The 763,991-nt window shown below is 59.6% G+C and carries 669 protein-coding genes, 15 tRNA genes, 1 other RNA gene, 17 pseudogenes and 1 riboswitch (1 of these 703 cut by a window edge); of the genes and pseudogenes, 300 read left to right on the top strand and 402 right to left on the bottom strand.

The annotated features are described in order from the left end of the window. Positions 1-126: 126 nt before the first annotated feature. Positions 127-2,331 (bottom strand): OsmC domain/YcaO domain-containing protein, encoded by a 2,205-nt coding sequence (locus AC3ITY_RS11350; protein ID WP_489309127.1) that lies wholly within the window; start codon positions 2,329-2,331, stop codon positions 127-129. Positions 2,332-2,408: 77 nt separating this feature from the next. Then, positions 2,409-3,287 (bottom strand): putrescine utilization regulator PtrR, encoded by an 879-nt coding sequence (gene ptrR / locus AC3ITY_RS11345; protein WP_150715224.1) that lies wholly within the window; start codon positions 3,285-3,287, stop codon positions 2,409-2,411. A 100-nt stretch (positions 3,288-3,387) separates the two neighbouring features. On the opposite strand from ptrR, the gene AC3ITY_RS11340 reads away from it, so the two are divergent. The 9 genes from AC3ITY_RS11340 to AC3ITY_RS11300 all read left to right on the top strand — a co-directional run bounded on the left by AC3ITY_RS11340 (position 3,388) and on the right by AC3ITY_RS11300 (position 12,736). Beyond that, the gene (locus AC3ITY_RS11340) at positions 3,388-4,779 is read left to right on the top strand and encodes an aldehyde dehydrogenase family protein (protein ID WP_489309124.1); all 1,392 of its coding nucleotides are present in this window, start codon (positions 3,388-3,390) and stop codon (positions 4,777-4,779) included. 402 nt (positions 4,780-5,181) lie between these two features. After that, positions 5,182-5,958 (top strand): ABC transporter substrate-binding protein, encoded by a 777-nt coding sequence (locus tag AC3ITY_RS11335; RefSeq protein ID WP_223459416.1) that lies wholly within the window; start codon positions 5,182-5,184, stop codon positions 5,956-5,958. A 92-nt stretch (positions 5,959-6,050) separates the two neighbouring features. After that, positions 6,051-6,740 carry an ABC transporter permease gene (locus AC3ITY_RS11330; protein WP_489309122.1) on the top strand — a complete coding sequence of 230 codons (690 nt, stop codon included), beginning with the start codon at positions 6,051-6,053 and terminating at the stop codon, positions 6,738-6,740. A gap of 14 nt (positions 6,741-6,754) precedes the next feature. Further along, positions 6,755-7,453, top strand: coding sequence for an ABC transporter permease (locus tag AC3ITY_RS11325; protein WP_489309120.1), 699 nt, complete (start codon positions 6,755-6,757; stop codon positions 7,451-7,453). A gap of 8 nt (positions 7,454-7,461) precedes the next feature. After that, positions 7,462-8,574 carry a succinylglutamate desuccinylase/aspartoacylase family protein gene (locus AC3ITY_RS11320; protein ID WP_489309118.1) on the top strand — a complete coding sequence of 371 codons (1,113 nt, stop codon included), beginning with the start codon at positions 7,462-7,464 and terminating at the stop codon, positions 8,572-8,574. A gap of 18 nt (positions 8,575-8,592) precedes the next feature. Continuing rightward, positions 8,593-9,357 carry an ABC transporter ATP-binding protein gene (locus AC3ITY_RS11315; protein ID WP_223459424.1) on the top strand — a complete coding sequence of 255 codons (765 nt, stop codon included), beginning with the start codon at positions 8,593-8,595 and terminating at the stop codon, positions 9,355-9,357. Between the two features lie 127 nt (positions 9,358-9,484). After that, entirely contained in the window at positions 9,485-10,393 is a 909-nt protein-coding gene (locus AC3ITY_RS11310; RefSeq protein WP_489309116.1) for a MurR/RpiR family transcriptional regulator, read from the top strand. A 317-nt stretch (positions 10,394-10,710) separates the two neighbouring features. After that, positions 10,711-11,835: an acyltransferase family protein gene (locus AC3ITY_RS11305; RefSeq protein WP_223459428.1), complete on the top strand. Its 1,125-nt coding sequence runs from the start codon at positions 10,711-10,713 to the stop codon at positions 11,833-11,835. Between the two features lie 463 nt (positions 11,836-12,298). Then, positions 12,299-12,736, top strand: coding sequence for a winged helix-turn-helix domain-containing protein (locus AC3ITY_RS11300; RefSeq protein WP_223459430.1), 438 nt, complete (start codon positions 12,299-12,301; stop codon positions 12,734-12,736). On the opposite strand, the gene AC3ITY_RS11295 is transcribed toward AC3ITY_RS11300, so the two are convergent. Next, positions 12,703-13,059, bottom strand: coding sequence for a hypothetical protein (locus AC3ITY_RS11295; RefSeq protein ID WP_317850319.1), 357 nt, complete (start codon positions 13,057-13,059; stop codon positions 12,703-12,705). The two genes, AC3ITY_RS11300 and AC3ITY_RS11295, sit on opposite strands and share 34 nt — an antisense overlap. A 713-nt stretch (positions 13,060-13,772) precedes the next feature. On the opposite strand from AC3ITY_RS11295, the gene AC3ITY_RS11290 reads away from it, so the two are divergent. The 3 genes and pseudogenes from AC3ITY_RS11290 to AC3ITY_RS11280 all read left to right on the top strand — a co-directional run bounded on the left by AC3ITY_RS11290 (position 13,773) and on the right by AC3ITY_RS11280 (position 17,030). Then, positions 13,773-14,447: an alginate O-acetyltransferase AlgF gene (locus AC3ITY_RS11290; protein WP_223459433.1), complete on the top strand. Its 675-nt coding sequence runs from the start codon at positions 13,773-13,775 to the stop codon at positions 14,445-14,447. 18 nt (positions 14,448-14,465) lie between these two features. Beyond that, positions 14,466-15,875, top strand: a complete 1,410-nt coding sequence (locus AC3ITY_RS11285; protein ID WP_489309112.1) for an MBOAT family O-acyltransferase — start codon at positions 14,466-14,468, stop codon at positions 15,873-15,875. Next, positions 15,875-17,030, top strand: a pseudogene (locus tag AC3ITY_RS11280) (alginate O-acetyltransferase AlgX-related protein). The gene AC3ITY_RS11285 and the pseudogene AC3ITY_RS11280 overlap by 1 nt, the downstream one beginning before the upstream one ends. Here the strand turns inward: AC3ITY_RS11280 and AC3ITY_RS11275 are convergent. The 4 genes from AC3ITY_RS11275 to AC3ITY_RS11260 are packed head-to-tail and all read right to left on the bottom strand — an operon-like array spanning position 17,027 to position 20,597. Next, a complete protein-coding gene (locus AC3ITY_RS11275) occupies positions 17,027-17,866 on the bottom strand; it encodes a sugar phosphate isomerase/epimerase (protein WP_223535161.1) in 840 nt (279 codons plus the stop codon). The pseudogene AC3ITY_RS11280 and the gene AC3ITY_RS11275 sit on opposite strands and share 4 nt — an antisense overlap. 1 nt (position 17,867) lies before the next feature. Next, positions 17,868-19,109, bottom strand: a complete 1,242-nt coding sequence (locus AC3ITY_RS11270) for an NAD(P)/FAD-dependent oxidoreductase (RefSeq protein ID WP_489309110.1) — start codon at positions 19,107-19,109, stop codon at positions 17,868-17,870. Positions 19,110-19,127: 18 nt separating this feature from the next. Next, complete coding sequence (locus tag AC3ITY_RS11265; RefSeq protein ID WP_007991153.1) at positions 19,128-19,448, bottom strand: MocE family 2Fe-2S type ferredoxin; 321 nt, start codon at positions 19,446-19,448, stop codon at positions 19,128-19,130. Between the two features lie 36 nt (positions 19,449-19,484). Beyond that, positions 19,485-20,597 carry a fatty acid desaturase family protein gene (locus AC3ITY_RS11260; RefSeq protein ID WP_489309107.1) on the bottom strand — a complete coding sequence of 371 codons (1,113 nt, stop codon included), beginning with the start codon at positions 20,595-20,597 and terminating at the stop codon, positions 19,485-19,487. Between the two features lie 181 nt (positions 20,598-20,778). On the opposite strand from AC3ITY_RS11260, the gene AC3ITY_RS11255 reads away from it, so the two are divergent. Further along, positions 20,779-21,828 carry a substrate-binding domain-containing protein gene (locus AC3ITY_RS11255; protein WP_489309105.1) on the top strand — a complete coding sequence of 350 codons (1,050 nt, stop codon included), beginning with the start codon at positions 20,779-20,781 and terminating at the stop codon, positions 21,826-21,828. Between the two features lie 31 nt (positions 21,829-21,859). Here the strand turns inward: AC3ITY_RS11255 and AC3ITY_RS11250 are convergent, their stop codons facing one another. Continuing rightward, positions 21,860-23,863: a sigma-54 interaction domain-containing protein gene (locus tag AC3ITY_RS11250; RefSeq protein ID WP_489310842.1), complete on the bottom strand. Its 2,004-nt coding sequence runs from the start codon at positions 23,861-23,863 to the stop codon at positions 21,860-21,862. A 211-nt stretch (positions 23,864-24,074) separates the two neighbouring features. On the opposite strand from AC3ITY_RS11250, the gene AC3ITY_RS11245 reads away from it, so the two are divergent. The 3 genes from AC3ITY_RS11245 (at position 24,075) to AC3ITY_RS11235 (ending at position 26,909) form a co-directional block, all read left to right on the top strand. Continuing rightward, positions 24,075-25,097 (top strand): Gfo/Idh/MocA family oxidoreductase, encoded by a 1,023-nt coding sequence (locus AC3ITY_RS11245; protein ID WP_223542947.1) that lies wholly within the window; start codon positions 24,075-24,077, stop codon positions 25,095-25,097. After that, positions 25,094-25,882 carry a TIM barrel protein gene (locus AC3ITY_RS11240; protein ID WP_477784132.1) on the top strand — a complete coding sequence of 263 codons (789 nt, stop codon included), beginning with the start codon at positions 25,094-25,096 and terminating at the stop codon, positions 25,880-25,882. Before AC3ITY_RS11245 ends, AC3ITY_RS11240 begins: the two co-directional genes overlap by 4 nt. Positions 25,883-25,982: 100 nt before the next feature. Beyond that, entirely contained in the window at positions 25,983-26,909 is a 927-nt protein-coding gene (locus AC3ITY_RS11235) for a sugar ABC transporter substrate-binding protein (RefSeq protein ID WP_223533714.1), read from the top strand. Between the two features lie 114 nt (positions 26,910-27,023). On the opposite strand, the gene AC3ITY_RS11230 is transcribed toward AC3ITY_RS11235, so the two are convergent. Continuing rightward, positions 27,024-27,476, bottom strand: coding sequence for an Lrp/AsnC family transcriptional regulator (locus AC3ITY_RS11230; protein WP_223459450.1), 453 nt, complete (start codon positions 27,474-27,476; stop codon positions 27,024-27,026). A 185-nt stretch (positions 27,477-27,661) separates the two neighbouring features. Here AC3ITY_RS11230 and AC3ITY_RS11225 point away from each other — a divergent pair, with 185 nt between their 5' ends. From AC3ITY_RS11225 to AC3ITY_RS11215, 3 genes are read left to right on the top strand one after another with little or no spacing between them, the layout of a single operon-like run. Next, the gene (locus AC3ITY_RS11225; protein ID WP_223542949.1) at positions 27,662-28,279 is read left to right on the top strand and encodes a LysE family translocator; all 618 of its coding nucleotides are present in this window, start codon (positions 27,662-27,664) and stop codon (positions 28,277-28,279) included. Positions 28,280-28,304: 25 nt separating this feature from the next. Further along, positions 28,305-29,147 carry a 3-methyl-2-oxobutanoate hydroxymethyltransferase gene (panB, locus tag AC3ITY_RS11220; protein WP_223459454.1) on the top strand — a complete coding sequence of 281 codons (843 nt, stop codon included), beginning with the start codon at positions 28,305-28,307 and terminating at the stop codon, positions 29,145-29,147. Positions 29,148-29,160: 13 nt separating this feature from the next. After that, on the top strand, positions 29,161-29,646 hold the full coding sequence (locus AC3ITY_RS11215; protein WP_223459456.1) for a MaoC family dehydratase: 486 nt from the start codon (positions 29,161-29,163) through the stop codon (positions 29,644-29,646). Between the two features lie 105 nt (positions 29,647-29,751). On the opposite strand, the gene AC3ITY_RS11210 is transcribed toward AC3ITY_RS11215, so the two are convergent. From AC3ITY_RS11210 to AC3ITY_RS11155, 12 genes are all read right to left on the bottom strand, one after another. Beyond that, positions 29,752-30,774 carry an ABC transporter permease gene (locus AC3ITY_RS11210; protein ID WP_007986627.1) on the bottom strand — a complete coding sequence of 341 codons (1,023 nt, stop codon included), beginning with the start codon at positions 30,772-30,774 and terminating at the stop codon, positions 29,752-29,754. 56 nt (positions 30,775-30,830) lie between these two features. Further along, entirely contained in the window at positions 30,831-32,396 is a 1,566-nt protein-coding gene (locus tag AC3ITY_RS11205; RefSeq protein WP_223459458.1) for a sugar ABC transporter ATP-binding protein, read from the bottom strand. Between the two features lie 70 nt (positions 32,397-32,466). Beyond that, positions 32,467-33,393 carry a sugar ABC transporter substrate-binding protein gene (locus tag AC3ITY_RS11200; protein WP_007994285.1) on the bottom strand — a complete coding sequence of 309 codons (927 nt, stop codon included), beginning with the start codon at positions 33,391-33,393 and terminating at the stop codon, positions 32,467-32,469. Positions 33,394-33,549: 156 nt separating this feature from the next. Further along, complete coding sequence (locus tag AC3ITY_RS11195; RefSeq protein ID WP_223533711.1) at positions 33,550-34,602, bottom strand: Gfo/Idh/MocA family protein; 1,053 nt, start codon at positions 34,600-34,602, stop codon at positions 33,550-33,552. A 101-nt stretch (positions 34,603-34,703) separates the two neighbouring features. After that, positions 34,704-35,564, bottom strand: a complete 861-nt coding sequence (locus tag AC3ITY_RS11190; protein ID WP_489309099.1) for a sugar phosphate isomerase/epimerase family protein — start codon at positions 35,562-35,564, stop codon at positions 34,704-34,706. A 135-nt stretch (positions 35,565-35,699) separates the two neighbouring features. After that, positions 35,700-36,725 (bottom strand): bifunctional inositol 2-dehydrogenase/D-chiro-inositol 1-dehydrogenase, encoded by a 1,026-nt coding sequence (gene iolG / locus AC3ITY_RS11185; RefSeq protein WP_223455744.1) that lies wholly within the window; start codon positions 36,723-36,725, stop codon positions 35,700-35,702. A gap of 42 nt (positions 36,726-36,767) precedes the next feature. After that, on the bottom strand, positions 36,768-38,699 hold the full coding sequence (iolD, locus tag AC3ITY_RS11180) for a 3D-(3,5/4)-trihydroxycyclohexane-1,2-dione acylhydrolase (decyclizing) (RefSeq protein ID WP_489309096.1): 1,932 nt from the start codon (positions 38,697-38,699) through the stop codon (positions 36,768-36,770). A 65-nt stretch (positions 38,700-38,764) separates the two neighbouring features. Further along, entirely contained in the window at positions 38,765-39,586 is an 822-nt protein-coding gene (locus AC3ITY_RS11175) for a TIM barrel protein (protein ID WP_489309094.1), read from the bottom strand. Between the two features lie 25 nt (positions 39,587-39,611). Continuing rightward, the gene (locus AC3ITY_RS11170; protein WP_489309092.1) at positions 39,612-41,114 is read right to left on the bottom strand and encodes a CoA-acylating methylmalonate-semialdehyde dehydrogenase; all 1,503 of its coding nucleotides are present in this window, start codon (positions 41,112-41,114) and stop codon (positions 39,612-39,614) included. Between the two features lie 58 nt (positions 41,115-41,172). Continuing rightward, positions 41,173-41,982 (bottom strand): 5-deoxy-glucuronate isomerase, encoded by an 810-nt coding sequence (iolB, locus tag AC3ITY_RS11165; protein ID WP_223448554.1) that lies wholly within the window; start codon positions 41,980-41,982, stop codon positions 41,173-41,175. Next, complete coding sequence (gene iolE / locus AC3ITY_RS11160) at positions 41,979-42,872, bottom strand: myo-inosose-2 dehydratase (RefSeq protein WP_150727274.1); 894 nt, start codon at positions 42,870-42,872, stop codon at positions 41,979-41,981. The genes iolB and iolE overlap by 4 nt, the downstream gene beginning before the upstream one ends. Before the next feature lie 69 nt (positions 42,873-42,941). Continuing rightward, on the bottom strand, positions 42,942-44,879 hold the full coding sequence (locus AC3ITY_RS11155) for a bifunctional 5-dehydro-2-deoxygluconokinase/5-dehydro-2-deoxyphosphogluconate aldolase (RefSeq protein WP_489309089.1): 1,938 nt from the start codon (positions 44,877-44,879) through the stop codon (positions 42,942-42,944). Between the two features lie 311 nt (positions 44,880-45,190). On the opposite strand from AC3ITY_RS11155, the gene AC3ITY_RS11150 reads away from it, so the two are divergent. The 4 genes and pseudogenes from AC3ITY_RS11150 to AC3ITY_RS11135 all read left to right on the top strand — a co-directional run bounded on the left by AC3ITY_RS11150 (position 45,191) and on the right by AC3ITY_RS11135 (position 48,401). Further along, a complete protein-coding gene (locus AC3ITY_RS11150) occupies positions 45,191-46,111 on the top strand; it encodes a MurR/RpiR family transcriptional regulator (RefSeq protein WP_223448551.1) in 921 nt (306 codons plus the stop codon). A 159-nt stretch (positions 46,112-46,270) separates the two neighbouring features. Continuing rightward, positions 46,271-47,386: a Gfo/Idh/MocA family protein gene (locus AC3ITY_RS11145; protein WP_489309086.1), complete on the top strand. Its 1,116-nt coding sequence runs from the start codon at positions 46,271-46,273 to the stop codon at positions 47,384-47,386. Positions 47,387-47,403: 17 nt separating this feature from the next. Next, a pseudogene (locus tag AC3ITY_RS11140) lies at positions 47,404-47,547 on the top strand (ABC transporter substrate-binding protein); the annotation flags it as partial. A gap of 302 nt (positions 47,548-47,849) precedes the next feature. After that, a complete protein-coding gene (locus tag AC3ITY_RS11135) occupies positions 47,850-48,401 on the top strand; it encodes a hypothetical protein (RefSeq protein ID WP_489309084.1) in 552 nt (183 codons plus the stop codon). 249 nt (positions 48,402-48,650) lie between these two features. Here AC3ITY_RS11135 and AC3ITY_RS11130 read toward each other — a convergent pair whose 3' ends face one another. Continuing rightward, entirely contained in the window at positions 48,651-49,616 is a 966-nt protein-coding gene (locus tag AC3ITY_RS11130; protein WP_489309082.1) for a LysR family transcriptional regulator, read from the bottom strand. Positions 49,617-49,911: 295 nt separating this feature from the next. On the opposite strand from AC3ITY_RS11130, the gene argH reads away from it, so the two are divergent. From argH to AC3ITY_RS11090, 8 genes are all read left to right on the top strand, one after another. Further along, a complete protein-coding gene (gene argH / locus AC3ITY_RS11125) occupies positions 49,912-51,339 on the top strand; it encodes an argininosuccinate lyase (RefSeq protein WP_489309080.1) in 1,428 nt (475 codons plus the stop codon). A 154-nt stretch (positions 51,340-51,493) separates the two neighbouring features. Further along, the gene (locus AC3ITY_RS11120; protein ID WP_057396441.1) at positions 51,494-52,372 is read left to right on the top strand and encodes an amino acid ABC transporter permease; all 879 of its coding nucleotides are present in this window, start codon (positions 51,494-51,496) and stop codon (positions 52,370-52,372) included. Positions 52,373-52,382: 10 nt separating this feature from the next. Beyond that, positions 52,383-53,147 (top strand): amino acid ABC transporter ATP-binding protein, encoded by a 765-nt coding sequence (locus AC3ITY_RS11115; protein WP_489309077.1) that lies wholly within the window; start codon positions 52,383-52,385, stop codon positions 53,145-53,147. A 53-nt stretch (positions 53,148-53,200) separates the two neighbouring features. Continuing rightward, positions 53,201-54,025: an ABC transporter substrate-binding protein gene (locus AC3ITY_RS11110; RefSeq protein ID WP_489309075.1), complete on the top strand. Its 825-nt coding sequence runs from the start codon at positions 53,201-53,203 to the stop codon at positions 54,023-54,025. A gap of 147 nt (positions 54,026-54,172) precedes the next feature. Further along, positions 54,173-55,021 (top strand): polysaccharide deacetylase family protein, encoded by an 849-nt coding sequence (locus AC3ITY_RS11105; RefSeq protein WP_489309073.1) that lies wholly within the window; start codon positions 54,173-54,175, stop codon positions 55,019-55,021. Further along, positions 55,014-55,901, top strand: coding sequence for a polysaccharide deacetylase family protein (locus AC3ITY_RS11100; protein ID WP_489309070.1), 888 nt, complete (start codon positions 55,014-55,016; stop codon positions 55,899-55,901). Before AC3ITY_RS11105 ends, AC3ITY_RS11100 begins: the two co-directional genes overlap by 8 nt. Beyond that, positions 55,898-57,247, top strand: a complete 1,350-nt coding sequence (locus tag AC3ITY_RS11095; protein ID WP_489309068.1) for an MmgE/PrpD family protein — start codon at positions 55,898-55,900, stop codon at positions 57,245-57,247. The genes AC3ITY_RS11100 and AC3ITY_RS11095 overlap by 4 nt, the downstream gene beginning before the upstream one ends. Positions 57,248-57,409: 162 nt before the next feature. Further along, a complete protein-coding gene (locus AC3ITY_RS11090) occupies positions 57,410-58,588 on the top strand; it encodes an MFS transporter (protein ID WP_489309066.1) in 1,179 nt (392 codons plus the stop codon). Positions 58,589-58,615: 27 nt separating this feature from the next. On the opposite strand, the pseudogene AC3ITY_RS11085 reads toward AC3ITY_RS11090, so the two are convergent. From AC3ITY_RS11085 to treP, 8 genes and pseudogenes are all read right to left on the bottom strand, one after another. Continuing rightward, positions 58,616-58,717, bottom strand: a pseudogene (locus AC3ITY_RS11085) (aldehyde dehydrogenase family protein); the annotation flags it as partial. Next, a pseudogene (locus AC3ITY_RS11080) lies at positions 58,702-58,779 on the bottom strand (hypothetical protein); the annotation flags it as partial. The pseudogenes AC3ITY_RS11085 and AC3ITY_RS11080, both read right to left, overlap by 16 nt. Next, positions 58,749-60,068, bottom strand: coding sequence for a phosphopyruvate hydratase (gene eno / locus AC3ITY_RS11075; RefSeq protein WP_489309064.1), 1,320 nt, complete (start codon positions 60,066-60,068; stop codon positions 58,749-58,751). The pseudogene AC3ITY_RS11080 and the gene eno, both read right to left, overlap by 31 nt. A gap of 224 nt (positions 60,069-60,292) precedes the next feature. Beyond that, positions 60,293-60,589 (bottom strand): PTS sugar transporter subunit IIB, encoded by a 297-nt coding sequence (locus tag AC3ITY_RS11070; RefSeq protein ID WP_489309061.1) that lies wholly within the window; start codon positions 60,587-60,589, stop codon positions 60,293-60,295. A 2-nt stretch (positions 60,590-60,591) separates the two neighbouring features. Then, entirely contained in the window at positions 60,592-63,126 is a 2,535-nt protein-coding gene (gene ptsP / locus AC3ITY_RS11065; protein ID WP_489309059.1) for a phosphoenolpyruvate--protein phosphotransferase, read from the bottom strand. A 61-nt stretch (positions 63,127-63,187) separates the two neighbouring features. After that, positions 63,188-64,411, bottom strand: a complete 1,224-nt coding sequence (locus AC3ITY_RS11060) for a maltoporin (RefSeq protein ID WP_489309057.1) — start codon at positions 64,409-64,411, stop codon at positions 63,188-63,190. 95 nt (positions 64,412-64,506) lie between these two features. Next, entirely contained in the window at positions 64,507-66,156 is a 1,650-nt protein-coding gene (treC, locus tag AC3ITY_RS11055) for an alpha,alpha-phosphotrehalase (protein ID WP_489309055.1), read from the bottom strand. A 130-nt stretch (positions 66,157-66,286) separates the two neighbouring features. Beyond that, positions 66,287-67,729, bottom strand: coding sequence for a PTS system trehalose-specific EIIBC component (treP, locus tag AC3ITY_RS11050; protein ID WP_489309053.1), 1,443 nt, complete (start codon positions 67,727-67,729; stop codon positions 66,287-66,289). Positions 67,730-67,956: 227 nt separating this feature from the next. On the opposite strand from treP, the gene treR reads away from it, so the two are divergent. Beyond that, a complete protein-coding gene (gene treR, locus AC3ITY_RS11045) occupies positions 67,957-68,661 on the top strand; it encodes a trehalose operon repressor (RefSeq protein ID WP_477778532.1) in 705 nt (234 codons plus the stop codon). A gap of 180 nt (positions 68,662-68,841) precedes the next feature. Here the strand turns inward: treR and AC3ITY_RS11040 are convergent, their stop codons facing one another. The 4 genes and pseudogenes from AC3ITY_RS11040 to AC3ITY_RS11025 form a co-directional block, all read right to left on the bottom strand. Further along, the gene (locus AC3ITY_RS11040; RefSeq protein WP_489309050.1) at positions 68,842-69,282 is read right to left on the bottom strand and encodes a CBS domain-containing protein; all 441 of its coding nucleotides are present in this window, start codon (positions 69,280-69,282) and stop codon (positions 68,842-68,844) included. A gap of 101 nt (positions 69,283-69,383) precedes the next feature. After that, on the bottom strand, positions 69,384-69,761 hold the full coding sequence (gene nirD / locus AC3ITY_RS11035; RefSeq protein ID WP_489309048.1) for a nitrite reductase small subunit NirD: 378 nt from the start codon (positions 69,759-69,761) through the stop codon (positions 69,384-69,386). Then, positions 69,761-72,322: a nitrite reductase large subunit NirB gene (gene nirB / locus AC3ITY_RS11030; RefSeq protein ID WP_489309046.1), complete on the bottom strand. Its 2,562-nt coding sequence runs from the start codon at positions 72,320-72,322 to the stop codon at positions 69,761-69,763. Before nirB (AC3ITY_RS11030) ends, nirD (AC3ITY_RS11035) begins: the two co-directional genes overlap by 1 nt. Before the next feature lie 470 nt (positions 72,323-72,792). After that, positions 72,793-72,927 (bottom strand): annotated as a pseudogene (locus AC3ITY_RS11025) (SDR family oxidoreductase); the annotation flags it as partial. Between the two features lie 230 nt (positions 72,928-73,157). On the opposite strand from AC3ITY_RS11025, the gene AC3ITY_RS11020 reads away from it, so the two are divergent. Beyond that, positions 73,158-73,601 (top strand): hypothetical protein, encoded by a 444-nt coding sequence (locus AC3ITY_RS11020; protein ID WP_489309044.1) that lies wholly within the window; start codon positions 73,158-73,160, stop codon positions 73,599-73,601. 522 nt (positions 73,602-74,123) lie between these two features. Here the strand turns inward: AC3ITY_RS11020 and cysQ are convergent. Further along, positions 74,124-74,888, bottom strand: coding sequence for a 3'(2'),5'-bisphosphate nucleotidase CysQ (cysQ, locus tag AC3ITY_RS11015; RefSeq protein ID WP_419118259.1), 765 nt, complete (start codon positions 74,886-74,888; stop codon positions 74,124-74,126). Between the two features lie 437 nt (positions 74,889-75,325). On the opposite strand from cysQ, the gene cysD reads away from it, so the two are divergent. The 9 genes from cysD (at position 75,326) to AC3ITY_RS10970 (ending at position 84,329) form a co-directional block, all read left to right on the top strand. After that, complete coding sequence (gene cysD, locus AC3ITY_RS11010; protein ID WP_489310840.1) at positions 75,326-76,930, top strand: sulfate adenylyltransferase subunit CysD; 1,605 nt, start codon at positions 75,326-75,328, stop codon at positions 76,928-76,930. Further along, positions 76,930-78,843 (top strand): sulfate adenylyltransferase subunit CysN, encoded by a 1,914-nt coding sequence (gene cysN, locus AC3ITY_RS11005; RefSeq protein WP_489309042.1) that lies wholly within the window; start codon positions 76,930-76,932, stop codon positions 78,841-78,843. The genes cysD and cysN overlap by 1 nt, the downstream gene beginning before the upstream one ends. Before the next feature lie 119 nt (positions 78,844-78,962). Continuing rightward, on the top strand, positions 78,963-80,075 hold the full coding sequence (locus tag AC3ITY_RS11000) for a DUF1214 domain-containing protein (protein WP_489309040.1): 1,113 nt from the start codon (positions 78,963-78,965) through the stop codon (positions 80,073-80,075). After that, positions 80,072-81,259 carry a sulfotransferase family protein gene (locus tag AC3ITY_RS10995; RefSeq protein ID WP_489309038.1) on the top strand — a complete coding sequence of 396 codons (1,188 nt, stop codon included), beginning with the start codon at positions 80,072-80,074 and terminating at the stop codon, positions 81,257-81,259. Before AC3ITY_RS11000 ends, AC3ITY_RS10995 begins: the two co-directional genes overlap by 4 nt. 18 nt (positions 81,260-81,277) lie before the next feature. Then, entirely contained in the window at positions 81,278-81,994 is a 717-nt protein-coding gene (locus AC3ITY_RS10990) for a hypothetical protein (RefSeq protein WP_489309036.1), read from the top strand. 19 nt (positions 81,995-82,013) lie between these two features. Next, positions 82,014-82,469: a nuclear transport factor 2 family protein gene (locus tag AC3ITY_RS10985; protein WP_489309034.1), complete on the top strand. Its 456-nt coding sequence runs from the start codon at positions 82,014-82,016 to the stop codon at positions 82,467-82,469. A 20-nt stretch (positions 82,470-82,489) separates the two neighbouring features. Next, positions 82,490-82,984 carry an SRPBCC domain-containing protein gene (locus AC3ITY_RS10980; RefSeq protein WP_489309032.1) on the top strand — a complete coding sequence of 165 codons (495 nt, stop codon included), beginning with the start codon at positions 82,490-82,492 and terminating at the stop codon, positions 82,982-82,984. Positions 82,985-82,997: 13 nt separating this feature from the next. Next, on the top strand, positions 82,998-83,789 hold the full coding sequence (locus AC3ITY_RS10975) for an SDR family oxidoreductase (RefSeq protein WP_489309030.1): 792 nt from the start codon (positions 82,998-83,000) through the stop codon (positions 83,787-83,789). Between the two features lie 84 nt (positions 83,790-83,873). Further along, positions 83,874-84,329 (top strand): nuclear transport factor 2 family protein, encoded by a 456-nt coding sequence (locus AC3ITY_RS10970; RefSeq protein ID WP_489309028.1) that lies wholly within the window; start codon positions 83,874-83,876, stop codon positions 84,327-84,329. A 545-nt stretch (positions 84,330-84,874) separates the two neighbouring features. Here the strand turns inward: AC3ITY_RS10970 and AC3ITY_RS10965 are convergent. The 16 genes from AC3ITY_RS10965 to AC3ITY_RS10890 all read right to left on the bottom strand — a co-directional run bounded on the left by AC3ITY_RS10965 (position 84,875) and on the right by AC3ITY_RS10890 (position 101,215). Next, a complete protein-coding gene (locus AC3ITY_RS10965) occupies positions 84,875-85,915 on the bottom strand; it encodes a 3-ketosteroid-9-alpha-monooxygenase, oxygenase component (protein WP_489309026.1) in 1,041 nt (346 codons plus the stop codon). A 181-nt stretch (positions 85,916-86,096) separates the two neighbouring features. After that, complete coding sequence (locus AC3ITY_RS10960; RefSeq protein ID WP_489309024.1) at positions 86,097-87,509, bottom strand: DUF1329 domain-containing protein; 1,413 nt, start codon at positions 87,507-87,509, stop codon at positions 86,097-86,099. Positions 87,510-87,620: 111 nt separating this feature from the next. Further along, a complete protein-coding gene (locus AC3ITY_RS10955; protein WP_489309022.1) occupies positions 87,621-88,829 on the bottom strand; it encodes a helix-turn-helix transcriptional regulator in 1,209 nt (402 codons plus the stop codon). A gap of 91 nt (positions 88,830-88,920) precedes the next feature. Further along, the gene (locus AC3ITY_RS10950) at positions 88,921-90,129 is read right to left on the bottom strand and encodes an acetyl-CoA C-acyltransferase (RefSeq protein WP_489309020.1); all 1,209 of its coding nucleotides are present in this window, start codon (positions 90,127-90,129) and stop codon (positions 88,921-88,923) included. Between the two features lie 7 nt (positions 90,130-90,136). Further along, positions 90,137-90,607 (bottom strand): MaoC family dehydratase, encoded by a 471-nt coding sequence (locus AC3ITY_RS10945; RefSeq protein ID WP_489309018.1) that lies wholly within the window; start codon positions 90,605-90,607, stop codon positions 90,137-90,139. A gap of 10 nt (positions 90,608-90,617) precedes the next feature. After that, on the bottom strand, positions 90,618-91,403 hold the full coding sequence (locus tag AC3ITY_RS10940; protein ID WP_489309016.1) for an SDR family oxidoreductase: 786 nt from the start codon (positions 91,401-91,403) through the stop codon (positions 90,618-90,620). A 108-nt stretch (positions 91,404-91,511) separates the two neighbouring features. Next, a complete protein-coding gene (locus tag AC3ITY_RS10935) occupies positions 91,512-92,390 on the bottom strand; it encodes an SDR family oxidoreductase (RefSeq protein WP_489309014.1) in 879 nt (292 codons plus the stop codon). A gap of 62 nt (positions 92,391-92,452) precedes the next feature. Then, complete coding sequence (locus AC3ITY_RS10930; RefSeq protein ID WP_489309012.1) at positions 92,453-93,604, bottom strand: acetyl-CoA C-acetyltransferase; 1,152 nt, start codon at positions 93,602-93,604, stop codon at positions 92,453-92,455. 3 nt (positions 93,605-93,607) lie between these two features. Beyond that, on the bottom strand, positions 93,608-94,666 hold the full coding sequence (locus tag AC3ITY_RS10925; protein WP_489309010.1) for an acyl-CoA dehydrogenase family protein: 1,059 nt from the start codon (positions 94,664-94,666) through the stop codon (positions 93,608-93,610). 10 nt (positions 94,667-94,676) lie between these two features. After that, positions 94,677-95,834 (bottom strand): acyl-CoA dehydrogenase family protein, encoded by a 1,158-nt coding sequence (locus AC3ITY_RS10920; protein ID WP_489309008.1) that lies wholly within the window; start codon positions 95,832-95,834, stop codon positions 94,677-94,679. Between the two features lie 9 nt (positions 95,835-95,843). Continuing rightward, complete coding sequence (locus AC3ITY_RS10915; RefSeq protein WP_489309006.1) at positions 95,844-96,596, bottom strand: enoyl-CoA hydratase family protein; 753 nt, start codon at positions 96,594-96,596, stop codon at positions 95,844-95,846. Beyond that, positions 96,593-97,705 (bottom strand): NAD(P)H-dependent flavin oxidoreductase, encoded by a 1,113-nt coding sequence (locus tag AC3ITY_RS10910; RefSeq protein WP_489309004.1) that lies wholly within the window; start codon positions 97,703-97,705, stop codon positions 96,593-96,595. The genes AC3ITY_RS10915 and AC3ITY_RS10910 overlap by 4 nt, the downstream gene beginning before the upstream one ends. Beyond that, positions 97,702-98,610 (bottom strand): enoyl-CoA hydratase, encoded by a 909-nt coding sequence (locus AC3ITY_RS10905; protein ID WP_489309002.1) that lies wholly within the window; start codon positions 98,608-98,610, stop codon positions 97,702-97,704. The genes AC3ITY_RS10910 and AC3ITY_RS10905 overlap by 4 nt, the downstream gene beginning before the upstream one ends. A 16-nt stretch (positions 98,611-98,626) precedes the next feature. Next, on the bottom strand, positions 98,627-99,424 hold the full coding sequence (locus AC3ITY_RS10900; RefSeq protein ID WP_489309000.1) for a CoA-transferase subunit beta: 798 nt from the start codon (positions 99,422-99,424) through the stop codon (positions 98,627-98,629). 12 nt (positions 99,425-99,436) lie between these two features. After that, positions 99,437-100,312: a CoA transferase subunit A gene (locus AC3ITY_RS10895; RefSeq protein WP_489310838.1), complete on the bottom strand. Its 876-nt coding sequence runs from the start codon at positions 100,310-100,312 to the stop codon at positions 99,437-99,439. A 15-nt stretch (positions 100,313-100,327) separates the two neighbouring features. Continuing rightward, entirely contained in the window at positions 100,328-101,215 is an 888-nt protein-coding gene (locus tag AC3ITY_RS10890; protein ID WP_489308998.1) for a VOC family protein, read from the bottom strand. A gap of 196 nt (positions 101,216-101,411) precedes the next feature. Between AC3ITY_RS10890 and AC3ITY_RS10885 the strand changes: the two genes are divergently transcribed. Further along, positions 101,412-102,584 (top strand): acyl-CoA dehydrogenase family protein, encoded by a 1,173-nt coding sequence (locus tag AC3ITY_RS10885; RefSeq protein ID WP_489308996.1) that lies wholly within the window; start codon positions 101,412-101,414, stop codon positions 102,582-102,584. Then, positions 102,581-103,774, top strand: coding sequence for an acyl-CoA dehydrogenase family protein (locus AC3ITY_RS10880; RefSeq protein WP_489308994.1), 1,194 nt, complete (start codon positions 102,581-102,583; stop codon positions 103,772-103,774). The genes AC3ITY_RS10885 and AC3ITY_RS10880 overlap by 4 nt, the downstream gene beginning before the upstream one ends. Before the next feature lie 608 nt (positions 103,775-104,382). Here AC3ITY_RS10880 and AC3ITY_RS10875 read toward each other — a convergent pair. From AC3ITY_RS10875 to AC3ITY_RS10860, 4 genes are all read right to left on the bottom strand, one after another. Continuing rightward, on the bottom strand, positions 104,383-105,687 hold the full coding sequence (locus tag AC3ITY_RS10875; protein WP_489305208.1) for an IS4 family transposase: 1,305 nt from the start codon (positions 105,685-105,687) through the stop codon (positions 104,383-104,385). Positions 105,688-105,932: 245 nt separating this feature from the next. After that, on the bottom strand, positions 105,933-106,562 hold the full coding sequence (locus AC3ITY_RS10870) for a nuclear transport factor 2 family protein (protein ID WP_489310836.1): 630 nt from the start codon (positions 106,560-106,562) through the stop codon (positions 105,933-105,935). Positions 106,563-106,567: 5 nt separating this feature from the next. Beyond that, positions 106,568-107,341, bottom strand: coding sequence for an SDR family NAD(P)-dependent oxidoreductase (locus tag AC3ITY_RS10865; protein ID WP_489308992.1), 774 nt, complete (start codon positions 107,339-107,341; stop codon positions 106,568-106,570). A gap of 14 nt (positions 107,342-107,355) precedes the next feature. After that, positions 107,356-108,090 carry an SDR family NAD(P)-dependent oxidoreductase gene (locus AC3ITY_RS10860; protein WP_489308990.1) on the bottom strand — a complete coding sequence of 245 codons (735 nt, stop codon included), beginning with the start codon at positions 108,088-108,090 and terminating at the stop codon, positions 107,356-107,358. Positions 108,091-108,364: 274 nt separating this feature from the next. Here AC3ITY_RS10860 and AC3ITY_RS10855 point away from each other — a divergent pair, with 274 nt between their 5' ends. Continuing rightward, a complete protein-coding gene (locus AC3ITY_RS10855; protein ID WP_489308988.1) occupies positions 108,365-109,201 on the top strand; it encodes an alpha/beta fold hydrolase in 837 nt (278 codons plus the stop codon). A gap of 50 nt (positions 109,202-109,251) precedes the next feature. Here the strand turns inward: AC3ITY_RS10855 and AC3ITY_RS10850 are convergent, their stop codons facing one another. The 5 genes from AC3ITY_RS10850 to AC3ITY_RS10830 form a co-directional block, all read right to left on the bottom strand. Beyond that, positions 109,252-110,484 carry an NADH:flavin oxidoreductase gene (locus tag AC3ITY_RS10850; protein WP_489308986.1) on the bottom strand — a complete coding sequence of 411 codons (1,233 nt, stop codon included), beginning with the start codon at positions 110,482-110,484 and terminating at the stop codon, positions 109,252-109,254. Positions 110,485-110,557: 73 nt separating this feature from the next. Beyond that, a complete protein-coding gene (locus tag AC3ITY_RS10845) occupies positions 110,558-112,204 on the bottom strand; it encodes a DUF1302 domain-containing protein (RefSeq protein WP_489308984.1) in 1,647 nt (548 codons plus the stop codon). Between the two features lie 96 nt (positions 112,205-112,300). Beyond that, positions 112,301-113,914, bottom strand: a complete 1,614-nt coding sequence (locus tag AC3ITY_RS10840; protein ID WP_489308982.1) for a FadD3 family acyl-CoA ligase — start codon at positions 113,912-113,914, stop codon at positions 112,301-112,303. Between the two features lie 20 nt (positions 113,915-113,934). Next, positions 113,935-114,957: a 2Fe-2S iron-sulfur cluster-binding protein gene (locus AC3ITY_RS10835; protein WP_489308980.1), complete on the bottom strand. Its 1,023-nt coding sequence runs from the start codon at positions 114,955-114,957 to the stop codon at positions 113,935-113,937. Between the two features lie 79 nt (positions 114,958-115,036). Further along, positions 115,037-116,224, bottom strand: coding sequence for an acyl-CoA dehydrogenase family protein (locus AC3ITY_RS10830; RefSeq protein ID WP_489308978.1), 1,188 nt, complete (start codon positions 116,222-116,224; stop codon positions 115,037-115,039). A gap of 316 nt (positions 116,225-116,540) precedes the next feature. Between AC3ITY_RS10830 and AC3ITY_RS10825 the strand changes: the two genes are divergently transcribed. The 4 genes from AC3ITY_RS10825 to dmpG all read left to right on the top strand — a co-directional run bounded on the left by AC3ITY_RS10825 (position 116,541) and on the right by dmpG (position 120,178). Beyond that, positions 116,541-117,314, top strand: coding sequence for a glucose 1-dehydrogenase (locus tag AC3ITY_RS10825; RefSeq protein WP_489308976.1), 774 nt, complete (start codon positions 116,541-116,543; stop codon positions 117,312-117,314). Between the two features lie 75 nt (positions 117,315-117,389). After that, on the top strand, positions 117,390-118,181 hold the full coding sequence (locus AC3ITY_RS10820; RefSeq protein WP_489308974.1) for a fumarylacetoacetate hydrolase family protein: 792 nt from the start codon (positions 117,390-117,392) through the stop codon (positions 118,179-118,181). A 31-nt stretch (positions 118,182-118,212) separates the two neighbouring features. After that, positions 118,213-119,139, top strand: a complete 927-nt coding sequence (locus AC3ITY_RS10815) for an acetaldehyde dehydrogenase (acetylating) (protein ID WP_489308972.1) — start codon at positions 118,213-118,215, stop codon at positions 119,137-119,139. Positions 119,140-119,149: 10 nt separating this feature from the next. After that, positions 119,150-120,178 (top strand): 4-hydroxy-2-oxovalerate aldolase, encoded by a 1,029-nt coding sequence (gene dmpG / locus AC3ITY_RS10810; RefSeq protein ID WP_095059605.1) that lies wholly within the window; start codon positions 119,150-119,152, stop codon positions 120,176-120,178. A 174-nt stretch (positions 120,179-120,352) separates the two neighbouring features. On the opposite strand, the gene AC3ITY_RS10805 is transcribed toward dmpG, so the two are convergent. The 11 genes from AC3ITY_RS10805 to AC3ITY_RS10755 all read right to left on the bottom strand — a co-directional run bounded on the left by AC3ITY_RS10805 (position 120,353) and on the right by AC3ITY_RS10755 (position 135,231). Further along, a complete protein-coding gene (locus AC3ITY_RS10805) occupies positions 120,353-121,186 on the bottom strand; it encodes an SDR family NAD(P)-dependent oxidoreductase (RefSeq protein WP_489308969.1) in 834 nt (277 codons plus the stop codon). 11 nt (positions 121,187-121,197) lie between these two features. Continuing rightward, entirely contained in the window at positions 121,198-121,965 is a 768-nt protein-coding gene (locus AC3ITY_RS10800) for an SDR family oxidoreductase (RefSeq protein WP_489308967.1), read from the bottom strand. Positions 121,966-122,100: 135 nt separating this feature from the next. After that, entirely contained in the window at positions 122,101-123,336 is a 1,236-nt protein-coding gene (locus tag AC3ITY_RS10795; RefSeq protein WP_489308965.1) for a LuxR C-terminal-related transcriptional regulator, read from the bottom strand. A gap of 147 nt (positions 123,337-123,483) precedes the next feature. Further along, positions 123,484-125,916: an efflux RND transporter permease subunit gene (locus tag AC3ITY_RS10790; protein ID WP_489308963.1), complete on the bottom strand. Its 2,433-nt coding sequence runs from the start codon at positions 125,914-125,916 to the stop codon at positions 123,484-123,486. Positions 125,917-125,930: 14 nt separating this feature from the next. Then, positions 125,931-126,917 carry a WD40/YVTN/BNR-like repeat-containing protein gene (locus AC3ITY_RS10785; RefSeq protein ID WP_489308961.1) on the bottom strand — a complete coding sequence of 329 codons (987 nt, stop codon included), beginning with the start codon at positions 126,915-126,917 and terminating at the stop codon, positions 125,931-125,933. Positions 126,918-127,223: 306 nt separating this feature from the next. Continuing rightward, positions 127,224-128,174 (bottom strand): bifunctional OB-fold nucleic acid binding domain-containing protein/MaoC family dehydratase, encoded by a 951-nt coding sequence (locus AC3ITY_RS10780; RefSeq protein WP_489308959.1) that lies wholly within the window; start codon positions 128,172-128,174, stop codon positions 127,224-127,226. Positions 128,175-128,178: 4 nt separating this feature from the next. Beyond that, on the bottom strand, positions 128,179-129,390 hold the full coding sequence (locus tag AC3ITY_RS10775; RefSeq protein ID WP_489308957.1) for a thiolase family protein: 1,212 nt from the start codon (positions 129,388-129,390) through the stop codon (positions 128,179-128,181). A gap of 92 nt (positions 129,391-129,482) precedes the next feature. After that, positions 129,483-131,150 (bottom strand): DUF1302 domain-containing protein, encoded by a 1,668-nt coding sequence (locus tag AC3ITY_RS10770; protein WP_489308955.1) that lies wholly within the window; start codon positions 131,148-131,150, stop codon positions 129,483-129,485. A 67-nt stretch (positions 131,151-131,217) separates the two neighbouring features. After that, a complete protein-coding gene (locus tag AC3ITY_RS10765; RefSeq protein WP_489308953.1) occupies positions 131,218-132,303 on the bottom strand; it encodes an MBL fold metallo-hydrolase in 1,086 nt (361 codons plus the stop codon). After that, positions 132,296-134,149 (bottom strand): long-chain-acyl-CoA synthetase, encoded by a 1,854-nt coding sequence (locus AC3ITY_RS10760; protein ID WP_489308951.1) that lies wholly within the window; start codon positions 134,147-134,149, stop codon positions 132,296-132,298. The genes AC3ITY_RS10765 and AC3ITY_RS10760 overlap by 8 nt, the downstream gene beginning before the upstream one ends. Beyond that, positions 134,146-135,231, bottom strand: a complete 1,086-nt coding sequence (locus tag AC3ITY_RS10755; RefSeq protein ID WP_489308949.1) for an alkene reductase — start codon at positions 135,229-135,231, stop codon at positions 134,146-134,148. The genes AC3ITY_RS10760 and AC3ITY_RS10755 overlap by 4 nt, the downstream gene beginning before the upstream one ends. Before the next feature lie 291 nt (positions 135,232-135,522). Here AC3ITY_RS10755 and AC3ITY_RS10750 point away from each other — a divergent pair, with 291 nt between their 5' ends. Together AC3ITY_RS10750 and AC3ITY_RS10745 are read left to right on the top strand one after the other, a co-directional pair. Beyond that, a complete protein-coding gene (locus AC3ITY_RS10750) occupies positions 135,523-136,851 on the top strand; it encodes a spinster family MFS transporter (protein ID WP_489308947.1) in 1,329 nt (442 codons plus the stop codon). 68 nt (positions 136,852-136,919) lie between these two features. After that, positions 136,920-137,342, top strand: a complete 423-nt coding sequence (locus AC3ITY_RS10745) for a nuclear transport factor 2 family protein (protein WP_489308945.1) — start codon at positions 136,920-136,922, stop codon at positions 137,340-137,342. 57 nt (positions 137,343-137,399) lie between these two features. On the opposite strand, the gene AC3ITY_RS10740 is transcribed toward AC3ITY_RS10745, so the two are convergent. The 11 genes from AC3ITY_RS10740 to AC3ITY_RS10690 all read right to left on the bottom strand — a co-directional run bounded on the left by AC3ITY_RS10740 (position 137,400) and on the right by AC3ITY_RS10690 (position 150,141). Further along, the gene (locus AC3ITY_RS10740) at positions 137,400-137,858 is read right to left on the bottom strand and encodes an REP-associated tyrosine transposase (RefSeq protein ID WP_489308943.1); all 459 of its coding nucleotides are present in this window, start codon (positions 137,856-137,858) and stop codon (positions 137,400-137,402) included. Positions 137,859-138,655: 797 nt separating this feature from the next. Beyond that, positions 138,656-140,014, bottom strand: coding sequence for a DUF1329 domain-containing protein (locus AC3ITY_RS10735; RefSeq protein WP_489308941.1), 1,359 nt, complete (start codon positions 140,012-140,014; stop codon positions 138,656-138,658). A gap of 116 nt (positions 140,015-140,130) precedes the next feature. Then, positions 140,131-141,810 (bottom strand): class I adenylate-forming enzyme family protein, encoded by a 1,680-nt coding sequence (locus AC3ITY_RS10730; RefSeq protein WP_489308939.1) that lies wholly within the window; start codon positions 141,808-141,810, stop codon positions 140,131-140,133. 201 nt (positions 141,811-142,011) lie between these two features. Then, positions 142,012-143,154, bottom strand: coding sequence for an acyl-CoA dehydrogenase family protein (locus AC3ITY_RS10725; protein ID WP_489308937.1), 1,143 nt, complete (start codon positions 143,152-143,154; stop codon positions 142,012-142,014). Beyond that, entirely contained in the window at positions 143,151-144,356 is a 1,206-nt protein-coding gene (locus tag AC3ITY_RS10720) for an acyl-CoA dehydrogenase family protein (protein ID WP_489308935.1), read from the bottom strand. The genes AC3ITY_RS10725 and AC3ITY_RS10720 overlap by 4 nt, the downstream gene beginning before the upstream one ends. A 65-nt stretch (positions 144,357-144,421) precedes the next feature. Then, a complete protein-coding gene (locus AC3ITY_RS10715; RefSeq protein ID WP_489308933.1) occupies positions 144,422-145,591 on the bottom strand; it encodes an acyl-CoA dehydrogenase family protein in 1,170 nt (389 codons plus the stop codon). 10 nt (positions 145,592-145,601) lie between these two features. After that, positions 145,602-146,780, bottom strand: coding sequence for a lipid-transfer protein (locus tag AC3ITY_RS10710; protein ID WP_489308931.1), 1,179 nt, complete (start codon positions 146,778-146,780; stop codon positions 145,602-145,604). Positions 146,781-146,797: 17 nt separating this feature from the next. Next, positions 146,798-147,217: a MaoC family dehydratase gene (locus AC3ITY_RS10705; protein ID WP_008020997.1), complete on the bottom strand. Its 420-nt coding sequence runs from the start codon at positions 147,215-147,217 to the stop codon at positions 146,798-146,800. Further along, positions 147,189-148,322, bottom strand: coding sequence for an acyl-CoA dehydrogenase family protein (locus tag AC3ITY_RS10700; RefSeq protein ID WP_489308929.1), 1,134 nt, complete (start codon positions 148,320-148,322; stop codon positions 147,189-147,191). The genes AC3ITY_RS10705 and AC3ITY_RS10700 overlap by 29 nt, the downstream gene beginning before the upstream one ends. Positions 148,323-148,330: 8 nt before the next feature. Continuing rightward, on the bottom strand, positions 148,331-149,299 hold the full coding sequence (locus AC3ITY_RS10695; RefSeq protein WP_489308927.1) for an OB-fold domain-containing protein: 969 nt from the start codon (positions 149,297-149,299) through the stop codon (positions 148,331-148,333). 56 nt (positions 149,300-149,355) lie between these two features. Then, complete coding sequence (locus AC3ITY_RS10690) at positions 149,356-150,141, bottom strand: SDR family oxidoreductase (protein ID WP_489310834.1); 786 nt, start codon at positions 150,139-150,141, stop codon at positions 149,356-149,358. A gap of 141 nt (positions 150,142-150,282) precedes the next feature. Between AC3ITY_RS10690 and AC3ITY_RS10685 the strand changes: the two genes are divergently transcribed. Beyond that, positions 150,283-151,068 carry an enoyl-CoA hydratase gene (locus AC3ITY_RS10685; protein WP_489308925.1) on the top strand — a complete coding sequence of 262 codons (786 nt, stop codon included), beginning with the start codon at positions 150,283-150,285 and terminating at the stop codon, positions 151,066-151,068. Between the two features lie 91 nt (positions 151,069-151,159). On the opposite strand, the gene AC3ITY_RS10680 is transcribed toward AC3ITY_RS10685, so the two are convergent. The 6 genes from AC3ITY_RS10680 to AC3ITY_RS10655 form a co-directional block, all read right to left on the bottom strand. After that, positions 151,160-151,942 (bottom strand): SDR family oxidoreductase, encoded by a 783-nt coding sequence (locus tag AC3ITY_RS10680; protein ID WP_489308923.1) that lies wholly within the window; start codon positions 151,940-151,942, stop codon positions 151,160-151,162. After that, positions 151,939-153,636, bottom strand: coding sequence for an FAD-binding protein (locus tag AC3ITY_RS10675; RefSeq protein ID WP_489308921.1), 1,698 nt, complete (start codon positions 153,634-153,636; stop codon positions 151,939-151,941). Before AC3ITY_RS10675 ends, AC3ITY_RS10680 begins: the two co-directional genes overlap by 4 nt. 8 nt (positions 153,637-153,644) lie before the next feature. Next, positions 153,645-155,354: an FAD-dependent oxidoreductase gene (locus AC3ITY_RS10670; protein WP_489308919.1), complete on the bottom strand. Its 1,710-nt coding sequence runs from the start codon at positions 155,352-155,354 to the stop codon at positions 153,645-153,647. A gap of 185 nt (positions 155,355-155,539) precedes the next feature. Further along, positions 155,540-157,135, bottom strand: a complete 1,596-nt coding sequence (locus AC3ITY_RS10665; RefSeq protein ID WP_489308917.1) for an amidase — start codon at positions 157,133-157,135, stop codon at positions 155,540-155,542. Positions 157,136-157,231: 96 nt separating this feature from the next. After that, entirely contained in the window at positions 157,232-157,750 is a 519-nt protein-coding gene (locus AC3ITY_RS10660; protein WP_489308915.1) for a Tar ligand binding domain-containing protein, read from the bottom strand. 55 nt (positions 157,751-157,805) lie between these two features. Then, positions 157,806-159,242 carry a coniferyl aldehyde dehydrogenase gene (locus AC3ITY_RS10655; protein WP_489308913.1) on the bottom strand — a complete coding sequence of 479 codons (1,437 nt, stop codon included), beginning with the start codon at positions 159,240-159,242 and terminating at the stop codon, positions 157,806-157,808. Between the two features lie 198 nt (positions 159,243-159,440). On the opposite strand from AC3ITY_RS10655, the gene AC3ITY_RS10650 reads away from it, so the two are divergent. The 4 genes from AC3ITY_RS10650 (at position 159,441) to AC3ITY_RS10635 (ending at position 163,749) form a co-directional block, all read left to right on the top strand. After that, positions 159,441-160,424, top strand: coding sequence for a flavin reductase (locus AC3ITY_RS10650; RefSeq protein ID WP_489308911.1), 984 nt, complete (start codon positions 159,441-159,443; stop codon positions 160,422-160,424). Beyond that, positions 160,421-161,749 carry a spinster family MFS transporter gene (locus tag AC3ITY_RS10645; protein WP_489308909.1) on the top strand — a complete coding sequence of 443 codons (1,329 nt, stop codon included), beginning with the start codon at positions 160,421-160,423 and terminating at the stop codon, positions 161,747-161,749. Before AC3ITY_RS10650 ends, AC3ITY_RS10645 begins: the two co-directional genes overlap by 4 nt. 107 nt (positions 161,750-161,856) lie before the next feature. Further along, positions 161,857-162,489 (top strand): TetR/AcrR family transcriptional regulator, encoded by a 633-nt coding sequence (locus AC3ITY_RS10640; RefSeq protein WP_489308907.1) that lies wholly within the window; start codon positions 161,857-161,859, stop codon positions 162,487-162,489. A 954-nt stretch (positions 162,490-163,443) separates the two neighbouring features. Next, on the top strand, positions 163,444-163,749 hold the full coding sequence (locus tag AC3ITY_RS10635) for a winged helix-turn-helix domain-containing protein (RefSeq protein ID WP_489308905.1): 306 nt from the start codon (positions 163,444-163,446) through the stop codon (positions 163,747-163,749). A gap of 340 nt (positions 163,750-164,089) precedes the next feature. Here the strand turns inward: AC3ITY_RS10635 and AC3ITY_RS10630 are convergent. Next, a pseudogene (locus AC3ITY_RS10630) lies at positions 164,090-164,218 on the bottom strand (cell wall hydrolase); the annotation flags it as partial. 335 nt (positions 164,219-164,553) lie between these two features. On the opposite strand from AC3ITY_RS10630, the gene AC3ITY_RS10625 reads away from it, so the two are divergent. From AC3ITY_RS10625 to AC3ITY_RS10610, 4 genes and pseudogenes are all read left to right on the top strand, one after another. After that, complete coding sequence (locus tag AC3ITY_RS10625) at positions 164,554-164,796, top strand: hypothetical protein (RefSeq protein ID WP_489308903.1); 243 nt, start codon at positions 164,554-164,556, stop codon at positions 164,794-164,796. A gap of 382 nt (positions 164,797-165,178) precedes the next feature. Then, a pseudogene (locus AC3ITY_RS10620) lies at positions 165,179-165,427 on the top strand (MAPEG family protein); the annotation flags it as partial. Between the two features lie 143 nt (positions 165,428-165,570). Next, on the top strand, positions 165,571-165,846 hold the full coding sequence (locus AC3ITY_RS10615) for a hypothetical protein (RefSeq protein WP_489308901.1): 276 nt from the start codon (positions 165,571-165,573) through the stop codon (positions 165,844-165,846). A gap of 88 nt (positions 165,847-165,934) precedes the next feature. Then, positions 165,935-166,063: a hypothetical protein gene (locus AC3ITY_RS10610; protein WP_489311069.1), complete on the top strand. Its 129-nt coding sequence runs from the start codon at positions 165,935-165,937 to the stop codon at positions 166,061-166,063. 150 nt (positions 166,064-166,213) lie between these two features. Here AC3ITY_RS10610 and AC3ITY_RS10605 read toward each other — a convergent pair whose 3' ends face one another. Genes AC3ITY_RS10605 through AC3ITY_RS10595 form a run of 3 tightly spaced genes read right to left on the bottom strand, consistent with a single transcriptional unit; the run spans position 166,214 to position 169,031 of the window. Beyond that, a complete protein-coding gene (locus AC3ITY_RS10605) occupies positions 166,214-167,011 on the bottom strand; it encodes a phosphate/phosphite/phosphonate ABC transporter substrate-binding protein (protein ID WP_489308899.1) in 798 nt (265 codons plus the stop codon). After that, positions 167,004-167,963, bottom strand: a complete 960-nt coding sequence (locus tag AC3ITY_RS10600; protein ID WP_489308897.1) for a fatty acid desaturase — start codon at positions 167,961-167,963, stop codon at positions 167,004-167,006. The genes AC3ITY_RS10605 and AC3ITY_RS10600 overlap by 8 nt, the downstream gene beginning before the upstream one ends. A gap of 36 nt (positions 167,964-167,999) precedes the next feature. Next, a complete protein-coding gene (locus AC3ITY_RS10595) occupies positions 168,000-169,031 on the bottom strand; it encodes an ABC transporter substrate-binding protein (RefSeq protein ID WP_489308895.1) in 1,032 nt (343 codons plus the stop codon). 390 nt (positions 169,032-169,421) lie between these two features. Here AC3ITY_RS10595 and AC3ITY_RS10590 point away from each other — a divergent pair, with 390 nt between their 5' ends. Next, complete coding sequence (locus tag AC3ITY_RS10590) at positions 169,422-170,363, top strand: LysR substrate-binding domain-containing protein (protein ID WP_489308893.1); 942 nt, start codon at positions 169,422-169,424, stop codon at positions 170,361-170,363. 86 nt (positions 170,364-170,449) lie between these two features. Here AC3ITY_RS10590 and AC3ITY_RS10585 read toward each other — a convergent pair. Both AC3ITY_RS10585 and AC3ITY_RS10580 read right to left on the bottom strand, forming a co-directional pair. Beyond that, positions 170,450-171,163: pseudogene (locus AC3ITY_RS10585) on the bottom strand (transposase); the annotation flags it as partial. 249 nt (positions 171,164-171,412) lie between these two features. Next, positions 171,413-172,255 carry a LysR substrate-binding domain-containing protein gene (locus AC3ITY_RS10580; RefSeq protein ID WP_489308891.1) on the bottom strand — a complete coding sequence of 281 codons (843 nt, stop codon included), beginning with the start codon at positions 172,253-172,255 and terminating at the stop codon, positions 171,413-171,415. Between the two features lie 405 nt (positions 172,256-172,660). Here AC3ITY_RS10580 and AC3ITY_RS10575 point away from each other — a divergent pair, with 405 nt between their 5' ends. The 3 genes from AC3ITY_RS10575 to AC3ITY_RS10565 all read left to right on the top strand — a co-directional run bounded on the left by AC3ITY_RS10575 (position 172,661) and on the right by AC3ITY_RS10565 (position 175,686). Then, positions 172,661-174,349: a choline dehydrogenase gene (locus AC3ITY_RS10575; RefSeq protein ID WP_489308889.1), complete on the top strand. Its 1,689-nt coding sequence runs from the start codon at positions 172,661-172,663 to the stop codon at positions 174,347-174,349. Continuing rightward, positions 174,346-174,615: a cupin domain-containing protein gene (locus AC3ITY_RS10570; RefSeq protein WP_489308887.1), complete on the top strand. Its 270-nt coding sequence runs from the start codon at positions 174,346-174,348 to the stop codon at positions 174,613-174,615. The genes AC3ITY_RS10575 and AC3ITY_RS10570 overlap by 4 nt, the downstream gene beginning before the upstream one ends. A 165-nt stretch (positions 174,616-174,780) precedes the next feature. Then, positions 174,781-175,686, top strand: coding sequence for a glycine betaine ABC transporter substrate-binding protein (locus AC3ITY_RS10565; protein WP_489308885.1), 906 nt, complete (start codon positions 174,781-174,783; stop codon positions 175,684-175,686). A gap of 488 nt (positions 175,687-176,174) precedes the next feature. On the opposite strand, the gene AC3ITY_RS10560 is transcribed toward AC3ITY_RS10565, so the two are convergent. From AC3ITY_RS10560 to AC3ITY_RS10550, 3 genes are read right to left on the bottom strand one after another with little or no spacing between them, the layout of a single operon-like run. Next, positions 176,175-176,936, bottom strand: coding sequence for a PAS domain-containing protein (locus tag AC3ITY_RS10560; protein WP_489308883.1), 762 nt, complete (start codon positions 176,934-176,936; stop codon positions 176,175-176,177). Continuing rightward, the gene (locus AC3ITY_RS10555) at positions 176,937-177,608 is read right to left on the bottom strand and encodes a response regulator (RefSeq protein WP_489308881.1); all 672 of its coding nucleotides are present in this window, start codon (positions 177,606-177,608) and stop codon (positions 176,937-176,939) included. It abuts the gene before it with no gap. After that, the gene (locus AC3ITY_RS10550) at positions 177,580-178,722 is read right to left on the bottom strand and encodes an ATP-binding protein (RefSeq protein ID WP_489308879.1); all 1,143 of its coding nucleotides are present in this window, start codon (positions 178,720-178,722) and stop codon (positions 177,580-177,582) included. The genes AC3ITY_RS10555 and AC3ITY_RS10550 overlap by 29 nt, the downstream gene beginning before the upstream one ends. A 223-nt stretch (positions 178,723-178,945) precedes the next feature. Here AC3ITY_RS10550 and AC3ITY_RS10545 point away from each other — a divergent pair, with 223 nt between their 5' ends. From AC3ITY_RS10545 to folD (AC3ITY_RS10505), 9 genes are all read left to right on the top strand, one after another. Continuing rightward, the gene (locus AC3ITY_RS10545) at positions 178,946-179,458 is read left to right on the top strand and encodes a dimethylamine monooxygenase subunit DmmA family protein (RefSeq protein WP_489308877.1); all 513 of its coding nucleotides are present in this window, start codon (positions 178,946-178,948) and stop codon (positions 179,456-179,458) included. After that, complete coding sequence (locus AC3ITY_RS10540; protein ID WP_489308875.1) at positions 179,455-180,384, top strand: PDR/VanB family oxidoreductase; 930 nt, start codon at positions 179,455-179,457, stop codon at positions 180,382-180,384. The genes AC3ITY_RS10545 and AC3ITY_RS10540 overlap by 4 nt, the downstream gene beginning before the upstream one ends. A 9-nt stretch (positions 180,385-180,393) precedes the next feature. Then, positions 180,394-181,410, top strand: coding sequence for a heme-dependent oxidative N-demethylase family protein (locus tag AC3ITY_RS10535; RefSeq protein WP_489308873.1), 1,017 nt, complete (start codon positions 180,394-180,396; stop codon positions 181,408-181,410). 34 nt (positions 181,411-181,444) lie between these two features. After that, positions 181,445-182,575, top strand: coding sequence for an aminomethyl transferase family protein (locus AC3ITY_RS10530; protein WP_489308871.1), 1,131 nt, complete (start codon positions 181,445-181,447; stop codon positions 182,573-182,575). Positions 182,576-182,606: 31 nt separating this feature from the next. After that, positions 182,607-183,473 (top strand): formyltetrahydrofolate deformylase, encoded by an 867-nt coding sequence (gene purU, locus AC3ITY_RS10525; RefSeq protein ID WP_489308869.1) that lies wholly within the window; start codon positions 182,607-182,609, stop codon positions 183,471-183,473. Between the two features lie 46 nt (positions 183,474-183,519). Then, positions 183,520-184,887: a trimethylamine monooxygenase gene (locus tag AC3ITY_RS10520; protein ID WP_489308867.1), complete on the top strand. Its 1,368-nt coding sequence runs from the start codon at positions 183,520-183,522 to the stop codon at positions 184,885-184,887. A 15-nt stretch (positions 184,888-184,902) separates the two neighbouring features. Then, positions 184,903-187,245 carry a trimethylamine N-oxide demethylase gene (locus tag AC3ITY_RS10515; RefSeq protein WP_489308865.1) on the top strand — a complete coding sequence of 781 codons (2,343 nt, stop codon included), beginning with the start codon at positions 184,903-184,905 and terminating at the stop codon, positions 187,243-187,245. 161 nt (positions 187,246-187,406) lie between these two features. Further along, positions 187,407-189,086: an APC family permease gene (locus AC3ITY_RS10510; RefSeq protein WP_489308863.1), complete on the top strand. Its 1,680-nt coding sequence runs from the start codon at positions 187,407-187,409 to the stop codon at positions 189,084-189,086. A 95-nt stretch (positions 189,087-189,181) separates the two neighbouring features. Further along, complete coding sequence (gene folD / locus AC3ITY_RS10505) at positions 189,182-190,084, top strand: bifunctional methylenetetrahydrofolate dehydrogenase/methenyltetrahydrofolate cyclohydrolase FolD (protein ID WP_489310832.1); 903 nt, start codon at positions 189,182-189,184, stop codon at positions 190,082-190,084. 141 nt (positions 190,085-190,225) lie between these two features. Here folD (AC3ITY_RS10505) and AC3ITY_RS10500 read toward each other — a convergent pair whose 3' ends face one another. The 5 genes from AC3ITY_RS10500 to glnT all read right to left on the bottom strand — a co-directional run bounded on the left by AC3ITY_RS10500 (position 190,226) and on the right by glnT (position 196,162). Next, entirely contained in the window at positions 190,226-191,551 is a 1,326-nt protein-coding gene (locus tag AC3ITY_RS10500; protein WP_160386923.1) for an ammonium transporter, read from the bottom strand. A 246-nt stretch (positions 191,552-191,797) separates the two neighbouring features. Beyond that, complete coding sequence (locus tag AC3ITY_RS10495) at positions 191,798-193,135, bottom strand: FMN-binding glutamate synthase family protein (protein WP_489308860.1); 1,338 nt, start codon at positions 193,133-193,135, stop codon at positions 191,798-191,800. Positions 193,136-193,150: 15 nt separating this feature from the next. Next, positions 193,151-193,834 (bottom strand): protein glxC, encoded by a 684-nt coding sequence (locus tag AC3ITY_RS10490; protein ID WP_489308858.1) that lies wholly within the window; start codon positions 193,832-193,834, stop codon positions 193,151-193,153. A gap of 11 nt (positions 193,835-193,845) precedes the next feature. After that, positions 193,846-194,751: a class II glutamine amidotransferase gene (locus tag AC3ITY_RS10485; RefSeq protein ID WP_489308856.1), complete on the bottom strand. Its 906-nt coding sequence runs from the start codon at positions 194,749-194,751 to the stop codon at positions 193,846-193,848. 76 nt (positions 194,752-194,827) lie between these two features. After that, positions 194,828-196,162: a type III glutamate--ammonia ligase gene (gene glnT, locus AC3ITY_RS10480; RefSeq protein WP_489308854.1), complete on the bottom strand. Its 1,335-nt coding sequence runs from the start codon at positions 196,160-196,162 to the stop codon at positions 194,828-194,830. A gap of 287 nt (positions 196,163-196,449) precedes the next feature. Between glnT and AC3ITY_RS10475 the strand changes: the two genes are divergently transcribed. The 8 genes from AC3ITY_RS10475 to AC3ITY_RS10440 all read left to right on the top strand — a co-directional run bounded on the left by AC3ITY_RS10475 (position 196,450) and on the right by AC3ITY_RS10440 (position 205,919). Then, positions 196,450-197,049 carry a helix-turn-helix domain-containing protein gene (locus AC3ITY_RS10475; RefSeq protein ID WP_008003699.1) on the top strand — a complete coding sequence of 200 codons (600 nt, stop codon included), beginning with the start codon at positions 196,450-196,452 and terminating at the stop codon, positions 197,047-197,049. 241 nt (positions 197,050-197,290) lie between these two features. Then, positions 197,291-198,157: a formyltetrahydrofolate deformylase gene (gene purU, locus AC3ITY_RS10470; RefSeq protein WP_489308852.1), complete on the top strand. Its 867-nt coding sequence runs from the start codon at positions 197,291-197,293 to the stop codon at positions 198,155-198,157. Next, positions 198,154-199,059, top strand: a complete 906-nt coding sequence (gene folD / locus AC3ITY_RS10465; protein WP_489308850.1) for a bifunctional methylenetetrahydrofolate dehydrogenase/methenyltetrahydrofolate cyclohydrolase FolD — start codon at positions 198,154-198,156, stop codon at positions 199,057-199,059. Before purU (AC3ITY_RS10470) ends, folD (AC3ITY_RS10465) begins: the two co-directional genes overlap by 4 nt. Then, positions 199,041-200,282, top strand: coding sequence for an FAD-dependent oxidoreductase (locus AC3ITY_RS10460; RefSeq protein ID WP_489308848.1), 1,242 nt, complete (start codon positions 199,041-199,043; stop codon positions 200,280-200,282). The genes folD (AC3ITY_RS10465) and AC3ITY_RS10460 overlap by 19 nt, the downstream gene beginning before the upstream one ends. 13 nt (positions 200,283-200,295) lie before the next feature. Next, entirely contained in the window at positions 200,296-200,595 is a 300-nt protein-coding gene (locus tag AC3ITY_RS10455; RefSeq protein WP_160386915.1) for a sarcosine oxidase subunit delta, read from the top strand. Then, the gene (locus AC3ITY_RS10450; RefSeq protein ID WP_489308845.1) at positions 200,592-203,489 is read left to right on the top strand and encodes an FAD-dependent oxidoreductase; all 2,898 of its coding nucleotides are present in this window, start codon (positions 200,592-200,594) and stop codon (positions 203,487-203,489) included. Before AC3ITY_RS10455 ends, AC3ITY_RS10450 begins: the two co-directional genes overlap by 4 nt. 3 nt (positions 203,490-203,492) lie before the next feature. Further along, positions 203,493-204,089 (top strand): sarcosine oxidase subunit gamma, encoded by a 597-nt coding sequence (locus AC3ITY_RS10445; RefSeq protein ID WP_489308843.1) that lies wholly within the window; start codon positions 203,493-203,495, stop codon positions 204,087-204,089. A gap of 375 nt (positions 204,090-204,464) precedes the next feature. Further along, positions 204,465-205,919 (top strand): tyrosine-type recombinase/integrase, encoded by a 1,455-nt coding sequence (locus tag AC3ITY_RS10440; RefSeq protein WP_489308840.1) that lies wholly within the window; start codon positions 204,465-204,467, stop codon positions 205,917-205,919. A gap of 284 nt (positions 205,920-206,203) precedes the next feature. Here the strand turns inward: AC3ITY_RS10440 and AC3ITY_RS10435 are convergent, their stop codons facing one another. The 6 genes from AC3ITY_RS10435 to AC3ITY_RS10410 all read right to left on the bottom strand — a co-directional run bounded on the left by AC3ITY_RS10435 (position 206,204) and on the right by AC3ITY_RS10410 (position 231,928). Next, positions 206,204-209,386, bottom strand: a complete 3,183-nt coding sequence (locus AC3ITY_RS10435; protein ID WP_489308838.1) for a helicase-related protein — start codon at positions 209,384-209,386, stop codon at positions 206,204-206,206. Further along, complete coding sequence (locus AC3ITY_RS10430) at positions 209,368-211,146, bottom strand: phospholipase D family protein (RefSeq protein WP_489308836.1); 1,779 nt, start codon at positions 211,144-211,146, stop codon at positions 209,368-209,370. Before AC3ITY_RS10430 ends, AC3ITY_RS10435 begins: the two co-directional genes overlap by 19 nt. After that, positions 211,140-212,348 carry a DUF6361 family protein gene (locus AC3ITY_RS10425; RefSeq protein ID WP_489308834.1) on the bottom strand — a complete coding sequence of 403 codons (1,209 nt, stop codon included), beginning with the start codon at positions 212,346-212,348 and terminating at the stop codon, positions 211,140-211,142. The genes AC3ITY_RS10430 and AC3ITY_RS10425 overlap by 7 nt, the downstream gene beginning before the upstream one ends. Positions 212,349-212,729: 381 nt before the next feature. Further along, positions 212,730-214,109 carry a mechanosensitive ion channel family protein gene (locus AC3ITY_RS10420; RefSeq protein ID WP_489308832.1) on the bottom strand — a complete coding sequence of 460 codons (1,380 nt, stop codon included), beginning with the start codon at positions 214,107-214,109 and terminating at the stop codon, positions 212,730-212,732. 174 nt (positions 214,110-214,283) lie between these two features. After that, the gene (locus AC3ITY_RS10415; protein ID WP_489308830.1) at positions 214,284-220,532 is read right to left on the bottom strand and encodes a hypothetical protein; all 6,249 of its coding nucleotides are present in this window, start codon (positions 220,530-220,532) and stop codon (positions 214,284-214,286) included. Continuing rightward, on the bottom strand, positions 220,529-231,928 hold the full coding sequence (locus AC3ITY_RS10410) for a hypothetical protein (RefSeq protein ID WP_489308828.1): 11,400 nt from the start codon (positions 231,926-231,928) through the stop codon (positions 220,529-220,531). The genes AC3ITY_RS10415 and AC3ITY_RS10410 overlap by 4 nt, the downstream gene beginning before the upstream one ends. A 318-nt stretch (positions 231,929-232,246) precedes the next feature. On the opposite strand from AC3ITY_RS10410, the pseudogene lldD reads away from it, so the two are divergent. Next, positions 232,247-233,406, top strand: a pseudogene (lldD, locus tag AC3ITY_RS10405) (FMN-dependent L-lactate dehydrogenase LldD). 82 nt (positions 233,407-233,488) lie between these two features. Here the strand turns inward: lldD and msrA are convergent. The 4 genes from msrA to AC3ITY_RS10385 form a co-directional block, all read right to left on the bottom strand. Further along, a complete protein-coding gene (gene msrA / locus AC3ITY_RS10400) occupies positions 233,489-233,944 on the bottom strand; it encodes a peptide-methionine (S)-S-oxide reductase MsrA (RefSeq protein ID WP_489308826.1) in 456 nt (151 codons plus the stop codon). Further along, the gene (locus AC3ITY_RS10395) at positions 233,941-234,861 is read right to left on the bottom strand and encodes a homocysteine S-methyltransferase family protein (protein WP_489308824.1); all 921 of its coding nucleotides are present in this window, start codon (positions 234,859-234,861) and stop codon (positions 233,941-233,943) included. The genes msrA and AC3ITY_RS10395 overlap by 4 nt, the downstream gene beginning before the upstream one ends. Further along, entirely contained in the window at positions 234,858-235,835 is a 978-nt protein-coding gene (locus AC3ITY_RS10390; RefSeq protein ID WP_489310830.1) for an ABC transporter substrate-binding protein, read from the bottom strand. Before AC3ITY_RS10390 ends, AC3ITY_RS10395 begins: the two co-directional genes overlap by 4 nt. An 81-nt stretch (positions 235,836-235,916) precedes the next feature. Continuing rightward, on the bottom strand, positions 235,917-237,983 hold the full coding sequence (locus AC3ITY_RS10385; RefSeq protein WP_489310828.1) for an ATP-binding cassette domain-containing protein: 2,067 nt from the start codon (positions 237,981-237,983) through the stop codon (positions 235,917-235,919). A 254-nt stretch (positions 237,984-238,237) separates the two neighbouring features. On the opposite strand from AC3ITY_RS10385, the gene AC3ITY_RS10380 reads away from it, so the two are divergent. Next, the gene (locus tag AC3ITY_RS10380) at positions 238,238-238,894 is read left to right on the top strand and encodes a metallophosphoesterase (protein WP_489308822.1); all 657 of its coding nucleotides are present in this window, start codon (positions 238,238-238,240) and stop codon (positions 238,892-238,894) included. 157 nt (positions 238,895-239,051) lie between these two features. Here AC3ITY_RS10380 and istB read toward each other — a convergent pair whose 3' ends face one another. The 12 genes and pseudogenes from istB to thrS form a co-directional block, all read right to left on the bottom strand. Further along, complete coding sequence (gene istB / locus AC3ITY_RS10375) at positions 239,052-239,855, bottom strand: IS21-like element helper ATPase IstB (protein WP_489308820.1); 804 nt, start codon at positions 239,853-239,855, stop codon at positions 239,052-239,054. Continuing rightward, positions 239,848-241,347, bottom strand: a complete 1,500-nt coding sequence (gene istA, locus AC3ITY_RS10370; RefSeq protein ID WP_489310826.1) for an IS21-like element ISPman1 family transposase — start codon at positions 241,345-241,347, stop codon at positions 239,848-239,850. The genes istB and istA overlap by 8 nt, the downstream gene beginning before the upstream one ends. Before the next feature lie 114 nt (positions 241,348-241,461). After that, positions 241,462-242,507: pseudogene (locus AC3ITY_RS10365) on the bottom strand (IS3 family transposase); the annotation flags it as partial. A gap of 1,166 nt (positions 242,508-243,673) precedes the next feature. Continuing rightward, positions 243,674-243,750, bottom strand: a tRNA-Pro gene (locus AC3ITY_RS10360). An 89-nt stretch (positions 243,751-243,839) separates the two neighbouring features. Next, positions 243,840-244,196, bottom strand: coding sequence for a MerR family transcriptional regulator (locus tag AC3ITY_RS10355; RefSeq protein ID WP_003179985.1), 357 nt, complete (start codon positions 244,194-244,196; stop codon positions 243,840-243,842). Then, positions 244,177-244,479, bottom strand: coding sequence for an integration host factor subunit alpha (ihfA, locus tag AC3ITY_RS10350; protein WP_002553164.1), 303 nt, complete (start codon positions 244,477-244,479; stop codon positions 244,177-244,179). The genes AC3ITY_RS10355 and ihfA overlap by 20 nt, the downstream gene beginning before the upstream one ends. A 3-nt stretch (positions 244,480-244,482) precedes the next feature. Then, positions 244,483-246,861: a phenylalanine--tRNA ligase subunit beta gene (gene pheT, locus AC3ITY_RS10345; protein ID WP_489308818.1), complete on the bottom strand. Its 2,379-nt coding sequence runs from the start codon at positions 246,859-246,861 to the stop codon at positions 244,483-244,485. 26 nt (positions 246,862-246,887) lie between these two features. Next, complete coding sequence (pheS, locus tag AC3ITY_RS10340) at positions 246,888-247,904, bottom strand: phenylalanine--tRNA ligase subunit alpha (RefSeq protein ID WP_007975711.1); 1,017 nt, start codon at positions 247,902-247,904, stop codon at positions 246,888-246,890. 109 nt (positions 247,905-248,013) lie between these two features. Next, the gene (gene rplT / locus AC3ITY_RS10335) at positions 248,014-248,370 is read right to left on the bottom strand and encodes a 50S ribosomal protein L20 (RefSeq protein ID WP_007905879.1); all 357 of its coding nucleotides are present in this window, start codon (positions 248,368-248,370) and stop codon (positions 248,014-248,016) included. A 28-nt stretch (positions 248,371-248,398) separates the two neighbouring features. Continuing rightward, a complete protein-coding gene (rpmI, locus tag AC3ITY_RS10330) occupies positions 248,399-248,593 on the bottom strand; it encodes a 50S ribosomal protein L35 (RefSeq protein WP_002553160.1) in 195 nt (64 codons plus the stop codon). A gap of 60 nt (positions 248,594-248,653) precedes the next feature. After that, a complete protein-coding gene (infC, locus tag AC3ITY_RS10325; RefSeq protein WP_172668659.1) occupies positions 248,654-249,205 on the bottom strand; it encodes a translation initiation factor IF-3 in 552 nt (183 codons plus the stop codon). Next, entirely contained in the window at positions 249,205-251,127 is a 1,923-nt protein-coding gene (thrS, locus tag AC3ITY_RS10320) for a threonine--tRNA ligase (protein ID WP_223542927.1), read from the bottom strand. The genes infC and thrS overlap by 1 nt, the downstream gene beginning before the upstream one ends. Before the next feature lie 383 nt (positions 251,128-251,510). On the opposite strand from thrS, the gene AC3ITY_RS10315 reads away from it, so the two are divergent. Then, positions 251,511-251,810, top strand: coding sequence for a hypothetical protein (locus AC3ITY_RS10315; RefSeq protein ID WP_477783750.1), 300 nt, complete (start codon positions 251,511-251,513; stop codon positions 251,808-251,810). 291 nt (positions 251,811-252,101) lie between these two features. Beyond that, positions 252,102-252,314, top strand: a complete 213-nt coding sequence (locus AC3ITY_RS10310; RefSeq protein ID WP_003179963.1) for a cold-shock protein — start codon at positions 252,102-252,104, stop codon at positions 252,312-252,314. A gap of 70 nt (positions 252,315-252,384) precedes the next feature. On the opposite strand, the gene AC3ITY_RS10305 is transcribed toward AC3ITY_RS10310, so the two are convergent. Both AC3ITY_RS10305 and AC3ITY_RS10300 read right to left on the bottom strand, forming a co-directional pair. Beyond that, positions 252,385-252,705: an I78 family peptidase inhibitor gene (locus AC3ITY_RS10305; RefSeq protein WP_223454354.1), complete on the bottom strand. Its 321-nt coding sequence runs from the start codon at positions 252,703-252,705 to the stop codon at positions 252,385-252,387. A 433-nt stretch (positions 252,706-253,138) separates the two neighbouring features. Further along, positions 253,139-253,444 carry a hypothetical protein gene (locus AC3ITY_RS10300; RefSeq protein WP_150727144.1) on the bottom strand — a complete coding sequence of 102 codons (306 nt, stop codon included), beginning with the start codon at positions 253,442-253,444 and terminating at the stop codon, positions 253,139-253,141. Between the two features lie 132 nt (positions 253,445-253,576). Between AC3ITY_RS10300 and AC3ITY_RS10295 the strand changes: the two genes are divergently transcribed. Further along, positions 253,577-253,768: a hypothetical protein gene (locus AC3ITY_RS10295; protein ID WP_046041585.1), complete on the top strand. Its 192-nt coding sequence runs from the start codon at positions 253,577-253,579 to the stop codon at positions 253,766-253,768. A gap of 43 nt (positions 253,769-253,811) precedes the next feature. Here AC3ITY_RS10295 and AC3ITY_RS10290 read toward each other — a convergent pair whose 3' ends face one another. From AC3ITY_RS10290 to AC3ITY_RS10255, 8 genes are all read right to left on the bottom strand, one after another. After that, positions 253,812-254,789 carry a nucleoside hydrolase gene (locus AC3ITY_RS10290; protein ID WP_223454352.1) on the bottom strand — a complete coding sequence of 326 codons (978 nt, stop codon included), beginning with the start codon at positions 254,787-254,789 and terminating at the stop codon, positions 253,812-253,814. Between the two features lie 94 nt (positions 254,790-254,883). Continuing rightward, positions 254,884-255,288, bottom strand: a complete 405-nt coding sequence (gene rbsD, locus AC3ITY_RS10285) for a D-ribose pyranase (protein ID WP_223454350.1) — start codon at positions 255,286-255,288, stop codon at positions 254,884-254,886. Beyond that, positions 255,285-256,202: a ribokinase gene (gene rbsK, locus AC3ITY_RS10280; RefSeq protein WP_489308813.1), complete on the bottom strand. Its 918-nt coding sequence runs from the start codon at positions 256,200-256,202 to the stop codon at positions 255,285-255,287. Before rbsK ends, rbsD begins: the two co-directional genes overlap by 4 nt. 91 nt (positions 256,203-256,293) lie before the next feature. Then, the gene (locus AC3ITY_RS10275; RefSeq protein WP_489308811.1) at positions 256,294-257,313 is read right to left on the bottom strand and encodes a LacI family DNA-binding transcriptional regulator; all 1,020 of its coding nucleotides are present in this window, start codon (positions 257,311-257,313) and stop codon (positions 256,294-256,296) included. Between the two features lie 3 nt (positions 257,314-257,316). After that, positions 257,317-258,294: an ABC transporter permease gene (locus AC3ITY_RS10270; RefSeq protein ID WP_150752675.1), complete on the bottom strand. Its 978-nt coding sequence runs from the start codon at positions 258,292-258,294 to the stop codon at positions 257,317-257,319. After that, the gene (locus AC3ITY_RS10265) at positions 258,291-259,844 is read right to left on the bottom strand and encodes a sugar ABC transporter ATP-binding protein (protein WP_223454344.1); all 1,554 of its coding nucleotides are present in this window, start codon (positions 259,842-259,844) and stop codon (positions 258,291-258,293) included. Before AC3ITY_RS10265 ends, AC3ITY_RS10270 begins: the two co-directional genes overlap by 4 nt. Before the next feature lie 55 nt (positions 259,845-259,899). Further along, on the bottom strand, positions 259,900-260,856 hold the full coding sequence (locus AC3ITY_RS10260) for a sugar ABC transporter substrate-binding protein (protein ID WP_223454342.1): 957 nt from the start codon (positions 260,854-260,856) through the stop codon (positions 259,900-259,902). A 192-nt stretch (positions 260,857-261,048) separates the two neighbouring features. After that, positions 261,049-261,510, bottom strand: coding sequence for a hypothetical protein (locus tag AC3ITY_RS10255; RefSeq protein WP_223454341.1), 462 nt, complete (start codon positions 261,508-261,510; stop codon positions 261,049-261,051). Positions 261,511-261,862: 352 nt separating this feature from the next. On the opposite strand from AC3ITY_RS10255, the gene AC3ITY_RS10250 reads away from it, so the two are divergent. From AC3ITY_RS10250 to AC3ITY_RS10240, 3 genes are all read left to right on the top strand, one after another. Then, positions 261,863-262,951 (top strand): asparaginase, encoded by a 1,089-nt coding sequence (locus AC3ITY_RS10250; RefSeq protein ID WP_489308807.1) that lies wholly within the window; start codon positions 261,863-261,865, stop codon positions 262,949-262,951. Positions 262,952-263,133: 182 nt separating this feature from the next. Continuing rightward, positions 263,134-263,403: a DUF1654 domain-containing protein gene (locus tag AC3ITY_RS10245; protein ID WP_150727134.1), complete on the top strand. Its 270-nt coding sequence runs from the start codon at positions 263,134-263,136 to the stop codon at positions 263,401-263,403. A 4-nt stretch (positions 263,404-263,407) separates the two neighbouring features. Further along, positions 263,408-264,097 carry an endonuclease gene (locus tag AC3ITY_RS10240; RefSeq protein ID WP_489308805.1) on the top strand — a complete coding sequence of 230 codons (690 nt, stop codon included), beginning with the start codon at positions 263,408-263,410 and terminating at the stop codon, positions 264,095-264,097. 82 nt (positions 264,098-264,179) lie between these two features. On the opposite strand, the gene AC3ITY_RS10235 is transcribed toward AC3ITY_RS10240, so the two are convergent. Beyond that, a complete protein-coding gene (locus AC3ITY_RS10235) occupies positions 264,180-264,545 on the bottom strand; it encodes an SPOR domain-containing protein (RefSeq protein WP_223454333.1) in 366 nt (121 codons plus the stop codon). Between the two features lie 250 nt (positions 264,546-264,795). On the opposite strand from AC3ITY_RS10235, the gene csrA reads away from it, so the two are divergent. Next, the gene (csrA, locus tag AC3ITY_RS10230; protein ID WP_053161267.1) at positions 264,796-264,987 is read left to right on the top strand and encodes a carbon storage regulator CsrA; all 192 of its coding nucleotides are present in this window, start codon (positions 264,796-264,798) and stop codon (positions 264,985-264,987) included. Positions 264,988-265,172: 185 nt separating this feature from the next. Here the strand turns inward: csrA and AC3ITY_RS10225 are convergent, their stop codons facing one another. Further along, entirely contained in the window at positions 265,173-265,628 is a 456-nt protein-coding gene (locus AC3ITY_RS10225; protein WP_489308802.1) for a DUF2214 family protein, read from the bottom strand. A gap of 203 nt (positions 265,629-265,831) precedes the next feature. Between AC3ITY_RS10225 and AC3ITY_RS10220 the strand changes: the two genes are divergently transcribed. Further along, complete coding sequence (locus tag AC3ITY_RS10220; protein ID WP_223454329.1) at positions 265,832-266,584, top strand: carbonic anhydrase; 753 nt, start codon at positions 265,832-265,834, stop codon at positions 266,582-266,584. A 75-nt stretch (positions 266,585-266,659) separates the two neighbouring features. Here the strand turns inward: AC3ITY_RS10220 and AC3ITY_RS10215 are convergent, their stop codons facing one another. Continuing rightward, on the bottom strand, positions 266,660-266,854 hold the full coding sequence (locus AC3ITY_RS10215; RefSeq protein ID WP_150727129.1) for a hypothetical protein: 195 nt from the start codon (positions 266,852-266,854) through the stop codon (positions 266,660-266,662). A gap of 251 nt (positions 266,855-267,105) precedes the next feature. Between AC3ITY_RS10215 and AC3ITY_RS10210 the strand changes: the two genes are divergently transcribed. Together AC3ITY_RS10210 and AC3ITY_RS10205 are read left to right on the top strand one after the other, a co-directional pair. After that, a complete protein-coding gene (locus AC3ITY_RS10210) occupies positions 267,106-267,324 on the top strand; it encodes a hypothetical protein (RefSeq protein WP_223454327.1) in 219 nt (72 codons plus the stop codon). Between the two features lie 295 nt (positions 267,325-267,619). Further along, complete coding sequence (locus AC3ITY_RS10205; RefSeq protein WP_223454325.1) at positions 267,620-269,044, top strand: DUF1254 domain-containing protein; 1,425 nt, start codon at positions 267,620-267,622, stop codon at positions 269,042-269,044. A 1,124-nt stretch (positions 269,045-270,168) separates the two neighbouring features. On the opposite strand, the gene AC3ITY_RS10200 is transcribed toward AC3ITY_RS10205, so the two are convergent. Continuing rightward, positions 270,169-270,825 carry a trypsin-like peptidase domain-containing protein gene (locus AC3ITY_RS10200; protein WP_489308798.1) on the bottom strand — a complete coding sequence of 219 codons (657 nt, stop codon included), beginning with the start codon at positions 270,823-270,825 and terminating at the stop codon, positions 270,169-270,171. A 1,010-nt stretch (positions 270,826-271,835) separates the two neighbouring features. Here AC3ITY_RS10200 and AC3ITY_RS10195 point away from each other — a divergent pair. Together AC3ITY_RS10195 and AC3ITY_RS10190 are read left to right on the top strand one after the other, a co-directional pair. Continuing rightward, positions 271,836-272,255 carry a hypothetical protein gene (locus tag AC3ITY_RS10195; protein WP_223454321.1) on the top strand — a complete coding sequence of 140 codons (420 nt, stop codon included), beginning with the start codon at positions 271,836-271,838 and terminating at the stop codon, positions 272,253-272,255. A gap of 313 nt (positions 272,256-272,568) precedes the next feature. Continuing rightward, the gene (locus tag AC3ITY_RS10190) at positions 272,569-272,889 is read left to right on the top strand and encodes a hypothetical protein (protein WP_489310823.1); all 321 of its coding nucleotides are present in this window, start codon (positions 272,569-272,571) and stop codon (positions 272,887-272,889) included. A gap of 1,662 nt (positions 272,890-274,551) precedes the next feature. Here the strand turns inward: AC3ITY_RS10190 and AC3ITY_RS10185 are convergent. Then, positions 274,552-274,628: transfer RNA gene (locus AC3ITY_RS10185), tRNA-Val, on the bottom strand. A gap of 184 nt (positions 274,629-274,812) precedes the next feature. Here AC3ITY_RS10185 and AC3ITY_RS10180 point away from each other — a divergent pair. Continuing rightward, positions 274,813-276,096 (top strand): NAD(P)/FAD-dependent oxidoreductase, encoded by a 1,284-nt coding sequence (locus AC3ITY_RS10180; protein WP_489308796.1) that lies wholly within the window; start codon positions 274,813-274,815, stop codon positions 276,094-276,096. A gap of 131 nt (positions 276,097-276,227) precedes the next feature. Here AC3ITY_RS10180 and AC3ITY_RS10175 read toward each other — a convergent pair whose 3' ends face one another. The 5 genes and pseudogenes from AC3ITY_RS10175 to AC3ITY_RS10155 form a co-directional block, all read right to left on the bottom strand. Next, positions 276,228-277,199, bottom strand: coding sequence for an XdhC family protein (locus tag AC3ITY_RS10175; RefSeq protein ID WP_489308794.1), 972 nt, complete (start codon positions 277,197-277,199; stop codon positions 276,228-276,230). Between the two features lies 1 nt (position 277,200). Continuing rightward, positions 277,201-278,439: a c-type cytochrome gene (locus tag AC3ITY_RS10170; protein WP_489308792.1), complete on the bottom strand. Its 1,239-nt coding sequence runs from the start codon at positions 278,437-278,439 to the stop codon at positions 277,201-277,203. Positions 278,440-278,441: 2 nt separating this feature from the next. After that, positions 278,442-278,981: a (2Fe-2S)-binding protein gene (locus tag AC3ITY_RS10165; RefSeq protein ID WP_007982256.1), complete on the bottom strand. Its 540-nt coding sequence runs from the start codon at positions 278,979-278,981 to the stop codon at positions 278,442-278,444. Further along, positions 278,974-281,804 (bottom strand): annotated as a pseudogene (locus tag AC3ITY_RS10160) (xanthine dehydrogenase family protein molybdopterin-binding subunit). Before AC3ITY_RS10160 ends, AC3ITY_RS10165 begins: the two are co-directional and overlap by 8 nt. Positions 281,805-281,980: 176 nt before the next feature. After that, a complete protein-coding gene (locus AC3ITY_RS10155; RefSeq protein WP_223448423.1) occupies positions 281,981-282,922 on the bottom strand; it encodes a LysR family transcriptional regulator in 942 nt (313 codons plus the stop codon). Positions 282,923-283,046: 124 nt separating this feature from the next. Between AC3ITY_RS10155 and AC3ITY_RS10150 the strand changes: the two genes are divergently transcribed. Genes AC3ITY_RS10150 through aldA form a run of 4 tightly spaced genes read left to right on the top strand, consistent with a single transcriptional unit; the run spans position 283,047 to position 287,812 of the window. Then, positions 283,047-284,342, top strand: coding sequence for an MFS transporter (locus AC3ITY_RS10150; RefSeq protein ID WP_223454309.1), 1,296 nt, complete (start codon positions 283,047-283,049; stop codon positions 284,340-284,342). Positions 284,343-284,359: 17 nt separating this feature from the next. Further along, positions 284,360-285,544 (top strand): L-rhamnonate dehydratase, encoded by a 1,185-nt coding sequence (rhmD, locus tag AC3ITY_RS10145; protein WP_489308789.1) that lies wholly within the window; start codon positions 284,360-284,362, stop codon positions 285,542-285,544. 14 nt (positions 285,545-285,558) lie between these two features. Further along, entirely contained in the window at positions 285,559-286,359 is an 801-nt protein-coding gene (locus tag AC3ITY_RS10140; RefSeq protein ID WP_223454305.1) for an aldolase/citrate lyase family protein, read from the top strand. Between the two features lie 19 nt (positions 286,360-286,378). After that, positions 286,379-287,812 (top strand): aldehyde dehydrogenase, encoded by a 1,434-nt coding sequence (gene aldA / locus AC3ITY_RS10135; RefSeq protein WP_489308787.1) that lies wholly within the window; start codon positions 286,379-286,381, stop codon positions 287,810-287,812. Between the two features lie 136 nt (positions 287,813-287,948). Here the strand turns inward: aldA and AC3ITY_RS10130 are convergent. The 19 genes from AC3ITY_RS10130 to leuC form a co-directional block, all read right to left on the bottom strand. Then, a tRNA-Asp gene (locus AC3ITY_RS10130) sits at positions 287,949-288,025 on the bottom strand. A gap of 105 nt (positions 288,026-288,130) precedes the next feature. Further along, positions 288,131-288,207: transfer RNA gene (locus AC3ITY_RS10125), tRNA-Asp, on the bottom strand. A 53-nt stretch (positions 288,208-288,260) separates the two neighbouring features. Then, a tRNA-Val gene (locus AC3ITY_RS10120) sits at positions 288,261-288,336 on the bottom strand. A 177-nt stretch (positions 288,337-288,513) separates the two neighbouring features. After that, complete coding sequence (locus AC3ITY_RS10115; protein ID WP_489308785.1) at positions 288,514-289,290, bottom strand: SDR family oxidoreductase; 777 nt, start codon at positions 289,288-289,290, stop codon at positions 288,514-288,516. After that, the gene (locus AC3ITY_RS10110) at positions 289,287-290,498 is read right to left on the bottom strand and encodes an O-succinylhomoserine sulfhydrylase (protein ID WP_477774825.1); all 1,212 of its coding nucleotides are present in this window, start codon (positions 290,496-290,498) and stop codon (positions 289,287-289,289) included. The genes AC3ITY_RS10115 and AC3ITY_RS10110 overlap by 4 nt, the downstream gene beginning before the upstream one ends. A gap of 81 nt (positions 290,499-290,579) precedes the next feature. Then, positions 290,580-292,085, bottom strand: coding sequence for an amidophosphoribosyltransferase (purF, locus tag AC3ITY_RS10105; RefSeq protein ID WP_223454296.1), 1,506 nt, complete (start codon positions 292,083-292,085; stop codon positions 290,580-290,582). 41 nt (positions 292,086-292,126) lie between these two features. Continuing rightward, positions 292,127-292,687, bottom strand: coding sequence for a CvpA family protein (locus AC3ITY_RS10100; RefSeq protein ID WP_223454294.1), 561 nt, complete (start codon positions 292,685-292,687; stop codon positions 292,127-292,129). 98 nt (positions 292,688-292,785) lie between these two features. Continuing rightward, a complete protein-coding gene (locus tag AC3ITY_RS10095) occupies positions 292,786-293,439 on the bottom strand; it encodes an SPOR domain-containing protein (RefSeq protein ID WP_223454292.1) in 654 nt (217 codons plus the stop codon). Further along, a complete protein-coding gene (gene folC / locus AC3ITY_RS10090) occupies positions 293,423-294,730 on the bottom strand; it encodes a bifunctional tetrahydrofolate synthase/dihydrofolate synthase (protein WP_223454290.1) in 1,308 nt (435 codons plus the stop codon). Before folC ends, AC3ITY_RS10095 begins: the two co-directional genes overlap by 17 nt. Then, a complete protein-coding gene (accD, locus tag AC3ITY_RS10085; protein WP_108217781.1) occupies positions 294,727-295,647 on the bottom strand; it encodes an acetyl-CoA carboxylase, carboxyltransferase subunit beta in 921 nt (306 codons plus the stop codon). Before accD ends, folC begins: the two co-directional genes overlap by 4 nt. 217 nt (positions 295,648-295,864) lie before the next feature. Then, a complete protein-coding gene (locus tag AC3ITY_RS10080) occupies positions 295,865-296,491 on the bottom strand; it encodes a phosphoribosylanthranilate isomerase (RefSeq protein ID WP_223535180.1) in 627 nt (208 codons plus the stop codon). Between the two features lie 63 nt (positions 296,492-296,554). Next, entirely contained in the window at positions 296,555-297,379 is an 825-nt protein-coding gene (gene truA, locus AC3ITY_RS10075) for a tRNA pseudouridine(38-40) synthase TruA (protein WP_095943676.1), read from the bottom strand. Positions 297,380-297,641: 262 nt separating this feature from the next. Beyond that, a complete protein-coding gene (locus AC3ITY_RS10070) occupies positions 297,642-300,257 on the bottom strand; it encodes a motility hub landmark protein FimV (protein WP_223532625.1) in 2,616 nt (871 codons plus the stop codon). A gap of 205 nt (positions 300,258-300,462) precedes the next feature. Continuing rightward, a complete protein-coding gene (locus AC3ITY_RS10065; RefSeq protein WP_489308779.1) occupies positions 300,463-301,473 on the bottom strand; it encodes an aspartate-semialdehyde dehydrogenase in 1,011 nt (336 codons plus the stop codon). Positions 301,474-301,651: 178 nt separating this feature from the next. Further along, a complete protein-coding gene (gene asd, locus AC3ITY_RS10060) occupies positions 301,652-302,764 on the bottom strand; it encodes an aspartate-semialdehyde dehydrogenase (RefSeq protein WP_007975660.1) in 1,113 nt (370 codons plus the stop codon). Positions 302,765-302,830: 66 nt separating this feature from the next. After that, a complete protein-coding gene (gene leuB, locus AC3ITY_RS10055; protein ID WP_489308777.1) occupies positions 302,831-303,913 on the bottom strand; it encodes a 3-isopropylmalate dehydrogenase in 1,083 nt (360 codons plus the stop codon). Between the two features lie 51 nt (positions 303,914-303,964). Further along, positions 303,965-304,732 carry a class I SAM-dependent methyltransferase gene (locus tag AC3ITY_RS10050; protein ID WP_489308775.1) on the bottom strand — a complete coding sequence of 256 codons (768 nt, stop codon included), beginning with the start codon at positions 304,730-304,732 and terminating at the stop codon, positions 303,965-303,967. A gap of 94 nt (positions 304,733-304,826) precedes the next feature. Further along, positions 304,827-305,471: a 3-isopropylmalate dehydratase small subunit gene (leuD, locus tag AC3ITY_RS10045; RefSeq protein ID WP_150759155.1), complete on the bottom strand. Its 645-nt coding sequence runs from the start codon at positions 305,469-305,471 to the stop codon at positions 304,827-304,829. Between the two features lie 10 nt (positions 305,472-305,481). Further along, positions 305,482-306,900, bottom strand: coding sequence for a 3-isopropylmalate dehydratase large subunit (leuC, locus tag AC3ITY_RS10040; protein ID WP_223454278.1), 1,419 nt, complete (start codon positions 306,898-306,900; stop codon positions 305,482-305,484). 306 nt (positions 306,901-307,206) lie between these two features. Here leuC and AC3ITY_RS10035 point away from each other — a divergent pair, with 306 nt between their 5' ends. Continuing rightward, a complete protein-coding gene (locus AC3ITY_RS10035; RefSeq protein WP_489308772.1) occupies positions 307,207-308,097 on the top strand; it encodes a LysR family transcriptional regulator in 891 nt (296 codons plus the stop codon). A 66-nt stretch (positions 308,098-308,163) separates the two neighbouring features. Next, entirely contained in the window at positions 308,164-311,442 is a 3,279-nt protein-coding gene (locus AC3ITY_RS10030) for a sensor domain-containing protein (protein WP_489308770.1), read from the top strand. Between the two features lie 32 nt (positions 311,443-311,474). On the opposite strand, the gene AC3ITY_RS10025 is transcribed toward AC3ITY_RS10030, so the two are convergent. From AC3ITY_RS10025 to gltX, 9 genes are all read right to left on the bottom strand, one after another. After that, positions 311,475-312,434, bottom strand: coding sequence for a tRNA dihydrouridine synthase (locus tag AC3ITY_RS10025; protein ID WP_008050845.1), 960 nt, complete (start codon positions 312,432-312,434; stop codon positions 311,475-311,477). A gap of 184 nt (positions 312,435-312,618) precedes the next feature. Beyond that, positions 312,619-313,068: an acyl-CoA thioesterase gene (locus AC3ITY_RS10020; protein ID WP_223535179.1), complete on the bottom strand. Its 450-nt coding sequence runs from the start codon at positions 313,066-313,068 to the stop codon at positions 312,619-312,621. 49 nt (positions 313,069-313,117) lie between these two features. After that, entirely contained in the window at positions 313,118-313,951 is an 834-nt protein-coding gene (locus tag AC3ITY_RS10015; protein ID WP_223535178.1) for an alpha/beta fold hydrolase, read from the bottom strand. A 29-nt stretch (positions 313,952-313,980) separates the two neighbouring features. Continuing rightward, the gene (locus AC3ITY_RS10010; protein ID WP_223535177.1) at positions 313,981-314,520 is read right to left on the bottom strand and encodes a TetR/AcrR family transcriptional regulator; all 540 of its coding nucleotides are present in this window, start codon (positions 314,518-314,520) and stop codon (positions 313,981-313,983) included. A 184-nt stretch (positions 314,521-314,704) separates the two neighbouring features. Then, positions 314,705-314,780, bottom strand: a tRNA-Glu gene (locus AC3ITY_RS10005). Between the two features lie 80 nt (positions 314,781-314,860). Then, a tRNA-Ala gene (locus tag AC3ITY_RS10000) sits at positions 314,861-314,936 on the bottom strand. A gap of 53 nt (positions 314,937-314,989) precedes the next feature. Beyond that, positions 314,990-315,065 (bottom strand) — tRNA-Glu (locus AC3ITY_RS09995). A 79-nt stretch (positions 315,066-315,144) separates the two neighbouring features. Then, a tRNA-Ala gene (locus AC3ITY_RS09990) sits at positions 315,145-315,220 on the bottom strand. 202 nt (positions 315,221-315,422) lie between these two features. Beyond that, a complete protein-coding gene (gltX, locus tag AC3ITY_RS09985; protein ID WP_223454270.1) occupies positions 315,423-316,904 on the bottom strand; it encodes a glutamate--tRNA ligase in 1,482 nt (493 codons plus the stop codon). Between the two features lie 230 nt (positions 316,905-317,134). Here gltX and AC3ITY_RS09980 point away from each other — a divergent pair, with 230 nt between their 5' ends. Both AC3ITY_RS09980 and AC3ITY_RS09975 read left to right on the top strand, forming a co-directional pair. Then, on the top strand, positions 317,135-318,223 hold the full coding sequence (locus tag AC3ITY_RS09980; RefSeq protein ID WP_223454268.1) for an HlyD family secretion protein: 1,089 nt from the start codon (positions 317,135-317,137) through the stop codon (positions 318,221-318,223). Beyond that, a complete protein-coding gene (locus AC3ITY_RS09975; protein ID WP_263287350.1) occupies positions 318,213-319,763 on the top strand; it encodes an MDR family MFS transporter in 1,551 nt (516 codons plus the stop codon). Before AC3ITY_RS09980 ends, AC3ITY_RS09975 begins: the two co-directional genes overlap by 11 nt. A 74-nt stretch (positions 319,764-319,837) precedes the next feature. Here the strand turns inward: AC3ITY_RS09975 and uvrB are convergent, their stop codons facing one another. Further along, complete coding sequence (gene uvrB / locus AC3ITY_RS09970) at positions 319,838-321,853, bottom strand: excinuclease ABC subunit UvrB (RefSeq protein ID WP_489308765.1); 2,016 nt, start codon at positions 321,851-321,853, stop codon at positions 319,838-319,840. On the opposite strand from uvrB, the gene AC3ITY_RS09965 reads away from it, so the two are divergent. The 3 genes from AC3ITY_RS09965 (at position 321,852) to AC3ITY_RS09955 (ending at position 323,731) form a co-directional block, all read left to right on the top strand. After that, positions 321,852-322,028, top strand: coding sequence for a hypothetical protein (locus AC3ITY_RS09965; protein ID WP_489308764.1), 177 nt, complete (start codon positions 321,852-321,854; stop codon positions 322,026-322,028). The two genes, uvrB and AC3ITY_RS09965, sit on opposite strands and share 2 nt — an antisense overlap. Positions 322,029-322,189: 161 nt before the next feature. After that, the gene (locus tag AC3ITY_RS09960) at positions 322,190-323,386 is read left to right on the top strand and encodes an amino acid aminotransferase (protein ID WP_489308762.1); all 1,197 of its coding nucleotides are present in this window, start codon (positions 322,190-322,192) and stop codon (positions 323,384-323,386) included. 135 nt (positions 323,387-323,521) lie between these two features. Further along, positions 323,522-323,731, top strand: a complete 210-nt coding sequence (locus tag AC3ITY_RS09955) for a hypothetical protein (RefSeq protein ID WP_347907606.1) — start codon at positions 323,522-323,524, stop codon at positions 323,729-323,731. Here AC3ITY_RS09955 and AC3ITY_RS09950 read toward each other — a convergent pair. Further along, a complete protein-coding gene (locus tag AC3ITY_RS09950) occupies positions 323,728-323,958 on the bottom strand; it encodes a hypothetical protein (protein WP_007978659.1) in 231 nt (76 codons plus the stop codon). The genes AC3ITY_RS09955 and AC3ITY_RS09950 overlap by 4 nt on opposite strands. Positions 323,959-324,185: 227 nt before the next feature. Between AC3ITY_RS09950 and AC3ITY_RS09945 the strand changes: the two genes are divergently transcribed. After that, a tRNA-Asn gene (locus AC3ITY_RS09945) sits at positions 324,186-324,261 on the top strand. A 183-nt stretch (positions 324,262-324,444) separates the two neighbouring features. On the opposite strand, the gene AC3ITY_RS09940 is transcribed toward AC3ITY_RS09945, so the two are convergent. Further along, positions 324,445-325,962, bottom strand: coding sequence for a nucleobase:cation symporter-2 family protein (locus AC3ITY_RS09940; protein WP_489308759.1), 1,518 nt, complete (start codon positions 325,960-325,962; stop codon positions 324,445-324,447). Between the two features lie 255 nt (positions 325,963-326,217). Here AC3ITY_RS09940 and AC3ITY_RS09935 point away from each other — a divergent pair, with 255 nt between their 5' ends. Then, positions 326,218-326,499, top strand: coding sequence for a BrnT family toxin (locus AC3ITY_RS09935; protein ID WP_489308757.1), 282 nt, complete (start codon positions 326,218-326,220; stop codon positions 326,497-326,499). 3 nt (positions 326,500-326,502) lie between these two features. Further along, complete coding sequence (locus AC3ITY_RS09930; RefSeq protein WP_489308755.1) at positions 326,503-326,808, top strand: BrnA antitoxin family protein; 306 nt, start codon at positions 326,503-326,505, stop codon at positions 326,806-326,808. 54 nt (positions 326,809-326,862) lie between these two features. Here the strand turns inward: AC3ITY_RS09930 and AC3ITY_RS09925 are convergent, their stop codons facing one another. Continuing rightward, the gene (locus AC3ITY_RS09925; RefSeq protein ID WP_489308753.1) at positions 326,863-327,693 is read right to left on the bottom strand and encodes an arylamine N-acetyltransferase family protein; all 831 of its coding nucleotides are present in this window, start codon (positions 327,691-327,693) and stop codon (positions 326,863-326,865) included. Between the two features lie 177 nt (positions 327,694-327,870). Between AC3ITY_RS09925 and AC3ITY_RS09920 the strand changes: the two genes are divergently transcribed. Beyond that, a complete protein-coding gene (locus tag AC3ITY_RS09920; protein WP_489308751.1) occupies positions 327,871-328,197 on the top strand; it encodes a hypothetical protein in 327 nt (108 codons plus the stop codon). A gap of 34 nt (positions 328,198-328,231) precedes the next feature. Here AC3ITY_RS09920 and AC3ITY_RS09915 read toward each other — a convergent pair whose 3' ends face one another. Together AC3ITY_RS09915 and AC3ITY_RS09910 are read right to left on the bottom strand one after the other, a co-directional pair. Next, the gene (locus AC3ITY_RS09915; protein ID WP_489308749.1) at positions 328,232-329,638 is read right to left on the bottom strand and encodes a DUF1254 domain-containing protein; all 1,407 of its coding nucleotides are present in this window, start codon (positions 329,636-329,638) and stop codon (positions 328,232-328,234) included. Between the two features lie 112 nt (positions 329,639-329,750). After that, positions 329,751-331,322, bottom strand: a complete 1,572-nt coding sequence (locus tag AC3ITY_RS09910; RefSeq protein ID WP_489308747.1) for a sensor domain-containing diguanylate cyclase — start codon at positions 331,320-331,322, stop codon at positions 329,751-329,753. Positions 331,323-331,565: 243 nt separating this feature from the next. On the opposite strand from AC3ITY_RS09910, the gene AC3ITY_RS09905 reads away from it, so the two are divergent. Beyond that, positions 331,566-332,033 carry a hypothetical protein gene (locus AC3ITY_RS09905; protein ID WP_489308745.1) on the top strand — a complete coding sequence of 156 codons (468 nt, stop codon included), beginning with the start codon at positions 331,566-331,568 and terminating at the stop codon, positions 332,031-332,033. Positions 332,034-332,188: 155 nt separating this feature from the next. Here AC3ITY_RS09905 and AC3ITY_RS09900 read toward each other — a convergent pair whose 3' ends face one another. Continuing rightward, a complete protein-coding gene (locus tag AC3ITY_RS09900; RefSeq protein ID WP_489308743.1) occupies positions 332,189-333,952 on the bottom strand; it encodes a L,D-transpeptidase family protein in 1,764 nt (587 codons plus the stop codon). A gap of 81 nt (positions 333,953-334,033) precedes the next feature. On the opposite strand from AC3ITY_RS09900, the gene AC3ITY_RS09895 reads away from it, so the two are divergent. From AC3ITY_RS09895 to AC3ITY_RS09870, 6 genes are all read left to right on the top strand, one after another. Beyond that, complete coding sequence (locus AC3ITY_RS09895; protein ID WP_489308741.1) at positions 334,034-334,762, top strand: murein L,D-transpeptidase catalytic domain family protein; 729 nt, start codon at positions 334,034-334,036, stop codon at positions 334,760-334,762. An 80-nt stretch (positions 334,763-334,842) separates the two neighbouring features. Beyond that, complete coding sequence (locus AC3ITY_RS09890; RefSeq protein WP_489308739.1) at positions 334,843-336,549, top strand: copper resistance system multicopper oxidase; 1,707 nt, start codon at positions 334,843-334,845, stop codon at positions 336,547-336,549. A gap of 10 nt (positions 336,550-336,559) precedes the next feature. Further along, entirely contained in the window at positions 336,560-337,423 is an 864-nt protein-coding gene (locus AC3ITY_RS09885) for a copper resistance protein B (protein ID WP_489308737.1), read from the top strand. Positions 337,424-337,475: 52 nt separating this feature from the next. Continuing rightward, positions 337,476-337,859, top strand: a complete 384-nt coding sequence (gene copC / locus AC3ITY_RS09880; RefSeq protein ID WP_489308735.1) for a copper homeostasis periplasmic binding protein CopC — start codon at positions 337,476-337,478, stop codon at positions 337,857-337,859. A 3-nt stretch (positions 337,860-337,862) separates the two neighbouring features. Then, on the top strand, positions 337,863-338,786 hold the full coding sequence (gene copD / locus AC3ITY_RS09875; protein WP_489308733.1) for a copper homeostasis membrane protein CopD: 924 nt from the start codon (positions 337,863-337,865) through the stop codon (positions 338,784-338,786). Between the two features lie 115 nt (positions 338,787-338,901). Next, on the top strand, positions 338,902-339,663 hold the full coding sequence (locus AC3ITY_RS09870) for a transporter substrate-binding domain-containing protein (protein WP_489310821.1): 762 nt from the start codon (positions 338,902-338,904) through the stop codon (positions 339,661-339,663). A gap of 76 nt (positions 339,664-339,739) precedes the next feature. On the opposite strand, the gene AC3ITY_RS09865 is transcribed toward AC3ITY_RS09870, so the two are convergent. Both AC3ITY_RS09865 and AC3ITY_RS09860 read right to left on the bottom strand, forming a co-directional pair. Beyond that, complete coding sequence (locus AC3ITY_RS09865) at positions 339,740-339,961, bottom strand: hypothetical protein (RefSeq protein ID WP_489308731.1); 222 nt, start codon at positions 339,959-339,961, stop codon at positions 339,740-339,742. Between the two features lie 105 nt (positions 339,962-340,066). Next, positions 340,067-340,447, bottom strand: a complete 381-nt coding sequence (locus AC3ITY_RS09860; protein ID WP_489310819.1) for a DUF6124 family protein — start codon at positions 340,445-340,447, stop codon at positions 340,067-340,069. 444 nt (positions 340,448-340,891) lie between these two features. Between AC3ITY_RS09860 and dusA the strand changes: the two genes are divergently transcribed. Continuing rightward, positions 340,892-341,887, top strand: coding sequence for a tRNA dihydrouridine(20/20a) synthase DusA (gene dusA, locus AC3ITY_RS09855; RefSeq protein ID WP_489308729.1), 996 nt, complete (start codon positions 340,892-340,894; stop codon positions 341,885-341,887). A 54-nt stretch (positions 341,888-341,941) separates the two neighbouring features. Here dusA and AC3ITY_RS09850 read toward each other — a convergent pair whose 3' ends face one another. Continuing rightward, on the bottom strand, positions 341,942-342,775 hold the full coding sequence (locus AC3ITY_RS09850) for an undecaprenyl-diphosphate phosphatase (protein WP_489308727.1): 834 nt from the start codon (positions 342,773-342,775) through the stop codon (positions 341,942-341,944). Positions 342,776-343,299: 524 nt separating this feature from the next. Between AC3ITY_RS09850 and AC3ITY_RS09845 the strand changes: the two genes are divergently transcribed. From AC3ITY_RS09845 to AC3ITY_RS09825, 5 genes are all read left to right on the top strand, one after another. Further along, on the top strand, positions 343,300-344,040 hold the full coding sequence (locus AC3ITY_RS09845) for a winged helix-turn-helix domain-containing protein (protein WP_489308725.1): 741 nt from the start codon (positions 343,300-343,302) through the stop codon (positions 344,038-344,040). Positions 344,041-344,069: 29 nt separating this feature from the next. Continuing rightward, positions 344,070-344,813, top strand: a complete 744-nt coding sequence (locus AC3ITY_RS09840) for an EAL domain-containing protein (protein WP_489308723.1) — start codon at positions 344,070-344,072, stop codon at positions 344,811-344,813. A 34-nt stretch (positions 344,814-344,847) separates the two neighbouring features. After that, on the top strand, positions 344,848-345,534 hold the full coding sequence (locus tag AC3ITY_RS09835; RefSeq protein ID WP_489308721.1) for a winged helix-turn-helix domain-containing protein: 687 nt from the start codon (positions 344,848-344,850) through the stop codon (positions 345,532-345,534). Between the two features lie 347 nt (positions 345,535-345,881). Beyond that, positions 345,882-347,276 (top strand): undecaprenyl-phosphate glucose phosphotransferase, encoded by a 1,395-nt coding sequence (locus AC3ITY_RS09830; RefSeq protein ID WP_489310817.1) that lies wholly within the window; start codon positions 345,882-345,884, stop codon positions 347,274-347,276. A gap of 140 nt (positions 347,277-347,416) precedes the next feature. Then, positions 347,417-347,755, top strand: coding sequence for a hypothetical protein (locus AC3ITY_RS09825; protein WP_489308719.1), 339 nt, complete (start codon positions 347,417-347,419; stop codon positions 347,753-347,755). Between the two features lie 169 nt (positions 347,756-347,924). On the opposite strand, the gene rfaH is transcribed toward AC3ITY_RS09825, so the two are convergent. Next, entirely contained in the window at positions 347,925-348,455 is a 531-nt protein-coding gene (gene rfaH, locus AC3ITY_RS09820; RefSeq protein WP_489310815.1) for a transcription/translation regulatory transformer protein RfaH, read from the bottom strand. Positions 348,456-349,083: 628 nt separating this feature from the next. Here rfaH and AC3ITY_RS09815 point away from each other — a divergent pair. The 27 genes from AC3ITY_RS09815 to AC3ITY_RS09685 all read left to right on the top strand — a co-directional run bounded on the left by AC3ITY_RS09815 (position 349,084) and on the right by AC3ITY_RS09685 (position 376,541). Beyond that, positions 349,084-349,524 carry a low molecular weight protein-tyrosine-phosphatase gene (locus AC3ITY_RS09815; RefSeq protein WP_489308717.1) on the top strand — a complete coding sequence of 147 codons (441 nt, stop codon included), beginning with the start codon at positions 349,084-349,086 and terminating at the stop codon, positions 349,522-349,524. 36 nt (positions 349,525-349,560) lie between these two features. Continuing rightward, a complete protein-coding gene (locus tag AC3ITY_RS09810; protein ID WP_489308715.1) occupies positions 349,561-351,786 on the top strand; it encodes a polysaccharide biosynthesis tyrosine autokinase in 2,226 nt (741 codons plus the stop codon). A 332-nt stretch (positions 351,787-352,118) separates the two neighbouring features. Further along, positions 352,119-353,441: a UDP-glucose dehydrogenase family protein gene (locus tag AC3ITY_RS09805; protein ID WP_489308713.1), complete on the top strand. Its 1,323-nt coding sequence runs from the start codon at positions 352,119-352,121 to the stop codon at positions 353,439-353,441. Between the two features lie 96 nt (positions 353,442-353,537). Further along, positions 353,538-354,854 carry an MATE family efflux transporter gene (locus AC3ITY_RS09800; RefSeq protein WP_489308711.1) on the top strand — a complete coding sequence of 439 codons (1,317 nt, stop codon included), beginning with the start codon at positions 353,538-353,540 and terminating at the stop codon, positions 354,852-354,854. Continuing rightward, the gene (locus tag AC3ITY_RS09795; RefSeq protein ID WP_489308709.1) at positions 354,845-355,930 is read left to right on the top strand and encodes a glycosyltransferase family 4 protein; all 1,086 of its coding nucleotides are present in this window, start codon (positions 354,845-354,847) and stop codon (positions 355,928-355,930) included. The genes AC3ITY_RS09800 and AC3ITY_RS09795 overlap by 10 nt, the downstream gene beginning before the upstream one ends. A gap of 20 nt (positions 355,931-355,950) precedes the next feature. Then, on the top strand, positions 355,951-356,586 hold the full coding sequence (locus AC3ITY_RS09790) for a CatB-related O-acetyltransferase (RefSeq protein WP_489308707.1): 636 nt from the start codon (positions 355,951-355,953) through the stop codon (positions 356,584-356,586). Positions 356,587-356,724: 138 nt separating this feature from the next. Beyond that, entirely contained in the window at positions 356,725-358,035 is a 1,311-nt protein-coding gene (locus tag AC3ITY_RS09785; RefSeq protein ID WP_489308705.1) for a hypothetical protein, read from the top strand. Beyond that, on the top strand, positions 358,032-358,814 hold the full coding sequence (locus AC3ITY_RS09780; RefSeq protein WP_489308703.1) for a glycosyltransferase family 2 protein: 783 nt from the start codon (positions 358,032-358,034) through the stop codon (positions 358,812-358,814). Before AC3ITY_RS09785 ends, AC3ITY_RS09780 begins: the two co-directional genes overlap by 4 nt. Before the next feature lie 17 nt (positions 358,815-358,831). Next, complete coding sequence (locus AC3ITY_RS09775; RefSeq protein ID WP_489308701.1) at positions 358,832-359,968, top strand: glycosyltransferase family 4 protein; 1,137 nt, start codon at positions 358,832-358,834, stop codon at positions 359,966-359,968. Next, on the top strand, positions 359,961-361,124 hold the full coding sequence (locus tag AC3ITY_RS09770) for a glycosyltransferase (protein WP_489308699.1): 1,164 nt from the start codon (positions 359,961-359,963) through the stop codon (positions 361,122-361,124). Before AC3ITY_RS09775 ends, AC3ITY_RS09770 begins: the two co-directional genes overlap by 8 nt. After that, a complete protein-coding gene (locus AC3ITY_RS09765; protein WP_489308697.1) occupies positions 361,121-361,678 on the top strand; it encodes an LbetaH domain-containing protein in 558 nt (185 codons plus the stop codon). The genes AC3ITY_RS09770 and AC3ITY_RS09765 overlap by 4 nt, the downstream gene beginning before the upstream one ends. Beyond that, positions 361,675-362,637, top strand: a complete 963-nt coding sequence (locus AC3ITY_RS09760; RefSeq protein ID WP_489308695.1) for a glycosyltransferase family 2 protein — start codon at positions 361,675-361,677, stop codon at positions 362,635-362,637. Before AC3ITY_RS09765 ends, AC3ITY_RS09760 begins: the two co-directional genes overlap by 4 nt. A 157-nt stretch (positions 362,638-362,794) precedes the next feature. Then, positions 362,795-363,916 carry a GDP-mannose 4,6-dehydratase gene (gene gmd, locus AC3ITY_RS09755; RefSeq protein WP_489308693.1) on the top strand — a complete coding sequence of 374 codons (1,122 nt, stop codon included), beginning with the start codon at positions 362,795-362,797 and terminating at the stop codon, positions 363,914-363,916. A gap of 2 nt (positions 363,917-363,918) precedes the next feature. Further along, positions 363,919-364,896 (top strand): GDP-L-fucose synthase, encoded by a 978-nt coding sequence (gene fcl, locus AC3ITY_RS09750; RefSeq protein WP_489308691.1) that lies wholly within the window; start codon positions 363,919-363,921, stop codon positions 364,894-364,896. Then, on the top strand, positions 364,896-366,104 hold the full coding sequence (locus tag AC3ITY_RS09745; protein ID WP_489308689.1) for a glycosyltransferase WbuB: 1,209 nt from the start codon (positions 364,896-364,898) through the stop codon (positions 366,102-366,104). Before fcl ends, AC3ITY_RS09745 begins: the two co-directional genes overlap by 1 nt. 3 nt (positions 366,105-366,107) lie before the next feature. Continuing rightward, positions 366,108-366,578, top strand: a complete 471-nt coding sequence (locus AC3ITY_RS09740) for a GDP-mannose mannosyl hydrolase (protein ID WP_489308687.1) — start codon at positions 366,108-366,110, stop codon at positions 366,576-366,578. Positions 366,579-366,607: 29 nt separating this feature from the next. After that, positions 366,608-368,017: a mannose-1-phosphate guanylyltransferase/mannose-6-phosphate isomerase gene (locus AC3ITY_RS09735; RefSeq protein ID WP_489308685.1), complete on the top strand. Its 1,410-nt coding sequence runs from the start codon at positions 366,608-366,610 to the stop codon at positions 368,015-368,017. Positions 368,018-368,152: 135 nt separating this feature from the next. Continuing rightward, a complete protein-coding gene (locus AC3ITY_RS09730) occupies positions 368,153-368,323 on the top strand; it encodes a hypothetical protein (RefSeq protein WP_489308683.1) in 171 nt (56 codons plus the stop codon). 14 nt (positions 368,324-368,337) lie between these two features. Next, positions 368,338-369,360 carry a UDP-glucose 4-epimerase GalE gene (gene galE, locus AC3ITY_RS09725; RefSeq protein WP_489308681.1) on the top strand — a complete coding sequence of 341 codons (1,023 nt, stop codon included), beginning with the start codon at positions 368,338-368,340 and terminating at the stop codon, positions 369,358-369,360. Positions 369,361-369,678: 318 nt separating this feature from the next. After that, positions 369,679-369,972: a hypothetical protein gene (locus tag AC3ITY_RS09720; protein ID WP_489308679.1), complete on the top strand. Its 294-nt coding sequence runs from the start codon at positions 369,679-369,681 to the stop codon at positions 369,970-369,972. An 87-nt stretch (positions 369,973-370,059) separates the two neighbouring features. Beyond that, entirely contained in the window at positions 370,060-371,154 is a 1,095-nt protein-coding gene (locus AC3ITY_RS09715; RefSeq protein WP_489308677.1) for a polysaccharide export protein, read from the top strand. A 13-nt stretch (positions 371,155-371,167) separates the two neighbouring features. Beyond that, positions 371,168-371,827 carry a YjbF family lipoprotein gene (locus AC3ITY_RS09710; protein WP_489308675.1) on the top strand — a complete coding sequence of 220 codons (660 nt, stop codon included), beginning with the start codon at positions 371,168-371,170 and terminating at the stop codon, positions 371,825-371,827. Continuing rightward, on the top strand, positions 371,824-372,591 hold the full coding sequence (locus AC3ITY_RS09705) for a capsule biosynthesis GfcC family protein (RefSeq protein WP_489308673.1): 768 nt from the start codon (positions 371,824-371,826) through the stop codon (positions 372,589-372,591). Before AC3ITY_RS09710 ends, AC3ITY_RS09705 begins: the two co-directional genes overlap by 4 nt. After that, complete coding sequence (locus AC3ITY_RS09700) at positions 372,588-374,666, top strand: YjbH domain-containing protein (RefSeq protein WP_489308671.1); 2,079 nt, start codon at positions 372,588-372,590, stop codon at positions 374,664-374,666. The genes AC3ITY_RS09705 and AC3ITY_RS09700 overlap by 4 nt, the downstream gene beginning before the upstream one ends. Then, positions 374,663-375,052: a VanZ family protein gene (locus tag AC3ITY_RS09695; protein ID WP_489308669.1), complete on the top strand. Its 390-nt coding sequence runs from the start codon at positions 374,663-374,665 to the stop codon at positions 375,050-375,052. Before AC3ITY_RS09700 ends, AC3ITY_RS09695 begins: the two co-directional genes overlap by 4 nt. 122 nt (positions 375,053-375,174) lie before the next feature. Continuing rightward, positions 375,175-376,008 carry a UTP--glucose-1-phosphate uridylyltransferase GalU gene (galU, locus tag AC3ITY_RS09690; RefSeq protein WP_489308667.1) on the top strand — a complete coding sequence of 278 codons (834 nt, stop codon included), beginning with the start codon at positions 375,175-375,177 and terminating at the stop codon, positions 376,006-376,008. A gap of 71 nt (positions 376,009-376,079) precedes the next feature. After that, on the top strand, positions 376,080-376,541 hold the full coding sequence (locus AC3ITY_RS09685) for a mannose-1-phosphate guanylyltransferase (RefSeq protein WP_489308665.1): 462 nt from the start codon (positions 376,080-376,082) through the stop codon (positions 376,539-376,541). 38 nt (positions 376,542-376,579) lie between these two features. Here the strand turns inward: AC3ITY_RS09685 and AC3ITY_RS09680 are convergent, their stop codons facing one another. After that, on the bottom strand, positions 376,580-377,206 hold the full coding sequence (locus tag AC3ITY_RS09680; protein WP_489308663.1) for a hypothetical protein: 627 nt from the start codon (positions 377,204-377,206) through the stop codon (positions 376,580-376,582). A gap of 74 nt (positions 377,207-377,280) precedes the next feature. Next, on the bottom strand, positions 377,281-377,655 hold the full coding sequence (locus AC3ITY_RS09675; protein ID WP_489308661.1) for a hypothetical protein: 375 nt from the start codon (positions 377,653-377,655) through the stop codon (positions 377,281-377,283). Between the two features lie 470 nt (positions 377,656-378,125). On the opposite strand from AC3ITY_RS09675, the gene tal reads away from it, so the two are divergent. Then, positions 378,126-379,052, top strand: a complete 927-nt coding sequence (gene tal / locus AC3ITY_RS09670) for a transaldolase (protein ID WP_429366610.1) — start codon at positions 378,126-378,128, stop codon at positions 379,050-379,052. Between the two features lie 127 nt (positions 379,053-379,179). Here the strand turns inward: tal and rssC are convergent, their stop codons facing one another. The 3 genes from rssC to AC3ITY_RS09655 form a co-directional block, all read right to left on the bottom strand. Beyond that, positions 379,180-379,662, bottom strand: coding sequence for an anti-sigma factor antagonist RssC (gene rssC, locus AC3ITY_RS09665; protein WP_008003418.1), 483 nt, complete (start codon positions 379,660-379,662; stop codon positions 379,180-379,182). Then, positions 379,662-380,843 carry a two-component system response regulator RssB gene (rssB, locus tag AC3ITY_RS09660; protein WP_056722032.1) on the bottom strand — a complete coding sequence of 394 codons (1,182 nt, stop codon included), beginning with the start codon at positions 380,841-380,843 and terminating at the stop codon, positions 379,662-379,664. Before rssB ends, rssC begins: the two co-directional genes overlap by 1 nt. 388 nt (positions 380,844-381,231) lie before the next feature. Further along, entirely contained in the window at positions 381,232-381,921 is a 690-nt protein-coding gene (locus tag AC3ITY_RS09655) for an MlaA family lipoprotein (protein WP_489308658.1), read from the bottom strand. A gap of 201 nt (positions 381,922-382,122) precedes the next feature. On the opposite strand from AC3ITY_RS09655, the gene pcrP reads away from it, so the two are divergent. Both pcrP and AC3ITY_RS09645 read left to right on the top strand, forming a co-directional pair. Beyond that, on the top strand, positions 382,123-382,743 hold the full coding sequence (gene pcrP, locus AC3ITY_RS09650) for an HAD superfamily inactivated hydrolase PcrP (protein WP_489308656.1): 621 nt from the start codon (positions 382,123-382,125) through the stop codon (positions 382,741-382,743). A gap of 125 nt (positions 382,744-382,868) precedes the next feature. After that, the gene (locus AC3ITY_RS09645; RefSeq protein WP_008053327.1) at positions 382,869-383,132 is read left to right on the top strand and encodes a DUF4404 family protein; all 264 of its coding nucleotides are present in this window, start codon (positions 382,869-382,871) and stop codon (positions 383,130-383,132) included. A 47-nt stretch (positions 383,133-383,179) separates the two neighbouring features. Here the strand turns inward: AC3ITY_RS09645 and queF are convergent, their stop codons facing one another. Next, positions 383,180-384,010, bottom strand: coding sequence for an NADPH-dependent 7-cyano-7-deazaguanine reductase QueF (queF, locus tag AC3ITY_RS09640; protein WP_489308653.1), 831 nt, complete (start codon positions 384,008-384,010; stop codon positions 383,180-383,182). Positions 384,011-384,071: 61 nt separating this feature from the next. Then, positions 384,072-384,608: a copper-resistant cuproprotein CopI gene (gene copI / locus AC3ITY_RS09635; protein WP_489308651.1), complete on the bottom strand. Its 537-nt coding sequence runs from the start codon at positions 384,606-384,608 to the stop codon at positions 384,072-384,074. Between the two features lie 155 nt (positions 384,609-384,763). On the opposite strand from copI, the gene AC3ITY_RS09630 reads away from it, so the two are divergent. Further along, positions 384,764-385,444 carry a heavy metal response regulator transcription factor gene (locus AC3ITY_RS09630; protein WP_489308649.1) on the top strand — a complete coding sequence of 227 codons (681 nt, stop codon included), beginning with the start codon at positions 384,764-384,766 and terminating at the stop codon, positions 385,442-385,444. Then, the gene (locus tag AC3ITY_RS09625) at positions 385,444-386,793 is read left to right on the top strand and encodes a heavy metal sensor histidine kinase (protein WP_489308647.1); all 1,350 of its coding nucleotides are present in this window, start codon (positions 385,444-385,446) and stop codon (positions 386,791-386,793) included. Before AC3ITY_RS09630 ends, AC3ITY_RS09625 begins: the two co-directional genes overlap by 1 nt. A gap of 120 nt (positions 386,794-386,913) precedes the next feature. On the opposite strand, the gene AC3ITY_RS09620 is transcribed toward AC3ITY_RS09625, so the two are convergent. From AC3ITY_RS09620 to AC3ITY_RS09610, 3 genes are all read right to left on the bottom strand, one after another. Then, complete coding sequence (locus AC3ITY_RS09620; RefSeq protein WP_489308645.1) at positions 386,914-388,158, bottom strand: lipoprotein-releasing ABC transporter permease subunit; 1,245 nt, start codon at positions 388,156-388,158, stop codon at positions 386,914-386,916. 63 nt (positions 388,159-388,221) lie between these two features. Next, positions 388,222-388,905: a lipoprotein-releasing ABC transporter ATP-binding protein LolD gene (lolD, locus tag AC3ITY_RS09615; protein ID WP_173677889.1), complete on the bottom strand. Its 684-nt coding sequence runs from the start codon at positions 388,903-388,905 to the stop codon at positions 388,222-388,224. Positions 388,906-388,912: 7 nt separating this feature from the next. Beyond that, positions 388,913-390,163 (bottom strand): lipoprotein-releasing ABC transporter permease subunit, encoded by a 1,251-nt coding sequence (locus AC3ITY_RS09610; RefSeq protein WP_223454460.1) that lies wholly within the window; start codon positions 390,161-390,163, stop codon positions 388,913-388,915. A gap of 94 nt (positions 390,164-390,257) precedes the next feature. Here AC3ITY_RS09610 and AC3ITY_RS09605 point away from each other — a divergent pair, with 94 nt between their 5' ends. Together AC3ITY_RS09605 and AC3ITY_RS09600 are read left to right on the top strand one after the other, a co-directional pair. Continuing rightward, a complete protein-coding gene (locus AC3ITY_RS09605) occupies positions 390,258-390,839 on the top strand; it encodes a PilZ domain-containing protein (protein WP_223454462.1) in 582 nt (193 codons plus the stop codon). 14 nt (positions 390,840-390,853) lie between these two features. Continuing rightward, positions 390,854-391,576 (top strand): glycerophosphodiester phosphodiesterase, encoded by a 723-nt coding sequence (locus AC3ITY_RS09600; RefSeq protein WP_489308642.1) that lies wholly within the window; start codon positions 390,854-390,856, stop codon positions 391,574-391,576. A gap of 42 nt (positions 391,577-391,618) precedes the next feature. On the opposite strand, the gene sthA is transcribed toward AC3ITY_RS09600, so the two are convergent. The 3 genes from sthA to AC3ITY_RS09585 all read right to left on the bottom strand — a co-directional run bounded on the left by sthA (position 391,619) and on the right by AC3ITY_RS09585 (position 395,924). Then, the gene (sthA, locus tag AC3ITY_RS09595) at positions 391,619-393,013 is read right to left on the bottom strand and encodes a Si-specific NAD(P)(+) transhydrogenase (protein ID WP_007984277.1); all 1,395 of its coding nucleotides are present in this window, start codon (positions 393,011-393,013) and stop codon (positions 391,619-391,621) included. 207 nt (positions 393,014-393,220) lie between these two features. Then, complete coding sequence (locus AC3ITY_RS09590; protein ID WP_489308640.1) at positions 393,221-394,246, bottom strand: FAD:protein FMN transferase; 1,026 nt, start codon at positions 394,244-394,246, stop codon at positions 393,221-393,223. A gap of 214 nt (positions 394,247-394,460) precedes the next feature. Continuing rightward, the gene (locus AC3ITY_RS09585; protein ID WP_046041409.1) at positions 394,461-395,924 is read right to left on the bottom strand and encodes a glyceraldehyde-3-phosphate dehydrogenase; all 1,464 of its coding nucleotides are present in this window, start codon (positions 395,922-395,924) and stop codon (positions 394,461-394,463) included. Positions 395,925-396,288: 364 nt separating this feature from the next. Between AC3ITY_RS09585 and mfd the strand changes: the two genes are divergently transcribed. The 3 genes from mfd to AC3ITY_RS09570 are packed head-to-tail and all read left to right on the top strand — an operon-like array spanning position 396,289 to position 403,027. Further along, entirely contained in the window at positions 396,289-399,738 is a 3,450-nt protein-coding gene (mfd, locus tag AC3ITY_RS09580; RefSeq protein WP_489308637.1) for a transcription-repair coupling factor, read from the top strand. A 10-nt stretch (positions 399,739-399,748) separates the two neighbouring features. Beyond that, complete coding sequence (locus tag AC3ITY_RS09575) at positions 399,749-400,327, top strand: CsiV family protein (RefSeq protein WP_489308635.1); 579 nt, start codon at positions 399,749-399,751, stop codon at positions 400,325-400,327. A gap of 6 nt (positions 400,328-400,333) precedes the next feature. Next, on the top strand, positions 400,334-403,027 hold the full coding sequence (locus tag AC3ITY_RS09570; RefSeq protein ID WP_489308633.1) for an SNF2-related protein: 2,694 nt from the start codon (positions 400,334-400,336) through the stop codon (positions 403,025-403,027). 170 nt (positions 403,028-403,197) lie between these two features. On the opposite strand, the gene AC3ITY_RS09565 is transcribed toward AC3ITY_RS09570, so the two are convergent. The 3 genes from AC3ITY_RS09565 to AC3ITY_RS09555 all read right to left on the bottom strand — a co-directional run bounded on the left by AC3ITY_RS09565 (position 403,198) and on the right by AC3ITY_RS09555 (position 405,824). Then, on the bottom strand, positions 403,198-403,935 hold the full coding sequence (locus tag AC3ITY_RS09565; protein WP_214381989.1) for an S-methyl-5'-thioinosine phosphorylase: 738 nt from the start codon (positions 403,933-403,935) through the stop codon (positions 403,198-403,200). A 12-nt stretch (positions 403,936-403,947) separates the two neighbouring features. After that, positions 403,948-404,958 (bottom strand): beta-N-acetylhexosaminidase, encoded by a 1,011-nt coding sequence (gene nagZ / locus AC3ITY_RS09560; RefSeq protein WP_489308630.1) that lies wholly within the window; start codon positions 404,956-404,958, stop codon positions 403,948-403,950. A 158-nt stretch (positions 404,959-405,116) separates the two neighbouring features. After that, entirely contained in the window at positions 405,117-405,824 is a 708-nt protein-coding gene (locus tag AC3ITY_RS09555) for a TetR/AcrR family transcriptional regulator (protein WP_150724705.1), read from the bottom strand. 229 nt (positions 405,825-406,053) lie between these two features. On the opposite strand from AC3ITY_RS09555, the gene lexA reads away from it, so the two are divergent. Then, positions 406,054-406,662, top strand: a complete 609-nt coding sequence (lexA, locus tag AC3ITY_RS09550; protein WP_489308627.1) for a transcriptional repressor LexA — start codon at positions 406,054-406,056, stop codon at positions 406,660-406,662. 10 nt (positions 406,663-406,672) lie between these two features. Further along, positions 406,673-407,149 (top strand): SOS-induced cell division inhibitor SulA, encoded by a 477-nt coding sequence (gene sulA / locus AC3ITY_RS09545; protein WP_489308625.1) that lies wholly within the window; start codon positions 406,673-406,675, stop codon positions 407,147-407,149. Positions 407,150-407,242: 93 nt separating this feature from the next. Here the strand turns inward: sulA and AC3ITY_RS09540 are convergent, their stop codons facing one another. Together AC3ITY_RS09540 and AC3ITY_RS09535 are read right to left on the bottom strand one after the other, a co-directional pair. Continuing rightward, positions 407,243-407,476 (bottom strand): hypothetical protein, encoded by a 234-nt coding sequence (locus AC3ITY_RS09540; protein ID WP_489308623.1) that lies wholly within the window; start codon positions 407,474-407,476, stop codon positions 407,243-407,245. Positions 407,477-407,570: 94 nt separating this feature from the next. Continuing rightward, positions 407,571-408,095 (bottom strand): DUF6586 family protein, encoded by a 525-nt coding sequence (locus AC3ITY_RS09535; protein ID WP_489308621.1) that lies wholly within the window; start codon positions 408,093-408,095, stop codon positions 407,571-407,573. Between the two features lie 46 nt (positions 408,096-408,141). Here AC3ITY_RS09535 and AC3ITY_RS09530 point away from each other — a divergent pair, with 46 nt between their 5' ends. Next, positions 408,142-408,465 carry a hypothetical protein gene (locus AC3ITY_RS09530; protein ID WP_489308619.1) on the top strand — a complete coding sequence of 108 codons (324 nt, stop codon included), beginning with the start codon at positions 408,142-408,144 and terminating at the stop codon, positions 408,463-408,465. Here AC3ITY_RS09530 and topA read toward each other — a convergent pair. From topA to AC3ITY_RS09505, 5 genes are all read right to left on the bottom strand, one after another. Continuing rightward, complete coding sequence (gene topA / locus AC3ITY_RS09525) at positions 408,411-411,038, bottom strand: type I DNA topoisomerase (RefSeq protein ID WP_489308617.1); 2,628 nt, start codon at positions 411,036-411,038, stop codon at positions 408,411-408,413. The two genes, AC3ITY_RS09530 and topA, sit on opposite strands and share 55 nt — an antisense overlap. Before the next feature lie 114 nt (positions 411,039-411,152). Continuing rightward, positions 411,153-411,389 carry a DUF1653 domain-containing protein gene (locus AC3ITY_RS09520; protein WP_053160735.1) on the bottom strand — a complete coding sequence of 79 codons (237 nt, stop codon included), beginning with the start codon at positions 411,387-411,389 and terminating at the stop codon, positions 411,153-411,155. 99 nt (positions 411,390-411,488) lie between these two features. Beyond that, entirely contained in the window at positions 411,489-412,664 is a 1,176-nt protein-coding gene (gene fadA, locus AC3ITY_RS09515) for an acetyl-CoA C-acyltransferase FadA (protein ID WP_008023006.1), read from the bottom strand. Positions 412,665-412,693: 29 nt separating this feature from the next. Then, positions 412,694-414,841, bottom strand: coding sequence for a fatty acid oxidation complex subunit alpha FadB (fadB, locus tag AC3ITY_RS09510; protein WP_489308614.1), 2,148 nt, complete (start codon positions 414,839-414,841; stop codon positions 412,694-412,696). Between the two features lie 624 nt (positions 414,842-415,465). Then, the gene (locus AC3ITY_RS09505; protein WP_347907686.1) at positions 415,466-415,903 is read right to left on the bottom strand and encodes a hypothetical protein; all 438 of its coding nucleotides are present in this window, start codon (positions 415,901-415,903) and stop codon (positions 415,466-415,468) included. A gap of 104 nt (positions 415,904-416,007) precedes the next feature. Between AC3ITY_RS09505 and AC3ITY_RS09500 the strand changes: the two genes are divergently transcribed. Further along, on the top strand, positions 416,008-416,448 hold the full coding sequence (locus tag AC3ITY_RS09500) for a universal stress protein (RefSeq protein ID WP_116261700.1): 441 nt from the start codon (positions 416,008-416,010) through the stop codon (positions 416,446-416,448). Between the two features lie 203 nt (positions 416,449-416,651). Here the strand turns inward: AC3ITY_RS09500 and AC3ITY_RS09495 are convergent, their stop codons facing one another. Then, positions 416,652-418,571 carry an ATP-binding cassette domain-containing protein gene (locus AC3ITY_RS09495; RefSeq protein ID WP_489308611.1) on the bottom strand — a complete coding sequence of 640 codons (1,920 nt, stop codon included), beginning with the start codon at positions 418,569-418,571 and terminating at the stop codon, positions 416,652-416,654. A 215-nt stretch (positions 418,572-418,786) separates the two neighbouring features. Between AC3ITY_RS09495 and AC3ITY_RS09490 the strand changes: the two genes are divergently transcribed. Then, positions 418,787-420,715: a transglycosylase SLT domain-containing protein gene (locus tag AC3ITY_RS09490; protein ID WP_489308609.1), complete on the top strand. Its 1,929-nt coding sequence runs from the start codon at positions 418,787-418,789 to the stop codon at positions 420,713-420,715. Between the two features lie 54 nt (positions 420,716-420,769). Here the strand turns inward: AC3ITY_RS09490 and AC3ITY_RS09485 are convergent, their stop codons facing one another. Next, positions 420,770-421,813 (bottom strand): Fic family protein, encoded by a 1,044-nt coding sequence (locus AC3ITY_RS09485; protein WP_489308607.1) that lies wholly within the window; start codon positions 421,811-421,813, stop codon positions 420,770-420,772. Between the two features lie 68 nt (positions 421,814-421,881). After that, positions 421,882-423,657: an ABC transporter transmembrane domain-containing protein gene (locus AC3ITY_RS09480; protein WP_489310813.1), complete on the bottom strand. Its 1,776-nt coding sequence runs from the start codon at positions 423,655-423,657 to the stop codon at positions 421,882-421,884. A 250-nt stretch (positions 423,658-423,907) separates the two neighbouring features. On the opposite strand from AC3ITY_RS09480, the gene AC3ITY_RS09475 reads away from it, so the two are divergent. Then, positions 423,908-424,087: a PA1571 family protein gene (locus AC3ITY_RS09475; RefSeq protein ID WP_007987263.1), complete on the top strand. Its 180-nt coding sequence runs from the start codon at positions 423,908-423,910 to the stop codon at positions 424,085-424,087. 117 nt (positions 424,088-424,204) lie between these two features. On the opposite strand, the gene pdxB is transcribed toward AC3ITY_RS09475, so the two are convergent. Continuing rightward, entirely contained in the window at positions 424,205-425,347 is a 1,143-nt protein-coding gene (pdxB, locus tag AC3ITY_RS09470; RefSeq protein WP_223532579.1) for a 4-phosphoerythronate dehydrogenase PdxB, read from the bottom strand. A 286-nt stretch (positions 425,348-425,633) separates the two neighbouring features. On the opposite strand from pdxB, the gene AC3ITY_RS09465 reads away from it, so the two are divergent. Next, positions 425,634-427,043: an MATE family efflux transporter gene (locus AC3ITY_RS09465; RefSeq protein WP_223454500.1), complete on the top strand. Its 1,410-nt coding sequence runs from the start codon at positions 425,634-425,636 to the stop codon at positions 427,041-427,043. A gap of 48 nt (positions 427,044-427,091) precedes the next feature. On the opposite strand, the gene tusA is transcribed toward AC3ITY_RS09465, so the two are convergent. Both tusA and rlmM read right to left on the bottom strand, forming a co-directional pair. Then, positions 427,092-427,343 (bottom strand): sulfurtransferase TusA, encoded by a 252-nt coding sequence (tusA, locus tag AC3ITY_RS09460; RefSeq protein WP_056721984.1) that lies wholly within the window; start codon positions 427,341-427,343, stop codon positions 427,092-427,094. 211 nt (positions 427,344-427,554) lie between these two features. Further along, complete coding sequence (rlmM, locus tag AC3ITY_RS09455; protein ID WP_223454502.1) at positions 427,555-428,628, bottom strand: 23S rRNA (cytidine(2498)-2'-O)-methyltransferase RlmM; 1,074 nt, start codon at positions 428,626-428,628, stop codon at positions 427,555-427,557. A 380-nt stretch (positions 428,629-429,008) separates the two neighbouring features. Between rlmM and acnA the strand changes: the two genes are divergently transcribed. From acnA to AC3ITY_RS09440, 3 genes are all read left to right on the top strand, one after another. Beyond that, the gene (gene acnA, locus AC3ITY_RS09450; protein ID WP_477783709.1) at positions 429,009-431,750 is read left to right on the top strand and encodes an aconitate hydratase AcnA; all 2,742 of its coding nucleotides are present in this window, start codon (positions 429,009-429,011) and stop codon (positions 431,748-431,750) included. A gap of 103 nt (positions 431,751-431,853) precedes the next feature. Further along, positions 431,854-432,645, top strand: a complete 792-nt coding sequence (locus AC3ITY_RS09445) for a CPBP family intramembrane glutamic endopeptidase (protein ID WP_223454505.1) — start codon at positions 431,854-431,856, stop codon at positions 432,643-432,645. A 105-nt stretch (positions 432,646-432,750) separates the two neighbouring features. Then, positions 432,751-434,316 carry a methyl-accepting chemotaxis protein gene (locus tag AC3ITY_RS09440; RefSeq protein ID WP_489308602.1) on the top strand — a complete coding sequence of 522 codons (1,566 nt, stop codon included), beginning with the start codon at positions 432,751-432,753 and terminating at the stop codon, positions 434,314-434,316. A gap of 206 nt (positions 434,317-434,522) precedes the next feature. Here AC3ITY_RS09440 and AC3ITY_RS09435 read toward each other — a convergent pair whose 3' ends face one another. Beyond that, positions 434,523-435,200: an alpha/beta family hydrolase gene (locus tag AC3ITY_RS09435; RefSeq protein WP_223454509.1), complete on the bottom strand. Its 678-nt coding sequence runs from the start codon at positions 435,198-435,200 to the stop codon at positions 434,523-434,525. A 95-nt stretch (positions 435,201-435,295) separates the two neighbouring features. Between AC3ITY_RS09435 and ccoN (AC3ITY_RS09430) the strand changes: the two genes are divergently transcribed. The 17 genes from ccoN (AC3ITY_RS09430) to AC3ITY_RS09350 all read left to right on the top strand — a co-directional run bounded on the left by ccoN (AC3ITY_RS09430) (position 435,296) and on the right by AC3ITY_RS09350 (position 452,304). After that, positions 435,296-436,720: a cytochrome-c oxidase, cbb3-type subunit I gene (ccoN, locus tag AC3ITY_RS09430; protein WP_223454511.1), complete on the top strand. Its 1,425-nt coding sequence runs from the start codon at positions 435,296-435,298 to the stop codon at positions 436,718-436,720. Between the two features lie 10 nt (positions 436,721-436,730). After that, on the top strand, positions 436,731-437,339 hold the full coding sequence (gene ccoO, locus AC3ITY_RS09425) for a cytochrome-c oxidase, cbb3-type subunit II (protein WP_008020035.1): 609 nt from the start codon (positions 436,731-436,733) through the stop codon (positions 437,337-437,339). Positions 437,340-437,357: 18 nt separating this feature from the next. Then, positions 437,358-437,555: a cbb3-type cytochrome oxidase subunit 3 gene (locus AC3ITY_RS09420; protein ID WP_223454536.1), complete on the top strand. Its 198-nt coding sequence runs from the start codon at positions 437,358-437,360 to the stop codon at positions 437,553-437,555. Beyond that, complete coding sequence (ccoP, locus tag AC3ITY_RS09415; RefSeq protein WP_223532573.1) at positions 437,552-438,508, top strand: cytochrome-c oxidase, cbb3-type subunit III; 957 nt, start codon at positions 437,552-437,554, stop codon at positions 438,506-438,508. Before AC3ITY_RS09420 ends, ccoP (AC3ITY_RS09415) begins: the two co-directional genes overlap by 4 nt. 500 nt (positions 438,509-439,008) lie before the next feature. After that, on the top strand, positions 439,009-440,451 hold the full coding sequence (ccoN, locus tag AC3ITY_RS09410) for a cytochrome-c oxidase, cbb3-type subunit I (RefSeq protein WP_489308599.1): 1,443 nt from the start codon (positions 439,009-439,011) through the stop codon (positions 440,449-440,451). Beyond that, on the top strand, positions 440,451-441,059 hold the full coding sequence (ccoO, locus tag AC3ITY_RS09405) for a cytochrome-c oxidase, cbb3-type subunit II (protein WP_009042961.1): 609 nt from the start codon (positions 440,451-440,453) through the stop codon (positions 441,057-441,059). The genes ccoN (AC3ITY_RS09410) and ccoO (AC3ITY_RS09405) overlap by 1 nt, the downstream gene beginning before the upstream one ends. A 5-nt stretch (positions 441,060-441,064) precedes the next feature. Then, positions 441,065-441,250: a CcoQ/FixQ family Cbb3-type cytochrome c oxidase assembly chaperone gene (locus tag AC3ITY_RS09400; RefSeq protein ID WP_003175465.1), complete on the top strand. Its 186-nt coding sequence runs from the start codon at positions 441,065-441,067 to the stop codon at positions 441,248-441,250. Next, the gene (gene ccoP / locus AC3ITY_RS09395) at positions 441,247-442,224 is read left to right on the top strand and encodes a cytochrome-c oxidase, cbb3-type subunit III (protein WP_223454516.1); all 978 of its coding nucleotides are present in this window, start codon (positions 441,247-441,249) and stop codon (positions 442,222-442,224) included. The genes AC3ITY_RS09400 and ccoP (AC3ITY_RS09395) overlap by 4 nt, the downstream gene beginning before the upstream one ends. Positions 442,225-442,557: 333 nt before the next feature. Then, the gene (ccoG, locus tag AC3ITY_RS09390) at positions 442,558-443,973 is read left to right on the top strand and encodes a cytochrome c oxidase accessory protein CcoG (protein ID WP_223535001.1); all 1,416 of its coding nucleotides are present in this window, start codon (positions 442,558-442,560) and stop codon (positions 443,971-443,973) included. Positions 443,974-443,984: 11 nt separating this feature from the next. Further along, entirely contained in the window at positions 443,985-444,524 is a 540-nt protein-coding gene (locus AC3ITY_RS09385) for a FixH family protein (RefSeq protein ID WP_223532564.1), read from the top strand. A 181-nt stretch (positions 444,525-444,705) separates the two neighbouring features. Then, on the top strand, positions 444,706-447,156 hold the full coding sequence (locus tag AC3ITY_RS09380) for a heavy metal translocating P-type ATPase (RefSeq protein WP_489308595.1): 2,451 nt from the start codon (positions 444,706-444,708) through the stop codon (positions 447,154-447,156). Positions 447,157-447,178: 22 nt separating this feature from the next. Further along, positions 447,179-447,397, top strand: a complete 219-nt coding sequence (gene ccoS, locus AC3ITY_RS09375; protein WP_007971444.1) for a cbb3-type cytochrome oxidase assembly protein CcoS — start codon at positions 447,179-447,181, stop codon at positions 447,395-447,397. Continuing rightward, positions 447,390-448,073 (top strand): sulfite exporter TauE/SafE family protein, encoded by a 684-nt coding sequence (locus tag AC3ITY_RS09370; protein ID WP_223454523.1) that lies wholly within the window; start codon positions 447,390-447,392, stop codon positions 448,071-448,073. Before ccoS ends, AC3ITY_RS09370 begins: the two co-directional genes overlap by 8 nt. A gap of 204 nt (positions 448,074-448,277) precedes the next feature. Then, positions 448,278-449,660 (top strand): oxygen-independent coproporphyrinogen III oxidase, encoded by a 1,383-nt coding sequence (gene hemN / locus AC3ITY_RS09365; protein ID WP_489310810.1) that lies wholly within the window; start codon positions 448,278-448,280, stop codon positions 449,658-449,660. Between the two features lie 93 nt (positions 449,661-449,753). Beyond that, positions 449,754-450,488 carry a fumarate/nitrate reduction transcriptional regulator Fnr gene (gene fnr / locus AC3ITY_RS09360; protein ID WP_046041331.1) on the top strand — a complete coding sequence of 245 codons (735 nt, stop codon included), beginning with the start codon at positions 449,754-449,756 and terminating at the stop codon, positions 450,486-450,488. An 80-nt stretch (positions 450,489-450,568) separates the two neighbouring features. After that, positions 450,569-451,117, top strand: coding sequence for an adenine phosphoribosyltransferase (locus AC3ITY_RS09355; RefSeq protein ID WP_223454890.1), 549 nt, complete (start codon positions 450,569-450,571; stop codon positions 451,115-451,117). A 158-nt stretch (positions 451,118-451,275) separates the two neighbouring features. Further along, positions 451,276-452,304, top strand: coding sequence for an IS110 family RNA-guided transposase (locus AC3ITY_RS09350; protein ID WP_223460745.1), 1,029 nt, complete (start codon positions 451,276-451,278; stop codon positions 452,302-452,304). A gap of 298 nt (positions 452,305-452,602) precedes the next feature. Here AC3ITY_RS09350 and AC3ITY_RS09345 read toward each other — a convergent pair whose 3' ends face one another. From AC3ITY_RS09345 to dnaX, 5 genes are all read right to left on the bottom strand, one after another. Further along, positions 452,603-453,751 carry an acyl-CoA dehydrogenase family protein gene (locus AC3ITY_RS09345; protein WP_223454892.1) on the bottom strand — a complete coding sequence of 383 codons (1,149 nt, stop codon included), beginning with the start codon at positions 453,749-453,751 and terminating at the stop codon, positions 452,603-452,605. 191 nt (positions 453,752-453,942) lie between these two features. Then, the gene (gene recR / locus AC3ITY_RS09340; protein WP_223454894.1) at positions 453,943-454,545 is read right to left on the bottom strand and encodes a recombination mediator RecR; all 603 of its coding nucleotides are present in this window, start codon (positions 454,543-454,545) and stop codon (positions 453,943-453,945) included. A 79-nt stretch (positions 454,546-454,624) separates the two neighbouring features. After that, entirely contained in the window at positions 454,625-455,659 is a 1,035-nt protein-coding gene (locus tag AC3ITY_RS09335; protein WP_223535014.1) for an NADP-dependent oxidoreductase, read from the bottom strand. A gap of 199 nt (positions 455,660-455,858) precedes the next feature. Beyond that, a complete protein-coding gene (locus AC3ITY_RS09330) occupies positions 455,859-456,197 on the bottom strand; it encodes a YbaB/EbfC family nucleoid-associated protein (protein WP_007971455.1) in 339 nt (112 codons plus the stop codon). 67 nt (positions 456,198-456,264) lie between these two features. Beyond that, positions 456,265-458,346: a DNA polymerase III subunit gamma/tau gene (gene dnaX / locus AC3ITY_RS09325; protein ID WP_477783705.1), complete on the bottom strand. Its 2,082-nt coding sequence runs from the start codon at positions 458,344-458,346 to the stop codon at positions 456,265-456,267. Between the two features lie 123 nt (positions 458,347-458,469). Between dnaX and AC3ITY_RS09320 the strand changes: the two genes are divergently transcribed. Next, entirely contained in the window at positions 458,470-459,267 is a 798-nt protein-coding gene (locus AC3ITY_RS09320) for a substrate-binding periplasmic protein (protein ID WP_489308590.1), read from the top strand. Between the two features lie 60 nt (positions 459,268-459,327). Here the strand turns inward: AC3ITY_RS09320 and ffs are convergent. The 6 genes from ffs to AC3ITY_RS09290 form a co-directional block, all read right to left on the bottom strand. Next, positions 459,328-459,424: signal recognition particle sRNA small type (ffs, locus tag AC3ITY_RS09315), an RNA gene on the bottom strand. A 111-nt stretch (positions 459,425-459,535) separates the two neighbouring features. Beyond that, positions 459,536-460,702: a zinc-binding metallopeptidase family protein gene (locus AC3ITY_RS09310; RefSeq protein WP_489308588.1), complete on the bottom strand. Its 1,167-nt coding sequence runs from the start codon at positions 460,700-460,702 to the stop codon at positions 459,536-459,538. A 170-nt stretch (positions 460,703-460,872) separates the two neighbouring features. Continuing rightward, positions 460,873-463,230, bottom strand: coding sequence for an NAD-dependent DNA ligase LigA (gene ligA / locus AC3ITY_RS09305; RefSeq protein ID WP_223454903.1), 2,358 nt, complete (start codon positions 463,228-463,230; stop codon positions 460,873-460,875). Positions 463,231-463,463: 233 nt separating this feature from the next. Beyond that, positions 463,464-464,324: a cell division protein ZipA gene (gene zipA, locus AC3ITY_RS09300; RefSeq protein WP_223454905.1), complete on the bottom strand. Its 861-nt coding sequence runs from the start codon at positions 464,322-464,324 to the stop codon at positions 463,464-463,466. A gap of 277 nt (positions 464,325-464,601) precedes the next feature. Continuing rightward, positions 464,602-468,090, bottom strand: a complete 3,489-nt coding sequence (gene smc / locus AC3ITY_RS09295; RefSeq protein ID WP_223532556.1) for a chromosome segregation protein SMC — start codon at positions 468,088-468,090, stop codon at positions 464,602-464,604. Between the two features lie 2 nt (positions 468,091-468,092). Beyond that, positions 468,093-468,752: a GntR family transcriptional regulator gene (locus AC3ITY_RS09290; RefSeq protein ID WP_046042869.1), complete on the bottom strand. Its 660-nt coding sequence runs from the start codon at positions 468,750-468,752 to the stop codon at positions 468,093-468,095. Between the two features lie 278 nt (positions 468,753-469,030). Between AC3ITY_RS09290 and xdhA the strand changes: the two genes are divergently transcribed. From xdhA to guaD, 4 genes are all read left to right on the top strand, one after another. After that, complete coding sequence (gene xdhA, locus AC3ITY_RS09285; protein WP_223535020.1) at positions 469,031-470,485, top strand: xanthine dehydrogenase small subunit; 1,455 nt, start codon at positions 469,031-469,033, stop codon at positions 470,483-470,485. Then, on the top strand, positions 470,478-472,877 hold the full coding sequence (xdhB, locus tag AC3ITY_RS09280; RefSeq protein WP_223454912.1) for a xanthine dehydrogenase molybdopterin binding subunit: 2,400 nt from the start codon (positions 470,478-470,480) through the stop codon (positions 472,875-472,877). The genes xdhA and xdhB overlap by 8 nt, the downstream gene beginning before the upstream one ends. Before the next feature lie 118 nt (positions 472,878-472,995). Further along, positions 472,996-473,853: a xanthine dehydrogenase accessory protein XdhC gene (xdhC, locus tag AC3ITY_RS09275; RefSeq protein ID WP_489308583.1), complete on the top strand. Its 858-nt coding sequence runs from the start codon at positions 472,996-472,998 to the stop codon at positions 473,851-473,853. A 23-nt stretch (positions 473,854-473,876) separates the two neighbouring features. Further along, on the top strand, positions 473,877-475,181 hold the full coding sequence (gene guaD / locus AC3ITY_RS09270) for a guanine deaminase (protein ID WP_489308581.1): 1,305 nt from the start codon (positions 473,877-473,879) through the stop codon (positions 475,179-475,181). A gap of 178 nt (positions 475,182-475,359) precedes the next feature. Here guaD and AC3ITY_RS09265 read toward each other — a convergent pair whose 3' ends face one another. Beyond that, the gene (locus AC3ITY_RS09265) at positions 475,360-476,124 is read right to left on the bottom strand and encodes a GntR family transcriptional regulator (RefSeq protein WP_008050187.1); all 765 of its coding nucleotides are present in this window, start codon (positions 476,122-476,124) and stop codon (positions 475,360-475,362) included. Between the two features lie 269 nt (positions 476,125-476,393). On the opposite strand from AC3ITY_RS09265, the gene AC3ITY_RS09260 reads away from it, so the two are divergent. Then, on the top strand, positions 476,394-477,584 hold the full coding sequence (locus AC3ITY_RS09260) for a benzoate/H(+) symporter BenE family transporter (protein ID WP_489308578.1): 1,191 nt from the start codon (positions 476,394-476,396) through the stop codon (positions 477,582-477,584). Positions 477,585-477,643: 59 nt separating this feature from the next. On the opposite strand, the gene AC3ITY_RS09255 is transcribed toward AC3ITY_RS09260, so the two are convergent. Further along, on the bottom strand, positions 477,644-477,988 hold the full coding sequence (locus AC3ITY_RS09255; protein WP_007971486.1) for a YggL family protein: 345 nt from the start codon (positions 477,986-477,988) through the stop codon (positions 477,644-477,646). Between the two features lie 234 nt (positions 477,989-478,222). Here AC3ITY_RS09255 and dacB point away from each other — a divergent pair, with 234 nt between their 5' ends. Next, positions 478,223-479,683: a D-alanyl-D-alanine carboxypeptidase/D-alanyl-D-alanine endopeptidase gene (gene dacB / locus AC3ITY_RS09250; protein ID WP_489308576.1), complete on the top strand. Its 1,461-nt coding sequence runs from the start codon at positions 478,223-478,225 to the stop codon at positions 479,681-479,683. A gap of 137 nt (positions 479,684-479,820) precedes the next feature. Here the strand turns inward: dacB and AC3ITY_RS09245 are convergent, their stop codons facing one another. Both AC3ITY_RS09245 and rlmKL read right to left on the bottom strand, forming a co-directional pair. Next, positions 479,821-482,220 (bottom strand): sensor domain-containing diguanylate cyclase, encoded by a 2,400-nt coding sequence (locus AC3ITY_RS09245; RefSeq protein WP_489308574.1) that lies wholly within the window; start codon positions 482,218-482,220, stop codon positions 479,821-479,823. 206 nt (positions 482,221-482,426) lie between these two features. After that, entirely contained in the window at positions 482,427-484,697 is a 2,271-nt protein-coding gene (gene rlmKL, locus AC3ITY_RS09240; protein WP_489308572.1) for a bifunctional 23S rRNA (guanine(2069)-N(7))-methyltransferase RlmK/23S rRNA (guanine(2445)-N(2))-methyltransferase RlmL, read from the bottom strand. A 530-nt stretch (positions 484,698-485,227) separates the two neighbouring features. Between rlmKL and rmf the strand changes: the two genes are divergently transcribed. Beyond that, complete coding sequence (rmf, locus tag AC3ITY_RS09235; protein ID WP_003223300.1) at positions 485,228-485,443, top strand: ribosome modulation factor; 216 nt, start codon at positions 485,228-485,230, stop codon at positions 485,441-485,443. Positions 485,444-485,702: 259 nt separating this feature from the next. Here rmf and AC3ITY_RS09230 read toward each other — a convergent pair whose 3' ends face one another. The 29 genes and pseudogenes from AC3ITY_RS09230 to AC3ITY_RS09090 all read right to left on the bottom strand — a co-directional run bounded on the left by AC3ITY_RS09230 (position 485,703) and on the right by AC3ITY_RS09090 (position 512,285). Continuing rightward, entirely contained in the window at positions 485,703-486,722 is a 1,020-nt protein-coding gene (locus AC3ITY_RS09230; protein ID WP_489308570.1) for a quinone-dependent dihydroorotate dehydrogenase, read from the bottom strand. Between the two features lie 123 nt (positions 486,723-486,845). Continuing rightward, complete coding sequence (locus AC3ITY_RS09225) at positions 486,846-488,240, bottom strand: hypothetical protein (protein ID WP_489308568.1); 1,395 nt, start codon at positions 488,238-488,240, stop codon at positions 486,846-486,848. 54 nt (positions 488,241-488,294) lie between these two features. After that, a complete protein-coding gene (locus AC3ITY_RS09220; protein ID WP_489308566.1) occupies positions 488,295-488,732 on the bottom strand; it encodes a hypothetical protein in 438 nt (145 codons plus the stop codon). Continuing rightward, positions 488,722-489,441 (bottom strand): oxygen-regulated invasion protein OrgB, encoded by a 720-nt coding sequence (locus tag AC3ITY_RS09215; protein WP_489308564.1) that lies wholly within the window; start codon positions 489,439-489,441, stop codon positions 488,722-488,724. The genes AC3ITY_RS09220 and AC3ITY_RS09215 overlap by 11 nt, the downstream gene beginning before the upstream one ends. Next, positions 489,413-489,979: a secretion system protein gene (locus AC3ITY_RS09210; protein WP_489308562.1), complete on the bottom strand. Its 567-nt coding sequence runs from the start codon at positions 489,977-489,979 to the stop codon at positions 489,413-489,415. Before AC3ITY_RS09210 ends, AC3ITY_RS09215 begins: the two co-directional genes overlap by 29 nt. Continuing rightward, positions 489,966-490,688: an EscJ/YscJ/HrcJ family type III secretion inner membrane ring protein gene (locus AC3ITY_RS09205; protein WP_223454934.1), complete on the bottom strand. Its 723-nt coding sequence runs from the start codon at positions 490,686-490,688 to the stop codon at positions 489,966-489,968. Before AC3ITY_RS09205 ends, AC3ITY_RS09210 begins: the two co-directional genes overlap by 14 nt. Then, on the bottom strand, positions 490,685-490,993 hold the full coding sequence (gene sctI / locus AC3ITY_RS09200) for a type III secretion system inner rod subunit SctI (RefSeq protein ID WP_489308560.1): 309 nt from the start codon (positions 490,991-490,993) through the stop codon (positions 490,685-490,687). Before sctI ends, AC3ITY_RS09205 begins: the two co-directional genes overlap by 4 nt. Before the next feature lie 60 nt (positions 490,994-491,053). After that, the gene (gene sctF / locus AC3ITY_RS09195; protein ID WP_223454938.1) at positions 491,054-491,314 is read right to left on the bottom strand and encodes a type III secretion system needle filament subunit SctF; all 261 of its coding nucleotides are present in this window, start codon (positions 491,312-491,314) and stop codon (positions 491,054-491,056) included. Positions 491,315-491,324: 10 nt separating this feature from the next. Then, on the bottom strand, positions 491,325-492,488 hold the full coding sequence (locus AC3ITY_RS09190; protein WP_489308558.1) for a PrgH/EprH family type III secretion apparatus protein: 1,164 nt from the start codon (positions 492,486-492,488) through the stop codon (positions 491,325-491,327). A 126-nt stretch (positions 492,489-492,614) separates the two neighbouring features. Beyond that, positions 492,615-493,066: pseudogene (locus tag AC3ITY_RS09185) on the bottom strand (transglycosylase SLT domain-containing protein). Then, the gene (locus tag AC3ITY_RS09180; protein WP_489308556.1) at positions 493,063-494,724 is read right to left on the bottom strand and encodes a winged helix-turn-helix domain-containing protein; all 1,662 of its coding nucleotides are present in this window, start codon (positions 494,722-494,724) and stop codon (positions 493,063-493,065) included. Before AC3ITY_RS09180 ends, AC3ITY_RS09185 begins: the two are co-directional and overlap by 4 nt. Positions 494,725-495,024: 300 nt before the next feature. Continuing rightward, the gene (locus tag AC3ITY_RS09175; protein ID WP_489308554.1) at positions 495,025-495,306 is read right to left on the bottom strand and encodes an acyl carrier protein; all 282 of its coding nucleotides are present in this window, start codon (positions 495,304-495,306) and stop codon (positions 495,025-495,027) included. A gap of 108 nt (positions 495,307-495,414) precedes the next feature. After that, entirely contained in the window at positions 495,415-496,500 is a 1,086-nt protein-coding gene (locus AC3ITY_RS09170) for an IpaD/SipD/SspD family type III secretion system needle tip protein (RefSeq protein ID WP_489308552.1), read from the bottom strand. Positions 496,501-496,513: 13 nt separating this feature from the next. Further along, positions 496,514-497,611 (bottom strand): IpaC/SipC family type III secretion system effector, encoded by a 1,098-nt coding sequence (locus AC3ITY_RS09165; protein WP_489308550.1) that lies wholly within the window; start codon positions 497,609-497,611, stop codon positions 496,514-496,516. A 25-nt stretch (positions 497,612-497,636) separates the two neighbouring features. Continuing rightward, on the bottom strand, positions 497,637-499,406 hold the full coding sequence (gene sctE / locus AC3ITY_RS09160) for a type III secretion system translocon subunit SseC family protein (protein WP_489308548.1): 1,770 nt from the start codon (positions 499,404-499,406) through the stop codon (positions 497,637-497,639). After that, positions 499,399-499,890, bottom strand: a complete 492-nt coding sequence (gene sicA / locus AC3ITY_RS09155) for a type III secretion system translocator chaperone SicA (protein WP_489308546.1) — start codon at positions 499,888-499,890, stop codon at positions 499,399-499,401. Before sicA ends, sctE begins: the two co-directional genes overlap by 8 nt. Before the next feature lie 119 nt (positions 499,891-500,009). Then, a complete protein-coding gene (locus AC3ITY_RS09150; RefSeq protein WP_489308544.1) occupies positions 500,010-501,044 on the bottom strand; it encodes an EscU/YscU/HrcU family type III secretion system export apparatus switch protein in 1,035 nt (344 codons plus the stop codon). Then, positions 501,019-501,825 (bottom strand): type III secretion system export apparatus subunit SctT, encoded by an 807-nt coding sequence (gene sctT / locus AC3ITY_RS09145; RefSeq protein ID WP_489308542.1) that lies wholly within the window; start codon positions 501,823-501,825, stop codon positions 501,019-501,021. The genes AC3ITY_RS09150 and sctT overlap by 26 nt, the downstream gene beginning before the upstream one ends. Before the next feature lie 4 nt (positions 501,826-501,829). Then, positions 501,830-502,084 carry an EscS/YscS/HrcS family type III secretion system export apparatus protein gene (locus tag AC3ITY_RS09140; RefSeq protein ID WP_020795892.1) on the bottom strand — a complete coding sequence of 85 codons (255 nt, stop codon included), beginning with the start codon at positions 502,082-502,084 and terminating at the stop codon, positions 501,830-501,832. A gap of 9 nt (positions 502,085-502,093) precedes the next feature. After that, on the bottom strand, positions 502,094-502,753 hold the full coding sequence (locus AC3ITY_RS09135; protein ID WP_489308539.1) for an EscR/YscR/HrcR family type III secretion system export apparatus protein: 660 nt from the start codon (positions 502,751-502,753) through the stop codon (positions 502,094-502,096). Next, positions 502,750-503,679, bottom strand: a complete 930-nt coding sequence (locus AC3ITY_RS09130; protein ID WP_489308537.1) for a FliM/FliN family flagellar motor switch protein — start codon at positions 503,677-503,679, stop codon at positions 502,750-502,752. Before AC3ITY_RS09130 ends, AC3ITY_RS09135 begins: the two co-directional genes overlap by 4 nt. Then, a complete protein-coding gene (locus AC3ITY_RS09125; RefSeq protein WP_489308535.1) occupies positions 503,676-504,569 on the bottom strand; it encodes a SpaN/EivJ family type III secretion system needle length determinant in 894 nt (297 codons plus the stop codon). The genes AC3ITY_RS09130 and AC3ITY_RS09125 overlap by 4 nt, the downstream gene beginning before the upstream one ends. Beyond that, on the bottom strand, positions 504,566-505,021 hold the full coding sequence (locus AC3ITY_RS09120; protein WP_489308533.1) for a type III secretion protein: 456 nt from the start codon (positions 505,019-505,021) through the stop codon (positions 504,566-504,568). Before AC3ITY_RS09120 ends, AC3ITY_RS09125 begins: the two co-directional genes overlap by 4 nt. Beyond that, on the bottom strand, positions 505,018-506,304 hold the full coding sequence (sctN, locus tag AC3ITY_RS09115) for a type III secretion system ATPase SctN (protein WP_489308531.1): 1,287 nt from the start codon (positions 506,302-506,304) through the stop codon (positions 505,018-505,020). The genes AC3ITY_RS09120 and sctN overlap by 4 nt, the downstream gene beginning before the upstream one ends. Next, a complete protein-coding gene (locus AC3ITY_RS09110) occupies positions 506,301-506,699 on the bottom strand; it encodes an InvB/SpaK family type III secretion system chaperone (RefSeq protein WP_489308529.1) in 399 nt (132 codons plus the stop codon). The genes sctN and AC3ITY_RS09110 overlap by 4 nt, the downstream gene beginning before the upstream one ends. Positions 506,700-506,721: 22 nt before the next feature. Continuing rightward, positions 506,722-508,773 (bottom strand): EscV/YscV/HrcV family type III secretion system export apparatus protein, encoded by a 2,052-nt coding sequence (locus tag AC3ITY_RS09105; RefSeq protein WP_489308527.1) that lies wholly within the window; start codon positions 508,771-508,773, stop codon positions 506,722-506,724. Between the two features lie 23 nt (positions 508,774-508,796). Beyond that, positions 508,797-509,903: a type III secretion system gatekeeper subunit SctW gene (gene sctW, locus AC3ITY_RS09100; protein WP_489308525.1), complete on the bottom strand. Its 1,107-nt coding sequence runs from the start codon at positions 509,901-509,903 to the stop codon at positions 508,797-508,799. Next, positions 509,900-511,546: a type III secretion system outer membrane ring subunit SctC gene (gene sctC / locus AC3ITY_RS09095; RefSeq protein ID WP_489308523.1), complete on the bottom strand. Its 1,647-nt coding sequence runs from the start codon at positions 511,544-511,546 to the stop codon at positions 509,900-509,902. The genes sctW and sctC overlap by 4 nt, the downstream gene beginning before the upstream one ends. Positions 511,547-511,550: 4 nt before the next feature. Then, complete coding sequence (locus AC3ITY_RS09090; protein ID WP_489308521.1) at positions 511,551-512,285, bottom strand: helix-turn-helix domain-containing protein; 735 nt, start codon at positions 512,283-512,285, stop codon at positions 511,551-511,553. Positions 512,286-512,508: 223 nt separating this feature from the next. On the opposite strand from AC3ITY_RS09090, the gene AC3ITY_RS09085 reads away from it, so the two are divergent. From AC3ITY_RS09085 to cobA, 8 genes are all read left to right on the top strand, one after another. Beyond that, the gene (locus AC3ITY_RS09085; RefSeq protein ID WP_489308519.1) at positions 512,509-513,720 is read left to right on the top strand and encodes a CmpA/NrtA family ABC transporter substrate-binding protein; all 1,212 of its coding nucleotides are present in this window, start codon (positions 512,509-512,511) and stop codon (positions 513,718-513,720) included. Positions 513,721-513,735: 15 nt separating this feature from the next. After that, positions 513,736-514,311 (top strand): ANTAR domain-containing response regulator, encoded by a 576-nt coding sequence (locus tag AC3ITY_RS09080; RefSeq protein ID WP_223532528.1) that lies wholly within the window; start codon positions 513,736-513,738, stop codon positions 514,309-514,311. A 264-nt stretch (positions 514,312-514,575) separates the two neighbouring features. Continuing rightward, positions 514,576-515,787: a nitrate/nitrite transporter gene (locus AC3ITY_RS09075; protein ID WP_489308516.1), complete on the top strand. Its 1,212-nt coding sequence runs from the start codon at positions 514,576-514,578 to the stop codon at positions 515,785-515,787. 7 nt (positions 515,788-515,794) lie between these two features. Continuing rightward, positions 515,795-517,462 carry a bifunctional protein-serine/threonine kinase/phosphatase gene (locus AC3ITY_RS09070; protein ID WP_489308513.1) on the top strand — a complete coding sequence of 556 codons (1,668 nt, stop codon included), beginning with the start codon at positions 515,795-515,797 and terminating at the stop codon, positions 517,460-517,462. 290 nt (positions 517,463-517,752) lie between these two features. After that, entirely contained in the window at positions 517,753-520,221 is a 2,469-nt protein-coding gene (nirB, locus tag AC3ITY_RS09065) for a nitrite reductase large subunit NirB (protein WP_489308511.1), read from the top strand. Next, complete coding sequence (gene nirD, locus AC3ITY_RS09060) at positions 520,218-520,535, top strand: nitrite reductase small subunit NirD (RefSeq protein ID WP_046042889.1); 318 nt, start codon at positions 520,218-520,220, stop codon at positions 520,533-520,535. Before nirB (AC3ITY_RS09065) ends, nirD (AC3ITY_RS09060) begins: the two co-directional genes overlap by 4 nt. Further along, on the top strand, positions 520,535-523,252 hold the full coding sequence (locus tag AC3ITY_RS09055) for a nitrate reductase (protein WP_489308509.1): 2,718 nt from the start codon (positions 520,535-520,537) through the stop codon (positions 523,250-523,252). The genes nirD (AC3ITY_RS09060) and AC3ITY_RS09055 overlap by 1 nt, the downstream gene beginning before the upstream one ends. Positions 523,253-523,262: 10 nt before the next feature. Continuing rightward, a complete protein-coding gene (cobA, locus tag AC3ITY_RS09050; RefSeq protein WP_489308507.1) occupies positions 523,263-524,042 on the top strand; it encodes a uroporphyrinogen-III C-methyltransferase in 780 nt (259 codons plus the stop codon). Positions 524,043-524,117: 75 nt separating this feature from the next. Here cobA and AC3ITY_RS09045 read toward each other — a convergent pair whose 3' ends face one another. The 8 genes from AC3ITY_RS09045 to ppsA form a co-directional block, all read right to left on the bottom strand. Then, the gene (locus AC3ITY_RS09045; protein ID WP_223454989.1) at positions 524,118-525,161 is read right to left on the bottom strand and encodes an OmpA family protein; all 1,044 of its coding nucleotides are present in this window, start codon (positions 525,159-525,161) and stop codon (positions 524,118-524,120) included. 107 nt (positions 525,162-525,268) lie between these two features. Beyond that, complete coding sequence (sigX, locus tag AC3ITY_RS09040) at positions 525,269-525,859, bottom strand: RNA polymerase sigma factor SigX (RefSeq protein ID WP_150753300.1); 591 nt, start codon at positions 525,857-525,859, stop codon at positions 525,269-525,271. 90 nt (positions 525,860-525,949) lie between these two features. Next, a complete protein-coding gene (locus tag AC3ITY_RS09035; RefSeq protein ID WP_008048604.1) occupies positions 525,950-526,774 on the bottom strand; it encodes a mechanosensitive ion channel family protein in 825 nt (274 codons plus the stop codon). A gap of 2 nt (positions 526,775-526,776) precedes the next feature. Then, complete coding sequence (locus AC3ITY_RS09030; RefSeq protein ID WP_223454991.1) at positions 526,777-527,025, bottom strand: CrfX protein; 249 nt, start codon at positions 527,023-527,025, stop codon at positions 526,777-526,779. Positions 527,026-527,087: 62 nt separating this feature from the next. Continuing rightward, positions 527,088-528,083, bottom strand: coding sequence for a zinc transporter ZntB (locus tag AC3ITY_RS09025; RefSeq protein WP_489308503.1), 996 nt, complete (start codon positions 528,081-528,083; stop codon positions 527,088-527,090). Between the two features lie 21 nt (positions 528,084-528,104). Then, positions 528,105-528,593 (bottom strand): ribonuclease E activity regulator RraA, encoded by a 489-nt coding sequence (gene rraA, locus AC3ITY_RS09020; RefSeq protein WP_489310808.1) that lies wholly within the window; start codon positions 528,591-528,593, stop codon positions 528,105-528,107. Positions 528,594-528,727: 134 nt separating this feature from the next. Continuing rightward, on the bottom strand, positions 528,728-529,723 hold the full coding sequence (locus tag AC3ITY_RS09015) for an alpha/beta fold hydrolase (RefSeq protein ID WP_489308501.1): 996 nt from the start codon (positions 529,721-529,723) through the stop codon (positions 528,728-528,730). A gap of 219 nt (positions 529,724-529,942) precedes the next feature. After that, positions 529,943-532,318, bottom strand: coding sequence for a phosphoenolpyruvate synthase (gene ppsA, locus AC3ITY_RS09010; RefSeq protein ID WP_489308499.1), 2,376 nt, complete (start codon positions 532,316-532,318; stop codon positions 529,943-529,945). Between the two features lie 332 nt (positions 532,319-532,650). On the opposite strand from ppsA, the gene ppsR reads away from it, so the two are divergent. Beyond that, a complete protein-coding gene (gene ppsR / locus AC3ITY_RS09005; RefSeq protein WP_150724649.1) occupies positions 532,651-533,469 on the top strand; it encodes a posphoenolpyruvate synthetase regulatory kinase/phosphorylase PpsR in 819 nt (272 codons plus the stop codon). Between the two features lie 93 nt (positions 533,470-533,562). Here the strand turns inward: ppsR and prpD are convergent, their stop codons facing one another. The 6 genes from prpD to AC3ITY_RS08975 all read right to left on the bottom strand — a co-directional run bounded on the left by prpD (position 533,563) and on the right by AC3ITY_RS08975 (position 542,125). Continuing rightward, positions 533,563-535,047 (bottom strand): 2-methylcitrate dehydratase, encoded by a 1,485-nt coding sequence (prpD, locus tag AC3ITY_RS09000; RefSeq protein ID WP_489308496.1) that lies wholly within the window; start codon positions 535,045-535,047, stop codon positions 533,563-533,565. A 132-nt stretch (positions 535,048-535,179) separates the two neighbouring features. Beyond that, a complete protein-coding gene (gene prpF / locus AC3ITY_RS08995) occupies positions 535,180-536,370 on the bottom strand; it encodes a 2-methylaconitate cis-trans isomerase PrpF (protein WP_489308494.1) in 1,191 nt (396 codons plus the stop codon). 64 nt (positions 536,371-536,434) lie between these two features. Beyond that, positions 536,435-539,029: a Fe/S-dependent 2-methylisocitrate dehydratase AcnD gene (gene acnD, locus AC3ITY_RS08990; RefSeq protein ID WP_489308492.1), complete on the bottom strand. Its 2,595-nt coding sequence runs from the start codon at positions 539,027-539,029 to the stop codon at positions 536,435-536,437. A gap of 197 nt (positions 539,030-539,226) precedes the next feature. Continuing rightward, a complete protein-coding gene (prpC, locus tag AC3ITY_RS08985; protein ID WP_007971533.1) occupies positions 539,227-540,354 on the bottom strand; it encodes a bifunctional 2-methylcitrate synthase/citrate synthase in 1,128 nt (375 codons plus the stop codon). Between the two features lie 164 nt (positions 540,355-540,518). Beyond that, complete coding sequence (prpB, locus tag AC3ITY_RS08980; RefSeq protein ID WP_489308490.1) at positions 540,519-541,409, bottom strand: methylisocitrate lyase; 891 nt, start codon at positions 541,407-541,409, stop codon at positions 540,519-540,521. Next, a complete protein-coding gene (locus tag AC3ITY_RS08975; RefSeq protein ID WP_223533929.1) occupies positions 541,406-542,125 on the bottom strand; it encodes a GntR family transcriptional regulator in 720 nt (239 codons plus the stop codon). Before AC3ITY_RS08975 ends, prpB begins: the two co-directional genes overlap by 4 nt. Before the next feature lie 298 nt (positions 542,126-542,423). On the opposite strand from AC3ITY_RS08975, the gene rloA reads away from it, so the two are divergent. From rloA to pabB, 4 genes are all read left to right on the top strand, one after another. Next, positions 542,424-542,960: a retropepsin-like aspartic peptidase RloA gene (gene rloA, locus AC3ITY_RS08970; RefSeq protein WP_223461380.1), complete on the top strand. Its 537-nt coding sequence runs from the start codon at positions 542,424-542,426 to the stop codon at positions 542,958-542,960. Positions 542,961-542,965: 5 nt separating this feature from the next. Further along, on the top strand, positions 542,966-544,501 hold the full coding sequence (gene rloB / locus AC3ITY_RS08965; RefSeq protein WP_223533930.1) for an osmotic stress tolerance membrane protein RloB: 1,536 nt from the start codon (positions 542,966-542,968) through the stop codon (positions 544,499-544,501). Further along, the gene (locus AC3ITY_RS08960; protein WP_489308486.1) at positions 544,501-545,487 is read left to right on the top strand and encodes an alpha-L-glutamate ligase-like protein; all 987 of its coding nucleotides are present in this window, start codon (positions 544,501-544,503) and stop codon (positions 545,485-545,487) included. The genes rloB and AC3ITY_RS08960 overlap by 1 nt, the downstream gene beginning before the upstream one ends. 121 nt (positions 545,488-545,608) lie before the next feature. Further along, a complete protein-coding gene (pabB, locus tag AC3ITY_RS08955) occupies positions 545,609-546,952 on the top strand; it encodes an aminodeoxychorismate synthase component I (RefSeq protein ID WP_489308484.1) in 1,344 nt (447 codons plus the stop codon). A 125-nt stretch (positions 546,953-547,077) separates the two neighbouring features. Here the strand turns inward: pabB and thrH are convergent, their stop codons facing one another. After that, a complete protein-coding gene (gene thrH, locus AC3ITY_RS08950; RefSeq protein WP_489308482.1) occupies positions 547,078-547,695 on the bottom strand; it encodes a bifunctional phosphoserine phosphatase/homoserine phosphotransferase ThrH in 618 nt (205 codons plus the stop codon). Between the two features lie 173 nt (positions 547,696-547,868). On the opposite strand from thrH, the gene AC3ITY_RS08945 reads away from it, so the two are divergent. The 5 genes and pseudogenes from AC3ITY_RS08945 (at position 547,869) to phaR (ending at position 552,651) form a co-directional block, all read left to right on the top strand. After that, positions 547,869-548,609 carry a phosphoadenylyl-sulfate reductase gene (locus AC3ITY_RS08945; protein ID WP_007971943.1) on the top strand — a complete coding sequence of 247 codons (741 nt, stop codon included), beginning with the start codon at positions 547,869-547,871 and terminating at the stop codon, positions 548,607-548,609. A gap of 546 nt (positions 548,610-549,155) precedes the next feature. After that, positions 549,156-550,697: an NCS1 family nucleobase:cation symporter-1 gene (locus tag AC3ITY_RS08940; RefSeq protein ID WP_489308479.1), complete on the top strand. Its 1,542-nt coding sequence runs from the start codon at positions 549,156-549,158 to the stop codon at positions 550,695-550,697. 56 nt (positions 550,698-550,753) lie between these two features. Continuing rightward, positions 550,754-551,482, top strand: coding sequence for an aspartate/glutamate racemase family protein (locus AC3ITY_RS08935; RefSeq protein ID WP_489308477.1), 729 nt, complete (start codon positions 550,754-550,756; stop codon positions 551,480-551,482). Positions 551,483-551,863: 381 nt separating this feature from the next. Then, positions 551,864-552,070, top strand: a pseudogene (locus tag AC3ITY_RS08930) (helix-turn-helix domain-containing protein); the annotation flags it as partial. 59 nt (positions 552,071-552,129) lie between these two features. Next, positions 552,130-552,651, top strand: a complete 522-nt coding sequence (gene phaR / locus AC3ITY_RS08925; RefSeq protein WP_489308475.1) for a polyhydroxyalkanoate synthesis repressor PhaR — start codon at positions 552,130-552,132, stop codon at positions 552,649-552,651. A gap of 35 nt (positions 552,652-552,686) precedes the next feature. On the opposite strand, the gene phaP is transcribed toward phaR, so the two are convergent. Then, positions 552,687-553,250 (bottom strand): TIGR01841 family phasin, encoded by a 564-nt coding sequence (gene phaP, locus AC3ITY_RS08920; RefSeq protein ID WP_489308474.1) that lies wholly within the window; start codon positions 553,248-553,250, stop codon positions 552,687-552,689. A 251-nt stretch (positions 553,251-553,501) separates the two neighbouring features. On the opposite strand from phaP, the gene AC3ITY_RS08915 reads away from it, so the two are divergent. Continuing rightward, positions 553,502-555,925, top strand: a complete 2,424-nt coding sequence (locus AC3ITY_RS08915) for a DUF3141 domain-containing protein (RefSeq protein WP_489308473.1) — start codon at positions 553,502-553,504, stop codon at positions 555,923-555,925. Between the two features lie 14 nt (positions 555,926-555,939). Here the strand turns inward: AC3ITY_RS08915 and AC3ITY_RS08910 are convergent, their stop codons facing one another. Beyond that, entirely contained in the window at positions 555,940-557,055 is a 1,116-nt protein-coding gene (locus AC3ITY_RS08910) for an AraC family transcriptional regulator (protein ID WP_489308472.1), read from the bottom strand. Positions 557,056-557,327: 272 nt separating this feature from the next. Here AC3ITY_RS08910 and phbB point away from each other — a divergent pair, with 272 nt between their 5' ends. The 5 genes and pseudogenes from phbB (at position 557,328) to AC3ITY_RS08885 (ending at position 562,056) form a co-directional block, all read left to right on the top strand. Then, positions 557,328-558,074, top strand: coding sequence for an acetoacetyl-CoA reductase (gene phbB, locus AC3ITY_RS08905; protein WP_489308471.1), 747 nt, complete (start codon positions 557,328-557,330; stop codon positions 558,072-558,074). Between the two features lie 64 nt (positions 558,075-558,138). After that, positions 558,139-559,317: an acetyl-CoA C-acetyltransferase gene (locus AC3ITY_RS08900; protein ID WP_477752573.1), complete on the top strand. Its 1,179-nt coding sequence runs from the start codon at positions 558,139-558,141 to the stop codon at positions 559,315-559,317. A gap of 161 nt (positions 559,318-559,478) precedes the next feature. After that, complete coding sequence (phaC, locus tag AC3ITY_RS08895; protein ID WP_489308470.1) at positions 559,479-561,182, top strand: class I poly(R)-hydroxyalkanoic acid synthase; 1,704 nt, start codon at positions 559,479-559,481, stop codon at positions 561,180-561,182. Between the two features lie 106 nt (positions 561,183-561,288). Beyond that, positions 561,289-561,408, top strand: a pseudogene (locus tag AC3ITY_RS08890) (AAA family ATPase); the annotation flags it as partial. A 381-nt stretch (positions 561,409-561,789) separates the two neighbouring features. Further along, complete coding sequence (locus AC3ITY_RS08885; RefSeq protein WP_489308469.1) at positions 561,790-562,056, top strand: hypothetical protein; 267 nt, start codon at positions 561,790-561,792, stop codon at positions 562,054-562,056. An 86-nt stretch (positions 562,057-562,142) separates the two neighbouring features. Here AC3ITY_RS08885 and AC3ITY_RS08880 read toward each other — a convergent pair whose 3' ends face one another. Then, positions 562,143-563,348 (bottom strand): ISL3 family transposase, encoded by a 1,206-nt coding sequence (locus AC3ITY_RS08880; protein WP_489307308.1) that lies wholly within the window; start codon positions 563,346-563,348, stop codon positions 562,143-562,145. Positions 563,349-564,034: 686 nt separating this feature from the next. On the opposite strand from AC3ITY_RS08880, the gene AC3ITY_RS08875 reads away from it, so the two are divergent. Next, the gene (locus AC3ITY_RS08875; RefSeq protein WP_489308468.1) at positions 564,035-564,781 is read left to right on the top strand and encodes a 3-oxoacyl-ACP reductase family protein; all 747 of its coding nucleotides are present in this window, start codon (positions 564,035-564,037) and stop codon (positions 564,779-564,781) included. A 79-nt stretch (positions 564,782-564,860) separates the two neighbouring features. Here AC3ITY_RS08875 and AC3ITY_RS08870 read toward each other — a convergent pair whose 3' ends face one another. Continuing rightward, positions 564,861-565,556: an HAD-IA family hydrolase gene (locus tag AC3ITY_RS08870; protein WP_489308467.1), complete on the bottom strand. Its 696-nt coding sequence runs from the start codon at positions 565,554-565,556 to the stop codon at positions 564,861-564,863. A gap of 413 nt (positions 565,557-565,969) precedes the next feature. Between AC3ITY_RS08870 and AC3ITY_RS08865 the strand changes: the two genes are divergently transcribed. After that, complete coding sequence (locus AC3ITY_RS08865) at positions 565,970-569,161, top strand: RHS repeat-associated core domain-containing protein (protein ID WP_489310806.1); 3,192 nt, start codon at positions 565,970-565,972, stop codon at positions 569,159-569,161. A gap of 30 nt (positions 569,162-569,191) precedes the next feature. Here the strand turns inward: AC3ITY_RS08865 and AC3ITY_RS08860 are convergent, their stop codons facing one another. The 7 genes from AC3ITY_RS08860 to AC3ITY_RS08830 form a co-directional block, all read right to left on the bottom strand. Then, the gene (locus AC3ITY_RS08860; RefSeq protein WP_046042925.1) at positions 569,192-569,374 is read right to left on the bottom strand and encodes a hypothetical protein; all 183 of its coding nucleotides are present in this window, start codon (positions 569,372-569,374) and stop codon (positions 569,192-569,194) included. A 16-nt stretch (positions 569,375-569,390) separates the two neighbouring features. Continuing rightward, positions 569,391-569,858 (bottom strand): hypothetical protein, encoded by a 468-nt coding sequence (locus AC3ITY_RS08855; RefSeq protein ID WP_489310804.1) that lies wholly within the window; start codon positions 569,856-569,858, stop codon positions 569,391-569,393. Between the two features lie 113 nt (positions 569,859-569,971). After that, positions 569,972-570,340, bottom strand: coding sequence for a hypothetical protein (locus AC3ITY_RS08850; RefSeq protein ID WP_007988063.1), 369 nt, complete (start codon positions 570,338-570,340; stop codon positions 569,972-569,974). 311 nt (positions 570,341-570,651) lie between these two features. Then, a complete protein-coding gene (locus tag AC3ITY_RS08845; RefSeq protein WP_032829518.1) occupies positions 570,652-570,840 on the bottom strand; it encodes a hypothetical protein in 189 nt (62 codons plus the stop codon). Positions 570,841-570,986: 146 nt separating this feature from the next. Continuing rightward, positions 570,987-571,307, bottom strand: a complete 321-nt coding sequence (locus AC3ITY_RS08840; protein ID WP_007988067.1) for a YbjQ family protein — start codon at positions 571,305-571,307, stop codon at positions 570,987-570,989. Further along, the gene (locus AC3ITY_RS08835) at positions 571,304-572,647 is read right to left on the bottom strand and encodes a serine hydrolase domain-containing protein (protein WP_489308466.1); all 1,344 of its coding nucleotides are present in this window, start codon (positions 572,645-572,647) and stop codon (positions 571,304-571,306) included. Before AC3ITY_RS08835 ends, AC3ITY_RS08840 begins: the two co-directional genes overlap by 4 nt. Before the next feature lie 164 nt (positions 572,648-572,811). Then, positions 572,812-572,901: transfer RNA gene (locus tag AC3ITY_RS08830), tRNA-Ser, on the bottom strand. Between the two features lie 322 nt (positions 572,902-573,223). On the opposite strand from AC3ITY_RS08830, the gene AC3ITY_RS08825 reads away from it, so the two are divergent. The 4 genes from AC3ITY_RS08825 to AC3ITY_RS08810 all read left to right on the top strand — a co-directional run bounded on the left by AC3ITY_RS08825 (position 573,224) and on the right by AC3ITY_RS08810 (position 577,210). Further along, a complete protein-coding gene (locus AC3ITY_RS08825; RefSeq protein WP_223447038.1) occupies positions 573,224-573,913 on the top strand; it encodes a crotonase/enoyl-CoA hydratase family protein in 690 nt (229 codons plus the stop codon). A 214-nt stretch (positions 573,914-574,127) separates the two neighbouring features. Beyond that, complete coding sequence (locus AC3ITY_RS08820; protein ID WP_489308465.1) at positions 574,128-574,850, top strand: lysophospholipid acyltransferase family protein; 723 nt, start codon at positions 574,128-574,130, stop codon at positions 574,848-574,850. 160 nt (positions 574,851-575,010) lie between these two features. Further along, positions 575,011-575,982, top strand: a complete 972-nt coding sequence (locus AC3ITY_RS08815; RefSeq protein ID WP_489308464.1) for a magnesium and cobalt transport protein CorA — start codon at positions 575,011-575,013, stop codon at positions 575,980-575,982. A gap of 199 nt (positions 575,983-576,181) precedes the next feature. Further along, positions 576,182-577,210 carry an IS110 family RNA-guided transposase gene (locus AC3ITY_RS08810; RefSeq protein ID WP_223460745.1) on the top strand — a complete coding sequence of 343 codons (1,029 nt, stop codon included), beginning with the start codon at positions 576,182-576,184 and terminating at the stop codon, positions 577,208-577,210. A 283-nt stretch (positions 577,211-577,493) separates the two neighbouring features. Here AC3ITY_RS08810 and AC3ITY_RS08805 read toward each other — a convergent pair whose 3' ends face one another. The 3 genes from AC3ITY_RS08805 to AC3ITY_RS08795 form a co-directional block, all read right to left on the bottom strand. Further along, positions 577,494-578,216: an amidotransferase gene (locus tag AC3ITY_RS08805; protein WP_489308463.1), complete on the bottom strand. Its 723-nt coding sequence runs from the start codon at positions 578,214-578,216 to the stop codon at positions 577,494-577,496. Between the two features lie 95 nt (positions 578,217-578,311). After that, on the bottom strand, positions 578,312-580,456 hold the full coding sequence (locus tag AC3ITY_RS08800) for a 3-hydroxyacyl-CoA dehydrogenase NAD-binding domain-containing protein (protein ID WP_489308462.1): 2,145 nt from the start codon (positions 580,454-580,456) through the stop codon (positions 578,312-578,314). 24 nt (positions 580,457-580,480) lie between these two features. Then, a complete protein-coding gene (locus AC3ITY_RS08795; protein ID WP_489308461.1) occupies positions 580,481-581,686 on the bottom strand; it encodes an acetyl-CoA C-acetyltransferase in 1,206 nt (401 codons plus the stop codon). Between the two features lie 614 nt (positions 581,687-582,300). Between AC3ITY_RS08795 and AC3ITY_RS08790 the strand changes: the two genes are divergently transcribed. Then, positions 582,301-583,101 (top strand): c-type cytochrome, encoded by an 801-nt coding sequence (locus AC3ITY_RS08790; protein ID WP_489310802.1) that lies wholly within the window; start codon positions 582,301-582,303, stop codon positions 583,099-583,101. A 118-nt stretch (positions 583,102-583,219) separates the two neighbouring features. On the opposite strand, the gene AC3ITY_RS08785 is transcribed toward AC3ITY_RS08790, so the two are convergent. The 10 genes from AC3ITY_RS08785 to AC3ITY_RS08740 all read right to left on the bottom strand — a co-directional run bounded on the left by AC3ITY_RS08785 (position 583,220) and on the right by AC3ITY_RS08740 (position 592,251). Continuing rightward, positions 583,220-584,029, bottom strand: coding sequence for a transglutaminase family protein (locus AC3ITY_RS08785; RefSeq protein ID WP_150758897.1), 810 nt, complete (start codon positions 584,027-584,029; stop codon positions 583,220-583,222). After that, complete coding sequence (locus tag AC3ITY_RS08780) at positions 584,026-584,976, bottom strand: alpha-E domain-containing protein (RefSeq protein WP_223459062.1); 951 nt, start codon at positions 584,974-584,976, stop codon at positions 584,026-584,028. Before AC3ITY_RS08780 ends, AC3ITY_RS08785 begins: the two co-directional genes overlap by 4 nt. Positions 584,977-584,988: 12 nt before the next feature. Next, positions 584,989-586,398 (bottom strand): circularly permuted type 2 ATP-grasp protein, encoded by a 1,410-nt coding sequence (locus AC3ITY_RS08775; protein ID WP_007988088.1) that lies wholly within the window; start codon positions 586,396-586,398, stop codon positions 584,989-584,991. A 366-nt stretch (positions 586,399-586,764) separates the two neighbouring features. Continuing rightward, positions 586,765-587,109: a ribonuclease E inhibitor RraB gene (locus tag AC3ITY_RS08770; protein WP_489308460.1), complete on the bottom strand. Its 345-nt coding sequence runs from the start codon at positions 587,107-587,109 to the stop codon at positions 586,765-586,767. Positions 587,110-587,319: 210 nt separating this feature from the next. Beyond that, on the bottom strand, positions 587,320-587,553 hold the full coding sequence (locus AC3ITY_RS08765) for a hypothetical protein (RefSeq protein ID WP_489308459.1): 234 nt from the start codon (positions 587,551-587,553) through the stop codon (positions 587,320-587,322). Positions 587,554-587,693: 140 nt separating this feature from the next. Then, positions 587,694-588,569: a polyamine aminopropyltransferase gene (gene speE, locus AC3ITY_RS08760; RefSeq protein ID WP_489308458.1), complete on the bottom strand. Its 876-nt coding sequence runs from the start codon at positions 588,567-588,569 to the stop codon at positions 587,694-587,696. Between the two features lie 160 nt (positions 588,570-588,729). Continuing rightward, positions 588,730-588,921 carry a PLD nuclease N-terminal domain-containing protein gene (locus AC3ITY_RS08755; protein WP_085716868.1) on the bottom strand — a complete coding sequence of 64 codons (192 nt, stop codon included), beginning with the start codon at positions 588,919-588,921 and terminating at the stop codon, positions 588,730-588,732. Between the two features lie 80 nt (positions 588,922-589,001). Further along, positions 589,002-589,532, bottom strand: a complete 531-nt coding sequence (locus AC3ITY_RS08750; protein WP_489308457.1) for a hypothetical protein — start codon at positions 589,530-589,532, stop codon at positions 589,002-589,004. 264 nt (positions 589,533-589,796) lie between these two features. After that, a complete protein-coding gene (locus AC3ITY_RS08745) occupies positions 589,797-590,315 on the bottom strand; it encodes an ankyrin repeat domain-containing protein (RefSeq protein ID WP_223459068.1) in 519 nt (172 codons plus the stop codon). Positions 590,316-590,412: 97 nt separating this feature from the next. Next, positions 590,413-592,251 carry a long-chain-acyl-CoA synthetase gene (locus AC3ITY_RS08740; RefSeq protein WP_489308456.1) on the bottom strand — a complete coding sequence of 613 codons (1,839 nt, stop codon included), beginning with the start codon at positions 592,249-592,251 and terminating at the stop codon, positions 590,413-590,415. A gap of 370 nt (positions 592,252-592,621) precedes the next feature. On the opposite strand from AC3ITY_RS08740, the gene AC3ITY_RS08735 reads away from it, so the two are divergent. Continuing rightward, positions 592,622-592,900, top strand: coding sequence for a DUF3509 domain-containing protein (locus AC3ITY_RS08735; protein ID WP_046042946.1), 279 nt, complete (start codon positions 592,622-592,624; stop codon positions 592,898-592,900). Positions 592,901-593,025: 125 nt separating this feature from the next. Here the strand turns inward: AC3ITY_RS08735 and mtnC are convergent, their stop codons facing one another. From mtnC to aroC, 5 genes are read right to left on the bottom strand one after another with little or no spacing between them, the layout of a single operon-like run. Beyond that, entirely contained in the window at positions 593,026-593,709 is a 684-nt protein-coding gene (gene mtnC, locus AC3ITY_RS08730) for an acireductone synthase (protein ID WP_489308455.1), read from the bottom strand. Between the two features lie 4 nt (positions 593,710-593,713). After that, positions 593,714-594,259, bottom strand: coding sequence for a 1,2-dihydroxy-3-keto-5-methylthiopentene dioxygenase (locus tag AC3ITY_RS08725; RefSeq protein ID WP_489308454.1), 546 nt, complete (start codon positions 594,257-594,259; stop codon positions 593,714-593,716). Positions 594,260-594,279: 20 nt separating this feature from the next. Continuing rightward, on the bottom strand, positions 594,280-594,900 hold the full coding sequence (locus AC3ITY_RS08720) for a methylthioribulose 1-phosphate dehydratase (RefSeq protein ID WP_489308453.1): 621 nt from the start codon (positions 594,898-594,900) through the stop codon (positions 594,280-594,282). After that, positions 594,897-596,048: an MFS transporter gene (locus tag AC3ITY_RS08715; protein WP_489308452.1), complete on the bottom strand. Its 1,152-nt coding sequence runs from the start codon at positions 596,046-596,048 to the stop codon at positions 594,897-594,899. Before AC3ITY_RS08715 ends, AC3ITY_RS08720 begins: the two co-directional genes overlap by 4 nt. Before the next feature lie 29 nt (positions 596,049-596,077). After that, the gene (aroC, locus tag AC3ITY_RS08710; RefSeq protein ID WP_489308451.1) at positions 596,078-597,169 is read right to left on the bottom strand and encodes a chorismate synthase; all 1,092 of its coding nucleotides are present in this window, start codon (positions 597,167-597,169) and stop codon (positions 596,078-596,080) included. Positions 597,170-597,252: 83 nt separating this feature from the next. Here aroC and AC3ITY_RS08705 point away from each other — a divergent pair, with 83 nt between their 5' ends. Together AC3ITY_RS08705 and AC3ITY_RS08700 are read left to right on the top strand one after the other, a co-directional pair. Then, entirely contained in the window at positions 597,253-598,251 is a 999-nt protein-coding gene (locus AC3ITY_RS08705; protein ID WP_489308450.1) for an alpha/beta hydrolase, read from the top strand. A gap of 88 nt (positions 598,252-598,339) precedes the next feature. Beyond that, positions 598,340-599,131, top strand: a complete 792-nt coding sequence (locus tag AC3ITY_RS08700) for a hypothetical protein (RefSeq protein WP_489308449.1) — start codon at positions 598,340-598,342, stop codon at positions 599,129-599,131. Positions 599,132-599,255: 124 nt separating this feature from the next. Here AC3ITY_RS08700 and prmB read toward each other — a convergent pair whose 3' ends face one another. After that, positions 599,256-600,164, bottom strand: coding sequence for a 50S ribosomal protein L3 N(5)-glutamine methyltransferase (prmB, locus tag AC3ITY_RS08695; RefSeq protein WP_008048406.1), 909 nt, complete (start codon positions 600,162-600,164; stop codon positions 599,256-599,258). Between the two features lie 238 nt (positions 600,165-600,402). On the opposite strand from prmB, the gene AC3ITY_RS08690 reads away from it, so the two are divergent. The 5 genes from AC3ITY_RS08690 to AC3ITY_RS08670 all read left to right on the top strand — a co-directional run bounded on the left by AC3ITY_RS08690 (position 600,403) and on the right by AC3ITY_RS08670 (position 603,179). Further along, entirely contained in the window at positions 600,403-600,993 is a 591-nt protein-coding gene (locus AC3ITY_RS08690; protein ID WP_046042958.1) for a cysteine hydrolase family protein, read from the top strand. Between the two features lie 131 nt (positions 600,994-601,124). Continuing rightward, a complete protein-coding gene (locus AC3ITY_RS08685; RefSeq protein WP_489308448.1) occupies positions 601,125-601,445 on the top strand; it encodes a hypothetical protein in 321 nt (106 codons plus the stop codon). Positions 601,446-601,522: 77 nt separating this feature from the next. Next, a complete protein-coding gene (locus AC3ITY_RS08680; RefSeq protein ID WP_489308447.1) occupies positions 601,523-602,080 on the top strand; it encodes a Smr/MutS family protein in 558 nt (185 codons plus the stop codon). 77 nt (positions 602,081-602,157) lie between these two features. Beyond that, complete coding sequence (gene folE / locus AC3ITY_RS08675) at positions 602,158-602,703, top strand: GTP cyclohydrolase I FolE (RefSeq protein WP_003204506.1); 546 nt, start codon at positions 602,158-602,160, stop codon at positions 602,701-602,703. Between the two features lie 104 nt (positions 602,704-602,807). Continuing rightward, positions 602,808-603,179 carry a glutathione S-transferase N-terminal domain-containing protein gene (locus AC3ITY_RS08670; protein WP_489308446.1) on the top strand — a complete coding sequence of 124 codons (372 nt, stop codon included), beginning with the start codon at positions 602,808-602,810 and terminating at the stop codon, positions 603,177-603,179. Positions 603,180-603,347: 168 nt separating this feature from the next. Here the strand turns inward: AC3ITY_RS08670 and AC3ITY_RS08665 are convergent, their stop codons facing one another. Beyond that, on the bottom strand, positions 603,348-604,514 hold the full coding sequence (locus AC3ITY_RS08665) for an aminotransferase-like domain-containing protein (RefSeq protein WP_489308445.1): 1,167 nt from the start codon (positions 604,512-604,514) through the stop codon (positions 603,348-603,350). 82 nt (positions 604,515-604,596) lie between these two features. Between AC3ITY_RS08665 and AC3ITY_RS08660 the strand changes: the two genes are divergently transcribed. The 3 genes from AC3ITY_RS08660 (at position 604,597) to AC3ITY_RS08650 (ending at position 607,479) form a co-directional block, all read left to right on the top strand. Continuing rightward, positions 604,597-605,043, top strand: coding sequence for a MarR family winged helix-turn-helix transcriptional regulator (locus AC3ITY_RS08660; RefSeq protein WP_489308444.1), 447 nt, complete (start codon positions 604,597-604,599; stop codon positions 605,041-605,043). Between the two features lie 315 nt (positions 605,044-605,358). Further along, positions 605,359-606,708, top strand: coding sequence for an NCS2 family permease (locus AC3ITY_RS08655; RefSeq protein WP_489308443.1), 1,350 nt, complete (start codon positions 605,359-605,361; stop codon positions 606,706-606,708). A gap of 144 nt (positions 606,709-606,852) precedes the next feature. Next, positions 606,853-607,479, top strand: a complete 627-nt coding sequence (locus AC3ITY_RS08650; protein ID WP_489308442.1) for a LysE family translocator — start codon at positions 606,853-606,855, stop codon at positions 607,477-607,479. Positions 607,480-607,688: 209 nt separating this feature from the next. Here AC3ITY_RS08650 and uraH read toward each other — a convergent pair whose 3' ends face one another. Next, positions 607,689-608,042: a hydroxyisourate hydrolase gene (uraH, locus tag AC3ITY_RS08645; protein ID WP_007974925.1), complete on the bottom strand. Its 354-nt coding sequence runs from the start codon at positions 608,040-608,042 to the stop codon at positions 607,689-607,691. A gap of 434 nt (positions 608,043-608,476) precedes the next feature. On the opposite strand from uraH, the gene puuE reads away from it, so the two are divergent. The 8 genes from puuE to AC3ITY_RS08605 all read left to right on the top strand — a co-directional run bounded on the left by puuE (position 608,477) and on the right by AC3ITY_RS08605 (position 616,671). After that, positions 608,477-609,403, top strand: a complete 927-nt coding sequence (gene puuE, locus AC3ITY_RS08640; RefSeq protein WP_477762428.1) for an allantoinase PuuE — start codon at positions 608,477-608,479, stop codon at positions 609,401-609,403. Continuing rightward, the gene (gene uraD / locus AC3ITY_RS08635; protein WP_489308441.1) at positions 609,400-609,915 is read left to right on the top strand and encodes a 2-oxo-4-hydroxy-4-carboxy-5-ureidoimidazoline decarboxylase; all 516 of its coding nucleotides are present in this window, start codon (positions 609,400-609,402) and stop codon (positions 609,913-609,915) included. The genes puuE and uraD overlap by 4 nt, the downstream gene beginning before the upstream one ends. 90 nt (positions 609,916-610,005) lie before the next feature. Beyond that, positions 610,006-611,001: an allantoicase gene (alc, locus tag AC3ITY_RS08630; RefSeq protein ID WP_489308440.1), complete on the top strand. Its 996-nt coding sequence runs from the start codon at positions 610,006-610,008 to the stop codon at positions 610,999-611,001. A 160-nt stretch (positions 611,002-611,161) separates the two neighbouring features. Beyond that, on the top strand, positions 611,162-611,665 hold the full coding sequence (locus AC3ITY_RS08625; protein ID WP_008146154.1) for an ureidoglycolate lyase: 504 nt from the start codon (positions 611,162-611,164) through the stop codon (positions 611,663-611,665). A gap of 50 nt (positions 611,666-611,715) precedes the next feature. After that, the gene (locus tag AC3ITY_RS08620; RefSeq protein WP_489308439.1) at positions 611,716-613,017 is read left to right on the top strand and encodes a urate hydroxylase PuuD; all 1,302 of its coding nucleotides are present in this window, start codon (positions 611,716-611,718) and stop codon (positions 613,015-613,017) included. Between the two features lie 164 nt (positions 613,018-613,181). Further along, positions 613,182-614,540 carry a nucleobase:cation symporter-2 family protein gene (locus AC3ITY_RS08615; RefSeq protein WP_477775664.1) on the top strand — a complete coding sequence of 453 codons (1,359 nt, stop codon included), beginning with the start codon at positions 613,182-613,184 and terminating at the stop codon, positions 614,538-614,540. Positions 614,541-614,722: 182 nt separating this feature from the next. After that, complete coding sequence (locus AC3ITY_RS08610) at positions 614,723-615,508, top strand: outer membrane protein OmpK (RefSeq protein WP_489308438.1); 786 nt, start codon at positions 614,723-614,725, stop codon at positions 615,506-615,508. A 377-nt stretch (positions 615,509-615,885) separates the two neighbouring features. Then, positions 615,886-616,671, top strand: coding sequence for an outer membrane protein OmpK (locus AC3ITY_RS08605; protein ID WP_046037576.1), 786 nt, complete (start codon positions 615,886-615,888; stop codon positions 616,669-616,671). Positions 616,672-616,768: 97 nt separating this feature from the next. Here AC3ITY_RS08605 and AC3ITY_RS08600 read toward each other — a convergent pair whose 3' ends face one another. Further along, on the bottom strand, positions 616,769-617,923 hold the full coding sequence (locus tag AC3ITY_RS08600; protein ID WP_489308437.1) for a patatin-like phospholipase family protein: 1,155 nt from the start codon (positions 617,921-617,923) through the stop codon (positions 616,769-616,771). Between the two features lie 178 nt (positions 617,924-618,101). Beyond that, positions 618,102-619,034 (bottom strand): lipid A biosynthesis lauroyl acyltransferase, encoded by a 933-nt coding sequence (locus AC3ITY_RS08595; protein ID WP_489308436.1) that lies wholly within the window; start codon positions 619,032-619,034, stop codon positions 618,102-618,104. Positions 619,035-619,152: 118 nt separating this feature from the next. Here AC3ITY_RS08595 and minC point away from each other — a divergent pair, with 118 nt between their 5' ends. The 7 genes from minC to AC3ITY_RS08560 all read left to right on the top strand — a co-directional run bounded on the left by minC (position 619,153) and on the right by AC3ITY_RS08560 (position 625,977). After that, entirely contained in the window at positions 619,153-619,890 is a 738-nt protein-coding gene (gene minC / locus AC3ITY_RS08590; RefSeq protein ID WP_056722299.1) for a septum site-determining protein MinC, read from the top strand. 202 nt (positions 619,891-620,092) lie between these two features. After that, complete coding sequence (gene minD, locus AC3ITY_RS08585) at positions 620,093-620,905, top strand: septum site-determining protein MinD (protein WP_007974946.1); 813 nt, start codon at positions 620,093-620,095, stop codon at positions 620,903-620,905. Between the two features lie 3 nt (positions 620,906-620,908). Next, positions 620,909-621,163: a cell division topological specificity factor MinE gene (gene minE / locus AC3ITY_RS08580; protein ID WP_007974947.1), complete on the top strand. Its 255-nt coding sequence runs from the start codon at positions 620,909-620,911 to the stop codon at positions 621,161-621,163. A 91-nt stretch (positions 621,164-621,254) separates the two neighbouring features. Then, positions 621,255-621,890, top strand: coding sequence for an RluA family pseudouridine synthase (locus AC3ITY_RS08575; RefSeq protein WP_046037585.1), 636 nt, complete (start codon positions 621,255-621,257; stop codon positions 621,888-621,890). Between the two features lie 217 nt (positions 621,891-622,107). Beyond that, positions 622,108-623,397 (top strand): M18 family aminopeptidase, encoded by a 1,290-nt coding sequence (locus AC3ITY_RS08570; protein WP_489308435.1) that lies wholly within the window; start codon positions 622,108-622,110, stop codon positions 623,395-623,397. A gap of 30 nt (positions 623,398-623,427) precedes the next feature. Next, positions 623,428-623,742, top strand: coding sequence for a hypothetical protein (locus AC3ITY_RS08565; protein WP_489311067.1), 315 nt, complete (start codon positions 623,428-623,430; stop codon positions 623,740-623,742). 126 nt (positions 623,743-623,868) lie between these two features. Then, on the top strand, positions 623,869-625,977 hold the full coding sequence (locus AC3ITY_RS08560) for a mechanosensitive ion channel family protein (RefSeq protein ID WP_489308434.1): 2,109 nt from the start codon (positions 623,869-623,871) through the stop codon (positions 625,975-625,977). An 18-nt stretch (positions 625,978-625,995) separates the two neighbouring features. Here the strand turns inward: AC3ITY_RS08560 and phnR are convergent, their stop codons facing one another. After that, positions 625,996-626,709, bottom strand: a complete 714-nt coding sequence (gene phnR / locus AC3ITY_RS08555) for a phosphonate utilization transcriptional regulator PhnR (RefSeq protein ID WP_489308433.1) — start codon at positions 626,707-626,709, stop codon at positions 625,996-625,998. A gap of 372 nt (positions 626,710-627,081) precedes the next feature. On the opposite strand from phnR, the gene AC3ITY_RS08550 reads away from it, so the two are divergent. From AC3ITY_RS08550 to AC3ITY_RS08525, 6 genes are all read left to right on the top strand, one after another. Further along, complete coding sequence (locus tag AC3ITY_RS08550) at positions 627,082-628,146, top strand: ABC transporter substrate-binding protein (protein WP_477775671.1); 1,065 nt, start codon at positions 627,082-627,084, stop codon at positions 628,144-628,146. A gap of 178 nt (positions 628,147-628,324) precedes the next feature. Beyond that, positions 628,325-629,131 carry an alkaline phosphatase family protein gene (locus tag AC3ITY_RS08545; protein WP_489308432.1) on the top strand — a complete coding sequence of 269 codons (807 nt, stop codon included), beginning with the start codon at positions 628,325-628,327 and terminating at the stop codon, positions 629,129-629,131. After that, the gene (locus AC3ITY_RS08540) at positions 629,128-629,973 is read left to right on the top strand and encodes an ABC transporter permease (protein ID WP_489308431.1); all 846 of its coding nucleotides are present in this window, start codon (positions 629,128-629,130) and stop codon (positions 629,971-629,973) included. The genes AC3ITY_RS08545 and AC3ITY_RS08540 overlap by 4 nt, the downstream gene beginning before the upstream one ends. Beyond that, the gene (locus AC3ITY_RS08535; protein ID WP_126046617.1) at positions 629,960-630,760 is read left to right on the top strand and encodes an ABC transporter permease; all 801 of its coding nucleotides are present in this window, start codon (positions 629,960-629,962) and stop codon (positions 630,758-630,760) included. The genes AC3ITY_RS08540 and AC3ITY_RS08535 overlap by 14 nt, the downstream gene beginning before the upstream one ends. Next, positions 630,757-631,746 (top strand): ABC transporter ATP-binding protein, encoded by a 990-nt coding sequence (locus AC3ITY_RS08530; RefSeq protein WP_223457936.1) that lies wholly within the window; start codon positions 630,757-630,759, stop codon positions 631,744-631,746. Before AC3ITY_RS08535 ends, AC3ITY_RS08530 begins: the two co-directional genes overlap by 4 nt. 34 nt (positions 631,747-631,780) lie before the next feature. Beyond that, positions 631,781-632,434 (top strand): HAD family hydrolase, encoded by a 654-nt coding sequence (locus AC3ITY_RS08525; protein WP_489308430.1) that lies wholly within the window; start codon positions 631,781-631,783, stop codon positions 632,432-632,434. A 114-nt stretch (positions 632,435-632,548) separates the two neighbouring features. On the opposite strand, the gene AC3ITY_RS08520 is transcribed toward AC3ITY_RS08525, so the two are convergent. Next, the gene (locus AC3ITY_RS08520) at positions 632,549-633,511 is read right to left on the bottom strand and encodes a zinc-binding dehydrogenase (protein WP_489308429.1); all 963 of its coding nucleotides are present in this window, start codon (positions 633,509-633,511) and stop codon (positions 632,549-632,551) included. Positions 633,512-633,649: 138 nt separating this feature from the next. Here AC3ITY_RS08520 and AC3ITY_RS08515 point away from each other — a divergent pair, with 138 nt between their 5' ends. Together AC3ITY_RS08515 and AC3ITY_RS08510 are read left to right on the top strand one after the other, a co-directional pair. Then, positions 633,650-635,731, top strand: coding sequence for a carboxy terminal-processing peptidase (locus AC3ITY_RS08515; protein WP_489308428.1), 2,082 nt, complete (start codon positions 633,650-633,652; stop codon positions 635,729-635,731). A 146-nt stretch (positions 635,732-635,877) separates the two neighbouring features. Next, positions 635,878-637,668, top strand: a complete 1,791-nt coding sequence (locus AC3ITY_RS08510; RefSeq protein ID WP_489308427.1) for a bifunctional diguanylate cyclase/phosphodiesterase — start codon at positions 635,878-635,880, stop codon at positions 637,666-637,668. 24 nt (positions 637,669-637,692) lie between these two features. On the opposite strand, the gene AC3ITY_RS08505 is transcribed toward AC3ITY_RS08510, so the two are convergent. The 5 genes from AC3ITY_RS08505 to bamJ all read right to left on the bottom strand — a co-directional run bounded on the left by AC3ITY_RS08505 (position 637,693) and on the right by bamJ (position 640,390). Continuing rightward, complete coding sequence (locus AC3ITY_RS08505) at positions 637,693-638,100, bottom strand: SEL1-like repeat protein (protein ID WP_489308426.1); 408 nt, start codon at positions 638,098-638,100, stop codon at positions 637,693-637,695. Continuing rightward, complete coding sequence (locus AC3ITY_RS08500) at positions 638,101-638,472, bottom strand: hypothetical protein (protein ID WP_007898892.1); 372 nt, start codon at positions 638,470-638,472, stop codon at positions 638,101-638,103. Next, the gene (locus tag AC3ITY_RS08495) at positions 638,469-638,810 is read right to left on the bottom strand and encodes a helix-turn-helix domain-containing protein (protein WP_150724569.1); all 342 of its coding nucleotides are present in this window, start codon (positions 638,808-638,810) and stop codon (positions 638,469-638,471) included. Before AC3ITY_RS08495 ends, AC3ITY_RS08500 begins: the two co-directional genes overlap by 4 nt. A gap of 115 nt (positions 638,811-638,925) precedes the next feature. Then, a complete protein-coding gene (locus tag AC3ITY_RS08490) occupies positions 638,926-639,381 on the bottom strand; it encodes a YkvA family protein (RefSeq protein WP_223457947.1) in 456 nt (151 codons plus the stop codon). A gap of 292 nt (positions 639,382-639,673) precedes the next feature. Continuing rightward, positions 639,674-640,390 carry a BamJ family beta-barrel-assembly machinery protein gene (bamJ, locus tag AC3ITY_RS08485; protein WP_223457949.1) on the bottom strand — a complete coding sequence of 239 codons (717 nt, stop codon included), beginning with the start codon at positions 640,388-640,390 and terminating at the stop codon, positions 639,674-639,676. A gap of 269 nt (positions 640,391-640,659) precedes the next feature. Here bamJ and AC3ITY_RS08480 point away from each other — a divergent pair, with 269 nt between their 5' ends. Beyond that, a complete protein-coding gene (locus tag AC3ITY_RS08480) occupies positions 640,660-642,462 on the top strand; it encodes a di-heme-cytochrome C peroxidase (protein WP_489308425.1) in 1,803 nt (600 codons plus the stop codon). A 28-nt stretch (positions 642,463-642,490) separates the two neighbouring features. After that, positions 642,491-643,627 (top strand): catalase family protein, encoded by a 1,137-nt coding sequence (locus AC3ITY_RS08475; RefSeq protein ID WP_489308424.1) that lies wholly within the window; start codon positions 642,491-642,493, stop codon positions 643,625-643,627. Positions 643,628-643,817: 190 nt separating this feature from the next. Here the strand turns inward: AC3ITY_RS08475 and AC3ITY_RS08470 are convergent. The 4 genes from AC3ITY_RS08470 to AC3ITY_RS08455 form a co-directional block, all read right to left on the bottom strand. Beyond that, positions 643,818-643,894 (bottom strand) — tRNA-Asp (locus tag AC3ITY_RS08470). A 15-nt stretch (positions 643,895-643,909) separates the two neighbouring features. Beyond that, a tRNA-Val gene (locus AC3ITY_RS08465) sits at positions 643,910-643,985 on the bottom strand. A 198-nt stretch (positions 643,986-644,183) separates the two neighbouring features. Beyond that, a tRNA-Asp gene (locus tag AC3ITY_RS08460) sits at positions 644,184-644,260 on the bottom strand. Between the two features lie 19 nt (positions 644,261-644,279). Continuing rightward, positions 644,280-644,355 (bottom strand) — tRNA-Val (locus AC3ITY_RS08455). Positions 644,356-644,514: 159 nt separating this feature from the next. Here AC3ITY_RS08455 and rdgC point away from each other — a divergent pair. From rdgC to sugE, 3 genes are all read left to right on the top strand, one after another. Next, complete coding sequence (gene rdgC, locus AC3ITY_RS08450; RefSeq protein ID WP_413425272.1) at positions 644,515-645,435, top strand: recombination-associated protein RdgC; 921 nt, start codon at positions 644,515-644,517, stop codon at positions 645,433-645,435. Positions 645,436-645,582: 147 nt separating this feature from the next. Continuing rightward, complete coding sequence (locus AC3ITY_RS08445; protein WP_489308423.1) at positions 645,583-646,548, top strand: bile acid:sodium symporter family protein; 966 nt, start codon at positions 645,583-645,585, stop codon at positions 646,546-646,548. Positions 646,549-646,692: 144 nt separating this feature from the next. Further along, positions 646,693-647,007 (top strand): quaternary ammonium compound efflux SMR transporter SugE, encoded by a 315-nt coding sequence (gene sugE / locus AC3ITY_RS08440; RefSeq protein ID WP_007977599.1) that lies wholly within the window; start codon positions 646,693-646,695, stop codon positions 647,005-647,007. 139 nt (positions 647,008-647,146) lie between these two features. Here sugE and AC3ITY_RS08435 read toward each other — a convergent pair whose 3' ends face one another. The 4 genes from AC3ITY_RS08435 to AC3ITY_RS08420 form a co-directional block, all read right to left on the bottom strand. Next, complete coding sequence (locus AC3ITY_RS08435) at positions 647,147-649,021, bottom strand: MFS transporter (protein WP_489308422.1); 1,875 nt, start codon at positions 649,019-649,021, stop codon at positions 647,147-647,149. Positions 649,022-649,117: 96 nt separating this feature from the next. Then, positions 649,118-650,278, bottom strand: a complete 1,161-nt coding sequence (locus AC3ITY_RS08430) for a TDT family transporter (protein WP_489308421.1) — start codon at positions 650,276-650,278, stop codon at positions 649,118-649,120. Positions 650,279-650,383: 105 nt separating this feature from the next. Beyond that, a complete protein-coding gene (locus AC3ITY_RS08425; RefSeq protein WP_489308420.1) occupies positions 650,384-650,695 on the bottom strand; it encodes a cupin domain-containing protein in 312 nt (103 codons plus the stop codon). 48 nt (positions 650,696-650,743) lie between these two features. Beyond that, positions 650,744-651,934, bottom strand: coding sequence for an MFS transporter (locus tag AC3ITY_RS08420; protein ID WP_489308419.1), 1,191 nt, complete (start codon positions 651,932-651,934; stop codon positions 650,744-650,746). Between the two features lie 148 nt (positions 651,935-652,082). Between AC3ITY_RS08420 and AC3ITY_RS08415 the strand changes: the two genes are divergently transcribed. Then, positions 652,083-652,619 (top strand): TetR/AcrR family transcriptional regulator, encoded by a 537-nt coding sequence (locus AC3ITY_RS08415; protein WP_347911305.1) that lies wholly within the window; start codon positions 652,083-652,085, stop codon positions 652,617-652,619. A 229-nt stretch (positions 652,620-652,848) separates the two neighbouring features. Further along, positions 652,849-656,319, top strand: coding sequence for a hybrid sensor histidine kinase/response regulator (locus tag AC3ITY_RS08410; RefSeq protein WP_489308418.1), 3,471 nt, complete (start codon positions 652,849-652,851; stop codon positions 656,317-656,319). Between the two features lie 48 nt (positions 656,320-656,367). Here the strand turns inward: AC3ITY_RS08410 and AC3ITY_RS08405 are convergent, their stop codons facing one another. Both AC3ITY_RS08405 and AC3ITY_RS08400 read right to left on the bottom strand, forming a co-directional pair. After that, positions 656,368-657,732, bottom strand: a complete 1,365-nt coding sequence (locus tag AC3ITY_RS08405) for a DNA recombination protein RmuC (RefSeq protein ID WP_223455966.1) — start codon at positions 657,730-657,732, stop codon at positions 656,368-656,370. A 175-nt stretch (positions 657,733-657,907) separates the two neighbouring features. Further along, positions 657,908-658,231, bottom strand: a complete 324-nt coding sequence (locus AC3ITY_RS08400; RefSeq protein WP_080925238.1) for an SEL1-like repeat protein — start codon at positions 658,229-658,231, stop codon at positions 657,908-657,910. Between the two features lie 1,001 nt (positions 658,232-659,232). Here AC3ITY_RS08400 and AC3ITY_RS08395 point away from each other — a divergent pair. The 3 genes from AC3ITY_RS08395 (at position 659,233) to AC3ITY_RS08385 (ending at position 661,634) form a co-directional block, all read left to right on the top strand. Next, entirely contained in the window at positions 659,233-659,457 is a 225-nt protein-coding gene (locus tag AC3ITY_RS08395) for a hypothetical protein (protein ID WP_003204606.1), read from the top strand. Positions 659,458-659,733: 276 nt separating this feature from the next. Next, the gene (locus AC3ITY_RS08390) at positions 659,734-660,216 is read left to right on the top strand and encodes a hypothetical protein (RefSeq protein WP_007984504.1); all 483 of its coding nucleotides are present in this window, start codon (positions 659,734-659,736) and stop codon (positions 660,214-660,216) included. A gap of 146 nt (positions 660,217-660,362) precedes the next feature. Further along, positions 660,363-661,634, top strand: a complete 1,272-nt coding sequence (locus AC3ITY_RS08385; RefSeq protein ID WP_489308417.1) for an OmpP1/FadL family transporter — start codon at positions 660,363-660,365, stop codon at positions 661,632-661,634. 176 nt (positions 661,635-661,810) lie between these two features. On the opposite strand, the gene AC3ITY_RS08380 is transcribed toward AC3ITY_RS08385, so the two are convergent. From AC3ITY_RS08380 to cobO, 14 genes are all read right to left on the bottom strand, one after another. Beyond that, entirely contained in the window at positions 661,811-662,377 is a 567-nt protein-coding gene (locus tag AC3ITY_RS08380; RefSeq protein ID WP_489308416.1) for a glutathione peroxidase, read from the bottom strand. A 55-nt stretch (positions 662,378-662,432) separates the two neighbouring features. Beyond that, positions 662,433-662,555 carry a hypothetical protein gene (locus AC3ITY_RS08375; RefSeq protein ID WP_008051054.1) on the bottom strand — a complete coding sequence of 41 codons (123 nt, stop codon included), beginning with the start codon at positions 662,553-662,555 and terminating at the stop codon, positions 662,433-662,435. Next, positions 662,552-663,760: an MFS transporter gene (locus AC3ITY_RS08370; protein WP_489308415.1), complete on the bottom strand. Its 1,209-nt coding sequence runs from the start codon at positions 663,758-663,760 to the stop codon at positions 662,552-662,554. The genes AC3ITY_RS08375 and AC3ITY_RS08370 overlap by 4 nt, the downstream gene beginning before the upstream one ends. 52 nt (positions 663,761-663,812) lie before the next feature. Then, entirely contained in the window at positions 663,813-664,217 is a 405-nt protein-coding gene (locus tag AC3ITY_RS08365) for a MarR family winged helix-turn-helix transcriptional regulator (protein WP_489310799.1), read from the bottom strand. 117 nt (positions 664,218-664,334) lie between these two features. Beyond that, positions 664,335-665,066 (bottom strand): adenosylcobinamide-GDP ribazoletransferase, encoded by a 732-nt coding sequence (locus AC3ITY_RS08360; RefSeq protein ID WP_489308414.1) that lies wholly within the window; start codon positions 665,064-665,066, stop codon positions 664,335-664,337. 2 nt (positions 665,067-665,068) lie between these two features. Continuing rightward, positions 665,069-665,644, bottom strand: a complete 576-nt coding sequence (gene cobC, locus AC3ITY_RS08355) for an alpha-ribazole phosphatase family protein (protein ID WP_489308413.1) — start codon at positions 665,642-665,644, stop codon at positions 665,069-665,071. After that, positions 665,641-666,696, bottom strand: coding sequence for a nicotinate-nucleotide--dimethylbenzimidazole phosphoribosyltransferase (gene cobT / locus AC3ITY_RS08350; RefSeq protein WP_489308412.1), 1,056 nt, complete (start codon positions 666,694-666,696; stop codon positions 665,641-665,643). Before cobT ends, cobC begins: the two co-directional genes overlap by 4 nt. Further along, positions 666,693-667,214, bottom strand: a complete 522-nt coding sequence (gene cobU / locus AC3ITY_RS08345) for a bifunctional adenosylcobinamide kinase/adenosylcobinamide-phosphate guanylyltransferase (protein WP_489308411.1) — start codon at positions 667,212-667,214, stop codon at positions 666,693-666,695. Before cobU ends, cobT begins: the two co-directional genes overlap by 4 nt. 34 nt (positions 667,215-667,248) lie before the next feature. Further along, positions 667,249-668,718 carry a cobyric acid synthase gene (locus AC3ITY_RS08340; protein WP_489308410.1) on the bottom strand — a complete coding sequence of 490 codons (1,470 nt, stop codon included), beginning with the start codon at positions 668,716-668,718 and terminating at the stop codon, positions 667,249-667,251. Next, positions 668,715-669,707, bottom strand: a complete 993-nt coding sequence (cobD, locus tag AC3ITY_RS08335; protein ID WP_489308409.1) for a threonine-phosphate decarboxylase CobD — start codon at positions 669,705-669,707, stop codon at positions 668,715-668,717. The genes AC3ITY_RS08340 and cobD overlap by 4 nt, the downstream gene beginning before the upstream one ends. After that, the gene (cbiB, locus tag AC3ITY_RS08330) at positions 669,700-670,608 is read right to left on the bottom strand and encodes an adenosylcobinamide-phosphate synthase CbiB (RefSeq protein WP_223455937.1); all 909 of its coding nucleotides are present in this window, start codon (positions 670,606-670,608) and stop codon (positions 669,700-669,702) included. Before cbiB ends, cobD begins: the two co-directional genes overlap by 8 nt. Beyond that, a complete protein-coding gene (gene bluB / locus AC3ITY_RS08325; protein ID WP_489308408.1) occupies positions 670,605-671,255 on the bottom strand; it encodes a 5,6-dimethylbenzimidazole synthase in 651 nt (216 codons plus the stop codon). The genes cbiB and bluB overlap by 4 nt, the downstream gene beginning before the upstream one ends. Continuing rightward, a complete protein-coding gene (locus AC3ITY_RS08320; protein WP_489308407.1) occupies positions 671,252-672,589 on the bottom strand; it encodes a cobyrinic acid a,c-diamide synthase CobB in 1,338 nt (445 codons plus the stop codon). Before AC3ITY_RS08320 ends, bluB begins: the two co-directional genes overlap by 4 nt. Further along, positions 672,586-673,197, bottom strand: a complete 612-nt coding sequence (gene cobO, locus AC3ITY_RS08315; protein ID WP_489308406.1) for a cob(I)yrinic acid a,c-diamide adenosyltransferase — start codon at positions 673,195-673,197, stop codon at positions 672,586-672,588. Before cobO ends, AC3ITY_RS08320 begins: the two co-directional genes overlap by 4 nt. 82 nt (positions 673,198-673,279) lie before the next feature. Next, positions 673,280-673,512: riboswitch (cobalamin riboswitch) on the bottom strand. A 153-nt stretch (positions 673,513-673,665) separates the two neighbouring features. Between cobO and AC3ITY_RS08310 the strand changes: the two genes are divergently transcribed. After that, positions 673,666-674,250 carry a hypothetical protein gene (locus AC3ITY_RS08310; protein ID WP_489308405.1) on the top strand — a complete coding sequence of 195 codons (585 nt, stop codon included), beginning with the start codon at positions 673,666-673,668 and terminating at the stop codon, positions 674,248-674,250. A gap of 67 nt (positions 674,251-674,317) precedes the next feature. Continuing rightward, a complete protein-coding gene (locus AC3ITY_RS08305) occupies positions 674,318-675,631 on the top strand; it encodes a PQQ-dependent sugar dehydrogenase (RefSeq protein WP_489308404.1) in 1,314 nt (437 codons plus the stop codon). 82 nt (positions 675,632-675,713) lie between these two features. Here AC3ITY_RS08305 and AC3ITY_RS08300 read toward each other — a convergent pair whose 3' ends face one another. From AC3ITY_RS08300 to AC3ITY_RS08270, 7 genes are all read right to left on the bottom strand, one after another. Then, positions 675,714-676,334 (bottom strand): DUF1120 domain-containing protein, encoded by a 621-nt coding sequence (locus AC3ITY_RS08300; protein WP_489308403.1) that lies wholly within the window; start codon positions 676,332-676,334, stop codon positions 675,714-675,716. A gap of 206 nt (positions 676,335-676,540) precedes the next feature. Next, the gene (locus tag AC3ITY_RS08295; RefSeq protein ID WP_489308402.1) at positions 676,541-677,215 is read right to left on the bottom strand and encodes a class I SAM-dependent methyltransferase; all 675 of its coding nucleotides are present in this window, start codon (positions 677,213-677,215) and stop codon (positions 676,541-676,543) included. 18 nt (positions 677,216-677,233) lie between these two features. Continuing rightward, complete coding sequence (locus AC3ITY_RS08290; protein WP_489308401.1) at positions 677,234-677,770, bottom strand: C40 family peptidase; 537 nt, start codon at positions 677,768-677,770, stop codon at positions 677,234-677,236. A gap of 165 nt (positions 677,771-677,935) precedes the next feature. Then, a complete protein-coding gene (locus AC3ITY_RS08285) occupies positions 677,936-678,568 on the bottom strand; it encodes a C40 family peptidase (protein WP_489308400.1) in 633 nt (210 codons plus the stop codon). Between the two features lie 222 nt (positions 678,569-678,790). Beyond that, on the bottom strand, positions 678,791-679,495 hold the full coding sequence (gene hda / locus AC3ITY_RS08280; protein ID WP_007984552.1) for a DnaA regulatory inactivator Hda: 705 nt from the start codon (positions 679,493-679,495) through the stop codon (positions 678,791-678,793). A 230-nt stretch (positions 679,496-679,725) separates the two neighbouring features. Beyond that, positions 679,726-680,799 carry an AI-2E family transporter gene (locus AC3ITY_RS08275; protein WP_489308399.1) on the bottom strand — a complete coding sequence of 358 codons (1,074 nt, stop codon included), beginning with the start codon at positions 680,797-680,799 and terminating at the stop codon, positions 679,726-679,728. 36 nt (positions 680,800-680,835) lie between these two features. Beyond that, complete coding sequence (locus AC3ITY_RS08270; RefSeq protein WP_489308398.1) at positions 680,836-681,888, bottom strand: DUF2066 domain-containing protein; 1,053 nt, start codon at positions 681,886-681,888, stop codon at positions 680,836-680,838. Between the two features lie 386 nt (positions 681,889-682,274). On the opposite strand from AC3ITY_RS08270, the gene purM reads away from it, so the two are divergent. From purM to AC3ITY_RS08245, 5 genes are all read left to right on the top strand, one after another. Continuing rightward, entirely contained in the window at positions 682,275-683,333 is a 1,059-nt protein-coding gene (gene purM / locus AC3ITY_RS08265) for a phosphoribosylformylglycinamidine cyclo-ligase (RefSeq protein ID WP_008049708.1), read from the top strand. Next, on the top strand, positions 683,333-683,983 hold the full coding sequence (purN, locus tag AC3ITY_RS08260) for a phosphoribosylglycinamide formyltransferase (RefSeq protein ID WP_489308397.1): 651 nt from the start codon (positions 683,333-683,335) through the stop codon (positions 683,981-683,983). Before purM ends, purN begins: the two co-directional genes overlap by 1 nt. Before the next feature lie 8 nt (positions 683,984-683,991). Beyond that, positions 683,992-684,705: a DUF3108 domain-containing protein gene (locus AC3ITY_RS08255; RefSeq protein WP_223455948.1), complete on the top strand. Its 714-nt coding sequence runs from the start codon at positions 683,992-683,994 to the stop codon at positions 684,703-684,705. Between the two features lie 142 nt (positions 684,706-684,847). Then, the gene (locus tag AC3ITY_RS08250; RefSeq protein WP_489308396.1) at positions 684,848-685,264 is read left to right on the top strand and encodes an OsmC family protein; all 417 of its coding nucleotides are present in this window, start codon (positions 684,848-684,850) and stop codon (positions 685,262-685,264) included. Between the two features lie 62 nt (positions 685,265-685,326). Next, positions 685,327-686,187 (top strand): pirin family protein, encoded by an 861-nt coding sequence (locus tag AC3ITY_RS08245; RefSeq protein ID WP_489308395.1) that lies wholly within the window; start codon positions 685,327-685,329, stop codon positions 686,185-686,187. Positions 686,188-686,320: 133 nt separating this feature from the next. Here AC3ITY_RS08245 and AC3ITY_RS08240 read toward each other — a convergent pair whose 3' ends face one another. The 4 genes from AC3ITY_RS08240 to AC3ITY_RS08225 form a co-directional block, all read right to left on the bottom strand. Further along, on the bottom strand, positions 686,321-687,049 hold the full coding sequence (locus AC3ITY_RS08240) for a dienelactone hydrolase family protein (protein WP_489308394.1): 729 nt from the start codon (positions 687,047-687,049) through the stop codon (positions 686,321-686,323). A 67-nt stretch (positions 687,050-687,116) separates the two neighbouring features. After that, the gene (gene htpG, locus AC3ITY_RS08235; protein ID WP_489308393.1) at positions 687,117-689,021 is read right to left on the bottom strand and encodes a molecular chaperone HtpG; all 1,905 of its coding nucleotides are present in this window, start codon (positions 689,019-689,021) and stop codon (positions 687,117-687,119) included. A gap of 81 nt (positions 689,022-689,102) precedes the next feature. Then, positions 689,103-689,555: a PaaI family thioesterase gene (locus AC3ITY_RS08230; protein WP_046037644.1), complete on the bottom strand. Its 453-nt coding sequence runs from the start codon at positions 689,553-689,555 to the stop codon at positions 689,103-689,105. Beyond that, positions 689,552-690,028: a PaaI family thioesterase gene (locus AC3ITY_RS08225; RefSeq protein ID WP_489308392.1), complete on the bottom strand. Its 477-nt coding sequence runs from the start codon at positions 690,026-690,028 to the stop codon at positions 689,552-689,554. The genes AC3ITY_RS08230 and AC3ITY_RS08225 overlap by 4 nt, the downstream gene beginning before the upstream one ends. A 158-nt stretch (positions 690,029-690,186) precedes the next feature. Here AC3ITY_RS08225 and AC3ITY_RS08220 point away from each other — a divergent pair, with 158 nt between their 5' ends. Next, the gene (locus AC3ITY_RS08220) at positions 690,187-690,411 is read left to right on the top strand and encodes a hypothetical protein (protein ID WP_489308391.1); all 225 of its coding nucleotides are present in this window, start codon (positions 690,187-690,189) and stop codon (positions 690,409-690,411) included. 67 nt (positions 690,412-690,478) lie between these two features. On the opposite strand, the pseudogene AC3ITY_RS08215 reads toward AC3ITY_RS08220, so the two are convergent. The 12 genes and pseudogenes from AC3ITY_RS08215 to sdhC form a co-directional block, all read right to left on the bottom strand. Continuing rightward, a pseudogene (locus AC3ITY_RS08215) lies at positions 690,479-690,604 on the bottom strand (MAPEG family protein); the annotation flags it as partial. Positions 690,605-690,615: 11 nt separating this feature from the next. Continuing rightward, entirely contained in the window at positions 690,616-691,353 is a 738-nt protein-coding gene (locus AC3ITY_RS08210) for a DUF599 domain-containing protein (RefSeq protein WP_150724532.1), read from the bottom strand. Between the two features lie 194 nt (positions 691,354-691,547). Beyond that, positions 691,548-692,861 carry a branched-chain amino acid transport system II carrier protein gene (gene brnQ / locus AC3ITY_RS08205; RefSeq protein ID WP_489308390.1) on the bottom strand — a complete coding sequence of 438 codons (1,314 nt, stop codon included), beginning with the start codon at positions 692,859-692,861 and terminating at the stop codon, positions 691,548-691,550. A gap of 401 nt (positions 692,862-693,262) precedes the next feature. Beyond that, positions 693,263-694,144 carry a succinate--CoA ligase subunit alpha gene (gene sucD, locus AC3ITY_RS08200; RefSeq protein ID WP_003172813.1) on the bottom strand — a complete coding sequence of 294 codons (882 nt, stop codon included), beginning with the start codon at positions 694,142-694,144 and terminating at the stop codon, positions 693,263-693,265. Next, a complete protein-coding gene (gene sucC / locus AC3ITY_RS08195) occupies positions 694,144-695,310 on the bottom strand; it encodes an ADP-forming succinate--CoA ligase subunit beta (protein WP_007919879.1) in 1,167 nt (388 codons plus the stop codon). Before sucC ends, sucD begins: the two co-directional genes overlap by 1 nt. A gap of 343 nt (positions 695,311-695,653) precedes the next feature. Then, entirely contained in the window at positions 695,654-697,090 is a 1,437-nt protein-coding gene (lpdA, locus tag AC3ITY_RS08190) for a dihydrolipoyl dehydrogenase (protein ID WP_489308389.1), read from the bottom strand. 98 nt (positions 697,091-697,188) lie between these two features. Further along, the gene (odhB, locus tag AC3ITY_RS08185; RefSeq protein ID WP_489308388.1) at positions 697,189-698,403 is read right to left on the bottom strand and encodes a 2-oxoglutarate dehydrogenase complex dihydrolipoyllysine-residue succinyltransferase; all 1,215 of its coding nucleotides are present in this window, start codon (positions 698,401-698,403) and stop codon (positions 697,189-697,191) included. Between the two features lie 42 nt (positions 698,404-698,445). Further along, entirely contained in the window at positions 698,446-701,277 is a 2,832-nt protein-coding gene (locus tag AC3ITY_RS08180; RefSeq protein ID WP_489308387.1) for a 2-oxoglutarate dehydrogenase E1 component, read from the bottom strand. Positions 701,278-701,530: 253 nt separating this feature from the next. Further along, the gene (locus tag AC3ITY_RS08175) at positions 701,531-702,235 is read right to left on the bottom strand and encodes a succinate dehydrogenase iron-sulfur subunit (protein WP_008063297.1); all 705 of its coding nucleotides are present in this window, start codon (positions 702,233-702,235) and stop codon (positions 701,531-701,533) included. Positions 702,236-702,246: 11 nt separating this feature from the next. After that, positions 702,247-704,019: a succinate dehydrogenase flavoprotein subunit gene (gene sdhA, locus AC3ITY_RS08170; RefSeq protein WP_489308386.1), complete on the bottom strand. Its 1,773-nt coding sequence runs from the start codon at positions 704,017-704,019 to the stop codon at positions 702,247-702,249. Positions 704,020-704,022: 3 nt separating this feature from the next. Next, positions 704,023-704,391 carry a succinate dehydrogenase, hydrophobic membrane anchor protein gene (sdhD, locus tag AC3ITY_RS08165; protein ID WP_489308385.1) on the bottom strand — a complete coding sequence of 123 codons (369 nt, stop codon included), beginning with the start codon at positions 704,389-704,391 and terminating at the stop codon, positions 704,023-704,025. After that, on the bottom strand, positions 704,385-704,759 hold the full coding sequence (gene sdhC, locus AC3ITY_RS08160) for a succinate dehydrogenase, cytochrome b556 subunit (RefSeq protein ID WP_032829628.1): 375 nt from the start codon (positions 704,757-704,759) through the stop codon (positions 704,385-704,387). Before sdhC ends, sdhD begins: the two co-directional genes overlap by 7 nt. Before the next feature lie 364 nt (positions 704,760-705,123). Between sdhC and gltA the strand changes: the two genes are divergently transcribed. Then, positions 705,124-706,413, top strand: coding sequence for a citrate synthase (gene gltA / locus AC3ITY_RS08155; RefSeq protein ID WP_007977501.1), 1,290 nt, complete (start codon positions 705,124-705,126; stop codon positions 706,411-706,413). Between the two features lie 245 nt (positions 706,414-706,658). Further along, positions 706,659-707,963, top strand: coding sequence for an IS4 family transposase (locus AC3ITY_RS08150; RefSeq protein WP_489305208.1), 1,305 nt, complete (start codon positions 706,659-706,661; stop codon positions 707,961-707,963). A gap of 839 nt (positions 707,964-708,802) precedes the next feature. Here the strand turns inward: AC3ITY_RS08150 and AC3ITY_RS08145 are convergent. The 3 genes from AC3ITY_RS08145 to AC3ITY_RS08135 all read right to left on the bottom strand — a co-directional run bounded on the left by AC3ITY_RS08145 (position 708,803) and on the right by AC3ITY_RS08135 (position 711,863). After that, a complete protein-coding gene (locus AC3ITY_RS08145; protein WP_489308384.1) occupies positions 708,803-710,461 on the bottom strand; it encodes a cation acetate symporter in 1,659 nt (552 codons plus the stop codon). Further along, on the bottom strand, positions 710,458-710,769 hold the full coding sequence (locus tag AC3ITY_RS08140) for a DUF485 domain-containing protein (protein ID WP_008052644.1): 312 nt from the start codon (positions 710,767-710,769) through the stop codon (positions 710,458-710,460). The genes AC3ITY_RS08145 and AC3ITY_RS08140 overlap by 4 nt, the downstream gene beginning before the upstream one ends. Positions 710,770-711,011: 242 nt before the next feature. Then, complete coding sequence (locus AC3ITY_RS08135) at positions 711,012-711,863, bottom strand: glycine betaine ABC transporter substrate-binding protein (protein WP_223543245.1); 852 nt, start codon at positions 711,861-711,863, stop codon at positions 711,012-711,014. Between the two features lie 286 nt (positions 711,864-712,149). Here AC3ITY_RS08135 and AC3ITY_RS08130 point away from each other — a divergent pair, with 286 nt between their 5' ends. Continuing rightward, positions 712,150-713,745 carry a glycoside hydrolase family 17 protein gene (locus tag AC3ITY_RS08130; protein ID WP_489308383.1) on the top strand — a complete coding sequence of 532 codons (1,596 nt, stop codon included), beginning with the start codon at positions 712,150-712,152 and terminating at the stop codon, positions 713,743-713,745. 103 nt (positions 713,746-713,848) lie between these two features. Here the strand turns inward: AC3ITY_RS08130 and AC3ITY_RS08125 are convergent, their stop codons facing one another. Next, positions 713,849-714,217 carry a hypothetical protein gene (locus tag AC3ITY_RS08125; RefSeq protein ID WP_489308382.1) on the bottom strand — a complete coding sequence of 123 codons (369 nt, stop codon included), beginning with the start codon at positions 714,215-714,217 and terminating at the stop codon, positions 713,849-713,851. 225 nt (positions 714,218-714,442) lie between these two features. On the opposite strand from AC3ITY_RS08125, the gene AC3ITY_RS08120 reads away from it, so the two are divergent. Together AC3ITY_RS08120 and AC3ITY_RS08115 are read left to right on the top strand one after the other, a co-directional pair. Further along, complete coding sequence (locus AC3ITY_RS08120; protein ID WP_489308381.1) at positions 714,443-715,741, top strand: serine/threonine protein kinase; 1,299 nt, start codon at positions 714,443-714,445, stop codon at positions 715,739-715,741. Then, on the top strand, positions 715,734-716,522 hold the full coding sequence (locus tag AC3ITY_RS08115) for an MlaA family lipoprotein (RefSeq protein WP_489308380.1): 789 nt from the start codon (positions 715,734-715,736) through the stop codon (positions 716,520-716,522). Before AC3ITY_RS08120 ends, AC3ITY_RS08115 begins: the two co-directional genes overlap by 8 nt. A 65-nt stretch (positions 716,523-716,587) precedes the next feature. Here AC3ITY_RS08115 and AC3ITY_RS08110 read toward each other — a convergent pair whose 3' ends face one another. After that, positions 716,588-717,502, bottom strand: coding sequence for a DUF808 domain-containing protein (locus AC3ITY_RS08110; RefSeq protein WP_489308379.1), 915 nt, complete (start codon positions 717,500-717,502; stop codon positions 716,588-716,590). A 134-nt stretch (positions 717,503-717,636) separates the two neighbouring features. Between AC3ITY_RS08110 and AC3ITY_RS08105 the strand changes: the two genes are divergently transcribed. Then, positions 717,637-718,242: a TetR/AcrR family transcriptional regulator gene (locus tag AC3ITY_RS08105; protein WP_150753391.1), complete on the top strand. Its 606-nt coding sequence runs from the start codon at positions 717,637-717,639 to the stop codon at positions 718,240-718,242. 71 nt (positions 718,243-718,313) lie between these two features. On the opposite strand, the pseudogene AC3ITY_RS08100 reads toward AC3ITY_RS08105, so the two are convergent. From AC3ITY_RS08100 to AC3ITY_RS08075, 6 genes and pseudogenes are all read right to left on the bottom strand, one after another. Then, a pseudogene (locus tag AC3ITY_RS08100) lies at positions 718,314-718,496 on the bottom strand (amino acid permease); the annotation flags it as partial. Beyond that, a pseudogene (locus AC3ITY_RS08095) lies at positions 718,490-718,942 on the bottom strand (cupin domain-containing protein); the annotation flags it as partial. The pseudogenes AC3ITY_RS08095 and AC3ITY_RS08100, both read right to left, overlap by 7 nt. Before the next feature lie 150 nt (positions 718,943-719,092). Further along, positions 719,093-720,496 carry an amino acid permease gene (locus tag AC3ITY_RS08090; RefSeq protein ID WP_489308378.1) on the bottom strand — a complete coding sequence of 468 codons (1,404 nt, stop codon included), beginning with the start codon at positions 720,494-720,496 and terminating at the stop codon, positions 719,093-719,095. Between the two features lie 98 nt (positions 720,497-720,594). Beyond that, the gene (kynA, locus tag AC3ITY_RS08085; RefSeq protein ID WP_489308377.1) at positions 720,595-721,449 is read right to left on the bottom strand and encodes a tryptophan 2,3-dioxygenase; all 855 of its coding nucleotides are present in this window, start codon (positions 721,447-721,449) and stop codon (positions 720,595-720,597) included. Then, positions 721,446-722,111, bottom strand: coding sequence for an arylformamidase (kynB, locus tag AC3ITY_RS08080; RefSeq protein WP_489308376.1), 666 nt, complete (start codon positions 722,109-722,111; stop codon positions 721,446-721,448). The genes kynA and kynB overlap by 4 nt, the downstream gene beginning before the upstream one ends. A 293-nt stretch (positions 722,112-722,404) precedes the next feature. Continuing rightward, positions 722,405-722,845: a GlcG/HbpS family heme-binding protein gene (locus AC3ITY_RS08075; protein ID WP_007939170.1), complete on the bottom strand. Its 441-nt coding sequence runs from the start codon at positions 722,843-722,845 to the stop codon at positions 722,405-722,407. 281 nt (positions 722,846-723,126) lie between these two features. Here AC3ITY_RS08075 and gcl point away from each other — a divergent pair, with 281 nt between their 5' ends. The 8 genes from gcl (at position 723,127) to AC3ITY_RS08035 (ending at position 732,689) form a co-directional block, all read left to right on the top strand. Then, positions 723,127-724,902 carry a glyoxylate carboligase gene (gene gcl / locus AC3ITY_RS08070; RefSeq protein ID WP_489308375.1) on the top strand — a complete coding sequence of 592 codons (1,776 nt, stop codon included), beginning with the start codon at positions 723,127-723,129 and terminating at the stop codon, positions 724,900-724,902. A gap of 138 nt (positions 724,903-725,040) precedes the next feature. Next, positions 725,041-725,823: a hydroxypyruvate isomerase gene (gene hyi / locus AC3ITY_RS08065; RefSeq protein ID WP_090453874.1), complete on the top strand. Its 783-nt coding sequence runs from the start codon at positions 725,041-725,043 to the stop codon at positions 725,821-725,823. A 137-nt stretch (positions 725,824-725,960) separates the two neighbouring features. Further along, positions 725,961-726,854, top strand: coding sequence for a 2-hydroxy-3-oxopropionate reductase (locus AC3ITY_RS08060; RefSeq protein WP_151213349.1), 894 nt, complete (start codon positions 725,961-725,963; stop codon positions 726,852-726,854). A gap of 153 nt (positions 726,855-727,007) precedes the next feature. After that, positions 727,008-728,288 carry a glycerate kinase type-2 family protein gene (locus AC3ITY_RS08055; protein WP_489308374.1) on the top strand — a complete coding sequence of 427 codons (1,281 nt, stop codon included), beginning with the start codon at positions 727,008-727,010 and terminating at the stop codon, positions 728,286-728,288. Beyond that, positions 728,278-729,693, top strand: coding sequence for a pyruvate kinase (pyk, locus tag AC3ITY_RS08050; protein WP_489308373.1), 1,416 nt, complete (start codon positions 728,278-728,280; stop codon positions 729,691-729,693). The genes AC3ITY_RS08055 and pyk overlap by 11 nt, the downstream gene beginning before the upstream one ends. A 145-nt stretch (positions 729,694-729,838) precedes the next feature. Then, positions 729,839-730,753: an urea transporter gene (locus AC3ITY_RS08045; protein WP_489308372.1), complete on the top strand. Its 915-nt coding sequence runs from the start codon at positions 729,839-729,841 to the stop codon at positions 730,751-730,753. A gap of 21 nt (positions 730,754-730,774) precedes the next feature. Next, complete coding sequence (locus AC3ITY_RS08040; protein ID WP_489308371.1) at positions 730,775-731,599, top strand: ion transporter; 825 nt, start codon at positions 730,775-730,777, stop codon at positions 731,597-731,599. Positions 731,600-731,690: 91 nt separating this feature from the next. Next, positions 731,691-732,689: a sulfate ABC transporter substrate-binding protein gene (locus AC3ITY_RS08035; RefSeq protein ID WP_223460723.1), complete on the top strand. Its 999-nt coding sequence runs from the start codon at positions 731,691-731,693 to the stop codon at positions 732,687-732,689. An 84-nt stretch (positions 732,690-732,773) separates the two neighbouring features. On the opposite strand, the gene AC3ITY_RS08030 is transcribed toward AC3ITY_RS08035, so the two are convergent. After that, a complete protein-coding gene (locus AC3ITY_RS08030) occupies positions 732,774-733,403 on the bottom strand; it encodes a hypothetical protein (protein WP_489308370.1) in 630 nt (209 codons plus the stop codon). 235 nt (positions 733,404-733,638) lie between these two features. Here AC3ITY_RS08030 and AC3ITY_RS08025 point away from each other — a divergent pair, with 235 nt between their 5' ends. Further along, positions 733,639-734,844 (top strand): MFS transporter, encoded by a 1,206-nt coding sequence (locus AC3ITY_RS08025; protein WP_489308369.1) that lies wholly within the window; start codon positions 733,639-733,641, stop codon positions 734,842-734,844. A 63-nt stretch (positions 734,845-734,907) separates the two neighbouring features. Here the strand turns inward: AC3ITY_RS08025 and AC3ITY_RS08020 are convergent, their stop codons facing one another. Both AC3ITY_RS08020 and AC3ITY_RS08015 read right to left on the bottom strand, forming a co-directional pair. Continuing rightward, positions 734,908-735,312 (bottom strand): type II toxin-antitoxin system HicB family antitoxin, encoded by a 405-nt coding sequence (locus AC3ITY_RS08020; RefSeq protein WP_007983297.1) that lies wholly within the window; start codon positions 735,310-735,312, stop codon positions 734,908-734,910. Then, entirely contained in the window at positions 735,312-735,524 is a 213-nt protein-coding gene (locus AC3ITY_RS08015; protein WP_223447966.1) for a type II toxin-antitoxin system HicA family toxin, read from the bottom strand. Before AC3ITY_RS08015 ends, AC3ITY_RS08020 begins: the two co-directional genes overlap by 1 nt. Before the next feature lie 421 nt (positions 735,525-735,945). On the opposite strand from AC3ITY_RS08015, the gene AC3ITY_RS08010 reads away from it, so the two are divergent. The 3 genes from AC3ITY_RS08010 to AC3ITY_RS08000 all read left to right on the top strand — a co-directional run bounded on the left by AC3ITY_RS08010 (position 735,946) and on the right by AC3ITY_RS08000 (position 737,956). Continuing rightward, positions 735,946-736,833 (top strand): LysR family transcriptional regulator, encoded by an 888-nt coding sequence (locus AC3ITY_RS08010; protein ID WP_489308368.1) that lies wholly within the window; start codon positions 735,946-735,948, stop codon positions 736,831-736,833. Between the two features lie 83 nt (positions 736,834-736,916). Further along, positions 736,917-737,384: a helix-turn-helix domain-containing protein gene (locus tag AC3ITY_RS08005; RefSeq protein ID WP_223460712.1), complete on the top strand. Its 468-nt coding sequence runs from the start codon at positions 736,917-736,919 to the stop codon at positions 737,382-737,384. Further along, positions 737,381-737,956, top strand: a complete 576-nt coding sequence (locus AC3ITY_RS08000; protein WP_489308367.1) for a VapC50 family PIN domain-containing toxin — start codon at positions 737,381-737,383, stop codon at positions 737,954-737,956. The genes AC3ITY_RS08005 and AC3ITY_RS08000 overlap by 4 nt, the downstream gene beginning before the upstream one ends. A 19-nt stretch (positions 737,957-737,975) precedes the next feature. Here the strand turns inward: AC3ITY_RS08000 and phnP are convergent, their stop codons facing one another. The 13 genes from phnP to phnC form a co-directional block, all read right to left on the bottom strand. Then, a complete protein-coding gene (gene phnP / locus AC3ITY_RS07995) occupies positions 737,976-738,725 on the bottom strand; it encodes a phosphonate metabolism protein PhnP (protein WP_489308366.1) in 750 nt (249 codons plus the stop codon). Then, on the bottom strand, positions 738,716-739,282 hold the full coding sequence (gene phnN, locus AC3ITY_RS07990; RefSeq protein WP_489308365.1) for a phosphonate metabolism protein/1,5-bisphosphokinase (PRPP-forming) PhnN: 567 nt from the start codon (positions 739,280-739,282) through the stop codon (positions 738,716-738,718). The genes phnP and phnN overlap by 10 nt, the downstream gene beginning before the upstream one ends. Next, complete coding sequence (locus AC3ITY_RS07985; RefSeq protein ID WP_489308364.1) at positions 739,282-740,427, bottom strand: alpha-D-ribose 1-methylphosphonate 5-triphosphate diphosphatase; 1,146 nt, start codon at positions 740,425-740,427, stop codon at positions 739,282-739,284. The genes phnN and AC3ITY_RS07985 overlap by 1 nt, the downstream gene beginning before the upstream one ends. Continuing rightward, positions 740,417-741,136, bottom strand: a complete 720-nt coding sequence (phnL, locus tag AC3ITY_RS07980; RefSeq protein WP_489308363.1) for a phosphonate C-P lyase system protein PhnL — start codon at positions 741,134-741,136, stop codon at positions 740,417-740,419. Before phnL ends, AC3ITY_RS07985 begins: the two co-directional genes overlap by 11 nt. Positions 741,137-741,165: 29 nt before the next feature. Further along, positions 741,166-741,972: a phosphonate C-P lyase system protein PhnK gene (gene phnK, locus AC3ITY_RS07975; RefSeq protein WP_489308362.1), complete on the bottom strand. Its 807-nt coding sequence runs from the start codon at positions 741,970-741,972 to the stop codon at positions 741,166-741,168. Beyond that, a complete protein-coding gene (locus AC3ITY_RS07970) occupies positions 741,969-742,841 on the bottom strand; it encodes an alpha-D-ribose 1-methylphosphonate 5-phosphate C-P-lyase PhnJ (protein WP_489308361.1) in 873 nt (290 codons plus the stop codon). The genes phnK and AC3ITY_RS07970 overlap by 4 nt, the downstream gene beginning before the upstream one ends. Then, the gene (locus tag AC3ITY_RS07965) at positions 742,834-743,910 is read right to left on the bottom strand and encodes a carbon-phosphorus lyase complex subunit (RefSeq protein ID WP_489308360.1); all 1,077 of its coding nucleotides are present in this window, start codon (positions 743,908-743,910) and stop codon (positions 742,834-742,836) included. The genes AC3ITY_RS07970 and AC3ITY_RS07965 overlap by 8 nt, the downstream gene beginning before the upstream one ends. Next, positions 743,910-744,500 carry a phosphonate C-P lyase system protein PhnH gene (gene phnH, locus AC3ITY_RS07960; protein WP_489308359.1) on the bottom strand — a complete coding sequence of 197 codons (591 nt, stop codon included), beginning with the start codon at positions 744,498-744,500 and terminating at the stop codon, positions 743,910-743,912. The genes AC3ITY_RS07965 and phnH overlap by 1 nt, the downstream gene beginning before the upstream one ends. After that, positions 744,500-744,949: a phosphonate C-P lyase system protein PhnG gene (gene phnG / locus AC3ITY_RS07955; protein ID WP_223460691.1), complete on the bottom strand. Its 450-nt coding sequence runs from the start codon at positions 744,947-744,949 to the stop codon at positions 744,500-744,502. The genes phnH and phnG overlap by 1 nt, the downstream gene beginning before the upstream one ends. Before the next feature lie 11 nt (positions 744,950-744,960). After that, a complete protein-coding gene (gene phnF, locus AC3ITY_RS07950) occupies positions 744,961-745,665 on the bottom strand; it encodes a phosphonate metabolism transcriptional regulator PhnF (RefSeq protein ID WP_489308358.1) in 705 nt (234 codons plus the stop codon). A gap of 38 nt (positions 745,666-745,703) precedes the next feature. Beyond that, a complete protein-coding gene (phnE, locus tag AC3ITY_RS07945) occupies positions 745,704-746,486 on the bottom strand; it encodes a phosphonate ABC transporter, permease protein PhnE (RefSeq protein WP_223533561.1) in 783 nt (260 codons plus the stop codon). Between the two features lie 129 nt (positions 746,487-746,615). Next, positions 746,616-747,632 carry a phosphonate ABC transporter substrate-binding protein gene (phnD, locus tag AC3ITY_RS07940; RefSeq protein ID WP_489308357.1) on the bottom strand — a complete coding sequence of 339 codons (1,017 nt, stop codon included), beginning with the start codon at positions 747,630-747,632 and terminating at the stop codon, positions 746,616-746,618. Between the two features lie 44 nt (positions 747,633-747,676). Continuing rightward, a complete protein-coding gene (gene phnC / locus AC3ITY_RS07935; RefSeq protein WP_489308356.1) occupies positions 747,677-748,510 on the bottom strand; it encodes a phosphonate ABC transporter ATP-binding protein in 834 nt (277 codons plus the stop codon). A gap of 413 nt (positions 748,511-748,923) precedes the next feature. On the opposite strand from phnC, the gene AC3ITY_RS07930 reads away from it, so the two are divergent. Further along, complete coding sequence (locus AC3ITY_RS07930; protein ID WP_489308355.1) at positions 748,924-750,228, top strand: IS4 family transposase; 1,305 nt, start codon at positions 748,924-748,926, stop codon at positions 750,226-750,228. A gap of 867 nt (positions 750,229-751,095) precedes the next feature. Here AC3ITY_RS07930 and AC3ITY_RS07925 read toward each other — a convergent pair. From AC3ITY_RS07925 to ccmA, 10 genes are all read right to left on the bottom strand, one after another. Further along, positions 751,096-751,503, bottom strand: coding sequence for a hypothetical protein (locus tag AC3ITY_RS07925; protein WP_489308354.1), 408 nt, complete (start codon positions 751,501-751,503; stop codon positions 751,096-751,098). Between the two features lie 15 nt (positions 751,504-751,518). After that, positions 751,519-752,721, bottom strand: a complete 1,203-nt coding sequence (gene ccmI / locus AC3ITY_RS07920; RefSeq protein WP_489308353.1) for a c-type cytochrome biogenesis protein CcmI — start codon at positions 752,719-752,721, stop codon at positions 751,519-751,521. Beyond that, positions 752,714-753,187: a cytochrome c-type biogenesis protein gene (locus AC3ITY_RS07915; protein ID WP_223460005.1), complete on the bottom strand. Its 474-nt coding sequence runs from the start codon at positions 753,185-753,187 to the stop codon at positions 752,714-752,716. Before AC3ITY_RS07915 ends, ccmI begins: the two co-directional genes overlap by 8 nt. Beyond that, positions 753,184-753,720 carry a DsbE family thiol:disulfide interchange protein gene (locus tag AC3ITY_RS07910; RefSeq protein WP_489308352.1) on the bottom strand — a complete coding sequence of 179 codons (537 nt, stop codon included), beginning with the start codon at positions 753,718-753,720 and terminating at the stop codon, positions 753,184-753,186. Before AC3ITY_RS07910 ends, AC3ITY_RS07915 begins: the two co-directional genes overlap by 4 nt. Then, a complete protein-coding gene (locus AC3ITY_RS07905; protein WP_489308351.1) occupies positions 753,717-755,705 on the bottom strand; it encodes a heme lyase CcmF/NrfE family subunit in 1,989 nt (662 codons plus the stop codon). Before AC3ITY_RS07905 ends, AC3ITY_RS07910 begins: the two co-directional genes overlap by 4 nt. A 3-nt stretch (positions 755,706-755,708) precedes the next feature. Further along, the gene (gene ccmE, locus AC3ITY_RS07900) at positions 755,709-756,164 is read right to left on the bottom strand and encodes a cytochrome c maturation protein CcmE (RefSeq protein WP_046037679.1); all 456 of its coding nucleotides are present in this window, start codon (positions 756,162-756,164) and stop codon (positions 755,709-755,711) included. After that, positions 756,161-756,337: a heme exporter protein CcmD gene (gene ccmD, locus AC3ITY_RS07895; protein WP_007983322.1), complete on the bottom strand. Its 177-nt coding sequence runs from the start codon at positions 756,335-756,337 to the stop codon at positions 756,161-756,163. The genes ccmE and ccmD overlap by 4 nt, the downstream gene beginning before the upstream one ends. After that, on the bottom strand, positions 756,334-757,089 hold the full coding sequence (locus AC3ITY_RS07890; protein ID WP_046037680.1) for a heme ABC transporter permease: 756 nt from the start codon (positions 757,087-757,089) through the stop codon (positions 756,334-756,336). The genes ccmD and AC3ITY_RS07890 overlap by 4 nt, the downstream gene beginning before the upstream one ends. 92 nt (positions 757,090-757,181) lie before the next feature. Then, complete coding sequence (ccmB, locus tag AC3ITY_RS07885) at positions 757,182-757,850, bottom strand: heme exporter protein CcmB (protein ID WP_007980754.1); 669 nt, start codon at positions 757,848-757,850, stop codon at positions 757,182-757,184. Further along, the gene (gene ccmA, locus AC3ITY_RS07880; protein ID WP_223533564.1) at positions 757,847-758,482 is read right to left on the bottom strand and encodes a cytochrome c biogenesis heme-transporting ATPase CcmA; all 636 of its coding nucleotides are present in this window, start codon (positions 758,480-758,482) and stop codon (positions 757,847-757,849) included. The genes ccmB and ccmA overlap by 4 nt, the downstream gene beginning before the upstream one ends. Before the next feature lie 199 nt (positions 758,483-758,681). On the opposite strand from ccmA, the gene fliK reads away from it, so the two are divergent. Together fliK and AC3ITY_RS07870 are read left to right on the top strand one after the other, a co-directional pair. After that, positions 758,682-760,256: a flagellar hook-length control protein FliK gene (gene fliK / locus AC3ITY_RS07875; protein WP_489308350.1), complete on the top strand. Its 1,575-nt coding sequence runs from the start codon at positions 758,682-758,684 to the stop codon at positions 760,254-760,256. Next, complete coding sequence (locus AC3ITY_RS07870; protein ID WP_489308349.1) at positions 760,253-760,582, top strand: EscU/YscU/HrcU family type III secretion system export apparatus switch protein; 330 nt, start codon at positions 760,253-760,255, stop codon at positions 760,580-760,582. Before fliK ends, AC3ITY_RS07870 begins: the two co-directional genes overlap by 4 nt. 63 nt (positions 760,583-760,645) lie before the next feature. Here AC3ITY_RS07870 and AC3ITY_RS07865 read toward each other — a convergent pair whose 3' ends face one another. The 5 genes from AC3ITY_RS07865 to AC3ITY_RS07845 form a co-directional block, all read right to left on the bottom strand. Further along, positions 760,646-761,146 carry a DUF6622 family protein gene (locus tag AC3ITY_RS07865; RefSeq protein WP_150724485.1) on the bottom strand — a complete coding sequence of 167 codons (501 nt, stop codon included), beginning with the start codon at positions 761,144-761,146 and terminating at the stop codon, positions 760,646-760,648. A 311-nt stretch (positions 761,147-761,457) separates the two neighbouring features. Beyond that, on the bottom strand, positions 761,458-761,850 hold the full coding sequence (locus AC3ITY_RS07860; RefSeq protein WP_489308348.1) for a DUF2802 domain-containing protein: 393 nt from the start codon (positions 761,848-761,850) through the stop codon (positions 761,458-761,460). Further along, positions 761,851-762,336, bottom strand: a complete 486-nt coding sequence (locus tag AC3ITY_RS07855; protein ID WP_007980742.1) for a chemotaxis protein CheW — start codon at positions 762,334-762,336, stop codon at positions 761,851-761,853. Positions 762,337-762,412: 76 nt separating this feature from the next. Further along, positions 762,413-763,351 (bottom strand): CheW domain-containing protein, encoded by a 939-nt coding sequence (locus AC3ITY_RS07850; RefSeq protein ID WP_489308347.1) that lies wholly within the window; start codon positions 763,349-763,351, stop codon positions 762,413-762,415. A gap of 126 nt (positions 763,352-763,477) precedes the next feature. Further along, positions 763,478-763,991 carry the 3' portion of a ParA family protein gene (locus AC3ITY_RS07845; protein ID WP_046037687.1) on the bottom strand. It continues 275 nt past the right edge of the window, so only the last 514 of its 789 coding nucleotides appear in the window; the start codon falls outside the window, past its right edge; it ends in the stop codon at positions 763,478-763,480.

Genomic DNA, 763,991 nt, shown 5'->3' with positions numbered 1-763,991 from the left:
TAGAAGAGCTTCCTCATAGGCAGCCACAGCCCATGTCATAGCCAAAAAGTGGGACCACCGCGTACAGACGATTAGCCGACCGCCAAAAAACAAAAAAGCACCCAAGGTGCTTTTTTGTTATCACTATCAGCTGGACAAAGCCGCCACCCTCGCCCGCGCCATGTGCAGCTTTTTGTAGCTGTCGATCAGGCGAAGGTGCCTGTCGAGCCCTTCCAGTTTCATGCTCGTCGGCGTCAGACCATAGAAACGCACGCTACCATCCACGGACCCTATCGCCGCGTCCATCCGCTCGTTGCCGAACATCCGGCGGAAGTTGACCTCGTAGTCGCTCAGTTCCAGATCATCGTCCAACTGCATTTCCAGCACGACGTTCACGGCCTGATAAAACAAGCCGCGCTCGACGGTGTTGTCGTTGTATTGCAAGAAGGCTTCCACCAGATCCTTGGCCTGATCAAACTTCTGCAAGGCGAGATAAATCAGCAGCCTCAGCTCCAGGATCGTCAACTTGCCCCATGGCGTATTGTCGTCGAACTCGATGCCGATCAAGGTGGTGATGTCGGTGTAATCATCCAGCTCGCTGCTTTCCAAACCCTGGGCCAGCGATCTCAGGCCGACCTTGCTCAGGCTGTGCAGGTTCAGGATGTCGGCGCGGAACTGCAGCGCTTTGTTGGTGTTATCCCAGATCAAATCTTCTACCGGATAAATTTCCGAGTAATCCGGCACCAGAATGCGGCAGGCCTTGGCGCCGATGTGCTCATAGACCGCCATGTACACTTCTTTGCCCATGTCTTCGAGAATGCCGAACAAGGTCGCGGCCTCTTCGGCATTGGAATTTTCGCCGTGACCGGAGAAATCCCACTCAACGAATTCGAAATCCGGCTTGGCACTGAAGAAGCGCCACGAGACCACACCGCTGGAATCGATGAAGTGCTCGACGAAGTTGTTCGGCTCAGTCACCGCCTGACCTTCGAAGGTCGGCTGAGGCAGATCGTTCAGGCCTTCGAAACTGCGGCCTTGCAGCAGTTCCGTCAGGCTGCGCTCCAGCGCCACTTCCAGGCTTGGGTGCGCGCCGAACGAGGCAAACACGCCACCGGTACGCGGGTTCATCAAGGTGACGCACATCACCGGGAACTCCCCGCCCAGCGATGCATCCTTGACCAGCACCGGGAAGCCCTGCTCTTCCAGGGCCTGGATACCGGCCAGAATGCCCGGGTATTTCGCCAGTACTTCCTGCGGCACATCCGGCAGGGCCATTTCGCCTTCGAGGATTTCGCGTTTGACCGCGCGCTCGAAGATCTCCGACAGGCACTGCACCTGAGCTTCGGCCAGCGTGTTGCCGGCGCTCATGCCATTGCTCAGGAACAGGTTTTCGATCAGGTTGGACGGGAAGTACACCACCTCATTGTCCGACTGGCGCACAAACGGCAGTGAACAAATGCCGCGCTGGGTGTTGCCGGAGTTGGTGTCGTACAGATGCGAGCCACGCAACTCGCCATCCCGGTCGTAAACCTTCAGGCAGTACTCGTCGAGGATTTCAGTCGGCAGTTCGTCCTTCGGGCCCGGCTTGAACCAGCGCTCGTCCGGGTAATGCACAAAGGCCGCATTGGCGATGTCCTCGCCCCAGAACTGGTCGTTGTAGAAGAAGTTGCAGTTGAGGCGCTCGATAAACTCGCCCAGCGCCGATGCCAGCGCACCTTCCTTGGTCGCGCCCTTGCCGTTGGTAAAACACATCGGCGAGTGCGCATCGCGGATGTGCAGCGACCACACATTGGGAACGATATTGCGCCACGAAGCGATTTCAATCTTCATGCCCAGGTCGGCCAGGATGCCCGACATGTTGGCGATGGTTTGCTCCAGCGGCAGGTCCTTGCCCACAATGTAGGTGCCCGCTTCGCCAGTCGAGTGCGGCATCAGCAACGCCTGGGCATCGGCGTCGAGGTTTTCGACCTCTTCAATCACAAACTCGGGCCCGGTTTGCACCACCTTCTTTACCGTACAACGGTCGATGGAGCGCAAGATCCCCTGACGATCCTTGGCGGAGATGTCCGCCGGCAATTCGACCTGAATCTTGAAAATCTGGTTGTAGCGGTTTTCCGGATCAACAATGTTGTTCTGCGACAGGCGGATATTTTCGGTGGGGATATTGCGAGTTTCGCAATACAACTTCACGAAGTACGCCGCACACAACGCCGACGAAGCCAGGAAGTAATCGAACGGCCCCGGTGCCGAGCCATCGCCCTTGTAGCGAATGGGTTGATCGGCAATCACCGTGAAGTCGTCGAACTTGGCTTCAAGTCGAAGGTTGTCGAGAAAGTTGACCTTGATTTCCATGCGTGATTACCAGAATAACGAGCTAAACGATTTGGCCGCCATTATCCTGTTTTTCAGCACAGACCGTTAACTTTCCACTATTTATCGATCAACACCACACCGCGCTCCTCAAGCAAACGCACAAACATCGTCAGGCTCTGCGACACCGTCCCCCTACGCCACACCAGCCAGGTGCGCAGATAGCGGAACGACTCCGACAACGGCCAGACGCTGACCGTCGTGCACCCAGGCATGCTTTCGAGCATGCTGCGGGGCATCAACGCCAGGCCGGCACCGGCGCTGACACAGGCCAGCATGCCGTGATAGGACTCCATTTCGAAAATCTTGCCGGGCACCGCCGCACCATTGGCGAACCAGCTTTCGAAATGATGGCGATAGGAGCAGTTGGAGCGGAAGGCATAGATGTTTTCGCCATTCACATCCTTGGCCCGATGAATTGGCTCATGGTTGAGCGGTGCGATCAAGACCATTTCCTCCTCGAATGCAGGCACGCCCTCCAGCGCCGGATGCAGCACCGGACCATCGACAAATGCAGCGGCCAGCCGCCCCGACAGCACCCCATCGATCATGGTCCCGGAGGGCCCGGTGGACAGGTCCAGTTCGACCTTGGCGTGCTTCTGGTTATAGGCGGCCAATAGCTCTGGAATGCGTACCGCCGCAGTACTTTCCAGCGAACCCAGGGCGAAGGCTCCCTGGGGTTCTTCACCCGCCACTGTCGCGCGCGCCTCCTGCACCAGGTCGAGAATACGTCGAGCGTAATCCAGAAAGCTCCAGCCGGCCGGCGACAAGCGCAGGCGACTCTTCTCGCGGATAAACAGGTCCACACCCAGGTCCAGCTCAAGCTGCTTGATTCTGGTGGTGAGATTCGATGGCACCCGATGGATATGTTGGGCAGCCACGCTGATGCTGCCGTGCTCGGCGACAGCCTTGAAGATTTCGAGCTGAACCAGATCCAAGTCATTCTCCAAACGTGAACGTTATGCTCAGTATTATTCAGTTTCCAGAAAACATATAGCCCCATAACCTGAGCACATTCCTACCTCGCAGGACGGTGCCATGACCAACGTATCCAGCCTTACCCATGCCATTTCGATCAACCCGACCACGGGCGAGCAGATCGGCCATTACCCTTTCGAATCCGATTCGGCATTACAGGTCGCGCTGACGCGGGCCGCTACCGGGTTTCGCGCCTGGCGCAGCAAGCCGGTTGAACAGCGCGCGCAGCTTTTGATCAACCTCGGCCAGGCCTTGCGCAACAATGCAGAGGCCATGGCGAACATGATCACCCAGGAAATGGGTAAGCCGATTGCCCAGGCCCGCGGTGAAATTGAAAAATGTGCGCAGCTCTGCCAGTGGTACGCCGAACACGGCCCCGCCATGCTGAGCCCGGAACCGACCCTGGTGGAAGGCGGCAAGGCACACATCGAATATCGCCCCCTCGGCCCGATTCTCGCCGTGATGCCGTGGAACTTCCCCATCTGGCAAGTCCTGCGTGGCGCGGTCCCCACGTTGCTCGCCGGCAATACCTACGTGCTCAAGCACGCGCCAAACGTCATGGGCAGCGCCTACCTGCTGCTGGACGCATTCAGACAAGCGGACTTCCCCGAAGGTGTTTTCGAGGTCATCAACGTCACCCCGGAAGGTGTATCCAGGGCGATCGCCGATCCACGCATCGCGGCCGTCACCCTCACCGGCAGCGTGCGGGCGGGCATGGCCATCGGTGCTCAGGCCGGAGCAGCACTGAAAAAATGTGTATTGGAACTGGGTGGCTCCGATCCATTTATCGTGCTCGACGACGCGGACCTCGATGAGGCGGTGAAAGCTGCCGTGATCGGGCGCTATCAAAACACCGGACAAGTCTGCGCCGCTGCCAAACGCCTGATTGTCGAGCAAGGCATTGTCGAGGAATTTACCCGCAAATTTGTCGAGGCTACCCAACAACTGGTTGTCGGTGATCCACTGGCTGCCACCACCTATATCGGCCCGATGGCTCGCTTCGATCTGCGCGACGAACTGGATCAACAGGTGCGCGACACACTGGAAGAAGGCGCGACGCTGTTGATGGGTGGAAAGAAGGCTGAAGGCCCCGGCAATTACTATGAGCCCACCGTACTCGGCGACGTGACCGATCAGATGACATCATTCAAACAGGAGTTGTTCGGGCCTGTGGCTTCAATCATCACGGCCCGAGACGCAGCCCATGCGCTGGCGCTGGCCAATGACAGTGAATTCGGTCTCACCGCCACCCTCTACACGCGCAATGCCGAACTCGCCCGGCAGATGGCAGGCGAACTTGAAACCGGCGGCGTGTTCATCAACGGCTATAGCGCCAGCGATCCGCGTGTCAGTTTTGGTGGCGTGAAGAAGAGTGGCTTTGGCCGGGAGCTCTCGCATTTCGGGGTGCGCGAATTCTGTAATGCACAAACGGTTTGGCTGGATCGGCGCTAAGGACAGTGCAGTACTGCGAACTGGCTCAGTTTCCTACTGCTTCCCCGGAGCTCAGCCTGGCTGGCATTTTCTTATAGTTGCACTGAACGACAGGTATGCCGGGCTGGACCAGAATCCAGTGTGAGCTTATCCCGACAGCGCAAAAACCTTGATACCGGAATGAAAAAACGGGCGCCTTATCGGCGCCCGTTTTTTGTTCAAAGGTTCGGTGGCATAGGTGGAGTTACTGTCCACCAGTACCCTGCATGCCGCCTCATTTTGATATGTTTTTTTTCACGTTTATTGATTTATGATTTTTATTGTGTCATTTATACCCTCGTGAATCATCGGGACAGTCCACATTGCCAGACCGGACGGCAGCCCTCCCTACCACCCAAACGCCCCATCCAAGGAGTCAACAATATGTACAAGACAGAACTTCTAGGTGCTCTGGCACTGTGCGTCGCAAGCTTGCTGGCACACGCCGACGACGACAGCCTGCGTATCGGTATCGAAGCCGCCTACCCACCCTTCTCCTTCAAGACGCCAGAGGGCAACGTCAGTGGCTTTGATTACGACATTGGCAACGCGCTGTGCGAAGAGATGAAGGTCAAATGCGAGTGGGTCATCCAGGAATTCGACGGCATGATCCCGTCGTTGAAAGTGCGCAAGATCGATGCTGTCCTGTCGTCGATGTCGATCACTGAAGACCGTATGAAGTCGGTCGATTTCAGCAAAAAGTACTACCACACGCCGGGCAAGTTCGCGATGAAGTCCGGCAATGTGATCAACGACCCGCTGGTCGATCTCAAAGGCAAGAAACTCGGCGTGCAACGCTCCTCGACCTATGACCGTTTCGCCACCGAGCAGCTTGAGAAAGCCGGTGTCGAGGTGGTGCGCTACTCCTCGCAAAATGAAGCCTTCCTCGATCTGGCGTCAGGTCGTCTGGACGCCACGCTTGCAGACATCGTCAACACCGATGAGAGCTTTATCAAAACACCATTAGGTAAAGGTTTCGTGCTGGCCGGACCAGACATCAACGATCCGAAATACTTCGGCAGAGGCGCCGGGATCGCGGTGCGAAAAGGCGACAGTGCGAACGCTGCACGCCTGAGTGCAGCGATTGACGCGATCCGCGCCAATGGCAAGTACCAGCAAGTGATGGGCAAGTACTTCGCCTTCGATATCTACGGCGAATAAGCCTTTCTCCGAAACCCTGGCGCCGGCCCCTTGCGGGCGCCGCTTTTGGCTTGTCTCGCGCGCCTCCCGGCGCTCGCTTGAGGAATTTCATCATGCTTCACGGCTACGGATCGAGCATTCTCGATGGCGCCTGGCTGACCATTAATCTGGCCCTGACCTCCATGACCATGGCCATTTCCCTGGGACTGATCGGCGCGGCCTTTCGTTTGTCGCCGTTTAAATGGCTGGCGGTCCTGGGCGAAGGTTATACAACCCTGATTCGCGGTATTCCTGACCTGGTGTTGATCCTGCTGATCTTCTACGGCGGCCAGGATCTGATGAACCGCATTGCCCTCGCACTCGGTTACACCCAGTACATCGACATCAATCCCTTCATCGCAGGCGTCTGCACCATGGGTTTCATTTTCGGTGCCTATCTCTCGGAAACCTTTCGTGGCGCCTTCATGGCGATCCCTAAAGGTCAGGGCGAGGCTGGCGCGGCCTATGGCATGAATGGCACCCAGGTGTTCTGGCGGATTCTGGTGCCGCAGATGATCCGTTTCGCCATTCCCGGGTTCACCAATAACTGGTTGGTGCTGACCAAATCCACCGCGCTGATCTCGGTGATCGGTTTGCAGGACATGATGTTCAAAGCCAAAAACGCAGCGGACGCCACCCATGAGCCGTTCACGTTTTTCCTCGCGGTTGCCGCGCTCTACTTGATGCTCACCAGCGTGTCATTGCTGGTGCTGCGCTATCTGGAAAAACACTACTCGGTCGGCATCAAAGCCGCCGAACTGTGACAAGGAGCACACCCATGATTCTCGACTACAACCTGATCTGGGAAAACCTGCCGCTGTATTTCAACGGCGCATGGGTGACCCTGAAGGTGCTGCTGATTTCCTTGGCCGCCGGCCTGGTGCTTGCGGTTCCCATAGCGCTGATGCGCGTTTCCCGATCAGCGCTGATCAACTTCCCGGCCTGGCTTTACACCTACGTGATTCGCGGCACCCCGATGCTGGTGCAATTGTTCCTGATCTACTACGGGTTGGCGCAGTTCGAAGCGGTACGCCAAAGCGCGTTCTGGCCCTATCTGTCCAGCGCAACCTTTTGTGCCTGCCTGGCTTTCGCAATCAATACCAGCGCCTATAGTGCGGAACTCCTGGCCGGCAGTTTGAAGGCCACGGCCCACGGCGAGATCGAAGCCGCCAAAGCCATGGGCATGTCGCGCCTGACCTTGTACCGCCGCATCCTCCTGCCGTCGGCCTTGCGCCGGGCGCTGCCGCAGTACAGCAACGAAGTGCTGATGATGCTGCAGACCACCAGCCTGGCGTCCATCGTCACGCTGGTGGATATCACCGGAGCCGCGCGAACCGTCAGTTCGCGTTTCTATCTGCCGTTCGAGGCGTTCATCACTGCCGGCCTCATCTACCTGGCCCTGACCTTCATCCTGGTTCGTCTGTTCAAGCTGGCCGAGCGCCGCTGGCTGGCCTATCTGGCACCGCGCAAGCACTAAGGAGCTTTATGAAGCACATTCAATACCTTTTGCCGTGGAGTGCATCGGGCACAGAACGAAAGTTGTCGCTGTTTCGTTTTGGCAGCGGGACGCGCAAGGCCTACATCCAGGCATCCCTGCATGCCGATGAGCTGCCGGGGATGCGCGTCGCTGTCGAACTCAAGCGCCGTCTGCAAGAACTGGAAGAACAAGGTCGCCTGAGCGGAGTGATCGAGCTGGTGCCGATGGCCAATCCGATTGGTATCGCCCAGATGTTCCAAGCCACCCATCAGGGGCGCTTTGAATTCTCCAGCGGGAAGAACTTCAATCGCGACTTCCCGGAGCTCGCCGAGGCTGTGGCGCAGCAACTGGAAGGTCAACTGGGCGACGATGCCAACGCCAACATCGCACTGATCCGCCGCGCCATGATCGATGCCCTCACAAACATGCCGACACCGACATCGGAACTCGATGGCTTGCGGCGTCTGTTGATGCAGCATGCCTGTGATGCCGATGTAGTGCTGGACCTGCACTGCGACTTCGAGTCAATCATGCTGCTGTATGCCATGCCGCAAAACTGGCCACGCTTGCGCTCATTGGCCGCCCGCCTCGGCGCTGGCGTGGCCCTGCTGGCCGAGGCCGCGGGAGGCAACGCCTTCGATGAAGCCTGCGCAATCCCCTGGCTGCACCTGGCCGAGCGCTTTGCGCAAGCCAGTATTCCGCTGGCGTGCGTGGCCACCACGATTGAATTGCGCGGCATGGCCGACACCGAGCGCGAGCAATGCGTCGACAGTGCACAAGCCATTCTCGGCTATCTCGCCGAGCAAGGCCTGATCAACGGAGACTGGCCTGCCGCGCCACCGAGCCGTTGTGAAGCGACACCGTTCGCCGGCGCGCAGTATGCCTATGCGCCGCACCCGGGGGTGGTCAGTTATCTGCAACCGTTGGGTGCCCACGTCAAGGTCGGCGATCCACTCTTCGAAGTGATTGATCCGCTGACCGATCAGCACAGCGTGGTGCACGCCAGCACTGACGGCATCCTTTATGCCCGTGAACGTCTGCGCTTTGCCCAGCCCGGTTTATGGCTGGCCAAAGTGGCCGGCAGTACCGCCATTCGCCAAGGCCGCTTGCTCAGCGACTGACTCCAGAGAGTTGAAACCATGTACAAACTTGAAATTCAGGATCTTCACAAAAGCTACGGCGCCCACGAAGTGCTCAAGGGTGTGTCCCTGGAAGCGAAAGCCGGTGACGTCATCAGTATTATCGGCTCCAGTGGTTCTGGTAAAAGCACCTTCCTGCGTTGCATCAACCTGCTGGAGCAGCCCAACGCTGGCAACATCGTACTCAATGGCGAACAGCTCAAACTGGTGACCAATAAACTCGGCGGGCTCAAGGCTGCCGAACCCAGGCAGCTGCAGCGCATGCGTTCGCGGCTATCGATGGTGTTTCAGCACTTCAACCTCTGGTCGCACATGAGCGCCCTTGAAAACGTCATGGAAGCTCCGGTGCATGTGCTGGGCATAAACAAGAAAGAAGCCCGGGAAAAAGCCGAGCACTACCTGAACAAAGTCGGCGTGGCGCATCGCATGGACGCCTGGCCGGCGCATATGTCCGGTGGTGAGCAGCAGCGCGTGGCGATTGCCCGTGCACTGGCCATGGAACCTGAAGTGATGCTGTTCGATGAACCGACTTCGGCACTCGACCCCGAGCTGGTCGGCGAAGTACTTAAAGTCATGCAGGATCTCGCACTCGAAGGTCGCACCATGGTGGTGGTGACTCACGAAATGGGCTTTGCCCGCGAGGTTTCCAATCAACTGGTGTTTCTGCACAAGGGGCTGGTCGAAGAGCGCGGCAATCCGCGTGAAGTGTTGGTCAACCCGCGGTCCGAACGCCTCCAGCAGTTTCTGGCCGGGAGTTTGAAGTAAGAGCGCCGCCCGCCAATCCACTGCTCGGCGTTGCCCTGACAAGGTTGGCTTCGGATACACTCCAGCCAACCTTGTCAGGGCATCAGGCACAGCCCTTCTCTCACCTTCAGGAAATGTTGAGCCGGATATGCCAACCCCATCGAAAGACACCACTGTCTATGCCGCGCCGGTCATGCGCAAACTGACGGAAATCGTTTCCGAACTGCCGCCGTCACTGCGCAAGGTGGCGGACTTTATCCTGCGTCACCCGCTCAAAGCCGCGACGCTGACCATCGAGGAGATGGCTCACGAAACATTGACCTCACCCGCCGCCGTCAACCGTCTGGCCAAAGCGCTGAACCTCGGTGGTTACAGCGGCATGAAGGCCGAGCTGGTCGCAACGTTGCAGCAGATGGTGTCGCCGGTCGACAAGCTTCGTAATGAACTGGCACATCGGCCGGGCGGCGCATTTGGCCTGCATGAGCAAATCCAGAGCGCCAGCAGCAACCTCGCCACGGCGGCGACCAACAACCATGAAGATGCCTTTGAAGCGTTCGTCACCCACCTGACCGAAGCGCGTAAAATCTACATCCTCGGCTTTGGCAACAGCGTCTACTTCGCCGGTCTGGCCGCCTCGACCCTGATGCCCTTCTGTGCGGACGCCACCGCCATCAGCATGGAAGGCGGCAACGAAAACGCCGCTTACCGTCTGGCCGCAATCACCGATCAGGATGTATTGCTGGCGATCTCCCTGCCGCGCTATTCCCTCGACACCCTGCAACTCGCACGTTTTGCCAATGAGCGCGGCGCCTCGGTGCTGGCAATCACCGACTCACCCGCATCGCCGCTCACCAGCATTGCCGAACACGTGCTATTTGCCCCAGCCGACCATCCAGTATTGACCAGCTCCAACATCGCCGTGCTCGCATTGATCGAAGGATTGGTGGCGGGTGTGATGGCTCGCAATAAAGAAGCCGTCAAGCTGGCGACAGAGCTGACCGAGAGTGTGATGTCTTACCTGCATATTCCTTCCAGCAGTAAATCGACGAAAAAGTAATATTTCTTGGGGGGAGTCGCCCCCGTAGCACTGCGTACTCCTTGATGTCACGGTGCATGCACGACTACGCGCCTGGCGACAACATGCTGAAATCGGGAACAGGCGGGTTTAGAGTGGGCGCAAAAAACCGGATCAGGCGCCGGCCACGGGGGAAGATTTGCAGCAATTGCTGCGGTGTGATGCTCATGTCTGCATCGCTTCGAATGTGGATCGTCCTGAAGAAAAACGACTGGCCACCGACTTATCGACAGCGCATGACTTAGCTTATAGAATCGCGCGCCGAAAAAAATAAAACTTTCTTGATTCGCAGGTAACGCATGACACCCTCCGTTAGCGAAACAAAGAATCTGGACATCGAGGTGTTGCGTGCCTATGCCATCGCTATTACTTTCGTTGCCCATCTCGGTCTTTTAAATCCGGATTGGTTTAAATGGACTACCTATTTCTGGCTGGGTGGAGGGGTAGATTTATTCTTCTGCATTTCCGGATTCCTTATAACGACATCATTGATAAAAGCATTGAACCAGCAAGATCAGTTCCTGCGTTTTGCCGGATCTTTTTGGACAAGGCGGTTGTTTCGATTGTGGCCCGCAGCGATCTTCTGGTCGACCATAACGCTGGCAATTTCATTTACCTTTGACGTCTCCAGGACATTTGGCTCACAAGAGAACATGGTAAATTCCTGGACATTCGGCATGTTGAATATCCAAAATATATACATCTGGTACACTAAAAACTCAAACAGCGTAACTCCACTATGGCACTACTGGAGCTTGTCGCTAGAAGAACAGTTCTATGTAATTCTCCCCATCATTCTGTTCTTCGTCCCTAATCGCAAATTATTGATCATCCCTTTTCTTGCAGTGGCAATTTACCATTCCACGCAGATACGTCCGTGGGGTACATTGCTTTGGTTTATTCGAAGTGACGCATTGCTTTACGGCACCCTAATCGCGTTGGCCTGGCATTACTACCCACAGCGGATATCAAGTATTTTCTCTGCCAACAAGAAAAAAACATTACAACTTGCATTATTGATCTGCATCCCCCTACCCATCATCACAGCAAAAATCGGCTGGACCCCCTACTACATGGGACTTGTCGCGATCACTTCAAGCCTGGTTGTGCTTCTGTGTTCGGGAAATCTAAACCTTACGGGCTCACATGGCCGCCTCCGAAAGATCGCCATTTACATCGGATCGCGCTCTTACTCCATTTATCTTGTTCACAACCCCATATTTGCAATTGTAAGAGAAATATGCCTTCAGTCAGGGTATACGGATCTCACACTTGAAACCGATAAAATATTTGCCGTCCTCATAGCGCTAGCACTAACTGGAGTGACTGCAGAGTTTTCCTACCAATTTGTGGAAACTCCACTTAGAAATTACGGGTCGCAGCTTTCGAAAGCAAAATTCAAGCGGGTGATGTTGGCCAACTAATGCTACTGGAGTAGCCGTCCTGATCAGCGAGACTGATTCAACGCGACGCGGTATTTTTTCAAAGATCTCGAGTCGCTGACTGCCAAGGATGCCAGCCGAACACTCAAAATAAAAAGGGGTCGGGGCGGAGTGCCCCCCCCTGGCTCCCCATCTTCTTTTTCATACTTCTTGAAAGCTTCGAGAGTTTCGAGAGTTTCACTCTGGACTTTTCCAAGCAGGAAAGCGGCGACGTGGCAGTGCTACGGCCTGAACTGGTGACGGTCAGCCACTTGTTTGTACGCCAGTCGGCAGAGTTGGCGGCAGCAGTGACTCACCGAATGCTGAAGACCTTGCTCGGCAATCACTGGCATCCTTCAGTGGTCCTCGACCCCTTTAAGTCCGCCCTTGCGGTTTTTTTTCGCGCACTACTTACAGTGGGCGCACTTCTTGGTGCTACGCTTTTCTTGTGCATGGAGAAAGCGCGATGCCAAACGATCTTACCCCCGCCCCGCTCAATCCTTCCGACGAAGACTTTATTGCCCTCGAACATACTATCGATGAGGTTGCTGCCTGGATCGACCAGCGCGGTTCTACGCGTGTATCTGATCGCATCAATATGCCAAAGTTACAAACCTGGGTGTTCAACAAACCCCAACGCCTGCTTTCTAACAATCTAACGATTATCAATTTAACTCGCATGGAATGCGCAGTGCTTGACTTATTAACAAGCAGCGAGGAGCGCGTTATCAGCAACGAGGAAATCCTTATGAAGTTAAATAAAGACCCTTATAATTACAAAGGATTGCCCATGTGCCTCAGTAGACTGCAAGCGAAATTCAAGAAGATCACTAAAGGCGACAACCTCCTCCGTTCAGTAAGAAGTCGTGGTTACTGCCTTATCCAAATAATAAACTCTGAATGAGCTTTAAGTCTCTGATTCATGGCTGAGACCTCTTTCACGAAGCAATGGCTCGCGATCAAGGCGATCAGTCCTTGATCGCCGCCGGTGATAGCGCCAATTCCTTGGGCCCGCGCCAGTCCCTCGCAAGTTACTCCGCTTGGGCTGCAAAACAGCAGGAGCTGACGGAGCAAGCCATCTGATAGCGCAGGAAGCGATAGAAGGAAGCAGCCAAAAAACGCCGCGCCGGGCATCGAAAAATTCACGCTTGAAGTTGCCAGCATGTTCAAACCGGACCTCAGCGGGTGATGAAAGAACATGGCATCAACAACCAGCAGGACATTCACCAACGGCTGCTGATCAACCTGATCAATTCAGACTACGATACAGCGGCATGGATGCAAGGGAATGTCACGACACCTTATGAGACAAGCAAAAAGTTGTCGCGAGCATTTAAGGACAAGAGCCTGGCGGAGTTAAAGCGCGATCCCGGAGACCTACCGAGCGATACTCGGTGATTGTTTTGTCCAGAGGAGGTTTATGGCATCTGTTTCAAGTCTCAGGTTGTTACCGACCCTGAGCCAGAACAGTACGTCGTTAGGCGTTAACAAACTGAAAAAAATCCAGTGCCCCGACCCATCGGCCTTTTCCTCTACGTCTGCAACGTACAGCGCGACCTCGCTTTCGCTAAGTTCCAAGGCATCGGAGATTTCTCGCTGTGTCGGCTTTCTTACGCTGCTCATGGTGAAATCCATTTCTTGAACAAAGTGCTGAAAGCATAGCTGAACACCAAAACCTGGAGTCTCCGCCTGTCGCATCCAGTCACGGAGGGCGGCGCATGCAATGGAGGCGTCAGGGCATCGCTTTGGGTGGATGCCCAGGTGAAACACACCTGGCCAGGCAAGCGGTCATGACTTTACCCAGCGCAGCGCCATGTGTCCCGAACACGACCCCGAACAAAATTAATATTGAGCCTGCAGGTGAACGACGGGGGAGGAGTCGCTATGCCCGATTTTCAAATGGAACCCGCCGACACCGTCAGCAGTACAGGAGCCGGCAAATGACCCGATCCGCATGTGGCTGGGCGCTGTTCGCGCCCTTGATGCTGAGCCTGCACGCCCAAGCCGCCGACATTGCCCTGTACCCGACGGGCCCGGATCAGGACTCTGCCTTCCTGCGTGTTATCAACGCTGCCGACCGACCCTTGCAGCTGCTGGCCGAAGGCTCTCGGACAAGCCTCAAACTGGAAGGACCGAATGCCGTGTCCGACTACCTGCCCGTGCCCGCCAACCAGCCGATCAAGGGCACCCTGGAACTCAACGGCAAAAGCCAGCCGCTGGACATCCAGGTGGCAGCCGGCGAATTCGCCAGCGTGATCGCTTTGCCAGACAGCGCTCAAGGTATCCGCCAGGTCGTCATCCGTGAGCAACCCGACGACTTCAATAGCCTGAGTGCCTCGCTGGCGTTTATCAGCGCCGATCCAGCGTGCACCCAGGCCGGTTTGCGCGCTGCGGGGAAGAACGCCGACCTGTTCAAGGAGGTGGCCGACGGCAGCGTACAACGCCGAGCGATCAACCCGGTCAGCCTGTCGGTGCAATTGGTCTGCGCCCAAACCAACGTCGGTGCGCCGCTTGACCTGGGCCGGCTCAAGGCCGGCGAACGCTACAGCGTTGTGCTGCTACCTGGCGCAAACGGCCCATACCTGCTGCTCGCGACTGACGTCCTGGCTCACTGATCGGATCGCGCCACCACCATGGCTTTTGCCTCTCTCGAGTTTCTGACGTTGTTCCTGCCGCTGTTCCTGTGTGCCTATGCACTGTGCCCGGCGGCCTGGCGCAACGTCACGCTACTGATCGGCAGCTGGCTGTTCTATGGCTGGCTGAGCCCACGGTTCCTCGCGGTGCATGTGGTGCTGACGATCACGGCGTGGGTCGGCGGCTTGCTGATTGACGCCCTGCGGGAAGAAGGCAAGGGCCGCGTGCGGCTACTCGCGACGCTGATCGTGTTCAACACCTCGGTGCTGTGCTGGTACAAGTACGCCAACATCGTTGCCGGCACCTTGATCGATGCCGTCACCGGGTACGGCGCCATGCCCCTGGACTGGCAGCGGGTCGTCATGCCGGCCGGGCTGTCGTTTATCGTCTTGCAGGCGATTTCCTATCTGGTGGATGTGCATCGCCGTACCGTGCCGGTTGAACGCAGCTTCATTAACTACGCCACCTATATTTCGATGTTCGGCCATTCGGTCGCCGGCCCCATCATTCGCTATGACTGGGTTCGGCGCGAGCTGAATCAGCGTTACTTCAACCGACAGAATTTCTCGCTGGGCGCACGCCGATTCATGGTCGGGATGTGCATGAAGGTCCTGGTGGCCGACACCCTGTCGCCGGTGGTCGATGTTGCGTTCAATGTACAGAACCCCAGCTTCTCTGACGCCTGGATCGGCTGCCTTGCCTATTCCTTGCAACTGTTCTTCGACTTCGCCGGCTACAGCGCCATGGCCATTGGTCTGGGCCTGATGCTGGGCTTCCACTTTCCCGAGAACTTCGACCGTCCGTATCTTGCCAACAGCATCCAGGACTTCTGGCGCCGCTGGCATCTGTCGCTGTCCAGCTGGTTACGCGACTATCTGTATATTTCGCTGGGCGGCAATCGCAACGGCACCTGGAAAACCTACCGCAACCTGTTCCTGACCATGGCCATTGCCGGCCTCTGGCACGGTGGCGATAGCTGGAACTATCTGCTGTGGGGTTGCGCCCATGGCCTCGCGTTATGCGTTGATCGTGCCTGGAACCGCTCCACCCTGCCCGCTGTACCGCCGGTGCTGTCCCATGGCCTGACTCTGCTGTTTGTGTGCCTGGCCTGGACACTGTTCCGCGCCCCCGACTTACATAGCGCGCTGAGCCTGTATGCCGGACAGTTCGGCCTGCAGGGCATCGCCCTCGGTGACGAACTGTCCACGACCCTGCGCCCGGTGCACGGCATTGCGGGATTGCTGGGTGTGTTCGGTGTCGTCGCACCGCTGCTGCGCCCTTACTGTGAGAAACGACTGGGCGGCCTTTTGCTCTACGCCGCCGCCCTTTGGCCCATCGCCGGTTTCATGCTGTCGTTCGCACTGATCGCCAGTCGCGAAACCGTCCCCTTCCTGTACTTCCAATTCTGATGACGATCCCAAAGCACACCCCGCCCCCCACTCAGCCAGATGATCTGGCGACACGCAGCAGTCGGTTGGCAGGCGTGGCGCTGCTGATATTCCTGGTCGTCGGGCTGCTGTCCTCTGGCCGTCTGATCGTTTCAGGGCAGATCTCGCTGCTTCCCGATAAAATGCTGACCACGCAGATTCTTGACGGCGATATCACCCATCGGATCGCCAAGGAACTGTCGAACGCTCACTTTCCCACCACGCTCGCCGAGCTGGAGCGCGGTGCCAGTTGGCTGCTCCTTAGCGACACGGGGTCGAGGGTTCGCCCGGGTTGTCCTGACTGGCTGTTTTTGGCCGATGAACTCAAGATCAATCACCAAGCGCAGCGTAATGCCGATGCCAAGGTCCAGGCAGTGATCGATCTACAGCAGCAACTTTCCCAGCGTGACATCAGCCTGCTGGTGGTCATCGTTCCCGACAAGAGCCGCATCGCTTCCGGGCAGCTTTGCGCACTGCACCGCCCAGCCGCTCACGAAGGGCGCATCCAGGCCTGGACCTCGAAGCTGGATGCGGGTGGCGTGTCGAATCTGGACCTCACCGGTGCGCTGACGCCACTGGGGGCCAGTGCCTGGTTGCGCACCGATACGCACTGGAGCGAATCCGGCGCGAAGGCCGCGGCCGAGGCTATCGCGCAGCGACTGAAGAGCCTGGGCATCAGTGCAACGCCACGCAGGTCGTTCAACGAAAGTCATGCCCCGCTCGCGGTGCGACCTGGCGATCTGGTCCATCTGGCGGGCATCGACTGGCTGCCGCTCAAATGGCAACCCGCAGCCGAAATGGTCGCCCAGACCAGCACCGACGAACTTCCCGTTGCGTCAGCCGCCAGCCCTGACGCCGAGGCAGACCTCTTTGGCGATGCCGACCTCCCCGACACCGCACTCATCGTGCACTTCATTCTCACGCAACGCCAACTTCGCAGGGTTTCTGCAGCAGGCACTGGGCGCCCCCGTAGGTAACTTCGCCAAAGACGGCGGAGCGTTCTCTGGCGCTGCAAACAGCTACCTCAACAACCCGGCCTTCAAAGAAACGCCGCCAAGGCAAATCATCTGGGAGATCCCGGAACGGGACCTGCAGTCGGCTTACATCGACCCCATTGCCTATCGCTCGTTGCGCTAAGCCAATCGCATCCGGCAGTCGCTCCAAACCCCACGGATCAGCGCCTTCAAGATCAACGCCTCCTCCCAGCGATCCGTGATGTCACGCCCATCAGCCCCCGTGATCGCATAGGGTGGCGGGCCGAGTTCGCAGGTGAAGGACAGGCTGGCGGGTGTGTTCGGGCGGGCCAGCCAATCCTCGATCCCGTAGCGCCACCAGCCCAGGAATCGGTCCAGCCAGGGCCGATGTTGGGCGAAGCTCAAGGCCACCTGGACCTGTTCGCCGTTGGCAACCCGACCGTGAAAGCCCCAACTGTGGCGCAGGATGGTGAGGATCTGTTCGTCGTCTTCAGCCGTGGCCGACTCAGGTAATTCCCGGCCCACAACGTAGTGGGACAAGTCGGCCAACAGTTTGAGGTCAGGCATTTGCGCGAGAATGTCGAGGGTGAACAACAGGTCGCTGGTGAGGCGATAACGGTGGGTTTCCAGCAGGATCGGAAAGTCCACCTGCTCGGCCAGACGCTGCCAGCCTTCGATCAGTTCGATGGCTTGCGCCAGCGTGCGCGGCCGGACGTCGGCCTGCAACGTGAGGTGGTGGCAGCCGTAGCGGGAAACGACATCGAGCGCGGCCGCCAGATCATCCACGGTCCGGGGGAACAGTTGACCTTCGATTTGCAGGCCTTGCGCCTTGGCGGCGGCGCTCAGGCGTGCAGCCTGTGGCGCCTTCCAGAAATGGTCGGTGATGCCGTCGAAACCGGCGGCGGCGATTTTCTCCAGTAGCGCTTCAATGGAAAGGTCGCATTGGCCACGGTGATCTTGCATGGCCCACAAGGACTGAAACACCAGGAATTCGCGCATGTCAGTTCCTCGACAATTGTTTGAGCGATACATCGGCATCGGCTAAAGCGACCACCGAGAGGGGGTTATGGTTGGCGATCAGCCGTTCGCATAACTTGATGTCCTTGGCGACGCTATTGCCCTGGCCCCAGCCGCAAGCCCCCAGCAGACGTTGTTCGGCATCGAGGTAGAACAACAGGAAACCACCCCCCGGGGTTGTCCGGCTCGCCGTCGGTTCAGTGTTGGCGATGACGCCCACGGTTTGCAGCCCCCAGTCGTATTGATCGGACCAAAAGCCGGGAATGACGTCGAAGGGCTGCTCGCCCCCCAGCAGGTTCAGAGCGGCGTGACGGCCCTGGGTTTCGGCGTTGCGCCAGGTTTCCTGACGCTGGAAAACCCCTTGCGGGTGCAGACGAAACTCACAAACGTCGCCTGCCGCAAAGATATCCGGCGCACTGGTGCGCAGCTGCGCATCGACGCGAATGCCCTGACCAACCTCCAACCCGGCAGCCATGGCCAACTCGGTGTTGGGTTGCATGCCGATGCCCACCACGACCAGGTCGCAGGGCAACAACTGGCCGTCGACCAATTGCACCGTTTCAGCGCGGGTGGAGCCTTGCACCGTTTCAATCGCCACGTTCAGCCGGACGTCCACGCCCTGACGGCGATGCAATTCCAGCAGGACACTGGACAATCGCTCCGGCAGGACGCGGCCCGCCAGGCGCGGCCCGGCTTCGAGCAAGGTCACTGTGCAACCCAGGGCACGGGCGGTGACGGCGACTTCGAGGCCGATAAAGCCACCGCCGATGATCACCAATCGGGCGCCTGGCCGCAGCGAATCGCGCAGTGCGACCGCCTCGTCATGGGTTCGCAGATAAAGTACGTTGGGCAAATGCCCGGGCACCGAGGGCAACAGCCGCGCCCTGCCCCCGGTCGCGAGCAACAGTCGGGCGTAATGCAACCAACTGCCGTCGGCCAACTGCAATCGATGCTGCTGCGGATCGAGGTTTTTCACCGGGTTAGCGGCCAGGTGTTCGATGTCCAGTGCAGCGAGTTGAGCGCTATCGCACAAACTGCAACCCGCCAGTTCAACCGTGCCCTGTAACAGCCCTTTGGACAGTGGCGGACGTTCGTAGGGCGGGTGGAATTCGTCGCCGATCAGGATCAGGCGACCGCGATAACCTTCGGCCCGCAGGGTCAGGGCCGCGCGGCCACCGGCATGCCCGGCGCCAACGATGACCAGTGGAGCATTGGCAGGATTCATGGCACAGACTCCGAGCAGTTAAACCGAAATGGCGAGCAAGACACGCCCCGCCTCGACCCGGACCGGATAGGTCTTGAGGTTGACGCACACCGGCGCACCCAGGGCTTTGCCGGAGCGGTAGTCGAAACGTCCGTTGTGCTTGGGGCACTCGATGACATGCTCCATCACCAGGCCATCGGCGAGGTGGATGGACTCGTGGGTGCACAGACCCGCGGTGGCGAAGAACTCGTCGTCTGCGGAGCGGTAGACGGCATAGGTGTGCGGGCCATGGTCGAAACGAATGACATCTTCTTCATTTATTTCGCCCACGGCACAGACATCAATCCATTGATCGGTCATGGCGTTTTCTCTTGTAGTGGTACAGCCAGGAAGGTGTCAGGCCGGCGTTGCTTCAGGCTCTACCTGAGCGGTGGCGGCCGGCGCTACGCGTTGTGGCAAAGGCCGACGGACATAATGGGTCGGGTCTTTGCGCTGCTTCCAGATAGTCGGGAGGATTTCCCGCAAGGCCTCGAAAAGGCTGGTGTACGGCGGCGGGCAGTCGTGGCGGATCTCTTCGTGAAGCTGCGCCAGCGCGTGAAACGGCACCATCGGATACATGTGATGTTCGAGGTGATAATTCATGTCGAGGTACAGAAAGCGCAGCAGTGGGTTCATGTAAATGGTCCGGCAGTTGCTGCGATGATCGAGCACATCCTCGGCCAGGCCGACATGCTGCGTCAGGCCGAACAGGTAGGACAGCCAGCCGCCGTACAGGGTCGGCAAACCGATAAACATCAGCGGCAACCAGCTCTGCAGATACACTGCAGCCGCCAGAGTCAGCCCATAAATCACCAGCCAGATGCGCGCCGCCGTAAAGACCTTGGGCCACTCGGACTCGGGGATGAAGGTCTGCTCTTCTTCAGCCATTCGCCCGGTCGCATGCCGGCAGACCGACCACATCGTCTTGATTGCATAAGGCATCCTGAACAGGCTCAGCACCATCATGATCAGGCTCGGCGGGCGCGGCTCGACGATCTCCGGGTCCCGCCCGACGATGATGGTGTCGGTGTGGTGCCGGGCGTGGCTCCAGCGCCAGACATGGGGTTCGAACATGAACATGAAGCTCGACAACTGGTAGACCGCATCATTCATCCAGCGGGTTTTGAATGCCGTTCCGTGACCGGTTTCGTGCCAACGGGCATTGGACGCCGTGCCGTAGAGCAGCCCATAGGCGAAGAAGAACGGAATGCACGCCCAGGAGCCCCAGAACCAGTAACCACCGAACCCGGTGACGACCATCGCCAGCAGCCAGATCGCGGTATCGCGCAAGGCCGGGCCATCGCGGCGCTGCATCAGTTCCTTCATGCGTTTACGGGGAATGGGTGATTGATACCAGTTAGCCGAGACCAGGCCTTTTTGCGCTGCTTTAGCGGCTTCGGGACCCGTCAACCGATAATCCCGAGGCACGGGTTTACCGGAGTTTTCAGATGCTGCGTGTTGTTCAGGCATTTTATTGTTCTCCGCAAGCTTGATGGTTTAAGGCACTTGCTTCGATGCGGGATCACATCGCTTACGAAAAGATAGAGAGCGCACTGATTACCCTCAAGCCCTTGAATACATTCCCTATCAAGCTATCATCCAGGCCCATTGCAGCTTGATAGTTTTCTATCAAAGCGCCCGGGGGCTTGCCATGAACAACACTAAACGCCCAACCATCGCCACTGTCGCCGAGCGTGCCGGTTTGAGTGTCGCCACCGTGGATCGGGTGCTCAATGCCAGGGCTGCGGTGAACCCGGCTACCGCCGAGCAGGTGTTCCAGGCCGCCGAGGCGGTTGGTTATTTCGCGGCCAGGCTGATCGGCCAGCGGATCCGCGAACGGCGCCCCAGCTATCGTTTCGGCATCCTGTTGCTCGGCACCGCCCAGGCGTTCTATGCCAACGTTGCCGCCGCCATCACCGAGGCGGCACAGCGTCAGGCCGGCGCCAACCTCAGCTGCCAGTTCGAGTACGTCTTCGATCGCTCACCCAGCGCCATCATTGCCCAGATCGAACAACTGGCAGTGCAGTGCGATGGCCTGGCGGTGGTCAGCTTCGCTCACCCACTGATCAATGCCGCCATCGCTCAGATCAGGGCCGCGGGCGTGCCAGTGATCGCACTGCTGTCCGACATCCACGAGGCGGCAAATGAGCCTTATGTCGGTCAGGATAATCATGTAGTCGGACGCACCATGGGCTGGCTGCTGGCTCATACCTGCGGTGCCCACAAAGGCAGCGTCGGGGTACTGCTGGGCGGCCACCGTTTTCTCGGCCATCAGGCGCGGGTGGAGGGGCTACGCAGTTATCTGACGGAGCACGCACCGGGGTTGCAGCTACTCGAAGCGGTGATCAACCTGGATAACTGTGACGTCACCGAAGAGGCCACTCTGGAACTGCTGGCGCGACATGACGACTTGCGGGGTTTGTGCGTGGTCGGCGGTGGCGGCGACGGCATCATCAGTGCCCTGTCGCAGCTACCAAAGCAGCCGTCGCTGTGCAGCATTCTTCAGGAGTCGACCGAGCTGTCGCGCCAGGCCCTGGCCCAGGGATTGATCAGCCTGGTCATCGACTCCCAGCCGCGATTGCTGGCGGCAGCGCTGGTCGACTTGCTGATCGAATTGCAAACCACACCAGACTTCGATCCTGTCCGGCATCGAATTCATATTCCATTGCAGATCATCACCTCAGAGAACGCCCGATGCTGAACCTGTGGCGAGGGCGTTTTTGGTTAACCCCTCAGCGCTCGGGTCCCGAGCGGAACGCATCGGCACTCAACCCAAACCGGTTCATCTTGTTGTACAGCCCGCCGCGGGAAACGTTCAGCTGTTTGGCGGCCAGGCGGATGTTGCCGCGGGTATCCTTGAGGGCCGTGATGATCGCGTTCATTTCATGGGTGCCGAGGTCCATGGCCACCCGAGGCTCAGGCACGTTTCCCGGCGCCGAAGGCCGCAGTCCTTGCTTGATTTCGAGCGGTAGATCTTCGGATTGAATCAGTTCGGTCACTGCCAGATTGGTCGCCCGTTCAATGGTGTTTTCCAGCTCGCGAACATTGCCTGGCCAGTGGTAGGCGCAAAGAATATCCAGCGCCTGCGGCGAGATGCCCTGCACCGATTTGCGCAGCGAGCGTGCGCAACGACCAAGAAAATGTTGCGCCAGCAAGGGCACATCCTCGCGGCGCATCCTCAGTGGTGGAACCGTCAGATTCAGTACGTTGAGCCGGTAGTAAAGATCCTCACGGAACGCACCATCGGCCACCGCCTGACTCAAGTTGCGGTGGGTGGCGGCGATGATGCGGACATTCACCTGCCGGGATTTCTTTGCGCCCACCCGCGTCACCTCGCCTTCTTGCAAGACGCGCAGCAGGCTGACCTGGGCATCAAAAGACATGTCACCGATTTCGTCGAGGAAGATCGTCCCGCCATCGGCCAATTCGAACTTGCCAGCCGAACCGCCACGGGCCGATCCGGTGAAGGCGCCCTCGACATGCCCGAACAGTTCGCTCTGCACCAAATCTCGCGGAATGGCCCCGCAATTGACCGCCACAAACGGACCACTGCAGCGGTCACTGCCGTTATGAATCGCCTGGGCGAACAACTCCTTGCCGGTGCCGCTTTCGCCCAGGATCAGTGTGGTCGAGTCACTGCGACTGGCGATCCGTCCCAAGTGCAACGCATCCTGAATGGCTCGCGAAGTGCCCTGAATGGTTTCGAAGGTGTAGCTGGCCTGGGTGCCGATGATCCGCCGGGTAATTTCCCGGATGCGTCGGTTCTCCCGCAGCGAAACGATGCGCCCGCCTTGCTCCAGTGAGCACACGGACACCAGGCACGCCAGCTGGCTGCGATCATGCAATTCAAAGGTGCAATCCAGATCTCTTATCCCTTCAGACTGCTGCCCTTCCCCGCCGCGCAGCAGAACCTCATTGGTCAGTTCGCTCCGGCCCAGACGCTGGAACGGACTGCCCAGCAAATCCAGGCCCACGCGAAACAATTGCCGGGCATAGCGGTTGAGCGCCTTGATGCAGCCGCGCTCATCCAGCACCACCAGTCCCTCGTTCAGCACTTCAAGCACGGTTTGTTGTTCTTCCAGCAAGGCCTGTAGTGCCATCTGCCGCGAAACCGCTTCGGCTGCGGCCTGGACGGTGCCCAGAGTATGGAAATGAAACCAGCCGGGCTCTGCGGTCAGGGTCAGCATGGCCAGTGTCCGGCCCTGGGCATCCCGGATCGGCGCGGCGGCACAATGCATGCGCCGCCGACGCAGATCGACCCCGAAGTTTTCCTCGGCCAGCACATACACCAATCGGTCTTCGGCAAGCGCCAGCCCCGTGCAGTTGGTGCCCTGCACCGACTCCAGCAGTTGGCTGCCCACCGGTGTGAGATCGAGGCCGCAGGAATACAGCATCGTTCCTTGGGCATCGGTCAGATTGATATGACCTCTGGGGTTGTACGCCAGCAATCCGCGCATGACCTCCGCTGCCGCTGCGATCAACGCGCGATTGGCTGCCAGCGTCGCGGCCAGATCGGCGGGGGCGACAAATCGGTACGCACCATCCTCAGGGCTGAGGCCAGCACTGACGCTGCGCAACCAGGAGTCCCAAATCACCTGCCTGACCCCGGCAGGTCGATCGACACTCCCCCTCAGACACGCCAGCCAGGCCTGTTCCAGCTCTGCGATCGGTCCTTCGTTCAACGACGCCGGTCCGATTGCGGCGATGTATTCGAGGTCTTGCGCGCTGAAGGCCATCGGCTGTGGATTCACTCTGCGTCCCTATGTTCATATTTTCGACATGTCAGTATAGACATGTCATCTGAATGAACACTTAATTCAAACCACTATTATTAAACCCTTAAATATCAATTACTTAAATATTGGCATGGCCCTTGCCTCCTGCTTTGTACCAGCGAGGACATTCCTGCTGTCGAGTCGTTGAACAACAATAAAAGGGAGTCATTTCATGAGTGCATCCAAAGTCATCCGCCTGGGTCTCATCGGCGCCGGCCGCATGGGCAGCTTCCACGGTCAGACCGCGGCCCGGAACATTCCCGGTGCCTGCCTGGCCGCCATCGCCGACCCGACACCCGGCCAGGCCGCGCGCCTCGCCGCAGAGTTGGGTGTACAGCGGGTCTACACCGATCCACAGCAATTGCTCGATGACCCGGAAATCGACGGCGTGTTGATCGCCGCCCCGGCCCGCAGCCATGCCGAATTGGTGATTAGTGCAGCACGGGCCGGCAAAGGGGTGTTCTGTGAAAAACCCATGGCCATTACCCTGGACGAAGCCGACCGCGCCATCGCTGCGGCTGCCGATGCGCGAGTGACGCTGCAGGTCGGCTTCAACCGCCGCTTTGCCAAAAGCTTCCGGGCGGCTCACCTGGACGTGGTCGCCGGACGTATCGGTACGCCGCAACTGCTGCGCTCGCTGACACGCGATCCAGCCCTGAACAATCCCGCCGCCTCGCCGCAGTGGGTGATTTTCCTCGAAACCCTGATCCATGACTTCGATACCCTGCGCTACCTCAATCCCGGCGCCGAAGCGGTTGAGGTGTTTGTCATGGCCGATGCCCTGATCGCTCCGGACTTCAAGGACAAGGGTTTGCTCGACACAGCTGTGGTCACGATCCGTTTCGACAACGGCGCCATCGCCACCGCCGAGGCGAACTTCCAGGCGGTGTATGGCTACGACGTTCGGGGCGAAGTGTTCGGCAGCGCCGGCATGCTGAGCATGGGCAGCGTCAATGACTCTGACCTGGTTCGCTACCTGGCCACTGGCATCCAGGCAGACACCCAGCGTTTGGACACCGACCTGTTGCGTGATGCCTACGTGGCCGAGCTCAATCACTTTGTCGACTGCCTGCGCAGCGGCGAAAAACCACTGGCGAGCGGCGAAGATGCGAAAGCCGCACTGGCCATTGCCCGCGCCTGTATCGAGTCCTTCCAGCAGGGCAAAGCGGTGCGTGTGCAAGGAGGCCGTCCATGAGTTTCACTCCGTTCAAACTGGCGATCAGCGCCGAAATGGTGTTCCTCGACCTGCCGTTCACCGAACGGGTCAAACGCATTCACGCACTGGGCTTCAGCGCCGAAATCTGGAGCTGGACGACCAAAGACATTCCGGCGCTGGTCGCCACCGGCGCTGACTTCACCTCCATGACCGGCTACATCTCGGGCAATTTGACCGACCCCGAGGACATCCGGCACCTGCTCGACAGCGCACGGGAATCGCTGGCCGTTGCCGCCCAATTGAACTGCCCGAGCCTTAACCTGCATGGCACGGGTCTGGGCGATAAAGGCTTGCCAGTCAAACCCGTGGCTCACACCACCGGACGCATGTGGTTGAGCGCCTGCAAGACCCTGGAGAAAATCGCTCGCCTGGGCGAAGACGCCGGCCGGGTGTTCCTGCTGGAAAACCTCAATACCGAGGTGGATCACCCCGGCACGCCGTTCGCTCGCGCCGACGATACCCTGGCGCTGATCGAGGCCGTGGGCAGCCCTCATCTGAAGATGAACCTGGACCTTTACCATGCGCAGATTGGCGAAGGAAACCTGATCGAACTGATCCAGCGCGCCGGCAGCGCCATCGGTGAAATCCAGGTCGCTGACGTCCCTGGGCGCATGGAACCGGGCACCGGCGAAATCCATTACCCGGCCATTGCCAAAGCCTTGTTCGGTATGGGATACACCGGTGTCGTCGGGCTTGAGGGCTGGGCCAGCGGCGACAGCGAAGCGGCACTGGAACGTTTCCGGCAAGCGTTCACGCTGGGTTGAGGAGCCTGCGGCGCGCCTGGACGTTGACTCTACGCGCGCCAGCAACCCTCTCCCCTGATCTTGATGAATGTCGACTTATAACAACAAAAGGAAAACCATCATGCGTCGCTGCACACTACTTTTTGCCACGCTGCTACTCGTCTTCAGCCAATGGGCCGCCGCCAGCTATCGCATCGGTGTCAGCATTGCCAGGGTCGACGACAACTTCATGACCTATGTGCGCAGCGGTCTGGAGGAAGCTGCCAAAAAGGACAACGTCCAGATCCAGTTCGAGGACGCCCAAGGCGATGTGGTTCGCCAGCTCAATCAGGTCCAGGGCTTTCTCAACCAGAAAGTCGATGCGGTTATCGTCTTGCCCGTGGACACCGCCGCCACCGCCAACATGACCCGCGCCGCCGTCGAAGCGCAGACGCCACTGGTCTACGTCAACCGCCACCCGGACGAACGCGTCTTGCCCAAAGGCGTGGTCACCGTGGCGTCGAACGACATTGAGGCCGGGCAACTGCAAATGCGCTACCTGGCCGAAAAACTGGGGGGCAACGGCACCCTCGCGATCATCATGGGCGACCTCGCGCAAAACTCCACGCACGACCGCACCGAAGGCGTCAAACAGGTGCTCAAGGACTATCCCGGGATCAAGATTGTCGAACAGCAAAGCGCCGAATGGCAGCGCAACAAAGGCATGGACCTGACCAGCAACTGGCTGCTGGCCGGCACGAGTTTTGATGCCATCGTCGCCAACAATGACGAGATGGCCATCGGCGCCGCCATGGCACTGCAGCAGGCCGGCAAAACCAAGGGCGAGATTGCGATTGTCGGCATCGACGGCCTGCCCGACGGCCTGGCGGCGATCAAGCGCGGGATGCTGGTGGCCTCGGTCTTTCAAGACCCCAAGGCCCAGGCGGCCACTGCGCTGCAAGCGGCCATCAAAATGATCAAGGGTGAGCCGGTCGAGACGGATGTCTGGGTGCCTTTCCAACTGATCACGCCGGAGCAGGTTGCCGTCTATGAGAAACATTACAAATAGCGCCCGGCGCTAACCGTTGACGCCGCTGTCCCGGTCGGGAATCAGCGGCGTTTTTCGTTGGGTGAACAGCGTTGTGCGAAATCGAAAGACCAAACCGCAGGGCTTGCCACGCCTTCACAAAGGAAGCGGCCTATCCTGAACGACCCGTTTCATAACGAGGGTCGAGGTCAACCGTTGTACGTTGGGCAAGGTCGAAAGGCTCTCATCGTATAGCTGCTGGAAGGCTGGCAAATCCTGAGTGATGACGTGCAGCAGGTAGTCCGGCTCCCCGAATAACCTCTGGGCATCGACCACTTGCGGGATCTCGATGAGCGCCGTCTCGAAAGCCTCGACAGCTTGCCTGTCTCCCTCACGAAGCGTGGCAAACACCATCGCTGAAAAATTCAGGCCGAGTGCGCCTGGGTCCAGCTGTGCCCTGTAGCCAAGCAACACACCTGACTCTTCCAGTGCCCGTACTCGCCGATGACAAGGGGAAAGGCTCAGCCCCACTCGCTCAGCGAGTTCAGTGACCGAAAGGCGACCATCTTTTTGAAGCTCAGCAAGAATCTTTCGATCAATCCTGTCCATATAGAAAAATCTCCCCTTACAGCGCACATGAACGATTACTTTTGAAATTTAATTCTAACAACATTTCATTATTCTTCCTCTCACCATTAACGCCGCACTCCCTTGACCAAAGATGAGGCGGCCTGTGATTCGCGGAGCGGGACGATGCAGAGAGCGGTGTGTCATCAACGGGAGTGCCTGGCGCCATGACCTTCAGTATTTTTGTTGCTTTCTGGGCGGTGTCGATTCTGTTCATCATCACGCCCGGTGCAGATTGGGCGTACGCGATTTCGGCGGGTTTGAAGGGCCAGGTCGTCCTGCCCGCTGTGGGCGGGCTTTTGTCCGGCCATTTGATTGCAACCGTAATTGTTGCCGCCGGTGTTGGCGCGCTGGTCGCCAATCACCCCATTGTCTTGACGGTGCTTACGGTTGCCGGGGCGGCTTATCTGTTCTGGTTAGGTATCAACATGCTTGTCCGTCCCTCTACACCCCATGCTGACGACATCCAGGTGTCGGGCTCCTGGAAGCGCTGGGCGCTCAAGGGGCTTTGCGTCAGCGGGCTGAACCCGAAAGTGTTCCTGCTGTTCCTGGCGCTATTGCCACAATTCACCGACGCAACCGCTACCTGGTCTGTCCCAATGCAGATGATTGCGCTAGGGCTCGTCCACACCGTCAGTTGTGGCGTTATCTACCTGCTGGTGGGATTTGGCTCACAGGCCGTTCTCCAGGCACGCCCCGCCGCCGCTCAGTGGGTCAGTCGTTTCTCCGGAGCGGCCATGATCATCATCGCGGTCGTTCTGCTCACCGAGCAGATGTCGGGTTAATCCATTTTTCAGCGAGACAACCACAATGAGTGACCAACCTCCACCCTATGGCAGCGCCCCTCCCGCCCAACCGGCGACACGCGTGCGAATCCCGCATCTGAAACAGATGAAAGTGCAGGGTCAAAAATGGGCGATGCTCACAGCGTACGACATGTACAGCGCAGCCATTTTCGAAGAAGCCGGAATCCCTGTCCTGCTGGTGGGCGATTCCGCCTCGAACAATGTCTACGGCAATGAGTCCACGCTTTCAGTCACCGTTGACGAACTTATCCCTCTGGTTCGCGCGGTCAGCCGTTCGACACGGCGAGCACTGGTGATTGCGGATCTTCCTTTCGGCTCTTACCAGGCTTCGGTGGAACAATGCTTTCACACATCCGTTCGTTTCATGAAAGAAGCCGGTGCGCATGCGGTCAAACTGGAGGGCGGGATCGAGGTGCTGCCTCAGATAAAGAAGCTCGTCAGCGCAGGCATACCCGTCATGGCGCACATAGGCTTCACACCACAGATGGAACATCAACTGGGTGGCTATCGCGTCCAGGGCCGTGGCGAGGATGCGCAGCGCCTGATAGACAGTGCCAAAGAGTTAGAAGCAGCGGGCGCATTCGCTATCTTGATCGAGATGGTGCCGGGTGATGCAGGTCGAGCGATCACCGAAGCGATTTCAATTCCGACCGTCGGGATTGGCGCGGGTAACCAGTGCGACGCTCAGGTTCTGGTCTGGCAGGACATGGCCGGACTACGCACCGGCCGCATGCCGCGATTCGTCAAACAGTACGCCGACCTTCGCTCGGTACTTCACACCGCGGCAAGGGACTTTGCACTTGAAGTGGAAGCAGGAACATTTCCTGGCCCCGAACATACTTTTTAACCAGGGAGTCGTTATGAAGAGCCCAAGAGAACGTGCTGCCGAAGGGCTCCAGGTCGGAGACCGGTTCACGATAGTCCGCTGCTTTTCAGATGACGATATTCGTCAATTCGCGCAGATTTCCCGAGACTACAATCCGGTTCACTGCGATGCGCGCTACGCCGTGATACGCAGGTTCAAGGAGCCCATCGCCCACGGCCTTCTGACAGCCAGCCTCGTCACCGAAATTGGCGGGCAAATCGGTTGGCTGGCAACGGGGATGAGTTTCGCGTTCAAACGACCGGTTTATGCGGGAGAACAGATCACCTGCCACTGGCTCATCGCTGACATCGATGAACGCGGTCACGCGAAAGCCGAAATCAGAATACTCAACGCAGAGGGAATCACAGTGCTGGAGGCGACTACGACTGGAGTGCTACCCGGAGCGGAAGAACGTGAATGCCTCAAACAGATGATTGCTGACGGAGATCCCACCAACGGTGCTGCCGGATCCGCCAGTTGATAGCCTGGAATCGATGGCAAGCGGTTTATGGGTTTATTTGAATGCGTGATGGGGGTATTGCGAAGCGAGAGCCAGAAATGGCCCTCGCTGTTTTTGCAGTCAAATTCAGCGCTTGAGTTTGCGCTTGTTGCGGTACTGGTCGATGACCACCGCGACCACGATAATCAAGCCTTTGATGATGTCCTGGATGTAGGCATCGACCCCGACGAAAGTGAATCCGCTGGCCATCACCCCAAGGATCAGTGCACCGATGACCGTGCCGGTGATGCGCCCTACTCCGCCCGCCAAACTGGTACCACCGATGACCGCTGCGGCAATCGCATCCAGTTCATAGGACATGCCCATCCCGGCCTGGCCGGTGGCGGCACGGGCCGAAGCTACCACGCCCGCCAGCCCCGCCAGCAACCCGGCGATGCTGTAGACGATGACCAGATGGCGTTTGACGTTGATACCGGACGTACGCGCCGCCTGCATGTTGCCGCCGATGGCGTAGGTGTATTTACCGTACTTGGTGTAGCGCAGCGCGATATGGAAGATCACCGCCACCACCAGAAAAATGATCACCGGCATCGCGCCGTGACCGATGGCCGTGTAGGAGTCCGATAGCATGCTCACCGGCTGGCCTTCGGTGTAGTAACGCGCCAGGCCACGGGCCGAGACCATCATGCCCAAGGTGGCAATGAACGGTGGAATCCCGGTAATTGCAATGATGCTGCCGTTGATTGCCCCCGCCAGCAGCCCGACGCCGAGCCCGACAATCACTGGAATCCACACCGGCAAGTCAGTCAGCGACGGGAATACCGCCCGTGCGAAATCCGAGGTCTGCGCCAGGCTGGCGGCAATCATCGCCGACAACGCCAGCACCGAGCCTGAGGACAGGTCAATACCAGTGGTGATGATCACCTGGGTCACGCCAATCGCCAGCAGGCCGATGATCGACACTTGCAGGATCATCAATACCAGCCGCTGGGAGTTCATCAGGAAGCTCTGGTCGCGCACGATCCAGCCGAACACCTCGAACACCAGGCCGATGCCGATCAGCACGAGGAAGATGCTCAGTTCAGTCGGAAAGCGCCGGCGACTCTTGACCGGTGCCGTTGCTGGCTTGTTTTCCAGTATCGCATTCATAACCACTCACCCTTCTATCGCGTCGTCGACGCTGGCCGAGCCAGCGCCGGCATCCATTAGTGAACCACGGACATGCCCGAGGCCAGTTGCATCACTCGTTCCTGAGTCGCTTCGCTGCGATCGAGGGTGCCCATCAGGTCGCCCTCGTGCATGACCATGACCCGGTCGCTCATGCCGAGCACTTCCGGCAGCTCCGAGGAAATCATGATCACCGCCATGCCTTCGCTGGCGAGGTAGGAGATAAGCCGGTAGATCTCGGCCTTGGCGCCGACATCGATGCCGCGGGTCGGCTCGTCGAGAATCAGGATTCGTGGGTTGGTCATCAGCCAGCGCGCCAGCAAGGCCTTCTGCTGATTACCGCCGGACAGCGTGTCGATGCACTGCTCGAGCGACGGGGTTTTCACCCGCAACTTCTTGCACATGTCTTCGCACAGGGCGCGCAGGGCTTTTTGCTGGATGAAACCGTGGCCGGCGTAGTGCGGCAGCACCGCCATTTCCATGTTCTCCAGCACCGACAGGCACGGGAACAGGCCGCTGAGCTTGCGATCCTCGGTCAACAGGGCGAAGCCCTTCTCGATGGCCATGTGCGGATCGGTAATGCGCACCACTTCACCGTCGAGGCGAATCTCGCCACCGTCGCTCGGGGTGATGCCAAAGATCGCCTCGGCGACGTTGGTCCGCCCCGAGCCCATCAACCCGGCAATGCCGAGGATCTCGCCGGCATGCAGATCGAAGGACACGTCCTTGAAAATGCCATCGAGCTTGAGGTCGCGCACCGACAGCAGCAGATCGCCGATCGGCGTCTCGCGTACCGGGAACAACTGGCTCAGTTCACGCCCGACCATCATTGAAATCAGGCTGTCGCCGTCCATGCTGTCGGCCCGCTGCAGGCCTATGTAAGCGCCATCGCGGAACACCGCCACTTCATCGGCGATAGCGAACACTTCGTTCATTTTGTGGGTGATGTAGATGATGCCTTTGCCCTGGTTTTTCAGGTCGGCAATGATCGAAAACAGGTGGGCGACTTCCTTCTCGGTGATGGCCGATGTCGGTTCGTCCATGATCAGGATGTCGGAATCGTAAGACACCGCCTTGGCGATCTCGACCATCTGCCGTTCGGCGATGCTCAGGTTGCCTACATGCTCTTCGGGGTCGAGGTTGATGCGCAGGCGTTCCAGCAGCTTCGCCGTGCAGCGGTGCATTTCGCGGTGGTCGATCATGTGGAAACCGTTGAGCTGCTCACGGCCGATCCAGATGTTCTCGGCGATGCTCATGTGCGGCATCAGGTTGAGTTCCTGATGGATCATCGCGATCCCGGCCTGCAGCGCCGCCAGGGGCGTTTCGAAGACCACCGGCTTGCCCCGCAGGCGCAGTTCGCCGGCGTCCGGCTGGTAGATGCCGGCGATGATTTTCATCAAGGTGGATTTGCCCGCGCCGTTTTCGCCCATCAGGGCCAGCACGGAACCGGGGCGTACCCGCAGCTGCACGTCGGACAAGGCCACCACCCCGGGGAAACCCTTGCTGACGTTGACGATCTCCAACAGGTACGGCTCATCGACAGGCGTTACAGTTGGCTGGACACCCATCAATGGGGTGCTCGAAGCAGTCGCTGAAGCGAACATGATCAGGTACTCCATCAGCAAGGTCGCGGTTGCCACCTTGCGTGTTTATTGTTGTTATTGAACGGACGGACTATTTGAACTGGTCAACGTTTTGTAGCGTGATCAAGCGATACGGCACCCACACGGCCGGCTCGACCGGCTCGTTTTTGGCCATTTTCACTGCCGTCTCGATCGAACCGTCGGCCTGACCCTTGGCGTCCTGGAACACCGAGACGACCAGAGAGCCCTTCTTCACCGCGTTCAAACCGTCAGGCGTACCGTCGACACCGGCGATCAGGATGCTGCCCTTTTCCACTCCGGCCTGTTGCAGGGCCATCGCGGCGCCAATGGCCATCTCGTCGTTGTTGGAGACGACCGCGTCGAACTTGCGGCCCTGGGTCAGCCAGTCGTTGACCAGGGTCATGCCCTTGTCCCTCAACCAGATGCCGGTTTGCTCTTGCTCGATCTTGATGTTCGGGTACTTGGCCAGCACCTCTTTGACGCCCTTGGTACGGTTGGTGGTGGAGTTGTTCGCCAGGTCGCCCAGCAGAATCACGATGTCGCCCTTGCCGCCCATTTTGTCGGCCAGGTATTGCATCTGCATCTGACCGGCCTCCAGATCGTTGGAGGCGACAGTGACCACGCCTTTGGGCAGGTTCAGGTCATCGGGACGGCGGTTGACGTACACCAGCGGAATGCCGGCCTTGACCGCCGATTCGGTGATTTTTTTGGTCGCGGCGGTATCCACCGGGTTAACCACAATGGCGTCGACCTTCTGACTGATGAAGCTTTCTACCTGGCTCAACTGCCGGACCACGTCGCTGCGCGCGTCTTCGAACTGCAGCTTGACGCCATCGGGATAGGATTTGGCTTTTGTGTCCATGGATTCGCGCAGGTAGGTCAGCCAGGTGTCATCGAACTGCGACATGCTGACGCCGATCTTCATGTCAGCGAGTGCAGCGCCGCTGGCGAACATCAGGGACAAGGCGAGTGAGGCGAAACGGATCTTGGTCTTCATGAAAAGTCTTTCTCCACATTCTTGTTGGTTTTATGGATAAGGCGTGACGATTTCAGTAAGCGGACAAGCGGGAAAAGAGTTGGAACCGGGTGCGAGGCAGCTCGCTGGAAATGACTTTATTGGAAAATATTTTCCATATCAACTCATTTTAGAATTTTATTCTGATTTTGTTCCATGACTTTCGAAGGCGCTCAATTGCACCACCTGATGGCGCTCGAAACTCAGCCGCGCAGCGTCTAGCACGCGGGTGGTCGCCAGTGCATCACGGGCCTCCACAGGCAGTGGGCCACCGCTCTGCAATGCGCCTTGCAGCTGTAAATAGAACTGATTCCAGCAACCACGCTCGGAGGGAACTCTTTCGCGCACTTCGCCCTGTTCGAACCAGCCCCAGCGGCGATGCTCTTCCACTCCCCAGCGTTCACCTTCGGATTTCGGTGTCAGCCCGGCGAGCGCCGACGCCTCCTGCCCGTCGAGACCATCGACGCTGTAGCAACCCTGAGTTCCGGTCACGCGAAAGCGCGGGCCGGGGGTGTTTTGCAGACAACTGCCGCCCAAATGCGAGATCACGCCGTTGGCATGGGTCAGGGACATAAAGAAGCCGTTATCGAACGTCTGGTCTTTCTCCAGATAATCCAGCTCGGCGTAGACCCGTGTCACCGGACCGAACAGCAACAACGCCTGATCCACCAGATGGCTGCCCAGATCCCGCAAGAAACCACCGCCACTGCCGTTGTTCACCGACTGTGGCGAATAGCGTTCGATCCGCGATTCGAAACGGGTGACCTGGCCCAGCGCACCGGACTCGATGAGTTTGCGCACGGTGAGAAAGTCCGAGTCCCAGCGCCGGTTCTGGTAGACGCTCAGTTGCACGCCCTGGCGCTGGGCCATGGTGATCAGGGTTTGCGCCTGTTGCGCGTCGGCGGCGAACGGCTTGTCGCTGACCACCGCCACATTGTGTTCGATGGCGTCAAGCACCAGCGCCGGGCGACCTTTGAGCGGTGTGGACACCACCAGCACATCGACCCCGATTTCGACCAGTTGGCCTATGCTGTCGAAGGCCGGCACCCCGGGGTGTTCTGCCGCCAGCAACTGGCGCCGCTCCGTTGAACGGGTAACCACACCGACGAAGGTTGCCCCCGGCAAACTGCTGATCAGTGGAGCATGGAAAAACCGGCCGCCATGGCCGTATCCGACAAGTCCGATGCGCATGATTAATTCCTGTATTCACACGACCCCGTAGGAGCGAGGCTTGCCCGCGAAGAGGCTGCTAAAAGCTTCGCGGGCAAGCCTCGCTCCTACGGGGGGTGGGGTTATTGGCAGAGTTCGCGGGTCACGCGCTCGAGCATCATCCGGTTGGACTCGTCCGGCCGGTCCTCCCAGGCGAACACCGAGACGGTGGCAATGCCATCGAACTTGATCTCGCGCAAGGTGCCGAAGAATGCGTCCCAATTGACCTCGCCCTGGCCGATGTCCAGATGCTGGTGCACGGTGGCGGTGACACCCGGCGGGTTGACGATGTAGCGCAAGCCCGAAGACGCCTTGTGGTTGTAGGTGTCGGCGATGATCAGATGACTCAGTTTCGACCCGGCGTACTTGAGCATCGAGGCGATATCACCGACGCCATCGTCATAGAAAAACGTGTGCGGGGCAGCGTAGAGGTAGTTGATCCAGTCACGGTCCAGACCACGAATGATGTCCACCGACTCGTTATTGCGCTCGCAGAAATCATACGGGTGCGCCTGGATATCGAGCTTGATGCCTTCGCGTTCGAACTCCGGGATCAGCTCATCCATGGAGCGCATGAACTGGTTCTCGCACACCAGCGGGTTGTCCGACTGGCCGGTGAACTCGGTGTTGACCAGTTCGCAGTCCATCTCAACGGCAATCTGGATCGCGCGCTTCCAGTTGCGCACCGCGGCCACGCGCAAACCTTCGTCGGCAGCGGCCCAGTGGTACATCGGTAATAAAGAAGAGAGTTTGACCCCGGTGTCGCTCAGGGCTTTGCGAAATTCCTTGATCCGCGCCTTGTCGACCCGTGGGGCTTTGTAGAACGGCAGGAAATCTTCCCGGGGCGACAGCTCGATGTGTTCGTAGCCGAGTTCGGCGACCTTGTCGACCATCTTGCCCAGGGACAGGTTGCGGTACATGTAGGGGTCTAGTGCGATGCGCATGTTTTTTGTTCTCCTTAACCAGAGATCGACACCTGTAGGAGCGAGGCTTGCCCGCGAAGACGGATGTGCAGCCGACATCAATGTTGAATGCGCTGACGCCTTCGCGGGCAAGCCTCGCTCCTACAGGGATCATGGTTAGCCGTAGAAGTGTGGGCGCTCTGGCAGGCCGACTTTGACAATCGCCCCGCTGTTCTGCGCCTCGATGCACGCATCGGCCGCCACCGCCGCTGCGAAGCCATCCCACGCCGAAGGCCCGCCGACCTGCCCGGCGCGCACGCCATCGATGAACGCCTGCAACTCGACGTCATACGCGGCGATGAACCGGTCCTTCCAGTCCATCAGAATCGCATTGGACAGCTTCGCACCACTGCGCAACTGCACCTGCGACGGTTCCGGCAGTTTGGCGATGCCGGTCTCCCCCACCACTTCGCACTGGATGTCGTAGCCGTACTGGCAGTTGACGAACACTTCCACATCGATGCGCGTGCCCTTGGCGGTTTCCAGCAGCACTATCTGCGGGTCTTTCAAATGGGCGTGGGCCTTGCTGGTCTTGCGCGGGAACACCACCTGCACCGACACGTAGTCGTCATCGAGCAACCAGCGCAGCACATCCAGTTCATGGATCAGGGTGTCGGTGATCGCCATGTCGGTCTTGTAGTTCTCGCCCACGGTCGGGTTGCGGTGGGCGCAATGCAGCATCAACGGCTCGCCGATCTGGCCGCTGTCGATCACTGATTTCAGCGCCCGATACCCCTCGTCGTACGGACGCATGAAACCGACCTGTACCAGCCGCTTGCCGTGAGCCACTTCGGCCTCGACGATCTTGCGGCAGCCTTCGGCAGTGACGGCCAGCGGTTTCTCGCAGAACACCGGCTTACCGGCGGCAATCGCTGCCAGCACGAACTCTTCGTGGCTCGGCCCCCAGGAGGTAACGAGGATCGCCTCGACTTCCGGCGCCTTGATCAGCGCATGACCGTCGGGATACACCTCGGCGGTCAGCTTGAGATCGGAAACGACCTTGGCCGCTTGCTGCAAATTGATGTCGGTCACCGCCACGACCTGGCTGTTGAGCAAGGTCTGGCTGCAACGACGGATGTGGTCCTGGCCGATGGCCCCGGTGCCGATGACGCCAATGCGCAGTGAATTAGAGAGCAATGACATGAAGATTCTCCTGTGAAAATTTGTTGTTGGTTTCAGGGGCAATCAGTATTGACGGGCCTTGGCCAGTCGTTCGTTCAGGGTCTTGGCCACCGCATCGGTACGGGCACTGGTGGAAACCTGCGCCACACCGACCCGCCACCACGACAGGTATTTGTGAATCATGGTCTTGGGCAAAACCTTGATATCGATCAGCGTCGAAACCGTCTGCAAGCGCGCATCCGCCAGGGCAGCCTTCAGCTCTTCAACGGTGTTCACTTTGTAAGTCTTGCAGCCATAGGCCGCCGCGCTCATGGCGAAATCCACCGGCACAAAGCCGCCATCGAGCTTGCCGGTTTGCGGGTTGCGGAAGCGGAACTCGGTGCCGAAGCTGTCCATGCCGTGTTCCATCTGCAGGTTGTTGATGCAGCCAAAGGTCATGTTGTCCAGGAGCACCACGTTGATCTTGCGCCGCTCCTGAATCGAGGTCGCCAGCTCCGAGTGCAGCATCATGTAGGAGCCGTCGCCCACCAGCGCATAGACCTCACGATCCGGCTCGGCGAGTTTCACGCCCAACGCAGCATTGACCTCGTAACCCATGCAGGAATAGCCGTACTCGACGTGGTAGGTGTTCACGCCCTTGCTGCGCCAACTGCGCTGCAAGTCGCCAGGCAAGCTGCCGGCGGCGGCGACGATCACTGCGTCGTCCGCGAGGGTTTCATTGAGTACCCCGAGCACGCGGCTCTGGGTGAGGCAGGAGCCGGTCAGCTCGATGAATTCGCGCAGCACCGCCGGGTCCATGTGGTCGTTGATTTCCGGGACGAAATCCCTGGCCTGGTATTCCACCTGATAGATGCGATCGACTTCCTCATCCAGTTGCGCCTTGGCCTGACGGGGTTGATCGCCCCAGCTCGAGCGATAATCGCCCAGCGCTTCGGCCAGCGCCGACAAACCCGTTCTGGCGTCCGCCAGCAATTGCACACCGTCGAGTTTCAGGGCGTCGCAGGGGCTGATATTGAGGTTGAGAAATTGCACCTGCGGGTGCTGAAACAAGGACTTCGACGCGGTGGTGAAGTCGCTGTAACGGGTGCCGATGCCAATGATCAGATCAGCGTCCTTGGCCAACAAATTCGCTGCCAGGCAACCGGTTTCGCCGATCCCGCCGACATTCAGCGGATGGCTGGACACCACCGCGCTCTTGCCGGCCTGGGTTTCGGCGAAGGGAATGTCAAAGCGCTCGGCAAACGCCTGCAATGCGGCGTTGGCACCGGAATAACGAACCCCGCCGCCACAAATGATCAGCGGTTTGCGCTTGCCTTTGAACAACGCCAGTGCATCGCCGAGCATGGCTTCGGTGGCTGGACGACGCTCGATGCGGTGCACGCGTTTTTGCAGGAAATAATCGGGATAGTCGTAGGCCTCGGCCTGCACGTCTTGTGGCAAGGCCAGGGTCACGGCGCCGGTTTCCGCAGGGTCGGTGAGCACCCGCATGGCGTGGATCGCTGCCGTCATCAACTGCTCGGGACGGTTGATGCGGTCCCAGTATTTACTGACCGCCTTGAACGCATCGTTGGTGCTGATGCTCAGGTCGTGGAACTGCTCGATCTGTTGCAACACCGGGTCGGGCTGGCGGCAGGCATAGACATCGCCGGGCAACAGCAGCAAGGGAATACGGTTGGCCGTCGCCGTGGCGGCAGCGGTCAGCATGTTCGCCGCGCCAGGCCCCACCGACGAAGTGCAGGCGTAGATCTTGCGTCGCAGGTGCTGCTTGGCGAACCCGATGGCGGCATGGGCCATGCCTTGCTCATTGCGGCCCTGATGAACGACCAGGTCGCCGCTGTCCTGCTCCAGAGCCTGGCCCAGGCCCAGCACGTTGCCGTGGCCGAAGATGGTAAAGATCCCGGCGACGAATTTACTCTGGACCCCATCGACCTCGATGTACTGGTTATCGAGGAATTTCACCAGGGCCTGGGCCATGGTCAGTCTTGTTGTGGTCATAACCGATCCTTCAATACAAGAAGAAACCCTTGTGGGAGCGAGCTCGCTCCCACAAGGGATCTCCATTAACCTTGAGATTTCTGCAAGTGATCCATGCTCGCGCCAATCGCCCGTTCGATATCCGCCAGCCCATGCACGCTGTCGGCGAACGGTTCGAACGACAGGTAGCCGCTGTAGCCGGTAGCGAGCAAGGTGTCGATCTGCGCCGCATTGCCGAGGATGTCGCCCTCGCCCACCAGCACCCGGTGACCATCGCGAATGGTCGCCAGCGGGGCCTCGGCATCCTCGACCCCGGAGATGTGTACCAGCCCGGTCAGCTCGGGGAAAAACTCATGTTCGCTGGCCAGATGATGATGGAAGGTGTCATGCACCAGCCGGAACACATCCAGCCCGCCGATGGCCTTGATCGCCTCCACCGCTGTGCGTTTAAGGCGCAGCGAGCACTCTTCGAAACCCAGCGGTTCGATGAACCCGAGGATGCCGTGATCGCGCAGGATCGGTGCCAGCTGACTCAACGCCGTGCGCAGGCCTGAAGCGCGCTCGGCTTCGGTACGCGGGTCGGCACGATCGTTCAAAGGGCACATGACCAGCCCTTGGGCGCCGCAGTCCCGGGCATAGGCAGCGAGTTTCGAGGCCTGCTCCCGGCGCTCGTCGTTCCACACATCAAACGGATACAGCGCGTTGATCGACAGCACGGCGATGCCTTTGGCCGCGCACAACTCACGCACACGCTCGGGTGCGGTGCCGTCTTCGATCTCGACGCCTTTGAGGTCGTTGCGGATCTCGATGGCGTCGGCCTTCAGGGTCACCGCCAACTCGATGAACGCAGGCAGGGACAAACGTGGGGCGACCATACGGTTCAGGGCGAAACGCAGGGGTTTGCTCATTATTGTTGTTCTCCGCACAAGTGAATTATTTGGCTGTCGGCATACTGAATTCAGGGCCCTTGGCGATGCTGTCGGGCCAACGTTGCATTACGCTTTTGTAGCGGCTGTAGAAGCGGATGCCTTCTTCGCCGTAGGCATGGTGGTCGCCGAACAGCGAGCGTTTCCAGCCACCGAACGAGTGCCAGGCCATTGGCACCGGAATCGGCACATTGATGCCGACCATGCCGACCTTGATGGTGCGGGCGAAGGCTCGGGCAATGCCGCCGTCGCTGGTGAAGCAGGACACTCCGTTGCCGAATTCGTGGGCGTTGATCAGCTCCACCGCACTGGCGAAGTCCGGCACACGCACGATGCCCAGCACCGGACCGAAGATTTCCTGTTGGTAGATGCTCATCTCGGTCGTGACCTTGTCGAACAGCGTCGCGCCAACGAAGAAGCCGTTCTCGGCGCCAGGCACCTTGAAATTACGACCATCGACAATCAGCTGCGCACCTTGAGCCACACCCTGGTCAATGAAGCCTTCGACCTTGGCCTTGTGCTCGGCCGTCACCAACGGCCCCATGTCGCTGTCGCTCTGCATGCCGTTGCCGACCTTGAGCTGATCGATGCGTGGTAGCAACTTGGCAATCAAGCCGTCGCCGACATCGCCCACCGCCACGGCAATCGAAATCGCCATGCAGCGCTCACCGGCCGAGCCGTACGCCGCGCCGATCAAGGCATCCGCCGCTTGATCCAGATCCGCATCGGGCATGACGATCATGTGGTTCTTCGCCCCGCCCAGGGCCTGCACGCGCTTGCCCCGGGAGGTGGCTTGCTGATGGATGTACTCGGCAATCGGCGTCGAACCGACAAAGGAAATCGCTTCGATGTCCGGGTGTTGCAGCAGCGCATCGACCGCAGCCTTGTCACCCTGGACCACGTTGAACACACCATCCGGCAACCCGGCCTCGGTGAGCAAACGGGCCATCAGCAAACTGGCAGACGGATCGCGTTCGGACGGCTTGAGGATGAAGCAGTTACCGGTAACCAGCGCCAGCGGGATCATCCACAGCGGCACCATCACCGGGAAGTTGAACGGCGTAACTCCGGCACAAACACCCAGCGGCTGGCGCAGGTTCCAGTTGTCGATGCCGCCGCCGATGTTGTCGCTGAATTCAGTTTTCAACAGATTCGGCGCACCGCAGGCGTATTCGACGATTTCGATGCCGCGCGTCACTTCGCCCTTGGCGTCGGAAAACACCTTGCCGTGTTCGCGGCTGATGATTTCTGCCAGTTCATCGTGATGGCGGTCGAGCAATTCCTTGAACTTGAACATCACCCGCGAACGCCGCAGGGACGATTGCTCGGACCAGGCTGGAAAGGCCTTGAGGGCCGATGCGACCGCCTCGTCCACGGTGTTCTCGCTGGCCAGCCCGACCCGTGCCTGCACGCTGCCGGTGGCCGGGTTGAAGACATTGCTGAACCGCTCACTGCCGGTGTCTTGCACCTGACCGTCGATGTAATGGCCGATTACCGGGGCGTTGCTCATTGTTCTTGTTCTCCGTACAGAAATGGGAATTCAGACGTTGGAATTCAGGCTTTTCAGTTCACAGATCAAGCAGCCAACTGTGCTGCGGATCGTTATGGAACTGCCAGACGCGTTTCGGGCCGGCCATCACGTTCAGGTAATACGACTCGTAGCCGTACGGCACACTGACCGGGTGATAACCCTTGGGCACGACCACCAGGTCGCTGTTTTCCACGGCCATGGCCTGATCGATGCTGCGATCGTCGGTGTACACCCGCTGGAACACGAAGCCCTGGGGCGGGTTGATCTGGTGGTAATAGGTTTCTTCGAGAAAGCTCTGGTGCGGCAGGTCGTCGGTGTCGTGCTTGTGCGGTGGATAGCTCGAGGAGTGTCCGGACGGCGTGCGCACTTCGACCACCAGCAGTGAATGGGCGGGCTCGGTGTCCGGCAGGATGTCGCAGACGTAACGGGTGTTGGCGCCCTTGCCGCGCACGCTGCGCTTCATCGTGTCGGGTTTGATCAGGCGTGGGCCGAGGGTTTCGCTGGTCGAACCAGGCGCAGCGCACACGGCGATTTGCACATCACTCAGGGCGACCACCTGGGCTTGACTGCCGGGCGGCAAGTACGCGGCGAACGGAGACTTGTCTTCGAACACCGACTGCCGATCGCCAATGTTGTCCCAGTCGAACGCGCCCTGCCCCGGCGCTTCGCCCTTGATGCTGACCCGGCCGCTGAGCAGCACCAGGCACAGTTCTTTATCACCCGCCGAGACCGGCAAGGTTTCGCCCAGGCTCAAGCGGTAGGCGGCGAAGCCGACGTATTCCAGCTCACCGTTGCCCAACTCGACCATGGTGCGGCCGCGGGCGTTGCTTTTGACCAGCAGGCTCATGACGCAATCCTCTCGTCGAGCAACGCACGCAAGGTGTCGTAGCCTTTTTTCGCGTAGACATAACTTGGCGCCACCGCCGGGTCCTGCTCGGCTTCGACCACCAGCCAGCCGTGGTAATCGGCGGCCAGCAGCACATCGAGCAATGAGCCGAAATCGATATCACCATCGCCGGGCACGGTGAAGGTGCCGTTGATGATGCAGTCCGGGAAGCTCCACAGGTTGTTGCGCGCCAGCTGCACCACCGGTTTGCGCACGTCCTTGAAATGCACGTGACAGATGCGTTCGATGTGTTTGCGCAGCACCTGCAAGGGTTCGCCGCCGCCCATGTAGCAATGGCCCGAATCGAACAGCAGGCCGACTTCGCTGCCGGTCAACGCCATCAACTTGTCGATGTCCGCCGGGGATTCGACGTAGGCACCCATGTGGTGGTGATAGGCCAGGCGCACGCCTTGGGACAGGGTGAAACGCGCCAGTTCGGTGAGCTTGTCGGCGTACTCCTGCCAGGCCTGTTCGGTGTGCAAGCGCGGGCGTTCGACCAGAGGAATGCGCTGGCCCTGGATGGAGTCCGCAACCTCGCCATAGACCAGCACCTTGGCGCCGTTCTTCGCCAGCAGTTCGACATGGCTGCCGATGGCGTCGATTTCCTCGGCCACGGAACGCCGCGCCAGACGGCTGGAATACCAGCCGGACACCAACGCCAGGTCATAGGGCCGCAGCACATCGCCGACGCCTTTGGCGTCCTTGGGGAATTTGCCGTTGAGTTCAAAACCTTCGTAACCGATTTCCTTGCCTTCGCCGAGGGCGGTGCTCAATGGCGTCTCGCCACCGAGGGACGGCAGGTCGTCGTTGCTCCAGGAGATCGGGTTGATGCCAATTCGGATAGCGGGCATGGCTGCACCTTTTATTGTTTTACACACATCAGTAAGAACGACATGGAACCCTGTGGGAGCGGTGTTTCGTCAGGCGCGGGACGCACGCCAGGCATCGATCAGTTCAACGAACGTGCCTTGCACCTGGCGAATCAGCGCCTCATCGTCGATTTCTCCGGCCAACCACGCACGGCTCGGCTCCTGGAAAATCGTCCGGCCCACGGCGAACCCGCGGCAGGTCCGACTCTGGCTGGCCTGTTGAAAGCCTTCGGCCAACGCTGATGCCGGAGCATTCAAGCCCAGCAGCACCACCCCTCGGCAGTACGGATCGCGCTCCTGGATCAGTTCGTCGAGTTGCTGCCACTCCTCGGCGCTTTGCGCTTCGATCTTCCACCACGCCGGGTAGATGCCCAGGTTGTAGAGGCGTTTGAGGGCGCGATACAGCACGTCCGGGTGGGCCGAGGGGTGATCCTTGGGCGGGATGATTTCCAGCAGCAGTTCATGACCGCTGACCTGGGACGCCTGATACAAACCCTTGATCTGCGCCTCCTGTTCCAGACGCAGCAGAGGCTCGTCGTCGGGATGAAATTGCACCAGGCACTTGATGATCTGTTCCTGTGGCCAGGCAATCAGGTTGCTGCCGATAGAGCGACCGTGTTCGAAAGCCAATGGCCGCGAACCCTGGACTTCCACCGGCCGCGCCACCCACCAGCCGCGACCGGTGGCAGCATTCAGTGAGTCCTGGCCAAAACGTTGATCGGCCAGCAGCCCGACATCGGCGTCGATGCCTTGCTCGCGCAAATCGGCTTCGACCCGCTCCACGGCCTGGATAAAAAGTTGCTTGAGTTCGCAGATGGCGTTGAGGTTGCGGCCGCCCTTGTGGGCCAGTTCCACCAGTTGCCAGCGATGGTCGAAGGCAAAGATGAACAGTTGCTTCCACTGTTTGCGCGGCACGCTGACCTGATGCAGGCGCTGCAACACCGCGTCCTGGTCCGGACGGGTAATCGGCACCGGGCTGTTGAACAGGTAATCCAGTTCGGCGCGGGTCGGCATCGCCGGGGCGCAGGCATGGCGCGACACCACCAGGCCGCCGCAGGCGTTGGCCAACTGGCAGCAGCGCTCATCGCTGGCGTCCTCCAGCCAACCACTGAGGAAGCCCGACATGAAGGCATCGCCGGCCCCCAGCACGTTAAGCACTTCCACACGCACGCCGGGATAAATCGCACCGTCTTCGAGACGAGTCGGGATCTCTCCATGAATCACCGTGCAGCCTTGCGGGCCGAGCTTGACCACCAGGGTCGCCGCGCTCAGGCGTCGGACATTGCGCAGCGCAGTGAGCAAATCCTCGGCACCACCGGCCATCAGGAACTCTTCTTCAGTGCCGACGATCAGGTCGAAACGCGGAAGGATTTTCTGCACATGCTGGCTGACGTTCTGGTCGGCGACGAAACGGGTCTCACCGTCCGCCTTGCCGGCCAAACCCCAGAGCACCGGGCGGTAGTCGATGTCCAGCACCCGTTTGACGTTGTGCTTCTGTGCATAGTCCAGGGCCTGGATGCTCGACTTGTACACACCGTCGGTGGAGAAATGCGTGCCGGTGATCAGCAAGGCTTTGCTGGAGGCGATAAAGGCTTCACTGATGTCTTCGGCCCGCAGCGCCATATCGGCGCAATTCTCACGGTAGAAGACCAAAGGAAAGGTTTCGCGGTCCTTGAGCCCCAGCAAGACCATGGCGGTCAAGCGCTCCGGATCGACCTTGATGCCACTGACATCGCAACCTTCACGGGTCAGTGACTCAACGAGGAAGCGCCCCATATGGTCGTCCCCTACCCGGCTCAGCATCGCCGACTTGAGCCCCAATCGCGCGGTGCCGAAGGCGATGTTGGCGGACGAGCCGCCGAGGTACTTGGCAAAGCTGCTTACATCCTCCAGCCGCGCCCCGACTTGCTGCGCATAGAGGTCGACGCCTAGGCGCCCCAGGCAAATCAGATCCAATTGACGCCCACTGGCAAAACGAGTCTGGCCCATGCTGGCTCCTGTTATTTTTATCAGCCTGCGTTCGGGGCGATGGCCGTACCGAACACTCTTGGTGGATGCAGACTAAAACGACCGGGACCGAACAATCAATAATTATTCCAAATATTTTTTACATGGAATATTTTTTCCAATAAGCTTTGGCACAAGCGTTCCAGAAGCAGTGCATCGTTTCAGCAAGCTTCACACTGCTGCAAGCTCAAGATTTTATTCGGGCCTACCCTGTAGACTGCGCACAGCCAACCTATTGTCAGGGGACGAGTTGAAAAATCGTCCCTATAAGAACAAGCCAGAAGGATTTCCTCATGTCCCGCACCGATCAGCCGGCTACGACCGAGAGCACGCCCGACAGCGATCTCACCAGCCCCCCGATCAATGCCGAGCGTCTGCTGCAGCTGATCACCGATGAATACGAAAGCCTGCCGCGCCAGCTCAAACGCATCGCCAGCTACATGAGCCAGCAGAGCGACCGGATCATGGTCGACCGCATCAGCGACATCGCTCGCGAGTGCGAAGTGCACCCGTCGGCCATCGTGCGGTTTTCCCAGCGTTTCGGCTTCAGCGGCTTCAGCGAAATGCAGGCGCTGTTTCGCGAGGCGTATACCCACAAGACCACGCCGGTGCAGAACTACCAGCAGCGCATTCGCAGCATGATCGCCAACAAGTCACAGAAGGCCAGCGGCGGCGACCTGGCGCGCGAATGCATCAACGCCACCCTGTCGGGTATCGAACGGCTGGGGCTGGAACTCGATGACCAGGCCTTCGACAAGGCCGTGGATCTGGTGGTCAACGCTGACAACATCTACGTGGTCGGGGTACGCCGCTCGTTCGCGGTGGCCGATTACCTGGTCTACAACCTGCAACACACCAACAAGCGCATCCACCTGGTATCGGGTCTCGGTGGCAGCTACCGCGAGCAGATGCGCAGCGTGCGCGCCAATGACCTGGTGATCGCCATCAGCTTCACGCCGTACGGCAAGGAAACCCAGCACTGCCTGCGCATAGCCCAGCATCATCAGGCGAAAACCCTGATCATCACCGACAGTAACCTTTCGCCTTTGGCCAAGCGCGCCAACACCGTGCTGCTGGTCAACGAAGGCAGTTCGTTTGCCTTCCGCTCGTTGAGTGCGACCTTGTGCCTGTGTCAGGCGCTGTTTATCGCCGTGGCTTATCGACTGGAACTGAAAGTCGATGAGATTCACGAGCAGGTCGGATTCGAAGACTGACCCAGACACTGGCGTTACCGTGCCGCGCGCAGCGAAAAACTCCCACGCTTGCACGCGAGCGCTCAGCGGCCACATGTAAATATTTATTCCATAATTGATGAAAAGGAATTTTTATTCTATAAACGGGCTTCCTGAAAACAAAAACCAAAGGATCCTGTCATGCGCGAACTCGGAATCGGACTTATCGGCACGGGTTTCATGGGGCGTGCCCATGCCCTGGCCTTTCGCAACGTCAGCGCAGCATTCGAACTGCCCTTCACGCTTCGCCTCGCCGCCCTGGCCGACGCCGATCCCGTTCGTGCCCAGGCATGCGCCACTGCCTGGGGCTTTGAGCAGGCCTATGGCGACTGGCAGCAATTGATCGACGACCCCAAGGTCCACCTGATCGCCATCACCACACCCAACCACCTGCACTACCCGATGGCCATGGCCGCGCTTGCCGCTGGCAAACCGGTGTACTGCGAAAAACCGCTGGCGGTGAACCTTGAACAGGCCAATGCCATGCACCTGGCGGCCAAGGATGCGGGCGTGGTCACCCGAGTCGGCTACAACTACCAGCACAACCCGATCATCGGCCTGGCGCGGGAATTGATTCAGAGCGGCAAACTCGGTGAGATCATCAGCTTTCAAGGCGAATTCAGCGAAGACTTCATGGCCGATCCCGCGTCCCCCTGGTCGTGGCGCTGTGAGGCCGAACATGCCGGTGGCGCGCTGGCGGACCTGGGCAGCCACTTGCTGGGCATGGCGCGCTATCTGCTCGGCAATGTCGAGGCGGTATGCGCCGATTCCCAGACCGTGCACCGCCAGCGTCCGGCCACAGCCGGTAGCCAGGAACAACGCACAATTGCCGTCGACGATCAGGCCCATGCGTTGCTGCGCTTCGCCAGCGGCGCGCGTGGCACCTTCAGCAGCAGTTGGCTCAAGCACGGCTACAAGAATCACCTGAGTTTCGAGATCAGTGGCACCCAAGGGACCCTGTCATTCGATCAGGAGCGTTTGAATGAGTTACGCCTGTGCCGTGTCGGCCAGGACGGTTTCCAGCGTTTACTGGCCGGGCCGAACCTGCCCGGATATGCAGCGTTCAGTCCAGCGCCGGGGCATCAGCTGGGCTACAACGAGTTGAAGACGCTGGAAGTGCATGAGTTGATCATGGCCTTGGCCGGGCACGGACAAGCCGGCACCGATTTCGAGCAAGCCCTGGAAGTGGAGCGACTGGCGACGGCGATTCGATTGGCGGCACGGGAACAGCGCTGGGTCAATATCAGCGAGATCTGATCGCCGATAAGGCTGCCGCCAATAGCCATCGCAGCTATCAGGTACAGCCGGTGAAAAGCGATGAGTTGGGTGAACAACAGAAAATCGCCGATGCATTTTTTGCCGCCGGCTTGTTGCCCAAGGCGGTGGATGCGCAGGATGTCGGAATCTGGCGGCCGTGAGGCGTGGATGATAACGATGCTTTGCATTCAAAGAGAGGCCGGCCAAATGTTATTCCCCCCGCTTGGGAATACATAGTTAATGGGCTTATTAACATTCCTGCTTCAATACCCCTCTGCGAGGGGTATTTTTTTGTCTGGCCATTGCGAAAGCTATACCGTGATCCAGCTTCGTATGTAATCAAAATCTGAGCGCTAAATGGTCTAAATTTGTTATCGCCCAATGCCCAGCGGATGGGCGCCAGCACCTGACCTGGGCGTTGCATGCCTGGGTGAGGTATTGCGCCAGGAACGGATGGTGTGAGTTGTTGCTGTTCAGTTCTCTGGAGCGGCATGCTTCACCAGACAAATTCCCGAATCAGAAACTGCCCCGTCCGCGGATCGAACTGGCGCACAAAGTGAACGTGCCTGGAACCGATGGGCTGATCGCTGACCCCAGGCCCTCTGATCACCTCGAAGCTGTTCATCCGGTGGATCGGTATGAAGTGCCGGTTATCCATTGGTACGAAATGCCGGTTGTGCATTGGCACGAAATGCTGGCTGTGCATTGGTATGAAATGCCGGCTGTGCATTGGCACGAAATGCTGGTTGTGCATTGGTATGAAATGCCGGCTGTGCATTGGCACGAAATGCCGGTTTTCCATATGAAACGGGGCCCTGTGGAAATGCTGGAATTGCCCGCATTGCTGTGGCTGCCCACTGACCAGAGCGGCCAGGTGAGGATTTTGACCGAGGCCGCCACCGCTGATTGTCTCCAGGGAGAGGCTGCTTGCCAGAAGCCCCGCGACCAAGAGCAGGAGTTGCTTGAAGATACGCATAGCGCCACCTCCGACGGTCCCCCCTACACCAAATTATAGTAGGCCATGGACTCAGGCCTGGCCTTGGCGCTGAAGTAGACATCTAGCCAAACGGCGGGTGAGCAGAAAGTAATCTCAGCGATTATCGCGCTCTTCACGGCACGACATTGGGAACTCTACAAGCAGTATTGAGCGGACGTTTCGATAAAAACAATTTCGTGTTGCTGCAAGTGCTGAAGCCTTAAGCCTGGCCCCATCATCCCCATTGGCCGCCAGTGTTCGTTAGTTAGTGTTCAACGCGGTGAACAATCAAACCGGGGCTTTTAAATCCACGCCCAGTGCCTGGGCAAATGCCTTCACCAAGGGGCTGCGCACAGTGTTATGGCGCAAGATCAGACTGAACGGCGTGACGATGTTGATCAGGTCCGGGCGCACCGCGCGAAACTCTCCCCGCGCCACCATCGGTGCGGCGTAATGCTGGGGCAGGAACCCCAGGAAACGACCCGTCTTGATCAGCAGCGCAACGGCCTCCACCTGGGTTGCCGAGGCGGAAAAGCTGTCGTAGTGGGCAAATTTCAGTTTGTCGCGATGAATCGCGTAGCGATGGTTAATGCACTCGTAATCCTTGAGCACATTACCACCCATGTCCGCATCCGCCATGGAGAACAGCGGGTGGCCGAGCGCGCAATAAACCTCCGAGCGTTCTTCGTATAGCTCGTAGTAATCGAACTCTTCGCGCTTTTGATAAACCGGCACAATTCCCGCCACCAACCGCCCCTCGACGACACCTCTTTCAACCTCATCAAGTTGCGTGGCCTGAAGTTGAAATCTAACCTTGGGAGATTGTTCGTTAATACGTCTAAGCGCGGCAACTAGCGGCGAATTGTCGTCAGAGATAGTGTTATCAATAACCCCCACACCAAGATCACCGACAAGTTCGTTTTGCGCTGAACTAAGGCGGTCGCGAAAATTGTCGACCGAGGCAAATAAGTCTATCGACGCCTGATACACCAGACGCCCTTCTTCCGTCAGGTGAAAGCCCTCTCGCCCCCGCGTGCAAAGGCGCATGCCGATACGGATTTCCAGGTCGGAAATCTGTTTACTGATGGCTGCCAGCCCCACATTCAGCTCATTTTGCGCGGCACTGAAGCCACCTGCCTCGACCACGGCCTTGAACACTTTGAGCAGTTTGAAGTCCAGCCCACTGAGGGCCAGCGGTGCCCGTTGCAGCGTTTTCGGCAGCGGGTTTCCGGAATTGGAAAGTGGGGTTTCCATAATGCTTATTTACCTCTGGCGCCCTATTCAACAATCTGTGCCCAACAACAAAAACATAGCTGGCCTAATAATAATGAACACAGAAAACCAGGCTTGGCAACCGCCAATAAATCCCGAACATCAGTGCCAAATCACTGATCTCAAAACATTAAAAGCTGACACTTCGATCAGCTCTCGCCACTTTGCAACTGCCCTCTTGAAAACTGCTCTGGCCTGATTTCGTTCGCTGACTTTTTAGCGACGTTGCGGCCCGGCATACCCATTTCAGTTCGCGTTACCGACGAGGAAAACAACAATGTCTCAAACCACCGACCGTCTCTGGGGTGCTCGCTTCAAAAGCGGCCCTTGCGAAGCCTTGGCGGCCCTGTCCCGTTGCCCTGAGCGCTACTTCCGGCTCACCCCGTACGACCTCGCCGGCTCCAAGGCCCATGCCCGGGAACTGCAGCGCGCCGGACTGCTGAGCGAGCAAGAAACCCAGACCATGCTCGACGCCCTGGAACGTATCGGCGCTGACTTCCGCGCCGGCAGCATTGCCCCGACCCTGGACGACGAAGACGTCCACACCTTCATCGAACGCCTGCTGACCGAACGCCTTGGCACCCTCGGTGGCAAGCTGCGCGCCGGTCGTTCGCGCAACGACCAGACCGCCAACGACCTGCGCCTGTTCCTGCGTGACCACGTGCGCACCCTGGCCGTTGAAGTGCTGGGCCTGCAGCAGGCGCTGGTGGACCAGGCCGAGCAACACATCGAGAGCATCTGCCCCGGCTTCACCCACCTGCAGCAGGCACAACCGATCGTGTTTGCTCATCACCTGCTGGCCCACGCCCAGTCGATGCTGCGCGACGTGCAGCGCCTGGTGGACTGGGACGCGCGCACTTCGCTGTCGCCACTCGGTGCGGCGGCCATGGCTGGCTCGGCTATCGCTCGTTTACCTCAGCAATCGGCAAAAGAAATGGGCTACAGCGGTGTTTGCGAAAACTCCATCGACGCCGTGGCCAGCCGCGATCACGTCGCCGAGTTCCTGTTCATCGCCAGCATGCTCGGCATCAACATCTCGCGCCTCGCCGAAGAGTTCTGCCTGTGGTCGTCGCGGCAATTCCGCTGGGTCGCGCTGGACGATGCCTACGCCACCGGCAGTTCGATCATGCCGCAGAAAAAGAATCCGGACATCGCCGAACTGGCGCGGGGCAAGGCGGGTCGCCTGATCGGCAACCTCACCGGCCTGTTGTCCACCCTCAAATCCCTGCCGCTGTCCTACAACCGCGACTTGAGCGAAGACAAGAACGGCGTACTCGACAGCGTCGACACCCTGCTGCTGGTGCTGCCGGCCATGGCCGGAATGGTTGCGACCATGAAGGTCAACGTCGAAGAGCTGCGTCGCCAGGCACCGCTGGGCTTCACCCTCGCCACCGAAGTCGCCGACTGGCTGGCGGTGCGCGGCGTGCCGTTCAAGGAAGCTCACGAAATCACCGGTGCGTTGGTCCAGGCTTGCGAGAAACACGACATCGAATTGTGGGAAGCCTCCCCGGCACTGCTGGCGGAAATCGACCCGCGCCTCACACCAGAAGTACGCGCAAGCCTCACCCTCGAAGCCGCCATCGCCGCCCGCAGCGGCTGGGGCGGGACCGCGCCACAACAGGTGCGCGAGCAGATCGGCCGCCTGAAAACCGCCCTCGCCGCCCAGCAGTTATGGACCGAGGACTATCAGGGCTTCCGCCTCTGACCCACAACGCAAAACCTTGTAGGAGCGAGCTTGCTCGCGATGGAGGCACAGACACCGCGGGGTGTCAGGCAACCAGCGTCATCGTTGACGACCATCGTCGGAACGCCGCCCGGAGCAAGCTCGCTCCTACAGATAACGTGTACGGAGAAACAACATGAGCCAGACACAGGCAGAACGACTCCAGGCGGAGCGCAAACTGGCGGAAAACCAGTTCGACATCACCCAGTACGATCATGTGCCCCGGCGTTATTACGGGCGGATCTTCTTCGCCACGGTGATCGTCATCGCCATCATCGGCCTGGTACGCGCCTTCGCCGAAGGCAAGATCGAGTGGTCGTACATCGGCCAGTTCCTCACATCCCAGGCGATCATGTGGGGCTTGCTCAACACCATCGTCATGGCGGTGCTGGCGATGGCGCTGGGCATCGTGTTCGGCGTGATCACCGCGATCATGCGCATGTCGGCCAACCCGATCCTGCGCTATGTGGCACTGACCTACACCTGGCTGTTTCGCGGTACGCCGCTGATTCTGCAACTGCTGTTGTGGTTCAACCTGGCGCTGATCTTCCCCACCATCGGCATCCCCGGCCTGTTCGAAATGGACACCGTGAGCCTGATGACCCCATTCGTGGCGGCCCTGCTTGGCTTGAGCATCAACCAGGGTGCCTACACCGCCGAAGTGGTGCGTGCCGGCCTGCTCTCGGTGGACACCGGGCAGTACGAAGCCGCCAAGTCGATCGGCATGCCGCGCTTGCAAGCGCTGCGCCGGATCATCCTGCCCCAGGCCATGCGCATCATCATCCCACCCGTGGGCAACGAGTTCATCGGCATGGTGAAAATGACCTCGCTGGCGAGCGTCATCCAGTACTCGGAACTGCTCTACAACGCGCAGAACATCTACTACGCCAACGCCCGCGTGATGGAGCTGCTGATCGTCGCCGGTATCTGGTACCTGGCCACCGTCACCGTCCTGTCCTTTGGTCAAAGCCGTCTGGAGCGTCGTTTCGCCCGCGGCGCCGGCAAGCGTTCCTGAGGAGCCGCACATGAGAAGCATCGTCAAGGCCGTGAGCCTGAACAAGTACTACGACCAGTTCCACGCACTCAAGGACATCAACATCGAAGTCGAGCAAGGCGAAGTGCTGTGCATCATCGGCCCGTCCGGCTCCGGCAAGAGTACCTTGCTGCGCTGCGTCAACCAGCTGGAAAAAATCGACAAGGGCGGCCTGTGGGTCGACGGCGAGCTGGTGGGCTACCGGATCGTCGGCAACAAGCTGCACGAACTCAACGAAACGCAGATCGCCCGCCAGCGCCTGTCCACCGGCATGGTGTTCCAGCGTTTCAACCTGTTCCCGCACATGACCGTGCTGCAAAACATCATCGAAGGGCCGTGCCAGGTGCTCAAGCGTTCGCCCAAAGAGGCGAATGAAGAAGCCATGGAATTGCTCGCCCGCGTCGGCCTGGCCGACAAACGCAACAGCTACCCGATCGAACTGTCGGGTGGTCAGCAGCAACGCGTCGCCATTGCTCGTGCATTGGCCATGCGCCCCAAGCTGATGCTGTTCGATGAACCCACTTCGGCACTCGACCCGGAACTGGTCGGTGAGGTGCTGTCGGTGATGCGCGATCTGGCGCAGACCGGCATGACCATGATCGTCGTCACCCATGAACTGGGCTTCGCTCGCGAGGTTTCCAACCGCATGGTGTTCATGGACGGCGGGCAGATCGTGGAGGCTGGAAGCCCCGAAGAAATACTAATAAGTCCGCAAAACCCTCGCACCCAAAGCTTCATTTCTGCCGTTCGAACCTAAGGGCCTGGCTCGCAAATCAAGAGCTGCCTCACAACACTCATAAGAGAACGACCATGAAGAACTTCGTTATTCCCGCAATACTCGCCGGCGTTATGGCATCCGGCTTCACCTTCGCTGCCGAATTGCCGGCCAGCATCAAGGCCAAGGGCGAGATCGTCGTAGCGATCATGCCGAACTACCCGCCGATGGATTTCAAGGACCCGGCCACCAACACCCTCACAGGGCTCGACTATGACCTGGGCAATGCCCTGGCCGAGCGTCTGGGTGTGAAGATCAAATGGCAGGAAACCGGCTTCGAGCAAATGATCAACGCCTTGACCACCGACCGCGTGGACATGGTGCTGTCGGGCATGACCGACACCGCCGAACGTCAGGCCAGCGTGACCTTCGTCGACTACTTCACCAGCGGTCCGCAGTTCTACACCCTGCAGAAAAACAAGGACACCCACGAGATCGTCGACCTGTGCGGCAAGAAGGTCGGCACCAGCCGCCGCACCACCTTCCCGGCGGAAATCGCCGAGTGGAGCAAGGCCAACTGTGAAGCCGCCGGCAAGCCGGCGATCAATGTGATCGGCACCGAAGGCTCGGCCGATGCCCGTGCGCAACTGCGCCAGAGCCGCATCGACGCGGCCATGCAGGGCAGCGAAACCCTGCCCTACCTCAAGACCCAGGAAAAGGATATGTACAAAACCGTGGGCCTGCCGATCTCCGAGCAGTACAGCGGGATGGGCGTGAGCAAGAAAAAACCTGAGCTCAGTGAGGCGGTGAAGGTTGCGCTGCAGAGCATGATCGACGACGGCAGCTACCAGGCGATCCTGAAGAAGTGGGATCTGGAACTGGGTGCGATCAAGACGGTGACGGTGAACGCTGGCAAATAAAGGTCGCCTCAGAACCATTGTAGGAGCGAGCCTGCTCGCGATAGCGGTGTATCAGCCAACGAAAATGTTGAATGTGATTGCCCCTTCGCGAGCAGGCTCGCTCCTACAGGGGCTGGTGTTTACTTGAATATTGTTGGAGCACGACAGATGCCCTCCTCACCCCAACCCACCTGGCCCAGCCAGCACAAAGCCTGTCTGGCCCTGGCCTTCGACCTCGACGGTCCCACCGGCGATGCCATGCTCAACGGCTCGATCTGGCGCAAGCCCGAGTATTTCGGCTTCGGCGGTTATGGCCCGTACCGGGCGCTGCCGCGGATTCTCGATCTGCTCGACGAATTCCGTCTGCCGACGACGTTCTTTGTCCCGGCCTGGGTCGTGGAGAACTGGCCGAAACAGTGTCAGGCGATTGTCGAGCGCGGGCATGAGGTGGCTTATCACGGCTACAAACACGAATCCTTCTACGCCCTGACGCTGGAACAGCAAAAGGACGTGATGAAGCTGTCCCGCGAGGTGTTCTGGAAGCACCTGCACATCCGCGCCGAAGGTTTCCGCACACCGTCCGGCGACTGGCGGGCCGAAACCCCGGCGATGCTGGTGGAGGCCGGCGTGACTTACTCCAGCAGCATGCGCGGCGATGACCGGCCGTACCTGGTGAATGTACCGGGCCACGCCACGCCGCTGGTGGAAATCCCCGGTCGCTGGGAAATGGACGACTACGCCTCCATCGCCTATACCCGCGCGCCGGACTTCCCTTCGGGGCTGGACCGCACCGCCAGCTACGCCCTGACCCTGGACAACTGGTGCCGCGAATACGACGGTGCCATGGATGAAGGGCTGTGCCTGACCACCCTGTTCCACCCCAAGATCACCGGCAAACCAGGACGCATCCTGTTGCTGGAAAAACTCTTCGAACACATGCGCCAACGCGACGACGTCTGGTTCACCACCTGCCGCGACGTCGCCCAGTGGTGGCTGAAGGAACATCACCATGGTTGATTCCACTGTCTGGCCCAAGGGCTACCGCTGCGCCGTGGTACTGACCGTCGACTACAACGACATCCACGGCATTCTCACCCAGGCCCCGGAAGTCGCCGGACGCGACAAGACCCTGTCGGTCTGGCGCTACGGCACCCAACGCGGGGTCGAGCGTTTGCTCGCTTTGTTCAAGGAGCTCGGTGTTTCCAGCAGCTGGTTCGTACCCGGTATCGTCGCCGAGGAAAACCCCGAGCATATTCGTGCGATCCAGGCGGGCGGACATGAGATTGCCTGCGCCGGGTATCACCATCAGAACTACGACAGCCTCGACCTCGCCGCGCAGAGCGCCGACATTGCCGAAGGATGCGCGGCATTGACGGCGCTGACCGGTCAGCGTCCCACCGGTTTCCGCATCCCCGCGGGCAACGGTGCACCGGGCTTCATCGAGGCGTTGAGGGATCAAGGCATTCGCTGGTCGTCGTCCTGGCGTGGTGATGACTTGCCGTTCGCTCACCCGACCGCACCCGACGTGATCGAGTTGCCCCTGCATTACGAACTGGAGGATGAACCCTACTTCGCCTTCAATCTCAGCCCTGCGGTGCCGCCGGCGCAATCGCGGATCGCATCCTACAGCCACACCCTGGGCAACCTGCAAATGGACTTCGCCGGGTTTCATCGCTTCGGCCTGTGCTACGTGTTGCGCCTGCATCCGGAAATCATCGCTACGCCGGGGCGCATTGGTGTGTTGCGTGAATTGCTTGAGGGGATTTTGCAGCACGATGACGTATGGATCGCTACCGGTGCTGATGTCGCCCAGTGGTGGGCAGAATCCGCAGCGCCGATCACTGAAGATCATCCGGCGTCGGTGTACGAGCGGCATTATCGGGACTACGTGCTATGACAGAGCGCATGCAACGACTGGCGAAATTTTGCGTGGATACCCGGTTCGAGGACCTGCCGCCCGCACTGGTGGAACAAGCCAAGCGTCACATCCTCGATACTTTCGGCGCGACCCTCGCCGGGGCAGACAGCGAAGTCGCGAAAACGGCACGGCTGGTATTCGAAGACGAAACGGGCGACACCTTGGTCTGGAGCACTCGCCAGCGGGTCGGCGGCGCTCAGGCAGCCATGCTCAACGGTATCGCCGCCCATGCCCTGGAACTGGACGACACCGGTGGCTGCGACCACTCCGGTGCCGTAGTGCTGCCGGCGGTCATGGCGGCGGTGTCGATGGCCGGGCAACCGGTGAGCGGCCGCGAGTTCATCACGGCCGTGGTGATCGGTTACGAAGTCGGGCGCCGGGTGCTCGAAGCCTGCGGTGGCTACTCAGCCCATAACGGTGCTGGCTGGCACTCCACGGCGACCTGCGGGGTGTTCGGCGCGGCAGCCGCCAGTGCACGGATTTTTCGATTGAATGCCGGGCAAACCTTGTCGGCACTGGGCATCGCCGGCAGCTTCAGCGGTGGCTTGTGGGCTTTCATCCACGACGGCTCGCAAAGTAAAAAACTGCACAGTGGCCGGGCCGCCGAAGGGGGGTTGCTGGCGGCGCGGTTTGCGCAGCAAGGCATCAGTGGTCCAACAAAGTTGTTCGAGGATGTCTGGGGCGGCTTTTTGCAGACACTTGCCAGCGCCAACTCAACCCCCGAAGCACTGGATGCCGATCTCGGCGCCGTATGGAAACTCGCCCGCTGCTCGATCAAGCCCTACGCCTCGTGTCGCGGCACGCATTCGGCCATCGATGCGTTGGGGCTTTTGCTCGACCAATTGAATGTGCCAGTCGATCAGGTCGAAGACATACAGGTTTCGCTGTGCAGTTTTCTCAAGGACATGTGTGGCGGCCAGGATGTCGACACCCTCGCGGCGGCGCAGATGAGCCTGGCGTATGCACTGGCGGCACGGCTGGTACATGGCCATTGTCGATTGCAGGCCTATGACGATGAAGCGCGCAACGATCCACGCATTGTCCAGTGGATGTCACGCATTCGCCTTGAAGTGGACCCGCTACTGTCCGAGGATGGCGAGCCCGTGGTGACACTGCGGACCGTGGACGGTCGGCAAGCGAGCCTGTGCGTTGAAGTGCCGTTGGGCGCGCCGGGTAATCCGCTGAGTGATGAGCTGCTTGCGGAGAAGTTTCTCAGTTTGGCGATGCGGGTCATGTCCCGGGAACGGGTTGAGGAACTGCTCGGGCAGTTGTGGCGGATTGAAGAATTGGAATCGGTTCGTACTCTGGATCGGTGGCTGGCTTGAGTATTGCGTTGCTTGTGCCCGCCTCTTCGTCGGAACGCCGCCCGGAGCAAGCCCGCTCCCACAGGTACTGCGGCGCTTTTGTGGGAGCGGGCTTGCCCGCGATGACAGCGACGCGATATTGCGGCGAACACCAACAATCTGAATAAGGACATTTGCACCACCGTGGCCACTTACTCGCTCGTTATCCGCCGCTTGATGATCGTTTCACTGACCATCGTGGTCAGCCGCGCCATCACCAGCCCCTTGCTCACGCTGTTCCTGAGCAACAAGCTGGGCCTCAACCAACAGGACGTTGGCTTGCTGCTCGGTATCGCGGTGTTCATCGCCACCCTGCTGGCGCTTTACGGCGGCTATATCATCGACCGCCTGGAAAAGCGCCGGCTGCTGATCCTGGCGATGCTCTCCAGCGCCATCGGCTTCGTGCTGCTGACCTTTGCCGAAAACCTCTACGTGACCACCGCCACCCTGGTGATCACCGAGACCGCGTCAGCGCTGTTCCTCATCGGCTCCAAAGCGATCCTCAGCGAAAACCTGCCCATGGGCCAGCGGGCCAAGGCGTTTTCCCTGCGCTACACGCTGACCAACATCGGCTATGCCACAGGCCCCATGCTCGGCGTGGTGATTGCCGGAGTCTATCCGATCGCACCGTTCCTGATTGCCGGTGGCATCGCGTTCTTCAGCATCTTCCTGATGATAGGCATTCCCAGGGATTCGGCGCAGACACCCGCCATTGGGCAACCCCAGAGTTTCCTGAAAACCCTGGTCACCCTGAAAAACGACCGCACCCTGATCATGTTCACCTGCGGCTGCCTGCTCAGCACCGTGGTGCACGGGCGTTACACCCTCTACTTGTCGCAATACCTGCTGGTGACCCACGATTCCAAACGCGCCCTGGAAATCATGGCCGCCCTGCTCGCCTGCAACGCCATCAGCGTGATCCTGCTGCAGTACCAGATTGGCCGGTTCCTCAATCGCGAGAAGCTGCGCTACTGGATTGCCGCGGGCACCAGCCTGTTCATCCTTGGCCTGATCGGCTTCAGCCTGGCCGACAGCATGCTGAGTTGGTGCGTGGCGATGTTCATCTTCACCCTCGGTGAAATGATCATTTACCCGGCCGAATTCCTCTTCGTCGACACCCTGGCCCCGGAAGAGCTGCGCGGCAGTTACTACGGCGCGCAGAACCTGGCGGCCCTCGGTGGCGCCCTGAGCCCGGTGATTTGTGGCTTTCTATTGATGCACACCCCTGCGCCCACGATGTTCTATGCCTTGAGCGCACTGACCGCGATGGGTGGGTTCCTGTGCTTCATGAGCGGTCGTCGGGTGGCTATAGTGCAAAAGTAATGCACTGAAACCGCATTAATATGAACCTTTCAGTGGCACGAGCTTGTGATTGAATTTCTCCAGAAAACTGTCGACGACCTGCTCGTGCACAAAGAGGATCTTCAAGGCGGTGCAACGCTGGCCGGGAAACTGTCGCGCAAAGCTTCGAGCAGCGGGCGAATCAGCAATACGCCAAACCTGGCCGGTTTGACGCTGCCGCCAATGTGAATCGGTAAGGCGCGCGTGCCTGCAGCGCGTCTTCGATACGCAGCAACTGGTTGTACTTGCCGACCCGGTCAGAGCGACAGAGCGAGCCGGTCTTGATCTGACCGGCGCAGGTGGCAACCGCCAGATCGGCAATGCTGGTGTCCTCGGTCTCACCCGAACGATGGGAAATCACCGTGGTGTAACCCGCGTCCTGGGCCATGCGAATGGCGTCGAAGGTTTCGCTGAGGCTGCCGATCTGGTTGTACTTGATCAAAATCGAGTTACCGATGCCACGCTCGATACCTTCCTTGAGAATGCGCGTGTTGGTGACGAACAAGTCGTCGCCGACCAGTTGCACACGCTTGCCCAACTTCTCGGTCAGGTACGCCCAGCCCTCCCAATCGCTTTCGTCCATGCCATCCTCGATCGATACGATCGGGTAACGCTGGCACAGCCCGGCCAGGTAGTCGGCAAACCCTTTGGAGTCGAAGTCCTTGCCCTCGCCTGCCAGCACGTAACGCCCTTCGCGATAGAACTCGGAGGCGGCACAGTCAAGGGCCAGGGTGATGTCCCGCCCCAGAACATAGCCGCTACGGGTCACCGCTTCCTCGATGACCACCAGCGCTTGTTCATTGGACGCCAGCGAAGGTGCGAAACCGCCTTCGTCACCGACGGCGGTACTCAGACCGCGTTCGGTGAGTACCTGCTTGAGGGTATGAAACACCTCAGAGCCAATGCGCAAGGCTTCCTTGAACGACCCGGCACTGACTGGCTGGATCATGAACTCCTGAATGTCGACGTTGTTATCCGCGTGTTCGCCACCGTTGAGGATGTTCATCATTGGTACCGGCATGCTGAAAGCGCCGGGACTGCCATACAACGCGGCCAAATGCTCGTAAAGCGCAATATTCTGGGTGGCCGCAGCGGCTTTGGCCGTTGCCAGGGACACGGCGAGAATGGCGTTGGCACCCAGGATGCTTTTGCTCTCGGTACCGTCCAGGGCGATCATTGCACCGTCGACTTCACGTTGATTCAGCGCATCCAGCCCCACGACACGCTCGCGTATCGCGCCATTGACGTTGGCCACTGCACGCATCACGCCTTTGCCATGGTAGCGACTGGAGCCGTCACGCAACTCCAGGGCTTCGCGGCTCCCGGTGGAAGCACCGGACGGCACGCTGGCCACCCCCACTGCACCGCCACTGAGCGTGACCACCGCTTCGACGGTCGGGTTACCCCGCGAGTCAAGGATTTCCCGTGCGTAAACATGTTGGATCAGGGTTGGGTTGTTCATTTGAGTCAGCACCACTGAAAGGGTTTAAAGCGACTTCCCGATGATCATCCGCATCAAGCAGCTCTTGCTGTTCGGCGCGAGCCTCGGAAAAATCGAAATCACGCGGCCACTGCGGCTTGTCGTCCGCCGTCGGTTGGGGGCCGTGTTCGTTGAGTGTTTGCATCCACCAGAGGTTTCACCTCGATCGGCACACCCGGTCACCTGCACGGATCACGCGCAGACCGTCAGTCCCGCCTTGGGCACCGGGTTAATACATGCACCACGCCATCCGCCAGCACCATCACCCCCGGCACACCCGCCGCACGCAAGGCCTGTTCGTCCAGTCGGGTTACATCACGCAGCTGGACCCGCACTCGCGTTATCGCAATGCGCTGTCGCGATGCCAGGTTATCCAGCCCACCCAGCGCGGCGACCACGCTCGACGGCAGGTCCGTAGAAAGCAGGGCCGCCACCTTTGGCTCATCCACCAGCAGATCCGGGGTCAATGCCCTCCAGAACGCCCGTTGCATTTTCTCGAACATGTTCAGTTCTCCAACACCTGTGAAGTTTCGACCAGCGCCTGCTGCTGCGAAGACAAGGCCTCGCGGACCTGCTCAGCGCTCTCCAGCCCGAGTATCTGATGCGCGACTGCCTGACAGTCGCTGAGGTCGACCTCGCGAATCGCGGCCTTGATCGCCGGAATCAGCGGCACGCTGACCGACAGTTCATCCACCCCAAGCCCCAGCAACAGCGGTACCGCCAGAGTCTCCGAAGCCAGCGCGCCACACACCCCGACCCACTTGCCATGGGCATGGGCGGCCTTCACGGTGCTGGCGATCAGACGCAGTACCGAGGGGTGAAAACTGTCGGCCTGGCTGGCCAGACGTGGGTGATCGCGGTCCATGGCCAGGGTGTATTGGGTCAGGTCGTTGGTGCCGATGGAGAAGAAATCCACCTCGGGGGCAAACAGGTCCGCCATCAACGCCGCGGACGGGACTTCGATCATGATGCCCAGTTTCGGCAGCGCCTTGAGCCCGAGCGCCAGCGCCTCTTCTTCCAGCATCTGCCGCGCCAGGCGCAGCTCCGACAACTGGCTGACCATCGGCAGCATGATGTGCAGACGGGCCAGACCGGCGCTGCTCAGAATTGCCCGGAACTGCTCGCGCAACAGCTGCGGACGCTCCAGGCACAAGCGAATTCCGCGCATGCCCAGAAACGGATTGGCCTCGCTGTCCATTGGCACGTAGGCCAGCGGTTTGTCGCCGCCCACATCCAGTGTGCGCACCACCAGATTGCGCTCTGGCCCAAGGGCCCGGGCGATGGCGCTGTAGGTGATCGCTTGCTCGTCATGGCTGGGCGCGCTGTTGCGCTCCAGATAAAGAAACTCCGAACGCAGCAGACCGACACCCTCGCCGCCTAGCGCCATCGCCTGCTCGACCTCAAGCAGCGAGGCAACGTTGGCCGTCACCTCGAAATGATGGCCGTCACGGGTACAGGCCGCCAGCGAAGCCTGCTCGAGTTCGCGCTGATGCCGTTGCCGTTGCTGCTGACGTTTGCCGTGCAGCTGTTCGATAGCCGACAGTTCAGGGTCCAGGTGCAACTCACCCCTGTCCGCATCGAGCAGCACTCGGGTTCCGCTGGCCAGCGACAGCACCTGCACCGGTAAACCACACACCGCCGGCAAACCCAAGGCCTGGGCGAGTATCGCCACATGGCTGGTGGCACCACCGCCCACAGTGGCGAAACCCAACACCTTGTCGGTATCCAGGGCAGCGGTCTGCGACGGTGTCAGTTGCTCGGCAATCAAAATCGCCTGGTCCGGCAACTCCCAGATACCGTCCGGCACCCCGAGAATCAGCTTGAGCACGCGCTGGCCGACATCCATCAGGTCCAACGCCCGCTCGGCCAACAAGGTGTTGCCCAGCGACTTGAACAGCGTAGCGGTGGCTTCAGTAGCACTGTTCCAGGCAAACGCCGCGCTCTTGCCCTCAGCAATCAGGGCCTGGGCTTGCTCCAGCAGACTCGGGTCTTCCAGTAACTCCTGATGTGCCTTGAAGATATCCTCCTGCGCCTTGCCTTTCGCGTTGTCGCGCAAGTGTTGCAGCGCCTGCGTCGCGCGGGTCAGCGCACGCTCCAGCGATTCGCGTTCCACGCGTTGATCCGCGGCAAACTCAGGCACCTCCAAGGTGCGCTCAGCCACCTGCACCACCTGCCCAAAGGCCGAACCCGCGGAAGCACAGACACCGCGCAACAGCTTCGTCGACACCGCCTGCGCCTGAACCACCGGCGCTACGACCGCCACCGCAGTCACGGCCTCACCGCAGCCATCCGCTAGTAGTTGGGCCAACGTGCTGATTGCCAATTCGGCATCTACGCCCACCGCACTGACCTGCAGCGCATCGCCGTGAACCGTCTGCAACGCCATGATCGCCACCAGGGACTTGGCGTTGGCGCTGTCCTGCTGCTTGTGCAGGCAAATGCTTGCCGCAAAACCTTTCGCCGCCTGCGCAAAGATCGCCGCCGGCCGCGCGTGCAGGCCATTGGCATTGGGCAGGTGGACCGGTTTGGAGAACAGCGCTTCGCCCTCCTCCTGCGCAACGCTGGAACGCGGATCGCCGAGGCTCAGGCGCAACACGGGCTGGGCACACGCCACCAGGCCATTGTCGGGTGTCAGCAGGCTGAAGGGCTCGCCACTGACCAACAGCATCAAGGTCAACAGGCTGCGGGCATGCAGGGCTACATAGTCGGCATCGAACTCGATCAACGGCTGTCCGGCCTCGACACGCTGGCCCTGCTCGACCAAGGCGCGAAACCCCTTACCCGCCAGGTTCACGGTGTCCAGACCAATGTGCAGCAACACCTGTACGCCGCTGTCATCGGTGATGCTGATCGCATGGCCACTGTGTTGAAGGTTGCTGACCACGCCGGCCAACGGCGCGCAAAGGGTCTGCGAGGTCGGATCGATGCACAGGCCGTCGCCGATCACCCGGCTGGCGAACACCGGATCCGGCACGTGATCAAGTGGCACCAGCACCCCGGACAGCGGCGCCAGCAATTGCAATGGTTGGGTTATGGTCATGACTTCACCTGCGGTTTTGTTCTTTGAAGTGCCGATGGAGCGCGAGCTCCTACAGCATCGCTTATTTCCACCAGTACTCGACTTGCAATCCGACGTTCGCACCATGCAGCGCCGTGCCGAACGCGCCGGTATCGGACATCGCTGAACCTTGTGCCAGTTCATTGGCCGCACGTTTGGCCGCTTCGTTCCAGCTGGCATAGGTGTAGTACAAACGCACCTCGGGACGTTCCCAGAACCCCGGGCCCTTTGGCGACCAGGTCGGGACAAAGGAGAATTTACTCAACTTGCGCGTACCTCCTGGGGCCTCGACCTGATCGTGTCCCAGCTCAGTCACCAACTTGAATTGATCGGTGATCGCGTAAGCCGGGCGAACGCCCAGGGAAATCCAGTTCTGGTCGTTACCGTCCGGGCGGATATCCTTCTGATAGACCGCTTCGACCTGACCACCAAAACGCGGTGTCACTTGCCAGTCGAAGAACTCCACCAGCCGGTAGTTCTTGTTGCTGTCGTCCAGGCCCACATCGCCGGTGTAACCCAACCCGGTGCCAGGCCCTTCGCCGTATTGCAGCGCCAGTTTGTTCTTACCGCCGAGGAAGTTTTTCTGCACATGCTGGGCGGTGATGGCCCAACCTGCGTGTGCATCGCTGCGGTCAGGTTTTTCGATGTAACTGAGGCCAAACTCCAGTTCACCGCTGGGGTTGGTCTGAAAACCTGCGACGTTGAAATCCTGCCGGGTGACATAATCCTTCTGGTACAAGTTGTCCTTGCGCGAAAAGGCGTAGCTGTATTTCAGGTCGCCGATCTTCACATCCTCGATACCACCACCGGTGGCGCTCTGGTTCCAGTAGTAGAAGTCGGAAATATGGATGTCGTTTCGTTTGTAGTAACGCCGACCGGCCCACAACGAACCACCATTGAGACTCGGCAAGTTCGACCATTGTGCATACATCTGCGGCATGCGCACCGAGCCGTTATCACCGTTGAACGTCAGGTCTTTGTCGTACTGGTTGTACAACGAAGCCATGCCGTCGACGCTCAGCACCGAGCCGTCGTCCAGGGTGTACACGTCCTGACGCAACTCCAGCTCCGCGTACTGCTCGCACTCGTTGCCCAAGCGGTATTTCGACTGGGCGCCCTGCAGTTGAAAACACTGCTGAGGACCGCTGTTGACCGAGGTCCCGACGCCGCTACGCAAGTAACCGGCGAACTCCAAAGCCTGGGCCGAGAACGGCAACATCAGGCATGCGCACGATGCTGCAAGTTTGCGATTAATTGTGGTTTTCAAGAGCCGCCTCATTATTTTTATTGTGCTCATTCGGTAAAATCTGCGCGCAAGAAACCCCACGCAGTGCTCTGCGCGTTGTTTGAAGAGCGTGTTTTTTAGTGGTCGGTCAGGTGCAAGACGAACGACTCGTATGGCCGCAGGAACAGCTGTCGACTACGTGTCTCACAATCCGGGAAGTTGCTGATCACCAGGCGTTGCAACATGCAGTCGGTGATTACCTGCTCCGGCAACTCGACTTCACACGCCGTGCCATAGAAGTTATTCACCACCAGCAGGCGCTCGCCTTCGCCTTCACGCAGGTACACCCAGACCTGCGGGTGCGTGGGCAAGAGCTGGCGATACACGCCGTCCTGAATCAGCGGTTCGCTGTGGCGCAGGGCAATCAACTGGCGATAGTGGTGCAGCACCGAAGTCGTGTCGTCGAGTTGGTTTTCGACATTGATCTGCGTGGCGTTGGCCGGCACGCCGATCCATGGTTCGGCACTGCTGAAACCGGCATTGGGTTGCGTGTTCCAGTGCATCGGGGTGCGACTGTTGTCGCGGGATTTCTGCATGATTGCGCTCATGCTCGATGCCTCGGACTCCCCGGCATCACGCTTGAGCCGGAAGATGTTCAGCGTCTCGACATCGCGATACTGCTCGATGCTCTCAAAGCCCGGGTTGGTCATGCCCAACTCTTCACCCTGATAGATGAACGGCGTGCCCTGAAGAAAATGCAGCGCGGTGCCGAGCATCTTCGCCGATACCACGCGGTGTTCGCCGTCATTACCAAACCGCGAAACCACTCGCGGCTGATCGTGGTTACACCAGAACAGTGCATTCCAGCCACCACCGGCCTGCATGCCGGTCTGCCAGTCGGAAAGGATGCGCTTGAGTTCGAGGAAGTCGAAGTCAGCGCGAACCCACTTCTGCAAGTTCGGGTAATCAACCTTCAGGTGATGAAAGTTGAAGGTCATCGACAGCTCTTTCGAGTCCGCTCGCGAGTAACGAATGCAATGCTCAAGGCTGGTGGAAGACATCTCGCCGACGTTGATCAGGTCATGGCCCTCGAAGACTTCGCGGTGCATTTCCTGCAAGTAGTCGTGCACGTTCGGGCCGTCGGTGTAGAAACGCCGACCGTCGCTGTTGTCCTCGGGAAAGTCCGCCGGTTTCGAGATCAGGTTGATCACGTCCAGACGGAAACCGCCGACGCCCTTGTCACGCCAGAAGCGCATCATCTTGAAGACTTCAGCGCGTACCTGCGGATTATCCCAGTTCAGGTCGGCCTGAGTGTGGTCGAACAGGTGCAGGTAGTACTGACCGGTTTGCGCCTCGAACTCCCAGGCCGAACCACCGAACTTGGATTCCCAGTTATTCGGCTGATCGCGCCAGATATAGAAGTCGCGGTACGGGTTATCGAGACTGCTGCGGGCCTGCTGGAACCACTGGTGTTCGATGGAGGTGTGATTGACCACGATATCGAGCATCAACTTGATACCGCGTTTGCCAGCCTCGGCGATCAGCAGCTCACAGTCAGCCATGGTCCCGTAGCTCGGGTCGATGGCGTAGTAGTCGCTGATGTCGTAGCCATTGTCGCGCTGGGGCGAACGCAGGAACGGGGTGATCCACAGACAATCGACACCCAGCCATTGCAGGTAGTCGAGCTTGGCCACCACCCCGAGCAGATCGCCCGTGGGGTTGCCGGCGTGGCTGTGAAAGCTTTTCGGGTAGATCTGGTAGATCACCGAACGCTGCCAGTCTTGCATGGCGGATTCCTTTAATGAGTTTTGCTGTGTCTGGTCTGGCGTCTTCGTCGGATCGCCGCCCGGAGCAAGCCCGCTCCCACAGGGGTACGCATTCAAAATGTGGGAGCGGGCTTGCCCGCGAATGGATCTATCAGGCGACTCGATATCCATGCCGGACAATCTTCATGCTCAAGCCACAGGTCAAAACGAACGGCACGACCATGGCGATGACCATCCCGACCACGAACATCGGGATGTATTGCGGGATGATCGAGATGAAACCGGGCAAACCACCGACACCGATCGCCGAGGCCTGGATCTTGTTCAGCGACAGGAACATGCAGCCCAGCGCCGAGCCGATCAACGCTGCGTAGAACGGAAACTTGTAGCGCAGGTTGACGCCGAACATCGCCGGTTCGGTGATGCCGAAATAGGCGGAAATCGCTGAGGTCGAGGCCATGCTTTTATCCCGCGCACTGCGGGTCATGTAGAACACCCCGAGTGCCGCGCTGCCTTGGGCAAGGTTGGACATGACGATCATCGGCCAGATGAAGGTGCCGCCCTGGGTGGAAATAAGCTGCAAATCGACCGCAAGAAACATGTGGTGCATGCCGGTAATCACCAGCGGCGCATACAGCAGACCGAAAATCGCCCCGCCGACCATCGGCGCCAGGTCAAACAAGGTCACCACGCCTTGGGTGATCAGAATCCCCAGGTGACGGGTCACCGGACCGATCACGGCCAGCGCCAACACCCCGGTCACGACGATCGTGGTAATTGGCACCACCAGCAGTTGAATGGCATTGGGTACCCGCGCCCGCAGCCATTTTTCAATGACGCTCATGACGTAGGCGGCCAGCAGGATCGGCAGAATCTGACCTTGGTAGCCGACCTTCTCGATCTTGAACCAGCCAAAAATATCGAAGTACGGCAGGCTCTGGCCGTCCAGCCCGGCCACCGCCTTGCCGTAGTTCCAGGCGTTGAGCAGGTCCGGGTGAACCAGCATCAGACCCAGCACGATGCCAAGGATTTCACTGCCGCCAAAACGCTTGGCTGCCGACCAGCCGACCAGCGCCGGGAGGAACACGAACGAGGTGTTGGCCATCAGATTGATCAAGCTCCAGACACCGTCCAGCGTCGGGTAGGCCTCAAGCAGGGTCTTGCCGGCAATGAACATGCCCTTGGCGCCGATCAGGTTGTTCACCCCCATCAGCAGGCCGGCAATGATCAGCGCCGGCAGAATCGGCATGAACACATCGGAGAACACCCGCACCAGGCGCTGCATGGCATTGGTTTTATCGACGCCCTTTTGTTTCACGTCGGCGATGGTCGACGCAGCAAGCCCTGTCTGCTCGCGCAGCGCGGCGTAAACCTTCTCGACTTCGCCGGGACCGATGACGATCTGAAACAGGCCGCCGGTGAAGAACGAGCCTTTGACCAGGTCGATCTGATTCAGCGTCGTACTGTCGACCCGCTGTGGGTCTTTGAGGGCCAGGCGCAGACGCGTGACGCAATGTGCGGCCTGTTCAAGGTTGTCAGCACCACCGAGGCTATGAAGCAGCTCGCTGGCAATAGTCGCGTAGTCATGGCTCATGCTTTTCATCCACTGTGTTTTTTGTTGTTTGGCAGCACACCGAAGCGAAAAATACTCGTCTGTACGAGTTAAAGCAACAACTCGTACAGACGAGTTGGAATTTATTTATCGATGACCCGCCCAGCGGCGATATTTCCGACAGCCACGACCGCCCCGCCATTTGTGCAATAGACAAACCCTCACGCGTTCCCTAAGGTTCCTGCCTTGAGCACAACGCAGCCATTCCCATGAGCAAATACAACCAGATCTACAGCGATCTGCTTACCAGCATCACCACCGAACGACTGGAACGCGGCGCCCGACTGCCTTCCGAAACCGAATTGATGGACAGCTACCAGGCCAGTCGCGGTACTGTGCGCAAAGCCATAGAACTGCTTCAGGAACGCGGCTTCGCGCAAAAAATTCACGGTAAAGGCACCTTCGTGCTGTCGCCCAATCCGATCGAATTCCAGCTCGGCGGTATCGTCAGTTTCCAGGAAACCCACCCAAGGCTGGGCAATGATGTCAGCACCGAGGTGGTGGCGTTCGAGCAGTTCCCCCTGCAAGGTGCCTTGCGTGAACACCTGAAAGCCGAAGAAGGTAGCCTGATCACGCGGATCAAACGCGTGCGTCGAATCGATGGCAAACGGGTCATCCTCGACATCAACCACTTCGTCGCCGATCTTATACCGGGGCTGAATTGCGAGATTGCCGAGCATTCGATCTATGCCTTCATCGAACAGACGCTGCAACTGCAAATCAGCTATGCCCAGCGCACCATCGAAGCCGTACCGCGAGGCAAGGACGACCAGCAGCACCTTGATCTTGAGGGGCAGAGCCATGTGATTGTGGTCAGCAACCAGACCTTTTTACAGGACGGCCGGCAGTTCGAGTACACCGAGTCGCGGCACACCCTGGACAAGTTTTACTTTTCGGATGTGGCCAGGCGATGAAGGGGGATCAACATGCCTGCTGCAGAACAAGGTCAAGTCTTACCTTGATGTGGGTTACGACATTAAAGTTGATGAAGGAAACTTCAGTAAGCCATGCGGTTACGTAAGGGATGTTTATAACGGGTTATTTACCCTGGTCCTGTGCTCATAAGCCTTCGATCCACCCTGCCCCCGGTCGCTTTAATGCCCGCGAATGTAGTGTTCCAGTTGCCGGATCAGCTCGGCCTGCTCGACGATGGCCTCTTTGACCAGATCACCAATCGACAACAGGCCAATCAGTTGGTCGCCCTCCACCACCGGTAGATGGCGCAGATGACTGTCGGTCATGACCGCCATGCAACGCTCAATGCTCTGCTGACTGTCTGCAGTCACGACGGGCGCGCTCATGATGGCCCGGACCGGCGTACCGACCGAAGAGCGCCCCTGTAGAACGACCTTGCGTGCATAGTCGCGTTCGCTGATAACGCCGATCACCTGCCCCTCTTCCATGACGGGTAGAGCACCGACATTTTTTTCCGCCATCATCTTCAACGCTTCAAGCACCATCTGGTCTGGCGCGATGCTATGCACCCGCCGGTTCTGCACGGCCTTGAGCTTCAGCAGTTGTGCGGCTGTTTTCATACGAACCTCCGATACTGTTTGTCATTGATCATCGACTCCGCCGGAGCCGGGCATACATCATTAATTGAATGAGCGTTCAGACCCCGGCGAAATCCATATGGTCAGGCCACTGCGACTTCCACCTTGCCTCCGCTTAGCCGCACCGGCCAGACCCGCAGGCGCTGCTGCGGATACTCCAGGCAACTGCCGTCCTCAAGGCGGAAATGCTGTTTGTAGAGTGGCGAGGCAATCACCAGGTCGCCCTTGATGCTGCCGATCAGCCCGCGCCCGATGACATTCGCCCCGGATTGCGGGTCATGGTTATCGACGGCATAGAGGGTCTTGCCTTCGGCAGCCGGCAGGTAGAACAGCGCCACTTGTGCACCGTCGAGCCAGACGACGACGCCGGAGTTGCTGACCAAATCCTGTTGCTCGCACACCGTTTTCCAAACATGGGTGCTTGCCATGGATTCGATGCGTTGGGTAGTGGACTGGCTCATCAGGCAATCTCCTCAATGACAGGGATAAGGTGGAGTTCAGAGGCCATGATCGGCCGGCGCTGACCGCGTTCCTGGACAAAATGGATGTCCGGGTCCGGGCGTTGATCGTTGACGAAGGTGCGGAAACGCTTGAGCTTTTCCGGGTCTTTCAGGGCGTTGGCCCATTCGCATTCGTAACGGTTGACCACCAGTTGCATCTGCGATTCGAGTTCCGCGCCAAGCCCCAGGCTGTCGTTGATGATCACGTCCTTGAGGTAATCCAGGCCGCCCTCCAGGCTCTCGCGCCAGACCGAGGTGCGCTGCAATTTGTCGGCGGTGCGGATGTAGAACATCAGGAACCGGTCGATGTAGCGAATCAGGGTGGCGTCATCGAGGTCGGTGGCGAACAGCTCGGCGTGGCGCGGGCGCATGCCGCCGTTACCGGCCACATAGAGGTTCCAGCCTTTCTCGGTGGCGATCACGCCCACGTCCTTGCTCTGCGCCTCGGCACATTCACGGGTGCAGCCAGAGACCGCGAACTTGAGCTTGTGTGGCGAACGTAGCCCCTTGTAGCGATCCTCGAGGGTCAGGGCCATTTTCACGCTGTCCTGCACGCCATAACGGCACCAGGTGCTGCCGACGCAAGACTTCACCGTGCGGGTCGATTTGCCGTAGGCGTGTCCGGTTTCGAAACCGGCCTCGATCAACTCGGACCAGATGTCCGGCAACTGATGCAATTGAGCGCCGAACAGGTCGATGCGCTGGCCGCCGGTGATTTTGGTGTAGAGGTCGTACTTCTTCGCCACCACGCCAATCGCGATCAGCTTGTCGGCTGTGATCTCCCCCCCAGCGATGCGCGGCACCACCGAATAGGTGCCGTTTTTCTGCATGTTGGCCATGAAGGTGTCGTTGGTGTCCTGCAACGGCACCAGCGACGTGTCCATGATTGGCTGGTTCCAGCACGAGGCGAGAATCGAGCCCACCGCCGGTTTGCAAACGTCGCAACCGGTATGACCACGGCCGTGCTTGGCCAACAGCTCTTCGAAGTTGATCACCCCTTCTACCCGCACCAGCGCATAAAGCTCCTGACGGGTATAGGCGAAGTGTTCGCACAGGCTCTTGTCGACACTGACGCCACGGGCAATCAACTCATGCTCGAACACTTGCTTGAGCAGGCCGGCGCAACCGCCGCAGCCGGTGCAGGCTTTGGTCTGCGACTTGAGCTGGCCCAGGTCGGTGCAGCCGCCGTCGATGGCCGAACAAATGGAGCCCTTGGTGACGTTATGACAGGAGCACACCGTGGCCGACTCGGGCAGCGCACCCGGGCCCAGGGTCGGCGCGCCTTCGGAGGACGGCAGAATCAGGCTGGCCGGTTCCGACGGCAAGACAATGCCGTTCTGCATGTATTGCAGCAGGGTGTCGTAATAGCTGTTGTCACCCACCAGCACTGCACCGAGGACGTGCTTGCCACTTGCATCCACCACCAGGCGGCGATAGCTGGCGCTGGTTTCGTCGATGAATTGATAGCTGCGCGCGCCCGGTGTGTTGCCGTGGGCGTCGCCGATGGAGCCGACATCCACCCCCAGCAGCTTGAGCTTGGTCGACATGTCGGCACCGGTGAACGGCTCGGCGACTTCGTTGCACAAACGAGCCGCGACGCTGCGCGCCATCTGGTAGCCCGGCGCGACCAGGCCGAACAGGCTGCCGTTCCATGAAGCGCATTCACCGATGGCGTAGATGTTCGGGTCGCAACTTCGGCACGTGTCGTCGATCACCACGCCACCGCGCGGACCGATCTCCAGCGCGCATTGACGAGCCAGCGCGTCTTGAGCGCGGATACCGGCGGAAAACACGATCAGGTCGGTTTCGAGGAATTCGTCATTGGCGAAATTCATGCGATAGCGGTACTGCTCGCCCGCGCTGATCGATTGAGTGGCGCGGGACAGGTGTACACCGACGCCCAATCGTTCGATCTGCGCCTTGAGCGCCTGGCCACCGAGGTCATCCAGTTGTACCGGCATCAAGCGCGGCGCGAATTCCACCACGTGGGCTTCAAGGCCCAGGCTCTTCAACGCGTTCGCAGCTTCCAGGCCCAGCAAGCCACCACCGACCACCACGCCGCGCCGGGCATTGGCCGCCGCAGCCCGAATGGCATCGAGGTCTTCCAGGGTGCGATAAACCAGGCGCGACTCACCTTCGGCGCCTTCGATTGGCGGAACAAACGGATATGAACCGGTGGCCAGAACCAATTTGTCATACGTGACGCAACCTTGCGAGGTGACCACCTGGCGACGGACGCGGTCGATTTCCAATACCGGCACACCCAGATGCAGCGTAACGCCGGGCGTCTGGTAAAGCGACGCATCGGACAGCGCCAGCGACTCGGCATCACGACCGGAGAAGTACTCGGAAAGATGCACACGGTCATAGGCACGCATCGGCTCTTCACTGAAGACGTGCAGCCGGTAATGGTCAAGCGCTCCCCGCTCGATCAGCTGTTCGACACAATGATGTCCGACCATGCCATTACCGATCACGATCAGCGTTTGCATCTTGTTCAACGTGGCAACATTGGAATTCATAGAAAGCACCCAGCCCGAGCCAATCACGGTTTTAAAAGCAAAAAAAAACGCCTGAAACCTTGCGGTTCCAGGCGTCTTTGCCTGTTCTTTTGCGGTGTTGAAACCAGACGTCTATGCCTGATCCACCGATGCTGCCCACGACCTGTTCGGCCAATCGATCGTCGTTGACCGAGGGGGCTGTCCACACGAATGCTCTCCAGGTGGACCTGATGACAGCCTTGCAGCCTTTGTGCCAGTCAGCCACAGAGAGGCTTCAACTATCTGGAAACACTGACTCTTGAGCCAGGGGGGATTGTCACAACGCTGGAGCTACCGCAGGCAAAAGCGCTTTGCGGCGCTTCCGACTGGTGCACGTTGTTATGCATCGCGCTTTATAAAAGTGCATGTACAGTTCGATTCCACAGCTCGTTAGAACTCAAGCCTGTTTCTGGCAATCCATATTGCAACGACCCAGACTTCGTTAAGACGGGCCCGCGCAAATAGCCCCGCAGATCCGTTTGCAACACCTGCGCATGAGCGTCAAGCGGAGTCTGCTCAATGCTGCCCACCGCACCGACGCCCGCGTTGTTGATCCAGATGTCGATTCTACCCTTACCAAACGCGGCGACCGGCGGTGAGCAACTCCGGGCCAAGGTAATACTTGCCATCCAAAAAAAGCCTGGGAATCGATCCAGAACGGACGGGCAATTCTCCACGTCAAGGACGACCAAGGTCTAAAACTTGTCTGGTTCAGTTCTGCCGATGACCACCCATCCGCTATATCCCGCGCCCGCAGCAGGCTACTAGACTTCACAGAGGGGGATAAATCAACGTACCTCAACTCAGGAGATCTGTGATGAACAGAACATCTTGGCTGGCGTTGGTAGTGGCGGCAGGGACGATTTCAGGTTGCGCAAGCAGAACCGGGATTGTCGATGTTCCCCTCGATGCTACCCCGCAAAACGCAATGCATATCGCTCGAGCCACCCTCAGCCCGATGGGCAACCAAACCAGCATCTGGCTCACCGTCGGTGGTGTCCCCCACGACATGGCCGTACCTAGCCGCCTCGACACCGCTATCTACGCTGGCTCGTGCCAGCAACTGGGCGCACAACCTGCGTACAAGACCCGTCAGGCCAACAGCGTCGACTATCCATCGATGTCCCCGCGAACCCAGCATTGGGCCCAGGCACCGGTGGCGCTGAGCGAACTGACCAAGGGTGACTATGCCTTGCTCGTTCGCACCAGCCCGGCAGACGGCAGCCGCCCTCTTTTCTGCGGCAACATCAGCGCTGGCTAGGGGCGAATCAAGCAAGCTGTTCGGTACCGTGGCCTGCGCAACTTCCGCCAGGACACGGTGACGCCCCCATCAGTACTGCCGCCAATAACCGACCAGCCCCTGCCCGCGGCTCGCTTGCGAACTTACTAACGGTGACGATTTCACGCCGCTCGGCCATGTTGGCCTCATCCGTGACACCTCAGACAGCACCGGATGGATCCTGAAGCCAAGTCATCAACATCCCGTCTTCCACCGTCGAATACCGCCGCGTCAATGATTGCCCTTCCGGACACCGATACTCGTTCGGCGTGTCCATTGGGGTCAGCCTGCCGATCTATCGAACAACGACGAGTTCCGAGCCCCGAGACAGACAGGCGTGGTAGCGAAAGCTTTCAACCCCAAGGGCCAGTATTTTTAGATGCTAATGCGCATTGGGCTCGACCTGACCAAGAACGTGTTTCCGGTCAAAGGCATGAGGCAACTCTTGACCCTCAGCGACCTCTCTGGAAGCGGGCCCGTGCCTAAGCTGTTACCGGCCAGGATCTATAGCCCGCGAGCGTAGAAGTGAGGGTTATCCAGACCAGGCTTGCCATAACGCAGCGCATCGCCGGCCAGGGTGCAGACCTGTCCGCCGGCGGCGACCAGCACCGCATGCCCCGCGGCGATGTCCCACTCCATGGTGCGCCCCAGGCGTGGATAAAGGTCTGCCTCGCCGGCAGCCACCAGGCAAATCTTCAGCGATGAGCCGGCACTTTTCAGTGAGCGCACCTTGCGCCCGTCGAGGAATGTATCCAGTGCCTCGGCATCGCCATGGGAGCGACTGGCAACCACGTCCAGGCCCTCCTCCGTCACCGCCCGGCAGTGGATGGCCTGACGCTGTTCGGCCTGTTCGATAAAGGCTCCGCAACCACGGGCACCGGCGAACAGACGCTCCAGCGCGGGCGCCAGGACCACTCCCAGCACCGGTTCGCCGTTGTCGATCAGGGCGATATTGACAGTGAACTCGCCATTGCGATTGATGAACTCCTTGGTGCCGTCCAGGGGGTCCACCAGCCAGAAACGCTGGCCCACCTCGGGCACCTGGCCGGCAGCTGCGGCCTCTTCCGAAATCACTGGAATCTCCGGCGTGCGCGCTGCCAAGGCCTGCAGAATCAAGGTCTCGGCGCGCTCGTCAGCTTCAGTCACCGGAGAGGTATCGACCTTCCCGCGCACCTCGAAATCCGAGCGGTACACCTCCAGCACCAGTTCGCCCGCTGCACGAGCAATACCGATGACGTCTTCGAGCAGAACAGCCATTGACTCGTTCATGGGATTCCTCCTGTTTTTGTTCTTCGTATGGTCCATTCGGCCTATGCGCCGTTTTTCGGATCAGGGAACAGTACAGACATCCACATCACCGCCAATCAGCAAATGGATGTTTAACAGGAGTTCCTGTGCCCCACGGCAATCAGTTATCCGTTCCTCAGATCAACAGCCTGCGCCTGCGTGCCGTGCAGTTGCGCATTGGCGGCAGTACGCTCAAAGCCATCAGCCAGGACACCGGTCTCTCGTCGCCGACCATCATCGCCGCCTACAAGGCCTGGCAAGCCGGCGGCTGGAATGCCGTGCCAGTGCGCGACCGCGGGCGCAAGCAAGGTGAAGGTCGCAGCCTTTCGGCAGAGCAGGAGAAGAACATTTACCAACTGCTGGTCAGCACACTGCCGGAACGGCATCAGTTGCCGTTTTTGCTCTGGCAGTTGGAGGCCATGCAGGCACTGGTCAAGCGCCTGCATGCTATCGACTTGCCAGAACGCACCGCCGCCCATTATTTGCAGCGCTGGCAGCTCAATGCCGAGCGTCCGGCCAAGCGCGTCGCCAATGCTTCGCTGGCGGTGCAGCGCTGGTACCGCAGCACCTACCGGCACATCCTCGAGCAGGCTCGCGCGCAAAACGGCGAGATCCACTGGATCGACGACTACGGCGCGCGCAACGACCAGGGCAAACTCAGTTACGGCGTGCTGCGCGCAGTCAGCAATCGCGGCAAGGTGCTCTGGATGCCTTACGAAGACGGGTTGCGCGCCCCCCACCTGGAGGCATTCTTCGACCGCCTGCATCACTGCACCGAACGCAAGGTGTTCGCCCTGCTCTCGGGCATGCATTGGCAACGCGCTGCCAACTTCATCACCTGGGCCGGCGAGCGCGCCGACCGGCTGCATCTGTTTCACCTGCCCGAAGCCAGCGCAATGCTCAGCGGTGCCCGCGAACTGGCGACCCACATCAGTCAGCAAGCCGCGCGCGTCAGCGATGACGATGTGCCAGGCAACGCGCCAGCCGCGGTCGCCACCGCCCGGCCCCGCGACCCTATGCTGCAGATGTTGCGCCTGATGTTAAAACATCAAGTCGCGCATAAGTCCGAATCGCAGCAGTTGTACGTTGATAAACGACAACAACAAAAAGCGAGAGGAAAATCTATGACGCTTACCCACCTGCAACGACTGGAAGCCGAAAGCATCCAGGCAATGCGCGAGGTTGTCGCCGAATCCGACAACCCGGTCATGCTCTACTCCATCGGCAAGGACAGTGCGGTCATGCTGCACCTGGCGATGAAGGCCTTCTACCCGGCCAAGCCGCCCTTTCCTTTGCTGCATGTCGACACCACCTGGAAGTTCCAGGAGATGTATCGCTTCCGCGATCAGATGGTGGCCAAGCTGAACGTCGACCTGCTGACCCACACCAACCCCGAAGGCATTGAAATGGGCATCAGCCCGTTCAAGCACGGGTCGCAGATCCACACCGACATCATGAAAACCGAGGGGCTGAAACAGGCACTCGATCACTACGGTTTCGACGCGGCCTTCGGCGGCGCACGTCGCGATGAAGAAAAATCACGTGCCAAGGAACGGATTTTCTCCTTCCGCTCCGACCAGCATCGCTGGGACCCGAAGAACCAGCGTCCAGAGCTCTGGCACCTGTACAACACGCGTAAACACAAGGGCGAGTCGATCCGCGTGTTCCCCCTCTCCAACTGGACCGAGCTGGACATCTGGCAATACATCTACCTGGAAAACATCCCGATCGTACCGCTGTATTTCGCCGCGCCGCGCCCGGTGGTCGAGCGTGACGGGATGCTGATCATGGTCGACGACTCACGCATGCCGCTGAACCCGGGTGAAGTGCCGATGATGCGCAACGTGCGATTCCGCACTCTGGGTTGCTACCCGCTCACCGGTGCAGTCGAGTCCGAAGCCGACACCCTGCCCAAGATCATTCAGGAAATGCTGCTGACCCGCACATCCGAGCGTCAGGGGCGAATGATCGACCACGACTCGTCCGCATCGATGGAGAAGAAAAAACAAGAGGGGTATTTCTAATGGCACACGTATCTGACCTGATTGCCGAGGATATCGGGCAATACCTCAAGGCCCACGAACACAAGAGCCTGCTGCGCTTCATTACCTGTGGCAGCGTGGACGATGGCAAGAGCACCCTGATCGGGCGTCTGCTCTACGATTCGAAAATGCTCTTCGAAGACCAGATGGAAGCGCTGGAGGCCGACTCGAAAAAAGACGGCACCCAGGGCGGCGAACTGGACTTCGCCCTGTTGGTGGACGGCCTGGCCGCCGAGCGCGAACAAGGCATTACCATCGACGTGGCCTACCGTTTTTTCTCCACGGAACTGCGCAAGTTCATCGTTGCCGATACCCCGGGCCATGAGCAGTACACCCGCAACATGGTGACCGGTGCATCCACGGCCGATGTGGCCGTAGTGATGATCGACGCCCGACGCGGCGTGCTGACCCAGTCCAGGCGTCACAGCTATCTGGCTTCGCTGATCGGCATTCGCAAGGTGGTCCTGGCCGTCAACAAGATGGACTTGATGGACTATTCGGAGAAAGTCTTCAACGCCATCGTCGATGACTACCGCGCCTTCGCCAAGCAGATCAATCTTCAGGATGTCACCGCCATCCCGATGTCCGCGCTGCGGGGTGAGAACATCACCGAGCAGAGCGAGCACATGCCTTGGTATCGCGGCACCACGCTGATGGGCTACCTGGAAACCGTCGAGATCGACGAGGCGCACCAGCAGAAACTGTCGTTCCGCATGCCGGTGCAGTGGGTCAACCGCCCCAACCTGGATTTCCGTGGTTTCACCGGCACCATCGCCAGCGGCATGATTCGTCCCGGCGACCGCGTACGTGTGTTGCCGGCCGGGCAAGAGAGCCGAATCTCGCGCATCGTTACCCTCGATGGTGACCTGCAACAAGCCGTGGCCGGCCAGTCCATCACCCTGACCCTGACCGACGAAGTCGATTGCAGCCGCGGCGATGTTCTGTCCACCGCAGAAGATCCGGCCAGCGTAGCCGACCAGTTCCAGGTCAGCCTGATCTGGATGCACGAACAGGCCATGCTCGCCGGTCGCCCCTACCTGATGAAGATCGGCGGCAAGACGCTGTCGGTCACCTTGGCGGTGCCCAAGTACAAGATCAACGTCAACACCATGGAGCACCTGGCGGCCAAGGAACTGGCGTTGAACGAGATCGGCGTGTGCAACCTCTTCACCAGCCAGCCGATCGCTTTCGATCCCTACAAGGACAATCGCGAAACCGGCAGTTTCATCCTCATCGACCGCCTGACCAACGCCACCGTCGGCGCAGGCCTGATCGAGTTCTCCCTGCGCCGCTCGCAGAACATCCATATGCAGCACGTGGATGTGAACAAGAAGGCACGCGCCGAACAGATGGGCCAGCAGCCGGTGCTGCTGTGGTTCACCGGTTTGTCGGGCGCTGGCAAATCGGCCATTGCCAACCTGCTGGAAACCCGACTGTACGCCCGTGGCCGCCATACCTATTTGCTCGACGGCGACAACGTGCGTCACGGCTTGAACCGCGACCTGGGCTTCACTGATGCCGACCGGGTAGAGAACATCCGCCGGGTGGCTGAGGTGTCCAAGTTGTTCGTGGATGCCGGGATGATCGTGTTGACAGCCTTCATCTCGCCGTTCCGCTCCGAGCGCGAGATGGCGCGTGGGCTGCTGCAGGAAGGCGAGTTCATCGAGATCTTCGTCGACACGCCGCTGGCCGTGGCCGAAGAGCGCGACCCCAAGGGCCTGTACAAGAAAGTCCGCCGCGGCGAGTTGAAAAACTTCACAGGCATCGACTCGCCTTACGAGGTGCCAAGCAAGCCGGACATCCATATCCAGACCAGCAAACTGACGCCGGAGGGTGCAGTGGATCGGATCATCGAGGTACTGACCGAGCGCGGCATCATCGGTAAAGAGTTCTAGCCCCTCGCCCGGTTCGCCGGGCATTTAACCGTGCCCCGGTCAGGGGCCGATGAATCTGGCTCGAGCGCCTCTGCGCAGGTGCTCACGAGCCGGGTTCGCCTAATCAAGAGAGTCTAACAATGACAATCAGCTCTATTGACGAACAACAGCTGTTGAGTGGCCAGACCTGGGCCACATTCTGCGATCACCTCAAGCGCTGCGGCGAGCAGATTCTGCGTCCCGAAGCACCCGCCGATGCCGCCACCCGCGCCGAAGGCTTCCGCTACCTCACGCGCTTGCTGCGCATCGGCCTGGAGATGCACATCGAGTTTGCCGACCCGGCGTTTCCCAGTTTCTTCAAGACCTCCCACGAGACCGCGAAAATTGGTGCCGACAACCCGGACAACCTCTATGAGTACTCGCGCCTGGACGGCACGCTGGACTACCGCATCAAAGGCCAGCGCGGCAGTGTCGCCTACCTGAGCTTTGGCACCCAGAAAGGCGGTTATGAAACCGATGGCACCCTGATCCAGACCGGTTTCATCGACGCCAGCCAGTTACAGGTCGATGCCCAGGGCAACTTCGAAATCCTCCTCAGCAGCGAACCGCAAACGGGCAACTGGCTGAAAATGGAAGGCGCCACCAACGCCTTGATCGTACGCCAGACGTTTCTTGACCGTCGCAGCGAAGTGCCGGCCAAGTTGAGCATCGAGCGCATCGGCACCGACTCCAAGCCACAGGCCCTTGACCCGGCGACGTTCCAACAAGGCTTGGCGCGGGTATCGAGCTTCGTGGAAAACACCGCACGGCTATTCGCCGACTGGAGCGAAAGCTACCTGCCACACAGCAATCAGTTGCCCCCAGCCAACCAGGCGCTCTGCCAATCAGTGGGCGGCGATCCGAACATTTTCTACTACCACTCGCACTGGGCGCTGGCCGAGGACGAGGCGCTGGTCATCCACATTGATAAAGTGCCGGACTGCGACTTCTGGAACTTGCAAATCAACAATTACTGGATGGAGTCGCTGGACTACCGCTACCACCAGATCTGCTTCAACAAGCACCAGGCCCAGTACGATGACAACGGCGGCGTGACGCTTGTACTCAGTGAGCTGGACCCTGGGGTGAGCAACTGGCTGCAAACCGCCGGCGTACGCCAGGGCACGCTCTGCCTGCGTTGGGTCGGCGCCCAGGAGCAATGCCACCCCACGACTCGCGCTGTAAAGGTCTCTGCCGTCGCGGAGGCCGTATGAACGCGCACACCCGAATTGAAGATCTGACTGTCGACAAACTGTTGGCCAGCGCCGTCGCGCGCACCAACGGCCTGAGCCATTTTGGCGATGATAACTACCGAGCGTCCCTGCAGGTGCTACTCGACGCCCTGGCTACCGAGGCCGGGCTGTCGCAGACCGGCCTGTATTTGCTGGAAGAAAGGTTGGTCGGGCAACTGGTCAACCGCCTGGTGATGGAAGACTACCTGAGCCGTCATCCGGAAATAACCCGGATACAAATCGACGATCCGCTGGTCATCGTCGGCCTGCCGCGTACCGGCACCACCATGCTTCAGCGCACGCTGGCGGTCGACCCACGCTTCTACTCCGCCGCTTGGTGGGAAACTCGCTTTCCGGCACCGCTGACTGACGAAACTTTGGCCGCGCCGGCCAAGCGCATCGCCCAGGCCAAGGCCGAGGTCGCTCTGATGGCCGAGGTGATCCCGCAGATCCTCGCGATCCACCCGCTGGATGCCATGCTCTGCGACGAAGAGTTCATGCTCATGGAACACTCGTTCATGTGCGCCATGGACGCCTACGTCAATGTACCCAGCTACACCCGCTGGCTGGATCAGCAAGACCAGAGGCCGGTCTACACCCAACTGAAGAAAATGCTGCAGTTCTTGCAGTGGCAGAAGCAACAACGAGGTGAGCCGGCGGGCCAACGCTGGCTGCTCAAAGCGCCACAACACCTGCACACCCTGGATCTGCTGCTGGATATCTTCCCCAAGGCGCAGGTAATTCTGACCCACCGTGAACCGGCCCAGACCATCCCGTCGATGGCCAGCATGGCTCATACCCTGTGGCAGATGTACAGCGACGCCCCGGACCCGAAAGCCGCTGGTGAGCAGTGGAACAACCGCATGGCGCGTGGCATCCGTCACACCATGCAGGTTCGCGAGCAGCATGCGCCCGAGCGCTTTCTCGACATCCACTTCGCCGACACCTTGAAGCAGCCGCTGCAAGTGCTGGAAAAGGTCTACGCCTTCGCCAATCTGCCGTTTACCGACAAGGCCCGCACCGACGCGCAGGGCTGGCTGTCGCAAAACAGCCGGGAAAAACGTGCCAGCCACGACTACAGCCTGGAACGCTTCGGTCTGAACGAGGCGCAGATGACCCAGGACTACAGCGAATATCGCGCCCGTCACCTGAGCGTCAATCACTGAACGCAAGCTGGAGAAGTCATGGAAAAAATCATTTTGACCTTGTGGAAGCCGGCACAACCCGGCGCCGAGCAATGGCGTGCGGATTTGCTCGGCCTACGCGACGCATTGGCTGCAGCCGGTGCAAAAACCATCCGCGTCATGCTAGTCGATGAGGCGGTGGCCGCCGCCTCGACGCAGCGCATCACCAATAGCGCCGCGCCTTTGGATGGGCTGCTCTCATTGTGGCTGGACAGTGCCTCGCAATGGCCCGCCATCAAAGCACTCGTGGCGCCGTTGACCAGCCGCCTGGAGGCCTATCTGGTGGTGGAATCCGAGCCGTATTCCGAGGAGCGCCAGGCCCGTGCTGCCCAGTACCGGGTGCCGGTCGGCGAGCGCACACCCGGCATGAATCAGGTGGCGCTGCTGCACAAGCCAGATCGGATGAGCTACGAGCATTGGTACGACACCTGGCGCAACGGACACGGGCCTAATGCCTATCCGATGCAATCGATCTTCGGCTACCGGCAGAACACCGTGGTACGGGCGCTTACCTACGGTGCGCCGGTGCTGCACGCCATCGTCGAAGAAAACTTCCCGCCCGAGGCCATCGGCAATCCGCAAGGTTTTTTCGCCGCCCTGGGCGACCCGGAAAAATGCGCGCAACGCCAGCAGGCCATGTACGAATCGACCAGCAAGTTCCTCGACTTCCAGAAGCTCGACTGCATCCTCACCAGCGAGTACCAGCTCAGTGCCTGAGTACACAAGGAGGCTTCACATGTTGGATCTAGAAGCAATCGAGCTGATCAAGCAGCTCAAGGCGCGCTACTTCCGCGCCATCGACACCTGCAACATCGAGATGCTGCAGGGCATGCTCACCGAAGACGTCGCTTTGTCGTTCAAGAGCCCTGCCTACGAGTTCCACGTTAACGGCCTGGGCGATGCGCTGAACTTCTACCGCACCTCGTTCACCAAGACCCGCCTGGCCACCCACAACGGTCACACCCCGGAAATCGAAGTCGATGGGAGCCAGGCTACGGCCCTCTGGTACCTGAGCTACGTGTTCATCAACCTCGAGGAAAACACCCATATGCATGGCAGCGCGATCTACCAGGATCGCTACATCAAGCACGGCGAGCGCTGGATGATCGCCGAGACGGGCTACGAAACCCTGCTCGAGACCATCCAGCCCTTGAGCGAACAGCTGCAGATCACCTCCAGACCCATCAACTGAATGCACAGCAGGAGCGAGTCATGGCCAAAGCCGAAAACATTGTGACTTCCCATAAGGTGGAAATTAATGCCCCCGCCAAAGTGGTCTGGGAGGTATTGATCGATCTGGACAAATACCACGAGTGGAACAGCTTGTGTCCGAGGATCATTTGCGGCTTGCAGCTGGGCGACCCGGTGCGCATGCAGGTACGAGTCCCCGACACAGACGACACCGTCCCGGTCAACGAATACCTGGTGGCCTGCGACCCCGAGCAGTTGTTGTCCTGGGAGCAGCGCCCCGTCCCGGAAAACATGGACGCCGCCCGCCGCGATCAGTACATCGAGGCGCTCGACGCCGATCGATGCAGCTATTTCACCACCGACATTTTCCTGGGGCTGAACCAGGACACCATCATGAGCGAACACGGTGCCTGGGTAAAAATCGGCTTCGACCAGATGGCACTGGACCTGAAACGACGTGCCGAAGAACTGCACGCCAGTCGCACCTGTACGACCCATTTCCTACCAAAACAATAAGAAGGTAATTGCCATGTTGCTCAAAGATAAAGTCGTCATTATTTCCGGTATCGGCCCTGGCCTGGGCATCAAACTGGCCGTGCGTGCCGCAGAGTATCAGGCGAAGGCCGTGGTGTTGGCCACCCGCACCCCGGCCAAGCTGGACCTGGCTGAAAAAGCCATCCGCGACGCCGGCTACAGCACACAGGTACTGAAAGTCCCCACCGACATCGCCCAAGCCGAACAGTGCCAGACGCTCGCCGACCTGACGATCGAGCACTTCGGCCAGATCGACGTATTGATCAACTCTGCCTACGCCCATGGCGCCTGGGGCAGTTCCTCCGAGTCGTCAATGGACGACTGGCGCAAGGCGATGGACGTCAACCTGTTCGGCACCATGCACATGACGCAGGCCGTGCTGCCGCAGATGAAGAAGCAGAAGTCGGGCAGCATCGTCATGATCAACACCATGGCCACCCGCACCCCCAACCAGCTGGAGTCCGGCTATGCCGTCTCCAAGGGTGCGTTGAAAACCGCCGTCCAGTACCTGGCCCAGGATCTCGGCCCGTTCGGCATCCGCGTCAACTCCACCTTCATGGGCTGGATGTGGGGCGCGCCGGTCATCGGCCACTTCGAGAGCGAAGCCAAGCGCCTGGGCGTCCCGATGGAGTCACTGGTCGACCAGGTCGCCCAACAGATTGCGCTGCGCAAGATCCCCGAAGACGGTGACTGCGCCATGGCCGCCCTGTACCTGGCGAGCGACTACGCAAAGGCCATTACCGGCGCGCAACTGGACGTCAACGGCGGCCACTTTCTGCCCTGCTAAACAATTCAAGGCGACAGGGATGTCGCCTCTTTCCGACGCTCACACGATGCCAATCTAACCATCGCCGCCCCGGAGATTACTATCATGCTGGATCTCGTTGCCATCGAGCAGATCAAACAGCTCAAGGCCCGCTATTTTCGTGGTATCGATACCTGCAACCTCGAACTGCTGCGCAGCATCCTCGCACCCGAAGTGATGATCAGCTTCGACAGCCCGACCTACCAGCTCGAACTCAACGGGCTGGAGGAAGCCATTGAGTTCTACCGCACCTGCTTCACCAACCGCCGTTTCGGCATGCACAACGGCCACACCCCGGAAATTGTGGTCAACGGTGATGAAGCCACTGGCCTCTGGTACCTCAACGACCTGTTCATCAACCTCGATGAGCAGACCCTGCTTAACGGCAGCGCGATCTACGAAGATCGCTACGTCAAGGTGCAGGGTGAGTGGCGCATCCTCCAGACCGGTTACAAGCGACTGCTGGAGATGATCGGCCCGCTGGATGCCCAGTGGCGGATCACCTCTCAGCCGATCAACTGACGGGGCATTTTCGGTCCTGCCAAACAGTTCAAGGCGACAGAGATGTCGCCTTTTTTTTGCCTGTTCGACGGTTTGATCGTGGCCGGGATTATGGTGCAAGCCAGGGTGCATGTGGCTAAAAACAGCAGGCGCGCAATGCGCACCTACCCAACAATCCTCGCGCACTCGCTCACGCCCAACAGCCGAAGCACGCCCACCACAAGGCCTCTTCGGCCTTGTGGTGGGAAGTGTTCAACACGTTGCGACCTAGCGAAAACTCAGCCAGTTCGTAACGTTCTGGCTGATGGCGACACAGCCTGCGTATTGCTTGCAGGCTTTGACACTGGGCGATTCAGCTGGCTGGGAGACCTGCACGGTCACCACCAGGAGGAACAGGATCAACAAGCAAACGTGATAGCCAAGAAGACTTTTTGTTTTCATTGTCAGTGCTCTCGTGACCGTTAAGTCGGACCTGTGTCATTGCAACAACTCAGGGGGTTGTACCCCTTTCAGGCCTGCCCCACGATTGACAAACGATGGCTTGTCGCTCGCAGGGGGCATTCCCTTCAGCGCTCGTCGACCGTGATGAATTCACGGCGTTCAGCCATGCTCGCGGGCACTTTATCCTCATCGGTAAAGAACTGTTGGTACCACTCGCGCAGTTGGTAGACCGGGCCATCGTTTTCCGCCAGTACCGGGTTGTCGATACGGATTTTATGCTTCCAGATATCCACGTCCTGATAGAACGAGGTGCGATTACCCATGACGTACGCTTTGGCCACTTCAATGTTCTGCTCTTCGCTCCAGCCGGGCACACGCTTGACCATGCAGCCGAAACGCAGGTCGAAGCTGTTGGCAGTCACAGGCACATGGCTGTTGAGCAAAATGGCGTGTATCCGCACATCGCCGAACATCGAGCTGATGTAAGTGAAGTGCGTCGCCGGGCCGTAGTAGGCTGACGGTGCGATCAGATCACCGCCCAGGCGCTCGGAATCGCCGTGGAAGATCTGATGACCGATGTGCCCTTCGAAGACATTGGCGAAGTACTTGGTAGGCGTGCCATGCACCGGCCCAAAGTGCTGGGCGTCCACCAGGTTATCGACCAACTCCCGTGGGTTGGTTTCGATCAGCATGGTGTCGATGTTCCAGTCGTGAATCCAGTCCGGGTCGTCCATCTCGGCCAGGTGCGGAATGATCACGCCCTCTTTCGGCGGACGGCCCTCAGGGTTGTTCCAGACGAACAGCAGGTTGTTTTCCTCACAGGTCAACCAACTGCGGGTCTTGGCCTTCGGTGGAATGCGCTTGCAATAAGGAATCTCGACGCATTTACCGCTGGTGTCATATTTCCAATGGTGGAACGGACACACCACCGTGTCGTTTTCGATGGTGCCTTGGGACAGGTCGGCCCCCATGTGCGGGCAATGGGCGTCGAGGATGCTGATAGCGCCCTGGCTGTTGGCAAACGCCACCAGGCGGGTGCCAAAGATACTCAAGGTATGCAACTGGCCATCGCGGTAATCCTCCGCAACGCCCAGACAGTGCCAGCCACGGGCGTAACGGTGAGTACGCTGGGCGTTTTCGACGCTGATTTCAGCGAGTTTCGTCATTGTTATTGTTCCTCGATTGGAAACTTTGGGGTGCAATACCCCCCAAAAAAACAGGGTAAACCCATGGCGGATATCATTGAGCGCCACGGCAAGGGATTCATCCTTCACTTGGACTAGATCAAACGAGATCCACTCTCAAGGGGTTCACCTGTCAGCTGATGCCATGCCAAATCTGCATCGGCTATTGGCCAAACCGACGGGCCGCTTCCGGCCCGAAATCCCGCGGGCTGAAGCCCGGCTTGTTCAACTGATAGCCGTTGCGCTGTTCGTTGATCAGGTTGAACGCCAGGTAACTGCCGGCATTCAGGTCGTAGTACAGCCCCACGCCTGCTTGTGGTCGCTGGCTTTCGTAGGCATAGAAGTAATTGACCATCGAGGTGCGCCACAGCTCGCCACGGTTGTCGTAGTTGTCAGCGAGTATCGGGAACCAGGTGTCTTCGTCGATGTACAACTTGCGTTTGCCATACAGATGGCGGTAACCCGGCTTGAGGGTGCCTTCCAGTTCCCAGACCCGGTGGCGCTCAAAGCGCATGGCATCCGGGTTGACATGGCCCGGAGTCAACAGGTCGGCGTACTTGAGGTTGGCCGTGTGCAGGCGATAGGTGTCGTAGGGAATGAACATCTCGCGCTTGCCGACGATCTTCCAGTCATAACGCTGCCCCGAACCGTTGAACAGGCGTACCTCGTCCACGGTGATCGAGCCACCGCTGCCCGGGAACGACATGTCGAAGCCATACCCCGGTGCCTGACGCACACGGCGGGTGCCCGGATCGTAACGCCAGGCCTGGCGAGGCTCGGTCTTGTCGTTCCAGAACTCGGTACCGGTATTGATCTCGCCCTTGTCGCGTTGTGGCAGCAGGGTTTCGTTGAGGTAGAACGTCGAGTTGCCAACGGTCTCGCCTTTCTTGCCCGGCTCCAGCGACGGCGCCAGGTTGCGCGAATGCACGCGGCCCCAGTTGATGTTGCCGTCCTTGAGTACGTAGGCGTTGTCGGAGGTGTATTCCTCGGTCCAGGCGCGCAAGGCAAACGTCGAGGCGTTCTTCAACAGTTCCAGACCGCTGCGCGGTACCGGAAAGGCTGTGCCGCCGGTTTTGCCCACCACGCCTTCACCGTCATCCACCAGGCGCGCGATGCTGGCGTTCTCGCGGGTGGCCTGGCAGACCGCGTCGTCGAAACGGAAATCGCGGTGCGAGGGGTAGATCGGCATCTTGTACGTAGCCGGGTAGAGCTTGAACAGCGCTTTCTGACCATCGGACAGGTATTGGCTGTATTGCGCCAGATTGGCCGCGGTAATCACGAACAGCGGCTTTTCTTCCGGGTAAGGATCAACCGGATGGTTGCCTGTCCCTTTGAAGTCCACGTGCGGCGGCACGCCCAGCCACTTGCCGCTGAACGCCGGTATGCTGCCATCGGCATTGGCGCTCTTATCGGCACCGATGCAAGTCAAATCCTTGCCCAGGCGCTCCACATCCTCCGGTGCGGCGTTCGCCGTACCGATTGCACTGCATCCCAATAACAACCCCAGCACCCAAGTGGGAGTGGCGTTGGCAGCTCGCGAGACAAGACAACTGGAGGCCAGGTTACTGCCGGTCATTTTTATTCTCCTTGGTTACCGATAGCGGTCGCCAAGTATCGGCAGCCCAAGGATTCAGCAGCATCGTCCGCACGGACTAACGCGTTTTTCCACGCACCGGCGAACGCCAGGCTAAAGCTTGTCATCCTCCGATCCTGGTAGCCGCGGCTTGGCCAACGCCACGACACTGTTGAGCATGATCCGCACAAGCTCGGTCTGGCGCCGCACACCGGTTTTGGAAAAGATCGAACGCAGGTGCGCACGGGCGGTATTACGACGGATGTTCAGTGCCTGCGAAGCCTCCTCCAGCGACAGGCCGTTTGCCAGTTCCAGAGCCAGCGAGGTTTCCGCGGGTGTCAGGTTGTACAGCTGCGAGGTCACCACATTGCTCACCAGCGACCTGCTGACGGCGTCACGCACATACACCACGACGGTCGGTTTTCCCTTGCCCTCGACCAGCTCCTGCGTCGGAATCGGCTCAACCACCACTCCGAGACTGACTTTCCCGGAGGGTCGAGAAATCGACATGGCCTCGGCCCCCTGTAATCCGGCGTCTCCCTGCTTCGCCCGTTGAAAGGCATTGCGCACCAGGCGCGACAGTTCACGATTGTCACTCGGATAAGTCGCCTCTAACCGGCCGCCGACGACTTTCAGGCCGTCCTGGCTGTCGAGAATCTCTCGGGCCACCGGGTTCAGTTGCACCACAGTGCCGTTTTCATCGAGAACGATGGTCGCCACCGCCATACGGCTGATCGTTTGCGAGTACAGGCTGCCCAACGACTCGCTGCGATCCAGTAGCGAATGCATGTGCAGGGCACGGCGCAAATGCGGCAGGAGCATGGCGCACATGGCTCGCTCGACATGGGAAAAGCGCGCCTGATCCCGTGGCCGGTTGATCCGAAAGCGCACCGTACTGCCATCCGGCATGCGGATATCGGCGCCGAGCATCTGGTGACAGTCATGGGGCTGGCAAAACAACAGGTAAAAAGAAGAACTGACCCATTCGGCCTCGCTCATCAGCTCATCAACGGTGAACACCGTGTCGGTGGGCAGGCTGTCGAACAGCGTGGACTTGGCGTAATAGGCGTAATGGTTGATGCCGCCCTCCCCCAGTTCAATGTCTCCGGCGACCATCATCGGCGACAGCAGCGGCTCATCCTGCACGCGCAGAATCAAGGTCACGAAATTGGCCTTGAACAGCATCCGGAACTGGCGCAACGAATCGCTCATGCAGTGAATATTTATCGCCGAATCGTACATGTTGCCGATTAGGCGTTCGTATTCGGCCAGCTCCAGCCCCATTTCCGCCAGGACCTGCGCATTCGGCACGCGACTTTGCATAACCACTCCCCAGCAGCGGGCCCGGACTGCATGGCCCGCATCAATTTAATCGTAATGGGTTTTATCGGTGCTCAACGCACCGTGGCCAGCCCTACGGTAGCTCGAACAAACCGGCCGCACCCATGCCGCCACCAATGCACATGGCGATCACCACATAACGGGCGCCGCGACGGCGACCTTCCAGCAGTGCGTGACCGACCATGCGCGCGCCGGACATGCCGAACGGGTGGCCGATGGCAATCGCGCCGCCGTTGACGTTCAGACGTTCCATCGGGATTTGCAGTGCATCGCGGCAATGCAGAACCTGGCAGGCAAAGGCTTCGTTGATTTCCCACAGGCCGATATCCGACACGCTCAGGCCGAAGCGCTTGAGCAATTTCGGCACCGCCACCACCGGGCCAATGCCCATTTCCTCCGGCGCGCAGCCACCCACGGCAATGCCTCGGTAGATGCCCAACGGTGTCAACCCCCGACGCTTGGCTTCAGCGCGGCTCATCAGCAGGCTGGCCGAGGCGCCATCGGAGAACTGTGAAGCATTGCCAGCGGTAATGAATTCACCCTGCTCGATCCATTTACCGTCCTTCCACACCGGTTTCAGCGAAGCCAGGTCTTCCAGGCGTGTGTTTGGTCGATTGCATTCGTCGCGCTCGACCAACACACGCTGATGGCCGCTGGGCTGGCCACCTGCATCGAAGCACAACTTGTCGACACTCAAACCGACTATTTCATCGTCGAACAAGCCGTCACGTTGAGCGGCGGCGGTGCGCAGTTGGCTCTGCAGGGAATACTCGTCCTGGGCAGCACGGCTGACGCCATAACGGCGCGAGACTATTTCGGCGGTTTCCAGCATCGGGATATAGGCACTGGGCATTATTTCCAGCACGGCTTCGGACTGGGCGCGATAGGAGTTTTTGTGCTTGGTCTGGGTCAGTGACAGCGACTCCACGCCACCGCCAATGGCAATGTTCATCTCGCCGGTCATGATGCCTTTGGCGGCGACACCGATGCTCATCAGGCCCGAGGCGCACATACGGTCCAGGGCCATACCCGGCACGGTGTCCGGCAAGCCGCCGGTATAGGCACAGAGGCGTCCGATGTTATAGGCCTGGGTGCCCTGCTGCACTGCCGCGCCCATGATCACATCGTCCACTTCACCCGGTTCGATACCGGCGCGCTCGACCACCGCACGCACCACATGTCCGCCCAGTACCGGGGCTTCCGTATCGTTGAACGACCCGCGAAACGACTTGGCGAGCGCGGTCCGCGCAGTGGCAACAATGACAACTTCATTCAGGTCCATGACAGGCTCACTCGTTAATAGGGTTGAAGGTGTAACGGCTAATAGTGTCGATCACACAGCCGGGCCGCGACTGACCCTCGACTTCCACGGTCACGCGCACCACCAGTTGCACGGCGTCCGCCAGCTGCTCGGCGCGCACGATGCTGGCGCTGCCGCGCACTCGCGAATCCACCTTGACCGGAGCCGGGAAGCGCACGCGGTCACTGCCGTAATTGACGCCCATCGCCATGTTGTCGATGGTGAGCAATTGCGGCAGGAACAGGTTGACGAGCGACTGGGTCAGGTAGCCGTGGGCAATGCAGACGCCAAACGGTCCGCTGGCGGCGCGGACCGGGTCGACATGAATCCATTGGTGATCGCCCGTGGCTTCGGCGAACAAATCGATGCGCTGCTGGCTGATGGTCAGCCACTCGGTGCAACCCAGGTCCAGGCCTTCGGCCTCGAGCAACGCCTGGGCACTGCTGAAAACATGACTCATGGCCCACTCCTCAGGCTTGTTGGGAACTGACGGACAGCACTTCGCCAACCATGTAGGAGGCGTAGTCGCTGGCCAGGAACATCATCACGTTGGCGACTTCCCAGACTTCGGCGGCACGACCGAACGCCTCGCGCCCGGCGAGGCTGGCAAGCAGCTCTTCACTGGAGGCCTTCTTGAGAAAATCATGCAGGGCAATCGAAGGTGAAACGGCGTTGATGCGCACGCCGTACTCGGCCGCTTCCAGCGCACTGCAACGGGTCAGGGCCATGACCCCGGCCTTGGCCGCGGCGTAATGGGCCTGTTCCTTCTGTGCGCGCCAACCGAGGACCGAGGCATTGTTGACGATGGCGCCAGCGCCACGGCGCTGCATATGCACCAACATCGCGCGGGTCATGCGGAAGGTGCCGGTCAGGGTTACATCGAGCACCCGCAGCCACTCTTCGTCGCTCATCTCGACCACGCGCTTCTGGCCGCCGAGGCCGGCGTTGTTGATCAACACATCGACACCGCCCAGCAACTCTTCAGCGTTCGCCACAAGGGCCTGGACTTCGGCTTCGACCGTGACATTGCACAACTGGCCATAAATGGCTTGCAGGCCGGTTTCGGCCTTGAGGCGCTCCACGGCTTCTTCGAGGCGGCGCGGGTGCACATCGGAAATCATCAATGCCCGGCAGCCCTCCTCGGCGCTGCGCCGGGCGGCCGAGTAACCGATACCGGCACCTGCGGCGGCGGTAATCAGCACGGATTTTCCAGCCAGTAATTGATGGCCCGGGACATAAGGGGGAGCTTGTTTCACAGCGTTTACCTCCGAAGGTATCAGTACGCTGTCAGGTATAAAGCCAAGCCCGGGCCGGCACATCGTCAAAACGGGGTATGGCCACCTGGGGCGGCCAGTTCGGCGCGATCAGCTGCCCCAGACCCGCTGCGCCGCAGGCGCTTCGCTGAGGATCGCATCGACGGCGGCGCCGATTTCCTCGACACGCCATAACGCGCCCTTGTCGCGGGTAACCCCGGTGCGCCAGCCGTCCCCAAGGGAAATACGCCCACCCTGGCTTTCGAAAATCTGGCCGCTGACGTGGGCCGATTCGGCGCTGCCCAACCACACCACCAACGGCGCAACGTTTTCCGGCGCCCAGGCATCGAAACTGCCGTCCTCGGGCATCTTCACCACATCGGGCATGGCGCTTTCGGTCATCGAGGTGCGCGCCGCCGGGGCCAAAGCGTTGGCGGTGACGCCGTAGCGCGCCAGCTCTGCCGCTTGCACCAGCGTCAGTGCGGCAATCCCGCCCTTGGCCGCCGAATAGTTGGACTGCCCCACCGAGCCTTGCAGGCCCGCGCCGGAACTGGTGTTGATAATGCGTCCGTCGACCGGAGTGCCGGCCTTGGCCAGATCACGCCAACGCCGCCCCAACAGGTTCGCCAGGCAGTAATGGCCCTTGAGGTGAACCCGCATGACCATGTCCCAATCCTCTTCGCTGAGACTGATGAACATGCGGTCGCGCAGGACCCCGGCATTGTTGACCAGTACGTGCACCTCACCGAATGCCGCTAGCGCGGACTCGATAATGTGCTCGGCGGTGGCCAGGGTAGTGATGTCGTCACTGTTGGCGATGGCTTGACCACCGTTGGCGCGGATCTCACCCGCTACATCTTGCGCCGCGTCGGCGCGAATATCGTTGATCACCACGTTGGCGCCTGCTGCCGCGAACGCCAGCGCATAGGCGCGACCGAGCCCGCCGCCGGCCCCGGTGATGATCACGGTGCGGTCTGAACAAATAGCCATGCTTGACTCCTTATTACTGCGTGACCGCAGGCCCAACGGACGGCGGTACGGATGGGAATAACCTAGAGGCGTTCGATGATAGTGACGTTGGCCTGACCGCCGCCTTCGCACATGGTTTGCAGACCATAACGGCCACCGCTGCATTCCAGTTCGTTCAACAGCGTGGTCATCAGCCGGGCTCCCGTGGCGCCGAGCGGGTGACCCAGGGCAATGGCGCCACCGTTGACGTTAGTGCGCTCCGGGTCGTAGTCCAGTTCCTTGGCCCAGGCCATGACCACCGAGGCAAAGGCTTCGTTGATCTCTACCCGGTCGATATCGCTCATGCGCAGTCCGGTTTTCTCCAGGGCTCGGCGTGTCGCGGCGATTGGCGCAGTCAGGTGCCAGATCGGATCATCGCCCAGCACCGTGAGGTGATGGATGCGCGCCCGTGGCGTCAGGTCGTAGCGCTTGAGCGCCGCCTCCGACACCACCAGCAACGCCGCTGAAGCGTCGCAGGTCTGGCTCGAAACGGCCGCGGTGATCGAGGGAAATTGTGGATCCACCGGCAGCAGCTCGGCCATTTTTGCCAGGCTGGTCAGGCGCGGAGTTTCATCCGCACGCAGGCCGTTGCAAGCAACGATTTCCCGAGCGAAACGCCCGCTCTCGATGGCGGCCAGGGCGCGGTTATGGCTTTGCAGGGCAAATGCTTCCATCTGCTCACGAGTGATGCCCCAATGATCGGCGATGCGCTGGGCGGCGTAGAATTGGTTGACCGGCTGATCACCGAAACGTGCGCGCCAACCTTCGCTACCGGAAAACGGATCGGTAAAACCCAGCGGTTGCCCAGCGAGCATGGCCGAGGAAATCGGAATCCGGGTCATGGTTTGCACCCCGCCCACGGCGATCACATCCTGGGTGCCACTCATCACCGCCTGCGCCGCGAAATGCAGCGCCTGCTGCGACGACCCGCACTGGCGATCGATCGTGGTACCGGGCACATTCAGTGGCAACCCGGCGGCGAGCCAACTGGTACGGGCAATATCACCGGCCTGGGAGCCGATGGTGTCGACGCAACCGAAAATCACGTCGTCATAGTCTTCGCCGGGAATGGCATTGCGTTCCACCAATGCCTTGAGCACCTGGGCGCCCAGGTCAATGGCGTGGACCTCGCTCAAGGCGCCTTTGCGCTTGCCGGTCGGGCTGCGCAGTGCATCAACAATATAGGCCTCTGGCATGTCTCACTCCTCGAAAGTATGGCCCGGGCCCAGGCGGGCACCTTCGGCGAACAGGTAGTCGCTGACACGGGTTTTATGGAAGCCGCGATCACCCCAGGACGCATCGAGCGCCCAGGCACGTTTCATGAACATCTGCAGATCGACTTCCCAGGTGTAACCCATTGCGCCGTGCACCTGAATGCCTTTGCGCGCGGCCACCCAGCTTGCCTCGCAACAAGCCAGGCGGGCCTGGGAAACCCAGACGCTGGCGTTGCTATCACCTTGGGCCAGGCCGTGTGCAGCGCGGTACAACACTGGCTTGGCCTGTTCGATCTGGCGGGCGACATCGGCCAGGTGATGCTTGACTGCCTGGAAGCTGCCAATGGGTTTGCCAAATTGCTTGCGCTGAGCGACGTAGTCCACCGACAAATCGAGCATGCGTTGCGCCAGCCCGAGCAATTGCCCGGCCACCGACAAAGCGCCACGGTCGAGCAGTCGCGCCTGCAAGGCACGACCCATAACGCCACTGGCCACGCAGGTGACCGGTGTCGGGTTCCAGGTCACCCGGCCCAGGCGTCGCGAAGCATCGATGGTCGGATGGTGCTGCACATCCACCTGCGAACGCGGCACCACATGAATGTCGTCGCCATCGATGAGGATCAACACTTCTGCCAGTTGCGCATCGCTGACCAGCGGATTGACCGGATGGCTGATGGCAAGGCGCAAGGTACCGTCGGCGATGCGTGGCAACAGGCTGCTGCGGGCCGGGTGCCCCGTTCCCAGGCTGGCGAGCAAGCCCGTGGCGACATACGCGGTGTCGGCCAGGGAGTCGGGAATCGCGTAATACCCCAGTTCCTGGGTCATCAGTGCCCAGGCCACATCGTCCATGCCCAGGCCACCCTCGGCTTCGGGAACCGATAATGCAGTCAGGCCCTGAGCGGCGATCTTGTGACGCAGGTCTGGTGAGCGACCGACATCGGTTTCCCAGATTTCCCGGAGCATTTCCGGGGCGGCTTCCGTCATCAGGAAACGACTGATGGCTTCGCGAAACGTAAGCTGGTCATCGGTAAAGGTGAAGTCCATGGCCCGTTCCTTATTTCGGCAAGCCGAGCATCCGCTCGGCAATGATGTTGCGCTGGATTTCGTTGGTGCCGGCGTAGATCGGCCCGGACTGGGCGAACAGGAAACCCTCCAGCCAGCCTGCCGCATCGCCATCGACAGGAGGCAGCAGCTCGGCGCGGGTGCTTAGAATGCGCATGGCGGTTTCGTGCATTTTCAGGTCGAGCTCCGACCAGATGATCTTGTTGATACTCGACTCGGCACCGATCTGCTCGCCCCGGCTGAGACGCCCGACTGTGTAGTAGGCCGACAGGGCATAGGCCTCGGCGCCCATCCAGGTTTCCAGCACCGCGTCACGCAGGCTCGGATCGCGGTCGGCGCTGTCGCGGTTGGCCTTGTACAGTTCCACCAATTTGCGCGCGGTGTACTGGAAACGCGCCGGTGAACGCAGCAGCAACCCGCGTTCAAAACCGGCGGTGGCCATTGCCACATGCCAGCCCTGCCCTTCGGCACCAATGCGGTTGGCCACCGGCACGCGGACGTCGTCGAAAAATACTTCGGCAAAAGCGTCCTTGCCGTTGAGTGCCTTGATCGGGCGAATGCTCACTCCCGGCGCATCCAGCGGCACCATCACGAACGACAGGCCGTGGTGGCGCGAAGAGCCCGGTTCGCTGCGGAACAGGCCAAATAGCCAGTCGGCGAAGATCGCTCGGGTCGACCAGGTCTTCTGGCCGTTGATCACGTAATGCTCGCCGTCGAGCGTTGCCTTGCTGGTGATCGCCGCCATGTCCGAACCGGCATTCGGTTCCGACCAGCCTTGTGCCCACATGTCCAAGCTGGCGGCCATGCGTGGGAGAAAGCGCTGTTTCTGTTCCGGGGTGCCGAATTCCATCAGCGTGGGCCCCAACAGCAACTGGCCGTTCTGGTTGACGCGCATCGGTGCCCCGGCACCGTAGTACTCTTCTTCGAAGATCAGCCACTCGATCAAATCGCAACCGCGACCACCCAGTTCGGCGGGCCACATCACCATCGACCAGCGGCTATCGAACAACTTCGCTTCCCAGGCGCGGTGCTGTTCAAAGCCTTCCCGGGTGTCGTAGCTGGCGAGCGGTTCGCGCGGAAGGTTGGTCGCCAGCCAGGCGCGTACTTCGGCGCGAAAGGCAGTTTGTTGGGGCGTGTAAGTCAGTTCCATGGCGTTCCCTCAGAACTTGGCGTCGCGTTTTTCGACGAAGGCCCGGCGCGTTTCCGCGGAGTCCGGGCTGCTGTAGGCTTGCATGGTGAAGCCCTGTTCCCAGCGGTATTTGTCTTCCAGGTTGCCGTCTTCGATGCCGTTCAAGGCTTCCTTGGCAATGCGGATCATGCCTGGGCTCTTTTCAGCGATTTTCGCTGCGATGCCCAGAGCGGTTTCGCGCAGTTGGTCCTTGGTCACGATCCGCTCGATAAAGCCATATTGCAGGGCTTCAGGGGCGCCAATGCTGTCGCCGGTAAAGAACAAGTAGCGGACTTTTTGCACCGGGAACAGCCGCTGCAAGTGCGCACCGCCACCCATGGCGCCACGGTCGACTTCCGGCAAGGCGAAGGTCGCGCATTCGGACGCGACGACGATGTCCGCCGCCCCGGTAATGCCGATGCCGCCGCCCAGGACAAAACCATGGACCGCGACAATCACCGGCACCGGGTTGCGGTGCACGGCCTTGAAGGTGGCGTAGTTACCGGCATTGACCTCGACGATCCGCTCCGGATGCTTGTCCAGTTCCTTGATGTCGACACCGGCGCAAAAGCCCCGGCCTTCGGCGCGGATCACGATTACCCGCACTTCGGGATTAGCCCCAAGGGCTTCGATCTCCCGCGCCAGGGCATGCCATTCCTGGCTGTCGAGGGCGTTGACCGGTGGTTTGGCGATCACCAGTTCAGCGATCCCCTGATTGAGTTGTGTCGTAAATGCCTGGTTCACAGGGGCTCTCCAATACTGGCTGGATGGTTCGATGGACGGGTCTGGCTGCGGGCCAGGAGTGCGTCCAGGCATTGCTGGGCCTCGCTGGCGATGCCTTCGATGACTTCACGACAACTGAGCAACTCGCTGATGGCCGCCGCGACCTGGCCGCTGGGCAGGATGCCCTCGTCCGGGGCGCCATCGACCATCGAACGCTGCAACAGCACTGGCTGGTTGGCGGCCATCACCACTTGCGACAGCCCCGAGGGATCCTCACGCAATGCACGGAAAAAGACCGAGGCCATGTGCCCCAGGCTCATGCCGGTCTGCTGCTTCCACTGCCAGGCGCTGCCCAGGGCGATGCGCAGGCGGCCGAACGAACCGGCCTTCTCCAGATGATTGATAAAACGGTTTTCGATCATGCGATGGCGCATCCCATCCACCGCCGTGGTCACGCGCACCTGCTGCGGATCATTGACCTTCAGGTAGCGCTCCAGGGTCGCAGCCGGTGTCGGCGATTCGCGAGTCATGAGGAACCGCGTGCCCATGGCGATGCCGGCGCCCCCGGCAGCCAGCACCGAGGCCAGGCCACGACCGGTGGCATAACCGCCGGCGGCGATCACCGGCACGTTGACCGCCGCCAGTACCTGAGGCAACAGAATGGAACTGGGTACCCCACCGGTATGGCCGCCGCCCTCGCCACCCTGAATGGTGATCATGTCGGCGCCCAGTTCCACCGCCTTCAACGCGTGCTTGAGTGCGCCCACGGTGGGAATGCACAGCACATTGGCCGCCTTGAAACGCGCGATGGTCTGTTTGTCCGGGCCGCGCCCGTAGCTCACGGCGCGCAGACGGTACTGGATCGCCAGGTCAACGCACTGCGCGGCGTTGTCCTGGAACATATGAAAATTGAGGCCGAAATTGCTGCCGCCAGTGGCGTCGATCACCTTGCAGATTTCGCCTTCCAGCTCAGCGGCCGTGATGGTCGCCCCGGCCAGGAAACCGAAGCCCCCGGCCTGGGTCGTGGCGATCACCAGATTGGCGTCGGCAACCCAACCCATGGCGGTTTGCACAATCGGGTAGCGGCAACCAAGGGCCTCGGTCAGTGGCGTATCCAGCCAGCGATTCATTGGCTCTTGTCCTCTGCCTGCTTGTTCGCCCGCGCCATGCCCTTGGCGTCGAAGCCGCCCAGTTTGTCGCCGGACAAAAGTTCGTTATGGGCATGAGCGAAATGGTGCCAGGCGAACACCGCATCCATCGCTGTGCGCTTGCCTTGCAGATCCTCGACGTGGTTGATCGCCTGCTTGGTCAGGGCCAAGCCCATGCGCGGCTGACGGGCGATGCCGGCGGCCAGAGCATAGGTGGCCTGCTCCAGCTCCTCGCGGGGCACCATGCGGTTGACCATTCCCACTTGCCAGGCTCGGGTCGCGCTCATGCGGTCACCGGTGAAGAGGAATTCCTTGGCGATACGCGGGTTCATTTCATAGGGATGGGCAAAATACTCCACTCCCGGAATGCCCATGCGCACCACCGGATCCTGAAAGAACGCGTCATCGCTGGCGACGATCAAATCGCACACCCAGGCCAGCATCAGCCCGCCTGCCACGCACGCACCCTGGACCATGGCGATGGTCGGTTTGGGCAGCTCGCGCCAGCGACGGCACATACCCAAATAGACTTCCTGCTCGCGGGCATAGAGTTGCTCGCCGCCGGGCTTGTTGGTGTGGTCCCACCACAGGTGCGCGCGTTCGAACGGCTTGTCGATATCACGTCCCGGCGTGCCGATATCGTGGCCTGCCGAGAAATGCTTGCCGTTGCCGCGCAGGACTATGACCTTGACGCTGTCGTCGTCCACCGCCTGGCGAAAGGCGGCGTCCAGGGCGTAGGTCATCTGCGAGTTTTGCGCGTTGTTGAAGGTCGGCCGGTTCAGCGTCAGCGTGGCAATACCCTCGGCCACGCTGTACAGCACCGGTGTGTCTGTTTCGTAGACGGCTTTGTCCTCGCGGACGACGAGTTCACTATCGCTGCTGTGCATGTTCACTGTCCTCGCCTCAGGCCGTACGGATGCCGGCCGGATTACCCTTGATCGCTGTGGCGCGGTAATCATGGGGGTCGAGTCGGCGGATCAGGGCCAACTGCTCTTGGGTGGGGTGGGCGGTCTCGTGCAATTGCGCCGACTTGAGCAACGGGAAACCGGTGTTGTTCTGCACCTGTTCGAAACTCACGCCGGGGTGCAACGAGCGCACCTGCACCGCACGTTCCGGGCCATTGAAATCTAGGACGCAGAGGTCGCTGACCACGCAATGGATGTCCATCAAGTCGCGGCGGGCACCTTCGGGCCAGCGCTCGGCCTTGAAGCCGACACCGGAGACCATGTCCACCTCACCGCTGACGAACACCCGGGTGTTATGGCTGGGCACGAAAAACGAGTTGAGGTGGTTGATGCTGTTGCCCGGCAAGCCGCGCACGCCGAGGATCGCGGTCCTGGGCTTCTGATAGTCGCCGACGCAGGACAGGTTGGTCTGGCCCCAGCGGTCGATCTGGGTCGGCCCGATCATCGCGTGACGACGACCGCCCCAGACGCATTCGAACACCCGCTCGAACGACATGTAGCCGGAGTAACGCGGCACATAGTCGCCACGCGGGCCTAGCGGGATCGGCTCTTCGACCAGGAACGCTTCACTGTCGGTCATCAACAGTTCAGGGCTGTGGGTGAGTTTGGCAAGGCTCGCACCCAGGCGCGGAATCACGCCAAGACCCGAGGCAATCACTTCGCCATTGCCGCGCCAGGCCTCAGAGGCGGCGACGATCATCAGTTCAGCGAGGGTGAAATCACAGGTTGCAGACATAGTCGCTAATCCTCAGAACACGGGAAGGGGCAAGGCGCCCATGGAATCGGCACCGCCGTTCTGTGCCTGATAGGCCTGCTCGCCACTGGCGATGTAGGTCTGCACATAGTCCTGCCAGCCGTTTTCCGCCTGGCTGCTGGCGACATAACCCTTGAGGTGCTTCATGTCCCAGCCGTAGTCGGGGGCGCAGAGCGTCGGGTGCGCACCGAGAGGTGCATGCACCACACCACTCACCAGGTAACGCTCGAAGGTATTGAAACGGGCCTGGTCGGCGCTCAGTTCCAGGCGTTCTTCCAGGCGCTCGCACGAGACAAAACACTGGTTGGCGGCACGGGCGAACAGGTGGTCGAAATACGGGTCCGGCCCGGTCACCAGGCAATTGCCCAGGCGGTCGGCGACGTTGACATGCAGGAACGCAACATCGAGGTTCAGCGCCGGCATGGCCAGCAGCACCTCGCCATCGGCATACGGCGACGCGATGGTCTTGAGCTCCGGGTTGAGGCGGGTCACGTCGGTGGCCAGGCCGCAACGGGTCGGCAGAAACGGCAGGCGCATCCCAGCGGCGCGCAGCCCCCACTGGAACATGCCTTCGTCCAGCTCCAGCAATTCCAGCTCACCGGCCTCGCGGGCTTTGCGGTAGTAGGGTTCCAACGGAATGGCATCGAGGGTGGCGAAGCCGAACACCAGCTTCTTGACCTTGCCGGCGGCACACAGCATGCCCACTTCCGGGCCACCGTAGGCGACCACCGTCAAGTCCTTGACCGGCGAGCGCAGGATCTCGCGTACGATCGCCATCGGCTTACGCCGTGGCCCCCAGCCACCGAAACCGATGGTCATGCCATCGCGCAATTGGGCGACCGCATCGGCCGCTGTCAGTTGTTTGTTCATCATGACAATTCCTTACTATTGGCCGACTGAAAAGTCGTGCCCCCAAATGCTCACGCGGGTGAACTCGAATGCCGAATGCTCGGCCCAGTCAACTTGCAATCCGCCAAAGCCGTATTCCAGATCGAAGCCGGACGGCGTCTTCATGTAGAAGCTGGTCATGCGGTCGTTGAGGTGCTGGCCGAGGGTTGCCGACAGGCTCACGTCATGGGCCAGCAAACGGTCATGCGCGCGCCCCACCTCGGTCATCGAATCCACCTCGACCATCACGTGCACGCAACCTGACGGCACCGGGTATTCGGCCAATGCCAGACTGTGATGACGGGCGTTGTGGCAATGCAGGAAGTGAATACGGATCGCAGGTGCCGACGGGTCGGGACGGAAGTTGAAAATGTCCGACAGCTTGAAGCCCAGCACATCCTTGGCGAACGCCAGGGTGGCGTCGAAGTTCGGTGCCGGCAGCACCGTGTGGCCCAGGCCCATGTCGCCGGTGATGAAGCGCGGCACACCTTGCGGCGAAATGAACGGCAGGCAGTCGGAGCGATGGCCCCAGCTCAGTTCATGGCAATTGCCCGATGGATCGGTGACCTTGACCAGCGCCTGTACGCCGCGCTGGTCAATTTCGGCGGCAGTGCCCGGTTGCCATTCGATGCCGGCAGCGCTCAGGTGCTCAAGTGCGGCCTGGAATGCCGGCTCGTTGGCCAGCTCCCAACCGGAAGCCAGATAACGCGCCTCGCTGCCTTCGACGATCAGCATGCGAAACGGACGCTCGTCCATTTTCACGTACAAGCCACCGCCCGGCGCTGGCTGTACCTGCATGCCTAGCACGTCCTCGGCGTAACGCTGCCAATGGCTGAGGTTTTCGATCTGCGAGACGAAATAGCTCAAACCGCGAATGTCGATCATGCCTGGGTCCTCGTTGGCTGAATGGCTTACGTGGCTGGCATTGTGCTAAGCGCCACCTTGCACTTCATCGTCCGTTGAGACTAAGCACCCTGCAGGAGCCCGATGACGCACTGTCCCTAGTCCGTTTTAGTGATTCGAACACCGCTCCCACCCGCTCAGACTTTGCGCATCCATCCGCCTTGCAGAGACCGCCCCCATGGAGTTCGCTTTTACCGAAGAGCACCTGATGATTCGCGACAGCGCCGAGCGTTTTCTCGCCCAGGCCAGCGACTCGCATGCCGTGCGCGCCGCGATGAACCGCCCGGATGCGCATGATCCCGAGGTCTGGCGGCGGATCGGCCAGGAGCTGTACTGGCCGGCGTTGATGGTGCCCGAGCGCTTTGGCGGCATGGGCCTGGGTTTTGTCGAGCTGGCGATCCTGCTGGAACAAAGCGGTCGCTACCTGCTGGGTTCACCGCTGTTTGCCACGGCGTGCCTGGCCACCCCGGCCTTGTTGCTGGGGCACAATGAAGCTGTGCAGGAGCACTGGCTGGGGGCGATTGCCGCCGGCGAAACCCGCGCCACCCTGGCCTTTGCCAGTGTTCCAGGACTAAAAGCATGCAGTGTGCAAGCCGTTGCCGAGCCGTGCCCGGGAGGCTGGACCCTTGAGGGCCAGTACGCACAAGTCATCGATGGTGCCTCGGCCGACCTGCTGATCGTTGCCGCCCGCGTTCCCGGCACCCAGGACGAACAGGGCATCAGCCTGTTCGTCTTGCCGGGCGATATGCCGGGCGTGATCCGCACTCCCTTGGCCACCCTCGACCAGACCCGTCGCCTGGCACGCATTGAACTGCAACAGGTGAAGGTCAACGAGGCACAGCTACTGTGCAGCCCCGAGCAAGGCTGGCCGGTGCTGCGCGACACCCTGCTGATCGCCGCCATCGGCCTGGCCGCCGAGCAGGCTGGAGGCGCGCAACAGGCCCTGGACCTGACCCTGGCGTACATCGCCGAACGCCGGCAATTCAAACGCACCATCGCCAGTTTCCAGGCGATCAAGCACCGCTGTGCCGACATGATGCTGCAAGTCGAATGCGCCCGGTCGGCGGCCTACTACGCCGCCTGCGTGGCCCAGGAACGTCTCGACCCGAACGGCGATATCGCGGTGATCGAGGAACTTGAGCAGGCAGCCGCCACGGCAAAGATCCATGCCAGCGAGGCGTTTTTCCACTGCGCCGCCGAGTCGATCCAGCTGCATGGCGGCGTCGGTTTTACCTGGGAATACGATCCACACCTGTACTTCAAACGTGCCCGCGCCGGCGAGCATCTGTTGGGCAGCCCGGCGCTGCACCGCGAGCGTCTGGCCGCGCACCTTTTGGGAGAGCAAGCATGAAAATCGGTTTCAGTGGTGCAGACGAAGCGTTCCGTAAAGAAGTCGCCCAGTGGCTGGCCGAGCACCTGAGCGGCGAGTTTGCGCCATTGCGTTTTCGCGGCGGACCGGGGGATGAGCACAGCTTTCCCGAGGAGCGTAAAGCCTGGGAACGCCGGCTTGCCGCCGGTGGCTGGATCGGCGTTGGCTGGTCGAAAGAACACGGCGGACGCGGACTGTCGATCAGCCAGCAGGTGATCTTCCACGAGGAATATGCCCGCGCCGGCGGCCCCGGACGCATGGGCCATATTGGCGAAGGCCTGGTCGGCCCGACACTCGCCGCCTTCGGCACTCCGGCTCAACAGCAACGCTTGTTGCCCGGCATCCTTGATGGCAGCCAGTTCTGGTGCCAGGGCTATTCGGAACCGGGCGCAGGTTCCGACCTGGCCAACGTGCAGACCCGGGCGAAGCTGGATGCCACCGGCGAGCACTGGCTGATCAGCGGGCAGAAGGTCTGGACCTCCCTGGCCCACGAGGCCGACTGGTGTTTCGTGCTGGCGCGCACCGAGCCTGGCAGCCAGGGGCATCACGGTTTGTCGTTCCTGCTGGTGCCGATGGCCCAGGACAGCATCCGCGTGCAACCGATCCAGCAATTGACCGGCACCAGTGAGTTCAACGAGGTGTTCTTTGACCAGGCTGTTACCCATGCCGACAACCTGATCGGTCAACCGGGCGATGGCTGGAAGATCGCCATGGCGCTGTTGGGTTTTGAGCGCGGCGTATCGACGCTGGGTCAGCAGATGCAGTTTCACAACGAACTAGACGAAATCATCCGCATCGCCCGCACCAACAGCGCCGCCCGCGACCCGTTGCTACGCCAGCGCATCGCCCAGGCCTGGGCCGGGCTCAAGGTGTTGCGCTATAACTCGCTGCGTATGCTTTCAGGTCCGCAAGACGGCAACCTCGGGCGTGAAGCAATGATCTACAAACTGGCCTGGTCCACCTGGCACAGCGACCTGGGCAAACTGGCCATGGACGTGCTGGGCGATGCCGGGGAAATCCTCGACGCCGCGCCCTACCAGCTCAGCCGTCTGCAGTCGCTGTTTCTGTTTACCCGCTCCGACACCATTTATGGCGGCAGCAATGAGATTCAGCGCAATGTGATTGCCGAACGGGCGCTGGGCATGCCGCGGGAGCCACGGGTGAACGCATGATCTGAACGCCATCAAAAAACTGTGGGAGCGAGCCTGCTCGCGATGGGGCCAACACATACACCATCATCGGTGGATGGTGTACATATCCATTGAAGCGGTAACGGCCGCCTATGGTTCCGCTCTTACAGCGGGTCACTTTGAAAAGCGCAAAGTAACCAAACGCTCTTGCCCCTTTCGTTCGGTGCCTCGCTAAGGCTCGGCATGCCCTCGCTCCGGTCCTTCTCCGTGGGCCTCTCGAGGGGGCAAGAAAATCAAAAACACCCGAGGCGGCCGACCGGCCGACCTGGTCGGTAGCTCGTGCACATTTCCCCGTAGGAGCTGCCGAAGGCTGCGATCTTTTGATCTTGCTTGGCTCTGGCTTTGGCTTTTGATCTTGATCCACCCGCCCCGTTTCCAGAGGCCGAACGCAGGCGTTGCGCAGTGGGCATCCCGGCATGGATGCCGGGATAACCGCGCACGGCCATGGATGGCCGATCGCGGCGGGCCCACGGAGCAATGCCGGAGTGAGGGCACCCCGAGCCTTGGCGAGGGGCCGAATGGTGGGGCAAGACCTTTTGGTTCCTTTTGGGGCGTTTGCCAAAAGGGACTCGCCGTAAGGGCCAGCCCTTTCAAGGTGTTTTCCCTTTATGGGCCTTAAGCACCCGATCCGTCGACACATGAGCGTGCGCAGCTTTGCCGTCCAGCCACTCCTTGGGTTTGGCGATTTTGGGACCACGTATGCTTTTGGCCACTTGCTTGGGCTTGATATTCCTGGCGAGCGCCAACAGTCGCGTTGCCAGCGTTTCTAAGGTCGTTTGAAGTGTCAGGTAATCTGAGGGCAGTGCGATCTGCATGCCCTCGTATCCGCTACGCACTTGTACCGTCAGGTGGAAGATCGAAGCTTCCCAGCCTTCGGGCAATGTCTCGCGATGAGCCTGTTCCACGCTGCGCTTGAGCACTGCCAGGACGTTGTAGGCCAGGATCGCCGAGGCAAAACCCAGCAACGCCGCCCGCGGAGCGCCAAGGCTTTCGATTTCACTGTCCAGCACCGATTCCAGGCGCTGGAACATCCCTTCGATACTCCAGCGACGACGGTATAACTCGGCGATCTGCCCGGCGCTGACGGTGTCTGGCAAGTTGCTCCAGAACCACATCACAGTGTCGCCTGAGTCAGTAGGTGTCTGTAGGTTCAGTTCAACTCGACGCCAGCGGTGACCACCTTTGAGTTCGATGATTTGCTCGCGCACCGTTGCGGATTCGATGGCCACAGATTCTTGCCAGCCGCCTTCCTCAATCAACCGTGGATGTTTGCTTTGCTGGCGAATAATGAACGAAGCCCCCGCTTCCTCGCAGGCTTGCATGACGGGCAGCGTGCAGTACAGCCGATCGGCCATCCATAGCTGGCCCTTAGTGGCGTGGGCCAACAGCGGCAGCACGCTGACGCGCTCACTGGCGTAGGCATCCTCGCATGGCTGCAAGTCGACGATCTGATCGAGGTCCGGGTCGTAGACCACTACTGAAAACCCTGGTCGCGCCGCACCTCGCTCACGCCGCAAAGCCCCCAAGCGTTTTTCAGTAGAAGGCAGGTGGTTGCCGTCGACAATGCGCAGCTGCCAGCCGGGCAAAATGGCTGAGCAGCCCAACTCTTTTATCGTCGGAGCCAGGCGCTCGGCGCTTCCTGTAACCAACGCCCGCAGCAACGCGGGCTCTGTGCGGCTGACCTTGTCATAGAGCGCCGCCAACGTAACCGGCAGCCCCTCCATTTGCCGGGCAGCGGCATGCAAAGAAGGGCGCAAACCCAATGAAACAAGGGACATCAGCTCAACGATGGTCGAAAACAAAAGCTCACGCGGGTACTGGCGTTGACGGTGTTCTTCAAACACCTGATCAACCCATTCGGCAGGAACAGCCTGCTCCAGTATCAATTTCGTCATGACACTGGCCGGTGTCTTTTTTTCAAACCGCGCTAGAACTTCTGCCCACATCGTTTTCGTCACCCTGACTGGTTTTTAGGGGATTCTAAACGAAGACCTTGAAAGGGCTGGCCGTAAGGGCGAAACCATAAGTGGCCGTTACCGCAGGAATGGATATGTACACATAAAACACAATACAGGTCGGCTGTCAGGCCGCCGTCGCGCGAGCAAAAGGGCGGCACTCCTTCAGAGGCCGCCCTGATTGTTCAGCGCACGCGAATCTTCGGGTCATCCGCCCCACGGCGCAGGGTTTTGAGAAAGCCTTCCAACGGCGCTGGTTCGGCAATCTGCGGCAAGGCGTCCTTGTCCGGACGTTGTGCCCAGAACGCATCCCACGACGGAAACAACTCATGGAAGGAACCGCCGTACGGCTCGCGCCCCGGCCAGCGCATTTTCAGGCCGCCAATCGGTGGCTTATTCAGGTCGGTGGCGTACCAGTAGCACGGCAAGCGGCGACGGAAGCACCAGCGTCCGTTGATCCGCTCGTAGTCGTCCCAATACAGCATCTGCATGATGACCCACTCAGGGCCCGTCTCATGCTCGTTCTTGGAATAGACCACGCCCGTGGCGTGATCCGGGTCGCTGAACTCGATGATGTGCTGCCCCAGGTGATGGGAAGTGCCGTGAAACTGCTTGCGCATGGTTTCGTCCAACCATTCCTTGAGGTGTGCACGCCCCGTCTTGTCCCGCCCCACACGCACGTCCGGGGCGAAACAGTTGGCCATGGCATCCATGTCGCGCATGTCCAAGGCCAACGCGTACTTGCCGGCCAGTTGACGGATCGCGTCCAGCGATTCAAGGCGGTCGATGCGCTCGAGCAGCGCGGCGGATTCCAGGCCCATCAGTCGAACACCGTATACAGGTCGGAACCACGTCCGCCGTCCACCGCCAGGCTGGCACCGGTCACGTAGGAAGCTTCGTCGCTGGCCAGGAAAAGAATGGCGTTGGCCAGTTCCACCGGCAGGCCGACCCGTTTCATCGGGATGACTTTCTCGGTGTTGGTGCGGGCCTTGGCGTCGCCGAGCATGCCGGCGGTGGCCGGGGTATCGACCACGCCGGGGATAATCACGTTGCAACGAATGTTGTTGGGCGCGCCTTCACTGGCCGCCGCCCGGCTGAAGTTGATCACCGCGGCCTTGGCCGCCGAGTAACCGGCCATCCACGCGGTGCCGAACAGGCCGCAGATCGAGGCAATGTTGACGATCGAACCGCCGCCCTGCTCTTTCATCAGGCGCATCGCGGTGCGGGTGCCAAAGAAGGTGCCATCGACGGTAGTGGCGAAGTTGGCGTGCCAGTCGGCGGTGGACATGGTGTCGATGCCGCCCCAAGTGTAGGCCATCGCATTGTTGACCAGAATGTCCAGGCGACCGTGGCGTTGCGCGGTGGCTTCCAATGCACTGACGTAGGCCTGCTCGTCACTGACGTCGGCCACGGCAATTTCAGCGTTCCCGCCGGACCCAATGATTTTTTCCTGCACACCTTGCAACGGCTCCACGCGTCGCCCGCAGAGCACGACGGTGGCGCCCTCCTCGGCGAACCGCAGCGCGGTGGCTTCACCGATGCCCGAACCGGCGCCGGTCACAAAGGCGATTTTTCCCTGTAAACGCTTGCTCATCAGTGACTCTCCGATCAGATAAAGGCCATGCCGCCGTTAACCGCGATGTTCTGGCCGGTCATGAAACTGGCGTCTTCGCTGGCGAGGAATACCGCGACACGGGCAATCTCGTCGGTTTCGCACATACGTCCCAACGGTACATTTTTCAGCAGCGTCTGCATGTAGTCATCAGGGATGCCGGCCATCATCGGCGTATTGGTCGGCCCCGGCACGAGGGTGTTGACGCGTATACCGCTGGCCGCCAGTTCACGGGCGATCGAGCGGGTCAGGCCCATCACCCCGGCTTTCGAGGCGCAGTAGTGGCTAGGACCGTCACCGGTCAGCGCGGCGGTGCTGGAGAGGTTGATGATCGCGCCTTTGCGGCCACCCTTGACCATCAGTTTGGCGCCTTCGCGGCAGCACAGGAAGGTGCCGCCCAGGTTCACACTGATCACCCGTGCCCAACTTTCGTCCGGGGTTTCGAGGAAGCTGTCCAGCGCGCCCACGCCAGCGTTGTTGACCAGGACGTCGAGGCCGCCGAAGTGCTGCTCGGCCTGGCCCATGGCATCGGCCACGGAGGCGCCGTCACCGACGTTGCAGGCCAGGGCCAGTACCTTGTCGCCCAGGTCTGCCAGGCTCTCGGCCAGGGCAGTCTGATTCAGGTCGACGGCCACCACCTTGGCGCCTTCGGCGACAAAACCACGCACGATGGCCTGGCCCATGCCCTGCGCGGCACCGGTCACAAAGGCCACTTTATTGAGTAACTTCATAGCAATCTCCGAATATGCAAATACCCTGCGGCCCGCTGCTTTTGCAATGGAGCCGTCCCCTGAATGATTAGCGGCAAGTGCCTTGGCACGCATCGTCCAATGGGACTATCGCCGCGTGGTCTGAACGGACGATGCCGGCAATGCCGTACGGGCCCAGCATTCTTATGGTGCGCACCACGCCAGGCGCAGTGCTCCTCTTCAACTCGCTGCATTCAACTCGCTGTAGCGCCTGGCGCGGCTGTGCTTCATGAATCCGCAGACAATGGAGAACCCCATGAACCAACCCGTAGACCTGCCCCTGCCCGTCGGCCATTACGCAACGCTGCCCAACAACGGCTTGCGCCTGCACTATCTGGATGAGGGCGCGGGCCCCGTGGTGCTGTGGCTGCACGGCAGCGGGCCGGGCGCCAGTGGCTTCAGCAACTTCAAGGGCAACTACCCGCAGTTCGTCGCCGCCGGCTATCGCAACATCGTGCTCGACCTGCCGGGTTTTGGCCGTTCGGACAAACCCGAGGATGCCCAGTACAACCTGGATTTCTTCGTCGACTGCGTGGCGGCGTTTCTGGAAGCCATCGCCGTGAAGCGCTGCACCCTGCTGGGTAACTCGCTGGGTGGCGCGATTGCCCTGGGTCTGGCCCTGCGCCTGCCGCAACTGCCCCAGAGCCTGATCCTGCTCGCACCGGGCGGTGTCGAGGAGCGGGAGACCTACTTCAAAATGGAAGGCATCGTGCGCATGGTCAGCCTGTTCAGCGCCGGTCCCATCGGCATGGACGAGATGCGCAGCATGATGCGTCTGCAACTGTTCGATGATTCGATCCTGCCGGAAAGCCTGCTGCAAGAACGCGTGGCAGTGGCGGTGACCCAGCCCAAGAACCTGTTCAGCACGATGATGGTGCCGAACATGGAAACACGCCTGGGCGAGATCCAGTGCCCGATCCTCGGCTTCTGGGGCACCAACGATCACTTCAACCCGATCAGCGGCGCCCAGCGCATCATCGACGGCGCGCCGAACGCCCGGTTCATCGTGCTCAACCGTTGCGGGCATTGGGTCCAGGTGGAACACCGCGAGCTGTTCAATCGCAGCTGCATCGACTTCCTGCAGAACGGTTGAGCGCCAAACACTACGCCCCTCAGGGGACGTGGTGTTTTTTTGAGCGCCGGTTAGCGCCCCGCCGCCGGCTGGCTGTTCAACTCGGCATCGCCGGGCTGGCCCAGTACGCAGGAGGTGCCGCCGGGGGTGTACATCATCGCCACACAGCGGTTGCAGGCGGTGCAGATCGAGTCGCGGCTGGCGCCACTGGCGAGCTTGTTGACGTAGTCATTCTCGGCCAGCAACACCCGGCCCATGGCGACCAGGTCGAAGCCCTCGGCCATCAGCTTTTCGACGCTCGCCAGGCTCTTGGCGCCGCCCAGATAAGCCAATGGCATTTTCACCGCTGCACGCACCTTGCGCGCATGTTCCAGCAAATACAGCTCACGGAATTCCACGGTCGGTTCTTTGCGACGCTGGATGTCCATCGCAAAGGCAATCAACTTGTTCTTCTGCTGCACCCGGTTTTCCTTGGGGAACGAGGAACCGAACATGGTGGTGATCGACTCGGCGTTCATCCCGGCGCTGAGCACCAGCAGGTGCGCTCCCTCTTCTTCCAGCATGCGGGCAATCTTCGCCCCGTCTTCAGCGCTGTTACCGGCGCGCACACCTTCAGTGACGCTGTATTTGCAGATCACCGCCATGTCCTGGCCGACCGCATCCAGCACCGCACGCAGCACCCGGCGCGGAAAACGCAGGCGGTTTTCCAGGCTCCCGCCGTACTGGTCGCGGCGTTTGTTGTACATCGGCGAAATGAACTGGCTGAGCAGGTAGCCGTGGCCCATGTGGATTTCCACTGCATCGAATCCCGCCTGGCGTGCCAGGCGCGCTCCTTGCGCGAAGTCACGCACCACTTGCTGCATGTCGGCTTCGTTCATCGCCTGTTTGAGGAACATGCCACTCATCATGCCGATCTTGTTGAAGCCGCCGCTGGCTGACAGCGGACGTTTGGTCGAGCGCTCGCGGATAAAGGTAAAGCAGCCGCCATGGGTGATCTGCGCGCTGGCCAGTCCACCGGCCTGGTGCACCCCGTCGGTCAGGGCCTTGAAGTGTGGCAGGCTGGATTGGGTGAGGGTCAACTGGTTGGGCAACGTGCGGCCATCGCTGCTCACCGCGCAATAGGCCACGGTGGTCAGAGCGATGCCGCCAGCGACCAGGGCCGAGTGCAGCTTGACCAATTGTTTGGAAGGCACGCCCTGGACACTCATGCCCTCGTTGGTGGCTGACTTGATAAACCGGTTTTTCAGGGTCAGTGGACCAATCGCAATAGGGCTGAACGGTGATGGGGTCGGACGAGGGTTCATGACAGGCCTCTCTTTGTTGTTATCAGGCTACAAATGAAAGCTGCGTCGCCATATCGCGACGCAGCCGTGATCATCAGAAGGTGTACTTGGCGTTGAGCGACAGGTAATCGCGGTCAGCCAGCAGTCGGCCCTGGGCGACATCCGGCGAGCTCAGGTAGGCGACATAGGTCATGCCGATCTGGAAGTTGCCCAGGTACTTGAAGTCGCCACCCACGGTCAGGCGCTTTTCGTCACGGCCCAGGCCCTGATAGGCGCTGCCGTCGACGTTCTGTGTCCATACCACTTTGGTGCTCAAGTCCAGGCCATCAGCAATGGACGGATAGTCCATGTAGGCGCCAACGCCCAGCAGGGTCGAGCCGCGAGTCTGGGAGTTCGACTCGAACGTATCGAACGTGCCGTCCACGCCAGCTCCACCGCCAGTGATCGTCAGGCTGTCCACCGAGGCGATGCGTTGATGCACCACTTCGCCCACAAAGGTGGTCTGCTGGGCCAGGAAGCTCGGTCCGAGAATGTACGAGGCGTTGAGGTTGCCTTGCCAGATTTGCCCAGTGGTCGGCGCGCCGTTGTTCAGGTAAACGGAGGCACCGTCGCGGTAGCTCAGATCGCCTGCGTACTGCACCGAGTCGCCGACCTTCGAGCTGAAGCTGATCCCGGTCAGCTTGACGTCTTCGAAGTAGCCCATGCGATAAGTCATCGCATTGCCGTTATGGCCGATGCCCTTGAGCGACGAGTACTGGGTGTTGCCGGTGAAGTCGAAGAACAACGAGCCAATGCGCTCGTTATAGCGATAATGAAACAGTCCCACCTCGGTGTTCTCGGTGATCCGGTAACGCACACCCAGGCCCCATTGGCCGCTGTCGCTGGCGCCCTTCTGACCGGCATAAGCAACCGCCGCGCCATTGGGCAGACTGCTAACCACACCGCTGCCCAAACGAAAGAACTCGGCGCCGGGACCGAAGGTGTCGCTGCCGAAATAGTCACCCACGGGATTGAGTTCGGTCTTTTCCCACTCGTATTGGTAGTAGCTCACCAGCGCCAGTTTTTCATTCAGCGACCACGACCCGGACACCTGCCCCACCGGCAGGTACGAGTCCTTGGCCTCAGTGCCCGGCACGTTGAACTTGGTGGCGTCCACCGGGGCCTGGCCCTGGCTGATGTTGGGCCAGAACAGACTCTCGCCCCAGGCCACCAGATGCCGCCCGGCCTTGAGCGACAGGTACTGGGTTTCGCCGACTTCGAAGTTGCCATACACATACGCATCGAGCAGGCGCGCAGTGCTGCCACTCAGTTGGCGGGTTTTGTCACTGAAGCCATCGTTGTGGCCTAACTTGTTCACCGTCTCTGGCGAGTCGTTGGCGTTGCGCTGGTTATAGACATCGTCATAGAAATCACTGCCGCGGAGCACCACACCGAGGTTGTCGTGCTTGAGTAGCAGCTCGCCAAACAGGCTCAGACGGTTGTTGATCAAGGATCCGCGTTTGAAGTTGCGCGTGCCGTCGTCGTTGTTCAGGTCGTTGAGGTATTGACTGGCCTGCTTGGCGGTACGCATGGAGGCGGTGTAGTTGACCGTCAGCGACGAATCCAGTGTGGTGTTTTCTCCCAGTTGGATGGTCGGTGCGGCGCTGGTCGTGGCACTGGCGACAGTGATGGCCGTTGCCAACAGGCAGCGACTCCTGATCAGGTTCCCCGAATGGCGCGCAACAATATTCCGCGTAAACATGCTCCTCTCCTTTTGTTGTTATTTTTTGCTCGTGTTGCCACAGCATGAAAAAAGCCGGTGCCGTGTACATCGTCCGTTTGGTGAGATGAGCGCGCCTCACACCTGAACGCTGTTGACCATCGCGCGCAGTTCGTTTTTCGCCACTTTGCTAGACGGATTGAGGGGCAAGGCGCTGAAGAAGCGTATCTGGCGCGGCACCTTGTAATTGGCCATCTGCTCACGGCTCCAGGCGATCAGTTGCGCCTCGTCGAGTTCTTCTCCTTCACGCAGCACCACGCAGGCACAACCGACCTCGCCCATGCGTTCGTCGGCGATGCCGATCACCGCCACCTGGGCAATTGCCGGGTGCCTGATCAGCGCCGCTTCTATTTCCGCGGGATAGCAGTTGAAACCACCGACGATGAACATGTCCTTCAGGCGGTCGGTAATGATCAGGTTGCCTGCCTCATCCAGGCGTCCGACATCACCGGTGTGCAGCCAGCCTTCGGCATCGATGGTTTCGCGGGTAGCTTCGGGGTTCTGGAAATAACCCTGCATGATGTGAAAACCACGCAGGCAGATCTCGCCGGTTTGCCCTGAGTTCAGCGCCTGGTTGTGCGGGTCGCGGATGCTCACTTCGGTACCGGCAATCGGCCGGCCGCTGGTGCCCGCGATCACCTGCGCCGAGTCCTGAGGATCGCAGATGGTCGCCAGCCCGCCGCACTCGGTCAGGCCGTAGGCAGTGGTGACCACGGCAAACCCCAACTCGTTGCGCATGCGCTCGATCAGGCTCGGCGGAATGCTGGCCGAGCCGGTTACCGCGATGCGCAGGCTCGACAGGTCAGTCTGCTTGAGCCGCGGATGGGCCAATAGCGACAGGTACAGGGTCGGCGCGCCGGGCAGGATGCTGATGCGCTCTCGGGCAATTCGCTGGAAGACGTCTTCTGCGTCGAACACCGCATGCGGCAGGATGGTCGCCCCGCCGATCAGGCAGGTCAGCCAACCGGCTTTATAGCCAAAGGCGTGGAAAAACGGATTGACGATCAGGTAGCGGTCGCCCGGCACCAGGCCGATGACCTTGACATATTCGCTGAAGGCCCGCAGGTTCTGGCCATGACCGCTCATCACGCCCTTGGGTTTGCCGGTGGTGCCGGAGGTGAACAACAAGTCGCACATGGCCTCAGGGTCGACTGCCAATGCGCGGCGCTTGGCACTCTCGGCATCGATGTTCGCGGCACCGTGCAGGAACTGTGCAAGGGTCAGGTCTGAAGACAACCCAGGCGTGTCGCCATCGAGAATCACCAGGTGTTCGAGGCTGGCCGGCCGATGAGGAGCGAGCAGCGCCGGGTAGTCGACGTCGAGAAAACGTTGCTGGACAAACAACAGCCGGCAACCACTGCGTTCCAGTACATCGGCGGCCTCAAGGCCCTTCATGCGCGTATTGATTGGCACCAGCACCGCACCAGCGCATTGAATGCCCAGCGCCGCGAGGATCCAGTCACAGCTGTTCGGCGCCCAGACACCGACCCGGTCGCCGGCCTGAATGCCCAGCGCCATCAAGCCCCGGGCAAAGCCCATGACCCGTTCTGGCAACTCGGCGTAATCAGTGCACTGTCCGTTGTCTTCGATGGCCGTGCGACCGGCAAAACGTTCGGCGCTTTGGAATACCAACCGGGCAATGGTGGTGGGCACTTCGCTTGGCGGTAGAGATATCTTCAGACTCTGGTTCATCGTAGGCTCGGTGATCTGCATCATTCGGGAAAACGGATTCGCAAGTGGGCGCTGGTTGGCACAGCCTGGCAGGCAAGGATCCAGCCTTCGGCCAGTTCACCGCTGTCCAGCGCATCGTTGTGCAGCAGTTCAATGTCACCACTTTCCAACGTGCACATGCACGAGGCGCAGCCACCCACTCGGCAGGCGCTGGGTGGATTCAGGCCGGCACGCTCCATCGCTGCCAGCACGGTTTCGCCGCTGTCGCAGGCCAGGTTGTGTTCCTCGCCATCCAGACGTACCGATAACTGCGCAGCCATCGCCGCTTCACTGCTGGCCGCCAGTGGCAACTCGCCTTCGCCGGGCAGAGAGACAAAGCGTTCGACATGGACCCGGCCGCTGGGCAGCCCCAGGTTTTTCAGCGCGCTGACTGCTGCGTCCATGAACGGTCCGGGGCCACAGATAAAGGCCTGGGCGTCTGTAAACGGACGCGCCAGCTCAGCCAATTGCTCGATGGTCGGAATGCCCTGCACCGAGTCGAGCCAGTGGACGATCTGCAGGCGTTGCGGATGCGCGCTGGCCAGCGCCTTGAGTTCGTCGCGAAAGATCACCGAGGCTTCATCGCGGTTGGCGTAGATCAACAGAATCCTGCCGTGGCCGGCCAACAGCGCCGACCGCAGAATTGAAAGCACCGGCGTCACGCCGCTGCCCCCGCCGAACAGCAGCAGGTCGTCGTCCAGACAGCGCGGCACAAACACTCCGGCAGGCGGCAGCACCTCCAGGGTTTGACCGGCCTGCAACTCGCCGCAGAGCCAGTTCGAGGCCCGGCCGTCACGCACGCGCTTGACCGTCACCCGCAGCGGTTCGCCCAGCAACGGCGTGCTCGACAACGAATAACAGCGCGGCAACCAGCCGCCTTCGAAGGGGATGCGCAAGGTCAGGAACTGGCCCGGCTGATAACGGAAACGTTCGTCAAGATGCTCCGGCACGTCGAATACCAGGGAACGCGCATCGGCGGTTTCCTCGATCACTCGCGCCACGCGCAGGGCAAGATAATTGTTCATAGGTCAGGTACTCATGACCACCTGCCCGTTTATCACGGGCAGGTGTAAACCCAGGGGTGTCGAAACGGGCGCCATCGCCTCAGACGTACGGGTCCGGGTTGGGCAGGCCCAGCATCACCGCGCCGTAGCTGCGCCCGTAGGCCATGTAGTTGTTGGCGATGTGCCCACGCGCCTGATGCAGGTCGCGGAACAGCCGCGCCACCGGGTTGGTGTTGTACAAGCCCGAGGCGGCCATGCTGCGCAGCAGGTCGTTGGCCCGTTCGGCGCAGATGTTGGTCACGTAAGCTGACTGGTAGCGATACTGCAGGCGAGTCTCGGTGTCCGGGTATTCGCCGGCACGGGCCAGGTTCATCAGGTGCTCGTAGTTGCGCTCCAGCACCAGGCGCAGGCTGTCGACGGTGATCATCGCTTCGGCAACGGCGGTTTGCGCCACCGGATCGTCAGCCGTACGGGCGCCGTGCTTGCCGATGTGCTTGGCGGCGTTGTCGCGGAACTCGTCGATCGCGCCTTGCAGGGCACCGATGGCCGAGGTCGAGACGGCGCGCGAGAACACTTGGGCGAAGGGGATCGCGTAGATCGGGTTGGTGTTGACCAGGCGCCCGGGCGTCGCTTCGAGGGTCCAGTTATTGGTCCGCTGTACGCGATGGGCCGGGACGAACACATCCTCGACCACGATGTCATGACTGCCGGTGCCGCGCAGGCCCAGCACATCCCAGTTACGCTCGATCTGGTAGTCGCGACGCGGCAGCAGGAAGGTGCCGTGCTCGGCGGCCAGTTCGCCATCGGGAGGCAGGATGCCACCCAAAAGCACCCATTGGCAGTGCTCGCTGCCGCTGGAGAAACCCCAGCGCCCGCTGATCCGGTAACCGCCCTCCACCACCGTGACCTTGGCCGCCGGCATATAAGTCGAGCAGATCAAAGTGCTGCGGTCATCCCCCCAGACTTCACGCTGTGCTTCGATCGGATACCGTGCCAGCTGCCAGGGGTGAACCCCCATCACGCCGTAGATCCAGGCCGTGGACATGCAACCCTCGGCGAGGATGGTCTGGATTTCGAAGAAGGTACGCGGGTCCACTTCATAGCCACCGAACGCACGAGGCTGCAAGGCCCGCAGCAAACCGGCGGACTGCAACTCGGCAACGCTCTCCTCCGGAACCTTCAAGTCCTTGTCGGCCTGCGCCGTGCGTGCCTTGAGTGCCGGCACCAGGCTCCGTGCACGTTCAAGCAGATCACGTTCGTCCTGGGTCTTTTCTCGCATGCTGTGCATCACTCAATTCTCCCGATCTCACTGCGCCACTGCGCGAGTTGTGATGGATCATCGGATCGAGTGAATAATCATTCATCGTCAAAGCGGACTAGGGGGGTGACGGGTAGCAAGGCGGCACCACGGACCTGTAGGAGCCAGGCTTGCCGGCGAAGAACGATGACGCGTAATACCTGAAAGGCCGCAATGACTGGTTCGCGGGCAAACCTCGCTCCTACAGGTTGTACTCCATCTTTGATAGTCCATTGAGACGATGCTGGCGGCAGCCGTGGCGGCGATATTAAATCCATCAACAGTCGACCCCACGGAGCAAGGGCCCATGAGTATTTTGCAGCGTTTCCAAATGGACGGCAGCGTCGCCATCGTCACCGGCAGCGGCCGGGGTATCGGTCGGGCGATTGCCTTGGCGTATGCCGAAGCCGGCGCGGATGTAGTGTGCTCGGCGCGTTCGCTGGACGAGGTACAGGCCGTCGCTGAAGAAGTTCGTGGCCTGGGCCGGCGCGCCCTGGCCATCGCCTGTGACGTCAACGATGCCGAGCAACGCCAGGCACTGGTGCGTCAAAGCGTTGAGCAAATGGGCCGGATCACCCATCTGGTCAACAACGTTGGCGGCGGCGGGCCCAACGATCCGCTGGCGATGACGCCTGAACAGTTCGCCCAGGTGCTGACCTTCAACGTCGCCACCAGCTACGCCTTCTGCCAGTTGTGTGTGCCGCTGATGCGCGAGGCCGGTGGTGGCAACATCATCAATATCAGCTCGGTGGCGGCGCGCTATGCCCAACGCCATTTCAGCGCCTACGGCACGGCCAAGGCTGCCCTCAGCCACCTGACTCGCTTGCTGGCCCAGGATTTTGCGCCGCAGATCCGGGTCAACGCCGTCGCCCCCGGCCCGACCCTGACCGAAGCGCTGAACGGTGTGATGCCCGCCGCCATGCGCGAGGTCATGGAAGCCAACACCCCACTCAAATGCCTGGGCACCCCGCAAGACATCGCCGCCGCCGCGCTGTATCTGGCCAGCCCTGCTTCGGCCTGGGTGACCGGCAAGATCATTGATGTCGATGGCGGTGCTGACTCGTCGGTCTGGCCCGGCTGACCGACTCCTTTGGGCCTGCCCCTGATGACGTTGGGGCGGGCCTTTTTTATCTCCCAACCCTCTGGAGCCCTCGCCATGGACGCCCATTTGATCAACGCCCTCGGTGACGAACTGTTCAACGCCCTGCGCAGTCGCCAGACGCTGGCACCCCTGACCCGCCGCTATCCGCAGATCACCCTGGAGCAGGCCTACCGGATTTCCCTGCGCTTGCTGCAACGCCGCGAAGCCCTCGGCGAGCAGGTGATCGGCAAGAAAATCGGGGTCACCAGCCGCGCAGTGCAGGAAATGCTCGATGTCCACCAACCGGACTTCGGTTTCCTCACCAATGCCATGCAGGTCGAGGATGGCAGCGATGTCAGCCTCGCCCGCTACAACCTCATCCAGCCTCGGGCCGAAGGCGAAATCGCCTTTATCCTCGGCGAAGACTTGCAAGGCCCGGGCATCAGCGCCGAGGACGTGTTGGCCGCGACCCAATGGGTCGTGCCGTGCTTCGAGATTGTCGATTCACGGATCGACGACTGGCAGATCCGCATCCAGGACACCGTGGCCGACAACGCCTCCTGCGGCGTGTTCGCCCTCGGCAGCCAGCGGATCGACCCGCGCTCGCTGGACCTGGCCGCGGTGCACATGCAAATGCTCAAAAACGGCCAGCCGGCAGGCTCCGGCCTGGGCTCGGCGGTGCAAGGTCACCCTTGCGCGGCAGTGGCCTGGCTGGCCAATACCCTGGGCGAGCTGGGCATTCCGTTTCGTCGCGGCGAAATAATTCTCTCCGGTGCTCTGGCGCCGCTGGTGCCAGTGGTCGCCGGCGACCGCATCAGCCTGTCCATGAGCGGGCTCGGCGAAGCCAGCCTGCGCTTTGTCCCTTGAACAAACCTTCCCTCCCCTGGAGCCAAAGACCATGAGCAAAAAGATCAAATGCGCGCTGATCGGGCCGGGCAACATCGGCACCGACCTGCTGTACAAACTGATGCGTAGCGAGGTGCTGGAACCGGTGTGGATGGTCGGTATCGACGCCACCTCCGAAGGCCTGGCGCGGGCTCGCGAACTGGGTCTGAAAACCACCGCCGAGGGTGTCGATGGACTGCTGCCGCATGTCCTCGAAGACCAGATCCAGATCGCCTTCGACGCGACCTCGGCCTACGTGCACGCGCAGAACTCGCGCAAGCTCAATGCCCTGGGCGTGTTGATGATCGACCTGACCCCGGCGGCCATCGGCCCGTATTGCGTGCCACCGGTCAACCTCAAGGCGCAACTGGGCCTGGGCGTGATGAACGTCAACATGGTCACCTGCGGCGGCCAGGCCACCATTCCACTGGTGGCGGCGGTGTCCAGCGTGCAGCCGGTGGAATACGCCGAAATCATCGCCACCGCCGCGTCGAAATCGGTCGGCCCCGGCACCCGGAAAAACATCGACGAGTTCACCCGCACCACCTCAAGCGCCGTGGAGAAAGTCGGCGGTGCGAAGAAAGGCAAGGCGATCATCATCATCAACCCGGCCGAGCCGCCGCTGATCATGCGCGACACCGTGCATTGCCTGACCGCCAGCGAACCCGACCAGCCGGCAATCACCGCCGCCATCGAGGCCATGATCAAGCAAGTGCAGCGCTACGTGCCCGGCTACAAGCTGGTCAACGGCCCGGTGTTCGACGGCAATCGGGTGTCGATCTTCATGGAGGTCGAAGGCCTGGGCGACTACCTGCCCAAGTACGCCGGCAACCTCGACATCATGACCGCCGCCGCGGCGCGCACTGCAGAGATGTTCGCCGAGGAAATCCTCAAGGGCGAGCTTGTGCTGAACGCTACCGTCCAAACCGCCCACGCATAAGGAGCCGACCATGGATCTTCGCGGCAAAAGCATCACCGTTCACGACATGTGCCTGCGCGACGGCATGCACCCCAAGCGTCACCAGATCAGCCTGCAACAGATGAAAGACATCGCCTGCGGCCTCGACGCGGCCGGCGTGCCGCTGATCGAAGTCACCCACGGCGACGGCCTCGGCGGTAGCTCGGTGAACTACGGCTTTCCGGCCCACACCGACGAGGAGTATCTGTCGGCAGTGATCCCGCTGATGAAAAAGGCCAAGGTCTCGGCCCTGCTGCTGCCGGGCATCGGCACCGTCGATCACCTGAAAATGGCCCATGAACTGGGGGTCAACACCATTCGCGTGGCCACCCATTGCACCGAGGCCGATGTCAGCGAACAGCACATCTCCCACGCTCGCGGCCTGGGCATGGACACCGTTGGCTTCCTGATGATGGCCCACATGAACAGCCCCGAAGGCCTGGTCAAGCAAGGCTTGCTGATGGAAAGCTACGGCGCCAACTGCATCTACCTCACCGACTCGGCGGGCTACCTGTTGCCCCATGACGTCAGCGCCCGCGTGGCGGCGATGCGCGCAGCCCTCAAGCCGGAAACCGAGATCGGCTTTCATGGCCACCACAACCTGTCGATGGGCGTGTCCAACTCCATCGCCGCGATTGCCGCCGGGGCCAACCGGATCGACGCCGCCTGCGCGGGCCTCGGTGCCGGAGCGGGCAACACGCCGATGGAGGTACTGGTGGCGGTGTGCGATCGCATGGGCATCGACACTGGCGTCAGCGTGTTTGGTATCCAGGACGTCGCCGAGGATTTAGTGGTGCCTATCATGGATTTCCCGATCCGCAGCGATCGTGACGCCCTGACCATGGGCTACGCCGGGGTCTACGGTTCGTTCCTGCTGTTCGCCAAGCGCGCCGAGAAGAAATACGGCGTGTCGGCGCGGGAAATCCTCGTTGAAATGGGCCGTCGCGGCATGGTCGGCGGTCAGGAAGACATGATCGAAGACACCGCCATGACCCTCGCCCGCCAGCGGCGGCAGGCGTAAAGACCAACGATCGTTCCCGTGATGCGGGAACGATCGATACAAACAATACCTGTAGGAGCGGGGCTGCCCGCGAACCAGACGCTGCGGTGTGTCTGTTAATCCGCGTTATCGTTCTTCGCCGGCAAGCCTGGCTCCTACGGGAGCCAGGCTTGCCGCGGTGTATTGTTCTTCGGGTCAGCGCCAGTCCGCCACAATCCCGTGCTCCAACGCAAACGGCTGTGCAGCGATGGTCCGGCGTTGAAACCCCGGTGCCTGTTCGGCGGTGGCCAGCCACAGCATCACGGCCGCCGGCACATGGGGAGGGGCGCTGCCGGCGCGCAGGGCAATCAGGCCTTTGTCGCCGATGGTGGCCTTGAGCGCTTCGGTGGTGACGACGCCCGGATTGAGGGTGTAAGCGCGCACGCCAGCCTCACCCAGTTCCGTGCTCAGTACCCCGGACAGTCGCGACACCGCCGCCTTGCCCGCGCCGTAGGCATATCCCCAACCGCCCTTGCCCGCCGCCACCGGTGGGTCGCTTTCGCCAGCGCCGGAGGTGACGTTGATCACCACCCCGCCACCGCGCGTCACCATGTGTTCGGCCACCGCCCGGGTCAGCAGGAACGGTGTGAGGATGTAGCCCTGGAACATCCGCTCCAGGGTCTGCGCCTGCAGGTCCATGAACCCGGCGTTGAGGTCGCTGCCCTGGTAGATCGCGTTGTTGATCAGTACGTCGATGCGTCCGTACTCGGCCAGTACCGCCTGGCAGGCGTTCAGGGCCGAGGCGCTGTCGAGCAGGTCCATCGGCACCACGAGCACCCGGCAACCGAGATCGCGCAACGCCTGCGCAGTGCCGTTGAGGCTGCCGGCCAGCGGCGCCCCGGCGGCATCGCGCAAGGCATGTTCATGTTGTTCGCCCTCATTGAGGGTGCGGGCGCTAATTGCCAGGTCGAAACCGGCGCGGGCGAAGGCCAACGCCGCCTCGCGGCCGATACCCCGGCTGGCGCCGGTGATGAATGCCACTTTGTTCATGGGACTTCCTTTTAGAAGCGCGAGGCGCGGACCATGGCGTCCATGCCGCCATCGACGAACAGCACGCTGCCATGAATAAACGAAGCCTGCGGCGATTGCAGGAACGCGACCACCGCGGCGATTTCCGCAGGTTGCCCGGCGCGACCCAGGGGTGCAACGAATTCTCGGGTCGACTTGCCGAAGCGTGCATCGTCCAGCGAGGCCTGGTGCAGTGGGGTTTCTACCGCACCCGGCGCCACCACGTTCAAGCGCATGCCCTGCTTGCCCCAGCTCACGGCCAGGCCGCGGACATGCTGGCTGATAGCGTATTTGGAGGCGGCATAGGCGACGTGCGGCTGGCCGAGGCTGTTGGCCAATTCCAGCGCCCGGGCCTCATCGCCGGCGATCATCGCTTCGATCATCGGCTGGCCCTCGGGCCCCGAATGAGTCGCCGCCACCGAGCCGATCACCAGCGCTGCCGGTTGTTGGCCCCTGGCCAACGCCCCCTGCAGGCCGTCGAGCAACTGGCTGACGCCGAAGTAGTTGACCGCAAGGACCAGACCGCAGCTTGGCGCCGTGACACCGACCCCGGCGCAGCAGATCAACCCGTCGAGGACCCCGCCGCTGAGTTCAAGCACTTGCCCGATGGCCGCGTCACGCCCCTTGGGGGTGGACAGGTCGGCGATCACTTCGGCGTTGCTGCGATCGATACCGATGACCTGGTGTCCGGCGGCGCGCATGGCGGCGGATACGGCGGCCCCGATTCCCGAGGCACTGCCGGTGATGGCTGTAATTGGCATGATGGTTCTCCGTGATAGGTCCGCCCAGTATCGACAGGGCGATCACGGGACCGCATCGTCCGTGCGGACTAAAAGTGCGCTGCGTCAATGACCGCGACGCCGGGCAGTGGATGGCCCGGCGGCGGGTCTGCAGGATCAGGCCTGACGATAGATAGGCACGGCCAGTTGCAGTGGCGGAACCTTGATTTTCTCGGCCACTTTCAATGACAGCCTGGGTTTGCCCAAGGCCACCACGCTGTTGAGCATGATGCGCACCAGCTCGGTCTGGCGTCGCACGCCGGTCTTGGAGAAGATCGAACGCAAGTGCGCACGCGCGGTGTTACGCCGGATATTCAGGACTTCGGCAGCTTCCTCCAGGGACAAGCCATTGGCCAGTTCCATGGCCAGGGCGGTTTCGGCCTTGGTCAGGTTGAACAGCTGCTTGGTCACCACTTCGCTGGCCAGGGATTTGCTCGACGCATCGCGGATGTACACCAGCGCCGCCGGCTGACCCTTCTCCTCGGCCCAGTCCAGGGACGGAATCGATTCGACCACCACCCCGAGGTTGACCAGCCCTGAAGGCCGCGTCACCGACATGGCCTCGGCGCTTTTCGGCGCATCCGGGCAGAACGCGCCGCGAATCAGGCGTTGCAGCTCACGGTTGTCGCTGGGATACGTTGCCTCCAGGCGCCCGCCCACCAGTTTCAGGCCATCGGAACGGGCGAGGATTTCCTGGGCCACTGGATTGATCTGCAGCACGCTGCCGCTCTCGTCGAGCACCAGGGTCGCCACTGATAACCGACCGATGGCCTGGGAGTACAAATCGCTCAGCGATTCGCTGCGGTCCAGCAGGTTATGCAACTGCGAGGCACGCCGCAGGTGTGGCAGGAAACTGGCGCACACCGCCCGGTCGTGGGCAGAGAAGTTGGGAGCCTGTTTGGGGCGGGTGATGCGAAAGCGCAGTTTGCCGCCGTCCGGGGTGGAAATGTCCGCGCACATCACGTGATACACATCATTGGGACCGCAGAACGCCTTGAAGTAGGCGCTGTGTTCCCATTCCTTGGAACTCATGATGTCATCGACCGTGAACACACTGTCCAGCGGCTGGTTGGAGAAAGGCGAATTGGTCTGCGGATAGGTCATGTAGCAGACATCACCGGCACCTTCGATGTCGCCGACGATGATCATCACGCCCGTATCGGGTTGATCAGGTACCCGCAGGATCAGGGTGACGAAGTTGGCATCGTAGAGCTTGAGAAAGCTTCTGAGGGCGTGGGCCATCTGTTTCGGATCGAGGGCGCCTTCGTAGATTTCGCCCACCAGCTGGTTGTAGCGCGTGAGGTCGAGGCCAAGGCTGGCCAGGGCTTCATGGGTCAAGACAGCATTTTGCATAGTCTTATCTCGCTCGGGTAAGGACTGCGCCCTTCCCTTGTTTTTTTTATAATTTCGGCCGGGGGAACCCAGGGTCCCCCCCTCTCGACGGCTACTTGCCTGCCAGTTTCCCTATCGCCTGCGGACTCCACAATAGGCCCGGCAGGATTATTTTTCGCCAGCGGTATCACGCGCAGCCAGGCTATTTTTCAGGCGGAACTGCCCTTGTGCTGGCGCCGTTGTACGTTCCCGATAGGTAACCAACGGTCGCCCGCGATTGAACCAGGCGGCCAATGCCGGCAGGAGGAAAATCGCCCCCAGTACGTTGACCAGAAACATGAACGACAGTAACACCCCCATGTCAGCCTGGAACTTCAGCGGTGCGAACGCCCAGGTGCAGACGCCAATGGACATGGTCACGGCAGTGAACACCGCGGCAGTACCGCGTTGGCACATGGCCTGGTAGAACGCCTCGCGCAAGCTGGACCCACGCAGCATTTCGTGCTGGATACGCTCGTACAGGTAAATGCCGTAGTCGACACCCACGCCCACCCCCAGTGCCATCACCGGCAAGGTCGCGACCTTCAGGCCGATCCCGAGCATGGTCATCAGTGCGTTACAGAGGATCGCGACAATCGCCAGCGGAACCAGAATGCACAGCACCGCGCGGATCGACAAGAAGGTCAGCCAGCAAAACAACGCCACCGATCCGAAAAGCGCCCCGAGCATGATCACTTCGGCACGCTTGACCGCTTCGTTGGAGGCCGCCATCACCCCGACGTTGCCGCCCGCCAGGAGGAATTCGACTTGCGGCGAGCTGACTTCGGCGATGATCCGCCTGGCTTCAGCGATCGCATGGCTGACGGTGCTGCCTTCATGGTCGGCAAGGAACACCAGGATCTGCATCTGCTGGCAGCCGTCGGTGACCAGGCCGTCATCCGGCATATAGGCCCGCGCTCCCTGACTCAGGCCACGGGGCGATCCTGGAATCGCTGCCCAGCGCGGATTGCCTTCGTTATTGCCGGCGATCACCCGCTTGCCCATGTCCGCCACGCTCTGGATCGACTGCACGCCGGTGACCGTGCGCATACGGAAGTCGAAGGCTTCCACCGCACGCATCACCGCAGGCGACAAGCAACCTTCTTCGACACCCTTGACCTGGACGAACACCGACATCACATCGAGCCCGATGGAGTAGCTGCCGATGATCTTGCCGTTGTCCTGGTTGTAACGCGAATCGGCCCGCAGTTCCGGCGCGCCTGCGCCGATATCGCCCACCGCCAGGTCACGAGCCTTGTAGGCCCCGGCCGCCAGCAGCAACAGACTGACAACAAACACGCCGAGCGCCGGCCCCGGTTCGGCCAGCGCCGACAGACGCCACCACAGGCGGTGCTTGCCCGCAGGACGCGATTGCGCCCGACGCAATAGCGCAGGCTCCAGCCGCAGGTAGGAAATGATGATCGGCAACATCAGTTTGTTGGTGATGATCATCAACATCACGCCGATGCAGGCAGTCACCCCCAGTTCGTGGACGATGGGAATGTCGATCAGCATGATCACCGCGAACCCCAGGGCGTTCATCAGCAAGGCCAGGGAACCGGGGATGAAAATCTTGCAGAACGCCGAGCGCGCCGCTTCCTTCGACGTACTACCGGCCAGCACGTCTTGCTTCCAGGCGTTGGTCATCTGCACCGCATGGGACACGCCGATGGAGAAGATCAGGAACGGCACCAGGATCGACATCGGATCGATGCCCAGGCCCAGCAACGGCAACAGGCCCAGCAACCAGACCACCGGCAGCAACGCGACCACCAGCGCCACCACTGTCAGACGCAGGGACCGCGAATACAGCCACAGCAGCAAGCCGGTGATCACGAAGGCCACGACAAAGAAGCCGATCACCGTGTTCAACCCTTCGACCACGTCGCCCACCAGCTTGGCGAAGCCGACGATGTTGATCTCGATATCGGCGCTGTTGTACTTGGCGCGAATATCTTCGAGGCGCGTGGCGATGTCGACATAGGACACCGGCTGGCCGGTCTTGGGGTCGGTGTCCTGCAGGTCGGCGCGGACCATGGCCGACTTCAGGTCGTTGGCTACCAGGCGACCGACCTGCCCAGAGGCCGCCGTGTTGCTGCGCACCTGCGCCAGGTCCTCGGCGGTGCCGCTGAAGCGCGGTGGCACCACCACGTCGCCAAAGAAACCTTCCTCGGTAATTTCGATGTAGCGCACGTTGGCGGTAAACAGCGACGTCACGCTGGGGCGGCTGACCCCGGAGATGAAAAACACGTCGTCGGTGACTTTGCGCAGGGTCTCCAGGTACTCGGCGTTATAGATGTCACCCTCGCCTTTCCAGCGCACGCTGACCAGGAAGCGGTTGGCGCCGGTGAAGTAGCGGCTGAACTTGAGAAAATTGATCATGTATTCATGACGCACCGGGATCTGTTTGTTGAAACCCGGATCCAGTTGCGTGTGGGTGGCGCTGTAGCCCAGGCCCAGCGTCACCAGGACAAACAGCGCCAGCAGTCCCTTGCGCCAGGCCATCAGATGCTCCGCGCACGTTTCGACGCAGTGCGTCACCCAGTGTTTACCTTGATTCATTGCCTGCCTCTCATTTACTGGGTGGCCTGTGTGGCCATTAGGGCAGCGAGACTGCCACCTGAACCCTGCAATACTCCGCGCTCGCCACCCACCAGCAGCCGCGGGCCAATCATCGTCGCCGAGGTCAACGTACCGAGCCCGGCCAGGCGTCCGACACCGACCAGCGCGCCCTGTGCATCCAGGCGCACCACCGAGCTGCCGGCACCGACAATCACCAGCCCCGAGTGATCGGGCAACAACACATGGCCGTACAAAGGCAGCTGGTTACCGACGTTGATCTGGGTCCAGCTGTCGCCGAAGTCATGGCTGACGAACACATGCCCACGCATGCCGTAAGTCACCCAGTTGTCCGCGCTCAGGCGCACGATGCCGAACAGCGAGCCGTTGTAGAACGTTGGCAAGGTCTGCCAGTGCTGGCCGCTATCGGTGGTCCGCAGGACCAGGCCCTGCTCGCCCACCAGCATGCGCCGGCCATCGTTGCCACCGGCCATGCTGTTGAGGTGTGCGTTGTCGATCTCCAGTGACTGCGGCGTCCAGGTCTGCCCGGCATCCAGGGATTGATAGAACTTGCCGAAGCTGCCGAACGCCATGACGCTGTCGCCACCGCCGGTCCAGATGCCCAGCAGCGGCTCGCCCAGATCGCTGTCGTGGCGCATTTCCTGCCAACTGCCGCCTGCATCCTGTGAACGCAGGATCCAGCCGTCATGCCCGACGGCCAGCAAGCGCTTGTCGTCCAGCGCCACCACGGCAGTCAGGGTGGCATTGCGTTGCGTGTCGACATTGGCTGGCTGCCAGCTGACGCCCTGGTCATCGCTGAGCAGGATGCTGCCACGCTCACCCACGGCGACCACCCGCGCGCCAAGATTGAGCAGGCCGTTGATCTGCACCCGATCCGGGCGCGTGGCCAACAGTTCTTGTTGCGATGGGGATTTGGGGGAAAAGGTGTAGCCAATGGTCAAGGCGACCACCAGGCAAACCGCGTAGCCGATCACCGAGCGCATGAGCAACACTCCTGTTCGGGGTAGGCGTGGATAGGGCAAGTCATAGGGCCGATCCTCTTGTTTTTGTCACGCACCAGGGCATGCGAGGCAATCGAGATGGGCGTTGCCTCTGGGGGAATAGTCGGCGCAAGGGATGGGTAACACATCGTCCAAATGGCTTATGCAATGGCGTAAATGGCACAGGACCGGGGCGTACGACGCCCCCCCCCTGTAGGAGCGAGGCTTGCCCGCGAACAAGACACTGCGGTGTATCTGTTACGCCGCGTTATCGTTCTTCGCCGGCAAGCCTGGCTCCTACGGCGGCGATCAGGCGATGTACAGGATCACCAGGTCGTTGATCACCGACGGCCGATCCTGGCCCACCACGTGGGTGGTGAGTTCCAGGGTCAACTGGGTGCCACGGGCCGACAGGTCGACTTTTTTCACCCGCGCCCGCGAATGGATGCGTGAGCCGGCCGGTACCGGCGCCGGGAAGCGCAGGCGATCGGAGCCGTAGTTGATCTGGGTGGTGAAACCGCTGATTTCGAAACCCAGCGCCAGTTTCATCCGCGACTGCAGCACTTGCACCAGCGCACCGTGGGCAATGGTGCCGCCAAACGGGCTTTGCAGGCGCGCCCGCTCCGGATCGGTATGGATCCAGTAATCGTCGCCCGACAACCGGGCAAATTCGTCGATCAACGCCTGGTCGACCACCACGACATTGCTCCAGTCGCTGAACTGCTCGCTGACCAGTGCCTGCAAGGCCGGCCCATCGTTGAGGTCGATCTGCCGCGCGGTCGGTTGCTCCGACACCGCTGGCGCCGGTCCGCTGTCCTGCGCCGGCAGCGACTCAAGGCTCGCCGCATCCTTGTCCACCCCGGTGAAGCGCAGCAGTCGGTTGCCCTTGGCGTCGACTTCAGCGAACACCGGCTGCAAGGACATGCCGATCTCGATTTCGTTTTCCTCAAGGCCGACCAGGTTGGTGTTGATGCGCACCCCTTCGGCCAGCTCGACCACTGCCAGCTTCTGCGGCATCTCATCAATGAAGTCGGGCAAGGTAGCAATGCGCGTCACGGTGTAGCTGTACAGCGTCGCGGCGCCGTCGACTTCGCGCCATGCCAGGTCATGTTCCAGGCACACCGGGCAATGCCGGCGCGGGTAGAAGTTCCAGTGCGCACAGGCATTGCATTGCTGGATCAACAGGCGGCGAGCCTTCAGGCCTTCCCAGAAGGGTGCGGAGATTTGCGTCGCGACCGGCATCGGTTTGTTGTTGGACATGTGCTTATGCTCCCTGAAGTATCAATGCGCCCTGCTCACTCATCACGCCACCGGTGCCGGAGACGTAGACGCTGTCGCAGCGGCCCAGTTGGCGCTCACCGGCGGTGCCGGCGATCTGCGTCACCGCCTCGATCACCTGGCTCATGCCACCGGCCGAGGCCGACTGGCCGAAACTCAGTTGCCCGCCATGGGTGTTCATCGGGAAGTCGCCACGCCAGGTCAGGTCGTGTTCGCGCACGAACGACATGCCCTCGCCCTTGGCGCAGAAGCCGGCATCTTCCAGGGTGAGCAAGGTGGTGATGGTGTAGCAGTCGTAGATCTGCGCGGCATCGACGTCTTTCGGCTTAAGTCCGGCCATGGCAAAGGCGCGCTGGGAAGCCGGACCAATCGGCGTGTGCAGCATGTCCTCGGCATAGGACGGCGACTTGAACGCCAGGTGTTCGCCAAACCCGGTAATGAACGCCGGACGCTTGCGGGCCCGCGCCGCCACTTCTTTGTTGGTAATGATCATCGCGGCGCCACCGGCCACCGGCATGACGATTTCCAGGACGTGCAACGGGTCGGCAACCATTTTGCTGGCCAGCACCTGTTCGATGGTCAAGGGTTGTCCATAGAACATTGCTTGCGGGTTGGCCAGGGCGTTGGTGCGCTGGTCGACGGCGATCTTGGCCATCGCCCGCTGGTCATAGTCGTAGTGTGCGGCATAACGCTGGGCAATCATCGCGTAGCCGGTGTTCTGGCCCATGTGCCCGTAAGGCAGGTCGAACTCGGCCTCGGGTGCGCCAAAGGCCGTGCTGTGTCCACCGAAACGCATGGACCGAGCCATCCAGCCGGGGTCCTCGTCGGGACCCAACGGCGCCATGCGCGCGGGGATGACGCACAGGACCGCCTGGCATAACCCCAGTTCGATCGCGGCGGCGGCGCGCCAGACCATGCCCACCGACGTGCAGCCACCCAGGTCGACCACTTCGGCGAAGTTCAGGCGCAGGCCCAGGTATTCGGCGGCCATCGCCGGTACGAACACCGAGGCTTCATGAAAATGCGGGCCGTTGATCACCAGCCCGTCGAGGTCCGAGGCCTTGAGCCCGGCATCGCGCAGAGCCTGGGCCGCCAGGTCGGCGACTTGCTCAAGGTGAAACATCTTGGGCGCGGTCGAATATTTCTCCGGTTTGTACTGTGCGGTGCCAACAATGGCCGCATGCCCTTTGAGTCCCATAGTGCCTCCATGCCGAAGCGTTACGCTGCGGCCATTTCCAGGTTGTGTTGTAGGTCCGGGCGCACCAGGTGACCCGGATTTCAAGTGGTCGATCAGAAGGTGTATTTCATCGAGAACGTGGCGTAGTCGCGGTCGGCGAACGGACGCTTGATCGGGTCGGCTTCACCCAGGTAGGCGATGTATTTCAAACCGAGTTCCAGGTTGCCCAGGTACTTGAAGGTCGTGCCTGCACTCAGGCGTCGGTCACCGGCAACGCCGGAAATGCTTCCGGCCATGGGCGTGGAGCCGCTGAAGACGTTGGAGAAGCTGAAGGGGACGTCCAGATCCCAGCCTTGGAAAACTCCCGGATAACTGAACGATGCGCCCACGGTGTAGGCGCTGGAAGACTTGGTGCGGAAACCCGCGGCTGTGCTGTAGGTAAAGTCATCGGAAGACGCCACTAGAGGTTTCAGGGAGGGCAACAGGTTCACGCCTTGCAGGTTGGGCGCCGCCGAAGTGGATTCGACGCTGTCGACCTGCACGCGGATGATTTCGGCAGTCAGGCTGGTCTGGCTGGCCCAGGGACGGTCCCCCAGGATACGGATCGCCGACAACTGCATTTGCTGGCCCTTGCCCCTGGCCGGCACCGCGCCAAGGCCGGTATTGACCATCACCGGCGCACCGTCGCGGTACGACCATTCGGCGCCGACCTGGGTGTCGCCGATCTTGGTCGAGGCGCTGATGCCGGTCAGCTTGATGTCTTCGAAGTACTTGATCCGGTAACCATTGCTGACGAAGGCGTTGAGGCCACCGCCCACTGGGAGCGGGTCGTAGCCGACCAGGGCGGTGGCCGGGTTCTTGTCGTGGTAGTTGACGTGGAACAGCGACAGCTCAATGGCCGGTACCGGGCGGTAGCGCACCTGCACGCCCCACTGGCCGCCATCGCGCGGTTCGTCGGTGCCGCGGTAAGCGATCTTCTTGCCGTTGGCGTAGATGAACTCGCGACCGGGCCCAACCACGTCAGTGCTCGACAGGTAGCTGCCCACCGGCGGCAGTTCAGTGCCCTTCCATTCGTACTGCACGTACGCACCAAAGGTCAGGCTGGGGTTGAGACGGAACGAGCCGGAGAATTGGCCCACCGGCAAGAGGATTTCCTTGACTTCAACACCCGGCTGGGACGCCTTTACCGCGTCGGAAGGGTTCTGTACGCCGTTCACACCCGGGTAGAACAAACTCTCGCCCCAGGATTCGATGTGCCGCCCGGCCTTGACGTCCAGCATGGTGTCGTTGTCAAAGCGCCAGCCGCTGAACACATAGGCATCCAGCAGTTTGCTGCGACCGCCGCTGTAGTAGCGGGTGTCACTGGTGAACTCATCGTTGCTGCCGCTTTTGTTCACGGTGGCGGGCGAATCGTTATCGTTCTTGCGGTGGTAGACGTCATCGTAGAAGGTACTGCCGCGTACCACGGCGCCGTAGTTGTCCTTGCGCAGGATCATTTCGGCCAGCGCGCCCACGCGGTTGGTGGTGAGGCTGCCACTATCGAAGTTGCGGTTGGCATCGTCGGCGTTGACCGTCAGCAAGCGATCGCTTTGACTGCCAGTGCGCACACCAATGCCGTAGCTGGTGGTCACCGACCAATCCATGGTCGCGCCGTTGTCGAACTCGAACGTATCACCGGCCCACACCGGTGTAGACACCAGCGCAATGGCTGCCGCCAGGCTGCTGACCTGTAATGCGCTCGAACCGATGACCGTAGAGTTATTGTTGTTTTTGTTGATCACACTGATTCTCCTCAATGACAACCGGCTGGCTGCCTGGAATGTTCAACACTGCTGCCGTGCCGCCCGCTCAAAACACCTTGAGCGGGGTAACAGCGCACGCTCCCCGTACAGCACGCCGGTAGCGATATCGCCCCCGGTCCTCTTCCCGCTCCAGCGACCCTTCGGCCACCAGGTAGTTGGCATGGGCCAACGTTTCGCCAAGTGCCATCAGCTCATCGAAACGACCCGACAGCTTGGGAAACAACACAGCCATCAGTTCGAGCACGGTGCGCGGCTCGTCACAGTTGGCCAGCATCAACGCCAGATGCCTTTGGTGATGGGCCTGGAGCTGGTCCAGGCGCTGATGCAAATTGAAGAACGGTCGCTCGTGCGCCGGCAGCACCAGCACGCTGTCGGGCAAGCTGCGCAAATGCTCGATGGAGTCGAGCCAGTCGCCCAGCGGGTTGGCCAATGGCTCCGTGGCATGCACGCCGACGGTGGAGGTGATACGCGGCAGCACCTGGTCGCCGGAGATCAGCAAGCCGTCATCGGCGGCATACAGACAGGCATGTTCCGGCGAGTGGCCGCGACCGATGACCACCTGCCAGGTGCGGCCACCGATATTCAGCAGGCTGCCTTCGCGCAAACGGCGGTAATGGTTCAGCGGCGCCGGCAGAAAATGGGCGTTGCTCATCACCGCGAACATCTCGGTGCTTTGCTCGTCAGCCACGCCGGCCTTGCGGTAGAAGTCGAGGAAGTCCCAACCTGGTGGTTGAGCGGCAGGAAACCTGACGTGCAGCGAGTGGAACTCGCTGGCGGTCATGTACACCGGGCAGTGGAAACGCTCAGAAAGCCACGCGGCCACCCCGGCATGGTCGGAGTGAAAGTGGGTACAGACCACCGCGAGCAGCGGCAGCCCGTCACACACTTCACTCAGCACCCGGTCCCAGACCTCGCGGGTCTGTTCGGTGTTCATGCCGGTGTCTACCACTACCCAGCCGTCGGTGTGGCGCAGCAGATAGAGATTAATGTGGTCCAGGCGAAACGGCAGCGGCATGCGCAGCCACCACACGCCTGGCGCCACTTCACGCACCTGCCCGGAATCGGGCGCCTGCGGCCAGGGATAGCGCAGGCCGCCGCGCAGTTCGTGACCATTGGCGTCGAGATCAGCCATGGTCGGCCACCGCGAATGGCGTCAAGCCGGCCCGGGTCAGTGCCTCTGACGAATAAGGCACATAGGTGCGAGCCTGTTCGTCGCGGATGAACAGCGGATCGTTGCAACGGGTCGGGCAGTAGCCCTGGCGCTGTAGATCGACCTTGCGCAGCTTGAAGCTGGCCGTCAAGTCTGCCGACTGGGTAACCCGCACGAACACCGGGGCCGCATAGCGCGGCAGGCGCGCTTCGGTCAGGGCGTACAGGGCCGCAGGATCAAACGCCTGGTCGGCCTGCATCAGCACCGCGGCCATGCCGGCGCGGCCTTCATGGCCCGGCACCTGGACGCCGTAGATATTGATCAGTTCCAGGCCCGCCAGATCGCCCAGGGCGTCCGCCACTTCCAGGGTCGAAACGTTCTCGCTCTTCCAGCGATAGGTATCGCCGATGCGGTCGACGAAGTAGCAGTAACCGTCGGCGTCCTCGCGCAGCAGGTCGCCGGAACTCCAGTAGGCATCGCCCTCGCGAAACACATTGCGGCGGATTTTGCTCTCGGTCGCTTCGCTTGAGGTGTAACCCTCGAAACGCCCGCCACCGATCTCAGGGTGATCGACGATAAAGCCCATGGCCTCGCCAACCTCGCCCACTTTGCAGATTTGATAGAAACCGTTTTCGTCCCGCGGATGGCAGTCGTTTTCGATGTCGTAACGCACCAGCCGCAGGTTGGTTTTGTTCCAGTCCGGCACGCGTCCGCAAGAACCGAAATAGTTGTCGACGTTGATCACTGCCGCATTGGCTTCGGTGGCGCCCCAGCCCTCGAACACCTGGATCGGGCCGAAGCGCTCCAGCCAGCGCTGCCAGGAGTCCGGCGACAGCCCGGCACCGAGCATGCAGCGCAGGCTGTGCTCGCGCTCGCCCGCTCGCACCGGCTGATTGAGCAGATAGCGGCAGATCTCACCGATGTACTGGAAGATGCTGATCTGATGCTGTGCCACATCCTTCCAGAACTCGCGCACGCTGAATTTGCGGCGCACCACGATGGCAGCACCGGCGCGCAGCGCGGTAGAAGTCACCGACGTGGCCGCGGCGCCGTGGTACAGCGGCAGGCAGCAATAGAACACATCCTCGCAAGTGGCTTGCAGGGTGGTTTCCATTACATCGCCCGACGACATCCAGCGCATGTGGCTGTAGCGCGCCGCCTTGGGCAAGCCGGTGGTGCCCGAGGTAAAGATCAGCAGGGTCGGAGTCTGCGCATCGATGCGCGCGCGGATATCGCGGGGAAACGGCGTGCGCGGGGCTTTTTCCAGACGCGCAGCGAAATGCCCGTCGACGCCCTTGGGCAGCGCGCCCGTCCAGGGATTTTCCGCGTCGCGCAGCAGCCAGCACGGCAGGTCCGGAAAGCCTTCGGTGGCCTGCACATTGGCCAGGCACTCTTCGCCGATCACCAACGCCTTGGCCTCAGTGACTTGCAACGCATGCAGCAGCGGGCGGCCGCTGACCTGAGTGTTGATGAACGCCACCACCACCCCGAGCTTGACCAAACCGAACCAGGTGCAGAAAAACGCCGGGCGGTTCTCCATGGCCAGGGCGCAGACATCGCCGGCGCGCAGGCCATTGGCATAAAACGTGTGGGCCATCTGGTTGGCCCGCGCATCGACCTCGAAGTAGCTCAGGGTCTGCTCGCCATAGATCAGGAACGTGCGTTCACCCTGCTCGCTCGCCTGTTGCTCCAGCCGGTCGGCCAGGGTGTAGAGGTCGCCCGGCTTGATCAGCCCGGCGGCGGCCGAGCGCTGGTCGAGCAGCGCCTGGGTCTGCTCCCGTGGCACTGGGTGGGTCGGCAGGACGTGGCTCAAGTCGTTGAGGTTCATTGCGCCACCTCCTGGGCAATCGCTTGATGGGCGCGGTAATCCGAGTAGCCCGACGGGCCCGGCGTATACAGGGTCTTGCGGTCAAAGCCACTCAGCGGCAGGCCACGCTGCAAGCGCGCCACCAGATCAGGGTTGGCAATAAAGTGACGGCCGAACGACACAGCAGCCCCCTCGCCCGACGCGAGCGCGGCACTGGCCGAAGGACCGTCGAAACCATCATTGAGAATCAACGCATGGGGGCTGTGCCGACGCGCCAGGGCGAAGGCATCGAGATCTTTCAGTGGCGAGCGCATGATGTGCAGGTAAGCCAGGCCCAACGGCGCCACGGCTTCACACAAGGCGGCCGCCGTGGCCGCCGGATCGCGGTCGTCGATGTCGTTGTAGGGGTTGCCGGGGCACAGGCGAAAACCGACGCGTCCGGCGCCAATCGCACCGGCCATGGCCTCGATCACTTCCTTGGCAAAACGCACCCGCCCGCTCACATCGCCGCCGTAGGCATCGCTGCGTTGGTTACTGCCGGAGGCCATGAATTGCATCGGCAGATAGCCGCTGGTGCAGTGCAACTCGACACCGTCGAAGCCGGCCTGACGCGCATTCAATGCGGCCTGGCGATAGTCTTCGATGACCTCGCCAATGCCTTGCAAGGTCAGCACCTGTGGCTCGTCGGTGTCCACCAGGCCGGCAGCGTCGCTGAACACCTGGGTGCGTGCGCGCAATGCCGAAGGTGCCACGGTAACCGCCCCCGCCGGTTTGTTGTGCCGGCTGGCGGCGCGGCCGACATGCATCAGCTGCAGGACAATGCGCCCGCCCTCGGCATGCACCGCCTCGGTGACCCGCTGCCAGCCGACGATCTGCTCGTCGCTGTAGATGGCCGGGGTGCGACAATAGCCCAGGCCGCTGGCCGAGGGCGCGGTGCCCTCGGCCACGATCAACCCGGCGCTGGCACGCTGGCGGTAGTATTCGACCATATCGCCGCCGGGGACCGCATCGGCAAGGGCACGGCTGCGAGTCATGGGGGCCATGACGATGCGGTTGGCCAGTTGCAGTTCGCCCAGGGCGACCGGTTCGAACAAGACGCTCATTTCAATTCCTCAGCTTCTTATTGTTTTTTGCTGTCGCAGGGCCTGCCATCACTTGGGCAAGCGCTGACATGGCAGCGGATACGGGCTGAATGATTGACGTTGAGCGCAAGCGAAACATCGTCCGACAAGACTAGGTTCGCTATCGACAGGGCGATCCCGGTACCGCATCGTTCTTCACTTTTAGGAGCGAGGCTTGCCCGGGGACGACAAAGATGGTCTGAACGGACGATGAGAAAATTCCGTGAAGAGCCGAGCATCGCGACAACCAGAACAAAACCGGGAGCACCCGCAGTGAACCAATCCACCCCCGTGACATGGCGAACGCACTACGCGCTGTTCGTGCTCGCCAGCATCTATGTGTTCAACTACATCGACCGCCAGTTGATGGCGATCCTGATCGAGCCGGTGAAGCTCGAATTCGGTATTTCCGATACCGGCATCGGTCTGCTGTCGGGGGTGACTTTCGCGGTGTTCTACACCGTGTTCGGCTTCCCGCTGGGGCGCCTGTCGGACCGCATCGGGCGCAAGCCGGTGATCGCCTTCAGCTGCATTGCCTGGAGCCTGATGACCATGCTCTGCGGCATGGCCGGCAACTTTCTGACCCTGGTGCTGGCGCGGATCGGCGTGGCCGTGGGCGAGGCCGGCGGCACGGCGCCGTCGGTGGCGATGGTCTCGGATCTGTACCCGGCGAACCGCCGATCCACTGCTCTGTCGGTGCTGATGCTCGGTTCCAGCCTGGGGGCGATAGTTGGCCTGGGCCTGGGTGGCTGGATTGCCCAACACCACGGTTGGCGCTACGCCTTCTTGCTGATCGGCGCTCCCGGGATCTTCCTGGGTCTGCTTCTGTTGCTGACCGTGCGGGCGCCCAAGCGCGTAGTGCCGCTGGGTAACGTCGCGGCGCAACAGGATGGCTGGTTCAAGACCCTGGTCGAGCTGTTTCGCATGCCCTCGTTCCTGTGCCTGGTACTCACTGGCGGCGCGGCAGCGATTGCCGGCTACGCCATCGGCACCTGGAGCCCGAGCTTCCTGATCCGCTCCCATGGCCTCAATCTGCAAGAAGCCGGATTCCTGGTGGGCGTGGTGGGCGGCACCGGGTCGACCATCGGCACCCTGGTCTGCGGCATGCTCACCGACCGCATGGCGCGGCGCGATGTCGGCTGGCAAATCGGCGTGCCGCTGCTGGGCACGCTGATCAGCATCCCCTTCGCCCTGGCCTACTTCCTCTGGCCCCAGGGCACGGCGTTCTACATCGGCAGCATCGCCGTGCCGCAAGCGTTCCTGTTCTACAGCGCCTTCGGCTTCTTTGGCGTGTGGTGGGCAACGCCATGCCTGAGCGCCATCACCCACCTGTTCCCGGCCACGCGACTGGCCCAGGCCACGGCGATTTTCGTCATGTCCATGACCCTTCTGGGCGTCGGTGTCGGGCCGCTGTTGGTGGGCATGCTCAGCGACTTCTTCGTGCCGACCCTGGGCAGTGAATCCCTGCGCTATGCCCTGGCTTCGTCGGTGTCAATGCTGGTGCTGGCCAGCGTGTTCCTGACCCTGGCGCTGCCACGTTACCGCCAACAGATGAAGTGCCCCGCCCCGCACGTCACAGCGGTCCAGGCCGTGACTGCCTGACCTCCTTCGCGCACCACCGCGCCGCTGTAACCCTGTCAGGTTACAGCGGCTTTTTAATGAGGATTGCCATGAGCGCCGTACACATCAGCAACCTGCTCTACCGTTACGCCGAATGCCTGGACAGCGGCCAACTGGTCGAGGCCGCCGAGCTGTTCCGTCATGCGCGGATCAAGGTACAAAACCACGACTCCCTTGATCATGTCGCCCTGCTGGGCATCTGGCAGCAACGCATCAAGCTCTACCCCTGCGGCACACCCCGTACCAGACACATCATCAGCAACCCGATCATCGACATCGACGAAACCACGGGAACCGCGACGGTCCGATCCTGCTACACCGTGCTGCAGGCCACCGACACCCTGCCCCTGCAACCCATCGCCGCCGGGCGTTACCTCGATGAGTTCGAGCGCGTCGACGGAGTCTGGCGATTCAGCTTTCGTGATTATTCGCACCTGGACATGACCGGCGACTTGAGCGGACATTTGGTGTAGGTGCGAGGCTTGCCCGCGAAAAACGATGACGCGGTGCAGCAGGTACACCGTGGCGGTTCATAACCACACCGCATCCCACAACGGATAGTCGCCGATTCTCTCGACCAACCCCGCCCGCAACGGATTGGCCACGATATAGCGGGCCACCGCCTGCAGGTCTTCTTCCCTGCGGATGGCCCGGTCATGAAACCCATGCTGCCAGAGTGACCCAGCGCGCCCGATCTTGCGATTCAACGCGAGCGTAATGCGTGATTTTGTCCTCGCCATTACGTAAGTGAGCGTGCTGTTCTTGAGCTCGATCAGCCAATGAAGATGATCGGGCATGACAACCCAGGCCAGCGAATGGGCCAGCTCTTCTTGCTGAGCTTTCCTCAACGCATCGACCACCAGACGACCCTGTGCAAACTCTGTAAACACGGGGTCGCGGTTCTGCACGACAGTGGTGACCAAATAGACCTGACCCGGCGCTGAATAGCGACCGGTACGCAGTCGATGTGCATGACGAATGCCTGGCACGGGTAATCCTCCTTGATCATGGCGCTGTCGATTCAGGCTAGAACGTCGGAGGAAGATGGACGGTGAACTGTAGTTCCCGATGTGTCCGTAGGAGCGAGGCTTGCCCGCAAATAACGATAACGCGGTACAGCAGGTACACCACGGCGCCTGGTTCGCTTGTAGGAGCGAGGCTTGCCCGCGAAAAACGATAACGCGGTGCAGCGGGTACACCGCGGCGCCTGGTTCGCCTGTAGGAGCGAGGCTTGCCCGCGAAGAACGATAACGCGATACAGCAGGTACTCCGCAGCGTCTGGTTCGCCGGCAAGCCTGGCTCCTACAGCGAAGAACGATAACGCGGTGCAGCAGGTACACCGCGTCGTCTGGTTCGCCTGTAGGAGCGAGGCTTGCCCGCGAAGAACGATAACGCGGTACAGCAGGTACACCGCGGCGCCTGGTTCGCCGGCAAGCCTGGCTCCTACAGCGAAGAACGATGACGCGGTGCAGCAGGTACACTGCGGCGCCTGGTTCGCCTGTAGGAGCGAGGCTTGCCCGCGAAGAACGATAACGCGGTGCAGCAGGTACTCCGCGGCGTCTGGTTCGCCGGCAAGCCTGGCTCCTACAGCGAAGAACGATAACGCGGTGCAGCTGGTACACCGCGGCGTCTGGTTCGCCTGTAGGAGCGAGGCTTGCCCGCGAAGAACGATAACGCGGTGCAGCTGGTACTCCGCGGCGCCTGGTTCGCCGGCAAGCCTGGCTCCTACGGCGAAAAACGATGTCGCGGTGCAGCAGGTACACCGCAACATCCGGTTCGCCGGCTCTTAGCGCCCGATAGCCCGCGCCGCATCCGCGGTGTACTGGTCCGGGGTGAACTTGCCTTCGTTGAGGATCGGGCCCTTCTTCGCTTCGTTGGTCATGCCGTAGCCGGTGTACTGGCCAGAGTTCAAGTCCATGAAGAACTGCGAACCGGCCTGCCAGCCACTCATGTCCGGGTGGTAGTAGTAGTTGATCATGGCGTGTTTCCACAGCTGCCCACGGGCGTCGTAGTTGTCGGCCATGACCGCGTTCCAGGTGTCTTCGTCGAGGAACAGCACGCGCTTGCCATAGACATGGCGATAGCCTTCCTTCAAGTCGGCTTCCAGCACCCACACCCGACGCAACTCATAACGCATCAAATCGGGATTGGGATGGTTGGGCGTCAGCATGTCGGCGTACTTGACGGTGCCGGCGTTGGGCTTGAACGCGTTGGCCGGGCTGTAGATCTCGCGCTTGCCGATCAGTTTCCAGTTGAAGCGCTCCGGTGAACCGTTGTACAAGCGGTCTTCGTCGATGGTCATGGTGCCATTGGTACCGATCATCGGCTGATCGAAACCGTAGCCCGGCAGTTGCCGTACACGCCGGGTCGACGGGCTGTAGGTCCAGGCCTGGCGCGCATCGGTGCCGAAGTTGTAGGGTTCATGGGAAATGCTGAGGGTGCCGTTGTCTCGGGCCGGTTTGAGGGTCATGTTGTTGCTCATGGCCGCAATCTTGTCTTCGGTCCTGGAGTCGGTGGTTGGTGAGTTGCCCAGTGCCAGGTTACGTGCGTAGGCACGCCCCCAGCCAATGCTGCCGTTGGGCAGGACAGAAGCCAGGTCGGAGGTTTTTTCCTCGGTGTAGGCACGTGCCGGCAGTTGGTGATTCCACAGCACTTCCATGCCGTTTTTGGGGATCGGGAACGGTAACTGACCTATCCCGGTGAAACCTGCACCGTCGTTGACCAGCTTGGCGTGCAGCGCATTGTCCATCGCGCGGCGGCAGACGTAATCGGGGTAGCGGAAATCCCGGTGGCCGGGGTAGATGTTCATTTTGTAGGTGGTCGGGTATTTCTTCAGCAGGGCTTTCTGGCCTTCGGTCAGGTGTGTCTCGTACTGGCTCATGTTCTGCGCGGTAATGACCAGGATTGGTTTCTCCGCAGCATAGGGATCAACCGGCTGGTCGCCAGAGAACTTCACGTGATTCCAGCCCGGCACTTCTCCCAGGTACTTGCCGGTGTACGGCGGAATAGTGCCCTCGACGTTACCCGCCTGCTCGGCGCCGACACAAGTCAGCTCCTTGCCCAGCTTGGCAGCTTCCTGAGGTGACACCTCGGCGTGCGCATAACCAACAAGCCCGCTATTGGCTGTGACTGCGACCGCGAGCATGAGACCTGTTCTTGTTATTTTCATGTAATGCCTCCTACGCTGATAAGGCTTTGTGGTGTGGGTCTATTGTTCGTGTTCTGCCGGCCCCGACATCGTCCGGAAAGACTAAGCAGGCGTTATGCGCCCAACTTTTCTTGCAGTTGCGCCTTGAGCACCTTGCCGGTGGCATTGCGTGGCAAAGGTTCGAGTTCCCGGTAGACCTGCGCCGGTACTTTGTAGGCGGCCAGGCGTTCGGCGATGAACGTGCAGACTTGCGCCTCCTGGGGCAGCGTCGATGCCTGGCCATGCACGGCCAGCCCCACCGTCTCACCCAGCAGCGGGTCGGCGATGGCGAATGCAGCCGCTTCCAGGACACCGGGCATATCGAGGATGCAAGTTTCGATTTCAGCCGCGGAAATCTTCTCGCCGCCGCGGTTGATCAACTCCTTGACCCGGCCGGTGATGCTGAGGAATCCCTCATCGTCGAGGTAGCCGATATCGCCAGTGTCGAGCCAACCGTCGCGCAGGCTTTGCGCGGTGGCCTCGGGCAGATTCCAGTAGGCGCTCATCAGGGTCGGCGAGCGCAGCCAGATCACCCCGCGAGTACCCGCCGGCTGCGGCTGGTCAGGGCTGTCACCGATGCGAATATCGACTATCGGCAGCGCCCAACCCGCCGTCGCCGGCTTGTACACAAACTGATCGCCACCAATCGCCGCGCCGATGCCGTTGCTTTCGGTCAGGCCGTAGCCGGCGCCGCCTATGGCGTCGGGCTTGAGCTTGAGCATGTCGTCGAGCACCCCGGCGGACGAAGCTCCGCCGCCCAGCCCCAAGCCGAAAAGACTGGCGGTTTGCTCACTGCCGAAGCGCGGCGAGGCCAGCAATTGCTGCATCATCACCGGTGCCCCGTTGAACTGGGTGCAGCGCTCATCGCGAATCAGGTCGATGGCGCGTTCGACATCCCACTTGTACATCAGCATCAAGCGCCGACCGCCCCGTAATGCCGACAAGAACTGCGCGTGCAAACCGCTGACATGGAACAGAGGAACCGCTGCCAGAGTGGTTGGCGGATAGCCGCTGTTGACCACCACGCCGATGCGTTCGGGCGAACTCATCGCGCAAAATGCGCCCTGGAAATCCAGCGCGGACAGCGCCTGGCAGATCGCCCGGTGACTGGACACTGCACCCTTGGCGCGACTGGTGGTGCCGGAGGTGTAGAGGATCAGCGCCGGCGCGTCGGGATCTATTTCCAGCGCCGGCAACGGCAATGCCGGTGCGCTGATCAAGTCTTCGAAACGCAGGCAGTACTCGGGCGTTCCTTCCTGGCCCCCGACGACAATCGTGGCCCGCTGCTCACGGGCCAGATCTTCGCGCAGGGTATTAAGGCGCGCTTCGTCGCACAGCAGCAGGCGCGAACCGCTGTCTTGCAGCGCGTACTGCAACTCATCGCGCAGGCCCCAACTGTTGAGCGGCACACACACTGCGCCACAGCGCAGGATAGCGGCGAAGGCCACCAGCCAAGCCGGCTGGTTACGCATGGCAATCGCCACCCGCTCGCCCGGTTGCAGGCCAAAACGGGCGACCATCTGCCCGGCGAGGCGGTCAACCTGATCGAAAAACTGGTTGAAGGTCAGGCGTTGCGACTGCCAGACCAGGAACTCACGGTCACCGTGGACACGACCGGCGTCGAGCACCTGCAGCAGGTCGTGTGCAGCGTGACGGAAGTAGCGTGGCGTGCCGTCTTCCGGCGTCACCACTTCAAAGGGCGAACCGGGCGCGATCAGTTGGCGCCACGCGGTTTGCCAGCGTTCAATACTCATTTTTGTTTTCTCCAGGACAACAGAAAGACCTGTGGGAGGGGGCTTGCCCGCGATGAGGCCGGCACATTCAACATCTGCATTGCCTGACACTCCGCCATCGCGGGCAAGCCCGCTCCCACAGGGTGATGAGTCGTACTCATGTATTGGGTACACCCGCGCCACAGGGTTGGGTTACACCAACGGGAGCTTCCTGTTGTGGTGCTACGCGTAGGCCGAATACCGTTCGCAATGGAAATCCCGGTCACCCAGGCTGCTTTGTGCAACGCGAGCACGCTTGAGGTACAGGCCGACATCCAGCTCATCGGTGACACCAATGCCACCGTGCATCTGCACCGCTTCATTGGCCACCTTGATCGCCGTGTCGCCGGCCTTCCATTTCGCCAGGCTGACCAATCGAGCACGGACGCGGGCATCGTGGTTGGCGTCATCCAGGGTCGCCAACGCCGCCATCAGGGCGCTGCGGCTCAGCGCCAGGTCGATGTACATCAGTGCGGCGCGATGTTGCAGGACCTGAAAGGTGCCGATCGGCGTGTCGAACTGCACGCGGGTCTTGAGGTACTCCAGGGTGGTTTCGAACAATTGCTCGGCCATCCCCAACAGCTCCGCGGCCAGGCAGGTACGACCACGGTCCAGCGCGATTTCCAGCGCGCTCCAACCCTCACCAAGTGTGCCCAACAGCGCATCGGCCCCCAGTTGCACGTGGTTCAGTTGAAGGCGTGCGCTGTTGCGCGAATCGATCAGCGACAAGGCGCTGACAGTCAACCCGTGCGTATCGGCCGGCACCAAGAACAGACTGATGCCTTGCGTGTCGCCCGGCTGCCCGGACGTGCGCGCCGCCACCACATAGGCGTCGGCGCCCAGCCCGTCGACGACCCAGAACTTCTCGCCGTGCAAGCGATAGCCCTGCCCCTCGGCCTTTGCCTCAAGGGCAATGCGGCTCGGTTCGTGGCGCGAGCGTTCGTCCACGGCCAGGGCAAGACGCTGTTCGCCACCGATCACCGCTTGCAACCAGTGGGTCTGTTGCGCCGAATTGCCCGCCAGGTGCAGCAACGAGCCGCCAAGCACCACGCTGGATAGCAGCGGCGTGGCGGACAGGTTGCGGCCCATGGATTCGAAGATCGGCCCAAGGCCCTTGCAACCGAAATCCAGGCCGCCGAAGTCTTCTGGAAACGGAATCGCGCTCCAGCCCAGGTCGACCGCGTCCCGCCACAACTGCACATCGAAACCCGGCTCCACCGCACCATCGCGCAGTCGACGCTGGGCACTGACCGGGCTGCGGGCCGCGAGAAAGTCCCGGGCGCTGTCAGCCAGCAATCGCTGTTCATCGCTATAACGCAGGCTCATGGGGTGACTCCTTTTTTAGCGTCGGGCAAGCCCAGCACGCGCTTGGCGATGACGTTCAGTTGGACCTCCGAGGACCCGCCGGAAATGGTCAGCGCATAGCTGTTCAACCAGGAGCGAGTCACCGCCAGTTGCTGCTCGCTGAATGCCGCGCTCTCCCAGCCGAAGGCATGCCCGCCCATGGCATCAAGCAGCACTTCAAACTTGTCGCGTTCCTGTTCGGTGTGCACCAGTTTCATGATCGACATCAGGCCGCCGATGTCATCACCGGCCCGCGCCTCTTCGCCCATGCGCTGCACGGTCAGGTTGTAGGCATGCTCGTTCATCGCACAGGCCGTGGCCCGCGCCTGCAAGGCGTGTTCGCTCTGACTCCGGGGCGCCGGCACGTATTCGCGCATCAGCGCCAGCAGGTCGAAGTGCGACGGCAGGCTGAACTCGCCAAACTTCGACATCGCCTTGCGTTCGTGCTGCAACAGGTACTTGGCCAGGTTCCAGCCGCCGTTCAACGGCCCGATCAACTGGCTCTTGGGCACTTTCACGCTGTCGAAGAACACCTGGCAGAACGCCGATTTGCCGCTGATCAAATCGATCGGCTGTGGCTTGACGCCGGGGCTGCGCATGTCCAGCACAATCAGGCTGATGCCTTCATGTTTCGGCGCGCTGAAGTCAGTGCGAACCAGGGCATACATCCAGTCGGATTTATCGCCGTAGGAGGTCCAGATCTTGCTGCCGTCCACCACGAAGTGATCGCCGGCATCGCGGGCGGCCATTTTCAGGCTGGCCAGGTCGGAACCGGCGTTCGGCTCGGAGAAGCCCTGGCACCAGCGCACTTCACCGCGAGCAATCGGCGGCAGCAAATCGCGTTTCTGTTGTTCGCTGCCGTAGGCCAGCAGCACCGGCCCGAGCATCCAGATACCGAGGTTGATCTGCGGCGGCCGGCACTTGAGGCGGCGCATCTCGCTTTCCAGCACTGCCAGTTGTTCGTCGCCGAGGCCCGCGCCACCGTATTCCTCGGGCCACTCGGGGCAGAACCATCGCTTGTCGCGCATGCGTTCGAACCACAGGCGCGCGTCTTCGCAGGGAAACTGCGGGTTCTGACTGCCCCACACCACATCGCCTTCAGCCATGCCGGTGCGCATCGACAGCGGGCAGTTAGCCTCCAGCCAGGCACGGGTGTCGTGCCTGAATTGCTCGATAGTGCTCATGAAAGTCCCCTTCGACCCGCCCCGGATCCGGGGCGAGTACGGTTTTTGTTTTTGACGGACCAGCGTCAGCGTTGGGTGCGCGGCATGCCGAGGCCAAACTGGGCGATCAGCTCGCGCTGGATTTCATTGGTGCCACCGCCAAAGGTCAGGGTCACCGAACTGCGCAATTCGTATTCCAGCTCGCCCTGCAGCAGCGTCGCCGCCGAGCCGCTGCGCATCGAACCATTGGCGCCGAGGATCGCCGCCAGCTTGCGCAGGATCTCGATGGCCGACTCCGAGCCGAACACCTTGGTGGTCGAACTCAGTGCCACGTCCATGCGTTCGCGCTCAAGGTCCGCGGCGATGCGCATATTGATCAGGCGCATCGCCTCCAGGCGCGCATAACACTCGGCCAGCGAACTGCGCACCCAGGCCTTGTCCATTGCCCGATGCCCCTGCTCGTCGCGGGCCCGCGCCCACAGGTAGACCCGGCGAAACAGCGCCACCACCTTGTCCGACCAGGTGCCCAGGCCGAGGCGCTCATGATTCAGTTGCGAAGTGATCAGCTTCCAGCCACCGTGCAACTCGCCCACCAGCATCTCGTTGGGCACCCGCACGTTGTCGTAATAGGTGGCCGTGGTCGGAATGCTGGTGGTAGGAATCAGGGTGTGGGAGAAGCCCGGTGTCGTGGTGTCGACAATCAGCAGCGAAATGCCTTTGTGCCGTGCCTGGGTCGGGTCGGTACGGGCTGCCAGCCAGACGAAGTCGGCCGATTCGGCACCCGAGGTCCACAGTTTGTTGCCATTGACGACGAAGCCTTCGTCGTCCTGGCGGGCGCTGGTTTTCAGCACCGCCAGGTCACTACCGGCTTCCGGTTCCGAGTAGCCGATGGCGAACATGATCTCGCCCGCGGCGATACCGGGCAGGAAGCGTTCTTTCTGCAGCTCGCTGCCGTGGGCCATCAAGGCCGGGCCCACAGTGCTGATGGTCACGAACGGCAGCGGTGCTCCGGCGATGTTGGCTTCTTCGAAGAAGATCAACTGTTCGGTGGCGGCGTAGCCCTGACCACCATGGGCCTTCGGCCAGCCGACCGCCAGCCAGCCGTCGCGCCCCATCTGGCGGATGGTCTGGCGAAACAGCTCGCCGCCTTCCTTGCCGCGCAACTGGTCGCGCATGTCCGGGGTCATCAGGGCCTGGAAATAGTCCCGCACCTTGTGGCGCAGGGCATGTTGTTCGGGAGTGAGGTCGACGAACATATGCTGCTCCTTAGGCTGCGCCGAGAATCAGGCCGCTGGTGGGTACGCCGGTGCCGGCAGTGACCAGCACGTTCTGCACATCCGCCACTTGGTTGACCGCCGTACCACGCACCTGGCGAACCGCTTCGGCGATGCCGTTCATGCCGTGGATGTAGGCTTCGCCCAATTGCCCGCCATGGGTGTTGATCGGCAGTTTGCCGCCACGGGCGTGGTGCCCGGCGCGGATGAATTCCTTGGCTTCGCCGCGTTTGGCAAAACCGAACTCTTCCAGCTGTGGCAGCACGAACGGGGTGAAGTGGTCATAGATCACGGCGGTCTGGAAAGACTCGGGACCGAGGCCCGACTGGCGATACAGCTCGCGGGCGACCACGCCCATTTCCGGCAGCCCGGTGATGTCCTCTCGATAGAACGAGGTCATGCTCTGCTGGCCGTGGCTGATGCCTTGAGAACCGGCCTTGATGGTCACCGGTTTCTGCCGCAGGTCACGGGCGCGCTCGGCCGAAGTGATGACCATCGCCACGGCACCATCGGATTCCTGGCAGCAATCGAGCAAGTGCAGCGGTTCGCAGATCCAGCGCGAGGCCTGGTGTTCTTCCAGGGTGATCGGCTTGCCGTGGAAAAATGCCTGGGGGTTGGTCGCGGCAAAATCCCGCGCCGCCACCGCGATTCGACCGAAGTCTTCGCTGGTGGCGCCATAGGTGTGCATGTAGCGCTGGGCGAACATCCCGACCCAGGCCGCCGGTGTATGGAAGCCGTGGGGCATGTACCAGCCGTAGTTGACGTTGTCGAAGGTCGGTGCCGAAGCGAAGCCGTAGCTGCCGGTACCGAAGCGATACCAGGAACGCTCGTTCATGGCCCGATACACCACCACCACTTTCGCCATCCCGGTGGCCACCGCCATTGCTGCGTGCATCACCGGCCCGCAGGCCGCGCCGCCGCCATGGGGCACTTGCGAGAAAAACTTGACGTCCTTGCAGCCCAGCAGTCGGGCGATTTCATACTCCGGGACCTTGTCCACCGAGTAGGAGCTGAAACCCTCGACCTCGCTCGGGTCGATGCCGGCGTCCTTGAGCGCGCTCAAGGTGGCTTCCATCGCCAGGCGCAATTCGGTGCGTCCGGAGTTCTTGGAAAATTCGGTTGCGCCGAGACCAACGATCGCGGCACGCCCGGAAATCGATGAATCAGTCATCTGTGTCTCTCCGGCTGTCAGGGCAGGACCAGCGCGACCGTGCCGGTCACGTGGTTGCCCATGGAATTTTTGCCGCTCAAGGTGATTTCCACCGAACGGGTGTCCGCATCAACACCGGTGACGCTGCCATTGAAGGTCATGCAATCACCGGGATAGTTCGGCGCGCCGAGCTTGATTTTCAGCGCGGTGAATTGCGCCAGTGGCCCGGCCCACTGCTCGATGAACCGCTGCACCAGCCCATTGGTGGTGAGGATGTTCATGAACACATGGGGCGAACCCAGGGCTCGGGCCGCTTCCGCGTCGTGGTGACCGGGGAAGTAGTCACGGGTGGCAATCGCGCCGCCGTTGATCAGGGTCACCGTGATCGGCACGGCAAGCTCCGGCAGTACTTCGCCGGGGCGCACGTCTTCAAAGCGCTTGGTGTTCTTCGAGGTCATATTTCCATCCCAGCTTGTCGTTATCGTTGAGCCAGTCGCCCAGGCGTTCCAGGCTTGCCGCCGAGCCACCCAGGGCAAGGCACAGGCCACGGCTCCAGTAGAGAAAACGGTGGATCGGGTACGTCAGGTCGACGCCGATGCCGCCATGCACGTGTTGTGCGATATGGCCGATGCGATGCCCCGCTTCACAGGCCATCCACGCGGTGGCCAGGGCTTCGCTGGGCGCAGGCAGACCGGCATCGATGCGGTAGGCCAGTTGCCACAGCACGGTGCGCAAGGCTTCGACGGCGATATGGGTGTCGGCCATGCTCATCTGCACCGCCTGGAAGCTGCCGATGCTGCGCTCGAACTGCCGGCGCTCGCTGACATAGGCCACGGTGCGGCGGATCTGCTCTTCACTGAGCCCCAGTTGCAGGGCTGCCAATGCCGCTGTGCAGCGCAGCTCCAGCCAGGCGACGGACTCGGCCGGCAGCAGCGCGGTAGCGTTCACGGTCAAGCCTTCGATGTGCAGGTCGGCCACCGCTTCCCCGTGGGTCAACACCGCCGACACCCGCTGTACCTCGGGCACCGCCAGGTCGAGCAGCAGCAAGCGCGGTTGGCCCTCGGCCTGCACCAGCACCAGTGCGGCGCTGGCCTGGTCACCCAGGGACAACGCCGCGACCCGGCCATTGATTGACCAGCCCTCGGCACTCGCCTGCGCCTGCAGTTCAATGCCCCGCGCACTGCTCAAGCCATCGACCGACAGGCTCAGCAACGCCTCGCCGGACGCTGCTTTGGCCACCCACCCGGCACTGTCGCCAGCATCAAAACGGGCCAGGGTCGCGGCCGCCAATTGATGACGCCACAACGGCACCTGGGCCAGGGCCTTGCCCTGGGCTTGCAGCACCAGCATCAGTTCGGTCATGCCCAGACCGCTGCCGCCGTGCTCTTCGGGGATCGCCAGGGCATGCAGCCCGGTCTCGATACACAACGTCCACAGCGGCGCCATCATCGGTTCGCCACTGGTGTCCCACTGGCGCATGTAGTCGTCATGGCAATGGTCGACAAACAAGCCGTCGGCCATCTGCGCAATGGCGCGCTGGTCTTCGCTCAATTCGAAATCCATGGTGGCTCCTATGCCTCTACCGGCCGGAACAACGGCAGGGTCAACTGGTCATCGAATGTCTGGAACTCGACCTGCAAATGCTGGCCGATCTGCAGTTGCTCACGCTCGATACCGACCAGGCCGGCGATCAGGCGCACGCCCTCCTCCAGCTCGATCAGGCCGATGGGGTTGGGGTAGTCGAACGGCGGCACTTCGGGGTAATGCATCACCACGAACGAATACAGCTTGGCGCGACCACTGGCTTCTAAAGTGTCCCAGTCGAAGCTGTGACACTCGATGCACACCGGGGCCGGTGGATGACGCAGGGTTTGGCACGCGGTGCAACGCTGGATCAGCAACTGACCCTTCTCGCAGCCTTCCCAGAAAAATCGGGTGTCATCGCTCATGCCCGGCAGCGGACGCTTGGCCTTGGCCGGTGCAGCGTCAACTTTGGCGGGCGCCTGGACATTGGCCGGACGGAACTTGAACACGCGGAACAACAACTCGCCCACCGGCTCGTCGCCGCCGGCTTTTTCGACGAAGTGGCTCATCACCAGAGTGACGAAGAATCCGACGCCTAAAGCGGTGGTTTTCTCATCACCGACCGAATCCAGGCGCGTGGTGTAGTAGAGCTTTTCCCCCAGGTGCACCGGGCGGGTGAAGCTCAGCTCGGAGTTCACCGCCACAGTGGAGGCATAACCGTAGGCTTCCATTTTCTTGAGCACCTCGTAAGGGTTCTCGGTGGTGGAGCCAGGTGGATAGTTGTTGGCGTGCAGGCCCTCCATGGTCCACACCTGCATCATCGCAGGCGGAGCGATCAGGCCCTCATGTGCGGTGCCCAAGGCAAAGCCCGCGTCGGTGTATAGCGGGTTGTCCACGCCCATGACCTCGCACCACTGGCGAATCATCGGGGCATTGACCTCGTCCCAGGCATACACGCGGCCGTATTGACGCCCCACCAGGGCGCGCACATCGGATAGCAATTGTGGATCAGCCAAAGTCGTCTCCTTCACATTGAAGGCGGCCACCGAACCCGGTCGCCGCAATAGGTCGATCAGGTGGGCAGAACCTGCGCGGCACCGAGAAATGCCGGGCGTTCACCACCGCCATGCAGCAACAGGTTGCAACCGCTGGCGTAACTGGCCAGCGGCGATGCGATGTAGAGACAAGCGTTTGCGATGTCTTCGGCCACCGCCATGCGTGCGGCCGGAATGCCAGCCGCGACGGCGGCGATACCGGCCTCGGAGCCGTAGTGCAGATGCGCCTGCTCGGTCAGCACCAACCCCGGGCTGACCGTGACCACCCGTACCTTGGGCCCCCACTCCACCGCCAGCGACTGCACCAGCGCCAACACCCCGGCCTTGGCCGCGCCGTAAGCGGCGGTGCCTGGCGAGGAACGCAGCGCACTGATGCTGCCGATAAAGACGATGCAACCACCCTGCGCTTGAGCCTGCATCAGCCGGTTAGCGTGCTGGGCGACGTTGAGCGGCGCGATCAGATTCAAACCGATGATGCTTTCATGAAACCTGGGCGAGGCCGTGGCTGCGTCGGCGGCAGGGCTGCCACCGGCGTTGTTGATCACCACATCGAGGCGCCCGAAGTCGCGCTCGATGCTGGCGAACAGTCGTTGCAGGGAATCGTGGTCACGCACATCGGCGGCAATGAAGGTCGCACTCTTGCCACCTTGCGTCGGCACCTGTTCAGGCTCGCGTCGAGCACAGACGATCACCCGTGCGTTCGCGGCCAGGAACCCCAGCGCGATACCAGCGCCGATGCCCTTGGTGCCACCGGTGACCAGCACCACCTTGCCGCTGTAATCAAGACCCGAATGCAGCTCCATCATGTGCTCCTTCTCTACTGACAAGGGTCACTCTAGGGGCGAACTCAGGGCCAAACTACGTCTGAACGGACGATGAAAATTTAACCTTGCGAACAGGACACTGGCGGTCATTCATACGTTGTCTGGTCTTTGAGGATGCCCATGTCCGACTCATCCGCTGCGCCGGTTCTGCTCGAACGCCCACTGCCGGGCGTAGCCCTGCTGCGGCTCAACCGTCCCCAGGCGACCAACGCCTTGAGCCTGGAATTACAGGCGCTGCTGTCGCGTCATTTCACTGAATTGGCGATTGATCCCCAGGTGCGTTGCATCGTGCTGACGGGCGGTGACAAGGTGTTCGCGGCCGGTGGCGACATCAACAGCATGGCCGGGGTCGGCGCCATCGATATCTACAAGCGTCACACCGAGCGGGTTTGGGGACCGATCCAGCACTGCCCCAAACCGGTGATTGCGGCGATCTGCGGTTATGCCTATGGCGGCGGCTGTGAACTGGCGATGCATGCCGACCTGATTGTCGCCGGGCGTAGCGCCCGCTTCTGCCAACCAGAAATCCGCATCGGTATCATGCCGGGCATCGGCGGCACCCAGCGGCTGGTGCGCGCGGTGGGCAAGGTCAAGGCGATGCGCATGGCGCTCACCGGCCAACCGATCAGCGCCGAGGAAGCCTGGGTCGCCGGACTGATCAGTGACCTGGTTGACGATGACCAGGTGCAGGCCCACGCCCTGGAACTGGCGCGTGTCATCGCGGCGATGCCGGCCCTGGCCGCCGAGCAGATCAAGGAAGTGATTCTGGCGGGCATGGACGCGCCACTGGAAGCCGGCCTGGCGCTAGAGCGCAAGGCCAATGCGTTGTTGTTCGCCTCACGGGATCAAAAGGAAGGCATGCAGGCGTTTATCGACAAGCGCCCGGCTCAGTTTGAGGGGTATTGAGAACACTATCTCCCAAAACAATGGAGATCCCGTGGGAGCGGGCATTGCCCGGCTCCTACGGGGGGGGGTATGTCGACCGATATGGGTTGAATCAGATACTCATGACCATCTGCCCGCTGTCGATGCGCAGTTCGACGCCGTTGATCGCGCGCGACTCGTCGCTGGCAAGAAACAGCACGCTCGCCGCGACATCTTCGGGCAGGCACATGCGGTTCATCGGATCGCTGTCGATGGTCATCCGCGCCGGATCGAGCCCCTTGGGAAAACCACCACTGGTCATGTCGGTGAGGACTCCGTCCGGATGCAGGGTGTTGCAGCGAATCCGGTATTTGCGACGTCGGCAGAACACCGCCACCGAACGCGACAGCGCGGCCACCGCGCCCTTGGAGGCGCTGTAGGCCAGGTAATCGTCGCGCCCGGCGAGGGCCGCTATCGACGACAGATTGATGATCGAGCCACCGCTGTCCTTCATCAGCGCGATGCCTTCGCGGCAGCCGATAAACACGCTGTCGGCGTTCACCCGCATGATCTTGTGCCAGTCCTCCAGGCTAGCGTCCTCGATGCTTCCGTGCAGCAGGATACCGGCGTTGTTCAGCAGAATATCCAGGCGACCATGGTGCTCGCGCAGGTAAGCCATGACCTGTCGCCAATCGCTCTCACTGCTGGCGTCATGCCGGATAAAGCTCGCAGCCGGACCGATTTCAGCGACCAGCGCCTCGCCCGCCGCGACATCCACGTCGCTGATCAGCACGTGGGCGCCTTCCGCCGCCAGTAAACGGGCGCTGGCCCGGCCGATGCCCTTGGCCCCGCCAGTCACCAGCGCGACCTTGCCTTGAACCCGGCCGTTTTTGTTGTTGTGGTTGATCGTCATCATGTCGTCTCTTGTGCAAGGGTCGGATGCAGCTGTTGATCCATAAACCGGGCGGCGGCGGCTCCTGCGCGACGTCCGGAGAACACACAGTCAGCCAGGGATAACCCGCTGATGTAGAGGTGCGAAGGAATGCCCAGCGCAGTGCGCCCTGCGGCGTACAGGCCAGGTATCGCCTGCCCCTGCCCGTCGACCACCGCGCCGCAGCCTTCGTCCACGCGCAATCCGCCGAGGGTCAAGGCACCGAGTGGAAAGACCGGATTGGTCACGGAAATGTCGCAGGCATAAAACGGCCCTTGGTCGAGCACATGGCGTCCGCCCGGCGATTTGCCAAAAGGCTCGGGCGCCTCGCCACGCGCCGCAGCATTGGCGGCCAGCACCGATTCGCGCAATGCCGTCGGGTTCATCCCGGTGGTCGTGGCCAACTGGCTCAGGTGCTGGCCCTTGCGCACCTTGAACAGCATCAGGGCCAGAGCGGGAAAGCTTTGAAACCACCAATAGCCGCCAAACAAGGCCTCACGGATGGCTTTCTTGCGCAACGGTGCATCCAGCACCAGCCAGGCTTTACCGCCCTGCTCTTCCATCAATGGTTGACCCAGGGTCGCACCATAGACTTCTTCGTTGCAGAAACGCCGGCCTTCGCGATTGACCACGATGCCCTTGTGCCAGCTGTACGGAGGGTTGATGAATCGCCAGGCCGATACCCGCTCCAGGCCGGCGCCCTGACCACCGACGCTGGTTCCCAGGCGCAGGCCGCTGCCGTCACAGCCTGTGGCAGCGACTTTGAAGTTGCGCTGGAATTTCGGTGCATGCTGCTTGATCAGTTCGCTATTGAAAATGAAACCGCCCGTACTGAGAATGACGCCGTTCCTCGCGTGGACCAGCCGTGGCCGGGCGAAATCCCGTTCGAGCTGGCCGATCCGCTGACGCAGCGTCTTGCAGTAACCTGCGGCGAAATTCTGCAAACGCTCGGCGCGAGCGGCCAGGCGCGCATGCAACTTCGCTTGCGGGCTCCCGAGCGGCATGCACCACATCTCGGCCCCCACTACCCGTCCCTGCGAATCAACCACCAGGCGTTTGGCCACCGCTTGCAGCAATGGCCGAGCCCCGGCGCGCAAGCACGCGGCCTTGAGGTGGGCATACAACACCGCGCCGCATTGGCCTTTGCCCACGGTGCGATGGCCCCGTGGCGCCGGTGGCAGCGTTCCGCCATGCTGCGGCACCAGCTCGTTGCCGGAGTAATAGAGGAAGTAACCGTCAGGCGGGTACGAGGTCTTGCCGCCCGGTGGCATCTGGTGGCCGTACGGCGCACCGTGGCTTTCCAGCCAATCGAGGTTGCTCACGCTGTCGGCGCAGAAGCGCCGCAGGGTGTCGTCGCTGACCACGTTTTGGGTTTCATGCTTGAGGTAGTCAAACATCGCTTCGGGGGTGTCGCTGAAACCCGCGGCCTGCTGATGGCGGGTGCCGCCTCCGGCGTAGACCACCCCGCCACTCTTGGCACTGGCGCCGCCACCGGTAAAGCGGTCGGCGATCAACACATCGGCACCCTGGGCACGGGCCTCCAGCGCCGCGCAGGCTCCGGCCGCGCCCCAGCCGATAATCAACACATCGCAGTGCTCGTCCCACAGTAACGCGCTGCTGTCGGCAACTTGCAAGGGTGTCTGGATCGGCGTGCAAAAGCTGTCATCGAACGTCGCCATACAACCTCCTATCGTTGACGGGCCAGGTGGTTGGCAGCGACATAAGCGAAGGTCATCGCCGGCCCCAGCGTGCCGCCCGCGCCCGGATAGCTGGTGCCCATCACCGACGCCGAGCAGTTGCCGATCGCATACAGGCCAGCGATGGGGCCGCCGTCTTCACGGACCACTTGCGCATGTTCGTTGGTCAGCAGGCCGCCCTTGGTGCCGATGTCCCCGGCATCCAGGCGCATGGCGTAATACGGGCCCTTGCGCAAGGGTGCCAGGCACGGGTTGGGCTTGATGTTGCTGTCGCCGTAGTAACGGTCGAACACGTTGCCGCCGCGCCCGAAGTCCGGATCCTTGCCCGTGCGTGCATAGTCGTTGACCTTGACCACGGTGGCTTCGAGACCGGCGGCATCGACGCCGATCTGTTTGGCCAGCCCGGCCAAGGAGTCGTCCTTCCAGTACAGGCTGTTCAACCATTCCTTGCGCAAGCGGCTGTCAGGCATGATCTGCGCCGGCATCAACGGCCCCATCGCGTAGTTGAAACGGAAATGCCCATCGAAAATCACCCAGGCCGGCACCGACTTGCCGCCGGTGAGCCCGTTGTCGCGGTACATGGCATCGACGAATTCCAGGTACGGCGCGGCCTCGTTGACAAAGCGCTGCCCCAGGCTGTTGACCACGATGGCGCCTGGGAACGCGCGCTCGGCAAAGATCCCCCGAGGCTTTTCCTCGCCCGGTACGGCGATGGTCGGCGCCCACCAGGCCCAATCCATCAATGCAGTGGCCGCGCCTTGCGCCAGCCCGGCCTCCAGCGCAGCACCGGTGTTGTTCCCCGGAGGGGTCGCGCTCCAGGCCATGCGGGTCGGTTGCGGCAGGTATTTTTCACGCAGTGCCTGGTTCTGTTCAAAACCACCGGACGCCAGGATCACCCCGTGGCGCGCATGCAATTGCAGGTCGGCGCCGTCACGTCGCACGGTCACTCCGCTGACCCGCCCGCCCTCGGTGAGCAGGCCGGAAAAATCGGTGTTGAGCCACAGCGGTACGTTGCGATCCATCAGCGAGCGTCGTAGTGACGCCACCAGCGAGCTGCCCAGGGACGCTCGGCGGTCGATCTTGCTTTTGCGGCGCCATTTGAAATCGAGTTTGTAACGCAGCATCAGGCCCATGATCAGCAGGCGCCAGCCAAAACCACGCGCCATGACCTTGTGCGCATCGCGGGCGGTCCAGGCGATGCAGCCCATGAGCAAGGTCGACGGCGAAGGTTTGCGCAGGTTGTCCAGTTCGTCGCCCAACAGGCTGGTATCGAAGAACTCCGGATCCAGGGTCCTGCCGCCGGCCAGCGCGCCCGGCAGGTGCGGGTAATAATCGGGGTATTTGGCGGCCACCGCGTAGCGCACCCGACTGGTCCGGGCAAGCTCCTCGATCATCTTCGGGGCGTTGTCCAGATAAGAGCGCAGTCGGGTCTCATCGACATGTTCGCCCGCCGCTGCCTGCAGATAACGCAAGGCGGTTTCGTAACTGTCGTTACCGTTCAGGTGGGCGAAATAGTGGTTATTGGGGATCCAGATACCGCCGCCAGAGATCGCCGAGGTGCCGCCGTACTTGTCGCTTTTTTCCACGACCAGCACACTGAAACCCTGGTCGGCAAGGAATACCGCCGAAGTCATTGCACCTGCGCCCGATCCAACGACAATCACGTCGTAGTGGGTCTGAGACTGAACTTGAGCCGTCATTGTTGTTATGCCATTAGCTGAGGTCAGAAATAACCGCCGACGACGCTGCGGGAACGCTGGCGGAGTGCAGCCCATGATCGGGGCTGCACTGGCCGGGTTCATCGTCAAAGCGGACTAGAAACCCGGCCCGACACCGGTTGGTCATGGAACTGGATCAACCGCTCGAAAGGTCCGGGAAAGTGTCGTTACAGGACGGCGCGCCTGGCGGCCCAGGGACGATCCTGCTCCAGTTGACTGGCCAGGCGCAGCAGCCCGTCTTCGCCGCCCAGGCGAGCGGTGAACATCATGCCCACCGGCAGGCCGCTGTCGCTTTGGCCCAGCGGCAGAGAGATAGCCGGTTGGCCGCTGACGTTGGCCAACACGGTGAAACCGGCGCTGCCCATGGCGTGATGGGCATAGCTGTCCCAGGATTGGTCCAGCGTCAGCAGGCCCAGTTGCGGCGTCAGGTTGGCGGTGACTGGCGACAGGATCACGTCGAAGCGTTCGAACGGCTGCTCCATCGTCGCACCGATGCTTTCGAACGACTGACGGGCGCGATACAGGTCTTCACCTGTGGTGGCCTGGGCACGCCCCAGGTTGACCAGGGTAATTTTCTCCAGGTCCTGCGCCGTGGCGGCCCGCCCCAACACCTGCTCCCGGTCGTGAATCGCGGTGCGCAATGCGGTGCCGATCACCGTGCCATGAGCGCCGAACAGCTGGCGTGGATCGATGTTCAGCGTCAGTTCTTCGACTTCATGCCCCAGTCCCAGCAATTGCTTGATGGTCTGCTCCAAGGTGGCGGCAATCGCCGGTTCCAGCGCCGCGCCGGTCAACGACTGGCGAACCACGGCGACGCGCAACTTGCCCGGCTCGCGCTGCAATTCTTCGACATACGGCCGCAACAGTGGCGGGCTCCAGTAGGCGCTACCCGCTTCATGGCCCTGGCCGGCATCGAGAAACAGCGCGGTATCGCGCACCGTGCGCGAGACTACGTTGGCGACACTGGCGCCAAACCAGCCTTCGAAATGCGCCGGCCCGCTCGGCGTGCGATAACGGCTGGGCTTGAGCCCCACCAGACCGCAATACGAGGCGGGAATGCGGATCGAGCCGCCACCGTCGGTGGCATGGGCCACGGGTACGATCCCGGCGGCCACGGCTGCCGCCGCGCCGCCAGAGGAACCACCCGCGCTCATGGCCAGGTTCCACGGGTTGCACGTCTGCCCCCAAAGCATGGATTCGGTGGTGGTGGTCAAGCCAAACTCGGGACAGGTTGTCTTGCCGAAGGGCACGGCCCCGGCCCGCTCGTAGCGGCTGATCAGGGTACTGGTCCGGGGTGCTGGCGGGGCGTCCTTGAACAGCCGGCAACCATTGCTGGTCGAGGTTCCTTGCAAGTAAGTATTGAGGTCTTTGATCAATACCGGTACGCCAGCCAGTGCCCCTTGGGTTTCAGTGCCGGCGGAGCGGCGCTGGGACAATAGCGCGCGGGCGTAGGCCTCGTGCAGCATGTTCACCGCCTTGACCCGAGGATTGACCGCCTGGCAGCGAGCCAGCGCCGCCGCCAGCAGGTCGTCGGATTGCAGCTCGCCGCTGCGGATTGCCTGGCTCATGGTCCAGGCGTCCAGCCCCTGGTAGTCACTGGCCGACAGACCCGCCGCACGGGCATCGGCAAAACGCCCAAGGAGTCCGACACCGACGGCCAGGGCGCCGGCCTTGAGTACGCTGCGCCGGGGCCAGCCGTTCTCCGGTGCGTTGGACAAGGTGGTTGTCGAGGCAGTAATCGGTGGGTGTTCGTTGGTTTTCATGGTGATCGTCGCGCCCTGTCAGTTATTGTCATGAGGGTGATTGAACGGCTTTATGAATCAGCGATTGCCCCGCCAGCCTTGATCCCGGCCGGGCATTCAAACCACATTGAAGCGGGCCGACAGCGCGCCGGTGCCCGCGGAGACACTCTCGACCCGCGCGACCATTTCTCGTGTCACCCGCTCCTGCTCGGTGATCACCGTGGCAATGGTATCCACGCTACGGATCACGTCATCGGTGCCACTGCGAATCTGCGCCACCGAGTCACCGGCCTCATGCGCCAGGCTGACGCCGTCGCGTACGCGGCTGACCACCCGCCCCATGCCGTCGACCATAGCGCTCAGGGTTGCTTCGACGGGGCGGTCGAACGCCGCCACCAACGGACCTTCAGGGTCCTGCTGGATGGCGAGCAAAACCTGGCGCCGACTTTCATCAAGACGGTGCTGGACCTCGCCAAACATCAGCAGCGTCGCCAGATTGTCCTCGTTTATGGCCCGAAGGCTATCGCGCGCCTGCTGCAAGCCATACGCGCCAAAACGGACCACCAGTACAAACAACAACGTGACCAGCAGCGCCCAAAGCCGCAGGCGCTGAGCGATAGTGATTGTCTTGAACATAAACAATGGCTTATCTCGTGCTGCGGGCGGGGCACCGGATGCGCCCCGCTCTCGGTCAGTCAGCAGTTACGCTGGCCAGCATGGCCGCCAGGAAGTGCTCGCCATATGGCGGCAGGAGCCCCCATTCGCGGCGCGGGTCATGCTCCGGTGCCTTGAACACCGTGCGCTGGTGGCTGAACTCGAGAAACCCTTCGTGGCCATGGTAATGGCCCATGCCGGAGGCGCCGACGCCGCCGAACGGCGCATCGTGCATCGCCGGGTGCATCATCACGTCGTTGACAGTCACCCCGCCAGACAACGTGCGCTCCAGGACGTATCGCTGCTCTTGCTGGTCTTCGCCGAAGTAATACAGGGCCAGTGGGCGTGGCCGCGCATTAATGTCGTCAATGACGTGGTCGAGGTCTTCGTAGGTGAGCACGACCATCGCGGGGCCGAAGATTTCTTCCCGCATGATCACACTGTCCGGCGCCGGGTCGACCACCACGCGCAGGGGCCGGCGCCGATCCTGGGCGTTCACGACCAGCGGTTCGGGCAAGCACTCGATACGTGCGCCGCGGGCCTGCGCATCCAGTATGTAACCTTCGACGCGGTCCAGGTGCCGCTGATTGACCACCGCCACCACATCCGGGTTGCCGGCCACCGATGGGTTGAGTTCGCTGTAGGACACGCGCAGTGCTTCAAGGAAGGGTTCGAGCAGCGCCTTGGGCACATACACCAGATCCGGATTGATGCAGATCTGCCCGCCATTGCAGGCCTTCCCCACGGCGATACTGAAAGCGGTTTTGTTCAGGTCGGCGCTGCCGGTGACGATGACCGGCGACTTACCCCCCAGTTCCAGCGTCACCGGCACCAGGTTCTGTGCGGCGTTGCGCATGACCAACCGCCCCGTCGCGGTACTGCCGGTGTACACCAAGTGGTCAAACGGCTGAGCGCTGAAGGCTTCGGCCAGTTCCACTTCGCCGGTGACGACGGCAATCTCCAGCGGGTCGAGGTGTTCAGCGCACAGCTGCGCCACCAACTCGGCCGTCCGAGGCACCACGTCCGACGGCTTGAGGATGGCCCGGTTGCCCGCCGCCAGCACTGAGGCCAAGGGGCTGAACAGGGTAAACAACGGCGCGTTCCAGGTACCGAGAATACCCACCGTGCCCTTGGGTTGGTGCATCACCCACGCCTTGGCGCCGAGCTGATCGTAAGGCGCGAAAGGCGCACGCGGATCATCCTGCATCCAACCATGCAGATGATCGCGCGCATATTTGAGCGAAGCCAGGGCGCCCAGCACGTCATTCATCAGGGAAAAACCGGCCGGCCGGCCGCCAAAATCCAGGTCAATCGCCTCGGTCAACGCAACATGGTGGCGGACCAACAGATCGATGACTTGCTGGAGTCGACGTCGGCGGGTGTCGGCGCTCACCGCACCAGCGCTGGCGAATGCGCTTTTTTGCCGGGATAACAGGCTGGCAAGCCCTTGGACGGATGATGTGACCGAACTCATTCGTGTCCCCTTACTGGTACTGGCCCCATGGCCGGGAAGCGCCCGATGCGCTTGCGGCCACCGTAGCCTTGCACCCCTCGCGACGCCTCGTCCGATCGGACGAGGATCGAGCAAATCTGTTAGTCCGTTGAGACGATGTTAAACAGTCTGCCGCGACCAATACTGGCCATACGAAAATCCCACCCCATGAGGCCAGTCATGGCAATGCAAAACGTCAGTTTCGATCCCCAGGCTTTTCGTGCCGCGCTCGGCACCTTTACCACCGGGGTCACCATCATCACCACCCAGACCGAAGACGGCTCACCCGTGGGGATAACGGCCAACAGTTTCAACTCGGTGTCGCTCAATCCGCCGCTGGTGCTCTGGAGCCTGTCCAAGCAGGCCCGCAGCCTGCCGGTCTTTACCAGCGGCAAACACTGGAACGTCCACGTATTGTCCACCGAACAGGAAACCCTGTCGGGACGTTTCGCCACCCAGGGCGAGGACAAGTTTTCTGAAATCAAGTTGGACAATGGCGTCAGCGAGGCACCGCTGCTGCAAGATTGTACCGCGCGTTTTCAATGCCGCACCGCGTTCCAGTACGAAGGCGGCGATCATGTGATTTTTGTCGGTGAAGTGCTCGCCTTCGATCACAGCGACCGCGCGCCGCTGGCGTTCCAGAGTGGCCAATATGCCCTGGCGACCCGCAAGCCACGTAGCGAGCTGCGTCTGGCCACCACGCCCCCGCCCCCGGAATGCAGCTACACCGAGGACTTGCTCGGTTACCTGTTGGGGCGCGGACATTACCAAGTGCTCAATAACCTGCGGCAGATGCTGAATAATCAGCAACTGGACGAACAGGCGTTTTTTGTGCTTTCGATTTTGTGTATCCGCGACAACCTGACCCTTGAGGAAATCAATACCTTCGTTAACTACACTGGCCGCGCCGTCACGCTGGCCAGCATGCGTTTTCTCGAACGCCAGCGCCTGGTGGCGATCGAGGGCTCGGCAGAGTCGCTGCGGTTTGTCCTCACGGCCCAGGGCCGCGAGGTTTCACTGCATCAACTGGCGCTGGCCAAGGCCGTGGAAGAGGACCTCTCGGCCAAGCTTGGCCCCGCCGATGCACAAGCCTTGAAGGTCTTGCTCAAGCGCCTGATTGTCGTCAGTGACCCCGGCTTGCCGGATCTGTGGGCTCCGCGATGACCGCCCGCGAAGCTACGATACCGGCGGCCAGGGTTGGCTGGGGCAGCCACAGCTTGCTGTTGCTGCTGGGCATGGTGTTTGCCGACAACTTCGTCGGGCGACAAATACTCGCGGTGATGATCGAACCGATCAAAGCCGAGTTCAGGGTCAGCGATACCGCCATCGGGTTGATCTCCGGTTTGGCGTTCGCGGCAGTCTATGCGCTCATGGGCCTGCCGGCGGGACGGCTGGTGGACCGCATGCCGCGGACCCGCCTGCTGGCCATGTCGTGCCTGCTCTGGGCCGTGGCGACAATGGCTTGCGGGCTGGCCGGCAGCTTCCTGGCGCTGGCCATTGCGCGGATGCTGGTGGCGGTCAGTGAATCGCCGACGACCTCGGCCTCGCTGTCGTTGATCGTTGACCTGTATCCACCCCAACGGCGCTCATTCGCCATCAGTTGTTTTACCGCGGCACCCACCTTTTCCTCGATCATCGGTTTGAGTATCGGGGCCTGGGTGGTGGAGCACTATGGCTGGCGCAGTGCGTTTATTGCCATTGGCGTGCCGGCCCTGGTGTTTTGCGCCCTCCTGACCTTTGTCGTGCGCGACCCGCAGCGTGGCCGTTGGGACCTCACGCCACACACTCACGCGCAGCCTGCGCTGCTTGGCATGGGCGCTGAAGCCCGCAAGCTCTGGGCCTTGCCGGCCTACCGTTACCTGATCCTCGCGGGCGGTCTGGCCACGCTCAGCTCCTATGCCATCGGCATGTGGAACACCAGCTTCCTGGTGCGCTCCCACGGCATGTCACTGCAACACGCCGGGCTGCTGGTCGGGGTGATCTGCGGTCTCTCGGCCGGGATCGGTGGTCTGTTCAGTGGTTGGTTAAGTGACCGACTGTGCCGCCGCCACCCACACTGGCAGATTTCCATTCCAGTGTTGGGCCACCTGGCGGCCATCGCCGCGCTGATCCCTTATCTGCTCTGGTCCGATGCCCTGCTAGTGCGCTTGGGCGATGTACCGATTCCGGCCGCGATGCTCTGGTGCGCGCTCTATGCCTTCTTTGCCGTGTGGTGGCTCGCCCCGTCCTACAACCTCGTCACCCAACTGGTGCCGGCGGGTCGGCGCGGTACCGCCATGGCCCTGCAAACCATCGTCAGCACACTGCTCGGGATCGGCGTCGGGCCACTGATCACCGGATTGTTCAGCGATATGTTGCTACCGCTGTTTGGCCAGGAGTCGCTGCGGTATGCACTGCTGCTGTTGAGCCTGCCAGTGATTGGCGCGGTGCTGTTACTGATGCGCACCGCGAACCATGCTTCCAGAACGGGCTATCGCCATGCGGGATAAGTCTCGCGGCGCGAGTGTGAATTCCCACGCTATATGGAAATGAATGAACCTGCATCAATCACGAAGCGTATTGGCCACGCTCTCATTTTCCTAGTTGACGGATTCACATGCTAACTACCATCGCATCAGCCAATCCAGTACACAGCGCCCGCGATCGACTTCTTGACGCTGCGGTCGAACTTTTCGCCACACGCGGTTTTCAGGCAATCGGCTTGCGAGATCTGGCGAACCACCTGGGACTGCATGCCGGATCGTTATACCATCACATCGAAAATAAACAGTCCTTGCTGTTCGAACTCATTGAGTCCGCCTTATCCGACTTATTGCTGGATACGACGCGTCGAATGAAAGGAGCACGGAGCCCTTGCAAACGTCTACACCTATTTATTCAAGCCTTCGTCGCCTTTAACTGTAATGAAAAATACAAATTAGCTCTGATCACCCGTGAGTTTGTGAATCTTAACGAAGAACAAAAGCACCAGATTATCCAGCTAAAGAATAGATACTCGTCACTTTTAAGCGCAGTTATAGCTGATGAGTACAGCGAGAAAGGCAAGCCTGATGGCGACATCTGCCCGGCCACTAATGCAGTCATTGTAATTTTATTTGGGCAGTCGCAGTGGTACAATATTGAGCTAAGCGAACTACAACTCACAGAAGCACTCACCAGCCTTGTGAAGTGCATTATCGCACCTAGCAAGAAGACCAAAGCACATGCAACTCTACAACGCACATTTTAAGGCAAGCGTTAGTTAGGCATTGCCAAAACATCGAGGTCGGGGCCACCTAATGCCTTATACAAGCCTTCAATACCTCCCCCATAAAATCTCTTGCTCAAAAAGCATAGAGAACGAATTCAAAATAGCCTTTAGCAGCGAAGAATCTAAAAGGGCTAAAGGCATTGTCTATTTTTTCCTGTCAGAAAAACCAATACCTAGAGTTTCGGGCGAATCTCGAATACTTCACATTGGAAAAACAAGTACATCTTTACACTCAAGGTACTACCGACACTCACGGGCATTATCCTCAAACAAAAACGGTGCTTTTTACAGCCACATCATTGAGAAATATGGACCGATAACATTCGGATATTTCTTCTCAGAAGACCCAAGAATAGATGAGCATAAATACTTTAGTGAGTACTACGAAAGGCATCTTGAACATCCACCAAAATCAAAGGTTGGTTAAACTGCCTAACAAACGGTTCAAATCGCTCGCTTCGCTCACTGGGGGCGCGATTATCAATGTCTGCAAAGGATCGATTGCTGCCTGCCGCAAAGGGCAACACCCCATAGCTGACGCTCAGGATTCCGCACTCTCAAACCCAGCCGCAAATTCGCACACCACTGACGAAAATCGGTACGCCTAGAGAGGGGCATGACTACTACGCAAAAACTGACTTAAGCAACGTTATGTGCCATTCCAGATCAATGGTAATGCATTGTCATGAAATGAGAAGGCACTGTCGTCAAATGAAAGGTTGGCAGTTTCACCGCCTATAAACTCCTTCTCGTGGGCTGCTCGGCAAGCCCAGCTATTCGGCGCGGCGGTTCGCAACTCCGGCCGTGTGACCTACAGTGCTAAAGAGAACAACAAGATGTGCGTCGAACTTGCTCGGCTCAACTCAGACAGTCAGCAATCGGATCCTGCCCTTCCCTAACAGACAACTACATTGAGAGCGAACCAGCCGCAATATGCCAAAGTTACAAACCTGGACGTTCAACAAACCCCAACGTCTGCTTTCTAACAACCTAACGACTATCAATTTAACTCGCATGGAATGCTTAGTGCTTGAGTTATTAACAAGCAGCGAGGAGCGTGTTATCAGCAACGAGGAAATCCTTATGAAGTTAAATAAAGACCCTTATAGTTACAAAGGACTGCTCATGTGCCTCAGTAGGCTGCAAACGAAATTCAAGAAGCTCACTAAAGGAGACAACCTCCTCCGTTCAGTAAGAAATCGTGGTTACTGCCTTACCCAAGCAATAAATCCTGAATGAGTTTTAAGTCTCTGGTTCATGGCTGAGACCTCTTTCACGAAGCAATGGCACGCGATAAAGGCGATCAGTCATTCATCGCCGTCGCCGGTGATAGCGCCAATTCTTTGAGCTCGCGCCAGTCCCTCCCTAGTAACTCAGCTTGGGCTGCAGGATCACCCGTGCCAGCATCACCAGAATACCCGGCGCTGCAATCGCACCGCCAGCCTGAACGCTGGACATCCTCAAAGCATCTTTCCAATTACTGATCAGTTGCATATTTTGTTGCCTCGGGTGTTGGGAAAGGTTCAGGCCAGCGCCTTCAGCGCGACCTGGTAAAACGCAAATTTCAGTGCCGCGGGGTTCACGGCACATCCTTGAAGAAGACGTGATGACCGAGCCTCAGCGTCTCCTTGGCGCCATTCACCCAGGTAGGTGGCTTCGGCAGGGTGGTCGCGTAGTAATGGGTCGCCCCACCGGTGGTATCCGGTACCTTGAGGTGCATAGAAGTCGGAACACTTAAGGGAATTAACCGCATTAGACGTACGGCATGAAGCACAACCGTGCCGGGCTTTTCGTATCTGCCTCGTCACACCTTTGTCACACTTACCCAGCACAATGCAGTCAGCCAAAGGGATTTGGCCCATCTACAGAGAGCCCGGCCAATGTGCCGGGCTTTTTCGTATCTGCGACATGCTTTTCACGAAACGCTCACAGAATGGAGCGCAGATTGAACGGACAAAAGGATTTGACCCCGTACAGAAAGCCCGCCACTGAGCGGGCTTTTTGTTGCCTGCTACGCTTTTCGTAGACACAGGAAAAGCGGCCATGCCCCTACCAGACGATCCTACCCCCGCCCTACTCAGCCGACTCAATCAGAACATCATGGCCCTGGGTTGTGCCATTGAAGAGATAGGTATTTGGATCGACCAACGCGGCTCCACGGAAGTGTCAGATCGTATCAACGAGCATCTAGAGGTGCTGAAAGAAAGCAGTGATGCCATTGCCGAACTGTTGGTTGACCTTATAGCCAGGTGGAAGCCTGAAAAAGAGATTGATCCTGAAGACTGACGCTCGCTCGAAAAATCGAAGCCCGCCAACCGCGGACGCTCTGTTGCCATGCCCCCTTCCCCTGCCCGCTTGCGAGTCACACAGCTAGCTACCCGGGATTCCAGACAGCTCCTGATGCAGAACCGTTTTGCGTCTATTCTGATTGCACGAAATAGCACTCCGGTTTCGTACCGCATTACTTCGTTGATGAATGGGTGTAACAGATATGACCAGCCCGACTGCTATCGCTCTGGCTGGCTTTATTGGGTGGACATTGGCTCTGCTGATTCTCATGGAGCTCTTACGTGGCGGGCTTGCTGTCCTAAAGCGAATTCCCACAAACGAGTTCAAACCAGATAACTCCAATCTCTCACCCTTCATGCAACGCTAGGCGCGAGCACATGCTAATTGTGTCGAAGGTTTACCCCTGTTCGGCGGCCTACTTCTATTGGCCCTTGCCACCGACCAGACGTCAATTACCGATTCACTTGCTTTTCCCTTGCTTGCTGCTCGCGTCGCGCAATCTTCCCTGCACCTATACTCCCTGAGCATCCCAGTAGTGAATGTTCGCTTTGAATGTTTTGCCATTCAGCTAGCTATCGCCGTCTATTGGTTGGTTCAGCTAGTGACAGGGTGGACCGGCGGACAGTAAAAGCTCATCCAGCATGATCTGGGGGAAGGGACTCGTGCATCAGCGATAGCTGAGCATGACCCAGCGGAGCTGCTCCCCGCCCCGGGCCTTGGCGCATGAAAACTTCATATGAGAAGAGTCTTCACATATGCAGGGCTGCCAGAATGGAACCAATTGTTGATGCCGTGGTGTACGTTATATCCCCATCGGGCAGCGGCTACGCCGAGCTAGCCACCCTTCTCTCTGCTATTGCCGCTTTTGCATCGGTCATAGTCGCTTGCGTAGCCGTGCGACTCAGTCACAAGCAAATAAAGATGTTCGAACAACACAACAGACTAATGGCAACCCCGCACCTTTCAGCTTGGAACCGTACAGACAAAAAACTTAAAGCCTATTTCTTTACACTTGAAAACAATGGGCTTGGCCCTGCAATCGCGTGAGAGATAAAGCTCTGGGTTCACGAGAGTCCAATAACGTCCATCAAACGCCGACGTTTTTGTGGGGGTAAAAGTAGGGAGAATCCATTTCATGGCAAAAATCACCATCAAAGAACTAGAGTCGCTGACCGCCAATGATGCCAGCCGCATCCTCAGGGAGGATGGCAATCCAGCCAGTCGAATCTCAATCCGTAAGGACGGTGTGTCGGTCAGCAAATAGCGCAAAATGATAATAAGCTACATGCATACCTGATGGACATACCGACGTATTTACCAATACAGCATACCAGTGATAACTGCCTGGCAATCACTAAAACAGCCCAGTCACCCAACTGGGCTATTTAGTTTCGTTTACTGAAAACAAGTCAAATCAGGCGAGTGTTGAATACCCTAGCTCATTTGCCCTCTGCTGGTAGTCAAGTACCAGTTGGTAATCCTCAACACTGGACCTGACAAAGCCTTTTAGAGCCAGAGTTTGAGATAACAGCGGCGCCTCTTTCAGGCACGTATTGAAAGCACCAATAATAGACAAACACATTTCGTTCGTTGTCGTAATAGCTCCGATCAGCGGTAATGCTGGGCTACTTGCAGTGGCTTCGAGAATACGTACTCCTCGAAGGCGACTTGGCTCATGAAGTTGCAAATATCCAAAAGTTACGACATCGATGCAAGCCAGATCTGCTGCCCCCTGAGCTACCATGTTCAGACTGAGAACATGGGCACCGCTAAGCAATACTTCACGGAAAAACCTTCCATCTCGACTAAACTGAGCGACTTTGTGGCGGAACAAATTCATACCACTATTGGAGTCATACCCGTTCAGAGCTGCAACACTACCATGAAACTCAGACAGCGATTGTCGAGGGTCGTCTTCGCGGACTATTAGCCAACTGCAATGTAGATTACCCTGGCAGCCCGGCAAGTCATAACAAGGCGTTGCGATCAGTTGAACTTTTCCTTTGAGGCTATGCATCAGCGGGTAGCCACAGGTCTGTGCGAACAAGAGTTGGGGATTTAACCATTGTTGCATCAAGTCGACCGGTTGCGAGGATTGCAATTCTCGCCCTAAACGAGCCAATACCAGTTCTGTTAAGCGAGCGCTGGCTTCAGCAACTAGTCCTGGCTCGGTGTACATCGACAATCCGGCAACCACCGAAACATTACTCATGACGGCCTCCAACCACAAATGGATGCTGTGGTTCGTCAATTGGGGTGACGCCATAACGATTCAGCAACGGCACATACCCGCCGAAGACAAAATCACCACTACGCCGGCGATAGGCTCGCCGATTAGCTCGATACACTCGCGGCAATAAGTACCACGGTAACCCTGGCAGATCATGATGAACCAAATGCAGATTATTATTGAGAAACAGCAGGCGAAACGGCCAGGATGCTTCGTTGATCACGCAGCGTTGCGCCGGTTCTAACGCCGGCCGATGTTCATGGAACGAACGCAACATGCTCAATGATAGCGCCGGATAAGCGACCGCCAGCATGTACAACCAAGCGGGAATACCACAATAGTATTGCAATGCCCCCAATAGGAACCCGCAAAGCGCCAGATGCGGCCCCCATCGTTTCCATGCCTCGGTCTCACCTCGCAGCAAGCGAGGTACCTTGCGCATTGCCAATTCTACAATTACCCGCAAAGGCCCTAGTATTAGACGTACCAACAAGGTCTTTTCAGCCCGCAACATCAGACGTCGTAAAACACCGGCCTCCTGCCATTGTTGGTGAGTGACATAACGGCTTTCGGGGTCGACGCCCGGCACTGTCAAGCTGTCTTCTTCGTGATGCTTGAGATGGCTATCGCGGTACAACGCGAAGGGGAACCAGATAGCCAAGGGAGGAGTGCCAATCAGCGCATTAATCATGGGCCAGCGAGTTGGGTGACCGTGAATCAATTCGTGCTGCAATGACATGTAAAGACCGCCCACCAAAGCCAACAATGGCAGCGTCACTAATGCGCCAAGTCGCTCATACTGGAGGACCAACAGCAGCCAACTGCCATACACTATTCCAATCAATAACCAAGTCGGCCATTCGCCTCGCGCGACCCCGGATTTGTGTAGTTTGGAAACGAAGCGCTTCTGTCGAGCACTGAGGTAATGATTCATTAAAATTTCTCCGTTCAATTCGCATGCATCTTCCCTTCAAAGCAAAGACTCATCGATACGCTTGGCGACTTCTGCGGGCACCCACTGGGCCCAAATTTCACGATGTTCACGTAAGAACTTCGCTCTGACTTGCTCCACCCTCATACGACCGACACTCATTTCGGCAAGAATCTGGTTGAACACAGACAAGGGCAATTGGACCTTCTCAAACAAGCTGATTAATTGAGGAGATTGCTCGTGCAGAGATCGAGATACGCCGATAGTTAGTTTGGTCGGCAATGAACTTCCGCCGATGGGATGTTCATTGTTCTGGTCCGACAAGGTTGCCCAAGAAGCCTCACTGAAAGGGGGTTCTTCAAGCTTGATCAACTTGAAACGTCCCATCAGCGGAGTCGGTGACCAGTAGTAAAACAGTACCGGTTGGCGCTGACGCATAGCGGAACTGATCGCGGTATCAAGCGCCGCACCGGTGCCTGTACGGAAGTTGGTAAAACTATCCTGCAGCGCATAAGCTTTGAGCTTCTGGCTGTTAACCAGCTCGCAGGTCCAACCACTTGGGCAATTGAGAAATCGCCCCTTGGACGGCTCCTCGGGATCGCTGAACAATGTCTTATAACGCGGCAGATCGGCTACAGACTTGAGTTCCGGCGCCATCGGCTCGATGCCGTGTTCGGGGTCGCCCTTTACGACGTATTCCGGCACCCACCACCCCTCGGTAGCTCCCTGAACAGTCTCTCCGACAGCAAATACTTCACCGGTTTTTTCTGCCTCTCGCCAGATCGGGCTGCGACCTGCCCATTGTTCGGCCGAAACCTGAATGTCGTTGTGGCGCAGGGCATTTTCCATGGTAATGGTATTGCCAGGCAAAGCATCGGTCTGACAGCCATAACCCTTTTCCAATACGTAACGCAGCACCTCAGTAGTGAACATTCCGCTTTCCCAATTTAAGCCAGCGAATATCACCGGCTTTGGATAGGGACAGTTAACGCCATTGGCAGCGAAAGATATCCGGCTTGTCAGAGCGACCAACAACACTAGGCTGGCGAAGGCAATACGAGCTATAGACATGTAGTACTCCTGCATGAAATACGATGAATTCTGAATGAGCCGTATGTGCGAATTTGCACTTCAGCTACTCGTCTGCTGTGGATTGGAGCCATACATGCACACTTGTACATACATGACCAGGTTTCTTGATCAGCAAAAACAGGGCAGGTTTTCGGCACGTGCCTTATAAATAACTAAAATGACGTTTTAGATGGTTATTTTTGCAAAAACCAAACCCAGCGACCTTTCTTGGGGCGACGGGAGGAAAGTTGCACCAAGTTGGCGATTTCTCCGCGCACAGCATCATTTGAAATCAGCTATCGCTTACAGAGTTAATTATTTACCCCGATGCATATACAGGCACGAACAGATTAAACTCTATAAATACTGGAGTAAATACGGTAAATTCTCATGCAATCCATGCTTTCAGATCATGTATTAGTCAGCCCTAACTTCAGCCGTCGCTTGCCACCCTTGCATGCGTTGGAAGTGTTCGCCGCGGCAGCTCGCTGCGGCACGTTCAGTCGTGCCGCCAAGGAGCTTTTCGTCACTCAGAGCGCCATCAGCCGCCAGGTTCAACAGTTGGAGGAATACCTGGGGGTAACACTCTTCATTCGCCATAAGACCGGCCTTCGTCTGTCTCCTGAAGCTAAAGCATTGCTGCCAGTGGTTGATGACGCTTTCGCGCGACTGATCAACATGTGCAACAGCCTGCGCAACGCAGGCCAGGTACTGACCTTACGCATGCCTCCCACCCTGGCGACGCGCTGGTTTCTACCGTTGCTACCGGGACTACGCACCGTGATGCCAGATATGGACGTACGAGTAACCACCTACGACGCCTGGGAGCCACGCTTCGAAGACAGTGACATTGATGCTGCGATCATTCAGGGGCGGGGTGACTGGAAGGATGTCGAAGTCATTCCTCTGATGCAGGAGCGGTTAACGCCAGTCTGCTCACCAGAACTGGCGAAGCTCCTGACCGAACCTGCCGATCTGAGGCATCTGCCCCTATTGCATTGTATTCCGGTACAGGGCTGGAGCCGATGGCTGGAGGCGGCCGAAGTGGATGGAATAGCTGCTCACCGAGGACAATCATTCGACACCCTGGAGCTCGCTTTATCTGCGGCGACCCGCGGACAAGGCGTCGCCCTGGGGGATTTGAATCTGGTGCGCGAAAGTCTGAACGACGGTGTGCTTGTTGCACCGTTCGATATCGAACTCAACGAAGGTATCTCTTACTATCTGATTTATCCGACTCAATGCGCCCAACTACCGAAAGTTCGTGTGCTACGCGAGTGGCTTCAAGCAGCCACAATAGGTACCTGTTCACCTTTCCCTCCTAAGCCCTGAGCATAACCAGGCAGCACCGCAGGGTGCTGCCCGGCTACAACCACTTTTCCAATCTGCCTGTCGAGCAACCCGACGGCGATTCCTGTAGTTGATCTGTCATCCACAATGACGCCGTGCTCCGTATCGATCAGATAAGTCGTGGAGTAAGCGTAGAACGCTGGGCCGCCTGGAGCTGCAGTCCAGCGGGCTTTAGGATCAGTCAGCGATAGGCGCTTCGGTAGCGTTTCGGCCAGAGCCTCTTCATCGAGTGCCTCAAGGTACTCACGCACGGTGCGGGTGCTGAGGGACGGATCGCTCCAGTTGACCTGTTCATCACCCGGCACGCCACGCTGCCGACTCGCATCCGCTTTGATGATGCTGGCGTCCACGGCGAAGCCTTCGCCTTTGACCAGACCTGCGTCCATGCACCGACGCAGCACTTCATTAAACAACCAGCGAAACAGATCGCTGTCCCGAAAGCGGCCGTGTCGATTTTTGGAAAACGTCGAGTGACTGGGTACTTCATCTTCGAGGCTCAACCGGCAAAACCAGCGATACGCCAGGTTCAAATGGGCCTCTTCGCACAACCGCCGTTCTGAGCGAATACCGTAGCAATAGCCCACGATCAGCATGCGGATCATCAGTTCAGGATCAATCGACGGACGCCCAATCGGGCTATAGAAATCGGCGAGGTAATGGCGTAGCTCGTTCAGATCGAGACACTGATCAATGCTGCGCAGAAGGTGATTGGCTGGGATGTGATCTTCAAAGTTGAATAAGTAAAACAGCCGCTCCTGGCCACTCGATAACTGTCCCATCATGCTGCGTACTTCCCTGCTGGCCAATGCAGAGATTTTGCCGCAGGCCAGACAGGGGAGCTGCTTTTTCAACACAATCGGCCAGAAGCAGACAGCCAACTGATAGATATTTCCATCCTATGCCAATTGCCCCTGCGACGGTGCCCTTTACCTGAATTGAGGATAACGAACGGTGAGTTCAGCCGCAGCTCAGGTCTAGGTTTGGATGCCTTCATGGCGTTCTTGCTGATTGGTCTGATACTCGGGCCCGATTTAACCAACATGCGGAACTACATGCTTGCGCAGCTCCTGTGCGAAGTACTGAACAGCCGGATTACTCTGATTTTTCCCCATTCTGAGTTCAATGGTGACGTTCCCGAGAGGGGGTAATCCAGCTACAACAGCATCCAGTATCTGCCAACTCGGCTGAATCAATGGTAACGAGGTCGCTGCAACCGCCAGCCCACTCTCAACAGCGAGCTGAACACCGGTTACGCCAGTACATTCGAAAGCTATCTCGTATTCTCTCTGGCAACTGCTCAGCGCCGTCAGGATCTGGCGGCGATACCCACAACCGTGCGGGTACAGCGCCAGAGGTAACGTTTCGTCTGGTGACAGATGGTAGGACTCTCCAGCCACCCATTGAAGCTTATCGCTTCGAAGTATCTCGCCATTTCCGTCGCCATTTCTTTGCGTGACCAGGGCCAAATCCAAATCACCACCTTCGAGGCCAGTGAATAGATTTTGGCTGATGTCGTTGCGTATTTTGAGCCGTACGTTCGGGTAGCGCCTGGTGAAATGCTGGAGAACTGGTGGAAGGAATGCGCTCGCATAGTCATCGGGGATACCAAACCGTACGGTGCCCGACACTTCCTCTTCGATGAACAGCGCCATGGCTTCATTACTTAAGGCCAGCATCTTATTAGCGTATTGCAGGAGAAGCTCGCCATCCCGTGTCAGCTCAGCGGTCTGGTGCCCACGATCAATCAGCCTTTTACCAACCAGTTCCTCCAGCTTTTTCAGCTGGATGCTAATCGCTGCCTGTGTCTTGTGCAGTCGCAAGGCAGCGACCGAAAGGCTTTTGCACTCAACGATTACCTTGAAAGCATGAAGCAATGTCAGATCCAGGTGTCTCACCCTGCCTCCCACAAACAGTTGTACTGCCGTCGATAGAATGCCCCGGATGCTACGCGCACAGGGCGGCTAGCTCAATCAGGAACGGCCAACGGATACGCTTCACCCATGTAAAGCAGACTATTCAATGCATTACGAGCGTATGTATTTCCGTGGAAATAACCTCTGCCTTAATAATTTCGAGTTCCGTATAACGATTTTTTAAGCCGCACTTAATTTTTATTAAATTTCCACACAAATTGTAGTTGGGTAATCTGCTCCCAAACCCCAATCAACTCTTTTAATAAAAAAACCATTCAGCGCCGGGGTTGCTCGACTGACATGCTGCGTGGCCCGCAACCTGCCCCTGATGAAGCACGCCTGCTCGATTGTGCTGGAGAACCCCGAATGAATGCCGAATTTGACTATGTAATAGCAGGTGCTGGATCTGCTGGATGTGTGCAAGCACGCCGACTTTCTGATGCGGGGTTTAAAGTACTGCTATTAGAGGTCGGCCCGTCCGACAAATCGTGGATCATTCGCATGCCAGCTGGGCTGCGCTCGGCGTTCAAACCTACCTCGCAATACAACTGGTGGTACTACACCGAAGAACAGCGCCAACTGAATAACCGCCGCATTCAGCAACCGCGGGGGCGCCTTTTGGGCGGTTCGTCCTCGATCAACGGCATGACCTGGCTACGCGGGCACCCCTTGGATTACGACCGTTGGGAAGCTGAGGGCGCCACGGGGTGGAGTTGGGCCGACTGCGCACCGTATTTCAAGAAAATTGAGTCCAGCGTTATCGACAGTCGATACCGTGGCCATGACGGTCCGATTCGCGCCCAGCGTCAGGAAAAGCTCAGCCCACTCAATGCAGCATTCCTCGAAGCAGGCCAGCAGGCGGGCTTCGCACTGACAGACGATGTCAATGGCTATCGGCAGGAAGGCGTCTCACGCTTCGAAATGAGCGTGCGAGACGGTGTTCGCAACAGCTCAGCCTACGGCTACTTGCACACTATGGGTGAACACCCTGATCTGACAATCTGGCTGGGTTGTGAAGTCCAGAAAATTATTCTGGACGGCAAGCGAGCCGTCGGTTTTCGAGTTCTCCGTAAAGGCAAGATGATCGACGTTCGTGCGCGAAAAGAATCCATTGTTAGCTGTGGGGTTTTCGGCTCCCCACAACTGTTGATGTTGTCGGGAATCGGTCCAGCTGCGCACCTGAGAGAGCACGGCATAGCCTGTCAGGTTGATCTACCCGGGGTGGGTGAGAATTTGCAGGATCATCTTGAATGCCACATCCAGATCGAGACCAAGGAACCGGTATCACTTAACCGAGAGTTGCAACCCCATCGTATGCTGTGGGCAGGCATGCAGTGGTTCGGATTCAAAAAGGGTGTCGCTTCGGTTAACCAGTGCCATGTCGGGGCGTTCCTGAACAGTTCACCGACTACCCCGCACGCAGATATCCAGTTTCACTTCTTCCCAGTGTTCTTCGACAAAAACTGGATTCCTGTCTCCACAACCTACGGCTATCGGATCGGCGTCGGCCCAATGCGTCCAACCAGTCGCGGCAACATTCGTCTGCGTAGCGCAAAGGTATCTGATCCGCTGCGCATCGATCCGAATTACATGGCAACCGAGGAAGACTGGCGAGTCATGCGCGAGTCCATGCGCCTTGGCCTTGAATTCGCTGCTCAGCCAGCATTCAAGCGTTACAACTACCGCGAAGATACCCCCGGTACTCACATCCGTGGCGGCAAAGCCATGGACGAGTTTATTCGCGAAGACGCTGCTAGTGCGTATCACCCCTGCGGTACTTGCAAGATGGGTAGCTCCGACGACTCGACAGCGGTAGTGGACAGCCAGTTGCGAGTACTTGGCGTGGAAAACCTGCGGGTCATCGACGCCTCAGTATTCCCGTCCGTGCCCAGCGCGAACATCAACGCGGCGACGATCATGCTTTCAGAGAAGGCCAGCGACATTCTGTTGGGCAAACAGCCGCTGACGCCTGACTCACTGCCTTTTCATAGCCAGCTCTCTGTTCCCAAGGCCAGCAAAGATGTCGGCCTGATGTCCTCAGGAAAAACAACATGACAAAGATCATCCAGCGCCAGGCTACAGCAAAAGAAAAGCAGCAATCCCAGCAATGGGAGCTATGGGAGAGCGGCGACACTGATCGCTTCGAATACGACTACGACCGGGACGTTCAGTTTGTAGTGCAAAGTGGCGAGGCAGTGATTCATAGCCCAACCAATCCACCAGTCTCGGTTGGTCCCGGTAATCACCTAACCATTCGAAAAGGTGTTGAGGGCCGTTGGTCTATCAGCTCTCCGATCACCAACCGTTACCAGTACATCTGAACATCATAAAGGACCAGAAAGAAGCACATAAACGAATGCAACTACTTGGTTGCGACCACAACGCTCGCCTCGAAGAACCCACTCCAGAAGTGACTCACAACAATTCGAGGCAGCACCCAATCATCTATCTGCCAAACCAATAACTCATAACATTGGAGATGCCCGATGATCACCCGAATGTCCTTCGCACAAAAAGCTGGCTGCTGGATGGCCAGCGTCACACTGCTCACTCTTGCGAGCATTGCTCATGCAGACGAAACCAAGCCTATCACCATCGGTTGGGTGAATTGGGCCGATGCGGAAATTACCACCAAGCTGGCCACTACGATCCTGCAAGATCAGCTCAAGCAACCCGTCAAACTGGTGATGGCCGATATTGGTATTCAGTTCCAGGCAATGTCTGCTGGAAAAGTCGACATGATTCCGATGGCTTGGCTCACCTACAGCCATAAGCCTTTCTGGGACAAGTACGGAGACAAGCTGGAAGACCTGGGCGTGCTTTATGAAGGGCGCCTCGGCCTAGCTGTTCCTACGAGCATTCCGGAGAGCGAGCTGTCCAGCATTGAGGATTTGAACAAGCCGGAAGTGAGAGAAAAACTGGGCGGCAAGATTCTGACTTCCGAAGTGGGTAACGGACAGTACAAAACGGCTACCCGCGCTATCGCTGACTACAAACTTGACGGCTATAAACTGGTGGCCTCTTCCGAAACTGGCATGCTCAACGAATTTGACCGTGTCACCAAGCGAGGCCAATGGGCGTTGCTCAATGCCTGGAGCCCGCACTGGATGTTCTCGACCTGGTCTCTGCGCTACCTGGACGACCCTAAAGAGGTCTACGGAAAAGCCGAGCAGATCCACGCCGTGGCCCGCAAAGGATTCACTCAGGACTTCCCTCAGGTGGCCTACTTCTTCGCACATTTCAGTATTCCGATGAAGGATCTGGAAAACATGATGAAACAGGCTCGCGAGTCGTCGGCTGACAAAGTGGTCGCTCAGTACTACGCCGACCACAAAGATACCTATCAGGCCATTCTCAAATCGGCGCCTGCTGTAGCGTCAGCCCAGCAGTAAGCCAGGCCAATCTCACGGGCCGTCCACAGGACGAGGTGCGGCCCGCATCCAACAGAATCAATGCCGTAGCCTGCCAACCTCTGCACAGGACACAGATACACGCGCCCGTGTGCTCGTGGCGCCGCGTTAGGAAACAGCAATGAATAACTCATGTGTATCAATTGAAGATGTCCCGCTTAATGAATTTCACCGCAAGCCAACTATTCGATCTGCGGGAGGTTCGTTCGTAGACGGATACCTGCTGAGCGATTTAGCCAATCTGTTGCATCGACCGGTTGAATCCACAGTCGTTTTCAGTCCTTCGCGACAGGCAAAAAGCGGCCAGAAGCTGGCATTCGGATAAACATCGCTCTTTCGCTAATTGCAGATAGTAATAAATCGCGCCAAGCCTAAGTGGGGATCAAGCCTTGGACGCACTGCGGTTGGTAAGTCCATCCAGACTGTTTGCCAAACCCAGAGCCAGATTGACGACACACCATTGCAACGGTTCAGCGCCCCAGATTCTGGCCAGTGCTGCGCTCGAAAATCGCCCCCTCGATACCCAGCACTTCACGCGTGTCGGCATAGATCCCGACGCCCTTTTCCCAGACGTGCTTGATCGACTGATCGGCGCAGCGAATCCGGTAATTGAGTTCGAACGGCTTCTGCCGCGACAGGGCATATTGCACCTCACGCCAGACGTAATCGGCATCCTGGGCCAGGATCAGGCTGTTGTAGGTGAACTCATGGTTGTCCACCAGCCGCTCCGGTGGATACCCGGTCAGTTGCAGGCAACCGGCACTGACGAACTCCATGGTCCAGTCGCGGTTGTTGCGGCCGCGATAGATCAGCCCCGGCATGCTGTCCAGCAGGCTCATGCTGCTGCGCTGACTGGCCTGCAAAGCGATCTCGCGGCGTTTGTGCGCAGTAATGTCCCCGGCCACCAGATAGAACCCCTGATGTCCGCGTTTCAGGCTGACCTCGAACCAACGCAGTTCCCCCGAAGGGTGAACAAAGCGCAGTCGCTGGCTGAAAGAGCTCTCGGGGCGCCGACGCAGTTCATGCAGGGCCTGGCGCCACAACGAACGGTCTTCATGGTGCACATAATCGATGAGATTACGTTCCGTACCCGGCAGATCCATCAGCTCGACCCAGGCCAGGTTGACGTGGGCGATCTGACCGTTATCCCGCAGTTCAAGCAACGCCGCAGGAAAACGATCCATCAGGTGCAAGGGTGGTGTCTGCACAAATGCCTCTGGCCGTTCCATCATCTAATGAAGCTCCTCGTGTCTCACAGAAGCGCCGTTGTGCACCCACGCCGCGAGCTCCAGGCGCGAGTGCAGGCTGAGCTTCTGCAAGAGATTCCTCACATAGATTTTGACCGTGCCATCGCTGATCCCCAGTTCCCGGCCGATCTGTTTATTGCTCATGCCGGCGGCGATCAGGGCCAGGGTCTGCCCCTCGCGCTCAGTCAGGTTGCCGGTGTCGAGCGGATTCGAATCGTGCGCAGGTCGGTGCGCCGACTCGCCCTGATCGGCAAGCAGGGCAATCAGCGTTGAATCCAAAACAATCGCGCCCTTGTTGCAATTGCGCATGTAGGCCAGCAACGCATCGGGCTCGGTTTCCTTGAGTACATAACCACTGGCCCCCAGGCGCAGGGCTGTCAGCAGCTCAGCGCGATCCATCGACGCGGTCAGCACCACCACCTGGCAGTCGAGACGCAGCTGCCGCAATTCATCGAGTACCTGCAAACCGCTCAAACCAGGCATGTGCAAGTCCAGCAAGACCTGCTGCGGCGCCAGGCTCATGGCCAGGTTGATCCCTTCGCGACCACTGGCGGCCTGCCCTACCACTTCGAAGTCGTCACTGGCTCCGAACAGCTGCGCCAGGCCCTTGCGAAACAACGGGTGATCATCAATCAGTAATAAGGTCGTGCAGTTCATCGAGACTCCCTTGTGGCAGGTCCAGGTTGGGGGAAAGGCCCAGGTGTACGCGCACTCCGTGGGGGCGGATCGTTTCAATGGACAGGCGAGCGTCAATGCTGGCGGCGCGCTCGCGGATAATCGCCAGGCCGAAGTGGTTTTCCTCGCACGACGCCGGGCTCAGGCCGATACCGTCGTCCTCCACCGAGATCGACGCATCGCCTTCCTGGTTTTGCCGCAATTCGATGCGCACGTGTCGCGCATGAGAGTGACGTACAGCATTGGTCAGGGCCTCGCGAATGATCTGCAGAACCTGCAATTCGGTTTCCGGGTTCAAGGCATCGTCGGCCAGGCGATTGTCCAGTTCGAAGACGATGATGCAGCGTCGCGAAAACTCCGCCACGGAATCGGCCAAGGCCTGACGCAATGAGCGCCCGTCCATCGTCAGACGGGCGCTGGTGATCAGCTCACGTACCTGCCGTTGCAGCTGGCTCAAGCCGCCGCGCAGCTCTTGCAACACGGCAACCGCCTGCTCCGGCTTAGTCATGTGCGACTGCAGCAAACGCGCCTGAAACGATAGATAACCCAACTGCTGAGCTACCGAGTCGTGCAGTTCACGAGCCAGGGCACCGTGTTGGGACGTGGCCTGCTTACGCTGTTGCTCACGCGTGTGGCAGAGCAGGCTCACACTGACGCCGACGGCCTGCGCCGCCTCCTCCAGCATCTGGCGCCAGCTCACGCCGACCGGTCGTGGGGTATCGAGCAACAGCGCCCCTTTGTTGGAGTCATCGCATTGCGGCAAGACACACAGCAAGCGATGCACGCCACGTTGCCGGCAAGGGCCACAGGCCTGAGCCGAATCAGTCAGTGATAAAACACGCCAGGGGCAGCGCTCAATATTCTGACAACCCTCGATCAACCCGCGCCGAGCAGGCCCAGGGTCTACGCCGTCAAGGATCAGCGTCAGTTTGCAGGTCGGCAACAGTGCTTCGAAACGGTCCAGAAAACCCGGCATGGCACCGTCAGCGTGCACCTGACTCAAGGGCAACCCGGCCAGCAGTTTGCGCACGCTGCGCGCCTGTTCGGGACGCACACGCCCCAACCAGAGCGGCCACCACTGCACTCGTGTTCGCACTATCGATCACTCCCCGTCCGGTTGCTCAGCCCTGAGCAAAGACCAGCAACTTCCATGCCCCGAACAGGCGTTGCGCAAGACTTATCTCCAAAGACATAGCCCTTTTTCCGGATTGAGAAGATTTTCCCCATAGGAAAGTATCTTCCCCAACAGGAAACAAACTCCCAGTCCAACGCCACCTTTCTCGCCCTTCGACAGGCGCGGATCAGCCAGGAAAGCCCACATGACGGATAGACACAGCGCCGCCCCGGACCGACTTCACAGCCTCCCGCGCTATCGCCAGCCGCTGCCTCGTGAAAGCGTCACCCGGCACATCGTGGTCATGCAATCGGCGGCCGCCTGCTCGCCCGTTGTCGGGGAACTGGAACAGCCCTTGGTGCTGAATGGCGAGAGCGCCGACTTTTCCCGGCGCCTGCATCAGGTGCTGGTCAGCGCCACCGTCGGCAGCCATCTCTACATCATGGGCGACGAGGCCTTTATCTGGCGCATCCACGGCGAGGCCCGCAGCGCCGGACTGGAAAATGACGAGATCGACATCACCCGCACGATTGCCGGTGCGCGCCTGGTGTATTGCGTGCACTGCGGCCTGACTCAGGCCGCCGGGCCGGAGCCGCTGCTGACCTGCATCGGTTGCGACGTAGGGCTGGAAGTCCGCGAACACTTTTCCCGCCGCCTGGGGGCGTACCTCGGCGTCTGCACCAACCCCGACCAGCCTTATGCCGGAGTCCGGTCATGAGCGCCGCAATCGAAGTGCGGGTCAGCGCGGCGAGAATGCTTACCCCAGTAGTGCGCGAATTCACCCTGCAGGCGTGCACCCGGCCCCTGCCGGCTTTCTCCCCCGGCAGTCATGTGCAGGTTCACCTGCCACTGGCCGAGGGCAAGCTGCGCAATGCCTATTCACTCACCAGCGACCCGGCGGACAGCCAGCATTACCGCATCGCCGTACGCCTGCAGGAGACCTCCCGCGGCGGCTCGCACTACCTGCATCGGCAGGTGCAGGTCGGGGACACGCTGCAGATTTCGCCACCGGCCAATCTGTTCGCCCTGCACTCGACCGCCAGCCTGCACATCCTGATCGCCGGAGGCATCGGCATCACGCCGTTCATGGCCTACATCGCGGCCCTGGAACAACGCAAGGCCCACTTCGAATTGCACTACCTCTGTCGTCCGGGCCTGAGCGATGCCTATGTCGAGGCGTTGCAACAGCGACTGGGATCGCGTCTGCACACCTACGCCAGCCGCCCGGACCTGAGCCGGATCCTGCGTGATCGACCGCTGGGCAGCCACCTTTACACCTGCGGCCCGCAACCGCTGCTCGACGCGGTTCGGCAACAGGCCAAGGCACTCGGCTGGCCGCCCGGCCGGGTGCACTGGGAAGCCTTCAATGCCGCACAACCGGGTCAACCCTTCGATCTGGAACTGCTGCGCAGCGGTCGGCGCCTGCGGGTCGGCACCGAACAAAGCCTGCTCGAAGCCCTGGAATCCGCTGGGCTGCAGATCCCCAACCTGTGCCGCGGCGGGGTCTGCGGCCAGTGCATGACCCGCCACGTGGGCGGCGACATCGAACACCGCGACAGTTTTCTGAGCCCCGCCGAGCAGGCCGACTTTCTCATGCCCTGTGTCTCTCGCGGCTGCGGCCCTTGCGTTTCGCTGGATCTTTAGGAGTCGACCATGCCCATTCAATCAAGCCCCGTGCAGAGCTATCGAGACGATTTCAGCTTTCGCAACAGCCCCGCCGCCATCCGTCGTTTTCCCTTCCCCTTCACCGAGGACAGCTACCTGTATTCGGTGAACATCGAACCGGCGACCTCCCGGGATCCCGGCTCGATTTACCAGCACGGGTTCGACATCGACGAACACTACCGCTCGGAAATGGCCGAACGCGCCCTGGTGCTGGACAAGGATCCGCGCCGCTACCTGGTGCTGCCGCACATGCATGTGGCGGCCTGGGATGCGCTGCAGATGCTCATGGAGCACCTGGCCGCGGATTATCCGCAGTGGTTCTCGCTGGTGCGTGAAGGTGATCACTGGCATTGGCGCAACACGCTGCTGGAGATCGATCAGCGCTTTGTGTTCGGCGATGCCACGAGCCTGCCCTGCGAGCCGCTGGAGTTCATCGGCCGGCAGGTCCAGGGTGATTTTGCCTTGCTCGATCAGCGTGACGACGACCTGTTCATGGATGCCGGCATCGTCACCAGCCCGGCCGACTGGTCCCTGGCCTTCGACGCCGGCATGAGTTTCAAACAGTGGCATTCGCCGGTGCCCATGGCCCACCAGATGGGCATCTTCGACCGCGCGCTGAAATACCTGCTCAACCTGCAAGTGGGGCAGCCGGTGCGACGTCTGAACTGGACGCTGACCATCAACCCGCGCCTGGACTCCTCCCCCGAGACTTTCCATGAATGGGGCGCCGACCGCGGCCGCATCACCGCCGAAAACGTCGGGCAACAGGTGCACCTGCGGGTCGAGCTGCAAGTGATGGTGCGCCTGCCCCGCAGCAACGCGGTGATGTTCAGCATCCGCACCTACCTGATCAGCATGCAGGAGCTGGTCACCCAACCCGGCTGGGGCTGCCGACTGCACCGTGTGCTGCGCGACCTGCCCGAGCCGATCGCCGACTACAAGGGCATGAGCCGCTACCGACAGACCCTGGTCGAGTGGCTGAGCCGCTTCGACCTGCAAGCCTGAACCCTGACCCACTTTCACCGACAAGGATCTTCACATGGCGCATTCATGGCGTATTTCTGCACTGGCCGAACGGCACCGCGCACTCGGCTCGAACCTCGAAGACTGGAACGGCATGGGCACTGCCTGGACCTACGACAGCGACCTGGCCGATCACCATCAGGCGATCCGCACCCGTGCCGGGCTGATGGACGTGTCCGGGCTGAAAAAAGTCCATTACGTCGGCCCCCACGCCGAGAGCCTGCTGCAATGGGCGACCACCCGCGACATCGCCAAGCTCTACCCCGGCAAGTCGGTATACGCCTCGATGCTCGATGAGGACGGCAAGTTCGTCGATGACTGCATCGTCTACCGCACCGGACCCAACGCGTTCATGGTGGTGCACGGTGCCGGCAGCGGGCACGAAATGCTGGTGCGCTCATCCCAGGGCCGGCAAGTGGCGGTGCTGTTCGATGACGACCTGCACGACCTGTCGCTGCAAGGGCCGCTGGCGGTGGACTTTCTCACCGAGCACGTTCCCGGGATCCGTCAGCTGCCTTACTTCCATCACCTGCAAACCCGCCTGTTCGATCGCCCCGTGATGATCTCCCGCACCGGCTATACCGGCGAACGCGGCTACGAGATTTTCTGCAAGGCCGCCGATGCCCCGGCGCTGTGGGACACGATCCTCGAACAGGGCGCGGGCCTGGGCATCATCCCTTGCGCCTTTACCGCCCTGGACTGGTTGCGGGTGGAAAGTTCGCTGATGTTTTTCCCCTACGACAACTCGCAGATGTACCCCTTCGTCGATCAGAAGGCTGGCGACACCCTGTGGGAAATGGGCCTGGATTTCACCGTCTCCCCGGACAAACGCGAATTCCGTGGCGCCGAAGAGCACTTTCGGTTGCGCGGTCAGGAGCGTTTCAAGATCACCGGCGTGTTGCTCGAAGGCGTCCGCGCCGCCCAGGCCGGCGACACCTTGTGGCAAGGCAACCAGCAAGTCGGGGTGATCACCTGCGGCATGTATTCGCGCCTGAGCAAACGCTCCATGGCCATCGCCCGCATGAGCGTCGCCTGCTCGAATCCAGGCATTGCCCTGCAGGTGCGCGGTAGTCAGGAAGGCGCCGCCGTGACCCACGCCCTGCCCTTCGACGACCCGGAAAAAACCAAGCGCACGGCCAAGGGCTGAGCCTCCAACCGCTTTATCCAAGGGACCTTCAATGGACACTTCCAACGAACATTACATTCTCAAGATCAATTGCCCGGCAGCGTCCGGCATCGTGGCCGCGATCACCACCTGTCTGGCCGGCCAGCAGTGCTACATCAGCGAGCTGGCGCAATTCGACGACGAGTTCACCGGGCAGTTTTTCATGCGCGCGGTGTTCCGCTTCAACACCGGCGTGAGCGGCGATATCGGTGCCCTGCGCGAGGGTCTGGGCGACCTTGCCAGCGGCTTCGACATGCAGTGGCAGCTGTTCTGCAGCAGTCAGCCGACTCGGGTGCTGCTGATGGTCAGCAAGTTCGACCACTGCCTGACTGACCTGCTGTACCGACACCGCAAAGGCGAGATGGACATGCACGTCACCGCAGTGGTCTCCAACCACCTGGACCTGCGAGCCATGGCCGAACGCGAGGGCATCCGTTTCATCTACCTGCCGATCACCAAGGACAGCAAGGCCAGCCAGGAAGCCGAGTTGATGCGCATCATCGAGGACACTCAGACCGATCTGGTGGTGCTCGCGCGCTACATGCAGATTCTGTCCGACGGCCTGTGCCAGCAGCTGTCCGGCCGGGCCATCAACATCCATCACTCGTTCCTGCCCGGTTTCAAGGGCGCCAAGCCCTATCACCAGGCCTACGACCGTGGCGTGAAGCTGATCGGCGCCACCGCCCACTACGTCACCTCGGACCTCGACGAGGGGCCGATCATCGAGCAGGAAATCCAGCGGGTCGACCATACGCATCTGCCCGATTCGCTGGTTGCCATCGGCCGCGACACCGAAACCGTCGCCCTTTCCAAAGCCCTGAAATACCACCTGGAACACCGGGTATTCATCAACCAGGACAAGACGGTGATTTTTCGCTGAGCGCCGCTGCTGTTTTTATCCGATGAATTCATAACGAGGCACGATCATGACCTTACGCGTGGCAATCATCGGCGCCGGCCCTTGCGGCATGGCGCAACTTAGAGCCTTCCAGTCGGCCCGCGACCAAGGCGTCGAGATTCCGGAGCTGGTCTGCTATGAAAAACAGCAAGACTGGGGTGGCATGTGGAATTACACCTGGCGCACCGGCCTGGACGAGAACGGCGAACCCGTGCATGGCAGCATGTACCGCTACCTGTGGTCGAACGGCCCGAAGGAATGCCTGGAGTTCGCCGACTATACCTTCGAAGAACATTTTGGCCGCCCCATCGGCTCCTACCCACCACGGGAAGTGCTGTGGGACTACATCAAGGGTCGCGTCGAAAAAGCCGGGGTGCGCGACTACATCCGCTTCAACAATGTGGTGCGCCAGGTCACCTTTGACCAAGAGACTCGCCGCTTCACGGTGGTCGCCCACGACCACGGCAGCGATACCCAGACCTCGGAAGAGTTCGACTATGTGATCAACGCCTGCGGGCACTTTTCGACGCCGAAGATGCCGTACTTCCCCGGATTCGAGCAGTTCGGCGGGCGCATCCTGCACGCCCATGATTTCCGCGAGGCGCTGGAGTTCAAGGGCAAGGATCTGCTGATCGTCGGCAGCAGCTATTCCGCCGAAGACATCGGTTCACAGTGCTACAAGTACGGCGCCCGCAGCATCACCAGCTGCTACCGCACCGCGCCCATGGGCTATGACTGGCCCGCAAACTGGGAAGAAAAACCGCTGTTGCAGCGCCTGGAAAAAAACCGCGCGTACTTTATCGACGGCACCCACAAGCACATCGATGCGGTGATCCTGTGCACCGGCTACAAACATCACTTCCCCTTCCTGCCGGACGAACTGTGCCTCAAGACCGACAACCGGCTATGGCCGATGAACCTGTACAAGGGCATTTTCTGGGAGCCCAACCCGCAACTGATCTACCTCGGCATGCAGGACCAGTGGTACTCGTTCAACATGTTCGACGCCCAGGCCTGGTACGCCCGCGACGTGATCCTGCAACGCATCGCCCTACCCGACCAGGCACAACGGGCCGCCGATAGTCAGCAATGGCATGCCCGTGAACAGCAGCTTGAAACCAACCAGCAGATGTTCGAATACCAGGGCGCCTATATCCAGCAACTGGTGGACGCCACCGACTACCCGAACTTCGATATCGCCGCGGTCAACGACACCTTCCTGCACTGGAAGCACGACAAGGCCCACAACATCATGGGTTACCGCGACAAGTCCTACCGATCGCTGATGACCGGCACCCAGTCGCCCCCCCACCACACGCCTTGGCTGCATGCCCTTGACGACTCCATGGCGGCGTACCTCGCTGAACCGCCGATGTCCGTCAAGTCGATCGGTTGACCCGGGAGCCTCACCATGAACGCACCTCGTGTTTCCCGCCCGCGGGAGCCCGGACTCTTTGCCCAGGCCCCGGCCCTGGAGCGCTATCGGGTGGCCGCCGGCGGCCTGACCCTTGTCGCTCTGCAGCCCGGCGACAGCCTGCAAGTGATCGACCTCGAAGGCCGGCAACCTTGCGAATTGCTGGCCGTGGATATGCTCGGTCGTAGCGCCCTGGCGGCCTGGGCGCTGAGCGGTTCGACGGCCTGCGGGTTCATCGGCGCACGGCTCGCCGAACCGACCTTGCAGTCGCGTAGCATTGGTCAGGCGCTGATCCGACGCGCGATTGATCCACAACACCTGCCCAGCGCCGCCTCACTCTGGGACGAGGACAGCCCTGCCGACTTCAGCCGCCGCTTCGTCGCCAGCGATGAGCTACTGGTGATCGTCGCGGCACCCGCCGGGCCAACGGCCGTCGACCGCCAGGATCGGCCCAGCGAGCTGCGGCTGCTGGTGACACGGGCCAATCCCTCGCAGCTGTTGCTGCCACACCTGCCCGAGCCTCTGGGTGAACTGCTGGATGAGTTCACCATCGGCGCCGGCACCGCCCACAGTTACACCGTTGGCAAAGGTCAGTATGTGCAGGTGCTGGATGTCGCCGGTCGCCAGTGCTCGGACTTCGTCGCTCTGGATCGACGGGCGCTGGATCGCGGTCTGGAGCTGGATCTTGATCAGACCGTAACCCGCACCCTGAACGGCAGCACCTATCCGGCACCGGGACTGTTCTCAAAGTTTTTCGACCGGCAGATGCAACCGATGCTGGAGGTGGTGCGTGACACCGTCGGCCGCCACGACTCCTTCGCCCTGGCCTGCGCCGCGCGCTACTACGAAAGCCATGGGTATTTTGGGCACGACAACTGCAGCGACAACCTCAGCCGAGTGCTCGCGTCCCATGGGGTCAAGGCCCGCAATGGCTGGCCGGCGATCAATTTCTTTTTCAATACCGGGATCGACGCACACCAGCAGATGACCCTCGACGAACCCTGGTCGCGTCCCGGCGACTACGTGCTGCTGCGGGCCATGACCGACCTGGTGTGCGGCAGTACTTCGTGCCCGGATGACATCGACCCGGCCAATGGCTGGAACCCAACCGATATCCATGTCCGCATCTACAGCGAAAAGGAGCGTTTTTCCATCGCCATGAGCACTCGAACCACGGCCGATGCCGACCCGATCCTTACCCGTGAGTCCGCGTTCCACTCACGCACCAGCCGCTTGACCGGCAGCTTCGTCGACTACCGCAACTGGTGGCTGCCGCTGCGCTATGACGGCTATGGCGCGATCGAGGAATACCTCGGATGCCGCGAGCGAGTGGCGGTGATGGACCTGACCGCCCTGCGCAAATTCGAAATCATCGGCCCCGACGCCGAAGCCTTGTTGCAGTACTGCCTGACCCGCGATGTGCGGCGCCTGGCGGTAGGCCAAGTGGTGTACTCGGCGATGTGCCACGAACACGGCGGCATGCTCGACGACGGTACCCTGCTGCGCCTGGGCCCGGACAATTTCCGCTGGATCTGCGGCGAAGACTACGCCGGGGTGTGGTTGCGCGAGCAGGCGAAAAAACTCGGCATGAAGGTCTGGATCAAATCCGCCAGCGAGCAGATCCATAACCTGGCGGTGCAAGGCCCGATGAGCCGCGAGCTGCTCAAGCAGATGGTCTGGACAGCCCCCACCCAACCGAGCCTGGAAACCCTCGGTTGGTTCCGCTTCCTCGTAGGCCGCCTGGACGGTTACGACGGCTGCCCGCTGATGATCTCGCGCACCGGCTACACAGGTGAGCTGGGTTACGAAGTGTGGTGCCACCCGGACGATGCCGAGAAGGTTTGGGACCGAATCTGGTCGCTCGGCCAGCCCTTGGGCCTGGTGCCGCTGGGCCTGGAAGCCCTGGACATGCTGCGTATCGAAGCCGGGCTGATTTTTGCAGGCTACGAGTTCAGCGACCAGACCGATCCGTTCGAGGCCGGTATCGGCTTCTCGGTGCCGCTGAAAAGTAAAACCGATGACTTCATCGGTCGCGACGCCCTGTTGCGGCGAAGCACCCATCCCGCCCACAAGCTGGTGGGCCTGCAATTGAGTGGCAACGAGGGCGCTCACCACGGCGACCCGGTGTACCGCGGCCGGGCCCAGGTAGGCGTAGTCACCAGTGCCTGCCGCTCACCGCTGCTGGGCAGCAATATCGCGCTGTGCCGGGTCGACGTGGCTTGCGCCGACGTTGGCACAGCGTTGGAGATCGGCAAAGTCGATGGCCTGCAGAAGCGCATCAGCGCCACGGTCACCGCCGCGATTTTCTACGACCCGGACAAGAGCCGGGTACGTAGTTGATCAACCTTTTGACTGCCCATACACACCTGTAGGAGCGAGCCAGCTCGCGATGAACGTCAACGATAACGCGGGTTGCCTGACTGTCCGCGGTGCCTGGATGTCCATCGCGAGCAGGCTCGCTCCTACAGGGTCCTGCTTTTTTCAGACATGGGAATACGAAGATGGAAGCGACTACGTTCGAGACCGTACCGCAGGCCGCCAGCTCAGTGGGCAGCCTGCACCGCAAGATCGATTGGCGCGGGGCGTTCTGGGTCGCCAGTGGCGTGCCCGCCCTGGTGCTGTTTTCTATCGGCGCGATTGCCGCAACGGTTGGCAAACCGGCCTGGATCGTCTGGATCGTGTCGATCCTGTTCGGGTTTATCCAGGCCTTCACCTATGCCGAAATTGCCGGGCTGTTCCCGCACAAGTCCGGCGGTGCCTCGGTCTACGGCGCGGTGGCCTGGGTGCGTTACAGCAAGCTGATCGCACCGGTCTCGGTGTGGTGCAACTGGCTGGCCTGGTCACCGGTGCTGTCCATTGGCTCAGGGCTGGCGGCCGGTTATATCCTCACCGCCCTGTTTCCCGCCGATGCGCTGATCAACACCTGGCAACTGACCCTGGTCGATCTGGGCTGGATCAAGAGTGGCCTGTCGCTACGGATCAACGCGACATTCGCCATCGGTCTGTTGATCCTGCTCACGGTCTTTGCCGTGCAACATGGTGGCATCCTGCGCTCGGCACGGCTGACCCTGGTGCTCGGTGTGACGTCGCTGATTCCATTGCTGCTGGTGGGCGTTGTGCCTCTGTTTACCGGGGACGCGGCCCAGGCCAATTTCCTGCCGCTGTACCCCCTCGCACATGATGCGGCCGGGCAAGTGATCGACGGGCCATGGGACCTGTCCGGCTGGTCGCTGATGGCCGGCGGCCTGTTCATGGCCGCATGGTCCACCTACGGCTTCGAAACGGCGGTCTGCTACACGCGGGAATTCAAAGACCCCAAGCGCGACACCTTCAAGGCGATCTTCTATGCCGGCCTGCTGTGCATTGTGGTGTTCACCCTGGTGCCCCTGGCGTTTCAAGGCAGTCTCGGTCTTGGTCAGTTAGTCACACCGGCCGTGCTCGATGCCAGCGGTGCAGTCATCACCCCTGCGGTCTACAGCGGTCTGTTAGCGCCAGCGATCTACAGCGGCATGGGCGTTGGCCAGGTCATGGCGGACAGCATTGGCGGCGGCAAGGTGGTCGCCAATATCGTGCTGATCATGCTGGTCCTGGCCACCTTGCTGGCGATCATGACCTCGATGTCCGGTTCCTCGCGCACCCTGTATCAGGCATCGGTGGACGGCTGGCTGCCAAAATACCTGGGGCGCACCAATGAACACGGCGCCCCCACCGCGGCAATGTGGACAGATCTGTCATTCAATCTGCTGCTGTTGCTGATGTCCGATTATGTGTTCGTGCTGGCCGCGTCCAACGTCAGCTACATCATCTTCAACTTCCTCAACCTCAACGCCGGCTGGATCCATCGCCTGGATCGCCCTGACTGGGTACGCCCGTACAAAGCTCCCACCGTACTGTTGGCAGCCGGTGGCGTGTTGAGTTTCGTCAACCTGGCCTGCATGGGCCTGGGCGCCGATATCTGGGGCGCGGGGACGCTGGTGACGGGCCTACTGCTGGCGTTACTGATCCTGCCGGTGTTCTGCTTCCGCCACTATGTGCAGGACAAGGGACGCTTCCCGCAAGCGATGCTCGACGACCTGTACGTTCAAGCCGATGCCGGCCTGAAACGCGCCGGCTGGTTGCCCTATGCCACGCTGATCGCGGGCGTGCTGGTGGTATACGGCTGCCATCAACTGGTAGCCTGAGCGTCCTTGCCCTCAGATCTGTGATGAATCATCGGGGTGCAACGGCGCCTCGATGATCGCATCAATCCCATACAATCAAGATAACGGTGACTCTTTTGATCCGCACCACCCCCGCACTTGCCCGCGATATCGACGGCAAAGCTATCGCTGCCCAGGTTCTCGAGGAGGTTCGAGAAGAGGTTCAGGTCCTGGCGCGACAACAGATCTACCCTGCCCTGGCCGTGCTGCTCGTCGGTGAAGACCCGGCCAGCGAGGTCTATGTGCGCAACAAACTGCTGCGGGCCAAAGAGGTCGGCATCCGTTCCCTGGAGTACCGTCTGGCAGAAAACGCCAGCCAGCACGATGTGCTGGAACTGATTGCGCAACTGAACGCCGACGTCACGGTGAACGGCATCCTGGTGCAATTGCCATTGCCGACCCATATCGACGAGGCGGCGGTGATTCATGCGATAGATCCGATCAAGGACGTGGATGGCTTTCATCGGGAAAACGTCGGTGGACTGGTCCAGGGCATCGAGGTCCTGACGCCCTGCACCCCCAGCGGCTGCATGCGTCTGCTACACGAAACCTGCGGTGACCTGAGTGGCTTGCACGCGGTCGTCATCGGCCGTTCGAACATTGTCGGCAAACCGATGGCGACACTGCTGTTGCAGGCCGACTGCTCAGTCAGCGTGGTGCACTCGCGCAGCGTCGATGCTCCAGCATTGTGCAGGCTGGCGGACATCGTCGTCGCTGCGGTAGGTCGCCCCCAGCTGATTGATGCCAGCTGGCTCAAACCCGGGGCGGTGGTGATCGACGTCGGCATCAATCGCATTGCCAGCGAATCGGGCAACCGCTTGGTCGGCGATGTCGATTACGAGAGTGCACGCACCGTGGCCAGCGCGATCACGCCGGTACCCGGTGGTGTCGGGCCGATGACCATTGCCTATCTGCTGAAGAACACCCTGATCGCCAGCCAGCTACAGCGTGCTGCCCAGACTCGCCAAAATCTACTGTAGGAGCGAGCTTGCTCCGGGCGGCGATCCGACGATGGACTCAAGAACGCCGCGTTTAGCCAGGAAGCACGCGTCATCGTTAACGACCATCGTCGGATCGCCGCCCGGAGCAAGCTCGCTCCTACAAATGTTCAACAGTAACGATCAGTGGTTGTACGCACGTTCGTTGTGCTCGGCCAGATCCAGGCCCATTTCCTCTACCGATTCATCGGCGCGCAAGCCGACCAGGGCATTGACCACTTTGAGAATGATCCAACTGATGGCAAAGCAGTACACCGTCGTCAACAGCACACCCTTGATTTGGGCCAACACCTGGCCACCCATGGTCACCCCTTCTACCAGCCCGCCCAGGGACGGTACGCAAAAGACGCCGGTCAATACCGCGCCGATCATCCCGCCGATACCGTGCAAGCCGAACACATCGAGGCTGTCGTCGTAACCGAAACGCCGTTTGAGCACGGTAACGCTCAAGTAGCAGAACACCCCGCACAGCAAACCGATAGCCAGGGCGCCACCCACACCCACATAGGCACACGCCGGGGTAATGCCCACCAGACCCGCCAGGGCACCACTGGCCAGACCCAGCGCACTCGGCTTGCCGACCTTGAGCCACTCGGTGAACATCCAGCCGAGAATCCCGGCGCAGGCGCCCAGTTGGGTGTTAAGCATGACGATACCGGAGGTGCCGCTGAGGCCGCCGCCGGAACCGATGTTGAAACCGAACCAGCCGACCCAAAGCATGGCCGCGCCGGCCATGGTCAGGCTCAGGTTGTGCGCCGGCATCGGCGTATTTTCGTAGCCCTTGCGCTTGCCGAGGATCAGGCAGGCGGCCAGCGCGGCCACACCGGCATTGATGTGCACCGCTGTACCGCCAGCAAAATCGAGAACGCCCCAGTTATGCATCAACGCCCCCGCACCGCCCCAGACCATATGCGCCACCGGGGCATAAACCAGGGTGAACCACAGGGCCATGAACAGCAGTGCCGCGGAAAATTTCATGCGCTCGGCGAACGCACCGGCAATCAGCGCCGGCGTGATGATCGCGAAGGTCATCTGGAAGGTTACAAACACCCCTTCCGGTATCTCGCCGACCAGGCTTTCCGGGGTCATTCCGGCGAGAAAGGCCCGACTCAGCCCGCCGACAAAACTGTTGAAGGTCACCTCCCCTTCAACCATACCGGTGGTGTCGACCACCATGCTGTAACCGTAGATCACCCACAAAACGCCCACCAGACCGGCGATACCGAAGCATTGGGTGAACAGCGACAACATGTTTTTCGCCCGCACCAGACCGCCATAAAACAACGCGAGACCCGGCAGACACATGAACAACACCAGCACCGCCGCCGTCACCATCCAGGCGGTGCTGCCGGTGTTCAAGGTTGGTGCATCGGCTGCCTGCGCCAGCGGCACGAGCGCGCCGGCCGCCAGTAAGCCGAGAAGGGATTTGCCGAGAAGACGATTGACCATGTTCAAAGCTCCTGCAAAAGAATGGAAAGTGTCTGGCAGTGAGCAATTGCTGATTCGTGCGCCTCTTTTCGGGCGCCTTGATCTGTGGCGAGGGGGCTTGTCGGAACGCCGCATCGCCCCGTTCGACCGCGCAGCGGTCGTAAACTGGCAGATTGAGTCCATCTGAAGGACCGCGTTAGCCGGGTTCAGGACCGCTGCGCGGTCCGACGGGGGCAAGCCCCCTCGCCACAGGTTATCTCACCGATTTCAATAACCACCCGAACCCGGAATCCAGCTGGTCCCCGCCAGCGGTACCCGGGCCATGGCCGCCGATTCTACGGTCAGCGCCACCAGGTCTTCAGGATCCAGATTGTGCAGGTGTGACTTGCCGCAGGCCCGTGCCATGGTCTGTGCCTCCAGCACCAGTACGCGCAGGTAGTTGGCCAGACGGCGACCACCTTCCACCGGGTCCAGACGCTTGGACAGTTCCGGGTCCTGAGTGGTGATACCGGCCGGGTCGCGGCCGTTCTGCCAGTCGTCGTAAAAACCTGCCGCCGAACCAATCTTCTGCAGTTCTTCATCCAGTCGCGGGTGGTTGTCGCCCAGCGCAATCAACGCCGCCGTGCCGATCGCCACGGCATCGGCGCCCAACGCCATGGCCTTGGCCACGTCGGCACCGTTGCGAATCCCCCCCGAAACGATCAACTGAACCTTCCGATGCATGCCCATCTCTTGCAAAGCCTGTACCGCTTGCGGGATCGCAGGCAAAATCGGAATGCCCACGTGTTCGATAAACACTTCCTGGGTCGCCGCGGTGCCGCCTTGCATGCCGTCGAGCACAATCACATCGGCCCCGGCCTTCACCGCCAGTTTGACGTCGTAGTAAGGCCGGCTCGCCCCGATCTTTACGTAGATCGGCTTTTCCCAATCGGTGATCTCGCGGATCTCGGCAATCTTGATCGCCAGGTCATCCGGGCCGGTCCAGTCCGGGTGACGGCAGGCACTGCGCTGGTCGACGCCGATCGGCAAGGTGCGCATGCCGGCCACCCGCTCGGTGACTTTCATGCCCAGCAACATGCCGCCGCCACCGGGCTTGGCACCCTGCCCCAGGACGATTTCAATGGCGTCGGCCTTGCGCAGATCGTCCGGGTTCATGCCATAGCGCGACGGCAGGTACTGATAGACCAGATGCTGCGACTGCCCGCGCTCCTCCGGGGTCATGCCGCCGTCACCGGTCGTGGTGCTGGTACCGGCGATGGTCGCACCTCGGCCCAACGCTTCCTTGGCATTGGCCGACAACGCACCGAAGCTCATGCCGGCGATGGTCACCGGAATCTTCAGGTGGATCGGCTTCTTGGCGAAGCGGTTGCCGAGGATCACGTCGGTGCCGCACTTCTCCCGATAGCCTTCGAGCGGGTAGCGCGAGACGCTGGCGCCAAGCAGCAGCAAGTCGTCGAAGTGCGGTACCTTGCGTTTGGTGCCACCACCGCGGATGTCATAGATGCCGGTTTCCGCAGCACGCTGAATTTCCTGGATGGTCAGGCGGTCGAAGGTGGCCGATTCGCGCAGGACTGGAGGGGCTTTTGGATTAGTGGAATCGCTCATATTCTTGCTCCTGGATCAGTACGCGGAGGCGTTATCGACTTTGAAGTTGTACAACTGACGGGCCGACCCGTAACGCTTGAAGTCAGCCGCCTTGTGCTCGAAACCGGCGCGGTTGAGCAGCACTTGCAGTTCTTCCAGGTGTTCGGCGCGCATCTCTTTTTCGACGCAGTCCGAGCCCAGGGACGCGACGGTGCCCCGCACATAGATGTGGGTTTCGTACAGCGAATCACCCAGGGCATCGCCGGCATCGCCACACACCACCAGGCGTCCGGCCTGGCCCATGAAGCAGCTCATGTGGCCGATGCTGCCGCCGACCACGATGTCGATGCCTTTCATGGAAATTCCACAACGGGCACCGGCATCGCCTTCGATCACCAATAACCCGCCATGAGCGGTGGCGCCTGCGGCCTGGGATGCGCTGCCCTTGATCCGCACCATGCCCGACATCATGTTTTCCGCGACGCCGACACCGGCATTGCCATGCACGGTGATGCACGCTTTCTGGTTCATGCCCGCGCAGTAGTAGCCGGCGTGCCCCTGGATATCGATGGACACGGCCTGGTTCACCCCAACCGCGAGGTTGTGCTTGCCGTTGGAATGAGTCACCACCCACTCGCGGTCTTCAACGTTGTTGGCCTGGTCATGCAGCGCTTGATTAAGGTCACGCACGGTGGCGGTGGAAAGATCGATGGTTTTCATGTGTGCGCTCCTTAAGCTGACTCGCGTTCCCAGATGTACAGGGTGGCCGGTGCCGGCTCCCAGATCCTGGCGTGTTCGATACCTGGCAGGCTCGACAGCGCCTGATATTCGGAGGCCATGGCAACGTAATCGTCGGTCTCGGCGAGAATCGCCGGTTTGCAGGCAATCGGGTCGCGGATCACCGCGAAACCGTTGCGGGTGCCAATGGCGAAAGTGAAGAAGCCGTCCAGGTCCTCCAGCGAATGATCCAGCGCCTCTTTCAGCGAGTCGCCTTGTTGCAGGCGCCAGGTCAGGTAGCCGGCGGCCACTTCCGTGTCGTTGTCGGTTTCGAAATGGATGCCTTCGCGCTTGAGTTCCTGGCGCAGACGAAAGTGATTGGACAACGAACCGTTGTGCACCAGGCACAGGTCGGCGCCAGTGGAAAACGGGTGGCTGCCTTCCATGGTCACCGCGCTTTCGGTGGCCATGCGGGTGTGGCCGATGATGTGGCTGCCCTTCATGCTGGCCAGGCCGAAGCGTTGGGAAATTTCCTGGGGCAAGCCCATGCCCTTGAGGATTTCGATGCTCTGCCCGGCGCTCATGATGCGGATGCTCGGGGCCAGCTCGGCGAGGGCCAGGCGGACTGGCGCTTCTTCAGCATGGATCTTCAATACGGCAGCGCTGGCGTTCTGAAACCAGTCCAGCGAACAGCCTAGACGGCCTTCCAGTTCGCCCATCAGGGTTTTCCAGTCGAAGGCTTCGGTGGTCGCCTGCAAGGTCAGCTTGACCCAGCCATCAGCCACTTCATCACCATAAATGGCGAAGCCGGCACTGTCCGGGCCACGATCGGTCATGGCCTGTAGCATCGGTTCGAAGAGCTGACCGAGCCGGGATTCCAGCTGCGGATTTTTCAGGTAAAGACCTACGATTCCACACATGACAACAGTCCTCACTACGTTCGGCAGCCGCAAGTTCCAAGCTGCAAGATGGTTCGTTTGAGCGCGCCGGTGGCGCCTAGAAAAATTCGGTGTAGCGCTGCACTTCCCAGTCGGAAACATGGCGGCTGTACTCCACCCACTCCATGCGCTTGAGCTTGATGAACTCGCCAACGATCTGCGGACCCATGACCTCGGCGAACAGCGGGTCGGCTTCCAGCGCGTCGCAGGCTTCCTTGAGCGATTGCGGCAGGGTCTTGATGCCGCGCGCGGCAATCTGCTCCAGGCTCAGGCTGTAGAGGTTTTCGTTGCAGACGTGGTCGATTTCCAGCTGACGGTCGATACCGTCGAGGCCCGCCGCGATGATCGCCGCGCTGACCAGATAGGGATTGCAACCGGCGTCCGGCAGGCGGAACTCCAGGCGGCCATAAGGCACCCGCACCATCGCCGAGCGGTTGTTGGCGCCGAAGGCAATAAAGGCTGGCGCCCAGGTCGCGCCGGACAACGAGTTGCCCACCACCAGACGCTTGTAGGAGTTGACCGTCGGTGCGGCGAAGGCGCAGAGCGCCGGGCCATGGGCAAGCAGGCCGGCAGCGAAGTGATAGGCCATTTTGGACAGCCCCATGCCGCTTGGGTCGCTGGCGTCGTGGAACAGGTTCTTGTTATCAAAGCTGCTGATCGACAGGTGAAAGTGCATGCCGTTGCCGGCGCGTTTCGGGTCAGGCTTGGGCATGAACGAGCAGATCATGCCCAGGTCATTGGCGATCTCGCCGGCGGCCATGCGAAAGAACGTGAATCGATCCGCCGAGGTCATGGCGTCGCTGTAGGTGTAATTGATCTCGAACTGGCCGTTGGCGTCTTCGTGGTCGATTTGATAGACCTCGAAGTCCACCGCCTGCAACGCTTCGGTCAGGCGTTCGAGGAACACCCGGGAGCGCGACAGGCCTTTGTAGTCGTAGCAAGGCTTGTCCAGGTTGTCGCTGGCATCGACCAGCTGCAGTTTGCCCTGCTCGTCGCGGCGCATCAGGTTGAACTCGGGCTCCAGGCCGGTGTTGAGCGTCCAGCCCTTGTCTTCCAGGCGACGAACCTGCTGCTGCAGCACGTAACGGCTGTCATAAGGATGCGGCTTGCCGTCGACATGACCGATGCACACGATCCGGCCATAACCCGGTTGCCAGGGCACAGGCATCAGCGTGGACAAATCGCCACGGGCCATGAAGTCCGGACCGTGGGGTTCCATGCCCATGCCGCTGATGGCGAACCCGGCAAAACCCGCACCGTCCTCGGCCACGGCCTTGAGTCCACAGATCGGCACCGATTTGGTCTTGGCCGAACCATGGATATCAACAAACTGCGCAAGCACATACTTGATCCCGTGCTTGTCGATGATGCGCTGGGTTTCTGCTGGCAACATTGCTCGTCACTCCTGGCGAAAAATGGCAAATCATTGTGGATAGGCCGTCACTTTCTTTTGATATTCCTGAAAAGAAAGTTAGTTTCCCAATAGGAATGCAAGGCCCTTGCCAGAATCGCGAATGAAAAGCTGAAGTGCCGTAACCAGCGCTTTTGTGCTGTATATATGGGAATATTCTTTTCCCAGTGGGAATACCGCCCAATGGGCTGGAGAGGAACGCCGTGATTTGCACTTTCTCAGTGCGAAACTAATATTACTGAACAGAAAGTGTGCAGGATCTGAAGACTATGCCGACCGAAACCGCCCCGCGCCTCAAGCTCGAGCAATACCTGGGTTTGCAAATCAAACGCCAGCGCCAGGCGCAGGACCTGAAATTGTCCGATGTGGCGAAAATTGCCGACATCAGCCAGGGCATGTTGAGCAAAATTGAAAACGCCCAGGTCTCCACCAGCCTCGATACCCTGAGCCGCTTGTGCGACGTGCTCGGCCTACCCTTATCGAAGTTGTTCAGTGAGTACGATCAGCAAGATGGCAGCGCGCAGTTGGTCAAGGCCGATCAAGGCATGGAAGTGGTCCGTCGCGGAACCGAGAAAGGCCATACCTACCATCTGCTCAATCACACGCGCGGGCCGAAGAAGAGTTTCGAGGCCTACATGGTGAGCATGGATGACGCCAGCGAAGAGTTTCCAACCTTCTCCCATCCGGGCACCGAGTTTCTCCACCTGCTCGAAGGCGAGTTGATTTATCGCCACGGCAATCAGCTGTACCGCATGGAAGCCGGTGACAGCCTGACTTTCGAAGGGGAAATCCCCCATGGCCCGGAACAACTGGTGCAAGTGCCGATCCGCCTGCTGTCGATCATGAATTACGGCAACGACAAAGAATAATCCCCGCCCCACGCCCCCGTTCGATTCCAACCCTGAGGCCGACCTATGTCGGCCTCAGGCGTTTTCCTGCCAGTTAAAAAACTTTCACAAAAATCCTGGACGCGGCGCGGGCATTCCCCTATAAAGCCAACTTCAGGAATATATTATTCCCCATAAGAAAATGCACTCATGGACGAGATTGCTGTTGTCGATGTTTTTTTCGCTATGCGATGAGCTGCCGCCATCTTCCCGAGGACGTGTCATGCAACACGAAAAAAACCATTTCATCATCAAGATCACCTGTCCCGCGGTGTCCGGCATCGTCGCTGCGGTCACCACTTACCTGGCGGACAACAGTTGCTACATCGGGGAGATGGCGCAATTCGACGACGACTTCAGCGGCCGGTTTTTCATGCGCGCGGTGTTCCGTTTCAACGACGGCCACCTGGGTGATATCCAGCAGATCAAGGAAGGTTTCAGCGACGTCGCCAACGCATTCGACATGACCTGGGAACTGCACGACACCCGCGAACCGATGCGCGTACTGCTGATGGTCAGCAAGTTCGACCACTGCCTGACCGACCTGCTCTACCGCTACCACAAGGGCGAGATGGACATGACCATCACCGCCATCGTTTCCAACCACCTGGACCTGCGCCCCATGGCCGAGCGCGAGGGCATCCGCTTCATCTATCTGCCGGTGACGAAAGACACCAAGGCCCGGCAGGAAGCCGAACTGATGAAAATCGTCGACGACACTGGCACCGAACTGGTGGTGTTGGCGCGCTACATGCAGATCCTCTCCGATGACCTGTGCAAGCAACTCTCGGGCCGCGCGATCAACATCCATCACTCGTTCCTGCCTGGGTTCAAAGGTGCCAAGCCTTATCACCAAGCCTACCAACGCGGGGTGAAACTGATCGGCGCTACGGCGCACTACGTCACCAGCGACCTCGACGAAGGGCCAATCATTGAACAGGAAGTGCAGCGCGTCGATCACGTCTATCTGCCGGACGACCTGGTCGCCACCGGCCGTGACACCGAAACCGTGGCCCTGTCCAAGGCAGTCAAGTACCACCTGGAGCACCGGGTTTTCCTCAACCAGGACAGAACGGTGATCTTTCGATGAACACGCCCAGACTGATTGACGGCAAAGCCGCCGCCGCGCGTGTGCTGATCCAGGTTCGCAAGGACGTGGACGATCTGCGCGAGCAAGACATTCAACCGGCCCTGGCGGTGATTCTGGTGGGCAGCGACCCGGCCAGCCAGGTTTACGTGCGCAACAAGATCCTGCGCGCCGAAGAGGTGGGCATTCGCTCCGTGGAGCATCGACTGTCCAGCGACACCAGTACCGAACAACTGCTGAACCTGATTGGCACGCTGAATGCCGACCCTTCGATCAACGGCATTCTGCTGCAATTGCCGTTGCCGGCTCACATCGACGAATTGCGCGCCCTGGAGGCCATCGCCCCGGTCAAGGACGTCGATGGTTTTCACAGTGAAAACGTCGGTGGCCTCAGCCAGGGCCGCACGGTGCTGGCCCCCTGCACGCCCAGCGGTTGCCTGTACCTGTTGGAACAAACCTGCGGCGATCTGCGCGGTAAACACGCGGTGGTGATCGGCCGCTCGAACATCGTCGGCAAACCCATGGCCGCCCTGCTGCTCAAGGCTGATTGCTCAGTGACCGTGCTGCATTCGCGCAGCCCGGACCCGCAGGCCTTGTGTCGTCAGGCCGACATCGTCATCGCCGCCGTAGGACGGCCGAAACTGATCGACGCCAGCTGGCTGAAGCCCGGTGCGGTGGTGATTGATGTCGGCATCAACCGCATCGACGACCAGGGCCGCAGCCGTCTGGTGGGCGACGTCGATTTCGACAGCGCCCTGCCCCACGTCGCGGCGATCACCCCGGTTCCCGGTGGCGTCGGCCCGATGACCATTGCCTTTTTGATGAAAAACACCGTGACCGCAGCCCTGGTGCAACATCAGGCTCAACGCAGCCAATCGGAGGCCCTATGCCGTTCAATCTATTGAAGTACGGGCTGAGTTCGGAGTACCCGGTGGAAGTCGATCTACCGCCGCCCCGGGAACTCAAACCGAGCTATGACGTGGTGATCATCGGTGCCGGCGGCCACGGTCTGGCTACCGCTTATTACCTGGCCAAGTACCACGGTATTACCAATATCGCGGTATTGGAGAAGTCCTATCTGGGCGGTGGCAATACCGCACGTAACACGGCGGTGATCCGCTCCAACTACCTGACCAGCGAAGGCGTGCGTTTCTATGCCGAGTCGGTGCGGATGTTCCAGGGGCTGTCCAACGAATTCGATTTCAACATCATGTACTCCGAGCGTGGCCAACTGACCCTGGCCCACACCGATGCCACCGTGCGTTCGTTCCGTCAGCGGGCTGAGGTCAACAAGCACTTCGGTGGTCGTACCGAAATGATCGACCGCCAGCAGATTCGCGAACTGGTGCCCAGCCTCAACCTCGACCCCGGTCACCTGCCGGTCATCGCGGGCCTCTGGCACATCGACGGCGCCACCGCGCGCCACGACGCCGTCGCCTGGGGCTACGCCAAGCAAGCGGCCAAACGCGGCGTGGAAATCCATCAACTCACCGAAGTTCAGGACCTGATCATCGAGAACGGCGCGATCACGGCGGTCAAGACCAATCGTGGCACCATCAAGTGCGGCTGCGCCGTGCAGGCAATCGCCGGGCACAGTTCGCTGCTGATGGCCAAGGCCGGGATTCGTTCGCCGATCCAGACCTTCCCGCTGCAAGCCATGGTCACGCAACCATTCAAACCTTTTCTCGATCCGCTGGTGAGCTCCTCGGCGCTGCATTGCTACGTGCAGCAGACCATCCGTGGTGAGGTGGTGTTCGGCGGCGGTTCCGATCCTTATCCGCTGTTCAACACCCGTTCCACGCTCGATCTGAAGGAAAGCCTGCTGGCCCACGCCATCGAAATGTTCCCGTTCCTGGCCAACGCCAAACTGATGCGCCAATGGGCCGGGATCACCGACATGACCCCGGATTACAGCCCGATCATGGGGCTTTCGCCGGTGAAAAATTACTACCTCGACGCCGGTTGGGGCACCTGGGGTTTCAAGGCTACACCGATATGCGGCAAGACCATGGCCGAGTTGGTGGCCAGCGGCGGCAAGGTGCCGGATCTGATCAAACCTTTCGGCCTCGAGCGCTTTTCGACCTTCCAGCAAGTCAACGAAATGGGCGCTACGGCGGCCAGCCACTGACGGAGAGCGGACCATGAAAATCATCAATTGCCCGCTCAACGGGCCACGCAACATCAGCGAATTCACTTATGGCGGCGAGTTCAAGCCAATGCCCGATCCCGTTCGCTGCAGCGATGCCGAATGGGCCGACTACGTGTTCAACACCGACAACCTCGCTGGCGTGGTACGCGAATGGTGGATGCATACGCCGTCGAGCTACTGGTTTCTCGCGGAGCGTCACACCGTGAGCGATGAAATTCTTCGCACCTTCGACCCCAAAGAACTCTTCACCGCCCGCGTCGACTTCAGCGCCGCCCAGGAGATCGCAGGATGAATCGCCTACCCGCCCCAATGGGCTTGTTGATCGACCATGATCAGCCGCTGGATTTCAGTTTCGACGGTCATCGCTATCAAGGCTTGCAAGGTGACAGCATCGCCAGTGCCCTGTTGGCCAATGGACGCTTCCTGATCTCGCGCTCGTTCAAATACCACCGCCCGCGCGGCCCGTTGACCATGGCCGGACAGGACGCCAACAGCCTGGTGCAACTGCCCCAGGAGCCCAATGTGCTGGCCGATACTCATACGCTGTCGGCCGGTCTGCAGGTCACGGCGCAGAACGTCAACGGTTCGCTGGACAACGATCGCGATGCCTACCTGGGCAAGTTCTCCAAATTCATGCCGGTGGGCTTTTACTACCGTTCCTTCTACAAACCCAAGGGCATGTGGAAAGTCTGGGAACCGATCATTCGCAAGAAGGCCGGCCTCGGTGTACTCGACCTGAAGTTCCAGCCCGAGTATTACGACAAGGCTTACCTGTTCACTGACGTTGCCGTGATCGGTGCCGGGCCCGCCGGGCTGCATGCGGCGCTGACAGCGGCCAATGCCGGGGCGAAGGTGTTGCTCATTGAACAACAACCGATTCTCGGTGGTTCGTTGACTTATGCCCGTTTCGATATCGAAGGCAAAAGAGCCGAAGCCCTGCGCCGCGAGCTGCTGTCTGCGGTGGAGCAACACGCCAATATCCGGATCCTGACCGAGGCGACCTGCAATGCCTGGTTCACCGACAACTACCTGCCGGTCATCCAGGGCAAGCGCATGTACAAGGTGCGTGCCCGCCAATGCCTGGTGTGCAGTGGCGCTTTCGACCAACCGGTGGTGTTTCGCAACAACGATTTGCCGGGCGTGATGCTGACCAGCGCGGCGCAACGCTTGATGAAGTTGTATGCGGTCAAGCCGGGCAAACGCGCGGTGGTGCTCACGGGTAATGATGACGGTTACCTCGCCGCTTTGGATCTGCACGACCAGGGCGTGGAAGTTGTCGCAGTGGTGGACTTGCGTCATGGTCCTGGCGATGAGTCCCTGCTACAAGCACTGGCTCGGCGCAAGATCCCTTGCCAGCGCAACCGCACCGTGTATGAAGCGCTGCACGAAAAAGGCATGCGTCATATCAACGGCGTCGATGTGCGCAAGATCACCGCCCAGGGTCAGGTCGCAGAAAGCGGACAACGCCTGGATTGCGACTTGCTGTGCATGTCCGCCGGTTACATGCCGGTCTATCAACTGCTCTGCCAGGCAGGCGGCAAACTCGCCTACGACGATCAGCGCGCCGAATTCACCCTCAGTGGCCTGCCACAAAACCTTGCAGTCGCAGGCTCGGTCAATGGTCGTCACCGCCTCGACAACGTGATCGCTGATGGCATGAATGCCGGAGCTGATGCCGCGCTCGCTTTAGGGCTGGCAGTCAGCGCACAACGCACACCATTGGGCAGCGAGGTTCGGGTCAACTTCAACTGGCCGATCTTCCCCCACCCCAAGGGCAAGGACTTCGTCGACTTCGACGAGGACCTGCAAGTGGCGGACATCGTCAATGCCACCCGGATCGGCTATCGCGACGTGCAACTGGTCAAGCGTTACTCCACCGTGGGCATGGGCCCTTCCCAGGGACGTCACTCGGCGCTGCCAACCGCACGGTTGGTCGCCTGGGCTACCCAGCGCAACATCAGCGAAACCGGGGTCACCACGGCACGCCCACCGTTTGTGGCGGAAAAGCTGGCGCATGTTGCCGGCAGGGCTTTCGACCCTTACCGCCAGACACCGATGCACGCCCGGCATGTACAAGCCGGGGCGAAGATGATGCCCGCCGGGATCTGGCAGCGGCCGGCCTACTATGGCAGTGCCAAGGATCGCGACGCCTGTATGCAGGCCGAAGCACTGCACGTGCGCAACAAGGTCGGGATCATCGATGTGTCGACTCTGGGCGGTCTCGACGTGCGTGGCCCGGACGCCGCCGAACTGCTCAACCGCATGTACACCTTTGCCTTCCTCAAGCAGCCGGTTGGCCGCTCTCGCTATGCGCTGATGACCAATGAACATGGGGTAGTGATCGATGACGGTGTGTGCGCTCGTTTCGCCGAGAACCATTTCTACGTCACCGCCACCACCAGCGGCGTCGACCGCATCTATCAGCAAATGCTCAAGTGGAACGCACAATGGCGCCTGGACGTGGACGTCGCCAACGTCACCGCCGCTGTCTGCGCGGTCAACGTCGCCGGGCCCGACTCGCGCAAGGTGCTGGAACAGGTCTGCACCGATCTGGATCTGAGCGCCGAAGCATTCCCTTATCTGGGCGTGCGCCAGGGTACGGTCGCCGGGATCAAGGCGCGTATGCTGCGGGTCGGTTTTGTCGGCGAACTGGGTTATGAAATCCACGTACCCGCGCGTCACGGGCTCAAGCTTTGGGACGCGCTGATCTCGGCTGGCAAAGCACACGACATACGCCCCTTCGGCGTCGAAACCCAGCGTCTGCTGCGCCTGGAAAAAGGCCATGTGATCATCAGCCAGGATACCGATGGCATGACCCATCCCGCGGAAATCGACATGGGCTGGGCGATCAGTCGCAACAAGCCATTCTTCGTCGGCCGGCGCTCGGTGGATATCCTCGAAGCCCAGCCACAAAAACGCAAACTCGTGGGCTTCACGTTGCCCAAGGGCAGCCTGCAACCGCTGGAAGGCCATCTGGTGCTGAACGGCCCGGACATCAGCGGCAGCGTCACCTCCTGCGAATACTCCGCCACCCTCGGCCAGATCATCGGCCTGGCTTACGCCGGCATCGACCAAAGCACCCCGGGGCAGCGCATTCCAATCCGCGTAGAGGGTGGCATCGTGGTCCAGGCCGAGGTGGTGCAGTTGCCCTTCTTCGATCCCGTCAATCAACGCCAGGAGCTTTGAGCCATGACCAGTCTGATAGAACAACATAGCCTCGGCCAGCCGTCCCTGGCCCTATTGTCTGCCTGTACGCTGACAGACCTCACCGATCTGCCTCGGCTCGGTTTTCGTGGCGCCCATAGCGCGCAGTATTTGCTCAGCCGCCACTTCGTGCTGCCCGACGCCCCCAACCGCGCCATCACCCAGGAGGACAGCAGCTGCGTGGCGCGCCTGTCCCAGACCGAGTACCTGTTGCTGGGAAGCCCACGGGATCAGGGTGAACGCATTGCCGCTGAAGAGGCCCGCTGGGAGCTGGATCACAAGGCCAATTACCTGCTGCCACGCCAGGACAGCCATGCCTGGTTCCAGCTCGGTGGTGAACACCTCAGCGACGTCATGGCCAAACTCTGTGGTGTCGACTTGAGCCCTCAAGTCTTCGGCCCCGGAGCAGTGGCACAAACTTCGGCGGCACGCATCAACGTTATCGTGATCAACGCCAGTACCCTGCAACAGCCGAGCTTGTTCATCCTGTGTGACCGGGCATCGAAGGCTTACTTTAACGAGGCGTTGCTGGATGCAATGGAGGAGTTTTCGGGGTTGGCAACGGATGGGACGCCAGTCTGACGCTTATCAGAAACAGGTGAACCGAAGATCACCCAGGCGTTACAACAACGGACGTCTGCTCACACGAAAGCGGTGAGGATTCCACCAGGAGCCAGTCGTTTCGTAGGGGTAAAAACGAAGAAAAATAAAAAGGGGTCGCGAGATAAAATCTCGCAACCCCTTGAATTATATGGTCGGGACGGAGTGATTCGAACACTCGACCCCTAGCACCCCATCTCCTTTTTCATACTTCTTGAAAGCTTCCAAAATTTTACTCTGGATTTTTCTAAGCTAGTATTTACTTGAGCTCCAGCGGTGTTCTGCTCTACGAGAGTCCAGTAACGTCCATCAAGAGCCGACGTTTTTGTGGGGGTAAAAGTAGGGGGAGTCCGTTTCATGGCCAAAATCACCATCAAAGAACTCGAGTCGCTGACTCCCAACGATGCCGGCCGAATCCTCCGGGAGGATGGCAATCTGGCCGGTCGAATCTCAGTCCGCAAGGACGGTGTGTCGGTCAGCTTTTTCTATCGCTATCGGTGGGGCGACCAGAACAAAGAGTACGCCTGCGGGTCATGGCCGCGCAAATCCCTGACGGACATCCGCAAGGCCCGCAACCAGGCTCGAGCGCTTATTGATGAGCAAATCAATCCCAACGAGCACAAGAAAACCGCCAAGGCACAGGCTCATGCCGCGACGAACGCAAAAGCCGATCAGGAAAAATCGACGAAGGTCCAAACTCTGACCGTCCAGGATCTAGCCAAGGCCTGGCTGCTGGATGGCGTCGCGCGTAGAGACGGCAATGCCGAGTTGCAACGGCGCTTTAACAAGGACCTTTTGCCAGCACTCGGTAGGACAGCGGTGAACAATGTTTCCGAACACGATGTTCGGGCGCTAATCCGGGCCGTGGTCAACCGCGGCGCTCACCGGCAAGCCATCAGTTTCTTCGCCGACCTCACCCAGATGTTTAGCTGGGCTAGAAAGCGTCAGCCCTGGCGGACCTTATTGATCGAGGGCGATCCGACTGAGTTGGTCGACATTTCCCCTCTGATCCCCGCCGACTACGAGGCGGAAAGAAGCCGTATCCTTTCCCCGGCGGAGCTGTTGGAACTGCACAACCGCTTCCAGCAAATGACCGCCGATTACGACGCCCTCCCCGCGGGCCAAAAATACGACGGCATTCGTCCGCTAAAGAAGGAAACGCAGCTCGCGCTCTGGATTAGCCTGGGCACGCTGTGCCGAATTGGTGAATTGCTGCAGGCCGAATGGAAAAATGTCGATCTGGACCAGCAAACCTGGTTCCTCCCCAGCGAAAACGTCAAAGGCACCCGCGGCAAGAAACAGGACCACCATGTCTTCCTCTCCTCCTTCGCCTTGCATTTCTTTCAGGAACTCAAGACCCTGACGGGAGACTCCCTGTGGTGCTTTCCGAACAAGCAGGATGATGGGCATGTGGACGTAAAGGTGGTGAGCAAACAGGTCGGCGATCGCCAGGCCCGGTTCAAAAACCGCAAGGCTCTCTCCAGACGGCGTCACGACGACACCCTGGTCCTTGCCGACGGCCAGAACGGCGACTGGACGCCACATGACCTGCGCCGCACGGGCGCGACCATGATGCAGGCTTTGGGGGTCAGCCTGGACGTCATCGACCGCTGCCAAAACCATGTGCTGGCCGGCTCGCGGGTGAGACGCCACTACCTGCATCACGACTATGCCGAAGAGAAGAAACGTGCCTGGAATCTGTTGGGCGATCGTCTCAGTGAAGTCTTGTCCGCAACCTACGAGCACACACCGACCGAGTCGATGTTGTCGTTTCCTGCATATACCGCGAATAGTTATTTACCGCCGTCTTAAGTTGGCGTCTTTAGTGTTGCGTCGTCATCAGCGAATGACGACCCCGTGAGAAGTGGAACCGTTGTCCAACTCACTGTGCCAGTGTAGGGCGTGCCATCGGCAGCCCGGCTCCACCGAAAATATTCTCTAGCCGGTACAGCGCCAAGAGGTCGGCGAACTTCGCCGCCGTTACGTGAAGCAACAATCCTCCGGTCGGGCTGTTTTTGTCGATGTTCTGCGCAGGGAACTAGTGTTTGTGTCAGTGTTTCGCGGCACGCCCAGTCCCTCCTGCCAAAGCCCAGGCATCAAGTACGTGACCGCTCCCTCCGGTACAGAACAGGCGCTAACCGGATCAACAATTGACTTTTTATGTGCTCAAGCGCTTCGTCATCCAGATTCAAGTTCTTCAAGTGCTCTAGCAGCTCGCTTTGCCCTGGTTGACCGAATGCTAGACGGTAAAGCGATAGGACTTTTTGCATGTTCGGATAGCGGCGTGCTTCTTCGCTGAAGGCAAGTCTCGGAATCAAGCGGCGGATCTTCGCGTCACCTTCGGGATAATGCCAATAGGGCACCAGATCAGTTCCCCAGGTGGGGCTTTCGACAGATGTAAACAACGCCTTCCAGTTTTCGGGCGCGCTGTCGTACTCCGCCACCGCTTGCACCACTCGACGCCGGACCACCAGCGACTGGTAGCGATTGACCCGCCCTTCCCGCTGTTCCAGATCTATCGGGTTATTCGGCAAATTCCAATGCACGACTTCGCTGCAGTACCAATGAAAATCCAGGCCTTCCTGACCAATGGAAGTTGATGCGAGAACGAACGGCCGAAACGGCGAATTGAAGCTTTCACGTATATTGATGATTCGTGTCTGGCCCGCTTCATCCGTGGTTTTCTGAGCGCCCAGTTGCACGGCATAATGACATCTCAGGTGAGTGTCGTCTTTTTCCCTGTCAACCTTCCAGACTTTCACATTCGACGGTGTCGTGCGAAGAACGCTTTCGAGCGTAGTCACCACATCATCCAGCAACTTGTCGGGTGCAAGTAGGTAACAGTACTCCTCAAGCATCGCCTGAATGCCGCCATCGGCGCAGTACCTCACGATGCCTCGCCAAGGATGCAGCGGGTCGAGCCGCCGGGCGATCGCACTGCCCGTGACGCTGTTGAATAGACTGACAAATCCCAGAGCGACCCGACTGGCGGCTCCTATCAGGCAAGGACCGGGATACAGCTGCCGCAGCACGCGGTAGGCGCTCACCGCCGGCGATCCCACAGCCAGCCTGGCAAGGTACTGAGGAAGGTCTTCAGGCATTGCGCCCAGTTCATCCAGTTGGTTGAAACGACGGGATATTTCGCGAACGCGCAACCGCGCTCCGTCGGAGAGATTGCCGACGTCCAACATGGCTTCGAACCATGTGGCGGTCCATCCCTCGTGCGCCTGATCCAGCAGCATCGGGGCGAACAGATACCAGTAGTGGCTGTTCTGAGCGCCCTGATTGCAGACGCGCAATGACGCTAGACTCCTTGTGAAGTGCCGGATGAGTTCGTCAAGGCGGCTCTCCAGTGGGACTGAAGTACGCGCTATCGGAATGTCAGTCAGGCAGCGGGCAGGATAAATCAGCGACCAGTTGGCAACGTCCCCGCTGTCGAGTTTGATCACCGCGCGACGTTGTTGCAGATGACGGTTCTGGTCGTCTTCGCTGACACCGGCACGGCGCTTGTTGAAGTACTCCGATTTGTCCGTGAAATGCTGCTGGACTCGCCGTTCCGCCTCGTAGCTCATCAGCCCGCCCACCATCCTCGGCACCATCGTCCAGGAGGAAAACAGTAACGTCTTGCTGAGTTGCTCGTGACCGGCAAAAAAGCCTCTGAGTCGATAGTGCGGCCAACTAGGCGGTAGCCAAAGTAGCATTTCCGGACCGTCTTTACGCCCGTCTCCAAACAAGTGACTGGCTAACCAGCGAACCTGCGGATTGGGTGCCTCGCGGGCGACATCCAGCGTGAACTTGCGGATCCGCTCGCGTGATAACCAGAGGTTTTTGTTCGCGGTCAACTGCTTGAACAGCGCCGGAGATCGCTCGAAGCGGCGTTGCAGCACTTCTTGCACTTTGTAACCGGTACTGAACGACAGCGGCCAGGCTGCCGACTTGAAAAAACTCATGATCTGCCTGGAGACGCGCAGTGAGCTGTCAGCTTCCAGAACGAGCGCCAGCCGGTCCAGCTCGATATAAGTGCGGATATCATCGGCGCGCAATTGTGGCAAGTCTTGCGGGGGTATCCCGTCGACCAGGCTGTCCACATCCCGAGCGATCTGGCTTCGCTCCGTGCGGCAAATCAGTGGGCGAAGCAATCGCTCCACTTCTCGGCGAGGCGCATCGTCCAGCGCTTCGCCATCGATGCAGTCGCGTCGCAGACACAGCAGCGCAGCCTGCAGTTTCTTGCGTGCAGGTTCGTAAGCATCGAGTGGCGACAAATTCAAAAACGCGAGGATCTGCTTGAGTTTCTCCAGATGGCCGTCATCGTTCTCATCGTCATCCACGGTGCTCATGGCTTTGAACGGAGTGGCCGAGAGCATCAAGACATTGCTCTCGCGCTCGCGACTGAATATCTCCCGTGCGATCAGGGATTGTTCGTTTTCCTGCAGATCGAGCAGGCTTTCGAAGCGCTGAAACTCGTCGAGAATGAACAGATCCGCCCGGAGGTGCGTAGCGCAGCATCGGGCGAACGTCACGCGCAAATCGCGCATCAGCTCGCGTTTGACGCCACGGTGACGTTCCGCACGCAGACCGGCAGTGCTGCGCAGTCGTTCCAGCAATGAGGGCGTCGCGTCGTTCGACACGAAAATGATCGCTGCGTGAAAGCTGGCAACGATCTCCTTCACCAGTCCTTGCTGTTCTACCTGATCCCGCTCCGCCTGCCAGCTGTCAGCACATTGCACTCGGTCCTGGAACAGCGCCGTCAAACTGTGGCGAAAACCTCGAAGCTGCGGGTGCTGAAGCAACGCCGCAAGGATAATGCCCCTCTCCTGCCGGTTTCCTGTTCCCTGGGTCAGCGAAAACGATGTGGCTGGCGTCAGGGTGCAAATTTCCAGCAATGCACCGTGCTGCTCGGGCTGGCACACCGCGACTTGTGCGAGGCGTGCGTAAGACGGCTGTCGAATCCAGCCGCTGCCTGCTGGAAACACGGCAAGCTTGGCCAGGTTCTCAGCGGCCAGACTCAAGTTGGAACAGATATAGGTGACACGTAGCGGTTCGCGTCGATGCCAGTCGCGCAGCATCGACACGATCAGTCCTTTCGCGACGACGGTCTTTCCTAACCCGACTTCGTCGGCAACCAGCACCCGACGGCTGTGCTGCGGGTCTTTGAACTGTTCGGCAATGCGCTCGACTGTCGCACGCTGGAAATCCTTGAGCCTGCTCCAAGTCATCTGCAGGGCTAGATCGACGTTGTCGCGATCCGATACAAATCGAGTCATGCTTTCTTCTTCCATGCAAGCTGCTGGTACTGCGCCCATAAGACGGACAGCTCAGAAGGGACCAGATGTTCAGTGTCGCTGAGCCGGGCCAGAATGGCGTCGATGCGCTGCAGCTTTTCAGGCTGTCGGGCAGCACAACGCAAGAGAGCCTCGTGCAGCGGCCCGCCGAACATATGGCTGAAGTCGGCATCAGCGTCCGCCCCGGGACCGCCCTCCCTCGTAATGCCGGTATCCGCCGTATACGCGTGGCCTGGATGCAACAGCATCTGAATATAAGCAAGCAGCTTGTGCGGGCTATCAATCAGCGTCGTCGTGATTTTCTGCTCTCGCGTATCGCCACCATCGATTTCAAGACGGACCTTGATCATCAGTTCGACGGGAGGTGATGACACCGGTATCACTCTGAGAATAACGAATGCACTGACCTGGGTCAGATTCAGGTCTTCCCAAACCATATGAGAAGCCAGACTCAGCGGCTTGCCTCTGACCAGCGGCTGCACCTCGATCACCCAATCGCCATGTTGCTCCAGGAGTGGCGGCGGGCATTCAATGACACAGGTGTAAGTCCCGTTGGCCTCGGCACGGGCCTGCAGACACCAGTCTGCCTGGATCAGATTGTGCTGGAGTCTGCGCATCCATGCTTCCGTCTGATGATCATCCGTGATCGACGCTGGGCTGAAACGATGAGGGATGAAAATACCTGTCGGCTCTTGCTCACGTCCTACCAGTTCTGTGCGGAGCTGGTCGACGGACTGCTGGCCACTTTTGCTCGACAGTCGCAGCATGAACTCGGTATTGCGCGGCGCCGCTCCCACAGCGCCAAGGGCTGCCTTGGTGACATTCGCCGAACCGATATGCCAATGACTGACGGCGCCCTCCTGCAGCAGCACCAGCTTGGCATGCAGATTCTGGGGACGGGCTGCGGTGAGCTCATCCTCGCCCTCGATCAGGCAAGGATTGAGCGCGAAGCACTCCCAATCCTGCAGCTGGCATTCACCTATACGGTCGAGCTCTTCTGCGCGGCTGAACAGCCAGTGCCGCGCACCAGCCTGCTTGACCAGGTCGAGCGCTTCGTGATGGAGAAACGGTGACATCACCATTACCGTGCTGGCAGCGGTACCCAATGACAGCGGCAACTTCCCTGGCTTTTCAGGCAAGGTCTTCAGCGCGTTGAATCCGGCAGGCTTGTCCCAGGCCACCCGAGGCAGCTCCTTGACAAAAAGCTCCAGTCCGGCACGCAGGTCCTCCGCACCGGCGGCCAGCGCCTTCAGCAGTGCCACAAGTCCATCGTTGTCTTCACTGCGTGCGCTCGTGGGTTCCCCTTCCAGAGCGACTGCAAGGTCCCAACTGCGGTCGAACGTCAGATTCCGCGACAGCACCAACAACCGGTACCGCACCGCCTTTGTCGGACTGGTGAATCGCAACAGCCAGAACTTGGGGTGGAACGAGCTGAACGCATCGCCGGGAACCTGGGGCGCCAATAACGGTTCGAGCAACGAAAACAGCAGGTTGAAGTGGCGCGGAAGTTTGATGCAGCCCTGCTGAAAGAAAACCTTCACCTTGCCCTTCAACTGGCTGATCGCTTCCAGCAGCGCCAGCTTATCGGTCTGTAAATCACCCTCCGGCGGGCAGTTGAACGACAGCGCCAACGGCAGACACAAGAGCGTCTCAAGATCTAGGGTGTAGGTCGTCGCGATGGCATGGCTTAACGTGAACCCTTCCGGGGCTTTGAGTTTGTCGCCATAGTCCAGGCGATCAGCGTGCGGATTCAGCATGCCACGCCCTCCTGAATATCTTTCAGCACGGTTCGAACCTGCCTCCAGCGATAATCCAGCCGGGCCATCCCTAGCCAAGCGAACCCTTCGGGCAGCTGTTTATTCAGCACACTCCGCTCTTTCTTGTTTGCCCGCGCCTGATGTTCCACCAGCTTATCCAGTTCGACATCTGATGCCCCCTGGATTAAACCTTCAGCCCATCGGGTTAGAAACAGAGTCGTGTGACTGGCCAGCGTAACTTGAGTCTGTTCAAGCCAGCGGAAGATGTCGGCGGGCGTCGCGTGAGTCTGCGTGCGCCATGCATCCCATAGCTCGGCAAAGTCCTCCAGCAGAGCGTCATGTTCGCGATAGTCGTTACGGACAAGGATTATGTTGAATCGCAAGTGAGCACCGTAGATCAGCTCACTGAACGCTTGCGCCATCGCCACGTATTCGCGGGTCCGGCCAGGCAGCGACGGCTGATCGGCGGCCCAAGCCGCCAGCGCTGGGAACTCAGTCTTGGTGAGGGCCTGCTCGCGCAGCCCCTGTATTTCCAGTAGGCAAGGCAGGCTCAGTGCGGGGCCGGCTTTGAACTTTTCACTTAAAAAACGTGCCTCCGAAGCCGTCAGCGTGATTTTGACCTTGTCCAGCCAATCAGGCACAAAGCGATCTAGGTACACACTGCGGACAACGTTGTGTGCATCACTGTCGTCCCCTTCATCGCCATAGATGCTTCCATGAAACGCTTCTGACGATCCGATTGCCTGCAGAAATTGCCGGAGCGAGCCCCCAGTATCGACAAGCTTCCAGGTCCTCAGGCCTACCCAATAGATCGACGAAGGCTGTCGAGCGACACGCTCACCTTTGCTCAAAGAAGATCCAGAAATGCCGGTCTGGGTTCCGTCCTGATGCTTTTCTCTGAGCACCTCTGACAACCGTGCTTCCTGTTCCTCCAAGTAATCCGCAGCCGGCTGCTTACGCTGCTGCGACGGGCTCAAGTGCAGATAATCGCGGATGATCCGCGGCACAGTGACGAAATACTTGGCTCGAGTCTGCAGCGTGGAAAAGCCTGGAAACATCAGATCCGCAAACCCATCGCGCAACCCTCCTATGCCCAGCTCATCCAGCGTCCCCGGCTCCGACAGCTGCTTGAGAGCGTGTTTGACGCGGTCCCGGTCTTCGCTCGAAAAGTCCACCCATCCCAATTGACTCTTGCCTGACACCTTCCGCTCTCCTTGTCCTATCCAAACCACTTAGCCACATTCAATCGGGCAGTCACACAATGAATGCATGATAGGACCAATTGCCATCGATGCGCAGATGAGCTTGGAACTCATAACCTCCGCAATGAGTCCAGGCTGTGTGAAACGCGCTCAATACGTCGAAAACTGAAAGTTACGGGCGTTACCTGCGAAACCGGCAGACGGACGCGCGAACTGTCCTTGTCAGCTACATCCGGCATTTACGTACGATCAAGCGGCTGGATTCACGCTCTGATTGTTCACGCCGACGCTGAATTGACCCACGTGCCGAGGCAAGACTGCCCCATGTCCAAACCTTCAAAAATCCAGCACAGACAAGGATTCGCGAGGAGTCAGACTGGGTCAGTGAAATCTCAGCAACTGGGGCAATTCGGCGTAGGCGCCAACACGCCTGGCGGCTTCCAGCAACATGGCTTCCACCTGCCGCCACGGCGTGTCGTAGCCGATGGTCGCCACCGTATCCACCACGTAGCCGGGGCCTTGCACCGTACGGGAATAGTTCTTGGTGACCGTGCCGGTGATCATCGAGTTGGGCAAGGTCAGCACTTCTCCCAGACCGGTGCGGATGCTGGTGGTGAACATGCCCAATTCGGTCACCGTGCCTTCGTATTCGCCAATGCGCACGAACTCACCGGGACGCAGGGTTCGTGTGTAGGTCAGGATCAACCCCGCCGCTGCCTGACCCACCACGCTGGTAGCGCCCAGCGAGATCATCAGGCCGATCAGCACTGACAAGCCTTTGAAGGCATCGGTGCCTGCACCCGGCAGGTACGGATAAGCCATCGCCAGGGCAAACAGCCAGATCGCCAGCGAGGTCAGGCGCTGGGTCGGTTGCAGGGTTTCCTGGTTCAGCCAGCTGAAGGTGCCCGGCGTCGCCATGCGCTTGAGCACACGGCGGCTGAACGCCGTCGCGCCACGGGCGATGAAGAAAATCGCCAGCGCCACACCCAGTCCCGGTATGGCGCCAATGATCGCCTGAAACAGATAGCTGGCGACCTCGAACAGGTAATTATTGAGGCTTTCCCCCCAAGGCCGGGTGTAGGGGAATCGCGACAGGACAAACCCCAGCCACTCATAGGTCAGCAGCAACAACACCAGCCATCTCAGAAGCCATAACAGACGAACGACAAGCGGGTACAGATAGTTGGCCTCCAGCACCTGAACTCGCCCGACCTTCAGCGCGCGGGTGTGCCGGTCCATCAACTCGGGCAGCCGCAAGAGCAATCGTCGTCGCAGATAAGCCACGCCCCAGAGCAACACGGCATAAATACCCGTGGCGATGGCGGCCGCGGCGAGCGAGCGCAGAATCAGGTGCAGGTTTCGCGCTTCCCCGGTTTCGGACACCACCAGGCGCAGCTTCGCGGCCGCGTCTTCTGCCGCTTGCTGGACAGATTCGTACTCGACATCGTCGACGTCCTTGGGCGACACGATGAAGGCACGTCGAGCGCCCAGCAGCACCATGTAACTGTTCTGGATCGGGTCAACGGAAACCGTCAGGTCATCGGACTCGTCCAGAGATTCGCTGATCACCGCTTTGGCCCGCTTCACCCGCGAAGCCGGTGCCTCACCCAGAAGCGTGGCGCGAAACACCATGATGCTGCGGTTGGCCACTTTCAGTTCGGCGGAATTTTCAATCGGCTTCACCGGGTCTTCAGCCCACAGCAGCGTTGACCAGAGCACACTGAAAACAATCATCAACAAGGCAGGCAACCTGCTCCGCATGTGTCTATTCCTTGGGTCACAGGTGTGAGGACAGGATACAAAACGCAGCGTAGTCCAGCGATGGGGGATTGTCAGATCGGGACGCATCTGTGGGAGATTCCATGGTCGAGGGTAAGCCCCCTGGAGGAACAATGCTTGCTCTCGATGCAGGTCCAGACGACGCGATCTTTCGTTTTAACTGTCGGCTTTACCGGTACACACTCCCCCCGGGCTAAATCTCCAGGCATGCACATCCAACGGTGATGTGGCTGATTGTTGGTCAAGCGCCAGACAAGTCGTGTTCAACACAAATGCGCTCCGATCAATCGATAGCTCTGCTTTACCCGACAAATCTCCATATCCGACAACCCGATCACTGGACACCACCATTAAACGCTCAGGCTGACCGGCAAGAGTGGCGTCCTGCCATTCAATCGGTACGGAACTGATGACTCGGCGCGTACCTGAAGCATCGCGACTCACCAATGCCATTCTTGGCAGTGCTCCAGCCTGCACCGAAAGCAGCCAGGGTGTTTTTCCCGCAAGGGGAATATCTGTCAGGTCCAATAATTGTTGCAGCTTGCTTGCAATGGATGCGTCGTATTCAGTTGGATTAATTGCTTTCGCTTGCTGGGGTATGCCGTCAGACCATTGACGAAGAGTCAAACACTTCATGAGTTCGGGGTGATCCTGCCAAGGTGCGGGATTGTTCAAAATATCCGCCACGGAAAAAACATCGGTACTGGCAAATACCTGATCAGCATGAGTCACAAGGGCAAGCTCAACCGGCGCCAGCATCGTCTGGAACGTCTCTATGAATACGCCAATCAGAATGGGGTCGTTGTAACTGTACCCATCGACCCACTTTCCGCTCTGGTTTTTGCGGCGTTTTCGTTGCCGCCAAGTCAAGTTCAAACTCGCCGCTTGCGGTTCTGAATAGCTCACTGCGGTCACTAGATCGGATTCTATGTGCAGAACGTCACGAACTGTCGCGATGCTAAGCAACAGCGCTTTGCTCTGATTGGTTTTCACATCACCGATTATTGTTTGAGATGAAATCCGGTGCAGTCGCCAATCCACGCCATCCCAATGTGTTCCCACCGGGCCTTTGTACTTAAGGGTTTGATCGGTAAGTGCATTGTTTCCACGCGCATTGCGCAGCTGGAATGTTACCGCTGGGCCAACAACAGTTTGCGGGCCTGACATGGAGAACGAGTAGCTCAACATATCCCCAGGACGAACCGTCCATTGAGTGACATCCACTACTGGAGCGATCACGGAACAGCCGGCCGGTGTTGGTTTGATTGCGTTAACGATAAAGACGGGCCACTGAGTACGTAGCGGCGCGATCGCTTGATCCTGTTGAAAGTGTACCGATTGATGGAACGTCAGCGCTCCTGGCATGGATCTTTGAGCCGCCACCCCATCGATCCAAGTCGCTGGCGAAGCAACACGGGTCAAACGCGCGGACTCGGCGTCTTTTACCAATGGCGCGCTGCTCAACGCCTCGATCGTGAAAAGTTCTTGTGTGCTGATCTGCATCCGACCTTGCCAGCCTGTGCCGTGCACGTCCTGTGTGGCCTCTGCCAGGGAATACCTGGAGACGGCGGCAGGTAAAACCGGTAATGGGCGGGAGGTCTCGACATCACTGATGGCTGCCACCTGAAACAAACGGTGAACGGCTTGCACATCATCAGGCCGCCCGCGAACGACGACGATCGCCCCTCCCCGGCTGGATAGCCGCTTCATTTCCTGCCGAGCCCAATCCTGAACAGAGCTCTCCACCCCTTTGTTCGTTACGGTGACCAAAGAAGAGGCAATACAACTCAAAGGCAGCTGAGTGCCGAAAGGCTCCAGCGACAACAATTCCAGTCGCACTGCTTGAATCGTTGACGTCTCAATGATCGTACGAACGTCGATCACCTCCACGACAAAGGGTGCCAACTGCACTCCCTTCTCCGTAAACAGGGCCGCATCGAACAAACAGATACCATTACCACTCAGCACTGGTGACCAGTCGATTAAAAGGTCCTGCGTCACGGGAAGCTCACCTTGGCTGAAACCAGCCGGCCGTTGCGACGATGCCAGCGTACCCAATGCAGCCGGACTCAGCAGTTCAGCCAGCGCTCCGCGCTCGTGCCATACTTCTGTATCCTCGCCATCGCTAACAGGGCTGCACGCTGTAGCGAGTCTGGGGTAAAAACGCAGCTGGTCCTGAGTGGCGATTACAAACGTATCTTGAACATTCAACGCAACCACAATGCCGGTGTTTCTGAAGGCGAGTCGCACGACATGACCGCGAATGAGCTCTTGCGTTTCGATCGCGCGTGCGATGGCAATCTCCGGATCGCCAAACAACCTGATCTGGCTGCTGGTTGCCCGCTTTTTCTCATCCCCAAATGATGGCGATAACAAAAGTAGGCATGTCAGTTTGAGACAGGGGGTCCCGCTTTTTGCTTTCTCGACTCTTATTTGATGCACTGACTGAAAGCGCACCTCCTGGCCCTTGCCATCTTCCAGGCAATGCAGAGCAACGGCATTGATGCCTGAACCAGGTAACGTCCCCTTCTCGGTCAGTTTCAGCTGGTCAAACACCAGGCATACATGGTGTTCGAAGGTTGATGCCGGATGAGTGCTTTGCAGACGGAAGTCATTTTTGAACTGCACGCGTCCGGTCAACGTCGACTTCAGATACCTGAATTCGACAAGATTCAAAGGCCCCGTACAACCAAAATACACATCAGCCCTTATATGCTGGTCCAACGGATCACAGGGGCCGAACAACTTGCCTGCATCAAGTAACGCACTGGCCCGGACGGTCCAGTCCAGTCTGGGTGTCTTGCCATCCTGATTGACTTCAATACTGGCTGCGACTGCAAAGCTGCCCGAAGCAAAGTTGCCCAGAGCAATTCCCCAGCGAGAAGTGGAAGACTGAAACAGCGCCACATCCATATCCACAGCCTTAGACGCCGTGTGTACTTGCAGGTGCTCCAATCGGGCGGAAGCCGCAACACTGAATGGCAGGGTTAACGTCCCTTCTGTTCCTTTCCAGAGTAATGTCGGTTTAGGATCAAACCCTTCAATCGACCAGTGGCTCTGTGCGCTGGTGTCGCACTCACAGATGGCATCGAACCGGCAACTGAAGCCGGTAATCTTGTCTTCTACGCTTTGGACCGTCAGTTCGATCCTGTAACCACCACTGTCGAGTGGTTGCACGTTGATGAGTTTCGGTTCGGTGCTGAAGCGTAGCCTCCCCATGGAGGTGCTCAACGTGATAGACGTTACCGTCAGTTTCAAATTGGCATCGACCATCTCCACCAGGCCTTCGATTCGTTCCAGGCCGACAACAGCATCCTGGTCAGCGAATGTCGAACCTGACACGTTCCAGTCGAATGTGCCGTTACCGGAAGTCACGTTCCAGGTTCCATTGCCGGCAAGACTGAGTAAGAGATCGACCTCGCCACCAGTGCTTGCCAACGCGGCCTGGCGATTGATTGAAGGCGGTGCGACTCGTACCGTAAGGCGTACCGATGCCCTCGTGAACTCAATCAAGGAACCTGGAAGAATGGCGAATGGGCCGACGCAAGGTGCCTGAGCACTTGAAGAGATATGCTGCGAGCCAACCAGATCCCACACCTGATCGTCGAGTTGCCCTTTGGAATTCTTGATTAACCCATCGAGCAGCGACACCCCTATCGGCCAGGTTTCGGTCACCCCGTCCAACCGGAAATCGGTATAAGTCGTGAAGGTAATACGGTCTGCGCTGCTTGCACCTTCGGATACTTCCCGTTGTGCGTTGTTCCATGGCTTCCAGCGCTTATTGGCACCGTCAGCGAACAGGTCAAAGGCCCGCGACACAGCGAGCGATTGGCCGAAATTGACAAAGTTTCCAGTGCTCCCGGACGGGGGATTACTGGAGAACTCCAGCCAGAATTTGTCGAGATCGTCATTGTGTTCGATTGACAAACTGCCAGACTCACCGACGTTTACACTTGAACCAATCGTGATGGTCCGTTTTTTCTCCGACAGCTTGCCGATATTGATTTGCATCGACAGCGCTGGATCCTCTTTCCCCTTGCGGGTGTATTGCATACTCAGTGAATTGATCGTTACATCAGCACCGGGCAGCCACCCCTTGAGTACCAGGGTTTCGGTTGCGACTCCATTTCGCGCGGAGAATCGATCGCTGTCCGGTGTGCTGGACCTCCTGTAGATCGCCACGTCATCAACCGGACGAAGAGTTTCCAGCGATGCCGCACTGATTTCGTCGGCAGTGCCACTGCCCTCATGTTGACGTAACCATCCATCAACCAATATGGGCGGACCATGGCGATACTGCAATCTGGATTCGGTCGGCAGGTACCCCAGTCCAAATATGTTGGGATGGAACATCTCGCCACCGATGGCCATTGCGTTTATTGGCGACCCCTCAAGACTGGGGAAAAGGTGGGATGTGAATGCGGGCAACTGCTTAGCCGTCAACTCCAGTTTCAAGTCTCCCTTCACGTTGACCAGGGGGGTCAACGCACGATTGTTATCGAGCAGCAAAGCACTTGATGGGGTCCCGGCGTTTGGCCGCGTATTGAGCAGGTAAGCATTTTTGATACTCGTCCATACCGTGCTTTTTTTCGCCAGTGCCGCAGGCAGCGTCAGAAACGTACCGATCTGATTGACATTTTTCTCCAGCAGCCAGGTAGTGTCGTCAGCAGAAAACGTCTTGGGACCGGTCAGTCCAACCCAAAGCGTAGCGCTGAAATGCTCGGCTATAGCCTGGGTGAGCTGTTCGGACAGAACTGTCGGGGTTGCATCTGCAGAGGAGAAACACTGGCCAAAGGTTGCCGAGAAATCAGGCAATACCGGCGCAGTGTCCTGCACGTTGATACCCGCTTTACCCGGCCTCACCCACCATGCCGGTGTTCTCCACACCAGCACAGCATCCGAGAGTTCCAGCACAATCTCGTTCGGCATGAGCCGTAAGCGTACAGCCGCATGAATGTTTTGCTCGCGCCCGCCTTCCACAGCCCAGGCCGATAAACCGGCAGGACCGCCGATTTCTCCTAACGGTACGCCGCCCCTGATCACCTGTGCAGCATACGAAGTCGCCTTCAGCAGTTTTGATGTTTTCTGCACATCATCACGGGATGCCAGTTCCGGCAAGTCGATCCATCCTTGCGCGGTTGCCAGCCATCGCGGCTGAGCCGATACGGACTCTGATTGATGATTGACCCTGACATCCAGAGAAGGCGCCACGGCAGCGAACTTCATGGGCGTTGACGACACTTCTGATACTGCCGGTCCCGCTCCGGAACCGGGTATCCAATTGACCTTGACCATTTTTACCGTGGGTTTGAAATTTTGAGTCGTCAAGCTCACGCTGACACGCTGGAACTGGTTGTTGTTACTCGCATCGATCGACAACGAAGAATGCGCGAGCGCTGCGTCAAAAACCGACCGGCGTCCCTGCTCGTTCCAACGGATGGTTGTGCGTGCCGAATCGCGCAGCAAAGTCACAACCGCACCGCGGGGAACATGTCGAGCTTGCGCCTTCTGCATTTCATCCACGGACCAGAGTTCGGCCATCATTGCCGGTTCGCTCGGTCGACTCAGGCCCGGTTCCACATCCTGGCAATCACCGTAAGGATTCAGTGAGAGACTATGAAATTGGAGATCAAGAAACGCATCTTTCTTGAACAGGTAAAATGCGCGATAGACAAAGCCGTCTGCCCTGGTGTCCAGCACTCGCCAGCGACGAGCGCAAGTGGCCAGTTTTTTTCTACCTTCGGTTCCCGGCCAGGTATCACCGTCTGGGCTGTTACTGGAAAAACGCTCCCCGACCATTTCGATGGCATTGTTGTCTGGTTGACCGTCAAGCCGCCAAAACGCTACGAGGTCGTTAGCCCAGGCAACATCCTGAGATTCCAGTTTTGGGAGCAACAACGTTTCGATCGTAGCGACATTGTCGATGCGCAGCTGCGATTGGATCGCCAGTCCCAAGGCGCTCCACACATAGGTCCAGGGTGCATTGCGCTCCGGGGTAGAAGGCCATAACGCCATGAGGACCCAAGCCTTGGCATTTTTAAGACCACTGACTGTCAGTTCCCCTACTTCGATTTCATAGCGATTGGCACCGTTGCTCCCGACAACCACGTGTCCATCCGCTGTGGCCGGCCAATTTTCCTCATACGGCTTCAGCCTGTCGGGGGTGTTGTCGGACGCAAAATCCGGCGTAGTCACCCTGACACGACACTTGGCATTTTTAACCCGCAATCGCAGCCGCTGCGGATCCTTATTCGCCAGTTCAAGTACTTCGACCGTACGCGGATCGAGCTCCAGTTCCAGGCGATGCCTGATTGCACACAAAAGCAGGCAGGAGGTTTTTTTATTGTCTGTTACATAAAGGCGCCGCCCAACCACATCGCCGATCTCAATTGTGATGGTGTTCATGACGCCTCCGTCATCGCATAGCGAATACCGTCTCTTTCGATATAAACCTGCAAGACCCAACCCGGCATATCGCCACGCAGGGACCGTACGAGCCAGTGCAATTCCGGTGCGGCAAGGCTCAATGAACACTTCAATGCCAACTTGCCAAGCCAGGGGGCTTCGTTCGTATCGCTTTTAAATTGATGTAAACAGGCTGTCGGATTAGCCCCGCTGTAGGGACTGACCAGCATCTGCGCCTCGAAGTGAGGTGGCGAATCCCCATAAGAAATCGCGATGAGGTCAACCGACATGTTTTCGTCTTGGTTTCGTGCCTCGACGATATACCTGGCGATCAGATCCGGCGTCTGCAGCACTGGTATGCCCCCCATCTCTGCAGTCGGGTCGCACGCTTTATCTCCCCTCGCTTCCTCCATCTCCGGCGTCGGGTCGCGGGTTTCATCCACGGCCATCCAATACGCACGCAGTTCCTGCGGCAACGCATCGAGCGCTCGTGCAAATGGCATAACCAATTCAAGCAATGAACCGTCGAACGACCAGGTGAACGCAAGGCCTCGGTACTCAAGACCCGCACCTGGCTTGCTGCAGAACATGGGTTCAATCGGCAGGGCCGCGTTGACCATTCGGGGCTGGTCAGCCGACACTCGCACACCGGCCTGCGTATTGCCCTCGACATACCAGGCATAGGCTGGAGGCAAAAACGCATAGCGAAAACTGTTGTATCCCCGTCGCACGTAATCGGCTGGATTATCTTGCCGGGCAATGCTGGAGATCCAGGCAGCCGTCGGCTTGCTCTCGATTGATCCGGACTCCCACGACGCCTGCAGCATGTCCCAATCAATTTCGCATTTATTTTCCGCCAACAGTTGCGCGAACTGTTTGCAGTTAGGGTGTTGTATCCGCTTCAACTCGATGGTCTGCTCAAGAAAGTCGACACGCCGAGCCAACGCGTTGTAAAGATGCGCTCGCTGCGCGCAGTGCACTTGAACCCAGGCATTGACGCTGCCGTCGAGGGGGTCCACCGCCATGCTTACAACTTCCGGCTGCAAATCAAGTGTTCGAGGAATGACAACCGTATGCAGTCTGTTGTCCAGGGCCAGGTCTTTAGGTCCCTGATTCGTAGCCTGCGGGGCATGAAAGTCGTATCGACGAATAACCTCCACGGCAATTTGGAGATGGCGTCGATAGCCAGTTTCAAGCTCGTGAACAAACTCCACCTGCCCGGCGATAACAGGCAGCACAGACGTCGAATTGCCGAGGGGATCTGTATGCTCGGTGCTGCCATCGACGGCCGTTTCCTCCCGTTGAGCCGCATAGGTTCCGTCAAAATGCCACATATGCGCGCGCAATCTTTCAATCGGCCTGGCCGGGCAACGTTCGATAAATCCTGTGCTGCGTTCGGCGGCTTCGCGCACCAGCGCAAACCAACTGTCCGGCCAAACGGTCGCCCCGGACGGTAAAGGCTTAAGCCAATCCAAAGCATAATGAAGTGCTGTCCAGTTTTTTTTGTGCAGCACCGTGGACGGGAGCAGCCTGTCCAGAACGCCTGTGCCGGGTTCGGCGGCATTGCGCAACAGACGCAAGATATCCATGACGAAGACACGCACGCTGTAGAGGGTTATGTCCTTGTGCAACTCGCGCTCATGGCGTGGCCGGCGTTCAAACGAAATGATTGCCACACCCGACTCTTCGAATCCCACTGCCCATTTTTCGATTGGAAGTCGATCGTCGTCCACCTCTACCCAGAGTGTGGCGCAGCAACCTAGGCCCTCAAGCAATCGCCAACCGAACGCATCGTTTTCCTTAGGCGAGCGCTCCAGCAATTCAGCTGCTCGATCCGCGAAAGGTTCGACCGTTGGCGGTGGACACAAGGGTTCGTCGCTTGAGATTTCAACAAGCCAAAAAGAACTGCGGGCCTTCAGCTGTTTGACGAAGGTATTGATGGCGACATGTATTGCCCCCTCACCTCCACCATGAAAAGTGCATTTGTTGAACCAACGGGCCATCGACTCATCGGGCGCGTCGTCGGGAGCGGTATCCACCGCGTGAACACGTAATGCTTCACAGGGGTGGCAGTACCAATCGCTGTGCAGTGCAAGGCTGCCACCTTTGGCACCTGGAAGCGTCTTGGGCAGCACAATCTGAGGCAATGCCCGATACACTTTTTCAGGCAGAATGGAAAAACTCCTCACTTTCTGCAAGGGAGCCGGGATCTTCGGATTATCGAGGTCTTCGATGGCGTCTCGCAGCCATATCCGATAACCCACCGGCGGCCCGAAGCGCTTGTCCTTGTCTGCCCCGGAGTCAGCATGATGGCTCAACAGCCCCACCAGGCGCACACGCAGGTTTTGATCTTCAGCACTCAAGCACTGTATATCCGGATGGATCCTGAAGTCGTCAGCGCTTGCCCACTCGCGGGAACGTATCGGGAGATTGGCCGGGAAGCGCTCTAGCGCAGCCACTTCGCGCCCCTCAGAGAACATTGCTTGAGTCGGGTCGACCTCTTTTGCCATGGGAACATCGGGTGGAATCTGATCGGTGATCGCTATCCGGCAGCGCTGAAAGGGTGTCGGTATATCAAGTACCTCACCGTCAGCATCTCCGCCCTCCAACCTTATGTAAAACTCCGCTGCGTCCATCCCGCCGATAAGTAAATCGGTCCAGAAACTATCTTCGCTTTGCGACGAAAATGATCGTATGGCCCGCAGGACGACTGAAGCTCTACCTTCATTTGTTTTCACCAAAACTGTTTTCCAGATCGGGTCGAAGGATATTGGTTGGGCATCTGAAAGTGCCGTTTTACTCATTCGTCGCGACTGGACAGGCTGCGGAATCCGTAACCCGCTGCCGCTCAGTTCTTCGTGCCATTGCAGCGAGATATCGGTTTCATTACCCGCGCCGTAAGTGCCGACCCTGCCGGCGGGCACAGTACGACGATAGACTTTGAGTCGTTTCTGGAACGCTACTTCATAGAGGTCTGTACCTGACGGTCCAGACAGTTCCTCGCAGTCAATTAAAACGCATAGCTCCAGCTGTGCAGCTTGCGGCGGTGTGCCCTCCAAACGCATACGCAGCAGCGCCTGCGTTTGAAGAAGAGTCGGTGATTCCCTGACCGGCTGGTAACGCACCAGATCAATCACTTCGGTGCACAAAGTCCCGTCGGCTTTCCCGCTTTTGCTCCCGATCGGGCCGATGGCTCTTATGGTGTAACGCAGCGTCAGGCTGCGATCCACTGGCAGGCCACAGTCAATGAACTGAAACTGCGGGCGCACGTAATAACAAACGGCTGAATCGACCGAATCACACACCAGCCAGTTTGGAATGAAGGTAAACGTCTCTGAGGTCAACTCTCCTTCGAGAACCTCGCGAAGGACCTCGAAGTGCCGAATGCCGCTATGGTTTTCAGGGCCATCACGCATCTCTTGGCCGTTGCTCACGCGAGTGAGTTGCCAGCTCAGGCCGATTTCTCCCTGGCCCTGGAACCAGTAGCTCAAATCCGGCTCGATAAGAAAGTGCTGGTTCAGGCCAATAGGATCGCGCCAATCATCGAGATCAATCCTCTGGTCGAACATGTACATTTCTTTGGCAAACGCGCCAATCCCCTGTTTGGCAATCAGGTCGGCCATTGTCTCGGTAGGGGAGATGTCACTGAATTCGAGTACCAGTCCCAACATGGCGGGAAACCTCAACGGGTTCAGTTCGCCAGCCAAGTCGCACGGCTCTTCCTTACCCACCTCGGCATCCGGACTTTCCGCCAGCCGCAACAACGAGGCAAGCAGTTCACCATCGGTGATTTTGCCTGCGTCCCCTATCGCGTCGGTATTGGGTCGACGGGCCTTGGCGAGATAGTCATCATACGTTGTCTGAGTTTCATCAGACCCGCTCAGCCGTTTACGGAATCGCGTCGAGCGCCTTCCCGGGTCCGCAAGAACTGCGGGATCATCAAAGTCGCCGGCCACAGGATGGCGGGTGCGGGGATCGACAACTTCCTTGATCTCCTTCGCAGGCTTGGTCTGCAAACTCTGGAGAAGGTGTGCAACCAGCAAATTTTTTCCTGCATTGCCGGCATCACCCCGCAAATACTTGGCGGGAACAACCTCCCGAGCACTCAACTCGTCGATGAAGTAGATGTCCGGCCTATTCGCGGTGTCGTATGCAGGCGAATACCCTACGCTGCCCTGCAAACAGTTTTTCCCGACAGGATTGAGCTTGATGCGGTGACGGCGCACGTTGACGGTTTCACCTTGGGGTAAAACCGGATAGCCATTACCCTTCTGACTCGGATCGGGATATAGAACCACCCGTGTACGGCCATTTACCCGACGCAGGTGGTAGCACCACTTGGTATTTTGTTGAGTACCGGGCGCTTGAACCGACTTGAGTCCGATCGAGTGGCGCAACCAGGGTCGCGTATCGGTTTTCTCTGCAAGTTCTTCAACCATGTGTGTCGGCGCGGCTAAAACGGGTTGGGCAGACCCTTTTATGATGTCCGAAATCGGCGGGACCAACGCGTCGATCTGTTGCCGGGCAGCACTGACCCGCTCCGGGTTCGAGACAATGCGCAATCGTGCGCTGAACTGGTAGCCACAGATGTCCAGCGCTACTTCAGCTGTACCTGAAAAGCCAAGACCATCAGGAACAATCGCCGCCGCCACATCAGCTGTAACGGTTAGCCGGACCGACGCGCTCAGGTCGAAAAGGGTGAGGGTGAAACTCCCCCAGAAACCACTGACTTCAATTCTTTTGTAGATACGCGCGGAGATTTCCAGCAATGCACTGAATGCTACATCCGCCAGCACATACATTTGCCCCAACGACGTCAATGCACCGGCGAACGATGCCTGCAACTGGAAAGCGGCCCGTGCGCCAAGTTCTACGTTGGCAAACCCCAGGTCACCGGAGAAGCTCATCCCGACCTCTGCCGCAATCGCCAGGTTGAGACCGACAACATGGGTACCGCGGTAATAGCCAATGCGAAAACCCGATTCGGCAACGCCTTTCGCCACGCCCAAATCTATTGAGTAGCGGGCTTGTCGTGGATAGCCAATCTCGAGCAACGTACCGCGAGGATCACAATAGAACGCTACCGATTGCCGGGAACTGTCCAACGCCATGTGCAACATTTTCGCAACGATGCTTTTTTCGACACTGGGGCCGAATTTTGAGTTGGGCAAGGTCAGGAATCGACCATACAGAACCTGCTCGCGCGGGGACAATCCGATCGCACCACGCACAGCAGGTGCCGACACAAACTCGTCGAGCAATGCGTCATCCGGTGACACAAGGAACCAACCGCTGATTCCCGCAATGATGTCGAGCCGATCGTCGATCGATAACACCAGTGTGGTGACGAAGGGGTGGTCTGTCTTGCGGTCAAGCAGACCAAACGTCACCTGTGCCAGCCCTACCAGTGAATAGTAGGCATCGTCACCCGGTGGATAGTCAGCCACCCAGGACGCCGGCGAACCCGGATCGGGAATGCCCTCCCTAAGTGCTGATTCCACCCTTTGCGCCATGGGTGTTGCGCGTTTTTCACTGGTTGAAAAATGCTTCAGGGCCTGATTCCCTGCGGCACCCACGCCAAGTTTGCGCAGAAAGAATCCGTAGCCCAGGGAGTCGGTCCGGTCGGTATCGGCATAGACGACGAAAGACGGTTTGGGCCCCTGTTTTTTGTCCGGGTCCAGTACACGGGTCAGCTTTACCATGACCCGAGTTCCGGGAAATGCTTCGGACTCAAGACTGGCTACACCGCCAAAACCATACTCCTGATCATCATCAAACTCAGTCAGACTGCCTTTGAACTGAAATCCTGAAGCCAGCCCGATATCGACGCCCAACGACATCAATTTGATGCTAGGCACAATGGCGTCGATGTCCGGTTGCCAGAGCCGGATGTCCCCCATGGTCAAGCCGCAATTGAGGCTTGGCATTTCCACCTTGAAGGCAATGTCGCCGAGCAAGCCGACCGACTTGAGCGACAAGTCACCCAGTTTGTGTATTTCCATACCTCGCAGGGTGACCTGGAAGATACCTGCCAGGTCAAAGGTGCGGGGGGTGAACCAGACCTTCAGATTGGCACTGCCGAGTTTGGCCAGATCCAGATTCTCGAAGTGGGCCCGGGTGCCATCGAACAGATCGCTGTACTCAGCCAGTCTTCCACTGAGCAATCCGTTTGCATCGAACGCCAGGCTCCCCGTCATACCGCCCGTAGCGGTCCAGCTGGATTGGAGATACTTCAGAGAAAGGTTGATGCTGTCGACCTGCACTTCCAGGCACAGTGCCTGAACATGAAAGGTACGCCCCATGGCAATTTTGAAATCGGCCATTGCCCCCAACTCAACGCCCTGCTGCGTTTGTTGCTGGAAGAAGGACAGCGTCAATGTGCCCTCGGCATCGTCAAAAAACTTCAGTCGCGCATCGGCGCTGATTGAGGCGCTGACCAGACGACCGCGTTCGACCCGTAGATGCCCTACTTCCCCTGAAGCCTTGTGGACACTCAGCGAATCGCTGAGCGTTGGTAGATTGTTCAGTTTGATATTGCCGCTTCTGACCGTCGCTTCCAACGTCGCCCCCGCCGAACCCAGACCAAACGTCTTGACATCGAAGGTGTAGCCCCCCGACGCGGGAATGGTGATTTCAATCGGTTGCGTGCTCAGGTTGAATGCAAGGGTGTCTCCTTGCCCTGACAAGTCGAGTTTGGCGTGCAAGATCTCCGGAAGTTTTAACTTTGCCACCTCGCCAAATTTTGGCTCACGCGCTGTCTCCGGTACGGTGAAATCGAGATTGAGAGCAGAGGCGTTACAGGAAAAGGCATTGGCAGCCAGTTTCAGGTAACCCTGACCATCGATATCGCATGAAGCCGTGAGCGTGCAGCCGGCGTTGATCCCTCCCCAGCCTTGCCCCTCAAAATGGACATCAAGCAGCAGTTCCAGATTCAGGCTTGCTGGCGTTATGGTCTTCGATACCTCTTTCAATGCAGCCTTCAATTGAGCGGCTGTACCTGCAAACCATTGGTCGCTGACGTCAAGTAGCGTGAACGCCTGGGCGCTTGTCCCAGGACTCACTTTCGAGGCGAATAGCCACGCCGGGATCCGCGGCCCTTCCGCCCCCAGGGTTATCGGCAGTCGCACTGCCTTTGCTTTGGCTTTGGCTTTTGAAATATCCAGCGTCCCCAACTCAATCACGATCGGTGCAAGCGATTGATAAAAGCTCCGAGTCGGCACTACGCGGGTTACACCGCCTACAATGGCTGCAAGTTCCATTCTAAGAGTGACAGATAAACTGGAAGGCGCTTTCAATGCAACAGAAGTCGAATCGCTTGTGAGGTCTGCGTTTATCGAGAATTGCTCGTTGACGGCAACGGGGCTGAGCCCGAGCGCGGCAATAGGAGAGCCCAGTTGTATTTGGAGGGTCTTGAACGAAGCGTCTAACGTAGCAAAGGGAGCGAGGTTGTGATCAATACCCAGGCGCAATGAACACTCGCTATCGGACAACTTCGCCCTGAACGGGAGCGCCCCTTCAATCAGCTGCTGCATGGCCGCACCGAAACTCCATTCCACGGCACGGTTTCTACGGTCAAACTTGATGTCGTTGATCGATAAAAGTGTGGTCAGCGGATATTCAATTGGCCGGCGAAGCCAGGGTATTTCGATGCGTAAACCAAGCTTGAGGTCGACGGATTGATCGCCTACCTCAGCGGCGGCAACCAGGATGATTTTGACGTCATCACCCAGGGGACCGAGCCAGCTGCCTACATCGGCTTCCAACATGAAACTTGACGTTATCTCACCAGCCGACAGTTGAACATTCAGCTCAGTGTTATCGGCACTTGGCCCCACCAGATCCACGGACTCGATGGCGGTCCCTGCCTTGATCGTCACCTCCACCGGGGTCGCGAACCTCAATGCGGCACCTTGCAGATTTTGCTGTGGCGTACCTGGCTCGATGATCGGCGCGATGCCGGTGACCCAGTGGCTGGAGCCCCCGCGGGCTCCAGTCTGTACCAATGGGTGGGCGGTTGCGGGCTCTGTCAGCAACGCAATACCGAATGGCCGGTTCGCTGGCGCAGCGATGATAAAACCGGTGGTTGCCGACGCTACGGATTTTGCGCCAGGCCACTGCGTTCCTTCTAACTCCTTCAGATAAAACACGGATTCAAGATCGGCCCGATACTGGCGAACCTCGGTGTTGTCGGGGCGGATAGCTTTCAGCCAGGTTTTAAGCTGTGGATCGGCTAGCTGAACAATCAGGAAGTCGAGCACGACAACTTCTTTATCGATACCCCAACCGCTGAAATTTTTTAGCCGTACATCCGTCAGCAACCAATTTTTGATGGCTTGCTTGAATCCCGCCGACCCCAATGATTTCTTCAGAGATGACGCATCAACATGCGCCCAGAGTGCAATGGCCTTGAGTGCGAAGCCGCTCTGAAAAAGATCAAAAAGTTGAGGCTTGCCGTCAAAACCCAGCCCCATCACCGGTGTAACCAATACCTGCCTTAGCGACACTCGCCAGAGATCCCACATGGCACGCCGAGCGAGCTCGGAACTTCGCAACATCGCGCGCCAACGGTGCAGGCTCGGCCAGGTGAGCAGCGCCGCCGCCATTTCCTTCGAGGAAGTTGTCGACGTCGACGCCTGCTTTGGTTTCCATAGACGTGGAGCAAGGGCTAACGCCCAGGGATCCAGCGCCGATTTTACCTTGAAACTGAAAAAGCGATCCTTATCTGCATGCTGGCTGAACTCAAACCCTGTGGCAGCTAAAAAATCACCAGCAGCGTTGGGCAAAACAATGTCCCGCAAACGCCATGACAGAAACTGTAGAAAAAGCCCCAGGTCCCCTGGGGGAGCCGCCTTATCCTCATAAACCAATGTCTGTTTCAGCCAGGCAAATCGAACATGAATCCCCTCCTTTGCAATCGTTATGGAGAAGCTGTCAACCTTGGGCAAAACCCGGGTATCCGGATCCCGTACCGCCACTTTGAAGATCTCGAAGGCTTGCAGGGCCAAAGCGTCCGCTGGAACAGAAAAGGTGCCGGCAATCCCAGTGTCCAGAATGTCCCCTTCAGAAACGACCTTGCCTGTATTGGCGTTGAACTTACCGACAGCAATGGGCCCCCTCGAACGACTGTCGCGCCCATCGAACGCATTGATCGTGACACCCGCTTGCTCGTCCAGCTTCCAGACGATGCCTGCTCCGGTAAGTTTCGTCGCGCTGGTACACAGCAAAGCGCTACGACGCTGGTGTTGATCAAATTCATAGAGTTGCAAACGAGCCCAGCGCTGATTGAACACGTAATGTGAGCGTAAAGGGTGCGCATGCCCGGTCGGAACGACCACGTTATCCGCGTCATAGGCGTAACCGCAGTAAGCCGCCGCCTGAACTTCACGGGCAATTTGAGCCTCGATCAAAGTAGCCGGAACGCTCTTCCATCCGCCCGTGAACAAATCAGGGGCAATACCTATACGCTCGGCGGCCTGACGCAAAAGCTGCGGGGTGTAATAGGCAGGTGCGTGAGCGGGCGCGGGGTGGCGATTGTCAAGTCGTGGAGCCGGAGACGGGGGATTTTCCGCCGGCTTCCACCACGGCTCCAACGAGTCCTTGAAAACTCTTTTCCCCTTCACCTTTTCGATGAAAGGCGACGATCCGGGGACAATCTCAAGAACGCCCAAACCCGTTTTAATTTCTGCACTATTCAAGTGATGGCGGATATTGGCTTGTGGCCACGTGGCGACACCGTTGAGTGTCCCAACATCCACCGCTGCCCGGACAGGTATTTTGACTGCCTTTGCGTTTTCCAGATAATCGTGCTTTCCGGTCAACAGTTCCGCCATTTCAACTTCGAATGCCGCTTGATCCTGCTTGGAAGTTTCCCAGGCCGCCGTCATCCAGCACAGCAAGGCATCCCGCTTTTCTTTGCCAAACATCGCGGAGCTGGCAACAAAAACTTCACGGGGGGTCTTTTTGAAGTTGGTTGCAACAAAACCAGGATTTTTAACCGCTATACGCAGTATCAACGCCAATACGCGTTCACTCTGGATCACCTGACCCAGTGAACGGTTTGCCCAGGCAGTCGGTACACCGGGGTTGCCCGGGATGCGCAACCAGACAATCTGCCGCAGTAGATGCACTGCGTATTGCCATAGGGCCCGGCGAGTCGCAGCGAGCGTCCGCAGGTGCATTGCATAGCGATACATCATGTGTGGCCGACGGTGAAACTTAAGGCTCTCCTCATATGTCAGTTCTTGAGTGATCGCAAGTAACGGTGCAGTGACGCTGGACGCCGAACAGATGTTCTCCCCCGAGCCTGTTTCGTAACCCCCACCTGTCGACAGGTCGTCCTGCCATTTGCACTTATCCGGTGCCCTCAACCCAAGTTCGGCAAACGAATGTCGAGCCTTGAGCGGACGGTTTTGATCGGTATTGAGCCAAACCGAAACCCCACCCAGTTGCGTGTTTTCGTCGGCCTTGGCTTTTTGCTGAACCGCATAATGGAACAACGGAATCGACAGGTTGGCATCATCGTACGCCTGCACAACGTCGAAGTAGCCCAGACTCTCCGCTTCTGAAACCGCACGAATGATGCGAAAAACACCCGCCCATCGCTCATCGTTGGCAATAAGGTCGCGGTCGCCACCCAGTATCTTCGGGCGAAGCTCAACGGCTTGCCATGGAACAACAGCGCCACCATAGGGTTTATTCGGGAGCTTGGGTGCAACCCGGCCAATTGCAAAAATGCGTCGTTTATGAAGCCATTGCGGGGTGTCGATGCCCACGGGCGCCAGGTAAGGTTGTTTATCACTGGGGGCATCGCTGACGAATGCCGGGTCCGTCGAGTCTATTTTGAACCAACCCGAAACGTCTTGAGCGCTGAAATACTGGTCCTTGTCCTCAGGGGTAAACCACCAGACATTGGCTCGGCCTACGGCACAAGAATCGAGATCGGTATGCTCCGAGGGTTTTTCCGCAACGCCTTTGAGCAACTCGATGAGAACCGGGCATCGATAGACCTGGTTATCCCGTGAGCCTTCCCATACTTCCAGGCAACGCTCCCACACGTCCCCCCAAACACCCGAAGGAATTGCATCGGTTGCATTTTTCAGCTCTGCATCGAGATAGCCGCGCACGCTGGCATTGCTGGCTGTCAATTGGCCGCTGACGATGACACCCAGCTGAGGAGACCAGCGGGTGTACATCTGGAACTCCAGCGTTGCATAAACAAGATCGACGGTAGAAGTATCGGCATCGAATACCTTGTTCAGTGCGTCATCGAGTGATCCGGGATCAAGACTCTCATCGATTTTCTCGGCCGCCCTGAAGCAATGGAAACCCAATTTCCACAGACGTTTTTTTCGATCTCGTATTAGCGTGTCGACAGGCGCTGCATCGCTTTCGGCCATGGCTCAATTCCCGTACACGAGAAAATAAGTAGCCGGAAAGCTGGACGCGGCGTTTGATAGGACACCGGGCGATTACGGTACCGTAGTGGCCTGTAGAAATCATGATAGCCAGTATTCGCAAAGTTGCTTCCCTTCCACGACTCGCTTGAATTCAAGGAGGGAGCGTGAATTCAATCGTTAAGCACGTTAGCGTCGATGGCGTGTATTGCTCGATTGGTCGTGTGAACAACGATATTCAGGTTCGACGCCCATACGTTAACCTGACCCCACGATTCGACGAACATAGCCCTCACTCATCAGACCAAGGCCCCGCACTCCATGATCATCTCTTCTGCATCGGACTACCGCGAAGCGGCACGTCGCAAGCTCCCCCGTTTTTTGTTCGACTACATCGACGGAGGCGCCTATGCAGAACATACGCTGAGGGCCAACAGCGCCGATTTGAGCCATGTCAGCCTGCGCCAGCGCATCCTCAAGAATGTCGAGAGCCTGAGCCTGGAAACCACCCTCTTCGATCAGCCTCAGTCAATGCCCATCGTGCTGGCGCCGGTGGGGCTGACCGGGATGTTCGCCCGCCGGGGTGAAGTGCAGGCGGTGAAGGCGGCGCAGAACAAGGGCATTCCGTTGTGCCTGTCGACGGTGTCGGTGTGTTCGATCGAGGAAGTCGTGGCCAGCGCACAACAGCCGATCTGGTTTCAACTCTATGTGTTGAAGGATCGCGGTTTCATGCGCAATGCGCAATGCGCAATGCGCTGGAGCGGGCGCAGGCTGCGGGGGTGCGCAATCTGGTGTTTACGGTGGACATGCCCACGCCCGGCGCTCGCTATAGGGATGCTCACTCGGGGATGTCCGGGCCGTTCGCCTCGTCGCGGCGCATTCTGCAGGCCATGACCCGACCGGACTGGGCGTTCAATGTCGGGCTGATGGGAAAGCCCCACGATCTGGGCAATATCTCCAAGTACATGGGCAAGGCCGTGACACTCGAGGATTACATGGGCTGGCTGGCCAACAATTTCGACCCTTCGATCAGCTGGAGCGATCTGGAGTGGATTCGTGAGTTCTGGAAGGGGCCGATGATTATCAAGGGCATTCTTGATCCGCAGGATGCGCGGGATGCGGTGAGTTTTGGCGCGGACGGGATTGTGGTGTCGAACCACGGCGGGCGGCAGCTCGATGGCGTGCTCTCAACGGCCAAGGCATTGCCGCCGATCATGCAGGCGATTGGCAACGATCTGAGTGTACTGGTGGATTCGGGTATTCGCTCGGGACTGGACGTGGTGCGCATGCTGGCGCTGGGGGCCAAAGGGGTTTTGCTGGGGCGGTCGATGGCCTATGCGCTGGCGGCCGATGGGCAGCGTGGGGTGGAGAATATGCTGGATATCTTTGCCAGGGAGATGCGGGTGGCGATGACGTTGACCGGTGTTACCTCCATCGATCAAATCGACGAATCGATACTGGTGCGCTCCCAACCGACCTGATTCTGGCCAATAGACCCAATTCCCTGTGGGAGCAAAGCTTGCTCCCACAGGGAATTTGTGCTGGGCCATCGCCCTCTGTGCATCAAATCGAACAGCTACTCCCCCCATGCTTCTCCAGATACCGCTGGTGCTCTTCATCCGCCAGCTCGAACTCACCCAGCGGCACAATCACCGTGGCGACCGGTTTATTCAACCGCCCCGAATCCTCCAGCGCCTGCCTGGCGACCGTCGCCGTTTGCGCCTGTTCCTCAGAGCCAAAGAACAACGCCGAACGATACTTCACCCCGACATCCGCGCCCTGGCGGTCGACCGAGGTCGGATCATGCAGCGTCCAGAAATGCTCGATCAGGCGGCTGTAAGGAATAACCCGTGCATCGAAATCAACCTGCACCACTTCGATCGAAATCGCCTCGCCAGTGGCCGACCGGGCAAAGCCGACCCGTGTGTCCTTCACACCCGGCAAGGCCCTGAAGGACGCTTCGGCACCCCAAAAACAGCCGGCGCCGAAGGTCGCCTGCTCGTGTTCAACAGCGGTCATGCGCTGACTTCCTCTGGTTGTGGCAACAGATGCGAGTGCAACTGCGCGATGTGTTCCGGCCCAATGCCGCAGCATCCACCGACAATACTGGCCCCTGCGGCGACCCACAATCTGGACCAGTGCAGGTAGGCCTCCGGCCCCAGGTCGCGACGGATTTCCAGCAAGGTACTGTTGGCCTCGGCCTCGGCATTGACCGGCGGGAAAGCGTTGGCATAAACACCCAGTTCAACAGCCTGGCCCTGGATAGCTTCGCGAGCCTCTGCCAATGCCGCCGCCATCACCTCCGGCTGGCTGCAATTGAACAGCACCGCCGAAGCCCCCAACCCGACCGCCACGCGCACCGCCTCGGCGACCGGTTCGGTGGAACGCAATCGCGGCGGTTCGCCCGCTTCATCCAGCAGCGTGAAGGACACCCACAGCGGCTTGGTTTCTATATCGAGATCGAGCGCCTCCACCACCGCGCGCACTTCAGCGATTGAGCTTTGAGTCTCCGCCAGCCAGACATCAACGTGCGCCTGCAACCCGGCAATCAGCTCGCGATGGATCGCCACCGAACGCGGGTGATCAAACAGATCCGGTCGATAGGACGCCAGCGCCGGCGGCAGCGAACCGGCCACCGTCACCGGCTCGCTACTGGTATCCGCCGCCTCTCGGGCCAGGCGCCCTGCCCGTTCGGCCAACGCTCGACCTTGCTCGGCAAAGCGCTCGTCACCGATATGAAAAGGCACCACCGCATAGCTGTTGGTCGTGATGATCCGCGCGCCGGCATCGACAAACGCCTGGTGCGCCCGCAGCACAAATTCCGGCGCTTCGATCAGCGCCAGCGCCGACCATTCAGGCTGGCGGAACGGCGCGCCGATGCGCTGAAGTTCGCGCCCCATGCCGCCATCGAGCAAACGCAAAGGGCGATCACTCATTGCGCGGCACTCACTTTCGGCGCCGATGCGTTCAGCCATTGATCAACGGTTGCGCCGTTCGCCTGGACCCAGGCCTTGGCGGCGACGTCAGCCGGTTGTTTTTCCTTTTCGATCTTCAGGATCAGGTCATTGAGCTGTGCCGGGGCGATGGCGAAGTTCTGCAGGAACTCGGCGATTTTCGGTGCGCGCTTCTGCAAGGCTGTGGAGGCCAATACATGGACTTTGGCATCCGGGAAGGCGCAAGTGATCTGGCTCTTGTTCAGCCAGTCCGGGTCGACCGTCGGGCTGATGAATTTCCAGCAGCCGTCGGCCTTGTACAGCGGGTCGTCTTTCTTGTTGTCCTGGGCATAGCCGTCGAACGCCGGTTCTTCCAGGCGACGCAGGTCATAGGCGGAGAAGATCCAGTCCGGGGTGTAGGCATAGAACACCACGCCACGCTGGGCTTTGTAGGCCGCGGCCAGTTTGGCGTAAGTCACCGAGGCTTCGGTGGACACCGATTCGAATTTATCGGCGAAGCCATAATCCTTGGCCTTGATCTCGCCGATGTAGGTCGACTCCCAGCCCGCCGGCCCCACCAGCAACTGCGCCTTGCCGCCGCCCAGTGGTTCAAAGAGCTTGGCCACTTCCGGTTTTTTCAGGTCATAGATGGACTTGACCCCGTATTTGTCCTGCAAGTAACCCGGAATGTAGAAACCCTGCTCACCGGCATAGGGGTGGGCGTTCGGCACCAGGGACTTGGTGCCGGCGGTGACGTATTTGGCCCAGGCCGCCGACTGGTTCGGCAGCCAGATGTCGGTCAGCACGTCGACCGAGCCATCGCCTTTGGAGGCGGCACTGAACAGCACCGGCACATCGCCGGCCAGGTACGAGACATCGCCATCGAGGCGGGTTTTGATCACTTCACCGAGGATGTGCTGGATGGCGATGGCGCCGGTCCAGTTCTGCTCACCAATGACGATCTTTTCCTTGGCCATCACGGCAGCCGGGAGAATCAGGGAGGTCAGCAGCGCAGCCGCGCCAAGCGTACGAGTAAAGTTTTTCTTCACAATGGATTCTCACTGTTGATTGTGCAGGTGATCTTGCTTGCGCAAGCTCGATTGAATGATTCGGTCCGGTATCAGCGCGCAGAGCACGATCGCCACGCCGGCGAGCATGCCTTCGCCGCCCTTGATGTTGCGCAGCGCCGTCATCACGTCGTAACCCAGGCCGCCGGCGCCGATCAACGCGGCCACCACCACCATCGACAGGCTCATGACGATGGTCTGATTGATCCCCAGTAACAGCGAGCGACGGGCCAATGGCAGCTGCACCTTGATCAGCGTTTGCCAGGGGCTGGCACCGTGGGCGACGGCTGCTTCGACGGCGTCCTTGGGCACTTCCTGAATGCCCAGCGAAGTCAGGCGGATCATCGGCGCCAGGGCAAAGATCACCGTGGCGATCACCGCCGGGGTCTTGCCGACCGAGAAGAACGCCACGGCCGGAATCAGGTAAACGAAGGTCGGCAGCGTCTGCATGACATCCAGCAACGGCGTGATCACCCGGCGTACCAGTGGCCGCTTGGCCAGGAGGATGCCGGTGGGCACGCCGATGACCAGGGCGATCAGCACCGAAGAGCCGACCAGCGCCAGGGTGGCGATGGTGCGTTCCCAGAAGCCGAACAGGCCGATGTACAACAAGGCCGCGCCGCTGGTCAGCGCCAATGCCAGGCCTGCCGAACGCCAGGCGAGGAACACCACCGCCAGCGCCGACACCGGCCAGGGCAGCCAGCCGAGCAGGTTTTCGATGCCTTCGATGACCGTGCGCACGGCCACGATCACGCCGACGAAGGCGCCTTCGAAAGTCACCTGGGACCAGCCGATGAATTGGTCGATGCTGTCCGCTGCCAGCAATAGCAATTGGCGGTTTTCAGGAAATTGCAGCAGCGCGTGGGTGGTGTCCGGGGTGATGACACGCCAGATCACCAAGGCCTGGCTGACCAGCAGCAGCGACAGAGGCAAACCCCAACCTGTCGCTTCGTGCCGCACGGGATGGCGGGTCAGCGAGAGCACGGTGTAGCGGCTGGCGGCGAACACGACCACGGCGGCGAGCACAGCCAGCCATGACGCGCTGACAATGCCTTGACCCAGGATTGCCAGCGCGGCGAGTTCGGCGGCGAAGGTCAGCCAGAACGCCCCGCCCTTGCCTTGCGCCGCCAGGGCTGCCGGCCCCAGCAAGAGCGATTGCCAGCGGGACAGGTTGCGGCTGGCGGATTGCTCGCGAGGCTGGCGTTGCGGCGCTTGGGTGCGAACGGTGTCAGTGCTTTGCAGTGGTGCTGACGCGGGCCTGCAATCGCGGAAAAAATCGGCGACTTCGGCATCGGCGGGCTGTTCGAGCAATTGATCAGGCGTGCCCAACTGCACCAGCCGCCCTTGACGCAATACCGCAATGCGGTCAGCCAAGCGGATGGCTTCCACCGGGTCGTGGGTCACCAGCAAGGTGCTGATTCCACGTTCACGCGCCAGGTTAAGGAAGTGAGTTTGCAGATCGCGGCGAATGGTCGGGTCCAGCGCGCTGAACGGCTCATCCATCAACAGAATGTCGGGTTTGGTTACCAGCGCGCGGGCGAATCCCACGCGCTGCTGCATGCCGCCCGACAATTCATGGGGATAGTGATCGCCCCAGCCGTCCAGGCCGACTGCCTGCAATTGCTCGGCGGCGGCCGCGTGGCGAACGGGCTCGGGTTCACCGCGCAGTTCAAGGGGCAGTGCGACGTTGTCCAGAATCGTGCGATGCGGCAGCAGACCGAAATGCTGGAAGACCATGCCGATACGCCGCGACCTGAGCGAGCGCAGGGCCTGGTTGCTCAAGCCGCTGATGGCTTGTCCGTCGATCAACACTTCACCGCTGGTAGGCTCGATCAAGCGGTTGATATGGCGCAGCAACGTCGACTTGCCGCTGCCGGACGTCCCCATCAGGCACAGCACTTCACCGCGACGCACTTTCAGGCTGACGTTACTGACCGCGGGCGCTGCGGCCTCACCTTTGCGCACGTAGGCCTTGGTGATGTCGCGCAGTTCGAGCACGACATCGCTGTCATTGACGGGGTCGTCGGATCGTGACGGGAAACTTTGCGAAGACTCGATCCGGTCAGTCGACAAAGCGGTTTGAATGATGGTCACAGGAGCTCCCGGCCCAGGGTAGGAAATCGGCCAAGCGCCAGGTTTTGAACGCAGCGCTCTCAAGAACGCATAAAGCTAATCGATCTTAAAAAAGTTAAATAAATATCTTTTTGGAATTAGCTTAGGCTTCGCGGGCTTGATGAATGCAGACCTGTGAGGTTTTGCGAGATACAGTTGGGCATCGACTTTCCAGCACTCCACACACAAGGAATTGAGCCGTGCGCATTGCCTTGCTGTCCGACCTCCACTTGTCCGTCAATTTGATGCCTTTCCCCGACGTTCAGGCCGATATCGTCGTGCTTGCCGGCGACATCGCCCGGCCGGCCAGGGCCATCGAATGGGCCCGGGCCTGCCCTGCCCCGATCCTGTATGTGACGGGCAATCATGAGTTTTATGGGAGCGATCTGGCCTCGACCTATGAACAGCTGAACAGCCTGGCGCAGGGCACCGGGATTCGGGTTCTGGAGCGCTCGGAGCATAGGCAGGATGGCGTGCGTTTTCTGGGCTGCACCCTGTGGTCGGACTATCGGTTGTTCGATGATCCTCAGGAGCGGGCGCGAGGGGTTGATCTGGCGAAACAGCTGATGCGCGACTTCACTCACATTCGGGTTTCGCCGGACTTTCCCGACCTGTTTACCCCGGCGCTGTCCCAGCTGATTTTCCTGCAAACCGTCGCCTGGCTGGACGACTGCTTCCGCCGGGACAGCACCACTCCGACCGTGGTAATTTCCCACTTCGCCCCGACCCGGTCGAGCATCAGCCCTCAATTTGCCGGCTCGCCGATCAACGCCAGTTTCGTTTCAGACCTGGAAGAACGGATCAGGGAATGGCAGCCGGCGCTGTGGCTGCATGGGCATACCCATTGTCGGCGCTGATTGAAAACTGACCCACCCTGCCGATTGAAAATTGACCCAGGGCGGATTGCTGATTTGGCATCAGCAATTGTGGATAAGCTTAGCAGTCGTGTCCCGGTGGAAGAGGCATTAAAGCCCCACCGCATGTGGGCATGCGGCAGGGTATTTTCGGTGCGGATCAAAACAGCTCATCGTCCTCGGCACCATCATTGTCTTTGCGCTTTCGTTCACGTGATTTGATCTTGGTCTGGGCGACCAAGCTGCTGTGTTGCAGGCGGTAGGACTCGTTGCCCGTTTCGACGATGTGGCAGTGGTGTGTCAGCCGATCCAGCAACGCCGTTGTAATCTTGGCGTCACCAAACACGCTCGACCATTCCGAGAAGCTGAGGTTGGTGGTGATCACCACGCTGGTGTGCTCGTACAGCTTGGACAGCAAATGAAATAACAGGGCACCACCGCTCTGGCTGAAGGGCAAATACCCCAGTTCATCGAGTATCACCAGGTCTGTTCGTAGCAGCCCTTGAGCGATGCGGCCCGTCTTGCCGTCGTACTTTTCGCGCTCCAGCAGATTGACCAGATCCACCGTGGAGTAGAAGCGCACGCGTTTGTGATGCGTCGTGATCCCGGAAACGGCCAAGGCGGTGGCGAGGTGTGTTTTGCCTGTTCCAGGCCCGCCGATGAACACGACATTCTGCGCGGTATCGGTGAACTCCAGGTTGGACAGATCCCTGATCAGGCGGGCATCTGCGCTGGAAGCGCTGAAGTCGAAGCCGGCCAAATCACGATGCATGGGCAGTTTGGCCATGTTCATCTGATGATTCACTGAGCGCACTGCTCGATCTGCATGTTCTTGTTGAAGCAGATGTTCGAGCAGCCATTTCGAGGATGCCGTCGAAGCTTCTCCTTGCGAGGCTAGTTCCTCCCAGGCGCTGGCCATGCCATGCAGACGCAGTTCTTTGAGTTCCGCCATAAGATCACGCATTGCGAGTCTCCTCATCGGTGGTACGGAGCCGGTCGTAGCGTGCCGTATTGGCGACAGGCGCTATCTTGAGTTGAAGGCTGGTTTCGGCGGACGGAGGGGCTGCTGTCGATGTCAGTCGAGCCAGGACATTCAGGATGTGGTCAGCACTCAAGCTGCCGGATTCAAGTACCAACTCCACAGCCACCAATACGGCGTCGAGCCCGGCGATGGGAACAGCCGCCAGTACTTGAGTCACGACTCGATCACCATTGGTGTGCCGCCTCAGACCGCGTTTTAGCAGTTGCAACGGCTTCGGCAGATCGGCAAACGGAGCGCCATTGCGCAGCGCACCGGGCTTGCGTTCGATGAGCGGGATGTAATGCTGCCAGTCAAAACTGACCTGATCTCGATCAAACAGGCGCTCGTGACTGGCAATCATCGTTTCATCGGCGATGACCACCACCCGTGTGGGATACAAACGGCTGCTGACCCACTGACCGACCCGCTCACACGGCATCGAGTAGCGATTTCGCGCCACGCTGATCAGGCAGGTGCTGGAGACCCGTACGGTGCGCTCGACGTAGCCATCAAAGGCAGTCGGCATCGGCATCAATTCGGCGCGTTCCAGCTCCAGGACGTCCGCCACTGTCAGCCCGTTGTACTGCGGGTGCACCAGTTCGTCCCAGAGCGCACGGCAGCGTTGGCCGAGCCAGGCATTCAATTCCTCGAAGGTATGGAACATGCAGTTTTGAGCATCGAGCCAGATGCGCCGTCGGCTGTCTTGAACGTTCTTTTCAACGATGCCTTTTTCCCAGCCGGAGGCCACGTTGCAGAAGTCCGGATCGAATAGGTAGTGGGCACACATGACGGCAAACCGGGCATTGACTGTGCGGCCTTTGCCTTTGTTGACCTTGTCGACAGCCGTTTTCATATTGTCGTAGATGCCGCGACGCGGCACCCCACCTAACGCGCCAAACGAGCGGGTATGGGCGTCGAACAACATCTCGTGGCCTTGGCTGGGATACGCAACCAACCAAAATGCGCGACTGGCGCACAGCTTCATATGGGAGACCTGGATGCGTCGGAACAGGCCGCCGATCAGCAGACCTTCTTCGCTCCAGTCGAATTGAAAGGCCTCCCCGAGTGCAAAGGTCAGCGGCACAAAGGCCCGTAAAGACTTGCCTTGCTCGCCGCGCCACGCACGGATGAAGGCGGTGAGCTGGCTGTAGCCGCCGTCGTAGCCCTCGGCCTTGATCTGTTCGAAGAGTGCTTTGGCACTCCTGCGGTTGTGCTTTGCCCGAAACGAATCGGCCTTGAGCGCCAGCTCCAGCGTCTCGTGAAATGGACTGAGTTTGTTGAAGGTTGCGCACCGTTGGTACGCCGGCTGGGTGGCTTCGGGTGCTCTGACCCATTTTCGAATGGTGTTTCTCGACAGTCCGGTACGCTTGGCTATCTGATGCAGCGAGAGCTTGTCGCGGAAGTACATCCGCCGGATTTTTCCCAACATTTCCATGCTGATCACCCTGTGTTCTCCTGCTCGAAAAGTGAGCAGAAGCAGTTGAACACCTGGGTCAGTTTTCAGTCGGCAGAACAGCCTTTACTGGGTCAGTTTTCGGTCAGCGGCAACACGCTGGGCTTCTTGAGTCGTTCTGTAGCCCGTGGGCGGTATCCATTCTGTTTTCAAGCTGCGGAACACGCGCTCCATCGGCGCGTTGTCCCAGCAATTTCCCCGCCGGCTCATGCTCTGGCGCATGCGATAACGCCACAGCCGCTGGCGAAAGAGTCGGCTTGCATATTGCGATCCCTGGTCCGAGTGGAATAGCAGATCCGAAGGCCTGCCACGCTGCTCATAAGCCATATCCAGCGCCTTGATCACCAGCTCAGCGTCCGGCTTTTCCGACAACGCCCAGCCCACGATCCGGCGTGTGCAAAGATCCAGCACGACAGCCAGGTAATGCCACTTTCCTTGCGCCCAAATGTAGGTGATGTCGCCGCACCACACTTGGTTGGGTGCCGGAACATCGAACTCCCGATTCAAGATGTTCGGGATATCCAACCGTTCAACTGTCGCTCGTTTATAGGCATGTGATCCGGGCTGTTTGCTTACTAAATCAAGCTCGCGCATCAGGCTGCGCACTTTGAATCGACCGAGCTGCTCACCGTCGTCACGCATCAGCGACAGGATGCTGCGGCTGCCCGAAGCACTGCGACTTTGCGAGAACAGCTCGCTCACCCGGCTGCGCAATCGAAGCCGTTCGACATCAGGTGTTCGGCGCCTAAGGCGCTGGGCGTAGTAACACGAGCGAGTGACATCAAACACCTTGCACAGCCAATCAATCGGCTCATGGACGCTCAGCTGATTGATCAGCGCGTACGCTCGTGATCTTCCGACATCAAGAGCGCGGTAGCCTTTTTTAATATCGATTTTTCCCGTTCAAGGCGGGCAATCCGGGCTTCCAGCTCCTGGATTTTCTGCTGTTCCGGAGTCAGCGCTTTGCTCTGTGGAGTGACGCCTTGGCGCTCCTGCTGAACCTGATCAACCCAGCGGCGCAGGGCCGACTCGCCGACGCCGAGTGAACGGCTGGCTTCGATGTAGCTGTAGTTTTGCTTGAGCACGAGGTCGGCAGCCTCGCGTTTGAATTCAGCGGAAAAGACACGGCGTTGTTTGGTCATCTGACACCTCGATCTGGCGAGCATTCTCGCCTAAATGGGTGTCCGGTTTCATTAGACCACTACAACTAAGATCAACGAAGGTGAGCACCAAGGTTGGCTTAGCAAGAGTGTGTGGGAATGGATCAACGCACGGCTTTAACGTTGTCCGTACATCTTCGTGTTACGCACTCGTTGCTTGTTCAAGCTATCCAGCGCCCTGAACAACGAAGCTTTAGAATCGGCCCTTTCCGTAAATCCGAATCGGTAGATTTTATTTGTATCTGAGATGATGACCGTTTCGGTATGGAAGATTGAATCCCCCCAGCCGACCAGCTTACCCAGATCAGGCTGGATCAAATTGTGGCGCTCGGCGATCTCTCGCCACTATTCGCCCTTTTCGTGCATGTGGCGTGCAAGCGTCAACGGAACCGGCGACGCTGTTTCCATCCCTAAATATTTGGCGGTGTCTTGCCACATACGCTCCCAAAGGTAAATGTCGCCGCTGACCACGTCGAAAGCCTCGCCACGAACTCGCTGAGCGCAGCCCTGGCTCATGGCTGCAAACCGGCGCCCGTGAATTGCAGTAGCTGGCCGTAGGCCTAATCGGTGCCGGGGAATCGCATCGGGATACTTAGCGCATGGGACAGCTCGGCGAAGACACTGATGACCATCGCAATATTCATCGGGTTGCCGTAGATATCCCCGACCATGAGATCAGGATGCTACGCCACATAATCCCAACGGCTATGCTCGGCACGCTTTCTCAGTTGGGATTCCTGAGCGACGTACAGGTTCGGTGGCGTATACCCCGCATCTCTCTCCCGTGCAGGCGTGCGAACCTCGCCCCAAGGTGGGAGCCGTAAATGTTGAAGCCCTAATAGATGACCACGCGCCGCAACATAGAATTGGCTTGCTCCAGTCCGTCGAGCACGTTGGCCAACATGGCGGCGTTGCGACTGGCTTCCACCACCAGATTCCCTCCGACTGCCTGATGAGCCGCCAGCTAGGTCCATCTCTGCCCTCCATCACCAAACTTCCTCGGGGGAGCATTGGCACACCGAAATCTTGCGCCCATCTCCTCCCCAAGAGGTGAGGATTCCACCGAAAGCCGGCCGTTTTGTAGGGGTAAAAACAACCAAACATAAAAAGGGGTCGCGAGATAAAATCTCGCAACCCCTTGAATTATATGGTCGGGACGGAGTGATTCGAACACTCGACCCCTAGCACCCCATGCTAGTGCGCTACCGGACTGCGCTACGCCCCGACTAGGCGTGAAACTCATCCCTCATCTCGAGGAACGCTCAAGAATATATCGCAAGCTTTTGAAAACTGGAAGTATTTAAAAGCAGGAATTTATTTCTTGAGTACCACCAGAACATCTTCGAGCTCGGCGATCATCTGGCGGATCATTTGCTTGTATTGGGTGGTGTCGTCTTTGGCTTCATCGCCGGACAAGCGCAGGCGCGCTCCGCCGATGGTGAACCCCTGATCGTAAAGAAGCGCGCGGATCTGCCGGATCATCAGCACGTCCTGGCGCTGATAATACCGGCGGTTTCCGCGGCGTTTGACAGGGTTGAGTTGAGGAAACTCCTGCTCCCAGTAGCGCAGCACGTGTGGTTTTACCGCACACAGCTCGCTGACTTCACCAATGGTGAAGTAGCGTTTGCCCGGGATGACGGGGAGCTCGTCGTTATGACTTGGTTCCAGCATAAGCCTCAACTCGGGCCTTCAACTTCTGCCCTGGACGAAAGGTGACCACACGGCGAGCCGTGATCGGGATTTCTTCCCCCGTTTTCGGATTGCGGCCAGGCCGCTGGCGTTTGTCCCGAAGGTCGAAATTGCCGAAACCGGACAATTTGACTTGTTCGTTGTCTTCAAGAGCGTGCCTGATTTCTTCAAAAAACAGTTCGACCAATTCCTTGGCCTCCCGTTTGTTCAGGCCCAGCTCTTCATACAGACGTTCCGCCATCTCAGCTTTCGTCAGAGCCCCCATACGTCACTTCCTTAACGTGGCGTTCAACCTTTGTTCGAGCGAGGTGAGGATGTTTTGCGTTGCGGTATTCACCTCATCGTCATTAAGAGTGCGCGATGGATGCTGCCAGGTCAAGCCGACTGCAAGGCTTTTTCTATCAGGATCAATGCCTTTACCCTGATACACGTCAAATAGCCTGAGGTCTGTCAGCCATTCGCCTGCATTTTCACGGATTACATCCAGTACAGCCGTGGCTGCAACGTCTTTGTGCGCAATCAGTGCAAGGTCACGACGCACTTCAGGAAAGCGCGATAACTCGTGGAATTTTGGCATTTTGCCCGACGCGACTTCCGCCAGAACCAGCTCGAAGACGAAGACCGGACGGTCGAGACCGAGGGTTTTCGACAATTCGGGGTGGATCGCGCCAATGAAGCCGACCAGACGACCGTCACGCTCGATGCGCGCGGTTTGACCCGGGTGCAGCGCTGGGTGCTTGCCCGGCACGAAAGTGAACGCATCCAGGGCACCGGCGAAGCCCAGAACCGCTTCAACGTCGGCCTTGACGTCGAAGAAGTCGACGGTATCGCGACCCTGCGCCCAGCCTTCCGGCAGGCGACTACCGCAAACAACACCCGCCAACATCGGCTCTTGCTTCAGACCTTCAAGCTGGCCAACGAAACGCAGGCCGCTTTCGAACAGACGCACGCGATCCTGCTGACGGTTCAGGTTGTGCTGAAGCGCCTTGACCAGACCTGGCCACAACGACGAACGCATGGCAGCCATGTCATTGGAGATCGGATTGGCCAGCAGCAACGGCTCAACACCCGGATTAAACAGCTCGAACTGTTTCGGATCGATGAAGCTGTAGGTAATTGCTTCCTGATAACCACGGGCAACCAGCAGGCGGCGCAGTTCAGGCAGGTCGCTACGGGCTTCTGCCTTGGCTTGCGGCGCCAGACGCGCTTGCGGATAACGGACCGGCAAACGGTTGTAGCCGTACAGGCGTGCCAGCTCTTCGATCAGGTCGACTTCCAGGCTGATATCGAAGCGATGGCTCGGTACGTCTACACGCCACTGCCCTGCCCCGTCGGCAGTAATGGTCAGGCCCAAGGCATTGAGCAGACGCTCCACTTCGACCGAATCCATTTCCATACCCAGCATCTGGGTAATGCGCTGGGCACGCAGGGTGATCGGAGCAATTTTCGGCAGGTGCTGTTCGCTGACGGTCTCGATGATCGGACCCGCTTCACCACCGGTGATTTCCAACAGCAAGCCAGTCGCGCGCTCCATGGCTTCGCGGGCCAGTTGCCAGTCCACACCGCGCTCATAGCGATGCGATGCATCGGTGTGCAGGCCATAGGAACGGGCCTTGCCTGCTACGGCGATCTGGTCGAAGAAGGCGCTTTCCAGGAACACATCGCGTGTGGTCGCGGAAACACCGCTGTGCTCGCCACCCATGACGCCGGCGATTGCCAGTGCGCGGGAATGGTCGGCAATCACCAGCGTATCGCTACGCAGGCTGACTTCCTGACCGTCGAGCAGCACCAGTTTCTCGCCGTCTTCGGCCATGCGCACACGGATGCCACCGTTGATTTCGGCGAGATCGAAGGCGTGCAGCGGCTGACCCAGCTCCAGCATCACGTAGTTGGTGATGTCGACGGCAGCATCGATGCTGCGCACATCTGCACGACGCAGGCGCTCAACCATCCACAGCGGCGTAGGCTTGGACAGGTCGACGTTACGAATCACACGACCGAGGTAGCGCGGGCATGCGGCGGGCGCCAGCACTTCTACCGAACGCACTTCATCGTGGGCGGCAGGAACCGAGGCCACGACCGGACGGACCACCGCAGCGGCGTACAGTGCACCGACTTCACGGGCCAGACCGGCCAGGGACAGGCAGTCACCACGGTTCGGGGTCAGATCGACCTCGATGCTGGCGTCTTCCAGGTCCAGATAAACGCGGAAATCCTTACCTACCGGCGCATCGACCGGCAGCTCCATCAGACCGTCATGACCTTCACCGACCTGCAGCTCGGATTGTGAGCACAGCATGCCGTTGGACTCAACGCCCCGCAGCTTGGCCTTCTTGATCTTGAAGTCGCCTGGCAGCTCTGCGCCGATCATGGCGAAAGGAATCTTCAGGCCCGGGCGCACGTTTGGCGCACCGCAAACAACCTGGAAGGTTTCCGAACCGTTGCTGACCTGGCACACGCGCAGTTTGTCGGCGTCCGGGTGCTGCTCGGTGCTCAGCACCTCGCCAACGACCACGCCACTGAAAACACCGGCGGCCGGCGTAACGCTATCGACCTCAAGACCGGCCATCGACAGACGAGCAACCAGCTCGTCGCGACTTACCTGCGGGCTAACCCAGCCACGCAGCCATTGTTCACTGAATTTCATCCTGCTCTCCTAAGAATTCGTTACGACTAGCGAAATTGCGCGAGGAACCGCAAGTCGTTGTCGAAGAACAGACGCAAGTCGTTCACGCCGTAACGCAGCATGGCCAGACGCTCTACGCCCATGCCGAAGGCAAAGCCCGAGAACTCTTCCGGGTCGATCCCGGACATGCGCAGCACGTTCGGGTGAACCATGCCGCAGCCCATCACTTCCAGCCAGCCGGTCTGCTTGCAGACGCGGCAGCCTTTACCGCTGCACATCACGCATTCCATATCGACTTCAGCGGATGGCTCGGTGAACGGGAAGTACGAAGGACGGAAACGCACCGCCAGTTCCTTTTCGAAGAACACCCGCAGGAACTCTTCGATGGTGCCTTTGAGGTCGGCGAAATTGATGTCGCGATCGATCAGCAAGCCTTCGACCTGGTGGAACATCGGCGAGTGGGTGATATCGGAGTCGCTGCGGTATACACGGCCTGGACAGACGATGCGGATCGGCGGCTGTTTCGACTCCATGGTGCGGACCTGTACCGGCGAGGTATGGGTGCGCAACAGCATGTTCGCATTGAAATAGAAGGTGTCATGCATCGACCGGGCCGGGTGATGGCCTGGGATGTTGAGCGCTTCGAAGTTGTGATAGTCGTCTTCGACCTCCGGGCCTTCGGCGATGCCGTAGCCAATACGGGTGAAGAACTGTTCGACGCGTTCCAGAGTGCGGGTAACCGGATGCAGACCACCGGAGGTCTGACCACGGCCAGGCAGGGTCACGTCAATGGACTCGGCAGAGAGTTTGGCAGCCAGATCGGCTTCTTCAAACAATGCCTTGCGCGCATTAAGGACCTCTGTGACACGCTCCTTGGCAACGTTGATCAGCGCACCGACCTGCGGACGCTCTTCTGCCGGCAAATTCCCCAGGGTCTTCATCACCTGAGTCAATTCACCCTTCTTGCCAAGGTAGTGAACCCGGATTTGCTCCAGGGCATTGATATCTTCAGCGCTTTGCACAGCCTCTAGTGCTTGAGAGACGAGCGCATCCAGGTTTTCCATGTACAGACTCCAGATACAAAATAGGGGAAGAGCTTGAAGGCTCTTCCCCTATTTATGACGTTTAACACCTGGCCCCACAGATGCGAGGCCGGGTGACTGTCGGGGGTACTTAAGCCAAGGTGGCTTTAGCTTTCTCGACAATCGCAGCAAACGCCGCTTTTTCGTTCACTGCCAGATCAGCCAGAACCTTACGGTCGATCTCGATGGACGCTTTTTTCAGGCCGGCGATGAAACGGCTGTAGGACAGACCGTTGATACGCGCACCAGCGTTGATACGAGCGATCCACAGAGCGCGGAACTGACGTTTTTTCTGACGACGGTCACGGTAGGCGTATTGGCCTGCCTTGATTACCGCTTGCTTGGCAACACGGAATACGCGGGAGCGTGCGCCGTAGTAGCCTTTAGCAAGTTTCAGAATTTTTTTGTGACGCTTACGGGCAATGACGCCACGCTTTACACGAGCCATGAGTTACTTCCTCTATTCTTGACTAAAATTAACGAAGGCGCAGCATGCGCTCGACTTTTGCCACGTCAGACGGATGCAGCAAGCTGCTACCGCGCAGTTGACGCTTACGCTTGGTCGACATTTTGGTCAGGATGTGGCTCTTGAAAGCGTGCTTGTGCTTGATACCGTTAGCAGTTTTCAGAAACCGCTTAGCAGCACCACTTTTGGTCTTCATTTTTGGCATGTTCGGATACTCCGCATTCAGTTGATAAACATAATCAGAAGGCCTGCCGTGCCCTGTTGATTACTTCTTCTTTTTCGGGGCGATGACCATGATCAGCTGGCGTCCTTCCATCTTAGGATGCTGTTCGACCGAACCGTACTCGAGCAAGTCACCTTCAACTCGCTTGAGGAGTTCCATCCCCAGCTCCTGGTGGGCCATCTCACGGCCGCGGAATCGCAAGGATACCTTGGCCCTGTCCCCATCACTCAGGAAACGTACCAGGTTGCGCAGTTTTACCTGGTAATCCCCTTCCTCCGTCCCTGGACGAAACTTGATTTCTTTAACCTGAATCTGCTTCTGGTTTTTCTTGGCCGCAGCAACCTGCTTCTTCTTTTCGAAGATCGACTTGCCGTAGTCCATCAGTTTGCAAACAGGGGGTACTGCATCGGCGGAAATCTCCACCAGATCCAGCTTGGCCTCTTCAGCCTTAAGAAGCGCGTCTTCAATTGACACAATCCCAAGCTGTTCACCTTCAGCCCCAATTAACCGAACCTCGCGTGCCGAGATATTCTCGTTGATCGGGGCTTTCGGTGCAGCTCGTTTATCTTGTCTCATTTCACGCTTAATAATAATTACTCCGAATCTGGGCGACCACGCCGGGAAACCGCTTGCGCGAGAAACTCAGCGAACTGGGCGACGGGCATCGAGCCCAGGTCAGCACCTTCACGAGTACGCACAGCGACAGTCTGCATCTCGACTTCCCGATCTCCGATAACCAAGAGATAAGGAACCTTGAGCAAAGTATGCTCGCGGATTTTAAAGCCGATCTTTTCATTTCTCAAGTCAGACTTGGCACGAAATCCGCTTTCGCTGAGGGTTTTTTCAACTTCAGCGGCAAAATCGGCCTGTTTATCAGTGATATTCATCACCACTGCCTGGGTCGGCGCCAGCCACGCAGGGAATGCACCCTCGTAGTGCTCGATCAGAATTCCGACGAAACGTTCGAAGGACCCCAGGATCGCCCGGTGCAACATGACCGGGTGCTTGCGGCTGTTGTCTTCGGAGACGTATTCGGCTCCCAGACGGACAGGCAGGTTAAAATCGAGCTGCAGGGTACCACACTGCCAGACGCGACCGAGGCAATCTTTCAGCGAGAACTCGATCTTCGGACCGTAGAACGCACCCTCGCCCGGCTGCAGATCGTACGGCAGGCCCGCACTATCAAGGGCTGCGGCCAGCGCAGCTTCGGCGCGATCCCAAAGTTCGTCGGAACCTACGCGTTTTTCCGGACGAGTGGACAGCTTCATCTCGACATCTTTAAAGCCGAAATCGGCGTAGACGTCCATGGTCAGCTTGATAAACGCGGCGGACTCGGCCTGCATCTGCTCTTCGGTGCAGAAGATGTGGGCGTCGTCCTGGGTGAATGCGCGCACACGCATGATGCCGTGCAAGGCACCCGATGGCTCGTTACGGTGGCATGCACCAAACTCAGCCAGGCGCATCGGCAACTCGCGGTAGCTTTTCAGGCCCTGGTTGAACACCTGCACGTGGCAAGGGCAGTTCATTGGCTTGATCGCGTAGTCGCGGTTTTCCGACTGGGTGGTGAACATGTTGTCGGCGTAGTTGGCCCAGTGCCCGGATTTCTCCCACAGGCTGCGGTCAACGACTTGCGGCGTCTTGATTTCCAGGTAGCCGTTGTCGCGCTGAACCTTGCGCATGTACTGCTCGAGCACCTGGTACAAAGTCCAGCCGTTCGGGTGCCAGAACACCATGCCCGGCGACTCTTCCTGGGTGTGGAACAGGCCCAGGCGCTTGCCGATCTTGCGGTGGTCGCGCTTTTCGGCTTCTTCAATGCGCTGGATGTAAGCCGCCAGTTGCTTCTTGTCCGCCCATGCGGTGCCGTAGACGCGCTGCAATTGCTCGTTCTTGGCATCGCCACGCCAGTAGGCGCCGGACAGCTTGGTCAGCTTGAAGGATTTCAGGAAGCGGGTGTTCGGCACGTGCGGACCGCGGCACATGTCGACGTATTCTTCGTGATAGTACAGGCCCATGGCCTGCTCGTTCGGCATGTCTTCGACCAGGCGCAACTTGTAGTCTTCGCCACGGGCCTTGAACACTTCGATCACTTCGGCGCGCGGAGTGACTTTCTTGATCACGTCGTAATCTTTCTCGATCAGCTGCTGCATGCGCTGTTCGATGGCGGCCAGGTCGTCCGGGGTGAAAGGACGCTCGAAGGCGATGTCGTAATAAAAACCTTCGTCGATGACCGGACCGATGACCATCTTGGCGGTCGGGTACAACTGCTTGACCGCATGGCCAACCAGGTGGGCGCAAGAGTGGCGAATGATCTCCAGCCCCTCTTCATCCTTTGGCGTGATGATTTGCAGCGACGCGTCGCTGTCGATGATGTCGCTGGCGTCGACCAGCCTGCCATCGACCTTGCCGGCGACGGTGGCCTTGGCCAGGCCAGCACCGATGGATGCGGCGACCTCGGCTACGGAAACCGGGTGATCGAATGAACGTTGACTACCGTCGGGAAGAGTAATAGTTGGCATGGCGCCTCCTCTCCTAGTGGTGACCCCTACCAAAGGTCACGTGGGTTGGGATGAGCCAGTACAAGATCCGGTCCAGGCCATTCAATGACGAACGCCTGCCTTACAGCGGCAGGAGCCTTGCGGCCAACCGGAAAACCGAACCAGAGTGACTGGGATTCAAATCAGGGTTAATCGCGCATCTGCTGCTACCGGGACTGAAGGCCCATCGGAGCCTGCAAACGCCCGAGCGGGGCATGCTAGCACAGATGAACGGTTGTCGACTTGCACGCATTCAGGCCGTGAAGATTTCCTCACTTTTCAGGCCCGGAGTGAACTTGAGATATACGAGCCACCTCAAATTGACTGAGAATCGCCACAGATATCGACCCCAAGGAGTTCCAGTCATGCGCCTTATCCGTCTTTTTGCTATCGCTGCCCCGCTAGCCTTGCTGCTGCCACTGAGCGCCCACGCTGCCTGGCCAGCAGGCTTGAAAGCCAAATACATGACAGATTGCTCAGAGGCGGCCAGCAAAAGCATCAACCCGTCCGAAGCACAGAAGCACTGCGCGTGCGGCGCCGACGTCCTGGAGAAGAAATTCACCACGCAAGAGATCGCGCAACTGATGGACCCGAAAACACCGCCATCAAACGAATTGGCGCAGCGCGCACTGACCGAAATCTCGGTGTGCAAAGCCAAGAAATAACGCATTCAAGTAGAGATTTTGAAGGTTCGAAGGCCAAAATCAGCCGAAAAACTGCTGATTCACATAATTTATGCAGCTTTTATGGCTTTTTTTAATCGCTCTTTTTTAGGCGAAAAGCCGCTTAAACCGGGGCCTTCAGCCATTTGGCGCAACGAAAAGTGTGCGATAGAAGAGCAAACAGCTCGCCCGGGGGGCTCCCAAAGCGAACATTTCGACTATGATACTCGGGTGTGCCCAGTTGGCCTGAGCAGCACAGTACTACTGAAAATATATGTTTCTTGGAGATACACCATGTCTAATCGCCAAACCGGCACCGTTAAATGGTTCAACGATGAAAAAGGCTTCGGCTTCATCACTCCTCAAGGTGGCGGTGACGACCTGTTCGTACACTTCAAAGCTATCGAAAGCGACGGTTTCAAAAGCCTGAAAGAAGGCCAGACTGTTTCCTTCGTGGCTGAGAAAGGCCAAAAGGGTATGCAAGCTGCTCAAGTTCGCCCAGAGTAATTTCCAGGCGCACTAAAAAAACCCCGTCCATGTGACGGGGTTTTTTATGGCTGAAACAAAAGCCGGGCGATCAGCCGCAGTTGACGCGGGTCACTACCCGGCTGGCATCGGTGTTCAGGTTCAGGCGATCGGAACGGTACTCCAGCGTCACCATATCGGTTGGCAGCAGGAACCGTGCACTTTGCGCCCCTGCGCGGGTACGCGCCTGCTCAAGCAGCTGCGGCGATGCCTGTTTACCGATGGTGAACTCGGCAGCCTTTGCCTCACAGCGACTGTGACCCGTGTCAGTCGTCGCAACATCCGTTGTTGCCGGCTCCGTAGAGGTAGTGCTGCAACCGGCCAGCATGGCAACGGCCAACAAAGTACCCAATGACGCGAGCTTCCAAGGCATGAAGCCTCCTTATTCAATGATTAAGCTGAGATCGTGCGACAACCAGACTGGCGTTTGGTTTCACAGGGAGCACTAGGGGGCGTTCTCAATTAGTTTCCCTACCGCGCCGGGTCTGCTGTTGTGCAGGGCAAGGCGTGAGAAGCGCAGTTTGGTCATTCCAAATCAGCTTCGAGCAACACAGCCCTGCACAACAGCAGGCCCGGCCCTTCGGGTTGTGCCTTAAAGCTGGCCATGCTGCGTTGCAGGCCTTGGAAAGGGAACAACCATTCCCAGCGGCCTACGCCTTGCCTGGCCAGCTTTAAGGCGACAACGCGGTGGGGAAACTAATTGAGAACGCCCCCTAGCACCCTGCCCATGATCCGGACGAGCCGCGATTCTGCCTGAGCGCCGCCCTCCCCTTAATCATTGAATCGTGACTGAATATGAAAAACGTTCAATAGATGTCGATATAGTCGAAAGGCGGATTGGGCCAGTTCTCTTTCAAGGCATTGAAGATTTGCATGACCCAGACTTCATCGCTGGCCGCGACCCGCCCGACGTAGCCTGAGCCCTTGGCCCAGGTTTCAAGACGAAACAACAACCCGTCGATATCGGTGCCGCCCACGACACCCGAGGAGATGTAGGCAATGCCTCCTTTGGTGACCCGCAACTGGGTGTGCTCATCGTCGCTGGCGCCGGCCAGCAACTGACGCACCGCCTCAAGGGTCAGGCCATCCGGGGAGTTCAAATCGATCTGCACAGCGCGTTCCTTGAATATTCGTCAGAGGCCAAGTGTCGCACAGCCCTCCTTTCATGCCTAAGTCGACGTGTCAAAAGCCCCGCAAAATGGTTAACTCGGCACTCAGACTTCCCCGACCTCACGAGCGCCATCATGACCACCGTAAGCATCGACGCTGACATCAAGGCCAAGTGGCAAGACGGCCACAGCTCCTACAGCCCAAGCAGCACGGAAGAGCTCGCCATTATCGGTATCGACCTGCTGGTCAGGGACCTTGGAACCGAAGCCGCCCAATCGTTCATCGAGCAGATCTTCGAGAAACATCTTTCGGACCAAAAGACCTAAGCGGTTAGCGCGAAGGAGTGAAACCACCTGCGGGAGATGATGCTTATTTCAGGCGGGCCAGGCGCTCGGTCAGCAGATCGAAGAAGCCCTGGGCATCACCGCTTTCAACCCAAAAGGCGTTCTTTGGCGCTTTCAAGCCGTCATACCAGTCGACGATGGTTTGTCCAAAGGTCGGTCCTTCGCGGCTGTCGACCACCACGTTGACCGAGCGACCGCTGAACAACTGCGGCTTGAGCAGGTAAGCGACAACCGTGGCGTCATGCACCGGGCCGCCCGCAATGCCGTAGTGTTCCATGTCGCCTTTGATGTATTCATTGAGAATGTCGCCCACCAGACGGCTGGCGTTGTTGTTCAACGCGGCAATCTGGTTCAGGCGCGCTTCGCTGGTAAGGATCTTGTGGGTCACATCCAGCGGCAGGTAGGTCAGCTTCACGCCACTGTTGAGCACCACTTCGGCCGCTTGCGGGTCGGCGAACAGGTTGAACTCGGCCACCGGTGTGATGTTGCCGCCGTTGAAGTGCGCGCCGCCCATGACCACCACTTCCTTGATGCCCTGAACGATACCCGGCTCCTGGATCAGCGCCATGGCCAGGTTGGTCTGTGGGCCTAGCATGGCGATGGTAATGCTGTGAGGCCTGGCCGATTTCAGGGTATCAATCAGGTAGGTGATGGCGCTGCCCTTGGCCAGGCCTTGCCTGGGCTCATGCACGGCAATGCCCGACAACCCTTCCTTGCCATGAATGTCCTCGGCGTAGATGGGTGTGCGCATCAGGGGCTTGGGCGCCCCCGCATAGACCGGAACCTCTTCGCGCCCCGCCCACTCCCGGGCCAGTCGCGCATTGCGCGAGGTCTTGTCCAGGCGAACGTTGCCCGCAACGGTGGTCAATGCGCGGACATTCAGCTCGTCCGGCGATGCCAGGGCGAACAACAGGGCAACGACGTCGTCAGCCCCCGGATCGGTGTCGATGATCAAGTCGATCTTTGGTGCCGCCTGGGCGTTGGTTGCGGTAATCAGGGACAAAAGCAGCAGGCTCCGGAGCAGTGGGTGCAGTTTCTGAGCATAGCGATACGGGGCGCACTCCTTGTGCCGGGGACATCAAAACGCGGACAGCCAGTCAAAACGTAACGCCGGCGACCAGCACAATGTTGCAGTACGGCTGGCACTCGCCTGTACGAACTATCGCCCTCGCTTGTCGGCTCAGGACCTTGAATTGTTCATGGGTGAGCACCTCACGCCGACCCAACGCGCCGTCACCGTTCAGCTCCTCCAGCGCGACCAGGGCCGACGGCTTTTTATCGAAGATTTCCTGAGCCAGCACATGGCTTTCGACCTGCATCTCGCTGAGCACGACCTTCAAGGTGCTGACAAAATCCGGAATGCCATGGGTCAAGGCCAGGTCGATCAATTCAACGCCCGGTGGAACCGGCAGCCCCGCATCCCCGATGACGACCCTGTCGCCATGCCCCAATGAAGCGATCAGCCGTGACAGCGCAATGTTGAGCAGGGGTGTCTTTTTCATGGGATTTTAAACGCCTGTACATCGCTCAAGGCGGGAATCGACGGTTGCGCGCCGGCACGGGTGACCGACAGCGCCGCGGCCACCTGTCCGAAGCGGATCGCCTGCGCCTCATCGTTACCCGCGGCCAAGGCCGCCGCGAAGCCGCCGACGAACGTATCGCCGGCCGCCGTGGTATCGACAGCCTTTACCGCGGGCGCGGGGAAATGTTCGAAGCGTAGGCCATCGGCAAACAGCGAACCTTGCGCACCGAGGGTGATGATCACCTTGCCGGCGCCCAGGGCAATCAGGCGGGTCGCCGCGGCTTGTGCGGTTTCCAGGGAGTCTACCGACAGACCGCTCAGGGCCGACGCTTCGCTTTCGTTGGGAATCAGGTAATCGATAGACGCGTACCAGTCCGCTGGCAGCGGACGGCTGGCCGGTGCCGGGTTGAGGATGACCGTCTTGCCCAGCTCGCGGCCGCGCTTGAGCGCATGACCAACAGAAGCATCGGGCACTTCCAGCTGACAGATGAGCACGTCCGCCGCGCGTATCACCGAATCAAAACGGTCAATGGCTTCAGCGGTCAATGCACCGTTGGCACCGGGGACGATCACGATGGTGTTCTGACTGCTGTCATCGACCACAATCAACGCCACGCCGCTGGAACCCTCAACGGTACTGACCGCCTGACAATCGATCTGCTCGGCCAACAGCGCCCCGCGCAACGCCTCACCATAAGCGTCACTGCCCACGCACCCGATCATCGACACCTGGGCTCCCAGCCGCGCCGCAGCCACGGCCTGATTGGCGCCCTTGCCGCCGGAGACGGTGGTAAACGACTGACCAATCAGCGTTTCACCGCCCTTGGGCAAGCGTGGTGCCCGGGTCACCAGGTCCATGTTCAAACTGCCTATTACCACTACTTTTGCTGGCATACATTGCTACTCATCGATTCTGTTTCGGCGGCGCTGTGGGTTCAGCGGCTTTCTGTTTTCAACGGCTCTCTGTTTTCAACGGCTTTTTGTTTCAACGGAATTGGGCAAACACGCCGGCCAGCGGCGCCGTCGATTCGCGCATGACGATACTCGGCGTCACGATCCGCTGATCGGTCGCCAGGCCCGGCGTGGCGATTCGCCGTAAAAGCACTTCGGCGGCCATTTCGCCGAGCTGCAGGATCGATTGCCCGACCGTGGTCAACGACGGGTAGACATACCGACTCATCTGGATATCGTCGAAGCCGATCACCGACAACTCGCTCGGTACGCGAATATTGCGCTCGGCGGCGGCCCGTAGCACGCCGATGCCGATCATGTCGTTGGCCGCAAAAATGGCGCTAGGCGGATTGCTTTCCAGCAAAATCGCGGCGGCGCTGTAACCGCCGGTGCTGGTGAAATCGCTTTCCAGCATGCGCCCGGGAGAGACTTCGACGCCCGCCTCCTCCAAGGCCCGGCGATAACCCGCCAGACGCATCTGCGCCACACTGGTGTTTTCCGGCCCGCTGATCGTGGCGATATCCCGGTGTCCCAACTCCAGCAGATGCCGGGTCGCCAGATACGCGCCGTATTCATGGTCTATGCGCACCAGGTCCGCATCGACACCGTCCAGTCCGCGGTCGACGATCACCATGGGTGTGCGGACGCCTTTCAGGCCTTGTGCCAAGCCACTGTCGCCACCGGCCGAGGCGACAATCAGGCCGTCGATGCGTTTTTCCAGCAGCACACGCAGGTAACTGCGCTGCTTGTCCGGATTGTCGTCGGAGTTGCACAGGATGACGCAGTAACCGTTTCGCTCGCAGTAATCCTCGATACCTCGGGCCAGTTCGGCGAAATACGGGTTGAGGCTGTTGGGCACCAACAGGCCGATGGTCGCCGTGGTCTTGGCCTTGAGCGAACGGGCCACGGCGCTGGGGACGTAGTCGAGGGTCTGGATTGCCGCCTCGACCTTGATCCGGACTTCTTCACTGACCGGGCGGGTCTTGTTCACCACATGGGACACCGTGGTGTAGGAAATGCCGGCAAGGGCTGCCACATCTTTGATAGTCGCCATGACTCAGGTCCGCCGGCTTGCGCGTTGACTGCGATAAGTATCCAGCACCACCGCCACCACGATCACCGCGCCGGTAATGATGCGTTTGGTCGGCTCGGTTGCCCCGATCTGCGCCAGCCCCGCGGCCAGCACGGAAATAATCAGGACGCCAAAAAACGTGCTGATCACCGAACCGCGCCCGCCCATCAGGCTGGTCCCGCCGATCACGACGGCTGCGATCACCTGCAACTCAAGGCCGGAGCCAGCATTCGGGTCGGCGGCTTCCAGGCGAGAAATCTGGAACAACGCGGCAATACCGGCCAGCAACCCCATCAGGCTGAAGACCAGGATTTTGTAAGGCTTCGGATTGATCCCCGCCAGTCGCACGGCCTCTTCGTTGGTGCCGATACCGATCAGGTAGCGACCGAACACCGTGCGGGTCAACACGGCCTGGGCGATGAAAATGATCAGCAACGCAATGATGAACGACGGTGAAATGCCGAAGGCGATCGGATTGGACAACCAGGCGAACGCATCGCCGATATAGGCCGTACGCGAACCGGTCATCTGGTACGCCACCCCGCGAGCCATTTCCAGCACGCCCAGGGACACGATGAACGACGGAATCCGCCACGCCACAGTGATCGAGCCAGTGATGGTACCGGCGAGCGCCGCGACGGCCATGCCGAGTAGCGCCGCCGGCAGCACGCCCCAGCCCCAGCCAAGAATCGCCACGCTCACGGTCGAGGCCGCCAGCGCCAGCACCGAGCCTACCGACAGGTCGATGCCTCCGATGATCAACACAAAGGTCATGCCGACCGCCAGCACCATCAGGTCCGGAATCTGGTTGGCCAGGGTGCTGAAAGTATCGTAGGACAGGAAGTGACTGCTCAGCACCGAGAACAGCACGATCATCGCCAACAAGGCACCCGCCAGGCCCAGATAGGTGCCCAGGCCGTAGAAGTTGCCACTGCGTGTGCCGGCGAAAGAAGCGGTTTTCATGGAAGATCCCTAGGCGCGGCTTCAAAGAGCTGCGCATCACGTTTTTGGTAGCCGGCGAAAGCAGCGGCGAGCAACTCATCCTGGGTCCAGCTGTCGCGATCGAATGTATCGATCAGGCTTCCTGCCGACAGCACACCGATCCGGTCGCAGATCAGCATCAGCTCGCGCAAGTCGCTGGAAACCACCACCAGCGCCTTGCCCTGGCGAGTCAACTCGCCGAGCAGGTTGTAGATATCGAACTTGGCGCCGACGTCGATGCCGCGGGTCGGCTCGTCGAACAGCAGCACCGAGCAATCGCGCTCCAGCCAACGGCCGATGACGACCTTCTGCTGATTGCCGCCGGACAGCTCGGACACCAGCTGTGCCGGACCGGAACTGCGAATGCGCATGGCGTCGATCTGACGCTGGGCCAGGGCGCTTTCGCCATCGTTGTCGACAAACCCCGCACTGGAGATGCCGGGCATGTTGCCCAAGGCGATATTGGCGCTGATCGACTGCGTCAACAAAAGACCTTCACCCTTGCGATCTTCAGTGATCAACGCGATGCCATACCCGACCGCATCCACCGGCGAACGCACATTGATGACCTGCGCCGGCGCCCCCAGGGCAATCGTGCCGCTGTCGGCGATATCGGCACCGAAGATCAGACGCAGCAATTCGGTGCGCCCCGCGCCGATCAAACCGGAAATGCCGAAAATCTCTCCGGCACGGACTTCGAACGACACGTCGCGAACCTTGTCGGCACGGCTCAGGCCCTTGACCGTCAACGCCGGAGCGCCGATCTTGCGCGCCCCCAAATCGATGTGTTCGCCAAGCTCGCGACCGACCATCAGCGTGACCAGTTGCTCGCTGTTGTAGTTGGCCATCGGCTCGACACAAACCAGGTTGCCATCGCGCAGCACGGCAATGCGTTGCGCGACTCGCGCAAGTTCTTCGAGGCGATGGGAGATATAGATGATCGATACGCCGCGCGCCTGCAGGCGGGTGATCTGCTCGAACAGCATTTCGACTTCGCGTGCAGTGAGCATCGCGGTCGGCTCGTCGAGAATCAGCACATGACAATCGCCAATCAGGTTGCGGGCGATCTCGACCATTTGCTGGTGGCCGATACCCAGTTCGCCGACCAGAGTATCCGGGTCAATGGCGTCGAGCCCGACATGCGCCATGGCCTCGATGGCAGCCTTGCGCAACTGCTTGCGACTGATCCAGCCGCCTTTGCTGGGCAGGTTGTCGAGAAACAGGTTTTCCGCCACCGACAAGGTCGGCAGCAGATTGAGCTCCTGCATGACCATGCGGATACCCAGCGCTTCAGCCTGAGCCCGACTACCCGGACGATAGTCCTGCCCCTGAAACTGCATCTGGCCGGCGGTCGGCGTGACCAGCCCGCCAATAATCTTCGAAAGCGTGCTTTTGCCTGCACCGTTCTCGCCGGTCAACGCCAGCACTTCCCCGCGCATGAGCGTCAGGTCGATGCCGGCCAGGACCGGTTGGGCGTAGGTCTTGCCGATACCGCTGACCGAGAGGACAGCGTTCGGAGTGCAAACTGACATAAAAACTCTCCATGCGCTCGTCCGGCTGGACGAGCGCCGTTGCGTCGCCAGAAGGCTACTTGGTGACCAGCTCTACCGGCGTTTCGATCACGCCATTGGCGCCGCCGTCGACCTGCTCGCCCTTGAGAATCTTCAATGCAGTCTCGATGCCGAACACCGCCTGTTTGGCCGCAAACTGGTCCGCGGTGGCCAGCACGCGACCATCCTTGAGCATTGGCTGGATGGCATTGATATTGTCGTAGCCGACCACCTGCACCTTGCCGGCCTTGCCTGCGGCGCGCACCGCAGACACCGCACCGACCGCCATGCTGTCGTTGCCGGCCAACAGGGCCTTGGTTTGCGGGTATTCGCTGAGAATCGATGCAGCTACCTTGTTGCCCTTGTCGATCTCCCAGTCGCCGGATTGCAGGGACACGACCTTGATCTGCGCCGCCTCCATCGCATCCTTGAAACCTGCGGTCCGCTGCTGGGCATTGGTGGTGGTGGACACACCTTCGACGATGCCGACTTCGTCACCGGCCTTCAGCTGTTTGGCCAGGTAATCCCCCACCAGCCGTGCGCCCTTGCGGTTGTCCGGGCCTACGAACGGAACATTGATGTTTTTGCTTTTGACCACGGCGGGGTCCAGCTGGTTGTCGATGTTGATCACGGTGATACCGGCATCGATGGCTTTCTTGATCACCGGGACCATGGCCTTGGAGTCTGCCGGCGCGATCACCAGTGCGTTGACCTTGGCCAGGATCATTTGCTCGACGATGCGCGTCTGGCCTGCGGTGTCGGTTTCATCCTTGATGCCGTTGGAGATGAGCTCGAATTCGCCGGAGTGATCTTTCTGGTAGGCCTTGGCGCCGTCTTCCATGGTCAGGAAGAACTCGTTGGCCAGGGATTTCATGACCAGTGCGACTTTCGGCTTTTCAGCGGTTTCAGCAAAAGCCGAAGAGACAGGCAATGCAGCGGATGCGGCAGCCAGCATAGCGACAGCGAGAAGACGTCCAGCGAATGGCAGCTTCATGGGTTCACTCCGATCTTATGATTATTGTGAGCAACGCTTGCGCTGGCGTAAGCTTCACGACCCACCGCGATGAAAAGTCATCACTGTCGTCGCGCAAACGTTTGCGTGAACCAAACTATGCGAACCCTGCCGGTATTTGTCAACGACCGGAAAAGTGCTTTCACGGATGTTTAGCGAAAAACAGCATTCAGCTCATGCCGTGGTGTTGACCACCGATCCCGTGCCAGAACCCTTGGCCAGCTCCTTGATCAGGCTCGCGCTCACTTGCAGGATGGCGCCGTTGGTGTCGGCAACCTGCCCCTCAATGGCCGCTACCGCGGTGGTCTTGGCTTGCGGAGTCGGATAGGACGCCGCCTGGGTTTGCGCCAGTTGCTGCTGTTGCTCGCGCAATTGCTGCTGCAACTCCTTCAGACGCTTGAGCAGGACCTTCACCGTAACGCTGGTGTTGTCGCTGGTTTGCGATTCGGCCTGTGCGCCGGCACTTTCTCCCAGACCTACCGGGCCCGTCTTGACCTGGGTGCCGTCACTTTCCTTTGCACCCGGCGTTTGAGCAGCCGCATCAGCTGTCACATCGCCTAAAGCACGAATGGTCGTCGCAGCCTTTCCCCCGATGGTGATGCCCGCGGCATTTGGGAAGCCAATAGATAACGACATGTGAACTCCTGCAGAAAAAGATCCCTTGAAGGAGCATCGACCGACGCGGGTGCTTCTTTAGTCGTTAGTGATGATTTGACCCGTTGAAATCTTAAACAAGACCGCGATCCGTTTCGGAGAGCCGAACGCAAAAGTTAAACATGTTCGGCATTCCGGACGCCCCGACCCCGGAACCGCCCCGGACACAAACAGCAATACCGTTACAAATCATTAACTTAAGCGTGTTTTTCGATTCAGAGTATTACTGGTACAGATCCTGCTCTTCCTCTCGCACCCTCGGCGTTCAGATTCGCCCGGGGCGCATCTAGATGAACTTGCATCTGCACCGTCTCACAACTAGAAGAGAAAAATAATGACATCTGCACTCAAGACCTTTGTTCCGGGCGCCTTGGCCCTCCTGCTGCTTCTGCCTACCGCCCTTCAGGCCAAAGAAGCCGAAACCCAACAGAAACTGGCCAATGTGGTAATCCTTGCCACCGGCGGCACCATTGCCGGCGCGGGCGCCAGCGCCGCCAACAGCGCAACCTATCAAGCGGCAAAAGTCGGCATTGAACAGTTGATCGCCGGCGTTCCAGAACTGAGCCAACTGGCTAACGTTCGCGGTGAACAGGTCATGCAAATCGCCTCCGAAAGCATCACCAACGAAAACCTGTTGCAACTGGGTCGCCGCGTAGCCGAACTGGCCGACAGCAAAGACGTCGATGGCATCGTGATTACCCACGGCACCGACACCCTGGAAGAAACGGCGTACTTCCTGAACCTGGTGGAAAATACCGAGAAGCCGATCATCGTCGTGGGCTCCATGCGCCCGGGCACCGCGATGTCCGCCGATGGCATGCTGAACCTGTACAACGCAGTGGCCGTGGCCAGCAGCAAAGACGCGCGGGGCAAAGGTGTGCTGGTGACCATGAACGATGAAATCCAGTCGGGTCGCGACGTCAGCAAAATGATCAACATCAAGACCGAAGCGTTTAAAAGCGCCTGGGGTCCGCTGGGCATGGTAGTAGAAGGCAAATCCTACTGGTTCCGCTTGCCAGCCAAGCGTCACACCATGGATTCCGAGTTCGACATCAAGACCATCAAGAGCCTGCCTGACGTCGAGATCGCCTATTCCTACGGCAACGTCAGCGATACCGCTTACAAGGCCCTGGTTCAATCCGGCGCCAAAGCCATCATCCACGCTGGCACCGGCAATGGCTCGGTATCGTCGCGGGTAGTCCCAACCCTGCAAGCCTTGCGCAAGGACGGCGTGCAGATCATTCGCTCCTCCCATGTCAACGCTGGCGGCTTTGTATTGCGCAACGCCGAACAGCCTGACGATAAATACGACTGGGTCGTGGCCAACGATCTGAACCCGCAAAAGGCGCGGATCCTGGCGATGGTCGCGCTGACCAAAACCAACGACAGCAAAGAGCTGCAACGGATGTTCTGGGAATACTGATTCGCCCTCGCCCGACCGGATCCGGTCGGGCACCCCGTGCACCATTCGCCAGCCTTGGCGAGTGGCTGCCGCTGGATCTGACAAAAAAACTCCCTTCGTCTTACGCCAAATGGAAAAAACCGCTGTCAGAGGATTTTCTTGATTTTTAAGCAGTTGCGAAATGTCCTACAGTTAAATACTGTATGCACGTACAGCTTAATAAGGATAATTCCGTGGACACCACCTCCTCCTCTCCTGACACCTATGTACGCATGGGCCTGCGCGTTCAGAAAATCATCAACTCTCCCACCGCACAAAAGGCCAGGGCAGCGCTGATCTTCCGCCTTCCTGACGAGCCGGTGGATGAATGGGAACGCTTGCTGGAAGAAATCGACGAAAACGACAACGTCACCCTCGCCTATCGCGACGATGGCGGCGTGCAGATTTTCTGGGTTTTGCCGAAGGAAGATTGAGTCGATGAGTGCCCGCTGGTTTGCTTTGCTGTTTCTGTTTTTTGTCGTGGCCGCGCAAGCCGACGCTCCGCGCACCTTCACCGAAGCGAAAAAGGTGGCGTGGAAGCTCTACGCTCCCCAGTCCACCGAGTTTTACTGTGGCTGCAAGTACACCGGCAACCGAGTGAACCTTGCTGCCTGCGGTTATGTGCCACGTAAAAATGCCAAACGCGCAGCCCGCATCGAGTGGGAGCATATTGTTCCGGCCTGGCAAATCGGCCATCAACGCCAGTGCTGGCAACAGGGCGGCCGTAAGAACTGCACCCGCTACGACCCGGTTTACCAGAAGGCCGAGGCTGACTTGCACAACCTGGTGCCCAGCATTGGCGAGGTCAATGGCGATCGCAGCAACTTCAGTTTCGGCTGGCTGCCCGAGCAGTCGGGACAATATGGATCCTGCCTGACCCAGGTCGACTTCAAGGCCAAGAAAGTCATGCCCCGCCCTTCCATTCGCGGCATGATCGCCAGGACCTACTTCTACATGAGCAAGCAATATGGCTTGCGCCTGTCGAAACAGGATCGGCAACTGTATGAAGCCTGGGACAAAACCTATCCAGTACAGGCCTGGGAGCGCCAACGCAACCAGAGCGTGGGGTGCGTCATGGGACGCGGCAACGAGTTCGTCGGCCCGGTAGACATGAAGGCCTGCGGTTGAATCCAGACACTGATACAAAAAAGGCCTTGGGGCTAAACACCCGAGGCCTTTTTTGTTTCTTCAACGTCTGCGCTACAGAACGTTATTGAGCGGCCGGACGCTCAAGCACCAGCAATTCGATGTTCTGTTTCTTCGAGCGAGTGAGCGCGGCGCGGACTTCATCCTGCCTGGCTTCGGCTTCGGCTTTCGAATTGAACGGCCCCATCAGGATTCGGGTATTGCCATTCTCCTTGACGACGCTGGACATGAAACTGTGCTCGATCAGCCAGCCACTCAGATCGCTGACCGCTTGAGGGGTTTCACCTCGCACTTCAAGATCCCATTGCGGGCCGGACACTGGCGCGGGTACCGCAGCCATGGCCGGTTTAGGCTTCGGTGCATCCACACTGCTGCCCTCGCCACATCCCGCCAGCGCCAATATCGCGACGACCAAAACCATTTTGCGCACGGCGTTTCCCTCTAAATGCCTAAAGCGCAGATTTTAACATCCATGAATACTTCGCGAGTGCCGTAAAATGGACTCAAAACAACGAGAATGATGGTTGCGGCCTCTGTATAGTTACGCCTTGGGAATTAATGCCGCATCTGCGCGTCAGAAAGAGGCACCCAAACCGTGAGACTTCGCACTAATCTATACATACCACCGACCTCTGCACTGTCCGAATCAGGTGCCCCACAAAGCAATCAAGGAGAAGACCATGCTGATACTCACCCGCAAAGTCGGTGAAAGCATAAACATTGGTGATGACATTACGATCACCATCCTGGGCGTAAGCGGCCAGCAAGTCAGGATCGGCATCAACGCCCCGAAGGACGTTGCAGTGCATCGTGAAGAAATTTATCAGCGCATTCAGGCCGGCCTCACCGCCCCGGAAAAGCCGCAACCCTGAATTCTGCTGTAGTCAGTAGCCAGCCCGTTCAGCCCGGAACCACGGCTGGCTAAAGATTCATCACCCCATCGCCCTCCGCTTGCGCCCCCACTCAAACCCCAGGGGCCGATACTAGCGGCAAGCTCCACTCTTTTGCTGTCAGACTTTTCTGGTTTACCCCAGGGAAGGACGCGTTCGCTGCGTGGTTAACCAAGCATCACGCCACGTGCCATGCCAGTCGCCGCCACCACCATCAACAGCACCAGCAGCGCCTCGATATGACTGATCCGTGCAAACAGCTTCGCACGGCCGGTATCGACAGCCACTTTACGGCCCAGCGCTATCCGCCACTTGATCAGCGTCACCATGGGTGCGATTTCCAGCAGCAAGATCAGGACGAACAGCGTCATCTTCAGATGAAACAGCGGCTGATGCAGGTAATAGTCCGTGCCTTTCTCGTACCCGCCAAACGCTCGCATCCCCCCACTGATCAGTAAAACGACAGCTGAAATACCCCAGATATTGTCCGCCATCAGAACACTGCGCACTTCTGCCGCCCCGTCGGCCAAACGCCGAAAAGCCGTGCCTCGAACCAACACCGCCCAAAATCCCAAGGCCAATGCCAGAAGATGAACCGCCGCCAGAAACCAGTGAGTCAGCATCGAGAAACTCCTGCCAGGTCGAAGTTGTATGAGCCTGTCAGTAGTAGCCCATGAAATGGCTGCTTGCACGGCATCTGCGGACAATGTCCGGAACATAAAATGACAGACCAACTAGACTCCACTGCGCTGGTATCGAGCGTCCGTGGCAGTACCGGCCCCGACAGCAACTCACTCTCACCGCACTGAACTGAGTAAACAAAATCATGTGTGAATCATGTGATTCAAGCTCTGCTTCAAACACAACAGGCCGTCGTCGTTTTCTTCAATTTGCCGGATTGAGCGCAGGCGCCCTGCTGCTGACCGGCACACTGCCCGGCAAGATCATCCAGGCAGCCGAAAAAGCGACAGCCCCACCCAAACCTCAAAACGTAATCAGTCCCGATATGGCGTTGAAAAGACTGATGGAGGGCAATGAACGATATGTAAGCGGTACGTCCAAGACTCATGATTTCAAGGCCGAGCGAGAGGCCTTGGTGTCCGGTCAGAATCCGTTCGTGGCAGTGCTGAGTTGCTCTGACTCGCGCATTGCACCGGAATATGCGTTTGACACCGCACGAGGCGATCTTTTCTCCATCCGCGTCGCGGGCAACTTTGTTACCCCGGAAGGCTTGGCCAGTCTTGAATACGGGGTTGCCGTACTGGGTGCCCCGCTGATTCTCGTACTTGGACATGAGAGTTGCGGCGCCATCGAGGCCGGTATCAAGGCCGTCAAGGATCAGACGATTTTCCCCGGCCATATCCCGAAACTGACTGATGCACTCAAGTCAGCCGTCGAGGCAGTGCTCAAGCAACCCGGAAGCTTGATGGAAAACGCCACCGCGCAAAACGTCAAAAATTCGGTCAACAGCCTGAAACAGGCCTCGCCACTGCTGACTGATGCGCAGAGCAAAGGCGCGCTGAAAATCGTGGGAGGTATCTATCGCCTGGCAAGCGGCAAGGTAGAGTTGATCGTTTGACCCACAACGCGCACATCACCAGCATCGGTGCATATCCGCGCATGTGAAGAGCCCAGCGCGACGGCTGGGCTCTGGTTATTTTCGATTTTCCATCATTTTGTCGGCGAGGGTTTTGGCCCTCTCGATCAACAGGTTCTGCCTGTCTTCGTGAGTAGCCCCGCCAACAACCGGGGCAGTCAAATTGCTTTCGGCAATCAGTGCAGCGCAGAAGTATTGATCCCAGACAGCCTTGTCCACAGATGCCGGTTTGATGATTTGATCGACGTTCATAGGCGGCTCCTTTCAATGAGGCAGCACTACTAGTTTACGCCCGAATGACCAAGAATCCTGGCCATCACTCACAGTGGCCCGCCATTCGTCGCCTGCCAAAACGCAACGAGGAATTCGCCCGCACCCGTGGCTTGGGGCTTGCACAGATCGCGCGTAGCAGCGCCGGAACGACATGATTTTGACGCAGCGGCCATTCAATCAATGCTTAAAGACGCCAGCGATACGCTTGGTCAGTCACCGGGAGATGTAACGTGTCAACGCTCAACGAAATCGCAATGAACCACGCGAGAATGGCCAAGGAAAAAGCACAAAAGTCGACCGAACTGAGCGAGCGCCACCTCCAGGTCGTAGGGAGCTTGGAGGTACCGTCCTATTTTACTCATTCGGGCATCTCATCTTTCAAACACAGCGAAGTGACCGCCAACTGGATGCCAGGCTCAGCAAATAACACGCAATTACTTGTGGATTGAAAATCCATAGACTAAACATAACCCCACAGTCAGCTTCCCCACAAACCAATAATGATTCTTGGTACTAGTAAGGGTTTTATGCTCCTTGCCGTACGAGCAAACAAACGCGGTCCTTCAAGCGCAAGCATTGTAATTGTCAAGCCTGGCACTACAGCAGGCGCTGTCTGTAGCAGTGAGCATCTTTAGATAAAACAAGTGCGTTGTGCGAGCTCATGCCTTGAGCAAACGCCAGCGCCTGATTAGTCGTTAGTTGACCAACTCACTCATCCGACTTGACGAATGGAGATGCAGGTTCATGAAAACCCCACTACCGAGAGCCGTTGGTTGTGCACTGGTATTGCTCGCCTCCTTTGGATCTACGCTCGCCCTTGCAACGGACATCACTCCCGCCGAAACGAAAGCCATCGCCGAGGAAGGCTACGTCTACGGCCTGCCCATCGTGATGAATTACGCGATCATGTACGACTATGCGGTGGACAAGAACTCCAGCCAGTTCAAGGCGCCGTTCAACCAAATCGACAGCCTGCATCACGTCGCTACATACAAGGACACGGCCATCATCTCGCCGAACAGCGACACACCATATTCCATGCTGTTCATGGACCTGCGCAGCGAGCCGATAGTGCTATCGGTGCCAGCGGTCGAGAAGCCGCGGTACTACACGGTGCAGCTTATAGACGGCAACACCTACAACTTCGGTTACATCGGCAGCCGCGCCACCGGCAATGAAGCCGGCGATTACATGGTGGTCGGCCCCGATTGGAAAGGCACGACTCCGCAGGGCATCAAGAAAGTGTTTCGTTCCCGCACGCAACTCCCCTTCGCAGTCTTTCGCACCCAGCTCTTCAACCCGGCGGACATGCCGAATGTCGTAGCGATCCAATCAGGCTACAAGGCTCAGCCGCTTTCCACCTATCTCAAGCAGCCTGCGCCACCGGCCGCCCCGACGATCGACTTCCCGAAGATCAACAAGAACCTCGTGAAGACCGACTTCTTCAAGTATCTCGACTTTGCCTTGCAGCTCGCCCCAGCTACACCGGATGAAGCGGCGATCCGCGCGAAACTTGCCCGTATCGGCATTGGCGCCGGCAAGGACTTCAACTTCCAGGATCTGTCCGCCGAACAAAAGGCCGCAGTGGTTCAGGGCATGCAAGCCGGGCATGTAAAGGTCGAGGATGGGATAAAGAATCTCGGCACGAAGATCAATGGCTGGAACATTGCCGGTGCCGGCGGCGACAGCGCCTTCTACAACGGCGACTGGCTCAAGCGTGCTGCCGTCGCGCAAGCAGGCATCTATGCCAACGATGCCGAGGAAGCCACGTATCCGCTGTCCAAAACCCTGCCTAATGACGAGTCGCTCGACGGCAGCAAGCACAACTACACCATCACCTTTCCCGCCGAACAACTCCCGCCAGTCAATGCCTTCTGGTCGGTGACGATGTACGACGGCAAGTCGCAACTGCTGATCAAAAATCCGATCAATCGCTACCTCATCAACTCGCCGATGCTGCCCGACATGAAGAAGAATGCGGACGGCTCGTTGACGCTGTACATCCAGAAGGATTCGCCCGGTGCGGACAAGGAACGCAACTGGCTGCCTGCACCGGATGATCTGATCTACCTCGTGATGCGGCTGTATTGGCCGAAGACGGAAACGCCTTCCATCCTGCCTCCCGGCAAAGGGACGTGGAGCCCGCCCGAGATCGTCAAAGTCAATTGAGCAAGTTGTTGTACCGCTACCCACTCAGGTGCCAACAAAAGAATACGGGGGAGTCGGATGCAAATTAAGCACATTCGATCCGGTCTTAACACAGGGTCATACGTCAATTATGACCCTGCAGCCCTGTTTGCAGAATTGATTACCAGCGCACGCCTTTAAAGGGATTCCAGCCCTGTTCGCATTTGTCCCGAGTGCGCCTTCGCCCACCCCGTACAAATAGCGATCCATTGCGTGGTCAATCCTGCAGCCACTGGCAGCGCCACTAGGTACTGGCAGGCATGACACCGCCAACACACAGAGCCGCAATGGCCTTTACGATGTCATGAACATTCTGCAAGAAATCCAGGAATCGAGTAGGAGGCGGGGTTGCCCCCGCCGTCCTCTCACACCACCGTACGTACGGTTCCGTATACGGCGGTTCCTGCCTACTGACAAACAACGTCAGCGAGCTTGGTTCCGTTGATGTGTCGCCTGCGGTATCTAAGCGCCCAGACCGGCCCTCGGAGCTTCCGGCTCCTACCTCCTAATGGTCTTGACCTCCGCTACGCGGAGTTTCTGCTTTACGCTCCAACAGAGATCACACCCGACTATCCACTCATGGCAGGTTCAGCCCTTCATCACTCCGGTTTCGAGCAACTACTACGGCCTCTGCTGACTTCTGTCGCCCATCCCGTCATCTCGCGACGCCGGTAGCACATGGCAGGCTAAACAGATCTCCCAGGGTAATTCGCGCGACCTTCCTGCTTATGCCTGTCGGATCTACGTCGCAGCGTTCCGTGCAAGTATCGGGCTTTGAAGATATTGGCCTTCTTACCCCGCTGCGCCGCCTCTATCCGCTTCCTGTTCGTCAGGCCAGCATTTTGCCTCGGGCTTCCTTCAGATTCGCAGTCACCCGCGACACCCTTGCCTCTGGCTAACACTTCCCCTTGCCGGGTGTGTAGAGGACTTTCACCTCCAAGTCACCAGCGTGGCCACCACAGCCAAGCTGGTTGCGCTTACGCGCAACGCGCCATGCCTGGCGCACCAACAAAAAAGGGCTCACCTTTCGGTGAGCCCTTCCAGATCGCCCGGTAGAGCGGATTTTGTTTGATAGACACGATGACCAATTGGTTGATAGCTAAAAGCTACTTCACCACGTACCTCGCGCCGTGTGGATCATCAAGTTTTGCCTGCAATATCCCCCACTCGCGCTGAATGATCGAGTAAGGAATAAAAATGCTGATCCTCTCAGCCCCCTTTACGCCGGAGTTATTGCTCACATCGTTCAGAGTGGTTGAGTAGAAACCGATATTGATGCCGACAATACAGCCGTCACTGGTGAGGACCGGCCCACCCGACATACCCTTGACCAGCGGGGCATCATGGATGGCATAGAGATCACCGCTGTGTTCATCGGCATTGACGAACGGCGTTTGATACACCTTGCCTTTCCCGGTAGCGGTCATGAGGTAAGGACTCGCCCCAACGGCAGTGATGCTCTCGCCCACACGCGGTGCGCGCCATGATGGGTAGTGGCCGTTGGCCTTGTGCAGGATGAAGACGAGATCGCAGCCTGTGCTGCAACTGTACTTCACGTTGGGGATGAACGGAGTGTGGCGGGTGGTTACCGCATAGTCATCGTTCCATTGCACGGCCGAGGCCATGTATAGATACGGTGCGGGAAACCCCGAGTAGACTGAAAAGTATGAATTATTGGCAGGACCCGAAAAGTCGGGTTTTACGATGCCGTTGCATCCTGCAGTTACAGCTCCAATTAAAAAGTAGGCCATGATCTTGATCATGATATATCACCGACTTAATTGGGAGAATGTGACTGTTTTTTGTTGTCAGTATTTTGGCTTTTTTGTCGGGTTGCAGTACTCCTCGCCGCTTGTTCTAGTTGGACGTTTTCTTACTTATGGCTGAGTTTGTAGTGACGCGTATGAATAAATCGTGCTAAGGCCAATCGCTTTTCAATCAACTCCAAAGTTCAATTATTTGGCGCCTGAAAAATGTTAAAGACGAGTAAAAAAAACAAGAGTTTCTATAGACTCCTTCGTTAGTGACGCCTGCCTGAATCAATCGCAATGCCCGTCACCCACAAGAGCGACAAGAAGGCTGTTGGTAGTCCAATCGTCCTGCACCGCAGCAGCGCCGCAACTGGCTTTATACTCCGCCAAGTTGGACGTACTTCATCAAACTTAAGGAAACTTTAAACAACATTGTCTTGGGGTCGACATGACTAGAGGTAAATATGACTGATAGCGAATCAACTCAACTGGCTGAAATTATTCCACATGTAAAAGTCCTGATTGATCCCGACCAGGAATCTTCTCTTATTCCTTTCGTACCTCGCGGCACAAGCAGTTGCTGCTCTCGGCCCATCTGGCGGAACAGCGCTGCTTGGGGCTTGAACGTACGTAGCAAGCACCCAGGTCATTTCAAGGGGGGGTAATTATCCTGGACGAGAACCCCTTGGTACCTATCCTGCTATAGCAAGCGGAATCAAACGTAAACTTTGTGACATCTGAAAACTTCTCGGCCTTTACCCGCGCCGGCCTGCCAGTTGCAATAGATAGCCGGGCGCCCTCTTGGTTCGAATCAAGAAACATTCAAGTCAATGGCAACAGAGAAAATAACGATATCGGCCGGGCATGCTGCGCCTATGGTGCCTATACGACAATAGATCACGTTGTAATCGTATGGGGCACTCGTGGTGGCCGCTACACTGAGTACGTAACTAACGTATCTAATAATGCTTCGGTTTCCCGCGACAATAACGGAGTCGACTGGATAAACCGTGGACCGCATAATGTCCACCGGCATGCGAAATGAAGACTGGAACTACTTCAGTGAAATTCTCGACGAAACGTACGACGGAGCGCCCACTAATTGCACTATTTTTAATTGCTTGCAGGGAGACATGTGTTGGAAAAGTGCAAGCAGCTGCAAGCGCAAATACATTGATATCGGAACCAATGGCTCATTCGGTCAGATTACTGTGGATGGCGGCTCGTTAGAAATTAATGCGAGATCGTGCTTGATCTCAAATCTTAACCAGTATTTCGCCGGCCTGGGAGGCATCATGATTACAGTTTCGGGCTCTTGCAACATGACTGGAGCGTGGCGAGGCCTCGCCCGCGCGGCAGGATCTACAGCCGAGCCAGACGCTTGGGTTGCCAGGATCACCGGAGGCTTTAACAGCGTCGGTGTTATGCAGAAGCTGAACTAGCTGGCTTGTCGCCTTCAACTTGCCTGAATTGGTGCCCACCCTGACCAGTTGCTGGCCATTCAGTAATCCATCTGAAACACACCAGGCCGGGCGAGCGGTCATAACTTTACCCAGCGCAGCGCCAAGTGTCCCGAACACAATCCTGAACAAAATTAACATTGAGCCTGCAGTTGAATGCGGGCGAGGACTTCGTGTGAATACTTATCGACACACCAATCGGCGAAACCCGACAGGACGGGGCTCGCTTCCTTGCCGGGCGGCATGCACTGGTGTCGATCCCGCGCCAAGACGACATGGGCATTGTCGCTGATGTCTGCCAGTCGTTCATCTTCGACAACGGTGCGTTTTCGATCTGGCTGCCGTCTCCGACCGGGAAGCCAAGAAAGCGGGCTTCGACGCTAAACGGGAAAAGCTCAACGACGTGTTCGGCGGCCCGGGTTCTCCAATGTACTCAGGCAGTGACAGCTACGTCGGTGGCGTGAAGATCAGCGATAGCCGGGATCTGGACGTTGATTGGCGGCGCCCGGACGAATACGGCGGGCCCTGCGCAACGCGGCCTAGCCAGAGAAAGGGGCCACAAAAGAAGCTCGAGCGGCGCACAAGGCTGAACACGAGCGCAACACCCTTCCTGTAAGAAGCGACGATCTCATGAGCCTGATTAAGCTCGAGGTTGAGTTTTCTGTCCTGCCTACGCAGATCAGCGACTCGCGCTCTGGATAGTGCGTGCGTACATATCTGCAAAAAAAGCGATTCGTACCATTCCATGGGCCACCTCTGAAAAGTCAGGCCCACAAATACCCCCACTTCAACGAATCACGCCAGCCGGCGAGAAAGGAAGATGATAGAGGCGGCAGCTTAAGCCTGGATCAGAACGCTAGCCTGCTGCGAATCAATAGTTGGGATCAGCCCCGAGCCCTGTTGATGTGCGAGCCAGGCCCGAGTCAGCTTCACGTCGAATCGCCAGCCATGGGTTTCCATCCAAACAAGCGCTGTATGGGTAATTCGATAGTGTCCGCACTTCGTGCATGCTCTTTCCTGGTAATCATCACCAGCATTGACGTCCAAAGCAGGCTCATCGCAAATTAGGCATTCCATATCTACCTCCATTGGCTGGACCCCTAACTATAGACGATTCCCACCCCTCCACCGCCCGGGCATGCCCCGGCATAGGACGCTCCATGACGGGCGCCCCATGTGCAAGCTTCACGGCCTGCGGATGCTTGACCCGGCAATTTTTGGTCACCTGCCGCTCTCCAGCGCCGATAGCACGAACATCGGCCGGAACATCGGCATCGATCAGGCTTGGCGCGGCACGTACTCGCCGCCGACCTAGGAGGCCCGGGCAACGGTGATGCGTAGCCGAATTGAGTCGCACAACGCCCCGCCATGGCTGTACGAACAGCAGAATTTCCCACAGGAGTAAATTCAGGCGCTGATGGGACATGCAGACGAGAAGATGACAAAGCACTATCAGGAGGGGCACGACGAAAAGAACATCGAGTACCTGGAGATGGGCGCCGAGTTGGCGTTTTGAGTGAGGGTTTTGCAAATCGCAGAATCGAGTAGGAGGCGGGGTTGCCCCCGCCGTCCTCTCACACCACCGTACGTACGGTTCCGTATACGGCGGTTCCTGCCTACTGACAAACAACGTCAGCGAGCTTGGTTCCGTTGATGTGTCGCCTGCGGTATCTAAGCGCCCAGACCGGCCCTCGGAGCTTCCGGCTCCTACCTCCTAATGGTCTTGACCTCCGCTACGCGGAGTTTCTGCTTTACGCTCCAACAGAGATCACACCCGACTATCCACTCATGGCAGGTTCAGCCCTTCATCACTCCGGTTTCGAGCAACTACTACGGCCTCTGCTGACTTCTGTCGCCCATCCCGTCATCTCGCGACGCCGGTAGCACATGGCAGGCTAAACAGATCTCCCAGGGTAATTCGCGCGACCTTCCTGCTTATGCCTGTCGGATCTACGTCGCAGCGTTCCGTGCAAGTATCGGGCTTTGAAGATATTGGCCTTCTTACCCCGCTGCGCCGCCTCTATCCGCTTCCTGTTCGTCAGGCCAGCATTTTGCCTCGGGCTTCCTTCAGATTCGCAGTCACCCGCGACACCCTTGCCTCTGGCTAACACTTCCCCTTGCCGGGTGTGTAGAGGACTTTCACCTCCAAGTCACCAGCGTGGCCACCACAGCCAAGCTGGTTGCGCTTACGCGCAACGCGCCATGCCTGGCGCACCAACAAAAAAGGGCCCACCTTTCGGTGAGCCCTTCTAGACCGCCCAGCAGAGCGGATTTTGTTTGGTAGGCGCGATTGGACTCGAACCAACGACCCCCACCATGTCAAGGTGGTGCTCTAACCAACTGAGCTACGTGCCTGCTGTGAGGCGGCATTCTACGGAATTCCGGAGGGGTGTCAACACCTTTTTTCGAGCTAACCCTATGAATATGCAAAATATTTAATTTTGCGCGTGCAAAGAAGATTTTCCGGGTGGCTGGCGGGCGATTTTCAACTCGGGTAGGATCAACGCACTCGTAAAATATATTAAACAGAGGCTGCCGGATGGCTAACACTCCCTACCCCGAGTCCTACTACGCCGCATCGGCCAATGCGGTTCCGCCGCGCCCGGCGCTGCAGGATGACGTGGAGACCGATGTCTGTGTGATTGGCGCCGGTTATACCGGGCTGTCCTCTGCCCTGTTTCTGCTGGAGAACGGCTTCAAGGTCACGGTGCTCGAAGCCGCCAAGGTGGGTTTCGGGGCGTCCGGGCGTAATGGCGGCCAGATCGTTAACAGCTATAGCCGCGATATCGATGTCATCGAGCGCACGGTCGGTCCCAAGCAGGCCCAGTTGCTGGGGCAGATGGCGTTCGAGGGTGGGCGAATCATTCGTGAGCGGGTCGCCAGGTACAACATTCAGTGCGACTTGAAGGACGGTGGCGTGTTCGCCGCGATGACCGCCAAGCAAATGGGTCATCTCGAATCCCAGAAGCGCCTGTGGGAGCGTTTCGGTCACACCCAGCTTGAGTTGATGGATCAACGCCGCATCCGCGAAGTAGTTGCTTGCGATCAGTACGTCGGCGGGATGCTCGACATGAGTGGCGGCCACATCCATCCGCTTAACCTGACACTGGGTGAAGCGGCGGCGGTCGAGTCCCTGGGTGGCACGATTTACGAGCAGTCGCCCGCTGTGCGCATCGTGCGCGGCGCGAATCCGGTGGTGCACACGCCGCAGGGTAAGGTCCGGGCCAAATTCATCATCGTCGCCGGTAACGCTTATCTGGGCAACCTGGTGCCGGAACTGGCCGCCAAGTCGATGCCTTGCGGCACACAGGTGATTACCACCGAGCCACTGGGCGAAGAACTGGCCAAGACCCTGCTGCCTCAGGATTATTGTGTCGAAGACTGCAATTACTTGCTCGACTACTACCGCCTCAGCGGCGACAAGCGCCTGATTTTCGGTGGTGGCGTGGTGTATGGCGCGCGGGATCCGGCGAATATCGAAGCGATCATCCGGCCGAAGATGCTCAAGGCATTCCCGCAACTCAAGGACGTGAAGATCGATTACGCGTGGACCGGTAATTTCCTACTGACGTTGTCGCGCCTGCCGCAAGTCGGTCGACTGGGTGACAACATCTACTACTCCCAGGGTTGCAGCGGCCACGGCGTGACTTACACGCATCTGGCGGGCAAGGTCCTGGCCGAAGCGCTGCGCGGCCAGGCCGAGCGTTTTGATGCGTTTGCCGACCTGCCCCACTACCCGTTCCCCGGCGGACAAATGCTGCGTACCCCGTTCGCGGCGCTGGGCGCCTGGTACTACGGATTGCGCGACAGGTTCGGGTACTAAGCGGCACGCAATACGTTGTAGGAGCGAGCCTGCTCCGGGCGGCGATCCGACGATATCGGTCTAGCAGCCAACGAATATGTTGGATGTTACGACCTCATCGCGAGCAGGCTCGCTCCCACAGGGGTTTTGGGTTAGAGACGATCTCGTGGGATACCGCTGCGAATCCGCAGGATGTCGGCCAGCACCGCCAACGCAATTTCCGCTGGCGTCTTGCTGCCCAGGTTCAGCCCGATCGGTGCATGAATCCGCGCCAGTTCGGCATCGCCCAAGCCACCAATTCGTCGCAAGCGCTCGAAGCGCTTTTGCGAGGTCTGCTTGGAGCCCATCACACCGATGTAGAACGCCTCGGTGCGAACCGCCTCCATCATCGCCAGGTCATCGATACGTGGGTCGTGGGTCAACGCCACCACCGCCGTGTCGCTGTGACAGCCTCCATCGGCGATGAACACCGACGGCAGCTGGCGACGAATCTCCACGTTTTCCAGCGCGACGCCTTCCAGCACTTCGTCCCGCGGGTCACACAGAATCACCTCGAACCCCAGGCCCACGGCAAACTCCGCACAGGCCTGAGCGACACTCGAATACCCCGCCAGCAGCAAGCGCTGGGCCGCGCCGACGCGCACGCGCACCCGGTCGATTTCACGCTCGATACGCACACCCTGTTCACGATCATCGAACAGGCTGCGCGCACCGCTTAGCAAATCAACCTCGCGGATCAACCGACGCCGGCCCAACAGCGCCGACTCCAGCTCCCGCAGATGCGCTTGCACCTCGCAATCGGCATCAAGCTTCTCGACCAGCACATCCAGCACCCCGCCACACGGCAGGCTGACGCGCGAGCGTGGGTCGTCGCCTTCGCCGTAACGAACAACGCTGACCGGCTCCAGAAACGCACCCTCGGCGACTCGCTCGAGAAAGTCTTCCTCGACACAGCCACCGGACAGCGAGCCAATCCAGTGCCCCTGCGTGTTCACCGCCAGCAGCGAACCCGGTGCGCGCGGTGCCGAGCCGTACGTGGCCAACACCGTACACAGCCAGATGCGCTGACCGGCCGCCGACCACTCCAGCGCCCGGCGCACCACTTGCAGATCGAGATGCTGCATATCAGTGGGCCTTGTGCTCGAGCGGCGGCGCATCGACCCGCAACTTCTGCACGTCGTTTACAGCCAGATCATTCGGCTGACCGCCCCACCCTTGACGCAGGTAGTTCAGTAGATCCGTGAGTTGCTCGTCGCTCAATTTCGCGGCGAACCCTGGCATCGGTTGCATGTGTTCGAACCCGGAGAACTTCTGCTCACCGATACCGTCGTCGATCACCCGCACCAGGTTGCGCGGATCTTCCAGGCGCAGCGTGGTGTTGCCGCGCATGGCCACGGCGATGTGCGGCTTGCCCTCACCCCCCGGCGCATGGCAACCGGCGCAGACATTCAAATATTCCTGACGGCCGCGCTGGGCACTCGGGCTCATTTTGTCCAACGGCACTTCGGTGAGCACTTTCGCCGCTGGCGGCTGATCGCCGAGCAGGAAGGTCGCCATCGCCGCCAGATCCGGATCGCTGAGGCCCTGGGTGCTGTTGTGGAACACCGGGAACATCTCGTTGAACATTGTGCCCTGGGCGCTCATGCCGTGCTTGAGGAACGAGCTCAGGTCCTGATGATTCCAGCCACGGGCCGCCAGGTCAGTGGCCAGCAGGCTTGGCGCCAGATAACCATTGAGAATGCCGCCGGTCATGCGCTTGTCCTGCTGCATCGCACCCGGCAAGCCGCGTGGGGTGTGGCATTCGCCACAGTGCCCCAGCACGTCGACCATGTACTGGCCGCGCTTCCAGGCTTCGCTCTTGCCCTCGGCAGGCTCCAGCTTCATGTCCTTGCCGTACATCATGTTCCAGCCCATCAGGCCCAGGCGCACGTTGAACGGGAAGCTCAGGCTGGTAACCGGTGCGGCGCGCTCGATTGGCTCGACGGTTTTCAGGTAGGCATGAATCGCGTCGGAATCTGCTCGCGGCATCAGGTGATACGAGGTGTAGGGCATCGCCGGATACAGGTTCGCGCCATCGCGGCGCTTGCCTTCGGTCAGCGCGGCGAAGAACTCGTCATCGTTGTACAGGCCGATGCCGTGCTCTTTGCTCGGGGTGATGTTGGTGCCGTAGATCGTGCCAAACGGCGACACGATCGGCAGGCCGCCCGCGTACGGCGCGCCACCCGGTGCGGTGTGGCACGCCATGCAGTCGGCGGCGCGTGCGAGGTATTCGCCTTGCTTGACCTGCGCATCATCCGCGTGAGCCGCCACCACAGGCGCAGCCAGACCAACCGCCAACGCCAGGCGGCTAAGTAGAAGCTTCATGCTTAACCCTCCTTGACCAGGCCGAGATCGGTCAGCACGTTGCGCGTGGCGCTGTAGTAGCGCACGTACCCGGTGCAACGGCAGATGTGATGGCCGAGGCTGTCCTCGATGACTTTTTCCAGCTGGCTTTTGACGATGGGCTGACGTTGCAGCTTTTCCACCAGCACGGTCGCGGCATTGACGAAGCCCGGCGCGCAGTAGCTGCACTGGAAGGCGAATTCATCGACGAAGCGCTGCTGGATCGGGTTCAGCTCGGTGACCTTGCCCTGCTCGTCGCGGGTCGCATGGCCTTCGATGGTCCGCACTTTCTTGCCTTCGAAATAGTGTGCGCCGGTGATGCAGGTGCGCACTTCTTCGCTGGTGCCATCGGGGTTGTCGACGATCACCACGCAGGCGTGGCAGATGCCCTGGCCGCAACCCAGGCGCGAACCGGTGAGGTTCTTGTATTCGTGCAGGTAGTCGATCATCGGCAGGTCATCAGGGATGTCCACCGGGCCGACGGATTGACCGTTGAGGGTCAGTTGAAGCGGACGGTTAGCCATTGAGGGCCTCCTTGATGCGTGCAGAAGTGATAGGCAGGTCGCGGACACGTTTACCGATGGCATGGGCCACGGCGTTGCCGATGGCACCGACCACCGGGATCATCACCACCTCGGCGATGCCCTTGGACGGGTCACTTGGCGACAGTGGCGGCAGGATGTCCGCCGTCTGTTTCCACACCGCAACGTGCCGCGCCATTGGCAGGCGGTAACGGTTGAAGTTCCAGTCACCCTCCCCCGGCCCGCCTTCGTACAGCGGCATCTCTTCCATCAGCGCATGGCCGATGCCCATGGCGATCCCGCCTTCGAGCTGGCCCCTGACCAGTTCTTCCACCAGCACCCGACCGCACTCGACCCACGAGTGATGATTGAGCACCGACACTTCGTTCGAACCCTTGTTGACCTTCACTTCCACCAGCGTCGCGACCGGGCTGTAGTAAGTCACCGCCGCGTTGTTCAGCTGGGTCGCCGGGTAGGCGATGCCCTGCCGATCCAGCAGATGGAAACCGGCGCTGTTCATCTGCGCCTTCTTCGCCTTCGGTGCACCGTCGCCGTACTTCACGGCCAGGCCGTCGAGCGGCAAGCGCTCACGCACGCCGTCGATGCTGAACTCGGCCTCGGCCCAACTCCAGCGGTTGAAACCGTGCACGGTGGCGCCGCTCACCAGGCCCCGCTCGTGAACGCGCTTGGCGAGCATGGCGAATGGCAGTGGCTCCATGCCGTTGGCCGTGAGCTTGCCGTCGACCCAATGGGCGTCTTCGCGGCGCACCACGTAAGGGTTGGCCTGGCCGCCGTAAGGGCCTTGGCGCCAGATCTCCAGCGCCGCCGGCCACAGGCCGTGGTTGAACAGCACGCGCGCCGCTTCACGGGTGGCGTGGCTGAAGTAGTACGCCGAGTTGGTGGCCGACGAAGCCGAAGCGACCTTGCCGACCCAGCGTGGATTGCGCAGGAAATTGTCCTGCTCGGCCTGGCTCATGATGTACGGGTTGCCGCCACTGATCAGCTGCAACTCTTTCCATTCGGTTTCGCCGGTCTTCACCTCGTGCGCCGGGATACCGAGGAAATCGGCCACGACCATGGCCTGGGAGGTGGACATGCCGGTGCCGATTTCGATACCGATGTGGCGCAGGCTGATGCGACCTTCGGCAGTGAATTCAATGCTGGCCATCGGCGCTTCGGAACCGGTGCCGAAGTCTTTCTGGCAGATGGCGAAACCCACCCCGTACCAGTTGTCCGGATCGGCGGCTTCGCGTTGTTTCTTGATCGCGTCGCGGTTTTTCCAGGTGTCGTGGACGGCCGCTTTGTCGAGAATCTCGTGCAGGCGCAAGGCACCGGCCGGGATCGCGCCCTGGGTGTTTTTCATACCCGAGCGCAGTGCGTTTTTACGGCGCAGTTCAATGGCATCGACACCGAGGCGACCGGCGATTTCGTCGACCATCATCTCGGTCGCCGCCATGCTCTGCAGGGTGCCGTAGCCGCGCATCGACCCGGCTTCAACGGCGCGGGAGTGATAGGCCGTGACCTGCAGATCGTTCTGCGGCATGTAGTAGATCGACTGTGCCGCCGTGGCGCCCACCGCAGCCACGGATGGGCTGTAGTTGATTCGCCCGCCACCGTCGACGCTCATCTCCGAACGGAAAATCTTGAAGCTGTGATCGGTTTTGTCCACCGCCAACTGGTAGCGAATGTCGAACGGGTGACGCTTGATGCCGCTCTGGAACTGCTCGTAGCGGTCGTTGGCCAGGCGCACCGGCACACCGGCGCCGTACAACGCGGCCAACGCTGCGTAGTAGACGAAAATGTTGTGATCCTTGGAGCCGTAACCGACGGTGTAACCCGGGTGCATGTTCAGGTTGGCCAGGCCGAAACGCGACGGTGCGATCATCTTCGCGGTTTCGGTCGCCGCTTCCAGCGGGCACTGGGTGGCGACGACGAATGCAGGGTCTTGGTGGCCGGGTCGTACCAGCCGTTGCCGTTGTCCGGCTCCAACGCGGCCGGCTCGATCGACGGGGTCTTGTAGCGCTCGTCGAACACCAGCCAGTTGTCCGGCGGCGTGTCGATCTGCTGCTTCATGCGCTCGGCGTAGAACAGCCCGCGCTCGGTCAGGTTGCCGTGCAGGTTCGGCTGGGAGTTCCACACCGGACGACGGTTTTTCAGCATCGGGAACAGAATCGAATCCTTGAGGCTGGCGAACTCGTCTTCGTCCGCCGAGGTTGCGCCGCCGACGCGCACGTAGCGGAAGCTGCCGTAGGGATCGCCTTCATAAAACGGCGCTTTATCGCCGTAGCGAATTGCCTTGTCATTGAATTTGAGTTGGTTCTTGGCCTGACGGAAGCGCTCGAAATCGTTCCAGATCAGGATCGCCACCGGGTGGCCGATGAACATCGGCACCTTGCCGGCCGGCAACAGTGGATCCGGGGCGTGCTCCTCAGGGAACACGATACCGTCCTTGACCAAGTCCTCGGCGGTAACGATGCGGTCCGGCTGCAACTCGGCGCCGAGCCAAGACAGGTCGATGCCTGCAAAGATGTGGTCGGCCTTGATGGTTTTCAGCAGCATGGCGTGGCCTTGCTGCTGCGGCCAGCCCGGCATGTCCTTGGCACGGATGTCGCGGGCAAAGACTTTGCTGCCGCAGACCTTGGACAAGGCATCGTTACGGGCGCGCGCCTTGCCGTTATTGCCGAGCCACTGCTCGGACGGCACGGTCACGCTGTTTTCCATCAAGGCGGCCAGCGCCTGGCTGCTCAACGGCGTGAGCGTCACGCTCACACCCGCTACCAGCCCGCCCTGAAGGAACGAGCGCCGGGATATATCACGGTTGGACATGGATCATCCTCTGGGCGGTTATGGGGTCCGCCCTTCTGGTTATGTTCTGGAAATCTCGAGTCTTGCAGAAGCCCTTTTCGACGATGCAAAGGGCTGTTGGTGACAGTGCAAAGCTGACCGAAAGGTTAAGTTTATAGGCTTATGCCTTCGCGGAAAACCAAAAACTGACCAAGAAATCAAAAAACCGCGACTTTTCGACGCAGCAGATCGATGAACAACCCCAACTCCCGACTGATGTGCTCGCCCTTGCGCAACAGCAGCCCGAATGGCGCCATTTGCACATCCAGTTCCACCGGCAGCGCCACTACCAGGCCCATTTTAAGATAGTCGCGCAATGCGGTTTCCGACAGCACCATGATCGCGTCGGTCAGCTGAATCAGTTGCTGCATGGAGTACACCGAACTGCATTCGATGATGTCTGCCGGCAACGGCAAGGCCAGGCGCTGCAACGCCTGATCCAGACCGATGCGCGCCGGACTGGTTTCCGGTTGCAGGATCCACGGCCAACCGCTGACCAGCTCCGCCATCTCCAGTTTTTTGCGCCGGGCCAACGGGTGGCCGGCGTGCACCACCACCAGCAAGCGTTCGTTACCCAATTGCTCGAAGACGTAATGCTCACTGTCGGTGGCAGCATTGCGCCGGGCGATGGCAAGGTCAATGCGGCCCTGTTCCAGCAACTGGATCACCTGGTCGCTGGTGTCGCCCATGATGCGAATCCGCAGCTGCGGATTGAGCGCCTTGATCTCGGCAATCGAATCCATCACCAGATCTGGCGCCGCGCCCATGATGGTACCGATCGACAGATAGCCGTAGCCGCCCTGCTGCCGCGCCATCAGGTCCTCGGCACAACGGTCGAGGCCACTGATGGCCGACTCGGCAAAGCGAATCAGCTCCTGGCCCAGCGCTGTCGGGCGCATCCCCCGCGGCAGACGCTCGAACAGATCGCAGCCGAACATGTCTTCAATCTCATGGAGCATGCGGGTTGCCGCCGGTTGCGACATGTTCAGACTTTGCGAGGCGCGGTGCAGGTTCTGGCTGGTGCTGAGCGTCACCAGCATGTGCAGGTGCTTGTAGCGCAGGCGATTGAGCAGACTGCGGGAGATGGTCGGCGTGGTCATGGCGGGCCTTTTTATCGATACCCTGAGGGTATCAGTTGTGAGCTAGATTCGATTTGTAACGTATCGATCAGCGGCCGTACAGTCTTCCCCATAAGAACAAATGCCCTACCAAAGGAAAACTGCGATGAAGACTCTACCCGCGCCTCTGCTCGCCAAAATTTCCTGGCGGCTGCTCCCGTTTCTCCTGCTGATGTACATCATGGCTTTCCTCGACCGCGCCAACGTCGGGTTCGCCAAGCAAGCCTTCCAGGCCGATACCAACATCAGTGATGCCGCCTTCGCCTTCGGCGCCGGCGTGTTCTTCGCTGGTTACGCACTGCTCGAAGTGCCGAGCAACCTGATCCTGCACCGCGTCGGCGCCCGCCTGTGGATGTGCCGGATAATGGTCACCTGGGGCCTGGTCTCCGCCGCCATGGTCTTCGCCCACACTGAAACCAGCTTCTACGTCCTGCGCTTCCTGCTGGGCGTGGCCGAAGCCGGCTTCTTCCCCGGCGTGATCCTCTACCTCACCTACTGGTTTCCCAGCGCCGTGCGCGGCAAGGCCATGGGCTTCTTCTACTTCGGTGCGCCGCTGGCGTTCATCTTCGGCAGCCCGTTGTCCGGCCTGCTGCTGGAACTGGACGGCTTTACCGGTTTACACGGCTGGCAGTGGCTGTTTGCCGTTGAAGGCCTGATGGCCACGGCTGTGGGCATCTGGGCCTACTGGTACCTGGACAACCGCCCGGCCGACGCCAAGTGGCTGACCGTCGAGGAACGCCAGCAAGTGCAGAGCCTGCTCGATCAGGAAGACAGCCATAAACAGAACCACGGCCGCAGCCTGCTCAACGTCATTTGCCAACCCTCGGTGCTGTACCTGTGCCTGATCTACCTGTTGATCCAGGCCAGCGTCTACGGCGTGGTGTTTTATCTGCCGAGCCAGGTTGGCGGACTGCTGGGCACCAAGGTCGGGCTGATGGTCGGCCTGGTCACGGCGATTCCATGGATCTGCGCATTGCTCGCCGCCTACCTGATTCCCGGCTACAGCGACCGCACCGGCGAACGTCGCCGCACCGCCTGCCTGACCTTGTTGATGGCCGCCGCCGGGATCGCCTGCTCGGTGACCTTCAGCAACCCGCTGCTGGGGATCATCGCCCTGTGTTTTGCCGCGTCCGGCTTCATCGCCGTGCAACCGGTGTTCTGGACCTTCCCCTCCAGCTACCTCGCCGGCAGCGCCGCCGCGGCCGGGATCGCCCTGATCAACTCGTTCGGCGCCCTCGGTGGCTTCATCGCCCCAGTGCTGAAGAACTGGGCCGAAGGCGCCTTCCATTCACCGGCAGCAGGCTTGTACGTGCTGGCCGCTACCACCGTCATCGCCGCGTTGCTGGTGCTGGGCATACGCGCACCCGGCCATAAAGCCTCGAACAAACCGGCCACCGTTTAAACCTGAGGAGTCACACCATGGGCATTCCAACCATCAAACACGTCCGCGCTTTCACTCTGCGAGGCGGCGGCGCGGATTATCACGACCAGGCCGACGGCCACTGGATCGACGATCACATTGCCACGCCGATGAGCAAATACCCCGAGTACCGCCAGAGCCGCCGCACCTTCGGCATCAACGTACTCGGCACCCTGGTGGTGGAAATCGAAGCCAGCGACGGCACCGTCGGTTTTGCCGTGACCACTGGCGGCGAGCCTGCCGCCTACATTGTCGAAAAGCACCTGGCGCGCTTCCTCGAAGGCGCCCGGGTCACCGACATCGAAAAAATCTGGGACCAGATGTACCAGTCGACCCTGTACTACGGGCGCAAGGGCATCGTCATCAACACGATCTCCGGCGTTGACCTGGCGCTGTGGGACTTGCTCGGCAAGATCCGCCAGGAGCCCGTGCATCAGTTGCTCGGTGGTGCGGTTCGCGACGAGTTGCAGTTCTACGCCACCGGCGCCCGCCCGGACCTGGCGCAGAAAATGGGTTTCATCGGCGGCAAGATGCCGCTGCACCACGGCCCGGCGGAAGGCGAGGAAGGCCTGCGCAAAAATCTGGAGGAACTGGCAACCATGCGCGAACGCGTCGGCCCGGACTTCTGGCTGATGCTCGATTGCTGGATGAGCCTGGACCTCAACTACGCCACCAAACTGGCGGTTGGCGCCCACGAATATGGCTTGAAATGGATCGAAGAAGCCCTGCCGCCGGACGATTACTGGGGCTACGCAGCCCTGCGCAACAACGTGCCCAAGGGCATGCTGGTGACCACCGGCGAACACGAAGCCACGCGCTGGGGCTTCCGCATGCTGCTGGAGATGGGCTGCTGCGACATCATCCAGCCGGATGTCGGCTGGTGCGGCGGCATCACTGAACTGGTGAAGATCTCCGCCCTGGCCGACGCCCACAACTCGCTGGTCATCCCTCACGGTTCTTCGGTGTACAGCTACCACTTCGTCGCCACCCGGCATAACAGCCCGTTCGCCGAATTCCTGATGATGGCGCCGAAGGCTGACGAAGTAGTGCCGATGTTCCACCCGCAATTGCTCGGCGAACCGGTGCCGGTCAATGGCCGCATGCGCCTTTCCGCGCTCGACCAGCCTGGTTTCGGCGTGACCCTCAACCCGGAATGCCAACTGCATCGGCCGTATAACCGCTGAGAAAGGAGTTCGACATGAACATGCCGCACAACGCGTTCAAGGCCGCACTGAACAACAGCGGAACCCGGTACGGGATCTGGGCCGGGTTCGCCACCGGCTACGCCGCGGAGATCGTCGCCACCACCGGTTACGACTGGATGCTGATCGATGGCGAGCACGCGCCAAATACCGTGCCCGGTGTACTCGCCCAGTTGCAGGCCGTGGCGCCTTACTCGACCGCGCCGGTAGTGCGCGCGGTGAATGGCGATGCCAACCTGATCAAGCAACTGCTGGATATCGGCGCACAGACGCTGATGATCCCGATGGTCGAAACCGCCGAGCAGGCACAGGCACTGGTGCGCGCCATGCGCTACCCGCCCCACGGCATTCGCGGGGTCGGCGGCGGCCTGACCCGCGCCACCCGCTGGGACGGTGTGCCGGACTACCTGAATACCGCCCATGAACAACTGTGCCTGATCGTACAGGTGGAATCGCGGATCGGCGTGGAAAACGTCGCAGCGATCGCCGCCGTCGAGGGCGTGGATGCGGTGTTTATCGGGCCGGCGGATTTGTCGATCGGCCTGGGCCATGCCGGCAACCCCGGTCACCCGCAAGTCCAGGAGCGGATTCAACACGCCGTGAACGCCACGCTGGCGGCCGGCAAGGCCTGCGGGATTCTAGCCCCCAACGAAGAAGACGCCCGCCGCTACCAGCACTGGGGCTGCCAGTTCATTGCCGTGGCCATCGACATCAGCCTGCTGCGCCAAAGCGCCATGGCCACCCTCGCCCGCTACCGCGAACCCGCTACCACCCAAGCGCCGTCACGCACTTACTGATCTGCCAAGGAGTCGCACCATGTCATCCGTGCCTGTTTACGAAAACTTCATCGACGGCCAGTTCGTGGCCACCGCTGCCCACCTCGATGTGATCAACCCGGCCACCGGCGCCGTGCTGTCGAAAGTCCCGGCCTCGACCGCCGAGGACGTCGACCGCGCCCTCGCTGCCGCCCGTGCCGCGCAGAAAGACTGGGCGCGCAAACCGGCGAATGACCGCGCCGGCTACTTGCGCCGGATCGCCGCCAAACTGCGGGAAAACGTCTCGCACCTGGCGCGCACCATCACTCTGGAGCAAGGCAAGATCAGTGGCCTGGCCGAAGTCGAAGTCAATTTCACCGCCGACTACCTCGACTACATGGCCGAATGGGCGCGGCGCATCGAAGGTGAAATCATCACCAGCGACCGCCAGAACGAAAACATCTTCCTGTTCCGCAAACCGCTGGGCGTGGTGGCCGGGATCCTGCCGTGGAATTTCCCCTTCTTCCTGATTGCCCGAAAAATGGCCCCGGCCCTGCTGACCGGCAACACCATCGTCATCAAGCCCAGCGAAGAAACCCCGAACAACTGCTTCGAATTTGCCCGACTGGTGGCCGAAACCGACCTGCCGCCCGGTGTGTTCAACGTGGTCTGCGGTGACGGCCGAGTCGGCGCGGCACTGAGTGCGCACAAAGGCGTGGACATGATCAGCTTCACCGGCAGCGTCGAAACCGGCTCGCGGATCATGGCCGCCGCCGCGCCAAACATCACCAAGCTCAATCTGGAACTGGGCGGCAAGGCACCGGCCATTGTGCTGGCGGATGCAGACCTGGACCTGGCGGTCAGGGCGATCCGCGATTCGCGCATCATCAACAGCGGCCAGGTGTGCAATTGCGCCGAACGGGTGTATGTCGAGCGCAAGGTGGCGGATCAATTTATCGAGCGCATCGCAGCGGCCATGAGCGCGACCCGCTATGGCGACCCGATTGCACAGCCCGACGTCGAAATGGGTCCGCTGATCAATCGTCAGGGCCTGGACAGCGTCAATCGCAAAGTCCGCACCGCGTTGAGCCAGGGCGCAAGCCTGATCAGCGGTGGGCAAATCGCTGACCTGCCCAATGGCTTCCACTTCCAGCCCACCGTTTTGGCCGGTTGTCGTGCCGATATGGAGATCATGCGCGAAGAGATTTTCGGCCCGGTGCTACCGATCCAGATCGTTGATGACCTGGACGAAGCCATCGCCCTGGCCAATGACTGCGACTATGGCCTGACCTCATCGATCTACACCCGCGACCTGAGCAAAACCCTGCAGGCGATGCGCGAGCTGGATTTTGGCGAAACCTACGTCAACCGCGAGAATTTCGAAGCGATGCAGGGTTTCCACGCCGGCGTGCGCAAGTCCGGCATCGGCGGCGCGGATGGCAAACACGGGTTGTACGAATACACCCATACCCACGCGGTGTATTTGCAGGGCTGAGCGAGGTATTCAGGCAGATTGCCAAATCGCAGACACAAAAAACCCCGGTCTTTCGACCAGGGTTTTTGCTATCGACTCGAAGTAACCAACGGTTTCTTCGTAGCTCCAAGGCGTTCAGCGGGCCTCGGGGCAGATATGGCGCAGCGGACGGGACTCGAACCCGCGACCCCCGGCGTGACAGGCCGGTATTCTAACCGACTGAACTACCGCTGCGTATCGCTTTGAGCTGACGCTCAATTAACTCGTCTGATTAAAAGCTCTGAGACTTTTCAATCTCTCTTTCAATCTCGAATCAGGGCGGACCTGACTCGGAAAATATGGCGCAGCGGACGGGACTCGAACCCGCGACCCCCGGCGTGACAGGCCGGTATTCTAACCGACTGAACTACCGCTGCGCGTCGGTGGAGGCATTTCAGCCTACCTCTTGCTTTCGCAAGTATCTCGGAAGTGGTGGGTGATGACGGGATCGAACCGCCGACATTCTGCTTGTAAGGCAGACGCTCTCCCAGCTGAGCTAATCACCCGTTTGCATCTCCGAGGCCGCGAAATTTACGCAGGTAGCGAACCTAAGTCAATAGCAGGATTGAAGTTTTTTTCAAAAACAGCTTTTAGCTGCAAGCTGCAAGCAAAAGCAGTTACGCATACAGCAGGGCACACCACCGTCACGCTTTAACTTGCCGCTTGCAGCTTGAAGCTGTCTTTCACTGCTCGTAAATCATCTTCTTGGTCATGCCACCATCGACCACGAATTCCTGGCCGGTGACAAACCCGGCGTTTCTCGACAGCAGCCAGGCCACCATCGCCGCGATATCCTCGACCGTCCCTACCCTGCCCGCCGGATGTTGGGCATGATCGGCCTCGGTCAATGGTTCGGCACGCCGCACCGAGGGGTCGCGCGCATCGATCCAGCCTGGACTGACGGCATTGACCCGGATCTCCGGGCCAAGGCTGATGGCCAACGCATGCGTCAGGGCCAACAAACCGCCCTTGCTCGCCGCGTAAGCCTCTGTGTCGGGTTCCGACTGCGCGGCGCGGGTCGAGGCCAGATTGACGATGGCACCGCTGTGAGCGCGCAGGTACGGCGTACAGTGCTTGGCCAGCAGCATCGGCCCACTGAGGTTCACCGCCAACACCCGATTCCAGTGGGCCAGGTCGAGGCTTTCCAGGGTGATGTTGTGCGGATCGGCAACCGCTGCGTTGCATACCAGCGCATCCAGGCGCCCGAACTGGCCGAGCACCTCGGCCACGCCCAGCACGACCTGGCCTTCATTCGAGACATCCATGGCGATGAACCAGGCGTTGTCGCCCAGCACTTTCGCCACTTTCGAACCGCGCCCCCGATCCAGGTCCGTCAGCACGACTTGCCAGCCTTCGCTGATCAGCCAGGCCGAGATCCCCAGGCCAATGCCCCGCGCAGCACCGGTCACCAGCGCTACGCGGCCATTTGAGCCTGCGACCGGCGCAGACAACTCGATCACAATGCAGCCAGACCGCGCGCCAGATCGGCTTGCAGGTCCGCCACATCTTCCAGGCCGACCGCTACGCGGATCAGGCTGTCACGAATGCCCGCCGCTTCACGCTCCTGCGGCGCCAGGCGACCATGGGAGGTGGTGCTCGGATGGGTGATGGTGGTTTTGCTGTCGCCCAGGTTGGCGGTGATCGAAATCAGGCGCGTGGCATCGATAAAGCGCCAGGCGCCCTCTTTGCCGCCCTTCACCTCAAAACTGACGACCGCACCGAAGCCCTTCTGCTGGCGCAGCGCCAGTTCGTGCTGCGGATGGCTCTTGAGGCCGGCGTAATGGACTTTCTCGATACCTTCCTGCTGCTCCAGCCACTCGGCCAGTTGCTGGGCGTTGGCGCAATGGGCCTTCATCCGCAGGTTCAGGGTTTCCAGGCCCTTGAGGAAGATCCAGGCATTGAACGGGCTCAGGGTCGGCCCGGCGGTACGCAGGAAGCCAACCACCTCTTTCATCTGCTCGCTACGACCGGCGACCACGCCGCCCATGCAACGGCCCTGACCATCGATGAACTTGGTGGCCGAGTGCACGACGATGTCCGCGCCCATTTTCAGCGGCTGCTGCAATGCCGGGGTGCAGAAGCAGTTGTCGACCACCAGCATCGCGCCTTTGGCGTGGGCGATTTCCGACAGCGCCGCAATGTCCACCAACTCGGCCAGCGGATTGGACGGCGATTCAACGAACAACAGCTTGGTATTGGCCTTGATCGCAGCCTCCCAACCGGACAAATCGGCCAGGGCGACGTAGTCGACTTCGATACCGAAGCGCTTGAAGTACTTTTCGAACAGGCTGATGGTCGAGCCGAATACGCTGCGCGACACCAGCACATGATCACCGGCGCTGCACAGGCTCATCACCACGGCCATGATGGCCGCCATGCCGGTGGCAGTAGCCACGGCCTGCTCTGCGCTTTCCAGCGCAGCGATACGCTCTTCGAACGCGCGCACGGTCGGGTTGGTGTAGCGCGAATAAACGTTGCCCGGCACTTCGCCAGCGAAGCGCGCAGCGGCGTCGGCGGCGGTACGGAACACGTAGCTGGAGGTGAAGAACATCGGATCACCGTGTTCGCCTTCCGGCGTGCGGTGCTGACCGGCGCGTACGGCCAGGGTATCGAACGCTACACCTTCGAGGTCGCTGTCCAGCCGACCGGCATCCCATTCCTGACTCATGCTGTCACTCCTTGCCCTGCTCTTGATAGATAGAAGTCTTTTTGCCAGATACAAAACCGGCCCCTCAGGGCCGGTAGAAACTCAGTTGTTGTACAGATCGATGATCGCACTGACTGCCTGCGTCTTGACCTTGGAGGCATCGTTGCGTGCCTGCTCGATCTTGTTCAGATAAGCCTCGTCGACGTCGCCGGTGACGTACTGGCCGTCGAACACCGCGCAATCGAACTTCTCGATCTTGATCTTGCCGCCACCGACCGCTTCGATCAAGTCAGGCAGGTCCTGATAGATCAACCAGTCAGCGCCGATCAGGTCGGCTACGTCCTGGGTCGAACGGTTGTGGGCGATCAGTTCGTGAGCGCTCGGCATATCGATGCCGTAGACGTTCGGGTAGCGAACGGCCGGTGCCGCGGAGCAGAAGTAGACGTTCTTGGCGCCGGCTTCGCGGGCCATCTGGATGATCTGCTTGCAAGTAGTACCGCGAACGATGGAGTCATCCACCAGCATCACGTTCTTGCCGCGGAATTCCAGCTCGATGGCGTTGAGCTTCTGGCGTACGGATTTTTTCCGCGCGGCCTGGCCCGGCATGATGAAGGTCCGGCCGATGTAGCGGTTCTTCACGAAGCCTTCGCGAAACTTCACGCCCAGGTGGTTCGCCAGTTCCAGCGCCGCGGTGCGGCTGGTGTCCGGAATCGGGATGACCACGTCGATGTCGTGATCCGGACGCTCGCGCTGGATCTTCTCGGCCAGTTTCTCACCCATGCGCAGGCGGGCCTTGTAGACCGACACACCGTCGATGATCGAATCCGGACGCGCCAGGTAGACGTGTTCGAAGATGCACGGCGTCAGGGACGGGTTGGTCGCGCACTGACGGGTGTACAACTTGCCCTCTTCAGTGATGTAGACCGCTTCGCCCGGTGCCAGGTCGCGAATCAGGGTGAAGCCGAGCACGTCCAGGGAAACGCTTTCCGAGGCGATCATGTACTCGACACCTTCGTCGGTGTGACGCTGGCCGAAAACGATCGGGCGGATGCCGTGCGGATCGCGGAAACCGACGATGCCGTAGCCGGTGATCATCGCTACGACGGCATAACCACCGACGCAACGGTTGTGCACGTCGGTGACGGCGGCGAAAACGTCTTCTTCGGTCGGCTGCAACTTGCCGCGCTGGGCCAGTTCGTGCGCGAACACGTTGAGCAGCACTTCCGAATCGGAACTGGTGTTGACGTGGCGCAGGTCAGATTCGTAAATCTCCTTGGCCAGTTGTTCAACGTTGGTCAGGTTACCGTTGTGCGCCAGGGTGATGCCGTAAGGCGAGTTGACGTAAAACGGTTGAGCTTCAGCCGAAGTCGAGCTGCCCGCGGTTGGATAACGCACATGGCCAATGCCCATGTGACCGACCAGGCGCTGCATGTGACGTTGGTGGAACACGTCACGCACCAGGCCGTTGTCCTTGCGCAGGAATAACCGGCCATCATGGCTGGTCACGATACCGGCAGCGTCCTGGCCGCGGTGCTGGAGGACGGTTAGCGCGTCATACAGCGCCTGATTGACGTTCGACTTACCGACGATACCGACGATGCCACACATGCGACGCAACCCCTACTTAATGGATCTGAACTGAGCACTACTCACCGAGGCGTTTTGGCCATCGGCAAGAGTTGCTCCTTGAACGGAATATCAGCGGGTACGCTGATTCCGCTGGCAAGCCACTGACTGCTCCACCCGAGGATCAGGTTTTTGGACCAGTCTGCAACCAATAGAAATTTTGGCACGAGCTGTGACTCTTTCCACCACCCGTCCTGCTGTACCGGCCCCAGGCTCAACAGCCCGACGGCGATAACCACCAGCAACCCGCCACGCGCGGCGCCGAAGGCCATGCCGAGGAATCGGTCGGTCCCGGAGAGCCCGGTGACGCGAACCAGTTCGCCGATAAGATAATTGATCATTGCGCCTACGATTAAAGTGGCGACAAACATGATGGCACAGCCCGTGATTATACGTGCCGATGGCGTTTGAATGTACCCGCCGAGGTACTCGGACAGTGAGCCACCGAACATCCAGGCTACGACTCCTGCGATGATCCAGGTCAGCAGCGACAGTGCTTCTGTGACGAAGCCGCGGCTCAGACTGATCAATGCGGAGATGGCGACGATTGCTACGATCGCCCAGTCAACCCAGGTAAATGGCACAGTGCAGCCTACAGACGGATAAGGCGGCGCATTTTAGCAGAGCCCATGCTTATCGGTAAGCTGCGATTGTCAGTGCATTTCAAATCGGGGCGATAGTTTTAGCCACGTTCCGGCTGAAAGCGCACGACAAACCCCTTGAGGTTCTGCTGGCGGTTCAGCAAGTCACGCAGCCGGTCGGCTTCAGCGCGCTCGATCAGCGGCCCGACAAACACCCGGTTTTTGCCGTCGGCGGTACGGATGTAGGCGTTGTAACCCTGGCTGCGCAGGGTTTTCTGAAGCTTTTCCGCGCTTTCACGACTCGACAGGCTGGCCAGTTGCACGGACCAGCTGACAGACAAACCATTGGCATCGACACGGCTTTGCGTGGTGTCCGGCTTGCCCGGTGCCGCGGTGATCGGCTGGGCAGGCGCTGTCGCAGGTTTAGCCGCCAAAGCCGGGACCGGCGCGGGTGCAGGCGGTTTGGCTGCAGGCGCTGGAGCCAGCGGCGCAGCTGGCACCGCCGATTCCTGCTGGGCGATTTCTTCATCGCTCGGCACGGGTTCCTGAGGCAAGGCTTGCGGTTCAGGTACCACCACCGGCTCGACCTGTACCTGGGGCATCGCAGGCGCCTGCGGAGCCGCAGGCGCTTCGACCTTCACCTGGCGCTGTTCGTCCTGGCGGGAAAACAGCATCGGCAGAAAAATCACCGCCAGCGCGACCAACACCAGGGCGCCAACCATGCGCTGTTTGTATGCCTTATCCAGCAATGCCATTCGCCGCGTCCTCCGTGGAGCGCCGAGCCAGCCATTCAAGGGCCTCGGCGACACAATAAAATGATCCGAACAACAGGATTTCGTCGTCGCTCGTGGCCTGCGCGCACTGCCCTTCCAGGGCGGCCGCGACACTGTCGTATGACGTGACCGAAGCCCCAAGGCCTTGCAGCGCGGCGTGCAAATCCGCAACCGAACGCGCCCGAGGCGAATCCAGCGGTGCGACAGCCCAGTGCTGGACACTAGCATTCAATTCGCCGACAACACCACCCAGGTCTTTGTCCGCCAGCAACCCGAACACCGCCAGACGCCTGCCGACCGGTGGACGACTGGCCAGGCGACGAGCCAGATACTCCGCCGCATGAGGGTTATGCCCCACATCCAGCAATAGATTCAAGCGCTTGCCTTGCCACTCGAACTCGCGGCGATCCAGACGACCGACCACCTTCGTTGCCCGCAGCGCCTCGACAATCTGCGCATCCACCCAAGGCAAGCCGAGCAGCAGGTACGCCTGCAACGCCAGTGCAGCGTTTTCCATCGGCAGATCGAGCAGTGGCAGGTCGCGCAGCTCAACCACGCGCCCTTGCGCATCGACACCGCGCCATTGCCAGTTGTGATCGGTCACACCGAGGTCAAAATCGCGCCCACGCAGGAAAAACGGGCAATTGAGCTCGCGCGCCTTGTCCAGCAGGGGTTGTGGAGGGTTCAGATCGCCGCAGAGCGCAGGCGCGCCTTGGCGGAAGATACCGGCCTTCTCGAAAGCCACGGACTCTCGGGTATCACCGAGGTAATCCGCATGATCGACGCCAATACTGGTGACCAGCGCCATGTCGGCGTCCACCACGTTGACCGTGTCCAGACGACCGCCCAGACCGACCTCCAGCACCACCGCATCGAGCCCGGAGCGCTGGAACAGCCAGAATGCCGCCAGGGTGCCCATTTCGAAGTAAGTCAGGGAAGTGTCGCCGCGCCCGGCCTCTACCGCGGCAAAGGCCTCGCACAGCTCGGCGTCCGTGGCTTCGACGCCATTGACCGTTACCCGCTCGTTGTAACGCAGCAGGTGCGGGGAGTTGTAAACCCCCACTTTCAAGCCCTGGGCCCGCAGCAAGGACGCCACGAACGCACAGGTGGAACCCTTGCCGTTGGTCCCGGTGACCGTGATCACCCGAGGTGCCGGCTTGCCCAGTCCCATGCGGGACGCTACCTGCTGCGACCGCTCCAGGCCCATGTCGATGGCCGAAGGGTGCAACTGCTCAAGGTAGGCGAGCCATTCGCCAAGGGTACGTTGGGTCATAGGCTGGCGGGTACCGGTGGAACCACGATCGGCTCGATGGGTGCAGCCACGAACTGCGGCGTCGGCAGGCCCATCATTTGCGCCAGCAGGTTGCCCAGGCGCGGACGCAGCTCCTGACGGTCGATGATCATGTCGATGGCACCGTGCTCCAGCAGGAACTCGCTGCGCTGGAAGCCTTCCGGCAGTTTTTCACGCACGGTCTGCTCGATCACGCGCGGACCGGCAAAACCGATCAACGCCTTCGGCTCGCCGACAATCACGTCGCCGAGCATCGCCAGACTGGCGGAAACGCCGCCGTAGACCGGATCGGTCAACACGGAGATGAACGGGATGCCTTCTTCACGCAGACGAGCCAGCACCGCGGAGGTCTTGGCCATTTGCATCAGGGAAATCAGCGCTTCCTGCATCCGCGCACCGCCGGAAGCCGCGAAGCAGATCATCGGGCAACGTTTTTCCAGGGCGTAGTTGGCGGCGCGCACGAAACGCTCACCGACGATGGCGCCCATCGAACCACCCATGAAGGAAAACTCGAACGCCGAGACCACGACCGGCATGCCCAGCAAAGTGCCGCTCATGGAAACCAGTGCGTCTTTTTCGCCGGTCTGCTTTTGTGCAGCGGTCAGGCGATCCTTGTACTTCTTGCCGTCGCGGAATTTCAGACGGTCAACCGGCTCCAGGTCTGCACCCAGCTCGGTACGGCCTTCAACATCGAGGAAGATGTCGATACGGGCGCGAGCGCCGATACGCATGTGATGGTTGCACTTGGGGCAAACGTCCAGGGTCTTTTCCAACTCCGGACGATACAGCACAGCCTCGCAAGACGGGCATTTGTGCCAAAGACCTTCAGGCACCGAACTCTTCTTGACCTCGGAACGCATGATCGAAGGGATCAGTTTGTCTACTAACCAGTTGCTCATGCTTTCTTTCTCCAGTACCGGTGGCCCGAACGCTCTGGTTCGCAGCCCCGTGTATGCCCTAGCGCTAAATTCATGTGTGCGAAGAGGGTCGATGGACTGCCACGGTCAGCGCGAAACATGACCTGCGTGCAACCACAAACCCTCGGATCTGCCTGCTGTGTGCAGTGCATCCGCTTTGTACAGTGCAGTGGACGGCGGCAGTCTGCCAGCCGTCACATCAACAGGTGCTACCGCGTACCGCTTTGATAAATGCCTGAATCTTTGCGTGATCCTTGATGCCCTTGCTCGCCTCTACCCCGCCGCTGACATCCACGGCATAAGGCCGAACGCGGGCAATCGCTTCGGCGACGTTATCCGGCGTCAGACCGCCCGCCAGAATGATCGGCTTGCTCAAGCCTTGCGGTATCAGTGACCAGTCAAACGCCTCGCCGGTTCCTCCGGGAACGCCTTCGACATAGGTATCGAGCAAGATTGCGCTGGCACTGGCGTAAGCATCACAGGCCGCGGCGATGTCATCACCCGCCTTGACCCGCAGCGCCTTGATGTACGGGCGGTGCCAACCTTCGCACTCGGCCGCGCTTTCATCGCCGTGAAATTGCAGCAGGTCCAGGGGCACCGCGTCGAGGATTTCACCCAATTCGCACCGGCTTGCATTGACGAACAAGCCCACGGTGGTCACGAACGGCGGCAGTGCCTTGATGATCGAGCGCGCCTGCTGGAACGTTACCGCACGGGGGCTTTTGGCGTAGAACACGAATCCGATGGCATCCGCCCCGGCTTCGACGGCTGCCAACGCATCTTCCATGCGGGTAATCCCACAGATCTTGCTGCGAACGGCTGACATGTTGGCACAACTCCAAGACAAATCCAGGAAAGTCCCGGATGGTAACAAAAGCGTTCGAGGGCGTCAGCCGCCAAGTTCCGAGAAACCGGTCAAGAAGTGTGGACCGATGTAACGCTCGGGCAATTGGAACTCGTCACGGTACTCGACCTGCACCAGATACAAACCGAATGGATGCGCGGTCACGCCACCGGTCCGGCGAATCCGGCTCTCCAGCACCTCTTTCATCCACTCCACCGGACGCTCTCCGGCGCCAATGGTCATCAGCACGCCGGCAATGTTGCGCACCATGTGATGCAGGAAGGCGCTGGCGCGGATATCCAGCACGATCATCTTGCCGTGACGGGTGACACGCAGGTGATGCAGCTCCTTGATCGGCGACTTGGCCTGGCACTGACCGGCGCGAAAAGCACTGAAATCATGGGTGCCGAGCAGGTACTGGGCGGCCTCGGCCATGCGCTCGACGTCCAGCGGACGGTGGTTCCAGGTCACCTCTTCGTTCAGGTGCGCCGGGCGGATCTGATCGTTGTAGATCACGTAGCGATAACGCCGGGCAATGGCTTTGAACCGCGCATGGAAATGCGCCGGCATAACCTTGGCCCAACTGACACTGACGTCGTGGGGCAAGTTGATGTTGGCGCCCATGGTCCAGGCCTTCATCGAACGCTCGACCTGGGTGTCGAAATGCACCACCTGTCCGCAGGCATGCACCCCGGCGTCGGTACGCCCGGCGCACATCAGCGAAACGGGTGAGTCGGCGACTTTGGACAAGGCGTTTTCGAGGGTTTCCTGCACGGTGAGCACCCCGGACGCCTGGCGCTGCCAGCCGCGGTAGCGCGAGCCTTTGTATTCGACGCCCAGCGCGATCCGGAAAAAGCCGTCGGCTGCCATTTCGGCGACCGGGTTATCTATATTTGCCAAGGAGGGACAGCCTGCTGATGTACCAAAGGCGGGCATTATAAGGCCGCCGGGCGGGGATGCCAGAGGGATCTCCTTTGACTGCACCGGCCTCATCGCGGGCAAGCCCGCTCCCACAGGGTTCTGTGGCGTTCGCAATGCCCGCGAAGGGACCACAACAGACGACATCGACTCATCGACTAAACAAAAACGGCAGCCTCAATGGGCTGCCGCTTTTTTACAACCTACCAATCACTCAAGCCAGGCGCGAAAGCATTTCCTCGGCTTCATTCTTCTGCTCGGCACTGCCTTCGCTCACCACCTCATTGAGGATGTCGCGAGCACCGTCGCTGTCCCCCATGTCGATATAGGCCTGAGCCAGATCGAGCTTGGTAGCGGCTTCGTCAGTACCCGAGAGGAAGTCGAAGTCATCATCGTCACCCAGTGCTGCATCAGCTTCGGTAAAGGTCGGCTCGCCGATGCTGCTGGACAAACTCTCCAGCTCGGCGTTGACATCATCCAGCTCTGCCGCGAACGCATCCGGTGCATCAAGCTCGTCGGCCAGCGACAAATCGAAATCGGCAGGCAATTCCAGGTCATCCAGTGCGACCTCAGGGACAGCTGGAGTTTCGGCAACCGGGAAATCTTTCACACCTTCGTCCAGATCCAGCAGGAAATCGTCTTCAGCCAGCATCGCCGGCGACGGTTGCGCACCGAGATCCAGGTCGAGATCGAAGTCCGACAGGTCGTCGAGGTTTTCCTTGATTTCAGTCTGTTGCTGCAACACCGACTCAAAACTCAGATCGTCATCCAGCGGGAACTCGTCCAGGTCCGCCAGCGCCGTCACTTCAGGCTCCGGCGCAGGTGCAGGTGCAGGCGCCACAGGCGTAATCGCGTCCAGATCATCCAGGCTCAAATCGAAGGCACTGTCGAGGTCATCCTCGAACGGCGCTGGCACTGGCTCTGGCGCCGGTGCTTGCGGCTCATCGAGTAACAGATCCTTGACGTATTGCGCGTCCAGTTCGGCAGCAACGGCGGCTGCGGCGATGCCACCGGCAGCCACCAGCGCCATGGCCGGGAAGCGGCTTTTGAGCTTTTCAACCTGGGTGAAGTTGTCGCCATTGGCCACCAACTGACGCTCCTGGCCGACGAACGCATCGCGGTCGCCTTGCTGGCCGTAGACTTCCATCAGTTTCAAGCGCAAGTCGCTGCGCTTCGGCTCTTGCTTGACGCCGTCCTCCAGCAACGCGGCAGCCTGATTCAGGCGACCGGCATTGATGTGCGACTGAGCCTGGCCCAGCACGTCGTCGGAACGCTCGGCGGCCGGAGCCACCAATGGTGCGGCAATCGGCGTGGTCATCACCACCGGAGCAACCACCGGCGCTGGCGCGGGAGCAGGCGTCGGGGCAGTCGCCAGCTTCACACTCGGCGACGGAACTCCAAGGCCTTCGAAGCTGCTTTCCGGCAAGTCGAAATCGGCCGGGAACGGCTGTTCTTCGGCCAAGGCACGGGCCATGCGCATATGCTTTTCGGCTTCTTGCTGGGCTTTGCGGCGGCGCGCCAGCAACAGCAGCAAGAGCAGCAGAATCACCGCACCGCCACCCACCAGGCCCAGCAGCACCGGATTGGCCAGCAACTCATTGAATTTCTGATCATCGGATGCTGCCGGTGTCGCCTCAACGGGCTTCTCGGCCGGCACCGCAGTTGCCTCGGGCGCTGTGACCACTGGCGCAGTTTCAGCCGGACCAGGCGCTGCCGGGTTTGCAGCCAGCTCGGCCGACATCGCCGGAGCTGTCGCAGCCGCTGGTGCACCCGCAGCGCCCTCGGCCTGCAACTTGGCCAGTTGATTGTTCTTCAACTCGATCAGGCGTTGCAGCTTGTCCACCTGGCTTTGCAGATCGGTCATGCGGCTTTGCAGTTCGGCGTTATCACGACGGCTGCTGTCGAGGCTTTCCTGGGTCACCGCCAACTTGTTGCTGAGGGCCTTGGCATCTCCGGCAGCCCCTTTGCCACGGTTCTTGCCGGACTCGGCAGACACCAGGCTCAGCTTGTCGGTGGTCGCTTGCGTCGGAGCACCATCGGTACGAGCGCGACTGGTGGCGTCAAGCTGTTGCTGCCCTGCCCCGGGTTTCGCCACGTAGCGACGCCCCTGGCGCCATGCGGTGTTCTGCGCAGCCACTTCGGCAATGGCCTTGGCTTGCGGCAGGCCCGTGCTCTGTGCCTGGTCCGGCAGGCGCAGCACCTGGCCAGTTTTCAAGCGGTTGATGTTGCCGTCGATGAATGCATCCGGGTTCAGCGCCTGAATAGCCAGCATGGTCTGCTGGATCGAACCGCCGTTACGCGCCTTCGCGGCGATTTCCCACAGGGTATCGCGCGGCGTGGTGGTGTATTGCGACGGTTTGGTCGCACCGGTGACGGGCGCGGCAACCGTTGACGTCGGTTGCGCAGCCGCTTCAGCGGTTTGCGGCGAGAATTTGGACGGATCGAGCAGCACACTGTAGTCGCGCAGCAAGCGGCCGTTCGGCCACATGACCTGAACCAGGAACTTCACCATGGGTTCGGAGAGTGGTTTGCTGGAGGTCACGCGCAGGATGCTTTTGCCGCTCGCGTTAAGCACCGGGGTAAAGGTCAAGTCGTTGAGAAACGCCTGGCGGTCGACACCGGCCTTGGCGAAATCGTCTGGTGAGGCCAGGCTCGGCACCACTTCGGCGGCGGTGAGATCCTTGACATCGAGCAGCTCGATTTCCGCTACCAGCGGCTGGTTGAGCGTCGATTTCAGGGTCAACTCCCCGAGCCCGAGGGCATGCGCCATACCGGAGGACAGCGCCGAGGCGGCCGCTATTGCTAACACCAGTTTGCGAACTTGAACCATTAGCTCATCCTTAGTTTGAACATTCCTCGGCCAGCGAGAAGGTATTGATAGCCGCTGCCGTAAGGCATTGCGTGCAACGGCGAGGGTCGTCGCGCGCGATCATTTCATTGATGCCCGGTAAAGCCCCGCAGAGAGGCTCGCCTTCAGCACTCCGGCAAGCATAGGCACGCGCGGAATCATTCGACAAATTGTTGCAAAGTATCTTTTACAGCAGGTCTTTAAGCAACAACTCGGCCAACTGCACAGCGTTGAGCGCGGCGCCTTTGCGTACGTTATCTGACGTCAGCCACAGATTAAGTTCCGACGGGTCGTCGATACCCTGGCGAACCCGACCGACGTAGACCACATCCTGCCCTACCGCATCGCCCACCGGCGTCGGGTAATCGCCGGCTTCCACCAGCTCGATGCCGGGTGCGTCTTCCAGGGCCACATTGATTTTTGCCAGGTCGATTTCACTCGCGGACTGCAGGGTCACGCTATAGCTATCGCCAAAAAACACCGGGGCTTGAATGCAAGTGACGGAAATCTTCAATGAAGGCAGCGCCATGACCTGGCGCAGCTCACGCACCAGGCGTTTTTCCAGCAGCGTATGACCTTGCTCATCCGGTTTGCCGACCTGGGCCAACAGGTTGAAGGCCATCTGCCGATCAAAGAATTTCGGCTCCAGCGGCCGCACATTCAGCAGCTCGGCGGTCTGCCGCGCCAGCTCGCTCACGGCTTCGCGACCCTGGGCCGATACCGCCAGGCTGGCGGTCAGGCTGATGCGCTGCAAATCGAGCAAATCCATCAGTGGCGCGAGCACCACCGCCAGCGTGGTGGCCGACGGGCTTGGACTGCTGACCTGAAACGGCTTTTTCAAGCCGGCCAACACCTGAGCGTTGGCCTCAGGCACGACCTGCGGCGCCTTTTCGGCCGCCAAGGCACCGGAGAGATCGATCACCGAGCAACCGGCATCGGTCGCACGGGAAGCAAAACTCAACGAGACCGCCGGGCCGGCGGCAAAGAATGCCAACTGCACCTTGCTGAAGTCGAACTCATCGACCTCCCGCACCCGCACATTCTTGCCGCGAAACGGTACCGAACTGCCGGCCGATTCGCTGCTGGCCAACAGGTGCAGGTTACCGATCGGGAAGTCGCGCTCTTCGAGAATCTGCACGAGTGTTTCGCCGACAGTACCGGTGGCGCCGATCACGGCAATATCAATGGACTGGCTCATGGGTTTTACCTCTGGCGAAACGGGGGGAGCGGCACTTTACCGGGTGGTGGGGATGCAGGCAATTCGGCGGGAGATTTGTGGTGTTCGTGCCGGCCTCATCGCGAGCAAGCTCGCTCCTACAAGGATAAAAAAACCCGCACCTCTTGCAAGGCGCGGGTTCTTTCATTGCATCAACCGATCAACGCTCGAGCAGGATCCGCAGCATGCGACGCAGCGGTTCGGCCGCGCCCCACAGCAACTGGTCGCCGACGGTAAACGCGCCGACGAATTGCGAACCCATGTTCAGCTTGCGCAGACGGCCAACCGGGATGTTCAGGGTGCCGGTGACCTTGTTCGGGCTCAGCTCCTGAATGCTGGTCTCACGGCTGTTCGGTACCAGCTTGACCCAAGGGTTGTGCTGGCTGATCAGCCCTTCGATATCAGCGATCGGTACGTCTTTGTTCAGCTTGATGGTCAGCGCCTGGCTGTGGCAGCGCATGGCGCCGATGCGCACGCAGATGCCATCGACCGGGATCGGGCTCTTGAAGCGACCGAGGATCTTGTTGGTCTCGGCCTGGGCCTTCCACTCTTCGCGGCTCTGACCGTTCGGCAGTTCCTTGTCGATCCACGGGATCAGGCTGCCGGCCAGCGGTACGCCGAAGTTTTCGGTCGGGTACGCGTCGCTGCGCATGGCTTCGGCAACACGACGGTCGATGTCGAGGATCGCGCTGGCCGGATCGGCCAGTTGATCGGCAACAGCGGCGTGGGTCGCGCCCATTTGCTTGATCAGTTCACGCATGTTCTGCGCGCCGGCACCGGAGGCCGCCTGATAAGTCATGGCGCTCATCCACTCCACCAGGCCAGCTTCGAACAGACCACCGAGGCCCATCAGCATCAGGCTGACGGTGCAGTTGCCGCCGATGTAGTTCTTGGTGCCCGCATCCAGCTGCTGGTCGATCACCTTGCGGTTGACCGGATCCAGAACGATCACCGCGTCATCCTGCATGCGCAGGCTGGAAGCGGCGTCGATCCAGTAACCCTGCCAGCCGGCTTCACGCAGCTTGGGGAAGACTTCGCTGGTGTAGTCGCCACCCTGGCAGGTCAGAATCACGTCGAGGGTTTTCAGCTCTTCAATGCTGTAAGCGTCCTTGAGCGGAGCAATGTCCTTGCCCACGGACGGGCCTTGGCCACCGACATTGGAAGTGGTGAAAAACACCGGCTCGATAAGATCGAAATCCTGCTCTTCCAGCATCCGCTGCATGAGCACGGAACCGACCATACCGCGCCAACCGATCAGACCTACACGTTTCATCGCAACTACACCTTCTTGAAATGTGGGCCGCTGCCTTGTCTTGAATTTGGCAGCGGGCCCGAGAGATTACAGATTCCGCAGCGCGGCGACTACTGCGTCACCCATTTCCTGCGTACCGACTTTAGTACAACCGGCCGACCAGATGTCACCGGTGCGCAAGCCCTGATCCAGCACCAGGCTGACGGCTTTCTCGATGGCATCGGCCGCGGCCTGCTGGTTGAAGCTGTAACGCAGCATCATCGACACCGACAAAATGGTCGCCAACGGGTTGGCGATGCCTTTGCCCGCGATGTCCGGCGCCGAACCGTGGCACGGCTCGTACATGCCTTTGTTGTTGGTGTCCAGGGACGCCGACGGCAGCATGCCGATGGAACCGGTGAGCATCGAGGCCTGGTCGGACAGGATGTCGCCAAACATGTTGTCGGTGACGATCACGTCGAACTGCTTCGGTGCACGCACCAGCTGCATCGCGGCGTTGTCGACGTACATGTGGCTCAGTTCGACTTCAGGATAATCCTTGGCCACTTGTTCGACCACTTCACGCCACAGTTGGCTTGAGGCCAGTACGTTGGCCTTGTCCACCGAGCACAGCTTCTTGCCACGGACCATGGCCATGTCGAAACCGACACGGGCGATGCGGCGGATTTCGCTTTCGCTGTACGGCAGGGTGTCGTAGGACTGACGCTCGCCGTTTTCCAGGGTGCGGGTGCCACGAGGTGCGCCGAAGTAGATGCCGCCGGTCAGTTCGCGAACGATCAGGATGTCCAGGCCGGCCACGATTTCCGGCTTCAGGCTGGAAGCCCCGGCCAGTTGCGGGTACAGGATCGCCGGACGCAGGTTGCCGAACAGGCCCAGTTGCGCACGGATCTTCAACAGGCCGCGCTCAGGGCGGATGTCACGTTCGATGGCATCCCATTTCGGACCGCCAACGGCGCCCAGCAACACGGCGTCGGCCGCACGGGCACGTTCCAGGGTCTCGTCGGCCAGGGGCACGCCGTGCTTGTCGATGGCAGCACCACCGATCACATCAAAGCTCAGCTCGAAACCCAGGGCGAACTTGTCACTGGCCAGCTCCAGCACCTTGACCGCTTCGGCCATGATTTCCGGGCCAATACCGTCACCAGGGAGAATCAGAATCTGCTTGCTCATGCTTTCCTCATGTCATCAGTCGGTGCGCCCATGGACGCACCCGGAAAAATTCTATCGCTCAGCCAACAGCACCAGTACATCGGTACTGAACGAACCATCGGCCTCAATCTCGAAATATTCGCGTACTTCATTGCCCATCGACTGCTGCAACTCGCGGATCGCCGCGCGCATCACTTCAGGTGTGCGCATGCGCTCGACCCAGCTGTTGTACTCCAGGCGCAGGCGCTGACGAGTGGTACTGCGGGTATGCAGCCCCGCCTCGCTGACCTGGCGCAGCCACTCGCCGGCGGAATAATCGCGCACATGGCTGGTGTCGCGCAGCACTTCGACGCTTTGCAGGTAAGTGTCGAACAGCGGGCTACCCGGTGACAACACGTCGACGAACGCCGCCACACCGCCCGGTTTCAGGACTCGACGCACCTCCCGCAGGGCCAGGCCCAGATCGCTCCAATGGTGCGCCGAATAACGGCTGAAGACGAAATCGAATTCGCCATCGGCGAACGGCAGGCGCTCAGCGGCACCATTGACCGTGGTCACGTTGCTCAAGCCACGATCGACAGCGGCAGCGGTCACCACGTCGAGCATCTGCTGCGACAGGTCATAGGCCACCACTTCCTTGACCAGCGGCGCCACATGAAAACTCACGTGACCGGCACCGCAGCCCAGATCCAGGACCCGGGCATCGCCCTGCCCGGCCAGTTCGGCCTGTAGCAGCGCGAATTCAGTGCCTTGAGCGTGGACGGCGCTGCTCAGGTAGGCCGAGGCCTGTTCACCGAATTGCTTTTGGACTACCTGGGTGTGTCGGGCGGTGCTGGTCATGGGGACTTCCTTTTAGTCTTGTGGTGCCTGTTCCGACCTCATCGCGGGCTTGCCCGCGATGAGGTCGGCCCGGACTACATCAATCTCGGATCAATCACGCGTCGCGAAACAACCAAGGCTGGCTCGCACGATGTTTGGCTTCAAACGTCGCAATCGCATCGCCGTCCTGCAAGGTCAGGCCGATATCGTCCAGGCCGTTGAGCAGGCAGTGTTTGCGAAAGGCATCAATTTCGAAACTCAACACCTTGCCGTCAGGGCGGGTCACGGTCTGGGCTTGCAGATCGACCTGTAACTGGTAGCCCGGATTGGCCTCGACCTGCTGGAACAGCTCATCGACTTCGGCATCGCTCAAGATGATCGGCAGCAAGCCGTTCTTGAAGCTGTTGTTGAAGAAGATGTCGGCATAGCTCGGCGCGATGATGCTGCGGAAACCGTACTCTTCCAGCGCCCACGGCGCATGTTCACGGCTGGAGCCGCAACCGAAGTTCTCCCGGGCCAGCAATACGCTGGCGCCCTGGTAACGTTCGGCGTTGAGGACGAAGTCCTTGTTCAGCGGACGCCTGGAGTTGTCCTGATAAGGCTGGCCCACATCCAGGTAGCGCCATTCATCGAACAGGTTCGGGCCAAAGCCCGTGCGCTTGATCGACTTCAAGAATTGCTTCGGGATGATCTGGTCGGTGTCGACGTTGGCACGATCCAAAGGCGCGACAAGTCCAGTGTGCTGGGTAAAAGCTTTCATGCTGCGCTCCTTAAATCAATTCACGGACGTCGACGAAACGACCGTTCACAGCGGCTGCGGCGGCCATGGCCGGGCTGACGAGGTGAGTACGACCACCAGCGCCCTGACGACCTTCGAAGTTACGGTTGGAGGTCGAAGCGCAATGCTCGCCGGATTCCAAACGGTCCGGGTTCATCGCCAGGCACATCGAGCAACCCGGCTCGCGCCATTCGAAACCGGCTTCGAGGAAAATCTTGTCCAGGCCTTCCGATTCAGCCTGGGCTTTGACCAGACCCGAGCCCGGCACGACGATGGCCTGCTTGATGGTCGAGGCCACTTTGCGGCCCTTGGCGATCACCGCCGCAGCGCGCAGGTCTTCGATCCGCGAGTTGGTGCAGGAACCGATGAACACGCGGTCGAGCTGAATGTCGGTGATCGCCTGATTGGCGGTCAAACCCATGTACTTCAAGGCGCGGACGATGGAGTCGCGCTTGACCAGGTCCATTTCCTTCGCAGGATCCGGCACGTTCTGATCAACAGCCAACACCATTTCCGGCGAAGTGCCCCAGCTGACTTGCGGCTTGATCTGGGTCGCATCGAGCTCGATCACGGTATCGAACCTGGCATCAGCGTCAGACACCAGGTCTTTCCAGGCTTCGACGGCCAGGTCCCATTCCGCGCCTTTCGGAGCAAATGGACGGCCCTTGACGTAAGCCACGGTCTTTTCGTCCGCGGCCACCAGGCCTACGCGAGCGCCGGCCTCGATGGACATGTTGCAGATGGTCATGCGGCCTTCGACGGACAGGTCGCGAATCGCGCTGCCGGCGAATTCGATGGCGTGGCCGTTACCGCCGGCGGTGCCGATCTTGCCGATCACGGCGAGCACGATGTCCTTGGCGGTCACGCCGAACGGCAATTGGCCTTCGACCGCTACCCGCATGTTTTTCATTTTCTTGGCGACCAGGCACTGGGTGGCGAGCACATGCTCTACCTCGGAAGTGCCGATACCGTGAGCCAATGCGCCGAATGCGCCGTGGGTCGAGGTGTGGGAGTCGCCGCAGACCACGGTCATGCCCGGCAAGGTTGCGCCCTGCTCCGGGCCGATGACGTGGACGATGCCCTGGCGAACGTCGTTCATCTTGAACTCGACGATGCCGTATTCATCGCAGTTGTCATCGAGGGTCTGCACTTGCAGACGCGAGACCTGGTCAACGATGGCGTCGATGCCGCCCTTGCGCTCCGGCGTGGTCGGTACGTTGTGGTCCGGGGTCGCGATGTTGGCATCGATGCGCCATGGCTTGCGCCCGGCCAGACGCAGGCCTTCGAAGGCTTGCGGCGAGGTCACTTCGTGGATGATGTGACGATCGATGTAGATCAGCGCAGAGCCATCGTCGCGCTGCTTGACCAAATGCGAATCCCAGAGCTTGTCGTAGAGCGTTTTGCCGGCCATCAGACGGTTCCTCATCAGCTTTTTCTATGCCAGTGAGGTCTGTATAGCGAGTTTCGTTAGTCAACTTCGGCGCCAGAAGCCCATATCCTGCGTTGCTGCTCCTCGCCATAGCGCGCTATGACTCGTCGCAGCGCCTTGGCTATGGACTTCTGGCATCCGAATTTGAACTAACAAACTCGCTACACAGACCTCTGGGTCTTGAAAGTCTCAATAACCCTTTGGCTTGTGAGGCTGATCCTATGGGGTTACATTAAATAACTCAAATTCATATTTTTTATGCTTTGGATAACCAACTGGAATACAACCATGGACTTGGCCAACCTCAATGCTTTTATTGCCATCGCCGAGACCGGAAGCTTCTCCGGCGCCGGCGAACGGCTGCACCTGACCCAGCCTGCGATCAGCAAACGCATCGCCGGGCTGGAGCAGCAATTGAAGGTGCGGTTGTTCGATCGCCTGGGGCGTGAAGTGGGCCTGACCGAGGCCGGGCGCGCCCTGCTGCCGCGGGCCTACCAGATTCTCAATGTCCTCGATGATACGCGCCGCGCCTTGACCAACCTCACAGGTGAAGTGACCGGCCGTCTGACCCTGGCCACCAGTCACCATATCGGCCTGCACCGTTTGCCACCCTTATTGAGGGAGTTCACCCGACGCTACCCACAAGTGGCGCTGGATATTCAGTTCCTCGATTCGGAAGTGGCCTACGAGGAAATTCTCCACGGCCGAGCCGAACTGGCGGTCATCACCCTCGCGCCGGAACCCCATGCGCTGGTCAAGGCCACCCCAGTGTGGGACGACCCGCTGGATTTCGTGGTTGCACCGGAGCATTCGTTGCTCAATAACGGCAAGGTCAGCCTGTCGGACATCGCCCGACACCCGGCGGTCTTCCCCGGTGGTAACACGTTTACACACCACATTGTGCAGCGGCTGTTTGAAGCCCAGGGCCTGACGCCTAACATAGCCATGAGCACCAACTACCTGGAAACCATCAAGATGATGGTCTCGATCGGCCTGGCCTGGAGCGTTTTGCCGCGCACCATGCTCGATGACCAGGTGGCGCGCATACCTTTACCGGGCATACAGCTCACTCGCCAGCTAGGCTATATCCTGCACACGGAAAGGACGCTGTCGAATGCCGCTCGGGCTTTCATGGCCTTGCTGGATGCTCAACTCGATCCGCCAGGGACTCAAGGCTGACTTGTGCTACTCCTATAGAGCCGCGCCCCCCCTGTGCCAAACGCCCATTCAGCCTAAGGCTTGCCAATGCCCAAATCTGTTGACCGTATTCCGCCAATGCCGCGCATACAGGCACTTGACCCGAAAAACTCCGAACAGAGCTGGGAAAGTGCCTCGCAACTGTTGGCCGCGCTCAACGGCGCGCGCCTGGGTGCCTGGTATTGGGACATCGAGCGCGGGCAGATCAGCTGGTCCCGGGGTACGCAGGCGCTGTTCGGCTTCGACCCCCGCAAACCGTTGCCATCGGATCTGGAATACCTCGACCTGCTGCCCCCGGAGGATCGCGCGAAAACCCTTCGCGCATTCCACGCGGTCATTGCTGGCGCGCCGCTGGAGCAAGCGATGCGTCACCGCATCCGCTGGCCCGATGGCAGCCTGCACTGGCTGGAAATCAACGGCAGCCTATTACCGGACAAGCACGGCAGGCCACGGATGATCGGCGTAATCCGCGAGATTACCCACCAGCGCCAGCGCGAACAGGCGTTGAGCAGCTCGGAAAAACGCTTCGCCACCCTGTTTCACCTGTGCCCGAACATGGTCCTGCTGACCCGCCAGGAAGACGGCCTGATCTCCGAAGCCAACCAGTATTTCGAAAGCCTGTTCGGCTGGCCGGTGCAAAACGCGATCGGCCGCACCACTCTGGAGCTGGGCCTGTGGGTGCACCCCGAGCAACGGGAGGAGCTGGTCAAGGCCACCAAAGCCAAAGGCGACCTGGTCAGCATGGAAGTGCAGTTTCGCGCCAGCAATGGCCAGATCCACGACGGCATCCTCAGTGCGCAAAAGGTCGAGCTCGAAGGCCAGCCCTATCTACTGAGCACGTTCCTTGACACCACCGAACGCAAAATCGCCGAACACGCCCTCAAGGACAGCCAGGAGCGCCTCGACCTGGCCCTGGACTCGGCGCAACTCGGCACCTGGGACTGGCACATTCCCAGCGGCATGCTCTACGGATCGGCACGGGCCGCCCAACTGCACGGTCTGGACGCCAAACCCTTTCACGAGTCCTTCGACGAGTTCTTCGAAGGCGTGCCCGGCGAAGAACGCGACACCATGCGCGACGCTTACCGCAGCCTGCGTGAAGGCCCGGCCGGCAACTATCAATTGACCTACCGCGTGCAGTTACCCGACGGCAGCTCGCGCTATCTGGAAAGCCGCGCCCGCCTCTACCGCGATGACAACGGCGTGCCGGTGCGCATGGCCGGCACATTGCTCGACATCACAGACCAGGTGGAGCGCGAACAACGGCTGGTGGCCTCCGAAGAAAAATTCGCCACGTTGTTCCAGGTCAGCCCCGATCCGATCTGCGTCACCCACCAGGACTCCGGCCAGTTCATTGAAATCAACTCCAGCTTCACCCAGACCTTCGGCTGGAGCACTGCCGACGTGATCGGCCGCAGCGCCGACGAAATCGGCCTGTGGGACGCATCGGCGAAAAGCCTGCGACGGATCGAACAAGTGATCCGCGAACAAGGCCTGAACAACGTGGCCATTCTCGTCCAGCACAAGGACGGACAGGTCCTGACTTGCGTGATTTCCAGCCGCCAGATCAGCGTCGGCGACCAGGCCTGCATCGTCACCACGCTGCGCGATATCACCCAACAACAGCGCTCGGAAGCGGCGCTCAAGGCCAGTGAAGAGAAATTCGCCAAGGCCTTCCACTCCAGCCCCGACGCCATCACCATCACCGAGCGTGACACCGGACGCTATCTGGAGGTCAACGACGGTTTCTGCCGCCTGACCGGTTACCGTGCCGAGGAAGTGGTGGGCCGCACGGTGTATCAGGTGGGGATTTGGGCGGAAGAAAAACAACGCTCGGCGCTGCTGGCCGAATTGCAGATCAAGGGCCGGGTTCATCACCAGGAAATGCTCGGGCGCAACAAGCGCGGCGAACTGCTCACCGTCGAAGTCTCGGTGGAACCGATCACCCTCAATGAAACCGCCTGCCTGCTGTTGACCGCGCGAGACGTCAGCCTGCTGAAAAACGCCGAAGCGCAGATCCGCCACCTGGCCTACCACGACCCACTGACCAACCTGCCCAACCGCGCATTGCTGATGGACCGCCTGAGCCAGCAGATCGCCCTGCTCAAACGGCATAACCTGCGCGGCGCGCTGATGTTCCTCGACCTCGACCATTTCAAGCACATCAACGACTCCCTCGGGCACCCGGTGGGCGACACGGTGCTGAAAATCATCACCGCGCGCCTGGAGGCCAGCGTGCGCATGGAAGACACCGTTGCGCGCCTGGGCGGTGACGAATTCGTGGTGCTGCTCAGCGGCCTCGAAGGCTCGCGCAGCGAGGTCAGCGATCAGGTTCGCGAAGTGGCCGACACCATCCGCGAGCTGCTGTCCGAACCGATGTTCCTCGACGGTCAGCGCCTGCAAGTGACGCCAAGCATCGGCATTGCGCTGATCCCCGATCACGGTTCGACCCCGACCGACCTGCTCAAGCGCGCCGACATCGCGCTTTATCGCGCCAAGGACTCGGGGCGCAATACCGCGCAGATGTACCACAACACCATGCAGAAGGCCGCGAGCGAACGCCTGCGCATGGAAACTGACTTGCGCCTGGCGCTTTCCCGGGGCGAGTTTCGCGTGCATTACCAACCCCAGGTCGACGCCCGGGGCGACCGCATCGTCGGCGCCGAGGCACTGGTACGCTGGAATCATCCAGAGCTCGGCGCGCAATCACCCGCCGAGTTCATCAAGGTGCTGGAAGACAGCGGACTGATTCTGGAGGTCGGCACCTGGATCCTCGACGAAGCCTGCCAGGCCTTCAAACAATTGATCGACGACGGTCTGGTGAATCCGTACAAATTCAGCCTGTGCGTGAACATCAGCCCTCGCCAGTTCCGCCAGAACGACTTCGTCGAACGAATCGAAAACAGCCTGACCAGCTATGGCCTGCCCTGCTCCCTGTTGAAGCTGGAAATCACCGAAGGCATCGTCATCCATAACCTGGAAGACACCATCAGCAAAATGCGCCGCCTGAAAAAACTCGGCGTGAGCTTCGCCATGGACGACTTCGGCACCGGCTACTCCTCACTGACCTACCTCAAGCGCTTGCCGGTCGATACCCTGAAAATTGACCAGTCGTTCATCCGCGACGCCACCAGCGACCCGAACGACGCCGAGATCATCCGCGCCATCGTCGCCATGGCCCACAGCCTGGACTTGAAGGTGATTGCCGAAGGGGTGGAAACAGCGGAGCAGCTGGAGTTCCTGCAGGGGTTGGGATGCCATTTCTACCAAGGGTATTTGCACAGCCAGCCATTGCCGGTGGAAGAGTTTCAAAAACTGCTGAAGTAGCGCTTTTTTAAAGGACAAGGCACAAAAAAAGCTCAGGCCGCTTCAGCCACCGGCAGCCCCAGCAAACGCGAGACATTATCCAGCTCGGTCTCACGACGCAGCACGGTGAACAGCTCCACCGCCTCGGGATAATTGCGGGTCAGCATCGCCAGCCATTGCTTCAGGCGACCCGGCGACTGGCGTGGCGTCATCTGTGCCTTGGCCTGCAACCAGAAGTCCTGAATCAACGGCAGCAACTCGGCCCAGGTCATCTCGACGACCTCCTCACCGGCCCGCGCCGCGGCGATCTGCCGGGCAAGGTCCGGACGCGAAACCAGGCCACGACCGAGCATGATGTCTTCCACACCGCTGATTTCGCGGCAGCGACGCCAGTCTTCGACGCTCCAGATATCGCCGTTGGCGAACACCGGCACCTTGACCACGTCCTGCACCCGCGGAATCCACTCCCAGTGTGCTGGCGGTTTGTAGCCGTCGACCTTGGTCCGCGCGTGCACCACGATGTGTTCGGCGCCACCTTCGGCCAGGGCCGTGGCACACACCAGCGAACCGTCCGGGCTGTCGAAGCCCAGGCGCATCTTGGCGGTGACTGGAATGTGCGCGGGGACGGCACGACGAACGTGCTCGACGATCTGGTTGAGCAGCTCGGGCTCCTTGAGCAGTACCGCGCCACCACGGGACTTGTTCACGGTCTTGGCCGGACAGCCGAAGTTCAGGTCGATCACTTCGGAACCCAGCTCGCAGGCCAGCGCGGCATTTTCCGCCAGGCACACCGGATCGGAACCGAGCAGTTGCACACGCAGCGGCACGCCTGAGGCCGTCCGGGCACCGTTGAGCAACTCCGGGCCGAACTTGTGGAAATAGGCAGGTGTGAGCAACTGGTCGTTGACCCGAATGAACTCGGTCACGCACCAGTCAATACCACCCACGCGGGTCAGCACATCGCGCAGGATGTCGTCGACCAACCCCTCCATGGGCGCCAAAGCAATTTGCATGAAAAACACACTCGAGGAAAAACGTGCGGCAGTTTACTGGATTGCGCGAAGAATCTGCAGAACATCGCGACCACCTGTGGGAGCGGGCTTGCTCGCGAAAGCGGTGGATCAGCCAACATCATCGCTAATGACAGACCGCCTTCGCGAGCAAGTCGGACCGCCGCACCGCCGCTCCCACAGGGAATCAGGGTTGTACCAACTCCTGCACCTGAATCGCCGGACCATAGCCCTCGATGAATTCTGCCGGCATGCGCTTGGGCTTGCCGGTGGACAGTTCGATGCAAACGAACGTGGTCTGCGCGCGCAATAGCGTGGTGTTGTCGCTGGGGCGGATCAGCTGGAAGTGCCGGGTCATTTTCAGGCGCTGGTCCCAATCGATGATCCAGGTCGCCAATTGCAACTCATCGTCCTCATAGGCAGCCGCCAGGTAATCGATCTCGTGGCGCACCACCGCCATCGCCCGGTCCAGCCGTCGATATTCGACCAGGTCCAGGCCAAGGCGCTGGGAGTGGCGCCAGGCACAGCGTTCGAGCCAGGTCACGTAGACCGCGTTGTTCGCGTGCCCCAACCCGTCAATGTCCTCGGCGCTCACTTGCAGATCAATGATGAACGGCGTTTCCCGATCCCAGCCCATGCCCGACTCCCTGGTCAGATAATTTCGACCGGGGCAGTGTAACGGAAGCTCAGGCGGATTGGCGTGATTGCAGACTGCGCCCGGCCAGCAGTGATAACACGCCATCAATCACCCGCGGGTCGGCCAACACTCGCTGATGACCACCGTCTTTCAAACGCAACAAGCGGCTGTCGAACCACGCTTCGTGAATCAACTGGGATTCCTTCACAGAGACAAGGTTGTCGTCTTCGGCGTGGACAATCAGGCCGGGCATGTCGAGTTGATAGTGCGCGACATCCAGCGTCGCGGCTCGCATGCCGACGTCTTGCTCGACCTGGCGAATGAATGCCGAGCGGGCCTTCGGTGGCAACCCGACATAGCGGGCAAAACCACGCAACACGCCGAGAATTCGCGCCGGAGCGGCAATGGTGACCAGGGTTTCGGTGCGTAAGCCCAACTGGACCGCGAGCATCGCACTGGCGCCGCCCATGGAGTGGCCGATGACCGCTTGCAGGGGTGGCAGTTCGGCGGCCGCTTCAAGCATGGCGCGGGCGAACAGCACCACATTCGCCTCACTGCCCGGTGAGCGACCGTGGGCCGGACCATCCAGGGCCACGACCGAGTACCCGGCATCGACCAGCGCGGTGATGAGGCTGGCAAACTGCGTTGGCCGCCCTTCCCAACCATGCATCAGCAAGACTGCCGGGCCCTGCCCCCAGCGCAAGGCCGAGAGACCGAAACGCAGGGTAATCCGCTCAGACTTCGCCAACAGCGGCAGCTCCCAGTCACGCAGCGGCAGATCCCGTGGCGTCATGAACGCCTGTCGCATTTTGCTTGCGACCAGTTTCGGGGCAAACCAGCCCAAGGTGCCATTAACGCCACGAACCCACTTTAACGCGCTCATCGCATTCTCCTCAGGCCGCAGCCTTCAGGTCAACGCACTGCCGATTTGGCGGCGCGCAGTAATCGATCGGACAACTCTCCCGGCCCCAGCGCCCGCGCCAGAGCCAGCCCACCCACCATCAAGGCCATGTCGGCCAGGGCTTTTTCGGTTTCTTCAGGGCTGGCCGCCAACTGCGCGACCATCAATTCCACATGCTCATTGAGCGCGATACGAAACGCTTCCGGCAGCCGCCCCAGTTCGCCGACCGATGCCGGGATCGGACAGGCCGAGTCGGAGGAATCACGGTGCTTGCGCGACAGATAAAACGCTGCCACCAACGCGCGGCGCTCTTCGCCGGTCAACTGCGCATCCATTTCGGCAATCAGGTCGCGGCGGTGACCGAGCAATTGCCTGAACGCCTCGAGCATCATCGCGTCCTTGCTTTCGAAGTGGGCGTAGAAGCCGCCGACCGTCAGGCCCGCCGCACCCATCACTTCGCCCACACTTGGCTCGGCCGGGCCGCGCTGAATCAGCGCTGCGCTGGCAGCCTTGAGGATGCGTTCGCGGGTTTGAGCTTTTTTATCGTTCATCGTTGCCTCCGAATATTACGATTGAAATATTATTCTCATAATAAATTTTAGCAAGTCATGGATGTGACCGCTGGTCTGAAGAACAGTTTTTTTGGAAATGGAGGAATTTGGCCAAACGCCAGACAAACAAAAGGGCCATTCAATAATTGAATGACCCTTATAAATCCCGCAGAGCGGGTAATCGTGGCGTCCCCTAGGGGACTCGAACCCCTGTTACCGCCGTGAAAGGGCGGTGTCCTAGGCCACTAGACGAAGGGGACACAAACCCTTCTATACAACTGATCAGTGCTGAGAGCTGATCGATTCAAGGCCGGTGTGGCCAGACCTTGAACTGTAAAATTGGTGGAGCTAAGCGGGATCGAACCGCTGACCTCCTGCATGCCATGCAGGCGCTCTCCCAGCTGAGCTATAGCCCCGGATTTTTCGCCTCGCGGCGGAGCGACATCTTGCAACATCGCTTCTGTAAAACTGGCGTCCCCTAGGGGACTCGAACCCCTGTTACCGCCGTGAAAGGGCGGTGTCCTAGGCCACTAGACGAAGGGGACGCAAACCCTTCTATACAACAGACCAACGCTGAGTGTTGATCGCTTCAAGGCCGGCGTGGCCAGACCTTGAAGTGTAATTTGGTGGAGCTAGACGGGATCGAACCGTCGACCTCTTGCATGCCATGCAAGCGCTCTCCCAGCTGAGCTATAGCCCCTCATCGTTGATGTCATCGCTGAGGACGGGGCGAATCTTAAGGGCGTATCGAAAGCCTGTCAAACTTATTTTTCAAAAAATTTAAAATTTTTTGCCGACATAACAACCACTTACCGCCCTCCCCCCATAAATTCGGGGGAAAACGCCGGAGGACAGGAACAAAAGATCCCGGCCTCCGACGGCTACCGCAGAGTCAGGCGTGCTCAGGCGATAGCGCCCAGCAGCTTTTCCCACTCTTTGTTTTCTTTCTTCGACACGCCGCCCAGCAGGTCAATGGCCTGGCGCAGACGGAAACGGGTCAGGTCCGGCCCGAGGATTTCCATCGCATCGAGCACCGACACCGAACTGGCCTGGCCGGTGATCGCAGCGAACATCAGCGGCATGGCATCACGCAGCTTCAGCTCCAGGGATTCGACCACCGCCTGAATGGTCGCGGTGATGCTGTCCTTCTCCCACTGACGCAGGCTTTCGAGCTTCCACAGGATCAACTGCATCAACTGGCGGACCTGATCGCCCGAGAGCTTCTTGGATTCGAACAGCTTGGCATCGGGGTTCACGCCACCGGCAAAGAAGAACCCGGCCAGCGGTGCCACCTGGCTGAAGGTTTCGACGCGGCCCTGCACGTGCGGAGCGATCTTCATCATGTATTCGGAATTGAACGCCCACTTCTGCACGCGCGTGGCGAACTCTTCCACCGGCAGGTCACGCAGCCATTGGCCGTTGAGCCACGACAGTTTCTCGATGTCGAAGATCGGCCCGCCGAGGGACACGCGCTTGAGATCGAAGTTGTCGACCATTTCCTGCAACGAGAACTTCTCGCGCTCGTCCGGCATCGACCAGCCCATGCGCCCCAGGTAGTTGAGCATCGCTTCCGGCATGAAGCCCATGCGCTCGTAGAACGTCACCGAGGTCGGGTTCTTGCGCTTGGACAGCTTGCTCTTGTCCGGGTTACGCAGCAGCGGCATGTAGCACAGCTCCGGTTGCTCCCAGCCGAAGTACTCGTACAGCAGGATCAGCTTCGGTGCCGATGGCAGCCACTCTTCGCCGCGCAATACGTGGGTGATGCCCATCAGGTGGTCGTCGACCACGTTGGCCAGGAAGTACGTCGGCAGGCCGTCGGTCTTCATCAGGACTTGCATGTCCATGCGGTCCCACGGGATTTCAACGTCGCCACGGAGCATGTCCGGCACCACGCAGACGCCTTCGCTCGGTACTTTCATCCGGATGACGTGGGGCTCACCAGCCGCCAGGCGACGGGCAACTTCTTCCTTGGACAGCAGCAGCGCGCGGCCGTCGTAACGCGGGGTTTCACCGCGAGCCATCTGCTCGGCGCGCATCTGGTCCAGCTCTTCGGCGGTGCAGAAGCACGGGAAGGCATGGCCGAGCTCCACAAGCTGCTGGCAATACTTCTGATAAATATCGCCGCGCTCGCTTTGACGGTACGGACCGTGCGGGCCGCCGACGTCCGGGCCTTCGCTCCAGTCGATCCCCAGCCAGCGCAAGGCGTCGAAAATCTGCTGTTCGGACTCGCGGGTCGAACGCAGTTGGTCGGTGTCTTCGATCCGCAGGATGAACTCACCGCCGTGCTGCTTGGCAAAGCAGTAGTTGAACAAGGCGATGTAGGCGGTACCTACGTGGGGATCCCCGGTAGGCGATGGCGCGATGCGAGTGCGGACGGTGGTCATGGCATGTCTCGAAAGGAATAAAAGCGAAGTTCAAACAAGGCGCGAATGGTAACAGGCGACACCCGCCCGGCTCCAGTGAACAGGGCATTTAAGCCAAGGTTGCGTCTGTAACGCCCGTATGACGCGGTGAATGGCCGAATATCGGCCAATGGCATTTACCGTTAATCGGCTGTATGCCAGATTTGCCTGCTGATAACTTCTCTTACAATTTCTCGACTACAGTTTGCCTCATGCCTGCCCAACTCAAGCGTCGCCTGTCCTTTTTCCTGCTGATCATCCTGTTGATTGCCGGGGGCCTGTTCGCCCACTGGTTCTTCAAGGGGCGCTTTTATGAAAGCACCGACAACGCTTATGTCCAGGGCGAGATCACCCGTGTGTCGAGCCAATTGGGCGCGCGCATCGATCAGGTATTGGTGCAGGACAACCAGCATGTCGAGAAAGGCCAGTTGCTGGTCAAACTCGAAGGCGACGATTTCCGCCTCGCCGTCGACCGTGCCAACGCGACCCTCGCCACCCGCGAGGCCGAACGCCTGCAAGCCCAGAGCAAACTGACCCAGCAGGCCAGCCTGATTGCCGCCAGCGAAGCGCAAGTCGCGTCCAGCCAGGCCAGCCTCGGTCGCTCGCAGATCGACCTGACCCGCGCCGAGACCTTGCGCAAACCCGGCTATGTCTCGGAAGAACGCGTGACCACCCTCTCCGCCGAATCCCACATCGCCCGCTCGCAAGTGGCCAAGGCCCAGGCGGACGCGCAAAGTCAGCGTCAGCAAGTCAACGCACTGAACGCCGAGATCAAACGCCTTGACGCGCAGATCGCCAATGCCAAAACCGACCTCGCCCAGGCCGAACTGAACTTGACCCGCAGCGAAATCCACGCGCCAATCAGCGGCCTGATCGGCCAGCGTGCAGCCCGCGAAGGCCAATACGTGCAGGCCGGCGCTTACCTGTTGTCGATCGTGCCGGACGAAGACATCTGGATTCAGGCCAATTTCAAGGAAACCCAGATTGGCCACATGCAGCCTGGCCAGGAAGCCGAACTGACCTTCGACGCCTATAGCGACACCCCGATCAAAGCCCGGGTCGACAGCCTGTTCGCCGCCTCGGGTGCGCAGTTCAGCCTGTTGCCGCCGGACAATGCCACGGGCAACTTCACCAAAGTCGTACAACGGATTCCGGTAAAACTGACCTTCGCCGCGGACAATCCGCTGCGCGGCAAGATCCGCCCGGGCATGTCGGTCACCGCCAAGGTGAACATCAAGGACGCCCCTGAAGATGTCATCCCCAAAGTGAGCCACAAAGACGCCCCTGACGATGGCCGGTGATCAACTGATCCGCCCGGTCGGCGAACCGACCCGGCGGGACTGGATTGCGGTGATGAGCGTGATGCTCGGTGCGTTCATGGCGGTGCTGGACATCCAGATCACCAACTCCTCGCTCAAGGACATCCAGGGTGCGCTGTCGGCGACCCTGGAAGAAGGTTCATGGATTTCCACCTCGTACCTGGTGGCGGAAATCATCATGATCCCGCTCACCGCCTGGCTCGTGCAGTTGCTGTCGGCCCGGCGCCTGGCGGTGTGGGTGTCCCTCGGATTCCTGGCCGCGTCCCTGCTCTGCTCCATGGCGTGGAGCCTGGAAAGCATGATCATGTTCCGCGCCCTGCAAGGCTTTACCGGTGGCGCGCTGATTCCGCTGGCGTTCACCCTGACCCTGATCAAGCTCCCGGAACACCACCGCGCCAAAGGCATGGCCATGTTCGCCATGACCGCCACCTTCGCGCCCTCCATCGGCCCTACTCTTGGTGGCTGGCTGACCGAGAACTGGGGCTGGGAATACATTTTCTACATCAACATCCCGCCCGGCCTGATCATGATCGCCGGACTGATGTACGGCCTGGAGAAAAAAGAAGCCCACTGGGAATTGCTGAAAAGCACCGATTACGCCGGCATTCTCACCCTCGGCGTCGGGCTTGGTTGCTTGCAGGTGTTTCTAGAGGAAGGCCATCGCAAGGACTGGCTGGAGTCGAACCTGATCGTGACCCTGGGCAGCATCGCGCTGGTCAGCCTGATCAGCTTTGTGATCGTGCAGTTTTCCAAACCCAATCCACTGATCAATCTCGGCATCCTCGGCAACCGCAACTTCGGGTTATCCAGTATTTCCAGCGTCGGGATGGGGGTCGGGCTGTACGGCTCGATCTACCTGCTGCCGCTGTACCTGGCGCAGATCCAGAACTACAACGCCCTGCAGATCGGTGAAGTGATCATGTGGATGGGCGTGCCGCAGCTGTTTCTGATCCCGCTGGTGCCCAAGCTGATGAAGTTCGTCTCGCCGAAATGGCTGTGCACGCTGGGCTTCGGGCTATTCGGGCTGGCGAGCTTCTCTTCGGGCGTGCTGAACCCGGACTTTGCCGGGCCGCAGTTCAATCAGATCCAGATCATCCGCGCCCTGGGCCAACCGCTGATCATGGTGACCATCTCGCTGATCGCCACCGCCTACATCCTGCCCCAGGATGCGGGATCGGCCTCGAGCCTGTTCAACATTCTGCGCAACCTCGGCGGCGCCATCGGCATCGCCCTGCTCGCCACGCTGCTGGATGCGCGGACCAAGGTTTACTTTGACTACCTGCGTGAATCCATCGTGCCGAGCAATCCGCAGGTGGCTGAACGGATCGCCTCGCTGGCTGATCGGCTGGGCAATGAAACGGCAGCACTGGGCAAACTCAGCGAGATCGCCCACCAACAGGCGTCGATCATGGCCTATAACGATGCGTTTCATTTTGTCGGGATTGCGCTGGGGATCAGCATGGTGGCGGTGTTGCTGACCAGGAAATTGCCGGAGGGGTTGAAGGCTGGCGAGGCACACTAGTCAAGTATTGTGGCGCCAAGACTGGCCCCTTCGCGAGCAGGCTCGCGAAGGGGCCAGCACATTCACCGCAGATCTCAGACCGTCAACAACCGCTCACGCAACTTGGCAACCTCGTCGCGCATCTGCGCCGCGGCCTCGAACTCCAGGTCTCGGGCGAGCTGGTACATCTTCTCTTCCAGGGCTTTAATGCGCTTGGCGATCTCGCCCGGCGAGCGCAGTTCGGCTTCGTACCGGGCGTTTTCCTCGGCGGCCTTGGCCATGCCTTTGCGCTTCTTGCTGCGCGAACCCGGCACGGTGGCGCCTTCCATGATGTCGGCAACGTCCTTGAACACGCCTTTGGGGGTGATGCCGTTGGCCAGGTTGAAGGCGATCTGCTTGTCGCGACGGCGCTCGGTTTCGCCGATCGCGCGCTCCATGGAACCGGTAATGCGGTCGGCATACAGAATCGCCCGGCCATTGAGGTTACGCGCCGCCCGGCCGATGGTCTGGATCAGCGAGCGCTCGGAACGCAGGAAACCTTCCTTGTCGGCATCGAGGATCGCCACCAGCGACACTTCCGGCATGTCCAGGCCTTCACGCAGCAGGTTGATGCCCACCAGCACATCGAAAGTGCCGAGGCGCAGATCGCGGATGATCTCGACCCGCTCCACGGTGTCGATGTCCGAGTGCAGATAGCGCACACGCACGCCGTGATCCGCCAGATAGTCGGTCAGGTCCTCGGCCATGCGCTTGGTCAGCGTCGTGACCAACACCCGCTCCTCGACCGCCACGCGCTTGCTGATTTCCGACAGCAAGTCATCGACCTGGGTCAGTGCCGGGCGGATCTCAATTTGTGGGTCCACCAGCCCGGTCGGGCGCACCACCATGTCAATGACGCGCCCGGCGTGCTCGGCTTCATAGTTGCCCGGGGTCGCCGAGACGAAAATCGTCTGCGGGCTGATGCGTTCCCATTCATCGAAACGCATCGGCCGGTTGTCCAGGGCCGAAGGCAGGCGGAAACCGTATTCCACCAGCGTCTCTTTACGCGAGCGGTCGCCCTTGTACATGGCGCCAACCTGCGGAACGCTGACGTGGGATTCGTCGATCACCAGCAAGGCATCGGCCGGTAGGTAATCGTAAAGGGTTGGTGGCGCCGCGCCGGCTTCACGACCGGACAGATAGCGCGAGTAGTTTTCGATGCCGTTGCAGTAACCCAGTTCGAGGATCATCTCCAGATCGAAACGGGTGCGCTGCTCCAGGCGCTGGGCCTCCACCAGTTTGTTGTTGGAGCGCAGGTATTCCAGGCGCTCCTGCAATTCCACTTTGATGCCTTCGACCGCGCCCATCAGGGTTTCCCGTGGCGTCACGTAGTGGCTCTTCGGGTAGAAGGTGAAGCGCGGCAGTTTGCGAATGACTTCGCCGGTCAGCGGATCGAATGCCGACAGGCTTTCCACTTCATCGTCGAACAGCTCGATGCGGATCGCCTCGAAATCGGACTCCGCCGGGTGGATATCGATCACATCGCCACGCACGCGGAAGGTCGCACGGGCAAAATCCATGTCGTTGCGGGTGTACTGCAGGTCGGCCAGGCGTCGCAGCAATTCGCGCTGATCGAGCCGGTCGCCGCGATCCACGTGCAACACCATCTTCAAGTAGGTTTCCGGGCTGCCCAGACCGTAGATGCAGGACACCGTGGTGACGATGATCGCGTCCTTGCGCTCAAGCAATGCCTTGGTCGCCGACAAACGCATCTGCTCGATGTGATCGTTGATCGAAGCGTCTTTCTCAATGAAGGTGTCCGAGGACGGCACGTAGGCTTCCGGCTGGTAGTAGTCGTAGTAGGAAACGAAATACTCCACCGCGTTGTTCGGAAAGAACGCCTTGAACTCCCCGTACAACTGCGCCGCCAGGGTCTTGTTCGGCGCCAGCACCAGGGTCGGGCGCTGCACTTGGGCGATCACGTTGGCGATGCTGAAGGTCTTGCCCGAGCCGGTCACACCGAGCAGCGTCTGGTGCGCCAGCCCGGCTTCGATACCCTCGACCATCAGGCGGATGGCTTCCGGCTGATCGCCGGCGGGCTCGAAGCGGGTGACTAGCTGGAATTCAGACATGAAATACCTCTGGATCACTCTTGCCGGTAAAACCGGCACGAACGAGAAAGACCGCAAACGACCGACTGTCGCCCGAAGAAAAAACTGGATTGTGCTCAATGTGGAGCCGATTGCCAGCGCTTTCAAGGCAAACGTCCTACATCGCGCAAAACCTTTGCCGACGCCATTCGACTAACGGTCGATAAATAATCGGAAAAACTTACCCGAAATGCTGATTCGCCTGTCGCCAGCCATCGCCGATGGCCTCTATACTAGCTCCCCGTTTGTGCACCGCTCTAGTGCATTCGGCTGGAGCGCGACACGTCCCTCCACTCTCCATTCAGAGCCGCCGCAATAATGAGCCTGTTCTCCGCTGTCGAAATGGCACCACGCGATCCAATCCTGGGCCTCAACGAAGCATTCAACGCCGATACCCGGACCAACAAAGTCAACCTGGGGGTCGGTGTTTACTGCAACGAGGATGGGCGAATTCCACTCCTGCGCGCCGTTGTCGAAGCCGAAACCATTCGCGCCGCTCAACACGTTTCCCGTGGCTACCTGCCAATCGACGGCATCGCCGCCTACGACCAGGCCGTGCAAAAGCTGCTGTTCGGCAATGACTCGCCGCTGATCGCCGCTGGCCGCGTCATCACCACCCAGGCCGTTGGCGGTACTGGCGCACTGAAAATCGGTGCCGACTTCCTCAAGCAACTGCTGCCGAACGCCGTTGTGGCGATCAGCGACCCGAGCTGGGAAAACCACCGCGCACTGTTCGAAACCGCCGGTTTCCCGGTACAGAACTACCGTTACTACGACGCCGCGACCCACGACGTGAACCGTACCGGCATGCTGGAAGACCTGAACGCGCTGCCAAACGGCTCGATCATTGTGCTGCACGCCTGCTGCCACAACCCGACCGGCGTGGACCTGAGCCCGGCGGACTGGAAAAACGTCCTGGAAGTCGTTAAAGCCAAAGGCCACGTGCCGTTCCTCGACATGGCGTATCAGGGCTTTGGCGATGGCATCGACGAAGACGCCGCTGCCGTACGCCTGTTTGCTGAATCGGGCCTGACTTTCTTCGCTTCCAGCTCGTTCTCCAAGTCGTTCTCGCTGTACGGCGAGCGCGTGGGTGCCCTGTCGATCGTCAGCGAATCGAAAGAAGAAAGCGCGCGCGTGCTGTCGCAAGTCAAACGCGTGATCCGCACCAACTACTCCAACCCGCCGACCCACGGTGCCAGCGTTGTCGCTGCCGTACTGAACAGCCCGGAACTGCGTGCCCAGTGGGAAGCCGAACTGGCCGAAATGCGCTTGCGCATTCGTGGCATGCGCACCCAGATGGTCGACCTGCTGGCACAAAAAGCGCCTCAGCGCGATTTCAGCTTCGTCGGTCGTCAGTGCGGCATGTTCTCCTACTCCGGCCTGACGGTTGAGCAAGTTCACCGTCTGCGCAACGAGTTCGGCATCTACGCCCTGGACACCGGCCGCATCTGCGTGGCTGCGCTGAACCAGAGCAACATCAAGGTTGTGACGGACGCTATCGTCCAAGTCATCTGATTACGCCTTGAAATGAAAAACGGGAAGCCACTGGCTTCCCGTTTTTTATTTGTTGCAGATTAATCTCAAAGCGCTGGCTCTGCCCTCTAAACTCCACAGGCTTGTATACACCCTGGAATTCCTGCGAGAACCCACATGAAAAACGATGACCTGCGCGCCGACCGCGATGACCTGGATGACCTGGATCACTTCACCCCCCGCGCCCCGACAAAACGCGGCAACAACCTGGTGATGCAAGTGGCCGCCGGTGTGTTTCTCGGCGGCCTGGCCCTGTGGCTGGTGCAATTGGGTGCCACGGCGCTCTACGCCAAACTGATGCTTGGCACGATTACCTTCGGCGGTTAAGCCAGTTCGGTCGCACGCTGGCTGGCAGCGTCGTCGTAGGCGACATACAGCGATTCAGCGACCTGGCTCTTGATCGCTTTAGTGCTTTCCAGGCCAAGGACAAAACCTTCGGCCTTGCCGCCAGCACGGTTCAATGCTTCAGCCGTGCCGGCCTGTGTGATGGCGTCGAACAACTTTTCGGCGTGAGGGCCGACACCTTTGGGCAGGCTGATCTGGGAAATGCTCATGGGTGCACCCCGTGGTGTAGAGGTGTGAGGGTCAAATGATTCATGGCGCGTACCTTTTCGGCGAATGGCCGGCAGCGCGTGTCACCACTTCCGGGCGGCCATGGTAGACCTCTGGGGCGATCCTGGTAACCGCCAATCGCCGCTAAACCACCGCCCGTCCCGATGATTCGCTCAAATTGTTATTCGATGCTTGACTTCCCTTTTTGAATCAGTAAGATACGCGCCATTCCGCGATAGCTCAGTTGGTAGAGCAAGTGACTGTTAATCACTGGGTCCCTGGTTCGAGTCCAGGTCGTGGAGCCAGACAGCAACATCGAAAAGCCCCTGAATCGAAAGATCCAGGGGCTTTTTTGTGGCCGGAATGTAGGAGCGAGCTTGCTCGCGATGGTCGTTAACGAAAGCGCGTACTACTTGGTAAACGCGGCGTTCTTAAGTCCATCGCGAGCAAGCTCGCTCCTACAGTATCCCGAAGGACGCCTTTACTAATCAGACATGCTCACTGCTTTTCGCGTGCGCTGCCCGTGGTTCTGCCACGCCATGTTCCGATTCCAGCACCGGAATCTCCTTGCCGTCGCAATCATGCAGCTTACCGTCGCTGAAGTAGTCCCCTTCACGCAACGCCGCCAGATCCTGATAACGCAGCACCCGCTCGGTACCGGCCGCAAACACCGATTGCTGGTCGGAGTTACCGGCGGTGAGGTGGTTGAAGGTCAGGTTCAGCACGATGGCCATGATCGCCGAGGAACTGATGCCCGAATGGAAAATGGTCGCGAACCAGCTTGGGAAGTGATCGTAGAAGTTCGGTGCCGCGATCGGGATCATGCCGAAGCCAATCGAGGTCGCGACGATGATCAGGTTGACGTTGTTGCGGTAGTCGACCTTGGACAAAGTACGAATGCCGCTGGCTGCGACGGTGCCGAACAGCACGATGCCGGCGCCACCCAGTACCGAGGTCGGTACGGCGGCGATGACCCGGCCCATGAACGGCAGCAGGCCGAGGAGCACCAGGAACAGACCGCCAGTGGCCACCACGAAGCGGCTCTTGATGCCGGTGACCGCCACCAGACCGACGTTCTGGGCGAAGGCGCTCTGGGTGAAGGAACCGAAGATCGGCGCGAACATGCTCGACAGCATGTCGGCGCGCAGGCCGTTGCCCAGGCGCTTGGAGTCAACCTTGGTGCCGATGATCTCACCGACGGCCAGAATGTCCGCCGAGGTCTCCACCAGCGTCACCATCACCACGATGCACATCGACAGGATCGCAGCGAAGTGGAAGGTCGGCATGCCAAAGTGGAACGGCGTCGGGAAGCCGAACATCGGGCCCTGGGTCACGGACGAGAAATCCGCCATGCCGAGGAACACCGCGATAATCGTACCGACCACCATGGCCAGCAGAATCGACAGGCGGGAGATGGTCGCACTGCCGATTTTGCTCAGCAGCAGCACCAGCACCAGCGTTACCGCCGCCAGACCGATGTTCGCCATGCTGCCGAAGTCCGGCGCATGACTGTTGCCGCCCATGGCCCAGCGCGCGGCTACCGGCATCAGCGTCAAGCCGATGGTGGTGATTACGATGCCGGTCACCAGCGGCGGGAAGAACCTGGTGATACGCGAGAACACCGGGGTTATCAGCAAACCGATCAGGGACGCCGCTATCACCGCCCCCAGCACCGACTGAAACCCGCCCTCCCCACCACTGCTGACAATCGCCACCATGGTCGCGACGCCGGAGAAGGATACGCCCTGTACCAGCGGCAATTGACAACCAAAAAACGGTAAACCCAGGGTTTGCAGCAGTGTTGCCAGCCCCCCCGCAAACAATGAAGCAGCAATCAACAAACCGATGTCCGCCGGCGAGAGCCCGGCCGCCTGGCCGATGATCAATGGCACCGCGACGATACCGCCATACATGGTCAGAACATGTTGCAGGCCATAAGCCATATTCGCGCCGATCCCAAGATTTTCGTCCTCGGGCCGTTGGTGTGAAACATGGGGCGTTTTCATGGAGGGGGTTCCCTGGTTTTTGTTATTCGCACACTGTATTCAATACTCGGGACAAATGTCTATAGAGTTGTATACAACTTATCAGTCACAAAATGGATACTTGTCCATTTCCGCCTGCCACCTACCCTCCTGGCCCCGCCAAAAACCTTGAAATACATCCCTCGCTGCCCACCCCCGGGGTGCTGACTAGTCTTTTGAATTCCTGGCGACCATCGGTAAGGCCTGCCTCTTCTATATACATATAAAGTATGCATAATGAAGCCATTCGAAATTCAGTTCCACAAGGCAAAGAACGCAGCCAACAAACTCAAGCACCAAGGCATCAGCCTCGCAGAGACTGAACCGGTATTCCATGACGAACGAGCGCTGACCATCGAGGACAACCACCATGATGAACAACGCTGGATCACCCTGGGGCTGGATGCCAAAGGCCGGTTGCAGGTCGTCGCGTACACCCACCGCGATCCGAATTTCGTTCGAATCATTTCCGCGCGCATCGCCACCAAAAGCGAGCGCAGTCAGTATCTGGAGGCATGACCGATGAAAGATGAATACGATTTCAGTAACGCCAGGCGCGGGGCCGTGGTGCCCGCCAAAGGCAAGACCCGCATTACCATCATGCTCGATGACGCTGTCATCGAAGCCGCCCGGGCCCTGGCAGAAAACGAGGGGTACGGTTACCAGACGGCGATCAACAATACGTTGCGCCGGGCCCTGCTCAACGAAGGCAAGAGCGCACACCTGAAACAAACCCTCACCCCTGCCGAACTCAAGGGCCTGGAGCAGAAACTGGCAGAGGCCTTGCGCGAAATCCAACGGGTGATGGAGCCGGGTGTTCGGCCCTGAAACACCAAGGGCCGATCAATCGATCAGCCCTTTGCGATGTCTACGATCAGCCAGCTATTGCGGCGCTGCGATCAATCGTTCCAGAGTCCGCGCCAATTGCGCCTGTTCCGGTACGCGAATGCCGAACTCGCTGCCCAGCAAGCCAATCAATTCCTGAACATCCGTCACCTCCCGTCGCTCGCTGTCATGGCCAATCCGGTGAATCGCGAAGCTGCCATTGTTGAGCGTACGCCGCCAGCCCTCCCCGGTGCGCGCCACCATCAACTGCTTGACGAAAGACGACTCGGGGTGGGTCGAGACGTACCAGTTGCCCACCGCAAAATCGATATCTTCCTGGCGTTGCAGATCGAAGATGTACATCGCTCGCCACTCGCCCGCAACGTTGGCGCGCAGGGTAAAACCGTCAACGTGCAGGTCAATGCGATACGGCTCGTGCGGGGTGAGTTGTTCGGCGCGGGAATCGAGCAACAGGGGCGCGGTCGGCACCATGCCGCCGAAGCCGACGTCGGTGATGTAGCGCACGTCATTGATGATGACCAGGCTCAGGCGATGGGTCCGGGCAGTCCAGGCGCCCTCCGGCTGGCCCATCACCACCCGGCCGCTAATGGCACGGGCCTCGAAACCCAATTCCTGAAGCAAGGCCAGGAACAGGTTGTTGAGTTCGTAGCAGTAACCACCACGACCGCCATGCAGGACTTTCTGCTCGATAGACGGCAAGTCGATCAGCACCGGTTCGCCGGATAATGTGGTGAGGTTTTCAAACGGGAAAACGCCGGTATGGCGCAATTGCAGTTGGCGCAAGGTTTCCAGGGTCGGCGCCGGAGGTGTATCGAAGCCCAGGCGTCGCAGATACAAAGCACGGTCAGTCAGGCGTGGCTCGCTCATCGTTCAATCCTTTTGCACGCAAGCGGCGGATTGCTCCGCCAGTGGCCGTTATGTATACGGGATTAAGCACTGCCGCCGACAATTGATTTAGCCAATCACCGGAAATGAAAAAATTCTACTGCGCGTGCGCAGCCCTACACACCAGCATCAGGTAACGACTCATCTCTGGAGACGACCATGATGAACATCAGAATGACTTCGCTGCTCTTGGCGGGATTGTTGTCGACAACGCCCCTGGCTACGTTTGCGGCGTCCGGCACTGGCACTGGCGCGACCGGTACGGCACCCAGTGCAACCCGCAACTCAAACATGCTGCCAGGCAACAACAGACCCAGCGCACCCTCGGGTGACTACAGCCGCAGTCATGGCCCCGGCACGTCAAGCGGCAGCACCGGCGTCAATGGTCCTGGTAGTGGCGCGGGCGGCGGCACCGGTGCGCCCGGTGGCGGAACCGGCGGTGCTGGCGGCGGGACGGGTAGCTGGACAGGCAAAAGCCGCCAATGACGTGCAGTCATTGGCGGCTTTTGTTGCCTGAGGCTTACATCGGCTTGACCGCCGGCGGGTTCCATTTGCCATTCAGCGCCTCGGCTTTCGGGCCGTACAAACGCATGGTCAGGTTGAACGGCCCTTTGGGTGCCGGCAGCCAGTTGGCCTCCAGGTCCTTGCCGGGGCTTTCGTTCTGGAAATAGAGGTCCAGCGAGCCATCGGCGTTGGCCTTGAACGGCATCCAGCTACTGACCGCAAAACGATTGAGTGAGTTGGCGACCTGGAACCCCTCCGGGTCATACAGGGTGATCGACCAGAAGGCGTTCACCGGCGGCGCCTCGCCTTTCTTGAAATGCAGCACGTACTTGTTTGCACCCTCGAGCGGCTTGCCGTTGCTGTCGCCGATGTTCAGCGGATAAATCGCGTCCTCGGGCAGGTTGGCACCGAGCCCCATCTGCGTGACGATGGCGCGCTTGAGGTAGTAGTTGCCGTAGACGCCCATGGTGTCGGTGTTCATCGACCAGCCATTGACCTCCCGTGCCAGGGTCGGCACTTTCCAGGTCATCAAGGCTTGCGCATCCTGGGGCACCGTTTGCAGCGCGGCCTGGATTTTTGGGTCCAGTGCGTCCATGTTGAACGGCTTGCCGGCTTCGATGCCGATCCGTTTGAGCTGCGCCAGCATGGGCTGATCGGTGCTGTGCGGCGGGTTCACCTTCAGCAGTTCGGCAGCGTAAGTGAAATAATGGGCAGCCGACATGGAATCGACCTGAATCTTCGGCGGCGTTTTCATGTCCACCGCCGGGTCGACTTTCACGGTGACGGCCTCAGGTTCCTTGCCCAACCGGGACAACGGCGTCACCGTGTAGCCGGCCTGGATCTTGTGCACCGCCGCGTAATCCGCCGCGCCATCAGTCTTGGTCCGGCCGATGATCCAGACAAAGGGGGTGGGCGCCGGCAGGTGACTCATCCCGGCGGGCACCGTGCCGTTCCACCCCGGCGGCGTCACCAGAAATTGCCCGGCCTCGGTGCCCGTGGTGCGCCAGCCCGGCGAAGCGAACACGTCAGTCCACATATCCAGCATCGGCAACAGGTAGAAGCGCCCGTCGGTATCGGGCGCGGCGATCACCAGCGGTTCCTTGGTCAAGTCCAGCCAGGCAATTGAATACAAGGTGTCGAAATTGGAACGCACCACCCCTTTGAAATCGGCAGGCGGGTACTGCGGCACACTCACAAACATGTTCATCGGGCCTTTGCCGAATTCCTTGCCCGGCTCGATGTTGGTGAACTGCTTGCGAGTGAGGTCCATGCTCAGCAGCGGGTAAAAATAGATGTAGGCATCCACGCCGATTGCGTGAGCTTCTTCGGCGGTGATTTTCGATTGCGCGTGGCTGGCCAGCGGGAAGATGGCAGCGGCTGCGACGGTCAGAGCAACGGCTGTCAATGTTGGAGGTAGCAACATGTTGGCGATCGTCCGTGCGAGGGGGAGCCTGCCGGGTTCGGCAGCGCTAACGGAACTCTAGACGATCAATTCCGCCAGGCCCGGGAGACAGACCACCGGCAGCAAAAGCACTTCAACGGTCGGAACGCATCAACGCCTCGACACCGCCGGCCATCGACAACGTTGCCACGCGGTTTCGCCCCGAATGCTTGGCCTGATACAACGCTGCATCCGCCCGTTCGACAAACACGTCCATGCTGTCACGCCCCGACGGCACAAACGAATAGCAACCCAGACTGACCGTCACGTAACCGTTGGGCGAGCCGGTGTGATTGATGTGCTTGTCGATGACGCTGCGGCGGATCTGCTCGGCAATCGTCATGGCGCCGTGGATGTCGGTGTCCGGCAGCAGCACCGCAAACTCTTCACCGCCGTAACGCACCGCCAGATCGGCCTTGCGGTGGCAGCAACTCTTCAGCGCGCGTGCCACTTCGGCCAGGCAGTGATCCCCCACCACGTGGCCGTAGGTGTCGTTGTAGCGCTTGAAGTAATCGATATCGAGCATGATCAGGCTCAAAGGGCTGGCCTGCCGGGCGCCGCGCCCGAACTCGATGCCCAGCGCCCGCTCGAACAGTCGGCGGTTGGCCAGCCCGGTCAGGCTGTCGTGGGTGGCGATCAGCTCCAGTGCTTGCTGGGCCCTGCGCAAATCCGACTCGACCCGCTCGCCAACACGCACCTGATGCAGGAACACCCACCCGAACAAACCCACGACCAGCAACACCAGGGCAACGATGAGGCTGGAGCGAAACGCCGTGTCGTACCAGCCCGCGAGAATGGTCTCCGTGGACGACGCAGCGGCGACCACCAACGGATACGCCTCCAGCTGGCGGTAACCGTACATGCGTGTCACACCGTCGATGATGGACGTGAACATCGCATTGCCGGAGGTGGCCAGCGGCAGGAACTTCTGGAAAATCTCGCCCTGGGCCAGCGACACGCCGATCTGCGCCTCTACGAAAGGTCGACGCGCCAATAACGTGCCATCGGTCAAGCCGAGAAACATCGAGCCGTTGTCGTCGAGGCTGAAGCTTTTGAAGAACTGGTCGAAGTACGACATCTTGATGCCGGCCAGCAACACGCCCTGGAAATGGCCGTTCCTGTCGTTGACCCGCTTGGAAATCGGAATGATCCACTCGCCGTTTTCCCGACTGCGGATGGCCGGGCCGATATGCGCCACCGACGATACGTTCTGTTGGTGGTACTTGAAGTACTCGCGATCCGCGACCCCGGCCCCCCGGGGCAGGTTCTCAAACGAGGTCACCACCCACTGGCCCTTCTGGTCGAACAGCAGGATGCCGTGCAACTGATCCAGCGCCAGCACCCGCCGGGCGAAGGTCTGCTGCAAGCGTGGCCGTTGGTCCGGGCCGAAACCGTCGACCTGAATCCAGTCCACCAGGCTGGTCAGCACCAGGTCGGCCTTCATGAAGGTGTCTTCGGCTTGCTGCGCCATGGCCCGCGTCAGGTTCGAAGACGCCACTTGCGCCTGGCTCAGGTCATGGCGACGGGACTGTTCCAGTTGCAGGTAAAGCAAACCGCACAGGCACAGACACACCGTGGCAATGAACAATACCGCGGCCTTGCGCAGCGGTATGCGTTTCAATGCGACGCCAGGGGCGTGGTCGGGGTCGTTAAAGCGAGTGGGCAAAAGTTCATCCTGTCGGGGGGCAAGGCATGGGCAACGAGCCAAAGCCCTCAGTCTTTGTGGGCCGTAGTTTACGGGGTTATCCGCGATAAATGGGCGACCACTTGCCCAGTGGTCGCACTGGCCCGGCGGTGCTGGCCGAGCACAACGTCCGCGCCCTGCCTGTGCCACAAACATGACCCAGGGCAAGCGCTGCCTGCGCGTCTACGAGCTACGATTAGACTGACCTCAATACAGGGAATCGACATGAGCAAGGCAGACGAACTCGCCGCAAAATTGAAACAGACACGGCTGACCGGCGCGGATCAGGCGATCGATGGCTGGCCGGGCCAGGTCTACGAACTGTATCAACGGATAGAGACCTGGCTGCTGCCCTTGACCGAAGCGGGCCTGGTCCTGCGGCGCAACCCCACCCACGTGTTCGAGAGTCACCCCGATGGCGACGCTTACAACTACGCCATCGACCAGTTGGTGATCACCGGTAACGAGCACAGCATTACCTTTGACCCGGTTGCACGCTTCACCGCCGATGGCGAGGGTCGGGTCGAGATCCACACGCAAGGCAACGAACTCGCCCTGTTGCGCACCGTGGACGAACACGGTGAAACACACTGGTGGCTACAAACGATCGAGCAGGCCACCGCGCAGCTGGATGCGGTGGCGCTGACGGAAACCGATCTGCTGGCAGTGGTGCAACAAGGGTTGGCGCTTTAGGGAGGTAGCTGAATACCGCCCCCCTGTAGGAGCGAGCTTGCTCGCGATGGTCGTTAACGATAACGCGTACTTACTGGCTAAACGCGGCGCTCTTGAGTCCATCGTCGGAACGCCGCCCGGAGCAAGCTCGCTCCTACAGTGTCCGGGTCTAGTCATTACGGATTGTTCTGCCCCGTCACCACCAGCGGTACCTCTGCGCGACGCAAGTCCAGAGCGGGCAACTTCGTAGGCTGACTCAAGCCCTGCAGCACCCTGGCATCGTAATCATAAATGTCGGGCTTGAACGTCACCCGCCCGTCTTTGCTCAGGTCCACGGTCCAGTAAGCCAACAGCACCGGCACTTTCACCGGCAGCAGGACGTTCTCGGTCCTGCCATTGGCCAACTGCTTCTGGATGCCGGCGCTGTTCCAGCGCACCGGGTCGTTGAACAACAGCTCGACCAGTTGCAAAGGGTTTTCCACGCGGATGCAGCCTGAACTGGTGGCCCGGACCGTTTTGGCAAACAGCTCGCGGTGCGGTGTGTCATGCAGGTAAATCGCATAGTCGTTGGGGAAACGGATCACCACCTGCCCCAGCGAACTGTCGGGACCGGCATCCTGACGCAGGTGGATGCCTCGCGGGTTGCTCCAGTCAACGCTCGACGGATCGAGCACATTGCCTTCGCGATCGAGCACGCGAATCCGGTTGGCCGCCAGATAGCCTGGATCGTTCTGGACTTTTGGAATCACGTCCTGCTTGAGGATGGTCGGCGGCACTGTCCAGGTCGGGTTGAACGTGATGTAGGTGATTTCGGCCTGGAACACTGGCGTACTGCGCACCGGTTTACCGACTTGCACCCGCGAACGCCAGATCGGCAGACCGTCGCGGTACATCGCCACCTTGTATCCGGCGATATCGACGATCACGAACGTGCCCTGAAGCTTGTACAACAGCCAACGGGCGCGCTCCATGTTGACCCGCACCTGATCGATCCGCGCCTCGACCGGCACGTTCAGAGCTGCCAGCGTCGCCGCCCCCGCCACGCCGTCGGCCCCCAGGTATTGCTCAGCCTGATACTTCTTCACCGCGGCAATGACCTTGTCGTCGTAACCGGCTTTTTTCGACAGGTGCGCATCCAGGTACCCGCCCGCCACCAGACGCGCGCGCAATTGTGCAACCGCCACCCCGTCCATGCCGGGCTTGAGCGATTGCCCTTCGGTGACTTTCGGCCAGCCGCCCGCAGCGTGCACCTGGCGCAACCGGGCCAGGCCTTCACGCAAATTGCGGTAAATCTCTTCCTGAGGCGGTGCATCGGCGAATGCACGCGCCACGTCGTGGGCATCGAGGGCATCGAGGGCGACAAACAGTTTGTTCATGTCCTCGTGGGCATTGCCGCCGGCAGGATCGAAATTCCAGTGAATGTCCAGCCGCGACGGATCGACTTTACCCCGTCGCAGTTGCAGCAGCGCGGTAATGAACGTGTGGGTTGCCGCCATGTCGAACATCGCCCGTTGCGCCGTGGAAGGCATGGCCGCTACGAGCGCTTCATGGGCCTGCGCCAGTTCGGAGATGCGGAAATCCGCCGGATTCAGGCCGTCGATCCGGGTGTTTTCAAGGCTCTTGAGTAACTGGGCCACGTCACGCTCATCCGTCCACGCGGCGCGATAGTTGCGATGCATATAGAAATCCAGCACCACCCGGCTGACATCCACACGCTGATGGCGCCTGGAGGTGAGCAACGGCGGAAAGGCCGAGTGCAGCGGTTCCAGCGTCGCCTGAATCGCCTGGCCGACCGCGTCGTCGGGCGCCGCGGCATCGATTGCGCTGCTCGCCGCAGATACCGGCTCAATCGGCGAAGTTTGCCCAAACGCCGCACCGCTGATCAGAAAGCCCATAAAAAATATGCGGCTTATGACGAATGACCTTGTTAATTGCATCATGGATAATCCTTAATCCTCCGTTTCAAACGGCTAGCTTTCCACTCGCTGCTAGACTCGAAATTATCATGATGAGACCCGACTATGGCGCTAAACCGCTTTGGCCTTTTATTTGCCATTTTACTGACGTGCCTTTCAGTAACGTCAGCCTACGCCGATTCGCTTGAAAACGCGCTGGTCAAAGCAGCACCCGGCGCCGACGCCAAAGTGATTGCCCTGGCCGTTCGTGCCACCCAATGCAGCCGTGCCCAAGGTGTCGCCCCCGCCCAAAGACTGGCGGTGATCGATTACTCCCTGCCCTCGACCGAACAACGCCTGTGGGTCTTCGATCTTAAACGGCGCAAGTTGCTGTTTCACGAACTGGTCGCCCATGGTCGCAACAGCGGTGAAAACATGGCCACGCTGTTCTCCAACCGCAATGAAAGCCACGCCACCAGCCTCGGCCTGTTCCGCACCCAGGAAAGCTACCTCGGCCAGAACGGTTACTCGTTGCGCATGGAAGGCCTGGAGCCCGGCTTCAACGATAACGCCTATGACCGGGCCATCGTCATTCACGGCGCGCCCTATGTCAGCCCGGTGCTGGCCCGCGCCAATGGCCGCATCGGCCGCAGCCTGGGTTGCCCGGCCGTCAGACCGGCGATTGCCCATCGGCTGATCGATTCGATGAAGGACGGGCAGTTGTTGTTTTCCTACTACCCGGACCAACGCTGGTTGAAGTCGTCTTCCTACATCAACTGCGGCGGCGACACCGTGGCCTCAAGGGAAAAGCCCACTTCAAACCAGAAAGCGACGCCCAACCTGTCAAAACTGTAATCCCCGCCTCAGCCTGCTGAAAGGCACCGCCCGCTAGCCTCGTCGACAAGTTCAACAGGCTGACGGGCGGAACACACGGCATGCACTCCCACACTTCAAGACGCACCTTCGTCAAAAGCCTGGCCATCGGCGGGCTCTTCGGCGGCCTCGGGTTATGGCGCACGCCGGTCTGGGCGATCAGCAGTCCCGGCGAACCGCAGGTGTTGGCCGGTCACGATTTCGACCTGTACATCGGCGAATCCCCGGTCAACTTCACCGGCAGCCCACGCACCGCAATGACCATCAACGGCGGCATTCCCGGCCCCCTGCTGCGCTGGCGTGAAGGCGATACGGTGACGCTGCGGGTACGCAACAGACTCAAGGACAGCACCTCCATTCACTGGCACGGCATCTTGCTGCCGGCCAACATGGACGGTGTGCCGGGGCTGAGCTTCAAGGGCATCGAGCCCGGCGGCATGTACGTCTACCAGTTCACCGTGCGGCAGAACGGCACCTACTGGTATCACAGCCATTCGGGGTTTCAGGAACAATCCGGCGTCTACGGCCCGCTGGTGATCGACGCCAAGGACCCGGAGCCGTTCCAGTACGACCGCGACTACGTGGTAATGCTCAGCGACTGGACCGACGAAGACCCGGTCGGCCTGATGAAGACGCTGAAAAAACAGTCCGATTACTACAACTTCAACAAACGCACCGTGGGCGACTTCATCCACGACGTCAGCGAAAAAGGCTGGGGGCCGACCGTCGCCGATCGCAAAATGTGGGCCGAGATGAAGATGAACCCTACCGACCTGGCAGACGTCGGCGGCGCCACTTACACCTACCTGTTGAACGGCCAGGCGCCGGACATGAACTGGACCGGGGTGTTCCGCCCGGGGGAAAAGCTGCGGCTGCGCTTCATCAACGGCTCGGCCATGAGCTACTTCGACGTGCGCATCCCCGGCCTGAAAATGACCGTGGTCGCCGCCGATGGCCTGCACGTCAAACCGGTGAGCGTCGACGAATTTCGCATTGCCGTGGCGGAAACCTTCGACGTTATCGTCGAACCGACCGAAGCGGCCTACACCCTGTTCGCCCAGGCGATGGATCGCACCGGCTACGCCCGCGGCACCCTCACGATGAAGTCGGGACTGATTGCGCCGCTGCCGCCACTGGACCCGCGCCCGCTGGTGACCATGGATGACATGGGCATGGGCGGCATGGACCACGGCAGCATGGCGGGCATGGATCACAGCAACATGGCCATGGGCGACATGCCCGGCATGCAGTCCCACCCGGCCTCGGAAACCGACAACCCGCTGGTGGACATGCAAGCCATGTCCACCTCACCGAAACTCGACGATCCCGGCATGGGCCTGCGCAACAACGGACGCCGCGTACTCACATACTCCGACCTGCGCAGCACCTTCGAAGACCCGGACGGCCGCGAGCCTGGCCGCACCATCGAATTGCACCTGACCGGCCACATGGAAAAATTCGCCTGGTCGTTCAACGGCGTGAAGTTCTCTGATGCACAGCCCCTGCGCCTCAAGTACGGCGAGCGCCTGCGGATCGTGCTGGTCAACGACACGATGATGATGCACCCCATCCACCTGCATGGAATGTGGAGCGACCTCGAAGACGAGAACGGCCAGTTCATGGTGCGCAAACACACCATCGACATGCCACCGGGCTCCCGGCGCAGCTATCGGGTCACAGCCGACGCGCTCGGCCGTTGGGCCTATCACTGCCATCTCCTGTACCACATGGAAATGGGCATGTTCCGTGAAGTTCGCGTGGAAGAATGAGGCGCACCCCATGATTCGATTCACCCCGTTTTTTTTGGCACTCGCGACCTCGACGGCAATGGCCGCCAGCGATGACATGCAAGGCATGGATCACAGCCAGATGGACCACGGCCAGATGCAAGGCATGGAAGACGGCCAGATGCAGCCCGCCGCCCCTAGCGAAAGCCGCACGTCGATCCCGGTGCTGACCGATGCCGATCGCGCTGCGGTGTATGCCGATCCCGCCGGTCACCACGTACATGACAGCAGGCTCAATTCATTTTTCCTCGCCGACAAACTCGAGTGGCAGGACGCCGATGACGGCAGCACCCTGGCCTGGGATTTATCCGGCTGGGTCGGCGGTGACATTGATCGCCTGTGGCTGCGCTCCGAAGGTGAACGCAGCAACGGCGTGACCGAGGACGCGGAAATCCAGGCCCTGTGGGGCCACGCCATTTACCCCTGGTGGGACGTCGTCAGCGGCGTGCGCCAGGACTTCAAACCCGGCGCCCCGCAAACCTGGGCCGCGTTCGGCGTGCAAGGCATGGCGCTGTACAACTTCGAGGCTGAAGCCACAGCCTTCATCGGCGAAGGCGGCCAGAGCGCCGTGCGGCTGGAAGGCGACTACGACATCCTGCTGACCAATCGGCTGATCCTGCAGCCGACCGTCGAACTCAACGCCTACGGCAATAACGACCCGCAACGGGGCATCGGCGCGGGGCTGTCCAACACCGAGGCCGGTTTGCGCCTGCGCTACGAAATCCGCCGGGAATTCGCGCCCTACCTCGGCGTGACCTGGAACCGCACCTACGGCAACACCGCCGACTACGCCAACGACGAAGGCGAGGACCGCAGCGAAACCCGCCTCGTGCTCGGTATTCGGCTGTGGTTCTGAACAGACTCATCTCAAACCAACAACAACCGCTTCAAGCGGTAAAGGACCTTGCATGCGTATCATCAAACCCACCGCCGTCGCAATCGCGTTGCTCAGCGGCCTGCTTATTAGCACCCTCGCTCAAGCGCACCCCAAACTGCTCGCCTCCACCCCAGCGCAAGGCGCGGAAGGTACGCCGCCCGACAAGATCGAACTGCACTTTTCCGAAAACCTCGTCACCCAGTTTTCCGGCGCAAAACTGCTGATGACCGAAATGTCCGGCATGGCCCACGCCCCGATGCCGGTCAAGGCCAAAGTCAGCGGCGGCAGTGATCCGAAGACCATGTTCATCACCCCGACAACACCCTTGACTGCCGGCACCTACAAGGTCGAATGGCGCGCGGTGTCGTCGGACACCCACCCGATCACCGGCAACGTCACCTTCAAAGTGAAATGATCGATGAGCGACTCGGCCAACGTCGTGCTGCGGTTTGTGTTGTATGTGGATTTGATGCTGTTGTTTGGCGTGGCGCTGTTCGGGCTCTACAGCTTCAAGGGACAGGAATGGCTATCCGGGGCGGTGCTGCCCTTTCGCCCGTTGTTGACGGGGACAGCCGGGCTCGGCGCGCTGCTGTCCATCGCCGGCATGGTGCTGATGGTCCGCGCCATGAGCGGCGAATCAGACGTTACCGAGTTGCGCCCTCACCTCGAAATGATGCTGTTCGAGACAGACGTCGGGTTGGCCTGGGGCGTGCGGATGATTGCGTTAGCAGTCGCGGGTTTGGCGTTGATGCTCAACCCACGCGCACCCGGCATCAGCCTGGTGATCGCCGCCACGGCCGGCGGCATCGCCCTCGCCAGCCTGGCGTGGAGCGGGCATGGCGCCATGGACGAAGGCAGTCGCCGTTTCTGGCACTTTACTGCGGACATCCTGCACCTGCTAATAGCGGGCGCCTGGCTCGGCGCGTTGCTGGCGTTTGCCCTGATGGCGCAAACCCGGGCCCTGCAAACCGAAGTGCACATTCGCTTGCTGGCCCTCGCGGTCAAGCGATTCGAGCTTGTCGGTGCGCTGATCGTTGTGATCATCACCGTGACGGGCGTGGTGAACTACCTGTTCATCGTCGGGCCGAAGCTCGATGAGGTATTAATCAGCCATTACGGAATTTTGCTGGCGATCAAGGTGCTGTTGTTTGCCGGGATGCTGGTGTTGGCGGCGCTGAACCGCTTTCATCTTGGGCCCTTGCTGGAGCGGTCATTGCGAGAAGGCCAATATGGCGTGGCGGCTAACGCACTTCGGCGCAGTGTGGTGCTGGAAATGGCCGCGGCGGTATTGATTGTGGGGTTGGTGGCGTGGTTGGGGACGTTGAGCCCGGAAGTGGAATGAGCCATTTTCGGGGACGTTGATTTTTCACACCTGTGAAAGTTTCACTACACTCCCCACTTGAAAACCACTCCAGCACAAAAGCCCGATAACAATGAAGAAAATCAACAGAGCAATGATGCTCGGCGGCTTGCTCGCACTCTCCCTTGGCGCCCAGGCAGAACCTTCGCATCTGGACAGCGTCATGCAACAGGGACAACTGCGCGTTTGCACCACCGGCGACTACAAGCCCTACACCCTCAAAGCCGAGGACGGCGAGCATTCCGGCATCGACATCGCCATGGCCCGCGCCTTGGCCGACAGCCTTGGCGTCAAGGTCGAGTGGGTGCCCACCACCTGGAAAACCCTGATGCCCGACATGCTCGCCGGCAAGTGCGACATCGCCATGGGCGGCATCTCGGTCACCCTGGAACGCCAGAAAAAAGCCTTCTTCAGCAACATCCTGGACGTCGACGGCAAAATCCCCTTGGTGCGTTGCGAAGACCAGGCGCTGTACCAGACCGTCGAACAGATCAACCAGCCCTCGGTTCGCCTGGTCGAACCGGCCGGCGGCACCAACGAAGCGTTCGTCCACGCCTACCTGCCCAAGGCGCAATTGCAACTGCACGACAACGTAAGCATCTTTCAGGAACTGCTGGATAAAAAAGCCGACGTAATGATCACCGACGCATCGGAGGCGCTGTATCAGCAGAAGCTCAAACCAGGCCTGTGCGCAGTCAACCCCACGCACTACCTGCAATACGGCGAAAAAGCCTACCTGCTGCCCCGCGACGACATCACCTGGAAGCTATACGTCGATCAATGGCTACACCTGGCCAAGGCGACGGGCAGTTACCAGAAGATCCTTCGCCAGTGGCTGGCGGTGCCTGAGGCCAAGTAACGGATCGTTTTTTTTCGCACAAAAAAGGGCGCTCCCACAAAAGGAGCGCCCTTCTTCATTGCGGACCGCCCGCGCATCAATCGTCGTGCAGCAAACCTGAACCGTATTCGCCAAAGCTATTGCCGAGCGCGCTGCCATGGAAGTTCATCTTGTCGGGGTTGCTGTGGGTAGGCCCCGGGCCAAAGCCGGCCGGCTGCACCGAGTCGACCGAATAATCGCGATGGGGGCTCACACCCGAACAGGCGCTCAACAACAAAGCACCGGCCATCAGCGAGACTTTGACGAGGTTTGCGATCATTTTTTTATTCCTGTCGGTTGAGGCGCGGGGACGTGACCTTTGGCGGTCATCCTATGCCTCACCTCAGCGAAACATCATGAAACTTTTCGCCAAGTCAGCGTTGGTTCAGGAACCGTGCGCACCTGGCGATACCTCACCCCCACTGCCTTGCGGATCGACATTGTCCAATGCTCGATTCACCAACAACTCCCCCACCACCGCCAGTTGCTGAATCGACAGCGCCAAACTACGGGTTGAACCTTCGAGCTTGCAAGCCAGGTCAGTGGTCAAGACGTTCAACGATGCAAGGGTCTCGCAGGCGTGACACAGGAGCGTTTCAGTGTCGACGTTGGGAAGAATGGTGAAAACATGGCAGACGGGATCAGCTTGATTCGGGTTGCGTAGACGTTTGCTGACCACCCGCTGAGAGTCAGCGGAGAGTTGAGCAAGATCGAGAGAATCGGAAGCCGCGGCGGTTTCCGGAGGATCAGGCGTTATCTTTTTCATCATTTTCGTTCCTAGAATTAACCAAAGGAACTGCCAGCATCACTTCCACATGATGGGGTGGCAGCTGTGCACGGGTGTGGAAGACCGGGGATCTAGGAACCCAGCGCACCCGAAAGTGCCCCGCGCACAGCCGCCATAATTTAACAGCAGACATGAAAAAAGCGCCTGCTTAAATTTAGGTGGCGCCCTGTGCGCCTAGATCCTGTGAAGGGCTTCCACACCCTTGTCGCTGAACTTGCAGCGACGGAGGGAGGTTAGCCGGGTGATCAGAGGGAGGGCAATATGGGCAATGGGGACGCGACTTGAAGGAAATCTCCTACTTTTTCGTGATGTTATCGACGCAATACCCAGCACCTGCTCAATCGTCCTGAGGCTTGCCAAGCCCCACCAGCCCATTCCTGATAAACTCCCTCACCTCCCAGCCTCACCGATTCCAGATCCCTCATGTCCGTAACCACCGCCACACCTGCCCCACTCTCCCGCCGTTTCTCCGTCGCGCCGATGATGGATTGGACTGACCGCCACTGCCGTTTTTTCCTACGCCTATTGTCGAAAAACGCCCTGCTTTACACCGAAATGGTCACCACTGGCGCGCTGCTCAACGGCGACCACGAGCGTTTTCTGCGTCACAACGAAGCCGAACACCCGCTTGCCCTGCAACTCGGCGGCAGTGTCCCGCTGGACTTGGCCGCGTGTGCGCGGATGGCTCAGGAGCATGGTTACGACGAGGTGAACCTGAATGTCGGCTGCCCGAGTGATCGGGTGCAGAACAATATGATCGGCGCGTGCCTGATGGGGCATCCGCAGTTGGTGGCCGATTGCGTGAAGGCGATGCGGGATGCGGTGTCGATTCCGGTGACGGTCAAGCACCGTATCGGCATTAATGGGCGCGACAGTTACGAAGAACTGTGTGATTTCGTCGGTACGGTTCGCGAGGCCGGCTGCACCAGTTTTACCGTGCACGCGCGGATTGCGATTCTGGAGGGATTGTCGCCGAAGGAGAACCGGGACATTCCGCCACTACGCTATGACGTGGCGGCGCGGTTGAAGGCGGACTTTCCTGAGCTGGAGATTATCCTCAATGGCGGGATCAAGACGCTGGAGGCCTGCCACGAACATTTGCAGACGTTCGACGGCGTGATGTTGGGCCGCGAGGCGTATCACAACCCTTATGTGATGGCCGAGGTGGATCAGCAGCTGTTCGGCAGCACGGCACCGGTGATCACTCGTGCCGAAGCACTGGCGCAGCTGCGGCCGTATATCGCTGCACACATCGACACAGGCGGTTCGATGCACCACATCACCCGGCATGTGCTCGGGCTGGGCACCGGGTTTCCGGGGGCACGCAAGTTTCGGCAGTTACTGTCGGTGGATATTCACAAGGCCAAAGAACCTTTGGCCTTGCTGGATCAAGCTGCAGAGCTGCTTGAGGGGCGTTAACGGTTAGCCGCTTCCCTGCGTCCAGGCTGCATGTCCTGCAGCCTGGTGCGAGCGTCAGGGCGCTGCAGCCCCGCTCCAGTCAACCCAACCGAATACCCACGTTGCCAGAATCAGCAAACCGAATCCGATCCGGTACCAGGCGAACACGGCGTAACTGTGGCCGGCGATGAACTTGAGCAAACCACGCACGGCGATCATGGCGAAAAAGAACGCCGTCACGAAACCCAGCGCAAACACTGGCAGGTCGCCGGCCTGGAACAGATCCCGATATTTATAGCCTGAATACACGGCGGCACCGACCATGGTCGGCATCGCCAGAAAGAACGAAAACTCCGTGGCAGCCTTACGCGACAGACCAAACAGCAACCCACCGATAATGGTCGATCCAGAGCGCGAAGTACCCGGAATCATCGCCAGGCATTGCGCGAAACCGATCTTAAGAGCGTCGGTCCAGCGCATATCGTCAACATGATCGACATACACCACATGTTCCCGTTGCTCGGCCCACAACATGATGATGCCACCCACCACTAATGCCACTGCTACAGTGATCGGGTTAAACAGATACTCATGAATCTTATTGGCGAACAACACTCCCAAGACCACTGCCGGAAGAAAACCGATTAATAGATTCAAGGTGAAACGTTGAGCATTACGTTGGGTCGGTAAGCCGGTAACGATCTCGAGAATCTTGCGACGGAACTCCCAGACAACCGCCAGGATCGCGCCCAATTGAATGATGATGTTAAAGGCCATGGCTCGCTCGCCGCCGAAGCTGAGCAAGTCCGCGACAACAATCTGGTGCCCCGTACTTGATATAGGCAAAAACTCCGTCAGACCTTCGACCATCCCTAAAATCAACACCGTTATGGTTGTCCAAAGATCCATCAATCCCCCCATCAACGACAAATACCAATGCGTCGGTTTCGCTCTAACGCAACGCCAACACGATAGTAAAGCGCATCAGGCCGATTAATAAAACTCGATGTTATGAAATGTCCATGAGCACCAACACCAACATGAACGTTAGATAACAGTTAATATTGGAGCGTGCTGAGCCAGACAAGAGCAACATCTCGTACTTGAAACAACAAAGTCCTACAGCCTCATGACACCCAAACAAAAAAAATCAGGCAGCTGCAACTTTAGTGAGATGCACGGTCACATGGGGGCGAAAATGCGGGACATTGAGACAATAGATGGCACAATGCTATGCTACGCAAAGCCATGAGATTGCCATCAATGATTAGGCATCTCGAACCACCGACAGGCAAACGATCACGCCAGAATCACCGGCAATGTTAAAAAAACGAGACGACCGTCTGAAAAACAGTGAAATGTTACCAATTGTCAGTCACAAACGATAATTGGTGCTTTAACATTCAAATGCCAGCACCCATCCGAGTCAAAGCATGATGCTTACAGGGAAAATAACGACTACAGGCCACAGCGACGTGAAGGAGGAGACAGGTGTTCTCACCATTGGGCGAACCGATACGCTAGCTGAGGGTTTCAGGGAATTAGTCGCAAGCCACGTAGGCAAGGATATTGCCGTTGATGCAATGTGCTATAGCAACTCATTCAAAAGAAACAAGAATTCTAATTCATACCGTGCCATTTTTATCGTTATCGACAGCCCTCAAGCGTTTGTTGAAAGCGTTACCCTGGTAGAAAATATTCGCGCCGATAATTTGGCGTCAATAATTGTTGTAGCCATCACCGGTAGAGGCACCTACAACAAGATGAAATATTATCTGGCCGGGGCCGACTACTGCATTAATTGTGACACTTTTGCAAGCGAAAATACTGACGTACTGACCGGGTTTTTTGACAGTCCGGAATGGCAAAAAAAGCAAAATCTGCTTTTGGACCCCACGCGCATGTGCCTTATTGGCGACCACAAAAAACTGGATGTATCGTTTGCCGAAATGAAAATTCTTGAGGCTTTTTCTCAAACCAAAAACCAAATATTGAGCCATGATGAAATCGCCAGGATCATGGGGCTGAATATAAATTTTTATGACCCAAGAGCCTTGGAAAAGTCGATCAGCCGCCTTCGCGGCAAAATAAAAGGCATGTATGGCAGCAACGCCATTCAAAGTATCCGTGGGCATGGATATCGTTTAATCAGGGGTCTGATCTCGACATCCTGATTCTTAATGTAGAAGGGAGTTTCTGTTTTATGAACGCAACAGGGAGCGTGCGGCTCTACGATCACGCAGAGCATTACCTGTCTCGACAATTGATCCTCACTCGGGATGATTGCCCGTTTGGCAGCGAGATCAGAATACATTTTGACGACTGTGCTTCCGCGCCCTGCGCGCCAGAGGCGCATCAGATGAGTGGCATCTACAGTGAAGTACTGATGCAAACCAGGCTGATTGCATTTTCGCTGAAAGATCACAACACCACCAACGGAAATAAATACTTAAGCCGTAGATTTGTTTGCGTAGGACAGTCAGATCTCGTCAACTCTGCGCTCACGGAAGAGCTGATACAGTCCGGCGCTGCTCTGCGCGAATTTGGCCAGACGCTGGTTATCGTGCTCAATGAGCTCCCCCTCTCCGCAGTCAGCTTCGCAGAAAAAAAGAAAATCCTTCACAACGTATATCTGTTGAAAGATCACGGCATAGAAATCGCGCTCGACGACTACAACATCGACGATGAAAGTATCGAGATTTTTACAACCCTGAATCTATTCGACTATATAAAGATTTCCACCTCCTCTCTAGACTTGAGCCTCAAGCTCAGTGGCAACCCAGAGTTATTCAATCGTCTCCACGAACGTATGACCATGCTCACTCACAATACAAAAGTCGCCTTTATAGCGGACAGAGTCGAGCATGCTGCTAGCCATATACTGGCACGCGCGCTGCCCTTTGATTATTTCCAAGGGAGTCATTACTCCCCTGCCGACAACCTTTAAACCAAGACCCAGACGCGCAACTCAGGAGAGAGCCATGGATAGCAGCATAAACCTCCCCAGAAAATACTTTGTAGTGGTTACACACAACCCCGCACTACAACTGGAGCTTGAGGCATTACTGTCCAGCAAACGATACAACACTTACGGCACGTCACAGGCAAAGATGTTTTTTGAGGGCGTTGCCCCCCCCACTTCCGCCCCCAAGCTTATGGAATTTATTTCCCCGCATGTGGCCAAAATGGCGCCTCCGGTTATCAAGCATGATACGCAGCGCATATTTTCGACATTCAAGTCCGAATGGCAAGCTGCGCAATCCGTGTCGAAATTTACTCATTTCACATCAACTGCAGACAACTCCAGGAATGACACCAGGGAATGTGCCCCCCAGCCGGCCAAACCGCACGTGCCGCCGACTGAAACCTGGCGACTGAGCGATGCCAGTGGCGCGTTGATCAAAGATGACGTGGAGATTGCCTTGACTGGCCTGGAGGCCACGCTGCTTAAAAAAATGTTGCACCATGATGATCGCGTGGTCAGCAAGGACGACCTTATCCGCAGCATCGGCAGAGAACCTGAGCATTATCGGGGTCTCGAAATGTGCCTAAGCCGGCTGCAGGAAAAGTTTAAAAACGCCAGTAACGGCGAACGCCTTTTTCGTGCAGTAAGGAATCGTGGGTACTGCGTGATACAAAAAATCGTACGCGTGAAAAATCTGGTCTGAGCAATTCAGATTTTCGCCCCGGCCGTGCAATACAACAATAAAAAAGCACGCCACCCCCCCCCGCCCCACCCTCACCGCCCCTCTATAAAGCCGCGTTAAAAAACCTGAGCCCAGACTATTTCTAACGCCATTCTCGCCCAGAAATATCAACCAGTTACACCAACCCCTCGTTAAAAGTCGTCAGACAGCACTCGCATCAATAAATTATTCTATTCACTGATGAGAGCGCCGCTCGTTGGCGTTTCGCTTGTCAATGCAACGCCATCTTATAAAAACAATAACTCTTGCTTCATCAACTTTGGCTGTTGTCTGTCGAAACGCGAATGGACGTATTTTGGGGATATCGCATGGTTAACAATCTTCGTATCAGTCGAAATACCAACCTCAAAGGATTGACCTTCTGGGGTCAGTGGGTACTAGGTCAGGGCTTTGTTGTCGCCCTGTTACTTCTATTGGTTTATTACCAGACTGGAACGGTAGAGTTCTATTATCGAGTATGCGCAACGCTAACTGTACTTGCATCGGTTCCAGCCTATTCCTGGTGCGGTGCCTATGCAAAGAAGGACAATTACCTGGAGGGCTTGCTGAGACTTCTGATGGGTTGGTCAATGACACTGGCAGCGCTAGCTATTGTCGCCTTCCTCTGTAAGGCCAACGAACTGTTTTCTCGTCAAATCATCCTGGCATGGGCTTTCTGCAGCTACATCGGGCAGGCGTTGTTGTACGTCCCACTGCATGGTTTTTCGAAGTACTACCAACGGGCGCTTCAAATTGAGCGTAGAACGCTGATTGTTGGTACTGGCGAGCTGGCACTGGGCCTGGCTAACAAGCTTCGTGCCCTCGAACACTTCCCGTTGGTCGGCCTGGTAAGCTCCGACACCACTCCCTTGCCGGAGACGGGTATGCCACCTGTCGTAGGCCCGCAAGAGGAACTGCTCGAACTGATCAAGACCCATGACATCCGACGCCTGTACATCACGCTACCCCTGAGCGAAGCGGCACAAATCGAAGAAATGTATGTCGACTTGCTGGATGCCAACGTCGATGTGGTCTGGGTCCCGGACTTGAACAGCCTGACGCTGCTCAATCACTCGGTCAGTGATGTGGATGGCATGCCGGCAATCCATTTGATTGAATGCCCGCTGACCAGCCAACCGACTGCCGCCCTGAGTAAAAGCCTGTTCGATAAAAGCCTGGCGCTGATGGCCATTGTCGCTCTAAGCCCGTTACTGCTGATCATTGGCCTGGCCGTCAAATTCACCTCCCATGGCCCAGTGTTTTTCAAACAGGACCGCCATGGCTGGAACGGGAAGGTCATCAAGGTCTGGAAGTTTCGCTCGATGCGTGTGCATGACGATCACGAGGTCAAGCAAGCCAGTCGTAACGACTCGCGGATCACCCCGATCGGGCGCTTTATCCGCCGCACCTCCATCGATGAGCTACCGCAATTGTTCAACGTCTTGCAGGGCCATATGGCGCTGGTCGGGCCACGTCCTCATGCCGTTGCGCACAATAACTACTACTCCGGCAAGATTCTCGCCTACATGGCGCGCCACCGAATCAAACCGGGGATCACCGGGCTGGCCCAAATCAACGGTTGCCGCGGCGAGACCGACACCATCGACAAGATGCAGAGGCGCGTCGAGATCGACCTCAAGTACATCAATAACTGGTCGTTGTGGCTGGACGTGAAAATCCTGGTGAAGACGCCGTTCACCTTGCTGTCAAAAGACATTTATTGATGGCGTGCCTGCAGGTTAACCAGGGGACGCAAGCCATTTGCACAGTGCGTTAGCCTCGTCACTCGTGGCTGGATCTTCACCAGCCACGCCTGCAACCGCACCAACACCGACAGGTTGTTCTGCTGTCGACTTTCGTGGCGATGTTCATCGCCAACTTTTTTAAATCTCCGCTCGATACCGCACAACTTGTTAACCCGATTCAGGGCGATATCGGCATGCCCGGACTTATCTTCTGGCAGGCGCAACGGCAGCAGTCGACCGCAAAAAAAGCGTGGGCACGCTCCCTTGTAGGAGCTGGCTTGTCGGGTCGCCGCATCGCAGCGATGGTCGATAACGATAACGCGTGTGAACCGGATAAACGCGGCGTACTTGAGTCCATCGCCAGCAAGCTGGCTCCTACAGCTTCCCGGGATTGCGTGAAGAACCAAAAAAAGGATACTGGGCAATCGCGTGAAGACATGAACCTGTTCGCGAGCTGAAACGTCAGCGACGCCGCAAAGATGCGGCCCTGACTGAGACCGCTACCTTCCCGGCGCTGCGAAAAAATGCTTAATGCCTACTGGGGGGGGAGCGAAGACGAGAGCAACTGACCTTGTTGCCAGAATGGTATCTGCTCGTTGATTGGCTGGCCGGGAGCAACGCGCCGTGTCAATGTTTACTGATATCAACCAGGGGGATGCTAATTCTTTGCTCACGCTGCAGTAGTGTCATCAGCAGCAACACTCGCTGCTCTCCCACCATCGCCAGGAAGATCGCTTCCACATCGACAAAAGGCCCCTCATTGATACGCACCCTCTCTCCACAGGCAAACCGAGCCTCCACAGGGGCTCCGCTATCGCGCTCATAAAGCTGGGCGATCAAGTCATCACCTACGGGCAGCGGCTTGCCCCCAAAACTGACAATTCGCAATACACCGCGGGTAGAACGCAAAGGCGCCCAGCTCTCACCCGAGCCGAGCTGGATAAACAGATAACCCGGGAACAGCGATTCACGAACAGCCCTCCTGCGCCCCTGTAAAACACGCTCGCGCAGGTGCGTAGGGCGAAAACAGGTATATCCCTGGTTAACCAGATTGATCTCTGCACGCTCGTCCTGGCTCGCCTTGCATTGCACCAAATACCATGCACTGGCGGTGAGACTCTCAGGCAAGGCCGCTTGAACAGCCGAGGCACTATGGATGGACACAATCAGCCCCTTCTGCGCCTATATGGTCAAGTAGCTCCGTGGTTTTCTCCCCGACCTTGCGTCGGAATTCTCCCAAGGATGGAAACGCACCTGGAAAACGGAGTTGGCCGATCATGGAAACTTCGCCCTTTAAAAACACGCGAAACTTATTGGCAATAAATGAATGCCAGAGAACGCATCACCCATGCAACCGCCTTACACTTATCATCAAACTCTACTCGCGATATATAACACAGCCCAATACAGTACAACACAAAAAAACCGAAAACGTTATAAATCGTCCGATAACAAACGGGAATGTTATTTAATATCTGGATTTGTATGTGGATATTTTTTTTGCTGTATGGCATTCAATAATCACATGGCATTTAATGGTTGATGTTGTCGTGGGTTGCCAGTTATGATTTTTACCATAGCAACTGTTAAGCACGCTCCCAGTCCAGATTCCAGCAGACCAGAGTCTTCGCAGCGAAAAGATTCATCCAGTACGGTAACTCCTCACGGAAAGAGGCACACACCCAATAGCTGCAAACCGTCAAAAAAGTGCCATTGAAGAAAAGTAGAATTTCAGTCTTTCCAATTGCACCATCACCGTAAGTGTGGAATTTCCAGGGAGGTTGCCTTGTTTAACAAGATTCTAATCGTTTGCATTGGCAACATTTGCCGAAGTCCTACTGCAGAACATTTGTTGCGAGAAGCACTGGTCCGGTCCGACATCGAAGTCAGCTCCGCCGGTCTTGGCGCGCTACAAGACCACCCTATCGAGCCCACCGCCCGGATCGTCCTGGAAGAACATGGCCATCTGCCAAAAGAGCACAAAGCCAATCAACTGACCCCTGCAGCCATCAGCGAATCGGATCTGATCCTGGTGATGGAGCAGCAGCACATAGGCAGTGTTCTCAACATTGCGCCTGAAGCGCGTGGAAAGGTCTTCTTGCTGGGCAAGTGGCAGAACAACCGCGAAATCAGCGACCCTTACCGTCAAGGCAAACCTGCTTTTGTGCATGCATACACGTTGATTGAAGAAGCAGTAAACGCTTGGGCCAGGCGTCTCGCACGCTAAACCATTCCTCGAACACCTGTTAAAAAGAACCCACTTATGCAGCAAGCTCCAGCATTAACCTCACATGACGATGATGATGAAATCGACTTGATGGGCCTACTCGGGACACTGGTCGATCATAAATGGTTGATTGCCGGGATCACCGCTGCCTCTATGGCCGTTGGAACGGCCTATGCGGTGTTGGCCACGCCTGTTTACCAGGCGACTGCCTTGATACAGGTGGAGGCCAAAAAAAATGACATGCTCGGCTTCTCCGATATCAACAGCATGATGGGTAAAGAGTCGCCTTCCGCCACAGAAATTGAATTAATCAAGTCGCGCGCAATCATCGGCAAGGTTGTCGACAATCTATCGCTTGATCTTACCGTCCAGCCGAACCGTTTTCCTGTGATCGGCGACTTTATTGCTCGCCGGTTCAAAGCAGACGCTGTGAATACGGTCGCGCCCCCATGGTTTGGCATGAGCAGCTATGCCTGGGGCGGCGAAACCCTGAAAATGTTTCAGCTCCAGCTCCCACAAGAGCTTCTGGGTAAGGCGCTCACGTTGGTCAGCGGTGAAAACGGCCACTTCACGGTGCTGGATGCAGACGACAATGTCCTGGTCCAAAGCCAGGTGGGCCAAGCCTATGACCAGGACGGCATCAAACTGCAGGTCGAAGTGTTGCAGGCCAATCCTGGCACAACGTTCAAGATTGTGCGTGACCCACGCCTGACCAGTATCTTGAAGTACCAAACCGCGCTTGATGTAACTGAACGTGGTAAAGAATCCGGCATGATCGGGCTTGCTCTTGAGAGCACGGTCCCGGCTAAAGCCATTCAAATCCTGAATGAAATCGCCAGGCTCTATGTACGGCAAAATGTTGAGCGGACGTCGGCCGAAGCGGCTCAAAGCCTGGAGTTTCTAAAAGATCAACTGCCTCAGGTCCGTATAGATCTGGAAAAAGCCGAAAACGCCCTGAATAAGTATCAAATTCGTAGTAAATCCATCGATATCAGCCTGGAAGCCAAAGCCATTCTCGATCAGATCGTGGCGCTGGACACCAGCATCTCCGCACTCAAATTGCAGCAAGCGGAAATGGATCGCAAGTTTACCCCTCAGCATCCCGCCTATCGGGCCTTGCTCAGCCAATTAGCCGAGCTGACAAGCAAGCAGAATGCCTTGGCCAAAAAAGTCGAGGGCCTGCCTTCAACGCAGCAAGAACTCCTTAGTCTCACCCGCGATGTAAAAGTCAGCACCGAAATTTATACCCAGCTTCTGAATAAATCCCAGGAACTGGATGTGATGCGTGCCGGCACCGTGGGCAACGTGCGCTTGATCGATACCGCCGATGTAGATCTGCGCAAGCCGGTTAAACCCAAGAAGGCCCTGATCGTACTCATCGCCACCCTGCTTGGGGCTTTCCCGGCGATTGGATTGGTGCTTTTTCGCAAAGCCCTTAACCGCGGCGTGGAAAATCCGGATCAAATTGAACAGCTGGGGTTGCCGGTGTATGCCACCATTCCTTTCAGCACGCTGCAGAAAAGTGAAGACAACAAAATCCCCCATCGCCGGGGCCAGGCCAACAAGGTCGTGCCCATACTGGCCAGCAGTCACCCCACCGACCTGGCCATAGAAGGATTGCGCAGCCTGCGCACCAGTCTGCACTTCGCCATGCTCGAAGCCAGCAATAACCGCCTGATGATCTCCGGCCCGAGCCCCAAGGTAGGTAAAACGTTCATTTCCGCCAACCTCGCCGCCGTCGTCGCTCAGACCGGCCAGCGTGTATTGCTGATCGACGTGGATATGCGCAAAGGGTATCTGCATAAAGTATTCGGAGTCCCCGCTGAAAACGGGCTTTCTGATTTACTGGTTAAGCGCTGCGACCTCGCAACAGCGATTAATAAAACTGAATTCGAGAACCTTGACGTTGTCGGTCGCGGCCAAATACCGCCCAATCCTTCAGAACTGCTAATGCACGCGAACTTCAGTGCCTTTCTGGAGCAAGTCAGCGCTCAGTACGACCTGGTGATTCTGGATACCCCGCCATTGCTGGCGGTGACGGATGCGGCCATTGTCGGCCGCCAGTCGGGCACCAGCTTGATTGTGACCCGTTTTGCGCTTAACCCGGTTCGTGAAATTCAATTGACCATGCGTCGCTTTGCTCAAAATGGCATTGACTTGAAAGGCGCCATTTTCAATGGCGTTGAAAAACGCGCCTCCGCCAAATACGGCTATGGCGATTACGGTTATTACAACTACGAATATAAATCAGAGCACGTTTAAGATACACCACAGCCCTGATGATAGTCGCGCACCCCTGTTAACAGCATCCATAACACCGCCTTCTCTGCATCTGCAACATAAGATGCAAATGCATTGGTAATTCAAACCGCTTTCAGGGACTTGCATGTAATCCTGGGGCGGTAGCGTGCCTGATCACTACCCTGACTAATGAATAAGTTGAATGGCTCACGTATTCGTGGGCCAACTCAGTGACTGCTGATGCCCTGCTTTGCATGTAGCGCAGATGTGCGCCTTGCACTTAGACACCATCCGGCAATGAACTTAGACCTATTTACTTTTCACCACACGCTACACGTTCAAAGGGAATCGACATGAAAGTCACAGTTTTTGGTATCGGTTACGTCGGCCTGGTCCAGGGCGCCGTCCTGGCAGAGGTTGGCCACGACGTGGTCTGTATTGATGTCGATGCCAACAAGGTCGAACGCCTTAAGCAAGGCCATATCCCGATTTACGAGCCAGGCCTCGAATCCCTGGTAAAAGAAAACCACGCGGCTGGCCGCTTGCATTTCACCACCGATACTGTGGCAGGTGTCAAACACGGTGAAGTCCAATTTATCGCCGTGGGCACACCGCCAGACGAAGACGGCTCAGCCGACCTTAAATATGTGCTCACGGTGGCCGAAACCATCGCGCAGCATATGGAAAGCCACCAGATCATCATCGACAAATCCACCGTCCCTGTCGGCACTGCCGACAAAGTCAGCTCTCGTATGGCTGAAGTCCTCGCCCAGCGTGGTCGCGAGGACTTGACCTTCGACGTGGTTTCCAACCCCGAATTCCTCAAGGAAGGTTCAGCCGTCGCCGACTGCATGCGCCCTGATCGTATCGTCATCGGTACCAGCAGCCCGAGCACCGAAGAAGTGATGCGCGAACTGTACGCGCCCTTCAATCGCAACCATGAAAAGATCATCGTCATGGATGTGCGCAGTGCCGAACTGACCAAGTACGCCGCCAATTGCATGTTGGCGACTAAAATCAGCTTCATGAACGAAATGGCCAATCTGGCGGAGATGCTCGGTGCCGATATCGAGATGGTCCGCCAGGGCATCGGCTCCGACCCGCGCATCGGCTACCAGTTTCTCTATGCCGGCGTCGGTTACGGCGGCTCCTGCTTCCCGAAAGATGTGCAGGCACTCATCCACACCGCCGACTGCATCGACTTCGACGCCAAACTGCTCAAAGCCGTGGAAAGCCGTAATAACGAACAAAAAACCGTACTGTTCAGAAAAATCCACGAGCACTTCAACGGTGACCTGCGCGGCAAAACTTTCGCCCTTTGGGGACTCAGCTTCAAACCTAATACCGATGACATGCGCGAAGCACCCAGCCGTGTATTGATGGAAGCGCTGTGGAAAGCCGGCGCCAAGGTCCAGGCCTATGACCCGGAAGCCATGGAAGAAACCCAGCGCATCTATGGCAGCCGTGATGATCTGAGTCTATGTGGCACCAAAGAGGCCGCGCTGAAAGGCGCAGATGCGCTGGTGATTGTCACCGAGTGGCAGGCGTTCAAGGCCCCGGATTTCGAGTTTATTAAAGAGCAGCTGAGTCAACCTGTGATCTTTGATGGACGAAATTTGTTTGAGCTGAAGCGGGTGGGCAAGAAAGAATTTTTTTACTACTCAATTGGTCGATAACCAATCAAACATAACAGCCCTAAGAATTTTCGATATAGGCGTCTCAATGTTGCCGCATCGGACCCTATCCAGACCGATACAGAGAAAACTACCACTGTGCTGCTAGATGACCGCCTTAGAAGTTTGTTTAAGAATATTTTCGGCTCGGCTGCTGGCCGACTCGTCAACCTTTTAATCGCGTTGGCGCTCGTTCCGCTCACCATTAACGCTCTCGGCCCGGCCGACTATGCCTTTCTTTCTATGGCCATATCCTTATCCGTACTATCGGCCTACGCTGACCTTGGCATCGGGCTAGCCATCGTCAATACCCTTGCGGGTGAGAGCAATAAAACCGTTCCGCGACGATCCCAAAGGGCAGTTTCGGTGGTTTGGTTCACCTTGATAGCACTTGCTTTCCTAGCTCTGACAGTAACGGGAGGTCTAGCTCTATGGGTCAACCACTTTGCTGCGATTGACACTGCGCCACGCTACCATGCCATGCTACTCGGTGTAGCTTGCGTCTTTGCCGGCTTGCCGTCCGGTCTGATTCAGCGAATTCTGTTCGCACGTCATCGCAATACTGAGGCGAACGCATGGACTACCAGCGGGCGCCTGCTGTCGCTGGCCTTCGTTTGGGCAGTGGTGCATACCGGAGAGGCCAGTTTGCCGATACTAGTCTTCGGAGTCATCGGCGTGCCAGTGGTCATCGGCTGGCTGTCAGTATTCATCGTCTTTGGCAGACGCAACATGAGAGTCTTGCTGCCCCGTTTGCGTCACTACGACCGACGGCTGCTCAAACCCTACATCATCATTGGTCTGTCGTTTTTGGTTATGCAACTGGTGCCCTACGTTGAAGTTGGTATGGATACCCTGCTAGCTGGTTCTCTGATCGGCGTCCACGTCGTGCCTTCACTCGATGTCTATACCAGACTATTCACATATGTGCCGGCGCTGGCTTCCATTGCGCTATTTCCCCTCTGGCCAGCGATTGCGCATGCCAAGGCAGAAGGCGACATGGACTGGATTCTTAAAATCCGGCGGTGGGCATACTTCTTGGTTGGGGTTTCAGCTCTTACCATAAGCCTGGTATTGCTGATTTATGGTAATAGATTCATCGTGTGGTGGACCAATCAGCAACTAACGCTTCCCCCGACTGTTCTGGTTGGCATGGCGGCATTTGCAGTACTGACCTGCCTCGGGACTGTACAATCCATGGTACTAAACGGCACCGGAGTCATAACCCGGCAGGTTTATCTATATCTGGTTTATCTAGTGATTTTGTTATGTGCCAAATCAGGTGCAGCTTTACACTTTGGATTGCAAGGTATGATTTGGAGCCTAAACGCCTGTTACTTAATCAGACTTTTCATGGCTGAAAAGCTGCTGCGCGCCTCCCTAGAAACCAAGATGCTCAAAAAATTAACATGGACATGAAAAATATAAAGTTTTATGTGGATACTCCGTATTGGTATGTACGGCCGAAAAATACAGACTGGCAATATACCCTAACCCTCAAGGGGATGATGGCTTATGCCCCCTTAACTTCGTGCTACAGCCGAGAGCACGCGCTGGTTCTTGAAGAAAATGCTCATTGGCTGAAGCGCAAGCTTCTAAAATCAGAACAATCGCCATTACAGCGAAACCTGAGGTCATCGATCTTTTCCTGGTGCCAACCAGATATTGTGTATTCGCATGGCAAGTTTCCAGTAATAGATACTACTACCCCTACAGCATGGCTATATGGCGTAACCGACCCCGACATGCGAATAAAATCTGGTGTGCCAGCATCCGTTATTGAGTCTGAATATAACAGAATGGCTCCTTCATTTGATCGCGCCACAGTGATTTTGTGCCCTACAAAGATGTTTGCTCGACGCCATATTGAGCGATTCCCAAGAATCGCAGAAAAATTTCAGTATGCACCGTTCTTCTTGAACCATATTGAAGAGATGGCGGAACCTGAATGCAATGATAAACATGCCAATGACGAAATGATCCGCTTCCTATTTGTAGGGCGCGAGGCTCATCGAAAAGGTCTAGATATTGTCCTTGAGGCATTCGATAGAATCGCGGAACCATACAAAAAAAGAGTAGCTTTAGATATCGTTACCAATGAGACAGCCATAGGAACAAAATACAAAAAAATGAATAATGTCGTTTGGCATAGTGAACTGTCAAAGGCAGATGTTACCCAACTCATGCGTCGATCACATGTTTTCTTAATGCCAAGCCGCTTTGAGACTTATGGATTTGTTTATTTAGAAGCAATGGCTTCGGGCTGCGCCGTTATTTCGGCATCATGGGAGAGTCAGCGGGAGATTTTTGATCAGGGCAAATCTGGACTCCTTGTTACTCCAGATGTTAGTGAGTTAATAAGGGCAATAATGACTATGTGCGATAAAGAAATACGATCAAATCTAGCAATTAACGGGCTTAAAAAATACAAAAAAGAATATTCGCCCGCTGCAGTTTCAATACTCCATTACAAAATATTTTCATCTATCATATAAAACCATCCAGAGCCTCACTCATGCTTGAAAGAATAAAGTGGTTACTGAGAGAAAAATTCGTATTAAGAAACCGCATACCCGGATTTTCTGCACACTGGACTAGCTACTCTGATAAGTCCAGTAAGTTTGAAGGGTATAATAGTATCGGGCGTAGGTGTTTAATTTTAAACTCCAGCGTTTGCAGATTTAGCTACGTTAGTGCTGATACAAAAATTATTAGCGCGCAAATTGGTTCGTTCTGTAGCATTGCCCAAGAAGTTCTGATCGGGGGATTAGCAACTCACCCGCTTGACTGGTTAAGTACGCACCCAGCCTTCTACTCGACTAAACAGCAGGCAAATTTTTCATTCGTATCGAATGACGCACTTCAGGAGCAGGGTCGTGTTGAAATTGGGCATGACGTTTGGATTGGCGCTCGTGCCATGATTCTCGACGATTGTAAAATTGGAAATGGTGCGGTTATTGCTGCAGGTGCGGTCGTTGTTAAGGATGTGCCTCCCTACGCGATTGTTGGTGGTGTGCCTGCCCGTATCATCCGGTACCGCTTCTCACCAGAAGAAATCGACGCCATTGAGAAGATGAAGTGGTGGAACATGAGCTTGCAAGAATTGAGCGAGTACGATGTGCGCCCTCCATTATTTAGTCAGCAGAATTGAGCGGGATTTGCAGCGTAGAGATTTTTTAGCATGCAAAAATTTGTTGGATAATCCACTCGTTCGGTGTCTGGGCAACTATTTGAAGCGCAGGCAACGTGCAATGACCGCGCCTACTTTATCGTGACTGGAATTTTTAGCATGCAAGAAATTTATCCTAAACCGGGTCATTCTACGACGCTCAACCCCCTTAAGAAAAAAGTGGAGCTGAACAGATCCCGACTAAAAATAGCACTTAGACTGACGCCACTATTAATCGGTTTTGTCGCCAGCCAGAAACTGTCCTTCGGCGGTGAAATTTATATAGGCGAAATTCTTGCGATCATTTATCTAGCGATAAACTTAGGCACGCTTAAACTCGAAAAAAGCGCAAGTACACTCGTTGTGTTCGGTGTAATTTGGGCCGCTTGCCAATTTATTTCCGACCAAGTCAATCAGTCCGATGCCCTGGACTCAGCCAAAGGTGTTGGCGCCCCCCTTGTTTTTGTGTGTACGTTCATCGCCTTGTCGATATTTTTTGATCGCGACAACCGGCGCATGCCATCGTTTCTCATCGGCGCTTACTTGGGTGCCATTCCTCAATTTATTTTATTTCCAAATACTTATTTCCTGGGCAACGCCTGGAAATGGGGTATTGGGCAGTTGGTCATAGGACTTTTTGCCACGGCCTACACTTTTTTTATTGCTCGCAAAAAAAACTCCCACCTCATTTTATTTGTTTCACTCTTTTCCGTATTCAGTCTTATCAATGATTCGCGCAGCATGGCCATTTTCCCAATCTTTGCAGTGCTGGCCTATATATTGCTGAGTCGCAAACATTTTGCAGCGACATTTAATATCGTTAAAGGAAAATTCGCGACGACTAAAATGGTTTTTTTGATTTTGGCATTCCTACTATTTACCAACGCGGTTTTCACCGCCATTTTCTCATCAAGCTGGGTGCTTGATAAACTTCCCGAAGAGTCGGCAAAAAAATTTCAGCTCCAGGCAGGTGGTGAATATGGAGCCCTTCTCGGTGGCCGAAGTGAAATGCTGGTATCTATCGGTGCTTTTCTCGATCAGCCTTTATTGGGTCATGGATCATGGGCAAAAGACAAGAATGGTTATCAGGACAAACTGACTGCCCTTAAATTTGCATTGGGTTACTCGGAAAAAGATGAAGCCAATTACAACACGGATCTCATCCCGGTTCATTCCTACCTAATGGGTGGACTGGTCTGGGCGGGCGTGGGCGGCGGCCTATTCTGGATATTTCTGAGTCGTTGGCTGTTACTTGAATTTATTAGAAATTTCAGCTTACTGGGTTTTTATTTTTACAATGGCATCATAGAATTATTCTGGAACATTATGTTCTCACCCTTTGGCGCGAGTGCGAGGTGGAGTACGGTGCTATTCATTGCAGCACTCTACTGTTACTCTAGACGTATTTCAAAAAGCGGAAAACTAAATTGAAAATCTCAATTGTCACCATCTCATTCAATCAGGCTGACTACTTAAAGAAATGTATAGACTCCGTACTTTCCCAAGGATTTAAAGACCTAGAATATATTGTAGTCGACCCTGGAAGCAATGATGGCAGCAGAGAGATAATTGAATCGTACGGTGATCAATTAATTAAAGTTTTCGAGAAAGACGCAGGCGCCGCAGATGGCCTTAACAAAGGATTTTCGCGAGCCACCGGCGATATCTTCGGCTTCATCAACTCCGATGATGAACTGCTTCCTAGGGCGCTGGAAAAAGTCGCTGATGCCTTCCGGACGAACAGTCGAATCGGTGCTATTTCTGGGTGTGGTTATTTTGTTGATGCCTCTGGACAGTTTATAAAATCTATTACGCCGTCGCAGTTAACACCTTGGCGGTATGCGCATGGTGCAGTTTCTGTTTTTCAACAGGGCACTTTTTTCCGTAGTGAGTGGTTCAAAAAAGTTGGTGGATTCAATATTAAGAACCGGACATGTTGGGACGGTGAGTTGTTTTTAGACATGGCTCTGGCGGGTGCCCATTTCAAAACGATTGGTGAAGAGTTAGCTATATTTCGACTGCACGATGCTTCCATTACTGGAAGCGGCCGTCTTAATGAACTGTATGCACGAGACGCCGATCGGCTTTTCCGTTCTGTACTCAAACGACCTCGCACTGAAAGGGATCGTTATATTGCTATTTTGGCAAAACTGCGCAAATGGTTTTTTGAGCCTACATGGCTAATACGACGTATAGTCCGACTCCGATAATTAGTGGATATTTTAATATGCGTACCGATCGTCCGTCCCTAACGAGAATCGTCATTTGGGAACCCTCACTGTCCCCTCATAAAGCGGATTTTTTTTCGGCACTGGCACTTTTAAACCCTGAACTTGAATTAATTTGCTGTGCCGATAAAGAACTCTCTGATAACCGTCGCGCTATAGGCTGGAGTGTGCCCGAAGCCATAGGATACAAGAATATTGTTGCACCCAACCCCCAGACTATTGAATCATTAGTAACAGATTCGATTTCAACGTCGCTGCATATTTTTTCGGGCATCCGTTGGGTTCCAACGATAATCAAAGGCCTAAGTTGTGTAAAAACTAGCAAAGCGCGCTATGCCATTATGTCTGAACCGCGCGTCGCCTTAGGCTGGGCTGGAGCATTGAGATGGCTGCAGTCTTGGGGCGAGGAAAGCTATCACCGTCGTCATGCTACGTTCGTTCTGGCCATTGGTCGCAGTGGACCGAAGTGGTTTAAGTCGATTGGTTATTCTACTGAAAAAGTAATTCCGTTTGCCTATTTCATAACACCTCCAGCAGCGAAAGCGTATGTGCCGGCGACTACCGAAAAATTACGTGTTGGGTATTTGGGCCGTTTGGAGAAGGCGAAAGGTGTCTTTGATGTAGTGGAAACACTTGTGCGATTGAACGGTTGCGCGACACTCGATATAGCTGGCGCCGGTGCTGAAGAAGAAGCGCTGAAAGTCAAATGTATTTCAGCCGGAGTAGAGGCGACATTCCGAGGCGTATTACCCATTAGCGAAGTCAATTCATTTTTCTGTGAGATCGATGTCCTGATATTAGCCTCTGAGACTGATGGATGGGGAGTCGTTGTCAGCGAAGCACTCATGTGCGGTGTTCCCGTTGTCGCAACGACAACCGTCGGTGCATCGCTAGTCCTGGAACGAAGCCTGTTTGGTCGGTGCGTTCCACCCAACAATCCAAACGCCATCGCCGATGCAGTAAGAAGCTTAAGAAACGCAGGCGAACTCGAACCGGCTAATAGGCCTCTGCGTGCAGCGACTGCTGCGAACATTCTCTCTGCGCATGCGGGTGCTGAATATCTAATGCGTGTGATTTCTTGGAGCAACGGGCGCGATTCTCGACCATCAGACTTTTACGAGGGAGATAATGACTAAAATGAAGATTCTCCATGTCATATCCTCAACCAACCCCCAAGGAGGCGGTCCTATTGAGGGTATCAAGCAACGATATGTACCGTTGCGCAACTTGGGTGTGACCGTAGAAGTTGCCTGCTGCGACGCCCCCGATGCACCCTGGCATGCCGCTCCGGGATCACTGATCACTCATGCTTTAGGTCCTTCGCGTGGGACCTATGCTTATACCCCACACCTGCTACCCTGGCTAAAAAAGAATGTATCCCGCTTTGATGCCGTTATTGTCAATGGCCTTTGGCAATATCACGGCTTGGCGGTGAAACGAGCGTTGGTCGGCAGCAAAATACCGTACTTTGTATTCACCCATGGCATGTTGGACCCTTGGTTCAAACACACGTATCCGATCAAACACTTGAAGAAATGGCTGTATTGGCCTTGGGGCGAATACCTAGTGTTACGCGATGCGCAGGCCGTGATTTTCACATCCGAAGAAGAGCGCCTGCTGGCGCGTCAGTCGTTCTGGCTGTATCGCGCCAATGAGGTCGTCACCTCCTATGGCACATCCAGCCCGCCAAGTGACGGTGATGCTCTGGCACAGCGCTTCCTTGCTGCGCACGCTTCTTTGCAAGGCAAACGCATCATGCTGTTCCTGAGTCGTATCCATGAGAAAAAGGGCTGCGACCTACTGCTCGAAGCCTTCGCCCAAGTGGCGGCACAAGATGAGCGTTTGCACCTGTTGATGGCTGGTCCGGACCAGAATGGCTGGGCTATCACCCTGAAAGCGCAGGCAGAGAAACTGGGTATTGCCCAGCGCATCAGCTGGCCCGGCATGCTGCAGGGTGATGACAAATGGGGCGCGTTCTACGCGGCCGAGGTGTTTTGTCTACCTTCGCACCAAGAAAACTTTGGCATCGTTGTGGCCGAGGCGCTTGCCTGCGGCAAGCCAGTGCTAATCAGTAACAAAGTCAACATCTGGCGCGAGATTGAATCGGATGCAGCTGGCTTCATTGATGATGACACTGTGGAAGGAACTGTACGCAACCTTCAACGATGGCTCGCACTGAATTCGGAAAACTACGCACAAATGACCGAAAGGGCAAAACAGTGTTTCGCGCAGCGGTTTCATATTAGGCGTGCAGCGGAGCGGTTGCTGGATATTATTCGGGAGCACGTGTGATTATCCAAGGAAACAATCCATATACATGCCCGTCTTTTTCCCTTGGGCATAGAGTACGTCGTCAGATATGGAACTGGGTCTGGTTGTTTTTATTTCTCCCCAGCCCCCGGCCAGCCCATGCCTGGCGCGCTGCGCTTTTGAGAGCATTTGGCGCCAAGCTTGGGAAAAGCGTACACGTTTACCCGGCCGCTAAGATCTGGGCTCCTTGGAATTTGGAGATTGGTGACCATGTTGGGATAGCTGATAGCGTAACTATTTATAATATGGATTTTATACGCATAGGTAGCTATAGCGTAATTTCCCAAGGCGCCCACCTCTGTGGTGGTTCGCATGACTACAACAGCCAAAATTTTCAGCTTTTCGCAAAGCCTATCACTATAGGCGAGCATGTATGGATCTGTGCAGAGGCTTTTGTTACTCCTGGTGTGACTATTGCTGATGGCATCGTAGTTGGGGCGCGTTCATTGGTGAGTAAAAATATTGCAGAGCCCTGGGGGATATATGCTGGGCATCCTGCGAGGCTTATTGGCCAGCGCGAAAGGAGTGGAAAGTGAATTCATATAAGGCGAACTTGAATAAAGTCAATATGACCGTTGTGATTTTAACTCATAACGAAGAGTTGCATCTTGAGCGCTCTTTGAAGTCAATTTCAAGCATTGCTCAAAATGTCATTGTGGTCGATTCATTCTCAAGTGATCGTACTATTGAAATAGCTAACGCATACGGGGCTATTGTTCTTCAGAATAAATTCATCAATTACGCAAGACAATTTCAGTGGGCACTTGACAATGCCAAAATTTCTACTGAGTGGGTGATGCGTCTCGATGCTGATGAAATTATTGAGCCGGACTTGGTAGATGAGATTATTCAAAAGCTGCCAAAGCTTCCATCAGACACAGTAGGCATAAACCTCAAGCGTAAGCATATTTTTATGGATCGCTGGGTGAGTCATGGTGGTCGGTATCCGCTGGTATTGCTGCGTATCTGGCGTCATGGTTACGGCCGTATCGAGGACCGATGGATGGACGAACATATGGTTGTTTGGGGCGGTCGTACGGTGACATTTGACGGTGGCTTTGCCGATCATAATCTCAACGATCTTACATTTTTCACGAATAAGCACAACAAGTATGCCACTCGTGAAGCTATTGATATTATCAACCAACGATTAAATATTTTCCCTCGTGATATATCGGTGACGATGAAAAGCACCTCGCTGCAGGCCTCTGTTAAGCGCTTCATGAAAGAACGCGTTTACAACCATCTACCTTTTACACTGAGTGCACTGCTCTACTTCCTATGGCGCTACATTTTTCAGCTTGGTTTTCTCGACGGTCGCTCCGGCCTAGTTTACCACTTTCTCCAGGGGTACTGGTATCGCTTCCTGGTTGGCTCCAAAGTGATGGAGTTGGAGCGCGCAGTTTCACATCTTTCTGACAAACACCTGATTGCCGAAGAGCTTTCTCGGCTGACCGGACACAAACTGACCTCCCTACCTGAGCAAGTTAATTAAGTTGGCATCTCTACTGCCGACTTAAATTGTCATCAGTAGCCCTAACCTATTCAAACGCTGAAAACAGAGTTAATTAAGCTTGAATTCCTACTGCTGGCTTAAATTGTCATCAGTAGCCCTAACCTATTCAAACGCTGAAAACACAAGGAAAGTAACCATGACCAAACGCGCGCTTATAACAGGCATCACCGGCCAAGACGGCTCTTACCTCGCAGAACTCTTGCTGGAAAAGGGCTATGAAGTACATGGCATCAAACGCCGCGCTTCCTCTTTCAATACCCAACGCGTGGATCATATCTATCAGGATCCGCATGTCGATAAACGCAACTTAGTCCTGCATTACGGCGACCTGACCGACTCTTCCAACCTCACCCGCATTATCCAGGAAGTGCAACCGGACGAGGTCTATAACCTTGGCGCGCAATCCCATGTAGCGGTGAGCTTCGAGTCGCCGGAATACACCGCCGATGTGGACGCCATGGGTACGCTGCGTATTCTCGAGGCCATCCGCCTGCTGGGGCTGGAGAAAAAGACTCGTTTCTATCAGGCATCAACCTCTGAGCTGTACGGTCTGGTGCAAGAAACCCCACAGAAGGAAACCACGCCCTTCTACCCGCGCTCGCCTTATGCAGTGGCCAAGATGTACGCCTACTGGATCACGGTCAACTACCGCGAAGCCTATGGGATGTATGCCTGCAACGGCATTCTGTTCAACCACGAGTCGCCGCGCCGTGGTGAAACCTTTGTGACCCGCAAGATCACCCGCGCACTTGCCAATATCAGCCAAGGGCTGGAGCAATGCCTGTTCCTCGGCAACATGGACGCGCTGCGCGACTGGGGCCATGCCAAGGATTACGTGCGCATGCAGTGGATGATGCTGCAACAGGAACAACCGGAAGACTTCGTGATTGCTACCGGTGTGCAGTATTCGGTGCGCGAGTTCATTCGCTGGTCGGCGGCCGAACTGGGTATCAGCCTGCACTTCGAGGGCCAGGGCGTGGATGAGCTGGCCATTGTCGAGCGCATCGACGGCGACAAGGCGCCGGCGCTCAAGGTCGGCGATGTGATCGTCCGTGTTGATCCGCGCTACTTCCGCCCGGCCGAAGTGGAAACCCTGCTCGGCGACCCAACCAAAGCCAAGGAAAAACTGGGCTGGGTGCCGGAGATCAGCGTGCAGGAAATGTGCGCCGAAATGGTCCGTGAAGACCTCAAGGTCGCGCAACGTCATGCGCTGCTCAAGCAGCACGGCCATGATTTGCCGGTTGCGATGGAGAACTGAGCATGACGCGTGATCTGAAGCAAAATGTCTTTGTTGCCGGCCATCGTGGCATGGTCGGTTCCGCCATCGTCCGCCGTCTTCGGGCCTTGGGTTATACCCGCATCCTCACGGCCAGTCGCGACGAGCTGAACTTGCTCGACCAACAGGCGGTACAGGCCTTCTTCAAAGAGCAAAAGGTCGATCAGGTCTATTTGGCGGCAGCAAAGGTAGGGGGTATTCATGCCAACAACACCTACCCGGCGGACTTCATCTACGAAAACCTGATTATTCAGGCCAACATCATCCAGGCAGCGCATCAGTACGGTGTACATAAACTGTTGTTCCTGGGCTCCTCCTGCATTTACCCGAAGCATGCCGAACAACCGATGCGTGAGGAGGCACTGCTCACAGGTAACCTTGAGGCGACCAATGAGCCCTATGCCATTGCCAAGATTGCGGGGATCAAGCTGTGCGAAAGCTACAACCGCCAGCATGGCCGCGATTACCGCAGCGTGATGCCGACCAACTTGTACGGTCCGCACGACAACTACCATCCGGAAAACAGTCATGTGATCCCTGCCCTACTGCGCCGCTTCCATGAGGCGGTGCAGCGCGGTGACGAGGAAATCGTGATCTGGGGCACCGGCACGCCGATGCGCGAGTTCCTGCATGTGGACGACATGGCTGCGGCCAGCGTGCATGTGATGGAACTGGACAATGCGACCTACCAGGTTAATACCCAGCCGATGCTTTCCCATATCAACGTCGGCACCGGGGTGGACTGCACTATTGGCGAGCTGGCGAAAACCATTGCCAGCGTTACCGGTTTCTCTGGGCGGTTGAGCTTCGATGCAAGCAAACCGGACGGAACCCCGCGCAAGCTGATGGATGTGTCGAGGCTCAAGGAGCTGGGCTGGCAGGCCAGTATCAGCCTGGAAGACGGGCTGAGTGATGCCTACGACTGGTATGTCAGCAACGTGGAACAAGCGCGGACACACTGATGAAAGTCCTGCTCTACGGCATCAACTACAGCCCCGAGCTGACTGGCATCGGCAAATACAGCGGTGAGATGGCACGCTGGATGGCGACTCAGGGGCATGAAGTCCGAGTCGTGACGGCGCCGCCTTATTACCCGGACTGGAAGGTATGGCAAGGCTTCAGCTCCTGGCGTTTTAGCAAACGTCAGGAAGCCGGTGTCACGGTCATTCGTTGCCCGCTTTATGTTCCGTCCCGGCCGACTGCAATCAAGCGCTTGTTGCATCTGGCCAGTTTTTCCCTGTCTTCAGCCTTTGCGGTTTTTGCACAGCTGCGATGGAAGCCCGATCTGGTCATTCTTGTGGTGCCGACCCTGTTTTGCGCGCCTCAGGCTGTGGCCTTGGCAAAGCTGACTGGCGCAACGTCTGTGCTGCATATTCAGGACTATGAAGTGGATGCCTTGTTTGGACTTTCTATCGCCAAGGGCGACCGACTCAAACGTTTCGCTTTTGCCGCTGAACGAGCTCTGTTACGCGCGTTCGACAGAGTATCCACGATCTCCAGTGGCATGCTGCAACGGGCGGCTGAAAAGGGTGTGCCTAAAGAAAAGCTGCGCTTCTTTCCCAACTGGTCGGAAACCGCCCGCTTCCAGAATGTGCCGCGTAATGCAGAGCTGTTGAGCCGACTCGGCGTGGATCCCGGCAAGCGAGTACTGCTTTACTCTGGAAACATTGGAGAGAAGCAAGGGCTTGAATGTGTCATTGACGCCGCGCAACGGTTAGCAGAACGAACGGAGTTGGTCTTCCTGGTGGTTGGTGAAGGTGCAGGCAAGGCCCGTTTGCTGGAGCTGAGTCAGCAGCGCAACCTGAGCAATGTGGTTTTCGCGCCGCTTCAACCCTATGACGATCTACCGGCCCTCCTGGCATCGGCGGATTGCCATCTGGTTATCCAAAAGCGTGGGGCAGCAGATGCTGTTTTGCCATCAAAACTCACCAATATCCTGGCGGTGGGTGGGAATGCGTTGATAACCGCCGATCCTGAAACCAGTCTGGGGTTGCTCTGTTCGGAGCACCCGGGCATCGCCACCTTGGTTGAACCAGAGTCCGTTGACGCCTTGATCAACGGCATCGAAACCGTTTTAGCCATGCCCGCGCCCAATGTGATTGCCATCGGCTATGCCTGCGAGTTTCTTGATAAAGACCGCATCCTGACACGCTTCCTGGCTGAGATTTAAATTATGTGGCTCAGTAAAGATCTGTTTCGCAGCGTTGTCGCCTCAACGCCATTGATATCGATAGACCTGGCTGTACAAAACTCCCACGGCGAAATCCTGTTAGGCCAGCGACTCAATCGACCAGCGAAAGGCGTTTGGTTCGTTCCGGGTGGGCGCATCTTGAAGAACGAGACGATGGATGCAGCGTTTAGTCGATTGACCAGGGAGGAGTTGGGTAAAGCCTTTCAGCGTAGCGACGCTCGTATGCTGGGGATCTATGAACACTTTTACGCCAACAGCGTATTTGGCGAATCGGGCGAAGGTCCGGACACCCATTACGTAGTACTCGCATACCAGCTCGTTCTAGCCGAAGGCGAAGGACTGCAACCACCGCACACCCAGCATGATTCCTATCGCTGGTGGCCCCTGGCTGAAGCGCAGGTAAGCGAAGAAGTACACGACAATACACAGGCCTATCTCGATGATCTGCTTTAACTCTTCGAAGAATGCAAAGGACGCATAAAATGATCTTCCCAATAATCATGGCGGGCGGTTCCGGCTCCCGTTTGTGGCCGCTTTCGCGGCAACTCAATCCTAAGCAGTTTTTGCCGCTGGCCGATGCCGATTTTTCCATGCTGCAGGCCACCATAAGACGCCTTGAGGGACTCGATGCCGCGTTACCACGGCTGATTTGCAACGAGCAGCACCGTTTCCTCGCCGCCGAACAACTGCGCCTGCTGGGTATCGAACACGCTAATATCCTGCTCGAGCCAGTCGGCCGTAATACCGCGCCGGCCATTGCCTTGGCAGCATTGCAGGTCTGCAGCGAAAGTGAAGACGCGGTACTGTTAGTGCTGGCAGCCGATCACCTGATACAGGATGTTCAGGCGTTTCAAGCCAGTATCCAGACAGCCTTGCCGCTGGCGGAGGCGGGCAAGCTGGTGACTTTCGGGATTGTCCCCACACAACCGGAAACTGGCTACGGCTATATCGAGAAAGGCGACAGCGTTGGCGCCGGTGGTTTCGCGGTGAGCCGTTTTGTCGAAAAACCTGACCTGCTTACCGCACAGGAGTATCTGGCCAGTGGCAGCTATTTCTGGAACAGCGGGATGTTCATGTTCCGCGCCCGCCGCTATCTGGAAGAGCTGCAGCGTTACCGACCGGACATTCTGGCAGCTTGTCGCGAGGCTTTGGCCGGTGGTTCGCAGGATATGCACTTCACCCGAGTCGACCAGGCGGCCTTTGCTGCCTGTCCAGAGGACTCCGTCGACTATGCGGTGATGGAAAAGACCGCCGATGCAGTCATGGTGCCGCTGGATGCAGGCTGGAGCGATATCGGCTCCTGGTCGGCACTCTGGGAGGTCAGTGAGAAGGACGAACAGGGCAATGTCTTCAAGGGCGATGTGCTCGATCAGCATTCGCGCAACACTTATGTGCATGCCGATAGCCGCCTGGTAGCGACTGTCGGCGTGGAAGACCTGGTAATAGTGGAAACCAAGGATGCCATACTGGTCGCCCATAAGAACCATGTGCAGGACGTGAAGAAGATCGTCGAGCAATTGAAGAATGACTCTCGCAACGAGCACTTCAACCATCGCGAGGTGTATCGCCCATGGGGGGTATATGACTCCATCGACAATGGTCACCGATACCAGGTAAAACGCATCACCGTAAAGCCGGGCGCCAAGTTGTCGGTGCAGATGCATCATCATCGTGCCGAGCACTGGATCGTTGTCAGCGGTACTGCCAAAGTGACCAATGGCGACAAGACCTATCTGGTCTCGGAAAACCAGTCCACCTACATCCCCATTGGCCAGGTCCACGCGTTGGAAAATCCGGGCGTCATCCCCCTGGAACTGATTGAGGTGCAATCCGGCTCTTACCTGGGTGAAGACGATATCGTGCGCTTTGAAGACAAATATGGCAGGGCGTGAAGCCATTGCTGCATGGGTGAACTAAGCCGGCCTCGGTGTACCGCACGAGCATGTCTTCACACGCCTGCTTTTAGCTACAGATGAACGCAGCTAACCACTCTTCGGTATTTTTTGTTTGGCGCCAAGGACGAAGTCGTGTCCAGCGCCGCCAGTAAGGTGCCGGATGTGGAAGCGTTACTTGACCACGAACAGCAAGTTCGCCTGGTTACTCATCAAAGAGAAATTCAAGCGATTCTAGTTATCCTCTTAGTGCTCGTGGCGCTCGTAAATTCAGATCCAGTGATCACCCTCTTATTCCTCATTTGAAAGGACTCATTCCTTTGACCAGAAAAATTCTAGTGACGGGCGGTGCCGGTTACATCGGCTCGCACACCACACTCGCTTTGCTCGAAGCGGGATACGATGTAATAGTGTTGGATAACCTCTGTAATAGTTCGGTGGAGTCGCTTCATCGAGTGGGGGTTATTTGTGACAAGTTGCCCGAATTTATTCAGGGGGATATTCGCGACCGTGCGTTGCTGGATGAGCTGTTCGCTTCGCAGCAGATCAGCGCGGTATTACATTTCGCTGGTTTGAAATCTGTGGGGGAAAGTGTGCGCGAGCCGCTCGACTACTATGAGAACAATGTCGCAGGCAGTGTCACCCTGTGCCAGGCGATGGCCCACGCCGGAGTTTTCAATTTGGTGTTCAGCTCTTCCGCCACGGTGTATGGCGAGCCGACGCAGATGCCAATCAGGGAGGACTTCCCCACGGGCGTGCCGACCAATCCCTATGGTCGTTCCAAGCTGATGGTCGAGGAACTGTTGCAGGATCTGGCGAAGTCGGAGCCGCAGTGGAGCATTGCCCTGCTCCGCTACTTTAACCCGGTGGGCGCACACCAAAGCGGGATGATTGGCGAAGACCCCAATGGCTTGCCGAACAATCTCCTGCCCTATGTCAGCCAGGTGGCCATTGGCAAGCTCCAGCAGCTATCGGTGTTCGGCGCTGATTACCCGACGCAGGATGGTACCGGGGTGCGCGACTACATCCACGTGCAGGATCTGGCCGACGGGCATTTGAGTGCACTACAGGCAGTCCTCCAGACAACGGGGGTGAACATCTGGAACCTGGGCACCGGTATCGGTTACAGCGTGCTGGAAATGATTCGGGCGTTTGAGCAGGCCAGCGGCCGAGCAGTGCCTTATCAAGTGGTTGAGCGTCGCCCCGGGGATATTGCCAAGTGTTGGGCCGACCCGACAAAAGCCGCCCATGAATTGGACTGGAAGGCCAAGCGTGGCTTGCCGGAAATGATGGCCGATACCTGGCGCTGGCAGACAAGTAATCCGCAAGGTTATGGCCGATAACTCTATTGATTTCTCCCAAGGTGAAAGATCAGGCGAATCATGAGATCTGCACTACATCCCCAATAACCACAGCAGGTCAGCGGGAATGTTAGAAAACGGGAAGTGTTAGAAAACGTCGGAAACTTCAGGTGCCCTGCGCAGGTATTCTAAAGGTGATATTGCAAAGATGAATGCCGGTAAAGAGATCACTGGAGTGTCACGCTCGTAGCGCCCTGCTTCATCACGGTGCTTCATGCCGAATGCTCAGCGTTCGTAACCTCGCACTTACGCGCTCGAGTTTTACCGCCGATACAGACGATCTATCAAAAGGAATTTCCCATGAGCAAATTATTTGTTTCCGCGCTAATGCTTTCTTTAAGTGCCTCCGTTTTGGCCGCTGAGCCTCCCGCAGCGTCTTCTGCTCCAGGCAAACCTGCAAAACCCGCAGAAAACGCTCCTTTGAATCTGAACACCCCTCTCGTGGGCAGCCTGACCACAGGGACTGCTCTCGGCATCGGCGCTGCGGTTATAGCCGGAGCCGCTGCGCTGTCATCCAGTGGTGGCGGAAACAACAATGACGGCGGCACTACTGGCACTACCGGCACTACCGGGACCACCGGCACCACCCGCTAAGCCCACTGCCAGATCGATCGCCCTCACCCCCCCGGAGTAATCCAGGGGGTTGGTTTTGATGTGTTCCCTCCACAAGTGTCCCCCATCATGATTCGTAGTTTATCGCTCGCTGTGCTTGCAGGCGTTGCCCTGCAAGGTTGTATGTTCGCACCCGGTCAGTACCTGGATACCAGTGAGATCGGCCGTGATGGCTCACCGGAAAGCAGTCGGGTCGAATTGATTCCGATAACGCCCAAACTGATTGCCCAGAACGCGGCGACAAAAGTGCAAGCCTCGGTGCCGGCCGAGTTGTTGGCGTTCAAGCCGGGGGCTTACCGGATTGGTGCCAATGATGTGCTGTACATCACCGTGTGGGACCATCCGGAGTTGACTACGCCGTCGGGTTCCCAGCAGGACACTGGTGCCAACGGCCGTATGGTACGCCCGGACGGCACCATGTTTTACCCCTATGTCGGCAATATCGAAGTGGCAGGTAAAACCATCGAGGAGCTGCGCTCGTTCATCGCCGAGCGTCTTGCGCAATACCTCGACAGCCCTCAAGTCGACTTGAGTGTTTTACGTTTCGCCAGCCAAAAGGTCATCCTTTCAGGTGCTGTCGTGAAAGCCGGTCAACAGCCCATAACCACTTCACCGCTGAGTGTCCTCGAAGCCATCGGTGCTGCCACTGTCGACCCATTGAATGCCGACCTTGCCGGTTTGACGCTGACCCGGGACGGGCGTGAATATCCGCTGGACCTGGATGCGCTAAACAGCAATGGCTCGCAGTTGCGCAACGTCTATTTGAAAGACGGCGATCAGTTGTACCTTCCCTACAACGACCGGAAAAAGATCTACCTCATGGGTGAGGTCAACCAGCCTCGGGCGCTCACGTTCAAAATCAATCGGATGAATCTGGCGGATGCGATCGGAACGGTCGGTGGACTGAACCAGACCACGTCCAACGGCAACGCGCTGTATGTCATTCGCGGCGCCGATAACCTTGAAACCGAGCCGGCCAAAGTCTTTCAGCTGGATGCCAAATCGCCCACCGCGTTTGCCCTCGCCAGCCGCTTCGATCTGCAGCCTCAGGATATTGTCTACGTCGGCCCTGCCGGGGTGACTCGCTGGAACCGCGTGATCAGCCAGTTGCTCCCCTCGGCGAGCGTTCTGGGTACCGGAAACACTATCAGTAACAGAAATTAAGGTTTGAGCCGTTTTGAACACTTTGCGTAACAGCTCATGCCTGGCGGTGGGTTTACTGCTGTGTGGCTGCAATCCCTTGATGCAGGCGTCCCTGGATACCTTTAAAGCCTCCACACTGGGCGTCCAGCCGCTGGCAGTGACTGCGGCACAAGTGGACGCCGTGCCCTATGCGCAGATAAAGGTCACCACGGACGCCAGCGAAGGTGTATTGGCGAAGCTTCGCCAGCAGGGCGACCTGGAGTTCTGGGTCGCCTCCGGCAAACAGGTGTTGTTGATGCGCGATGGCCTCGTCGTGCGCAGCGTCGGCCTGGGCATCAATCTCGATGGCACGCGCTTCGACGGTGAGTCGCCGTTCAAGCTTGGCTTGCAGCGATTGCCCGACGGTTACACCAGCACCCGCTGGATAGATCTCTATCAGGGTCCGCGGGTCGGACTGGCGGTCAACAGTCGTTTCAGTCGAGAGGCCATCGAAACCGTCACCATCCTGGACAAGGACTATGCGCTGCAGCGCATAGACGAACGCATCGACATACCCGAACTGGGATTCAAGGCCACCAACCATTTTTGGGTCAGGCCTGACGATGGCTTGATCCTGCAGAGCGAACAACATCTTACGCCGGAACTTTTCTTGAAGATTGTGCAATTGCGCCCTGACCGGGAGACGGCTCGGTGAGATATTCGAAAACGCTGTCGGCTTGCCTGTTGCTGGCAAGTTCTGCGATGACTCAGGCCGCTGTCACGGTCACGGGTGATGTAAAAAACGCCGGATCCTTCGCGTTCGTGCCAGGTGCACGCTTGCTTGATGCCGTCAGCCAGGGACGCCCGAACGCCGAAAGTTACTGGCTGGCCGCCGCCTGGCTGCACCAGCCACTGTTGGAGCAGCAAACTCGCCTTAAAGCCGGTGTGCTGTTCGATCTGAAATTGCTGCAACGTGGGGCCTTGCTTGAAGAAAAAAGCAGCCTTGCGGCCCTGGCTGCGCGCCTGTTTGAAGAGGTCAGCCGACTACCCGTTACCGGCCGCAGAGTCGCGGTGCTCGACCCCGTGGCGCTGGAGGTTGCGTTCGCCCGCAATTACTCGCTCAGTGACGGCGACCGGCTGATTTACCCTCTACGCCCGACTACGGTCACTGTCCTGGGCGCAGTTGAACAGCCCTGCACGCTGCCTTATCGCGCCCTGCAGCCAGTCCAGGAATACCTCAACAGCTGTCTGCCGGTGACCGACGCAGATGCCGATTACCTGTGGTTGATTCAGCCCGATGGCCAAGTCAGGCGAGTCGGCAACGCCGCCTGGAACCGCGAAGACGGGGTGTTTGCCGCCGCAGGCAGCACAATTCTGGTGCCCGTGCGCAACGATGATCCGGACCTGCCCACACCCGACTTGAACGAGCAGCTTGCCCAGTTTCTCGCCACCCAACCGCTGCCCGAGGTGGCCCCTTGAAGTTACGTTTCGCCGCCGTAGTGTTGTTGCCCTACAGCTTGGCTCATGCTGAGCCGCGTTTTACCCAGAATGATTTCGGTGGCGTGGGTTTGTTGCAAACCCCCACCGCACGGATGGCCCCGGCCGGCGAATTCAGCCTGAACGCCAACCGCACAGACCCTTATTCTCGCTATAGCATTTCACTACAGCCCCTTGATTGGCTGGAAGGCAGTTTTCGTTATACCGCTATCAGCAACCGTAAATACGGGCCCGAATCACTCAGTGGCGACCAGAGCTATAAAGACAAGGCGGTCGATGTCAAAGCCCGCCTCTGGCAAGAAAGCCACTGGTTGCCCGAGGTCGCGCTCGGCTTTCGGGATGTCGGGGGCACCGGCCTGTTTTCCAGCGAATACTTTGTGGCGAACAAACGTTACTACGATCTGGATTTCAGCCTGGGCGTTGCCTGGGGCTACATCGGTAACCGCGGGGATTTCGAGAACCCGCTGGGGTACCTCGATGAGCGCTTTGATACACGCCCGGCAAACACGACCGCGGGCGACGTCAATACCGGCTCGTATTTTCGCGGCTCGCCCGCGTTGTTTGGCGGCGTGGCCTATCAGACGCCCTGGGCGCCCTTGAGCTTGAAACTCGAGTTCGACGGTAACGACTACAAGCACGAGCCGCAAAACAATAACCAGGAGCAGGACTCGCCCATTAACATCGGGGCGGTCTACAAGCTCAGTGACGCTGTCGATTTGACCGCCGGTTGGGAGCGCGGCAACACCGCGTTGTTCGGCATCACCTTTCATACCAATTTCGCCAGCCGCAAGGCGCCGGCCAAGCGCTACGACCCCGCTGTCGAAGCGCTGCCGGCACACGAGCCAACCACGCCGCTCGATCAGGTCGACTGGGCAGGGGTTTCCAAACGACTGGAAAACAACGCAGGTTATAAGGTCGAGCGTATTGCTCAGCGCGATTCCGAGCTGATTGTGTATGGCGAGCAGTCGCGCTATTTCTACTCCGCCAAAGGCGTGGGCCGGGCCAGCCGGATTCTGGACAACAGCGCGAATGACGACATCGACTGGTTCACAATGGTGAACAAGCGTTACGACATGCCTGTGGACGAAGTCAGTGTGCCGCGCGACACCTTCCGGGCCGTGGTGAACAACCAACAAGACCTTACAGACCTGCACCGCACCACCGAATTGAACCGGGCCACGCCGCACATTGAAAACACGCTGTACTCCCAGGCCCTCGAGCGTTTTACCTATGGTATCGGCTTGGGTTACAAGCAAAACATTGGCGGTCCCGACGGCTTGCTGTACCAGCTGAGCGCTGATGTGGACGCAGAATACCGCTTTACCCGAAGTACGTGGACGAGCGGGGTCATAAGCACCAATCTCGTGAACAACTTTGACAAGTTCACGTACGACGCGCCGAGCAATCTGCCCCGAGTGCGGACCGATTTGCGCAAGTACGTCATCACCTCTGATGTAACGATGCCGACCTTTCAGCTCAACCATGCCAAGCAACTGGATCAAGATTTGTTTGGCATGGTGTATGGCGGTTATCTGGAGTCAATGTTCGCCGGGGTCGGCGGTGAATTGCTGTACCGCCCCATGGGCGAGCGCTGGGCCTTGGGTGCTGATTTGAACTATGTGCGCCAGCGTGACTTCGACCAGGGTTTTGGTCTGCGCGATTACAAGACCACGACCGGTCACATCACCACCTATACCGAACTGCCGTTCGATTTGCAGGCGGCGGTCAGTGTCGGACGTTACCTGGCGCGCGATTGGGGTGCCACGTTCGATCTGTCGCATGAGTTCAGTAACGGCGTGAAGTTCGGTGGCTGGGTCACCCGCACCACGGCCTCCACAGAAGAGTTCGGCGAGGGTAGCTTCGACAAAGGTATCTATATCTCGGTCCCCTTCGACGAGTTGATGAGCGTTTCCACGATGCGTCGCGCCAATCTGGTCTGGGCTCCTTTGACCCGCGATGGTGGCGCGCGTCTTAACCGCCAATATTCGCTGTACACAATGACCAATGGCCGCGACAAAGATGCGTTCTATAAGAACTTTGAGAAAATCACCGAATGAACCTGTTTTTTCAGCGCGTCATAAAGCTGCCCTTCTGGTTACGTGTGCTGTTTTTCGTCGGCATCAGCGGGATCCTGCTGACTGCCGGGTTGCGTGCGCAGCCGGTTCCCGAGGCCTTTGCCCAGGAAGACAAGCTGCATCATCTGGTTGGTTTTTTCGCTTTGTCTTTTAGTTGCCGGCTGGCCTTCCTGCGGGTCAAGGTGCACTGGATCGCCTTGGGTTGTCTGCTGACGGGGATCCTCATCGAATATGCACAAGGACTGATGCCGCTGCGCACGGCATCACCTTACGACGCCTTGGCCAATGCTGTCGGGGTGTTGATCGGCTTGATTGCGTGGCGTTGGGTGCAGCCCGTCAAACAGTTCGCCGGGTTCCCAGGCACTTAAGACCATGGCTTCGTCCGTGCGCATAGCGAGAGTTGGGGGGCTCTGTCTATTGGCGGGGGCATCTTAGTGCTGTCCGCAGTAAATGACGGTTTCTCTTATACATTGGAATAAAGGACGCTTCTATGATCCGTAAATGTCTGTTCCCTGCTGCCGGCTATGGCACGCGCTTTCTGCCTGCCACAAAGGCCATGCCCAAGGAAATGCTGCCGGTTGTGAATAAACCACTGATCCAGTACGGCGTAGAGGAAGCGCGGGATGCGGGTCTTCAGCATATGGCGATCGTTACCGGTCGAGGCAAGCGGGCCCTGGAAGATCACTTCGATATCAGCTACGAGCTGGAGCATCAGATTCGCGGTACCGAAAAAGAGAAGTTCCTGTTGGGCACTCGGGAGCTGATGGAGACATGCACGTTCTCTTACACCCGCCAGGTGGAAATGAAGGGGCTTGGACACGCCATTCTCTCTGGTCAGCCGTTGATCGGTGACGAACCCTTTGCAGTGGTGTTGGCTGACGACCTGTGTTTGAACCTGGAAGGCGATGGTGTGCTGTCGCAGATGATCGCGCTCTATAAGCAGTTCCGTTGCTCGATCGTGGCCATCCAGGAAGTACCCAACGACCAGACGCACAAGTACGGCATCATCGCTGGCGAGCAGATTCGCGAAGGTGTTTACCGGGTCACCAGCATGGTTGAAAAGCCTAAACCGGAAGATGCTCCGTCCAATCTGGCCATTATTGGTCGTTACATTCTGACGCCCGATATCTTTGACTTGATTGCTGATACCGAGCCTGGCAAGGGCGGTGAAATCCAGATCACTGATGCGTTGATGAAGCAGGCACAAAGCGGCTGTGTCCTGGCATACAAGTTCGAAGGTCACCGCTTTGACTGCGGCGGAGCGGAAGGTTATATCGACGCGACCAATTTCTGTTATGAGAATTTGTATAAGAAAGGCCTGTAAACGGTAATTTTTAGCTCTTGGGTGCCGCGTTTTTTTGAGCGGCCATAAACCTTTTGCAAGGCAGACCAACCATGAACGCTTCCAGATCACCGATCGACGCTGTCTATAAATCGCTGGACCCTTTTGCACCGGGCAATATGGTTTTGGGGCAGAAGCTCACCGAGGGCAACAGTGGATTGATGGCCTGGTTGCGAACATACGAAAGCGCACCCTCCTCGTCTGCCACTCAACCCAGGCTGCTGGTGGAACGCATCGGGCTTTTCCCCTCCTCCGGGGAAATTCGATGTGCAGTCGGTAATCCGATTGCCGTACTGGCGCATCTTCGGTCGTTGTATGCCAGTAAAGCGCTGGATGTAGACGAGAGCGATGGCCTAAGCCTGACGTTCGCTGAATGGCGCTTCAAGACACACCTCTCGCAGACCGAGCCCGAAATCGTGTTGAACGTTGAGAGTCGTGGTGATGTTGCACTGATGCAGTTGAAAACGGCAGAACTGCTGGCCCGGATTGATGAGAAAAGCAGTAGTGAGTCCTAGCCTCGCCCTCTTGCCAGGACTCAAAATCAAGCCAATCTCTATAACCGTGACGGCCTGTCAGAAGTGCGCCAATGCGGCTGCATAAAAGCCTTTTCTGCCCCTGACAGGGTCACCGCCAGCGAGTTCAATACCCCCTCAGCGGTATACTTGGGAATGCTCGTACTCAGTAGAATTACCGCCAGCCCCAGCGCCAGGGCCGTGCGGGGAATTTTGCGGATTTCCTTTCTCTCCAGCCTGAAAAGAAATACGCACGCCGCGGCTGACCCCACTATCGCCCCGGCAATTGCTTCCGGCAGAGGATGAATCGTCTGCCCGACATACTCGACGCTGAACCACCAGGTCGACAGTAGCCCCGCACCCAGTGCCAGCCATCGAAGGCGATGATCCAGTTGGCGCAATAGCAAACTCAGGACAACGGTCGACACCAGGCAGGCATTCATCGCGTGGCCGCTGATGACCGCGATATCCAGGCTTTCCAGGCCGATTCCCCAGCCCTTGAACAGCACTTTACTGAGACCGACGACAAAATAGGCTACGAACAGTACGCCTAGCCATAGGAGGGCGAGCTTTCTGGATGCCATGCACCATAACCAACCTGCGACGACCATGGCCGCTGGAAGCATAACGGTGATTCCGGCGTATTGTGCGATGTACAGTTTTGACACCAATCTACTTTCTCACGTTTCATGCAATTTCCCAGTGTAATGGATACTGGGCGCGTGTTCAGTAGGTACAACGTTCATCGATCAACAAAGCACTTCAGACGATTCTCTACGACAGCCACCGAATAACTGGCGATGTGCATTGCCAGTCCGTCCTCTACCAGCGCATCCAGCAAGGCAGCTTGTGCGGCGAAGCGCAGGTCGAGGTTGAGTTTTCGAGAGGCGTGCATCTGATCGATCAGAACATGGGTCACTTGATAAGGGGTGTTGACCCTCAGACGTCCCAGCCAGACGGGGATTTTTTTTGCGGTTTTGGATGGCCTGATATCCAGCACGCCCGTTGCCTTGTCCGAAGCGGTGTTTTTCGAAACCTCCACGATTTCTTCAAACACGCCGGTCAACTTTTTCAGTGCGTAGCCAAGCATCAGATCATCAAACGCATCCAAAAACATATACCTCTTCACGCTGTGAAGTTATTTCTATAAACACAAATTCTCACTATCACATTACACTTTATTTTATATATGTACTGGACGTATTCTAACGATCAAAACCTTTTCCAAATAACATTGCATTTGTTAACACGGAGATTACCTTTACCGGGGTATTAATTGACCTTTTATAACAATTATTGAGCCCGCAACCGAACTATATAGACTTCAACGATATCGGTAATTACACGTAAGGTGCCGCGAGAGTTATCAGGGGACTCGGGAGTCGGATGATCCGATTGCCAGGCGCTAACCGTCAGATCAGTTGAACCTGTGAGCCCGCCTGGCATCCTATTCATCTATACGGCGCCCGACCTTTCAAACACCTGTTTTCAGGTTGTTGCCGCTGGGGCCATCGATACACGTACACGCCCTTGAGTGGCTGTCAGCGCTCGGGTAATGTCATCAGACCCATAGGACAGAGCACGCCCATGACTTCCAAGCTGGAACAACTTAAGCAAATGACCACCGTGGTTGCCGACACCGGCGACTTCGAAGCTATCGCTCGCGTTAAACCCGTGGACGCCACCACCAACCCTTCCCTGCTGCTCAAGGCCGCGGCCATCCCTGCGTATGCCGAGTTGCTGAACGCCAGCGTCAATGACTGCAAGGGCGATGTGGGCCTGGCCAGCGACCGTTTTGGCGTGGCCGTGGGGCAAGAAATCCTCAAAGTGATCCCGGGCCGTATTTCCACGGAAGTGGATGCGCGCCTGTCGTTCGACACTGATGCCATGTTGAAGCGTGCCCATCGCCTGATCGAGCTGTACGACAAGGCCGGTATTGGCCGCGACCGCGTACTGATCAAGATCGCCTCCACCTGGGAAGGCATCCGCGCTGCCGAGATCCTGGAAAAGGAAGGCATCCAGACCAACCTGACCCTGCTGTTCTCCTTTGCCCAGGCAGCCGCCTGTGCCGACGCCGGGGTGTTCCTGATTTCGCCGTTCGTGGGCCGTATCTACGACTGGTACAAGAAAGCCAACGGCAACGACTACACCGGCGCGGATGATCCGGGCGTGCAGTCGGTGACCCGCATCTACAACTACTACAAGGCCAATGACTACAAGACCGTGGTCATGGGCGCGAGCTTCCGCAATCTGGGCCAGATCGAACAACTGGCCGGCTGCGACCGCCTGACCATCAGCCCGGACCTGATCGACAAGCTGGCCGCGGATACCGGCAAGCTGGAGCGCAAACTGGCGCCAGGCCATGCCGGTGAAGCGCGCCTGAGCCTCAACGAATCGCAGTTCCGTTGGCAGTCCAACGAAGATGCGATGGCGACCGAAAAACTGGCTGAAGGCATTCGTCAGTTCGCGCGGGATCAGGAGAAGCTCGAGGCGTTGTTGCAGGCCAAGCTGTGATCTGAGTGGGTGTAATGCAAAAAGGGCGAACCTTCACAGGTTCGCCCTTTTTTGTGAGCAATTCATTTGTGACTTTTGATCAATTGTGGCGAGGGAGCTTGCTCCCTCGCCACAGGTATAATCTCAATCAATGGCGTTCGAGCGCATTCACCAGGTCATGGAAGGCTTCACGATTGGTGTCGTTCAGGCCCATGAGGATCTTGTGCGCTTCGAGCACTTTGATCCGCACCACTTCTTCGGACTGATCCTGGTCTGGCAGGTCGTCCAGGCATTCCGGGCATGGCACTGGCTGGTCAACGATGTTGAACACCTGCTCGAAGCCCATGGACTGCAGCAGACGGGTGATGTCTTCGTGGGTGGTGACGACGGTCGGCAGCAGGCCGACTTTCTGCCGCGACAGGATCGACAGCTTGGCCAGCAGGCCAAGCGTAGTGCTGTCGATGCTGCGGGTTTCGGTCAGATCGATCACGATCGTGTTGAAATTCAACGCGCTGAAGATCCGCTCAATAGTCGCATCCAACGCCGAACACAGGGTCAGGCGAACTTCACCGACGAACTTCAGGACGAAGGTGCCATCCTGCTCGGCGAACTGGATTCTACCGGTACTCATCAAAGATTCCTGCTCAACACCAACAGGGCGATATCATCCGGCATCTCCCCTAGCGTGGCCAATCCAAAAACCTGCCGCAACCCATCCAGGGTGCCGCCCGCAGCCTTGACCCGTTGGGGCAACGCTGCCTCTTTTTCTTTGAGTGTGGGTTCTGGCAAAAGGTCCAGAATACCGTCAGACATCAGCGTCAGGCTGAACGTCGGTGGCAGTTCCAGCACGTGGTCTTCGTAGGTGGCTTCGTTGAAGAGGCCCACCGGCAGACCACGCCCTTCCAGATAACGAACACTGTCTGGCGTGTACAACACTGGCAACGGCAAATGACCGCCGATGCTATAGGTCAACAAACCGGTCTCCTCGTCGATGACTCCACCGACCATTGTGACGTGTTTACCCAGCTTACAACTGATCAGGCCCCGGTTGATATGACCAAGAACCTCTGAAGGCTTGAACTCCGGCAATGTGCCACTGCGCTTGGATTCGAACAACAAGCGCGTGGTCATGAACTTCAACAGCACGGTGACGAAGGCTGAAGAGGCACCGTGACCGGAAACGTCCGCCAGGTAAAAGGCGACCCGGCGCTCGTCGACCCGGAAGTAGTCGACGAAATCACCCGACAGGTACAGCGACGGGATGATCTGGTGAGCGAATTTGAACTCGTCGATGGTCCAGGGGCTGACCGGCAGCATGTTCATCTGCACCTGGCGACCGGCGTTCTGGTCCTCCTGGAGCAGGTTCAGGCTGGCTTCGAGCTCGCGGTTGGCCTTCTCCAGCTTCTCGCGGTAGCGCTGGTTCTCCAGCAGCAGGCGCGCACGATCGAGGGCCCGGCGCACGGAGTGCTCGAGCACGGCCAGATCTTCGAGAGGCTTGATCAGGTAGTCCGCTGCGCCCAGGCGCAGGGCTTCGACCGCGTCGTTCATCACGCCCGCACCTGACACCACGATCACCGGCGTTTGCGGCGAACGTTCGGTCACCTGGCGAATGAGTTCGAGTCCGCCCATCTGCGGCATGCGCAGATCGCAGATGACCAAGTCGGGCTTGTCTTGCTCGAATACCTGAAGACCCTGCTGACCATTGCTGGCCTGCAAGACGCTGAAACCACTGTCTTCCAAATAGGCGGCGAGGCTCGCGCGCACTACTTCGTCATCATCGATTATCAGTAGCGTGGCACTGGTTTTTGGCATGTGGGCAAACGGCGCCAGAATTAGGTTGGCGTAGCAGGCGGGGACTTTGGCCCGGCACTGACTACTGGATTCGCTTTCTAGCCTCTCTGTCGCACCGCTTTCGGGCATTTGCCCTACACACATGTACGCCAGAGGTGCCCTTCTAAGGCGCAGACGGTACTCCCATCCGCGGGGCGTTTCAAGCTCACGCCGATGGTCGCTTGCCGTCTTTATTTGTCAAATCACTGAGAGTTATAAGAACAGGCAAATCCGTAACCCAATGGAAGGTTCCAACCCATGAGTCAAACCGCTCGGGACTGCAGCGAAAAGCGCGATTTTATCCGCCTGCAGGTCTTCACAGACAAAAAAGGCGGCCTTGATGGCCGCCTTCTCAATTTACCGCTCGAGGTTAAAAATCGTCTTCAACCTGACCGTCTTTTACCTTGAATTCACGGTTCTGCAAGTACGCATTGCGGATGAAGGTGTACTTGTCGCCGGTGATCAGCTTCTCGCTCGACAGCAGGTTGGCACGGGTATCGACGACGTCCAGCGCGAAGAACGAGTTACGCACCGGAATGTCGTTTACGTAACGATAAGCGCCGGTGTAGCTGTCGACGTACTTGGACGGCGCATCACGCAAGGTGCTTGGCCCCAGGAATGGCAGCATCACGTAAGGGCCGCTGCCGACACCCCAGTAACCCAGCGTCTGACCGAAGTCTTCGTCATTGCGCTGCAGGCCCATTTTGGTGCCGACATCAATGACGCCCAGCAAGCCGAAGGTGGTGTTGAAAATGATTCGTGCGGTATCAACGCCTGCGGCGCGAGGTTTGACCTGCAGGATATCGTTGGCCAGGTTGCGCACATCGCCGATGTTGCGGAAGAAGTTGTGAACACCGTCTTCGACAAACTGCGGCGTCACGTACTGGTAGCCCTGGGCCAAGGGTTTGAGCGCGTAGGTGTCGATCACGTCGTTGAACTTGTAAATCGGGCGGTTGACGCTTTCCCAAGGATCATCTTCCGTGGCTGCCTGGGCAACGAACGGAACCAGCATCGCACTGGCGCATACACAAATCCTGGCTAGATGATTGCTCCAGCGCATAGAAAAAAACTCCTTGGTTTGTACTGGCTCGGGCGCCTGGCCCGGGCAATAAGTTGGCAAGTATAAGACGTAAACGCCGTTTAAGGCACTTTGCAGGAAATCCACGCCGAGGCAATCGTGCCAAATGTGAGCGATTCACATCCATGTCACTCAACTGTCACCGTCGCCCGCTAGCCTTCAGGCTATTTCAGGGACGTCCATATGCCGCTCGCCGAAGCCTTGCCCCAAGCTGCACCCAGCCTGACCGCCGTACTGTTCGGCCTGAGTGGCTGCCTGGTGGATTTCGGCGCACACACGCACCGGCACGGCAGCCACTCGGCTGAACATGCCGAGGCCACACCCGGTGCACTGGACAGCCTGCGCAGCTTGCAGCGCCAGCAAATCCCCTGTGCCTGGCTCGATGAACTGCCCCCTGCCCTCAGCCATTCCCTGGCCGCTGCGCTGCCGGAATGGATCAAACCTTCGCAACATCCAGCAACAAACACCCCATGGCCCGCCCCGAATGCCTGCTGGCAAGCCTTGATGACCCTGAACGTCGAGCGACTCGACGGCTGCGTACTGGTGAGCGGCGAACCCCGCTTGCTGCAAGCGGGGCTCAATGCCGGGTTGTGGACCATTGGCCTGGCGTCCTGTGGCTCACTGTGCGGGCTGGCGCCCGAGCAATGGCAAGCGTTGACCCCGCAGGAGCGCGACATCAAACGCGGCAAGGCGACGATGCAACTGTTCGGCCTGGGCGTGCATTCGGTGATCGACCACCTCGGTGAACTCGACACCTGCCTGGCCGATATCAGCTTGCGTCGGCTCAAGGGCGAAAAGCCCTGATCGAGATCATGCACGTTGGGCGCGAGTGGATTAATCTAAAGGTCAGGCATCGACCTTTGGCCCGCCGCCTTCGCGTGCCGCCATGGTCTATGCCAGTGCCTATCGATTAAAGAAGGAAGAACGCCATGCCTGCCCGCGAACTGCAAGAACAGCTCAATGCCCTGCGCGAGCAATTGGAACAGAATCCTCCATTGTCTGAAGCCGAACGCGCCGAGCTACACGAACTGATGCAACAGATCGAGTTGAAGCTTGAGCTCGAAACCAAAACCCAGGATTCCAGCCTCGCCGATGGCGTCAACCTGGCCGTGGAACGCTTCGAACTCGAACACCCTACCCTTGCCGGCACCCTGCGCAACATCGGGCAGGCCTTGGCCAACATGGGGATCTGAACCCAACAATGCCCTTGTAGGAGCGAGCTTGCTCCTACAGGGTTTCGTTACTGGCGGACCAGGCGATGGTTCGGCAGCTGCACCTCTTCAGTGCTGCGGTACGGGTTGATATCCAGCCCGCCACGACGCACATAACGCGCATACACCGTCAGTTTCTCCGGTTTCAGCAACCGCTGCAGGTCGAGGAAAATCCGCTCTACACACTGCTCATGGAAGTCCGAGTGCTGGCGGAAGCTGACGATGTACTCGAGCAGGCTCGCGTGATCCAGCGCCGCGCCACGGTACTCCACCGCCACGCTGCCCCAGTCCGGCTGGCTGGTGACCGGGCAGTTGGACTTGAGCAAATGGCTGTGCACGCTCTCCTCGACAATGCGCGAATCATCGCAACGCAGCAGTTCCGGCCGTGGATGCTCGTAGTTGCTGACGCTGATATCCAGCTCATCGATGCACACGCCCGGCAAGGCCACGACACCTTCGCCCTCGACATCCTTGAGGCTGCGAATGCGCACGCCCACCGGCTTGCCGGCAGCCGCCGACAAGTCCTTGGCCAGCGTCGCCTCAAGGCTCGCGGTATCGGCAAACGGCGTCTGGTTCAGGGAGTTGAGGTACAGCTTGAACGACTTCGACTCGATGATGTTCGGCGAATCCGCCGGAATGCTGAATTCGCCGATCGCCACCACCGGCTTGCCCGACGGCAGCAGCCAGGACAGCTCGAAGCAGTTCCAGAAGTCCACGCCTTTATACGGCAGGGTTTGCGCCGTCAGGCCCAGTTCCGCCCACTTCGCGGTGCGCGGGATCGGGAACAGCAAGGACGGCGTGTAGGTGGCGATGTATTCGCTGGACTTGCCCAGCGGCGAGTGTTCGGCTGCGGGATGCATGGCGGAAACCTGACTGAAGAATCAGCGGATTCTATCAGCCTTTGCTCCCGCCTTTGAGTGCTTACTGACTGACAGTCAATTTGCCGACCATGCCGGCCTGATAATGACTGGGGATGTTGCAGGCAAACTCAAGGCTGGTGGCCTTGCTGAAGGTCCAGGTCAGCTCGGCGGTCTTGCCCGGCTCCACCAGCACGCTGTTCGGGTCGTCATGCTTCATGCCGTGGTCCATTTTGCTGTGATCCATGCCGGCCATGTTGCCGTGATCCATGGCCTTCATGCCGGTGGGCGTCAGCATGCCGCTCTGTTGCATCTGCAACATTTCCTGCTGGTGTTTGGCGTGCATCGCCGCATCCCCCAGGTTGAATTCATGCAACAACTGGCCTTTATTGACCAGCACGAAGCGCACGGTTTCTCCGGCCTTGATGTCGATGGCCTGCGGCGTGAAGGACATGTCACCCATCACCACCTCGACGCTGCGGGTCGCCTTGGCCGCCGGGGCCGGCTGACCGAAATCGAAGGCAGGCCCGGCGTCCGCCCACACCGGCGAACTCAGCGCCAGCAAACACAGGATTTGCGCCACGGATTTGCGTAAAAACATCGTCATACTCCAACAAGATAAGGCTCAGCATGGGCAAAACTCTAAACTGCTGCCACTGCCCGCAACCTGACAGCCAGATTACAACTTTGTCAGGTTGCCCTGTGCGAATGCTGCCCACGGTATAAAGCCTTCGTTCCATTTGCCATGAGTCGCCCATGAAACTGCTGATTGTCGAAGACCAACCGAAAACCGGCCATTACCTGCGCCAGGGCCTGGCCGAGGCCGGGTTCAACACGGAACTGGTGGCCGATGGCACTACCGGCCAGCAATTGGCCCTCAGCGGCGAATATGCCCTGCTGATTCTCGATGTGATGCTGCCCGGTCGTGATGGCTGGCAGATTCTTCAAGCGGTGCGCAGCGCCGGCCTGGACACCCCGGTACTTTTTCTGACGGCGCGTGACGCCGTGGAGGACAGGGTTCACGGCCTCGAACTGGGCGCCGATGACTATCTGGTCAAGCCGTTTGCCTTCTCCGAACTGCTGGCCCGGGTCCGCAGCCTGTTGCGTCGCGGCAGCACCACGCCCCAGGAAACCAGCCTGCAACTGGCCGATTTACGCCTGGACCTGATCCGGCGCCGGGTCGAACGCAGCGGCCAGCGTATCGACCTGACCGCCAAGGAATTCGCCCTGCTGGAAATGCTCCTGCGCCGTCAGGGCGAAGTTTTGCCCAAGTCGCTGATTGCGTCCCAGGTGTGGGACATGAATTTCGATAGCGACACCAATGTCATCGAGGTGGCGATCCGTCGCCTGCGCCTGAAGATCGACGATGAATTCCCCAACAAGCTGATCCATACCGTGCGCGGCATGGGCTACGTCCTTGAAGAGCGCCCTGTCTGATGCGCCAGCTGTCCTTGAGCAGCCGGTTGGCGCTCCTGTTTGCCGCCTGCACCGCGGTGGTGTCGTTATTCGCCGGGGTGCTGTTCAGCCGTGCCAGTGAGGCGCACTTCGTTGAGCTCGACCAGCAACTGCTGGACGGCAAGCTGATTGGCTTGCGTCGGGCCCTGCACGACCTTCAGTCGAGTGACAGCGAAACGAAGCTGGCGGAGGAATTGAGCCGGCAGGCTGACCTGTCCCTGCGAATCACCGGCAGCGACGGCCAGCGCTGGTATGACAGTTCGGCCAACATTCCCCAGGTATTGCCGCGTCAGCCCGGGTTGTCGACGGTGAGCCATGAAGGCATGGATTACCGAGTCCTGAATGCGCCGCTTTTCGCGGGCAAACCCGATTCACCGCAACTGACCTTGCTGCTGGACATCACCCACCACCAGCACTTTCTGCAACGCATGCAGCATTTGATCTGGCTGACCGTCGGCCTGTCAGCCCTGGCCACCGCACTGCTGGGCGCCTGGGCGGCACGCAGCGGCTTGCGCCCGTTACGGCGGATCAGTGCGGTGGCCAGCGGTGTTTCCGCGCAATCGCTGAACTCGCGGTTGCCTGAAGAAAACATGCCGCCGGAACTGGCGGAAATGGCCCACAACTTCAACGCCATGCTCGGACGTCTCGACGACTCGTTTCAGCGCCTGTCGGCGTTCTCCGCCGACATTGCCCATGAACTGCGCACGCCACTGTCGAACCTGCTGACCCATACCCAGGTCACCCTCACCCGCCCTCGCCCCATCGAGGACTACCGCGAAGCCCTGCACAGCAACCTCGAAGAGCTGCAATGGATGGCGCAACTGGTCAATGACATGCTCTATCTGGCGAAAGCCGATCACGGCTTGTTAATGCCCAAATGTGAGCCACTGGAACTGGCGGAGGAAGCGGATCTGCTGCTGGAGTTCTTTGCGCCATTGGCCGAAGACGCGCAGGTAAAACTGAGTCGTGACGGCAATGCCCGCATCGAAGGTGACCGCAGCATGCTGCGGCGAGCGCTTTCGAACCTGCTGGACAATGCGCTGCGGTTCACACCGGCCGATGGCGAGGTTCGGGTACGAATCGTCGATCAGCCAAAAGAATTGCGGCTGACCGTTGAAAATACGGGCCAACAGATTTCCGAAGATCTATTGCCGCGCCTTTTTGACCGGTTTTACCGTGCCGATCCTGCGCGCCGGGAAGGCAGTAGCGAACATGCGGGACTGGGGCTGGCGATCACCCAGTCGATCATCCGTGCCCATGGCGGGCAGATTCGTTGCGAATCGGAGAATGGGTGGACGCGGTTTGTGATCGAGTTGCCAAGGGGGGATTGAGGCCGGCAGTTGCGGCCCCTTCGTCGGAACGCCGCCCGGAGCAGGCTCGCTCCCACATTAGATCTGAGTCAACTCGGTCAATTGTGGGAGCGAGCCTGCTCGCGAAAGCGGTATATCAGATTACGAATAGCGCAAAGCGTAAGCCGGCTCGATCTTCGCCGCCCGCCATGCTGGGTAAACCGTGGCCAGGAAGCTCATGACGAAGCCCGCCGTGCAGATCAACGCCACATCCCCGCCTTGCAGCTCAGACGGCAGGTTGCTGACGAAATACACGTCGGAACTGAAGATGTGCTGCCCGCTGACCCGCTCGATCCAGCCCACGATCTGGCTGACGTTAAGCGCGGCAATCACCCCCAACACACCGCCAATCAGGGTGCCGACAATCCCGATCACCGTGCCCTGCACCATGAAGATCGCCATGATCTCCCGTGGCGTGGCGCCGATGGTGCGCAGGATCGCGATGTCCGCGCCCTTGTCGTTCACCACCATGATCAGGGTCGCGATGATGTTGAACGCCGCCACCGCGACGATCATCAGCAACAGCAGGCCGATCATGGTTTTTTCCATTTTCATTGCGCTGAACAGGCTGCCCTGGGTGTGGGTCCAGTCGTCAGCCTTGTAGGCGGCGCCCAGCCCCGTGGCGATGTCGCTCGACACTTGCGGCGCGGCATACAGGTCCTTCACCGCCAGGCGCACGCTCTGCACCTGATTCGGCTCCCAGTGCTGCATCTGCGCGGCATCGGCCATGTGGATCAGCGCCATGGTGCCATCCAGTTCGGCACCGACCTTGAACACGCCGACCACATTCAGCCGTTGCATGCGCGGGGTGATGCCGCCCGGCGCATTGCTGACTTCCGGCACGATCAGGGTGATCTTGTCGCCGACGTTCAAGCGGAAGCGGCGCGCCGTGATTTCACCGATCACCACGCCGAATTCGCCCGGTTTCAGGGCTTCGAGGCTGCCCTGAACGATGTGCTTGGCGACGATCGACACCTGGCCTTCCAGTGCCGGATCGACACCGCTGACCTGGATTGGCTGCATCGTGCCCTTGTAGGACAGCATGCCTTCCATCTCGGTAAACGGCACCGCCGCCGTCACTTCCGGGTTTTTCATCGCGGCGGCTGCCACGGGCTTCCAGTCATCAATCGGATTGACGCCGACGATGGTGGCGTGGGGCACCATGCCAAGGATGCGCGAGCTCATTTCGCGCTGGAAGCCGTTCATCACCGACAGCACCACGATCATCGCCAGCACGCCGAGGGCGAGGCCGATCATCGAGGTCATCGAGATGAAGGAAACAAAGCGATTGCGGCGCTTGGCGCGGGTATAGCGCGTGCCGATAAAGATCGATAACGGTCTGAACATTCGCTGGGGCACCGTATGGAAATAAAAGACCCGACGCCTTTTCAGACATCGGGTTTCAGCCAATCAGATAGGAGTGAGGCAACCTTCCTGCAGGTGCAGGACGCGATCCATCTGGCGGGCCAGGTTCATGTCGTGGGTCACCACCAGGAACGCCGTGCGCATCGAGGTGCTGAGCTCCAGCATCAAGTCCTGGATCCCCTGGGCGGTGTGGGAATCGAGGTTGCCGGTCGGCTCGTCGAGCATTACCAGGCCCGGATTGTTCACCAGGGCGCGGGCGATGGCCACACGCTGACGCTCACCACCGGACAATTCCGCCGGTTTGTGCTCCAGGCGATGGCCCAGCCCTACCCGCTCCAGCAACGCCGTGGCACGCTGGCGCGCTTCCGGGATCGCGGTCTTGCCGATCAGCAGCGGCATGCAGACGTTTTCCAGGGCGGTGAATTCCGGCAGCAGGTGGTGGAACTGGTACACGAAGCCGAGGGCGCGATTACGCAGCAGGCCGCGTTTCTTCTCGCTCAACGCCGACAGCTCTTCGCCGTCGAGCCAGACGCTGCCCTTGGTCGGTGTATCGAGGCCGCCCAGCAGATTGAGCAAGGTACTTTTGCCCGAGCCCGACTTGCCGACAATCGCCACACGCTCTCCCGGGTGCAACTCCAGTTGCAGGCCGGCCAACACTTCCACCGACTCCGGGCCTTCCTCGTAGGACTTGCCCAGGCTGCGGCAGCTCAAGATTGCTTTATCACTCATGCCCGACTCACTCATAACGTAGCGCCTCCGCAGGCTGGGTGCGCGCGGCACGCCAGGCTGGATACAGGGTGGCGAGGAAACTCAGGACCAACGCCGCAGAACAGACCATCACCACGTCCTGGCTCTGCACTTGCGACGGCAGGTAATCGATGAAGTACACGTCGGCGTTGAGGAACTTGTGGCCGATCAGGCCTTCGAGGGCCGAGATCGCGGCGCTGACGTTCAGCGCGGCGAAGATGCCGACCACGGCGCCAATGGCCGTGCCGACCACGCCAATCACCGTGCCTTGCACCATGAACGTGCGCATGATCGTGCCCGGCGTGGCGCCCAGTGTACGCAGGATCGCGATGTCGCCCTTCTTGTCGTTCACCACCATCACCAGCGTGGAAATGATGTTGAACGCCGCGACCGCGACAATCAGCAGCAGCAACAGGCCGATCATGGCTTTTTCCATGCGGATCGCCTGGTACAGGTTGCCGTGGGTGCGGGTCCAGTCGCGGGCGTAGTAGCGGTCTTCGCCGAGGTCGCGGGCGATGCTCCACGCGGTGCGCGGCGCCTGGAACAGATCGTCGAACTTCAGGCGCAGGCCCTGGACCTGATCCGGCTTCCAGCGGTGCAGCCGGGCCAGATCCTGCAGGTTGGTGACGCCAAGATAGCCATCGAGCTCACCGGCGCCGACATGGAAGATGCCGACCACGGTGAAGCGCTTCATGCGCGGGAACATCCCGGCCGGGGTCACGGTGACTTCGGGCGCGACGAAGGTCAGCTTGTCGCCAATCGCGGCACCGAGCTTGGCCGCGGCCTTGTCGCCGATGACGATGCCGAACTCGCCCGGCACCAGGTCGTCGAGTTTTCCCTGGGTCATGAAGTGATCGATGATCGACACTTGGCGCTCTTGCGCCGGGTCGATGGCATTGAGCAGGACTTTCGAGACCTTGCCGTTATTGGTCAGCAAGCCCTGCATTTGCGTAAACGGCGCCACAGCCGTCACCTGCGGGTTCTGCTTGACCTTCGCCGCCAGGCTTTGCCAATCGCTGATCGGCTCGCCGGACTCGATGGTCGCGTGGGGCACCATGCCCAGCACGCGGGTGCGCATCTCATGATCGAAGCCGTTCATCACCGACAGCACCACGATCATCACGACCACGCCAAGGGCGAGCCCGATCATCGAAGTCAGGGAAATGAATGACACAAAATGATTGCGACGCTTTGCACGGGTGTAACGCGTGCCGATAAATACGAAGAGAGGTCTGAACATGTCGGGGCTTGTTCGGAGGGAAAAGGAACGTCCTTGTGGCGGGGGTCGATAACCAGCTTTACACTCAGACCACCGCCGCTACCATGGGTTCGCCATGTCGACATTAGATGAAGAAGATCGCCGCGAATACTACCGTATCGAGGATACGATCGCACTGGAAATTCGGCCCCTGTCCGCTCCCGAAGCCGCCGGCCAGGAAGTGTTGCAGGATGCGTCCCCTCTCTTCAACTTGCTCAGCGAACTGCACCTGAGCGAATTCGAGTCGCAACACCTGTTGCGCCAGATCAGCGAACGCGACCGCACGACCGCCGCATTCCTCAAATCCCAGAACAAACGCATCGATTTGCTGAGCCAGGTCGTCGCTCTGACAGTGCTCGGGCAGATCGGCGAACCGCAGCCGGTGATCATCTCCGAAGGCGGCATCGACTTTCAGCATCCATCGCCCATCGCCGCCGGCGCACGCCTGTCGGTCAAGCTGGTGTTGATGCCGCAAGCCCTGGGTCTGCTGCTGCGCGCTCGCGTCACCCATTGCGACCGCAAGGGCGACGGGTATGACGTTGGCACCGAGTTCGAACACCTGACCGACGCCCAACGCCAACTGCTGGCCCGCCACATCTTGCAAAAGCAGGCCCAGGAACGACGCCTGGCCCGCGACCAACTCGAATCAGGCAATTAATTTAAGGAAGAACCGTGACCCTCATCTACGGCCATCGCGGCGCCAAGGGCGAAGCACCGGAAAACACCCTGACCAGCTTTCAGGAATGTCTCAAGCACGGCGTGCGTCGCTGCGAACTGGACCTGCACCTGTCCATGGACGGCGAGTTGATGGTCATCCACGACCCGACCCTCAAGCGCACCACTGACCGTCGCGGCAAGGTCGTCGAACACACGGCGGCTGAGCTTGTGACTTACGACGCACGCAAGGGTGGCCCGGGCTGGATCAAGCCGTGCCCGATTCCGACGCTGGAAGATTTGTTCGAAAAGTGCGACTTCGATCACTGGCAGCTGGAAGTCAAAAGCGCATCGAGGATGCGTGCCGCGACCACCGTGCTGGCGATTCGTGAAATGGTGCAGCGTCATGGGCTGATGGACAAGGTGACCATCACCTCGAGTTCACGCGAAGTATTGAAGGCCGCGCTGGAACTGGTGCCGGACGTGTCTCGCGGGCTGGTGGCCGAGTACGCCTGGCTCGACCCGCTGAAGGTCGCGGCCAGCTATGGCTGTGAGATCCTGGCGCTGAACTGGACCCTGTGCACGCCGGAACGCCTGCAAAGGGCGCAGCGTCAGGGGCTGCATGTGTCGGTGTGGACCGTCAACGAGCCTGCGCTGATGCGCAGACTCGCCGACTTCGGCGTTGACAGCCTGATTACAGACTTTCCCGGTTTGGCCACCGCCACGCTCGAGAATTGCTGAAATCGGTCTCCCCGGCCGGCTCAGGCCACCGGCCGGAGCCCGTCAAAAAAGCCGGTTGAGGCCATCGTACGCAGCTACCCGATAGGCTTCGGCCATGGTCGGGTAGTTGAACGTGGTGTTGACGAAATACTTCAGCGTGTTCAGTTCGCCCGGCTGGTTCATGATCGCCTGACCGATGTGCACGATCTCCGACGCCTGATAACCGAAGCAGTGAACGCCCAGCACTTCCAGGGTTTCGCGGTGGAACAGGATCTTCAGCATGCCTTGCGGCTCGCCGGCGATCTGCGCCCGCGCCATGCTCTTGAAGAACGCCTTGCCCACTTCGTACGGCACCTTGGCCTGGGTCAGCTCCTGCTCGTTCTTGCCGATCGAGCTGATCTCCGGAATGGTGTAGATGCCAGTCGGCACGTCATTCACAAAGCGCCAGCTACCGTTATCCACAATGCTGCCGGCGGCCGAACGGCCCTGGTCGTGGGCGGCACTGGCCAGGCTCGGCCAGCCGATCACGTCACCGGCGCCGTAGATATTCGGCACGCAGGTGCGATATGCCTCGTCGACTTCGATCTGGCCACGGCTGTTGACCTTCACGCCGATGTTTTCCAGACCCAACTGATCGGTGTTGCCGGTACGACCGTTGCACCAGAGCAAGGCGTCGGCCTTGATCTTCTTGCCGGACTTGAGGTGCAGGATCACGCCATTGTCCACGCCTTCGACGCGGTCGTAGTCTTCGTTGTGGCGAACCGTGATGTTGTTGTTGCTGAAGTGATAACTCAGGGCCTGGGAAATTTCCGAGTCGAGGAAGCTCAGCAACTGACCACGGTTATCCACCAATTCAACCAATACACCCAGACCGCTGAAGATCGAGGCGTATTCGCAACCGATCACGCCGGCGCCGTAAACAATGAGTTTACGCGGGGTGTGGCCGAGGCTGAGGATGGTGTCGCTATCGTAGATACGCGGGTGGTGGAAATCGATGTCGGCCGGGCGATAAGGACGCGAACCGGTGGCGATGATGATGTGCTTGGCCACCAGTTTTTCGACCACGCCGTTGGCGCAGACCACTTCGATGGTTTGCTCGTCGGCGAAGCTGCCGGTGCCGAAGAACACGTCGACGCGGTTACGGGCGTAGTAGCCGGTACGCGAAGCGACTTGTTTGGAGATGACTTTCTCGGCGCTTTTCAACACGTCCGGGAAGGAGAACCAGCGCGGCTCACCAATGGCCCGGAACATCGGGTTGGTGTTGAATTGCATGATCTGCCGCACCGAGTGACGCAGTGCCTTGGACGGGATGGTGCCCAAGTGAGTGCAGTTGCCGCCGACCTGGCGACGGCTATCGACCATCGCCACCTTGCGCCCTGCCTTGGCGGCGTTCATTGCCGCGCCTTCCCCCGCCGGGCCGGAACCCAACACCACCACGTCGTAGTTGTAGACAGCCATGCGTACTCCTCAGAACAGGCCGCGGCACCCTCGGCACCTGCGGCTAAATCACGCCAATGCGTGGCATGAAGGAACAATTTGGGGCCAGTGCAGAACCCGGACACAGTCTATAGAAGCGTCAACGCCGCGCACATTAACCCTTGGTCGCGTCGTAGGCTACTTTTGCCTGCGCTACAACGCCAGTTTTCAATGCTCGAATCGCCACAATCACTCGGTTTTTTGGCCACTGAGGCGTTCAAAAGCGTGACTGCTGCGTGTGACGAAACCTGTATCGGCACGAATCACAAAAAATGCGCCGATATCGTGTTTTTCTGCGTAGTCCCAACCGCGCTTCGGGCCGAGAATCAGCAACAGCGTCGATAAGCCATCGGCCATCAACGCTGAAGGATGAATCACCGTCACCGATGCCAGGTTGTGTGAGACCGGCGCGCCGCTGCGGGCATCGAAGGTGTGGGAAAAACGCTGGCCGTCCTGCTCGAAGTAATTACGATAGTCGCCGGAGGTGGACAGGCCATAGCCGTCGACAACAATGACGCGCTCGGCCACCTGCCGGTCATCCCGAGGCTCTTCCAGAGCGATGCGCCATGGCGAGCCGTCAGCCTTCTTGCCGGACGCCTTGAGCTCGCCCGTGGCCTCGGCGAGGTAGTCATGGATGCCCATCGCCTCGAGTCTTGCGGCAATCGTGTCCACCGCATAACCGGCGGCGGTGCTGTTGAAGTCGACCTCGACGGCGGCGTCCTTGCACAACTGGTCGCCATCGATGCGCAAGTGTTCATGGCCGACGCGCTTGCGGACTTCGGCGAGCGCGTCGGCGGACGGGACTTTTTCCCCGCGGGCCTGCGGACCAAATCCCCAGAGATTGAGCAACGGCTCCACCGTCAGATCGTAGGAACCGTCGCTTTGCACTGACAGCTGCTCGCCTACGCGGACCAGTTCGAGGATCGACGCCGGCATTGCCTGACAGCGGTTGGCCGGTAATGCATTGAAGCGTTCGATGTCCGAGTCGCTGCGGTAGGTCGACATTTGCCGATCAATGTCAGCGAGAATCTGCTCGACCTGGACGCGGACTTCGTCCGGCGCTGGAAGGCCGGCATGGCGCACATACTTGATCGAATAGGTGCTGCCCATGGTCGGGCCGCCGAAGGTTTCCAGGGTGTCGCCGTTGCCGCAGGCTGCCAACATGCCGAACAGCACAAAGAAAATGCTCCGCCACCTGATCCACAAATACTGCATCTCCCGACGACTCCCCTGACACAACGCCATGGCACGCCATTATGCGCCACCTCTGTAGGAGCGGGCTTGCCCGCGAAGGACGTGAATGATGACGCACGCTGCCTGGAGAACCGCGCCGCCTGTGATTTTTTCGCGAGCAAGCTCGCTCCTACAGAAACCCACAAACAAAAACGCCCCGACCAAGGTCGGGGCGTTTTCATGTGCAGCTAAAGGCTTAGCGCGGGAATGCTGGCGGGTTTACACCGGCCATGTCTTCCATCACGCGAACCACCTGGCAGCTGTAACCGAATTCGTTGTCGTACCAAACGTACAGAACAACGCGGTTATCCTGGGTGATGGTCGCTTCCGCGTCCACTACGCCTGCGTGGCGCGAGCCAACGAAGTCGGTGGAAACCACTTCCTGGGAGCTCACGTAGTCGATCTGCTTGTGCAGGTCCGAGTGCATGGCCATCTGGCGCAGGTACTCGTTGATCTCTTCGCGAGTGGTGGCCTTTTCCAGGTTCAGGTTCAGGATAGCCATCGACACGTTCGGCGTAGGAACGCGAATCGCGTTGCCGGTCAGCTTGCCCTTGAGCACTGGCAGCGCCTTGGCGGCTGCGGTGGCGGCACCGGTCTCGGTGATTACCATGTTCAGCGGCGCGGCGCGGCCACGACGGCTGCCCTTGTGGAAGTTGTCGATCAGGTTCTGGTCGTTGGTGAACGAGTGAACGGTTTCGACGTGGCCGTTGATGATGCCGTACTTGTCGTTGACTGCCTTGAGCACCGGCACGATGGCGTTGGTGGTGCAGGAAGCCGCCGAGATGATCTTGTCGTCAGGGGTGATTTCGCCATGGTTGATGCCATGCACGATGTTCTTCAGCGCGCCCTTGCCAGGTGCGGTGAGGATCACGCGGGCAGCGCCCGGGCAGGCCAGGTGCTGGCCCAGACCGTCAGCGTCACGCCATACACCGGTGTTGTCGACGATCAGAGCGTTTTCGATGCCGTACTGGGTGTAGTCGACTTCGGCCGGGCTCTTGGCGTAGATAACCTGGATCAGGTTGCCGTTGGCGGTGATGGTGTTGTTGGCTTCATCGATGGTGATGGTGCCATCGAACGGGCCATGGACCGAGTCGCGGCGCAGCAGGCTGGCACGCTTGACCAGGTCGTTCTCGGCGCCCTTGCGGACAACGATGGCGCGCAGACGCAGGCCGTCGCCACCACCGGTTTTCTCGATCAGGATGCGCGCCAGCAGACGGCCGATACGACCGAAGCCGTAGAGGACAACGTCGGTGCCTTTGCGGGCGGATGCGTTTTGCTGGCCAACCACGTCAGCCAGTTCTTCACGGACGAACTGCTCGGCAGTACGGCCATTGCCTTCGGCCTTGAATTTGGCCGCCAGCTTGCCCAGGTCCACCGAAGCGGCGCCGAGCTTGAGCTCGCTCATCGCCTTGATCAGCGGGAATGTTTCGTGGACGGACAGCTCGCTTTCGTCGGACTGACGGTGACGAGCAAAGCGGTGAGCTTTGAGAATCGCAATGACTGAACGATTGATCAGGCTGCGGCCATAGATCGAGCTCACCACGTTGTTATTGCGGTAGAGCTGACCGATAAGCGGAATCATCGCTTCTGCGAGTGCTTCACGGTCGATCCATTCACCAAGACACTGGTCGGGCTTCTGAGTCACGGGAACCTTCCACATGTAGGGGCAGAAAAAAGGGGCTACATTATGCCGCCGAGTGACCGCCGTAGCAATGCGCGCCCGTCGTGCTTTACGTAACAAATCGTCGTTCAAAAAAATCACGCATCGCGCCAGCCCAATAAAACCGGGGCTTTCAGCGCAGTCAATTTTTTGGTGGTCACGACTCCTTATCCGTAACCCTCCGTAACACTCGTTGTTTTTGCCACTACATATTCAGTAATTTCCGGCAAAAAACCGCCGGATTTTGTCTTTACCACTACATTTTGCCCCACCCGCGCTTTTAGACGCAGTCAGCAACTGACAGGCGGCATCGTAGACCGCTACAATTACCGACTTTGTCGCAACGCTTGGAGCTCAACCTTCCGTGCCCGTTCTGCGTCTACCGCTTCTCCCTGCCGCGGCAGGTAAACAGCACTGGGGCAACCTGCCCGGTGCCGCCCTGAGCCTGGCCATCGCCGAGGCCGCCAGCGCTGCCAAGCGCTTTACCCTGCTGCTGACCGCCGACAGCCAAAGTGCCGAACGGCTGGAACAGGAGCTGGGTTTCTTCGCCCCGGATTTGCCCGTATTGCACTTTCCCGACTGGGAAACCCTGCCCTACGACCTGTTCTCGCCGCACCAGGACATCATTTCCCAGCGCATCGCCAGCCTGTACCGGCTGCCGGAGCTGAGCCATGGCGTGCTGGTGGTGCCGATCACGACCGCCCTGCATCGCCTCGCGCCGACCAAATTCCTGCTCGGCAGCAGCCTGGTGCTGGATATCGGCCAGAAGCTCGACGTCGAGCAAATGCGCACCCGGCTTGAAGCCACGGGCTATCGCTACGTCGATACGGTGTATGAACACGGCGAGTTCACCGTACGCGGTTCGCTGATCGATCTGTTCCCGATGGGCAGCAAGCTGCCGTATCGCATCGATCTGTTCGACGACGAAATCGAAACCCTGCGCACCTTCGACCCGGAGAACCAGCGCTCGATCGACAAAGTCGACTCGGTCAAGCTGTTGCCGGCCAGGGAATTCCCGCTGCAGAAAGAAGCGGTCACCCGTTTCAAGGCGCGCTTCCGCGAGCGTTTTGACGTCGACTTCCGCCGCTGCCCGATCTTCCAGGACTTGAGCAGCGGGATTACTCCAGCCGGCATCGAGTACTACCTGCCGCTGTTCTTCGAAGAGACCTCGACGCTGTTCGATTACTTGCCCCAGGACACGCAAGTGTTTTCCCTGCCGGGCATCGAACAGGCCGCAGAAAACTTCTGGAACGACGTGCGCAATCGCTATGAAGAACGCCGCGTCGACCCGTCCCGCCCTCTATTACCGCCCGCCGAACTGTTCCTGCCGGTGGAAGACTGCTTCGCGCGCCTGAAGAACTGGCCGCGTGTGGTGGCCAGTCAACAGGACGTGGAAAGCGGTAGCGGTCGCGAGCGCTTCCCCGCTCGGGAGCTGCCGAACCTGGCCATCGAAGCCAAGGCCACTCAGCCGATGGCGGCACTGGCCGAATTCCTCGACCAGTTCCCCGGTCGCGTGTTGTTTACCGCCGAATCGGCAGGCCGCCGCGAAGTGTTGCTGGAACTGCTGGAACGTCTGAAGCTGCGACCGAAAACCGTCGACAGCTGGCCGGACTTTGTCGCCGGCAAGGAACGCCTGGCGATCACCATCGCTCCGCTCGACGAAGGCTTGCTGCTTGACGACCCGGCCCTGGCCCTCGTCGCGGAAAGCCCGTTGTTCGGCCAGCGCGTGATGCAGCGCCGTCGCCGTGAAAAGCGCGCCGATGCCAACAACGATGCCGTGATCAAGAACCTCACCGAGCTGCGCGAGGGTGCGCCGGTGGTGCACATCGACCACGGCGTCGGCCGCTACCTGGGCCTGGCGACCCTGGAAATCGACAGCCAGGCCGCTGAATTCCTCGCCCTGGAATACGCCGAAGGCGCCAAGCTTTATGTGCCGGTGGCCAACCTGCACCTGATCGCCCGCTACACCGGCAGCGACGATGCCCTGGCCCCGCTGCACCGCCTCGGTTCCGAGACCTGGCAGAAAGCCAAGCGCAAAGCCGCCGAACAGGTGCGCGACGTCGCCGCCGAGTTGCTCGACATCTATGCGCGTCGCGCCGCCCGCGAAGGCTACGCTTTCGCCGATCCGAAAGCCGACTACGCCACCTTCAGCGCCGGTTTCCCGTTCGAAGAAACCCCGGACCAGCAAACCACCATCGAAGCGGTGCGCGAAGACATGCTCGCGCCCAAGCCGATGGACCGCCTGGTGTGCGGCGACGTCGGCTTCGGCAAGACCGAAGTGGCGATGCGCGCCGCGTTCATTGCCGTGCACGGCGGTCGCCAGGTGGCGATTCTGGTGCCGACCACCCTGCTCGCCCAGCAGCACTACAACAGCTTCCGCGACCGCTTCGCCGACTGGCCGGTGACCGTGGAAGTGATGAGCCGCTTCAAGTCGACCAAGGAAGTGAATGCGGCGGTCGCGGACCTGGCCGAAGGCAAGATCGACATCGTCATCGGCACGCACAAGTTGCTGCAGGACGATGTGAAGATCAAAAACCTTGGCCTTGTGATCATCGACGAAGAACACCGTTTCGGCGTGCGCCAGAAAGAACAGCTCAAGGCCCTGCGCAGCGAAGTCGACATCCTGACCCTGACCGCCACGCCGATTCCGCGCACGCTGAACATGGCGGTGTCGGGCATGCGCGACCTGTCGATCATCGCCACGCCGCCGGCCCGTCGCCTGTCGGTCCGCACCTTCGTCATGGAACAGAACAAGAGCACGGTCAAAGAGGCCCTGCTGCGTGAGTTGCTGCGTGGCGGTCAGGTCTATTACCTGCACAACGACGTGAAGACCATCGAGAAATGCGCCGCCGACCTCGCCGAACTGGTGCCGGAAGCACGGATCGGCATCGGTCACGGGCAGATGCGCGAACGCGATCTCGAACAGGTGATGAGCGATTTCTATCACAAGCGCTTCAACGTGCTGATCGCCTCGACCATCATCGAGACCGGCATCGACGTACCGAGCGCCAACACCATCATCATCGAGCGTGCCGACAAGTTCGGCCTGGCACAGTTGCACCAGTTGCGCGGCCGGGTCGGACGCAGCCACCACCAGGCGTACGCCTACCTCCTGACGCCGCCGCGCCAGCAAATCACCCCGGACGCGGAAAAGCGTCTGGAAGCAATTGCCAACACCCAGGACCTCGGCGCGGGCTTCGTGCTCGCCACCAACGACCTGGAGATCCGTGGCGCCGGCGAACTGCTCGGTGACGGTCAGAGCGGGCAGATCCAGGCCGTCGGCTTCACGCTGTACATGGAAATGCTCGAGCGCGCAGTGAAGTCGATCCGCAAGGGCGAGCAGCCGAACCTCGATCAACCGCTCGGCGGCGGGCCGGAAGTCAACTTGCGCGTGCCGGCGTTGATTCCGGAAGACTACCTGCCGGATGTCCATGCCCGCCTGATTCTCTACAAACGCATTGCCTCGGCCACCGACGAGGACGGCCTCAAGGATTTGCAGGTGGAGATGATCGATCGTTTCGGCCTGTTGCCGGAACCGACCAAGAACCTGATCCGCATCACTGCATTGAAATTGCAGGCCGAGCAACTGGGCATCAAGAAAGTCGATGGCGGCCCCCAAGGCGGTCGCGTCGAGTTCGCGGCACAGACGCCGGTCGACCCGCTGACCCTGATCAAACTGATCCAGAGCCAGCCAAAACGCTACAAATTCGAAGGCGCCACGATGTTCAAGTTCATGGTTCCGATGGAGCGCCCGGAAGAGCGCTTTAATACTGTAGAGGCGCTGTTCGAGCGCCTCGTTCCGAAAACTGCTTGAAGGACGCCGCATGCGCCTGTTTCGCTCACTGACCTTGCTGACCCTGCTGATGCCAGCACTGGTCGCACCCACGGCATTTGCCGATGACCTGTATCAGGTCGAAATGATTCTGGTCCGTCAAAACGCCGTGCCGGCGATTGTCAGCCGCGCCGCGCCGGAAGACTGGGCGGCTGGCGCCCAACCCGTCAGCCCCGACAGCCTGCGCACGCCAAGCCTGAATGGCGAGGTGGAAAAACTCACCAGCAGCGCCGACTACACGGTGTTGCTGCACAAGGCCTGGCAACAGACCCTCGGCGAAACTGCCAGCAAAGTGGCAATCAGCGACGGCAAGGAACAGTATGGTCAGTTCCCGATCGAGGGCACATTGAACATGACGCTGGGACGCTTTACCGACGTCGACGCCGATTTCTGGGTCAATCAGATCGATGCCAATGGCATGGTGACCGCCAGCGAGCGCTTGAAACAGGAAAGCCACACCAAGAACGGTCAGTTGAACTTCCTCGACAACGGCCACCTCGGCCTGCTGATCAAGATCACCTCGCTGACTGCCCCCGCACCCCGAGCAGCTCCCGAAGAAATTCCGGACTGATTCCCAATGTCCGCGATCCTGAGCAAACCCCTGGCACCGTCCTGGGTCAGCCGATTCAAGGAACAGAGCCTGGAGCGCGGCCGCCGTTACGCGCTGGAGAATCGTGTCAGGATCGTCGAGGCCGGCGACGCCACGATCATCGCCGCTTGCGAAGGCTCTGGCAGTAACGTTTACCGTCAGACCATTCGCCTGCGCGAGTCAGCCAAAGGCACGCTGCTGATGGTCGACGCCACGTGTTCGTGCCCGGTCCACAACAACTGCAAACATTGCGCAGCGGTGCTCCTGCAAGTGCAGGAAACCCTCGACTACCCCGCTGCCGCCAAAGACGCCGAACTCCTGGAAAAACTCCAGGCAGTCCTGGAAAACCGCAGCCCGAAAGCCCCGCCGCAAGTGCTGATGGACAATGTGCAACCGGTACCGCGCCTGTGGCTGGCCAGCATCGAGTTCAGCGCGTTCGAACCGCGCAACGGTCGAATGCAGCGTTACATCCAGCATCGCGCGGCGTTGTCTTTCAGCTACCTGGACGAGTACGTTTGCGGGCAGAAAAACACCGATATCCTGATTCGCCAGGAAACCCAGACGCTGCGAATAAAACGCCACCCGGAAGTGGAACAGTCCTACCGCGAGCAACTGCGAATCCTCGGCTTCAAAGTCGCCACCCGGCAAAGCAAGGCCTTGCCGGAAAGTGCCGGCGAGCTGTTCGAGATGGTCAATGACAGCGCCTGGCTGACCTTTACCCTCAATGAACTGCCGAAGCTGCGCACCCAGGGCTGGGAACTGCAGATCGACGAGGAGTTCGGTTTCGACCTGACCGCGGTAGACGACTGGTACGCCACGGTCGAACAGGCACCGGAGCGCGACTGGTTCGACCTGGAACTGGGGATCATCGTCAATGGCGAACGCCTGAGCCTGTTGCCGATCCTGCTCAACCTGATGCGCTCGCACACCGAAATACTCAACCCGGAACGCCTGGCCCGACGACGCGACGACGAGCTGATCCTGGTCAACATCCCCAACCGCCCGAACTCCGAGTACGGCCCGTTGCAAGTCGCCCTGCCCTTCGGCCGCCTGAAGCCGGTGCTGGCCACCCTCGGCGAGTTCTACCTGCAGGAGCCCGGCGACACCACGCTGCGCCTGAGCAAGGCCGATGCTACGCGCCTGAACCCGCTGGAAGACATGCCACTGCTCTGGGAGGGTGGCGAACAGATCCGCACCTTTGCCCAGCGCCTGCGTGACATCAAGGACCACACGGCTACCGCCCCGGACGGCCTGAATGCGACGCTGCGTCCGTATCAGCTTGAAGGCTTGAGCTGGATGCAATCGCTGCGGCAACTGGAAGTGGGTGGAATTCTCGCGGACGACATGGGCCTGGGCAAAACCCTGCAGACACTGGCGCACGTGCTGAGCGAGAAAATCGCCGGCCGCCTCGATCGGCCGTGCATGGTCGTAATGCCGACCAGCCTGATCCCCAACTGGCTCGACGAAGCGGCGCACTTTACGCCGCAGCTCAAGGTACTGGCGCTATACGGTGCCAGCCGCAAAAAGCACTTCGACAAGTTGGCCGATTACGACCTGATCCTGACCACCTATGCGTTGCTGCCCAAGGATGTCGAACGCCTGGCGGCGCAGCCCTTGCACATACTGGTGCTGGATGAAGCGCAATACATCAAGAACCCGACCAGCAAGGCCGCCCAGGCCGCCCGCGAACTGAATGCCCGGCAGCGCCTGTGCCTGAGCGGCACGCCACTGGAAAACCATCTGGGCGAACTGTGGTCGCTGTTTCATTTCCTCTTGCCCGGCTGGCTGGGCGACGTCAAAAGCTTCAACCGCGATTACCGCGTGCCGATTGAAAAACGCACCAGCGAGGTCAGGCTTCAGCACCTCAACGGCCGGATCAAACCTTTCCTGCTGCGCCGCACCAAGGAACAGGTGGCCACCGAGTTGCCGCCGAAAACCGAGATCATCCACTGGGTCGAACTCAACGAGGCCCAACGCGACGTGTACGAAACCATGCGCCTGGCCATGGACAAGAAAGTCCGCGACGAGATCACCCGTAAAGGCGTGGCCCGCAGCCAGATCATCATTCTCGAAGCACTGCTCAAGCTGCGTCAGGTGTGCTGCGATTTGCGCCTGGTCAACGAGGCGACCCTGCCAAGCCGTGGCAGCACGTCGGGCAAGCTCGACAGCCTGATGGAAATGCTCGAGGAATTGTTCGAGGAAGGTCGGCGGATCCTGCTGTTCTCGCAGTTCACCTCGATGCTGTCGCTGATCGAAGACGAACTGAACAAACGCGGCGTGGCCTACGCCCTGCTGACCGGCCAGACCCGCGACCGCCGCACACCGGTGAAGGAATTCCAGAGCGGCAAGCGTCAGATTTTTCTGATCAGCCTGAAGGCCGGTGGCGTTGGCCTGAACCTGACCGAAGCGGACACGGTGATTCATTACGACCCGTGGTGGAACCCTGCGACGGAAAACCAGGCGACCGACCGGGCGTATCGCATCGGCCAGGAGAAGCCGGTGTTCGTCTATAAGTTGATTGCGCGCGGCACGGTGGAAGAAAAGATTCAGCACCTGCAAAAGGAAAAATCCGACCTCGCGGCCGGCGTGCTGGATGGGCGCAAGGCCGGGGACTGGAAACTGCAGAACGATGATATTGAGGCGCTGTTTGCGCCGCTGCCGGAAAACCTCGAAAAACGCTGAGATTTGCGGCGTTTGATCCGGCCTCTTCGCGGGCAAGCCGGATCGCCGCACCGCCGCTCCCACAGGTTCAGTGGTGTCCGCAAAAGTTGTGTTCGACGCGGACACTGTGGGAGCGACGGTGCGGCGATCCGACTTGCTCGCGAAGGGAGCGACTCGGTATAGCGCCTGACTCAGCCCTTGAGCACCCGCGCCAGCGTCGATTTCACCTTGCCCATGCCGTCATGCAACGCCTGCTCGATCTCGGCCATGGTGATCACCGCCGTCGACTTGCCCGCCGCCGGGTTCACCACCAGCGCCAGACAGGCGTAATCCAGTTCCAGTTCACGGGCCAGGGCCGCTTCCGGCATACCGGTCATGCCGACGATGTCGCAGCCATCGCGCTCCAGCCGGGCGATTTCAGCCACCGTCTCCAGGCGCGGCCCTTGAGTGCAGGCATACACGCCATGACTGCTGTAGCCCACACCTTCCGCTGCCAATGCCGCAATCAGTTGCTGGCGCAACGGTTCGCTGTAGGGGTAGCTGAAGTCGATATGGGTGACCTGCTCCAGGTCATCGGCAAAGTAGGTGTGCTCACGACCGCTGGTGTAGTCGATCAACTGATGTGGCACGCAGAAATGCCCGGTGCCCATGGCAGCATGGATGCCGCCCACGGCGTTGACCGCCAGAATGGCTTCGGCACCGGCCTGCTTCAGCGCCCAGAGGTTGGCGCGGTAGTTGACCTGATGCGGCGGAAAACGATGCGGATGACCGTGACGTGCGAGGAACAGCACTTCCTTGCCGGCATACTCGCCGATCTGCACGTCGGCCGAAGGTGCGCCATAAGGCGTGTCCACCGCCAATGATTGACGAATGCTCAGGCCTTCGAGTTGAGTCAGGCCAGTGCCACCGATAATCGCGTAAACCGTCATAACGAACAGTCCTTAATCAATCAATTGAGCTTCTTTGAGCGCGCCGACAGCGGCCAGCCAGCGCGGGTCTTGACGGTATTCGACGTTGGCAAACGACTGGCCGCGCATCCGCGCAATGCGCTCGGACGGCTTGACCTTCAGGCGTTGCGCAGCGCTCAGGGCCAGTTCGGCGGCAGCGCGGTCGTTGCACACCAGGCCCATGTCGCAACCGGCAGTCAGCGCCGCTTCGATACGACTGGCGGCATCACCGACCACGTGAGCGCCCGCCATGGACAGGTCATCGCTGAAAATCACCCCGTCGAACTGCAACTCGCCGCGCAGGATGTCCTGCAACCAGCGGCGGGAGAAACCGGCGGGCTGCGAATCGACTTGTGGATAAATAACGTGGGCCGGCATGACGGCGGCCAGTTGCTTGCTCAGTTTGGCAAACGGCACCAGGTCGTTGGCGCGGATCTCGTCGAGGCTGCGTTCGTCGTTGGGGATCGCGACGTGGGAGTCAGCTTCGGCCCAGCCATGGCCAGGGAAATGCTTGCCGGTGGCGGCCATCCCGGCGCTGTTCATGCCGCGGATGAATGCACCCGCGAGCAAGGCAGCGCGCTCGGGATCACCTTCGAACGAACGGGTGCCAACTACGGCGCTGCGCTGGTAATCCAGGTCCAGCACCGGAGCGAAGCTCAAGTCCAGGCCAACGGCCAACACTTCGGTCGCCATGATCCAGCCACATTGCTCGGCCAAGTATTCGGCGTTCGGGTTGTCGGCAATGGCGCGCATCGCGGGCAATCGCACGAAACCCTGGCGCAGGCGCTGCACGCGGCCGCCCTCTTGATCCACCGCCAGCAGCAGATCGGGACGAATGGCGCGAATGGCCGCACTCAGCTCGCGCACTTGACGCGGATGCTCGATGTTGCGGGCAAAGATGATCAGGCCACCCACTTCGGGCTGGCGCAACAATTGGCGATCTTCAGCCGTCAGCCAGGTACCGGCGACGTCCACCATCAACGAGCCTTGCAAGCCAGCAGTCATAAAAATTCCTTGATAACAGATAACCCGGCCCACACGGATTCGCCGCCAGGCGCTGTGCCCGGCAGGTCGGCGATATCAATGGGAAACGGGTTCAGAACGAGAGTCGGCATGGGCGGCTAGCTTAGCGGATGTCAGCTGCCGCGCCCACCCGTGTGCGGTTAAACCTTGGCGGCAACCGGTGTCGATTTACTGCGTGGACGCAACTGGGCCGTGGCCATGGCCGCATCCGTCACACCGGATTCGGCACGCATGCCGGCAGCCAGGAATGGCACCATCAGGCGCATGACCTGCTCGATAGAGGTGTTCACGCCGAAATCGGTTTCGGCGATCGCCCGCAAGGCCTTGATACCGGACATGCTGAACGCCGCCGCACCCAGCATGAAGTGCACGCGCCAGAACAGTTCGATGGGCGGAATACGTGGCGCCGCTTCGTTGACCAGCATCATGTAGCGGCGAAACACCTTGCCGTACATGTCTTCCAGATAACGACGCAAGTGCCCCTGGCTCTGACTGAAAGCCAGCCCCAGCAAACGCATGAAGATAGACAGGTCGTTGCCGCTGCGCGGCTGCACCACCAGTGCCTGTTCGACGAGGATCTCCAGCAACTCTTCGAGAGTAGGCTTGATGTCGGGCTTGGCCTGACGCCGCTCCAGCTCTTTATCGAGACTGATGCAGAACGGCCCGAGGAACCGCGAGAAAACCGCTTGGATTAACGCCTTCTTCGAACCGAAGTGATAGTTCACCGCCGCCAGGTTGACACCGGCCTTGCTGGTGATCAGGCGCAACGAGGTTTCGGCGAAACCTTTTTCCGCGAACAACTGCTCGGCAGCATCAAGAATGCGTTCAACGGTTTCCGACTGGGCCATGGCTACTCCGCCTGACAAACACTTGTTTGAAACATACGTTTCAGCCTGTGCATTGTCAAGTCTGGCAGTTCGTTTCGGGAATGGTCGGTCAGACATTTAACCACACAACGGCGAAGCTTCAATCCACTGACTGATTGACCGTCCGGCGGCGACTGAAAAATGGAGCATTGCCAAGACCGCCTCACTGTATATAATCCCAGTCACTGTATAAAAAAACAGAGCGATCAATATGCTAAAGCTGACGCCACGACAAGCAGAGATTCTGGCCTTCATCAAACGCTGCCTGGAAGACAACGGGTATCCACCCACCCGTGCGGAAATCGCTCAGGAACTGGGTTTCAAGTCACCCAATGCGGCGGAAGAACACCTCAAGGCACTGGCCCGCAAGGGTGCAATCGAGATGACGCCTGGCGCCTCCCGTGGCATCCGCATTCCTGGCTTCGAAGCCAAGGCCGACGATTCCACCCTGCCGATCATTGGCCGGGTCGCAGCCGGCGCCCCGATTCTTGCGCAGCAACACATCGAAGAGTCCTGCAACATCAATCCTGCCTTCTTCCATCCGCGCGCTGACTACCTGCTGCGCGTCCATGGGATGAGCATGAAGGATATCGGCATTTTCGACGGCGACCTGCTGGCGGTCCACACCACCCGCGAAGCCCGTAACGGCCAGATCGTGGTGGCGCGAATCGGCGACGAAGTGACCGTCAAGCGCTTCAAGCGTGACGGCAGCAAAGTCTGGCTGATCGCCGAGAACCCCGATTTCGCCCCCATTGAAGTGAACCTTCAAGACCAGGAACTGGTGATCGAAGGCTTGAGTGTCGGCGTCATTCGCCGCTAAAGGAGGCTCCATGCAGTTCCCACAGCCATCACCACAGCAAACCCAACTGCCGTTGTTCGAAGCGTTCATGGCACAGCCATTGGCGCCGATCCTGAAAGACGTAGTCGAGTCCCCCTGGAGCGCCGAACCTGACGCTTTCAGCGAGCTGTCACTGCGTGGTGCAGCCGGGAACTGCCTGAGCCTTCTGGCACCGATCCTCAGGGAATTGAGCCAGGACCAGGACGCACGCTGGCTGACACTGATCGCGCCGCCCGCCAGCCTGACTCAAGCCTGGTTGCGCGATGCCGGCCTCAACCGCGAGCGCATTCTGCTGCTGCAACCGCGGGGTACCCAGAGCGCCCAGCAACTGACCTGCGAAGCCCTGCGCCTGGGTCGCAGCCATACAGTGGTCAGCTGGATCAACCCGTTGAGCCCCCAATCGCGGCAACAACTGATCAGCGCCGCCCGCACCGGGGACGCTCAGAGCCTGAATATTCGACTGGGTTAACCGGCAGACAAGACGCGTGCTTCACCGCGTGAGGCTTCTCCAGGGACAGAGAAGCCGATGAGTAGCGATATCAAGAAAAACGACAGACGGGGATCAATGAAGCACCCGCGACCCCTCTTCCTTGTCGAACTCGCCTTCAGCCAAGCGACCGGCCATCTGTACACCGACGCTCAACATCGCCTTGGCGACTTCCACGTGCTGCCCTTGCAGAAATGCCTTGGCGTCCTCGGAGAAATCCAAAGTAACCAGAGAACCCTCGTCCTCAGCCCTGCGCAGCTCGATACGGCCGTCTGGCAACTCGACAATTTCTAGAAAGGACGTTGGCATAAAGGACTGTTCTCCACGAAAGGCGGGGATTATATAGGCATCGCGCGGGCTTCGCTTGGGATCTTGACCAGATGTCATCCCAAAACTGTTTCTGTCAGCACTCGTTCAGGCCTTCGCGAAAGCGGATCGCCAACCCCTTCAGATTCTGGCGCCAGCTCTCCAACTCCTCACGACTCAGTTCCTGCGGCGACTCCTCTTCATCCAGATTGACAGCCTGAATCAGTGGTTGGGTCACGTCCCCTTTCGGCTTGTGGGGCGCGCGCGGCGGTTGAAACAGCGCAGCATGGGCGGCCAACAGCTTGGCCAGCCAGGTCTCCGGGTTATTGGCCAACTCGACCAGCTCAGCCATTTCCGGAATGGCGATGGTTTCCAGCACCTCGCGAGTCAGCAACAACTCTGCACGGGGCGCATTGGCCTGAGGCAAGCGATAGAAACCGGCGATTTCGTGACACAGACCCAACAGCGCGCCGTACAGGTGAAACAGCGCGGATTCGCGTCCGGCCTGGATCAGCGCCAGCGAGTTCATCGCCCGCCCCTCTTCAGTGCGGGCCAGTGCTTCGAGCGACAAGCCGGCGAAATAAATCTTCTGATTGGTGCGGGTATACAGTTCGTGGGCCATGACGGCAGCCTCCACAACGAAATAATTGCTTCATGCAGGTTGGACAGTGTCGTGGATCAGCCTGGCAAACCGCAAGTCCTCTGCCGATGCCAATGCCAATGCCAATGCCAATGCCAATGCCAATGCCAATGCCAATACTGTAGGAGCGAGCTTGCTCGCGAAGAACCTCAACGATGACGCGTACATCCTGGAAAAACGCGTCGCCTTTGAGTTTTTCGCGAGCAAGCTCGCTCCTACAGAAAAAGCAGCAAAAACAAAAAGGCCGCATGAAAACCCCAAAGGGTTGTCATGCGGCCTTTTCAGTACCGCGACGCTTTACGCCTTCGCAGCTGGTCGCTTGTCTTCGACTTTCCACTTGCCGCCGTCGTAGAAGGCCTTCCAGCCAGTCGGCTTACCGTCGACTTCGGTCTGCACGTACTGCTCCTTGGTCTTGCGACTGTAACGAATCACAGTCGGGAGGCCATCCGGATCTTTCTTCGGCGCTTCGCAGAGGAAGTGATACTTCGGATCGATCTCATCCTTGTGCGGAACGATTTCCATCACCAGCGGAGCACGGGTCTCGCGGTTTTTCGGGAACTGGCTGGCCGCCAGGAACAGACCGGATGCACCGTCGCGCAGAATGTAGGTGTCGTTGACCTTTTCGCACTTCAGCTCAGGCATCTTCACCGGATCCATCTTCGGCGGTGCCGCATCACCGCTCTTGAGCAGTTTGCGGGTGTTCTTGCAGGTGGCATTGGTGCAACCGAAGAACTTGCCGAAACGGCCGGTCTTAAGCTGCATCTCACTGCCACACTTGTCGCATTCCAGGCTCGGACCTTCATAGCCCTTGATGCGATAAGTGCCCTCTTCGATTTCGTAGCCATCGCAATCCGGGTTGTTACCGCAGATGTGCAGCTTGCGCTTTTCATCGAGCAGGTAGGCATCCATCGCCGTGCTGCAGATCGGGCAGCGATGCTTGCCACGCAACACCAGCGACTCCGATTCACCCTCGTCGTCCGCAGCGATTTCGTCGCCCGGCACCAGGTTGACGGTGGCCTTGCAGCGCTCTTTCGGCGGCAGACTGTAGCCCGAGCAGCCGAGGAACACACCGGTCGACGCGGTACGGATCTGCATCGGCCGGCCGCAGGTGGTGCACGGAATGTCAGTCATGACGGGCTGATTGGCCCGCATGCCGTGTTCCGGGCTTTCGGCTACTTCGAGTTTCTTCTTGAAGTCGCCGTAGAACTCGTCGAGCACGTTTTTCCAGTCACGTTCGCCCTGGGCCACGTCATCGAGATGCTCTTCCATGCCGGCGGTGAAGCCGTAGTCCATCAGGTTCGAGAAGCTCTCGGCCAGTCGCTCGGTGACGATGTCACCCATCTTTTCCGAGTAGAAACGACGGTTGTGCAGCGCCACGTAGCCGCGGTCCTGGATGGTCGAAATGATCGCCGCGTAGGTCGAAGGACGACCGATGCCGCGTTTTTCCATTTCTTTTACCAGGCTGGCTTCCGAGTAACGCGCCGGCGGCTTGGTGAAGTGCTGGGTCGGATCAAGCTTGATCAGCTTCATCGCGTCGCCCTGGGCCATGTCCGGCAGCACATCGTCGTCGCCTGGCTTGGCGATTTGCGGCATGACGCGGGTGTAACCGTCGAACTTCAGGATGCGGCCCTTGGCGCGCAGCTCGAAATCGCCGGCGCCCACAGTGACGGTAGTCGACAGGTATTGCGCCGGCAGCATCTGGCAAGCGAGGAACTGGCGCCAGATGAGCTCGTAGAGGCGCTCAGCGTCACGCTCCATGCCCGACAGCTTGCTTGGCTCGGTATTGGCGTCGGACGGACGAATCGCTTCGTGAGCCTCTTGTGCGCCTTCCTTGCTGCTGTAGACGTTCGGGGTTTCCGGCAGGTACTTCTTGCCGAACTCGCCTTCAATATAGGTACGCGCCATCGCCACGGCATCAACCGAGAGGTTGGTGGAGTCGGTACGCATGTAGGTGATGTAGCCGGCTTCGTACAAACGCTGGGCCATCATCATTGTTTTCTTCACACCGAAGCCCAGGCGGTTACTCGCGGCCTGTTGCAGGGTGGAGGTGATGAACGGTGCCGACGGCTTGCTGCTGGTCGGCTTGTCTTCGCGCTTGACGATGCTGTAGCTGGAAGCCTTGAGCTTCTCCAGCGCAGCCATGGCCTGGGTTTCATTGAGCGGCTTGAAGGCTTCGCCTTTCTCGCGGGCCACGTCGAAACGCACGGTCGCGCCTTTGGCGGTACCGAGGTCCGCGTGGACTTCCCAGTATTCTTCCGGGATGAACGCGCGGATTTCACGTTCACGCTCGACCACCAGCTTCACGGCAACCGATTGCACGCGACCGGCGGACAAGCCACGAGCGATCTTGGCCCACAGCAGCGGCGAAACCATGTAGCCCACGACGCGGTCGAGGAAGCGACGCGCCTGCTGGGCGTTGACGCGGTCGATATCCAGCTCGCCGGGCTTCGAGAAGGCTTCCTGAATCGCCTTCTTGGTAATTTCGTTGAACACCACGCGCTTGTAGCGGGTGTCATCACCACCGATGGCTTCGCGCAGGTGCCAGGCAATGGCTTCCCCCTCGCGGTCCAAGTCGGTTGCGAGATAGATGGTGTCAGCATCCTTGGCGAGCCGGCGCAGCTCTTCGATGACTTTTTCCTTGCCCGGGAGGATCTCGTACTTGGCTTTCCAGCCGTGATCCGGATCGACACCCATGCGCGCAACCAACTGCTTGCGCGCTTTTTCTTTCGGCGACAGTGCCGGCACTTCACCCGCAGCAGCCTTGCCGCGCTTGGCGGCTGGCTCTTTGCTGGCGCTAGCCGAACCGCTGGTGGGCAGGTCTCGGATATGGCCGATACTCGACTTCACCACGTATTCGTTGCCCAAATACTTGTTGATGGTCTTGGCCTTAGCCGGGGATTCCACAATGACCAGCGATTTGCCCATGGATCAGAAAATTCCTGAATTCGAGAAGTGAAAGGCGATTGGCGCCTGACGCGGCACCGCTATATATAGTGGCAACAAGGTGAGGTCAAGCGCAGGGTTTTGCGCGAACTCAGCTTATGGCTTGGTAAAAAGGCTTTCTTCGGCCTGCACCAAAGCAAAGCGTGGCACCTGTTCGCCGTCAACCTCGACGGACTCCAGGAACATGCTCAAGGGGCGCACCCAAAAGCCGTAATCGCCATACAGGGCTTGATAGAAGACCACTTCTTCTTCGGTTTCCGAATGCCGCGCAATACTGAAAACGCGGTACTGCGGACCTTTGTAATGTTGGTAGAGCCCGGGTTGTATCGGCATGCTTTGGCCCTCACTGAAATTTTTTCAAAATAAAAACAAAAATAAATCCGGAAAAACAAAAACCGGGGCACTTGGCCCCGGCTTCCATCAACGAGACGCTTAAACGCGTTCGAAGACGGTGGAGATGCCTTGGCCGAGACCAATGCACATGGTGGCTACCCCGAAGGTACCGCCATTCTGCTTCATCACATTGAGCAAAGTGCCGGAGATACGCGCACCGGAGCAACCAAACGGGTGGCCCAGGGCGATCGCGCCGCCGTGCAGGTTAACCTTCTCGTTCATCTTGTCGAGTACTTTCAGATCTTTCAGCACTGGCAGGGCCTGTGCGGCGAAAGCTTCGTTGAGCTCGAAGAAGTCGATGTCGGAGATACCCAGACCCGCGCGCTTCAGTGCTTTTTGTGTGGCCGGTACTGGACCATAGCCCATGATTGCCGGATCCACACCTGCCACTGCCATCGAACGAATCACCGCCAGAGGCTGGATGCCCAGGTCCTGTGCGCGCTGCGCCGACATCACGATCATGCACGAGGCACCATCGGTGATCTGCGACGAGGTACCCGCTGTCACGGTGCCGCCCTTCGGATTGAACGCCGGCTTCAGAGCCGCCAGGCTTTCCAGGGTGGTTTCCGGACGAATGGTTTCGTCGTAGTCGAAGGTTTTCAGGAAACCGTTCTCGTCGTAGCCCTGCATCGGGATGATTTCGTCTTTGAACTTGCCTTCCACGGTCGCCTTGTGGGCGAGTTGGTGGGAGCGCACGCCGAAAGCGTCCTGTTGCTCGCGAGTGATGCCGTGCATCTTGCCCAGCATTTCCGCGGTCAGGCCCATCATGCCCGAGGCTTTCGCCGCGTACAGCGACATGTGCGGGTTCGGATCGACACCGTGCATCATGCTCACATGGCCCATATGCTCGACGCCACCAACCACGAAAACGTCACCGTTGCCGGTCATGATCGCTTGCGCAGCAGTGTGCAGAGCGCTCATGGACGAGCCACACAGGCGGCTGACGGTCTGGCCGGCCGAAGTGTGCGGGATCTGGGTCATCAACGACGCCATGCGCGCGATGTTCCAGCCCTGCTCCAGGGTCTGGTTCACACAGCCCCAGATCACGTCTTCGACTTCGTTCGGGTCGACCTTGACGTTACGTTCCAGCAGTTTGCTGATCAGGTGCGCCGACATGTCTTCGGCGCGGGTGTTGCGGTGCATGCCGCCCTTGGAGCGGCCCATCGGAGTACGACCGAAGTCGACAATCACGACGTCTCTAGGATTCAAGCTCATAAGTTCACTCTCACTCTAGTTGGGGGCGCTTAACCGAAGAAGCTCTGGCCGTTCTTGGCCATTTCGCGCAGCTTCGCGGTCGGGTGGTACAGCGCGCCCAAATCAGCGTACTGGTCAGCCAGGGCAACGAACTCTGCCACACCGAGCGAGTCGATGTAACGCAGCGCACCGCCACGGAATGGAGGGAAACCAATACCGTAGACCAGACCCATGTCGGCTTCGGCAGCGGTTTCGACGATGCCGTCTTCCAGGCAACGCACGGTTTCCAGGCACAGCGGGATCATCATCCAGTTGATGATGTCTTCGTCGGTGACTTCGCGCTGCTCGTAAACGATCGGCTTGAGCACTTCCAGCACCGAAGGATCGGCCACTTTCTTCTGCTTGCCGCGCTTGTCGGTCTCGTAGGCGTAGAAGCCCTTACCGTTCTTCTGGCCCAGGCGCTTGGCTTCGTAGAGCACGTCGACGGCCGAGCGACGGTCGTCCTTCATGCGGTCCGGGAAGCCTTCAGCCATCACGTCACGACCGTGGTGACCGGTGTCGATGCCGACCACGTCCATCAGGTACGCCGGGCCCATCGGCCAGCCGAATTTTTCCATGATCTTGTCGATACGGACGAAGTCCACACCGGCGCTGACCAGCTTGGCGAAACCGCCGAAGTACGGGAACAGGACGCGGTTGACCAGGAAGCCCGGGCAGTCGTTGACGACGATCGGGTTCTTGCCCATTTTCTTGGCGTAGGCAACGGTGGTGGCAACGGCCAGCTCGCTGGACTTCTCGCCACGGATCACTTCCACCAGCGGCATCATGTGCACCGGGTTGAAGAAGTGCATGCCGACGAAGTTTTCCGGACGCTTGAGGGCTTTGGCCAGCAAGGTGATGGAAATGGTCGAGGTGTTGGACGCCAGGATGGTGTCCTCCTTGACCTGGTCTTCAACTTCAGCCAGTACCGCTTGTTTGACCTTCGGGTTCTCGACGACAGCTTCCACCACCAGGTCCACGTGACCGAAGTCGCCGTAGGACAGGGTTGGACGGATGCCGTTGAGTACTTCAGCCATTTTCGCGGCGGTCATGCGACCTTTATCAACGCGGCCAACCAGCAGTTTGGCGGCTTCGGCCAGACCCTGCTCGATACCGTGTTCGTTGATGTCCTTCATCAGGATCGGCGTACCTTTGGAAGCCGACTGATAGGCGATACCGCCACCCATGATGCCGGCGCCCAGTACGGCGGCCTGCTTCACGTCCTTGGCGATTTCGTCGTAGGCCTTGGCCTTTTTCTTCAGTTCCTGATCGTTCAGGAACAAGCCGATCAAGCTCTGCGCAGCAGAGGTCTTGGCCAGCTTGACGAAACCGGCAGCTTCGATTTCCAGCGCCTTGTCGCGACCGAAGTTCGCAGCTTTCTGGATGGTCTTGATCGCTTCAACCGGCGCCGGGTAGTTCGGGCCAGCCTGGCCGGCCACGAAACCTTTGGCGGTTTCGAAAGCCATCATTTGTTCGATGGCGTTCAGCTTGAGCTTTTCCAGCTTCGGCTGGCGCTTGGCCTTGTAGTCGAACTCGCCGGAAATGGCGCGTTTGATCAGTTCCAGCGCGGCTTCCTGCAGCTGCTCAGGAGCAACCACTGCGTCGACGGCGCCGACTTTCAGCGCATCTTCAGGACGGTTTTCCTTGCCGGCGGCAATCCACTCGATGGCGTTGTCGGCACCGATCAGGCGCGGCAGGCGCACAGTACCGCCGAAGCCCGGGTAGATGCCCAGCTTGACTTCCGGCAGACCGATCTTGGCATTGGTGGACATGACGCGGTAGTCCGCCGCCAGGCACATTTCCAGACCGCCACCCAACGCGATGCCGTTGATCGCGGCTACGGTCGGGACGTTGAGGTCTTCGAAATCGCTGAAAATCTTGTTGGCTTCGAGGTTGCCAGCAACAAGTTCTGCATCCGGCAGCTTGAAGTTGTCGACAAATTCGGTGATGTCGGCGCCGACGATGAACACGTCCTTGCCACTGCTGACGATCACGCCCTTGATCGAAGCATCTGCCTTGATGGTGTCTACGGCCTGACGCAGTTCGTTCAGGGTTAGACGGTTGAACTTGTTGACGGACTCACCCTTGAGGTCGAACTTGAGTTCGACGATGCCACTTTCAAGAGCCTTAACCGTGATGGCTTTACCTTCGTAAATCATCAACTGATCTCCACGATATGGAAGCTGAACAGTACACGTCGGACGCAGGCGAATGGCTTGGCAGGGACGTTGATCGTCAATGCTACGCCCATTCCCCCGGCACACCCGCCAACGCGATAGTCGGGATTCTGTAGGAGCGTTCTGAAATACAAACGCTCAATTCATACGCCCGTTTGATTTGGGTACGTCACCTTCACGGAATTTCCGACAATTGTCAATCGCCTGAAAAACGGGTTGAAACGCGACTTTCCGGTCATTTCCGTACTGCGAAGACCTTAAACACGCCGAAGCATGCAAGGTCATTCATAGAATCAATTGTTAGAAAAGTCGCCCTAATCCGCTGCAGCCCGTGTTTAACAAGCTACGCTGGCGGAACCGAGGGAAAAAGTTGAACGCTTTGGCGAATGCCCAGCGTAAGATCAGCCCACACCGTTTTACCGGCCTGCCTGGCCAACCCCGCCCGATGATTTTGTCGGGCTTTTTATTGCCTGATGATTCCTGTAGGAGCGAGCTTGCTCGCGATGAACGTCAACGATGACGCTGTTAGCCTGACACCCCGCGGAGCCCTCAGGTTTATCGCGAGCAATCGAGCGTCGACCGGCTGCTCCTACAAGGGATCGGGTTTCAGGCGAGGGCTTTAAGCGTGGCATCGATCTGTTGCAACACCTCGGCCTCGCCCTTCTCGCCCCAATACAAGGCGATTATTTGCTTGTCAGCCTCGACCTTGAAGACATTGCCTGGCAATTTCTCGAAATGATCGAGCAGCGACCGATCTTCACAGATTTCCTGCCATTGATTGACCCAGACACCCGGTGATTTTTGCCAGTAACTCCAGCACGCCGGCTGACTGCCACGCCGCGGGCGATGGTACTGGGCGCAGGGGCTCGGCGGCTCCTGGCTGAGCCAGTGCGGCCATTCCTGAGGTGCCAATTGCATGGCCAGGCCAATGCGCCGGGCCTCCATCCGCAAGGCTATGCGCCCGCTCTGAACTCGCGACGGTCGCAACCATGCCAGCGGACTCAGCACCACCAGCAGGATTGACACCACTATCCAGACCGTCATATCTGTACTCCCGAATTTGAATGAGCCCATTGTGTCACTTTGGAGCCAATGCGCTTGAAACCAGCCATACTTACCAATATTGCATCCCTCAGGAGGAGCACCTCATGCCCTACAACCATATTCTGGTCGCTGTAGATCTGACCGAAGAGTGCGACCCTGTCATCCACCGCGCTCGCGAACTGTCGGTGAGCAACGGCGCGAAATTGTCGCTGGTGCACATTGTCGAGCCGATGGCCATGGCCTTCGGCGGCGACGTGCCAATGGACCTGTCACAACTGCAACAACAGCAGTTCGATCAGGCCAAGGAGCGCCTTGAACGCTTGATCCTGAAATATCCGGAGCTCTCCAGGGAATACAGCCACCTGACCTACGGCCAGCCGCGCCAGGAGATCCATCACCTGGCCAAGGAGCAAACCTGCGACCTGATCGTGGTGGGCAGCCATGGCCGGCACGGCCTGGCACTGCTGCTGGGCTCCACCGCCAATGACGTGCTGCATGGCGCGCCTTGCGATGTGCTTGCGGTGCGCCTGCAGAACAAAAGCTGACGCCGCACGCCCCCTGTAGGAGCGAGCTTGCTCGCGATGGTCGTCAACGAAGACGCTGCAAGCCTGACACCCCGCGGCGCTCTGGGGTTTATCGCGAGCAAGCTCGCTCCTACAGGGGAATCCATTTCAGACACCAGATAGTGTTGTATATGAAAAACCCGGCGTTCATCACTGAGCGCCGGGCTTTTTTATTGCAGGATCAATCAGGCATCCAGCTCGGCCCAACGCTCGACCATGATGTCGAGTTCAGCCTGCAACTGCTCCAACTGAGCGATCACCGCAGCGGTTTCGGCCGCAGGACGCTGATAGAAGCTGGCATCGGCCATCTGCGCCTCAACGGCGGCAATCTGCTGCTCCATGGCTTCGATCTGCCCCGGCAACGCTTCCAGCTCGCGCTGCAACTTGTAGCTGAGCTTTTTCTTCGCCACCGGCGCTTCGACGACTGCCGCAACCGGCGCAGGCTCAGCCTTCACCACTGCGGAGTTCAGGTCGGCCTTGCCGGACTTGCTCTCGGTCACGCCCAGCAGGCGCGGCGAGCCGCCCTGACGCAGCCAATCCTGATAGCCACCGACGTACTCGCGAACCTTGCCTTCACCTTCGAAGACCAGGGTGCTGGTGACCACGTTGTCGAGGAATGCCCGGTCGTGGCTGACCATCAGTACGGTGCCGTTGAAGGTCAGCAAGACCTCTTCGAGCAATTCGAGGGTTTCGACGTCGAGGTCGTTGGTCGGTTCGTCGAGTACCAGCAGGTTCGCCGGCTTGCTGAACAGCTTGGCCAGCAACAGACGGGCACGCTCACCACCGGACAGCGCCTTGACCGGCGTGCGGGCACGCTGCGGGCTGAACAGGAAGTCGCCGAGGTAGCTCAGCACGTGGCGGCTCTGGCCGTCGATATCGATGAAGTCGCGACCTTCGGCCACGTTGTCGATCACGGTTTTTTCCAGGTCCAGCTGATGGCGCAACTGGTCGAAGTAGGCGACATCGATCCTGGTGCCCTCTTCCACTTTGCCGCTGGTCGGTTGCAGGCCGCTGAGCATCAGCTTCAGCAACGTGGTCTTGCCGGTGCCGTTGGCGCCGAGCAGACCGATACGGTCGCCGCGCTGCAGCACCATGGAGAAGTCCTTGATCAGGAACGGCCCGCCCGGGTGAGCGAAGCTCACATTCTCGAGCACCATGACCTGCTTGCCGGACTTGTCGGCGGTATCCAGCTGAATGTTGGCCTTGCCAGTACGCTCACGACGCTCGCTGCGCTCGACACGCAAGGCTTTCAGTGCACGTACGCGGCCTTCGTTACGGGTACGACGGGCCTTGATGCCCTGGCGAATCCACACTTCTTCCTGGGCCAGGCGTTTGTCGAACAGCGCGTTAGCAGTGGCTTCGGCAGCGAGTTCAGCTTCCTTGTGCACCAGGAAACTGGCGTAGTCGCCGTTCCAGTCGATCAGGCCGCCGCGATCCAGTTCGAGGATGCGGGTTGCCAGGTTCTGCAGGAAAGAACGGTCGTGCGTGATGAACAGCACGGCGCCCTGGAAATCCTTCAGCGCTTCTTCAAGCCAGGCGATGGCACCGATGTCCAAGTGGTTGGTCGGTTCGTCGAGCAGCAGCAGATCCGGCTCGGACACCAGGGCCTGGGCCAGCAGGACGCGACGACGCCAGCCGCCGGACAACTCGGCGAGGGTCTTGTCCGCCGGCAGTTGCAGGCGGCTCAGGGTGCTGTCGACCAGAGTCTGCAAGCGCCAGCCGTCACGGGCTTCGAGGTCGTGCTGGACGTGCATCAGTTTGTCCAGATCGGCGTCGGTGACGCAGTTCTGGCTCAGGTGGTGATATTCGGCGAGCAATGCACCGACACCGTCGAGGCCTTCGGCCACCACGTCGAACACGGTCCGCTCGTCGGCTACCGGCAATTCTTGCGGCAATTCGCCGATCTTGAGCCCGGGTGCGCGCCAAACGGAGCCGTCATCGGGCTTCTGGTCGCCCTTGACGAGCTTCATCATGCTGGACTTGCCAGTGCCATTGCGGCCGATGATGCACACCCGCTCACCACGGGCGATCTGCCAGGACACCTTGTCCAACAACGGCATAGCGCCGAAAGCAAGGGACACATCGCTGAATTTGAGCAGGGTCATGAGCTTCTCCAAAAACCGGGCGCGCATTCTACCTGACTTGAGGCTTCAGAAGGCCGGCAATTTCACTCTCGTAGCACTCTGCATGACAAATGTTGCGAACTGACGCGGGAAGACCCGCAAAGCTTTCACCGGCTGCTGGCAAAAGGCTAAGCTACAGACAATTCAGCGCGGGCCTGGCCCGCGCTTGTCATGATTTTTCTCTGCCCGGACGTCTCATGCGCAGTCGCCTTTTCAATCTTTTATCTGCTTTTTTACTGTCTGCCGCTGCCGTCCAATCCGCCCAGGCGGTGGACCTGTCCACCCAACGCCAGTATTACGATGAAGCCAAACGCGCCTTGGCCAAGGGCGATAGCGGCCCGTATTTCCGTTACAGCCAGGCCCTCGCCGATTATCCGCTGGAACCCTACCTGGCTTACGACGAGTTGACCGCGCGGCTTAAATCCGCGAGCAACGCCGAAATCGAGAAGTTCCTCGCCGAACACGGCGACCTGCCCCAGGCCAACTGGATGAAGCTGCGCTGGTTGCGCTGGCTGGCGGACCGGGGCGACTGGGCGACCTTCGTCAAGTATTACGACCCGAAAATGAACTTCACCGAGCTGGACTGCCTGAATGCGCAGTACCAGATCAGCCACAACCTCAAAGCCGAAGGTTATGCCAACGCTGAAAAGCTCTGGTTGACCGGGAAATCCCAGCCCGACGCCTGCGATGCCTTGTTCGGCATGTGGGCCGCCGATGGCCAGTTGACCGAGCAAAAACGCTGGGAACGCGCGAAGCTCGCCGCCCAGGCGCGCAACTACCCGCTGGCCAACAGTCTGGTCAACGGCATGACCACCCTCGCCCCGCGCGGTCGCTTGCTGATCGACGTGGCGCAGAAACCGGAACTGCTCAACCAGCCATCGCGCTTCACTCCGGCCGATGAAGCCATGTCCGACGTGGTCAGTCTCGGCCTGCGTCGCCTGGCTCGCCAGGACCCGGACAAGGCCATGGACCTGCTCGATGGCTACGCCAGCAGCATGCATTTCTCCCGGGATGAAAAAGTGGCGATCGCCCGGGAAATCGGGCTGACCCTCGCCAAACGTTTCGACGGCCGCGCACTGGACGTCATGACCAAATACGATCCGGAACTGCGCGACAACACGGTTTCCGAATGGCGCCTGCGCCTGCTCCTGCGCCTGGCGCGCTGGGAGGATGCCTACCAGTTGACCCGCCGCCTGCCCCAGGACCTGGCCACCACCAACCGCTGGCGCTACTGGCAGGCCCGCAGCCTGGAGCTGGCGCAACCGCAGAATCCGGAAGCGCAGACGCTCTTTAGAAGCCTGGCCCGCGAACGCGACTTCTATGGCTTCCTCGCCGCCGACCGCTCACAGTCGCCCTACTCGCTGCTCAACAAACCGCTGGTACTCAGCCAGGCCACCATCAACAAGGTGCGCAACACGCCCGGCGTGCGCCGTGCCCTGGAGCTGCACGCCCGCGGGCAGATCGTCGATGGCCGCCGCGAGTGGTACTACGTCAGCCGTCACTTCAGCCGCGACGAAATGGTCGCCCAGGCCAAACTGGCCTACGACCTGAAATGGTACTTCCCGGCGATCCGCACCATCAGTCAGGCGCAGTATTGGGATGACCTGGATATCCGCTTCCCGATGGCTCACCGCGAGACCCTGGTCCGTGAAGCCAAGAACCGCGGCCTGCATCCGAGCTGGGCGTTCGCCATCACCCGCCAGGAAAGCGCATTCATGGACGACGCCCGCTCCGGGGTCGGTGCCTCGGGCCTGATGCAACTGATGCCCGCCACCGCCAAGGAAACCGCACGCAAGTTCAGCATTCCCTATAGCTCGCCACAGCAACTGTTCGACCCGGACAAGAACATCCAGCTCGGTGCCGCCTACCTGAGCCAGGTGCACAGCCAGTTCAACGGCAACCGCGTCCTCGCCTCCGCCGCCTACAACGCCGGCCCCGGCCGCGTACGCCAATGGCTGCGCGGTGCGGACCACCTGAGTTTCGACGTGTGGGTGGAAAGCATCCCGTTCGACGAAACCCGCCAGTACGTGCAAAACGTGCTGTCGTATTCGGTGATCTACGGCCAGAAGCTCAATTCGCCACAACCGATCGTGGATTGGCATGAGCGGTTTTTCGACGATCAATGATTCAAATCGACCCGCAAAAAAAGCCCGCATCACAGGTGCGGGCTTTTTTATTACTCAGTGTTTCTTCGCCGATTTGAGCTGTGCGAAGACCTGTTTTCCGAGCTGGGTCAGGCGATACTTTTGTGCCGGACTACTTGGCGATTCGGGATGGGTCATCTCTATCCATTCGACCGCTAATGCCGGCCTGAGATAGTTAGCCCGAAACGTTGCCTTGTGCACCAATCCGATGTCAGCCATCAGGTCACTGATCTTACGCGGACCGTTAAGATGCAATACAGAAAGCAACTTCTCTACTGGGTCGCTTACTGGGTCGCTTACTGGGTCGATTTCTGCCCCCCCACGTACCGCCTCCGATAGTGCAAGACTCATGGCTTGCAGCATGAACTCTACGAAAGGCGTCGATTCGGCCAAATGATCGGCCGCCGACAATGCCGCGTAGTACGCCTCCTGCTGATCCCGAATCACCGCCTCAACCGGCAAATATGACAATGCCGGGCGCCACTGACTGAGTATCAGGGTTTGCCAAAGGCGTCCCATACGTCCATTACCGTCAGCGAAGGGATGGATGAACTCGAACTCATAATGAAAGACGCAGCTGGTAATCAGCGGATGCCAATCCGAGGCACCAAGCCACGCCAACAAGTCGTCGATCAAGTGCAAAACGCGACTCGGCGGCGGCGCCATATGGAGCAACTTATCGCCACGATAGATACCCACGCCGGATCGACGAAACTGCCCGTAATCATCAATCAATCCACCCATCAGCAATTCATGGGCACGCAGTAAATCGGCCCGGCTGCTTGGTTGCCAATCAGGCATGGCTTCGTAAGCAGCAAACGCATTTCGTACTTCCTGGATTTCCCGAGGCAACCCCAGCACACGATGCCCTGCCAGAACGGCAGTCACTTGCTCGATGCTCAGCGTATTATTTTCGATGGCCAAAGAAGCCTGAATCGTTCGAATCCGATTGCCACGACGTAACTGAGGCGTCTGCAGGCGTTCGTCCATCGCCGTAAGCTGACCGATCTGTTCGCTGATATCGGCGATCAGCGACAACATTTTTGTCGTCAAGGTCAACGGTGGTTGATAACGGCTCATATCCTCATCCGGGCTCATGACAGAGGACAACATAATGCCCGAACCTGGCGTCATTCATCAGTAGTCATTCATGCCGCTTCATGTCCATCACTGAACTGCAACGCCGCCAACCGTGCATACAACGCATTGCTGGCAATCAGCTCCTGATGTGTGCCCACCGCCACCAGTCTCCCCTGGTCCATCACCGCGATTCGGTCGGCGTTTTTCACCGTGGCCAGGCGATGGGCGATCACCAGGGTGGTACGGTTTTTCATCAGGCTCGGCAGCGCCTGCTGGATCAGGTGTTCGCTCTGGGCATCGAGGGCGCTGGTGGCTTCGTCGAGGAGCAGGATCGGGGCGTCCACCAGCAACGCGCGGGCGATGGCCAGGCGTTGGCGCTGGCCGCCGGACAAGCCGAGACCAGCGTCACCCAGATGGGTCTGGTAACCATTGGGCATGGCTTCGATAAAGTCATGGGCGTAAGCGATTTTTGCCGCCTCCTGCACCTCGGCCAACGTCGCCTGCGGATTGCCATAGCGAATGTTTTCTTCAATGCTGCCGAAAAACAGCGCCGGGGTTTGCGACACCAGGGCGAAGCAGCGGCGCAGATCCAGCGGATCGAGTTGAGTCAGCGGCACACCATCGAGCAGGATGCGTCCCTCGGCCGGGTCGTAAAAACGCAGCAGCAAGTCATACACCGTGGATTTACCGGCCCCCGATGGCCCGACCAGCGCCAGCGTCTCACCGGCATTGACGGTCAGGCTCAACCCGTCGACGGCATAACTTTCCGGCCGCGACGGGTAGGAAAAACGCACATTGTGCAGTTGCAGTTGGCCATCGACCCGCTCCGGCAGTGTCACCGCGCCTGCCACCGGCGGCAGGATGATGTTTTCCGAACGCAGCAACTCGGCAATCCGCTCGGCCGCGCCGGCTGCCCTCTGCAATTCGCCAATCACTTCGCTCAACGTGCCAAACGCGCTGCCGACGATCAGGCTGTAGAACACGAACGCTGCCAACTCGCCGGCGGAAATTCTTCCGGCGATGACGTCCATGCCGCCGACCCAGAGCATCACCCCGACCGCGCCCAATACCAGCACGATCACCAGGGTAATCAGCCAGGCCCGCTGGAAGATACGCTTGCGTGCGGTGTTGAACGCCTCTTCCACAGTCACGGCAAACCGGCGCTCGTCCTGGGCCTGATGGTTGTAGGCCTGCACGGTCTTGATCTGCCCCAGGGTTTCCGACACATAACTGCCGATATCGGCAATCCGGTCCTGACTCAGGCGTGAGAGGTTACGCACCCGGCGACCGAAGATCAGGATCGGCGCGATCACCAGGGGCAAGGCAACCACCACGATGCTGGTGAGCTTGGGGTTAGTGACAAACAACAGGACGATCCCGCCGATCACCATCAACAGATTGCGCAAGAACAACGACAACGAAGAGCCGATGACCGATTGCAGCAGCGTGGTATCGGCGGTCAGGCGGGACTGGATTTCCGAGCTGCGATTGTCTTCGTAAAACCCCGGGTGCAGGTAAATCAGATGATTGAACACGTTGCGCCGGATATCGGCGACGCAGCGTTCGCCAATCCACGACACCAGGTAAAACCGTGCAAACGTACCGATCGCCAGCCCCATCACCAGCAACATGAACAGTGTGATGGACTGATTGAGCAGATGCGGTGACTGGGTCATGAACCCCTTGTCCACCAGCAGGCGGATGCCCTGCCCCATGGACAAGGTGATGCCCGCGGTGGCGATCAACGCCAGCAAGGCGCCAAAGGCCTGCCAGCGATACGGCGCGATGAAACGACTGGCCAGGCGAACAGCACGGCGGTGACGGGCAGAGAGCATCGCAATCATCCAGGACAAAGCAGTCATTAGGGTCAGCCTACACCGCTCAATGGGGTGGCTCGCTGCAAATCACAATGAGTCAGGTTAATTATGTCCACCAACACTAGAGGCTAGACGCTATTGGTCTAAAGTTCGGGTAGCCACGTGAAGGCATTTCTGGTGGACTGGTACTGTCCCCCGGAAAGATCGCAGGGAGTTGTCATAGCCCGGTCACCTGGCGGTTCTACAGTAAGCACACAACCTGATGAGGAGACAGGCCATGTCCTTGCAACACAGCAGCGATGACAAGATTCAAGTGATCCGCACGCAACCAGACCAGTCTCTGGGTTGCTCGATTATTGACGAGCAGGGCCGCGAAGTACCGATCACTGAAAAGATGATCCAGAAAGCTTGCAGCGAACTGGAAAAGCGATTGGTCAAACCTGCCGAACAAAAGTGATATAGCCACCGTCTTCTTGACCCGGCCCTTTGTTGGCCGGGTTTTTTATGCCTGCTGATCCAATCCGGGACTGTGTCGCGCCCTTCGCGGGCAAGTCGAAGGGGCCGCCACGGTCTATCAGATTGCCGTCGCCCCCAACGCCGCGACAATCCTCTGCAACTCAGCCGAGTCACCCTCGATCCGCACCTGCAACCCGTCGATCTCACGGCGCAACGGGTATTGCTTGCGCAGCACATCGAATGCCGCACGTTGCTCGCTGACGCTGCCGACAAGGCTGCGACGGAAATCCGCATCGTCACGACGCGGGTCATACACGCCACGGCACAGCATCGCTAACGCCCAGGCCGGGTCGCTTTGCGCATTGAGGGTCACGTGCGACAGCCACGGTGCCGGCAGCAAATCGCTCAGGCTGACGCGGGCCGGTTGCCCGAGGAAATCGCAATACGCCTGATAAATCTGCGCGGTGCCCCTCTGCTTGCCATCGAGGCTGTAACCGGCAATGTGTGGCGTTGCCAGCACGCAGAGTTCGGCCAGTGCCACGTCGACTTCAGGCTCGCCTTCCCAGACATCGAGCACCGCTTGCAGGTCTTCGCGCTCCAGCAGCACATCGCGCAGTGCCGCATTGTTGACCACTGGCCCGCGACTGGCGTTGATCAGCCAGGTACCGGATCGGAGCTGGTTCAGACGTTTTTCATCGAACAAATGCCAGGTCGATTGCTGCCCCTGCTTGGTCAATGGCGTGTGCAGGCTGATGACGTCGCACTCGTCGATGATCTGCTCGAGGCTGACGTAGTCTCCACCTTCCGCAGCTTGCCGTGGCGGATCGCACACCAGCACCTTCCAGCCCAGGCCTTGCAGGACCTTGACCAGCCGTCCACCCACTTCGCCGGCACCGACCACGCCGTAGGTACGCCGGGTCAGGTCGACACCTTCGATTTCGGCCAGGGTCAGCAGACTGCCGAGCACATAGTCGACCACGCCGCGGGCATTGCAGCCCGGTGCACTGGACCAGGTGATACCGGCCTGCTGCAAGTAATCCAGGTCCAGATGATCGGTGCCGATGGTGCACGTACCGACAAAACGCACCTTGCTGCCCTCGAGCAGCGCACGATTGACGTTGGTCACCGAACGCACCAACAGCACATCGGCCTGCTCGACCGTGGCACGGTCGATGGCGCGACCCGGTACCCGGCGGATTTCACCGAAACCTTCGAAGAAGGCATCGAGCAGGGGGATATTTTCGTCGGCAACAATCAGCATGGCAGGCTCCTTTGGCGGATCGGCAGTGTAGGCGTAGATGCGGGTGGTGGGCCAGCGGGCATTGTTCACCCGGACCTGAAGTACACCAGTTACCGTGTGGGAGCGAGCCCGCTCGCGAAGAGGGGGTGTCAGGCAACATCAATGGCGGCTGACAGGCCGCTATCGCGAGCAAGCCCGCTCCCACAGGTTTTTGATTACAAATCGGTAACATGGGTCTTTTCCTGACTGGCGCGTCAACGCGTAGAATGCGCGCCTGTGCATCAATACCTTTTTGGACGTTTCGCCATTGAATCCTGTAATTGAGAATACCGCCGCCATAGCGCCTGCGCGGACGACGCCCGTTCGCCTGGAACTCAAAGGCCTGCTCGGCCTGGCCCTGCCGATCATGATCGCGCAACTGGCCACCACGGCCATGGGCTTCGTCGATGCGGTGATGGCCGGCCGTGTAAGCCCGCGAGACCTGGCCTCGGTGGCCCTGGGCAATTCGATCTGGATTCCGGTCTACCTGTTGATGTCCGGCGTCCTTTTGGCCACCACACCCAAGGTCGCGCAACGCTTTGGCGCCGGGCAGTTTGACGAAATCGGCCCACTGGTGCGCCAGGCGCTGTGGCTGGCACTGTGTGTCGGGTTGATCGGCAGCGGCCTGCTGCTCGGCGCCGAGCCGATCCTGCACTGGATGAAAGTCGATCCGCAATTGATCGAGCCGAGCATGGGTTACCTGCACGGGATCGCCTTCGGCTTGCCGGGCATGGCGTTTTATTACGTGTTGCGCTGCTACAGCGATGGCATGGGTCGTACCCGTCCGAGCATGGTCATTGGCTTGTGCGGGCTACTGCTGAACATCCCCCTGAACTACACGTTGATCTATGGCCATTTCGGCGCGCCGGCTCTGGGCGGCGTCGGGTGCGGCTGGGCCAGCGGCATTGTGATGTGGTTCATGGCGTTGAGCATGGCCGGCTGGACCTTCTGGGCGCCGTTCTATGCCCGCACCCGTGTGCTGGTGCGCTTCGATCGCCCGAAATGGGCCGTGATCAAGCGCCTGGTCAGCATCGGCCTGCCGATCGGTATCGCCGTGTTCGCCGAGTCCAGCATCTTCGCGGTCATCGCCCTGTTGATCGGCAGTCTCGGCTCCACCGTGGTGGCCGGGCATCAAATCGCCCTGAATATCAGCTCGCTGTTGTTCATGATCCCGTATTCCCTGGGCATGGCGGTGACCGTGCGCGTCGGTCAGGCACTGGGGGGCGGCAATCCTTGGCAGGCGCGCTTCGCGGCGAAGGTCGGGCTCGGTGCGGCACTGGTGTTCGCGGCGTTCTCGGCGAGCCTGATCCTGCTCCTGCGCGAACCTATCGCCTCGATCTACACGCCTGACAAGGCCGTGATCCAGATTGCGTCGATGTTGATTGTCTATGCCGCGCTGTACCAGTTTTCCGATGCCATCCAGGTGATCTGCGCGGGCGCGCTGCGTGGATACCAGGACACCCGGGTAACGATGATCCTGACTTTGTTCGCCTATTGGGGCATCGGCCTGCCGGTCGGCTACGTGCTGGGACTGACCGACTGGTTCGGTCCGGCCAGCGGCCCGAGCGGGCTATGGGAAGGGTTGATTGCCGGCTTGAGCTGCGCGGCGCTGATGCTGTCGATCCGCCTGACGCTCAGTGCGCGCAGGCGAATTCGTAACAGCCGCTCGGCGGGTTGACTGCACAAACAAAAAGACCTGCTTCTGCAGGTCTTTTTTTGGCTACCGTTAAACGGACTTCTTGCGAATCCAGTAGAGGTAGGTGCCCTCATCTTCGTGCTGCGCCACCAGTTCATGGTCGAGAAACACGCAGAACTTGGGAATGTCGCGACGGGTCGACGGGTCAGTGGCGATCACCTTGAGCAGGCCGCCGGGCACCAGGTCACGGATGTGCTGGTGCAGCATCATCACCGGCTCGGGGCAGTTGAGGCCGGTGGCGTCGAGGGTGCCGTCTACCGGCGTATCAAGCATTTCACTCATGATTCACTCCTGAAACTGGCCGGCATTGTCGCGCATTGCCGGGTGTTCAGTCACCTGTGGCATTACGCCGCCCTTGTGGGATTACCACTGACCTGTGGGAGCGGGCTTGCTCGCGAAAGCGGTGTGTCAGCAGCGTTGACGTCGACTGACACGACGCCTTCGCGAGCAAGTCGGATCGCCGCACCGCCGCTCCCACATTGGTCCGTCGGTATCAGCGGGATTTCGGCTTCTTCACATCCATCCGACGCAAATGGCAAGTCACTTCCTCGCGGTCGTGGTACAGCTGCTTGCAGCCAATCTCGACCTTGATGCCCCGTGCCTTGAAGCCATCGGCAACGCGCTCGAGCAAACGCTTCACTTCGGCATAGCGTTGTTTCATCGGCAGCTTGAGGTTGACCACCGCTTCGCGGCAATGCCCCTCGCCAATCCACTCTTCCAGCATCGCGGCGTTGCGCGCCGGTTTCTCGACGATGTCGCAGACCATCCAGTCCACCGGTTGCTTGGGCTTGAAGGTGAAACCGTCGGCCATCAAGTGCTGCACCAGGCCAGTATCCATCAGGCTTTCGGCCATCGGGCCGTTGTCGATGGCGGTCACCAGCATGCCACGGTTGACCAATTGCCAGGTCCAACCGCCGGGGGCGGCCCCCAGGTCAACGCCGGTCATGTCACTGTGCAGGCGCTCGTCCCACTGGTCACGCGGGATGAAGTGGTGCCAGGCCTCTTCCAGCTTGAGGGTCGAGCGGCTCGGCGCCTCGCGGGGGAATTTCAAACGGGGAATGCCCATCGGCCACATCGCCGAGTTGTTCGACTCCGCCAGGCCCATGAACACTTCGCGGCCGCTCTTGAAGGTCAGCAACAGGCGCGGCTTGTGGGCATCTTCCACCAATTTGCCGGCCGCCATCAGCGCCTTGCGCAGATGCACTTCGAATTTCTTGCAGAAGTTCGACAGTTCCTTGCCGTCATTGGTGTCGACCATTTCCAGCCACAGGCTGCCGCACAGCGGAAAGTCCGCCATATGCGCGAGGATCACGCTGATGCGGTCGGTTTCCGGCAGATCGATGAAAATTCCCCGGGCCCACTGGCGCGGGAAGATCAGCTCGGCGAAACGCTGCCCGCGCATCAGGCGCTCGGCGCCGTCTTCTTCGGTGCAGACAAATTCGGCGCAGGCAGTTGCCGCCTTGGCCTTGGCATAACCGGCCACGTTCAAGCGCGCGGCGAGGTCGGAGATCTCGGAACAGACTTCGCCTTCGAAGCCCGGCCGGCAATGCATAAAGAGGGTGTTCATTCTTACTCCTGGGCAATGGCGAGGAATTTCGGCCACTGCACGATGCCCAGGCTTGCGTTGAAGCAAAGCCTGTCACGAAAACCCGCGCATGATAGCCGACTTCGGAACCCAGGGTCTGTTAACGCTTGCTGTCGACCGCGACGCAGCCCCAAGTGTGCGAGGCCGCGTTGCGGGATTTGCCAAGGGAACAACCATTGGCGGCATCCCGCGCCTTGCCTCGCACACTTTGGCATCGCAACGCGGTTCGACAGCAAGCGTTAACAGACCCTGGACTTGCCCATAGAGTCCAGTTATTAGCCTTAAGCACCAAAGAGGGCTAGGTTTAGTCCTCTATCCGTTCCCTCTGTCCGTAGCCGTGCGGACTCAAAGGAGTGATCGCAATGCCGTCCCTCGATAGCCTGAAAACGCTCAAGACCCTGCAAGTCGGCAACAAGACCTACCACTACTTCAGCCTGCCCGATGCCGCCAAAAGCCTGGGCGATCTGGACAAGCTGCCGATGTCGTTGAAAGTCCTGCTGGAAAACCTGCTGCGCTGGGAGGACGAAAAAACCGTCACCGGTGCCGACCTCAAGGCACTGGCCGCGTGGCTCAAGGAGCGTCGCTCCGACCGCGAAATCCAGTACCGCCCGGCGCGGGTGCTGATGCAGGACTTCACCGGCGTACCGGCGGTCGTCGACCTGGCCGCCATGCGCGCGGCGATGGCCAAGGCCGGCGGCAATCCGCAGCGGATCAACCCGCTGTCGCCGGTGGACCTGGTGATCGACCACTCGGTGATGGTCGACAAGTTCGCCACCAGCAGCGCCTTCGAGCAGAACGTCGACATTGAAATGCAGCGCAATGGCGAGCGCTATGCGTTCCTGCGCTGGGGCCAGAGTGCCTTCGACAACTTCAGCGTGGTGCCGCCGGGCACCGGGATCTGCCACCAGGTGAATCTTGAATACCTCGGCCGCACGGTCTGGACCAAGGACGAGGACGGCCGGACCTACGCCTTCCCCGACACTTTGGTGGGCACCGATTCCCACACCACCATGATCAACGGCCTCGGCGTGCTCGGCTGGGGCGTCGGCGGTATCGAGGCGGAAGCGGCAATGCTCGGGCAACCGGTGTCGATGCTGATTCCGGAAGTCATCGGTTTCAAACTCACCGGCAAGCTCAAGGAAGGCATCACTGCCACCGACCTGGTGCTGACCGTGACCCAGATGCTGCGCAAGAAAGGCGTGGTGGGCAAATTCGTCGAATTCTACGGCGACGGTCTGGCCGACCTGCCGCTGGCCGACCGCGCGACCATCGCCAACATGGCCCCGGAATACGGCGCCACCTGCGGTTTCTTCCCGGTGGACGACATCACGCTGGAATACCTGCGCCTGTCCGGCCGGCCCCTGGAAACGGTGCAACTGGTCGAGGCCTACAGCAAGGCCCAGGGCCTGTGGCGCCTGCCCGGCCAGGAACCGCTGTTCACCGACAGCCTGGCGCTGGACATGGGCAGCGTCGAAGCCAGCCTCGCCGGACCAAAACGCCCACAGGACCGGGTGTCGCTGCCCAACGTCGCGCAAGCGTTCAGCGACTTCGCCGACCTGCAATTCAAGCCCACCAGCAAGGAAGAAGGCCGCCTGGAAAGCGAAGGCGGTGGCGGTGTTGCCGTCGGCAATGCCGATATGGCCGGCGAAGTGGATTACGATTACGAAGGCCAGACCTATCGCCTGAAAAACGGCGCCGTGGTCATCGCCGCGATTACCTCCTGCACCAACACCTCCAACCCCAGCGTGATGATGGCGGCCGGGCTGGTGGCGAAGAAGGCTGTGGAAAAAGGCCTGAAACGCAAACCCTGGGTGAAGAGTTCGCTGGCCCCCGGCTCGAAAGTGGTCACCGATTACTACAAGGCGGCCGGGCTGACCCATTACCTCGACGAATTGGGCTTTGCCCTGGTCGGCTATGGCTGCACCACCTGCATCGGCAACTCGGGACCGCTGTCGGAACCCATCGAGAAAGCCATCCAGCAAGCCGACCTCACCGTGGCCTCCGTGCTCTCGGGCAATCGCAACTTCGAAGGCCGGGTGCATCCGCTGGTAAAAACCAACTGGCTGGCCTCCCCGCCGCTGGTGGTGGCCTACGCGCTGGCGGGTACCGTGCGCACCGACCTCAGCCGCGAGCCGTTGGGCGATGACAAGGACGGCAAACCGGTTTACCTGCGGGACATTTGGCCAAGCAGCAAAGAAATTGCCGACGCCGTGAATCAGGTCAGCACCGCCATGTTCCACAAGGAATACGCCGAAGTGTTTGCCGGTGACGCGCAATGGCAGGCGATCAAGGTTCCGCAGGCGGCGACCTACGTCTGGCAGGACGACTCGACTTACATCCAGCACCCGCCGTTCTTCGACGACATCGGCGGCCCGCCGCCAGTGGTCAAGGATGTCAACGGCGCCAGGATCCTCGCATTGCTCGGCGACTCGGTGACCACCGACCACATCTCCCCGGCCGGCAACATCAAGGCCGACAGCCCGGCAGGGCAATACCTGCGCGACAAAGGCGTGGAGCCCCGGGACTTCAACTCCTACGGCTCGCGGCGTGGCAACCATGAAGTGATGATGCGCGGCACCTTCGCCAACATCCGCATACGCAACGAAATGCTCGGCGGCGAAGAAGGCGGCAACACCCGCTACATTCCCACCGGCGAGAAAATGCCGATCTACGACGCCGCCATGCGTTATCAGGCTTCAGGCACGCCGCTGGTGGTGTTCGCCGGCCAGGAATACGGCACCGGTTCGAGTCGCGACTGGGCGGCCAAAGGCACCAATCTGCTGGGGGTGAAAGCGGTCATCGCCGAAAGCTTCGAACGGATTCACCGCTCCAACCTGGTGGGCATGGGCGTGCTGCCGCTGCAGTTCAAGCTGGATCAGAACCGCAAGAGCCTGAAGCTCAACGGCAGTGAAACCCTGGACATCCTCGGCTTGACCGGCGTCGAGTTGACGCCACGGATGAACCTGACGCTGGTCATCACTCGCGAAGACGGCAGCAGCGAAAAAGTCGAGGTGTTGTGCCGCATCGATACGCTCAATGAGGTTGAGTACTTCAAGTCGGGGGGGATTCTGCATTACGTGTTGCGGCAGTTGATCGCTTCGTAACGGACGACTGACACAAACACCGCCTTCGGGCGGTGTTTTTGTTTGAGCTCTGCTTATAATCGCAGCCCTCGCCACAAAAGCTCTACATCTCTAAGGACTTCAAATGATTGCCCTGCCATGGATGCTTCTGGCCCTGCTTTCCTTCGGCTACGGTCTGGCGCTGACCTACGGCCATCTCGGCTGGCTCTCGGCAATCTCGGTGTTCTTGTTGCTGGTCGCTGGCGCAGCGGTTCGCCAGCGCGAGATCCCTTTTGTCCGCTACCTCGGCCACGGACTGTTCATCGTCCTGGCTCTGGCCCTGGCGACGCATTGGCTACCCGGTTTCTACAACGGTCGCGGTATCGATCCCCAACGTTTTACCGATAATGCCGTGTCATTCGCCATGCACCTGAATCTGGACAAACCGCTGATCGGCTTCTGGCTGTTACTGGTTTGTCCGTGGATTGTCGGCCGCCGTTCGCTTCGGCTATCGCTGTATGCCACCGCACTGGCATTGACCTTGAGCGCCGTGCTGGCGTTGGGTGGCGCGTTGTTGCTGGGCGTAATCGCCTGGGCGCCGAAATGGCCGGATCAAGCCTGGCTGTGGTTACTGAACAATCTGCTGCTGGTGACGCTGGTCGAAGAAGCGCTGTTCCGTGGCTACATCCAGGGCGGCCTGAGCCGGTACCTGAAAGACCGGCCTTACGGTGAACACCTCGCCCTGCTGCTGGCATCATTGATCTTCGGCCTGGCCCATGTTGGCGCGGGATGGCAGTGGGTATTGCTGGCAACGCTGGCCGGGGTCGGTTATGGCCTGGCCTACCGATTCGGCGGGCTGGGCGCCGCCATTGCAAGCCACTTTGGCTTGAACCTGCTGCACTTCGGCCTGTTCACCTATCCGATGCTCGCCGGCTGACGCAAGGGTCATTTTGCGACGCATCGCTGACTATCGAAAAATAATCTCAACAATCCGCCGGCCTTGCCGATACAGCACTTGAAAGCCTTGCGGATTAAAAAAGCCATGCGTAACAACCAGCCTATTACACAACGCGAGCGGACCTTCCCGGCTCAGCAACGGTTGATTTCCACCACCGATGCCAAGGGCATGATCACCTACTGTAACGACGCTTTCGTCGAGATCAGCGGGTATTCCCGAGAGGAGCTGATCCGTGCGCCGCACAACCTGGTCCGTCACCCCGACGTCCCGGCCGCGGTGTTCGCCCACATGTGGGGCACGCTGAAACAAGGCTTGCCATGGATGGGCATTGTCAAGAATCGCTGCAAGACCGGTGATCATTACTGGGTGAACGCCTATGTGATACCGATCTTCGAAGGCAATCAGGTGATCGGTTACGAGTCGGTGCGGGTCAAGCCCAGCGCCGAACAGATCCGCCGCGCCGAAGCGCTCTACCAACGCATCAACCAGGGCAAGTCGGCCATTCCCTCCTCGGATAAATGGTTGCCGATCCTGCAGGACTGGCTGCCGTTCATCCTGGTCAGCCAATTGAGCTTCATGATCGGTGCCTCCCTGAACTCCCATTGGGGGTTTGCCCTGGCTGCGGGTCTTTCGGTGCCGCTGGGCCTGATGGGCCTCCAGTGGCAACAGCGTGGCCTCAAGCGTTTGCTGCGCCTGGCCGAGCAGACCACCTCCGATCCGTTGATCGCACAGATGTACACCGACAGTCGCGGCGCCCAGGCGCGTCTGGAAATGTCCATCCTCAGTCAGGAAGCACGCCTGAAAACCTGCCTGACGCGTCTGCAGGACACAGCCGAACACCTGACCGATCAGGCCAGACAGTCCGATGCCCTGGCGCACAACAGCTCCAGCGGCCTGGAACGTCAGCGGGTCGAGACCGAGCAGGTGGCCACCGCGGTCAACCAGATGGCCGCTACCACCCAGGAAGTCGCCAGCCACGTGCAACGCACCGCCGATGCCACCCAGGAAGCCAATCGCCTGACCGGTCGTGGTCGTGACATCGCCGGGGAAACCCGCGAAGCCATCCAGCGCCTGTCGGTAGTCGTCGGTGAAACCGGCGTGACCGTGACCCAACTGGCCAAGGACAGCAACGAAATCGGTGGCGTGGTCGACGTGATCAAAGGCATCGCCGACCAGACCAACCTGCTGGCCCTGAACGCTGCCATCGAAGCGGCCCGTGCTGGCGAGATGGGTCGTGGTTTTGCGGTGGTGGCCGACGAAGTCCGTCAACTGGCGCAACGCACCAGCGAGTCCACCGGGCAGATTCACGCGCTGATCGCCAAACTGCAACAAACCGCCGGCACCGCGGTGCAAACCATGGAAGCCGGGCATCGCCAGGCGGAAGAAGGCGTGGCGCGGGTACTGGAAGCGGACCAGGCACTGGTGGGGATCAGCGAAGCGGTGGCCAACATCACCGACATGACCACCCAGATCGCCGCCGCAACCGAAGAGCAAAGCGCCGTGGCCGAAGAAATCAGCCGCAACATCAGCAACATTTCTGAGTTGGCGGACCAGACCGCGGAACAGGCGCAGAACTCGGCGTTGCTGAGTGAAGAGCTGACCAAGACTGCCAATACCCAGTATTCGTTGGTGGAGCGGTTTAACCGCTGATAGAGGCGGGAATGACAAAAACCCGGACAGTGAGAGCTTCCGGGTTTTTTATTGAGCCTGTGAAAGTGATGTTGCCCAGGAGTGCCTCATCGCAAGCAGGCTCACTCCTACAGTTGATCGTTGTCGACACAAAAATCTGTGCCCACCGTAGATCCAATGTAGGAGCGAGCCTGCTCGCGATGAGGCCATGAAAGGCAATGAAGAATTCACTGAAGAAATGAAGCCACCTTCTGCGCCGCTGCCGCCACATGCTGCTCATGACTAAACCCTGAAGCCTTCAACGGCTTCAAGTCATGATCCCCCGCCACCAGCCAGAACACCTCGATACCCGGCGATAGCGCATAACCCTCGACCGCCTCGCGATTGCCCAACGCATCGCGCTCACCTTGCACGATCAAGGTTCGCGTCTTCAGCCCGGCCAAATGCTCAACCCTTGGCTTCTCCGGTTTGCCTACCGCATAAAACGGATACCCCAGGCACACCAGCGCATGCGCACCCAATTCATCCGCGAGCAAACTGGCCATCCGCCCGCCCATGGACTTGCCACCAATGGCCAGCGGCCCAGTGACATGGCGTCGCACCTGGGCATACACCTCACGCCAGCATTCCAGCAGTTTCGGTGCCGGGTTCGGCGGGCGTTTGCCGCCATCGAGGCGCCGCTGTGCCATATAGGGAAACTCGAAGCGCAACACGTTGACGCCTTGCGCGGCGAGGCGTGCAGCCATGTCGTTCATCCAGTCACTGTCCATCGGTGCGCCGGCGCCATGGGCGAGGATCAGCGTCGCCGCAGCCTTGCCAGTCGCGGCATTCCACAACCAACCATGATCCCGCACGCACTGCGCCCATTGATCCCCGTCAATACCGGCCTTGTGCCCTTTGTCCATGCTTGCCTCGCTTTTAGTCTGCCTATAACTCCGGCCGAAGGGTGCGCTGCCTTGCGCGAGTGCGCTCACTTCGGCTGAACCGTGGATGGGGAACCATGAACACTTCTATCAGTACCGCCTACAACTACAAGGTGGTCCGCCAATTCGCCATTATGACGGTGGTGTGGGGCATCGTCGGCATGGGGCTCGGGGTTTTTCTCGCTGCCCAGTTGGTCTGGCCCGAACTCAACTTCAATTTGCCGTGGACCAGCTTCGGCCGCTTGCGCCCGCTGCACACCAACGCGGTGATCTTCGCCTTTGGCGGCTGCGCCTTGTTCGCCAGTTCGTTGTACTCCGTACAACGGACGTGCCAAACACGCTTATTTGCTCCCGCAGTTGCCGCGTTCTGTTTCTGGGGCTGGCAGCTTGTGATCCTGCTGGCAGCCATCAGCCTGCCGCTGGGCTACACCAGTTCCAAGGAATACGCCGAGCTGGAATGGCCGATCGACATCCTGATCACCATCGTCTGGGTCGCCTACGCCATCGTGTTCTTCGGCACGATCATGCAGCGCAAGACCAAGCACATTTATGTCGGCAACTGGTTCTTCGGTGCGTTCATCATCACCGTGGCGATCCTGCACATCGTCAACAACATGGAATTGCCGGTCAGCTTCACCAAGTCCTACTCTCTGTACTCCGGCGCCACCGATGCGATGGTGCAATGGTGGTACGGACACAACGCCGTCGGCTTTTTCCTCACCGCCGGTTTCCTCGGCATGATGTATTACTTCGTGCCGAAACAGGCCGAGCGCCCGGTTTACTCCTATCGCCTGTCGATCGTGCACTTCTGGGCGCTGATCACCCTGTACATCTGGGCCGGTCCGCACCACTTGCACTACACCGCGCTGCCGGACTGGGCGCAGTCGTTGGGCATGGTGATGTCGCTGATCCTGCTGGCGCCGAGCTGGGGCGGGATGATCAACGGCATGATGACCCTGTCGGGGGCCTGGCATAAGTTGCGCAGCGACCCGGTCCTGCGCTTTCTCGTGGTGTCGCTGGCGTTCTACGGCATGTCGACCTTCGAAGGGCCGATGATGGCGATCAAGACGGTCAACGCCCTGTCCCACTACACCGACTGGACCATCGGCCACGTACACGCAGGTGCGTTGGGCTGGGTGGCGATGATTTCCATCGGCGCGCTGTACCACATGATCCCGAAAGTCTTCGGCCGCGAGCAGATGCACAGCATCGGCCTGATCAACGCGCACTTCTGGCTCGCCACCATCGGCACCGTTCTGTACATCGCCTCGATGTGGGTCAACGGCATCGCCCAGGGCCTGATGTGGCGTGCAGTGAACGAGGACGGCACGCTGACTTACTCCTTCGTCGAAACCCTGGTGGCCAGCCACCCTGGCTTCGTCGTGCGGCTGGTGGGTGGTGCGATCTTCCTCAGTGGCATGTTCCTGATGGCCTACAACACCTGGCGCACCGTGCGGGCCTCGCAGCCTGCCGAAGTCGCCGCTGCCGCGCAGATGGCCTGAGGAGTCCGCCATGAAACACGAAACTATCGAGAAAAACGTCGGCCTGTTGCTGCTGCTGATGATCCTGGCCGTGAGCATCGGCGGCCTGACCCAGATCGTCCCGCTGTTCTTCCAGGACGTGACCAACAAACCGGTGGAAGGCATGAAGCCCTACACCGCGCTGCAACTGGAAGGTCGCGACATCTATATCCGCGAAGGCTGCGTCGGCTGTCATTCGCAGATGATCCGCCCGTTCCGCGCCGAGACCGAACGCTACGGGCACTACTCGGTGGCAGGCGAAAGCGTCTGGGACCACCCGTTCCTGTGGGGTTCGAAACGCACCGGGCCGGACCTGGCGCGGGTTGGCGCGCGTTACTCGGATGACTGGCACCGCGCGCACTTGTACAACCCGCGCAACGTCGTGCCGGAGTCGAAAATGCCCGCCTACCCGTGGCTGGTGGCCAACCAGCTCGACAGCAGTCATACCGAAACCAAGATCAAGGCCATGCGCACCCTGGGCGTGCCGTACACCGACGAGGACATCACCGGCGCCGTCGCTTCCCTCAAGGGCAAGAGCGAGATGGATGCACTGGTCGCCTACCTGCAAGTGCTCGGCACTGCCATCAAGAGCAAGAGGTGAGCCATGCCCATGTCTTTTATAGAGAGCGAAATGAGCACTGGAATGATCCGCGGCCTTGGCACCGTCGTCGTATTCGTCGCCTTTGTCGGCCTGACCCTGTGGGTTTTCAACAGCAAGCGCGGCCCGGAATTCGCCGAAGCGCGCCTGCTGCCGTTCGCTGACGAGCCACAACCCGACATCACAGAAGAATCAGCAACAAGGAGTACCCGGCCATGACCACCTTCTGGAGTACGTGGATCTGCGTACTGACCATCGGCAGCCTGATTGGCCTGACCTGGCTGCTGATCGGCACCCGCAAGGGTGAAACCAAGGGCAGCGTCGACCAGACCATGGGCCACAGCTTCGACGGCATCGAGGAGTACGACAACCCGTTGCCGCAATGGTGGTTCATGCTGTTCGCCGGCACCCTGGTATTCGCCGTCGGTTATCTGATCCTTTATCCGGGCCTGGGCAACTGGAAAGGCGTCCTCCCCGGCTACGAAAACGGCTGGACCGGCGTGCACGAATGGGAAAAGGAGATGGCCAAGGCTGACACGAAGTTCGGGCCGATCTTCGCCAAGTTCGCGGCGATGCCCGTGGAAGAAGTGGCCAAGGACCCGCAGGCACTGAAAATGGGCGGCCGCCTGTTTGCCTCCAACTGCTCGGTGTGCCACGGCTCGGATGCCAAGGGTGCATATGGCTTCCCCAATCTGACCGACAGCGACTGGCGCTGGGGCGGCAACGCAGAAACCATCAAGACCACCATCATGGGTGGCCGGATGGCGATGATGCCGGCCTGGGGTGAAGTCCTGGGGGAAGACGGTGTGAAGAACGTCGCCGCGTATGTGCGCCATGGCCTGGCCAAGCTGCCATTGCCTGCCGACAGCAAAGCCGACCTGCAGGCCGGACAGCAAGCGTTCAGCACCACCTGCGTCGCCTGTCATGGGGCAAACGGCCAGGGCACTGAAGCCATGGGCGCGCCGAACCTGACGCACCCGGCCGGCTTCATCTACGGGACGAGCCTGACACAACTTGAACAGACGATTCGGCATGGCCGTCAGGGCCATATGCCGGCGCAGAACGAACTGCTCGGCAACGATAAGGTGCAGCTGCTCGCGGCATACGTGTACAGCCTTTCCAGAGGTGATGAGCAGTTGAGCGGCAAGCTTCAAGCTACAAGCGGCAAGTAAAGTCAAAAGCCAGAGCTGCAAGCAACGGGATTTCTCTTGAAGCTTGCAGCTTGAAGCTTGCCGCTGCCTCTTTGCGACGCATTGTCGCACCCTCTTTGACTCTTCCTTTCGGATCACCGGATTCGGGTCTAAGCTTCCCCCGATGCGGACTGGCCGGTGCCGGTTCCAGGTCGACCCTGAACGATGTGTTCGACGAATCTGCCCGATGACAGGCCGCAAAGGCTGGTAGATACCGGCTGTCGCACCAATTGCCTTCGGTCAGCCAAACGTTGCGTTTGAACACACCCCGTTACATCCGACCTGACCCCCTCGCCTGATCAGTCCGCCGGGATGTTTTGCCCGCGGGCAAATTTGTCCTTACGCGGCGCATGGAAAGGCCGCAGAATCAGCTTTTGAAAGCATTGACCCAGGTCATGGCGCGTTGCAATGACCCCTTGCTTTCTCCATACTTGCGGCCGATTTTTAATCCTAATAAAACACCCAAACCGTGGAACCTTAGAATGAGCACAGCAATCAGTCCGACTGCTTATAACTATAAGGTAGTCCGCCAGTTCGCCATCATGACGGTGGTCTGGGGGATCCTTGGCATGGGGCTCGGTGTCTTCATTGCCTCGCAACTGGTCTGGCCGGAGTTGAACTTCGGTCTGCCATGGACGAGCTTTGGACGCCTGCGCCCGTTGCACACCAACCTGGTGATTTTCGCCTTCGGTGGATGTGCACTGTTTGCCACTTCTTATTACGTCGTGCAGCGAACCTGCCAAACGCGACTGATTTCCGACAGCCTCGCCGCCTTCACCTTCTGGGGATGGCAAGCGGTGATCGTCGGCGCGATCATTACCTTGCCAATGGGTTTCACCACCACCAAGGAATACGCGGAACTGGAATGGCCCCTGGCTATTCTGCTGGCCATTGTCTGGGTCACCTACGGCCTGGTGTTCTTCGGCACCATCGTCAAGCGCAAGACCAAGCACATCTATGTGGGTAACTGGTTCTACGGCGCGTTCATCGTCGTGACCGCGATGCTGCACATCGTCAACCACATGTCGCTGCCGGTCAGCCTGTTCAAGTCCTACTCGGCCTACTCGGGTGCGACGGACGCGATGATTCAGTGGTGGTACGGCCACAACGCCGTGGGCTTCTTCCTGACCACCGGTTTCCTGGGGATGATGTACTACTTCGTGCCGAAACAGGCCGAACGCCCGATCTACTCCTATCGCCTGTCGATCGTGCACTTCTGGGCACTGATCACCCTGTACATCTGGGCCGGCCCGCACCACCTGCACTACACCGCACTGCCGGACTGGGCTCAGTCCCTGGGCATGGCGATGTCGATCATCCTGCTGGCGCCAAGCTGGGGCGGCATGATCAACGGCATGATGACCCTGTCGGGCGCCTGGCATAAGCTGCGCACCGACCCGATCCTGCGCTTCCTGGTCGTCTCCCTGGCGTTCTACGGCATGTCGACCTTCGAAGGCCCGATGATGGCCATCAAGACCGTCAACTCGCTGTCGCACTACACCGACTGGACCATCGGCCACGTACACGCCGGCGCCCTGGGCTGGGTTGCGATGATCTCGATCGGCGCCATCTACCACATGATCCCGAAACTGTTCGGTCGTGCGCAGATGCACAGCACCGGCCTGATCAACACCCACTTCTGGCTCGCGACCATCGGTACCGTGCTCTACATCGCCTCGATGTGGGTCAACGGCATCACCCAGGGCCTGATGTGGCGTGCAATCAACGACGACGGCACCCTCACCTACTCGTTCGTCGAAGCGCTGCAAGCCAGCCACCCTGGTTTCATCGTTCGCGCCCTGGGCGGTGCGTTCTTCGCCACCGGCATGTTGTTCATGGCCTACAACGTATTCCGTACCGTACGCGCCTCGAACCCGGCTGATGCCGAAGCCGCCGCCAAGATTGCCGTAGTTGGAGCTCACTGATGAAGCATGAAGCAGTCGAGAAGAATATTGGCCTGCTGGCCTTCTTCATGGTCATCGCCGTCAGCATCGGCGGCCTGACCCAGATCGTTCCGCTGTTTTTCCAGGATGTCACCAACAAGCCGGTCGAGGGCATGAAGCCCCGCACCGCCCTTGAACTGGAAGGCCGGGACGTTTATATCGCCAACGGTTGTGTCGGCTGCCACTCGCAGATGATCCGTCCGTTCCGTGCCGAAACCGAACGCTACGGCCACTACTCGGTTGCCGGTGAAAGCGTCTGGGACCACCCGTTCCTGTGGGGTTCCAAGCGTACCGGTCCGGACCTGGCCCGCGTCGGCGGTCGTTACTCCGATGACTGGCAGCGTGCGCACTTGTACAACCCGCGCAACGTGGTGCCCGAGTCGAAAATGCCGGCCTACCCGTTCCTCGTGGAAAACAAGCTCGACGGCAAAGACACCGCCAAGAAAATGGAAGTCTTGCGCACGCTCGGCGTCCCTTACACCGACGAAGACATCGCCGGCGCCAAGGATGCTGTGAAGGGCAAAACCGAAATGGACGCGCTGGTGGCCTATCTGCAAGGCCTGGGCACCATCATCAAAAGCAAACGGTGATCTGGATGGATATCGGGATGATTCGTGGCCTGGGCACCGTTGTCGTGATGGTGGCCTTCATCGGACTGGCACTGTGGGTGTTCAGCCCCAAGCGCAAGTCGGAGTTTGAAGACGCGACCTTGCTGCCTTTCGCGGATGATCCCGAAGCCATCAAGCACGTCGAGCAAGCTTCTAGGAGTAACAAAGAATGACTACATTCTGGAGTCTGTACGTCACAGTCCTCAGTCTCGGTACGATCTTCGCCCTGACCTGGCTGCTGCTGTCGACCCGCAAGGGCCAGCGCAGCGAACAGACAGACGAGACCGTCGGACACTCCTTCGATGGCATCGAAGAGTACGACAACCCGCTGCCGAAATGGTGGTTCATGCTGTTCGTGGGCACCATCATCTTCGCACTGGGCTACCTGGCGCTGTATCCGGGCCTGGGTAACTGGAAAGGCCTGCTGCCGGGTTACGGCTACCTCGACAACGAGAAGCAGACCCCGTTCGCCAACGGCCAGACCGGCTGGACCGGCGTTCACGAGTGGGAAAAGGAAATGGCCAAGTCGGACGCCAAGTTCGGTCCGATCTTCGCCAAATTCGCGGCCATGCCAATTGAAGAAGTGGCCAAGGACCCGCAAGCCCTGAAGATGGGTGGCCGCCTGTTCGCCTCCAACTGCTCGGTTTGCCATGGTTCCGACGCCAAGGGCGCCTACGGCTTCCCTAACCTGACCGACGCCGACTGGCGCTGGGGCGGCGAGCCGGCAACCATCAAGACCACCATCATGGGCGGCCGTCATGCAGTGATGCCTGCGTGGGCTGAAGTGATTGGCGAGCAAGGCGTGGCCGACGTGGCCGCGTTTGTCCTGACCAACCTCGATGGCCGCAAGCTGCCGGAAGGCACCAAGGCCGACCCGGTTGCCGGGCAGAAACTGTTCGCCACCAACTGCGTGGCGTGCCACGGTCCGGAAGGCAAAGGCACCCCAGCGATGGGCGCGCCTGACCTGACTCACCCGGCAGCGTTCATCTACGGTTCGAGCTTCGCTCAACTGCAGCAGACCATCCGTTATGGCCGTCAGGGCCAGATGCCTGCGCAAGAACAGCTGCAAGGCAACGACAAGGTTCACCTGCTGGCCGCTTACGTCTACAGCCTGTCTCACGGTGAGAAGGCAGCGGACGCCCAGTAAGGCAAACGCTTGAAGCAACAAAAAACGGCCCCGCCAATGTGAATTGGCGGGGCCGTTTTGTTTAAGGCCAGGCGTCTATCTTCAGGCGCTCCATCGCAAAGAGCGATCATGAAAGAAAACAGGATTGAACGCCTCACACCGAAAAGTCGTCCATAATTTCCAAGTCAATTGATTCAAGTCATTACACCATCAAATGATTTTGCCAAACGTGACCAAAGGTCGCACCCGCAGGCTAGAGCGACAGGCGTATCATTGCGCCACTGCAACACCCCTTTTTGACCGCGGTCGGCACGTACTGACCGAGGCACTTTTCCACTGCCGTGGGATGCAATGATGAGCAACCAGATTCCGGTACACGACGTCACTCCACCCGCCAAGAACGCAAACAACAGCGTCGACCTCTACGCCTCCAGGGAAAAAATCTACACCCGCGCCTTCACCGGCCTGTTTCGCAATCTGCGGATGACCGGCGGAGCCCTGTTGTTCCTGCTGTATTTCGGCACGGTGTGGCTGAACTGGGGCGGTCATCAGGCCGTGTGGTGGAACGTGCCGGAGCGCAAGTTCTTCATTTTCGGCGCCACCTTCTGGCCCCAGGATTTCATTCTGCTGTCCGGCATGTTGATCATCGCCGCGTTCGGCCTGTTCTTCATCACGGTGTACGCCGGACGGGTCTGGTGCGGCTATACCTGCCCGCAAAGCGTCTGGACCTGGATCTTCATGTGGTGCGAAAAAGTCACCGAAGGTGACCGCAACCAACGCATCAAGCTCGACAAGGCGCCAATGAGCGCCAACAAGTTCCTGCGCAAACTCAGCAAGCACACCATGTGGCTGTTGATCGGCTTCGTCACCGGCATGACTTTCGTCGGCTACTTCTCGCCGATCCGCGAACTGGTGTTCGACTTCTTCACCGGCCAGGCGGATGGCTGGTCGTACTTCTGGGTCGGCTTCTTCACCCTCGCCACTTACGGCAATGCCGGCTGGCTGCGTGAACAGGTGTGCATCTACATGTGCCCGTACGCGCGCTTCCAGAGCGTGATGTTCGACAAGGACACCCTGATCGTTTCCTACGACCCGCGCCGTGGCGAAGGCCGTGGCCCGCGTAAAAAAGGCATCGACTACAAGGCTCAGGGCCTGGGCGACTGCATCGATTGCACCATGTGCGTCCAGGTCTGCCCGACCGGCATCGACATCCGCGACGGCCTGCAAATCGAATGCATCGGTTGCGCCGCCTGCATCGATGCCTGCGACGCCATCATGGACAAGATGGAATACCCGCGCGGGCTGATCAGCTACACCACCGAGCACAACCTGTCCGGGCAGAAAACCCATAAACTGCGTCCGCGCCTGATTGGCTATGCCATTGTGCTGCTGGCGATGATCAGCTTGCTGGTGACTGCATTCTTCATGCGTGCGCTGGTGGGCTTCGATGTCAGCAAGGACCGCGTGCTGTACCGCGAGAACGCCGAAGGCCGGATCGAAAACGTCTACAGCCTGAAAATCATGAACAAGGACCAGCGCGACCATACCTACTTGCTCGACGCCTCCGGCCTGCCGGATCTCAAATTGCAGGGCCGACGCGAGATCAAGGTCGCGGCCGGCGAGATCGTCAGCCAGCCTGCCGAGCTGTCCGTCGCGCCGGAAAAACTGCCGTCGAGCACCAACGAGGTGAAATTCATCCTCAAGGACGCCGATGACGACAGCGTCCATATTGAAGCCAAGAGCCGGTTCATCGGCCCACAGAATCGTTGAGAGAACTGAACATGCCCGCAGCAACTGCCGCAAGTCCCTGGTACAAGCACCTCTGGCCGTGGATCATCATCGGGATCCTGGCCTGCTCGGTGACCCTGACCTTGTCCATGGTGACCATCGCGGTGAAGAACCCGGACAACCTGGTCAACGACAACTATTACGAGGCCGGCAAAGGCATCAACCGCTCCCTCGACCGTGAGCTTCTGGCCCAGACCCTGAAAATGCGCGCCAGCGTTCATCTCGATGGCATGACTGGCGAGGTTGACCTGCGCCTGAGCGGCGACAGCCAGCCCGGGACCCTGGAGCTGAACCTGATCTCGCCGACCCAGCCGGAAAAGGATCGCAAGATCACCCTGACCCGCAGCGAAACCGAACAGGGCCGCTACATCGGCCAGTTGAGCGACAAGATCGAAGGCCGGCGCTTTGTCGAGTTGCTTGGCACTCAGGACGAGCACATCTGGCGCATGTTCGAAGAAGAAATGGTCAGCCATGACAAGGACCTGCTGCTGGGTGACGAACCACTGCAAGGTGCCGAAGACCTGAAGAAGTAAAAATGCCATCGAATGTGGCGAGGGAGCTTGCTCCCGCTGGGGTGCGCAGCACCCCTAAAATCTGCAACTCAGTTCTTTCAGGTACAGCGAGTCCGCAGCACTACGACTGCTTCGCAGCCGAGCGGGACGATGCGGCGATCCGACAAGCTCCCTCGCCACAAAGGCTTTCATGGCTACAGAAATGACCACCCCACTCCCCTGCTACCACTGCGCCCTGCCCGTCCCGGCCGGCAGCCGCTTCACCGCTGCGGTCCTCGGGCAACCCCGCGAATTCTGCTGCCCGGGTTGCCAGGCCGTGGCTGAGGCCATTGTCGCCGGCGGTCTGGAAAGCTATTACCAGCACCGCAGCGAAGCCTCGGCCAACCCCGAAGCGCTGCCGGTGCAATTGGTGGATGAACTGGCGCTGTACGACCGCGCCGATGTGCAGCAACCCTTCGTTCGCCACGAAGGCGAACTCGCCGAAACCACACTGTTGATGGAAGGCATCAGCTGCGCGGCTTGCGGCTGGCTGATCGAAAAACACCTGCGCACTTTGCCTGCCGTAGTCGAAGCGCGCCTGAACCTGTCCAACCATCGCCTGCACGTACGCTGGGCCGATGGGCAATTGCCGCTGAGCCAGGTCCTCAGCGAGCTGCGCCACATCGGTTACGCCGCACACCCGTACCAGGCCGACCGCGCCAGCGAACAACTGGCCAGCGAAAACCGCCTGGCCCTGCGCCAGCTCGGCGTGGCCGGGTTGCTGTGGTTCCAGGCGATGATGGCAACCATGGCCACCTGGCCTGAATTCAACATCGACCTCAGCCCTGAACTGCACACCATCCTGCGCTGGGTCGCGCTGTTCCTCACCACCCCGATTGTGTTCTACAGCTGCGCGCCGTTCTTCAAAGGCGCCATGCGCGATCTGCGCACCCGCCACCTGACCATGGACGTTTCCGTGTCACTGGCCATTGGCAGTGCCTACGTCGCCGGGATCTGGACGTCGATCACCGGGGTCGGCGAACTGTATTTCGATGCCGTCGGCATGTTTGCCCTGTTCCTGCTGGCAGGGCGTTATCTGGAACGCCGCGCCCGCGAGCGCACTGCCGCCGCTACCGCGCAGCTGGTGAATCTGTTGCCCGCCTCGTGCCTGCGATTGACTGCCGATGGCCAGAGCGAACGCATTCTGCTCAGTGAACTGCGTGTCGGCGATCAGGTTCTGGTTCATCCGGGCGCCATTCTCCCGGCTGACGGCAAGATCCTCGACGGCCAGTCGAGTGTCGACGAGTCGCTGCTGACCGGCGAATACCTGCCGCAACCCCGCACCCTCGGCGACGCGGTCACCGCCGGCACAATGAACGTCGAAGGCGCACTGACCGTCGAGGTCCAGGCCCTGGGCCAGGACACTCGCCTCTCGGCCATCGTTCGCCTGCTCGATCGTGCCCAGGCTGAAAAGCCGCGCCTGGCGGAAATCGCCGACCGCGCCGCGCAATGGTTCCTGCTGTTGTCGCTGATTGCTGCTGCGGCCATTGGCCTGTTGTGGTGGGAACTGGACTCATCGCGGGCATTCTGGATCGTGCTGGCGATGCTGGTGGCGACCTGCCCGTGCGCCTTGTCGCTGGCGACGCCGACCGCCCTCACTGCGGCCACCGGCACCCTGCACAAACTTGGCCTGTTGTTGACCCGCGGCCATGTCCTGGAAGGCCTGAACCAGATCGACACGGTGATTTTCGACAAGACCGGCACTCTCACCGAAGGTCGCCTGGCGCTGCGCTCAATCCGCCCCCTCGGCGCGCTCGACAGCGATCAATGCCTGGGCCTCGCCGCCGCCCTGGAAAACCGCTCCGAACACCCGATCGCCCGCGCTTTCGGTCGTGCGCCGATGGCTGCCGAAGAAGTCCTCAGCACACCGGGCCTTGGCCTGGAGGGCCTGGTTGATGGGCGACGCCTGCGCATTGGCCAACCGCGTTTCGTCTGCGAACTCAGCGGCGCCGTGGTGCCGTCGATGCCCGAAGAAGCCGGCCAATGGCTGCTGCTTGGCGACAACCAGGGACCGCTGGCCTGGTTCGTCCTCGATGATCGCTTGCGAACCGATGCGCCCGCGCTGTTGGCCGCGTGCAAGGCGCGGGGCTGGCGCACGCTGTTGTTGTCCGGCGATAGCTCGCCGATGGTCGCCAGCGTGGCGGCGGAACTGGGCATCGATGAAGCCCGTGGCGGCTTGCGTCCGGACGATAAACTGCTGGTCCTGCAACAGCTGCACAAAGAAGGTCGCAAGGTGTTGATGCTGGGGGACGGGGTCAATGACGTGCCGGTACTGGCGGCTGCGGATATCAGCGTCGCCATGGGCTCGGCCACCGATCTGGCGAAAACCAGTGCCGATGCCGTGCTGCTGTCCAACCGCCTCGACGCGCTGGTGCAAGCCTTCAGCCTGGCGCGGCGCACCCGACGGGTCATTATCGAGAACCTTCTGTGGGCCGGGTTGTACAATGGCCTCATGTTGCCCTTCGCCGCCCTCGGCTGGATCACTCCGGTCTGGGCGGCGGTGGGCATGTCGATCAGTTCGTTGACCGTGGTGTTGAACGCGCTGCGCCTGACTCGCATGCCGAGCGCGCCCGCCCTCTGCGCCACGCCAGAAACCCGCCCGCTGCCGGCCTGAGCCGTGCGGGCATGGAGTCCAGATGCCAGCTCTTTACGTGATGATTCCCGCTGCGCTGCTGATCGTGGCCATCGCCGTCTATATCTTCTTCTGGGCGGTGGACAGCGGTCAGTACGACGACCTCGACGGCCCGGCCCACAGCATCCTGTTCGACGACCAGGACCCGAACCACACCGCTGCCGTCGATGAGGCCAGCGGCCAACCGGCCAAGCCGCAAGACAAGGCCCCGCCCCATGCTTGAATTGGCGCCACTGCTGGTGTCTGCGGTGATCCTCGGCTTGCTCGGCGGCGGCCATTGCCTGGGCATGTGCGGCGGCTTGATGGGCGCGCTGACCCTGGCGATTCCCAAGGAACAACGCAGCCGCCGCTTTCGCCTGCTGCTGGCCTACAACCTGGGCCGGATTCTGAGCTATGCCTGCGCCGGACTGCTGATCGGCCTGGCCGGATGGGCCGTGGCCAGCAGCCCGGCGGCGATGTTCCTGCGCATCCTCGCCGGATTGCTGCTGATTGCCATGGGCCTGTACCTGGCCGGCTGGTGGAGCGGCCTGACCCGTATCGAAAGCCTCGGTCGCGGCCTGTGGCGGCATATCCAGCCAGTCGCCAACCGGTTGCTGCCGGTGTCGAGCGTTCCCCGTGCGCTGCTGTTGGGCGCGCTCTGGGGCTGGCTGCCGTGTGGTCTGGTTTACAGCACCTTGCTATGGTCGGCCAGCCAGGGCAACGCGCTGGACAGCGCATTGTTGATGCTCGCGTTCGGGCTCGGCACCTGGCCAGTGCTGCTGGCGACAGGCCTTGCCGCCGAGCGCGTCACCGCAGTGTTGCGCAAACGCAGTGTGCGGATGGCGGGCGGATTGCTGGTGATGTTGTTCGGCATCTGGACCTTGCCGGGGCCGCATCAGCATTGGCTCATGGGGCACTGACATTGTGGCGAGGGAGCTTGCTCCCGTTGGGGCGCGAGGCGCCCCAAAAGAGATGGGCCTGCTGCGCAGTCCAGCGGGAGCAAGCTCCCTCGCCACAAAAACCCATCAATGCCAACAACCACCCTTGATGCAAATCAAGATGCCCCACCCCGCCCTCGCATAAAGTGGCTGACATTGCCAGCCTATCCGGGGAATGCCCGCATGATGCTCGACGCCATTCGTTGGGACACCGATCTGATCCGCCGCTATGACCTGGCGGGACCACGCTACACCTCGTACCCGACCGCCGTGCAATTCAACAGCCAGGTCGGCACCTTCGACCTGTTTCATGCCCTGCGCGACAGCCGCAAGGCCCAACGCCCGTTGTCGTTGTACGTGCACGTGCCGTTCTGCGCGAACATTTGCTATTACTGCGCCTGCAACAAGGTCATCACCAAGGATCGCGGGCGGGCGCAGCCGTATTTGCAGCGCCTGGAACAGGAGATCCAGTTGATCGCCTGCCACCTCGACCCCACGCAAAAAGTCGAACAACTGCACTTCGGTGGCGGCACACCGACCTTTCTCAGCCACGACGAACTGCGCCAACTGATGGCGCATTTGCGCAAACACTTCAATTTGCTGGACGACGATTCGGGCGACTACGGCATCGAGATCGACCCGCGCGAGGCCGATTGGTCGACCATGGGCCTGCTGCGCGAACTGGGCTTCAATCGGGTCAGCATCGGCCTGCAAGACCTCGACCCGGCGGTGCAACGTGCAGTCAATCGCCTGCAAAGCCTGGAAGAAACCCGCGCGGTGATCGACGCCGCCCGCACCTTGCAGTTTCGCTCGATCAACATCGACCTGATCTACGGCCTGCCGAGACAGACGCCGGAGAATTTCGCCCGCACCGTCGAAGAGGTCATCAACCTGCAACCGGACAGGTTATCGGTGTTCAACTACGCCCACTTGCCGGAACGCTTCATGCCGCAGCGGCGCATCAACAGCAATGAACTGCCGACGCCCGCGCAGAAACTGGAAATGCTCCAGCGCACCATCGAGCAACTGATGAGCGCCGGCTACCGCTACATTGGCATGGACCACTTCGCCCTGCCCGACGATGAGCTGGCGATTGCCCAGGAAGAGTCGACCCTGCAACGCAATTTCCAGGGCTACACCACCCACGGTCATTGCGATCTGATCGGCCTCGGCGTGTCGGCAATCAGCCAGATCGGCGACCTGTACTGCCAGAACAGCAGCGACCTGACCGAGTATCAGAACGTCCTTGCCACGTCACAACTGGCCACCAGCCGCGGCCTGCTGTGCAACGCGGACGACCGTTTGCGGCGCGCAGTCATCCAGCAATTGATCTGCAGCTTCAGCCTGGAATTTTCCGACATCGAACAGGCCTTCAACATCGATTTCCAAGGCTATTTCGGCGATCTCTGGCCCCAACTGCAAGACATGGCCAAAGACGGGCTGATCGAACTCGATCGCGACAGAATCACCATCCTGCCCGCCGGGCGGCTGCTGGTGCGCTCGGTGTGCATGGTGTTCGACGCATACCTGGAACAACACAACCGGCAACGGTTTTCACGGGTGATCTAGTGCGCTGCGACAAAAGCGCCACAAGCTGGCCTCAATGTCCTCGGGTGAGTTACCCTTACATCTTATGTGTGAATTCCCACAAGGATTGAAGAAATGTCCGAGCCAGTAAAACTGCGCGCTCATAATCAAGCCCATTGCAAGGATTGCAGCCTGGCCCCTCTTTGCCTGCCACTTTCGTTGAATCTGGAAGACATGGATGCGCTGGACGAAATCGTCAAACGCGGCCGGCCGCTGAAAAAAGGCGAATTTCTGTTTCGCCAGGGCGATACCTTCGATTCTGTCTACGCAGTCCGTTCTGGCGCCCTCAAGACCTTCAGCCTGAGCGACACCGGTGAAGAACAGCTCACCGGTTTCCACCTGCCCAGCGAGCTGGTCGGCCTGTCGGGCATGGACACCGAAAAGCACCCGGTGTCGGCACAAGCCCTGGAAACCACCTCGGTGTGTGAAATTCCTTTCGAACGCCTCGACGAACTGGCCCTGCAATTGCCGCAGTTGCGCCGTCAGCTGATGCGGGTGATGAGTCGCGAAATCCGTGACGACCAGCAGATGATGCTGCTGTTGTCGAAAAAGACCGCCGACGAACGCATCGCCACCTTCCTGGTCAACCTCTCGGCACGTTTCCGCGCCCGGGGTTTTTCCGCCAATCAGTTCCGCCTGAGCATGTCGCGCAACGAAATCGGCAACTACCTTGGCCTGGCGGTGGAAACCGTGTCCCGCGTCTTTACCCGCTTCCAGCAAAACGAACTGATTGCGGCAGAAGGCAAGGAAATCCGGATTATCGACCCGATCCAGCTGTGCGCCCTGGCCGGTGGCTCGCTGGAAGGCTGAAACAAAACGTTGCGGCTGAGCGAAACGGTTCAGCCGCCGTTATACTTCGTTGATTGCAGCCCTGCCAGGACACCACGACGATGGTCTTCGACTCCTTCGACATCAAATCCCTCATCCGCCCTGTCATCGACTTCCCGAAACCGGGTGTGATCTTTCGCGACATCACCCCGCTGTTCCAGTCGCCCACGGCCCTGCACCTGGTGATGGACAGCTTCGCCCACCGTTACGTCGAGGCTGACTTCACCCACATCGGCGCGATGGACGCCCGTGGTTTCCTGATCGGTTCGGTACTGGCCTATCAGCTGAACAAGCCGCTGGTGCTGTTCCGCAAGCAAGGCAAACTGCCGGCTGAAGTGTTGGCCGAGGGCTATGCGACCGAATACGGCGAAGCCTTCCTGGAAGTGCACGCCGACAGCCTGTGCGAAGGGGATTCGGTGGTGATGTTCGATGACCTGATCGCTACCGGCGGCACCCTGATTGCCGCCGCAAACCTGATCCGTCGCATGGGCGCGCGGGTGCATGAAGCGGCGGCGATCATCGATCTGCCGGAGCTGGGTGGATCGCAGCGCCTGGAAGACATGGGCATTCCTACGTTTTGCCTGACGCAGTTTGCGTTGAGCGACAAGTAATCTGGCGCCTGTACTGACGCCATTCGCGAGCAAGCCCGCTCCCACATTTGACTGCGTTCTGTCAGGAAGAATGCAATTCACTAATGAAATGGCTACCCCCGCTGCCCCCTGTGATCGCCCACTAAGCTTTCGCAGGGGGCTCATCGGAGATCGTTGCCATGAACAAAGTAGCTATTGCCGCCATCGACTTGGGAAAACACACCTTTCATCTACATGCACAGGATGATCGTGGTCACGAGCTGTACCGAAAAAAATTCAATCGGGTAACGCTCATGCAGCACCTGGCAAATCTCGAGCCCTGCACCATCGTGATGGAAGCCTGTGGCGGCGCCCACTTCATGGCACAGGAGGCCATCAGGCTGGGACATGCGCCCAGGCTCATCGCACCTCATCTCGTACGCCCTTACGTGAAAAGCAACAAAAATGACTTCGCTGATGCCGAGGCGATCTGCGAAGCAGCGACTCGTCCGACGATGCGTTTTGTGCCGGTAAAAACTCAGGCCCAGCAAGTGCTAGCCATGCTGAACTCCACCCGAGACTCGTTCATCAAGGATCGCACCGCAACCGTCAATCGGATTCACGCCGCGCTTCTGGAGGTTGGCGTGAGCCTGGCCCCGGGCTTCAAGTCGATCAACGCTCTACCGGAGCTGCTTGAGGCGAGTTCAATTTCTGAGCCCTACAAAAAAAATCTGATGAGACTGTATCGACATCTCAAGCATGTGGAGGAGGAGATCAAGTCGCTGGATAAGGACGTGGAATGCCAGGCCGCTGAAGATGATCTGGCGACTCGTTTGATGACTCTGCCGTGTGTCGGCCCGATCACCTCCACCGTCCTGGCTGCCGAGCTGGGCGATGGCAAGCAGTTCAAATGCGGCCGAGGCTATGCAGCTTCCATCGGACTGGTCCCCAAGCAGCATTCCACGGGCGGGAGGTCTGTCCTGCTGGGCATCAGTAAGCGCGGTGATCGCAACCAGCGACGCCTGCTCGTCCAGTGCGCTCGTGTTTACTTGATACAACTGGAGCGACAGAAAGGCGCTTTGGCGGACTGGGTCCGCCGGTTATTGGCGTCGGGACATCACTCCAATCTAGTGGTTTGTGCGCTGGCCAACAAACTGGCAAGAATCGCCTGGGCGATAGCGGCACACCACACTGAATTCGATGCGGGGCCAGCCGCGATGAACGCCTGACCCCGCTGTCACCCAAGCACCACCCACCTGGTTTTGCGATGCTGGATAACTGATGACGTGAACGGCCAACCGGCCTGACGACAACCCTGGGCTCTCACACGGCTGAAAGGCCGTTCCACTAATTAGGGTCGTTGGGCATCGATTCTCATCGAGGCGCGGGGCGACAACCCCAACTCAGACGCCGGATAGATGAAAGCAAGCCAAACACGACATCAACAACAGTATTGCAGAAAAGGGGGTAACCATAGATGTGGGAGCGGGCTTGCCCGCGAAGGCGTCAGCCGCTACACCGCCAAACTCAAAGCCCCATCTGCTTGCTGATGATCTCGTTCATCACTTCCCGCGTCCCGCCGCCAATCGACAGGATCCGGTTGTCGCGGTACAGCCGCTCCACCAGACTCTCGCGCATATAACCCAGCCCACCGAGTATCTGCACCGCATCGGTCACGATCCGGTCTGCGGTATCCGTCGCAAAATTCTTGGCCATGGAAATTTCCTTGATCACGCTCTGCCCCGCCGCCATCTTCGCCGCCTGGCGGTAAGTGAATTCCCGGGACACTTCCAGCGCGGTCGCCATCTCGGCGAGGCGGTGCTTGATCACCTGAAACTTGCCGATCGGTTTGCCAAAGGCTTCGCGCTGGCGCGCCCATTTCAGGCTCTCTTCCAGCGCAAGCTGTGCGGTCATGTTGGCCATCAACGCCAGGGCCAGGCGTTCGCTCTGGAAATTGCCCATGATGCAGGCAAAGCCCATGTTCTCGGCACCGATCAGATTGCCTGCGGGCACTCGGCAATCATCGAAGAACAGTTCAGCGGTATCTGACGCCCACCAGCCCATTTTCTTCAGCTGCCGTCCTACGGTGAAACCGGGCGTGCCCTTCTCGATCAGTAACAGGCTGATGCCGGCGAAACCCGGTTCGCCCGTTCGCACCGCGACGGTATGGAAATCCGCGCGCACGCCGCTGGTAATAAAGGTCTTGCTGCCACTGACCCGGTAGAAATCGCCGTCGCGCACGGCACGGGTTTGCAGGTTGGCGACGTCGGAGCCGCCGCCAGGCTCGGTGATGGCCAGGGCGCTGATCTTCTCGCCCGACAGCACCTGGGGCAGTACACGATCGCGCACTTCGGGGCGGGCCCACTTGAGAATGGGCGGCAGGCCGATATCCAGCGACCCCAGGCCGGCAACCAACCCGCCTGAGCCGCAGCGCATCAACTCTTCACTGGCGGCAACCTTGGCGAACAGATCCCCTTCATGGCTGCCTCCGTAAGCTTCCGGATAACCGATGCCGAGAATCCCCGCCGCGCCGGCCTTGAGATAGAGCTCGCGAGGAAAGCTTTCGGCTTCTTCCCACTGCTCGATATCAGGAAGAATCTCGCGTTCGACGAAACGTCTGACGCTGTCGCGGACCAATTGGTGGCTGGGGTCGAAGTATTCCTGAAAGGCAGACATCGGCGAGCTCCACTGAAGGGGTCAGTGAAGTTAACCGAGCGCTTGCTTGGTTTTCAACAGGATTGTGTGAACTCGATAGATCGAGGTGCGCCTTTCGCGAGCAAGCCCGCTCCCACAGTTGATCTGCGAATACAGGTCACATTGTGGGAGCGGGCTTGCTCGCGAAGGCGTCAGTCAAGACACCACAAGACTCAGAGCGAAATCGGCTTACGCCCGGCAAACGAATGCGCCAGCGTCCCGCCATCCACCAGTTCCAGCTCACCACCCAGTGGTACGCCGTGGGCGATGCGCGAGGCGATCAGGCCTTTGTTGCTGAGCAATTGGGCGATGTAGTGCGCTGTGGCTTCACCTTCCACGGTCGGGTTGGTGGCCAGGATGACTTCGGCGAATGTGCCGGCCTCTTCGATCCGCGCCATCAACTGGGGAATGCCGATGGCTTCCGGCCCCAAGCCGTCGAGCGGCGACAGATGCCCCTTGAGCACGAAATAGCGCCCGCGAAAACCGGTCTGCTCCACCGCATAGACGTCCATCGGGCCTTCCACCACGCAGAGCAAGGTGTCGTCGCGACGGGTATCGGCGCATTGCGGGCAAAGATCATCTTCCGTCAGCGTACGGCACAAGCGGCAGTGACCGACCCCTTCCATGGCCTGGCTCAGGGCCAGCGCCAGTCGCGAGCCGCCGCTGCGGTCGCGTTCGAGCAACTGCAACGCCATGCGCTGGGCGGTTTTCTGACCCACGCCGGGCAGAATTCGCAGGGCGTCGATCAGTTGGCGAATCAAAGGGCTGAAGCTCATGGTGGAAAAGTCCGACAAAACAACGAGACGCGGTTTATACCCGCGCCTCGGTTGAGCGTCAAATTGCAGCGTCAATTACTCAGTCCCGGGAAACCCGAACCACCAGCTTGCCGAAGTTGCGCCCTTCCAGCATGCCGATGAACGCATCAGGCGCCTGTTCCAGGCCATCGACCACGTCTTCGCGGAACTTCACCTTGCCATCGCGTACCCAGGGCGCCATGGCACTGAGGAATTCCGGCTGGCGATCGCCATAGTCATCGAACACGATGAAGCCCTGGATGCGCACCCGCTTGGTCAACAGGGTGCGCTGCAACAGCGGCAGGCGATCCGGGCCGCTCGGCGCTTCATAGGCGTTATAAGAGGCAATCAGGCCGCAGAGTGGAATCCGCGCCTTGGAATTGAGCAATGGCACCACGGCGTCGAATACCTTGCCGCCGACGTTTTCGTAGTAGATGTCGACCCCCTTGCCACAGGCCTTGGCCAGTTCATCGGCAAAATCCGGGCTCCTGTGGTCGATGCAGGCATCGAAGCCCAGTTCTTCGACGACATAGCGGCACTTGTTCGCACCACCCGCCACACCGACCACGTGCAGGCCCTTGATCTTCGCCACCTGGCCAACCACCGAGCCCACCGCCCCGGACGCCGCTGCAACCACCAGGGTTTCGCCGGCCTTTGGCTGGCCGATGTCCATCAGGCCCATGTACGCAGTCATGCCCGGCATCCCCAGCACCCCGAGGGCCATCGACGCACTTGGCAACCCCGACGGCACCGGGATGATGCTGCGACCGTCATTGATGCTGTGGCTTTGCCAACCGGTGGCACCGACCACCAGATCACCTTCCTGAAACTTCGGATTGAGCGACCGCTCGACCCGGCTGACAGCGCCCCCGGTCATGACTTCGCCGATTTCCACCGGCGCGGCGTAGGAAGGTGCGTCACTCATGCGTCCGCGCATGTAGGGGTCCAGCGACAGGAAAACGGTCTTGAGCAGCACCTGACCGTCGGCCAGGTCCGGCAGCGCCACCCGCTCCATGCGGAAGTTTTCCGGCGTTGGCGCGCCTACCGGGCGAGAAGCCAGGACAATGCGTTGATTGAGGGTCATGGGGTCGGACATGGCAGCGTCTCCTGTGATCGATGGGGTTCGGTGATATAGGGAGCAGACCTTTGTGGCGGTATGGCGTTCGATGTGTTTTCAGTTACACCGGGGTGAATTCTTCGCGACTTCACAGGCACCGCATCCCTGTCAGCCAGAAACAAAAATGCCAGGCGCTATGCCTGGCATTTTTGTAACTCATCTGCCGCCTGAAGGCGAATCAGAATGGCAGTTTCATGCCCGGCGGCAGTTGCATGCCGGCAGTCATGCTGCCCATTTTGTCCTGGCTGTTGGCTTCGATCTTGCGCACGGCATCGTTGACCGCGGATGCGATGACCGCTTCCAGCATTTCCTTGTCGTCTTCGCTCATACCTTCAACCAGGCTCGGGTCGATGGTCACGCTCTTGACGTCATGACGACCGGTCATCACCACGGTGACCATATCGCCACCGGCCTTACCGGTGACTTCGGCGTTGGCCAGCTCTTCCTGCATCTTGGCCATTTTTTCCTGCATCTGCTGCGCCTGCTTCATCAGGCCGGCCATGCCACCTTTCATCATGGTAATCACCTCAAAAGTACTTGGATTAAAACAGCGCCCGGCCCATGCGGCCGGGCGCCTTCAGTTATTAGCCCTGAGTGACCAGGGCGTCGACAGGTTCAATAGTATCGTTACGGACCACCGCACCGAACTGCTGCATCATTTGCTGGATGAACGGATCACCGTGGATCGATTCCTCCGCCTCGCGCTGACGGTTGGCGCGGCGGCGCGAAGCCGCTTGCGCCGGGGTTTCCTGCTCGGGCTTGATCAACTCGATGCTCAGGGTCAGCGTGCGCTGGTGATACTGGTTCAGCGCATCGTTGAGGCGACGCTGTTGAGTGGCGTTGAACAAGGCACTGTGGGCCGGGTCCAGGTGCATCAGCCAATTGTCGCCATCCACCGCGATCAGCGTGCAGTTGGCGGCGATGCTGCCGGTCATGCCGGAGATCGGCAATTTCGGGAACAGCTCCAGCCATTGCAGGGCCAGACCGGTGGCCGGCATCGCTGCGGGCTCAGGCTCGGGCTCCGGAGCCGGGTCGGCGGCATGCTCGCTGGCCAGCTCGTCGAGGTAACTGTAGGCCGAATCCATGTCCGGCTCGATGTAATCCTCGTCCAGCGGCGGCTCGTCATCCAGGTCCATGCCCGGCGTCGCGGCATCGACGTCGGCCACCGATGGTTCCGGGATCGGCGCGGCGGCCCACTCCGGGGCGTCCGGCACCACGCTGTCCGGCGTCGGCAACGGCATCGGTGGTAATTCGGGTTGTTCGCTGGCGGTTTCCAGCAGCGGCTCCACTGCCGGTTGCTGAACGGGCGCTGGCTCGACCGGGTCATTCCACGGCAGGTCGACAACCTCTTCGACTACGACCGCTTCAACCACAGGCACAGGCGCAGGTTCTGGCACAACGACCGGCGCAACCGGTTCCGGTGCAGGCGCTGGAGCCGCCACTGGCGCGGCTGCTACCGGAGCAACGGCCGCAGCGACTACCGGCACAACCACCGGCGCGGCAGCCACTGAGTTTGCGGAATCAACTGTGGCCTGGCTGATCCCCACTGGCTTTAGCGGTTGCCTCGGGGCGTCCGCGGTGTCTGCGGGCCGGAACGCCAGCATCCGCAGCAACACCATTTCAAATCCGCCCCGGGGATCCGGCGCCAGCGGCAGGTCGCGGCGGCCGATCAGGCCCATCTGGTAGTAGAACTGCACGTCTTCGGCCGGCAACGCCTGGGCCAGTGCCAGCACGCGATCACGGTCGCCGTGACCGTTATCGACACCTTCCGGCAAGGCCTGGGCGATGGCGACGCGGTGCAGCACATTGAGAATTTCCGAAAGCACGCCGTTCCAATCCGGGCCTTGTTCGGCCAGGTGGCGGACGGCTTCGAGCAACGCCTTGGCATCGCCTTCGATCAGCGCATGCAGGACGTCGTAGACCTGCCCGTGATCGAGGGTCCCGAGCATCGCCCGCACGTCGGCGGCCATGACCTTGCCCTCTCCGAAGGCAATCGCCTGGTCGGTCAGGCTCATGGCGTCACGCATCGACCCGTCGGCGGCACGCCCCAGCAACCACAGTGCATCGTCTTCGAACGGCACGTTCTCGACACCCAACACGTGGGTCAAGTGCTCGACTACCCTTTCTGGCGTCATGTTCTTCAGGGAGAACTGCAGGCACCGCGACAGAATTGTTGCCGGAAGTTTCTGCGGATCAGTGGTCGCCAGGATGAACTTGACGTAGGGTGGCGGCTCTTCCAGGGTTTTGAGCAGTGCATTGAAGGAATGGCTGGAGAGCATGTGCACTTCGTCGATCAGGTAGACCTTGAAGCGCCCGCGGCTCGGGGCGTACTGCACGTTGTCGAGCAATTCGCGGGTATCTTCGACCTTGGTGCGGCTCGCGGCGTCGATCTCGATCAGGTCGACAAAGCGGCCTTCATCGATTTCGCGGCACACCGAACACTCGCCACAGGGGGTCGAAGTGATACCTGTCTCGCAGTTAAGGCATTTGGCAATGATCCGCGCGATGGTGGTCTTGCCGACCCCACGGGTACCGGTAAAGAGGTAGGCGTGGTGCAGCCGCTGGCTGTCCAAGGCATTGATCAGAGCCTTGAGCACATGGGTCTGGCCGACCATTTCGCGGAACGAGCGCGGACGCCATTTACGTGCAAGAACCTGATAACTCATCGAAAACCGTCGCAGCGAAGGAAGCAGAAGCGGCTAATGCTAGCGGAGCAAGGGACAAATTGCATCCGGTGCGCTCGTGTATTCTGGCCAAGCTGCACATCGGGGGCTTTTAACGGAGTGTTTATGCGGCTGGCCTTGGGGGCATTGCTGTTGATCAGCCTGGACAGCGTGGCTGCGCAAGCACCGCTGCGCTTCGTGATAACCGACAGCTGGAGCATGCCCATGGTGCAGCTTGAACAGGGTAAACCGACCCAGGGCATCCTGTATGACGTGATGCTCAGTCTCGCGACCCAGGTCGGCGTGCCGGCCGAATTCCATGTATTGCCCCGCGCACGAGTGCAAAACGCCATGGAGCAAGGCGAGGTCGATGTCCGCTGTTATGCCGCGCAATCGTGGCTGCCCAATCAGTCTGGCGATTATCTCTGGAGCATCCCGCTCTTCACCCAACCTGACGTGTTGATCACCCGGCAAGCACCGTCCACCGCAGTCAAACCCGCCGACTTGCCGCAACAGTCCATTGGCACCGTGCTGGGTTACAGCTACCCGACCCTGCAGCCGCTGTTCGACGCCGGCCAACTGTATCGCGACGACGCACGCAATCAGGAACAAGTGCTGGAAAAACTCCTGGCCGGCCGCAATCGCTATGCCGTCAGTAATCAATGGAGCCTGAACTGGTTCAATCAGCGCCTGCTGCCAGAGCAACAACTGCACAGCGTGTCGGTGCTGCAGGAGCAGAATGTCGGCTGCTACGTGCGCAACGACCCGCAAGTGCCGGTGCAGCGCATTCTGCGCACCCTGGTTCGGATGAAGATGTCCGGGGAGATCGATGAGATTGTCCGGCTGTATATCGGTGGCGAGCCTGCGGCTGTGGATAAATCGGAAACGACAAAAAACCACCCCGGACAAGATCCTGGCAGCTAGCGAAAGTCTGATTTCAGAAAGATAACGCGAGAGAACACTCGCGTGGCGTTAAGGTGGTAACCCCACCAGCCACACCCCGGCACACAATGTCACCGCTGCGGCTGCTCCCTTCCAGGCCTGACCGGGTTCACGGTTGATCGTTGCGGGGGGACCGATGGGGTCACCATAACGACGCTCACCTGTCGGCGAGCCGCGCCATTGTACCTATCTGAGGCGAAGTTACAACCGTTGGTTTCGGATTAAAAATATGAGGGGGTTCAAGCACTTGCTATTGCGCCTCAAGCACCTCGTCCGCCCTGCCGCCCTCGTGCTGAATCACCAGGTGAATAAAGTGCAGCTTGGCAATGACCGCTGACGGCAGGACAAACGGATAGAAATCCGGCTGCCCCATGCTGCGTGACAATTCGTTGAGCATGCCGGCCAGTTCGATCCAGGCGTTGACGAACGAAAGAAAAGCCGCGCCGCCGGGATGTTGCGGATCGTAAAGGGTTTCGGGCGGAAACGGCTGATAGTCGAAGTCCATTTCCCGGGCACTCATGCCAAAGCCCAGCGCGGTATCCACTGCGTCCATCATGTGCAGGTAATGCGCCCAGGTTTCGGCCCAGTCTTCCCACGGGTGCATGGTGGCGTAGGCGCTGACGTAGTGCTGCTGCCAGTCGAGCGGCGCGCCTTGTTGATAATGCTGTTCGAGGGAGTCGGTATAACTGATGCGCTCATCGCCAAACAATCCGCGAAAAGGCTCAAGCCATTGGCTATTGGCGATCAATTGGTCCCAGTAGTAGTGCCCGACTTCGTGACGAAAATGCCCGAGCAACGTGCGATAGGGTTCGTGCATTTGCACCCGTACCTGTTCGCGGTGGGCATCGTCCGCCTCCTTGATATCGAGGGTGATCAAGCCGTTCGCATGGCCGGTGGTCGGTGTTTTTCCGTCAAGGTCCACGCCGATGAAATCGAAGGCAAGGCCTATCTCTTCATCGACGGTCCTGGGAATTACCTGCAACCCCAGGCTGAGCAATTGCGCGACCAGACGCCGTTTGGCGGTTTCCACCTTGCGCCAGCGCTCGTGGTTGTCGGCTAACGACAGATCAGGAATGGTGCGATTGAGGCTGCAGGCAATGCACAAGACGTCATGGTCATTGGCAGGCAGCAACCAATTACAGGCCGCCGGGGAGTCGAGGTTGGCGCAACGTCGAAACAGGCCAGCCCCGGTATCGGCATCAAGCTGCCAGGTCCCCACTTGCACACCCGGTTGCAGCGCAGACAGGCGACTCTGCTCCGGCTGATAACCCAACGCCGCCGAACAGGCCAGGCACTGGCTGTTGCGAAAGAACAGGGACTGCCCGCAACGACAGTGCCAGACCTTGCTGTTGCGCGAGCTTTCGCCCATGAACGGCGCGGCGATGCGCGAGCTGAGCTGCTCGAAGAACGGGTACATGGCGATCTCTCCCTGAGGCTTGCAGAGACTAGATCATTCTTGCTCGCACATCGTTCCGCTTTTTTGTGGTGAGGGAGCTTGCTCCCGTTCGCCTGCGTAGCAGGCGCCAGAACTATAGGGACCGCTTCGCGCTCCAGCGGGAGCAAGCTCCCTCGCCACAGGTTCTCCGGCTAGATCGGGATGTTGTGATCCTTCAGGAACACCACAAACGCCTCTTCATCCAGCACCTTCAGCCCCAGCTCATTGGCCTTGGTCAACTTCGAACCGGCACCGGGCCCTGCGACCACGCAATGGGTCTTGGCCGACACAGAGCCCGCTACCTTGGCCCCAAGGCTTTCGAGTTTGTCCTTGGCGATATCGCGGCTCATCAGCTCCAGCGAGCCGGTCAGCACCCAGGTCTGCCCGGCCAGCGGCAAGCCTTCGACGACCTTCTTCTCGCTCTGCCAATGCATGCCGAAATCAGCCAGTTGCGCCTCAGCAGTGATCGAACGCTGGCGATTTTGTTCGTCCGCAAAAAAATCGCGAACCGAATTGGCCTGTTTTTCCGGCAGCGCCTGGCGCATATCCAGCCAGTCAGCACCGATCACCGCCTGCAGCGAGCCGAATTTGTCCGCCAGTTTCTGCGCCCCGCCCGGCCCAACCAACGGGATATGCAGCTTGTCGAGGAAACCACCCAGCGTGGTGCTCGCTGAAAACTCGGCGCCCAACTCGCCCTGTTCCTGAATCTGCATGCCGTGTTTGAGCAAATCAGCGATCACCTGCTGGTTATGGGCGTCCTCGAAGAAGCTGTGGATCTCGTACGCGACTTCCAGCCCGACGTCCGGCAAGTACGTCAGCACCTGCGGCAAGGCCTGTTGCACCCGTTCCAGCGAGCCCAGGGAGCGCGCCAGAACCTTGGCCGTCTCCTCGCCGACATCGGGAATCCCGAGGGCGTAGATGAACCGTGCCAGGCCCGGCTTCTTGCTGTCTTCGATGGCGCCGAGCAGGTTCTTGCTCGACAGTTCGGCAAAGCCTTCCAGATCGACGATCTGCTCGAAGGTCAGGGCGTACAGATCAGCAGGCGAGCTCACCAGGCCTTCGTCGACCAGTTGCTCAACGCTCTTCTCACCCAGGCCTTCGATGTCCATGGCGCGACGGGAAACGAAGTGAATGATCGCCTGCTTGAGCTGCGCACCGCAGGCCAGACGACCGACGCAGCGATACACCGCACCTTCGCTGACCGTCTCGCGGCCCTTGCTGCGTTTGATCAGCTGCGTGCGCTCGACATGGGAACCGCACACCGGGCACTGCTCGGGAATCTGCACCGGCCGGGCGTTTTCCGGGCGACGCTCCATGACCACTTGCACCACTTGCGGAATCACGTCACCGGCGCGACGGATGATCACCGTGTCGCCGATCATCAGGCCCAGGCGTGCCACTTCATCCATGTTATGCAGTGTGGCGTTGGCCACAGTGACGCCCGCGACCTTGACCGGTTTCAGTCGCGCCACCGGCGTCACCGCCCCAGTGCGACCGACCTGGAACTCCACATCGAGCAGCTCGGTGAGTTCTTCCATCGCCGGGAATTTGTGGGCGATGGCCCAGCGCGGTTCACGGGCGCGAAAACCCAGTTCGCGCTGGGAGGCAATGCTGTTGACCTTGAACACCACGCCGTCGATTTCATACGGCAGCGCGCTGCGACGCTCACCGATGTCGCGGTAGTAATCCAGGCACTCAGCGATGCCGTGCGCCAGTTTCAGCTCATGGCTGATCGGCATGCCCCAGGCCTGGAGTTGCTGCAAATTGCCGATGTGCGTATCGGCAATGTCCGCCGACACCTGGCCGATGCCGTAGCAGCAGAACTCCAGCGGACGATTGGCGGTGATCTTCGAATCCAGCTGACGCAAACTGCCCGCCGCTGCGTTGCGCGGGTTGGCGAAGGTCTTGCCGCCGACTTCCAGTTGCGTGGCGTTGAGCCGCTCGAAACCGGCCTTGGACATGAACACTTCGCCGCGCACTTCCAGAGTCGCCGGCCAGCCAGTACCGTGCAGCTTGAGCGGGATGTTGCGCACGGTGCGCACATTGACGCTGATGTCTTCGCCAGTGGTGCCATCGCCGCGGGTCGCGCCGCGCACCAGGACGCCATCCTGATACAGCAGGCTGACGGCCAGGCCATCGAGCTTGGGTTCGCAGCTGTATTCGACTGTCGCCCCGTCACCGAACAGGTCGCCGGCCGGCAGGTCCAGGCCTTCGGTCACCCGGCGGTCGAACTCACGCATGTCGGTTTCTTCGAAGGCGTTGCCGAGGCTGAGCATCGGCACTTCGTGACGCACCTGGGTAAACGCCGACAGCGCCGCACTGCCCACTCGCTGGGTTGGCGAGTCGCTGGTGATCAGTTCGGGATTGGCCGCTTCCAGAGCCTTGAGCTCGTTGAACAAGCGGTCGTATTCGGCGTCCGGAATGCTCGGCTCGTCGAGCACGTGGTAACGATAGTTGTGCTGATCCAGCTCAGCGCGCAGCTCTAAAATACGGTTCTTGGCGGCGGTCATGGGTGTTCTCTCATAAAGCAAAAGAGCAGCCGAGGCTGCTCAATTTTTTAAATACAGTAGCTCAAGGCTATGGCCATTGTGGCGAGGGAGCTTGCTCCCGCTCGGTGGCGAAGCCGCCGTAAATCCTGCAATCGCGTTGAACCTGACACAACGAGGGGGATGGTTTTGGGGCTGCTTCGCAGCCCAGCGGGAGCAAGCTCCCTCGCCACAAGAGCTCGCTCCAACCTTTTCAATCAGCGCTTCTGGGTCAAGGCGCGACGTTCGAATTCCACGATGCGCTGACGGTAGTGCTCGATCGTCTGGGCGGTCAGTACGCTGCGCTGGTCGTCCTTCAGTTCGCCGTTGAGCTCCTGGGACAATTTACGCGCCGCTGCCACCATCACGTCGAAGGCTTGCTTCGGATGGCGAGGGCCTGGCAGACCCAGGAAGAAGCTCACCGCCGGAGTGCTGAAGTGGTCGATGTCATCCAGGTCGAATACGCCAGGCTTGACGGCGTTGGCCATGGAGAACAGCACTTCACCGTTGCCGGCCATGCTTTCGTGGCGATGGAAAATGTCCATTTCGCCGAAACGCAAACCGCTCTCCAGAATGTTCTGCAACAGCGCCGGGCCCTTGAAGCCGGCAGCGTCGCGGCAGATCACGCTGATCACCAGCACTTCTTCAGCTTGCGGTTGCTCTTTGTCGTTGACCGCTGGCGAAGCCTTGGTGTCATCCGGGAAATCGTCGTCGCGGCTGCTGAAGCTCGGGCCGCCGTCCAGATCCAGGCTGAGGTTCATGTCGCCCTGGGAAGGCTCTCCGTGGCCACGCTTGCCGCGCTTGGAGCCCGACTCGCGAGGCTCGCGGGCCGGCATGCTCACCGACGGCAGATCGTGCTCGTCCAGTTGCGGCTCTTTATGCGTGTCCAGCACGCGCGGCGGGCCCAGCAGTTCGGCGCTGGTGCTGCTGTCCTCGTCCGGCAGATTGGACAGACTTCGATCAAGACGGAACTTCAGTTTTCCCTTGCCGCCGCGCATACGGCGCCAGCCATCGAAAAGAATACCGGCAATGACAATAATGCCGATGACGATCAGCCACTCGCGCAGACCGATTTCCATGTAATCCCGTGCCTCTATAAAAAATGCTGAAAAATAAGGGGTTTACAACCTGCAAACCGCTTTAAAACGTGGCGCCAACTCTATGTTCTGACAGGCGTTTTGCCCACGTATACGAAAAATTGACATTAAACTAGCACGACCAAAGGCAACTTTACACCGTCTACCAAAATCGCTGCGCAAATTATGTCGATTTGCCATCTTCATTCCACCGGTAGAGCGTCGTATGGCCCGCACAGCTCAAGCTTCAAGCTTCAAGCTTGCAGCTTGATGCTCGCCGCTAGGCGTCCACCATCGCCATCGCCTCCTCGACATCCACGGCCACCAGACGTGAACAACCGGGTTCGTGCATCGTCACACCCATCAGTTGTTCGGCCATTTCCATGGCGATCTTGTTGTGGGTGATATAGATGAACTGCACTGTCTGTGACATCTCTTTTACCAATCGCGCGTAGCGTCCAACGTTAGCGTCATCCAGTGGCGCGTCAACCTCATCGAGCATGCAGAACGGCGCCGGGTTCAATTTGAAGATCGCAAAAACCAGGGCCAATGCGGTCAGGGCTTTTTCGCCGCCGGAGAGCAAATGGATGGTGCTGTTCTTCTTTCCTGGCGGCTGCGCCATGATTGTTACCCCTGTATCGAGTAGATCTTCGCCCGTCAGTTCCAAATACGCGCGGCCTCCACCGAAAACTTTTGGGAAAAGCGCCTGTAAACCGCCATTGATCTGATCAAAGGTATCCTTGAAACGGTTACGGGTTTCCTTGTCGATCTTGCGAATCACGTTCTCAAGGGTATCGAGCGCTTCCACCAGATCGTCGTTCTGCGCATCCAGATAACGTTTACGTTCCGATTGTTGCTGGTACTCATCGATGGCCGCCAGGTTGATCGCGCCCAGGCGCTGGATCCTCGCAGCGATGCGCTCGAGTTCTTCCTCGGCATCCTTCTCGCTGGCCTCGGCGGTCAATGTTGCGAGTACGCCGTGGAGATCGTAGCCGTCTTCCAGCAATTGGTCCTGCAAGGTCTTGCGGCGCACGGTCAGGGCTTGCCATTCCATACGCTGGGTTTCGAGCTGACTGCGAATCAACTGGGATTGTTGTTCGGCCTGGCTGCGGCGCTTCTCGGCGTCGCGCAGTTCGCGGTCGGCGTCTTCGAGGGCGATCTGCGCGGTCTTGAGTTCTTCGTCGACGGTCATGCGCTTGTCGAGCAACTCCTCGAGCTTCAAACGCAGTTCTTCCAGCGGTGCTTCGCCCTCCTCCAGATTGAGGCTCAGTTGCTCGCGCTTTTCGGTCAGGCGCTCGGACTGCATCTCCAGTCGCTCCAGCGCCTGGCGCGTCGAATCGTGCTGGGCCTTGAGCGAGCCCAGACGCACCGCCAGCTGGTGGGCGTGATCCTTGTGCTGCCGTGCTTCCTGACGCACCCGGTCCAGACGCTCCCGCAGACTGTCGCGCTGGGCCAGCAGCAACTCACGCTGCTCGGTGTCCAGCGCCATGCTGTCGAGGGCTTCCTGCAATTGCAGGCGCGCTTCGCCGATGTTTTCGTGCTCCAGGGCCCGCTGTTCGTCCAGCTCGGTGAGCTCTTCGTCGAGGCGGGTGCGGCGCAGGGTCAATTGTTCGGCCTTGGCTTTGCCGGCGGACAATTGAGCCTTTAATTCACCTTGCTGACGCGCTTCGTCCTGCAGTAAACGGCGCAAATGTTCGCGGCCGTTCTCCTGCTGACGCTGCTGCGCCCTGAGATTCTGCAGTTGGGTTTCCAGGGTTTCGACGGCGGCTTCGCGCTCTTCGCGCTCAAGGCCCAGTTGCTGGATTTCCTGACCGCGAGCGAGCACGCCGCTTTCCGCTTCACTGGCCCGACGCACCCGCAGAAAATGCCGTCCGACCCAGTAACCGCAACGGCTGATCAGGCTCTGCCCGACAGCCAATTGATCCCGCAAGGCCAAGGCCTGTTCGAGACTGTCCACCGGCTTGACCTGCCCCAGCCATGGCGACAGATCGAGCTGCGCCTCGACCTTGTCCAGCAAGCTGCCCGGCACTCGTACGCCATCGCTGGCCGGGCTGAGCAAACGCAAGTCGCCCTGGGCAAACCCGGACAGATCGAAATCGTTGAAATCGTCCACCAGCACCGCTTGCAGGTCGGCGCCGAGCACGGTTTCCACCGCCAGTTCCCAACCGGCCTCAACCTTCAGGCCTTCGGCCAGGCGCGGGCGATTCGCAAGATTCTGTTCGCGCAGCCATTCAGCAGTGCCGGTGCCCGGATCGAGCGCAGCTTGCTGCAAGGCTTCGAGCGAAGCCAGTCGACCGTTGAGGCGCTGCAAATCACCCTGGGCCTGCTGTTGCGCCGACAGCGCCTGCTGCAGTTCCTGACGCAATTGCTCAAGCTTTTCGACCTGCGCTTCTTCGCTGGTCTGCAAATCCTCAAGGGTCGCTTCGGATTCCGCGAGCTGCTCGCTGAGCGCCATGATCGCTGCGTCTTCCGGGTCCGCCGAGAGCAAGGCACGTTCTTCGCCAAGACGCTTCTGGCGATCGGCCAGGCGCTCCAGGCTGGTTTCCAGCTGCTGGATCCGCGACTGCTGCACTTCGGCCTGACGGCGCGGCTCGGCGGCGGTGAGGTTGAACGTATCCCACTGTTCTTGCCAGCCGTGCATGGTGGTTTCGGATTCTTCCAGCGCGGCAGCGGCCTCTTCGGCGGCGGCGCTGGTGACTTCCTGTTCCGGGGTGAGCATGTCCAGCTCTTCGCCGAGGGTCAGCAACAGCGTGCGGTCGTGGCCCAGGTGCGATTCGGTTTCCAGGCGTGCGCGCTCGGCCTCTTTCAGGTCATCCTGCAACTGGCGCAAACGCTGCTGACCGTGCTGGATGCTCTGCTCGACCCGAGCAATGTCGCCACCGACCGAGTAGAAGCGCCCCTGCACCAGGTTGAAGCGTTCCGAGAGGTCGTGGTGTCCGTCACGCAGGCGCTCGATGCTTGCGTCGGCATTGCGCTGTTCGGCCACCAGGGCTTCGAAAGAAACTTCCTGGTTGCCGATGATCGCTTCACGCTGGCCGACCTGATCGTTCAGCGCCTGCCAGCGCAGGGCCGACAGCTGGGCCTTGAGCTGACGCTCCTCGCCCTTGAGTTCCTGATACTTCTTGGCGGCCTCGGCCTGGCGGTGCAAGCGTTCGAGCTGACGCTCAAGCTCTTCGCGCAGGTCAGTCAGGCGCTCAAGGTTTTCGTGGGTGCGGCGGATGCGGTTTTCCGTCTCGCGCCGGCGCTCCTTGTACTTGGAGATGCCTGCGGCTTCTTCGATGAAGTTGCGCAGGTCTTCGGGCTTGGACTCGATCAGCTTGGAGATCATCCCCTGCTCGATGATCGAGTAGCTGCGCGGGCCAAGGCCGGTGCCGAGGAAGATGTCGGTGATGTCGCGGCGCCGGCATTTGGTGCCGTTGAGGTAATAGGTGGTCTGGCTGTCGCGGGTCACTTTGCGGCGAATGGAGATTTCCGCATAAGCGGCGTACTCCCCGAGCAAGGTGCCGTCGGAGTTGTCGAACACCAGTTCGATGCTCGCCTGGCTCACCGGCTTGCGGCTGGTGGAGCCGTTGAAGATGACGTCGGTCATCGATTCGCCGCGCAGGTTCTTCGCCGAACTCTCGCCCATCACCCAGCGCACGGCGTCGATGATGTTCGACTTGCCGCAACCATTGGGCCCGACCACCGCCGCCATGTTACTGGGGAAGTTCACCGTGGTCGGGTCGACGAAGGACTTGAACCCCGCCAGTTTGATGCACTTGAGCCGCACGCTCAGGCGTCCGTCAGGGCAGAGATCACCAGATCGCAACTGCGCTGGGCGTAAGCCGTCAGCACCACGCGAATCTGCGCAAAGTCACGGGCCAGCACGGCAGCGAGCAAGCGTTCGAACAGTTCGAGGAATTCGCTCATCGACGCTTTGCGCTGGTCCAGCGCGAGGAAATACGCACGGCTCATGGCCGGCTGCAGATTCTCGACGGTTTCCTGCAAGTACGGGTTGTTGGCGAACGGGTACGCGGCGCGCATCACATTGAAGCTGTCGTCGACGAAAGTGCGGATGTCCTGACGCTCGTAGCTGGCAGTCAGGCGTTGCTGGATCTGCACGAACGGCGCCATGTCGGCCTGGGTTTTCCAGCCGCTGGCCACCGAATTACCGAGCAGAATATAGAGCTCGCTCATCAGCGTGCACAGGCTCTGGACCTTGTGCGGCGTGAGCTCGGTGACGTGGGCGCCACGTCGCGGCAGGATCGCGATCAGGTGCCGACGCTCGAGGATCAGCAAGGCCTCGCGGACCGAACCACGGCTGACGTTGAGGGCCAGCGTGACCTTCTGTTCCTGGATGCGCTCCCCGGGCTTCATTTCGCCGCGAATGATGCGTTCGGCGAGGTGGTGAGCGATTTGCTCGGCGAGGCTGTCCGGCGCCTTGAACGTCATGGTTGTCCTTCAAACTCTTTGATCTGTACAAGCGGCGCAGTGTAGCGCAATTGCTGCGTCAGGGCGGAGTGCCCGCCCGGAGGTTTTTTGGCACGATTCAAGCAAATTCAAGCAAAAAGGCAGGCTATCGAACCAACGACAATAATTAAGGAACAGGTGGTTAATCGACAAATTGCAGTTTCCTGACCTTTAAGTCAGAAAATCATTGACCGAAAAGTCAGACCTGCTAAATTCAGTTCCTATCGGTTAACAACAATAATGAGTCTGCGAGGCCTTCCGTGATCCAGTTTTTACTAAACCAGGAACTCCGTAGCGAGCACGCCCTGGACCCGAACCTGACCGTGCTCAATTATCTGCGCGACCATGTGGGCAAACCCGGCACCAAAGAAGGCTGCGCCAGCGGTGACTGCGGCGCCTGCACCGTGGTGGTCGGCGAATTGCAGACCGATGACGACGGTCGCGAACACATTCGCTATCGCAGCCTCAACTCGTGCCTGACCTTCGTGTCGTCCCTGCACGGCAAACAACTGATCAGCGTTGAAGACCTCAAGCACAAGGGTCAGCTGCACAGCGTGCAGAAAGCCATGGTCGAGTGCCACGGCTCGCAATGCGGCTTCTGTACCCCAGGCTTCGTGATGTCGCTGTTTGCCCTGCAAAAGAACAGCGATGCACCGGATCATGCCAAGGCCCACGAAGCACTGGCCGGCAATCTCTGCCGTTGCACCGGCTACCGGCCGATCCTGGAAGCTGCCGAGCAGTCCTGCTGCGCCAAGCAACCGGACCAGTTCGACGCCCGCGAGGCCGACACCATCGCGCGCCTCAAAGCGATTGCCCCGACCGATATCGGCGAACTCAACAGCGGCGACAAACGCTGCCTGGTGCCGCTGACCGTGGCCGACCTGGCGGACCTCTACGACGCTTATCCACAGGCCCGCCTGCTGGCCGGCGGTACCGACCTGGCACTGGAAGTCACGCAGTTCCACCGCACCCTGCCGGTGATGATCTATGTCGGCAACGTCGCCGAGATGAAGCGTATCGAGCGTTTTGACGATCGCCTGGAAATCGGCGCCGCCACGGCCCTTTCCGATTGCTACGAGGCCTTGAACGCCGAGTACCCGGACTTCGGTGAATTGCTGCACCGCTTCGCCTCCTTGCAGATCCGCAACCAGGGCACCCTGGGCGGCAACATCGGCAATGCCTCGCCGATTGGTGACTCGCCACCCCTGCTGATCGCCCTCGGCGCGCAAATCGTGCTGTGCAAAGGCGAAACCCGCCGCACCCTGGCACTGGAAGATTACTTCATCGATTACCGCGTCACTGCGCGCCAGGAAAGCGAGTTCATCGAGAAGATCATCGTGCCCCGCGCCAGCGTCGAAAAACTGTTCCGCGCCTACAAGATCTCCAAGCGCCTGGACGATGACATTTCTGCCGTGTGCGCCGCCTTCAACATTCGCCTGGAAAACGGCGTAGTGGCTGAAGCCCGCGTCGCTTTCGGCGGCATGGCGGCCATCCCGAAACGCGCCGCTGCCTGCGAAGCCGCATTGCTCGGTTCGCCATTCAACAACGCTACCGTTGAACGCGCCTGCGCTGCCCTGGCCGAAGACTTCACGCCGCTCTCGGACTTCCGCGCCAGCAAGGAATATCGCCTGCTCAGCGCGCAGAACCTGCTGCGCAAATACTTCATCGAACTGCAAACACCGCACATCGAGACTCGGGTGACCGCTTATGTCTAATCATCACGCCGTAGAGAAGACCCAAGCCGAATTGGCTGAACTGTTCGCCAAGGACCTGACCACCGGTGTCGGCCGCAGCGTCAAGCACGACAGCGCCGCCAAACATGTGGCCGGTGAAGCGCAGTACATCGACGATCGCCTGGAGTTTCCGAACCAGTTGCACGTTTATGCGCGCATGTCGGACCGTGCCCACGCCCGGATCATCAGCATCGACACCGCGCCCTGCTACGCCTTCGAAGGCGTGCGCATCGCCATCACCCACGAAGACGTACCGGGCCTCAAAGACATCGGTCCGTTGCTGCCGGGCGATCCGCTGCTGGCCATCGATACCGTGCAATTCGTCGGTCAACCGGTGGTCGCCGTGGCGGCGAAAGACCTGGAAACCGCGCGCAAGGCGGCCATGGCCGCGATCATCGAATACGAAGACCTGGAACCTGTGCTGGATGTGGTCGAAGCCCTGCGCAAGCGCCACTTCGTACTCGACAGCCACACCCATCAGCGCGGCGATTCGGCCACGGCGCTGGCCACCGCCGAGCATCGCATCCAGGGCACGCTGCACATCGGCGGCCAGGAACACTTCTATCTGGAAACCCAGATCTCTTCGGTGATGCCGACCGAAGACGGCGGCATGATCGTCTATTGCTCCACGCAGAACCCCACCGAAGTGCAGAAACTGGTGGCCGAAGTACTCGACGTGTCGATGAACAAGATCGTCGTCGACATGCGTCGCATGGGCGGTGGTTTCGGCGGCAAGGAAACCCAGGCTGCCAGCCCGGCGTGCCTGTGCGCGGTGATCGCGCACCTCACCGGCCAGCCGACCAAGATGCGTCTGCCACGGGTCGAAGACATGCTGATGACCGGCAAGCGTCACCCGTTCTACGTCGAGTACGACGTGGGCTTCGACAGCACCGGCCGCCTGCACGGCATCAACCTGGAACTGGCCGGCAACTGCGGTTGCTCGCCTGACCTGTCGGCGTCGATCGTCGACCGCGCGATGTTCCACTCGGACAACTCGTACTACCTGGGCGATGCGACCATCAACGGTCACCGCTGCAAGACCAACACCGCGTCGAACACCGCCTACCGTGGTTTCGGCGGCCCGCAAGGCATGGTCGCCATCGAAGAAGTGATGGACGCCATCTCTCGCCATCTGGCCCTTGATCCGCTGGCGGTGCGCAAGGCCAACTACTACGGCAAGACCGAACGCAACGTCACCCACTACTACCAGACCGTCGAGCACAACATGCTCGAGGAAATGACCGCAGAACTGGAAGAAAGCAGCCAGTACGCCGAGCGTCGCGAAGCGATCCGTCGCTACAACGCCAACAGTCCGATCCTGAAAAAAGGCCTGGCGCTGACCCCGGTGAAATTCGGCATTTCCTTCACCGCCAGCTTCCTCAACCAGGCCGGCGCGCTGGTGCACGTCTATACCGACGGCAGTATCCACCTCAACCACGGCGGCACCGAAATGGGCCAGGGCCTGAACACCAAGGTCGCACAGGTGGTGGCCGAAGTGTTCCAGGTGGAAATGGACCGCGTGCAGATCACCGCGACCAACACCGACAAAGTACCGAACACCTCGCCAACCGCCGCGTCCAGCGGTGCCGACCTGAACGGCAAGGCCGCGCAGAACGCCGCCGAAACCATCAAGCAACGCCTGGTGGAATTCGCCGCTCGCCAGTACAAGGTCAGCGAAGAAGACGTGGAATTCCACAACGGCCACGTGCGGGTTCGCGATCACATCCTGACCTTCGAAGCACTGATCCAGCAGGCGTACTTCGCCCAGGTGTCGCTGTCGAGCACCGGCTTCTACAAGACCCCGAAAATCTACTACGACCGCAGCCAGGCTCGCGGCCGTCCGTTCTACTACTTCGCCTTTGGCGCGGCGTGCTGCGAAGTGCTGGTCGACACCCTGACCGGCGAATACAAGATGCTGCGCACCGACATCCTCCACGACGTCGGCGCCTCGCTGAACCCGGCCATCGACATCGGTCAGGTCGAGGGCGGTTTCATCCAGGGCATGGGCTGGCTGACCATGGAAGAGCTGGTGTGGAACAACAAGGGCAAGCTGATGACCAACGGCCCGGCCAGCTACAAGATCCCGGCCGTGGCGGACATGCCGCTGGACCTGCGGGTGAAGCTGGTGGAAAACCGCAAGAACCCGGAAGACACGGTGTTCCACTCCAAGGCCGTGGGCGAGCCGCCGTTCATGCTCGGCATCGCCTCGTGGTGTGCGATCAAGGACGCCGTGGCGAGCCTGGGCGATTACAGGCATCAACCGAAAATTGACGCACCGGCGACCCCGGAGCGGGTGTTGTGGGGCTGTGAGCAGATGCGCCAGCTGAAGGCGGCGAAGGCTGTCGAAGCTGAGACCGAGTTGGCTTCGCTCTAAGACCGCGTCGCGCCCTTCGCGGGCAAGCCTCGCTCCTACGGTTGATCGCAATCCCCTGTAGGAGCGAGGCTTGCCCGCGAAGAGGCCGGTACAGACAACAGAGATGTTGAGGTGAAACATGTACAACTGGATCGACGCCCTCGCCGACCTGCAAAACCGGGGTGAGCCCTGCGTGCTGGTCACTATCATCGAAGAGCTCGGCTCGACGCCGCGCAACGCTGGCTCGAAGATGGTCATCAGCGCGAACCAGAGCTTCGACACCATCGGTGGCGGGCACCTGGAATACAAGGCCATGAAGATCGCCCGCGAGATGCTCGCCAGTGGCAAGCAAGACACCCATCTGGAACGCTTCAGCCTCGGTGCCAGCCTTGGCCAGTGCTGCGGTGGTGCAACCGTTTTGCTGTTCGAACCGATGGGCCAGGTTCAGGCGCAGATCGCCGTGTTCGGTGCGGGCCACGTCGGCCGCGCCCTCGTTCCGCTGCTGGCCAGCCTGCCTTGCCGGGTGCGCTGGATCGATTCGCGGGAAGATGAATTCCCCGAGCAGATCCCCCATGGCGTACGCAAGATCGTCAGCGAAGAACCGGTGGATGAAATCGATGATCTGCCGGCCGGCAGCTACTGCATCGTGATGACCCACAACCACCAGCTCGACCTCGAACTGACCGCTGCGATCCTCAAGCGCAACGACTTCGCCTACTTCGGCCTGATCGGTTCGAAGACCAAACGGGTGAAGTTCGAACATCGCCTGCGCGACCGCGGTTTCGACAACAGCGTCGTGCAACGCATGCGCTGCCCGATGGGCATCGGCGAAGTCAAAGGCAAGCTGCCTGTGGAAATCGCCATCTCCATCGCCGGCGAAATCATCGCCACCTATAACGCGAACTTCGGCCAGCAGACGTCCAGCGCCGAGCCTATTGCCAAACTGCTGCCCGCCTCGCGCCGCAGCCACGCTTCGAAGCAAGCCGCCTCGAACTGACAAGCCTGACATTGAGAACTCACATGCCTTTGACTCGCAAAGCTTACCGCGCCGCCATCCTGCACAGCATCGCCGACCCAGCCATCGTGGGCATCGAAGCCTCCTACGAGTATTTCGAAGACGGCCTGCTGGTTGTGGATAACGGCCAGATCAGCGCCCTGGGCCATGCCAGCGAACTGCTGCCGACCCTGCCGGCTGACGTCGAAATCACCCACTATCAGGACGCCCTGATCACCCCTGGCTTCATCGACACCCACATCCACCTGCCGCAAACCGGAATGGTCGGCGCCTATGGCGAGCAATTGCTGGACTGGCTCAACACCTACACCTTCCCGTGCGAAAGCCAGTTCGCCGACAAGGCCCACGCCGACCAGGTCGCGGATATTTTCATCAAGGAACTGTTGCGCAACGGCACCACCACTGCGTTGGTATTCGGCAGCGTGCACCCGCAATCGGTGAACTCGTTCTTCGAAGCCGCCGAGCAGCTCGACCTGCGGATGATCGCCGGCAAGGTGATGATGGACCGCAACGCCCCGGACTACCTGACCGACACCGCCGAATCCAGCTACGTCGAAAGCAAGGCGCTGATCGAGCGCTGGCACGGCAAGGGTCGCCTGCACTACGCGGTCACCCCACGCTTCGCACCGACCAGCACCCCGGAACAGCTAACCCTGGCCGGCCAGTTGCTGACGGAGTACCCGGATCTGTACATGCAGACCCACATCAGCGAAAACCTCAAGGAAATCGAGTGGGTCAAGGAACTGTTCCCGGAGCGCAAGGGTTACCTGGACGTCTACGACCACTACCAGTTGCTCGGCGAGCGCTCGGTGTTCGCCCACGGTGTGCACCTGTGCGATGACGAGTGCGCGCGACTGGCAGAAACCGGTTCAGCCATCTCGTTCTGCCCGACCTCAAACTTCTTCCTCGGCAGCGGCCTGTTCAACCTGCCGATGGCCGAGAAGCACAAGCTCAATGTCGGCATCGGTACCGATGTGGGCGGCGGCACCAGTTTCTCGCTGCTGCAAACCCTCAACGAAGCCTACAAGGTCATGCAACTGCAAGGTGCACGCCTGAGCCCGTTCAAGTCGCTGTACCTGGCCACCCTCGGCGGCGCCCGCGCACTGCGCCTGGAAGACAAGATCGGCACCCTGCAACCAGGCACTGACGCCGACTTCCTGGTGCTGGACTACAACGCCACGCCGTTGCTGGGCTATCGTCTGAAGCAAGCCAATAACATCGCCGAGACGTTGTTTGTGTTGATGACCCTGGGGGATGACCGGACTGTGCAGCAGACTTATGCGGCGGGGAATCTGGTGCATCAGCGCTAGTTTTCTCAATACATAAAAAATCCCCCGCAATCATCAGATTCCGGGGGATTTTTTTGATCCTCTGTAGGAGCGAGCTTGCTCGCGAAGAACGCAAGAGCGCCGCAGTAATTCAGGCACCCCGTGTTATCGCTCACGACCATCGTCGGAACGCCGCCCGGAGCAAGCTCGCTCCTACAGATCAGAGTTTCGCGGTCGACCGCCCAGGCTTCTTGGTCTGCAGCAAATGCGAGAACACCGCATGCAGATCATCCGAAGCACTTTCCTCGTCGAGGTTGAGCTTGCTGTCGATGTGATCCATGTGATGCATCATCAGGTTCACCGCCAGTTCAGCGTCGCGCTTTTCGATGGCGTCGATCAACTGGGTGTGCTCGTCGTAGGAGCAATGGGAACGGTTGCCGCTTTCGTACTGGGCGATGATCAGCGACGTCTGGGACACCAGGCTGCGCTGGAAGCTGATCAGCGGCGCATTTTTCGCAGCTTCGGCTAGCTTCAGGTGGAATTCACCCGACAGGCGGATACCGGCACCACGATCACCACGGGAGAAGCTGTCGCGTTCGTCGTTGACCATCTGGCGCAATTCGGCAATCTGCTCGGCGGTCGCGTGCTGAACCGCCAGCTCGGTGATCGCTCGCTCCACCAGACGGCGGGCCATGAACACCTGGCGGGCTTCTTCGACGCTCGGGCTGGCGACCACGGCGCCGCGATTCGGACGCAGCAACACCACGCCTTCATGGGCCAGGCGCGACAAGGCGCGGCGAATGATGGTGCGGCTGACCCCGAAAATTTCCCCCAGCGCTTCTTCACTCAACTTGGTGCCGGGCGCCAGACGCTGCTCGAGGATGGCCTCGAAGATATGCGCGTAGACAATATCGTCCTGAGTACCGCTGCGGCCGGCTTTGCCTGCTCGCGGTTGTTTCTTTAGGGGTTGCAACTGTTCGTTCATGGGCACTCGAGTCGGAAGAACTGCGGCGAATTGACCGCGACTGTAATACGGCACAGTGGGTCGCTGGCAAGTATCGCGTAAAAAACACTGCAATTGTACACAATGGAGGGTGGCAACACGACTGTACGGCTGAATGTTGCCTCGGCTGTATCGCAACGCCTGATTACTTTTGAGTTTAGGCTTGTTCGCAGAATCCGCCTTTGTAACGCGCTCCCACAGAGCTCAGCGTTGCCGCGGACATCTTCATCTGTAAAAGGAACACCACCGTCATGAACGACGCCACCCACACGCAAATCCGCCCTTTGGCCGACACCTCGCCTTCGGCCATCGTCGCCGGCTTCATCGCCATGATGACCGGCTACACCAGCTCCCTGGTGCTGATGTTCCAGGCCGGGCAAGCTGCGGGGCTGAGCAGCGGGCAGATTTCTTCGTGGATCTGGGCGATTTCCATCGGCATGGCGGTGTGCTCCATTGGCCTGTCCCTGCGCCATCGCACGCCGATCACCATTGCCTGGTCGACCCCCGGCGCCGCGCTGCTGATCACCAGCCTCGGCGGCGTGAGCTACGGCGAAGCCATCGGCGCCTACATCACCTGCGCGGCGCTGGTGACGATTTGCGGGTTGACCGGCAGCTTCGAACGACTGATGAAAAAGATTCCGGCATCCCTGGCCGCCGCCCTGCTGGCGGGAATCCTGTTCAAGATCGGCAGCGAGATTTTCGTCGCGGCGCAACACCGCACCGCCCTGGTACTGGGGATGTTTGTCAGCTATTTGGTGGTCAAGCGCCTGTCGCCGCGCTACGCGGTGTTGGCAGCATTGCTGATCGGCACGGCATTGTCAGGCTTCATGGGGCTGCTGGACTTCAGCGGTTTCCATCTGGAAGTGGCCACGCCGGTCTGGACCACGCCGCACTTCTCCCTGGCCGCGACCATCAGCATCGGTATCCCGCTGTTTGTCGTCGCCATGACCTCACAAAACATGCCCGGCATCGCCGTATTGCGCGCCGATGGTTACACGGTGCCCGCCTCGCCGCTGATCACCACCACCGGCATCGCCAGTTTGCTGTTGGCACCGTTCGGCTCCCACGGGATCAACCTGGCGGCGATCAGCGCAGCGATCTGCACCGGACCGCACGCCCATGAGGATCGCAACAAGCGCTACACCGCAGCCGTCTGGTGCGGGATTTTCTACGGGATCGCCGGCGTGTTCGGTGCGACGCTCGCGGCATTGTTCGCCGCGCTGCCCAAGGAACTGGTGCTGTCGATTGCAGCGCTGGCGCTGTTCGGCTCGATCATCAACGGCTTGAGCATCGCCATGAGCGAAGTGAAGGAACGCGAGGCGGCGCTGATCACCTTCATGGTCACGGCATCGGGGTTGACGCTGTTTTCCATCGGTTCGGCGTTCTGGGGGATTGTCGCGGGGGTGGTGACGCTGGTGATTCTGAACGGGCGCAAGGCCTGAAACCAAAAACCATCGGCATAAAAAAACGGCGACCCTTGGGTCGCCGTTTTTTTAGAACATCAAGCTACCGGATTGATCGGCTTTTCCGGGTACCAGACGTCCAGCAGCGGGCTGACTTCAACGCTGGTCAGCTCGGTGCGGCCTTTGAGCCAGGCTTCAACGGCAGCGCGCTGTTCAGCGCTGACCGAGCCACGCTTCTGCAGGCAAACCAGACCGTAGTCGTCGCCGCCAACATAGCCCAGACCGTTGGCTTCCATGGCTTCTTTGAGGAACGCATCGAGGAAAGCATCAATGGCTTCATCAGCCAAATCTTCTTTGAAATCCAGGTTCAGTTCGAAACCCAGCTCTTGAAATTCATCGACGCACAGTTTTTTGCGCAGACGCTGGGAACGGTTAGTCGCCATTGGAACAATCCTCTTAAGTAATAACGGGCGGCACTTTAGCAGTTTAAGCCGCCGATTGCCTGACTCTCTGGGCCACCACGCCTACCGTCGGTAAAAAAATAGCCGATCAGAATGCCCGCGCACGGCACAAGCCGTGACACCTTGGGGCATAATGCCGACACTTTCATGACCATTGAGGGAATTTATCTCCATGCCCTCATCTTATTTCCCCTCGGCTGTAGGGTTTTATTTCAGATGATCAAATCTTTGCGTCCATTGCTGTTGGCCAGTTTTCTTCTCCCCCTGGCCCTCTCCGTTTCCGCCGCTCCCATCAATACCGCGTTGTCGCCCAACGTTGAAAAAGCCCTGAAAGCCAGCAAGTTGCAAGACAACGCCCTGTCGCTGGTGATGATCCCGCTCACCGGCCCCGGCACCGCGACGGTGTTCAACGCCGACGTGTCGGTCAACCCGGCGTCGACCATGAAACTGGTCACCACCTACGCGGCGCTGGAAATGCTCGGCCCGAACCACCAGTGGAAAACCGAGTTCTACACCGACGGCACCTTGAGTGGCGGCATTCTCAACGGCAACCTCTACCTCAAGGGTGGCGGCGATCCGAAGCTGAACATGGAAAAACTCTGGCTGCTGATGCGCGACCTGCGTGCCAACGGCGTTACCCAGGTCACCGGCGACCTGGTGCTGGATAAAACCTTCTTCGTGCAACCGCAACTGCCGGAGTTCAATGACGACGGCAACGACGAGAACAAGCCGTTCCTGGTCAAGCCCGACTCACTGCTGGTCAACCTCAAGGCGCTGCGCTTCGTTGCGCGCAATGACTCGGGCAAGGTGCTGGTCTCGGTGGAACCGCCGATTGCGAGCATCCGTATCGACAACCAGGTCAAGGCCCTCAATTCCAAACAATGCACCGGTGGCGTGCGCTACAACCCGGTGGCACAGGCCGACGGCAGCGTGACCGTGACGGTCGGCGGTCAGCTGGGTGAAGGCTGCAGCTCGCAGACTTACCTGTCGCTGCTCGACCACGCGACCTACACCGCCGGCGCCGTCCGTGCGATCTGGAAGGAACTGGGTGGCAGCATCCAGGGCAAGGATGTGCTGGCGCCAACACCTAAGGACGCCAAGGTACTGGCCCGGGCGTTCTCCCCGGATCTGGCGGAAATCATCCGCGACATCAACAAGTACAGTAACAACACCATGGCCCAGCAGTTGTTCCTGAGCCTCGGCCAACGCTTCCGCACCGATGCCGATGGTGACGATGCCAAAGCCGCCCAGCGTGTCGTGCGTCAGTGGCTGGCGAAAAAGGGCATCACCGCGCCGCACCTGGTGATGGAGAACGGCTCCGGCCTGTCCCGTGCCGAGCGTGTCAGCGCCCGGGAAATGGCCTCGATGCTCGAAGCGGCCTGGCACAGCCCGTATTCCGCCGAGTACATCAGTTCGATGCCGATTGCGGGCACCGATGGCACCATGCGCAAACGCCTGAAGACCACTGCCATGCGCGGTGAAGCCCACGTCAAGACCGGCACCCTGAACACCGTGCGGGCAATTGCCGGTTTCAGTCGCGACGTCAACGGCAACACCTGGGCGGTGGTGGCGATCCTCAACGACAAGGCCCCGTTCGGCGCCTCGTCGGTGCTCGATCAGGTGCTGCTGGACCTGTACCGCCAACCGAAACTGCCGCAGACGGCTTCGGTGTTGTAAAGCACCGTTCTGTCCCTTGTAGGAGCGAGCTTGCTCGCGATGGTCGATAACGATAACGCGGACATACTGGATGTACGCGGCGCTCTCGAATCCATCGCGAGCAAGCTCGCTCCTACAGGGTCAGCGTACAACCCGGGTTAATTCATCTCCCCCTCGACCCGATCCCTTCCTGCCTGCTTTGCCGCATAGACCCCCGAATCCGCGCGCAACAGCAAGGCATCGGCACCCTCCCCGACCCGCCAACTGGCAATCCCGAAACTGGCGGTGACCGTACCGACACCTTCAATGGGTGAGCTGCGCAAGCCTTGCCACAATTGCTGGGCCAATATATAGGCATTTTCGCCGCTGATATCCGGGCACAGCACCATGAACTCCTCACCGCCCAGGCGGCAGAACACATCGGTGCGACGCAGCCGGCGGCCGATCCGCTGGCACACGGCCTGCAACACCCGATCACCGATGGCATGGCCATGCAGGTCATTGATGCGTTTGAAATGGTCGATATCGAGCATGATCACCGACAGATCCCCACCACCGCGCTCCACCCGGGCCATTTCGGTGGTCAGGCGTTCCTGGAAATAGCGCCGGTTGTGGATACCGGTCAGCGAATCGGTGACCGACAACGCGCGCAGCTTTTCTTCCACCCGCTTCATATCGGAAATGTCCGAGATGTAGCCGTGCCACAGCACGCCGCCACCAGGCAGCGCCTCCGGCGTGGCCTCGCCACGCACCCAACGCAGACCGCGTTGCGGCAATTGCACGCGGTATTCCTCGCGCCAGGGGCTGAGGGTGTCGGCCGAGGCGCGGATCGAGGCGCGGACACGGGTGGTGTCCTGGGGGTGAATCCGGGTGAAAATCGCTTCGGCATTGAGCAGCAGCACGTCGGGTTCCAGCTCGTAGATCTCGCGAATACCGTCGCTGGCGTAGATCACGCTGAAACGCCCGTCGAACTCCATCTTGAACTGGTAGATGCCACCGGGCACGTGGGCACTGAGTTTCTTCAACAGCAGGTCCCGCGCCGCGAGCGCTTCGTGGACCCGTTTGCGTTCGGTGATGTCGATGCACACCGCCAGGTGCCCGACCCACAGGCCTTGCTCGTCGAGCACTGGCGTGGCGAGCATGTTGACCATCAAATGGCTGCCATCGCCGCGCACCAGCGTCCACTCCCGCGCCTCGTCGCCGCCCTCCACGTCGTTTTCGACCAGCATCGCCTGGCAGGTCGGCACCGGTTTGCCATAGCGTGCGCCCAACTCTGCCGAGCGAGCGAGCAGTTCCCGGGGCAGGTGCAGATTCTCCAGGGTCATATGGCCGACCACTTCGGCACTGGTATAGCCAAGCATCTGCTCGGCACCGGCGTTGAAGGTGCTGATGACGCCACGCAGATCGGTGGCGATGATCGCGACCTGGGTGGCGGCATTCAGCACGCCACGCAACTGGCCATGGGTGCCGCGCAGCTCCTGTTCTCGATCGCGCAGCTCCCGGGTGCGTTGCTCGACCAGTTTCAACGCTCGCTGCCGCTGACTGACCAACACATACAGCAAGGCACTGAGCATCACGCTGAGCAATCCACCCAACACCACCACACTGGTCACGGAGGAATGGTTGGCCTGCACGAACGCGTCGCTGGGCTGGATATCGACTTGATAGTCATGGTCGGCCATGCGCAACAGGCGCGTGGCGGACAGCTCGCTGATGGCCGGCGGGTTGGGCGACTCGAACAGCACTTCGTGCTGGTCGTCGATCGACAAATCGAGGATGCGCACCGAGAGATAGTCATGGCTGGCGTCCGGCAGTCCGTCCGCCAGCAACTGGCGCATGCTGATCACAGCCATGACATAACCGTAGGGCTTCGTGGTTTTGTGGTCCTGACTGTTGCGCTGTATGACCGGCGCGACCAACAGCACGCCGCGCGCATAAGCCGGCTCGATACTCACCAGATGCATCGGTTGCGACACCGCCATGCCGCCATGTTGATTGGCCCGATCGAGCGTGGCACGCCGCAGCGGTTGGGCCAGCAAGTCGTAACCGAGGGGAGCGCCGAGTTTGCTTTGCGTCTGGCTATACAGCACCGCCACGTACTCATCTCGCTCGCCCGCCAGTTGCAATTGGCCGTCGGCGTTGAGCTCTCTCAGGGTGAAGCTGCTCAAGCCTTCGTCACGCACCCGACGCTCGAACGCCGCCCGCTCGTCACGGGTGACCCGCTGAGCGTAGGAATAAGCCTGGGTTCGCAGCAGCAAAGGTTGGGTGTAGCCGTCGAATTCCGCTCGGGAAACCGAATCGGAATTGGCGAAAAACCGGCGCAGGCCATCGAGGCGCTGCTCCTGATCTTCGAAACGCTCTTCGATACGGCTGTAACGTTCACTGGCCAGCAGTTGGAAACGTTGCCGCAATTGATGGTGAAACAGATTAAGTGTCGACCACGCCAGCAACCCGGTGAGCACCCCGCCAACCAGCAATACCAGCAGTGCGACCAGCCAGGCCGAGACATCTTCGCTGATAAAACCCAGGATCTTGGGGCGCACGGCGTGCAACGACATAGAACGCAACTCAAAACGCCAGGTGCGGGGAAGCCCTTTGGCCATGAACTGAGTTATAGCTATTAGCCACTAATTTGACCAGCACTGATGGGCCCTGTAGGAGCGAGCTTGCTCGCGATGGACTCAAGAACACCGCGTGCATTCAGAAAGCTCGCGTCATCGTTATCGACCATCGCGAGCAAGCTCGCTCCTACAGGGATCCGGTATCAACGAGCCGTGATTTTCCAGGCGCGATGGATCTTGGCGTTGCGGGAAAAATCCGGATCGATGGTCTGGGCGGTGATCTCCTCGACCGCATAACGCTCGCCAAGATTGGCTTCCAGTTCGAACTTGCGGAAGTTGTTGGAGAAGTACAACACGCCACCGGGCGCCAGTCGCGCCATGGCCAGGTCGATCAGTTGCACCTGGTCGCGCTGCACATCGAAGACACCTTCCATGCGCTTGGAGTTGGAGAACGTCGGCGGGTCGATGAAGATCAGGTCGTACTCGTCACGACTGGCTTCGAGCCACGCCATCACATCGCCCTGCTCCAGGCGGTTCTTGTCGGAAAAACCGTTCAGCGACAGGTTGCGACGCGCCCAGTCCAGATAGGTTTTCGACAGGTCGACACTGGTGGTGCTGCGCGCGCCGCCCTTGGCCGCATGCACACTGGCCGTCGCGGTGTAGCAGTACAGATTGAGGAAGCGTTTGCCCGCCGCCTCTTTCTGGATACGCATGCGCATCGGCCGATGGTCGAGGAACAGACCGGTGTCGAGGTAGTCGGTGAGGTTCACCAGCAGCTTCACGCCGCCTTCATTGACCTCGACGAACTTGCCCTGCGCCGCCTGGCGCTCGTACTGCTTGGTACCGCTCTGACGCTCGCGGCGTTTTACCACCACGCGGCTCTTGTCGATGTTCAACGCCTGCGGGATGGCTGCCAGGGCATCGAACATGCGCCCCGAGGCCTTTTCCGGATCGATGGATTTCGGCGCGGCGTACTCCTGGACGTGGACCCAATCCTGATACAGGTCGATGGCCATGGAGTATTCCGGCATGTCGGCATCGTACACGCGGTAGCAGTCGATGCCTTCACGCTTGACCCACTTGCCCAGGGTCTTGAGGTTCTTTTGCAGGCGGTTGGCGAACATCTGCCCGCCTTCGCTCAGGCGCGGCTGCTCGATCACCGGAGCCGGTGCCGGCGTCGGTTTGATCGGGTTACCGTTTTTGTTGAACTTGCGTTCTTGCGGTTCGTTCGGCGCCTGATCGTAAGCGGCTTGCTCACGCTCGACCTGGCGCTGTTCCGGAGTACGGCGCTCGCCAGTGACGAACTGGTCCGGCAGCACCTTGATCAGCAGCAGCTTGCAGGGCAAGGCGCCGTTCCAGAACGAATACTGCTTGTGGCTGCGGATGCCCATGCGCTTGCCCAGGTCCGGCGCGCCGGTGAACACCGCCGCTTCCCAGTTCAGGCAGGCCTGACGCAGGCGCTCGCCGAGGTTCTGGTAGAGGTAGAGCAGGCTCGCCTCATCGCCCAGACGCTCGCCGTACGGAGGGTTGCAGATCACCAGGCCTTTCTGGTTCTGGTCCGGGCGCGGCTCGAAAGTCGCGACTTCGCCCTGGTAGATCTTGATCCACTCGCTCAGGCCAGCTCGCTCGACGTTGTTACGGCCCGGTTGAATCAGCCGTGGATCGGCTTCGTAGCCGCGGATCCACAATGGTGTTTTGGCCAGGCCGGCAGCGGCGCGCTCGGAAGCTTCTTCGTGCAGTTTTTTCCACAACGCCGGCACGTGACCGAGCCAGGCGGTGAAGCCCCACTGCTCGCGACGCAGGTTCGGCGCGATGTCGGCGGCGATCATCGCCGCTTCGACCAGGAAGGTGCCGACACCGCACATCGGGTCTGCCAGCGCGCCGCCTTCGGCCGCGATACGTGGCCAGCCGGAACGGATCAGGATGGCGGCCGCGAGGTTTTCCTTGAGCGGCGCCGCACCTTGCTGCAGGCGATAGCCGCGCTGGTGCAGGCTGTGGCCCGACAGGTCCAGGGAAAGAATGGCTTCGCCGCGGTCCAGGCGCAGGTGAATGCGCAGGTCCGGGTTGAGCTTGTCGATGGACGGACGGTCGCCTTGCGGGGTGCGCAGTTTGTCGACGATGGCGTCCTTGACCTTCAGCGCGCCGAAGTGGGTGTTGTCGATACCCGAGCCATGGCCGCTGAATTCGACGGCCAGGGTGCCGTCATTGAGCATGTGGTCTTGCCACTCGATGTCCAGCACGCCGTGGTACAGGTCTTCGGCGTCCTTCATCGGGAAACGCTTGAGCACCAGCAGCACGCGGTTGGCCAGGCGCGACCACAGGCACAGGCGATAAGCGGTTTCCATGGTGGCCATGCCGCGTACGGCAGAGGTGTGCTCGCGCGCTTCCTCAAGGCCAAGCCCGACGGCTTCCTCGATGAGCAGGCCTTCAAGGCCTTTTGGGCAAGTGAGGAAGAGTTCGAAATGATCGGACATGGGAATTCCAGAACCTTTAGCTGAGTGACCGGGCAACGCATTGCCGGTCCGGTTTTCAATCAGGCGCTTTTCTCGAAGAGCGCCCGCGTGGCACGAAGGTGTGCCGTTCCACCCCTGCTGCCCGGGTTAAATGAGCTTAGATGCAAGGACAGATAAAAAAGTTGACGCAACAAAATGTCATAAATCGACCCTTCGTCGAATAGTGCATCCCGGCAACGGGAGCCATTCTCACTAAAGGATTAAGCCCATCATCCAGCGCAGAGCCGATCATACCGGGGTTTGGCCAATAAATACGCTAAAAACACGCTGTTACTTATGGCCTTAACACATCAATAGTTACGTCCTTATGACAAAACGATCATTCCCTCGATGTGACGCATTGGTTAGAACTCAATACAGGTTGGCGCCGCAATGACGCCAACACCTTGGCTCGTCACGCCGGCAACGAGCCACCAACGGCAGAGTTTTTCTGCCAGACCTCAATAGAGGTCGACGCGATAAATACAGTCAACAAGTGAGGGCAACACCCTATGAGAAGACTTAAGCGTGATCCGTTGGAAAGAGCATTTTTGCGCGGATATCAATATGGCGTTGGTGGCAAATCCCGTGAGCTTTGCCCATTTACTCTACCGTCGGTACGTCAAGCCTGGATCAACGGCTGGCGAGAAGGACGCGGCGACAACTGGGACGGTATGACCGGCACTGCGGGAATCCACAGACTCAACGAACTTCACGCCGTCGGCTAATTACAGGGCATAACACTCCGACACGACAATCTGATTTTGTACCGAATTAACCATGCGCGTCCCATCCGGACGGCGGGCTTCGGCCCAGGGGCTCCTTTATGGAGCCCTTTTTTATGCCTGCTCGTTGGCGCTAAACAATCCCTGTTGGAGCAGCCGGTCGACGCTCGATTGCTCGCGATGGACCCGAGAACACCGTGTGTATCCAGAAAGCACGCGTTATCGTTATCGACCATCGCGAGCAAGCTCGCTCCTACAAGGCTCAGCGCAGGGCCGCGATTGCGTCCACAGACTCACGAATCAGCGCCGGTCCTTTGTAGATGAAGCCCGAGTAGATCTGCACCAGGCTCGCGCCTGCTGCGATTTTCTCCGCCGCGTGCTTGCCTTCGGTAATGCCGCCGGCAGCGATGATCGGCAAACGACCACCCAGCTCCGACGCCAGCACTTGCACGGTGTGGGTGCTCTTGTCACGAACCGGTGCGCCGGACAGACCACCGGCTTCTTCGCCATGCTCCATGCCTTCGACGCCTAAGCGGCTCAGGGTGGTGTTAGTCGCAATGACCGCATCCATTCCGGTTTCGATCAGCGCTTGCGCAACTTGTGCGGTTTCTTCGTCGCTCATGTCCGGCGCGATCTTGATCGCCAGCGGTACATGTTTGCCATGACGCAAGGCCAGTTCCGCGCGGCGCTCGGCCAGATCGGCCAGCAACTGCTTGAGCGAGTCGCCGAATTGCAGGCTGCGCAGACCCGGCGTGTTCGGCGAACTGACGTTGACCGTCACATAGCTGGCATGGGCGTAGACCTTGTCCAGGCAGATCAGGTAGTCGTCCACGGCACGCTCGACCGGCGTATCGAAGTTCTTGCCGATGTTGATGCCCAGTACGCCCTTGTACTTGGCCGCCGCCACGCGGGCCAGCAGGTGATCGACGCCGAGGTTGTTGAAGCCCATGCGGTTGATGATCGCCTCGGCTTCCGGCAAACGGAACAGCCGCGGTTTCGGGTTGCCCGGCTGCGGACGCGGGGTGATGGTGCCGATTTCGACAAAACCGAAACCCAGTTGGGCGAAACCATCAATGGCCGCGCCGTTCTTGTCCAGGCCGGCGGCCAGCCCCACCGGATTCGGGAAGTCCAGGCCCATGACATTCACCGGCAGCTTCGCCGGGGCCTTACACAGCAAGCCGTTGAGCCCAAGACGCCCGCCCGCTCCGATCAGGTCCAGGGACAGATCGTGGGAGGTTTCCGGGGAGAGTTTGAACAACAGCTGACGGGCCAGGGTGTACATGGGCGGATTTGACTCGATTGGCGGCGAATTGAGGCGGCGATTATAGCCGGGTGGAGGGGGACAGGCGAGGACCTGTATGAGACCTGCCCCACTCCACATTCTTGACGACACCAGGCAAAGCCTTTACGGCGCAGGATTCTCGCGCAATTGCTCGGGCGACCATTGATTGTCAGTACGCTGCGAACAACTCCAGATGAACGGAAAGTAGATGAGCATCAGCATCAGCATTACACAGACATTCACAACATGACCTTGAGCCCCCTCACCCAGATCAGTCAAAGCCAACTCGACGGCCGCCGCGGCCACAGCAAGATTGATGGCCTGAAATGCCGAAGTTCGGGACGCGCTGACATTCAACAGCGCATCAGCCAGCTGTTCCCGTGACGGCAGGCGTGCCCCGGCACGTACTTGCAGCACACTTTGCTGCAGTGACTCCGGGTCGGACAGCACTGAATCCAGTCCCGCCGAAGGAGACAGCAAGGGCCAGCTTCTGCACAGGATAAAGATGAAATCGTCAATGACCGCGCCTGTGGCATTCAGTACACCCTGGATGACATCCGCGCCCAGGCTGTAGCCAAGTTCGGCCGCGTATCGACCCGGACCGCTCAACGGCATCAAGGCTCCCAACTCCGCCAGCAAAAATTGCACGGTGCCAAAAGCTACCGTGGTGACCCCGGTAGCACCGGCACTGGCTGCGCCTGCGTTGTCCTGCAAAGGGAAGAAGGCGTTGCCCAGATCTCGAGCCACCGTATAGATGTTGGTATTGATGATGCTCGAAAGCATGGTGCTCGAAGCACCGGTCACGTGCGCGGCAATCAGCGCGCCCATCGTAATGCTGGCCATGCAAACGCGCCCCAGTCGTGACTGAAGACTGGCCGTTCCCGCGCACTCGTCGCGGATGGCGCCCATCAGACTCATCGCGGGTCCAATCATCGTGATGGCGGCCACCTCCCATGCGCGAGATGCCTCGGGTGAATCGCCCTCCCGGATTGCTTTCTCCACGTAGAAACCGACCAACTGACGTAATACTGTGGTCAGCGTGACGACCAGACCTGTGCGCGCCGTGACGTTCAACAAATTGCAGGCGGGCTCTCGGGCTTTCTCAAGCAACTCCAGACCGGCTTCAAGCACCGTGCGCATTCGACTTTCGCGGGTTTGTTCGATATCCGCCGCATTTAACTCGGTGGCCCGAGCAAAAAAGTCTTCATTGAACAACTCTTCAGGTAAGTCTCCATGGTCAATGAAATCGTTCGCCCGTCCCACCACAATTCGGTCTGTCTCGCCTAATCGCCTATAGCTCTCCTCTAACTGAAACTCAACACGACGGTCCATGCTTGCCATGGCCGCGGCGACTTGCCCGGGTGTTCCCAGCATGGCCGGTTGAAAAGCCAACGATCCTTCAAGTGTTGATTGGCTCAGCATCAAGGCCGAACTGCGACTGGACGCAGTTGAGGGTTCAGTCAAAGGTGCAGGAATCGTAATTACTCTTCCGACTGATCCCGTAAAATGTAAAGCCATCGTCGTATCCTTTTTTAAACAACAAAAGTTCGCTCAGGGTTTGTTCCATTCACCTCACCACTCACTCTTCTCCCAAGCCTCATCCCCCATCGGTTGAAACACATCCCGCAGCAAGCCCTTGACGAAGACGTCCATGCTGAACGCCAGGCCATTGGCACCTTTGATTTCCTTATAAAGCTGCGACTTTTCCAGCCCGTCGTCCTTCAATCGGAACAGCACCTGCAGCGTGATCGCCATCAACGCCTTGGCAGTGGGGTACGCGGGTGATTCGCCATCTGCACCTCGAAGCGAACGGAGAAACGCATGGATGGCCTTTTCTCCCTGCCCCTCCATGGCTGACAGCCGCTCATACAAACGCTCGAATTCGGGATCCGGGCGTTTGTTTTCAGGCACGTTCTGGTTGGCCGCAAGCACACGTGACTCAAGCGACTCGACCGTTGCGCGCCCCCCGCTCTCAGTCGTGCGCAGACTCAAACCGCTTTCAATCTTCATGGCGGACCTCGGTAGGGGCAGTTTGCGTGGAACCGGCCGAGCGTTCGGCAAAGGTCGAATACAGATCCGTGAGCGCCTGCATGGAAGCCCGGTCCAGAGCGCGAACCGACTCTGGCAGGTTCTCCACGCACGCCAGCAAGCGCGGTTCCAGTCGTTGCCTCGTCGTTTCAAGATCGAATTCGAGCAGCTGATCCGCAAGCCGCGCCACATAGCGCTCTTGTGGGTGATAGTCGAGGACCAGTTCGCCGGACCAGAGCCGGCTCAAGCGCTCGCGAAGTTCATTGCCCTGCGGCCGACAATGCATCGGCAGCAGCACTTGCAATACTGCGCCCGAGCCGGCCGGTTGTGCCGTCAGCCAACGCTCGAACATTTCGTCCAGCCATTCGGGACGCTTCAACGCGTCTGCGAGCAAATCGCGGGCGGCCTGAGCAAGGTCGCTGCGCAATTGCTGCCCCAACGCCTGGGATTCAAGCAAGCCCTTGGCCAGATGCTCGATGACGCGCAAGATGCCGTCGGAATAGCCTTGCGAAAAGGCATGGGCGTGAACCGCTTCGGCGTCACGCCGAGCCTGCTCTACACAATCACGGGCCCAGCGCTGAGCCTGTTGCTGCAACGCTCGACACCGACGCGCGGCGGCGATGTCTTCGCGGGACACAAGCGCATCGCTCGCCGCGGGAAGGTCAGTCAGGGTTCGGATAGCGTCGAGCATGTTGCACCGCCAAAAAGAAAAGAGCTGTATCGGGTTGCGTGACCGGCCATTGCCTGTGCAGGCGAACAACCGGTTCGGAAAATTGCAGGGTCAGGCGTTCGAGCAAGGCTGGCGGTACCTGCTCGTACCAACTCCATAACGCATTGAGGCCGGCGGCTTCGACCTGTTCTATCGAAACAGGCGAGTTCCCGATCGGCAGGGCGCATCGAACACCCAGGCTGCAACCGGCGAACCGACGCAGAGGCAATGGCAGGCGAAGCAACGTCGCGCCTCGCGCCAGATCGGGCATCAAGCGATAAGCGCCCATCAGCCTGGCGATATAAGGTAACTGTCGCCAATGGCGAACCCATTGCTGCGCCACGGCCGTCAGCGGCGTCGCAGGCGATGCCCCCCGTTTTTCAAGACCCTCGAGCAGTATTCGGTTGAGCAGACCTCGTGCCTCAGGCCCGGCAAATTCCTCCGGCAAAGGCAGGCGCTGCGGATGCAGATAGCTCAGGGGCTCGGCGAGAATCTCCGATAAGCACTCAGCGTGCGACATTACGCTGCCCTGCGCTTGATTGGCGGTAAGCCCAGGCTGCGCCACTGGCCAACAGCAATGCGGTCACCGCGGTCAACCACCAGACCCAGTGCGAGTGCCCTTGCGTTGCGGCCACGGACGGCGCGACATGCTGGGTCGGGGAACGCCTGGACAGTACCACCGAGATGTTCTCGTACTCGACCGCCGCAAAACTGTTCTTGAGAAAACGCTTGATGTCGGTGATCAGCAATTGCGGGTCGACGTCGAGCTCATGGATCGCCACTGCCGAGAGGTGGACAGGCGGCGTCTTGCGCCCGCCTTCGCCAGCCTCCAGGTCGTAACTGACATGCACTCGCGCCGACACCACGCCTTCGAGCACACCCAGCGACTGTTCGATTCGCTGCTCCAGCGCCGAATAAAGCCGGGCTTTTTCAGCGCGGGGTGAGGCCACCAGCGAGTCGGCAGGAAACATCTCTGCCACTTGCAGGCGCGGCCGCGAAGGCAAGGAATAGAGGTTAAGCAAATCGACCGCCGCGGAAAAATCGACCTGATTGATTTTCACCGCATAGCCGGTTTTGCCGGCATCGACTTTCACCGCAGCAATGTTGTTGCGCTGCAGCACCGAAAGCACTTCATTGGCCTGCTGCTGATCCAGTCCTTCGAGCAGATTGGGTTGGCGACACCCCGACAGCACCAGGCACAACAGTATCAACAAAACGCCTGGCTTCATGAGGCACGCAGCAGGGTTTCGGCAGTGCCTACCGCTTTGCGGACCAGTACGTTAAGCAAGTTGATGTCCACGTTGTATTGTCCGGTCAGCTCCTGCAACTGGGCCAGTACTTCGGGATTGGTGATATCCGGGCGCTGCAGCATCTGATTGATAGCTGAAACGTCCTGCTCGCTATTGACCGCGGAACCGGCAAACGCTTCGATCAATCGGGACTCAAGGGATACGATCGGTCCTTCGTGGGGGCCGCGCAATTCCGTAAAGACTGCCCGGCCGATGCCAGACAGGGAAATGTTTTGAATAGCCATGCAATGCACTCATGAAAATGGCCATTGACACGTACCAATGGCCGGTCAAAAAAGGAAGAGTCAGCGGGCTGCCTGGATGATCGCCATGTCGATATCCTTGAAGCCCTTGATCGTGTTGGTCTGGGCGTTTCGAAACACCGTGTAGGACGAAAACGCGGCCTGATAAGCCGCCAGCAGACCAGGGTCCGATGCATCCTGCTTCAAGTCATCCAGTGCTTTGTCCAGCGCGGTCTTGAGGGAGGCGGCACCGTTTTCGAACGCCTCGGCCTGACGCCCGAGAAAGTCATCGGCAAAGTCGATGGGGATAGCAATGTCGGCCATGAGTCACCTTTTAGTGTTGTGTAGGAAAATGCCAGGATGACGTGGTCATCTTGATGTAGCCCTGCGGGCCGGTCTGGAACGACTTGTCCTTGAGCGAGTCGTCCTTGAGCTCGACGGTGAAGTGCACGTAGCGATCACCCCACTGCCGGTAAAAGCTGTCGATGTACCGGCGGGCGTTCGCCAGTTCGGAATCCTGCAAATTGCCTGCAACGGCAAACGTGACATTGTCCTCATGCTCAATGCGGCTGAAGGCCAGTGACAGACGCTGCAAACCCTCTTGCGCCAGATCGACGAGCAGGCTGTCATCCTGCATTTGCACCGTTATGTCCTGGGCATAAGGCGCGGCCGAGAGCAGTGCATCGAGCAGTTTTGCCTGTTTTTGAGGTGTGAGCAGATTGCGTTGTGCACTCAGCAACAGTCGCGGTACCGATGGATCCTTCAGATCAATGGAGTGCCAGGCCAGTTGTGGATCATGGTCAACCAGCAAATGCTCCAGCCGACGACGCTCCTGGTCCATCACCAGCACTTTGCCGCTCAGCGTGTTGTGGCGCACCAGCACTTGCCGACTCCAACCCGCATCACGTTCGGAAGCCACGAACACATAGATCGCATTGTCACGACCGCTCAACACCTTGGCTTCGTCACTGGCTCCGGTGATCAACGCGCGAACATCGGTTTCAGGTGTGGGTCCAGGCACCGACCAGATGCCGACCGCGGTGACCAGGGCAGCCAGCGCCAGACCGCTGGCGACCCATCCAGACCAAGGGGCACGCCACCACACGACAACGGCGGCATCAGGGGTAGCTTCAGGTTGCAGCCCGAGAAGTTCAGGTGCCCAGGATTGGTCTTCAGGCCGCAAGGCGATTTGCAGGCCGCCGATCTGCACCCTGGTGTGGAAAGCACAGTGGCGTATTTCCGTTGACTCATCGAGCACCCGCAGCGGCAGGCCATCCGGCGTGACTTGATCGGCCAACACCTCAAAATTGCATCCCCCCGACTCCAGCGGAACGAAGATGGCATCCGCCGGGACGCTGGCAGTCAGTACCCCCTCTCCCAGCAGATCCATAGCCCCTACCACGAACAAGGTTGTGGTTTCACCAAGCGGGAATTCGCAGCCCTGCAGCGGACCGTTGAGAATTCGCAGAACGCAAGGCTTCGGGGCGGGGACTGTCACCGTTCAAGCTCCAGAGCTGAGAAATGAGCGGCCATGTTAAAAAGGCCGGCGGCTAGATTCCTGATCGAATTCTGCCGATCGCACCCTGCAAAGGATCAGAATCTTGCGCCAACTCTCATGGCACCCTCATTGTCGAGCCAGGGAAAATACCTGATAGCGCTGCCAGACCTTGCGCGCATAGCGCAGGCGCGCGGCTTGCCGTTGCGGAGAATTGCCGGCGTTATAGGCACCCACTGCCGTCCAGTTGTAGCCGTAACGCGCGATAAAACCGGCAAGCACCGACGCACCGACTTCAACTGACAGGCAAGGATCACCCAGCAGGCGCTGCTCAGTGATGCCCTGGGCGCTCAAACGGGGTAGATGATGGCTATTGATCTGCATTAACCCGATGTCTCGCGAACCGTCCTTGTTGTAGTTCATTGCGTTCGGATTCTGTCCCGATTCGACATCGGCAATCGCTCGAAGCAGTTCGGGCTCGATCGCATATCGCCCCCCGCCTGACTCCAGCACCAGGCTTGCGCCTGGCTCGCGCCAAGGCACACCAGCACCGTTAGCCACTTGATTCTGCGCGGCGTCATGCCAGACGCCGCTCGCTGACCAGCGGCGGTCGCTCGTGGTCAGGATGATCCTGCGACGATGCCTGATAGCCCACATCAGGTTCTCGTTGCAAAGAGCTCCAGAGCGGCGCGACCACTGGACTACTTGTCAAACCGGACCAACGGGTTGACGACATGTCCTCAACGGATCGCAGCCTGGCCAGAGCCAACCAGTTCGCATACAGGTCGCGGGCATTGAATGGATTGACGCCGAACAGCACATTCCAGGCAGCCAGGCCCTGTTCACCGATTGCGCTTTCGCAGAGCCCGGCCTGTTCGAGCTCACCCCAGGCTGCCGCGTGCTGGTCACAATAAGCCAATACCACGGCATACAGAATCACTAGCAACGAATTGCCCGAGGCGCCTTGTTGCAGGGCTCGACGAGCCATCAGTAAGGCCGACTCGGGACTTGCGGCAAGCGCAATGCGCATACGCAAGACCTGCGCCCTTACGCAATCAGGATCATGCTGCAGAGCATTGTCGATGCTTTGCGCAGCCTGCTCGTTGCGCCGCCAGAACCAGTGATGCCAGGCATGAAAGTAATGAACGTCAGCCTGATCGGCATTCAGCAGACAGCGTCGGAAAAGCACTTGGGCCGCCTGTTCGCTGCCGCGCAGACTGGTGAGCAAAGCCAGGCGAGCCAAGGCAGGCATGTTGCCAGGGTCCAATGCCAGGGCATTGGAAATCGCCGATTGTGCCTCATCGATTGCCCGGCCCTGATAACACGATCCGATCATTGCCTGCCCCAGCCACGCATCCGCCAAACCATACCAGGACAATGTGTGCCCGGCATCGAGCTTCAGACACTGGCGAAACTGTACCAGCGCATCGCGCAGACTCTGCGGAGTGTGCTGCTGCACGCTGCACAAACCACGCAGGTACGCCACCGCGGCCGGGTATGACGCGCAGGCATCACCGACAAGGCTCAAACCGGGAATGCGCTGCGCAACCAGGCACGTCAATGCCCCAAGCGACGCCCCGAGATCACGGACATCCAGTGTCTGCCCATGCAGCAGAGCGTGATCGCGGCCACGGATCAACTCGACCGACCATTGCTGCTGATCGCTCGGGCCGCTACACCGCCCGCTCAAGCAGTAGTCCGCAGACAACTGCCCGACCAGCGACCGCACATCGACCGGTTGTGCATATGCCGCCATCAATCCCGAGGGGATGACGTGCAACACCTCGCCGAACGCCAAAGTCAACTGACGGATCATCACATCCTGCAGATCCAGCGCTGCCGTCTCCCCCATATTGCGAAACGGCAGAACAGCCAGCGAAGGCGCCACAGCCCTCGCCTGACCCGGTGTGTCGAGTTCGACAACCGCACAGGTAAATCGATAACCCTGGCCGTACACCGTCGCAATGAAATCCTTGTTTTCCCTGAGCAGCTTGCGCAATGCATAAATGCAGCGGGTCAACGATTCTTCGGCGGCATCCATCTCGGGCCATACATGGTCCAGCAAATAATCCTTGCTGACGACCGACCCCGCCGACTTCAGCAACATGCGCAGTACGTTCAACTCTTTGGGTGGGACGTGAACTCCCTCTCCATCTCGCATCAGCGTTCCATCGCTTTGCAATAGCCAGTGGTCAAACACGAATGACTTGACCGGCGTTCGATCAGTTGCACAGTCCATGCTCTGAGACATCTCTATAGAAAGGTACTGAAGCGCAATTGAGCCTGGGGCTGATCCAGCTCAAGATGACAAGCTGCGTGACTATAGGAAGTTGAGTGGAGGGATTCCGTAGGGAAACTAACTCATCACCTGATGAAACTACGACTCTTTCTGTAGGAAAATTCGCCAAAAACAAACAAAATCATACAAAAAATGCCTTGCATCTATTGACGCAAGGCATCCCATTAAAAATTAAAAAGCCATCAAGTAACTCAAGAGGCAAACCAGTCGATCATCCTCTCATAACTTTGCAATGCCGCTTTAGATTCCCAGATCCAGCGCCCGTCCACCTCTTGAAATCATAACCGATTCACAAACATCCTCCACGGTCCTCCACAACCCAACTCTATCCTCAGGAAGTTCAATACCGAACGACTCATTTAGCGCCATGACAATCTCAACCAGACTTATGGAGTCAACATACAAATCTTCGACCAATCGCGAAGCCAACTCAACTTCTCGGCAACCCACCGGAAAATAGTCCGACAACACCTTGAGCACTTGACTCACAACGTCGAACTGATCACTTGAATCATCTGACATTTATTCTCCCACTCAACAAAGCGCAGGCGCAACGCCAGTTCAAACGAACCCGTGTAACGCCCGACCTGCTGACATTTAATTGCTTTATCCAAACAACTCAGACTTGCATCAAAAATTCAACATTGCCTTCAACATGTCAGAAAACTGATTCAAATGTGAAGACAGCGTTTTATTGAAATTGTCATGATAAGAATTGGCATTCGAGTACTTCTGCGTAAATGACTGCAATGTGTTCTTCATGCGTTCTTCCTGGGCATTGAAGCCGGTTTGCCAGGCCTGGAATTTGGCGGTGTCCCAAGTCACTGTACCGCCGGACGGCAGGCTACTTTTCATGGTCCATAGCGGCCCGGTATCGATGACTACGCAGTAAGTGCCGTCAGCGTTTTGCTTGAGGCAACTGGCGGGCAAGCCCAGTGCCTTGCGCCAGTTCTCGGACTCTTCTCTTGTGGCTCCACCCTTGCCGGGTTCAGGAAACAGAACGGAGGCAGGATTGGGGTGGGTGTACTTCTCGATCAGTCTGGTCAGTGCATCACGCAATGCGCCTGCATTAAGCTTGACCTCTTTACCGTCGTTGGCACCTTCGATCCAGTCTTTCAACTTCGCAGTAATTTCCGCATTGAAGTCGGCGAAGAAGTCCGAATAGGCCGCGATGATGTGTTCATAACCGGCCAGGTAGCCGTTTTTGATCAAGTCGATGAGTTCGAGCAGCTTGTCGAAGAACTCATTCGAGGAGTTCAATCCAGCTGCGAACTTGTCAGCGATCTCGTCCGGCACCGACATTCGCTTCAGGTCATCGAGAATGCGGTCCTGCTCAGCGTAGAGTTGCTGACGTTGCTCCATCGGCAGCGTTTCAAGGCAATGGGTGAACACCGTTCCACTCTGGCGCATCTGGTGTGTCCACATCAGCGATCGAATACGTTTAGCGTGAATCTGCTCGACAAACTCGGCAGACGCAAAATACTGCGCCAGATTCTCTGCAGGCGAGCCTTGAAGCTCTCTTGGAACTCCTGCCGGGCACTTGAGCATATTTTCCAGATTACGATTCAGCGCTTTTGCCGAACGTTCGAGCAACTGCGCAAGGGAAAATCCGGCGTGGACCTCGACAGGCATTTCGGGAGGCAACGGCGTATCAACAATGGCATTGAAGTCAGCAGGGACGCTGTTTGCCGGAAGTGAGGGCTCTGCGATTCTCATGCTGTTTCCTCACTTAGAGCTTACTAAAAATTTCAAGGCGTGATTGAAAAAGCTGCACCACGATGTCCATGATTTTTTGCAAGAGCGCGGCATCGGCCGAGTCTTTTTGGCCGATCTCGTCACTCAAACTTTTCTGGGTATTTTGTGCACTTTGCTGCAGGACTTCTTTCTCCCGCGCCGCGTGTTCGGCCATACGAACCAGGTTGGAAACGACCTGACCCAGATTCATCGACATCGCGCCGAGCAAGCGACCGATTTCCAGTTTCTTCTCAATGCCCTTAATTCCCATATCACTCAGCCACCCGGAGGTTTGCCCGACCTTCTGCGCCTTGAGGATTTCTCCGTCGAACCACGCCTGCTCCTGAGGCGTCAGCGTGGAACCTTTGGGTTTGAAATCGACTGAAGTCGACCGGCCGAAATCATCGAAGGTTTTTATCTTGTAGGTGGTTTGCGGGTCCCATTCATTGCGGGAACGATGCTGCTCGAGGTCGCTCTTGATATTGCCGGCATCCAGGGCATTGCGTTTATGCAGGTTGATATCCGCATGTTTGAGCCCTAGACCTTGACCCGTTTTCAAGAAGGCGGCACCGGCGATTACACCGGACGCGACGGCGGCGGTAACGGCACTGTAGAAGGCAGCATTACCGGACTCCACAATGGCTGCGCCCTGGGCCTCGGCCGCCTCGGCGGCCATCACACCAAAATGCCCGCGCAGTTGGGCGTTGACGACCCGGGCGACGTTCAGCGCAATAATTGCAGTGATCAATACATTGGCATGTTTTTCCCAGGCGCCCGGATCGAACATCAGATCATCGCGCACTTCATCGGGGAGCATCATCAAAGCCGCATTGAAATCTTGCCAGTCCGCTTCACTGGGCTGGTAGGCGTCAATTGCGCTTTCGAGTTGCGCAGCCGTAGGGGCCGTGAAGTTAATGTTCTGGAGTACCTGCTTCGCCGCGAGTTGATCGATTGCCGAACCAGAAAGACGCTTGCCTTTAAGATCCTTGGAAAATTGCTCCTGAGCGACCAACTCGCTCAGCCCTGCATCGTTGACCGGATCGTGAGTCAATACCGTTGGAACAGGCCTGATCGTGGTGTGAATGGTAGACATGACAAATTTCCTTTAATCAGTGAATTCAAACGTGCCGGGCCATTTGCAGGCTGACGGAGTGACTGCGTTGCATGTCGGCAAACACCTGTTCGATTTGTCGAGTACGGACCTGCATCGCCTGGCCGTAGTCTTCGACCAGTCGAGTGAGGTAAGCCGAGATCTCTTCGCTGATTGCCATGCGCACCCGCACGTCAGCCAGATGCACGGCGGCCTGGGCCTGGTGATCGCCGCTGGCGATCTGCAAACCGCCCTGCACGGCCACATTGCCGAACTCAGTGACAGCCTGGGCAATCTGCAGATTGGCTCCGTAACGGGCCAGGGACACGGCATCGGCGCCATTGGTGATGAAGCCGCGCAACTGGGTCAGCATCTGGGTCAGTGAGTTACCGACCGATGAAGCCGCCTGTTTGAACACCTGCATCGCGGCAGGCGCGACACCGCTGATTGCCGAGGCCAGTTTCGAAGCGATGGCGCCGACCATGGGCCCTATCACTTGCGCCCCGACCACTGCCACCAACGCAACGGCAGCCAGCGTTGCCGCGATCCCCTGAATCATGCCGGCGATTTGCGCGATGTCTTTCGCGGTCTCAGGGTCGACACCCAGCCCGATCAACATTTGTGTGTAGAGCTCAGTGAATAATTTGATGGCTTCCTGCATCACAGTGGTTAGCGGCTTCATGGCTTCGGCCATGAACGACACACCGGTTGCTGACTGAACCGCGGCATCGGAAATCATGATCGCCGCACCAATCACACCCACCGCGATCAACATCGGGTTGGCGGTCAACACGCCGGCGGCGATGGTCGCGACGGTCAAAATCGCACCGACGATTTTGCCAATGCAGCCCATGGTCTTCTGCAACGCCTCGGCCTTGCGGACTTCTTCCAGATACTTTTCCGACTCGAGTTTCATATGCTCCTGAAGCTTGGCTTGCAGTTCCAGGAACAGTTCTTGATTGACCTCTTCCTTGTTCTGCGCGGCATCACCCAGCAGCTCGATGATCTTCAGCCGATTCAGCAGTGCCAATGCGGCGCTGCTCAGCGCTTTTTCATTCGATTCCTTGACGGAGGAACCGCCGAGACCGACCTCTTGCACTTTCCCGGCAACAATGGCCAAGGTTCTGGCGCAGGCATTGGCGATCTCGATCAGTTTCAGATGGGCATCAGTCGCCTTTTGCAGGGTTTGGGTATGGCCCGCCAACTCACCTTTGAGTTTGTCGCGTAGCGCCAGCTCACGCGCATACTCAGGTGACTCAGGATCCAGCCCTGCCAGCCGTGCTTCGCTCTCATCCAGCAGTCCCTGACAATGCCGAACCTGTTCCTGCAACTGATCGAGGTGTTCCTGGCTGCTCCCGACCTCGCCCTCGGCAGCCTCCAAAGCTTCGATGGCAGCGGCGTATTCGGCCGCCAGTTTTTCATGCCCCTGCTGCCTGGCACCGGTCATGCTTTGCAACATCGCCAGGCGATTTTTCAGCTTGTTGACGTCGACCTCGCCGAGCAGCTCACTGATCATCGCCATCAACAGCGTGAACAGATCACCATTGGTTTCCTGTTTGTTACCGTCCGCGCGCGGTAGTGGCGCGTGCAGCACGGGCCTGCCCGAATTGGCAGTGGTTGCACCGTGTTGGCCTTCGTAGCTCACCGACATCAAGCGGGCCAACGCTTCTTGGCCGACCTTCTGATAATCGGCCGTCCTGGCGACCTGGCTGGCAGCCTTGCCATACTTTTCAAAGGCCTCGCTTCGAGCTGTCGAGCCCGAAAATACCGGGTTGAAGGTGCTTCTGATTTCACTCATGTTCAGTCTCCGAACAGTCCTGTTCAATGTGACTCAAGGTGTCGAGATACACCTGAGCCTGCTTGTGCAGATCGTCTTCCGTGGCTTGTTCAAGCACGTATTCGAAACACAATCTGGCCTTGCCGATCTTGCCCAGCGCCAGGTAGCACTGGCCGGTGTACAACATGGGCCGGTAGTCGTTCTTGCCTTGGGCGAAGGCGATCGCATACAGGTCGATCGCTTTCTGGTGGTTGTGCTTGAGTTGGTGTACGGCGGCCAACCCCATCCAGTAATGGCTGTTGTTAAAGTCGTAGATGCACAGGAAGTGAAAGAACTTCTCGGCATCATCCAGCCGTCCCTGTTCATAGAACTGAAAAGCGAAGGCGTAGAGGCTGTTCATGTGCTCGTCACTGATGCCTTGTACGTCTTTCAACGCCGCGCCACCGAGCACTGCATCCACGACTTCAAGGGCCACTTGTTCATCTTGTTGTTTGTCACGACTCATCAGCCACACTCCTGAAAAACGTCAGCGCTGCTGACGACTGCATTGAGCCAAAGCGCTGGTGAGCACGCTGCCAAATTGCGCTCATGCCAACGTTCGGGGGAAAACGGAAAAGGGAGAAATCAGGCTTGCTCGACCTGTTCGAGCCAGATCAACAGACGCAGGACTTCTTCAATTTCCTGTACTTGAAGGAAGCTGTAGCGCTGGTGGGTTTTGAATATCCGCCGGGCCAATGCGATGTCATTGATCACCGGTACCCCGACTTCCCTGGCATAGGCTCGTACCGCCAGGGCGCGTTGGTTGGTTTCCATCAGTGAGATGAACGGCAGCACAGTGATTTCCGGGCGGAAGTACACACCGATGGCAATGTGGGTCGGGTTGGCGATGATCATCCGCGAGCTGCGCACATCGGATTTGACCTGCTCGGACAGCAGCTCCATATGCAGGTCACGCCGACGGCCCTTGATTTGCGGATTGCCATCCTGCTCCTTGTGTTCGCGCTTGACTGCGTCCTTGTCCATCATTTGATCTTTCATGAACAACCAGTATTCACTCAACGCATCCAGCACGACGATCAGCAGCACGCATCCCAGGAACGCCAACACCAGCACCAGCAATAAGTGCCCCCAGATCGCGAACAGCTCCGGTGCCTGGGTGAACAGTTGGGCAAACAGCAGTTGCCGCTGCGTGATCCAGACGATCCACAGCGCCATGGCAAAGCTGCCCAGGTACAACAACGCTTTGACCGTGTCCTTGACGGTGCGCAGGCTGAACAGTTTTTTGAATCCATTGATCGGGTTCAGCGCACCGAAATTGAGCTTCAAGGCCTCGCTGGCCAGCGCAAAGCCGCTTTGCAACAGCGCAGGCAATGCGCTGGTCAACACGCACACCAGCAGCAACGGCAGCAATGCCTTGAGCCCGACCAGCACCAGCATCGCCGAGTACGCTTGCATGTCCACCTCAAAGTCACTGGCGATGATGCGCCGATAGACTTCCATGACCTCGAACAATGAGCTGTTGAACACCATGTAAGTGATGCCGCAGAGGGTCAGGCAGGTGACCACCAGATCCTTGGCCTTGAACGTCTGCCCTTTGCGTGACGCATCGCGCAGTCGCTTGGCGGTGGGTTTCTCAGTCTTCGAGGCGCTGGACGACATTGGCGGCCTCCCCGTCGACGCCCAGATAGCGCTCCAGCCCATGGGATTTCATGCCCATGCGCAAGACTTCATCCGGCAGGTGCACGCCGAAATACAGCATCAACACCACCAGCGCCACCAGGCTCTTGACCGTCAGCGACACCGAGAATGCGTTCATTTGCGGCGCGTACCGCGAGAGCAAGCCAAGCAACGCTTCGCTGACCAGCAGTGTGGCCACCACCGGCGCGCTGATCACCAGCGTCTTGCTCACCAGAGCATCGAGCAGGCTCAGGACTGATGGCAGGTGCATCTCGCATCCACTGGCCGGAGTGCAGATACGGTAGCTGTGGCCAACGGTTTCGAGCATCAGCAGCATGCCCCCGCCCTCGAGATAAACCACCGCGGCGAACAACTGGAGAAAATTCGCCAGCTCCGAGGTATCGACGCCGTTGGCCGGGTCCACTGTGCTGCTGAGCATTGCGCCGCGCTGGTTGTCGATCAGGTTGCCCATGGCATGCAGCACCCAGAACGGCCAGCACAGCAGGCATCCAAGCAGCACGCCAATGCCGGCCTCACGCAACACCAGACCGAAGAATGCCAACCCGTCGAGTGCAGGCAGCGGCACGCCCACATAGACCCAGAATCCCGTCGCCACCAACACAATGACAGCCTGGCGTGGCGCCCCTGTGAGCACGCCGCTGTTGAGAAACGGCAACATGAAAAAAATCGGCGCCAGGCGTGCAACCCCAAGAATGGCAGCGGCGAACCAGGCGTACAGATCGAAAAACAACGTCACCGACATTGCGCTAACCCAACGCCAGACGTATGACTTCACGGCTGAAATCGAGCAGGGTTTCACCGTACCAGCCCGAGAGCAGGAACAGGCACGCGGCGACGGCCAACAACTTGAATCCGAACGGCAGTGTCTGCTCCTGTAATTGGGTCACGGTCTGAATCAACCCGACCACCAGGCCGACCACCGTGGCGACAATGATCGGCCAGGCCACCATCAACAGGATCAGATACAGGGTTTTATTACCGGCATAGACCAGGTCGTTCATGAGCCGCCCCTACGCCAGCAAGGTCAGGTATTGCTTGACCAGCCCGGTGGACAGCAGCGCCCAGCCGTCCAGTGCAACAAACAACACCAGTTTGATCGGTACCGAAATGATCACCGGGCTCATCATCATCATGCCCAGCGCCAGCAGGATGCTTGAGATCACCAGATCGACGATGACGAACGGCAAATACAGGTAGAAGCCGATCTTGAAGGCGCTTTTGATTTCACTCAATGCGTAGGCCGGCAGCAGGGAAAACAGCGACGGCGTGAGTTCTTGATCGGCGGGCAGACCAATGTCGGACTCACTCTGCACCGCTTGCGCCCGCTCGAAGAACAGTGCCAGTTCCGGGTCGGTGTATTTACGCAGGTATTCCTTGTATCCCCCCAACCCGTTCTCGGCAAAATTCACCACCGACTCGATGTCGGTAAAAGCCACCTGTTCTTCCTTGTAATAGTCATAGCCTTGCTTGAGCACCGGCGTCATCACGAAAATCGCCAGCATCAAGGCAATCGCATTGAGGGCCATGTTCGAGGGCACCTGCTGCAAGCCCAAGGCGTTACGCACTATGACAAAGACAATGGAAAATTTTATGTAGCAGGTGCCGGCCGCCACCAGAAACGGCAGCAGTGAAGCGAACGCCAGCAGCGCGATAAGCGAGACGTCATTCATCGCGGCATTCCGTCCGGTGAGCCGTTGCGATAGACCTCGAGCAACTCCACACCCAACTGCTCTTCCAGTTGCACCAGTTCGCCACGGGCCACCGGCTTGCCATTGGCGCGCACTTCGATGTGCCGCGCCGCATCGTCCGCCAGCGGGATCAGTTGTCCCTCGATGATCCGCGACAGCGTGGCCAGGTCGATTTCCTGGGTCGCGAGCACAAATTGCAGACGCACCGGCAAAGCGCCGAGGTCAAAATCGGGATCGGAATCGGAATCTGCCGAGCCTTGGGCGTCGGTCGCGGTCGATTGCATGTGTATCCCCTGTTCAGTAAAGGTGAAAACGCCGAGGCATTGATGCCCCAGGCAGCATCGTTGCGAACGCTGAATGATTCGCAGGACATCGCCCGCCTTCAGCCGTATCCCATGTCTGAGATGACTCGACCCCAGCATCAGCTCCAGGCGCAGCGGCAAATCGCTCAACCATGATTCGGCGTCCAGGGGCAGGCTGGCGGCCCGTGCCCGTGGCAGTCGGGTCAACCACAGGCGCCCACGAGGCGTGTCGAGCCATGGCAGTTCTTGTGGCGGCAATTGCCCGGGAAGGACCCCATCGACGTCGGATACTTGCTGGTAGTGCAAGTCGTCTACCTCCAGCAGCAAGGGTTGCGGCACCGCGCGGAACAGTTCGGCGATGTTCATCAGCGAGCACTCGACCGTCAGTAACGACCGCAAACCCGGGAGTGATTGATACAACCAGTCGCGGGCGTCGATCAAACCCCGCCATTCCCCGCCCTCGCCTGATGCGCGAAAACACAGGTAACCCGATTGCCCTGGCGGATGGCCTGAACCGGCGTCGACATCCGCGCTCCGCCAGCGTCGTATCGCTTGCGCGGCGGCATGCGCCTGGGCGTTGATCCGGCGCAACTTCAGTGCGCTCATGCGCCCTGCCCGGTGTCTTCGGTCTGCTCGTCGTCCGGCGGCTGCCGCGAGCCCTGGCGCTGCTGTTCGCCGTCGCTATCGGTCAGGTGCCAGGCGGGTTCGCGGACGTGCTCCAGCGACACTTTGAGTTGTTCGAAAACCTGGGCATTGCTCGGGCTGAGTTGCAGGTTGCGGGTGGGCTCATCGGCCACGCGGCTGATCGTCACCTGCCCGCTGACGGTTCCTTTATTGAACGGAACCTGCAGCAAGCTCCCGTCGGCAACCGACAAGGTTTCGATGATCGGGTCGAGGGCATGCGGCGCTGGCGGCATCACGGGCGCCGAGGCCGCAGGTGATGCAACTGTCGGCACATGGCGTGCGGTCGGGAGGCTCGATAAGGCTTCGGGCCTTTGCCCTTCGAACTCAGGTATCGGGGGTGCACCTGGAATGGCGGCACGTTCGACCGGGAGCGGTTCGACGATGTTTGATGGGGGCTGGATCGGCCCTGACTCAACAATGATCGGAGTCGCCAGGTTTATCGGTGCCGACGCGACAACTCTGTCGACAACAGGCGCAACGTCAGCCATAGGTGACAACAACCGAGGCTGCACAGGTTTACTCAACAGCGGCTGCGCTTGTGGATGAGACTGCGGTGTGAGCGGCCGTACTTCGTCGAGTTCAGCAACCAGCTTTTCCGGGAGCGTGACCATCGTCTGCAAAGTGATTGCGCGACCAGTGTCCATCAGGGGTCGATGACACAGGATCAACGGCGCCATCAGCTCCAGAACACCTTGTGGCAGCTCATCCTCCTGCACCGGCACCAGCCTGTCGTGCAACTCATCAACCGGCTGTTCGGTGACGGGGTCCAAGGGTTGAACCGGCAAGGGTGAAATTACAGATACATTGCTCATCGCGGAACTCCGTTCATCTCTTCCACTTCTCTTTCATCCCGGCGCATCTGCTCCAGCCGTTGCCTGCGTAACAGCTGCTGAACAGCCCCTTCGTACTTGTCGTGCTTGCGCTGCGCGAACCGCAGTTGCTCGCGCTGCTCCTGCAACGCTTGCTCAATCTCCCGGCACTGCTGATCGACCCGGTCACGCTCCAGGCGCAACAGATCGATCTGCCGCCGAATGACCGCCTGCCTTCGCAACAGCGCCAACAGTTGCCCGTGATCGAGCACACAGTCATTGGCGCGATGGCTGGCCAACAAACTGTGTAGCGCCGCTTCTTGTCCGTCGAAAGCGGCCCGCTCCTGCACCAGCGGCTGCAGTTGCTGCCGGGTACGCGCTATCAGCAGTTCAGCGCGTTGCCGACGGAACTGGCTGAGCGCCAACAGGCGAAGGCGATCGGCTAATGGATTCATGCCATGAGCCCCTGTAATTGGCCCAGGGCCTCGTCCGGTTCACAGCATTCGCCCGTGGGCTGGCGCAACCACTGGTGGAGGGCTGCGCGGCGTTGCAGCGCCTGGTCATTGGCAGCGTCCGCGCCTGGGCTGTACTCCCCCATGTCGAGAAAAACCTGCAACTGCTCAAGCCGCGTCAGCGTACCCCGGGTCGCCGCCGCCAGTTGCTGCACCTGCGGCGGGGTGACTTGCGTCGCCACGCGACTGACGCTGCGCAATACATCGATTGCCGGGTAGTGACCCTTGGCCGCCAAGGCTCGACTGAGGTAGATGTGTCCGTCGAGAATCGAACGAATCTCCTCGGCGATCGGGTCCGGCTCGTCGTCACTTTCCAGCAGCACCGTGTACCAGGCGGTAATGCTGCCGGAAACGGTCACACCCGGTCGTTCCAGCAGGCGCGGCAAGGCATCGAACACCGAGGCCGGATAGCCCCGTCGCGCCGGTGCTTCACCCGCAGCCAGGGCCAGGTCGCGACGGGCCCTGGCATACCGCGTCAACGAGTCCAGCAACAACACCACACGCTGGCCCTGGTCACGGAAATACTCGGCGATGGCGGTGGCCTGGAGCGCCGAGTTGCAGCGGTCCACCGAGGAAAAATCCGACGTGGCGTACACCACCACGCAGCGGGCGCGTTTTTCCGACTGGCGCAGGTGCGCGATGAATTCGGTCACTTCGCGGCCGCGCTCGCCGATCAGGCCGATGACAAACACATCGGCGTCGGTGTGGTTGATCAGCATATTGATCAGGGTGGTTTTGCCGGAGCCGGCGGCGGCGAAAATGCCGATGCGTTGACCGATACCGCAGGTCAACAATCCATCGATCACCCGAACGCCCGTGCACAACGGCTCCACCACCGGGCGCCGCTGCTGGTACGACGGCGGGTCGGCATCCACCGGATAGTCCTGTTGCGCCAGCGCCGTAGACGGTGCCAGACGCTCGACGATAGTGCCCTGGGGGTCGACCACGCTGCCGAGCAAGGCGTCACTGCACGTCAGTTGCAGGGTCGAGCCCGTGGGCACAATCATCGATTCCCTGGACAAACCTTTCGCATCACCAAGCAAGGTGAGCAGAACAGCGTCGGGTTTGAAGCCGATGACCTGCGCCCGGGCAACGACCTGAGGCAAGCGCCAATGCCGCCGCACTTCGCAGACCTCGCCCACTACCACATCGCCCAAAGCGGCTTCAATCAAGGGACCGCTCAAGCGCAAGGGATGGGCCGCATACCTTTCCAGCCGGGTGTTCATCGACGTAAAAGTTCGCACAGCGTTTCGGTTGCCTGCACGAAAGCATCCAGGGCCTGCGCGAAGTGTTCAGCGTCGCTGAGGGCATGGGCATTGGCCATCAAACGCAGTTCAAGCCGTTCCTGAACGACGCAAAGGTGCAATTGCCCGGTGCGGGAAAAAGCATTGCCCTCCAACAAAAACTGCATCAAATCGAAGGCACAATGGTGCATTGCACCCGGGCTCGCTTCTGCGACCGTCGTCCAGACCCAGACATCGCCATCGACCATCGCCACGTTGATATCGGGCAGACTCTTCATCTGCATTTCAATGGTGCTGTGACTATCGAAATGCCCTATCTGGCTGTCCTTGCAGCCACTATGACGTAGCGCTTCGCGCAACAGATCGGCAATATCCATTGACATCATTTACGGGGTTTCCTTACAGGGTTTTGATCACATTGACGGAGACGGTCTCGCAGACTTCGCCGAACGACATCACGTCCAGCTCGCGACAACGCCCCTCGATAAGCTTCTTGATGTAGCGCCGTACATCGACCGAACACAGCAGCACCATGTCCTTTTGAGCAATGTGCACACTGTCCAGGGCGACGCTCAGGCGATCCATCAGCTCTTCGGATTCGGCCGGCTCGAGGTTGATGAAACTGCCGGCCGAGGTTTGCCGAATCCCGCGCCGCACCACCTCTTCGAACTCAGCCGACAACAGCAACACCCGCAAGTCATTACCTTGGGCAAACTTGTTGCTGATGTAGCGGGCCAGCGAACCACGAACGTGCTCGACCAGCGCCAGCACGTCTTTTTCCCGGGACGCCCAATGGGCCAGGGACTCAAGAATGAGCTTCATATTGCGCACGGAAATGCGCTCGCCGATCAGGCGCTGCAGCACTTCGGTGACCTTCTGCACGGTGACGTGGCGATAGACTTCCTTGAGCAGATCGGGGCAGCGGGTTTCCATTTCGTCGAGCAGTTGCTTGGTTTCCTGCACGCCGAAAAACTCCTGGATGTTGCGCGCCAGCAAGGTGACCAGGCAGCGGTAGCATTCCTCGTCCGCCGGGCGCAGGTGATAGCCCAATTGCTGCACCCGTTCCTGGTCGGTGGCGTTGACCCACACCCCGCCCAGGCGATTGCTATCACTGCCGTGCACCAGGGCAAAGCCCATGGATTCCAGTTCCGGCGAGTAGTCGAGCAACCGCCAGTGATCGAAATGGATATCGAACTGCTCTGCGCGCACTTCGTTGATCAGCACCGCCACTTGATGCGCCGGCAAGGCTTCGCTGGCGCGCAATTGCGGCTCGGGAATGCGCAGCCCGTAATCGACGAAAAACTGGCTGCGAAAACGCGCCGCCCAACGGGCCCTGGTCAACTCATCGAGGCGCGCGGCGGGCACCAACAACATCAGCGGGATGGTTTCGGTGGCGATATTATCGATGTCCTCGAGCAGGCCCGAGCCGGTCTGCAAGGCTTCACCCTGCGTCGACGATGGCCGGCTGTCACCCTGGCCCTCGACCCTGGAGGCCTTGCGCCGGCGAACGAACACCAGCACTGCCAGGGCCGCGGCGATGGGCAGGAAGGTCAGCAGCGGAAAACCGGGCAACAGACCTACACCCACCGCCAGCAGCGCCGTCACCCCCAGCACGAACGGATGACCCAGCATCTGGGCGAGCATGTTGCGCCCCAGGTTGGCGTCATCGCCGTTGACGCGGGTGACGATGAAGCCGGCGCCGATGGCGATCAGCAACGCCGGAATCTGCGCCACCAGACCATCGCCTATGGTCAGCAGGGTGTAGGTCGACAAAGCTGTGGACAGGTCCATGCCCATCTGCCCGACGCCAATGGCCATGCCGCCGATGAAGTTGACGAAGATAATGATGATGCCGGCGATGGCGTCGCCCTTGATGAACTTCATCGCGCCGTCGAACGAGCCGTACAACTGGCTTTCGCGCTCCAGCACGCTGCGCTTTTCCTTGGCTTCCTCGGCCGTCATGGCGCCAGCCTTGAGGTCGCCGTCGATGCTCATCTGCTTGCCGGGCATGCCGTCCAGCGAGAAGCGCGCCGCGACTTCGGCCACCCGCTCCGAGCCCTTGGTGATCACGATGAACTGGACAATAGTGACAATGGAAAAGATCACGAAGCCCACCACCAGGCTTTCACCGATCACGAACTCACCGAAAGAGGCGATGATCTCCCCCGCATCAGCCTGGCTGAGGATCAGCCGGCTGGTGCTGATCGACAGCGCCAGGCGAAACAGGGTGGTCAACAGCAGCAACGCCGGAAAGGTCGAGAAACTGAGGATGCGTTCGATGTAGAACGACCCCATGAACACCAGCAGCGAAATCACGATGTTCAGGCCGATGAGAAAATCCACCAGCATCGTCGGCAGGGGAATGATCAGCATGGCGATGATCATCACCATCAGCGACAGGATCAGCAGCTCCGGGAGAGCGCTGACGTTGCGCAAAAACACATTGAGCATGGCGGGTCAGTTCCGGGAAAAAGTCATGAGCAGCCGCCGGGACGACGCTGCTCAATACATTCGAGGGCATAGGCAATGTCAGCCAGGCGCGTGAACTGCTCTGCCAGACGCAGCGGCGCCTGTTCATCGGCAAACAGCGGCGTCGGTAATTGCAGGCTGAGCCGGCGCACTTTCTGCAGCACCGTCGAACGCTCATGGTGCGCACTCAACAGCACGCGCTCACCCAAGACGCCGAGCAACAGCTGATCGAGTTCATCGGGGTAGGTCAGCACACCGAACAGGAACACCAGCCAGTCGGGCTCATCGGGGTTGTGCCGGCAGATGAGTGCATCACCGAGCAGGCTGCGGATAAACAGGTCATCGGCTGAACGCAGGCGTTTGAGGTCGTTCACCCGGGCCAGCAGTTGACCGAACTGCACCTGCGAACAACTGGGATCCTGGGCACTGATGTCGGTAAGCAATGCCGCTTCAATGAAGGCCAGCACAGCGCTGCGTCGCGACGGACCGTACAGGGCGATCCAGTCCTGATAACAACTGACCGGCCCGCTGTCGGACTCGATAAAATCCCGGTAGGTCTCGCGCAACAGGCCTGCACGCACCGTCATGCTCGCACCGAACATTCTGGCTTTGAGGGCGGTATTGATCCCGGCACTCATGCGCTTGGGGGAGCCTTGGGCAACCACCGTCTGCAATAGCATTTCAAGCTGCTGACGAGTCCGTGTCTCGAGTTTTTTCCGGCGCAGCAGTTCGCGCAGCACCGATGCCAGGTCGCTATCGTCGGGAAACAGGTTGCGTACCATCTGCAGCAACCAGCTGTCGGACTTGTCCGCCAGCCGCGCCAGGCTCAGCACCTGCCGCGCCTTGGGCACGGTATCGTCCTCCAGGACTTTTTCGAAGGAGTCGGTCAACGCATCGGACTTGAGCTCGAACTGCCGCCGGCCACGGAACTGGGTCAAGGCTGCAGACATTTCATCGCTGATCTGCACAAAGCGCCGGGCCACGTCGGCCGTTGTGCCGTCGTCAAGATCAAGCTCTGCATCGACCTGCGGTTGCGGATGCTGGGCGGCCTTCTCGGCATTCAAGCGTGCCTGGGCCGCTCGCCCACCGGTGGAAATCGGTGGCAGGATCATTTTTCTGCCGCCCGGAAAAAGGATCGACGCACCCGCTCATGCTGCTGCGGGCTCAGCAATCGCGCATCCGGCTCAACCGTGGCGGGCTCAAGGGCGTCGAGAATTTCCTTGGGCTGAATCAGGAACACCCGCACCGTATTGGCCGAGCGGTTCTGCCGATAGCTGAACAATCGGCCGACCCACGGAATCGAACCCAGCACCGGTATCCGTCCGATTTGCTCGCTGTTGTCATCGCGGGTGAAACCGCCGACCAACAGGCTCTTGCCCTGGGGCACCCGCGCCACCGTGCTGATCCGTGTACGCCCGACCGTCGGCAAACTGCCGGGTTGCTTGTCCCGGTCAGGTTTTTCTACTTCGTTGCCGTCTTCAATACTGAGTGACATTTCAATTTCGTCCGCCTTGGCGAAACGGGGCAGAACGTTGACGAGCGTGCCATAGGTCACGTGCTGCAAATCGACACTGCGCTCCCCCACCAGCGGCGCATAAAACGTGCGGTTGTTGTCAAAGATCGCCGGCACGTTCTCTTGTGTCAGGATCACCGGACGCGAGACCACATTCGCCCGGTTGGTGCGCTCCAGGGCCATGACCTGGGCGACGAACGAAGCGCCATCAAGGGTGGTCGCCGAGCCGGCGTTGAGCGATACGGTGAATGTCCCACTGGACTTCAATGCGCCCTGCCAGTTGATGCCCAACTGATTGAGTTCGTCCTTGTGCAAGTCGATGATCCATAACGACAACTCCACATGTCGTTTCGGCGTATCCAGTGCACTCACGAGATTCTCGATAAAGCGCACCTGCTCCGGCAAACCCTTGACCAGCAGGCTGTTGGTGTCCGGATAGGCCACCACGCGAATGTTTCCGGCGGCCATCTCCCGGGCAATGATCCGCGGCGCGGCCGGGTCCTGATCGGAGGATGTGGTCGCCAGGCCTTCCAGGGGAAACGCCGGCATCGCTCGCTGCGCCGGGGCTTGTGCAACGGCCGGCTCGACCTCGCGCTTCTCGCCGCGCAACAGATCCTCGATCACGGTTGCCAACCCGGGGATGGTCACCTTGTCATCGCGCAGCTCGTATTTACGGTCGCTGACAAAGGTGTTGTGCACCTGGATAACGCCGATCTGCTGCCTGCCCAGCAACAGTTCCGAGCGCTGGTTTTCCATCAGACCGGCCGCTTGCACCACCAGATCTACATACATCGGCGGCCCCGACACATGGAACGTACGCAGGCCGTCATGGCGCAACGGATAACGGCCATCGAGCAGCCCGGACCGCTCCAGAAACGCCTGAAGCCTGGCCACGGTCAGGGTCTGCAGCGACATCATCGAGCTTTTCACTTCCGCGGCGTCGTACAGATAGATCGCCTGGCCATCGCTGTACCAGATCAACCCCATCTGTGCGCTGACCCGCTCGAAGGTCCGTTGCGGCGAGCGCAGATCAAAGCTGCCGGAGATCCGCTTGGCCGAGGCGGCCTTGCTGATGATCACCGGTTTGCCCAACGGCCCGGACAACTCCGAAAAAAACGTGCGCACACTCTGTTCGCGAGCCACGTATTCGTCGGCATTCGCCCGCACCGTACACGGCACCAGCATCAATATGGCAGCCAGCCAGAAGGGCAAAACATACAAGGATTGAACTGCGCGGTTCATCGGTTCACTTGCCTGGAAGGTAGGTAATGTCGGCCAGGCTGCTGGGTGTGAAGCCCACCAGTTCGCGAACTTCCTTGGAGAAATGCGAAGAAGAGGCAAAACCGAACTCCAGCGCCAGATCCGTCAGGGAACAGTCCTGCAGACTCATGTTCAACAGCGCCTGGGCCGTCCGCCAACCGCGCAATGCAGGCTTGGGCGCCGTACCGAGCGCCTGCCGGCACAATCGACGAAAATGCGACACCGACACCCCATAGCGTTGCGCCAGAGTGGTCAGTTTTTCGCTGTGGGTGCCCTGTTCCAGCAGAAAGCGCACAAGCCCGTAACTCTCAGTCTGCCGCAACACACTGGCAAAGGCCTGATAGGCCGCACCACCAGCCATCGCCTGATCGAGGTACCAGCGCTCTAGCGTCTGTTCCGACTGAACCTGTGAATAAGGCGCTGGCAATGCCGCCCAAGGTGCCTGACGGTCTCGCTGAGTGATAGGCGCATGGCCCATATCGATGAACACCTGCAGTTTCACCAGCGGTGCCTGGGCAATTGGCAGGGTCGGCATACTGCCGTTGACCTCAAATCCGCTGGTCACTGCAATCAGCCCTTCCCAGCCCATCGGTAGACAGCAGGCCGAGACGCACTGCGCCGGGGCCAGACAAACGGCGGATTGGTCTACACGCAGATGCAGCAGCCGCTCGCAGGAACGGGTATTAGTGGCACGTGTGGCGTGTAGTGATTCGATGGGCACACCAACCTCCTTGCGGCCTGACGATGTAGGTCGGCAGGATGCAGGACGGGGCGTGTCGAATCCTGATGCAAATATGATGAAATCCGGGCTGGCATATGCCTTGCACCCGTTCACGCATCAGCACGCAAACCAACGGCGGAATGCGTGCCAGGACAATGGCGTCGTCACCCGGCCTTGCTCGTGCAGGATCTGGAACGACGTTTTTTTGCAAGGTGTGAAATCGATGAACGAACCGTCAATCGGCCCTCTGGCCTGGGTCAATGGCAGCGATGCCCCGGAAAAAACCGAAATCAATCTCGGCTTCATGGCCCTGAGCGACTGCGCCTCGGTGGTTGTCGCCGCCACCCAGGGCTTCGCCCAACCTCACGGCTTGACCCTGAACCTCAAGCGTCAATCGTCCTGGGCCAACCTGCGGGACAAACTGGTCAGCGGCGAACTCGATGCCGCCCACAGCCTCTACGGTCTGATTTACGCCGTTCACTTGGGCATCGGTGGCGTGGCCGCGACCGACATGGCCGTGCTGATGGGCCTGAATCAGAACGGCCAGAGCATCAACCTGTCCCGCGGCTTGCAGGCGCTTGGAGTGACCAGTCCTGAAGCACTGGATCGACACGTGCACCAAACTCGCCCAAAACTCACCTTCGCCCAGACTTTTCCCACCGGCACCCACGCCATGTGGTTGTATTACTGGCTCGCCAGCCAGGGCATTCACCCGCTGCTGGATGTCGACAGCGTGGTGGTGCCGCCACCGCAAATGGTCGCGCACCTGCGGGCCGGGCGTATCGACGGCTTCTGCGTCGGCGAACCCTGGTCCGCCAGCGCCGTGCAACAGGAACTCGGCTTCACCCTGGCCACGACCCAGACCATTTGGCCCGATCATCCGGAAAAGGTCCTCGGCTGCACCCGTGCGTTCGTCGAGCAATACCCCAATACCGCACGGGTGTTGGTGATGGCGGTTCTGGAAGCCAGTCGCTTCATCGAAGAAAGCACCGAGAATCGCCGCAGTACTGCACAATTGCTCAGTGCCGCGCAGTACCTTGACGCACCACTGGACTGCATCGAACCGCGCCTGCTGGGCGAATACGCCGACGGCCTTGGCCACCGCTGGCAAGACCCGCACGCGCTGCGCTTGCACGGGGATGGCGAGGTCAACCTGCCGTACCTGTCCGACGGCATGTGGTTCATGACCCAGTTCCGTCGCTGGGGCTTGTTGCGCGATGATCCGGACTATCTCGCGGTAGCCCGGCAGGTCCAGCAACTGGACCTCTACCGTGAAGCCGCCCGTGCCGTCGGCGTCGCTTCATCAGCCGAGCAAATGCGCAGCAGTCAATTGATCGACGGCAAGATCTGGGACGGCTCGGACCCTGCCGGTTATGCCCGCAGTTTCAAACTGCACGCCATGAGCGACAGCTCGCACCGATCCGCCAGCCGCTGACAGGAGACCACGAACATGCTGCGTATCCTGCTGATCAACGACACCGCCAAGAAAGTCGGACGCCTGAAGGCCGCCCTGACCGAGGCCGGATTCGAAGTGATCGATGAATCCGGCCTGATCATCGACTTGCCCGAACGCGTCGAAACGGTGCGTCCGGATGTGATTCTGATCGATACCGAGTCACCGGGTCGCGATGTGATGGAACAAGTGGTGCTGGTGACTCGCGACCAGCCACGACCGATTGTGATGTTCACGGACGAACACGACCCCGATGTGATGCGCCAGGCGATCAAGTCCGGGGTCAGCGCCTACATCGTCGAAGGCATTCACGCACAACGCCTGCAGCCGATTCTCGATGTGGCCATGGCGCGCTTTGAGAGCGACCAGGCCTTGCGTGCCCAGTTGCATGCCCGCGACCAGCAATTGGCCGAGCGCAAGCGCATCGAACTGGCCAAGGGACTGCTGATGAAAATGAAGGACTGCAACGAGGAAGAGGCCTACACATTGATGCGCCGCCAGGCGATGAGCCGCCAGCAGAAGCTGATTCAAGTGGCTGAGCAGATTATTGCCATGAGCGAGTTGCTCGGCTGACCTGCGTCCCTGTGGCGAGGGAGCTTGCTCCCTCGCCACAAAAGCAGTGTTGGCACAGATCTCGCTAAGGAATCACTACAGGTAACCAACGGCGGTTGCCCCACCTACGACAAAGACGTCGCTCACCTCATTTGCCCTTGGCGGATCGGGTGGCGGCGTTTTTTCGTTTTGGCCCCACAGCACGGGGTCGGTGGTGCGGCCGTAACGGCGCCCCACCTGCAAGCTCATGACTCCTTTCGAGACTCTTCACAGCTGAGGTGCGCGATGAATTCAAGCTTCTGGAAATCCGGCCATACACCCACATTGTTCGCAGCTTTCCTCTATTTCGACCTGAGTTTCATGGTCTGGTACCTGCTCGGACCTCTGGCGGTGCAGATCGCCGCCGACCTGCACCTGACGACGCAGCAACGGGGGCTGGTGGTCGCCACGCCGATTCTGGCCGGGGCGGTGTTGCGCTTCGTAATGGGGATGCTGGCTGATCGCCTGTCGCCCAAAACCGCCGGCCTGATCGGTCAGGTCATTGTGATCTGCGCCCTGTTCGGCGCCTGGAAACTCGGGATCCACAGCTACGAACAGGCGTTGCTGCTGGGTCTGTTCCTCGGCATGGCCGGCGCTTCGTTCGCCGTCGCCCTGCCCCTGGCCTCGCAGTGGTATCCACCGCAGCATCAAGGCAAGGCCATGGGCATCGCCGGTGCGGGTAACTCGGGCACAGTGCTCGCCGCATTGATCGCCCCGGTGCTGGCGGCGGCGTTTGGCTGGAGCAACGTGTTCGGGTTTGCCCTGATACCGTTGATCCTGACCCTGGTCGTCTTCGCCTGGCTGGCCCGTAATGCCCCCGAGCGGCCAAAAGCCAAATCCATGGCCGACTACTTCAAGGCCCTGGGTGATCGTGACAGCTGGTGGTTCATGTTTTTCTACAGCGTGACATTCGGCGGCTTCATCGGCCTGGCCAGCGCCCTGCCCGGCTATTTCAACGACCAGTACGGCCTGAGCCCGGTGACTGCCGGCTACTACACCGCTGCCTGCGTGTTCGGCGGCAGCCTGATGCGCCCCTTGGGTGGCGCGCTGGCTGACCGGTTCGGCGGCATTCGGACCCTGCTGGCGATGTACACCGTCGCGGCGACCTGCATTGCCGTGGTCGGCTTCAACCTGCCGAGTTCCTACGCCGCACTGGCGCTTTTCGTCTGCACCATGCTCGGTCTGGGTGCAGGCAATGGCGCGGTATTCCAGTTGGTGCCCCAGCGTTTTCGCCGGGAAATCGGCGTGATGACCGGCCTGATCGGTATGGCCGGAGGCATCGGTGGGTTTGCTCTCGCGGCCGGCATGGGCGCGATCAAGCAAAGCACCGGCAGCTATCAGCTGGCGCTGTGGTTGTTCGCCAGCCTCGGCGTTCTGGCCTGGTTCGGTCTGCACGGCGTGAAACGTCGCTGGAGAACCACCTGGGGTTCGGCCGCCGTGACGGCTGCGCGAGTCTGACGCCTCGATGAGCCTGCAACTGAGTTTCGCCGAAGCCAGCGCTATCGGTCCTCGCGAGGAAAACCAGGATGCCCTGCGCCTGGTCACGCCGGCCCCGGCGCTGGCCGCAAGCAAGGGTTACCTGTTCGCGATTGCCGACGGTGTCAGCCAATGCGTCGATGGCGGTCTGGCTGCCCGTTCGACGCTGCAGGCCCTGGCGCTGGATTACTACGCCACGCCGGAAACCTGGAGCGTCGCACAGGCACTCGATCGTCTTCTGCTGGCGCAAAACCGCTGGTTGCAGGCCAATGGCGGCGGACAACCGCTGCTGACCACCCTCAGTGCGCTGGTCCTGCGTGGCCGGCGTTTTACCCTGGCCCATGTCGGCGATTGTCGGGTGTATCGCTGGCACGCCGACCAATTGCAGCGAATCAGCGAGGATCACGTCTGGGACCAGCCGGGCATGCAGCATGTGCTGAAACGGGCGCTGGGCCTCGATCAACATCTGGTGCTGGATTTTCTCGACGGTGAGTTGCGCCTCGATGAAAGCTTCGTCCTGCTCAGCGACGGCGTCTGGGCCGTCCTGGGCGATACCGCGATTGCCGCGATCCTGCGGGATCAGCCGGACTTGCACAGCGCTGCGCAAACCCTGGTCAATGCCGCACACCTGGCAGGCAGCCAGGACAACGCCAGCGCCCTGCTGGTGCGGGTCGATGCCCTCGGCGAAACGAGCATTGGCGATGCGTTGATTCACTTGCAGCAATGGCCACTGCCGCCAGCCCTGAAACCGGGTCAGGTGTTCGAAGGCTGGCAGGTTGAAGGGATCGTCGCACAGAGCCAGCAATCGCTGCTTTATCGCGTTCGCGACAGCCAGCAACAACCCTGGCTGCTGAAAACCCTGCCGGGGCGCCTGCATGACGATCACCAGGCCGGGCAAGCGTTACTGTCGGAAGAATGGTTTCTCAAACGCGTGGCCGGTCGACATTTCCCTGAAGTCCATGCCGCCAGCCAGCGCCAGCATTTGTATTACGTGATGCGTGAATATTCGGGCGCTACCCTGGCCCAACGGTATGAGCAAAGCGGACCCTTGCCACTGCCCCAGTGGCAAGACATCGCCGAACGCCTGCTGCGAGCGGTCGGTCTGTTGCATCGACGGCAGATCCTGCATCGCGATATCAAACCGGAAAACCTGTTGCTGGGGGACGATGGTGAGTTGCGCCTGCTGGATTTCGGCCTGGCCTACTGCCCGGGCCTCTCGCAAGATCTGCCCTGGGCGCTGCCGGGTACACCCAGTTACATCGCGCCCGAAGCCTTTCGCGGCGAAGTACCGACGCCACGGCAGGACTTGTACGCCGTCGGTGTGACCCTGTATTTCCTCCTCACCGGGCACTATCCCTATGGCGAAATCGAAGCGTTCCAGCGCCCGAGGTTTGGCCTCCCGGTCAACGCCAGCCGTTACCGGCCCGACCTGCCGGACTGGATCGCCCATAGCCTGGAGCGCGCCGTGGCAGCGGCCCCCGACCAGCGTTTCGAAACGGCGGAAGAATGGCTGCTGCTGATCGAACAGGGCGAGCGCCGCAGCTTGAGCGTGCGTCCCAAGCCGTTGCTGGAGCGCGAGCCGCTGAAGGTCTGGCGGACATTGGCGCTGGTGTCGTTGCTGCTCAATCTGGTGCTGCTGGTGGTTGCGCTCCATTAGCGGGCAATGCGCCTTGAATCGGTGCACTCCTCCATGCTTCTACCCTTGCGAACGAAAAAAAAGCCAACAAACACGGGATCTGAGCGACTTGGCATAACCACTGCATTACCTCTTGCAACAGACATACAGCGCAGGCTTCAACGACGAAGGTTGCACTTCCCGAGAGAACGGGACCAGGACAAAGGCGTCCTCGCTAGGCAACTAGCGGGACGCCTTTTTTTGTTTGCGCAAAATTTGTCGAGCATGGCCTGAACCCTGATGAGGCAGGCCTGAGCTCCCCGGAGAACCTGATGAAAAAACTAAAACTGGTGATGATCGGCAACGGCATGGCCGGGGTCCGGACCCTGGAAGAGCTGCTCAAACTGAGCACTGAGCTGTACGACATCACGGTCTTCGGTGCTGAACCGCACACCAACTACAACCGCATCCTGTTGTCGCCGGTGCTGGCGGGCGAACAGACCTTCGAAGAGATCGTGCTCAACGACCTGGACTGGTACCTGGAAAACAACATCAAGCTGCTGCTCAACCGCAAGGTGGTGGAGATCGACCGGGTCAAGCGCCGGGTCATTGCCGAAGACGGCAGCGAAGCCGAATACGATCGCCTGCTGATCGCCACCGGCTCGACGCCTTTCATCCTGCCCATTCCCGGCAACACCCTTGAGGGTGTGATCGGCTACCGCGACATCGCCGACACCCAGGCCATGATCGACACCGCGAAAACCCACCGCCACGCCGTGGTGATCGGTGGCGGCCTGCTCGGCCTGGAGGCCGCCAACGGCCTGATGCTGCGGGGCATGCACGTGACCGTGGTGCATATCGGCGAGTGGTTGCTGGAACGGCAACTGGACAAGACCAGCGGCCAGCTACTGCAAACCGCGCTGGAATCTCGCGGCCTGCACTTTCGTCTGTGCGAGCAGACCCAGGCCTTGCACGACGCGGGCAATGGTCGGGTCGGTTCGGTGCAATTCAAGAACGGCGACATCATCCCCGCTGACCTGGTAGTGATGGCCGCCGGCATTCGCCCCAATACCGAACTGGCAGAGAAATCCGGTATTCCGTGCAGCCGCGGGATTCTGGTCAACGACACACTGCAAACCTACGACCCACGGATCTATGCCATCGGTGAGTGTGCCAGTCACCGCGGCATCGCCTATGGTTTGGTGGCGCCTCTGTTCGAACAGGCCAAAGTCTGCGCCAACCACCTCGCCCAACTGGGTTTTGCCACCTACAAGGGTTCGGTGACCTCGACCAAATTGAAGGTTACCGGCATCGACCTGTTCTCCGCCGGCGACTTCATGGGCGGCGAAGGCACCGAGACCATCACCCTCTCCGACCCGATTGGCGGGGTCTACAAGAAACTGGTGATCAAGGATGACGTGCTGGTCGGCGCCTGCCTGTACGGCGATACGGCAGATGGCGGCTGGTATTTCCGGCAGATCCGTGAGAATCACGACATTCGGCAGATCCGCGATCACCTGATGTTCGGCGGCTCTTCATCTATGGAGCAGGCACTGGGCGACGTAGGACATCAGGGCCAGGACAAAGCCATGAGCATGGCCGACACGGCCGAAGTCTGCGGCTGCAACGGCGTGTGCAAAGGCACCATCGTCAAGGCCATTCAGGAACACGGGCTGTTCAGTGTCGACGACGTCAAGAAGCACACCAAGGCTGCCAGCTCCTGCGGTTCCTGCGCCGGCCTCGTCGAACAGATCCTGATCAACACCGTGGGCGGCGCGGCGGACGTGAAACCGAAAAGCGAAAAGGCCATCTGCGGCTGCAGCGACCTCAATCACGGGCAAATCCGCCAGGCCATCCGCGAGCAGCACCTGCTGACCATCGCCGGCACCATGAGCTACCTGAACTGGCGCACACCCAACGGCTGCGCCACCTGCCGCCCGGCGCTCAACTACTACCTGATTTCCACCTGGCCAGGGGAAGCCAGGGACGATCCGCAATCGCGCCTGATCAACGAAAGGGCTCACGCCAACATTCAGAAAGACGGCACCTACTCTGTAGTCCCGCGGATGTGGGGCGGTGTGACCAATCCTTCAGAGCTGCGGCGCATTGCCGACGTCGCCGACAAGTACAACGTGCCGATGGTCAAGGTCACCGGTGGCCAGCGCATCGACTTGCTGGGCATTCGCAAGCAAGACCTGCCGGGGGTGTGGAAAGACCTGGACATGCCGTCCGGCCACGCCTACGGCAAATCCATCCGCACGGTGAAAACCTGCGTCGGCAGCGAGTTCTGCCGCTTTGGCACGCAGAACTCCACACAACTTGGCATTGAACTGGAACATGACCTGTTCAACATGTGGTCGCCGCACAAGGTGAAGCTGGCTGTCTCCGGTTGCCCGCGCAACTGCTCGGAAGCCGGTATCAAGGATGTGGGAATTATCGGCGTGGACTCCGGCTGGGAGATGTACATCGGTGGCAACGGCGGGATCAAGACCGAAGTCGCGGAATTCTTCGTCAAACTGAAAACCGCCGAAGAGGTCCGCGAATACAACGGTGCATTCCTGCAGCTCTATCGCGAAGAAGCCTTCTACCTCGAACGCACCGTGCACTACCTGCAACGGGTCGGCATGGAACACATCAAGAAAGCCGTGCTGGAAGATCCGGAGCGTCGCAAGGCGCTCAACGATCGCCTGCAGTTCTCGCTGTCGTTCGAACAGGACCCGTGGAAGGAGCGCCTGGAACAGCCACAGCTGAAAAAAGAATTCGACGTCATCCCCGTGAAAAACCTGGAGGTGCTGGCATGAACTGGCTGGATATCTGCGCACTGGAAGAGATCAATGCCCTGGGCTCACGGATCATCGCCGGGCCAAAGGGAGACATCGCGATTTTTCGTACCAGCGACGACGAAGTGTTCGCCCTTGACGACCGCTGCCCGCACAAGGGCGGCCCGTTGTCCCAAGGCCTGGTCTACGGCAAGCGGGTGGCCTGCCCGTTGCACAACTGGCAAATCGACCTGGAAAGCGGCGAAGCCCTGGCCCCGGACATCGGCTGTGCCCATCACCATCTCGCCCGGGTTGAAAATGGCCGGGTGATGCTGGCCCTGCGGGATGCAGGCTGATGGACCGCCAGATCACTGCGTCCACCTGCTGTTACTGCGGGGTCGGCTGCGGGGTGCTGATCGAGCACGACGGCGAGCGCATCCTCGGCGTCAGCGGCGACCCGGTGCACCCGGCCAATTTCGGCAAACTGTGCAGCAAGGGTTCGACCCTGCACCTGACCGGCGACTTGACGGCGCGGGCGCTGTACCCCGAATTGCGCCTCGGTAAAGGCCTGGCTCGTCACCGCACCGATTGGGATACCGCCCTCGATCACGCTACCAGCGTGTTTGCCGCGACCATTGCCGAACATGGCCCGGACAGCGTGGCGTTCTACATTTCCGGGCAACTGTTGACCGAGGACTACTACGCCTTCAACAAGTTGGCACGTGCCCTGGTAGGTACCAACAACATCGACAGCAATTCGCGCCTGTGCATGTCCTCGGCGGTGGTCGGCTACAAGCGCAGCCTGGGTGCCGACGCCCCGCCCTGCAGCTACGAAGACCTGGAGCTGAGCGATTGCGTGATGATCGTAGGCAGCAACATGGCCTACGCCCACCCGGTGCTGTTTCGCCGGTTGGAAGCCGCCAAATCCCGCCGCCCGCAGATGAAGGTCATCGTCATTGACCCACGTCGCACAGATACCTGCGATCTGGCTGACCTGCATCTGGCGATCTTGCCGGGCACCGATGTCGCCCTGTTCCATGGGATTTTGCATCTGCTGCTGTGGGAAGACTGGATCGATCGTGACTTCATCCGGGACCACACCGATGGTCTGGCCGAGCTGAAAAACCTGGTGCGTGACTACACGCCGCAAATGGTTTCGCAGCTCTGCGGAATCAGCCTCGGGCAATTGCAGCAATGTGCCGAGTGGATCGGCACATCACCGAGTTTTCTGTCGCTGTGGTGCATGGGGCTTAACCAGTCCACCGCCGGCAGCGCGAAAAACAGTGCACTGATCAACCTGCACCTGGCTACCGGGCAGATCGGTCGTCCCGGCGCCGGACCTTTCTCCCTCACCGGTCAGCCAAATGCCATGGGCGGGCGGGAAACCGGCAGTTTGTCCAACCTGCTGCCCGGCCATCGTGACGCCGCCAATTCACAACACCGTGCGCAAGTGGCGTCCTACTGGGGCGTCGAGCAACTACCGGAAAATCCCGGGCTCAGCGCGATCGAACTGTTCGAGCAAGTACGCAACGGCAAGATCAAGGCACTGTGGATCGCCTGTACCAACCCCGCGCAATCCATGCCGGACCAGACGGCCGTGCGCGCAGCCTTACAAGCCTGCCCGTTCGTGGTGTTGCAGGAAGCCTTCAGCACCACTGAAACCGCGAAGTTCGCCGACCTTCTGCTGCCCGCCGCCAGTTGGGGGGAAAAGGAAGGTTGCGTGACCAACTCCGAGCGACGCATTTCCCACGTACGCCAGGCAATCGTCGCACCGGGTGAGGCGCGGCCGGACTGGGCAATCACCGTAGATTTCGCACAACGCCTGGAAAAACACCTGCGTCCCGGCCAAACCAGCCTGTTTGAATTTGATAATCCCGCTCAGGTCTTTGACGAATACAAGCATCTGACTCAAGGTCGCGATCTGGATCTGTCCGGTATCAGCCATGCGCTGATCGATCGTCTCGGTCCGCAGCAGTGGCCCTTCCCTGCGGGTGCCGTTGAAGGCACGGCACGGTTGTACGTCGACGGGATATTTGCCACTGCCAATGGGCGCGCACAGTTCGTGGCCGACCCATACCGCGCCGCCAAAGAGCAACGCGATGCACGCTTCCCGCTGACCCTGATCACCGGCCGCCTGCGCGATCAATGGCACGGCATGAGCCGCACCGGCACCGCCGCGCAGCTGTTCGGCCATGTCAGCGAAGCGGAGTTGAGCCTGCACCCGGAAGAATTGCGCCGCCATCGCCTGCAGCCTGGGGATCTGGTCAGCCTGAAAAGCCGGCGCGGCGCAGTCATCGTCGCGGTCGCCAGCGATGACAGCGTGCGTCCTGGCCAGGCCTTTTTGCCGATGCATTGGGGCGACCGTTTTCTCAAGGGCGGGGTGAACAGCCTCACCCTGCCCGCATTCGATCCTTTGTCGAAACAGCCCGAACTTAAACACAGCGGCGTTCGCCTGGATCCGGTGGATTTGCCCTGGAAACTGTTCGCACTGATCGAGGGCGATGTTCAACGGCATTTTGAGACGCTACGACCGCTCTGTGAGGAGTTTTCCTACGTCAGCCTCAGCCTGGTTGGTCGTGAGCGCCCTGCCCTGCTTGTACGGGCGGCCAATACATCAGCGCCTTCGGCAGAGCTGCTAAGCGAAATCGATAAAAGCCTGGCGCTCGATGACGGCCCGGTGCTGGCTTACGACGACCCTCGACGGGCCATTGGCAAGCGCGTGCGAATCGAAAATGGCCGGATCACTGCCATTCGACTGGCCGGTGAAACCCTTGCCCAACACTGGTTGCAGGGTCTGTGGCTCGAAGGTCGCGCGGACCAGCAACTGCGGCGCTGGCTGCTTGCGCCGCTGAGTGCACCACCGGGCAACCTCGACGCGCCCGTCAACGCGAACAAGATCCTGTGCAATTGCAAGAACGTCGGCCAGAACGCGATCTGCGCCGGCATCAGCCGTGGCCTGGACTTGCAGGGGCTCAAGCAAGAACTGGGTTGCGGCACGCAATGCGGGTCCTGCGTTCCGGAAATCAAACGCCTGCTGGCTGCCACGGCGCAGCCAATCACCGTCTTCTCGTGAGGAAAACACTATGAGTGCAAAAGTCTGGCTGGTAGGTGCGGGCCCGGGTGATCCTGAGTTGCTCACGTTGAAAGCGGTACGCGCCTTGCGCGAGGCTGAGGTGGTGCTGATCGATGATCTGGTCAATGTCGCGGTACTCGAGCATTGCCCTGGGGCGCGGATAATCCCGGTGGGCAAGCGCGGCGGCTGCCGCTCCACCCCGCAAGCGTTCATCCATCGACTGATGCTTCGTTATGCCCGGCAGGGCAAATGCGTGGCGCGGCTCAAGGGCGGCGATCCGTGCATTTTCGGTCGCGGTGGTGAAGAGGCGCAGTGGTTGCGTGAGCGTGGGGTCGAAGCCGAGTTGGTCAACGGCATCACTGCCGGGCTGGCGGGGGCAACGCAATGCGATATTCCACTGACTTTGCGCGGTGTAGCCCGTGGTGTCACGCTGGTCACCGCACACACCCAGGACGACAGCCAATTGAACTGGCAGGCACTGGCCCAAGGCGGAACGACGCTGGTGATTTACATGGGAGTGGCCAAGCTCGGTGAAATCCGTGAGCAGCTATTGGCCGGCGGCATGGCGGTGGATACGCCCGTGGCCATGATTGAAAACGCTTCCTTGCCCCATCAGCGGGAATGTCGGAGCACTCTCACTGACATGGATGAAGCTGCCTGCAGATTCCAGCTGAAAAGCCCTGCCATACTGGTGATCGGTGCAGTGGCGGCTTGCGCAACTCAATCCCTGTGGGAGCGTGCGGTGCGGCGATCCGAGTTGCCTGTGATGGCGGCGGATCAGTCAGCCTAGTTTCACCTGTTTCACCAAATCGCAGACAAAGAAAAGCCCGGCCTGAGCCGGGCTTTTCTCAGAGCTGCGAGCTAATTACTTAGCGTGAGCTTCAACCTGCGCTTCTACGCGACGGTTAACAGCGCGACCAGCTTCAGTTTTGTTGTCAGCAACTGGGCGGGATTCGCCGTAGCCAACGGACTGAACGCGGGACGACTCAACACCGTACTGGTTGGTCAGAACTTGTTTAACGGCGCTTGCACGACGCTCGGACAGTTTCTGGTTGTAAGCGTCAGGACCGACGGAGTCAGTGTGACCTTCAACAGTAGTGGTGGTGGATGGGTACTGCTTCATGAAGTCAGCCAGGTTCTTGATGTCGCCGTAGCTGTTTGGCTTGACTACCGACTTGTCGAAGTCGAACTTCACGTCCAGCTCTACACGAACGACTTCAGCAACAGCTGGGCAGCCATCAGCGTCAACAGTTACGTTGGCTGGGGTGTCCGGGCACTTGTCAACGTTGTCGCAAACGCCGTCGTTGTCGCTGTCGGAGCAAACTTCTGGAGCTGGAGCTGCAGCGACAGGCTTGTTGCCGCCACCGAAGTTCACACCCAGACCTACGGACGGGATGTAGTCCCAACGGCCGTTGTCCAGCTTGTAGTCAGCTTCTACGCCAGCGCGAGCGTAGACGTTTTCCAGGAAGTAGTACTTCAGGCCAGCGCCAGCAGTCAGGAAAGTCGACTGGTCACGACCGGTGTGGCCGTCAGCGGCTACGTTGGTCAAGCTGCCGTGCTTAACACCACCTTGAACGTAAGGACGCAGAGCGTCGCCAGCGTTGTTGAAGTGGTACTGAGCGTTCAGACCAAACTGGTCGCCTTCGATTTTCTGATTACCAGTACCGTTGTTCGAACGGGTGTGGTCGTCATTGTTGTAGGTCAAGTTCAACGATACGTCGTCGGTCAAGAAGTAACCGATGGAGGCGCCAGGAGTGTAGCCGTCTTCAACGTTGTTAACGCTGTCGTTGTACTTCTTCCCGTAGTTGAGCTCGCCTTCAACTGCGCCTTGGCCTTGTGCCAGTGCGCCGAACGAAGTAGCGGCAATAAGAGTACCAATGGCCAAGCCCAAGGTGTTTTTCAGTTTCATCCGTTAAATCCCCATCTGGTGATTGTGAAGCAGTCCCGCAAACCGGGGGACAACTCGGCGGCAAGTCTAACAGAACTTGCCTACACGTAAGAGATATTTGCGCTGAACTAAGTTTCAGCAATGCCTGCAAATTTCTCACGCAATTTATCTAGAGCGCGTTTGTACCGCATTTTTGTTGCACTCAAACCCATATGCATGATGTCTGCGATCTCCTGAAACTCCAGCTCTGCGACAAATCGTAGCACCAGAATTTCACGGTCAATCGGGTTCACATACACCAGCCAGCGATCAAGTCCACCTTTTTCCTCAGGTTTCGGCGTCTTTTCTTCGGACGCTTCCTCGAGGGGGTCAAGACTCAATGCGTCCATCAAGCGACGCTTTCGCCGTTCCTTTCGATACTGTGTGATGCACTCGTTGTACGTGATGCTATATAGCCACGTCTTGAACTTCGATTTACCTTCGAAGTTCTTCAGGCCATACAGCACCTTCAACATGACCTCCTGACAGACATCGTCTGCGTCGCGATCGTTCCCGAGATATCGTGCGCACACATTAAATAATGTCCGCTGGTAACGCCGCATCAGTTCTTCATAGGCGCGTGTTACGTGAAACAGCTCGGAATGCGCGCGCGCGACCAACTCCTCATCAGAGAGCTCACGGGGGTCGTAGCGCATGGATAGCGATTGGGCTTTATTCAAAACAAGTCGGGCCGACAGTCAGGTCAATGTCCGCCGCAGCCAGCTTTAGCAGGCATTTTGCGGCGGCATACATTAGCAGGGTTTGCCGGGTTAGCGGCTACTCACATGCTGCTCAAGGAGAATCCGATTGGAAAGAGAGACTAGCTCACCCTCATCGGTCAGCAATGTGGTTTTAACCGTGCCGATCTCTTCGATCTGGCCTTCGACCTCGCCAACACGCACTTGTTGCCCAACCTGGTACAGCTCACGCACGTAGATTCCCGCAAGAATCTGGCCGGCAATTTCCCGGCTTCCCAACCCCATGGCCAGCGCTACCGCCAGACCAACGGTTATCAACACGATCACGATCACATGGTTGAGCAGGTCAGTCTTGACCTCCAACTGGCTGATCGCAACCGAAATACTGATGATGATCACCAGGCCCTGGGCAATTCGTCCAAGCCCTGAAGCATAGTCCAGACCCACGCCTTCTGCCGCTCCGCGCACCAGCCCGTTGGCCAGTTGCGCCAGCAAAACACCTACCAGCAACACCAGCGCCGCGCCGAAAACCTTCGGCAAATACAACGCAAGCATATCCAGCGTAGCTGAAACTCGCTCAAGTCCAAGGGATTCTGCGGCAGAAACCAGAAAAATAAGCAGAACGAACCAATAGACGATCTTGCCGATCAGGGTCGAAATAGGGACTTGCAATCCAGCGCGGGACAGCAATTTGGTCAGGCCGGTGCCGCCCATCAAGCGGTCAAGGCCCAGTTTGGCGAGCAACTTGGAGAGCAAGGTGTCCAGCAGCTTGGCCACGACAAAACCCAGCAGCAGCACAACCAGTGCGCCGAACAGGTTCGGAATGAAATTCGCAACCTTGGTCCACAACGCAGTCATTGCAGTGACGAGGCTCTGAGTCCAGAGATCAAGTTCCATATTCAATCAGCCTTATCAGCAGTGCGGGCAGCAGGTTTACGAAGACGGGAAACCGGCGCGACATGGGCCGATCCGTTATTCAGGGCGATCATCATCGCGGGCAGCCAGCGGCCCAGGAGGCTGAACAAATCGCCAGCGCCAACCTGGCGGTTGGCCGTTTTCAGTACACGGCCAAGGCACGCATCGTCGTCCCGGGTGGACGGTGAGGCCTTGAGCATGTCGCGTAAAGACTGTTCAAACGGATCGTGCATACGCACCTCTCGTGATGTCTGTGGGAGACGCGGTCAGTTTTGCTCGGGTCACATGGTTTCCCTCAGACCCAGCGCAAACGTCGGAACAACCACCACTGCCCCAGCGCCACCGAGACCATCATCAGACAGGCGATCAGAAAGCCATAAGGGCTGGCAGAGAATGGAATTCCACCAACGTTGATCCCCAAAAGCCCGGTCAGAAAACTCATCGGCAAAAAGATCCCGGTGATGATCCCGAAGCGATACATCGTGCGATTCATGCGCACGCTCAACCGACGGTCTTCAGCTTCCAGGACCAGCCCCACGCGCTCCCGGGTCAATTCCAGCTCTTCGAGGTAGCGGGTCAGGCTGTTGTTCAATTCGTTCCAGTAATCGCCATCGTCCTCGACGAACCAGGGCAATTTGATCCGCGTCAGTTGACCGAAAATGTCCCGCTGCGGAGCAAGAAAGCGCTTCAACGCAGCCGCCCGGCGACGAATCTGCAAAACCGATCCGTGCTCAGGAGTATACCGTTCGTCGGCATCCAGTTTTTCTTCTTCCTCATCGACCACTTCCGAGAGACAGCTGACCAGATCCTGCACCTTGTTGGTGAGGTACTGCGCCATGCAAAGGATGAGTTCGGAGGCGGTTTTCGGCCCCTTGCCTTCGGACAGTTGCACCAGCAACTCTTCAGTGGCACGCAACGGACGCAAGCGCAGGGAAATGACACGCTGGGCAGAGCCGAAGATCCGCACCGACACCATATCTTCCGGCTCGGCACCGGGGTTCAGATTGACCCCGCGCAAAAATAGCAGCAGTTCGCTGTCGGAAAGCTGTAAAAGTCGCGGACGGGTGTTTTCTTCGAGTAACAGATCACAGCTGAATTCGCTCAGACCGCTGGATTTGCGTAACCAGGTCCGGGTTTGCGGATGACTGCGATCCCAGTGCAGCCACAGGCTTTCGTGGGCCTGCAGCTGCAAGTCATCGAGTTCAGTCCGGGCAATCGAACGCGCGCCGCCTCTACCATCCAGCACCAGGGCATGCACCAGCCCCCACTGCGCGTTTTCTTCCTCGAACATCCGCATTCCTTCGATCAAATCTTACTCGGGCATTTTCAACGGGCTTGGCGAGATGATCACGCCGTTGTTGTCCGCATAGATGTAATGGCCCGGATGGAAGGTCACGCCGGCGAAGGTCACGGCAACGTTGAGGTCACCGACACCGCGCCTGTCGGTTTTCATCGGGTGGCTGGCCAAGGCCTGAACCCCCAGGTCGGTTTGCGCAATGATGTCGACGTCACGGATGCAACCGTAGATCACCAGGCCTTCCCAGCCATTTTTAGCGGCTTTCTCGGCGAGCATGTCACCCATTAGCGCACGACGCAGGGACCCCCCGCCATCGACCACCAGGACCTTGCCATTCCCCTGGAGCTCGACTTGCTCCTTGACCAGCGAGTTGTCTTCGAAGCACTTGATGGTCACGATTTCGCCGCCGAACGAATCACGGCCGCCGAAATTGCTGAACATCGGTTCCAGCACCTGCACCAGTTCCGGATAGGCGTCGCACAGGTCAGGCGTGAGGTAATGGATCATCGAGAAACTCCTGTAAAGAGGAAGACAGCACGAACATCAGTGATGACTCAGTCACGGAAAGTGACCGGAACAGCTCAATGCGTCATATCTTAGCCGCAAGCCGATCAGAGCGAAATGCCCTTGTTAGAGCGTCAGGCTCGGATTGCCGCGGCCAAATCCTGTTGTGCTCCCGGCAAAGGTGTCTGCTGATCGGCCAACCAGCGAGTCACCAACGGCCAGACTTCAGCCTGGGCTGCCTTGCTGACGAGCATTTCCACGTGACCGAAATTGTCGCCGAAGCCCTGCTCGCGCCCCAGATTGATGAATTGCTTGTGCTGCGAACCGACCTGATCGAACAACTTGCGACACGCCCAGGTCGGGTCCTGATGATCACCTGCGGCACTGACCGCCAGTACGGGCAACTTGACCTCGGCCAGGCCTGCCCACCAGTCCTTGTCGGCATCGCCGAAGCGCCCGAACAAGCCAAACCAGCGCATGCTTTCCAGGGCCAGGCCAATCGGCTCGTCCTCCGGGCCGCGCTTGAGGCGTGAACCGGACAACTGGGCAAAACGCTTGAGTATGAAGCGACCGCTCCACTCCACCGGTGGAATCTTCAATGGCCAGTAGGTGCGGCTGACTTGTGTACCGAAAAACGCCGCCGAGGCCACGACCGGTTCACCGATGTACTCGCCGCCTAACGCTGCGGCCAGTGTAGTACCACCCAGCGAGTGACCGATCCAGTGTGGCACCTGCCCGCTCTGTTCGCGCACGAACGCGCCAATGGCCGGCAGGTCATAGCGTGCGTAGTCGGCGACACGGTTCTTGCGGTAGTCGTGGTTACGCTGGGACAGGCCGTGACCGCGCATTTCCGGAATCCAGACGTCGAACCCCAGGCGAGCCAGGTAAGCACCCAACCCCAGGCCCTTGGGGGAAAACCAGAACCGGCGATTGGAAAAGCTGCCGTGCAGCAGGATTACCGGCACGCCACGGGAGGACGACTCATCGGCCATGCCAAGGCGTGTCACAGCCAGTTCGACGGTGAAGTCGGGGCTGTTACCGGGTTTCAAACGATACACATCTTCGCTCAGATCGCCGCGCCGTTCGGCGCTGATCAGGGCGACAGGAAATAGGTTGCTGCTGCTTTGCATAATCTCTTGCACAAAAAAGGGCGGCATCCAGATGGAGCCCGCCCTGCTTGAATCTTAAAAAGACCGCTCCCTGACGCTACGTCGTCCCCTGTAGGAGCGAGCTTGCTCGCGAAAAACTTCAGGACACCGCGTTTATCCAGAATAAACGCGTTATCGTTTGCGTCCATCGCGAGCAAGCTCGCTCCTACAAAGGTATGTGAGCGGCCCGTTCACACCGGATCAAGCCTGCGCCTGACCCTCAGCCAGGAAAAACCAGGTTTCCAGTACGGAGTCCGGGTTCAACGAAACGCTTTCAATGCCCTGCTCCATCAGCCACTTGGCCAGGTCCGGGTGATCCGAAGGGCCCTGACCGCAAATGCCGATGTATTTGCCGGCCTTGTTACACGCGGCAATGGCATTGGCCAGCAGCTTCTTCACCGCCGGGTTACGCTCGTCGAACAGGTGCGCAATGATCCCGGAGTCACGGTCCAGGCCCAGGGTCAGCTGGGTCAGGTCGTTGGAACCGATGGAGAAACCGTCGAAGAACTCGAGGAATTCTTCAGCCAGGATGGCATTGGACGGCAGTTCGCACATCATGATCACGCGCAGGCCGTTCTGGCCACGGGCCAGGCCGTTTTCCGCCAGCAGATCCACCACCTGGCTCGCTTCGCCCAGGGTTCGGACGAACGGCACCATGATTTCGACGTTGGTCAGGCCCATCTCGTTGCGCACGCGCTTGAGGGCGCGGCATTCGAGTTCGAAGCAGTCGCGGAACGATTCGCTGATGTAACGCGAGGCACCGCGGAAGCCCAGCATCGGGTTCTCTTCTTCCGGCTCGTACAGCTTGCCGCCGATCAGGTTGGCGTATTCGTTGGACTTGAAGTCCGACAGACGCACGATGACCTTTTTCGGCCAGAACGCAGCCGCCAGGGTGCTGATGCCTTCGACCAGTTTCTCGACATAGAAGCCGACCGGATCGTCGTAACCGGCGATACGCTTGTCGACGCTTTCCTTGATGTCCAGCGGCAGACCGTCGTAGTTCAGCAGTGCTTTAGGGTGCACGCCGATCATGCGGTTGATGATGAATTCCAGACGGGCCAGGCCCACACCGGCGTTCGGCAGCTGCGCGAAGTCGAAGGCGCGGTCCGGGTTGCCGACGTTCATCATGATCTTGAACGGCAGCTCCGGCATGGCGTCCACGGAGTTTTTCTTGATGTCGAAGCCCAGTTCGCCTTCGAAGATGAAACCGGTGTCGCCTTCAGCGCAGGAAACGGTCACGCCCTGGCCGTCTTTCAACAACTGGGTGGCGTTGCCGCAACCTACTACCGCTGGAATACCCAGCTCACGGGCGATGATCGCCGCGTGGCAAGTACGGCCGCCACGGTTGGTGACGATCGCGCTGGCACGCTTCATGACCGGTTCCCAGTCCGGGTCGGTCATGTCGGAAACCAGTACGTCGCCTGGCTGGACCTTGTCCATCTCGGACACGTCCTTGATGATGCGGACCTTGCCGGCGCCGATGCGCTGGCCGATGGCACGGCCTTCCACCAGCACGGTGCCGGTCTCTTTCAGCAGGTAACGTTCCATGACGTTGGCCTGGGTGCGGCTCTTCACGGTTTCCGGACGGGCCTGCACGATGTACAGCTTGCCGTCGTCACCGTCCTTGGCCCACTCGATGTCCATCGGGCACTTGTAGTGCTTCTCGATGATCATCGCCTGCTTGGCCAGCTCGCTGACTTCGGCGTCGGTCAGGCAGAAACGGGCGCGCTCAGCCTTGTCCACGTCGACGGTCTTCACCGAACGACCGGCCTTGGCCTCGTCGCCGTAGATCATCTTGATGGCCTTGCTGCCCAGGTTGCGGCGCAGGATCGCCGGACGACCGGCAGCCAGGGTGCCCTTGTGGACGTAGAACTCATCCGGGTTCACCGCGCCTTGTACGACGGTTTCACCCAGGCCGTAGGCGCCGGTGATGAACACCACGTCACGGAAGCCCGATTCGGTATCGAGGGTGAACATCACGCCGGCGGTGCCTGTTTCGGAACGGACCATGCGCTGCACACCAGCAGACAGGGCAACCAGCTTGTGGTCGAAGCCCTGGTGCACGCGGTAGGAAATAGCACGGTCGTTGAACAGCGAGGCGAACACCTCTTTGGCGGCGCGAATGACGTTTTCGACACCACGGATGTTCAGGAAGGTTTCCTGCTGGCCGGCAAAGGAAGCGTCCGGCAAATCCTCGGCGGTGGCCGAAGAACGCACGGCCACGGCCATGTCAGGGTTGCCGGCGGACAGCGTGGCGAACGCGGTACGGATCTCGGCGTTGAGCTTCTCGGGGAATTCGGCTTCCATGATCCATTGACGGATCTGGGCGCCAGTGCGGGCCAGGGCGTTGACATCGTCGACATCAAGGGCGTCGAGGGCGGCGTGGATCTGATCGTTCAGGCCGCTCAGTTCCAGAAAATCACGATAAGCCTGAGCTGTCGTTGCGAATCCACCGGGCACCGATACACCGGCACCTGCAAGGTTACTGATCATCTCGCCCAGGGATGCGTTCTTGCCCCCCACATGCTCTACATCATGGACGCCGAGCTTATCGAGGGAAACTACGTACTCTACCAAGGTGATCTCTCCACTAACTGTGTTGGAAAAGCTCAGAAACCGGCTGCTTAAGTGAGCATTTGCCGGCTATATGGCCTGGACCTGGAAAATAAGTGAGAATGCGGGCCAATGGCGGCCGGCAAATCGCGCCTATCATATCCAAGATTCGTCACAAGTGTCCTGTGTCGCAAGTGCGTTCCTTTTTGGCGAGTGACTGTTGTTGCCAGACAAGGCGCCGCGACGAGTCATAGCTGGCTATGGCGAGGAGCGGCAACGCAGTATGGCGACGACAGCCCCCGTCAAAAGGGAACGCATTTGTGATACAGGACACTCACTTAAGACCCAAGGTGCAAATGAAACGATCTGCTTTCTTTATCTCCGATGGCACCGGCATTACCGCCGAAACCCTGGGTCAAAGCCTTTTGGCGCAGTTCGAAAACATTACCTTCAGCAAAGTCACGCGGCCGTACATCGACAACGTGGACAAAGCGCGGGCCATGGTACAACAAATCAACAAAGCCGCCGAAACCGACGGCTTCCGTCCGATTATCTTCGACACCATCGTCAATCAGGACATTCGTGAGATTCTCGCAACCTCGAATGGTTTCATGATCGACATTTTCTCGACGTTCCTGGCACCGCTTGAACAGGAACTGACCGAGCATTCTTCCTACACCGTGGGCAAATCCCACTCCATCGGCTCCAACACCAACTACATGGAGCGTATCGAAGCGGTGAACTTCGCCCTCGACAACGACGATGGCGCCCGCACGCACTATTACGACAAGGCCGACCTGATACTAGTGGGCGTGTCGCGATGTGGTAAGACGCCGACGTGCCTGTACATGGCCATGCAATTCGGTATCCGCGCAGCCAACTACCCGCTGACCGAAGACGACATGGAACGCCTGCAACTGCCGTCCGCCCTGCGCGCCCACCAGCACAAGCTGTTTGGCCTGACCATCGACCCGGACCGCCTCACCGCGATCCGCAACGAGCGCAAACCCAACAGCCGCTATTCGAGCTACGCCCAGTGCGAGTTCGAGGTGCGCGAGGTCGAGAACCTGTTCCGCCGCGCAAACATCCCGCACATCAACTCCACGCACTTTTCCGTGGAAGAAATCTCCGCGAAGATTCTCGTGGAGAAAGGTGTGGAGCGGCGGTTCAAGTAAGAGAGACAGCTACAAGCCACAAGCTTCAAGCGACAAGCAATAAGGCGCTACTGCCCTGACTTGCAGCTTTAAGCTTGCAGCTTGTAGCTGCTTCTAGATAACAAACAAATCCACAAACCGGTTCACCGGTGTCGCCTCAAGTTTCTGCTGATCCTTGCACTGCGCAAAAATCTCCTCGCTACGCTGCCTCGCGAATCGTGTCAGCAAGTTCGCCCTGAATTTCTCCTCCAGCAACGGAATACCTTCAGCCCGACGCCGACGATGCCCAATCGGGTATTCCACGACGATGTTATCCGTGCTCGAACCGTCCTTGAAAAACACCTGCACCGCATTGGCAATCGAGCGCTTGTCGGCCTCCAGATATTCACGGGTGTAGCGCGGTTCTTCGACGATGACCATTTTCTCGCGCAGCACATCGATGATCGGATGCGCCTGGTGGAAATCGTCTTCGTAGTACTCCGCAACCAGGTTGCCGAAGGCCAGCGGCACGGCGGTCATGTACTGGATGCAGTGATCGCGGTCGGCGGCATTGGCCAGCGGGCCGACCTTGGAAATGATGCGAATCGCTGACTCATGAGTGGTGATGACGATCCGGTCGATTTCGTGCAGACGATTGCGCACTTGCGGATGCAGGGTCACCGCCGCTTCACACGCGGTTTGTGCGTGAAACTCGGCCGGAAAACTGATCTTGAACAGCACATTTTCCATCACATAACTGCCGTACGGCCGCGAGAAACTGAACCCGCGCTTGTCTTCAGGCTTGAGTGCCAGATCGCTATTGGTGTGGCTGAACAGTACGTCGTAAAAACCCCACTGTTTGGCACTCAATACGCCGGGAATGCCCATCTCGCCGCGCATCGCGATGTCCGCCAGGCGCACGCCACGGCTGGATGCATCACCTGCCGCCCAGGACTTTCGCGATCCGGCATTCGGCGCATGCCGATACGTGCGCAACGCCTGACCGTCAGCAAAAGCGTGGGACAACGCCGACAACAACTGCTCGCGATTGGCGCCCATCAGTTTGGCGGTGACTGCGGTCGAGGCCACTTTCACCAGAATGACGTGATCGAGGCCGACACGGTTGAACGAGTTTTCCAGGGCAATTACGCCTTGAATCTCGTGGGCCATGATCATCGCTTCCAGCACTGTACGCACGGTCAGCGGTGCCTCGCCATTCGCCAGGCGCTTTTGTGATAAATAGTCGGCTACCGCGAGAATTCCACCGAGATTGTCCGACGGATGCCCCCACTCCGCCGCGAGCCAGGTGTCGTTGTAGTCGAGCCAGCGCACGATACAGCCAATGTCCCACGCTGCCTTCACCGGATCGAGTCGATAACTGGTCCCCGGCACCCGGGCGCCGAACGGCACGACAGTGCCTTCCACCACTGGCCCCAAATGCTTGGTGCACTCGGGAAAACGCAGGGCCAGCAGACCACAACCCAAGGTATCGATCAGGCAGTTGCGCGCGGTATCCAGCGCCTCTTCTGACTCGATCTTGTAGTTGAGGACGTAATCGGCAATGTCCTGCAGGACCTTGTCGTAGTCGGGGCGGTTGTTCAGGTCGACGTTGGCACTCATGTTCAATTCACCTGTAGGAGCTGCGATGCGGCGTTCCGACTTGCCAGCGAAAGCGGTGTCACAGATAACAATGATGTTGAATTTGACGTCCTCTTCGCTGGCAAGCCAGCTCCTACAGGGGGGATCCGTCGGTTAGAACGAATCACCCGGCACACGCACATAACCTTCCATCAACACCCGCGCACTGCGGCTCATGATGGCTTTGTTCACGGTCCATTCGCCGTTGACCTGGCTGGCTTCGGCGCCGACGCGCAAGGTGCCGGACGGATGGCCGAAGCGCACCGCGTTGCGTTCGGTGCCACCCGCTGCGAGGTTAACCAGCGTGCCGGTGATCGCTGCCGCCGTGCCGATGGCGACTGCCGCCGTGCCCATCATTGCGTGGTGCAGCTTGCCCATGGACAGCGCACGCACCAACAGGTCGACATCGCCTGCCGCAATGGCTTTGCCGCTGGACGAAACGTAGTCCGCCGGCTTGGCCACGAACGCCACCTTCGGCGTGTGCTGCCGCTTGGCCGCTTCGTCGACGTTGGAAATCAGACCCATGCGCAATGCACCATAAGCGCGGATGGTTTCAAACATCAGCAACGCTTTCGGATCGCCGTTGATCGCGCCTTGCAGTTCGGTGCCCTTGTAGCCGATGTCCTCGGCGTTGACGAAAATCGTCGGGATGCCGGCGTTAATCATGGTCGCCTTGAAGGTACCGACGCCGGGTACTTCCAGGTCATCCACCAGGTTGCCAGTAGGGAACATCGAACCGCCGCCACCCTCTTCGTCCGCCGCCGGATCGAGGAACTCGATCTGCACTTCGGCCGCCGGGAAGGTCACGCCGTCGAGTTCGAAATCACCGGTTTCCTGCACTTCACCATTGGTGATCGGCACGTGGGCGATGATGGTCTTGCCAATGTTGGCCTGCCACACGCGAACCACCGCCACGCCGTTGTGCGGGATGCGGCTGGCGTCCACCAGGCCATTGCTGACGGCAAACGAACCGACCGCCGCCGACAGGTTGCCGCAGTTGCCGCTCCAGTCCACGAACGGCTTGTCGATGGACACCTGACCGAACAGGTAATCGACATCGTGATCCGCCTTGATGCTTTTCGACAGGATCACGGTTTTGCTGGTGCTGGAGGTCGCGCCGCCCATGCCGTCGATTTGTTTGTCGTACGGATCGGGGCTGCCGATCACGCGCAGCAGCAAAGCGTCGCGGGCCGGGCCTGGGACCTGTGCCGCTTCAGGCAGGTCCTTCAGGCTGAAAAACACGCCTTTGCTGGTGCCGCCGCGCATGTAGGTGGCGGGAATTTTGATCTGCGGTGCGTGAGCCATGGTGCTCGTTACTCCTAATCTAGAAACAGACATGGGACTCAAAGTCCCATGTCTGTGCAGCGTTTTAGACGGCAACCGCCGATTCTTCGAGGAAGTCCTGGGCGAAGCGTTGCAACACGCCGCCGGCCTCGTAGATCGACACTTCTTCAGCGGTGTCGAGGCGGCAGGTCACCGGCACATCGACGCGCTCGCCATTCTTGCGATGAATCACCAGTGTCAGCTCGGCACGCGGGGTGCGGTCGCCAATCACGTCGTAGGTTTCGCTGCCGTCGATGGCCAGGGTGTGGCGGTTGGTGCCCGCTTTGAATTCCAGAGGCAACACACCCATACCCACCAGGTTGGTGCGGTGAATGCGTTCGAAACCTTCGGCGGCAATCGCTTCCACACCCGCCAGACGCACGCCCTTGGCCGCCCAGTCGCGGGACGAACCCTGACCGTAGTCTTGACCTGCGATGATGATCAGCGGCTGCTTGCGATCCATGTAGGTTTCGATGGCTTCCCACATGCGCATCACTTTGCCTTCCGGCTCGACACGGGCCAGCGAACCCTGCTTGACCTTGCCGTTTTCCTGAACCATTTCGTTGAACAGTTTCGGGTTGGCGAAGGTTGCGCGCTGCGCAGTCAGGTGGTCACCACGGTGAGTCGCGTAAGAGTTGAAGTCCTCTTCCGGCAGGCCCATTTTCGCCAGGTATTCGCCAGCGGCGCTGTCGAGCATGATGGCGTTGGACGGCGACAGGTGATCGGTGGTGATGTTGTCCGGCAGCACGGCCAGCGGACGCATGCCCTTGAGCGGACGGGCACCGGCCAGCGCACCTTCCCAGTACGGCGGACGGCGGATGTAGGTGCTCATCTCGCGCCACTCGTACAGCGGCGCGACTTTCGGACCGGTGTCTTCGTGGATGGCGAACATCGGGATGTAGACCTGGCGGAACTGCTCAGGTTTGACCGAGGCTTTCACCACTGCGTCGATTTCTTCGTCGCTCGGCCAGATGTCTTTCAGGCGGATTTCCTTGCCATCCACCACGCCCAGCACATCTTTTTCGATGTCGAAACGGATGGTGCCGGCGATGGCGTAAGCGACCACCAGTGGCGGCGAAGCCAGGAACGCCTGCTTGGCGTACGGGTGAATCCGCCCGTCGAAGTTACGGTTACCGGACAACACGGCAGTGGCGTACAGGTCGCGGTCGATGATCTCTTGCTGGATCACCGGGTCCAGTGCGCCGGACATGCCGTTGCAGGTGGTGCAGGCGAAGGCCACGACGCCGAAACCGAGCTGTTCCAGCTCATCGGTCAAACCGGCTTCATCGAGGTAAAGCGCCACGGTTTTCGAGCCCGGCGCCAGGGACGACTTGACCCATGGCTTGCGGGTCAGGCCGAGTTTGTTGGCGTTGCGCGCCAGCAGGCCGGCGGCAATCACGTTGCGCGGGTTGCTGGTATTGGTGCAGCTGGTGATGGCGGCGATGATCACCGCACCATCCGGCATTTGACCAGGCACATCATCCCAGTGGCCGGAGATGCCTTTGGCCGCCAGATCAGAAACCGCTACACGAGCGTGCGGGTTGCTCGGGCCAGCCATGTTGCGCACGACCGAAGACAGGTCGAACGTCAGGCCGCGCTCGTACTGCGCGCCTTTGAGGCTGTCAGCCCACAGGCCGACCTGTTTGGCGTAGTTCTCGACCAACTGCACCTGCTCGTCTTCACGGCCGGTGAGCTTGAGGTAGTCGATGGTCTGCTGGTCGATATAGAACATCGCCGCGGTGGCGCCGTATTCCGGGGCCATGTTGGAGATGGTCGCGCGGTCGCCGAGGGTCAGCGCGGAGGCACCTTCGCCGAAGAATTCCAGCCATGCGCCAACCACTTTTTGCTTGCGCAGGAACTCGGTCAGCGCCAGCACCATGTCGGTGGCGGTGATGCCCGGTTGCAGCTTGCCAGTCAGTTCAACGCCAACGCTTTCCGGCAGACGCATCCACGACGCGCGGCCGAGCATCACGCTTTCGGCTTCGAGACCACCGACACCGATGGCGATCACGCCCAACGCATCGACGTGCGGGGTGTGGCTGTCGGTGCCGACGCAGGTATCAGGGAAGGCCACACCGTCACGCACCTGGATCACCGGAGACATTTTCTCCAGGTTGATCTGGTGCATGATGCCGTTGCCCGGCGGGATCACGTCGACGTTCTTGAACGCCTTCTTGGTCCAGTTGATGAAGTGGAAACGGTCTTCGTTGCGACGGTCTTCGATGGCGCGGTTCTTCTCGAACGCCTCTGGATCGAAACCACCGCGCTCGACGGCCAGGGAGTGGTCGACGATCAGTTGGGTCGGCACCACCGGGTTGACTTGCGCAGGGTCACCGCCTTGCAGGGCGATGGCGTCACGCAGGCCGGCGAGGTCGACCAGCGCGGTCTGGCCGAGAATGTCGTGGCACACCACGCGGGCCGGGAACCACGGGAAGTCGAGGTCGCGCTTGCGCTCGATGAATTGCTTCAGGGATTCGGTGAGCGTGGCCGGGTCGCAGCGACGCACAAGGTTTTCCGCCAGCACACGGGAGGTGTACGGCAGGGTGTCGTAGGCGCCAGGCTGGATCGCCTCGACTGCCGCGCGGACGTCGAAGTAATCCAGGTGGCTGCCGGGCAGCGATTTACGGAATTCAGTGTTCATCGTCAGGACTCGGTCACGGTAGTTACAAAAGGTGGGGCCTGGCACAGGTATCGAAATCAACACAACCAACTGTAGGAGCGAGCCTGCTCGCGATGGTGTGTCAGACGACACCAGTGTGAATGGCACACCATCGCGAGCAGGCTCGCTCCTACAGGGATCTGCGTTGAATTCAGATCCCTGCGTCAAACCTCCACCATTCAGCGTTGTTCGATTGGTACGAACTTGCGCTGCTCAACGCCGGTGTACTCGGCGCTTGGACGGATGATGCGGTTGTTGGCACGTTGTTCGTACACGTGGGCGGCCCAGCCGGTCAGGCGCGAGCAGACGAAGATCGGTGTGAACAACTTGGTCGGGATGCCCATGAAGTGGTACGCCGAGGCATGGTAGAAGTCGGCGTTCGGGAACAGTTTCTTCTGCTCCCACATGGTCTTGTCGATGGCTTCGGACACCGGGAACAACACCTTGTCGCCCACTTCGTCGGCGAGTTTTTTCGACCAGCCCTTGATCACCTCGTTGCGCGGATCGTTGTCCTTATAGATCGCGTGGCCGAAGCCCATGATCTTGTCCTTGCGCTCAAGCATGCCGAGGGTGCCCTTGATCGCGTCTTCCGGCGACGAAAAACGCTCGATCATTTCCATCGCCGCTTCGTTGGCGCCGCCGTGCAGCGGGCCGCGCAGCGAGCCGATGGCCGCGGTGATGCACGAATACAGGTCGGACAGGGTCGACGCGCAAACACGTGCGGTGAAGGTCGACGCGTTGAATTCGTGCTCCGCGTAGAGGATCAGCGAAACGTTCATCACCTTGACGTGCAACTCGCTCGGTTTCTTGCCGTGCAGCAGGTGCAGGAAGTGGCCGCCGATGGACTGCTCGTCGCTCACGCAATCGATGCGCTTGCCTTCGTGGCTGAAGCGATACCAGTAGGTCATGATCGCCGGGAACGCGGCCAGCAGGCGGTCAGTCTTGTCGTGTTGCTCGGAGAAGTTGTTCTCCGGCTCCAGGTTGCCCAGGAACGAGCAGCCAGTACGCATCACGTCCATCGGGTGGGCGTCGGCGGGGATGCGTTCCAGCACTTCTTTCAGCGCTTGCGGCAGGTCACGCAGCTTGCTCAGCTTGGCGATGTAGGCGTTCAGTTGTGCTTTGCTCGGCAGTTCGCCGTACAGCAGCAGGTAGGCGACTTCTTCAAACTGCGCGTCTGCCGCCAGTTCACGAACGTCATAACCACGATAGGTCAGACCGGCACCCGACTGGCCCACGGTGGACAGAGCGGTTTGCCCGGCTACCTGGCCACGGAGCCCGGCGCCACTGAGTACTTTTGCTTCGGCCATTTTTGTCTCCAATATTCTTGAATTTGTTAGGAAATCGGCAAATACACGGGGCGGGAATCATCCCGGTCCTGTAGGAGCGAGCTTGCTCGCGATGGTGGACCGAATACCACGGGGTGCCAATTTTCCCGCGTCATCGTTAACGACCATCGCGAGCAAGCTTGCTCCTACCTCTTCGCGGCGAACAACGCATCGAGTTTCTGCTCGAAGGTGTGGTAGTCGATGCGATCGTAAAGCTCCATGCGGGTCTGCATGGTGTCGATGACGTTCTGTTGCGTGCCATCGCGACGAATCGCGGTGTAGACGTTTTCTGCAGCCTTGTTCATGGCGCGGAACGCCGACAGCGGGTACAGCACCAGGGATACGTCGGCAGCGGCCAGTTGTTCGGTGGTGTACAGCGGCGTCGCGCCGAACTCAGTGATGTTGGCCAGGATCGGCGCTTTCACACGGCTGGCGAACAGCTTGTACATTTCAAGCTCAGTGATGGCTTCCGGGAACACCATGTCGGCGCCGGCCTCGATGCACGCGGCGGCGCGATCCAGGGCAGACTCCAGACCTTCCACCGCCAGGGCGTCGGTACGGGCCATGATCACGAAGCTGTCATCGGTACGCGCATCGACGGCGGCCTTGATGCGGTCGACCATTTCCTGCTGGGTCACAATCTCTTTATTAGGACGGTGACCGCAGCGCTTGGCGCCAACCTGGTCTTCGATGTGAATCGCCGCCGCGCCGAACTTGATCATCGACTTGACGGTGCGAGCGACGTTGAACGCCGAGGAACCGAAACCGGTGTCCACGTCCACCAGCAGCGGCAGGTCGCAGACATCGGTGATACGGCGCACGTCGGTCAGCACGTCATCCAGACCGGTGATGCCCAGGTCCGGCACGCCGAGGGAGCCGGCAGCCACCCCGCCACCCGACAGGTAGATCGCCTTGAAACCGGCGCGCTTGGCCAGCAGCGCATGGTTGGCGTTGATCGCGCCGACCACTTGCAATGGATGCTCGCTGGCGACCGCATCGCGGAAACGCTGGCCTGGAGTGCTCTTGTTCAAACTCATGACTCACCTCGTTTGGCTGTCGGGTTGACGCCGTCCTGGTAATGACGGGCGATGTTGCGTTTGGAGGCGCCGATGTGACGGCGCATCAACAACTCGGCCAGTTCACCGTCACGGTCGGCAATGGCATCGAGAATTCGGTGGTGCTCGGCAAACGCCTGGTGCGGGCGATTGGGCGTGGTGGAAAACTGGATGCGGTACATGCGCACCAGTTGATACAGCTCGCCGCAGAGCATCTGGGTCAGCGTGCGGTTGCCGCTGCCCTGGATGATTCGGTAGTGGAAGTCGAAATCGCCTTCCTGCTGGTAGTAGCCCCGGCCGGCCTGAAACGCTTCATCGCGCTCGTGGGTTTCCAGGACCCGACGCAGTTCGTCGATTTCTTCGAGGCTCATGCGTTCGGCGGCCAGGCGACAGGCCATGCCTTCCAGGGATTCGCGGATTTCGTATAGCTCAATCAGTTCGGCGTGATTGAGCGACACCACCCGTGCGCCGACATGCGGCACGCGAACCAGCAGGCGCTGGCCTTCCAGACGGTGGATGGCCTCGCGCAACGGGCCCCGGCTGATGCCGTAGGTGCGCGCCAGTTCCGGTTCGGAGATTTTGCTGCCCGGTGCTATATCGCCCTTGACGATGGCCGCTTGAATGCGGCGGAAGACGTTCTCGGAAAGTGTCTCCGTATCGTCTTGCGTAGAAACCGGGGGATCGAGTTGATCCAGCATATTGTCGACACCTTGTAAGCAAGTGCCGTAAAAACTAACGAATACAGACGATACAGTCAAAGGATAAATCGATATTGTCGACAATCTTCTGATAACCGGCTGCACCATAACGAAGCAAGCCCCTAAGGTTATAGCCACCGGCCAGCGCTGGCGCCATCAAACCACCGTGCTAGAATGCCGCCCGCATTTGTTTGTCACATCTGCACTGCCTGTCATAAAACCCTGCCAGGCATACGAGGGAGCTTGCGCAGCGATGCCAGGGCCTTGAATCAAGTCGGACCGCTGCGCACCAGGATTTATGAGACTCAAGCCCTTCCCTACCTTCCTTTATTTCCTTTGCCTGCCCGGCTTCGCAATCGCCGGGGAAAAGACCGTGTATGGCCTCAATGAGTACGCATCGCTCAATGGTATCGATCTGGAAGTGGCGGCCAAACTCGACACCGGGGCGAAAACCGCTTCCCTGAGTGCACGGGATATCAAACGCTTCAAACGCAACGGCGAGTCGTGGGTGCGCTTTTACCTGGCCATCGACGCCGCCCATTCGCACCCGATCGAACGCCCGCTGGCCCGTGTCAGCAAGATCAAGCGCCGGGCCGGCGACTACGACCCCGAAGAGGGCAAGAAGTACACCGCCCGCCCGGTGATCGAACTGGACATCTGCATGGGCTCGGCCCTGCGCAGCATCGAAGTGAACCTGACCGACCGCAGCGCTTTCCAATACCCGCTACTGATTGGCTCCGAAGCACTCAAGCGCTTCGATGCACTGGTTGACCCCAGCCTTAAATATGCTGCCGGCAAACCTGCCTGCACCACCGACGCTCATACCGCCGAGTAATTTCAATGCGCTCTCTTACCCTTCACCTGAAACTGCTGATCGCCATCCTGGTGGTGCTGGGCATTTCAGTTACGGCCTATCAGATCTTCGTGCTGGGCATCCCGGTGACCGAAGACGCCACCGACGACCTGTGGAACATCGACGCCAAGGTCGAGTTCGTCGCCAGTGCCAAGGACCCGGTCAAGATCCAGATGTTCGTGCCACCGCTGAGCCGCGACTTCGTCAGCCTCAACGAGAGCTTCATCTCCAACAACTACGGCGTGGCCGTGAACCGGGTCGACGGCAACCGCAAGGTCACCTGGTCGGCACGCCGGGCCAAAGGCAATCAGACGCTGTATTACCGCCTGGTGCTGACCAAGCGTTATTCCGGTGAGAAAGCCAAGATCAAAGGCCCGACCTTTCGCGACAGCATGACCATCGAAGGCCCGGAAAAAATCGCCGCCGAAGCCCTGCTCGCACCGATTCGCCAGCACTCGGCCGACGTCGAAACCTTTGTCGGCGAAGCCATCAAGCGGGTCAACAACCTCAACGATGACAACGTGAAACTGCTGCTGGCCGGTGATCCATCCACTGCGCACAAGGCGAAAATCGTCGAATTGCTGCTGTCCATCGCCCACGTGCCGATCGAGAAGGTCCACACCATCCGCCTGGTGGCCGACCAGCCGCAAGTGCCGGAACTGTGGCTGCGCAGCTTCAACGGCACCAACTGGCTGTACTTCAACCCGGAAACCGGTGAACAGGGCCTGCCGACCGACCGCCTGCTGTGGTGGACCGGCGACGAAAACCTGATCACTGTCGATGGCGGCAAGAAAGCCAACGTGACCTTCAGCCTGAACAACAGCGAAATGAACGCCATTCGCCTGGCCAAGCTGACTGATGAAAACACCGACGCCAACTTCCTCGAGTACTCGTTGTACGGCCTACCGCTGCAAACCCAGCAGACCTTCATGATCATGGTGATGATCCCGATCGGCGTGCTGGTGATCCTGATCCTGCGCAACCTGATCGGCATCCAGACCCTGGGCACCTTCACCCCGGTGCTGATCGCCCTGGCCTTCCGCGAAACCCAGCTCGGCTTCGGTATCATGCTGTTTACCATCATCACGGCGCTGGGCCTGTCGCTACGCTCCTACCTCGAACACCTGAAACTGCAAATGCTGCCGAGGCTGTCGGTGGTGCTGACGTTCGTGGTGGTGCTGATTGCGGCGATCAGCCTGTTCAGCCATAAACTCGGCCTGGAGCGCGGCTTGTCGGTGGCGCTGTTCCCGATGGTGATCCTGACCATGACCATCGAACGCCTGTCGATCACCTGGGAAGAGCGCGGCGGTGGCCATGCCATGAAAGTGGCGATCGGCACGCTGTTCGCCGCGTCCCTGGCACACCTGATCATGACCGTGCCGGAACTGGTGTACTTCGTGTTCACTTTCCCGGCGATCCTGCTGATCCTGGTAGGCTTCATGCTGGCCATGGGTCGTTATCGCGGTTATCGCCTGACCGAACTGGTGCGCTTCAAGGCCTTCCTGAAAAAGGCTGACGCCTGATGTTCGGCCTCTGGAAGACCTGGAAGGCCCTGGAAGCCCGGGGCATCATGGGGATCAATCGGCGCAACGCAGACTACGTGCTCAAGTACAACAAGCGCAGCCTGTACCCGATCGTCGATGACAAGATCATCACCAAGGAGCGCGCCATCGCCGCCGGCATCCATGTGCCCGAGCTGTATGGCGTGATCTCCACCGAGAAGGAAATCGACAATCTCGAAGAGATCATCGGCGCGCGCACTGACTTCGTGATCAAACCGGCCCAGGGCGCTGGCGGCGATGGCATCCTGGTGATCGCCGACCGTTTTGAAGGCCGATATCGCTCGGTGTCCGGACGGATCATCAGCCATGAAGAAATCGAGCATCAGATTTCCAGCATCCTGACCGGCCTGTACTCCCTGGGCGGTCACCGCGACCGGGCGCTGATCGAGTACCGAGTGATTCCGGACCAGATCTTCAAAAGCATCAGCTATGAAGGCGTGCCGGACATTCGCATCATTGTTTTGATGGGCTACCCGGTGATGGCCATGTTGCGCCTGCCGACGCGCCAGTCCAATGGCAAGGCCAACCTGCACCAGGGTGCCATCGGTGTCGGCGTTGACCTGGCCACCGGCCTGACCCTGCGCGGCACCTGGCTGAACAACATCATCAACAAACACCCGGACACCACGAATGCAGTGGATGGCGTGCAACTGCCCTACTGGGACGGCTTCATGAAACTCGCCGCTGGCTGTTATGAGTTGTGCGGGTTGGGCTACATCGGTGTCGACATGGTCCTGGACCAGGAAAAAGGCCCGCTGATTCTGGAGCTCAACGCCCGCCCGGGGCTGAACATCCAGATTGCCAATGACTGCGGCCTGACGTTGCGTACTCATGCGGTCGAGGCGCGACTGGAAGACCTCAAGGCTCGTGGCGTGACTGAATCGGTCGAAGAGCGCGTGGCGTTTGTGCAGGAGATGTTTGGGCATATTCCTGCGGTTGAAGGCTGATCCCTCGCCACAGGTTTCATACAGCCGCTGCAAACTTAGCTCTTTCCAAGATCCCTCTAGGACCAAATCCTGCAGAGGACTACAATCGCCACCCCGCCTCGATGGCTGACTTCCCCCGCCCATGTTGACCTGTTCCGTACACCCGCTGCCCTATCGCGCCAATCCCGCCGAATACTTCGCGGCGATTCGCCATGCTCCCGGTGCCGTGCTGCTCGACAGTGGCCGCCCCAGCGCCGACCGCGGTCGCTATGACCTGCTCAGCGCCTGGCCGCTGGAACAATTGACGGTATCGCCCGACGAAAGTGGCGACGCTTTCCTGCAACGCCTGCGCGATAACCTGACGCGTCTGGGCGAAGCCACTCTGCCGGCACCTTATGAGTTGCCGTTTGCCGGTGGATTGATCGGCTACCTGAGTTACGACTTCGGCCGGCATCTGGAGCGCCTGCCGAGCCAGGCGCGGGACGACCTGCATCTGCCCGACGCGCGTTTCGGCTTGTACACCTGGGCATTGATCAGCGATCACCTTTCGCAGACCAGTCAATTGGTGTTCCACCCGACTCTGCCCGACAGCGAGCGTCAGCGCCTGATTGACCTGTTTAGCCAGTCTGCGCCGGAAGTGGTCGCGCCCTTCAAACTGCTCACCCCGATGACTGCCGACCTGAGCGCTGACCAGTATCAACAGGCCATCGAGCGCATCCAGCAATACATTCAGGCCGGCGACTGTTATCAGGTCAATTTCGCCCAACGGTTTCGCGCACCCTGCCAGGGTGATCCGTGGGCCGCTTACTGCGCGCTGCGAGCTGCGTGCCCGACGCCTTTTTCCGGTTTCCAGAGCTTGCCTGACGGCGATGCCGTACTCAGCCTGTCGCCGGAACGCTTCGTCAAAGTCAGTCAGGGCCATGTGGAAACCCGTCCGATCAAGGGCACCCGCCCGCGGGGCCTGACGCCTGAGCAAGACACCGCGAACGCCGCCGAATTGCTGGCCAGCCCCAAGGATCGCGCGGAAAACCTGATGATTGTCGATCTGCTGCGCAATGACCTCGGTCGTACCTGCCGTACCGGTTCGGTACGGGTGCCGGAACTGTTCAGCCTGGAAAGCTATCCGAACGTGCACCACCTGGTGAGCAGCGTCACCGGTGAACTGGCGGATGAGCGCGATGCCATGGACCTGATCGCCGGCAGCTTCCCCGGCGGCTCGATTACCGGTGCGCCAAAGATTCGCGCCATGCAGATCATCGATGAGCTGGAACCGACCCGGCGCGGGCTGTATTGCGGTTCATTGCTGTACCTGGACGTGCGCGGCGAGATGGACAGCTCCATCGCCATCCGTAGTTTGCTGGTCAAGGACGGACAGGTGTGTTGCTGGGGCGGTGGCGGGATTGTTGCGGATTCGGAGTGGCAGGCTGAGTATCAGGAGTCGATCACCAAGGTGAAGGTACTGCTCGAAACCTTGCAGAACCTCTGACACCACATCCGTCCCTGTAGGAGCGAGCTTGCTCGCGATGAACCTGAAAACGCTGCGGGGTGTCAGGCTTGCCGCGTTATCGTTGACGACCATCGCGAGCAAGCTCGCTCCTACAGGAAATGTACTTACAGGCTCAAAGTGCGATTCGAAGCCTTGATGAACTCCTGCTTCAGCTCTTCAAACGTGTGCACCGCCGGGAATTGCGGGAACTGCGCAATCACGTTATCCGGCGCATGGAACAGAATCCCGGCATCGGCCTCGCCCAGCATCGTGGTGTCGTTGTAGGAATCCCCCGCCGCGATCACCCGGTAATAGAGGCTCTTGAAGGCCAGGACCGACTGACGCTTGGGATCTTTCTGACGCAACTGGTAGCCAGTGACTCGCCCGCTATCGTCAGTAATCAGGCGATGGCAGAGCAAGGTCGGGAAACCCAGTTGACGCATCAGCGGCTGGGAGAACTCGTAGAAGGTGTCCGACAGGATCACCACCTGGAAGCGCTCGCGCAGCCAGTCGACGAACTCGATGGCGCCGTCCAGCGGCTTGAGCGTGGCGATCACTTCCTGAATGTCGGAGAGCTTCAGGCCGTGCTCGTCGAGAATCCGCAGGCGCTGCTTCATCAGCACGTCGTAGTCGGGAATGTCCCGGGTGGTGGCCCTGAGGGATTCGATCCCGGTTTTTTCGGCGAAGGCGATCCAGATTTCCGGAACCAGCACACCTTCAAGATCCAGACAGGCAATTTCCACAAGACACTCCCATTTGTATTGATTATTGAGTCGAGCGAGCAAAAAGACTGCCGAACTCTAGCGACTCGGGCCTGCCTGCGCAACGCAGAGGATGCCCCGGCCCGTGCAGCTTTTTGTTACCATCGACCCCATATAGAGCGCCCAGCGCCACCGACCTGTAGGAAGCCACCCTGATGAGCCCAACGTTCGACGTCGTGGAACTCGCCACGACCTATGCCAACAAATCCGCCCAGGACATTCTGAAACTCGCTTTTGCCGAGTTCGGCGATGACCTGTGGATATCTTTCAGTGGCGCCGAGGACGTGGTGCTGGTGGACATGGCCTGGAAGCTGAACAAGAACGTCAAGGTGTTCAGCCTCGACACCGGCCGCTTGCACCCAGAGACGTATCGTTTCATCGATCAGGTGCGCGAGCACTACAAGATCGACATCGAACTGGTGTCGCCGGACTACACCAAACTCGAACCGTTCGTGAAGGAAAAAGGCCTGTTCAGCTTCTACAAGGACGGCCATGGCGAATGCTGCGGCATCCGCAAGATCGAACCGCTGCGTCGCAAGCTGTCCGGCGTGAAAGCCTGGGCCACCGGCCAGCGCCGGGACCAGAGCCCCGGCACCCGCAGCGCCGTCGCGGTGATGGAAATCGACACCGCGTTCTCCACCCCGGAACGCACCCTGTACAAGTTCAACCCGCTGGCGCAAATGACCAGCGAAGAGATCTGGGGCTACATCCGCATGCTGGAACTGCCGTACAACAGCCTGCACGAACGCGGTTTCATCAGCATCGGCTGCGAACCCTGCACCCGCCCGGTTCTGCCAAACCAACATGAGCGCGAAGGCCGTTGGTGGTGGGAAGAAGCGACGCAGAAGGAATGCGGGTTGCATGCGGGGAATATCATCAGCAAGTCGAAAGCCTAACCCCTGTAGGAGCGAGCTTGCTCGCGATAAACCCGAGAGCGCCACGGGGTGTCAGGGTTACAGCGTTCTCGTTGACGACCATCGCGAGCAAGCTCGCTCCTACAAAAATTTGTACACAGAAATGTCACCATCGGTGCCATTTCTGTGTGCACTTTTTTGTTTCCGCGCCCCCAAAAGTTACATTCCCCCGCCTGCCTGGCGTCGCCACGCTTCTCTGAATCCCCTCCTGAAAATAAATACCTGTTCAATCGGTCAATTTATATTGTCTATTTTTCAGCAATTTGGCGAAAAGCCATAACAAAACGAAATGAGCAGCACGTTTCATAGGACTCCCGACTGGCATGGATCTAGCTTAAGTGCATACATGTTTTGTATACAATCAATTCAAAACATACACACACTTTAGATCCGCAAGCCTGAAGCGCCCTATCCCGTACAGGCTGCAGATGCCCCGTAACCAATGATATTCGCCACCCGCGACGAAGATTTGTCGAGCCAACGCTCATGCACAGTCATCGCGGCGTCGAGCATCAGGAGCCTGCCGGAATGCGTACTAGTCTCTCTAATAACAACATCGCGCTGGATCTACCCTCTTCCCATACCACCCACACCGCCGAGAATCAGGCGCATCACGCCCCCGTGGTGCTCAGCCCCCGACTGCACAACAAGGACCTGGCACCGACCAAGTCCGAAGGTCGGCGCTGGGGCCGCTACAGCATCTTTGCCCTGTGGACCAACGACGTTCACAACATTGCCAACTACTCGTTTGCCATCGGTCTGTACGCTTTGGGTCTGGGTGGCTGGCAGATCCTGCTGTCCCTGGGGATCGGTGCGGCGCTGGTTTACTTCTTCATGAACCTGTCTGGCTACATGGGCCAGAAAACCGGGGTGCCGTTTCCGGTCATCAGCCGGATCAGTTTCGGTATTCACGGTGCGCAGATTCCTGCGTTGATCCGCGCCGTTATCGCCATCGCCTGGTTCGGTATTCAGACGTACCTTGCGTCCGTGGTTTTTCGCGTGTTGTTGACGGCGGTCCATCCCGGGTTCGCCGACTACGACCACGACTCGATCCTCGGCCTGTCGACCCTGGGCTGGGTGTGTTTCGTCGCGATCTGGTTCGTGCAACTGGCGATCCTTGCCTATGGCATGGAGATGGTGCGGCGCTACGAGGCATTTGCCGGCCCGGTGATTCTGCTGACCGTCGCCGCCCTCGCCGCGTGGATGTACACCCAGGCCGATGCGACCATTGCCTGGTCAATTCGCGAGCCGCTGACTGGCGGTGAGATGTGGCGCAACATCTTTGCCGGTGGCGCACTGTGGTTAGCGATCTACGGCACCTTGATCCTCAACTTCTGCGACTTCGCCCGCTCTTCACCGTGCCGTAAAACCATCAAGGTCGGAAATTTCTGGGGCTTGCCGGTGAATATCCTGGTGTTCGCCAGCATCACGGTCCTGCTGTGCGGCGCGCAATTTCAGATCAATGGCCGGATCATCGAAAGCCCGACCGAAATCATCGCCTCGATCCCCAATACCTTCTTCCTGGTGCTCGGCTGCCTGGCATTCCTGATCGTCACCGTGGCGGTGAACATCATGGCCAACTTCGTCGCCCCGGCGTTCGTACTCAGCAACCTGGCGCCCAAGTACCTGACCTTCCGCCGCGCCGGGCTGATCAGCGCGACCATCGCCGTGCTGATCCTGCCGTGGAACCTCTACAACAGTCCGCTGGTGATCGTGTATTTCCTGTCCGGCCTCGGTGCCCTGCTCGGCCCGTTGTACGGGGTGATCATGGTCGACTACTGGCTGGTGCGAAAAGGCCAGGTCAACGTGCCGCAGTTGTACAGCGAAGACCCGAACGGCGCGTATTACTACAGTCGCGGGGTCAATTTGCGCGCCGTGGCGGCGTTCATTCCCGCCGCCCTGATCGCCATCGTCCTGGCCCTGGTACCGGGGTTCCACAGCGTGTCGCCGTTCTCCTGGCTGATTGGTGCCGGCATCGCCGGGATGCTCTACCTGATCATCGCCAAGCGCCAACCGCTCTACGCCGATGTCAGCGGCGAAGCCATCGCGGTCGACAACGTCAGCCACTGATCCTGTCGCGGCCCGGCGTTGTCGGGCCGCAGAACCAACTGCAATAAGGACTCCCCATGCGCATTCTCGTGGTCAACGTCAACACCACCGAATCCATCACCCAGGCCATCGCCCGCTCGGCGCAGGCCGTCGCGTCGCCCGGCACGGAAATCGTCGGCCTCACCCCGCACTTCGGCGCCGACTCCATCGAAGGCAATTTCGAGAGTTACCTGGCGGCCATCGCGGTCATGGACCGGGTAATGTCCTATGACCAGCCGTTCGACGCCGTGATCCAGGCCGGCTACGGCGAGCACGGCCGTGAAGGCTTGCAGGAACTGCTCAATGTGCCGGTGGTGGACATCACCGATGCCGCCGCCAGCACGGCGATGTTTCTCGGCCACGCCTATTCCGTGGTCACCACCCTCGACCGCACCGTGCCGCTGATCGAAGATCGCCTCAAGCTCTCCGGCCTCTGGGACCGTTGCGCCTCGGTTCGGGCCAGTGGATTGGCAGTGCTGGAACTGGAGCACGAACCGCAGCGCGCACTGGAGGCCATCGTGCATCAGGCCGAACTGGCGGTGACCCAGGACAAGGCCGAAGTGATTTGCCTGGGCTGCGGCGGCATGGCTGGGCTGGACGAGCAGATTCGCCGGCGTACCGGGGTACCGGTGGTGGATGGGGTGACGGCGGCGGTGACCATTGCCGAATCGCTGGTGCGGTTGAGACTGTCGACATCAAAGGTGCGGACGTATGCGACGCCGCGGCCGAAGAACATTGTTGGCTGGCCGGCGCGGTTCGCCCGGTAGACCGCGGTGCCCCCTTCGCGAGCAAGCCCGCTCCCACACTGGATCTTCGTTGAATACAGATATTGTGTTCACAACAGATCAAATGTGGGAGCAACTGTCTTCACCATGCCACTCGTCACCGCCATTCGGTGCCGTCCCGCAACATGGCATTCAGCCTAATCAGTGACCCGCTTGAGTTACGCTCGCAGACGGCGCAGTTCAGCGTGCTGATCATCGCCTTGCTGCTGTTTTTCTTGAGGTTTGCTGTAGCGCTTTATCCAGGCATAGAGGTGTCTACAAAACCTGGGGCGATTCACGCATCCCCACAAAAAGGCCGATCACAGAAGCGTGCCCTGTTTGCTCAGCTTTGCTTAGCCAATTTAGGAACAGGTGCACAGTGTTGGATTAACGCCCAGAGACATCAGCAATCAGCCCAGATCTCAGAATCTGTGGTGTTCAAATGGCTAAAGCGCTATCCGGAGGTGGGTCTTGAGGGATTGAACGACCCTGCCTCGAAGTGGCCAGCCTCGCAAACTCATCACTCAAAAGATGAAGAAAGCTCTTACGCTGACCACCCAGCTCGTGCCACGTGAGGCGATGCATTGGAGTGACAGTGCTCAGAGTAGGATAAGATGCCTGTAAATCAGGCTCGCTGTGAGTAGCCCCGCATGACAGATAACAGTCGGAACACCACCCGTCTGATCAAAAAGTACCCGAATCGCCGACTGTATGACACGCACACCAGCAGTCATCTGACCCTTGCGGATATACGCCAATTGGTCGTCGATAGAATCCCGTTCGAGGTGGTCGACGCCAAGACTGGCGAGGATCTGACCCGAAGCATTTTGCTGCAGGTCATTCTGGAAGCCGAAAGTGGCGGTGAGCCGATATTCTCCAGTGAGATGCTCATGGGGATTATCCAGTTTTACGGTCCCTACCAGAGCGTCCTCGGCAGCTACCTGGATAAAAGCATCCAGGCGGTCATCGACATCCAGTCCCAGACCGGCGCTCAGTCCTCTGAAGCCTGGAGCGAGTTCATGCACCAGCAAGCACCGGTCATGCAGGATTTGATGCGCCAGTATGTCGACCAGTCAAAAGCCCTCTACCTGAACACTCAGAACCTCTTCGGCCTGTTCGGCGGCATGCCAGGTGCCGGCGGCGGGCCGAAAAAAAATGGCGATGGGGAGTAACCCCATCGCCATCAGTGTAACCACTCTAATGTGACTTACTTGTTACCGCTTGTAGCCTTGGCACCAGGAGCGGTTTTGCCGGCTGCGGCGGTCGCTGCGTCAAAACCGCTCTGGGCAACGTCAGCAGCCTGTTTTACGGCGTTCTGTGCGCTTTCAAAAACGGTACCGGCATTCGCCAGCGACGACTTGAACGCGGCCACAACAGGCTCGGAGCCAGCCGGTGCATTCTTGCTGATCACTTCAACGAACTCTTGCACCTGCTGGGTACCCACCTCGACCTGACGCGAGGTCAGTTTGGCGATTTCCGAGTGAGTGCCGACAATCAACGCTTGCACTTGGCGATTGAACTCAGCCAGGCGTTCGGCTTGCACATTTGGCTGGGTGAAAGAAGTCTGGAGCTCAGCGAGCCCTTGTAGATCACGGACTGCCAACAGCTTGCGAATGCCTTCGAACTGCTCCTCGGTGGATGCCTGCAGAGTCTTGAACTGCAATTGGGTGAGCTGTTCAACGCTGGCGAAGACTTTGCCACTGATTTGCTGCAGGAGGTCGAGGTTGGCTTTCTGAGCGTCTTGCAATTTTTCCGAGTTGAAAAAAGACATGCTTGAATCTCCTGATTCTGAAAAGCCGACATGGGCCTGAGGACGCGATAGCGATCCTGCCGATCATCGCGTTAGCCTTGATATTGCAGTGCACAAATTCGTTTGGCAATGATTTTTTTGTGCGGTGCACAAAAATATTTCTTCTCCTGCCTCTATTCGCTATAGACTCCTAACATCGAACAGCCAGCCAAGCCCTCTTCATTAAAGAGGCGCAGGCAGCTGCTTCTCATGCATAACGCCAGGAGATCACCATGGGCCAGGAAGATATTATTGCATCGCAATATGAAAAACCCTCCTATCAACGCGGCCCGTTCGAACACCTGAGTCATCTGCAACGCCTCAATACCCAGAACATCCTCGATGCCTTGCACCAGCGCCAGGAAAAAACCCTCACGCTTCTGAAGCAGGGTCAACTCAGACTACCCACGCCCACTGACTGGCAGGAATACTTCACCGACCTCGGCCAACGCAGCCTGCTGTTCTGGGACACCCTGCGCCAGCGCGGCGACAATACGCAGGCCCATGAACGCGCCGGGTATCCACTGCTGCTCAAGTTCGATCATGAAACCCTGATCGCCGGCTCCGATCTCCCACGCCCGGTCAACTATTCACTGCTGCAAATCCTCCCCGGACCAGAGCAAAGAATCGACAGCAACGGCCAACCGGTGATCATCATTGACCCACGCGGCGGCCACGGCTCCGGAATCGGCGGCTTCAAACAGGATTCGGTATTAGGTGAAAGCCTCAGAGCCGGCCACCCCACCTATTTCATCTCCTTCAGTCACTCACCGCTGCCTGGGCAAACCCTGACCGATATCGTCGAAGCCCAGGCCCGGTTCATCGAAGTCGTCAGCGCCCTTCACCCGGCCAACAGCAAGCCGATCATAATCGGCAACTGCCAGGCCGGCTGGGCCTTGATGGGGCTGGCGGCAACACGGCCGGAACTACCGGGATTGATCATTATCAATGGTGCCCCCTTGTCGTACTGGGCCGGTGTCAATGGACGCAATCCGATGCGCTACACCGGTGGCCTGCTGGGTGGCGGCTGGATGGCTCGCCTGGGCAGCGACCTGGGCAATGACCGTTTCGACGGTACCTGGCTGGTCAGCAATTTCGAAAACCTGGACCCGGCCAACACCTATTGGGGCAAGTACTACCAGTTATTCAGCCAGGTCGACAGCGAGGCTGCGCGCTTCCTCGACTTCGAACGCTGGTGGGGCAGCCCGACCCTGCTTAATGGCGAAGAGATCGAGATGATTGTCGATCAGCTTTTCATCGGCAACCAGTTGTCCGGCGGCCTCGGCCGCAAGAGCAGCGGCATTGACCTGAAACGTATCGAAGCACCGGTGGTGGTATTTTGCTCCTACGGAGACAACATCACCCCCCCGCAGCAGGCAATGAACTGGATCGCCGATGCCTATCCCAGCGATCTCGCTTTGCATGATGCAGGACGTACCATCGTCTACCTGCGGCACGCCAGCATCGGCCATTTGGGTATTTTTGTTTCCGGCAAAGTGGCGCGGCGCGAACACCGTGGGATGCTCGGCGCGGTCGAAACCATCAAGGCGCTGCCGGCGGGACTGTATGAAATGCTGATTGACGATCTGCCAACCTCCTCAGGCAGCGATGACATGCAATACCGAGTGCGTTTCGAATCAAGGCGAATCGCCGATATCCATGAGGACGTCGAGCCGGCCCGTGATGACGATCGCGAATTCTCTCTGGTGGAGCGCGCCTCTGAAATCAACAGCGCGTTTTACGACGGGTTCATACGTCCGTGGCTGCGTCAGATCGTCAACGAGCCAATTGCCGAACTGTTGCGCAGGGCGCACCCCTTCCATCAGCAGCAAGTGCTATGGAGCAGCCTGAATCCGGCGCTGTGGTGGTTGGCCGGGACCGCCTCCCAAGTGAGCAGTGATCGTCATCCTGCACGCAAAGACAACCCGTTGCTGGCCTGGCAAGCGTTGTTCTCCAACCAGATGCAAGACGCCCTGAATGCTTATCGCGATGTGCGTGACGCCACTCAGGAGCTGTGTTTTTACGGTATTTACGGCGCACTGAGTGCCCTCACCAGCAACAAGCCTGTGCGAAATCTCCAGGCACATGCCGACCAGCTGGACCAGGCTCTGATCGAACGCCTGCAGGATGCGCTGCCTCATGGCGGCCCCCTGGAAGCATTGGTGCGGATTCTGTTTCTGCTGGGCCGCGACAGCGACAAGGCGGGCAAGGAAAGCATCGAGAAGCTGGTCCAGCAGGTGCACCTGCTGGTCCAGGACTACAGCAATGAGCCCACTGCCCTGCGCGAAGCCATCCGATTGCAGAACCTGCTGGTTTTCGCCCACCCGCAAGAAAGCTTGCGCAGCCTGCCCTTGTTGCTACCTGAGGCAAAGGAACGCCAACAGGTCCTGACAGCCGTTGGGCAATTGATGCCTGAACTACTAGCGACCGTTGGAGCTGAAGGCGAATTCTGGCGTGAACTGCACGCGTTGCTCGAAGTCCCCCTGCCGGGCTTCAGCCTGACCCAACCACCCAGTGAAACAGTTGTCATCCCGCAGGAGCCCCCTTCGCAGCCATCTCCGTCGCCGCAGATCACACCACTGCCGGCTCCCGCCATCGTAGTTAAAGCCCCGAAGCGCAAAGCTAGCAAAGGTACAACAGGCCCCAAGCCTCAATGACCCTTCACAAGGGATTAGCGGTGTATCCGTTCGGCGAAGCCTGCGACCTTATGATCGCTGTACAGACCGATGGGGGTCATGGATCGGACCCGCGCGACTTTTTCGACCACAGGCGACAACTCGTCGGTTCGATACTGACCCGGGGTCATACCGAACCAACGGATGCATGCTTTATGGAAGCTGCTGTGATCATGGAAGCCGAGCAGGCTAGTCACATGCTTCATGTTGAAATGAGAATGGCGCAAATAGAAGTCAGCCATCTGCCGGCGCACATCGTTCAGGACGTCCTTGAATTGCGTGCCATCCTTCTCAAGGCCTCGTTGAAGCGTTCGCTTGCTGATATTCAGTGCCGCCGCAATCGATTCCATATCACATTGCCCTTGGCCTTGCCCCTGGCTCAAGCGCTCGGTAATCAGCGCGCGAATCCTGCCAACGATAAAGTAACCGGACAACAGGTCCAATTGAGCCTCGGCAAAACTGTCATGGAGTGTGGCCAACGCCTCGTTGGCCATGCTCAACGGACTCAGAAGCGCCTGACCATCGAACAAGATGCTGTCATATGCTGCCCCGAAACTCAGCGGACAGCCAAAAAGCCGCTGATGCTCCGACGTGTCTTCAGGCTCGGGATAAGTGAACTCCACACTCAACGGTTGCGGTGACTTACCACCTGCCAGCCAATGGCAGAAACCCAGCAGCGAAGCCAAGGCTGCATCCGTGTATTGCCGGGGTTTGACCGAGCCATGTTGCTGATGATCGAGACTGGCCAATCGGTAATGCTGCTGCTCCTGGACAAGGAAAAGGCTGAATCCGGTACCAATCAACGGGCTGAAACGAACCAGACGTTCAAGCGCCCTTTTCAGATTCGAACTGGACATCATCGTGTAGCCCACGATCTGAAAACTACTGGGATGGAATTCCCCGTAGGCTTTCAAACCGATATTCAGATCATCCGAAGCCTGAGCAGCCAGGTCCCAAAGACGATAGATAACGCTTCGCTCGCAGAATGCTCCTGGTTTACCCACGAACTCGACATCCAGTCCCGCCTCCTGGCACAGACCGTCAAGGTCCAGTCCTTGGGCCAAAAACGTATTCGCCAGCATGCTGGCATAACCTGAACTCATTCTATACATGGCGTCCTCAATGACCAATGGAACCGAACGTCCTGTCCGGAGCCGATACTGACATGCGCTGAACATATTTCAACAGTGTTTCAGAAATATTAACTATCCATTGAGTTTTAAGAGTTGATCCAAGTATGGGTACTCCTCATTTTTTTGCCAGCAGGCCAAAACACCCGCGTGGCACCGATGGACAGGAGAACGTCACCTTCAAACACTTCCGCACGGCCCGTCGATATCGAACAATCTTCTCTCCTGCAGCGCAAAAAAAATGGAGTAGATGTATGGAATCGCGTAGTCGCATTGCTTTGGTAACGGGTGGTATGGGCGGTATCGGTACGGCAATCAGCCAACGTCTATACAAGGAAGGATTCAAGGTAATCGTCGGCTGCAGCTCTGATTCCAGCCGCAAGAACGACTGGCGTGCCAGCCAACTGGAGGCGGGTTATGAGTTCGAGTTCATCTATGGTGACGTCACCGATTGGGAGTCAACCCGCAAGGCTTTCGAGATGGCTCGTGAACAATTCGGCCCGATCGATGTGCTGGTCAACAACGCCGGCATCACCCGCGACGCGTCTTTTCGCAAGCTCACCCCGGAAGACTGGAACAGCGTGATCGGGACTAACCTGACGGGCTTGTTCAACACCACCAAGCAGGTCATTGAAGGCATGCTGGCCAACGGTTGGGGGCGGATCATCAATATCTCCTCGATCAACGGTCAGCGTGGCCAGTTCGGTCAGACCAACTACTCCGCCGCCAAGGCTGGCATCCATGGTTTCACCATGGCACTGGCCCGGGAAGTCTCCGGCAAGGGCGTGACCGTCAATACCGTATCCCCAGGCTACATCCAGACCTCCATGACCGCGGCAATTCGCCCGGACATTCTCGAAGGCATGATCGCTGCAACTCCAGTCGGTCGCCTTGGCCAACCCGAAGAGATCGCCTCTATCGTGGCCTGGCTGGCTTCCGATGAGTCTGCCTACAGCACCGGTGCCGATTTCTCGGTAAACGGCGGCATGAACATGCAATAACCCCGATCAGGGCAGGAATGCCCTGGTTTGCTTGACGAATTTTGTCTTTTCGATGAGGTCACGCATGAACGAAGTCGTAATCGTTGCCGCTACTCGTACCGCCATTGGCAGTTTCCAGGGTGCTTTGTCTGCTATTCCCGCGACCGAACTGGGTGCCGCAGTGATTCGCCGCTTGCTGGAGCAGACGGGTATCGATGCCGCTCAAATTGATGAAGTGATCCTCGGCCAGGTACTCACTGCCGGTGCTGGGCAAAACCCGGCACGCCAGACAGCGATCAAAGCCGGTTTGCCACACACCACCCCTGCCCTGACCTTGAACAAGGTCTGCGGCTCCGGTCTCAAGGCGGTCCATCTCGCCGTCCAGGCAATCCGTTGCGGCGACGCGGAACTGGTAATCGCTGGAGGTCAGGAAAATATGAGTCTGGCCCCCTATGTTCTGCCCAAGGCACGCACCGGCCTGCGTATGGGCCATGCGCAACTGCAAGACAGCATGATCCAGGATGGCCTGTGGGACGCCTTCAACGACTATCACATGGGTATCACCGCCGAGAATCTGGCGCAGAAGTACGAGATCTCTCGTGAAGCACAGGATACCTTCGCTGCCGCCTCGCAACAGAAGGCCGCCGCAGCCATTGAGGGCGGGCGTTTCCAGAGCGAAATCACCCCGATCCTGATTCCTCAGCGCAAGGGCGAACCGCTAGTCTTCGACACCGACGAACAGCCGCGTATCGACAGTACTGCGCAAGCCTTGGCAAAACTCAAACCGGCATTCCAGAAAGACGGCAGCGTGACTGCCGGCAACGCTTCGACCCTCAACGATGGTGCGGCCGTGCTGTTGCTGGCCAGCGCCGCTAAAGCACAAGCGCTCGGCCTTCCGGTACTGGCACGCATCAAAGCCTATGCCAGCGCCGGTGTAGACCCGTCGATCATGGGCATCGGCCCGGTCCCGGCTACACGCCTGACCCTGCAAAAGGCCGGCTGGAGCGTCGAGGACCTGGACCTGATCGAAGCCAATGAAGCCTTCGCCGCCCAGGCGCTGGCGGTTGGCAAAGAGTTGGGTTGGGACACCAGCAAAGTCAACGTCAACGGCGGCGCGATCGCCCTTGGCCATCCGATCGGCGCGTCAGGGGCACGGATTTTGGTGTCGCTGGTGCACGAGCTGATCCGTCGCGACGGCAAGAAGGGACTGGCCACTTTGTGCATTGGTGGCGGACAAGGCGTCGGCCTGGCTATCGAGCGCTAACCAACGGCATCTGAGTAGCCCATGCGCGGACTTGGGACCCTTGTTCCGCGCATCAGATTGGCGTCAGACAACGCTGCCCGCATTCCTGCCGTCGCTACGCCGGAGTCCGGCAAAGCGCGGCTTTTTTTCTGCCCGGCTCATCTGTATGGGCAAGGAACTTTATGGACAACAACGCGCATACATTCAAAACCTATTGGTCAGGCCAGGTTCCGTTCATCGCTTCCTTTGCAGTGCAACAATTACGTCTATGGGTCAGCACTAATCCGTGGTTTTCCGGGCATGAGCACGGCGCCTGGTTCGAGTTACCTCGCGAAACCCTGGACAGCCTTCAAGCGGACTACCAAGTTCAATGGGGCCAACTCGGCCAAAAACTGCTGACCGGCCAACCCTTCAGCTTCGATGATCGACGCTTCTCCAGCGACAACTGGAGCGCGCCACTGTTCGGCTCCCTCGCTGCGTTTTACCTGCTCAACGCAAGCTTTCTCCTGAAACTGCTCGACAAGCTGCTGATCGACGAAAAAAAACCGCGCCAACGCCTGCGCTATCTGGTGGAGCAAGCCATTGCCGCCAGTGCGCCAAGCAACTTCCTGGTCAGTAACCCTGATGCGCTCCAGCGTGTGGTTGAGACTCAAGGTGCCAGCCTGCTCACAGGTATGCAGCATCTGGCCAGCGACATGAACGAAGGCAAAATGCGCCAGTGTGATAGCGGCGCCTTCAAGGTTGGCGTCGATCTGGCTAACACCCCCGGCGAAATCGTCTTTGAGAATCACCTATTCCAACTAATTCAGTACTACCCGCAAAGCGAAACCCAGTACCGACACCCGGTATTCGTCGTACCTCCGTCGATCAACAAGTACTACATCCTTGATCTGCGCCCGGACAACTCGATGGTCCGCCACCTGCTGGAACAGGGACATCCCGTATTCCTGATGTCCTGGCGCAACTTTGACGAGGAATACGCTGGCACCACCTGGGATGACCTGATTGAGCACGGGGTAATCGACGCCTTGCAGGTGACCCGCGATATCAGTGGCGAGCAGCGACTCAATTGCGTGGGCTTCTGCATCGGCGGCACCCTGCTGAGCACGGCGCTGGCAGTACTTGCTGCACGCGGCGACAGGGAGATCGCCAGCGTGAGCCTGTTCACCACGTTCCTTGACTACCTGGATACCGGTCCCATCGACATATTCGTCGACGAAGAACTGGTGGCCTATCGAGAGCGCACCATCGGCGGCATGAATGGTCCCATCGGTCTGTTTCGTGGTGAGGACATGGGCAATACCTTTTCCCTACTGCGCCCCAACGAACTGTGGTGGAACTACAACGTCGACAAATACCTCAAGGGGCAGAAGCCGATCCCGCTTGATCTGCTGTTCTGGAACAACGACAGCACCAACCTTCCGGGGCCGATGTACTGCTGGTATCTGCGCCACACCTATCTGCAGAACGATTTGAAATCAGGCGAGCTGGAGTGCTGTGGGGTCAAGCTTGATTTGCGTGCAATTGACGCTCCCGCTTACATCCTCGCCACCCATGACGATCACATCGTGCCCTGGAAAAGCGCCTACGCCAGCACCAACCTGCTCTCCGGGGCCAAGCGTTTTGTATTAGGAGCTTCAGGGCATATCGCCGGCGTCATCAATCCACCGGCCAAGCAGAAGCGCCATTACTGGACCAATAATCGGGTCACGAAAAACCCGGAGACCTGGTTCAAGAATGCTGAGCAGCAACCCGGTAGCTGGTGGAATGATTGGTTCAACTGGCTGGCGGGACACTCCGGCGAGCGCCAACCAGCGGTTGCGCACATAGGGAATGACAAATTCCCGCCTCTGGAGCCGGCGCCAGGCAGTTATGTAAAGCAATGAAAACTGCTGTGCGCCAGAGCGCGACACTTTCTAGTACGTGACGCTCAACTTCCTGGATGAAGGCTGCGTCGAGATATTGTGGGTTGTGCCGAAGCATGATTGATCGGAAACGGGCAACGAGTCGTACCGCCTGCAACACAGCAGTTTGATTGCACAGACGAAGATCAAATCACGCAAACGTAAGCTCAAGGACGAGGTTGGTACCGAGGAAGACAAGCAATTTTGACTGTTGTTGTGGAAATGCCCTGCTGCATGACTGCATGCAGCAGGTCTTCCCCGACTCATGTGGTCGGCACGCTGCTAGGTTTATCCGAAATTGCTGCTGCGAAATCAGCAATCCGCCCTGGGTCAAATTTCAATCGGCAGGGTGTGTGAGTTTTCAATCAGCGCCAACAATTTCACCAAATCTGGAAGTCTTTTTCAGAGTTTCCCTAATGAATTACTACCGTCCATTCAACTTTCACAATCGCGGGTTATTTTTTGTGAATGAAATAAAGTTTAAACAAAATTATTACTACGTGTGACCCGCCCCACCTACTAATAAACAGCCGACCGGTAAGCCCACCCGATGGCACATCATTTGTTTGGGTACAAGGAGAGACGCCCCATGAGCCCCCCGTTGCGCATCAACGAAGCACTTTTGATTGCCGGCCATGCATTCGAACCTTTTCAATGCGTCGCCTGGGCTCCGCAAGACGGTAATGGCGAACTGAGCCTGACCGTCATGGACCGGGCCAACACTCATATTTGTCGCAAACAGGTTCCAAGCAGTGCCTATTCCGACCCGGCGCAGCTGGAAAGCCTGCTGGAAGGGGTGCGCGCCGAGTTGAGCCAGGAGGGCTACAAGTTGCAATCCTGGACAATGCCGGAGTAAGCATTCTCGCGGATCGCTATCTGACATAAAAAAGCCTGCCAATCGGCGGGCTCAGGTTGCTAACGAACCCCCGCTTTTTAGGTTCTTCACGGATTACCGGGAAAGACGCTCTTGATCTTCATGAAAAAGAATTCGCTATCCCGGTAACCGTACGCCATCCGTTTGATGACCTTTATTCGATTGTTTATGCCTTCCAACTGGCCCGTATGCATCGGCCAGCGAACACGGCTGACGATGCCCCGCCAGTAACCCTTCAGTCGTTTGGCAAACTGGATCAGGGCCGGTATCTCGCTTTCATGCGCATGGCGCAGCCATTGCTGCCAGGCTGATCGCCAGCCCCAGGCGGTGCTCGGTGTCCAAAGCGTTTTGAGTTCAGCCTTCATCAAATAGACCGTCATCAACGCTTGGTTGGCCGCCAGCAGATCCTCCAAACGGACCTGTTGCTCCGGCGTTTTCAGGTTCTGCGGGTTGCGCAGCAACAGCCATCGCGCTTGCTTGATGACCTTTCGGGCAGGTTTGTCATGGCGAAGCCGGTTCGCTTCGTCGACGCGGACTCGATCAATCACCTCTCGGCCATATTTGGCCACCACATGGAAGAGGTCGTAGACCACGCGCGCTTTTGGGCAGTGCTGACGAACCTCCAGGTCAAAGGCGGTGTTCATGTCCATCGCCACCGCTTCGATGCGAGCGCAACCCTCTGGCCCCAGCTCTTCGAAGAATGGCCTGATCGCCGCACGGCTGCGACCTTCGCCAATCCACAGCACTCGCCGGGTATCGGCGTCCAGCACCACGCTGGCGTAGCGATGACCTTTGAACAGCGCGAATTCGTCCATGACCAAGCGCCGTGGCTGCGCCTTTGGCAAAACACTCAACGCCGCTTGCAAGGCTCGACGCTCCAGCAACCGAACGCTGTCCCAATGCAGCCCGAACAGTTGAGCCACATGCAGCGTGGGCAGGCGTTCGCAGGCTTGAATGACGGCCTCGGCCAGGCGGCGCGTCATGCGGGCATAGCGATCCAGCCAACTGACGGATTCCATGCATTTGCCACAGTCGCGACAACCGACACGTCGAAGCAACACGCTGAGGCGCACCGCACGGCCGAGAATGGGCAAATCACGAATGACCCGCTGGCAGTACTCATGCGTGGTTGAGCACGGTTTTTGGCAGCCGCCACAGGAAGGAAATCGGGTGGCGTGGGGCGTCAGGTCGATTTGTAGATCATCGCCATCGGGCTTGATCGTGACGACAGAAAAGCCCTCCCAAAAGGGAAGGAAAGTATTAATATCACGCATAAGAACGCCGGTTTGTTAGATGTGTTTGCTCGCACGAACATCATCAATCAAATCGGCGTTCTTGTTTCTGTGTTTCCCGGGATTCCGTGAAGAACCGCTTTTTAGCGGGGGGATTGTTTTTCTAAGCCGTTCTCTTTCGATTCTGGGGTTTCCTGGCGAGAGCCTTAAAAACCCGTAAGAGAATAGCTCCCCCAAAAGGAATAGGGTCTATGACAGCAAGCGGGACATGCTTGTTTGCGTATATAGCAGTGCCCCCCCGAGCGGATTGACACCTTAGTTGGTGCGGCTGACCGGTTGCTGTCCCTGGAGTTGAGCGTTACCCCATTGCACTACCGACGTACGCAGGTTAGTCGATTAATTTGGGTACGGAGCCGTGCCGCTCTTTAACAGCCAAGTGCCAAGCGAGAGCCTTTTCCTAATTACAACCCATACAATCATTGGAATCGACGCTCGATAATCCGACACGACCGGTGCCCCTCGAATCTTATTTTCAAATGACCACGATTGTGCTTTATTTAAGAACTAATGCAGTTTTTCTTTACCCTTAAATGACTGGCTTTCTGTAACCCATTGATCTGAAAGAATGCGACTTTATTTTCTGATGACCACCGAAGACAGCAGGTAATCCGGAATCGATACTAGGCTCCATCAACCGGGGCATCTCGCCTCGGGATTTGGAGATCGACATGACTACTCAGAACCTCAGCGGCAAAGTGGCATTGATTCAAGGTGGTTCCCGCGGCATCGGCGCAGCCATCGTCAAGCGCCTGGCTGCTGAAGGCGCGACCGTTGCCTTCACTTATGTCAGTTCCACGGCCAAGGCTGAAGAACTGCAAGACAGCATCACCGCCAAGGGCGGCAAGGCCTTGGCCATCAAGGCCGACAGCGCCGACGCCGACGCCATCCGCGGTGCCGTGTCCGCCACGGTAGCAGCCTTCGGTCGCCTGGATATCCTGGTCAACAATGCAGGTGTACTGGCCGTCGCACCGCTGGCCGAGTTCAAACTCGAAGACTTCGACCAGACCCTGGCCATCAACGTGCGCAGCGTATTCATCGCCACCCAGGCCGCCGCCAAACACATGACCGAAGGCGGACGCATCATCAACATCGGCAGCACCAACGCCGATCGCATGCCCTTCGCCGGTGGTGGCCCGTACGCCATGAGCAAGTCCGCACTGGTCGGCCTGACCAAAGGCCTGGCCCGTGATCTCGGCCCGCAAGGCATCACCATCAATAACGTGCAACCGGGCCCGGTCGACACCGACATGAACCCGGCCGACGGTGACTTTGCGGAAAGCCTGATCCCGTTGATGGCCGTTGGCCGTTACGGTAAGGCCGAAGAGATCGCCAGCTTCGTCGCCTACCTCGTCAGCCCTGAAGCCGGCTACATCACGGGAGCCAGCCTGACTATCGACGGTGGTTTCGGCGCCTGATGCGTGTCAGCCAGTTGCAATAACCGTGGGAGCGAGCCTGCTCGCTCCCACATTTTCCAGTGTCGACCCGTCTTTTTAGCTAGGCCCATTCCAGCGCCGGCAAACCAAATGCGCCCGGCTCGAACGCCTTCAACGTACGAAGAATGCCATCGGCGTGTGCGTACCTGGCGTCGGCCATTGCCGCATCCGGGATCGCAATCGCCGTCATCCCCGCCGCTTTCGCCGCGGTGACACCGAAGGGCGAATCCTCGAACACCAGGCAATCCTCGGGCGCAACGCCCAGACGCCGCGCCGCCGTCAGGAAAATATCCGGTGCCGGCTTGGCCGCGCCCACCTCGGGGTCATCGGCGGTGACGATGAAGTCGAACAAAGCGAACCAGTCGCGATGCAAGGTGGTTTTCTGGCCGAACGACTGGCTCGAAGAACTGGTGCCCACGGCAATGGGAATGTTGTTGGCCTTCAGATGCCGTACCAGCTCCTGTGCGCCAGGCATCGCTTGCGCGGCAGGGAATCGCTCGAGCATCAGCGGCTCGCGGATCACCAGAAACTCTTGCGCCGTTATCGGCAAGTCCAGCGCTTGAACCACATAGCGCGCCAGATCGCCCGCGCCCCGGCCAATGATGTTCTGTTTGATGCTCCAGTCGAACGTCCGGCCGTAACGCGCGGCAATGATGGACGTGACTTCGGTGTAGATGCCCTCTGTATCCAGCAACAAGCCGTCCATATCGAAAATCACGGCCTTGATCGGGCCGAATGCTTTCAGTGGTGCATTCATCGCATCTGATCCATTTTCCAAGGCATCCCGGGCAGCTCAGGTACGGCCGATGCCCGAATGGATTAAAGGGTTCAGCAGCATAGCGAGCGCCGCCGGCTTAGAGCAACGAGGAAATCCCGATCGACGCCGAATGGCCCTCCGTAATTTAGCGAATCGCCCTACAACAAGCGCCACCTTTCCCGACTTCTTTCCTTGCCGATCCCCCGCAGAGTTTCGCGCTCCACATTCCGCCAAGCGAAAGACTGCAGATGTTCGATCCCCAAAAGGTATTGGCATGCCCCGCGAGCGGCCCTCTGACACTTCGCTCCGGCAAGCATGAACACCACGACGACGCCTCCAGACAGGCGAAAAACCCCAACGGCGACAGTGCTGACACCGTCGAGCGCACTGCCACCCACAACTGCTCGGTGTCGATGGTAACCGGCGAAGAACTGCTGACCCTCACCGACGGCACCCTCGACGGGATCTTGCCGTTCGACTTCACCCGCGCCTATCGCACCAGTGCCGTCGAGCTCGACAGCGGCCTCGGTTTTGGCTGGAGCCATTCGCTGTCCCAGCACCTGGAACTCCACGGCGAGCGGGTGCTGTGGATCGACCCCGAAAACCGCCGCACGCCCTTTCCACGGCCGACGGCGGAGCGCCCGATGATCCACAACAACCTGTCGCGGGCGGCGATTTACCTCGGCGAGGAGCCGGACGAACTGATCCTCGCCCTGGCCGGCGACCGCGCGCTGTTCTACCACTTTCATGACGGCCGGCTCAGCGCGATCAGCGACGCCTACGGCAACCGCCTGACGATGCAGCGGGACCACTTTGACCGGATTCAGCGCCTGGACAATGGCGCCGACCGCGCCTTGCTGCTGCGTTACGACCTCAAGCACCTGGTGGCCGTCGACTATCAGGTGTTTCAGCGCGGCAACCCCGAGACGAACACCTGGCGCACCGAACTGACACTGGTCAGCTACCGCTACGACGCCCGCCAGCGCTTGATCGAGGCAACCAACGCGGCGGGTGACATCGAGCGCTACGACTACGACGAGCAACACGTCATCCTGCAACGGCAACTGGCCGGCGGCGCGAGTTTTTTCTGGGCGTGGGAACGCTCCGGCAAAGCCGCCCGCTGCATTCGTCACTGGGCTTCGTTTGCGCAGATGGAGGCGCATTACGTCTGGGACGATCAAGGCTGCGTGACGGTGAACAACGCCGACGGTAGCGATGAGGTTTACGTTCATGACGACCGCGCGCGACTGGTGCGCCAGGTTGGGCTAGAGGGCGGTGAGCAGCACAGGGCTTATGACGATCAGGGCCGTCTGATCGCCGAGCAGGACGCCCTCGGCGCCATCACCGAATACCATTATGACGAAGTCGGTCGGCTGATCGCGCTGTTTGCGCCGGATGCGGCGCCCACGTCCTGCGAGTATCGCCACGGTTTGCTGCACACCCGTACCCAGGGTCAGGCGACGTGGACCTACCAGCGCAATGCCCAGGGCGACATCACTGCCATCACCGATCCAGACGGGCAGATCACCCGCTATTTCTACGACCCGCAGGGGCGCTTGCTGACGATCCGTTTCCCCGACCAGAGCGGTCACCGGTTTGTCTGGAATGCCTTGGGGCAGCTGCTGGAAGAGACCCTGCCGGACGGTGCTCAGCGCACTTTTTCCTACGATGCCTTGGGGCGGCGGATTACCCGGCAGGACGAACATGGTGCCGTCACCGGCTATGAGTGGGACGCCGTGGGGCGACTGATCCGGACCACGCTGCCCACCGGCGCCCGCCGCGCCTATCGCTACAACGCCTACGGCCAGGTCACCGCCGAAACTGACGAACTGGGACGGGTGACCCGTTACGAATACGCCGACGACCTGCACTTGGTCAGCCGCCGGATCAACCCCGAAGGCAGCGCGCTGAAGTACCGCTACGACCATGCGCAATTGTTGCTCACCGAAATCGAAAACGAGGTCGGCGATACCTACCGGCTGGACTACACGCCAGGCGGATTGATCCGACAGGAAACCGGCTTCGATGGCCGTCGTACCGCGTATGCCTATGACGGCAATGGCCAGTTGTTGGAGAAAACCGAGTTTGGCAACGACGGTTCGCAACTTGTCACGCAGTATCAACGCGACAGCGCCGGACGTTTATTGCTCAAGACCCTGCCCGACGGGATCGAGGTCGAGTACGGCTACGACAGCCTCGGGCGGCTGGTCAGCGTAGACGACGGCCAGGACCATCCGCTGGAGTTCGAATACGACCGCCAGGACCGGCTGATCACCGAGCATCAGGGCTGGAGCACCCTGCGTTACGGCTACGACACCTGCGGTCGGCTAAAGCGCCTGCGCCTGCCGGACGGCTGTGTGCTCGATTACCACCATGCCCGGGGCGGCGCCCTGACTGCCATCGACCTCAACGGTACACGCCTGACCAGCCATCGTTTTGTCGGCGGGCGTGAACAGCAACGCCAACAGGGCCTGCTGCTCAGCGATTATGCCTACGACGAGCAGGGTCGTTTCCAGGCCCATGCCATCAGCCAAAAACAACGACCTCTGTACCGCCGCGAGTATGCCTACAGCGCCAAGGGCAATCTCCTGCAGATTGCCGACAGCCGTCACGGCCAACGTCACTATCAATACGATGTGCTCGACCGCCTGACCGGCGTACGCCACTCCCGCGACCAGTTCGCGGAGAACTTCACCCACGACCCGGCCGGCAACCTGCTGATCCACGACCGCCCGGGCCCGTGCGTGCTCCAGGGCAACCGCCTGCGCCGCCACTATGAAAGCCACTATGACTACGACGCCTTCGGCAACCTGGTCCGCGAACGCCGCGGTACGCCGACCCAAGTCACGGAGTACTCCTACGACAGCCAGCACCGCCTGATCGGCGTCCGCAGCCCGGGCGGTAGAAGTGTCAGCTACAGCTATGACGCCTTCGGCCGACGCATCCGTAAAACCGTCGACGGCCAGACCACGCAATTCTTCTGGCAAGGCGACCAACTCATCGCCGAAAGCGCTCCCCGGCACTACCGCAACTACGTTTACGAACCCGGCTGCTTCCGCCCGCTGGCGCTGCTCGACGGCAAAGGCCGGGCAGACGCCTGCCCGTTCTACTACCAACTCGACCACCTCGGCACCCCGCAGGAACTGACCAGCTACGGCGGCGCCATCGTCTGGTCGGCCAAGTACACCGCCCACGGCAAACTCCGCGAAGTGAGCCACGGCGAAGGCGAGCGACTCGAACAGCCACTACGGTTTCAGGGGCAATACTTCGACGCGGAGAGCGGCCTGCACTACAACCGGCATCGCTACTACCATCCGGACATCGGTCGTTATCTGACGCCGGATCCGGTCAAGTTGGCCGGAGGGTTGAACCCGTATCGGTACACCCGGAACCCGACGGGGTGGGTGGATCCGTTGGGGTCGAGCGGGAATTGCCCGCACGCAAACAAGCCGGGATGCTCGGCGACGGATTGGGAAGAAGGGGCAAAGGTTGATGAAGGTGAGCCCAATGTACCCTCTCCAAAACCTCCAAACCAATACTTACATCGCGCAGACTCAGGCCACGACCTATCGAGGACCGGGCGATGGACACGTTCGATCAGCTAGACAACCGGTCAATCCGCCAACACGGCTCGATCAATCTTCGTCCTCTTCCTCATCTTCAAACTCGATATTCCCCACATCGCCCGCATCATCAGCGTCATTAAGCGGCACTGTCGCATCATCCATCAGCGATCCCGGATCTTCATTGCCGGGATCGTTGATAGATGGCAGTCCGCTCGGGCCCTTTTCTTCCTTGCCTTCGCTTTTCGCAGTCATGGGATGCCTCGCTCAACTAGTGATGCTTTTTGTGGTGCTTGTTCGAGTGTTTATAACCGTTACCGGAATGGGAATGACCGCTATCACTCCCCAGATCATTGCCAACCGCACCGCCAGCTGCACCGCCCAGGCCTGCACCGATGGCCGATCCGGTCGAACCGCCAAGACTGTTGCCAACCACCGATCCACCCGCCGCGCCCAAACCACCGCCTACCGCCGCCTCGGTGCGACTGTGCCTGGGCGCGGCAATGGCGCTACCGGCCGCTCCGCCGACACCTGCACCAATGGCTGCGCCCGTACTGCCTCCCACCTGGCCACCGACAACGTTGCCCAGCACCCCACCAAGACCACCGCCTACCGCGGCATCTCCATTACCTCCCGCCAGCGCCACCTGAGAGACCAGCAATCCAAAAACAATCGCAGGCACCATCAATAGTCGAGCATTCAGGCTTCCGTTTTTTTTGCCGTTGGTTTTCGGGTTCATGGCACGCCTCGCATTCTTCCAGGGTATGGAAGATTTGAGCTGCTGCGGCGTGAAACGTTCATAAATGAAAAAGCCCGGCATCAGGCCGGGCTCTTTTCAAATCTGAATCAGGATCAGTGACGCTTGTGACCATTGGCCAGGTTGCTGCCTACGCCGCCGCCCAATGCACCGCCCAGGCCAGCACCGATGGTGGCACCGGACTTGCCGCCAAGGCTATTGCCGATTACCGAACCACCGGCAGCGCCGACACCGCCACCGATAGCAGCGCTGGTGCGATGACCTTTTTTGGCGGCAACTGCGCTGCCCGCCGCGCCAGCCACGCCCGCACCAATCGCTGCGCCAGTGCTGCCGCCCATTTTCTGGCCGACCACGTTACCCAACGCGCCGCCCAAGCCACCGCCCAGCGCGGCAGTGCCGTCACCAGCCATTGCACCTTGAGCAACCAGAAGCCCCAGAACCAGAGCAGGCAGTGTTAAACGCATGACAAAAACCTCAAAAAATAGGGGTACACAAAAAGGGGGCGAGATTGAATGCTTTTGCGCGGATAAAGTCCAGCACGCCGGTCCAACTTCGCGATTGGCGACGGTTGGACAGCATTTTTGAAAAAGGTTTTATGACGGACAAAAAAAAGCCCGCTGGGGAAACGGGCCAGGTGTTGCTTTCTAACGGATGAGTCGAGATTACGGAGGGTGCTGTGAAAAGTTTGTGAAAGATCACCACCTTAAAAAACTTGTCATAAAACTCTTTCAGACATGAAAAATACCGTTCAATGACGGGGTCTTCCGGTAGTGGGTTACTTCCTGACCGGCGCTGTCACCTTGGGTAAGAATTTGCCCTTCAGTACCCGGCAGGCCCTGGTCTTGATCTTGTCGACCTCAGTCTGGTCCTCGCCGAAACTGGCCACATACTGGGTCTGGCCACACCGCACGGAATTGTTGATCGGAAATTCTGCGCCATCGTCCTCGATATACGGATCAGCCATCTCTTCACCCCTTTCAAAAAGCGCGATCGACATCGGCAAGCCCTTTGCCTGAAGAAATATCGATCGCCAAGGTTTTTGAGACTAGCCGGTCACTAATGGACCTGCCGTTCGTATTTCTCCGTGACCGACGAATGGCATCTCACCTTTCACCGTAACTTGACCGCAGTCCCGGTCACAAACACCACAACCATCCCGCCCTTGCCCGCCGGCATGCTGATCTCATAATCAAGCCCGACTACCGCATCCGCCTGAAGCGCCTGCGCCCGTTCCTTGATCTCATCGGTGGCCTGAATGCGCGCTTCCTTCAACGCTCGCTCCAGAGTTTGGGAGCGCCCACCGAAAAAGTCGCGCATCCCGGCAAACACATCACGGACGACGTTGATCCCTTGCACCGACTCGGCGCTGACGATGTCCAGGTAGGCGGTAATTTGCCGGCCTTCAATGGAGTGGGTAGTGGTGGTGATCATTGCTGTTCCTTCCTGTTCAGATATTCAGCCAGCGCATCAAACGCCGGCAACGTCACGGGATCATTGGCCGAGTTGCTGGCCACCGGATGGGATGCGTAGCGGACGATGACCATCTCGGCCTTCGGGTCGACATAAATACGTTGCCCATGAACCCCTCGTGCCATGAACGCCCCACCCTCCTTGTTCGTCACCCACCACATCGACCGGTAACTCCAGTCTTTGAGCAATGTGTACCCCGCCTTGGCGAAAGCCTGTTTATCACCGCCGCCACGGATATCGTCGATCACTGCCTGCGGCACGATCTGCTGACCGTTGAACCGACCGCCGTTACGCAGCATCTCGCCAAAACGCGCCAAGTCCCGCAACCCCGTATTCAGGCCACCACCGGCGAAGGGCGTGCCGATGGAGTCCACGGTGAACCAGGCGTCCTGTTCGGCACCCAACCGGCTCCAGATGTTCTCCGACAGCAGTTGTGCAACATTGCGGCCGGTGGCGCGGGCAATGACCCAACCCAACACGTCGGTGTTCACGGTTTTGTAGGCAAACGCCTTGCCGTGCTCACCTAGCGGTTGCACCGTCTGCAAAAATTCGTAGTAGCTGCGAGGTCCCTCATAACCCTTGGGTTTGGGCAGCGGGTTACCTGCCTTGGCATGGGCCCAGACTTCGGCGTTCGGGTCCGCGTAGTCCTCGCTGTATTTGAGGCCCGTGGTCATGTCGAGTACCTGCCGCACTGTCGCACTGCCAAACGCAGAATCCGTCAGTTCCGGTACATATTCGGCAACCCGCTTGCCAGCATCGATACGCCCCTGCGCCACCAACATGGCGCCCAGCGTGCCAACCACGGACTTGGTCACCGACATCGCTGCGTGCTGGCCGTCCGGCTTCAACACGCCGAAGTAACGTTCGTAGACAACTTTCCCGCGGTGCATCACCACAATGCCATCGGTGTAAGTGGCCGCGAGGGATTGTTCCCAGGTCATCGGCGCCCTGGCGCCAAGGGGGACAAAACTGATCCCGTCGATATCTTTGCGAAGTGCTATCTCCAGTGGAACCGGAGCACCCAGGCCGCGTGAAACGTTGATCGTCGGCATCAGTTGCCGGAAATTCGAAACACTCCAGCGCATTGCCGGAAACTGGAAATAGCTGCCGTCTTCAAAACGCACGGTGCGATCAGCGGGGGGTGGCGAACCGACCATCCAGCCGAGTTTGGCTGGGTCACTGGCTTCAGCGTCGGGAAAAGTGGCAGGGGCGGATGCGAGGGCCAGTGATGACATGGCAACTATCGACACAGCCGCGATGAGCTGGGCTGCGCCGCGAAAGCTGGCGGGAGGATGGAGCATGATGTCGATTCCGTTCGAAGAGATTGAGCAGTCTAACAGCCGGACCTGCCAGGTCACTGCTAGTACGGTAGACGCCTCTTGTTTCTTACGTGCCGAAAATCAAACGCCAAAAACACAAAACCCCCGGCTTCTTTCGAAACCAGGGGTTTTGTCTACATCGAATGTGGCGGTGAAGGAGAGATTCGAACTCTCGATACAGTTTCCTGTATACACACTTTCCAGGCGTGCTCCTTAAGCCACTCGGACACTTCACCGTATCTCTTCAAACATGTTCTGTCTGTCGAGGCGCGCTAATGTAGTCGAAAGCTTTTCCGATGGCAAACATTTTTTTCAGAATTTTCATGCGGTTAACGCGATTCAGCATTTGTGGTCACTCCGGGCCATGGCAAACCGGCCAATCTCCGGCTTCGTGCCCGCCTCTATATAGAGGGGAATGCGCGGCAGGCACGGCGGGCTACGCTTGGCGGGCTACGCTTGGCGGGCGGGCAAAGGGTGACTGGCGGGTCAGTCACGGCGCTTTACCTGACCTGCGGCGGTGGGTAACGTCTGCCCAACTTTATTGAAAGGAATAGCGTCATGAGTGAGTTGATTTCCTACCATCTCGAAGACGGTATCGCGACCCTGACCTTGAGCAATGGCAAGGTCAATGCCATCTCCCCGGATGTGATTGCCGCGTTCAACGCTGCGCTGGATCAGGCCGTGACTGATCGTGCGGTGGTGATCATTACCGGCCAGCCGGGCATTCTCTCTGGCGGTTATGACCTGAAGGTGATGACGGCCGGCCCTAGAGAAGCCGTGGCACTGGTGACCTCCGGCTCGACCCTGGCCCGCCGCCTGCTTTCGCACCCCTTCCCGGTGATCGTCGCGTGCCCGGGGCATGCGGTGGCCAAGGGTGCGTTTCTGCTGTTGTCGGCCGACTATCGCATCGGTGTAGACGGTGCGTTCAGCATTGGCCTGAACGAAGTGCAGATCGGCATGACCATGCACCACGCGGGCATCGAGATTGCCCGTGACCGCCTGAACAAAGTGGCGCTGCAGCGTTCGGTGGTCAACGGCGAGATGTTCAACCCACAAGGCGCCGTGGCTGCCGGTTTCCTTGATGTCGTGGTCTCGCCTGAAGAACTGCAAGGCGCGGCACTGGCGGCGGCTCGTCAGTTGAAGAAGATCAACATGACCGCGCACAAGAACACCAAATTGAAAGTGCGCAAAGCACTGCTGGAGGCCCTGGACAACGCGATCATCCAGGACCAGGAACATCTGGGATAAGCCCGGATCTGCTGCAACGAAAAGCCCGACCGTCGTGTCGGGCTTTTTCATACATGTCTGTGTTAAACATCTGTAACCGCTCTAGGCCGCATCTGACCAAATAGTCGGAAACATCAGCTCAAACATCGGCCATCTCCCACTTCCCTGGCAGCAATTGCCGAAAACAGTGTACATCCGTACACTGCGCCACCTTTTGTCCCGGTGGGGCCTGTAAATGCTGTTTTTGTTCCGTATGTCATTGATGGGCCTGCACTTTATCGTGGCGGGTGTGCTGGGGGTGATTCTCGGCCTGTGTCGGCCTTTCAATCCGGACAATAGCCGTCTGTGCGCACGCCTGTACGCATGGCCGGCCATGTGTATTTTGCGTTTGCGGGTGAAGGCCGAAGTCGGGCCGTTGATGGATAAACCTGACAGCTGCGTGATCATCGCTAATCACCAGTCCAACTACGACCTGTTTGTGTTTGGCAATGTGGTGCCCCGCCGTACCGTGTGCATCGGCAAAAAGAGCCTGAAATGGGTGCCGCTGTTCGGGCAGTTGTTCTGGCTGGCCGGCAATGTGCTGATCGACCGTGGCAATGCGCAAAAGGCGCGAAAGTCGATGTTGACCACCACCCATACCCTGCAAAACAAAGACACCTCGATCTGGGTTTTCCCGGAAGGCACGCGCAACCTGGGTGAGGACTTGCTGCCCTTCAAGAAAGGTGCCTTTCAGATGGCTATTGCCGCCGGGGTGCCGATCGTGCCGGTGTGTGTCAGCAGTTACGTCAAACACATGCGATTGAACCGCTGGCGCAGCGGGAAAATTCTGATTCGTTCGTTGCCGGCGATTCCCACTGCCGGATTGAGCCTGGACGACATGCCCCTGCTGATCGCCCAGTGCCGCGAGCAGATGCGTGAATGCATCGAGTCGATGGACCGGCAACTACAAGCCATCTGAAAAAGAAAACCCGCCTGGTGCGGGTTTTCTTTTGCCTGCGCGTCTTTCCCCAGAACTCGGCAGATTTAACTGACTCTCAAACACTGCGAGGCTAAGCTGATCAACACTGCCATTGCATTTGTTGCCAATTAAAAGCTGCCAAAAGAAGTGAATCACCATCATGGGTAGAGTTGTTGCTTCAGCGGTTTATAGCGCCGGTAAGAGAGTCACCAATATCACCCTCGACGAAGGCGCAGCCTGGGCTGCAAAACCCGGGCACTTTGTCTGGATCGGCCTCGAAGAGCCGAACGCCGAGGAACTCTACAATCTGCAACGCCAGTTCAAGCTGCACGAACTGGCCATTGAAGATGCCCTGGAAAAACACAGTCGGCCGAAGCTGGAAACCTTCGGTGATGCGCTGTTCATCGTGACGTATTCGCCCATCCGCCATGAAGGCAAACTCGAGTTCATCGAGACACATATCTTTGCCGGCAACGGCTACATCATCACCGCACGCAACGGTCACTCGGCGTCCTACGCCCATGTCCGACAACGCTGTGAAGCTCGTCCGCTGTTGCTTGAGCACGGGGAAGATTTCGTACTCTATGCCATCCTCGATTTCGTGATCGAAAACTACCAGCCGATGGGCGAAGCCATTCACGGGGAAATCGATGAGCTGGAACGCAACGTGTTATGCGGCGTGTTGAATGACTACGACATCCAGAAGCTGCATGGCCTGCGTCGTGATGTTTTGCGCTTGCGTCGTTATGTAGCACCGATGATTGAGATCGGGGAGGAATTGCAGAGGCTGAGCTTCCCGTTCATCGACAAGAACATGCGGCCGTACTTTCGCGATGTGCAGATTCATGTGACACGGCAGATGGAAGACCTGACGACCCTGGCGGATATTGCCAGCCAGACGATTGAAGTCGGGGTGCTGTTGGAGGCCTCACGCCAGAGCGTGGTGCAACGCAAGTTTGCGGCCTGGGCGGCGATTCTCGCTTTCCCGACGGCGGTGGCTGGGATTTACGGGATGAATTTCCAGAACATGCCGGAGTTGAACTGGCACTACGGGTATTTCGGGGTGCTGGGGTTTATTACGGTGGGTTGTCTGGGGTTGTGGGCGAGTTTCAAGAAGTCGGGGTGGTTGTAGGAGCGAGCTCGCTCGCGAAAAACCCAAGGGCGCCGCTGTGTACCTGGTTCAACGCGCTATCGTTCACGACCTTCGCGAGCAGGCTCGCTCCCACATTGATCTCAGCAACACCGAAGATCCACTAATGAAATGGCTACCCCCGCTGCCCCCTGTGATCGCCCACTAAGCTTTCGCAGGGGGCTCATCGGAGATCGTTGCCATGAACAAAGTAGCTATTGCCGCCATCGACTTGGGAAAACACACCTTTCATCTACATGCACAGGATGATCGTGGTCACGAGCTGTACCGAAAAAAATTCAATCGGGTAACGCTCATGCAGCACCTGGCAAATCTCGAGCCCTGCACCATCGTGATGGAAGCCTGTGGCGGCGCCCACTTCATGGCACAGGAGGCCATCAGGCTGGGACATGCGCCCAGGCTCATCGCACCTCATCTCGTACGCCCTTACGTGAAAAGCAACAAAAATGACTTCGCTGATGCCGAGGCGATCTGCGAAGCAGCGACTCGTCCGACGATGCGTTTTGTGCCGGTAAAAACTCAGGCCCAGCAAGTGCTAGCCATGCTGAACTCCACCCGAGACTCGTTCATCAAGGATCGCACCGCAACCGTCAATCGGATTCACGCCGCGCTTCTGGAGGTTGGCGTGAGCCTGGCCCCGGGCTTCAAGTCGATCAACGCTCTACCGGAGCTGCTTGAGGCGAGTTCAATTTCTGAGCCCTACAAAAAAAATCTGATGAGACTGTATCGACATCTCAAGCATGTGGAGGAGGAGATCAAGTCGCTGGATAAGGACGTGGAATGCCAGGCCGCTGAAGATGATCTGGCGACTCGTTTGATGACTCTGCCGTGTGTCGGCCCGATCACCTCCACCGTCCTGGCTGCCGAGCTGGGCGATGGCAAGCAGTTCAAATGCGGCCGAGGCTATGCAGCTTCCATCGGACTGGTCCCCAAGCAGCATTCCACGGGCGGGAGGTCTGTCCTGCTGGGCATCAGTAAGCGCGGTGATCGCAACCAGCGACGCCTGCTCGTCCAGTGCGCTCGTGTTTACTTGATACAACTGGAGCGACAGAAAGGCGCTTTGGCGGACTGGGTCCGCCGGTTATTGGCGTCGGGACATCACTCCAATCTAGTGGTTTGTGCGCTGGCCAACAAACTGGCAAGAATCGCCTGGGCGATAGCGGCACACCACACTGAATTCGATGCGGGGCCAGCCGCGATGAACGCCTGACCCCGCTGTCACCCAAGCACCACCCACCTGGTTTTGCGATGCTGGATAACTGATGACGTGAACGGCCAACCGGCCTGACGACAACCCTGGGCTCTCACACGGCTGAAAGGCCGTTCCACTAATTAGGGTCGTTGGGCATCGATTCTCATCGAGGCGCGGGGCGACAACCCCAACTCAGACGCCGGATAGATGAAAGCAAGCCAAACACGACATCAACAACAGTATTGCAGAAAAGGGGGTAACCATAGATGTGGGAGCGAGCCTGCTCGCGATGCTTTTAGTTTCAATCAGCTGCTGGCTTGTGCGCCACAAACCGCATCATCCACTCGGCCACCGTGGCGCCGTGGTGTTCCTGTTCCAGGCTCGCGATACCCTTGGAGTAGACCTGCTCACCCAGTGCCTGTTGGCGAATCTCCAGCAGGGCGCGGGAGTAGTCGTGGATGAACTCCGGATGCCCCTGGAAGCACAGCACCTGATCGTTGATGTGGTAGGCGGCATACGGGCAGAAATCGCTGGATGCGATGACCGTGGCGTTCTCCGGCAGCGACGTGACCTGATCCTGGTGGCTGATCAGTAGCGTCAGTTCTTCGCGCACCGGATTCATCCATGGCGCTTTGGCGGCCAATTTGTAGTTGTGGGTGCCGACGCCCCAGCCTTGGGTTGCACGCTCGCTCTTGCCACCAAGCAGCAGGGCCAGCAGCTGATGACCGAAGCAGACGCCCAGCAATTTGTCGCCGCGCTCGTAGCGGGTCAACAGATACTTCTTGAGGGTTTCGATCCACGGGTCGGTGCCGAAGGAGTCGGCCTTGCTGCCCGTCACCAGGTAGGCGTCGAACGTCAGGTCGTCGCTTGGGTATTCGCCCTGCACCACGTTGTAGACCGTGAACTCGGCGGCAATCGGCTGCTGAGAAAACAGGTGTTTGAACATCTGCCCGTAGCCCTGATATTGGTCAACCAATTCCGGACGCAGGTGGTCGGTTTCCAGAATGCAGATGCGTAACGACATAAAAAATACCTGACACGTGATGGGAATAATGCACACCCCAGAGCCTGCCTTGAAACACCGTGTCAAGGCAAGCCCCGAAATGCGTCATCGCCCCCTTAGAACGTCTCCCCTTTGGCCGCCTTCTCCAGCAGCAAGGCGGGCGGCGCGAACCGCTCGCCATATTGCTTGGCCAGATACTGGGCGCGGGCAACAAAGTCCTGCACGCCGTACTGGTTGATGAACTGCAGCGCACCACCGGTCCAGGCGGCGAAACCGATGCCGAAGATCGAGCCAACGTTGGCATCCGCCGTCGAGGTCAACACCCCCTCCTCCACGCAACGCACGGTTTCGATGGCTTGCACGAACAGCAAGCGATCACGCACATCCTTCGGCGAGATCTGCCCGTCGCTTTTCTCGAAGCGGGTTTTCAACTCAGGCCACAGATGTTTCTGGCCGCCCGCCGGATACTCGTAGAAACCTCCACCGGCAGCCTTGCCCGGACGCTTGAACTCATTGAGCAGCACATCAATCACGGCAAACGCCGGATGCTCTGTCAGCGGTTTGCCTTCTGCTTGCAGGTCCTTGGCGGTTTGCAGACGGATATGGTTCATCAGGCTGAGGGAAACTTCGTCAGAGATAGCCAGCGGTCCAACCGGCATGCCGGCCTTGCGCGCTTCTGTCTCGATCATCGCCGCGCTCACGCCCTCGCCCAGCATGGCGATGCCTTCGTTGGTGAAGGTGCCGAACACTCTTGAGGTGAAGAAACCACGGCTGTCGTTGACCACAATCGGGGTTTTGCTGATTTGCAGGACGTAATCGAAGCCGCGGGCCAGGGTTTCGTCGCTGGTATTGGCGCCCTTGATGATTTCCACCAGCGGCATTTTTTCCACGGGGCTGAAAAAATGCAGGCCGATGAATTTGCTCTGGTCGGGCACGGCGCACGCCAGGCCGCTGATCGGCAAGGTCGAGGTATTGGAGGCGATCACCGCGTCCGCGCCGACGACCTTCTGCGCCGCCAACGAGACCTTCGCCTTCAAATCCCGATCCTCGAACACGGCCTCGATGATCAGGTCGCAACCCGCCAGGTCAGCATCGCTTTCGCTGGTTTGAATGCGTGACAGAACGGTGTCGCGTTGCTCGAGGCTCATTTGTCCGCGAGCGACTTTCTTGTCCAGCAGCGCCGCCGAATGCGCCTTGCCCTTCTCAGCCGCCGCGAGGTTGATGTCCTTGAGCACCACATCGATCCCCGCCGACGCACTGACAAACGCGATACCGGCGCCCATCATCCCGGCACCGAGCACGCCGACCTTGCGGGTGACATAAGGCGCAAAACCTTGAGGCCGCGAGCCGCCGGCATTGATTTCGTTGAGCTGGAACCAGAACGTGCCAATCAGGTTTTTCGAGACCTGGCCGGTGGTCAGTTCGGTGAAATAGCGGGTTTCGATCAGGTGCGCCGTATCGAAATCCACCTGCGCCCCCTCGACCGCCGCGCAGAGGATTTTCTCCGGCGCGGGCATCGTGCCCTGGGTTTTGCTGCGCAGGATCGACGGTGCAATCGCCAGCATCTGCGCGACTTTCGGGTTTGACGGTGTACCGCCCGGTATCTGGTAGCCCTTCACGTCCCAGCGCTGCACCGCCACCGGATTGGCGAGAATCCACACCCGCGCCTTGGCCAACAGGTCTTCTTGATCGGTCGCCAGCGCGTCGATCAATCCTGCCTGCAACGCTTGTTGCGGTCGCAGCCTCTTGCCTTCAAGCAGATAAGGCAGGGCTTTTTCCAAGCCGAGCATGCGCACCATGCGCACCACGCCTCCGCCGCCCGGCAGCAGGCCGAGGGTGACTTCCGGCAGGCCGAGTTGCACCGACGGGTTGTCCAGTGCCACGCGATGATGGCAGGCCAGGCAGATTTCCCAGCCGCCGCCCAATGCAGCGCCATTGATCGCCGCGACCACCGGTTTGCCGAGGGTTTCCAGGGTGCGCAACTGGCCCTTGAGGCTCAGCACCATGTCGTAGAAGGCCTTGGCCTGGGGTTTGCCGACCTTGATCAGTTCATTGAGGTCGCCGCCAGCGAAGAAAGTCTTCTTGGCCGAGGTGATGATCACACCGGCGATGCTGTCCTTGTCGGCCACCAGGCGCGCAACACAGTCAGCCATGGCCTCGCGGTACACCGCATTCATGGTGTTGGCGCTCTGGCCCGGCATGTCGATCGTCAGGACGACGATCTGGTCCTGGTCTTTTTCGTAACGAATGGCTTCGTTCATAACGGGGTTCCTTGAAGTCCGGGCTCAGAGGCGTTCGATGATGGTGGCAATGCCCATGCCGCCGCCGACACACAGGGTCGCGAGGCCATAACGCAGGCGTTGGGCTTCCAGTTCATCGAGCAGCGTGCCGAGAATGACGCAACCGGTGGCGCCCAGCGGGTGGCCCATGGCGATTGAGCCGCCGTTGACATTGACCTTGTCCGGATCGACAGCCATGTCCTTGATGAATTTCAACACCACCGACGCGAACGCCTCGTTGACCTCGAACAGATCGATGTCTTCGACCCGCAGCCCGGCCTTGGCCAGTGCCTTGCGGGTCGCCGGCGCGGGGCCGGTGAGCATGATGGTCGGATCGGTGCTGGTGACTGCCGTGGCCACAATCCGCGCCCGTGGCTGCAAGCCCAGCGCCCGGCCCTTGGCTTCGGAGCCGATGAGCATCAGCGCCGCGCCATCGACAATCCCGGAACTGTTGCCGGGGGTGTGCACATGATTGATCCGCTCGACATGGCTGTAGACCCGCAGCGCGGTGGCATCGAAGCCCATCTGCCCCATCATCTCGAAACTCGGCTTGAGTTTGCCCAGGCCTTCCAGGGTCGAGTCGGCGCGGATGAACTCATCGTGATCGAGCAGGATGATGCCGTTCTGGTCCTGCACCGGCACCAGCGACTTGTTGAACGAACCGTCGGCCCGCGCCCGCGCAGCCTTTAGCTGGGAATGCAGGGCATAGGCATCGACGTCCTGACGGCTGAAGCCTTCAAGGGTGGCGATCAGGTCGGCACCCACGCCCTGTGGCGTGAATTGACTTTGCAGGTTGGTCGCCGGGTCCAGCGCCCAAGCCCCGCCATCGCTGCCCATCGGCACCCGGGACATCGACTCGACACCACCGACCACCACCAGGTCTTCGAAGCCTGAACGCACTTTCATCGCGCCGAGGTTCACTGCCTCCAGCCCCGAAGCACAGAAACGGTTGATCTGTACTCCCGCCACACTGACATCCCAATCGGCCACCTGAGCGGCGGTCTTGGCGATGTCGGAACCTTGATCACCAATCGGTGTCACGCAGCCGAGCACCACATCATCGACCTGGCTGGTGTCCAGCGCCGTGCGCTGCTGCAGTGCGGTGAGCAAACCGGCAACCAGGTTCACCGGTTTGACGCTGTGCAAGGCGCCATCGGCCTTGCCTTTGCCACGGGGCGTGCGTAACGCGTCGAAAATCAATGCTTGGGTCATGACGTCCTCGAACCGCAGTGCAGGTGGGTAAATACCGAGTGTCCACTCTTGGCCCGAGCCGCGTTTGATTCAATGACCGCAGCGCTCACAGACGTTGACGCTCACGCTCAGACGGACGGTAGTCAGCTACCGTTCAGGACACCAAGCTGTCTAGCCAACGGGCGCCAAAGAAGCTGGCAATAGGCCTCATGCCATTTTTAAAGCAAATTGCAAGAACACCATACGAAATGGATCTAAGCCAAGCTTAACGCGGGCTCTAAGGTGAACTTGTACGAAGTTGTCGTCGGGTTTTGCCGAGGCGCTCGTCGCTACAGGAAGTGCAACGCGCTGCCATCATGGAGCTATGCGGGCAGGCATCAGGAAATAACAAAAAAGGCGGTCAAGCCATGTTCAAACAATCGAAAGTACGTCAAGCCGGGCTCATCCTTTTCGCCACCACGCTGTTGTTGATATTGCCGAACCTGACCAAGGTCATCGGCTAGTCACGTCTATAAGATACGGCGTCACAGTTTTTGCATTGCCACTATCAAAATGTGACTGGCCCGCTACCCGGGCCAGCGTGGCTGTGCCAATCTTTGCGGCACTTGCACGACAGGGACGGCGATCACTTGAAAATGCTCATTCTGCTCGGGGCCATGCTGTTCGGCTCGCCCTTGTATGCCGCACAGCTGAACCTGGAGCTGGGCGCGAACAGTCGCACCTGGCAGACCGAGCAATTGCTCAAGCATCCCCAGGTTCAAACCATTAACATCAGCAACGACGTTTCCTACAAGCGGGACATGAGTTACCGCGCCGTGCCGCTGTCCGCACTGCTGACCGGCATCAAGCCTGGAGACCATCTGCAAGCCGTGGCCCTGGATGGCTTTGCCGCCGAAATGACCGCGGCACCGTTGCTCAATACCCAGGGGGCACAGGCGTGGCTGGCGATTGAAGACCCGGCCAAACCCTGGCCACCGTTATCCGAAGGCAAGCCCGGCGCCGGGCCGTTCTATCTGGTCTGGAGCAACCCGCAGGCCGGCAACATCAGCCCCGAACAATGGCCGTTCCAGGTGGCGAGCATCAAACGCCTGGCGCCCGTGGCCGAGCGCTTTCCCGCCCTGCTGCCCGATCCGGCGTTGAAGGCGGATGATCCGGTAAACAAGGGATTTGCGATATTCCAGAAGAACTGCCTGGCCTGCCACCGACTCAATGGCGCCGGTGACGCGCAGTTCGGGCCGGACCTGAATATTCCGTACAACCCGACCGAGTATTTCGGTGCGGACTTCCTCAAGCGCTACATCCGCGATCCACAGAGTTTGCGCCAGTGGCCGCAGGCGAAGATGCCCGGGTTCTCGGCCGAGGTGTTGCCGGATGGGGATCTGGGGATGCTGGTGGGGTATTTGAAGCACATGACCGGGCGCAAGGTGAAGCCGTGATGCATTTACCTGTAGGAGCGAGCCTGCTCGCGATAGCGGTGTGTCAGCCAGCGAAGTATTGACTGACATGACGCCATCGCGAGCAGGCTCGCTCCTACAGGGTTCGGCGGTGTTTCCGTTATTGCTGTTGCACCGAGATCACCGGCGCCGGCGTCGGTGAAACCAGCACCTTGGCGTGCATCTGCTCACACCCGCCGCCCCGGCGCATTCCGCGCACCGGGCAGGCATCCAGGTAGTCCAGGCCCACCGCCAGCTTCAGGTGACGCTCCGGCCGGGCCAGTTCATTGGTCACGTCGAAGCTGTACCAGGCGTCATCCAGCCAGGCTTCGGCCCAGGCGTGGCTGGCCAAGTGTTCGCTGTTTTCGCTGTACAGATAGCCCGACACATAACGCGCTGGAATGCCCAGGCTGCGGGTGCAGGCGAGAAACGCGTGGGTGTGGTCCTGACACACGCCGGAGCGTCCGGCAAAGGCCTGGGCGGCGCTGGTGTCCACTTCCGTGGAGCCCGGCGTATAGGTCATATGCTGGTTGAGGCCATGCATCAGATCGATCAACGCCGTGCGATCGCGGCGTTGCTTGCATTCCTTCTCGGCGAACGCCCGCAGGGCGGCGTCGGCTTCGGTCAAACGGGTGAAGCGCAGAAACGGCAATGCAGACTGGCTCTCGTGCTCGGCCTCACGCCATTCGTCGATATCGACCTGGCCACGGGCACCGATGATGATCGCCTCATGGGGCTCGTCCATGGTCAGCACATGCAGGATGTTGCCGAACGGATCAAGTTGCGCCCGCACCGGACGCGGCAGGTCGAGCTGCCAGCTAAGTACGTGCTGGCGTTCGCTGTCGTGGGGAGTCAGGCGCAGATACTGGATGCTCGCCCGCACCTTGTCTTCGTAGTGATAGGTGGTCTCGTGGCTAATGGAAAGTCTCATGCGGCCTCCAGATAAGAACTGTGAATCGCGTTACCCAACTGGCGCACCAGCGGGATGAACTCGGTGAGCCAGGCGTGCAGGCCTTCTTCGAGAATTTCTTGGATGCCGGTGTAGCGCAGGCGTGCGTCCATTTCTGCCGCCAGGCGTTGTGCGGGACGACCATTGGCCCCCGGTAATTGCGCGAGGATCAGGTCGATTTCTTCGGTGCAGGCACGCAGGGATCGCGGTACATCGGCCCGCAGCAACAGCAATTCCGCCACATGCCGGGCACCAGGGGCGTCGCGGTAGATTTCCGTGTAGGCCTCGAACGACGACAACGCCCGCAACAACGCGCTCCATTGGTAATACGCGTGAGCGGTGCCATCGCTGACCGCTTCGGCCTGATCACCGGCCATTTCGTAGCGGGCATCGAGCAGGCGCAAGGTGTTGTCCGCCCGTTCGATAAAGGTCCCCAGACGAATGAAACGAAACGCATCGTTGCGCATGATGGTGCCGTAGGACGCGCCCCGGAACAGGTGGGAACGTTCCTTGATCCACTCGCAGAAACGACTCATGCCGTAGCGACTGAGGCCCTGTTCGGCAATACCGCGAATTTCCAGCCAGGTGGCGTTGATGTTTTCCCACATGTCGGCGGTGATGCGCCCACGCACCGCATGGGCGCTGGCCCGTGCGGCACCGAGGCAGCTGTAGATGCTCGCCGGGTTGGCCGCATCCAGGGCGAAGAAATGCAGCAGCCGTTCGGCATGCAGTTCGCCATGGCGCTCCAGGTAATCGTCCAGGGTGCCGGTGATCAACAGCGGCATGGCCAGTTCGTGCAAACCGTCGCCACGACCGTCTTGCGGCATCAGCGACAGCGAATAACTGATGTCGAGCATCCGCGCGAGGTTTTCCGCCCGCTCCAGGTAACGCGACATCCAATACAAATCCGAGGCAGTTCTACTTAACATGACAGGCTTCCTTTAATCCTCGACCACCCAGGTGTCCTTGGTTCCGCCGCCCTGTGAGGAGTTGACCACCAGGGAGCCTTCGCGCAGGGCGACGCGGGTCAAACCGCCGGGCACGACCCGGGTTTCACGACCTGACAATACAAACGGCCGCAAGTCGATGTGGCGTGGCGCAATGCCGTTTTCGACAAAGGTCGGACAGGTCGACAGCGACAGCGTCGGTTGCGCGATATACGCATGGGGCTTGGCGATGATCCGCGCGCGGAAGGCTTCGATTTCCGCCGCCGTCGCCGCCGGCCCCACCAGCATTCCGTACCCGCCGGAGCCCTGGGTTTCCTTGACCACCAGTTCTGGAAGATTGGCCAGCACGTGGGAAAGCTCAGACGGATTACGGCATTGCCAGGTCGGCACGTTCTTCAGGATCGGTTCTTCGTCCAGATAGAAACGGATCATGTCGGTCACGAACGGATACACCGATTTGTCATCCGCCACCCCTGTGCCGATGGCATTGGCCAGCACCACGTTGCCGGAACGGTAGGACGACAACAGCCCCGGCACGCCGAGCATCGACTCCGGGTTGAAGGCCAGGGGATCGAGGAAGGCGTCGTCAAGGCGACGATAAATCACGTCGACCGCTTTCGGCCCGTCGGTGGTGCGCATGTAGACCTTGTCGTCACGCACGAACAGGTCCGCGCCCTCCACCAGTTCCACACCCATTTCCCGTGCGAGAAACGCATGTTCGAAGAACGCGCTGTTGAAGCGCCCCGGCGTCAGCACCACCACGCTCGGATTATCGATCGGGCTTGAGCTTTTCAGGGTGTCGAGCAACAGGTTCGGGTAGTGGTCGATGGGGGCGATGCGTTGCGCCGCGAACAACTCGGGGAACAGGCGCATCATCATCTTGCGATCTTCGAGCATGTAGCTGACGCCACTCGGTGTTCGCAGATTGTCTTCGAGCACGTAGTAGGTGCCATCGCCGTCGCGCACCAAGTCGACGCCGGAGATGTGCGAATAGATATCGCGGTGCAGATCCAGGCCCTGCATCGCCAACTGGTACTGCTCGTTGGCCAGCACCTGCTCGGCCGGAATGATGCCGGCCTTGATGATGCGCTGCTCATGGTAGAGATCGGCGAGGAACATGTTCAACGCCTTGACCCGCTGAATGCAGCCACGCTCAACAATCCGCCATTCGCTGGCGGGGATACTGCGGGGGATGGTGTCGAAGGGAATCAGGCGCTCTGTCCCTTGCTCATCACCGTAGAGCGTGAAAGTAATCCCGGCGCGATGAAACAGCAGATCGGCCTCGCGTCGCCGTTGTGCCAAAAGCTCGTCAGGCGTTTCGGCCAGCCAACGGGCAAACTCCCGATAATGCGGGCGGACCTGGCCGCCGGCATCGTACATCTCATCAAAATAGGTGCGGATCATGCCGTACTCCTTGTCTCTCGGACGTCCAGACCTTCGCAAGGCCCGTGCCATCGGCATAAACGCTTAAATTTCAATCGGTTGGATAATCAAGACACACGCACCGCACCAATCCTGTGCGGTAAATGCCCCAACCTGATCGCCCCCGCTTCATTGCAAGGCGTAGTGGTCGCCTATCACCAGCATAGTCAGAGTTGATTTCACTGCCCGGCAGTCGCTGGGGATAATTCATGCATTCGCTGGAAAACCTGCCGATCTCCCCTTATAGCCGCCTGCCCAGGCGGCTTTTTTTCCTTTCTGCAACGTGCTGAAACGAAAACGGCCAACCCGAAGGTCAGCCGTCATTGCTGGTTGTCACTGTTCATAAGGTTATGCGAGTCGCCCTCGTACCTCCTGTTTCACACCCCAGCCTTCGATGATGCCACCCAACGGCTCGACCACTGCTTCGAAACCCTGTTCGAAGTCGCCGATGTCGTCGTAGGTGGCATACATGACCTTGCACAACTCCAGCGCCCAGGCGCCATCGTCGCGCACACTGATTTGCGCATCCAGGGCTTCACCACGGTGGAAATGACCTGCCGCCCTGCGTGCCCGCTCCTCGTCCGGGAAAATGGCGTAGAACTCGATGGGATGAAACCGCGAAAAGTCAAAACCGCCTTCTTTCATGCGGCGCAACACGCTGCTGCTGATGTCTTCTTGATAGGCTGTGCTCATGAAACGTCCTCCTCAAAACGATGGATAGACTTTCCGTACTCCCTCACCCGCAACCGAACAGCGCGAGCGACGGCAACCGATGTGCCGGCGGGAAACAAGCATGGAGCTGACAAGACCAGACCTTAGCGATTCATTCGCTGATCTCGCTTGCAGAGTAGCCTTAAGATAGAGCCTCTGCCAAGGCCTGGATGTGAATGCGACAGGTGCCGTTCAGATTGGAGTAATGCCGAGGATTTGAATGCTGTTCTGGGACTTGAGCTCTTTGACGCACGCATCAGTGGTCCGCCCTTCCAGATCGTTCAGATCCAGTTCGGCAGCGACAGGAAGAAGACGGGCCTTGATGAGTTTGGCGGCACGCTCGTAGTCCGGGCGCTCGGTGCACTCAAAGACTTCGTTGATGGTTTCGCCATGATCATCCACGAAAGTGACTTTCCACTTTTGCATTGGTGCCTCCTCGATAAAACCCATGGATGGGCTTACCTCTATCTCGACCTTGTTAGCAGGCTAATTGTTCCGCCTTGTTCCGCCGCAATTCAATGTGGGAGCGGGCTTGCTCGCTCCCACAGGTTTTGTGTTTCAACCCATCAATCGTTACTTGGTTTGTTCACCGCCTGCAACACGTATTGTGGCAAGGCGAAGGCGCCGATGTGGATTTCAGGATTGTAGTAGCGGGTGATGATGCCGCTGCCCGTGAAGCGCTGTTGCAGGGTTTCGCGGGACAACTTGCGATAAGCGGTATTGGTGGCGCCCCAGGCGAAGGTCATCGAACCGCCGATGTAGGTCGGCACGGCGGCCTGGTAGAAGTGCCAGTCCGGAAACAGGCTGCGCAGGCGACCGGCGGTGGTCTTCACTTCTTCGATCTGCATGAACGGCGTGCCGTTCTGGGTCACCAGGATGCCGCCTTCGTTCAGGCAGCGGTGGCAGGCCTGGTAGAAGTTTTCCGAGAACAGCACTTCGCCCGGTCCGATCGGGTCGGTGGAGTCGGAAATGATCACATCGAATTTTTCAGTGGTGGTGGCGACGAAACGCATGCCGTCGTCGATCACCAGGTTCAGGCGTGGATCTTCGAATGCACCTTTGGAGTGGTTCGGCAGGAATTCCTTGCACATGTCGACCACGGTACCGTCGATCTCGACCATGGTGATGTGCTCGACACTGCGGTGCTTGGCCACTTCACGCAACATGCCGCCGTCGCCGCCGCCGATGATCAGCACGCGCTTGGCAGCGCCGTGCGCCAGGATCGGCACGTGGGTGAGCATTTCGTGATAGATGAACTCGTCGGCTTCGGTGGTCTGGATCACACCGTCCAGCGCCATCACCCGGCCCATGCGCGGGTTTTCGAAGATCACCAGGTGCTGGTGCTCGGTGCGCACTTCGTGCAGCAGTTTTTCCATGCGAAAACGCTGGCCGTAGCCTTCGTAGAGGGTTTCCAGGTAGTCGCTGGTCGGGGTATTGCTCATGGGAAGTGCTCCGATGAATGCGGGTGGCAACGGACGGTTACCCGCCCATGATGGCCAATCGAGCGTCTCGATTGCCCGGGAAAGGCGCGCATTCTACGTCGCGGAACATGACAGGTCGAACCTTCGTCATCGAAGTACCCACAGGTTCAGTGACGCTTGTTCAGAATTTGACGTTGCCACGCGGTCCGGCGATGGCCCAGATGATCAGTCCCAGTACCGGCAACAGCGCGATCAACAATACCCAGAGGATTTTCATCCCGGTCTCGGCGCTACTTTTGAACACGTTGATGATGGCCCAGATGTCCAGGACAAAAATGATCAAGGCAACCAGGCTGTTGAACGTGGAACCCATGGTGACGCTCCCAAAGAGTGATATGCCCCCTCAGGATAGACGGTCGCCGCGAGGATTCCTTTTTATTGACAGTGTCTGGATCAGACGTGGATCGCCACTTTCAGCGCTTCCAGGGATGGCGCGGCTGCGATGCCGACTTCTGCGCACAATTCCAGCACCCGTGGCAGGTCATTGCCGTAGACCAGGACCACCTGCAGCTCGTCATCGAGCAACTGGCTGAAGTTCATCAGCGTGTAGCCACCGCTTTCCTTGTTCATGCTGCTCATCTGCACCTGGATGCGGTTGAGCGCGGTCAGGGCTTCGGTCTTGGCCAGTTGCTTGGGCTTGAGATTGAACTCCACCCCCGGGCCGAACGAGGCGACGATCTGGGCGAACAGGTCCATGTAGGTGTCAGCCTGGAACAGCACCGTTTCCGGCAGGCTGCCGACCACCACCCACTCACCCAGCGGGATCGGGAAGGTTTCGTCGTAGTTGATGTCCGGATTGGCGGTCAGAAAAGCCTCGGGATCGGCGTAGGCCTGGGCCGCTTCGTCTGAGACCTTGAGGATTTCGTCTTCGCCCATGCACCCGGAGCTGATTTTGCTGATGAGTTCGACGAGTGCGGCTTTCATGGGGAGGATCCTGTAGCGAGGTGAATTTTGAGGGCGCGAAGGATAGCGCATTTCCATGACCGATAACTTGAAGCAGGCACTAACTTGTGGCGAGGGAGCTTGCTCCCGCTGGGTCGCGAAGCGGCCCCAAAATCAGACAATGCGATTCGTCAGACTTACCGCGCCGAATGGTTTTGCGACTGCTGCGCAGTCGAGCGGGACGGTGCGGCGGTCCGACAAGCTCCCTCGCCACAATGGGGATTACCAGCCTCAAATTAGTCGATATCAGCCAATCAGCTTCTCAAGCTGCGCAACGGTATCGGAAGCGCCCATGGTTTTAGCCGCCTCCAACGCAGTGATGCCATTGGCGTCCTTGGCTTTCGGGTCGGCGCCCTTGCTGATCAGGTAATCGACCACTTCGACGCGGTTGAACATCGCCGCCATCATCAGCGCCGTGCGGCCATCGAAGGACGAGCCTTCAACCTGCGCGCCGCCGTCGACCAAGGCCTTGATCACCGCGAGGTCGCCCTTGAAGGCGGCGCCGGCAATCGGGCTCTGGCCGTTGTCGTTGCGGATCTCCGGATCGGCCTTGTGCTCGAGCAGGACTTTTACCGTGTCCACATGACCGTGATACGCGGCCAGCATCAGCAAGGTATCGCCCTTGTGGTTACGCAGGTTCGGCGGCAAACCCTTGGTCAGCAGCGCGGCCATCATCGCCGCATCGCCCTCCCGTGCCTTGTTGAATACCTGTTCGGTGAATTCGGCGGCTTCTTCGGGGGTCATCTGGCGGCTTTTGTCTGACATTGGGCACTCCCTTTTCTGTCATTCGTAAAAGCCGACAGTTTCCCGAGCGCCCCCGGCACTGTCACTTGTTTTTTCTCATGGGCCGCCATAGCCAGATTCAATAGCGGTACTTGCCGCCGTGAATGTCGGACAACAACCGCTCCGTGACCTGCACGTAAGTCTGCGTCCCCGGCAGCCAGGCATAGATCGGGTCATCTCCGGTTTTACCCGGGTCGAAGGCCTCGTCCTTGAGTCGGGTCTTCTGATATTTGAACGTCCCGGTGGTTTCCATTTTCACTTTCACCCTCAGGAACAATGGCACCGCATAGGCCGGCATTTGCTCGCGGGCGAAGGCCAGCAGCTCACTGAAGTCCAGGGTTGCCAGGGATTCGGCCGGGGTAATCGCCGCCATCCCGGCCCGGCCATTGGTGTTGCGGATTTCCACGCCATAGGCCACGGCTTCGGAAATGAGAGGGTGTTGCAGGAGGATGTTTTCAACCTCCGTGGTGGAGACGTTTTCGCCCTTCCAGCGGTAGGTATCACCCAGGCGGTCGACAAACTGCGCATGCCCAAAGCCGATGTTGCGCAACAGGTCGCCGGTGTTGAAGTAGCGGTCGCCCTTTTCGAACACATCCTGAAGCACGACCTTGGCGGTTTTCTGCGGGTCGGTGTAGCCGTCCAGGGGTGCCTTGTCGTCGATTTTTGCCAGCAACAACCCCTGCTCGCCCTTGGCGACCTTGCGCATCAGGCCGTTGGCCTGACGAATCGGCGCGCCGCTGTCATGGTCGTACGCGACCAGCTCCCAGGACATCAGGGAAAAACCAATGGTGTTGTCGAAATTGAGAATGTTGGTGAAACCGATATTGCCGTCGCTGGCGGCGTACAGCTCACAGATGTGATTGACCGCAAAACGGGTCTTGAACTCGTTCCAGGCGCCGGGACGCAAGCCGTTGCCGATCATTTTCTTCACATCGTGCCGGCTGTCGTCGGCGCTGGACGGTTGATCGACCAGGTAGCGGCACAGTTCGCCGACATAACCGATGGTGGTCGCCCGGTACTTGCGCGCGTCGTTCCAGAACTGACTGGCGCTGAATTTGCGGCGGATGGCGAACCCGCTGGCACCACTGACGGCCGAACCCCAGCACACACAAAGGCCCGTGGCGTGGTACAGCGGCAAGGTGCAATAGACGACATCGTCGGGGCGCATGTCCAGGGCGATCATGCCGAAGCTCGCAGTGCTGCGCATCCAGCGTCCGTGCTTGAACACGCCAGCCTTGGGCAGCCCTGTGGTGCCCGAGGTATAGATATAAAAGCAGGGATCGTCGAAGAAAACCTGCCGGCTGCTGGCCGGGTTGTCGCTGGCGTCGTCGAGACTGACGGTCATCAGGTTGATGAAACCTTCAGGCGCGATACCCGGTTGGCGAGAGGTGTCCTGATCGGCGACGAACCAGGTTCGGTCAGCCTTGATCGACACCCGATCACGCACCGCCAGGTACGCCGGGACCAACTCCTCACCGACAATAATGGCCACCGGCGCCACCAGATTCACACTGTGCACCAGGGTGTCGCGAGTCTGCGAGGTATTGAGCAGCGCACTGATCGCGCCGACCTTGGCCACCGCCAGAATCGTCACCAGCAGTTCCGGGCGGTTCTCGATGAAGACCGCCACCACATCACCCTTGCCGATGCCTTGGCCGATCAGGTGATGGGCGATGCGGTTGGCCCATTGGTTGACCTCGGAGTAACTGAGCGTTACGTCGCCTTGCAACAGCGCCGGGCCATCCGGGTTACGCAACGTGGCTTGCTCGAAACACCAGCCCAAACCACACGCTTGGGTCGGGTCCTTGACGTTGGCGGCCTTCATGCCTTTCACCACCCGGGGGATGGCCTTGGCGATGGAAGGCAGCTTACGGAGCATCATGCTCCAGGTAATCGTGTCGTTCGACGTGCGACTCATGATGCTCCCGTTCGATCTTTTTATTGTCGGGCTGCGATGACTGAGCCCGAAAATACGTCAACGGTTCTTGAGCTGTACACGCGGTTTTTGAAATGTTTTGTATCTACGATCTTGATCCGCGATCTTGATCTGCGATTGATACAGGGCCAATCGTGAACCCCCGCACACGCAATGGTTCCATCGAAGCGCCGAGCGACCGCGCAAAATGCAGGATGCACGATGGCCGTTCATGCAGAATGCACGAAAGCAAAAATCACCACAGATACTAACTAGTTGTTTTATAAGGTTATTTACAAACAACCAAGGCTGGCACAATCACTGCAACCCTCTCCGTATGCTTGCCATTCAAGAGCCAACGGAGCTGAAAGACATGAACCTGATTCAGGAAAAATTTTCGTCCCTGTTCTCCAACTTCGAAGTCACCACCCAGGCCCGTCCTGACGGTGGGATCCTGCTGACCCTGAGCGGCGGCGAAGGCAAAGTGTTCAAGCGCTCGATTTCCTACCAGCAATTGCACAATGGCGACCAACTGACGTGGGTCATCAGCGCGATTCGCCGCGACCTCGCCGAACAAGCCAGTGAACTGCCGCAGATTTCCATGCTGCAGAGCCAGCAACGGTTTGCCCTGCCGACCTATCACTCGCTGTAAAAAACATTGTGGAAAAAAACACTGTAGGAGCGAGCCTGCTCGCGATAGCGATCTGTCATTCAACATTGATGTTGACTGACACTCCGCAATCGCGAGCAGGCTCGCTCCTACAAGTTGTGTAGTGCTTAGAAGGCAGCAGGATCGATCCGCGCAAAACTGTCCACGGTGATATGCCCTGCCAGTTCGCCGCCCTCGCGGGCCAGCCCGCAGGTGGCCATCCCGGCCATGCGCGCCGCGTCGAGTTCTTCGACGATGTCCGACAGGAACAGAATCTGCCCCGCCTCAATGTTGATCGCCTGGGTGATGTTGGCGTAGGACTGCGCCTCGCGCTTGGGGCCCGAAGTGGTATCGAAATAGCCATTGAACAGCGGCGTCAGATCCCCCGCCTCCGAGCAGCCGAAGATCAACCGCTGGGCCTGGATCGAGCCGGACGAGTAAACAAACAGTTGAAAGCCGTCCTGATGCCAGCGCTTGAGCGCTTCAACGGCGTCCGGGTACACGTGCCCCTTCAACTGCCCGGCCTGATAACCCTGATCCCAGACCATGCCCTGCAACGCTTTCAACGGCGTGGCCTTGCGGTCCTCAGCGATCCAACCCAATAGGATCTCGATGACCCGCTCGACGTCGGCGTCCGGTTCGTTGCTGTCGCGGCGCACGGCAGCCAGTTGCTCCGCCACATCGGCGCGTTCGGCTTGCTGACGGACAAACGCCGGCAAGTGTTTGGCGGCATAGGGGAACAGCACGTCGAACACAAAACTCACCGCGCTGGTGGTGCCTTCGATGTCGGTGAGAATCGCTTTGATCGGCATCGACTCAGTCCTCCAGGCGCGGGAATTGGCTGGCGATGTCTTCGCCGGTGAAATTGGCCACCCAGCCTTCCGGGTTGTTGAACAGACGGATCGCGACGAAATGCGGATGCTCGCCCATGTCGAACCAGTGTTTGGTGCCGGCCGGCACCGAGATCAGGTCGTTTTTCTCGCAGAGCACCGCGTAGACGTAATCGTCGATGTGCAGGGTAAACAGGCCACGGCCGGCGACGAAAAATCGTACTTCATCTTCGCCGTGGCGATGTTCGTCGAGGAACTTGGCACGCAGTTCGGCTTTTTGCGGGTGATCGCTGTTGAGGCTGATCACGTCGACAGTGACGTAACCGCGCTCGGTCATCAGCTGGTCGATTTGCGCCTGGTAGGCGGCGATGACTTCTTCCTGAGTGGCGCCCGGCTGGATCTTCGCCGCCGCTTGCCAGCGGTCGAAACGCACGCCCTGCTCGGCCAGGGTCGAGGCGATGTCTTCGAAATGGGTCAGCACCTTGTTGGGGATTTCAGGGCTGGAGACGTGATAGACGGACAGGCTGCTCATCAGGGCAACTCCTTAACGGTTCATGCTTTAAAGAGCGAGCGCATCTTCAACTCGCACTCGAACAAAAATTCAAAGGCCTCGATCTGCCGCAGGGCATCGCTCATGCGCGCGCCCCAGGTGTACAGGCCATGACCACGGATCAGGTAGCCGACGCAATCGGGATGGGCGTCGAGCCAAGGCTGCACCTTGGCGGCCAGGCGCGCAATGTCCTGGTCGTTGTCGAAAATCGGCACCCGTACCCGGGATTCGTGGGTCGTCACACCGCTGAAGGCCTTTTGCAGTTCGTAGTCTTCGAACTCGATGAAGTCTTGCTGCGTCAGGCGCGACAACACGGTGGCGTTCACCGAGTGGGTGTGCAGCACCGCACCGATTTCCGGGCGCCAGCTGTAGAGCTGGGTGTGCAGCAGGGTTTCGGCGGACGGTTTCTTACCCGGCTCCAGGCTGTTGCCTGACAGGTCAGTGACCAGCACATCGTCCATGCCCAGTTGCCCCTTGTGCTTGCCGGACACGGTCAGCAAGGCTTCGGTCGGCGACAGGCGGGTCGAGTAATTGCTGCTGGTGGCCGGCGACCAGCCGCGGCCATACAGAAAACGCCCGGCGTCGATGATTTCCTGGGCGAGTTGTTCACGGGTAAGGCTCATGGCCTGTCCTCTTGCATACGTGTGGCAATGATAACGGCAGCCGCGACGGCTGCGAGACTGGCAATACTAAATGTCCACGCCGCGCCGAGGGCATTCCAGCTGTAGCCGGAATACAACGCGCCCAACGCACCGCCGGTGCCGGCCAATGCGGCATACAGCGCCTGACCCTGGCCTTGCTGGCGCGCACCGAAGCTACGTTGCACGAATGAAATGGCAGCGGCGTGAAAGCTGCCGAATGTCGCCGCGTGCAGCACTTGGGCAAACAGCAATACCCAAAGGAATTCGGCCAACGACCCGAGTAGCAACCAGCGTAGCGCCGCCAGCAGAAAACTCGCCATCAGCACCCGGCGCAGGGAAAACCGCGCGAGGATCTTGCTCATGGCCAAAAACATCAAAACTTCAGCGACCACGCCGACCGCCCAGAGCATGCCGATCACTCCCCGGCTGTAACCCAGGTGCTCAAGGTGCAAGGTCAAGAACGTGTAATACGGCCCGTGGCTCATCTGCATCAGCGCCACACAGCCGTAAAACGCCAGCACGCCGGGGCTGCGCAATTGCTTGAGGAATCCCTCCCCCGCCACCCGGGTGCCCGGCGCCGGTTGGGCATTGGGCACCCACAGGCTGCTCAGGACGATACCGGCCAGGATCAACACCAGCGCCGCCGGGTAAATATCCAGGCTCAACCATTCGAACAAGCGCCCGAGCACAACCACGGTGATGATAAAACCGATCGAGCCCCACAGGCGAATCTGGCTGTAGCGTGAAGTCTGCCCTTGCAAGTGCGCCAGGGTGATGACTTCGAACTGCGGCAACACCGCGTGCCAGAAGAACGCATGCAAGGCCATGACCATCGCCAGCCAGGCGTAGGTCTTGCTGACGAAAATCAGCGAAAAGGTCAGCAGCGTGCACACCGCGCCAAAGCGCACGATGGCCAGCCGCCGACCGGTGTAGTCGCCCAGCCAGCCCCAGATGTTCGGTGCCACGCAGCGCATCAGCATCGGGATCGCCACCAGCTCGCCGATGCGCGCAGCGCTGAAACCCAGGTGATCGAAGTACAGCGCCAGAAACGGCGCTGTCGAACCGAGCAAGGCGAAATAGAACAGATAGAAACTGGAGAGCCGCCAGTACGGGAGCGCCGCTGCCGCCATCAGACGGCAGCGACCATGAAGTCAGCCATTTACAGCTGACCCAGCACCGGCGTGCTCACACGCACATCGGCGTTCTGCCCACGGTGACGCAGCAGGTGATCCATCAGCACGATGGCCATCATCGCCTCGGCAATCGGCGTGGCGCGGATGCCCACGCACGGATCGTGACGGCCCTTGGTGATCACTTCCACCGGGTTGCCATGGATGTCGATGGAACGGCCCGGTGTGGTGATGCTCGACGTCGGCTTCAGCGCCAGGTGCGCAACGATGGGCTGACCGGAGGAAATGCCGCCGAGAATGCCGCCCGCGTTGTTGCTGAGGAAACCTTGCGGGGTCATTTCATCGCGATGCTCGGTGCCACGCTGGGCGACGCTGGCGAAACCGGCGCCGATTTCCACGCCCTTGACCGCGTTGATGCTCATCAGCGCATGGGCCAGTTCGGCGTCGAGGCGGTCGAAGATCGGCTCGCCCAGGCCCGGCATCACGCCTTCGGCAACCACGGTGATTTTCGCGCCGACCGAATCCTGGTCGCGGCGCAACTGGTCCATGTAGGCTTCCAGTTCCGGCACCTTGTCCGGGTCCGGGCTGAAGAAGGCGTTCTGCTCGACCGACTCCCAGGTCTTGAACGGGATTTCAATCGGCCCCAGCTGGCTCATGTAGCCGCGAATGACGATGCCCTGGCTGGCCAGGTATTTTTTCGCAATCGCACCGGCCGCGACGCGCATCGCGGTTTCGCGGGCAGAGCTGCGGCCACCGCCGCGGTAGTCGCGCTCGCCGTACTTGTGGTGGTAGGTGTAGTCGGCGTGGGCCGGGCGGAACAGATCCTTGATCGCCGAGTAGTCCTTGGACTTCTGGTCGGTGTTGCGGATCAGCAGGCCGATCGGGCAGCCAGTGGTGCGCCCCTCGAACACGCCGGAAAGGATTTCGACTTCGTCGGCTTCCTGGCGCTGGGTAGTGTGGCGGCTGGTGCCGGGCTTGCGGCGGTCCAGGTCACGCTGCAGATCCTCCAGGGATATCTCCAGCCCCGGCGGGCAGCCATCGACAATGGCGACCAACGCCGGGCCATGGCTTTCGCCCGCGGTGGTGACAGTGAACAGCTTGCCGTAGGTATTGCCGGACATGCAGGACGCTCCGTGAAATGAACCTGAATACGTAATGCGCGCCAGTATACGCAGGCTACCCAAGTAGTTCATCCTCGAACCTTATGGGTGCCTGTGAGTCCAACCGGCATCTTCTTGATGATGGCGCGATGATGCTGCGAGTTCTAGCCTTGAGCCTTACCCTGATTTCCGGCTTCGCCCAAGCGACCGTCCTGCAACGACCGATCACATTGGATACCGGCACAGGCGAGCTTTTCGGCTCGCTGTTGCTGCCAAAGTCCGACAATCCAGTGCCGGTTGTGCTGATCATTTCCGGTTCCGGCCCTACGGACCGTGACGGAAACAACACCGACGGCGGACGCAATGACAGCCTCAAGCGCCTGGCCTGGGTGCTGGCCAAACACAACATCGCCAGCGTGCGCTACGACAAGCGCGGCGTGGCCGCGAGCCTGGCGGCGACCCCGGATGAACGCAATCTGACGGTGGACGCCTACGTGGCCGATGCCCAAGCCTGGGGCCGCAAGCTCAAGACCGATCCGCGTTTCGGCCAACTGATCGTGCTGGGTCACAGCGAAGGCGCCTTGATCGCCAGCCTCGCTGCGCCGGGCATCGATGCCGACGCGGTGATTTCTGTCTCGGGTAGCGCAAGGCCAGTGGATCAGGTCATTCGCGAGCAACTGGGCAATCGCCTGCCGCCACCGTTGATGCTGCGCAGCAATGAATTGCTCGACAGCCTCAAGGCCGGGAAACCCGACGACAATGTGCCGCCACCCTTGCAGACGATTTTCCGCCCGAGCGTGCAGCCTTATCTGATTTCCCTGTTCCGCCAGGACCCGGCCGCAGCGTTTGCCAAGCTGAAAATGCCGGCGCTGATCATCCAGGGCAGTAACGACATCCAGGTCGGCGTCAATGACGCAAGACTGCTCAAGGCGGCCAAACCGGACGCCGAACTGGCGTTGATCGAGGGCATGAACCACGTCATGCGCATCGTGCCCAGCGACGTCAAACGCCAACTGGCCTCCTATAAGGACCCGCAGTTGCCCCTGGCGGCGGAACTGGGCACGCGAATCATCGGTTTTATTGACGGACTTCGCGCCAGTTAACCTCCAGTCTTGAAGAAAACGGCCGATAAGCCTTTGTCGCCAGCACATTGCTTGGCGACAAGCTGAGCTTGGACAGGATCTCGCCGTTATGACTGACACCCAGACTTCACCCGACACCAGCGCTGAAAAAGACGCACCGCCAGCGGTCGAACTGCCCTGGGCGGACGTCCACGTCGAGCACCACAAGATGCTCCGTCTGGCGCCGCTGCAGACTGACCGCAACACCGGCGGGCGCCCGTTGCGTTTTGTCGAATTAGGCTATGCCGAGCGCAATGACAAGGCGCACAGCCTGATGCGCATGAGCATCACCCTGCCCGGCCAGCGCGTACGCAAGGAACAAAATCATCTGGACGTGTGGGTCGATCACGCCGAAAAACGCGTGCATTTCGGACCGCAAAGCGGATTGCAGATTGAACCGCTGAACCGTGGCATCGGCCGCTACATGGCAGCTCAGGGCATCAACTGGGCGAAGAAGCGCTGGCCGACCTATACCGTCGACGGCTTTGACCTGAACAACAAGGATGCGCTGAACGAAGACACCCGCCTGCGCCGCGATCATTTTTTGCGCGTGCACGGTTTCGACGTGGTGTATGCCGATGCCCAGCATTTGAAAGGCAGCGTCAAGCCGGTCAAGGTCGGCGACCTTTCTGGCGACTGGAACAGCGAAAAACTGCAGGTCGTGGAAATCCTCGAGGCGGCGCAGATGCTCCAGCAAGCCGAGCAGAACCTGGCCGAGCAGGAAGTCAAACTCAAGAAACACGAAGAGAAAGTCAGCAAATACAAACGCGAAGACGCCGGGCTGCGATTCACCATCACCTGCCTGGTGGCGTTTGCGGTGTTTCAGGCGGGGCTGTTGATCTGGATTGCCACGCACCGTTGATCGGCGGTGCGGCCATTACTTGTAGGAGCGAGCTTGCTCGCGATGAACCTGAGAGCGATGTGTTTATCCTGAAAACACGCGTTATCGTTAACGCCCATCGCGAGCAAGCTCGCTCCTACAAGGGTTAAACGCGAGAAGCAAACAACGCCTGATGCTCACGGCATTGCTGCGCGCTCAGCATGAACACACCATGGCCGCCACGCTCGAACTCCAGCCAGGCGAAGTCGACTTCCGGGTACAACGCCTCGACGTGCACCTGGCTGTTGCCCACTTCGACAATCAGCAAGCCCTTCTCGGTCAGATGATCCGCCGCCTCGGCGAGCATGCGCCGCACCAGGTTCAAACCGTCATCACCGCAGGCCAGGCCCAGTTCCGGTTCGTGCTGGTATTCGTCCGGCATGTCGGCGAAATCTTCCGCATCGACGTAGGGCGGGTTCGACACGATCAGGTCGAAACGTTGTCCCGGCAAGCCTTCGAAACCGTCGCCCTGCACCGTGTACACACGCTCATCGACACCATGGCGCTCGATGTTCTGATTGGCCACTTCCAGTGCTTCGAACGACAGGTCCGCCAACACCACCTCGGCATGCTGGAACTCGTAGGCGCAGGCGATACCGATGCAACCGGAACCGGTGCACAGGTCGAGAATCCGCGCCGGCTCGGTAGCCAGCCACGGAGTAAAACGGTTTTCGATCAACTCGCCGATAGGAGAACGCGGGATCAGCACACGCTCGTCGACGATGAACGACATGCCGCAGAACCAGGCCTCGCCCAGCAGATACGCGGTAGGCACCCGCTCTTCGATGCGGCGCTTGAGCAAAAGCTGCAGGTGAACCACTTCGTCTTCTTCCAGATTGCAGTCGAGGTAGCTGTCGGCGATTTCCCACGGCAGGTGCAGCGCGCCCAACACCAATTGCCGGGCTTCGTCCCAGGCGTTGTCAGTGCCATGGCCGAAAAACAGATCCTCCCCATGGAAGCGGCTGACGGCCCAACGAATATGGTCACGCAGGGTGCGAAGGCGGGAAGTGATCACGACGGCAAACTCCAGAAAAATCGACGGGCGATTCTAGCAGTCAAACGACGTCAAGACGACGCGGGAAACTACCGATTCAAATGTAGGAGTTATCCATTTTTCCCCCAGGCTATTGAACAAAATGTGACTATTGACAAGGCTACAGGCCAGCAACGACGGCACCTACGATCGTAGCGATTCACAGAACCGCTCAGCCAGAGGACAATGGCGCAAAAGCCCCACTCCAAGGAGCCCCAGAATGTCTGTTCCAAAAACGATGTTTCAACTCAGCGGCCGCGGTTATGCAGCGGCCAATCTGAGCCATGCCACGCTGGTCATCATCGATGCCCAGAAAGAATACCTCAGCGGTCCCCTGGCCCTGAGCGGCATGGATGAAGCTGTCGCGAACATCAAGCAACTGCTCGCCGCTGCCCGCGCTGCCGGCCGGCCGATCGTGCATGTCCGCCACCTCGGTACGCTCGGCGGGTTGTTCAACCCCCAGGGCGTAGGTGGTGAGTTCATTCCGGGCCTGGAGCCACAGAGCGATGAAACCGTCATAGGCAAATTGTTGCCAAGCGCTTTTCACGGCACCGAACTGGCAAAACGCCTGGAAGACCTCGGCGCCCTTGACCTGATCGTCTGCGGCTTCATGAGCCACTCCAGCGTCAGCACCACGGTGCGCGCCGCCAAGAACCTGGGCTTCCGCTGCACCCTGGTGGAAGACGCCTGCGCCACCCGTGACCTGCCTTACAAGGGCGGCGTGCTCAGTGCCGCACACGTTCATCAGACGGAAATGGCGATCATGGGCGACAACTTCGCCACCCTCGCGCTGACCCGTGAACTGATCTGATCGACGCTCAATGAGCGGCCTGATACGCCGCTCATCCGCAAAAGCCTCTCATTAGCCGTAATTGTCTTAGCCTCAGGAACATCCCGGTCAACTCCCGGTCGAAGGGCCGATACCCATTGAGGAAGGTCGGAATGAAGTTATCCGATGGTTTTGACGCTCGCCGCTTGCGGCCAAAAGGCCAAAGCAACTGGCGTTTTCGAATCGGCGCGACGTTCGCGGCGTTGCTGGCTATGTGCGGCGTGTTGCTCGCCATGGCCGGTGCCGCCAGCCTGCTCGGCCACGCACCCGCCCTGGGTGAATTGAACACCAGCCGCACCGGTGCCGCCGTGATCCTGGCCATCGGCCTGTTCGTGCTGTACCTCGGTGTCTGGCTATGGCGCCGTTGCCGTCGTCGCTCGCGGCAGTCGCAGGAACTGGCCATGTCCCCGCACCTGATGAAAAAACACGACTGAGCCAAGCGTCGCGCGCGTTTTGTCGCGCCCGATTCGCTTCGAGTTGGGTAAACTGGCCGCCCTTCGCGGAGGCTGACATGCAAGACGACGATTTTTCCCTGTTCAAAAGCGCGATCCAAGGCGTCAAGCCGATCAAGCATGATCGCGCCGAAACCGGCAAACCCAAGGCTGACCGCACGCAGATTGCCAAGCTGCGTCAAGCGGCCACCGTGCGCACCGAATCCACCACCGTCGACGGGCTGTCCGATCAGTTCGTCATCGACGTCGGCCCTGAAGACGAGCTGATGTGGGCCCGCGATGGCGTGCAGGAAAGCCAGATGCGCAAGCTCAAGATCGGACAGATTCCGTTCGAAGGCAGCCTCGACCTGCACGGCATGAGCGTGGAAAAGGCCCGGGAAACCCTCTGGGCATTTTTGGCTGAAGCCACCAAATTCGAAATCCGCTGCGTGCGCGTCACCCATGGCAAGGCCGTGCGCCTGGACGGCAAGCGGCCGATGATCAAAAGTCACGTCAACACCTGGCTGCGCCAGCATCCACAGGTACTCGGCTTCACTTCGTGCCAGGCGAAACATGGTGGTGCCGGCGCGGTTTATGTGATGCTCAAACGCACCATGATGGAAGGTCGCGACGAGTAAAGCTGACGCGCCGCGCTTGCAGCGTCGTGTCCGTCACCGTACCCTTGCCCTTTGCGTAAAATACCACAGGTAGTTTCATGTCCCTGGAACAGAATTACACGGCGATCCTCGGCCAGCTCGGCGAGGACGTTTCCCGCGAAGGCCTGCTCGACACGCCAAAACGTGCCGCCAAAGCCATGCAGTACCTCTGCCGCGGCTATGAACAGACACTGGAAGAGGTCACCAACGGTGCCCTGTTCAGCTCCGACAACAGCGAAATGGTGCTGGTCAAGGACATCGAGTTGTACTCGTTGTGCGAACACCACCTGCTGCCGTTCATCGGCAAGGCGCATGTTGCCTACATCCCGAGCGGCAAGGTTTTGGGCCTGTCGAAGGTCGCGCGAATCGTCGACATGTACGCCCGCCGCCTGCAGATCCAGGAAAACCTCAGCCGCCAGATCGCCGATGCGGTCCAGCAGGTCACCGGCGCCCTGGGCGTTGCGGTGGTGATCGAGGCCAAGCACATGTGCATGATGATGCGCGGTGTGGAAAAGCAGAATTCGTCGATGATCACCTCGGTGATGCTCGGTGAGTTCCGCGAGAACGCCGCGACCCGCAGCGAATTCCTCAGCCTCATCAAGTAATTCGCGGCACGAAGAAAACCGGCATTCATCGCCGGTTTTTTTTCGCCCGAGAAAAATCAGGTAAGCTGCGCGCCTTTCTTTATTCACACCGTGAGGCTTTCAACGTGTTCGTAAAAGCGCTTCGTGTCGGCCTTGGCCAACTGATCATCTTCATCGACTTTATCACTCGCCCAAACAAGAAAAAGCGCCCCGCCGCTGCTCAGGCTCAAGTCGAATCCGCCGCCAAGGGTCTGACCCTGTATCAATTCCACGCCTGCCCGTTCTGCGTGAAAACCCGCCGCACCCTGCGTCGCCTGAATGTGCCGGTGGCACTGCGTGATGCCAAGAACAACGAAGAGGACCGCCAGGCCCTGCTGGAACAAGGCGGCAAGATCAAGGTGCCGTGCCTGCGCATTGAAGAGAATGGTGAGACCACCTGGATGTATGAGTCCAAGGTGATCATTGATTATCTGGACAAGCGTTTCGCGGCGGCCTGATTTGTCTGTGGTGTTTTGACTGACGCCATCGCGAGCAAGCTCGCTCCCACAGTGGATTTGTGGCGCTCCCAAAACCTGTGGGAGCGAGCTTGCTCGCGATGAGGCCACTACTGTCACCACAAATCTCCAGGCAAAAATAAACCGGCCCTTGCGCCGGTTTATTTGTTTTCAGGCCGCTTGCGCCGCCTGCGCCTGTCGCACCACCGCCGCCAATCGCTTGAGGCCTTCATCCAGTCGCGCCGGATCAATGTGGCTGAAGTTCAACCGCAGATACCCCGGATGGTTATCCGGCTCGGGGAAGAACGGTTCCCCTGGCATGAACGCCACGTCGTTGGCTAGCGCGGCATTGAGCAAGGTGCGGGTGTCTTGCGGCTGCTTGAGTTTCATCCAGAAAAACAGCCCGCCCTGCGGCACGTTCCAGTCCGCCAGATCCGAGAAGTGAGTTTCCAGCGCAGCCTGAAACGCATCCCGACGCCCCCGATAAAAGTCGCGCAACTCACTACGGTGTTGCTGATATTTCTCGGTGCCGATCCATTGCAGCGCCTGCCACTGGCCGACCCGATTGGTGTGCAAATCCGCCGACTGCTTGAGTTTCAACAGATGTGGAAACAGGTCCGGGCTGGCGATCAGGTAGCCGACACGCAAACCCGGCAACAGGGTTTTCGACACGGTGCCAGTGTAGATCCAGCTGGCCTTCTTCAAGCGACTGACAATCGGCGTGGCGCTGCCACCGTCAAAGGTCAGCTCGCGGTAAGGCTCGTCTTCAATCAGCGTCACGCCAAATTCATCGAGCAACGCTGCCACCGCATCGCGCTTGCCTTCGCTGTACCGCACGGCCGATGGGTTCTGGAAAGTCGGGATCAGGTAGATGAAAGCCGGGCGGTGTTGTTCCAGACGCGAGCGCAATTGCGCCAGGTTCGGGCCGTCGGCCTCCAGCGGCACGGTCAGGCAATCGGCGCCGAACAGCTGGAAAATCTGCAACGCCGCCAGATAAGTCGGCGCTTCGAGCAGGATTTCGGTGCCCTTGTCGATGTACAGCTTGGCCGCCAGGTCGAGGGTCTGCTGTGAGCCGCTGACCACCAGCACCTGGCTCGCCTCGCAGGTCACTCCCAACGCTCGCGCCTCGGCAGCCAGCGCTTCGCGCAGTGTCGGTTCGCCTTCGCTCATGCCGTATTGGCCCATGGAAACCGGCATCTCGGCCCAATCGACTTTTGGCAGCATCGCTTCGGCCGGCAGACCTCCGGCAAACGACATCACCTGCGGACGCTGGGCCGCGGCGAGGATTTCACGGATCAAAGAACTTTTAAGGCGTGAGACACGTTCGGAAAAAGCCATGGGGATCACCGGTAGCGAGGCATGTGAAAAATGAGTCAAACTTGTTGACCGAAATTACGCCTCCCCGAACGGATACGTCAATATGCTTGACCTTAAAAACCCGCTTTCCCAGCAGCAGGCCATGGAAGCGTTTTTCTTCGGCTACCAGGCCTTCACCGCCAAGGCCGATGAAATGCTCGAACGTCGCGGCCTGAGCCGGGTGCATCAGCGCATCGTGTTTTTCATCGCCCGCTATCCGAACCAGAGCGTGAAGGAGCTGTTGGCGTTGCTCGGTGTGAGCAAGCAGGCGCTGAACATGCCGTTGCGGCAATTGTTGGAGATGCATCTGGTCGAGAGCGTTGCGTCCGAAACCGACAAGCGCAAGCGCCTGCTGGAGTTGACCGCCGAAGGTGCGCGGTTTGAACAGGCGCTGCGGCGCGAGCAGGTGAAATTGCTGGAGCGGGTGTTTGCCGAGGCTGGGGAGACGGCGGTGAATGGGTGGCTGGCGGTGAATCTGGCACTGGGGAAAAGTCATTCGCAGGCTGAATGAGAGTTTGCCTGATGAACGTGCATTGGCTGATCAGCCCCCTTCGCGAGCAGGCTCGCTCCCACAGTTGAGCGCATTTTCATGTGGGAGCGAGCCTGCTCGCGAAGGCGTCGGAACCGTCGATATATCCCTATCGCCAAACTTTTCGTCTACAAAATCAAAAACATTATTTGCTTTATTTGTATACAAAAGCATAATCCACTTCGTGCGAGTTCCTGACCAAGCGGTCAACAAATTCGCAAGTGCCTCAAAGGGCCGCTGCCACCCTCATGGGTCCGGCCCTGGAAATAACAATAAAACTCTTGAGGAGTATTCGCTGTGGAAAGCCGCAAATCCGAAGCATCGACGCTGGATCTCTCGCCGCCATTACGCAATGGCTTGCTGGAGCGTCTGTTCAAACTCAGCTTGCACGGCACCACGGTGAAGACCGAGCTGATTGCCGGTCTGACAACCTTCATCACCATGGCTTACATCATTTTCGTCAACCCCAACATCATGGCCGACGCCGGGATCGATCACGGTGCGGCGTTCGTCGCCACCTGCATCGCCGCGGCACTCGGTTGCCTGTTGATGGGCCTGTACGCCAACTGGCCAGTCGGCCTGGCACCGGGCATGGGGCTGAACGCCTTCTTCACCTACACCGTGGTCGGCACCATGGGCTACAACTGGGAAACCGCCCTCGGCGCGGTGTTTGTGTCCGGTGTGTTGTTCATGATCCTGACCTTTTCGCGGATCCGCGAATGGCTGCTCAACAGCATCCCGGTCAGCCTGCGCTTCGCCATGGGCGCCGGCGTGGGTCTGTTCCTGGGGCTGATCGGCCTGAAAACCGCGGGTATCGTCGTCGATAGCCCGGCCACGCTGATCAAGCTCGGTTCCCTGCGCGAACCCGGCCCGCTGCTCGCCGCCGTGTGCTTCCTGATGATCGCCATCCTCAGCTATCACAAGGTGTTCGGCGCGATCCTCATCAGCATCATCACCGTGACCCTCGCTGGCTGGGGTCTGGGCCTGGTGCACTACGAGGGCATCATGTCGGCTCCACCGAGCCTCGCCCCTACCTTCATGGCCATGAACGTCGCCGGCGTGTTCAACGTCAGCATGATCAGCGTGGTCCTGGCGTTCCTCTTCGTACACATGTTCGACACCGCCGGTACCTTGATGGGTGTTGCCCAGCGCGCCAACCTGGTGGGCGCTGACGGCAAGATTGAAAACCTCTCCCGCGCAATGAAAGCCGACAGTGCTTCCAGCGTGTTCGGTGCGGTAGTCGGCGTTCCGCCGGTCACCAGCTACGTGGAAAGTGCTGCCGGTGTCGCGGCAGGTGGTCGGACTGGTCTTACCGCAGTGACCGTAGGTGTGCTATTTATTGCAGCCATGTTCTTCGCACCACTGGCCGGGATGATTCCTGCCTATGCAACCGCAGGTGCACTGATTTATGTAGCGATGTTGATGATGGGCGGCATGGCCCACATCGAATGGGACGAAGCGACCGACAGCATTCCGGCGATCGTTACCGCAATCATGATGCCGCTGACCTTCTCGGTCGCCGACGGTATCGCGCTGGGCTTCATCACCTACGTGGCGCTGAAGGCCGGCACCGGCAAGTACCAGGAAATTTCCGTAAGCCTGTGGGTGCTCTGCGCGATCTTCATCGCCAAGTTCATCTTCTTGTAGGAGCGAGCTCGCTCGCGAAGGTCGTTAACGATAACGCGTACTTACCGGGTTGAATCCATAGTCGGAGCGCTGCCCGGACCAAGCGCGCCACAGCAAACAGCCTCACCCCGTCGGGTGGGGCTTTTGTACAAATGGAGGAAAGTGATGAGTCTGGAAACCTGGCTGCTGTTCAGCGGCGCTGCGCTGATAGTGATCCTGATCCCGGGGCCGCTGTCGTTGCTGATGATCAGCAACAGTCTGAATTACGGCCTGCGCCGCTCTTACCCGGCCTTTCTTGGCGGCGTGTCGGCGTCGATCTGTCTGCTGAGTGCTTCGGCGCTGGGCTTGGGTGCGTTGCTGCTGGCGTCGGAACAGCTGTTCAGTGCTCTGAAGATTCTTGGCGCCCTTTACCTGTTCTACCTCGCCTGGCAGAGCTGGCAGCAGTCGCGCCTGCCTTCCCACGGCGCTGAAGTGCCACAGGCTGCGCCTGTGCCACGCTTTCGTGCGCTGTTCGGGCGTGCGTTCATGCTGGGCGCGAGCAACCCGAAAGACATCCTGTTCTTCGCCGCTTTCCTGCCGCAGTTCCTGAGTGCCGAACAGCCGTTCCTGCCACAACTGCTGGTGATGATTGCGACCTGGACCATGCTGGATCTGCTGTGCAAATTGGCCTACGGCCTCGGCGCCCATGGTGCGGCGCGGTATCTGCGCAGCGGCAAGGGCCAGAGCTGGTTTAACCGGATCAGTGCGGGGTTGTTTGGTGGTGCGGGTGCAGCGTCCCTGCTGAGCCGTTAACAGCTGTAGGAGCGAGCTTGCTCGCGATGGACGTCAACGATAACGCGTGCAGTATGAATTATCGCGCTGTCTGGACCTCCATCGCGAGCAATCGAGCGTCGACCGGCTGCTCCTACAGAAGACGAAAAAAAGCCCGCAGTGTGAGCGGGCGAAAGACCAAAGAAGCTATATGCGCAGTCGCTTCCAGGGTGCAGCTGCTGCCTGGGGGATCAGCTGCCGCGATAGGTGGAGTAGCTGTAAGGCGAAATCAACAACGGCACATGGTAGTGATCCTGCTCGGCAGAGATGCCAAATCGCAGCACCACGACATCCAGGAAGGCAGGTTCCGGCAGCTTGACGCCACGGGCGCGGTAGTAGTCGCCGGCATGAAACTGAACCTGATAGACCCCGGTGCGGTAGTCATCACCTTGTAGCAGCGGTGCATCGACACGGCCATCGCTGTTGGTTATCGCGCTGGCGACCAATTCCAGGTGCGATCCTTCAACGCGGTACAACTCGACCTTGATCGAGCTGCCCGGGCAACCGTGTGCTGCGTCCAAAACGTGTGTAGTCAAACGTCCCATTGATTCTGCGCGCCTGCCTGCGTGGAGCAGTCAGACTTCGCGCCTCCCGAAGTCAGTTGAAAAGGAGACCGCACCGATTCGGAGCACGAAAAGCTGCGGCGAGCGACTGATTAAGACACTTTTCAAAAAAATTGTACACAATAAAAACGACATTTTTCCCATGACCCCCGCCATCTGCATATTTGCCGTCGATTTCCCGCCAAACCGCATAGCCTATGAACCCTTCAATCAATAATTGACCAGTCAGGCAGATTTCTTGCAGGCTCACGCCAATAGCAGTAAAAGATGACGGTCGGTGAAAAATGCGAAAATTCAGGCTTACAAAGTGAATATAAAGTTGTATACAATCAGCCCATCGCTGTGACGCCAGCCTGCCAACCAATCTTCAGCTGCGTCACACCAACCGTCATCATCGAACAAGAAGGAAGCCTGCAGTGAGCGCTGACTACCCACGCGACCTGGTCGGTTACGGCAGTAACCCTCCTCACCCCCACTGGCCGGGCAATGCCCGTATTGCCCTGTCGTTCGTACTCAATTACGAAGAAGGCGGCGAGCGCAACATCCTGCACGGCGACAAAGAATCCGAAGCCTTCCTCTCGGAAATGGTTTCTGCCCAGCCGCTGCAAGGCGCGCGCAACATGAGCATGGAATCCCTTTACGAGTATGGCAGCCGTGCCGGCGTGTGGCGGATCTTGAAGTTGTTCAAGGAATTCGACATTCCCCTGACCATCTTCGCCGTGGCCATGGCCGCCCAGCGTCACCCGGACGTGATCCGCGCCATGGTCGATGCCGGCCACGAGATCTGCAGCCATGGCTATCGCTGGATCGACTACCAGTACATGGACGAAGCCCAGGAACGCGAGCACATGCTCGAAGCGATCCGCATCCTCACCGAAATCACAGGCATTCGCCCACTGGGCTGGTACACCGGCCGCACCGGCCCGAACACCCGTCGCCTGGTGATGGAGGAAGGTGGTTTCCTCTACGACTGCGACACCTACGACGACGACCTGCCCTACTGGGAACCGAACAACCCGACCGGCAAGCCGCACCTGGTGATCCCGTACACCCTGGACACCAACGACATGCGTTTCACCCAGGTCCAGGGCTTCAACAAGGGCGACGATTTCTTCGAATACCTCAAGGATGCGTTCGATGTGCTCTACGCCGAAGGCGCCGAGGCACCGAAAATGCTGTCGATCGGCCTGCACTGCCGCCTGATCGGCCGTCCGGCGCGTCTGGCTTCGCTCAAGCGCTTTATCGAATACGCTAAAAGTCATGAACAGGTGTGGTTCAGCCGTCGCGTCGACATCGCGCGTCACTGGCAAGAAACCCACCCGTACACAGGGGCTGCCAAATGAGCACCTTTCAAACCATCAAACCTTCGAGCCTGAGCCGCGACGCCTTCGTCGCCACTTTCGCCGACATCTACGAACATTCGCCATGGGTGGCCGAAAAGGCCTTCGACCTGGGCCAGGACGCTTCGATCGACGAGATCGCAACCCTGCACCAGCGCATGAGCGACATCCTGTTGAGCGCCGATCACGCAAGCCAGCTTGAACTGATCAACGCTCACCCGGACCTGGCCGGCAAAGCCGCCGTCCAGGGCCAGTTGACCGAAGCCAGCACCAATGAACAGGCTGGCGCCGGTATTCACCAATGCACGGCCGAAGAGTTCCAGCGCTTCACCGAGCTGAACGACGCCTACAAGGCCAAGTTCAAGTTTCCCTTCATCATGGCGGTAAAAGGCAGCAACCGGCATCAGATCCTCGCAGCGTTCGAAACGCGCATCCACAACCCGGTAGACACCGAATTCAAATGCGCGCTGGCGGAGATCAACAAGATCGCCCTGTTCCGATTACTGACCCTATAGCAAGCCTGGCCTGTGCGGATTCAAGAACGCCGAAACCGCCAAGGGCCTCGCAAGCATCCCAAGCCACTTATTTAAAGGCAGACAAGAAGAATGAAAGCTTACGCCGTACCTTTCGAGAAGTTCGTCAACCTGGCCGATGCCCGCCTGGGCACCAAAATCATCTCGGTCACCGATGACTGGTTCGCAGACGCCAATCGTCTGTTCCAACCGACCCCGGCCGTATGGAAGGAGGGCGTGTTCGATGACAACGGCAAGTGGATGGACGGCTGGGAATCGCGCCGCAAGCGCTTCGAAGGCTTCGACAGCGCCGTGATCCGCCTGGGCGTGCCGGGTTCGATCAAGGGCGTCGACATCGACACTTCATTCTTCACCGGCAACTTCCCGCCGTCGGCGTCCCTGGAAGCCTGCTTCCTGGCCGAAGGCGAGCCGAACGAAAACACCCAGTGGGTTGAAGTGCTGTCCGCCGTCGAGCTGCAAGGCAACAGCCACCACTACCACGAAATCAGCAACGACCAGGCCTTCAGCCACCTGCGCTTCAACATCTACCCGGATGGCGGCGTGGCCCGTCTGCGCGTGTACGGCGTGCCGTTCCGTGACTGGTCGGCTACCGGCGACAACGAGCAAGTCGACCTGGCCTCTGCCCTCAACGGTGGTCGCGCCCTCGCCTGCTCCGACGAACACTTCGGTCGCATGAGCAACATCCTCAACCCGGGCCGTGGCATCAACATGGGCGACGGCTGGGAAACCGCGCGTCGTCGTACCCCGGGCAATGACTGGGTCATCGTCGCGCTGGGCCATGCCGGCGAAGTCGAGAAAGTCATCGTCGACACCCTGCACTTCAAAGGCAACTACCCGGACACCTGCTCGATCCAGGGCGCGTTCGTGAAGGGCGGTACCGACAGCCAGATCGAAACCCAGTCGCTGTTCTGGCGCGAACTGCTGCCGGCACAGAAGCTGGAAATGCACGCCGAACACACCTTCGCTGAGCAGATCAAGGCACTGGGCCCGATCACCCACATCCGCCTGAACGTGTTCCCGGATGGTGGTGTGAGCCGCCTGCGTGTACTGGGCAAGGTCGCGAAGTAATGCTGAGCCTGTAGGAGCGAGCTTGCTCGCGAAAAACTCAAGGACACCGCGTTCATCCTGGATGCACGCGTTATCGTTGACGACCATCGCGAGCAATCGAACGTCGACCGGCTGCTCCTACAAAGAATCATCAACATCAAAACAGATTAAGAAGAACAGCATGCGCACACTGACGATTGAACCGCTGACCAAAGAAGCCTTCGCCCCTTTCGGTGACGTGATCGAAACCGACGGCAGCGATCACTTCATGATCAACAACGGTTCGACCATGCGCTTCCATAAACTGGCCACGGTGGAAACCGCAAAGCCTGAGGACAACGCGATCATCAGCATCTTCCGCGCCGACGCGCAGGACATGCCGCTGACCGTCAGCATGCTGGAGCGCCATCCGCTGGGCAGCCAGGCTTTTATTCCGCTGCTCGGCAACCCCTTTCTGATCGTGGTCGCGCCACTTGGCGATGAACCTGTATCAGGCTTGGTCCGCGCCTTCGTCACCAACGGCAGGCAGGGCATTAATTACCATCGCGGCGTCTGGCACCACCCGGTGCTGACGATCGAAAAGCGGGATGACTTCCTGGTGGTTGATCGCAGTGGCACAGGCAATAACTGCGATGAGCATTTTTTCAAAGAGGATGAGCGTTTGATCCTCGCCCCCCACCAATAAGAGAAGGTCTGATCACTCGACAACAGAGTGACAGGCGAGAGGTAAAGACTGTGGAAGCACATCTGTTGGAATGGCTGAACCTGAGCGTGCGCTGGGTTCACATGATTACTGGCGTGGCCTGGATCGGTGCGTCGTTCTATTTCGTATGGCTGGAAAACAACCTCAACCGGGTCAACCCGAAAAGCGGTCTGGCTGGCGATTTGTGGGCAATCCACGGTGGCGGTATCTACCACCTGGAAAAATACAAACTGGCTCCACCGACCATGCCGGACAACCTGCACTGGTTCAAATGGGAAGCCTACTTCACCTGGATGTCGGGTATCGCGCTGCTGTGCGTGGTGTTCTACTCCAACCCGACGCTCTACCTGCTGGCGCCGGGCAGCTCCCTGAGCGGTCCTGAAGGCGTGGCCATCGGTCTCGGTTCGCTGTTCATCGGCTGGTTCATCTACTCCTTCCTGTGCGACTCGGCCCTGGGCAAACGCCCTGCCCTGCTAGGTTTCATCCTGTTCGTCCTGATCATCGGCGCGGCCTACGGCTTCAGCAAAGTGTTCAGCGGTCGGGGTGCGTACCTGCACGTCGGCGCGATCATCGGCACCATCATGGTCGGCAACGTGTTCCGCATCATCATGCCGGCGCAACGCGCACTGGTAGCGGCGATTGCCGAGAACCGCACGCCGGATCCGGCGCTGCCGGCCAAAGGCCTGCTGCGTTCGCGTCACAACAACTACTTCACCTTGCCGGTGCTGTTCATCATGATCAGCAACCACTTCCCGAGCACCTACGGCAGCCAGTACAACTGGTTGATCCTGGCCGGGATCGCGGTACTGGCGGTGTTGGTGCGTCACTACTTCAACACCCGTCACGACAGCCACAAGTTTGCCTGGACTCTTCCAGTAGCAGCCGTCGGCATGATCAGCCTGGCTTACGTCACCGGCCCTGCGCCGTTGAACAGCCCGGAAGTGGCCAAGGCACCCGCCAGGATCGAGTACCAACCGCTGCCGGAAACAGCAGTGGGCGGTGGTTTGAAACCGGCTGAAGCCAAACCTGCAGAAACGCCAGCCGCCGCACCGGCGCAAGCGTCCAACGCCGGCCCTGGCTTTGACAAAGTGCACAGCGTGATTCAGGAACGTTGCGCGGTTTGCCACTCGGCCAAGCCGACCAGCCCGCTGTTCAGTGCAGCCCCTGCCGGTGTGATGTTCGACACCCCCGAGCAGATCCGCCAGAACGCACCGCGGATTCAGGCGCAAGCCGTCACCAGCCAGATCATGCCACTGGGCAACATCACCCAGATGACCCAGCAGGAACGTGACCTGATCGGTGCCTGGATTGTGCAGGGAGCGCAGACCAACTAAGCAACAAAAGCATCGCGAGCAAGCTCGCTCCCACAGGTTTTGCACTGCCTGTGTGGGAGCGGGCTTGCCTGTGAATGGCCGCAAAGCGGCCCACCTGATTCGAATACAGCTGCCAGCAGCACTGCAGCTGTAAATCACAAGAATAAAAAGATCCGAGGTGTTGCATGTCCGAGCTATCCACAGCGCGCATCCCCGACGCACCCGCCATTCAGCGTTTGCCCCTCTTGCAACTGATCCTGGTCGGTTTGCAACATGTTCTGCTGATGTACGGTGGTGCCATCGCGGTACCGCTGATCATCGGACAGGCCGCTGGCCTGAGTCGTGAAGAAATCGCCTTCCTGATCAACGCCGACCTGCTGGTGGCGGGTATTGCCACCATCGTCCAGTCCCTCGGCATCGGCCCCATGGGCATTCGCATGCCGGTGATGATGGGCGCCAGTTTCGCCGCCGTCGGCAGCATGGTCGCCATGGCCGGTATGCCCGGTATCGGCCTGCAAGGGATCTTCGGCGCGACCATCGCCGCCGGGTTCTTCGGCATGCTCATCGCCCCGTTCATGTCCAAGGTCGTGCGCTTCTTCCCGCCACTGGTGACCGGTACGGTCATCACCTCGATCGGTTTGTCGCTGTTCCCCGTGGCCGTGAACTGGGCCGGCGGCGGTGCCAGCGCCGCTCAATTCGGTTCACCGATTTACCTGACCATCGCCGCACTGGTACTGGGCACCATCTTGCTGGTACATCGCTTCATGCGCGGCTTCTGGGTCAATATTTCCGTACTGATCGGCATGTGCCTGGGCTATGTACTCTGCGGCCTGCTCGGCATGGTCGACCTCAGTGGCATGGCTCAGGCGCCATGGCTGCAATTCGTCACGCCGCTGCACTTCGGCATGCCGAAATTCGAACTCGCACCGATCCTGTCCATGTGCCTGGTGGTGGTGATCATTTTCGTCGAGTCCACTGGGATGTTTCTTGCGCTGGGCAAAATCACCGGCCAGGAAGTCTGCCCACGGATGCTGCGTCGCGGCTTGCTGTGCGATGCCGGCGCTTCGTTTTTCGCCGGGTTCTTTAACACCTTCACCCACTCCTCCTTCGCCCAGAACATCGGCCTGGTACAGATGACCGGCGTGCGTTGCCGCTCGGTGACCATCGTTGCCGGCGGGTTGCTGATCGTGCTGAGCCTGCTGCCCAAAGCCGCGTTCCTGGTAGCTTCGATTCCACCGGCGGTGCTCGGTGGTGCGGCGATTGCGATGTTCGGCATGGTCGCCGCCACCGGGATCAAGATTCTCCAGGAAGCCGACATCGGTGACCGTCGCAACCAGTTGCTGGTGGCGGTGAGCATCGGCATGGGTCTGATTCCGGTTGTCCGCCCGGAGTTTTTCGCCCACCTGCCCGTGTGGATGAGCCCGATCACCCACAGCGGCATCGCCATGGCCACCCTCAGCGCGCTGACGCTGAACCTGCTGTTCAACATCCTTGGTGGCGCCGAACGCGCGGCCATCAACGACTGCCACGCTCACACGCATTAACACCAGAAACACGAACCCTGTAGGAGCGAGCTTGCTCGCGATGGACGAAAAGGCACCGCGTTTATCCAGATAACACGCGTAATCGTTAGCGACCATCGTCGGAACGCCGCCCGGAGCAAGCTCGCTCCTACAAGGGTCGCGGCTGCCTGCGCCTCAAAAATAAAAACAAGAGGGAGCAACAGATGATTCGGACACAAACCAACTTGCTGTTGGGTGCTGGCCTGCTGGTCGCGAGTCAGGCCATGGCCGGCGATCTACTGCTGTGGCAGACCAACAGCCTGAGCTACCTGTACGGCAAGAACTTCGCGATCAACCCGCCGATCCAGCAGACGATAACCTTCGAACACGCCGACCGCTGGAAGTACGGCGACAACTTCATGTTCATCGACAGCACTTACTACAACGGCGAGAAAGACCGGAACAAAGGTGCTCACGCCTACTACGGAGAGTTCAGCCCACGCCTCTCCTTCGGCAAGATCCTCGACCGCCGTTTCGAGTTCGGCCCGGTCAAGGACGTGCTGCTGGCCATGACCTACGAGAACGGCGAAGACGACACCGAAGCCTACCTGATCGGCCCCGGTTTCGACCTCGCGGTACCGGGCTTCAACTTTTTCACCCTGAACTTCTATTACCGCCAGACCGAAGGCTCACGCCCTGGCGATGATGTCTGGCAAATCAGCCCGGCCTGGTCCTACACCCTGCCACTGGGCAACTCGAACCTGTTGATCGACGGTTACATCGACTGGGTGGTGGATAACGACCAGAACGCCCGCGGCACCTACCACGCCAACCTGCACTTCAACCCACAGATCAAATACGACCTGGGCAAAGCCTTGGGCTGGCGCGAGAAACAGGTGTATGTCGGCACCGAATACAGCTACTGGAAAGACAAATACGGCGTCCAGGACAGCTCCCGTTTCAACACCAATGAAAACACTGCCAGCCTGCTGGTAAAGGTGCACTTCTAATGCTGCCCCGCAACCGTGCCCCAAACCTGTCGTCGGTGCGCCGTTGCGGAGCACTTGAGACCTGGCCGAGGAGTCAGTATTCTCCGCGGCCGCCCGAATCCGGTTTAAAAAAAAGCCCGGATGTAAAACCTGACCATCAGGCCAACTTATCCCGGCTCTGGCAGGCACCAAGGCACTCCAAAACCCCTCTCAATCGACCGCTCTTGAGCCGCCGAACGGGAGTTTTTTTGCTTTTTGAAAGCCTTGGCTCAGCTCTTGCTAACAGCACTAAAGCTGACCGAATGGATGATTTTTTACCGATACAGAAACAGGCGCCACACCAGAGCGCCGACTTTAAAAAAATAACGTGGAACCACCTACTTTTTGGGAGCAACCGAATGAAACGTACGTGCACTAGCCTGATGCTGGCGGGATCATTGCTGGCGGGGGGTCAGGCCATGGCCGGCGACTTGCTGCAATGGCAGAACAACAGCCTGTCCTACCTTTACGGAAAGGACTTCCAGGTCAACCCGCGCATTCAGCAGACGGTGACCTTTGAACACGCCGATGGTTGGAAATACGGCGACAACTTCTTCTTCATCGACAAAATCTTCTACAACGGCAAGGAAGACGCCTTCGCGGGCAAGAACAGCCACTACGGCGAACTCAGCCCGCGCCTGTCGTTCAACAAGATCTTCGACCAGAAGTTCGAGTTCGGCCCGATCAAGGACGTCCTGCTGGCCATGACCTACGAGTTCGGTGAAGACGATACCGAGTCCTACCTGATCGGCCCTGGTTTCGACCTGGCCATCCCGGGCTTCGACTACTTCCAGTTGAACTTCTACAACCGCCACACCGAAGGCGACCGCCCGGGCGACAACATCTGGCAGGTCACTCCGGTCTGGTCCTACACCATCCCGGTGGGTGGCTCGGACGTGCTGATCGACGGCTTCATGGACTGGGTCGTCGACAACGACGTGAACAAAAAAGGCGAATATCACGCCAACCTGCACTTCAACCCGCAGGTCAAATATGACCTGGGCAAGGCGCTGAACCTGGGTGCCAAGCAGTTGTACGTCGGTGTCGAGTATGACTACTGGAAAAACAAGTACGGTATCGAAGACAGCCAGGGCTTCAAGACCGATCAGAGCGTGACCAGCTTCCTGGTCAAGGTTCACTTCTGATTTGTAGGAGCGAGCTTGCTCGCGATGGACTAGAGAGCGCCACGGGGTGTCAGGCTCCCAGCGTCATCGTTAACGTCCATCGCGAGCTTGCTCGCTCCTACATCAACCCCAGAAACCGGCACAACTCCCCCCGCTTGGCCAACGCATCCCGCCGCCCCAGTTCAATCAATTCGCTGCAATACCCCGCCTCGAACAGCAGGTAACTCAAAACCCCAGCCCCGCTGGTCTTGGTCGCACCCGGCCCGCGCAAAAACAGGCGCAACGCCGCCGGCAATTCCTGACGATGGCGCGCGGCAATCTCATCGATCGGCTGGCTCGGTGAAATCACCAGCACGTCCACCGGCGCCACGCCCAAAGCGCGGATGGGTGTACCGTCGGGCATCAGGTGACTGAACTGGTTCAGGCGCTGCAATAACTCGATGTCGCTTTCCAGGCTATCAATGAACGTACTGTTGAGCATGTGCCCGCCGATCTGCGCCAGGGTCGGCTGCTGACCGGTGTAGCTGCGCTGCAAGGGTTGTTGCGGGTCGAATCCACGGGGGTTGCCGCTGACGCCCACCACCAGCACCCGACTGGCGCCCAGATGCAGCGCCGGACTGATCGGCGCCGACTGACGCACCGCGCCATCACCGAAATACTCTTCGCCGATTTTCACCGGGGCGAACAGCAGCGGAATCGCCGAACTGGCGAGCAGGTGTTCAACCGACAGTTGGGTGGGAACGCCGATGCGTCGATGGCGCAACCAGGCATCGATCTTGCCGCCGCCCTGATAGAAGGTGACTGCCTGGCCGGACTCATAGCCGAACGCGGTGACCGCCACCGCATGCAATTGTTGCTGTGCGATCGCTTCGGCGATGCCGCCCATATGCAGCTTGTCGTTGAGCAAGTCCCGCAGCGGAGAACTGTTGAGCAGCGCCACCGGCATGTGCCTACCGATGCCGAGCAAACTGTGGCTGACAAAGCGGCTGGCCTGGCGGATCACCCCGGGCCAGTCGCTGCGCAACACCAGATGACTGCGAAAGCCCTGCCAGAAGGCCGTCAGGCGTTCGATGGCGTTACGAAAATCCATTGCCCCGCTGGCGAGGCTGACAGCGTTGATCGCGCCCGCCGAGGTGCCGACGATCACCGGAAACGGGTTGCGTGCCCCCGGCGGCAGCAATTCGGCAATCGCCGCCAGCACCCCGACCTGATAGGCCGCCCGAGCCCCGCCACCGGAAAGAATCAGCCCTGTAACCGGTTCGCCTGGACTCATACGCAACTCTCCATGGTGCTTGATGGGATTTCGTTGTTTCGACCTATTCCCTTGTAGGAGCGAGCTTGCTCCGGGCGGCGTTCCGACGATGGTTGTGAAAACGCCGCGGGGTGTCAGGTGCCCCGCGTTATCGTTGGCTACCATCGCGAGCAAGCTCGCTCCTACAGGGTATCGGGACTCAACGACGTTTGGCGTACAGCTTCGCCTCGCCCGGTGGACGGCTCTTGAAGCGGCGGTGAGCCCACAGGTATTGCTCGGGATGCTCGCGCAGAACGCTTTCGATCCATTGGTTGATGCGCAGGCAGTCCTCTTCTTCGGTTTCGCCGGGGAAGCCTTCGAGCGGTGCATGGATCACCAGGCGATAACCGCTGCCGTCCGCCAGACGCTCCTGGGTGAACGGCACCACCAGCGCCTTGCCCAGCCGCGCAAACTTGCTCGTGGCGGTGACGGTCGCAGCCTGAATGCCGAACAGCGGCACGAAAATGCTTTGCTTGGCGCCGTAGTCCTGATCCGGTGCGTACCAGATTGCGCGGCCCGAGCGCAGCAGTTTGAGCATGCCGCGCACGTCTTCGCGTTCCACCGCCAGCGAATCGAGGTTGTGCCGCTCGCGGCCCTGGCGCTGGATGTAGTCGAACAGCGGATTCTTGTGCTCGCGGTACATGCCATCGATGGTGTGCTGCTGACCGAGCAACGCCGCGCCGATTTCCAGCGTCGTGAAGTGCAGCGCCATCAGGATCACGCCCTTGCCTTCACGCTGGGCCTGCTGCAGATACTCCAGCCCTTCGATATGAGCGAGATTCGCCAGGCGCTTGCGCGACCACCACCAGCTCATCGCCATTTCAAAGAAAGCGATGCCGGTGGAGGCGAAGTTTTCCTTGAGCAGGCGTTTGCGTTCGGCGGCGGTTTTTTCAGGAAAACACAGTTCCAGATTGCGCTTGGCGATGCGCCGTCTGTCGCCAGCCACCCGATACATCAATGCACCCAGAACACGACCGATCCACAGCAGTGCCGGATACGGCAACTGGACGATCAGCCACAACAGCCCCAGGCCACACCACAGCGGCCAGAAACGTGGAGATAGAAATGCTTTTCGAAAACGCGGGCGGTCCATTAATGCTTCCGGAATGACAATGGCCGCGCATTCTACATCGTTCGACCCGGCTTGCGGCCCGCGGGCGTTCTCGTTATAAGTCTCGGCACTTTTAGTGACAAGTCGTTGTATGCCGACCATGAGCCAAACCGAACCGCTAGACCAAGATCCCGTGTTCCAGTTGAAGGGCAGCATGCTGGCCATTACGGTGCTGGAACTGGCCCGTAACGACCTCGAAAGCCTTGATCGGCAACTGGCCGCCAAGGTCGCCCTGGCGCCCAACTTCTTCAGCAACGCGCCGCTGGTACTGGCCCTGGACAAACTCCCGGCCAACGAAGGCGCGGTCGATCTGCCAGGGCTGATGCGCGTTTGCCGCCAGCATGGCCTGCGTACCCTGGCGATCCGCGCCAGCCGCATCGAAGACATTGCCGCCGCCATCGCGGTGGACCTGCCGGTGCTGCCACCGTCCGGTGCCCGGGAGCGTCCACTGGACCTGACCGAAGGCGAACCGAAGAAAAAACCGGAAAAACCGCCCGAGCCGACCATCAAGCCGACGAAAATCATCACCTCACCGGTACGCGGTGGCCAGCAGATTTATGCCCAGGGCAGCGATCTGGTGGTGATCTCCTCGGTCAGCCCGGGGGCGGAACTTCTCGCCGATGGCAACATCCATGTATACGGCCCGATGCGTGGTCGTGTGTTGGCCGGCGTCAAGGGCGACACCAAGGCGCGGATTTTCTGTCAGCAAATGAGTGCTGAACTGATTTCCATCGCCGGGCATTACAAGGTTTCCGAAGATCTGCGCCGCGACCCTCTATGGGGTTCGGGTGTGCAGGTCAGCCTGTCCGGCGACGTGTTGAACATCATTCGGCTTTAACGGATACTGCCGCATTTTCCAAGCATCTCTAAAACGTAGCGAAAACGGCTCAAACGAAGTAGGAAAAAGGCCGAAAGCAGTGTTTACCGGGGGTAAACGCCGCTCAAAACCGGATTCCAGCCAAGGCTGTCCGACTGCAGTAGTTTTTCAGGAGATGTTTTTCAGGGACTGAAAAGTCCTTCTTCCTTAGGGGTGAAACACCTTGGCCAAGATTCTCGTGGTTACATCCGGCAAGGGTGGTGTGGGTAAGACCACCACCAGCGCCGCTATCGGTACCGGCCTCGCTCTGCGCGGCCACAAAACAGTGATCGTCGACTTCGACGTGGGCTTGCGTAACCTCGACCTGATCATGGGTTGCGAGCGCCGCGTGGTGTATGACTTCGTCAACGTGGTCAATGGCGAAGCCAACCTGCAACAGGCCCTGATCAAAGACAAGCGCCTGGAAAACCTCTACGTGCTGGCCGCCAGCCAGACCCGCGACAAAGACGCGCTGACCGTCGAAGGCGTGGAAAAAGTCCTGATGCAGCTCAAGGAAGACTTTGAGTTCGTGGTCTGCGACTCCCCGGCGGGCATCGAGAAAGGCGCCCACCTGGCCATGTACTTCGCCGATGAAGCGATCGTCGTGACCAACCCGGAAGTCTCCTCGGTACGTGACTCCGACCGCATGCTCGGCCTGCTGGCCAGCAAGTCCCGTCGTGCCGAACGCGGCGAAGACCCGATCAAGGAACACCTGCTGATTACCCGTTATCACCCGGAACGTGTGAGCAAAGGCGAAATGCTCGGCGTAGAAGACGTCAAGGAAATCCTTTCGGTGACCCTGCTCGGCGTGATCCCTGAATCCCAAGCGGTGCTCAAGGCATCCAACCAGGGTGTTCCGGTGATTCTCGACGACCAGAGCGATGCCGGCCAGGCCTACAGCGACACCGTAGACCGCCTGCTGGGCAAGACCGTGGATCATCGATTCCTTGATGTACAGAAGAAGGGATTCTTCGAGCGCCTGTTTGGAGGCAACTAAGCAATGAACCTTTTTGACTTCTTTCGTGCCAACAAAAAGCAAAGCACCGCGTCGGTAGCGAAAGAGCGTCTACAGATCATCGTGGCGCACGAACGCGGCCAACGCAGTACCCCGGACTACCTGCCGGCCTTGCAGAAGGAACTGGTAGAGGTGATCCGCAAGTACGTCAATATCGGGTCCGATGACGTGCATGTCGCACTGGAAAGCCAGGGCAGCTGTTCGATTCTGGAACTCAATATCACCCTGCCAGATCGCTGAGTCGATCCGGCTGGAGCCACGGCGGCTCAGGTCCCTTCTGCAACCGGAAGGGACCTGAGCCGCCGTTGGCGTTTGTTACGAGGCTGTTTTAATGCCGTTGTCCAACATCCACATCATCCATCAGGATGCCGCCGTACTGGTGGTGAACAAACCGACCCTGTTGCTCTCTGTCCCTGGCCGGGCCGATGACAACAAGGACTGCCTGATTACCCGCCTGCAGGAAAACGGCTACCCGGAAGCGCGAATCGTCCACCGGCTGGACTGGGAGACTTCCGGCATCATCCTGCTGGCCCGCGACCCGGACACCCATCGCGAGCTGTCCCGGCAATTTCACGACCGCGAAACCGAAAAGGCCTACACCGCCCTGTGCTGGGGTCAGCCGGAACTGGACAGCGGCAGCATCGACCTGCCCTTGCGCTACGACCCGCCGACCAAGCCACGGCATGTGGTCGATCATGAATTCGGCAAACATGCGCTGACCTTCTGGCGCGTGCTCGAACGTTGCGGCGACTGGTGCCGCGTTGAGCTGACACCGATCACCGGCCGTTCCCACCAGTTGCGCGTGCACATGCTCTCGATTGGCCATCCGCTGCTGGGTGACGGGCTCTACGCCCATGAACAGGCTTTGGCGGCCTGGCCGCGATTGTGCCTGCACGCCAGCATGCTCAGCTTCACCCACCCGCAAAGTGGCGAGCGCCTGCGCTTTGAGTGCCCTGCACCGTTCTGAGCGAAAGCAGACCCTGTAGGAGCGAGCTTGCTCGCGATGAGCCCGAGAAGGCCGCGGGGCGCCAGGCTTCCCGCGTTATCGTTGACGACCATCGCGAGCAAGCTCGCTCCTACAGGGGTTCCTCAAGATTCAATCCTGGCGCCACTCCACCCGCACACCACCGCCAATTCCATGGCCAATACGTTAAACTGGCGCCACTGCTGTCTGGAGCTACTTTATGCGCGAAGAGTTGAACCAAGGCCTGATCGATTTTCTCAAGGCCTCCCCTACCCCGTTCCATGCCACCGCCAGCCTTGTTCAGCGTCTGGAAGCGGCGGGCTATCAACGCCTCGACGAGCGCGAGCCGTGGAATACCGAAGCCAACGGTCGTTACTACGTCACTCGTAACGACTCTTCGATTGTCGCGATCAAGATGGGCCGCCACTCACCGCTGCACGGTGGCATTCGCCTGGTCGGCGCCCACACCGACAGCCCGTGCCTGCGCGTCAAGCCGCAGCCAGAGCTGCAACGCCAGGGCTTCTGGCAACTGGGTGTCGAAGTCTATGGCGGTGCGCTGCTGGCGCCATGGTTCGACCGTGACCTGTCCCTGGCGGGCCGCGTAACTTTCCGTCGTGATGGCAAGGTCGAAAGCCAGTTGATCGACTTCAAGGCTCCGGTCGCGATCATTCCGAACCTGGCGATTCACCTCAACCGTGAAGCCAACATGGGTTGGGCCATCAACGCCCAGACCGAACTGCCGCCGATCCTCGCGCAATTTGCCGGTGACGAACGCGTGGATTTCCGCGCAGTGCTCACCGACCAGCTCGCCCGCGAACACGGTCTGAATGCCGACGTGGTGCTCGATTACGAGTTGAGTTTCTACGACACCCAAAGCGCTGCGGTCATTGGCCTGCATGGCGACTTCATCGCCGGCGCGCGCCTGGACAACCTGCTGTCGTGCTACGCCGGCCTGCAAGCGCTGCTGACGACCGACACCGACGAAACCTGCGTGCTGGTCTGCAACGACCACGAAGAAGTCGGTTCCTGCTCGGCCTGCGGTGCCGACGGCCCGATGCTTGAGCAAACCTTGCGGCGCCTGCTGCCTGAAGGTGATGAATTCGTACGCACCATTCAGAAATCCCTGCTGGTCTCGGCTGACAACGCCCACGGCGTGCATCCGAACTACGCCGACAAGCACGACGCCAACCACGGCCCGAAACTCAACGCCGGCCCGGTGATCAAGGTCAACAGCAACCAGCGCTACGCCACCAACAGCGAAACCGCCGGGTTCTTCCGTCATCTATGTATGGCTGAAGAAGTGCCGGTGCAAAGTTTCGTGGTGCGCAGCGACATGGGCTGCGGTTCGACCATCGGCCCGATCACTGCCAGCCACCTGGGTGTGCGCACCGTGGACATCGGCCTGCCGACGTTCGCCATGCACTCGATCCGCGAACTCTGCGGCAGCCATGACCTGGCGCATCTGGTCAAGGTGCTGAGCGCGTTCTACGACTGCCGCGAATTACCGTAACAAAACCCTGTAGGAGCGAGCTTGCTCGCGATGAACGCTAACGATTACGCGTGCTTTCTGGATAATCGCGGAGCCCTGAAGTCCATCGCGAGCGAGTTCGCTCCTACAGACAACACCGCGCAAAAAAGCCGCCTAGACTTCAAGTATCCCTTCGACAAGGCTGTCTCCATGATTTCGATGTCTACCTTCCACGCCATGCTGATTCCGATTCTTGCCGGGATGCTCCTGCTGGCCGTCGGCTTCAACTTTCGCGATAAAAATGCCGGCGTGTTTGCCATGTGGATCGGCATGCTGACCATTCTCGCGACCGTGGTGATCAAGATCCTCGCCAAACTCAACGAATAATTCATCGCCCTTGGCTCGCATTGATTTTGACCGGCTCGTACACTCGGTCGATCCGCTCCTCGCAAGGTTGACCGCCTAGTGTTCGCTCGTCTTTTTGCCCTCCCGTGTATTGTCCTTGTCTGCCTGATGACGCTGCTGTCAGTGGCGCCTGCCCAGGCGGCCGGCCTGCCAGGTCTGCTCACCAACCAGGCCAAGGCGCAGCCCGAAGCACAGGTACCGCTGGGGCAATCCCTGGACGAAGTGATCAAGTCACTGGAGAACGACCAGCAACGCACCAAGTTGCTGGCCGATCTGAAAAAGCTCCGTGACACCACCAAACAGGCCCAACCGATTACCGAAGAAGGCGTGCTGGGCCTGATTGGCGGAACCCTGGCCACTATCGAGAAGAAGTTTACCGGCGACGACAGCCCACTCACGCGCTGGTCCAGTGAGTTCGATCAGGCCAAGGAAGAACTGGTGGCGCTGGCACTGCCGGCCAATGAATGGCTGCCCATGCTGTTCGCCTTCGCCATGATCCTGATGATCTGGAGCCTGCTGGCCGCCGCCCTGATCTGGATCAGCCACCGCGTGCGGATGCGTTTCGGCCTGACCGAAGAACTGCCGCAGCATCCCAGGGCCCTGGACATGTTGCGTTTTGCACTGCGTAAACTCGGGCCATGGCTGATCGCCCTGGTGATCACGGTCTACATGAGCTACGCCCTGCCCTCGTCCCTGGGCAAAAGCCTGGCCATGGTGCTGGCCTATGCACTGGTGGTCGGCACCTGCTTCTCGGCCATCTGTGTGATTGCCTTTTCCCTGCTCGACGGCCCGCACCGCCACCGCGCCTTGTACATCCTGCGGCACCAGGCGTTTCGGCCACTGTGGCTGATCGGCAGCTTCGCCGCGTTTGGCGAAGCGCTGAGCGATCCGCAACTGGTCAACAGCCTCGGCAGCCATCTGGCCCATACCGCCGCGACTGTGGCCAATGTCCTGGCAGCGCTCTCCACGGGGCGCTTCATCCTGCGCTTCCGCCGGCCGATCGCCCACCTGATCCGCAACCAGCCGCTGTCCCGACGCCTGACCCGCCGCGCCCTCAACGACACCCTGTCGATTCTCGGCACTTTCTGGTACGTGCCGGCGCTGGTGCTGGTGGCCATCTCGCTGTTCGCGACGTTCATTTCCGCCGGCGACACCAGCACCGCCCTGCGCCAGTCGCTGATCTGTACCGTCTTGCTGGTGCTATGCATGGTCATCAACGGCCTGGTACGCCGCCACGCCCTCAAACCCCAGCGAGGCATACGGCGTTACGCCGTGTATTCGGAACGGCTGAAAAACTTCTTCTACACCATCGTCCACCTGTTGGTGTGGCTGGCTTTCATCGAACTCGGCCTGCGGGTCTGGGGCATGTCGTTGATCCGCTTTACCGAAGGCGACGGCCACGAAGTCAGCGTCAAACTGTTCAGCCTCGCCGGCACGCTGCTGTTTGCCTGGCTGATCTGGATTCTCAGCGACACCGCCGTGCACCACGCGCTCACGCGTTCGCGCAAAGGCCTGGCCAATGCCCGCGCGCAGACGATGATGCCGCTGATCCGCAATGTGCTGTTCATAGCGATTTTTATCGTCGCGCTGATTGTCGCCCTGGCGAACATGGGCATGAACGTGACGCCACTGCTGGCCGGTGCCGGTGTGATCGGCCTGGCCATCGGTTTTGGTGCACAGTCGCTGGTAGCCGACCTGATTACCGGGTTGTTCATCATCATCGAAGACTCCCTTGCCATCGACGACTACGTGGATGTCGGCGGTCACCTCGGCACGGTCGAAGGCCTGACCATCCGCACCGTGCGCCTGCGGGACATCGACGGCATCGTCCACACCATTCCGTTCAGCGAAATCAAAAGCATCAAGAACTACTCCCGGGAATTCGGCTACGCGATCTTCCGGGTCGCGGTGCCGGCCAGCATGGACATCGACAACGCAATCAAGCTGATGCGCGAAGTCGCCCAGAAAATGCGCACCGATCCGTTGCAGCGGCGCAATATCTGGTCGCCGCTTGAGTTTCAGGGGGTGGAAAGTTTCGAGTCGGGCAACGCGATCCTGCGCGCCCGCTTCAAGACAGCGCCAATCAAGCAGTGGGAAGTGTCGCGAGCGTTCAACCTGTCACTCAAGCGACACATGGATGAAGCCGGACTGGATCTGGCGACACCGCGGATGAGCATTCAGGTGATTACCGCGGGTGGCGGCTCGCAGAATGAATAACCTCCTACGAAAGCATCGTCAGACAACATCCACCCCGACATGAATCGCATCATGCCGCCAGAACTCCAGGTCGCAGTCGATCAGGCGTCCATGCTGGTCATAGTTGACCCGGGCAATCCGTAAGCCCGGGCTGCCCGTTGATACCTTCAACGCCGCCGCCGCATCCACCGACAACGCCGTGGGCACAATCTCGAAGCGCACCCGTCCGTAGTGCAAATCGTAATGCCGCGCATACAGCTCGGTGATCGACTGATTCAAATCGAAATCGAGGATCCCGGGAAAGTACTGCGGGTTCAGATAGTGCTCCACATACAGCACCAGTCGCCCGTCGATCCGCCGTGAGCGGCAGATCTGAATCACGCTCGACAGCGCCGGCAATTGCAGCCAGGCACACACCGCCGCCGATGCCGGTTGCAATCGCGCCGAAATCACCTCGGTGGACGGCACTCGCCCCTGGGCGCTGACCATCGCGTGAAAGTGGCTGCGCTGCATGAGGTTGTAGGCCAGGCGTGGCGGCGAGACGAACCAGCCGCGACGCTCCTCGCGATAAATCTGCCCCTGAGACTCCAACTGCAACAACGCTTCACGCAAAGTGATCCGCGTGGTACCGAACAATTCACTGAGCTTGCGCTCGGCCGGCAATTTGCTGCCGGGGGTCAACAGTCCATGGTCGATCTGTTCCTGAAGCACCTGGCCGATGGCTGTTACCGCTTTTGTTGCCTCTTCACGCATCAACGTTTCCTTTCTGGACTAGACCAGCACCAATTCAGGGCAGAACCGCAGCGAAAACCGGCTCATTCAATAGTCTGCAAGCGTAGGCAGCGCAGATGACCGAGATGTGACAAAACTGCCCAACGGTCGCCATTCCCTGACTTCCTCTTCTTTCAACAACGTGCAATTCATCGGCCAAGTCCCTTGCCTGCCGGAGCTTTGGCCATGGTCTACGCTTAGCAGGCCAGTCGCGATACCGCTGAACAAAAAGTCATCCCGGGCGACGAACGACATCAAAGTGTCATCCAGCCCCCTTAAATTGGCTCAGGTATTGCTGACCTAGACCAACACAACCGCAATCGCAGCATTGAACACGACCCAAGGAGCTTCGGAATGAAAAAGCTTTTCCTGGCATCACTGTTAGGCTCGACCATCGCGATGTGCACCGCCGCCATGGCGGCCGATGATCTGAAAACCCTGGAAGCCGCTGCGAAAGCGGAAGGCGCCGTCAACAGCGTCGGCATGCCCAATGACTGGGCCAACTGGGCCGGCACCTGGAAAGACCTGAGCGACAAGTACGGCCTCAAGCACATCGACACTGACATGAGTTCGGCCCAGGAAATCGCCAAGTTCGCCGCGGAAAAAGACAACGCCAGCGCCGACATCGGCGACGTGGGTGCAGCGTTTGGCCCGATCGCGGTCAAGCAAGGCGTGGTCCAGCCTTACAAGCCTTCGACCTGGGATCAGGTTCCAGCCTGGGCCAAGGACAAGGACGGCAACTGGGCCCTGGCCTACACCGGCACCATCGCTTTCATCGTCAACAAGAAGTTGCTGCACGGTTCCGAAGCCCCAACCAAGTGGGCTGACCTCAAGGGCGGTAAATACAAGGTCTCCATCGGCGACGTGAGCACCGCAGCCCAGGCCGCCAACGGCGTACTGGCCGCGGCACTGGCCAACGGTGGCGACGAGAAAAACCTCAAGCCTGCCCTGGATCTGTTCGCCGATATCGCCAAGCAAGGTCGCCTGTCGATGTCAAACCCGACGATTGCCACCATGGAAAAAGGGGAAATCGAAGTCGGCGTGGTCTGGGACTTCAACGGCCTGAGCTACAAGGCCAAGATGGCCAACCCGGATGACTACGTGGTGCTGATCCCGTCCGACGGCTCGGTGATCTCCGGCTACACCACCATCATCAACAAGTACGCGAAAAACCCGAATGCCGCCAAGCTGGCCCGCGAATACATCTTCAGCGACGCCGGCCAGATCAACCTGGCCAAGGGCAACGCCCGTCCGATCCGTGCCGAGCACCTGACCCTGCCAGCAGAAGTGCAGGCCAAGCTGCTGCCTAACGAGCAGTACAAGAAGGTCACGCCGATCAAGGACGCGGACGCCTGGGAAAAGACCTCCAAGGCCCTTCCTCAGAAGTGGCAGGAAGAAGTCATCATCAATATGCAGTAACCGGGTAGGCCACCATCGGGAGGCCTGATGGCGGTCCCTGTGGGAGCGAGCCTGCTCGCGATAGCGTCGTTTCAGTCAGCATCAATGTTGAATGGTCGGCCACCATCGCGAGCAGGCTCGCTCCCACAAGGGATTGGTTGCGTATTTGAATCATCTGTTTCACGGAGTCATCGCCCCTATGAAGCACAACGTCATCCTTGTCGTGCTCGACGGCCTCAACTACGAGGTCGCCCGCCATGCCTTGGGGCACCTGCAGGCTTACGTCGGCGCCGGACGTGCCGCACTCTACAAACTGGAGTGCGAGTTGCCAGCCCTGTCCCGCCCGCTGTACGAATGCATCCTGACCGGCGTGGCGCCCATCGACAGCGGTATCGTCCACAACAACGTCTCGCGCCTGTCCAACCAGCGCAGCATCTATCACTACGCCACCGACGCAGGTCTTGTCACAGCGGCGGCGGCCTATCACTGGGTCAGCGAGCTGTACAACCGTTCGCCCTTCGTGACGGCCCGGGACCGTCACACCGATGACCCGCAACTGCCGATCCAGCACGGGCATTTCTACTGGAACGATCACTACCCGGATTCTCACCTGTTCGCCGACGCCGAAAACCTGCGCCTGCGCCATGCACCGAACTTTTTGCTGATCCACCCGATGAACATCGACGACGCCGGGCACAAGCACGGACTCGACACCCCGCAGTACCGCAACAGCGCCCGCTCGGCCGACATCATCCTGGCCGACTACCTGCAAGGCTGGCTCGATGCCGGCTATCAGGTGCTGGTCACCGCCGATCACGGCATGAACAACGACCGCTCCCACAACGGCCTGCTGCCGGAAGAACGTGAAGTGCCGCTTTTCGTTCTGGGTGACGCGTTCAGCTTCGACACCGGCGCCGCGCCGAAACAGACCGACATCTGCGGCACCGTCTGCCAGTTGCTCGGCGTGCCCCACGACAAACCGGTCTGCCGGGAGTTGCTCAAGTGAACACCACGAACCGCAGAAAATGGCTTGCAATCCTGTGCCTGGTGCCCTTCACACTGTTCTTTATTGTGTTCGAAATTGCCCCGTTGACCTGGGTAATGATCAACAGCCTGCAATCGGAAGAATTCGGCTGGGGCCTGGCCAACTTCAGCAAGATCTTCAGCTCGAAGTTTTACCTGCAGGCCATCCAGTACAGCCTTGAGATCAGCTTCTGGTCCAGCATGTTCGGGATCATCATCGCGATACTGGGCGCCTACTCCCTGCGCCGGGTCGATTCGAAACTGCGCAACTTCGTCAACGCCTTCGCCAACATGACCAGCAACTTCGCCGGTGTGCCCCTGGCCTTCGCGTTCATCATTTTGCTCGGCTTCAACGGCAGCTTCACCATCATGCTCAAGCAGGCCGGAATCATTCAGGATTTCAACCTGTACTCGAAAACCGGGCTGATCATTCTCTACACCTACTTCCAGATTCCCCTCGGCGTGCTGCTGCTGTACCCGGCCTTCGATGCGCTGCGCGAAGACTGGCGAGAGTCCGCCTCGCTGCTCGGCGCGAGCGGCTGGCAATTCTGGCGGCACATCGGTTTGCCGGTGCTGACCCCGGCACTGCTCGGCACCTTCGTGATCCTGCTGGCCAATGCCCTCGGTGCCTACGCCACGGTGTACGCCCTGACCACCGGCAACTTCAACGTGCTGCCGATCCGCATCGCGGCGATGGTGTCCGGTGACATTTCCCTGGACCCGAACCTGGCCAGCGCCCTGGCCGTGGTGCTGGTGGCCTTGATGACCCTGGTGACCATCGTGCATCAGTTGCTGTTGAAGAGGAGCTACCATGTCTCGCGCTGAACTGGGGCCCGCCGGTGTCTACCACCGCGTCGTGGTGTACCTGCTGTTTGCCATTCTGCTGTTGCCGCTCGCCGGCACGCTGATCTACTCGATCGCCAGCAGTTGGTCGGCGACCATCCTGCCCAGCGGTTTCACCCTCAAGTGGTACATCCAGCTGTGGAGCGACCCGCGCTTCCTGCATGCATTCGGGCAATCGCTGCTGGTCTGCGTTGGTTCGTTGATCCTTTCGGTGGTATTGATTCTGCCGCTGCTGTTCGTGGTGCATTACCACTTCCCGAAACTCGACGCGCTGATGAACATCCTGATCCTGCTGCCCTTCGCCGTGCCGCCGGTGGTGTCGTCGGTGGGGCTGTTGCAGCTCTATGGTTCCGGACCGTTCGCCATGGTCGGGACGCCCTGGATCCTGATCGGTTGCTACTTCACCGTGGCGCTGCCGTTCATGTACCGGGCCATCACCAACAACCTGCAAGCGATCAACCTGCGCGACCTGATGGACGCCGCCCAGTTGCTCGGCGCCAGCACCTGGCAAGCGGCGTTCCTGGTGGTACTGCCGAACCTGCGCAAGGGCTTGATGGTGGCACTGCTGCTGTCGTTCTCGTTCCTGTTCGGTGAGTTCGTGTTTGCCAACATCCTTGTCGGTACCCGCTACGAAACCCTGCAGGTCTACCTCAACAACATGCGCAACAGCAGCGGTCATTTCACCAGTGCGCTGGTGATCTCCTACTTCTTCTTTGTGCTGGTTCTGACCTGGATTGCCAATATCTTGAACAGGGACAAAAGCGAATGAGCTATGTCAGCGTCCAACATCTTCAGAAAAGCTTCGCGGGCACCACGGTGTTCAGCGACATCAATTGCGAAATCCAGAAAGGTGAGTTCGTCACCCTGCTCGGCCCGTCCGGTTGCGGCAAATCCACCCTGCTGCGCTGCATCGCCGGCCTGACCTCGGTGGATGGCGGCAAGATCCTGCTCGATGGTGTCGATATCGTGCCGGTGAGCCCGCAGAAACGCGGGATCGGCATGGTGTTCCAAAGCTATGCGCTGTTCCCCAACATGACCGTGGAGCAAAACGTCGCCTTTGGCCTGCGCATGCAAAAGGTCAATGCCGATGACAGCCGCAAACGCGTCGCGGAAGTGCTCAGACTGGTAGAGCTCAATGACTTTGCCGCGCGTTACCCGCATCAGCTCTCGGGGGGCCAGTGCCAGCGCGTCGCCCTCGCCCGCTCCCTGGTGACCCGGCCACGCCTGTTGCTGCTGGACGAACCGTTGTCGGCCCTGGACGCACGCATTCGCAAGCATCTGCGTGAACAGATTCGTCAGATCCAGCGGGAACTGGGCCTGACCACGATTTTCGTCACACACGATCAGGAAGAAGCCCTGACCATGTCCGACCGGATTTTCCTGATGAATCAGGGAAAAATCGTACAAAGCGGCGACGCCGAAACCCTCTACACCGCACCGGTGGATGTGTTCGCCGCCGGTTTCATCGGCAACTACAACCTGCTGGATGCCGACAGCGCTTCGAAGCTGTTGCAGCGACCGATCAGCAAGCGCATCGCCATTCGTCCGGAAGCCATCGAACTGAGCCTTAACGGTGAACTGGATGCACAGATACGCAGCCACAGCCTGCTGGGCAACGTGATTCGCTACCGGGTCGAAGCCCGGGGCGTGGAATTGGTGGTGGATGTGCTGAACCGCTCGGCGGCCGACCTGCATCCCGATGGTCAGCGCCTGGCGCTTTCCATCGATCCGACGGCCCTGTGTGAGGTAGCCTGATGCCTTTGCTTATGCTCAAGAGAGAACTGCACTGATGGCCCTGGCAATTTTTGATCTGGACGAAACCCTGATCCACGGCGACTGCGCCACCCTTTGGAGCGAGCAAATGGGCCGCCTGGGCTGGGTCGACCCCGAGTCGTTCATGCGGCAGAACAACGAGCTGATGGATGCCTACAGTCACGGCAAATTGCGCATGGAGGACTACATGACCTTCAGCCTGGAACCGATGATCGGCCGCACGCCGCAAGAGGTCGAGCATCTGGTTGGCCCGTGGGTGGAAGACTTCATCGAACCAATCATCTTCAGCGACGCCACCAAAGCCATCGCCGCCCATCGCAAGGCCGGCGACCGGATCCTGGTGATCTCGGCCTCGGGTACGCACCTGGTCGGCCCCATCGCGGAGCGCCTGGGCATCGACGAGATTCTGGGCATCGAACTGGAAGTGGCTCACGGCGTTTACACCGGCCACACCGTCGGCACCCTGACCTACCGCGAAGGCAAGATCACCCGCTTGCTGGAGTGGCTGGATGCTGAGGAGGAAAACCTTGAAGGCGCGAGTTTCTATTCCGACTCACGCAACGACCTGCCGTTGTTGCTGAAAGTGGATTTCCCCCATGTGGTCAACCCGGACCCGGTGTTGCGCGAGCAGGCTGAAAAGGCTGGATGGCCGATCCATATCTGGAAGTAATCGAGACCCCCTTGTAGGAGCGAGCCTGCTCGCGATAGCGGTGCGTCATTCAGCATTCGCGTTGAATGTTAAGCCGCCATCGCGAGCAGGCTCGCTCCTACAGGTTCCGTGTTGTCAGTTCAGGCTCTCGTCAATCATCAACACCACCTTCCCCGCCACGGTATTGCTCGCCAGCTCAGCAAACGCCGCCTCGGCATCCTTGATCGGGAACGTCCTGGCCAGCTGCGGGCTCAACCGCCCCTCGGCAAACAACGGCCACACATGCTGACTGAGATCGCTGAACAGATCCGCCTTGAATTGATCATCCCGGCTGCGCAGGGTCGAACCCAGCAACTGCACGCGCTTGGCCAGCACCTCGGCCAGGTCGAGTTTGGCCTCGCGGCCGCCCATCAGACCGATCAGCACCCAACGGCCGTCCTGCGCCAGCAGCTTGAGGTTCAACGCCGCGTAATTGCCGCCCACCGGGTCGAGAATCACGTCGAACGGCCCCAGATCCCGCAGGCTCTCCAGATCACCATTACGCACCACGCCGCCCTGGGCGCCCAGCGCTTCGCAGTACGCCAACCGCTCGGCGGAGCCAACGCTGACCCAGCACGGGTTACCGAAGGCCTTGCACAGCTGAATGGCCGCTGAACCAATTCCACTTGCCCCGGCATGCAGAAGAACTTTCTGACCCGGTTTGAGCGCAGCCAGTTGAAACAAGTTCAACCAGACTGTTGCATAAACTTCGGGCAATGCAGCCGCTTCGACCAGTGACACTCCGTCGGGAACCGGCAGCACATGCCGCCCGTCGACAACCACCTCTTCGGCCATCCCGCCCCCGGCCAGCAAGGCGCAAACCCGATCGCCAACCTGCCAGGAGGACCCGGCGCCAACCTCGCTGATCACGCCCGAGCACTCTAGACCAAGCACTTGGCTAGCCCCCGGCGGCGGCGGATAAAGGCCTGCTTTCTGCAATAAATCGGCGCGATTGAGACCCGCTGCCGACACTCGGATGCGAACTTGCCCTACATCGCATGTAGGACTCGCCTCATCAACCCACACCACTCGACCGTCAACGCCTTGCAATGCTTTCACAGTGCCTCCATAGTGAGTCTGGACTGAGCCCGAAGCTATAGCGTCGGGCTTTTTGCATTATGCGACCGGTTCCCAAAGAGCCGGCGACTTCAAAGACGGCCTAATATGCGTTATCAATTGTCCCCGCGTCGAATCAGCATGAAGCATCTGTTCCCCAGCACTGCCCTCGCCTTATTCATCGGTATCGGCTTGCTGCCGATGTCGAGCAATACATTCGCAGCCAATAGCTGGGACAAGCTTCAACCCGATCGTGACGAAGTGATCGCCAGTCTGAACGTCGTGGAGTTGCTCAAGCGCCACCACTACAGCAAGCCGCCACTCGATGACGCGCGCTCGGTAATCATCTACGACAGCTACCTCAAGCTGCTGGATCCGTCGCGCAGCTACTTCATGGCCAGCGACATTGCCGAATTCGACAAGTGGAAGACGCAGTTCGACGATTTCCTCAAAAGCGGCGACCTGAACGCCGGGTTCACCATCTACAAGCGCTACCTGGACCGCGTAAAGGCGCGTCTGGACTTCGCCCTTGCCGAGCTGGACAAAGGCGTCGACAAAATCGATTTCACCACCAAGGAAACCTTGCTGATCGATCGCAAGGACGCCCCTTGGCTCAAATCCACCGCAGAACTCGACGACCTGTGGCGCAAACGCGTCAAGGATGAAGTGCTGCGGATGAAGATCGCCGGCAAAGAGCCCAAGCAGATCCAGGAAACCCTGACCAAGCGCTACAAGAACCAGTTGGCGCGTCTGGACCAGACCCGCGCGGAAGACATCTTCCAGGCGTACATCAACACCTTCGCCATGTCCTACGACCCGCACACCAACTATCTGTCGCCGGATAACGCGGAGAACTTCGACATCAACATGAGCCTGTCCCTCGAGGGCATCGGCGCCGTGTTGCAGAGCGATAACGATCAGGTGAAAGTCGTGCGCCTGGTGCCGGCAGGTCCGGCGGACAAGACCAAGCAGGTTGCACCGGCCGACAAGATCATCGGCGTTGCCCAGGGCAACAAGGAAATGGTCGACGTCGTGGGCTGGCGCCTGGACGAAGTGGTCAAGCTGATCCGTGGTCCGAAGGGCACCGTAGTGCGCCTGGAAGTCATCCCGGCCAGCAATGCGCCGAACGACCAGACCACCAAGATCGTGCCGATCACCCGTGAAGCGGTGAAGCTCGAAGATCAGGCCGTGAAGAAGTCGGTCTTGAACCTGAAGCAGGACGGCAAGGACTACAAGCTCGGCATTATCGAAATCCCGGCGTTCTATCTGGACTTCAAGGCCTTCCGTGCCGGCGACCCGGATTACAAGAGCACCACCCGCGACGTCAAGAAACTGCTGACCGAGCTGCAGAAAGAGAAAGTCGACGGCGTCGTCATCGACCTGCGTAACAACGGCGGCGGCTCCTTGCAAGAGGCCACCGAGCTGACCAGCCTGTTCATCGACAAAGGCCCGACCGTACTCGTGCGTAACGCCGATGGCCGGGTCGATGTCCTGGAAGATGAAAACCCGGGCGCGTTCTACAAAGGCCCGATGGCGTTGCTGGTCAACCGCCTGTCCGCCTCGGCTTCGGAGATTTTTGCCGGCGCCATGCAGGACTACCACCGCGCACTGATCATCGGCGGCCAGACCTTCGGCAAAGGCACCGTGCAGACCATTCAGCCGCTCAACCATGGCGAACTGAAACTGACCCTGGCCAAGTTCTATCGGGTTTCCGGGCAGAGCACCCAGCATCAGGGCGTCTTGCCGGACATCGATTACCCGTCGATCATCGACACCAAGGAAATCGGTGAAAGCGCCCTGCCGGAAGCCATGCCGTGGGACACCATCAAGGCGGCGATCAAGCCTGCGGTGGATCCGTTCAAGCCGTACATTTCGCAGCTCAAGTCCGAGCATGACGTGCGTACGGCCAAGGATGCGGAGTTCGTGTTCATCCGCGACAAGCTGGCCCTGGCGCAGAAACTGATGACCGAGAAAACCGTCAGCCTCAATGAAGCCGAGCGTCGTGCCCAGCACGCCGACATCGAAGCCAAACAGCTGGCCATGGAAAACATCCGTCGCAAGGCCAAGGGCGAAGAACCGCTCAAAGAGCTGAAGAAAGAAGACGAGGACGCGATTGCGGCCGAGGATGACAAGACCAAACCGGAAGACGACGCCTACCTCAGCGAAACCGGGCGGATTCTGCTGGACTACCTGAAACTCAACACGGCAGTGGCCAAGCACTGAGTTTTCACAAGCAACTGATGGCAATTTAATGCTGACGCTCCCCGGAGCGTCATCAAACAGTCATCACTCTGTCGTGAAATAAAGGACCGGGCGTGCTCTTTTTACCAAGGGCCCGCCCGGTCCTTTTTTTATCGCCAGAGATCGCCATGACCACAACCGAACAGCTGAGTGCCTTGAGCTCGATCCTGAGTCAAAGCGGATTGCACAGCCTGTTCCAACCGATCATCAGCCTCTCTGAACGACGCATCCTCGGCTACGAAGCCCTCAGTCGCGGCCCCTCCAACAGCCCTCTGCACTCCCCTGTCGCCCTGTTCGCCGTCGCCCGCCAGGCCGGACGCCTGAGCGAGCTGGAAATTGCCTGCCGCGAAAGCGCTTGCCGACGCTTCAATGAGCAACAACTGCCTGGCATGTTGTTCCTCAACGTATCCCCGGAGTCCCTGCTCGAAGCGGCCCATCAACCGGGGCGCACCCTGCAATTGCTGCAGGACTTCGGCATTGCGCCGAGCCAGGTGGTCATCGAGCTCACGGAACAGACGCCGACGGATGACTTCCAGTTGCTGCAAACCGCCCTGCATCACTATCGGGCGATGGGGTTTTCGATTGCGCTGGATGATCTGGGGGCGGGCTATTCAAGTTTGCGCCTGTGGTCCGAGCTGCGACCGGATTACGTGAAAATCGACCGGCATTTCATTGATGGCATTCATCAGGACGCGCTCAAGCGCGAGTTCGTCGGCTCGATCCTGCAAATCGCCAAGGCCTCACGGGCGCAAGTCATTGCCGAAGGTATCGAGCTGCCCGAAGAGCTCGCGGTGCTGACCGAAATGGGCGTGGACCTGGTGCAGGGCTATCTGCTCTGCCGCCCCCAGGAACACCCGCCACGGGATGCCCGGGCATTGATGCCCCGACAGGACAGCACCGCCGTTGTACTGAGTGAAGACGGCAGCGACCTCAGCGCCCTGCTCAATGAACTACCCGCGGTGAACCGGGACACCCCGACCGCCACGGTGCTCGAAGCCTTTCGCCGCCAGGCCAACCTGAACTCCCTGGCGGTCCTGGATGAACAGTGTCAGCCCTGCGGCATTGTCCATCGTCATTCGCTCTCCGATGCCCTGCTCAAGCCCTTTGCCACCGACCTGTTCGCCCGCAAGCCCATCAGCCGCCTGATGAACGATGACTTCCTCGCCGTCGAACTGAGCCAGTCCCTGCAACAGGTCAGCCGCCTGATCACCAGCCGTGCCCGCCAGCGTATCGAGGAGGATTTCATCATCACCCTCAACGGCGGTTATCTGGGCCTGGGCCGGGTAATTGACGTGCTCAAGCTGATCACGGAACTGAAGATCCAGCAGGCCCGCTACGCCAATCCGCTGACCTTGCTTCCGGGCAACGTGCCGATCCAGCACTGCCTGACGCGGCTGCTGCAACAGCAACGGGAATCGGTGATCTGCTACGTGGACATTGATAGCTTCAAACCCTTCAACGACATCTACGGCTATGGTCGCGGCGACGAAGTCCTGCTGTGCCTGGCGCAATGCCTGAACGACCGCGTCGACCCGTCCCGCGACTTTGTCGGCCATATCGGCGGCGATGATTTCCTGCTGGTGCTCGGCCCGGAAGACTGGCGCAACCGTTTGAACCAGTTGCTCGACGACTTCCAGAGCCAGTGCCGACGCTTCTACCGCAGCGAGCACCTGGAAGCCGGCTGTTTCATCGCACCCAATCGCCAGGGTCAGCGCCAGGAGTTTGCGTTGTTGTCGCTGTCGATCGGCGTGGTGCATTTGCATCCACAGGCCTGTGGACAACTCGATGCGAGTCAGCTGGCTGAAATGGCATCACAGGCCAAGCACCATGCGAAGAATGTGCAGGGCTATAGCGTGCATGTGATTGATAGCCTGGTGGTTTCGACTGTAGATGAGGTGCTCGTTTCCGGGCATCGATAAGGGAGCTTTTCGGCATCAGTCCAATCAACGAGGTGCCGAGGAAGACTTCAGCTCTTCGAGCTTGATCGGCGCCAACGGATGCCCGGCCTTCGCCGCGATCGCCCAGAATCGCGCCGCTTCGATCGGGTCCGGTGCCTTGCTCGCCGTCCCTGCCAGACTGATCACGCCCACTTGATACGCCGCCTTGCCATCGCCCGCCAAGGCCGCCAGGCGCAACAAACGCACGCCCTCCTCACGAGCACCGAGGCCGACGCCGCGAAACGTCAGGATGTGCCCATAGAAGCTCTGGGCGCCGACATCGCCCAGGTTGGCCATGCGTGCGAACTGACCTTCGAGCCAGCGCCAGCCACGTGGCTGACGGACAAACCATGACCAGTGAAACAGTTGGCGCGCGAGCCAGTAACCGGCCCGCGCCTTGAGTTGTAAAAACACTCAGGCCTCGGCCGATTCCGGGTATTCGTACTCGAACACCCGCACCACTTCCGAAGCATGCCAGGACGCGGCGGCAACGCCGTCCGACGGCCCGGAAAAACGCCCGAGACGCTCGACACATTCAAAGAATCCGGTGCGCGGCAAGCGGCTGGCGCCCTGACTGATCACCAGTGAACTGCGCAATGGCTGCTCCGCCCTGGCGTCCAGGGCCGCCAGATGCTCAAGGGCCGCTGTCAGGGTTTGCATGGCCGGTGTCGGCAACTGCAAACGTTCCAGTAATGCCCGATAAGTCAGGAGATGGCGCTGACGACGCGCCTGATCCAGTTCGCCCAGCAATCCGTCCCAATGTTGACGACTGATGCGTACGCTCACGATTCATCCCTCCACCCCGGCACCGTCAATTCCCAGGCCAGGCTGCGACGAATCGCGGCGTCGGGCAGACGCTCGCCACTTTCGATCATGGCCAGGTAAGACGGGCTGATGCCTACCGTGCGGGCCAGCGCCTCGATGGCGATGCCCTTCCCTTCGCGCAAACTGCGTAGTTGATCCAGACCCGGAAGAATCGCGTCTGGTGTTGCCGCCTGAAGCTTCGTGGCTTGAGGCGACGCTTGCTCCTTGACCCCCGCTGCTTTCAGTAACGCCTGATACTGAGCCCATGGCAGAACCGCATATTCGGGTTCGCCTTCGCGTGTAATTATCTGAATATCCATGACTACCCCGTAGGACAACAACACTTAGCGAGTCGGCACTTTTCCCTAGAAGTGTAATCCTAACAGCGGCCAAGGTCGCGGGGGGGAATCAATCTGTGAACAGGTCGAAATCGACTCAGTGTTTTTTCGGGCCTTGAAGTTGCAGTTGCTCGGGGGTATCAGGCAGACGCTCGACCACCGCGAGCTTCTCCGGTACCTGCCGTTTGCGCCAGGCGCGGAAGGCATTGAGCTCGTCATCGAGCACTTTCATCAGCCATGCCAGTACCGCGATGTCATCGAGCATGCCGAACACTGGAATGAAATCCGGGATTGCATCCAACGGACTGAGGAAATACATCAGGCCCGCGACAACCGAAACCAGCGCCTTGGGGCTGATGGCTCGATACTCACCACGCCAGTAGGCCAGGCAGAGTGCCTGCAACAGCTTCAAGTCGTCCTTGATCTTGCCCAGTCGATTGCCCTGGCTCGCGCCTTTGCTGGCAACGGCGAACAACAGCGTCGGCAATCGGCCGCGTGCCAGCAGGCGTCCGGCCAGTGGCAGGAAACGAGCGAAATTCCAGGGTATTTTCATCATTCCTCCCATTGAAATGTTATCCACACAAATTGTGGATAACCTTGTGAACAGAGCTGCTTTTCGTCGCTGTAAGGCCCGTTTTACAAGGCCTGCGTTCAGATCGGGCGTTTTTTACTCATCAAAAAAAACCTATAATTTCATTGACTTGGCGGTCTTGTACGGCTACCGCCAACGCTACCATGCCTAAGACTCCGGCCTAGAGCGTCTGTTCGTTTTGTTTACCCGTGCCGAACGCCAGATGCAACAACGCCCCGCATGAGCGAGGCGTTGTTATCGAAGCAGACGCTGGTTACTGGGCAGCGGCGTCTTCTTTTGCCGGATCCTTGATGGCCAGCAGTTCCAGGTCGAATACCAGCACCGAGTTGGCCGGAATCGCCGGGCTTGGGCTTTGAGCGCCGTAAGCCAGGTCAGCAGGGATGTACAGTTTGTACTTCTCGCCAACGTGCATCAGTTGCAGGCCTTCGACCCAACCCGGGATCACACCGCTGACCGGCAGATCGATCGGGCTGCCGCGCTCGACGGAACTGTCGAATACGGTGCCGTTGGTCAGCTTGCCGGTGTAGTGAACGGTCACTACGTCAGACGGCTTTGGCTGAGGCCCATCGGCTTTCTTCACGACTTCGTACTGCAAGCCCGAAGCGGTGGTGGTCACGCCAGCTTTCTTGGCGTTTTCTTCGAGGAATTTCTTGCCGGCAGCGGCCGACTCTTCGCTCATCTTGGCCATGCGTTCTTCGGCACGCTTTTGCAGTGCGGCGAACGCCTCGACCAATTCTTCGTCTTTGAGCTTCTGCTCTTTCTTGCCGACGGCGTCTTCGATGCCCTGGGCTACAGCCTTGGAATCCAGGTCATCCATGCCTTCCTGAGCCAGGCTCTTGCCCATGTTCAGGCCAATGCCGTAGGAAGCTTTTTGCGCCGGAGTTTTCAGCTCTACGCTGGTCTGCGAATCACAACCCGCGAGTACCAGGCCAACCAGGGCCACCGCCGCCGCCAACCGATGCTGTTTCATGCTATTTCCTTGTTCATGCGCCTAAAGGGCAATCGAGTAAAGCCGCGAGCTTATCAGGCCGCCACGACCAATGGCTACCGGCATGAGAGCCGGAAACAATTGATAAGTTCAGGTGTTTAAACGCAATTCACAATTCGGCTGATGAAGCTTCTTTCATCTTGTTCCGACGCAGGCTCATTCCTGAACCTACAATATCTGGCGTAATGGCCTCTTGCCGCACCCAGGGTACTCGGGCATAACGGCATGTCAATTCAACAAGGATGTTTATCTTGCGCCTCTTCTTTCGCTTGCTGGCTCTCTTCGCAGTACTGCTCGGGCTGGTCATGGCCGTGGTTCTTTACTACGTCGCCAACCCGAAATTGCCGGCCTGGTCGCCTGCACAACAGGTGCATTACCTGGAGCAATGGAGCGCCGCCGATCGCGAGACCTATTACTTCACACCCCAGGGCACTCAGGTCAAAGGCTTGCGCTATGACTGGTTCACCGCCCTCGAACTGCCCTTCTCGCAGCAACGCTTCGCCGCCCCCGAATACCTCGCCCGCTTCGGTTTTCTGGTGGACCCCGGCCAGAAACCGACACCGAACAACCCCGGCAACCTCCCAGCAGGCTTTACCCGGCACCAGAATGCGGGGAGCCCGGATGTGTTTCTGGATATCACCTGCGCGGCCTGCCACACCGGTGAACTGCGTTTCAAGGGGCAAGCCGTGCGTATCGACGGTGGCTCGGCGCAGCATGTCCTGCCTTCCAGTGTTCCTACACTCAAAGGAGGCAGTTTCGGACAAGCTCTGGTGGCTAGCCTCGCCTCCACTTACTACAACCCGTGGAAATTCGAGCGCTTTGCACGCAGCGTTCTGGGTCAGGACTACGAGACGCGTCACCAACAGTTGCGCAAAGATTTCAAATCTTCACTGGATACGTTCCTCAAGGTGGCCTGGAACGACACCCATCGCGGGCTCTATCCGACCGAGGAAGGCCCGGGACGCACAGACGCCTTCGGGCGCATCGCCAACGCCAGCTTCGGTGATGCGATTTCCCCCGACAACTACCGCGTGGCCAATGCCCCGGTGGATTATCCACAGTTGTGGGACATGTGGACGTTCGAATGGGTGCAGTGGAACGGCTCGGCGAAACAACCGATGGCCCGCAACATCGGCGAGGCACTGGGCGTCGGTGCCACGCTGAATTTCTTCGACAAGAACGGCCAGCCGCTGATGGGCGATGCCCGCTATCCCTCCAGTGTCCGCGTGCGCGATCTGAACCTGATCGAAGAAACCCTGCAACGACTTTCACCACCGGCCTGGCCGGAAGAACTGTTGGGCGTGGTCGACAAACCTCTGGCAGCCAAGGGCCGCGCCCTGTTCGCCGAAAACTGCGCAGGTTGTCATGTACCGCGCACCAGCCAGGGCGAGGGACGATACGTCCAGCACCTGAAAATGCTCCCGGTGGATTACATCGGCACAGACCCCGGCGCGGCCAACAACATCGCCGACCACCGCTTCGACCTGACAGCGTTGCAATGGAACCAGGCGGAACTGGAAAAACTCGATGTAGAGCCAAAACCCACCGAGCCTCTGGACCTGAGCAAGCTGTCCGTGGCCAAGGGGCTGGCCTATGTCACGGCATTTGTCCAGGACCGCGCGTATCAAGACGCCAATGTCACCCCTGCCGAGCGTCCTGCAATGGACGGTTTCGGCCTGCCGATCGGTGTGCGCGAATTGCGTTCGTACAAGGCCAGGCCATTGGCGGGTGTATGGGCGACAGCGCCGTTTCTGCACAACGGTTCGGTCCCGAGCCTTTATCAATTGCTGTCGCCTCAGGATGAGCGTGCGACCACGTTCTATAAAGGCACTTTCGAATACGACCCGGGACACCTGGGTTACCGCACCGAAACCTTTGCCAACGGTTTTCTGTTCGACACGCGAATCACCGGCAACCACAACAGTGGCCATGAATTCCGTGCCGGCAATCTCGGCAATGGCGTGATCGGCCGCGGGTTGCAGCCGCAAGAACGCTGGGCACTGTTGGAATATCTGAAAGTGCTGGGCGGCCCTCTGGAAGCGCAATTGCCATGACCACAACCGCAGTTAAAAGGACGATCCCATGCTGATAACGCTCTGGCTGCGCCTGGGCGCCTTCCTCGCCAGGCTGTTGCTGTGGTTGCTGGGTCTCGGCGTGCTTGGCTGGGCCCTGACCAGCGCCTGGTTTGCCTGGCAGCATCGCGGGCCGGTCTCGGCGCAGGAGTTGATTGCGGACGACGAAGCCGCGATGACCCAGGACATCATCCAGACCGCCGTGCGCATCGTCGATCAGTACCGCGAAAGCACCCGCTACCTGCGCGACGCCCATGCCAAGGCCCACGGCTGTGTGAAGGCCGAAGTTCAGGTGCTGCCGGAACTGCCAGGCGAACTGCGCCAGGGCGTATTCAGCGAGCCGGGCAAAACCTGGCAAGCGACGATGCGCCTGTCCAACGGCAATGCCTACCCGCAGTTCGACAGCATCCGCGATGCCCGGGGCATGGCGATCAAACTGTTCGATGTGCCGGGCAAGCAACTGTTGAGCGATCAGCAGGGGCGAGGCGAACAGGACTTTGTGATGTTCAGCCACCCGAACTTCTTTGTCAGTAATGTCGCCGAATACCGTCAGAACGTCGCCGCCCAGGCCGACGGTAAAAAGATGATGGCCTTCTTCCCCGGTTGGGATCCACGCACCTGGCAGGTTCGCCACCTGTTCATTGCCCTGGCGACACTGGCCCCTGCCCCGTCGAGCCCGACCCAGACGACGTACTTTTCGGTTTCACCCTACAAATTCGGTGAAGCCAATGCGAAGTTCCGGGTCATGCCCGATCCGGATAGCTGCCCGGCCTACAACCTGCCGGAACAGAATCGCAAGTTGCCGAACTTCCTGCGCAATGCGCTGAACCAACAGCTGTCGGCCGACCGGATGCCTGCGTGTTTCGCCTTGCAAATCCAGCGACAGGACGCCAACAAGTACATGCCGATTGAAGACACCAGTATTGAGTGGAGCGAGAGCGATGCGCCCTTCGAGACGGTGGCGCGGATCAAGATGCCGGCGCAAGACTTCGATACACCGGCGCTGAACCTGCAATGCGACAACCAGTCGTTCAATCCCTGGTTCGGCGTCGAGGCGCACCGCCCCATCGGCGGGATCAATCGCCTGCGCAAAGCCGTGTATGAAGCCGTCAGCGACTACCGACACAGGCGCAATGCCGGACTGTAGGAGCGAGCTTGCTCGCGAAAAAGCCATGGGCGTCGCTGGGTATCTGAATTTACGCGTTATCGTTCACGACCTTCGCGAGCTAGCTCGCTCCTACAGAGAGCGAGGAAAGCCAAATCCCGGACAGCAAAAAGCCCGCACAAGGCGGGCTTTCTGTGGTGACCTGGCGTTCAGTGTTCCAGGTTACCGAATATGGCGCAGCGGACGGGACTCGAACCCGCGACCCCCGGCGTGACAGGCCGGTATTCTAACCGACTGAACTACCGCTGCGCGTAGCGTTGAAAGTGGTGGGTGATGACGGGATCGAACCGCCGACATTCTGCTTGTAAGGCAGACGCTCTCCCAGCTGAGCTAATCACCCTTTACCTTCGTTGCGGGGCACATTATGCCACAGGTTTTTATAAAGTGTTGATTTATTTGAAGTTTTTTTCAAAAAATCTAAAAACCGGTGAAACGATGCAACCCACAGGAACAACAGTCAAACTTGAGGCAGAAAAAAACCCGCCTAAGCGGGCTTTTCCGTGGTGACCTGGCGTTCAGTGTTCCAGGTTACCGAATATGGCGCAGCGGACGGGACTCGAACCCGCGACCCCCGGCGTGACAGGCCGGTATTCTAACCGACTGAACTACCGCTGCGCGTAACACTTGAAACGAATGGTGGGTGATGACGGGATCGAACCGCCGACATTCTGCTTGTAAGGCAGACGCTCTCCCAGCTGAGCTAATCACCCTTCGCTTCGGTGTGGCGCGCATTCTACGGAGCGACCCAACCTCTGGCAAGCACTTTTTAAAATAATTTTCTCAGGCCTTCCAAAGGCTTAGAGAAAGGTTGGCCTATGGCACGGCGAAGACAATAATGCCCCCCTTTGTATAAAGGAGAGACTCACCCCATGTGGTTCAAAAACCTGCTTATCTATCGCCTGACCCAAGATCTGCCTGTTGATGCCGAGGCGTTGGAAACTGCACTGGCCACCAAACTGGCGCGCCCATGTGCAAGCCAGGAGTTGACCACCTACGGTTTCGTCGCGCCGTTCGGCAAAGGCGAAGATGCGCCACTGGTGCACGTCAGCGGTGACTTCCTGCTGGTGTCCGCCCGCAAGGAAGAACGTATTTTGCCGGGCAGCGTCGTGCGTGACGCAGTCAAGGAAAAGATCGAAGAGATCGAAGCCGAGCAAATGCGCAAGGTCTATAAGAAGGAACGCGATCAGATCAAGGATGAAATCATCCAGGCCTTCCTGCCCCGCGCCTTTATCCGCCGCTCGTCGACCTTCGCCGCCATCGCGCCGAAACAGGGCCTGATCCTGGTCAACTCGGCCAGCCCGAAACGCGCTGAAGACTTGCTGTCCACCCTGCGTGAAGTGATCGGCACCCTGCCGGTGCGCCCGCTGACCGTGAAGATGTCCCCGACCGCGACCATGACCGAGTGGGTCACCACCCAGAAAGCCGCGGACGATTTCTTCGTGCTGGACGAATGCGAACTGCGCGACACCCACGAAGACGGCGGCATCGTGCGTTGCAAGCGCCAGGACCTGACCAGCGAAGAAATCCAGTTGCACCTGAGCACCGGCAAAGTGGTCACTCAACTGTCCCTGGCCTGGCAGGACAAACTGTCGTTCGTCCTCGACGACAAAATGGTGGTCAAGCGCCTGAAGTTCGAAGACCTGCTGCAAGACCAGGCGGAACAGGATGGCGGCGACGAAGCCCTGGGCCAGCTGGACGCCAGCTTCACCCTGATGATGCTGACCTTCGGCGACTTCCTGCCGGCACTGGTGGAAGCGTTGGGTGGCGAAGAGACTCCGCAGGGGATCTAAAAGCTTGTGATCTCAAATTGTGGGAGCGGGCTTGCTCGCGAAAGCGGAGTGTCAGTCGACATAGGTACTGACTGATACTCCGCTTTCGCGAGCAAGCCCGCTCCCACATTTGGTTTTGTGGTGCTACTTAATAAAAAGGATCAGGCCATGCGCGCACTGGCTGCATTGAGTCGTTTTGTCGGCAACACCTTCGCTTACTGGGTACTGATTTTCGCTGTCGTTGCGTTTCTGCAGCCGGCATGGTTCCTCGGCCTCAAGGGCGCCATCGTGCCCTTGCTGGGGCTGGTGATGTTCGGCATGGGCCTGACCCTCAAACTCGAAGACTTCGCCGAAGTCGCTCGCCATCCATGGCGCGTGGCCCTGGGCGTGGTTGCCCATTTCGTGATCATGCCCGGCGTGGCGTGGTTGCTCTGCCAGGCGTTCCACTTGCCGCCGGAAATCGCCGTCGGCGTGATTCTGGTCGGCTGCTGCCCAAGCGGCACCTCGTCGAACGTGATGACCTGGCTGGCCCGTGGCGACCTGGCGCTGTCGGTGGCCATCGCCGCCGTCACCACCCTCCTCGCCCCGCTGCTGACCCCAGCCCTGATCTGGCTGCTGGCCTCGGCCTGGTTGCCGGTATCGTTCATGGAGTTGTTCTGGTCGATCCTGCAAGTGGTGCTGCTGCCGATCGTGCTGGGCGCGGTTGCCCAACGGGTGCTCGGCGACAAGGTTCGCCACGCCGTGGACGTGTTGCCGCTGGTGTCGGTGGTCAGCATCGTGATCATCGTCACCGCAGTCGTCGCCGCCAGCCAAGCGAAGATCGCCGAATCCGGCCTTTTGATCATGGCCGTGGTCATGCTGCACAACAGCTTCGGCTACCTGCTGGGATACTTCACCGGGCGCCTGTTCAAGCTGCCTCTGGCCCAGCGCAAGTCCCTGGCCCTGGAAGTCGGCATGCAGAACTCCGGATTGGGCGCAGCGCTGGCGAGTGCACACTTCTCGCCGCTGGCCGCAGTGCCAAGTGCATTGTTCAGTGTCTGGCACAACATTTCCGGGGCATTGCTATCCACGTATTTCCGCCGCATGAGTGAAAAGCAGGATCGGGAAATGGCTGCACAGCAGGCGACTGACTGATCCGCGATCTTGATCCGCGATCTTGATCCGAAAACTTGATCCCCGGATCAATGCTGGGCACTATATTGCGCATCGCGAGGACGACCTCGCGGCTCGATCGAGTCATTAATCAGGGGACGACCCCGTCAGACGATGGAGGTCTTCATGTCCTGGATCATTCTGTTTTTCGCCGGCCTGTTCGAAGTGGGCTGGGCCGTCGGCCTCAAGTACACCGACGGCTTCACACGCCCGCTCCCCACTGTGTTGACCGTTGCGGCCATGGCTATCAGCCTTGGCTTGCTCGGCCTTGCAATGAAGGAATTGCCGCTGGGTACGGCCTATGCGATCTGGACCGGTGTCGGCGCCGTTGGCACGGTGATCGCAGGGATCATTCTGTTTGGCGAATCCATGGCGCTGGTGCGGTTGGCGAGTGTGGCGTTGATCATTTCCGGGTTGGTTGGCCTGAAGGTCAGCGCTTAACTTTCAGACCGCCATCGTCGGATCGCCGCCCGGAGACAAGCTCGCTCCCACAGGGATTGAAGGCGTGCCTACTGTGTGTGGCACAACACAAAACCTGTAGGAGCGAGCCTGCTCGCGAAGAGGCCAGCACAGCCACCGGCTATCTGACAGCCCCGCGCAACTCACCCACCATCGCCTGCAACTTCGCCGGCTCCACCGCCTCGAGCGCCACTGCCGGCCCTGCCACCAATGTCACCCGCGACCACAGGCGATGAAACAATCCCTTGCCCGGATCGCGGCTGAAGAAACTCCCCCACAACCCCTGCAAGGCCAGCGGAATCACCGGCACCGGCGTCTCTTCGAGAATCCGCGTCAACCCGCCCTTGAACTCATTGATCTCGCCATCGGCGGTCAATTTACCCTCGGGGAAGATGCACACCAGCTCCCCGTCCTTCAGATACCGGGCAATGCGCGTGAAGGCTTGTTCATATATCTGGATATCTTCCTGACGCCCGGCAATCGGAATCGTCCCCGCGGTACGGAAGATGAAGTTCAGTATCGGCAGGTTGTAGATCTTGTAGTACATGACAAAGCGAATCGGCCGACGTACCGCGCCGCCGATCAGCAAGGCGTCGACGAATGACACGTGATTGCACACCAGCAACGCCGCGCCCTCATCGGGGATCAAATCCAGATTGCGATGCTCGACGCGGTACATGGAATGGCTGAGCAGCCAGATCATGAAACGCATGGTGAACTCGGGGACGATCTTGAAGATGTAGGCGTTGACGCCGATGTTCAGCAACGACACCACCAGGAACAGCTGCGGGATCGACAGCTTGGCCACGCTCAGCAAGACGATCGAGACAATCGCCGACACCACCATGAACAACGCATTGAGGATGTTGTTGGCGGCAATCACCCGCGCCCGCTCGTTCTCCGCCGTGCGTGACTGGATCAGCGCGTACAGCGGCACGATGTAGAAACCGCCGAAGACGCCCAGGCCGAGGATGTCGAGCAACACCAGCCAGGCGTGGCCAAAACCGAGGATCTCGATCCAGCCATGGCCGGTGGCGCTGTCCGGGATTGAGCCGGAATGCCACCACAGCAGCAGTCCGAAAACGGTCAGGCCGAACGATCCGAATGGCACCAGGCCAATCTCGACTTTGCGCCCGGAGAGCTTCTCGCAGAGCATCGAACCCAATGCAATGCCGACCGAGAACACCGTCAGAATCAGCGTCACCACGGTTTCGTCGCCGTGCATCCATTCCTTGGCATAGGCCGGGATCTGCGTCAGGTAAATCGCCCCGACAAACCAGAACCACGAGTTGCCGACAATCGAGCGTGATACCGCCGGCGTTTGCCCCAGGCCCAGTTTCAACGTGGCCCAGGACTGGCTGAAAATGTTCCAGTTCAGGCGCATTTGTGGCGTGGCGGCCGCCGCTCGGGGAATGCTGCGACTGGCCAGGTAGCCGAGCACGGCAGTGCCGATGATCGCCATGGACACTACCGGCGCGTAATGCGCCGAAGACATCATGATCCCGGCGCCAATGGTGCCGGCAAGGATCGCCAGGAAGGTGCCCATTTCTACCAGGCCGTTGCCGCCTACCAGCTCATCTTCATGCAGGGCTTGTGGCAGAATCGAGTACTTCACCGGCCCGAACAGCGCCGAGTGGGTGCCCATGGCGAACAGCGCCACCAGCATCAACGACAAGTGATCGAACATAAAGCCGACCGCGCCGACCGCCATGATGGCGATTTCCCCAAGCTTGATCAGGCGGATCAACGCGTCCTTGGCGAACTTTTCCCCGAATTGCCCGGCCAGGGCCGAGAACAGGAAAAACGGCAGGATAAACAGCAGCGCACACAGGTTGACCCAGATCGAGCGGTCACCTTCGATGGTCAGCTTGTACAAAATGGCGAGGATCAACGACTGCTTGAACACGTTGTCGTTGAACGCCCCGAGGGACTGGGTGATGAAGAACGGCAGGAAGCGCCGGGTGCGCAGCAAGGTGAACTGTGAGGGGTGACTCATCTTCCATGTGTCCCTGATGTTAGGTAGCGAGTGGCCTGGATTCTTATTGGATTATCAAAAGTCGATCCAGGCCACACCTTACCTAATCTTTGCCGGTTATTTCTTCAATCCGGCAATGCACGGCGAGACAAACAGCTCACCACGCCAGGCACCCAGCACCGTACGCTTGCCGACGATCAGCCACATCACCGCCAGCAACGCCACCAGCACGCAGCCAAACACACTGAAGAACATCAGGTTCAAGGTACTGGCCAGCTTCAACGTCGCCAGGGAATAGACGCCCAACGGAAAAGTGAAGCCCCACCAGCCGAGATTGAAAGGAATGCCGGCGCGCAGGTAGCGCACAGTGATCAGCAACGCCATCAGCATCCACCACAGGCCGAAGCCCCACAGGGTGATGCCGGCCACCAGTCCCAGTCCTGCAGCAATCTCACCGACTCCCGGCATACCGTTGGCCGCGAAAATCAGCGGTGCATCGCCGCCCAGTACCAGCATGCCCAACGCACCGGTGCCGATCGGGCCAAGGGCCAGCCAGCTCGAGGCGGCCATGTTTTCGTGGGGCAGTTTATGCAGGGCCATGCGCAGCAACAGAATGGTCAGGATGCTGAAGGCCACCGGCAGGGAAAAGGCCCAGAGCACGTAGCTGGTCACCATTACCACCAGTTGCGAATGAGCTTCGGCCAAATGCGGCGCCAACAGCCCCCCGCTGGCGGCCGCCACTTCTGCCGCGACCACCGGCAACAACCAGACCGCTGTCATCTGGTCGATGCTGTGCTCCTGACGGGTGAACATCATGTAGGGAATCAGCACGCCGCAGGCCAGCGACATCGCCACATCCAGCCACCACAGCACCTCGGCGAGGTGAATCACACCGTCGCCCCAGCGCGGCAGGCCAAACACCAGGAAGCCATTGATGATGGTCGCCAGGCCCATGGGGATGGTGCCGAAAAACATCGAAACCGTGGAGTGGCCGAAAATCCGCCGCGCTTCGTCGAAAAACAGCACCCAACGCGCCGTGTATACCGCCGTAAACAGCAGGAACAGTGCGATATTGAACAGCCAGAGGGCTTCGGCAAAAGCGTGCAAGGCGGGTATGGCGGGTATGGCGACCGGCAATTGCACCAGTGCCAACGCCAGCACGCCAGTGCCCATGGTGGCCGCGAACCAGTTGGGGGTGAACTGGCGGATCACCTCGCGGGGATGCTGCAAATGGCTGAAAGGTTTGATTCCGGGCTTGATGCTATTGGCGCATGTCATGGCGAACTCCTGTCCTCTCGTGAGGTAGGGCCCATGTTAGATCCGAATCGAATATCTATATAACGGGTAATATCTCTATATCTTATCGATATAGCCTATATAGAATCAGACACTTCCTTCCGATTCGACCACCAATATCCGAGCCGGCCCTACAGGATGCGCCACATGCTCAGTGCCAACCGAGGCATAAAAAATATCACCGACCTCCAGCAAAACTTCCCGCTCCACCCCCTCTTCGCGATAACGCATCCGCACCTGGCCATCGAGCACCACGAACACTTCCTCGCCATCGTTGACGTGCCACTTGTAGGGTTGATCGGTCCAGTGCAGCCGCGTGGTGATGCCGTTCATGCTGGCGATGTCCAGCGCGGCCCAGGCACGCTCGCCAGTGAACGATTTGCTGCGGATTATCTTCATGGTCCGATCCTTCGAGTGAGCTGAGTGGGTGCCAAGGCTAACTCAATTTTACCGGTTGACCTCGCAGACTCTGGCCGAACGTGATCGCAGTAAACCCGCCATTGCACTGAGGGCCAGCACCATCAGCACCGCACCATAGCCATCGGTGGTTGCCACCAGACCAAAGGTCCGCGCCAGGTTCCCGGCCAGCAGCGCCGGAAGGCAGAACGCCAGATAACTCAACGCGTAATACGCCGACATCAACCCGGCGCGCTCATGGGGCAAGGCCAGCGGCACCAGACTGCGCACCGCCCCGAGGAAACCGGCGCCGAAGCCACAACCGGCGACCAGCGTGCCGAGGAAAAACAGGGGCAAACTGGCGCTGTGCACACCCAGTAAAATCAGGACGACTCCCGCCGGCAACGAACTGGCGCCCAGTTGCAGCGCCTTGGTCGCAGCCTGATTGCGCAGTGTGTAAATCATCAGGGCACCGGTCACCGTCAATGCGGCGACGGTCGCCCCGCCAATCAGGTTCGAGATCGAACCGGTCGCCGTGCGCACCAATGAAGGTGCCAGCGACGCGTAAAATCCGCCCAGCGCCCAGGTCGCCGTGTTGAGCGGCAACACCCGCCATAACGTCGCACGCGCCTGGACCGGCACATGCAGGGTGGGTCGCAATGATGCCCAAGCCCCGGACTGGCGCGTGACGCTCTCCGGCAAACGCCAGACAAATACAGCCTGCATCGCGAACAGGACAAGTAGCAGCCAATAGGTCAGGTGCAACGGCGCCGGGGCAAATTCGGCCAGCAAACCGCAGCCCATTCCACCCAGAGCCATGCCGAGCAAGGGCGCGACGCTATTGACCAGCGGGCCTTGCTGGCGATCGGTGTCCAGCAAGGTTGCACTCAACACGGCAGTCGCCATGCCGGTGGCAAACCCTTGCAACACCCGGGCACTGATCAGCCATGCAACGCTGTCGGCGTAGATAAACAGCAACATCGCCAGGATGTTCAGCATCACTGCCGTAAAAATCACCGGTTTGCGCCCCAGGTAATCCGACAGCGAGCCGACCGACAGCAACGCCGCCAACAGGCTGAGGGCGTAGACGCCGAAAATCAGGGTCAAGGTCGCTGCCGAAAACTGCATCTGCTCCTGATACAGGTGATACAGCGGCGTCGGCGCAGTGGAGGCCGCCAGGAAACTGAGCAAGGTAACGGCCAGAAACCACAGGCTGGCACGATTTGAATGAGAACCGGGCATGGACACACTCCGCAAAAGCTAATTTTTTGCTTTTGCGGAGTGTGCTACTGGATCCCTCTTAAAGCAAATTCTTTGTGTTAAGGTCCGATGCATGGCTTTCAGGACCGGATGCCAGCCGCAAGACCCGCTGCAATACAGGAAACACAAGATGACCGCTCCCACATTACGCCCCGGTGGCCGCAGCGCCCGGGTACAAGAGTCGATTCATTCGGCCGTGCGCCAACTCCTTGAGGAGCAGGACCGCGCCAGCGTGACGGTGCCGCAAATTGCGGCGCGCGCGGGCGTCACGCCGTCCACTATCTATCGACGCTGGGGCGATGTGTCGGCGCTGCTGGCCGATGTCGCCCTCGCCCGCATGCAACCCGACAACGAGCCGGCCAACACCGGTAGCCTTCACGGCGACGTGCGGGCCTGGGCCGAGCAGTACCTGGACGAGATGAGCTCCGAGCCCGGCCGCAACATGCTGTGCGATGTGCAGGCGGCGCTGAAACCGAGTTACTGCGCGACCATCATTGGTGGGCAGCTGCAGACGATTCTGGATCGCTATCCGGATCAGCCCAAGCCCAGTGTCGATCGCCTGATCAATCTGATCGCCGCGCCGACGGTGTTTCGCATCCTGTTTGCCGAGGCGCCGCTTGAGGTTGAGGAGTTGCACCGGTTGATCGAGATCGCATTCAGTCAGTGAGGCCCCCATCGTCGGAACGCCGCCCGGACCAGGCTCGCTCCCACATTTGCGCTGTGTTCGCCGCCCTCTGTGGGAGCGAGCCTGCTCGCGATGGGGCCAGTCCAGACACTGAGAATCAACCTGCGACACCCCGCCACGCCACGACCTTGGTCGACACTGACTAACGCTGGCGGTCGTGCGAGACTGTCTGTCCGGGCGGGAGCCCGGGTGTCTTTTGTCTGGAGTCCCCATGTCGCTGTCCACCGGGCTGATTGCCGCCGTCGCCCTGGCCTATATGGCCATCATGTTCGCCATCGCCTTCTATGGCGACCGTCGCAGCGCGCCCTTGCCGCCGCGTGTGCGGGCCTGGGTGTACAGCCTGTCGCTGGCGGTCTATTGCACCAGCTGGACCTTTTTCGGCGCCGTGGGCCAGGCCGCCGAACAGCTCTGGTCGTTCCTGCCGATCTACCTCGGGCCGATCCTGTTGCTGGTCGGTGCGCCGTGGGTCCTGCAAAAAATGGTGATGATCAGCAAACAGGAAAACATCACCTCGATCGCCGACTTCATCGCCGCACGCTATGGCAAATCCCAGTCGCTGGCGGTGGTGGTGGCGCTGATTTGCCTGGTCGGAGTGTTGCCCTACATCGCGCTGCAGCTCAAAGGCATCGTGCTCGGCGTGAACCTGCTGATCGGCGCTGGCGCCGACGCCATGGGCACCCGTGCCCAGGACACCGCGCTGATTGTGTCGCTGGTATTGGCGCTGTTCACCATCGTCTTCGGCACCCGCAACCTCGACGCCACGGAGCACCACCGCGGCATGGTGCTGGCCATCGCCTTCGAATCGTTGGTCAAGCTGTTCGCGTTTCTCGCCGTCGGCGCCTTCGTGACCTACGGTCTGTACGACGGTTTCGACGATCTGTTCGACCAGGCCATGCTCGCGCCGCGCCTCGAACAGTACTGGAAGGAAACCATCAACTGGCCGTCGATGGTGGTGCAGACCGGTGTGGCGATGATGGCGATCATTTGCCTGCCACGGCAGTTCCACGTGACCGTTGTCGAGAACATCGACCCTCAGGATCTGCGCCTGGCCAAGTGGGTATTCCCGGCCTACCTCGCCCTCGCCGCATTGTTTGTCGTGCCGATCGCCCTGGCCGGTCAGATGATGTTGCCCAGCTCGGTGTTACCGGACTCGTTCGTCATCAGCCTGCCCCTGGCCCAAGCGCATCCGGCGCTGGCCCTGCTGGCATTTATCGGTGGCGCATCGGCGGCCACCGGCATGGTGATCGTGGCCAGCGTGGCGCTGTCGACCATGGTGTCCAACGATATGCTGTTGCCCTGGCTGCTGCGTCGCAACAATGCCGAACGCCCGTTCGAAGTGTTCCGCCAGTGGATGCTGTCGGTGCGCCGCGTCAGCATCGTGGTCATTCTGCTGCTGGCCTACGTCAGTTATCGCCTGCTGGGCTCGACCGCCAGCCTGGCGACCATTGGCCAGATCGCCTTCGCCGCCGTAACCCAGCTGGCCCCCGCCATGCTCGGTGCGCTGTACTGGAAACAGGCCAACCGCCGCGGTGTTTTCGCTGGCCTCGCCGCAGGCACCTTCCTGTGGTTCTACACCTTGATCCTGCCGATTGCCGCCCTCAGCCTCGGCCTGTCCTTGAGCACGTTCCCGGGGCTGGCCTGGCTGCACAGCAATCCGCTGAACCTGCCGATCACTCCGCTGACCCAGGGCGTGGTGCTGTCGCTGGCAGGCAACTTCACGCTGTTCGCCTGGGTCTCGGTGCTGTCGCGCACCCGGGTTTCCGAGCACTGGCAGGCGGGCCGCTTCATCGGCCAGGAAATCAGTGCCCGCCCCAGCGCACGCTCGATGCTTTCAGTGCAGATCGACGACCTGCTGCAACTGGCGGCGCGCTTTGTCGGCGAAGAACGCGCCCGTCAAAGCTTCATCCGCTTTGCCTATCGCCAGGGCAAAGGCTTCAACCCGAACCAGAACGCCGACAGTGAATGGATCGCCCATACCGAACGCTTGCTGGCCGGTGTACTCGGTGCCTCTTCGACCCGCGCGGTGGTAAAAGCCGCCATTGAAGGGCGGGAGATGCAACTGGAAGACGTCGTGCGCATCGCCGACGAAGCCTCGGAGGTACTGCAATTCAACCGTGCCTTGTTGCAAGGCGCCATCGAGAACATCACCCAGGGCATCAGCGTGGTTGACCAGTCGCTGAAACTGGTGGCCTGGAACCGTCGATACCTGGAGCTGTTCAACTACCCCGACGGCTTGATCAGCGTCGGCCGGCCCATCGCCGACATCATTCGCCACAATGCCGAGCGCGGCCTGTGTGGCCCCGGCGAAGCCGAAGTGCACGTCGCTCGCCGTCTGCACTGGATGCGTCAGGGCCGCGCGCATACCTCCGAGCGCTTGTTCCCCAACGGCCGGGTGATCGAGCTGATCGGCAACCCGATGCCGGGCGGCGGCTTCGTCATGAGCTTCACCGACATCACCGCGTTCCGCGAAGCCGAACAGGCGTTGACCGAAGCCAACGAAGGCCTGGAGCAACGGGTCACCGAACGGACCCACGAACTGTCGCAGCTCAACGTTGCCCTGACTGAAGCCAAGGGCACCGCCGAGGCCGCCAACCAGTCGAAGACCCGTTTCCTCGCGGCCGTCAGCCATGACTTGATGCAACCGTTGAATGCGGCGCGGCTGTTCTCCGCCGCCCTCTCCCATCAGGACGATGGTTTGTCCGGCGAAGCGCAGAAACTGGTCGGGCACCTGGACAGCTCGCTGCGCTCGGCAGAGGACTTGATCAGCGACCTGCTGGACATTTCCCGCCTGGAGAACGGCAAGATCAACCCGAATCGCCAGCCATTCGCCCTCAACGAACTGTTCGACACCCTCGGTACCGAATTCAAGGTGCTGGCGCAGGAACAAGGGCTGGAATTCCGGGTTCGCGCAAGCTCGTTGCGGGTCGACAGCGACATCAAATTGCTTCGACGGATTTTGCAAAACTTCCTGACCAACGCTTTCCGCTACGGCAAAGGGCCGGTGCTGCTGGGGGTTCGCCGGCACAGGGAAGCATTGAGCCTGGAAGTCTGGGATCGTGGGCCGGGTATTCCGGAAGATAAACGACAAGTGATTTTCGAAGAGTTCAAGCGCCTCGACAGCCACCAGACACGGGCCGAAAAAGGCCTCGGCCTGGGGCTGGCGATTGCCGACGGACTATGTCGCGTGCTCGGTCATACCTTGCGTGTACGCTCCTGGCCGGGGCGCGGTAGCGTCTTCAGCGTCAGCGTGCCGCTGGCCCGGGCGCAAACCGCAGCGCCGGTCAAGGTCGCCGAGCTCAATGGCAAATTGCTCAATGGTGCGCAGGTGCTGTGTATCGACAACGAGGACAGCATCCTGATCGGTATGAACAGCCTGCTCAGCCGCTGGGGTTGCCAGGTCTGGACCGCGCGCAATCGCGAGGAATGCGCCGCGTTGCTTGGCGAAGGCATGCGCCCGCAATTGGCGCTGGTGGATTACCACCTCGATCATGGCGAGACCGGAACCGACTTGATGGCCTGGCTGCGCACGCAAATGGGCGAGCCGGTTCCCGGGGTGGTAATCAGCGCCGATGGCCGGCCGGAAACGGTTGACCTGGTGCATGCCGCGGGACTGGATTACCTGGCCAAACCGGTGAAACCGGCGGCGTTGCGGGCGTTGTTGAGCCGGTATTTGCCGTTGTAACGCGGTTCAACACAGCCCCCTCGCCACAAGGTCCACGCTCGCCCGGGGCTACTCCGGCAACTCGACCAGCCCATCCACATCGGTCATCGCCCGCTCCAGCAAGTCCGCCGGCAGGCTCTTGCTCGCCCGCGCGCCCAGCAGCTTGAGTTGCTCACTGCGACTGACCAGGTTGCCACGTCCCTCTGTCAGCTTGTTGCGTGCCGAACTGTAGGCCTTGTCCAGTTGTTGCAGGCGATTGCCGACTTCGTCCAGATCCTGAATGAACAGTACGAACTTGTCGTACAGCCACCCGGCCCGCTCGGCGATTTCCCGGGCATTCTGGCTCTGGCGCTCCTGCTTCCACAGGCTGTCGATGACACGCAGGGTCGCCAGCAACGTGGTCGGGCTGACGATCACGATGTTGCGGTCGAATGCTTCCTGAAACAACGTCGGCTCAGCCTGCAACGCGGCAGAAAACGCCGCCTCGATCGGCACGAAGAGCAACACGAAATCCAGGCTGTGCAAGCCATCGAGGCGCTTGTAATCCTTGCCGGCCAAGCCTTTGACGTGATTACGCAACGACAGCACGTGCTGCTTGATGGCGATCTGGCCGATGGCCTCGTCCTCAGCCGCGACGTATTGCTGATAGGCCGTCAGGCTGACCTTGGAATCGACCACCACCTGTTTGTCGCCCGGCAGATAAATGATCACGTCCGGCTGGAAGCGCTCGCCATCCGGCCCCTTGAGATTGACCTGCGTCTGGTACTCGCGGCCCTTCTCCAGCCCCGCATGCTCGAGCACGCGCTCAAGAATCAGTTCGCCCCAATTGCCCTGGGTCTTTTGCCCTTTCAAGGCGCGTGTCAGGTTGGTGGCTTCATCGCTCAAGCGCAAATTCAGCTGTTGCAGGCGCTCCAGCTCCTTGGCCAGGGAGAAACGCTCACGAGCCTCGTTCTGATAGCTTTCCTCGACACGCTTTTCGAAGGACTGGATGCGTTCCTTCAATGGATCGAGCAACTGCCCCAGGCGCTGCTGGCTGGTTTCGGCAAAGCGCTGCTCGCGCTCATCGAAAATTTTCCCCGCCAGCTCGGCGAACTGCGCGCGCAACTCGTCCCGCGAACCTTGCAGGTCGTTGAGGCGTTGCTGATGACTGTCCTGTTGCTCGCGCAATTCGGCGTTTAGCGACGCTGCCTGGGCATCCAGACGGCGCAATTCGGCTTCTTTGCCGGCGCGTTCGATATTCCACGCATGGGAGGCGTCCCGGGCGTCGTCGCGCTCGATCTGCAACAGTTCGACTTCACGACGCAGCGCAGCCAGATCAGCCTGTTTGGCGGCGTTGGCCTGGGTCAGGTCAGCCGCTTCATCGCGGCTGGATTCGAGCTGGGCATTCAATCCGTCCTGCGCCAGTTGCGCCATGGCCAGGCGTTCTTGCAGCAGCGCGACATCGGCTTGCGTGCTGCTGGCTCGACGCTGCAGTTGCCAGGCCAATACCAGCAACGGCAACGCAGCCGCTGCCAGACCCAGCAATACGCTGGTCAAGTCCATTGCCATAGCCACTCCTGCCATTCGGATAAAGCCTGAAGGTTAACCAAGGCGTCCGGTCTTGGACAGCTCAGTCTTCGATCAGCCCCAGTTCCTGTTGAGCGCGGTGATCGCCTGCCCGAGCGGCCTGACGCAACAGGTCCTGACCGATCCGGCGGTCCCGGGCATTCCCGCATTCGCGGCACATCAACTGGCCAAGGCGACTTTGCGCAGCCACTACGCCTTCACGGGCCGGTTGCTTGAGCAGACGTCCGGCGATGTGTTTGACGTTACGGTTTTCGCCCAGATGCGGACTGTCCAACAGCCACTCCGCCACGCGCATGGAAAAGCGCTTGGTAGGGGCAACAGAGGGTGGTGTGGAGGAAGAGGAAACGGATGCTGAGCGAAACTTCATAAAGCACTGTGGGGCAGATCGGAAGGCGCGCAACTTTACTCTCTTTTTCTTACAGGTAAAGCTGAAAATATCCCGGCACGCCCGTCCTAGAGCAAGCGCTCGGGACAATCCACAGAAGCTGTGGATAACTCAGTGGACAACCGCCCTTCAACTCGCTCAAAGCCCTGTGGAATGGGGCTCGCAGTCAAACTGACGATTTTTTCACCAGTAAAAAAAAGCGATGTTTTTCATTGACTTAAATTTTGGATACAGGCAGTCACGACGCTTGAACGTGAGATGACAGCGGGGTGACAGAGTGCGCAACTAATGTGCACAAGTGCCTTTACGACGGTTATATCGATGCACTTTTTCGGCGCATTTTTTGTCGTGCCTGGGGATAAGCCCTGGCAAACCCGATGTTTAGACGGCTGCGCTGCTACCAACGTCGATGACCGATGGTCGGGTTTTGTTCTGCTATAGGGCGCATCAATTGGAAGCAGCGCAGCTTCATACGCTTGGCTACAAGGCAAAACAGCCCGATTGAGCACCTGTCGGGAAAATCTTTTTGCTAACACACTTCCCTTATCAAGTTCAATCCGTTAGTATCCGCGGCGTTAGTACCAAGCTGAAAGTCAATTCTGGTCGAACAAATCCCCCGGTCAGCCTTCCCAAAGGAAGCCTCCACCGAACAAGCGGATCGACCACCTCGATGGTTTCCAGGTAAATCTTGCGCCGACACAACCTTTGAATCGAAAGCAAAGGGTGTTGCTCCGCCTGCTTACTCTGCTCGAACCAACCTGCAAATTGATCAGGATCTTCACCCCGGGCCCAGAACCTTTGCCCTCGATGTGTTGCCTGCCCTCCTAAGTACCTACCTGCCGGCCCAAGCGCGCAAATATATAGCGCTTCAACTGGCTGCTTTGTTCCAGTCGGGTTCTTCGTTCGGTCAATGGTGATCGACGTTACTGGAACGTTTTAACGTTGCACGGTTCTTATCCGTGTCATTTGTAGGAACACCATTAATGTCTACTCAAATCCATGCACAGGATGCCATTCGCACCCTAACCAACGCTTTTGCACCAATGAACTGCCTGATCATGGCCGCTCGCAAAGGCTGCTTCAGCTTTACCCTGGTCAATGAGCACGGTATCGCTCGTCACAGCGAACGCCTGTACCCCGATCAATACTCCAGCGCCGAGCCGCTGCAGGCCGTGATCGAGCGTACCCGTCAGGCACTGGTTGCCTGAAACGCCAGAAAGGCTGAAAAACCGAAAGCCCTGCCCGAAAAGCGGGGCTTTTTATTGCCCGATATTTCCCTTTTCTCGAATCACGACTAAGCACGATCCGATATAACGGTTATAACTGGTCGCTGGAAATATTTTAAAAACAGGCCTTTACAGCGCGAATATGACACTACACTTCAACTCAAGCGGCTTGACCCGCTTGCGGCGAGCCTGAGTCGATTCACTGCTGCCAAGCCCCCCCTTCAGGTATCGCCGTCCAACTCAGGTTTCGAGGGTTTTATGGGTATCGCTGCCAGCGAACTGTGCCGCTACGTGATTCGTCCGACCTTGATCTACCTCGGACGCCATAGCGCTACTGCCGAATCCCTGCTGCTGGGTATTGCCGCCAGCCAGTCCGCCCTTGGTTCCGCCCTGCATGACCGCCGTGGGCACGGCCTGTACCGCATCGCCGAGCCCCGCCACCAGGCCCTTTGGGACCATTACCTGGCCCTTGATCCGGAGCGTGCTAGCCTGGTCCGCGGCCTGGCCAGCCAGCATGCGTTTCTCAGTGGCCCGCACCTCGAATTGACCGTCAACCTGCGTTACGCCACAGCCATCGCCTGGCTGCTGGTGGAAGAACAGAATACCCCCCTCCCCGCCCCGGATGACTTGTTGGGTATGGCCAGAATCTGGCGCCAGACATTTCAGCCCCAGGGGCGTCTGCGTGATTTCACCTGCGCCTGGCAAACCTGTGTTTCACCGCTGAATCAGGTAGCCTGCTAACCCCTCTGGATCCAAAGATCGCGCAACACGTCGCGATTTTGGTCGGATTGTCCTACAAAACCGCTCTAAATCAAGCCATACAGCCTATGGCGCTGGGACGAAAATGTTGGTAATTTTCGCCCCGGTGATCACCAGGAGTTCTAATAATGAAAAAAGTAATGCTCAAAACCACCATTAGTCTCGCCGTTGCCATGGCATCCACCCAGATTTTCGCAAGTGGCTTTGCCGTTAACGAACAAAGCATCAGCGGGATGGGTACGGGTTTTGCCGGGCGATCTTCCTCTGCCGATGACGCAAGTACAGTTTTTGGCAACCCTGCCGGCATGTCGCGCATCAAGCGCGAACAAGTCACCGGCGGTGTTGCGATGATCGACGCACACACTGACATCAGCCACGCAAGCTCCAGCCCGAACGGAGGCACCAATAAAGGCGACATGGTCCCGTTGATCGCCGTGCCTATGGGTTACTACGTCAAGCCAATCGATGACCAGTGGGCCTTCGGTGTGGGCGTGTACGCACCATTCGGCCTGGTAACCGACTACGAAAACGGCTTTGCCGGTCGTTACTTCGGCAGCAAGAGCGAAGTTAAAATCGTCACCCTGCAACCGACTGTCAGCTACGCCTTCAACGACAAGGTTTCCATCGGTTTTGGCCCGACCATCAACCGCATTGACGGCACCCTGGAATCGAACCTGTCGATCACCCAGGCCGCGCCGGACGGCAAGGTCAAGATCACCGGTGACGACACCGCGCTGGGCTACAACATCGGCGTGCTGGTTCAAGCCACCGACAGCACTCGCGTCGGCCTGACCTACCACTCGAAAGTGAAGTACAAGCTCGAGGGCAGCACCAAGGTCAACTACAACGTACTGGGCCTGATCGGCCAGAACCCGAATCAGAAATACGACGCGTCGCTGGACCTGACCACGCCTGAATCGGTGGACTTCTCGGTCACTCACCAGCTCGACGACCAGTGGACTCTTTACGCAGGCAGCACCTGGACTCGCTGGAGCCGCCTGAAAGATATCACCGTCGAAAACAGTGGTGTTCCAACCGTCCTGAACGGCCAATTCGGTACCATCACCGAAGAACAGAACTGGCACGACACCTGGGCTCACGCCATTGGCGCGTCCTACCAGCTGAACAAGCAATGGGTACTGCGTACCGGTCTGTCCGTTGACCAGGCACCGACCAACAACGTTAACCGATCCCCACGCATCCCGACGGGCGATCGCAAAGCGTTCAGCGTGGGCGCCGGCTGGAGCCCGACCGACGACCTGACCATCGACCTGGCGTATTCGTACCTGCGCGAAGAGTCGGTCAAGGTCGACAACAGCAACAACCGTGGCCAGAACTACAACGCCAAGTATGAAAACTACGCGAACGGTTTCGGTCTCGGTGCGACCTACCGCTTCTGATGATTTACGGCGAGCCTGAACCATTCGCCCGCTGAATCAAAAAAAGCCCCGCTCTCTTGTACAGAAGCGGGGCTTTGTAGGAGCGAGCCTGCTCGCGATGGACGCGAACGATGACACGTGCTTACTGGATGAACGAGGCGCCTTGAGATTTTCGCGAGCAAGCTCGCTCCTACAGGTCAGGGGGGCGAAACGAGCGATGGCGAAGCCAGGGCTTTTTCCACCGCTGCAATGAACTCGGGATCATCGGGCTTGGTCAGGCTGGAAAAGTTGGCGATCACCTTACCCTTGCGATCGACCACGTATTTGTAGAAATTCCATTTTGGCGCACTGCTCTGTTCGGCCAACACCTTGAACAGATGGGTTGCGTCGGCGCCACGTACCGACTGCGGCTCGGTCATAGTGAAAGTCACGCCATAGTTGACGTAACAAACCTTGGCGGTTTCGGCACCGTCCTTGGACTCCTGCTTGAAGTCATTGGACGGAACACCCAGCACTTCCAGTCCCTGCCCTTTGTAACGCTGATTCAGCGCCTCAAGGCTTTTGAACTGCGGGGCGAAACCGCAGAAGCTCGCAGTATTGACCACCACCAGCGGCTTACCTTCATACCGTTGGCACAGGTCGATGGATTCCTTGGCGCGCAGCTTTTGCAGTGATCCTTGCAAAAGCTCCGGGCACTCGGCCGCGTAGGACAGCCCGGTAAACGTCACCAGCAACGCGGGGACTACAATCCAGCGCATCAGCATGTCGGTGCATCCTTGATAATTCGTCAAAAGTGACGTTACTCGCCCTCGCCGCTCGCTAGCAAGCACCCATGCCCAACTGCATCAGCGCGAGCCCGCCCTGATGCCAGCCCCACCACGACAACGCCAGCAATAAGGCGCAGACGGCGGCTACAGCGATCCGTGGCCAAAGGTTGTTCATGTCGCACTCATTTGTGTTTGCAGGCGCGCCACCGGTCGTTCACGCACCGGCCAATTCAGGGCGGCGGCCAACAGGCTCAAGAGAATCGCGACCTGCCAGATCAAGTCATAGCTGCCGGTACGGTCATACACTACGCCACCCAGCCAGCCACCCAGGAACGAACCGAGCTGGTGAAACAGGAAAACAATCCCGCCGAGCATGGACAGGTTTCGCACACCAAACAAGGTCGCCACCGTGCCGTTGGTCAACGGCACCGTCGACAGCCACAGAAAGCCCATGGCCATGCCGAACAGATAAGCCGTAGTGGTCGTCACCGGCGCCCACAGGAACAACCCAATGACCACCGCCCGCAGCAAGTACAGACCTGTGAGCAAACGCGGCTTGGACATGCGCCCGCCGAGCCATCCAGCGGTATAGGTGCCGAAGATGTTGAACAGGCCGATCAGCGCCAGCACCGTGGTGCCGACCGTCGCCGGAAGGTGTTGATCCACCAGATAGGCCGGCAAGTGCACACCGATGAACACCACCTGGAACCCACACACAAAAAAGCCGAACGCCAGCAGCCAGAATCCGGAGTGGGAGCAGGCTTCGCGCAGTGCTTCGCCCAGGGTCTGTTCGTGACCCAGGACGGGCAGCGGCTTGTCCTTGAGCATACTCACCAGCGGCACGATCAGCGCCACCAGCAAGCCCAACGCCAGCAGCGCCGCAGACCAGCCAAGCCATCCGATCAAACCGAGGGTGCCGGGCAACATCGCGAACTGGCCGAACGAACCGGCCGCACTGGCGATTCCCATGCCCATGCTGCGCTTTTCCGACGGTACTGCGCGGCCGACCACCCCCAGAATCACCGAGAACGACGTACCGGACAGTCCGATGCCGATCAGCAGGCCGGCGCTCAGGGACAGGGTCAGCGCCGAGTCGGAGAGCCCCATGCAGATCAGCCCGGCCGCATACAGGACGCCACCAATCAGCACCACTTTCGCCGCACCAAAGCGGTCGGCCAGGGCGCCGGTGAATGGCTGAGCGAGACCCCAGATCAGGTTTTGCAGGGCGATGGCGAAGGCAAAGACTTCCCGGCCCCAGCCGAACTCGGCGCTCATCGGTGCCAGAAACAGCCCGAAGCCATGGCGAACGCCCAGCGACAACGCAAGGATCAGCGCACTCCCCAACAGAACCCAGCCGCATGTACGCCACATCGATGTCATTGTTGTTCTCCGGTAGCGGGTATATACCCGCTTAAGATCGAAAAAACCGGCATCATGCCAGTTCATCCAGCAGCTTCAGTAAGATTTCGCGCTTCTCGGCCCCCAGGCGATCGATCAAGCGTTGCTGCGCGGCTTCCCAGGCCGGCAAGGCAGCCTTGAGGCGCTCCACCCCGGCCTCGGTCAGCAGGACGATGCGGTTGCGCATGTCCTCGCCCTCGACCAGCGTCACCAGGCCATCACCCTCCAGCACCCGCAAATTACGCCCCAGGGTGCTGCGATCCAGGCCCATGGCCTCGGCCAGGGTCGAGATGCTCGGCTGATCCAGACGCTGCAGATTGCACAGCAAAGAATACTGCGCAACGTTGATCCCGAAGCCGTCGAGAGCGCCGTCGTAGTGCCTGCTGACGCCACGGGCGGCGCGACGCAGGTTGATGCATAAACATTGGGAATCGAGCATGGTGCGTGTATATACCCGCGAGTCGGTTAAATCAAGTGGCATGGGTTTTGTTCAGTGATTGGGCGGTGTCCTGTAGATCGCCATCGCGAGCAGGCCGGAACATTCAACACAACCCGATCAGGCCAGCGCCAAGCCTACCAGTACTGCAACTTCCAGCAACTCCAGCATAGCGCCCGCCGTGTCCCCCGTCGTACCGCCCAGGCGCCGTAGCATCACCTGGCGCAGCCAGACAAACCCCAGCGCCGCCAACACCACCGCCAGCGCACCGCTGACGCCTGCGATCAACACACAGGCCAGTGCGCTGATCGCCAACACCTGCTTGCCCGCCAAACGCGGAAGATGATCGGCCAGCGCCTGACCAAGGCCACCGGCACGCACATAGGGCGTAGTCAGGAACAAGCCGAGCAATGCGCTGCGACCTATCAACGGTACGATGATCAATGCCAGCGAGTGCGGCTGTTCGATCAGCGCCAGCAGCGCGGTGAATTTAAGCAACAACACCAGCACCAGCGTCACCACGGCGATCGGCCCGCTGCGCGGGTCTTTCATGATGGTCAGCGTACGCTCGCGGTCGCCAAAACCACCAAGCCAGGCATCGGCGCTGTCCGCCAGGCCATCCAGATGCAAGCCGCCGCTGAGCAGCACCCAAACGCTCAGCAACAGCGCTGCGTGCAGCAACGTCGGCGTGCCCAGCAGCAGCCAGTTGACTGCCCACAGAATCGCGCCAAAGAGCAGTCCCACCAGCGGATAAAACAGCAGCGACCGCCCCAGTTCCCGGGGCTCAGGCATACCGGGAAGGCGAATCGGCAGGCTGCTGAGAAATTGCAGGGCGATCCAGAATGGCAGCATGGTCAGAGCACTTCCTTCAACAAGCCCTCAGGCCCCACCGTCAGCGAAAACAACGCGCCATGCCCGACTTCAACGTTGAGCAGTTGCTCCCTTGGCAGCCCGCGGGCTTGTGCCAGCAACAGACGCATCACACCGCCATGGCTGATCAGCAAAACGCGCTCACCGGCACAGGTCGCGTGCAAACGCCCCAGCGCTGCCAGCACCCTCGCCGAAAAGTCTGCTACCGGCTCACCCTGAGGCGGCGTGAACGAATAAGGATCGGCCCAGAACAAGCCCAGGGCCTGCGCGTCGGTTTCCATCAACGCCGCCGCGCTCTGCCCTTCCCAGGCGCCGAAATGCAACTCTTGCAGGTCTTTGTCCAGTTGCACTGGCATACCCAATTGCGCACCGAGCTCCTCGGCAAAGCGTGCACAACGCTGCAAGGGTGAACTGACCAGCCGATCCCACGGCCCCTGCCCGACCACCGCGGCGCGCATCTGCTCCCAGCCCGTGTCGGTCAACGCGTCATCGATACTGCCGCGCAAGCCGCCGCCGAGTTCGGTTTCACCGTGACGCAACAGATCCAGGTGCAAGGTCATGCCGGACGATCTGCCACGGCGGCTTCGGCGAAGGTCGCCATCTGCCCGTGCAGGTCGCAAGCCAGGCGCAGCAACGGCACTGCCAATGCCGCGCCACTGCCTTCGCCAAGCCGCAGGCCAAGATCGAGCAACGGCTGCGCTTTCAGGGTTTCCAGTACATGACGATGCCCCGGCTCGGCGCCACGATGGCCGAACAACAACCACTGACGGCACTCAGGATTCAAACGCACCGCAACCAGCGCCGCGACGCTGCAAATGAAGCCGTCCACCAGCACCGCGACACCCTCCTGGGCACACGCGAGATACGCACCGACCAGCGCGGCGATCTCAAAACCGCCGAGGTTGAACAGGGTCTGCAAGGCATCGTCACGCTGCGCGCCATGCAATGCCAGGGCGCGCTCGATCACTTGGGCTTTGTGGCTGACACCTTCGGCATTGAGCCCGGTACCAGGCCCGGTCAAATGCACCACCGGGCAATCGAGCAGCGCGCACGCCAGGGCGCTGGCGGCGGTGGTGTTACCGATGCCCATTTCGCCACCGATAAACAACTGCGCACCGCTGGCAATTGCCCGCTGCACGCTGTCACGGCCGGCCTGCAAGGCGAGTTGCCCCTGGGCCGCGGTCATGGCCGGTCCCTGTACAAAATTTACCGTGCCCGGGCCGACGTTCAGGTGGCGTACACCCGGCAGGTTCAGCGACGGCGTTACCGTGCCAAGGTCAACCACCTCAAGGGAAGCGCCCAGTTGCCGCGCCAATACGCTGATCGCGGCACCACCGCTGACGAAGTTGAGCAGCATCTGCCCGGTCACTTCCTGGGGAAACGCCGACACGCCCTCGGCGACGACGCCATGGTCGCCGGCAAAAATCGCGATCCACACCTGCTCCAGGCTCGGCTTGACCCGCCCCTGCAAACCCGCCAGTTGCACCGCCAGCGCTTCCAGTTGGCCGAGGGAGCCGGCCGGCTTGGTCAGTTGCTGTTGCCGCGCCTGGGCCTGTTCGACCGCTTGGGTATCGACCGGCTTGCACGGGTTCAGCCACCAGGATTGAGTCATAACGCAGTTCCTTTCAGAGTCAGGGGCAGGCCGGCGACGGTCAGGACGACACGCTGACAACGCTCAGCCAGAGCTTGATGTAGCCAACCGGCTTCATCGACATAGCGGCGAGTCAATTCGCCCAGCGGCACGACACCCATTCCGGTCTCGTTGCTGACAAAAATGATTTCACCCGGCAGCGACGCCAGGCAGTCCAGCAAGGCATCACGCTCGGCTTGCAAGCGCTCGGTATCGTCGAGCATCAGCAGATTGGTCAGCCACAGGGTGAGGCAATCCACCAGCAGGCAGCGCTCGGCACGGGCGGATTCACGCAGCACCCGGGCCAGCTCCAGCGGTTCTTCGATCAGTGCCCATTCGGCAGGACGACGAGCGCGGTGATGGGCCACCCGCTCGCTCATTTCTCCGTCCAGTGGCTGGCTGGTGGCGATGTAGGTCACGGCCAGGGCGCTGTCGATGGCAAGTTTTTCAGCCAGGCGACTCTTGCCGGAGCGGGCGCCGCCGAGGATCAGTTGGAGCATGGTTACATCCTTTCAAATGGGCGGTGTGGCCACTTCAGTCTTCGCGAGCAAGTCGGATTCCACAGAGTTCCCGCAACAGCCCGGTATCCAGATGCTTCTCCACCAGATCCGCCAGCCGCTCGATATCTCGCTCGCGCAAGGCGTGGTAATCCACGTCCTGCACCTCCTGCAAACCCGCCCAGCGCAGCAGCGCACTGCACGCCGCCGGCGATTCGAACAGCCCGTGCAGGTAGGTGCCGAAAATCTGCCCGTCAGCACTTTGCGCACCATCACAGCGGCCGTCATCCAGTTTCACGGCGGCGTTTTCCAGCGCCGGCCCGGTGGTCACGCCGGCATGAATTTCATAACCCGCAACAGGCGCATCTTCCAGCGCCAACCGACCACGCACATTGCGCAACTGCTTCTCTTGTTCGAGTTGAGTCTGGAAGGCCAATAGCCCCAAACCGGTGCTGGAACCCGGTGCACCTTCGAGACCCAGCGGATCATGTACGTGCTCACCGAGCATCTGCAGGCCGCCACAGATCCCCAGCAGTTTCCCGCCGTAACGCAGATGCCGGGCGATGGCAGCCTCCCAGCCGCTGGCTCGCAGGTACGCGAGGTCGCTGCGCACACTTTTCGAGCCAGGAAGAATGATCAGGTCGGCGGGCGGAATCGCCTGGCCTGGGCCGATGAATTGCAGGTCCACTTGCGGATGCAGGCGCAGCGGATCGAAATCGGTGTGATTACTGATGCGCGGCAGCACCGGTACCACCACCTTCAGCACCTGCTCGGCTTTATCGGCCTGGCGTTGATCGATGCCGTCCTCGGCCTCCAGGTGCAGGTCCATCACGTACGGCAGCACGCCGATCACCGGTTTGCCGGTGCGCTCTTCGAGCCAGTCGAGACCGGGTTGCAGCAACGCGATGTCGCCCCGGAAACGATTGATGACGAAGCCTTTGACCCGTGCCTGTTCGCTCGGCGACAGCAGTTCGAGGGTGCCGACCAGATGGGCGAAAACCCCGCCGCGATTGATATCGGCGATCAGCAGCACCGGGCAATCCACCGCTTCGGCGAAGCCCATGTTGGCGATGTCGCCGGCCCGCAGATTGATTTCCGCCGGCGAGCCTGCGCCCTCGACCATCACCAGCGGATACGCCGCGCTCAAGCGCTCGTGGGAGGCCAGCACCGCTTGCATGGCGATGGTTTTGTAGTCGTGATAGGCGACGGCGTTCATGGTCGTGACGGCGCGGCCATGGATGATCACCTGGGCACCGGTGTCACTGTTGGGCTTGAGCAACACCGGGTTCATGTCGGTGTGCGGTTCAAGGTTCGCGGCCTGGGCCTGTACCGCCTGGGCGCGGCCGATCTCGCCACCGTCGGCCGTCACCGCACTGTTGAGAGCCATGTTCTGCGGCTTGAACGGCACCACCCTGACGCCCTGGCGCGTGACCCAACGGCACAGCGCGGTCACCAGCGTGCTTTTACCGGCATCCGATGTGGTGCCCTGCACCATCAGCGTGGTCATTGGTTTTCCTTGGCGAAATCTTCGAACGCCTGCGCCAGTCGTACCCAGGCGATTTCGTCACCGGGCAAGCCGAATCGCAGGCTGCTGTTGTTCGTGAACAACCGCAGGAGAATGCCGCGCCGGGCCATGAACTCATGCAGTGCTTCGGCGCGCTCGGTGATCAGCCACTGGAACAGCGCACAACCGCCCTGGGGCTCGAAGCGGTGTTGCTCCAGCAACGACGCCAGGCGCTCGCTGGCTTCTTCGGCGCGCACCCGTTGCGCCGTTTGCGCCTCGGTATCGCGCAGGCAGGCCTGGCCCACTACCCGGGTTGCCCCGCTCACGGCCCAGGGCCCCACTTGTTCAGCCAGCAACTTGAGCAACTTGCGCTCGGCCAGCACAAAACCCAGGCGCACACCGGCCAGGCCAAAAAACTTGCCGAAGGAGCGCAAGACGATCAGCCCGACTTGATGGGCAAACGGCGCCAGGCTCAGATGCGGCGTGTTATCCATGAACGCTTCGTCCACCACCAGCCAGCCACCGCGCTGGGCCAGTCGCGCGTGCCAGTCGAGCAGGCGACTGGGCGTGAGGCTCAAGCCCGTGGGGTTATTCGGATTGACCACCACCAGCACGTCGAAACTGTCGATAAAGAAATCGACTTCCTGCTCCAGCACTTCACGCACGATGTAGCCGTTGCGACGCCACGCCTCGGCGTGCTCGGCGTAACACGGCGACAACACGCCAACCTTGCCCGCCCGACGCAATCGCGGCAGCAGTTGAATCGCCATTTGCGAACCAGCCACCGGCAATGCCTGCAGGGCGCCGTAGTAATCACAGGCGGCCTGCTCCAGATCGTCGTCCGTCTCCGGCAAACGAGCCCAGGCCCGCAGCGGAATATCCGGCACCGGGAACGGCCAGGGCGCAAGCCCCGTGGACAGGTCCAGCCAGTCGGCTTCATCTATGCCGTATTCGAGCGCCGCCTTGCGCAGTCGCCCACCGTGTTCAAGCATAAAATTCGGCCCCCAGGCAGAGAATCAGCAGCCATAACCATACCCCGCGCTGGACCAATTGCCAGCCCCGGTCAATGGAGTCGGCATCCGCCGGCACGCCTTCGCCCAACTGCGGACGCTGATGCAGTTCGCCGTGATAAATCGCCGCCCCACCCAATTCGACACCAAGGGCACCCGCCCCTGCCGCCATCACCGGGCCGGCGTTCGGGCTGTCCCAGGTCGGGCCCTGGTTGCGCCAGCACTTCAACGCCAGGCGGGTTTTGCCCAGCAGCGCGTAAGTCAGTGCCACCAGGCGCGCAGGAATGTAATTGAGCACATCGTCGACCTTCGCCGCCGCCCAGCCGAACCGTTCGAAGCGCTCATTGCGATAACCCCACATCGCATCCAGCGTATTGCTCAGGCGGTAGAGCACCACGCCCGGCGCGCCCGCCACGGCAAACCAGAACAACGCCGCGAATACCGCATCGCTGCCGTTCTCCAGCACCGACTCGGTAGCGGCGCGGGCGACTTCGGTTTCATCCAGTTCGCTGGTCTGGCGACTGACCAGATAGCTCACCCGCGTGCGCGCCGCCTCCAGGTCATTACTGCGCAGGGCCTTGGCCACAGGCGTGACGTGCTCACCGAGGCTGCGCATGCCAAGGGCGCAATAGAGCGCGAGAATCTCGACGATCCAGCCGACATAAGGCGCCCAGGAGAATGCCGTGACCAACAGCGTCAGCGGCAACACGGCGATCACCCACGCGGTGACGCCATGGCTGCGCCAGCCGCGACCGCCACCGTTGAAACGTTGCTCGATGCGCTCGGCAAAACGGCCGAACGCCACCAGCGGATGCCAGCGTTTGGGTTCGCCCAGCAGCGCGTCCAGCGCAACCGCGGCGACACTCAACAACGCCACACTCATTGACTCACTCCCCAATAATTTTCATACAGCAATTCATGTAGCGGACGCGCCTGCGCCCAGCCTTCGAGCACCAGCATCGGCGCCGGATAGAACTCCCTCACCGGCCCCAGGCACAGCACCGCCAGCGGCTTGGCACCCGGCGGCAACCTCAACAAATCGGCCAGGGCTTGCGGTTCGAACAGCGACACCCAGCCCATGCCCAGCCCTTCGGCGCGGGACGCCAGCCACAGGTTCTGGATCGCGCAGGACAACGAAGCCATGTCCATTTCCGGTAAGGTGCGGCGGCCGAAGATATGCTGCTCGCGGTCGTCCATCAGCGCGGCGACCAGTACCTCGGCACAATCGTTGATGCCTTCCACCTTGAGCTTCATGAACTCATCGCTGCGCTCGCCAAGGGCTTCGGCAGTGCGGATGCGTTCTTCTTCCACCAGGGCCTGGATTTGCCCGCGCAAGGCGCGATCGCTGATGCGGATGAAGCGCCAGGGCTGCATCAGGCCGACACTGGGGGCCTGGTGTGCGGCCTCGAGCAGGCGCCGCAGCAATTCGGGCTCGACGGTGCCGCCGCTGAAGTGGCGCATGTCACGGCGCTCGGCGATGGCACGATAGACCGCTGCGCGTTCGGCTTCGGAATATGCGTTATCCGTCATGGCCGCTTCGCGAGCAGGCTCGCTCCTACAAGGTTTTGGTCCGGCGCAAACAGTGCGGCAATCGCCGAAGGGTTCGACGGAAAATAAAAGTGCACATAAGAGGCGGTCATCCGCCCTTCACGGTAGACCGCCTCCGCTCCGCGCCCGCCGTTAGGGCTCAATCCACGGGCAATCGGCGCCAGTTCAGTGGTGGTCAACGAATGGTGGTAGGTGTGCCCGCGTAGAGAACCTTCCGGCAATTGCACCGCCTGCAACGCCAGCGCTGCCAGACGCTTTTGCATCACCGCATCACCGACCAGCAAGCCAACCAGTTCGGCGCGAGTGCCCTCGACATCGGTCAGGGAATCGAGCAGATACAGCATGCCGCCACACTCGGCGAGCAATGGCTTGCCGGCGGCGTGGTGCGCACGGATCGCTTCGAGCATCGCGGTGTTTTTCGCCAGCGCAACATGGTGCAGTTCCGGGTAACCGCCCGGCAGATACAGGCTGTCCGCCTCCGGCAACTCACGGTCGCGGATCGGCGAGAAGAACGACAACTCGGCGCCCATCGCCCGCAGCAGATCCAGGCTTGCGCCGTAGGTGAACGCAAAGGCTTCATCCCGGGCAACGGCAATGCGTACACCGGCCAGCAGCGGTTCGACTGCGATGACATCAGGGGCGGCGAACTCGACCGCCGGTGGCAGCGCGACCTCGCAACTGCTGGCCAGGGCATCGGCGGCCGCATCGAGGCGCAGGTCGAGATCGTTCAACTCACTGGCCTGAACCAGCCCCAGGTGCCGGCTCGGCAATTCGATCCCGGTTTCCCGGGACAGCGCGCCGTACCAGCGCAAACCTTCAGTCAGGCTGCCTTCGAGCAGTTGCGCGTGGCGCAGCGTGCCGACACGATTGGCCAGCACGCCGGCGAACGGCAGGTCCGGCTGATAACGCGCCAGCCCCAGGGCCAGTGCGCCGAAGGTCTGGGCCATGGCGGTGCCATCGATCACCCCCAGCACCGGCACACCGAAATGCCGCGCCAGATCGGCGCTCGACGGCGTACCGTCGAACAGCCCCATGACACCTTCGATCAGGATCAGGTCGGCTTCAGCGGCGGCTTCCCACAGCAGCCGGCGACTCTCCTGCTCGCCGACCATCCACATGTCCAGCTGATACACCGGCGCACCACTGGCGCGTTCGAGAATCATCGGATCGAGAAAGTCGGGGCCGCACTTGAACACACGGACCTTGCGCCCCTGATTGCGATGCAATCGGGCCAGCGCCGCGGTGACGGTGGTCTTGCCCTGGCCAGAAGCCGGCGCGGCAATCAGTACCGCCGGACAGTGCCGAGGCTGACTCACAATTCGACGCCTTTCTGCGCTTTGATCCCGGCCTGAAAGGCGTGTTTGATCACGCCCATTTCGGTGACGGTGTCGGCCATCTCGATCATTTCCGGCTTGGCGGCACGACCGGTGACCACCACGTGTTGCATCGGCGGGCGGGCCTGCAAGTCGCTGAGCACCTGATCGAGTTCGAGGTAGCCGTGCTTGAGGGCGATGTTCAGTTCATCCAGCACCACCAGACCGATGGACGGATCGCGCAGCAGCTGCTGCGACACCGCCCAGGCGGCTTCGGCGGCGGCGATGTCGCGCTGGCGGTCCTGGGTTTCCCAGGTAAACCCTTCGCCCATCACATGAAAACGCACCTGCTCGGGAAAGCGCCGGAAGAACAGCTCTTCGCCCGTGCTGTTGCGGCCCTTGATGAACTGCACCACGCCGCATTGCATGCCGTGCCCCATGGCGCGGGCGAGCATGCCGAAGGCCGAACTGCTCTTGCCCTTGCCGTTGCCGGTCAGCACCAGCAGCAGGCCACACTCGTTCGGGGAATTGGCGATGCGCTCGTCGATCACGGCTTTTTTGCGCTGCATGCGCGCCAGGTGGCGTTCGTCACGATCGGGGGTATCAGTCATGGGGGAGCTCTCCGTTGAGGCAGGAATAACGGCGGGCAGGCACAAGAATAGAAGGCAAAAAGCCTGGCATCGCCCACCGTGATGCCGCTGGATGAATCAGGCCGGTCTCCGGGCTCATGAGTGGCGCGGGGCCAGACTGTGCGCCTTCCCGCATCGAATCGACACAGTGGCATCAGACACAGTTTTCACTCATTTACCGTTGCGGGGGCAGCGCCGGAATTGCGGACCTTCGACCAACAGAAGGACTCACTCACCGACTTCCCTGTTTCACTCTGTCGACCCAAGCCACAGAGCACCTGAAACAAGCCGCGAAGGTTAGAGGGTTGGGGGTGGAGCGTCAATTAAAGCCGGGCGGCCATCGACCGAATAGCTGCCAACAATCAATAAACTGACGTCAATCTTGTGCCACGCTCCCAGCAGTGATATCAAAGAGCCACAAACTCACAACACAACAACAAGGGTGAGCCCATGCAAGGCATGATCATCAACAATCCAAAGCTGGAATTCCTGCGCCCGGTGCTCGAGCACTGGTTCGAATGCATCGACCGTTACAACGCCGTCCGTGGCGATGGCGACACACCGTACTGGCACGACGAAAAGGCCAATCTCGGACTGCTGTCGGCCGCGGCCTGGATGGCCGAGATGGTCACGCTGCAACAGACGCCCACCCGCAAGCAGACCGAAGAAGGCGAACGCAACAGCCGCGCCGACCTGCTCCTGGCCTCGCCCGAAACCCGCGCCTACATCCAGACCAGTCAGCGCTGGCCACGGGTCAACAGCCTCAACCTGACCCAGGCCCTGCTCGACATCGCCAGCGATGCGAAGCGGCTGAGCCACGCCAGCGACCTGAAACTCGGCTGCCTGTTCGTCGCTCCGCAAAAAGCCCAGCAGGGCGCCACACCGGAAGAACTCCAGGACATGGTCGACGACCTGCAAAAGGAACACACCTGCGCTGTCGCCTGGTATTTCCCTTATGCCTACCGCAAGTTGCGCAACGAAGCCGGCAACTATCACCCCGGCATTGCGGTGCTGTTCAAGGAAGCTCGCGGCTGAGGGGTTGAACCATCGGACGACAACGCTTCTCTATGATTAGAACAAGGCATTCATAGGGAAGACCAGCATGCGCACGCCCCCGCTCGCTCTCGTTATCGCGCTCTGCGGAGGGCTCGCCGCTTGTGGCGAGACCTCCCGCCTGCAAGTCTCCGACGGCACCGGTCCATCGCCTCAATTGCCGGAACCGAAAAAAACCCTGATCCCGACCGTGAACATCGCCCCGGCCATCGGTTGGCCGCAGGGCGCAAAACCCATCGCCGCCACGGGCACTCAAGTGGCCGCTTTTGCCGAAGACCTGGATCACCCGCGCTGGCTTTATGTGCTGCCCAATGGCGATGTGCTGGTGGCGGAAACCAATGCACCACCCAAACCCGAAGACGGTAAAGGCATTCGCGGCTGGGTCATGAAGAAAGTCATGGGCCGCGCCGGGGCCAGGGTGCCCAGCGCCAACCGCATCACCTTGCTGCGCGACAAGGACCGTGATGGCGTCGCGGAAACCCGCACGGTGTTTCTGCAAAACCTCAACTCGCCCTTCGGCATGACCCTGGTCGGCAATGACCTGTATGTGGCCGACACTGATCGCCTGCTGCGCTTTCACTATGAAAGTGGCGATACGCAGATCAAGTCACCGCCGGTCAAAGTGGTCGACTTGCCGGGTGGGCCGCTGAACCACCACTGGACGAAAAACGTCATCGCCAGCAAGGACGGCCGCAAGCTGTACGTCACCGTGGGTTCCAACAGCAACGTCGCCGAAAACGGCATGGACAAGGAAGAAGGTCGCGCGGCGATCTGGGAAGTGGATCGCGCCACGGGCCAGCAGCGGATCTTCGCCTCCGGCCTGCGCAACCCCAACGGCATGGCCTGGGAACCGCACAGTGGTGCGCTGTGGACTGCGGTCAACGAACGGGATGAAATCGGCAGTGACCTGGTACCGGACTACATCACCTCGGTCAAGGATGGCGGCTTCTATGGCTGGCCCTTCAGCTATTATGGCCAGCACGTCGACCTGCGCGTCGAGCCGCAGAACCCGGACCTGGTGGCCAGGGCGATTGCCCCGGACTATGCGGTCGGCCCACACACCGCCTCGCTGGGCCTGACGTTCGCCGAAGGCAACAGGTTACCGGCGCAGTTCAGGGAAGGCGCCTTCATCGGCCAGCACGGCTCCTGGAACCGCAAGCCGCACAGCGGCTACAAAGTGATTTTCGTGCCCTTCAATGCCGGCAAGCCGACCGGGCAACCGCTGGATGTGCTGACCGGCTTCCTCAACGACAAGGAAGAAGCCATGGGCCGGCCGGTTGGCGTGGTAATCGATCGGCAGGGAGACTTGCTGGTGGCCGATGATGTAGGGAACAAGGTGTGGCGGGTGTCGGCGTCCAGATAGCAGCCTTGGCCGCAGTTGCTGCGGATTGGCTGGTGCTGCCGAACCACGTATCGCATTGAGACAGTGGTTCAGCACCAGGACCTTAGAGATATTTCATTTCAAAAGTCGCCGAGCCGTAGATGGCAACATCTTCGTTCAGGGTCAGCTTGTCGGCGCGATCGATCATCGTCCAAACCTCGAACTCCATCGTCAAGTCTTTCACGGCGATGGGCCTGCTGTGATCGGTTGCGAGGCCTACTGACAAGAGGTACCCCGGGCCCGTGCCTGCGGCCACGCCCCAAGTCACCCCATCGTCTGCGGATTCGATCGCGCGAACCGGCTGCTGGCCCGCCACCGCGCCTTTGACATAGACCCTGAGATAACCCAGCTTTTCGTTCTCATGGGTCAATCCCAAGCCAAACCAGAAAGGGTTTGTCGAAGTACCGGCTTGATTATCGACGGGGTTCAGTGCGAACTGAGCAGGTACTTCACAAGTCACGGTCAGTTGCAGGGGGTACTTTCCGACAAGTGTTTCGTCGTCTTTTTTGAGACTCCTTGCCGAGATCTTGCCAATGTCCACGCGACCGCCGTTCGACAGGCTCGGCGTGCACGCAGCTGGCGTGATGATGCCGGTGACGGTCAGGTCCGCGCTGGAGGCGGCGAAAGCGCTGTTGGCTCCGCCCAGCAGGAAGGTACCGCTGAGAATGCTGAGTATTCTTTTCATGGGTTCTGCTCTTGATAGTTGCGATGGTTGCAGCTGGAGACCCATTGGGTCGGACTGCCTGATCAACGCAATCTAGCGAGCGGGGCAGACGAGGGTGAATGCAACCAATACGAAAAGAGGCGGATGACATGTATCTACGAATGTTCGTTGCCTGCTACAGAATTCGATTCATTAACTCATGGAGCTGCCGAAGGGACCCGACGCTTTCAAAAGGACGCCTGGCGTTTACGACACAGCGTCAATCCGTCGCCTAACGGCAATAACGACAAATCCACCCTCGCATCGCTCTTCAAGGCGCGATTGAGCGCCTGGATGGCACGGGTGTCTGCGCTTTCGGGATTGTCCTCCAGCACCCGGCCGCTCCACAGCGTATTGTCGAACACCGCCAGGCCACCGACCCGCAGCAAGCGCAATGCATGCTCAAGGTAACTCGGATAATTGGCCTTGTCGGCATCGATGAACACCAGATCGAACTGTCCACCCTGCCCTTGCTGCTCAAGCCCGGCCAAGGTTTCCAGTGCAGGCGCCAGACGCAGGTCAATGCGCCCGGCCAGCCCGGCTTCCTGCCAATAGCGCCGTGCTGTGGCGTTATAGTCGCCGGGCATGTCACAGCAAATCAGCGAGCCGTCATCCGGTAGCGCCGCCGCCATGCACAGGGCGCTGTAGCCGGTGAAGGTGCCGACTTCCAGCACGCGCCGAGCGCTGGTGAGCTTGACCAGCAACGCAAGAAATTGCCCCTGCTCCGGCGCCACCTGCCAGCGTGCCAACGGCAGCGCCTGGGTCTCATCGCGCAAGCGCTTGAGCAATGGTGTTTCACGCAGGGAAACATCGAGCAGGTATTGGTACAAAGCGTCGTCGAGATTGAGCGTGCGAGCAGTCATGAGCACCAGCTCCGAATGTTACGGGTTGCGCGCCAGATGTTCAGGCTGCAGAACACGCTTGGCGCTCAGATAGGCTTTTTGCCAATAAGCCTTGGACAGGCTGTCGAGCTTCACGGTGCCGCCGGTGGCCGGCGCGTGGACGAAGCGCCCTTCTCCCACATAGATGCCGGCATGACTGACCTGGGAGCCGCCATTGGTGGCGAAGAAAATCAGGTCACCGGTTTGCAGGCCTTCCTTGCCCACATTCGCCGCTTGCATGGAGATCATCTCGCGAGTGGTGCGCGGCAAGGCAATGCCGGCGACATCGCGGTACACGTAAGCGATCAGGCCGCTGCAATCAAATCCGGAATCCGGCGTGTTGCCTCCCCAGCGATAAGGCGTGCCCACCAGGCCGAGCGCGCGAAACAGCACGTCTTCCGCTTCGGGCGAAAAAGCTTGTGAGGAGCCAAATACGATAGGAGCGCGAACCACCGGTGCAGGAGGCGGTGTGCGGCTGGCGCAGGCACTGAGCAGCGCTGCGAAGAACATGATTGCGAGGCGGGCCGGCGTCGTCATAAGCAGAGCATCCTGATCTGGCTGCGGCTTTTTCTGCGGAGAGCGCAGAAAAGAAAACCGCCTGCGTGTGACGCAGGCGGTTTGCCATCATTCGTAGATCAAGATTCTAGCGGCTACGCGACAAACTTCAAGTAAGACTTTAAGTTCGCCTTACAAATTGTCCGCTTATTTACGTGCAGTGACGATTGGCGACGCGGTTGGTGCCATCGCCAGGGCGCGCTTCGCTTCGATGAAGGTCTTGCTCCAGTAGCTGTCGCCCAGGCTATCGATCCGCACACCACCGCTGCGGCGGCTGCTGGAGTGAATGAACTGGTTGTCACCCAGGTAGATCCCGGCGTGACTGACACGACCACGACGGCCGTTGGTTGCAAAGAACAGCAGGTCGCCCGGCTCAAGCTTGCTGCGCGAGACCAGCGGTGCGTCCACGTTGATCATTTCACGGGTGGAGCGTGGCAGGTTCATGCCCGCTTCTTCGCGGAACAGGTAACCGATGAAACCACTGCAATCGAAGCCGGCTTCAGAAGTACCGCCGAAACGGTAACGGGTACCGATCAGGGACATGCCACGTTCGAGGATGCTGTCGGCCAGGACCGGAAGCTGGTAGGACTTGCCGCCAGCGAAGTCTGCGAGTTCTTTTTCGGTAGCCAGCTCTTCCTGAAAGAGAGCGGAAGACTGAGCGGTAGCAGAGTGTTGAACCTGTTGTTGCGGGGCTTGCTGGGACACCGGAGTGTGGGCAGCACAACCGAACAACAGGGTGACGAGTGCGAGAGGCACGAGGGGTGCGAAGCGATTTAGCATGGGCACGACCGTGGCTGAAAGTTGTAAAGAAGCCGAGACTATGCCCGCTATCAACCTCATTTGCAAATTCAATCGATCTTTTTGTGACTTATCCGTTTCTCGTTTACATCTAAGCGCTTAAGCCCATTTTAAACATACACGCAGCCTGCAACCTGGCAGGAAAGCGGGATTTCTGGCGCCTGCAATATGCCAAATTCGCTAAAAACCCCGGTTTCAGTGGGTTTACCAGCCGAGGGTTTCTTTCAAAAACGGGATTGTCAGCTTGCGCTGAGCCTGGAGGGAGGCCTGATCGAGACGCTCGAGCAGCTCGAACAGCGCACTCATGCTGCGGGTACCGCGAGTCAAAATGAAATGCCCGACTTCATCGGTCAGATGCAACCCGCGACGGGATGCGCGCAATTGCAGGGCACGCAATTTGTCCTCATCGGACAGCGGGCGCATCTGGAAGATCAAGGCCAGGGTCAGGCGGGATTTGAGATCCGCCAGCTTCACCGGCAGCTCACGTGGGGATGTCGACGCGGCAATCAGCAAGCGTCGACCGCTGTCGCGCAAGCGATTGAACAGATGGAACAGCGCCTCTTCCCAGTCCGCCCGCCCGGCAACCACTTGCAAATCATCCAGGCAGACCAGTTCGTACTGTTCCAGGTTGTCGAGGATTTCAATGCCGCGATCGAGCAACTCGGCCAGCGGCAGATACACCGCCGGCTCGCCCAATTGCTCGAAGCGCAGGCAGGCGGCCTGTAACAGGTGCGTACGCCCTACCCCGTCCTTGCCCCAAAGGTAGATCAGGCTTTCGGTCCAGCCGGCGTCGGCTTCGCACAGCCGCTCGACATAGCCGAGTGCAGCGGCATTGGCGCCTGGGTAGTAGTTGATAAAGGTGGCGTCGTCACGCAGACGCACACCTAGGGGCAGCTGAATCGGTTTCATGCTGACTGAACAGTTCCAAAGGAACCGTTAGTGGCCTCTGTGTAAAGTTTGCGAAGTTTATACCCGTGAGGCGGACCGCACAATGCGACAGACCACAAGCAAAATCAAAGGTTTGCGTTAATGCACCGGTTTTGTGGCAGTTTCTTTGGCGGTGCATGTGACAGTTGCGCGATGCCAGCAGGCTGACCCGGCCCGAACCCGGGCAGCCCGCCATCACCCATCGACGCCCCTTACCACTCCGGCTCGTCGACACTCCCGTAAATTTCAGAATCCTTATACAAATCATGCACATGGCGCACCAGCACCATGATCACCGCCGCAACCGGCAATGCCAGTAGCACACCGGTAAAGCCAAACAGCTCACCACCGGCCAGAATCGAGAAAATCACCGCCACCGGGTGCAGGCCAATCCGGTCACCCACCAGCAATGGCGTCAGCACCATACCCTCCAGCGCCTGGCCGACCATGAACACCGCGACAATGCCGAGCATCGGGTAAAGATCACCACCAAACTGGAACAGCCCCGCAAGCAGCGCCGCGCCAATGCCGATGATAAACCCCATGTACGGCACGATCGCTGCCAAACCGGCAATCAGGCCAATCAACAAGCCCAATTCCAATCCGACCAGCATCAGGCCTGCTGCGTAGATCACACCCAAGGCCACCATTACCAGCAACTGTCCACGCACGAACGCTCCGAGCACTTCATGGCATTCACCCGCCAGCGATACCGCGCGCGCTTCACGATCACGGGGCAGCAGGCTGCGGACCTTGGCCATCATCAGGTCCCAATCCCGCAACAGGTAGAAGCTCACCACCGGAATCAACACCAGGTTCGCCAGCCAGCCGATCAACGCCAGCCCCGAGGCCGTGGCATGGCTCAACACCACGCCGACAATATCAGTGGTCTGACTCATATGTTCGCTGATAGCGGCCTTGAGCTTGTCGAACTTCCAGAAACCATCCGACAGGCCGAACTTCGATTGCGCCCAGGGCAACGCCGTGTGCTGCAGCCAGTCGAGCATCTGCGGGGCCAGTTCATACAAACGAAACAACTGCCTGGCGAGCAACGGCACCAACACCAACAGCAGCGCGGTGAAGATCAATGTAAACAGGGTAAACACCGCCACGACACCCCAGGTTCGAGACAGGCCTGCCTTCTCCAGCCGATCCACCAGCGGGTCGAACAGGTAGGCCAACAGCAGCGCCACCAGGAACGGCGTCAGGATCGGATGCAACAACCAGACAAACGCACAAAGCAGGACCACCCCACCGAGCCAGAACCAACGCCGCGTATCGGCCATGAACCACTCCATTGCTTCTATATAAAGAAAGAAAAACTACCAGCGAAAACGCAGTTGCGGGGTCGGGGCTGGCGCGGCGGCTGGCACCGAGCCACCAGTGGCTGGCTGAATTGGCGCTACCGGGGTCGGGGCCTGACCCGCCGGTGCTTCCTGCAGCCTCGCCAGCGACAGTTGTGCACGCAGTTGATCTGCGCTGCCATTGACCCGATAGAGAATCCGGTCGCCCTCGACACTTTGCACACGCCCGCCAAATGGCTCAAGCAAACGCCCGAGCGCCGCGTAGTGCTCAAGATTCATGCCTTGCACTTCCAGCAGTTGTTCGCTCGAAGCACCGGGTTTGGCGACAAACCGCGGCGCCAGGCGCTCGTTGACCGCCAGCATCACCGCATCGGCCACGGCAGCCTGATCGACGCCCTGCACGGTGCCAGCCTCTTTCTGATCGCCCAGCCACAGGCGCCACTTGGCTTGCCACTGCCCGCCCTCTTCCTGGGCGTGTACCGCGAGCAAGGCGTCGGCGTTGTAACGTTCCGATGCGGCATGCAATGGAGCGGGATCTGCGCCTTCCAGATTCGGCGCGGTAGCGACGATCTGTTCGTTCAGGTCCGCCAATGGCAAGCGCAATGGCAAGCCACGGTGCTGGGCAGCCCGACGCAGCGGCGCGGCGCTGGCCTGGCCATCGCCCACCAGGCTTGAACCCTCGGTGGAATCATTCAACCACCAGCCGAGGATCGACGGTCGATTGGCCCCCCACATGGCCAGGCCGGCGCGGCGCAAGGCCTGCTCGGTGGTACCCGGGTCGAAATCGACTTTCAGGACTTCCGGCGGCCCGGCCTCAAAGCCGTATTGGCTGATGATCTGTTGCGGGTCTTTGCGAATAGCTGCCAACCCGGGACTTTGAGCGGCCTTGGGGTCGCCGGTAAGGCGCAACACCAAGGTGTCCAACGCACGCTGAGTCGCCTGGTCGCGCTCCTCGGACGACTGGCCATTCACCGGCTCGCGCACCTGGTAAAGGCCTTTGACGGTTTCGGCTTGACTGGCCAGGCTGACCACTGACAAACAACTCACAAGCAAGAATTTACAAAAACGCATGGAAGATTCCTGACGACAAGAGCGGCTGGAACAGACCGCATGAAGACGATCGAGCAAGACTGTGACCGTTGCCCGACGCAAAACATTCACACGTCCCGGGTAAGTTTTCGCACTGTCATAACGATAGACGGTTAATCGCGATACCTTATACAGCCATGCAGGATGCCACCGACACCGCGCATCAACGGTTTTTTTTGACCGGATATGGCCCTGCTGTCGGCCTGAGGATGGCCGCTGCGGCTCAAGCCTGATAAAATCGCGCGCCTTCGCAGACCGGCAACAGCCGGGTAGTGTCCGAATAGCGCGCATGGTTCTCGCCTACGCAGTTTCGGCGCTCCCGACGGACTCGGTCGTTACCCAGAAATCCCCCCCTAAAGGCCTGGATCATGAGCAAGCAACCCTCCCTGAGCTACAAGGACGCCGGTGTAGACATCGACGCCGGTGAAGCATTGGTCGAACGCATCAAGAGCGTCGCCAAGCGCACTGCGCGCCCGGAAGTCATGGGCGGCCTGGGCGGTTTCGGCGCCCTCTGCGAAATCCCGGCCGGCTACAAGCAGCCCGTGCTGGTTTCCGGTACTGACGGCGTCGGCACCAAGCTGCGCCTGGCACTGAACCTGAACAAGCACGACAGCATCGGCATCGACCTGGTTGCCATGTGCGTCAACGACCTGGTGGTGTGCGGCGCCGAGCCGCTGTTCTTCCTCGACTACTACGCCACCGGCAAACTCAACGTCGACACCGCTGCCCAGGTTGTGACCGGCATCGGCGCTGGCTGCGAACTGTCGGGTTGCTCGCTGGTTGGCGGCGAAACCGCTGAAATGCCGGGCATGTACGAAGGCGAAGACTACGACCTGGCCGGTTTCTGCGTCGGCGTCGTGGAAAAATCCGAAATCATCGACGGTTCCAAAGTCGCTGCCGGCGATGCCCTTCTCGCCCTGCCATCTTCCGGCCCGCACTCCAACGGCTACTCGCTGATCCGCAAGATCATCGAAGTGTCCGGCGCCGACATCGAAAACACCCAGCTCGACGGCAAGCCACTGACCGATCTGCTGATGGCCCCGACCCGTATCTACGTGAAGCCGCTGCTCAAGCTGATCAAGGAAACCGGCGCGGTCAAAGCCATGGCCCACATCACCGGTGGCGGCCTGCTGGACAACATCCCGCGCGTGCTGCCAAAAGGCGCGCAAGCCGTGGTTGACGTGGCAAGCTGGAACCGCCCTGCAGTGTTCGACTGGCTGCAAGAGAAAGGCAACGTTGACGAGAACGAAATGCACCGCGTGCTGAACTGCGGCGTGGGCATGGTCATCTGCGTGGCTCAGGAGCACGTTGAAGCGGCCCTGAACGTTCTGCGCGAAGCGGGCGAGCAGCCTTGGGTCATCGGCCAGATCTCCACCGCTGCCGAAGGCGCGGCTCAGGTTGAACTGAAGAACCTCAAGGCTCATTGATGTCTCAGACCTGTGATGTGGTGGTGCTGTTGTCCGGCACCGGCAGTAACTTGCAGGCCCTGATCGACAGCTCGCGGACCGGCGACAGCCCGGTCCGCATCGCTGCGGTGATTTCCAACCGCGCCGACGCCTACGGCCTGCAACGCGCCAGGGACGCGGGTATCGACACCCGCGCCCTGGATCACAAGGCTTTCGAAGGTCGCGAGGCCTTCGACGCCGCGCTGATCGAACTGATCGACGCCTTCAACCCCAAACTCGTGGTACTGGCCGGATTCATGCGCATTCTCAGCGCTGGCTTCGTACGCCACTATCAGGGTCGCCTGCTCAATATCCATCCCTCGCTGCTACCCAAATACAAAGGGTTACACACTCATGAGCGCGCGCTGGAGGCTGGCGACACCGAGCACGGCTGCTCCGTGCACTTCGTCACCGAGGAACTCGATGGTGGACCACTGGTCGTACAGGCTGTAATACCGGTAGAGTTACAGGATTCGCCGCAGAGTCTGGCGCAGCGGGTCCACGTTCAGGAACACCTGATCTACCCGATGGCCGTACGCTGGTTTGCCGAAGGTCGTCTGGCCCTCGGCGAGCAAGGTGCTTTACTGGATGGACAGTTACTCGCGGCCAGCGGCCACTTGATTCGAAACTAGGAGATTTTATGCGTCGCGCCCTGCTCTTCGCTTGCGCTCTGCTCGCCTTGCCCTTCGCCCAGGCGGCAGACCTTCAACCTTTCTCCGCCAGCTACACCGCCGACTGGAAACAGCTGCCCATGAGCGGCACTGCCGAGCGCAGCCTCGAAAAAACCAGCGACGGCAAATGGAAACTGAGTTTCAAGGCGTCGATGATGATCGCCAGCCTGTCCGAGGAAAGCACGCTGACCCCGGACAAGGACACGCTTCTTCCAGAGTCCTACCATTTTGAACGTGGCGGTTTGGGCAAGGCCAAGAAATCGGATCTGGATTTCGACTGGAACACCAAAGTGATCACCGGCACCGATCGCGGCGACGCGGTCAAGGTTCCGCTGAACCGCGGCATGCTCGACAAATCCACCTACCAACTGGCCTTGCAGCACGACGTTGCCGCAGGCAAGAAAAGCATGAGTTATCAGGTGGTCGATGGCAATGATGTAGACACCTATGACTTCCGCGTACTGGGCTCGGAAAAGGTCGATACCAAGGCCGGCAAGATCGATGCAATCAAGGTTGAACGTGTACGCGACCCGACACAGAACAAACGCATTACCGTGATGTGGTTCGCCAAGGATTGGGATTACCTGCTGGTCCGCCTGCAACAAGTCGAAACTGACGGCAAGGAGTACAACATCATGCTCCTGAACGGCACGGTCAACGGCAAGGAAGTCAAAGGTAGCTGATTCGGATCGATACCATGAAGCCCCGCCATTGCGGGGCTTTTTTGTGAGTTCGAAAATTGGAACACCCGACAAGCGCGATGGCTCTATACCTTCAAGGTCTTTTTTGATCGAATGAGTTTTCCTGTCGCCTGCGAGGTTTGCCATGTCTGTTACCGTCAATACCGTCTCCGCCGAAGGTTTTCGCCACAGCGTCCAGATCGATGACCATGAACTCTTCGCCGACGTGCCCGTCACGGCGGGCGGAGAGGGCTCGGCGCCGGAGCCGCACGATTATTTCGATGCCGCGCTGGGTGCCTGCAAAGCCCTGACCCTGAAGCTGTATGCCAGGAAGAAAGACATCCCGCTGACCGGTGTCGGCGTCGAGGTCAAGCGCGACAACAGCCTGGAACAGAAAGGCCAGTACGCGCTGCACGTCAAACTGACCCTCAAGGGCGTACTCACCGACGCCCAGCGCGATGAACTGCACCGCGTGGCTGATCGCTGCCCGATCCACAAGCTGATGACCACGTCTGAAGTCAGCATCGAAACGCATTTGTCCGAAGGTGCGTTCAGCCAATAGCGGCAAGGGCTGCGCAAGCGGGTTATGCTCGAACGCATCACCCGCTCAGCCTGGAACGCACCATGAACACTCCGCTCGTGATCCGCCCCCGCACCGAAGATGTCGAAGGCCAGCCGATTCTCCGCCCGCTGCCATCGGCCAAGTGCCGCAGTGTCGGGCCATTCGTGTTTTTCGACCACATGCTGGAAACCCGTTATCCACCGGGCAAAGGCATGAACATCCGCCAGCATCCGCACATTGGCCTGTCCACCCTCACCTACTTGTTCCAGGGGCAAATCCAGCACAAGGACAGCCTCGGTTCCGATCAAGTGGTCGGGACTGGCGACGTCAGCTGGATGACGGCCGGTAGTGCCATTGCCCACGTCGAACGCACGCCAGAGGCCCTGAGAGAAAGTGGCTTCACGATGCACGGCTTGCAGATCTGGCTGGCTTCGCCCAAGGATAAAGAACAAGGTCCGGGGCATTACAGCCACCATCTGGCGTCCACATTGCCGGTCAGCGAAAACCTGGGGGTGAAGATTCGCATGATTGCCGGGTCAGGCTTTTGCCTGGAATCGCCAGTGCCGGTGCTTTCTCCTACGTTGTACGCGGAATTGCATCTGCAAACGGCGACGACATTGCTCATCCCCACCGAGCATGAAGAACGTGCGCTGTATGTGCTGAGCGGCGAGGTGCAGCTGGATGGCGAGCCGATAGAGCCGTACTCGCTGGTGGTATTGCCTGTCGGGGAAGAGATGACTCTGTTTGCTGAAAGCGACAGTCATGCCGTGTTGTTCGGCGGTGCTCCGCTGGACGGGCCACGGCGGATCAACTGGAATTTTGTCGCGAGCGATCCGGCGGCGATTGATGAGGCACGCCGACGTTGGGCGGCCGGGGACTGGCCGACAGTGCCGGGGGAAGTTGAGCGGATCGAATTGCCCTGAGATTTCCGGCGCCAGCCATACCGCCATCGCGAGCAGGCTCGCTCCCACAGGGGAAAAGCATTCCAATGTGGGAGCGAGCCTGCTCGCGAAGAGTCCCTGTCAGGCACCAGATCATTCAGTGCCTGAAACAGCATCAGCCCTTGAACACCTCATCCAGCAAGTTATGCATCGACGTGAAGGCCCGGGCAGCCACTTTGGCGTCATACATCATCATGCCCGGCACGTTGGCGTGCGGGTCGGTGAACGAGTGGAATGCACCGCCGTAGCTCAGCAACTGCCAATCCACACCCGCCGCGTTCATTTCATCTTCGAACGCCGGCAACTGCTCCTTCGGCACCAGTGGATCGGAGGCGCCGTGCAATACCAACACCTTACCCTTGATGCTTTTCGCATCAGCCGGATTCGGTGTGTCCAGCGTGCCGTGGAACGATACCGCGGCCTTCACCGACGCACCGGTACGGGCAAACTCCAGGGCGCAGCAGCCGCCAAAGCAGAAACCGAAGGTCGCCAGTTTCGAAATATCGACAGCCACTTCACCCTGGCTTTGCAGCTGTTCGAACGCCACCTGCATGCGCTTGCGCAGCAATGGGCGGTCATTCTTCAACGGCATCATGGCCGCGCCGGCCTCGTCATTGTTTGTCGGACGAACCGATTGACCGTAAAGGTCTGCGATCAACACCACATAACCCTTGGATGCCACCGACTTGGCGATCTCCTCGGCACCGGCGCTGACGCCCATCCAGTTCGGCGCCATCAACAAACCCGGGCGCGGGCCTTTGTGGTCGGCATCGAAGGCCAGACGGCTTTCGTAAGCCTGGCCGTCAATCTGATAGGCAACGGAACGTACAGTGATTTGGCTCATTTCTGACTCCTAATGTTTTAGCACCGGAATGAAAAAACCCGCCGAAGCGGGTTTTTCTACAACACAGTCAGGCCGATAGCTCGACCAACAGCTTGTTCAGACGGCGCACATAGGCCGCCGGATCTTTCAAGCTGTCGCCGGCCGCCAGGGCCGCCTGATCGAAGAGGATGTGCGACAGGTCGCCGAAGCGCTCGTCGCTCTGCTCGTTGTCGAGCTTCTCGATCAGCGGGTGAGCCGGGTTGAATTCGAAGATCGGCTTCGAATCCGGAACCTTCTGACCGCTGGCTTCCAGGATCTGGCGCATCTGCAAGCCCAGGTCCTGCTCGCCGATGGCCAGGATTGCCGGCGAATCGGTCAGGCGATGGGACACCCGAACTTCCGCAACGGATTCGCCCAGCGCGGCCTTCAAACGCTCGACCAGACCTTCTTTGGCCTTGGCGACTACTTCCGCGGCTTTCTTGTCCTCTTCCGAGTCCAGGTTACCCAGGTCCAGGTCACCGCGCGCCACGTCGACGAAGCTCTTGCCGTCGAAGTCGCTGAGGTAGCTCATCAGCCACTCGTCGATGCGGTCGGTCAACAGCAGCACTTCGATGCCTTTCTTGCGGAAGACTTCCAGGTGCGGGCTGTTTTTGACCTGGGCATAGGTTTCGCCGGTCAGGTAGTAGATCTTGTCCTGACCTTCCTTGGCGCGCGCCAGGTACTCGGCCAGGCCAACAACCTGCTCGCCATCGTCGCCATGGGTCGATGCGAAACGCAGCAGGCCGGCGATTTTTTCCTTGTTGGCGAAATCTTCTGCCGGGCCTTCTTTCATGACCTGACCGAAGTTTTTCCAGAAGCCCTTGTATTGCTCAGGCTCGTTCTTCGCCAGTTTTTCCAGCATGTCCAGGACGCGCTTGGTCAGCGCCGACTTCATCGAATCGATGATCGGGTCTTTCTGCAGGATTTCCCGCGACACGTTCAGCGACAGGTCGTTGGAATCGACCACGCCCTTGATGAAGCGCAGGTACAGCGGCAGGAAGGACTCGGCCTGATCCATGACGAACACGCGCTGCACGTACAGCTTCAGGCCTTTCGGCGCTTCACGCTGGTACAGGTCGAACGGTGCACGGCTCGGCACGTACAGCAGCGAGCTGTATTCGAGCTTGCCTTCGACCTTGTTGTGGCTCCAGCTCAGCGGGTTTTCGAAATCGTGAGCGATGTGCTTGTAGAACTCCTGGTATTCCTCGTCCTTGATCTCGGTACGCGGACGGGTCCACAGGGCGCTGGCGCGGTTGACGGTTTCCCATTCAACGGCCGGTTGCTCTTCGCCTTCGGCGGCTGCCACTTCTTTCGGCAACTCGATCGGCAAGGCGATGTGGTCGGAGTACTTCTTGATGATGTTGCGCAGGCGCCAGCCATCAGCGAACTCGTCTTCACCGGATTTCAGGTGCAGGACGATGCGAGTGCCACGCTCGGCCTTGTCGATGGTCGCAACTTCGAAATCGCCTTCGCCCTTGGACGACCAGTGCACGCCTTCGCTGGCAGCGCTGCCGGCACGACGGCTGTACACATCGACTTTGTCAGCGACAATGAATGCGGAGTAGAAACCGACGCCGAACTGGCCGATCAGGTGCGAGTCTTTCTTCTGGTCGCCGCTCAGGTGCTTCATGAAATCGGCGGTGCCGGACTTGGCGATGGTACCCAGGTGGGTGATCGCGTCTTCGCGGCTCATGCCGATACCGTTGTCTTCGAGGGTGACGGTTTTAGCGTCCTTGTCGAAGCTCACACGGATTTTCAGTTCGGCGCCACCTTCCAGCAGCTCTGGCTTGGCCAGGGCTTCGAAACGTAATTTGTCGACAGCGTCAGAGGCGTTCGAGATCAATTCGCGAAGGAAAATTTCCTTGTTGGAATACAGCGAATGGATCATGAGGTGCAGCAGCTGCTTCACCTCGGTCTGGAAGCCCAGGGTTTCCTTTTGAGTTTCCACACTCATGGTCATCAAACTCCAATCAGATGGCATAAGCCGCGACCTTGAGGGTCGACGGCGGGTTGTCCTCAGAGTTTGGGGCTGAGTTCAGGATTTCAAGGGCTCTTCGAGTTTGAAATGTGCACGGGCCGTGGCAATGGGCTCGGCTTCGGTGCTTTGCCAGGCGGTAATCGCCACGTTGGCGACCCGGCGACCCTGGCGCCAGACCTGGCATCGGGCCCAGGTATCGCGAAACTGCCCGGCTCGCAGGTAATCCAGGGAGAAGTCGATGATCTTCGGCACCCCGGGCGATCCGGTAAACACCAACAAGTGCAGCGCCGCGGCCAATTCCATGAAACCGGCGATCACACCACCATGAATCGCCGGCAACAAAGGGTTACCGATGTTGTCCTTGTTCGCTGGCAGCTTGAACAGCAGCTCATCTCCCACCCGTGAACATTCGACTCCAATCAGCCGGGCATAGGGAATCAAATCCAGCAGCGAGGCGTAATCGCCCTGCTCATGGGCCTTTTGCAATTGCTCCTTCAGCGATTCGCTCATTGCGCACCTCCGGCTACCGCGCCACCAAAGCCCTTGGTGCCTTTGATGCCCTTGCCCATGCGCATGAAAGTGCCCATCACATGGGCAATGGGTTGCCCGGGGTCATCCTGATAGGCGAAGCCACGGGCAAAAATCACGTCGGTGGTGACCCGATAGCACTGGGCAAAGCCGTAGACATCCTTATGTGGCTCGGCGGCGTGCATGTAGTCGATGCGCAGGTCGAGGGTCGGGCAGACCTCGAACTCCGGGAGCACGCAGAGCGTCGCCATGCCACAGGCCGTGTCCATCAGCGAGGTCAGCGCCCCGCCATGAATCACGCCGGTTTCGGGATTGCCGACGATCTGCGGGCTGTACGGCAGCACAATCGTCAGCCCTTCGTTGCTGGCGCTGTGAACGCTTAGTCCAAGTACCTGGCAATGTCGCAGCGCCGACAGAAAACGCTTCGCACGCTCAAAAACGGGGTTTTCAGCCATTTGATAAAAGCTCTTTTTTATGTCCGTACTGTGCGGTGGCGGTACGGGTAAAAGTTCCGCACTAGAACAAACTTATATATCTGAAAGAATTAAGGAACTTAACCCTGATGCCTGGGCTCTTAATGCCAGTAGATGCTTTTCATCAGGAGAAACACCCCATGCGTAAGACTTTAGCTATTGCCTTGATGTTGACCGCTTCCCTCGGTCTCGCTGCCTGCGATAAAAAATCCGAGGACAAAGCTCAAGATGCTAACCAACATGCTGAACAAGCCCAGCAAAAAATGAACGAAGCTCAGGATAAAGTGAACGACGCGGCGAAAGAAAACGCCGAAGCCGCCAAAGATCAGGCTGCTCCGGCCGCTCCGGAAGCACCTAAGAACTAATACGGTTTTTAGAGTGGCAAAAGAAAACCCGCCAAGTGCGGGTTTTCTTTTGCCTTGAAAAAAGTGGTTAGAGCAAAATCGTTCGAAAGGTCGGACTAATCATCAACAACAGCGAACAGATTAATCCCACCAGCCAAACCAGACTGAGTTGCCGAGCCAGATCCTTCCAGTAACACACTGGATAGCCAATGCGCGGGCGCCCGATCAGGCTGCCTCTTTACTCACTTCGGGCAATGGCGCCTCTGTTGGGGTATAGACCATCACGTCGAGAACGTCGGAGTGAAACTCGCGGCGATACAATACGAACACCACACCGGCACTCATCAACATGAACAGCCATGGGCTGACGAACCAGGCCAGCATGGTCATGCCGAAGTAATAAGAGCGCAGGCCAAAGTTGAACTGGTTGGCGGCCATCGAGATGACACGGGCTGCACGGGCGGCAAAGGCCTTGCGCTCCTGCTCGGACACATGGCGTTCACCGACCATCGGTGCCGAACCGACCAGAATGGCGGCGAAGTTGTATTGGCGCATGCACCAACTGAACGTGAAGAACGCATAGACAAACACCAGCGCCAGGCACAGCAACTTGATTTCCGACATGCCCTGGGACGCCTGTTGCACCATGGGGATATCCGCCAGCAATGATACCGCGCGTTCCGAAGCCCCCAGCACCGTGAGAATACCCGCCAGGATAATCAACGTACTGGAGGCGAAGAACGAAGCATTGCGCTCCAGGTTGCCGATCACGCTGGCATCGGCGATGCGGTTGTCGCGCAGCAGCATGCGGCGCATCCAGTCCTCACGATACAGGTGCAGCACACTGGCCAGGCACGCGGTGTCACGACCTTTCCAGGTGGCATAGCGGGTGTACCCGCCCCAGCAGATGACGAACCAGATGGCGGCAAGAATGTGGATCAGGTTGGCTTGGATGAACGACATGCAGTTCCTTGTGATGTAAATGCAGATTACACAGACCCTATGGGAGCGAGCTCCCACAAAGGATGTTGCAGTGCTTCGACGTTAGCTCAACGGAAAAGACACCGCACCCCTCACAAAAAAAATGCCCCGTATCGATTGATACGGGGCATTTCTGTTTTTGCTCAAGACCCGCTTGTGACGGGCCGTGAAGCGACTTAAGCCAAGGCTTCGGCGCGCTTGCCCAGCAGACGATCGCAAACCACCGCGACCACCAGTGTCATCACCGATGGCACCAGCCAGGCCAGGCCCTGCTCACTCAGCGGCAGGTGGGCCATTTGCGTCGGCATCCAGTCCGCCAGGCCTGCACCCTTGAGGGCGTCGATCAGGCCGAAGATGAACGACACCAGCATGACCGGGCCGAGGATACGACCCTGCTCATGCCAGAAGTCCTTGCAGAAGCTCAACGCCACCAGGACGATGCACGGTGGGTAGATCGCGGTGAGCACCGGGATCGAGAACGCAATCAGCTTGGTCAGGCCCAGGTTGGACACCAGCAGCGAGAATGCAGCGAGGATGATCACCAGCGTCTTGTAAGACAGCGGCACCACACGGCTGAAGTACTCGGCGCAGGCACAGGTCAGGCCGACCGCGGTCACCAGGCACGCCAGGGAGATCAGCACGGCAAGGAAACCGCTGCCCAGCGAACCGAAGGTGTGCTGCACGTAGGCGTGCAATACCGCCGCGCCATTGGCAGCGCCAGCGGCCACTTCATGGCTGCCCGAACCGAGACGGAACAGGCTGACATACACCAGCGCCAGGCCGACACCGGCGATCAGTCCAGCGATGATCGCGTAGCGGGTGATCAGTGCGGGCGACTCGACACCGCGGGAACGAATGGCGTTGACGATGACGATGCCGAACACCAGTGCGCCCAGGGTATCCATGGTCAGGTAACCGTTGATGAAGCCTTGGGAAAACGGCGCCGCCATGTATTCAGGCGTGGCTTGGCCAATGTCACCGGCCGGCAAGGCGAATGCTGCAATGCCCAGCACGGCCAGGGCGATGATCTTCAGCGGCGCGAGGAAGCGCCCTACGGTATCCAGCAAACGGCCCGGATACAGCGAGATGAAGAACACCAGCAGGAAGTACACCGAGCTGTAGAGGAACAGCGCCAGCGGGCTCTCGCCAGTCAGCGGCGCCAGGCCCACTTCGAAGGATACCGTCGCGGTACGTGGCGTCGCGAACAGCGGGCCAACAGCGAGGTAGCACGCAGCCGCCAGCAGGCCACCGGCGATTTTACCGATCGGGCTGCTCAAGGCATCCATTGCACCGCCGACCTTGGCCAGCGCCACAACGGTGATCACCGGCAGACCAACCGCGGTGACCAGGAAGCCCAGCGCCGCCATCCAGACATTGGGCCCGGACTGCAAACCGACGATAGGCGGGAAGATGATGTTGCCAGCCCCGACGAACAGGGCAAACGTCATAAAACCAAGTGCCAGGATGTCCTGGCCTTTCAACACTTTCATTAAGGAAATACCACACTACTGAATCGGAATTTAGAGAGGGATTTCCCTATGGGTGAGGGAAATGCTGTCAGTCCGTATAAGACCGACCCTTTTAGCGCGTTGCCGCCTTGTGGGCCGCGGACGCAAAAATGGCGAGTAGCCTAACGAATTTTGACCAGAAACGCACTGTTAGAGGGCGAACATTCCGATGCACGACATCTTTGTGTCGCGTTTTCGCATGTTAATGGTTGTCGCCAGTAAGTCCGCCATCGCGAGCAGGCTCGCTCCCACATTGGAATGCGTACACCTGTGGGAGCGAGCCTGCTCGCGAAGGCGTCAGTTCCATCAACACATATGCCAGAAACGACAAAGACCACCCGAAGGTGGCCTTTGTTTGGTGAAGCGTCAGCCAAGCGCGAGGCTTACTTGACAGCCCAACCAGTCAGCTCGGCCAGGGCCTTGCCGATGTCTGCCAGCGAACGCACGGTTTTAACGCCTGCGTCTTGCAGAGCAGCGAATTTCTCGTCTGCAGTGCCTTTGCCGCCAGAGATGATTGCGCCAGCATGGCCCATGCGCTTGCCCGCAGGGGCAGTCACACCAGCGATGTAGGAAACAACCGGCTTGGTCACGTGCGCCTTGATGTAGGCAGCCGCTTCTTCTTCAGCCGAACCGCCGATCTCACCGATCATCACGATCGCTTCGGTCTTCGGGTCTTCCTGGAACAGCTTCAGGATGTCGATGAAGTTCGAACCCGGGATCGGGTCACCACCGATGCCGACGCAAGTCGACTGACCGAAACCGGCGTCAGTAGTCTGCTTCACAGCTTCGTAGGTCAGGGTGCCGGAACGGGAAACGATACCGACCTTGCCTGGCAAGTGAATGTGACCTGGCATGATGCCGATCTTGCATTCGCCTGGGGTGATCACGCCTGGGCAGTTAGGGCCGATCAGGACTACGCCCAGTTCGTCGCACTTAACTTTAGCGTCCAGCATGTCCAGGGTAGGAATGCCTTCGGTGATGCACACGATCAGCTTGATGCCGCCGAAAGCAGCTTCCAGGATCGAGTCTTTGCAGAAAGGAGCCGGAACGTAGATCACGCTGGCGGTGGCGCCAGTGGCAGCTACAGCGTCTTTCACGGTGTTGAACACTGGCAGGCCCAGGTGCTCGGTGCCGCCTTTGCCTGGAGTTACACCACCAACCATCTTGGTGCCGTACTCGATGGCTTGCTGGGTGTGGAAACTACCTTGCGAACCGGTAATACCCTGGCAGATAACTTTGGTGTCTTTATTGATCAGGACGCTCATTATTTGCCCTCCGCAGCTTTGACAACTTGTTGAGCAGCGTCGGTCAGGCTGGTAGCAGCGATGATGTTCAAACCGCTTTCTGCCAGTACTTTAGCGCCCAGTTCAGCGTTGTTGCCTTCAAGGCGAACAACAACCGGGATTTTCACGCCGACTTCTTTCACGGCGCCGATGATGCCTTCGGCAATCATGTCGCAACGAACGATGCCGCCGAAGATGTTGACCAGTACTGCAGCGACGTTAGTGTCGGACAGGATGATCTTGAACGCTTCGGTAACGCGTTCCTTGGTAGCACCGCCGCCCACGTCGAGGAAGTTGGCTGGTTTGCCGCCATGCAGGTTGACGATGTCCATGGTACCCATGGCCAGGCCAGCACCGTTGACCATGCAACCGATGTTGCCTTCCAGCGCTACGTAGTTCAGTTCGAACTTGGCAGCGTGCGCTTCGCGCGGATCGTCCTGCGACGGATCGTGGAAAGTCTTCAGCTTAGGCTGACGGTACATGGCGTTGGCGTCGATGTTGATCTTGGCATCGAGGCAGTGCAGATCGCCATCAGCCTTGATCACCAGCGGGTTCACTTCCAGCAGGGCCAGGTCGTGATCCTTGAACAGTTTGGCCAGACCTACGAAGATCTTGGCGAACTGGGCAACTTGCTTGCCTTCCAGACCCAACTGGAATGCCAGTTCGCGACCCTGGAATGGCTGAGCGCCAACCAGTGGATCGATAGTGGCCTTCAGAATTTTTTCTGGAGTGTCGTGAGCGATTTTCTCGATGTCCACGCCACCTTCGGTGGAAGCCATGAACACGATACGACGGCTCGAACGGTCAACGACAGCGCCCAGGTACAGCTCTTTAGCGATATCAGTGCACGATTCAACCAGGATCTTGGTGACTGGCTGGCCATTGGCGTCAGTCTGGTAAGTCACCAGACGCTTGCCCAGCCACTGCTGTGCGAAGGCTTTGGCGTCTTCTTTGCTGCGAACCAGCTTTACGCCGCCCGCTTTACCGCGACCACCGGCGTGGACCTGGGCTTTGACAACCCACTCGCTGCCGCCGATTTTGTCGCAAGCTTCTGCTGCTGCTTCCGGGGTGTCTACCGCGTAACCGGTGGAAACTGGCAGGCCGTATTCAGCGAACAGCTGCTTACCCTGATACTCGTGAAGATTCATGCTTATTACCGTCTTCGTTAGGTACTGCGCATTCGGTGCTGCACTCATTCAAGTGCCGCACCACCTGTGACTGCTGCTTGCATAGCCTTTCCGGATACCCGGTGCAGCTATGCAAGACTGCGTCCAGCGGATATTCCGCGGTGAGTCTTGCATGCAAGGCTCACGACGGGCCATACCGCCGTGGTTTCTTATTATCTCTTTCGAACATGTGAAAACTGCTGCGGGCTCCGCGCGAAATACACCTTAAAAACAGGCTCGAAATGCTCATTGACTAACGTCAACTCCGCTTCCTCACCTGTTTTTGCCTTGTCTTTCCGTCGCTCGCTACGTTTTCACAAAGCCCTCAACGCTTCTTGCGGTTGGCGATGTGGATGGCGCCGCCATTCACTGCCAGAGCAGCTTCGTGCAAGGCTTCAGACAGGGTCGGATGGGAGAAAACCATCATGCCCAGGTCTTCAGCGCTGGTGCCGAATTCCATACCGATCGCGCCCTGCTGAACCAGTTCTGCAGCGCTTGGGCCAATCACGTGGACGCCCAGTACGCGGTCTGTCTTGGCATCTGCGATGACCTTGACGAAACCACCGGTGTCGTTGGCAGCCATGGCACGGCCAGAGGCTGCGAACGGGAAGGTGCCGACGTTAACTTCAACGCCTTCAGCTTTCAAGGCCTGCTCGGTTTTACCAACCCACGCGATTTCCGGGTGAGTATAAATAACCGAAGGGATCAAATCATAGTTCATCTGGGCCTTGTGGCCCTTGATGCGCTCGACAACCATGATGCCCTCTTCCGAGGCCTTGTGCGCCAGCATCATGCCGCGAACCACGTCGCCGATGGCGTAAACGCCCGGTACGGTGGTGGCGCAGTGATCATCAACGTGCACGAAACCGCGCTCGTCCAGGGTCACGCCGCAGTCGGCAGCCAGCAGATCAGTGGTCACCGGACGGCGACCAACGGCTACGATCAGCTTGTCGAAAGTGATGTTCTGTTCGCCCTTGGCATCGGTGTAGTTCACCACAACTTCGTCGCCGTTCACTTTGGAACCGGTTACGCGAGCGCCCAGCTTGATGTCCAGACCCTGTTTGGTCAGGGTTTTCAGCGCTTCCTTGGAAACAGCGGTGTCCGCTGCCATCAGGAAGGTGTCCAGGGCTTCCAGGACAGTCACTTCTGCACCCAGACGCGACCAGACCGAACCCAGTTCCAGACCGATCACGCCAGCGCCGATCACGCCCAGACGCTTAGGCACGGATTGGAATTCCAGGGCACCAGTCGAATCGACGATCACATTCTGGTCAACCGGAGCTGGTGGAATGTCGATCGGACGCGAACCTGGAGCCAGGATGACGTTTTCGGCTTCGATGATTTCTACCGAGCCGTCTGGCTTGGTGACTTCAACTTTCTTGCCGGCCAGCAGCTTGCCGTGACCCTGGATCGAGATCACACCGTTGGCTTTGAACAGGGTCGCAACGCCGGAGGTCAGGCCTTTGACGATGTTGGCCTTGCGGCCGACCATCGCTGGCACGTCCATGGTCACGCCAGCGTGATTGATACCGTGGATCGCGAAACCGTCCTGGGCTTCGTGGAATTTCCACGAGCTGTCCAGCAGGGCCTTGGATGGAATGCAGCCGACGTTCAGGCAGGTACCGCCCAGAGCCAGTTTGCCTTCCTTGTCGGTGTACTTCTCGATGCAGGCCGTCGAAAGACCAAGCTGAGCGGCCTTGATGGCAGCCACGTAACCGCCAGGGCCCGCACCGATCACTACTACGTCAAATTTCTGCGACATTCAAAAAATCCTCTTTAGCGAAAAGCTTCAAGCCGCAAGCTGCAAGCCAGGCTGCGGGTTTTCCGACAGCTCGAACTTGCAGCCCATGGCTGCTTCTATCAGATATCCAGCAACAGACGAGCCGGATCTTCCAGCAGGTTCTTGATGGTCACCAGGAAGGTCACAGCTTCTTTGCCATCGATCAGACGGTGATCGTAGGACAGTGCCAGGTACATCATCGGACGGATAACGACCTGACCGTTGATGGCCATCGGACGCTGGATGATGTTGTGCATGCCCAGGATGGCGGCTTGTGGCGGGTTGACGATCGGGGTCGACATCATCGAACCGAAAGTACCACCGTTGGTGATGGTGAAAGTACCACCGGTCATTTCGTCCATCGACAGTTTGCCGTCGCGGGCTTTCTTGCCGAAGGTGGCGATGCCGCCTTCGATTTCAGCCAGGCTCATCAGTTCGGCGTTACGCAGAACCGGTACAACCAGGCCGCGATCGCTGGAAACTGCAACGCCGACGTCAGCGTAGCCGTGGTAAACGATGTCGCCGCCGTCGATCGAGGCGTTGACAGCCGGGAAGCGTTTCAGCGCTTCGGTAGCTGCTTTCACGAAGAACGACATGAAGCCCAGGCGCACGCCGTTGTGGGACTTCTCGAACAGATCCTTGTACTTCGAACGCAGCGCCATGACTTCGGTCATGTCGACTTCGTTGAAAGTGGTCAGCATCGCCATGTTCGACTGAGCTTCAACCAGACGCTTGGCAACGGTTGCACGAACGCGGGTCATCGGTACGCGCTTCTCGATGCGCTCGCCAGCGGCAAACACAGGAGCAGCGGCAGCCGGAGCAGCAGCCTTGGCAGGTGCGGCAGCAGGAGCAGCTTTCTTGGCTTCGACAGCGGCAACCACGTCTTCCTTGGTTACACGACCATCTTTGCCGGTGCCTTTGACGGAAGCCAGGTTGATGCCGTTTTCTTCGGCCAGCTTGCGAGCAGCTGGAGCTGCGATAGCGTCTTCGTCAGCGCCGGCAGCTGGAGCAGCGGCAGCAGCGGCCGGAGCAGCAGCAGCCGGAGCGGCAGCAGCGCCGCCTTCAACGATGGAGCCCAGGACTTCGTCGGACAGAACGGTTTCGCCTTCGTTCTTGACGATAGCGCCCAGCACGCCGTCAGCGGTAGCCAGCACTTCCAGCACGACTTTGTCGGTTTCGATGTCGACGATCAGTTCGTCGCGCTTGACCGCGTCGCCCGGTTGTTTGTGCCAGGTGGCAACGGTGCCATCGGCAACCGATTCCGGGAAAGTGGGGGCTTTGATCTCGATAGCCATTGTCTGTGGTTCCTTAAATTCGGTTTCAGGTGCGCGAAGGCGTTAAACAGTAAAGGCGTCTTGCAGCAGTTGTTCCTGCTGCTCGGCGTGCATCGATGCGTAACCGCATGCAGGTGCAGCAGAAGCCTCACGGCCCGCGTACTCGAGTACGAGAGACTTGTTGAGGTTACCGACGCTGCGACGCAAGTGGTGTTGGCTGCAGTACCAGGCACCCTGGTTCATCGGCTCTTCCTGACACCAAACGATATGTTTGAGGTTGGTGTAAGGAGCCAGGACTTCATTCAAGTCGTCCTCAGGGAATGGGTACAGCTGCTCGATACGCACGACGGCGATGTCGTCACGACCTTCGGCACGGCGTTTTTCCAGCAGGTCGTAGTAGACCTTGCCGCTACACAGAACAATGCGCTCGACCTTTTTCGGGTCTTGGGCATCGATTTCCGGGATAACGGTCTGGAACGAACCTTCGGCCAGATCTTCCAGCGTCGAGATGGCCAGCTTGTGGCGCAGCAGCGACTTCGGAGTCAGGACTACCAGTGGCTTGCGCAGCGGGCGAATCACCTGACGGCGCAGCAAGTGGTAGATCTGAGCCGGCGTCGTCGGCATGCACACCTGAATGTTGTGCTCGGCGCACAGCTGCAGGTAACGCTCCAGACGAGCCGAGGAGTGCTCCGGCCCCTGCCCCTCATAACCGTGCGGCAGCAGCATGGTCAGACCGCACAGACGGCCCCACTTGTGCTCGCCACTGGTGATGAACTGGTCGATAACTACCTGGGCACCGTTGGCGAAGTCGCCGAACTGGGCTTCCCAGATCACCAGCGCATCAGGCGTGGTGGTCGAGTAACCGTATTCGAACGCCAGTACGGCTTCTTCGGACAGGAACGAATCGTACAGGTCGAAACGCGGCTGACCGTCGTACAGGTTCTGCAGCGGGATGTAGGTGCCCGCGTCCTTCTGGTTGTGCAACACGGCATGACGGTGCGAGAACGTACCGCGGCCGATGTCCTGGCCAGTCATGCGAATCGGGTGACCTTCGAACGCCAGGGTCGCGTACGCCATGGTTTCGGCGTAACCCCAGTTGATCGGCAGGCCGCCGGCTTGCATCTTCTGGCGGTCTTCGTAGATCTTGGCAACCTGGCGCTGAACCACGAAGCCTTCCGGGATTTCCAGCAGCTTGGCGGACAGTTCCTGCAAGGTCTTGAGGTCGAAGCGAGTGTCGTGACGTGCGGTCCAGGCGTGGCCCAGATACGGACGCCAGTCCACGAACAACTCTTTGTTCGGCTCTTTGACCAGGCTCTTCACTACGTGCAGACCGTTGTCCAGCGCGTTGCGGTATTCGTCGACTTTCGCCTGAACACGCTCTGCGTCCAGCACACCGCCCTGGGTCAGACGATCGGCATACAGCTCACGGGTGGTGCGCTGTTTGGTGATCTGCTGATACATGATCGGCTGGGTGCCGCTTGGCTCGTCGGCCTCGTTGTGGCCGCGACGACGGTAGCAGACCAGGTCGATCACCACGTCACGCTTGAACTGCATGCGGTAGTCGATGGCCAGCTGGGTCACGAACAATACGGCTTCCGGATCATCACCATTCACATGGAGGATCGGCGCCTGGATCATTTTCGCAACGTCGGTCGCGTACTCGGTGGAACGCGAGTCCAGCGGGTTGCTGATGGTGAAACCGACCTGGTTGTTGATCACGATGTGCACGGTACCGCCGGTCTTGAATCCGCGGGTCTGCGACATCTGGAAGGTTTCCATGACCACGCCCTGACCTGCGAATGCAGCGTCACCGTGGATGGAGATCGGCAGAACCTTCTCGCCGGTTGGATCGTTACGACGGTCCTGACGGGCGCGAACCGAACCCTCGACCACCGGGGAAACGATTTCCAGGTGGGACGGGTTGAACGCCATGGCCAGGTGAACTTCACCGCCGGAGGTCATCACGTTGGACGAGAAGCCCTGGTGGTATTTCACGTCACCGGAACCCAGCTCGACCTTCTTCTTGCCTTCGAACTCGTCGAACAGCTCGCGCGGGTTCTTGCCGAAGGTGTTGACCAGCACGTTCAGACGGCCACGGTGGGCCATGCCGATGACGATTTCCTTGGTGCCGTAGGAACCGGAACGCTGGATCAGCTCGTCGAGCATCGGAATCAGGCTTTCGCCGCCTTCCAGACCGAAACGCTTGGTACCCGGGTATTTGGTGCCCAGGTATTTTTCCAGGCCTTCGCCGGCGGTCACGCGCTCGAGCAGGTGGCTCTTGATGTCGGCGGAGTACGTCGGACGACCGCGCACGCTTTCCAGACGCTGCTGGAACCACTGGCGCTGCTCGGAATCGGTGATGTGCGTGAACTCAGCGCCGATGGTGCGGCAATATGTCTGCTGCAACGCTTCGTGAATTTCGCGTAGGCTCGCTTCCTCTTTGCCGATGAACAGGTCGCCGGCACGGAAGGTCGTATCAAGATCGGCATTGGTCAAGCCGTAATGATTGATCGACAGGTCTGCAGGTGCAGGACGCTGCCACAGTCCCAGCGGGTCAAGCTGGGCTGCCTGGTGGCCACGCATACGGTAGGCCTGGATCAATCGCAGCACTTCAACTTGCTTCTTCTCGTGCTCACTGCTCACGCTGCCGGCGGAAACCGGTTGGGCGCGGCGCTGGTTCTTTGCCAGCAAGACGAAATGATCGCGAATTGTGGAGTGCGAAACATCGGTGGCAGAGTTGCCGTCAGCAGGCAACTTCTGGAAGTAGGTGCGCCACTCTTCTGGCACAGCGTTAGGGTCGTGCAGGTAGAGCTCGTAAAGCTCTTCCACATAGGCAGCGTTACTACCGGATAGGTAGGCACTGTTCCACATGCGCTGCATCACGCTTTCTTGCATGCTTGGTCACCCTCGGTTAGGGGAACACCATCGGTGTCGACACCGAGCAAACTTGCAGAAGTCCGAATGCAGCGACCAAAACAAGCCACTAGGATCACACTGATAGTCCGGGTACCAGCCCGGATGCCCCTGCTTGTCTCATTTCTTCAAAATAAGAGCCGCAGCCTTTTAAGCTGCTGCTCAGGTTAAAACTACGGCGCCGGTTGAAGCCTGCGCCGTAGCATCTACGGGTACAGCGGGTACAGCAGCTGAATCACACGCCACTCGAGAGCAACATGTTACGGATGTGACCGATGGCCTTAGTCGGGTTCAGGCCTTTCGGACATACGTTGACGCAGTTCATGATCCCGCGGCAGCGGAATACGCTGAACGGGTCATCCAGCGAAGCCAGACGCTCGGACGTCTTGGTGTCACGGCTGTCTGCCAGGAAGCGGTAGGCTTGCAGCAGGGCAGCTGGACCCAGGAACTTGTCCGGGTTCCACCAGAAGGACGGGCAGGAAGTCGAGCAGCAAGCGCACAGGATGCACTCGTACAGACCGTCCAGCTTTTCACGCTCTTCAGGGGACTGCAGACGCTCGATGGCCGGAGCCGGCGTGTCGTTCTGCAGGTATGGCTTAACCTTTTCGTATTGCTTGTAGAAGATGCTCATATCGACGACCAGGTCACGGATAACCGGCAAACCTGGCAGAGGACGAACGATCAACTTGTTACCTTTTACGACAGCAGACAGCGGCGTGACACACGCCAGGCCGTTTTTGCCGTTGATGTTCATGCCGTCGGAACCGCAAACACCTTCACGGCAAGAGCGACGATAGGAGAAACCCTCGTCCTGCTCTTTGATCAGGGCCAGCACGTCCAGCACCATCAGGTCTTTACCACCGGTATCAACCTGGAATTCCTGCATGAACGGCGCGGCGTCCTGATCAGGGTTGTAACGATAAACGCTGACTTGCAACATGGCGGCCACCCTTAATAAGTCCGAATCTTAGGTTCAAAAGTCGGAACAGTCTTCGGCGAGAAGTTCACGGCACGCTTGGTCACGCGCTTGTCACCCGGGAAGTACAGGGTGTGGCACAGCCAGTTTTCGTCGTCACGGTCTTCGAAGTCTTCACGGGCGTGAGCACCACGGGACTCTTTACGTACTTCTGCAGCGATGGCGGTGGCTTCGGCCACTTCCAGCAGGTTCTGCAGTTCCAGAGCTTCGATACGCGCAGTGTTGAACGCCTGCGACTTATCGTTGATCTTCACGTTGGCGATGCGCGTGCGCAGGTCAGCCAACTGGGCAATACCCTTCTGCATGTATTCGCCGGTACGGAATACACCGAAGTAGTTCTGCATGCAGTTTTGCAGCTCGCGACGCAGGGTAGCCACGTCTTCGCCTTCGGTACGCTCGTTCAGGGCGGACAGACGCGCCAGGGCAGCCTGGATGTCGGCGTCGGTGGCGTCGTCGTATTCGATACCGTCGGTCAGCGCCTTTTCCAGGTGCAGGCCGGCAGCACGGCCGAAGACCACCAGGTCGAGCAGCGAGTTGCCGCCCAGTCGGTTGGCACCGTGAACCGATACGCAAGCCACTTCACCCACTGCGAACAGGCCAGGGATGATTTCGTCGACGCCTTCGCCGTTCTGGGTGATCGCCTGACCGTGAATGTTGGTCGGAACACCGCCCATCATATAGTGGCAGGTAGGAACAACCGGAACCGGAGCAACAACCGGGTCAACGTGCGCGAAAGTCTTCGACAGTTCGCAGATGCCTGGCAGGCGGCTGTGCAGTACTTCCTCACCCAGGTGGTCGAGCTTGAGCATTACGTGGTCGCCATTCGGACCGCAACCGTTGCCGGCGATGATCTCTTTAACCATCGAACGGGCAACAACGTCACGACCGGCAAGGTCTTTGGCGTTCGGAGCATAACGCTCCATGAAACGCTCGCCGTGCTTGTTGATCAGGTATCCACCTTCACCACGGCAACCTTCAGTAACCAGTACACCAGCGCCGGCGATACCGGTCGGGTGGAACTGCCACATTTCAATGTCTTGTACCGGCACGCCGGCACGCAGCGCCATGCCAACGCCGTCACCGGTGTTGATCAGGGCGTTGGTGGTCGAAGCGTAGATACGACCTGCACCGCCGGTAGCCAGTACGGTGGCCTTGGCACGGATGTAGGTGGTTTCGCCGGTTTCGATGCAGATGGCGATCACGCCGACGAACTCGCCTTCGCCGTTCTTCACCAGATCGACAGCGTAGTACTCGTTCAGGAACACGGTACCGGCTTTCAGGTTGCCCTGATAAAGGGTATGCAGCAGAGCGTGACCGGTACGGTCGGACGCAGCGCAAGTACGCGCAGCCTGGCCGCCCTTGCCGTAGTCCTTCGACTGACCGCCGAACGGACGCTGGTAGATACGGCCCTGTTCGGTACGCGAGAACGGCATACCCATGTGGTCCAGCTCGTAAACGGCAGCCGGGCCTTCCTGACACATGTATTCGATAGCGTCCTGGTCACCGATGTAGTCGGAACCCTTGACGGTATCGTACATGTGCCAGCGCCAGTCATCGTTCGGGTCAGCGGACGCGATTGCGCAGGTGATGCCGCCCTGGGCGGATACAGTGTGCGAACGGGTCGGGAAAACCTTGGTGATCACGGCAGTCTTGTGACCGCCTTGTGCCAGTTGCAGCGCTGCGCGCATGCCGGCACCGCCACCACCAATAATGATGGCGTCGAAAGAAATCGTTGGAATGTTAGCCATGACTCAGATACCCCAGAGAATCTGCACACCCCAGACGAAGTAAGCGAACATCGCAACGCCGCATACTGCCTGGAAAAGGAAACGCACAGCCGTCGCGGACTTGCCGAACGCCATTGGCGTCAGGTAGTCGGTCGCGATGGTCCACATGCCGACCCAGGCGTGAGCGCCGAGGGCAACGAGGGCCAGGAGGCTGAAGATACGCATTCCGTTGTGGGCGAACAGTTCATGCCACTGGGCGTACTCGAGGCCAGGATGGGCCACGACGTATCCGATCAGGAAGATGAAGTAAGCCGCGAGAACGACCGCAGACACACGTTGCGCCATCCAGTCATAGAGGCCCGAACGCGACAGGTTCGTGACGTTAGTTACCATATCCAAACTCCTGCCAGAACGATTACCACCACGGAAACGGCGATAACGATTTTCGAGCCCAGTTTGCCGCCTTCCAGCGTCTCACCGATGCCCATGTCCATGATCAAATGGCGCACACCGGCTACCAGGTGATAAAGCAGAGCGGACAGGATGCCCCATGTCACTAGCTTGGCTAGCGGACTGGTCAGACACGCTTTCACCTGACCGAAGCCTTCCTCGGAACTCAGCGACTTGTCCAATGCGTAAAGCATGATGGCAAGGCACACGAAGAGGATGACACCGGAGATTCGGTGAAGGATGGACGTGTAAGCAGTGACTGGGAGTTTGATGGTCCTTAGGTCTAGGTTTACAGGTCGTTGGCTTTTCACGGCTTTTTTTTCACACTGAAGAGCCCCTAACAATCAGGGCAAAGTTGTTGGGGAGTGCACTGGTCAGGTAACCACCACCCAGGGATGCGACCCCCAATGAAAGCAAGCCCAAAAGCCCTTGGCGGTCGGTGGCCGAGTATAGACAGTTAGGCTACTAATGACAACGCAAACACCTAACCCAAACAGCTGATTGCGCAACTGACATAAAAGGCGTAAATGGCAGCCAATTTCGAGAAAAAAGTCCGGTTAAAGCCTTCTGGAGCAAGACTTTAGGCAAATTGACATTCGAATTTATCTCACTATAGTGGTGCGGGCCCTGCGTGGGGGGTCTGTCTGATGATTTCAAGCATAAATAGGAGGCCACATGGCTGACAAAAAAGCGCAGTTGATCATCGAGGGCGCAGCCCCCGTCGAGCTGCCCATTTTAACCGGCACCGTTGGTCCCGATGTTATCGATGTTCGGGGCCTGACGGCCACGGGCCGTTTCACCTTTGACCCAGGCTTCATGTCGACCGCCTCGTGCGAGTCGAAGATCACCTATATCGATGGCGACAACGGCATCCTGCTGCACCGCGGCTACCCGATCGAACAGCTGGCTGAAAAGTCGGACTATCTGGAAACCTGCTATCTGCTGCTCAACGGCGAACTGCCGACCGCAGAACAGAAGGCCCAGTTCGTCAGCACCGTGAAGAACCACACCATGGTTCACGAGCAGTTGAAGACCTTCTTCAACGGCTTCCGTCGCGACGCCCACCCGATGGCCGTCATGTGCGGCGTAGTCGGCGCCCTCTCGGCGTTCTACCACGACTCCCTGGACATCAATAACCCGCAGCATCGCGAAATCTCCGCGATCCGCCTGGTTGCCAAGATGCCGACCCTGGCCGCGATGGTTTACAAGTACTCCATGGGCCAACCCATGATGTACCCGCGCAACGACCTGTCGTACGCGGAAAACTTCCTGCACATGATGTTCAACACCCCGTGCGAGATCAAACCGATCAGCCCGGTACTCGCCAAGGCCATGGACCGGATCTTCATCCTCCATGCCGACCACGAGCAGAACGCTTCGACCTCCACCGTACGCCTGGCCGGCTCTTCGGGTGCCAACCCGTTCGCCTGTATTGCCGCCGGCATCGCTGCACTGTGGGGCCCTGCCCACGGCGGTGCCAACGAAGCCGTACTGACCATGCTCGATGAAATCGGCGATGTTTCGAACATCGACAAGTTCATCGCCAAGGCCAAGGACAAGAACGATCCGTTCAAGCTGATGGGCTTCGGTCACCGCGTTTACAAAAACCGCGACCCGCGCGCCACAGTAATGAAGCAGACCTGCGACGAAGTGTTGAAGGAACTGGGTATCCAGAACGATCCGCAACTCGAACTGGCCATGCGCCTGGAAGAGATCGCCCTGACCGACCCGTACTTCATCGAGCGCTCTCTGTACCCGAACGTCGACTTCTACTCGGGGATCATCCTCAAGGCGATCGGCATTCCGACCAGCATGTTCACCGTGATCTTCGCCCTGGCGCGGACCGTCGGCTGGATCTCCCACTGGAAGGAAATGCTCTCCAGCCCGTACAAGATCGGCCGTCCGCGCCAGTTGTACACCGGCTACGAGTCGCGAGATATCACCAAGCTGGAAGACCGCAAGTAAGCGCTGTCTTGCTGTAGGGTGTTGAGTTGTACCGGGAACGGCCTCTTAATATAGAGGCCGTTTTTGTTTGCCTTTTTAAATTGTGTACATATCCGTTACTTGGGTAACGGCGGCTTACGTTTCCGCCCTTACGGCCAGCCCTTTCAAGGTCTTCGTTTAGAATCCCCTAAAAACCAGTCAGGGTGACGAAAACGATGTGGGCAGAAGTTCTAGCGCGGTTTGAAAAAAAGACACCGGCCAGTGTCATGACGAAATTGATACTGGAGCAGGCTGTTCCTGCCGAATGGGTTGATCAGGTGTTTGAAGAACACCGTCAACGCCAGTACCCGCGTGAGCTTTTGTTTTCGACCATCGTTGAGCTGATGTCCCTTGTTTCATTGGGTTTGCGCCCTTCTTTGCATGCCGCTGCCCGGCAAATGGAGGGGCTGCCGGTTACGTTGGCGGCGCTCTATGACAAGGTCAGCCGCACAGAGCCCGCGTTGCTGCGGGCGTTGGTTACAGGAAGCGCCGAGCGCCTGGCTCCGACGATAAAAGAGTTGGGCTGCTCAGCCATTTTGCCCGGCTGGCAGCTGCGCATTGTCGACGGCAACCACCTGCCTTCTACTGAAAAACGCTTGGGGGCTTTGCGGCGTGAGCGAGGTGCGGCGCGACCAGGGTTTTCAGTAGTGGTCTACGACCCGGACCTCGATCAGATCGTCGACTTGCAGCCATGCGAGGATGCCTACGCCAGTGAGCGCGTCAGCGTGCTGCCGCTGTTGGCCCACGCCACTAAGGGCCAGCTATGGATGGCCGATCGGCTGTACTGCACGCTGCCCGTCATGCAAGCCTGCGAGGAAGCGGGGGCTTCGTTCATTATTCGCCAGCAAAGCAAACATCCACGGTTGATTGAGGAAGGCGGCTGGCAAGAATCTGTGGCCATCGAATCCGCAACGGTGCGCGAGCAAATCATCGAACTCAAAGGTGGTCACCGCTGGCGTCGAGTTGAACTGAACCTACAGACACCTACTGACTCAGGCGACACTGTGATGTGGTTCTGGAGCAACTTGCCAGACACCGTCAGCGCCGGGCAGATCGCCGAGTTATACCGTCGTCGCTGGAGTATCGAAGGGATGTTCCAGCGCCTGGAATCGGTGCTGGACAGTGAAATCGAAAGCCTTGGCGCTCCGCGGGCGGCGTTGCTGGGTTTTGCCTCGGCGATCCTGGCCTACAACGTCCTGGCAGTGCTCAAACGCAGCGTGGAACAGGCTCATCGCGAGACATTGCCCGAAGGCTGGGAAGCTTCGATCTTCCACCTGACGGTACAAGTGCGTAGCGGATACGAGGGCATGCAGATCGCACTGCCCTCAGATTACCTGACACTTCAAACGACCTTAGAAACGCTGGCAACGCGACTGTTGGCGCTCGCCAGGAATATCAAGCCCAAGCAAGTGGCCAAAAGCATACGTGGTCCCAAAATCGCCAAACCCAAGGAGTGGCTGGACGGCAAAGCTGCGCACGCTCATGTGTCGACGGATCGGGTGCTTAAGGCCCATAAAGGGAAAACACCTTGAAAGGGCTGGCCCTTACGGCGGGTTACTTGGAAAAGCCCCAAGTAACCAAGGGCTCTTGCCCCTGACGTTCGGTGCCTCGCCAAGGCTCGGCATGCCCTCGCTCCGGTCCTGCTCCGTGGGCCCGGAGCGAGGGCATGCCGAGGGGGCAAGAAGATCAAGATCAAGATCAAGATCAAAAGCCAAAGCGAGGCGGCCTACCGGCCGGCCTGCTTGCTGGTTGAGCTCGCTGCAGAATTTCGGTCGGCCGGCAGGCCGCCATCGCGAGCAGGCTCGCTCCTACAGAAGAGCAAAGGCAGATCGGCGTACACAATCGCTCTTCACCACTCATCAGGCCGAGCGTTAGCTCGCCTGCAGCTCTTGATCTTGATCCACCCGCCCCCTCGGCAGGCTGAGTGGAGGTGTTCATCCGGGGGGTAGGCGCGCAGCGCCGTTCGGCGAAGCCGAACACATCGAGAGGAGGTCGCGCGAAGCCGACCGGAGGCGATGCCCCCGGATGAATGCCGGAGCGAAGGAACCCCGAGCCTTAGCGAGGGGCCGTACGTTCGGGGCGAGCGTTTTTTTGCTTACTTTTTTTAGGCGCCTGTAAAAAAAGTGAGTCGCCGTCAGGGCGAAACCATAAGCCGCCGTTACCGCAGGAATGGATATGTACGCGGCCAACAAAAGACAGGTCGGATGCCAAGCCGCCTTCGTCGGAACGCCGCCCGGAGCAAGCCCGCCCCCACAGTAAATCGGCTACATCCACAAAATCCGGGTCGATTACCGCCCAATAAAAAAAATGCCCCGATCTCTCGACCAGGGCATTTCCATTCAACACAACTTAAACAGTCAAACCCAAACGCTTAGTGCGAAACAGCACCACTTGCACCCAGACCCGTCTGCGAACGAACAAACTGCGGGAAGAACAGCGCCCGCTCATTGTCAGCCGCAGTGGACTTGTCGGTAACCGAGAAGAACCAGATCCCGACAAAGGCAATCATCATCGAGAACAACGCCGGGTACTCATACGGGAAGATGGCCTTCTCGTGATGCAGGATCTGCACCCAGATGGTCGGACCAAGCACCATCAGGCCCACGGCACTGATCAGCCCCATCCAGCCACCGATCATCGCACCGCGGGTGGTCAGCTTTTTCCAGTACATGGAAAGCAACAGTACCGGGAAGTTGCAGCTCGCCGCGATGGAGAACGCCAGGCCCACCATGAACGCAATGTTCTGGCTCTCGAACAGGATACCCAGACCAATTGCCAGCACCGCCAAGGCGATAGTGGTGATTTTCGAGACGCGGATCTCATCCTTCTCGTTGGCCTTGCCCTTCTTGATCACGCTGGCGTACAGGTCGTGGGACACCGCCGAAGCACCGGCCAGGGTCAGACCGGCAACCACTGCCAGAATGGTCGCGAACGCCACCGCCGAGATAAAGCCCAGGAAAATACTGCCACCCACCGCGTTGGCCAGGTGCACCGCCGCCATGTTGTTACCACCCAGCAACGCGCCTGCAGCGTCTTTGAAGGCCGGGTTGGTGCTGACCAGCAGGATCGCGCCGAAGCCGATGATGAAGGTCAGGATGTAGAAGTAACCAATGAAACCGGTTGCGTACAACACGCTCTTGCGAGCTTCTTTTGCGTCGCTCACGGTGAAGAAGCGCATCAGGATGTGCGGCAGGCCAGCGGTACCGAACATCAGCGCCAGACCGAGGGAGAACGCCGAGACCGGATCTTTCACCAGGCCGCCCGGGCTCATGATCGCTTCAGCTTTCGGGTGAACCTTGATCGCCTCGGAGAACAGCATGTTGAAGTCGAAGTTGACGTGTTTCATCACCATCAGCGCCATGAAGGAGGCACCGGACAGCAGCAGGACTGCCTTGATGATCTGCACCCAGGTGGTCGCCAGCATGCCGCCAAACAACACGTACAGGCACATCAGAATACCGACCATGATCACCGCAACGTGGTAATCGAGACCGAACAGCAACTGGATCAGCTTGCCGGCACCGACCATTTGCGCGATCAGGTAGAACGCCACCACCACCAGCGAACCGCAAGCGGACAGCGAGCGGATCTGGGTTTGCCCCAGGCGATAGGACGCCACGTCGGCAAAGGTGTATTTACCCAGGTTACGCAGGCGCTCGGCGATCAGGAACAGAATGATCGGCCAGCCCACCAGGAAGCCGATCGAGTAGATCAGGCCGTCGTAGCCGGAGGTGAACACCAGCGCGGAAATACCCAGGAAGGACGCTGCCGACATGTAGTCACCGGCAATCGCCAGACCGTTCTGGAAACCGGTGATCTTGCCGCCAGCGGCGTAGTAGTCGGCTGCCGAATTATTACGCTTGGAAGCCCAGTAGGTGATGCACAGGGTGGCACCGACGAAGGCGACAAACATCACGATCGCCGACACGTTAAGCGGTTGCTTCTGCACGGCACCGGTCAGGGCGTCAGCCGCCCAGGCGCCAGGCGCAAAAGCTGCGATGCTCAAAAGAGCCATTAGACGGCGGATCATTGCTGAGCCTCCTTGAGAATCGCATTGTTCAGGTCGTCGAATTCGCCGTTGGCGCGTCGCACGTAGATACCGGTCAGGATGAAGGCCGAGACAATCAGCCCGACACCGATCGGTATGCCCCAGGTAATCGAGGACTCAGGGCTGATTTTCGCCCCCAGCACCTGCGGCCCATAGGCAATCAGAAGGATGAATCCGGAGTAAAGCCCTAGCATGATCGCCGAAAGAATCCAGGCGAATCGTTCCCTCTTGCTAACCAGCTCCTTGAAGCGCGGGCTGTTTTGAATCGAGAGGTAAATGCTGTCGTTCATTGTTTTTATCCTCGCAGCACAGATTTAGTTGGAACGGTATCCACTCTATGCGGCTACGGGGCAGGTTCCAGACGACCTTAGTCTTAGAACCACATGGTGTTTTCGCCAATTTCAAGCATGCACTAAACAACTGTGGGAGCGAGCCTGCTCGCGAATGCGTCATGCCAGTCGACATATCAGTCAACTGACAGACCGCTTCGCGAGCAGGCTCGCTCCCACAGGGTCAAGCGTGCTCTTTGCTATTATTTAGTCCAGACAGCCACACGCTCAGGGTGCTTGGCGACCCAGTCCTTCGCCGCTGCTTCAGGCTTGGCACCGTCCTGAATCGCCAGCATCACCTGGCCAATTTCATCCTTGGATTCCCATTGGAAGTTCTTCAGGAACTTGGCCACTTCCGGCGCCTTGGCCTCCAGGCCCTTGCTGCCGATGCTGTTCACGGTTTCAGCCGCGCCATACACGCCTTTCGGGTCTTCGAGGAAGCGCAGTTTCCACTTGGCGAACATCCAGTGCGGTACCCAACCGGTCACGGCAATGGATTCGTTTTTCTTCTCGGCACGGGTCAGCTCGGCGATCATGCCGGCGCCGGAACTGGCCTTGAGTTGATAGCCGGTCAGGTCGTAGTCCTTGATCGCCTGGTCGGTCTTGAGCATCACGCCTGAACCAGCGTCGATGCCGACAATGCGGTTCTTGAAGGTGTCGTCGGTCTTGAGGTCGTCAATGGACTTGGCCTTGACGTACTCCGGCACGATCAGGCCGATTTTCGCGTCCTTGAAGTTCGGGCCGTAGTCGACGACCTGATCCTTGTTCTTCGTCCAGTATTCGCCGTGGGTCACCGGCAGCCAGGCCGACAGCATGGCGTCGAGTTTGCCTGTGGCCACGCCCTGCCACATGATCCCGGTGGCAACGGCTTGCAGTTTCACGTCATAACCGAGTTTCTGCCTGATCACTTCGGCAGCCACGTTCGTCGTGGCGACACTGTCCGACCAGCCGTCGACATAACCGATCGTCACTTCCTTCCCGGCGGCACTGGCCACGGTAGAACTGATCGCCAGCACCAAAGCGGCACCTGCGCCCAAGAGTCGTCGCATCTTCATCGTTACTTCCCCGAAAGTGCTGCGCTCGACGGATGCCGAGTCGCTTAAACGTATTGTTATGGTGCACAGCGCCCCCTTCACGCCTCACAGCAAACTCGTCCGAACATCAGCGGAGTACTGACACGCCGATCATCAACCTCAAGCCCATGGCGACCTGCTCTGCCAGCGACCTCAAGGCATCGAGAAACGACATCAGAAAGCCATTAATCCTCAGCGCAACACCCCCCCTGCCAATCCGCCCGAACTTTGCATGTCAAAATCATGCAGGCCACCAAGCACGCGGTAAATGCAGGTAACATGCGCCGCTTTGCTCCCACACGGCCTGACCATGTCCGCGACATCACGCTTTCCTTTTTTTGCTTATCTATTCGCCTGCCTGCTGGGGCTGTTTGCCCTCGGTGGCTTCTGGTACGGCATTGGCAAACCGGTGATCCTGCCGGATGTCGCCAGCGCGACGCACAAGCTGCAATGCGCCTCTTACACGCCATTCGACAAAGACCAATCGCCGTTTGACGTGCCATTCAACTTGCGCCCCGAGCGTATGGATGCCGACCTCGCGCTGCTGTCCAAAAGCTTCGAATGCATCCGCACCTATTCCATGTCCGGCCTCGAAGCCCTGCCGGACCTTGCGCGCAAGCATGGCTTGAAGCTGATGATCGGCGCCTGGGTCAACAGCAACCCGGTGGACACCGAGAAAGAAGTCGACCTGCTGATCGCCTCGGCCAACGCCAACCCGGATGTGGTGAGCGCGGTGATCGTCGGCAACGAAACCCTGCTGCGCAAGGAAGTGACCGGCGCGCAATTGGTGAGGCTGATCAACAAGGTCAAGAGCCAGGTCAAACAGCCTGTCACCTACGCCGACGTCTGGGAGTTCTGGCTCAAGCATCCGGAAATCGCCCCCGCCGTGGACTTCCTGACCATTCACTTGCTGCCGTACTGGGAAGATGATCCGTCGAACATCGACGCCGCCCTGCAACATGTGGCCGAAGTACGCCAGGTGTTCGGCAACAGGTTCGCACCCAAGGATGTGCTGATCGGCGAAACCGGCTGGCCAAGCGAAGGTCGCCAGCGCGAAACCGCCCTGCCGAGCCGGGTCAACGAAGCCAGATTCATTCGCGGCTTTGTCGCCATGGCCGAGCAACAGGGCTGGCACTACAACCTGATCGAAGCCTTCGACCAGCCATGGAAACGCGCCAGTGAAGGTGCGGTCGGTGGTTACTGGGGCTTGTTCGATGCCGATCGCCAGGACAAGGGTGTGCTGGCCGGGCCAGTGACAAACGTACCGTACTGGTCGCAATGGCTGGCGGTGGGCGGCTTGATCTTCATCGGCACGTTGCTGCTCGGTGGTCGGGTTCGCACGACGCGTTCGACGCTGGTGCTGCCGCTACTCGGTGCATTGGCTGCGTGTTCGATTGGCGCCTTTGGCGACCTGGCACGGGTTACCACGCGTTTTACCAGTGAATGGCTATGGGTCGGATTGTTGACCGCCCTGAATCTTCTGGCGCTGGCCCATGCTGCGCTGACGTTGAGCCCTCGCAGCGGTTGGCGCGGACAGGCTTTCAACAGGCTGGAGCGCCGTGCTGGGTGGCTGGTGGCAACGGCAGGTTTCGCGGCGGCCGTGATGATGCTGGAACTGGTGTTCGATCCGCGTTATCGCAGCTTCCCGAGTGTCGCGTTCATCGTGCCTGCGCTGGTTTATCTGTGCCGCCCGGTGAATGTGCCGCGCCGCGAGATTGCACTGTTGACCTTCATCATCGGTGCCGGCATTGCGCCGCAGCTGTATCGTGAAGGTTTGCAGAATCAGCAGGCCTGGGGCTGGGCGCTGGTGAGTGTGTTGATGGTGGCGGCTTTGTGGCGTTGCTTGCGGGTTCGCAAGGCTTGACTCTATAGCGACTTAACCGGCCTCTTCGCGGGCAAGTCGGATCGCCGCACCGCCGCTCCCACAAGGATCCTGTGGGAGCGAGCCTGCTCGCGATGACGGACCATCAGGCGCTACGAGACTCTCTGACCAACCGCAACCCCGCAATCACCACCGCAAACACCGCCAGCGTCGTGCTGTACAACGCCAGCGCCGGAAACCCGAACACCAGCCCCAGCACCGCCAGCCACCAGCCTGCCCGCCCCGGCACGACAAAGCCGATGATCGCCGCGCCCAGCGCAGCCCAGCCCAGCACCCCGAAATGGATCATCAGCCCCAGGTTCGATCGCACCTGGCATTCCCAGCGACTCGCTTCATCCACGCAAATGCCGACCCACTGCGCATCCTCCATGAAGCCATAACGCGCGCCATAACTGGCGGCCAGCCATACAGGCAGCAATACAAGCAGCAGAATCACGGGCAGGCGGCGAGACATGAAACACTCCAATTGGCGAAAAACGGCGGCCAGCTTAATCGCCCGAAAGCGTTTCGCAAGCGATAACAACGGTTAACTGGTCATTCAATCGCTGCAAAGTGTATCGTCCAGCTACTATTACTTCGAAATTAAGCCTGTTTGGTGCCGATGGTTGGCACTTTGGCGCAGATCCGGTGGTCATAGCCTGCGAAATTCATTCGGCACCTTCTTCTAAGGGATTTAGTCATGCTCCGTTCCTTGCGCTTCGCCGCCCTGTTTGGCGGCCTTATTTTGAGTGCGTCCGCACTGGCGGTCGACATTGACGCCGCCAGTTACGGCTATCCCCTGACCAACCCGTTCGAGGCGACCATCGCGACCACGCCGCCGGACTTGCGTCCGGAGTTGCCGCTGGACGATGACATCGATCAGACAGTGCGCAGCGTCACCTTGCGTCCGGAACGGGCGTTCGAATTGCCGGACAATTTCTGGGCGGTCAAGAAACTCGACTACCGCATTGCCACGCAGGATCACGCCGCGCCGCTGATATTCCTGATCGCCGGCACCGGTGCACGTTATGACAGCAGCCTGAACGAATACCTGAAGAAGCTCTACTACAAGGCCGGTTACCACGTGGTGCAGCTGTCATCGCCCACCAGCTACGACTTCATGAGTTCCGCTTCACGCTTCGCCACGCCGGGTGTTTCCAAGGAAGACGCCGAAGACATGTACCGGGTGATGCAGGCAGTGCGGGCACAGAACCCGAAAGTGCCGGTCACCGATTACTACCTGACCGGGTACAGCCTCGGTGCACTGGACGCCGCTTTCGTCGCGCACCTGGACGAAACCCGCCGCAGCTTCAACTTCAAGAAAGTCCTGTTGCTCAACCCGCCGGTCAACCTCTACACCTCGATCACCAACCTCGACAAGCTGGTCCAGACCGAGGTCAAGGGCATCAACAACAGCACCACGTTCTATGAACTGGTACTGAACAAGCTGACCCGCTACTTCCAGCAGAAGGGCTACATCGACCTCAACGACGCCCTGCTCTACGACTTCCAGCAGTCCAAACAGCACCTGACCAACGAACAGATGGCCATGCTGATCGGCACCTCGTTCCGCTTTTCGGCGGCCGACATTGCCTTCACTTCGGACCTGATCAACCGTCGCGGCCTGATCACCCCACCCAAGTTCCCGATCACCGAGGGCACCAGCCTCACGCCATTCCTCAAGCGTGCACTGCAATGCGACTTCGACTGCTACATCACCGAACAAGTGATCCCGATGTGGCGCGCCCGCACCGACGGCGGCAGCCTGCTGCAACTGATTGACCAGGTGAGCCTGTATGCGCTGAAGGACTATCTGCACGAAAGCCCGAAAATCGCTGTCATGCACAACGCCGATGACGTGATCCTCGGCCCTGGCGACCTGGGCTTCCTGCGCAGGACCTTCGGTGATCGCCTGACCGTTTACCCGTACGGCGGCCACTGCGGCAACATTAACTACCGCGTCAACAGCGACGCCATGCTGGAGTTCTTCCGTGGCTAAATATCTCCTGCTTTTCGCAGCGTTACTCTGTGCAGGCGTCGCCAATGCAGACAACAGCAAAGCCAACGCCCCCGTGGTCGTCGACAGTGACGGCTTCAAGGAACCGCTGAGCAAACTCAAATTCAACCCGGGCCTGGACCAACGCGAGTTCGAGCGCTCGACGCTCAGCGCACTGGCTGTCTACGATCCGCTGGAGGAGTGGAACCGGCGCGTCTATCACTTCAACTACCGCTTCGACCAATGGGTGTTCCTGCCGGTGGTCAATGGCTACCGCTACGTCACCCCGAGCTTCCTGCGTACTGGTGTCAGCAACTTCTTCAACAACCTCGGCGACGTGCCGAACCTGATGAACAGCCTGCTGCAACTCAAGGGCCAGCGCTCGCTGGAAACCACCGGACGCCTGCTGCTCAACACCACCATCGGCATCGCCGGCCTGTGGGACCCGGCCACCGCCATGGGCCTGCCGCGCCAAAGCGAAGACTTCGGCCAGACGCTCGGCTTCTACGGCGTGCCGGGTGGCGCTTACTTCGTCCTGCCGATCCTCGGTCCGTCGAACCTGCGTGACACCGGCGGCCTGGCGGTGGATTACACGGCCGAGAATGCGATCAACTTCCTCAACGTGGCCGAAGTCAGCTCCAACCATCCGGAAGTCTGGATCCTGCGCAGCATCGACAAGCGCCACCAGACCACCTTTCGCTATGGCCAGATGAACTCGCCATTCGAGTACGAGAAAGTGCGTTACGTGTACACCGAAGCGCGCAAGTTGCAGATCGCCGAGTAATCCCGGCAGCTGTAAATCAATGTGGGAGCGGGCTCGCTCGCTCCCACATTTGTTATGTGTTGCCTTCAGCCTTTCAGGGCTTTCCAGATCTTGCTGACGGCCATCACGCCAACCAACACCACCGCCCCCGCCACAATCCCCGCCACGCCATTGAGCAGCACCGGCACGATAAATCCGCCGCCACCCGCCGCAGCACCGACACTTTCGATCCAGTGATGCACCACCGGCACACCGTGCGTGAGGATCCCGCCGCCCACCAGAAACATCGCCGCCGTGCCGATCACCGACAGGCTTTTCATCATGTACGGTGCCGCACGCAGAATCCCGCCGCCGATGCTTTTCGCCATCTGCCCGGGTTTCTGGGTCAACCACAGGCCGAGGTCGTCGAGCTTGACGATACCCGCCACCAATCCGTACACGCCGATGGTCATGACAATGGCAATGCCCGAAAGCACGATGATTTGCTGGGTCAATGGAGCGCCGGCCACGGTGCCGAGGGTGATGGCGATGATTTCCGCCGAAAGAATGAAGTCGGTGCGGATCGCGCCTTTGATCTTGTCCTTCTCAAACGCCACCAGGTCGGTGGCAGGGTCAGCCACGGCCTCGACCAACTGCGCATGCTCGGCGACATCTTCAGCCTTGCTGTGCAGAAACTTGTGGGCGAGTTTTTCAAACCCCTCGAAGCACAGATAGGCACCGCCGACCATCAACAGCGGTGTAACCAGCCACGGAATAAACGCACTGATGGCCAGCGCCGACGGCACCAGGATCAATTTATTGATGAACGAACCCTTGGCGACCGCCCATACCACCGGGATTTCCCGCTCGGCACGCACTCCGCTGACTTGCTGGGCGTTGAGTGCCAGGTCGTCACCGAGTACGCCGGCCGTTTTCTTGGCGGCCATTTGGGTCATCAATGACACGTCGTCCAGTACGGCGGCAATGTCGTCAATCAGCACCAGCAAACTGCTTCCTGCCATGAATCGGGTTTCCTTCTGCAATGAATGCGCAGCAGCATAGCGCGGCATCACGGGCTGCGGTGCATTCTTGAGCGCCGCGCGAGGCCGGTGATACCATGCGCAACCGCCAGAATAGGCAAGGAATCACCCGGTTTATGAGCACTATCCGCGAGCGCAACAAACAACTGATCCTGCGTGCCGCCAGTGAGGAATTCGCCGACAAAGGCTTCGCTGCGACCAAAACCAGCGACATCGCAGCCAAGGCGGGATTGCCCAAGCCCAACGTCTACTACTACTTCAAATCCAAGGAAAACCTCTACCGCGAGGTCCTGGAAAGTATCATCGAGCCAATCCTGCAGGCTTCGACACCGTTCAATCCGGACGGCGAACCCGGTGAAGTGCTCAGCGGCTACATTCGCTCGAAAATCCGCATCTCCCGCGACCTGCCTTTCGCCTCCAAGGTGTTCGCCAGCGAAATCATGCACGGCGCCCCCCACCTGAGCAGCGATCTGGTCGATCAGCTCAATGGCCAGGCCAAACACAACATCGAATGCATCCAGACCTGGATCGACCGCGGGCAAATCGCCCCCATCGACCCCAACCACCTGATGTTCAGCATCTGGGCCGCGACCCAGACATACGCCGACTTCGACTGGCAAATCACCGCCATCACCGGCAAGGCCAGGCTGGATGAAGAAGATTATGAAGCGGCGGCGCAGACGATTATCCGGTTGGTGCTCAAGGGGTGTGAGCCGGACTGATAGCGGCCCAGGATCAATGCCGACTCGGCAGTCCATGAAAACTGCCGGTCGGGATTGCATGTTTCCGCCCTCTAAACCTTCGGCAGCGGACTCAGCGCCACGGCTGCCCCGGGTTTTCTGAAGAAGATCCAGTAGACAACCGTGAGGATCAGCAGGAAAGGCACACCGAATACCAAGGTCATTTTGAAGGCATCGGTGAAGTAGGTGGTGATCATCACCGCGCCCATCAGCAGCAGCCCCAACAGCGTGGTGTATCCAGCGGTCGCTGCAGCATGCCTTCCAGCGACTCGCTCATGGCGACGCGGGTGATCACCACCTGGACTTTGCGACAGTCGCCGGAGATCGCCAGCATCTGGTTCTCATTCGGGGAAATGATCACCCCTTGATCGCGGTTGGATTTCACCACGCTGCCGTTCTTGCTCAGTTCCTGCTTGCCCACCAACGGCAAACTCAGGCTGTAGCTAATGAAGTGTTCGGCGTCTTCGATATCGATGGTGACATCGGTGCCATATGAGAGAGTGCCCAGGGTCGTGGCCATCGACTTGAACACATTGGCGCTGTGATGAAAGCGGATCCGCTCAGGCGTCGAAGTCTGGAGGCGGTGCGGCCCGCAGATACCAGACATCCAGTTCCTTGCACCCTCGAGGTCATAGTGATCGATACGAATGTCGCGAAACTGCGGATCAGCGTTGCTACTCATCACGGCGCACCCACGGCAATATTCTTCAGCGCGCTCTGATGGCGCGTATCAGGCTTGAAAAGAGCAAGTTTCACGCCACAAAACGGCTGTTCTATCCGTTTAAAAAGCCCCGTCACTCATTGAACGTCGGGGCTTTTGTCAGCGGGAAGGCTATTGAACCACCGGCAAGGCCCGATCCTTGGCCATACGCATCCGGTAAAAGCCGAAGATGATCAACATCCACACCGGTATGGCGAAGACTGAAGCACGTATCCCTGGAATCATCAGCATGACGCAGACGATCATGGCCATGAAGGCCAGGCACAGGTAATTACTGTAGGGGAACCAGAACGCCTTGAAACCCGGCACGATGCCTTGCTGGCCCATGACTTTGCGAAATTTCAGGTGCGTCAGGCTGATCATCGCCCAGTTGATCATCAGCGATGCGACCACCAGCGCAAAGAGCAACTCAAGCGCTTGATGCGGGGCGAGGTAGTTAACCAGCACGGACAGCATGGTGATCAACGCAGATACGCCCAGCGCCAGTAGAGGCACGCCCTGCTTGTTCAGTTTCATCAGCGCCTTGGGCGCGTCGCCCTGTTCGGCCAGGCCATAGAGCATGCGGCTGTTGCAGTAGACGCCACTGTTATAGACAGAGAGCGCCGCGGTGAGCACCACGAAGTTGAGGATGTGCGCTGCGGTGTCGCTGCCGATCAAGGAGAAGATCTGCACGAACGGGCTGCCGCTATAGGCATCGCCCGAAGCGCCCAGTGTCTGTAGCAGTTGATCCCACGGATACAGCGACAGCAACACGGTGAGTGCGCCGACGTAGAAGATCAGTACGCGATAAACCACCTGGTTGATCGCCTTGGGAATCACTTTTCCCGGCTCGCTGGCTTCAGCGGCGGTGATACCGACCAGCTCCAGACCGCCGAAGGAGAACATGATGAACGCCATGGACATCAGCAATCCGGTGGTGCCGTTGGGAAAGAAGCCGCCGTGACTCCACAGATTGCTGACCGAGGCCTGCGGGCCGCCCGTTCCGCTGAACAACATGTAGCAGCCCAGGGCAATCATGCCAATGATCGCTACGACCTTGATGATTGCAAACCAGAACTCCATCTCGCCGAAGACTTTGACGTTCATCATATTGATCAAATTGACCAGGACGAAGAACACCGCCGCGCTGACCCAAGAGGGGATTTCCGGCCACCAGAACTGCACGTAGTTGCCGACAGCCGTCAACTCGGCCATGCCCACCAGCACATACAGCACCCAGTAGTTCCAGCCGGACAGAAAGCCGGCATAGCCGCCCCAGTACTTGTGGGCAAAATGACTGAAGGAGCCGGCTACCGGTTCCTCGACTATCATCTCGCCCAGCTGGCGCATGATCAGAAAGGCGATGAAGCCGGCAATCGCATAGCCGAGGATCATCGACGGCCCGGCCGATTTGAGTACTCCGGCAGAGCCGAGAAACAACCCGGTACCTATCGCTCCGCCCAATGCGATCAGCTGAATATGACGATTTTTCAGCCCTCGCTTGAGCTCGCCTTGTCGCAAGATTTCATCCGCCATCTGGTTACCTTCTAATTGTTATGGTCAGGCATGGTTTGAATGCATCAATTTATTCAATTGCCGCTCGGTTTAAGCGTTCAGACATCATTCTCGGTAAATTAAAGAGTTGAGCGCACTCGCCACAACTCCGGGAACAACACGGTATCGAGCATCTTGCGCAGATAACCGACACCTTCTGTGCCGCCGGTCCCTGGTTGAAAGCCGATGATCCGCTCGACCGTGGTCACATGCCGGAAGCGCCATTGCCGGAACGAATCCTCAAGGTCGATGAGTTTCTCCGCCAACTGATAGAGATCCCAATAACGCGAAGGGTCGGTGTAGACCTCGCGCCAGGCTGCTTCGACCGACGCGTCATGCGCCGTCGGACTGGTCGGATCGCGCTCGAAACGCTGTGGGTCAATGGTCAAGCCAGCGCTGACCATCAAGCGAATCGCCTCGTCATACAGCGACGGTGTGGCGATCGCCTTCTCAAGCGCCTGCAACAGTTCCGGCCGATGCGCATGAGGGCGCAACAGGGTCGCGCTTTTGTTGCCCAGAATGAATTCGATCTCGCGGTACTGGAACGACTGGAAGCCCGATGACTGCCCCAGAAACGGCCGTATCGCGTGGTACTCGGTGGGTGTCATGGTGGCCAGCACTGTCCAGGCATGCACCAGTTGATCAAAAATCCGCGAGACCCGCGCCAGCATCTTGAAAGCGGGCGGTAACTCTCCCAATCGAATGTGTTCACGGGCGGCTTTGAGCTCGTGCAGCATCAGCTTCATCCACAGCTCTGACGTCTGATGCTGGATGATGAACAGCATCTCGTTATGGTCCGGAGATAACGGGTGCTGTGCGCTGAGAATGCGCCCCAGATCCAGGTAGTCGCCGTAGCTCATGGAGTCGGAAAAATTCAGCTCGGCGTTATGCCATTCATCCGTCTGGCTTGCAGGTGAATAGGGGCATTGGTTCATTGAGTCGGCTCCTCAAGTTGCGGTTTATTCAGTGGACGCAAAATTGCCCTGACAGGACTGGCGTCCAGATGGGCAAAACGCAGCGGCAACGCGATCAATTCATAGTCCCCTTCCGGGACATCATCGAGCACGATGCCCTCGAGGATGGCCATGCCATGTCGGGCTACGGCATTGTGCGAAGCCATGGTTTTGGATTGCTGAGGGTCCAGCGACGGCGTATCGATACCGATCAAGCGCACACCGAGGCTCGCCAGCAGGTCGACGGTTTCTTTGGCGACTGCGGTGAAATCCGGATCCCAAGAGCTCAACGGCGCTTGTCGCCAGGTGCGCAGCAGCACCCGTTCAGGCAGGTCTTGCAAGCGACCTTCAAGCTGCTCAGGGTGCACCAGCCGGCCGCTGTTCAGACAATGCAGCACACGGCAAGGCCCCATATAGACATCGAGTGACACATCGCCAATGGCCGCGCCATCAGCGCTGTAATGCAGCGGCGCGTCGACATGGGCACCCGTGTGAGGCGACAGGGTGATACGCCCGACATTCACCGGACACTCGGGTCCGAAGCTCCACACGCGCTCTTCCTGAAAAGGTGTGTCACCCGGCCAGGTAGGTGTAGCGGAGCTCAAAGGCGGGCTGATATCCCACCACGATAGTGTTGTTTTCATTGCAAAGCTCTCGGCTTGTCCCGAGAGAATGATACGAGTGATAGCTGTGAATATTCTTGCGAAAATATTCGGCAACACCCAAATGTTTCGCACAAAATTCTAAAAAACCGGAATTTACCGGATGGAAATTTCAACGGGAAAAGCAGGCAGCTAAAAAGCTGTTCTGGGGCGAAAGTGTGGAGGAAAGTAGTTCGCGAATGGCTGCGCGAAATGGCGCAGACTTTTAGCTGGATGAGTCTGGGAGATTGCTTTCGCGAGCAAGCCCGCGAAAGCGGTAAATCAGAAGCCGAAGATCAACCAGCCACCCCCGCATCCGCCTTCAACCCCTGCCCCTCGATCGCGCGGATCGCACATTGCTCATCGACATCAGACAGATCTCCACTGATACCGACCGCCCCCAACACAGTCCCGTCCTGATCCCGAACCAATACGCCGCCGGGCACCGGGACGACGCTGCCCTGCCCCAGGCTATTCAGCGCAGCGAAGAAGGCCGGGCGTTGTTGGGCGTCCTGTGCCAGCAGGCGTGAGCCCTTGCCCAAGGCAATCGCGCCCCAGGCCTTGCCGATGGCGATCTGCGGGCGCAGCAGGCTGGCGCCGTCTTCCCGTTGCAGCGTAATCAGGTGCCCGCCGGCATCCAGTACTGCAACAGTCAATGGCGCGGCAGAGATCGCCCGCCCCGCGGTGATGGCCTGATCGGCCAGGTTGACTGCGACTTTCAAGGTTAAAGCGCTCATGGTGCCGTCCTCATTTTGTTTTTCGGAAAGTCGGTGGGCTGCGCCGTTGTGCTGCGCGCTTGCGTCGCAGCCCGATGCAACAAATAGAACACAATGAATTATTTTTTTGTATACAATAATTCTCGAAAGGCGCCACATGCGACGAAAAGCCACAGTAGAACGGGCTTCCGACGAATGAAACAAGCGCTTGAGAAAATGGATTGACCTGCGCCGTCCGCCGTGAATACACTCTGCGCAAAGCCACTTGTATACAATTACAAAACGTAAAGAGGCACAAAACCATGAGCAAAATGAGAGCAATCGAAGCCGCCGTTCTGGTGATGCGCCGTGAAGGGGTCGATACCGCTTTTGGCATCCCGGGTGCCGCCATCAACCCGTTGTACTCCGCCCTGCAAAAGGTCGGCGGCATCGATCACGTACTCGCTCGCCACGTTGAAGGCGCCTCGCACATGGCCGAGGGCTACACCCGCACCAAGGCCGGCAACATCGGCGTGTGCATCGGTACTTCCGGCCCTGCCGGCACCGACATGGTCACCGGGCTCTACAGCGCCTCGGCCGACTCGATTCCAATCCTCTGCATCACTGGCCAGGCACCCCGCGCCCGTATGCACAAGGAAGACTTCCAGGCTGTCGATATCACCACCATCGTCAAGCCAGTTACCAAGTGGTCGACCACCGTCATGGAACCGGGCCAGGTGCCTTACGCGTTCCAGAAGGCCTTCTATGAAATGCGCTCCGGCCGTCCAGGCCCGGTGCTGATCGACCTGCCGTTCGACGTGCAGATGGCCGAAATCGAATTCGACATCGACGCCTACCAGCCGCTGCCATTGGCCAAGCCGAGCGCTACCCGCGTCCAGGTGGAAAAAGCGTTGGCCATGCTGGATCAGGCCGATCGCCCATTGCTGGTGGCCGGTGGCGGCATCATCAACGCCGATGCCAGCGACCTGCTGGTGGAGTTCGCCGAGCTGACCGGTATTCCGGTTATCCCGACCCTGATGGGCTGGGGCACCATCCCGGACGATCACCCGCTGATGGTGGGCATGGTTGGTCTGCAGACTTCGCACCGCTACGGCAACGCAACCATGCTCAAGTCCGATGTGGTTCTGGGCGTGGGCAACCGTTGGGCCAACCGTCACACCGGTTCCGTTGACGTGTACACCGAAGGCCGCAAGTTCATTCACGTTGATATCGAACCGACCCAGATCGGCCGCGTGTTCACCCCGGACCTGGGCATCGTTTCCGACGCCGCTGCCGCGCTGACCGTGTTCATCGAAGTCGCTCGCGAATGGCAAGCCGCCGGCAAGCTGAAGAACCGCAGTGCCTGGCTGCAAGACTGCCAGCAGCGTAAAGCCAGCCTGCAGCGCAAGACTCACTTCGACAACGTGCCGGTCAAGCCGCAACGCGTTTACGAAGAAATGAACCAGGTGTTCGGCAAAGACACCTGCTACGTCAGCACCATCGGTCTGTCGCAGATTGCCGGCGCGCAGTTCCTGCACGTCTACAAGCCGCGTCACTGGATCAACTGCGGTCAGGCAGGCCCGTTGGGCTGGACCATTCCGGCAGCGCTGGGCGTGGTCAAGGCTGATCCGAACCGTAAAGTCGTGGCCCTGTCGGGGGACTATGACTTCCAGTTCATGATCGAGGAATTGGCGGTGGGCGCGCAGTTCAAGCTGCCGTACATCCACGTCGTGGTGAACAACTCGTACCTGGGCCTGATCCGTCAGGCGCAGCGCGGGTTCGACATGGACTACTGCGTGCAGCTGTCCTTCGACAACCTGAACGCCCCGGAACTCAACGGTTACGGTGTCGACCACGTCGCAGTTGCCGAAGGCCTCGGCTGCAAGGCACTGCGCGTATTCGAACCGGCCCAGATCCAGCCTGCCCTGCGCAAGGCCCAGGAGCTGATCGAAGAGTTCAAGGTTCCGGTGATCGTCGAAATCATCCTGGAGCGCGTGACCAACATTTCCATGGGCACCGAGATCAACGCCGTCAACGAATTCGAAGACCTGGCGCTGGTCGGCGACGACGCACCGACTGCGATTTCGTTGCTGGATTAACTGCTGACCGCTCCCCCTGTGGGAGCGGGCTTGCTCGCGAAGGCTGCTTCACATCCAACAGAGATGTTGACTGACCCACCGCTTTCGCGAGCAAGCTCGCTCCTACAAGGGGGCTTCACACATTTACGGGAGACCACCATGCCGCGTTTCGCAGCCAACCTGTCCATGCTGTTCACCGAACAGGACTTTCTCGCCCGTTTCGAAGCGGCCGCCAAGGCCGGCTTCAGTGGTGTCGAATACCTGTTCCCGTACGACTTCAGCTCCGCCGAAATCAAGGCCCAGCTCGACGCCAACGGTTTGACCCAAGTGCTGTTCAACCTGCCGGCCGGTGACTGGGCCAAGGGCGAGCGCGGTATCGCGTGCCTGCCGGATCGGGTCGAAGAGTTCCGTGCCGGTGTCGACCTGGCCATCGCTTATGCGCAAGTGCTGGGCAACACCCAGGTCAACTGCCTGGCCGGTATTCGTCCGCAGGGCTTTGACGATGCCACCGTGGAGAAAACCTTCGTCGCCAACCTCAAGTACGCGGCCGACAAGCTGCAAGCGGCGGGTATCAAGCTGGTGATGGAAGCGATCAACACCCGTGACATTCCAGGTTTCTACCTGAACAACACGGCGCAAGCCCTGTCGATTCGCGAGCAGGTCGGCAGCGCCAACCTGTTCCTGCAATACGACATCTACCACATGCAAATCATGGAAGGCGATCTGGCCCGCACCCTGCAATCGCACCTGGGCGAGATCAACCATGTGCAGCTCGCGGACAACCCGGGGCGCAACGAACCTGGTACCGGTGAAATCAACTACCGCTTCCTGTTCGAACACCTGGACCGCATTGGTTATCAGGGCTGGGTCGGTTGCGAATACAAGCCGCTGACCACCACTGAAGCGGGTCTGGGCTGGCTGAAAACCCATAACGCGATCTGACCCATTACCTGTAGGAGCGAGCTTGCTCGCGAAGAACGATCAGGCGCCGCGTTTAATCAGGCACCACGCGTTTTCGTTGAAGTTTTTCGCGAGCAAGCTCGCTCCTACAGAAAGCACAAAAACAAGAGGATTTTCTCATGGCTAAAATCGGATTTATCGGCACCGGCATCATGGGCCACCCAATGGCGGCGAACCTGCAGAAAGCCGGTCACAGCCTGTTCCTGTCGGCCCACCACGACCCTGCGCCTGCCGACCTGGTCGCCGCTGGCGCCGTTGCCCTGGCGAACCCGAAAGAAGTTGCCCAGGAAGCCGAGTTCATCATCGTCATGGTGCCCGATACCCCGCAGGTCGATGACGTGCTGTTCCGTGCCGACGGCATCGCTGCTGGCGTGGGCAAAGGCAAAGTGGTGATCGACATGAGCTCGATCTCGCCGACCGCCACCAAGGCTTTCGCCGCCAAGATCAACGAAAAAGGCGCGCAATACCTCGACGCCCCGGTATCCGGCGGTGAAGTCGGCGCCAAGGCTGCGACCCTGAGCATCATGGTCGGCGGCGATGCCGACGCTTTCGAACGCGCCCTGCCGCTGTTCCAGGCCATGGGCAAGAACATCACCCTGGTCGGTGGCAACGGCGACGGTCAAACCGCCAAGGTAGCCAACCAGATCATCGTGGCCCTGAACATCCAGGCCGTGGCTGAAGCCCTGCTGTTCGCTTCGAAAAACGGTGCCGATCCAGCCAAGGTGCGTGAAGCACTGATGGGCGGTTTCGCGTCTTCGAAGATCCTCGAAGTGCACGGCGAGCGCATGATCAAGGGCACCTTCGATCCAGGCTTCCGCATCAGCCTGCACCAGAAGGACCTGAACCTGGCCCTGCAAGGCGCCAAGGAGCTGAACATCAACCTGCCGAACACCGCCAACACCCAGCAAGTGTTCAGCACCTGCGCGGCCATCGGTGGCAGCAACTGGGACCACTCGGCGCTGATCAAGGGTCTGGAACACATGGCGAACTTCTCGATTCGCGACAAGAAGTAAGCCCTGCCCCATCCCCATGTGGGAGCGGGCTTGCTCGCGAAAGCGTCAGGTCAGTCAACATCTCTGTTGAATTTGAAGCCGCATTCGCGAGCAAGCCCGCTCCCACACTGGACCGAGTTGCCCTTCAAATAACAAGAATTCCGGGAGCCCGCCATGTCGGTCGATCCGCAACAATTGCTGCGCGAGCTGTTTGCTACAGCCATCGACGCGGCGCATCCGCAACAAGTCCTCGAAGCCCATTTGCCTGCCGACCGCAGCGGTCGCGTGATCGTCATCGGCGCCGGCAAAGCCGCAGCCGCCATGGCCCAGGTGGTCGAGCGCTGCTGGCAGGGTGAAGTCTCCGGCCTGGTGGTGACCCGTTACGGTCACGGCGCGCCTTGCGAAAAAATCGAAGTGGTCGAAGCCGCGCATCCGGTACCGGACGCTGCAGGTCTGGCCGTGGCCAAGCGCGTGCTGGAACTGGTCAGCGACCTCAGCGAAAACGACCGCGTGATCTTCCTGCTCTCCGGTGGTGGCTCTGCCCTGCTGGCATTGCCGGCCGAAGGCATCACTCTGGCCGACAAGCAGTCGATCAACAAAGCCCTGCTCAAGTCCGGCGCGACCATCGGCGAGATGAACTGCGTGCGCAAGCACCTCTCGGCGATCAAGGGCGGCCGCCTGGGCAAAGCCTGCTGGCCTGCCACGGTCTACACCTATGCGATTTCCGATGTGCCGGGCGACCTCGCCACGGTCATCGCCTCCGGCCCTACCGTGGCCGACCCGAGCACGTCGGCCGAAGCGCTGGCGATCCTCAAACGCTACGCCATCGAGGTTCCGGCTTCGGTGCGCACCTGGCTGCAAAGCCCCGAATCGGAAACCGTCAAACCCGGCGACCCGAGCCTGGCACGCAGTCATTTCCAGTTGATCGCCCGCCCGCAGCAATCCCTTGAAGCGGCGGCGGTGAAATGCCGTCAGGCCGGGTTCAGTCCGCTGATCCTCGGCGACCTGGAAGGCGAATCCCGCGAGGTGGCGAAGGTCCACGCCGGCATCGCACGGCAGATCGTCCTGCATGGTCAGCCGCTGGCGGCGCCCTGCGTGATTCTCTCCGGCGGTGAAACCACCGTGACCGTACGCGGCAATGGCCGTGGCGGGCGCAATGCCGAGTTCCTTCTGAGCCTGACCGACAGCCTCAAGGGTCTGCCCGGCGTCTACGCGCTGGCCGGTGACACCGACGGCATCGACGGCTCCGAAGACAACGCCGGCGCGATCATGACCCCGGACAGCTACGCCCGTGCTGCCGCCCAGGGCCTGAGCGCCAGCGACGAGTTGGACAACAACAACGGTTACGGCTACTTCGAGGCACTCGACGCCCTGATCGTCACCGAGCCGACCCGTACCAACGTCAACGACTTCCGCGCCATTCTGATCCTTGAGAGCACTAAACATGACGCCTGATAAAAAGGTCAAAATCCTCGCCACACTCGGTCCGGCCACCGATGGCATCGACGCCATCCGTGAACTGGTGCTGGCCGGGGTCAACATCTTCCGCCTGAACTTCAGCCATGGTGATCACGCCGACCACGCCCAGCGTTTCCAGTGGATTCGTGAAGTCGAGCGCCAGCTCAATTATCCATTGGGCATCCTGATGGACCTGCAAGGCCCGAAACTGCGGGTCGGCAAATTCGCCGAAGGCAAGGTGCAACTGGTGCGCGGCCAAGCCTTGCGCCTGGACCTCGATGCCACGCCGGGCGATGAGCGCCGGGTCAACTTGCCCCACCCGGAAATCATCGCCGCGCTGGAGCCCGGCATGGACCTGCTGCTGGACGACGGCAAGCTGCGTCTGCGGGTAGTGACCAAGTACGCCGACGCCATCGACACCACCGTACTCAATGGCGGTGAACTGTCGGACCGCAAAGGCGTAAACGTGCCGCAAGCGGTACTCGACCTGAGCCCGCTGACCGCCAAGGATCGCCGCGACTTGACCTTCGGTCTGGAGTTGGGTGTGGATTGGGTGGCGCTGTCGTTCGTGCAACGTCCCGATGACATCCGCGAAGCCCGCTCCCTGATCGGCGACAAGGCGTTCCTGATGGCCAAGATCGAGAAGCCCTCGGCCGTCGAACAACTGCGCGAGATCGCCGAATTGAGCGATGCGATCATGGTCGCCCGGGGTGACCTGGGCGTGGAGGTGCCGGCCGAAAGCGTGCCGCAGATCCAGAAGAACATCATCAGCACCTGCCGCCAGCTCGGCAAACCAGTGGTGGTGGCGACGCAGATGCTGGAGTCGATGCGCTTCTCACCGGCGCCAACCCGCGCCGAAGTCACCGATGTGGCCAACGCGGTGGCCGAAGGTGCGGACGCAGTGATGCTGTCGGCGGAAACCGCGTCCGGAGAATACCCGCTCGAAGCCGTGCAGATGATGAGCAAGATCATCCGCCAGGTGGAAAACGGTCCGGACTACCAGACTCAACTCGACGTCAGCCGGCCGAAGGCCGAGGCGACTGTTTCCGACGCGATCAGCTGCGCCATTCGCCGCATCAGCAACGTGCTGTCGGTGGCGGTGCTGGTGAACTACAGCGAGTCTGGCGCATCGAGCCTGCGTGCGGCGCGGGAGCGGCCGACGGTGCCGATCCTCAACCTGACGCCGAACCTGCAGACCGCCCGTCGCCTGAGCGTGGCTTGGGGTGTGCACTCGGTGGTCAATGACCGCCTGCGTCAGGTCGATGAAGTCTGCTCCACGGCACTGGAGATTGCCCAGGCCCAGGGCATGGCGCAGCGTGGCGACACACTGTTGATCACAGCAGGTGTGCCCTTTGGGCAGCCGGGATCGACTAACTCTTTGCGCATCGAGACATTGATCTAGCGCCTGTACCGGCCTCATCGCGAGCAAGCTCGCTCCCACATTGGTTTTGTGTCGTTCACAGAACCAAGACTGAACAAAGATTCAGTGTGGGAGCGAGCTTGCTCGCGATGCAGGCAACTCGGTCCTACTGACTTTCAGAACTGCCATGCCCGCCAATCACTTCAACACCCACTGCCCCGACTGGGCCGAAGCATTGCTCAACGGCTTCAGCCAGATCTTTCTCCAGCGCAATCCGCTGTGCGGCCTGCTGTGCGTCCTGGCCATCCTGTTCACTGCCCCCGCCTTGCTCGGCGGCGCATTGCTCGGCGGTGTCGCCGGGCTGCTCACCGCGCAACGCCGCAACTATGCCAAGGCTGATCGGCAGGCCGGGATGTTCAGCTACAACGGTGTCCTGCTCGGACTGTTGCTGAGCCTGTATTTCCCTTGGTCGGCAATGATGCCGCCACTGATTCTGGCCGCTGGTGGCCTGAGCGCGATGGTCACCCAGCAGTGGCTCAAGCGCGTCCGGTTCAGCCAATGCCTGCCGGCCTACACCGCGCCCTTCGTCGGACTGGGCTGGTTGCTGCTGTGCTTCGCCACGCCCTCGACAGAGCCGCATTTGATCGAAGTCAGCACCCTGAACATGCTCGCCGCGCCTCTCAAAGGTATTGGCCAGGTGATGTTCCTCGGTCATCCGTTGGCCGGTGCGATGATTGCCGCCGGTTTGCTGATCGCTGATCGCCGCGCCTTCTGCTGGGCATTGCTGGCGTCTGTCGCGGGCATGGGCTGGAGCCTGCTGCACCACGACTTCTACACCGCACTGCTCGGTCTCGGCGGCTATAACGCCGTACTCGCCGCCCTCGCCTTCAGCTCGCAGCGTCGCCAACCGTGGCTGCCGCTGGTTGGCATCGGCCTGGCGCTGTTGCTGACGCCTGCGTTTGCCGCCATCGGCCTGCCCACGCTGACCGCTCCGTTCATTCTTGCCGGCTGGCTGATCCGCTGCGTTGTGCAAATGCTCGGCAAGGCCACGGTCGAAAACGCGCCTTGCGCTCCCGGGGAGAATCGACCTAGGCTGCGCTGATTTGCGGCCAAGGCGATGGGCATGAACAGCAACGACACGTGGCGTAATCGCCTGTACGTGATTATTTTCCAGACCGACACCGTTGCCGGTCGACGCTTCGACTCCACCCTGCTGCTGATCATCCTCGCCAGCCTGGTGGTGGTGATCCTGGACAGCATCGATGACGTCCACCAGAACTACGCCAGCCTGCTGGCGTACATCGAGTGGGGCTTCACGATAATTTTCCTGGGCGAGTACATCCTGCGCCTGTACTGCTCGCCCAAACCGCTGCACTACGCGTTCAGCTTCTATGGGCTGGTGGACCTGCTGGCCATCGTGCCCGGCATCCTAGCTCTGTACTACAGCGATGCCCAGTACCTGCTGATCATCCGGGTAATCCGGATGCTGCGGATCTTCCGCGTGCTCAAGCTCGGCCCGTACCTCAAGCAAGCCCATTACCTGCTCGATGCCTTGCGCGGCAGCAAGCAGAAAATCCTCGTGTTCCTGCTCAGCGTCTGCACCCTGGTCATCGTGTTCGGCACGTTGATGTACGTGGTCGAAGGCCCGCAAAGTGGCTTCACCAGCATTCCCAAGGGCATCTACTGGGCGATCGTTACCCTCACCACCGTCGGTTACGGCGACATCGTGCCCAAGACCGCACTGGGCCAGGTCATCTCGTCGATGGTGATGATCACCGGTTACTCGATCATCGCCGTGCCCACCGGGATCTTCACCGCCGAACTGGCCACGGCCATGCGTGGCGGCCAGTTGCATCGCGACTGCCCGGTGTGTGCCAAGGACAGCCATGAACCCGAGGCCTCGTTCTGCTCCCGTTGTGGCAATGCACTGTTCAAAAAACTGGAATAAGCAAAGAGCTTTTTAATCTTTAAAGGACTATACGAGCCCAGTTATAGTCGCTGGCAAATTGCCCCACTTTTAATAGAACAAGGAATGCGCAGTGAAAAAACTCTTTGGCGCCTCACTTCTCGCCGCTGGCCTGGCCTTGGGCAACATCGCCCAGGCTGCACCGACCCTGCTCAACGTTTCCTATGACGTGATGCGAGATTTCTACAAGGACTACAACACTGCGTTCCAGAAACACTGGCAAGCCGAGCACAACGAAAACATCATCCTGCAAATGTCCTTCGGTGGTTCCAGCAAGCAGGCGCGCTCGGTCATCGACGGCCTGCCGGCCGATGTCATCACCATGAACATGGCCACCGACATCAACGCCCTGGCGGACAACGGCAAACTGGTCCCGGACAACTGGGTCACGCGCCTGCCCAACAACAGCGCGCCGTTCACCTCGGCCACCGTGTTCATCGTGCGCAAGGGCAACCCGAAAGCCCTGAAAGACTGGCCGGACCTGCTCAAGGATGGCGTTCAGGTCATCGTCCCGAACCCGAAAACCTCCGGTAACGGTCGCTACACCTACCTCTCGGCCTGGGGCTACGTGCTGAAAAACGGCGGCGACGAGAACAAGGCCAAAGACTTCGTCGGCAAGCTGTTCAAGCAAGCGCCAGTACTCGACACCGGTGGCCGTGCCGCCACCACCACCTTCATGACCAACCAGATCGGCGACGTGCTGGTGACCTTCGAAAACGAAGCGGAAATGATCGCCCGCGAGTTCGGCCGTGATCAGTTCGAAGTCATCTACCCAAGCGTTTCCGCCGAAGCCGAGCCACCGGTGTCGGTGGTCGACAAAACCGTCGACAAGAAAGGCACCCGCGCAGCGGCCGAGGAATACCTGAAGTACCTGTGGTCACCGGAAGGCCAGGAGATTGCCGCGGCGAACTACCTGCGCCCGCGCGACCCGGCCGTGCTGGCCAAGTACACCGACCGCTTCCCGAAAGTGGACTTCCTGTCGGTCGAGAAGACCTTCGGCGACTGGCGCACCGTGCAGAAGACCCACTTCAATGATGGCGGGGTTTTCGACCAGATCTACAGCGGTCAGTGATGACCGGACGATAACGAAAAAGGCGACCTGTGCAGGTCGCCTTTTTTGTGGCGGTCATTTTCAGCTTAGCTTGCCACGCGCCCGCTACATCGGCGGCGTCACGCCATCCTTGCCCGCCGAGATGGATTGAGCGGTGAGCGTGCCGTCAGCGCCTTGGGTCACAAAGGTCACGATCTTCACGCCCACCTTCAACAGGCTGCGATCGGCCGGTATCAAGTTGACGATGGGTACGTCTTCGGGGACCAGAATCTTTTGCTGGCCGCCCTTGTAGTTGACGGTCAGCACCCGACCATTGCTCACCACCAGGTCGCCAACGCTGCCGTTGGTCATGCTGCTGCCCTTGACCAGATCAAACGGCCGATGACCGTCGCCACTGCCGGCCAGTTCCGGCGGGAAGACATGGACCTCCAGGGCCTTGAGGGTGCCATCCTCCTGGGGAACAGCCGCGGAGCCGATGTAGCTGCCGGGCTTGATGTCTTCGATATTGGCCAGGGTCACAGCGCGGACCTTGGTGTCCTTGGTCAGATTGATCACCACGTTGTCGCCGCTGTTGGCATGGACTTTCAGAATGTCCGGACTGACACCGGTGATCTCGCCGCGCACCCCGATGCGCGTGCCCGGTGCATCCTCGGCCTGGACCAGACCAACGCTGAAGACGCTGATCAAGGTAGCGACACAAGCGCAGCGAATCAGCTGACGAAACTTCACCTTCATGGAACGACCCTCCGGTGGTGAGACAGGAAGAGAGAACATAAGCACGCTATCGAACAAGATGTAAGTGAATGTATCATTCACCTGCATAGTTCTGACGCAAGGCTCTTCGACGGACGACACACGCGTTCGTCAGTCATTCCGCAATGGAATGATTACTATCACTCCAATCCCACTTCCGCCGTTTCAGTCAGCCCATTAGCCTGCGCGCATTCCTTTCCGTACAGCGAGACCCGTTATGAACCCAGCGACCCAGGTGCCCCACGGCACCGCAACAATGACCCGAGGCATGGTGCTGCTGTTCGCCTTCTGCTGCGGCGCCATTGTCGCCAACATCTACTACGCCCAGCCGATCATTGGCCTGATCGCACCGGACATTGGCCTGACCAACACCATGGCCAGCCTGATCGTCTCCCTGACTCAGATCGGTTATGCGCTGGGCCTGTTCTTCCTCGTGCCGTTGGGGGATCTGCTGGAGAACCGCCGATTGATGATCATCACCACCCTGGTGGCGATTGTCAGCCTGCTGGGGGCGGCGTTCACTGATCAGCCGAACGTGTTTTTGCTGATTTCGCTGTTGGTGGGGTTCAGTTCGGTTTCGGTACAGATCCTGATCCCGCTGGCCGCGCACCTGGCGCCGGAAGAAACCCGTGGCCGTGTGGTGGGCGGGATCATGGGCGGTTTGCTGCTCGGTATCCTGCTGGCCCGGCCGGTGTCCAGTGTGGTGGCTGACCACTTCGGCTGGCGGGCGATGTTCATGATTGCCGCGGTGTTGATGGCGGCCATCAGCATCGTGCTGGCCGTGACCATTCCCAAGCGTGAACCTGATCACAGTGCTTCCTATGGCCAATTGCTGGGCTCGCTGTGGACGCTGTTGCGCAAACAACCGGTGCTGCGCCAGCGGGCGTTTTACCAGGGTTGCATGTTTGCCACTTTCAGCCTGTTCTGGACCGCCGTGCCACTGGAACTGGCGCGCAATCACGGTTTGTCGCAAAGCGAGATCGCGATTTTCGCGCTGGTGGGCGCCATCGGCGCCATTGCCGCCCCCATCGCCGGGCGCCTGGCCGATGCCGGTCACACTCGCATCGCATCACTCCTGGCCCTGCTGTTCGCCAGCCTGAGTTTTCTGCCGGCGTTTGTCCATCCGGCCTACAACGTCATCGGCCTGGCCGTGACCGGCGTGGTGCTCGACTTCTGCGTGCAGATGAACATGGTCCTCGGCCAGCGTGCGGTCTACGCCCTCGACGGCAAAAGCCGCAGCCGCCTGAATGCGCTGTACATGACCAGCATCTTCATCGGCGGCGCCTTCGGCTCTTCGGTGGCCAGCGCGGTGTACGAACACGGCGGCTGGTTGTGGATCGTGATCGTCGGCAGCGCCTTTCCGTTGCTGGCGTTATTGCGGTTCCTGAGTGTTTCGCCGAAGGCTGCGCTGGCGACGGCGTAAGCTTTAAAGCTTCGTCGGATCGCCGCCCGGAGCAGGCTCGCGAATGCCAGCGACGCCCCCGATTTATTGCCGAACCAGCTTCTCCATCGCCGCGTCCGCCAAAAAGGAGGAGCGGCTTTTGACGTTGTGCTCGCGCACATAGCGGTCAATGCGCTGGATCACATAGCCGGGCAGCGTGACATTGACCTTCTCGGTCTTGCCCATGTACGGCGAGATGTCCAGTTCCAGCATGCCCCAGCCCATGTCGGCAAATTCCGGATTGCCGCGGTGCAAAGCCGCCGAAGTCGGCATCGGAATCGTATCGCCGTCCGCCGCCATCTCCTGCAACATGATGTGGGCAATTTCGACGGCTGCGTTGTAAGCCTCTTCAAAGGTATCCCCGGCGGTCACCGCGCCTGGAATATCGGGGATCTGGATACCGATGGCGGTGTTCTCGTCGCCCCATTCGATACAGATTGGATATTGCATTATGGATCTCCTGCGTAACTGGCTGGCGGGCAGTACAGCCCGGCTCGCCGCCTGATGCTCTTGACCGTCCCGATCGGTAAATCCTTTTTTGGATGAGGGACGGGAATGGTGTACGGGTTGTAAGGGTGCGTGAAGATGTGATGACTGCCAGTGACCCGGTCCAGGGTCCAACCCGCTTCCACCAACTCCTTGATCAATAGCCTGCTCTGCACCACCAGCCTCCTTGCTTGGCAAAAACAAAAATAACCCTAGAGTTATCTTTACTCAAGCACAAAAACCCGAAGTGCGACGTCCGGCTGTTTTACAGAGTGTGATGAAAGCCCCCTGATGAAAGCCCCGCCATTCCCCCCAAAAACGATGATCCGTCCTGAACATTGCCGATGCCGGCGCGTTATGTGATCGGGCAAAATGGCGTGATCCGTTACGCCGAGGTCAACCCCGATTACACTCAGCGCCCAGAGCCTGAAGCGATGCTGGATGCGATTCGCGGTTCGCACTGACAACATCTATCCCTTGTGGGAGCGAGCCTGCTCGCGATGGCGGCATGACAGTCAGCATCAATGTTGAATGTTAAACCGCTATCGCTCCCACAGGGGCCTGCGACATCTTCAAGATTTTGCACAGGGACCTTCAATGGACCGCCTCGGCGCAATGGAAACCTTCGTCTACGTGGTGGAAACCGGCTCGTTTTCCGCCGCCGCCCGGCGCCTGAACATCGGCCAGCCGGCCGTGTCGAAAACCATCGCGCAACTCGAATCGCGGTTGGCGGTGCGACTGTTGCTGCGTTCGACCCGGGGCCTGACGCCCACCGAGGCAGGGCTGGCCTTTTTCGAACGGGCCAAGCGTGCCATCGAAGAAGCCGACGAGGCCGATAACGCCGCACGGGGTTCCGCCAGCGGGCTGAGTGGCAACCTGCGTATCTGTGCGGCGGTCACCTTCGGCCGGCTGCACATCGTTCCGCACCTGGGCCCCTTCCTGGAGCAAAACCCGGCGCTGAACATCGACCTGATGCTCGATGATCGCAACGTCAATCTGGTGGAAGAAGGCGTCGACATCGCCCTGCGCATGGGCGTGCAGAGCGACTCGGGCCTGACCGCCCGCAAGATCGCCGAATGCCGACGCATGGTACTGGGCACGCCGGCGTACTTCAAAAAACACAGCGAACCCACCTGCCCCGCCGACCTGTGCAAGCATCAGGCAATCGTCTACACCCTCGGAGGCGGCGCCAATTGGCAGTTCAACAAGGCCGGCGAGGAGCAATCGGTGATCATCAGCGGCCGGATCCGCGTCAACGCCGCCGAAGGCTTGCGTGAAGCCGTGCTGGCCCATCAAGGGCTGACCATGGCCTCGCAATGGATGTTCGCGCCGGAACTGGCCGTCGGTTCGGTCCGGGAAGTGATGAAGGACTGGACACTGCCGAACCTGGATCTGTGGGCGGTGTTCCCCACCGGGAGAATGGCCAGCGCCAAGGCTCGGGCGTTTGTGGAGTATGTGCAGGGGTTGTTGACAAAAGCGGTCTGAAAACCGCCAGTTTCGTTTATTGCGATTTTCGATTAATTCGAATAGCCTGCCGACATCGATTATTCAGAATATTGGAAACCGTCATGTCGACCGTCATTCATCCGCCAATCAATTTGCCCGCGAAACACGAAATACAGGCCGCAATCGAGGGGCAACGCACCCTGGCTGCCTATCTCGCCACCCAGTTCGAAACTCAGCACATCCAGATATTCGATGAGCAGAACGAAGCGCACAACATCGAAATGCCCACCTCGGCGCTCCGTTTGCTAGTCGATATTCTGGCGGAGCTCGCAGCCGGTAACGCTGTGAAAGTAGTCCCGGTCCACGCGGAACTGACTACGCAAGAAGCGGCGGATCTGCTCAATGTCTCACGTCCACACCTGATCAAACTGCTCGAATCCGGTGAACTGTCCTACCACAAAACCGGCAAGCACCGACGTGTGCGCTTTGCCGATTTGATGGACTATAAAAACCGGCGCGACACCGCCAGCGAGCAGGCAATGATGCTTCTCGCCGAGCAGGCACAGGCGTTAAGGACAGGATACGAGTGAGGCACACTTCATTTACCGCTGTATATGACGCTTGCGTGCTTTACCCCGCTCCCTTGAGAGACTTTCTGATGTGGCTCGCGCTCTCCGGGCTTTTCAGGGCGAAATGGTCAGTGGCAATACACGATGAATGGAAACGCAATCTGCTAAGAAACCGCCCGGATCTCAACGCCACGCAATTGAATCGCACCTGCGAGCTAATGGATCTGGCGATTCCCGACGCCTGCGTGTCGGGGTACGAAGCTTTGATACAAGGACTGACGCTGCCCGATGCGGATGACCGACATGTCCTGGCGGCTGCCATTCGTTGCAACGCCAGCGTCATTGTCACCTTCAACCAGAAAGACTTCCCCCGCACCCTGCTGCAGCCTTATGGCATCGAGGCCCAGCACCCCGACGAGTTCGTCGATAACCTTTTCGACCTGGATCCGGCAGCGGTGGTCGCCGCGGCACAACGACAGCGCAAGCAACTGAAGGCCCCACCGATGAACACTGACACTTATCTCGATCTCTTGCTACGCCAAGGCCTGGTTCAGTCGGTCAAGGCATTGAACAGTTTCCGGGCAATGCTCTGAAAATCACCGCGCCTGATCGCTACAACACACACCCATCAAACCCGACCCTGACATTCGCCGGCAATTCACCCCGATGCTCCATCAACCACGCATCCAGGGTATGCCCGACATGGGTCAATACCGCCGACTTCGGCTGCAACTCATCGATGCACTGCAAGGCAAGCGTCAGGTCATTGTGATTGCGCGGGGTCTGGGGTTGCGGCGGCATGGAGCAATCCAGCACCAGCAAATCCAGTGGCTCACGCCGCAGCCAGCTCAACGTATCTGGCGGCAGGCCTACGGTGTCGGTCAGGTAGGCGATTCTCCGCCCTTCTCCTTCCAGCAAATAACCGAGGGTCGGTTTCGAGTGTTGCAGTGGCAGTGCAGTGACGCTGAGTGCACCAAACTGCCGGGTTTCGAAGCTATCGAACGGCTGGCTGAAATCGAGAATGCCGGGGTGTTTGTAGAGGTCGGCCAGGCCTTCCGGGTCCACGGGACCGTGGACCGGAATCACCAGGCCCTGGCCCCAGCGCATATGCAACAGGCCCTGGGCGTGATCGGCGTGGTAGTGGGTCTGGAAAATGCCATTGAAACTGCGCGGCGGGAAACGTTCGCACAGGTCAGGCAAACCGCTGTCGATCAACCAGCGCTGATCCGCGCACTCGATCAGCGCACTGCACGGTCGACGCTGTAAGCGCTGATCGTGGCGGGCCGCATCGCAAGCCACACACCCGCAACCGTAGACCGGCACTTGCCGGGCATCACCGGTGCCCAGCAACGTCAGGCGCATGGAGCTTGCTCGTCAATGCAGGCCAGCAAGCGTTCGACCGTAGACTCCAGCGGCCCGGAGTTGTCGAGCAAGTGCACGGCTGGATCTTCAGCCAACAGCCGCTCGTTGAATCGGGCATTGCGTGCCAGGCGCTGATCGATCTCAACCAGCGACTCACGCCCGCGCTCCAGCAGTCGTTGACGCAACACCGCCTGGTCCACGGTCAGCAACAGCACCAATGCCTTCGGATAGCGCAGGCGCGTGTTCTGCAAATGCCCCCGCGAGCCATTGACCAGTACGTCCTGGCCGGTTGCCAGCCAATCGTCGATTTCCCGCGGGATGCCATAGGACAACCCGTTGGCGTGCCAGCTCAAGGCAAATGCCCCTTGAGCTTCCATATCAGCAAATTGCTGCGCGCTGACGCCCAGCGCCGCCTCGCCCACGGCTTCGGCCGAGCGGGTAATGACCCGGCGCACAATACGGCAGCCGCGTTCGGCTAGCCGCGTTCGCGCGGCATCCAGCAGGCTGTCCTTGCCCGAACCTGAAGGCCCGATGAGATAGATCAACCTGCCTGCCATCAAAACACCCTCTTCGCTTGTCGCCATACTTGCTGGACCACCGGCAAACCGTCCTGACTGCGCGCTTGCAGCAGATCAGCCCGCAGGCCCGGTGCAATCTCGCCACGATCGTTCAGCCCGGCGGCCCGGGCCGGATTCAGGCTGACCAGGCGCACCGCTTCGGCCAGACCGATCCGCTCACTCTGCGCCGCCAGCGCGAACGCCGATTGCAGCAGGCTCGCCGGGTAGTAGTCGCTAGACAGAATATCCAGCAAACCTTCGTCGGCCAGATCGAAGGCGGCCACGTTACCCGAGTGCGACCCGCCGCGCACGATGTTCGGTGCGCCCATCAACACATTCATGCCGTGCTCCCGACAACCACGCGCTGCTTCGACGGTGGTCGGGAACTCGGCGATGGTCATGCCGTAGCGCGCCGACTCCTCGACGTGGGCCAGGGTCGCGTCATCATGGCTGGCCACCGACAGGCCAAGGGCCAGGCAGTGCTCGACAATCGCCGCGCGGTAGCGGTCGCTGTAGGTGCGCGAGTTGGCCATTTGCAGCGTGATGAATTCGTCCATCTGCGTGGTGGTCAGGTGGTACTTGCCCATGTAGTACTCACGGTACTTGGATTCCTGCACGAACTGGCGCTGACCCGGCGAGTGGTCCATCACCGACACCAGTTGCACCAGCGGGTTTTCCACCAAATCGCGGAACACGCTGAGGGTGTCCGGGTGGCACAGTTCGCAGCGCAGGTGCAAACGGTGTTCGGCACGGGTCAGCCCGGCGTCGGAGGCTTTGGAGATGGCGTCGAGCATCGCCGGCAGTTTCTGCATGCGATTGCCCTTGGGGTTCACATCGCCGATGGACACCGCGTCGAACACCGTGGTGATGCCCGCCGCGATGATCTGCGCATCGTGGCTGAGCACCGCCGGCACCGACGGCCAGTCCACGCCCGGACGCGGGGTCATGTGGCGTTCCAGGTTGTCGGTGTGCAACTCCACAAGACCCGGCAGCAGGTAATCGCCATTGAGGTCCAGGGCCTGGGGTAAACGGCTCGGGCCTTCGGCGACCTCGGCGATCAAACCGTCGCGCAGCACCACGGTGCCGTAGAACACACGGTCAGCGGTGACCAGTTGGGCATTGCTGAGGATCTGTTCAACGAGCATCGGTGTATTCCTTTTCGGTCACAGCGGCGGGAGTCATGTCGAGATGGCGATCGGCAACTGCCTCGCGGGCGATGCGGTCGTGGAAGATGCCGATCAGCGCGGCACCGGCGCTCTTGGCTTCGTTCATCAACTCCAGCACCACCTGGCGATTGCTGTCGTCGAGTGATGCAGTCGGTTCATCGAGCAACATCACCGGCCACGCCACCATGAAGCCGCGGGCGATGTTGACCCGCTGCTGCTCGCCACCGGAGAAGGTGCCTGGCGCCAGTTGCCAGAGACGTTGCGGGATGTTCAGGCGAGTGAGCAAGGATTCGGCACGTGCTTGCGCCTGCTCTTTCGCCCAGCCACGGGCCAGGGCCGGCTCCATCACCACGTCCAGGCACGCCACCCGTGGGATCACCCGCAGGAACTGACTGACATAACCCAAGGTGCGCTGGCGCACTTGCAGAATGTCCCGGGGCTCGGCGCCTACCAGTTCCCGCCATTGGCCGTCATGCTGCACACGGATGCTACCGCCCGCCGGCAGATAGTTGCCGTACAGGGTGCGCAGCAAGGTGCTCTTGCCCGCACCGGACTGGCCATGCAGCACCAGGCATTCACCGCCCGCCACACTGAAATCCACTGCGCGCAGCACGTTGAGGACCACGCCGTTCTGCTGATGCAAAGTGAAGGTTTTCGAGAGGTCACGGACCTCGATTAAGGTATTCATCGCAGGGTTTTCCACTATTGAACGGGGCTTCACGGCTGCAACACCGACGACACCAGCAGTTGCGAATAAGGGTGCTGCGGATCGTCGAGGATCTGATCGGTCAGCCCGGTTTCCACCACCCGCGAGCGGCGCATCACCATCAAGCGATCGGCCAGCAAGCGAGCGACTGCCAGGTCGTGGGTGACGATCACCACCGCTAGGTCCAGCTCACGCACCAACCCGCGCAGCAGGTCGAGCAAGCGCGCCTGCACCGATACATCGAGGCCACCAGTCGGCTCGTCCATGAACACCAGCCGTGGACTGGACACCAGGTTGCGGGCGATTTGCAGACGTTGTTGCATGCCGCCGGAGAAGGTCCGGGGCAAGTCGTCGATGCGCTGCGGATCGATTTCCACCTGGCTCAGCCAATCGAGCCCAGCCCCGCGCAGTTGCTGGTAATTGCGCACGCCCTGGGCCATCAGGCGTTCGCCGATGTTGGCGCCGGCGGACACGCCCATGCGCAGACCGTCGCGTGGGTTCTGTTCGACGAAGCCCCATTCGGTGCGCAACAAGGTGCGGCGCTCGGCTTCGCTGGCGCTGTAGAGGTCCAGCCATTGGCCTTGTTTGTCGCGGTAGCCGATCTGTCCCCGCTGCGGTGGCAGGCGCCCGCTGAGCAGCGAGAGCAAGGTGGATTTGCCCGAACCGGACTCGCCGACAATCCCCAGCACTTCACCGGGATACAAGTCGAAGCTGACGTCCTGGCAGCCCTTCTCCGGGCCGTACAACAGCGACAGATCGCGCACCCGCAGCAAGGGTTCGGTGGACACGGACACTTGGTTTTTCAGTGCCTGGTTCATTGGCCCTGCTCCTGCTGGCTGACGCGCTGGGCGCAGTAATAGGTGTCGGAACAGACGAAGCTCTGGGTACCGGCGTCGTCGAGAATCAACTCATCGAGGAACGAATCGCGGCTGCCACAGATCGCGCAGCACTCTTCCCACTTCTGCGCTTCGAAGGGGTGATCCTCGAAGTCGAGGCTGGTGACCCGGGTGTACGGCGGCACCGCGTACAGACGCTTCTCACGGCCGGCGCCGAACAACATCAGCGCCGGGCTCATGTCGAGTTTCGGGTTGTCGAATTTGGGGATCGGCGACGGGTCCATCACGTAGCGCTCGTCGACCATCACCGGATAGGCGTACGCCGTGGCGATGTGGCCGAAGGTGGCGATGTCCTCGTAGAGTTTGACGTGCATGACCCCGTAATCGTTGAGGGCGTGCATGGTCCGGGTCTCGGTTTCCGACGGTTCGATAAAGCGCAGCGGCTCGGGAATCGGTACCTGATAGACCATGATCTGGTCGGCGTGCAGCGGGGTTTCCGGGATGCGGTGACGGGTCTGGATCACCGTCGCCTCCGGCGTGCTTTCGGTGGTTACGACGCCTGCGGTGCGGGCGAAGAATCGGCGAATCGACACAGCGTTGGTGGTGTCGTCCGCGCCCTGATCGATGACCTTGAGTACGTCATCGTCGCCGAGAATCGCGGCGGTCAACTGCATGCCGCCGGTGCCCCAGCCGTAGGGCAATGGCATCTCGCGGCCACCGAACGGCACCTGGTAACCGGGGATCGCCACGGCCTTGAGCAAGGCGCGGCGGATCATGCGTTTGGTCTGCTCATCGAGGTAGGCAAAGTTGTACGCCGCGTCGCGGACCGGCGCCTGGCTCAAGTCATTCATGGATTTGCCCCTCGGCAGGCTTGCGCAGTTTGCGGATCAGTTCCAGTTCGGCCTGGAAGTCGACGTAGTGAGGCAGCTTGAGGTGCGAGACGAAGCCTGCGGCCTCGACGTTGTCGCAGTGCATCAGCACGAACTCTTCCTGCTGCGCCGGGGATACGATCTCTTCGTTGTATTCGTCGGCGCGCAAGGCACGGTCGACCAGCGCCATGCCCATGGCCTTGCGCTCGGCGTGCCCGAAGGCCAAACCGTAGCCGCGAGTGAACTGCGCCAGCTCCGTGGCCGAACCGACAAACTGGTTGACCATCTCGCACTCAGTGACTTCGATGCAGCCCAGGTTGATCGGGAAACCCAGCTCTTCAGGGTCGATCCACACCTCGACTTCACCGATGCGAATTTCCCCGGCGAACGGGTGATTGCGGCCATAACCGCGCTGGGTGGAATAACCCAGCGCCAGCAGGAAGCCTTCGTCGCCACGGGCCAACGCTTGCAGGCGTTGGGCGCGATTGGCAGGCAACTCCAGCGGGTCGCGGGTGATGTCGGCCACGCTTTCGCCGTTGTCGGATTCGTTCTTGATCAGGCCTTCCTGCGCCAGCAAACCGAGAACTCGCGGGCAGGCTTCGAGGCTGGCATTCGGGGTCACTTGCGGCCCCGGGTATTCGCCTTCGGCCAGCAATGCGAAGTCCAGCAAACGATGGGTGTAATCGAAGGTCGGCCCCAGCAGTTGCCCGCCTGGTACGTCCTTGAACGTGGCGGACAAGCGCCGACTCAGTTGCATGTTCTGGGTATAGATCGGCAGGCTCGGGCTGAAGCGCGGCAACGTGGTGCGGTAGGCCCGCAGCAGGAAGATCGCTTCCACCAGATCCCCCGCCGCTTGCTTGATCGCCAGCGCAGCGAGTTCTTCGTCGTACAGCGAGCCTTCGCTCATCACCCGCGCCACCGCCAGCGGCAGTTGCTGACGGATCTGCTCGACACTCAGCTCAGTGACCGAGGTATCGCCTCGACGCTTTTTCGCCAGCAGTCGGTGGGCATTGTCGATGGCCTGTTCGCCACCCTTGACGGCTACATACATCAGGCGCGCTCCTCTGCGATGCGGGTGCTGCGGGGCAGGCCGATCAGGTCATGTCCGGCGGCGAAAAACAGGTCCAGGCCCCGGGGGAATTCGTTGCGTCGTTCACGTTCGCGCCAGAAACCATCCACCAGCGGCAGCGCTACGCCGTGTTCGGTTTCGATCCCCGGCCCGCGCCACAGCAGCCCTGCCCCGCCGTCGAGACCTGGCAGCTGAACCAGCAAGGTGCAGGACTGGTCCGGGTAGCGGTCGTTGCCTGTATCGAAGCCGCTCAGATCGAGCAGATCGTCGGTGGCAAGCAAGGCAAACCGTGCGTCTTCACGCTTGGCGGTCAACGGGCAACCACAATGGAACGCCAGGTTGGCGCGGATCAGCGGCGTGTCGAAGGACGGCGCCAGCCACAGCGGTGTGTCGACATCCAGCAACGCCAGGCACAGCGCATAGGTCGCGGGCGCCAAGCCTTCGAGGCTCGGCGAGGCGTGCAGCGTCTGGATCAGACCGGGGCCGGCCAGTGCCTTGAGTGCCGCTCGAAATCCGCGCTGGGCATCCAGCACCAGGTCGGCGAACGCCGGTTGCAACAGCTGTGCGCTCATCAGTTTTCTCCTCGCACGAGGGTGAAGAATTCGACTTTGGTGGCGGCGGTTTCCGCCTCTTTTTGTGCCCGGCGTTCGGCCTGAACAGTCGCCAGCGGCGTGATCATCTCCGCCAGCCAATGACGCTGTTGCGCGCCCTGCAAATGCGCGTCGGCCAGGGCGGCCAGTTCGGCGTGGACCTTGTCGCGACCCGCCAGATAGCTGTAACCGGTACGGCCATCGGCCAGGCGCACCACGCAGCGGGTCACGCTCATTTCGCCAACGTTGAACGGCGCGCCGTTACCGCCCATGCGGCCACGGACCAGGGTCATGCCGATTTCCGGGGCGCGGATCAGTTGGTACTCGACATCGCGCAAAGCGGCTTCGAAAGGCTGCAATTCACTGCGGCTGGCGCGGGCCAGCACACCGATCCAGTGCTGCCGTTCGGTATGAGGAACAGGGTTGTGCATTGAGTTCTCCATCAGGTGACGACCTGGTACTGGAAGCGATCCGAACGACTGGTGGACTGGGCCAGCTCCACGGCACGGCCGTCGCGATCGCGGGAAAGGGTGAACACGCTCAGGGCCGGAAGATGCCGGGGCATCAGCAGCAACGCGGCTTCTTCGCGGTTGGGCAAACGAGCGCCGATCAGGCTCTGGGTCCGGGTCAGCGGCAGGTCCCGCTCGCTCAGGTACTGGCGCAGGGAGCCACCGGTGTAATCGGCCAGCAGCGGCGCGTGGCTGGCGCAGTAGCGATGGCGGATCAGGCTGACCGGTTGGTTGTCGAGCTTGCGCAAGGTCTGCAACTCGATCATCGGTGCCATCTCGGCGATGCCCAGATGCTGCGCTTCTTCACGGCTGGCGAAGCAGTAACGGCGCTTTAGCAGCACCGCCTCGACGCCATGCCCCTGGGCTGACAGCGACTGGCTGTAGGCACTTTCGGCGGTCATCGAGTAAATCAGCGGCCGCTCCAGCACCTGAGTGCCCTTGCCCTGGCGGCGCAACAGGCTGCCTTCGAACACAAGTTCATCGATGGCGCGGCGCAAGGTATGGCGGTTGACCCCGAAGCGCTCGGCCAACATCACCTCGCCCGGCAGGAAATCCCCGGCGCGGTAATCCGCCAGCTCCCGACGCAGGATGTCGGCCAATTCGCGGTATACCGGCTCATCTTGTCTAGACAACTGCATGCTTTAAAAAAAGCGCCCGCGGGCACCCCTCCGAAAAATCAGATGAACTGCTTGCGCAGGCGTTGCGAGAGGATGTCGATCAGGCTGACCACAACGATGATCACCAGCAACACGGCGCAAGTCTGAACAAACTGGAAGGCGCGGATGTTCTCCCACAGGATCACCCCGATGCCGCCGGCACCGACCATCCCCACCACCGTCGCCGAACGCACATTGGCCTCGAAGCGATAAAGAGCGTAGGACACCCACAGCGGCATCACTTGTGGGATCACCCCGTAGATCACTTCTTGCAAGGCACTGGCACCCGTCGCCCGAACGCCTTCGACCGGTCCCGGATCAATCGCTTCCACGGCTTCGGCGAACAGCTTGGCAAGTACCCCGGTGGTGCTGATCCACAGAGCCAGCACCCCGGCAAAGGGTCCCAGGCCGACGGCCACCACGAACAACATGGCAAACACCATTTCGTTGATCGAACGGAACGCGTCCATCACCCGCCGCAGCGGTTGGTGAATCCACCACGGCGTGATGTTTTCCGAGCAGAGAATGCCCAGCGGCACCGAGCAGACAATCGCCAGCACCGTGCCCCACAGGGCGATTTGTACGGTGACGATCATTTCCTTGAGGTACATGCGCCATTCATGGAAGTCCGGCGGGAAGAAATCCGCGGCGAAGGTCGCCATGTTTCCCGAGTCGCGGTACAGCGCCATCGGATTCATTTCGGCGCCGTGCCAGGCCCAGGCCAGCAGGACCAGGAACAGGCCCCAACCGAGGTACTGCGGCCAGGTGCGCTTACCGACAGCTTCAGCGTGCAGAGTGGTCATGGTTCTCCCTCAATGTAGGAGCGAGCTTGCTCGCGATAGTCGTTAACGATGACGCGGGAAACCTGGAGAAACGCGGCGCCCTGGAGTTCTTCGCGAGCAAGCTCGCTCCTACAGTTACCGCGTCGTGAATCAACCGGCGTTGGCCGCGCTCTTCTCGCCAGTGGATTTCTCCAGCAGGCTGATGCGCTCTTGCAGCTTGGCCAGCTCGGCATCGATGTCGGCCAGTTTTTTGGCCTTGTCTGCCGCTTCCAGCTTGTCGTCGGCACTGATCGTGGTGCGCTGCTTGAACAGTTCCAGCTGGCGAATCGGCAGCAACTGGTCGTCGCTGGATTTCAGGAACTTGCCCAGTTGCATGCCCTTGAGCACAGCTTTCTCTTCGTCGGTGTCGCCGTAGCTGAAGATGAAATCGCGGATCTTGGTCTTCTCGCTGTCACTCAGCGCCTTGCTCCACACCAGCGGGTCGGCCGGAATCAGCGGCGACTTCCAGATCACCTTGAGCTGTGCCGCCTTGTCCGGCTGGGTGACTTCCAGGCGGTCCCAGCTTTCGGTATTGAAGGTCGCCACATCCACTTGGCCCTTGGCCACGCTCAACGCGTTGACTTCATGGCTGGAGTTGAGGGTGCGCTTGAACGCGGTGGCGGCATCGACGTGGTTCTTGGCAAACACGTAGTAGCCCGGCACCAGGTAGCCCGAGGTGGAGTTCGGGTCACCGTTGCCGAAGGTCAGGTTCTTGGCGTTTTTCAGCATGTCGTCGACGGAGTTGATCGGGCTGTCCTTGCGCACGATCAGCACGCTCCAGTAACCGGCGGCGCCACTGGCGGCTGCGGTCTGGGCGAAGATCTCGCCGTTGGAGCGGTCCACCGCTTCGATGGCGGCCTTATTGCCCAGCCAGGCCACATCGACCTTGTTGAAGCGCATGCCCTGGATCAGGCCGGCATAGTCAGAGGCAAACGTGGCGTTGATCTTCAGGCCGGTCTTCTTCTGCATGTCATCCAGGAACGGCTGCCAGATGCTCTTGAGGTTTTGCGAAGACTCGGTGGACATGATGCCGAAGTTGATGGCTTTTTCTTCCGCCTGGGCGGAGCCCAATACACAGCTGGCGAGCAATGCGACGCCAGCAAAAACGCGACCGATACGGTTCAACATGGAAAGGTTTCCTGAGGGTGAACGGTTGGGGAATCCGGGGTTGATCACACGCGAGCCAATACCAGTCGAGGCGCAGTTTCGCTGTGACGGGAAGACTCGGAACACATGAGGCTGGTGTCGATGTCGGCACCGTACAAATCGTTGAGGAACTGGCCGCTCAATTGAGAACCCGGACCGTCGAAATGAATCCGACCGGCCTTGAGCGCCACGGCACGCGGGCAATAACGGGTGGCGTAGTCGACTTGATGCAGGGTCACCACAACCGTCTTGCCGTCGCGGCGATTGATGTCGGCGAGGATCTCCATGACCTTGCGCGCCGATTCCGGGTCGAGGGAGGCAATCGGCTCATCCGCCAGAATCACCTCGGCCCGCTGGGTCAATGCACGGGCAATCGCCACGCGCTGCTGCTGGCCGCCGGACAGGGTTGAGGCCCGTTGTGCCGCCAGGTCAGCCAGGCCGACACGGTCCAGGGACTCCATGGCGAACTGCTTTTCCTCGGCATTGAACAGGCTCAAGTTGCCACGCCAGCGCGGCATGCGCCCCAGGCAACCGAGCAGCACGTTGTCGAGCACGCTCAAACGGTTGACCAGGTTGAACTGCTGGAAGATGTAGCCGATGTCGGCGCGCAGGCGGCGCACCTTGCCATTCAAACGGCCGGATGCCTGCACCTCGCGGCCCAGCACCTTGACGCTGCCACCGTTGTTGCGATCGCAACAGGCCAGGCCCGCGAGATGGCGCAGCAATGTGGATTTGCCGGAGCCGGACGCGCCGATCAGCGCGACCATCTCACCGGCCGCGATGGTCAGTTCGAGGTCGACCAGTGCGCTTTTGCGCGCAAAGGTCTTGTTCAGATGATCGACATGGATAGCTGCGTTCATGGGCTTCTCTGTCTGGTTGAACAGCCGTCCGTGGCTGTATTTGAGTTCAACAGACTTTAGGCATGGGGCATGTCAGCCCTATGACTTGCACATGTCACTGGATGGGCCATTTGATGAAGGTTTTGTGAAAGGTTGAGCTGGAGGTTTCCGCATTTGGTCCCGGTTGTACCCATTGTTGTGATCACTCACGAACCCTGTGGGAGCGGGATTGCCCGCGAAGGCTATGTGTTGGGCGACGTATTTTTTGCTGGTGTACATATCCGTTTCTGCGGTAACGGCCACTTAGGGTTCCGCCCTTATGGCCAGCCCTTTCAAGGTCTTCGTTTAGAATCCCCTAAAAACCAGTCAGGGTGACGAAAACGATGTGGGCAGAAGTTCTAGCGCGGTTTGAAAAAAAGACACCGGCCAGTGTCATGACGAAATTGATACTGGAGCAGGCTGTTCCTGCCGAATGGGTTGATCAGGTGTTTGAAGAACACCGTCAACGCCAGTACCCGCGTGAGCTTTTGTTTTCGACCATCGTTGAGCTGATGTCCCTTGTTTCATTGGGTTTGCGCCCTTCTTTGCATGCCGCTGCCCGGCAAATGGAGGGGCTGCCGGTTACGTTGGCGGCGCTCTATGACAAGGTCAGCCGCACAGAGCCCGCGTTGCTGCGGGCGTTGGTTACAGGAAGCGCCGAGCGCCTGGCTCCGACGATAAAAGAGTTGGGCTGCTCAGCCATTTTGCCCGGCTGGCAGCTGCGCATTGTCGACGGCAACCACCTGCCTTCTACTGAAAAACGCTTGGGGGCTTTGCGGCGTGAGCGAGGTGCGGCGCGACCAGGGTTTTCAGTAGTGGTCTACGACCCGGACCTCGATCAGATCGTCGACTTGCAGCCATGCGAGGATGCCTACGCCAGTGAGCGCGTCAGCGTGCTGCCGCTGTTGGCCCACGCCACTAAGGGCCAGCTATGGATGGCCGATCGGCTGTACTGCACGCTGCCCGTCATGCAAGCCTGCGAGGAAGCGGGGGCTTCGTTCATTATTCGCCAGCAAAGCAAACATCCACGGTTGATTGAGGAAGGCGGCTGGCAAGAATCTGTGGCCATCGAATCCGGAACGGTGCGCGAGCAAATCATCGAACTCAAAGGTGGTCACCGCTGGCGTCGAGTTGAACTGAACCTACAGACACCTACTGACTCAGGCGACACTGTGATGTGGTTCTGGAGCAACTTGCCAGACACCGTCAGCGCCGGGCAGATCGCCGAGTTATACCGTCGTCGCTGGAGTATCGAAGGGATGTTCCAGCGCCTGGAATCGGTGCTGGACAGTGAAATCGAAAGCCTTGGCGCTCCGCGGGCGGCGTTGCTGGGTTTTGCCTCGGCGATCCTGGCCTACAACGTCCTGGCAGTGCTCAAGCGCAGCGTGGAACAGGCTCATCGCGAGACATTGCCCGAAGGCTGGGAAGCTTCGATCTTCCACCTGACGGTACAAGTGCGTAGCGGATACGAGGGCATGCAGATCGCACTGCCCTCAGATTACCTGACACTTCAAACGACCTTAGAAACGCTGGCAACGCGACTGTTGGCGCTCGCCAGGAATATCAAGCCCAAGCAAGTGGCCAAAAGCATACGTGGTCCCAAAATCGCCAAACCCAAGGAGTGGCTGGACGGCAAAGCTGCGCACGCTCATGTGTCGACGGATCGGGTGCTTAAGGCCCATAAAGGGAAAACACCTTGAAAGGGCTGGCCCTTATGGCGGGTTACTTGGAAAAGCGGAACGCCGCCCGGCCCCAAGTAACCAAGGGCTCTTGCCCCTGACGTTCGGTGCCTCGCCAAGGCTCGGCATACCCTTGTTCCGGTCCTGCTCCGTGGGCCCGCCGCCATCGGCCATCCATGGCCGGCGGCTAACCCGGCATCCATGCCGGGTTGCCCACTGCGCAGAACCTCCACTCGGCCTCACGAGGGGGCAAGAAGATCAAAAGCCAAAGCAAAAGCGAGGCGGCCTACCGGCCGGCCTGTTCGCGGGTTTCGTTCGTCTGTGATGCTCTTGGTCGGCCGGTAGGCCGCCATCGCAAGCAGGTCGGATCGCCGCACCGCCGCTCCCACAGAAGAGCAAAGGCAGATCGGCGTACACCCACGCTCTTCACCACTCATCAGGCCGAGCGTTAGCTCGCCTGCAGCTCTTGATCTTGATCCACCCGCCCCCTCGGCAGGCTGAGTGGAGGCGTTCATCCGGGGGTGGGCGCGCAGCGCCGTTCGGCGAAGCCGAACACATCGAGAGGAGGTCGAGCGAAGCCGACCGGAGGCGATGCCCCCGGATGAATGCCGGAGCGAAGGAACCCCGAGCCTTGGCGAGGGGCCGTACGTTCGGGGCGAGCGTTTTTTTGCTTACTTTTTTTAGGCGCTTGTAAAAAAAGTGAGTCGCCGTCAGGGCGAAACCATAAGCCGCCGTTACCAAAAAACAGATATGTACACAGTCAACAAAAGACAGGCCGGCTATCAGGCCGCCTTCGCGAGCAGGCTCGCTCCCACAGGGTTCAGCAATGCCCCGGCAATCACATTTCAGCAGGCACAAAAAAGGCAACCCGAAGGTCGCCTCTTTGCGTTACTGCCCGAATTGCCGCCCCAGGCCACCCGGCACACCGTGGATATCCGTCTCCTCCCACGGCCCGTTCGGACCGATCGACCGGCTCCAACCGTTATCCCAGCGGTAATAGGTACGCTGGCGATAAAAGGTATTGGGCTGATCATCCAGCACATAAACCCCCAGCTTCGGATCCCAATGGCTATTCCCCCCAGGTGGTGGCGCGAAGCTCGCAGAGGTGCGTGGCAACGGCTTGGAGGGTTTCACCGGAATGGTCGGCTTGCTCGGTACAGGCGACGTCGAAGGCGTGGGACTGGGCTGCGACGGCGGGAACGGTGGTGGTGCCTGATGTTCCGTTGGTTGCTGGACCGCACAAGCGCTTAACCCCATAACGACGCTGAGCAGGGTGATACGAGCGAATGCGGTCATGATTGCGTTTTCCTGTTATTTATCCGGGCTGTCGATAGTCAGTGTTTGCGGCGCGGTGGTGCTGCTGGCCATTGGCTGGCTGCGACCGATCCATTCGCCGGCGGTCGGTTTGCCGGCACGGGAAATGCGCGCAACCAGTTGGACTTCAGGGAAGTTCGACAGTTTCAATTGCGGCATCATTGCGTCGGCATCACCCAGTTCGACAGTCACCGGCAGGTCGGCCACAGTCATGCGCTTGACCGCCAGCGGGGCTGGAGGACCGGAGATCGCACGGGCGAAGATGAACACGCTGTCGCCAGGCTGGACCTTGGATTTGAGGTCCGCTGCCAGATCGACGCTGACCTTGAGCAACGCCGCGGTCTTGGCCGCCGGTGCTTGCGCAACCTTGCCGCCACTGGCCACCAGCTTCTCCGTGGCCCGGGTAATCCCGCCTTGCAGCGCCTCGCGGGACTTGTCTTGCGGCGGCAACTGCGCCAACAGGCGATTCCAGTAATCGATGGCGTCCTGATAACGCTCGCTTTCAAACGCAGCAATGCCAAGCAGACCAAGGCTGGTGACTTCTTTCGGATCGGCCTTGAGCGCTTCGTCGGTCAGGGCCTGGACCTTGTCCGACCACTTCTTGCCATCGGCGAAGTACTGGGCCTGGGCCCATTGACCGAGCAACTCGGGCTGGCGACCGGCCAGCTTCACGGTACGTTCGAACATCTTCGCCGCGTCCGCCGGGCGATCCTGAGCCATGTAGGTACGACCGAGGAAGTACATGCCTTCAGCGGAATCCGGCTGAGCGGCGACCGCACGTTCCAGGCGCTGGGTCATCTCTTCCATCGACTGGGGGGCCTGGGAGAACTCGCGGGTCAGTTCAACCTTGTCGCTGGCACCGAAATGCAGATACAGGCCCAGGCCCAGCACCGGTACCAGAATGGCCGCCAGCAACGGCAAGGGTTTGCCCAGGCGCGATACCCGCGGCGCTTCAGCACCTTCGGTGTCCGCCAGCAGTTCACGGGCAGCTTCGGCACGACCGGCGTCCATTTGCGCCGCATCGAGCACGCCCTCTTCCTGCTGAGTCTGCAACTCGGCCACGCGTTCCTGATAAAGCGCGACGTTCAGGGCGGTACGATCCTCTTCACGCTGGGCGCGACGGCTGCGCAGCACCGGGATCAACAGAAAACTCAGGGCAACCAGAAGCAGCAGACCTGCAGCGAGCCAGAAATCAATCATTCTTGGTTTTATCCAACAGGTGGTCGAGGCGCGAGCGCTCCTCGGCAGAAAGCGAGTCCGGGGTGCCGGCGCGTTGCACACGACGACGGCGGACGATCACCGCGATGATCACGACACCGCCCAGCAGCAGGCCGGCGGGGCCGAACCAGAGCAAGGCGGTCTTGGCGTTCAGCGCTGGCTTGTAGCGGACGAAATCACCGTAGCGATCGACCATGAAGTCGATGATCTGCTGGTTGTCCTTGCCCTCACCGAGCATGCGGAAAATCTCTTTGCGCAGGTCGGCGGCAATCGGTGCGTTGGAATCGGCGATGTCCTGATTCTGGCACTTGGGGCAACGCAGCTCTTTGGTCAACTCGCGGAAACGCTCGCGATCACCTTCCTTGGCGAACTCGTAGGTGTCGATGGCCGCGTGGGCCACGCCCGCCAGGCTCAAGCCCAGGACAACGGCAGCGATCCAGCGCTTCATGGCTTGGCCTCGTCGACCAGCGCCTGGTACTTGGCCGCCAGTTTTTCGCGCCAGACCTGCTCGTCGATCACCCCGACGAACTTGTCACGGATGATGCCCTTGGCGTCGATGAAGAAGGTTTCCGGCGCACCGTACACGCCGAGGTTCAGGCCCAGCGAGCCTTGGTCGTCACGAATGTCCAGCACATACGGGTTGTGGAAGTCCGTCAGCCACTTCAAGGCATCGGCGTTGGTGTCCTTGTAGTTGATGCCGTAGATCACCACGCCTTGCTGGGCCAGCTTGTTCAGCACCGGATGCTCGACCCGGCAGGAAATGCACCAGGTGCCCCAGACGTTGACCAGCGCCGGCTTGCCCAGAATGTCAGCGCGGGTCAGGGTCTTGTCACCCTGCACCGTCGGCAGGGAAAACTCCGGGAACGGCTTGTTGATCATGGCCGAGGGCAGCTCGGCCGGATCCAGGTACAACCCACGATAAAGGAATACAGCAACCACCAGAAAAATCGCCAGTGGCAACAACATCAACCAACGCTTCATGCAGTGGCTCCCGACATGCCCAGTGCTTCACGCACGCGGCTTTTGACCTTGACCCGATAACGCCGATCCAGCGCCGCCAGCAACCCGCCGAAGCCGGTCAGCAAACCGCCGAACCAGATCCAGCGCACGAATGGTTTGACGTGCACGCGCACAGCCCAGGCACCGTTACCCAAGGGTTCACCGAGGGCGACATAGAGGTCGCGGGTGAAACCGGCGTCGATGCCCGCTTCGGTCATTACCGAGTTCTGCACGGTGTACAGGCGTTTTTCCGGGTGCAGCACACTGACTTCCTTGCCGCCCTTGATCACCCGGACGGTGCCCTTGTCGGAGGTGAAGTTCGGGCCTTCGAAATGCTTGGCGCCTTCGAAGACGAACTGATAACCACCCAGGTCCATGGATTCGCCCGGCGCCAGGCGCAAGTCGCGCTCGGCACTGTTCTGGCTGGACAACACGACACCCAGCGCACACACGGCGATGCCCAGGTGCGCGACCTGCATGCCCCAGTAGCTGCGGGTCAGGGTTGGCAGGCCTTTGATCAGGCCCTTGTGCCGGGTCTTGTCGAAGATGTCACGCACGCCGGCCAGCAACACCCAGGCCGCGAGCATAAAGGTCGCGAGCACCGCCCAGTTGAAATCGCCGTAGGCGACGCCGGCCACTACCGCCAGCGCGGCGCTGCCGAGCAGGACCGGGGTGAGCATGCTCACCAGCCATTTCACCGGGGTGTCTTTCCAGCGCACGATCACGCCGACCGCCATCACCACCATCAGCAATGCCATCAACGGAATGAACAGCGCGTTGAAGTACGGCGGGCCGACGGACAGCTTGGCCCCGGTCATGGCGTCCAGAATCAGCGGATACAGGGTGCCGAGCAGGATCATCGACGCGGCCACCACCAGTACCAGGTTGTTGCCCAGCAGCAGGGTTTCCCGGGACCAGAGGTTGAAGCCCACCTGGCTCTTGACTACCGGCGCGCGCAGGGCGAACAGGGTCAGCGAACCACCGACCACGAACAGCAGGAAAATCAGGATGAACACCCCGCGCTCCGGATCGGAGGCAAAGGCGTGCACCGAGGTCAGCACGCCGGAACGCACGAGGAAGGTGCCCAGCAGGCTCAGCGAAAACGCAGCGATGGCCAGCAACACGGTCCAGCTCTTGAACACGCCACGTTTTTCCGTGACCGCCAACGAGTGAATCAGTGCGGTGCCCACCAGCCATGGCATGAACGAGGCGTTTTCCACCGGGTCCCAGAACCACCAGCCGCCCCAGCCGAGTTCGTAGTACGCCCACCACGAACCGAGGGTGATACCAATACCGAGGAAGGCCCAGGCCACGATGGTCCACGGACGCGACCAGCGCGCCCACGCGGCATCCAGGCGACCGCCCATCAGCGCGGCGATGGCGAAGGCGAAGGCCACCGAGAAACCGACGTAACCCATGTACAGCATCGGCGGGTGAACGATCAGGCCGATGTCTTGCAGCAAGGGGTTGAGGTCGGCACCGTCGCTGGGCACTTGCGGCAGGATCCGCTTGAACGGGTTGGAGGTCATGATCAGGAACAGCAGGAAACCGGTGCTGATCATGCCCATCACTGCCAGCACGCGGGCCAGCATGACCTGCGGCAACTGCCGGGAAAACACCGATACCGCAAAGGTCCAGCCGCCGAGGATCAAGGCCCACAACAGCAGGGAACCTTCGTGGGCACCCCACACGGCGCTGAATTTGTAGTACCACGGCAACGCGCTGTTGGAGTTGTTGGCCACATAGGCCACGGAGAAGTCATCGACCATGAAGGCGTAGGTCAGGCAACCGAAGGCAAACACCAGAAAGGTGAATTGCCCCCAGGCGGCCGGCTGGGCCAGGCTCATCCACAGGCGGTCACCGCGCCAGGCACCGAACAGAGGCACCACGGCCTGGGCCAGGGCAAAGCACAGGGCCAGGATCATCGCCAGATGACCCAACTCGGGAATAAAGATGCCGGACGTCATGGATCAACCCTCCTTCGCGGGCGTTGGAGCCGATTGACCGCTGTCTTTCAACGCCTTGGTCACTTCCGGCGGCATGTACTTCTCATCGTGCTTGGCCAGCACTTCATCGGCCACCACCACGCCATCGGCATTGAGCTTGCCCAGGGCGACGATGCCCTGCCCTTCGCGGAACAGGTCCGGCAGGATGCCGCGATAAGTGATGGTCACGGATTTGTTGAAGTCGGTGACGACGAACTTCACGTCCAGGGAATCACTGGAACGCTCCAGCGAGCCCTTCTCGACCATGCCGCCGGCGCGAATGCGCGTGTCTTGTGGGGCTTCACCGTTGGCGATCTGCGTCGGTGTGTAAAACAGGTTGATGTTCTGCTGCAGGGCGCTCAGGGCCAGGCCGACGGCAGCGCCGACCCCGACCAGGATCGCGAGAATAATGATAAGACGCTTTTTGCGCAGCGGATTCACTTGCCGTTCTCCCGGCGCAAACGACGCGCCTCTTGTTGCAGATACCGCTTGCGGGCCAGGATCGGCGCCGCCACGTTGAGGGCCAATACCGTCAGGCAGATGCCATAGGCCGACCAGACATACAGGCCATGATGGCCCATGGCGATGAAGTCGCCGAATGAAGCAAAACTCATCGAGCGACCTCCAGGCTGTTTTCCACTTCGGCTTTGACCCAACTGGCCCGGGCTTCGCGCTTGAGCACTTCAAGACGCATGCGCAGCAGCAGGACGGCGCCGAAGAAACAGTAGAAACCCAATGCCGTCAGCAGCAGTGGCAGCCACATCTCGGCGGGCATCGCCGGTTTCTCGGTGAGGGTGAAGGTCGCGCCCTGGTGCAGGGTGTTCCACCATTCCACCGAGTATTTGATGATCGGGATGTTGATCACCCCGACGATCGCCAGCACCGCACAGGCCTTGGCCGCGCTGTCACGATTGCTGATCGCGTTGCCCAGCGCAATGAGACCGAAGTACAGGAAAAGCAGGATAAGCATGGACGTAAGGCGTGCATCCCAGACCCACCACGAGCCCCAGGTCGGCTTGCCCCAGATCGCCCCGGTGACCAGCGCCACGGCGGTCATCCAGGCACCGATGGGCGCCGCGCATTGCAGGGCGACGTCGGCCAGTTTCATCTTCCACACAAGGCCGACGATGCCGCACACGGCCAGCATCACGTAGATGGACTGGGCCAGCATGGCGGCCGGGACGTGGATATAGATGATGCGAAAGCTGTTGCCCTGCTGGTAGTCCGGCGGCGCGAAGGCCAGGCCCCAGACCACGCCAACGCTGATCAACAGCAACGCCGCGACGCTCAGCCAGGGCAGCAGTTTGCCGCTGATGCCGTAAAACCATTTGGGCGAGCCAAGCTTGTGAAACCACGTCCAGTTCATACTCTGTTTCCGTCACGGTTGCTCTTTACTATGAAGAGCCAGGGCCTGCTTTTTTTCAAAAAGAGTGGTTAATTTTTAACCAGGCCTCATTATTATTCGCCGACGCTGATCTTCAGGCCAGCAGCTATTGCAAAAGGTGTCAGGGTTATCGCCAGGGCGGTCAGGCTACCAAGCCACAACAGATAACCGGTCGCCGGCATCCCCTGCAAGGCCGCCTGCAAGGCGCCACTGCCAAGGATCAACACCGGGATGTACAACGGCAGTATCAGTAGCGCCAGCAAAAGGCCGCCACGCTTCAAACCCACCGTCAGCGCCGCGCCCACCGCACCGAGCAGGCTCAGTACCGGTGTACCGAGCAGCAACGAAAGCAGCAACACTGGCAGACAGGCGGCAGGTAAACCGAGCATCAGCGCCAGCAAAGGCGCGAGCAAAACCAGTGCCAGGCCGGAAAAAGCCCAGTGTGCCAGCACCTTGGCCAAAACCAGAAGAGCCAGGGGGTGCGGCGAAAGGACCCACTGTTCGAGCGATCCATCCTCGAAATCACTGCGGAAAAGCCCGTCCAGCGAGAGCAGGACCGATAAAAGTGCCGCGACCCAGACCAGCCCCGGAGACAAGGTTTGCAACAATTGAGACTCAGGACCGACGGCCAACGGGAACAGGGAAACGACGATCGCGAAGAACACCAGCGGATTGGCCAGTTCCGCCGGGCGGCGGAACAGCAGACGAGCCTCGCGGGCGACCAGCAGGCCGAAAACACTCATACGGCCCAGCTCCCCAGATCGATGTCGCGATAACCGGCCGGCATCCGGCTCAGCGTGTGATGAGTGGTCAACACCACCATGCCGCCGCGTTCGCAGTGGCCGGCCAGATGAGATTCAAGCTGTGCCACGCCCTGCTTGTCGAGGGCGGTAAAGGGTTCATCGAGGATCCACAGCGGCGGGCTGTCCAGATACAGACGCGCCAGAGCGACGCGACGCTGTTGACCGGCAGACAGGGTGTGGCAAGGCACATCCTCGAATCCTCGCAGCCCGACCGCGTCCAGCGCCTGCCAGATCGCCTCATGGGTCGCCGGATGATGCAAGGCGCACAACCAGCTCAGGTTCTCTTCCGGCGTCAGCAAGTCCTTGATCCCGGCCGCGTGGCCGATCCACAGCAGGTTGCGCGCCAGCTCACCGCGTTGTTCGTTCAGTGGCTGGCCGTTGAGCAGCACCTGACCGGCGGTCGGCTGCATCAGCCCCGAGAGCAGGCGCAACAGGCTGGTCTTGCCGCTGCCGTTGGGGCCGCTGATTTGTACCATTTCGCCACTGGCCAGTCGCAAATCGAGATTTTCGAAGAGCAGCCGAAGGTCTCGCTCACAGGCAAGGGCAACGGTTTGCAGGACAGGACTGGTCAAGGGTTCACGGGCCTTATACGGTTCAAGTCGGCACTGGCGCGGCCGTTAAAGAGATGCAGCATAGATGCAATGACGTCTTGTTCTAGAGAGCTGCGTCAAACAATTGCAAAGTTTTCGCCATTTTTGGATACAACGGCGCGGCATTATACATGCCAGACCTTACTCTAAAGAGTGCATTTTCCTCAGGTTGTGACCGCGTATGACAGGCGAAATGAACATCCTCCCGCTACCGCAAACCCTCCCGGCGACTTCGCGCCCGCCGGTGGTCAGTGGTGAGTTGCTCAAGTTGCTGACGCCGGTGGAGGGGTTGATCAGCGTCGGTCAAACCGCCCAGGCCGAAGTACTGTCGCTCAAGCAGGCGGATCAGACTTTCCAGATGCTGCTCAAGGTCACCCTCGACAGCGGCCGCCAGACCACGGTCCAGACTACCAGTAATCAACCGCTGGCCCAGGGCACCACGCTGGTCGTCACCCAGCCCTCGGCCGGCATCCTGGCCGTGACGGTGCAACAGGCCATTGCCTCCAATGTCGCCACCCTCACCCGCCTCGACACCGCGCAACTGCCCATTGGCACCCTGCTGCAGGGCAAAGTGCTGACCTCGCAAGTGCTGCCCCAGGTGCCCGGCCAGCCCATGGTGTTTCGCTCGATGGTGGGCCTGCTCAACACCGCACTGAGCGGCAGCACCCTGAGCATCGACAGCCCACAGCCCTTGCGCATCGGCACCTTATTGAGCGCGCAGGTGCAAGACGCCCATACCGTGAAATTCGTGCCCCTGAGCAGTCGACAGGAACAACTGGCGGTGACCCGGCAACTGGTCGACCAGCAAAGCCGCCAGGGATCGCTGGACGGCTTGCTCAAGCTCCTGCAGAACCTTGCGCCCTCGGACCAGACATCCGTTGAATTGCGCAGCGCCGCTGCCCGGTTGCTCGCCGGCCTGCCGGACGTTCAACAGTTGAGCACCCCCAAGGGCCTGGCCCAGGCCCTGGCCAGCAGCGGTGTGTTTCTCGAAAGCAAACTGCTGACCGGGCAAAACCCGACGCTCGCGCCGGACATGAAAGGCGACCTGCTGAAACTGGTTGCGCAGTTGAGTCAGGGCTTGCCGGCCAACACCAGCCTCGGCGCGATCATCGCCGCCAACACCCTGGTCCAGGCCATGCCGAACTTTGTCCGCAATGCCTTGGGCATGCTCGGTCAGGTCAGTGCCAAGCCGTCGCCGAGCGGTTTCCCGCTGCCCGAGCGCTTGTTGCAAAGCGCCGACGGTGAAAACGACCTCGAACACCTGCTGCGCCTGGCCGCCGCCGCGGTTTCACGCCTGCAAAGCCATCAACTGTCGAGTCTGGAGCAAACCGGCCTAACCGCCGACGGACGGCTGATGAGCACCTGGCAGCTGGAAATCCCGATGCGCAATATGCAGGACATCGTGCCTTTGCAGGTCAAATTCCAGCGCGAAGACTCCCCCGAAAAAGAACAGCCGAAGGAGCGTCGCGAAGAACGCGAACCCAAGCAACAGCTGTGGCGTGTGGAACTGGCCTTCGCCATGGAGCCTTTGGGGCCGCTGCAAATCCAGGCACAACTGATCAAGGGCAGCCTCTCCAGCCAGCTCTGGGCCGAGCGGCCTTACACCGCGAGCCTGATCGAAAGTAACCTGAGCGGGCTGCGTGACCGCTTGCTGTCCGCCGGCCTGAACGTCGGCGACCTCGATTGCCACCTCGGCACACCACCCCAAGGCCCGCAAACTCGCCTCGAACAACGCTGGGTCGACGAAACCGCATGAAAAACCCCAACGCCCCACGCCAGGCCATCGCCCTCAAATACGACGGCACCCACGCCCCCACCCTCACCGCCAAGGGCGACGAAGCGCTGGCGGAAGAAATCCTGCGGATTGCCCGCGACTGCGAAGTGCCGATCTACGAAAACGCCGAACTGGTGAGGCTGCTGGCGAGGATGGAGCTGGGGGACAGCATTCCGCAGGAACTCTATCTGACGATTGCCGAGATCATTGCGTTTGCATGGAGTTTGAAGGGGAAGTTTCCGGCGGGGCAGGATCCGGATACGCTGATGGTCGAGAAGGACATCACCGAGCGCGGGGATGATTATTGAGCTTACGAACCCGTTATGTAGGAGCCGGTTTGCCGGCGAATGCGAACTTGAATATTGCACCGATCATTTAGCCGCCTTCGCTGGCAAGCCAGCTCCTACGAAACGCAATAGCTTGAAACTGCGACCAACAATCAAACCATTGATGAGCCCTGCCCCCAGCGCCGCCCCTGCAACCGCCGACATTTCATTGGCCAGTTCCGGGTACATGGCCGCCTGGTAACCTTCGTAATAACGCCAGGCAAAAAAGCCCCAATACACAATCAGTACCTTGATCGTACCGGGTAGAACCAGATGTTGCCCCTCGCACTGCACATTGTTGTACGAGAAAAAACGCAGTGCCAGCAACCACCCCGCCAGCAATCCCAATGCATAGACTGAAAGCTGGATTGCAATTTCCTGGGAGGGATTGAGCGATGCGAGGGACAAAGCCACGAATATCACGGGTGATATCTGCAATGACCTTTTCGATACGTGGCTCCTGAAACAGGCGATGACGCCGTAGTAACTCAGAATAAAAAACACCGCATAAACCCACAGCGGTGTACCACGCAAAATGTCGATCATAAGCCTTCCTGGCACTGTGTATGTTTGAGCAGATCAAACTACTGATCGCTGGTTGCGATCACAAGACGGTGGGATCTGAGAATGCTATAGGCAGGAGACTACGACAGCGTAATCCCTGTCTGAGGATAGAGAGGAATGAGTCGGATCGCGGGGAAGATTGCTGCGCATTCAAGGACGCCTTCGCGAGCAAGCCCGCTCCCACATTTGGTCTTCTGTGAACACAAATTTTGTGTACGACATTGATCCAGTGTGGGAGCGGGCTTGCTCCGGGCGGCGTTCCGACGAAAGCGATTTCAGCCGGATAGCAACACTCAGTTCTTGTGAAGCTTACTCATCAGCTCCGCCTCAGCCTGGGTCAAGCCGCAGGACTGGGTCAGTTCGTTGACGCTGGCGCCCATTCCGACCAGTCGCGCCGCCTGAGCAAACGACAGGCTTGAAGGATCACGCTGTTCCAGCTGGGTGAGTTTGTCCGGCAACGGCGCAACGATCGCCCGCAGCTCGTGCAGGTCTTCGCCCATGCGCACATTGCCGTTCTGGTAGTCGTCGACGCGCTTGGCCAGGTCCTTGATGCGCTGATCACGCTGCGCATCTCCCTTGGCCTGTTGCGCGGCGATCTGTTTTTGACCGCGAATGTACGCCAGGAACATCGCCAGCGTGCCTGCCCAAAACAGGAACAGGACAATGACCGCAACCTCGAGAATCAATCAGATACTCTCCAGTTCCGACCATTCTTCTTCGCTCATCATCTTGTCGAGCTCGACCAGGATGAGCAATTCGTTGTTCTTGTTGCACACGCCTTGAATGAACTTGGCGGACTCTTCGTTACCCACGTTCGGCGCGGTTTCGATTTCCGACTGACGCAGGTAAACCACTTCGGCCACGCTGTCGACCATGATCCCGACAACCTGCTTGTCGGCTTCGATGATGACGATACGGGTGTTGTCGCTGATCTCGGCATTCATCAGGCCGAAGCGCTGGCGGGTGTCGATCACGGTGACGACGTTGCCGCGCAGGTTGATGATGCCCAGCACGTAGCTCGGGGCACCCGGGACCGGGGCGATTTCGGTGTAACGCAGGACTTCCTGGACGCGCATCACGTTGATGCCGTAGGTCTCGTTGTCCAGCTTGAAGGTGACCCATTGCAGGATCGGATCTTCGGAACCTTTTGCCGCCGTTGCCTTGTCATTCATACCCTGACCCCTCAAGAAACCGCCCTGGCGGTGTGTGTTCCGTGCAACATCATCAGAGTGACGTCGCCTGTTTTGTTTATTTGACTGATGTCGGTTTGTGGCCCGGCTTGCCGCCAGACATGTGCTTGGCTCCGCCGCTGGCGATCAACTCGGCCAACGAGGCGACATCGAGCAAGGCGCACATGTGTTCAATCACCGTGCCGGCGAGCCATGGCCGCTGGCCTCGGTGACTTCTCCATTTGATTTCATTCGGGTCCAGGCGCAACGAACGGCTGACCTGATGCACCGCCAGCCCCCACTCGTAGCCCTGCACCGAAATCACGTATTGCAGGCCCTGCTTGAAATCGTCGCGGTAACGGTCGGGCATGACCCAACGCGCGGTATCGAGCACCTTGAGGTTGCCGGCCTGGCTCGGCAGGATCCCCAGGAACCATTCCGGCTGGCCGAACAACGGCGTCAGCTCGTGACCGGCCAGGGAATAAATCGAGCCCAGGCATACCAGCGGCACCGCCAGGGTCAAACCGGCGACATCGAACAGCAGGCATTCGAAGGGTTCGGCAGCCCAGGACGGACGACCGTCGGACTCAACCGGAGGCGGCGTGTTGCTCGGTGGCAGATGCACTTCGACGACGGGAGGCACCAGCGTCTGAGGCTCCTCGATGACCGGAGTCTCTAGCGCCACAGGCTTTTCAATGACTGGCGCGCTCAGGGTTTGCAACAGCGGCGCAAGGGTCGATACCGGTGCCAGAACGGGTTCCGGCGCTTCGACCACAGCAACCGGCGCCTTGGCCACCGGTGCTACTGGCGAAACCATAGGCGCGGTTTTCTGCGCATCCCGGGTCTGCTCTTCGAGCACGGCAGCCTGGAACTCGTCCAGCACGGTTTCGACGGCGATCTCCTCGGCCACTGCCTCTACGGGCAGCGTCAACTCTTCAGTCACTTCCTGCAGCAGGCTGTCCAGGTAGGACTGCAAGGCCAATTGCGGGCGCGAGGTGGTCTTCAATGGGCGGTTCATGCGCACACACCTGTAGGAGCGAGCATGCTCGCGATGAACCTGAGCGCACCACGGGGTGTCAGGTTTCCCGCGTCATCGTTGACGACCATCGCGAGCATGCTCGCTCCTACAGGGATCGGGGTCATGTCACGCCACCTGCGCAACAAGTTGCGCCGCCAGCAGATGCTTGAGCAACGCGCGATAAGCCAGAACGCCACGGCTCTTGCCGTCGAATTGCGAAGGCGTCAGACCGGCACGGCTGGCATCGCGCAGGCGCGTGTCCACCGGGATATAGCCCTGCCAGATTTCCTCGGGAAACTTGTCGCGCAGCACGCGCAACGTTCCGAGGGATGCCTGGGTGCGTCGGTCAAACAGGGTCGGCACGATGGTGAAGGGCAACGCCTGTTTGCGCGAGCGGTTGATCATCGCCAGGGTGTTGACCATGCGCTCCAGGCCCTTGACCGCCAGGTGTTCGGTCTGCACCGGGATCACCAGTTGCTGGCTCGCCGCCAAGGCATTGACCATCAGCACGCCGAGCAATGGCGGGCTGTCGATCACGGCGTAATCGAAGTCCTGCCACAGTTGCGCCAGGCTCTTGGCAATCACCAGGCCCAAGCCGCTCTGCCCCGGCGACTGGCGCTCAAGGGTGGCCAGTGCGGTG

Source organism: Pseudomonas sp. GL_091 (assembly GCF_057837725.1).
Note: the sequence above shows the minus strand (reverse complement) of the source record. Positions and strands in the feature narration are given on the sequence as shown.

What these genes read in the sequence shown, in the direction of transcription:
- AC3ITY_RS11350 (WP_489309127.1), bottom strand. Translation starts at nt 2,331, where the DNA reads ATGGAAATCAAGGTCAACTTTCTCGACAACCTTCGACTTGAAGCCAAG.
- AC3ITY_RS11340 (WP_489309124.1), top strand. Translation starts at nt 3,388, where the DNA reads ATGACCAACGTATCCAGCCTTACCCATGCCATTTCGATCAACCCGACC.
- AC3ITY_RS11335 (WP_223459416.1), top strand. Translation starts at nt 5,182, where the DNA reads ATGTACAAGACAGAACTTCTAGGTGCTCTGGCACTGTGCGTCGCAAGC.
- AC3ITY_RS11330 (WP_489309122.1), top strand. Translation starts at nt 6,051, where the DNA reads ATGCTTCACGGCTACGGATCGAGCATTCTCGATGGCGCCTGGCTGACC.
- AC3ITY_RS11325 (WP_489309120.1), top strand. Translation starts at nt 6,755, where the DNA reads ATGATTCTCGACTACAACCTGATCTGGGAAAACCTGCCGCTGTATTTC.
- AC3ITY_RS11320 (WP_489309118.1), top strand. Translation starts at nt 7,462, where the DNA reads ATGAAGCACATTCAATACCTTTTGCCGTGGAGTGCATCGGGCACAGAA.
- AC3ITY_RS11315 (WP_223459424.1), top strand. Translation starts at nt 8,593, where the DNA reads ATGTACAAACTTGAAATTCAGGATCTTCACAAAAGCTACGGCGCCCAC.
- AC3ITY_RS11310 (WP_489309116.1), top strand. Translation starts at nt 9,485, where the DNA reads ATGCCAACCCCATCGAAAGACACCACTGTCTATGCCGCGCCGGTCATG.
- AC3ITY_RS11305 (WP_223459428.1), top strand. Translation starts at nt 10,711, where the DNA reads ATGACACCCTCCGTTAGCGAAACAAAGAATCTGGACATCGAGGTGTTG.
- AC3ITY_RS11300 (WP_223459430.1), top strand. Translation starts at nt 12,299, where the DNA reads ATGCCAAACGATCTTACCCCCGCCCCGCTCAATCCTTCCGACGAAGAC.
- AC3ITY_RS11290 (WP_223459433.1), top strand. Translation starts at nt 13,773, where the DNA reads ATGACCCGATCCGCATGTGGCTGGGCGCTGTTCGCGCCCTTGATGCTG.
- AC3ITY_RS11285 (WP_489309112.1), top strand. Translation starts at nt 14,466, where the DNA reads ATGGCTTTTGCCTCTCTCGAGTTTCTGACGTTGTTCCTGCCGCTGTTC.
- AC3ITY_RS11275 (WP_223535161.1), bottom strand. Translation starts at nt 17,866, where the DNA reads ATGCGCGAATTCCTGGTGTTTCAGTCCTTGTGGGCCATGCAAGATCAC.
- AC3ITY_RS11270 (WP_489309110.1), bottom strand. Translation starts at nt 19,109, where the DNA reads ATGAATCCTGCCAATGCTCCACTGGTCATCGTTGGCGCCGGGCATGCC.
- AC3ITY_RS11265 (WP_007991153.1), bottom strand. Translation starts at nt 19,448, where the DNA reads ATGACCGATCAATGGATTGATGTCTGTGCCGTGGGCGAAATAAATGAA.
- AC3ITY_RS11260 (WP_489309107.1), bottom strand. Translation starts at nt 20,597, where the DNA reads ATGCCTGAACAACACGCAGCATCTGAAAACTCCGGTAAACCCGTGCCT.
- AC3ITY_RS11255 (WP_489309105.1), top strand. Translation starts at nt 20,779, where the DNA reads ATGAACAACACTAAACGCCCAACCATCGCCACTGTCGCCGAGCGTGCC.
- AC3ITY_RS11250 (WP_489310842.1), bottom strand. Translation starts at nt 23,863, where the DNA reads ATGGCCTTCAGCGCGCAAGACCTCGAATACATCGCCGCAATCGGACCG.
- AC3ITY_RS11245 (WP_223542947.1), top strand. Translation starts at nt 24,075, where the DNA reads ATGAGTGCATCCAAAGTCATCCGCCTGGGTCTCATCGGCGCCGGCCGC.
- AC3ITY_RS11240 (WP_477784132.1), top strand. Translation starts at nt 25,094, where the DNA reads ATGAGTTTCACTCCGTTCAAACTGGCGATCAGCGCCGAAATGGTGTTC.
- AC3ITY_RS11235 (WP_223533714.1), top strand. Translation starts at nt 25,983, where the DNA reads ATGCGTCGCTGCACACTACTTTTTGCCACGCTGCTACTCGTCTTCAGC.
- AC3ITY_RS11230 (WP_223459450.1), bottom strand. Translation starts at nt 27,476, where the DNA reads ATGGACAGGATTGATCGAAAGATTCTTGCTGAGCTTCAAAAAGATGGT.
- AC3ITY_RS11225 (WP_223542949.1), top strand. Translation starts at nt 27,662, where the DNA reads ATGACCTTCAGTATTTTTGTTGCTTTCTGGGCGGTGTCGATTCTGTTC.
- panB (WP_223459454.1), top strand. Translation starts at nt 28,305, where the DNA reads ATGAGTGACCAACCTCCACCCTATGGCAGCGCCCCTCCCGCCCAACCG.
- AC3ITY_RS11215 (WP_223459456.1), top strand. Translation starts at nt 29,161, where the DNA reads ATGAAGAGCCCAAGAGAACGTGCTGCCGAAGGGCTCCAGGTCGGAGAC.
- AC3ITY_RS11210 (WP_007986627.1), bottom strand. Translation starts at nt 30,774, where the DNA reads ATGAATGCGATACTGGAAAACAAGCCAGCAACGGCACCGGTCAAGAGT.
- AC3ITY_RS11205 (WP_223459458.1), bottom strand. Translation starts at nt 32,396, where the DNA reads ATGTTCGCTTCAGCGACTGCTTCGAGCACCCCATTGATGGGTGTCCAG.
- AC3ITY_RS11200 (WP_007994285.1), bottom strand. Translation starts at nt 33,393, where the DNA reads ATGAAGACCAAGATCCGTTTCGCCTCACTCGCCTTGTCCCTGATGTTC.
- AC3ITY_RS11195 (WP_223533711.1), bottom strand. Translation starts at nt 34,602, where the DNA reads ATGCGCATCGGACTTGTCGGATACGGCCATGGCGGCCGGTTTTTCCAT.
- AC3ITY_RS11190 (WP_489309099.1), bottom strand. Translation starts at nt 35,564, where the DNA reads ATGCGCATCGCACTAGACCCCTACATGTACCGCAACCTGTCCCTGGGC.
- iolG (WP_223455744.1), bottom strand. Translation starts at nt 36,725, where the DNA reads ATGTCATTGCTCTCTAATTCACTGCGCATTGGCGTCATCGGCACCGGG.
- iolD (WP_489309096.1), bottom strand. Translation starts at nt 38,699, where the DNA reads ATGACCACAACAAGACTGACCATGGCCCAGGCCCTGGTGAAATTCCTC.
- AC3ITY_RS11175 (WP_489309094.1), bottom strand. Translation starts at nt 39,586, where the DNA reads ATGAGCAAACCCCTGCGTTTCGCCCTGAACCGTATGGTCGCCCCACGT.
- AC3ITY_RS11170 (WP_489309092.1), bottom strand. Translation starts at nt 41,114, where the DNA reads ATGAGCAACGCCCCGGTAATCGGCCATTACATCGACGGTCAGGTGCAA.
- iolB (WP_223448554.1), bottom strand. Translation starts at nt 41,982, where the DNA reads ATGAGCCTGCTGGTCAAAAGCAACGCCCGCGGCCGCACCATGGTCGAG.
- iolE (WP_150727274.1), bottom strand. Translation starts at nt 42,872, where the DNA reads ATGCCCGCTATCCGAATTGGCATCAACCCGATCTCCTGGAGCAACGAC.
- AC3ITY_RS11155 (WP_489309089.1), bottom strand. Translation starts at nt 44,879, where the DNA reads ATGGGCCAGACTCGTTTTGCCAGTGGGCGTCAATTGGATCTGATTTGC.
- AC3ITY_RS11150 (WP_223448551.1), top strand. Translation starts at nt 45,191, where the DNA reads ATGTCCCGCACCGATCAGCCGGCTACGACCGAGAGCACGCCCGACAGC.
- AC3ITY_RS11145 (WP_489309086.1), top strand. Translation starts at nt 46,271, where the DNA reads ATGCGCGAACTCGGAATCGGACTTATCGGCACGGGTTTCATGGGGCGT.
- AC3ITY_RS11130 (WP_489309082.1), bottom strand. Translation starts at nt 49,616, where the DNA reads ATGGAAACCCCACTTTCCAATTCCGGAAACCCGCTGCCGAAAACGCTG.
- argH (WP_489309080.1), top strand. Translation starts at nt 49,912, where the DNA reads ATGTCTCAAACCACCGACCGTCTCTGGGGTGCTCGCTTCAAAAGCGGC.
- AC3ITY_RS11120 (WP_057396441.1), top strand. Translation starts at nt 51,494, where the DNA reads ATGAGCCAGACACAGGCAGAACGACTCCAGGCGGAGCGCAAACTGGCG.
- AC3ITY_RS11115 (WP_489309077.1), top strand. Translation starts at nt 52,383, where the DNA reads ATGAGAAGCATCGTCAAGGCCGTGAGCCTGAACAAGTACTACGACCAG.
- AC3ITY_RS11110 (WP_489309075.1), top strand. Translation starts at nt 53,201, where the DNA reads ATGAAGAACTTCGTTATTCCCGCAATACTCGCCGGCGTTATGGCATCC.
- AC3ITY_RS11105 (WP_489309073.1), top strand. Translation starts at nt 54,173, where the DNA reads ATGCCCTCCTCACCCCAACCCACCTGGCCCAGCCAGCACAAAGCCTGT.
- AC3ITY_RS11100 (WP_489309070.1), top strand. Translation starts at nt 55,014, where the DNA reads ATGGTTGATTCCACTGTCTGGCCCAAGGGCTACCGCTGCGCCGTGGTA.
- AC3ITY_RS11095 (WP_489309068.1), top strand. Translation starts at nt 55,898, where the DNA reads ATGACAGAGCGCATGCAACGACTGGCGAAATTTTGCGTGGATACCCGG.
- eno (WP_489309064.1), bottom strand. Translation starts at nt 60,068, where the DNA reads ATGAACAACCCAACCCTGATCCAACATGTTTACGCACGGGAAATCCTT.
- AC3ITY_RS11070 (WP_489309061.1), bottom strand. Translation starts at nt 60,589, where the DNA reads ATGTTCGAGAAAATGCAACGGGCGTTCTGGAGGGCATTGACCCCGGAT.
- ptsP (WP_489309059.1), bottom strand. Translation starts at nt 63,126, where the DNA reads ATGACCATAACCCAACCATTGCAATTGCTGGCGCCGCTGTCCGGGGTG.
- treC (WP_489309055.1), bottom strand. Translation starts at nt 66,156, where the DNA reads ATGCAAGACTGGCAGCGTTCGGTGATCTACCAGATCTACCCGAAAAGC.
- treP (WP_489309053.1), bottom strand. Translation starts at nt 67,729, where the DNA reads ATGAGCCATGACTACGCGACTATTGCCAGCGAGCTGCTTCATAGCCTC.
- treR (WP_477778532.1), top strand. Translation starts at nt 67,957, where the DNA reads ATGAGCAAATACAACCAGATCTACAGCGATCTGCTTACCAGCATCACC.
- AC3ITY_RS11040 (WP_489309050.1), bottom strand. Translation starts at nt 69,282, where the DNA reads ATGAAAACAGCCGCACAACTGCTGAAGCTCAAGGCCGTGCAGAACCGG.
- nirD (WP_489309048.1), bottom strand. Translation starts at nt 69,761, where the DNA reads ATGAGCCAGTCCACTACCCAACGCATCGAATCCATGGCAAGCACCCAT.
- nirB (WP_489309046.1), bottom strand. Translation starts at nt 72,322, where the DNA reads ATGAATTCCAATGTTGCCACGTTGAACAAGATGCAAACGCTGATCGTG.
- AC3ITY_RS11020 (WP_489309044.1), top strand. Translation starts at nt 73,158, where the DNA reads ATGAACAGAACATCTTGGCTGGCGTTGGTAGTGGCGGCAGGGACGATT.
- cysQ (WP_419118259.1), bottom strand. Translation starts at nt 74,888, where the DNA reads ATGAACGAGTCAATGGCTGTTCTGCTCGAAGACGTCATCGGTATTGCT.
- cysD (WP_489310840.1), top strand. Translation starts at nt 75,326, where the DNA reads ATGCAGGCACTGGTCAAGCGCCTGCATGCTATCGACTTGCCAGAACGC.
- cysN (WP_489309042.1), top strand. Translation starts at nt 76,930, where the DNA reads ATGGCACACGTATCTGACCTGATTGCCGAGGATATCGGGCAATACCTC.
- AC3ITY_RS11000 (WP_489309040.1), top strand. Translation starts at nt 78,963, where the DNA reads ATGACAATCAGCTCTATTGACGAACAACAGCTGTTGAGTGGCCAGACC.
- AC3ITY_RS10995 (WP_489309038.1), top strand. Translation starts at nt 80,072, where the DNA reads ATGAACGCGCACACCCGAATTGAAGATCTGACTGTCGACAAACTGTTG.
- AC3ITY_RS10990 (WP_489309036.1), top strand. Translation starts at nt 81,278, where the DNA reads ATGGAAAAAATCATTTTGACCTTGTGGAAGCCGGCACAACCCGGCGCC.
- AC3ITY_RS10985 (WP_489309034.1), top strand. Translation starts at nt 82,014, where the DNA reads ATGTTGGATCTAGAAGCAATCGAGCTGATCAAGCAGCTCAAGGCGCGC.
- AC3ITY_RS10980 (WP_489309032.1), top strand. Translation starts at nt 82,490, where the DNA reads ATGGCCAAAGCCGAAAACATTGTGACTTCCCATAAGGTGGAAATTAAT.
- AC3ITY_RS10975 (WP_489309030.1), top strand. Translation starts at nt 82,998, where the DNA reads ATGTTGCTCAAAGATAAAGTCGTCATTATTTCCGGTATCGGCCCTGGC.
- AC3ITY_RS10970 (WP_489309028.1), top strand. Translation starts at nt 83,874, where the DNA reads ATGCTGGATCTCGTTGCCATCGAGCAGATCAAACAGCTCAAGGCCCGC.
- AC3ITY_RS10965 (WP_489309026.1), bottom strand. Translation starts at nt 85,915, where the DNA reads ATGACGAAACTCGCTGAAATCAGCGTCGAAAACGCCCAGCGTACTCAC.
- AC3ITY_RS10960 (WP_489309024.1), bottom strand. Translation starts at nt 87,509, where the DNA reads ATGACCGGCAGTAACCTGGCCTCCAGTTGTCTTGTCTCGCGAGCTGCC.
- AC3ITY_RS10955 (WP_489309022.1), bottom strand. Translation starts at nt 88,829, where the DNA reads ATGCAAAGTCGCGTGCCGAATGCGCAGGTCCTGGCGGAAATGGGGCTG.
- AC3ITY_RS10950 (WP_489309020.1), bottom strand. Translation starts at nt 90,129, where the DNA reads ATGGACCTGAATGAAGTTGTCATTGTTGCCACTGCGCGGACCGCGCTC.
- AC3ITY_RS10945 (WP_489309018.1), bottom strand. Translation starts at nt 90,607, where the DNA reads ATGAGTCATGTTTTCAGCAGTGCCCAGGCGTTGCTCGAGGCCGAAGGC.
- AC3ITY_RS10935 (WP_489309014.1), bottom strand. Translation starts at nt 92,390, where the DNA reads ATGGCTATTTGTTCAGACCGCACCGTGATCATCACCGGGGCCGGCGGC.
- AC3ITY_RS10930 (WP_489309012.1), bottom strand. Translation starts at nt 93,604, where the DNA reads ATGCCAGAGGCCTATATTGTTGATGCACTGCGCAGCCCGACCGGCAAG.
- AC3ITY_RS10925 (WP_489309010.1), bottom strand. Translation starts at nt 94,666, where the DNA reads ATGGACTTCACCTTTACCGATGACCAGCTTACGTTTCGCGAAGCCATC.
- AC3ITY_RS10920 (WP_489309008.1), bottom strand. Translation starts at nt 95,834, where the DNA reads ATGGAACTGACTTACACGCCCCAACAAACTGCCTTTCGCGCCGAAGTA.
- AC3ITY_RS10910 (WP_489309004.1), bottom strand. Translation starts at nt 97,705, where the DNA reads ATGAATCGCTGGCTGGATACGCCACTGACCGAGGCCCTTGGTTGCCGC.
- AC3ITY_RS10905 (WP_489309002.1), bottom strand. Translation starts at nt 98,610, where the DNA reads ATGCACAGCAGCGATAGTGAACTCGTCGTCCGCGAGGACAAAGCCGTC.
- AC3ITY_RS10900 (WP_489309000.1), bottom strand. Translation starts at nt 99,424, where the DNA reads ATGTCTGCAACCTGTGATTTCACCCTCGCTGAACTGATGATCGTCGCC.
- AC3ITY_RS10895 (WP_489310838.1), bottom strand. Translation starts at nt 100,312, where the DNA reads ATGAACAAACAACTGACAGCGGCCGATGCGGTCGCCCAATTGCGCGAT.
- AC3ITY_RS10890 (WP_489308998.1), bottom strand. Translation starts at nt 101,215, where the DNA reads ATGATCGACATTCGCGGTTTGAGCTATTTCGTCTCGCAGATCGAAAAC.
- AC3ITY_RS10885 (WP_489308996.1), top strand. Translation starts at nt 101,412, where the DNA reads ATGGAGTTCGCTTTTACCGAAGAGCACCTGATGATTCGCGACAGCGCC.
- AC3ITY_RS10880 (WP_489308994.1), top strand. Translation starts at nt 102,581, where the DNA reads ATGAAAATCGGTTTCAGTGGTGCAGACGAAGCGTTCCGTAAAGAAGTC.
- AC3ITY_RS10875 (WP_489305208.1), bottom strand. Translation starts at nt 105,687, where the DNA reads ATGACGAAATTGATACTGGAGCAGGCTGTTCCTGCCGAATGGGTTGAT.
- AC3ITY_RS10865 (WP_489308992.1), bottom strand. Translation starts at nt 107,341, where the DNA reads ATGAGCAAGCGTTTACAGGGAAAAATCGCCTTTGTGACCGGCGCCGGT.
- AC3ITY_RS10860 (WP_489308990.1), bottom strand. Translation starts at nt 108,090, where the DNA reads ATGAAGTTACTCAATAAAGTGGCCTTTGTGACCGGTGCCGCGCAGGGC.
- AC3ITY_RS10855 (WP_489308988.1), top strand. Translation starts at nt 108,365, where the DNA reads ATGAACCAACCCGTAGACCTGCCCCTGCCCGTCGGCCATTACGCAACG.
- AC3ITY_RS10850 (WP_489308986.1), bottom strand. Translation starts at nt 110,484, where the DNA reads ATGAACCCTCGTCCGACCCCATCACCGTTCAGCCCTATTGCGATTGGT.
- AC3ITY_RS10845 (WP_489308984.1), bottom strand. Translation starts at nt 112,204, where the DNA reads ATGTTTACGCGGAATATTGTTGCGCGCCATTCGGGGAACCTGATCAGG.
- AC3ITY_RS10840 (WP_489308982.1), bottom strand. Translation starts at nt 113,914, where the DNA reads ATGAACCAGAGTCTGAAGATATCTCTACCGCCAAGCGAAGTGCCCACC.
- AC3ITY_RS10835 (WP_489308980.1), bottom strand. Translation starts at nt 114,957, where the DNA reads ATGAACAATTATCTTGCCCTGCGCGTGGCGCGAGTGATCGAGGAAACC.
- AC3ITY_RS10830 (WP_489308978.1), bottom strand. Translation starts at nt 116,224, where the DNA reads ATGCACAGCATGCGAGAAAAGACCCAGGACGAACGTGATCTGCTTGAA.
- AC3ITY_RS10825 (WP_489308976.1), top strand. Translation starts at nt 116,541, where the DNA reads ATGAGTATTTTGCAGCGTTTCCAAATGGACGGCAGCGTCGCCATCGTC.
- AC3ITY_RS10820 (WP_489308974.1), top strand. Translation starts at nt 117,390, where the DNA reads ATGGACGCCCATTTGATCAACGCCCTCGGTGACGAACTGTTCAACGCC.
- AC3ITY_RS10815 (WP_489308972.1), top strand. Translation starts at nt 118,213, where the DNA reads ATGAGCAAAAAGATCAAATGCGCGCTGATCGGGCCGGGCAACATCGGC.
- dmpG (WP_095059605.1), top strand. Translation starts at nt 119,150, where the DNA reads ATGGATCTTCGCGGCAAAAGCATCACCGTTCACGACATGTGCCTGCGC.
- AC3ITY_RS10805 (WP_489308969.1), bottom strand. Translation starts at nt 121,186, where the DNA reads ATGAACAAAGTGGCATTCATCACCGGCGCCAGCCGGGGTATCGGCCGC.
- AC3ITY_RS10800 (WP_489308967.1), bottom strand. Translation starts at nt 121,965, where the DNA reads ATGCCAATTACAGCCATCACCGGCAGTGCCTCGGGAATCGGGGCCGCC.
- AC3ITY_RS10795 (WP_489308965.1), bottom strand. Translation starts at nt 123,336, where the DNA reads ATGCAAAATGCTGTCTTGACCCATGAAGCCCTGGCCAGCCTTGGCCTC.
- AC3ITY_RS10790 (WP_489308963.1), bottom strand. Translation starts at nt 125,916, where the DNA reads ATGAATCAAGGTAAACACTGGGTGACGCACTGCGTCGAAACGTGCGCG.
- AC3ITY_RS10785 (WP_489308961.1), bottom strand. Translation starts at nt 126,917, where the DNA reads ATGCGCTCGGTGATCGGCTACGCGGTTTGCCTGGTGGTCGCCTTGACC.
- AC3ITY_RS10780 (WP_489308959.1), bottom strand. Translation starts at nt 128,174, where the DNA reads ATGTCCAACAACAAACCGATGCCGGTCGCGACGCAAATCTCCGCACCC.
- AC3ITY_RS10775 (WP_489308957.1), bottom strand. Translation starts at nt 129,390, where the DNA reads ATGGGACTCAAAGGGCATGCGGCCATTGTTGGCACCGCACAGTACAAA.
- AC3ITY_RS10765 (WP_489308953.1), bottom strand. Translation starts at nt 132,303, where the DNA reads ATGGCTGATCTCGACGCCAATGGTCACGAACTGCGCGGCGGCCTGCGC.
- AC3ITY_RS10760 (WP_489308951.1), bottom strand. Translation starts at nt 134,149, where the DNA reads ATGAACCTCAACGACTTGAGCCACGTCCTGCCGACCCACCCAGTGCCA.
- AC3ITY_RS10755 (WP_489308949.1), bottom strand. Translation starts at nt 135,231, where the DNA reads ATGAGCGTCTTGTTCGAACCGGTCGCCCTGGGCGAACTGCAACTGGCC.
- AC3ITY_RS10745 (WP_489308945.1), top strand. Translation starts at nt 136,920, where the DNA reads ATGAGCGCCGTACACATCAGCAACCTGCTCTACCGTTACGCCGAATGC.
- AC3ITY_RS10735 (WP_489308941.1), bottom strand. Translation starts at nt 140,014, where the DNA reads ATGCTCGCGGTCGCAGTCACAGCCAATAGCGGGCTTGTTGGTTATGCG.
- AC3ITY_RS10730 (WP_489308939.1), bottom strand. Translation starts at nt 141,810, where the DNA reads ATGAGTATTGAACGCTGGCAAACCGCGTGGCGCCAACTGATCGCGCCC.
- AC3ITY_RS10725 (WP_489308937.1), bottom strand. Translation starts at nt 143,154, where the DNA reads ATGAGCCTGCGTTATAGCGATGAACAGCGATTGCTGGCTGACAGCGCC.
- AC3ITY_RS10720 (WP_489308935.1), bottom strand. Translation starts at nt 144,356, where the DNA reads ATGAGCACTATCGAGCAATTCAGGCACGACACCCGTGCCTGGCTGGAG.
- AC3ITY_RS10715 (WP_489308933.1), bottom strand. Translation starts at nt 145,591, where the DNA reads ATGTTCGTCGACCTCACTCCCGAACAACATGCCCTGCGCCACAAGGTG.
- AC3ITY_RS10710 (WP_489308931.1), bottom strand. Translation starts at nt 146,780, where the DNA reads ATGACTGATTCATCGATTTCCGGGCGTGCCGCGATCGTTGGTCTCGGC.
- AC3ITY_RS10705 (WP_008020997.1), bottom strand. Translation starts at nt 147,217, where the DNA reads ATGACCTCGAAGAACACCAAGCGCTTTGAAGACGTGCGCCCCGGCGAA.
- AC3ITY_RS10700 (WP_489308929.1), bottom strand. Translation starts at nt 148,322, where the DNA reads ATGGATTTCGAATTGAGCGAAGACCAGCGCGCCATTGCGCAGATGGCC.
- AC3ITY_RS10690 (WP_489310834.1), bottom strand. Translation starts at nt 150,141, where the DNA reads ATGGAGCTGCATTCGGGTCTTGATTACAGCGGCAAGGTGGTGCTGGTC.
- AC3ITY_RS10685 (WP_489308925.1), top strand. Translation starts at nt 150,283, where the DNA reads ATGTCCGACTCATCCGCTGCGCCGGTTCTGCTCGAACGCCCACTGCCG.
- AC3ITY_RS10680 (WP_489308923.1), bottom strand. Translation starts at nt 151,942, where the DNA reads ATGATGACGATCAACCACAACAACAAAAACGGCCGGGTTCAAGGCAAG.
- AC3ITY_RS10675 (WP_489308921.1), bottom strand. Translation starts at nt 153,636, where the DNA reads ATGGCGACGTTCGATGACAGCTTTTGCACGCCGATCCAGACACCCTTG.
- AC3ITY_RS10670 (WP_489308919.1), bottom strand. Translation starts at nt 155,354, where the DNA reads ATGACGGCTCAAGTTCAGTCTCAGACCCACTACGACGTGATTGTCGTT.
- AC3ITY_RS10665 (WP_489308917.1), bottom strand. Translation starts at nt 157,135, where the DNA reads ATGAAAACCAACGAACACCCACCGATTACTGCCTCGACAACCACCTTG.
- AC3ITY_RS10660 (WP_489308915.1), bottom strand. Translation starts at nt 157,750, where the DNA reads ATGTTCAAGACAATCACTATCGCTCAGCGCCTGCGGCTTTGGGCGCTG.
- AC3ITY_RS10655 (WP_489308913.1), bottom strand. Translation starts at nt 159,242, where the DNA reads ATGAGTTCGGTCACATCATCCGTCCAAGGGCTTGCCAGCCTGTTATCC.
- AC3ITY_RS10650 (WP_489308911.1), top strand. Translation starts at nt 159,441, where the DNA reads ATGGCAATGCAAAACGTCAGTTTCGATCCCCAGGCTTTTCGTGCCGCG.
- AC3ITY_RS10645 (WP_489308909.1), top strand. Translation starts at nt 160,421, where the DNA reads ATGACCGCCCGCGAAGCTACGATACCGGCGGCCAGGGTTGGCTGGGGC.
- AC3ITY_RS10640 (WP_489308907.1), top strand. Translation starts at nt 161,857, where the DNA reads ATGCTAACTACCATCGCATCAGCCAATCCAGTACACAGCGCCCGCGAT.
- AC3ITY_RS10635 (WP_489308905.1), top strand. Translation starts at nt 163,444, where the DNA reads ATGCCAAAGTTACAAACCTGGACGTTCAACAAACCCCAACGTCTGCTT.
- AC3ITY_RS10625 (WP_489308903.1), top strand. Translation starts at nt 164,554, where the DNA reads ATGCCCCTACCAGACGATCCTACCCCCGCCCTACTCAGCCGACTCAAT.
- AC3ITY_RS10615 (WP_489308901.1), top strand. Translation starts at nt 165,571, where the DNA reads ATGGAACCAATTGTTGATGCCGTGGTGTACGTTATATCCCCATCGGGC.
- AC3ITY_RS10610 (WP_489311069.1), top strand. Translation starts at nt 165,935, where the DNA reads ATGGCAAAAATCACCATCAAAGAACTAGAGTCGCTGACCGCCAATGAT.
- AC3ITY_RS10605 (WP_489308899.1), bottom strand. Translation starts at nt 167,011, where the DNA reads ATGAGTAATGTTTCGGTGGTTGCCGGATTGTCGATGTACACCGAGCCA.
- AC3ITY_RS10600 (WP_489308897.1), bottom strand. Translation starts at nt 167,963, where the DNA reads ATGAATCATTACCTCAGTGCTCGACAGAAGCGCTTCGTTTCCAAACTA.
- AC3ITY_RS10595 (WP_489308895.1), bottom strand. Translation starts at nt 169,031, where the DNA reads ATGTCTATAGCTCGTATTGCCTTCGCCAGCCTAGTGTTGTTGGTCGCT.
- AC3ITY_RS10590 (WP_489308893.1), top strand. Translation starts at nt 169,422, where the DNA reads ATGCAATCCATGCTTTCAGATCATGTATTAGTCAGCCCTAACTTCAGC.
- AC3ITY_RS10575 (WP_489308889.1), top strand. Translation starts at nt 172,661, where the DNA reads ATGAATGCCGAATTTGACTATGTAATAGCAGGTGCTGGATCTGCTGGA.
- AC3ITY_RS10570 (WP_489308887.1), top strand. Translation starts at nt 174,346, where the DNA reads ATGACAAAGATCATCCAGCGCCAGGCTACAGCAAAAGAAAAGCAGCAA.
- AC3ITY_RS10565 (WP_489308885.1), top strand. Translation starts at nt 174,781, where the DNA reads ATGATCACCCGAATGTCCTTCGCACAAAAAGCTGGCTGCTGGATGGCC.
- AC3ITY_RS10560 (WP_489308883.1), bottom strand. Translation starts at nt 176,936, where the DNA reads ATGATGGAACGGCCAGAGGCATTTGTGCAGACACCACCCTTGCACCTG.
- AC3ITY_RS10555 (WP_489308881.1), bottom strand. Translation starts at nt 177,608, where the DNA reads ATGAACTGCACGACCTTATTACTGATTGATGATCACCCGTTGTTTCGC.
- AC3ITY_RS10545 (WP_489308877.1), top strand. Translation starts at nt 178,946, where the DNA reads ATGACGGATAGACACAGCGCCGCCCCGGACCGACTTCACAGCCTCCCG.
- AC3ITY_RS10540 (WP_489308875.1), top strand. Translation starts at nt 179,455, where the DNA reads ATGAGCGCCGCAATCGAAGTGCGGGTCAGCGCGGCGAGAATGCTTACC.
- AC3ITY_RS10535 (WP_489308873.1), top strand. Translation starts at nt 180,394, where the DNA reads ATGCCCATTCAATCAAGCCCCGTGCAGAGCTATCGAGACGATTTCAGC.
- AC3ITY_RS10530 (WP_489308871.1), top strand. Translation starts at nt 181,445, where the DNA reads ATGGCGCATTCATGGCGTATTTCTGCACTGGCCGAACGGCACCGCGCA.
- purU (WP_489308869.1), top strand. Translation starts at nt 182,607, where the DNA reads ATGGACACTTCCAACGAACATTACATTCTCAAGATCAATTGCCCGGCA.
- AC3ITY_RS10520 (WP_489308867.1), top strand. Translation starts at nt 183,520, where the DNA reads ATGACCTTACGCGTGGCAATCATCGGCGCCGGCCCTTGCGGCATGGCG.
- AC3ITY_RS10515 (WP_489308865.1), top strand. Translation starts at nt 184,903, where the DNA reads ATGAACGCACCTCGTGTTTCCCGCCCGCGGGAGCCCGGACTCTTTGCC.
- AC3ITY_RS10510 (WP_489308863.1), top strand. Translation starts at nt 187,407, where the DNA reads ATGGAAGCGACTACGTTCGAGACCGTACCGCAGGCCGCCAGCTCAGTG.
- AC3ITY_RS10500 (WP_160386923.1), bottom strand. Translation starts at nt 191,551, where the DNA reads ATGGTCAATCGTCTTCTCGGCAAATCCCTTCTCGGCTTACTGGCGGCC.
- AC3ITY_RS10495 (WP_489308860.1), bottom strand. Translation starts at nt 193,135, where the DNA reads ATGAGCGATTCCACTAATCCAAAAGCCCCTCCAGTCCTGCGCGAATCG.
- AC3ITY_RS10490 (WP_489308858.1), bottom strand. Translation starts at nt 193,834, where the DNA reads ATGAAAACCATCGATCTTTCCACCGCCACCGTGCGTGACCTTAATCAA.
- AC3ITY_RS10485 (WP_489308856.1), bottom strand. Translation starts at nt 194,751, where the DNA reads ATGTGTGGAATCGTAGGTCTTTACCTGAAAAATCCGCAGCTGGAATCC.
- glnT (WP_489308854.1), bottom strand. Translation starts at nt 196,162, where the DNA reads ATGTTGCCAGCAGAAACCCAGCGCATCATCGACAAGCACGGGATCAAG.
- AC3ITY_RS10475 (WP_008003699.1), top strand. Translation starts at nt 196,450, where the DNA reads ATGCCGACCGAAACCGCCCCGCGCCTCAAGCTCGAGCAATACCTGGGT.
- purU (WP_489308852.1), top strand. Translation starts at nt 197,291, where the DNA reads ATGCAACACGAAAAAAACCATTTCATCATCAAGATCACCTGTCCCGCG.
- folD (WP_489308850.1), top strand. Translation starts at nt 198,154, where the DNA reads ATGAACACGCCCAGACTGATTGACGGCAAAGCCGCCGCCGCGCGTGTG.
- AC3ITY_RS10460 (WP_489308848.1), top strand. Translation starts at nt 199,041, where the DNA reads ATGCCGTTCAATCTATTGAAGTACGGGCTGAGTTCGGAGTACCCGGTG.
- AC3ITY_RS10455 (WP_160386915.1), top strand. Translation starts at nt 200,296, where the DNA reads ATGAAAATCATCAATTGCCCGCTCAACGGGCCACGCAACATCAGCGAA.
- AC3ITY_RS10450 (WP_489308845.1), top strand. Translation starts at nt 200,592, where the DNA reads ATGAATCGCCTACCCGCCCCAATGGGCTTGTTGATCGACCATGATCAG.
- AC3ITY_RS10445 (WP_489308843.1), top strand. Translation starts at nt 203,493, where the DNA reads ATGACCAGTCTGATAGAACAACATAGCCTCGGCCAGCCGTCCCTGGCC.
- AC3ITY_RS10440 (WP_489308840.1), top strand. Translation starts at nt 204,465, where the DNA reads ATGGCCAAAATCACCATCAAAGAACTCGAGTCGCTGACTCCCAACGAT.
- AC3ITY_RS10435 (WP_489308838.1), bottom strand. Translation starts at nt 209,386, where the DNA reads ATGGAAGAAGAAAGCATGACTCGATTTGTATCGGATCGCGACAACGTC.
- AC3ITY_RS10430 (WP_489308836.1), bottom strand. Translation starts at nt 211,146, where the DNA reads ATGCTGAATCCGCACGCTGATCGCCTGGACTATGGCGACAAACTCAAA.
- AC3ITY_RS10420 (WP_489308832.1), bottom strand. Translation starts at nt 214,109, where the DNA reads ATGCGGAGCAGGTTGCCTGCCTTGTTGATGATTGTTTTCAGTGTGCTC.
- AC3ITY_RS10415 (WP_489308830.1), bottom strand. Translation starts at nt 220,532, where the DNA reads ATGAACACCATCACAATTGAGATCGGCGATGTGGTTGGGCGGCGCCTT.
- AC3ITY_RS10410 (WP_489308828.1), bottom strand. Translation starts at nt 231,928, where the DNA reads ATGGCCGAAAGCGATGCAGCGCCTGTCGACACGCTAATACGAGATCGA.
- msrA (WP_489308826.1), bottom strand. Translation starts at nt 233,944, where the DNA reads ATGACCGCTGTTGAACACGAGCAGGCGACCTTCGGCGCCGGCTGTTTT.
- AC3ITY_RS10395 (WP_489308824.1), bottom strand. Translation starts at nt 234,861, where the DNA reads ATGAGTGATCGCCCTTTGCGTTTGCTCGATGGCGGCATGGGGCGCGAA.
- AC3ITY_RS10390 (WP_489310830.1), bottom strand. Translation starts at nt 235,835, where the DNA reads ATGGCCAAGGAAAAGATCGTCATTGGTGAGCAGAACTGGACCGGCGCC.
- istB (WP_489308820.1), bottom strand. Translation starts at nt 239,855, where the DNA reads ATGCGTGATCTTATGGCGGAACTCAAAGAACTGCGTCTGCATGGCATG.
- istA (WP_489310826.1), bottom strand. Translation starts at nt 241,347, where the DNA reads ATGGAAATGTTGGGAAAAATCCGGCGGATGTACTTCCGCGACAAGCTC.
- AC3ITY_RS10355 (WP_003179985.1), bottom strand. Translation starts at nt 244,196, where the DNA reads ATGCTGGAACCAAGTCATAACGACGAGCTCCCCGTCATCCCGGGCAAA.
- ihfA (WP_002553164.1), bottom strand. Translation starts at nt 244,479, where the DNA reads ATGGGGGCTCTGACGAAAGCTGAGATGGCGGAACGTCTGTATGAAGAG.
- pheT (WP_489308818.1), bottom strand. Translation starts at nt 246,861, where the DNA reads ATGAAATTCAGTGAACAATGGCTGCGTGGCTGGGTTAGCCCGCAGGTA.
- pheS (WP_007975711.1), bottom strand. Translation starts at nt 247,904, where the DNA reads ATGGAAAACCTGGATGCGCTCGTCTCTCAAGCACTAGAGGCTGTGCAA.
- rplT (WP_007905879.1), bottom strand. Translation starts at nt 248,370, where the DNA reads ATGGCTCGTGTAAAGCGTGGCGTCATTGCCCGTAAGCGTCACAAAAAA.
- rpmI (WP_002553160.1), bottom strand. Translation starts at nt 248,593, where the DNA reads ATGCCAAAAATGAAGACCAAAAGTGGTGCTGCTAAGCGGTTTCTGAAA.
- thrS (WP_223542927.1), bottom strand. Translation starts at nt 251,127, where the DNA reads ATGCCAACTATTACTCTTCCCGACGGTAGTCAACGTTCATTCGATCAC.
- AC3ITY_RS10315 (WP_477783750.1), top strand. Translation starts at nt 251,511, where the DNA reads ATGCGCCTTATCCGTCTTTTTGCTATCGCTGCCCCGCTAGCCTTGCTG.
- AC3ITY_RS10310 (WP_003179963.1), top strand. Translation starts at nt 252,102, where the DNA reads ATGTCTAATCGCCAAACCGGCACCGTTAAATGGTTCAACGATGAAAAA.
- AC3ITY_RS10305 (WP_223454354.1), bottom strand. Translation starts at nt 252,705, where the DNA reads ATGCCTTGGAAGCTCGCGTCATTGGGTACTTTGTTGGCCGTTGCCATG.
- AC3ITY_RS10295 (WP_046041585.1), top strand. Translation starts at nt 253,577, where the DNA reads ATGACCACCGTAAGCATCGACGCTGACATCAAGGCCAAGTGGCAAGAC.
- rbsD (WP_223454350.1), bottom strand. Translation starts at nt 255,288, where the DNA reads ATGAAAAAGACACCCCTGCTCAACATTGCGCTGTCACGGCTGATCGCT.
- rbsK (WP_489308813.1), bottom strand. Translation starts at nt 256,202, where the DNA reads ATGCCAGCAAAAGTAGTGGTAATAGGCAGTTTGAACATGGACCTGGTG.
- AC3ITY_RS10275 (WP_489308811.1), bottom strand. Translation starts at nt 257,313, where the DNA reads ATGGCGACTATCAAAGATGTGGCAGCCCTTGCCGGCATTTCCTACACC.
- AC3ITY_RS10270 (WP_150752675.1), bottom strand. Translation starts at nt 258,294, where the DNA reads ATGAAAACCGCTTCTTTCGCCGGCACACGCAGTGGCAACTTCTACGGC.
- AC3ITY_RS10265 (WP_223454344.1), bottom strand. Translation starts at nt 259,844, where the DNA reads ATGTCAGTTTGCACTCCGAACGCTGTCCTCTCGGTCAGCGGTATCGGC.
- AC3ITY_RS10260 (WP_223454342.1), bottom strand. Translation starts at nt 260,856, where the DNA reads ATGAAGCTGCCATTCGCTGGACGTCTTCTCGCTGTCGCTATGCTGGCT.
- AC3ITY_RS10255 (WP_223454341.1), bottom strand. Translation starts at nt 261,510, where the DNA reads ATGTCGTTATCTATTGGCTTCCCAAATGCCGCGGGCATCACCATCGGG.
- AC3ITY_RS10250 (WP_489308807.1), top strand. Translation starts at nt 261,863, where the DNA reads ATGACATCTGCACTCAAGACCTTTGTTCCGGGCGCCTTGGCCCTCCTG.
- AC3ITY_RS10245 (WP_150727134.1), top strand. Translation starts at nt 263,134, where the DNA reads ATGCACGTACAGCTTAATAAGGATAATTCCGTGGACACCACCTCCTCC.
- AC3ITY_RS10240 (WP_489308805.1), top strand. Translation starts at nt 263,408, where the DNA reads ATGAGTGCCCGCTGGTTTGCTTTGCTGTTTCTGTTTTTTGTCGTGGCC.
- csrA (WP_053161267.1), top strand. Translation starts at nt 264,796, where the DNA reads ATGCTGATACTCACCCGCAAAGTCGGTGAAAGCATAAACATTGGTGAT.
- AC3ITY_RS10225 (WP_489308802.1), bottom strand. Translation starts at nt 265,628, where the DNA reads ATGCTGACTCACTGGTTTCTGGCGGCGGTTCATCTTCTGGCATTGGCC.
- AC3ITY_RS10220 (WP_223454329.1), top strand. Translation starts at nt 265,832, where the DNA reads ATGTGTGAATCATGTGATTCAAGCTCTGCTTCAAACACAACAGGCCGT.
- AC3ITY_RS10215 (WP_150727129.1), bottom strand. Translation starts at nt 266,854, where the DNA reads ATGAACGTCGATCAAATCATCAAACCGGCATCTGTGGACAAGGCTGTC.
- AC3ITY_RS10205 (WP_223454325.1), top strand. Translation starts at nt 267,620, where the DNA reads ATGAAAACCCCACTACCGAGAGCCGTTGGTTGTGCACTGGTATTGCTC.
- AC3ITY_RS10200 (WP_489308798.1), bottom strand. Translation starts at nt 270,825, where the DNA reads ATGATCAAGATCATGGCCTACTTTTTAATTGGAGCTGTAACTGCAGGA.
- AC3ITY_RS10195 (WP_223454321.1), top strand. Translation starts at nt 271,836, where the DNA reads ATGTCCACCGGCATGCGAAATGAAGACTGGAACTACTTCAGTGAAATT.
- AC3ITY_RS10180 (WP_489308796.1), top strand. Translation starts at nt 274,813, where the DNA reads ATGGCTAACACTCCCTACCCCGAGTCCTACTACGCCGCATCGGCCAAT.
- AC3ITY_RS10175 (WP_489308794.1), bottom strand. Translation starts at nt 277,199, where the DNA reads ATGCAGCATCTCGATCTGCAAGTGGTGCGCCGGGCGCTGGAGTGGTCG.
- AC3ITY_RS10170 (WP_489308792.1), bottom strand. Translation starts at nt 278,439, where the DNA reads ATGAAGCTTCTACTTAGCCGCCTGGCGTTGGCGGTTGGTCTGGCTGCG.
- AC3ITY_RS10165 (WP_007982256.1), bottom strand. Translation starts at nt 278,981, where the DNA reads ATGGCTAACCGTCCGCTTCAACTGACCCTCAACGGTCAATCCGTCGGC.
- AC3ITY_RS10155 (WP_223448423.1), bottom strand. Translation starts at nt 282,922, where the DNA reads ATGACCACGCCGACCATCTCCCGCAGTCTGCTCAATCGCCTGCGCTAC.
- AC3ITY_RS10150 (WP_223454309.1), top strand. Translation starts at nt 283,047, where the DNA reads ATGAAGACTCTACCCGCGCCTCTGCTCGCCAAAATTTCCTGGCGGCTG.
- rhmD (WP_489308789.1), top strand. Translation starts at nt 284,360, where the DNA reads ATGGGCATTCCAACCATCAAACACGTCCGCGCTTTCACTCTGCGAGGC.
- AC3ITY_RS10140 (WP_223454305.1), top strand. Translation starts at nt 285,559, where the DNA reads ATGAACATGCCGCACAACGCGTTCAAGGCCGCACTGAACAACAGCGGA.
- aldA (WP_489308787.1), top strand. Translation starts at nt 286,379, where the DNA reads ATGTCATCCGTGCCTGTTTACGAAAACTTCATCGACGGCCAGTTCGTG.
- AC3ITY_RS10110 (WP_477774825.1), bottom strand. Translation starts at nt 290,498, where the DNA reads ATGAGTCAGGAATGGGATGCCGGTCGGCTGGACAGCGACCTCGAAGGT.
- purF (WP_223454296.1), bottom strand. Translation starts at nt 292,085, where the DNA reads ATGTGTGGCATCGTCGGTATCGTCGGTAAGTCGAACGTCAATCAGGCG.
- AC3ITY_RS10095 (WP_223454292.1), bottom strand. Translation starts at nt 293,439, where the DNA reads ATGGCATTGCTGGATAAGGCATACAAACAGCGCATGGTTGGCGCCCTG.
- folC (WP_223454290.1), bottom strand. Translation starts at nt 294,730, where the DNA reads ATGACCCAACGTACCCTTGGCGAATGGCTCGCCTACCTTGAGCAGTTG.
- accD (WP_108217781.1), bottom strand. Translation starts at nt 295,647, where the DNA reads ATGAGCAACTGGTTAGTAGACAAACTGATCCCTTCGATCATGCGTTCC.
- AC3ITY_RS10080 (WP_223535180.1), bottom strand. Translation starts at nt 296,491, where the DNA reads ATGTCAGCCGTTCGCAGCAAGATCTGTGGGATTACCCGCATGGAAGAT.
- truA (WP_095943676.1), bottom strand. Translation starts at nt 297,379, where the DNA reads ATGGCAGCCGACGGCTTTTTCCGGATCGCGCTGGGCGTCGAATACAAA.
- AC3ITY_RS10070 (WP_223532625.1), bottom strand. Translation starts at nt 300,257, where the DNA reads ATGGTTCAAGTTCGCAAACTGGTGTTAGCAATAGCGGCCGCCTCGGCG.
- AC3ITY_RS10065 (WP_489308779.1), bottom strand. Translation starts at nt 301,473, where the DNA reads ATGAGCCAGTCCATTGATATTGCCGTGATCGGCGCCACCGGTACTGTC.
- asd (WP_007975660.1), bottom strand. Translation starts at nt 302,764, where the DNA reads ATGAAACGTGTAGGTCTGATCGGTTGGCGCGGTATGGTCGGTTCCGTG.
- leuB (WP_489308777.1), bottom strand. Translation starts at nt 303,913, where the DNA reads ATGAGCAAGCAGATTCTGATTCTCCCTGGTGACGGTATTGGCCCGGAA.
- AC3ITY_RS10050 (WP_489308775.1), bottom strand. Translation starts at nt 304,732, where the DNA reads ATGACCAGCACCGCCCGACACACCCAGGTAGTCCAAAAGCAATTCGGT.
- leuD (WP_150759155.1), bottom strand. Translation starts at nt 305,471, where the DNA reads ATGAAAGCTTTTACCCAGCACACTGGACTTGTCGCGCCTTTGGATCGT.
- leuC (WP_223454278.1), bottom strand. Translation starts at nt 306,900, where the DNA reads ATGGCCGGCAAAACGCTCTACGACAAGCTCTGGGATTCGCATTTGGTC.
- AC3ITY_RS10035 (WP_489308772.1), top strand. Translation starts at nt 307,207, where the DNA reads ATGGACTTGGCCAACCTCAATGCTTTTATTGCCATCGCCGAGACCGGA.
- AC3ITY_RS10030 (WP_489308770.1), top strand. Translation starts at nt 308,164, where the DNA reads ATGCCCAAATCTGTTGACCGTATTCCGCCAATGCCGCGCATACAGGCA.
- AC3ITY_RS10025 (WP_008050845.1), bottom strand. Translation starts at nt 312,434, where the DNA reads ATGCAAATTGCTTTGGCGCCCATGGAGGGGTTGGTCGACGACATCCTG.
- AC3ITY_RS10020 (WP_223535179.1), bottom strand. Translation starts at nt 313,068, where the DNA reads ATGGGCTGGGATCGGGAAACGCCGTTCATCATTGATCTGCAAGTGAGC.
- AC3ITY_RS10015 (WP_223535178.1), bottom strand. Translation starts at nt 313,951, where the DNA reads ATGAGCGCGTTAAAGTGGGTTCGTGGCGTTAATGGCACCTTGGGCTGG.
- AC3ITY_RS10010 (WP_223535177.1), bottom strand. Translation starts at nt 314,520, where the DNA reads ATGAACGATAAAAAAGCTCAAACCCGCGAACGCATCCTCAAGGCTGCC.
- gltX (WP_223454270.1), bottom strand. Translation starts at nt 316,904, where the DNA reads ATGACCACCGTCCGCACTCGCATCGCGCCATCGCCTACCGGGGATCCC.
- AC3ITY_RS09980 (WP_223454268.1), top strand. Translation starts at nt 317,135, where the DNA reads ATGCCTGCCCAACTCAAGCGTCGCCTGTCCTTTTTCCTGCTGATCATC.
- AC3ITY_RS09975 (WP_263287350.1), top strand. Translation starts at nt 318,213, where the DNA reads ATGGCCGGTGATCAACTGATCCGCCCGGTCGGCGAACCGACCCGGCGG.
- AC3ITY_RS09965 (WP_489308764.1), top strand. Translation starts at nt 321,852, where the DNA reads ATGAAATACCTCTGGATCACTCTTGCCGGTAAAACCGGCACGAACGAG.
- uvrB (WP_489308765.1), bottom strand. Translation starts at nt 321,853, where the DNA reads ATGTCTGAATTCCAGCTAGTCACCCGCTTCGAGCCCGCCGGCGATCAG.
- AC3ITY_RS09960 (WP_489308762.1), top strand. Translation starts at nt 322,190, where the DNA reads ATGAGCCTGTTCTCCGCTGTCGAAATGGCACCACGCGATCCAATCCTG.
- AC3ITY_RS09955 (WP_347907606.1), top strand. Translation starts at nt 323,522, where the DNA reads ATGAAAAACGATGACCTGCGCGCCGACCGCGATGACCTGGATGACCTG.
- AC3ITY_RS09950 (WP_007978659.1), bottom strand. Translation starts at nt 323,958, where the DNA reads ATGAGCATTTCCCAGATCAGCCTGCCCAAAGGTGTCGGCCCTCACGCC.
- AC3ITY_RS09940 (WP_489308759.1), bottom strand. Translation starts at nt 325,962, where the DNA reads ATGAAAACGCCCCATGTTTCACACCAACGGCCCGAGGACGAAAATCTT.
- AC3ITY_RS09935 (WP_489308757.1), top strand. Translation starts at nt 326,218, where the DNA reads ATGAAGCCATTCGAAATTCAGTTCCACAAGGCAAAGAACGCAGCCAAC.
- AC3ITY_RS09930 (WP_489308755.1), top strand. Translation starts at nt 326,503, where the DNA reads ATGAAAGATGAATACGATTTCAGTAACGCCAGGCGCGGGGCCGTGGTG.
- AC3ITY_RS09925 (WP_489308753.1), bottom strand. Translation starts at nt 327,693, where the DNA reads ATGAGCGAGCCACGCCTGACTGACCGTGCTTTGTATCTGCGACGCCTG.
- AC3ITY_RS09920 (WP_489308751.1), top strand. Translation starts at nt 327,871, where the DNA reads ATGATGAACATCAGAATGACTTCGCTGCTCTTGGCGGGATTGTTGTCG.
- AC3ITY_RS09915 (WP_489308749.1), bottom strand. Translation starts at nt 329,638, where the DNA reads ATGTTGCTACCTCCAACATTGACAGCCGTTGCTCTGACCGTCGCAGCC.
- AC3ITY_RS09905 (WP_489308745.1), top strand. Translation starts at nt 331,566, where the DNA reads ATGAGCAAGGCAGACGAACTCGCCGCAAAATTGAAACAGACACGGCTG.
- AC3ITY_RS09900 (WP_489308743.1), bottom strand. Translation starts at nt 333,952, where the DNA reads ATGATGCAATTAACAAGGTCATTCGTCATAAGCCGCATATTTTTTATG.
- AC3ITY_RS09895 (WP_489308741.1), top strand. Translation starts at nt 334,034, where the DNA reads ATGGCGCTAAACCGCTTTGGCCTTTTATTTGCCATTTTACTGACGTGC.
- AC3ITY_RS09890 (WP_489308739.1), top strand. Translation starts at nt 334,843, where the DNA reads ATGCACTCCCACACTTCAAGACGCACCTTCGTCAAAAGCCTGGCCATC.
- AC3ITY_RS09885 (WP_489308737.1), top strand. Translation starts at nt 336,560, where the DNA reads ATGATTCGATTCACCCCGTTTTTTTTGGCACTCGCGACCTCGACGGCA.
- copC (WP_489308735.1), top strand. Translation starts at nt 337,476, where the DNA reads ATGCGTATCATCAAACCCACCGCCGTCGCAATCGCGTTGCTCAGCGGC.
- copD (WP_489308733.1), top strand. Translation starts at nt 337,863, where the DNA reads ATGAGCGACTCGGCCAACGTCGTGCTGCGGTTTGTGTTGTATGTGGAT.
- AC3ITY_RS09870 (WP_489310821.1), top strand. Translation starts at nt 338,902, where the DNA reads ATGCTCGGCGGCTTGCTCGCACTCTCCCTTGGCGCCCAGGCAGAACCT.
- AC3ITY_RS09865 (WP_489308731.1), bottom strand. Translation starts at nt 339,961, where the DNA reads ATGATCGCAAACCTCGTCAAAGTCTCGCTGATGGCCGGTGCTTTGTTG.
- AC3ITY_RS09860 (WP_489310819.1), bottom strand. Translation starts at nt 340,447, where the DNA reads ATGAAAAAGATAACGCCTGATCCTCCGGAAACCGCCGCGGCTTCCGAT.
- dusA (WP_489308729.1), top strand. Translation starts at nt 340,892, where the DNA reads ATGTCCGTAACCACCGCCACACCTGCCCCACTCTCCCGCCGTTTCTCC.
- AC3ITY_RS09850 (WP_489308727.1), bottom strand. Translation starts at nt 342,775, where the DNA reads ATGGATCTTTGGACAACCATAACGGTGTTGATTTTAGGGATGGTCGAA.
- AC3ITY_RS09845 (WP_489308725.1), top strand. Translation starts at nt 343,300, where the DNA reads ATGATGCTTACAGGGAAAATAACGACTACAGGCCACAGCGACGTGAAG.
- AC3ITY_RS09840 (WP_489308723.1), top strand. Translation starts at nt 344,070, where the DNA reads ATGAACGCAACAGGGAGCGTGCGGCTCTACGATCACGCAGAGCATTAC.
- AC3ITY_RS09835 (WP_489308721.1), top strand. Translation starts at nt 344,848, where the DNA reads ATGGATAGCAGCATAAACCTCCCCAGAAAATACTTTGTAGTGGTTACA.
- AC3ITY_RS09830 (WP_489310817.1), top strand. Translation starts at nt 345,882, where the DNA reads ATGGTTAACAATCTTCGTATCAGTCGAAATACCAACCTCAAAGGATTG.
- AC3ITY_RS09825 (WP_489308719.1), top strand. Translation starts at nt 347,417, where the DNA reads ATGTTCATCGCCAACTTTTTTAAATCTCCGCTCGATACCGCACAACTT.
- AC3ITY_RS09810 (WP_489308715.1), top strand. Translation starts at nt 349,561, where the DNA reads ATGCAGCAAGCTCCAGCATTAACCTCACATGACGATGATGATGAAATC.
- AC3ITY_RS09805 (WP_489308713.1), top strand. Translation starts at nt 352,119, where the DNA reads ATGAAAGTCACAGTTTTTGGTATCGGTTACGTCGGCCTGGTCCAGGGC.
- AC3ITY_RS09795 (WP_489308709.1), top strand. Translation starts at nt 354,845, where the DNA reads ATGGACATGAAAAATATAAAGTTTTATGTGGATACTCCGTATTGGTAT.
- AC3ITY_RS09790 (WP_489308707.1), top strand. Translation starts at nt 355,951, where the DNA reads ATGCTTGAAAGAATAAAGTGGTTACTGAGAGAAAAATTCGTATTAAGA.
- AC3ITY_RS09785 (WP_489308705.1), top strand. Translation starts at nt 356,725, where the DNA reads ATGCAAGAAATTTATCCTAAACCGGGTCATTCTACGACGCTCAACCCC.
- AC3ITY_RS09775 (WP_489308701.1), top strand. Translation starts at nt 358,832, where the DNA reads ATGCGTACCGATCGTCCGTCCCTAACGAGAATCGTCATTTGGGAACCC.
- AC3ITY_RS09770 (WP_489308699.1), top strand. Translation starts at nt 359,961, where the DNA reads ATGACTAAAATGAAGATTCTCCATGTCATATCCTCAACCAACCCCCAA.
- gmd (WP_489308693.1), top strand. Translation starts at nt 362,795, where the DNA reads ATGACCAAACGCGCGCTTATAACAGGCATCACCGGCCAAGACGGCTCT.
- fcl (WP_489308691.1), top strand. Translation starts at nt 363,919, where the DNA reads ATGACGCGTGATCTGAAGCAAAATGTCTTTGTTGCCGGCCATCGTGGC.
- AC3ITY_RS09745 (WP_489308689.1), top strand. Translation starts at nt 364,896, where the DNA reads ATGAAAGTCCTGCTCTACGGCATCAACTACAGCCCCGAGCTGACTGGC.
- AC3ITY_RS09740 (WP_489308687.1), top strand. Translation starts at nt 366,108, where the DNA reads ATGTGGCTCAGTAAAGATCTGTTTCGCAGCGTTGTCGCCTCAACGCCA.
- AC3ITY_RS09735 (WP_489308685.1), top strand. Translation starts at nt 366,608, where the DNA reads ATGATCTTCCCAATAATCATGGCGGGCGGTTCCGGCTCCCGTTTGTGG.
- AC3ITY_RS09720 (WP_489308679.1), top strand. Translation starts at nt 369,679, where the DNA reads ATGAGCAAATTATTTGTTTCCGCGCTAATGCTTTCTTTAAGTGCCTCC.
- AC3ITY_RS09715 (WP_489308677.1), top strand. Translation starts at nt 370,060, where the DNA reads ATGATTCGTAGTTTATCGCTCGCTGTGCTTGCAGGCGTTGCCCTGCAA.
- AC3ITY_RS09695 (WP_489308669.1), top strand. Translation starts at nt 374,663, where the DNA reads ATGAACCTGTTTTTTCAGCGCGTCATAAAGCTGCCCTTCTGGTTACGT.
- galU (WP_489308667.1), top strand. Translation starts at nt 375,175, where the DNA reads ATGATCCGTAAATGTCTGTTCCCTGCTGCCGGCTATGGCACGCGCTTT.
- AC3ITY_RS09685 (WP_489308665.1), top strand. Translation starts at nt 376,080, where the DNA reads ATGAACGCTTCCAGATCACCGATCGACGCTGTCTATAAATCGCTGGAC.
- AC3ITY_RS09675 (WP_489308661.1), bottom strand. Translation starts at nt 377,655, where the DNA reads ATGTTTTTGGATGCGTTTGATGATCTGATGCTTGGCTACGCACTGAAA.
- tal (WP_429366610.1), top strand. Translation starts at nt 378,126, where the DNA reads ATGACTTCCAAGCTGGAACAACTTAAGCAAATGACCACCGTGGTTGCC.
- rssC (WP_008003418.1), bottom strand. Translation starts at nt 379,662, where the DNA reads ATGAGTACCGGTAGAATCCAGTTCGCCGAGCAGGATGGCACCTTCGTC.
- rssB (WP_056722032.1), bottom strand. Translation starts at nt 380,843, where the DNA reads ATGCCAAAAACCAGTGCCACGCTACTGATAATCGATGATGACGAAGTA.
- AC3ITY_RS09655 (WP_489308658.1), bottom strand. Translation starts at nt 381,921, where the DNA reads ATGCGCTGGAGCAATCATCTAGCCAGGATTTGTGTATGCGCCAGTGCG.
- pcrP (WP_489308656.1), top strand. Translation starts at nt 382,123, where the DNA reads ATGCCGCTCGCCGAAGCCTTGCCCCAAGCTGCACCCAGCCTGACCGCC.
- AC3ITY_RS09645 (WP_008053327.1), top strand. Translation starts at nt 382,869, where the DNA reads ATGCCTGCCCGCGAACTGCAAGAACAGCTCAATGCCCTGCGCGAGCAA.
- queF (WP_489308653.1), bottom strand. Translation starts at nt 384,010, where the DNA reads ATGCATCCCGCAGCCGAACACTCGCCGCTGGGCAAGTCCAGCGAATAC.
- copI (WP_489308651.1), bottom strand. Translation starts at nt 384,608, where the DNA reads ATGTTTTTACGCAAATCCGTGGCGCAAATCCTGTGTTTGCTGGCGCTG.
- AC3ITY_RS09630 (WP_489308649.1), top strand. Translation starts at nt 384,764, where the DNA reads ATGAAACTGCTGATTGTCGAAGACCAACCGAAAACCGGCCATTACCTG.
- AC3ITY_RS09625 (WP_489308647.1), top strand. Translation starts at nt 385,444, where the DNA reads ATGCGCCAGCTGTCCTTGAGCAGCCGGTTGGCGCTCCTGTTTGCCGCC.
- AC3ITY_RS09620 (WP_489308645.1), bottom strand. Translation starts at nt 388,158, where the DNA reads ATGTTCAGACCGTTATCGATCTTTATCGGCACGCGCTATACCCGCGCC.
- lolD (WP_173677889.1), bottom strand. Translation starts at nt 388,905, where the DNA reads ATGAGTGATAAAGCAATCTTGAGCTGCCGCAGCCTGGGCAAGTCCTAC.
- AC3ITY_RS09610 (WP_223454460.1), bottom strand. Translation starts at nt 390,163, where the DNA reads ATGTTCAGACCTCTCTTCGTATTTATCGGCACGCGTTACACCCGTGCA.
- AC3ITY_RS09605 (WP_223454462.1), top strand. Translation starts at nt 390,258, where the DNA reads ATGTCGACATTAGATGAAGAAGATCGCCGCGAATACTACCGTATCGAG.
- sthA (WP_007984277.1), bottom strand. Translation starts at nt 393,013, where the DNA reads ATGGCTGTCTACAACTACGACGTGGTGGTGTTGGGTTCCGGCCCGGCG.
- AC3ITY_RS09590 (WP_489308640.1), bottom strand. Translation starts at nt 394,246, where the DNA reads ATGCAGTATTTGTGGATCAGGTGGCGGAGCATTTTCTTTGTGCTGTTC.
- AC3ITY_RS09585 (WP_046041409.1), bottom strand. Translation starts at nt 395,924, where the DNA reads ATGTGGAAGGTTCCCGTGACTCAGAAGCCCGACCAGTGTCTTGGTGAA.
- AC3ITY_RS09575 (WP_489308635.1), top strand. Translation starts at nt 399,749, where the DNA reads ATGCGCCTGTTTCGCTCACTGACCTTGCTGACCCTGCTGATGCCAGCA.
- AC3ITY_RS09570 (WP_489308633.1), top strand. Translation starts at nt 400,334, where the DNA reads ATGTCCGCGATCCTGAGCAAACCCCTGGCACCGTCCTGGGTCAGCCGA.
- AC3ITY_RS09565 (WP_214381989.1), bottom strand. Translation starts at nt 403,935, where the DNA reads ATGACGGTTTACGCGATTATCGGTGGCACTGGCCTGACTCAACTCGAA.
- nagZ (WP_489308630.1), bottom strand. Translation starts at nt 404,958, where the DNA reads ATGACTGCTGGCTTGCAAGGCTCGTTGATGGTGGACGTCGCCGGTACC.
- AC3ITY_RS09555 (WP_150724705.1), bottom strand. Translation starts at nt 405,824, where the DNA reads ATGGCCCAGTCGGAAACCGTTGAACGCATTCTTGATGCTGCCGAGCAG.
- lexA (WP_489308627.1), top strand. Translation starts at nt 406,054, where the DNA reads ATGCTAAAGCTGACGCCACGACAAGCAGAGATTCTGGCCTTCATCAAA.
- sulA (WP_489308625.1), top strand. Translation starts at nt 406,673, where the DNA reads ATGCAGTTCCCACAGCCATCACCACAGCAAACCCAACTGCCGTTGTTC.
- AC3ITY_RS09540 (WP_489308623.1), bottom strand. Translation starts at nt 407,476, where the DNA reads ATGCCAACGTCCTTTCTAGAAATTGTCGAGTTGCCAGACGGCCGTATC.
- AC3ITY_RS09535 (WP_489308621.1), bottom strand. Translation starts at nt 408,095, where the DNA reads ATGGCCCACGAACTGTATACCCGCACCAATCAGAAGATTTATTTCGCC.
- topA (WP_489308617.1), bottom strand. Translation starts at nt 411,038, where the DNA reads ATGGGCAAATCGCTGGTCATTGTGGAATCCCCGGCTAAGGCCAAGACC.
- AC3ITY_RS09520 (WP_053160735.1), bottom strand. Translation starts at nt 411,389, where the DNA reads ATGCCGATACAACCCGGGCTCTACCAACATTACAAAGGTCCGCAGTAC.
- fadA (WP_008023006.1), bottom strand. Translation starts at nt 412,664, where the DNA reads ATGAGCTTGAATCCTAGAGACGTCGTGATTGTCGACTTCGGTCGTACT.
- fadB (WP_489308614.1), bottom strand. Translation starts at nt 414,841, where the DNA reads ATGATTTACGAAGGTAAAGCCATCACGGTTAAGGCTCTTGAAAGTGGC.
- AC3ITY_RS09505 (WP_347907686.1), bottom strand. Translation starts at nt 415,903, where the DNA reads ATGACGGTCTGGATAGTGGTGTCAATCCTGCTGGTGGTGCTGAGTCCG.
- AC3ITY_RS09500 (WP_116261700.1), top strand. Translation starts at nt 416,008, where the DNA reads ATGCCCTACAACCATATTCTGGTCGCTGTAGATCTGACCGAAGAGTGC.
- AC3ITY_RS09495 (WP_489308611.1), bottom strand. Translation starts at nt 418,571, where the DNA reads ATGACCCTGCTCAAATTCAGCGATGTGTCCCTTGCTTTCGGCGCTATG.
- AC3ITY_RS09490 (WP_489308609.1), top strand. Translation starts at nt 418,787, where the DNA reads ATGCGCAGTCGCCTTTTCAATCTTTTATCTGCTTTTTTACTGTCTGCC.
- AC3ITY_RS09485 (WP_489308607.1), bottom strand. Translation starts at nt 421,813, where the DNA reads ATGAGCCGTTATCAACCACCGTTGACCTTGACGACAAAAATGTTGTCG.
- AC3ITY_RS09480 (WP_489310813.1), bottom strand. Translation starts at nt 423,657, where the DNA reads ATGATTGCGATGCTCTCTGCCCGTCACCGCCGTGCTGTTCGCCTGGCC.
- AC3ITY_RS09475 (WP_007987263.1), top strand. Translation starts at nt 423,908, where the DNA reads ATGTCCTTGCAACACAGCAGCGATGACAAGATTCAAGTGATCCGCACG.
- pdxB (WP_223532579.1), bottom strand. Translation starts at nt 425,347, where the DNA reads ATGCTGATTGTTGCCGACGAAAATATCCCCCTGCTCGATGCCTTCTTC.
- tusA (WP_056721984.1), bottom strand. Translation starts at nt 427,343, where the DNA reads ATGAGTGAAATGCTTGATACGCCGGTAGACGGCACCCTCGACGCCACC.
- rlmM (WP_223454502.1), bottom strand. Translation starts at nt 428,628, where the DNA reads ATGAACACCCTCTTTATGCATTGCCGGCCGGGCTTCGAAGGCGAAGTC.
- acnA (WP_477783709.1), top strand. Translation starts at nt 429,009, where the DNA reads ATGCCGTCCCTCGATAGCCTGAAAACGCTCAAGACCCTGCAAGTCGGC.
- AC3ITY_RS09445 (WP_223454505.1), top strand. Translation starts at nt 431,854, where the DNA reads ATGATTGCCCTGCCATGGATGCTTCTGGCCCTGCTTTCCTTCGGCTAC.
- AC3ITY_RS09440 (WP_489308602.1), top strand. Translation starts at nt 432,751, where the DNA reads ATGCGTAACAACCAGCCTATTACACAACGCGAGCGGACCTTCCCGGCT.
- AC3ITY_RS09435 (WP_223454509.1), bottom strand. Translation starts at nt 435,200, where the DNA reads ATGGACAAAGGGCACAAGGCCGGTATTGACGGGGATCAATGGGCGCAG.
- ccoN (WP_223454511.1), top strand. Translation starts at nt 435,296, where the DNA reads ATGAACACTTCTATCAGTACCGCCTACAACTACAAGGTGGTCCGCCAA.
- ccoO (WP_008020035.1), top strand. Translation starts at nt 436,731, where the DNA reads ATGAAACACGAAACTATCGAGAAAAACGTCGGCCTGTTGCTGCTGCTG.
- ccoP (WP_223532573.1), top strand. Translation starts at nt 437,552, where the DNA reads ATGACCACCTTCTGGAGTACGTGGATCTGCGTACTGACCATCGGCAGC.
- ccoN (WP_489308599.1), top strand. Translation starts at nt 439,009, where the DNA reads ATGAGCACAGCAATCAGTCCGACTGCTTATAACTATAAGGTAGTCCGC.
- ccoO (WP_009042961.1), top strand. Translation starts at nt 440,451, where the DNA reads ATGAAGCATGAAGCAGTCGAGAAGAATATTGGCCTGCTGGCCTTCTTC.
- AC3ITY_RS09400 (WP_003175465.1), top strand. Translation starts at nt 441,065, where the DNA reads ATGGATATCGGGATGATTCGTGGCCTGGGCACCGTTGTCGTGATGGTG.
- ccoP (WP_223454516.1), top strand. Translation starts at nt 441,247, where the DNA reads ATGACTACATTCTGGAGTCTGTACGTCACAGTCCTCAGTCTCGGTACG.
- ccoG (WP_223535001.1), top strand. Translation starts at nt 442,558, where the DNA reads ATGAGCAACCAGATTCCGGTACACGACGTCACTCCACCCGCCAAGAAC.
- AC3ITY_RS09385 (WP_223532564.1), top strand. Translation starts at nt 443,985, where the DNA reads ATGCCCGCAGCAACTGCCGCAAGTCCCTGGTACAAGCACCTCTGGCCG.
- AC3ITY_RS09380 (WP_489308595.1), top strand. Translation starts at nt 444,706, where the DNA reads ATGACCACCCCACTCCCCTGCTACCACTGCGCCCTGCCCGTCCCGGCC.
- ccoS (WP_007971444.1), top strand. Translation starts at nt 447,179, where the DNA reads ATGCCAGCTCTTTACGTGATGATTCCCGCTGCGCTGCTGATCGTGGCC.
- AC3ITY_RS09370 (WP_223454523.1), top strand. Translation starts at nt 447,390, where the DNA reads ATGCTTGAATTGGCGCCACTGCTGGTGTCTGCGGTGATCCTCGGCTTG.
- hemN (WP_489310810.1), top strand. Translation starts at nt 448,278, where the DNA reads ATGCTCGACGCCATTCGTTGGGACACCGATCTGATCCGCCGCTATGAC.
- fnr (WP_046041331.1), top strand. Translation starts at nt 449,754, where the DNA reads ATGTCCGAGCCAGTAAAACTGCGCGCTCATAATCAAGCCCATTGCAAG.
- AC3ITY_RS09355 (WP_223454890.1), top strand. Translation starts at nt 450,569, where the DNA reads ATGGTCTTCGACTCCTTCGACATCAAATCCCTCATCCGCCCTGTCATC.
- AC3ITY_RS09350 (WP_223460745.1), top strand. Translation starts at nt 451,276, where the DNA reads ATGAACAAAGTAGCTATTGCCGCCATCGACTTGGGAAAACACACCTTT.
- AC3ITY_RS09345 (WP_223454892.1), bottom strand. Translation starts at nt 453,751, where the DNA reads ATGTCTGCCTTTCAGGAATACTTCGACCCCAGCCACCAATTGGTCCGC.
- recR (WP_223454894.1), bottom strand. Translation starts at nt 454,545, where the DNA reads ATGAGCTTCAGCCCTTTGATTCGCCAACTGATCGACGCCCTGCGAATT.
- AC3ITY_RS09335 (WP_223535014.1), bottom strand. Translation starts at nt 455,659, where the DNA reads ATGTCCGACCCCATGACCCTCAATCAACGCATTGTCCTGGCTTCTCGC.
- AC3ITY_RS09330 (WP_007971455.1), bottom strand. Translation starts at nt 456,197, where the DNA reads ATGATGAAAGGTGGCATGGCCGGCCTGATGAAGCAGGCGCAGCAGATG.
- dnaX (WP_477783705.1), bottom strand. Translation starts at nt 458,346, where the DNA reads ATGAGTTATCAGGTTCTTGCACGTAAATGGCGTCCGCGCTCGTTCCGC.
- AC3ITY_RS09320 (WP_489308590.1), top strand. Translation starts at nt 458,470, where the DNA reads ATGCGGCTGGCCTTGGGGGCATTGCTGTTGATCAGCCTGGACAGCGTG.
- AC3ITY_RS09310 (WP_489308588.1), bottom strand. Translation starts at nt 460,702, where the DNA reads ATGTACCCGTTCTTCGAGCAGCTCAGCTCGCGCATCGCCGCGCCGTTC.
- ligA (WP_223454903.1), bottom strand. Translation starts at nt 463,230, where the DNA reads ATGACCGCCGCCAAGAACCGTATTTTAGAGCTGCGCGCTGAGCTGGAT.
- zipA (WP_223454905.1), bottom strand. Translation starts at nt 464,324, where the DNA reads ATGGAAATCGGTCTGCGCGAGTGGCTGATCGTCATCGGCATTATTGTC.
- AC3ITY_RS09290 (WP_046042869.1), bottom strand. Translation starts at nt 468,752, where the DNA reads ATGACGTTCAAGGCGCCGGACAGCCTCGCCGAGCAAATCGCTCACCAC.
- xdhB (WP_223454912.1), top strand. Translation starts at nt 470,478, where the DNA reads ATGTCTAATCATCACGCCGTAGAGAAGACCCAAGCCGAATTGGCTGAA.
- xdhC (WP_489308583.1), top strand. Translation starts at nt 472,996, where the DNA reads ATGTACAACTGGATCGACGCCCTCGCCGACCTGCAAAACCGGGGTGAG.
- guaD (WP_489308581.1), top strand. Translation starts at nt 473,877, where the DNA reads ATGCCTTTGACTCGCAAAGCTTACCGCGCCGCCATCCTGCACAGCATC.
- AC3ITY_RS09265 (WP_008050187.1), bottom strand. Translation starts at nt 476,124, where the DNA reads ATGAACGAACAGTTGCAACCCCTAAAGAAACAACCGCGAGCAGGCAAA.
- AC3ITY_RS09260 (WP_489308578.1), top strand. Translation starts at nt 476,394, where the DNA reads ATGAACGACGCCACCCACACGCAAATCCGCCCTTTGGCCGACACCTCG.
- AC3ITY_RS09255 (WP_007971486.1), bottom strand. Translation starts at nt 477,988, where the DNA reads ATGGCGACTAACCGTTCCCAGCGTCTGCGCAAAAAACTGTGCGTCGAT.
- dacB (WP_489308576.1), top strand. Translation starts at nt 478,223, where the DNA reads ATGATCAAATCTTTGCGTCCATTGCTGTTGGCCAGTTTTCTTCTCCCC.
- AC3ITY_RS09245 (WP_489308574.1), bottom strand. Translation starts at nt 482,220, where the DNA reads ATGTCGTTGCACGCCGTGCGCCCCAAGATCCTGGGTTTTATCAGCGAA.
- rlmKL (WP_489308572.1), bottom strand. Translation starts at nt 484,697, where the DNA reads ATGTCCGATCATTTCGAACTCTTCCTCACTTGCCCAAAAGGCCTTGAA.
- rmf (WP_003223300.1), top strand. Translation starts at nt 485,228, where the DNA reads ATGAGAAGACTTAAGCGTGATCCGTTGGAAAGAGCATTTTTGCGCGGA.
- AC3ITY_RS09230 (WP_489308570.1), bottom strand. Translation starts at nt 486,722, where the DNA reads ATGTACACCCTGGCCCGTCAGCTGTTGTTCAAACTCTCCCCGGAAACC.
- AC3ITY_RS09225 (WP_489308568.1), bottom strand. Translation starts at nt 488,240, where the DNA reads ATGGCTTTACATTTTACGGGATCAGTCGGAAGAGTAATTACGATTCCT.
- AC3ITY_RS09220 (WP_489308566.1), bottom strand. Translation starts at nt 488,732, where the DNA reads ATGAAGATTGAAAGCGGTTTGAGTCTGCGCACGACTGAGAGCGGGGGG.
- AC3ITY_RS09215 (WP_489308564.1), bottom strand. Translation starts at nt 489,441, where the DNA reads ATGCTCGACGCTATCCGAACCCTGACTGACCTTCCCGCGGCGAGCGAT.
- AC3ITY_RS09210 (WP_489308562.1), bottom strand. Translation starts at nt 489,979, where the DNA reads ATGTCGCACGCTGAGTGCTTATCGGAGATTCTCGCCGAGCCCCTGAGC.
- AC3ITY_RS09205 (WP_223454934.1), bottom strand. Translation starts at nt 490,688, where the DNA reads ATGAAGCCAGGCGTTTTGTTGATACTGTTGTGCCTGGTGCTGTCGGGG.
- sctI (WP_489308560.1), bottom strand. Translation starts at nt 490,993, where the DNA reads ATGGCTATTCAAAACATTTCCCTGTCTGGCATCGGCCGGGCAGTCTTT.
- sctF (WP_223454938.1), bottom strand. Translation starts at nt 491,314, where the DNA reads ATGGCCGACATTGCTATCCCCATCGACTTTGCCGATGACTTTCTCGGG.
- AC3ITY_RS09180 (WP_489308556.1), bottom strand. Translation starts at nt 494,724, where the DNA reads ATGGACTGTGCAACTGATCGAACGCCGGTCAAGTCATTCGTGTTTGAC.
- AC3ITY_RS09175 (WP_489308554.1), bottom strand. Translation starts at nt 495,306, where the DNA reads ATGTCAGATGATTCAAGTGATCAGTTCGACGTTGTGAGTCAAGTGCTC.
- AC3ITY_RS09170 (WP_489308552.1), bottom strand. Translation starts at nt 496,500, where the DNA reads ATGAGAATCGCAGAGCCCTCACTTCCGGCAAACAGCGTCCCTGCTGAC.
- AC3ITY_RS09165 (WP_489308550.1), bottom strand. Translation starts at nt 497,611, where the DNA reads ATGTCTACCATTCACACCACGATCAGGCCTGTTCCAACGGTATTGACT.
- sctE (WP_489308548.1), bottom strand. Translation starts at nt 499,406, where the DNA reads ATGAGTGAAATCAGAAGCACCTTCAACCCGGTATTTTCGGGCTCGACA.
- sicA (WP_489308546.1), bottom strand. Translation starts at nt 499,890, where the DNA reads ATGAGTCGTGACAAACAACAAGATGAACAAGTGGCCCTTGAAGTCGTG.
- AC3ITY_RS09150 (WP_489308544.1), bottom strand. Translation starts at nt 501,044, where the DNA reads ATGTCGTCCAGCGCCTCGAAGACTGAGAAACCCACCGCCAAGCGACTG.
- sctT (WP_489308542.1), bottom strand. Translation starts at nt 501,825, where the DNA reads ATGTCGGTGACGTTGTTTTTCGATCTGTACGCCTGGTTCGCCGCTGCC.
- AC3ITY_RS09140 (WP_020795892.1), bottom strand. Translation starts at nt 502,084, where the DNA reads ATGAACGACCTGGTCTATGCCGGTAATAAAACCCTGTATCTGATCCTG.
- AC3ITY_RS09135 (WP_489308539.1), bottom strand. Translation starts at nt 502,753, where the DNA reads ATGAATGACGTCTCGCTTATCGCGCTGCTGGCGTTCGCTTCACTGCTG.
- AC3ITY_RS09130 (WP_489308537.1), bottom strand. Translation starts at nt 503,679, where the DNA reads ATGAGCGCACTGAAGTTGCGCCGGATCAACGCCCAGGCGCATGCCGCC.
- AC3ITY_RS09125 (WP_489308535.1), bottom strand. Translation starts at nt 504,569, where the DNA reads ATGAGCAATGTATCTGTAATTTCACCCTTGCCGGTTCAACCCTTGGAC.
- AC3ITY_RS09120 (WP_489308533.1), bottom strand. Translation starts at nt 505,021, where the DNA reads ATGAATCCATTAGCCGATCGCCTTCGCCTGTTGGCGCTCAGCCAGTTC.
- sctN (WP_489308531.1), bottom strand. Translation starts at nt 506,304, where the DNA reads ATGAACACCCGGCTGGAAAGGTATGCGGCCCATCCCTTGCGCTTGAGC.
- AC3ITY_RS09110 (WP_489308529.1), bottom strand. Translation starts at nt 506,699, where the DNA reads ATGGATATTGCCGATCTGTTGCGCGAAGCGCTACGTCATAGTGGCTGC.
- AC3ITY_RS09105 (WP_489308527.1), bottom strand. Translation starts at nt 508,773, where the DNA reads ATGCTCAATGTGTTTTTGCGCAACGTCAGCGCTCTCCCGGAGCTGCTG.
- sctW (WP_489308525.1), bottom strand. Translation starts at nt 509,903, where the DNA reads ATGATCCTGCCACCGATTTCCACCGGTGGGCGAGCGGCCCAGGCACGC.
- sctC (WP_489308523.1), bottom strand. Translation starts at nt 511,546, where the DNA reads ATGAACCGCGCAGTTCAATCCTTGTATGTTTTGCCCTTCTGGCTGGCT.
- AC3ITY_RS09085 (WP_489308519.1), top strand. Translation starts at nt 512,509, where the DNA reads ATGAACGAACCGTCAATCGGCCCTCTGGCCTGGGTCAATGGCAGCGAT.
- AC3ITY_RS09080 (WP_223532528.1), top strand. Translation starts at nt 513,736, where the DNA reads ATGCTGCGTATCCTGCTGATCAACGACACCGCCAAGAAAGTCGGACGC.
- AC3ITY_RS09075 (WP_489308516.1), top strand. Translation starts at nt 514,576, where the DNA reads ATGAATTCAAGCTTCTGGAAATCCGGCCATACACCCACATTGTTCGCA.
- AC3ITY_RS09070 (WP_489308513.1), top strand. Translation starts at nt 515,795, where the DNA reads ATGAGCCTGCAACTGAGTTTCGCCGAAGCCAGCGCTATCGGTCCTCGC.
- nirB (WP_489308511.1), top strand. Translation starts at nt 517,753, where the DNA reads ATGAAAAAACTAAAACTGGTGATGATCGGCAACGGCATGGCCGGGGTC.
- nirD (WP_046042889.1), top strand. Translation starts at nt 520,218, where the DNA reads ATGAACTGGCTGGATATCTGCGCACTGGAAGAGATCAATGCCCTGGGC.
- AC3ITY_RS09055 (WP_489308509.1), top strand. Translation starts at nt 520,535, where the DNA reads ATGGACCGCCAGATCACTGCGTCCACCTGCTGTTACTGCGGGGTCGGC.
- cobA (WP_489308507.1), top strand. Translation starts at nt 523,263, where the DNA reads ATGAGTGCAAAAGTCTGGCTGGTAGGTGCGGGCCCGGGTGATCCTGAG.
- AC3ITY_RS09045 (WP_223454989.1), bottom strand. Translation starts at nt 525,161, where the DNA reads ATGAAACTGAAAAACACCTTGGGCTTGGCCATTGGTACTCTTATTGCC.
- AC3ITY_RS09035 (WP_008048604.1), bottom strand. Translation starts at nt 526,774, where the DNA reads ATGGAACTTGATCTCTGGACTCAGAGCCTCGTCACTGCAATGACTGCG.
- AC3ITY_RS09030 (WP_223454991.1), bottom strand. Translation starts at nt 527,025, where the DNA reads ATGCACGATCCGTTTGAACAGTCTTTACGCGACATGCTCAAGGCCTCA.
- AC3ITY_RS09025 (WP_489308503.1), bottom strand. Translation starts at nt 528,083, where the DNA reads ATGTTCGAGGAAGAAAACGCGCAGTGGGGGCTGGTGCATGCCCTGGTG.
- AC3ITY_RS09015 (WP_489308501.1), bottom strand. Translation starts at nt 529,723, where the DNA reads ATGCAAAGCAGCAGCAACCTATTTCCTGTCGCCCTGATCAGCGCCGAA.
- ppsR (WP_150724649.1), top strand. Translation starts at nt 532,651, where the DNA reads ATGAAACGATCTGCTTTCTTTATCTCCGATGGCACCGGCATTACCGCC.
- prpD (WP_489308496.1), bottom strand. Translation starts at nt 535,047, where the DNA reads ATGAGTGCCAACGTCGACCTGAACAACCGCCCCGACTACGACAAGGTC.
- prpF (WP_489308494.1), bottom strand. Translation starts at nt 536,370, where the DNA reads ATGGCTCACGCACCGCAGATCAAAATTCCCGCCACCTACATGCGCGGC.
- acnD (WP_489308492.1), bottom strand. Translation starts at nt 539,029, where the DNA reads ATGAACACTGAATTCCGTAAATCGCTGCCCGGCAGCCACCTGGATTAC.
- prpC (WP_007971533.1), bottom strand. Translation starts at nt 540,354, where the DNA reads ATGGCCGAAGCAAAAGTACTCAGTGGCGCCGGGCTCCGTGGCCAGGTA.
- prpB (WP_489308490.1), bottom strand. Translation starts at nt 541,409, where the DNA reads ATGAGTTTGAACAAGAGCACTCCAGGCCAGCGTTTCCGCGATGCGGTC.
- AC3ITY_RS08975 (WP_223533929.1), bottom strand. Translation starts at nt 542,125, where the DNA reads ATGCTGGATCAACTCGATCCCCCGGTTTCTACGCAAGACGATACGGAG.
- rloA (WP_223461380.1), top strand. Translation starts at nt 542,424, where the DNA reads ATGAGACTCAAGCCCTTCCCTACCTTCCTTTATTTCCTTTGCCTGCCC.
- rloB (WP_223533930.1), top strand. Translation starts at nt 542,966, where the DNA reads ATGCGCTCTCTTACCCTTCACCTGAAACTGCTGATCGCCATCCTGGTG.
- AC3ITY_RS08960 (WP_489308486.1), top strand. Translation starts at nt 544,501, where the DNA reads ATGTTCGGCCTCTGGAAGACCTGGAAGGCCCTGGAAGCCCGGGGCATC.
- pabB (WP_489308484.1), top strand. Translation starts at nt 545,609, where the DNA reads ATGTTGACCTGTTCCGTACACCCGCTGCCCTATCGCGCCAATCCCGCC.
- AC3ITY_RS08945 (WP_007971943.1), top strand. Translation starts at nt 547,869, where the DNA reads ATGAGCCCAACGTTCGACGTCGTGGAACTCGCCACGACCTATGCCAAC.
- AC3ITY_RS08940 (WP_489308479.1), top strand. Translation starts at nt 549,156, where the DNA reads ATGCGTACTAGTCTCTCTAATAACAACATCGCGCTGGATCTACCCTCT.
- AC3ITY_RS08935 (WP_489308477.1), top strand. Translation starts at nt 550,754, where the DNA reads ATGCGCATTCTCGTGGTCAACGTCAACACCACCGAATCCATCACCCAG.
- phaR (WP_489308475.1), top strand. Translation starts at nt 552,130, where the DNA reads ATGACAGATAACAGTCGGAACACCACCCGTCTGATCAAAAAGTACCCG.
- phaP (WP_489308474.1), bottom strand. Translation starts at nt 553,250, where the DNA reads ATGTCTTTTTTCAACTCGGAAAAATTGCAAGACGCTCAGAAAGCCAAC.
- AC3ITY_RS08915 (WP_489308473.1), top strand. Translation starts at nt 553,502, where the DNA reads ATGGGCCAGGAAGATATTATTGCATCGCAATATGAAAAACCCTCCTAT.
- AC3ITY_RS08910 (WP_489308472.1), bottom strand. Translation starts at nt 557,055, where the DNA reads ATGTATAGAATGAGTTCAGGTTATGCCAGCATGCTGGCGAATACGTTT.
- phbB (WP_489308471.1), top strand. Translation starts at nt 557,328, where the DNA reads ATGGAATCGCGTAGTCGCATTGCTTTGGTAACGGGTGGTATGGGCGGT.
- AC3ITY_RS08900 (WP_477752573.1), top strand. Translation starts at nt 558,139, where the DNA reads ATGAACGAAGTCGTAATCGTTGCCGCTACTCGTACCGCCATTGGCAGT.
- phaC (WP_489308470.1), top strand. Translation starts at nt 559,479, where the DNA reads ATGGACAACAACGCGCATACATTCAAAACCTATTGGTCAGGCCAGGTT.
- AC3ITY_RS08885 (WP_489308469.1), top strand. Translation starts at nt 561,790, where the DNA reads ATGAGCCCCCCGTTGCGCATCAACGAAGCACTTTTGATTGCCGGCCAT.
- AC3ITY_RS08880 (WP_489307308.1), bottom strand. Translation starts at nt 563,348, where the DNA reads ATGCGTGATATTAATACTTTCCTTCCCTTTTGGGAGGGCTTTTCTGTC.
- AC3ITY_RS08875 (WP_489308468.1), top strand. Translation starts at nt 564,035, where the DNA reads ATGACTACTCAGAACCTCAGCGGCAAAGTGGCATTGATTCAAGGTGGT.
- AC3ITY_RS08870 (WP_489308467.1), bottom strand. Translation starts at nt 565,556, where the DNA reads ATGAATGCACCACTGAAAGCATTCGGCCCGATCAAGGCCGTGATTTTC.
- AC3ITY_RS08865 (WP_489310806.1), top strand. Translation starts at nt 565,970, where the DNA reads ATGGTAACCGGCGAAGAACTGCTGACCCTCACCGACGGCACCCTCGAC.
- AC3ITY_RS08860 (WP_046042925.1), bottom strand. Translation starts at nt 569,374, where the DNA reads ATGACTGCGAAAAGCGAAGGCAAGGAAGAAAAGGGCCCGAGCGGACTG.
- AC3ITY_RS08855 (WP_489310804.1), bottom strand. Translation starts at nt 569,858, where the DNA reads ATGAACCCGAAAACCAACGGCAAAAAAAACGGAAGCCTGAATGCTCGA.
- AC3ITY_RS08850 (WP_007988063.1), bottom strand. Translation starts at nt 570,340, where the DNA reads ATGCGTTTAACACTGCCTGCTCTGGTTCTGGGGCTTCTGGTTGCTCAA.
- AC3ITY_RS08845 (WP_032829518.1), bottom strand. Translation starts at nt 570,840, where the DNA reads ATGGCTGATCCGTATATCGAGGACGATGGCGCAGAATTTCCGATCAAC.
- AC3ITY_RS08840 (WP_007988067.1), bottom strand. Translation starts at nt 571,307, where the DNA reads ATGATCACCACCACTACCCACTCCATTGAAGGCCGGCAAATTACCGCC.
- AC3ITY_RS08835 (WP_489308466.1), bottom strand. Translation starts at nt 572,647, where the DNA reads ATGCTCCATCCTCCCGCCAGCTTTCGCGGCGCAGCCCAGCTCATCGCG.
- AC3ITY_RS08825 (WP_223447038.1), top strand. Translation starts at nt 573,224, where the DNA reads ATGAGTGAGTTGATTTCCTACCATCTCGAAGACGGTATCGCGACCCTG.
- AC3ITY_RS08820 (WP_489308465.1), top strand. Translation starts at nt 574,128, where the DNA reads ATGCTGTTTTTGTTCCGTATGTCATTGATGGGCCTGCACTTTATCGTG.
- AC3ITY_RS08815 (WP_489308464.1), top strand. Translation starts at nt 575,011, where the DNA reads ATGGGTAGAGTTGTTGCTTCAGCGGTTTATAGCGCCGGTAAGAGAGTC.
- AC3ITY_RS08810 (WP_223460745.1), top strand. Translation starts at nt 576,182, where the DNA reads ATGAACAAAGTAGCTATTGCCGCCATCGACTTGGGAAAACACACCTTT.
- AC3ITY_RS08805 (WP_489308463.1), bottom strand. Translation starts at nt 578,216, where the DNA reads ATGTCGTTACGCATCTGCATTCTGGAAACCGACCACCTGCGTCCGGAA.
- AC3ITY_RS08800 (WP_489308462.1), bottom strand. Translation starts at nt 580,456, where the DNA reads ATGAACGAAGCCATTCGTTACGAAAAAGACCAGGACCAGATCGTCGTC.
- AC3ITY_RS08795 (WP_489308461.1), bottom strand. Translation starts at nt 581,686, where the DNA reads ATGACCCAAGCATTGATTTTCGACGCGTTACGCACGCCCCGTGGCAAA.
- AC3ITY_RS08790 (WP_489310802.1), top strand. Translation starts at nt 582,301, where the DNA reads ATGCTCATTCTGCTCGGGGCCATGCTGTTCGGCTCGCCCTTGTATGCC.
- AC3ITY_RS08785 (WP_150758897.1), bottom strand. Translation starts at nt 584,029, where the DNA reads ATGAGACTTTCCATTAGCCACGAGACCACCTATCACTACGAAGACAAG.
- AC3ITY_RS08780 (WP_223459062.1), bottom strand. Translation starts at nt 584,976, where the DNA reads ATGTTAAGTAGAACTGCCTCGGATTTGTATTGGATGTCGCGTTACCTG.
- AC3ITY_RS08775 (WP_007988088.1), bottom strand. Translation starts at nt 586,398, where the DNA reads ATGATCCGCACCTATTTTGATGAGATGTACGATGCCGGCGGCCAGGTC.
- AC3ITY_RS08770 (WP_489308460.1), bottom strand. Translation starts at nt 587,109, where the DNA reads ATGAGCACAGCCTATCAAGAAGACATCAGCAGCAGCGTGTTGCGCCGC.
- AC3ITY_RS08765 (WP_489308459.1), bottom strand. Translation starts at nt 587,553, where the DNA reads ATGCAAAAGTGGAAAGTCACTTTCGTGGATGATCATGGCGAAACCATC.
- speE (WP_489308458.1), bottom strand. Translation starts at nt 588,569, where the DNA reads ATGAGCAATACCCCGACCAGCGACTACCTGGAAACCCTCTACGAAGGC.
- AC3ITY_RS08755 (WP_085716868.1), bottom strand. Translation starts at nt 588,921, where the DNA reads ATGGGTTCCACGTTCAACAGCCTGGTTGCCTTGATCATTTTTGTCCTG.
- AC3ITY_RS08750 (WP_489308457.1), bottom strand. Translation starts at nt 589,532, where the DNA reads ATGAAAGCCGCACTCGTCGAACTCATCAGCAAAATCAGCTCCGGGTGC.
- AC3ITY_RS08745 (WP_223459068.1), bottom strand. Translation starts at nt 590,315, where the DNA reads ATGTCAGACAAAAGCCGCCAGATGACCCCCGAAGAAGCCGCCGAATTC.
- AC3ITY_RS08740 (WP_489308456.1), bottom strand. Translation starts at nt 592,251, where the DNA reads ATGAGTCGCACGTCGAACGACACGATTACCTGGAGCATGATGCTCCGT.
- AC3ITY_RS08735 (WP_046042946.1), top strand. Translation starts at nt 592,622, where the DNA reads ATGAACCTGATTCAGGAAAAATTTTCGTCCCTGTTCTCCAACTTCGAA.
- mtnC (WP_489308455.1), bottom strand. Translation starts at nt 593,709, where the DNA reads ATGCCGATCAAAGCGATTCTCACCGACATCGAAGGCACCACCAGCGCG.
- AC3ITY_RS08725 (WP_489308454.1), bottom strand. Translation starts at nt 594,259, where the DNA reads ATGAGCAGCCTGTCCGTCTATCACGTCTCCAGCCCTGAAATCCCCAAC.
- AC3ITY_RS08720 (WP_489308453.1), bottom strand. Translation starts at nt 594,900, where the DNA reads ATGAGCCTTACCCGTGAACAACTCGCCCAGGAAATCATCGACGCCGGG.
- AC3ITY_RS08715 (WP_489308452.1), bottom strand. Translation starts at nt 596,048, where the DNA reads ATGGCGGCAGCGGCGCTCCCGTACTGGCGGCTCTCCAGTTTCTATCTG.
- aroC (WP_489308451.1), bottom strand. Translation starts at nt 597,169, where the DNA reads ATGTCCGGCAATACCTACGGCAAGCTGTTCACTGTCACCACCGCGGGC.
- AC3ITY_RS08705 (WP_489308450.1), top strand. Translation starts at nt 597,253, where the DNA reads ATGGGTGCCTGTGAGTCCAACCGGCATCTTCTTGATGATGGCGCGATG.
- AC3ITY_RS08700 (WP_489308449.1), top strand. Translation starts at nt 598,340, where the DNA reads ATGACTGACACCCAGACTTCACCCGACACCAGCGCTGAAAAAGACGCA.
- AC3ITY_RS08690 (WP_046042958.1), top strand. Translation starts at nt 600,403, where the DNA reads ATGTCTGTTCCAAAAACGATGTTTCAACTCAGCGGCCGCGGTTATGCA.
- AC3ITY_RS08685 (WP_489308448.1), top strand. Translation starts at nt 601,125, where the DNA reads ATGAAGTTATCCGATGGTTTTGACGCTCGCCGCTTGCGGCCAAAAGGC.
- AC3ITY_RS08680 (WP_489308447.1), top strand. Translation starts at nt 601,523, where the DNA reads ATGCAAGACGACGATTTTTCCCTGTTCAAAAGCGCGATCCAAGGCGTC.
- folE (WP_003204506.1), top strand. Translation starts at nt 602,158, where the DNA reads ATGTCCCTGGAACAGAATTACACGGCGATCCTCGGCCAGCTCGGCGAG.
- AC3ITY_RS08665 (WP_489308445.1), bottom strand. Translation starts at nt 604,514, where the DNA reads ATGGCTTTTTCCGAACGTGTCTCACGCCTTAAAAGTTCTTTGATCCGT.
- AC3ITY_RS08660 (WP_489308444.1), top strand. Translation starts at nt 604,597, where the DNA reads ATGCTTGACCTTAAAAACCCGCTTTCCCAGCAGCAGGCCATGGAAGCG.
- AC3ITY_RS08650 (WP_489308442.1), top strand. Translation starts at nt 606,853, where the DNA reads ATGAGTCTGGAAACCTGGCTGCTGTTCAGCGGCGCTGCGCTGATAGTG.
- uraH (WP_007974925.1), bottom strand. Translation starts at nt 608,042, where the DNA reads ATGGGACGTTTGACTACACACGTTTTGGACGCAGCACACGGTTGCCCG.
- uraD (WP_489308441.1), top strand. Translation starts at nt 609,400, where the DNA reads ATGAGCACCTTTCAAACCATCAAACCTTCGAGCCTGAGCCGCGACGCC.
- alc (WP_489308440.1), top strand. Translation starts at nt 610,006, where the DNA reads ATGAAAGCTTACGCCGTACCTTTCGAGAAGTTCGTCAACCTGGCCGAT.
- AC3ITY_RS08625 (WP_008146154.1), top strand. Translation starts at nt 611,162, where the DNA reads ATGCGCACACTGACGATTGAACCGCTGACCAAAGAAGCCTTCGCCCCT.
- AC3ITY_RS08615 (WP_477775664.1), top strand. Translation starts at nt 613,182, where the DNA reads ATGTCCGAGCTATCCACAGCGCGCATCCCCGACGCACCCGCCATTCAG.
- AC3ITY_RS08610 (WP_489308438.1), top strand. Translation starts at nt 614,723, where the DNA reads ATGATTCGGACACAAACCAACTTGCTGTTGGGTGCTGGCCTGCTGGTC.
- AC3ITY_RS08605 (WP_046037576.1), top strand. Translation starts at nt 615,886, where the DNA reads ATGAAACGTACGTGCACTAGCCTGATGCTGGCGGGATCATTGCTGGCG.
- AC3ITY_RS08600 (WP_489308437.1), bottom strand. Translation starts at nt 617,923, where the DNA reads ATGAGTCCAGGCGAACCGGTTACAGGGCTGATTCTTTCCGGTGGCGGG.
- AC3ITY_RS08595 (WP_489308436.1), bottom strand. Translation starts at nt 619,034, where the DNA reads ATGGACCGCCCGCGTTTTCGAAAAGCATTTCTATCTCCACGTTTCTGG.
- minC (WP_056722299.1), top strand. Translation starts at nt 619,153, where the DNA reads ATGAGCCAAACCGAACCGCTAGACCAAGATCCCGTGTTCCAGTTGAAG.
- minE (WP_007974947.1), top strand. Translation starts at nt 620,909, where the DNA reads ATGAACCTTTTTGACTTCTTTCGTGCCAACAAAAAGCAAAGCACCGCG.
- AC3ITY_RS08575 (WP_046037585.1), top strand. Translation starts at nt 621,255, where the DNA reads ATGCCGTTGTCCAACATCCACATCATCCATCAGGATGCCGCCGTACTG.
- AC3ITY_RS08570 (WP_489308435.1), top strand. Translation starts at nt 622,108, where the DNA reads ATGCGCGAAGAGTTGAACCAAGGCCTGATCGATTTTCTCAAGGCCTCC.
- AC3ITY_RS08565 (WP_489311067.1), top strand. Translation starts at nt 623,428, where the DNA reads ATGAACGCTAACGATTACGCGTGCTTTCTGGATAATCGCGGAGCCCTG.
- AC3ITY_RS08560 (WP_489308434.1), top strand. Translation starts at nt 623,869, where the DNA reads ATGACGCTGCTGTCAGTGGCGCCTGCCCAGGCGGCCGGCCTGCCAGGT.
- phnR (WP_489308433.1), bottom strand. Translation starts at nt 626,709, where the DNA reads ATGCGTGAAGAGGCAACAAAAGCGGTAACAGCCATCGGCCAGGTGCTT.
- AC3ITY_RS08550 (WP_477775671.1), top strand. Translation starts at nt 627,082, where the DNA reads ATGAAAAAGCTTTTCCTGGCATCACTGTTAGGCTCGACCATCGCGATG.
- AC3ITY_RS08545 (WP_489308432.1), top strand. Translation starts at nt 628,325, where the DNA reads ATGAAGCACAACGTCATCCTTGTCGTGCTCGACGGCCTCAACTACGAG.
- AC3ITY_RS08535 (WP_126046617.1), top strand. Translation starts at nt 629,960, where the DNA reads ATGTCTCGCGCTGAACTGGGGCCCGCCGGTGTCTACCACCGCGTCGTG.
- AC3ITY_RS08530 (WP_223457936.1), top strand. Translation starts at nt 630,757, where the DNA reads ATGAGCTATGTCAGCGTCCAACATCTTCAGAAAAGCTTCGCGGGCACC.
- AC3ITY_RS08525 (WP_489308430.1), top strand. Translation starts at nt 631,781, where the DNA reads ATGGCCCTGGCAATTTTTGATCTGGACGAAACCCTGATCCACGGCGAC.
- AC3ITY_RS08515 (WP_489308428.1), top strand. Translation starts at nt 633,650, where the DNA reads ATGAAGCATCTGTTCCCCAGCACTGCCCTCGCCTTATTCATCGGTATC.
- AC3ITY_RS08510 (WP_489308427.1), top strand. Translation starts at nt 635,878, where the DNA reads ATGACCACAACCGAACAGCTGAGTGCCTTGAGCTCGATCCTGAGTCAA.
- AC3ITY_RS08495 (WP_150724569.1), bottom strand. Translation starts at nt 638,810, where the DNA reads ATGGATATTCAGATAATTACACGCGAAGGCGAACCCGAATATGCGGTT.
- AC3ITY_RS08490 (WP_223457947.1), bottom strand. Translation starts at nt 639,381, where the DNA reads ATGAAAATACCCTGGAATTTCGCTCGTTTCCTGCCACTGGCCGGACGC.
- bamJ (WP_223457949.1), bottom strand. Translation starts at nt 640,390, where the DNA reads ATGAAACAGCATCGGTTGGCGGCGGCGGTGGCCCTGGTTGGCCTGGTA.
- AC3ITY_RS08475 (WP_489308424.1), top strand. Translation starts at nt 642,491, where the DNA reads ATGCTGATAACGCTCTGGCTGCGCCTGGGCGCCTTCCTCGCCAGGCTG.
- rdgC (WP_413425272.1), top strand. Translation starts at nt 644,515, where the DNA reads ATGTGGTTCAAAAACCTGCTTATCTATCGCCTGACCCAAGATCTGCCT.
- AC3ITY_RS08445 (WP_489308423.1), top strand. Translation starts at nt 645,583, where the DNA reads ATGCGCGCACTGGCTGCATTGAGTCGTTTTGTCGGCAACACCTTCGCT.
- sugE (WP_007977599.1), top strand. Translation starts at nt 646,693, where the DNA reads ATGTCCTGGATCATTCTGTTTTTCGCCGGCCTGTTCGAAGTGGGCTGG.
- AC3ITY_RS08435 (WP_489308422.1), bottom strand. Translation starts at nt 649,021, where the DNA reads ATGAGTCACCCCTCACAGTTCACCTTGCTGCGCACCCGGCGCTTCCTG.
- AC3ITY_RS08430 (WP_489308421.1), bottom strand. Translation starts at nt 650,278, where the DNA reads ATGACATGCGCCAATAGCATCAAGCCCGGAATCAAACCTTTCAGCCAT.
- AC3ITY_RS08425 (WP_489308420.1), bottom strand. Translation starts at nt 650,695, where the DNA reads ATGAAGATAATCCGCAGCAAATCGTTCACTGGCGAGCGTGCCTGGGCC.
- AC3ITY_RS08420 (WP_489308419.1), bottom strand. Translation starts at nt 651,934, where the DNA reads ATGCCCGGTTCTCATTCAAATCGTGCCAGCCTGTGGTTTCTGGCCGTT.
- AC3ITY_RS08415 (WP_347911305.1), top strand. Translation starts at nt 652,083, where the DNA reads ATGACCGCTCCCACATTACGCCCCGGTGGCCGCAGCGCCCGGGTACAA.
- AC3ITY_RS08410 (WP_489308418.1), top strand. Translation starts at nt 652,849, where the DNA reads ATGTCGCTGTCCACCGGGCTGATTGCCGCCGTCGCCCTGGCCTATATG.
- AC3ITY_RS08400 (WP_080925238.1), bottom strand. Translation starts at nt 658,231, where the DNA reads ATGAAGTTTCGCTCAGCATCCGTTTCCTCTTCCTCCACACCACCCTCT.
- AC3ITY_RS08395 (WP_003204606.1), top strand. Translation starts at nt 659,233, where the DNA reads ATGTCTACTCAAATCCATGCACAGGATGCCATTCGCACCCTAACCAAC.
- AC3ITY_RS08390 (WP_007984504.1), top strand. Translation starts at nt 659,734, where the DNA reads ATGGGTATCGCTGCCAGCGAACTGTGCCGCTACGTGATTCGTCCGACC.
- AC3ITY_RS08385 (WP_489308417.1), top strand. Translation starts at nt 660,363, where the DNA reads ATGAAAAAAGTAATGCTCAAAACCACCATTAGTCTCGCCGTTGCCATG.
- AC3ITY_RS08380 (WP_489308416.1), bottom strand. Translation starts at nt 662,377, where the DNA reads ATGCTGATGCGCTGGATTGTAGTCCCCGCGTTGCTGGTGACGTTTACC.
- AC3ITY_RS08375 (WP_008051054.1), bottom strand. Translation starts at nt 662,555, where the DNA reads ATGAACAACCTTTGGCCACGGATCGCTGTAGCCGCCGTCTGCGCCTTA.
- AC3ITY_RS08370 (WP_489308415.1), bottom strand. Translation starts at nt 663,760, where the DNA reads ATGACATCGATGTGGCGTACATGCGGCTGGGTTCTGTTGGGGAGTGCG.
- AC3ITY_RS08365 (WP_489310799.1), bottom strand. Translation starts at nt 664,217, where the DNA reads ATGCTCGATTCCCAATGTTTATGCATCAACCTGCGTCGCGCCGCCCGT.
- AC3ITY_RS08360 (WP_489308414.1), bottom strand. Translation starts at nt 665,066, where the DNA reads ATGCTGCCATTCTGGATCGCCCTGCAATTTCTCAGCAGCCTGCCGATT.
- cobC (WP_489308413.1), bottom strand. Translation starts at nt 665,644, where the DNA reads ATGACCTTGCACCTGGATCTGTTGCGTCACGGTGAAACCGAACTCGGC.
- cobT (WP_489308412.1), bottom strand. Translation starts at nt 666,696, where the DNA reads ATGACTCAATCCTGGTGGCTGAACCCGTGCAAGCCGGTCGATACCCAA.
- cobU (WP_489308411.1), bottom strand. Translation starts at nt 667,214, where the DNA reads ATGCTCCAACTGATCCTCGGCGGCGCCCGCTCCGGCAAGAGTCGCCTG.
- AC3ITY_RS08340 (WP_489308410.1), bottom strand. Translation starts at nt 668,718, where the DNA reads ATGACCACGCTGATGGTGCAGGGCACCACATCGGATGCCGGTAAAAGC.
- cobD (WP_489308409.1), bottom strand. Translation starts at nt 669,707, where the DNA reads ATGCTTGAACACGGTGGGCGACTGCGCAAGGCGGCGCTCGAATACGGC.
- cbiB (WP_223455937.1), bottom strand. Translation starts at nt 670,608, where the DNA reads ATGAGTGTGGCGTTGTTGAGTGTCGCCGCGGTTGCGCTGGACGCGCTG.
- bluB (WP_489308408.1), bottom strand. Translation starts at nt 671,255, where the DNA reads ATGACGGATAACGCATATTCCGAAGCCGAACGCGCAGCGGTCTATCGT.
- cobO (WP_489308406.1), bottom strand. Translation starts at nt 673,197, where the DNA reads ATGACTGATACCCCCGATCGTGACGAACGCCACCTGGCGCGCATGCAG.
- AC3ITY_RS08310 (WP_489308405.1), top strand. Translation starts at nt 673,666, where the DNA reads ATGCAAGGCATGATCATCAACAATCCAAAGCTGGAATTCCTGCGCCCG.
- AC3ITY_RS08305 (WP_489308404.1), top strand. Translation starts at nt 674,318, where the DNA reads ATGCGCACGCCCCCGCTCGCTCTCGTTATCGCGCTCTGCGGAGGGCTC.
- AC3ITY_RS08300 (WP_489308403.1), bottom strand. Translation starts at nt 676,334, where the DNA reads ATGAAAAGAATACTCAGCATTCTCAGCGGTACCTTCCTGCTGGGCGGA.
- AC3ITY_RS08295 (WP_489308402.1), bottom strand. Translation starts at nt 677,215, where the DNA reads ATGACTGCTCGCACGCTCAATCTCGACGACGCTTTGTACCAATACCTG.
- AC3ITY_RS08290 (WP_489308401.1), bottom strand. Translation starts at nt 677,770, where the DNA reads ATGACGACGCCGGCCCGCCTCGCAATCATGTTCTTCGCAGCGCTGCTC.
- AC3ITY_RS08285 (WP_489308400.1), bottom strand. Translation starts at nt 678,568, where the DNA reads ATGCTAAATCGCTTCGCACCCCTCGTGCCTCTCGCACTCGTCACCCTG.
- hda (WP_007984552.1), bottom strand. Translation starts at nt 679,495, where the DNA reads ATGAAACCGATTCAGCTGCCCCTAGGTGTGCGTCTGCGTGACGACGCC.
- AC3ITY_RS08275 (WP_489308399.1), bottom strand. Translation starts at nt 680,799, where the DNA reads ATGGCCGATACGCGGCGTTGGTTCTGGCTCGGTGGGGTGGTCCTGCTT.
- AC3ITY_RS08270 (WP_489308398.1), bottom strand. Translation starts at nt 681,888, where the DNA reads ATGCGTTTTTGTAAATTCTTGCTTGTGAGTTGTTTGTCAGTGGTCAGC.
- purM (WP_008049708.1), top strand. Translation starts at nt 682,275, where the DNA reads ATGAGCAAGCAACCCTCCCTGAGCTACAAGGACGCCGGTGTAGACATC.
- purN (WP_489308397.1), top strand. Translation starts at nt 683,333, where the DNA reads ATGTCTCAGACCTGTGATGTGGTGGTGCTGTTGTCCGGCACCGGCAGT.
- AC3ITY_RS08255 (WP_223455948.1), top strand. Translation starts at nt 683,992, where the DNA reads ATGCGTCGCGCCCTGCTCTTCGCTTGCGCTCTGCTCGCCTTGCCCTTC.
- AC3ITY_RS08250 (WP_489308396.1), top strand. Translation starts at nt 684,848, where the DNA reads ATGTCTGTTACCGTCAATACCGTCTCCGCCGAAGGTTTTCGCCACAGC.
- AC3ITY_RS08245 (WP_489308395.1), top strand. Translation starts at nt 685,327, where the DNA reads ATGAACACTCCGCTCGTGATCCGCCCCCGCACCGAAGATGTCGAAGGC.
- AC3ITY_RS08240 (WP_489308394.1), bottom strand. Translation starts at nt 687,049, where the DNA reads ATGAGCCAAATCACTGTACGTTCCGTTGCCTATCAGATTGACGGCCAG.
- htpG (WP_489308393.1), bottom strand. Translation starts at nt 689,021, where the DNA reads ATGAGTGTGGAAACTCAAAAGGAAACCCTGGGCTTCCAGACCGAGGTG.
- AC3ITY_RS08230 (WP_046037644.1), bottom strand. Translation starts at nt 689,555, where the DNA reads ATGAGCGAATCGCTGAAGGAGCAATTGCAAAAGGCCCATGAGCAGGGC.
- AC3ITY_RS08225 (WP_489308392.1), bottom strand. Translation starts at nt 690,028, where the DNA reads ATGGCTGAAAACCCCGTTTTTGAGCGTGCGAAGCGTTTTCTGTCGGCG.
- AC3ITY_RS08220 (WP_489308391.1), top strand. Translation starts at nt 690,187, where the DNA reads ATGCGTAAGACTTTAGCTATTGCCTTGATGTTGACCGCTTCCCTCGGT.
- AC3ITY_RS08210 (WP_150724532.1), bottom strand. Translation starts at nt 691,353, where the DNA reads ATGTCGTTCATCCAAGCCAACCTGATCCACATTCTTGCCGCCATCTGG.
- brnQ (WP_489308390.1), bottom strand. Translation starts at nt 692,861, where the DNA reads ATGAAAGTGTTGAAAGGCCAGGACATCCTGGCACTTGGTTTTATGACG.
- sucD (WP_003172813.1), bottom strand. Translation starts at nt 694,144, where the DNA reads ATGAGCGTCCTGATCAATAAAGACACCAAAGTTATCTGCCAGGGTATT.
- sucC (WP_007919879.1), bottom strand. Translation starts at nt 695,310, where the DNA reads ATGAATCTTCACGAGTATCAGGGTAAGCAGCTGTTCGCTGAATACGGC.
- lpdA (WP_489308389.1), bottom strand. Translation starts at nt 697,090, where the DNA reads ATGTCGCAGAAATTTGACGTAGTAGTGATCGGTGCGGGCCCTGGCGGT.
- odhB (WP_489308388.1), bottom strand. Translation starts at nt 698,403, where the DNA reads ATGGCTATCGAGATCAAAGCCCCCACTTTCCCGGAATCGGTTGCCGAT.
- AC3ITY_RS08180 (WP_489308387.1), bottom strand. Translation starts at nt 701,277, where the DNA reads ATGCAAGAAAGCGTGATGCAGCGCATGTGGAACAGTGCCTACCTATCC.
- AC3ITY_RS08175 (WP_008063297.1), bottom strand. Translation starts at nt 702,235, where the DNA reads ATGTTGCAAGTCAGCGTTTATCGTTACAACCCTGATCAGGACGCCGCG.
- sdhA (WP_489308386.1), bottom strand. Translation starts at nt 704,019, where the DNA reads ATGGCTAACATTCCAACGATTTCTTTCGACGCCATCATTATTGGTGGT.
- sdhD (WP_489308385.1), bottom strand. Translation starts at nt 704,391, where the DNA reads ATGGTAACTAACGTCACGAACCTGTCGCGTTCGGGCCTCTATGACTGG.
- gltA (WP_007977501.1), top strand. Translation starts at nt 705,124, where the DNA reads ATGGCTGACAAAAAAGCGCAGTTGATCATCGAGGGCGCAGCCCCCGTC.
- AC3ITY_RS08150 (WP_489305208.1), top strand. Translation starts at nt 706,659, where the DNA reads ATGACGAAATTGATACTGGAGCAGGCTGTTCCTGCCGAATGGGTTGAT.
- AC3ITY_RS08145 (WP_489308384.1), bottom strand. Translation starts at nt 710,461, where the DNA reads ATGATCCGCCGTCTAATGGCTCTTTTGAGCATCGCAGCTTTTGCGCCT.
- AC3ITY_RS08140 (WP_008052644.1), bottom strand. Translation starts at nt 710,769, where the DNA reads ATGAACGACAGCATTTACCTCTCGATTCAAAACAGCCCGCGCTTCAAG.
- AC3ITY_RS08135 (WP_223543245.1), bottom strand. Translation starts at nt 711,863, where the DNA reads ATGAAGATGCGACGACTCTTGGGCGCAGGTGCCGCTTTGGTGCTGGCG.
- AC3ITY_RS08130 (WP_489308383.1), top strand. Translation starts at nt 712,150, where the DNA reads ATGCAGGTAACATGCGCCGCTTTGCTCCCACACGGCCTGACCATGTCC.
- AC3ITY_RS08125 (WP_489308382.1), bottom strand. Translation starts at nt 714,217, where the DNA reads ATGTCTCGCCGCCTGCCCGTGATTCTGCTGCTTGTATTGCTGCCTGTA.
- AC3ITY_RS08120 (WP_489308381.1), top strand. Translation starts at nt 714,443, where the DNA reads ATGCTCCGTTCCTTGCGCTTCGCCGCCCTGTTTGGCGGCCTTATTTTG.
- AC3ITY_RS08110 (WP_489308379.1), bottom strand. Translation starts at nt 717,502, where the DNA reads ATGGCAGGAAGCAGTTTGCTGGTGCTGATTGACGACATTGCCGCCGTA.
- AC3ITY_RS08105 (WP_150753391.1), top strand. Translation starts at nt 717,637, where the DNA reads ATGAGCACTATCCGCGAGCGCAACAAACAACTGATCCTGCGTGCCGCC.
- AC3ITY_RS08090 (WP_489308378.1), bottom strand. Translation starts at nt 720,496, where the DNA reads ATGGCGGATGAAATCTTGCGACAAGGCGAGCTCAAGCGAGGGCTGAAA.
- kynA (WP_489308377.1), bottom strand. Translation starts at nt 721,449, where the DNA reads ATGAACCAATGCCCCTATTCACCTGCAAGCCAGACGGATGAATGGCAT.
- kynB (WP_489308376.1), bottom strand. Translation starts at nt 722,111, where the DNA reads ATGAAAACAACACTATCGTGGTGGGATATCAGCCCGCCTTTGAGCTCC.
- AC3ITY_RS08075 (WP_007939170.1), bottom strand. Translation starts at nt 722,845, where the DNA reads ATGAGCGCTTTAACCTTGAAAGTCGCAGTCAACCTGGCCGATCAGGCC.
- gcl (WP_489308375.1), top strand. Translation starts at nt 723,127, where the DNA reads ATGAGCAAAATGAGAGCAATCGAAGCCGCCGTTCTGGTGATGCGCCGT.
- hyi (WP_090453874.1), top strand. Translation starts at nt 725,041, where the DNA reads ATGCCGCGTTTCGCAGCCAACCTGTCCATGCTGTTCACCGAACAGGAC.
- AC3ITY_RS08060 (WP_151213349.1), top strand. Translation starts at nt 725,961, where the DNA reads ATGGCTAAAATCGGATTTATCGGCACCGGCATCATGGGCCACCCAATG.
- AC3ITY_RS08055 (WP_489308374.1), top strand. Translation starts at nt 727,008, where the DNA reads ATGTCGGTCGATCCGCAACAATTGCTGCGCGAGCTGTTTGCTACAGCC.
- pyk (WP_489308373.1), top strand. Translation starts at nt 728,278, where the DNA reads ATGACGCCTGATAAAAAGGTCAAAATCCTCGCCACACTCGGTCCGGCC.
- AC3ITY_RS08045 (WP_489308372.1), top strand. Translation starts at nt 729,839, where the DNA reads ATGCCCGCCAATCACTTCAACACCCACTGCCCCGACTGGGCCGAAGCA.
- AC3ITY_RS08040 (WP_489308371.1), top strand. Translation starts at nt 730,775, where the DNA reads ATGAACAGCAACGACACGTGGCGTAATCGCCTGTACGTGATTATTTTC.
- AC3ITY_RS08030 (WP_489308370.1), bottom strand. Translation starts at nt 733,403, where the DNA reads ATGAAGGTGAAGTTTCGTCAGCTGATTCGCTGCGCTTGTGTCGCTACC.
- AC3ITY_RS08025 (WP_489308369.1), top strand. Translation starts at nt 733,639, where the DNA reads ATGAACCCAGCGACCCAGGTGCCCCACGGCACCGCAACAATGACCCGA.
- AC3ITY_RS08020 (WP_007983297.1), bottom strand. Translation starts at nt 735,312, where the DNA reads ATGCAATATCCAATCTGTATCGAATGGGGCGACGAGAACACCGCCATC.
- AC3ITY_RS08010 (WP_489308368.1), top strand. Translation starts at nt 735,946, where the DNA reads ATGGACCGCCTCGGCGCAATGGAAACCTTCGTCTACGTGGTGGAAACC.
- AC3ITY_RS08005 (WP_223460712.1), top strand. Translation starts at nt 736,917, where the DNA reads ATGTCGACCGTCATTCATCCGCCAATCAATTTGCCCGCGAAACACGAA.
- phnP (WP_489308366.1), bottom strand. Translation starts at nt 738,725, where the DNA reads ATGCGCCTGACGTTGCTGGGCACCGGTGATGCCCGGCAAGTGCCGGTC.
- phnN (WP_489308365.1), bottom strand. Translation starts at nt 739,282, where the DNA reads ATGGCAGGCAGGTTGATCTATCTCATCGGGCCTTCAGGTTCGGGCAAG.
- AC3ITY_RS07985 (WP_489308364.1), bottom strand. Translation starts at nt 740,427, where the DNA reads ATGCTCGTTGAACAGATCCTCAGCAATGCCCAACTGGTCACCGCTGAC.
- phnL (WP_489308363.1), bottom strand. Translation starts at nt 741,136, where the DNA reads ATGAATACCTTAATCGAGGTCCGTGACCTCTCGAAAACCTTCACTTTG.
- phnK (WP_489308362.1), bottom strand. Translation starts at nt 741,972, where the DNA reads ATGAACCAGGCACTGAAAAACCAAGTGTCCGTGTCCACCGAACCCTTG.
- AC3ITY_RS07970 (WP_489308361.1), bottom strand. Translation starts at nt 742,841, where the DNA reads ATGAATGACTTGAGCCAGGCGCCGGTCCGCGACGCGGCGTACAACTTT.
- AC3ITY_RS07965 (WP_489308360.1), bottom strand. Translation starts at nt 743,910, where the DNA reads ATGTATGTAGCCGTCAAGGGTGGCGAACAGGCCATCGACAATGCCCAC.
- phnH (WP_489308359.1), bottom strand. Translation starts at nt 744,500, where the DNA reads ATGAGCGCACAGCTGTTGCAACCGGCGTTCGCCGACCTGGTGCTGGAT.
- phnG (WP_223460691.1), bottom strand. Translation starts at nt 744,949, where the DNA reads ATGCACAACCCTGTTCCTCATACCGAACGGCAGCACTGGATCGGTGTG.
- phnF (WP_489308358.1), bottom strand. Translation starts at nt 745,665, where the DNA reads ATGCAGTTGTCTAGACAAGATGAGCCGGTATACCGCGAATTGGCCGAC.
- phnE (WP_223533561.1), bottom strand. Translation starts at nt 746,486, where the DNA reads ATGACCACTCTGCACGCTGAAGCTGTCGGTAAGCGCACCTGGCCGCAG.
- phnD (WP_489308357.1), bottom strand. Translation starts at nt 747,632, where the DNA reads ATGTTGAACCGTATCGGTCGCGTTTTTGCTGGCGTCGCATTGCTCGCC.
- phnC (WP_489308356.1), bottom strand. Translation starts at nt 748,510, where the DNA reads ATGAACGCAGCTATCCATGTCGATCATCTGAACAAGACCTTTGCGCGC.
- AC3ITY_RS07930 (WP_489308355.1), top strand. Translation starts at nt 748,924, where the DNA reads ATGACGAAATTGATACTGGAGCAGGCTGTTCCTGCCGAATGGGTTGAT.
- AC3ITY_RS07925 (WP_489308354.1), bottom strand. Translation starts at nt 751,503, where the DNA reads ATGACCGCATTCGCTCGTATCACCCTGCTCAGCGTCGTTATGGGGTTA.
- ccmI (WP_489308353.1), bottom strand. Translation starts at nt 752,721, where the DNA reads ATGATTGATTTCTGGCTCGCTGCAGGTCTGCTGCTTCTGGTTGCCCTG.
- AC3ITY_RS07915 (WP_223460005.1), bottom strand. Translation starts at nt 753,187, where the DNA reads ATGAAGCGCTGGATCGCTGCCGTTGTCCTGGGCTTGAGCCTGGCGGGC.
- AC3ITY_RS07910 (WP_489308352.1), bottom strand. Translation starts at nt 753,720, where the DNA reads ATGAAGCGTTGGTTGATGTTGTTGCCACTGGCGATTTTTCTGGTGGTT.
- AC3ITY_RS07905 (WP_489308351.1), bottom strand. Translation starts at nt 755,705, where the DNA reads ATGACGTCCGGCATCTTTATTCCCGAGTTGGGTCATCTGGCGATGATC.
- ccmD (WP_007983322.1), bottom strand. Translation starts at nt 756,337, where the DNA reads ATGAGTTTTGCTTCATTCGGCGACTTCATCGCCATGGGCCATCATGGC.
- AC3ITY_RS07890 (WP_046037680.1), bottom strand. Translation starts at nt 757,089, where the DNA reads ATGAACTGGACGTGGTTTCACAAGCTTGGCTCGCCCAAATGGTTTTAC.
- ccmB (WP_007980754.1), bottom strand. Translation starts at nt 757,850, where the DNA reads ATGAGTGTTTTCGGCCTGCTGGTCGCCCGCGAGGCTCGTCTGCTGTTC.
- fliK (WP_489308350.1), top strand. Translation starts at nt 758,682, where the DNA reads ATGACAGGCGAAATGAACATCCTCCCGCTACCGCAAACCCTCCCGGCG.
- AC3ITY_RS07870 (WP_489308349.1), top strand. Translation starts at nt 760,253, where the DNA reads ATGAAAAACCCCAACGCCCCACGCCAGGCCATCGCCCTCAAATACGAC.
- AC3ITY_RS07865 (WP_150724485.1), bottom strand. Translation starts at nt 761,146, where the DNA reads ATGATCGACATTTTGCGTGGTACACCGCTGTGGGTTTATGCGGTGTTT.
- AC3ITY_RS07855 (WP_007980742.1), bottom strand. Translation starts at nt 762,336, where the DNA reads ATGAATGACAAGGCAACGGCGGCAAAAGGTTCCGAAGATCCGATCCTG.
- AC3ITY_RS07850 (WP_489308347.1), bottom strand. Translation starts at nt 763,351, where the DNA reads ATGAACCGCCCATTGAAGACCACCTCGCGCCCGCAATTGGCCTTGCAG.